Below are 922746 nucleotides of genomic sequence, written 5' to 3'. Positions count from 1 at the left end.
GTCGGCGACTTCAGCGTCGGTCAGTTGGGTCGGCAGGTATTCGTCGATGATGCGCGCCTCGGCATGCTCGTTCGCCGCCAGTTCGCCGCGCCCAGCCTGCGTGTAGACCTCGGCGGACTCGTTGCGTTTCTTCGACTCCTTTTGCAGCACGGCGACGACCTCGGCGTCGGAGAGCTCACGTGCCTCCGAGCCTGCGACCTCGGCGGTCTGGATGGCCGCGAGCAGCATCCGCAACGTGGAAAGGCGCAGCGTGTCCTTGGCTTTCATCGCGACGGTCAGATCCGTCCGCAGCTGCGATTTGAGTTCCGACATGCAGCTCACGGTAGCCGGTCCGTCGCGGCCGGCCCACCACATTTGCACCGCTGTCGGATTTCCCGGCGTCCGAACCCGCGCTTGTGCGGAAACACACCCGGCGCTCCCGCACGGGGTCACCTATGCTGGGCAAATGCCCGTGATCTCGACCTCTGCTGTACGCACCACCGCGCTGGGAGCCGCCGGGGCCGCGGTGGCCGGAATCGGCTACGCCTCGCTGGTCGAACGCAACGCCTTCGTTCTGCGGGAGGCGACCATGCCCGTGTTGGCGCCGGGGTCGTCATCGCTGCGGGTACTACACATCAGCGATCTGCACATGATGCCGGGCCAGAAGCTCAAGCAGCAGTGGCTGCGCGAGCTGGACCGCCTGGAGCCCGATTTGGTGGTCAACACCGGCGACAACCTCTCGCACCAGAAGTCGGTGCCCGCGGTTGTCCAGGCCCTCGGCGGATTGCTTTCCCGTCCAGGCCTGTTCATCTTCGGCAGCAACGACTACTTCGCGCCGGTGGCGAAGAACCCGCTGAAATACTTCAAAAAGGACCACCGCCGCACCTTCGGCGCTCCGCTGCCATGGAAGGACCTGCGCGCGGCCTTCACCGAGCGCGGCTGGCTCGACCTGACGCACGTCCGCCGCGACCTCGAGGTGGCGGGCATCCGGATCGCCACCGCCGGCGTGGACGATCCACATCTGCAGCGCGACCGTTACGACACCATCGCGGGCGCTCCGAACCCATTGGCCGAACTACGGATCGGTCTCACCCATTCGCCCGAGCCGCGGGTACTGGACCGCTTCGCCGAGGACGGCTACGACCTGGTGCTGGCAGGGCACACGCACGGCGGCCAACTATGCCTGCCCGGATACGGCGCACTCGTGACCAACTGCGGCATCGACCGGTCCCGGGTGAAGGGCCCCTCCAAGTGGGGTGGGCACACCCAGCTGCATGTCTCCGCGGGCATCGGCACCTCGCCGTGGGCGCCGTACCGATTTTGCTGCCGCCCAGAGGCAACTTTGTTGACGCTGGTCGCCGCGCCGCCGAGACGTCCAGGAGCCGAGGCGGGCCAGGGTGTGTCGGCGTCGGAGGCCGTCGCCCGCTAAGGTCCCCTGCCGAGACGAGTGTCAGGTAGGGAAACGTGAGCGAATTCGACGACCGGCGCGACGACCCGACGGTTCTGGGACGGCCCGGTGCGCCGCGACTTCCTCGGCAACAGCCGTTCGGGGCAGCACAGTTCGATTCTGACTCGACGCGTGACGATTCCGATCCCACGGGCCGACCGAACTCCGGGGTGCATCCGGTGGCACCCGGGCAGTCCGAAGCACCGCAGGGACAATACTTTTCGGGCACTGCATGGTCGGACAGTCCGATCCCCGAAGGACACTCGACTCCTTCCGCACACTGGTGGCCTGGCGCGACCGAGCAACCCGCGGCGAACGAGCCCGGCCGTCCCACCACACCATGGCGGCGCAGCTCGAATGAGCAAGCGGACGAAAGTGATGCGGCTCAGCCCACGCCGCAGTGGCATCCGAACACGGGATGGCATCAACAAGCGGAACCGCGGTATGACCGGTACGCTCCGACTTCGCAGTGGCAGCCGGGGATCGGTGCGCCCGACCCATCACGCGAAGGGGACGCTTCGCTCTCTCCGTGGCAGCCGAGCCCAGCCGGTCAGGCCGGACAGACGCCTGACGTGCAACAACTGGGCCAGCTGAACCAACCCGCGTCCGGACCGACGGCTCAACCCGACCCCACCCCGCAAGGGCAGCCGGGAATGGGCGGTCAGGCCGCGCCCACACTCCAGTGGCAACCCCAGTCCGCGGAGCCTGCCGCGCCTTCGTGGCCGCCCAGTGCTGGCTCGGCCGCACCAGCTGAACCGACGCTCCCGGCCCAGTCGCCCGGCGGACCGCGCGCCGGACAGTGGACATCGAGCCCGCAACCCACGTCCAGCCAGGCCGACCCGACACTGCTGGCGCAGCCACTCGCCGATCACCGGCAGCCCGGGCAGGGCGCGTCCGGCCGAACCGACGAGACGATGCCGGCCCAACCCCTCGGTGGACACGGGGCGCCCGGACAGTCCGCGCCGGGGCAGCGTGACTTCGGTTCGTCCGAGACAGGCCCCGGGCAGGCCGATCCGACCGTGCTCGGATTTCCGAGCGCCGACCGGTTCGGGCAGCCGGATCCGAACTTGCAATGGCAACCAGCTCACCGCGGGCCGGAGCAGTACGGCGAGGTGATCCCGCTCGAGCGATACCGATCCGGCTACGGCGGCGCCCAGTACCCTCCGCAGGCCGGGTTTTCAGGGTATGGGCCGAACTCCGGCGGCCGAGGCAAGATCGTACTACTGGTCGGGCTGGTCGTGCTGCTGGTGGCCGGTGTCGCGGTGACGGCGGTGGTGCTGGCCAAGCGCGGATCGGATTCCGCGCAGGAGACCTCACCATCGATGGTGAGCGCACTCACCACCACTGGGGCCGCACACAGCTCCGCACCGACGACGACTACACCTGCGCCGACGACAACCCTGGGCGCCGCGGGCAATGAGACCCCGCTCATCCCGGGCTACCAGGTGGTCGTCGCACCGGACCGCGGCGCGGCCTACGACGTGCCCGCCGACTGGACCGTCGCTCCGCGGGGCACCGTCGGCGGCTTCGGCGAGCCGCCCAACGCAGTCGGGGGCAAGGGTTACGCCAGCGAGGGCAAGGGCTACTGCCCTGGCTCGACCCGAACCGTCGCATTCCTCACCGGCTCGAACGACGCCGATTCAGCAAGAGCGGCAACGGAACTCGGCACGAGGACAGCCAAGCTCGCCTACAAGGAATCCCCCGGCGGCACCCCGAGCGCACCAGTACCGTTGGCGTCGCTGGATGGATCACAGCACGGCATGTTCGTGGAAACCAAGGGCACCGCCAGCCAGGCCAAGCCCGGTTGCGCCACGGCGTACTCCGTATACACCGTCGCATTTCCCAGTGACAACGGAAACTTCGTCATGGTGATCGTCGCCGACACCGGCGTCCCCAACGCCCTGAACGCCGAGACCGCCAAGCGCATCTTCGCCAGCATCCGGCCCCACGAAGGCTGACTGACCTGCCGGTTTAACGTCTTACCCCACCCTGTTGTAAGCTACTGCAGGTTCGATTCACGGGGTGTGGCGCAGCTTGGTAGCGCGCTTCGTTCGGGACGAAGAGGTCGCAGGTTCAAATCCTGTCACCCCGACTCGTGGTTGAGACGACAAGAAGACCCCTGACCAGTACGCATAGTCAGGGGTCTTCTTTGTTGCCGAGAACGAAGACATCGACACGACGTTCGTAGGCCAGCATCCGCTCGGAATCAGCTCACCAGCACGCCTTCCGAGCCATCACCGTCACTGTTGTCGAGGTCACCCATCATCTGGCGCACCGCGTCCGAATCCTCGAACCGGCGCACGGAGTACGTGCATTACCGTGCGGGCGTTCTCGCGCCCGAGTACAACCGCGACCTTGTGCGGCGGCATCCCATCTACCCGAATTCCTGCGCTCGAGTCGCGGTGAGGTCAGTCTTTATCGGGCTTGTGGGTGTGTTGTGGTGATTTCGGGTGGTTTCGTTGTGGTCGTCGTATGGTCTCGGTTCGGACCTGGTCGATGATGTCTTCGGGGATGTGTTCGATGATGTCCCCACGTGAGGCGATGGCTAGTTTCTGGAGGATCGCGCCCACTTGGGCATCGATGGTTCTGACCGATTTTCCGCGGCGGGTGGCGATGGCGGAGTTGGTCCATCCGGCCGTAGCCAGGATCGCGACCTGCTGTTCAGCAGAGCTCAGCTCGTGCCAGTGCGATGCGGTGGCCTTGCCCGGTTGGGTGGCGGTGGCCTTGCCCGGTTGGGTGGCGATGGCCTTGCCCGGTTGGGTGGCGATGGTCAATGTGCCCAGGGCCAACCGCTGCACCTCGTCGAGTTCCGGACGCAGAAGGCTACCCCGGGTTTCCGCGGCTGCGAATCCGTCGGATCCGAGCACCTGGCGAGCGACGGCGACGGCTTTGGCGGATTCGGCGGCGAACGGCGCATTCTGTTCGAGGGTGATGCCGAGCCTGGTTCGTAAAGTTCCGGCTCCGCCGGCCAGGTGGGCGATTTCGGTGGCCAGGGCGATCAGCGTGTCGCGGTCCCGGTTGCCGGCGGTGAGCGAGTCGGCGATGAGGCGCGCCAACGACCAGGTTCGAGACTCCACCACCAGCCACCCGGCCCACTGGTCACCGGCGCTGAGTTGATAGGCCAGCGAGGCCCGTTCGAGGGCCAGCGCTTCGGTGGGGTTGCCGCTGCGTCTGGTCAAGGTGATCGCCAAGGCGAATTCGGCCAAGGATTTTTCCCACGGCGACCCGGATACGCTCGCGCGGTCGAAGTAACGGCGGGTGATCTCGTGAGCCTGTTGCGCAGTTCCCAACAGGCCCGCGGTCACAGCCGCGGCCGCTTCACCCCTTGACGCAGCGCCGCAGTCCCCGAGGGCCGCGAACTTGTCCCGAGCGCGAGTGAAGACGGCGATGGCACGGGCATCGCGGTGTACGACCAGCAGCTCGAACCCCCACGCGTATTCGACGGGCGCGGGCAGGCCGATATCGGTTTCGGCGGTGTGCCGCCAGTTCGGCCCGGTATCCGCGTCGGGGAGGCAGCCGGCGACACAGTCCTCGAGCATCCGCTCAGCATCCTCGTGACAGCCTTGGAGCAATGCGAGCAATGCGATGGCGGCCATGGCCCCGATCTGGAGTTCGGTGGGCTGCGGGGCCAAGGCCCGGGTGGCATCGAGGCAACGTTGCGTCCAGCGACACGTCTCTCCTACCACGCCCCCGGCGCCGGCCGATTGCGGCGCAGTGAGCCCGAGACAGATTTCCAAACCGACAGCGGCCTGGCCCGGGGTGGCGATGCTGGCCTCGATCGCTGTCAAAATATTGGCCCAGGCTGCTCGCGTCCACTCCAGCAGGCGTTGCCCTTCCGGGCTGAACCAGTTGGCTGCGACGTAGGCGATTTTGTCGTGGTAGTAGCGGAGGTGTCGGCCGACCAACCGAGTCGGTTCGTCCGTTTCTGGGGTGACGCCACGACGTAGTCGGTCCTGCGCGAACACCCGCAGGCTCTCCACCAGGGAATACCGCACAGTAGTCGGTGTCATCTGCACCGACACCAGCGACCGATCGACTAGACGTTCGAGCAAGGGTTCGATCTCCCGCCGGGCCAGGACCACACCAGGGCTGTCGGCGTCGGTGGCACTACCCTCGCCGTCGGTGTTCTCATCGTCGGCACAGATGGTTTCGATGGCGTCGAGGTCGGCTCCCACCTCCAAAGCCACGTTGCCATCGATGTCGTCAGGGTTGGTGGCAAAGCCTGCGGCGAAGACGGACAGGCGTTCGAAGAGCAGCCGCTCTTTGTCGCTGCACAGGTTGTAGGACCAGTAGATGACGTCGGTGACCGCTCGATGTCGCGGGTCGGCGCCCGTGTCGGGGCCATGCGACCAGCGCAGGCGGGTGTCGTCGGCGTGGCCGGTGAGTCCGTTCAGGATCATCGCCAGAGGTTGATGACGCAGCCGTGCGGCCGCCAACTGGATGTAGAGAGGGTGGTTGTCTATGCGGCGGCATATTTCGGCGGCCGTCGCGGTCTGGCCCATGCCGGTGACGGGGTGCTCGGTGAGTTCGGCGCGGTGTCGAAACAGCGCCAGGGCGTGACCGTCCGACAGAGGCGGAACTGCGATCAGGTATTCGTCGACCCAGCCGAGAGGTTCACGACTGGTGGCTACGACAGTCAGATCCGGCACCGCGTCGAGGAGGTTGCTGACCACGCGAGTACACCCGCCGAGGACGTGCTCGCAGTTGTCCAGTACCAGCACGGTGCGTGGAACGCGCCCGCTCGGGTCTGGGCGGGTGAGGGTGTCGACGAGAGCATCTCCTGCCGATCGTCCGGAGAAGTCGGCCTCGATCACCGCACGGGCAACTTCTTCTTCGACCGCGGCCGTGTCCGAGCCTGTGGCCAGCCGCGCAAGCCGCACCCAGAACACTCGCCTCCCGCCCGCGTCGGCTTGCCCGAACCGGCGCACCGCTTCAGCAGCCAAGTGGGTTTTCCCGATCCCGCCCGCACCGGTGAGCGTGATCAACCGGGCCGGGCCGAGCAGGAGAGTGTTGATCTTTTCCAGCTCACGGTCTCGGCCGACGAAGCTGTGTGTGGGGACGGGAACTACGCGTTCCCGACGCCTAGCATGCACATACGGGAGCATAGTCCCCACAAACGAACGGTCGAACCCCCAGAAGTGGCCGACTCATGAGTCGGGTGATGTCGCCGATCGGGTCATCGGCTGATACCGCATCTCGACATCCTGGTCCGCCCGGGCTTCAGCACCGTCTTCAGCGCATCCGGCGGTAGTCATCGACCAGCGCTGTGATCGTTAGTGGACAGGCGTCGATCCGCCCCCTCGTGCCAACACTGATCGTCGCCGAGTAGTGGGGTGTACGAACACCTGAAGGACTGCCCCGGTTCGGAGCCACCAGGTGGGTGCGCGGCCGGGAATTCGAATTACCCTGGCCGACAGGGTAGTTGAGATGTGCCCAACCAGAGTGCATAGGCTTGGGCGATGCTTGCGCTCTACAGTGCGGTGATCGCGATCGTCACCGGCGCGACCTCGGCGTGGATCGGCTACTACTTCAACGTTCGCAAAGATCGTTTGCAATGGAGCCGCAATCACGCGACACGATGGGACAGTGCACGGCACGAGGCTTACGTTGCGTTCGCAGCTGCGATCAAGCATGAGGTTCGACTGCACGTGAAGATGGCTGCCGCGCTGCACCCGGAGCTATGGCCTGGCCATGAGACGTTGTCCATGTCCGAAGGCTGGCCACTCTTGGCAGCCGCGGAAGACGCGCGCGCTGATCTGCTCGAGTCGATCCTGCTGCTCGCCGACGGTCCGACGGTCGAGGCAGCGCGGGACTGGCAGCAGAAGGTCTGGGAACTGCGCGTGCTACACAACGACACCGCGGTGTCCGCCGAGGTCATCCGCCAGGCTCTGATCCGGGCGTCGGATGCCAGGGACCGCTTCTACGCATGCGCGCGACCCGACCTGGGCATTATGACCGCGCTTCCCGCACCACAGCTACTGCAATCGCCTGCCATTTCCGATGTTCCAGACGCGAATACCATCGGCGGCTAGTGTTCGATGCGGCGCGGAACGAGCAAGCCGGTCCGGCGCACGACGCGCCCGATCAGGTACGCGGGCTGTCGGCGACATCGTCCGCCGCGCGACGAATACCATCCTGAGACATTGTTTCCGCAATCGGCGAAAGGTCGGCACATGAGCAAGCCCGTCGATGGTGTCCGCACAGACAAACCGCTGTCCGGGAAGACGGCACTAGTCACTGGGGCCTACACCGGGGTCGGTCGAACGATCGCGAAAACGCTTGCTGTGCAAGGGGCGCAAGTTGTTGTCCATCATCCACATTTCCCGGAACCGGCGGCGGACGTGATCAAGGAGATCACGGCCGCCGACGGCACCGCACTCGGACTCGCGGCGGATATCGGCGACCGCGCGGAATACGAGGAGCTGGTACAGGTGCTGCTCGAGGACTGCGGTCGGTGGGACCTGCTGGTGAGCACCGCGACGGTGCCCGATGCCGAACCGTTCGCGAAGATCAGCGGGGAGTCGTTCGACCTCGGCTTCGCGATGATGGTGCGGGGCGTGTTCCACGGCATGCAGCTGGCCTCGCAGCACCTGGCCGACGACGGCCGGATCATCACCGTCTGCGACTCCGCAAGCCCGCGTGGCGCGCTCTACGACGCGACCCGCGGCGCCGTCGAGCAGCTCGGTCAGGCTGTGGCACCGGACTTCGCGCCGCGGCGGATCACCGTCAACACGGTCAGCCACGGTGTCGCCGAGACCGGGAACGCGGAACTCGGGGCGGTCGTCGCGGCGATGAGCCAGCCCGCGGACGTGGTCGCCTACCTGGCAAGCGCGGCGGCGAGCGCGGTGACCGCGCAGGCCATCCGTCTCGACGTCGCCGCCCGAGCCGCCGAGGCACCGCGGTAGATCCGGGCAGAGGGCGGCGGTGCCCGGTCAGGCGATGTTCGCTCATCCGCAGGGCCACGAAAACCAGCGGGCGGTAAACAGATTCACCAGCGGCCGACGCGTGACGGCGGCGGTGCGATACTCCGCGTCCCGAGCACAGGCCCACCGCCGATGACATGCCCTTATCTCACACTCGAATTACGGGATCGCGGCGGAGATGATGCCACTGTATGCGCTGAATCCCCGCCCCTTCGCGTTGCAGGTGAAACTCCCGTGGAAACCGATTCGGCACGACGACCCCGCGTGCTCGACGACCGGCCCCCACATGTCTTGGCCGGTTTTCAGGTCGTAGATGCTGGGATTGCCGCCGGCCAGCGTGTACGGCGTGCCTCCATCGAAGGTGGGGTGCGCGGGCAGCCAAGACTGGTCGATCAGGATCTCGTTGATCGGAATCGACAGCGGAAGGTAGGCGGTGCCGACGGTGTAGCTCAGGCGAAGGGGAGATCCCAGATCACACCCGATGCTCCCGTCACCGAAAATCGCGCAGTTCATGCTGCCTGCCGAGAAATAGAGCGTGCTATCGTCGGCTCCGGCGTTGCCGGCCGGGAGGATCGGCGCCACTGCTGCGGCGGCCAGGATCCCGGCGAACTTCGTACTGCGCTTCATGCCATCTCCTCGGTGAAATCGCTGATGTAGACAACCGACCCGACAACTCTGTCGAACCAACGCCGGATTCTGTTTCGATCTGTCCCGCATCGAACACAGCGGAGCCAGCGTGTTCGACCGCCGAGCGCGGCACAACTCCTTGAATCATGGTGCACCGCGGTAGTACCCGCTGCATCTGGCATTCGTATCCGCATCCCAGCCGGATGGCCACAGAAAGCTGGCCCATCTACCCCCAAACACCACCGATAACCGTTCTCCCGCCGCGAGTGGCACATGGTCGGGTAAACCATGCGTCACTCGTCTTTAGACATTTGTGCTAGACATTCGTACCAGCCTGTGTTAGACATATGTCTAAGACATTTGAATGAAGTGTGACTCGGAGGAATTCAGCTATGAGCGTTCAGCCCCGTGTTCTTGTTGCCGGCGGCGGTATCGGCGGTAATGCCGTTGCGCTGCAACTGCTTCGGGCCGGCATCTCGGTCACGGTCGTGGAGCGGGCCGCGGCACCGCGCCCCGGCGGACAGGCCGTCGACCTGCGCGGTCCGAGCCGCGAGGTGGCCGAGCGGATGGGGCTGATGCCGGGGATCCGTGACTGTCAGCTGGACGAGCGCGGCATGCGTTACGTCGATGCCGAGGGCCGCGAGATCCTGCGCATGTCCGCCGAGCTCTTCGAAGGCAGGGGCGGGGTCGCCGAAATCGAGATCACCCGTGGCGATCTCAACCAGGTACTGCTCGATCTGGTCGCCGCCGAGGGCGGCGTCGACTACCGCTACGGGGAATGGATCACCGAGGTCCGGCAGGATGACGCGGGCGTGGACGTGACATTCGCCTCCGGCGCCGCCGAGCGGTTCGACATCGTGATCGGCGCGGACGGTCTGCACTCCGCTACCCGCCGCATGGTGTTCGGTCCCGAGGAGCGATTCGCCACCTATCTGGGCGGATACATGTCCTTCTTCACCCTGGCGCGGCCGAAAGACTTGGAGCCGCACTGGTTCACGATGCACTCGCTGGTCGGCGCCACCGGGCTCGGCCTGCGACCGGACGCCGACCCGGCCACCTGCAAGGCGCTGGTCGTGCTGCGCTGCCCGGCGGATCCCGCACTGCGCCGAGACATTACGGCTCAGCAGAACTTGATCCGTGAGCGGTTGGCCGGCGGCGGCTGGGAGTCGGCCCGCATCGTCGCCGCGATGGCCGACGCACCGGACTTCTACTTCGACGAGCTCGCCCGGATCGACATGCCGACCTGGGTCGAGGGCCGGGTGACGCTACTCGGCGACGCAGGCTACTGCGGCTCGCCGCTCACCGGCCACGGCACCGCCATGGCACTGGTCGGTGCGTACGTCCTCGCCGGTGAGATCGCTACGCACATCAGCGATCCGAAGCAGGCTCTGGCCCGCTACGAAGAGGTGCTGCGCCCCTTCGTCCAGACCGCGCAGAAGCTGCAGCCGGGCGGCGTGCGGTCCATGACCCCCAAGTCACGCTTCGGTATTCGCGCCGGTCAGACCTTCAGCAAGCTGATGACTTCGAAGCCGATGCGACCGGTCATGATGAAAATGCTCGCCAAGACCGAGTCCTACGACCTGCCCGACTACGCAGAACTGAACGTCGGCCGCTAGGGCATCGACCGGGCCGTCTCCGCAAGGCCCGGTCAACATCCTGCTGTCGAACGGTGCGCTGAATATGCGGCACTATGCATCGGTCGGTACTCGGTCGACAGGGCGGCTGCCACGAAGGCAGACAGTCGCCCGAGTGTTCCCAGCGTATGACGGCTTCGATCAGCGCGTCGTCGACGCCTTGCGGCCGGCGTGGTCCGAGGATTCCACAAAGTTCGACATAGCCGCTGATCGAAGGTGATCGTCAATCCGATAGCGCATGCGTTCAGGCGTGAGCAGCTCGATCAGGCACTGCGCTCCATCGGTGCCGACTCTGTCGTGGATGTCGCCCCGGACGAATCAACCACGTCGGCGTTCAGCTCCAATCCCTACGACCGCGCTTCCAGGCCAGCTGGCACCGTGCCCGACGTGAATCAGGCATGCAAATCGTTGAGCAAATCGGAACGCACTGGCAGTCAACCATACTGAGCTGAACTCCGAGCGTGCGTGCCGTGCCGTTCGCCATCGCCGGCATCAGCACTAGGGCTGGTCCAACAGGTTCGAGCTAATCGCGAGCTGCGTTGCGCTGCTGACGGTTTCATGCCCTGTGGTGCCGATGAAACGCGGCGAAGTATGTCCTGATCGGCGCGGTTCACATTAGGCTCTGTGACTATTGGGCCAGCGCGGCAACTGAGAAAGCCTCTCTGGATCGCGGCGGAGGAGCCTGCGCTTGAACCTCTCGATCATTCTGATCTATCTGGCGGCAATGCTCGGCGTCGGTTGGTGGGGAAAACGCCGCGCCCGGAACACCAGTGATTACCTTGTTGCAGGCCGCAGGCTGGGAGGCGTGTTCTATACCAGCACGATGTGCGCTGTGGTTCTCGGTGGCGCGTGCACGGTCGGTGGTGTCGGCCTCGGTTATCGATACGGCATCTCCGGCATGTGGCTGGTGGTATCGATCGGTACGGGTGTCTTGCTGCTCGGTCTGCTCTTCGCGTCCCGTATCCAACGCCTGCGGGTGTACACCGTGTCGGAAATGCTCACGCTGCGATACGGTGTCGACCTCACTGCCGCATCCGGCATTGTGATGATGTCTTACACACTGATGGTCACAGTGACATCGACGATTGCCTACGCGAGCGTTTTCACCGTTGTCTTCGGAGCCGATCGGACGGCATCCGTTGTCGTCGGCGGCCTTGTCGTCGTCGCATACTCGGCGATGGGTGGCATGTGGTCGATCACGCTGACCGACATCGTCCAGTTCGTTGTCAAGACGACCGGAATCTTCGTCTTGATGCTGCCCTTCACATGGCACAAAGCAGGCGGCTATGCGGGAATCCGCGAACGGGTGGGCGATGCAGCATTCGGAATCGGAACTATAGGCGTCGGGAAGATCGTCACCTTCTTCGTCGTGTACACCCTGGGAATTCTTATCGGACAGGACATCTGGCAGCGGGTATTCACCGCGAAGTCTCCGAGGGTGGCCCGTTGGGGTGGCGTCACGGCCGGAGTCTACTGCCTGCTCTACGGTGTCGCGGGCGCCGCAATCGGTCTTGCCGCGTCCGCGGCGTTTCCCGGGATCGAGGCCAAGGACGACGTCTATGCCGAGGTAGCCCAGCACAGCGTGCCGGTTGGACTCAGCGGCATTGTGCTCGCGGCGGCAGTGGCGGCGATGATGTCGACGTCCTCAGGCGCCCTGATAGCGACTGCGACGGTCGCACGCCAGGATGTAGCGCCGATGCTCACGCGGATCACTGGGCGCCCGAAGCGAGAACTGGACACCGCGACGACGGAAGCCGACCTCCGCGGCAATCGCTGGTACGTCATCGCGATTGGTGTGGTCTGCGTCGTACTCGCGGCCCTGATCCACGACATCGTCTCAGCCTTGACCATCGCATACGACATTCTGGTCGGCGGACTACTCGTACCCATCCTCGGCGGGCTGGCCTGGAAGAGGGCGACGGGAGCCGCCGCGATGGCCGCGATGGGCGTGGGCATCGTCGCTACCTTGTCGACCATGTACACGGTCGGCGATGCACTCGCCAACGAACCTGTCTATGTCGGACTGGCGAGCGCGGCAGTGGTGTTCGTGGGAGTCAGCCTGGTGACCCCGCAGACGCCTGCGAGCGTCCTGTCCGTCTGGGATGCCCGAACGATGGGAAAGGACGAGGCCGTGTCACAACCGATAGGCGGATAGCACCATGGCCGAAAAGATCGTCGTGCTAGACGATTTCATTTACGCTCCAGTGTTCGCGGAGTGCCTCGCCGCCGAGGGACTTGCCGTTGACGTGATCGTGACGAAGGAGATTCCGACGGGCACAGAGATTGTCGCTTTGCTCGTCGGTCCGGACACTGTGGGACTCGGTGACCCGCACCTTGCCGCGTTGCCAGATCTGCGAGTCCTGTCCGCCACATCAGCCGGATACGAACATCTTCCGCTGCGGGCGGCCCGGGCGCGCGGAATCCAGGTCACGCGCGCGGTGAACTACTGCACCGAGGAGGTTGCCGACCACACCCTGGCGAGCATTCTCGGCCTACTCCGCTCGACCGCGTCGCTCGATTCGGCGGTGCGGGCAGGACGGTGGGACATCACGGCGTCACCACCGCGCCGGATCGCCGGAACAGTATTGGGCCTCTACGGATTCGGTCGGATCGGCGCGGCTGTGGCGCGCCGGGCGCGTGCACTGGGCATCGACGTGCTGGTGTGCGGGCGTTCGCTCGATCCGCGCACACCGGAATTGGTTGCCGAGGGACTCGGCGTGGTCGAATGGCCGGAGCTGCTGCGTCGAGCCGACGTGCTGAGTCTGCACGTTCCGCTGACTGATGAGACCCGAGGCATCGTCGATGCCACGGCACTGGCGGCCATGTCACTCGGCGCGTATCTCGTGAATGTCTCTCGGGGAGAACTGATCGACCACGACGCTCTCGGCGCCGCGTTGCGCAGCGGCCGGCTTGCGGGCGCTGCGGTCGACGTACTCCCGCAGGAACCGCCCGCGCCGGACGATCCGATCCTTAGGTTTCCGAACCTCGTGATCACACCGCACGCGGCCTTCTACTCGCCGGACGTTGCCGAGAAACTCGCTCGGCATGTCGCTGCAGACGTAGCCGCAGCGCTGAACAAAACACCTTCGTCACGGACCGGTCCCGACACCACGTCGATGTCGTCGGACGGCACTGTGACGTTAGGCCGCAAATGCCGGTCCGACTGACAAACCCGTTTCGCTGTGACGCTGACCGGCCGCGGCTCCTCCGAAACCGACCCGGCCAACTCTGTCCTGGTGGAGGCTTTCGCCGCATACCCGTGGTTACCCTTCGGCAGCGGCAACACCCTCTCGTTGCCAGTCAGTTCCAGGAAGAGCCAGCGCAAGTGCACGACTCCGCGCCCCATTGCCCGCCGGGCCGATCACCCCTCGTGGACCGGCCCGGCGGCACCCCCGCGACGCAACCTGTCACCCCTCGAGACAGGTCACGCCGGGTTCTCACCGACGGCTTGTCGTCCTTCCCGTTTCCGGTGTTGACGCAAACAACAATGCAAGCGCGGGCTTGGCACGCGCTTAAGAACACCTTGCAAGATCAAATCCGCAGGTAGAGGGACTTTTATGGATGGATCCCATCGAGTCGCACCACGCAGCCCTGGTTCGCGGGATGATGGAAACAGGGGCGCCGAGAAGATCGGAAGCGACGATGGAAACCGTGGTGGTCTGGATACTGGCCAGCCTGTTCTACTGGTGGGGCCTGCTGTAGGGATCCGAACCTGGCCGACCCCGGCCAGGTCTACTACAATCGGTCGTAGGTTGCGCGAGTCGAACGGCACACCTCGCCGATCGGAGAGTCGCCATGGCTCAGTAGCCCGCAGCGCGGCCGGACACTCGCTCCGGCTCCATTTACACGGAATTTCGCTGGGGCCTATTCGAGATCATCGCCGATCTGGCGATCGGAATCGCCGGATCGCACGCCCTCCATGCATTCGCAACAGTCGTAGCGCGGGGTCCTGAGCCTGGCGTCGCGTCTGGTTTCCGGGATCGCTTTATCCGAGGATTGCGGTCAGGTCGAGGTGAGTGAGGCGGTCGTGGTCGGAGAGGATGTCGATGGCGGTGATTCGGTCGTCGGCGACGGTGAAGCTGATGATCGAGAACGGGGCGCCGTCGATGGTGTTGACCAGTCCGGCGCTGCCGTTGACGACTGCGGGGTGGATGGTGCAGAGGGTGGCCATGCGCTGGAAAGTTTCGGATTGCCCGGCGGCGGCGTCGGCGCCGCAGATGACACGCATCGCTTCGCCGGCATCAGCGCGCAACACCACGTCGGGGTCGAGCATGCGGAGTAATTCGTCGAAGTCGCCGCCGCGTGCGGCGGTGAGGAAGGCGTCGACGGCGCGGCGTTGACGAGGCAAGTCCGGTTCGGTGCTCGGTGTTCCCGTGGCCGCCGTACTGGCCGCGACCGCGGTCGGTGCGTACTGGGACCTCGCCCGGATCTCCTATGTCCGCGACTCGTTCGACCACCTCGGCTACCCATGTACTTCGCGACCATCCTCGGCGTCGCCAAGACCGCCGCGCTCGCCGCGATCCTCACTCCCGGCCATCCCCAAACGAAGGAATGGGCCTACGCCGGGTTGGTCTTCGTCTACGGCGGTGCCGCCACATCCCACCTGGCCGCCGGTGACGGCCCGGACAAGTGGGCCATGCCGCTGTTTTTCGCCGCCGCCACCTTCGCCGCCCGCGCCTGGCTGCCGCAGGGCAATTCCACCACCGCCGCACTCGGCGGCTCCCGGCGCCGGTACGCCTGACTCGCACTGTCCTTGCCGCACCGACCTCGGCCACCGTGCCGCACGTGGTCGCCCGGAACAACCCCGCCGACCTGGCGATATCTGTGGACCTGGTCGAGGTCGGCGTGGCGAAGTCTACGTTTCGCGAGGACACTGAGGACGTAGCGCCCAACTCGTCCCCAGGAGCACATGCGATGCCAACCAACGGGCCTTTCGGCAGTGATCCGGAAGATTTCGAACGCGCACTGCGGGGGGCGGGAACCGAGCTCCGCGACCTGCTCGGGAAAGCCGGCCTATACCTGGATCGAATAGATCACGCGAGCGTCAGTTCACTGGCGTCGCTGCTCGGTCAGTTCGTTCAACCGGAACGGCCCCGTCCAGCGAAACCCGAGGGTGAGACCACCGGTGAGACCGGCAGCGGAGTGTGGGCGATCTACAGCATCGATGACGCCGGCGAGGCTAGGGTTGACCAGGTCTTTCCAAGCGAGCTCGAGGCCTTACGCGCGCATCGCGACAACACCGATGATCGCCGTCGGGTGCGGTTTCTGCCCTATGGAGTTCCGGCGAGTGTGTTGGATGTGCCCTAACGGCGCTGACTCGCCCTATTCGCCATCTACGCATTGTTCTGGCCAGCGGCCATGGCGTTCTACTGTGCCGTGCTCGCCGCGCCGGTGGTTGCCCTGTCCATGGGCTACTTCCCGATCGCTTTGCTGCGGCGGAGCCAAGCAGACAAAGTCTCTAGCGCCGTCCGTTCGGTCGGCGCAACGTAACCTGTTGCGCTATAACAGGTTTAGCTGCGGCGCCGACCCGAGCGCCGCCTGAGTGCTGCCCTCCTCCGCTCGCAGCTAGGGATGGACGGGGCCGTTCGACGCTTCACCTACAGCGGGTGGCGTCCACGGTGCATGCCTGCGTTGTCGATGACGACACCGAGCCCGTCTGAATCGGCAATCGCCCATGCCGGCACCCAGACATTCGACCCTTGCGACTGTGACGGGCGAACCGCGGCTAAGTAGTCGCGCAGGGCGGCCAGGCTGGGGTGTGGGTTCGCGGTCAGCCAGATCAGCGAGTGCGGGTAGATCGGGGTCGGATTGCGCAGCGGTATGCGGCGCAATCCGTAGCGCGCGGGCCAAAGGTAGCCCCATTCGGTGCCGGGGACGATGCCCGGGATCCAAATTCTGTGCCTCGCCAGGCGGTGCGGTTCGACGCTGGGCTCGGCGGCAAGGGGATGCGTGGGGCCTACTAGGAGCTCCAATTCATGGTCGATTGCGCGGGCTGCGCTCACCCCGTCCGGCCTGTCTTCGGCTGGCACGGTGACGGCGCGGAAGGAGACGTCGACAGCTCCGGACTGTACCGCGGTCAGCGCGCCGGTGAGGTTGTTGTCGAGCAGGTTACGACATCAACGTCCAGATCGGGATGCGCGAGATGGAAGTCTTGGAGCACCACCGAAGGTGCGATGCGCCGATTCGTCACATCGACGCGAAGCGCCCGGCTCTCGGGCTGGACAGACCGCCGCGCGCGCTCAGCGGCACGGAGCAGGTCTCGTGCATGCGCGAGGAATGCGTGACCATCGCGGGTGAGCCGCACACCGTGGACGTTGCGCGAGAACAGCACGGCCCCAACGTCGCGCTCTAGCGCGGCGACGCGCTTCGAGACCGCTTGCGGCGTAATACTCAGCTCATCTGCTGCGCCCTGAAACTGACCGAGCTCAGCCGCGACAATGAAGGTGTGGACGCCGTCAAGATCCAACAGTCTTCCTCAACGTCTGGTTGTGACTGGCCCGCGTGTCGGTTGCTTGTTGCCCGGCCATAGCCGCTGCTGGAATCGGCACATGCCTAATTTGACCTTTGGCCGCCTCTACGTCCAAACCCCCGAGTTCGCACGAGTCGCCGAGCGGATCAACCACGTCACGGCACTCACATCGCGCCTGAACCTGCTGCCGTTCGACGACACGGCGGGGCGCGCGGCACTGCTGGCGGACGTGTTCGGCGGACCCCTCCCGGAGACCGTCACGCTGTACCCGCCGTTCTTCACTGATTACGGGCTCAACACCACCTTCGGCGCGCACGTGTTCGTGAACCAGGGGTGCACCTTCATGGATCAGGGCGGCATTCGAATCGGCGCCGGGACGATGATCGGACCGAAAACTCACCTCATCACCTCCGGACACCCAGTTCCGCCCGCCGAGCGGCGCGAGTACATTCTCGCCGCACCGATCGTGCTCGAAGACAATGTCTGGATCGGAGCGGCCGCCACTATTCTCCCCGGCGTCAAGATTGGTGAAAACTCGATAGTCGGCGCCGGTGCCATCGTGACCAAGGATATCCCGCCGAACACTGTCGTTACCGGGGCCGCGGCGACAGAGCAGAAACGCTGGAAAGTTTGAGTATAGTGGCCACGACTTTCAGCGACGGCGCAGCGCAAGGACCGGGATTGTGCGAATGCCTTTCGTCTTCTCGGCGTAACCGGCGAAGCCGGGATAGACCTCGGCCCGCAGCGTCGGACCGACCTGGTTCGCCTGCTCGGCTCGGACGCCGCCACGATGACTCGCACCATCAAGCGTCTCGAACACGCCGGCTTCGTCCGCCGCCTGCCCTGCGCCGACGACAAGCGAGTCAGCATCATCGAACCCACGACCGCCAGCCTCGTTCTCCGCCACGAAGTCGAACGCGTCTGGTTTGAACTCGAGCAAAGCGTCTCCGGCAACCTGACCACGGACGAGCAGTCGGAGGCCATCGACCTCCTTGCACAAATCGAGGAAAGCCTTATCCGCGCCACAGCGCAGGGAGCCCAGAGATCGGCCGCCGCAGACCTACACCCGCCCGTCAGCACAACCTCTGAGAGGCCACAATGAGTTTTGACACATCCAACGGCACCAAAGGCGCGCGTCAGCCCAGCGGAGGGCGCCTGATGCGGTATCTCAACAACTGGGCCGCGAAACGAATCCGTAAGAGCGGCAAGTTCATGGGCGATATGAATGCACTGATACTGACAACCATCGGCCGCAAGAGCGGAGCAGAGCGCAGCACACCGGTCGGCTACTTCCCCGGAAAGGACGGCAGCTGGCTGATCGTGGCATCCGCGGCCGGAGCGCCGAAAAACCCTGCGTGGTATTACAACATCGCCGCGAATCCCGACAAGGTTCGGATTGAGGTGGCCGGTCGCGAAGTAGCCGTGGTCGCCGAGCAACTCCACGACGTCGAGCGCGAGGAAGCATGGCAGCAGATCACCGCCGCCGCACCCCGTTTCGCTCAATACCAGCAGAAGACCGACCGCGAACTACCGATAATCCGCCTGGTCCGCCAATCCGCCTGAGCCGGTATACCTGCCGGCCGGCTACCGCGGTTGCCGCGAACGCGACAGTCAAGGACCGTGGTCCTCCTCGACAGTCATCCCGTTGCGAGTATTTCGCTGATATCGAGAAAGGCATTGTTCTCCTCGGCCTGGCCAACACTCATGCGAAGGTAGTGGGGCATTCCCAGATCGCGGATCAGGACGCCGTGGTCGAGGTAGTGCTGCCAGGAACGTGCGGCATCGGCGAACCGGCCGAACAGCAGAAAATTCGCGTCACTGTCGATCACCTCGAATCCCAGCTCACGCAAGGATCCCGCGACCCGTTCCCGCTCGTCGATCACTTCCGCGACCTTTGCCAGCGTCTGGTCGGCGTGACGCAATGCGGCCACCGCCGCAGCTTGGGTCACGACCGACAAGTGATAGGGCAAGCGAACCAATCTCATCGCCTCCACTACGGCGGGAGCGGCCACGAGGTAGCCGAGTCGTCCGCCGGCGAACGCGAATGCCTTACTCATCGTCCTGGTCACGACGAGTTTTGCGGGGAATCGGTCGATCAGTCCGATCGCGCTGGGGGCAGACGAAAATTCGCTGTATGCCTCGTCCACCACTACCATGCCCGGCGCCGCCTCCAGAATCCGTTCGAGATCCGCGATGGCAAAATTGTGACCGCTGGGGTTGTGTGGGTTGGTGACGAACACGACGTCCGGACGACTTTCGATGATGAAGGCGACTGCGTAGTCGATGTCGAGCGACAGGTCCGCACCGCGACGACCCTCCAGCCATTCGAGGTCGGCGGTGTCGGCGATGATCTTGTACATGGAATAGGTCGGCGCGAAACTCAGCGCACTGCGTCCGAAGCCACCGAAAACCTGCACGAGTTGCTGCAAGATCTCGAGCGATCCGTTCGCCGCCCATATATTCTCTGTTGTCACAACTATGCGGTCCCGCCGACTGACGTAGCTCGCCAACTCAGCGCGCAATTCCATCGCTTCTCTGTCGGGATAGCGGTGCAGGGAATCGAGTGCGGCTCGTACAGACGCAGTGACATCGTCGATCAGTCTCTGGGATGGCGGAAAAGGGCTTTCGTTCGTATTCAATCGCACCGGTGCCGCCAACTGCGGTGCCGTATACGGTCGTTGTTCTCGTAATCGCTCCCGAATGGGCAGCTCAGCCGAGGTCACCGTCGCACCCGGCGGTATCGGGACAACAACCTCGTCGTACCACGCCACCATATCGCCCTCACTCACCATCACCTGGCATGGCCCTGGGGCAACCAGGTCGTTGCCCTGGATGCCTTGTCGAGCAATCCACCAGCACACGGGTTGGCCGGTCAGGTACTCGCCGCACCACACCAATCGGTGCAACATATCCGAGAACGGTGCACAGATGCAATGTTCAAGAGTGTTGCGCCCGTGAGGTTCACAAGCGGCACGAACAGTTCGTCGGCGGCGTTGTCCAGGTATGCGATTCGAAGAACCGCACTGGACCGGCCCTGATCTCCCACCCTGGCGAGTCGAATTACTTCAGCGCGGTCTTCCAGCGGTCCAACCTGCTCGCCTGGTCGCCGAGCGCGCGCAGGAAGGCCGTGCGGCCGCGAACACGGCGCAGTACACCGCGCGATGGCCAGACACTCCTCGGCGATCCACCCCGCGCCGACCTGCTATCGGATAAGCGCGGACACGCTATCGAAAAGGCGCAGCTGCGTAGCCTGCAATGGTTACACATTGCATTCTTTTTGCATGGAGAAAGCGATGTGAACAGGAAGGCGCCACCAACGATATGAGGCACAATCTTGCCCGAGCCGCGCTTCGAGACCCGATACAAACAGCGCGAAATTGAAACGTCCGAAATCCATCGTCGTCACGACGAGCATTGACGAGTAATGCCAACACTGATATCGGAAGCCATCCCTTCCGAACCGGCTCGTAAACCTGAAAGCGTGGAAATGATCAATATTCGTGCAATCTTGACCGGTCTGGCGCTCGGCGCCGCTGCCACCTTCGGTATCTCTGCGTCCGCGTCCGCCGCGGCGGTGTATGAGTTCGAGCACCGTCAAGCTCAGGTCGACAACGGCAACATGTGGCTGTGGGTCTGGTCCGGAGACGGCACCGACGGCGCTACGGTGTTCTACACCCACGAGGGGGACGACGAAGCGGCCAGGAATCGCCAGAGGATCTCGGTGACGCCAGGGCAGTCGCAGGTCATCACCACCACTGAGCCCATCGTCAGTATCAGGATCTGTAGCGGCGACTCTGCCCGATGCGGCTCGTCGATCCGCGTGTGAGGGGACAATTTGTCATGACCAATCACTTGATTGCCAAAGGCACCGGAGTGAAACTGGTTGCCGCACTCGCATTTACGGGCGCGGCGCTGGCCTGGTCGGCCGGGCCTGCGTCAGCGGCGGATCGCGTTGTCGAATGGCGAGGAGTCGCGGTCAGCGTGTCCGGCGCGAACTCGGAAGTGGTCACCTTGCGGACGCCGTTCGGGCTGCTAGGGTCGGCCGCCTATACCTACATCGACCACAACGGCCAGACGGTTCGCTCATCGGTGAACACCCAGTTCCCGTTCGGCTTGGAAGAGAGAAGAGTTTTGCCGGGCCGGATCACGCACGTGGGTGCGTGCGTCGCGCGCCCGAGCTCGAGTTTCCAAGAATCGTTCTCCGCAAAACCGCCCGGCTGGGACTGCCAACCCCTACAGGCGCTGTAGGCCCTGCCGTTCGGCGGTTGAGGTCGCCGCCGATGGGTGGCCGGTCGACCGGCTCCTCCTGGACGGGCGTTATATGCCCCACCCTGTCGCCGGAAACTCCCCGCGACAGGGTCGCATACCGCATCTCCTGGCAGGAGCCGATATCCGGCTGGCGCGTGTTCGTGGTCGTCGAGTTCGCGTCAACTCGACGTCGAGCCGTGGTCGGCATTGATGTGGCTGATGACAGCTGGGTGCGCCAGGGTGACGGGCGTTCCGCCGGTGGCGGCCAAAGAACGACGGGATGTGGACTCGGTATGCGATCGGTTCATCAAGCCGCCACCGAATCGGTTGCCGCCCAATATAATCGAATGCTCGACGCCTTGGCCGGAGAAGCTACCGACGTCATCTGCCACCTCGACGCCGCCCGCGCCGACCTGCTCGCGTTCGCCGGTTTCCCAAGAAGATCTGGTTGAACCTTTGTAGGAGAGTGAGACGTGAACAGGAAGCCGCTGCCGCTGGCCAACTACAGCGTGCTGCAGTCCCGTGACGTGGACGAGGCCCGTGAAGTCATCGGCAAGGTCCTGCGCGCGCCCCATGATGTGAAGATCCTCGGTGCGGCAGGCAGGTTCGACGCCCGGCAGAACGCGGTGCCGATGGGGCCGGTCGCGCTGGCCGCGCTCGACTACGGCGGTGGCGCACAGGTGCTGGTCACCCCGCACCGCACCGACAACTTTTACCTGGTCCACATCCCGTTGGCTGGAGCGATCGACACGTTCAGCGGTAGGGAGCGCACAACCGCGACCCGATGGACGGCGACGATAGCCCAGCCGCGTGAGCGCTTCGTGCTGGATTGGCCCGCTGACAGCCCGATGCTGTTGGTCTGGTTCGACGCGTCGGCCATGGAGTCGACGCTGGAACAGATGATCGGTCAGCGGATGAAAACCGGGCTCCGGTTCGAGTTGGGTCAAGATCTCACGACCCCAGCCATGCGGGCCTGGTTGGATCAGGTGAGATTGGTGGTCCGCGAATTCGACCGGGGCCAGCAGGTCGCCACACACCCCCTCGCAGTCCGCCATCTGCAAGACCTGATGACCACCGGGTTTCTGCTCAGTGCGCGCCACTCTTACTCCGAGCGACTGCGCAACAGCAGTGCCACACCAGCGGGCTCAACGGTCAGACAGGCCGTGGATTTCATGCATGTGCACGCAGCCGAGCCAGTGACCGTCACGCAGTTGGCCGCTGAGGCAGGCGTCGGTGTACGGGCATTACAGGAAGGATTCCGCAGGGACCTGGACACGACTCCAATGGCCTACCTGCGGCGGGTGCGGTTAGAACACGCCCGGACCGAGCTGGAGAAGGCCGACCCACATGAGACGACCGTATCCGCGATCGCACTCAGGTGGGGCTTCAGGCACTTGGGCGATTTCGCCAGGGCCTACCGGATGGCGTACGGCGAGCGGCCTAGCGAAACGTTGAAGATCGCACCAGCGGCCACATCCATCGACGCATGAATTTCGGGGAAGGGCCCTGAACGACGCCGCCGTCCGAGTCTTCACTTTTTATCGAATAAGCGCGGCCCGCACTATCGGAAAGACGCGACTGCGCAGCGCGTAAACGCTGAACGTTGCATCCTTTTGTAGGAAATCCGGCGAACCTCCGGCACGGACCGAGAAGGATGGAAGTCACGATGGGCAACTCCACACTGGGCTCGGACGAAAAGCTGTCACCCGGCGAATCATTGCGGAGCGGTGACTACACACTTACGTTCCACGAAAATGGCGAGCTCGTTTTGTACAGCGCGGACGGCGGTGTCGAGAAGACATGGACGCCCGAACTGCCCCCCGGGTGCGATCTCAGCAATGCGGAACTACACCAGGCGAATGGCGCTCTCTACGCCACCAACGGCGACGGTCACCGGATTGCTACCTACACCGCCCCCGCGACCGACGTGTGTTGGCCCGGCTTGACGCTGGAACTGACCGAAGACGGCCGACTCGTGGGGCGAGACCCCATGTCGAACGATCCGGTCGGTACATCCTTCGAGCTCGATAGCACAAGTGAAATCGAGTTTCCGCTGTATCATCCACGTGGCGAGTCGACTGGGTTGCAGAGACTCATCGACACGATTGAACGTGGAATAGACGCACTGGCCGACACGCTGCGGGCCGGACATCCGGAACAAGCCCCAGATGTCAGGGACATGCTGGCGGAAACCGGCTTTTACGATTCGCGGAACCGCTCCGTCATGAGCGACGTCTACAGCGACATGATGCACGAACTCGACGGAGTGAAATCCACTCTACAGAGCTATGACGAATATGCCGGATCAACGGCGGATCAAACGGCCGAATACGTCTCGAGCGGTATGAATTACCTAAGCGCGAGAGTCGGCGATCTCAACGAGAAACTAAAGGCCGCCCCCTATCAGGTGATCGATGAACCCATAGACCCCGGAATGACTGTGCCGGCGGTCACGGTCCGATCGGAGGTCATCACTAATGAATCGGAGCTGATGGACGCCCTGTACAACGCCCTCGACGAGGTGGAACGCAAAGTGGACGAGGTAGCCAGCATTATGGAAGATCTCGGCAACGGCCTCGACGAGAATTCGCCCGACTATCAGAGTAACCAGCTGCCGGCCGGTCCCGATCCATCGGCGGATTACAGCCCTCCCTCCGAACCGGGAACCGAAACCGGCTGGACCGACACCGATAACAGCGATCTGTTCAGCGACCTGCTCGGCACCGAGACCGACGACCGCAGCGGGCTCAGTGGCCCGCTCGGATCGTCCGGCCTGGACATGACAAGACTGCTGAATGCCATCACGGGGCAGAGCGCGGGATCCGGCGGTGGAACACCAACCGCGGCGCCCGCCGCCACTGACAGCGGCTCGGTGCTGGGCATGATGATGCCGATGATGATGGTGCCGATGATGGCTTCGATGACGCAGGCTATGCAGAAACGACAGCAGGACGCCGAGTACGCGGAGCGGGAGCGCGAACGCGAACGCCGCGAGCAGGAAGCGCAGTACCAGCAGCAACAGCCCGTCTCCGGCCAGCCGACCGGTGCCACCCCTGCCGTTACCGCGCCTGTCCCCGCTGGAGGAGCACCCACCATCGGCACCACAGGCATGGTCGACGCCGAGTTGCCCAACGGAACCACCCAGAAAGTCACCGCCACCACCGCCGAAGCCCTCCAGAAGGCAATCAACAATCCCAACGGCAGCGATGCTCGCGCCGCCTACGCCGGTACCCTCGGCGAATCCACCCCGGCGCACTCCTGGACCGTCGTCGACGCCGCAGACCTCCGCACCGGCGACGTCGTCCAATGGGAGAACCGCACCGCCGTCGCCATTGTCACCCAAGACGGCCTGTTCTTCATCACCAGCGGGCAGATGGTCCCCTTGGACACCAACAACCCCTTCGAGGACGGTCAGGGCGACTACGGCACCTTCCAAGGCTTCTTCCACCCCACCGGAGTCGACACCAGCACCGCAACCACCGACCCAACCCAACTCACCCCACCCGCCATGCCCACCCGGCAACCCCCCGCAGCCGCCATCCCACCATCAGTTGCCGCTGCTTGAGGTGGCCGGGGCCGGGTCGTCCGGCAACGACGATCCGGGCCGGAATAGTTTGGAACGGCGGGCCGTTGCATCCCACTGTCGGCGTCCGGACAGCCCCGGGCCTCACCCCTTTTGTCGCTTCGAGCGACCACTCGCCGAGAGGCGCTTGTGGGACGTCGACACCTCTCGTAACGCCAGCCGTGCGGCGCGAATCAGGGCCGCCAGGTTTCCCAACCTGGCGGCCTTCGCACGTCGCGGGACTAAGTGCTCAGATGAGTGGTGATCACCGGCGCGACACGGGCGATGAGCTCATCGAGTGGTTCCGAGCCGATCGGCTCGACCTTCAGCACATGGCGGAGGTAGGCGATGCCCAGCAGTTGGGCCATCGCCAAATCGATCCGTAGTTCGGCCTTCGGGCCGGGGAGGGCGGAGGCGAGCTGCGCGTACAGCCGGCCCTGGATGAACTGCCGAACCAGGGCGGCGGACTCCGCATGGGTCGCCGCACCGCGCAGGATCGCCAGCAGTGGGGCGCGTGATTCCGGCTGTTCCCATGCCTCGAAGAAGACCCGCGTCAGTCGCTCACCGATCTCGCCGCGCGCGCCCTCGGTAATCCGCGCGGCGACATCCTCAGGGTCGAATGGCCATCCCATGGTGGCGCGGAACAGTTCGGCCTTATTGCCGAAGTAGTGCCGGATCAGTGCGGGATCGACGCCGGCGGCGGCGGCGATGTCCCGCACCGTCGTCTTGTCGTATCCGGATTCGGCGAACTTGCGGCGCGCGGTCTCGACGAGCACATCTCGGGTGTCGGTCTTCCCCGGTCGTCGTCCTATCGGAGGCATAGTGCAAGAAATTCTACAGTCGTTGACTTTCTGGCTTCGCGCTTCGTAGGCTCGATGAAGAAACTCAACATGTGAGGAGTTTTTTGATGCCAGCTCCACGATGGGTCGCCAAGGCCAACAAGATCGGCCTCAATCGGGTCACCAAGTTCATCGCCCCTTGGGCTCCGGGATGGGCGGTGGTGATCCATCGCGGACGCAACTCGGGCCGGATCTTCCGGACACCGCTGTGGGCCTTCCGGCGCCGAGGCGGCTACGTGATCGCACTGACGTATGGACCGAAGGCGGACTGGGTGCGCAATGTCCTCGCCGCGGATGGCTGCGAACTCGAAACCAGGCGCAAGCACTACGAGGTCGGCGCTCCTCGCGTCTACCGTGACGAGAACGCGGGCGACATGCCGCCATTCATCCGCTTCATGCTGCGCAAGGTGATCAAAGCTCCCGAGTTCCTCAGTGTCGAGGTGGTGCACGAAGTGGATGTGGCCTGCTGACAGGCGAGATACCAACCCGGTGGCGACCGGGAGCCTGCGGTGGTGGCCGGGGCACCCATATGGACCCGGCGACCTTGCCCGCGTACGCCGGAAGACTTTTCCCTGTGGGAGTTTGCTGAGAACGCCGGTGGGAGTGTGCTGGGAATCCGCTGACCTCCGTTGTCTTCGCGCAATCGGTGTTCTGGAATGGTTCCGTCACAGCAAGTATTTCGTCCTCAGAAAGGCTCCTGCCGTGAAAATTAAACTCGCCAGCACCTTGGCGGTAGTCGCAGCCGCGGGTGCCGTATTCGTCGGGCCGCTCGCCGGATCGGCCACCGCCGCAGTACCGGATGCACACATCCCAGCCCATCGGGATCGCGACTGGGGCGGCTGGAATCGCCCAGGGTGGCACGACCCGGGCGATCCCTTCCGCAACGACTGGCACTGTGACCGGCACGGAGCGTGGCACAACGACGAACACGACTCGTGGGGCCACTGGGACGGCCGCTGCCGTCCCTGGTGACAACCGGTCCTACCACACACCCCGGTCGCCGCCGCTGCTCTTCGCAGTAATTCTCGGAACGGTGTCCATGCTGATCATCTGCCGCGACCCCGCCCCTGCCTCGATCGACAGATACCCGCACGACCACGATGGCCGACGCCGGAATCCACACCCAGCCTGTCGACCGTGTGAATACCTTCAGGGGCGCTAGCCTCATGCGCATGTGGCGTTTCGGTGGACTCCTAGTGGGAATCGCGACGTTTTCGCTGGTGGCGGGCAACGTGTTCGCCGGGACCGCGCACGCCGGGACCGAGGAGCCGGTCCGGTGCGCGGTCACCTCGGGCCGCGACCTGGAACGGGCCGCGCCGGAACAAGTCGGGCTGAACGCTGAGCGGCTCCAGGAGGCGCTGACGTTCGCCGGCGAGCGAAATCGGCTCAATGTGCAGGTTTTCCGGCACAACTGCCTGATCGGCGAGGGGCCGACGAACGATCAGACCGGCAACGTCGCATGGAACATCTGGAGCGCGACCAAGAGCGTCGTCTCCGTTCTCGCCGGAATAGCCTGGGACCAGGGCAAACTCGATCTTCAGGTGCCGATCGATCGCTATCTGCCCGCGGGACTCGGCGATGCGGAACACCGGTCCATCACCGTGGAGAACCTACTCACCGAGACGTCGGGCATGCGGGTCGGGGTGCTGACGGAAGGCGTCACCGGCGTGATTCCGGTCGACCCGAACAGCGCGGTGCAGGCACTGGGTGTGTCGCTGGACCATCCGCCCGGCACCGTCTTCACTTACAGCCAGCGCGATGTCGACCTGCTCTCGTACGTGATCGAACTGGCTGTCGGGGAACCACTGCAACAGTTCGCACAACGCGAGCTGTTCGATCCGCTGGGTATTCTTCGCAGCGACTACTACTGGGCCCGCGACCGCGCCGGACACACCTACGGCTACGCGCATCTGATGATCCCGCCGAACGATTTCGCCAAGATCGCGCTTCTGGTGAGCAACAACGGGCAGTGGGGCGCGCAGCAGATCGTGTCCGCCGCCTACCTGCGGAAGGCCCGCGAGCCCTCGCCGGCGAACCCGTGCTACGGGTACCTGTTCTGGCTAGGGCCTGGCTGTATCGAGATTGCCGACTTCCTACCCACCGACGTATATGCGATGTCGGGGCTCGCCCTACAGGACGTGTTCATCATCCCGAGCCTCGATCTCACCGTGGTGTGGACGGGCGCCTATGGAAACGTCAGCAGGTATGGCGTCGGTGGGGTCGTACAGAACGCCCAGGAACTGCCCTACGAGTTCTTCCGCAGGCTGTTCGACGCGTTCTACGACCGACCGGTGGCGGACCCAGGCCCATATATCGAACCGCCGGTCCGGCTGGACCCCCGCCTCTTCGTAGACGCGAACATCTTGCTCGCGGTGTTCGGCATCGGACCGTCCGCCTACCCGGGCTGCAACGTCGTCGCCTGCCTGAACTACCCGCTGGCGCCGCCGTTCGCCGACACCGCACCGGGCTGCGTCATCGTCGCCTGCCTCGGACCCGACCCGCGGACCCCCGGCATCCGCTAGTCACGTCACCGTATGCGCCCGGACGCGGGGCACGATGATTTCCGCCCCGCCCGGTTCCACGCGTCAGCGATCCGATTCCTCTTGATCTGGTTCGTTATCGGCGCAGCTGATTGCACCTGCCGGGGCCCGGGCACGCGCATTTCCGGCCGGCTCAGCGCGCGGCGAGACCTGCGAACCGCGCGGTGTCCATGTAATCGCGGAACAGCACCACCTTGCCGCCCCTGACCCGAATCACGTTGACCGATGTGCGAACGCGGGCTCACTCGGCGCCGGAGTGCGTCATGTCGACCTCGTTCTCCACCAGGAATACTTCGGGGTCAGTGGTCTCGTACACCTGAGGATGGACGCCGTGCACCTCGATGCCGGACAGCCCCGACCACCGCTGCACCAGGTGGTCGCGAATCGCGTCGCGGCCCTCCAGCCGAGCTGGGATGCCCGGAACTACGAAGGGGATCTCGAACACCGCGTCGGGCGCGAACAGCTCGACGAACGCGGCCGCATCACGGTGCCGGAGCCGACCGAACAATTTCTCGACCAGCTCACGCGAAGTTTCCACCGACTCTGTCGCCACCATTCGAACCTCCGAGATAAACGGAACGCTTAACCCACCCCGCCCGCGCTTTCTTCGATTTCCTCGCGCGCCTGGTCGAGGAGGGCAGCGTCAAACGCGACCTCGCCGACGCCGTGGGCAGCACCGACGCCCCCGAATACCCGAGGCCGGTTCACGAACTGCGTACGGCAATCGGCACGCTGCTGACCCGCGCCCAGCACGCCGGCGCGGTCCGCACCGACATCGAAACCGACGATCTGATGCGAATAATCAAGGGCGCTTTCCTCGCCACGCACGGAACCAGCGCCACTCCTGCCCAGCGCAACCGCACTTTCGCGGTCATCTTCGACGGGCTGCGTACCCGCTGAACACAGCGTCTCCGGCCGTCGGCTATCCCCGTCGACGCACGTGCAGGACTTTCGGCCTCGGGCACTTCGCGACACTCCAGGAACTGCCCGGTTCTCGGTGAGATCGCACCTTTGCTGGAGGCGTTCTGTGGTTCAGAGGTATTGGGACTGAGCGCGCCGACCAGGGATGCTCAGCCCTGATAGCCCTTGTTCTCAGCGGTCGCTGAGCAATACCTCGGCGATCTGAATAGTGTTGAGGGCCGCACCCTTTCGCAGGTTGTCGCCCGAGATGAACAGCGCGAGTCCGCGGCCGTCAGGAACGCCGGGGTCCTGGCGGATACGGCCGACAAGGGAGTCGTCGATGCCCGCGGCGGCCAGCGGGGTGGGCACGTCGACCAGCTTCACGCCGGGGGCCTTCGCCAGGATCTCCTTGGCGTGCTCGACCGAAAGCGGCTCGGCGAACTCCGCATTCACCGACAGCGAGTGTCCGGTGAAGACAGGGACGCGCACGCAGGTGCCACTCACCGCGAGATCCGGGATGCGGAGAATCTTGCGGCTCTCGTTGCGCAGCTTCTGGTCCTCGTCTGTCTCGCCGGAGCCGTCGTCGACCAGCGACCCGGCCAACGGAAGCACGTTGAACGCGATCGGCGCGACGTACTTGTTCGGTGCGGGAAAGTCGACGGCGCGGCCATCGTGGGTCAGCTTCTCGGCATCGCCGATCACCGCGCGTGCCTGGCTCGCGAGCTCGTCGACACCGGCAAGGCCGCTGCCGGACACCGCCTGATAGCTGGACACGATCAGACGACGCAAGCCCGCGATATCGTGCAGCGGCTTGAGCACCGGCATGGCAGCCATGGTGGTGCAGTTGGGGTTGGCGATGATGCCTTTGACGAGGTTGCGGGCCTGCTCGGGGTTGACCTCGCTGACCACCAGCGGGACCTCGGGATCCTTGCGCCAGGCCGAGGAGTTGTCGATCACCGTGACGCCCGCCGCGGCGAAGCGCGGGGCCTGCACCCGGGACATGGTTGCACCTGCGGAGAACAGCGCGATGTCCAGCCCGGACGGATCGGCGGTCTCGGTGTCCTCGACGACGATTTCGCGGCCGCGCCAGGGCAGCGTCTTGCCCGCCGAACGCGAGGAGGCGAAAAACCGTACCTCGTCAGCCGGGAAGTTGCGCTCCTGCAGCAGTTTCCGCATGACGGCACCGACCTGTCCGGTCGCGCCGACAACACCTACTCGAATTCCCATGGCTTACCGTCCTGTTCCCGCGTGGACCACGGCCACCTCGTCGCCGCCCAGATCGAAGGCCTTGTGCAGCACCTTGACCGCCTCGTCCAGTTCGGTGTCCTTGACCAGCACGGAGATCCTGATCTCCGATGTGGAAATGAGGTCGATGTTCACACCCGCCTTCGCCAGCGCCTCACAGAAAGTGGCGGTGACACCGGGGTGGCTCTTCATGCCCGCGCCGACCAGGGAAACCTTGCCGATGTGGTCGTCGTAGAGCACCTGGGAGAAGCCGATCTCGTCCTGGCGCTTGGTCAGCATCTCGACCGCGCGGGCGCCCTCGCTCTTCGGCAGTGTGAAGGTGATGTCGGTCTTGCCGGTCTCGACCTTCGAGATGTTCTGCAGGACCATGTCGATGTTGATCTCGGCGTCGGCTACGGCACGGAACACCTTGGCGGCGAAGCCCGGTTCGTCCGGCAGCCCGACGACGGTCACCTTGGCCTCGCTGCGGTCGTGCGCGACGCCGGTGAGGAGTGCTTGCTCCAAGGGGATTTCCTCCATCGATCCATAAACGTAGGTGCCCTGCTTGTCGGTGTAGGAAGAGCGCACATGCACGGGCACGTTGTAGCGGCGGGCGTACTCGACGCAGCGCAGCATCAGCACTTTGGCGCCGCAGGCCGCGAGTTCCAGCATCTCCTCGTAGGAGACCTGCTCGAGCCGCTGCGCGTCGGGCACGATCCTCGGGTCGGCGGTGAAGACGCCGTCCACGTCGGTGTAGATCTCGCAGACGTCCGCGTGCAGCGCCGCGGCCAGCGCGACCGCGGTGGTGTCCGAACCGCCGCGGCCCAGCGTGGTGACGTCCCTGCTGTCCTGGCTCACCCCCTGGAAGCCCGCGACCAGCACGACGAGGCCCTCGTCGAGCGCGTCGCGGACGCGACCCGGGGTCACGTCGATGATCTTCGCGTTACCGTGCGCGCCCGTGGTGATGACGCCCGCTTGCGAGCCGGTGAACGAGCGGGCCTCGGCGCCGAGGGAGTGGATCGCCATGGCGACCAGCGCGTTGGAGATACGCTCACCGGAGGTGAGCAGCATGTCCATCTCGCGGGCGGGCGGCGCCGGCGCGACCTGCTGTGCGAGATCGAGCAGCTCGTCAGTGGTGTCGCCCATGGCCGAGCAGACGACCACCACCTCGTGGCCCTGCTTCTTGGTCTCCACGATCCGTTCAGCGACGCGCCGGATGCGCTCGGCGGTCGCCACCGAGGATCCTCCGTACTTCTGAACAACGAGAGCCACGACAGGGTCCTCCCCGATCGACAATCAGCAGGTAACAGTCACCCAGACTACCGGCGGGGCCCAGCGGTTTTCTTACTACCTGCCCGGCCTGTGCAAAGACCCCAGCCGCATCGGATCCCGACGGCGCCGCCCGCGCCACCGAAAATGAGGGACCATGTGCAGATGAAGAGCATGCTGCTCGAGGTGAGAACGGGCCACAGCGAAGTGGTGCAGGACATCACTCCGCAGTGCGCGACATTCGTCCGCGAGGCAGGTGGCGACGGGCTGTTGCACATCTTCGTGCCGCATGCCACCGCCGGGATCGCGGTGCTGGAATTGGGCGCTCGCAGCGACGACGATCTGCTTGCCGCGCTACGGGATCTATTGCCCGCCGACGACCGGTGGCGGCACGCCCACGGCTCACGCGGGCACGGTCGGTCGCATGTGATGCCCGCGCTGATCGCGCCCTACGCGACGATTCCGGTACTCGACGGCACGCTTGCGCTGGGCACCTGGCAGTCGATCGCACTGGTCGATCTCAATGTCGACAATCCGGACCGGCAAGTGCGGCTGTCGTTCCTCGCCGACGCGGGCTGACGTCTGCGTGGATCGAAGTGTCCTGCTGGACTATTTGTCAGTGGCTCTGCAGAAAATGGCTTCCATGGCGCAAACGCTTCCCCTGCTACTGCCGGACTCGCTGGTGAACACCCACCGCATCGACCTGACCGCGCTCTACTCGAAGGGATGGGGAGTCCAGGCGTACGACGTCGCGGCTGCCCCTTCCGGTGACACCTTCGCGTTGTACGGCGTGTACCGCTACAAATGGGACGCCAAAGACACCGGTCAACTGGCACTGGGTCCACGCGGCTGTGGAGGTGCACCGGCTTTGACGGCCACAGGGCTCGGCGCTCCGCCCCGAGCGGACCCGCCGAAGCCCTATGACGGTGGTCGCCTCGGCAGGCGAACACGGCGCGGTGTCAGGCTCTGGTCAACCAGGTGACCTGTACGCCGTTGCTGAATTCCGTGCGCTCGGTCGGACGGAACATAGTCGGGCGAAACTCACCCGCGATGCCGGGCACGCCGGTGCCCGCGACGACCGGGTAGCTCTTGATCACGAGCTCATCAACCTCCGGCAGCAGCGCGGCGGCCACCTTGCCGCCGCCAGCCAGCCAGATGTCCATTCCGTCCTGCTGCTTCAGCGTGCGAACCAGATCGAGCGGATCGCGATCGACCAGCTCGACGCCCGGATCGTCGATCCGGCCCAGGGTGCTCGAGACCACGTACTGCTTCATATGCGCATACGGGCTGGTCACCCCGATGGCCAGGGCCGGATCGTAAGTACCGCGCCCCATGACCAACGTGTCGAACTTCTGGTTGGGGGCGTCCACGGCCAGGCCGATATGCGGGCGAACGTGTGTGGGCAGCGTCTCGGGATACTCCGCGCGCATCCATTCCCACATGTCGTCCGCGATGGGGTAGAAGTCGATCTCTCCATTCGGGCCGGCGATATAGCCGTCGAGCGAGAGGCCGACGAAGTAGATGAGTTTTCGCATGGGATACCTCTTTCGATGGACGTCGTGTGCCAGAGGGTCAGGCTCTGGTGAACCAGGTGACCTGCGCGCCGTTGCCGAATTCTCTGCGCCGGGCCGGGGTGAACAGTGTGGGTCGGAACGCACCCGAGAAGGCGGGCACGCCCCCACCTGCTACGACCGGGTAGCTCTTGATGATCATCTCGTCGAGTTCGCCGAGCAGTTCGGCGGCGAGCATGCCTCCACCCGCGAGCCAGATATCACCGCCCGCTTCCTGCTCGAGCCGTCGTACGAGTTCGACCGGGTCCCGCTCGATCAGTTCGACAGCCGGATCGTCGATCCGACCCAGCGTCCTCGACACCACGTACTGCTTCATATGGGCGTAAGGGCTGGTCACGTCGATCGACAGCGCGGGCTCGTACGTCCCGCGGCCCATCACCACGGTGTCGAACCGTTTGTTCGGCTCATCCACCGCCATTCCGGCATCCGAACGCACATGGGTGGGGACGAACTCCGGATATTCGGACTTGATCCAAGCCACCATCTCGGCGTCGAACGGATAGAAGTCCCACTCCCCTGCCGGGCCTGCGATGTAGCCGTCGAGGGACACACCGACGTAGTAGACAAGCTTTCGCATACCAGTACCGCCTAAACCGTTGTACTCTGCCCGTAGTGATCTGAAAGTAGTACTACGAATGGAGTGGTGTCAAGTGCGGACCAATCCGGAGCGGCGGCAGGCGCTCCTCGACGCGGCGATCGAAGTCCTCGCGCGTGACGGTGCGCGGGGTCTGACCTTTCGCGCGGTGGACAAGGAGGCGGCCGTGCCAGCGGGCACGGCGTCGAACTACTTCGCCAACCGCGACGACCTGCTGACCCAGGCAGGCGGCCGGTTCTACGAGCGGCTACAGCCGAGCGCGGCCACCATGGCCAAGCTGAGCGAAGGGCCGAAGACCCGCGCGAACATCACCGAACTGATGAAGGAGACCACCGGGCGCATCGAGGCGTTCCGCACCGGCTATCTGGCACTGCTCGAACTACGCCTGGAAGCGACCCGGCGTCCGGAACTGCGCGCGGTGCTGACCGAGCGGGTACGCAAGGACATCGAATTCAACGTGCGCAACCATGTGGAGGCGGGCCTGCCCGGCGACGAGAAGTCGGTGCTACTGCTCTACCTGGCCCTGAACTGGTTGATAGTCGATCGGCTGACGCTGCCCGAGGTGTTCACCGAGGAACAAGGCCAGGACCTGATCGAGGCCGCCGTTGAACGCGTGATCAGCCCGGACGCCTGAGACGCGCCACGCCGCCTGGCGCGGGGTGGTTGTGACTGGCCTCACTCCGTTCGATAATAGGGCGATGATGGCGAATGTCGGAGACCGACTCTGCGTGCACGGCCACGTTGTGGGAGAAGGGGACCGCGAGGGCGAGATCATCGAGGTCCGCGGGCCGGACGGGACGCCACCCTACGTGGTGCGCTTCACCGACGGCCACGAGTCGCTGGTGTATCCCGGACCCGACGCGATCGTCGAACACAACGGGTCGGACTAATCGCGCCGCTTGCCGCGGCGCGTCACCGCGAAGGCAACAATCCCGGCGATCAGCACCTTGCCGACCGTCGCGATGATCGCGTTGACGTCCAGGGCAGGGTGCCAAGTGAGCTTTCCGTCGCGCAGGACGAACGCGCCGACGAGCTCGGCGCCCACGCCTTCACCCTCACCTCGGCCATCGGCGCCGTCGCCGGTGCCACCACCCCCGCCACCGACCGAGGCGGCGGGGATCACTCCGACGGGCTGCACAGCACCGTCCGTTGGCCGATTCCTTCCCGATGGTAACCGGATGGTCGCAGGGTCGGACCGCTTCGGTTGAACCTTCCATCTCGAAGTCGGTCACCTTTGCCGGTCGCCGATCTCGAGCGAATAACGGCACGTGGGCCGCGTCAGCCCAGAATCGACTGCCTACGAAATTGTATAGCGAGAGCGCATAACAAAAGGTGGGCGCGTGCCTCGAGTGAAATCGAGCGGCACACGGCCAATCGGACCGGCGCCGAATCGACCGGGGTGCGACCATGTGCACCATGATCGGTTCCAAACGAGTTCGGTTCCAGCCGGTGGCCGAAGGCGCCTCGGTAACCCAGCTCGAGCTGTTCTTCGACCTGGTGCTCGTCTTCGCATTCACCATGGTCACCGACCTGGCCGCGGGGGAGACCAGCGCGAAGAACATGCTGCGTGCGCTGCTCGTGCTTGCCCTGATGTGGTGGTTGTGGATCGCCTATTCCTGGCTCAGCAACACGGTCCGCGCGGACGAGGGCATCGCACGGCTCGCGATGTTCGTCGCGATGGGCGCCGGGCTCATCGCCGCGCTCACCATCCCCGAGGCATTCCGCGACCTGCCCGGCGGCTGGTTCGGCCCGCTGGTTTTCGCGATCGCCTACCTGATCGTGCGACTGGTACACGTCGGTATGTACTTGCTGGCCAGTTCCGAGGACTCGCAACTGCGCAACCAGGTGCTGCGCTGGGCGCTGGGCTCGATCACCCTCGGCACCACACTGCTGGTCATCGCGGCGATGACGTCGGGCGTCGTGCAGATCGTCTTGTGGGTCGCCGCCATCGCGGGTGACTATCTGTGGACGCTGTTCGCCGGCACCGACTGGCGGTTGAATTCGGCCACCCATTTCGCCGAGAGGTACGGATTGATCGTCATCGTCGCGCTGGGTGAATCGATCGTCTCGATCGGCATCGGCGTGGCGGGGCTACCGATCTCCTGGCCGATCGCGGTCGGCTCGATGCTGGGTCTCGCTATCTCCGGACTGCTGTGGTGGGCGTATTTCGACGTGGCCGCCCTGTCGGTGGAACACGAACTCGTGCGCGCCGAAGGTGCGCGACAGATCAAAATCGCGCGGGGCTCCTATACCTTTTGGCATTTCCCGATGATCGTCGGGATCATCGGGCTGTCACTCGGACTGAAGAAAGTGCTCTACTACGTCGGCGACTCGTCGCACCACACCCTGACCGACGCGCTGTACGGAATTCCGCTGTACGCGCTATACGGCGGTGTCGTGGTGTATCTGATCGCACTGGTCGGTTTCAAGCACTACGCGACGGGCACCGTCACGGTGTCCCGAGTGGTCACTGTCGTGGTGCTGCTCGCGCTCGTGCCGCTGGCCTGTGCGCTGCCCGCGCTGGCATCACTTGCGCTGCTGTGCGTGGTGCTGATCGCGCTGATCGCTTGGGAAACCGTCCGATTCGCGCAGCCGAGGGACGAGATCAGGCACGCGACACCCGCCTGATCTGGTGCCGGACGCCGTTTTCCGCAGGCGTCGGACCATACGCGGACGGTGGCACCCTAACGCCGTCGCGGACCGCCTCACGGATCTGATCGATATTCTCGCGCAACATATCCGAGACTAGTTCGTCGGTGCGGGGATCCTCCAGAACCTGGAACACGATGCGGAACGTCGTGTCGGCGATCAGCCGAATGATCTCGTCATGGAACGGGATGTAGCGCACCCGACCTGCCTGCGGGTCCTTCTTGATCAGGTCGAGAATCATCTCGTCCAGCTCGGCACGGTTCTCCTCCAGCGCGGCCGCGATATTGCGGGTGTAGTGGCCGGTGCGCAGGACCTGTACCACCTCGTCCATCACAGCGATCGTCATCGGACGGCGGATGGTATCCACGATGGTCACCACGAACCGGTTCACCACCGCGGCGGTCACCCGGTCGCCGAAGACCCGGTCAGCCACCCGGCCGAGCCGGACGACGATCACCACGATCCGCAACAGGCGGAAGCCGCGGAAGAACGGGCTGGTCACCGGGATCATGCCGAGGACCTCGTACCAGTAGACGAACGGGAAGGTCCACGGCCAGCCCGCACGCCGCCAGCGCCACAGGAACTCCGCGGCGAACACCGCGCACACCGTCCAGTCGACAATCACGATCGTGTGATAGATGTGGCCGGAAACCGGGAAGAAGGTGATCCAGGCGACCAACACCACGGAAACCACGGCCAGCGTCAGCATCAGGAAATCGGTCCACAGCGTAGGCGGCTTGCGTGGAAACTCCTGTGGCTCCGGCACTTCCCGGAGACCGTAGCTATCTATGCGCGAGCTGGTGGAGCCGGACACTGAGGGATCCCTTCGACGCCGAACGGTGTCGCCGACAGTAGTACGCCGACAGCCCGCTCGGCACTGCTGGCAATTCCGGGCCGTAGATGCGGTCGCGGCGCCGCCGCTGGCGGACTCAGCGGCCCGCGCGGATGATCGCCTCGATATTGCGCTCGGCCAATGCGGTGATGGTGAGCGACGGGTTGACCGTTCCGGTGCTGCCGGGGACCGCGGCGCCATCCATCACGTACAGGCCGGGATGGCCATGCACGCGCCCGTGGTTGTCGGTGGCCCTTCCGAGCACAGCCCCCCCGAGCGGATGCGCGGTGAACAGCGCATTCGCGTCGTAGCCGAGCGCACTGTACTCGAGGAGCGCTCCGGCACGTTCGGCGATCCGGTGGTCGACCGCCTTCGCCGCGCCCACGATCTCGTCCCGGTTCTTCGTGGACCAGCTGAGCCCCACGCCGTTCGTGGCCCTGTCGTAGCCGAACCTGGCGCGCGTCGGGTCCAGGACCATACCGAGGGAGGCGAGCGCGCCGGTCTCGAATGGGATGCCGGGGATGTACCAGCTCTCCAGGGTCAGCGGCGCGCCTGATTCGTCGAAGATTCGACTCGCACTCGGCACGCCCTGGCCATGGCCGGCCAGCGCACTCGCGCCGCGGGCGAGCACCACGTCGCCGTTGGTGCCCCACCCGTCGCCGATGTGTTCGTTGAGATGCGTCAGCGCACCGGTGGCCTGGGCACGGACCAGCAGCTCGGAGGTACCGACCGAGCCCGCACCCAGAAAGAGCCGATCGCAGGTGAGCGTCCGTGTGGCGAGCACGTCACCGGTGGGCGCCAGTTTCGTCACGGTGACCGAGTAGCGGCCGCCGGGCTCCTGCGCGATGGCGTCGACCCGGTGGCCGGGGTAAACCATGCTGCGGCCGGTGTCCTGCGCATACTTCAGGTAGTTCTGGTTCAGGTCGAACTTGGCGCCGTTGGAGTTGCCCAGATTGCTCCGTGCCGCCGTGGCCGAGGCTCTGCTTGCTCCGGCGAGTTCGGCGCGCAGAATGTCCCAGGTGAAGATCGAGTCGTTCGCCCGCGGCTCATAGCCGGCCCTGCGGACCTGGTCGTCCCAGGCCCGGGAATGCGCGAACGGCGAGGAATTGTAGATGTCCGCGGGCATCGGGCTCAGCCGCAACATTTCCCGCACCCGCGGGTAGTACACGCGGTCCATCTCGCCGTAGTCGACGGTGCCGCCGAAGACGTGGTCGAAGAAGCGGCGTTCCGGGGCGACCATGGCGCCGGTGAAGATTACCGAGCCGCCCCCGACGGCAGCCGCCCGCCACACATCGATACCCGGGTATTCGGTGCAATCCAGCACGCCGCCGAAGTCGGCGAACCCGATCGGCATCTTGGTGACGCCGGTGAAGTGGGTGCGATGCCAGAAGCCGCGGCCGTCGGGCAAGTCATCGCCGGTGAAGATTTCCCGCCACGGATCGTTGGGCCAGCGCGAACCACGTTCCAGGACGGTGTTGGCGATCCCGGCCTGAGCGAGGCGCAGCGCCGTCACCGCGGCACCGAAGCCGGAGCCGATCACGATCGCGGGCGAGTGCTCGGGCGGATCGGGAAGCGGTGCGAAGATCTCCGGCACCCAGGTGCGAAACAGCCCCTCCCACATGGGGTCAGCGGACGCGACGGTTGTACCGAAAGCCGATCCCGCGACACCGAGCAGCGCGGCCGTGCCCGCCGCCTTGAACAAGGCGCGTCTACGCAACCCAGGTACCTCCGTCATCAGGTTCTAGCGGTGCGCAGATTACCGGCATTCCCGTTCGGTGAACAATTATTCGCGCGGCAGCTATGCGCCGAACGGCGGCTCATCGGCCCGGCAGGTCGCGCCAGGGGCGGGAAGTTGCAGGTCAATGAGGTAGTGCTCGCGCAGCAGGCGGGTACAGTCACCGGGCGTGGTGTGCCCGTAACCACCTTCCACGACGACCAGCCTGGCGTTCACAAGTTCCTGCTGGGCATGGCGCGCGGCAGCCAATGGGGTCACTGGATCGAATTGGTTGTTGAACAGCAGGGCTGGGGTGTCCGAGCGCAGGATCCATGGCCCGGTATAGCGCTGTGCGTATCCCTCGGGCGGGGTTGACCAAGAGGCGCATGCCTGGCGCAGATACATCCAGAAGGCAACGTAATTCGGCGCGACGGGGGCGAGTTCCGCTGTCAGCGTCGGCCATTGGTACGGATCGCGGGTAAATGTGTTGTCCGCGCAGGAGATCGCGGTGAACGAGTCGAGAAAATCGAACGATTGTGTAGTGGCCGCGAGGATCTCGCCGACGATATCGGGATCGCCGGCCGGACCGCGCTCCAACTCGGCGAGCAGCTGGGCCAACGCAGGCCACCCCTCCTTCGGGTCGTACAGCAGGAGCGCGTGTGACGGCAGCACCTGCGAGTAGGTGACCGTCCGTGCCCGCCCGCCTTCCCCGACCACCAAGGGTTCCTTCCGAATATGTTGCAGCACAGCATCATTGCGGGTGCGCAAGTCCGGTTCTCCGGTACCCTCCCGCGCCGCGGTGGCACTCGGTCTCCCATCGGCGGCGAAGGCGCAGCGCGGTCGGCCCGCATCGGCACACAACCGCAGGAATTCGCCGAGGACCTCCTCGGTGCCCGCCGCCATGCTCTCGATCGCGCCGCGGGTGTCGTTGGTGTACGCGTCGGGATCCATCATCGAGCCGAGGTGCAGCGCGCACCCTGTCGCCGAACAGCGCACCGTACACCTCACCCAGATAGCTTGCGTAGGAACCGCCTTCGTAGCTCAGCTTGGGGTCGCCGACCGCGCGCCGCAACAGGTCGAGATCGCGCGCGACGTCGACAGTGGTCAAGTGTCCGAGCAGCGCGCCACTGTGCGCGGCACACCCCACGGCAAGCTCACGGCTGGCCCGCGCGGCATCCCGCTCCTGTTCGGGATTCGCGGGCGGAATCGACACCCTGGACCAGAACCGTTGCTGCTCTTCGGCATTCGCGAAGCAGCGGACCTGCGCGCTGCGGCCGACGCCACGTTGGTCGAAGGTGACCACGTCGAACCGGCGCGCGATCTCACCGCCGAGCAGTTCGCCGCCGGCGGCCCAGCGGAATCCCGCCCCGCCGGGACCACCGACCCCGGCGAACAGCGTGCCGATCCGCAGCTCGGGGTCGGAGGCCGGCTGGCGCAGAACCGCCAGCGAGAGTGTCGGCCCTTCCGGGTGCGCGTAATCCAAAGGCACCACCGCGGTCGCGCACTGGAACCTGCTCAGCTCCTGCTCCGCGCACGGCGCCCAATCAGAGATCCCCACTATGAAGGCATCCGCCGCGGGCGCGGCACCAGTTCCCCTCCGCAGTTCGGGCACACATCGTTCAGCTCGCCACCACAGTGTTCGCAGAAGGTGCACACCCGTAGCTACAGATGCGGGCCGGACCGTCAGCGGCGACGCCGGCACCGCAACGCTCGCACGCGGTGCGCATCGCCAACACCACCTCCTCCTAGGACGACAACAACCGGACCACCGCGATGACGCCGACCACGACGATGACCGCGCGCAGCACGGTCGGCGGCATCCGCCTGCCCATCCTCGCACCGAGCTGACCGCCGATGATCGAACCGAGCGCGATCAGCACGGCCACCCGCCAGTTCACGTCCGCCACCACGATGAAGATCGAGGCGGAAATCCCGTTCACGATCAGCGCGAGCGCGTTCTTCACTCCATTGAGGCGTTGGATATCCTCGTGCACGAACACGCCGAGCAACCCGATCAGCAGCACGCCCTGAGCGGCGCCGAAGTACCCGCCGTAGACGCCCGTCGCGTAGATCGCCGCGAAGAGGATCGGGCCGCCGTGTGCCGGGGCGGGGGCGTCGTCGTTCTCCCGCTGTCGCTTGACCCAGCGCGCCAGCCGCGGCTGCACTACGACCAGCACTAGTGCCGCGATGATCAGGATGGGCACGATAGCCTTGAACGCATCCGCGGGCAGCACGAGCAGCAGCACAGCCCCGGTGATGCCGCCGAGCAAAGACGCGGTGCCCAGCCGCAGCAGCCTGGCCCGCTGACCGGCGAGTTCGCGGCGGTAGCCGTGCACACCGCTGAGCGCGCCGGGGACCAGACCGATGGTGTTCGAGACATTCGCGGTGACCGGCGGCACGCCGAACGCGAGCAGAATGGGAAAGGTGATCAGGGTGCCCGAGCCGACGATCGTGTTGATACCGCCCGCCGCGATGCCCGCACCGAAGACGGCCAGTTGCTCCAGCCAGGTCATAGCAAAATCCTCCGACGTCCCACTATCGGACCGAACGCTAGCGGTGTTGTCGGATGACCCGACGACCGGACCGCCCTTCCCGGCGGTATGGCGGCACGGTAAACTCACCCGCATCATGCAGCGGGCACTTCTTCTCAGCCGCCGCGACGGGGTCTGATCAGACCGGCTCCCGTCGCGGGGTATTGCCGCGCCGGTCGACCCGAATATCCTTTGGGATACACCACACCCTCCGGAGAAAATCGCCCATGTCCCCTGCTGACGCCTTCGTTTCCAGCACCCGCACCATCACCGTGCCGGGCAAACCCGCTCCCGCCGACCAGCCTGCTTGGAACAAGCAGAAGAACTCGTCGATGCCGACCTTCCGCTATCGGCCGTTCGCCGAGGAGGTCGAGCCGGTCACGCTGCCCGACCGCACCTGGCCGAACAAGATCATCGACCGGGCGCCCGGCTGGTGCGCCGTCGACCTGCGCGACGGCAATCAGGCGCTGATCGACCCGATGAGCCCGGCCCGCAAACGGCGCATGTTCGACCTGCTGGTGCGAATGGGCTACAAGGAAATCGAGGTCGGCTTCCCTTCGGCGAGCCAGACCGACTTCGACTTCGTCCGCGAGATCATCGAGGACGGCGCGATCCCTGACGACGTGACCATCCAGGTGCTCACTCAGTGTCGGGCCGAGCTGATCGAACGCACCTTCGAGGCCTGTGCGGGCGCGCAGAACGTGATCGTGCACTTCTACAACTCCACCTCGATCCTGCAGCGGAAAGTGGTGTTCCGCGCCGACCGGGCGGCTATCGAGAAGATCGCCACGGATGCCGCGGCGCTGTGCCTGGAGATAGAGCGGCGCTACCCGGACACCAACTGGCGCTATGAGTACAGCCCGGAGTCCTACACCGGCACCGAGCTGGAGTATGCCCTGGAGGTCTGCGACGCGGTCTCCGAAATCATCGCGCCGACGCCGGACAAGCCACTGATCATCAACCTGCCCGCCACCGTCGAGATGGCAACCCCGAACGTCTACGCCGACTCGATCGAGTGGATGAGCCGCAACCTGGCCCGCCGCGACTCCATCGTGCTGTCGCTGCACCCGCACAACGACCGCGGCACCGCGGTCGCCGCCGCCGAACTGGGTTACCAGGCGGGTGCCGACCGGATCGAGGGTTGTCTGTTCGGCAACGGTGAGCGCACCGGCAACGTCTGCCTTGTCACCTTGGGGATGAATCTGTTCTCCCGCGGCGTCGACCCGCAGGTCAATTTCTCCGATATCGACGAGATCCGGCGCACCGTCGAGTACTGCAACCAGCTGCCCGTGCACGAGCGCCACCCGTACGGCGGCGACCTGGTCTACACCGCCTTCTCCGGCAGTCATCAGGACGCCATCAACAAGGGTTTGGACGCGATGAAGACCGCGGCGGACGCCGCCGATTCGGACGTGGACGACGTCGTCTGGGAAGTGCCCTACCTGCCGATCGACCCGAAGGACGTGGGCCGCACCTACGAGGCCGTCATCCGGGTCAACTCGCAATCCGGCAAGGGCGGCGTCGCCTACATCATGAAGACCGACCACGGGCTGGCTCTGCCGCGGCGGCTGCAGATCGAGTTCTCCCAGGCGATCCAGCAGATCACCGACGGTGAGGGCGGCGAGGTCACACCGAAGGAGATGTGGGACGTCTTCCACGAGGAGTACTTGAGTCCGATCCGCCCACTGGAGCGGATGCGCCAGAAGGTCACCGCGTCGGAGACCGACGGCGGGGTCGACTCGATCGTGGCGGTGGTCAAGGTCCACGGCGTCGAGCAGGAGGTCACCGGCAACGGCAACGGACCGCTCGCGGCGTTCGTCGACGCGATCGCCGCCGTCGGCTTCCACGTTCAGGTGCTGGACTACTCCGAGCACGCCATGTCCGCGGGCGACGACGCCCAGGCCGCGGCCTACGTGGAATGCGCGATCGGCGACAAGGTGGTGTGGGGCGTCGGCATCGCCACCTCGATCACGACCGCGTCGCTGCGCGCGGTGGTGTCCGCGGTCAACCGCACCCACTGATTCCTGGAACGGCGCGAGAGCCGGGTGCCGCGGCAGATCGACTGCGCGGCGCCCGGCTCTATCGTGCTGGCGGAGGCCACATGTGGGCCGCGTGGTGTCCGGCCCATCGGCCGCGGATACCGCGACACGAGGCATCGAACCCCGTGCTAGCGTGGATCCGCACTCAAGCGCCGAGCTCTCTGCTCGAATTCCCGAGCAGATGGGGGAACCGTGACACCAGACGACCAGAACCCAACCTCTCCGCCCTGGCTGCAGAGTCATTCCGTGGACACGGCCGACGTCACCGGGGCGGAGTCATCGACCGCCGACCCGTCGACCGAGCAAGCTGGCGGCGCGGAAGTGAAGGAAACCGACGTGGCGGATGCGCCCGACCAGCCGGACGCCGATCAGGGACCGCCCGAGCCGCACGGTTCGATGGATCAGACCACGGCCTACCCGCAGGCGGCAGGTCCCGCACAGGGCTATGGCCCGTTGCTCGGCCCCGAATCTTATGACCAGTACGCCCAGCCGAACTCCGGTCCGTACACGCAGCCGACGTTCCCGGCGGAGCCGTACGCGGCCGGCGCTTTCCAGCCGTCCGGCCAGAGCGGTAGCCACCCCAGTGCCCCGCCAACGGAGCCGCAGGGGCCGAACCCCGGTTACAACGAGTACTTCCAGCAGGAGATCGGTAACGATGGCCTGGTCCGGCGGGTGCCCCAGGACACCCCACCTCCGGAGGCCGTTGCGCCACAGCCAGATCAGCCGAGCGGTCCGATCTACAGCTGGGCGCCGCCTCCTCCGCCGGTGACGCATCAGCCACCGCCGCCCGCCTATCAGCCGCCACCTCCGGTCGGACAGCCACCGGGCCCGAGTTGGCAAGGCGGACAAGGCGGTCCGAATCCGCAGCAGCCCGCGCAGCCGTTCCAGCCACAGCATGTGCAGCAGCCCGGCCAGCCGGGACACTCGGTGAATGATCTGAACCTGCTCAAACGGGCCCGCAGGGCGCCGCGCAGCGGGTGGCGCCGCGCAGTGCACAAGGCCTCCGGCGGCATGATCAACCCGGGTGAGTCGGCGGCCGACCTCGTCTACCGCGACCTCGTCGAGCGGGTGAACCAGCCGGTCCGCGGTGACTACCGGATCGCGATCCTCTCGCTGAAGGGCGGCGTCGGCAAGACCACCACCACGGTCGGCCTCGGCTCCACATTCGCGTCGCTGCGCGGTGATCGGGTCATCGCGATCGACGCCAACCCCGACCTGGGCACGCTTGCGCACCGGGTGCCGCGGCAGACCCGCTCCACCGTGCGCAACCTGCTCGAGGACGAGCACATCAGCAGGTACTCGGACGTGCGGGCACACACCTCGCAGGCGCCGAGCCGACTGGAAGTGCTTGCCAGCGAACAGGATCCGGCGGTCTCCGAGGCTTTCAGCGAGGCGGACTACCGCAAGGCGATCGGCGTACTTCAGTCGTTCTACAACATCATCCTGACCGACTGCGGCACCGGCCTGATGCACTCGGCGATGGCGGGCGTGCTGGATATGGCCAGTTCGCTGGTGCTGGTCACCTCGCCCGCGATCGATGGCGCGCGTAGCGCATCGGCCACGCTGGACTGGCTCGACCACCACGGGTACCGCAACTTGGTCGAGCGCACCGTCGTGGTGGTGAACGCCTCACGGCGTGGCGCGTCCACCGTGGACCTCGACCAGCTGCGCAAGCTGTTCCTCGACCGCACCCGCGCGGTGCAGGTGGTGCCGTTCGACGACCACCTCGCCGAGGGCGCGGAGATCGATCTCGAGCTGGTGAGCAAGCCGACGCAGCGAGCGCTGCTGGAGCTGGCGGCGATGGTCGCCGATGATTTCGAGTACATAGGCTCGCAGCCGCAGCATCCTTACCGGTATCAGGGGCCGCCCGGGATGTGATCCCGGGCGCAGGGCTGACCTGACGCCCAGCAGGCCGACCGGCCTCAGGCCGCGAGTACCGCTGCACGGCTAGGAGTCTGCCGGCGGAGACAGTCCCGCTGTGTCTGATATATGGCTGCCTTCGCTCGGCACGGCGCAGGCTGCGGGCGGACGTCATTCGACTGGGTCCATCAAGCATCCGCCGTCACGATCGCGGCTGCCGACTCGAAGGCCGCGAGCACGGCGGCGATGGCCGGACGGCCGTCGGCACGCGACCTGGTCGCCAGTTCGTACTTGCGGGCGGCGCGGACACCCGAGAGGCGCAGCACCGACAGATCCGGATCTCCCACCGCGTAGCGCGGCATCAGCGCGACACCGTAGCCCGTGGCCACCATGGCTTCGATGACACGGAAATCATTGAGGCGCTGTGCAATTCGCGGTTGCACTCCGGTTATGGTGGCGATCGAGCGGAGCACGTCGTCGACCGGGAAACCGCCGCGTACGCTCAGCCACGTCTCGTCGGCCAGTTCCTCCGGCGCGACGGCTGTGCGGCCCGCGAGCCGATGTGTCGGCGCCGCGACGACATCGATGGGTTCGCGCATGAGCACCCGGGTCGCGACGCGCGGGTCCGCGATCGGCGCGGCGCGCTCGTCGCGATGGGTCAGCACGACGTCGTAGTCGGCGAGTAGCCGCGTCACATCGGACGGGGGCACATCCTCGTCCCGTGCGATTACGTCGACACCGCTGTCTGCCATGCCGGGCAGTACATGCGGCAGCAGCAGCGCGCCGCCCGAGGGAAACACCGCGACGCGCACCCGGCCACGCGGCGAGCCGCGGTAGTGCGCCATTTCGGCGACCGCGCGATCCATCGCCGCGAGCACCTCGTCGGCGCGCATCACCAACGCGCGGCCCGCGTCGGTGAGCCGGACCCGCCTACCGTCGGGTTCGAGCAGGGCGACGCCCGCCTCCCCGGCCAGCACCTTGAGCTGCTGTGACACCGCCGACGGGGTCATCGACAGCGCGGCGGCGACGGCGACGACGGTTCCACGATCGGCGAGTTCGCGCAGCACACGCAGCCGCTCCAGCGACATCGGCGGCCCAGGCGCGGCCGGTTCTGCTGACGAAACCATTAAGCGATGCTACATTGATCATGCACATTTATTCGATTGTTCTGATGATTCATCGAACCCACCATAAAAGGTGTGACCAATCGCGACCGCCTGCTCGGACTCACTGTCGTCCTGCTCTGGGGGCTCAATTTCCTCGCCATCCGAGTAGGGCTCAACCACTTCCCGCCGTTCTTCTTCGCCGCACTGCGCTTCGCGGTACTCGCGGTCCCCGCGCTGCTGTTCATCCCGCGCCCGCGCATCCGGGTCCGCTGGATCATGTTGTACGGCATCGGTTTCGGCATCCTGCAGTTCGCGTTTCTGTTCACCGCTATGCGGGTGGGGATGCCGACCGGACTCGCCTCGCTGGTGCTGCAATCCTCCGCGCCGTTCACCGTGCTGCTCGGTGCGCTATTCCTGCGTGAGCGGATCCGGCCGGTGCAGACCGCCGGTATCGCCGTCGCGGTCGCGGGCATGGCGGTGATCGGCTGGGATCGACTGGAACACGCCACCCTGCTGCCAGTGCTGCTAACCCTCGCCGGCGGGCTCGGCTGGGCATTCGGCAATATCGGCGCGCGCCTGGCCGGCACCGAATCCCCCGGCGTCAACCCGTTGCACCTGATGCTGTGGACCACCGCCGTTCCTCCGTTGCCTATGTTCGCCCTTTCCGCGTTCGCCGAAGGGCCGACCACCGGCCTGCGCGCACTGGCCGACTCGTTCTCGGTCGCGGGTCTGCCGGCCCTGGTGGCGTTGAGCTACATCGCCGTCCTGGCCACGGTTGTCGGCACCGGGCTGTGGACGTACCTGATGGGCCGCTATCCGGCCGGGATGGTCGCGCCCTTCTCTCTGCTCGTTCCGGTCGTCGGGATCGCCGCCGCCTGGGTCTTCCTCGGCGAGGTTCCGACCCCGCTGTCGCTGGTCGGCGGCGGCGTCGTCATCGCGGGTGCCTTCGCCGCCACCTCGAACAAGCCGCGCACCGCCGAGGAGCACGCCGCGGTGGTGGCCCCCTCGCCGACGGCAGTCCTCGTCGCTTCGGGCCGACCGGCAGCGGGCCGAGCAGGCGCCCTCGCGTCGCGCGGGCGACCGGATCCGGGCTCGAAATCCTGATGTTGTGGTCCACAACACCGATTCCGCATGCCCACCTACCGGTTCGCGGGGTCGACATGAACCGAGGATCACTCGGCCTTACAGTAGTGGCCGGCGTGGAAATTGGTACCAAAGGCTAGGCAGCAGATCAGCGCATGGCAGAAAATCGGTGGCCCGTATCGCGGAGGGCACTGCTTCGTGGAACGGTTGCGGCGGGGGTGGCAACAACGGGGGCGCTGACGGCAAGCATGCTGAGGCCGACCCTTGCCGAGGCGAGTCCGAGCGGCAGGCGGGTCGCGGTCCTCGGTGGCGGAGTCGCGGGACTGACCGCGGCGCACGAGCTGGTCGAGCGCGGATTCCAGGTCACGATCTACGACAGACGCGCGTGGGGTGGCAAAGCGCGCAGCGTTCCGGTACCTGGCACCGGGTCGGGAGGAAGACCGGACCTGCCCGGCGAGCACGGCTTTCGCTTCTTCCCCGGTTTCTATCAGCATGTGCCGGACACCATGCGCCGAATCCCGTTCCAGGGCAACCCGAACGGCGTCTGGAACAATCTTGTCCCGGCACCCGAGGCACGGTTCGCCCGGCGCGACGGCGACGACTTCCGCCTCCCGCTCGGTCCACGCGCCCGCGCCGAGTTCAGCCCGGAAAGCTTCCGCGAAACACTCGGCGCGGCATTGGCCACCGCGCTGAAAATGCCGGCCGACGAGGGACTCTACTTCGCCGACCGGCTGCTGGTGTTCAACACCAGCTGTGATGCCCGCCGCCATGGCCAGTGGGAGCACACGTCCTGGCGCGACTTCGTCGGCGGACACGCGCGCTCGCACGAGTTCCGCGCATTGCTCTCGCGCACTCTCACCAGCATCATGGTCGCCGCGAAGGAGGACGTGGCAAGCGTCCGCACCATCGGCACCATGGGTGAGCAGTTCCTCGGCAATCCGTTCCAGATCGGCAACGACGGCGCCTTGGACCGGGTGCTGAACGGCCCGACCAACGCGGTCTGGATCGATCCGTGGGTCGCGCGGGTCCGCGATCTCGGCGGGCAATTCGTGCTCGGCGCCGAGGTCCGCGGGCTAGAGGTGCGTGACCGCAGGATCACCGCGGCACGCATCGTGGACGAGACAGGCGTCCAGCGCACCGTCGACGCCGACTACTTCGTCGTCGCGCTGTCCGCCGAGCAGGCTCGCACGCTGTGGTCACCGCAGGTGCTGGCCGTGTGGCCGGAATTGGCCGCGATGGACGGACTGTTCACCGACTGGATGAACGGCATCCAGTTCTATCTGCGCCGACCGGCCGATATCTCCCGCGGCCATACCGCCTACATCGACGCGCCGTGGTCGCTCACCTCGATCGCCCAGAACCAGTTGTGGAGCCGGAAACTCACCGAGTTCGGTGACGGCACCGTGCAGGACTGCCTCTCCGTGGACATCTCCGACTGGAACTCCCCCGGCATGCTGTTCGGCAAGACGGCCAAGGAGTGCACGCACGAGGAGGTCGCCCGCGAGGCCTGGGCCCAGATAAAGGCCCATCTCGACGACCGAGGCGAAGTGCTCCGCGACACCGACCTGCACTCCTGGTTCCTCGACCCGGGCATCACCTGGCAGGAGGGGCAGCGGCGCAACGCCAACGCCGACCCCCTGCTGATCAACACGGCCGGTTCGTGGGAGTACCGGCCGGAACCGCACGGCGCGCTGGAAAACCTGTTCCTGGCAGGCGATTACGTGCGCACGAACGTCGATCTGGCCACGATGGAGGGCGCCAACGAATCCGCACGCGCGGCGGTGAACGCGCTGCTGGACGTGGCAGGCTCGAACGCGGAACGCTGCCGGATGTTCACGCTCTACCGCGCGCCCGAACTGGAGGCGCTGCGCGGGATCGACGCCGACCGGTACGCGGCGGGACAGCCGAACATGTTCGACATACCGATCTGACACCGCACCATTCCTCCCTGGTCGAAAAGGTGCAGACGAACATCACCGAGGCGGTCGGGAGGGCTGGAGCGCTACTACGCGCCGGAGAATCACGAGGCCGAGCTCTACCTCGACTGAGCCGTCATAAACCGAACCACCGGACCGCGGCGCGCCCGGATCACGGGGCGAACATAGACTCGCGACGTGGCAGACATATCGGTGCGCGGCCGGCTCGCGCTGACGGCCGCGGCCGCGGCGTCGTGGGCGTCGCAGAAGGCGGGTCGCGGCAAGGGTTCGATGATCGGCGGCCTGATCGCGTTGAAGATCGACCCGACGGTCATGGACCAGCTCGGACGTCAGCGCCGCACGGTGCTGGTGACCGGCACGAACGGCAAGTCCACCACCACCAGGATGACCACCGCCGCGCTCAGCACACTCGGCGAGGTCGCGACCCAGGCCGACGGCGCCAACATGGATGCGGGCATCGTCGCCGCACTGAACGCGCATCGGCGCGCGCCGCTGGCTGCCATCGAGGTAGACGAACTGCACCTGCCGCATGTCACCGACGCGCTGAACCCCTCGGCGGTGGTGCTGCTGAATCTCAGCCGCGACCAACTCGACCGGGTCGGCGAGATCAACATGATCGAGCGCAGGCTACGCGCGGGCCTGGCAAAGCACCCCGCGACAGTGGTGATCGCGAACTGCGACGACGTTCTGGTCACCTCTATCGCCTACGACCATCCCAACGTGGTGTGGGTCGCCGCGGGCAGCGGATGGGCGATGGACGCGACCAGCTGTCCGCGCAGCGGTGAGCCGATCATCTGGGAGGGCGCGCACTGGCGCAGCACAGGGACGGATTTCGAACGGCCGCAACCAGATTGGTGGCTCGACGAGCAGGACCTGGTCGGCCCGGCCGGCGTGCGGTTCCCGTTGCACCTTGCCCTGCCCGGCCGGGCCAACCGCGGCAACGCGACGCAGGCGGTGGCCGCGGCCGTCGCGCTCGGCGCCGATGCGGGGCAGGCCGTGGCAGCCGCGGGCACGGTGCGCGAGATCGCGGGCCGATACCGGACGGTGCAGGTCGGCGAGCACGACGCTCGTCTGCTGCTGGCGAAGAACCCGGCGGGCTGGCAGGAGGCGCTGTCGATGATCGAGCCGACCTCGGCGGGCCTGGTGATCGCGGTGAACGGCCAGGTACCCGACGGTGAGGATCTTTCCTGGCTGTGGGATGTGCGGTTCGAGCACTTCGAAGGCGTTCACGTGGTGGCCGCCGGCGAGCGGGCCACCGACCTCGCGGTCCGACTCACCTACGCGGGCGTCGAGCACACCACGGTGCCGGATCCCTTGCATGCCATCGCCTCCTGCCCCGCCGGCCATGTCGAGGTGCTGGCGAACTACACCGCGTTCCGTGATCTCAACCGTGACCTCGAGGAGCGGACGGCATGAGCCAGTCGACAATTCGCATCGGTCTGGTGCTGCCGGACGTGATGGGCACCTACGGCGACGGCGGCAACGCACTCGTCCTGCGCCAGCGCCTGCGCCTGCGCGGCTACGACGCCGAGATCGTCGAAATCACCCTGCCCGAACCGGTTCCGGAGTCGCTGGACATCTACACCCTCGGCGGCGCGGAGGATTCCGCGCAGCGTCTGGCCACTCGGCACCTGCGCCGCTACCCCGGCTTGCAGCAGGCGGCCGCGAAAGGTGCTCCGGTGCTGGCGATCTGCGCGGCCATTCAGGTGCTCGGCCACTGGTACGAGACCTCAGGGGGTGAGCGGGTGGACGGCGTCGGACTGATCGACGTCACCACGTCGCCGCAGCACAAGCGCGCCATCGGCGAGGTCACCACAACTCCGTTGCCGCCCGGGCTCACCACTTCGCTCACCGGCTTCGAAAATCACCGTGGCGGAACGAAACTCGGCGGCGAGGCGACTGCCCTCGCCCGGGTCAGCCGCGGCGTCGGCAACGGCGTCGGCGATGGAACAGAGGGCGTCGTGCAGGGATCGGTGATCGGCACCTACATGCACGGCCCCGCGCTGGCCCGCAACCCCGAACTGGCCGACCTGCTGCTGATGCGCGCGCTCGGTGTCACCGAGCTGGCGCCGCTGGAGCTTCCCGAGGTCGACCGGCTGCGCCGCGAACGCCTGCGCGCCTGAGCCGCGGCGTCCGGACCGGTGAGCCTCCGGCACGGCCGAATCAGGTCACCATGCCGGCTACACCGCCACCGGAGAGACGTCGACCGAAACGGCAATTGTGCTGTCTTTCGCGTGGGTGTAGATGATCCCGCGTAGCGGAGGCACATCGCCGTAATCACGACCCCATGCGACGGTGATGTACCGCTCGTCGCCGAACTGGTCGTTGGTTGGGTCGAAGTCGATCCAGCGGCCGGCACGGTCGTGCTCGTCGTCGCCCGGCACCCACACCGACGTCCAGGCGTGCGTGGCGTCGGCGCCGATCATGCGTTCCTTGCCCGGCGGTGGGTCGGTGGCCAGATAGCCGGAGACATACCTGGCGGCGAGACCATGCGACCGCAGGCAGGCGACGCCGATGCGCGCGAAGTCCTGGCAGACGCCCGAGCGTGCCGCGAGCACGTCGGTCACCCTGGTGGACACCGTGGTGGATCCGGACCGGTAGGTGAAATCGGTGTAGACGCGGGTGTTCAGCTCGGCCACCGCCGCTAGCAGCGGCCTGCCGGGAGTGAGGGATTCGGCCGCGTACGCGACGACCTCATGCGTGATCTCCGGCGGGTGCAGGTCGAGGGCGAATTCCACGGCAAGTGGTCCGTTGGCGCTGGTTGGGCGGGCCTTCTCCCACGGCTCGACGGCAGGTCCGGTCGGGTCGCGGTCGGGCGCGTCCACCTCGACGAGGGACTCGCCGGTGATGACGAGGTTGCGATGTTCCGCGGTTACGTGGAAATAGGAGGCGATGTTGCCGTACACGTCCGCGCCGATCGACCGATCCGACGGCGCCGGGTCGATGTGGATGTCGTGCGCGAGGACCCGCTGGCCGGGGAAATCACGCGGCGTCAGATACGCACGCCCGTAGGAGGTGGTGACCTCGTCGGAGTACGAGTACGCGGTGCGGTGCTTCACCAGGTAGCGCCGGGTAGAACCGTCGCGGCCGATCATCCGACGACCCGCGTGCTACCCCACAGCGGCTGGATGCCCACCGGTAGCGACAGTCTCGTGGTTTCGAATGATTCGGCCACCTTGCGTAACCGAAAGTGCACTCCCTCCAGGAGCTCGGCCAGTTCGGTTCGTCTGCCGTCCTCGTCGGTGACCTCGAGATCGTCGGGATCGAGGCGGCGCAGCATGCGTTGCGCGTCCGTGAGTAATCGCTGCGGGCGCGACGATGTCGATGTGCCGGGCAGCGCGTGGAATCCGGCATCGATCCGGTCCAGCTGGTAGACCAGCGACCGCGGGTGGCCGGTGTCGAATAGCAGCAGCCCGGTGACCGCCGAGATACGTACCGAATCCCGATGTCGCCGACGGTAACTCCCTGACGACTCGGTGGCGTGCAGCACCCATTCGGTGACCACCCGCTCGATCTCCTCCGGATACGTTCGGGTGAGCGCGGCCGACAGCACCGAGGTCAGGGCCAGCCCGCGCTCGATCCGCTTGCCGATGTCCATGACGTACCAGCCGGTATCGCGCACCAGCGACTCCGCGCCGATTCCGGACAGAGCGAGCAGCGCGGCGAGGGTCAGCGAATGCACCTCCGACAGCTCGGCCTCCTGGTCGCCGGCCGCTGCGCGGTACTCGGCCAGTGCCCGATCGACAGCGCTGAGGATCATCCAAGTGTCCGCCGACAGCTGGTCGCGCACGGCGCGCGCCGCGCTGCCGTACCGATCGATCGCGAAAGCCAGCGATCCGGGCAACTCCCGATCGATCGTCAGCGCAACGAGGTAGTCATGTCCCGCCCGCGAGGCTCCCCCGACCGCGCCGCCCACCACGGCGCCAGTGTCAAGTCGCGCGGAATTCTGCTGCGCCGCAAGGGTTTGCGACTCCGAACCGAATCGGACCTTCGTCGGCGCGATGGTGGCGGTGGTGTGTGCCACGGCGGCCAGGAGAATCGGCAGCGCGTCCGCGCCCTCCAGCCAGGGCCGGTAATGAAAGTCCTGGTAGCAGTTGTGGGTGGCGATCAGGAGGCGAGCAGCGGCCTCCGCGCGTTCGCCGTAGCGGCCCATCCAGAACAGGTCGTTGAGGACGCGCGGGGAGCGGACCGCCTCCACGACCGGGACGCCGCGCCGTCCGCGTTCCTCGCGCGGCGGCTCGGTGCCGATCGCGGCGGCGGGCGTGGGCGCGGCCCGGACCCAGATGTCCTTGGCGGCGATCTCGAGCACCGCACGGTCGGGAATCGTGCGCTGCCGCAACCGGCCGAGACCGCCGGACATCGCCGTGTAGCCGGCACGGCGGGCCAGCGAGAACAGCCGGATGGCGACCGGCGCCGCAGCGAGTCCACCGTTGCCCCGCACCGCCGGAGCGACGGAGAACTGCGCCGGTTCCCGGCCGACCCACTGCCACCCGCGCGCATCGATCCTGGCCCTCAGTTCGTCACGCTGGTTCCGATTCAGCCCCGGTCCGAAGACCGTGGTGCCGTCGACCGTCGAGCGGATGATCAACTTGTCCATGTTCGCGATCAGATGGGTGCGCTCGCTGTCATCGCCGCCCCAGTACGACGGCGCGCTCTCCAGCAACAGATCCTCGCCGAGCAGCGCGCGCGACAGCCCGGGCAGGAAGCCGGCCAGCGCCGGATTCTCCAGCAGTCCGCTGCCGAGCGTGTTCACTACGGTCGCCGCCCCGCGACGCAGCACCTCGACGAGTCCCGCGACGCCGAGCCGCGAATCCGATCGCAGGTCGAGCGGGTCGGAGAACTCGGCGTCCACCCGCCGCAATACCACGTCGACCCGCTCGAGCGTACCGAGTGATCGCATCCACAGCGCACCGTCGCGCACCACCAGATCCGCGCTCTCCACCATCGGAAAGCCCAGCATCGACGCCAGATGGGCCTGATCGAACGCGGTCTCGGAATGCACACCGGGGCTGAGCACCACTACCACCGGGTCGTCGTCGGTCTGTGCCGACTCGATCAGCATCGATCGCATGGCCCTGGCGAAGGGTGTCAGGGGGCGTGGATTGGAATGCTCGAACGCCTCCGGGACCGCCGTCGAAACGACATGGCGATCCGCCAGCGCGTAACCGACGCCGGACGGCGCCTGCGCCCAATCGGCGATCGCACGGAACTGCCCGTCGCTCCAACGGCTGATATCACAGGCGTGCAGGAACAGCTGATGCCGTCCCGGGACCGTGATGCCGTGCGCGGCCCGCACGTAACCGGTGTGGCCGAACACCACCTCCGGTGGAAGCAGCCCCGAGGCGACTGTCCTGCGCGGCCCGTAGATGTCGGTGAGCACCTCGTCGAGCACTTGGGAACGCTGCACCAGCCCGGCTTCCAGCCGGGCCCAATCATCCGCGGAGACCAGCAACGGGATCGGATCGAGCCGCCACGGCGTCAGAGTGGAGTTCTCCACCGCCCCGACCTCGGTGTAGGTGATGCCGTCGTCCTCGATCAGCCTGCGCACTCTGTTGTCCAGCCTGCCGAGGCCGCTGATGCCCAGTTCGACGAAATCGGCGGACAGCTCCGACCACATGGTCCGCACCTTGCCACTGGGATCGACCAGTTCGTCGTAGTAGCCGTCGGTGGGGAGACCGCATTCGTCGTAGGCGGCGGTGTCGTCGCCCTCCGCGCGGTAGCGCACAAATTGCTCAGCCACTTGCTCGCGCACACTCGGACCGGTTTCCTGCCCCCGAAGCGCGTCCTCGCGCATTGTCACCGCGCCGACCTCACTTCCGCTACTAGACGTGCCCCTAGGTCGTCGACCAGGTGGTTCAAGCCCTGCGCGAATCGAGAATGCCAGGCGCACCTGCGTCGGTGTACTGTGCCGCCATTTTCGCACGTAGCCAGAAAGGTCCCGCGAGCATCGATCGCCAGATATTTGCCATGACACGCGGGCGCTGGTCACACCACCCGGGCAGGAAGGGTGGTATGACCGGATAACGAACCGATCTCGTCCGGGAGGTGATATGCGAAAGTCAAGTTGCTTGTCCTGTGAATCCACCACCGACCACTGCCACGGCACTCTGATCGTGCACGTCAACCGGATCGCCGAATGCACTGACGAGGAGTGCATCGATCTGAACCACGCCCGACACACCTTCGTCGTCGATTGCGGGGCCCTTGCGGGCAGCTGCCGGTGCATAAGGGCCGACGTGGCCAGCCGGCCCAGCTGAGCAGTTCCGTACCCTGTGCCGGGTGAGTTATGACCACGTCTTGCTGCCATCCGGTGTCGCGTCGTCGATCGCTGAGGTCGACGCCTACCTGAGTACCCAGCAGGGGGTCCCCGAGTCGGGAGTGGTCGCCCAGATCGCGGCTGAGCTGGACAGACGCAACGCGGAACTACCGGATGAGGACGGTTTCCTCAGCACTGTTCCGGTGGGCGGCGCCCCGACTGGAGCAGTGTTGTACGTGCCGTGCCCATACGACGCCATCGGCTTCGTCCGCCACCTCCTGTTCGAACTCGCGACGCCGCGTGGCTATGCCGTCTACGACCCGCAGCTGGCCTGGCTGATGGATCCCGCGGGTCACGTGCCTGCCACCGTCACCCACGGGGGCGCGGGCGAGTTTCCCTACCTCACCAAAGCGCTCGTCGACCAGTGGGTTTCCGAACTCGACCCGCCGAACCCCTACCTGGTCGTCGAACGCGGCGAACAGTTCTACATCCAGACCTACCGAGAGAAGTCGGGCGCGTACACCCTCGAATACCGCGACGGGTCCCCCGACAAGCATTTCAGCACCACCGTCCCCGACCCGGCTACCGTAGCCAGCCTCATCTGGGGCTGGGCCAACGACGACCGCACTCGCCTGCAAACCCTCCCTTGGACCCGCCTCGAACTGTGACACATCGCCGCGCACCGTTGCTCGGCACTACACCCTGAGCGGGGATTCCCCGAGCAACGGTGCGAGACCGCTTCGACTTCGATCCGCTACGACTCGGCCGTGAACGGCGCCTTCTACCTGTCGCTCACGGTTCCGTACGGCCAGGCGGTCGGCGAAGGTGTGGCGGCGGGCCCGAGCCCAGGTTCCGCGGGTTACAGCGCGCGGCGCCCCGACAGCGCACGACCGAGCGTCAGCTCGTCGGCGAACTCCAGATCACCGCCCATCGGCAGGCCGGAGGCCAGCCTGGTCACGCTCAGTCCGGGGAAGTCGCGCAACATCCGGACCAGGTAGGTGGCGGTGGCCTCACCCTCGGTATTCGGGTCGGTCGCGATGATCACTTCGGTGACGTCGACGCCGTCCTCCTGATTTCCGATACGCGCCAACAACTCCCGGATCCGTAGCTGGTCGGGTCCGACGCCGCTGAGCGGATCGAGCGCGCCGCCGAGCACATGGTAACGACCACGAAACTCCCGGGTGCGCTCGATCGCCTGCACGTCCTTGGGCTCCTCGACCACGCAGATCATGGTGCGGTCACGGCGCGGGTCGGCGCAGATACGGCACAGCTCGCCGTCGGAGACCGTGCCGCACACCACGCAGAACTGCACGCCGTCGCGCACCTTCTGCAGCGCGGCCTGCAATCGATCGATCTCCGGCGGCTCCACTTGAAGGAGATGAAAGGCGATGCGTTGCGCGCTCTTCGGACCGACGCCGGGCAGTTTGCCCAACTCATCGATCAGATCCTGAACCGGACCCTCGTACAACTGCTGTGTCCTCGCTCAGAAACCGGGCAGCGAACCGCCGCCGAGGCCGCCAGAGAGCGGCCCGAGCCGTTCGGATGCGAGCTGCTGCGCGTTGGCCATCGCGTCGTTGATCGCGCCGATCACCAGATCCTGCAGGGTCTCCACATCGTCGGGGTCGACCGCCTTCGGGTCGATGGTCAGCGACACCACTTCACCGGTCGCCTTGATGGTGACCTGCACCAGGCCACCGCCCGACGCGCCCTCCACCTCGGTCGCCGCGATATCGGCCTGGGCTTCCATCACCGCCTGCTGCATCTGCTGCGCCTGGGCGAGTAACTGCTGCATATCGAATTGACCACCGGGCTGCACGGGATGTTCCTCTCTGCGGATGGGTTATCGGCCAGCCTAGTCCTGCCGCACCGGGCCTTCGGCGCGGCATCGGCCGCGCCGGCCCGCCGGTCGAAGACCCGCACGGTCTTGGTTTCTTCCGCGCAACGCCTGGTAACAGATTGGGTAGTCCGGGTTATGCCCGACCAAGATCGTCTCTACGATCGAAAGGTGGGTCGGGAGACCAGTTTGGCAATTGTGGAGACAAAGCGATGAGTACATACCGAGCACGTCTGCTGAGCACTCTGGTGCTCACGCTGGGCGCGCCCACCATCTTCCTCGGCGTCAGCGGCCCTGCGGCCTCCGCCGACCCGGCTATCACTCAGACCGCCGTGGACTACGGCGACGGCTGCGTGCTCTACCCGGACGACAAGGCTATGACCGTCGACTCGCTGCGTTTCCGGTGCTCGGCCGACCAGCAGCAGCTCATTTTCCGCGATGCGCCCCTCGGCGCCGTCCCGATGGGCAGGAAGGACGGCTGGGTAACCAGCCCGCCGGTCATGGAGGACATCGCGCCTGGGCTGTGGCTCGGCAAGATCTTCTACACCGGCCCCGATGGTGGTTACCTGACGAACCGCGTCACGAGCGCGGGCATCGAGGCCTGGCAGGCCGACGTCTACAGCGCGCCCGCCCTGACCGACGGCCAACCGGCCTGGGCGCTCGACTACTCCCCGTCGCCCACGCCGCCGGTCTACGACGAGATCCGCGAGGTCACACCCGGCGTCTGGTTCGGCTACTCATGGTGGCGCGGCGCGCTCCAGACCACCCGGTTGCTCACCTTCGCCCTCGCCTAGCGAACCGCCGTTCTCGACCATCCCGTAGGGGAGGGTGTTGGCTGGGGCCATGACAGCGACCGTCCCGATCGGGGAGTTCTCCAGGCTGAGTCAACTCACAGTGAAGACGTTGCGGTATTACCACGAGATCGATTTGCTCACGCCGATCGACGTCGACGCGAGTTCGGGCTACCGGCGGTACTCGACGGCGCAGGTGGCGCAGGCGCAGCTGATCCGGCGGCTGCGGGGGTTGGACATGCCGCTTCCGGAGATCCGGGCCGTGCTCGCCGCGCCGGACGAGGGCGTCCGCGACGAAGCGCTGCGAGCGCATCTGGCGCGGATGGAGGCGGAACTGACCCGCACCCGCGTAGTAGTGGCGTCGTTGCGTGCGCTGCTGTCGCCGTCACCGCCGATCACCGTGGCGTACCGCACTGTCCCCGCGTTCCGCGCCGCCGCCGTCGGCGCCGTGGTGCCACAGGTCCGGATCGGCGACTGGTGCGCCTCGACGTTCCCGATGCTGTATCACAAGCTGGCCGCGGCGGATATCGCGCCTGTCGGCGTCGCCGGCGCGACGTATTCCACGGAGTTCTTCGAGGAAGACGAAGGCGAGGTCGTCGCATTCATCCCGATCGCCGACGCGGATACTGCACTGCTACGCGGACTTTCGGTGGTCGACTTGCCGACTCGCCGTTTCGCCGTCGCCGTGCACGACGGGCCGTTCGTCGATTTCGACCGCACCTACGGGGCGCTGGGCAGTCATGTTGCCGAACACGACATCATGCTGCCGGAGCCGATCAGGGAGCTCTATCTGCACGGCCCGGACCATTCCGACGATCCGGCTACCTACCGGACCGAAATCTGCTGGCCGATCGGCCTGCGGTGATCAAGGAGACCCTCTGGCGCAGCGCAGGACAGCCCGGCGCCATCGCGGCGCCGGGCTGTCGACGTACTCGGCGGATCAGGCCAGTTCTCGTTGCAGGTTCGCGAGCACCTCGGCCTGAATCTTCTTCAGACCCAGCGGCGCGAAGATTCCCTCGAAGATGCCCGCGACGCCGCCCGCGCCCTTCCAGGTGGTACGCAAGGTGACCTGCGCGCCGGGGCCGTCCGGCGTGACGGTCCAGGTGTTCACCAACGTAGAGTTCGAATCACGCTCGGTGACAACGGAATCCGACACCGATACCACCGCGTGCACGTTGCGCGAACGCTTCTCGGTAGCCTGCAACGTCCACTCCGCGACGGTACCCGCACCCTTTCCGCCCTCGACCACCTTGTAGTCGCGGTAGTGCGCGGAAAGAATGCGCGGGCGCACCGTGTCGTAGTCGACGATGGCCTCGAGTACGCGCTGCGGATCCGCCGCGACGACGAGCGAACTACTGGCGCTGACCTGTCCCACAATGAGCTCCTTGTCCGGATGCGGTGTCTCGACCGGTCTCCATCCTGCCCTGTCCACGCCGAAGGAAAGCACGTAGGGCACGCCTCGTGGCGAACTTATCCGGACAATTCGTATTCCATTTCGCAACATATGCGTGACATTTCTCCCGGGAGCGTGCCCTAGTTGTAGCCCCGCCATATGGTCCGTACTAGCGTCGAGGGGTGGCAGTGAGTCTGTTGGGGAAGGCCGGACACGCACCGGCCGCACGCGAATCAGGATTTGCCGCGCATCGAGCGGGCGTAGACCGCCTTTTGGCGAGTTACCGCGCCATACCCGAGCACGCCAACATCCGGCTGGCGAAAAAGACTTCGAACCTTTTTCGGGCCAGAACAAAGAACACCGCACCCGGACTTGATGTATCGGGCCTGACCAAGGTCATCGCGGTGGACCCGATCGCGAAGACCGCCGACGTGGCGGGCATGACCACCTACGAGGAACTGGTGGCGGCCACCCTCCCGTACGGGCTGGCGCCGCTGGTCGTTCCGCAGCTCAAGACGATCACGCTGGGCGGTGCGGTCACCGGACTCGGCATCGAGTCCACCTCGTTCCGCAACGGCCTGCCGCACGAGTCGGTGCTGGAAATGGATGTGCTAACCGGGGCGGGCGAAATCCTCACCGCCACGCCGGACAACGAACACGCCGATCTGTTCCGCGGTTTCCCGAACTCCTACGGCACGCTGGGCTACACCGTCCGGCTGAAGATCCAACTGGAGCAGGTGCGGCCGTACGTCGCCTTGCGGCACGTGCGCTTTCACGATCTGCGCGAGCTGGAGGCGAGTCTCGCGGCGATCGTCACGGACAGGTCCTACGACAGCGAACAGGTCGATTACCTGGACGGCGTGGTATTCACCGCCGACGAGAGCTACCTGACGCTCGGTCGGCAGACCGACGAGCCCGGTCCGGTCAGCGATTACACCGGAATGGAGATCTTCTACCAATCGATACGGCACGACGCCGCTGCGTCTTCCGGCGGCTCCACAGGCATCGAACACGACCGGCTGACCATCCACGATTATCTGTGGCGCTGGGACACCGACTGGTTTTGGTGCTCGCGCGCCTTCGGCGCGCAGAACCCGAAGATCCGCCGATTCTGGCCGAAGCGCTACCGGCGCAGCAGCTTCTACTGGAAGCTGGTGGCGCTGGACCGCAGGTACAACATCGGCGACAGGCTGGAGGCTCGGAAGGGCAATCCGCCGCGTGAGCGAGTGGTGCAGGACATCGAGGTGCCGGTGGAGCGCACTGCCGACTTCGTCGAATGGTTCCTTCGCGAGATTCCGATCGAGCCGATCTGGCTGTGCCCGCTGCGGTTGCGCGACACCGGAAAATCAGTGGAAGGCCGCGCTGCGCTGGATGTGTCCACTTCGCGGACGTGGCCGCTGTATCCCTTGGAGCCGAACCGGACCTACGTGAACGTCGGGTTCTGGTCGGCCGTCCCCACCGTCCCCGGGCAGCGAGAAGGAGCGGCCAACCGCGCGATCGAGCGCACGGTGAACGACTTCGACGGGCACAAGTCGCTGTACTCGGATTCCTTCTACGACGAGGATGAGTTCGCGGCGCTGTACGGCGGAAACACCTACACCGAACTGAAGAAACGCTACGACCCAGACCAACGCTTGCTGGATTTGTATTCGAAGGCGGTGCAACGCAAATGACGACATTCAAGGACCGTTCCGACGTCTTCGCGGACCTCGGAGCCAAGCTCAGCATTGCCGAGATCTTCGAGACCTTGATCGAGGGCACGATACCGATCCGGCTGACGGCCTACGACGGCAGCGCGACCGGACCGGAGGATTCGCAGTTCGCGCTGGACATCAAGACGCCCCGCGGCATCAACTACCTGGCGACCGCCCCGGGCGATCTCGGCATGGCCCGTGCCTACATCTCGGGCGACATGACCGCCAGCGGCACGCATCCCGGCGACCCATACGAGATCCTGAGGGCGTTGGACGAGCTGAAATTTCGCCGACCGTCCGCGTTGGCGCTGGTGGCCATCGCGCGCTCGCTGGGCTGGGAGCGGCTGAAGCCGATAGCCCCGCCCCCACAGGAGACCCTGCCGCGTTGGCGCCGCATCGCGATGGAAGGTCTGCGCCACTCCAAGACTCGCGACGCTGAGGCCATCCACCACCACTACGACGTCTCGAACACCTTCTACGAGCACGTGCTCGGCCCGTCCATGACCTACACCTGCGCAGTCTACGGCGACGAGAGCTGGTCACTGGAGGAGGCGCAGGAGAACAAGTACCGCCTCGTCTTCGAGAAGCTGCGGCTGAAGGAAGGCGACCGACTGCTCGACATCGGATGCGGCTGGGGCGGCATGGTGCGCTACGCGGCCGAACGCGGCGTCCGGGTCATCGGCGCGACGCTATCGGCCGAGCAGGCGGACTGGGCGCGGCAGAAGATCGCCGAGGACGGCCTGTCCGAACTCGCCGAGGTGCGCCACTCCGACTACCGCGACGTGCCGGAGGGCAATTTCGACGCGGTGTCCTCGATCGGTCTCACCGAGCACATCGGCGTGCACAACTACCCGTACTACTTCGACTACATCAAGAGCAAGCTGCGGGACGGCGGCCTGTTCCTGAACCACTCCATCACCCGCCCGGACAACACGCGCGCCACAAAGGCCGGTGACTTCATCGACCGCTACGTGTTCCCGGACGGCGAGCTGATCGGTTCCGGCCGGATCATCTCCGAGATCCAGAACATCGGGCTCGAGGTGCTGCACGAGGAGAACCTGCGCGAGCACTACGCGCTGACCCTGCACGAATGGTGCAAGAACCTGGTCGCCAACTGGGATGTTTGCGTCGACGAGGTCGGCGAGGGAACCGCGAAGGTCTGGGGTCTGTACATGGCCGGTTGCCGACTCGGCTTCCAGCGCAACGTGGTTCAGCTGCACCAGGTGCTCGGCGTGAAGCTGCCCGAGGACGGCGACTGGACCGTGCCGCTACGCCCATGGTGGCGGCCGTAATTCAATAGGCCTCGCTGCCCGCCCCGTTCAGGACTTCATCCAGGAACAGGGCGGGCAGTTCGGTGTCACCGACGTGGGTCGCCGCCGCAGGCAGATCGCTGCGCAGCACACGCAGGATGCCGACCACACCGGACCCCGCGTCCAGCAGCGGCCTGGTCCAGCCGAGGCCGGCGCAGGTCGCCACGACGGGAAGCAGCAGGTTGGTGGCCTCACCGACCCAACCGGAGGCGGCCAGACATTCGGCGAGGAGCAACGCGGCATCCAATTGGGCGCGCGGCCGGTGTTTTTCGAGCATATGACCGTGCAGCGCGCGAGCTCTGCGGACCGCCCGGTCATCGGAGCCGACCCGCCGTTGGGCGAGCAGCGCCCTGATCGCGGCGATCTCCTCCGCCTCGGCAGCGAGCACGGCCGCACCGGTCATGCGGTGGATCGCAGGCAGCGGCGCCGACTCGGTGATGTCCGCGTACTGCCGGTCGGCGGCGTCCAGCGGGAGACCCAGCCGCAGCCGTTCGGCGCGAATGTGCGCGCCGAGCCGGACCAGCCGATTGTCGACGGCGATGCGGGCGCCCTCGTCCAGCCTGGTGGCCGCGGTGTAAAGGTCGCCACGCACCGCCTTGACCCTGGCACCGACGACAAAGGTGGAGACGAGAAAGTCCACGGTGCCCACCCGGGTGACCAGCTCGTGGCTCTCATCGAGCAGCCGATCCGCGGTGTCGAGGTCGCCACGCCGGTAGGTCACTTCGCCGAGCAGGGCAGCGGCGACGCGCGCCGAGTGTGAGTGCGGGCCAGAACGCGCCCGCGCGGTCTCCCATGCCTGTCGGAAGCACTGGGTGGCCGTCTTGATGTCGAGCTGTTCATAGGCGGCATCTCCTTGGCAGCAAAGACCGAAGACCATGCCCAGCACGTCTTTCGAGCGCACGTGGTATTCCTCGGCCCATACCTGTATCTGCCGCGCACCCTCGAAGTCGAACTCGCACAGCCGCACGAACGAGGACACGTTCGCCGCGGTCGACACCGTCCAGGCGGGCAGCTCCTCCGGACGCTCCAGGCAGTCGGCTACCCGATCCAGCACACCCTCGGTGTGGTCGCGGGCGATCTGGTCCGTCGCGGCAAGGACCATCGCCTCACAGCGCTGGACATGCACGTCGGCGTCGGTGGACGAACCGCGGGCCAGAATGTTCGACAGCCTGCCGAGCGCGTTGCGCGCCGCGCCGGACTGCTGCAGGTTCACGTTGGCCCTTGCGACCGCCATCAGCAGTTTGGAGCGCGAAGCCACCTGCTGCATCGGCAATTTCGACACGCTGCCGAGCAGCGTGGCGAGGCGGGATCCGTCGATCAGGTCCATGCCGACGCTCTCGAGCAGGTCGAGCGCCATCTTCAGATCGGTCGCGGCCAGCGCGTGATCGACCGACTTGCGCAGCAACTGATGCTCGGCGTACCAGCGGCAAGCCTTGCGGTGCAGTGACTTCAGCCTTCCCGGGTGGACGCGGTCCAGCCGCGTCCGCAGGTGCTCGGCGAACAGCGGCTGCATCCGGAACCATTCGGGGTCGTGCTCGATGCGCCGCACGAACAACTCGCGCTGTTCGGCCTGCTCCAACAGCTGTTCGGCGTCCGCCTCGCCGGACAGTGCCGCGGCGAGCGAAGCGGATACCCGCTCGGTCACCGCGATCGACATCAGGAACTCGAGCATCTTCGGTTCCAGGGCGTCGAGGACGTTCTCGGCGAGATACTCACGGATGCCGTGGTCGCCCGCGGAGAGGGTAGCGATCAGCTGCGCCGGATCGGCGTTGCCGCGCAACGACAGACTCACCAGCTGGATGGCCGCGGGCCAACCGTCGGTGGCTGTGTGGATCTCGGTCACCTGCTCGGCGGTGAGCGCGAATCCGTTGCGCTTCACCAGGATCTGCCACGTCTCGTCCTCGGTCAGGCGCAGCGCGGCCGAGCTGATCTCGACCAGCTCGTCCTGCACCCGCATCCGGCTCGTCGGCAGCCCGGACTGCTCCCTGCTGGTTACCACAAAGCGCAGATGATGGCAGCCATTGTCCAGCAGGGCGTTCATCGCGCGGTGCGCGCCCGCGTCACTGACCCGATGCCAGTCGTCGACGATCACCACGATCGACTTGCCACTCGCGTGGATCTCGTCGATCAGCGTGGAGATCACGAACGCGGAGGCGTCGGCAGGGCGTTCCTCCAGCACTTGGAGCAGGCCGTCGCCGATGTCGGGGCGGACCCGGCGGATCGCTTCGATGAGGTGGGCGAGAAACCAGATCTCGTTGTTGTCGTCGTGATTCACGCCGATCCAGGCGACGGCCACGTCCTGCTCGGCGAGTTCGGCCCGCCATTGCGCGGCCACCGTGCTCTTGCCGAATCCGGCGGGGGCGTGGATCATCGCGAGCCTGCGGCGGCCTCCCGCACGCAGAATGGCGAGCAGGCGCGGTCGCGGCATCGGCTCGCGAGCGGGTGTCGGCGGACGGAATTTCGTCGCGGGCGTCGGCGGCATCGTGATCGACGACGTGCCTGTGGCGCCGGAATGCTGCGAGACCGCGGGCCGCAGCGTCAGTGGCCAGCTGCGCCGCGCCGTGACGGCGGGACGGGTACGGGTCAACGTTGCCGTTGGCTCGCCGACAGAGGTGGGCTCGGGTTCGGGCGTGGTGTCCAGCAGCGCCATCTCGTCGGGCAGCTGGTCGTGGTCACGTTGCACGGTCCGCAGCAGTTCGCCGAACTCGTAGGCGGTGGACGGGCGGTCGCGCGGATTCGGGGACATGGCGTGTTCGATGACGGCGGCCACGTCCGACGGAATGTCCTGGTCGCGCAGGTCGGGTACCGGCTGGGTGGTGATTCGCAGAAACTGCGCGACCACCCTCTCCCCCGCCTGCCTTTCGAAGGCAGCGTGCCCGGTGAGCAGCGCGAACAACGTGGAGCCGAGGCCGTAGATGTCGGAGCGGACGGTCGGTTCGTCGCCCTTGAGCACCTCCGGCGCGGTGAACGCGGGCGAGCCGGTGATCAGACTGCTGGACGTGCGGAACCCACCGGGAATGCGGGCGATGCCGAAATCGGTGAGCTGCGGCTCGCCGTAGCCGCTGAGCAGGACGTTGGCCGGTTTCACGTCCCGGTGCAGTACTTCGGCTCGATGCGCGCTCTCGATCGCACCCGACAGCTTCACCCCGGCCCGCAGCGAGTCGGCCCAGGTGAGCGGGCCCTGATCCCGAATGAGCTGTTCCAACGACCCGCGGTTGAAGTACGGCATCACGATCAGCGGCATTCCGGTGGCGGTGACGCCTACCTGGAGAATGTCGACGATGTTCGGATGACCGGACAGCCTGCCCATCGCTTGCTCCTCGCGGAGAAAGCGCTCCCTGCTCTCCTGGTCGATCTCCGAGGAGAGCACCTTGACCGCGACCACACGGTTCAGCGAGGTCTGGATACAGCGGTATACCACTCCGAACCCGCCGTGGCCGATCTCCACCGCACCGGACAGACCCATCGCTTCGAGCTCGTCGCCCATATCGACGGGCTCCTGACTTTGTGTATTCGCTTCGCCCGCAGTCGATCCCGTGCCCACCCTGCCCGACCGCATCTGTGGATTCATGTGATCACCTCGAACTCACATCGAATCGGTGTCGCCGGCGACCAGCTCCGCGCCGACGTCGAACATCCCGGGCAACCCTTTGGTGTCCGATTTGTCTGCGCATACTCCAACGTAGCGCGGCGCGGGATTTCGTGGGAGATGTTTCGAAATAGGACAAATTCATAGTGGCTGACCAGGATGTTCGAGCTGGTCAGCGCCCTGCGGAGGCTTGGATTCCGGCGTGAACACCACACCGGCTATTCCCTCGAACGGTGCGAGGTGCTGTTCGACTGATTCACTCGCGCGACAGCCGCCTACCAGGCCGACGCCGAAGACCCGCGCCGGACCGTCTAACCGACAGCAAGGGCGATGACCTGGGTAATCTGTCCAGCGGCGAAGTTGTTGTCGCTCACCAGTACCAGGGTCCGCTCGCCGGAGGGCAGGCGCGGACCCCAGGTCATGCCCTCGATGTTGTCGATCGCGGCGAGCCCGACGTCGGTAAGGTCGACGAGCAACCGCTTGGCCACCGGACGTGCGGCGCCGATCGGCGCGTCGAGGACGTTGGTCGCCGCGCCCAGATCCGCCTCGTAGATGCGGATTTTGTTGCCGACGCCCTTGACGTAGGCCCTTTCGAGCACAAGGAGTTCGGTCGGGTCCAGCGGGTCGGCGGCCAAGATGGACGAGATCCCGTTCGTGCCGAGGCCGGGCTCGGGACGCGACTCGGCGAACACCGGATCCATCGGATACACGTATTGGGCGAGCGGCGGTCCGAAGCGCGCCTGGACGGTGATCCGGGCGAGCGCGCCACTGGTCGTGGTCGCCACCGGTCCGTCCCCTAGCAGCGGACCCTCCATCGACGTCAAGAACAGTGCACCCCCGGCGGCGAAGGTCGCGCCCTCCAGCGCCAGGTTCTGCCGCGGCCCCGCATTCGGCAGCATCCGTTCGTCGCCCGGGATCGGCAGGTCACCCGCGAACGTGCCGTCGGGCCGCGCGATCCGCACCGAAGGGTCCGCGCGGACAGTTTCGGTCCGTGCGCCCTCCTGCGTCCAGAAGTAGTCGCCGGTCCACGGATCGACTCGGATCTCCTCCGGATCCACCGACTTCGGGGCGTAGGGGGTCCCTGTCGATGTCAAGAGCGGGCGTGTGCCGGTGATCGTCACCGGGCCCACCCCGTTCTCGCCGACCGTGACGTGTGCGGTGTAGTACCGCGCCGGGTCTTTCTCGGACCCGTCATCGCTGATCAGGACATACTCGCCGGTACGCTCCTGGTAGTCGATCCCGGACAGGCCACCCACCGTGGTTCCCGCGATGTTCAGATCGTGCTCGATCACCTGCTCGCCGAGCAGCCGCACCGACGGGCCCGCCGCCGGATCGGCGGCGGCCTGCGGCACCGTCACAGCGGGGGCTGACACGAACGCGAGGGCACAACTGGCGACCAGGATGCGGCGGCTACGACTCGACACGGCTCTCAACGTATCCGCAAGGGCGCACGCGACGGAAAATCTGCCGATCACCCACCCGGAGAACAGCGAAAGCCCGCCACCGCGAAAAGCGATGGCGGGCTTTTGACGTCTGGTTCGCGCGAAGACTACTTGCGCAGCGAGGCAGGAACCTCGAAGCGCTCGCCGTAGGTCTTGGCGAGGTAGTCGGCGCGGGCCACGAAGGCCTCCTGCCCGCCCGGGTAACCGACGATGTACTGATGCACACCGCCGGTCCAGGCCGGGAAGCCGATGCCGAAGATCGAGCCGATGTTGGCGTCGGCGGTCGAGGTCAGCACACCCTCGTCGAAGCACTTCTGGGTCTCGATCGCCTCCGCGAACAGCATGCGGTCGATCAGATCCTGCAGCGGGACGCTGAAGTCCGCCGTGGTCTTGAAGTGCTCACGCAGCCCGGGCCACAGACCGGTGCGCTTGCCGTTCTCGTCGTACTCGTAGAAGCCCGCCTTCTCCAGACGGCCCGGACGCCCCTCGGACACCATGTAGTCGATGACGTCCTGCGCCGGGTGACGCTTGGCGCCCATGGTGGTGTCGCCCGACTCGGCGGCCTCCTGGGTCTCCTTGGCGATCTTCTGCATGAGCTTCATGTTCAGCTCGTCCGACAGCTGCAGCGGCGCAGCCGGGTACCCCGCCTGCAGCCCGGCCTGCTCGATGGTCGCGGGCTCGATGCCCTCGTTGAGCATGGCGATCGCTTCGTTGACGAAGGTGCCGATCACACGCGACGTGAAGAATCCGCGGCTGTCGTTGACCACGATCGGGGTCTTCTTGATGGCGAGTGTGTAGTCGAACACCCTGGCCAGCGCTTCGTCCGAGGTCTTCTCACCCCTGATGATCTCCACCAGCGGCATCTTGTCGACCGGCGAGAAGAAGTGGATGCCGATGAAGTCCTGCTGGCGCTGCACGCCGGCCGCGAGACCGGTGATCGGCAGGGTGGAGGTGTTCGAGCCGAGCAGCGCATCGGGGGTGACGACGTCCTCGATCTCCTGGAACACCTTGTGCTTCAGCTCGGTGTTCTCGAAGACGGCCTCGATGACGAAATCGACACCGGCGAAGTCGGCCGCGTCCGCGGTCGGCTTGATCCGGTCCAGCAGCGCCTTGGACTTCTCCTCGGTGGTCTTGCCGCGGGAGAGCGCCTTTGCCTCGATCTTCTCGGAGTAGTTCTTGCCGCGCTCGGCCGCCTCGATCGAGACATCCTTCAGCACGACCTGGTAGCCCGCCTTGGCGGAGACGTACGCGATGCCTGCGCCCATCATGCCCGCGCCGAGCACGCCGACCTTCTTGATCTCCTTCTTCGGCACGTCCTTCGGCCGCGAACCACCGTTGTTGATGGTCTGCAGGTCGAAGAAGAACGCCTGGATCATGTTCTTCGCGACCGGGCCGGTGAGCAGGTGCACGAAGTAGCGGGACTCGATCAGCGAGGCGTTGTCGATGTCGACCTGCGCGCCCTCGACCGCGGCCGACATGATGGCGCGCGGGGCGGGCATGTTCGCGCCCTTGATCTGCTTGCGCAGGTTGGCCGGGAAGGCGGGCAGATTCGCCGCGAACGCGGGCGAGGACGGGGTGCCGCCGGGGATCTTGAAGCCCTTGACGTCCCAGGGCTGCACGCCCTTGTCCGGGTTGGCCTTGATCCACGCCTTGGCGGCAGGCACCAGCTCATCGACGGAACCGACGAGCTCGTCGACCAGGCCGATCTCCTTGGCCTTGGCCGGCTTGTTGCGCTGGCCCTGCAGCAGCACCTGCATCAGGGCGTTCTGCAGACCCAGCATGCGCACAGTGCGGATGACACCGCCACCGGCGGGCAGCAGGCCGAGGGTGGCCTCCGGCAGACCGATCTGCGAACCCGGCACGTCGGCGGCGATGCGGTGGTGCGTGGCCAGCGCGATCTCCAGGCCACCGCCGAGCGCGGCGCCGTTGATGGCTGCGACGACCGGCTTGCCCAGCTGCTCCAGGCGCCGCAGCGGTCCCTTGATCTCGCTGAGTTCCGCCATCAAGGCCCGTGCGTCATCCGGGCCGACCTTCATCATGTTCTTCAGGTCGCCGCCGGCGAAGAAGGTCTTCTTCGCGGAGGTCACGACGACACCGGTGATGGTGTCCTTCTCCGCCTCGAGCCGGTCGACGGTGACGGCCATCGACTTCTTGTACAGCTCGTTCATCGTGTTGGCGCTCTGGTTCGGGTCGTCCATCGTCAACGTCACGATGCCGTCCGAATCCTGCTCCCAACCGATCATGTTGGTTTCACTCACAGCTCTATGTCTCCTTGTTGATTAGCGGCCTTCGCGAGCCCTCCGTGGTTACGCAGGCTGCCGCCTCCGGGCTCATCGCTCACGCCGCGTGTTGATTAGCGGCCTTCGCGAGCCCTCCGTGGTTACGCAGGCCGCCGCCTCCGGGCTCATCGCTCACGCCGCGTGTTGATTAGCGGCCTTCGCGAGCCCTCCGTGGTTACGCAGGCCGCCGCCTCCGGGGCCCATCGCTCACGCCGCTGTGAATTCTCAACTGCCGGTTGGGGATCAGACCCGCTCGATGATGGTGGCCACGCCCATGCCGCCGCCGATGCACAGGGTGATCAGCGCGTAGCGGCCGTTGCGGCGCTCCAGCTCGTCGACCATAGTGCCGGTGATCATCGCGCCGGTCGCACCGAGCGGGTGGCCCATCGCGATCGCGCCGCCGTTCACGTTCAGCTTCTCGTCCGGAACCTTCAAGTCCTTCTGGAACTTCAGCACCACGGACGCGAACGCCTCGTTGATCTCGACCAGGTCGATGTCATCGAGCGTCAGGCCGGCCTTTGCCAGCGCCTTCTTGGCGGCCGGGGTCGGACCGGTCAGCATGATGGTCGAGTCGGCGCCGCTGGTGGCGGTCGCGACAACGCGCGCACGCGGGGTGAGACCGGACGCCTCGCCCGCTTCCTCGCTACCGACGAGCACGAGCGCGGCACCGTCGACGATGCCGGAGCTGTTACCGCCGTGATGCACGTGGTTGATCTTCTCGACGAAGTAGTACTTCTGCAGCGCCACCGCGTCGAAGCCACCCATCTCACCGATCACGGCGAAGGACGGCTGCAGCTTCGCCAGGTCCTCGGCCGTGGTGCCGGGCCGCATGTGCTCGTCCTTGTCCAGCACGATGATGCCGTTCTGGTCCTTGACCGGGACGATCGACTTGGCGAAGTAGCCGCCGGTGGTGGCCTTGGCGGCCAATTCCTGCGAGCGCACCGCGTAGGCGTCGACGTCGTCGCGGTTGAAGCCTTCGATGGTGGCGATCAGGTCGGCGGACACACCCTGTGGAACAAAGTAGGTGTCGTAGTTGGTGGCCGGGTCGAGCGCCCACGCGCCGCCATCCGAACCCATGGGCACGCGGGACATGGACTCGACGCCGCCGGCGAGGACCAGATCGTCGAAGCCGGAGCGCACCTTCTGCGCGGCCAGGTTGACGGCCTCGAGACCGGAGGCACAGAACCGGTTGAGCTGGAAGCCGCCGACGGTGTCGGGCAGTCCGGCCACGGTCACCACCGTGCGGGCGATGTCGGCGCCCTGGTCACCGACCGGCGCGACAACGCCGAGAATCAAGTCGGAGATCCGATCCTCGTCGAGGTTCGGGAAGCGGCCGCGCAGCTCCTGGATCAGACCAACAGTCAAGTCGATCGGCTTGACCGAGTGCAGTGAGCCGTTCTTCTTGCCGCGGCCGCGCGGAGTGCGGATGGCCTCGTAAATGTAGGCCTCTGTGGTCATATCGGAGTGTTCCTTCCTTAAAGGTGCGGCGGCCGGACCCTCGTCCGTCCGGGCGCTCTGTGCGGCAACACCGCGTGCTGCGGCATGGCTGCGGCTGACCTCATCGACCGGTCGTGCGACCGACCGTCCTGACGCTGTACAAAACAGGGCAAGCAACAGCGAACGCATGTTCCCGGTCGCCCGTACGCCTGGGCCCACCATAGAACCTCGTCATACCGAAGCTCACGGCCACCCGTTCATACTACCGGCGATGTGCGAACTCCGGTTAACTTAACGTCGTCGGAGCGGTGGTTGTCAACCATCCAATCGTGTGGCACCGAGCTCACTCTTCAGCAATTCGAGAGCGACCTCGTCCGGATCACGCCGGTCGCCGGGAGCCACCGGATCCGCCGCGGCGGCCAGCATCTCTTGCTCCTCCTCCGGCGTCGAGGCGGGAACGACCCCGTCGGTGTCCCATCCTCTGCCGGCCCCGACTTCGTTTCCGCTCGCAGCGGCATCGAATGGCGCGGAGTCCGCGGGGCCGGGATCGTCCGGCAGATCGGGGTAGTCGGGTGGTGGAATATCGTCATCTCCGCCGAACGGACGTGAGTCGGAGCGACCGGGGCGCGACCTGCCGGCACCGGCCGGCTGGTCCCCGCCTGCGTTCCTGGCCTGACTCGGGCGCGAATAACGTGGCGGCGCGGCGGCATCCGAACCACGTCCCGCCACGTTGCCCGATTCACGTCCAGAGGCTTGGTTGCCCGCCGATCCGCGCGGCCGGTTCCCCCCACCGCCGGACCGGGGCGCCGCGGCGGGCCGCGGCGCCGCACCACCCGCTTCCCAGCGCACCTCATGGTCGCGACCGAGCACAGCACGCACCGCCGACCGCACCGCTTCCACATTCCGCGGATCAGACAATCGCTGCGCCAGTGGGGCGTGCTGATGTGCGAACACGATGACATCGCCCTCGACGCGCGACACCGACGCGCCTGCCAGCATCGCCTGCACGGCCGCGCCGAACTCGCGCACCGTGGTGCGAATCTCCGCCCAGGCGGCTTCCACCTCACGCAGCAGGTCACCGCTCTGCGCGACGGGTTCCGGTCGTCCGGGTTCGTGCGTCGAGCGAGCTTCCGCAGGTGCGGTATGCGCGGACCCGGCAGTCGACGGCGTGGCCCGATCCGCCGATGCGGTAATCGCCTCCGCGGCCTGCGCAGCGGACGTACCCGTCGGCTGGGCGTTCGCGACGGACGAAGGACCCTCAGCCGCATCGCCTGCGGAAATAGGCTGCACCGCCGCGGAGTCCGGGTTATGGACAGCGGGAGGACGGCGACTCGCGCCCGATTCGGAGCCGACGGGTGCCGATCCGGATCGTTCGGCTGCTGCTGCGGAACCACCTGGAGCGTCCGCGGAGTCGGCCACCGAACCGGGGTGGGCGGCTACAGGTCTCGACTCGGTGGACATGGCGGGTCCGCCTGGCGACGAAAGCGCCGCGCTACTTCCGAATGAACCACCCGATGCGTCCGGCGCGGCACCCGACGAACCCGGTCCGGTGGTAGCGGCGGCATTCCGACCACCCTCCGCTCCTACGACCGGCGACGGGGATACACCGACCTGTGCGGATCGACCGTCTTCCTGCTCGGGACCATCACTTCGAACGTCAGACGCGCTGCCAGCCGGCTCCCCGGTGGCGGCCCCGCCACCAGCCGAGGACACGCCGGACGCACCACGACCGGCGGATCCGAGATGCGTCCCACCCTCTGCGGAATCCTCGCCAGCGATAGGCACTGTGCGATCAACAGGTCCGGTATCGACAGACGCCGCGGCACCGCCAGACGCCACACCACCGGGACCGTCGGACTGTGCCGTACCGCTCGTAGGCACCGCAGCACCGATGGGCGGGCTATCGCCAACCGACGCGGCACCACCGGTTCCAGTAGCATCCGCCGACGCGGCGGACCCGGCAGCCGAGGCCGTACCGGCAGGCGAGTTGCCGCCCTGGTTCTCCCGGCGAATAGCAGCCAGTGCCTCCGCGCCGCGGCGCCGCGTCGGATCGGACGGCGATGCGCTCGCAGGCGCCGGCCGGGCAGGCGCCGGAGACGCGGCCGCGAGGGCGCCGCTCGCGACCCCCCGCTCCAATCGTTCCAGGCGCTGCAGCGTGGCGGATTCGGCGTCGGAGACCGAGGGCAGCAGCATGCGAGCGCAGACGACCTCGAGCAGAAGTCGGGGCGCGGTGGCACCGCGCATCTCACCGAGCCCTTCGTGCAACAGCTCGGCGTAGCGGGTCAAGGTGGCCGAACCGAGACGCTCGGCCTGATCGCGCATGCGGTCGAGCACGTCGCCGGGGCCGGTGACCAAGCCGCGATCGGTGGCATCGGGCACCGCGCGCAGCAGGATCAGGTCACGGAAGCGGTCGAGCAGGTCGACGGCGAAACGGCGCGGGTCGTGTCCCGCCTCCATCACCCGATCCACCGTGCCGAACAGCGCCGCCCCGTCGTCGGTGGCCAAGGCCTCGACGGCGTCGTCGATCAGCACCACGTCGGTGACGCCGAGCAGAGACACCGCGCGGGAGTAGGTGACGCCCTCCGGGCCCGCGCCGGCCACGAGCTGGTCGAGCACACTCAGGCTGTCGCGCGGCGAACCACCGCCCGCGCGAATCACCAAGGGATATACCGCTTCTTCGACCGGCACGTGCTCCTGCTCGCAGATCCGGCCCAGCAGCCCGCGCATGGTCGCCGGTGGCAACAGCCGGAACGGATAGTGGTGCGTGCGCGAGCGGATGGTGGGCAGCACCTTGTCCGGCTCGGTGGTCGCGAAGATGAAGATCAGGTGGGCGGGCGGCTCCTCGACGATCTTCAGCAGCGCGTTGAAGCCCGCGGTGGTGACCATGTGCGCCTCGTCCACGATGAACACCCGGTACCGGGACTCGGCGGGGGCGTAGAAGGCGCGGTCGCGCAGTTCACGGGTGTCGTCGACACCGCCGTGGCTCGCGGCGTCGAGCTCGATTACATCCAGGTTGCCCGGACCACCGGGACCGAGCGCCACGCAGGACGGGCAGACACCGCATGGCGTCGAGGTGGGACCCTGCACACAGTTCAGCGACCGGGCGAGAATGCGCGCCGAAGAGGTCTTGCCACAGCCCCGCGGACCGGAGAACAGGTAGGCATGACTGATTCGTCCCGTGTCGAGCGCGATACTCAGCGGGTCGGTGACGTGCTCCTGACCCACCACCTCAGCGAATGTTGCCGGTCGGTACTTTCGGTACAGAGCCACGGCCAGAGGTTACCGGCGAGCACCGACAAAGAACATTCCCGCCCGGAGCGGCTCGGTACGGGCACATTACCACGGCATATGTGATCCAGATCACAGGATGCGCCGTGACTTCTTTTACCTACCTCTCCGGCGATAAAGAAGGCAACGCGTCAGCAACCACCCATAGCCGCCAACCGAACCGGGGCGTTTATCACCGCGCCCGCCCTCCTAGCGCGAAAACATGTACTCACGCCCCGCTTCGCCGCAAGTTTGTGGACATAACGAAAAAGTCACCATTGGTGACATAAGCGCAATCGTCTGGCTAACGTGGCAGTCGGCAACTTCGGTAGCCAAACCTTCATCAGGTTGGTGACCCCGGCCGGTCCCTCATCCCGACCGGGGCACAACCACCGAGTTCGGCCCACGGTGACCAGAACCAATTCCCACACTTCCACCGGAGGAAATTCCACCGTGCCGTCGTGTGACGACATCGCCGCCGCCTGGCTGTCCAGTACCGATTTCGCAGGCGATCACTCCGCCGTCGCCCTGTTGAGCCGGGCGATCAGCCCGCAGGACTTCGCGATCAAGCGTGATTCACTGCCGGTGACCGCCGCGGCCGACCCGGCCACCGCCGCCGCCATTCTCGAACTCCTGGAACGCGGTCAGGTGCCCACCATCGCCGCGATCCACACCCTGACCACTCAGAACGAGATGCGCCGCGAGGCAGAGCGCATCGAGCGGCTCGGGCGGCGCGCCCAGCGCAGCATCGACGACTTCGGCCGGGTACTCGCCAGACTGGCCGACGCGCACTGGACCTCGCACGGCATCGGGCCGACGCGCCGCGACGTGCTGTGCTCCGAGCAGATCATGACCCTGATCCGCACCCGCATCGGCAATATCGCACCATCGGCCGTGAAGCACCTCTGGCTGATCGAGCGGGCGCAGCGCGCAGGCTGGATCGCCTCCAATGCCAATCCGGGATCCCTCTGTGCCGCAAGGCGTTTCCACGCCGCGCAGTACGGCAACCGGGTGTCGCTGCGTCCGGTCAACACCATCGGCACCGCGGTCGCGGCCTACCTCAACGACTACCTGGCCGAGCACGGACGCCCGCCGCGCTGGTCGGTGGTCACGCAGGAATTGCGCGACGACCGAGGCCGCCGGATCTTCCACAACACCGCCGACGCCCGCGCTCAGCAACTCTGGTTGACCACGGCGGAGTGGGTGACGATGCACGACGACTCCCCCGTCCCCGGCCGCAGGGGACTTCGGGCAATCCGCAAGTCCCGCTGCTGACCCTGCGGCGCATCCCGGTCTCTCGACACCCATAGGTTAACGGCGTTAGTCTAACGTCGTTAACCTATCGAGCGGAGCGCCCCGATGCTGACCCGGATAGCCCGATTCACCACCCGATTCCCCCGTGCCGTGCTCGCAGCCGCGTTCGCTCTCGCCGTGCTGTGCGGCATCTTCGGCGCAACCGCGGCCGCGCATCTGAAGTCCGGCGGATTCACCTCGGAGGACGCCGAGTCCGTACGGGTGGTCCAGCTGATCGCCGACAACTTCGGCGGCGCCGCGCCCAATTTCGTGCTGCTGGTCAGCTCCGACGCCGGCGCGAACGATCCCGCTACCAAGGCAGCGGGAATCGGGCTGACCGACACTCTGAAAGCGCGCGCCGACGTGGAGGGCGTCCAGTCCTATTGGACCGCCGCGCCGCCGCTGTCCACCGCTTTACGCAGCGGCGACGGCAAGAGCGCCCTGGTGGTCGCCTTCCTCACCGGAGACGAATCCCACGTCCAACAGACCGCGGGCGAGCTGACCGATCAGCTCGCCGGAACCTCCGACGGCGTCACGGTCCGCCAAGGCGGCATCGCCGCGATCTACCACGATGTGACCAAGCAGACCACACAAGACCTCGCCCTCGCCGAAGGCGTGGCGTTGCCGCTGGTGATGATCGTGCTGATCCTGGTGTTCGGCAGCGTGATCGCCGCCGCGCTGCCGCTGGCGATCGGCTTGTTCGCGATCGCGGCGACGCTGGCCATCCTGCGCTTGTGCACACAGTTCACCGATGTCTCGATCTACGCGCTGAACATGACGACTGCCATGGGGCTCGCGCTGGCCATCGACTACAGCCTGTTCATTGTGAGCCGCTACCGGGAGGAACTCGGCAACGGTCTCGACCCGACCACGGCCACCATCCGCGCCGTGCAGACCGCGGGACGAACCGTGCTGTTCTCCGCGCTCACCGTCGCCCTCTCGATGGCCGTGCTGAGCGTGTTCGACCTGTACTTCCTCAAGTCTTTCGCCTATTCGGGCGTCGCCGTGGTCGTCGCGGCCGCGGCCGCCTCGATCCTGATCCTGCCCGCCGCGCTCGTGCTGCTCGGCCATCGGGTCAACGCCCTCGATCTGCGAGTTCCCCTGCGTCGGCTGTTCCGTCCCGGCACGCCGGCGCCGGCCACGCCTGCGCCGGAGGAGACCCGCTGGTACCGAACGGTCTCCGCGGTGATGCGGCACGCGGCGCCGGTCGCTGTCGTGCTCATCGTGGTGTTGCTCGCGCTCGGCGCACCGTTCCTCTCGGTGAAGTTCGGCTACCCCGACGACCGGGTGCTCCCGGTCAGCGCGGCCAGCCGTCAGGTCGGCGACGCATTGCGCAGCCAGTTCCCACAGGCGGACCCGGCTGCCACTACTACGATCGTGTTGGACGGCTACCGCGGCGATACCGCGGCGATCGGCGCGTACGCCGCCGAGTTATCCGAGGTGGACGGCGTGCCCGCGGTGCAGTCCAGCGCCGGGATCTACGTCTCTGGGTTCCGTCTCGGGACGGCCACGCCCGGTATGGCCAATGACACGGGGACCTACCTCAACGTCGCCACCGAGCTCGACCCATTCTCCCCTGCGGGTGAGCGGCAGCTGCAAGCGATCAGGGCGGTACCCGCGCCTGGTCCCGCGCTCTACGGCGGCGCCGCCGCGATCAACGCCGACTCGCTGGACGCACTGGCCGCCCGGCTGCCGCTCGCGGGCGCGCTGATCGCGCTGACCACCTTCGTCGTGCTGTTCCTGTTCACCGGAAGCGTCGTGCTTCCGCTCAAAGCGCTTGTGCTGAATACTCTTTCGCTCGCCGCCGCGTTCGGTGCGATGGTATGGGTGTTCCAGGATGGCCACCTGTCCGGGCTACTGGGCTTCACCCCGGTCGGCTATCTGGTGCCGACCATGCCGATCCTGATGTTCTGCTTGGCCTTCGGCCTGTCGATGGACTACGAGGTGTTCCTGCTCTCGCGGGTGCGAGAGGAGTGGCTGGCCGGGCACGACAACACCCGCGCGGTCGCGATCGGCGTCGCCCGCACCGGCCGCATCTTCACTGCGGCCGCCGTGCTGATGGCTATCGTGCTGGGTGCCCTTGTCACCTCCAAGGTGTCGTTCATGCAGTTGATGGGGCTCGGCCTCACACTGACCGTGCTCGCTGACGCGACAATCATTCGCGGCCTGCTCGCACCGGCGCTCATGCGTCTGCTCGGCCCGGCGAATTGGTGGGCGCCGCAACCGCTGGCCCGCCTGCACGCCAAGATCGGACTGACCGAGAGCGACCGGACGTCCGCGACACCCGATCTCGAAACCGCGGATCGCCCGTGATCGGCTCGCACCGGCCACGGTCGCCGCGCGGCTCCGGAGCCCGGCTACGCGAGGAGATCCTGCGCGCCACAGCTGACCTGCTCGCACGCACCGGTGCCGCCGAGGCGGTGTCGATCCGCGCGGTGAGCGAGCTGGTCGGGGTGAGCGCACCGTCGATATACCGGCACTTCGCGGACAAGGACGAGCTCATCGAAGCCGTCGTTGCCCAGGTCTTCGAGGACCTCGCCGAGGCGTTGCGGACCGCCACCGATCCGGCGAGCTCGCCGATGACCCAGCTGCGTGACCAGGGCATGGCCTACGTGCGGTTCGCCCTCGCGCATCCCGAGCAGTACCGGCTGGCGACCGCGGCCACGAAGAGCGGAGGCGCGGTCGACCAAGTGCTCACCAGCGGAGCGTTCCAGCATTTCGCGGCTACCGTGCACAAGTGCATGGACGAGGGGACGATGGCACCGCGCGATCCGCTGCCCGTCGTGCTGGAACTCTGGTCTGTCGCCCACGGCATCGCTTCCTTGCTGATCGCCAAGCCCTACCTGCCCTGGGGCGACGCGGAAGCGGCCGCGTCGCGCGTGATGGGCGCCGCGTGTATCGGATACAGCGTGCTCGACCTGATCGGCGAGGACCTGCCGACACCAGAAGCGGTTACCGCCTGGCTCGGCCGTTTACGGCACCACGGTTCCCCCACCTGACCTGCAATGTGCCTCCGCTCGACGGTACGGCCGGAAGTGACCGTTCGGGCCGCGCCGTATCGGCGAGGGTCACTTCGGCCGCCTACCCACCGACCGTCCGCACCACGCCGAGGACGATCAGGAGCATTGATCACGTCGGAGCGGCGGCCTACGTGGTTGTCGGAAGGCCGTGATTGCGCTCGACGCGGACGAGTGGCGCCATCACCTCAGTTCACCTCGCCCGCGGATGCGGTGAACGTATTGCACTGGGCCGCACGGTTTTTGTCCAACCCCGTCTCGAACCACTGGCCGCCGTTCTCGGATGTGCCGTGGTCGCGCATGTCGCCTGCCTGGTCACCACGACCGTACGCGTCCTTACGGGCCAAGGTGAGTTGCGGGTTGGTCAGCGAGCCACCTCTGGCCGAGGACGCGAGGTACATGCCGTCGAAGCAGTTGGCCTGCAATTCGACTCGGCGGGACAACTCCAGTCCCTTGGCGCTGCGCGGGCCCACGTCGGCCCGATCACTGTTGGCCTTGCGCAGAATGCCGGACATCGCCTGCACGTGGTGTCCGTACTCGTGTGCGAAGACCGACAGGTAGACCACCCAGTTGTCCTTGAAGTAGTCGGTCTGCAGCTGGCTGATCGGCATATAGATGGTTTTGTTCGCCGGGCAGTAGAACGCGGCGAAATTGCTCGTCGACCCGGTACACGGCGTCGTGATGCCCGTCGTGGTCGCGCTGACATTCAGCGCGGGCGGCTGGAACGGCAGATTCGCCTTTCGCAACACCGGTTTCCACGCCACCTCCAGGCATGACGCGGCGCTTTCGAAGAACTTGCGGGCGGCGTCGACCTGCGTGCCCCACGGGGAGTAGGCGCACCGCGCCGGGAGCAGCGTCACGTTCGGGTCTGTGAGCAGCGGGTTGCTGCCCGTCTCGGCCGGACCCGCCGAGCCGTCTGGTTGAGGAGCGAAAGTGAAGGTGGGCTGCGGACCGGACGGGCCGCTGTTGTTCCGTCCGACCGAGATCGCGTTGCGCACCAGCCCTCCGGCGACGAGGAACACGACGACGATCAACAGCGCCACCCATCCACCGCCACCTCGTTTGCGTGGCGGCGGATACGGCGGTCGACCGGGCGGACCGTACGGCATCGGCGGCGGCATCTGCGGGCGATAACCCGGTGGTGGACCGTAAGCGGGCGGCGAATAACCGGGCGGCGGACCATATCCCGGCGGCGGACCGTACGCCGGTGGTGAACCGTAAGCAGGTGGCGGACCGTAGCCTGGCTGGGGAGGAATCGGGCGCCCGCCATGCGGAACCGGTCCGTATCCGTACGGTGGTTGTGTCACGCCCCCGTACCCCCTCATCTCAGTGATCGCCGACAGCCGCTGACGCAGGATAGCAAGCTGTCTAGAGTAGGCAGTCATGCTGACTTTTCGGGGGGGCGCCGTGGGCGCGCTTCTTCTCGCCACCGCCGGAATGCTCGCGACCGCCCCGGTCGCCCACACGGAGCCCGCACCGAACGGTGTGACCATCACCGCCGACCTGAAACTCAGCCGCGAAGGCGTCCTCGAGGTAGTAGAGCAGGTGGCGGTGCCACCGGACGGCGCCTTCCGGATGTCACTTCCACTGCGGCTGCAGGTGAGCGACGACGTCGAGCGGGTTTTCCAGGTCACCGACGTGAACACCGAGGGCACGGGCACGGCGACGGTGGCAGGCGACCAGTTCACCATCGAGGCGCGACCCGGCCAATCCACCTTCAAGTACTCGGTGCGCAACACCGTCAGCGAAGCGCCGGGTACCCAGGTTTTCCATTGGCTCGGCGTACTGAACACCGACATCGCCTCGATCAGCGCTTCGTTGATCAGCCCGAGCTTCGAGATGGGCATCGTCGACTGCAAACTCGGCCCGCCCGGCAATGCCCGGCCATGCGCGGACGTCAAGATCGAGACCGACGGTGTGCTCTTCCTCGAGCAGACCGACCTGCACAAGGGCGACGTCATCGACCTGACCCTGCAACTGCCGCCTGGCACCGTGCCGAGCAACGCCGACGTGCGCGACAGCGGCGACGCGGGCCCGTTCACGATCACCACGCCTACGCTGGTCGCGTTCGGTGTGCTGCTGCTCGCACTGGCGGGCGTGATCGCCTTCGCGCTGCGGGCCCGGCGCCGCGACGTCGCAGCAGGCGGTGGTTCTGACACGATCGATCCGCTGCAGCGCGAGGGTGACCGTGTGCAGTTCATCTCGCCCGACGGAGCGCTGCCCGGGGAGGCGGGCCTGCTGCTGGACGGGCACGTCGATCCGGTCGATATCGCCGCGACAGTGGTGGATCTCGCAGTGCGCCGGTATGTCTGGATCACCCCGCTCGGCGACACCGACTGGCGGATCAACCGGGTGAACGCCCCCGACGACCAGCTGCGCGACTACGAGAAGGCGGTCTACCGGGCGCTGTTGCCCGACGGCACCGACGCGGTGACCGTCACCGACCTACGCAACCCGGGCCGCGTGCAATCCGGTCCGGTGCGCACCGCCTTGCTGGCCGACGCCGTCGCCCGCGGTAGTTTCACCGACCGCCGTCGCCCCGGCCTCGCGGTATGGCTGGGCGGTGCGCTGGTCGTCGCGGGCATCGCCGCGACCATCGCGCTCGCGCTCACCTCCGGGCATGCCCTGGTCGGCGTCGCCATCGCGCTCGCCGGTGTCGCGACCCTGCTGCTTCCGAAGTACCTGCCGGTCAGGACCGCGCGCGGAGTGGAGCTCACCAGGCAGATCCGCGCGCTGCAGCGCGGCCTGGAAGCGACTCGACGCGACCAGATCCCACCGCTCGACCAGGAGACGGTGTTCTCCCGCGCCCTGCCGTTCATGGTGATCGGCGGACGCGCCGACAACTGGATTCGTGCCTTCCGCGACCTCGACCCGTCGGCCGACTCGCAGCCCGGCCTCTACTGGTTCGGTGGCTTCGAACGCGACCGCAACCTGCAGCGCTTCGCGGGACACTTCCCATTCTTCATCACCGCGCTGGAAGGTCTGTTCGCCACCGGACATCCACATCGGTAGCGCCGCACGCGCATGAGGAGAGGGCGACCAGCGACAGCGGCCGGTCGCCCTTTCTCGATCTCTCAGTCGCCCAGTGTGGTTCGCCGGATCGCGGCGAGCGGATCGGCGTACAGAACGCTCAGCGAGGTGACCACGGCGGCGAATTCCTGCACCTTGCCGCCGAATCCGCTGATTCGGATATCGGTCGGAGGCAGGGTCGAACCCTGGTTGAACGCACGCGCTACATGCCCGACCGCGGGCCGGTAGCCGGTGAAGGCTTGGCCACCCAGAATCACGCGATCAGGGTTGAGCATGTCGCGCACCATCGCCACGGTGCGGCCGAGGATGGTGGCGCGCTCGGCGAGCAGTTCACGCGCGGGCTCCGAGCCCGACTCCGCAGCCCGGTACAGGTCCGCGATGGTCGATCCCGCGGTTCCGTTGTGCGCTGGAATGATTCCGCGACCGACGGCCCTGGAGTGCAGTGACCGATCACCCACGGTCACCTCCAGGCAGCCGTGCCGTCCGCAGGCGCATTCGACGTCCGAGCCGGTGGGAAGATGCGCGATCGAGCCGGGGCCGTTGCTCGGCGTGTGCACGCGGCCATCCAAAGTCACAGCCACACCGGCGGTTTCGCGGACGTAGAAGTACAGGCTGCTACCGCGCTCCACGCGAGCTTGGTCGCGCGGTTCGGCGGTGCGCAGCAACAGCTCCGAGCCGGCCATCGCCTCGACGTGCGGCGCCACCGAGACGGGCAGCTCGAGCACCTCGCCGAGCACCGAACCAACTTGCGCACCACGCCAATCCAGCTTGGGGTGGTCGACGACGCCGGTGAGCGGATCGACCCGGCCGCCGATCGCGACGCCTGCCCATAGCGCCTTGCGCCGATGCCAGCGCTGCAGGAACGCCTTGGCGCTGCGGGCGACGGTGGTGGTGGCGAACTCCTGTCCGGTCTGCGGGGTAGCGATGGCGAGGCCACCGAGGATGCGTCCGCGCAGGTCGGCCGCGACGATCTTGGTGACCGCGGCGCCGATGTGGATACCGATGGTCAGGTAGGCCTCGTGGTCGAGTTCGAACGGCACCCGGGGGCGTCCGACCGCACCCGAGGCCGTCAGGTCCGGGCGCTCACGCAGCAAACCGGCGGCGAGTAGCGCGGACACCTGACGGTTGACCGTCGCGATGCTCAAACCCGTTGTGCGCGCGGCATTGTCACGCGAAACGGGACCACCGGTCGCGGCGCGGATAACCGAGGCCGCCGGGTTGTCTGCGATCCGTAGTTCGGGAGCGATCACCGGACGCTGAACACGAGTACGACCGGCGGCAACCCTGGGGACGGATCGTTCGAGGGTAGGGAGGGACATTGTGCAGATCCTTGCTGAAGTCCCGCAACCGAACGGGACGTGCCTACATGGGCGACGAAGCAGCAAACGAGCTGGAAAACCGGCTCAGCCGCAGCAAGAGGTACAACACAGTTCCCGTGTCAATGGCAGCCGCAGGCCCAGTGCGGCAGTCACATAAGTGACCCGCAGAGAGTTCGATCGGCCAGCAGACATGTCGACAAAGTTAACACCGATTTCCGCGACGCACCAAGCCCCGACGCGCCGTTGTGTGCATGCGCACATAGTCTCCCCAGGTGACAGGCACAAGAATAGAGACCTCGCCCGGCGGACAAGCCGACTGGGCGAGGTCTTTTCGCTGCGAGGATTACTTCGGCGCGACGAACGGCCGATTGATCGTCGTGAAGTAGCGCCGATCGCGACGGGAAACGAGGGAAAACGCAGGTAGATTTCAACTGGGCGTCAGCCGCCCGCTATTTCGCTTTCGCAGCCGCTTTCGCTTGCTTCTTGAATTCCCGTACTCGAGTCAGGGATTCGGCGTCGGTGACGTCGGCAACGGACCGCTGCGACCCCTCCTCGCCGTACGCGCCCGCCGCCGTGCGCCAACCCTCCGGCCGCACGCCGCGCTGCTTGCCGAGCAGGGCGAGGAAGATCTTGGCCTTCTGTTCGCCGTAGCCGGGCAGGTCCTTCAGTCGGCGCAGCACCTCGGCGCCGTCCGGGTCGCCCTTGATCCAGATGTTCTCGGTCTCGCCGTCGTAGTTCTCGATGACGTAGCGCGCCAACTCTTGGGCGCGCCGGGCCATCGAGCGGCCGTAGCGGTGAATGGCGGGTGGGGTCGCGGCGAGATCCTCGAACTCCTGCGGATCAGCCTCGGCGATGCGGTGGATGTCGAAGCCACCCATCCGGTCGGCGATCTTCTTCGGGCCGCGGAACGCGTGCTCCATCGGATACTGCTGGTCCAGAAGCATCCCGAGCAGGGTGGCGAAGTGGTCCTCGGTCAGTAGTTCGTCCGCCTCGACGTCCTGTGCGAGGCAAAGCTTGCGACTCATCGCCTACCTCCTGCTCCCACGGTGTGTGCTCCTGACGGGTTCGATCATCTCATCGGCGCCGACGACATGGGCACCCGCCAGCACTACACACAGTGACTCGAGTCACAGATCCTACGCGCGGGTAGATGGCGCCCCGCGTAGGCTCCTGGCTATGCCTCAGACGACGGCGACACCCCCAACGGCCACGGATGGACACGGGCCCATGCATACCTACACTTTGCGCCCTGATCGGTTCGACCGAGCAGGCCAGGACCAGCTCGTCGACGTGCGCGACCTCCAGGCCGCGCTCCCCGGCATCCGCCGACTGCGAACCTGGGCACACGAAGCCCTCGCGCTGCAACCGGGCGAGAACGCGGTGGATATCGGTTCTGGCACCGGCTCCGAGGTCATGGCCTTCGCCGAAGCGGTCGGCCCGGACGGCAGCGCGGTCGGTGTCGAGCCCGACCCGCACCTGCTCGCCGCCGCCGAACGCCGCGCCACCCAGGCCGGCTCCACCGCTAAATTCCACTCCGGCGACGCCTACGGCCTGCCATTCGGCGCGGACAGCTTCGATGCTGCCCTGTGCGAGCGGGTGTTCCAGCACCTGACCGCCCCTGCCCGCGCCGCGAACGAGATCGCGCGCGTGCTGCGTCCCGGCGGGCGCGTCGTGGTGGTGGACAGCGACTGGGGCACCGCGATCGTGCATCCCGGCAACCGGCAGGTTGTGCGCGAGGTAATCGACACGTTGGTGTCGGCGACCACGAATCCGCTCGCCGGGCGCCGCATCCCCGGCCTGCTCACCAACGCCGGTCTGGTGATCGACGATGTCGGCTCGCAAGCCCTGGTGCAGGAGCGCAGTGTGGGCGCAGGCTCGCTGGTCAACCGGATCTCGGCGATGGCGGTCGCGCGCGGCGTGATCAGCGAGGCACAGCGTGACCAGCTGATCGCCGACCTGCAGGCGGGCGCCGACAGCGGCGACATCCACCTCTCGGTCACCATGTTCGCGGTTCTCGCGCACAAGCCGCGCTGAGGCTGCCGGTGTCCGTCGACGTGCTGACGGAGGTGGTGATCGACCGGTCGCGCGAGTTGGTCGCGGCGTTCGCGGGCGACCCGACGAACGCTCCCGCCTGGTACGCCAGAATCCGCGGTGTCGACTGGCGCACGGCGCCACCGCTGCGAGTGGGCTCGCAGATGGACTTCGTCGCGCATTTCCTCGGCAGGCGGCTGGCCTACACCTACGAGGTGATCGACTACGCACCTGGCGAGCGGCTGGTGATGCGCACCCCCGCGGGTCCTTTTCCGATGGAGACGACTTACACCTGGGCGGATACCCCGGAGGGCGGCACACGCATGACACTGCGCAACCGCGGCGAACCGAGCGGATTCGGCAAAATCGCCGCACCCATACTGGAAGCCGCGATCCGACGGGCCAATCACGCCGACCTCACACGGCTGAAGACGCTATTGGAGACGCGGTAGCCAGCACAGCCGGAACCCCGTCCTCCCTCCGACCGCGCCGGGCGGAGCGAAGGCTCGAGGCAGCCGCATAGCCGATCGCCCGGCATGAAATTCGTGCCGGGCGCTCGCGTTGGTCCAATTACTTGCCGAGCAGCTTCTCGGTGGCCGCGAGGAGGACGCAGGTGGCCAGGCCGTCCATCGCCTTCTCCAGCTCGGGCAGCTTCGGGAAGCTCGGTGCGATCCGAATGTTTTTGTCCTCCGGGTCGTTTCGGTACGGAAAGGCCGAGCCCGCCGCGGTCAGCGCGATGCCCGCCTCCTCGGCCAACGCGATCACGCGTGCCGCGGTGCCCTCGAGCACGTCCAGGCTGATGAAGTAGCCGCCCTTCGGCTCGGTCCAGGACGCCACCTTGGACGCGCTGAGCCGGTCTTCCAGGATCTTCAGCACCAGGGCGAACTTCGGCTCCAGGATGGCGCGATGCTTCTGCATGTGCGCGCGCACGCCGTCGGCATTCTTGAAGAAACGCAGGTGACGCAGCTGGTTGATCTTGTCCGGGCCGATGCTCTTCTTCGACGCGTGGCTCAGGTACCAGTCCAGATTCGCCGTGGAGCCGCCGATGAAGCTGACACCCGAGCCCGCGAAGGTTATTTTCGAGGTGGAAGCGAATACCAAGGGGCGGTTCGGGTTTCCAGCCGCGGCGGCCAGGCCGAGCACGTCGAGCACCGGAGCCGCCGTGTCGGTCAGCGGGTGTACCGCATAGGCGTTGTCCCAGAACAGCCGGAAGTCGGGCGCAGCGGTGGGCATCGAAACCAGCTCCCGGACAACATCTTCGGAGAAGACCACGCCGGTCGGGTTGGAGTAGTTCGGCACCGCCCACAGACCCTTGATCTGCGGATCGTTCGCCAGCAGTTCGGCGATGGCGTGGGTGTCCGGGCCGTCGTGGCGCATCGGGACGGGGATCATCTCGAAGCCGAGCGCCTCGGTGATCGAGAAATGCCGGTCGTAGCCGGGGGCGGGACACAGGAACTTCAGCGTGTCCTCGGCGGCCCAGCGGCGCTCGGAGTCGTTCGTGCCGTAGAGCATCGCGTAGGCGATCACGTCGTGCATCAGCTCGAGGCTGGCGTTGTTGCCGGCGAGCAGGTTGTCCACCGGAATCCCGAGCAGCTCACCGAAGATCGCGCGGAGCTCCGGGAGACCATGCAGACCACCGTAATTGCGGCAGTCGGTGCCGGTGCCATCGCGGAAATCGCCCTCGCCGGGCAGGGCCAGCAGTTCGGCGGACAGGTCGAGTTGTTCCGGTGAAGGTTTTCCCCGTGTCAAATCCAGCGTGAGCTTCTCGGTCCGGAGCGTCGCGTAGTTCGCGGACTGGGTCTCGTGTTCGGACACGAGCTCCTCGTGGCTCATCAAACCGATCTGCGTTTGCCGGGGCATCGTGGACAGCCTTTCGAAGCAGCAAGGGACGTGGAAGGCCGGACCGATGTGTGGCCGCGGCCGGTCATTTGTCCGAGCGGACGCACCCGCGTCCGCGGACGCTGTTCACGTTACCCGTGCGTTGCTCGGAATTGGAGGCGTTATTCGACAGCCGGACATCCGTCCGCGCGAGCCCTCTGAAAGGGGACCCCGCGCACCCGGCAGAGCCCGTTGACCCTTGCTGCCTTCCGGCCCTGGGGGGGTTCACAGGATGCGCGCCGCGCGGGATCCGTAGGCCAGTGTAGCGGCTCCCGCGCGAAAGCCGATCTTCGGGTCGACCAACCGTGGCCCACCAGGCACTTCGCCCGATCGACCGGGGCCATTTGGCGACTCGCCGGGGGCTACCGGTATGCTGCTGCACGGAGGATTCGCCTAGTGGCCTATGGCGCTCGCCTGGAACGCGGGTTGGGTTAACGCCCTCAGGGGTTCAAATCCCCTATCCTCCGCAACGGCAAACGCCTCTGACTGGACCTTAATGGCTGGTCAGGGGCGTTTTTCGTTTTTCAGGGCCGCTTAGAGTCATTCCGCAGGTAGGGGCCGTGTTGACCGCGTCAACATGCCTCGGGATAGGGGATCCGCTCCTCTACCCTCTGCGGCGTCCGCCACAGAGGGCGCAGTCGGCGCCCGTAGGCAGCGCCACGACTGTCGCATTCCATTGCTACCGGGCAGCCGACATGCAGCCTGATCGGTCTCAGATGTTCCGAGGGTGTGGGACGACAGCGTTTCCTGGTCACGTTTTCAGTTGACAGAGCCAGCCGGGGAGTTCCTCAAGCCGAAGATCGAGGGCAGTTCGGGATTTAGGAAATGGGTGATACCTGCGATCCGGTCTCCCGAGAGGGTGAGGACGACCAGGCCGGATGGTTGAGCCGCAGGATCGTTGGGTTGTCCGAGATAGCACGCGAAGGCGGGTTGGGCGTTGGCCCGGGTGGGCAAAAGCCTGAAGCGCCGCTCAGCTCGTCCAGCCGCGGTCGCCCGGAGGAACTCGGCGATGGCCTCGGCTCCACGGTACTCGTGCGGGGCGGGCGGCATGGCCAGCCAGGCGTCGTCGGTAAGTAGTGCGACCACTGCGTCGACGTTGTCGACGCAAAAGGCGTCGGCAAAACGTTCCGCCAGGTCCGCCTCGGTGTGAGAACCGGACTCGCGGTCCGCGCGGGTGAAATGCCCTCGCGCGAGCGATGTCCGGGCCCGTTGCAGCAAGCCCTTGATCGCCGTAGGAGTCGCCTCCAGCATCGTCGCCACCTCCGCGAGGGAGAAGTCGAGTACGTCGCAGAGGACCAGTACTGCTGTCTGCCGGGGCGGAAGCCGCTGCAACGCGCCGACGAACGCCAGCCGGACGGCCTCCCGGGCCTCGTACCGGGCCGAGGGGCCCGGCGCCGGGTCGAGCCACGCGTCGGGATAGGGCTGCAGCCAGGTGACCTCCTCTCGGCGGGAGGGTTCGGGCACCGCGAACGGCGGAACTGGCACGGGTGGGGAACGGCGCTTGCCGTCACGGATGTAGTTGAGGCAGCGGTTGGTGGCAATCCGGTACAACCATGTCCGCAGCGACGAGCGGCCCGTAAAACCGCCGAGGCCCCGCCATGCGGCGATCATCGTCTCTTGCAGGAGCTCATCGGCGTCGGCGATCGACCCCAGCATCCGGTAGCAGTGCAGGTGAAGCTCGCGACGATGCGGTTCCATCAGCTCGGCGAAGGCTTGTTCGTCACCCGATCGTGCGAGCTGAAGCACCGATGAACTCATGGCGTCCGATCATGCCACTGTCCTCGTTTACCCGACCACGACCGTTCCGTTCGCCAGCCAGTTGGTGTCTTAACTACTAGCAACTGCTAGAGGAGGAACCCATGATCGACACCAATGACACCGTCAGCCAGCCTGTGCAGGCCTACTACAACATTCTGACCGCAGGCCCGACGGCATTCGACGAGGGGCGGCTGCGCGGAATACTGGCCGATGACCTCGTTTTCGAGGGTCCGATCGCCGGCCACGTCGTCGGAGCGGAACCGTTCATCAAAGGAGTCTTCGGATTCATCGACACAATGCGGAGCCTGACGATGCTGCATCAGCTGCGTGCCAAGAGCATCGCGGCCACACTCTACGACGCCGAGATGCCCGATGGTACCGTCCGATTCGCCGAGTTCTTCCAACTCGACGGCGGGAAGATCCAGTCACTCAGGCTGTTGTACGACGCCACCGAGTACCGCGCTCGAGGCGGCCGATGAGTGCTGACCGCCTGTGGACACGATCCGACGATGGCCACCGAGTCGATAGTGCGCGTCCCGATGGCCGCGCTGCCGGGTGCCTACCGGACGAACATGACACTGCTGGCCGAACTGTGCGTGCGAACGGCGGAAAGCCTCCGCCGCAGGACATCCCATCTACTCGGCCTTCCACTCCAGCAGGCTGAGCAGATGAGCTCTGCCCTGCGCCGACGGCAGCGTGCAGTCCGACGGCAACATCATGTGCCAGGTGTTGACCGCGTCAACACCTGAGCCTAACGCTGGCATCGCCAGCGTCGAAGGGGCTCGGAGCCCAGTCGCTGGCGCGCACCCAGGCGGAGGACAATCTGTACTGGCGAGCGGTGACCCGCTTCGGGCTTCCAGACGGTGCGCGGAAGTTGGCCGCGACGCTGAATGCGGACGGGGTAGCGCTGCCAGACCGGGTGCGAAAAGCCGCGATCACGCGCTCAGGTTTCAAGGTTGGCGGATGTGGACCGAGTCCACATCCGCCAACCTGTAACCCCTGCCGGCTGCACAGGCCGGCGGCGATGATCTCCGCAGGTGTGCACCGCGCTGTTCATGCTGCGTCAGGCTTCTCGAACCGGGCGACAAACCGCAATTCGAGAGCATGCGCCAGCCGATCCAGCATGCCGATGGTCGGCGTTCCGCCACCGGACTCCAGTCGGGAGACATCGGGCTGATGCAGACCGGCACGCTGAGCCAGCTGTGTTTGCGTCAATCCGAGTTCGAGTCGACGCTCACGGATCGCATCGGCGAGCTCGATGGCCAGTTTCGCCTCTTCGCGCCCGGCGTGGTACTCGGTAGCGTCGAAGCCGGGCCGGTTGAACCGTTCACGTCGTATGTCGTCCATAGACTGGTGTTCAGTCATGTCCCTTACCTTCCTGTCGAAGCTGATTCTGGCGTGCTCATGCTCCACTTCGCACACCTTGCGCAGCACTTTCGCACGATCGACTTCCAAAGTTTCCCGCATTCGCGTCTTGCGAAAGACCGTCAGCAGCACCACCCGCCGCCCCGGCGCCAGCCAGTAGGTGATGCGCATCTCCAGCGGATGTAGGTGGAAACGCAGCTCTCGCAGGCCGTCGCCAAGGTTTCGAGACCACGGTTCGCTCAACGTCTCGGCTTTCTCCGCGAGCATGCCCACATATTGATCCACGCGACCGAAGTCCCGATCCGAAAACGATCCCAGCCACTCGGTCACCTCCGGTTCGATCTCGACCGAATACAGCCCCATAGGATCAATGCTATATAGGATTAATCCTATGGACAAGGTGGTCAGCCAGGGCCACTTCGAGGGGCGAAGCAGTGGACGCATCGACTCGACGCCGCAGGGGACTGCGACAGTCGGCACCGTATCCGCCGGAGTCGTTGACCAGGATTTTCGGCGAAGAGTGACTCGCCCCAGGTGTTGACCGCGTCAACGCCTGGACCTGACGTTTGCATCGTCAGCAGCGCCGAAGCAGCCTGAATCGCAACGAAACTGGCTGGCCGCAGCGTTCACCAACGGAAATGGATGGGTTCAAATCCCCTATCCTCCGCAGAGAACCTGCAGGTCGGGGGCGGTTTTTGCACCGCCTCCGACCAGTGGTCAACACACCGCGGGATCTGAGGGTTACGGCGCACCATGTTTGGTGCTACCCCTACAGGTGACGAAGTCGAGCATTCGCGAACGCACCAAGCCCGCGGCGGTTCCTACTTCCAAGTCCTCTACCGGCTAGCCACTATGGACATTGTGTTGCCCTGGCGCGACGGTCAACGAGTTTCATGGCATTGTCGACGGGAAACAGTCACGACCTCCGGTGGGGGTCAAACGTCGATGAGGTTCGTACCATGGTTTTGCGCATGTCGGTGTTGCGAGGACGCCGGGGGTACCGGCTGATGGGATCTGTCGCAGCAGCCGCAGTGGTCGCTGTCGCACCGATGTTCATCGCGACTCCGCAGGCGAACGCGGCGGCCGTCGTCGAGCGGATCGACCGCGATGGGCAGCAATGGCAGATGTATATCCGCTCCCCGGCGATGAAGCGGACCATTCACCTCGACGTGCTGGTGCCGGCGAATCAGTCGAAATCCCGGCCGACGGTGCTGTTGCTGGACGGAAACGGGGCGAAGGAATCCCAGCCCAAAAGCACCTGGACCCTGCGCGGAGGCGCCAAGGAGTTCTTCGCCGACAAGCCGGTCAATGTGGTGATGCCAGTCGGCGGTGGAGGAACGTACTACACCGACTGGTTGAAAGAAGACCCAGTACTCGGACACCAGAAGTGGGAGACCTTCCTCACCGAGGAGCTGCCGCCGTTGATCGACCGCGAGTTGAAAGGCAACGGGGCCTACGCTGTTGGCGGGCTGTCGATGGGAGCGGGAGCGGCGGCCATTCTGGCCGCACGACACCCCGGCATGTTCCGGGCCCTGGCAGCCTTCAGCGGTTGCTACTCTGCCGACGGTATCGGGCAACTCTCGGTGCGCCCCGTGGTCGAAGCGAAAGGCGGAAACCCGGACAACATGTGGGGTACCGCAGGCAATCCGGAGTGGGACGCGCACGACCCGATGAAACACCTCGACGCGCTGCGCGGCAAACCAGTCCACCTGTACGTCGGCACCGGCGTGCCCGGCCCCGATGATGCCCTGTTCGACGGAAACTGGTCATGGCCCGAGGACCCGCTTCGGGCGAGCGAGATCGAACATGTCTCCCATGACTGCACCGGCGTCACCGGGACCGCTATGGGACTCTCCGGTGCCGATGTCTCAACCGACTGGGCCGCCATCGGCGTCCACTCGTGGCCGTATTGGAAGGCAGCCCTGCCCAAATCCTGGCCTACCCTGAAAGCAGGCCTTGGCGTATAGATTCGAGCTCGAGGCATTTCACTCCGTGGCGGCGACCGCTACTCGCGTGCTGAGCCAACATCTCGCGCACAAAGCACCGCGGTAATCCATCCGACCCAGACCGTCTGGTGATCAGCCCGAGCCACGAAATGCGTTTGTCATCGAACACGAGCCTCCAACCGGCTGGTCGCGGGGTTTTGTCATGGCCTGCCGCCATCTGTTGACGGTCGACGCCAGCCGCATTCAACAGACCGACAAGGCAATACTCAGACGTGCTCGTCATCGCTGATCGACCCGAGTCCTCTATTGCCGACGCCGGGGACGGCAGGTGTTCCGGCTACTGATGCTTCGCGCGGTGCTGGCGCCACCATGTCACGGCCCAGATGGTGTGGAGAGTGCCGAGGATGAGAAGAACGGCCACGCTGTCCAGGTTGGTTGCCACCGACCGGTTCGGCCCGAGCCGGGTGATAGCGCGGTAGATCAAGGTGAGATCGGCGGGAAGGGTGACGGTCGCCATCACAGCCAGGCACAGCACGGTGCCGACGACGAGGACGACACTGTAGACGCGCACCGCGCGGCGCTCGTGCGGGGGCAGACCGATACTCGGATCATCTACGGCGCGGTTATGACGAAAGATGGTATTCCGCAGAATGTTTCCGATATACCGCACGTAGGTGGCGCCGTCACCGTAGAGGTCGCGGCAAGCAGTAAGGTCCTGCAGGACGAAGTAGATGTCCGTGCGCATGAACACCATGAACTGAAACGGCAAGGGCAGCAATGCGATCACCACCACTGCGGCCAGAATTCGGTGAATGATCGTGGTTTCGTCGGTCACTACCGCAAGCAGGATCGCAACCGCCGCGACCGTGAGGTTCAGTGCGATGCCGGCCAGATACGCGGTCAGCCGATGCCGACGCGGGGCGAGTTCTATTCCGCTGATATCGGTTTCGGCTACCAGGAACTGCAGCCGAGTGCCCAACCCGATTCGGGCGTGCACGCCGGTCGCCCGCGCGACGACGAAATGCGCCATCTCATGGACGAACACCAGCGACCAACCCACGATGACACTCACCGCCAGCACGACACTACCCTCGGGACTCCACAGCAGGTGATGGAAACCGGGCAGCAGATCCGGCCGCGTGACGAGCACCGCCGCCGTAGCCATCATGAGGCAGCCGAAAAGCACCGGCAAAACCGGGCTCAACGCGAACCGAACATGATCGGGGCACACCCGCGGAAAGGACGCGGGCCGAGGAGCCGCGCACGGCACCGGCCGCCCGTCGACCTCGTCCACGAAATCCAGCGCCATCAGCGCCTCGACGAAGGAAAGCACGTCGAACTCGTGCCCCTCGTCGTCCGCCAGTCGCCTGGCCGCCTGCTCGATGGTGTGGCCCGCCCGCAGCAGCTCCAGCGCTGTCACACCCTCCCGTGGGAGCGCCACGAACCGCCGAGTCTCGAACCGGCCCACGATCCACTCGTCGCGATCCGCCCGAGTCGCTAAGTCGTGCAGGCGGATTCGACTTCCAGGTCGCACAGCGACAGTGGTGTGTGCGTCGGTCATGGCGCGTTCCCGCATACCGGACATTCCGGTCGAGGTGTGATGCGCTCGGACACCGATGCATCGAGACGCACCAGATTCACCTCATATCGGAACCCCGGCTCGAACGGCGGCGCGCCGGTGAGCGCGGCGAGCGCGAAATGCGTGAGGAGGGTGCCGGTGAGGCTCGCGGACACGACGTTGACCGGATGCCAAGGCAGTCGTGGCGCAAGGCTTTCCAGAGTCGTCTCAGGTGGTAGCCGCATCTCGGCCTGTTCGGCTTCGTGATCGTGCAGGCATTCCCAGCAGGCACCCTGACCGGGGCCGTGCAGGCTGCCCGACACGATCGGGCCGTGGTAGCCACCGACCACCCACGGCAGGCCGGCAGCCAGGCACTCCCGATTGGCCCATCGGCGGATCGAGCGCGGCTGATCGGCGCACAGAGCGAGGAGGTCGTATCCGGACTGGAGCAGTTCGGCGAGGTCGGCCGGACCCGTTATCCGCCGTTGTTCGCTCGTGACCCGGACGTCGGAGTTGAGTTCCCGCAGATGTGTGACTGCGACGTCGACCTTGGCTTTGCCGATGTCGCTCTCCCGGAACAGAATCTGACGATTGAGGTTCGACAACTCGACCGTGTCGGAGTCGACGCAATGCAACTGTCCGACACCGGAGGCAACGAGCCCTTGTGCCACGGCCCCACCGACACCACCGACACCGATGAGGAGAACGCGGGATCGACGCAGCCGATGTTGCACATCCCAAGAACTCGCCCGAGCGGTCTGATCGATCCACCGAAGGAAAGCCACACCGCGCGAATAGCGCTCCTGCTCCCGCTTCGACAATTCCGCCGGTACCGGACCACCGGCGTCTTCCAGGAAGCCCGCGTCCGACAACTGTTGCATCGCGTCGGCCGCGGGCACTCCCGGATAATCGGACAACACCACGTCGAGTACCTCGTCGGGCGACCTGGTGCCATCCAGCGCGCCGATCAGAACCCACACCCAGCCATCCGGGTCTTCGATTTCCACTCCGAGACCGTGGACCGTGGCACCGATCCTCACATTGCCGTCGACCGTGACGTACCGACCGTGTTCCGGCTTGATCCGCGGTCGCAGCATCTCTTCGGCACGCATCAGGAATATCGACGACTAGTTGGCACCACTGCTGCTGCCGTCGCCGGTGGTCTCCTTCCTGTCCAGCGGCCGAATCACGATAACCGCTGGCCGCTCCGCTCCGGAACGAACGGGTGCCTTCTCGTGATCTTTCTTCATGACTGCACTCCTGGTAATCGGTAGATGTGCGCCCGACCGAACTACGCTGCCGACCGGGCGGGAGCGTGACCGCTACGAATTGCCGCCACCGCTGCCGTCGCCGGTGGTCTCCTTCCTGTCCAGCGGCCGAATCACAATGACCGCTGGCCGCTCCGCCGCGGAACGAACGGGTGCCTTCTCGTGATCTTTCTTCATGACTGCACTCCCGGTGATCAGGTAGATGTGCGCCCGACCGAACTACGCTGCCGACCGGGCGGGGGCGTGACGGCTACGAATTGCCGCCACCGCTGTCGCTGGTGGTCTCCTTCCTACCCAGCGGGCCGGTTCGAAATGGCTGCCAGGCGCTCGAGCATGGAATAAAGGAATGCCCGATCGTGATCTTTCTTCACGACCGGACACCTTTAATTGAATACTGGACTTCAATTGAATACTGGACGTCCGAGTTACTGGCAGGATGCCGAACTGCCAGCCGTGGTTCCCCCTTGCCGAGCGTCCGGATCGTGATAGCAGGCCGGTCCACCGTGGCACGAACGGGGTCTTGTCGACTTCTTTCGCCATGACCACACTCCGCGTCACTGGATATGTGCAGACCACCCGAGAAGGGCAGCTACACATAGGATCATAGCTGTCACCCCGCGACCCGCATCAGCTTTCGGTAATCCTGTGAGTGGAAAGCGATTTCGTAGACGGCAATCGAGGCATGGCGTCGAAACCGCTGCCAGGAGCCGCATTTGGCATGCGCACTGCAGGGTATCTGCTCCCGCTGACTCAGATCCGATGATTGCGCCCGTTTCAGCCCCATCACGATGATGGACCGCCCGAAAGGGAACTCGTCTTCGGGGTCGCTGCCGGTTGCAGCGTGGGCGATCTCGATACCGGATCTGCCGCTCTGAGCAAGGCCTGTAACAACGCCTCCGCGATCACGAGCGTGGGCAGGTCCAGGCTGCGGCGAGTGAGAAGCAGGGGATGGCGTGCGAGGTGGGCCCGAATGACGTACCACATGCCTTCGGCCACCGCGAGGATCTCGTCGGTCCAGTCGCCGGCTGGTTCGACCGTCTGCTGCCCTTGCGACATCACGGGCCCGGTGACCAGCTGCTCGAGCCTCCTCGCCCGTTGACGTAGTTGTAGATCGTCATCGGCCCGTGCCTACGGAGGCTCCGGGCCTCCTGCATATGACCGAAACGATCGGGTATGCCGGATGTCAGGAGGTGTTCTATGCCGTCCTCCACGCCCGATCCCATGACGCGGACAGACGAGGTCATCGTGCCGTCGGAGTCCATCCGGCTGGCGGGGATACTGGCCGTCCCGGTGAACTCCACCGCCCTGATCGTCTTCGCACACGGGAGCGGAAGTGGCCGGCACAGTCCGAGGAATCGGTTTGTCGCCGACGTACTCAATCGGGCGGGACTCGCGACAATGCTCATCGACCTGCTGGTCGCGGACGAGGAGGGCGACCGTAGGCGGGTCTTCGATATCGAGTTGCTTGCCCATCGTCTCGTCGAAGTGACCCGCTGGCTGCGCACCCGATCGGATCTGAACGGCCTTCCCACCGGATATTTCGGCGCGAGCACCGGTGCCGGTGCCGCGCTGTGGGCGGCCACCGAACCCGGAACCGAGATCGCGGCCGTCGTCTCTCGCGGCGGCCGCCCCGACCTGGCCGGTCCCCGGCTGGCGCTGGTCCGCGCACCGACGCTGCTCATCGTCGGAGGTAACGACCAACAGGTGCTCGAGCTCAATCGGGAGGCACGGCTGCGGATGCCGTGTCCGAGCGAGATCGACGTCATCCCTGGTGCGACCCACCTGTTCGAGGAACCCGGCGCGCTCGAGCAAGTGGCAGATCTGGCCAGCGACTGGTTCCGCCGCCATCTCAGCGTTGTGTGGCATTGAACACCACTGGTAGGTCGTCGGGCCGCGATGCGACTCGGGTACCGAAGCGGCGGCTGACCTGCTCGATCGTCTCGCACAGCCATCGCGATTCGCTATGCGCCGCCGATTCGAGGCGCATGCGCCGTACCCGTAGCGGAATCATTCGTACCTCCACCGCACCGGGATCGATGGACACGAGATACAGCAGATGAAGATCGGGGCGGTACCGCTCGTAACCGCGGATGCCCTCGTAGTCGTCGATAACGTCGCCACACCCGTACAGAATCGGTTTGCCACGGTAGATCTCGATGGGCCGCGGATGATGCGCGGAATGACCATGCACCAGGTCGACGCCGGCATCGACCAACCGATGAGCGAACTGTGTTTCGCTCCGTGTCACCCCGTAACCCCAGTTGGGTCCCCAATGTACGGAGACGATCGCGATATCGTTGTCCCGTTTGTGGGCCAGCACTTCTGCCGCCACCTTGTCGGCCGCACGAATCGTCGGTGAATCGCCGACCCGCCACAACCCGGGCCGATCTCGACGCGCTGCCCAGAATTCCGGAACCCCGCTCGAGCCCGCGGCTACCGAGACGATCACCACCCGGCGTCCGTCGTCGAGTTCCGATATCGCCGGTGCTTGGGCGGCGTCGAGATCCACGCCCGCTCCGGCGCCGCAGACGCCCGCGGTATCGAGGGCTTCGAGGGTGTCCGCCAGCCCGTGGATACCGAAATCGAGGATGTGGTTGTTGGCCAGCGCACAAACGACCGGTGCGATCGCGGTCAACACCGGCAGGTTGTCGGGGTTCATCCGGTAGTGGATGCCCTTCGCGGGTGCGAACGCACCGTCGGCGGTGATAGCGGTCTCCAGGTTGATCAATCGCACCTCGGGGTGGACCTGCGCGAGGATCGGCAGGACATCACCCCATGGTCGGCGGAAATCCACCGGACGGGCGAATTCGCCATGCACGCGTTCGGCCAACTCAACATACGTCCGCGCATCCTCGACATACCGTTCGCGCAGCGTTGGATCGCCGGGATGCGGCAGGATCTGGTCCACACCGCGCCCCAGCATGACGTCGCCACCGAGCAGGACTGTGGCCATACCACCATTGTCGATCCACTGGACAAAGAGTTCACCTGCGAAAATGGGCGGAGTACCCCACATGAGCCCGGACTGCGCCCGACCCGACTCAGCGAACAAGCCGACCGAGTAGCGCACCTGCCCCGCTTGCACGACATGGAAGCATCCAGCGGAATCCAGAAAGATTAGAACTTCGTCGGCTGTGCGAGCCACGATCGCGATGCGATGATTTCCCGGTGACTCAGTGGCTTCCACTCTTCTGTTCCCTTGTCGTCGCGATTGCGGCGGTGGTCGGCGTTCTTCTCAACAACCGCACTAATCGCGCGGCGGTGACCGCTGCGGACGAGCGCAACCGGGTCACGCTCGACGCGGCGCAGCGGAATGTGGAGTCGACTAACGCGGCCGCGGAACGCCGCGAGCACGATAAGTGGCGGCGTGAATCCGTGCTGGCCGCAGTGGCTTCCGTGCTGGCGATCTCCACCGATGTCCGTCAGCAGTTGTTGTACTGTGACCGCTGGGAGGCCGACGAGCTGGACGAGATCGGCGAGGATGTGATCCAAAATATCACTGGGACAAGGGGATTCATCAGCAACCTGCGCGTCCTGGCGCATCGGAAGATCCCGAATCGCTGCGAGGATCTGACGCGGACACTCACCGCGGCGCTGAACATTTCTTTGCAGCGGCGCAGGATCGAAATGGACGCCGAGGCGACCGGTGAGGAGATCTCCGAAATTCGAGCGCTGTGGTCGAGGGCGATCGAGAACACGGTCGAGGAAGAACGCTCGGTCATCAACGCCACCCGCGTCGAGCTCGAGATCAAAATCTCCACCGACCTCCACTCGGCTTCGCCCGAACTGGCTCTCAACCGAGCCTGATCCACCGGTCCCTCTTCGCCACCACAGGACGCGCCGCACGCAGGTTGTGTCTGAGACGTGCGAAGCGCGCCTCCGGTGTGGAGAGTCGGCGTTTGCCGGATGTACCCGGTGGCTCGCAGGTTCAGAGGGCAGCGATGACCTCGTCTACCGCGGAGCGGAGTAGGGACGCGTAGGTGTCGAGGTCGGGGAGAACCGCGGGATCGGCGTGCAGCGAGAGGGTGATGGTGTCACCGAGGCCGTGTACGCCGTGGGTCAGGTGCATGACCGAGCCGAGGGCGGGAAAGCCGGCGGTGAAGCGGACACGGCCGCCACCGAAGGTGAGGTCGGCGGGCCCGCGGTCGACGCTGGAGACAATGGTGTGGCCCGCGATCGAGTCGGGGACGGTGTCGAGGGGATAGCGGTCGACGTCGCGGCGGAGGAGCGGGGCAGGGACGGTCGCGGTGACCCGGTCCTGGGCGGACAGCAAAGGGTGCCGCGCCCGGAGACGGCGGTCGGCGAGTGCCGCGGCGATCTTGTCGGCGCGCAGGCGCAGGTCCGGTTCGTCGGCGAACAGGTCGACGCCAACGCTGCGGTAGTTGTTGCGCGGGTCGCTCTCGCTTCCGGCGGACAGCTCGGGCAGCGCCATCGGAACCTGTGCGCCGAGACGTTCGACGGCTTCACCCCGGTTCGTCAGATACCGCGCGAGCGCCAGTGACACCGCGGTCAGGACCACTACGGTCACGGTGTCACCAGGGGCCCGAAGGTGTTCGGCAGCGCACACGAGCATACGCACTTGGTGTAGCGAGACGCCCTCTGCGACAGTTCGATTCACCTGGCTCGGCAGAAAGCCGACGCCGGGCGGCGGCACTTGACCGGTATCGGTCAAGTGCGCCAGCTGCTGCTGCGCCTGGAAGGCTCGATAACCGCGCACCGCGGTCGAAGCCAGCCGAACCGGAATGCACAGCAGACCAAGCGCCGAATCGACCAGTGTCCCGGTGAGTATCCTCCGGCCCGCGATCATCTGCCCGCGGGCCGCCACCGCAGAACCAATCGACAGCCCCCCGGCGGCCACCGCCCATCCGACCTCGCGCCCCCGAGCGAGCAGGGTGGACAATGCCCGTGGTCCGCCACCCGCAATCCGACTGCGGCCGACACCGCTCACCCACGCATCGGCGGGCCCATCCACCACTCCGGTACCGCCGGCACCGCGACCGCTCGGCGTCACCAGACCCGCTCGGCGATAGCTCGGAGACAGAACATCCCCGTTTCGTGCATTGGACTCGATGAACAGCGAACGCGCGATGGTCGCCGCCCGCCGCCCATCCGCCAGCGCATGCGACATCTGCAACACGGCCACCAGTGCGGGCCCCTCGCCCGGCCCTGGCGCATCGACGATCCCACGGAATACGTGCACCCGCCAGGGACGTACGGCGGCATCCACGCCAGTCCCGAGCACCTCCCCGAGAGCGTCCAGCAGATTCACCCAATTCGGCTCCACCAGTCGATGCTCGACGAATTGCTCGGCAGCGAATTCGCAGGGCATCCAGGATGGGTAATCGATGTCCGCGGGCAGTTCGCGCAGGCAGACCCGCAGATCGTCGATTCGCGCACTGCGTTCGGCGACTGAGGCACGCAGTTCCTCGGTCGAGCGCCCTTCGTCGTGGAAGCAATACAAGAGAAACAAGTCGTTGCGCGTGCGCTTCGACAACCAATACATCGTCGCGTCCTGCGGTGCCATCGCGCTCACAGATGGAACGATATCGACCCTGATTGCGACGGTATCGGTGACGTCGAACAAATATGAATGATCTTGTTCCACAATCGAGACCGAAACCCCTCTCGATTCCGCGCATCCCGTCTGCTACCGTCCGTAGTAGGAACAGATACCACTCTCACCAAGGGCGGGGTGTCGGCCATGGCTACACAACTGGTTCGCAAAATAGGCGCGCAAGCCGACGAGGCGGACGAACGCTATCGCGCCGCCGCGTTTCTGAAGCGGTCGATCAACAAGGTCTTCCCGACCCATTGGTCGTTCCTGCTGGGTGAGATCGCGCTCTACAGCTTCATCATCTTGTTGCTGTCGGGTGTGTATCTGACCTTGTTCTTCGATCCGTCCATGGCCGAGGTGGTCTACAACGGGGCCTACCAGCCGCTGCGTGGGGTGACCATGTCGCGCGCATACGAGACCGCGTTGGACCTCTCCTTCGAGGTGCGTGGCGGTCTGTTCGTCCGCCAGGTCCACCATTGGGCCGCGCTGCTGTTCGCGGCGTCGATCATTGTGCATTTGTTCCGCATCTTCTTCACCGGCGCGTTCCGCAAGCCGCGGGAGGCCAACTGGGTACTCGGATCGCTGTTGTTGATCTTGGCGATGTTCGAGGGGTTCTTCGGCTACTCGCTGCCGGATGATCTGCTGTCCGGCACCGGTCTGCGTGCGGCGTTCTCGGGTATCACGATGAGTATTCCGATCATCGGCACATGGATGCATTGGCTGATCTTCGACGGTGACTTCCCGGGCGAGATCATCATCCCGCGCCTCTACATCGCGCATGTGCTGCTGTTCCCTGGCATCATCCTGGCGTTGATCGCCGCGCATGTGGCGCTGGTCTGGTACCAGAAGCACACCCAGTTCCCCGGGCCGGGCCGCACCGAGAACAATGTGGTCGGCGCCCGTATCGTGCCGGTGTTCGCCGCGGATCAGGGTGCGTTCTTCGCCTTCACCCTCGGAATCGTCGGCATCATGGGCGGGGTGTTGCAGATCAACCCGATCTGGAACCTCGGCCCGTACAACCCGTCGCAGGTGTCGGCGGGATCGCAGCCGGACTTCTACATGATGTGGACCGACGGTCTGGCGCGTCTGATGCCGCCATGGGAGCTGTATCTGGGTCGCTACACGGTGCCCGCCGCGTTCTGGGTCGCGTTGATCATGGGGTTGGTGTTCACCGTGTTGATCGCCTACCCATGGATCGAGAAACGGCTCACCGGCGACACCAGTGCGCACCACAACCTGCTGCAGCGTCCCCGCGACGTGCCGGTGCGCACCGCCATCGGCGCCATGTCCATCGCGTTCTACGTGGTACTCACGCTCTCCTGCGTCAACGACATCATCGCCTACAAATTCGACATCTCGCTGAACGCCACCACGTGGGTCGGCCGGATCGGGCTCCTCCTTGCGCCGCCGATCGCGTACTTCCTCGCCTACCGGATCTGCCTAGGTCTGCAGCGCAGTGATCGTGCGGTGCTCGAGCACGGCGTGGAAACCGGTGTGGTCAAGCGGCTTCCGCACGGCGAGTACATCGAGGTACACCAGCCGCTCGGCCCGGTCGACGAGCACGGCCATCCGATTCCGCTGGAGTATCAAGGCGCCCCGGTGCCGAAGAAGATGAGCAAGTTGGGTGCGGCGGGCAAGCCGGGCACGGGTAGCTTCCTGCGCGCGGACCCGCGGCAGGAGTCGGAGCGGAACCGATCACTGGAGCACGAAGAAGAACGCAAGCAGCTTGCCGTGCTGCGCAGATATCAGAAGCGGACGAACGGCCGCGGAAACGGCTCCTCCGGTTGATGATTCGGGATCGCATCGCATGTACCCGAATACCGCGAAGGCCCCGAGTCCATCCCGCCCCGGGGCCCGCTTGCCTTATTCAGGCGTTTCCAGAACAGTTCAACTGCGCCGGAACCCTCCCGCCGAGAGCTCCGTTAGGAATGTATCCCACTCGCCCGGCGCGAAGGCCAAGGCCGGACCACGTCTGTCCTTGGTATCACGAACCGCTACGTTGCCGTCGGTGAGAAAGGCAACTTCCACGCAGTTCCCATCCGGACCACTGTAGGTGCTCTTGCGCCACACAGCGTCCGTCAGATCAACCTTCACGGCACTAGCTCCTTTGCTGCGTCGAGAACGAGATTTCTCCTGACATCGTTCTAGCTAGCATCGGCACCCGGCGGAGCCGCCGAATCCCGTAGAACGCTCTTCGGGAGAGCGCGCTTTCCCGGTGCGTCTATATCGCACATCGAGTTCGAGAGGAATTCACCTCGTGCGGGGTTGTCCCCGTGCGGTAAACACTAGCAGGTCCATCGAAAGTTTGCCCGCCTCTTGCCTATTCAATCGTCGCAACTACGCAGGTTTGCGAAGGAGGAGAGTTGCGGGAGCATTGCCAGCCCGTGGCATTCATTCCAAACACCGGCGTGCCACAATCTTTTAAACGGATGTAATTGCTCCGTTATCACTCGGACAATTCGCCGACGGGCAGTGCCCCGTCGACGCCGCCACCGCAGCCGTGCATCATGGAACCTATGGTGGAACGCGATCGCGACGATGCAGGTCGTGCCCGTAGCTCCCGTCCGCGCGATCGCCTCGGGCGCCCGCTGCCGCCGGGAAGCGCCGGAGTTGCCCGAATTCCGGACGATCTGAGCCTGCCGCCGCAGCAAACTCTCACCTTCGCCCAGCAACTGCTGGACGAAGGTTTCGCATTCAATGCACATGAGGTATTAGAGGCGGCATGGAAGAACGGTCCGTTCGCTGAGCGGATGCTGTGGCAGGCGCTTGCGCAGTTCGCTGTCGGCCTTACCCACATACAACGCGGAAATCCCAAAGGGGCGCGTACACTGCTCGACCGGGCCGTGACCCGGCTGACCGCGTATCGGCCGGAAGCCGGCCATGTGCCCTACGGCATCGACCGTGTCGGACTGATCGCCCACGCCGAATCGCTGCTCGCCGCACTCGACGCAGGGGTCGAACCGGCCGCCGACAACCTCAAGCCCCGCCTCCGCGGCTGATCGCACACCCCTACCATGGCCACCGTGCGCACCTCATCGTTCTCCAGCCGGTCTCGTGTCTGAGGTCGGCGCGGGCCGGTATGCGCCGACACCGTCCGGGGACCTGCACCTGGGCAACCTCCGCACCGCCCTGCTCGCCTGGGCGTTCGCCCGCTCCACGGGTCGGCGCTTCCTCCTCAGGATCGAGGATCTGGACCGGGTTCGACCCGGCGCGGAGCAGCGGCAGCTGGACGACCTCGCCGCGATCGGCCTGGACTGGGACGGACCGGTGGTGCGGCAATCCGAGCGGCTGCCACATTACGAGGCCGCGATCGAACGCCTCACCGCCGCCGGACTGACTTACGAATGCTATTGCACCCGAAGGGAAATTCAGCAGGCCGCGACGGCGCCGCACGGACCGATGGGCGCCTATCCCGGCACCTGCCGCACACTGACCGCACAGGCGCGCGACAGGCTGCGTACCAGTGGCCGCCCGGCCGCTCTGCGCTTGCGCGCGAAGGCGACCGAGTTCGAGGTGGTCGACGAACTGCACGGGATTTACCGCGGACCGGTCGATGATCTGGTGCTGCGCCGCGGCGACGGTGTTCCGGCCTACAACCTGGCGGTCGTCGTGGACGACGCGGCGCAGGGCATCGACCAGGTAGTGCGCGGCGACGACCTGTTGCCCTCGACACCACGACAGGCCTATCTCGCGACGCTGCTCGGCCTCCCGGTCCCCCGCTATGCCCATGTCCCGCTTGTGCTCGATGCGAACGGGAATCGGCTGGCGAAGCGAGACGGCGCGGTGACTCTGGCCGACCAACGGGCGTTCGGCAACACGGTCGAACAGGTCGTGGCGGCCCTCGCCGCCTCACTCGACCGCTCCGCGACATCGTCATCCGAGCTACTCGCACATTTCGACGCCGGGCTTCTGCCCTGGGAACCTTGGATACTCGACGTGAGTGGGTTGTTGCAACGCAGTCGATGTCCGTAACGTACGCAACGTCCGAACTACCGATCACGCGACGAGGACAAACAACTATGACAAGCGGTGGGTACGACCCCAACCAGTATCCGCAGGGCGGGCAGCCGTACGGGCAGCCGTACCCGCAAGGCGGCGACCAGTACGGCCAGCAGCAGCCCCAGTACGGGCAGCAGCAGCCGCAGTACGGCCAGCAGCAGCCTCCCCAGTACGGGCAGCAGCAGCCCCAGTACGGCCAGCAGCCCCAGTACGGGCAGGACCCCTACGGTCAGCAGCCGTACCCGCAGCAGCCGGGCAACTTCGGCTACGGCGGTCAGCCGGGTGACCTCGGCACCCGCATCGGGGCCCGCGTCATCGACGGGCTCATCTTGATGATCCCGTACTTCATCTTGTACATCCTGGTCAACAACTCACTCGGCCTGACCATCGGCCTCGGCCTGGTCTGGACCCTTGTGGAGGTCGGCTACTTCGTCGGAATGGAAACCACGCAGGGCACCACGCTGGGCAAGAAGATTCTCGGCCTGAAGGTGCTCGCCCCCGGCGGCGCCGCCAAGATCGACCCGGGCACCTCGCTGAAGCGGAACCTCTTCCTCGCGGCGAACATCATCCCGTGCGTCGGCGGCCTCGTCGCACTGGGGCTGGCGATCTACATCATGGTCACCATCTCGCAGGACCCGAACAAGCAGGGCTGGCACGACAAGTTCGCCGGCGGCACCCAGGTCGTCAAGGCCTGACACGCGACAGCGGTACGAAGCAACAGGGGCGCACCCGATTCGGGTGCGCCCCTGTTGCTTTCCCGGCCCTTGCCGCTACGAACTCGTCGAGCCCACGACGATCACGACGACGAACCACAGGATGACGAGCACGATCGCGCCGACACCGATCCAGATGCCGGCGAGCGCCATGCCGCGCCCCTCCTGCCCGGACTGCTTGATCTGGTTCAACGCGACCGCGCCGAGGATGATGCCGACGAGCGAGCCGATTCCGCAGGTGACGAACCCGACCAGCGACGAGATCAGCGCGCCGATCGCCATGCCGTTGGTGCCCTGCACCGGAGCACCATAGGGCTGGTAGGGGCTCTGGTAGGCGTAGTTCGGCTGCGGATAGGGCTGCGCGGGCTGCTGGTAGGACGGGTACTGCGGCTGCGGAGGCGGCGTCATCGGCTGCGACGGCGGCTGCACCGGGTGCTGCGGCGCCGACGGATAACCCGAAGGCGACTCGGCGTTCGGGTACTGCGGGACCGAACTCTGCCCACCGGACTCCGGCGACACGCCTTGGCCGCCATACTGCTTCCACCACTCGTCGGAATCGCCGGGATTCGTCATTGCTACAGCGTATTCCACAACCTGGTTGGATGATGCAGGTGAGTGAGCCGAAGACAACCGAAGAACACGGACCTGGACACCCCGCGCCGGAGCATGCGGCATTCGCCCAGGTAGCGCGGGGGTATTACACACCGATCGTGGCGGTGTTCACCGCCACGCTGATCATCTCCAACATCTGCGCGACCAAGGGCGTGCAGTTCTTCACCGACCATTCGGTGAAGCTGGGACCGCTGGAGATTCTGCCGATCACCACCGACGGCGCCTGGTTCCTCTTTCCCCTCGCCTACATCATCGGCGACGTGCTGAGTGAGATCTATGGCTTCCGCGCCGCGCGCCGGGCCATTTACTACGGCTTCGCCATGCTGCTGCTGACCGTGGTGTGCTTCAAGATCGCCGTCGAACTACCCGCCGCGACCTTCTACGAGAACCAGGACGCCTTCCGTACCGTCATCGGAACAACCCCGCAGCTCGTCGCCGCCGGTCTGGCCGGTTATTTCGTCGGCGAAATGCTGAATTCGGCGACACTGGTGCTGATCAAGGAGCGGACCAAGGAGAAGCACCTGTGGGCGCGCCTGATCGGATCGACCGTGGTCGGCGAGTTCGGCGACACGCTGATCTTCTGCTCGATCGCGGCCACCGCAATCGGCATCGACTCCTGGGGACAGTTCATCAATTTCGTGATCGTCGGCTTCCTCTGGAAGACACTGGCGGAAGTCATCGTGCTGCCGATCACCTATCGGGTGATCACGTGGCTCAAGAAGCACGAACCCAGCTACGCACCGAGCGAGGTTCCCGCTCTGCTCCGATGAAAGATGTCGTGGGTCAGCGGAATCCACGATGTGGTCCAGCAGGCTCTATGGCGTCCGGATCCGGCCCCGCCAACGACCCAGGACCTCGGCTTTGTGCTCGTCGAAGTAGCCGCCATCGATACTGTGCCGGATGCGGTCGACGAGCCGCACCGTGAACCGCTCGTTGTGGATCGTGCACAGCATGGCCGCGAGCATCTCTTTGGCCTTGAACAGGTGGTGGATATAGGCGCGGCTGTAGTTGGCGCAGGTGTAGCAGTCGCAGGTCTCGTCGATCGGGGTGAAGTCGCGGCGGAAGCGGCTGGTGTTGATATTGAACCGGCCTTCGTCGACGTAGATCGCGGCGTTGCGGGCGACCCGCGACGGGTTCACGCAATCGAAGGTGTCCGCACCGTTCTCGACCGCGGTGAAGATGTCCTCCGGCTCGCTGATGCCGAGCATGTGACGCGGCTTGTCCTCGGGCAGCTCGTCCGAGCACCAGCCGACGATAGCGCCCAGGTTGTGTTTCTCCAGCGCACCGCCGATGCCATAGCCGTCGAACGCCGTTCCCGCGCTTCCCCGGATCGATTCGAGTCCGCGACATGCCTTGCGCCGCAAGTCCTCATACTGCGCGCCCTGGATGACGGCGAACAGTGCCTGGTACGGGCGGTGCGTGCGCGCGGCGGTCAGCCGTTCGTGCGCATCGATGCAGCGCCGCGCCCACTCGTGTGTGCGCTGCAACGACTTCTCCTGGTAGGCGCGGGTGTTGAGCAACGTGGTGAGCTCATCGAAGGCGAACATGATGTCGGCGCCCAACTCGTGCTGGATGCCCATCGACACCTCGGGGGTGAACCGGTGCTCGGAGCCGTCCAGGTGCGAGCGGAAGGTGACGCCGTCGTCGTCTACGGTGGCAAGCCGCTCCTTGCCCGCAGCGATCACGTCGTCGCTGCGGACGTCGACCGCCTCCATCGCCAGCACCTTCTTGAATCCGACGCCCAGCGACATCACCTGGAACCCGCCGCTGTCGGTGAAGGTGGGCCCGGGCCAGTTCATAAATGTGCCGAGCCCGCCCGCCTCGTCCACGATGTCGGCGCCGGGCTGCAGGTATAGGTGGTAGGCGTTGGCCAGCAGCGCCTGCGCGCCGATATCCTTCATGGTCTCCGGCAGCACCGCCTTCACTGTCGCCTTTGTGCCCACCGGGATGAACGCCGGCGTGGCGATAGGGCCATGCGGCGTGCCGATCATGCCGGACCGGCCGTGCCGCCCGTCCAGGCGAGTACCGACGGTGAAAGAGAAGGATTCAGGACCGGACACCCAGCCATCCTCCCAGTCCAGCGCAGGCCGACCGCAGCAGGCCACCGATCCCTCGGCCCGGCATTGCCCGCGCCGTCTGCGCAGTGCCGACATCGTCGGTCGATTCCCCGGTTACCACCCGGCGCACCACACGAACCCCCGCGGCTTTCGAGCGGAGCGAGACCGAGCATTGCCCGTTCGCGGCCCGGCTCGCGGCCGAGCGGCCGCCGCGTCCGCGACGAAGTCGCCAGCGGCGGTCGCTCGGCCGCGAGCCATAAAGGGGCCGCGAACACGCAGCGCCGCAGGCGCTGCCAAATTACAGAGCCGCGGCGAACTGGGCGTTGTACAGGCGGTAGTACGCCCCGCGCTCCCCGAGCAGGCGTTCGTGCGTGCCGTGTTCCACGATCCGGCCCGCCTCCATGACGACAATCAAATCGGCGTCACGGATGGTGGAGAGGCGGTGGGCGATGACGAAACTGGTCCGGTCCCGGCGCAGCGCGGCGGTGGCCTGTTGCACCAGCAGCTCGGTACGGGTGTCTACCGAGCTGGTCGCCTCGTCGAGGATGAGGATGGACGGCTTGGCCAGGAACGCTCGCGCGATGGTGATCAGCTGCTTCTCGCCCGCGCTGACGCCGCAGCCCTCCTCGTCGATGATCGTGTCGTATCCGTCGGGCAGCGCGTGCACGAAACGGTCCACGTACGCGGCGCGCGCGGCCGCGATGATGTCCTGTTCGCTCGCGTTCGGGTTGCCGTAGGCGATGTTCTCCCGGATGGTGCCGCGGAACAGCCAGGTGTCCTGCAACACCATGCCGATGCGGGAGCGCAGGTGGTCGCGGGTGATCTCGGTGATGTCGACGCCGTCGACGGTGATGGTGCCCGCGTCGAGTTCGTAGAACCGCATGACCAAATTCACCAGCGTGGTCTTGCCCGCGCCGGTCGGGCCGACGATGGCGACTACATGACCTGGCTCGACCAGCAGCGAGAGCCGCTCGATCACCGGCTTGTCCGGTTCGTAGCGGAATGAGACGGCCTCGAATTCCACGCGGCCGCGATCCACCGGGCGAGTGGCGGCCATCGCCGGGTCCGAGCTCTGCTCCTCGGCGTCGAGAATCTCGAAGATCCGCTCGGCCGAGGCGACGCCGGACTGCAACAGGTTGGCCATTGCGCCGATCTGGGTCAGCGGCTGGCTGAACTGGCGGGAGTACTGGATGAACGCCTGCACCTCGCCGAGCGACAGGTTGCCTGTCGCCACCCGCAAGCCGCCGACCAGCGCAACCAGCACGAAATTCACGTTCCCGAGGAACATGATCGCGGGCATGATCAGACCGGAGATGTACTGTGCCGCGAAGCTGGCCTGGTAGAGCTCCTGGTTGCGCTCGTCGAACTCCTTGCCGACCTCGCGGTTGCGGCCGAATGCGGTGACCACCTCATGCCCGGTATACGCCTCCTCGACCTGAGCGTTGACCAGGCCGGTGTACTTCCACTGGTTGATGAAGTGCGGCTTGGAGCGTTTCGCGATCTGCGCGGTGATCACGACGGCGGCGGGCACGGTGAGCAGTGCGATCACCGCCAGCAGCGGCGAGATCCAGAACATCATGATCAGGATGCCGAGCACCGAGAACACCGAGGTCAGCAGTTGGCTCATGGTCTGCTGCAGGCTCTGGGAGATGTTGTCCACGTCGTTGGTGACGCGGCTGAGCACGTCACCGCGTGGCGCGGAATCGAAGTAGCGCAACGGAAGCCGGTGGATCTTGTCCTCGATGTCGCTGCGCAGCCGCTTCACTGTCCGATTGATGACGATGTTGAGCAGATAGCCCTGCAACCAGCCGAACAGCGCGGCGCCGAGGTAGAGGACGAGCACGAGCACGAGAACCTTGCCGACCGCGGCGAAATCCACTCCTATGCCCGGGATCACGTTCATCGCGCCGAGCATGTCGGCAAAAGTGTTGTCGCCCTTGGACCGCAGCGCCTCGATCGCCTGGTCCTTGGTGACGCCGGACGGTAGTTGCTTGCCGACCACGCCGTCGAAGACCAGGTTGGTCGCCTTTCCGAGAATGTACGGGCCCAGCGTGTTCAGTACCACCGATACGACGACGAGCAGGATGATCAGCCCGACGTTGAACCGTTCGGGAGCGAGCCTGCGCAGCAAGCGCCGCAACGAAGGACCGAACGACTTCGCCTTGGCGTCCGGTGCACCGGGACTCGGCATTCCTGGCCTCACCGCGCCTCCTGTGTCCTGCGGGAGTTCCCGCACCCCGTCGGCTCGATGAGCGCTGCGCGATTGTGCCTCACCGCGCCTCCTGTGTCCTGCGGGAGTTCCCGCACCCCGTCGGCTCGATGAGCGCTGCGCGATTGTGCCTCACCGCGCCTCCTCGGCACTCAGCTGCGATTCGACGATCTCCCGGTACTCGGAGCATTCCCGCATCAGCTGCTCATGCGTGCCGACGCCCGCCATCGCGCCGTCCTCGAGTACCACGATCTGATCGGCGTCGCGGATGGTCGTGATGCGCTGGGCGACGATGACCACCGAGGCGTTCTCGGTCTCCGGCTTCAGCGCCTCTCGCAGCCTGGCGTCGGTCGCGACGTCGAGCGCGGAGAACGAGTCGTCGAACAGGTACACCCTCGGCTTTTTCACCAATGCCCGCGCGATCGCCAGCCGCTGGCGCTGACCGCCGGAGACTGTCGTGCCGCCCTGCGCGACCGGTGTATCGAGGCCGTGCGGCATGTCTCGGACGAAATCGGCGGCTTGCGCGATCTCCAGTGCGTGCCAGAGATCCTCGTCGGTGGCGTCCGGATCGCCGTAGCGCAGATTGCTCGCGATCGTCCCGGAGAACAGATACGCCTTCTGCGGTACGAGGCCGATCTGCGAGCGCAGCAGCTCCAGGTCGATGTGGCGGACGTCGGTTCCGCCGAGGTAGACCGCGCCGTCGGTGACGTCCATCAGCCGGGGAACGAGGTTGACCAGCGTCGTCTTGCCTGCACCGGTGGACCCGACGATCGCGGTGGTGGTGCCGGGGCGCACCTGGAACCGGATTGCCTTCAGCACCGGCTTCTCTGCCCCGGGATAGGCGAATTCGGCGAACTGGAAGTCCACGGCGGCAGGGTCGTCCTTGAACGGCTGCGGCAATCGCGGTGGGTTGACCGAGGATTCGGTGTCCAGTACCTCGGCGATGCGGTCCGCGGAGACCGCGGCACGCGGCGCCATCATGGCCAGGAACGAGGCCATCATCACGGCCATCAGTATCTGCATGATGTAGGACAGCATCGCGGTGAGCGAGCCGATCTGCATGTGCCCCGCGTCGATCGCCTGCCCGCCGAACCAGATCACCGCGACAGCGGTGACGTTGCTGATCAGCATGACCGTCGGAAACATCAGCGCCGTCAACCGGCCGACCCGCAGCGCGGTCTCGGTGAGTTCGGTGTTGGCCACCCCGAAGCGCCAGGTCTCCTGCCGCTCCCGCACGAACGCCCGGACCACGCGGATGCCGGTGATCTGCTCGCGCAGCACCCGGTTGACCTCGTCGATCCTGCCCTGCATTTCGCGGAAGCCGGGCACCATCCGGAAGATGATGAAACCCATGGACAACCCGAGCGCGGGCACCGCGATCAGCAGCAGCCAGGACAGACCGAGATTCTCCCGCAGCGCCATGATGATGCCACCGACGCACATGATCGGCGCCATCACCAGGATGGTCGCCGACATCACGATGAGCAGCTGAACCTGCTGAATGTCGTTGGTGTTGCGGGTGATCAGCGACGGCGCGCCGAACATCCCCACTTCTCGCGCGGAGAACGTGCCGACCTGGTGCAGCACCGCACCACGCAGATCTCGTCCCGCACCCATGGCCGCCTGCGCACCGAGATAGACCGACGAAGCCGACGCGAGGATCTGCACACCGGTGACCGCGAGCATCCACAGGCCGGTGGTCCAGATGTAGCCGATATCACCCTTGGTGACGCCGCCGTCGATCAGATCCGCGTTCAGACTCGGCAGGTACAGCATCGCGATGACGGAAATCAGCTGAAGCACAATGACCCCCGCCAATTGGGCGCGGTAGGGGTAAAGATGTGTGCGGAGCAGTCTGATCAGCATGATGAGTCGCAGGTTACCGGCAAACGACGTACTCCGTCGTAGAGATACCTGACCAGCACGAATACCCGAAGAGTGCGGCGCTATCTGCGCGACCACGCTCCCGGATCCTGGGTGAGCGCCTCGACGAATCCCGGCAGTTGGTTCCGCGCGATGTCGTCGATGGACACGTTCTCCAGGACGGCGCGCAGATTCACCCGCAGTGCGATCCACACCCGCTGCAGCGACTCGGCCGCGCCGGGATAGCGCACGTCCTCGGGTCGTTCGCCGCGCACCGACGCGAGCGGGCCCTCGACCGCGCGGATCACGTCGGCGATGGAGATCTCGGACGCGAGCCTGGCCAGCCAGTAGCCGCCTTCCGGACCGCGCCTGCTGATCACCAGATCGGCCCTGCGCAGCTCGCCGAGCACCGACTCGAGCACCTTGGGCGGAATTCGCTGCGCGGTGGCGATGGCCTCGGCCTTGACCACCGGGGCGGCCTGCGCGACGGATGCGCCGAGCCCGACGGTGGTCTGGTTCAGCCGCGATGCGCGGGCGATCTCGAGCAGCGTCCGCACCGCGTAATCGACCTTCGCGCTGATGTGCACAGCGGCAACTCCCTGGCGTTGGCGGCGGTAGACCGAATCTACGCGGTTCGACACGCGGTGAGCACACAAGTCGCCGCGTCCAGGAGGGACGTCTCCACCAGCGAGTCGTCGGCGCCGGGGACCAATTCCTTGGATACCAGCGCGACGCGGATCACGTCGAGCGCCGCGCAGGCCCGGAGCTTGGCCTCCTCGGTGGCGTTCGGCCCGGCCAGCCATTCGCGTAGCACCCGGCTCATGTCCATCAGCTCCGGATGGCGGTCGGCCATCACGTTGATGATCGCGACCGTGTCGCGTACGACCAGCGCCCCGGCGTCGCGGTGATGGATCAGCCCGCGCAGGTAGGTCCGCAGGACCTGGCGAATGCCCTCGGCATCGTGCGGCGCCCGGTCGAGATCGTCGACCACCGATCGCATGTGATCGACGATCGGATCGATGATCGCGAGCAGCAGATCGAGCTTCGAGGCGTAGTGATAGTAGAGCGAAGCCTTTGTGATTCCTACCGCATCCGCGACCTCGCGCAGGCTCGTCTGTTCGAATCCTTTGGCTCCGAACAGCTTGACCGCAGCGTCTCGGATTGCGACTTTAGTGCCTCCACCTGCGACAACAGTGTCGGGTGTATCCCGGACAGCCATGGGATGATCCTCTCATCACTTCTGCGCTGGGCTAATGACACCAGCAAAATAGAGGTTGTACCTCCGCTTAACGTCTGGGTAGTCTACCTACCGCACGGTAGGCAGAAAGCGTCAGTGTGGAGGCGGGGCAGGCAGGGCTCCCCGCGAGAGTGCTGTCTACACGCGGAACCAGCACGTCCCAGTCATCGCTAGGAGTAACCCCTCGTGTCCGTTTATCTGTATAGATGGGGAAAGTTCGCTTTCCGCAGGAAATGGATCGTCCTTCCCGTCTGGCTCGTCTTGTTCGTGCTCCTCGGCGGTTTGGGCGCACAGCTCAGCAAGCCGATGACCAACGACTTCAGCATGCCGGACCTGCCATCCGCCCGGGCCAACGACATCCTCGACAAGCACTTCCCCGGCGCCTCCGACGCGTTCAAGTTCGACGCGGTCACCGGCACCTACGTCATCAGCGCGCCCGAAGGGCAGAAACTGACCGACCCGGCGAACCGTGCCGCGGTCGAAGCGTTCATCGCCAAGCTCGGCCAACTCGACATCGTCGACCACGGCAAGCCGATCACGAACCCGGTCGAAGCGGCCGAGAAGATGGGCTGCCTGGCCAACCCCGACCCCGCACAGTGCAGCGGCGCGCCGCTGAACGTGCTCAGCAAGACCGCGCCCGACACCGTGGCGGTGATGAACGTCCCGTTCACCATCGCGAAGTTCACCGATGTGACCGACAAGGACCGTGACGCGGCATACCAGGTGGCCGCCGACGCGCGCAATGCCGGGCTCACGGTCGAGATGAGCGGCTCCATCGCGACCAAGCAGGAGGCCCCGAGCGGCAAGTCCGAGATGATCGGCATGGCTGTCGCATTGGTCGTCATGATCGTGGCGTTCGGCGCTATCGTCGCGGCGTTCGTGCCGATCATCACCGCGATCGTCGGACTCGGCGCGGCCACCTCGCTGATCATGCTCGGCACCTCGGTGATCGAGGTTCCCAGCTTCACCACGTTCCTCGCATCGATGATCGGCATCGCGCTGTCCATCGACTACGCGCTGTTCATCGTGTCCAGGTACAAACACGAACTCGCGGTGCAGGATTCGCCCGAGGAGGCGGCGGGCACCGCACTCGGCACAGCCGGTTCCGCGGTGGTGTTCGCCGGCCTCACCGTCATCATCGCGCTGGCGGGCCTCAGCATCGTCGGCGTCCAGTTCATGACGTTCATGGGACTGGGGGGCGCGATCGCCGCCGGCTTCGCGGTGCTCACCGCGATCACCCTGATGCCAGCGTTGCTCGGCGCGTTCGGCCGTGTGCTGTTCAAGCCGAAGCTGCCGGTGGTGGCCCAGCACGACCCCGAGGACGAGCACTCGGTCACCAACGGCATGCGTTTCGGCCGACTGATCGGCAAGGCGCCGTGGGTCGCGCTGATCCTCAGCGTCGTGGTACTCGGCGCGCTCGCCGCGCCCGCCGCGGGCCTGAACCTCGGCCTGCCCGGCGACGACAGCATGCCGAAGACGTCTACCGTCCGCAAGGCCTACGAGCTGCGCACCGAAGGCTTCGGCGAGGGCAGCAACGGCGTGCTGAACGTGGCCGCCGACCTGACCGGCGTGCCCGCCGAGAACCGCCAGGCCGCGGTCGGGGCGCTGCGCGACAAGCTCACCTCCTACCCGGGCATGGATTACGTCACCGAGCCGCAATGGAGCAAGGACGAGCAGGGCGTACTGCTGGACGGCGTGCCGAAGTCGGGCCCGAACAACCAGGCCACCAAGGATCTGGTGCAGGATGCCCGCGACGCCGAAGGGCAGCTGAAGGCCCAGTACGGCATCGAGTACGGCATCACGGGAACCACGGCGATCTACGCCGACGTGGACCACGTGCTGCTCAGCAAGATCGTGCCCTACCTGGCGATCGTGGCGGGTGCGGCATTCGTTCTGCTGATTCTGGTGTTCCGATCCATCCTCGTGCCGCTCACCGCGGCACTCGGGTTCCTCCTGTCGATGGCCGCGACCTTCGGCGCGACCGTGCTGATCTTCCAGCAGGGCAAGCTCGGGCTGATCGAGGACCCGCATCCGCTGGTCAGCTTCCTGCCGATCATGCTGATCGGCCTGGTGTTCGGGCTCGCGATGGACTACCAGGTGTTCCTGGTGACCCGGATGCGTGAGGAGTTCGTCAAGGGCAGGTCGCCCAAGGAAGCGGTGGTCGCCGGTTACCACCACGGCGCCCGCGTGGTAACCGCGGCCGCGATCATTATGATCTCGGTGTTCGGCTCCTTCCTGCTCGAGACGGACGTGACGGCGAAGTCGTTCGGCTTCGCGCTGGCGGCAGGCGTGCTGCTGGACGCGTTCATCGTCCGGATGGTGCTGATTCCGTCGCTGCTGGTACTGATGGGCAAGTGGTCGTGGTGGATGCCCGAGTGGCTCGACCGGATCCTGCCCGACATCGATGTCGAGGGCGCGAAACTGCGTGAGCTGCAGCAGCGTTCGACGGACACCGTGCAGGTGCCGGTCGGCGTCAGCTGATCCGAAAACCGTCACTCGGCCCCGCATCCCAAGGACCTCGGGTGCGGGGCCGAGCGCGTTTTCCGGTTCTCGAGTCGCGGGCGAACTATCGTTCGGTACGTGTCGAGTGACCACTGGTGGTTCAGGTTCGGAGGATAGCGGCCAACGCGTCGATGAGCCGGTCGGCGTACAGGGGGTCGACCGTTGCACCGCTGACGAGAAGCCGGTAGTAGAGGGCGCCATAGACCAAGTCGATGATGAGATCGGGGTCGAGGTCGCCGCGGAGTTGGCCGTGTTCGATCGCGGTGGCGATCAGGGCGCTCGCCTCGGCTCGGCGGCCGGCGATGAACCGTTCGCGTAACGCGGCGGCGATTTCGGGGTCGTGCTGGGCGGCGGCGACGAGGGCGACGAACGGGCGTCGGGCGTCGGGTTCGCTCATCAACTGCGCCACGCGCCGGACTTGGGTCCGCAGCCGTGTCAGGGCATCGCCATTGGCAGGAGCCTCGATCTTGTCTGCGACGGCGTCGGTGAAGGCATCCATCAACACGGCCGCCTTCGTCGGCCACCACCGGTAGATCGTGTTCTTGCTGACCCCGGCGTGCGCGGCGATGTCATCCACGCTCAAACCGGGTAGACCACGGTCGGTCAGCAGTTCTCGTGCCGCGGTGAGCACCGCTCGGCGCGATCGCTCGCTGCGCGGTCGTCCCGGCCCGCGTACATCCTTCGACTCCACCATGGCACCAGTCTAAACTTTCAGATACGATACGATCAGTATCGTAAAAATGCGTAATTGAAAATGGCGTAATGAGGTGCTTGTGATGGACGTTGATCGGGTGTGGCTGGTGACCGGCGCTTCCTCGGGATTCGGGTATGCAGTCAGCCGAGCGGTGGCGGCCGCGGGCGGTCGGGTCGTTGCGACGGCTCGCAATCCATCACGAGCGCAGTCCCTGCAGGAGTTGGCGGCGGACCATCCCGGTCGTGTCCTCGTCACACCCTTGGATGTCACCGACGAGGAGCAGGCCAGACGGGCGATGTCGCAGGCGGTGGCGATGTTCGGTCGGCTGGATGTCGTGGTGAACAACGCGGGCTACGGGATATTCGGCGCACTGGAGGAGACTCCCGACAGCGAGGTGCGGGCGATCTTCGAGACGAACGTGTTCGGATCGCTGAACGTGATTCGCGCAGCTCTGCCGGTGTTGCGCGAGCAAAAGCGCGGGCACATCGTGCAGATCTCCTCGGTGACCGGTGTCGCGCCCTCCACACCGGGATTGGGCGTCTATGCGGCTACCAAGTTCACAGTCGAGGGCATGAGCGAAGCCCTGTCCCGAGAGGTTGCCCACCTCGGCATCGGTGTCACCATCGTCGAGCCGGGCATGTTCGGCACGAATTTCGTTGCGGCATTGGGCATCACCCCTGTGCGGCACCCTGATTACGCCGCCAGTGTAGAGGCAGCGCGTGAGCGACTGACCCAGCTCGACCCGAGCGCATCCGGCGACCCCGACCAGGCAGCACAGCAAATCATCGCCGCTGTCGAATCCGCCGCACCGCCGCTGCGGCTGCCACTGGGCATCGACGCGGTCACCGCAATTCGCGCCAAACTGACCAGCCAACTTGCCGCACTGAACGATTACGAGACCACCGTCACGGCCGCGACCGACTCGCGGCAACGGCCCGACCCCGCAGTTTGAATACGAAAACCGCTCCTGACCAGAGACTTACGCTGTATCCGCCCGTTTTCGGCTGATACTACGGCGACCCCTCACTGGCTGGGCTGTGGAAGCTCGCAGTCGCCGACCTTCGGATTCATGCCCAGGTAATTGACCGGGCCTGTAAGCGCCGTCACGGCGATCGTGCCCCATCCTGCACAGTTGATCGGACCGCTGTCGAAATAGTGGCGCTGACCGGCGGCCAGCAGCCCGACGGCCAGCCACATCATCAGCAGGAACCCGAACAGTCGCGTACCCGTTCCGCGCACCGCTCGCCTGCGAGTTTCGTGGTCGCGCATCCCATCGCTCCCTTCCGTGCTCCCCATGAGCGGGATACCCGGATGTGCACCAGTTACCCCACCGCTAATGGCCTGGCCGCGGCACGTGGCAGTCGGCAGCCTTCGGATGCACACCGACGTAGTTGAACGGCACCGCGAGGACGGTCAGCATGATGGTGCCGGCACCGGCGCAGTTGACCGGGGCCGCTGCCGAAGTAGTGGCGCAAACTCGCGTCGGACGACGAGTCGCCCGTGTATTGCATCGGCGGCCGAGCGGATTCCGCTCGGCCGCCGATTTCACTCTGCCGAACTACGGACTCGGTTCCGGCACATTACAATCCGCGACCTTCGGGTTCACGCCCATGTAGTTGAGCGGGCCCGCGATAACAGTGACAGCGATAGTGCCGACACCGGCGCAGTTGACCGGGCCGCTGTCGAAGTAATGCCGCTGTGCGGCGGCGACCACGCCGATCAGCAGCCAGACCAAGACGATTACACTTCCGATTCTCATGTTTCTCTCGCGCATCGTTCCCGCGCGGACTGTTCGACGGCGCATGATGACACCGCGTCCCTTCCGCACTTCCGTACCCGGCGTATACCCCCGATTTCGGCGAATATCCGCCGTAAGCGGGGAGATTTCTCGGCTCGCCGACCAACCGGTTCGGATGTCGGGGGCGCGACTGTTCGCTCCCCCGTTCCTGGTACTTTCGGGTGACATGGCGTCGGTATTGCAGTGGTCGATTCCGGGTTGGGTAATCCTCCTCATGCTGGTCGCTGTCTACGAGGTGGTAGCCAACAAGCGCCGCAGGCGGCGCCGCACCCCGATCTCGGGCACCTTCACCGACGAGTTCACCGCGCTGTTCTACAGCACCAAGCGCATGGAACTCGACCACCGCGAATCAATCTCCATGCTGCGCGACGAGCAGGACCAAGGTGCGCCACCGCTGCTCGGCGTCGACCTGGACCGCCATACCGTCGTGCTGCGCAGGGACGAACACCGCTAGCGAATTTCCGGGAGAGCCGGGTTTCTATACGAACGAGCTTCATGGCCCCGGTCCGGATGGTCTCGCGAACAACGAGGAGCTTTGGGGCACAATCGCGATTCAGGCCGGGCACGGCGTCAGCGACGACTGACATGTGATCGCAAGTGCCTCATTGGGTCCACCTGCTCGACGAAGCCCCGCTCCTCGTGCCGGGCCACCTGCACCCCGGCACCCAACGCCTTCAACCGGGCGGCCAGCCGCTCCACCTAGGGCCCGAAGTCGTACAGCTGAGGACCGGAATGCAGCCAGACCCCGGTCGGGAGTTCTGCGGAGAAGAAAAACGCCCTTCACCTGCGTGAACAGATGAAGGGCGTAAGCGGTGGCGGAGGGATTTGAACCCTTTCCACCACCCTGGCCAGGCCTTCAATCCTGCTCTGAGCTGCGAAAATACATCACGGCAACTAACACCAAATCACCCTAGATCACGGGCACTTGTGCCCAAAATGTGCCCACTAGCTACATGTCCGGCTGCCGGTCGGGGCCGGTTACACGGGCACGACCCCTACGCGCTGCGCCAGGCGTCCGAGGTCGCCCCTGGTGAGATCTCGCCGGGCCGAGCGCATCATGTTGCCGACCAGCTCGCGCACATGCACCATGTTGCGTACGTGCTGACGTGCCGCGTTCAGCGAGATGTCGCCGCGGTCCAGTTGCGTCAGGACCTGCTCGACAACAGCTTTCACCTCGGGTGCCGCGTCGGTTGTACCGTCGGCAAGGTTCACGATGGTGCGGGCACGTTCGTATCCGGCGCGGGACATAGGGGGATACTCGATTGTGAGTACCCCCCTCTTGTTGCGTAACCGGTCTGATGGGTTACCGATCTCAGACCGCTGCCCGTAGGGTTACGGTTGCACCGTCAAATGCTCGGTACGTCGGACGGCCCGCACTCGGCGAACAGTTCTGGCGCCGTAGTCCGCATCTTCTTCAGCACCTTGGATGTGCGCGCCGAGCTCACAGCGTGCAGGATCGGCAACGCGGGCCGCCACATCGACAACGCGTCCTCGTGGTTGCCCATACGCCAGCGGACCAGACCGGTTTCCGCGGCCGTGAGGGCATACACCCGCGCGTGCGACTGAGGGTCCCAAATCGACGTACCCAGCTCGTAATGGCACTCCGCCGCGGCCAGCTCGCCCACAGCAAGGAAGGCCTTGGCCGTCTGGTCGACGACAGTCGCCTTGTTCGGGCACCACATCGAGATCCAGCGCGGCTGCTCGCTGGTCATCTCCGCCGAGATGTACGGCTCCGCCCGATGCAGCGCCGCTATGGCCTCATCCTTACGCCCCGACTCGGCGTGACAGCGCGCGACAGCCACCGTGAACAAGGCCATCGCATCAGGGCCGACCTTCCCGGACGCGCGCATCACCGACTGCTCGGCCAAGGCCACGCTGAACTTCCCTCGTCGTATGTCGGTGCCTTGAAGCGCGAGGATTCGGTACACGAAGGCGTCTTGACCTGGCATCGCCGATTCCTCGGCGAGCCGCAGCGCGGACAAAAAATAGCGCTGTGACAGGCCGTCCTGCCCCGCGTCATGCGCCTTGAACCCCGCAAGGTACGCCAGCTCCGCCGCCGCGCTGAACGCCTGCCTGCGCACCTCGGCACTGGCGAAGCGCGACCGGAGCAGTGCGGCCACGTCGGTTGCGAGGAACTCGGCCACCGCCGAGCGGCCGACATTGCCGCCGCGCACCTCATCCAGCCGCAGGAAGGCGTCTGTCACTCCCTTCACTGCCTCGACTTCGGCCATCCCAACGCGGCTGGAATCGGTCACACGAACCAATCGGGCCGCATCCGACAAGGGAGAGAGAGCGGTAGCGGTGAGCGCTGCCGAATAGGCCGCTTCGCGCAGAAACGAGCGGCGGTCTACATCTGCTCGACCAAGAACCGACATGGCTGTTACGGGATCCGCGAACTGTCCACAGACCCGTTCATACCATCCGATCAGTTCGGCGGGTACCGGGCGCCGGCCGGTCTCGTAATGGCCCAACGCGGCCCGACTGTACGGAATCCTCGCCGCGAGATCGGACAGGGATAGTCCCGATGCTTCCCGCGCTGTTCTGAGCCGGGCTCCGGCAATCGCTGATTCTTCGCGCGGTTGTGTGCCCCCGCTTGCACTCATGGGCTCATCGTAGGCCGCTTGTAGACGGCTGTAGCCGGGATGCCGTATCGGATCTCTTCTTGGAGCGGGACTCTCGATATAGCACTCGGCGCCGGGACGACGCCGCCCCCGAATCGGCATTCCTCGGCGCCGGGTGCCCCCAACCCACACCACAAGCGCCCGGGGGTATAGAGAAAATGCCCGTAGCTTTCTTGACCGCCTTCACCGTAGCCGCCGTCTTCTACGCGACAATCTGCTTCTTCGATCGGCCCGTGAGAAGCCCTGAGACGTGCCATCTCGCACCCGATTTCCCGTACACGCCGGAGGATGCACACCTCGTCTGGCAGGCCCGAATCGGCTGCGACACCGAAACGTGCGCCGACAAGGCCGCCGCACTAGACGTCCTCATCGAAGCCAAGCTCGTCAAGCCGTGGCGGGCCGCCCGGTGACCACCCTCGCCGACGCCGAGCAGTGGCGTCACTTTCACCAGAAATGCTGGCAGGACGGCGCATTCCGTTCGCTGAAGCAGGCCGAGTTCGTCGTCAACGTCCATGACGGACATGGCCCTACCTGCCTGCAATACCTCTCTGCGAGCGCGTACATCCTCGGTACGGGGGACGGGGCAGACCATGGCGAATGACGAACACCTCGACGTCCGACCCTGCAGCGAACTGGAGCTGCCGACGCGCGCGCCGTTCATGGGACCGCCGGCAGGCTATTTCGGGGCGCCCATCGAAACGGTAGAGCTGTTCGTCGGCCCCATCCGCGAGTGGGCGGACAACGGATGAGCTGGGTCGACGACCACTGCGAGAAGAGTCCCCCGGTGACGATGTCGCCGCAGTGGGCCCGCGGGATTCTGCACCTCCATGAGACCTGTGAGCCACCGTGCCCGCGGAAGCTCGCCGCATTGCTGCGGCTGGAGCCCGAGTCTGCCGACACCCAGCGGCAGCAGTGACCGAACCCCACAACATCGTCCCGCTCCACCGCGACCACCTCGACGCCGCATGGGGATTCGCCAGCTCGGACGCGGCACTCATCGCGCACAGCAGGTGCCAGGTCGGCGTGTGCGCCACCCTCACCGCCGCCGTGATCCAGCTCCGCAACCGGGGGTGGACCTAGCCCGAGCGGCTTGCCGCCGCTACCGAATGAACGCCTGTACCTTGACCCGTGCACGCGGGACACTGGCCCAGTCGGCCATGACGAGAAGGGGTAGACAACGTGGGTGACGACGAACAGATGAGCATGGATCTCGGCGTGCCTGTCGAGCGAACCGAGTGGGGGAAGTGGGTTGACCGCAACCGCCACAAGGCGCAAGTCCAGAAGTTCATGGACCGTGTAGGCATACGCAGCATTCCATCGGAGCCGTGGCCGGAAGACTCGGCAGAGGTAAAGCGACTGGACCCGGTTGTCGCGGAGCTGTTCCCGGATATGGCTACCGCGATGGCTCCCGAGAACGCCGACATGGCCGACGCTTTCATCTGTTTCATGGGTGAGTGCTTTATCAAATTCGCGGGTGCCGAGTGGATCGAATACAAATGGTTCGGTCGTGATAATTCATTTTATGACCATGTGAACCCGGCTCTTAGATTCGATACGTTGGATGAAGACGTAGACACCGCGTGGGGACTAATGGGAAGCATGATCGAATGCGATCCCGATGTCCATGACGGAATGTTCTCGACAATGGCCGCAATCTTCCGCGAATATGCAGCCTATCACCAAGAGAAGCTTGACGAAGAAGCCTCGATTACTCGGTGAACGCTCACTAAACAACAATCATTCACCAGGATGTTCCGCACACCGGGGGGTGTGGCCAGCTGTGCCAGACGGATACGACAGAGACCGCGACCAGGTTCCGAACCATGAACGCGGCAGGATATTCGAGAACGGTATCGACCGATTCTTTCGCGACCGCGAGAACGGGTATGTTCCAGGGTCGCGGATATATGAAACTACGAAGGGGCGAATCCGGGTCGACCACTCCAAAGAAGTGGGGGAACGGACATTCACCATAGAAGATAAATCCGGTCGGATCGAAGGACAGAAGGACAAAAAACAGCTGGAGGCGATGCGGGAGATTCTCAAACAGAATCCGAACCATCAGCACATATTGCGATCCGTCGAAGGTGAGCCGGTAGCGAAAGACCTGCAGAAACTGATAGACGGCTTGATTCGTGATTTCCCGAGCCAATTCCAGCATAAGATAACATCGCGAGCCGATGCTCGCGAGATTTGGGCTCGAGGTCTCGCCATGGAGCGCGGTAAAGCGCAGCAGCTCGAATTGCCGGGTATCCGTGAGAAAGCTCGACAGGAGAAGGCTCAGGCTCTACAGAATCGTCGGGAAAAAATCGCCGAGCTGGTGAAGGCACGCGAGCGGGCCGAGAAATTCCGCAAGTTCCAGCAGTTCCGGGCCGCTGCCGCACAGGGCAGGGCCGACGCCCGTCAGCACGCCGACCGTGCTCGTCAGGCCCGAGAACAAGCTGAGCGAGCTACGCCAGCACGCGAAACGCCAGAAACCGCGAAGAGCTCCGAGCGTGCAAAGGTCGAACGTGAGGCGGCCGAACGGGTCGCGCGAGAATTCCCGCCGCCAAGTGAACTCTGGCGAAGACAGGAAGCTGTCGAGGTCGGGGAACGGGCCGCCCGAGAGACGGCCGACTCTGCCAGCGTGGAGCGTGAAGCGGCCGACAAGGCGCGTGCTGCCGCTGACAAGGAACGTGGCGGGCGGGAAACAGCCGAGAAGGAACGCGCGGATGAACTCGCTCGACTGCAACGGCAGGGCCTGCCGCCGGAGGTCGTGAATATTCTCGGACTCGGCCAGGCCGAGCCGCCGTCAGCGACGGTGAACCGCGATCGCGACGATGAAGCTCCGCGGGTTGAACGCGGCGGCAGCAGCGATGGCCCGGAGCAGAGCCGCGGCATCAGCCGCGACCGGTAGTGCAGAACTGCAAACCGCTCGCTGATCAAACCGGGGGTACTCACGATCGAGTACCCCCCGGTCAGCGCTACAGGATTCCGGGAGGTGGAGAGCCGGCCCGACATCCGAGTAACGGCCCTGGCCCGCGCCCGATGACGTACTGACGCCGCGCAGCACAGCGGCGTCGCATCAGGTAGAGGAGGGCGTTTTGATGGATCTGGGGACAATCGAGTGGGGACCGGTCGCAACATGGTCGGCAATGGCGGTGACGATCGTATTCAGCACGCGGACATGGCTTTCGGAGCGGTCGGCGAAGAAGTCCGCCAAGGATGCCGCGCAGCAGGCAGCGCGCTCGACCGAGGCCGCCGAGAGGTCTGCGGAAGCTCAGCAGCAGATCGCCGAGGTAGCGCGCCGCGCCTTCCCTGAACCGAAGGACTTCGACTTCGATATCGAGTACATGCAGCGTGGACAGTTCCGAATCCGCAACATAGGCAAGCGAACTGCGTCGAACATTGAATTCGTCCAACCCGAGCCCATCGAGGGCCTGCCGGATGCGTTGGACCCGTCGCCCCGGTGGGTCAACAACACTGCGGTCACTCTCAAGGTCGGAGAATGGGCAGACTTCCAAGCATCGGCTGTATCACCTGCATTCGGCGCGTGGACAACTGTGTACCCGAAGACGGTGACGATCACCTTCGATGAAGGGCCGACCCCGCTTGTTCTCGAGATGCGGCAAAAGCGCTGACCGTCTCGCCGAGCGAGACTGCGAACTCACATTGCCGAGCGTTGAACTCGCGTTACGCGGTCGTCGGGCCGAACCTCATACTCAGCCGCTCGAAATTCGCGATCACGCGGAACCACATCGGCGAACCCGGTCGCGCCGGCGCTGTGACCGTCGAGCTTCCACGCGGGCACCGTCACCGGCAGACCTTTGCGGAACCGGGCCACTTGTTCCGGCACCGCACGAGTCTGCTCACCGGTATGTCCTCGGCGGCAGCGAACACCAACCGCGGATCCGGGACGGCGTACGCAGCCTCCAACTGCTCGCCCACCCACTGATACAGCCCGGCCGACACCACCGCGCTGCTCGCGAACTTAGGCACGTGGGCACAAGGACGCCAAAGAGACGCTGAACACCTACGCGGACTTGTTCGACGACGACCTCGACAAACTCGCGGACGCCGTAGACCAAGCGTACGGACCGGGCGAGTGTGTCCAATGTGCCCATGATCGAGGAACGGCCGCGCCTACGGCATGAAAAAGCCCCCGACCTGGCGATTCAGGTAAGGGGCTTTGGCGGTGGCGGAGGGATTTGAACCCTCGGAGGGGGGTTACCCCTCACACGCTTTCGAGGCGTGCTCCTTAGGCCGCTCGGACACGCCACCGCCGACAACCATACCGGACCGTCGCCGGATCGTTAAATCGGCTGGAGAGCTGGGCTGGCCGCTCGGTGTGCCGTTCTGGCGGCCGACGGCGGAGCGATCCAAGCCAGGTCGAGACTCGGTGCGGCGCAGGTCTTGGCACCTGGGAAGTCAGCGCTGGGCGCGGAAGAACTCGTCGAGCAGTGCGGCACACTCCGCTTCGAGCACTCCACCGCGGACCTGTGGCCGGTGGTTGAGGCGGCGGTCACGAACTACGTCCCAGAGCGAACCGACAGCGCCGGTTTTCGGCTCCCATGCGCCGAATATCAACCGACCGACCCTGGCGAGCACCAGCGCGCCCGCGCACATGGTGCACGGCTCCAATGTCACGGCGAGGGTCGTTGCGTCCAGCCGCCAGCCGTCGCCGAGAACTTCGGCGGCCCGGCGCAGCGCGAGGATCTCCGCGTGCGCGGTCGGGTCACCGAGTGCTTCGCGCGCATTCGCGGCACGCGCGATTTCCCGTCCTGTCGAATCGAATACGACCGCGCCGACAGGTACGTCACGGTTCCCCGCGGCAGCCGCCGCATCGAGGGCGACACGCACCATGTCGGCGTCCGAGGGGACCGAGGGAACTCCCACGTCAGCGGGGCAGTTTGTCCAGGACCGCGGAGAGTTCGTCGGCGAATCCGAGCCGCTGGGCGATCATGCCGAGCTGCTCGTCCGGATAGAGGTCGGTCTCGGCGAGGATGACGCTCAGCACCGGTTCCGGCAGGCCGAGATCGGCGAGTACACCGAGGTCGCCCTCCTCCCACGGCTCGATGTCGTCGATTTCATCCGGGTCGATGTCGGGAATTTCCACATTCAAGGCATCGAGGACGTCCGCGGCGATGTCGTAATCGATCGCGGCCGTCGCGTCCGATACCAGCATCCGTGTTCCGCTCGGCGCGGGCCGAAGCACGATGAAGAACTCGTCATCGACGTCGAGTAGTCCGAAGACGGCTCCGGAGCTGCGCAAAGCCTTCAGTTCGTTTTCCGCCGTGGACAAATCGGTGAGCGCAGCCCGGGTCAGCGGACTGCATTGCCACTTGCCGTCTTCGCGGACAACCGCCACTGCGAACCCTTCCACGTCGTCGTAATCGTCCGACGTCGCCCTGTTCGTGCCCGAGCGCTGTGCTGCCATGGCCGCAACGGTAGTCGGCTCGAGCTGAAATGTTGAAGTCGTATGCCAATCTGTTCCGGTGACTTCCGCGAAGAAGGCCCCCGTGTGCGTCCTCGGGACGGGTTTGATCGGTGGATCGCTGCTGCGCGCGGCCGTCAGCGCGGGTTACGACGGCTGGGGATACAACCGATCAGCCGCGGGGGCGCGGGCAGCGCGGGCCGACGGTTTCACCGTCACGGAGGACCTGCCCGCCGCGCTACGACGCGCAGCGGACGCCGACGCGCTGATCGTCGTCGCGGTGCCGATGCCCGCGGTGGACCACATACTTTCCTCGGTCGCGACCTTCGCCCCGCGCTGCGCGCTGACCGACGTGGTGAGTGTGAAGACGCCCGTCGCCGCCGCCGTGCACAAACATGAGCTCGGCTCCCGATACGTCGGCGGCCATCCGATGGCGGGCACCGCCGAATCCGGGTGGGCCGCTACCGATCCCGGCCTGTTCCGCGACGCCGTGTGGGCGGTCGGGGTGGACGAGGGAACCCGCGCCGACCCGTGGACCCGGGTGGCTCGGCTCGCACTGGACTGCGGCTCGGTGGTCGTCCCGGTGGTGGCCGAGGAACACGACCGCGCCGTTGCCCGAATCTCCCACCTGCCGCATGTGCTCGCCGAGGCGCTGGCGCTGTCCGGCGCCGCGGGCGGTGATCTCGCGCTGGGGCTCGCCGCCGGGTCATTCCGCGATGGCACCCGCGTCGCGGGCACCGCGCCGGACATGGTCCGCGCGATCTGCGAACCGAATTCCGACGCGCTGCTGGACGTGCTGGAAGAAACCCTCACTGTCCTCGGTGCGGCACGCGACAGCCTGCGCGCGGAGAGGACCCTCGTCGATCTGGTCGAAGCCGGACACGACGCCAGGCAACGCTACGAATCGGCGCGGCGGTGGGAAATCACCGATGTCCGGCCCGGGGATCACAATTGGCTGGAAGACCTGCGCGGGGCCGGACAGCGTGGCGGAGTCATCACCCGGCTGAACTGAACGCGCTCCGCTGCTGTGGACAGCCTCGACCCGCGGCGAGCGGCGGTCGGCGAAAGCCGAAGGTCAGATCCGCTCGGCCAGGCCCGGGTAGTCCAGGAGAAAGCCGTCGGCGTCGACGGTGACGGTCGCGCTCGAGACCGGGGACAGCACGCTGATGCCCTCGGCCGCGCTGCTGTAGATCAGCGTGGCCTCCTGCACGAGCAGGTCGGGCAGACGGACGTAGACCACCGGGACCTGGACGGCCTCCACGGCGTGCTGCAGGTCGTAGCGACGGATCGGCAAAGTGTTGAAGAACGGGCTGAGCACCACGTCCACGTCGAGCGCGCCCGCGAAGGTGGAGCGGACATGGTTGCCGCCCGCGTCGACGAGCCAATAGTTCTCCTCGTCCCTGGCGATCGAGGCTTGCCGCTCGCCTGCGGCCGTCGTGGTGCGCAGCGAGAGCCGCTTCGTCCTGCCGTTCTCGTCGGTGACCAGGTCATAGGAGGCGCTGAACGGGGGATGGTCCGCGCCCGCGCCGCCGATCATGCGCCCGGTGGCACGGATGCGGTTGCCATTGAGCGTCACCCGGACCGACTCCATCCGCGACGCGTCCGGCGCGCGCCAGGTGAGAACCGCCGGCCACCGGGATGCCTGCGGGCTCTCGGTGGGGATCTCGGGGTCGGAGGCTGGGGTCGTCACGTATCTACCGTAAGCGACACCCTGCCGTAACCCGCACAACACCAACGCTCATCACACCAACGACTCGCGCCACGCCGCGTGCAGACCGGCGAATCTGCCGGTACCGACGACCAGCTCGTCCGGCGCACCGTCCTCGACGAGCCGTCCGGAATCGAGCACGAGCACCCGGTCCGCGATCGCCACTGTGGACAGCCGGTGCGCGATGATCACCGCGGTGCGCCCGCGCAGCACGGTCTCCAGCGCATGCTGCACGAGCCGCTCGCTCGGGATGTCCAGGCTCGAGGTGGCCTCGTCCAGCACGATCACGGCGGGATCGGCCAGGAACACCCTGGCGAACGCGACCAGCTGCCGCTGGCCCGCCGAGAGCCTGCCGCCGCGCTTGCGCACGTCGGTGGCGAAGCCCTCGGGCAGGGATCGCACGAAGTCGTACAGACCGACCGCGCGGGCCGCGGCGAACACCTCCGCGTCGGTGGCGGCCGGCCTGCCGAGCCGGATGTTGTCGGCAACCGACCCGGAGAACAAGTAGGACTCCTGGGTGACCATCACGACGTTGCGCCGCAGGTCGGCGTCCGAGAGGTCACGCAGGTCGACGCCGTCCAGGGTGACCGAGCCGCCTGACGGGTCGTAGAACCGCGTCAGCAGCTTGGCCAGTGTCGACTTGCCCGCCCCGGTCGCTCCGACCAGCGCGACCACCTGTCCGGCCGGGATGTCCAAGGTGAACTCCGGCAGAACCGGTCGTTTCCGGCGGCTGTCCCGCTCGCCCTCGGACTGGCCCGAGTCCGCCACCTCGGCGCCAGCCGCGCCGTCCACCTCCCCACCGGGCCTGTCGGGCAGGTCGGCGGGCATGCCCCCGTAGCCGAACCACACCTTGTCCATCCGGACCGCGCCCGAGGCCTTACCCAGGGCTGCCGGCTGCGCCGGCTCCGGCACCGATGGTTCCTCCTCGAGCACACCCGAGATCTTCTCCAGCGCCGCCGCCGCGGACTGGTAGGAGTTGAACACCTGCGCGAGTTCGTCCAGCGGACCGTAGAACTCGTTGAGGTACAGCAGGTAGGCCGCGAGCACCCCGACCGCGAGGTCGCCCTCGATCACCCGCCACGCGCCGACCAGGATGACGATCACCGTCGTCAGGTTGCCGAGCAGCCTGGTAAGGCCCGCGTAATCGCCCATGCCGCGCATGGCCGCGGTGGTCGCCTGGCGGTATTCGCCGTCCTCGACGGCGAGCACCGCCTCGTTGCGCTGCTCGCGCCGGAAGGTCTGCACCGCGCGCATGCCGCCCATCGACTCGACGAACTGCACGACCACCTTGGCGATCGCGCCGCGCGTGCGGCGGTACCCTGCGCGCTGCCTGCGCTGCGCCCAGCGCGTGACCAGCACCAACGGAACGAAACCGGCCAGCACGATCGCGGCGAGAGTCTGATCCAGATAGATCAACAGCACCGCTATGGTCAGCACCGAGAGGATCGCGCTCAGCGCCTGGTTGAGCGCGCCCTCCAGCAGCTCCTGCAGCGTCTCGATGTCGCCGGTGAGCCGGGCGACCACCTTGCCGGAGGTGTACTTCTCGTGGAAGGCGACACTGAGCCGCTGCATGTGCGTGAACGAGCGCACCCGCAGGTCGAACAGCACGCTCTGGCTGAGCCTGCCGGACACCCGCAGGAAGAAGAACGTGGTAAGCACGCCGAGCAGGACCGAGCCGAGGTAACCGGCTACGGTCCAGGTGAGTGGGAGCCAGTTGCCTTCCACGCCCCGCGCGATGCCGGTGTCCAGTCCGTGCGCGACGAACAGCGGCGCCGACACCATCGCCGCGTTGTCGACCACGATGAGCACCAGCGCGAACGCCGCCAGCTTGCGGTAGGGCCGGACCAAGTCGACCAGCAGCCGCCGGGACCGGCCGGCCAGCACCAAATTTCCTGTCTCGGTGACCTCCTTGTCTTCGCTCGCGATGCCGCGCCAGTCGGCCACTTCGTCCCGGGCAACCTGGTCATCTCGAGTCGCCACGTCTTTCGACACGATCGTGTCCGTACTCACTGCTACTCACCTCCCATCAGTTCTCGGTAAATGCCGCTGGCCCGCAGCAGGTGGTCGTGTGGTCCCTCCGCGACGATCCGGCCGTCGGCCAGCACCGCGACCCGGTCGGCCAGCGCCGCTGTGGACGGACGGTGTGCGACGAGCAGCGTCGTCGCATCGGCAAGCACTGTGCGCAGCCGCTCCTGGACCCGCTCCTCGGTCTCCACGTCGAGCGCGGACAGCGGGTCGTCGAGCACCATGATCCGGCCGCGCTTCCCCGCGCCGCTGAGCACCGCGCGCGCCAACGCGAGCCGCTGACGCTGGCCGCCGGACAGGCTCAGACCCTGTTCGCCGATCCTGGTGTCCAGACCCCAGGGCAGGTTGTTCACGAATTCGGTGGCCTGGGCGACGTCCAGCGCGCGGCGCACGTCGGTGTCGGTGGCGTCCGGGTCACCGAGCGCGACGTTTTCCCGCACGCTCGCCGAGAACAGCACCGGGTCCTCGAACGCGACCGACACCATCGAACGCAGGTCGGCCACCCGCATCTCGGCGATGTCGACGCCGTCGACGGTGATGACGCCACCCGTCACGTCGTACAGGCGCGGGATCAGGTTGAGCAGCGCCGTCTTCCCGCTGCCGGTCGCACCGACCAGCACCACCGTTTCGCCGGGCCGCACTGTCAGCGAAACATCCCGCAGCACTCGGGCTTCGACATCAGGAAAAGCGAAACTCACACCTTCCAAGCGCAACTCGCCGACGATCCGCTCCGGCAGGTCCACCGGATCGGTCGGGTCGGTGATGTCGACCCGGGTGTCGATGATCTCCCAGTACCGGTCCGCCGCGGTGCGCGCGTCGTTCAGCTCGGCGAGTAGGAAGCCGGTCCAGATGATCGGCCACTGCAGGAAGGTGGCCAGCGTAATGCCCGCAACCAGGGTGCCGAGCGTCATCGTGCCGTGCACGACCGCGTAGCCGCCGTAGCCGAGCGCGAATGCGATGGCCAGCTGCGGAAGGCTCCGCATAGCCGACCACAGGGTCGCGTCCAGTCGCACCTTCAGCAGCTCCGTCTTCTGCAGCTCGCGCGACTGGGCGGTGAACCGGCCGCCGAAGAACGCGCCGCGGCCGAACGCCTTGAGCACCCGCACGCCTTGCGCCGATTCCTCGGCCGTGGTGGCCAGGTCGCCGGACTGGTCCTGCGAACGCCGTGCGGCCACCGAGTACTGCCGTTCGAAGCGAATGCAGATGTATACCAAGGGGATCGACACGATCGCGAACATCATGCCGATCTGCCAGTTCAGCGCGAACAGCACGAGCAGGCCGGCCGGGATGATCGCGGTGTGGACCAGAAGGAACGGCCCGGCGAACGCGACGAACCGCCGCATGGTCGCCAAGTCGTCCACGGCGCGCGAGAGCAGCTGACCCGACTCCCACGCGTCGTGCCTGCCGATCGCCAGCGACTGCAGCTTGCGAAAGATCTTGGCGCGCATGGCGATCTCGAACTGGGTGGCCGGTTTGGAGACCAGCCAGCGACGTCCCCACACGCCGACCGCCTCCAGCAGGCCGAGTACCAGCACGACGGCCACCGGACCGAGGACTGCTCGGAAATCCCGCTCGGCGATCGGCCCGTCGATGATTCTGGCGATCATCAGCGGAATCACGATGGCCGTGCACGTGGCGAGGAGCGCGAGGCCGCAGGCGGCGAGCAGCGCGGTGCGGTGCGGACGCAGATACGGCCAGAACCGGCGTAGTGAATGCAGGCGGTGCGGTGCGGCAGCGGGCCGCTCCGGTCTGTCGGCCTCCGGTTCGGCCGAAATGTCCAGTGCGGCTGACAAAGCTCCCCCTCGAGTTCCGTGGATCGCGGTGTCGGAAGACGGAACTCTCGATGATGTTTGCATCGAGGTCCGACATTCCAGGGTCGCACCGGGCCCCGGATCGGCCAACCGATTTTCCGGCCGGCCCGATACCGCGTCCACGGTGGACAACACGGTCGGCTCGCATAGGGGAAGGGCATTCATGCACCCAGCCAACAACCTCGAGTAACGTCGAGGTCAAGGGCATAGACTCGGTGCTCATGTTGATCGTCGCCGGACATCTCCGGGTCACCGATCGTGACCGCTACCTCGAGAACTGCCGAGAAGTAGTCGAGTTCGCCCGTGCCACCGAAGGGTGCCTCGACTTCACTCTCGGCGCCGACCTGGTCGAACTCGACCGGGTAAACATCTTCGAACGCTGGGCGACCCGAGCCGCGCTGGAGCGCTTCCGCGGCACAGGAACCTCAGGGGACCTCGATGCCCAGATCGTGGGCGCCGACGTCCGTGAATTCGAGTACGCCACCGACAGTCGGCTCTAGCCGACGGTCACGCTCTCCGAGTCCCACTCCGCCGGCCCGTCCGGGAACGCCTGCTGTTGGTGGCCACCGCGCAGCGTGCCCTCCAGGTACGCCGCGCGACAGGCGCGGCGGGCGATCTTGCCGCTGGACGTGCGTGGAATCGAGCCGGCGGGCACGAGCAGCACGTCGCGTACCGTGACGCCGTGCCGCTGGGAAATGGCGGCACGCACGGTGTCGGCGACCGGCTGGGGTTCCAGCTTGCCCGCGCCGATGTTGCGCTCCGCGACGATCACCAGCTGCTCGGAGGTGTCGTCGGCGTCGAACGTCAAGCATGCGTGACTGTCTTGATCGAAGACCAGCGCGGGCAGCTCGTTGGCGGGCACCGAGAACGCCGCGACGAAGCCCGGACGTAGCGCCGTGCTGGATTCCTGGGCAGAGAACTCGAGGTCCTGCGGGTAGTGATTGCGTCCGTCCACGATCACCAGGTCCTTGACCCGCCCGGTGATGTACAGTTCGCCGTCCAGGTACGCGCCGTAGTCGCCAGTGCGCATCCAGTTGGCGTCCGGCTCGGTGCCTTCGGCATGGCTGCCCTCCGGCAGCCGCGCGGCCAGCTGGGCGCGGAAAGTGGCCTGGCTCTCCTCCGGGCGGCCCCAGTACCCGATGCCCATGTTCTCGCCGTGCAGCCAGATCTCGCCGACCTCGCCGTCGCGCCGCTCGGTGCCATGCTCCGGATCGACGATCACCGCCCACTGTGTCAGCGCGACGTAGCCGCACGACACTTGGGCGATCGCATTGTCCGCGTCCTGCGCGGTCTCGACCATCCGCCCGGCGTTCAACGCGGCGCGATCCACGTGGACGACCTTCGCCTTGTCCTCGGCCCTGGTCGCCGACACGAACAGCGTCGCCTCCGCCATGCCGTAGCAGGGCTTGATCGCCGTCTCCGACAACCCGTACGGCGCGAACGCCTCGTTGAACTTCTTCATCGATGACACCGAGACCGGCTCGCTGCCGTTGATCAAACCGATCACGTTCGACAGATCCAACTCCTCACCCGGCTTCGGCTTGCCCCGCGCGGCGGCATGCTCGAACGCGAAATTCGGTGCGGCGGCAAATGTTCCCGCGCCGTCGGAGGCCGCGGCCAACTCCTTGATCCAGCGGTACGGGCGGCGCACGAACGCACTCGGCGACATGATCGTGATGAAACCGCCGCCGATGGTCGGCAGAATCACACACAGCAGTCCCATGTCGTGGAACAGCGGCAGCCAGGTGACACCGCGCGAATGCTCGGTGACACCGATGGCGTCGATCATCTGCAGCAGGTTCGTGCCAACCGCACGGTGGGTGATCTCCACCCCCGCGGGCGTCCGAGTGGAACCCGAGGTGTACTGCAGGTAGGCGACGCTGTCGATGTTGATGTCGGGAAGCACCCAGAGCGCGCCGACACTGTCCGGGACCGCTTCCACCGCGATGATGCGCGGCCGCTGCAGCGCCGGAAGATGCCGGAAGAGGTTTCGCACCCCGCCCGCCGCGAACCCCACCGTCAGAATCGCCGTGGGCCTGCAGTCGCCGAGCACCGCGTGCAACCGGTCGGTGTGGCCCTGCTCCTCCGGATCGAACAGCGGCACCGCGATATTGCCGGCGTACACCGCGGCGAAGATCGAGACGACGTAGTCGAGCCCCTGCGGAGCGAGGATCGCCACCCGGTCGCCCGGCCGCGTCACCTGCTGCAGCCTGGCCGCCACCGCCCGCAACCGCACACCGAACTGCCGCCAGGTCAGTTCGTAGTACTCACCGTCGCGTTCGCGGGAGTAGTCGATGAAGCGGTAGGCGAGGTCGTCGCCGTTCTCCGCAGTGTGCTTGTCGACGAAGTCGATCAGGGTCTTGTCACCGCGGATCTTGATATTGCCCTGATCGTCCAGATAGTCGTCGAAGTTTTCGTCGATCATCGCCTCATCCTTTTCCAGCGCACCGGCACTCAGGCCGTGCAATGACACCGAACACAGGTCGATAGCGAAGCGTCGGGAAGGCTAGCAGGTGTGCGACCTCCCGGCGCTCAATAGCGGCCGAACGCGAGTGCGACGTTGTGCCCACCGAAGCCGAAGGAGTTCTTCACGGCGTAGTCGATACGCCCGCTCCGGGATCGGCCGCGCACGATGTCCAGATCGATGTCCGGGTCCTGGTTGTCCAGATTCAGCGTGGGCGGCACGATGCCGTCGCGCACGCTGAGCACGGTGATCACCGATTCGAGGGCACCGACGGCGCCGATCGAGTGGCCGAGGGCCGACTTGGGTGCGTAGACCGACGCGTGGTTGCCAACCGCCTCGGCGATCGCGCGCGCCTCGGCGGTGTCGCCGATCGGGGTGGCGGTCGCGTGCGCGTTGATGTGCGTGATGTCGCTCTTGAACAGTCCCGCGGTCTGTAGCGCCCGCGTCATCGCGCGCGCCGCGCCGGTGCCCTCGGGGTCGGGTGCGACCAGGTGGAATCCGTCCGAGGTGATGCCGGCGCCGAGCAGCCGCGCGTGGATGGTGGCGCCGCGCGCTTTGGCATGTTCCTCGGTCTCGACCACCATCATCGCGCCGGCCTCGCCGAACACGAACCCGTCGCGATCGGCGTCGAACGGGCGGGAAGCGCACTTCGGCGCGTCGTTGCGCGTGCTCATGGCGCGCATCATGGTGAACGCCGCGATCGCGAGCGCCTGGATCGAGCCCTCGACTCCGCCGGCGACCACCATGTCGGCGTCACCCATGACGATCATCTTCCAGGCGTTGGCGATCGCCTCCGACCCTGACGAGCAGGCCGAGACCGGCGTCGCCGCACCGGCCCCCGCGCCGAGTTCCAGCGCGACGCACGCGGCGGCGCCGTTGGGCATGACGGCCTGTACGGTGAGCGGCGAAACCTTGCGGTAGCCCCCGTTGCTCAGCTTGTCGCGCGCGTCGATGATCCCCTCGGCGCCGCCGAGTCCGGTGCCGATCGACACCCCGAGGCGGTTCTTGTCCACCTCCGGGCTGCCCGCGTTTCGCCAGACGTCGCGACCGAGCACAGTGGCCATCTGCTCGACATACGCAAGCCGACGCGTCTCGCCGGTGGAGAGGCAGGCCGAGGGCTTGACCTTCAGATGGCCGCCGATCCGCACCGGCAGCTCGAACTGGTCGATGAAGTCGTCGTCCAGGACGTCGATACCGCTCTCGCCGTCGAGCAGGCCCTTCCAGGTGGAGTCCACATCGCCCGCGATGGAGGTGGTCGCCGCGAGCCCGGTGACCACGACCGTAGGAAAGTTCCCATTTCTGGTGGAAGGAATCCGCATTCTCGCTCACTTTCCCTAGCGTCGCTCTGGAAACTTTGTCGAGCAATGGCAATTCGCGATCGCGCGCCACCAGTGGGACAGCCCGCGCGGACGGCACCGAAGCGCAGGCGGGTCAGCCTGCCCGCCTTTCATCAGGGCCGTGCATGTGATCGGCCCTGTGCATTATTGAGAAGAGCACGCCGATCGCAGTGCGTGACACGCGGACGGTACCAGGTGCCGGGTCGTTGGTCGCCTCGTTCGTCTATCGCCTCGGGTAACTCGAGTACCCTGCTCCCGGGCACGGGTCGCGCGTTCGGCGGCGTCTCGTCGTGGATGTTGAGGAAGGGAAGGCCGTTGACGGGCGCGCGGATGGTCGGGCTGTTCGCCGGAATCGGTGGACTCGAACTCGGCCTCGGCAGGCACGGATGGCAGACCGAACTGCTGTGCGAAATCGAGCCCGGCGCCCAAGGTGTGCTAGCGGCCCACTTCCCGGACGTGCCATTGCATTCCGACATCACCCGGCTGCGCGCGATCCCGTCGGGGACCGAACTGGTCGCGGCGGGGTTCCCGTGCCAGGACCTCTCCCAGGCCGGGCGTACCGCGGGCATCACCGGCACCCGGTCCGGCCTGGTCGACGAGGTGTTCCGACTGGTGCGCCGCAAACGCGGGCCACGCTGGCTGCTCATCGAAAACGTCCCATTCATGCTGCAACTCGGCCGCGGTGCGGCGATGCGCCATATCACCGGCGCGCTGGAGGAGCTCGGCTACACCTGGGCCTACCGGGTGGTGGACGCTCGCGCGTTCGGCCTGCCACAGCGCCGTCAGCGGGTGCTGATGCTGGCCTCCCGCACCGAGGACCCGCGTCCGGTGCTGTTCGGTGAAGACGCCGGGCTCCGAATGGTGGGCGACCCCGAGCGCGATCCGTGCGGCTTCTACTGGACCGAAGGGGTCCGCGGGCTGGGCTGGGCGGTGAACGCGGTGCCGACGCTGAAGGGTGGCTCGGCGCTGGGCATCGCCAGCCCGCCCGCGGTGCGACTGCCCTCCGGCGAGATCGTCACGCCGGGCATCGCCGACGCCGAACGCCTCCAGGGCTTCGACGCGGGCTGGACCACGGCCGCGACCGAGGTACCGGGCATTCGCAACGGTCATCGCTGGAAGCTGGTCGGAAACGCGGTGAGCGTACGGATGGCGGCTTGGGTGGGATCCCGGCTGGCCACGCCGCTGGACCCGATCCCAGGCGATCAGCCGCTGCCGACGGGCACACCGTGGCCGACGGGCACACCGTGGCCGGTCGCCGCGTGGGGGCGCGGCGGTGTCGCCCATCGGGTGCCGGTGTCCACCTGGCCGGTGCACGAGCCGTACGAAGACCTGACCCACTTCCTCACCGACGCGCGGTTGCTCTCCGCCCGCGCGACCGCCGGGTTCCTGCGCCGAACCGGTATGGGCAGCCTGCGTTTTCCGCCTGGTTTCCTCGCCGACGTGGAAAGTCACCTCAACCGAATGGGCGGCTGGGCAGCATGAGCGAGCGACCGCGCACGGACGCGGCCACCAGTGCGCGGATGGCACGCCAGCGGCGCACCGGGACCGATCCGGAACTCGCGCTGCGCCGAGAGCTGCACCGGCGGGGGATGCGCTATTTCGTCGATCGGGCGCCGATCAGCGGGCAGCGCCGCCGCGCCGACCTGGTCTTTCCGCGACGGCGCGTCGCGGTCTATGTGGACGGCTGTTTCTGGCACCGCTGCCCAGAGCACGCGACCGATCCGAAGAACAATGCCGAATGGTGGGCCGCCAAACTAGCGGGCAATGTGGCCAGGGATCGCGCCACCGACGCGGCTCTGATCGCCGCTGGCTGGCGTGTGGTCCGCGTATGGGAACACGAGGACGCGGTCGCGGCTGCCGACCGCGTCCAGGCGGCACTGCAGCCGCCGGGCTAACGGTGCCGCACCCGCACGAGTGAGCGCGGGGCATGGGCAGCCAGATAACCGGACACCACCATCACCGCCATCACCGCGATTCCGGCGGTGGCTGTCGCGAAGCCGAGCATGGGGACCTCCTCGAATTTCACCTGTTCCTACAGAGTGCTCGGCGAGCCTGGTAAGACCCTGTGGGCCGGGTGACAATGACGTGTGATCAGGCGATCCGCCGGGCCGCGCGGGCGAGCAGGACAATGGGGAGGTGACTGGTAGCCCGAAAGTCGCCGAGCGACGCGTGCGACTGGCGTCGGCGATAATCGCGTCGGCGATCGCGATCGCGGGGCTCTGCTATTCGTCCTGGGTGCTCGAGTTCGTGCTGAACATCGGCATCGACCCGGTCAACTCCTTCCTCAGCGAGCTCGACGCGGAAGGCAAACCGTACCGGCAGGTATTCGCTGTCGCCGACACGATAGTGGGAGCGGTGCTGATGCCCGCGGTGGTCGCTGGGCTGCTGCTGTTCCCGCGCCGCGGGTTCACCACGGCGGGCTGGATGGCGTTGTTCTGCTTCGGCGCGGCGACCATCGCCGATGTGCTGCTGCCACTGCACGACTGCGCTCCCGACGACAGCACGTGCGGCGGACCGAGCGCGCTGTTTCCCCAATTGCATCAGCCGCACGCGCTGTCGAGCACGCTGGCGGTGACTTCGATCGCGGTCGCCGCATTCGCGTTCAGCCTGGCCGCGCTCCGATACCACCGATGGCGGATCCTGCGCGAATTCGGTCTGGCCGTGCTGGTGGTCGGGTCGGCGGCGACGATATGGATGCTGGTCGCGGACAATCTGACCGGGAATTACGCCCTCGGGATCGCTCAGCGCATCCAGGTGGGGGCGATGTCGCTGTGGCTGCTCACGTTGGCCGCCGCCGTGATCCTGGAGGGGAGGGACTGGACCGACCCGACCTGATCGCCTACTACCCGACCTGCAGCCGAACAGTGTGGCGTTCGGTGCGCGCGGGCAGTTTCGCGGTGTCGACGAGCAGAATCTCGCCGGTGTCCTGCACGCCGCCCGGCAGCGTCTTCGGCTTCAGCCCGAACGGCGGCTGCTCGCCCGTGCTCGCGGCCAGACCGAAATCGCTGTCGTTGGCGATGTAGAGCGTCTTACCGCCGTCCAGGGTGGCGACGCCCTCGATCTTGTCGTGGCCGAAGAACGTTCCGGCCGGATTCAGCGTTCTGACCAGCGCGCCGAGATCGAGGTTCGTGGATTTGACGGCCGGGGTGATGCCCGCCTTGCTCAGCGCCGCGACGCCGTCGGCCGTCGGGACCGTGCCGACCAACGTCTCCACCGGCTTGCCGTCGACCTGGAGGCCGCGCTCCCGGTCGTACTGCGCGCCGGCGACCTTCGAGTCCGGGCCGATATCCGTGGCGGCAGAGATGTCTACGGTCCACAGCTTCTTGTCCGCCTTCGGCGCCGGACTGCCATCCCGTTCATCGACAAGGAAGGTGGTGGCGCTCAGAGCGGTGATCTCCGAGTCGGCGACCTTCGTGCTTTTCGGGTTCTCCAGGGGGAGCGCGATCTCCTTGACCGCTTTGGTCTTCAGATCCACGGTGACGATGCGGGTCATGGGCACGTCCTTGGCCGGTCCCGCCAGACCCGGGGTGTTCAGGCCGCTCTGCATCAGGCCGACAAGGGTAGCCCCGTCCGGCGTGATGGTCAGACCCTCCATGCCCTGGTTCGGTGTGCGCAGCGAAAGTTCCTTCGGCAGACCGCGTCCGGGGACGAGTCGTTCGAGCTCGATACCCTTGGCGTCGAAATGCACCAGAAACGGCCCGTATTCGTCGGACACCCAGAAAGTGCCATCCGGCAGCGCGACGAGGCCCTCCGGGTCGAGACCGTGATCGGTGGGTGGCAACACGTTTCCGGCCAGGTCCTCGATGGTCTCCCCGGTACTCGCGGAGACGTCCACCTGTCCGTTGAACGGAACGCCTGCGGTGGTACGCAACTCGATGGCCGCGCGCAGCACGGCGCGGTTGCCGACCAGCTGGAAACGGCCGATCTTCGGCACGAAGGTCGGGGTCGGCGCGATCTTCTCGTTCTTACCCGGCCCGTCCACGTTCGGACCGCGGTCGGTGAGCCCGTAGAACTCGTCCGTGCTGCCGGGCACCGGCGTCCATGCCGACCCGAAACCGCTGCCCTGCAGAGTAGTTCCACCGAGCTCGCCGAGGGGTGGAAGGTCGGTGGTGTACAACCGCACCGCGTCGGTGGTGGTCACCTCGATGCTGTCCGCACCTGTGTAGCCCGCGTTCGGCGTATAGACCAGCGCGCCGTCGGTGCGGCGGCTCAGCGTGCCATGAGCTGGGTCGGCGGTCGCGACCGCCGCGCTACCTCCGGTGTTCGCCAGCAGGTCGTCCAGGGAGATCACCAGCGGCTGGTCCTTGGCCACGGTGAAGTCGGTGGCCGGGTCCGCGGACGAGCAGCCCGCGGCCAACACGCCGACGCACAAGACGGCCATGGCGGCAATTCGCCGACGAGAATGAGCTTTCACCATCACTGCCTATCGCGTTGATCCGAAAATGGTCGAGACCCGAGTGAAGGTTCGGCGTACTCCAGCGCGTCGATGGCCCGTGCCATGCTGTGGCCATGAGCGATCGTGTGAACATCTCCTCGGGTTCGGAGTTCGAAGATATCGTCGGCTACTCGCGCGCGGTGCGGCTCGGCAATGTCATCGCGGTCAGCGGGACCACGGCCTCGGAGCCCGGCGGCACGGCCGTCGGCGGCGGCGACATCGGCGAGCAGACCAGGGAAACCCTGCGGCGCATCGGCTCCGCGCTGAACGAAGCAGGCGCGAGCCTGGCCGACGTGGTGCGCACCCGAATTTTCGTCACCGACATCGCACGCTGGCCGGAGGTCGCCAAGGCGCACGCCGAGGTGTTCGGCGAGATCCGGCCCGCGGCGGCCATGTACGAGATCAAGGCCTTGATCACCCCGGCTCTACTGGTGGAGATCGAAGCCGACGCGATCGTCGCCGACTGAGCCGAGTCGCTGACGACGGGTCCTGCCGGACCGCGCTTGCGTCGCCCGATGAACCATCGGCCGATCAGAACACCGGCGGCCGTTACGGCGAAGACCGGTCCGACCTGGTTCCGGCCCGTCTTCTGCGGCGAACCGGGTTTCGATCGCTAGGGTCGGAGCCGTGACCAGCACCGCTTCGCAGACACCCGTGCCGCTCGACACGGTCGCCGCGGCGACCGACCGGCTGCTCGACACCATCCGTGGCCTCAGCGATCAGGCCGTTGCCGAGCCCTCGCTGCTGCCCGGCTGGACTCGAGGCCATGTGCTCGCCCATCTGGCTCGCAACGCCGACAGCGTGGTGAACCTGCTGCTGTGGGCGCACACCGGCGTCGAAATCCCGCAGTACGCCAGTACTTTCCTCCGCGACAGTGACATAGAAGCCGGCGCGCCCCGTCCGCTGGCCGAGCAGCTCGCCGACAACGAGGCCGCCGCGAACCGCTGGCTCAGCCTGGCGCGCACCCTCACCGACGACGCCTGGCAGGCGGAGGTCCGCACTCGCCAGGGCCGCCCGGTTCCGGCGACCGAGGTGCGCTGGATGCGCCTGCAGGAGGTCGAGATCCACCATGTCGACCTGGACGCGGGCTACCGTCCGTCCGACTGGCCCGCCGCCTTCGTCACCCGCATCCTCCCCCAGGCAACCGCCGACCTGAACCGCCTCACCGCCGACACCTCGCTCGAGCCGTTCGCCGTCCAGGCCACCGATACCGATTTCACCGCCACCATCGGCACCAGCCCGGCCACCCACACCATCTCCGGCCCCGGCGCCTCCCTGGTCGCCTGGCTGCTCGGCCGCAGTGAGGGCACCGACCTGACCGGAACCTTGCCGACCCTCCCTGCCTGGAGGTGAGCCCCCGGACCCATCCCAACCGTGGGCCCAGGTTGCCGACGCTGACAACCTGGCTGACTCAGGGTTTTGTCGGCGTCGGCAAAATGGTGCGTCGCGCCGAACCGTGGGCACGGGGGCTACGGGTACCCCATCGCGCGCGGGACGTCACACCCACGTTGCGCGTTTCGACTCCAACATCCGTTCGACTTCGCTGACGCGCCGGTCGAGCCGTGAGGAGTTCACGCGGGCTGCGGCGCGGCGGGCACGCTCGGTGTTGGCTCGTGCGGCGTCGAGATCCCCGCTGCGGGCGTAGGCTTCGGCGAGCCAGGTCCGATACAGCGCCACTTCCCGGGCATGGCCGGTCGGGTAGTTCTGGATGGCGCGTGACAGCAGGGGCGCGGCTCGTGGTGCGTCGCTGAGTTCCACGAAGCACCGCCCAGCCATCACGTCGATTTCGGTGCGGTTGACCCAGTACACCCACTCCGGTTCATCAATGCCCGGCGACCGGGACTCGTAGGTGTCGTCGACGGCGTCCAGTGCACGACGTGTCGCGTCATGATCTCTTGCCCGTGCGTTCGCCCAGGCGACTCGTTCGAGCAGGAGGGTACGCACGATGGGGGTTGCGTTGGTTGCGCCAGCCACCGCGGTCCGGGCGAGTAGTGCGGCATCGGCAGGGTTACCGACATTCGCGATCTGGTAGGAGAGTGACGACAGCAGTTGCCCGGCGAGTGCGCGGTACCCTGCAGCGGTGGCGGCCGATACTCCGTCGAGGTAGATCCGTTGTGCGTCGAGGTAGCGGCCGGCGTCGGAGGCGACCCACCCAGCCAGTTGCGAGAGCTCCCCGATGGCGGTCAGCAGGCGTTGCCCGACTCGCTCGGTGTAGCTGGCTTCCAGAACGACGGCCTGTGCATCGATCAGTTCCTTGTGAACCACTGGGTGAAGGTCGCGTCCACCGATCGAATCGTCGAGGTGGCGTAGCTCGATCACGCGCTGCTCCAGAGCTCCGGCCAAATCGGCTCCGACTCTGCGTCCGGCAGCGGAATGTGTGACTGCCACTGAATCGGAGACCAGCCACTCGTGAGCGATGCGGACCGGGTCATCGGGGGGCGCGATGAGTGCGTAGACGGAGATGTTCAGCGCTTCGGAGTAGGCGGTGATGTGCTCGGGTCGGACCTGCCGTTGTCCCGTCTCGAGTGAGCCGAGCATCGACTTGCTGAAGTGGGTGCGGGCGGCGAGGGCGGCCAGGCTGACACCAGCGGACTCGCGAGCAGCGCGCAATCGGGTGCCGAGCGCCGTCGTATCGCCCGACTCGGGACGCTCCCCGGTATTGCCCATGCAGGTCATCGTATGCGTGGTTGTGGACGACTGTGGACGCGAATCCGTATCGGATGTGTTCGGAGAGCGGGACTCTCGATATAGCACTCGGCGCCGGGACGACGCCGCCCCCGAATCGGCCTTCCTCGGCGCCGAGTGCCCCAACCGACACCACAAGCGCCCGGGGGTATAGACAAGATGCCCATCGCTCTACTGATCGCCTTCACGGTGGCCGCTCTCATCTACGGCACGATCTGCTTCTTCGATCGCCCCGTGAGGAGCACTGAGACGTGCCATCCCGCGCCTGATATCCCGTACACGCCTGAGGATGCACATCTGGTGTGGCAGGCGCGTATCGGATGCGACACCGAAACATGCGCCGACAAGGCCGCCGCGCTCGACGTCCTCATCGAAGCGAAGGTCGTGAAGCCATGGCGGGCAGTCCGGTGATCACCCTCGCCGACGCCGAACAGTGGCGTCACTTCCACCAGAAATGCTGGCAGGACGGCATATTCCGTTCGCTGGAGCAGGCCGAGTTCGTCGTCAACGTCCATGGCGGACATGGTCCTACCTGCCTGCAATACCTCTCTGCGAGCGCGTACATCCTCGGTACCGGGGATGGGGCCGACCATGACTCGTGACAACGAGCCGATCGGCATTCGGCAGAGCTACATCGACGGCAGCCTGTCGATCATCGGCGCCGACGGCTGGCCCTACAGCCCGGAGGAAACCGCGGAGCTGTTCAGGGAAGCCAAATACGGCAACACTCTGGAGCTGCTCGAGCGGGTGCGTGACGGCCTGCGCGTGCTGGCGAGGCAAGCCGATGGCGCTCAGTAGATCGCAGGCGATGATCCTCGGCGCTCTGGCCCATGGCGAACCACTAACGACGCAGGAACTGAGCATCCGGACGGGTCTCGCGCCGACGGCCGCACGGGCCGCCGCTGCATCCCTTGCTCACGACGGGTGGGCATGGGGCACCGACCGGGTTCCTACCTACTGGCGGATCACGGACAGCGGCCGTCGTCTTGTCACGACACGCCCTTATCGCGAGTACCGGACCGCCAATGCCTGACCGTGAGGTCGGAGCCCTGCGAGACTGCCTGTGCAGGCCGAACCGTGACGAGGAGGCAGACGATATGGGCGAGATCCGCAATATGACGAAGGCCGAACTGAAGCAGCAGGAGCGCGACCAGCACGAACCAGCGTTCTTGAAATGGTTGGAGGGCCAGCCCGCAGCCCTAGAGCGGTTCCTCACCGAAGTCGCTCCCGACGTCGGCGCGCTGCCAGAACCCTATAGCCGCGAAGGGTTGCGGCTGGCCGTAGTAGCGGCTCGCGCGACATTCGACAACAGCGAGTCGGCATTCGCTCCCGAAAACGCTGAAGTGGCCGGACTTTTCGTGCGGCATTTCGGTGAGGTCTACATCCGCAGCTTCGAGGGCCACTGGGTGAACATTCCCGATAATGCCTCGCGCCCCGTCGAGTTCCTACCGTTGGTCAGCACCCCTTCGGGCGGCATCTGTATAGACCCGGAGGGGCAATTCGCCAAATCGTGGGTTAAACAGACCAGCAAAAGCGCGCCAGTCCACCCCGACGGATTACCAGTGTGGGTGTTCGACAACTGGCACAGGAATTACGAGAAATGGGTAACGGCAGGGCGACCCGACCGCGAAGAGTGGGATCGAATCGTCCGCGCTGACCTTTTGAAAAGGGCAAGTGAATTATAGTGAATACCGGGGGACATGAGCGCCAACACTCCAGATGATCTGACACCCGCCCAGCGTCAGCAGTACATCAATAACTACATCACCGGGAAGCTAGCCCGTGGCGAGATCCCGAGGTCACCCGCCGAATGGCTGCGCGCGAACGAGTTCTGGCAGAAGGCGGACATCCAGGGGAAGGCATTCGAAAAAGGGCTGGATGTCCTCCTCCATCTGCCGGAGCAGGGATACGAGGCCCACAAACAGTTCAAGGACAAGTCGACCGGGAAGTCGATCTTCGTAGATAGACACCTGCCAGAGGACAAGGCCAAAGACGATATTGCGGTCAGCCTTGAAGCAAAGACCGGCACGTCCAACAAGGACCGCCTGATAGATCAGCTCATAGGCTACCGTGCCCGACTCGAAGCTGGTGACAAAGTTTTGCTGTACATCCCGAAAGACAGGGTGGCTGATCAGCCCAAAGCGGCGCGGCAGCTGATCGAGCTGATGAAGCGTGACTTCCCCGAAAAATTCATTCTGCGCACCCCAAGCCCGAAGGCCACTCAGCGGATACTGGACGCCGGAATGAAAGTTGTCCAGCGGGAAGCGCAGCAGAAGCTGGAACAGAATCTTGCTAGGCTCCCAGCAGAACGAGACCCGATCATCTCCGTCAAAGACTTCGCGAAGTCCATCACCAAGGACATCCGCGAGGGTCGCGAAGTTTCTTTGGCGGAGCTGCGCGCGGCACACGAGATGCTGAACGATATTGCTGGCCAGCAGCGCCAAGAAGATCTTGACACAGCAGCGAAGAACGCCAAGGAACTCGGTAAAGGATTCCGAGACACCCACTCACTTGAGCAGCATCAGTTCGAGTTGGCGAAGGAAAAGAACTCTTCCCGAATGGTGTATGTCGACGCCGTGACTGTCGAGCTCCACAAGCGGCAGCGTGAGGAAATCGAGCGGGACGTCAAGGCGGTCAATCAGCAGGCGGCGGAGGCGCTGGCGCAGGGCAAACCGATCGACCACGAAGCACTCGCCAAGGCACACCTCACTCTCGGCAACGCGTTGGATGGGGTGACCCGAGAAGAGGACCGTTGGCTCGAGGGGCAGGCCGCAGACCTCGATAAGCAAGCGCAGCAAGCATTCCTCTCACACATGGTTGAGACACGTGAGGATCGCGACCGGGAACTTCACGCGCGGATCGCGCTCATCGGTCAGGAGGCCGACCGGATCAAGGCCGAGCGGGAAGCCAGCGCGAAGGCGGTCGCGGAGAGAGCAGCGCACGCCCAGGCGATGGAAGCGCGCTGGAAGGAGTTGCGGGACCTCGGCGTGTCGGAGCAGGTGATCAAGATTTCGGGTTTGGGCCAGGTGCCGTTGACACCCGCGCAGGAAGCCCAGCTGCGGGCGTCGCGCGAGGCGCGGGATAGTCACGCACCGGAGGTTCAACGCGGGGGCCGCGCCGCCGAGCGGGACGGGCGAGAGCGTGGGGGGCAGGGGCGAGACAGGTGGTGAATACCATCTGACGGATCGCATCAAGGTCGGCGCTGGGCTACAGCCCGTGGGACGACTACTGCACCCGCGAGTTCGGAACCTGGGCAAAAGCCGCTGAATGGCCCGTGCAGCGCCGAACACGCACCACCGAAGGGGGTGGGTACCCCGAAACCCCGGGATGCGGTGCGCGCCTATACCAATCGCGAGCATGTGAGTGGTCCGGCGCCAGGGCGGTTGTTAGAGCCGTTCGTGGATGTAGCGGCGTCGACCGGGTGCCGACCAAATGAGGTTCTGGGGCTTCGCTGGGGCGATGTCGACCTGTTGGGCGACCCGCCGACCGCCACGTTCGTGGGCACGCTTATCGACCACGGGAAGGTCGAGGATGAGCCGTTGCATTGGCAGGACGAGCGCAAGGGCGGCGCACCCGACCATACGGTGGTGCTGTCTGCGCTGGCCGTCGAGGCGCTGACGGTGCTACTCGGTGAGGCGGGGGTGGATGTCGAGACGTTGGCGACGCTCGCGGATAAGCCGGTGTTCGCCAACCGGGACGGCGGGTGGATGAGTCTTGCCAACCTACGTCGCGCACTGCGTGCCGCAACTTCCGGCCGACCTGAAGTGGGTCACTCCCTATTCGTTGCGGCGCACCGTGGCGACCGTGGTCCGTGACGACCTCGGCGTCGAGCAGGCACAGGCGCAGTTGTCACACGCGCAGCTGGCCACCACCGAGCAGCACTACGTGCAGCGACGTACCCATGGGCCCGATGTGCGTGCGGTGTTGGACCGATACAGGCAGGCCGGGGAAAGTACGGACTCGAAAGTAAGGGAAAAGTAAGGGATTTCGCCGATTGCTTTGATAAACGAAAATGCCTCTGACCTTACATTGCAGGTCAGAGGCTTTTCTTTGTGCGCCCGGAGAGACTCGAACTCCCAACCTTCTGATCCGTAGTCAGATGCTCTATCCGTTGAGCTACGGGCGCATGCATTTATTCAGTTGTACCCGGTTTCCCGGGTGTGGCGGAGGCGAGAGGATTTGAACCTCCGGTCCCCGTGAAGGGACAACTCATTAGCAGTGAGTCCCATTCGGCCGCTCTGGCACGCCTCCTGGAGCCTTCTCTTCGAGGGCACCGGTCCTTTCGAACCGCCGAGCAGCAAGGTTACAGGAGCCACCCTCCAGATCACAAAACGGCTGGTCAGCGTAGGTTGCTGTCGAACCAGTCGAAGATCCTGGTCTGCGAAGCGACGGCATTGATGTCGTCGTCGGCCTCCGGGCTGTCGACGCGGTGATGCAGACCCGGGTAGCTGACGACGAGGCTGGCGACGGCAGCCCGGGCGGTCGCGTCGCGCAGCTGGTCGACCTGGGCGGGCGGGGTGGCCGGGTCGTCGGCGCCGAACAGGCCGAGCCACGGCGCCTGCAGGTTGGGGGCCGCGCGAACCAAGGCGTCGGCCTGGTCGGTGAGCGGCTCCACAATGCCGGGCGCCGCGACGCTCACCGCCGCCCCGATCGGACGGTTGGTGGCGACCAGGAAGGCGGCGGTTCCCGCGGAGTCGAAGCCGAGCACACCGATGGTGTCGGGAAACACTCCTCGCCGAGTGAGCCAGTCGAAGCAGGCGTCGAAGTCGTCGAACAGCTGGTGTCCGAAGACCGCGCCCCCCAATTCACCGTCCACCCGGTGGAAGAGGTTGGGTGCGATGACCGTCCAACCCTCACTGGCCAGCGCGTTCATCAGGTCGCGCACGGCGCCGGTGACCTCACGGGACTCGTGCAGCAGCACGATCCCGCCGCGGGCGTTGCCCTCTGGCTCCGCCACGGTGATGGGCACCTGCGCATGGGCAGTTGACCGCTCGTCTTCCACATCGCCGCCCCGCAGCGGGGCCAAATCGTCGTAGGTGCCCGACATGAAACCAGCGTAGGGCGAGTTCCCGATATTCGGTAGAATTTGCATGTCAGTGGCTATCGCCCAGAGAATTTCCGGTGCACCCGATCGGACTTTCCGGCGCGCGGACTAGGGTCGGACTGTGACACCGCAGATCCGGCCGGACCTCGATTCGATCCCGGCGTACATCCCTGGCCGCAGCCGTCCCGGCGCGGTCAAGCTGGCCAGCAACGAGACCACCGTCGGTCCGCTGCCCGCCGCCGCCAAGGCGATCGCCGAGGCGGCCGAGCTGGCCAACCGGTATCCGGACAATCAGGTCACCGAACTGCGCACGGCGTTGGCCGACTTCCTCGGTGTGGGATTCGCCAATGTCGCGGTCGGCTGCGGCAGTGTGGCGCTGTGTCAAGAGTTGGTGCAGATCACCTGCGCCGCACCCACCGACGAGGTGCTGTTTGCTTGGCGCTCGTTCGAGGCATACCCGATCGTGACCAAGGTAGGCAACGCCACCGCGGTGCAGGTGCCGCTCACCGCCGACCTGGTGCACGATCTGGAGGCACTGGCCGCGGCAGTGACCGAGCGGACCAAGCTGATCTTCGTCTGCAACCCGAACAACCCGACCGGCACCGCCGTCGGGAAGGCGACGCTGATCCGGTTCCTGGACGCGGTTCCGCCGCACGTGCTCGTCGTGCTGGACGAGGCCTACTACGAGTACCTGCGACTGGACCCCGAGGACCGCCCGGACGGCGTCGAGCTCGGCAGGACCCGGCCCAATGTGGTTGTGCTGCGCACCTTTTCCAAGGCTTACGGGCTGGCCGGGCTGCGGGTCGGCTACGCGGTAGGCGATCCCGCGGTGATCACGGCGCTGCTGAAGGTGCATATCCCGTTCAGCGTGAACCAGGTAGCCCAGGCGGCGGCGATCGCGTCGCTGGAGGCACGGCACGAATTGCTGGACCGCACCGACCTTCTCGTCACCGAGCGCGAGCGGGTACGCGACGTACTGGTGGCCGCGGGCTACCGGGTGCCGCCGAGCGAGGCGAACTTCGTCTGGCTGCCGCTGGGCGAGCTCAGCGCGGAGTACGGCGAAGCAGGCGCGGAGGCGGGAGTGCTGGTGCGGCCGTACGGCACCGACGGCGTGCGGGTCACCATCGGCGACCCGCACGAGAACGAGCTGTTCCTCGGCTTCGCCACCGATCCCGCGGTGCTCACGCGGTTCCTGGGTTAGCGGACGCCGAGCGCGCCCGCGATGGTCGGCCAAGACAGGGCGAGCTCGTCTTCCCAGTATGGCCAGGAGTGTGTTCCGGTCGCCCTGAAATGCGCGGTCACCGGAATGCCGAGACTGCGAAGCCGCTCGGCGAGCCTGCGGGTACAGGCGTTGGTCGCGGCCTCCAGCGGCCCGCCGAAGCCGATGGCACTGACCACGTCCAGGTCCGGGGTGCCAGGCACATCGTGCACGCCGGGCACACCGCTGCCGACCGATAGGTAGATCGTCTTGCCGCGCAACGCGTCCGCGTGCAGCGTGACGTCGTGGGCCAGCCAGTCCGGGTCGTCCGGCTTGCCGAACATGTTGTCCGGCTCACCCTGGTAGGTGGCCACCACGGCACGCGCCTGCGCCTGGCCGATGTCGGTGCCCGTCGAGAAGCAGCCGCTGTGCGCCCCGATCGCGGTGTAGAGCGTCGGATGCCGGAACGAGAGCATCATCGCGGCCTCGGCGCCCATCGAGACGCCCATGACCGCGTTGCGCCCGTTGCCGTTGAACTTCGCGTCGATCAGTGGGGGCAGCTCCTTGGTCAGGAACGTCTCCCACATGTTTGTGCCGAGCACCGGGTCGGGGCGCTGCCAGTCGGCGTAGAAGCTGGCCGGACCGCCGACGGTGAGCACGACGTTGACGTCTTTGTCCGCGTAGAACCGGTCGGCGTGGCCGAGCCGGGTCCAGTTGTTGCTACTGCCGTCCGCACTGCGACCGTCGAGCATGTACACCGTCGGACGCGGGTGCGACTGATCGCTGGGCAGCAGCACCTGCACCTCGACTTCACGGCTCATCGCGGGCGAGGCGACGAAGACCCGCAGCCACCGATCGTTGATCGGCTCGATCCGCTTGATCACCGGCGTCGAGGGCTGCTTCGTGGTCGGCTCGGCCGGACCGGGGCCGTCCGAGGATCCCGTGCTCACCGGCGGAGGGGCCGGGGGGACGGCCACCGCTTGGGGAGCACCGAACACCACCGCACCGGAAACGAGTGCGGCGCCTGTCAGGGCGCTGGAAACCCAACGCCGCATCCCGCATCGAGCCAGCATGGGGACCATCCTGCCAGAGACGTCGGTGGTGGGTCGTAGACCGTCGCCATGTCGGGAAAAGAGCGGGTCGGGCCGAACCTCGCGCTCACGACGCGGCGAGGCGTCTTGCGAGCTCGGTTCCACTGCGGCCAAGCGCCACACGACAATCGTGACCGCCCAGGTAAGCACGAAAGACCCACGATGATGTAACGGAGATCACCCAGGTCGAGGTTCGGCGAACTCGCCGCGGCGCATCTGCCGGAACACCCGCCACTTTCCCACCAGCGAGGCCGGATTCAGCAGATCGATGAGGATCAGGAAGGTGCCGGACACGCTTGCGCCCCATAGTCCGGTCCACTGTTGCGGCACCGAGTCCTCGTCTCCCATTTCGGCCGCGAGCGAGCAACGCGACGAGCACGAACACCAGGCTGGAATGGCCGAGCGCGAACCAGAAACTACGGTCTGGACGTTTGTTTCCATTTTCCGCCACCAGTTTTCCGCGTGGTGTTGTCGATCGCGGCGATGCGGTCGCCGTCGAACGCGTACCGCATGCCCAACGTGTATGCCGTCACGCCGAGCCCGACACCGAACAGCGACCCTGAACAGGTATGCCCGGCTGCCACGAACAGCGGCGGTGCCCCCAGCCGACGATATGGAGGGCGACAACGCTATTCGCCATCCCGATGACGCTGCGCACGAGCAAACCCTCCACTCACGAAAAGCAGCTCAGGTCGACGCTACTCGACACAGCGTGATCCAGGCTCCCACTTGGGCCGATCCAGCAAATCCAGCAAATCTTGGCACACGACCAGAACACCGGCCGTACGCTGAACGCCGGGCCGCTTCCGGGCATGAAAAAGGGTGGGCATAATGTCGTATCGGCACCGAGGCCATCTCACTGCGCACACTCGCGGCAAGCGAACCGGCCGCTCGGTACGGAGCCGCGGAAGACCCACTGTTTCCCGGGCGATCCCCGGGTAGAAGCTATTTTGTGGCATCCTAGTGGCACACGCCTGCGCGGGCCACGCGCAAAGGGCGGTGCCCGGTGCGCAACCGCGCCAATTCTCTGCTCGAACTCGTCTGTTTCACCGCAGCACCTCTGCCCGACCGGAGAAAAACGTGAATTACGTGTTACCTCTGTCATCGATCGAGAAGATTCCGGACACAAAACCTTTCAGTATGGATCTGAAACGCCGGATGCAGGAATGCGACGAATTCTTCCTGCTGCCCGAGCTGGCGCACCTGGTTCCCCGGCGTCGCCGCGCTGCGCTGGAGCAGCTCGAACAGACCGGCGGCTATCTGCAGACCGCCGAGGAGATCCTCATCGGAGCCAAGCTCGCTTGGCGTAATCACGCCCGCTGCGTCGGCCGAAAGCATTGGCGCTCGTTGAAATTGCTCGATGCCCGACGTGTACGGTCCGCGCGTGACCTGGCCGAGGTCTGCTGGCAGCACCTGCAGATGGCCACCAACGGCGGCGCCATCCAGTCGATGATCACCGTCGGCCCGCCGCGCCAGCCGGACGGACGCGAGTTCCGCATCATCAATTCCCAGCTCATCCGCTACGCGGGTTACCGCAACGGAGACGGCACGGTCATCGGTGACGCCGCCAATATCGCGCTCACCGAGTTCGCCACCGAACTCGGATGGCGCGGCGCCGGAACACCCTTCGATATCCTTCCGCTGCTGATCAGCACCCCCGACGAGCCGATACAGTGGTTCGACATCCCGCCGGAGCTCGCGCGCGAAGTGCAATTGGAGCATCCGGAGTTCGACTGGTTCGCCGAGCTCGGCCTGCGCTGGCACGCGCTGCCCGCGGTGTCGAATATGAACCTCGAGGTCGGCGGGGTGACCTATCCGTTCGCGCCGTTCAACGGCTGGTACTTGGGCGCGGAGATCGGTGCCCGCAATCTCAGCGACACCAACCGCTACAACATGCTCCCGCTGATCGCCGAAATGATGTGCCTAGACACCCGATCCGAGCGGAACCTGTGGCGCGATCAGGCACTGGTCGAACTCAATCGCGCAGTGCTCTACAGCTTCCGCAGGGCGGGCGTGTACATCGTCGACCACCACACCGTGGCTAAACAGTTCTGCGATCACGTCAAACGCGAGGAGGCGGCGGGCCGCACCTGCCCCACCGACTGGACCTGGATCAACCCGCCCATCTCCTCCGGGCTGACCCCGACCTTCCACCGCTACTACGACCCGCCCGACTTGGACATCCGTCCCAACTTCGTCCGACGGGACGAAGGGATTTGAGACCTGTCGCCCCCACAGTTGCTTCATTCGTCCGGTCGAATCTGCTGCGATCGAGGCACAGAGCTCTTCCGGCGGATAGGACGACTGCTTCACTCGGTATCCAGCGCTCGAATTGCGGCGTCGCAGACAAAATTCGGCTGCGTGGGCGCGGCAACGGGGTCGCGATCGGAGGCAGGTGAACTCACGGCTCAGCCGCCGAGCAAATGAACACGGCCGGCCGAGACGTGAGTGAGCGTTCAATGGCGTGGGGTCAGAACGAAGACCGGGATCTGGCGGGTGGTCTTGCTCTGGTAGTCGGCGTACGGCGGATACGCCTCGACGGCGCGCTCCCACCACTGCGCCTTCTCCTCGCCGAAAACCACGCGGGCGGTGTAGTCGTTGGTGACGGTGCCGTCCTGCAACTCGACGTGGGGGTGGGCGATAATGTTGTAGTACCAGACCGGATGCTTGGGCGCTCCAGCCAACGAGGCGACTGCGGCATATTCACCGTTGTACTCGACGCGCATCAAAGGGGTCTTGCGTAGTTTGCCGGTCTTGTTGCCGATAGTGGTCAGCAGAACGACCGGCATGCCCGTGATCGTCATGCCCGCCGTGCCACCGGATTCCATTATTCGCTCGGCCTGATTCGCCGCCCAGTCCATGGTGCCGCGTTCATATTCGCCGGTCAGTGGCATGGTGATCGTCCTTCGTATTCAGGCGGCGTATGGCCGTGCGGCCTTGGCGTCCCGCAGCGCGTGAGCCCACCAGATGACCTGGTCAAGCAAGGTTTTGGCCGCAATGGTGGCAGCTTCGGGCTCTTCGAGTTCTCCTTCCTCGTCGAACTGTCGCCACGCGCCGTGGAAGCTGACCGTGTCCCGGGTGGTTACGGCATGCAATTCGGCAAAGACCAGGCGCAGGTGTTCTACCGCGCGAAGGCCACCGGACATGCCACCGTAGGAGACAAAGGCAACCGGCTTGGCGTGAAACTGCGGGCCATGCCAATCGATGGCATTCTTCAGTGCCGCTGGATAGCTGTGGTTGTACTCCGGGGTCACTATCACGAAGGCGTCGGCGGCGGCGAGGCGCGGTGTCAACTGGTTCAGCGCCTGCCGCACCTGGACCGGCGGCGACGTCGATGGCGCGGTCGATCCGAGGGGCACCTCGGCCAGGTCGATGACGTCGATATCGAGATCGTCGCGCAGCCGGGCCTGAGCCGCGAACCAGGTGGCTACGGTGGGCGCGAAGCGTCCTTCGCGGACGCTCCCGATAACGATGGCCAGTCTTATTGTGACGGGCGACATATCAGTGTTCCTTTCTGCGCGTCCGTCTGTCATCAGGAGCCGACCACAGCTTCGCTCTGCAGTGGTGACACCCCGACGGGAGTGTTCTGCGCTGCCGCCAGCCACCACCGCCCGCCCCGTTCGACCAGCACATACATCGCCATCTCCGAGAACCCGTCGGTATCGGTTGCCTCCCTGCGAATCTGCGTTACCAGCACACCGGGCGCGGGGGTGCGTACGGCGACCACCTCGAATCGTGACCGCGGTGCGACGTTCGCCGCCATCAGTCGGTGGTGGAGCGTGTTCAGTTCGGCATATCCGGCCACACTTGCCCCGAAAGGGCTGCCCCACAAAACGTCTGCCGCGAAGTCGGAGTCGTATCCGTCGGCGTCGCCGGCCGCACCGGCCCGCTGCAATCCGGCGGCGAACTCGGCCGCCACCTCATGCGCCCTCGCAGCAGCCTCCGGATCACTCAGAGTAGGTCGAGCATCCATTTTCCATCCTTACGTCGGCCACTGATCAATTTGAGTACAACGTACTCGAATCAGGGCGGACAATTCAAGTACGATGTACGCAAGAACGAGGAGGTCGATGTCGAGCCAGCAGAACACGACAATCTGGATACGCCCAGAGGAGCTGGAGCGCTCAGGGCCGGGTCGTCGACCTGGCTACAGCAGGGCCCAGATCACCCAGGCTGCCGTCAAGGTCGCCGACGAGGAGGGCCTGGATGCCGCGACGATGCGGCGGATCGCCGCCGAACTCGGCACCGGCGCCATGTCGCTGTACCGATATGTGACCGGCCGCGACGACCTGGTCGACCTCATGATCGATGCCGTCTTGGGCGAGGTCGACCTCCCCGCACGGCCGAGCGGAGATTGGCGCTGCGACCTCTCGCTCGTCGCTGAGCAAACCCGCGCGGTCGGGTTGCGCCATCCTTGGCAGATCGCCCTCGCCAATCGGCGCCCCACCCTAGGGCCGAACTCTTTGCGCGTGCAGGAATTCGCGATGTCCGCACTCGATGGCTTCGGGCTGGACATCGACGAGATCGCCAGCCTGGTGGGGATGGTAAGCGACTACGCCCACAGTGCCGTCCATCGCGAGATCGGATGGCTGGAAGAGGCTCGCCGCACGGGCATGGATATGGCCGAGTGGATGAGTGGTTACGTCGGACCATATGTCGCCCGGATCGTCGCCTGCGGACAGTACCCGATGTTCAATCGTTCGATCAGACAGGCGCGGATCCCGCATCTGCCCCCGGAAGCGCGCTTCCGGTACGGGCTCGACCATGTGCTCAACGGCATCGCCGCCGGCCTTCCGGACCAGCGCAGGCAGACCGTGCCGGTCCCAGACGAGGCACAACACTCGTGCGCGCAGCATCGACAGGCCGATCCGTCCTGACCGCTGCCGATATTCCTCGGGGGACATGTTTGCCGGTCAACGCCGCCAAGTCTAGGTCTCCAGCGCCCGTAGTACAGAGTCGCAGACGAAGATTCGGTCGTACCGGCCCTCGACGCGCTGACGCAGGATTCCCAGTTCGACCAGCTTCTTGATGCCCTCATTCGCCGCCTGGTACGACACGCCGTGAAGCTCTGCCGCGAGGGTGGCGGTCAGCATCGGATAACCGATCAGATCCTGCGCGATGGCCACCCCGACGCTGTCTCGGCGGAGGTGGTCGACTTTCGCCCGAAACTCTTCACGAAGTTCCGCCAATCGCAGCGCACGCGCCGCGGTCTCGAGAGATTCTGCATGTACGGCAGCGGAGATGAAAGAGACCCAGTCATTCCACCGACCAGTCAACGATACGTTGAGCAGTCCGTTCTGATACTCCTCTCGATTCGTCTCCAACCAGGACGAGATGTTGAGGATTGGGAATCGCAACTCGCCCCTCACGACGAGTTGCAGCAGAGCGATCAGACGCCCTAGGCGGCCGTTGCCATCTGTGAACGGATGAAGTGCCTCAAACTGGTAGTGCGCAAGAGCCACTCCCACTAGCGAAGGTATGTCCGACGGCTCCCGTACCCATCGTTCCCACTCGATGAGCCCGTCTCGAAGCAGATCACCAGCTGGGGGCGGCACAAACCGGGCATTGCCGACCCGCCCACGCCCTACTCCGATGAAGACCTGAGTCTTGCGAACGCTTCCCGCGTCCGGTCCGTCGCTCCGTGTTCCGCGCACAAGGATCGCTTGCAGATCCTCGAGAAGGCGCACGGTGATCGGCCGCCCTTCCGCTACCCATTGGTACGCGCTCTCGGCGGCGCGCACATAGTTCTGAACTTCGCTGACGCTGCCGGACAGTTGGTTGGCCTCCAAGAAGTCGGCTTCCAGCACATCTGTGAGCGCCGCGTAGGTTCCTTCTATCGCGGACGTGCTGACAGCTTCTTGCCGCGTCGTCGGTCGCACGAGCAGTGCCGGATTCGGTAGCTTGGCCGCTGCCTCATCCGCACGGGCCATTGCCGCCGTTGCGTCGACAACGAGCGACCACGTCCGCATCGTCAACTGCACCGACGATGGCAACGGGTCGGGCACGTAGGCCGAGCACGAGAACTCCTCGTCGAACCGTCGATCGAAGCCGTTCGTAGGGACAAGCCGTCCGATCGGACTTCTTTGCATGGCGTTGACATCCACAAGACTTAAGGATACAGCGTTAAGCTTGAATTTAAGGCCGACCTTTTCAAGTTAGCCGAGATAACCTTGAGTGCGGCGAGGGAATTTCAAGGTTAGAACGCAAGCCTTCAGCAGGTCGATAACTCATCCGCGCCGCCTCCTCGTCTCTTCGGCCCAGCCTTATGGCCGGTGCTGACCGACCATCTGACGTCGACAGTCTGGGCCATCGATCCCACACGAAACGTCGAAGTGGCGCGCTTCAGCACGCCGCGAACGGCCATCCAGAACTCGCGAGCGAACAATCCGCGTCGCGATCACCCTGATACGCAGACCGATCCCTCTCCCTGGGTCAGCAGCAAGGGAAACAGCGGAGACGGAGGGATTTGAACCCCCGGTCGCTCTCGCGACGCTCGCTTTCAAGGCGAGTGCATTCGGCCGCTCTGCCACGTCTCCAGGCACCTGATCGTAGCGGACCGTTCAGCCGGGCCGCGTTCCGATTTCCTTGTCGACGCGTCCGAAGACGTCGGCTATCACCTCGAGCTGGGCCGGACTGAGCAAATCGATGAAGTCACGGCGAACGGCGTCGACATGGCCGGGGGCGGCGGCTTCCAGTCGGCGCATACCCTCGTCGGTGAGTTCGGCGAGGACGCCACGGCCGTCCTCGATGCAGGTGCTGCGGCGCACCATGTGCTGGTCTTCGAGCCGCCGGATCTGATGGGTCAGCCTGCTGCGCGAAGACAACACGCCGTCGGCCAGCTCACTCATCCTGAGCGAGTGGCCAGGGGCCTCCGAGAGCAGGACCAGGATCCGGTATTCGGCGACGCTCAGGTCGCTGTCACGCTGCAGCTGCCGGTTCAACGCCGTCATCAGTCGCATGTGGCCGTCCATGTACGCGCGCCATGCGCGCTGCTGCGCAGGCGTGAGCCATCGCGGTTCGACCACCACACGAACGCTTGGTTCGGGATGCACGGTCGTTATTCTATGCCCGGCGAACTGCGAGAATCCCGAGTAACGCAGGTCAGCGCACAGTGGAGACGAGTGAGCGGTTCACTGCGGCGATATCGGCACATCCGGAGAGGCCGAGCACCGAGTCGAAATCAGCGAGCAGCGACCGCAGCGCGTGTCGCATGCCCGCGGCGCCCGCGATGCCGAGCCCGTAGGCCCACGGCCGCCCGTACAGCACCGCCTTGGCGCCCAGCGCCAGCGCGACGATCACGTCGGAGCCGGTGCGCACGCCCGAGTCGAACAGCACGTCGGCACGGTCGCCGACGGCAGCGACCACCGCGGGCAAGGCGTCCAGCGCGGCGACCGACCCGTCCACCTGGCGGCCGCCGTGGTTGCTCACCACCACCGCGTCCGCACCCGCGTCCACCACTTGGCGCGCGTCGTCGGGGTGCAAGATGCCCTTCACCGCTATCGGCAGATCGGTCCACTCGCGCAGATGTGCCAGGTCCGCATGCCGCAGCGTGTGGTTGCCGAACAATCCCACCCAGGTGAGGATCGCCACCCGCATGGCCTCCTCGCTCTCCTCCGGTGGGGAAGGCAGCTTGGCGCGGAACACCGGATCGGACAGGTAGTTGGCGATACCTTTGCCGTGCAGGAACGGCAGGTGAGCCAGCTCCAGGTCGCGCGGGCGCCAGCCGAGGTTCGGGGTGTCGACGGTGACCACGATCGCCTTCGCGCCCGCGCGCTCGGCTCGCCGGACGAACGAACGGGCCAGGTCGTTGTCCGCGGGCCAGTACAGCTGATACCACCACGCTCCGGCCGCCGCGCCGACGTCTTCGATGGTCGATGAGGCCGCCGTGGACAGCACCGTGCCGATACCGAGTTCTTTGGTCACCTCCGCGGCGACCACCTCGCCGCTCTCGTGCAGCAGCTCCAAAACCCCGATCGGCGCGGTGAGCACCGGAGCGGCCAGCCGCGTCCCGAGCACCTCCACCGACAGATCGCGTGCGCCTGGCCCCGTGGTGCCGCGCAGCATCCGCGGCAGGATTCGGTATCGGTCGAAGGCGGACCGGTTGGCCGCTGCGGTGCGTTCCGCCGACGCGCTGCCCGCCACGTAGGCGAACGCCGCCGGGTCCAGTCGCTCCCGCGCGTGTTGCTCCAAACCCGCGGCGGTCATGGGTAATTCGGGCGTCGCGCCACCGAGGCCGCCGAGGTAGATCTCGTTCTGAAAATCGATGAAACCACCGCTCACCACCGGAACGGTAGTCCCTGGCCGCGGTAGCCGCAGCTTGCTCGCCAGATTGCGTTTCACCTGATGTTCCCGCCCCGGCGCAACCCGGCCGACCACTGTTCGCACGCCGAGCAGGGGGTCCGCGCGCAGCCGTCCGGACAGCCGGAGCACTATGGCACGGTGCGTGCTATCAACCTGACCGGTTTCGGCGGACCAGAGGTGATGCAGTGGGCCGAGGCCTCGGCTCCTACGCCCGGCCACGGCGAGATGCTGATCGAGGTGGCCGCCGCCGGCGTCAACCGCGCCGACCTGCTGCAACGCCAAGGCCACTACCCGCCCCCTCCAGGCGCCAGCGAGATCATCGGCCTCGAATGCTCCGGCGTTATCGCCGAACTCGGCGACGGCGTGCGCGATTGGCAGGTCGGCGACCGGGTGTGCGCGCTGTTGTCCGGCGGCGGCTACGCCGACCGGGTCGTGGTCCCCGCAACACAGGCGCTTCCGGTTCCGGACAGCCTCGACCTGGGCGCGGCGGCCGGACTGCCCGAGGTCGCGGCCACTGTGTGGTCGAACCTCGTGATGACCGCGGGGCTGCGCGCGAACCAGCTGGTGTTGATCCACGGCGGGGGCAGCGGAGTGGGCACGCACGCAATCCAGGTGGCCAGGGCGCTGGGCGCGCGCGTCGCGGTGACGGCAGGTTCGGCTGAAAAGCTCACGCGCTGCGCACAACTCGGGGCGAGCGTGCTGATCAACTACCGGGAGGACGATTTCGTCGCGGCGGTGCGCGCGGAGGAGTCGGGCGCGGGCGGCACCGGCGCCGACATCATCCTCGACAACATGGGCGCGGCCTACCTGGCGCGCAATGTCGACGCGCTGGCCGCACACGGCCGACTGCTCGTGATCGGCATGCAGGGCGGAGTCAGCGCGCAGCTGAATCTCGCTGCGCTGCTGCGGAAGTGGGGCACCGTCCACGCAACGAACGTGCGCGCGAGACCCGCGACCGGTGTAGGCGGCAAGGCGGCGATCGTCGCGGAACTGAACCGGCACCTGTGGCCGTTGATCACCGAGGGCACCGTCGTGCCCGTCATCGACGCCGAGCTGCCGATCGCCGAAGCGGCCGAGGCGCATCGACTGCTGGACTCCGGCGAAGTGTTCGGCAAAGTGGTGCTACGGGTGAAAGAGCTCTGAGGGCTGCGAGTTCCGCCGATCACTCCAGCGTCACGAGCGCCCTGCCGAGCTGATCGATCTCGAACCTGGTGGTGTAGGGCGCGAGGCCGATGGTCACCGCGCCGCCCTCGTCGTTGACACCCAGCGCGTCGAGCAGCCTGCTGCCGCCGTGCACCCCGCTCAGCGTGCCGATCCGGTTGTCGGCCAGCTTGGCCGCGACCTTCTCGGCCTGCATGCCCGCGAGAGTGAAACTGACGGTGGGAATTCGGGTGGAAGCGCGCCCGATCACAGTGAGGTTCGGGACCCTGTCCAGCACGTCCATCAGGTGCTCGAACAGCTGGTCGTGGTAGTCCTGCAGCGAGGTGATCGACATTTCCAGGCGCTCGCGCCTGGTGCCGTGCGCGCGGTCGTCGAGCCCGGCGAGAAAGTCGATCGAGGTGGTGAGCCCGGCGAGCAGCGCGTACTGGTGCCCGCCCACCTCGAGTCGCTCGGCGCCCTTGGCATAGGGGTTCAACGACATCGAGGGAATCCGGTCCAGAAATGCCGGGTCACGAAATACCAGCGCGCCGATCTGCGGGCCGCCCCATGCCGGCGCGCTCAGCGCGACCACGTCGGCGTTCAGTTCCTCGATGTCGATCAGCGCGTAGGGCGCCGCGCCGAACGCGTCGGCCACCAGCAGGCCGCCCACTTCGTGCACCCGGTCCGCGGCCACCCGGACGGCGGGTGCGGAGCCGACGATCGGCGAGGCGGCGGTGAGCGCCACCAATCGCGCGGTCGGCCCGATCAGCTCCTCGAACTGCCAGGACGGCATCTCGCAGGTCTCGATCTCCACCTCCGCCCAGCGCACGTGCGCGCCGTAGCGGTTGGCGATGCGCAGCCACGGCGCGACGTTGGCCTCGTCGTCCAACCGGGACAGCACGATGCCGGTGCCGAGCCCGAGCCGCGAGCTGAGCGATTCGGCGAGCCAGGCCAACAAGACCGCCCGGTCGGGGCCGAGCACGACGCCTGCTGGATCACCGCCGACCAGGTCTGCCACCGCCTCGCGGGCCGCGTCCAGAATCGCCGCGCTGCGCACGGCGGCGCCGTGGCGCCCGATATGCGAAAATGACGAAGTCCGGAAACCTGTTGAGACAGCACGGGATACCGCATCCGGAACAAGCATGCCCGCTTGTGGGTCGAGATGGATCCAACCGTCGCCCAGGGACGGTATCAGGCCCCGAACCCTCGCGACGTCGTATGTCATGTTGGCCACTCTAAGGGCAGCGGGCGAGCCTGTGTAACCGCGTTCCCCTCCGCATTCCGGCGGGAGCACAGTGACCTGGGACTCAGCATGGCAACCGACTTTCGACAAATCCGAACCACACGACCCGGACAGGATAGAACGCCATCGCCGCGCCGCGAGGCGGACCGGGCAACCCCGCCGACCCGGCCGGCCACCGGTGCCGGGAGCACCCGCTTAGCGTGTTCGGAGCGAACGCGACATGATAGGGGTCATGACGCACTCGGATGAGGGACCGGACCACATCGTCGTTGTCGGGCCGGACGGCAGACCGTTGGTCCTCCCAGCGGAGGCCGGGTCGGAGGCGCCCTTCACCGCTCAGGTGGTGTCCGATGACGACAAGAAAGACGACTCGAACGGCAGTGACGACGCCGGCGAATCGCTCGCCGACATGGTCGAGCAGCCCGCGAAGGTCATGCGGATCGGCACCATGATCAAGCAACTGCTCGAGGAGGTGCGCGCGGCTCCGCTCGACGACGCCAGCCGTAGTCGGCTCAAGGAGATCCACAAGTCCTCGGTACGCGAGCTGGAACAGGGTCTTGCCCCCGAGCTGCGCGAAGAGCTCGAGCGGCTCACGCTGCCGTTCACCGATGACGCCGTCCCGACCGACGCCGAGCTGCGAATCGCGCAGGCACAGCTGGTCGGCTGGCTGGAGGGCCTGTTCCACGGCATCCAGACCGCGCTCTTCGCACAGCAGATGGCCGCACGGGCACAGCTCGAGCAGATGCGTCAAGGCGCGCTGCCACCCGGCCTCCACGCCGCCGACCCGCGCGGCGGCCATGGCAATCATGTCACCGGCGGTTCCGGTCAGTACCTCTGACACCACCCGATCCGCGTGTGCCACGCGGGTCGATAGGAAGCCGCAAGGGTAGTGTCGCACCGTGCCCGCCGCTGCCGCTCGCTCCGACTCGGTATCCGAACCGAGTGCGGTGCGTCCTGAAGAGAGCTCAGTTGGTTCCGATGACCAAGCGTTTTCAGATGACAGCTCACCGACCCTATCGACCGAGGACACGGCGCGCTCCGGCGACGACTCGGCGCGGGAGGCTCCGGTGAGCACGGCCACACCGGAGGTGGGCCCCGCGACCGCCGGGGCAACCGCGGCGAAGATCGTGTCGGACTCGCAGACGTTCCGGCGGGCGTTCCAGGACTTCGCGGGCGGTTTCGCCCAGCGCGAGCTGTGGTTGTCGCTCGGCTGGCAAGACATCAAGCAGCGCTACCGGCGCTCGGTGCTCGGCCCGTTCTGGATCACCATCGCCACCGGCCTGCAGGCCACGGCGATGGGCGTCCTGTACGCGGCCCTGCTCGGCCAGCCGCTGCGGGAGTACCTGCCGTACGTGACGGTCGGGCTCATCATCTGGAACGTCATCAGCGCGAGCATTCTGGAGGGCTCGGAGGTCTTCATCGCCAACGAGGGCCTGATCAAACAGTTGCCCTCGGCGCTGAGCGTGCACGTGTACCGGCTGGTGTGGCGGCAGCTGCTGTTCTTCGCGCACAACATGGTCATCTATCTGGTGATGCTGGTGGCCTTCGGCGTCTGGAAGAACCTGGGCTGGTCGAGCCTCCTCGCGATTCCGGCCATCGTGCTGCTGTTCCTGAATTCCATGTGGGTGTCGATCGTGTTCGGTATTTTCAGCACCCGCTACCGCGATATCGCGCCCATACTGGGCAGCACCACCCTGATGCTGTTCGTGCTGACCCCGGTGATGTGGACGACCAAGACCCTGCAATCACAGATGGGCACTGGCGACCGCGCCCGGCTGGCCGAACTCGTGCCGACGTTCCATTATCTCGAGATCGTCCGGGCACCACTGCTCGGCGAACCGCAGGAGCTGCGGCACTGGGTGGTAGTCGGCACGATCACACTGGTGGGGTGGATCGTGGCGATCTTCGCTATGAAGCAGTACCGTTCGCGCGTGCCGTACTGGGTATAGGAGCGCCCCGATGAGTCGTGTGAGTATCGAAACCCAGCAGGCGTGGGTCGAATTCCCGATCTTCGACGCCAAATCGCGGTCGTTGAAGAAGGCGTTCCTCGGCAAGGCGGGCGGCGCGATCGGGCGCAACCAGTCCGATGTCGTCGTGGTAGAGGCGTTGCGCGACATCAACCTCTCGCTGAAAGAGGGCGACCGGATCGGCTTGGTCGGGCACAACGGCGCGGGCAAATCGACGCTGCTGCGGTTGCTCTCGGGCATCTACGAACCCTCCCGCGGCAGCGCGCGCATCCGCGGCAGGGTGGCGCCGGTATTCGATCTCGGCGTCGGCATGGACCCGGAGATCTCCGGTTACGAGAACATCATCATCCGCGGCCTGTTCCTCGGACAGACGCGCAAGCAGATGCTGTCGAAGATCGATGAGATCGCCGATTTCACCGAACTCGGAGAATATCTGTCCATGCCGCTGCGCACCTATTCCACCGGCATGCGGGTTCGCCTCGCGATGGGCGTGGTGACCTCGATCGATCCGGAGATCCTTTTGCTCGACGAGGGTATCGGCGCAGTGGACGCCGAATTCATGAAGAAGGCCAGAATCCGCTTGCAGTCCTTGGTCGCGCGATCGGGCATTCTGGTTTTCGCCAGCCACTCCAATGAATTTCTCGCGCAACTGTGCGATTCCGCGCTGTGGATCGATCACGGGCAGATCCGATTGCGTGGCGGTATCGAAGAAGTGGTGCGAGCGTATGAAGGTCCGGACGCGGGGAATCACGTCGCGACCGTGCTGCGCGAAATGGAAGCCGAACGGGCGATCGGAACCGAACGAGAACTGGAGCGAAATCAGGCATGAGTGAGCCGACCGGGCAGGACACCCCGATCGATGCAGGGGCGCAGGCCGGGTTCGGCTCCGTGCCGGAGGGCTCCGGCGCCGTGGCGGGCGAGGACGGCGGCGCGACCGCGCAGGCCGCTGGTGCGGCGATGTCCGATACCGGGCCGGGCGCCCGCATCGTGGCCGTCGTCGTCACGCACAAGCGCCGCGAGCTGCTCGCCGAGTCACTGAAAGTCGTTGCGTCCCAGTCGCGGCCGGTGGACCACCTGATCGTGATCGACAACGGCAACGAACCGGAGGTCGCCGATCTGGTGCGCGACCAACCGGTCGAATCCACCTACCTCGGCTCGGCGCACAACCTCGGCGGCGCGGGGGGGTTCGCGCTCGGCATGCTGCACGCGCTGAGCATCGGCGCGGACTGGGTGTGGCTCGCCGACGACGACGGCAGGCCCGAAGGCGCGGACGTGTTGTCCACCCTGCTGGACTGCGCGGACCGGCACGGGCTGGTCGAGGTGTCGCCCGTGGTCTGCGACATCGATGAACCCGACCACCTCGCCTTCCCGCTGCGCCGGGGCGTGGTCTGGCGGCGGCTGCGCTCCGAACTCGGCGACGAGGAGTTCCTGCCCGGAATCGCCTCCCTGTTCAACGGCGCGCTGATCTCCGCGCAGGCTGTCGACGTGATCGGCGTTCCGGACCTGCGCCTGTTCGTTCGCGGCGACGAGGTCGAGGTGCATCGCCGCCTGGTCCGCTCCGGCCTCCCCTTCGGCACCTGTCTGCAGACGGCGTACCTGCATCCCAACGGCGCGGCCGAATTCAAGCCGATCCTCGGCGGCCGCATGCACACCCAGTACCCGGACGATCCGGTGAAGCGCTACTTCACCTACCGCAACCGCGGCTATCTGATGTCCCAGCCCGGCATGCGCAAACTCCTCCCCCAGGAATGGATCCGTTTTTCCTGGTTCTTCCTCGTCACCCGCCGCGACCCCGCCGGCTTGCGCGAATGGTTCCACCTACGCTCCCTCGGCCGCCACGAACAATTCGGCAAGCCCGACTGACTCACCGCTTCCGGTGCCTGACAGGTCGCCACACGTCAACGGTAGTGGTATCGGCACGCGATGATAGTGACGGTGTCCCTGTCGATTCGGTAGACCAAGCGGTGTTCGTCGTTGATGCGCCGCGACCAGTAGCCCGAGAGCTCGTGACGAAGTGGTTCAGGTTTACCGATTCCCTCATTTCCGTTGCGTATGACGTCGGCGGTCAGAGTGTTGATGCGTTTGACTTTGGCCTTGTCTTGCGCCTGCCACCACAGGTATGAGTCCCAGGCGTCTTCGTCCCAGGCAATGATCATTCTTCGATCAACTCATGCGGCTCGGCCTGCCCGGCTTCCACGCGGGCGATAGCCTCACGAAGCCGTCGAGCATTGGCGGGAGACCTGAGAAGGTAGGCGGTTTCCTTGATCGACTCGTATTCGGAGAGCGGAAGCATGACGACAGGCTCCTGCCCGGCACGGGTGATAACCACCTCGTCCTGATCTTCGATGATGCTGGTCATCGTCTCGGCTAGGTGCGCACGGGTCTCGCTGTAGGTCTGGATCCTCATACAAAAATTGTACATTCTAGCTGTACAAATTCCGATCAGCGGATCGGATGCGACAGGCTTCGGTGGCATAGGGCGGTTTCCGGGCGCTTGCACGGTCAGGTGCTCGCCGCCAAGGTAGACACCCGTGCCGATCCGTACCACCGCCGACTGCGACGTGGACCTCGACCGCATCGAGCGCTTCTCACGCTGGCGGGAGAAAGCGACAGGCAGCCGATCAACGACACTCACCAGGGCCGCGGTAGCCCCGCTCGACGAGATGCGCGCCGTCGCGCCGGGCGCGGTCGTTCAGCTGTCAGCGCGAGTATCGGCACCGGGCTCGATGTGCTCGTCGCGATACCGGAGGGCGTCGTCGCCCCGATCGGACCCTCCGGTGCTGGGAAGTCCACCCTCGCCAACGCGCTGCTCGGCGCGGAGCTGTTCGCCACCAACGCAGTCCGTGCAGCGGACAAGAAGGGCAGGCACACCACGGTGCATCGGGAGCTGCGTCCGCTGCCCGGCGGCGGCACGCTGATCGATACGCCCGGGCTTCGCGGCGTCGGGCTGTGGGATGCTTCCGAAGGAATCGAGAAGACCTTCAGCGACATCGAATCCCTTGCCGCACAATGCCGTTTCGGCGATTGCGCACACCGCGGCGAACCGGGGTGCGCGGTGCTGGAGGCCGTCGAGACCGGTGCGCTGACCCAGCGCCGACTCGCCAGCTATCACAAACTCGGGCGGGAGAACGAGTGGATCCAGGCACGCGCCGACAAGCGGCTGCAGGCCGAACGCGAAAAGGCCTGGCGGGGCATCACCAAGCAGCAGCGCAGGCTGAACCGGGAGCGGAACTCACGGCACTGATCGCGCCGCCGCACGGTAGGGTCGGCTCGCACTGTTCGCTATTTGGGAGGGATAGATGAGTCATCCCGGCGGGTACCCGCCTCAAGGCCAGCAACCCGGGCAATGGCCTGGACAGCCGGCGTTCGGTCAGCAGCCGCCCGTCGGCCAGTACCCGCCCCCACAGGCGCCCGCGCAGTACGCGCCGCCCGCGGGGCAGAATCCGAGCCAACCGCATCTCGTTCAGCCTGCGGTCGGGCAGCCCCCGTATGGGCAGCCCGTGCCCCAATACGGCCAGCCCGCACCGCAATACGGCCAGCCACAGCAGTTCGGGCAGCCACAGCAGTTCGCGCCGCAGCAGCCCTATGGTCAGCCCGCTGATCCGCCGGGCATCACGATCGATGCCTCGTACTCGGGCTGGGCATTCCTGCTCACGCTGACCAAACCGAAGATCCTGGTCAACGGGCAGCAGGTGCCGAACACCCGCTGGGGCGCGAACCACATTCCGGTCGGCCCGGGGCAGTACCACGTCCGCGTCGCCACGCCATGGCTGTTCGACATGGGTCCCGCTACTGTGACGGTGCCGATCGCCGAGGGCCAGGCCACCCGGTTCTATTACAAGGCGCCCGTGGTGATCTTCCTCAACGGCGCGATCGGCCCGGTGCCGCAGAAGGCGCCCGGCATGGTGTTCCTGTACATCAGCTGGGCGCTGGCCGCGCTGATCATCCTGTTGAACATCCTGACGCTGGCGACGCTCTAGCGCGAAAGGGCACCGAAACCCGGTGCCCTTTCTTGCCACCCCCTATGCAACTGATTGCATATTGCGAGGGTTTACGCTTAGTGCAAAGCGCCGACAGCCGCGGGCATCTCACCTGCGGCATACACGAAGGAGCAGGTCACATGACGGAGCCGGGTTCCAAGCCGCTCGCGGGCCGGACAATGATCATGTCCGGCGGCAGCCGTGGCATCGGGCTGGAGATCGCCAAGCGGGCCGCGGCCGACGGCGCGAACATCACCCTGATCGCCAAGACCGACCAGCCGCACCCCAAGCTTCCCGGCACCATCCACACCGCCGCCGCGGAACTGGCGGCGACGGGCGGTCAGGTGCTGCCATTCGTCGGCGACGTCCGCATCGACGAGTCGGTGGCCGAGGCCGTGCGCCAGACGGTCGAGCGGTTCGGCGGCATCGACATCGTGGTGAACAACGCCTCCGCGATCGACCTGTCCCCGACCGACACGCTTCCGATGAAGAAATACGACCTCATGCAGGACATCAACTGCCGAGGCAGCTTCTTGCTGTCCAAGCTCGGCATTCCGCACCTGCGAGAATCGGCGAAGGCCGGGCGCAACCCGCACATCCTCACCCTCTCCCCGCCGCTGAACCTGGACCCGAAGTGGGCGGGCATGGCGCTGGGTTACACCATCGCCAAATACGGGATGTCGCTGACCACGCTGGGCCTGGCCGAGGAGCTGAAGGGCGGCGGCATCGGCGTCAACTCGCTGTGGCCGCGCACCACCATCGCGACGGCCGCGGTCGAGAACCTGCTCGGTGGCAAGGAAATGGTCGCTACCTCACGCACCCCCGACATCTACGCCGACGCCGCCTACCTGGTGCTCACCTCGTCAGCCGAGAAGACCAGCGGCAACTTCTTCATCGACGACGAAGTCCTCGCCGCCCACGGCATCACCGACCTGGACAAGTACCGCACCACCCCTGGCACCGGCGAACTCACCACCGACCTCTTTCTCTGACCAGTGACAGCCGCACACCTCCCACGTGTGCGGCTACCAGAAGGACAGCGGTGCCAATTCCCAACCCAACAACTGATCTCGCACGTACATGGGTACCTCGCCGGGTACGCCCAGAACACGAGCGGCACCCAACGCAGGACCTGAACGCGAATCCGGCTCCACCCGACTAGTACGGCCTAAAGCCCCGGAGGGGCGGGGGAGCCTAAAGACCCGGAGAGTCGGACAAGCGGTACAGCCGCTCCCAGTTGGCGCGGCTGGTGAGTTCCGGCACCGCGGCGCGGTACTGCGCCTGCACGGTGGGCAGTTCTCGGCGCAGGCGGCGCAGTACGCGCAGGGTGCGGCGCAGCAGCTGACGGGCGCGAGCCTTGTCACGCCTGCGCACCCGCACCCCGGACTGCGAGGCATCGGTGACCACGACGTGGTCGAACAGCGAGACGTGCCACCAGTAGGCGTCTTCCCTGGTGACGCCGACGACGCCGTGCTGGGTTCGGCCGAACCACTGGTTGAGTGCGCGCTTGATCAGCACCATTGTCACACGGCTTGGCTCCCCACCGGCGCGGCGCAATTGGATGTCCGCCGAGCGCACCGGCGGCGTCGCGGCCGGGTGTTTGATCGTCTCGCCGTACTCACCCCGGCTGGCGCGGGCGGAGGCCAGCGCCGCGACACCGCCGTCGCGCAACACCTCCGGACCCCGCAGGAAGTCCTCGATGCCTTGCAGCGTGGTGTGCACCAGGCCGTATTGCATGGCGACCAGATGCTCGGCCAGCTCACGGAACAGCTTGCGGCTGATCGCCTTCGCGTCCAGATCCGCGTGCAGCGAACCGACGATCAACGAGTTGCGCGTGCTGAAGTAGCGCGCCCAGTCGTCGTAATCCTTCCAGTAGAAGTCCGCGTGCCACACCGCGGCATTGGGCAGCGTGACGGTGACGAAACCGTTCTCGCGCGCACGGATGCCGTATTCCACATCGTCCCATTGGAAGAAGATCGGGACCGGAAGACCGATCTTCGCGACCACCTCGGCCGGGATGAGGCAGGTCCACCAGGCGTTGTAGCCCGCGTCTACGCGACGCTCCTGGTTCTTCTTCAGCATGCTGGTGTTGCGCAGCGCCTTCGGCACCTTCTGTCCGTGCCGCAGCCGGTGCAGGTGCACTTCCTCAGCGCCGACGTTGAGGTAGTCGGGGTTGAGAAGAAACAGCATCTGCGCGCCGACCAGGGTCGGCTCCACCGTCATGTTGGCGAAGGCGTTGAGCCGCAACACCGTTTCCGGCTCGCAGAGAATGTCGTCGTCCATCAGGATGACGTCGGCGTGCTCGTTGGCCGCGGACACCTCGTACAGACCACGGGTGAAGCCGCCCGCGCCACCGAGGTTCGGCTGGCGGATGTAGCGCAGCTTGTCACCGAAGACCGGTGCGACCTCCTGGTACCGTGGCCGGTTCTCCACCAGATCGGTGCCCTGGTCCACGACGTACACCGCGTCGATGGCCGCGAGCACGGTCGGGTCGGAGGAGAGCGCGGCGACTGTCTCGGCGCAGTCCTCGGCGCGGTTGAAGGTGCAAATGGCGATCGCGACCGGCCGCACGCGCTCCGGCGCCGCCGTGCTCCAGGTCAGCTCCGCGATGCCCAGCTCGCCACCGACGGCGTCGAACTCCAGCCACAGTGCGCCGCCGTCGACGTACTGATCGAGCGGCGCGGTCAGCGTCAGCGTGCCACCGTCGTTCACCTGCGCGGTGTCGATGATCCTGCGGTGCCCCGCGATGTCGGAGGCGACCACCCGGACCGTGGCCTTCTTCGCCACGTCGAGCACCATGGTGGCCCGCACCTCGGTGACCGTGGTCCAGCGCTGCCAGTAGCTGGCGGCGAACCTGCCGAAGTAGGTATTGGTGTGCGCGGTAGCGCCCTTGTCCAGTCTCAGCGTCTGGCGTTCCCGACGCGCGCCACCCTTGACGACGGCGTAGAGCTCGTCGCTCACCTTGGCCGACGGACCGGTGAAGATGCCGCGCTGCAGCACCAGCAGATCCGGTGCCCGATGGTCGGCGCGCAGCGAAGCAGGCGCGTCAACGGCCGTCGAGCGATCGTTTGTTTCGGTAACGGCTTGGGTAGCCGACTGATCCATGAAATCCTCGAAATTCTCATTGTGCCGGACGGGACACATTCGCCCCTGGATTGCCGTTCACGGCGGGGGTGAGGATATCAACCGGCCCGGTAACGTGCCTGCTTCGGAACCGGGCGGCCGTATCGCCACACCATTGCTAGTCGTTCGCCGAGGCGTGGACCGCGACGCTGTCGCCAGCCTTGCCCGACCCTGTGAAGACGAATGTGTCGTAAGCCCAGTAGCGGAAAACAACTGCCACGATCTGCCCGATCAAGGTGCCGGAGATATTGTCCGACAGCGGGCTCGACAAGTCGAGCACGTAGCGAGAGAAACCGAGACAACCCAGTTGCAGAGCGATCGCGACGACGTTGAACACCGCATATAAAAGGTATTCGCGCCCGGGGTTGTCGGTTTGCTTGTGTGCGAAGGTCCACCACTTGTTGCCGAAGTACGTGACCACCGTGGCCACCACAATCGCGATGATCTTGGCCGGCAGCGGGTAGTGGAAGAGGACGCCCTCGCGACCCCAGAACACCAAGAGGTTGTAGGTGCCCGCGTCGACGAGGAACCCGATCGCGCCGACCACCAGGAAGGCCCCGCCCTGCCGCAGCGCGGTGAGCACCTTCCGGAGGATCGACCCCGACTCCTGCGTCACGGACTCGCCTGCGGGTGCGGCGGACTCACTGGTTGGCACGGCCCGACGCTACCGCAGGCCACGGCGAACGGGCGTCGAGTCAGAATTCGTCGGTCAGCACGGTGAGGTCGGCCACGCGTTCTCTGTGAGTCCCCTGTACCCTCCCGGTGTTCCCGAATTCACCACCGATCGCGAGGATTGACCCGGGTGGACTCCACCGAGCTTCGTATTGCCGCCGTGGTTCCCTGCCACAACGAAGAGGCTTCAGTCGCCAAGGTCGTCGCCGACCTGCAGGCCGCCGTGCCGGGAATCATCGTCTACGTCTACGACAATCTGAGCACGGACAGAACCGCCGAGCGGGCCCGTGCCGCCGGAGCGATCGTTCGACACGAGCACACCAAGGGCAAAGGCAACGTTGTGCGCCGCGCCTTCGCCGATATCGAAGCCGACGTCTACCTGATGATCGACGGCGACGACACCTACGAGGCGTCGGCCGCGCCGCTGATGATCAAGACACTGCTCGACGGCCCCTACGACCACGTCCTCGGCGTGCGCAGGCAGGACGAGGGCGCCTCGGCTTACCGTGCGGGCCACGAGACCGGTAACAAAGTGCTCAACGGCGTGGTCGGCAAGGTGTTCGGCGAGAACGTCGAAGACATGCTGTCCGGCTACCGGGTGTTCTCCCGCCGGTTCGTGAAGAGCTTCCCCGCGGTCTCCCGCGAGTTCGAGATCGAGACCGAGCTGACCGTGCACTCGCTGCACCTGCGGGTGCCGCGGACGGCGGTGCCGGTCGGCTTCCGCGACCGTCCCGCGGGTAGCGCGAGCAAACTACGCACGTACCACGACGGATTCAAGATCCTCGCGTTGATCGTCGGGCTGGCCAGGCACGAGCGGCCGGTCGCGTTCTACGGCCTGTTCGGCACGCTGAGCTGGCTGGTCTCGATCGTGCTCACCATCCCGATCGTCGTCGAGTTCTACAACACCCACGAGGTACCGCGCTTCCCCACGCTGTTCCTCGGCTTCACCCTGCTGCTGCTCGGCAGTCTGGCGTGGACCGCGGGCCTGATCCTGGACGGCATCCGGCGCTCACGGCATGAGACCGCCCGCCTGACCTACCTGCGGTATGCGGCGGTGAGCGCGGACGGCGCACCCGCCGACGACAACGGCGCTGACGCCCGTGACGGTGGAGCCGGACGTTGACGACATCGGCGGATCGGACCGCGGCACAGACCCCGGACACCGCACCGCTTCCCACGGTGGACACCGCACCGCTGCCCGCCGCTGACATCGACAGCACGATTACGGCTGGCCGGCCCGCGAGGGGCGCCATCGCGGGCGTCGCGCACCGGATCGGGACACGCCTCGGCACGGCGACGGTCGCCTTCACCGTGCTCGTCGCGATCTTCGGCGCGCTGTTCAGCGTCCTCACCCCGTCGTTCTGGGGTCACGACGAGATCACCCAGTTCGGCCGCGCCTACCAGGTCGCGCACGGTGGGTTCGGCCCGCAACGGATTCACGACGACCGCGGTATCTCCTACGGCGGCGACGTCCCATCCAGCATCAGCAAGCTGATGGGCTACGCGATGAAGGACTACACGACCAACCCGGACGAGCCCGACCCGATGGTGGAGAACCCCGACGGCTACGAGCAGTTGAAGAACGCCCCCGTCTCGGACGCCACCGAACCGGTCTGGTTCACCAACACCGCCGCATACTCCCCGGTCCCCTATGTGCCGGCCGCGATCGGCATCCGGCTCGCCGAGCTGTTCGGGCTGGACGTAGGCGGCGTCGTCCTGCTCACCCGGCTCGCCGGGCTGGCGGCCTACCTCGCAGTGGTCGGCTTCGGCCTGTTCGCGCTGCGTGCCCACCGGGTGCAGTGGCTCGCGTTCACTGTCGCTGTACTGCCGATCGCGGTGTTCCAGGCGGGTACGGTCACCGCCGACACCATGACCAACGCCCTGGCCATCCTGGTCTCCGCGCTGCTGGTGAAGTCCCTCTTCCTCGGCGATCGGCTCGGCAGGGTGGAGATCGGCGCGCTGCTGACCGCGACGATCCTGCTTCCGGTGAGCAAGCCGACCTACGTGCTGCTCGCGCTACTGGTCGTGCTGGTGCCCGCCGACCGGTTCGGGTTCACCGGCTGGCGGCGCGGTGTCCCGTGGGCCTTCGCCGCGGCGGGCGCGCTCGCCTTCGCGGTATGGATGAAGATCGCCGCGCCGACCGGCGACGGCATGGGGCTGATGCGGCCGCAGCACCAGTGGCACTCGGTTCGCCCTGGTGACCAGCTGAGCGGCATTCTCCGTCACCCACTGGATTTCGTCCACGTGTTCGGCGAGAGCATCGCGCTGCGCGACGAGCGCTGGTTCAGCCAGTTCTTCGGCGAGCTCGGATTCGCCTACGTCGACGTTCCGTCCGTGGCGATGCTGGCCTGCCTGCTCGCGTTCGCGGTGAGCGTCGGCGTCGCCGACCGGATGAACGCCGCCACTTTCCGGCGCACCCTGATCGTGGCGCTCACTATTGCGGCGAGCGTGGCGATGATCTATGTGACGCTCTATATGTCGTTCACGCCGGTCGGCTACTACATCATCGACGGCGTGCAGGGCCGCTACTTCGTGCCCTTGGCGATCGTCGGGCTCGCGGTGCTGCTGCGCTGGATGCCTTTGCGGCTCACCGATACCGCCGGGAAGACGCCGACGGTAGGCCCGGCCGTCACCGTGATCGCGGCGTCGACCGTGGCGCTGATCGCGGCCGCGGCGAAGTACTACACCGTCGTCTGGGGCTGACCCGCCACGGCATCCGAGCGTGCCACCGTGCCGTGGTCGAGTGCGTGTAGTGCGACTTCATGGCGTAGTCCCGTACGACCACTGCGCGCTGCTGGTGAAAGTCAGTTCAGTCCCGTGCCACTCCGATCGTCTGCTCGCCCGCCGCTAGGTAGGCGCGCTCCGTGCCCGCCTTGTCCGGGCGCCACCAGGATTCGTTGTCCCGGTACCACCGGATGGTCGCGGCCAACCCGGCGCGAAAGTCTCCGTAGCGCGGTTCCCAGCCGAGTTCGGTGCGCAGCAGTGACGCGTCGATCGCGTAGCGCTGATCGTGGCCGGGCCGGTCGGTGACGTGATCGAAATCGTCCGGATCCCGGTCGAACGCTTCCAGGATCATCCGCACCACGGACTTGTTGTCCAGCTCGCCGTCGGCGCCGATCAAGTAGGTCTGGCCGATTCGGCCGCGCTGCAGGATGGCCCACACCGCGCGGTTGTGGTCGTCGACGTGGATCCAGTCGCGCACCTGGTGCCCCGCGCCGTAGAGCCGCGGCCGGACACCGTCGATCAGGTTGGTGATCTGGCGCGGGATGAACTTCTCCACGTGCTGATAGGGCCCATAGTTGTTGCTGCAGTTGGAGATGGTGGCGCGCACGCCGAACGACCTGGTCCACGCGCGAACCAGCAGATCGCTGGCGGCCTTGGTGGCCGAGTACGGGCTCGACGGGTTGTACGGGGTGGTCTCGGTGAACGACGGGGCGTCCGGCGTCAGGTCGCCGTACACCTCGTCGGTGGACACGTGGTGGTAGCGCACGTCGTGGCGGCGCACGGCCTGCAGAAGCGAATAGGTGCCGACTATGTTGGTCTGCAGAAACGGCCACGGCTCGGCGAGGGAGTTGTCGTTATGGGATTCGGCGGCGAAATGGACCACCGCGTCGACGCCGCTGACCAGTTGGTCGACCAGGTCGAGGTCGGCGATGTCGCCGTGCACGAAATCGATGCGGTCGGCCACCGGGTCCAGGGAGACCCGGTTTCCGGCATAGGTCAACGCGTCGAGGACGGTGACGGTCGTGTCGGGATGGTCGGACACGGTCAGGTGAACGAAGTTCGCGCCGATGAATCCGGCGCCGCCGGTGACGAGCAATCGCACCCACACGACTCTACGTGGGGACCGGTCGCGGCGATGACCGACTCGGACGCCGATGCCGCGCGGCAGCTGACCCAGAGTTCCGTGCCGTGACCTACGTCACATAATCTTCCCAAGGAGAAGAACGCCCAGTTTGGTTAGTGGTGGAAAACCCCGGTCAGCGCCCTCATTTCCACAAGCCCACCAAGCCATGGGCCGCGGTGGTGAACAAAATTTGAATAAATAGTCACAACCGGTTCACCACGCGTTAGCTGGTCTAGATTTTGCTGGTCCAGTCCCCTCCGAACGCTTCACATCGAGGTTCCAAACAAATGCTGATGAGGAAATTCGCCGCGACGTCGGCCCTGATGATCGCCGCCCTCGGCGTCACCGCAGGCACCGTGAACGCTGCTCCGGCTGCCGAGGCCGACAACGGCGCGGTGAACTTCACCGCGCACAACACCGACACCCAGTCCATCATCACGACCGATGCCGGTTCCATGGTCGTCGAGGACAGCCAATTCAAAGTCAAAGCCGCCAACGGCGACGTGCTCACCGGCGTGCCGCTGACCTTCCGCGTGGACGACTTCGAGTTCCCGGTCGCTGCCGAGATCGCCGACCACACCGCCACCCTCACCCCACAATTCGATATGGCGCACGCGACCTACAAGCCGGTCGCCCTTCCCTTCGAGGACAAGGCGCCGTGGAAGACCGAATACGACCGTGAGCAGGCCGCCTTCGCCCGCATGAAGGACACCATCGCGACCGGAGCCACCATCGGCACCATGATCGGCGGCCTCGGCGGCGGGGCCGTCGGCTGCGTCCTCGGCGGTATCGCCGGTGCGACCGTCGCCGCGGCGACCATCGTCGGCCTGTTCGGCGCGTTCATCCCGGCCGCCGCTATCGGCTGCCTCGGCGGCATCATCGCGGTCGGCGCCCTCGGCACCCTCGCCGGCCAGCTGCTGGTCACCGCACCGGTCGCCATCGGCGCCGCGATCCAGTACTTCACGACGATCAACCAGCCGTTCGTCGCGCCGAAGTAAATGCCACAACTGAATTCGCACAACTGAACCAAGTCGGGAAACCCCGTCCGCGCAACAGCGTGGATGGGGTTTTTCGCTGGTCCGAGCCATGATCGCCAGGTGAACAGTTGCTCCACTGCACAGGGACGCACAGTTATTGCTTCGTGATACTCCCCGCGCCGCAGAGCCACCAGTCGTAGCGAGGGCCGAGTATTTCGATTCGGACATTCATCAGGCGGGCTGATTTCTGCGATCGAAGTGGCCGGAGGCGATCAGGCGATCGACCCGTCCGCACAGACGCGAGCCCCGTCCCGGCCGCTGCGGGGCGGGGCTCGCCTGGCCAGGCGGGACGGTTCACGCCGTCCGCGCCTGCTGGCCCTCCTCGATGCGGGAGCGCACGAACCGCGACACCCGCGCCAGTGCCGCCCTGCTCTCCGGCAGGTTCGGCGCGATGCTCATGAAAGCGTGCACCTGGCCACGCCAAAGCTCCAGCGCGTTCGGCACGCCCGCCGCGGTGAGCCGCTGCGTCATCAGCTCGCAATCGAACCGCAGTATCTCGTCCTCGGCGGCGATCAACAGCACTGGCGGAAGCATGGACAACCCCGCGTTCACCGGTGACAGCAGCGGATCGAGCATGCCGCCCACCTCGGCTCCGATTCGCACTACCGCTTCCAACGCCGACAGCGGGATATATGGATCCCGCGTCACGTTCACGTAGTCCCGCTTCGCTGCGTAATCCAAGTCGAGCAAGGGGCTCAGTCCGACCAGCCCGGCCGGCGCGGACAGGCCTGCCTCGAGCGCGCGCAGCGCGGTCGCGAAGGCCAGATACCCACCCGCGGAATCGCCCGCGAAGACGATCCGCGCCGGGTCCGCGCCGTGCCGCAGCAGCCAGCGGTAGGCGGTCATGCAGTCCCGCACCGACTGGGTGATACGTCGGCCGGGCAGTTGGCGGTACTCGACGTTGACCACCGGAAGCCCAGTGCGACGGGCCAGGCTCGCCGCGACCGGGCGGTGGCTGCGGGTGCTGCAGATCGCGAACCCTCCGCCGTGCATGTAGAGCACTGCGCCGTGCCGCAGCGCACGCGAGGCCCCGGCGGGACGAATGATCTCCAGATGGAAACCGTTGAGCGACACTTGCTCCCGGTCGACGCCACGTGGCCGGGGACGCAACCCCGCCAGCCCGTGCACCGCCGCGGCGCCGATCGGAATAGTCGCTCTGGTGACCGGGACCGTTCGCAGCACCGGTCGCACCACACCCATGAAGGTCGCCAGCAGCAGGCGGGATTGTGCGCTCGGCCCCGCCGGATTCATGACAAGGCCGGGTTCGCCGACTTCGGTCGCTGACATAGCGCACCTGCCTAACAACTGGCGCGCCGAGTCACGACCGGACCGGGGTACAGGCGAGTTGTCGGCGCTGACATCTCACACAGTGTCGTTCGACAAAACCACGCATAACGTGATCTACGCAACAGAATCGCCCAATCGGTACCGAAGCTAGACCCGCCGTAATCGAATCGAGCAGTTCTCGGAACCTCGCCGAATCCCGGCGCGATGAGACTGGCAGACTCCAAGGCATGCGCGGAATCATTTTGGCGGGCGGCACCGGCTCCCGGCTGCACCCGATCACGCGCGGGGTGAGTAAGCAGCTGGTCCCGGTCTACGACAAACCCATGGTCTACTACCCCCTCTCCACGCTGATGCTCGCGGGGATCAGGGACATCCTGGTGATCACCACTCCGGAGGACGCCGGCGCATTCGCGCGGCTGCTCGGCGACGGCGCCCAGTTCGGCCTCGCACTCCAGTACGTGGTCCAGCCGGAGCCGGACGGCCTGGCCAAGGCCTTCGTCCTCGGTGCCGACCACATCGGCAGCGACTGCGCCGCACTGGTGCTCGGCGACAACATCTTCCACGGTCCGGGCCTGGGCACCAGCCTCAACCGCTTCGACCGGATCGACGGCGGCGCGGTGTTCGCCTACTGGGTGTCGGACCCGACGGCCTACGGCGTCGTGGAATTCACCGAAGGCCGCGCGGTCTCCATCGAGGAGAAGCCGAAGGCGCCGCGCTCGAACTACGCCATCCCCGGGCTGTATTTCTACGACAACGACGTCGTGGAGATCGCCCGCTCGCTGCGTCCTTCGGCGCGCGGCGAATACGAGATCACCGATATCAATCGCGCCTACCTGGAACAGGATCGGCTGCAGGTGGACGTGCTCGCCCGCGGCACCGCCTGGCTGGACACCGGCACCTTCGACTCGTTGCTGGACGCGGCCAACTATGTGCGCACCATCGAGGAGCGGCAGGGCCTGAAGATCGGCGTGCCGGAGGAGGTGGCCTGGCGGATGGGCTTCATCGACGACGAGCAGCTGCGGACACTCGCCGAACCGCTTGTCCGGTCCGGCTACGGCACCTACCTGCTCGACCTGCTCGAACGCGGACGGGATTGGTGAACATGGAGTTCCGGGAGCTCGCGGTGCCCGGCGCGTGGGTGATCACCCCGCGCCAGCTCGGTGACGATCGCGGCATGTTCCTCGAGGGCTTCAAGGCCTCGGAGTTCGAGAAGGCGACCGGGCGGCCGTTCGACCTGAAGCAGGTCAACTGCTCGGTGTCCGCGGCAGGCGTGCTACGCGGCATCCACTACACCGAGGACCCGCCGGGTCAGGCGAAGTACGTGACCTGTGTGCGCGGCGCGTTTCTCGACGTGGTCGTCGATCTGCGCCGTGGCTCACCGACCTACGGCCGCTGGGACAGCGTGCTACTCGACGATGTCCATCGGCGCTCGGTGTTCCTGTCCGAGGGGCTCGGGCACGCGATCCTCGCACTGGAGGACGGGTCGACGGTCACCTACCTGTGTTCGCTCGAGTACCAGCCCGAGTTCGACCGCGACATCGACGCCTTCGACGCCACGCTTGGCATCGAGTGGCCGGAGGCGGACCGCGACGGTAACAAACTCACGTTCATCCGCTCCGCCAAAGACACCGCAGCCCCGCCATTTTCCTGAAGCACCGAGCGCCATCACCCCCGATCGGGGTGATGGCGCTCGCTAGCGGCCGGGTCAGCCGACGAGTTGCATCTCCTGGTCCCGTTCTTCGACCGCCCGCTGCTGTCTGCGGTACTTCGGCGCGAAGGCCAGCAGAGCGACGAGCGCGCCGACCAGGGAGACACCAGCGGCGAACTCCAGACCAGGTCGGTACGTGTCGAGCATCCCGGTCGCGGAGATGTCGGCGTGCGCGCCGGAGGAAATGATCGCTGTGGTCACTGCGAGCACGATGGCCGCACCGACCTGCATGGAGGTTTGCAGTACGCCCGCCGCGAGGCCCTGCTCATCGTCATCGATGCCATTGGTGGCCTGGATGTTGATGGCCGGGAAGCCGACCCAGCCGATGCCGATGAGCAGCACCGCGGGCAGCAGCATCGTCAGGTAGGACGGCGCGGTGTCCAGCCGCAGGAACATCAGGTAGCCGACGGCCATGACAACCATGGTGACCGCGATGATCGGTCCGGTGCCGAACCGATCGACCAGCTTGTCGGAGAAGAACGCCGACAGCACGACCAGCAGGCCGACCGGCAGCAGCGCCATCGCCAGCTTCAGCGGCGACCAGCCCAGGGTGTCCTGCAGGTACAGCGTCACGATGAACTGCCAGCTGAAGTAGGAGCCCGCCACCGCGATAATCGCGAGGCTGGCCCGCACCAGCGAGGACTTGCGCAGGATGCCGAGACGCACCAGCGGGTAGCGCACCCGCTTCTCCACCGCGATGAACCCGCCGAACAGGGCCGCGACCGCAACGAACGAGCCGATGGTGCGTGCCGAGGCCCAGCCCGCGTCCGGCGCGGTGACCACGGTGTAGACCAGCAACAGCATGGCCGCGGTGGACAGCAGCGCACCGACGAGGTCGTGTCCGCCGCCCTCGGCGGGCTTGTCCTTCGGCACCAGCACATAGGCAGCGGCCAACGCCGCGAGTGCGATCGGCACCGGAAGCAAGAAAGTCCAGCGCCAGCCGACACCGGTCATCAGACCGCCGAACAGCAGCCCGGAGGAGTAACCGCCCGCGCCGAACACGGTGTAGATGGACAGCGCCTTGTTCCTTGCCGGTCCCTCCGCGAAGTTGGTGGTGATGATGGACAGTCCGGTCGGCGCGGTGAACGCGGCGGCGAGGCCCTTGACAAAACGGGTGAGAATCAGCAGCGGGCCAGAGGTCACCAGACCGCCGGCCAGCGAGGCGACCGCGAAGACCGCGAGCGCGATGAGAAAGACCTTGCGGCGGCCGAGCAGGTCGGCGGTGCGTCCACCGAGCAACAGCAGGCCGCCGTAACCGAGAATGTAGCCGCTGACCAGCCACTGCAGGGTAGAGGTCGACAGATCGAGTTCCGCGCCGATGGACGGCAGCGCGACACCGATCATCGACACGTCGAGACCATCGAGGAACAGCACGATGCACAGCGTGATCAGCATGGCCCAAAGCCGGGTTGGCCATCTGGTCGGATCGGTCGCCTGGGCGGCCGAGAGCGTTGCTGGGGAAGTCATGCGGGGTACATTACATGCGCCTGCATTAAATTCCAACACATCTAATGCAGTTGCATGTACATGGCGCGACCACTAGAATGAGGCCATGTCGAAGCCGTCGACCGTGGACACAGCCCGGCGCACCGTCGCGCCGACCGGGCTGGTTGGGGAGTGGCGCGAGCTGCTCGATCGGCACGCGGCGGTGAGTTGCGCACTCGAGAAAGCGCTACAGGGTCAGCATCGGATCGGGCTCAGCGAGTTCGAGACGCTGGATCGGCTGATCGACGCGAACTGCGGCGACTACCGCATGAGCGACCTGGCCAACGACATCTACCTGAGTCAGAGCGCGCTGTCACGGGCCGTGGCCCGGCTGGAGCGCGATGGACTGGTGCGGCGAACCATGTGCGCCGAAGACCGCCGCGCCGTGTTCGTCTGCCTCACCGAGAAGGGCCGCGAGGTCTACGAACAGGCCCTGCCGACCCACCGTGCCGTATTGAACGACACCTGGAAATTGCCCGGCCCGCCGAGGTGCTGAGGCGTGCCGCGAGCATCTTGGTAAGGGCACGACCAAGTCGGCCGAGATATCCGGATCACAGCGATCCGCACGTACCGTCGATGCCCTTGCGTCCATCGGATCAGGCGGAGCGGGTACGACCATCCCGCAGGAGACCTGGCGCGGTGCCGAATAGCATTGTGGCACAGCAGAATTGACGTCGGCCACGGTAGCGTCGTAACAGGTTGTCGGGTAGAGTGCGCCGATATCCTTCCATGCGGCGCGGTTTCGCACGTTACCTGCGCGGGCCGCGCCTGCGGAAGCGCCAGAACTGCACAGCCCGAACGTCTTCGGAAAGCTGGTTGACCGGCTCGGCGACGTCGGACAACGCCTGGAACAGATCGTCGGCCAATTCACTGATGTGTTCCACCCTGGTCGCGAGGCGGGACGCGTTGACAAGGAACTCGAGCATCAGGCGCACGGCCGCGGCGATGGTCAGACCGAGCGGAACCGCGATCACCGCGGCGAGCATGCCGAGCACCGCGGACACCCGCCACATCGCGACGGTCACCGCGATCGGCACAGCGAAGGCAAACACCAGCCCGAGGATGTATGCCAGCGGAAGCAGCGTGCGGGTGGCCGGGCGGTGGAACTGAACATCGAGCAGAGCGTGCGCCGCAGCCACGCCCCAGAGCCGGAAGGCGCGCGGGCTCTGAAACGGCTCGGCGGTCTCCTCCTCGACATCGCCGCGAGACAACCACTTGGCCGCCGACTCTTTCCATGCGATCCAACGCGATTCGGCATCGTACTCCTCCGCGTCCGGCACCGCACTTCCCGCGGGCGCGCCGATGCCGTTGGATTCATCGCTCCTACCTCTGGATTCATCGCTCATTGCCTCTACCTCGCTAGCGCTCGGCTCCACCATGATCGAGAACGCGGCTGTGCTCATCGTTCGCTCGCTCATGCCGAAATCCTCCCCGTTCGCATCGGCGCGATCCAGCTGGAAATGCGCGCGAACAGGAAGTTATCGCTCCTGCAACAACAGTCACACCATCCACAGCACTCTCGCAGCATCGGCACAGCGAGTGATCAGGTCGGAGGCCGAAAGTAGCTGCGTGGCAATAACTGCGAGCCACCTCGGGACACCAGGCGGTACGCGGTCGACCACGCCCAGAAATGAGACGTAGGCGACACTCGGGAAATTGTTTCGTAGATCCCGTAACGCTCCCGGCGTCTCCCGGCGATACGACCCATGAATGCAGGACCTAGATCTACTGGGGAATGGAGAAGACAGTGCGCACCACGTTTCCGACTTCCGTCTCGGCGGCCGACATGACCGCCGCAGCGCAGGACTACACCCAGCGCGGATGGACGGTCGCCGAAACGGCTAACGGTCTCAGCCTGATCACGGATGAAGACTTGTCCGCCATCGAGGTCACCGGCGAGCTGGCCGCCGAGGTCCGCCGCTTCTTGCGTGCGAACAACCTGTCCGGCCCGGTGATCGAGATCCCGGGCGCGGAGCGTCGCGAGATCCACCTGGTCACCGGCGTCCGCAAGGCCGCACTGGCGTTCGCGGCGCTGCGCGAAGCAGGCGCCACCGTCTACACCGACGGCGCCGGCATCTCTCTGCCGCCCACCCAGCTCTCGGCCGGTTCGGCCTGCTGGGGAGTCGCTCCCGCCGAGGCCCGCTGGGTGCCGCCAGTCGTCGCGATCAGCGCCGCCGTGCGAGCCGCGACCACAGCACACCACGCGAAGCTCACCATCGCCTGCTGAAAACAGCGCGTTCGTGATCGAGTTCGCCTGCTGAACGCCGGCCCCGCCGCATCTACAACACAGCCGGACGCCGTCCGCCGCGCCAAGCCGGGCGAAGGCGAGGCAACCAGCTGATCAGCCTGGTAATGACCGGTATCCGCGCCGACGCTCCGGACTCCCACCTCCGAAGCGCTCGTCGGGTGCCGGTTGTTCGGCGTTGCGGATGTCGGTCGTTCTCTTTTCCATTCCACCGCTAGGGCCCAAGATGAGGTATGGCACCGATCACAGAATCGCGCACTCTGCTGCGGACCTGCCCCCTCTGTGAGGCGGTCTGCGGACTCGAACTCACGCTGGACGCCGACGACCACGTGACCTCGGTCCGCGGCGATCGAGAGGATCCCTTCAGCAAAGGCTTCCTCTGCCCCAAGGGAGCCAGCTTCGGCCACCTCGACGAGGACCCGGATCGGGTGACCGAACCACTGATCCGCGACCGCGCGTTGGGCACTTGGCGCACCGCGTCCTGGACCGAGGCCTTCGATCTCATCGCCGAGCGGTTCCCCTCGATCGTGGCCGAGCACGGAAATCACTCCGCCGGAGTGTATTTGGGCAACCCGAACGCGCACACCGTGGCGGGGGGCCTGTACGTGCCGATTCTGCTGCGCGCGTTGGGCACCAGGAATATCTACTCGGCGAGCACCGCGGACCAGATGCCCAAGCAGGTGTCCAGCGGGCTGATGTTCGGCGATCCGCTGACCGTTCCGGTTCCCGACCTGGACCGCACCGACTACCTGCTGATGCTCGGGGCGAACCCGCTGGAATCCAACGGTTCACTGTGCACCGCACCAGACTTTCCCGGCAGGCTGAAGGCGCTGCGGCGCAGAGGTGGCCGCTTCGTCGTGGTGGATCCCCGGGTGACCCGCACCGCGAAGCTCGCCGACGAGCACCTGTTCATCCGTCCGGGCAGCGATGCGTATCTGTTGTTCGGCATCGTGCACACATTGTTCGCGGAGAATCTGATCGACGTCCGGGTCGAGGTCACCGGACTGGATGAACTGCGCGCGGCCGCGGCCGCATTCGATCCGGACACGGTGGCGACGCGCACCGGCGTGCCCGCGCCGACTATCGTCAGGCTCACCCGCGAGCTCGCCGCCGCGCCGACCGCGGCGGTCTACGCCCGAATAGGCACCTGCACAGCCGAATTCGGCACGATTACGCAGTGGCTCGTCGACGCGATCAACACGCTGACCGGGAATCTCGACTCCCCCGGCGGTGCCATGTTCGCCAGCGCGGCGGCAGGCGGCATCGTGCGGACCAGACCCTTCCGCACCGGGCGCTGGAGCAGCCGGGTCCGCGAACTGCCCGAGGCCATGGGCGAGCTGCCGGTGGCGACGCTGGCCGACGAGATCACCACCCCCGGCGCGGGACAGATCCGCGCGCTGGTGACAGTGGCGGGGAACCCGGTGCTCTCGGCGCCGAGCGGCGCGCGGCTGGACGCCGCGTTCGCCCAGCTCGACTTCATGGTCAGCGTGGACCGGTACCTGAACGAAACCACCAGGCACGCCGATGTGATCTTGCCGCCGCCGCGCCCGACCCAGTCTGCGCACTACGACTTCGCGTTGCTGCAATTCGCCGTCCGAAACTACGCCCGCTATTCGCGCCCGCTGGTGCCGCTGGGCGACCGGCCGTCGGAGCCCGCGGTCCTCGCCCGTCTCGCCGCGGCGCTGACCGGCAGGCCGCACGACGGCTCCGACGGAGCCGACCCGCTCACTGCCGCGGACGAACTCGTCATCGCGGGCGCCCTGCGCAAGGCCGGGCTCGCGGACCGGCGCGCCGAGCTGATCGGCGAGAACAGCACCGAACAGCGCATCGACTCGATGCTGCGTCTCGGGCCGTACGGCGAATGGAATGGCGGCACGCTCAATCTCCAAGTGCTGCTGGACAATCCGCACGGCATCGACCTCGGTCCTTTGCAGCCGCGCCTGCCCGGCATACTGCGCACGGTAACGAAGCAGGTGGACCTGGCGCCGCGGCCGCTACTCGCGGACGTCGTGCGGATGCGGGCCCGGCTCGCCGACGCCGCGCCGGATATCGTTCTGATCGGACGGCGCCAGCTGCGGTCCAACAACAGCTGGATGCACAACATCGCGCCACTGGTGAGCGGTTCCAATCGCTGCACGTTGCACATCAACCCGGCCGATGTGGATCGGCTCGGGCTCGGCGACCAGGCCGTGGTGAAATCCGCCGCGGGGACCCTGACGGTTCCGCTGGAGCCCACTGAGGCGATCATGCCCGGGGTGGTAAGCCTGCCGCACGGCTGGGGTCACACCGACAGCGCGCAAACGGTCGCCCGCGCCCATGCCGGAGTCAACGCCAACGTGCTCACCGACGACTCCGTGGTCGACGTGCCCTCCGGCAACGCCGTATTCAACGGAGTACCGGTCACCCTGATCCCGACCTGAGCCACTATTCAGCGCACATGCACCACCGACTGGCTGGAGACAACTCGGCCGGGGTCCGGTGTCGATCCTCGTGGAACCGGGTTCCGGCGACCAGACGGAGTACATGCCCGGTATACGAGTGGCTTCCATCCGCGAACCCGACTACGCCGAACTGCTGGCGCTCGGCACCGCGGCCGAACCCATGGCACGCGCGAACTACCGGACTGGAACGGTGTCAAGGACCGAGCGAGCGCTACTACGACGACCGTCTGACCAGCGCCTGTCCACGAACCGGCTCACGTCCGAGCAACCGCCGCGCACACGACGCAGCGCGAATCTCGGCCACCACTCACCAAACCCCCGCTCACCGCACTACTGCCCGTCGGGTGCGAGTCTTACGAGCACGGTTCGCGGCGCCGCAGGCGCTGCGAATCAATACCGCAATCAGATCCTGAAGATCACCAGACGCTGGACGACGAAGTTGATCACGGTTGCCGTGCCCTGTGCGATGACGAATGCCAGCGGTTGCCGCCACCACACCTCGTCGAGCGAGTGGTACAGCACCGCGTTGATGCCGACCTGCACCGCGAAGGTGAGCGCGTAGAGCGCGATCACGGCGAGGAAGCGGATCCGGCTGGGCGGCGCTTGGAAGGTCCACCGGCGGTTGATCAGGTAGGCGGTGGTGGTGCCCGCGACGAAGCTGATCGACTTCGCGACGCTGACCGGAAGTCCGACCAGGTTGAGCAGGAGACTGTAGAGCCCGTAGTCGACGACAGCCGACAGCCCCCCGGTTACGGTGAAGCGGACGATCTGCGTCTTCAGGTCGACATCGGTGCCGCCCGGCTCGTCGAGCAGCGGAAGCTCGACCGGAAGCGGCAGGTGGGGTTCGGCTTGCACGCCGACGAGCGTAGCGCCGACCGGGTCGGACACAGGGATCCGGTTCTAAACCGACGCGTACGTCACCACCGTGGGTTCGATGACGACGACCGGATTCGCCGTCATACCTGTAGCCTCTATGCCGATGTCCACGAAAGCTCCGACCGCCACCACGACAACCGGGTACGACAACGGCGCCGGCGTCACAACCGACGGCACCGCCGCAAGGAACGCGTCAGCGCTTCCGACGCGCACCCGCACGTTGACCGGGTGGGGTCGCACCGCACCAACCTCATCCGAAGTGCTCTCGACCAGCGATCCCGAATTGATCGCCAAGGCTGTGGCCATGGTCGCCGAGGACAATGACAGCAAGCCCGCCCACCTGCGCCGCGGCGTGATCGCACGCGGCCTCGGCCGCTCCTATGGCGACCATGCCCAAAACGCGGGCGGCCTGGTCGTCGACATGACCGCACTGAACAACATCCATCGGATCGACCGTGACACACGGATCGTTGACGTGGATGGCGGCGTCAGCCTCGACCAGCTCATGAAGGCAGCACTACCGTTCGGGCTGTGGGTGCCGGTGCTACCCGGCACGCGGCAGGTGACCATCGGCGGCGCCATCGCCTCCGACATCCACGGCAAGAACCACCACAGCGAGGGCAGCTTCGGCAACCACGTGCGCTCGATCGATTTGCTCACCGCCGACGGGCAGGTGCAGCACATCACGCCGAAGCGCAATGCCAAGCTGTTCTGGGCGACCGTCGGCGGCAACGGGCTCACCGGGATCATCCTGCGCGCGACAATCGAGATGGTGCCGACCGAAACCGCCTACTTCCTCAACGACGGCGTGAAGACCACGACCCTCGACGAGACGATCGCCGCGCACAGCGACGGCAGCGAGGCGAACTACACGTACTCGAGTGCGTGGTTCGACGTGATCAGCCCGCTTCCGAAGCTGGGGAGGGCCACCATCACGCGCGGTAGGCTGGCGAAGCTCGACGAGCTGCCCAAGCGACTGCAGCGCAAGCCGCTGAAGTTCGACGCCCCGCAGTTGATGACGGTGCCGGACATCTTCCCGAACTGGACCATGAACAAGCTGACACTCATGTCCATCGGCGAGGCGTACTACCGGATGGGCGGCAACTACACCGGCAAGGTGCAGAACCTGACGCAGTTCTACCACCCGCTGGACATGATCGCAGAATGGAATCGCGGCTACGGCTCCAACGGCTTTCTGCAGTATCAGTTCGTGGTGCCGACCGAGGCGGTCGAGGAGTTCAAGCGGATCATCGTCGACATCCAGGCGTCTGGGCACTACTCGGCGCTGAATGTGTTCAAACTTTTCGGTCCGGGTAACCAGGCTCCACTGAGCTTCCCGATGCCGGGCTGGAACATCTGCGTCGACTTCCCGATCAAGCCGGGCTTGAACGAACTGGTCGGCGAGCTGGACCGGCGGGTGCTCGAGTTCGGTGGGCGTCTGTACACCGCGAAGGACTCGCGGACCACGGCGGAGACGTTCCACCGGATGTACCCGCGGATCGACGAGTGGATCAAGATCCGCCGCAATGTCGATCCCACAGGCGTTTTCATGTCCGATATGGCGAGAAGACTGGAGCTGCAGTGATCAATGCCGTTGGTAACCCCCAGTCGATTCTTCTGCTGGGTGGCACCTCGGAGATCGGCTTGGCAATCTGCGCGGAGTACCTGAGGAAGGGTTCGGCGCGCATCATCCTCGCGGCACTGCCGGGCGATCCGCTGCGCGAGGAAGCCGTTTCCCAGATGAAGGCGGCGGGCGCGAGCCAGGTCGAGGTCATCGATTTCGACGCGCTCGACACCGAGAGCCACCCGAAGGTCATCGAGGCGGCGTGGGACACCGGTGACGTGGACGTCGCCATCGTCGCCTTTGCCCTCGACGGCGATCCGGAAGAACTGTGGCAGAACCAGCGCAAGGCCGTACTGGTCGCCGAAATCAACTACACCGCAGCGGTTTCCGTCGGCGTGCTGGTCGGCGAGAAGATGAAGGCGCAGGGCTTCGGGCGGATTATCGCCATGTCCTCCGTCGCCGGTGAACGAGTACGGCGCTCGAACTTCGTCTACGGGTCGACCAAGGCCGGCCTGGACGGTTTCTACCTCGGACTCGGCGAGGCGCTGCGCCCACACGGCCCGCGCGTGCTGGTGATCCGGCCCGGCATGGTGCGGACCAGGTTCTCGGCGCACGTCAAAGAGGCTCCGCTCACCATCGACAAGGAAGACATCGCGGTGCTGGCGGTCTCGGCCTCGCAGAAGGGCAAGAACCTGGTCTGGGCACCTGGGCCCTTCCGCTACGTGATGATGATCCTGCGGCACATCCCGCGGCCGATCTTCCGCAGACTGCCGATCTGATCCCTGCCATCGGGCTCGGACCGAGGTGCCCGCGTGATCATCGATCACGCGGGCACCTATCGTCTGACGGAGTCGACCCAGTGAATCCGGAGGCGCCATGCGAGTAATCGAGTGCGACGAGCACGTTCGCGGCCCGGCTCGCGCCCGAGCGACCGAAGCGCATGCGCCGCAGGCGCTGGTCTCGGTCAGTCGGACGCGGGCCGAGAGGGGGCCGCGAGCACACAGCGCCGCAATCAGCTACGGAACGGTCCGTTGACCACGGTGACCGCGCCCGGCGACGCGCCGCCGCGCTCCGACGGTCCCGCACCAGTGCCGGGACGGCTGGCGCCGCTTATGCGACAGATCGCCTCCGGTGTCAGCGAGGCGGCGCTCGCGACGCTGGTCGCCGCCGCGGTGACCGCCGTCGGTCTGGTCGCGTTCTCGATGGTGCAGTGGCCCGCCTTCAACTCCTCGAACGTGACGCGGGCGCTCACCACGGTCGGGCAGGTCGTCGCGGCCGCGCTACTGGCAGCGGCGATCGCGCTACTGCGGCTGCACAGATGGCCGTGGATCGCGAAACTGCTGTCTTGGGTGGGGCTTTCGACGTTCGTCACGGTCACCCTCGGCATGCCGCTTGCCGCGACCAAGCTGTATCTGTTCGGCGTGTCGGTGGACCAGGAGTTCCGCACCGAGTTCCTCACCCGGCTCACCGACTCCGCCGCGCTGCGCGACATGACGTACGCGGATCTGCCGCCGTACTATCCGTCGGGCTGGTTCTGGATCGGCGGGCGCGTGGCGAACCTGCTCGGAATGGACGGCTGGGAGGTGTTCAAGCCGTACGCGATCGGCTTCCTCGCGGTGGCCGCGGTCGTCGCACTCGTGCTGTGGTCCAAGCTGATTCGCGCGGACTGGGCCGTCGGCGTCGCCGCGGCGATCACCGCGGTCACCGTGGCCTACGCCGCCCCGGAGGCCTACAGCGCGGTCATCGTGATCCTGCTCCCGCCCGCGCTGGTACTGGCCTGGGGCGCACTGTACCGGCCGCTGGAGAACGTCGGGGCCCGCACGGCAGCGTCGGATGGCGATCAGGCGGCGCGAGTCAGCGGCACCGCCGGTGGCTGGGGCGCGGTCATCGGCACCGGCCTTTTCCTCGGTCTGGCGGCCACGTTCTACACTCTTTACTTCGGTGTCGCCGCATTCGCGATCGGGCTGATGGGGCTGGTGGCGGCCGCCTTCGCGGTACGCGAACAGCACGTGGCCGATCATCCGAAGCGCAACCACGGCGGCGAGAGCACGAAGGGCTCGGCGTGGCGCGCCGCAGTGCCGCCGCTGGTGCGGCTGGTGGCGATCGGGGTGGTGGCCGGGCTGGTCGCGTTGATCGTGTGGACGCCATACCTGCTGAAGGCGCTGCGCGGCGCGACCGCCAGCTCCGGCACCGCACTGCACTACCTGCCCGAGTCCGGTGCGGAACTTCCGCTGCCGATGTTCGAGTTCTCCCTGCTCGGCGCGCTGTGCCTGCTCGGCACCGTGTGGCTGGTGCTGCGTGCCGCCTCGTCACGGCGGGCACAGGCGCTGGCGATCGGCGTGCTGGCGATCTACCTCTGGACGCTGCTGTCCATGGTGGCGACCGCGGCGGGCACCACGCTGCTGTCGTTCCGGCTGGAGCCGATTCTGCTCGTGCTGCTCGCCGCGGCGGGCGCGTTCGGGTTCGTGGAGGGCGCGCGGGCGATCTATCAGGCGTTGAACGAACCCGGCCGGTTTCGCCTCACGGTGGTGGTCGTCGCCACCATCGGCGCGCTTGCGTTCACTCAGAACATTCCGCACATCCTCGCGGCAGAGATCACCACCGCATATACCGACACCGACGGCGACGGGAAGCGCGCCGACCAACGCGCCCCATCGGCGGTGTCGTTCTATCGCGAGGTGGACGCGGCACTGACGGCACAGACCGGGCGTCCGCGCTCGGACACGGTGGTGCTCACCGCCGACACCAGTTTCCTCTCCTTCTATCCCTACTTCGGCTTCCAAGCGCTCACCTCGCACTACGCCAACCCGCTCGCGGACTTCGCGGGCCGGGCGGCGACCATCGAGGGCTGGAGCAAGCTGAAGACGCCGGACGCGCTGCTGGACGCACTGGCAGCGAGCCCGTGGCGCGCGCCGGACGCGTTCCTGTTCCGGTCTACCGGCGATACCTACACGCTGCGATTGGCCAAGGATGTGTACCCGAACGACCCGAACGTGGCGCGCTACACGGTGAGCTTCCCGAAGAAGCTGTTCGCCGACCCGCGTTTCACCACCACCGATATCGGCCCGTTCACCCTCGTCACCGTTCACCGGTAAGCGTTTCCGGCAGAAAGTCGCGAATCCGCTGCTACATGAGGAGGTCGGAATCCGGAGACCATGGACGACTTCTCCGGTTGTCAGCCCACGCACGGCGTGGTTGGGTACGTTGGGCGGCTGATCCAGCGCTATAGAGGAGCGATTTGCAGGTGGAACGGGCACAGGACGTCGAAACTGCCGGGCAGGCGGCGTCGGCGGCGGGAGGGGTCGCGACCGAGGAAACGACACCGACCGGCGTGTTCGGCAGACCGCTGCACGCGCCGCCCAGGCCTCGGCTCCCGCGAATCCGATTCCACCGCACCGATCTGCTCGTCGCGACCGGCTATCTGGCGCTGGCTGCCACGGTGCTGTCGGGTCAGTGGCGTGACACCGATAGCGGGTACCTGATCAAGAGCGGTCAGGACCAGACGATGTGGGAGTGGTTCTTCGCGGTCACCGCGCACTCGGTAGCGACCCTGCGCAACCCGCTCGGCACCGACCTGCAGAACTTCCCGGCCGGGGTGAACATGATGGCCAACACGGCCAGTTTCGGCGTCGGCGTTCCGCTGACCCCGGTCACCCTGCTCTTCGGGCCCACCGTCACATTCGTGCTCGTGCTCACCCTCGGGTTGGCCGGGACCGCGTTCGCCTGGTACCGGCTGTTCTCCCGCGAGCTCGTCGACTCGCGGGTGGCGGCCGGAATCGGTGGATTGTTCTGTGGGTTCGCCCCCGCGATGATCTCGCACGCCAGTGCGCACCCGAATTTCGTTGTGCTGGCTCTACTTCCGATCATCGCCGGTCAGCTGATCCGGATGGCGCGGCGAGCACTTGTGAGCGAGCGAAACATCGATACCGCGCGCACCGCGCATGACGGGGCCGAGCGAGGCGGGGTCATGAGTGGTTTGGATCGGCCGCGCAGGCGGGTCCGCGATGCCGTGGCGCTCGGCCTGCTCGTCGCGCTGCAGATCGCGCTCGGTGAGGAGCCGCTGCTGATCTTCGCGCTGGCTTTCGGACTGTTCGCCCTCGTCTACTACTCGCACGCGCCGCGCATCGCCGGGCGCGTGTTGCGTGGGATCACCCCTACCGTGGCGCTTGCCGGGGTGATCACGATGATGCTTACCGAGATTCCGTTGTGGTGGCAATTCTTCGGACCGCAGAGCTATCGGTCGATCGACCACGGCCCGATGGGCAACGACGTCGATGCGCTGGTGCAGTTCCCGTCCGAATCGCTGGGTGGTGTGTTCTCCCCCGGCCAGAACGTGGCGATCAATCCGACCGAACAGAACGCGTACTTCGGATGGCCCCTGCTGCTCCTGGTCGTCATCACGGTGGCGCTGCTGTGGCGCGACCGGGTGGTGCGGGCCGCTGGCGCGGTGATCGCCGTATTCGGCGTGCTTTCGCTGGGCGCGGTCGCCACGATCGGCAAGAAATCCACCGGCATCGAGCTGCCGTGGCGCTGGGCGGAACATGTGCCGCTGCTGAACACGGTGCTGGAGACCAGGCTGACGATGGCCGCGATCCCCGCCATCGCGGCGGTGCTCGCACTGGCCACCGAGCGGGCGGTCACGACGTGGAAGCAGTCCGCGGTCGACTGGAAGCCGCTGGCCTGGTTCGGTGTCCTCGCGTGCGCACTGCTGCCGCTGACCCCCACCATCCTCCCGGTGACCAACCGGGCGCCGACGCCGGAGTTCTTCGCGGACGGGACGGTACGGCGGTACGTCACGGACGGTTCGGTGGTCATGGTGCCGCCACCGCGACCGCCAGACGCGCGGGCACTGCGCTGGCAGGCCGACGCCGACTTCGATTTCCCGCTCGCAGGAGGTTACTTCGTGGGGCCGACCGGCACGACGAAGAAGGGAATCTACGGCCCGGATACCCGCCCGACCACCGCGCTGCTGGTCAGCGCGCAGGACACCGGTGCGGTGCCGCCGATCGACGCCGACACACGCACGCTGGCGCTGGACGATCTGCGGTTCTGGCAGGCAGACGTGCTGGTGCTTCCGACGACCCCGAATGGTGATGTGCTGCGCGAAACCGTCACGCAGCTGCTCGGATACGCGCCGACCCGGGTCCAGGATGTCTGGCTGTGGGACGTTCACCCGCTGCGGTAGTCGCCGATCACAGGACGCGGTATATAGCATCAACCACCGTGCGACCGGACCGATCTCCTCGAGCGTTCACCCGTAACCGCCTGATCGCCCTCGTCTCTGGGTTTCTCGGATTCGTGCTGGCGCTGCTGACACCGCTGTTGCCGGTGCAGCAGGACCAGGCGACATTGGATTGGCCCCAACCGGGCACCGCGAGCGTCGAGGCGCCGCTGGTGTCCTACGAGCCACTGCGGTTGAGCGCGACGCTGCCCTGCGCGTTGGTTCGGGAGGCCGGGGCATCGGGCACGCTGCTCTCCACTGTTCCGGTGGCGTCCGGCCAGGCACCGACCAAAGGACTGGTGGTCTCGGTCGCCGACGGTGTGCTGTCGGTGGTGCTCCGCGACGTCCCGCTGCTGTCGGCGCCGCTGGCCGAGGTCGGCTCGTGTGCGACGCTCACCGTCGAGTCGAGCGCGGCCGCGACGACCGCGGAACTCACCGGGGTGTCCCGACAGGACGGCACGCCGTTCCGGTCCACGGTCGGCCGCGACATCCGGCCGCAGGTGGTCGGCGTATTCACCGACCTGGACGCCGGCCGGCTCGGCGGCGCGCAGTTGCACGCGGACATCGACTCGCGCTTCTCCTCGACGCCGGCAGGGCTGAAGCTGGCCGCGATGATCGCGGCCGCGGTGTTCACGCTGATCGCACTGGTCGCACTGCACCTGCTCGACACCAGCGACGGTCGCAGGCCGCGGCGGTTCCTGCCCGCGCACTGGTGGCGGGTCACGGTCCCGGACGCCGTCGTGCTCGGCACGCTGGTGTTGTGGCACTTCATCGGGGCCAATACCTCCGACGACGGCTACATCCTGAACATGGCGCGCGCATCCGGCCACGCGGGTTACATGGCGAACTACTACCGGTGGTTCGCGGTGCCCGAAGCTCCGTTCGGCTGGTCCTACGAGGTGCTGGCCTGGCTGACCAGGATCTCCGACGCCAGCCCGTGGATGCGGCTCCCGACGCTGGCCGCCGGCATCGTCTGCTGGCTGGTGATCAGTAGGGAGGTGCTGCCGCGGCTCGGCGCCCGCGTCCGCCGGAACAACGTGGCGCTGTGGACGGCGGGGTTGGTGTTCCTGGCGTTCTGGCTGCCCTACGACAACGGCCTGCGCCCGGAGCCACTGATCGCGGCGGGCGCACTACTCACCTGGTGCTCGATCGAACGCGCCATCGCTACCGGGCGCCTGCTGCCCGCCGCCGTCGCCGTGCTGATCGCCGCTTTCTCGCTCGCGGCGGGACCGACCGGCCTCATCTGCATCGCGGCGCTGATCGCGGGCTCGCGGCCGGTGCTGCTGATCATTATCAAGCGGGCGCGCGGCGCCGTCCCGGCCCGGACCGGCCCGGATGCCGACGCGGCGGCCGCCGGTTCCGTCGAGGCCGACGCAGCGGTGAACGCCGCAGCGGGCGCGCGGCGGCCGTCCTTCACCACGACCGTCTTCCGGTTCGCCGCGTTGCTCGCGCCGGGACTGGCCGCGGGAACGCTGGTCCTTGTAGTGATCTTCGCCGACCAGACCTTGTCGACGGTGCTGGAGGCGACCAGGGTGCGCACGATTGTCGGCCCGAACGTGGCATGGTTCGATGAGCGCACCCGCTGGGATTCGCTGCTGATGCTCTCGCCGGACGGCTCGCTGGCGCGGCGGTTCGGTGTGCTGGTCATGCTGCTGTGCCTGCTGGTCTGCGTGCTGCAGGTGCTGCGAAAGGGACGCATTCCGGGGACCTCGCGCGGACCGTCGGTGCGCATTCTCGGCATCGTGTTCGCGTCGCTGTTCCTGATGATGTTCACGCCGACCAAATGGACCCACCACTTCGGCGTCTATGCCGGGCTTGCCGGGTCGCTCGCCGCGCTCGCGGCGGTCGCGGTGGGCAGCACCGGCATCCGCTCAGCGCGCAACCGCGCGCTGTTCGGGGCCGCGGTGCTCTTCCTGCTCGCGGTGACCTTTACCGGCTCGAACGGCTGGTGGTACGTCTCGAGCTACGGCGTGCCATGGTGGGACAAGGCTCCGCTGATCGCGGGCAAGGGATTGTCCACGCTGTTCCTCGGTCTCAGCGGGGTGGCGTTGCTGGTGGCCGTCCGGCAGCACTACCGCGAGCCGTACCGGCGCGAGAGCGTCTCGGCCCCACGGCGTTTCGACCGGTGGTCCTCGGCGCCGCTGACCATCGCCGCCGCCCTTCTCGTGCTGTTCGAGGTCGCCTCGCTGGCCAAGGCCGCGGCAACGCAGTATCCCGCGTACTCGATTACCAAGTCGAATCTGCAATCGCTGCGCGGTGATTCGTGCGCAATGGCGAACGAGGTGCTGGTGGAGACCGACACCGCGGACTCGCTGCTGCAGCCCTATTCCGGCTCCGCGGCGGACGGACTGGCCGCCGAGAACAAAGGATTCACGCCGAACGGGGTCGCGCGCGACCTCACCGCCGACGCCGAGGAGACGGTCAGCGGCGGCGCGAACTCGGTGGAAAAGGACTCGGAGAACAAGACCACCAAGACCACTGGCGCGGGTACCGGAGGCGGCACCACCACGCAGGCGGGCATCAATGGAAGCACCGTCGCGCTGCCGTTCGGGCTCGACCCGGCCAAAACCCCGGTCCTCGGCAGTTATCAGGAGGGCGAACAGCAGCAGGCCGAGTTGACCACGCAGTGGTACCGACTCGACCTGACCGACAGCATGCGCTACGACCCCGCCTACCAGGTGCTGGCGATCACCGCGGCGGGCCGCATCCGGACGGTCGACACGGACGGCGTGCTCACCTACGGCCAGGAACTACATCTCGAATACGGCGTCCGCGGACAGGACGGCGAGGTCCGCACGCTCGGATCGATCGACCCGCTGGACATCGGTCCGGCACCGTCCTGGCGCAACCTACGGGTACCGCTGGACCGTTTGCCGGCCGAGGTGAACGCGGTGCGGCTGGTCGCGGTCGACAACGACATCACCCAGAAGCAGTGGCTGGCCGTCACGCCGCCCAGGCTGCCCAAGTTGGTCAGGCTGAATTCCGTGGTCGGCTCCCAGGAGCCGGTGCTGCTGGACTGGCACGTCGGCCTGGCTTTCCCCTGCCAGCGTCCGTTCAACCACAAAGACGGTGTCGCCGAGATCCCCGGCTGGCGCGTTCTGCCCGACCGGGTCGGCTCCGACGCCTCCAACGCCTGGCAGGACGACATCGGCGGCGGACCGCTCGGCTGGACCGGCCTGCTGCTGAAGTCGCAGACCGTACCCAGCTACCTCGGCCACGACTGGGCGCGAGACTGGGGCTCGCTGGAGAAGTTCACGCCCTACGATCCGACCGCCAGACCCGCCACCGTCAACGTCACCGTCGATACCCGCACCGGGCTGGCGACCGACGATCCGATCCGGGTCCGCTGACGAGCAGGCGGGGTGCACGAATCGTGCGCCCCGCCTTCGCTTTTGCGGCGCGTTCGGCCCGGCCTGATCCGGGCACCAGCTCCAGAGTGCTGACGAACTCGGTAGCCAAGTGCCGAATCACTACGCAATCCCGCAGCCGCGCGCCACCGGCCGTTTTCGAACCGCAACGGTCACAAATCCCGCGGGCGCGCTACGACGGCGCCTAGCACCAAACCGGTTGTACGGTATGCAAAAGTGCTCCCACCTGTGGTGATGCAATGCAGGACGAATCACTCAACGCGTCGTAATCTGAGCACCATGACCACGGCATTCGATGATATGGATCTGCGCGATCTTGTCGGACTGCTCAACGAGGAGGAACAACGGGAGCTGCGGCCTGCGGTGCTGCGCATGCTCAACCGCCTCCCCGCGCAAGAGGTGCTCCGGCGCGAACTCGGTCTTCGACTAAAGGTCTGAGCGCCCGGTTTCGCACCGGTAAAAATGGCAGGGCCGCCGCGCAGGGTTGTTACCTGCGCGGCGGCCCTGTGTCCGGGGTATCGGGCTTCCTACCCTGTCGTCAGCTCGCTGAAAGCGACGTCGGTGGGTATCGGCACGTCCAGGGTCAGTCGGCGAGTATGCAGGTACACAAGGTGATAGCGAGCTTCGGAGAGCCGGTACTCCTCGATCTGCTCGATTCCGTCGCCCGCCTCGGTAAGAAACACTATGAGGTATACCGGGATACCGGCCGCCGCGTACGCGGCCTTCTTCTCCACCGTATCGGTGTGGTGCGAACTGTCAGGCGAGACGATCTCCACCACGAGTACGGTGTCATCGGCGTAGAGCTTCGCATCATCGTCCAGACAGCGATACACGATGACATCCGGACGACGGAGGCTGAGCGGAACGTCGCTGAGCCGGACGTCCACGTCTGTCTCGACCATCAAGCACGGCTCTGGTTTCCGTGCCGCTTCCATCCCCGCCGCCATGCGCCGCGCCACCCTATTGTGCAGCCGTGATGGGCTCTCGCACTTCACGATATGGCCGTCGACAACCTCGATAGTTCGACAGAAGTCGGCAGGCAGCAATTCATAGTCCCGCGCGGTGATCTGCTCCGGAATCCAGCGGTACCAGTCACTGGGTGCGCCGCTCGTCATGCCGTGAGCCTACCGGCAGGCTCGCAGACCGACGATCCGATCGGGATCAGGTAGGTGTGCTCACGACCGAACTCATTCTCGCTGTTCCACCGCAGCGCGAATGTCCTCGGCACGTGAGGACGCTCGAGCCAGCCGTCCGTCCGTGGTGATCAGCGGCATGTCCAGCTGTTCGGCCAGTTCGACATAGAGAGCATCGGTCAGCCTGATCGCGGTCCGCCGAGCCCAAGCACCTTTGGTCAGGTTCAGCAGCGGGTGGCGGGTCAGTGGCGCGCGGGCGAGGCGGCTCAGTGCGGTCTCGACGTCGGTGTCGGTCAGCTCGCCCGCTCGGTTCAGTCGCCCCAGCGCGGAGAGGACTTCGGCGTCGAAGTGGGCTGGGACATGCATGACGGTCGTCGTGATCCTCGCGCTCACGGCGGCTGTGCGGTCGTTGCGCACAAGAACATCGACCATCGCGCTGGCATCTAGAACGATCTGTTCGGAATCGGTCACCGGCCGAACTCGTCGCGCGCGGAATCGAGGGCAGCAAGGATGGCCGCATGTGAGACCTCAGGGCGGTCGTCTGCGAGCTCAGCTAACCAAGCCGAGGTCGCGCTCTTCTCCAGTTCCGCGAGAATCGCGGCCTGTGTCAGCGCGGAGACATTGAGCCCCCGTTCACGGGCGCGCTCAGCCAGTTCATCGGGAACATACACATTGAGCCGAGCCATACCACAAATATACACACTTACGTGTGTATATCGCGCTGTAGGTGGTGTGGCGGATGGCCGCCACGCAGGATTGCTACCTGCGCGGCGGCCCTGTGTTCGGAGTGGCCCGGATGGGTCAGAACGCTCGCAGCTCGCCCGGGGACCACAGGCCGGACCTGGTCACCGTGCCGGTGTCCAGCCTGGCCGGGACCGCGTTGCGGTCGTACTGGTCGTACCGCTCCAGCGAACCCCAGTCGCGCGCCCAATCGTCCTTCAGGTAGGTCGGCACCGTGGTCGACTTGCCCAGCATCTGCGCGAAGCCGAGCGGGCCGCCGAACTCCTCGGCCTGCCAGGTGTTGGTCGAGCTGATGGCCAGCGGGCGGTCCGGCAGGATGCGGTAGCCCGGAACCTCGGCGACGCCGTTCTCATGGTAGAACGGCCGCTGACACGGGAACTGTAGGCCGACCGCCCAGTCCAGCAGGATCGGCTGCTCGGAACCGAGGAGGTTGTTGAGCGATTGCAGCTTCGGCATGCGCGGCGGAGTGAACGCCAGCCACTGGTCACCGATCAGGATGGGGTCGTTGGCGACGATGCGCACCGCGTCGGCGTCGGGTGCGATCTCGTCCAGCGGCACCCGCAAGTTACGCCAGGACGGGAACGGGCCGATGTCGCGCGGCAGGTAGGTGCCGAGCTTCTGCACACTGCCGTCGGGCAGGTGCTTGCCGTAGTCGACGGTGAGCGACTGACCGTACTTCATCGCGCCGGTGTCGTCGAAGGAGAGAATGCGACCTGCGGCCGAGATCACCACCAGCGGTTTGTCCGCCGAACGGGCGGGCAGTTGATACCAACTGGAGGTGACGTTCGCGGGCTGCTGCACGCCGTTCTGGTAGCTGCCGAGGATCGGCGTGGACGCCGGATCGAGGCCGAAGGGCAGGGCGACGGTGCTGCCGTTCACGCCGCGCGCGCCCTGACCACCTCCGGTACCGGCACTCTGTCCCTCGGCGAACGCCGCGCCGACCGACTGGGTGGAAGTGTTGCCGGTGCCCGGCTTCACCTCGACGCTGTCGGCTGACAGATCGTTCGGCACGCCGTTCGGGTCGAAACCGACCGGATCGACACCCGCGAGGGGGTCAGCCGGATCGGTCGGCGGATGCGCCGGATCGATGATCGGCTCCAGCCTGCCACCGTTCGGGTTCGGTTCCACCAGGACGTCGTTGGCGAGTCCGCAGGTATTGCCGCCGAGCGCGTCGATGTTCGAGCGGGCCAGCGAGTACGCCGGGTATTGCGAGACCGCCCCCTTGACCAGTGAGAGCACCTCCAACGCGACCATCAGCGCGGCGACCACGGTCAGCGGGATCGCGGCGAACTTGCGAATCCGCTTGCCGCGCGGCGACTTCGGTGACGGCTGTGGCTTGGTGTAGTCCTCGCGCAGCGCGTACCAGCCCACCAGCGCGAGCGCCACGCCGAACAGGACCAGCATCACGGTGTTCGACTGATAGCCGTGCAGCGAGATGCGCTTGTCGAACCACGGCACACCGAAGCTGGACACATACCAGTAGCCGTTGATGCCGGAGAACGCGACCGCGAGCACGAACAGCAACCCGGCGAGGAAGATCGCCCGGTTCTTTCGCGCCCGCAGCGCACTCGCCGAGACCGCGACCGCGGTGACCGCCGCCAGTGACCCCGCGATGCCCGCGTAGGCGCCGAAGTGGTGAGTCCACTTGGTCGGGTTGAACATCATGAAGAAGATGGTTCCGAAGACCACGCCCATCAGCCGCCAGGTCGGCCCGCTCGCGATGCCAGGGACCTGCCTGCGACGCAGCAGCACCAGCATGGTGGTGAACAGGCACAGCAGCATCACCAGGAAGGCGAAACGGCGCGACAGCGAACCGTCGACGGTCTCCACGAACAGGTAGTAGTAGCGCAGGTAGTCCTCGTACCAAGCCAGGTTCGGCCCGGTCACCTGACGCACCCGGTTGGCCTCCTGGATACCGGCGAAGGTCTGGTCGCTGTAGACCACGGTGAGCACGAGAACACCGGCCGCCGCGATCGGCGCGAGCAGCGGCAGCGTCGAGCCCCACGGCCCCACCCCGTCGGCGGCGAACCGCCGGTGCTTGCGCACCACGATGCGCACCAGCGGACGGATGCCCGCGAGCAACGCCGCCACACACATCAGACCCGTCGGCGCCGCCGCGAGAGTGAACGCCGCGACGAGCACGGCGATGGCGGCGGGCAGCAGGCGGCCGGTCGCGATGGCCCGCTCGATCGACACCCAGGTCAGCAGTGCGCCGAGCGCAACGACCGGCTCGGAGCGCAGACCGTTGTCGAACGGCAGCCAGAACGCCAGAAAGACCAGACCACCGGTCCACAGCGCGACATTGCTGCTGCGAACACCGCGACCGAGCCGAGGGACGACCTCGCGGCTGATCACCATCCAGCACAGGATCGCGCAGGCCAGCGCCGGCAACCGCACCCACGGGCTGGCCGTGGAGATCTCCGAGAAGACCTGGATCACGTAGTAGTACCAGCCGAACGGCGCCTCCGGCACGCCATACCAGCGGAAGTAGTTGGCCATGTACCCCGCATGCGGAGCGACACGCACCATGCTGAGGATGTAGCCGTCGTCGGAGGTATTCGCGCCGGCGAAATGCCAGAGCACCAGCGTGCTGATCACCGCGCCGTCCGCCCAGGTCGGCTTCAGCCAGTTCGCCGGAAGGAACCGGCGGTGCCCGCGCCCGTCACTGCCGTCGAGCCGAGCCAGCGCCGCCAACGCCGCCAGCGTGCACAGCACCGCCGCGATCAGCGCAATCAGCTTGATCGCGGTCGGGCCGGACGAGAAACGGGTGTCCACGGTCATGTGGAACGCCAATCCCTCCGGCGCCGCGCCCTTCAGGTCGGAGAAGACCCCGACCACCTGCGGACGCAGATCGCCGCTCAGCTGACCTTCCACCGGCGCCGTGACCATCTCGGTCACCCCCGGCGCCGCACCAGCGACCGGTTGCTCGACCTGCCTGGTGAGCCCGTCGAATACCGCGCGCGTGCGGTCGTTGTCCGAGCTGATGGTCAGCGACGTGCACTCACCCATCCGCTCCCGGTCGGCCGACACCACCACCGCGTTGCGGTCGATCACGTCCACCGAACTCTCGGAGACCCGGACGAACATGGCCTCCAGCGCGGCCCGGTCGCCCTGCGGCGGCGCAGTCGCCAGCAGCATGCCGCCCCGCTCGGGCAACTGCGCGATAGTGCTGCACGGAATCGTCGCGTTCAGCTCGATCGGGACCTGCGACATCAGCGGGGCCTGCACGTTGCCGAGCGTCCCGCTCTGCGGCCAGTTCAGCACCGCGGTGGTCTGCGTGACCGGTAAGAACGGCGTCGCCAGCGCGAACAGCGCGCCGAGCACCCCGGCGACCAGAGCGATTATTCGCGCGGTGCGGAAATCGTTCGGCGTGACCGCCGGAACGGCGGGCGGCTTCGTCAGTACAGCTGTAGCGGCGTCGGGCACGGTTGGCAATGCTATCTGCCCGCGTCTCTGCGCGGGCAGAGCGTGGCCCGGAGAATTTGCGGGTCTCAGCTTATTCGCGGCCGACTGCCAGAATGGCATGCCCGGCAGACCGGAAAAAGCCATTACCGGCACGCCCCGGCGCGGTAAGGGACCCGTACTGCTGACCGATAGCGACACCGATGGAAAGGTGGGGGTATGACCAAGGTGAATCTCTCGACGAATTACGGACCGATCGTCCTCGAACTGGACGACCAGAAGGCGCCGGGCACGGTGCGCAACTTCGTGGAATACGTGAACGCGGGACACTACAACGGCACGATCTTCCACCGTGTCATTCCCGGCTTCATGATCCAGGGCGGTGGCTTCGAGCCCGGCCTGCGCCAGAAGGGCACCAAGGCACCGATTCAGAACGAGGCGAACAACGGCCTGAAGAACAGCAAGTACACCGTCGCGATGGCGCGCACCAACGACCCGCACTCCGCGACCGCGCAGTTCTTCATCAACATCTCCGACAATGAGTTCCTCAACCACTCCGCCCCCACCCCGTCGGGCTGGGGGTACACCGTCTTCGGTGCGGTGACCGAGGGCACCGAGGTGGTCGACAAGATCGCCGCTGTGTCCACCTCCTCGGCGGGCATGCACCAGGATGTTCCGGTCGACGACGTCGTCATCGAATCCGCCAGCATCGGTTGATCTTTCCCCGCACAGAACGCGAATCGGGCCGCGCCCCAATGGGGTGCGGCCCGATCGTGGTCCGTCAGCGCTACAACGGGAGCAGGTGGTGCTTGCGCGGGTTGCGGGCAAGACTCTTGTCCCGCAACAGCTGTAGCGCGCGGCGCAGCTCCAGCCGCGTGGTGGACGGCTCGATGACCGCGTCGATGTACCCGCGCTCGGCGGCCACCCACGGCGTCGCCATGGTGGCGTTGTAGAAGTCGATCATCTGCTGGCGCATGGCCGCCCGCTGCTCCTCCGGCGCGGCCTCCAGCTGCTTGCCGCCGATCAGGCTGACCGCGCTCTCGGCGCCCATCACCGCGATGCGCGCGGTGGGCCACGCCAGGTTCACGTCAGCCCCCAGCTGCTTGGAACCCATCACGGCATAGCCGCCGCCGTAAGACTTGCGGATCACGACGGTCACCTTCGGCACCGTGGCCTCCACGAAGGAGAACAGGAACCGCCCCCCGCGTTTGATGACGCCGATTTTCTCCTGCTCGACACCAGGCAGGAATCCGGGCGTGTCGACGACGAACACCAGCGGAATCTCGAACGCGTCGCAGAGCCGCACGAAATGCGCCGCCTTGTCCGACGCCCGCGCGTCCAGCGCGCCCGCATAGACCATCGGCTGGTTGGCGACGACACCGACGCTCCGCCCGTCGACGCGGGCGAACCCGGTGATGATGTTGCGGCCCGCGGTCTCGCCGACCTCGTGGAACGCGCCGTCGTCGAAGATGCGCAGCAGGACGTCGTGCATGTCGTACGCGGCGTTGTCGGAATTCGGGATGATCGAGTTCAGCTCGAGGTCGCTGTCCGTGAGCTCCGGCTCCAGACCAGGGTTCACGATCGGCGCAGGCTCCTGGCAGCTGGTCGGCAGGTAGCTCAGATAATCCCGCACCCACTCGAACGCGGCGACCTCGTCCTTGGCGACGTGGTGGATGTTGCCGTATTCGGCCTGGCTGCGCGCGCCGCCGAGTTCCTCCAGGCTGACGTCCTCGCCGGTCACCTCCCGGATCACTTTCGGGCCGGTGACGAACATGTACGCCTCTTCGGTGGCCACCACTACATCGGTGTTGATCGGGGCGTAGACGGCGCCGCCCGCACACTTGCCGAGGATCATCGAGATCTGCGGGACCAGACCCGACAGCGGCTCCTGACGCCGCCCCAGCTCGGCGTACCACGCCAGCGAGGTCACCGCCTCCTGCACACGCGCGCCGCCGGAGTCGTTGATGCCGACCACCGGGCAGCCGACCTTGGCCGCGTACTCCAGCATCCCGGCCACTTTGCGACCGAACATCTCGCCGACCGAACCGCCGTAGACGGTCTGGTCGTGTGAGAACACCGCCACCGGCCTGCCTTCGACCAGGCCATGGCCGGTGACGACGCCGTCGCCATAGAGCGCTGCCGGATCGCCCGGCTTGCGTACGAGTGCACCGATTTCCACGAAGGTGCCCGGATCGAGCAGCATGTTGATCCGATCGCGGGCGCTGGGGATTCCCTTCTTCGCCCGTTTGGCCACCCCCGCCTCACCCGCAGGCTCCTGCGCCAATTCCAGTCGCTTGCGCAGGTCGGCGAGTTTCTCGGCCGTAGTGCTCACTTCGCCCCTTTCGCCTCGATCGCGGCGAGTTTCGCGGTCAGGTCGGCCCCGATCTTCCCGATCCGCGGTTCATCGATGATCTGCAGGTGATCACCCGCGATATGGATGATCTCCAGGTTCGTCAGGTAGTCGTCCCAGCCGCCGTTCGGCACTCGCTCGCCGAAGCGCGGCTCGAGCTCGATCATGCCGTCGTGGTAGCGGTCGGCGAGGTAGAGCACGACATCCCCGTCGTAGTGGGACGGTTGGGTCCTGGCGAGATGACGGCTATCGATCCATGAGGTGCGCTGGTGCTCGAGTACACCGCCCGGGATCTTCGCGCCACTGATCTTGATCAGATCACTGATCATTTTGAACTGCTCTTCGTCCGAGGCCCCGGCCAGCGTCTCCAACTGCTCACGGTCCAACTCGCCCTCGACGCCGTAGGTCTTCTTCGCGAAAGCCTGGTAGCGCTCGATCCGGCGCACACGCTCGTCAGGGCTGTTGTCCTCCCCCGCGGTCGGGATGGCGAGATCGATCAGGCCGACCATGCGCACATCCGCGCCCTCGGCGCGCAGCAACTGCGCGGCATGCATGGCCAGCACCGCACCGAGCGACCATCCGTAGAGCACGAACGGACCGTCACCCTGGATCTTGCGCAGCTCGGGAAGGTACTGGCGAGCCCGCTCGTCGATGGAACCCTCGACTCGCTCGAGGCCGTACATAGGTGTGTCCGCGGGCAGGCGCTTCAGCAGCGGCTCGTAGACCAGTGTGTTGCCGCCCGACGGATGGAACACGAAGACCGGCACCGCGGTCGAGCCTTCCGTCCGCGCACGCAGCGGACGGACGAAACCGTCCACATCGGCGCCACTGTCCTCCAGCTCGCGCACGATAGCGGCCAGCTGCTCTATGGTCTCGCAGTCGAGCACGTCGTCGACGGTGACCTCGGCCTTGACCCGCTCGCTGAGACGCGCCGCCAGCCTCTCGGCGGTGTCCTCGTCCAGGATCGGCAGAGTGTCGAAGATCCCTCCAGCCGACTTGCCGGTCACCACCGCCCAGGTGGCGAAGGTCAGGCGTTCGGCGGCGTCGCGCGGCGGGACGCTGTCCTCATCGGCAGACTGGCTACCGCCGAAGAGCTCGGCGGGTGTCGCAGGAGCCGCTGCCACCGCGGGAGCGGGCTCTGCGACGTGGCCCGAGTCCATTTCGGGCGCAGCGTTTTCCAGCGCCGCGACGGCGGCGTCCGATGCGGCGGCAGCAGTGCCCGGTGTCGTGGTCTCGGTGGCCGACGTCGCGGACACCGCTTCCGATACCGCGGCGACCGGGTCCGCGCCGGTGGCGAGGGCAGTCCTGGCCGCGGCCATGAAATCGCCGTCGACGGTGAGCTCGCCCGACCCGCCCGCGGCTTTGTCGGCGGCCTGCTTGTCAGCCATCGCCTGCACCTCGTCGCGGTGTTCGATGGCGTAGCGCAGCACCTTGCCGACCTCATGGAGACTCGCGTCGCGCACGGCCTGGACCTGGAGCTGCGGGATGTCGAACTCGTACTCGACCCGGTTCTTGATGCGCATGGCCATCAGCGAGTCCAGACCGAGCTCCATCAGCGGGATCTCCATCGGCAGGTCCTCGACCGCGTAGCCCATGGACTCGGCGACGATCAGCGCGAGCCGCTCCTCCACGGTCTGCGTGCCGCTCGGATCCCACCGCGCGCCGAAGGTCTCCACGATCTCGATGTCGGCGTCGCCCTGCTGCACCGCCGTAGCGGCCGGAACCGACTCGGCCACTACGGGTTCCGGCAGCGGCACCGAGTGGGTGGGCTGGCTCGAGATGACCACCGCGTCGAACAGCAGCCGGAATGCGGCGTTCTCATTGGCGTGCACCTGCACCGACGCGCCACCGGGGTGTGGGGTGAGTGTCGTGGTGAGCGTGCCCGCGGCCGGGATAGCGCCGTGCGGGATCGACGCGCTCAGCGATACATCGCTGAGTACCTGCGCCGCAGCGGAATTCACCAGTGCTACCAGATCGGTGACGGACGACGCTTGCACCTCCCAGACGTGCCTGCCGTCGGGCAGCGCGACGTGCGCTCCGGGCACCCGGCTGGTGCCGCTCACGGACATCTTCGCCTTCGGCCAGTATTCCTTGCGCAGGAATGTGGTTCGTGGAATGTCGGCGTAGTCCCCTGTGGGCAGCAGCGAGGGAAGATCCACCGTGTGGCCGTGCACATAGAGCTGAGCGAGTGCGGCGATGACACCCGCGGACTCGTCCTCCTTGCGCTTGAGCGTCGGGATGAGCTGCGCGTCGTGCACGCCCGCCGCGAAGGTGGTACCCAGAACCTGCATCAGCGCCACCGAATTCGGCGCCAACTCCAGGAACGTGGTGTGCCCGGTGTCCACCGCGAGCTTCACCGCGTTGGTGAAGTACACGCTGTGGCGCATGTTCTTGACCCAGTAGTCCTCATCGTGGATGGGGTCCTGACCAGGACGGATGTACTTCTCCTTGTGCACGGTCGAGTACAGGCCGAGCTTCAGCTTGGTCGGCTCGATGCCCGCCAGCTCCGCGGCCAGCTCACCGAGCAGCGGATCCATCTGCGAGGTATGGCCCGCGCCGCGCGTCTGCAACACGCGGGCGAACTTGCCCGCGGCCTCCACCTGCGCGACGATCGCGGCGACCTGATCCTGCGGACCGCCGATCACCGTGTTGGTCGGCGCCGCGTACACCGCGACCTCGACGTCCGGGTAGTCCGGCAGCAGTTTCGCTACGTCCTCGGCGCTGTATTCGATCAGCGCCATGTTGCGCACATCATCGTCGCTGATCATCTGCTCGCCCTCGCCCATCAGGCGGGAACGGGCGCAGATCACGCGAACCGCGTCCGCGAGGTCGAGGCCGCCCGCGATGTAGGCACCCGCGACCTCGCCCATCGAATGGCCGACCACGCCTTGGGGTTCGGCGCCGTGCGCGCGCAGCAGCGCGGCGAGACCGATCTGGATGGTGAAGATGCCGACCTGCGAGGTACCGACGTCGTAGTCCTGGCTGTCGTCCAGAAACATTTCGCGCACCGAGTATCCGGCCTCGTCCAGCACCAGCTCGTCGACCTCGTCGACGGCGTTCGCGAAGATCGAGTTCTCCAGGTAGAGCTGCTTACCCATCTTGCGGTGCTGTGCGCCGAAACCGGCCAACACCCACATCGGGCCCATCGCGGCCGGAGCGTCGGCGGTGAACACGCCGACGCCCGGCTTGCCCGCCGCGATGGCTCGCAGTCCGGCGATCGCTTCCTCGTGTGTCTTGGCGAGCACCACACCGCGCGAGCGCCAGTGGCTGCGCTTGGCCAGCGAGCGCGCCACATCGGCAAGCGGGGTCTGCGCGCCCGCCTCGGACTCCAGCCAGTCGGCCAGCTCGGCGGCGGCGCGGCGACGACGCGAAGGCAGGTAACCCGACACCGGCAGGATCATCGGCAGCGGCTCGGTGCGCTCGGCGGTCCATTCGGCAACGGACGAGGAGGTTTCGGTGTCCGCGACGACGGCGGCGGCCTCCGCAACCACATCGGTGGTCTCGTCCAGCGCCGCCTCGACGTCGGCAACCTCGGGCGCCGACGCCGGGACAGCGCCCTCCGTCGCACTCGGCACGTACTCCTGCAGCACGACGTGCGCATTGGTGCCGCCGAACCCGAAACCGGAGATGCCGATGGTAGCGGTGCCGCTGTAGCGCGGGAACTCGGTCGGCTCCGTGACCACCTTCAGGTGCGCCTGCTCGAACGGGATGTAGGGGTTCGGCCCCCCGTAGTTGATGTTGGGCGGAAGTACGTTGTGCTGCAACGCCATCACCACCTTGGCCAGGCTCGCCGCACCAGCGCCGGACTCCAGGTGACCGAAGTTGGTCTTCGCCGAGCCGAGCAGCGCGGGCTTGTCGGCCTCGCGGCCGCGGCCGACCACCCGACCGAGCGCATCGGCTTCGATCGGGTCGCCGAGCAACGTGCCGGTGCCGTGTGCCTCGATGTAGTCGACGGTCGAGGGCACGACGCCCGCGTCCCGGTAAGCCCGGCGCAGCACGTCGGCCTGAGCGTCAGGGTTCGGGGCGAGCAGGCCGTTGGAGCGGCCATCGTTGTTGACCGCGGAGCCCTTGATGACGGCCATGATCCGGTCGCCGGCGCGCTCGGCGTCGGCGAGTCGCTTGAGCACCACCAGCCCGGCACCTTCGGAACGCACCATACCGTCGGCGTCGGAGGAAAACGCTTTGATCCGGCCGTCTTTCGCGACCGCCCCAACCGAGTCGAAGCCGAGCGTAGCCATCGGCGCGAGCAGCATGTTCACGCCACCGGCCAGGGCGACGTCGGCATCGCCATCACGAAGCGCACGCACCGCCTGGTGCACCGCGACCAGCGTGGAAGAGCACGCGGTGTCGACGGCGACCGATGGTCCGCGGAAGTCGTAGAAGTAGGAGACGCGGTTGGAGATGATGCCCGACGAGCTGCCGGTCAAGCCGTACGCGGCGGCCGACGCGGGCGCGGACGGGTCCTCCTCGCCGAGCCCGAGCGCGGCGATCAGCATGAAATCGTTGGTCGAGGTGCCGATGAAGACACCGACCGGCTCACCCTTGAGTTCGCTCGCCGGAATCCTCGCGTGCTCCAACGCCTCCCAGGTCAACTCCATCATGAGGCGCTGCTGCGGATCTACCCGTTCGACCTCGATCGGCGACATCGCGAAGAACTCCGCGTCGAAGCCCTTCACCACATCCTGGTCGAGATAGCCGCCCAAGCTATTGCCCTCGGCGATCGCCCTGGCCGCCACCGGGTCGCTGGAGAACTCGGCCCACCTGCCGTCGGGGAGCTCGCGGATGGCGTCGCCGCGTCCGATCAGGAATTCCCATGTCGACTCCGGCGTGGTGCCCGCGCCGGGCAGCCGCGTCGACATACCCACGATGGCGATGTCGTGCGCAGCGCCCGGCGTGTAGCCCGCGGTGTAGAAGGCGTCGTCGGATGATTCCTCCGCCGCCTCCGGCTCACCGTTGACGATCCGCTCGGCGAGCGAAGCGATGGTCGGATGCTGGTAGGCAACCGTGGCCGTCAGCATCACGCCGGTCAGTTCCTCGATATCACCGGACAGGGCGATGGCGTCGCGTGAGGCGAGCCCGAACTCCTCCATCGGCCGGTCCACGGTGATCTGCTCGATCGGCTGTCCGGTCGCTTCGGAGACCCACCTGCGCAACCACTCGCGCAGCTCCGCCACCGACAGGTCGGCCTGCGTGCCGCCCTTCGGGGATTCGGCCGAACTCCCGGCTGCCGCATGGGCGGTCGCTTCGGCGGGCGGGGTCTCGATCGTCTGTGTGGGCGTGCCCTCGTTGTCAGCCATCAATTCCTCAAGCTACCTGTCTACGTACCGGGCGTACCGTCAATTGACGCTCGGCGTGGGAAGGTCGGCGCCGAGCAACGATGGTCGGTCCGAGGCCGCCCTTGGCAATCACTCTTCCAGTGCATCGGGAAACGCCTGCTGGGTGTAACCACCCCGCAGTGTTCCCTCCAGATAGGCGGCCTTGCATGCTCGCCGGGCGATCTTGCCGCTGGATGTGCGCGGAATCGAACCTGCGGGTACCAGCAGGACATCGCGAACGGTCACGCCGTGGCGCAGCGAGACGGCGGCCCGCACCGCGTCGGCGATCGGCAGCGGGTCCGCCTTGCCCGCACCCGGTCCGCGCTCGGCGACGATGACCAGCTGCTCGGAGGCGTCGTCGGCGTCGAACTTCAAGCCGGAATGGCTGCCCTGCTCGAACACCTCGGCCGGGAGCTGGTTGGCAGGCACCGAGAACGCGGCGACGAAGCCGGGCCGTAGCGCCTTGTTCGCCTCCTGTGCGGAGAACTCCAGGTCCTGTGGGTAGTGATTTCGTCCGTCCACGATCACCAAGTCCTTGACGCGACCGGTGATGTAGAGCTCGCCCTCGAAGTAGACGCCGTAGTCGCCGGTGCGCATCCAGTCCGCGTCCGGCTCGGTGCCGTCGGTGTGGCTGCCTTCGGTCAGGCGCTGGGTGACCTTGTTCCGGAAGGTCGCAGCGGTCTCGTCGGGACGACCCCAATAGCCGATGCCCATGTTGTTGCCGTGCAGCCAGATCTCGCCTACCCGGCCGTCGGGCACTTCCTTGCCGCCGCGGTCGGAGTCGACCGACTCCGGATCGACGATGGCGGCCCACTGCGAGAGCGCGACATAACCGCAGGACACCTGGGCGATCGCGTTCTCGGCTGTCGGCTCGACCTTCACCATGCGCCCCGCGTTGAGTTCCGTGCGGTCGACATAGGTGACCTTGGCCTCGTCCTCGGCCTTGGTGGCGGAAACGAACAGCGTCGCCTCGGCCATGCCGTAGCACGGCTTGATGGCGGTCTTGGACAGACCGTACGGGGCGAATGCCTCGTTGAACTTCTTCATCGACGAGGTCGTGACCGGCTCGCTGCCGTTGATCAGTCCGATGACGTTCGACAGATCCAGCGACTCGCCGTTCTTCGGCAGACCGCGCGCGGCCGCGTGCTCGAACGCGAAGTTCGGCGCGGCGGCGAAGGTTCCCGCGCCGTCGTTGGCGGCGGCCAGCTCCTTGATCCAGCGATAGGGGCGGCGCACGAACGCGCTCGGCGACATGATGGTGATGTACTTGCCGCCCACAGCGGGCAGGATCACCGTCAGCAGGCCCATGTCGTGGAACAACGGCAGCCAGGTGACGCCCCGTGAGTTCCAGTCCAGGTTGATCGCGTCGACCATCTGCAAGAGGTTGGTGCCCACCGCGCGGTGGGTGATCTCGACACCGGCGGGCACCCGGGTGGAGCCCGAGGTGTACTGCAGGTAGGCGATGTCGTCTACCGCGACGTCCGGACGCACCCAGCTCTCTCCGACACCGTCCGGAATCGCGTCCACGGCGATGATACGCGGGCGCTGCGCGGCGGGCAGCGAGCGGAAGAACTGCCGGACCCCGGCCGCCGAGGAGCTGGCGGTCAGGATGGCCGACGGCTCACAGTCGCCGAGCACAGCGTGCAGGCGATCGGTGTGGCCGGGCTCGTCCGGATCGAACAGCGGCACCGAGATGGTGCCCGCGTAGATCGCGGCGAAGAAGGAGATCACGTAGTCCAAGCCCTGCGGAGCGAGGATCGCGACCCGGTCGCCCGGGTTGGTCACCTGCTGTAATCGAGCGGCCACCGCGCGCAGCCGAATACCGAACTCACGCCACGTCAGCTCCTGCGCCTCGCCGTCGCGCTCCCGCGAGTAGTCGATGTAGCGATATGCCAGGGTGTTCGCGTCGTTCCGGGTGTGCTTCTCGACGTGATCAACCAGGGTGTGATCCTCGGGAATGCGGATGTTCCCGGTTTCGTCCAGGTAGTCGTCGAAAGTCTCTTCCATTCCTTCTTCTCCTCCGAGGCGCACGCAGCAAGACGGCGAGATCGCCGCTGTTGCCTGTGTGGCCCCGACTCGCTTTCGCCCGCGGGTTGCTCCAAGTGCAGAGCCGGCCTGCAGATTTTGTGCGGTCTGCGCGGTGACCGCTATCGGCTAGATTTACTCAAATCAGAGTCATGTTACAGAGCAGACCGGCTCACTCGTCTCGCAGCAGGGGAATCACGGGGGCAAACGCGTCCATCTGAGTGGGAAATACACCCACGTACGACATCGAGGTGAGGTCGCGCACACGTCGGATCTGCTCGGCGATCTCCTCGAATGTGCCGATCGCCACATAGGGCGAGTTCAGGATGTCCTCGACGGAAAGCTGGACATCCACCTCGAGATTCGGGTGTAGTCCCCTATCCAACGCCGAAAGCGCCATCTCCGCTGTCTTCTCGCGATCATCGGTGATCACGACGGCGGTGATGGCCCAGTTCAGCTCGATGTCGGCGAACCGGTCACCGGCGGCCTCCTTGATCAAGTTCACCTTCTCCACAGCCTTCTCGATGGTGATGCCGGACAGCAGGCCCTTGCCGTTCTTTGTGGTGACCGGAACGACAGAGACGATGTCCGCGTGCTTGGCGGCCAGCCGCAGCATCTTCGGACCGCCGCCGCCGGTACAGATCGGCGGACGCGGACCCTGCCGCGGCCGTGGCGTGCCCTTGATTCCGCGCACCTGGTAGTGCTTGCCGTCGAAGGTGCACTCCTGGCCACGCAGCAGCACGTCGAGAATGGTCAACGCTTCGTCCAGCTTCTCCAGCCGGATGCCGGGCGACTCGTAGGGGATGCCCGCGTTCTCGAACTCTTCCTTGATCCATCCCGCGCCGAGACCGACCTCGAGCCGTCCCTTGGACAGCACGTCGATTGTGGCCAGGTCCTTGGCCAGCACGACAGGGTGCCGGAAACCGTTCGCCAGGACGGAGGTGCCCAGGCGAATCTTCTCGGTGGCCTGGGTGAGTGCGCCGAGCGCGGCGATCGGTCCGATCTGCTCACCGAGGTGGTCGGGCACGACGAAGGTGTCGAAGCCGTACTCCTCGGCCTGCTGTGCCGTCTGGACGAATTTGCGGGCACCGCCCTCTTGCTTGTTTCCCTCGCCCGCCGCCGCGAAGCGGAACGGACGCAACGGAGTGCCCAGCGCGGTCAACGCAGCGTCCGCTTCACGGCTCGCCGTGGTGGCCGGTGCGGTGCCGGTTCGAGCGACCCGCAAGCGATCGCTAGCGGCGGCATCTGTCATGAACTCATGCTCCTGGCTCTGGGGAAATTCGGGCGCGACGCCCGTGCCTGCGGCGTTGCCCAGCGTCGCGATCACCAGCGCACTTTACAGCGTGCTGCCCAACTCGAGTTGCGCTTGTCACTCCATCCGCCTGCGGGGTATCTCACGTGCTGTGAATTTTCACGGATGCGGCGGATGCGGCGCTGTCGCGATGAGACTGTCGGCCCAGTTGGCCGTCCACTGGGTCGCGGTGGTGCCGTCGGCGTCGACGACGAAGCCGTTGTAGAGGCTGTGCACCGGATTGCCCACTGCGCGGACCAGGGTGTTCACGCTGACCACGATGTTCCATGGGCTCAGCGCCTCCCTCGGTGCGTCGCAGATCAGATCGCCTGGGGCGCAGATCGTGTAGGTACGGTCGGCCAGCGAGCCGAAGCCCCCTTGACGCGGACCGGTCATCGTAATGCCCGGCACGTTGAGCCCATTCAGCGCGACTTCGGCACCCACGCCCAGCGGGGGCGTGCCGATCTGGATCGCCTGGCCCGGCCCCGTGTCACCGGTACGCCTGCCGTCCGCGATCAGCATCACGCCGAGCACCAGGTCGGCGGGCACAGGGCCCTTGTTCGCACCGATCTGCGCGGCGATATCGCCTGCGATCACCGCGCCCTGGGAGAATCCGGCGAGCACATAGGTGGTCAGCGGGCACTCCTTGTTGCGGGCGACCATCGCGTCGACCATCCGCTTCGTGCCCTCGGAGCGGCTGTTGTTGTAGGACTGCTGGCCATCCGGCGGAATCGCTATCGGGTTGGAGAACTGCGCGATGTACGGGACGGTGTACACGTCCAGCCGCTCGGTCGGGAACTTCTGCGCAACCGGATCGGAGATGTTGAGCATCAGCGATAGCGGGTTCGCGGCCGGGTTGTGCGGATCATCATAGCTATTCGACTCCCACGTGCCCGGCACTGAAATCATCTGCACGTCAGGACAACTCGCCGGCTGCGAGGTCGGTCGCTCCGGCGGCTTCGGTCCCGGCTCCGGTGGCCGCAACCGCCCCGCTAGCAGATACCACAGCAGCAGGACGACAAGGATGATCAGCACGACGATGCCGATCAAGATCAAACATCCCGCCGGCTTGGACCGGCGGGATGTCGAACGGCTGCGCGCACTCACTGGCAGTACGTCGCCTTGGAGGTGGCGATGTAGATCTGCCCGGCCCGCTCGACCGGCATCTTCGCCGGATCGAAGGACGGATCCGAACCGGCCATCGCGGTGACGAAGGTCATCAGATCCTGATCGGACGCGCCCGCGGCGGTGCCCTGGCAGACGTACGCGCCGATACTCAGCGCGATGTCGGGCGTGGCCGGGGTGATGCCCTGCTTCTGCAGCTCGTCGAGGAACCTCTTGTCCTTGTCGGTGAGCTTCGAGGTGTCCGCGGGTGGAGCGGCCTCGGTAGGCACCGGCTGCGGCCGTTCGGGCGTCTCCGCGCTCGTGGGCGGCTGCTCCGGCGCGGGCTGTCCAGTGGCGACCGCGGTGGTCGACGAGGTGGCCTGCTGCGTCGCCGTCGTGGTGCGCGTCGGCGTGCTCGATACGGTCGAATCATTGTCACCACACGCGGCGAGCAGGCCGGTCGCTGCGATCGCGGCAACCACGCCGACTACCTTTCCACGGGTCCGATGCATGAATTCTTGTCCTCGATCTGTTCGCGAAGCGGGTCGGGTCGACCACCAGGCTAGCTGTGTTTGTTTTGCAGCGCCTTCGGCACTGCGTGTTCGCGGCCCCTTCTTGGCGAACGGACAATGCTCGGTCTCGCTGCGCTCGGAACCGGGAACCCGGCCGAGTGGTCGTGCTAGCAGGCGATCGCTTGGTGGAGGTGGCTGCCCCGTGCGGCGCTGCGTGCTAGCGATCTCCTCGCAGCTCGCGCGGCGTGGCCACTTCAGAAGGCAGCCATCCTTTAACAAACCGGTCTGTTTTCAGATGCTGTGGACTTCCGGTGTGCCGTCGCGCACCGTGATGAATCCAGCTTGGAAGTTCTGCTGCACACCGCCTGGAATCGGGAACTGGTCGCTGATCGGGTAGCCGAGTTTGCCGTTCTCGTATCCGGCGTCGCGCCAGGCGTCCATGACGGAACCGTTCTGCACGGCCCAGGCGCCCGACACCGGACTCCAGTAGACGTTGCCGCCCTCGAAGCGGCTGAACCGGCCGAGATCCTTCAGGGGCTCTTCCTCGGCGACCGGGAACCCCAACCAGCTGTTCTCGTAGCCCATCTGGGCGTACTTCCCGAAGATCAGGCCCTGGACTCGATGCACACCGGTCTTCTCGTTGTAGTAAAACGGTCCGTTCTCGAAGGCCTGAACCGCGCCGGCCTTGTTCGGCGTCTGGATCTCCGGTGCGATCGGGTATCCGGCGGGGCCGCGCTCGTAGCCCTGCCTGCCCCAGTCCTCCAGAATCGCACCGCGCACCGCCTGGACGCCGGTCTGCGGCGTCCAGTACAGCGAGCCGTTCTGGAAGGTCTGCAGCCTGCCACGGCCGTCCGGCAGCGGACGCTCGTCGTCGGTAGGCAGCCCGAGCGGACCGGCCGGGCCCATGGCGGCCTGGTAGCCGGCGCCGATCATGCCGCCCACCGAGTGCGCGCCGGTGTCAGGCGAGAAGAACACTCGGCCGCCCTTGAAGTCCTGTGCCACGCCACCGGCCAACTGGTACTCGCCGGTGAGACACTCGCCGAGCCAGCCGTTCAGGGCGGCCGCCGCGCCGATCGCGCCGCCCGCCACGCAGGCGAGCTTGCCCGGGTCCACGCCGAGCGCGGCCGCGGCATGTGTCCAGGACTGGCGCATTTCGAAATCCCAGTACGGCCAGGAGTGCGTGCCGGACGGGCGGTAGTTCACCTGAGCCGGGATGGCAAGTTTGCCCAGCTTGGTCACAAAGTTCTGCGAGGTGAGTCGGGACAGGAGTTCCAGGCCCATGCCCGCGACGTTGGTGCTCAGCCCGGGGATTCCGGAGGCATGGTCGTAGGGACCGGTCGCGCCACTGCCGCTGGAGATGTAGAGGCTGATCCCTTTCAGCTTGTCCGCCAGCGCGTACGGATCGTGTCCCTCCCACTCCGAACTCGTCGGCGGACCCCACATGGCGGCAGAGTCGAATCCGCCCGCGTCGCGCATGGCGAACTGGATGGCCTGCGGCATGCCCAGTGTCGTTGTGGTCAGGAAACCGGAATACGAGGCGGCGTACTTCGCGAAGCCGGGATTGCGCGCGGCCAGGAACATGGCGGCCGTTCCCCCCATCGACAGGCCCTCCATGCCACGCACTTCCGTGGCCCGCCACTTGCTCTCGAGCAGCGGAGGAAGTTCCTTGGTCAAGAAGGTTTCCCACTTGTAATTGTGACCGTTGTTCGGCTCGAGCCAGTCGGAATAGAAGCTGGCCTGCCCGCCGACCGGAAGCACGACGGTGACGTTCTTGTCGGCGAAGAAGTCGGCCGCGCCCGCGTCCTTCGTCCAACCGCTCTCGTCGTTGGCGGCGCGTAGGCCGTCGAGCAGCAGCAGCACCGGGAATCTAGCGTCCGGACGGGCGTTCCAGTCCCGGGCCAGCAGCAGCTGCACCTGAATGGGCGACCCCATGGACGGCGAAGTGACCCATAGCGAGACCCTCCGGTCAGTGAGCCACACGACCTTCTCGACGAGCGGCGGAGTGAGGGCCACGGTGGGCTGCGCGGTGGCGGGGGCGTTGACGGGCAACCCCGCGGCTAGCGGTAGCACCATGGCGGCGGCAAGCAGCATGAGCCGCCCGCGGGCCGGACGAGCACCGCGGGGTACGCGCCTCCCCCATTTACCGCATGTAATCCCTGCCACAAGAGCTTTGTACTCCCGCACTGGCGGTGTTTCGGGAAGACACGCGCTGCGAACAGACCGGGTTGCCTGATTTGCTGGGCCAGGAATCCACCTGCCTGTGCCGAACGCTATCGAGCCGGTTCGATCGAGCCTGCCCGTAACGCGCTTCAGGCCGCACCGATTCGGTGCGGCCTGAAGGCGCGAAGCGACGAACTAGGTCACCAGCCGCCGGTGGCGTCCAGGATCATGTTCCGCGAGGCGAACAGCTGACCCTCCCAGTATTTCCAGGTGTGGGTGCCCGCGGCCGGGAAATCGAACCGGGCCGGGATGCCCAGCGAGTTCAGGCGGGCCTGGAACGCGCGGGTGTTCACCAGCGACAGAGCTTCCAGCCCCATCGCGGTGCTGGTGTTGAACACGCCGACCGCCGAATTCGGCTGATCGTACGGACCCGGCAGACCGCTGGCCGCCGAGATGTACATCGGCAGGCCCCGCAGCTGCGGCGCGAACACGAACGGGTCCATCCGCAGCCACGCAGGGCTCCACGGGGCGGCCATCGAGTCGACGTTGAAGCGGCCCGCGTCCAGCATCGCGATGCGGATCGCCTCGCGCATGCCCGGCGCGGAGATGTTCAGGTAGCCCGAGTAGGAAGCGGCGAACTTGAACTGGTCGCGGTGGTAGGCCGCGAGGGCCAACGCCCCGCTACCGCCCATGGACAGGCCGGCGACCGCGTTGTTGGTGCGCGAGACGCCGTAGCCCTCCAGGAAGGTCGGGAGTTCCTTGGTGAGGAAGGTCTCCCACTTGTACGTGGTCTTCTGGCCATTCAGGTTCGACGGCGCGTACCAGTCGGTGTAGAAGCTGGACTGGCCGCCGACCGGCATCACCAGGGTGATGTTGTCGTTGCCGAACTGCTGCATCGCGTTGGTCTCGAACGACCAGGCGTTGCGGTCGTCGCGCGCCCGCAGACCGTCGAGCAGGTAGAGCGCCGCGTTGCCGCCGCGCGAAGCCCACTGCACCGAGACCTTGATCGGGCCCATACTGGAGGGGACCATCAGGTCCTCGTAGCCGCCCGCGGGAGCCCGAAGTACGGGCGCATGCGCCGACGGTGCCGCCGTGGCGACAGTCGGGACCGCCAGCCCGGCGGCGATCGGTAGCGCCACTACAGCGGCACCGACAGCCAGAATTCGATTACGCCAACCACGAGGTGCGCGTCGCCGTCCCGACTTGGTTCTCTTCGGCGCGGCCGCCCTGCCGAAACGCATGAATTCTGCTCTCTTTCTGCTGTTGTGGTGCCGCTCGCCACCTTTGTGGGGCCGAACAGCACCCGTGCTGCCAACGAGACACACATCACAGCGCACCGAATCCCGACATTTCGGTACTAGTGACGGCGCTACAACGTTCTGGTCACACTTACGCTCGGTGGACGATATTCGACACCCCTCGCCTAAGCAAGGCCCGGGGCTTTCAACTGCCGAAATCCGCCCGTTCGCAGTATGTGATGGTGCGGTGACCCTATCGCGTTCTCGCGGTGATGTCGTGCTGGAACCCAAGATATTCCATTCATGGAAGGAACCGGGCACTCACCCCAGGATTCGCGCTCCGGTCGCAAGCAGCTCGGACGCTTGGTCCTGTGTAGTACCACTCGCCGGAACAGCGCAGCGACCAGCCCGGGATTCGCCGTCGCACCCGAAAACACTCAAATACTGGATCGTGATGCGGGGCCGAAATTTGTCGAGATTGGCTGAGAAGCCAGCCACAGTCGACCACATGAGGTAACCCGTCCACGCCGAAAGCTCCTACCAGCGATCATCCAGCCAACTATGCTGACCCGCGCCCGCCGCCGTTCACAAACACAAATTCCCAGCTCGCCATACAACCAGGGCCCGTCGAGTGCCGGATGCCGACCAGACGATACCGCCCTCGCCTCCTGACGCAACCCCATCGGCCCATTCCCGGTTCCGAGCGAAGCGAGACCTGGCATTGCCCGTTCGCGGCCCGGCTCGCGTCCGAGCGGCCGACGCGTCCGCGACGAAGTCGCCAGCGGCGGTCGCTCGGACGCGAGTCATCAAGGGGCCGCGAACAGGCAGCGCCGCAGGCGCTGCAAAACAAACACAGCGCTGCAGACAATTCAGCCGATGTGGGCGGATAGATCCGGGAGCATCCTGAGGGCCTCGTCGGACCAGTTGTTCCAGGCGTGGATGCCGTAGGGCGGGAAGGAGTAGACAGCGTTGCCGCCACCCAACGTCGCCATCCGAACCTGGAATGCGCGGGTGTTCGCCAGCGCCAGCGCCTCCAACTCCATGCCGTTGAGGGTGTTGAAGCTCGGGCCGTCGGTGGCCGAGGGCAGACCGGACGCCGCGGCGATCCACAAGCGCGTGCCGTTGCGGACCAGGTTGGGTGCGAAGACGAACGGGTCCATGTGTAGCCACTGCGGACCCCAGGGTGGCGCCATCGAGTCGACGTTATAGCCGCCGGCGTCCATCATCGCCATGCGAATGGCCTCACGCATGCCCGGCGCGGAGTTGTTCAGGTAGCCGGAGAACGAACCGGCGAAGCTGAACTGGTCCGGATGGTAGGCGGCCAGCGTCAACGCGGCGCTGCCGCCCATGGACAAGCCGAAGGCGCCGTTGCGGTTCGGGTTGAACCCGAGCCGCTCGCGCAGGGCCCAGCGCAGATTATTGGTCAGGAACGTTTCCCACTGGTACCGATAGCTCTTGCCCGGTCCGCCGGCGAACCCGTCGAGCCCGCCGGAGCCGGTGCTCGAGCCGGAGCCTGCCGGCACGCCGAAGAACTCGCTCGGCGCGTTCCAGTCGGCGTAGAAGCTCGACATGCCACCGACGGGCATGACCACGTTGATGTTCTGGCCGGCCAGCACCTCGGGGATGTTGGTCTCGATCTCCCAGCCGTTCAGATTCTCCGGGGCCCGCAGGCCATCCAGTACATAGACGACGCGGTTGGTGTTGCCATCCGCGGCACGCAGGACCCGGGACTTGATCGGGCCCATGCCGGAATCGACCCAGAAGTCGAAGGCCGCCGGGTTGAACGCCGCCGATGCGGTGGCGCCGGTGCCCATGACGGTGGCGCCGAACGGCAGCAGCATCGCCGCTGCGATACCGACAGCCGACCGTCGCAGCCACGAACCTCTTGACCTATCGAGCCCGCGTCTCCCGCGCGCACTTTGCATCACACTCGACCCTTTCGCTCAGGCGGCCGGGTCGGCAAATTTCTAGCGATCCCCACCGGCCCCCTCATCGGACACCGAGATCTCGACGTCCACCAGGAACGGACGAAACGACCTCTGTGCATGTGCTTCGTGTATCAATCGAAAACGGATGCCTACATGTTGCTGGATAGTGATCCATGCCACAACTACCGACAGGTTTTCCGCTTCATATTCGTTGTAAACGGAGTCGCGGACGACTGCGGAATACGAAAACCGCCCGATGCACAAGACACACGGAGGATCTTTCGCCAAGCAACGACCGACCCACACCGTCGGATGCGCGTCTTACGAGCAGGTTCTCGGTCCGATTGTCGATCCCTCGCCCGCAAGCCGAAAGGCTCCGGAACATGGGCCGGATGTGCTGCGAAACCAGCACAGCGTCCTACGGCCTGTCTGGGGCCGAGTGACGAAGCGCATGCACCGCAGGCGTAAGTCTCAGCCGCTCGACCAAGCCATAAAGGCCGGAACAACTGCGGATATAGGAAAGACCGCCCCAGCCCACAAGGGCACAGGGCGGTCTTTCACGGACGGCGCCGACCAACTCAGCCCCGTCGAGTTCGAGTCTTACGAGCTGTTCGCGGCCCGACTCGCGCCCGAGCGATCGAAGCATGCGACCGCAGTCACGAGATCGATCACTCGGATGCCAGCCGAGAAGGTGCGCGCGAACACGCCTCGCCGCAGGCGCGGCCGAACAACTCAGCCGATGTTGGCCGACAGATCCGGGATCATCCGGTACACCTCGTCAGCCCAGTAGTTCCAGTTGTGCACTCCGACAGCTGGGAAGTCGTAGGTGATGTTGCCCGCGCCAAGCGTCAGCATGCGGACCTGGAACGCACGGGTGTTGGCCAGCGCCAGCGCCTCCAGACCCATCGCGTTGACCGTATTGAAGCTCAGGCCGTCCGCCGCGCTCGGCAGACCGCTACCCGCGGAGACCCACAGTCGGGTGTTGTTGGCCTTCAGCTGCGGCGCGAACACGAACGGATCCATCCGCAGCCACTGCGGACCCCACGGTGGCGCCATGGCGTCGATGTTGTAGCCACCCGCGTCCAGCATCGCCACGCGCAGCGCCTCGCGCATGCCCGGCGCGGAGATGTTCAGGTAGCCGGAGTACGAACCGGCATAACGGAATTGGTCGGGGTGGTAGGCGGCCAACGTCAGCGCGGCACTGCCGCCCATGGACAGGCCGAACACGCCGTTGCGGTTCGGGTTGAACCCGAGCCGGTCGCGCAGCGCCGAGCGCAGGTTGGTGGTGAGGAACGTCTCCCACTTGTAGGTACTGGCCTTGCCCGGCCCACCCACGGAACCGGTCAGCAGACCGGAGCCGGAGTTCGCCGAACCGGTCGACGAAGATCCCGCGCTGCCCAGACCGAAGAAGTCGCTCGGAGCGTTCCAGTCGGCGTAGAAACTGGAGGGGCCGCCGACCGGCATGACGACGTTGATGTTCCATTTGGTCAGCTCGCGTGCGACTTCGGTGTCGACCTCCCAGCCGCTGAGGTCGTTGCGCGCGCGCATGCCGTCCAGCGCGTACACGACGCGCCCGGTGTTGCCGTCGGCCGCGCGGAAGATACGCGACTTGATCGGCCCCATCTCCGAATCGACCCAGAAGTCGAAGCCGTCTGGATTGAAGGCAGCGGACGCCGGAGCGGCAGGGCCTGCCACCGACACCCCGAGCGGCAGCAGAACAGCCAGGGACACCAGCATCGAACGCTTGAGCCAGGCCCCTGTTCTTCGAGTATTCAGACGTCCGATCACGCCTCGCATCAGTTTCGACCTTTCGTTATACGGCGACCGTGGCAGCCGTCCACACGATGACCCGCCGATGCCCACGATCAGCGGACACCACAGCTAGGCGTACGCACCGCAGCCTATCGCGGCATCGATGCCTGGACGTTATCAAAACGAGATAAAGCGGCGCACACCACTTTATCGGATTCGTCCAATGGAACCACCGGACCCACCGTGAATGGTGAGACCGGTGTGGTCGGGATCAGCGTGGCGCGACGGGTTGGGGAAACGGATCGACCAGCCCACAGCGCTGAATCTCGTACTTCGGCACCCGGTCCATCCGGTATTCGGCGAATCGCACCGCATTGCGGAAATTGTGCCGGAAGCGCTCGAACGTGAGCGGGTCGCGGTAGGAGATCATCAGCGCCTGGGTACCCGGGCAGCCCATCGCGGTGCGCGCCTGGGTCACCCACTTCTCGTCCAGGTACCAGGGCATCCACGGCTTCCTGTCCACCATGCCGGTGTCTACGATGACCCAGTCCGGGTACAGGCTCTTGTCGTGCCCGATCCGGCCGTCGGTGAGCCGGTCGGTGTGCGCGGCCAGCGGGTAGGCCAGACCCATCGGATCGATCACCTGGACGTTCAGCGGGACGTTCATGCTGGTCATCCCGAGATTCAAGAAGTAGACCGAGTGGCCGACGCCGCCGGCGGGGATGGGCTGCGGCGGTGGAGCGACATACCAGAACATGAAGGACGGCGAATTGAGCAGCAGCCCGCCGTTCGGGGTGGCCGCGATGTCGTCGACCATCGCGCGGATGCGTGGGTAATCCAGGTAATCCTCCGCCAGGATCGGATGGTCGTGACCGGTGTTGAGCACGTAGTAGACGCGCTCGTCGACGATGCCGGTCGAGGTGATCTTGGTGCCGGTCTTGATCGCGGTGGTATTGGCGACGAACAGCGCCCAGCCCGCGGTGCCGACGAGCGCGAACAGGACCACCGCGAAGGACCAGTCGGCGGCCGTCGCCGCGCGCAAGCCGCCTTCGGGCAGCCGGATCGGGATCACCGCGACCGGAAGAAGCAGCAGGAACAGCTGCGGAAGCAGCATACGGCCGTGCATGAAGTCACCACCGACGCGCAGCGCGTAGAGGGTCAAGATGAATCCGCTGAACAGCACAAGAGTGACCACCGCGCCCGGCGAACGCAGCCGTTCCCTTATCCGCTGCACTGACCAACCACGCTCTTCGTCCGCGGCGTGCTCGGACCATGCCTTGATCCGCTGGGAACGGGCGCGCGCCGCGACCACCCCACCGATCAGCAGCACCAGCAGCGGCATCCACAAGAAGTAGGGACCGACCAGATTCCAAAGATAGGTGAAGCCCTGACTCCACTTGGCGCCGCCCGCGTCCTTCGCGACCGCGGTGTTCGGATAGGGCAGGCCGTAGTAACCCATCCGCCAGATCTGGTAGCCCAGCGGAACCAGCCCGGCCACCGCGACGATCACCGCGCGCAGCATGATGGGGCGAATCCTGCTCTCCGGCATGGGCGCCAGGAAGATCATCAGCAGCGCCAGCGCGCCGACGAGCGTCATCTCGGGGCGGATCAGCGGCGCGAGCCCGGCGAGGAAAACCAGGCCGAGCAAACCTGGCAGCCGAAACGATTTCGCCTGGCTCCACCGCATCAGCTGCCACCAGAGCAGGCCGATCCAGCAGATCACCAGGCCGCTCTCCAGGCCGGAGGTGACGTAGTCCCTGGCCGGGGGAAGCGCGATGTAGACAAGCACCCCCGCGGGCAGCAGCAAGCCGGAACCGGTCCCGCCCCACAACCGGGACGACCCGACCATGGCGAACACCACCGCGGCCAGCGAAACCGTCAGTGCGACGCCGAGCACCACATACTCGAGTCGCGCCTGGGTCAGCCAGCTGAAGAACCAGACGAGGTAGGTCCATGCGGTACTGGTATTGGTTTCGACGCGCTCGCCCGCGTTGAAGACGGGGCCGTTGCCCGCGAGCAGATTGCGTACGGTCCGCAACACGATGAGACCGTCATCGGCGATCCAGCGCCGCTGCCAGCCGCCGACCGCGAAAAGGACAACGGTGAGCGCGATCCCACCGACGAACGTGACCTTGGATAGACGTGCGAACCGCGATGCGGAGGGAGCGAGCTCATCAGCCGGCCCCTCCCCTGCGTATTCCGTTCGCTCCGCGACCAGCATCTCGTCAGGTGAGATAGACAGCGACACCTACCGCTCCGATCCAGGCGATTGCGAGGAACTGGAGGATACGGTCCCCCAGCGCGATCTCTTCGGGCTCACCGGCCTCGCCACCATCGACGTCGACCGCGTAACGCAGGATTGCGATGGTAAACGGAATCATCGAGATGGCGAACCATTCGGTGTGATTCTTGCCGTCCTGCTCGAACGCCCACAGCCCGTAGAACACCACCACCGCCGTCGCGGCCAGCGTCCAGATGAAGCGCAGATAGGTGGGGGTGTAGTACTCGAGCGACTTGCGGATCTTCGCGCCGGTGCCCAGCGCGATCTGCAGTTCGGCGTAGCGCTTGCCCGCCGCCATGAAGAGCGAACCGAAGGCCATGATCAGCAGGAACCATTGCGAGAGCGGGATGCTCGCCGCCGCGCCGCCGGCCACCGCGCGCAGCAGGAAGCCCGAGGACACGATGCAGATGTCCAGCACAGCTTGGTGCTTGAGGCCGAAGCAGTAGGCCAACTGGATCGCGATGTAAATAGTCATCACCACGGCCAGCTGCCACGAAGCCAGGAACGACCCCGCGATCGACCCGGCCAACAGCACCGCCGAGAGCAGGTAGGCCAGGTTCACCGGGACGATGCCCGCAGCGATCGGCCGGAACCGCTTGGTCGGGTGCGCCCGGTCGGCTTCCACGTCGAGCGCGTCGTTGACCAAATAGATGCCCGAGGCCGCCATACAGAACACCACGAAGGCGATGCCGACATGCGCGAGCACGTCCACCTCGGTAGCCGTGCCGGCGGCCAGCGGCGCGGCGAGCACCAGGACGTTCTTCACCCACTGCCGCGGCCGGACAGCCTTGAACAGACCACCGGCCAGCGTCTTGGGCGGACCCTTGACGACGGCCTCGGCTAGGTCGGCGCCAGTCGGCTCTTCACTCATGTCAACCAAAGCTCTTTCTTGTGCGGTCACTATCAAGTCTCTTTTCGGCGGCAAGCAGGGCAGCGGCAGACGCGGCACCAAGCGCGGAACCGGCGAGCACGTCGGAGGGATAGTGCACCCCGAGAACCACCCGGGACAGCAGCATCGGGGGGACGAGCACCGCAGGCAAGGGTAGCCCGGTCAATCGGCCGAGCAACACGGCCGCCGCCGTGGTCGAGGTCGCGTGCGAGGACGGGAAGCTCAGTTTGCTCGGGGTACCCACGTTGACCTGCACCGACGGATCGTTCGGGCGAGGCCGCCGGACGATGCGCTTGATGACGATCGAGGCCGCGTGCGCACCGACCGCACCGACCGCGACCCCTGCCCACTGCCTACGCCGCGGCTTGTCCACCAGCCAGCCCGCGGCGGCGATGCCGACCCAGCCGAGCGCGTGCTCACCGAAGTGCGACATGCCGCGCGCCGCGGCCACCACCGCGGGCTTGCCGCCGAGGGTGGCCTGCACGGCGTTGATGACCGCGACCTCCGGCGGCGCCGGCTTGTCCGCCGCCGGTTCCGCGGAGATCGGGCCGCCGTGGCCGTTCGCACTCTGCTGCGGCCGGACCACCGCCGCGTCGTCGGCCGCGTTCGCTCCGAAGCTCACCGCTGTCCACCCTTCGTGTCGTCGCCGATGCCGAAGACCTTCTCCCAGGCCGCCGTGCTGGTCAGCTGCGGGTGTGCAGCACGGTAGCGCTGCTGCATCTCCGGGAAGCGAGCGGCCAGCTCTTTGCGCAGGCGCATTGCCTCCTTGAACAGACCGAGCGCTTGGCGCGGATCGCGCTTGCGGTAGACCACGCCCCGGCCGTCCGCCGTGGTGACAGTGACGCCGTCGACCTGCGAGAGCAGGAACCAGCGCGCGTCCAGGGTCGGCACGTTCAGCTGCGGGGTCTCATGGTGTTCGGTGTGCGCCGAGCGGAAGTTGTGCACCACGCCTTTGGCAAGCCGGACCACCTTGGCGATCGGGTTGGCCGGCTCGCCGACCGCGCCGACGCCGATGTGGCTGGCCAGTGGCAGTTCGGTGGATGAAGGCAGGATCACCGCATCTGGGTACTGCTTGCGTAGTTCGTGCACCGCGCCGAGCGCGCTCGGCAGCAGCTGGAACAGCCGTTCGGGACCCGCGAGGAAGTCGCGGATGGCCAGGTTCTGGATCGCAACCGTCGAATACTCCAGGCACAGTAAGTGTTTCAAGGTCGCCTTGATCGTGTTGACGACCATCCCGCGCCCGTTGCCAGGCAGGTGCAACGAGGCGACCACCAACCGGTTACGCAGGTGGAAGTACGCCTGCCAGTCGATGGCGTCATCCTTGTCGCTCCAGGCCATGTGCCAGACGGCGGCGCCGGGCAGGGTGACGGTCGGGTACCCGGCGGCGCGGGCGCGCAGGCCGTACTCGGCGTCGTCCCATTTCAGGAACAGCGGAAGGGGCTGGCCGAGTTCCTCCGCGACCCGGCGTGGGATGACGCAGGTCCACCAGCCGTTGAAGTCGACGTCGATGCGCCGGTGCAGCAGCTTGGAGTTGTCCCGGTCCTTGAGCGGGTACTTCGAGAAGTCGTGGTCGTACTCGACATTCGGCGCGGCGGTCCACATGAAGATGCCGCGGTCGACGACCTCGCCCATGACGTGCAGGTGCGAACGCTCCTGCAGGTTGAGCATCTGTCCGCCGACCAGCGCCGGCGACTTCGCGAACCGGGCGAAGGCCAGTGCGCGCAGGATCGAGTCCGGCTCGATCTCGATGTCGTCGTCCATGTAGACGATGTACTCGGCGTCGGTGGTCTTCAGTGCCTCGTACATGACCCTGCTGTAGCCCCCGGAACCGCCGAGGTTGGGCTGGTCGTAGATCGCCAGCCGATCGCCGAGCGCCGCGGACGATTCCGCGAAGCCGGGCTCGTCGACCACCTTTTTGGTGCCCTGGTCCGGAATGATCACGGCCTTGATCTTCTCCAGCACCAGCTGGTCCGAGCCAAGGGCAGCAAGGGTTTTCACCGCGTCGGTGGGCCGGTTGAAGGTGGGCATGCCGACCGCGATGCTGCCTTCGCCGGGCGCCTCGACCGGCGCGTACCAGCCGCCGGACAGCAGCGTGACCGCCGTGTCGGTGGTGATGTCGAACCAGATCCAGCCGCCGTCCTCGAATGGGCCGAGGTCGGCCTCGAACTCGACGACAACCGAGTCGGTGCCCGCGGCGACCGCGAACTCCTTGCCTTGCACGTGGATTCGCGAGCCGTCGGCCTTGGACCGGTACACGTCCACGCGTCCGTGTCCGGCCAGTTCCAGCCGGAGCACGACCGAATCGAGGATGCTCCAGCGGCGCCAATAGCTCGCGGGCAGCGCGTTGAAGTAGGTGCAGAACGAGACCTCGGATTCCGCACCGATCGACAGCGATGTGCGGGTGGTGGCATGCGCGCGACGGGCGTTGGTCGCCGACTCCTCGACGTAGAGGGTTCGCACGTCCAGCGGCTCACCCGGCCGGGGCAGGATGATGCGCTGCAGCAGCGAGGCCGCGCGGGTTTCGATGGTCATGTCTTCCAAGATGGATTGGGAGGTCATTCTGCTCCTGCGTTGTTGCGGGATGCCCGCACCCGGACGGCTTCGGTGCGCAGGGATCGGTGCGTGTGGCTCATCGTCCGGTGACTCATCTGGCCTCCTGGTCGTCCACGAGCGGCGCTCCATCTTCCAGGTGCGGTCGCAGCACATTGTCGAACGTGCTCAGCGCGCTGCCGATCGCCATGTGCATGTCCAGGTACTGGTACGTGCCGAGGCGACCGCCGAAAACGACCTTCGCCGTCGCGGTCTCGTTCTTGGCCAGGTCGCGGTAAGCCAGCAGCTTGGCCCGGTCCTCAGGGGTGTTGATCGGGTAGTACGGTTCGTCACCGGTCTGCGCGAACCGCGAATACTCCCGCATGATCACTGTCTTGTCGGTCGGGTAGTCGCGTTCGGGGTGGAAGTGGCGCGGTTCGATGACGCGGGTATAGGGCACGTCCGCGTCGTTGTAGTTCATCACCGAGGTGCCCTGGAAGTCGCCGGTCGGCAGCACCTCGGTCTCGAAATCGATGGTGCGCCAGCCCAGCTCGCCCTCGCTGTAGTCGAAGTAGCGATCCAGCGGGCCGGTGTAGACGACCGGTGCCTCCGGGCTCTCGGCGCGCAACTGGTCACGCACCTCGAACCAGTCGATGTTCAGCCGCACCTCGATCAGCTCGGAGGCGGCCATGTTCTCCAGCCACTTCGTGTAACCCTCGCGGGGCAGACCCTCGTAGCTGTCGTTGAAGTAGCGGTTGTCGAAGGTGTAGCGCACCGGGAGGCGGGTGATGTTGCCCGCGGGCAGTTCCTTCGGATCGGTCTGCCACTGCTTGGCGGTGTAGTCGCGCACGAACGCCTCGTACAGCGGGCGGCCGATGAGCGAGATGGCCTTCTCCTCGAGGTTCTGCGCGTCCTTGGTCTCGATCTCCGAGGCCTGCTCGGCGATCAGCTCGCGCGCCTCCTCCGGTGAGAAGTAGCGGCCGAAGAACTGGGAGACCAGACCGAGCCCCATCGGGAACTGGTAGGCCTGCCCCTTGTGCATCGCGAAGACGCGATGCTGGTACCCGGTGAACTCGGTGAACTGGGTGACGTAATCCCACACGCGCTTGTTGGAGGTGTGGAACAGGTGTGCGCCGTACTTGTGGATCTCGATCCCGGTTTCCGGATCCGGCTCGGAATACGCGTTACCGCCGATGTGATGGCGACGATCGATCACTAACACCCGTTTACCCAGCACCGTGGCGGCGCGTTCGGCAACGGTCAGCCCGAAGAATCCGGAGCCGACGACGATCAGATCGAACTGTGAGGCGGAATTGACGGAGTTACCCGGGGACGATGCGACGGTCACGGGAGCCCAGAGTATCGGAAGTCTCCGCCGCGTCCGGGTGGAGTCGGATGCGGCACTGGGCTGCGCTGCTCCGGCGGACGGTTTCGCGCCGGGGACATCCGAACTTCGCCGAATGTTTGCCGAAACGGTACCGACCCGCCAGTGAGCGGCGGTTTACTACTCGCCCCAACTGATCGCACGTCGAGTTCGCTGCCGGTCCCGGATTCGAGCAGGAGGGCGATCATGCCGCCCACGCCGACCGGATCGCTATGGTCGGTTACGGGCGCGGATCGCGAAATTCGGCTCGCACGCCGCCACCGGACCGTAGGCCGGTGTGGGCAGCGGCGCCCGAAGACCCAGGGAATCGCGCTGACCATGGCACCGACGACCGACCCAACCGTCCGTCGGTATCCCGCGGGCTGCGGTTCAGCGGACGGGTTCAGTCCGGGAAGCCGACGTCGAGCTCGACGTGGTCCCGCTCGGTGTACATCCGCCAGTAGTAGTCGCCCAGCTCGTCATGGCCCATCCTGGCGATCTCGACTTCTTCGGGAATCAGTTCCGGATGCTCGTCGACGATCCGCTCCGCCTTGCTGCCGCCGATCAGCACGCCGATATTGAGCAGCCCGACATAGACGCCGGTGCCGCGTAGTTCGACCTCGAGCTGGCGAATGTAGCCGCGCTGCGCGGCGAGGGCGATGCCGAAGTTGGACAGGTAGGGCAGCGGGTGGCGATCGGACACACCTGAGGAGAACAGGAGTGAACCCTCGCCCCTTTCGATCATGCTCGGGGCGAGCGCCCTGGTCATGAGGATCGGCGAGTGCAGCTTCAGCGCGATGGGAACGGCGAGATCGGGAACGTCCACGTCCAGCGTGGACGGGATGCGGTCGGTCATCTCGCCCGCCGCGCCGTGCATCGCGACCTCGATCGGGCCGAAGCTCGCCTCGATCTTCTCGATCGCGCATGCGATCTGTGCCGCGTCGGTGACGTCGGCGGGAAAGGCGGCGGCCTCGATACCCTCGGCTGTCAGCCCGTCCGCATGCCGCCGCGCCCGGTCGGGGTCACGCCCGATGACGGCCACCCGGAACCCTTCGCGCCCGAATCTCCGCCCCGTACCGACGCCGAGACCGGGACCGAATCCGAAGATCGCAATGGTTTTGGACATTTTCACTCCCGATTAAGTTGAGACATAGTTCAAGTTCCCGAGCTACGGTAGCATTAACTTGAACCTATGCTCAACATATTTCGAGAAGCCGATTTGTAGGATCGGCCCGTGGACAAGCCGTTACGCAGCGACGCCCAGCGCAACCGGGACGCGCTCGTGACCGCCGCCCGCGCCGTCTTCGAGGAACGCGGCCTGGATGCGCCCCTGAAGGAGATCGCCGCCCGCGCGGGCGTCGCCATCGGCACGCTCTACAACCGTTTTCCCACCCGCGACGACCTCATCGCGGCCGCGGTGGAGGACCGGATCGAAGCCGGAAGCCGCATCGCCGAGGCAGCGTTGGCCATCAACGACCCGTGGGATTCGTTCGCCTACCTCGTCGAGCAGGTCTGCGCGCTGCAGGCTGACGACCGCCTGCTCGGCGAGCTCGCCGTTCGCGCTGCCCCCAGCCGCGCCATCGCGAAGGCGCAGGAACACGGCCACAACCTGATGCGCCGGATCATCACCCGCGCACAGGAGGCCGGCGCACTACGCGCCGACTGGGTGCTCGAGGACATCGCCTTCATCACCTGGTCGCACACCCGAATCGTCGAGGCCACCACCCATATCGCTCCCGGGGCCTGGCGCCGCAACCTCGCCCTGATCCTGGACGGACTGCGCGCGGAAGCCGCCCACCCGCTGCCGGTCCCCCCCATCCCGGAAGACCAGCTGATGCGCGCGCTCGGACACGACCCCACCGGCGACGACCGATCGTAAACGGCAACAACAGTCGGGCACCGGTCGAAGCGGATGAGTCTGCCCGCGAGATGTCACCGATGGCGGTCGAGGCCGTGGCGACGGCGACTGGCGGCTGTACGGCGGCGGGATGGCGAGCGCTTGCGGGGCAGCGGAGTTCGTCGTGACAAGCCGTCGAAAACTTCTGCTGCCACGAGTTGTTCACCTCTTTCCGTTTCTGCAGCGTGCTGTGGGCCGACTCGATCCGGCGCCGGATCCGATCCTGTTCCTGCCGAGGCAGTTCCAGGTGTGTGCGCAGCGCGACAACGGTGTCCTGTTCTCCGGCAAGGACTTCAGCGATGACCGGAAGGCCGAGTTCGCGCAGCAGCAGGATGCGTTGCCACCGCACGAGGGAGCCCTGGCCGTAGTAGCGGTGGGCGACACGCCGCCGGACTGACTTCCTGCGATGAGTGGCACATGGCTGCGGCAAACGTCGAGAGACGTCTCCGTGGTGTGCCGCTCGTCCGCCAGGTGTCAGAGGTGGTGGTCGGGTCCGATGGAACTGGAGGGGGTCGGCCGCGCGGCGCTGGGCGACATCACGCCGTCGGGCGGAATCGCACCGCCTTGCGTAACCGAACCGCTAGGCGGAGCCGCACCGGTAGGTGGCACCGAACCAACCGGCGGCACCGAACCAGTAGGGCCCACACCAGCAGGCGGCACCGAACCGGCAGGGGCCACACCGGCAGGCGGGACCGAACCAACCGGCGGACCCACACCGGGCGACGGCACTGCGCCCACCGACGGCACCACATCAGGCGGTGGAACCGAACCAGCAGGGGGCGGAGCGGAGCCGGGCGGAACCTGGGGGCCCTTCGGGTCCGGCACCATCTGCAGCAACGTCGTGAAGTCGACGACCCGCGCGCCGAGCGTCGGCGTCGCGATGATGACGCCGTTGGTGTAGTGCCGGTAGGTTCCCGCCTGCTGCGGCAGGATCATCTCCGGCCCGATCGGTTGCCCGACCGCACTGTTCGCACCACCGATCCGCCGGTACTCGGCTTCGATCATCGACTCGGTGATCGGCGCCTGCGTGCGCGGGTCCTGGGGCGCGGCGGTGGCTGACAGGTCACTGGGCGCTGGGCCGACATCGAAGGTGTAGATGTCCGCGGGCTCCCCGCCGTCGGGTGCGGCGGAGTACTCCGATCGGAGGATCCGGCCGTCGCGCAGCAACACCGTGCCCGTGGTGGCGGCAACTGCCGCTGTCGCCCGCGGATCCTCCTTCGCGGTGCCGGGATAGACCTGACAGTCGGTGGTGTCGCAGGTCTGCGCGTACGGATACCGCTGCTCGGCAAGGGTGTACGAGCGCGCCGCGATCGCCTGCGCCCGCAGCGCCTCGGCCGCGCCCTCGTCCGCCCAATCGGCCTGCACCTCGGCCGGGACAACGCCGAGCACATAGTCCTCGACATCCACCTGATTGATCGTGCGGGCTTCACCGTCCTCGGTGGCCACGCCGAGCGCGCCCCGATAGGCCGGCCCGCCACACAGCGTGAGATGTTCCGCGGCCGGGCGATTCGGACCGGCATCGACCGGATATGCCCACGGGTCGGCGGTCGCGGTCTGCCACAGCACGTCGCCGTCGCAGCCCATCGTCACGACCACGTTCGCGCGGCCGTCGGGCAGCGGGGTCAGATGCGCGGCCTGATCTGGCGCGAGTTCGCGGCCCGCCACCCGGAGACCGGCGTCGGCATAGACATCCAGCGAGGAGTCGTCCTGCTCCACTAGACGGACCCGGACGGCGTTGGGCGGTATGGCGCCCAGAGCCGCGCCAGGGTAGTAGTGCGCGAGGATTCTTTCCGCGCCCCAACCGTCGCGTGCGCTCTCGAAGGCGCCGACCTGGCTCATACCGCGTCCGTGGCCCGGTCCGGCCACGGTGCGGTAGGGCTCGTCGCCCCACCCGCCCCACAGGACGGACGCGATGCCCAACAGCACGGTCGCACTGGCGACCAGCACAGGGCGCAGCGAGGAAGTCTGTTGGGGACGGGCCCGCCGCCATTGCCTCGATGGCGGGCGTTCGGCTTGCTCATTCCGGTTCCGCGTTCGTCGCATCGGTGCACTCCCACTTTCCGGGACCGGTCGATTCAGCACGTGTCGGCATGTCGAACTAGCCGGTCGCAACACGAAAGCTACATTCGAGCAATCATAATCCTCAACCAGAGGTTTAGGCGTGTGACAATTGTGGCTATTGTGATTGTTGATACGTCAGGAAGCAACTCTGATTCTGCTCATGATCATTGGTTCGACCTGATTGGAGACGCTCGTGCGGTACCGCAAACCGAAACGCTCCTACGTGCTCCCGGTTGTCACCACCCTCGCGGTAGCAGCGCCGCTCGGCGCGCTCACGCTCGGTGATTCGACCGAGTACCGCACCGCCACCGACGAGAACCTGGCCGCCGTGCCCGCCCAACTCGCCGAGGTCGTGCTCAACAACACGCCCGACATCGTGCTGCCGCTGCGCGAACTGACCGGACTCGACCTGCCTGATCTACATCTTTCCGATCTGCGCATGCTGCCGATTCCGTCGTCCATCCCGGTTCCGCAAGGACTCCCGCTACCGCCCGGCGTGCAGTTACCCGAAGAAATTCCGCTACCCCATCTGAATTCCGGCCAAGCCTCCGGCCGGAACATTCCTTCAGATCCGATGCCCAACAGTCAGAATTCGATTCCCGAACAGGCCCGGGGAGGCGTGCGTTTCATCGCCGATCCCAGCCAGCTGGAGCCAGGCACCACCCCTGACACCCCCGCGCTGTCACCCGGCGCCGTGCCACCCGAGCTGATGACTCAGCTCGGCGCTCAGGTGAAAGAACTTTCCAGAGACATCCCGTTCAGCATGGTCGCGCTCACCGCCAAAGAGTTGGGCAACACCAAGGCGACGATCCGCGCTCGGCAACCCGACGGCACCTGGGGCCCCTGGTACGACACCGAACCGGTCGACACCCACCGCACCGACCGCTCCGGTAAGGGCGAAGTCGGCGGCACCGAGCCGATCTACGTGGGCAATACGAACGCTGTGCAGGTTCTGGTGACCCGCAAGCCGACCGAGCGGCAGACCTCGACACCCCTCACGCAGCCGGCCCTGCGTTCGCACGACTCGGCGCAGCATTCCGCCGACGCGCTGACCGCCGTGCTCATAGATCCGGGGCGTGGCGCCATCGACGGCTCGCTCGACAACATGTCCGCGGCGCTGCCCGGCAGCGGGCCGAACGTGATCACCCGTGCCCAATGGGGCGCCGACGAATCGATCCGCTGCGACGAGCCGACCTACGACGACGATCTCGGCGGCGTCACCGTCCATCACACCGCCGGCCGCAACGACTACAGCAAATCCGAGTCCGCGGGCATCGTCCGGGCGATCTACACCTACCACGCGAAAACGCTCGGCTGGTGCGACATCGGCTACAACGCGCTCATCGACAGGTACGGCCAGATCTTCGAGGGCCGCTTCGGCGGGCTGGACCGCCCAGTGCAAGGCGCACACGCCGGCGGGTTCAACGAGAACACCTCCGGTGTCGCGCTGATGGGCAACTACGAATCCGAGCAGCCCACGAACGAATCGCTCACTGCGATCGGCCAGTTCATCGGCTGGCGCACCAAAGTCGCGGGGCTGGATCCCAAGGGCTACACCACGATGTACTCGGAGGGCACCCAGTTCACCCCCTACGCGCAGGGCGAGGCCGTGCGGCTGCCGGTCGTCTTCGCGCACCGCGACGTCGGCAACACCAGCTGCCCCGGCGACGCCGCCTACGCACTGATGGACCGGATCCGCGACCTCGCGGCCGGCGCCCCGGGTACGTCCGGGCCGAACAACCAGATCCCGCCGCACAGCCAAACCGATCTGGCGGCCCTGACCGCGCTGACCACCAAGTTGCTGAACATGGTGCATGAGAACATCATCGCCAGGCACTGGTCGGCGACCGGTGGCCCGGACGGTCCGCTCGGCGTCGCGCAGTCGGACGTGCTCCCCGCGGCGCAGGGCCAGCAATACGCCAAATTCACCAACGGCTATGTCTACACCGCACCGAACGGGCGGGTCGTCGAGGTGCTCGGCACCATCCTGGACCGTTTTCTCCAGCTCGGCGCCGACGCGGGCATCCTCGGTCTCCCGACGACGAACGCCTACCCGGTCCCGGACGGTCAGCGCGCCGACTTCCAGTACGGCTCACTGATTCTCAACCAGCCCACCGGCATCGTCACCACGGTCTGGAAGACCTACAACGACACCTACCAGCAGGAGATGAACCGCAGCCGGAACGGTGCGGTGGCAGGTCCCGCTCCCGCAGGCATTCCGGCCGCGGACGGGACCAGAGCCCGCACTGCCACCGCCGGCGACCCTGCCCCCACAGTCGACGCAGCTCCGGATGGCAACCCGACTACGGACGGTGGCCAGTCATTCGCCGGCCCCGCGTCGGCGCACGCAGGCACACCCGCCCCCAACCGTGCCGAAGCACCTGCCGGCTCAGCCCCGGACAACCATGCTCCCGGCAGCGCCCAGTCGCCCGCAGGCCCCCCGCCGGCGCACGCGGGCACCCCCGCGCAGGACCGTGCCGAAGCACCCGTCGGCTCAGTCCAGGATGTCCAGACACCCGCAGGCCCTGCGCCCGCTGCTGTCGCCCCGGCGGGTACCCCGGCACCCGCTGGTGAGCACGCCCCGTCCCCATCCCCGGAGGGCTGAATACCGAACCCGCACAGCGCCACCCTCTTCGGAGCCCGCCGCCAACCAAGCGCGCGGGCTCCGAACACTTCTGGCACAACACCGACCGACCTCGAGAAGACCGTCCAGGTTCCGTCCCGCACGCCGACCATCGGAATATTCAGACCCACCAGCGTTCGAGCACCCGGGCCACACCGTCGTCGGAGTTGGATTCGGCGACCTCGTCGGCGGCGGCGAGAGCTTCGGGGTGGGCGTTACGCATCGCGACGCCGTGACCCGCCATGGTGAGCATGGGGACGTCGTTGGGCATATCGCCGAACGCGATGATGGTGTCCGCCGCCACGCCGAGGCGCTGCGCGACCACCGCGAGACCCGAAGCCTTGCTGATGCCTGGTGCGGATAGTTCGATGAGCCCGTGCTCGGTCGAGTAAGTGATGTCGGCGCGCTCCCCGATCAGCGGCGCGAGCACGGTGCGCATGTCGGAGCTACGCGCACCCGGTAGGCGGACCAGCATCTTGATGGCGGGAGCGTCGATGACTTCCTCGCGGGCGACAGATGTGTCGTCGGGATTGAGCCAGGCGTGCTCGTATTGCGGCGAGCTGACGAACTGCGGCGTCACCGCGTCGTGCGCGCTCGCGCCGACCCGTTCGGCCGCGAGACCACAGCCGGGCAACGCCCGTTCGGCCAGGTCCGCCAGCCAGCCGAGCGTCGCCACGTCCAGTGTCATGCTGGCCAGCACCCGATCGGCGGCGCTGTCGTAGATCACCGCGCCGTTGCCGCACACGCACAGCGGCGCGTATCCCAGCCCGTCGACCACCGGGTCGATCCAGCGCGGCGGGCGCCCGGTGGCGAGCACGAAAGGCACCCCGTCGGTGATCAGCGCGTCCACGGCCGCCCTGGTCCGCGCGGTGACCCGCTCATCGTGATCGATGAGCGTCCCGTCCACATCGGTGGCCACCATATTCGGCTTGGGCAGGTGCAGGAGCGTCACCTATTCCATCCTGCCGGACGGCCCGGCCGCCCGGCTCACCGCCGGACCGATGCGGACATGCCCGAACACCGCGTGCCACACGCGTACGCACCCACATCCTTATGATCGGGGGGCAATACCGACGCTGGCCCGCCAGCCGAAAGACCAGAGGACTGATGACCGGCTTCCTGCTACGACGCGCGCTCAACTATGTCGTGCTGTTGCTGCTGGCTTCGTTCCTGACGTTCAGCCTGGCGTCACTGACGTTCCGGCCCCTGGACAGTCTCGAACAACGCAACCCGCGACCGCCACAGGCAGTGATCGACGCCAAGGCCGAGGAGTTGCACCTCGACGATCCGATCCCGCAGCGCTACCTCACCTGGATCAAAGGCATCCCACACGGCGATTTCGGCACCACGCTGGCGGGCCAACCGGTGAGCGAGGAGCTGCCGCGGCGGGTCGCGGTGAGTCTGCGACTGCTGATCGTCGGTTCGCTGGTCGGCACAGTGCTCGGCGTCCTGATCGGCGCGGCGGGGGCGATCCGGCAATACAAGTTCAGCGACTACTTCACGACGGTGGTGTCGCTGCTCGTGCTGAGCACGCCGGTGTTCTTGCTCGCTACGCTGCTGAAATACGGTGCGCTGGAGATCAATTCGCTCACCGGCTCGCAGATCTTCCTCTATACCGGCGAGACATCGGCGAGCAGGATCGACGGTTTCTGGCCGCAGCTGCTCGACCGCGTCCAGCACCTGATCCTGCCCACGGCGGGCCTCGCCCTCGGCGGCATGGCCGGCTACAGCCGCTACCAGCGCAACGCCATGCTCGACGTACTGCAGAGCGATTTCATCCGCACCGCCCGCGCAAAGGGCCTGACCCGCAGCAAGGCGTTGTACAAGCACGGCCTGCGCACCGCCCTGATCCCGATGGCGACGCTGTTCGCCTACAGCCTCGGCGGCTTGATCACCGGCGCCACGTTCACCGAGAAGATCTTCGGCTGGCACGGCGTCGGCGAATGGCTGGTCGACTCGATCAATGCCCAGGACCTGTACGTGGTGGTGACGGTGACCGCGTTCGCCGGCCTGGTTGTGCTGGTGTCGGGCCTGCTCTCCGACATCGTGTACGCGATTCTCGACCCCAGGGTGCGTGTGTCGTGAGCGAGCGAACCATCAACACAGCACCACCGGTCACGGTGGAGCCGAGCGCTAGCGAGGCGGAGTCGTGAGGGAGCGCAGCGAGCGAACCATCAACACAGCACCACCGGTCACGGTGGAGCCGAGCGCTAGCGAGGCGGAGTCGTGAGGGAGCGCAGCGAGCGAACCATCAACACAGCACCGCCGGTCACGGTGGAGCCGAGCGCTAGCGAGGCGGAGTCGTGACCGAAGCCGAAATCATCGTCCAAGGTGCGCCCGAGGTCACCGGCACCGGGCGGCGCAAGCTGGTCTGGCGACGTTTCCTGCGCAACAAGTCCGCCATTGCCGGCGCGTTGATACTGATCGCGCTGTTCGTCGCGAGCTTCGCACTCCCGCCGTTCCTGACCTACGACTACCAACAGTTGGACTACACAGCGCTGCTCAAACCGCCGAGCCTCGAGCACCCCTTCGGCACCACCCAGATCGGCCAGGACGTGCTCGCGCAGACCTTGCGTGGCCTGCAGAAGTCGCTGGTCATCGGTATCTGCGTCGCCCTGTTCTCCACCGCCATCGCGGCCACCGCCGGCTCGGTGGCCGGGCTGCTCGGCGGCTGGACCGACCGCGCCATCATGTGGCTGGTCGACCTGCTGCTCGTGGTGCCGAGCTTCATCATCATCGCGCTGTTCGCGCCGCGCACCAAGGGCAGCGGATCCATTCTGCTGCTGATCGTCCTGTTGGCCTGCTTCGGCTGGATGATTTCCGCGCGCATTGTGCGCGGGCTGACGCTCAGCTTGCGTGACCGCGAATTCGTCAGGGCCGCACGGTATATGGGCGCACCGACCCGCACGGTGATCCTGAGCCACATTATCCCGAACATCGCCTCGATCCTGATCATCGACACCACGCTCACCGTCGGCTCGGCGATCATGGCCGAAACCGGGCTGAGCTTCCTCGGTTTCGGTGTGCAGCCGCCGGATGTGTCGCTCGGCTCGCTGATCGCGGCGGGAACCAAGTCGGCGCTGACCTATCCGTGGCTGTTCCTGTTCGCGGGTGGCCTGCTGATCGTCACGGTGCTGTGCGCGAACCTGGTCGGCGACGGTCTGCGCGACGCGTTCGATCCCGGAGCCAAGCGGGCTCGGTCGAAGAAGAAGGCGCACGCATGACCCATGCGAGAAAGGACACCGCATGACGGGCGCAGGCGCGACCGAGAAAGTCATGGTCGAGAAGAACTCGACGACACCGCTGCTGGAGATCACGGATCTGCGCGTCTCCTTTCCCAGCGAGGAGGGCCGGATCGACGCGGTCCGCGGCGTCACCTACAACGTGTCCGACGGCGAGGTGCTGGCCGTCGTCGGTGAATCCGGTTCAGGTAAGTCGGTGTCCTCGCTGGCGGTGATGGGCCTGCTACCTGAGCAGGCTCGCGTCAACGGCTCTATCCGGTTCCAGGGTCGCGAGCTGCTCGGGCTCGGCGACCGCCCATTGTCCAAGCTGCGTGGCAGTGCCATCAGCATGGTTTTCCAGGACCCGCTGTCCGCGCTCACGCCGGTCTACCGGGTGGGAGATCAGATCGCGGAAGCTCTGCTGGCGCACGGCGCGATGGGCAAGGCCGAGGCCGCAAAGCGGGCGGTGGAGCTGCTCGACCTGGTCGGCATCCCCGACCCGGAGATGCGGGCAAAGGCATTCCCGCACGAGTTCTCCGGCGGCCAGCGCCAGCGCGTGGTCATCGCCATGGCGATCGCCAATGATCCGGCGCTGATCATCTGCGACGAGCCGACCACAGCGCTCGACGTGACGGTGCAGAAGCAGATCCTGAACCTGCTGCGCAAGGCGCGCGACATCACCGGAGCGGGCGTCATCATGATCACCCATGACATGGGTATCGCCGCCACCCTCGCTGACCGCGTCGCGGTGATGTACGCGGGCAAGATCGTCGAAACAGCCGCCACCACAGAGCTGTTCAGCGCACCACGGATGCCGTACACCGTGGGGCTGCTCGGCTCGATCCCACGCATGGACGGTCCCCCGCGCCGACCGCTGATTCCGATCGTCGGCGCACCGCCCGCTATGCACGCGCTGCCGCCGGGCTGCTCGTTCGCACCGCGCTGCCCGATCGCGATCGACGACTGCCTGGCCGCCGAACCGCCGCTGGAGAAGACCGACCCTGGGCATGCGGCCGCCTGCATCCGCACCGCCGAGGTCGGCACGGACGCGTTGTTCGAGGCCTACCGCAGCGAGATTACCGAACCGGAGGCCGAGCCGGAGGCGGAATCGGAGGTGGTGCTACGGGTTTCCAACCTGGTGAAGACCTTCCCGATCACCTCGGGCGTGGTGCTGCGCCGCCGCAAGGGCGAGATCAGGGCGGTCGATGGGATCAGCTTCGAAGTGCGGGCCGGTCGCACCCTTGCGCTGGTGGGTGAGTCCGGCTCCGGCAAATCCACCACACTCACCCAGATTCTCGATCTGATCCGCCCGCAGTCCGGGGCCATCGAGATCATGGGCAGCGACGTCGCGACGCTGAGCAAGGCGCGCAGGCGCGAGATCCGGAGGAAGATGCAGATCGTCTTCCAGGACCCCACCGCCTCGCTGGACCCGCGCCTGCCGATCTTCGACGCCGTCGCCGAACCGTTGCGCATCGACGGCCGTTCGCGCACCGAGATCGCCCGCCGGGTACCGCAATTGCTGGAACAGGTCGGCCTGCGTTCCGAACATGCCGACCGCTACCCCGCCGACTTCTCCGGTGGGCAGAAGCAGCGCATCAGCATCGCCCGCGCCCTCGCGTTGGACCCGGAGCTGCTCGTGCTGGACGAGCCGGTGTCCTCGCTGGACGTGTCGATCCAGGCCGGTGTGTTGAACCTGTTGCGCGACTTGCAAGCCGAGCGCGCGTTGTCGTACCTGTTCGTCTCCCACGACCTGTCCGTGGTGCGCAACCTCGCGCACGAGATCGCCGTCATGTATCGCGGCCAGATCGTCGAATACGGCGCCGCGGAGCAGATCTTCGCGAAGCCGAAGCACGAGTACACGCGGGCGCTGATCGACGCCGTGCCGGTTCCGGCCGTCAGCCGTTAGGGAGGAGAGCGCGATGCGGATCCGAACGAGCCGAGGCCGCACCCGATCACGCGCAGTGCGCTGGGCGGTTCCCGTCGTCGCGTTCGGGCTCGTGGTCGCGGGCTGTGGCTCCGACAGCGGCGATTCGTCCGAGGGCCTTTCCGACACGCTCGGCGCCACCAGTGACATCAATCCCCGGAACCCGGACGAGGTGCGCGAGGGCGGCAACCTACGGCTTACCACCACCACGTTCCCGGCGAACTGGAACACGCTGTCCAACGACGGGAACGACGGCGAGATCGCCGATATCGAGCGGCCTTTGGTTCCCCGCGCGTTCAGCACCGATGCCGCAGGGCAGCTGGCCGTCAACACCGACTACTTCACCGACGTCCAGCTGACCAGCACCGACCCCCAGCAGGTCACCTACACCATCAACCCGAAGGCCGTGTGGTCCGACGGGACCCCGATCACCTGGGAGGACATCCGCTCCCAGGCCAGCGCGCTCAGCGGCGCCGACAAGCGCTTTCTGATCGCCATCACCAGCGGCTTCGACCGGGTCGAAAAAGTGGAGCGCGGCATCGACGACCGGCAGGCGATCATCACCTTCAAGCAGCACTACGCGGAGTGGCGCGGGCAATTCGCCGGAAACATGTCGCTGTTCCCCAAGTCGGTGACCGCTGACCCCGAGGCGTTCAACCATAGCCTGGTCGACAGTATGGGGCCGACCGCAGGCCCGTTCGTGATCCAGTCCACCGATCGGGCACAGGGCCGAATCGTGCTGGGCCGCAACCCGAAGTGGTGGGGCGACAAGCCGAAGCTCGACACCATCACCTACAGCGTGCTCGACCACGCGGCGTGGGTGGGCGCGCTGCAGAACAACGAACTCGACGCGGTGCGTCTGGCCACGATCGATGACGTGAAAACCGTCCGCAACACCTCGGGACTGACCATCCGCCGGGCGCCGGGTAATCGTTGGCGGCACATCACATTCAACGGCGCCCCCGGCTCCATCCTCGCCGATCCGAAACTGCGCGTGGCGATCTCGAAGGCCATCGACCGCCAAGGCATCGCAATCGCCACCCAGAACGGGCTGGTGGAGAACCCCAAGCCGCTGAACAACCACATCTTCCTGCAGGGACAGGAGGGTTACCGAGACAACAGCCTCGGCTACGATCCGGCCGCGGCGGCGCGCGAACTCGACGCCCTCGGCTGGAAACTCGACGGGGACGTCCGGGAGAAGGACGGCCGCAAGCTGGTCGTCCGTGACGTCATGTACAACGACCCGACCTGGGTGCAGATCGCGCAGATCATCCAGCAGAACCTGGCCGGGATCGGGGTCGGGCTGGTGATCGACACCAAGCCCGGCGCCAGCTATTTCACCGATGTCATCCAGCCCGGCGACTTCGACGCCGCCCAGTTCGTCTTCATAGGCGACGCATTCCCACTGAGCAGCATCCCACAGATCTACGGCTATCACCCCGACGACCTACAGGGCAATTACGGTCGCATCGGCTCGCCCGAACTGAACGATTTGATCGACCGCACCCTCTCGGAGCTGGACCAGGCGCAGGCCATCTACCTGGCCAACCAGGTAGATCGGGCGGTCTTCGAGGAAGGTCACTCGCTACCGCTGACCCAGTCCGAAGGAAACTTCGGCGTCCGCGCCGACATCGCCAACTACGGGTCCCCGGGGCTCGCGTCCTACGACTACACCAAGATCGGTTTCCTGAAGTAGAAACGCAGCCCCGCTGCGGGAAGGAGCGAACCATGCGGATTCGTTCACTGACGACACGACTGGCGGTTGCCGTCGTCGCGGTCGGACTGGTGGCTGCCGGGTGTGGCTCAGATGACGAGGACGCACCCGCGGGCTCCTCCGCCTCGCTCGGCACCACGAACGACATCAACCCACGAGATGTGGGCGAGCTGCGCGACGGCGGCAATCTGCGACTGGCCATCACCTCGTTTCCCGGAAACTGGAACACCTTGTCCAACGACGGGAACAACGCCGAGATCGGCGGACTGGAGCGGCCGATGATGCCGCGCTCGTTCACCACTGATGCGGCGGGTGAGCTCTCGGTCAACACCGACTACTTCACCGACATCCAGCTGACCAACACGAATCCCCAACAGGTCACCTACACCATCAACCCGAAGGCCGTGTGGTCCGACGGCACCCCGATCACCTGGGAAGACATCCAGTCCCAGGCCAACGCACTCAGCGGCGTCGACAAGGCGTTCCTGATCGCCAACAACGCCGGCTTCGACCGGGTCGAAAAGGTGGAGCGCGGCGTCGACGACCGGCAGGCGATCATCACGTTCAAGCAGCACTTCGCCGAATGGCGCGGGCAATTCGCGGGCAATACTTTCCTTTTCCCCAAGTCCGTCACGGCTACGCCCGAAGCGTTCAACAAGAGCCTCGTCGACGGCATCACGCTGACCGCGGGACCGTTCCTCGTCCGGTCCACGGACCGGGCACAGGGACGAATCGTGCTGGGCCGCAATCCCAAGTGGTGGGGCGCGACCCCTAAGCTCGACACGATCACCTTCAGCGTGCTCGATTCCTCCGCTCAGCTCCCAGCACTGCAGAACAACGAGATCGACGCGGTCGGCCTCGGTACCCGCGACGACCTGAAGACCGCGAAGAACACGCCCGGCGTCGCGATCCGGCGGGCGCCGGGCAACGCCTGGAACCACTTCACCTTCAACGGCGCACCGGGATCGATCCTGGCCGATCAGAAACTTCGCGTGGCCATTTCGAAGGCGATCGACCGGCAAGGCATCGTCACCGCCATCCAGAACGGCCTGGTCGAGAACCCGAAACCGCTGAACAACCATATCTACCTCCAGGGGCAGGTCGGATATCAGGACAACAGCCTCGGGTACGACCCGGCCGCGGCCGCCAAGGAACTCGACGAATTGGGCTGGAAGCTCAATGGCGACGTCCGGGAGAAGGACGGCCGCAAGCTGGAGATTCGCGACGTCATGTACCAGGACGAGACCTGGGTGCAGGTCGCGCAGATCATCCAGCAGAACCTCGCCGCGATCGGCGCCAAGCTGAACATCGAAACCAAGCCGAGCAAGGGTTACTTCACCGATGTGATCCAGCCCGGCAATTTCGACGTCGCGCAGTGGACCTGGGTGGGTGACCCGTTCCCGCTCGGAAGCCTCAACCAGATCTACGGATACAACCCGAACGATTTGCAGGGCAACTACGGCCGGATCGGATCGCCGGAACTGAACGCGCTGATCGAGCAGACAATGTCGGAGCTCGACCCGAAGAAAGCGATCGAGCTGGCGAACCAGCTCGATCGCCGAGTGTTCGAGGAGGGCCACTCCCTGCCGCTGATGCAGTCGGCGGGCAACATCGGGGTGCGCGCCGACTTGGCGAACTACGGTGCGCCTGGCCTGGCGTCCTACGACTACACGAAAATCGGGTTCCTCGAATGATTCCTCGAACCAAAGCTTTCGGTACACGCTTCGCTATCTCATGCATGGCGGTCGGATTGCTCCTGTCGGGCTGCTCCGACGACCGTGGCGTGCAACAAGCTTCGAGCGCGATCGGTGCGACCAACGACATCAACCCGAAGGACCGGGACGAGATTCGTGACGGCGGAAATCTCCGCCTCGCACTGACCGCCTTTCCGGCCACGTTCAACGCCCTGCACGTCGACGCGGATGGCGACGTGTCGGAGGTCGTCGGCTGGACTATGCCGGGAACGATCACGGCCGACGCCGCGGGCGAGCTCACGGTTGATCACAACTACTTCACCGATGTCCAACTCACCAACACCAGTCCGCAGCAGGTCACCTACACCATCAACCCGAAGGCGGTCTGGTCCGACGGGAGCCCGATCACCTGGGAAGACCTGCGCTCCCAAGCGGAAGCGCTGAGCGGTCGCGACAACGACTTCCAGGTTGCCGCGACCCAGGGCTACAGCCGCGTCGACAAAGTCGAGCGCGGCGGCGACGACCGACAGGCGGTTGTCACGTTCGGCAAGCACTATGCGGAATGGCAGGGTCTGTTCAATCCGCTGTATCCGAAGGCGTCGACGCAGTCGCCCAGCGCCTTCGACACTGTCGACCGCGCCGGGCTTCCGGTGTCGTCGGGTCCGTTCGTGATCACGTCGATCGACCGTGCGCAGCAGCGAATCGTGCTGAGCCGCAATCCGAAGTGGTGGGGTGACCCACCCAAGCTGGATACTGTCACCTACAGCGTGCTCGACTACTCGGCGCGCTTGAACGCCTTGCAGAACAACGAGTTGGACGCCGTGTCGGTGTCGGGCATCGACGAGGTGAAGACCGCGACCAACTCGCCGGGAATCACGGTGCGGCGCTCGTCGGCCCCCAGGTTCTCGCATTTCACGTTCAACGGCGCACCGGGATCGATCCTGGCCGACCCCAAGCTCCGCATCGCGATCTCCAAGGCCATCGACCGGCAGGGCATCGCTACCGCAACTCAGAACGGGATCGTGCAGAATCCGAAGCCGCTGAACAACCACATCTACCTGGAAGGCCAGAAGGGCTACCAGGACAACGCCGAATCGGTGGCCTACGACCCGGACGAGGCCGCGCGCATGCTGGACGAACTCGGCTGGAAGCTCAACGGCGACGTCCGGGAGAAGGACGGCCGCAAGCTGCAGATCCGCGACGCTATGTACCAGCAGGACAGTTGGGTGCAGATGGCCCAGATCGCCCAGCAGAACCTGGCACAGGTCGGTGTCGAGCTGGTCGTGCAGACCTACCCGGGCAACGGGCTGTTCACCGATGTCATTGATCCGGGCAATTTCGATATCGCCCAGTTCACCTGGTCCAAGAGCATCTTCCCGCTCGGTGCGCTGCCACAGATCTATGCCTACGATCCGGCGAACCCGCTGAGCAACAAGGGCCGGATCGGCACGCCCGAACTGAACGCGCTGATCGAGGAGATCATCTCCGAGCTCGATCCGGCGAAGGCCATCGATCTGGCGAACAAGGCGGACCGGATGATCTTCCAGGAGGGGTTCTCGCTGCCCATCGTGCAATCCGCGGGCACCGAGGCAGTGCGGACCGGTCTCGCCAACTACGGCGCGTTCGGCCTCGCCTCCGCGGACTACACGAAAATCGGTTTCGTGAAGTGAGTTTCGGATCCGGCCACCCGTTGGCCTATCCGATCTCGGTGACGATCGGCGCTCTGGTGGTCTGTGCCGCCTGGGCGCCGTTCGCCACTCTGGACCAAGTGGCGGCGATCTCTTCCCTGGTTCTCGGCGTTATCGGATACACGGGGTACCGGATCGGCGTCGCTCGGGGCCTAGTTCCGTTCTGGCCTTCGGGAACCGCACGAACTGTGCGGGTTACCCGCATCCGCCAGCAGCACCGCTTGCTCAGCCGGTCGTGGTTGCAGGTCGGGGGCACTGGTCGGCCACGCTGGCTCCCGGTCTACTTCGACCCGGCGCTGATCACCCTCACCGAAACCCAGGCCGAACTCACCGACCGCACGATTCACGTCGCCGAGCACCGCCTCTATCCCTCCGGGCGCATCCGTGATGTGGAACCACCCGGCCGCCTGATCGACAATCCCAGCCGTCCCGACCCCGAGGCACCTGCACTGGCCTCGGCCGCCACCCGGCTGCGCCGTCGCCTCTTGCTCGACGCGCAATCCACCGTCGCTGCCCCGTTCGCCGCACTCCTGTGGGTCTACCTCGACAATGGCGGCTTTCCCGCGTTCCTGGGCGCCACCTCGATAGCAGCCGCCACCACCATGTGGCTGTCGGCTATCCGCGGCTCCGACCCCACGTGAGAGCGGTACCACCGCGCGGCGTTCGTCCGTCAGCAAGGCCAGCGGGCGGCCGACCGACCGACGAAGCGCAGCGGCAGCGGCGATTCATCGATTGGTGGCGGCGATGATGGTGTCCAGGGCGTCCTGTGCGCCGTTGAGCTCGTCGATGGCAGCGCGCCGGTCAAAGCCGTCCCAGCCATCCGGTCGCGGCGCGGTCCGCGCCGGCGCAAACCCGGCAAGCTGCACGCCGACAAGGCATACGACTCCGCCGAACTGCGGCAATGGGTGCGAGACCGCGGCATCGGCGCCCGCATCGCCCGCAAAGGCATCGAATCCTCGCAGCGTCTCGGCCGCCACCGGTGGGTGATCGAGCGCACGATCTCCTGGTTGACCGGCTGCCACCGCCTCAACATCCGTTACGACCCTCTTGACGGCGCGTCCCTGGTCGTCGTGTGTGTCTGTAACTACGACGCTGCTGCTCGGATCCTCGGACGAGCCGAGCAGACATCACATCCCGCGACTTGGTGAAGTGACCTCGTGCACCGGTGTGCAGGCCCCGGCAACTGGCCGCCTGGGTGGGAGGACGTGGCGGCCGGTACCTCGACGGTGCACTGATGGCGCATCCCGAACATGTCGGCAAGCCCGAGACAGTGCTGGTGTACAGCGGTTCCGAAGAACTGTTCGCGCATCACGAACGACTGCTCGGGCAGCTGGGTAGTGCGACCTATCTGGGACCGGACCCCGGCACGGCGGCACTCTACGACGTCGCGGTGCTGAACTTCGCGTGGGCCACCCTGATCGGATACCTGTACAGCGCAGCATTGCTGCGCACGGCCGAGGTCCGCGCAACAACGACGACCCCACTACTGAATCACTGGATGTCGACCACGATCGCGTCGGTCATTGCCGACTACGCCCAACAGATAGACAACGGCCGTACCCCGGCGACGAGGAATGGCTCGAACTCGACGCACCCCTCATGGACCACCTCCTCCAAGGCGCCCATGAGCGCGGCATCAACACTGAACTGCCCCGACTCATCAGATCCCTCACGCACAGAGGCATCAAAGCCGGCCACGGCAGAGACAGCTTCGCGAGCCTGATAGAGACATCGCCAGCTCCTGAGAACCCGACGCGGCGGAAACCCACCCGCACGTGTCTGTTCCGCGCGCACTTGCGCAGACGGAATCTGCTGACCTGTGGTCCGCAAGGTACATGCGCGTGAAGAGTGTTCGGGTTGTTCGGTTCTAGTTTGCGGAATCGGTGCCCCCTCTGGTGGGTGCGTCGTAAACCAAGGTGTATCGCCAGAACAAGCGACGCCGGATTCGGGCGCCGGGCAGTTCCTGCGCGGCAGCAGCTCGGATCTCGGCCAGGGTCTCCTCCGGATCGGCGGTAGGTGCCGTCATGTGCTGGGGCGGCCTGTTAGCGCGGGCCGGGTGCTTGACCAGTCCTATGACAGGGTTGGCGACCATGGCGGGAAAGTCGGTGAGCAGATCTACGGGCCCCCCACCCCGGTAGCAGCCGACGATTACGAGTCGGCCGCCCGGGGCGAGGCAGTGGCGCAACTCGCGCAAGGTTGGAACCAAAGGCATGTGATGCAGGACAGCGACGAGAGTGATGGCGTCCCAGCGGCGGTGGGGATCACGTCCGGCGAAGTCGGCTTCGACGATGGTGACCGTATGGTCGTCCGCGAAGCGCTGCGCCGCAATCTGGGCGGTCGCGGAATCGGGTTCGAGTGCGATGACGGTAGTGGCGCGGCAGCGGAGCCGGGCGACGAGATTGCCTGTACCGCATCCGACATCAAGGACCTGACGGGCGCCCGATGCCGCGACCTGGCCGACGACCCACGAGCCGTAGTGGTCGTTGTGGCTCCACGGATGTCGTTGATTGAACCGATTGAGTCGAGAAAGCAGCTGCACCAGCTCATTCTTCCGATGTCACGCACTACCGCAAACTATCCCCGAACACCGCAAGATAGGTCCGAACAGGACAGCACGCCTTGCCAACGACGCCCGATCACCGCCCAAAATTGGTCTGACCACTTGACCTCCTGACCAATAATGGCGCACAGTAGACGCATGGCGTTGCAACCTGTGGTCAAGCGGTCGGTGTCGGCGGATGTATTCGAGCAGATCGCGGCCGATGTGCTCGGTGGGGAGTTGACGCCAGGTACGACGCTGCCCAGCGAGCGGCAGTTGGCGGAGTCGCTGGGGGTGTCGCGGCCCGCCGTGCGGGAGGCGCTGCAACGGCTGGCGGCGGCCGGTCTGGTGGCCGTGCGGCAAGGAGACGCGACGACCGTGCTGGATTATCGACGCGGGGCGGGGCTAGAGGTCCTGCCCCGACTGCTCGTGCAGGCCGGCGAACTCGACCCCTCCGTGGCGCGCAGCATTCTGGAGGCTCGGCTACACAACGGACCGAAGGTGGCGGAGTTGGCCGCGCGGCGGGCCGCCGCGACCGGGGCCGACGAGGTCGGGGCGCTCCTGAACGCTTCCGTCGAAGCGCTTGCCGCCGAAGAAGATCCAATCGCCCAGCAGCGGTATGCGATGGAGTTCTGGGATCACGTCGTGGACGCGGCCGATTCGATCGTGTTCCGGCTGATGTTCAACATGTTGCGCGCCGCCTATGAACCGGCGCTCGCGGCGCTGGCTCCGATCATGTCCGCCGAGGTGGGCAACGTCGGGGCATACCGTGAACTGGCCGTCGCCATCGTGGCGGGACGGCCGCAGAAGGCCGCCACCACTGCTCGTGCCCTGCTCGAGCCAACGACCACCGCCCTGATCGAAGTCCTCGGCGGACCCTGATCACGCCCACCTAGGAAGAACCATGACGAAACCCAAAGCATCCGAATCGGATTCGGTGAACGAAGACGCGCGGGCGCAGGCGCGCCGGGACGAGCGGGCACTGCGCCGCGGACTTTCCCTCCGCGAAGCCTTCCGCGAATTTCTCCGCCATCCCTCACCGTGGATGATCGGGACAGTACTGGTCGGCGCCGTGATCGGCCGGATCGTCGTCGGCGACCGGCAGTCGACCGACCTGCTCGTGCCCGCCGTGATGCTGGCGGTCTTCCCGGTCTTCGAGTGGATCGTGCATGTCACCGTCTTGCATTGGCGACCGAGACAGATCGGCCCGATCCCGATCGATAGCGAGCTCGCCCGCAAACACCGCGAGCACCATGTGGATCCGCGTAATATCCCGCTGATATTCATTCCGACGAAGACACTGTCGGTACTGGTCATCATGCTGATCTCCGTGGCCGCGTTCGCCTTCCCACGTCTGGGCCTGGGCCTCACCTTCCTGATCGCCATCACACTGCTCGGCCTCGGTTACGAGTGGACGCACTACCTCATCCACACCGACTACAAGCCGAAAGGCTCTCTGTACCGGGCGGTATGGCGCAACCACCGCCACCACCACTACAAGAACGAGCACTACTGGTTCACGGTCACCACCTCTGGCACCGCCGACCGGTTGTTCGGCACCCACCCCGATCCATCCACCACCGAAACCTCCCCCACCGCCCGACGTTTGCACTCTGCCTGACCCCGGCCGATGTCCGCACTTCCCCGGACTGCGGTCGGCCACGGATCGGCAGGGCACCGCGCCGAGCAGGTCCGGCTGATCATCGGGTCGGACATCCTGATCAGCGGCCACGTCGCGGGCCGACAAGACGCGCTCGTCACCTACCTGGGCACACCCCAGCCGACATCACCGACCACGCCCCAGGGCAGCGTCCGGCCGGGAACGCCGCCAGCCGGCATCGGAACTTCAGCCCGCAACGCGTCAGCGATGCCATTGCGACAGGCGCTGAACAAGATCGGCCGCACCGATACCACCGTCGGAAGCGAACCGTCGACTATGGCCAGATCGCGATCGAGGGCGGCTTCCTCCACGTCGAGCTATCGGAGTCGGCCCCGCAGGTCGTCTCGGCACTCTTCGGTTGCCGCGGTGACCTACTGCTGACCGAGCCTGGTCCGCACGAACCCCCTCGTCGCGGACCGAACTTTTCGTTTGGACATCTCCCCTTGACAGCCATATACCCTAGGGGGGTACCGTTAGAGATAACGAGGTAGCGGCAACGACGAGGAGAACCACCGTGAGCACAACCACCCCGACCGTCACCGGGATGACGCGTGGCCGCCGCGCCACCTCCGTCCGTGACGAGATCGGCCGTATCCCCGCCGTCGCCGTGGATCTCGCCGACGGCCTGGTGGCCGTCGAGGGCACCAGTCCGGTCGAGCGCGGCGACCTCACCGCCGCCGTCGCCCAGGCCGGCCACCCGGTCGCCGATTGAGCCCCGAACGGAGCATTCGATGAACGCAACCACGAAATTCGCCGGTTTCGCCCTCGGCCTTGCCGCGGTCTTCGGGATCGCCCTGGCGACCGGCGCGGCGATCGGCCCGGAGCCTGCCGAGCCCGCCCACGATTCGACCGCACATGAGGACGGGGCCGCGCCCCTCGGATCTCACTCCGACGACATACCTGGAGGAATGATGGCCACCGACCGCGGATACACCTTGCGGCTCGACACCACGCAGACCACCGCGGCGCCGAATGTCCCGCTGCGCTTCCGCATTCTGAACCAGGACGGCGCACCCGTCACCCGCTACGTGCGCAGCCACGACAAAGACCTGCATCTGATCGTGGTCCGCAGGGACATGGCGGCCTTCCAGCATGTGCACCCCGTGCTCGACGGCAACGGAACCTGGAGCGTTCCCCTCGACCTGACCCGATCGGGCGACTACCGGGTGTTCGCGGACTTCACCCCGGAGGGCGGTGACAACCTGACCCTCGGCGCCGACCTGCGCGTCGCCGGCGGATACGACCCGCAACCGCTGCCCCCGGCGGCCATGACCAGCACGGTCGGCGGCTACACCGGGACGCTGGGCGGCAGCGTCATCCCCGGGCAGGCCTCGAGAGTCACCGTGTCGATGCACCGCGACGGCAAGCCGGTCACCGATCTGCAGCCCTATCTCGGTGCCTATGGCCACCTGGTAGCGCTGCGCGCCGCGGATCTCGCCTACCTGCACGTCCACCCCGACGGCCACCCTGGCGACAGTGTGACCGCGCCCGGACCGACCATCACCTTCTATGTCACGGCGCCGAGCGCGGGCGACTACCGACTGTTTCTAGACTTTCAACACGAGGACGTGGTCCGTACCGCCGAATTCACGCTGACCGTCGCGCCGCACGCCACCGCTCCGGCCGGCGAACCGACGCACACCGGACAGACCAGCCCACAGCCCGTACCGAGCGGCCACGGCCACTGATGGGCACCACCTCACGCCACACAGAACGGAGCGCCCGATGACCACCGCGACACAACTACCCGCCACCGGGAGGGTCGAATTGGTGATCGGTGGCATGACCTGCGCGTCCTGCGCCAATCGCATCGAGAAGAAGCTGAACAAGCTCGACGGTGTCACCGCGACTGTGAACTACGCCACCGAGAAGGCGCGGGTCGATTTCACCGGCGATGTCGCGCCGGGCGACCTCATAGCTACCGTCGAGCAGGCCGGCTACACCGCGGCCCTACCCGCCGCGCCCGAGCCGCGGGAAATCGCTGCCGAGGATGATCCCACCACAATGCTGCGCACTCGCCTGCTGGTCTCGCTGGCGCTGACGGTACCGGTGATCGCCATGGCGATGATCCCCGCGCTGCAGTTCACCAACTGGCAGTGGCTCTCGTTGACCCTCGCCGCGCCGGTCGTGGCATGGGGAGCGCTGCCGTTCCATCGTGCGGCGTGGACCAACCTGCGTCACGGCACCTCGACCATGGACACCCTTGTGTCGATGGGAACTCTCGCGGCGCTGGGCTGGTCGCTGTATGCGCTGTTCTGGGGCACGGCCGGAACCCCGGGCATGAGGCACCCGTTCGAATTCACCATCTCCCGCATGGACGGCACCGGGAGCATCTATCTGGAGGCCGCGGCGGGCGTCACCACCTTCATTCTGGCCGGACGTTTCTTCGAGGCACGCTCCAAGCGGCGCGCCGGCGCGGCGCTGCGCGCCCTGCTCGAGCTCGGCGCGAAAGAGGTCTCGGTGCTGCGCCGTGCGAGCGACGGGCCCACAGGAGGCAGCGAGCGCAACCACGCAGGGCCCCGGGAGCACGGCGACGGATACGCCGAGACCGAGCAACGAATTCCGGTGGAACAGTTGGCCGTCGGCGATCGTTTCGTGGTCCGGCCCGGCGAGAAGATAGCCACCGATGGCGTCGTGCTGGAGGGGTCCTCGGCCGTGGACGCCTCGATGCTCACCGGTGAATCAGTCCCGGTGGAGGTCGGTCTCGGCGACGCCGTAGTCGGCGGCACCGTGAACGTCGGAGGGCGGCTGGTCGTGCGCGCCAGCCGGATCGGGTCCGACACCCAACTCGCGCAGATGGCGAAGCTGGTCGAGGACGCCCAGACCGGAAAGGCACAGGCGCAGCGGCTGGCCGACCGGATCTCCGGGATTTTCGTGCCGATCGTGATCGCGCTGTCGGTCGCGACACTCGGATTCTGGCTCGGCACCGGCGGTTCCGTAGCCGCGGCGTTCACCGCGGCGGTGGCCGTGCTGATCATCGCCTGCCCGTGCGCGCTCGGGCTCGCCACCCCGACCGCGCTGATGGTCGGCACCGGACGCGGCGCGCAACTCGGCATCCTGATCAAAGGCCCCGAGGTGCTGGAGTCGACCCGGCGGGTGGACACGGTGGTGCTGGACAAGACCGGCACCGTCACCACCGGCAAGATGACGCTGCTCGACATCGTCACCGCCGAGGGCGAAGACCCCAACCGTGTCCTGGCATTGGCCGGGGCACTGGAGGATTCGTCCGAGCACCCCATCGCGCTCGCGATCGCCAAGGGCGCCCGCGAGCGCGTGGGCGAGCTGAAACCGGTCGAAGGCTTCGCCAACGTCGAGGGCCTCGGCGTGCAGGGGGTGGTGGACGGCCACGCCGTGGTCGTCGGCCGCGCCCGCCTGCTGGCGGACTGGTCGGTGCGGCTGGACGCCGACCTGGAACGGGCCATACGGGACGCCGAAGCCGAAGGCAAGACCGCCGTCGCGGTCGGCTGGGACGGTGCGGCGCGCGGTGTGCTCGTGGTCGCCGACGCGGTGAAACCGACCTCCGCGCAGGCGATCACCCAGCTGCGCGCGCTCGGCCTCACCCCGATCATGCTGACCGGCGACAACAAGGCAGCCGCCGAGGCCATCGCCGAACAGGTGAGCATCGACGAAGTGATCGCGGAGGTGCTGCCGCAGGACAAAGTGGATGCTGTCAAGCGGTTGCAAGCCGAGGGCAAGGTAGTCGCCATGGTCGGCGACGGCGTCAACGACGCCGCCGCGCTGGCCCAAGCCGATCTCGGTCTGGCCATGGGCACCGGCACCGACGTCGCCATCGAGGCGAGTGACCTGACCCTGGTCCGCGGCGACCTGCGCGCCGCCGCCGACGCGATTCGCCTCTCCCGGCGCACCCTCGGCACGATCAAGGGCAACCTGTTCTGGGCCTTCGCCTACAACGTGGCAGCGATCCCGCTGGCCATGGCGGGCCTGCTGAACCCGATGCTCGCCGGCGCCGCGATGGCGTTCTCCTCGATCTTCGTCGTCAGCAACAGCCTGCGACTGCGGACCTTCCGCTCCACCGCCCAGTAGCGAAAACACCGGACGGGACGGCACACGCAATGCCATCCCGTCCGGGCAGTCGCCAGAAGGTCTGCACGTCGGCGCACATCCATATGCGCATAACACCATGGGCCACAGTACCCGACGATCAGCCGGGGACGGTGGTCACCGCGACGAGCGAGGGCTGAAAGAGCAGCCCGTACACCTCGATCGACACGGCGCCGTTCGGCGTCTCGGTGGCCGACTGGGCGTGCTCGGTAATTCCTTGCCCGAGATACGCTTTCGCCCCGGGCGACCAGGCCACCGCCATCTGACCGAGTGCGGGTCCGAGGTTCAGGTTCGCTATCGCGGTCGACTCGCCGTGGTCGAGATATACCTCGGTCCCACCGGGAAACGGATTCAGTGCGACTGCGGAGGCGGTCGCGCCGCCGAACGCCGCGGCCGAACATCCCGCGGCCAGCGCGACCAAGACCGACATGATCCGACGATTCATTCGAATCCCCTTTGGCGTAAGCACACGACATCGGCCGTCCGGCCGGTCATGCCACCCTTGCCCAGTGCCATGCATTCAGCAATTCGATGTGACAACGGTCACAGCGATTGGCCTGAGTTCGCCACCGCGGTCACATCCGCGCCGAACGCGCTCGCATGGTCGGTAGCCCATTCGGCGTACGTGCGGGCGCGACCAAGGATCTGGCGCACATCGTCGGTGACGATCGCGTTGCGTCCCGCACGGACGTAGGCCTGACCCGCCAAGGCTCCGTCCGCGAATTCGGCGGACATTCCGGCCGTGAGCATGTGCTCGCGCGCCTGGGCCTCCGGTATATCGACGACCCGCACCGGATGTCCGACGACGGCGGCCAGAGTCGCGGCCAGGTCGTGCGTGCTGCGCAGCTCCGGGCCGGTGAGCGTGTAGACACGGCCCGCGTGTTCGGCGGACAGCAGCGCCTCGACGGCTACCGCGGCGACGTCGCGTGGGTCGATGAAGCCCTGTGTGGCCCGGCCGGTCATGTTCGGCACCGGGTTTCCGGAACGGATGGCTTGTGCCCAGCTCAGCGTGTTGGAGGCGAAAGAACTGGGGCGCAGAATGGTCCAGTCCACGCCGCTCTCGCGGGCGGCCTGCTCACCGGGCAGATGCCAGGTCCCGACTCGGCCGAGGCTCACATCGCCGGTGCCGATGGCGGAGAGCTTGACGATGCGGCCGATCCCCACTTCGCGGGCCGTGGTGATCAAGGCGCGGTCGGCCTCGGCGTACTCCGGGCCGAGCACTCCGACGACGAACGCGGCGTCGGCGCCTGTCATGGCCGTCGCGATGGACGCGAGGTCGGTGTAGTCGCCGCGCACGACCTCGACGCCCGCAGGGACCTCGGCGCGACCTGGGTCCCTGGTCACTGCTCGGACCTGCACGCCACGGTCCGCCAGCTGGCGGATGATTTCACTGCCGATAGTGCCTGTCGCACCGGTGATCACGATCATGCGAACCACCGTGCTCCGCATACGCCCAGGTCTCTAGGAAATTTCGGCACACCCGGTCGGGTGGCGGACTGCTTAGAGTGGATTCGGTGACCGCCATGCCGCACCCGCCGTCCGTCGTGACGGCCGACCTCGTCGAGACGTTCGAGCTCGCGCCGGAGTCGTTGCGGCCATGGCTTACCGAACTCGCGCGGATGCCGACGGTGCTCGCCCTGTCCGAGCCGTTGGCGCAGATTCCGCAGGCGGCGACCACGATCGTGCTGTCCGCCGAGCACGACGGTCCGCGCGATGCGCTCGTCGTCGGGCCGCAGACCAAGGCGACCTACTGGCGGCCGAACAAGCCTGCGGGATGCGTCCGTCTGCGTCTGGCGCCCGGCGCCATTCGTTCGCTGCTCGGCGTGCACGCCGCGGAACTCACCGATCGGACGATGCGGCTGGAAGATCTGCCCGGCCCCGCCGCCGACCTCTCCGCCGAACTGATCGAACTAGCGCCTGAGGAGGTTCTCCCGTACCTCGAGGACGAGTTGCCGCGCCGCATCGCCGACGACCCGGCACAGCGCGACCACCGCCATCTCCTAGCCGCCGCCGTGGCCTCCATCTCGGCCGACCAACCCGTCCCGGTGCCCGAGCTCGCCGCTCGACTGTCGGTCAGCGAACGCCAACTCCGCAACCTGTTCGCCAGCGGAATCGGCATCTCCCCCAAGCACTTCGCCCGCATCGATCGAGTACGCAAGGTCCTGTCGCATGCTGGAACCATCCCGTGGGCCGAATTGGCCGCCGCCAACGGTTACTACGACCAATCCCATATGTCAGCGGATTTCCGAACCCTGATGGGCGTCCCACCCACCATGTTCTTCCGCGGTCGCCTGCCCGCCCCGACCCCATGCAGGCCACTGACGAAGCTCACGTAGCGCCCTGTCTTGGACGGAGCGGAAGAGTTACCTCGACTGCCGTGCGAGCACCTCTCTAAAGCCATAGGCCTAGGATCACCAGCGGGTCGCGAGAAATCGACCCGAGCTCCGTGCGGACCCGGCTCAGCGGAGGTCGTAAACCAGTTCCCGCGCCACCACAGCTGCCCTTACTACTGGACCGCATCCTTGCGCGCGGCCTTGGCTTCCGCTTCGGCGGCATCCATGGCGTCCGCCGCCTCCAGGCTAGGAGCGCTGCCGCCGAGCCGGGCGGGGACCCAGTACGCGCCCGGTTCGTGTATGTAGTCCTTCTGCAGATCCAGCAGCATGTCCTGCATGGTCGAGCGCAGCTCGGCGGTGAGTTCGGCGGCGGGCTGGATCGGCTGGATCGGCTCGCCCACCGTGATCGAGATGGGAGTGTTGGTGCGCCCGAGACGTTTTGGAAAACCCTTGGTCCAGACCCGTTGCGCGCCCCAGATGACGATCGGGATAACCGGAACCTCCGCCTCGATCGCCATGCGCGCCGCGCCGGACTTCAATTCCTTGATCTCGAAGCTGCGGCTGATGGTCGCCTCGGGATACACGCCGACCAGCTCGCCGCGGCGCAGATACTCGACCGCGGCCTGGTAGGAATCGGCGCCCGCGGATCGGTCCACCGGAATATGGTTGAGCGCCCGCATGATCGGACCGGAGATCTTGTTGTCGAAGACCTCCTTCTTCGCCATGAACCGGACGTAACGCTTGGGGGTGCGCGCCGGTAGGCCCGCATAGGTGAAGTCCAAGTAGCCGGTGTGGTTCACCGCCAGCACGGCACCGCCCCGCGCGGGGATGTGTTCATCCCCCTTGACGGCGAACTTCAGGCCTTCGAGGAAGAAGACGGTTCGGGCCAGCCCGACGATCGTCCGGTAGACGGGTTCCACCATTCCGCTAGCGTAGTCGCTGCCTGCCCCCTCCGGCAGCGCGCCGCCACCGCGCGCCGCGCCGGAGCGGAGACTGCGCGATCACCCAGACCACACGCCTAGAGAAGAGGATTTTCGCAGTGGAACGTGCCCGACCGAAACCGCTTGCCCACGAGTGGAAAACGCGGAATCGAGATCGGGCGACAACGTCGCGACCCCGCTGCTCGGGCGGGGTGGCCGCGACGTCGATCCAGTGCACGCAAGCCCGACCTCGGATCGCGCCTGCGCGTGGGGTACTGCTCGGCGGCTTGGCGCTGACCGGCGCTGTCCTGCTGACCGGCTGCGACTCGGCCGTCGGCATTCCGGACGACAGCGCGCCGAGGGTGACCGCGCGCGACACGACGCCACCGGCCGTCTTTCCGATCGGCGCGCCACCGAGCACCTCGACACTGCCCCCGGTTCCCGCCGACGCTCCGCTCGTCGGCGCGGTCCCCGGACTGCCCGCCGCCGCGGCCGCCGTGCAGCGGTGGGCAGCCGACCTGACATCCGACACCATTGCCGAAACGCAAGCGAAATGCTGGACCATCGCGCCGCGGAACGTGGCCGACATGTACAAAAACCAGCAGGCCATCCTGACCGCCCTTGCCCAGCCAGGCACGTCGACCCTGGACATGGCCATGTGGAAGAGCCAGACCACCACGGTCGCGGTGGATCGCACCGCAGTCGAGACCGGGTACGCCTGCCCCAGGGTCGCCGTCGCGGGCGCTGACATCGAGTACAACGACGCCGATGCCAGGCACACCGTGCGCCGCTACCTGGCCAGGTTCGCCGGCGCCCCGCTCGACCCGGCCGACAAGGAAGGCGCCTACCCACTGATCTGCGATGCGGCCCCGGCCACCTGGGATCCCACGGGCACCGGGCGCCCGGTCTCCGCGCCGCTGGCCAACAACCAGGGCAGGCTCACCGGGACCACCAAGTTCTCCGACCAGGAGATCCGCTCGGAGCAGTTGCGCACAAACTACATCGCGGTGCTGGTTCCGGTGACCGACTCCTCCGGCATGACGCAGACTCGCACCTTCACTCTGCTGTCCGGTCCGGACGGCTACTGCATCGGCGACGTTTCGCCGTAACCACTACCCTGGTTGGCTGGTAACGGTCAGGAGGAGCAGCTAGTGCAGATCACCAGCGTCGGACACGCCGGATTCCACATCCGCACCGCAGCCGGGTCGATCCTTTGCGATCCCTGGGTCAACCCCGCGTACTTCGGTTCGTGGTTCCCGTTCCCCGACAACACCGAGCTGGACTGGGACGAGCTGGGCAATTGCGACTTCCTGTATGTCTCGCACCTGCACCGTGACCACTTCGACGCGGGGCACCTGGCGAAGTACGTCAACAAGGACGCGACCGTGTTGCTGCCGGACTACCCGGTGCCTGACCTGCGGCGGGAACTGGAGAAGCTCGGCTTTCACGAGTTCGTCGAGACCGAGGACTCGGTCAAGCACACGGTGACCGGGCCGGGCGGCGAGCTGGACGTCATGATCATCGCGCTGCGCGCGCCGGCCGACGGGCCGATCGGCGATTCCGGACTTGTCGTCTCCGACGGCGAGACCACCTGCTTCAACATGAACGACGCCCGCCCCGTCGACATGGACGTACTGCACGACGCGTTCGGTCACGTCGATATCCACCTGCTGCAGTACTCGGGCGCCATCTGGTACCCGATGGTCTACGACATCCCCGCCCGCACCAAGTCGAACTTCGGCAAGCAGAAACGTCAGCGCGGCATGGACCGGGCGCGCAGCTACGTCGAACAGGTCGGCGCCACCTGGGTGGTGCCCTCGGCCGGCCCGCCGGTGTTCCTGGACGACGAATTGCGCTACCTCAACGACGACCGCGGCGACGAGGGCAACATCTTCCCCGATCAGGTGGTCTTCCTGGAGCAGATGCGCATCCACGGCAACTCCGGGGGCATCCTGATGATCCCCGGTTCGGTCGCCGACGTGCACGGCGCCGAGCTGACGCTGACCCACCCGAGCGATCCCGCCGACATCTATGACAACAAAGCCGAATACATCGAGCGGATGGCGCAGCGGCATGCGTCGGACCTGGTGGTCGAGAAGGCGACCTGGGCCACCGGGGAGGGCCCGCTGCTGGAACCGCTGAAGAAGCTGTTCGAACCGATCATGGCGCAGAGCGATCTGATCTGCGACGGCATCGGCTACCCGGTCGGCTTGGTGATGGGGGAGGAAACCGTGGTGCTCGACTTCCCCAAGCGGGTGGTGCGCGGCCCGATCGAAGGCGAGGGCAAGTACCGCTACGGCTTCCGTATCGCACCGGAACTGGTGCATACGGTGCTGCGCGACAACGAGCCGGACTGGGTGAACACCATCTTCCTGTCCACCCGCTTCCAGGCCTGGCGCATCGGCGGATACAACGAATTCCTCTACACCTTCTTCAAATGCCTCACCGACGAGCGGATCGCCTACGCCGACGGCTGGTTCGCCGAAGCCCACGACGATTCCGCCTCCACCGAACTCGACGGCTGGGAAATCCAGCGACGCTGCCCGCATTTGAAGGCGGACCTGTCGAAATTCGGTGTGGTGGAGGGGAGCACCCTGACCTGCAACCTGCACGGCTGGCAGTGGGATCTGGAGTCGGGACGGTGTAAGACGTCCAAGGGGCACGAACTGCGGTCGCGCAAACTGGCCTGAGCACACGGGGTGTCCGCCAGTTCCTCCGCACAACGCCTGCTCATCGTCCCTACCGCGCGGCCGCCCCGCCCGGCGCAACGGCACGACCACCGGCACGGCGACCTCGGCACCACTGATCAGGATGTCGACCGAGTGGCGATGCCCACCGCGACGAGGGTCAGCGCGCAACCGATGATCGCGGTGACCGACACTCCCGCGCTGGTCGGAGTGAGGACGTCGAGGACAAGTGAGGCCATCAGCTGCCCCGCCACCGAGGTGAGGCCGAGGAGCAGGACACCGATCCAGCGAACGGTCGACGCGGCAAGGGCGATGAAGGCGACGCCGATGAACCCGCCGAAGTAAAGCCATGGCTGGGTGGGGAATTCGGCCGGACCGCTGGAGGTCGAGACCTCTGCGGCCTCGAGGATGAGCAGGGCGATCAGACCGACACAGAAGTTGACGATAGTCGCCGAGAACGGCCCACCGATCGCACCCACCTTGCCGTTCACTGCCTGCTGCCAAGCCAGACCGATCCCCGCGAGCGCGGGCAGCACAATCAGCAGCGCGGTCGGTGCGCCGCGCAGTGCATCGGGGACAGAGAGACCACCGGTAGCTCTGGTGTGGCCGAACCCGGCCACCAGCACCGCGAGCACGCCGAGCGACGCACCGACCAGGCGCACCGCCGTAACCGGCGTGCGGCCGCTCGGGCCGAGTCCGAGCCTGTCGACCACCAGGCTGCTGAGCAACTGCCCCACGACGGTCGCCACGGTGAACGCGGTGACGCCGATGGCCGCGACAGTGAGACCCTGACACGCGACGAAGAACGCACCACACAACCCGCCGAGCAGCTGCCACGGCCGCAGCGCGCCGTCGGACAACGCCTGCCGCACCTGCCGCGCACCGTCGCGCAGCCGTCCACTGAACGCGAAGGCCACCGCGAGCACCGAGAACCCGATGCCGAAACTGATGGTGGCTGCGGCAATCCCGTCGTGCAGCCGCGCACCGAGCGCACCGTTGATCCGTCCCTGCACCGCGACACCGGCGCCGATACCGAACCCGAAGAGCAGCCCGAGTCTCACCTGCGCGGTCATGCCCCGCACGCTACCGGGCGGATCCCAGCCGTAGCGGAGCAAACGCATGTTGCAGCATGTATCGGCGGCAAGAGGAATGAGTCACTGGCCTCGAGACAATCAGCGAGACAACCCCAACAGAATCAAGGCATCGGCACCCAGCCGTTGGCGCGAATCGAGTCGCCGTCGCCGAGCTCTCGGTCCGCGACGCCGGGGCCGACCCGGCCGTGGTGCTCGTTGAGGTCGCTGATCAGCTCGGACACCGGATGCGAGTCGCTGTAGTGGTAGCCCTGGGCGAGCGCGAAACCCAGCTCGGTCAGCACCGCGGCCTGGTATTCGGTCTCCACGCCCTCGGCGATCACCTGTAGGTCGAGCGCGCTGGACAGGGCAGCGATCACGCCGAGCAGTGGCGGCGCGGGCGAGTCCGAGCGGATCGCGGCGACGAAGGACTGGTCGACCTTGAGGATGTCGCTGGGCAGGGTCGCCAGCCTGCTCAGCGAGGAGTACCCGGTACCGAAGTCGTCGATGGCGATGCGCACGCCCCGCTCGCGCAAAGTATGCAGGTTGGCGATCGCGGTTTGAGATTCGGCGGCCAGCTCGCTCTCGGTTACCTCGAGCACCAGCTGATCGGCGGGCCAGCCGGTGCCGGCGAGGATGTTCGCCACCCGGTCGGCGTAATCGGACTCGGCCAACTCGAGCCCGCTGACGTTCACGTTCAGGGTCAGATCGAGCTGGGCGAAGGTCTCCTGCAGCCGCGCCGCGTCCGCGCATGCCCTGCGCAGCACCAGTTCGTCCAGGTCAGCGATAAGGTCATATTCCTCGGCGACCCGGATCAGACCCTCGGTGGTGACGTCCGGCTGCGCACTGGATGACCAGCGCAGCAGCGCCTCGACCCCGACCGCCTTGCCGCCGCCCTCGGTCAGGCTGACGATCGGCTGGTAGTGCACGTCGAGCGCGCCTTGGTCGATCGCCTCGCGCAGTTCCACCGCCAGCGGCAGCTGCCGGGAAGACTCCAGCACCGTCCGGTTGCGACCCGCCTGTTTGGCCCGGTACAGCCCCACATCCGCCCGGCTGACCAGCAGCGATCCGGACTCCCCCGGCTGCCAGGAGGTCACGCCCGCCGAACAGCCCGTGGTCACCGCCGCGCGGAGCTGTTCGGTGAGCAGGATCGCGGCTTGCTCGGTGGTGTTCGGTAGCAGCAGCGCGAACGCGTCGCCACCGTAGCGGGCCAGGCGCTGGCCCGGGGCGAGCAGTTTGGACCAGGTATCGCCGACCCGCTGCAGGACCGCGTCGCCCGCGCGATGACCGAGATGATCATTGATCTTCTGGAACCGGTCCAGGTCGACCAGCACGAGCGCCAGGCCGTGCCCGTTCCGGGTGGCCTGCTCGATCGCGGTGTTGAGTGCCCGATCGAAGCCTCGGCGGTTGAGCAGGCCGGTGAGCACGTCGATGTCGGCCTCCGACGCCATCCTGGTCAGCACGCCGACGACCACGCCGACGCCGACCGTCACCCCCGCTGGTATCAGGCCCGACCACCAGGGAAGCGCGGGCGTCACCGGCCGCGCCGGCAGCACCCACAGGCACAGGACGACCGCGAAAGCGATGTGCGAAGCCGCCTGGGACCAGGCGAAGAACAGCGCGGCGTCGCATGCGATGAACACATAGAACGCGGCGAGGCTGATCGCGCCCACCGTGTTCGGGAACGAATGCACCGCGATCGTCACCAGCACCGTCGCGATGGCGACGTAGACGTGGTGGATCGTATGGGGCAGCCGCGGCCCCCACGCGAGCAGCGTGAGACCGAGCACCAGCGCTACCGCTGCCGCCCCGCCTACCAGCGCCCGATTACCCTCGTCGCCAGGGGCGATCCCGGTGATCAGCAGACCCAGGATCCCACCCATGACATAGAACGCCCCGGTGGTCCGAGCCATGACCATAGCTGTCGCCAGCGCAGACGCGGCCCGTACCCGAGTCCGGGTATCGCCGCGAGACCCGATTCCTCGCACAGGGAATAGCCTAGACACAACGGATCTCGGCGGTTGCCACATCCCGGGAATACGGTGCGGCGAACCGTTGGCTATTCACTGGAAGATCATTGCTCGCGCCTAGTTCGGCGGTCGCAACACATCGGTGCCGACGAACGGAACCAACGCCGCGGGAACCCGCACCGAGCCGTCGGCTTGCTGATGATTCTCCAGAATCGCCACGATCCAGCGAGTGGTCGCCAATGTACCGTTCAAAGTAGCTGCGATCTGCGGCTTTCCGTTCTCGTCGCGGTAGCGGACGGCGAGGCGGCGGGCCTGGAAGGTGGTGCAGTTGGAGGTCGAGGTGAGTTCCCGATAGGTCTGCTGGGTGGGCACCCATGCCTCGCAGTCGAACTTGCGCGCGGCCGAGCTGCCCAGATCACCGGCGGCGACGTCGATCACCCGATAGGGCACCTCGACGGCCGTGAGCATGTCCCGCTCCCACTCGAGCAGACGCTGGTGCTCGGCGTCGGCCCGCTCCGGCGTGGTGAAGACGAACATCTCGACCTTGTCGAACTGGTGCACGCGGATGATGCCGCGGGTGTCCTTGCCGTAGCTGCCTGCCTCCCTGCGGAAGCATGACGACCAGCCCGCATACCGCTTGGCGCCGCCGCTCAAGTCGAGGATCTCGTCCGCGTGGTAGCCGGCCAGCGGCACCTCCGAGGTACCGACGAGGTAGAGGTCCTCGTCCTCGAGGTGGTACACCTCGGCCGAATGCTTGCCGAGGAACCCAGTGCCCGCCATGATCTCCGGACGAACCAGCACCGGCGGGATCATCATGGTGAAGCCGTTGGTCACGGCCTTCCGCGCGGCCAGCTGCAGCAGACCCAGTTGCAGCAGCGCACCGTAGCCGGTGAGGAAGTAGAACCGCGCGCCGGAGACCTTGGCGCCGCGCTCCATGTCGATCAGGCCGAGCGACTCGCCGAGCTCCAGATGGTCCTTCGGCTCGAAGTCGAACTCCCTTGGCGTACCGACCGTTTCGAGCACGACGTAGTCGTCCTCGCCGCCCGGGGGCGCGCCCTCCTGCACCACGTTCGAGATGGCGCGGTGCGCGGCGTTCAGGTCGGCGTTGGCGGCGTGCTGCGCGGCCTCGGCCTCCTTGACCTTGACCGACATCTCCTGCGCCTGCGCGAGCAGCCCGGAACGCTCCTCCTTGCTCGCCTTCCCGATCAGCTTGCCCATCGCCTTGTGCTCGGCGCGCAGGTTGTCCGCGGTGGCCACCGCGGCACGCCGCGCCGCGTCGGCCTCGAGCAGGGCGTCGACGAGGGCGGGGTCTTCGCCGCGGGTGCGCTGCGAGGCGCGGACCGCGTCGGGGTTGTCCCGCAGGAATCGGAGGTCGATCATGGGCCATCAGCCTAGTGGTCGCCGAGTTGCCGTTTCACGCCGATATCCCAGGATGGGAGCCAACGGCCCAGGATCGCGCGCATAGTTGGGTTGTGGGTACCCCTTTCGACGAGACAGCCATCGACAACGCGTTGGCCGACCTCTCCGCGGGCGAGAAGGCGTGGGCCGCGACCTCGCTGCGCCGTCGCCGCGAACTGCTCGACGAGATCCACGTCCGAACCGGCCGCTTCGCCGAGGACTGGGTACGTTCGGCACGCACCATCAAGGGACTGGACGAGGACTCGCCGCTGGTCGGCGAGGAGTGGATGTCCGGCCCGCTCACTCTGTTGCAGGCCACCACCGCGCTCTCGGCGACCCTCTCCGTGCTGGAGACCGGGAACAGCCCGCTGACCGGCATCACACTGCAGGAAGCGCCGGGTGGACGGGTCGCGGTGCCGATCCTGCCGCGGGGCCTATACGACCGGCTCCTGCTCAACGGCTTCCGCGGCGAGGTATGGCTGCGTCCCGGCGTCGACGCGGCGACCGCGTGCAAACGGGCCGGGCTCGCGCAGCTGGATCCCACCGCCACCGGCGGCATCGGCGCCGTCCTCGGCGCGGGCAACATCACCTCGATTCCGCCGCTCGACGCGCTCTATGAGTTGTACGCGCACAACCGGGTGGTCGCGCTGAAGCTGAACCCGATCACCGATCCGCTGTACACGGTGTTCGAAATGGTGTTCGCGCCGCTGCTCGAGCTGGGCGTGCTGCGGATTCTCACCGGAGGCGCGGCGGAGGGCAGCTACCTGGTACACCACGACGACGTCGCACACGTGCACATGACAGGGAGCGCGCACACGCACGACGCGATCGTGTGGGGACCGGGCCAGGAGGGGCTGGAGCGCAAGAAGGAGCACCGGCCGCTGCTGGACAAGCCGATCACCAGCGAGCTGGGCGGCGTCTCACCGACCATCGTAGTGCCCGGCGACTGGTCCGACGCCGACCTGCGCTACCAAGCGCAGCATGTAGCGACCCACCGGCTGCACAACAACGGCTACAACTGCGTCGCCGCGCAGGCGATCGTGCTCAGTGCGGACTGGGATCGCAAGGACAGGTTCCTCGCCGAGCTGCGCACCGCGATCGAGCGGGCGCCACAGCGCGCCGCGTACTACCCGGGCAGCGATGTGCGTGTCGCGGACGCGCTGGCGTCGTATCCGGATGCCAAGCGTTTCGGCCCCGGGGCAGGCCGGGTCCTGGTCGAGCAGCTGCCGCGCACCGACACGCCGCTGCTGCGCAACGAATACTTCTCTCCCGTGCTCGGCGTGGTCGAACTGCCTTACGCGGGCGGTGAGTTCCTGCACCGTGCGGTGGACTTCGCGAACACCGAGCTGACCGGAACGCTCGGCGCGAACATCATCGCCCATCCGGCGACCATCCGCAGGCTCGGCATCAGTTTCGACCGCGCGATCGAGCGGCTGCGCTACGGTGCGATCGCGGTGAACACCTGGACCGGGCTTGCCTTCCTCGCGCCGCGCGCGGCGTGGGGCGCCTTCCCCGGGCACACCCTGGACGACGTGCAGAGCGGAATCGGCGTGGTGCACAACGCTTTCCTCCTGGACGACGTGGAGCGCACGGTGGTGCGCGGTCCATTCCGGCCCGCGCCGCGCTCGCTGGTGCGCGGCGAGCCCAGCCTCTCGCCGAAGCCGCCGTGGTTCGTCGACAACGCCACCGCCGCGACGACCGGACGGAGGCTGACCGAGTTCTACGCGAGCTCCAACCCGGCCAGGCTGCCCGGGATCTTCCTGTCGGCGTTGCGCGGCTGACCCGACGCGCGGGCTCGTGTCGATCAGGCCAGGTCGTAGCACCAAGGCCCAGACACTGCCATGATGGATCGCGATGTCACCCGCACATGTGCCCCCGCAGAAGCTCAGGCGCGGCCCTTCGACGCGCGCCGAGGAGGTTCGCCGACTGTTCGATTCCGCGAAGGCCGCGGTGTCCGACGGCAACCTGCATCTGTCCGCGCCGACCCTGCGCTGGGGTCTGCTCGCGGTGGCTGTCGGCGCGGTGTTGGCTGCCCTGGTGACGCTGTTCGTGACCGGCTTCGACAACGGGAAGGGCCTGGAGGCACACAACCCGGGCTCGCCCGCGCAGACCGTGCTGGACAAGGAGTTCGGCACCGCCGCGACGGGTGACTGCCTGAGCTGGACCAGGAACGACCGATCCGACCTGGCCAAGGTGAACTGTTCGGGCAAGCACATGTTCGAGGTCGCGGCCGATATCGACATGAGCAGGTATCCGGGCAAGGAGTTCGGCCCCGGCTCACGGTTCCCGGACTCACTGCGGCTCACCGAGCTGAAGGAAGAGCACTGCGTTCCGGCTGTGCAGGAGTACATGTCGGGACACTTCGATCCGCGCGGCAAGTACATCGTGGGCCTGATGTACCCCAGCCCGGACGGCTGGCAGCACGGTGACCGCACGCTGCGCTGCGGACTGCAGGTAGCGGCCAGCGCGGGCACGCCACCCTCGGTCGGCCGCGCCGCCGAGCACGACCAGTCCAAGGTGTACGAGCCGGGCATGTGCCTCGGCATCAATCAGAACCTGCCGACCGATCCGGTGGATTGCGCGCAGCCACATGCCGTGGAGATCGTCTCCACCATCGACCTGGGCACGCGCTTCAACGGCGGACCACCGCCGAAGGAGGAGCAGGACAAGTTCGTCGAGGAGGAGTGCGCGCGGACCTCGACCGACTATCTCGGCGGCCCGGATGTGATCCGCAACAAGACGCTGACTCTGTTCTTCGACTACATCGACGCCCGCAGCTGGATGGCGGGCAGCCGCAAGCTGGATTGCATGCTCGGAAAGGGAGCCGACCGGGAAGGCTTCGCGCCGATTACCGGTTCGGCCAAGGGAGACATCCTGATCAATGGCCAGGCACCGGTGCCGCCGCCGAACAACGGGCGCTCGACCCCCGCACCGCTGCCCGGCGCAGCTCCGCTGCCGCCGCAGTCCCAGCCGAGGTAGACCGGCGCCGATGTCCGTCTCGATGTCCGCGGACCGGTTCGAGGAACTGGTCGGTGACGCGCTCGATCTCATCCCGCCTGAGCTGACCCGCGCGATCGACAACGTGGTCGTGCTGATCGAATCGCGCGATCCGGAGGATCCACACCTGCTCGGGCTCTATCACGGCATCGCGCTCACCGAACGCGACAGCCATTACGGCGGAGCGCTTCCGGACACCGTGACGATCTACCGCGCGGCCATTCTCGACATCTGCGCCGACGAGTCGGAGGTGGTGCAACAGGTGGCGATCACTGTGATCCATGAAATCGCACACTATTTCGGGATTGACGAAGACCGTCTGCATGAGCTGGGATGGGGCTAGTCTTGACCGAGCTGGATGGCGTACCCGGAACGATGGGTGTGTAATCAGCAGGGAGACTGGAAAGTAGGGGATTCGATGGAACCGATCGCGTTGCTGTCGCGTCCTATCACTCGTAGGGGGAATTCTCGTGGTTCCGCCCCATAACCACTAGAAGGAGTCGAGTCATGGTTGGACACGTACTGATCGCACCCGAAGCCATTCTCGCCGCCGCAGCCGAACTCGACCTCGTTGCCGAACGACTGGCCGCCGCAGCAGCGATAACCGCGCCCGCGACGCACGTGCTTCCCTCTGGCGCGGAGGAAGTCTCATTCCTCGGCGCCGGCCATTTCAACCAAGGGGCGATGTCCCACGATCGTGCGGTCGCGCAGGCAATTCTGGAATGCCACCACGCCGCGGCAACGCTGCGCATGCAGTTGGCCCAGCACATCGCCGGTGATGTGGTGCGCGCCACGGGCATCAACGCCATCCAGGTGTAGTTCCGACACCGAGACCCGTCAGCAACACCTAGTCAGGGGAGAAGACAACATGGTTGCAGGAGTCACCGGGGTGATCTGGGCCGCCCGGCCGTCGGAGATCAATTCGGCCACCCTTCACGCGGGCGCGCACGCGATTCCGATTTCGGCGGCCGCCACCGCCTGGGGCGGGCTCACCGCCGCCTGGGTCGACGCGACAACAACCGTCGCCAGGGTAATGGCCGAACTCGGCGTCGGTATGCAGGGCATCAACGGTATCGCCGTGCTGAGCAAGCTCACGGGTTTCCTCGGCTGGTCCGAACAGCAGGGCGTCCAAGCTGCCGCGATGGGTGCGAAGGCAGCGGGGAATGTCATCGCATATACCGTCGCCGCGTTGGCGATGCCGAGCCCGCCGGAGATCGCGGCCGTCAACACCGCCCTGGCGGCCTCCGCGAACCCGCCGGGGGTGTTGACCGGCGCCTTCGAGGCCGCGGAGGTCACCAGGAACCTCATGGACATCCGTGCCGCGCTGGTCATGGAGACCTACGAAGCCGCGACAAGCGCCATGCTCGCCACCCCCGCCGAGTTCCTGATGCCGCCGCCGATCGCCAGCGGCGCCGGAACGGCCAACCCTGGGCAGGCGGCAGACGCGGCGTTCGAGGTCCCGGCTGATCCGATTCAAACCGCCATCGCCGCCACACAGGCATTCCTGAGCAACCCCGGCGTGGCGAGCGCTGCCACGCAGGCCGCCCAGGCTGTCGGTTCGATCGCCACCACCGGTGTTTCGACCGTCGGAAATGTCGCGGGCAGTGCGATAGCGGCGGCCACCAACACCGCGCCCGCCATGTCCGGCATCGCTCCGATGGCCATGGGCGCCGGTGTGGCTACCGCCGGTAGCGCCGCCGCGACCCGCGCCGTATCGTTCTCCGGCACCGGGTCTCCGGCGGGGATGAACAACGGCTCCCTCGAGCTCCCGGAAGGCTGGGGCACGAACGGCACGATCGGCGGCGGCTCCCCCGCGCAGGAGACCGTCGCGGTCAACCGGGTCGACGCGGCGCCGGTCCGGCCGGCGAATACGGGCAACGGCAACCCCCTGCTGGGGAACCAGGCCCGCAGCGCCGAGGACGATGAGACCGAGCACGACGGCCCGGACTACCTTCGGTCGACCGAGCACTTCAACGACGGTCGGTTCGCCGCCGATGGGGTCATCGGCGGCGGTGACTTCAGCGGGACGGCTAAGTGACCGTACTCGGTGCGGGCCATGGCCCATCGACGCTCGAGGCGGTCGTCCTGTCCCTCGACGAGATGCAGTTTCTCCTGGAGAAGCTGGAGATCGAGGTCCCGGTCGTGTTGAACGCGAGGGGACGCTACGACAACGTGACCGATCACAAGGCGGCGATGGACGCGGCCGCCGAGTCCCTCGTCCAGCGGGAGCTGCTCATCGATGATGTGGTGCACCTCGATCTGGAGGATCGGCTGCGCGCATTGAACCGGCCGCACTGGATCATCGCGCTGCGGTTGATTGTCGATGGATACGTGAGCCGCTTCTGTCTGGCGAAGAGCGTCGACCTCTCGGTCGTCGCTCTTCGCGGGCAGGACTCCTACGTCATCGACGAGGCAGGGATCGATCTGCCTGGCACGGCGCTTGCTGCACTCGGCTACGCCGAACCGCTCGAGCTCTACGGCATGAACGCTCCGACCGATCAGCTCGCCACGATCTTCGGAGACACCGGGGACGCCGCGGCCACCGCGGAACGACTGACGAAGGTCGGCAACCCTGCGCATGATGCGAGGACGTTGGCCGCCGCCCTGGTCGAGATCCACTCGTATGCCGAGATAGTCGGCGTGGTGTACGGCGACGGCACCCGGGACGTAACCGATAACCACATCGCCGTGTTCAACACGCGCGCAGGACGATTCATCGCGACCGCGAGCAGGTCCGACGACGGCGTCAAATGGACCTCACTCAGCAGCGGAACCACCGCACGACTGCGCACGGCGCTGCAGGATCTGATCAACTCGCTGCCGGAACGCGAAGACTTCCCGAAGAACCCGAAGCTTTCCTGAACGCGCCGTGCCTTAACCCATCGGGTCGTCGGAAGTCGGCGCGACGTCGTAACCGAACGGTGGCGTGAAGCGGCCCCAGCGAATGCACTCCCACCCACCGTCGGGCATCGAGACCAGCTCGATGGTTTCGGTGTTGTCCAGGTGGTTGTTCGTCGTGAACGGTGGTTGCACACCGGCGAGTGTGCGGCCGACGAGTCGCATAGCGGCGCCGTGGCTGACCAGCAGCACATCGCCATCGCCCGATTCGGGCGTCAGATAGGTCTCCCGTAACTGCACGATCGCGGGCAGAAAGCGGTCCAGGACATCCTGGCCCGATTCCCCTCCCGGCACCCGTTGGGTGAGATCGCCGTCGTGCCAGGCACCGTAAATCCGCTGAAAGGTCCGGTGCGCCTCTTCGCTGTGCTGTCCTTCCAGGTCACCGGCCTGCACCTCGTGCAGACCGTCGAGCACGGTGGCGGGCACACCGGTCGCCGCCTCGATGTAGTTCGCCGTCTGCCGTGCACGCAGCGCTGCCGAGCTGAACAGAACTTTCGGCGGATCGAGCAGCCCCTCGCCGAACGTCTTCGCCTGTGCGGCACCACGTTCGGTGAGCGGCAATCCTGGCACCCTGGTGTCGAGCAGCTTGGCGACATTCCCTTCGGTCTCTCCGTGCCGGACCAGGATCAACCTTCCGCTCATAGGTCCGCCACCCCCTTTCTCAGCTGAATCAACCACTCCGCCGCCGCTTCGTCCGATGGCGGCGGCGTGCCGGTCGTCGAGGTCGCCGCCCAGGATCCGAGGAACCGGATCGGTGCGGTGCGGTGCAATGCCTTGAGCGCCTCGGCCACCGCCGTGTCGTCGATATGCCCGACGCAGTCGAGATAGAAACGGTAGGTGCCCATGCCGGTTCGGGTCGGACGTGACTCGATTCTGGTCAGATCAATACCGCGCGTGGCGAACTCGGCGAATGCGCGCATCAGCGAACCGGGCTCGTTCGGCAGGTCGAGCACGATCGAGGTGCGGTCCGTTCCGGTGGGGGGCGGCGCCACCCTGGGTCGGGTGCACAGCACGAAACGTGTGATCGCCTGCTCGTGGTCGGCGACACCGGAGGCCAGCGCGACCAGCCCGAGTCGTTTCCCCGCCAACGCCGTCGAGACGGCGGCATCCGCATTGCCCGCCACTACGTCTTCCGCGGCCGCCGCATTGGACGCCGACGTGTACAACCGGGCGTGCGGCAGGTGCCGTGCAACCCACAGCCGCACCTGGGCGGCGGCCACGGGATACGCGGCGAGCGTACGCACGTCCTGTGTGGTCGTCCCCGGTTTGCCGAGAATCGTGAAGCTCACCTCGAGCTCGGTTTCGGCGACGATCTGCAGGCGCGAGCCTATCGCCAGAGAGTCGAGCGTTGCCGAGATCGAGCCCTCGACCGAGCTCTCGATCGGCACCACCGCCCCCTCGACGTCGCCGGAGCGGATCAGGTCCAGCGCGGCCCCCTGGCTGGGGGCGGCGACCCGCTCGACGGGCCCGTCGAAGGCCCCCGAGGATTCGAGTTCGGCGAGGGCCATCTCGGTGAAGGTTCCGGACGGCCCGAAGTACGCGATTCGCGGCACGGTTACGACAGTACTTGCGTGTTCGCCCGACCCTCCGCGGATTTCGCCGAGCATGCCACACGCGACAGATATACAGCGACCCGTGAGTGTGCGCTCAGCTGCCGGTCAGCACGCTCAACGCGCTGGTGACCTGGTCGGCGGCCTCGGTTTCGATGGCGAGCAGGACCGATCGGATGGCCTCGACCGCGGGCGGTTTCAGCGCGGTGAGGAATGCGACATCGGGGTTGCTCAGTGCGACGCGGATGTCGTCACCGCACAGCGCTGCGGCCGTCGCGGCGACAATGGCCAGCGCTCGTTCGCCGGACGAAGTGCGTGCCACGAAGCCGCCGTCGGCGTGCGCCACGCCCGCGAGAAAGTCGGCGATCTCAGCGTCCGGCGCATCCAGTCCGAGGATTGGCGCGGTCGCGCCTGCGCCGACACCGCACACCAAATCGTCGACCAGGCTGCGTCGCGCGGGCGCCGACAACCTCACCAGCACCGGTTCCCCCGCAGCTTCCGTCCGCTCTGCCACGTCCTCACCGTAACAACCCGTCGAGGCGGCTCGAACGCAGGAATTCGCGGCGCTCCGGTAACTCGCTTCGATCGGGTCGATCGGGACGCTTGCGAAATACCACCCCATCAACTTAGCTTAGGGTAACCTAATCATCGTACGGCTCGACTACCGGAGGTTTGTATGCCGCGTCCCACCCCGACGACCGTCGCACCTTCTACCGCCGAGCGGGTACGCAGCGCATGTGCGCATGCCCAGCATGCGGTGTTGGCTATGCCGGGCATCGACACGACGCCGATCTCCGTGCACCACGTGCGCCAGTGCGGTGACGCCGTGATCGCGGTGCCGACCGCCTCGGTCGCGGCGGTCCTGGCGGGCAATTCGGGCGACAGCGGAGCGCCCGCGGTGCTAGAGCTGACCGATCACGCACCGCTGCCGCTACGCGAACCGGTACGGGCATTGGTCTGGTTGCGCGGCTGGGTACGCGCGGTGCCCGCGCAGGCGCAACGCGCCTTGGCCGGCGAAGTGGCCAAGGAGAACCCGCATCCCGGCCTGCTCGACATCGGCCACGGCGCAACCCTGCTGCGGCTGGTGATCGGCTCCGCCGTGGTGGCCGACTCGACCGGTGCGGAATCGGTGAGCAGCGACGAGCTCCGCCTTGCCCAACCGGATCCGTTCTCCGCCATGGAATCCGCCTGGCTGCAGCACATGGACACCGACCACGCCGACGTCGTCGCCCAACTGGCCCGGCACCTGCCGCCCAGCCTCCAGCGCGGCATCGTGCACCCGCTGGCCATCGACCGCTACGGCCTCACCCTGCGCGTCGAAGGATTCGACGGCGACCACGACTTCCGACTGCCGTTCAGCGCACCGGCCGACGACATCGAGGCGCTCGGTCGCGCCGTACGGACCTTGGCCGGCTGCCCGTTCCTCAACGGCCTGCGCCGCATCTGACTCTTGTTCACAGAGCCGTCCGCAACCAACCTCCCGGCCGCTGCCGCGGTTCGTCGACCACGAATCCGGGTTCGCGGGCGCATCGATCCCGATCCGAGTAATTCCGACGCTGACGCGCCGCTCACCCCACGGTCCGCGCGCAATAGATTCGACCCATGCGTGCGACGTCCGGTGCCGAGTGGGACGAGACCGAGCCGACGGATCGGGAGCGGCTCGGGATCAAACTCGAGATCCTCCTAGTGCTGCTGGTCACATTCGGCCTGAGCGGGCTGAACGCGGCTCTCTCGCTGGTGGACAGTGCGCTCGCGCCAGGCGGCGTCCGCGGACGGACCGTCGCGCTGAATCCGTCGCGATCCACCCAGTCCACCATCGATCTGCTCTTCCAGCTGCTCAGCGTGCTGCGCCTGGCGGGGTGGGCGGCGCTCGGCCTGTATCTGCTGTGGCGCGGCGGCATGGGGCCGCGGATGATCGGCCTGGCGAACCGGATCCGGTGGCGCACGGACGTGCTGCCCGGCATGGTGCTCGCCGCGATCATCGGGTTGCCAGGGCTCGCGCTGTATCTCGTCGCGCATGCCTTGGGCTTCAGCGTGACCATCGTGCCCGCCTCGCTCGACGACTACTGGTGGCGTTTGCCCGCGCTGATCCTGTCGGCCTGTGCAAACTCGGTCGCCGAGGAGGTCGTCGTGGTGGCGTTTCTGATCACCCGGCTGCGCAGGCTCGGCTGGTCGGCAAACTCCGCGTTGCTGGCCTCGGCCCTGCTGCGTGGCAGCTACCACCTGTATCAGGGTCTGGGCGGCGGGCTCGGAAACGTGGCGATGGGATTTATCTTCGGGCGTTACTGGCAGCGCACGAACCGGCTGTGGCCGCTGGTGCTCGCGCACGCGACCATCGACACGATCGCCTACCTCGGCTATACGGTTCTGCGCAGCCATGTTTCGTGGCTTCCGTGACGCAACTGTTCCCTTTGTCGCGCTAACGGCTGGGTTTCCCTCGCGAATTACGGAAGACAGCCTCCACTTCGGGGCCGACACGCGCGGCACCCGAAGCCCTCCCGATAAGTAGAGTCTCAGTGATGAACGGCGACGACCCCCAGCGCAACGCGCGGATGCGCCGGGTGCCGCCGCCCGGCCGTCCCGGCGATCCCCCGATGCGGCGCGGCGCGCCGGCGGCGGGGGACCCGCAACCACCGCGCATCGAGCCCACCCAGGTGCTGCGCCGCGACGGCGCCCCGGGTCCGTACCCGCCGCCGCTCGCCTATTCGCAGGTCACGCCGGAGCCGGTCCCGCCGCGAATGCCGCCGCCACGCAAACCCCCGCAGGCACGCACGCATGCGCCGACCCAGCGTCCCGTCCCGCACCACGAAGGCCCACCGCACGCCCCCACCCAGCGCCCGGCCCGGTACGGCGCAGGACCGCCGCACGCACCGACACGGCAGCCGCGGCCGTACCGCGAAGGTCCGCCGCCACCACCTCCGCCACCACGCGGGCAGCGACCGCCGAGAGCGCCGCGACCACGCCGCAAGCGCCACCCCTTCCGCTGGTTCCTGGCGTTGCTGCTAGTGCTGGTGCTCGCCGCGGTAGGAGCCGTCGTCCAGCTGGACCGCTCGCTGAACCGGATCCCCGCCTTGGCGAACTACGCCGACCGGGTCGGCAACACACCCGGCACGAACTGGCTGCTGGTCGGCTCCGACGGACGCGGCGGCCTGAGCCCCGAGCAGGAGCAGGAGCTCGCCACCGGCGGCGAAGTCGGGCCAGAGCGCACCGACACGATCATGTTGGTGCATGTTTCCGAATCGGGTAAGACCACCCTGATCAGCCTGCCGCGCGACTCCTACGTGAGCATCCCCGGCCAGGGCAAGGACAAGCTCAACGCCGCGTTCGCGCTCGGCGGCCCGGCGCTGCTCGTGCAGACCGTGGAGATCGCCACCGGCGTGCGCGTCGACCATTACGCGCAGATCGGCTTCGGCGGCTTCGCCAGCGTGGTCGACGCGCTCGGTGGCATCGACGTGTGCGTCCCGAAGCCCATCGACGACCCGCTCGCGGGCATCGATCTGCAAGCGGGCTGCCAGCGGCTGAACGGACCCCAGGCGCTGGGCTTTGTGCGCAGCCGCGCCACCGCCCTCGCCGACCTGGACCGGATGAACAACCAGCGGATCTTCATGGCCGCCCTCCTGAAGAAGGCGACCAGCGGTGCCACCCTGGCCAACCCGTTCAAGCTCTGGCCGCTGGCCACCGATACCGCAAAGTCGCTGAAGGTCGACAACGGCGACCACATCTGGGACCTGGCGAGGCTCGGCTGGGCACTGAAGGGCGAAACGGTCGCGACGGCGGTGCCGGTCGGCGGATTCGCCGACACCGATAGCGGCAACGTGCTGCTGTGGGACAAGGACAAGGCGAGTCGGTTCTTCAACGCGCTCGCCAAGGACCAAGCCGTACCGGAGGATCTGCTGACGAGGTAGCGTCGGGGACATGACGGACACCGATGTCGCTGAGTCCTTCCCCGACTTGCTGCGCGCACAGATCCGTCACGGGTTCACCGCCGCCCAGCAGTATCTCGCCGCCGCCGTGTACTTCGACTCGAACCGGTTGCCGCAGTTGGCCGGACACGGCTACGGCCGGTCGCGGGAGCACTACGCGCACGCCCTACGGATGGTGCAGTACCTGCTCGACCGTGACCTCTATGTGCAGATCGGTGGGTTGGACGAGGTCCGCTCGACCTTCGAAGACCCGCGCGCCGCAATAGCTTTCCTGCTGGATGTCGAACAGACCCGCAGTACCCAGATCAGCGACCTGGCCCGTGCGGCGCGCCTGTCCGGTGACTATCTCGGCGAGCGATTCATCCAGTGGTTCCTCGAAGAACAGGTGCGGAACGTGGCCAGAACGACCACGCTGCTGACTGTCATCGATCGTGCCGCGGGTCAGTTGTTCGACGTCGAGGAGTTCATCGCCCGCGAGCTTCGAGCGCCGCAGCCCTTCGACGGCACGGCGCCGAAAATCGCAGGGGCAGCGAAGAATTAATTAGGCAACACTAGCCTCAATAAGGTTGCACTTGGATGACACGTGGCGTGACCAGCGCTAATGTCGCTGATATGTCCAGTCATCCGGAATCCCCCCGCAGCAAATTCCATGGCCTGCTGCACGACCAGATCCGGCACGAATTCAACGCCGAACATCAATACATTGCGATAGCGGTGTGGTTCGATAACGCGGATCTGCCCCAGTTGGCCAAGCGTTTCTACGCGCAGGCGGTCGAAGAACGCAACCACGCGATGATGATCGTGCAGTACTTCCTCGATCGGGATATCAGTATCGAGCTTTCCGGCGTCGATGCCGCCAAATCGCGCTTCGAGACTGCCCGCGAACCGATCGCGCTGGCCCTCGCCCAGGAGAAGACGGTCACCGACCAGATCATCCAGCTGGCGAGCACGGCCCGGGAAGAGGGCGACTACCTCGGCGAACAGTTCATGCAGTGGTTCCTGAAGGAGCAGGTCGAAGAGGTCGCCAATATGACTACCCTGCTCACGATCGCCGATCGCGCGGGGTCGAACCTGTTCGACCTCGAAGAATTCATCGCCCGGGAAATGAGCGGCCCCAGTGATACCTCCGGTGCCCCTTCGACAGCGGGCGGCAGCGTCTGACGGCGTTTCCCAAAAGACTCCAGGCCCAGCTCTTCGCGAAGAGCTGGGCCTGTCGCCGCGTTATAGGTATGCCCTACCGAGAACTCATCGCACCGAACCGTGTGAGCAATGCGTCCATGGTTTCTTCACTTTCCGAATCGGTTCGGTGCGATTGGTCTTACCTCCCACCGAATTTCGGTGGTAGCGAGAACCGACTGAAAACCGGGCGACAACTTCCCGGCTCAGCGCAGGGTGATCTGACGAGACCGCAGACCGTCGCGCGAACGCCGTTCGTCGGCCGTCAGCGGAGCCTCCGTGGCCAGCGCATCGGCCAGCCGAGCGCCGAACTCGATGGCCGGCTTCACCCACTCGTCGGCGTGCCGCTCACGATCCAGGTCGAACACCGGCACCAACAGGCCGTGCGTGCGGAACGAACCCGCGAACCGCGAACCGTCACCGAGCTGTAGACCACCCGAGGCGTGCAGGCGCGCCAAGGCCTTCATCAGGTTGTCTTCGTCCTCCGGCCGGACCCAGCGGATGTGGGCCTTCTCGCCCGCGTCCACCCACCAGGCCGCGCCGATCGCGTCCGCGTCCAGCCCGAGCCGCGCCGACGGCATGATCGCCTGCTTGGCCTGCTCGATGGTCGCCGCGACCTGCGGGTCGGGATCGACGCCCTCGGGCACCCACCAGTCGAAGTCCTGGTGCACCGTGAGATCCAGCCCCACCCCAGGGTCGATCACGTCGGCCAACCTGGGACCGCCCGCCACGCTCTCCACGGAGGTCAGCGAGTCGCCGGGCTCGGCCGACTGCGTCCACAGGATCGCCGCGGCGAGATCGGCGGCCGGATCGGCTCCCTGGAACTGCACCTGCGCGCCGACGTAGCCGCTCGGCTCGTCGTCGGCCCGCACCAGCGCGGCCACCGCGCCGGGCAGCACGGTGGCGAGCACGACCGTGCGCTCGGCCGCGACCTCGGGCGACAGCGTCAGCTGCGCGGTCGCCGACGGAACGAACTCACGCAGCGCGACGAGATCGCACTCCGCGGCCAGGCCCTCGAACGGACGCGTGACGCCCCGCGCCGCCTGCTCCAGTGCCGCCCGCCGCTCCGCGAGACGCTGTGCCCGGTTCCCACCGGGCTTAGGACTGTTGCGCTTGCTCTTACCCACGAGGGGTCAACCTACAGGGTGCTGTGTTGAATTGGCAGCGCCTGCGGCGCTGCGTGTTCGCGGCCGTGTTCTGGCCGCGCGACCACCGCTGGCGACTGCGTCGCGAACGGACAATGCTCGGTCTCGCTCCGCTCGGAAGCGGGAGTTGGGCCGATGTGGCCCTGGTGGGCAATTGCAGCACCGGGTGTTTTGCTGGTGGAGGTAGGTGGCTGCGGCTGGTGACTCGTTTGCGGATGCGTCGGTGGCTCGGACGTGAGCTGTCGCGGGCGATTCAATAGCGGACACGTCAGCCACTCGGACACGAGCGGGCAATGCACAAGTCGGAAACGGGATGCCTTGTGTGATTGCGTGAGGCGCTAGCAGTCGGATCTGGAAGTGCGAGCGATCTTCCCGGTGGCCGGATGTAGCCGGTTCAGGCGGCGCTGAGCAGCGACTTCGTGCGGCCAGGGTGGTTGGTGGCGATCCAGCTGACGCCGAGGTCAGCGCACAGCTGGACGTCGCCGGGGTCGTCGACGGTCCAGCAGTAGGTGGCGCGGCCCGCGGCGGCGGCCTTGTCGACCAGTTCCGGGTGGTCGCGCAAGGTCTTCACCGACGGGCCGACGGCGGTCGCGCCGACCGTCGTAGCGGCCGATCCACCCAGGTAGCGCGACGATTCGCCGAGCAGCACGGTGGGCAGCAGCGGCGCGGCGCGGCGGATCCGCCAGACCGCGGTGGCCGCGAAGGACATGACCACGGCGCGAGAGTGGTCGGCCGAGGCGGGAGCGGCGATGCCGAATCGCTGGAGTTCGGCCAGCAGCTTGTTCTCCACCAGCGCCCCGTAGCGGACCGGGTGTTTGGTCTCGATGAACAACTTTGTCGGCCTACTGCGCCAGTCCAGCACCAAGCCGATCAGCTCGCTGAGGGTCAGCACCGTGGCGCGCTCGCCGTCGCCGCCGAAGTCGAGTGCCTGGAGTTCGGCCAGGGTCATCTCGCTGACCAGTCCGGTGCCCGAGGAGGTCCGATCCACTGTGCGGTCGTGCACGCACACCAGGTGCCCGTCACGGGTCAGCCGGACGTCGCATTCGACGCCGTCGGCGCCCTCCTGGAGTGCCAGCTCGTAGGCGGCGAGCGTGTGCTCGGGGCGCGCCGCCGAGGCGCCTCGATGCGCGACGACGAACGGCGCGCGACTGCCCTGGCTCACTTGGCCACAACCTCCTCCTGCTCACGGTCCACAGCACCGTCGTCCTCGTCCGCGGGCGTGGCGATCGCCTCGGCTCGCGTGGTGTCGGCTTCCCGGTCGCCGCCGGGATGCACTGGCTCGATCACCGGCACGGCGGGATCGACCGCGATCAACCAACGACGCGCGATCCGGCCGCGACCGAGCAAATCATGCCCATCGATTGTTTGCAGCACCCACAACGTCAGCAACGCGACGCCGACGGCGACTGCGTCGGTGAACGCGGTGAACATCACCCCGTCCGCTTTGGCCTGCAGCGAATCCGCAGTTCGCCACAGCAATGCGGCCACCGTGACGATGCCGCCGAACGCCCAGGTCACCCACCAGATCCGGACCGCGCGGACGGCGCGCGGATCACCGCGTCGCGCGACGACCTCGGTGAGGAAGATCCCCGGCCACAGCAGGTTGACCACCGGAACGAGGCAACCGAGCGCGAGCGCTGGCCGTGAGCGCGGGTCGCGCCTGCCGGCCTCCGCGTAGGCCACCCGCCTGGTCTCGATCAGCCAGCCGAGCACGGCCACCGCCGTCACCAGCGCGAGCATGAGTGCGAGGACGGCGGAGCCGATGACGAACGCGTCGGAGCAGAACAGCACGGCGGGATGAATCAGGCGGGTCCGGTTGCGCAGCAGGATCAGATAGCGCACCAGCTCGGCCACCGTGGCGACGGCGAACACAACTGCGGTCGCGACCAGCAGCTTGGTCACCGAGTCCGTCAGCCGGCCGAACGGACGCGACGGTGCGGTAGTAGCCTGCGCCGGCGGGTCGATCAACCCCCAGCGCGGGGGCTGCGCGTAGCGGGGCGTCTCCGTCCGAACCGCTGGGCGCGCGGGTTGTACCCGGCGGGCGCGTTGGTCAGGTCTGCGCGCCACCCATCGGTAGTTACGCCGGTCGGCGGGAGCGTCGATCGGCGCGGGCGAGAGCAGCACGCCGCGGCAGCGCGGGCACCAGTGCATCGGTGCCCCTTGCACGGCCCAGCGCGCGCCGCAGCGCGCACAAGGTTGCACCACCGTACTCACCGCGCACCTCGTTCTTTCGTCAGTAGATCTTCGCCTGCTGGTCGCCCTGCGCGACCAGCGGGCGCCCCGCGTGCTGCCACGCCACCATGCCACCGCGAACCTGGATAGCGTCGAAGCCGATGTGCGTGAGGTATTCGACCACCTGGAGCGACCGGCCGCCTTGCCTGCAAACAACGTAGAGATCGGCGTCGTACTCCAGCTCGTCGAGCCGGGCGGGCACGTCGACCATCGGGATGTGGATCGCGCCTGGCGCGTGCCCGAGCTGCCACTCGTCGTCCTCGCGGACGTCGAGCAGGATCGGTCGCGGAGTGTCGGCCGACGCGGGCACGCCGCCGTCGAAATCGGTAGGTACGTCTTCCACCGCGACCGACGGAACGTGGGGGCTCGTCACAGTTCCGATCCTGCCATGGGCGGCGGACTGCCGTGGAGTTCCGGGGCGGGGCAGGAGACTCGACGGCGACTCGCGACATCAGGTATGGTTTGCCCTTCGGAACATGACCCCGGCCCCACTGCCATGCAGGTTGCGCGTAGTCGGTCGAAGTTATCCACATAATCCACAACCTGATCCACAGGGTGCAACTATCGGGCAGAACACACCCACAGGCCGTGGCTATCAAGCAACTGATCGGTTTTACTCGACCACTCGCCTCGGAGCCGCAGCTCGAGGTGCATCGGGGTGTGCCTGGCGAATCGAGTGATGCGAATGACCGATCCGGGACTCCCCTCCTGATCATCCCGGAGCGGCCATTCGTCACCCACCTCGGAACCTGCAGCGATGGAGGCTCCGATACCTACTTGGACGGGGCCGGGCCGCGTTCGGTTCCATGCACAACGCGAAACTGACGAAAAGATGAAATACCCGGTGCAGGCAGTGGCGGTCGGTAGCCTGAGGACATGGACGTGAGCAGGGGGCTACTCGGCGGAATGGACATAGTCGGCCTCAATGTCGCGTTGTCCGAGGCCGCGTGCCTCGGCCTCGCGGTGGACCAGGCGGCCAATCGGCTACAACTCGACCTCGAGGTGCTGACGCTTCCGGAGAACGGAACGGCATCCGACGATTATCGAGTCCAGGTGGCATTCACCGGCGTGAGCCGGGTCGCCGCATCACTGCGAGTGCAGCACTGGGACGATATGGAACCTCGGGTGCTGCCGCTGCAACTGGACGGCCTCGGCGAGGCGATCCGCAGCTTCGGCGGCGGGCGGCTACACGGTTGGGAATTCATCGACCTCGACGACAGTGGCTGGGCCCTGTGGAGTGAGCTGCTCAGCTTCGATACCGAGATCGACGATCACAGCTCCAGCCATGTGCTGGAGTTCTCCCAGGAAGAGGGCATCGATCCGCGCGAACTCGACGTGCGGGTGTGGTTCGATGACATCAGCATCTGCGATTCGCAGGGCACGCAGATCCCGCTGCCGGATTTCATCGAGGGCGGCGCACGCTGGTGGAAAGCGCACGACGCGGGCGACCCGCGGGCCACCCGCCCCGGCATCGCACCTCCGCTGTAACGCCCGACGCCGAACCGCCCCTCCGGCCTGATCGCATGGGCGGTTTTCGTTTCTCCGCTTCCGGAACGTCAGGCACCCAAGCCCACCGGGCAGCTCACGCCGGTGGCATGGACCGGACAGTATCCGCCCGGGTTCTTCGCCAGATACTGCTGGTGGTAGCCCTCGGCGTAGTAGAAGCCCGACAACTCGGGCAGCGGCGCGATCTCAGTGGTGATCTCGCCGTATCCGGCCTCGGCCAGACGCTTGCCGAAAAACTCCTCGGTCGAGCGGGCTACCTCGGCCTGCTCGGCATCGAGAGTGAAGATGGCCGAACGGTATTGGGTACCGCGGTCGTTGCCCTGCCGCATGCCCTGGGTGGGATCGTGGTTCTCCCAGAAGTATTTGAGGGTGCCCGCGTAGTCGATCACCGCGGGATCGAACACGACGAGCACGGATTCCGTGTGCCCCGTCCGCCCGCTGCACACCTCTTCATAGGTGGGGTTCGGCGTGTACCCGCCGACATAGCCGACCGCGGTCGTGTAGACCCCGTCGAGCTCCCAGAATCCCTTTTCCGCGCCCCAGAAGCAGCCCATGGCGACGACCCCGACCTGCATGTCTTCCGGAAACGGTGGGTGGATCGGGTGACCGTTCACAAAATGGGTATCCGGCACCGGAAGCGGTTCGGCCCGGCCGGGCAGCGCCCGCTCCGGGGTGACCAGGGCGGACTCGGGAAGTCTGACGCGCCCTACTAGTTCGTCGTACCACGACATGGTTCGATGCTACGCGTGCGGTTCCTGTGGTGCCGATGTTCATGTTGTGACGGTGCGCGACCCGGGTGCCACCGGAATGCGGGGGCATCCGGCCAGGTTGGAACCGATCGGGTGTACGAATGATGGCTGGGTGTGCTCGGAAATCCGTGCGCACCCAGCCCGACTAGGAAGGGACATCGTGGCTGAGTACACGCTGCCAGATCTGGACTACGACTACAGCGCCCTGGAGCCCCACATCTCCGGGCAGATCAACGAGATTCATCATTCCAAGCACCACGCCGCTTACGTCGCCGGTGTGAACACCGCGTTGGAGAAGTTGGAAGCCGCCCGCGAGGCAGGCGATCACGGCGCGATCTTCCTGCACGAGAAGAACCTCGCGTTCCATCTGGGTGGGCACGTCAACCACTCCATCTGGTGGAAGAACCTCTCCCCCAACGGCGGTGACAAGCCGGTCGGCGAGCTCGCCGCGGCGATCGACGACCAGTTCGGTTCGTTCGACAAGTTCCGCGCGCAGTTCGCCGCCGCGGCCAACGGTCTGCAGGGCTCCGGCTGGGCCGTACTCGGCTTCGATACCCTCGGCCAGAAGCTGTTGACCTTCCAGCTCTACGACCAGCAGGCCAACGTCCCGCTCGGCATCATCCCGCTGCTGCAGGTCGACATGTGGGAGCATGCCTTCTACCTGCAGTACAAGAACGTCAAGGCGGACTACGTCACCGCGTTCTGGAACGTCGTCAACTGGGCTGACGTCCAGGATCGCTTCGCCAAGGCGACCACTCAGGCCAAGGGCCTCATCTTCGGCTGAGCCGTTCGGCACCGGCGTCGGGTCCGCGAATCCGAGCCGCGCGGCTCGGATTCGCGGACCCGTTCTGTGTCCACCGTCGCTCCAGCGTCTGCGGAGCGCACGCCCGGGCTGCCGACCGATAGGGTTCGGCCGAGTACGGGTCGAATCCGTTCGGTGTGCAGCAAGATTGCCCCTCGGCCCGTCGCCGGCCGTCCAATTGGCACTCTTTGGTACTTGTGTGCCAGGTGATTTGTGGTTCATATTCGGGAATCCACAGTAAAGACGACGGGCAGGGCCGCCCCCGGTGTCACGACGGGAGGCAGAAATGCGCACCAACGAACCGATCGGCATCACGCCGTTCCACTCGCGCGGCTCGCTGCGGGGTTTCATCATCTCCGGCCGCTGGCCGGACACCACCAAGGAATGGGCGCAGGTGCTCGTGCTGGCCGTGCGCGTGGCCACGCTGCCAGGATTACTGACGACCTCGACGGTCTTCGGGGTGCGCGAGGAGCTGCCAGACGATCCGGCACCCGGCACGGTCGGACTGGTGCTGGCCGAAGGTCCGGTGCTCGGCGCGGAGGCCGTGGAGCCCGGGCGGTTTGCCGAGCATGTGCCGCCCGCCCTCCTGATGCTGCATCCTCCGTCCGAAACCCGCCCGTCGCTGCCCGAGTGCACGGGCGTGGCATCCGGCTGCGTCCTGCTGCCCGGTGTGCCGCATCTCGGGCTGGAGCACCGCGCCGCTTGGGCCGAGACGGAGTCCGACGGCACGGTCACCTCGCTGGTCAGCCGGGTCGGTCTCGACCCGATCAGTGATCCCGACACCGCGGTTCTGGCTATGCTGCTCGCCGCGTGAGGGTAACCGAAATTCTCGCCGTGGATTGCCAAACTTATTGTGCGCATTGCGATTTCGATTACAACGACTTGGCAGCGCAACTTCGGCCGGGTAAGGTCGATCGAAGCGAAGGGGAGTAGCCCCCAATCACACAGTCGACATACTGACCCGCTGCCCCCGCCAGGGTTCGGGTCCGGTTGTGTGAACCGGCATCTGATCGGTGGGCGAGACCTTCGGCCTGGACAACCCTTTCGTTGTCGGCCGGAGGAACCGAGAACTCCGCCCGGCAGGCCGGAGACCCGGGAGCCGCCAACATGATCACCACGGTATTGCTGAGTATCGGCGTCGTCTTTCTCGCCGAACTGGGCGACAAATCCCAGCTGATGGCGCTGACGTTCGCGCTGCGCCATCGCTGGTGGGTGGTGCTCGGCGGCATCGCGACGGCCACCGCCGCGGTGCACCTGATCTCGGTCGGCATCGGATACTTCCTCGGCGCAGCGTTGCCTACAAGGGCCATCTCACTGATCGCCGCGATGACGTTCCTTGGTGTCGGCCTGTGGACAGTGCGTGAGCACTTCGGCGCCGCCACGAACGACGAACCCGAGCCGAAGACCCTGCGGACCAACACGGCACCGTTCTTCGTGGTGCTCTCCGCGTTCCTGCTCGCCGAGCTGGGCGACCGGACCATGTTCGCCACCGCCGCGCTGGCCACCGACTACGACTGGGTCGGCGTGTGGCTCGGCTCGACCATCGGCATGGTCGCCGCCGACGCGCTCGCCATCGCGGTCGGCATCCTGGTCGGCAAGCATCTGCCCGAGCGTGCCATCGGCGTCGGGTCGGGCTTGCTGTTCCTCTACTTCGGCGCGGCGACCCTGCTCGGAGCGGCGGCACCGGCCGTGAATGGGCTGATCGTCGCAGCCGTGGCCAGTGCCGCGCCAGCGGTGGCCATCGGAGTGCTACTGACTCGCCGGACGATCGCAGTCCGACAGTCCCGAACCGGCAAACCGGGGACGTTCACGGAGTCTGCGCAGCTCGCAGCCGATCGGTTCCCCGGGCAACGCGGGCGTTGACCCCGGTGACGCATCGTGTCAGCAGTTCGACATCGGCGGTGTCGTACCCGTCGAGATATTCGCCGATCGCAGTACTCCGGCCGGAGAACAGCGGTGCGACCGTGGCACCGGACTCGTGGTTTTCCGCGAGGTCACCGCACTGTGGCTGGACGGATCGGGCCGATCTCGGACGCCCGCACGACCGCTGACGCGGCGACGGTACCACCGGCGGACATTCCCGTTCGCAAACAGTTTGCCAAGGGACCCGATGGGAGTGAGCCATGCTGGGCCTCTCATGGAGAACCGGTTAGGGTGCCATTGACAAAGGGCCAACTGGCTGTCACGAACGAGAGGACCATCGTGGAGATTTCGGGTTCCGCCGCTATTGTCACCGGAGGTGCGTCCGGCCTCGGCGCCGCCACCGCCAAGCGTTTCGCCGAACTCGGTGCCACCGTCTTCGGACTCGATGTGCCGCAGTCGATCGAGCGCGCCGGCGACAACGTTCCCGCCGGGGTCACCCTGCTCCCGGCGGATGTGACCAGCAACGACGAAGTCGGCGCGGCGGTCGCGAAGGTCGTCGAGTCCGGCGCGCCGCTGCGCATCGTAGTCAACTGCGCCGGTGTCGGCTGGGCAGGCCGCATCTTGTCCAAGAACGGCCCGCACGACTTGGAACTGTTCCGCACGGTCATTACCGTGAACCTGCTCGGCACCTTCAACGTCATGCGCCTGGCCGCCGACGCGATCGCCAAGACCGACGCCGTCGACGAGTACGGCCAGCGCGGCGTCATCATCAACACCGCATCGGTCGCCGCGTTCGAGGGCCAGATCGGCCAGATCGCGTACTCGGCCTCGAAGGGCGGCGTGCACGGCATGACCGTTCCCGCCGCGCGCGACCTTGCCCAGTTCGGCATCCGCGTGAACACCATCGCCCCCGGCATCATCGACACCCCGATGCTCGCCGGCGTTACCGAGGAATACCGCAAGGGCCTCGAGGCAGGCGTTCCCTTCCCGTCGCGCCTCGGCCGCCCGGACGAGTACGCGCAGCTGTCGCAATACATCGTCGAACATGACTACCTGAACGGGGAGACCATCCGCATGGACGGCGCGCTGCGCATGGCCCCGCGGTAATTCCGCGCCGACGCGGCGACTGCGCGTGGTCCTTCCTGGGCACCACGCGCAGTTGTCCTTTCAGCCCTCCGGCTTGTGCCCGATGCCGAGATACGCGGTGGTGGACAGCGGACGGTTCGGCCCGTAATTCGCCACGAGAAAGGCCTTCATCAACGTCGCGCGCTCCGCCCAGACCTCCGGCTCCACGCTGTGGCGCATGAGTTCCAGCGGCGCGCTGCTGCGCACCATCGTCTCCCACATCTCCTCGGGGCTACCGAAGGTGAGCGCGATCGAATGCCGCTGGATCGAGACGGCTTCGAACCCGGCGGCGCGCATCTCGGATTCGAAGACCTGCGGGTTCTCCAGGCTCAGGAAGTTGGGCTGCGGCTCGTGGATGTCCGGGTCGGCGGCGGCGAGGGCGCCGAACATCATCCGCATCAGCGGCGACTCCACGACCGGCGCCCAGCTCGACACCACCGCTGTGCCGCCCGGCCGCAGCACCCGGTACAGCTCGGCGAACCCTTCGGCGCGCTCCGGAAAGAACATCAGCCCGAACATCGAGAATCCGGCGTCGAACCGGTTGCTGTCGAACGGCAGCGCTTGCCCGTCCCCCACCTGCGCCGAAATGTTCGTCAGCCCGGCGGCCGCCGCGTTTTTCGCAAGCCGTGCGATCATCGACTCGGAGAAATCGATAGCCTCGACCCATGCCACCTGGCGGGCTGCCAGCAGGCTGAGCGTGCCGGGTCCGGCGGCGACGTCCACGACCTGCGAAACCGGCGACAGCGAGGCGAACCCGAGCGCACGCGCGGAGAACGGTTGCATGACGGTGGGGGCGAACTCGGCGTATCCGTCGGCGACGAGATCCCATGGCTCGGCGACGGCAAGCGGGTTTCCGGACATGCTCTGACGATCCTTTCGATCGCCCACATCGTAACTGTGCCGCACCGCTACCAGCTCCCCATTTCCGCGATATCACTGTGCCTGAAGGGAGCTCAACCGGCCCAGGCTGTGACACGTCGAGTGGCCAGCGGTATCCACCGCCGAAGTACCTGGATAAGCGTCCGTGCCCACTGGTACGCACGATCCCGCCGCGACGACAGCATGGCTACGAATGGCTCCGGCGAGCAGGCCGCGACCGGGGGCCATCGACGATGGCCCCCGGTCGCGAGCGACTCAAAGCGTGCGGGTGAGCCGATCGGTGAGGATGTGCGCGAAGTGTGCCGGGTCCTTCAGTTCGCCGCCCTCGGCCAGTACCGCCGTGCCGTAGAGCAGTTCGGCGGTTTCGGCCAGGTCGGTCGCGGTGCCGGCGTCGGCCTCGTCCTTCTTCGCCGAGTAGGAGTCACGCAGGCCGGTAACCAACGGGTGGGTCGGGTTGAGCTCCAGAATCCGCTTCGACTCCGGCAGCGCCTGGCCTGAGGCGCGGTACATCCGCTCCAGCATCGGCGTGAAGTCGAAGACGTCCCCCACCAGGCAGGCCGGAGAGGTGGTGAGCCGGTTGGTCAGGCGGACCTCCTTCACATTCTCCTCCAATGCCTTGCCCAGCCAAGTGAGCACATCGGCGAATTCCTTGTCCTGCTGTTCGCGCAGCGCCTCGGAGGCCTTCTTCTCCTCCTCGGACTCCAGGTCGACCTCGCCTTTCGCGATGGACTGGAAGGCCTTGCCGTCGAACTCGGGCACCGAACCGACCCACATCTCGTCGACCGGGTCGATGAGGATCAGCACTTCACGACCCTTGGCCTTGAACGCCTCGATGTGCGGGGAGCTCTCGATCTGCTGGCGGGACTCGCCGGTCATGTAGTAGATCGTGTCCTGGCCCTCGGGCATCCGCTCCAGGTACTGCGCGAGCGTGGTCAGCTCGGTCTCGGAGTTCGTCGAGGCGAACGAGGAGACCTGCAGGATGGTGTCACGGTTGTCGAAGTCCGACAGCAGTCCCTCCTTGAGGACGCGGCCGAATTCCTTCCAGAAGGTCTGGTAGTTCGTCTGATCCTCGGAGCCCTGCAAGTCCTTGACCGTGGCGAGCACCTTCTTCACCAGCCGCTTGCGAATCATCTGGATCTGGCGGTCCTGCTGCAGAATCTCGCGCGAAACGTTCAGCGACAGGTCCTGCGCGTCGACCACACCCTTGACGAAGCGCAGGTACTCCGGCATCAGCTCTTCGCAGTTGTCCATGATGAACACCCGCTTGACGTAGAGCTGCACGCCACGCTTGTGCTCCCGGGTGAACAGGTCGAACGGCGCGTGCGACGGAAGGAACAGCAGCGCTTGGTATTCGAAGGTACCTTCGGCCTTGAGCGGGATGATCTCCAGTGGATCGTCCCAGGCGTGGCTGACGTGCTTGTAGAACTCCTTGTACTCCTCGTCGCTGACCTCGCTCTTCGGGCGGGTCCACAACGCCTTCATGGAGTTGAGGGTCTGCTCCTCGAGGGTCGTCGTTTCTTTCGAATCCTCGCCTTCGCCCTCCTTGACCGTCCGCTCGACCTGCATACGGATCGGCCAGGCGATGAAGTCGGAGTACTTCTTGACGATCTCCCGGAGCTTCCACTCCTGGGTGTAGTCGAAGAGGTGGTCGTCCTCGTCGGCAGGCTTGAGGTGCAGTGACACCGCGGTGCCCGGTGGCGCTTCGTCCAGGGTTTCGATGGTGTAGGTCGAGCTGCCCGCGGCCGACTCCCAGCGTGTGCCCTCCATCTCCCCCGCCCGCCGAGTGGTCAGGACGACTTTGTCGGCAACCATGAAGGTCGAGTAGAAGCCGATACCGAACTGGCCGATCAACTCCTCGGCCGCGGCCTCGGATTTGGCCTCGTTCAACTTCTTACGCAGCTCGGCGGTGCCCGATTTGGCGAGGGTGCCGATCAGGTCGACTACCTCGGCGCGCGACATACCGATGCCGTTGTCCCGCACGGTCAGGATCCGGTTGTCCTTGTCGACCTCCAGCTCAATGTGCAGGTCCGACGTGTCGACGTGCAGATCCTTGTCCTTGAAGGACTCCAGCCGCAGCTTGTCCAGCGCGTCGGAGGAGTTCGAGATCAGCTCCCGCAGGAAGGTGTCCTTGTTGGAGTAGACCGAATGGATCATCAGCTCTAGCAGCTGATGTGTCTCTGCCTGGAACTCGAGTTGTTCGACGTGCTCTGTCACGTCGCGATACTACGACGATCGAAATCGGCGAGGCCAGGAACCTCCCTGTCGGCTCTGCGTGTCATCCATTCGCGCAGCACCTGGGTGGCCCGGACGTCGTCCTCGTTGTATTCCAGCAACCGGGTGCGCTGGGTGAGATCGGGCGCACCGTCGTAGCCGACGGCCAGCCGATACCAGCTCATCGACGCCTCCCCGCCCGCCTCCGAGTCGCGCCAGGCGAATCCGGCGACCGGCGCGATCTTCTTGAGCCCCTTGCCGTTCGGGCAGATGAATTGGTCCGAGACGGCCTGGAACATGTCCACCCACTGCGGCCCGTCCACGAACGCGCGCACCTGGTCCACTGTGGGCACGCCGGGACGGCCCGCGAACCGGCGCGCCGACTCATACAGCCATTTGTCCTCGGCGGTGCGCGAATAGCAATAGGCGGCGAAGGTTTTCCCGGCCGCGGCGGCCTCGGCGCGCACCGTCATCAGCCAGGTCCAGAACTCGCCGAAGGAACGGCCCTCGTCGTCGGTGGGCAGCGGGTCCCAGGTGACGAACGGGCGGTACACCCCATCCAGCAGCGTTCCCCACAGGTAGGCGCCGTACTCCTGGAAGCTCTCCAGATCGACGTCCACCTCGACGTCGGCCCGCCGCACCCGCACCGACTCGACTCTGCGGACCAACGGCGCGCCGGCGATCCAGGCCCGCGCGGTGACCACCGCCTCGTCGAACGGGCCGTGCTGCCAGTCCTCGGGGTCCGGGCCGGCCCAGGCGGCGAGATCGTCGATGGTCTCGACACCGTGCCTGTGCAGCACCTCGGCACGCGAACCGGGCGCCACCAGGCTGACGTCGCGGCGTTCGATCAACCAGTCTTCGCAGCTCGGCCCCTCGATGCCGCGCTTCCACCACGGGCACTGCCTGCACTCGGGCACCTTCGACGGGACGGTCGGCAGCTCGCCCCGCACCACGGCGATCCGGTCGGCGTAGCGCTGGTCGTAATCGGCCAGCAGCGGGCTGAGGTCGTGCACCAGGATGCGGTCGAAGTGGTAGCCGATTACGCCGCCGACCAGCGCGGGGCTGGCCAGACCGTGGCGCTGCAGCATCCGGTGGAGGTGGGCGAGGCGATGCTGGTCGCGGGGCTGCGGGCGCAGCTTGCGGTGCGGATCGGGTCGCGGATGCCAGTGATATGGGTCCGACGTGGTCGGGTGGAAGTCGGCGGGCTCGGGCTGACGCGGGTCGGTCACCTTGTGGTTCACCACGATGATCGGGATGTACCCGCCGCGGTCGGGATCGCGCAGGAGGATCTCGGAGCCGCCGCGTCTGCCGGTGTCGAGTTCCTGCGGAAGCAGACCTCCCCAGATCCGCTGCGCCCCTGCCGCGCACGCGCGCAGTGTCGCCTCGGCGCGCTCGGCGGCGCGCAACCCGGGATCGATCACCACCCAGGTGTCGGGGGCGGCCGCGACCAGTGCGTCGCGCACCCTGGTGCGGTGTACGGTGGCTGCTTCCCTGCGCTGGCGAACACCCGGATCATCGGAAATCCCCACCAGTGCCTCGGGATGGTCGGCGTCCAGGTGCAGCCGATGTCGGCAGCCGATCAGCGCCCTGGCATCGATGAAGGCGCTCGGCGCGTCGGCGGGCCGACCGACGGTGGTGCCGTTGCGCTTGCGACCATCTCGGTCACCGATGTCCGAATCCACGCTTAGCAGTATGGTCCCTCCCCCCGACAACTCGGCGAATCGAGGGTCACGGCCCGCACTACCCTCGTGGCTGTCACCATGGACCCGATAGGGTAACGGCAAACCGTGTGACATGGGCGGACGGCCTTCCCCGGCGTCGTACCGCCATGGCAAACCAGCATGACGGAGGGCCTTCGATGGGGTTGTTCACGAAGCGCAAGCGGCGGCCGAGCCGCAGGGCCGAGGCCAAGGCCCTGAAACACAAGGCCGCGATCGAGGCCAGGCTCGCCGCGAGGAACGACCGCAAGGCCCGCCGCGCCGAGGCGCGCACCCAGCGCAAAGTCGCCAAAGCGCAGATCGCCACATTCCAGGCGGAGGAGAAGGCCGCCCTGAAGGTTGCCGCCAAGGCTGAGCGCGATCCGTTCAGCGCGAGCCAGGTCAAGAAATACCTCGGAGTGGCTCGCGTCCTCATCCCGGTGCTCGCCCCGCTCGCCTATCGTGGCGCGACGTTCCTGCGCGGCAGGCTCGACACCCGCCGCGCCCAGCAGCTCGGAATCGGCGTCGAGCAACTCAGCGACTTCACCGGGCACGGCGCCAAGCTCCAAGCCAGGATCACGAATGCCGAAGCGGCGCTGGAGAAGATCACCGCGCGGGACGGCGAGAACGAGGCGGAGGCACGTAAGTTCGTCGCCACCGCTCGAGACCGCTTGGGCAGTCTGACCGCCGCCGTACGCACCACCGAGCAGCTGCCCACAGCGCGCCGCCGCGCCGTGCATGCGTCGATCGCGCACGAGCTGTCCGGGATCGAGGCCGACGTCCTGGCCCGCCTCGGCGTGCGCTGACCGCCGCCACGATGCGACCGCAACCGATCACCGGCCACCTGCGCGGCGGCCTGGTCGGTGCGCTTGTCGGCGTGCTCGCCGTGGCGGCACATGGTGCCGCGGGCGGCGGTTTCCCCGGCTCGGCCGAGCTGACACTTGTTCTACTGATCGCCGCCGCCGCGGGGTCGACGGCGGGCGCGGTGTCGGCCCGCCGCAATCCGGTCGCCGTGGTCGGGCTGCTCGGGGCAGGTCAGCTGGCGAGCCATGCGGCGCTGTCTGGTCTGCTCGGGCACAACCACGCCGGGACCACTGAGTCCGCGCTGCCGACCTGCTGGATGCTTGTCGCGCACGCCATCGCGACGCTCGGCTGTGCGGCGCTGATCGTCCTCGCCGAGGCGCTCTACACAGTCGCGAGCGCCGCACTGTGCACAATGCTCGCTTCGCCTCGGGCGCGAATCGTCGGCACTCCACACTGGTCGGATCCTGGTCTCCCCGCTTACCGCTTTCATCCGAACGGCTCGATCGGCCCCCGCGCACCACCGGTTTCGGTCTGATTCCGACCCCACTTCCCCTCGGATAGAAGGCTTTCCATGCATAGCTCGATTTCGCGCGCCGTCGGCACGACGGCAGCCGCCGCAGGTCTCGTCCTGCTCAACTGCGGAGCCGCCGCTGCGCACGTCACTGTGGACGTGCCCGGCGCCACCCAGGGCGGGTACGCGGTGGCCACGTTCCGAGTGCCGACCGAATCGGACACCGCGAGCACCACGGCACTCACCGTTACCCTTCCCAACCTGAAATCCGCTCGGACTGAACCGATTCCGGGTTGGTCGGCCAAGGTGGAACGCAATGCAACAGCGGAGATCACCGCGATCACCTGGACCGCGGACCCAGGGGCTCCCGGCATCGCGCCAGGTCAGTTTCAGCGTTTCACGGTGTCCGTCGGCCCACTGCCCAAGCAGGATTCGGTCACCTTCCCCGCCAAGCAGACCTATTCCGACGGCAAGGTGGTCAGCTGGGATCAGCCGGTCGGCCCGGGCGGCGACGAACCCGAACACCCGGCGCCGTCGGTCATCCTGGCCGCGGCGAAACAAGACGCGGAAGACGGACACCAAGTGCACAGCGACACCGCGCACGCCGACGAGCACGACACCGACGACACCGCCCGCTGGCTCGGCGGCGTCGGCCTCGCGCTCGGCCTGCTCGGCGTCGCACTCGGGCTGGGCAACGTGATTCGTGGGCGGCGGTCGTGACCCGCCGCTTGCTCGCTGCCGTCGTGGCGGGCCTGTTCCTGCTCGGATTCGGGGTCACCGCGACCGGAGTCGCATCCGCACATTCGACGGCGACCGGAAGCGTCCCGGACGACAACGCGACCGTCGACGACGGCCCGGCGCGGGTCAGCATCACCTTCAACGAGGAGCTACAACCCAGCTTCCCGTCGCTCACCGTGGTCGGCCCGGACGGTAACCTGTGGTCCACAGGCGATCCGGCCGTCGAGGGCAAGACGGTCAGCGTCACCGTGGGCGCACTGGGTCCGGTCGGCGAATACACCATCGGCTACCGGGTGACCTCCGCCGACGGCCACCCGGTCAGCGGCAAACGGCACTTCACGCTCAGCAAACCCGGCAACGGAACGCCGGGTCCCAAGGCGAACGCGAAGGCCGGCGATGGCGACGGCTCGGGCGGGGTTCCGCTGTGGGTGTTCATCCTCGGCGCGATCGTGCTGTTCGGCGGTGGGCTGGCGTTCGCGCTGTTCGGCGGCAGGAGCCGGAACCCGAAACGGTGAACGACAGGACGATCGGAGGCCCGGGTGGCGCGCGACGAGAGACCGCCCGGGCACCATGGTTCTCGCCGCTGCTTGTCGCCATGTCCGGGCTGGTCGGCGTGGTGCTCGCCTGGGCACTGAACTCCCGGCAAACGCTGCCCGTGGAGGCTGTTGTGCGGGTGTTCGCCGACGGTGTCGGTGCCACCGTACTCGGGCTGGCCGCGCTACCCAGGGTGCAGCCCCGGCTGCTGACGCCGTGGCGGCTGCTCGCGGTGCTGGCCGGGATCTGGGCGGGCGCCGAATTCGCCGTGCTGGTCTTCGAGGCGGCCGAGGTGGTCGGCGTGCCGGCAACCAGCCTCGGCGCAGGCGAGTTCCGCACCTACCTCGTCGATATCAGCGGCGGCCAGGTCGGAATCGCGATCCTGGTCGGCGTCGGCGTGGTGGCCTGCGGATCCGCGCTGGCCTTCCGGCGCCCCGGCTCCGCGTCGCCCGACCTGGTGCTGGTGTTCGCCGCGGTCGCGCTGGCGTTGCGGCCGATCACCGGGCACATGTCTCAGCAGGCGTTCGGCTCGGTGCTCGCCGCGGTGCACGCGCTCGCGGCGGCGGCCTGGTTCGGGTTACTGATCGCGCTGGCGCTGGTCGTACGGACGCGCGGCGAGTGGGCGGTCGCGCTGCCCAGGTATTCGGCGGCGGCGCTGCCCTTGGTGGCGACGGTGGCGGTGACCGGCCTGCTGAACGGGGTAGTTCGAGTCGGCGGAATCACGCCGTTCGTGACGACCGACTACGGCAGGATCTTGCTCGCGAAGACCGTAGTGCTGATCGGGTTGCTCGCGCTCGGCTGGTGGTGGCGGCGCACCTGGGTGCCGCGGGCCGCCGACCACCGGATGGACGCGGAGGCTTCGCTGCGCCGCGCGATCGTCGAAGCCGTCATGATGGCGCTGGCCTTCGGGCTGGCCGCGACGCTGGCGGTCACCGCCTGATCGAATGACCGTTATCGAAGCCGGTTACTGTTCCGGCATGACCGTGAAGATCGCCGTACAAGACACGACGCACAACATGGTCACTCAGATCAAGGACTTCCATGCCATGCGCCCGTAGCGCTGGCGTGCATGTCGGCGCCGGTTGCGCGAGCGCTGACAGGCCCAGGATGCTGGACCCATGAGCGAGCGCAGCGAGGTGCAGGCATGACCGCGAAGCCCTCTTTCACTCAGCGCATCGGCTACATCTGTGGCCGCACGCTGCCGGACTCGATGTCGGAGTGGGTGCGTCAAGACCTGGTCGGGCCCGGCGCGACGCGACGCTATCTGCTGCGCTTCCTGGTACCGATCATCCCGGTCCTCACGCTGTTCCTGCTGTTGCCGGGCCCGCTGTGGATGGGCTTGGCGATGATGGCGCTCCTGTATCTGCCACTGATCTATTTCACCGTGGCACTGCTGTATGTCTACCGACGCCATCGGCTGATCAAGCACGGCCTCGACCCCGCGCTGGCAGATGCCGCCGCCCGCAGCCGAGCCGAGCGAGAACGCCTTGCTTACGAGCGCAGACACGGACGCGGATGAGCGGGAAACACAGCACCACAACCTAGCGGTGCCTTACATCACAGGCATAGCCTAGAGGCATGAAAACCCCCACGATAAGGCAGCGGATCGCCTACGATCTGGGCCGCGAGCTCCCGGAGGAGCTGCACGAGTGGGTCATCCACGACCTCGTCGGACACGGGGCCATGGAGCGATATCTCGTCCGGTTTCTCGGGCCGGCCATCCCATTCCTTGCCTTGGTACTGCTGTTTCCAGGGCCGATGCCGCTGAAGATCGGCTTGATCGTGATGATGATCGTCCCGCTGGTCGTCTTCACGGTCGCGCTCAGCTATGTCTGGCGCCGCTTCCGCCTCGTCCAGCACGGATTGAGTGCGGATTTAGTGGACCACGGCAAGTTCACCGACCACGATCGGGACCTCTACCAACTGCGCTACGGACATCGATAGGGCGAAATCACCGAGCTGGAACGCGCGTACGGTCCGCAACCACCACGCGCGGGGTTGTTCGCGCGGACAATCGGGGGCACTGACTGAACCAGTCAGCCCTACGCGTCCTACGACGGCAACCCGGGAATTTCCGAGCCCATAACTGCCGGTCGCTCAACTGATTCGGACCATCGCTTCCGCACGCATCAGGGGCCCACGAATACGCCCTGCCGCAGGCACGGCAAAATCGACAGAGTGACCGAATCGCAGAATGTCGTCGCCACCGCCGACTTGGCCGATCAGCTCGGCCCGGAGATCCGCAGCTGCGATACGCAGTTCCTCGAGTTCGGCGGACGCGAAGCATTTTCCGGGCGGGTCACCACCATTCGCTGCTTCCAAGACAACTTGCTGGTCAAGCAGACGCTCGGCGAACCAGGAGAAGGCAAGGTGCTTGTGGTCGATGGCGGCGCGAGCGTGCACACCGCACTCGTCGGCGACATCATCGCGGGGCGCGGCGTCGAGAACGGCTGGGCAGGCGTCATCGTCAACGGCGCGGTCCGCGACTCCGCCATCCTGCGCACCCTCGACATCGGAATCAAGGCGCTGGGCACCAACCCGCGCAAGAGCACCCAGACCGGCAGCGGCGAACGGGACGTGCCGGTCGAATTCGGCGGTGTGACCTTCGTTCCAGGCGACATGCTCTACAGCGACCACGACGGCGTCGTCGTCGTACGCGCCGAAGACTGAGCCCGATTCGCCGGGCCTCCAGGGCCATGCGGTAGTCACGCGAGCTGCCGCCTCCGGGGCCGGCGCTCGCGCTGAGCTCATCCAGCGGTGCCCTCCGGTCCTCCGTAGTCACGCGAGCTGCCATCTCCGGGTATGTCGCTCACGGGCAGGTCAGCCGGACACCCTGGCCTTGTGACCTGCGAGGGCAACGACGTCGCCGACATGCAACTGCCGACCGCGACGTAGCTCGACCTCGTCGTTCACACGCACCAACCCGGCGGCGATCACCGTCTTGGCCTCCGAACCGGATTCGATCAGGTTGGCCAGCTTCAGAAACTGACCGAGCCGAATGACGTCGTCATCGATCGGCACATCGACTGGTTCTGACATGGGGTAAATACTTACTCCCCCACCCGGACTCACCAGAAACCGCCCTGCGCCTCCAGCGATCCGAGAGCAACATTCCACCTCGGCCGAGTCAGTGGCCCACACCCGAATCACCCGAACCCACAGCACGCCTCTGGTTACCCAGCGCGCATTCGACCAGGGCCAGCTGGCAGCCGAGACACGCAGCGGCGGTCGCTCGGGCGCGCGCCACAAGGTGAGCCGCGAACACGCCGCGCCGCAGGCGTGGCAAATTCAACACAGCAACGTACACACTGGTTCCGTGACCTCCACGCAAGCCCAGCAACACCTCAACACCGAACCACTCGCTGACAGACCTACGCCGCCGGTGCCGCATCGGGGACACGGAAGACTCGCCGAGGTGCCGCATATCGCGGGATTGACGCTCGGTGTGTTCGCTGTGCTGTGCTTTCTTTGGAGCCTTTCTCCCGGGCTGCGCTTTTTGACGCAGGTGCCGCGCCGTTACGTCGACAACTATTACTTCGACGCACCGGACACCAACCTGATGTGGGCGTTGGTCGTCGGTCTGATGGCGGGCGCGATCGCCAGCCGGAAACGAATCGCCTGGTGGTTGCTGCTCGGCTATCTCGCGCTCTACGCGCTCGCCAACAGCATCGACTTCGCCGAACAGGGCGATATCAACGCCTTGGTCGCCATGGTGCTGCACATCGCGGTGATCGGTGTGCTCATCGCGGCGTGGCCGGAGTTCTACACCAAGGTGCGCCACGGTGCGGGCTGGAAGGCGCTCGGTGTGCTGGTCGGCGGACTGACGATCGGCTGCCTGCTCGGCTGGGGCCTGGTGGAGTTGTTCCCCGGCAGCTTGCCGCAGGGCCTGCAGCGGATTGGCTGGGCAGTCTATCGGGTGACCGCGGCGGTGTTGGTGGACAACGAGCACTTCGACGGCCATCCGCGCCCGTTCGTCAACTTCCTGCTCGGTCTTTTCGGCGCCATCGCGCTGCTGGCGGCGGTGCTCATCCTGCTGCGCTCACAGCGTGCGGCCAACGCGATGACGGGGACCGACGAGTCCGCGATCCGCGGGCTTCTGGAGCGCTCGGACGTAGAGGATTCGCTCGGTTACTTCGCAACCCGCCGCGACAAGGCGGTGGTATTCGCGCCGAGCGGCAAGGCGGCGGTGACCTACCGGGTGGAGCTGGGCGTCTGTCTGGCCAGCGGCGACCCGGTCGGTATCTGCGAGGCCTGGCCCCAGGCGATCGATGCCTGGCTGCGCCTGGCCGACCAATTCGGCTGGGCTCCCGCGGTGATGGGGGCGAGTGAATTCGGCGCGACGGCCTATCGGCGCGCGGGCCTTTCCGCGTTGCGCCTCGGCGACGAGGCAATCCTGGATACCAGGAACTTCTCGCTGGCGGGCCCCGACATGAAGCCGGTGCGTCAGGCCGCGAACCGGCTGCGCAAGCACGGCATCACAGTCCGCATCCGAAGGCATCGCGATATCCCGGCCGAGGAGTTCCCGGGGATCATCGCCCGCGCGGACGCCTGGCGTGATACCGAGACCGAGCGCGGGTTCTCCATGGCGCTCGGCAGGCTCGGCGATCCGCTGGATAGCGACTGCCTGCTGGTAGAGGCGGTCAACCCGCAGGACCGGGTGCTCGGCATGCTGTCGCTGGTGCCCTGGGGTCGCACCGGCGCCTCGCTCGAGTTGATGCGCCGCGACCCACAGAGCCCGAACGGCGTGATGGAGCTGATGATCTCGCAGCTCGCGCTGGCCTCCGAGCAGCATGGCATCACCAAGGTGTCGTTGAACTTCGCCGTGTTCCGCTCGGTGTTCGAGGAGGGAGGCCGGATCGGCGCAGGTCCCGTGCTGCGATTGTGGCGCGGCGTGCTGCTGTTCTTCTCCCGGTGGTGGCAACTGGAGGCGCTGTATCGGTCGAACGTGAAGTATCAGCCGCACTGGGTGCCCCGGTTCTTCCTGTTCGAGGAGCGCAGGCAGCTGCCGCGGGTCGCGGTGGCCAGCGCGCTGGCCGAGGGCTTCCTTCCTCGGTTCGGCAAAGACCCGGACACCGTGACACACACCGGTGTGCACAGCGCGGTACCCGCGACGATGACGGGCCTGCACGCCGACGGCAGCCCACCCGACATCGCCGTAGTCGAGGGCGAGGAGCAGCCTCCCCGTAGGCCCGAGCAGGTGCGTGTGCGTATGGAGAAGCTTGCGCGCCTTGCCGATTCCGGAGTCGAGGCCTACCCGGTCGCCTACCCCCCGACGCACACGGTTGCCGAGGCGCGGCGTTCCCCGCGGGGCACCACGGTCCGGGTCTGCGGCAGGCTGCTGCGCATCCGCGACTACGGCGGCGTGATCTTCGCCGTGGTGCGCGACTGGACCGACGATATCCAGCTGGTCATCGATCGTGACCGGGTCGGCGCCGAACGCAGCGCCGAGTTCGGCGAGTTCTTCGACCTCGGGGACCTGATCGAGGTGAGCGGTCAGATCGGGCGCAGCCGCCGCGGCGAGCTGTCGCTGCTGGCGGCGGACTGGCGGATGCTCGGCAAGTGCCTACATCCGTTGCCGGACAAGTGGAAAGGTCTGTCCGATCCCGAGGCCAGGGTGCGCCAGCGCTATGTCGACATGGCGATCAACACCGAGATCCGCGAGGTGCTCGCCAAGCGCAGCGCGGTGTTGCGCTCGCTGCGGGATTCGCTGAACTCCTGGGGATACCTGGAGGTGGAGACCCCGATCCTGCAGCAAGTGCACGGCGGCGCCAACGCGACGCCGTTCCTCACCCATATCAATGCCTACGATCTGGATCTGTACCTGCGGATCGCACCCGAGCTGTACCTGAAGCGACTGTGCGTCGGCGGTATGGAGAAGGTGTTCGAGATCGGACGGACCTTCCGCAACGAAGGCGTCGACTTCAGCCACAATCCCGAGTTCACCATCCTCGAAGCCTATGAGGCGCATAGCGACTACGAGCGCATGATGCATACCTGTCGTCAGCTGATCCAGAATGCCGCGCTCGCGGCCAACGGTGCGATGGTGGCATTGCGGCCCACTGACGAGGGCACGTTCGAGCAGGTCGACATCTCCGGCGAGTGGCAGGTGAAGACGGTGCACGGGGCGGTGTCCGAGGCGATCGGCGCGGAGATCACACCGGACACCGGCGTCGAGGAGTTGCGCGAGCTGTGCGACAAGGCCGACGTCCCCTATCAGCACGGCTGGGACGCGGGTCAGGTTGTGCTGGAGATGTACGAGCATCTGGTCGAATCGCATACCGAGGAGCCGACGTTCTACATCGACTTCCCCACCTCGGTGTCGCCGCTGACCAGGGCGCATCGCAGCATTCCAGGCGTCACCGAGCGATGGGACCTGGTCGCGTGGGGTGTCGAGCTCGGCACCGCCTATAGCGAGCTCACCGATCCGGTGGAACAGCGGCGAAGGCTCACCGAGCAGTCGCTGCTCGCGGCCAACGGCGACCCGGAGGCGATGGAGCTGGACGAGGACTTCCTGCTGGCACTGGAACACGCGATGCCGCCCACCGGTGGCCTCGGGATGGGTGTCGACCGGATCGCCATGCTGATCACCGGACGCAGCATCCGCGAGACGCTACCGTTCCCCTTGGTGAAGCCGCGCTGACCCGAGTCGCCCTCGGTGCGGACTTCACATCGAACGAATCAGACAGCTACGCTGGGAAATTCGGCTCCGCGAGGAGGCCGATACACCTCGAGGGGGTTCGGATATGTACCTTGACCTGCTGGCCAACGCGACCTTGCTGGATCACACCGTGTGGACCGACCCGGATGTGTTGTTGAGTTCGGCAACGGAGTACGCCGCTAAAAAGAAGAAGAAAAGCGGCGGCGGGCTGATCTTCGGCGCGATCTGCTGCCTCCTTGTCGTCGCGCTGATCATCGGCGGCGTCTACCTGTTGGCCCAGCGCAAGAAGAAAAACCAGTAGCCGCCAGGGACTGATCGACCCGAACGGCCCAGCTCGCTTCCTGCGAAACGGGCCGTTCCGTCTGTGCTGTCTGTCAGAGCGCACTGCGCTCGGACGCCACCCGTCGGTAGTCGACGACGGCACCCGCGCCGTCGCCCGAGGCGCGACCGGCACCGCCCCTACTGCCCTCCACGGAAGCGTCCCCGCCTCGGTCGCGGTCGTCGTCGACAAGCATTCGGTGCGCGAAGCGGTGACCGTGGGGACCATGGATATCTCCGGCGCCTTGCCGCCGCCGAACAGTGCGCGAGTTGGTTCCAGGTGCCCCCGGACTGCTCGGCGAACGGATAGATGCCCGGTTCAGAGCCGGTCGATGTCGGTGAGATCGATGTCGATGCCGAACGGAACAGTAAGCCGGAGACGATCGTGATGAATTCCGGTAAGTGCGTAAGCCTTCGTCGCCGGGTCCAGTTCGTACACGTAGACCACCGGGCGGCCGTCGACGTTCTCGACCCGCCAGAAGTGGGCGATACCCGCTCGGGCATAGAGCTGCGGTTTGCGCTCCCGGTCGCGCGTGCGAGATTCGGCGGACACCACTTCCACCGCCGCGACGACGTCATCGCCCTGATACGAAGTCAGCTCCGGACCGCCGACGCGTTCGGCGTGGATCACGACGATATCCGGTTCCGGACGCTGGTCCCGCCCAAGTGTCACGGTCATTTCCCGGCGAACACGCAGATGTGCCGGGGCCAGGCGGCGAAGCGCGGATTCTAGCAGGGTGATGACCAGCATGTGGAACTGCGCCTGCGGGCTCACCAAGACGAGACTCCCGTCGATCAGCTCGGTGTGCGGGGGAAGGTCGGGCAGGCGATCGAGATCCTCGGCGACGAATCCGCCCTGCGGCGGGCGCAGCCACTGCGGAAACGGCTCGACGGTCATGTCCTCGAGTATGTCATCAATAGCCCGTCGCATGGGCATACAGACCTGGATGGAAGCGGCACCAGGCATGCGGCAGAGTGGGCGTGTGCAGTTGATCCTCGTTCGCCACGCCCAGCCGATCCGGATTCTGAACTCGGACGCGCCCGCCGATCCGGAACTGGCACCGGTGGGACTGGAGCAGGCCGAGCGGGTGCCTGCTGCGCTAGGTCACCATCGGATCTCTCGGGTGGTGAGCAGCCCCCAGCGCCGAGCTCGGGAAACGGCGGCACCGACCGCCGCGAAGCTAGGGCTCGATCTCGAGATCGTCGACGACCTCGCTGAATACGATCGTGACCTGCCCGCCTACATCCCGATCGAGGACGCGAAGGTCGAATTGCAGGACGCGTACGAGCGGATCAAGTCCGGGCATTTGCCGTTGCAGATCGACGGCGAGGCGTTCAAGGCCCGGGTGCACGAGGCGATCATCCACATCGCCGCGACCACCGACCCGGCCGACACCGTGCTGGCCTTCGCGCACGGTGGCGTGATCAACGTGCTGCTCCAGGACATGCTCGGGCTGGAGCGGCCGCTGACCTTCCCGATCGATTACTGCTCGATCACGCGAATCCTCTTCTCTCGCACCGGGCGCCGGACCGCGGCCACCGTCAACGAAAACGGGCACGTGTGGGATCTGCTGCCGCGCAACATCGCGGCGCGAGCCTGAAACGCGCATTTCACAGTCGATTGCCAGGAGCGTCGCACCGGTGTCCCAGTGACGGAAACTTCTATGGGATCAGTGAGCCACTGAATCAGCGGCTCACGGTTCGAGAGAAAGGAATTCCGTGTCGCTCTCCAAAACCGCTACGCTGCGGCGTCTCACCCGGGTGGCCGCGGCAGGTGCGCTGATCGTCGTCCCGCTCGCCGGCCTCGCGGCGACGGCCTCCGCAGAAGCTCCCAACCCCGCGCCCAAGGCGGTCCAGGTACAGCCGGTGGACGCGCCGCAGCAGGGCGCCGACATCGACGGTCGATTCCATCATCACGACGGGAATGGCCGGCGCGGGCCGGGCGACCACGGTTGGCAAGACGACCAGCCCTGGCAGAGTGGGCCACCTGCGCCGCTGCAACAGTTCCAACAGTTCTTGCCGTCGACCGGGTCGGGCTAGGCCGTCTCCCACCGAGAAACCGGCGGCCCACCTCCGAGTTCGGAGGTGGGCCGCCGGTTTCGTTCGTGGATCAGGCCATGCCCGCGATCCAGTTGTGCATCCAGGAGATAGCGCTCTGGCCGCCGCCCACCGAGTAGCTGCCGTAGAGGGTGTGCGCATGCGACTTGTAGAAGCGCTCGAGATCCTTCGCCCGCTGCTCGTTCGCCGAATCGGTCAGTTGCGACTGCAGGGCCGGGACACCGCCGAAGGCCATCAGGTCGCCGAGGATGTTCCCCGCCTCGATTTGGTAGCGCCACAGGTTGGCCGGGTTGGCGTCCGACGCCTGGGCGAGGAAACCGGCGAACCGGGTGACGAAGTCATCGGTCGCGGTCGCGCAGTAGAGGTCGTCGAGTGCGCAGATGGTGCGCGTGCGGTCACTGATCCAGCCGAAGCCGCCCACCCGGGGCCCGCCCGCGCCCGCGCCGGGCGCGACCGGGCCGACCTGAATATCAGTGGGCGAACGACGCGGGTCGGAGATCAGGCCGACGCCTGCGACGCGGTCCGGCGACACGACGCTGAGACCGGTGCCGATCTCCGCCGCGAGATCACCGGCGGCGTCCGCGCCCTGGCTGTAGCCGACGAGCGCGATCTTCGTCGCGCCGCACCGCTGCGCCATGCCCGCGATCAGGCCGCGCGCGCTGTCGACCGCTTCCTTCTTCGAGTTGCCGTAAACCTCGCCCTCCCAGGGGAAGGCGGTCGCGGCGTAAGTCACGTAGTCGACATCCGTGGAGGACGGGAGACCCCTGGTGACGCCGGCCAGCATGCCGGGCTGCGGCGTCTTGTCGCGCCCGGTCTCCCAGGTGCCCGGGATCGCCACCACGTACAGGCTCGGGCATCCCGGGTCCGCGTTCACCGGACCGCTGCCGAAAACCAACCCGGACATCACTGCCGCGGACGCACCCAGAACCGCGACGACCTTTTTCAACTGCATACCGCTCCAGTCCAAACCTTGCCCTCGTTGACCTTTCCACCGAGTTGCCGCGTTCCATGCTGAACTCGAGGGGTGTCGTTCCAGTGCACGCCAGGTGAATACAAGTCACCCAACTGTTATGACGTGCGCGACTCGACCCGCATCCCAAGCCCGACGGCACGCCGCAGATAACAATAAGGCCACAGCCTCCCCGACGCCATTCGGACACTCGGACACGGTCCGATTTTCCGTCATGAGGCAGCTGTCGGACGAAGCTTTCGAGCGCGTTGGTGCCCTAGAACAAAGGCGCCTGTGGACGAATTGTCCACAGGCGCCTTTGTTGCCGCTCCGGTAAGAGAGGACCTAGCGCTGGGCGACCATGGTCGGGGTAATCGGAGCCGGAAGGGCGGTTTCGCCTTCCAAGAACCGGTCGACGCCTGCGGCCGCGGCGCGGCCTTCCGCAATGGCCCAGACGATGAGGGACTGGCCGCGGCCGATGTCGCCCGCGACGAAAACGCCTGGGATGTTGGTCGCCCAGTTCTTGTCGCGCTGGACGTTGCCGCGCTGGTCGTAGCCGACGCCGAGATCGTTGAGCAGGCCCGGCTTCTCGGGGCCGACAAAGCCCATGGCGAGCAGGACCAGGTCGGCCTCGAGGGTGAAGTCGGTGCCTTCGACCTTCTCGAATCGGCCGTTGACCATCGTGACCTCGTGTGCCTCCAGACCGGTCACCTTGCCGTCCGCACCGACGAAACGCTCCGTGTTCACCGAGAACACCCGCTCGCCGCCCTCTTCGTGCGCGGACGAAACCCGGTACATGAGCGGGTAGGTGGGCCATGGGGTCGAGGCGGCGCGCTCCTCGGGCGGACGCGGCATGATCTCGAACTGGTGCACGCTCGCGGCGCCCTGCCGGTGCGAGGTGCCCAGGCAGTCGGCACCGGTGTCGCCACCACCGATGATGACGACCTTCTTCCCCTTCGCGTGGATGGGCGGCAGTCCATCGGCATCGGTGACATCGTCACCGAGCTGCACCCGGTTGGACCAGGGCAGGAACTCCATCGCCTGGTGAATGCCGTCCAGGTCGCGACCGGGGATCGGCAGGTCACGCGCCAGGGTGGCACCACCGGCCAGCACAATCGCGTCGAACCGCTCACGCAGCTGGTCGGCGGTGATGTCGACGCCGACGTTCACGCCGGTCTTGAAGATCGTGCCCTCTGCCTCCATCTGTGCGAGACGGCGGTCGATGAAGCGCTTCTCCATCTTGAATTCCGGGATGCCGTAGCGCAGCAGACCACCGATGCGGTCCGCCCGCTCGAAAACGGTGACGGTGTGCCCGGCGCGGGTCAGCTGCTGCGCGGCGGCCAGACCGGCCGGACCGGAACCGACGACGGCGACCTTTTTGCCGGTGAGGCGGGTCGGGTAGACCGGGGTCACCCAGCCTTCGTCGAAGGCGTTCTCGATGATCTCGACCTCGACCTGCTTGATCGTGACCGGATCCTGGTTGATGCCGAGCACGCAGGATGCCTCGCACGGCGCGGGGCACAGCCGCCCGGTGAACTCCGGGAAGTTGTTCGTCGCGTGCAGCTGGTCGATGCCCTCCCGCCAGCGGCCCTTGTAGACCAGATCGTTCCACTCGGGGATCAGGTTCCCCAGCGGACAACCGTTATGACAGAAAGGGATACCGCAGTCCATGCACCGGCTGGCCTGGGTTTGCAGGGTCTGGTGGGAAAAGTTCTCCTCGTAGACCTCTTTCCAGTCCATCAGGCGCAACGGCACCGGCCGCCGCTTGGGCAGCTCCCGAGAGGTGTGCTTCAGAAATCCCTGGGGGTCAGCCACGAGCGGCCTCCGTATTCTCGCCTCTCAACATCGAACTCAGCTCACGAACGCGTCTCGCGTCAGCCACGGGCCGCCTCCATAATCGCCTCGTCCACGTCCTTGCCGCTCTTCTCAGCTTCGGAGATGGCGAGCAAAACTTTCTTGTATTCGCGCGGCATGACCTTGACGAAATGGTTCACCTGCTGCGACCAATCGCTCAGAAGGCGGTCGGCCGCAGCGGAACCCGTCTGGTCACGGTGCTGGGTGATGATGTCGTGCAGCCAGGTGAAATCGTCACCGGACAGCTGCTCGACCGCGTCGGCCTGCTCAGGGTTGAGCTTCGCCTCGAAAGTGCCGTTCGGGTCGAAGACGAACGCGACACCGCCGGACATACCGGCGCCGAAGTTTCGGCCGGTCGCGCCGAGGATGACTACCCGACCTCCGGTCATGTATTCACAACCGTGGTCTCCGACGCCCTCGACCACCGCGGTAGCGCCGGAGTTGCGCACGGCGAACCGCTCGCCGACCACACCGTTGATGAACGCCTGGCCGCTGGTGGCGCCGAACAGGATCACATTGCCCGCGATGATGTTCTGCTCCGCGATGAATTCCGCGGGCGCGTTCAGCGACGGGCGCACCACGAGGTGGCCGCCGGAAAGCCCCTTGCCGACATAGTCGTTCGCGTCACCTTGCACTCGCAGCGTGATACCCGCGGGCACGAAGGCGCCGAAGCTGTTGCCCGCCGACCCCGTGAAAGTGATGTCGATGGTGTCATCGGGCAGGCCCGCACCACCGTACAGTTTGGTCACCTCGTGGCCGAGCATGGTGCCGACGGTGCGGTTCACGTTCGTGATCTTGGTCTCGAACTTCACCGCCCGGCCGCGCTCCAGCGCGTCCCTGCTCTGCGAGATCAGCTGCTGGTCCAGCGCCTTGTCCAGCCCGTGGTCCTGCGACTTGGTGCAGCGGCGGTCCTGAGACATGAACGCTGTCTCGACGTCGTCGAGGATCGGGGACAGGTCCAGCTTGCTGGCCTTCCAGTGCTGCTTGGCCCTGGAGGTGTCGAGCAGGTCGACCCTGCCGATGGCCTCGGCCAGCGTGCGGAAGCCCAGCTGCGCCAGCAATTCGCGGACCTCTTCGGCGATGAACAGGAAGAAGTTCTCGACGAATTCCGGCTTGCCGGTGAAGCGTTCCCGCAGCACCGGGTTCTGCGTCGCGACACCGACAGGGCAGGTGTCCAGGTGGCAGACGCGCATCATGATGCAACCCGAAACCACCAGCGGCGCGGTGGCGAAGCCGTACTCCTCAGCACCGAGCAGCGCGGCGATCATCACGTCGCGGCCGGTCTTCATCTGGCCGTCGACTTGCACAACGATCCGGTCGCGAAGTCCGTTGAGCAGCAACGTCTGCTGAGTCTCCGCCAGACCGAGCTCCCAGGGACCGCCCGCGTGCTTGAGCGAAGTCAGCGGCGACGCGCCGGTGCCACCGTCGTGGCCCGAGATCAGCACGACGTCCGCATGCGCCTTGGAGACGCCCGCGGCGACGGTGCCTACACCCGGCTCCGCGACGAGTTTCACGTGAATCCGCGCCTGCGGGTTCGCGTTCTTCAGGTCGTGGATCAGCTGCGCCAGATCCTCGATCGAGTAGATGTCGTGGTGCGGCGGCGGCGAGATCAGGCCGACGCCCGGCGTGGAGTGCCGCACCTCGGCGACCCACGGGTACACCTTGTGCGCCGGAAGCTGTCCGCCCTCCCCGGGCTTCGCGCCCTGCGCCATCTTGATCTGGATGTCGGTGCAGTTGGTCAGGTAATGCGCGGTCACACCGAAGCGACCGGAGGCCACCTGCTTGATCGCGCTGCGTCGCCAGTCGCCGTTCTCCTCCGGCTCGTAGCGGGCCGGCGACTCGCCGCCCTCACCCGAATTCGATCGTCCGCCCAGGCGGTTCATCGCGATCGCCAAGGTCTCGTGCGCCTCGGCCGAGATGGAGCCGTAGCTCATCGCACCGGTCGAGAACCGCTTCACGATTTCGGCGGCGGACTCGACCTCGTCGATCGGGATCGGGCTGCGTGCCCGCTGCTTGAACTTGAACAGACCGCGCAGCGAGGCCAACCGCTCGGACTGATCATCGACCAGCTTGGTGTAATCCTTGAAGATCGAGTACTGGCCGGAGCGAGTGGCGTGCTGCAGCTTGAACACCGTGTCCGGGTTGAACAGGTGGTATTCGCCCTCGCGCCGCCACTGGTATTCACCGCCGACCTCCAGCTCGCGGTGCGCGCGCTCGTTGCGGTTCTCCAGGAACGCGACCCGGTGCCGCTCAGCGACGTCGGCCGCGAGGTCATCCAGGTCGACGCCGTTCAGGTGCGAGCGCAGGCCGGTGAAGTACTCGTCCACCAGTTCCTGCGACAGACCGATCACTTGGAAGAGCTGCGCGCCGTTGTAGGAGGCCAGGGTGGAGATGCCCATCTTGGACATCACCTTCAGCACACCCTTGCCCGCGGCCTTGTTGTAGTTCGCGACCGCCCTGCGGTAGTCCGCGGCGAGGTCGCCGGTGCTGCCCGGCAACTCCAGTGCGCCGCGTTCGAGCATGTCCTCGATGGTCTCGAAGGCCATGTACGGGTTGATCGCAGCGGCGCCGAAACCGACCAGGGTCGACATGTGGTGCACCTCGCGGGCGTCGCCGGCCTCCACGACAAGGCCGACCATCGTCCGCGTGCGTTCGCGTACCAGGTGGTGGTGCACCGAGGAGGTCAGCAGCAGCGACGGGATCGGCGCCAGCTTCTCGTTGGACTCGCGGTCGGACAGCACGACGATCCGCGCTCCGCCGTCGATGGCGGCCGACACCTGGGTGTTGATCGCCTCGAGCGCCTTACGCAGGCCCTTGCCACCCTTCTGCACCGGGTACAGGCCACGTACGACCACCGAGCGCAGCTCGGGGTGCGAGCCGTCGTCGTTGATGTGCACGAGCTTGGCCAGCTCGTCGTTGTCCAGGATCGGTCCCTCGAGGGCGATCTGCTTGCAGGATTCCGGTCCCGGGTGCAGCAGGTCTGCCTCCGGGCCGATGTTGCGCTTCAGGCTGGTGACGACCTCTTCCCGGATCGCGTCCAACGGCGGGTTGGTGACCTGCGCGAACAGCTGGGAGAAGTAGTCGAACAGCAGACGTGGGCGGGCGGAGAGCACCGCGATCGGGGTGTCGGTGCCCATCGAGCCCAGCGCTTCGAGGCCGGTCTTGGCCATCGGCGAGATCAGCAGGTTCAGCTCCTCGGTGGTGTATCCGAAGATCTGCTGGCGGATCAGCACGCGGTCGTGCGACATGTGCACATGTGGGCGGTCGGGCAGGTCGGCGAGGCGGGATACACCCGCGTCCAGCCACTCCTGGTACGGGTGCTCGCCGGCAAGCTGGGACTTGATCTCCTCGTCGCCGACGATCCGGCCCTGTGCGGTATCGACCAAGAACATGCGGCCCGGCTGCAATCGAGCCTTCCGGACCACCTTCGACGGGTCGATGTCGAGCACGCCCACCTCGGAGGCCATCACAACCAGACCGTCATCGGTCACCCAGACGCGGCTCGGGCGCAGGCCGTTGCGGTCCAGCACGGCGCCGACGACCGTGCCGTCGGTGAAGCACACCGATGCGGGGCCATCCCACGGCTCCATCAGCATCGAGTGGTACTCGTAGAAGGCCCGCTGCTGCGGGTCCATGGTGTCGTTGCGTTCCCATGCCTCGGGAATCATCATCAGCACGGCATGTGGCAAGCTGCGGCCGCCGAGATGCAGCAGTTCCAGCACTTCGTCGAACCGGGCGGTGTCGCTTGCCCCCGGGGTACAGACAGGGAACACCTTCTCCAGCCGGTTCTTGCCCGCGGAATCGATCCCGAAGACGTCGCTGCGCAGCAGCGCTTCACGAGCGCGCATCCAGTTCTCGTTGCCGGTGACCGTGTTGATCTCGCCGTTGTGCGCCACCCTGCGGAACGGGTGTGCGAGCGGCCAGGATGGGAAGGTGTTGGTGGAGAACCGGGAGTGCACGATGCCGAGGGCGCTCTCCACCCGTGAGTCCTGCAGGTCCAGGTAGAACGCGCGCAGCTGGGGGGTGGTGAACATGCCCTTGTAGACGAAGGTCTGCCCGGACAGGCTCGGGAAGTAGACCGATTCCTTGCCGACCGCGCCCTCACCAGCACCGGCCGACCCCAGCTCGTGTTCTACCCGCTTGCGCACGACGTAGGCGCGACGCTCCAGGTCCATCCCTGTCAACTGATCGGCAGCAGCGGTCGGCGAGGCGATGAAGATCTGACGGAAGGTCGGCATGGCGTCCCGCGACAGTGCGCCGAGCGAGGAGTCGTCTATCGGCACCTCACGCCAGCCGAGAACCACGAGGCCCTCTTCCTTGACGATCTTCTCGACACCGTAAGCGGCACGCGCGGCTTCGCGACGCGCCTGCGGCAGGAAGGCGATGCCGGAGGCGTAGGAGCCCTCCGGCGGCAACTCGAAGTCCACGATGGCGCGGAAGAAGCGGTCCGGAATCTGGAGCAGGATGCCCGCGCCGTCACCACTGTTGGGTTCGGCGCCCGCGGCACCACGATGCTCTAGATTCAACAATGCCGTAATAGCCTTGTCGACGATGTCGCGGCTGCGTCGGCCGTGCATGTCGACGACGAATGCGACGCCGCAGGCGTCGTGCTCGTTCGCCGGGTCGTAGAGCCCGATGGGTCCAGGGGACCTGTGGCCAGGAAGTTGCGTCATGCCTCTGCCTTCAAGAAAGTCGGCCTTCGAAGAAAAACGGCCTTTCGTCGAACGCCTCCGTACAAGACTGCGCCCGTACGTTCCGAAGCCAGCCGCGCTGATGGTCTTCGGCGTGCAGTCAGGTCTGCAGTTGTTCCACCCGCTTCTGGGATGTAGTGGGTGCTCGTCGGTTACAGATCCCTAACAAGATCCTTACCTCCGCGCGAAGTCTCGCCCGCTACGCTGAGCACCGGCTAGGGCTGCCCGAGCGGGCGATGTCGCCGGACATTCTGTGTTCGGCGTAAGAGCAAACGATAAGTCAGGTCCGGTGCCCAACCAACTTAGGTTGGGCTAATAACCCGGTCTAGCTGGGCTTCTTCAATTCGGTCCTCCACGTGTGCGCGTCGTCCAGTGTAAAGCAGCGAGTACCGCTTGATCGATCCCATGGCACTCGATGCCAGCCTCGCTATACAGGCGCGCGAAAGCGGACCAAAACAAGCAAGAAGGTCAGGAACCCGCCCTCACCTGCATCGAAAAAGGTTTCCCCGCCCCGGGGCGCGGCAAACCATCCGACGGCGACTAACTCGACGATCGGGTGGATGAGATATTTCTGACAGGGTGTGACATGCTGCGGCCGAGATCCGACCGTTCGGCCTCTTTTGCCACCTATGGTTTTTAGCACACTTTTAGCAAATGGCTCGGAGTGGAGTCGGTCACATCCGATCACGCACTGATCGACCCCCCGTGCCACGTGGTGGGGAAACAACCTAGGCCGGGCAGAGGGAAGCCGCGGCCCGCGCCAGCGCGGCCTGGTGCAGCGCGTCGCTCCTGCCCGCGGCGAGCACGCCGAAGACGCTGCGCGCCAACCGTTCCGCGCAATCCGGCGCGGTCAGCTCGGCCCGGTGCGCGGCCAGCCGGTCGAGAATCTCGATGTTCACCCGGTCGATGATCGGGCGTACGGAGACGAGATCGTCGGGTGTACTCGGCGCAGTGGCGGGGTCGAAGCGCCACCGCACCATAAGCCCGCGCTGCACCGTCTTGTTCGCTTCGATCTGCCCGAAGAACACCTGCCGCACCCAGTCCTCCGGCAAGTCGCGGCTATTGCCGAGCCGGGCCATCGCGTCGTAGACCTCGGCCTCGCGGGCCGGATCGTCGATAGTCGGCCCGATGCCGCGTACGTTCGCCGCCGCCCACTTCGCGGCGGCCACCGCGTCGGCAGTGTCCAGCCGCTCGACCACCAGCGCAACCAATCGGTCCATCGACTGGTCGCCTGGGGACGCGCTAGCGCTAGCGGGCCACACGAGCAGCGCCGCCGAGAGGATCATCAGCACGACTCTGCGCATGTCGGGCCCTCCTGGGATCGCTCGCGCGGAAACGAATCACCGCGCCAGAGTAGGCGCAATCATCCACCACTCCGCGACGTACAGCGACCTGTGAGCCTGGACACATCCGTCCGCCCCTCTCGGTATGTCGGACCTGGGGCTGTCACGCTGTCACAACGAATCCGTGACAGTTTCGCCGCGCCCGCGAAAGCGACTGGGACGTAGAGGATGTGCATTCCGATGACCGTCACCGGCTTGTTCACCTGGCTCGGCGGGGGTCTGAGCAGTGAAATCACCGACCGCCACGAGCGTGCCGGTTACGTCGTCACCGGCGCTGTGGTCCTGTTCTTCGCAGCGGTGTCCAGTGCGGTTACCGCCCTCGCCCTCGCCTCGACCGAAACCTGGTCGCTGTGGGCCGTCCTCCCGGCGGCTCTGGGGGTCGCGGCGCTTGCGGGCGCGGTCGCCCGGACCCTCGCGACCGCACGACCGAGCGGAGGACCGGATCGGCTCGGGCTGACCGCGCGGACCATGATCGCGCTGGTAGCGGGCGGATTGATCGCTGAAGTGGCCGCGGTCGTACTCTTCGGAGCAACTGTCGACCGGCTACTGGACGAGAAGGCCCAGCGATCGGTCGATTCGGCGCCGCTGGTCATCGCCGCGCGGATCGAACTGGACCGGGCGAAGGCCGACCGGACCGCGTTGGACCAGTCGATCACGAATACGCAGGCCGATATCGACCGCGCGCTGGTGATCGCACGCTGCGAGTACAACCCGACGGCGGAGTGCCCGCAGACCAGAATCACCGGCGTACCCGGCCGCGGCCCCGAGGCGCAGACCGCCAACAACATGCTCGACGACGCCCGCAAGCAGCTCGCCGCGGCCCAGGGCCGGCTGGACGCGGTCGACCGGCGGGTCGCTGACGACGCGAACGCGGTCGCCAGCGCACGGACCGCCGCCTTCGACGGCGCCGACCGCGGCCTCGGCGCGCGCTGGCAGGCGATGAACGACTACACGGTGCGCGACGCACTGCCGCTGCGCATTCTGACCATCGTGGCATTGGTGGTGCTTGCCCTGCTGCCGCTGATGTTGCGCTGGTGGCGCGGCGAGACGTCGTTCGACCGGCACAACGCGGCGCGGACCGTGCACGACCGCGCCGAACGCGACGCCGACGCGGCCATCGCGGTCAGACAGGCAGAGGTGCGCGCCGAGGCCGAGACACTACGCGTGGAACAGCAACTCACCGCCGCCCGGCTCGCCGTCGAGGCGGACACGGCCATCGACCGGGAACAGCAGCGCACCCGCATCGTCGCGGCTATCGGCGGCATCGAGATCGGTATCACCGAACCGCCGCGCCGCCCCAAACTTCCGGCCGCACCGGCTGACGATCGAAAGGACCGCTCCGTGTCCGCAGAGCGAATCGCGACGCCCAACCTACCGGCCCCTACCACCGTTGCGGTGGTGCCCGCCGTGCCTGGGACCGGCGGGTCCCTCGAGCTCCCGCTGATCGGCACCGTGCCGTTCACCGACACCGCCGCGCGCTTCCTCCGGCCGCTTGTTCCGTCGTTCGTCGCCACTGCGATCGACACCGCGACGCACCCACTGCGCACCGCGCGCCAGGCGTTCGAAGAGGTCGAGGAGATCACCTTCACTCTGCGCCGCACACGCAAGGTCACCGTCGACGGCCAGACCTCGCACCCACAGGCTGTGGGAGCTCCGGTCGGCTACCAACCGCAGCCCGGCTCCCCCCAGGTCGCGCACGCCCAGCACATCGCCTCCACCGTCGTCGACGTCGACTACCCCCCGCACGCTCCGCGCTATTCCTCCCTTCCGCCGACCGGCGCCGCAGGCTACGGCCTGCCCACACGCGTCCGCAGCGACGAGCTGACCGGACGGCGGGATGCCGAACTCCCCGAGGTGAACCGCCGCGAGCTCCCGCCCACTCGCTGATCCGTTTCGGCGCCGGCACCGCGATAATCACGGCAGACCGTGACTCGACGGTGCACGCGAGCCCGCGGAGTCGAGTCGGATAGGCACCAAGATGAGCGGATCGACATGATCCGCGCTGCGGATGGCCTGCCGCCGATCGACCCTGCCCGGCTACCGGCACGTTGGGGACCGCCTGCTCGAGCACTGACGGTTAGACTCGGCCCGTGCGACCAGCCGCCGACCCGGCCGGTGCCGTCGGGGCGGAAGCAGATCCGGTACCAGGGTCCTCTGAAACGACGGTGCCGATCCGACCGCTGACCTTCCGCGAACTGCTAGATGTGCCGTTCGCGCTGATCCAGGCGAATATCCGCGCCCTGGCCGGGTTGAGCGTGGCAGGCCTGCTCGCCGCCGAGGCCGTGGTCGTCGCGGTGACCGCGGGTGGCTCTGCGCTGACCGACGGCTCGGACGCGGGTACCGCGTGGGCGGCGATCCTGTCGACGGCGGCCTGTGCGTGGCTGCTGCGGTTCGTGCTGCGCGGGGCGACGGTGGCGATCGGCTTGGCGACCGTGACAGGGACGCCGATCGGCTGGCGCACCGCACTGGGCCGGTTCTGTGGAACGTTCGGTTCGCTTCTGAAGTTCCAGCTGTTGTTCACGCTGATGGGAGTCGGCGTGATGGCGGTGTGCGGCATGCTGATCGTGACGCTGCCGCTGGCGTTGGTCTGGCTCGGCTGGCTGCGGGCCCGCCGCTGGGCCGCGGTCCCGGTGTTGTTCGTAGAGCGCACCTCGCACCGCGATGCCGTCGCTCGTTCGAAACTGCTTGTCGAGGGAGCGGATTGGCCGACGGCGGGACTGTGGACAACCCAGCGTGCCTTGTTCGGGCTACTCACGGTGCCGCTGCTGGGCATCCCCTGGTTTCTCGCGGACTTCTCCGGCACCCATCGGTGGCCGGTGATCGTGCTGAGCACCGGGGCCGTGCTGCTGCTCACCGCGTTCGGCGAGGTGGTCGAGGCGTCTTCGCGCGTGGTGTGCTACATCGATCGCCGCTGCCGCAGGGAGGGATTGGACATCCGCATCCCCGGTATGGAGGCGCGATGAGACACAATCGCGCAGCGCCCATCGACGCCGACCGGGAGCGGATGTCCCGCAAGGCACAGGAGGCGCGATGAGACACAATCGCGCAGCGCTCATCGACGCCGACCGGGAGCGGGTGTCCCGCAAGGTACAGGAGGCGCGATGAGCGAAGGTGCGGACGCGAAGCGGCAGGTCGCAGTGACCAAGGGCACCGACGCGACGAACGACGAGGCACCCGGTACCCCTCGGCTCGGCCCCGCCGCCGACCATCGGGCCGCCGCCGAATCGGCGGCACAGCGCCGCGATTTCGACAGCGCGCTGCGTGAACGTTTCCGCGCGGTGTTGCGCGGTCTCGAACAGCGCGGCCTGCTGGAAGTGCGGCGCTCGCGGACGGCGCGGGAGACCGCCGACGACGTAACAACCGCGCTGCCACTCGAGGTCGCCACTGAATTCCACCCCGCCGCATATAGTTTCGACGAGGTGGTCTACGGCGGGCGCCAGGCGACCGAAGACGAATATCGCAGGCTCGAATATGCTGACCGGTTCTCCGCAGCCGCGCCGCCGCCCGCACCGGAACCACCCGAGATCGACGCGATGAAGCATGCGCCCCGGACCCGGCGCCGGCTGCCCCCGCTGCCGAGTCTCTTGCGTGACCCCAGATTCTGGGCGGCCTTGGCCGCGACGGCCGCATTACTGCTGCTGCTCTACGGCACGCTGCAGTCTTGTGGGCCGCCGAAGGCCCCGCCACCACCGAAGACTCCCCCCGACCTGCCGGACGTTCCGCCGGATGGCTCGTACGGCGGCCCCGGCTCAGACGCGGGTGACGGCCCGATCTGGGAGCGGCTGCCCGCACCGGTCTTCTTCGGCGGCTTGCAGTTCCTCGTCGCCGCCGCATCGGTGGTGTGGTGGCGGGCACGTCGACGGGGCGCACTGGTACGCGAGCCGCGCCCGGTCGAGGTCGCGGCAAACGAGCTGCTCGCCGGGCAGGCCGCGTTGTACCGGCGATCGAAGGACCACGACCACGTCGCCACGAAACTGCGCGCGGCTACCCTGCGTCGCATCCGGACACCGCTCGGCGTCACCGCCGACACCCCACCGGACCGAATCGTCGCCGTCATCGCCGCGCGCACTGGCGCCGACCCCAACCACATCGCCGCCGCACTGTTCGGCCCGGTACCCGACACGGGAACCCTGCGGATAGTCGCCGCCCAACTCGAACTGATCGAATCGGAGGTCCGATGAGACACACTCGCGCAACGCTCATTCGACCAACGGGGTGCGGGAACACCCGAAGAACATTGGAGGTCGGATGACCAGCACTGAGACCAACCACACCCCGACGGCCGAGGAAGCGGGCGCCGCGTTCCATGCCCTGCGCGCCGAGATCGGTAAGGCGGTGGTCGGCAATGACAACGCGATCATGTACCTGGTGCTCGCGCTGCTGTGCCGCGGCCACGTCCTGCTCGAAGGTGTTCCCGGCGTTGCCAAGACGCTGCTGGTGCGGGCGCTGGCCACGGCGCTGGATCTGGAACACGCGCGCGTCCAGTTCACCCCGGACCTGATGCCCGGCGACGTCACAGGTTCGCAGATCTACGACCCACACTCGGCGGAATTCACCTTTCGGCACGGTCCGGTGTTCACCAACCTGCTACTGGCCGACGAGATCAACCGCACGCCACCGAAAACTCAGTCGGCTTTGCTGGAATCGATGGAGGAGCGGCAGGTGTCGGTGGACGGGAAGCCCCGGTCGCTGCCTGATCCTTTCGTAGTCGTCGCCACGCAGAACCCGATCGAGCAGGAGGGCACCTACCCGCTGCCGGAGGCGCAGCTGGATCGATTCCTGTTCAAGGTCGACGTCCACCTGCCAAGCCGCGACGACGAATTCCGCATCCTGCAGCGGCATGCCGCGGGCTTCGATCCGCGCGATCTGGTCGCCGCCGGGTTACGTCCGGTGGCGGGCCCGGCGCACATCGCCGCAGCGCGCGCCGCCGTCGCGCACGTGACGATCACCCCCGAGGTACTCGCGTACACGGTTGACGTGTGCCGGGCCACCCGCACCTCCCCAGCCGTGCAGCACGGTGCCTCGACCCGTGGCGCCACCGCGCTGATGGCCGCCTCCCGTGCATTCGCCTGGCTGAACGGCCGCGGGTTCGTCACGCCGGACGACGTGAAAGCCGTCGCCGTCGCTGTGCTCCGGCACCGCCTGCAGCTGCGGCCGGAGGCGGAGCTGGATGGGGTGACCACCGAGGGCGTGATGGCGGCGCTACTGCTGTCGGTTCCGGTTCCGGTGTAGCCGTGGTCGTCACCGGTCGGCTGGCCGCCGCGGCAGGAGTCGCGGCCCTCTTCGTCACCCTTGTGCTGCCGTCCTGGCTGGCCGTCGTCGTGCTGACCTGCGCGCTGGCCGCGGCGCTGCTTCTCGATCTCGGCGCGGTGGGCCGAGCGCGGGATCTCGCGTTGGCCAGGGAACCGCTGACCGTGGTGCGGCTCGGTCGCTCCGTCGAGGTGGAAATTGTCGCGGTGAACACAGGCGCGCGGGTGCTGCGCGGAACACTGTGGGACGACTGGCCCGACAGCGTGCATGCCCGGAACCGGACGCACCCGGTGGATCTTGCGCCGGGCACCAAGGTCCGGTTCCGCACCACGCTCAGCCCGACCTACCGCGGCGACCGGGTCGCGGGTCAGGTCACCGTGCGGCTGCTCGGCCCGCTCGGGCTGGCGGGCAGGCAGAGCAGGCACAGCGTGCCCGCCCGGGTGCGCGCGCTGCCCGCGTTTCGCAGTGAACGGCTGCTTCGTTCGAAGGTCAAGCGACTGCAGCATCTCGAAGGCCGCAACGTGGCCGACCTGCGCGGGCAGGGCACCGAGTTCGACTCGTTCCGCGAGTACGTCGCGGGTGACGACGTGCGTGCCATCGACTGGCGGGCCACCGCCCGCGCCACCGACGTGCTGGTCCGTACCTGGCGTCCGGAACGCAACCGGCACATGCTCATGCTGCTGGATACCGGTCGGATCAGCGCGGGCCGAGTCAGCGAAGGCACCCGTCTGGACGCCAGTATCGAGGCGGCCCTGCTGCTCGGCGGACTCGCGGCCGCCGCGGGCGACTCGGTAGACCTGCTCGCCTTCGACCGGCATCCGCGCGCCGAGGTGCGCGGTGTCGGGGGAAAGGGCTTGCAGCTGAAGCTGATGCACGCGATGGCGGGGATCACCCCTGCCCTCGTCGACACCGACAGTTCCGGGCTGGTGCGCGCCGCGATCCAGCGGACGCGCCGCCGCAGCCTGGTCGTCTGGTTCACCGTTCTCGACGGCGCAGCGGTCGAGGAAAACCTGCTTCCAGTTTTGCCTGTTCTCGCGCAGCGTCATCGGGTTCTCATCGTCTCGGTCACCGACCCGGATGTCGCCGCGGCCGCCGCCCGTCGCGACACCCTTGCCGACCTCTACGCCGCGGCCACCGCCGAATCCGTGCTCGCCGAACGCGCCTTGGTCCAGGAATCCCTGCGCCGCCGCGGAATCGCGGTCGTCGCCGCTCCTCCTGAGCGCCTGCCCGAGGCACTAGCGGACGAATACCTGGAGCTCAAACAGTCCGGCGCCATGTAGTGACCCCCACACCCTCTCCGACGGCAAGTCCAGGGCATCCTGGCGCGAGCGCCGCTGAGCTGGTGCGGTTGGCCAGGAATTCGTTCCAGGCCTCCTGGACGCCGGTGCGACTGGACGATTCCTGCGCGAGATCGACGTGCGTCGCTGCGAACACCTGTACCTAACTCGTTCGCAGCGGTGGCGGCACCCGCAGCGGTGGCGGCGGGAATGATGGGAACATCGGCGGCGGCAGCACGCGACGCTGCCGTTCGGCGACGATCGCGCCCAGAATCTGCGGCGGCGGATAACCGGTCGGCGGCGCGACCCGCACCCGCTTGCACACCTCTGCCACGAGAGCTGTGCCCAAGTTGTGTTGTGCGGCGGGAGTCAGCGCGCGAAACCGCGTCAGATACTGCCGCACCGCCAGCGCCAGATCCTCCGGCAGCCCGGACAGGTCGAGCTGTGCACTCCAGCCGGTCAGCCACGGCGGCGCGACCGCGAGCGCGGGCGGAGGCAGCGCCCGCTGCGCGTGCACCACCACGGTGCCAGCGAGCACGTCGCCGACCCGCCGCGCGTTGGGCGAGCACATCGAGGTGAGCACCGCGATGGCGCCGAACCCGCCGAGCATCCAGAAGTCGACAGCTGCTCCGGCGAGGCCGCGGGTGAGCGCGTGTCGGAAGTCGACGGGTCCGCCGTCCGCTCGCACCACGCGCAGTCCGAGCAGCAGCTTGCCCAGCGTCCGCCCACGCCATGTGGTCTCACAGGCCACCGGGTAGCCGACCAGGACACCGACGATGGTGACCAGTACCGCCACGTCCAGCCAAGCCGAATCCACACCTGTGGGCAGCAGTACCGTCGCGATCACGAACAGGAGGGCGCACCCGAGTGCGAACTGGACAACCACGTCGATCAGAAACGCGGTGGCCCTGGTGGGGATCCGCGCGATCGGCAGCTCCAGGGCCACCGCTTCGCCGGTTGTGAACTCAGCCATCTCGATAGCATTCTTCCGACCGGCGGTAGTGGGAGGCAACCGAATGGACGTGGACGCGTACAGCTTGGCGCACCGGCGGGCGTGGGAGCGGCTCGATTACCTGTCCAAGCGGAACAGGTTGACCGGCGCGGAGGCGGACGAGCTCGTCATGCTCTACCGGCGCACGTCCCAGCAGCTGGCACGTTTGCAGTCGCACAGCCCTGACCCGGAGTTGATCGCCGGCCTGAGCGCGCTGCTGACCCGTGCGCGCGGCCGAGTGCTCGGGACGAGAGCGGACACCTGGCAGGAGGTCGGCCGCTTCTTCACCCATCGCTTCCCTGCGGCCCTGTACCGGGCGTGGCCCTGGTGGGTGGGCGTGGCCGCGGTGTTCCTGCTCGGGTCGGCGAGCCTGGCCGTCTGGGTAGACCGGTTCGATTCGGCGCGTACGGTTCTCGGCATTTCGGACGACACCGCGGACCTCACCGCGCCCGGCGGCGCGTTCGAGACGTACTACTCGGAGCATGCCCATGGCGCGTTCGCCGCACAGGTGTGGACGAACAATGCCTGGGTGACGGCGATGGCATTGTTCACGGGCGTGTTGATCCTCCCCGCCGTCTACCTGCTGTTCATGAACGCGCTGAATCTGGGCGTCACCGCGGGGTTGATGGCCGATGCGGGGCGGCTGGATTCGTTCTTCGGTTTCATCCTGCCGCACGGCACGTTGGAGCTGACTGCGGTGTTCGTCGCAGGCGGCGCCGGGCTGAAACTCGGTTGGACACTGATCGATCCGGGTCGGCTGAGCCGGGTGGAGGCGGTGGCCCGGCAGGGCCGGGCGACGGCGACGGTGGCGCTCGGGCTGGTTGGCGTGTTGCTGATGTGTGGCCTCATCGAGGGTTTCGTGACGCCGAGTCCGCTGCCCGCGCCGATCCGCCTCGCGATCGGGTTCACCGCCGAGGCGTTGTTCCTGGTCTACGTGTTCGGGGTCGGGCGCAGCGTGGTTTTGAATCAGGTCGGCGACACCATGGACCAGCCGAGTGACTTGCCTGCGATTTACCCCTAGCGAACAATCAGCACACCGTAGGTGGACATGGTCGGCCAATCGGCAGCAGCGTAAGGTCACGGATCGGTTTCGACATCCCCCATTGAGTTCCGCTGGCCGCAGCGAGTCGGGCTCGAGCTGCGGCCAGCGTTACCGTCAACTCTACACAACCGTTACCCCTACGCAACCCTCCCTGCCGAGGTCAAGCGCATAAAGCAGCAGGCCAGCAAACGCTGGCGACGCCTCGCCATTCCCCTGGCCAGCTAACCCGAGGCGTTAGCAGTGGCCACCGCTGTGGCAAGCAGATCACGCTCCGACGAAACCGTCGATACGCCTCCTGCGCGCAGGCCAAGAGGGTGTATCAGGCTTTTTCCAGAGCATTAGCTATCCCGGTTGAATAGACACCTCTATGGTAGAGGTTTTGCAAGTTCACCTGCGCGTTCACCTGTGGACGGTGACGATTGCTGAGTGTTGTTTCAATAAAAGCGACTCAAGGTTTGTTTAACGCTCAGTAAACAAGATGCATACTCGGCGAAACATGCCGTTGCCATGCTTGCGTCTTGTCAAGATCAAGAATAACCGGCTGCGAAAGGGTTCATGCGCAGCCACTCGAACCGGGTGTATCAGCACCTCGACCGCAACCATAATCAGGGGTGTGATCTTCGCCTCACTGCCTCTTCGCGACGGGGAGAGCCCCGCGAAACCGACACTGCCGCACGGCGTCACGAGACCAACGTCACACCTTGCCAAAGCGCCGAAGCGTGCTGACAAACCTCGTTCAACTCTGTCAGCGAATGCGCCCGCTCATACCCGCCCGCCCGTGCTTACGGCGATGCGTTCACTCACCCGGTTCGGCACCGTCCACAGCTGTGCACGCAGACAACTCCACCGCTGTGCACAACGAACCACCACACTTGTGCATCAATCGGCGGTGCCGCGATCGGCCGTGTGATATCCACAGCCCCCAACTCCTCCGCCATCCCCAGGCGCAACAGTGGCATCAACAATCTTGATCCACACCCATCCCCAAGCTGGTGAATACTTCCCCCGCCAGTCAGACGCACAACCAGAGCCGCGAACAAGTCTCCGCGGTTTCGTTCGCCTGCAGTGTCGTTGCGAACTCCCGGCACTGAATCCCGAAGCCACACACAGAGTTATCCACAGCTCCGACTGCCAGTCGGCCGAGGTCGCAGCGTCGGTATCCCGGACAAGTCGACCGATCGACGAAGGCCGGCAATCCCGAGAGCACTCACAGCGTCATCCACAGCGTCGACATGGCCGGCGCGCTCGGCAGCAGCGCCAGCGTGCAGGCCGCGAGGATGGTCGAAGGTAGACGCATCGGGGTCCTCCTTCGGCTCACTGCATCCGAGTGGTCACGCCGAAAACCGTATCGACATCCGAATCGACTGATCGGGCGTAGCACCGGCAACATCGATACGATGGCGCCATGAATGGAGTCCGGGCCCGCGTTCTGTCCAGCCTCGCCGGTCAGCTCGGTAACCCGCATGGCGTCCTCGGCAAGGGCGTCGCCTTCGTACTGAACCGCGGCAACAAGCGCGCCATCGCGGACGCGGTCGAGGCCACCGCCGTCGCAACGGGCGGAAGGGCCGCCGATATCGGATTCGGCGGCGGCGCAGGGCTTTCACTCCTGCTGAAACGCGTCGGCGACACGGGTGTGGTGCACGGCGTCGAGATCTCGCACGACATGCTGGCCCGCGCCCGCTCCGGCCACGCGGCCGACATCGGCTCCGGCCGACTGCGACTCGACGAAGGTTCGCTTACTGCGCTGCCGCTCGCGGACGACAGCCTCGACGCCGCGATCACGGTCAACACCATCTACTTCGTGGCGGACCTGACCGCCGCCTGTGCCGAACTCGCCAGGGTGGTCCGACCCGGCGGCCGTCTGGTGATCGGGATCGGCGATCCGGACGCGATGGCGAAGCTGCCATTCACACCGTACGGCTTCACCCTTCGTCCGGTGCCGGACGTACTCGCGGCACTGGAGCAGGCGGACTGCGCAGTCGAGCACCGACAGTTGGCGCATCTGCCGATCCCGCACCATCTTCTCGTCGCCACGCCCGCATAGCTCCTTACATCAGCGCACCGCCGTCGACCCGGATCTCCGTTCCGGTCATATAGCGTCCGTCGTCGGAGGCCACCATGGCGACCACCCCGGCGATGTCTTCCGGACTGCCGAGCGCCCCGCCATCGAGCCAGCCGGTCATCCGGGAAAACAGCTGCGGATCGAAACCCTCTGGCTGATCGCGGATGGACTTCGTGGTGATGCCGCTCGTGATACCCGCGGGAACGATGTTCACCGCGCGCAACCCCTGCTTCGCGTACTCCAGGGCGATCGCATGGGTGAAAGCGTTCACGCCGCCCTTGGACGCCGCGTAAGACGCGAGGTAGGGCGCCGCGCTGAAGGCCGCGGTCGAGGAGATGTTGACCACTACCCCGTGCCCGGTGTCCAGCAGTGCGGGCAGCGCGGCCTGGGTCATCAGGAAGGTCCCGGTGAGGTTCACCGTGATCACCTGATTCCACACCTCGAGCGGCATCTCGTGGGTGCGCGCAGGCCGCAGGATGCCCGCCCCGTTCACCAGCACATCGAGGCCGCCGAGGAATTTCAGCGCCTCCCCGGTGGCCGATCCGACCGACTCCGGGTCGGCGACGTTCACCTCGACCGTTCGCAATCGCTCGGTGGCATCGCATGCCTTCGCCGCGGTGGCCGCGAGGCCTGTCGCGTCGATGTCGGCGGCGACCAACTGTGCCCCCTCATCGAGCAGCCTCAGGGCGATGCCCTGACCGATGCCGGAACCCGCTCCAGTCACCACCACACGGCGGCCGTCATATCTGCGCATGCCAAAAATTAGAACAGGTTCTCATTGTGAGTCAAGCCACTTCCGTCGCCCGGCGACCGTCAGGTCAGAGCCCTTACTCCTGTGCGATTCGCAAGACCATTGCAGCCATCGCGGCACCGTAGGCATGACCAGTCGACTGGTGGGTAATTCGAGGTGCGTAACTGCCACCCCCGTTCGACAGGCTCACAGCGCTAGCCGCGATGGTGGCGACGCAGTTGCCACCCGTCTTCGGCGTCGAGTCGACGGTCACCGTACCGAGTGCGAGGAGGTCGAGCGCCGAGGGTCCCACCCGCGCGTCACCGATCAGACACCGACTATCGTTACGCTATCTGATGGCACGTTAAATGACGGGAAGGTAGCTATGGCGAACGCGAGGATGCTCGGTACCGTGCGTCGAGCGGGGGCCGCGATGCTGGTCGGAGGCACGCTGGTGACGCTGGCAATCGTCTCGCCCGAACCTGTCGTGGCCGTCACCGCAGACCGTTATTCACACGACCCTGCGGATCGGCGCGGCTACGGCGTGGGAGAGCGCGGCACGAGCAGCAATCACGGCGCGTACAGAGGCCGCAACGAAAGGCCCTGTCAGTACACCCCCGAGGGGGTTTGCACCGGAGGGCGCTGACAATCGCGACGCGAAGTGGTTGTCGCGCCCGAGCTGTCGGCGTGCTGGGTAGGCCGGCCGGACATGCCGTCGGGCGGTAGTGGCCTGCGGCTTCGGCCCGGGCTGCGGAGAAGTGGGTCACGAAGTGCGTGTGGACGATCATCTACGGCGCACGAAGGCAATGTGGACGGCGTCGACTTTACGGCAGGTATCAGTGCGTGATTGTCGGCGGCGCGCCATCAACAAGCCGTGTTGACACGAAAGGCCGCAAACCAGAGAAACCCTCTGACCTGCGGCCCTTTCGCACTATACTGTGGGCGAAGGGGGACTTGAACCCCCACGTCCCGAAGGACACTGGCACCTGAAGCCAGCGCGTCTGCCATTCCGCCACTCGCCCGAGCGACTGGGAGACAGTATCACGCCCCTATGCCGGACATGAAATCCCCATTTCAGAGCCCTGGCATGGAGGCTCGACGGGCACGGGAACCTGGGGTCGTCGCCAATAGTTACAGGTGTGGACGATCGTGGATATCATGCAATGAACGTGGTCGATGAGCGACACGCCATACTCGCGTGTCGTTGTTACGAATCAGGAAAGAGACGCTCACCGAAAGGAGGCCGAGATGGGCATCGTTTCGCGGTTCGAGCGTCGTCTGCAGGGCGCCGTCGGGGATGTCTTCGCCAGAGTGTTCGGCGGCAATGTCGTACCCCAGGAGGTGGAAGCGGCGCTGCAACGCGAGGCAGCCGATCACGTCCAGGATCTCGGCGGCGGCCATCTCCTGGCGCCGAACAGTTATGTGATCACGATCAACTCCTCGGATCACCAGCAACTGGATGCCGATCACGACCTCACCACCCGCGCGTTCGCCAAACATCTACAGGATTACATCCGCGAGCAAGGCTGGCAGACCTACGGCGAAGTACACGTGGCGTTCGAGGCATCACCTACGCTGCACACCGGACAGTTCAGGGCAAGTGGCCGCGTCGATCCGGACGCCGGGCACAGAGCCACAGCGGCTCGCGGCCCCGAATCACCGCCACAACGACCTGCAACCCCGCAACCAGGAGCTGGCCCCATGACGCAGAACTCAGGCTACGACCCGAGCCGTGAGCCCGCGGAGTCCGATCCACGCAACCGCGGGTACGCCCCACCGCCTGCTGGTCGCGGCGGTCCGCAGAACGGCGCGTACCGCGACGACTACGGCCGCGGCGGCGCGTACGCAGCGGATTACCAAGCGCCGGACGCCCAGCAGGGGTACGGCGACTACCAGAACGGCTACGACTACCAGCAGGGCGAGCGCGGCGGCTACGGCCAGCAACAAGGCTACGCCGAACCCGGCTACGGCCAGCCGGGCTACAACGACCCCGGCTACGGCCAGCAACAAGGCTACGCCGAACCCGGCTACGGCCAGCCGGGCTACAACGACCCCGGCTACGGCCAGCAACAAGGCTACGCCGAACCCGGCTACGGCCAGCCGGGCTACAACGACCCCGGCTACGGCCAGCAACAAGGCTACGCCGAACCCGGCTACGGCCAGCAAGGCCAAGGCTACGGCCAGCCGGGTTACGCCGACCCAGGCTACGGCGACCAGGCCTACGGCGATCAAGGCGGCTACGGCCAGGATGATCAAGGCGGCTACGGCCAGGCCTACTCGCAGCAGCCGGGCTACGGCGCGCAGCAGGGCTACGGCGGCGGCCAGGGTTACGGCGCCGCTCCAGCAGCCGGTTCCGGCTACTCCGCGACCCTGCAGCTCGACGACGGCAGTGGCCGGACTTACCAGCTGCGGGAAGGCAGCAACATCATCGGCCGCGGCCAGGACGCGCACTTCCGGCTGCCGGACACCGGTGTCTCGCGCAGGCACATCGAGGTGCGCTGGGACGGCCAAACCGCGATGTTGTCCGATCTCGGCTCCACCAACGGCACCCTGGTCAACGGTTCCCCCGTGCAGGATTGGCAACTCGCCGACGGCGATGTCATCCGCGCCGGACACTCCGAGATCCTGATCCGTATCCTCTGATCCCGTAAGCTCGCGGTGCAGGTCACGACATGGCTCTCGAGGATTCGTCGGTCGTATCGTGATCGAAATCGACCGACGGCCCTATGATGCTGCCAACACACGCGCGGCGCCGATACCGGGGCCGGCAAGACCAGCAGGCTGGTGGGGGTGGTCGAACCGCACCTACGGCACCGACATACACGGTCGAACAGGAGGTGGAGCGCCGTGCAGGGACTGATCCTGCAACTGACCCGGGCGGGGTTCCTTCTGCTGTTGTGGTTGTTCGTGTGGGCTGTGCTGCGCACATTGCGCAGCGACATCTACGCGGCATCCGGCATTCGGATACAGCCCAGGGCCGCACGCGGTTCCGCGGTGCTGCCCTCCTTCAGCCGGGGCCAGAAGGGCGCCAAATTTCTTGTGGTGACTCAAGGTTCACTCGCCGGCACCCGCATTTCGCTCGGCACCCAACCGGTGCTGATCGGACGTGCGGACGATTCCACGCTGGTACTCACCGATGACTACGCCTCGACCAGACATGCGCGGCTTTCTCCGCGTGGTGACGACTGGTACGTCGAAGATCTCGGCTCGACGAACGGCACCTACCTCGATCGCGCGAAAGTCACCACCGCGGTCCGAGTTCCGCTCGGCACGCCCGTCCGTGTCGGTAAAACAGTGATCGAGCTCCGATCGTGACACTCGTTCTCCGCTACGCAGCGCGCAGCGACCGCGGTCTCGTCCGTGGCAACAACGAAGACTCCGTGTATGCCGGAGCGCGACTGCTCGCACTCGCCGACGGCATGGGCGGCCACGCCGCGGGAGAAGTTGCCTCTCAGTTGATGATCGCCGCGCTCGCTCACCTCGACGACGACGAACCGGGCGACGATCTGCTCGGCAAACTCGACGCGGCGACCCGAGAGGGCAACGCGGCCATCGCCGACCAGGTCGAGGAAGAGCCCGAACTCGACGGCATGGGCACCACGCTGACGGCAATCCTGTTCGCGGGCAAGAAACTCGGCCTCGTGCACATCGGCGACTCGCGCGCCTACATGCTGCGCGGCGGTGAGCTCACCCAGATCACCAGGGACGACACATTCGTCCAGTCCCTGGTCGACGAAGGCAGGATCACACCCGAGCAGGCGCACACGCACCCGCAGCGTTCGCTGATCATGCGCGCGCTCACCGGCAACGAGATCGAGCCGACGCTGATCATGCGCGAGGCACGTGCCGGGGACCGCTATCTGCTGTGCTCCGACGGCCTCTCCGACGTGGTCAGCGACGAGACCATCGCGAACACCATGCGCGAGGGCACGACCGACGAATGTGCCGACCGGCTCATCGAACTCGCGTTGCGCAGCGGTGGTCCCGACAACGTGACCGTGGTCGTGGCCGACGTCATAGATCTGGACTACGGGCAGAGTCACCCGATCGTGGCGGGCGCCGCATCCGGCGTCGACGACGACGCACCGCCGCCGAACACGGCCGCGGGCCGCGCCTCCGCGCTGCGTCCGCCGCGCGCCGTACCGCGCAGAGCCACCGCCACGCCGGAGCCTCCCCCGAAAGGGAAGTCACACCGGCTGCGCTGGATCGTGCTCGCGGTGGCGCTGGTCGTTGCCGTCTGTATCGGACTTCTGGTCGGCTACAAGATGATTCGCAGCAATTACTACGTCGGCGCCGACGACGGTTCGGTGGTGATCCTGCGCGGGCTGCCTGGCTCGATACTCGGCTACTCGATTCACGACGTGAACCTGGTCGGCTGTGTTACCCGTAGCGGTGAACTCACTCTGGCCGAGCATCGCGACGACCTGCCGTCCTCCTGCAAGCCGCTCCAGGTCGGCGATCTGAAACAGACCGGCCGCGATCAGGTGGACAAGGGGTTGCCGCCGGGTTCGCTGGACAAGGCCAAGGACTCGATGACCTATCTCGCGCAGCGAGAACTGTTGCCGCCTTGCCCGGCCAAGGGATCGGTGCCGCAGCCAGGGGTCGTTCCGTCCACCGAGCCCGCGCCGCCGGGGCCCGCCGGCGTGCCGCCCGCCCCGACCACAGCGCCCGCGCCCGCGCCCGCCGAGGGTGACACCAGGGGCACCGAGATCAAAACGCCGACGAAGTCGGAGGCTCCTGCCTCGCCGTCGAGCACGTCGTCGAACCCCCAGACCGCGGGGGAGAACTGCCGGGTGACGGACTGATGTCCGCACCGTCACCGCCGTCCGCGGGGGCCTTTCCCAGTCCCCCGGGCGGATTCGCTCCCGCGCCTCCGCCCAGCACCAGACGCAATGCCGAACTGTTGCTGCTTGCCGGGGCGGCAGGGATCACTACAGCCTCTTTGTTTCTGGTCGAGGCCAGTCAGGAGCAGTCGATCACCTGGGAGATCGCCAAGTACGGTCTGGCGTATCTTGCGTTGTTCGGTGTCGCGCATCTGGCCGTGCGGCGATTCGCGCCGTTCGCCGACCCGCTGTTGCTGCCGATCGTCGCGCTACTCAACGGCCTCGGCCTCGTGTTGATCCATCGGCTCGACCTCGCCGATGAGCAGACCGCCGCCTACAACTCATGGGCGGTTCCCTCTCCCGACGCCAACCAGCAGATTCTATGGACCGCGTTGGGCACGGCCGTGTTCATCGTGCTGCTGATCGCGCTGCGCGACTACCGAACGCTGGCTCGCTACAGCTACACACTCGGCCTCATCGGACTTGTCGCACTGGCCATTCCGGCCATCCTGCCCAGCAGGTTCTCGGAGACCAACGGCGCGAAGATCTGGATTCGCCTACCCGGGTTCAGCATGCAGCCAGGTGAGTTCGCCAAGATCCTTCTGATCATCTTTTTCGCGTCCGTGCTGGTTGCCAAGCGCGATCTGTTCACCGCCGCCGGGCGCCATGTGCTCGGAATGGAGTTCCCCCGTGCCCGCGACCTCGGCCCGATCCTGGTGGTCTGGCTCGTCTGCATCGGCGTGCTGGTGTTCGAGAAGGACCTCGGTACGTCGCTGTTGATCTTCGGCACCGTCCTGGTGATGTTGTACATCGCCACCGAGCGGGTCGGCTGGCTGATCATCGGAAGCGGGCTGCTCGCGCTCGGCTTTTTCTTCGCCTACCAGCTGTTCGGTCATGTCCGGGTCCGGGTGGAAACCTGGCTACACCCATTCGACGACTACAACAACACCGGCTACCAGATCTCGCAGTCGCTGTTCGGCCTGGCCACCGGCGGCCTCGCGGGCACAGGGCTCGGGAGCGGCAGGCCAAACCAGGTGCCATTCGCCAAGACCGACTTCATCGTCACCACGATCGGCGAGGAACTCGGGCTGATCGGGCTCGCCGCGGTGCTCATGCTGTTCCTGGTGTTCGTGGTACGCGGCCTTCGCACGGCGCTCGCGGTGCGCGACAGCTTCGGCAAGCTGCTCGCGGCCGGCCTGTCGTTCACCATCGCGATCCAACTGTTCGTAGTGGTCGGCGGCGTCACCAAGCTGATTCCGCTGACCGGTCTCACCACGCCGTTCATGTCCTACGGCGGCTCCTCGCTGCTCGCCAACTACGCGCTACTCGCGTTGCTGATCAAAGTGTCGGACGCCGCCCGGGCGCCTGCCCCGGTGCGCAAGAAGGAACCAGCACCGATCGCCGACGCGCAGACCGAGCTGCTGCGCCGCGACGCGGCACGACCGGAAGCGGGGCCCGCGACGTGAACACTCCGCTACGCCGAGTCGCGGTCGCGGTGATGCTGATGATCGTCGCTCTGCTGCTGAACGCCACCTACGTTCAGGTGATCAAGGCCGACGATTACCGCAACGATCCGCGCAACTCGCGGGTGCTGCTCGACGAGTATTCCCGCCAGCGCGGGCAGATCTCCGCGGGCGGCACTGTGCTGGCCAGCTCGGTCGCCACCGACGACCGCTACAAATACCTGCGCACCTACCCGACCGACCCCGAGGCGTTCGCGCCGGCCACCGGCTTCTACTCGATGCAGTACGGCAGCACGGGACTGGAGCGGGCCGAGGACGCGCTGCTGAACGGGTCCGACAGTCAGCTGTTCGGCAGCCGTCTGGTCGACCTCGTGTCCGGCCGGGATCCACGCGGTGGCAACGTGCTCACAACGCTCGACCCGGTGATGCAGCAGGTCGCCTACAACCAGCTGACCAGCAAGGGTTACACCGGCTCGGTGGTGGCGATCGAGCCGAGTACCGGCAAGATTCTCACCATGGTGTCCACGCCGAGCTACGACCCGAACGTGCTCTCTGGGCACGACGGCGCGCGCGGGACCGAGGCATGGGAAAACCTGAGCTCGGATCCGCACCATCCGATGTTGAATCGGGCTATCTCGCAGACCTACCCGCCCGGCTCCACGTTCAAGGTGGTGGTCACCGCCGCCGCGCTGGCCAATCGCACCGCCACCCCGGAGGACCAGTTCACTGCGGCGCCGAATGTCACGCTGCCCGGCACCACTACCACGCTGGAGAACTACAACGGCTCCACCTGCGGGCCCAACCCGACAGCCTCGCTCTACGACGCGTTCCGGCTGTCCTGCAACACCGCGTTCGCCGAACTCGGGGTCAAGGTGGGCGCCGCGAACCTCAAGGACGAGGCGGCCGCATTCGGCATCGGCCCGCACCGCGGCATCCCGATGCCGGTAGCAGAGAGCACCGTCGGCACGATCTCGGACGACGCCGCGCTGGCCCAGAGCAGCATCGGCCAGCGGGACGTGGCGTTGACCCCGCTGGACAACGCGGTCGTCGCGGCGACCATCGCCAACGGCGGCGTCCGGATGGAGCCCTACCTGGTCGATCAGCTACAAGGCCCCGACCTGAGCGAGCTCTCCAAGACCAAGCCGGTCTCAGTCGGGCAGGCGGTCAGCGCCCAGGTAGCGTCGACCGTGACCAACCTGATGATTGCGTCGGAGAACAACACCGCCGGAGGTGGCCAGTCCCGCTATCAGATCGCGTCCAAGACCGGCACCGCCGAACACGGGTCCAACCCGCGCAAAACACCGCCGCACGCTTGGTACATCGCGTTCGCCCCCGCACAGAACCCGAAGATCGCCATCGCGGTGATCGTGGAAGACGGCGGGGATCGGGCGCTTGCCGCGACCGGCGGCTCGGTGGCCGCGCCGGTGGCCCGCGCGGTCCTGGACGCGGGTCTTCGAGGGGGCTGAACGATATGGATGTGCGAGTGAAGGTACGGGGACCTCGATGCTGAACAACGGTGCGATGATCGCCGACCGGTACCGGCTGCAAAGACTGATCGCGACCGGCGGCATGGGCCAGGTCTGGGAAGCCCTGGACACCAGGCTGGACCGCCGGGTCGCGGTCAAGGTGCTCAAGTCGGAGTTCTCCGCCGACCCGACGTTCCGGCATCGATTCCGCACCGAGGCGAAGACCACCGCCCAGCTGAATCACCCCGGTATCGCCGGTATCTATGACTACGGCGAGACGATCGACCCGCAGGGCAGCGAAACCGCCTACTTGGTGATGGAATTGGTCCAGGGCGAGCCACTGAACACGGTGCTCAACCGGCTCGGCAGACTGTCGGTGGCCCAGGGCTTGGACATGCTGGAGCAGACCGGGCGCGCGCTGGAGGTGGCGCACCGCGCAGGTGTGGTGCACCGCGACGTGAAACCGGGCAACATCCTGGTGACACCTACCGGCCAGGTGAAGATCACCGACTTCGGCATCGCCAAGGCGGTAGACGCTTCCCCGGTGACCAAGACCGGCATGGTGATGGGCACCGCCCAGTACATCGCGCCCGAGCAGGCGGTCGGCGAGGACGCCACCGCGGCAAGCGACGTGTATTCGCTCGGCGTGGTCGGCTACGAGGCGCTGGCCGGGCAGCGGCCCTTCATCGGCGACGGCGCGATCACGGTGGCGATGAAGCATGTTCGGGAGACTCCGCCGCCGATGCCGTCCGATCTGCCCGGCAACGTCCGCGAGCTGATCGAGATCACCATGGCCAAGGAGCCAGGGCGCCGCTATGCCCGCGGCGGTGAGTTCGCCGACGCGGTCGCCGCGGTTCGCGCGGGCCGCCGCCCGCCGCCGCCGAGCGGCTCCCATCCCGCCACGCCCATCACCGGAGCCACTCGGGTGCTGCCGCCGGGGCCCACCGCTGTCATTCCCTCCACAGCACGTGATTTCGACGGTGCAACGGTGCGCTACTCGACACCTGCGGCTGGGGCGATCGGCGCGGCCGGCCATGCAGGTGCGGCGGCCGGGGCGCCGGCGACTGTGATGAGCCACGGCACCGGCGGCAGTACCCGGCCTCCCGATGACGGCAAGCGATTCACCGCGACGCAGAAGTGGTTCGCCGGGCTCGGCATCGGCGCCGTCCTGGTCGGTGCCCTCACGCTCTACCTGCTGTTCGGCGGTGACACCAATCCGAATTCGACGCCGTCGCCGACCGCGACGACGGTGCCGAGCCCGAAGCCGGTGCCGCCGGTGGTCACCACGACCACCCCCAAACCCGCACCGCCGCCGGTGGTCACGACCGCCCCCGAACCGACAACCACCGAGCCACCGACTACGACCCCGGAGCAGACGACGACCACGCCGCCGCCGAGCACCACGGCACCGAGCACGACGAAGCCGACCACGACCGCGCCGACCACCACAACGCGGGCACGAATTCCGACCTTCGACTTACCATTTCCGGAGATTCCTGGTGCCCGAGTACCCTCGGTCACTCTCAGCGCGCCCGCTACTCCTTTGCAAGGACAACCATGACGACCCCGAAGAATCTCTCCTCCCGCTACGAGCTGGGTGAGATCATCGGGTTCGGCGGAATGTCCGAGGTGCACAAGGCGCGCGATCTCCGGTTGAGCCGAGACGTGGCGATCAAGGTACTGCGCGCCGACTTGGCGCGCGATCCCACGTTCTACCTGCGGTTCAAGCGCGAGGCGCAGAACGCCGCCGCGCTCAACCACCCGGCTATCGTCGCGGTCTACGACACCGGCGAGGCCGAGGTGGACGGCGGTCCGCTGCCGTACATCGTGATGGAGTACGTGGACGGTGACACGCTGCGCGACATCGTCCGCGGCAAGGGCCCGCTGCCGCCGCGGCGCGCGATGGAAGTTGTCGCCGATGTCTGTGCCGCATTGGATTTCAGCCACAAGGCCGGAATCGTGCACCGCGACATGAAGCCCGCGAACATCATGATCAACCGGGCCGGCGCCGTGAAAGTGATGGACTTCGGCATCGCCCGTGCGATCGCCGACAGCTCCAACCCGATGACGCAGACCGCCGCGGTCATCGGGACAGCACAGTATCTTTCGCCGGAACAGGCCCGCGGCGAAACGGTGGACGCGCGTTCGGATGTCTACTCCGTCGGCTGCGTGTTGTTCGAAATACTCACCGGGGAACCGCCTTTCACCGGCGACTCGCCAGTCGCGGTCGCCTACCAGCATGTCCGGGAGGACCCGCGGCTGCCCTCGCACGTGTACTCGAGCGTGCCACGCGAACTCGACTCCGTCGTGCTCAAAGCGATGAGCAAAAACCCGGCCAACCGGTACCAGACCGCGGCCGAGATGCGCGCCGACCTGATTCGGGTGCTCGGCGGCCAGAAGCCGAGCGCCCCGATGGTGATGACCGACGAGGACCGCACCACCATCATGGGTGCGGATGAGCCCCCGCCGCGCAGCTACCGCACCATCGAGCGCAACGACGACACCGCAGAGCAGGATCCGGCCGATCATTCCAATCAACGCCGCACCGCCTACATCGCGATCGGTGCCGCCGCCGCGATCGCGGTGGTGTTCGCGCTGTTCTGGGTGTTGCTCGGCCCGGGAAGCAGACCGGACCAGGTAGCCGTTCCCGACATGTCGAACAAATCCTCCCAGCAGGCGCAGGACGCGCTGCAGAAGCTCGGGTTCACGGTCGCGATCCAGCAGAAGCCGGACAGCAAGGTCGCGACGGGCAATGTGATCGCCACTCAGCCGCTCGGCGGCTCGCGGATCGACAAGGGCAGCACCATCACGGTCCAGGTCTCCACCGGTCCGGCGCAGGTTCAGGTGCCGAAGCTGACGGGCCTGTCGCAGCAGCAAGCCGAGCAGGAACTCAACGCCAAGGGTCTGCGGTTGAACTCGAACGTCGACCGCAAGCCATCGAGCACCGCGGAGAAGGACACGGTGATCGAGCAGAACCCATCGCCGGGTTCGAAGGTCGATGTCGATTGGGAAGTGGTCGTTACCGTCGGCACAGGCCCCGAGGCGGTTCGCGTTCCCTACGTCGTCGGACAGCAAATCGATGTCGCCGAACCGAACATCGAGGGCAACGGCTTCAAAGTGCTCGTCCAAGAGGTGCAGTCGTCGAAGCCGAAGGGCGAAGTGATCGCGTCCAGCCCTTCGGGCGGCAGCACGGCGGACAAGGGATCCACGGTTACCGTGCAGGTGTCCGCGGGCGATCTGAGGATGCCTTCATTGATCGGTCTCACGGTCTCGCAGGCGGTGGACAAGCTCCGCGCGGAGGGCTGGACCGGCAGCACGAGCCAGATCAGTCAGTCCCCGCAGGGCACATTCGACGCGGGCAACGTGGGCCGGGTCCTCAGCCAGCAACCGTCCGCCGGAAGTTCGGTCCAGAAGAATGGGTCCATTGTGATCGGCGTAGGAGTTCTCGGCCCGCCGTGAGTGGTCTCGTCGTTTCCGTGGGGTCGTCGTCCTCCGCGGAAACGTCTGGTATCGAGAAAAACGAGACCACTCGGTGTGAAAATGCGGGAGAATGAGCGTGCTTCATCCCAATCAGCGCAGCTGAGCACGAGGAGGTAGCTCATGACCACCGCCAGGGACATCATGAAACCCGGCGCACAGTGGATCTCCAAGGACGAGACCGTCGAGAAGGCCGCCAGCATCATGGCCGAGCTCGGCGTCGGATCCCTGGTCATCTCGGATGAGAACGAGCGGATGTGCGGCATTGTCACCGACCGCGACATCGTTGTGAAATGTATTGCCCAGGGTCGGTCCCCGGGCACCACTCGGGTCGCCGAGCTGTGCGAGGCGACGCCGCGCTGGGTCGACGCCAACGCCGACATCGAGGTCGTGCTCGACGAGATGGAAAGTCACCGGGTCAAGCGCATCCCGGTAATCGAGAACAAGCGACTCGTCGGCATGATCAGCGAGGCGGACCTGGCCAGACATCTGGACGACAATCAGCTCGGCGAGTTCGTGACCGCGGTCTACGGACGGCCGTAGGTTCTAGGACAGGTCCAGGTGGCGGTTCATCGACTCGCCGCCTGGGCCGGTTCGACCACCTCGCCAGAATGAGGTAGCTCCGAGCGGGCTGTAGCTCGTCGTCACGGACAGGCATCGGCCGGGAAATACGCGACTAGTTGCGTCGCGGTGTTCGAGCACCTGAAACGTCGCTGTACGACGCATTCCGATCAACCGATCCGCCGATCGGCATTGTTCGCTTTCGGCAGGTAGCGCAGCACGGCGACATCGCCCACTCGGGTAACGTCCGCGAGCCGCATTCTGCGGTGCGGCGCGCCCGGGTAGTCGGCGGCGGCGAGGAAGCGCGGGGCCGTGACGTCGCCGACCAGGATCGGGGCGACGGCCAAGTGCAGCTCGTCGGCCAGATCGGCGGCGAGGAAGGCGGTGTGGACGCGGGTGCCACCCTCCACCATGAGACGGGCGATGCCACGACGACCGAGGTCGTCCAACAACATACCGAAGTCGAGGTCGGCGCCGAGGCTCATCACCTCGGCCAGGCCGGCCAACCGATCGGTGAGCCGCGCTGCGCCCGCGTCGGTGGTATAGGCGAGTTTGCCGCCGCCGTGGTGCCAGAACCGCAAGTCGGGGTCCAGGTCGCCGCTCGCCGACACCGTCACCTTGAGCGGATACTCCGGTTTGCCCGCCGCCAGACGCGCGGCCCTGCGGTCGGCGCTGTCCACAAGCAGCCGTGGGTTGTCGCTGCGCAGGGTCTGCGCGCCGACGAGGATCGCGTCGGAGTCCGCGCGCACCTGGTCCACGCGATCGAAGTCCGCCGCGTCCGAGAGCCGCAGCCGCTCAGGGCTCGCGTCATCGATGTACCCGTCGACGCTCACCGCGACCGACAGCAGCACATGCGGACGGGTCACTGCAGCACCAGAGCGGCGACCTCCGCCTCCAGTCTCTCCACCAGCCCCTCGGTCGGACGCTCACCGCACACGCCGAGCCAGTTGGCGAGCATGCGGTGCCCGCCCTGAGTCAGCACCGATTCGGGATGAAACTGCACGCCATGGATCGGCAGGGTGCGGTGGCGCATGGCCATCACGATCCCACTCTCGGTGCGTCCGAGCACCTCGATCTCCTCCGGCAGGGTGTCCTCGACAACCGTGAGCGAGTGATACCGAGTGGCAGTGAACGGGTCGGGCAAACCTGCCAGCACGCCGGCGCCGATGTGGAACACCGAACTCGTCTTGCCGTGCAATAGTTCCGGGGCTCTGGTGACGGTCGCGCCGAACGCCGCACCGAACGCTTGATGGCCCAGGCACACGCCGAGCAGCGGAATGTTGTGCTCGGCGCAGGCACGCACCAGAGCGATGCTGGCCCCAGCGCGGTCCGGGGTGCCCGGCCCGGGGCTGATCAGGATGCCGTCGAAATCGCGCACGACCGCGTCGACGTCGGACAGGTTCGGATCGTCGTTGCGCCAGACGACGGCGTCGACACCGAGCTGTCCCAGGTACTGCACCAGATTGAAGACGAAGCTGTCGTAATTGTCGACGACCAGAACACGCATGGCAACGAGATTACGTCCCCGCCCGGCACCACGTCGCATCCATTAGCAGTTGGGATAGCCTAGAGGCACACCGGAGGGCGCCGGAGCCTCGTCCCCAGCGGCGAGTGGGCTCGGCAGACCATCGAACTGAATCCGCCCTGCTGGTACCGACCTGTACGCCGAACACGAGGGACGTCATGCCCAAGTCGAAGGTCCGTAAGAAGACCGACTATACGATCAACCCCGCCAGCCGGACCCCGGTGAAGGTGAAGGTAGGACCGTCGCCGGTCTGGTACGTCGCCATCATGCTCGGGTTCATGCTGGCCGGGCTTGTCTGGCTGCTCGTCTACTACTTGGCCGCCGAGCACATCAGCTGGATGAACGACCTCAATGCGTGGAACTTCCTGATCGGATTCGGCCTGATGGTCGTCGGGCTGATCATGACGATGCGATGGCGCTGATCCCGGATTACAGACGTGTCATTCATGCACACCTGTGGATGAGCCTGTGGACAACTCGAGGAGCGATTGGGGAGCGGCCTTGATTCCTGAGCCCGGGGGCCCTGTACCACGCGATGCCGAGACCCGCATCGCCTGGACCACCCCAACCCCGGCACTCGTCGCTGTCACGGTCGGCGGCGTCATCCTGGCCAGTGCCGCGATCCTCGGCACCGACGCCGCCAGCCGCCTGCTCGTCGGGCTCGCGGCGGTCGGCCTGCTCGCCCTTGCCGGGCTCGGCTTCCGGCAGAGGCCACGACTGTCCGTGTTGCCCGGCGCGGAGCCGCGCCTGGTGGTCCGCACCCTGACCGGACCCGACGAGTACGCCCGCGATCAGATCCTCCGCGCCAGGGTGATCAGCTACCGCCGCCTCGGACGCAAGGTGCCGATGCTGGAACTCGACGTCCAGCATGCGGACGCCGAGCGACTGCTGATCTTCGGCCGCTGGGATCTGGGCGTCAATCCCGAATTTGTGTACCGCGACTTGGTCGCGGCCCTGCGCCTGTCCGAGGACAAGACCAGCTGAATCCGCAGCCGCGGATCGACGACGAACCACGGCGTACTGCACATGCGGATGTTTCACGTGAAGCACGAATTCCCGGTCAGGAAGTCAGTGTCACCGCGGTCGCGCCTACCACCGATAACGCCACGATCGCCACGACAGCCACTGCCACCCAACCGATTATCCGGGCGGTTTCCTGGGATTTGGCCCGCAACCAGCTCGGCAGAAACAGGATGCCGAGCGTCGCGAAAGTGCCTGCGGCCAGACCGCCGAGGTGTCCCCAGAGCGAGATTCCGGGCAGAGAGAAACTGATGAAGACGTTGATGCCGATGATGATCAACATCTGATTCGGATTCTGCCGCAAACGGATCAGGATGACTGTGATCGCGCCGAACAGGCCGTACACCGCACCGGACGCGCCTGCCGTCACAGTGTTCTGCGCCAACGCCATGACAGCGGCCGAGCCACCGAGCAGCGAGACCAAATACACCGAGAGATAGCGCAGCCGCCCGAGCGCCAGCTCAGCGTCTCGGCCGACCACATACAGCGCGAACATGTTGAGCAGCAGATGGATCGGACCGTAGTGCAGGAATCCGGAACCGAGTACCCGCCACCACTCACCGTCCGCGACGGCAGGCGCGAAGAGCACCCAATCGAGGAACAGCGATGAGCCGCGCTGATTGTCCATCAGGCTCTCCGACTGCGCCGCCGTGATCGCGAAGACCACTACGTTGATCGCGATCAGGGCATAGGTCACATACGGCATCGACGCCCTTGTCGCCGTCTGAGCGCCGGCGACCGTGCGCACCGGTGCCGCGCTGCGCTGGTCTTGGCGCAGGCAATCCACGCAATGCTGACCGACCGCCGCGGGACGCAGGCACTCCGCACAGGACGGCCGTCCGCACCGCGTGCAGGCCAGGCCGGTCGGGCGATTCGGGTGGCGGACACACGTCGGTGCAGGCGGCTGGGGGTTCATACTCTCATTCGATCGTGATATTGGTGATGACGACAGGGTCGAGCGGACGGTCGTTGCGATCGGTTTTGGTGGTCGCGATCGCGTCGACAACTTTGCGCGAATCCTCGTCGACCACTTCGCCGAAGATCGTGTGCTTGCGGTTCAGGTGTCGCTGTGGGCCGACCGTGATGAAGAACTGCGAGCCATTGGTGCCCGGTCCGGCGTTGGCCATCGCCAGCAGATAGCCGCGGTCGAAGCGCAGTTCCGGGTGGAACTCGTCACCGAACTCGTAGCCCGGACCGCCACGGCCGGTGCCGGTGGGATCGCCGCCCTGAATCATGAAGCCGTCCATAACCCGGTGAAACAGGGCGCCGTCGTAGAAGGGGCCGGTGCGCCCCCCGCTGGCGTTCGCGGTGGTGTAGGTTGCCGAACCGTCGGCGAGCCCGATGAAATTGCGAACCGTCTTGGGGGCGTGGTTACCGAAGAGCGAGATCTTGATATCGCCCTGATTCGTGTGCAGCGTTGCCACGGATGTCTGATTCGGTGAGGTCACGCCGCCCATCGTGCCACGATCGTCGGCGAAGGCGGGAAACTGGATGGGACCGCGCTGTGAGCTGGGCCTCCTGCGCGAATCGCCGGGCTGTGCCAGAGTGGTCCAATGACCTCGGGGCGCCTACATGTCTCTGCACGTTCGCGTAATCGGCTCATCGTCACGGCAGCCGTCGCGCTGGCGGGTGCTGTGGCCTGGTTGGTACGCAACCGGCGGCCCCAGCCGCCGGAACCCGCCCCCGCGCCGCCGCGGATCGGCTATTCCCGCAATGGCTCCGCGCCGACGCCCTTGACGGGAGCCGGCGCGGAGAACGGCCGCTGATGCTGGAGTCGCAGGTCAGCGGCTAACCGTCTTTTTGTACTGACGCAGGGCGAGCGGCACGAAGGCCACCAGGATCACTACCACCCAGATCAGCGAGGTGGCCACCGGGTGCTGCATCGACCAGGCATCCGACTTGGGCGCCAGCGGGCTGGTGTTGCCGAACAGGTCCCGCGTCGCCTGGGTGAGCGCGGATACCGGGTTCCATTCCGCGACCACCCGCAACATGGTGGGCAGCTTGTCACTGGGCACGAACGTGTTGGCGATGAAGGTGAGCGGGAAGACCACCATGAAGCTCGCGTTGTTGAATACCTCCGGCGCCCGCACCAGTAGCCCGACCACGGCCATGATCCAAGACACCGCGTACGCGAACAGCAACAACAGCACGTACGCCACCACCGCGTCCAGGAACGAGCCGCGAATCCGCCAGCCGACGACCAGACCGGTCAGCGACATCACCGTCAGGCTGACCACGTTGATCACCACGTCGCTGAGGGTGCGGCCGACCAGCACCGCCGAGGAGGCCATCGGCAGCGAGCGGAAGCGGTCGATAATGCCCTTCTGCATATCCTCGGCCAGGCCGGCGCCGGTGAAGGTGGCGCCGAACACCACGGTCTGGGCGAAAATGCCGGCAATGAGGAACTCGCGATAACCGCCGGAGAGGCCGGGCACGTCGATGGCCGCGCCGAAGATGTACGCGAACAGCAGCACGAACATGATCGGCGAGAGTGTCGAGAAGATCAGGACGTCGGGTACCCGCTTGATCTTGATGACGTTGCGCTTCGCGATGGTCAGGCTGTCGCTGACCACGATCGACAGTCGTTCTCCCATCGAGAGTCGTTCCAGGACAGGGGCCGCCGCGGTCATCGGGTCGTTCCTTCCGTAGCTTCCAGCTTGTCGTTCGCGGCTCGGCCGTCACCGTTGGTCAGCGCCTCGGCCTCGTGGCCGGTGAGGGTGAGGAAGACGTCGTCGAGCGAAGGACGCCGCAGACCGACGTCGTGGATCTGCACGTTGTGCTCCGCCAGCTTGCCGACCGCCTCGACCAGCGCCTGCGATCCGTCGGAGACCGGAATGGTAATCCGGCGCAGGCCCGGCTCGAGGTGGATCTCACCGTCGGCCAGGCTCTTCAGCGCGGTCTCGGCGGTCGCGAGATTGTCGGCGTGGTCGACGGTGAGTTCGATGCGGTCGCCACCGACCAGGGTCTTGAGTTCGTCCGCGGTGCCCTTGGCGATCACCTTGCCGTGATCGATCACCGCAATGGAGTCGGCGAGCCGGTCGGCCTCCTCCATGTACTGCGTAGTGAGCAGCAGTGTGGTGCCGCCCGCAACCAATTCCTCGATGACATCCCAGAGATCGAGGCGTGCACGGGGATCGAGCCCGGTGGTCGGCTCGTCGAGAAACAGTACCGGCGGGTTCGCGACCAGCGCGCCCGCGAGGTCCAGGCGACGTCGCATGCCGCCGGAATAGCCCTTGACCGGCCGGTCCGCGGCGTCGGTCAGCCGGAACCGCTCGAGCAGCTCGCGTGCGCGTTCTTTACTCCGCTGCACGCCCATGTGATACAAACGTCCCACCATTTCCAAATTCTCGAAACCGGTGAGGTATTCGTCGACGGCGGCGTATTGACCCGACGCGCCGATCTGTGAGCGCAGTGCCTGGGGCTCGCGCAACACATCGATTCCCGCGACAGTCGCGCGACCCGCGTCCGGCACCAGCAATGTGGTGAGCACTCGGACGGTAGTGGTCTTGCCTGCACCGTTGGGTCCGAGCAGCGCGGTAACGGTCCCCTCCGGAACCGTGAGGTCTAGGCCGTCGAGGGCGACCAGCTGGCCGTATCGTTTGACCAGACCCTCGGCGACTATTGCGTCGGGCATGATTCTCCTGAGGTTTGTGAGTTTTCGATGTCGGGGACCTGCGGCGCCAGGAGCTTCCAGCGCCGACCGATTCGCTGGATCGGTTGACCGGCCGATACCCGAGTCAGTATTGCTGCGTCCACCGACAAATTCATCCGATTTGTTCGACTCGTTGGCCATGGCTGAACGCCTGAGTGGCGAGAAAGGCCGCATTCCGATCCAGGCCGTGCTCGGAGGTACCGGATCGGAATGCGACCGTTTCCATGATCCGATGTGCCCGCGTGCCGGGTCGTCGGTACTGGACTACCCGATTCGGCACCGACCGATACTCGCGTCGGGTGCGCTCAGGCAAAACATGACAGGCCGAGCGGGTGGGCTCAGTCGATGTGGTCGATTCGGTGGACGCGAACACATGTTCGCATCGGGGTACGACAGGTTTCGCCGTCGCGACATGCAGTGACTATGCGACACCCGGTGCCGATCGGCCCGATTTACGCGCAGACAGCGTATTTCCGGCCGCGACACACACCACACGCGGCGACTGGTCGGCGTGTTTTCACGTCGGTCTCAGCACCGAGATCACACCGAAGCAATACCGAACAGCCTGCTCGTGAATGCTTTTGGCAAACAATAAGCCACCCCACGCGAGCAGGGGGAACTGTTGGTTGATCAGCCGTTCCTGCTACCAGTCGTTCAGAGGTAGTCCGACCCGAAAAACTTGAAAAAGTGGCAAGCCCCACGCACGCGCAATCGCAGATCATCGAGTAGCATCATTCACGTCGGCCCCTCCCCCCCGGGCCGACCCTACGCGGGCCTCGGCTAACTCCCCCCCTTCGCCGAGGCCCGCTCCCCATTTCTTAACCAGGTCAAGCGTATTCCGGCCGGTCGGCTTCCGGCAGCACGGACCGCCACGCCGCGGCCGACCTCAGGTCACGCACCTGGCTCGCTGTCGCGAGCAAAGGACGGTCTCGCGCCCACCGGTGCCGTGTCTCCGAGTCCACGGAGTCCCACAGCGGGACCAGTTCTGCCACCACTTCGCCGAACAACTCGAAGGTCCCGCCGAGCGCGATATGCACGCCCGGCGAACTCGGCGCATCAATGTCCAGCCCACGTACGGCGGCTATCGCGGTCAGCAATCGCTGCAGGATCGCCTGCGGCCAGCCCGACGCGCGGGCCACGCGCACCAGCCAGCCGAGGGTGGCGGCCAGCACATGGATGTCCTCGATCGTGCGGAACGGCTTCAGGTAGTCCAGGTATCCGTCGCCGGCAAGCACCCGCACCGGCACCTCGGTCAGCTGCACCGATGCGTGCGCGACCTCCGGCGCGAACGGAAGCGCGGGCTGATCCGTCATTCGCACCCCTGTTTCCTTCGCGTCGACCATAGTGGCGCGCAATCGATTCCGCCCCTCTGACGCCGTGCCGACGCTCGCGATCACAACCAGCCGCTGAGCGAGCACCCCCATGGTCGCGAACGACTTCGTACCGTTCACCAGCCACACACCGTCGCGTTCGGTGAGCGTCGTGCGGATCGCCGACGGATGGCCGCCGCCTTCCTCCGTCGCGCACATCGCGACGAGCTCGTCGTGCGGCAGATCCGGGATCAGCGTATGCAATGCCTCCTGATAGCCGGACAGGAACGCAAAGCCGAGCCGGTCGGCCCCGAATCCGGCTGCGACAGCGACATCGACCGGCCGCTCGAACCGGTTCGCGGCCACCTGATGGCGTATCCACGCGGCGGCGATATCGTCGAGCGGGGCGGTCGCCATGGGCTCGGTCAGCAGGAAGTCGAGCAGAGAATCCACCTCAGCACGGTAACCCGAGCGCGCGCCGGTGCTGCCGGATCACCTACCACGGCAGGGCCTGCCGGATTCGGCTGCGCAGGTCCATGCCTCGGATGGATCCGACACTCGGTCGCTGGTAACCCGATGGCGATCCCGGCGCTGCGCAGGCGAAATTCCCGAGCAAGCCTGTATCACTGAGTGGTCCACCACGGCGGAAGGAGCCTGACCCGTGCCGAAGCCGGACGAAAGCCGCAGAAAGGAACTCTTCGACACCGAAGCCAGGCTGGCCTGGGTACTCGCTGCGCTCGCCGGCCTCATCGGTGCGGCGGCGTTCATGCATACTGCCGGCTATTTCGTCACGTTCATGACGGGCAACACCGAACGCGCCGTGCTCGGATACTTCCACGACGAGCCCGACCTGGCGGCCGCGGCAGCGGGACTGCTGATGTCGTTCCTGGCCGGTGTCGTGGTCGCGTCGTGGTGCCGCAGGCGCTACTGGTCCGGGCATCCGCATGGCCCCACCCTGCTCACCACCCTCTGTCTGGCGATCGCCTCAGCCGTGGACGCCATCCAGTACCAGGCGGGCACCGATCGGATCGACCTGGTGCCGATCATGTTCGTCGCGTTCGGTGTCGGGGCGCTCAACACTTCGTTCGTGCAGGACGGTGAGGTGTCGGTGCCATTGAGTTACGTCACTGGGACGCTGGTCAAGATGGGCCAGGGCATCGAGCGCCACGTCAGCGGCGGCGACTACGCCGACTGGCTCGGATACTTCCTGCTCTACGCGAGCTTCGCGCTCGGCGCCCTGCTCGGTGGACTGCTGAGCATGCTGGTGGCGGGCTGGGCCATGCTGATCACCGCTACCGTCGTCTGCCTGATCGTCACCGCATACACCTATGCGCACCTGGACCGGCACGGACCACTTACCCAGTGAAGTCGTCGGGCTGCGCTTGTCGGTGTCCGCGGATACGGTGGCCCGCGTGGAGAATATCGAGGACGAAGCCACCGCGTTCGCCGCGCTCGTCGTGCAACACCTGTCCGCGCTCGGCGAGAACGACGTCGAGTACCACCAGGACGAGTTCGCGCTACACAGCGGTGATCTGATCTTCAACTTGCACAATATCTTTCGCGAGACCCGCGGGCTCGCCCCGGTGGAGCGCGACGCCCGCATCGCCCGGTACGTCGGTGCCATGCGGAATGCGTTCGGTCCGGATCAGGACTGGGCGTCCGCGAGGTCGGCGCTGCGACCTGTGTTGCGGCCAAGCAGCTTCGGCATGGACGTTCCCGAACCCGATATGCGGCCGGTCGCGCGGCCCGCCTTCCCATTCGTCGACGAGATGGTCGCCATCGACATGCCCGACGCCCGCTCGATCGTCTCCTACGCAACGCTGGAGCGATGGGGCATCACCGCTGACGAAGTGTTCGCGGCCGCGCGCGAAAACCTCGGAGCCATGGCTGGTTTCACCGGAATCAAGGAGGCGGGCATCCTCCATTTCGTCGACGACGGTGACGGCTACTGTGCCTCCTGGCCGCTTGTGCCCGGCTGGCTCGCGGGCTCCGGCGACGGCGTCGAGCCGGCTGTCGCCTTCATGCCCGACGTCGACACCTTGATCATCGCTCCCAGCGGTACCGAACTAGAGCAAGTCTTCGAGGTGGTCGAGGAGCAGTACCGCGACGCCGTCCGCCCGATCTCGCCGCAGGGCTATACCGTCGACGTCGGCGGAGCGGTGATTCCGCTCGACCAATCACCAGCGCATCGCCACCTGCCCGCGGTACAGCGAGCGCGATGTGGTTTGGCAGTCACCGAATACGACGCCCAGGCCCAGCTGCTCAACGAGATCGTCGAGCGCGATTTCGAGTTCACCCCCTACGGCATCGAGCCCGCCTATGTCGCTTCGGTCATGTACGTCCATGGCGACAACGGCCCCTACACGATGACCGTCTGGGGCGAGGGCGTCGACTATCTGCTCCCGGAAGCCGACTACGTCGCGTTTTGCCGAAACGACGAAAACGGCGAGCTGGAGCGACTTTTCGAGGTCCCATTTCCCGCCGTCGCCGATTTTGCGGGACTGACACCGATCCCGGATCTGTTACCCCGCCGGTACGAGATCCGCGAATGGCCCGACGCCGAAACGTTGGCACAACTGCGGGCTGCAGCCGTCTCCCTCTGAGTCTCCCGCGATGACAAAGGCGCAGTTCAGAGCGACTCCGCCGCAGTGGCAAAGCCCCGTGTCAGCGAGTGGTGACCTCGTGCCACATGTCGTCGCTGCGCCGGCGCAGCTTGGAGATTCCGACAAGGACCAGAACCACGGCACCGACTGTGAGGAGAAGTTTCATAGTTCCCACCCTACTGTGATGCCGCGTGTCAACCCAGGAGGATTTGGCCGCACAGCAGGAGTGATTGTATAGTCACTCACTGTGAGGAAGCGAAGTGCCACCCTGTCCACATCGGACATCCGGCGCGAAGCCGTGGTCGATGCGGCTATCGCCGAGTTCGCTCAGTCGGGTTTTCACGGAACGCCGATCAATACCGTGGCAATGCGGGCGCGGATCTCGCCGGCATATGTGTTCAAACTGTTTCCCAGCAAGGTAGAGCTGTTCGTGGCCGCGCTGGATCGCTGCTATGAGCTGGTCCAGCAAGCCATCGCCGCGGGAGCCACACGGGCGGGTGATGGTGGCCCAGAGAAGATTCTCCACGAAATGGGCGGCGCTTACGCCCAGTTGATCGGCAACAAGAGCTTGCTGATGTTGCAAGTGCACGCCCAGTCGGCGGCCAACATTCCGGAGATCGCCGAGGCGGTGCGCCGGGGGCTCCGGCGAGTAACCGAGTACGCCAAAACCCGTTCGGAGGCCGAAGACGACCAGGTGCAGCGGTTCATTGCGTATGGCCAACTGTGCCATCTGATCACAACCCTCGAGCTGGACGGGCACGACGCAGAGTGGGCGGGAATCCTCACCGCAGGCATCCGCCATCCGAAAGCGCCAGAGACGCCCAAGGGAACGTGAATGCGATGAGGAGGCCCCTCTCGGCCACTGACCTGGCGAGATCCTCGGCCCCGATCTGATGTTTCCGCCGCCCCGGTTCGGGGCCTTTCTTTGACACAGAAGGTGATTGATCAATCACACACCAGCAAACGTCCGCGCCGCGCGGATCCCCAAGTGCTGCGAGACCACACCCGAGCATCCGTCCACAAAGAGAGAAACACCGATGACAACAGAAGCCATGTCCCCGACCACAGCCGTGGAGGTCGTCCTGCCCGGGCGGGTCGGGCCGAACGAACTGGTGATAACCCGCCGCATTCTGCCCCCGCTGGGGCCCGGACAGACTCTGGTACGAGTCGACGCCACCGGCGTCTCGTTCGCCGAGCAGCAGATGCGGCGCGGAAAGTACTACGATCAACCGCCGTTTCCATTCGTACCCGGTTACGACCTGGTGGGTACCATCGTCGACGTCGGCGCCGGAGTCGACCGGATACTGCTTGGTCGGCGCGTAGCCGCGCTGACCAAGATCGGCGGCTGGAGCAGTCACGTCGTGCTGGAGGCCGCCGAGCTGGTGGACGTCCCGGAGGGCCTCGACGCCGCCGAAGTGGAGACCTTCGTCGTCAACGGGATCACGGCCTGGCAGATGCTGCACCGGATCGCCAAGATAGGTGCCGGACAGACGATCCTGGTGCACGGCGCGAGCGGCGGGGTCGGTTCGACGCTGGTCCAACTGGCCCGCATCGCCAGGATTCGGGTGATCGGCACCGCGTCGGCGCACAATGCCGCGGTCGTGGACGCGCTCGGCGCGATCCCGGTCGACTACCGCGGCGATGTGCCGCAGCAGGTTCGCGCCATCGCACCCGAGGGGGTGGACGCAGTGTTCGATCATGTGGGCGGTCCCGGGATCGTGGATTCATTCCAGCTACTGGCACCGGGCGGCATATTGGTCGCCTACGGCAGCGCCTCGACGAAGGACCATGCGGGTAACTCCCGGCTGCCGGTGCTGAAGCTGTACACGCGGCTGCTGTGGTGGAACTTGCTGCCCAACAGCCGATCCGCGCACTTCTACAACATCTGGGCCGGCAAACGCCGCCTCACCCGGTTCCGCCGACGGATCGCGGAGGACCTGGGCTCCGTGTTCGTTCTGGCTGCTCAGGGCAGATTGCATGCCCAGGTGGCCGCCCGCATCCCGCTCTCGGAGGCAGCTCGAGCCTTGGAGCTGGCCGAATCCCGCACTGTGACCGGCAAGGTCGTCATCGTCCCCGACATTGAGCGCTGAACCGATTTCCGCATACTCACGAATTCGAGGACAGCCATGATGGCCGTAGCTGGATGCATCGATGCGCGACGCCGCGCAGGGACTCGTCGCGGTATGGCTCGGTTCGCAGACTACGGGAGGGTCAGGGTATGGAAACCCCAAAAGCTTGAGAAACAGCTCTGACCTGCGGTTAGGCAGGTCAGAATTGTGGAGCCTAGGGGAATCGAACCCCTAACCCCTGCCTTGCAAAGGCAGTGCTCTGCCAATTGAGCTAAGGCCCCGTACCGCGCGCAAGACGCGGAATCCAGACCATCTGAATGGTCGATGACCAGGAGTTTGGGTGTGGGCCTAGGAGGACTTGAACCTCCGACCTCTTCGTTATCAGCGAAGCGCTCTAACCGCCTGAGCTATAGGCCCGTACTGGTGTTGTGCCATGTGCACATTATTTCTTACACACAACTCATCGACCGAGAACAGAGACTACCCGACGCCCCCGAGAACGGCCAAAACGGCTGGTAGCAGCCTTCGGCGGTTAGCAGACTACCTAGAACGGCCGGTACCGGTCCTCTGTGCACGGGCACCGGCCGTTCGGGAAGCCGAACTAGTCGGGGTCGGCCAGGGTCACCTGGATCCCACCGACGAGGTCGCAGCACTGGTTGTAGATGAATGTGCCGACAGTGCCGAGCGCAGTGAACAGCACGACGTTGATCAGACCGATCACGCCGGCGTAGCCGAACACGGTGCCCGCGTCGATCAGTCCCACCGACCCGCTGTCCTGCGACACCATGTCGGTGAAGGTGTTGTTCAGCCGCTCCCACACGCCCATGCCTTCGAGCACGATGTAGAGCAGTCCGACCGCCAGCATCCACACGAAGAACATCGCCACGCTGATCACCAGCGAGATCTTCAGCGTCGACCACGGGTCGATGCGACGGATCTGCACCGTGGCCCGCAGCGGCTCTCCGGAGGCAACGGCCGCGGCGACCGCGACCGGAACCGCGGGCGACAGCGGCGTAAGCGGCGACGACTGCGGACCGGCACTTTCGGTGGGCGGCAGCGGGTGGCGGATGTCGGACAGATCCGGCATGTCCTTGATCAGCTCCGGGCGGGCGATGCTGCGGGTGGGTCCGTCGATGCCGACCGACTTCACCATCGCCGCTTCCTTGCGCGCCGCCTTTGCCGCCAAATCAGCGGTGGTGCGCGCGTTGCCGGCGCCGCCGCCGAGGCCGACCGGAGCGGTCGAGTTCGGACGCCCGGTGACCGGCGCCTGACCCGGACGGTACAGATTGGACTGCGGTTCCCGCTGTGGGAGCTGCGCCCACCCATCCTGGTATGTCGACTGGCCACCGTTGGACGCGGACCTGTCCCCGCCCTCGGGCGCGGACTGCTCGGCCGGGTTGTTGATCCGCAACGGCTGATCGAACTGTTCCTGGCCGTTGCCGCCGGGCGCCTGGCCCGACGTTCCCTGCTTGGGTGCGAAATCCCCCTGCTGGTTACGGATCTCGTGCGGCTGGGCGTTGGGTTGACCACCCGGCTGATTGCCGCCTGGTTGACCGCCGCCCTGATGCCCAACCGGCTGGCCGCCACCCTGGTGGCTGCCTTGTTGACCGCTGCCTTGTTGACCGCTGCCTTGCTGACCGCCGCCTTGCTGACCGCCGGGCTGACCGTTCTCGGCCGAGGCGACGGGCCGTGGGATCGGCCGCGGCGGGATCGGTGACGGTGCGATCCTCTCGGTCACACCGTTCGTCTGGTGCCGCTCGTCATTCGGCTGATTCGGAGTGGTCAATGGGAATCCTTAGATCCGTTCGTTGCCGCCGCTGTTGGGTTACTGCTCAGAAGAACCGGTGTCGCCGCTGCTGGGGACCTGATCGGGATCGGGCTCGTCGGCATTGCGTGCGATCGCAAGCAAAGTATCGCCAACCGCGAGGTTCATCAATCGCACACCCTTGGTCTGTCGTCCAGCCTTACGAACCTGCTTTGCCGCCGTCCGGATAACACCGCCTCCGGAGGTGATCGCGTACAACTCATCTTCGTCATCGACGATGAGCGCCCCGACCAGGGTGCCACGTTTCGCGTCGAACTGGATGGTCAATACGCCTTTACCGCCGCGACCCTGCGCCGTGTACTCCTCGATCGCGGTCCGTTTGGCATAGCCGCCGGACGTCGCGACCAGCAGATAGGTGCCGTCACGGACCACATTGAGCGACAACAGTTCATCACTGGTATTGAACCGCATGCCCTGCACGCCCGAGGTGGCGCGTCCCATCGGGCGCAGCGCCTCGTCGGTGGCCGAGAAGCGGATCGACTGGCCGAGCGCGGACACCAGAAGCAGGTCGTCGTCGGACGAACAGAGCACGACACCGACCAGTTCGTCCTCGTCGCGCAGGTTCACCGCGACGATCCCGCCGCTGCGATTCGAGTCGAAGTCCGACAGCTTCGACTTCTTCACCAGGCCGTTCTTGGTGGCAAGCACCAAATACGGGGCATCGTCATACGACTGGATCTGGATGATCTGGGCGATCTTCTCGTCCGGTTGGAAGGCCAGCAGATTCGCCACATGCTGTCCGCGCGCGGTCCGGTTGGCCTCGGGCAGCTCGTAGGCCTTGGCACGGTAGACCCGGCCCTTGTTCGTGAAGAACAGCAGCCAGTCGTGCGTCGAAGTGACGAAGAAGTGTTTGACGATGTCGTCCTGCTTGAGGCCCGCGCCCTGCACACCCTTTCCGCCGCGCTTCTGGCTGCGGTAGAGGTCGGTCTTGGTGCGCTTGGCGTAGCCGGTCTCGGTAATGGTGACGACCACGTCCTCGCGGGCGATCAGGTCCTCGTCGGCCACATCGCCGTCGGCCGCGATGATGCGGGTCCGCCGATCATCGCCGTACTTCTCGACGATCTCGGCCAGCTCGTCGTGGACGATGGCGCGCTGACGCTCCGGCTTCTCGAGGATGTCCTTCAAATCGGCGATCTCGGCCTCTATCTTGACCAATTCGTCGATGATCTTCTGCCGCTCCAAGGCGGAGAGGCGACGCAACTGCATGTCGAGGATCGCGGTGGCCTGGATCTCATCGATATCCAGCAGGTCCATCAGTCCGGTCCGGGCGGTGTCGGTATTAGCCGAGCGCCGGATCAATGCGATGACCTCGTCGAGCGCGTCGAGCGCCTTGACCAGGCCGCGCAGGATGTGGGCCCGCTCCTCCGCCTTGCGCAACAGGTAGCGGGTCCGCCGGACGATGACGTTCAACTGGTGCTCGACGTAGAGGCGGATCATCTGGTCCAGGCGCAGCGTCCGCGGTACCCCGTCGACGATCGATAGCATGTTCGCGCCGAAGCTGGTCTGCAGCTGGGTGTGCTTGTAGAGGTTGTTCAGCACCACCTTGGCGACGGCGTCGCGCTTGACCGTCACGACGATCCGCATACCAGCGCGGTCCGAGGACTCGTCGTGAATGTCGGAGATGCCGGCGATCTTGCCGTCCTTCACCTGCTCGGCGATCGAGTTGATGAAGTTATCGGTGTTGACTTGGTACGGAAGCTCGGTGATAACGATGGTCGTGCGACCCCGGTTGTCCTCTTCGATCTCGACGACGCCGCGCATCCTGATCGAGCCGCGCCCGGTGGTGTAGGCGTCGTGGATGCCCTGGTTGCCGACAATCAGGCCGTGCGTCGGGAAGTCCGGTCCCTTGACGCGCTCCATGCACGCCGCCAGCGTTGCTTCCTCGTCGGCGTCGTGGTTGTCCAGCGCCCAGTAGATCGCCTCGGCGAGTTCGTTCAGGTTGTGCGGCGGGATGTTCGTCGCCATACCGACCGCGATGCCGTTGCTGCCGTTCATCAGCAGGTTCGGCACCCTGCTGGGGAGCACCGTCGGCTCCTGGGAACGACCGTCATAGTTCGGCGTGAAATCGACGGTCTCGTGGTCGATCTCGCGCAGCAGTTCCATCGCGAGCGGGGTAAGACGGCACTCTGTGTACCGCATCGCGGCAGCGCCGTCATTGCCGCGGGAACCGAAGTTGCCCTGGCCGTCGACCAGCGGATACCGCAGCGACCATGGCTGGGCCATGCGGACCAAGGTGTCGTAGATCGACGCGTCACCGTGCGGGTGATAATTACCCATGGTCTCAGCGACCGGGCGGGCAGACTTCACGTAGCCGCGGTCCGGGCGATAGCCGTTGTCGTACATCGCGTAGAGCACGCGACGGTGCACCGGCTTGAGGCCGTCGCGCACGTCCGGCAGCGCGCGGCCCACGATCACGCTCATCGCGTAATCGATGTAACTGCTCTGCATTTCGTTCTGAATATCGACCGGTTCGATACGGTCGCCTGCACCGCCGTTCGGGGGCAGCGTTGTCTCGGTCATGCGGTCTCCTTACAGGGCCTGGCGTGGAGGGGCTGTGTAGCAGCTGAACTCACGCCGGCTATACATCGAGGAAGCGAACGTCCTTGGCATTGCGGGTGATAAAACTGCGACGCGCCTCGACGTCCTCGCCCATCAGAACAGAGAACAACTCGTCGGCCGCGGCCGCGTCATCGAGTGTCACCTGCCGAAGCACCCGCACCGCGGGGTCCATGGTGGTCTCCCACAACTCTTTGGCGTTCATCTCGCCGAGACCCTTGTAGCGCTGCACACCATCGTCTTTGTTGATCTTCTTGCCCGCCGCGAGACCCGCCTCCAACAGACCGTCGCGCTCGCGGTCGGAGTAAGCGAACTCCGGTTCGCTGCGCTGCCACTTGAGCTTGTACAGCGGCGGCTGCGCCAGGTAGACGTGCCCGTGCTCGACCAGTGGGCGCATGAACCGGAACAGCAGCGTGAGCAGCAGTGTCGAGATGTGCTGGCCGTCGACGTCGGCATCGGCCATCAGCACGATCTTGTGGTAGCGCAGTTTGGCGATATCGAACTCGTCGTGGATGCCGGTGCCGAACGCGGTGATGATCGACTGGACCTCGTTGTTCTTGAGCACCCGGTCGATACGGGCCTTCTCGACATTGATGATCTTGCCGCGTAGCGGCAGGATCGCCTGGTACATCGAGTCGCGGCCGGACTTGGCGGAGCCACCGGCTGAGTCACCCTCGACGATGTAGATCTCGGACTTGCTCGGGTCCTTCGATCGGCAGTCGGCCAGCTTGCCCGGCAGACCGCCCAGGTCGGTGGCGGACTTGCGGCGCACCAACTCGCGTGCCTTACGCGCGGCGACACGGGCCTGCGCCGAGGACACCGCCTTGTTCACGATGGTCTTCGCGTCGGCCGGGTTGGCTTCGAACCAGTGCGTGAGGTGCTCATTGCAGGTCCGCTGCACGAACGACTTCACTTCGGTGTTGCCGAGCTTGGTCTTGGTCTGCCCTTCGAACTGCGGCTCGCCGACCTTGACGCTCACGATGGCGGCCAAGCCCTCCCGGATATCGTCACCGGTGAGGTTGCCGTCCTTCTCCTTGATGAGCCTCTTGTCTTTCGCGTACTTGTTGACCACCGTGGTCAGCGCCGCGCGGAAGCCTTCCTCGTGGGTGCCGCCCTCATGGGTGTTGATCGTGTTGGCGAAGGTGTGCACCGACTCGGAGTAGCCCGAGTTCCACTGCATAGCGACCTCGAGCTCGTGGCCGGTGCCCTTGCCGGTGAAGCCGACGACCGAGTTGTGGATCGGCTGCTTGGTCCGGTTGATGTGGCGGACGAAGTCCTCCAGACCACCCGGGTAGTGATAGGTCCGCGTCTTCACCTTGTGCTCGACGGGCGCGGCGTTCTCTTCCGCGTGCTTGGGCGCTTCGGCGGTCTCGCTGACCACTTCGTCGGTGACGTCGTTGTCGCTGACACGTTCGTCGGTGAGCTTGATGGTCAGGCCCTTGTTCAGGAAAGCCATCTCCTGGAGCCTGCGGGCCACGGTCTCGAAGTTGTACGTGGTGGTCTCGAAGATCTCCGGGTCCGCCCAGAAGCGAATGGTGGTACCGGTCTTCTTGGTCGGATCCCCCTGGGTCAGCTTGCCCGGGGTGGAGTCCTTGTAGGTTTGGCTCCAGTGGTGGCCGTCGCGGTCGATCTCCGCTTCGAGGCGGCTCGACAGCGCATTGACCACGGAGATACCGACGCCGTGCAAACCACCGGACACCGCGTAGGAGTCCGAGTCGAACTTGCCGCCCGCGTGCAGCTGGGTCATGACAACCTCGATGGTGGGGACGCCTTGAGCGTGCATCGCCACCGGGATGCCTCGGCCGTCGTCGACCACCTCGACACCACCGTCGGCCAGCAGGGTGACCTCGACCTTCGTTGCGTACCCGGCCATCGCCTCGTCGACGGAGTTGTCGACGACCTCCCAGATCAGGTGATGCAGGCCGCGCTCACCGGTGGAGCCGATGTACATGCCCGGACGTTTGCGGACCGCCTCGAGCCCCTCGAGAACCGTGATGGAGGAGGCACCGTAGTCCTGCTTCCCGGTCGCCCTGGTCGAACCCGATGCGTTGGAGTCGTTGGCAGCCACTGGTCGGTAGCTCTCCTTACTTGCTGATCCTCGGTGTGCAACGCTTGACAGCACACGTGGGGCCCCAGTCATGTCTGCTCGAGAATCACGGGTCCACGCGGGCTGTGTCGAACGCGCCGAAGGTATCGCCGCTAGTTACGTCACCATCCTACTGGTACACCCAACTTACAACGCACCTCCGACACCCCTGACAGCTCCGTGGATGCGAGAAATCGGATTACCACGACTCGGTTCCGCCTTCCGGCGGTTTTGATCCATCAGACGTCGGCTGAGAGAGGCGTTGCGCCTTGGGCGCTCCGGACCGGCGGTTCAGCGGTCGGCGCTGAACCGGTCGACGAAGGCAGCGGTGCGGCGCGCCAGGTCGGCCGGATGTGAGATCGGCGACCAGTGCTGCGCCGGAATTTCGGACCGGGTCAGGTTCGTTACCCATCGGTCGGCCTCGGCGTTCACCACCGGCCGCACCGCGCGGTCGCCGGTCGAAACGATCACCTGTACAGGCACGTCGATCCGGCGCGGCCGCGGATTGCGCAAGTGGGTCCGGATGTTCGCACGATAGAGCTTCAGGTTGTTGATCATGTCGGCGCGCAGCGTAGGGGCCGTCTCCACCAGTTCGGGGTTCAGGCCGTCGAAGAAGGCGAGGAAGCGCGGCCAGCGGTGGGACAGCACTCGCAGCACCGGATTCGGCAGGCCGGGAATCTGGAAGGCGACGGTATAAGCCGAGGCGATGGCTTGCGACAGTGCGCCGCGCAGCCGTGCCAGTGAGCAGGGGCCGCGCAGGTAGGCGCCGAGGAAGTCGAGGTTGGGACCGGACACCGAGGTGAACGACGCGATAGCGGACGCGGCGCCCGGGGCGGAGACCAACTCCCAGCCGATCACCGAACCCCAGTCGTGGCCGAGGACGTGCACCCGCTCGCCCGGCGCGACAGCGTCGATCACCGCGCGGACGTCGGCCGCGAGTTCTTCGATGCGGTAGGCGGCGACATCCGCGGGTACCGAACTATCGCCCGCGCCGCGGTTGTCGAAGGCGATCACACGAAGACGGCCCGCGAGCAGCGCGGCGACACGGTTCCACAGCAAGTGAGTGTCGGGCCAGCCGTGGACGAGCAGCACCGGCGCCCCCTCGGGATCGCCGCATTCGTAGACAGCGAGCTCGACCTCGCCGCGGCGAACGGTGCGCGTCGCGGACGCGGGAAACGGACCGATGGTGCTGGTTGTCATCGAAACCCTTCTGCCCGGACGCTTTCGATCTGACACCGGAGGCCCTGGGCGCGACATCGGGCCGAAGCGTTCCACGTGAAACGCCTGTGTCGCATAAATGTAACACTGGGTATCGGATATTTGCCAGCGTGCTCACCCGTACGTGTCGCGCGGCCCGCGGCCTTTGATGTGCCGGTCACCCTTACGCCAGCTCGGCGCCGCCGGACCGGAGATCTTCAGCGAAGTCACCACACCCTGACCGATGGCGACATTGATCTTCGCCAGGATCTGGCCTTGGAGCATGCGAAGCTGGGTAGCCCACGCGGTCGACTCGGCGGCGATGCTCAGCACGCCGTCCTTCAGGGTGACCGGTGTGGCGTGCGCGGCGATGTCCTCCCCGACGACGCCCGACCAGCGGCCGAACACCATGCCCTCGGCGACCTTGTTCGACCAGCCACGGCTCTTCGCGATGGATCCCGTCAGCTTGGACAACAGCTGGGGATCGCGCTCGTCCGGCCGTGCGCCGGACCACCCGGTGCGCCTGCGGGCGCCGGCACGGAGCCTGCGCTGCGGAGAGGAACGACCCTGCCCGACAGCCTTGCCGCTGGCGCGCGCCGCGGCGCGCGCTTCCTCCAGCGCGCGCCGCGCCAGATCGATGCCGCGCAGCTCAGGTTCCTTGCCTTCGGATTCGGCGGCTCCGGGCTGGTCGGGCTGATCGCTCATCGCCCCTCTCCCTTCCCGGACAACTCGTTTGTCCCCAGTTTCGGCCGAGTTGTCCCCAACTGTTGCCCTATGTTGCCAGCTGAGAGAATTCGCATGTTGCCCAGTGCTGGACAAGCGGTAAAACGACCTGCTCGACGCCCATATCGAGGATTTGCGGATGAGCAGAGTCGCTCGCTCAACCGTTGCTGAACCAGATTTCACCGGGTCAGCGGAGACGGCCGAGCTGAGTTCTCCACAGGCATTGGATGAGCGAACTCAGCTGTTCCCATGTGCGGGCGGTGGTCCCGACGAATGGTCACTGTAGTGGACCACCCCGGTCGCTGCAGGCCGCGGCATGGGCGCATGAGTCGCGTACGGACGGAGCCGGCCGCGGGCACCTCCATCGGCTCCGGTGCCGGACGGCGTCGACCCGAGACACTGTGGATAGCCACGGGCACCGACCTATGAATCAGGCTCGGTGCCGACTGCGGAATCCTCCGGCAGTTCCGTGATCAGGGCCGAGTCGGTGATACGCGAGATCCTGCCGTCAGGCCCTCCGGTGGTCTCGACCCGCAGCGGCGCCGCGGCGAGTTCCGCGGGCACGTCCTTCGGCACCGCAGCGGTGATCAGCACCTGCTCCGCCCCGGCGGCCACGGCGGCGAGTGCGGTGCGGCGCCGGTGGTCGAGTTCGGCGAACACGTCATCGAGCAGCAGCACCGGTTCAGCTCCTGTGGCGCGCAGTAATTCGAACGACCCGAGTCGCAGGGCCAGCGCGAATGACCATGATTCGCCGTGACTTGCGAAACCCTTCGCGGGCGAATCCCCGAGCGTCAGCTCCAGTTCGTCGCGATGCGGGCCGACCAGGCACACGCCACGCTCGAGTTCCTTGGCCCTGGCCGCGGCGAGTTGACGCACCATGATCGCCTCTAGCGCCTCGGTGTCCTCCGGCTGTGGTTCCCTGTCCGGATCAAGGAACTCGGGCGGCACTACGGCACTGCGGTAGGCGATCGAGGCGGGACGCGAGTCAGGAGCGATCGAGGCGTAGGACTGCGCGAGATACGGAGCGAGGTCGTGCACCAAGCGCAACCGCTGTGCAAGCAGCACCGACGCGTGGATGGCCAAATGTCCATCCCAGACGTCGAGCGTGCTCAAATCCGCCTTCGACCGGGCTTGCCGCCCAGCGGATTTCAACAATGCGGAGCGCTGGCGCAGCACACGGTCGTAATCGCTCCGCACCGCAGCCAACCTGGTCAGCCGGGCTGTGCACAACTCGTCCATGAAGCGACGGCGCTCCCCGGGATCGCCCCGCACCAGTGCGAGGTCCTCCGGCGCGAACAGCACCATCTGCAGGATGCCGAGTATTTCGCGGGTCCGGCGGACCGGTGAGCGATTGATCTGTGCGCGATTGGCGCCGGCCTGGTTCAGTTCGATATCGATTCGCAGCTCGCGACCGGTGTTGACCACCGTCGCGCCGACCCTGGCGCGTTCAGTGCCCAGCCGAATCAATGGTGCATCGGCGGACACCCGGTGCGAGCCGAGCGTGGCTAGGTAGCCGACCGCCTCCAGCAGGTTGGTCTTGCCGTTGCCGTTCGATCCCAAGAAAACCGTGCGACCTGGGGATAATTCGAGTTCCACATGCTCCCATGAGCGGAAGTCGCGCAGCGACAGGGACCGGATGAACATCCGCTATCGTGCCCCTACCTGGGGCGAAGCGATGATTTCTGCTTGTTTGGACACCATCGGCGCCGGTGTCGACCGCCCTTCTGCATGCCGACTCCCTGTGGAATACCTGTGGATAAATTCCACGTTCAGCTGCGGTGCGACCGAATTCCAGGAGGTCGCTGGGGGGGCCGAAGCGGTGCGACCGATTGTCCGCACCGGATCACACGATGCGGATCCGCACGATACTCGATCACGCACAGGCGATCAGCCCGGCAGCCGGACCGGCATCAGCAGATAAATGTACGGACTGGCCAGTGCCGCGAACGCGCCGGAGCCGAGCACCTCGGGCTCTTCCTCGGAGGCGGGTAGCAGTACCGCGGGCCTGCTCGGCGTGGTGAAGCCGAAGGTGACCCGGTCCGCGTGCAGCGCGGAGAGCCCGTCGATGAGATAGCCAGGGTTGAACGCGATGGTCAGAGATTCGCCGCGGAAATCGGCTTCCAGCCACTCCTCCGCGCGTCCCGCGTCGTCACCGCCCGCGGACAACAGCAGGCCCTCGGCGGAAAACTCCAGTCGTACTTGGGCGCCGCGCTCGGCAACCAGCGCGACCCGCTTGATGGCTTCGGTCAGCGTGGCCACCGTGAGGGTGGCGATCGAGGTGTGCTCCTTCGGAAGCAGCTGGCGGAACTTGGGGAATTCCGCGTCGAGCAAGCGGGTGGTGGTTCTGCGGCCCGCGTTCACGATGCCGAGTAGACCGTCCGATCCGGCTCCGGTGCCCAGGGACAGTTGCACAGGGGCGTCGGACGGCCCGAGGGTCTTGGCGGCCTCGGACAGCGTCTTGGCCGGGATGAGTACCGCGGTCTCGATATCGGCGCGGGCAGGCTGCCATTCGATGTGCCGGACGGCGAGGCGGAACCGGTCAGTGGCCGCGAGGACGACCTGCCGACCTTCGATCTCGACCCGGATACCGGTGAGCATCGGGAGGGTGTCGTCACGGCCCGCGGCGACGGCAACCTGGCCGACAGCCTCGGCGAAGACATCCACACTCAGTTCACCGGTCTGCTGCGGCACTTCGGGAAGCTGGGGATAGTCCTCGACCGGCATCGTGGGCAGGGAGAACTTCGCGCTGCCACAGGTGATCAGCACACGAGTGCCGTCCAACGAGACGTCGACGGGTTTGTTGGACAGCGCCTTGGTGATGTCGGCCAGCAGGCGACCGGAAACGAGCACTTCGCCGGGACCCGCGACCTCGGCTGCCACCCGCATCTGCGCGGAGACCTCGTAGTCGAAGCCGGAGACGGTCAGACCCTCCTCGCTCGCGACCAGCAGCACACCACCGAGCACCGGGACGGGAGGCCGGGACGGGAGGCTGCGCGCCACCCAGGCGACGGACTCGGCGAAATCCTCTCGGGCGACCCGAAACTTCATGCTCGCAAGCTCCATCGCCCGATCTTTCCTCTCCCGGTTCCGTGATCTGTTGTCGGCTCGTCAGTGTCGGTCTCGAAAGGGTTCTGCCGATCGGCCGCCTTCGAAGTCTGGCACAGGCGACCGACATCAAACCGTACCCGCGTGTGAGACGTGCACCTAGCCCGACCCTCCGGCAGTTCCGGCTTGTCGCGTCGTCAGCACTGACACGTGTGCGGGGATGAGGGCGTTCGAGTCGCGCGCCGCGCCGCAGCGCGCGTCGGATCGGTCCGCCTTCTCTGTCGTTCTGTCGGACCAGTCGGTCGATCGGGTCGAGGACGAAGTGATGTGTGGGGGATCGGTCTGAGCTTCTCCGTGCCGAGAACCGGAGTGGCTCCGAAGGTGCGTTGGGCGATCAACTTTCCACACACCCTGTTTTGAAGAGAGATCTCTAATGAGAAGAACTGAAGTAGTAATAGGTGCTGTGGATTCTGTGGACTGCGGCCGAATCCGCTGGTCAGCGGGCGTGGTGCCGTGGGGATGACCGTGGGGTGTCTCGAGGATGAACTCGAGGCCTCTGTGGACGCTCTCCGGTTGTCCCCCGTTCATCCTCGAGCGCTCCTCGAGTTGTTCCACCAGATTCGCCTGGTTGTTCCACGTGTGCACGAAATCGTGGACAGCTCGAGGATTCCTCGAGGACTCCACAAGGATTCCTCGAGGAATCCACAAGGCTCGATCCGGACACCGTGCTGGTCATCGGGTGTGGACAACCATCGATGTGGAAGCTGTTGAATTCGACCTGTGCGTTGCCGGTTGTGGACGCTTTTCCCGCCTGTGAGCGAATCGGTGGACAAACCAGTGGATTCCTCGAGGACTCCACAGGGATTCCTCGAGGAATCCACAACCCACAAAAAAGCACCGCCCCAGGTCAGGAGCGGTGCTCAGCTGTGTATAAGGTCAGCGCGAGCGCTGTTTGATCCGGGCTGTGAGTTCTTGCACCTGGTCGTAGACCCGCCGCCGCTCGGTCATCTCCTTGCGCACTTTCTTCTCCGCGTACATCACGGTCGTGTGGTCGCGGCCGAACGCCTGACCGATCTTCGGCAGCGACAGATCAGTCAGCTCACGGCACAGGTACATGGCGATCTGCCGGGCCTGAGCCAGTGGCCGCGCCTTGCCGGGGCCGGTGAGCTCCTCCAGAGTGGTGTTGAAGTACTCGGCGGTGACGGCCATGATCGTCGCCGCATTGATCTCCAGCGCCGCGGTGTCAGGCATCAGATCGCGCAGCACCACCTCGGCCAGCGGTAGATCCAGTGGCTGACCATTCAACGAGGCGAACGCGGTGACGCGAATCAGTGCGCCCTCCAGCTCGCGGATGTTGCGCTCGACCCGGCTGGCGATCAGCTCCAGCACATCGTGCGGCACATCGAGCCGGTCCATCCGTGCCTTCTTGCGCAGGATGGCGATCCGGGTTTCCAGCTCGGGCGGCTGCACGTCGGTGATCAGTCCCCACTCGAACCGGGTCCGCAGCCGCTCCTCCAGGGTGGCCAGCTGCTTCGGCGGACGGTCCGAGGAGACGACGATCTGTTTGTTCGCGTTGTGCAAAGTGTTGAAGGTGTGGAAGAACTCCTCCTGGATACCTTCCTTGCCCTCGATGAACTGGATGTCGTCGACCAGCAGGATGTCGGTCTCCCGGTACCGGCGCTTGAATGCGACCTTGCGGTCATCGCGCAGGCTGTTGATGAAGTCGTTGGTGAACTCTTCGGTAGAGACGTACTTCACTCGCATTCCGGGAAACAGGCGCTGGGCATAATGGCCTGCCGCATGCAGCAGGTGCGTCTTGCCCAGCCCCGAGGCGCCCCAGACGAACAGAGGGTTGTAGGCGCGCGCGGGGGCCTCGGCGATCGCGACGGCCGCGGCATGCGCGAAGCGGTTGGACGCACCGATGACGAAGGTCTCGAACGTGTATTTCGCATTCAAGCTGGCCGATGAGCTTGCGGGGGCCGAGGTCTCCTGTGACTTGGTGAAGTAGGTCGGCCAAGAATTGCGGACGTTCACCACGGGTTCGTCGTCACGGTCACCGCGAGGGTGGTCGCCCACCGGCTCACGTACTGAATCGTGCGCCGGTCCCGTGCCGTCGGCCTCCGCCGCTTCGCGCACCGGGGTACGGACCGGACCGCGCATCGTGCCGGGACCAGGGTCGGGATTGAACAACGACTCCTGCCCGGGCGGGATGGCCTGGTCACGGCGCGGAGGAAGTCCGGGTTCGCGCCGTGGGGCGGGGTCCTGGGCCGATGGCAGCTCGGCTGGCGCCGAGTAATCGCCACGTGGCCGGTAGTCCGCACGGGAGTACTCCGGCTGGGAGTACTCCTCTTGCGGCATGTACTCCTGCCTGTACTCGGGGCCGGGATAGTCGGAGCCATCGCTGTAGGACGCAGCGGGTGCGAAGTCCGTGGGCTGTGCATAACGGGGTGCCGGGTACTCGTCGCGGCCAGGGAAGTCGGACCTCGGGTATCCGGCGGGGCTGCGGCCGGTGTCACGTGCGCGTTCAGGTCTGCTCGTCATCCTGGCGTGCCGGGGATTGCTGCTCTGCTGGTCGGAGGCAGGCGCAGTCGGCGCGGCGATCCGGACACCGAGCCCCTCCACCTGGGGACCGAGCCGGCGGGCGAGAGAACGCAGGATAGGCTCGCGCAGATCGCGTTCGATGGCCTCTTGGGCCAGCGACGAAGGGACCGAGAGCAGGGCGAACCCCTGCGCGACCGTCAGCGGCTTGACCAGCTTCAGCCAGGCCTGCTGCGCTCTTGTCACCGGCGGGACCGCACCGTCGGGTGAGCCGGTGGTCAGCTCGGTCACAACCTCGGGCCACACCGTGGCCAACACGTTCTGCTCGTCGTCCATGCAGTTTCCTCCCCGGAAGTAGGTCGATAGGAGCAGACGGCCGGGGCACGCGGGGAGGGTGTGGTGCGACCGTGCTCGAGGTCGGTCCCGTGATCCTGCGTACGTCCGTAACCGGTTCGGACACTGCCCGGGTCCCCCATCCGGGCGGCGGCGTGGCACCGTCGGCCCTACGAATATGCCACTCCGGGGGTCTTTCCACACAATTATCCACAGATGTGGAGAACCTTGGGGAATGGGAAAGCGCGCACACGCGTGCTGACCGCAACGCCACGACCTGCGGTTCTGTAGCAATCGCCTGGCTAAGTACGGTGGGCGTCGAAGTAAGCTGTGACCAGGGGCATGGACGACTCACGGTTACCGCCAGGACACCGAACTCTTCGGCTACGGATACTGCCTGGTAGAGGGGCTCGATACGGTCGGGTGGGGCGAGTTTGACCTGCCACAGGCCGATCAGTACCCTCGTACAGTCACCCCTTGGTGCGGTGGCGGTCTTGTGCTGACCGCGTTTAGGTCGTGATCGACCGACTGCGCGCCAGGACTGACGCGCGCCGATGATGACCAGACCTACGATTCATTCGCGCACTACATGTATCACCAACAAGCTTCGGGCACTAGCTGGTGCCCGCCTACTCGAGGAGTGTTGACCGTGGCCAAGGGCAAGCGGACGTTCCAGCCGAACAACCGTCGTCGGGCGCGGGTTCACGGCTTCCGCCTCCGGATGCGCACCCGTGCGGGCCGCGCCATCGTGTCGGCGCGTCGCCGCAAGGGCCGCGCTGAACTCACAGCCTGATCCTCGCTCTCGGACGCTCGGGTGTTGCCTGAGCCGTATCGGTTGCATCATCGTGCCGACTTCTCCCGGACGGTGCGCCGCGGCCAGCGAATCGGGAGGCGGGATCTGGTCGTGCATACGTTCGTTCACGGGTATGACAGAGTCGTGGGCGTTGATGAACGACACGACGATCCGATCCCCAATGATGTGCTGGTTCGTGTAGGTGGGCCGCGATTCGGATTGATCGTCAGCAAGGCGGTGGGCAACGCGGTGATTCGACACCGCGTTGCCCGCCGCCTGCGTCATATGTGCGCCCAGGTGATCGCCGAGCTGCCTGCTGGGACGGACGTCGTGATCCGGGCACTGCCGGGCGCCGCGACGGCATCCTCGGATGACCTTTTTCGCCAGCTTCACAGCGCACTTCGCAAGCTCGGCGTCGGCCCCACGATCTCAGGCGGTCCGGCATGAACCTGTCCGCAAAAATCGCCCGCCTGCCCGTGAAGGCACTGATCTTTCTGATCGAGCTGTATCGGACCTACATCTCCCCCACCCGCATGCCGGTGTGTCGATTCACCCCGACCTGCAGCGAGTACGCGGTCACCGCACTTCGCACCCGTGGGCTGTTCATCGGGCTCGGATTGACGGTCGTGCGCTTGGCCAAATGCGCGCCCTGGCACTCTGGTGGGTGGGACCCCGTTCCGGAGCGGAAGCGAAGCTCCCTTCGCACCGAGCCGACAGACGAGGCAGCTACCGACGCGGCGCCGCAGGAACCGAGCCTGCCTGCCGAGCCTCCGTCGGGGCCGAACGCTTGTAAAGGATCGCCGCGTGCGGCGATCGGCGACACGAACGACGGGAGTGCATAGAGCCGTGCTCGACTTCATTTATTACCCGGTGTCCTGGATCCTCTGGTTCTGGCATCGGGTCTTCGGGTTCGCGTTCGGCGCGGACAACGGTCTCACTTGGGCGCTGGCCGTGGTGTTCCTGGTGTTCACATTGCGCCTGGTGCTTTACAAGCCGTTTGTGAAGCAGGTGCGCACCACAAAACAGATGCAGGAGCTGCAGCCACAGATCAAGGAGCTGCAGAAGAAGTACAAGAACGATCGCCAGAAGATGGCGGTCGAGATGCAGAAGCTGCAGAAGGACAACGGCTTCAACCCCCTGATGGGCTGCCTGCCGATCCTCGCCCAGGTGCCGGTGTTTCTCGGGCTGTTCCATGTCCTGCGCTCGTTCAACCGGACCGGTCACGCCTTCGGCCAGCTCGGCCTGACGCCTGAGCAGAACGCGAATACCGCAAACTACGTCTTCAGCGCCACTGACGTCCAGTCCTTCCTCAGCGCCCGTATCTTCGGGGCGCCGATCTCGGCGTTTATCACCACGCCGGTCAACGAACTGCAGGCGTTCGCCGACTACGGTGGTGTGCCGAGCAAGCTGAGCATCGCGCTGGTCGCCATCCCGCTGATGGTCATCGCCGGTCTGGCGACCCACTTCAACGCGCGCGCATCGGTCGCACGGCAGACCCCTGAGGCCGCCGCCAACCCCCAGGCCGCGATGATGAACAAGCTCGCACTGTGGGTGTTTCCGCTCGGCGTGCTCGTCGGTGGTCCCTTCCTGCCGATCGCGATCCTGCTGTACTGGGTCTCCAACAACATCTGGACCTATGGGCAGCAGCACCTCGTCTTCGGCCGCATGGCGAAGGAAGAGGAAGCCAAGAAGCAGGCGAAACTGGAGCAGCGCGCGCAGAACGCTCCGAAGCCGGGCGCCAAGCCGGTCAACGTGAAAAAGAAGCCGGCGTCCGCTACGGATGCCGAGCCGTCGGAGGCGGCCGACGCCGCTCCGTCCACGAACGGTACCGCCAAGCCGGAAAAACAGGCCACGGGTCAACGCCGCTCGAGCAGCCAGAAGCGGTCGGGCAACCGGGGCAGGCCGAATCAGAAGCGCAGGCGCTGACGACACGATCGGCGGGCTGGTCGGTCCGCCGCGATCGCTGAGCAAACCCTTGATCGCGAATACCGCCCGGCGGCGAGTGCCCGGCGCGCGCGATGAGCAGATGAAGGAAACCAAATGAGTATTGAGACTGACGGAGGGGACGCCACAGTGGCGACGACGATGGTGAACGCCGAGTCGGACACCGGCCATGTCGTAAACGATGCAGAGGAAGCACTCATCGAAGAAGGCGAGATCGCGGGCGACTACCTCGAGCAGTTGCTCGATGTACTCGACTTCGACGGCGACATCGATCTCGACGTGGAAGGCGATCGCGCCATCGTGAGCATTGACGGCGGCCGCGACCTGGCGAAGCTCGTCGGACACAACGGCGAGGTACTCGATGCCCTGCAGGAGCTGACTCGCCTGGCCGTGCAGCAGGCGACGGGCGTGCGCAGTCGGTTGATGCTGGACGTGGCGGGGTGGCGTGCCAAGCGGCGGTCCGAGCTGAGCGCGCTCGGCGCGGCCGCAGCGCAGCGCGTGTTGGAGTCGGGTGCGCCGGAGCCGCTGGCGCCGATGACGCCGTTCGAGCGCAAGATCGTGCACGACGCGGTGGCCGCGGTAGATGGTGTCAGCAGCGAGAGCGAAGGGGTCGAGCCGAACCGTCACGTGGTGGTCGTTCCCTCCTGAACATCGGACTTTCCCGAGGGCGTCATGTTTCACGGCGGGGACGGGTAGTGGTTGGATAGGGCCTCTGGTCTTCGGACCGGGGGCCTTATCCGTGCCCGGCGCCCGACTGCTCGCTCGCTGATCGACTCGAGTTCGGAAGGATGTTTCACGTGGAACGAGATCTTGGTGGAACCACCGCGGTGCCTACAGAGTTGGAGCCACCCGAGTCGGCGGTGACCGTCTTCGGCGCCCGACTCGATCTCGCGCGGCGATACTGCGCGGCGCTCGCCACCGCCGGTGTGGAGCGCGGGTTGATCGGTCCCCGTGAGGTGCCGCGTCTCTGGGATCGACACATTCTCAACTGCGCGGTGCTCGGCGAGCTGATCGCCGAGGGCGCGTCCGTGGTTGACATCGGCAGCGGAGCCGGGCTGCCTGGCATCCCGCTCGCGATCGCACGACCGGACCTCCGGATCACCCTGGTTGAGCCGCTGCTGCGCCGCACAATCTTCCTGAGCGAGTTCATCGAGTCGGCCGGGTTGGATATGACCGTGGTGCGCGGCCGCGCTGAACAATCGGGCGTGATGAAGGAGGCGGGAGGGGCCGACGTCGTCACGTCGCGCGCGGTCGCTCCACTCGGAAAGCTGGCCCAGTGGTCGGTCCCTCTCCTCCGCGACCACGGACACATGCTCGCGCTCAAGGGAGCCAGCGCGGCGGAGGAACTCGAACGCGACGGAGAAGCGCTAGGTCGAGCCGGTGCGGGCAACGCGATTGTGCTCCAGTGCGGAGCGGGACTGGTGTCCACACCGACGATGGTGATCAGTGCCGAGCGGCTCCCCCGAGCCGAACGGAGCTCGCGGCGGCGGGCACAGCGAACGGTCGAGCGCCGAGCGAAGGGTGCAGGTCGCGGTGGGACGGACAAGCCTGGACGAGCGGCTCGGAAGGCCAAGTAAGAGAAGTCGGTTCGACCAACGGGTGCGCGTGAGGCCCCGATCTATCGGGCGCCTCATGCTGGCCTGCCCAGTGCAGTCGATCCCGGGTATTCGACGGATGCCCCCTGATATGTGGCGCATTTCGTCACACTGACGGAAGGCGGCGGACCGCGGAATCAAAGGGTGGGATCCGAAACAGTTCCTCATCACTGCCCCAAAAAGGAAGCGTTGTGCGTCCGCTGCTACTTCGACGCCGAAAGCGATCCCCAGTGGCCATCGACGCCTCCGGACGCGTCCATGTTTCCCGCAAAATTGATTCAGCGGTCTATTCGTCGCAACAGCGTTCGCGATAGATGTGGCTGGTGATTTTCCAGTTCCTGCCCCGATCGCATAGAAAGGGACAGCGGACGAGGTTCGGAGCTGCTTGACGAACTGTTCTGTAGTCGGCTCGTCAATGTTTCACGTGAAGCAGCGTCGGCCTCTTCGGTACCAGGCCGTCGTATTGTGTGGCAGCAGGGTTGACGAGGCCGGCTTCCAGTTGCAAACGGTGAGACGGTTTCCGGGGCGCGCCAGTGTGAAAATTCCGATCCGAGTGGCGGTGTCGGTTAGCTCACTGTCGAAGCCTTCAGGTCACCCGAAAGGATTCACGTGAAACAATTGCCCGAGGTGATATTCTGTCGGGCGAATGCCGGTCTGCGTTGCGGGCGTAACTCGTTCCCGCGATCAAATCGGAATTGGGCCCGTTGAGTTGCGTTCGGTAGCATCGCGCACTGGTCTGCGCTGTATCCACTTCATATGGCGGCCTGCGATCCAAGCTTTGCACGGGAGCGGTGTTGCTGGTCGCCGCGTGTTCCGACGGCCCGGCCCGCAGCGCCGCCATGCCAAGCAGGCCCCGGCCGACTCTCCTCGAATCATGCGGCGCCAACGCCACATACTCGCACCGTGATTCGATCCCACTTGTAGCACCGGTTTCGCCAGGCAAAGGCCGTTGGTTACGGGAGCTCCGATGTCCATCTGTTGTGGGCACATCGAGGTCCCGTCTAGGCAGCCCTTGATCAGTCGTAGCAGCAACTCGGCGGCGCACGGATGCGCGTTGGGGCGGAAGGCCAATGGGGTCTAAGCGCCGGACGCCTCTTGTGGCGTCAATGTTTCATGTGAAACAGCGAACATCGAGACCTGAGTCCTGCTGTTTTGCGTGTCCCTTTGCGCGTCGCCGCGATTCAGCTTTCTTATCGCGCTCAGTGCTGGCAAGCTAGTGGGCGTTGGGCGTGAGCGTAGGTGCCACGGAGGAATCTGGTTGTCACATCGGCAAGGGCTCCGCTCGGTCGATCGGGCGTCGCGAACCCGGTTGAGCATCATGTTCGATCCGACAAAGGCTGTTGCAGACACGGCGCCGTCCCCGCCTGGCGCGTGCACGTCGTCTGAAGTTCTCGGGTAAGGAGCTGTCTATGTCGAGCGGTCCGGCGAATGTTTCACGGGAAACGGCGTCGCGCGTGCCGGGGATGCTGGACTCCAGCAATTTCGATACGGAAGCATTCGGAAGTACACCGTTCGGGCACATCTCCCCCAGTGAGACCCCGATAGCTGCCGAAGCTCAGCGTGCAAGTCAGGTCCTCCATCCTGGAAAGGTGACTGTGCCGAAACCGCACGAGCAACGCATCATCACGATCGCCAATCAGAAAGGCGGCGTCGGGAAGACGACCACCGCGGTGAATCTGGCGGCCGCCCTGGCTCATCAGGGGATGACGGTGCTCGTGATCGATCTTGATCCACAGGGCAACGCAAGTACCGCCCTCGGTATCGAGCATCACTCGGGCGTCCCCTCCAGCTACGAGCTCCTGATCGGCGAGGTCTCCATCAAGGATGCGATCCAGCAGAGCCCGCACAGCGAACGACTCCTGTGCGTTCCCGCGACCATCGATCTGGCGGGCGCCGAGATCGAACTCGTGTCGATGGTGGCCAGGGAGGGACGACTTAAGGCCGCTATCCAAGAGGCGAACATCGCCGGGTACGACATCGACTACGTGATGATCGACTGCCCGCCCTCACTCGGACTGCTCACCGTCAACGCGATGGTCGCGGCTAAAGAGGTACTGATCCCGATCCAGTGCGAGTACTACGCGCTGGAAGGCGTCGGTCAGCTCCTCCGCAATATCGGTCTGGTGCAGGCACACCTCAATCCGGAACTTCATGTGTCGACCGTGATCCTGACGATGTACGACGGCCGGACCAAGTTGGCGGACCAAGTCGCCGAGGAGGTTCGTGGGCACTTCGGCGATGTGGTGCTGCGCTCGGTGATTCCGCGCAGCGTGAAGGTGTCGGAGGCGCCGGGGTACGGCATGACGGTGCTCGATTATGATCCAGGCTCTCGGGGCGCGATGAGCTACCTGGATGCCGGTCGCGAGATCGCGGCCCGGGCGATAGTGCTCGGTACCGCGACGAAGTCGGTGGAGTGACTCGGTGTGCCGATCTGATGCTCGGCAAGTCCGGTTTGGTGGCGGAACGAGGAAGGGGTCGATAGACCGATGAGTCAGGCGAAGAAAGGTGGGCTAGGGCGCGGTCTGGCCGCACTGATCCCGACGGCACCGGCGGCCACGCCGGGCCTCAGCAGCGCTGCTGCAAGCGTCATCGGCCTCGATCCGATCGGACCGCAGCCCGCGTCGACCTACCTGCACCGCGTTCCCGACCCCACCGATGACAGCGCCGAACTAGCGGCTGGCGGAGCGATCTACCGAGAGATTCTGCCGGATCGGATCGAGCCGAACCCCAAGCAGCCCCGCACGGTCTTCGAAGAAGACGCGCTGTCCGAGCTGGTGCATTCGATCCGCGAGTTCGGTCTGATGCAGCCGATCGTGGTGCGCAGGGTCGCACCAGGCGCCGACCGCTATCAGCTCGTCATGGGCGAGCGACGCTGGAGGGCCTGCCAGGAGGCCGGTCTGGCCACCATTCCCGCGATTGTCCGGGAGACCGCGGACGAGTCGATGCTCCGCGATGCCCTGCTGGAGAATATTCACAGGGTCCAGCTGAATCCGCTCGAAGAGGCCGCAGCCTACCAGCAGCTGCTGGAGGAATTCGACGTTACGCACGAGGAGTTGGCGACCCGGCTCGGTCGTTCCCGCCCCGTGGTGACGAATATGATCCGCCTGCTGAAGCTGCCTATCCCGGTGCAGCGCCGGGTCGCAGCGGGCGTGCTGTCCGCCGGGCACGCGCGGGCACTGCTCGGTCTCGACGCGGGTGCGGATGCTCAAGAGGTGCTCGCCGCCCGCATCGTCGCCGAGGGCCTCTCGGTTCGAGCCACAGAGGAAGCCGTCACGCTGGCGAACCGGGACCCGGACGCCACAGCGCCCTCCCCCGCTCCTCAGCGGAAACCGATTCACATGCCCGGTCTGCAAGACGTGGCGGAACGGTTGTCCGGTTCTTTCGACACTCGGGTCACCGTGAGCCTGGGCAAGCGGAAGGGCAAGATCGTCGTCGAATTCGGATCGGTCGAAGACCTCGAGCGCATCGTCGCCCTGATGGAGCAGAACACTCCCACCGTGTGACAGAAGTGACAAAAAACAGCTTGTGATTCCGATAGGTGCGTGCCCGTGGTCGAAACGTCACTGTGACGGCACGGGTTCGCGCGGATAGCGGGGCGTTGCACGGCTCCCCGGCAGAACACCACAAGTTCTCCGACCAACAGCACAGCGATATGGAATGAGGCGGGTTCTCTTTGATCGCTTATTCTTGCTGGCGAGCAACCATTGATGCGGTATGAGCGTGGATGAATCGGACAGCTGGAGGCTGAGCAGAGCGGTGTCGACCAGCGTCACAGCACTAACCCTCGGCGGACTGGATAAGCTCCCCGCGCATGCGCGGCGCTGTGTGTTTTGGGAGATAGATCCTGCCGTTGCCGAGGACTCCCGCAACTTCAGCGATCCGGTCTTCGAGAAGGAAGCCTGGCTGTCGACGGTGATGCTGGAATGGGGCTCGTGCGGGCAGGTGGCGGATGTCGACGGCAACATTGCCGGCTGTGCCTTGTACGCACCGCCGAGTGCGGTGCCGCGGGCCACCCTCTTCCCCACATCTCCGGTGAGCCCGGACGCGGTCCTGCTCACCACGCTGCGGGCCGAATTCCCCTATCAGGATGCCGATATCGCCCACCGGCTGATCCAGGCCGTAGTGGCCGATCTGGTGCGCCGCGGTGTCCGCGCGCTGGAGGCGTTCGGCATTCGCACAGACCCACCGGCGCGGGCGCTGTCAGAGCGATTCGGTTCGATGACCCTGATGGAGCGGATCATCGCGCCGATCAAGGGCGCAGGCGTGCCGGGCGCAATGACCGAATGCTCGCCTGAGACGTGCATGGTCGACGCCGACTTCTTGGAGGACGTCGGCTTCGAGGTGATCGCTCCCCACCACAGGTTCCCGCGGCTGCGGTTGGAACTCAATTCCGATCACGGCTGGAAGGAAGACGTGGAACGGGCGTTGGACCAGCTGCTTGCCGCCGCCTCGATGGCGGCTCCGACCCGCGTCGGAGCACGCTGAACCAGCCGACATCCCAAGCGCCCCTTGCCGATTCGAGGATGACAAGGGGCGCTTCGTGATGCAGCCGAAGATTTGCTACATACGATCCGCTGCGGCCAGCTCCTCGGCTAGCAGCTCCGCGAAAGTGTAAGTGCCGGTGGGCTGGTCGTCCTGACCGAGCAGGTACAGCCGCTTCACCGAGATCAGGATGGCTTCGGCGATCACGTCGCGCATACGCGGATTGGTGAGCACCGAGGCGTCGTATGGGTTTGTCAGGTAACCGATGTCGACCTGGACGGTCGGCATCTTGGTGAGTCGCAGCAGATCCCAGGTCCGTGCATGGGTTCGGCAGTCCTGCAACGAGGTTCGCGCCACCACTTCCCGCTGGATGAATCCGGCCAGCACCTGGCCGATCATCGACACCGAGCCGTGTGAGTTGCCGAAGTAGAATCCGGCAACGCCGTTGGCCAGTGGACTCGGGTTGACGGCGCAGCGCAGCGAAATCATGAGATCGGCGTCGAAGGCATTGGAGGTGTCGGCGCGTTCTCCGTCAGTCGGGTTGGCGCCCCACGGCCGGGACAGGAAGGTCTCCATACCAGTCGCCGCCATCCGACCCTCCAAGCGACTTGCCAAGTCCCACAAGACTTCCGACTCGTAGACGTCGCCGTACTCGGTGGGCACCGCGAAGCCCTTGTCCGTTCCACCGAGGCCCGGATCGATGACGATCCGTTTACCGGTGAGCTGCGGACCCGCGCGGTGTACCACCTCTTCCTCCGCGATCCGGTGTGGGTTGCCGCCGGTAACCCTCGCACCGAGCAGATCGAGCGAGCGCAGCGTGTCGGGACCACAGATCCCGTCGGCGGCAAGCCCGATCTCCCGTTGGAAGGCCGTGAGCGCGTCATGGGTGTGCGGACCGAAGTATCCGTCCACGCGATGGACGTAGAAGCCGAGGTCCTGCAGCCTGCGCTGCAGCGTGGCCACGTCATCACCGTACAGCGGCGCGGAGAGTTGGTAGATCAGTGTCCGCGCGCCGAGTCGGTAGGACGCTTCCTTCAGTGCACGGTAGGTCGCGGGGCCGACTACGCCGTCGACCAAAAGCCCGCGGTGCTGCTGGAACGCGCGCACCGCGGAGTCGAGGTGATGATCGAAAATGGCGTCGGTGTCCATCCAATACTCGCGCGCGCCTGCGCGACCGGTACCGACATGAGCGTGTAAGAAACCCAGGCTTGCCAGTGTGCTCCGAACCTCTGCTACGGCTGGACCGGTATCGCCGTGACGAAGTCGGTGCATGCGTGAGAGCCCTTTCCTTCCGTCAACCTGCGGGTACCCACTCATGCGATGGCATACACCTTCGCACGACCGGAGCGTCGGTCGATTGTCTCAAACCTGGACCGGATATCGGCAATCCCGGATTCAGGCATCCTACGGCGCGTCGTCGGACCGTGTCGTCAGATGATGCCTTCGAGTTCCCGCAGAAGGGCGGCTTTGCCCTTCGCTCCGACGATCTGCTTGACCGGCTTACCGCCGCGGAACAGCATCATAGTCGGCAGCGAAAGGATCTGATAATCGCGGGCCGTGCCGGGGTTGGCATCCACGTCCAGTTTCGCGATGGTCAGCTTGTCCGCATGTGTGCCGGCGATCTCCTCCAGGACAGGGGCGACCATCTTGCACGGTCCGCACCAGTCAGCCCAGAAGTCGACGAGCACGGGTTTCTCGCTGAGCAGCACATCGTCGGTGAAGGACGCGTCGGTGACGGTGACCGTCTTGGCGGACTCGGCCATGGATTTTCTCTCCTTGCGGTGAAACGAGACGGAAGCTCAGTTGGCGGGGACGGAAACCGAGTCGCCCACGTTCTCGAGGCGATTCGAGGTGATGTCACCCTGTTCGGCGAGCCAGCGCTCGGCATCGATGGCCGCGCGGCAGCCGGTCCCCGCGGCGGTGATCGCCTGGCGGTAGGTGTGGTCGACGAGGTCGCCGGCGGCAAACACGCCGGGGACATCGGTGGCGGTCGACGGGTGCTGCACCTGTACGTAGCCCTCGTCGTCCAGCTCGACCTGGTCCTCGACCAACTCGCTACGCGGATCGTGGCCGATCGCGACGAACAGACCGGTCGCGGCCAGTCCGGAGGTCTCGCCGGTGCGGGTGTCGCGCAGGGTCAGGTGGGAGACGCTGTTCTCGCCGTGCACCTCTATCACCTCGGCGTTCAGCACGAACTTGATCTTCTCGTTCGCCTTCGCCCGCTCCAGCATGATGCGGGAGGCACGGAACTCCTCACGGCGGTGCACGATGGTGACGTTGGAGGCGAACTTGGTCAGGAAAATGGCCTCCTCCATCGCCGAGTCGCCGCCACCGACTACGACGATGTCCTGGCCTTTGAAGAAGAAGCCGTCGCAGGTGGCGCAAGCGCTGACACCGCGGCCGAGCAGCCGCTGCTCACCCGGCACATTCAGGTAGCGGGCGGCCGAGCCCATGGCGAGGATCACGGCGTGCGCATGGTAGGTCTGGTCGCCGACGGTGATCTTCTTGATCGGACCGTTGAGATCGATAGCATCTACGTCCTCGGTGCGGATGTCGGCACCGAATCGCTTGGCCTGCTCGCGCATCTCCTCCATCAGATCCGGGCCCATGATGCCGTCGCGAAACCCTGGGAAGTTCTCCACTTCGGTGGTGGTCATCAGTGCGCCGCCGAACTGGGTTCCCTCGAACAGCAGCGGCTGGAGCTCCGCGCGGGCCGCGTACACGGCAGCCGTGTAGCCGGCGGGACCGGAGCCGACGATGATCAGGTCGGAAACTGGCGTGCTCATGGGGCCTTCCGGGGAGAATCGGTGGACGTAGCGGTCAACAACAGGGTAATGGCTGTTGTTCCCACGTTGACTGGGTCACACCACGAGCGTGGCCGATATCGCAATGTCAGCCGATATCCTGCAGCGCCCTCCGCTGAGGATCGTCTGTGCGGCAACCGGTCCCGACGACCAGAGCAGTGATCTTGGGCGGACGCGGGCCGGTGAGCAGGATGAGAACCGCGTCGCGGCCCTGGAATCTGATGTCGGTCGAGCCGAGCACCGCACGATCGAGTCCGTTCGCGTGGACGCAGCGGTCGAGCGCTCCCGGCCTCGCGAGCGAGCCGGAGATGTCATGGCGGCCCAGCGCGCCGAGCGTGGCGGTGGCGGTGAGGTCGTCGCCCAGTTCGTCATTATTGCTCACGATCGGTGGGGCGGTCGGCTGAGCGGTGGGCGCGACGTCGTCGCCGCGCAGCGTCGTCACGGCAACTCCCGCGCACGCCACCGTCGCGATCGCGGCCGCCGCGGCGAGCCAGCGGAGGCTGCCGCGGCGCCGCTGGCCGAGTGAGACCAGCGATGCGGGAACGGATTGGGAAACCATGGATTTCCCATCGGATTCGGCCTGGGGATCGGACGACAGCCGGTGGATCGTGGTCCCTGGCTCGGCAGGCGGCTCGGACAGGTCCAACTCGTCGACGACCCGCGCGAGTCGTGCGGCCACGTCCGCGGGCATGACGTGGATGATGTGCTCGTCGCGGCCGAAAGCGCGCAGTTCGGCGGTCACGTCGTCGAGCGAGCGCAGGAAGCGCAATGCCTCCGGATCGCGCGACACCACCGGCCACAACTGCTCGCGTTGCTCCGGCGTCACATTGCCGGCGTGCAGGTCGGCGAGCAGGTCGGCGGTGAATGGAGGCTGCGGCACGGACCGGGTCGCCATCGCACCTCCGTTGTTTGGATCTGACATCGCGGGCATCCCTCGACGACGGGGACTACATGGACATCGTTCAGTGGTTCGTCACTATTAATGACGCATCTCAGCTACCTCCGGTTCCCCGGATCACGCAGAAATTCCAACCGCTCCTTCAAACGCTGCCGCGCCCTGGCACACCGGCTTTTGATCGTCCCCTCGGGCACACCGAGCATCGCGGCCGCCTCGGACACGCTATACCCCTCCAGATCGATCGCCACCAGCGCGGTGCGCTGATCCGGCGGCAACGAGAACAGCGCGTGATCGATGATCATGGACGTCTCCAGCTCGGCCATCTCGTCCCGGTCATCGCTGGGCTCGGGCATGGTCTCGGGCGAGAGCGAGAAGGCGCGCCTGGTCTTGTTGCGCCGGATCCGGTCCAGGCAGGCGTTCACCACGATCGCGTGCAGCCAGCTGCGCACCTCCGCCTCGGCGCGGAACGAGGCTGCCCTGCGGTGGGCGGACAACAGAGCGTCCTGTAGCGAGTCGGCCGCGTCCTCCCGGGTATAGGACGTGCGCAGGGCGGTCTGCCAGAGATGGTCGTTGTGCCTGCGCAGCAGCTCCGCGAACGCGTGTCGCTGGCCGCGCACATGCGCCTGCAGCAGTTCGATATCAGAGTATTCGTCGGGTACGAACGAGCGTTCGCGGTGCGCGACCGGCCGCGACGTCCCCCCGCGAAGTTCCTCGTTCAATTCGGACGACAATGCCAACCCCTTGGACAGCGCTCACGGCAGCGACGGGCACGGTAGACCATCGCCGAAATTTCGCAGCATCCAGGAACGAGACACCAGAACCCGGGAAGCTCCCCTGCTGAGAGCGCGACAAGATCATATCGCCAGTAACGATTTGGCAGCAACCAAACCGATCGGGCTGATGATGATGGAGTGCGCGACACGCGTCGCGCGAGCGAATGGCCTGCACGAACGATGCGTGCGGCAAGAGTCGTGCGTGGGCCGGGCTAAAGCGCGGCGTCGAAACGAATGTCGGTGATAGCGGTTTGGAACTGACCGCCGGAGTTCCCCAGTCCGGTGATCCAGACGAGCACGTAGCGGGCGGCTTGGTCGGCGTGCACCGGGATGTCGGTGACGCCGTCGCCCAGTCGGGCAGAACCGATCAGCTGAGTCTGATCAAGGGTCGGTGAGCCGGTAGGCGAGGTGCGGATCTCCACCGAGGTGCCGGAGCTGGGCGAGTTGATCGAGACGTTCGTCAGTTTGGTAGGGCTTGGTAGCGTCGCCAGCAGGCCGACCCCCTTCTTGAGGGCCGGGAACTGCTGGAAGTACTGATCCGTGCGCCACTCGGTCCCCGGGTCGTTGTCCAGCACCGCCTGGACGTGGCCGACGCCATCAGGAGTGCCCTCAGGGGAGAACACAGATACGCCGGTCACCGGCACCGGGACGCCGCTCGACGCGATGTTCGGGCCCGCGGCTGCCGGTGTCGGTGAGGGCTGGCTGTTCGTCGTGAGACCGATATTGCGCTGTTCGTTCAAAGGTGCGTCCGACGCACCAGGCGCGAACACGCTGACCATCCACCAGATGACGATGCCGACAACCAGTGCGGCGAGGATGCCGAGCCCGACCATGATCCACATCATGCGTTGAGACCGTTCCCGCTCCGCCGCAAGCAGTTCCGGATCGGCGAGCGAGTCGTCGGTGCGCGCGGGTGCGCGCTGGCCCAGTCGCAGCACCGGGATGAAATCGGTCTTCTGGTCGACTACCGACGCCTGCTCGAGCACATGCTGCACGGTGGCGGCGGTGCGCACCCCCTTGTTCGACTCCAGCGACCGCACCGCGACCGCGGAGATCTCGAACGGCACTTCGGGACGGATCTGCCTCGGCTCGACCGGGGTGCCGTCCGGACCGAGATCCGCGAGGTGTAATCCGCCGATCGTCGCTGCGGTGCCGGAAACCCCGCCGAAGCGGATCGGCCAACGCGCAGTGATCAGCGCGTAGAGCATCGCGCCGAGACCGCGCACATCGGACTGGGCATCCGAGTCGGACAGCGTGCCGGGAAAGGCGAGCACCGCGTCGCCGGACGCGCTGATGCGTACCCGATCCGGATGGTCGATGGACAGTGATCCGCCGCCTCGGTGCGCCAGCTCGGCCGCGGAGGCGAGAGCGCGGATCGCACGCGCCGCACCGATCGGCGAGGGCACGGTCTCCGCCATCTCGCGCAGCGAACGGCCCGGCGTCCACTCGGCCACCACGATGCCGCCGGAGCTGCCGCGCACGACATCGAGCACACGGGCGAGGCCGGGCGAGTTGATCCGGCCGAGGCGGAGCGTGCGCGACAGGATCGCCTGCGGACCGTCGTGGCCGGAGTTGTCGGTGGCCTTCTGGTCGGCGTCCACGAACGTCAGAGCCACCTCGCGGTCGAGCTTGATGTCCAGCGCCTGCCAGAATCTCAGACCGCGTGCGCCGCCGTGGCCGGCCAGCAGCCGGTAACGGCCACCGGCAACCGAAGCGCCAGGAATCAGCTTGGGGCCGCGCGGAACTCGCCGTGCGCCCAGGTTCTCACCGCCCATCGGCGGCATTTCCGGCGACCCGATCGGGATCATCCCGGTGTCGTACATCGGATCGCGCGGCGGCATATGGCCGTCCTGGGGTCTCGCCGCATCCTGATTCGGCGGAGCCGTCCCGGACGCCTTGTTCGCGTACGCGGGATCCAACGGCTCCCCCGCGGTCGGCGGAACATCGGTGTACAGTCCGCCGGCCGTGGTCGCAGAAGAATCGGCGGCTGGGACGCCGCCCACCGCGTCGTCGCTCACCCTCGGTCCTCCTTCGCCCTGATATGTCGCGGTTTCGGCGAATTCGCCACTTGTGCTTCTCTGCCGAACAGGGTACGGGAACTCGCCCACACCGGTGATGTCAACGGCGTCGGCTCTGATCACTGGCAGCACCATGGTCTGGGCGTCCATGTACGCGTCGAAGCGCGGGTACGCCAGATACGGGTCGGGCCTGCGGAGCACCTGCGTGACATAAGGATCTTCGACCGGGCTCTCCAGATCGAGATCCGGTGCGGGCGGGGTCCAGCCGAGGCGCCGCGAGATGGCCACGGTGATGGCGATGATTTCCGGAATACCGGCGAGTCGCATCAGGCCGAAGGCCACCGCCAACATGACGATCGCGGTGATCGCCACCCGAACCAGCGAACCAGGCCCACCGAAGGACGCGGTCAGCCGATCCAGGCCGAGTACCCGGTCCACTATCCACATCACCGCCCCGCCCGCGAGTGACGCGAGGACGACACGTGTCACCGTGCGGCCGACGTTGGCCATCCTGAGATCGCCGAGACTGCGGTGCAACAGATAGCCGCCGACCACGGCGCCGACCGCGAAGCCGAGGCCGTTCGCGACGCCCAAGGCGATCACCACATGATCGGCATCGGTGACGACCGGGGCAAGCGCGGAGAAGACGATCTTCGCGGCGGTGATGCCGAGGATGATCCAGGTCGGAATCCACGCCTGCTCCCTGGCATAGAACACGCGCAGATGGATGAGCACGAGCGAATACGGAATCAACGCGAACGCCGACCAACTGACCGCGAGGCCGAGACGTTCGGCATCGGAGCCGCCGAAGTTGCCGTACCCGTACAGTGCCTGGCCGACCTGCGGGCCTGCCAGCGTGAGGAACGTGACCACCGGGACCAGCGCGATCATGGTCAATCGGGTCGCGGCAGAGAGATCGTCGACCACCGCGGGCGTGTCATCGGCCGCGGCGTTGCGGCTCAGCCGCGGCATGATCGCCGTGAGTACCGTGACACCGAGCACACCGTAGGGCAGTTGCAGCAGCAGCCATGCGTTGTTGTAGATCGCCGGACCCGCCGCGTCGGCATGCGAGGAGATGCGGGTGGCGAAGATGAAACCCGACTGGCTGATCAGGACATACAGGATGATGGCAGCGCCCATGCCGCCGAACTGCTTGAGCCGCGCATCGATACCCCACAACGGGCGCAGGTCGATGCCCGCCCTGCGGACCGCCGGCACCAGGCTGACCGCCTGCACCACCACACCGACCGTGACGCCGACGCCGAGCACCAGCAGCTTCGGGTCGCTCATCCGGACCGGGTCCAGCGTGATCTCTCCGGGCATCAGCACGTACAAACCGAGCACGGTCAGGACGACCAGATTGTTCAGCACCGGAGCCCACGCGCCGGGCTTGAACATCTGCCGTGTGTTGAGGATGGCCGTAAGCAGCGCCGACATTCCGTAGAACAGGATCGCGGGCAGCAGCAGGAAAGCCAGCGCCGTGGTGAGGCCGGTGTTCACCTTGCCGTCGTCGGAGAGGAAGACGTGCGTAGTCAGCAGCGGTGCCGCCGCGGTTGCCAACAGTGCTGCCGTGGCAAGGACCACAAAGGCGGCGGTCACCAGGCGCCGGACGAATGCCGCGCCGTGATCGGGGTCCTCCTGCTCGGCCCGCACCAGGGTCGGCACGACGATCGCGGTGAGCACCGCTCCGAGGACCAACTCCGCGATCATGTTCGGGATCTGGCTGGCAACTGTGAACGCACTCGCGATGGCTGGGCCGAGCACGGTCAGCAGCAGCAGCTGCTTACCGAACCCGGTGATGCGGCTGATCAGCGTCGCGAAGGCGATCGAGCCGGAGTCGCTGAGCAGCCGGGAGCTAGAAGTCTGCTTCGGCTCGGCGGCCTTCTCCACGGTCTCGGTGGCAGCGGGCCACTCCGGGGTCCGGGGGCGGTGCGGCGAGGCGGGCTCGCGTCGGACGGGAGTGGGAGGACGCTGCGGCGGAGGGTACGGCTGCGGTGGGGCGTATCGCGGTGGTGGCACGCGGCCGGACTCCGGCGTGGCGGTCGGAATCGGACCCGACTGCGGTGGACGCGGGGCCGCCGGAATCGGACCCGACTGCGGTGGCCGCGGCGGGGGCGCCGGGGATGGGCCCGACTGCGGCCGCGGCACGGCGGCGGGGGGCAGGCCGGATTGCGCGGGCCTGGGTCCCATGGGTAGGGCGCCAGACTGCCCCGGTCCCGGACGGGGCGGCACCGAGCGTGGCTGTGCTGGGCCCGGGTGGCCGGGCGGGTACTGCCGCTGGCCGGGGTGCGGTACGGCACCGGGACGTTGGGGCGGCATCGGTGGCCGCTGGGGTCTCGGTTGCTGCTGTGGTGGCGGCGGTGGCGGGATGCGCTGGCCGGGCCTGGGTTGCTGTGGTGGGGCCGGGGGATGACTGATCTGCGGTACCCGCGGCATCGGGCCGCTGTAGGGGCCGACGTTCACGTCCGGCTCTTCGGCATCGGCCTGAGGCAGCGGCGGGCGGCGTTCCCATGGCGCGACGGGCGCCCGGCGGGGCGGTGGCCCGTCACGCCGATCGCCTGGTACAGGCCGATGAGCCGATATGTCATCGTCGCTCATCATGCCTCCTGTACCCGCCGGGACATCCGCATCCCCGTCGGTGTGGTGAGCCGCGTCTCGCCGACGCCGTAACCGGTGAACGCTTTGCCCATCGCCGCCCTCCGGTCCGTGTCGGCACGGGAACACTGTGATTGTCCCCCACCGTGCCATACGACACTGCGGTAGACCACATCCACGCAGGTGAAAGCGGTTTGCGAGGGCCCGTCCGTGCGGGTTCGCTCACCGTGCCTCCTGGTGCTGCTCCTGCTCTCGCAGAACCCGTCTCCGTGCGCGCCGATAGCGGTTGACCCGCCGCCGGGTACCGGGGTCGAAGCCCTCGTCCGCCGGATCGGGCTGCCCGCGGAACCGGCGCCACAAACGGCGGCCGGCCAGGAACAACAGCAGGAGTCCTGCGCATGCGGTAATTATCGCCAAAGCTTGGCCATAGGCGTTCGAACGCACCGAGACCTGCGTCGGATTACCGAGCGGGATCCCCTCGGGCGAGGTGAGCGAGATGGGAATGACCAGGTTGCGGCTGTCACTGACCTCGGTCGGAACCTGGAACGAGCGCGTCCCTTTCGCCGGGAGCTGCTGCTCGCCGGGATCGGTGATCTTCGTCTCGGAAGGGGCCTCGATCCGGAACCGGACCCGGATGGCAACCGGCAGGTCATTGCGCGCGACCAGCAGCAAAGGGCTCTGTTCGGACGCCAGCGTGTACACCCCGCCCGGCGGAAGTACGGTGACCGAACGGTAGAGGCTGTTCATCGTCCGGGTCGTCTGATCCAGCCTTCGCTGGGCGAAGGTGTCCGGTTGGGCGGCGTCGCCCGTGCGCCGATCCGACAAGCTCAGCACGCGGATCAGGTCGTCTCGCAGCGGGGTCAGAAAGTCGTGCGACGTGGGCTCGGCCTCCGGCACGTCGACCAGCGCACGCATCATCTCGGTGATTCGGCGGCCCTGGTCGCGCACCGGAAGCACGAACCGGCCCGGCACCGCGTCCTGCGCGGCCTGCGCAAGATAGTTCAGCTCGTAAGGCTGCGGATCCGGCGGCAGCGTCACCAGGTCGGGGAACGGTCGAGCGGTGGCGAGGTCGGCGCGCAGCAGCAGGTCGACCTGACGCAGCAGCGCGGTCGCCTCGTCCCGGTTCGCACCCCACTGCTGCGGCGGGACGAGCAACAGGGAGCGCGGGCCGTTCGCCTCCGGGTTCAGTGCGCTCCAGGACACCGCACCCAGCGCGTCCTGCAGCCGCGCGGCACGCGAATCGTTGGTGACGTCGTAGCGGACTCTGGATGGGGTGAATGACGGCGTCGGCGGATTCGAGCCGACCGCGGCGAGCGCCGTCGCGGACCAGATATCGAAGGTCGCGGTGTGCAGCGCAGGATCGGCCGCCGGGCTGGGCGAAGTCGCCGCAGTGTCGTTGACCGGCGGCACGGCCTCCTGGGGGGCGGATGGCTGGATCGCGGTGATCTCGGGCATCCTGACGACTTCCGGGCCCGCGGGGTCCGCGGTCTGGGGAAGTGAATTCGCGTTGCCGGTGGACTGGCTGCTTTCGCTCAACCGTGCCGAGTCCGCCGTGCCCTCCGGAACGGTCGCGGTGTCGGCGAGCACAGCGGTCCCGAAACCATGGCTTCGCAACAGGAGTCCGGCGCCGTCATCGATACTGCCGGAATCCGGCAGGCTGACCCCGCGCACCGAGCGGGTGGTCAGAATCGAGTCGACGATGTCGGCAGGTTCGTTGATCGCGCGCGCGGACAGTGCCGGATCGTTCACCGCGGCCAGCGCCGCGAGATCGACCTGCGCGAACGGCAGCGCCACCGTGCACATCGACCCGGCCAGCGCGCGCAGCCGATCAAGCCAGGACTGTGCCTGCTCGGCGCCTGCGCCCGCCCTGGTCGCGCCGTCGGGGTCGGACGGACTGGCCAGCACGCGATAGCCCCTGGTCATCGCGCGTACCGTGAGGAGCAGGTCGGGGTCTACGGCGAGGCACACCGCCGAGGCCAGAGTGCGGTCCCGCCCGCCGTTGGCGCTGAGCATCCCCTCCAGCGCGGCAAGCAGCTGATCGAGGCGGCCGCCTTTGCCGAGCGAGGCAGCCAGTTCGTCGTCGGTAAGTTCCACCTTGCCGTCGCCACTGCCCGGATGGCCCGCGACCTGCCTCGGGCGGTCAGCCAGCGGCCACAGCAACGTCGTCGCGACCGGGGCGCCGGTAGGCGCTGACACCGGCTCGGTGGCCGTACCCGACGAGTCGTCGCTCGACGCGGGCGGTACGCCGAGCACCGGAAGCAGGAACCTGGCGTCGTCGAGCCTGGCCTGGGTGCCGTACGCCGGTTCGCCGTTCACATTCAGCAACAGCGGGTAGACGCCGGGGGTATTGATGTTCAGCGACGGCAAGCCGCCCTCGGAGCGCAACGGAATGCTCAGCGTGAACTGCTTGCGCTGGCCCGGATTCAGCCGCTGCTCGACATCTTCGAATTGGCCGGTCACCTCATAGTTGATCTGGTCGAGGCGCAGCGTCGCCCGCAGCCCGCTCGGCGCGGTGATCGCGGCCGCTCGTTGGATACGGATACTGATGTCGTCCACCACGCGGTCGCCGATATTCGTGACCGTGCCCGATACGGTGAGCAGCGGATCGCTGGTGGTGGTCACCGCGGTCGGCGACACCGAATCCAGGGAAAGCTTGAGGAATTTCGGGTTCGAGGAGGATCCGGACCCGGTGGGCTGCGCCTCGGCTGCCGGCGAAATCAGCAGCGGCAGCGTGGTCGGGCCGAGGATGGTCAGGACCGCCACGAAGATCCGGAACAGTCCACGCGTCATCGCTTGCCGGTCTCCATCCGGTCGATCAGTTTATTCGCCATCTCGGCCAGTCGCCGTTCGTCGGCGTAGGCCAGTCGAGAATTCAACTCACTCAACGGAACCCACGCGACCTGCGTGACCTCCACGTCGGCGTCGGACAGTTCACCACCGACCGATCGCAGCAGATAATGATGCACCGTTTTGTGTACCCGCCGACCGTCGGTAACGAACCAGTAATCGATGCTGCCGAGTTCGGCGACAACGACACCGTTGATGCCGGTCTCCTCGGCGACCTCGCGGATCGCGGTTTGCTCGGCGGTCTCGCCTTCTTCGATATGTCCCTTGGGCAGCGACCACAATAGCCGCCCGCGGCGGTCGGTGCGCCCGATGAGGGCCGCGCTGCGCTTTTCCCGGGGACCGTCCAAGCCGTCGACGACGAGTCCACCCGCCGAGGTCTCGCGGACTGTTCGCATCCGCGGCTTCGCGGCATTGGCGGCCGAACCGCGGCGCCGAGGCTGGCGGCGTCGACTGTTCGCACGATCGGCCGGAGACACCTGGCAATCCTACTGTGTTGTTTTGCCGCGCCTGTGGCTGTGTTGGTTTTGGCCGCGCCTGCGGCACGGCGTGTTCCCGGCCCCTTGAGGCTCGCGTCCGAGCGACCGCCGCTGGCGACTTCGTCGCGGACGCGTCGGCCGCTCGGACGCGAGCCGGGCCGCGAACGGGGAATGCTCGGTCTCGCTGCGCTCGGAACCGAGGGTCGGGCCGAGTGGATGCGTTGGGTGGGCAACTGCGGCACCGGTCCAGCGGGAGATCTGGTCGCTGTCTCGATGCGGTGTGTTTGTCGGGAGGGTTGGTGCCCGGTGTCGTAGGTGAGTCGCGAACAATCTCCTCTGGGGCTGGCGGTGCGCGGTAATCGGGTGAGAGTGGTGCTCGTCGCATTGCACAGGACGCGACCGCCGCTGGCTCGGTTGATGCGGATGGCCTTATATATCTGGGGGTGCTGCGCGGGCTGCGCCGCGATATACGTTGCTGCGGCTCGGTAAGCTGCTCATTCGTGGTTTCGCCCAAGTCTGAGGACGCTGCGCTGGATAGACGTACCCGATTGCTGGCCGCGGCGGCGGTGACCCTCGGGAGGCTGTCCGATGTGCTGACGCCTCTGGGCGAGTTGTTCGCCGCGCGGGGGCACGAGCTGTATCTGGTCGGCGGCAGCGTGCGGGACGCGGTGCTCGGCAGGTTGGGGACCGATCTGGATTTCACTACCGACGCCCGCCCGGAGGTAGTGCAGGAGATGCTGCGCGGGTGGGCCGATCATCTGTGGGACACGGGTGGCCTCGCGTTCGGCACCGTCAGTGCGGCCAAGGACGACCAGCAGCTGGAGATCACCACCTTCCGCGCGGACAGCTACGACCGGGTGTCCCGCAACCCCCAGGTGACCTTCGGCGACTCTCTCGAAGATGACCTGGTGCGCAGGGATTTCACCGTGAACGCGATGGCTGTCGAGATCGGCGCGGATGGCTCTTTGTCGTTCGTCGATCCGCTCGACGGGATGAACGCCCTGCTCGAGGGCATGCTCGATACGCCTGCCGCGCCGGAGGATTCGTTCAACGACGACCCGCTGCGGATGCTGCGCGCCGCGCGATTCGTATCCCAGCTCGGATTCGAGCTGCCTGCGCGGGTGCGGGCGGCGATCAGCGCGATGGCCGATCAGATCGATCGGATCGCCGCCGAGCGGGTGCGCGTCGAACTGGACAAGCTGATCGCGGGTGCGCATCCGATCGACGGCATCAACGTGATGTGCGAGACCGGGCTGGCCCAGCGAGTGCTGCCCGAAGTGCCCGCGATGAAGCTGGAAATCGACGAACACCACCAGCACAAGGACGTCTACTGGCATTCGCTGACCGTGCTGGAGCAGGCCATCGACCAGGAGGATGGCGACCCCGACCTGGTGCTGCGCTGGGCCGCGCTGCTGCACGACATCGGCAAACCCGACACCAAGCGCAACGAGCCGGGCGGTGGTGTCAGCTTCCACCACCATGAGGTGGTGGGCGCGAAGATGGTGCGCAAGCGTATGCGGGCGCTGAAGTATCCGAAGCAGTTCACCGAGGACGTTGCCCGGTTGGTTTTCCTGCATCTGCGCTTCCACGGCTACGGCAAGGGGCAATGGACCGATTCGGCGGTGCGCCGCTATGTCACCGACGCCGACGACCTGCTTCCCCGCCTGCACAAACTCGTCCGCGCCGACTGCACTACCCGCAACAAGCGCAGGGCCGCCGCGCTGCGCGCCACCTATGACGAGCTGGAGGGGCGGATCGAGCGGCTGCGCCAGCAGGAGGACCTGGCACAGGTTCGCCCGGACCTGGACGGCAACGCGATCATGGAGCTGCTCGGCCTGCCGCCGGGCCCCGAGGTCGGCCGGGCCTGGAACTATCTGAAGGAGCTGCGGCTCGATCGCGGTCCGCTCACCCGGGACGAGGCCGAATCGGCGCTGCTGGAGTGGTGGAAGACGCAGAACTGACCGGATCAGAAGACGATCAGAGTGCTGCCCGCGAGGATTGCGGAGCGGATCTGGGCCAGATCGAACGAACCGGTGATCTCCGGTAGCTCGATCCGGAACCGGATCAGATCGTCCTCGCGGATGGTGGAGACGATCCGCGCGTCGTTGGGCAGCCGGTTGAGCGGCATCGTGGGAATGCCGACCATCCTGCGTGGTATCCGGATGCCGAACCAGGCTGCCTTGCGGACTTCGATGCCCAGGCGGTTGTTCGTCACGGACGCATCGATCAGGGCGGTCATTCGCTTTCGGCGGTGCCGTGCCCGGATCAATCCGGTCTCGTGCAGGTCAAGCGCCCAGCCCAGCGGCTGGGTGTTGAGCCAGCCGACCACTGCGGCGGTGGTGACGGTGCCGTCGATGTCGAGCTGTGCTGCGCGCAACTTGGTCGGTACGCCGGGGATCAAACGGACTCCGTGGGCGATAACCGTCACGACCTCGATCCGGTGGTCGTCCCAGCGCAGCCGCGACAACACTGTCTTGGTTTGGAAGTGCGCGCCGCGCCGGCGCACCTTCAGCACCTGCAGGGTGGCATCGACGTCGTGGCCGAGTAGTGTCGCGCTGACCTCTTGCCCGCCGAACCGGCTCAGGATGCCTTCGCTGAGCATCGTCATCAGGATGTCCGGGAGCAGCGCCGTGGCGGTCCCGGCGCCGAGATCGGCGACCGGGTCCATCCATGCGGTCCCGAAGGAGATCCACTGCTCCAGCCGAGAACGATCGAACAGGCGTTTCCCGAGATCGACGGCGCGCCACGGCGACCAGGACTTCGGATCGAAATACATGGCCATGATTGCTCCGAGCGTACTTGGCGGCGCCGAGCGGAACTATCGCGTTGTGATCCAGGTGTGCTGCCGGGCTCCTTGCCCGACGATCACCTCCGCACCAGAATCAGAGGTCCGTCCGCAATACAATGCCGGTGGGAGGACGCACATGCCGCTGGACCTCAACAGTGATCTCGGCGAGGGTTTCGGGCCGTGGACGATGGGTGACGATGCCGCGATGCTCGATATCGTCACCAGCGCCAACATCGCCTGTGGTTTCCATGCGGGCGACCCGACGATCATGCGCAGGACTTGCCTGCTCGCAGTAGAGAAGGGGGTGCGGATCGGCGCCCATGTCGGCTATCGCGACCTGGCCGGTTTCGGCAGACGCGAGATCGCCGTCGCGCCCGCCGAAATCCGAGACGAGGTGCTGTACCAGATCGGCGGTCTAGACGCCTTCGTGAAGGCCGCGGGCGACCGGGTGCGATACGTCAAGCCGCATGGGGCGCTTTATCATTCGGCCGCGCGCGACCCGCAACTCGCGGACTCGGTGCTGGCCGCGATCACCGAGTACGACCTGCGACTCACGCTGCTCGGGCCTGCCGGTACCCAGCTGGAGCGGGCGGCACGGGAAGCCGGGGTGCGATTCGTCGGCGAGGGCTTCGCCGACCGCGCCTACCTGGCGAACGGCATGCTCGCCGCACGCAGTGTGCCCGGCTCGGTGCTGCCACCGAACGAGGCGGTGACCCAAGCGGTTTCGATCGCCATGTCGGGCACCGCGCGCACGGTCGACGGGTCCGGCGTGGTGTCGGTGAGCGCCGCGAGTATTTGCGTGCACGGTGATTCGCCCGCGGCGGTGGAGATGGCCCGCTTGATCCGCAGCGCGCTGGACAACGTCGGTGTGCCGGTGGAGCCGTTCGGCTGAGGCCGCGAGATGACGACGAAGGACACGGCGTGGCAGGCGGCCGAGCGGGCGATCCGCGCGGCTGGGGATCGGGCATTGCTGGTGACGCCGGACCGGCGCGATATGGTGGCGAACCTGGCCGCGGCGCTGCGGGACCGACCCGTGGCCGGTGTGCAGGACGTGCTGCCTGCCGCGGAGACCGTTTTGCTGACCCTGCATTCATCGCGCGACGGTGAGGCCGTGCGTCGTGTGGTGACCACGTTGCTCGCCGCGCTGCGGGACGAGCACCTGGACAGTGTTTCCCGTGGAACACTGCCGGACAACTCATCTCCTACGGATCCAGTGTTGATTCCGGTCCGCTATGACGGCGACGATCTGGACGAGGTGGCCCGGCTGCTGGAGCTCAGCGTCGCGGAGGTGATCGCCGCACACACCGGGACGGTCTGGCGGTGTGCCTTCGTCGGATTCGCCCCCGGCTTCGGCTATCTGGAATCGCCCGACGGTCGGCTGACCGTGCCACGCCGTGCCCAGGCCCGCACCGTGATTCCGGCGGGCGCCGTCGCGCTCGCCGGTGGCTACAGTGCGGTATACCCGCGCAGCACGCCCGGCGGGTGGCAGCTCATCGGAACTACCGGCCAGAGGATGTGGAACGTCGAACGTGACCCGCCCGCGTTGATCCGCGTGGGTGACACGGTCCGATTCGTCGAGGCGGCCGGATGATCGTCGTCGAGCAGGTTGGTCCGCTGGCGACCATCCAGGATCTCGGCAGGCCGGGCTGGTTCGATTCCGGTGTCGGGCCCTCCGGTGCCGCGGACCGCTCGTCGCTGCGGCTGGCCAATCGGCTGGTCGGCAATCCGGAGGGGCACGCGGCGATCGAGGTGCTGCTCGGCGGGCTCGCGCTGCGCGCCGAAGAGCACGCCACGTTCGCCGTCACCGGTGCCCCCGCGCCCGCGACTGTCGACGGCACGCCGGTCGGGCACGCCAGCGTGCTGGAACTCGAGGCGGGGCAGGTACTTCGGCTCGGCTACGCGTCGGTCGGATTGCGCAGCTACGTCGCGGTGCGCGGTGGCGTCGATGTGCCGCCGGTGCTGGGTTCGCGCAGCCGTGACACCATGTCCGGGCTCGGCCCGGAACCATTGGCCAAGCGCGATAGGCTGCCGATCGGACCCTCGCCGCGCACTCTTCCGACCGTGGAGTTCGCTCCGGTGGCCGAACCACCGGCAGACCTCGTCGCGGTGCACGCCATGCTCGGGCCACGCGACGACTGGTTCACCGATGCCGCGGCGCTGTTCGACGGCGTCTGGGAAATCTCCACCGATACCGACCGGATCGGTGCCCGGTTGGATCGCCGCACCGGCCCGCCGCTGACCCGAAAAGACAAGGCCGAGTTGCCGACCGAAGGCGTGACGCTCGGTTCGATCCAGGTGCCGCCGAGCGGGCAGCCGGTGGTGTTCCTTGCCGATCATCCGATCACGGGTGGCTACCCGGTGGTCGCGGTAATCATCGATGCGGACGTCGACGCCGTCGCGCAGGCGCGGCCCGGTCAGCCCGTCCGGTTCGTCCGCGCGGTCAGCGGCCAGGATCCAGCTGGGCATGCATGAGATACACGTTGTAGCTGTCCCACGCCGAGAGTGTGAAGTACAGATCCTTGCCGGTCGACCACGGATGAATGAACCCGCCGTAGGACTTCGGGTAGTCATTCGTGGGCACCAGCGGGATCGCGTCTGTCCATGCGCCCTGCGGGCTCGCGGCGGTGCGCAGCACGATCGCGCCCCGCGCCGAATCGAGGTAGACCATCTGCCACCGCGCGGCTTCCCGGTCATAGCGCACCGACAGCTCGCTGGCCATGCCGAGCACCAGGGGAGTAGCCAGATTTTCGGCTGCGGGCGCCCAGGTGCCGCCGACCCAATACTGGTAGGCGGACTTGTTCAGCACCTCGTCCTTCCGTACCCTGGCCAGCCCGATCACGCCTATACGACCGTTGGGCGTGCCGAACATATAAACGTAGTCACCCTGCGGCACCATCGCCGCCACCTGGAACCGGCCGACACCGAAGAGGTTGTCCCACTTGGCATGCTGGTCCTTCTTCCAGGTGCGCCCTTTGTCGTCGGAGTAGGCCAGGCCGCCGTAGTTGGTCCACCACAGGCCGGGGATGCGGCTCCACCGATTCACCGACATATAGCTCAGATACTGCCGGTGTCCGATGGCGAACCCGGAGGTGGGGATGGTGGTGGTCTCCCAGTTCTTGACCTTGCGGCTGCCCAGGATCTCCGCGGCGTGGCAGCGGGTGTCCTGCGCGAAGGTGTCCAAGGTCAGACCGTCGGAAAGATCGCGGTCGGAGCTGAAGCCGATCACGTTGCTGCGCCAGTCCTGGTCGTCGTGGCCCGCGCCACCGCCGCCCCAACCCTTGCCGAAGGTGTCGCCGAAGACCACGGCGACCTCGCCGGGCCCGGTCTCCCACATGAGACCGAGGTCGGTGCCGTCGACCTGCCATCGCATGTCGGTCCGATTCTCCGAGCCGTGCCCGGTCACCTGCCCGATCAGTCGCACCGACTCGACGCGTGGCGCGTCGATCGGCGCCGCGAGCGGACCCGGTGCACTCGGGCGCACCACCTGCGGAGGGGCCGGTTGCGGTTCCTCGCCGGGGCCGCCGGGCACCGGGATCGGAATCGGTTCGGTTTCCGGCTGAAACTCGATGCGCGGCAGTTTGATCGGCTCGCCGGAACCGCTTCCGGAGCCCGAACCAGAACCAGAACCGCTGCCGGAGCCGGAACTCGAACCGGAATCGGAGGCGGAACCCGAACTCGAGCCGGTCCCGTCATCGATGCTGTTGTTCGGCGTCGGGCTGGGGTCGGGATTCGATTCCGGAGGCTTCGGGGTGTCCCGGATGTCGGGGCATGGGTTCTCACACGGATCGGTCGGCAGCGGGGCGGGGACGATTCGCGTGTTGTCCTGCGGTGGGTCGGGCACCGGAACCGGTGTGAGCTCCGGAATCGGCACCGGGATGTCGATCTGTGGCGGCAGTGGCGGCGGAGGCGGCTGTGCGGGATCGGGCTCGCGATTGCGTGGGTCGAATCCGGTCTCGCCGCAGCTGTTCACCGGTGGTGGCGCCCACGGAAACGGTGCGGCCTGCGCCGCGGGCATCGGCAGGGTGAGGACTCCGGCGAGCAGGGCGCCGAACATTGCGGGCGCACTAGAGGAGGTGATTCGGGATTCGCGCATCACGTCGGTTCGGTCGATCGACTATCCGGCATCCCGGACGGATAGGACAGATCGGGTTTTCCACGCGCCCAGCAGTTCTCGCACCGCGTCGGGATTATTCGGAGAAAAACCCATCTCGTGTTGACTCCTGTCGAATCGGGCCGCAGAAAGAGCAACTTACCCGAATAACGTCTGCAAATGTGGGACGACGGAATCGGAGAATTACTCGCGAAATGGAACCGGTGCCACGGTCTGCGCGTCAAAACACATATGAACGAGATCGAGTACGTGTTCGGTACCGGTGACGAGAGGGCGCACGTCTGGACCAGCGAGGCGGATCTGGAGCTCACCGGCGCAGGCGTGGCCGACGCGGTAGGGCTGGATTTCGACGGTGACGGCTTCGCCGACGACGCGCTGTGGGACTCGCGCGGCTCCGGCATCGCGGACATCGCGGCACTGGATCTCGACGACGACAGCGTGCTCGACCATTTCTTCACCGACCCCACCGGCCTCGGCACCTGGGATCACCAGATCACGGGACTATCGGCCGATGCCGCGAGCGAGCCGTTCGACTGGATCGTGCGCAGCACCGCGGATGAGCCCGATCGTCCGGTGACCGATGCGCCGCAACCGGATTCGGCGTCCCCGCGCCCGGACAGCGATCAACCGGCGGCGTTGCCCGATCGTGCCCCCTACCCGGCCGATACGCTCCCCGTACACTTGGCGCGCTGGTTGAGCCGCGATGGTCGGAACCTCGGCGACGAACCGATCATCGCGTAAGCGTGCCGCGGCGCGTGTTCAGCGCGATTGCCGCGATTCCCGCGCAGTAGATCGCGGCGCCGGCCAGCACCACGGCGTGCGATCGCCCATCCTCCGGCATCACCAGCGCCGCGAGGGCGATGGCCAGCACAAAGGCGATGTTGAAGACGGTGTCCTGCAGCGCGAATACTTGGCCGCGCCGAGCGTCATCGATGTCGATCTGCATGGTGGCGTCACCGGTCAGCTTGATCGTCTGTCCGGCCAGTCCCAGCAGGAACGCACCGACCAGCAGCAGCTGATGCGCATGCTGCACCGTGGTTGCCGAATCAGCGACCGCGATCGGCGTGACGAGTACGAGCTGCACCAGCGTCGCGACGAGGAGGCTGGCGACCACGGTGCGCGGGCGCCCGAAGCGGGGTATGAGCAGCGGCGCGACGACGGCGGCGACCAGCATGCCCGCCGCGGTGGCGGCGATGGCGACGCCGAACCCGACCAGACCACCGCTGAGCCCGGAGCTGTCCAGCGGAGCCTGGCGCAATACCAGCACCATGATCAACGTGTTCACGCCGAACACGATCCGGTGGGTGCCGATGCCCAGCATCGCCGTGGTGACCTGCACCGACTCCCAGACGGCCGCGGCGCCTGTGCGCAGGCCCGTGGCGATGGCGTGCACGGTGTTCTTCTCCCCAGGCTTCGCCTCGGTTTCGGGACCGAGAACCCGCGGGCGGAACCCGGCCGCCAGCACCGCGCCGAGCACCGACCCGGCACCACTGAGCGCCACCGCGACCGCCGAAGCGAAATCCCCCGCCCCGATCAGACCGATCACCGCCACCGAGGTAGCCGCGCCGAGCCCGGCACACCCGGAGGCCACCGTCGTGAACACCGAGTTCATCGGCACCAGCCACGCTTGCGGCAGCACCCGGGGCAGTGCCGCAGAGACACCGGCCAGCACGAACCTGCTGATTCCGACCACGGCAAGTGCCAGCAACAGCAGCGGCGTCTCCCCCATCCCCGCGAGCAGCCCCGCGCTCACCACGCCGATCAAGGCCGCACGGAACACGTTGGCCGCCAGCAGCACGGCGCGCCGGTCCCATCGATCCAGCAGTGCACCCGCGTACGGCCCGATCAGGGAATAGGGCAACAGCAGCACCGCGAAGCCTGCCGCGACGGCCAGCGGATCGGTCTGCCGTTCAGGGTTGAACAGGATCGCGCCCGACAGCGCCGCTTGGAACATCCCGTCGCCGAACTGCCCAGCGAACCGGACCACGGCCAGCCGCGACACGCCCGGGCTTTCACGCAGCGCGGTGCGCAGCGGAACGGGCCGCTCCTCCTCGGGGCTCAGACCTTCGGTGCGACCAGTCGACACGTTCGCGAGGGTACTGCGTTCGCTCGATAACGAGCGAACAATGGCCGACCGGCTCAAACCCGATCGAGAAGCGTGCTCACCGTCGCTCGCATATCCGGGGCCATCGGCAGCTCGGCGAGCGCCCCCGCATCGATCCAGGCGAACGCGTCGTGCTCCTGTGGCGTGAGGGCGACATCGCCGGGTTCCGCCTCCACGACGACGTTGTATTTGCGCACTTTCGCCTTGGTCCGGGTCGCGTAGTCGAATCCGGCCAGGAAGCCGGTGATGGCGCGTAACCGCAGCCCCGTTTCCTCCAGCAATTCCCGCGCCACGCATTCGGCGAATGTCTCTCCGGATTCCACACCGCCGCCGGGGAGTTCGTACATACCGCCGTGATAGTCGTCGGGCACCCGGCGCACCACTAGAAGTCTGCGCTCGCGGAACACCGCGACACCGATCACGAAATGTGCGATGCCGTCGCGGTGTGCTTCGCTGCGGAGTTGCCGCTCTATCCGGGCGAGTTCATCGGGTCCCAGCACGTCGTCACCTCCGGTTCCATTGTGGCGGTTGGCGATCGACGCCGGCCGCGCTATCCGGCGAGATGGCCCGGCGTTTCGACGTACCCGTTGGTTCTGCTCGCCTGCCGTTCACCCAGTGGTCGCTCGCGTAAAATGCCGAGTGCAGGACAATTTACTAGGATGTGGAGTACCGCGGTGGACGTGCTCCTACCCTGGACGGCGATCGGTGCACGGTCCCGAGAGGAGGACCTGATGTCCACACTCACGACACCACACATCGATGTTCATCGCGGCGGCGACCGTATGAAGACGCGGATCTCGTGGCTGGATTCGAAGCACTCGTTCTCGTTCGGCGAGCATTACGATCCCGACAACACGCATCACGGCCTGCTGCTTGTCAACAACGAAGACATCGTTTCTCCCGGTCAGGGCTTCGATACCCACCCGCATCGCGACATGGAAATCGTCACCTGGGTGCTCGGCGGCAGCCTGGTCCACCAGGATTCGCTCGGCCACCGCGGCATCATCTACCCCGGGCTTGCCCAGCGGATGAGCGCGGGCACCGGCATCCTGCACTCGGAGAAGAACGACTCCTGGCGGCTGGATGGCCGTGGCTCCGAGCACGAGGAACCGGTGCACTTTGTACAGATGTGGGTGGTGCCCGACGAACCAGGCCTCACCCCGGGCTACGAACAGCTCGAGATCGATGACGAGCTGGCGGGCGGTGGCCTGGTAACGGTCGCCTCGGGCCTGCCGCGCTACCGCGACCGCACCGCCATCGCGATCAACAGCAGCCATTCGGCGCTGCACGCGGCGCGTATGGCAAGTGCGGAGCCGAGCGTCGAATCGGTCGTCGACCTGCCCGACGCGCCGTACCTGCATCTGTTCGTCGCGCGCGGGGAGGTGGAAATGGAGGGGGTCGGCCCGCTCTATGAGGGCGACGCGGTGCGTCTGACCAGGGCCGGAGGGCAGCGCGTAGTGGCGAGGCAGCCTTCGGAGATCCTGGTGTGGGAGATGCACGCGCGGTTGGGCGCCCAGTAGTCGTTTCGATCGGCGTCCGTCCGTCGGGAACGCGATCAGTAGGCGACCACCGCGGACCACCTCGTCCGGACCGAGCATCGCGAGGCACTGACGGAGAGGAATTCATGTCGCAATATCCCCCGCCCGGCCAGTATCCGCCGCCCCCGGGGCAGTACCCGCCGCCGAGCCAGCCCGCCTATTGGCAGGAGTCGCCCAAAGGCAGGGGCCTCGCGATCACCGCGCTGGTGCTCGGCATCCTCGGATTGCTGAGCTGCTGGACGGTCGTCGGCGGTTACTTGTTCGGCATCTTCGCTCTGATCTTCGGCGTGGTGGCGCTGGTCAAGGCCCGCTCGGGCACCGCCGGTGGTACCGGCATGGCGATCGCGGGTCTGGTCCTCGGCGTGCTGGGCCTCATCGGCGCCATCGTGATCACTGTCGTGGGCTACAGCTTCTTCGTCGACTCCGGCGGCAAGGACTTCATCGACTGCATCAGTAAGGCGGGCAACGACCAGTCCGAGATCGATCAGTGCGAACGTGAGTGGAACCAGAAGCTACAGGACAAATACAGCGTCACACTGACTCCGCCGCCCGCCCCTACACCCCGCTGACCGCGGCGCACCCCCGGGTATTGGTGATCACCTCGGTGAGCTCGCGGCGGAAGTCCTCCTCGGGCGCTGCGACCCAGATCCGATAGCCGCCGCGTTCGTCGGTGGGTGAGGGCAGCACGATGTGGCTGCCCGGCAGCGCGATCGACGCGCAGACCCGGAACAGATCGGCGAACAGCGCGGTATCCAGATATGAGTTATCGGTCGGGCCGGTGAGGAAGGTCCAGCGGTCCGAGCGCGGATGCGCGATGATCGGCCCTGGCCGGTGTTCGGGTCCGGAGGTCAGCCGGTCGCGCACCTGCCTGCCGAACGCGGCGGGCATCACGACCGCGCCCACGGAGCCGACTTCCAGCATGATCCGCCCCAGGGCCGGGTCCACGATGCCGTACAGCCCGTGCTCCGTGCCATATCGGCGGCAGCGATCGAACGCGTCCTGGATCTCCGTGAAATCCAGGGGCCCGGTATGGCCGCCTGTTCCGGTGCGGGATGTAGTCATGACGAACAACCTCGCCTCGATGCGGGTGGATCGTGCGCTGGGAAACCGACCGCTGCTACCGACCCTAGTCCGGTGCAATCCGGTTGACAATAGTCACACTTGGGCGCGTCGGCGGGGGGCGTAGCATCGCCAGGCATGGCACCCGTGTCGCCGACCGTCGCCCGCTGGGAACTGGTGCTTCGGCTACGTGAGCTGCGGGAACAGCGCGGTTTCGACTCTGCGGGCTTCGCCGAGCGAGTGGGGTTCACCCCGGCCAACTGGTCGCACGTGGAGAAGGGCAGGCGCGTGCTCACGACCAGCACCATCGGACCGGTGCTCGAGCTGCTCGAGGTGGAGACCGAGGAGCGCGAAGAGCTGCTTGCCCTGCTGGAGGCCAGCAAGCAGCGCGGGTGGTGGGCGAAGTCGTCGGCGCTGATCGGACCGGAGCTGCAGCGGCTGTACGGGATGGAGTTCGGTGCGCAGAGCATCCGCAGCTACGACAGCCTGGTCGTGCCTGGCCTGCTGCAGACTGAGGACTACGCCCGCGCGCTGATCAGCGCTGACGTGATGATCCGCCCAGTGCAGGTCGAGCAGCTGGTGGCGATTCGGATGCGCCGGCAGGAGCGGCTGCGCGGCCCGGACCCGGTCGAACTGACCGCGGTATTCGGCGAGGGCACCCTGCTGCAGCAGACCGGCGGGCCGGATGTGCTTCGCGGGCAACTGAACTATCTGGCGGACCTGATCGACGAACTAGAGACAGTGGACGTGCGGGTGATCCCGTTCGCCGCCACGGCGGGCGCGGTGCTCGGCGGCTCCAGCTTCCACCTCATCGACTTCGCGGGCGAGCAGCTGCCAACCTTCGGCTGGGCGGAGAGCGCGGTGTTCGGCGGGGCGGTCGACGACCCGGATCTGGTGCGCGATCTCGGCTTCGCGTACGTGCAGGCGCTCGAGCAATCACTTGAACGTACGAAGTCATTGGCCCTGATCAGGCACTATTCCCGCGTGTAAAATCCTGCCCATGGCCACCACCGTAAGCCCCATGCCGGTATCCACCGGCTGGTTCACATCGACTCGATCGAACAACGGCAATCAATGCGTCGAAGTTCGATTCGATGGTGATGCGGTGCTCATCCGTGACAGCAAGTATCGCCGCAACCCGGCACATCGCACCGCCGAAGAGCCCGTCATCATTGTCACCGCCGCCGAATGGACCGCCTTCCTCGATCTCCTGCGCACCCACGGGCGACCGGAGGGCGAACTGAGTACGCACACTGCCGCCAATGGCCACACCACACTCCGCCATGGCAAGACCACCCTCACCTACACCCCTGAGGAGTGGGAAGCCTTCCTGCTCGGCGCTCGCGACGGCGAATTCGACCACATCGACCTGCCTGCCTGATTCGGCTGCTCATGCCCCCGGCCGCAAGCGGCCGGGGGCCGACCCGCGCGCGTATCGGCATACTGGATGCCGTGACTTCCGAACTGACTCGTCCTTCCGGTATCGATCTGTCCCATCTCGACCAGGGCGTGCGCGTGCAGGACGACTTGTTCGCGCATGTCAACGGCAAATGGCTGGCAGAGCATGAGATACCGGCGGACCGCGCGGTGGACGGCGCGTTCCGAACGCTGTACGACCAAGCTGAGCTGGACGTTCAGGCAATCATCCAGAATGCCGCGGCCACCGATGCCGAGCCGGGTAGCGACGCCCGCAAGATCGGCGATCTGTACTCCAGCTTCATGGACACCGACACGATCGCCGCCGCCGGTCTCGAGCCGATCTCCGCCGAGTTGGCCGCCATCCACGAGGTCGCCGACAAGGGGTCTTTTGCCGCGCTGCTCGGCCGGTTGCAGCGCACCGGCGTCGGCGGTGCCGTCAGCGTCTACGTCGACACCGACGGCAAGGACTCCAACCGCTACCTGGCGCACGCTACTCAATCCGGCATCGGCCTTCCCGATGAGTCCTACTACCGACAGGACGAGTTCGCCGAGATTCGCGCCAAATACATCGCGCATATCGGCCGCATGTTCGCCCTCGCCGCAGTCGACCCTCGCATCGCGGCTCTGCTGCCCGCGGACCTGGACACCATCGGGCAGCGGGTATTCGAGCTGGAGCAGAAGCTGGCCGCCGGGCACTGGGACGTAGTGCGCCGCCGCGACGCCGAACTGCGCTACAACCTGACCACGTTTCAGGCGCTGACCGAGGAAAATTCCGAGTTCGACTGGGTCGCGTGGGCTTGCGCGCTGGCCGAGGGCGCGGACCGCACCGGACCCGAGCTGTTCGCGGAAGTGGTCGTGGGCCAGCCCGACTACCTGCGCTCCTTTGCCCAGGTATGGGCCGCCGAATCGCCGGCCGACTGGCGTGCCTGGGCAGCCTGGCGGGTGCTTCGTTCGCGCGCGCCGTACCTGACCGACGCGCTGGTCGAGGAAAACTTCGACTTCTACGGCCGCACTCTCACCGGCGCCGAAGAGAACCGGGAGCGCTGGAAGCGTGGCGTCTCGCTGGTGCAGGACCTGCTCGGTGAGGCAGTCGGCAAACTGTATGTCGCCGAACACTTCCCCCCCGCGGCCAAGGCTCGGATGGTCGAGCTGGTGGCCAACCTGCAGGAGGCCTACCGTCGCAACATCGCTCAGCTGGACTGGATGGGTCAGGACACCAGGGCCGCCGCGCTGGCCAAGCTGGAGAAGTTCACCCCGAAGATCGGCTACCCGGACAAGTGGCGCGACTACTCGGCCGTCGTGATCGACCCAGCTGACCTGGTCGGCAACTACCGTAACGGCTACGCCGCCGACCACGATCGGGACCTGAACAAGCTCGGCGGCCCGGTCGACCGCGGCGAATGGTTCATGACCCCGCAGACGGTCAACGCCTACTACAACCCCGGTATGAACGAGATCGTATTTCCCGCCGCCATCCTGCGGCCGCCGTTCTTCGATATGAACGCCGACGATGCCGCCAACTACGGCGGTATCGGAGCGGTGATCGGGCACGAGATCGGCCACGGTTTCGATGACCAGGGCGCGAAGTACGACGGCGACGGCAACTTGGTCGACTGGTGGACCGACGAGGATCGCGCCGAATTCGGCAAGCGGACAAAGACTTTGATCGACCAGTATAATGCCCTTTCGCCCAAGGCGCTCCCGGACGAGCACACCGTCAACGGCGAGTTCACCATCGGCGAGAACATCGGCGACCTCGGTGGACTGTCCATCGCGCTGCAGGCATACAAGATTTCGCTGGACGGTAGCGAGGCGCCGGAGATCGACGGTCTGACCGGTCTACAGCGGGTGTTTTTCGGCTGGGCGCAGGTGTGGCGCACCAAAGCGAGGACGGAGGAGGCTATCCGCCGTCTTGCCGTCGACCCGCACTCCCCTCCCGAGTTCCGCTGCAACGCAGTGGTGCGCAACATCGATAGCTTCCATACGGCGTTCGACGTCGAACCCGGGGATGCCCTGTATCTGGACCCGTCGGAGCGTGTGAAAATCTGGTAGCCCAGACGGCCGAAGCGGTACGGTCGGCCGACTCTCAGCGCACGCGGTCCTCGGTTTCGGCGTCGAAGAAGAAGACGTCGTCCGCCTTGGGCCGCAGGCGAAGTCGGTCGCCCAGCGCTACCTGAAAGCGACGATCGACGCGCGCGACCACCTTCTCGGAACGGCTGGTCCACCCCTCGGCGACACCATGGCTGTAGACGAACGACTCCGCGCCGAGTTCCTCGAGCAACTCCGCGTCAACGGCCAGGCTGTTGTCGGTGTCGGTAGTGATCTCCCACGACTCCGGCCGGATGCCGAGGACCACCCGGTCGCCGATTTCAGCGCTGCGCGGCAGGGGAATTCGCAGATCGCCGAGCACGGCGGTACCGTCATGCACTGGCGCCTCCAGCAGGTTCATGCCCGGCGAACCGATGAATCCCGCGACGAAGGTGTTCACCGGGTTGTCGTAGAGCTCGCGGGGCGCGGCGATCTGCTGCAACTTGCCCTCACGCAACACCGCCACACGGTCGCCCATGGTCATCGCCTCGACCTGGTCGTGGGTGACGTACACCGTGGTCGTGCCGAGCCGCTTCTGCAGCGCGGCGATCTGCGAACGGGTGCTCACCCGCAATTTCGCGTCCAGGTTGGACAGCGGCTCGTCCATGCAGAACACCTGTGGACGGCGAACGATGGCGCGTCCCATGGCAACTCGCTGCCGCTGGCCGCCGGACAGCTTCGCGGGCTTGCGATCGAGTAGCTGCTCCAGCTCGAGCATCCGCGCCGCCTCCCGCACCCGGAGCTGGGTGTCGGCCTTGTTCATGCCCGCGTTGCGCAGCGCGAAACCCATATTCTGCGCGACGGTCATATTCGGATACTACGCATAGCTCTGGAACACCATCGCCACGTCGCGAGCACGGGGAGGCAGGCCGGTTACGTCCTTGTCGCCGATCAGAATGCGGCCGGCCGCAACGGATTCCAGCCCGGCGAGCATGCGCAAGCTGGTCGACTTGCCGCAGCCGGACGGGCCGACGAGCACGATGAACTCGCCGTCGGCGATATCGAGTTCGAGCTGGTCGACGGCGGGCGACTGCGCACCGGGGTACCGGTGCGTCACACCCTGGAACTGCACGGTGGTCATGCTGTCGGTCTCCTGGCGTCGGACAACGGGTACTACTCGGGCAGCTTCGGGGTGATCTGCCGGTCGATGATCGCCTGAAGCTGGCTGGTCACCTTCGCGAAGGTGGCTGCCACGTCGGCGTTCTGCAGGCCGATCCGCTCCAGGGCGGCGCCGATGATCTGGTCGCCGCCCGGCACGAATACCCGTGCGTAGTCCTGCGACTTGGTCAGCGACAGCTGCTCGATGGCGACCTTGGAGTTCGGGTTCTTCGTGAGGAAGTCCTGTTCGCTGGGGTCGTGCACGGCCGATTTGCGTACCGGCATGTAGCCGGTGCCCTGCGAGAAGTACGCCGTGTTCTGTGCGTTGGTGACGAACTCGATGAACGCGAGCGCGCTCGCCTTCCGCTCGTCGGAGATGCGCGCCGGGATGGCCAGCCCCGCACCGCCGGTGGTGACGCCGGGACCGTTCGGGTGCGGAAGGAACGCGGTGCCGAAGGTCAACTTGCCCTCGGCGTTTTTCTGGATTCCCTGCATGTCGCCGGTCGAGGCGATGGTGGAGGCGATCACGCCGGTGCCGAAGTCGACCGCGATCTGCGGCTTGATGCCCGCGTACTTCTTGGTGTTGATCATGTTGCGTAGGAACGCTCCCGCCGCCAGGGTGCCGGGGTCGTTGAACTTCAACGTCCAATTGTCCGAGTACGCGCCGCCGAAGGTCCAGTTCGGTCCCTGGAAGGTCCAGGCAAGGTAGTTTTTGGCGTCACCCCAGCCATGTGCGAGCTTGCCCGCGCCGACGACCTCCTGCAGCTTCGGTCCCCACTCGTCGAATTCCTGCCAACTCTCCGGGCCGCGGTCGGGCAGACCAGCGCGGTTCCACACATCCTTGTTGTAGTAGAACAGCGGAGTCGAGCGGGCGTAGGGCAGTGCGTAGTGCTTACCGTTGAACTGGTAGTCGGCGACCAGAGAGTCGACATAGTCGTCCAGTTGCACGTCCGTGTCGGCAAAGTGGCTGTCCAGCGGTTCGATGGTGCCGTTGAGCGCGTAGTTGAACCACCAAACATCAGACAGCACGACGATATCCGGCAGGTCGCCGCCGGACAGCGCCGCGTTGAACTTTTGCGACACCTCCTCGTAGTTCTTGCCCGCGTCGACCAGGTGCACTTTCCGGTCGGGATATTTCGCCTGGAACCGATTGATCAGCTCGGTCTCGAGTCCCTTCGAGGTGCCGGGGTGGTTGGACCAGAAGGTGAGGGTCTTGCCGTCGCCGGGCTGCTTGGATCCACCTCCGGTGCCCGCGCACGCGGTCAGGGCCGCGCCCGCGGCGACCGTCCCGGTCAGCCCGAGGAATCCGCGCCGGGTCAGCACTGGTTCCCTTGTCGCTGCGCTCCTGCCCGCCGGCGCTGATCCCCTTGTCGCTGCGCCCCTGCCCGCCGGCAGGGGGAACTGTGAAGTGGACACGTGGATCTCCTGTACCGGTTATCCCTTGACCGCACCGGAGGTGAGGCCCTTGATCATGTGGCGTTGCAGAATCAGGAAGACGAGGAGAATCGGCAGCATCGTCAACAGCGTGCCCGCCATCACCGGGCCCCAGTTCGTGACGCTCGGATTCTCGGTGTTCTGCAGCAGGGTCAGGCCGACCGGCAGCGTGGCGACGGTCGTGTCGTCGGCCATGAGAAATGGCCAGAGGTATTCGTTCCATTCGTTCACCAGCGTGACCACCGCGAACGCGACCATGGTCGGCCCGGACATCGGTAGTACCACCCTGGTGAGCAGCCGCCACCAGTTCGCTCCGTCCATCCGCGCCGCCTCGATCACCTCCGAGGGCAGCGAAAGAAAGTGATTGCGCATCAGGAACGTTCCGAAGGCGACACCGCAGAGGGGAACGATGATGCCTTGGAAGGTATTTCGCCAGCCGAGCTGAGCGATCAGCGCGTAATTGGAGATCACAGTGATCTGGTTGGGCACCATCAACGCGGCGATAATGACCAGGAAGATGGCCGTCTTGCCGGGAAACCGCAGGAATACCAGGCCGTACGCGCTGAACACGCCGAGCACGAACTTCACAGCGGAGACGATCCCGGTGACGATCAGCGAATTGCGCAGGAATGTCCAGAACGGCAGCGTCGTGGTGGCTTCCTCGTAGTTCGCCGGATGCCAGCTGTGCGGCCAGTACGCGGCGGGCTGCACGTAGATGTCGGGCCGCGCCTTGAACGAGGTGATGAAGATCCAGAACAGCGGGACGCCGACGATGATCAGCACGCACACCATCGCGGCATACCCGAGCAGGGTCACGGCGCGCTGCCTGCGTCGGTAGGAAAGCGTTTCCACGCCGGGGTGTTTCACTGGTCGCCCCGATCCATGATGCGAACCTGCACCAGCGTAACGACCAGCAGCACCAGGAACATGATGGTGGCCACGGTCGCGCCGTATCCGGCGCGGAAGTTGCGGAAGGACTCTTGGTAGACCTGATAGACCATGGTGGTGGTGCCGGTGCCCAGCGGGCCGCCGCGGGTCATCACGTTGATGATGTCGAACACCTGCAACGAATTCAGCAGCACCGTGATGGACAGGAAGAATGTGGTCGGCCGCAACTGCGGCAACAACACTTTGGTGAAGGTCGTCCAGCTACTCGCGCCGTCGATCTCGGCGGCTTCCATCAGTTCGGCCCGAACCCCTTGCAAGGCAGCCAGATAGATGACGAAGGTGTAGCCGAGGTTCTTCCAGATGTAGGTCGCCGTCACCATGAACAGCGCCCAGTGCGGGTCCTGGTAGAAGTCCGGTACGTCGTTCACGCCGGCGCGGTGCAGAACGTCCTGGATCAGGCCGAAGCTCGGATCGAAGACGAACTGGAATGCGACGCCGATGGCGGCGCCGGAGATGACGAACGGCGCGAAGATCGCCGAGCGGATCACGTTGCGGCCGAACAGCTTCCGATCCAGTAGCAGGGCCAGCGCCAGCCCGAGCATCATGCTGCCGACTACGGCGGCCAGGGTGAACACCACGGTGTTGGTGACGATATCCCAGGAGTCCGATCGGCCCCACCATTCGCGGTAGTTGTCGAACCCGGTGAAGGTGGCGATCGGATCGGAGATATTCCAGTCGAAGAACGACAGCCGGATATTGTCGATCAGCGGTCGATAGACAAACATCGCGAGCAGGGCGAGATTCGGCAGCACCAGCACCAGGAACAGCGCATAGTCCTGCCACGGCCGGTTTTTCAAGCTACCGCCGCGTGGCGGCGGCAGTACTCGCTCCGGCCTGGTACGCACGGCCGAGACTCTACGGACCGCAGCAAACAGCCGGTGACGATCGCTCACTGATGGGCTGAACTTCTCGCGCACCGGCCAAGTGAAGCAAACACCGGATATGCCGGTGATCGACTTCGCATTATTTGTTCGTCAGCGCCCCCGAAGGGGCGCGACACGACACGACAACTGATCTCGCGAGCACATGGGTAACTCATCGGGCACGCCCAAAACTCAGCCAGGTACTTACGCAGGACCTGCGCCTGTCCTACCACGCATCAAACTGGTACGGCCTGAATACCCGGAGAGGCGGCTCAGAGAGGCGGCTCAGCTCAGTTCCAGTCGCCCAAGCCGTCGCCGGCGCTGAGCGTGCCGCCCTGGGTGTTCGCCACGATGACCGGGTCGCCCTTGCGCGAGTTCTCCATGAACCATTTGGCGTTTTCGGTGCTGACGTTCAGGCAACCGTGGCTGGCGTTGGACACACCCTGCTGAGCGACAGACCACGGCGCGGCATGCACGAAGATGCCGCTGTTGGAGATGCGGGTCGCGTACTCGACCTCGAGTTTGTAGCCCTCGGGGTCGGTGACCGGCACACCGTAGGTGGAGGAATCCATGGTCATCTTGCGCAGCTGCTCACCGACGATGTAGGTGCCGTTCGGGGTCTCGTGCTTGGGCTTGCCCATCGAGGTCGGCATCTCCTGCACCACCTCGCCGTTGCGGGTAATCGTGATGGTGTGGGTGTTGTCGTCGGCGGTCGTGACGAACGCGTCGCCGATCTTGAACGAGCTGGTTGTGCCACCGGCCTGCACCTGAACGTCGGTGTTGTCCGGCCAGAACTCGTCCGGCCGCCAGCGCACCTGCTTGTCGCCACGCCAGTAGAAGTGACCGGGGGCGGGCTTCGACGAGGTCACCTTGATGAACTGCTCGGCGGCGGCGTGATCGGTCACCGGGTCCTTGAAGGTGAGGATGATGGGCTGCGCCACGCCGACGACCTCACCGTCGGCGATGTTGATCGCCGGCGGGGCGAAGTTCGCCTGCGGATCGGTGGCCGCCGCGGCCGAGCCTGTGTCGACGCCAGGAATCGGTTCCGCCTGTGCAGGGGCGACGAGCATGACACCGGCCGCGGCGATCGCGGCGGACAACAGGGCGCCCTCGCGCATCCGGCGGGTCAGCCGGCCTCTGTGACGGCGAGCAGGCAGCGACCCGGTGTGCAAAGCGGCATGCATAGATTTCTCGTCCATTCCATTTCTCGCACGCGCGCGTAGCGAGATCTCATTCGTGAGCGGAGCCGGCAGAGCGCTCCACGGGTATTGACGGCCCGACCCCTGTCACCCTTCCTACCGTCCCGGCGCGGCCCGAAGCCAGTGGTGTTTCACAATGATTCGGTCGTGCGTTACTTTGTGTCATCCATCACACATGTGGTAGGTGGGCATGAATCGGTTGAACATCCGGGTCACACGGGTGAGTGCGGTGCGAGGCTGGCTTTCGATGGACGGATGGAAGGTGGGTCAACCAAACGTGTTAGTGAGGTAAATCACTCAAAACATCGAATGATATCGAGCGGTGCGGACCGGTCGCGATGTTGTGCGGCACCGAAACCGGCGCGGGTCCGTGCGCGTAGCGCGGCGAGAGCCGCAGGCGCACCCGGCTGAGGATGGTGGCCAGCGCGATCCGCAGTTCGTAGTCCGCGAGCGCCGCGCCGACACAGCGGCGGTGGCCACCGCCGAACGGAGCGAACTCGAACGACCGATACTTGCGCTCGACGAACCGGTCGGGATCGAACCGTGCCGCGTCGGACCAGACATCAGGGTCCGAATGCAGCAACGGGACCGCGACCCCCATCGTGTCTCCTGGTGCGAGCGCTACGCCACGCAGCGTGCACGGCCCGGTCAGGCGGCGCAGGATGATCGGTACCGGCGGGTGCAGACGCAGCGTCTCCTGACACACGGCGTCCAGGTATGGCAATCCGGCGAGCTCGATCGGCCTCATACCCGGGCCGGCCTCGCGCAGCTCCATCCGCAGCCGTTCCAGCGCTTCGGGCGCACGGTGCAAGTGGAACAGCCCCCACACCAGGGTGGTCGCCGTGGTCTCGTGACCGGCGACCAGCAACGTGCGCAACTGCTCGCAGAGTTCGTCGTCGGTGGGTGCGGTGCCGTCGTCGTACCGGGTGGACAGCAGCATGCCGAGGATGTCGCTGGACCGGGCGTCGACGCCCTGCCGCCTGCGCGCGATGTCGGCGCGGATCAGGCGGTCCAGCCGGTCGCGCGCCACGATGAACCGGTCCCACGGTGCGTGCCCGAACAGTCCATGCCGCAGCGCCGGCACCAGCATCAGCGGTCCGGAGAACGATGCGAGGAACTCCGCGACGCCGGCGGTGTACTCCACCCGCTGCTCATGGCTGTCCACTCCGAACACCGCCGCCAGGATCACCCGCAGGGTGATCGCCCGCGCGGCCGCCCGCGAATCGATGCGCCCGCCCGGCTGCCACTTCGGGCCGGTCTCGCCGGACATCTCCTGCAGAGTGGAGTCCCGGATGATCTCGCCGTATTCGCGAATCCGCACGCCATGGAACGCGGGCGCGAGCAGCGCTCGGTCCTGGCGGTGCCGCTCACCCGACGTAAGGATCAGCGATGCGGCACCGACCAGCGGTTCGATCGGATTCGGTCGCGGTGGCTCCAGGAACTCGACCGGTGCTCGGAACATTTCGCGTGCGCCCTCGGCTGTCCCCGTGAACAGCGCCGCGCCGAACCCCGGAAATCGGACGTAGAACGGATCGCCCTCGTGCGCCCTGCGCCACCGGAAGTATCGCTCGAAATCGATGCTCGCCGCCAGTGCGTGCAGCGCGGTCAGCCGCGGCACGCGCGGCTGTGCGCCTTCCTCGCCGGCGTCGGTCCGCGGCACACGCACATCCATTCCAGTAGATACGTACTCGGCCCCGGCTGGGTTCGGCCAGCCGGACTACCGCGCGGGGACCAGCGCTATCGTTCCGTCCCGGCAAGCTTGTGCCTTCGCACCGTGGTCTGTGCCGTCGCCGCGAGCCGCGCGAGCCTGGCGTCACCGAGCGCGGTCACCGCGCCGCCGAGCCGGTTGGTCACGAACGCGATCGACATGCCGAGCTCCGGATCGGCGTAGGCGCCGGACCCGCCCATGCCGTAATGGCCGAACGCTTTTCGCGGTTGCTGCTTGGCCATCAGCACCGGGCGGTGATAGCCGAGGGTGAAGCGGATCGGCACGCCCAGCACGTAGTCGCGGCTCTCCGTCGGCTGCACCCGCCCGATCGTCTCGATCGTCTCCGGGCGCAGGAGGCGCACAACGCGCTCCTGCCCGGCCGCGCCGATGCCGCGAACGCCTTCGGGCTGGTCGATGTAGACCACGCCGCCGTTGGCCAGCGCGCCGTACATCCGCGCCAGCGCACGAGCCGAGAACACGCCGTTCCATCCGGGCATCACCGCGTCGTGCACGCGCGGGTCGCGGACCAGTTCGTCGAAGCTCTCCGGCATGCCTGCCTCGGCGAGCCCGCGCACGGGCCGCACCCAGGACAACACCGACGAGGCAGTGTTCCAGCGGATTCCTGGAGGACTCAGTGGCCGGAAGATCCGGGCGATCCGGTGTCGCTCGGATTCCGGCACCCGGAACCAGAACTCGTCGAGTCCCAGCGGATCGGCGATCTCATCGCGTACCACCTCGATGAACGCCATGTCGGTTACCCGTTGCACGATCTCGGCGACCAGCCAGCCGAAGGTGATCGCGTGGTAGCCCGAGGTTCGGATGCGGCGCGGGTCGGGCGGGCTCTCGGCCAGCGCGCGCACCACCTTGTCGTAGTTCAGGATGCCTTCGCGCCCTGGGACGAGGCCGCGCACCCGGTGCAGGCCCGCCCGGTGCGAGAGCACGTCGCGCACCGTGATGTCGTCCTTGCCGTGCGCGGCGAATTCCGGCCAGTACTCGGCGACCGGAACGTCGTAGCCGATCAGGCCGCGTTCGGCGAGTCGGTGTACGACGGTCGACGCCACGCCCTTGCCGGTGGAGAAGGTGAGTGCGATGGTCTCCCCGTTCCAGCGGCGGCCCTTGTCCGCCCAGCCGGCCCAGATGTCGACCACGGGCCTGCCGTCGAGATAGACCGTGAGTGCACCGCCGCCGCGCGCGGGTTGGGAGAACATGCCGAAGAACTGATCGGCCAGCCGGATAAATCGCGGGTCGACCAGCATTTCGCGCGGCGCGGTCGGTTTTCTGTCCGCCGAGTCGTCGGGCTCGAACTCATCCGCAGCCATTGCCGAAACCATGGGGTCACCTCCTGACCGCCGTTCGTCGGGCCGGTCCATCAGGGTAACCGGTTTTACACCGTCTGCCAGCTACTCGAGGATGTGACGAGGAACGTCGCGGTGATGTCGGACGCGTTCGCGGAGTCACCGTGCACGTCGGCAGCCGAGGTCGTCTCGGTTGTGCAGCGCGTGCGGCGCTGCGTGTCTCCGACCCACCTATGGCTGACGTCCGAGCGGGCGAGGCTCTTTCCCGCGGCGCGTGCGCTTCGCCCACTCGGACGCAGGCCCGGCCGCGAACAGTGCTCGTAAGACTCGCACCTCGACAGGGCTGGACGTGCGTGGATCGCGGGAAGCACGAGGGAGGTGCGGACAGCTGCGGTCGAGCAGACGATGGCGCTGATCAGCTTCACGGAGAACTCCTCTCGCACCGGAATTCCACCATACCCAGATCGGTTGCCGACGGTCCGTTTCCAGCCTTCGGCTCGACGTGTACTCGGTCCATGGTGTATTCATGGCGTGGTATTTCAAGCTCAGCCATGTCAACTTCGGATTCTTGCGGGGGTGTGAGTTCGGAGCGTTACAGCTCGGGAGGACTGTACGTGTCTCGTCAACCGACCTGGGGTCGTCTCGTGTTCGCCGGACTCGCCGTCGCGGCGGGGCTGGTGGTCGTCGGGTGCAGCTCGACCATCAACGGCACCGCCCAGCCGGCTGTGAACAACGGCACGATCGACGCCGTTTCGGTCACCAGCACACCCAAGCCGTCCTCGGGCAAACCCACTCCGAGCACCAGCAAGCCGGCGCCGACCACCAAGGGCGGCAACACCGACTTCGAAGCCAACGTCGGCGACTGTGTGACGCTCGGCGGCACTACCACCAACGCCACCATCGCCAAGTCGTCGTGTGGAAGCCGCGCGGCGAACTACAAGGTGGTCGAGAAGAAGCCGAAGAGCTCGCAGTGCGTGAGCGACGCCGACAACTACTACGCCGAGACCGTGAACGGCATCGAGCAAGGCGCGTTCTGCCTGGACATCGACTGGGTGGTCGGGGGCTGCATGGATGTCGGCGGCGACGATCCCAAGCGCATCGATTGCACGGGTTCGGCCCCCGCGAAGGGCGTGAAGGTTGTCAAGATCCAGCAGAACGCCGACGACGTCAGCGTCTGCGGCAGCGGTACCGGGTACGTCTACGACAAGCGCCGCTTCGTCGTCTGCGTCCAGGAGCTCTGACCGTGTCTCCGGCCTGCCGCTAGGTTGGTTTCGATGAGTGCCACCAAGCTTCCCCGACTGCAATCGGGCACCGGGCGCTGGATTCTGGTGGCCACCATTCTCGGGTCGTCGGTGGCCTCCCTCGATGCGACAGTTGTGAACATCGCGCTGCCGCGCATCGGGGAGTCGCTGGACACCGACGTTGCCGGGTTGCAGTGGACGCTGAACGGCTACACGCTGACCCTCGCCTCGTTCATCCTGCTCGGTGGCTCGCTCGGCGATCGACTCGGGCGGCGCAAGGTCTTCATCTGGGGCACCATCGGTTTCGCGATCGCCTCGGTGCTGTGTGGGGCTGCGACGAACATCGAGATGCTGGTGGCGGCCCGCATACTGCAGGGCGTGGCGGGCGCGATGCTCACGCCGGGCAGCCTCGCGCTGATCTCCTCATCGATCGATCAGCGCGACCAGGGTGCGGCGATCGGCCTGTGGTCCGGCTTCGGCGGCGTGGCAGGCGCGCTGGGTCCGTTCCTTGGCGGCTGGCTGATCGAGCTGGCGGGCTGGCGGTCGATCTTCTTCCTCAACGTGCCGCTGACGCTGGTCGTCGTGCTGGTCGCACTGAAGCATGTGCCCGAGAGTCGTGATCCGAATGCGGTGACCAGGCTCGACGTGCCGGGCGCCTGCCTCGTCGCCGGGGCGCTGGGCGCGCTGACCTTCGGGTTGATCGACTCCATGCCACTGCTCGTCGGCGTTGGCGTCGTGCTGCTGGCCGCGTTCGTCGCGATCGAGGTGCGCAGCGACCACCCGCTGGTGCCGCCCTCGCTGTTCGGCTCGCGGGTGTTCACCACGGCCAACCTCGTGACGTTCGCGGTCTACGCGGCTCTCGGCGGCGTGTTTTTCCTACTTGTGTTGGAATTGCAGCTGGTCGCGGGCTATTCGCCGTTGCTGTCCGGCGTCGCGACCGTGCCGATTACGCTGATCATGCTGGTGCTCTCGGCGCCCGCCGGACGCTGGGCGCAGCGGCATGGCCCGCGCCTCCCGATGTCCGCGGGCCCGCTGCTGGCCGCGGCGGGTTTGGTTCTACTGCTGCGCATCGGCCCCGACACCGCCTACCTGACCGACGTCTTGCCCGGCGTGCTCGTCTTCGGCCTCGGGCTCTCGGTGCTCGTGGCGCCGTTGACCGGGGCCGTGCTCGGTGCGGTGCCTTCCAGCGAGGCAGGCATCGCCTCCGGTGTGAACAACGCCGTCGCTCGCACCGCGCAGCTGCTCGCGGTCGCCGCGCTGCCCGGGCTCGCCGGTATCTCCGGTGAGTTCAGCGATCCGGCCGCGTTCGATGACGGCTTCGCCTCCGCGATGTGGATCTGTGTCGGCCTTCTGGTGGCGGGTGCGGTACTCGCCGCGGTCCTGCTTCGGCCCACCCGGCACGCGCCCGTCCTGGACAACATCGACTGCCTGCCGCAGTGCGCGGTGGCAGGACCGGCGCTCGCACCGGCTTACAACGAAGAATGAGCGGCCCGAACGGATCGGTATCCGTTCGGGCCGCTCATCGGGGTATGTCGGGCGTCGATCAGATCGGGACGTAACCCGCGCCGACGCCGCCGCGCGCGTTGATGTCGCCCATGATGGCGCTCATGTTGGTGCCTACCTCCGGGCCGAAGCAGGCGACGGCCAGGTAGGCGTTCACCATGCCGACCAGCGTCGTGCCGGCGACCACCGGCGCGCCGGAGTCGCCTTCCACGACGCACATCTGACTCCAGGTCTCGACGTTGGTTTGGAACACATCACCCCAGGCGATGCCACAGGTGTTGCCGGTGGTGCGTCCTTCTTTACAGACGATCTGCGGGAAGGTGGCCGGCGCGCCGATCCCCGTGATGGTGACGTTCCCGACCCGGTTCGCCGGGATGATCTTGCCCGGATCGAACTGGATGACGGCGTAGTCCAGGTCGTGGTTGGAGTACGCGAACCGGCCGATCAGGCCGGCGCCCCGGTCGGATTCGGAGTACACCTGCGCGCCGGGATCGCCACAGTGTCCAGCGGTCAGGCCGACCAGACGCCCCGCGTTGTCGTGGCCGACGGTGGTGACGGTGCACTCGAATTGGTTGTCGATGATGATCCCGGATCCACCTCCCACGACCGGCGGGCCCGGTTGGGCGTTGGCGGCCCCTGCGCCCGTACCGAGCAGCGCCGCGCCAAGGGCGACGGCGAAGGCGGCATTTGCCACCTTGGCGAGTTTGCTGAACATGTCCCTCCAGACGTCGGAAGCCGGCACGATATCAATCTTGTCGCACCCATCGTGTCAGTAATCTGCTCCGGGCGCGTCACCTAACACGGGTTGTCCGCCAGCGACCTGCTTCAACCCTATTTTGTACATGTTAGTTCGAAAGTATCTTATGCGCTGACAATAGCGAGTCGCTATCGAAATTGCGAAAGCGCGAGTTCGATTTGTCTCACCAGGGTAGAAGTGCTCGACCTGTTCGTCCTCGGAATCGAATGCGAATTTAAATGAATATTATCCGTAGTAATTCGGTGTACCGCGTGGTGCAGTGCGGGATTCGCGCAGGCGGGCTGTAGCTTGTTCTAGAAGTCCGACCGGCGACCTTGGGATAAATCCCAAGGTCGCCGCCCCATCTCTTTGCTTTTCATGAAGGGTGACAGACATCTATGACTGCGATCACTAGTCATTGGTGTGTTCTGCGCTACTCCGTAGTAAGGTGCCTCAAGCAAGCGAGTCGTCGGGGCATCCAACCGGCGTCGAGAGGGGTTTAGCCAGTGCAGTCGACCGACAGTCCGCCTACAGGGTCACGGTTCGGTGACGCGGTCGATTGGACGAAGTCGTACTGGGAAAATCATCCGAAACGCTCGCTGGAGACCTTCGGTCGGCAGATCACGATGGGCATCGCGGCCGTCGCCGAACTGTTCGTCGCGATTTTCCGCAGGCGCTTTCCCTTTGCTGAGTTCGTCCGGCAGTGTGCCTTCATGGCCAGCGTCTCCGCCGCGCCGACGCTGCTGGTCGCCATTCCGATCGGCGTGATCGTCTCCATCCAGGTCGGTTCGGTCGCCGGTCAGGTCGGCGCCACCTCGTTCATCGGCGCGGCCAACGGCCTCGGCATCATCCAGCAGGGTGCGCCGCTGGTCACCTCGTTGATGATCGCGGGCGCCGTCGGTTCCGCGGTCTGCGCCGACCTCGGCTCGCGCACCATCCGTGAGGAGATAGACGCCATGAAGGTGATGGGCGTCGACCCGCTGCGACGGCTGGTCGCGCCCCGGCTCGGCGCGGCGATGCTCGTCAGCGTGCTGCTGTGCGGCTTCGTCGTCTTCGTCGGCTTTCTGACCGGCTACATCTTCAATATTTTCGCGCAGAACGGCACACCGGGCTCGTATGTCGGCACCTTCTCGTCGTTCGCGGTGACCACCGACCTACTTGTCGCACTGGTGAAATCACTGATCTTCGGTCTGCTGGCGGCAATCATCGCCTGCGATACCGGATTGAACACTCGTGGTGGTCCGGGCGGTGTCGCGAACTCGGTGAATTCCGCGGTGGTGAGTTCCGCCATCATGCTGTTCGGGGTGAACCTCATCATCACCCAGGTTTACAACGCACTGTTCCCGTCACAGGTGGTCTGAACCAGTGTCATCAACCTATGTACCTCCGCTGCTGCGGCCCTTCCAAACGATCCGGAAATCCGCTCAGGTGCCGGTTGATCTGCTCGCCAGGCTCGGCCACCAGGTGTTCTTCCTGCTGCGCTCGATCGGCTCGATTCCCCTGGCGCTCAAGCACTATCCCAAGGAAGTGTGGCGCCTGCTCTCCGACGTCACATGGGGCAACGGCAACCTCGTCGTCGGCGGCGGCACCATCGGCGTAGTCGTCATCCTCAGCGCCTTCGGCGGTATGACCGTCGGCATCCAGGGCTACAACTCACTGAACCTGCTCGGCCTGAGCCCGATCACCGGTGCCATTTCGGCCTTCGCGACGACCCGCGAACTCGGCCCGCTGCTCGCGACGCTCGCCTTCGCCGCGCAAGCGGGCTGCCGGTTCACTGCGCAGCTGGGCGCCATGCGCATCTCCGAGGAGATCGACGCGCTGGAGTCCATCGCCATTCGGCCGCTGCCCTACCTGATCAGCACCAGAATGTTCGCGGCGATGGTTGCCATCATCCCGCTGTACTGCCTCGGCCTGGCCATGGCCTACATCTCCTGCGCGCTCACCGTTCAGCTGATCGGCGGCACCGCCACCGGCACCTACCAGCACTACTTCTATCAGTTCCTGATCCCGACGGACGTGATCTATTCGCTGATCAAGGCGATTTTGTTCGTCGCGATCACCACCTTCATCCAGTGCTACTACGGCTTCTTCGCCTCCGGCGGTCCGGAGGGTGTCGGCGTGGCCGCCGGCCGGGCGATCAAGATGTGCATCATCGCGGTCGTCTTCGCGAATCTGTTCATGACATTGGCGATCTGGGGCATCACCCCCGGCATCCGGATCTCGGGGTAATCACCAGATGATCATCGATCCCAGTGGGCGTGGACCCACCATGCGGCAGCTGCTCATCGCGGGCGTGTGCGGTCTGGTCGTCTTCGCGCTGGTGCTGAGCTTCTTGATGCTGCGCTACAAGGGCTTCTTCCAGGAGAAGGTGAACGTCACCGCGAACCTGACCACCACCGGTGACGGCCTGCCCGAGCAGGCCGACGTCAAGTTCCGCGGCGTGCTCGTCGGCGCGGTGAAGAACGTCGACATCGCGGCCAAGGGTGAGCTGCAGAAGGTCCGGATCGAGATGAAGCCGGAATTCGCGGGCGACATCCCGGCCAACGTGACCGCCCGCGTAGTGCCGAGCAATCTGTTCGCCGTCACCTCCGTCGAGCTGGTCTTCAACGGCCCCGCCGATCAGTACCTGCACGAGGGCTCCACCATCGACGAGGACCGCAGCCAGGGCACCATCGCGTTGCAGGACACGCTCACCACGGTGCGCAACATCCTCGACGAGATCGACCCGGTGCAGTTCGGCCGGGTGCTCGGCACCCTGTCGCAGGCGCTGGACGGCAGCGGCCGGATGCCAGGTTCGACCATCGAGCGGTTCGACCGCTGGCTGCAGGCCGTCGATGACTCGATCCCCGATCTCGGCATACTGCTGGGTGATTTCTCCGCGTCGTTCCACGCGCTCAACCAGTCCGCGCCGGAACTGGTCGACGTGCTCGGCACCTCGGTGCAGACCGCGCGCACGATCGCCGATCGCCGCAGCGAGCTGGTCGCGCTGATCACCGGGGCAAGCGGCACCGTGGACACGGTGAACGATCTGTTCGCCCGCAACCCGAATGTCGGCAAGGAGGTCACCGCGGGGACCAGCGACATGTTCGGTGCGATCACCGCCGACCCGAACGCGATCACCCAGAGCCTGCTCAACCTGAGCGAGACCATGCGCCGGATGGACACCACATTCACCTGGGGTCCGCAGAAGCAGCAGGTCTGGAACGCGGGCGTCACGCTGACGCCGTACCGCCCGTACACCGTGGCCGACTGCCCACGTTACGGCGAAATGGCGGGCCCGAGCTGCTTGACGGCCCCCGCGGTCGCAGACGTCGGTGAGCTCCCAGAGCAGCTGAAGCCGCGCGCGCTGGCCTCGGCCGCCGGGCTTCCTCCGGTGGTATCGATGCCAGGTCTGCCGCTGATTCCGGGTGTCACCACCCCGGACCCGAACCGGGCCACCACGGCCGCTCCGACCGGCGGCGCACTCGCCCCATTCGCGGGCACTCCGCTGGAGGGTTTGTTCCCGATGCTGCCGCCGGGCCTGTTCCCGCCTGCCGCGGCGGTGCCGGCACCCGCCGCTCCGGCCGTGGCGCCAGAGGGGACCCCGTCGGCCCGGCCGATCTCCTACCAGGGTGACTCCGCGATCGTCGCGCTGCTCGGCCGCAAGCCGACCACCGCCGAATATCTGCTGCTGAGCTCGATTCTGAAGGGCGGAACCATGCAGGTGTCCGACAATGGTGCCGGACGATGAGCATTCGTAAGCCGCTGATCGGATTCGGCATCTTCGCGATCGTGTCCATTCTGGTGACGGTGGTCGTGTGGAACACGTTGGCGCGCATCGTCAGCGGTGACACGAACACCTACACCGCGACGTTCTCCGACGTGCTCGGTCTGCACGAGGGCGACGACGTGCGAATGGCAGGCGTGCGGGTGGGCAAGGTCGAGAAGATCGAGCTGGGTCGCGACACCAACCTGAAGAAGTCGGTCGCGAAGGTGACCTTCGTGGTGCAGCGCGACCAGACGCTCTTCGACGACACCAAAGCACTTGTCCGCTACCAGAATCTGATCGGTCAGCGGTATGTGGCGCTGGCTCCCGGTAAGGAGTCGAGCCCGGCGGCGCTGAAGAACAAGGGCTCGATTCCGATCGAGCGGACCGAGCCGTCGTTCGATGTATCGGGTCTGCTCAACGGATTCCAGCCGCTGTTCCAGGTGCTGCAGCCCGAGCAGGTCAACCGGCTGTCGGAGACCTTCATCCAGGCGTTGCAGGGTGATGGTGTCTCGTTGAGCGCGTTCATCGTTCAGGCTGCGCAGCTGGCGACCGACTTCCAGCGCAGGGACGCGATCCTGTCCGACGTGATCTCCAACCTGTCCGGTGTGATGTCGGGGTTGGCCAAGCGAGGTGATGAATTGGAGACCCTGGTGACCCAGACCCGGGCCTTGATCGGCGGGCTGTACGAGCAGGGGCAGTCCTTGCAGGCCTCTACGGTGCAGATCGCGAGCGCGACGACGTCACTGGTCGACATGATGGGCCAGATCCAGCCGAAGCTGCAGACCGCGCAGAACTCCACCAGCGCGGCGCTGACCCTGCTGCTGGACAACGGCGCCAAGCTCGACCAGGCGGCGATCGACCTGCCGAACGTCCTGGCCGCCGCGGGTAGGCATGCCTCCGAGGGCGCCTACGCCAACGCGTATCTCTGCGGCGTGGACGTCTCGCTGTACGGCGTCCTCTTCCCCCGCGGTCTGTTCTCGCAAATCGGTGGCACTTCGCACTCGGCGGTGTGCCGCCCATGATGACGAAGCTCAGGTCCAGGTTCGACAACAACCGGTACTTCTGGCTGGGCATCCTCGGTGGCGTCCTCATCGTGGTGCTGCTGCTGGTGTCCAGCGTCTACAAGCTCGTCGGGGTGGGCGAGCAGACGGTCGAGGCCGAGTTCGTGCAGGCCGCCGGCATCAAGGTCGGCGACAAGGTGAACGTCGCGGGCGTTGGCTCCGGCCGGGTAGCCGGTGCGAAGCTCGAGGGTGACCACGTGCTGCTGACGTTGAACGTGAGCGATGATGTGAAGCTCGGCCCGGACGCACGCGCCTCGATCAAGATGGCGACGCTGCTCGGAGCACGGTTCGTCGACCTCGATCCCGGCGACGGCTCCGGCCTGAAGGGCGGGCGAATCCTGGTGTCCAACACCTCGGTTCCCTACAACCTGTCCGATGTGGTCCAAGTCGGCACCCCGAAGTTCGAGGCGCTCGACACCGAGAAGCTGGCGGCGGCGCTGAATCTGATCAACAAGCAGATAGGCGACTCGCCCGAACTGATGGTGCAGGCGCTCGACAGCGTCGGCGCGCTGGCCAAGGTGATAGATGCCCGCAAGGGCGAGGTGGACGGTCTGCTCAAGGACCTGGACCGGGTCACCCAGATCCTCGGGGACAATCGCAACAGCGTGCTGCTGGTGATCACCCAGGGCGAGGCCATCGCGAACCGGGTGATGGAGCGCCAAGGCCTGCTGCGTCAGCTGCTGGACAACATCGCGGCGCTGACCAAGCAGCTGCAGGAAATCGGCGCCGAGAACAACGATCAGCTCGGCCCGACCATCCAGCAGCTGAACACCATGGCCGAGGGCCTGCAGAAGAACAAGGACAACCTGGATCGCATGCTGTCGCTGATGCCGCCGACCCTGCGTTACCTGGCGAACTCCTACGGCGGCAGCGGTCCGTACGGTGACGTCGGCCTGCCGTGGCTGTTCCCGGACAACTGGCTGTGCTTCGCCCAAGTTATCGAGGGGTGCCAGGGATGAAACTCCGCAGCGCTTTCCAGCTGAAGACAGTCGCGAAGACACTGATGATCAGCGCCGCCGCATTGGCGGTCGGCAGTTGTTCGCTGCTGCCGAGTTCGGTGAACGACGCACTGGGCACGACGATGCGGATCACCGCGGACTTCGAGAACATCGCGGGCATCTACGAGGGCAACCCGGTCACGGTGCTCGGACTCGACGTCGGCAAGGTGGACAAGATCGTGCCGAAGGGCACCCTCATCGAGGTGCACATCTCCATCGACAAGGACGTCAAGATCCCGAAAGACGCGATGGCAGCGATCATTTCGCCATCCATTGTGACCGACCGGCACATCGAACTCACTCCGGTCTACACCGCCGGTGACACCATGTCCGACGGCGCGCATCTGCTGAAGGGCCGCACCAAGACGCCGGTCGAGCTGGACACAATGATCAAGACGATTGATCAGTTCGCGGCCGCGCTGAAGCCGGAGCCCGGTCAGGAAGGCCTCGGCCCGCTGTCCGGCCGGGTGCTCTACCCGATGATGAACGGCAACGGCGCGAAAATGCGCGACACCCTCAACGCGCTGTCCGGCGCGCTGAAGGTCGGTGTGGACAATAAGGATGCGGTGTCCAACATTATCGTCAAGCTGAACGATCTCACCACGATGCTGGCCGAGAATGACCAATCGGTGCGCGATTTCAGCAACCGGATGACCCAGTTGAGCGGCCTACTCGCCGAGCAATCCCCCGGCCTGCAGGCGACACTGGATCAGCTCAACGCCTTCCTGGCGAACACCAGCACCACGTTGTCGCAGTATCGGGATCAGCTGTCGGGGTCCATGACAGGCCTGACCAACGTCACCCAGCAGCTGCGTGACAACGCCTACGGCATCACCGAGGTCGTCGACCTTACGCCGATGGTCATGCAGAACATCGATGGCATGGTGAACCGCGAGCACAGCTATGTCCGGCTGCACGGGGTGATCGGCACCGCGCTCTCAGGTGAGATCGTCAGCTTGTTCTGCGAACGGATCCAGATGAAGGCGGATGGCTGCCGTACCGGAAACATGCAGGACTTCGGACCCGACTACGGGCTCACCGCGGCGCTGCTCGGACTGACGAAATGACGTACCGCATGACGATCAAGGCACGCAGGGCGCTGGTCGCCGCCGCAGCGGTGGCCGCTGTCGGCGTCACCTCAGGCTGCGGGCTCACGGTGGAGAAATTGCCACTGCCCAAGCCGGGCATGTCCGGGGACACCTACACCGTGCACGCGGTGTTCGAGAACGCACTGAACCTGCCCGACCAGGCGAAGGTGAAGATCGGCGGCTCGGACGTCGGCGTGGTCTCCAACATCAAGACCAAGAACTTCCAGGCGGTTGTCGATCTGACCATCAGCAAGGACATCGAGCTGCCCAAGGGCAGCACGGCGGAACTGCGCCAGGCCACCCCGCTCGGTGACGTGTTCGTCGCGGTGTCCAAGCCCAAGACCGAGCCCGGCACGCAGACGCTGCACGACGGCGACACGCTCACTCTGGAGAGCACGTCCGCGGGCGCGACCGTCGAGCAGTTGCTGATCTCGGTCTCCCTACTGTTCAATGGCGGCGGCATCGCCAGCTTGTCGAAGCTGGGTGCGGAGCTGGACTCGATCGTCGGCGGGCGTGGCGGTCAGCTGTCCCACCTGATCACCGAGATGACCGGTGTGGTCGGCAGTTTGAACGACAACACCGCCCGGGTCGACAGCGTGCTCAACGAGTTCAGCACCCTGGCGACGACCATCGAGTCGCGTCGTGCCGAGCTCGGCGAGGTTGCCGACACGCTTCCGCAGATGATCGGTGCCATCGCCGAGAACAACAGGGCCATCGGTGAACTGCTGACCAAGGTGTCCACCACGAGCGCCGCCCTCGGCGACTACGCCGACACCACCAGCCAGCAGTTGAGCAGCCTGCTGGACAACACCCGCCAGCTGATGGACGCACTGGCCAGGACTGGCGACGGCTTCGGGCTGCTGCTCGAGCGGATGCGGGTGTTGCGGCCGAAGCTGGACGCGACGTTCCGAGGCAACAGCTTCGCGGTGTACGCGACCGCCACCAATCTCGACCTCAGCGCGCTCACCGATCCGCAGCACGGCAAGCTCCCGGACCTCAACGACCTGCAGGACTTCGCGGGCAGCCTGATCCAGGTGCTGCAACTGGTGTACGGCCGGGTGACGGGAGGGCACCGATGACCTTCTTGTCCAAGCTGTTCGGGCGCAAGCTGCTGCTGTCGAATCTCGGCCTGATTCTTGTGTTGCTGGTCGGGGCCGCATACCTGATGGTGAATGTCATGCGGATCAATCCGCTGCGCTCGAACTACACCGTCACCGTGAACTTGGACCGTTCCGGCGGCCTGCAACCGGGTAACGACGTGACACTGCGCGGATGGCGGATCGGAAAGGTCACCTCGATCAAGTTGACCGACCGCGGCCAGGCCATCTCCGCAACCGCGCAGATCGAGTCGAAGTACAAGATCCCGGTGGACACCGCGATCGCGGTGCAGGCGCTCTCCGGCGCCGGTGAGCAGTACATCGACTTCCGGCCGAACGCGGAACAGGGCCCGTACCTGGCCAACGGCGCGGTGATCCAATTCGATCCGGAGAAGATCCACACGCCGACGCCGGTGTGGTCGGTGCTGGACAACTCCAGTGCGCTGATCGCACAGATCGAGCCGGGCAAGTTCAAGGTCATCCTGAACGAGCTGGACATCGCGCTCAGCGGTGGACCGGATCAACTGCGCGGCATGGTCAACGGGATCAGCCTGGCCGCGGCGGGCCTGGACTCGCTGCTGCCACAGACCACGAACCTGATCACCAACCTGCGCACCATCTCCGAGACCACATCGCACGCGCAGCCGGATCTCGCCACCCTGACGCGTAACTCCGGAACGCTGTTCGAGCAGTTCAACGACGCGAACGCGGAGCTGCAGCGCGTACTCGAGCAGGCGCCAGGCCAGCTCACCAGCCTCGGTGCGGTGCTGGACAAGACGGCCGACCCGATCACCAGCCTGGCGACCAACTTTCAGGCGATCACCAAGGCGGCGCAGCTGCGGCTGCCCGCGCTGCGTGCGCTGTTCCCCTCGCTCGCGCTCGGCGGCGAGGCGCTCGGAATCCCGGCGCACGACGGTGAGTTCCACGCGATCGTCGACATCTGGCCGCGGCCGTTCTGCACCTACAACACTCCGAAGATCCGCAACGAGGTCGTGCAGGACGGCACGATTCCGAAGTGGAACTACTGCGAGAACCCGCCGCCGGGTCAGCTGATCCGTGGTGCGGCCAACGCGCCGCGTCCCGATGTGCCGAACAACGGCGCGCACATACCGCCGGGTGTGGATCCGAACGAGCGGACCCGTCCTCCGGTGCGGTGAGTTCGTACCCGGCCCGGTGGCCATCCCGTCGGCCGGGCATACTCGCCGGTTGAACGCCTACGGTTCGCCTCTGTTGCGGGCCGGTCAGCCAATCGGCGCGCCGACGCGCGTCGGGAAAGTGCAGGTTGTATCGATGTCTACCGACGACGCCGAGACCGACAAGGACGCCGAGACCAAGGCCGCCGATAACGACGAGGCCACCGACGAGGTGACCGCCGAATCGGAGGACGCCGCCGCCGCGAAGGCCGAGGAGTCCAAGGCGGAGAAGGCGGACAAGGAGAAGACGAACAAGAAGAGCGAACCCGAGGGGGGCGCTCGTCCCGCCACGCCGCAGAGATCCACTTCGCTGCCCTTGGTGGCTGCATTCGTGGCCGGTGTGCTCGCGGTGGCGGCGATCACGGCGGTCGTCGTGTTCTTCCTGCAGGGCAAGGACCGCGGTGACAAGCTCGACGCGATCCGCGATTCGACCAGTGCCGCGTGCAAGTTCGGCAAGGACGTCTCCGTCTACGACTACTCGAAGAACCTCGACGACTACTTCACGACGGTGAAGGCCGGCGCGACCGGCGAGTTCCTGAAGGAGTTCGACGACGCGACCAAGGCGCTCAGGGATGCCATGGTCCAGGCGCAGGTCAAGTCCTGGGCCGACGACGTGCAGTGCGGCTACCAGTCCGGGGACCAGACCTCGGCCAAGGTGCTGGTGACCCTGACGCAGTACCGGACGAATTTCACCCAGCCCAACCCGGAGCGGCAGTTTGTGGTGGTGATCGCCCAGCTGCAGAAGTCGGGTGACAAGTGGCTGGTCGAGAAACTCGACTCGCCTATGTTGAAGGGGGCGGGAAACGGCCTGCCTGGTGCGCCCGCGCCGGGCAACGGCCAGCAGCCCGCGCCGTCGGGCCAGCCCGCGCCGCAGCCGGGCAACTAGCCGAGTGCCTCCGGCGGTGGGCCGAGCCACCACCGCCGGAGGCTATTCGGGCAGTCTTCGCGATCCGCGCGAGCGGATCAGAACAGCGTCAATGTCTGCGGCGCCGACGGCGCGGCCGCCTTCCCCGCGGCCTTGTCCTTCGGCGCTTCCGGCGCCGCCGACGCTTCTTCCACAGTCACCGCGGGGATTTCCACGGTGTTCACCTCGGCGACGGCCGCGGTGACCGCAGCCCGCCGAGCCGCTTCGCCGGCCAGCGCGTCGGCCTGCTCGTTGAAGTAGTTGCCGACATGCCCACGGACCCAGCGGAACCGGACCGGACCCGGCCTGCTCGCGATGGCCCGGTCGATCTGCCGGATGAGTTCGACGTTCTTCACTGCACCCCCGGCGGATGTGCGCCAGCCGTTGACCCGCCAGCCCGACACCCACTCCGAGGCGCACTTGATCGCGTACAGCGAATCGCTTTCGATGAAAAGGGGTTCGGACCCGGAATGGGCGACAATCGCTTCCAGTACCGCACGCAATTCCGCGACCTGGTTGGTTCCGGACGCGGCTCCTCCGCTCGCCGAGGAGCCCTGATGATTGACCCAAGCCCAGCCGATGGCGCCGCCGGGATTGCGGAGGCAGGATCCGTCGGTGCTCACGATGATCATGGGTGGCACCCTACGCAATCCGACCGACAAGATCGGTACCGTGGAATTCCTCTATCTCCCTTCGCAATTGGGTTTCAGTGCGGCGGAGTGCCGACTTCACGGCGGCATCCATCGGACCGGCGCACAGGCGCCCGGTGATGAATCCGCGGGGTGGACTGTACTCCGCCTCGGACGTCAGCACCGACCGCCCATAGCCGAGCGGGTCGAAGCGCAGCGTCAACGTCCAGGTCAAACGCCCACGGAGCGTATACCCGATCACCGCGTTGCGGCGGTATTCGGTGATCTCGCATGTCACGGCCTGTCGCCAGAACCCGAGACGGGCGGCGAAGGCTGCGCCGAGGCCGCGGTCGAGTTCGCCGGTCGGCTCGAAGTTCGCGATGCCGAACATCCAGTTCGGTACGAAGAGATGGTTGTCCGTGTAAGTGAATGCCACTTCTACCGGCGCTCCGACGTCACTCGCGTACTTGATGTGGCCCATAGGCCCTCCCTGTCCCACGACTGGCGTTAAAAGTACTACAGCTCTCCTCTTTATTCGAGGGGATGGCCGGAATTTGGTGCGACGTATTGCCAGATATGGACTGGACGGTTGCTCGAGAACTCGGGTGTGAGCCGCCGCCTCGAAGCTGGTCGACGAGGTGTCCGCGATCGGGTTACACCGCGACGGCGTGGTCGGCGCCGCGCGGGAGCGCAACCGTGGTCTCGGGGCCGGCAGGCTCGGAACCCATGCCTGTGGGGCGTGTCTCCTCCGGAGTTGCCACGGGCTCAGGGCAACGGCTCAGACGCAGATCGTGCTCGCCGAGCGTCGGGTCGGAGAACGCCAATCGCACCTCACCGCGGTGGATGTCGAGATCGGTGCGCACCGTGGTCACGGCTGACGGTGCCGTGCCGAGCTGTTCCGGCACCGGAGTCGGCAGGTAGCCGGTGAGCAAAGCGAACGCGTTGGTGCCCACCGTGACCGAGACGGTGTCCGTCTCGGCCTCGGCGATCCGCGCTTCGACAAAGGCGTCGCCCAACCTGACCTTGCCGCCACGGCTCGTCGGCGCGCGCTGGGTCGAATCGCTATGCGGTTCCGCGCGTGTCGGTTCGGTTGCCAGCTGTCGCGTGTACGCCGCGGGCAGCGCGAAGCTGCGGCTGGTCAGCCTCGGACCGGAGCCGACCGGACCGCCGCGGTGGATATCCTTCGGCCCGGTCGGAGCGACCGGTGCGGCAAACTCCCTGTCGGGGCGTTGCGCATCGGCCATCTGGTGCACGATGTACCCACCCGCGACGACGGTCAGGCTGAGACTGGTGGCGCCGGCGAGCACGATGGTGGCGTGCCGTGCGAACTGGGCAGATCTATGTGCTGTCACGATGCGTCCTTCGTCTGCGTTGCTGCTCCTCGACAGAACGACCCGCACCATCGGAAGTCGCACGCTTATCCAGGTTACCGGCGTGGCCGGTGGCTACACCGCGTGAGGGAGATCGGCATCACAATGTGTGCCGCCAGAGCTGCCGCGCCGGACGGTCGAGCACCGATGCCAGGGCCTATGAATGTTTCCGACGGCACAACAGCGGGTAAACAATCGCGTAGCTGGCGAGCGTCATTCTCGACTGCCACATTGAGACACCCGGCCAATGGCGTCCGGCCGTCGACACGAACGGCGCACCCAAGTGTGGCGCTCGCCCGCTCCCGGATCTTCGGACCGGGTCGGGTGTCAGCGGGTCAGGCGAACTGGCCCGCTGTCCTGCCTTTTCCCGTCGGGCCCGCGAAAGCCTGTGCAATGCTGAGCCATTCGGCGGCGTCCTCGCCATGCACCTCGATCGAGAGGTCGTCGAGATGGCGGCGCTGCGTCACCAGCAGGCAGAAGTCCACTGCGGGGCCGATTACTCGCTGCACGGCCTTCTCTGGACCCCAAGACCAGATCGCACCATCGGGCGCCGTCAGCTCAACCAGGAATTCTTCAGTGGGCGGGGTCTTTTCGCGCACCGTGTACGCGAAGTTCCTGGTCCGCACGCCGATGTGCGCCACGCTGCGCAGGCGCGTGGTGGGAGTCCTTGCGACTCCGACGGTATCGGCCACGTCCTGCCCGTGCGCCCAAGTCTCCATGATGCGGGCGGTGACCATCGAAGCCGCGCTCATCGGCGGACCGAACCAGGGCAGCTTGACGCCTACGGGCACTGCGCGCAGCGCGTCGGTGAAGGTAGTGCGTCCGTGCCGCCACCGGTCGAGCAGTTCGGCGGGTGGTGCGGCCGCGGCTTCCTCGGCAGCTTCATCGACGAAGGTGAGCGCACGTGGCCCCGCATCGGCTATCAGTTTCTGGAAGCCGCCTGGGGCCGCGGCGGCGATGGTCGCGACCTCGTCGGTCCAGGCCAGGTGGCCGATCTGGTGTGCGATGGTCCAGCCGGCCGCCGGGGTCGGCTGCGCCCAGTCCGCCGGTGACAACGGGGCGACGAGCCGTTCCAGATCCGCGCATTCGGCGGCGAAATCGCCGAGTAGCACTTCGAGGTCGGCCATCCGTTCCCCTCCCGATCGGGGCACACCGCCTCGGGTGCCTTCGCGGTTCAGCTTCGCAGCGGGCCGAGAAAAATGCAAGCGTGCGTGCTTGTATTTTCCCCGTCCTTGTGGCCGCGCGGTGCGCGGACCGGCTACCAGCCGAAAATGATTAGATGCGCGGTGCCGACGACCAAACCGAGGGCCGCGCCGTGCAGGTAGAGCAGCCAGGCATCCTGTTCGACCGACGCGTAGAACATCTCCATGAACTCCCCCGGCGTCAGCCGCCGGAGCTTGTGCGTGGCGAATTCGTCAATGGTCTTCGCCTGCTCGAGCGTGAATTCCTCGTCCTCGACCAGGCTCGGCGCCAGGCCGACCGCCGCACCCGCAGCTCCAACCTTGAGATTGTCGAACTGGCGGCGGCCGAGCGCAGCCCGCACGAACGAGGTCGTGAGCCCGAGCCGGCGGTTGATCTCGTCGGCGATGAGGTGCTCCAGCAGTTGCCTGGTCTTGTCCCCGTTCGGGCCGTCCAGGAGCTCCTTCGACAGATTCGGCAGGGTCAACACCTGGTAGGCCAGGATGTGTGCGAGGTCGGTAGCCGCCTGCGGCTGCCGCTTCGCGAGAAGTGCCTGTTTCCACAGATACTTGTACCTCGGCCGTGGGTCGCCCGGCTCGAACACCATCTTCACGGCGATGACGTTCACGATCACGCCGATCGCCGCTGAGGCGAGCAGTACGATCACCCAGCCCGGCACCGAGCCGATCACCGGAATGTGCTGGTGCACATGCATATACAGGGCCAGTAGGAGACCGAACGGCGCGCCGAGGAACCCGATTCGCACCATGAACCGCAGCTCTGGTGCCGCGATCGTGGTGGTCAGATCCTTCAGGATGGACGGATTCTCCCGCAGGTAGCGGATGACGAAGCTCTTGATGTCGATCAGCTGGTCGACGTTGTCGCCGAGCGATTCGAACGCCCGGCGCGACAGTGCGGGCAATTCGCGATCCACCCGCTGGTAGATCATCTGCTTGGCGGCGCGCGGCACGGTACGCCACAGGTCCGGATTCTCCCGGTACATCAGCTCGTCGACCAGCGACTGCACCTGTTCGCGCGCGAGCATCGCGATGTAGTCGGCGATGCCGTCCAGGTCGAGTTCGTGGATGAAGTCCTTGGGGCTGCCGATCCGCATCAGCGCCTTGTCCACACAGATGCTGGCCATCTTCTCCGCGCGGGCCGGGATGAATCCCTGGAATCCGAGGCGACGCCCGTCACCGGAGAAGGTCGGCAGCACTTGGACCCGGCGCGGGAAGTAGGGATAGAGCACGGGCAGGCCAGGAACGCGAACGCCGCGGAACCGCACCGGCCAGAACAGCATCAGCACGCCGGTCCAGTTGGTCAGCCAGCCCGCCAGCGAGCTGAAGATCGGGAACGTGATCAGGTCGACGACGAACTTCGACTGTCCGGTCAACTCTTCCCAGTCGATGAACACGCCGACGGCGAGCGACGACATCGATGGGACTCCCTGGGCCGAGCCGGCGGAACCGCCGGTATGACATATCGAGGCCCCCACACTCTCATTGCGTTGGAGGGGTGTCAACGTGGCGCGGGCACCCATGTCGGCAGTTCTCGAGCGGCCCGTCCGGGGGCGTGAACGCGCGAGCGGCAGGATCAACTGGGCGACTCGGCCGACTCGGCGATCCGCAGGATGGCACGGCGGCCGACGGCTCGCACGGCAGGAAAATAGCGGGCGAAACCTCGCATCAGCTCGAGCGCCTCGTCGATGGATTGGCCGTCCGTGACCTCGTCGATCGTCTGATACAGCCGTTCTTCGATCTCCGCGACTTTCGACGACAGTTGTTCTCCCTCCGCCGTGAGTGTGAGCGTGATCCGGCGCCGATCGTCGAGCGCGGCCTCTCTCTTGATGAGGCCCGAGGTGACCAGCCGATCGACAAGCCTGCTCGGGCTACCACCGGTCTCGCAGACCAGAAGTTCACCGAGCCCGGCGAGCGTCAGTGGTTGATGATCGGTCAGTACCCTGAGAACTTCGGCCTGGGACGGGGTCAAACCCAATGGCCGCAGATCCGCGGAGAGTATTCGATTTCCCTCACGCTGAATGGCCAAGATGAGATAGCGCAGTTCCTCAGCGGGTCGCATGCCGATCCTCCTCCTTTAAATGTTGTGTAATCAGATCACACAACATTTATCTGCTCGACAGATCCCCGGCGCCCGCGACTTTGGCCGAGCAGGATCGCGCCTACGACCGCCCGGCGGCATAGAAAGACGTTCTATGCGCCGGGTGTCTGGACGAGGGAACGTCCTCCTGATGCGCTTGTCGGGCTTGGTGGGCGGCGGCCTGCTCGAGATCGCCGGCGCGTTCGAGGAGGTAGGCCCGGACTGCGGTGTGGCGGGGCAGCGCTGGGTCCAGTTCGGCCAGTTCGGCCAGTTCGGCTCGGGGTCCGTCGGCCTCACCGACCGCTACTGCGCGGTTCAGCCGCACTACCGGGCCGACGGTGAGGAGTAGCAGTTCGTCGTACCACTCCACGATCTGTACCCAGTCCGTCTCGGAGGTGCTCAGGGCGGCGATCGCGGCCTGGGCCTGGTATTCGCCCAGCTGGTCGCGGGCCAACGCGGTCTGCGGAATCGCCACCCCCTCGGCGATAAGGCCGGATCCATCGACGTACCTGACCTCGACATCGGCCCACGACATGGCCGACAGTCTCACGACGCACTCCGATCGACAGGAAATCCGGAAACCGGCTCAACACACCGACACCTACAGTTTCGCCCGAAGCGAACGAGCTGAACAGGGCGGAACAAACCCGGGAACGCCGGGGTTGAGTAGGCATCGCTCAACTTTTTGGAAGGTCGAACACGTGACTACACCACAGAACCTGCCGGTGCTGTTCTTGACCGATCCGATCGTGCTGCCGGGCATGGTCGTGCCCATCGAACTGGACGAATCCGCTCAGGCCGCGATCGACGCCGCACGCGCCGCCAAGACCGAGGCCGTGCTGCTCGCGCCGCGGCTGACCGAGGGCTACGCCGCCTACGGCGTGGTCGCGACCATCGAACAGGTCGGCCGGATGCGCGGTGGAGCACCGGCGGCCGTCCTGAAAGCTGAACGGCGCGCCAAGATCGGACATGGGGTCACCGGACCCGGCGCCGCCCTGTGGGTCGAGGCCGAGCCGGTCGACACTCCCGCACCGGATGGCCGGACCAAGGAACTGGCCGCCGAGTACAAGAAGCTGGTCGTCTCGGTGCTGCAGCGCCGCGAGGCTTGGCAGATCATCGACGCGGTCAATCAGCTGACCGACCCGTCGGCAATCGCCGACACCGCCGGTTATGCGCCGTACCTGACCGCCGAGCAGAAGCGGGAACTGCTCGAAACCCCCGACGTGGCCACGCGGCTCTCCACCCTGGTCGAGTGGACCAAGGAGTACATCGCCGAGGCCGAGATCACTGAGAAGATCAGCGAAGACGTCCGCGAGGGCATGGAGAAGAGCCAGCGGGAGTTCCTGCTGCGCCAGCAGCTCAACGCCATTCGCAAGGAACTCGGCGAAGACGAGCCCGACGGTGCCGACGACTATCGCACCCGGGTGGAGCAGGCCGACCTCCCCGGCGACATCCGCGAGGCAGCGCTGCGCGAGGTCGGCAGGCTGGAGCGGGCCAGCGATCAGAGCCCGGAATCCGGCTGGATCCGGACCTGGCTGGACACCGTGCTGGAGCTGCCGTGGACGGTGAAAACCACGGACAGCACCGACGTTTCGGCCGCCCGCGCGGTCCTGGACGCCGACCACCACGGCCTGGACGAGGTCAAAGACCGCATGGTCGAATACCTGGCCGTCCGGTCCCGTCGGGCCGCCCGTGGCCTGGAAGTCGTCGGCGGACGCGGCTCTGGCGCGGTGCTGGTGCTGGTCGGCCCGCCCGGCGTCGGCAAGACCTCGCTCGGGGAGTCCGTGGCAAGGGCGCTGGGCCGCAAGTTCGTTCGCGTCGCCCTCGGCGGCGTGCGTGACGAAGCCGAGATCCGTGGTCACCGGCGGACCTACGTCGGGGCTCTGCCGGGTCGCATCGTGCGCGCCATGAAGGAGGCCGGCTCGATGAACCCCGTCGTCCTGCTCGACGAGATCGACAAGGTCGGCTCAGACTTCCGCGGCGACCCGGCCGCCGCCCTGCTCGAGGTGCTGGACCCGGCGCAGAACCACACGTTCCGCGACCACTACCTCGATCTCGACCTGGACCTGTCCGACGTGCTGTTCATCGCCACAGCGAACGTGATGGAGACCATCCCCGGCCCGCTGCTGGACCGGATGGAGCTGATCACCGTCGACGGCTACACCGAGGATGACAAGGTGGCCATCGCCCGCGACTTCCTGGTGCCCAGGCAGCTGGAGCGCAACGCGCTGACCGCCGACGAGGTGACCATCACCGAGGAGGCACTTCGCGAGATCGCGGCGAACTACACCAGGGAAGCCGGTGTCCGGCAGATGGAGCGGCTGATCGCGAAGGCACTGCGTAAGGCGGCGACCCGGCTGTCCGAGGGCGGAATCGTCCCCGCCGGATCGGGGTACGACCCCGAACTCGGCTACGACGCGCTGGTGAAGTCCGAGGACGGAACTACTCCGGCCGGATCGGGTTACGACTCCGAACTGGGCTATGAGGCGCTGGTGAAGTCCGAGCACGGTGGCGCTTCCGCGCAATCCGTGACGATCGGTCTCGGCGACCTGAAGGACTACCTGGGTCGTCCGCGCTTCACCCCCGATTCGGTGGAACGCACCGCCGTTCCGGGTGTGGCGACCGGTCTCGCCGTGACCGGCGCGGGCGGCGACGTCCTCTACATCGAGGCCAACGCCGCCGAGGGCGAGCGCTCGCTGACCCTCACGGGCCAGCTCGGCGACGTCATGAAGGAATCCGCGCAGATCGCGCTGACCTACGTGCGCTCGCACCTGGCGGAGATCGGCATCGAGCCGTCGGTACTGGATCGCAATATCCACATCCATTTCCCGGCCGGTGCGGTGCCTAAGGACGGGCCGTCCGCGGGCGTCACCATGGTCACCGCTCTGGTGTCGCTGGCGCTGGATCGTCAGGTGCGCTCGGATGTCGGCATGACCGGCGAGGTCACGCTGAATGGACGGGTGCTGCCGATCGGCGGCGTAAAGCAGAAGCTGCTCGCCGCCCAACGGGCCGGGCTGAAGACGGTGTTCATCCCGGCCCGCAATGAGCCGGACCTGGACGACGTCCCCGCGGAAGTGCTTGCCGCGGTGGAGGTCCGCCCCGTTGCCGACGTTGCCGACATCCTGGCCTATGCCATCGAGCCGGTCGCCGAACCGGCCGTGGAACGCCCGGCGTTCGCAGCCACCGCCTGACAAGCAGAACCAGGCCGGGCACGGAACGTTTCCGCGCCCGGCCCGTTCGTGTGTGCCGTGTGCCGGCGAATAGCGGAGGAAATGGCGGTTCGGAAACCGAGTGCAGCCGCCAATTCAGTTCTGTTTTGTGCGCGCTGCAATGCATGGGAGACCTTTTCAGCAGGGGAAAGTCAGCCCATCGGGGCCGGCGTAGCAGCCAGGCCCAGAAGCCGCCGTGCGGAATGCTGGTCGATCCCGCCGGAAATCCGACGGCTTGTCGGACCACTGCGGTAAGAACGGCATGTGGCCAGGTGGCTGTTGCACGTCGATCTCGACCAGTTCCAGGCGGCGGTGGAGTTCCGCCGCCATCCGGAACTACGCGGCCTGCCGGTCATCGTCGGCGGGCACGGTGACCCCACCGAGCCCCGCAAGGTGGTGACGTGCGCGTCCTATCCGGCGCGTGCGTTCGGCGTGCGGGCCGGGATGGCGCTGCGCAGCGCGCAGCGCAAGTGCCCGGAGGGTGTGTTCCTTCCGCTGGACATGGCCGCATACGAGGAGGCATCCGACGAGGTCATGTCGCTGCTGCGGACTTTCCCGGGGCGGGTCGAGGTGTGGGGCTGGGACGAGGCGTTCCTCGCCGCCGACACCGACAATCCGGAGGTTCTCGCACACGAGATTCGCGCCGCCATCGCCCGTTTGCACCTGACCTGCTCGATCGGCATCGGCGACAACAAGCTCACCGCCAAACTCGCCACCGGCTTCGCCAAGTCGTCGGGAAAGTCGTCGGCCGAACCGGCCACGGGCGCCGGCGCCGCCGCGGGCGTCTTCCGGCTGACCGCCGGAAACTGGGGTGAGGTGATGGCCCACCGCCCGACCAACGCACTGTGGGGCATCGGCAATCGAATCGCCGCCCGCTTGGCCGACCTCGGCATCGACACCGTCGGTGATCTGATGTCAGCGGACCGGCATCGCCTCGCCGCCGAGTTCGGGCCCAACACCGGCCCGTATCTCTGGGTGCTCGGCCACGGCAAGGGCGACACCGATGTCACCACTGAACCGCGAGTTCCCGTGGGCCGCAGCAAATCCGAGACTTTCCCGCACGATCTCACCGATCCTGGCGAGATCCGTGCCCAGGTGGCGCGGCTGGCCACCGAGGTCGCCGAGGAGATGGCCGCCGCGGGCCGGGTCGGCACCCGCGTGTCCGTGACGGTGCGGACCAACACCTTCTACACCCGCAGCAAGCAGGAGAAGCTGCCCGAACCGACCATCGACGTCGCGCGGATCGCGGAGACCGCGCTGCACATCATCGATCGGTTCGAGCTCGACCGCCCGGTTCGACTGCTCGGCGTCCGGCTCGAACTCGTCCCCGAGTAGTCGTGGCGCCCCTGGCATGGGGCCCCGCACTCGTATGCTCGTCGGCATGGAGTTCTGGACGATGGTGGCACACGAATCGGACAGCGGGATCGTCCTGACCCGGCAGCAGGTCGACGAGGAATTCCTCGGGCCGGGCGAAGTGACGATCAAAGTGCACTACTCGAGCGCGAACTACAAGGACAGCCTGGCGATCACCAAGGGGGGCGGTGTGGTCCGCGACTACCCGATCGTGCCCGGCATCGACATCACCGGCGAGGTGGTCTCGTCCTCGGATGACGACTTCGCTCCCGGCGACCTGGTGGTCGCGCACGGCTACGAGATCGGAGTCTCGCACAACGGTGGTTTCGCGGAATACGCCAGAGTTCCCGGGGATTGGGTGGTCAAGCTGGAGGAGCTGAGCCCGCGCGATGCCGCCGCACTCGGCACCGCGGGCTTCACGGCGGCACTGAGCGTGCAGTCCCTGCTCGACCGTGGCCTCACCCCGGACGACGGCGCGGTGCTGGTCACCGGCGCGACCGGCGGTGTAGGCAGCGTGAGCGTGGATATTCTCTCCGGCCTGGGGTTCGAGGTCATCGCCTCCACCGGCAAGTCCGATGCGGGCGACTTCCTCAGCGAGATCGGCGCCAACGAGGTGATCGGTCGCTTGCCGGAAGACCCGAACGCCAAGCTTCGGCCGCTGACCAAGGCACGGTGGGCGGCGGCGGTGGACAGCGTCGGCGGCACCTCGCTCTCCTACATCCTCAGCGCCATCGGCTACGGCGGCGCAGTCGCGGTCAGCGGGCTAACCGGCGGATCCGACCTGCCCACCACGGTGATGCCGTTCATCCTCCGTGGGGTCGCGCTGCTCGGCATAGATTCGGTCAACGTCCCGATCGAGAAGCGCCGCGCGCTGTGGACCAGGCTCGGCAACGAGCTGCGCCCGCAACATCTTTCGGCCCTGGAGCGGTATGCGCCGATCACCGATGCGGAGCGCGTGCTGCACTCGATCAGGGACGGAACCCACTCGGGCCGAACGGTTCTCGGAGTAGCGGGCGAATTCTGATCGTAAGGGCCGTCGTTCTCGCACGCTATCGGCCTGTCGCGCGGCCATTCCCGCGCCGGACCGCATTGCGAAAGCCCGGCTCGAGTGAACGAGCCGGGCGTCGTGAGGGTGTCTGCTACTCGGCCAGTGCAGCCGCCTGGGGCGGATTTCTCGGCCCGGTCCGCACGGGCGGCTTGGTATTGCGCATGAGGAACAGGGCGACGATCGCGGCGGCGAGGATGCCTACGCCGCCCGCGAGGAAGCTGGTCGACATGGCGGAGGTGAAGGCATCGCGGGCGGTGGTGACGAGTTCGGTGTTGTCGGTCCGGGCGGCGAGGGCGAGGTTCCGAAGCCGCTGTCGGCCGACATGCCGGCCAATAGACCGAGTCCGACCGCGGAGATCAGCATGCCGGTGTCGGCGAGCGTCCGCTTGCCGACCTGGCTGCCGACTCCCGCGCCCAGCCCGTTGAACACGATGGACGACCATCATCGGGATGAATACCAGGCCCGTCTCGGTCGGCGAGTAGCCGAGTAGCCGAGTACGAATTGCAGATACTGGGTCAGCACCAGCAGCAGACCGCCGTTGGCCACCTGGACCAGGGTCAGCGACAGGCTGCCGCCGCTGAAATCGCGGTTGCGGAACAGGCTCAGCGGAACCATCGGGTGGGCCACCCGCTTCTCCACGCGTTGAGGTCCTCGGCAAGCGGCGGCACCGCCACGGCCAGGACGAAATTGTCGATGCCCAGAACCAGCGCGCTGAGGCACAGCACGATCAGGATCCACCAGCGCTTCGGGTCGCGGGTCGGTGCCGCGTCCATCGGGAAACCTCTTCCAGCAGTAGTGTCTCGTTTTGTGAACGCTGTACGCATGAAGTTCTAACGTTCGCAAGTGAGAACATCGTGCGCTAGGCTCCACGCAACGGAAGGAATCACATGCCCGTGGAGAAACAGCAAGTGGGTTCGGTGTGGACGCGCCCGCGACGCGGCAGGGAACAGCCGGCCCTGACCAGGGAACAGATCGTGGTCGAAGCGGTCGCACTGCTCGACGCGGAGGGAATGGAGGCGCTGAGCATGCGCCAGCTCGGTGCGCGTCTGAACGCGGGCGCCACCTCGCTCTACCGACACGTGGCCAATCGCGACGAGCTCGTCGAGTTGGTGGTCGACGAGGTGTACGGCGAGATCAGCGTTCCAGAGATCGACGATCCGACGCACTGGCGCGCGGCGACACAGGAGTGTGCGCGAAGCCTGCGCGCGATGATCCTGCGGCACCCGTGGATGGCCTCGACGCTAGGCCAGGTCGGCCTGTCCTACCTGGGCCCGAACGTGATGCGGCTCAATGATCGGATGGTCGGGTTGTTCCAGGCGGGCGGATTCCCCGGCGACGAGGCGAGCGACGGCATCGGCACGGTGATCAGCTACGTGGTGGGAATGGGCATCACCGAAGCGGCATGGCTGAGCATGTTGGCGCGCAGCGGACAGTCCGAGAAAGAGCTCATCGCCGATCTCCGGCCCGCCGTAGAGCAAGCGGCGCTGGAGTTCCCGAGAGTTCAGCAGGCCGATTGGGACAGAGACCCGGCGGAGATGCGCGAGCGGAAGTTCCGCTATGGGTTGGACCGCGTGCTGGACGGACTCGATGCGCGCCGAAATGCTTGACTCACCCTGAGTGGGTGTGGGTTACCACAACCGAACCGCCGCATCGGCTACGGTTCACGTCGCACCAACCTGCGTGAGCGCTCATGTCGAGAGGCGAAGTCTGTTGTCGGTGAACTTGTTCTGGCGTTCGATGTCTGTAGTGGCAGTTTCGCTGCTGATGGTTGTGCCGGCGTACAGCCAGGCCGACCCGGCGGACGACTCGCACCCGATCGGGTTGGACCGGTTCTATCACCAGCGGCTCGAGTGGAAGCCTTGCGGCGTCGAGAATGTAGACAAGGCCGGTGGCGAGTGCGCGGACGTACTGGTGCCGCTCGACTACGGGAAAATCGACGATCGCACGATGACCGTGGCGATTTCGCGGGTGAAGGCCGGCGATCCGGCGCGGCGGCGGGGAATTCTGCTGTCCAATCCAGGCGGTCCCGGTGCGGAGGGCCTGGACAGCATGGATCTGCTCGGTGATGTGCTATCGCCGGAGGTCTTGGCGAGTTACGACCTGATCGGCATGGATCCGCGCGGGGTCGGCGAATCCGGTCGGAGTCCGCGGTGCGGGTGGCCGGTAGGCGAGATGATCCGGTCGGCCGGTCTGGAGCTGCTGGGATTCGTGCACGACACCGTTCAGTCCGCGGGGATGGCAGCGACCTGCCTGATTCGTGATCCGAACAAGCTGCGGCAGTTCACCACTCGCAACACCGCGCGCGACATCGACATTGTGCGAAGCGTCCTGGGTGAGGAGAAAGTCAACTTCTACGGCTTGTCGTACGGCACGTACCTCGGGGCTGTGTTCACGCAGATGTTCCCCGAGCGCAGTGACCGGGTAGTGCTCGACAGTGCGATCGATCCTGACCGGTATTGGGAGGGCTTGGTCCAGGATTGGGGTCCGGCAGAAGAGATCGCGCTGGACGACTGGGCAGGGTGGGTCGCCGTTCGGGATGGCGAATTTCATTTCGGTGCGACTCCACGGCAGGTGCGGGCAAAGATCGAGGAACTCGTTCGGGTCGCCGCACGTCAACCGATTATCATCGATGGCTTTGCGATCGACGATCACTGGTTTCCGTTCATCCTGCACTCCCTGCTGACGAGCTTCCGGCTGAACGAAGCGTTGGCCACCACTGTGCGGGAGATCGCCGATGCCGCAGGCGGTCCGCCCACGACTTCGCGGACGCCTCGGCTTCGTGCCATCGTGCAGGCGCTGCGCGACAACGAGAACTCGGTGCTGGCGCAGATCGCCTGCGGCGATGTCGGGGCACCGATCGACCCGACCTGGTATTGGCGCAACATCGAGGAGACCCGTGCCACGCAACCGGTGTTCGGCGCGCTGGCGGGCAACATACAGCCGTGCGCCTTCTGGCCTCGGCCGGTCGAACCTCCGACTGTGGTACGGAATTCGGTGCCCGCGCTCATCGTGCAGGCAACGGGAGATGCCCGAACTCCTTATGCCCATGGCGTCCGACTGCATCAGGACTTGTCGGAGTCGCGGATGGTGACGCTGCAGGATGTCCGTATCCACATGACATTCCGGCCCGAACTGAGCAGTTGTGTGAACAACGCGATCAACACGTACTTCGGCGTGGGAAGTCTGCCGGATACCGACATCACCTGCTACGCGGATCAGCCGGCGCTGTAGGCGGGCACCGCTGACCCAGGATGGTCGGTCTCATCCGGGCCGGTGGATCGGTCAAGCGGCGACCGTTACGGTTTCGTCGGCGAACTGGGTGCGGTACAACTCCGCATAACGGCCGTCGGCGGCCAACAGCTGAGTGTGGGTACCGCGCTCCACGATTCGGCCGTCCTCCAGCACCAAGATCTGGTCGGCCGTGCGGATCGTCGACAAGCGGTGTGCGATCACTAGGGCGGTCCGGCCGTCCAGCGCTTCCGCGAGTGCCTCCTGCACGGCGGCTTCCGAAGTCGAGTCCAGCGACGCCGTCGCCTCGTCCAGGATCACCACGCGCGGCTGTTTGAGCAGCAGCCGGGCGATCGTCAGGCGCTGGCGCTCACCGCCGGAGAGCCGGTAGCCGCGCTCGCCGACCACCGTTTCCAGCCCGTCCGACAGTGACGAGACCAGATCCCGCAGCCGTGCGCGCTCCAACGCGTCCCACAGTTCGTCCTCGGTCGCTTCCGGCCGGGCGAGCAGCAGGTTGGCCCGGATGGTGTCGTGGAACAGGTGCCCGTCCTGGGTGACGAGTCCGACCGTCTCCCGGATCGACCTGGTAGTCAGTTCCCGCACATCGGTGCCGTTCAACCGCACCGCGCCGCCGTCGACGTCGTAGAGTCGGGAAACCAGCTGGGCGACAGTGGATTTTCCTGCGCCCGACGACCCGACCAGTGCGATCAGCTGGCCCGGCTCGGCACGCAGCGACACCTTGTGCAGCACCTCCACCCCGCCGCGGGTGTCCAGATTCGCCACGTCCTCGAGTGAGGCCAGCGACACTTTGTCGGCCGACGGGTAGCCGAAGCTCACCTCGTCCAACTCCACCGCGACCGGTCCCTCCGGCACCGGCTTCGCGCCGGGCGCGTCCTCGATCAGCGGCTTCAGATCGAGCACCTCGAACACCCGCTCGAAGCTCACCAGCGCGGCCATGATCTCCATCCGCGCGCTTGCCAGTGCGGTAAGTGGGGTGTAAAGCCTGGTCAGCAGTAGCGACAGCGACACGACCGCGCCCGCGTCCAACTGTCCGCGCAGGGCGTACCAGCCGCCGAGCCCGTACACCAAGGCGATCGCCAGTGCCGACACCAGTGTGAGCGAGGTGACGAACACGGTCTGCAGCATCGCGGTGCGCACGCCGATGTCTCGTACCCGGCGCGCCCGCATCGCGAACTCGTCGGATTCCTGCTCCGGACGGCCGAACAGCTTCACCAGCGTCGCGCCGGGCGCGGAGAACCGCTCGGTCATCTGGGTGCTCATCGCCGCGTTCAACCCGGCCGCCTCGCGCTGCATGCCCGCGAGGCGATTGCCCATCCTGCGCGCGGGGACCACGAACACCGGAAGCAATACCAGCGCGAGCAGTGTGATCTGCCACGAGATGCTGACCATAACGCCGAGCGTGAGCGCGAGAGTCACCAGATTGGCCACAACTCCGGAGAGGGTGTCGCTGAACGCGCGTTGCGCGCCGATCACATCGTTGTTCAAGCGGCTGACCAGCGCACCGGTCCTGGTCCGCGTAAAGAAGGCGACCGGCATCCGCTGCACGTGGTCGAACACGGCGGTGCGCAGGTCGAGGATCAGTCCCTCGCCGATCCGGGACGACAGCCAGCGGATCACCAGCCCGAGCCCGGCGTCGAACACCGCGAGCATGCCGATCACCAGCGCGAGGGTGACCACTACGCGCGGCGCCGCCCCGCCGACGATGTCGTCGACCACGTGACCCGCCAGTACCGGCGTCGCTACCGCGAGCACCGCCGACAACACACTGAACAGTAGGAACGCGCCGATCCGTCGCCGATGCGGCACGGCGAACCGGATGATCCGCTCGGCGGTGGCCAGACGGAACGGCCGCTGCTCCTGCGGCGCGTTCGCCCGCCGGTACATCTGGCTCCACGCCACGGATTCGATACTCACGTCGTTTCTCCCTCTCGCTCCCCACCCATCAAAGCCATGGCCACCGACACTAAGACCTCAACAGCGGTTGAGTTCAAGTCGATTCCGGGCGCGACCTCATTCCGCCGACAGCGAAACCGGTCGCCGTCTCCGATCGGGCGCAGCCGGATTCTGTCCGTCATCGGCTCGCGCCTGGCTGAGCGAAGGCGAGGCAGCTGCTTGCGTCCAAGTGTCCGCCGCGTCCGCGACGAGTCACCAGTGGCAGTCACCCCAGCTGCGAGCCATCCGAGCGTGGCACACCCCAGTGCCGCCGATACCGCCCCCACGCAACCACATCGGCTCAGCTTCCACTTCCGAGCGCAGCGAGACCGAGCATTCCCCGTTCGCGGCCCGAGCCACCAGGAGGCCGCGAGCATGCCGCGCCCGCACGGCCGACAAACACAGCTTCTAGGCTGGCGAGGTGACCGAGAACCGGATGGCGGCACTGCGCGGCAGGATCGCGGGTGAGGTCGACACCTCCGCGCGCCGCCGTGCGGAGTACTCCTCGGACGCCTCGAACTACCGTGTTCTGCCAGCAGCGGTCGTTTTCCCCCGCACCGACGCGGACGTCGCGGCCACGCTCGAGTTCGCCTGCGACCACGGTCTGTCGGTAACCGCGCGTGGTGGAGGAACCTCGGTGGCGGGCAACGCGATCGGTCCCGGGCTCGTGCTCGATTTCAGCAGGCACATGAACCGGATCCTGGCGCTGGATCCTGCGGCGCGGGTCGCCACGGTGCAACCGGGTGTGGTGCTTTCGCAGTTGCAGGCCGCGGCGCGGCCGCTCGGCTTGCGCTTCGGGCCGGATCCGTCGACGCAGAATCGCTGCACGTTCGGCGGCATGATCGGCAACAACGCCTGCGGGCCCCGGGCCGTCGCCTGGGGCCGCACCTCCGACACCGTACGTGAACTGCGGATTCTGGACGGCACCCACACGGAGCGCAGGCTGGCCGCCGACCTGTCGGCGGTGCCGGGACTCGCGGAGTTCACCAAGGCGCATCTCGCGGTGCTGCGCACCGATCTCGGCCGTTTCGGCCGCCAGGCCTCCGGCTACGGTCTCGAACATCTTCTGCCTGAGCGGGGCGCGTCGGCGGCGAAGGCGTTCGTCGGCAGCGAAGGCACCTGTGGCCTGCTACTAGACGCGACGGTCGAGTTGGTCGCGCTGCCCGCGGCGACCGTGCTCACCGTGCTCGGATACCCCGACATCGCCACCGCGGCCGACGATGTCGCCGCCGTCATGGCTTGCGCGCCGATCGCGGTCGAAGGCATCGACGCGCGGTTGGTCGACGTGGTCCGCGCCCATCGGGGCCGGGTCCCCGAACTGCCCTCCGGCGGCGGATGGTTGTTCGTCGAGACCGCGGGTGCGACGCAGATCGAGGCGGTGGCGGTCGCACAGCGGCTGTGCCGGACCGCGGGTGCACTCGACGCCAGGATCGTCACCGATCCTGTTGCCGCCGCGGCCCTCTGGCAGATTCGGGCCGACGGCGCCGGATTCGCCGGTCGCACGCGGGACGGCCGCCCGGCCTGGCCGGGGTGGGAGGACGCGGCCGTTCCCTCCGCACGGCTCGGTGCCTACTTGCGCGATTTCGCCGCGCTGACCCGGGATCACGATGTGGACGGGCTGCTCTACGGGCATATCGGCGACGGCTGCATCCATGTTCGCCTCGACCTGCCGATCGCCGACGCGCCGCAGCGTTTTCGCGCCTTCCTCTTCGACGCGGCCGAGCTGGTCGTGCGGCATGGCGGTTCGCTCTCCGGCGAGCACGGCGACGGTCGTGCCCGCTCGGAACTGCTCTCGGTGATGTACTCCCGCGCAGTGCTCGATGTCTTCGCCGGGTACAAGGCGCTGTTCGATCCTCGTGATGTGCTGAACCCGGGTGTCCTGGTCGCGCCGCGTCCGATCGATGTCGATCTGCGGCTCGCCGGGCTGCCGGTTGTCGGGTCGTCGAACGGATACGCGTTCCCACACGACGACGGCGATCTGAGCACAGCCGTCCATCGCTGTGTCGGCGTGGGCAAGTGCCGCGCCGACGGCGGCTTCATGTGCCCGTCCTACCTGGCCACCAGGGACGAGAAGGACAGCACGCGAGGGCGGGCGAGGGTGCTGCAGGAAGCGGTGCGGGGTGCGCTGCCGTGGTCGTCGCAGGCCGTCGCCGAATCGCTCGATCTGTGCCTGTCCTGCCGGGCGTGTCGCTCGGACTGTCCGGCGGGCGTCGATCTGGCCACCTATAAATCGGAGGCGCTGCACCGCCGCTACCGCCATCGGCCGCGCCCGGCCGATCACTATTCGCTCGGTTGGCTGCCGTGGTGGCTCGCCGTCGCGAGCCGGCTGCCTCGGGTCGTCAACGCGCTGGCCGATCGTGCCGTGCTGCGCCGACTCGGACTGCGGGCGGCGGGAATCGATCCGCGCCGCACTGTGCCGCGCCTCGCCGAACGAAGTTTCCGCCGCGTATGGCGTGACCTGGACGACGGCGCTCGGCTCGCCGAGTTGGGAGACGCACCCGACCTGCTCGGGGACCGCTCTGCCCATCGGCTCGAGGACAGCACTGCCCGTGGCCGATCCGACAACCGCTCGGGCGAGGTGATGTTGTGGATCGACACCTTCACCAACGCCTTCGACCCGGAGATCGGACTGGCCGCGGCCCGGTTGGTGACCGCGCTCGGCTACCGCGTCCGGATTCCCGAGCACCGTGTCTGCTGTGGCCTCACCTGGATCAGCACGGGGCAGCTCGACGGCGCCCGTGCCCGGCTACGCGACACCGTGGCCGCGCTGGAGGCGCACGTGCGCGCGGGCGGCCTCGTGGTCGGACTGGAACCGTCCTGCACCGCGGTCCTGCGCGCGGACCTGCCAGAGCTGCTTCCGGACGACCCGCGGTCGGCCACTATCGCGGCGGCGGTGCGCACGCTGGCCGAGTTCCTCGCCGAGCAGCCGAACTGGCGCCCGCCATTGCGGACCGGGCAGTCGGTGGTGGTTCAACCGCATTGTCACCAGCACGCGATTCTCGGCTTCGATGCCGATCGCCAGTTATTAACCAATATGGACATCAATGTGACTGAAATCACCGGATGCTGCGGCATGGCGGGAAACTTCGGAATGCAAACCGGCCATTACGACATTTCGGTCGCGGTGGCCGAGAATGGCATGTTGCCCGCCTTGCGTACTTCGGGAGACGACGCGATACTCCTCGCCGACGGATTCTCCTGTCGCACGCAGGCCGTTGTCCTGGCCGGGCGCAGAGGTCGGCATCTCGCCCAGTTCCTCTTGGGGCAATGAGGCTTTCGCGCACCCGCCGCAACTGGCCGCGGCGAGTGCGCCACGTCGCTCAGCTGCCGAAAGGCAGGGTGCCGGGCGAAATCTGGTAACCCGAGCTGCCCGCGGAAACGCCGCCCCAGGCGTTGAGCAACCAGTTGAGCACATTGGTGATCATCAGAAACCTCCGTAATGGCGACTGCCAGCTGTTTGCCAATCGAAATCAGTATCGGCATGCTATTTCTTCGCGTTACAAAATGCCTACGTTCAGGCATTATGCGGAATCGCTATCGAATGGTGCGGCATTGCCTGGGGAGGAGATTCTCGGCCGATTGTGGCGGACGACGTCCCGAGCCCACACCGGGGCAGAATGATCCGGGTGCGCAACTCGATGGTCGAGCCGGGAGCGGGCCGGACCGGTTCGTCCAGGACCCTGACAGCGGATCGGCCGATCGATCTCGCGTGCACCCTCGCCCCGCTCGGCCGTGGCAACGGCGACCCCTGCCATCGGGTCTCCAGCGACGGCGCGCACTGGCACGCTTGCCGCCTCCCCACCGGTCCGGTCACCTACCGGTTGACCCAGTCCGGGCAGTGCGTTGTCGAGGCCCGCGCCTGGGGCCCCGGCGCGGCCGAATTTTTAGACGGCCTCGAGCACATGCTGTGCCTGGACGAGGACCTCTCGACGTTCGCTCCCGATCACCCGAAGCTCGTCGACGCCCACCGCCGTTATCCAGGTCTGCGCATGCTGCGGACCGGACTGGTCTTCGAGGCGCTGGTACCTGCCGTGCTGGAACAAAAAGTGCACACCGTCTCGGCTCGCGCCTCGTGGCGAACACTGGTGCGGCGGTTCGGGGAGCCCGCGCCCGGGCCCGCGCCGGAGGAGATGCGACTGCCGCCGGACGCCGACACCTGGCGGCGGATTCCGTCCTGGACCTACCATCGCGCCAACGTCGGCCCGCAGCGGGCTCAGACCATCGTGCGCGCGGCCCGAGTGGCGAGCTCGCTGGAGCGAGCGGCACAGGCCGATCCGGCCGAGGCCGCGCGCATGCTGCGGGCCATCCCCGGCATCGGGGTGTGGACCGCCGCGGAGATAGCACAGCGGGCGTTCGGTGACGCCGATGCGTTGTCGGTCGGCGACTACCATCTCGCCGCGACGGTCGGCTGGACCCTGCTCGGTCGCCCACTCGATGATGAGGCGCTGGTCGACTACCTGGAACCGCTACGCCCGCATCGGTATCGGGCGATCCGGCTGCTCGAGATCAGCGGACATTTCCACAAGCCGAAGTTCGGCCCGCGCACGCCGCTGACGGACCACACCTGGCACTGAGCGACCTGCGCCGGGGCGCGTGATCGGCCGAGGAGACCGCCAACTACTCAGCTGGGCAGCGCGCGCTCGTCGAGCACGCACTTGCCCGCCTCTACCAGCGTCGTGCGCGCGCGGCGGCGCACTTGGCACCGGTCCACGGTGCAGTCGATATGTAATTGCATTGCGGCATGGGCTTGCTCGATGCTCATCGCACCAGGATCGGCTCCGCAGGCGAGCAGTGCGGCGACCTGTAGGTTCACCTCGGTCAGCGGCATCAGGCGACTCCCTTTCCGCGGGCGCCGACGATCCGGCGATACCTGGTCGGGGCGGGACGGAGCCCCCGCGGTCGGCGCGCGGTCATTTCGACCTCGTCGGCCGGCTCGCCCACTGAACCAAGCGGGGTGGGTAGGACTTCGGCCACACGCAGGGCGGCGATCGCCTGCGCGCAGGTCAGGCCCAGGGAAGGCACCACCCAGCTCTCTTGTCCGATTCCACGTGCCCGATGCGGAGTGAGATCGCTGGTCATCAACGACGACGCTATGACGTGTGCTGCCATGACTCCTCGTTCTGCGTGCGACTCCAGTGCGTGCCCGTGGGTTTCGCAGTGGGCGACGAACGGGCCGGAGACCTTCCGGGCATACTTCCAGCACACCACCGCCTCGACTGTGGGACAACGATCATCGTGGATATCCAAGATTTTCGCGCGAATTCCCAGCACGAAATCCAGCTCGGAGGAGAGGATTCTCCATAGTGGACGAAAGAGCCCTCCGCCCAAGCGAAGCGACGGGGAACCGAGCTTGTGGGTCGACCCAGATCGCCCTCGGGCGGTAATCGGAACACAGAACGGAGCGTGCTGTGTCAGAGAGTTCGGTAAGAGCGTCAGCGAATTCCCAGGAAGCGTCCTGCGGGTCCGACAAACCGAGCGGTTCCGAAAATCCCTCCTCAACCCTACCCCGCAGGCAACTCGGCAGATACCTCCGGGATTGGCGCACTCAGGCGGGGCTCACCATCGCCGAGGCGTCGAAGCTTATGGAATGGGGCGCAAGTACTTTGCAGCGCATGGAGAAGGGGCAAGCCGATCGCATCCGCACCATCGACATCCAGGAACTTTGCCGGATCTACGGGATTCCGGACGACCTGGCCGACGGTCTCAAGGGTCTGGCCCAGCAGGCGGCGGTCAAGAGTTGGTGGCACGCCTACGGCGATCTGATCCCCGAAAACTTCGATGTCTACGTCGGTCTGGAGGCATCAGCCCGCCACCTCACCTCCTACCAGTCCGAACTCGTCCTCGGGTTGTTGCAGACCGCCGACTACGCCATGGCGTTGAATCGTCTGGGCTATCCCGATGATTCGGAGGCGGAACTCCATCGGCGGGTCCAGCTGCGCTTACAGCGGCAGGCCCTGGTCACGAGGAAGGCGTCGCCCGCCACCGTTGACGTGGTCTTGCACGAGTCCGTGCTGCGCAGAGTAGTTGGTGGCGTAAAAGTGATGGCGGCGCAGCTACGACATCTTGCTGATTTCAGTACTCGAAGCAATATCTCGCTGCGTATCCTGCCGTTCGCGGCTGGTGTCCCGCTCGGAGTATCCACCGGTCCGTTCACGGTTCTCGAGTTCGGAACCGATAGCAAAGGGCAGCCGGTCGAACCGTCAGTGGTGTACACGGAAGGTTTCACCGGAGATCTTTACTTGGAAAGACGTGCCGATGTGCGGCGGTACGATCGGGCGCACGAGTGCCTCCAGCGCTGTGCGCTGGATATTCAGTCGAGTAGACACCTGCTTCGGCAGGTAGCGAAGGAGTATGCGGCATGAGTTTCGATCTGGTTGGAGCGCAGTGGTTCAAGAGCACCCGCAGTGGAGCGGGCAAGGACTGTGTGGAGGTGGCTTTCCTCGACGGTAGCCACGTCGGCGTCCGTGACAGCAAGAACCCCGGCGGACCAGCCCTCGTGTTCACACCAGTGGAATGGGATGCGTTCACCGCCGGTGTGACCGGTGGAGAGTTCGTCCGCTCATAAGGGCAGCAGAGAGAGCAAAGGAGTCCATGTCGTGAGCATCCAAGGCAACACGAACGTCGATCTGGCCGGCGCGACCTGGCGTAAGGCGGGCGAAGGCGCGAGCAATAGCGTGGAGGTAGCGCTGCTCGCCGACGGGCACGTAGGCCTACGCAACGGCAAGGATCCCGACGGACCCGTGCTGATCTTCACCCCGGGGGAATGGGCGGCCTTCACCGCGGGCGTCCACGACGGTGAGTTCGACCGGCCGGAATAGTGATGGCACGGCCCGGCGGCGGGTGACGAGCTGCCGGGCCGAAGTCGGACGGACACAATACCCCCGATACGCGCGCACGATGTGACACACTCTGCACTTTCAGATCACGAAATGACAGAGATTCGACAACGAAAAATGTTTGCCCCGGCTGCTGACGGGTAGACAACTTGTTGTGGACCGTGGGCTCAAGAGTTCCCATCCCCGCTACAAGAAACTGCGTCCGGGGGATTGGGTCGAATGGCTGATCGTCGCGCTGTTGTTCGCGGTGTCGGCAATCGGTGTCTTCATCCTCACCAGCTCGGTGCTGTCGGCCTTGTTCGTCGGCCTGCTGGTGTGGATCGTCGCCATCGGTGTGGTGGCGACGCTGTAAGCGTGCGCCCACCGGCCGGGTGTGCTCCCGGCCGGTTGCCACGGCGTGCTAGCGTCGGAAAAGCTTGTTGCCCAGCCAGACCAGTGGATCGTATTTCCGGTCGGCCACCCGCTCCTTGAGCGGAATCAACGCGTTGTCGGTGATCTTGATATGCTCCGGGCAGACCTCGGTGCAGCACTTGGTGATATTGCAGAAGCCGAGTCCTTGCTCGTCCTGTGCCAGTCCCCTGCGGTCGGCCACATCCAGCGGATGCATCTCCAACTCGGCGATCCGCATCAGGTACCGCGGCCCCGCGAACGATGTCTTGTTCTCCTCATGGTCACGCACCACGTGGCAGGTGTCCTGACACAGGAAGCACTCGATGCATTTGCGGAATTCCTGCGAACGCTGCACGTCGACCTGCTGCATCCGGTAGTCGCCCGGCTTCAGATCGTCAGGCGGCGTGAACGACGGGATTTCCCTGGCCTTCTCGTAGTTGAAGGAAACATCGGTCACCAGATCCTTGATCACCGGAAAGGTGCGCATCGGCGTCACCGTGATCACTTCGTCCTCGGTGAAGGTGGACATGCGCGTCATGCACAGCAGGCGCGGACGCCCGTTCACCTCGGCCGAACAGGAACCGCACTTGCCCGCCTTGCAGTTCCAGCGGACAGCCAGGTCGGGTGCCTGCGTGGCCTGCAGCCGGTGAATGATGTCGAGCACCACCTCGCCCTCGTTCACCAGCACGGTGAAGTCGTGCAGTGCACCGCCCTCGAGGTCGCCGCGCCACACGCGGAACTCGGCGTCGTAACCCATCGCTACGCCTCTCGCTCAGTGGAATTCCCGGCCGCCGCCGGATGCCCGGCGAGTTCGGTCGGGCTGTAGTACTTTTCGAGCTCGTCGAGATCGAACAGAGCTAGCAGCTCGCGCCGCATCGGAACCTGCTCCTTGGGCGTCACCGTGACGGCGGGGATCGGGTCGTCGGCCGTGTTCGGGTCCACCGCGCAGACCAGAAGCCTGTTGCGCCAGTCGGGATCCATCGACGGGTGGTCGTCGCGGGTGTGCCCGCCGCGACTTTCGGTGCGCAGCAGGGCGGCCTGCGCGACGCACTCGCTCACCAGCAGCATGTTCTGCAGGTCGAGGGCGAGATGCCAGCCGGGGTTGAACTGGCGGTGTCCCTCCACGGTGACCTGTCGGAACCGGGCCCGCAGCGCGGCCAGCTTGCTGATCGCCTCGCGCACCTCGTGTTCCTTGCGGATGATGCCGACCAGGTCGTTCATCGACTGCTGCAGATCGGTGTGCAGCGTGTAGGGGTTCTCGCCGCTGTCCTCGGTAGGTGGATCAAACGGGGCCAGTGCGACTTTCGCGGCCTTTGCGATGTCGTTCTCGGAGATCGACGGGCGCTCGCCGAGGCCCTCGACATAGGCGGCAGCGCCGAGTCCGGCGCGGCGGCCGAACACCAGCAGGTCCGACAGCGAGTTCCCGCCCAGCCGATTCGATCCGTGCATTCCGCCGGAACACTCGCCTGCCGCGAACAGACCGGGCACGGTAGCCGCGCCGGTATCTGGATCGACCTCGACGCCCCCCATCACGTAGTGGCAAGTCGGGCCGACTTCCATCGGCTCCCTCGTGATGTCCACGTCCGCGAGCTCTTTGAACTGGTGATGCATCGAAGGCAGCCGCCGCACGATCTCCTCGGCGGGCATCCGGGAGGCGATATCGAGGTAGACACCGCCGTGCTCGGTGCCGCGGCCAGCCTTGACCTCCTCGTTGATCGCACGCGCGACCTCGTCACGCGGCAGGAGGTCCGGGGTGCGGCGTGCGGAATCGTTGTCGCGCAACCACTGATCGGCCTCGGCCTCGGTCTCGGCGTACTGCCCCTTGAAGACCGGCGGAATATAGTCGAACATGAACCGCTTGCCCTCGGTGTTCTTCAGCACCCCGCCGTCGCCGCGAACGCCCTCGGTGACCAAGATGCCCTTCACGCTGGGCGGCCAGACCATGCCGGTCGGATGAAACTGCAGGAACTCCATGTTGATCAGCGTCGCGCCCGCCCGCAGTGCGAGGGCATGCCCGTCGCCGGTGTACTCCCAGGAGTTCGAGGTCACCTTGTACGACTTGCCGATGCCGCCGGTCGCCAATACCACCGCCGGCGTCTCGAACAGGATGAAGCGGCCTGATTCGCGCCAGTACCCGAACGCGCCGGAAATTCGGTCGCCGTCCTTGAGTAGTTCGGTGATCGTACATTCGGCGAACACTTTGATCCGCGACTCGTAGTCGCCGGTCTCCGCGAAATCCTCCTGCTGCAGCGAGACGATCTTCTGCTGCATGGTGCGGATGATCTCCAGGCCGGTCCGGTCACCGACGTGCGCGAGCCGCGGATACGTGTGGCCGCCGAAGTTGCGCTGGCTGATGCGGCCGTCCGGGGTCCGATCGAACAGCGCCCCATAGGTTTCCAGTTCCCACACCCGATCGGGTGCTTCTTGGGCATGCAATTCGGCCATGCGCCAGTTGTTCAGGAACTTGCCACCACGCATCGTGTCCCTGAAATGAATTTGCCAGCTGTCCTTTTCATTGGCATTGCCCATGGACGCGGCGCAGCCGCCTTCGGCCATCACGGTGTGTGCCTTGCCGAACAGCGACTTGCACACCACCGCGACGGACAGACCGTGTTCTCTTGCCTCGATCACCGCCCGCAATCCGGCGCCGCCCGCTCCGATCACGACGACGTCGTAGTTGTGCCGTTCCACTTCTGCCATGCAGAGAAACTCCTCAGTGAGGCGGTCAGTTGATGAACCGCAGGTCCGAAATCGTCTTGCTGGCAACCAACATGACGTAGAAGTCGGTCAGCACGAGCGTGCCGAGGGTGGTCCAGGCCAGCGCCATGTGCCGGGTGTTGAGCTTGGAGACCTGGGTCCAGAACCAGTAGCGCACCGGATGAGCGGAGAAGTGCTTGAGCCGTCCGCCCGCGATATGCCTGCAGGAATGGCACGACAGCGTGTAGGCCCACAGCAGGATCACGTTGACCAACAGCACGATATTGCCGAGGCCGAAACCGAAACCGCCGGTTTTGCCGTGGAACGCGACGATCGCGTCGTAGGTGTTGATCACCGAAACCACAACGGCCACATAGAAGAAGTAGCGGTGCACGTTCTGGATGATCAGCGGCAGCCTCGTCTCGCCGGTGTAGGTGGCGTGCGGCTCGGCTACGGCGCAGGCGGGCGGGGAGAACCACACCGCCCGGTAGTAGGCCTTGCGGTAGTAATAGCAGGTCAGCCGGAAGCCGAGCAGGAAAGGCAGCACCACGAAGCCGAGCGGCAGGAGCACGGGCAGCTCGCCGAACGGCGTGCCGAAATGGCTCGATCCCTCGACGCAAGAGGTGCTCAGGCACGGCGAGTAGAACGGTGTCAGGTAGTGGTATTCCGAAACCCAATATGCAGTGCGTACATACGATCTGATCGTCGCGTAAATAACAAACGCGGCTAGCCCGAGCACCGTGACAAGTGGGGGAACCCACCATCGGTCAGTGCGCAAACTACGTTCGGAGATTCGGGCCCTTGTTCTGCTGAAGACGCCGGTGCCCGTCTCCGAGGCGGCGGTCGGTGCGGCACTCACTGGGATGCCTCGCTGATCTGGTGTGCGGGTGGTCATCGTTACCTCCGCAATCGAATGTGATGCTGAGCACCATACGACACACGTGCTATCGAGCGAGCGGGGTCCCGGCAATACCCGCCCGCTCATATGTCCGTGATTTGTGCCACATCCGGCGTCGCGTCGCCGAGTCGCCGAGGTCGGTGAATGCACCGCAAACACTTCGAACTCGCCTGAACGGAGTTGGTCCGGCGGGCGGACGCGTCAAGGAAGCTCGAGGTTGAATATCACGCCGGCACGCGATGCCCGGGCAGCAAAAGTATCGTTACCTCTACTGGAGATGTACCTGTTGACGTGCGCTGATGTGGCGTCGTCGCACGGGCTCGGCCGGAATGGATCGCGCCTGAACCCCCGCGATGGGTTGCGAACTGCTCGTAGAAATGCGAGTAAAGCCCAGAATCGCCTGCGAATGTATGTTCGAATCGCTGCCCGGGATAGCTTCACACAGCGGGAGCGAAAACCACGCTGCCGCAATCGAATGGTTCTCAGTTGTTGTTTGCCGCCCGCTCTGGGCGGTGCCGTCGTCGGCGGAGAATCGGGGATCGGTACCGGGAGTGGCCCGGCCGCCGGTCATCGCGCCGGAGAATGACGCGGAGTCGACCAGACGTCCCCCGCCCCGGGGAGGCAGTGGCGTGGAAGCGTCTACCCCGGCCGGTCGGAAGGGCGCGGACTGCCATTTCTGAGGAATTGCTGCCTGACTCGGGGAGTGGCTCACATACCGGGTAGCGGCATCTGTTGTTCTGTCCCGTGCAAGCGCATCACGGGCCCGGCCGGTGACGGGCGGACCCGTGATGCGCTGGCGTTGCGGGGCTACTTGGTCCGCGGCCTGGAGTGGAAGCCGAGTCCCTCGTCTTGTGCGCCCATCCATGCGGCCTCGTCGGACTTGCTGTCCGGAACGTAGATCGTGTCCTGCGGTCGGCGCGGCACTTCCGGGGGTGGCGACTGCTCGAGTTCGTCGGCGTCTATGACGAGCCGTTCGAGATCGTTCTCCAGGCGGCGCACGGTATTGGCGTCGCCATAGTGGGTGCGCAGTGCGCCGATGGATTGCCGGAGCTGGCCGACCGCGTAGCGGAGTTCCGCGAAATCGCTGCGTGTCATCGATGCCTCCTCTATTCCTTGGCGGACAGTCGAACTCGGCGGGTAATGCGTGGTTTCCGCCTGTCTCGAACCATGCTCCACCGAGTTGTGTGACCCACCACACAACGTGATCTACAACACAGTACCGAATGATTTCGATTCTTGCTCGCTCGAAGTCGATCCCGCCGCTTGTGGCGTGTTTTACGGGTGTCGGCGATCAGCCCGCGGCCGCGAATTCGGATCCTCGGCCCGCCGCGCCGAAGGCTCTCTCGACGAGCCCGACGATGGACAGCGCGACCTCGTCGGCCCGCTCCAGCATCACGCTGTGCCCTGCCCCTTCCAGGCGCACCAGCTCCGAACTCGCCAGCTGGGAGGCCAGCACCACGGAGTGCGCGAACGGAATCACGATGTCCGCCGAGCCCGCAAGTACCAGCGCGGGGATTGTGCCGAGGCGGTGCAGTGTCGCTGTCTCGTCGAAAGTGATCAACGAGTGCAGGAAGCTGGACATCGTCAGCAGTGAGGTGTCGTTGAGCATCGCGGTGGCGAGCGCGACGATGCGTGGATTCACCTTCCTGGTACCGAAGTTGGCCTCCCGGATGATCGGCTCGAACAACCGCCGCGACAGTCGCTTGGACGCCTGCATCGTCCGGGGCGCCCGGGTGACGGCGGCTTGCAGCGATATCACCGCACGCCGGCTCAGGAAGCGGCCGAGCCCGACCTCGGTGACGCCGTTGGCGGCTCCCGCGAGCAGTCCGACGCCGACGACGCGCGTGCCGATGGCCTCCGGAAACAGCCGAGCATAGGCGAGCACCACCATCGCGCCCATCGAGTGTCCGACCAGGATCAACCGACCGGTCGGCGCGACCGTCCGCAGCACGGTGTCCAAGTCGTGTCCGAGTTGGTCGATCGTGTAGGTCGACGGATCCGCCATTCCCGACTCGCCGTGGCCTCGGTGGTCGTAGAACACCATCCTGGTGTCGCTACCCCACTGCCGGAGCAGTTGGTCACGCAGGAAGGACCAGGATTCGGTGCGTAAGCAGTGACCATGCACGAAGACGACAGTCGCGGGAGCGTCCTCGGCGCCGAAGAGACGGACCGCGAGAGGGACACCGTCATCGGCCGACACCGTGACATGTCGGCCGTCGTAATCGGCGGCGCGGCGGGCGATCGTCGTGGACATGACACTCTCCTGAGGGCGAGCACCTGACGGAGCTTCTTGCCTGGTTGTCGATCCGGATTTCCGTGCCGTTAACGCCGCATACCCGCCGTTATGGACCCGTTGTCCACCGGGAGACGGCGAACGACACCTCGTCCCGCCGTCGCGCTCGCCGAGGAATCCGGGAAAGTGGGCCGGAAGTCGAATTCCGTAGCAAGTCCGGGAATCCGCCGCTTGTCTCTCTATCGACCAATCGAGTGGTTCTCCTAGAGTCCACTAGATTTTGTCATCCAACGGGCCGTCGCTGATGGCCGGTAAATCTGCGCCTCTCTACAAACATTCCTATACAGCCGAATATCGTGCGAGCGTCGAACCCGCGGCGTCACGTTCGGGTACCGCCTCGAACGTGACAAACGTCCTCGCCTAATGCGCGAGGACGTTTGTCCACCGGCAGGCCGCGCCTGGCTGTGCGAGGGCCCGTGGCGCTGATGCGCCGGGACGAGCGAAGGCGAGGCAGCCGCCTATGTGCCCGCGTGGCTGCGGGTCGAGGGGAGGAACGGGCGCAGGAGGTTCGCCTCGGTCGACGGACCCACCTGCCACTCGGCGATCCACGGCCCGGTCCCCTCGCTCGGATCGAGCACGCCCTCCTCCAGCCACTGGTAGCGACCGTCGAGTACGCCGCGGGTGAGGGTGCGATCATCGTCGTCGGTGTTGTCCCACAGCGCGTCGAACAGCTTGCGCACGCGTACCCGCGACTGCCTGCAGAAGACATCCGCCAACTCCTCGGCGGACTTGCCTTCCGGCGCGCCCGCGCTGCGCAGCGCCTGTGCACGTACGCAGGCTGCCGACATCGCGAACAACTCGGCGCCGATGTCGACGATCCGGCCGAGGAAGTTCTGCCGGTACTCGAGGCCGGCCTGCCAACGGCCCATCGCGTACATCAGCGATCTGGCCTGCTTGCGCGAACTGCGCTCGACGAACCGCAAATGACGTGCCAACGGGCCGAATTCAGGATAGGCCGCTGGCACTGTGCCCGCCCCGACGGCCAGCTGCGGGAACCACTTGGCGTAGAACCCGGTCGCGCCGACGGCAGCCTTGGCTTTGTCCTTCAACTCGGCCTTGCGGTCGACCAGCGCGCCTGCGGCCGCCATGTGCGCGTCGGCCATCTCCCTGGCGATCAGCAGTCGCATGATCTCGCTGGAACCTTCGAAGATGCGGTTGATCCGCAGGTCGCGCACAAGTTGCTCGGCGCCGACTGCACGCTCGCCACGTGCGGCGAGTGAGGCCGCTGTCTCGTATCCGCGACCGCCGCGGATCTGCACGAGCTCGTCGGCGACCCGGCAGCTCATCTCGCTGGCCCACAGCTTGGCCAGGGCCGCCTCGATCCGGATGTCGTTGCGCGCCTCGTCGCACATGGCCGCTGACAGGTCGAGCGTTGCCTCCAGCGCGAAGGCGGTGGCCGCGATGAACGAGATCTTCGCGCCGACGGCGGCGTGCTCGCCGACCGGCCTGCCCCACTGCACCCGCTGCGTGCTCCACTCCCGCGCGATCTTCAGCGACCACTTCGCTGCCGCGGTACACAAGGCGGGAATGGCGAGTCTGCCCGCGTTCAGGGTGGTGAGTGCGATCTTGAGGCCGTCGCCCTCGCGGCCGATCAAATTGCGCTTGGGCACCCGGACGTTGTGCATCCGGGTGACGCCGTTCTCGATGCCGCGCAGGCCCATGAACGCGTTGCGCCGCTCCACCGTGATGCCCGGCGAATCGGCTTCGACCACGAACGCCGAGATGCCGCCGCGATGTCCCTCGCTCTTGGGTACGCGCGCCATCACGACGAGCAGTTCGGCGACTACGCCGTTCGTCGTCCACAGCTTGACGCCGTTGAGCTCGTAGAACTCGCCGTCCTCGATGGGCGTCGCGGTGCTGGCCATGCGGGCCGGGTCGGAGCCCACGTCGGGCTCGGTGAGCAGGAACGCGCTGACCGCGCCCGCCGCGCAGCGGGGCAGGAACTCGGCCTTCTGCTCGGGGGTGCCCGCCAGCTTCAGCGGTTCTGGTACTCCGATGGACTGGTGCGCCGAGAGCAGCACGCCCAGGCTCGGGTGTGCGGAACCGATCAGCATCAGCGCCCTGTTGTACCCGAACTGGGAAAGGCCCTGGCCGCCATAGGCTTCCGGGATTTTCAGGCCGAAGCAGCCGAGTTCGGCCAGGCCTTTCACATAGTCGTCCGGGATTCGGCCTTCGGATTCGATCACCGATCCGTCGAGTGTCTCGCAGTACTGCCGCAGCCGGGCCAGGTAGGCCTCGGTGCGTGCGGTGTCCTCTGAGCCGGGTTGCGGGTAGGGATGGATCAGATCGAGCCGGAATCGTCCCAGAAACATCTCCTTGGCGAATGATGGCTTGGCCCAGCTGGTTTCGCGGGACTCCTCGACTAGTGCGCGGGCCTGTTCTTCGGTCGCGTCGACTTTCGCGGCTGTCGCCATGATGCCCTCCTAGGACGTGATCGGGATCACATCCCAGTGTAGGAGGGTTTGTTACCCGCTGGTAGGTCTTCGCGTCGAGAGAAATCTACGAATATCTACTCATTTTGCGAGAGAAATCGATCTACGGCCGATCCACACGGTCATCGGCCGCGGCCTCCGCCGTCAGACCGAGCGGAGGTAGCGGCCGAAATGCGGCACGGTGAAACCGACCGTCCCGCGTTCAGCCGAGTAGATGAGGCCCTTCTTGATCAAGCCGTCGCGCGCCGGGGACAGCGAGGCGGGTTTGCGCCGGAGTTCGTTGGCCACCGCCGCGGTCGCCACCGGGCCGTCGTCACCGGCCAGGTCGGCCATGGCGCGCATATACTCACGCTCCGCGGGGGTTGCGCGCTCATAGCGGGAACCGAAGAAGCCGACCGCCAACTCCTCCTCCGCGGAGGGGGCGGCCACCTCGACGTCGTCGGCACCGATGGGACTTTCCGGCGCCTGGTCCCAGGCCGCTTTCCCATACGCCTGCACGAAATAGGGGTAGCCATCGGCCTTGTCGTAGAGGGCATCGAGCGCTTCGTCGGTGAACTTCACGTCTTCGCGCTGAGCGGGCGCGATCAGAGCCTGGTCCGCGGACTCTCGGTCGAGCCGGTCGATCCTGTGATAGCTGAATAGTCGCTCGGAGTAGCTCTTCGAGGCGGACAGCACCGCGGGCAGGTGCGGGAGGCCTGCGCCGACCACGATCAGCGGCGCCGCGTCCTGGCTCAGCTCGTGGCAGGCGCCGCAGATCGCGGAGATGTCGGCGGCGCCGAGATCCTGCATCTCGTCGATGAAGAGCGCGATGCCGACGCCGATGTCACTGGCCAGCGCGGCGGCCTCGACCAGAAGTTCCACGAGATCGATCTCGATGTCGCCGGAATCGGCCCGACCGGTCACGGCGGGCACGTCGATGCCGGGTTGCCAGCGTTCCCGCATACCCTTGTCGGCGGTGGCCCGCAACGCGAAAGCCTTGAGGATGCCGAGGAAGTCGTCGACCCGCTCCGGATCGCGGTGTGCCATGGCGATCGCACGCACGGCCATATGCAGCGCCGAGGACAGCGGGCGGCGCAGTTCCTGGTCCGGCCGCGCTTCGATTTTGCCGGTGCCCCAGCCGCGCGAGATCGCGGCGGAACGAAGTTGGTTGAGCAGCACGGTCTTCCCGACACCGCGCAGGCCGGTGAGCATGACGCTCCGTTCCGGACGACTGCGCGCGACACGTTCGAGCACAATGTCGAACGCGGTGAGTTGTTTGTCGCGCCCGGCTAATTCGGGCGGGCGCTGTCCCGCCCCGGGTGCATACGGATTCCGCACGGGGTCCATGCCCGGACACCGTAGCCTGTCTTGTCCCCGTAATCTGGGTCTGTCTACGGCGTGTCCTAGAGATGCTTAGCGGACGGTATTGCACTAGTGCTCGCGCCGTCGAACTTCTACGCTGATGGCGGTTCGGCCAGAATGGTCGCGCGCTACCGCGCGCGGGAACGGAGGGGCATGTCCGACGAACCCATCGCTGAAACCACCGCAGAGGTGGTCGAGTCGTGGAACGTGCCGGCGGGCGCCACGGTGGCGCAGCGCATCAGGTCCAACATTCTCGTCGCGATCGAACGCGGCTACGACGACCCCCAGCTCGTCGCGGACCTCGCGGTCGGCCCGCTGGTCATGGCGCTGGGCAGACTCGAGGTCGATCTGGCCGACGCGCGGCGCAGGATCGATGAGCTCGAGCGCGCGCTCAGGACGCGCCCCGCCGAATCCTGATCGCACGACCGCGATTCGCCGCAGATGTCCGTTCGGTGATCGAGCGTCGAAGGTTGAGATCGAGTCGTGACCATCGGGGTGTGCGGTTTTCGTCGGATCATCCAGGCTTTTCGGTGTCGATGGAGAAACGCAGCTCTGTGCGCTGGACAACACCGCGTTCGCGTCGTAATCTCTTCGTGACTTAGTGGAGTCAGTCGCTTCGTAAGAGAAACGGCGCCACTAGTTACCGCCTAAGCGGCTGTCGAGGCCAATCGGTCTCGGCTGTCGTGCCGGGGACCCACAGGTTCGTCTGGGGTGAATCCTTGCGGCCATTTCGGTTGCGAGGTAGGGCCGTTCTCCCGGCCCGAACCCGTCAGCTAACCCGGTCGGCGGGAGAGCAGCAAGATCGGAGAAGTAGCTCGGTGGGTAAACACAGCTTGCAGCGGGATTCTCGGGTTCCGAATTCCGTCAAGGGCGCCATTGTGATGGGTGCGGTTGCCGCGACTGGCGCGATGCCGGCGATTCCGGCGATGGCCGCGACCATCAACATTCCCGGCGTCGGCAACTTCGACATCCCGCAGGAATACGAGCAGCCGGCCCAGCAGCTCAGCCAGCAGATCCAGCAGGCGCTTGCGGCCGCCCCCGCTGCCCCCGCCGCGCCGCAGGCGGCTCCTCAGCCGCCCGCTTTCGCGCCGTTGCTGCCGGATCTGTTCGCCCAGCCGAGCAACCCGGGTGACATCGCCCTCGACGCCGCCAAGAGTAAGGTCGGCGCCCAGTACTCCTGGGGCGCCGCGGGACCCAGGTCCTTCGACTGCTCCGGACTCGTCCAGTGGGCATTCCGCCAGGCGGGAGTCGAACTGCCCCGTACCAGCTTCGAGCAGTCGCACGTCGGCGCTCCGGTGGCATTCCAGAACCTGGAGCCTGGCGATATCGTCGTCACCAACAACGGCAGCCATGTCGGTATCTACGCGGGCGACGGGAAGCTGCTGAACGCGGTGCAGTCAGGAACGCCGGTTTCCTACACCCCCCTGCGCCCCGACATGGTGGTCACCGCACGCCGTATCGTGTAACGAGTGGCTCGCGCCGAACACGGCACCAAGAACAACGCGACGCAGGCCCGAGTCGACTCGTGGACCTGGGCGGTGCGTCTGTTCAAGACCAGATCCGCTGCCGCGGAGGCCTGTCGTGGCGGACATGTTCGCGTGAACGGCTCGACGGCCAAGCCCGCGCAACCGGTGCGTCCCGGCGATGAGGTCCGGATCCGGATGGGCGGTCTCGAACGCATCGTCATCGTGGAGCGGATCGTCACCAAGCGGGTCGGTGCTCCGATCGCGGCGCAGTGCCTGATCGACCGCAGTCCGCCCCCTCCCCCGCGGGAGATTGCGGCGACCATGCCCCGTCGAGATCGCGGGGCAGGACGGCCGACCAAGCGCGAGCGACGCGAGACCGATCGGCTCCTGGGCCGGACCGAGCACTGAATTCGCTAGCGGTTCACGTTACCGCTGCCGATGGCACACAGACGGCTTCCCGGCTCCGGTATGTGCGCTATGAGCCGACAACCACCGCCCTGGTCGGCATCGCGCCAGCGCCCCGGTCAGATCATCGCGATCGGCCGAAGACGGCCCGCGAGATAGTGGGCCCTGCACTCGCCGCGGCGTAGCTTTCCGCTGCTGGTCTTGGGAATCCGCCCCGGCTCGACGAGTATCACCGCGCCCGGCATCACCTCGTGCGTAGCGGCGACGACGGTGCGGATGCGACGTGCGAGCACGAAGAACTCGGCGGGCTCGGTGTCGGCCGCGGTGGTGATTTCGGCGACCACCACCAGATCTTCGCGCCGACCGTCGTCATGTCCGAACACCGTTACATGGCCTGGCCTGATTCCCCGGGCGCAGGCCTCCACGGTCATCTCGATGTCGGCGGGATAGTGGTTGCGGCCGTCGACCACGATGACGTCCTTGCGGCGTCCCGCGAGATAGAGCTCGCCCTCGTGTTGGAAGCCGAGGTCGCCGGTGCGCAGCCAACGGCCGCCCTCGCAGGCGAGGGTGGCGCCGAAGGTTTCCTCGGTAGCGTCGGGCCTGCCGAAATAGCCGTCGCACACATTGCTGCCCGTCACCCAGATCTCGCCGACTCGTCCCGGCGGCAGCACCGTCCGTTCGACCGGGTCGACCACCCGCACCGCCTGCCCCGCGGGCGTGCCGCAGCCGACGAGCGGCACACCGTCCTGGATTTCGGCGGTGCCGCCGGTGGGCATCGGAACAACACGCCCCTCGGCGAGTGCGCCGCGTTCGAAGTAGCGCCCCACCGGTTCGTCCCGCTGGTCGCAGAGGGTGACCGTCAGAGTGGCCTCGGCTAGGCCGAAGCCGGGGGTGTGCGCGTGATGGCGGAAGCCATACGGGCCGAAGATTCTTGTGAACTCGTTCAGCGCGTCGGCGCGGACCGGCTCGGCGCCGTTGAGCAGAATCGCCAGTCCGGACAGATCGAGGCCGACCCGCTCCTCGGGCGTCGTGCCCGAAACTGCCAGTGTCAGACCGAAATTGGGGCAACCGGTCAGGCCGGCGCGGTAGTCGCTGAGCGCACGCAGCCATCGGATGGGGCGCTTGACGAACTCCGCGGGCGCCAGGGTGACGCCGTGGACGCCGAGCGCGAGCGGCAGAGACAGGCCGAGGATCAGGCCCATGTCGTGGAAGAACGGCAGCCAGGTCACGATCGGCCGGTCCCTCGCCGTGGACAACGCCTGCCGCAGCTGCAAAAGCGCCGTCGCCAGATTCGCGTGCGTCACGCGGACCCCGACGGGGGATCTGGTCGAACCGGAGGTGTATTGCAGGTAGGCGAGGTCATCGCCTATCGGGTCGATAACCGGATCGGACGCATCCGGCACCGAAACGGTCATATCCGGCGGCAACACCAGTACGCGCCCGGTTGCCTGCCCGAGCGTCGCGGCGCTGACCTCGTCGTGCGCCGACAGCAGCGTGAGCGCGGGCCGGGCATCGGCGAGTACCGCTTGCAACCGTTCTCGATGACGTTCGGCCGCGGCCGGAAACAGCGGGACCGCGACGCGATTGCTGTACAGACACGCGAGAAAGGCCACGGCGTAGTCGATTCCGTGCGCGCAGAGGATGGCCACCCGGTCACCGGGCACGCTTTCTTCTCGTAATCGTGCGGCGAGCACACCCGCGGCGGCATGCAGACTCGCGTAGGTCAGCGTGACTGGCAGACGTTCCTGCATGCGGAAGTGCAGTTCGGTGAAGGCGTCTTCGTCCGGCCGGGCCGCGGCCCATTCGGCCACGCGTGTCGCGAGGATGTTGCCGAGGGGCCAGTCGGTCACGATGCCCCGCTGGTATTCGTGGCGAACCGATCCTGCAGGGCGGCGCCGAGACAGTTGATGGTGGGGTGCTTGAAGAGTTCGGCCGTGGAGATCCGAATGCGTAGCCGAGCTTCCAGGTTGCGGCGCATCTCGATCGCGAGCAGCGAGCTGAGCCCGAGATCGTTGAAGTCCGCGGCGGGATCGATGTGCTCGGCGGGCAGATCCAGCGTGCTCGCGAGGACGCGGCGGATGGTGCTGGTCAGCGGTTCGGTGGTGTCCGGTGCTTTCCGCGCCCGGTCGGACTCGGGCCTGCCGTCCACACTCGGCATACGAATTGAATTCTTGTTCGGGGCAAGGAGATTCATCAGACGCAGCGCCACCGGTGACGGGTCGGCCGTCGGGGAGTAATCCAGTGCGAGCAGGTACGGGCCGTCGTAGCGCAGGGCTTCGGACAGCACGGTCATCCCGCGGCGCACGTCGAACGCCGCGATGCCCGCCCGGCGCAGATAACTCGCACCGCCCGCCGCCGCGGCGAGACCGGAATCCCAGACGCCCCAGCCGATGCTGAGAACCCGCCGGCCCGGAGCGGTCGGTGCCAACGAGTCCATGGCCGCGTTTGCGGCAGCGTAGGCGGCCTGACCAGGGGCGCCGAGCGCGCCGGTTGCCGAGGAGAACAGCAGAACGAAGTCGGTGGGGTCCGTCGCGGTGAGCTCGATCAGATTGCCCGCCGCGGTGGCCTTGGACGAAAGCATCCTGGTTAGCTGTCCCGCTGTGACCGCATCGAACGCGGCATCCTCCAGCGCGCCCGCGGCGTGCACGACGCCACGGATGGTCGAGCCGCATTCGCGGATATCGTGCAGCGCGTTGGCCAGATCGCTCGGGTCGGCGGCATCGCAGCGAACGACGACGATGCGATCCTCCAGACCGTCGAGCAGCGCGGGCACCGGGCGAGGCGCGCGCGTCAGCACCACGACATCCCGCGCTCCCGCATCGAGCAGCCAGCGCACGGCCACCGAGCCGAGCAACCCCAGCCCGCCGATGACGACATAGGTTCCTCCGGCGTCGATGGTGGCAACGGGCAGCGCGCGCGGTCGTGCGGGCGTGAAGCGCCGAACGGCGATATCACCTGAGTACAGACGCAATTCGTCGGGAATCGCCAAGTCCCCGGCAGTCGCCAGGCGGCACAGCAGCGGCAAATTTCTCGCGTCGGCGTCCGCCCAGACCAGGCGCACCGCCCGGCCCGTCTCGAGCTGCAGCGAACGCACCAGTCCCGCGATCGCCGCCGGTGCGACCGCTGCTCGCGAGCGGGGTTCGTCCGGCAGTGTGCGGGTGCCGCTGCGGTCCGGCAGCACGATCGTCACGGATGCTGTCCTGTCCTCGGCGTGGACGCGCTGTAGCAGCTCGAGTACCCGTCCGACCGACGTGGCGGCCCCTATCGGTTCGGCTGCTTCGGCGTCGGGCGGCCAGACCACCACCACCGCGGTGGGAGCTGCGCCGCCGCGACCGGTCAGCACGGCGGTGACGATCGCGATCGCTGTGTCGGGTTCTCGTGCGATCCGCTCGGTCGGCATATCGGCGTCCAGTGCCTTGGCCAGCCGGACCGCGAGGTCGGAGGCGCCGATCACCAACGCACGCCGCGCACACGCCTCGCGCGCTCCACCGAGCCCGACCGACTCCGGATCGCGCGGCTCCCATGTTTCCTGCCGGAACGGCGCGGGCTGCTCGCCGCGCGGTGCCCACTGTGTGCCGACATCCTCCGTCGCACCGGGGTCTGTGTAACGGATGCGCACGCCGGAGAAGGCGAGGCAGGGAACGCCGTACTGGTCGGTGCCGATGACGTCGCCGACGAGTCCGGTTCCGGTCCGCTCCAGAATCAGCGCGTGCACCTCGAGCACGACGCGATTCGGTTCGCTCGACAGCCAGGCGGAGTCCACGCCGACCGGCAGCGGGACCGCCGCGGCGGGCAGGTCATCGAGCACCGCGGCGGCGAGCAGCTGGAGACAAGCGTCCAGGGTTGCGGTGTTGAGCAATTCGGCGGCGTCGAGCAGACCGATGGCCCGCTCGGTGCCCGCGGCGATGCCGCGCAGCGCCCGGAAACGCGGACCATACTCCAGCTGTCTACGGCGCAGCTCTTCGTAGAAGGCGCCGGTGGCGATGACTCGCATTCGGTGTCGGGCGGCCCGATTTGCGTCTACCACCCGCATCCATGCGACGATGTCCGCGGGTGTGGGGTCACCGGCGGGCCGGGCCGAAGCCAGCGTTCCGGTGCCTGTGACCTCCGCCCGCACACTTGCGTCTGTTCCGTCGCCGCGATAGGTGACTTCGGGCAGTGCGCTCGGCTCGGTCCGCTCATGGACGACGAAGTCGACGAGCGTGGCCGCCGCGGCCGTGTCGCGGGCCAGGCGCAGCAGCCTGCGCAGCCAGAACACGGCGGGCACCGTGGTGAGGCCCTGCACCATGTGATCGGTGAGATCCTCCGCGGCGAAAACGGTTTCGGCCGTTTTCACGTGCGGAGTCATCGAGACCAGCAGGGGAAACCGCCGCTTGCGCCACCGGCGTGGCGACGGCACGCTGAAGGGGCCGAGCGCCGACCAGTCGACCGGCCTCCCCTCCAGGTACAGCCGCGCCAGACAGGTGAGAAACCCGCCAGCCTCGTCTTCGCGGAGTGCCGCGGGGTGCGCGGCATCGCGAAAGTCCGGATACTCCCGCAGCGCGGAGATCAGCACCGGATGCGGAGCGACTTCGATCACGGTCGAGATCCCGTCCGCGGCCGCGTATTCCACCGCGGCGGCGAGTTCCACTGTGCCCGCGACATTGTCGGCCCAGTAGTCGCGGTCCATGACCGCGCCGGTGATCTTCTCGCCACGCCGGGCGGTGGAGTACACCGGGACGCGCGGCGCCAACGGCGTGAGTTCGCTCAGTGCCGCGGTGAACGACGGGAGTACGGCGGCGACCTGCGGACTGTGCGCGGCGAAGTCGACCGCGATCGTGCGCGCGAACATATCGCGGCGCCTGGCCCGTCGTACCAGGATGTCGATATAGCGTGGCGTGCCGGAGACAACCACCGACCGGGGGCCATTGACCGCCGCGATGCCCACTTCGGTGTGCATCGGCTCGACCAGTTTCGCCGCCTCCACCGGGCCCACTTCCAGCACTGCCATCGCGCCGTGGCCGTCCAGGGGCGCCAGGGCCGCGCTTCGCAGCACCACGACGCGCGCCGCATCGGAGAGGGACAATGCGCCGCTGACGACCGCGCCCGCGATCTCGCCGAGACTGTGTCCGACGACCGCGTCCGGCCGAATCCCCCATGCCGCCAGCAGTGTCGCCAGCGCGACCTGGAAGGCGAAGAGAGCGGGATGCACCAAATCGGTGGCATGCGCGCCGGCAGCGCCCGACGGCGCGAGCGCGAAGCCATACCGCGGAGTCCAGATTCGCGGTCCACCCGCCGCGACGATGGCGTCGGAAGCCTCGGCGAGTGCGCCGGCGAAAACCGGATACCTCGCCGCCAGCGACCGGCCCATTTTCGAATGCTGCCCGCCCTGCCCGGAGAACAAGAAGAGCACGCCGCCGCGGCGGTGGTTCGTCATGGGACCCAGCGCCGCATCGGCGTCGCCGCGGCCGACGGCGCGAAGCCGATCCACCGCGTCGCAGCGGTCGCTCACCAGGACCGCGGCGCGAATCGTCTCTGGAAGTAATCGCGCTGTGGCCGAGACGAACTCGCGCAGTGTCGGGCCGCCGGCGGTGTCCGCGTCCAGCTCGTCGGCCAGCCGCAGAGCGCGCTCACGCAGCTCCGCGTCGTCCCGGGCGGTCAGCGGGATCAGCACCGGCGGCTGGTCGCCACGGTCGTGCCGCCCCGACTCGAACCCGCGCAGCACCACGTGCGCGTTCGTGCCGCCGAACCCGAACGAGCTGACGCCCGCGGCGCGCTCGGATGCGGGTACGTCGCTCCAGTCCACCGGTTCGGTCGGAACCCGCAGTCCACGCTCGGCCAGTTTCAGCAGCGGGTGCTCCGTCCGGAAGTGGATCGTCGGTGCGATCACCCCGTGGTAGATGGACAGCGCGGTCTTCACCATTCCGGTGACCCCGGCGGCGGCCTCGAGATGCCCTATGTTGGATTTCACCGAGCCGATCCAGATCGGATCTCCGGCATCGTCGCCGAGTACCTCGGCGAGCGCGCCGACCTCCACCGCATCGCCCAAAGCCGTTCCGGTGCCATGGCATTCGATGTAGTGGGCACTGCGCGGCGTGAGTCCGGCGCGTGACCAAGCGGCGCGCAGCGTCTCCTGCTGCGCGCGGCCGTTCGGCGCGTACAGCCCGTTCGAGCGTCCGTCCGATCCGACGGCGGTGCCGACGATCTCCGCGTACACCCGGTTGTTCTCGCGCAGTGCGTCCACGGTGCGCTGCAGGATCACCACCGCGCAGCCGTCGCCGCGGGTGTAGCCGTCCGCAGCGGCGTCGAACGGTGCTGCTCGGCCGCCCGCCGCCAGAAAACCGCTTTCGGCCAGGTAGTTCGAGGTGTGCTCCAACAGTATGAGATTGACGCCGCCGACGATCGCGAAGGGTACCGTGCCGTCGGCGAGCAGCCGGACCGCGAGGTCTACCGCGGCGAGCGAGGACGAGCAGGCGGTGTCGAGCACCAGGCTCGGCCCGCGCAGATCGAGCACATACGACAATCGGTTGGCGATGATGCTGAGCGCGGAACCGGTGACCGCATACGGTGCGTCGTGGCCCGGCCGGCCGAGCACAGCGATGCCGTGGTCGTAACCGGACGCCCCGAACACCACCGCCGCGCTGGAACCCCGTGCACGATAACCGATCCCGGCGTCGTCGAGCGCCTCGACCGTGACCTCCATCGCGAGCCGCTGCTGCGGATCCATGACGGCGCTCTCCCGATCGGAGATGGTGAACCAGTCGTTGTCGAACGACTCGACATCATCGAGGTAGCCGCCGTGCCGGTGGCCGCGCCGTCCGGCCGGCGGTGTGGCGGTGGCGTCGCGGCCGTCGAGTAGCAGTCGCCAGAAGTCGGTGAGGCGCGCCGCTCCGGGTAGTCGGCAGCCGATGCCGACGATGGAGACGGGTGGATGCGGGCCGCCGGAGTCAGGGGGCGCGGTGCTCATCGCATCGCGAGATACTCGACAAGCTGTTCGATGTCCGGATGGTCGTAGATCGCGGTCAGTGGAACCTCCACTCCCATGGCGTCTTCGAGATGTGCGGTCAGCCTGGCCAATTGGGTGGAGCTCAGGCCGAGATCGGTGAAGGGAGAATCCGTCGACACCGACGCGGCGTCGACGCCGAGTAGGTCAGCGACGGCCGAGACGGTGGTACAGGTCAGCGCGGTGCGTCGGCGACAGCCGAGCGAACCGTCATTTTCCTCCGCACCACTACGCCCGTCCGGCAGACTGGGTCGCATCGCGTCCTCCCTACCCGTCTCCCGGTTGCTGTTGTCCACAGAGAACGGTACCTACGCGATTATGCCGGAGAATTCCTTCGGGGCAAGGACGCATTTGCGCTGCCTGCCCGGTCCTTTCCCGAAGCGGGTGATCGCTTACGGTGGCACCGTGACCGAACCGGACAGCGGTGCCCGAGCCCGCGCCGAGCGCACCCCGACCCTGCCCACCGTATTGCGCTGCTGCGCCGCGCTGGCCGCCACGCCGGGCCGGTTGCTGCGCCCGCGCCGCCCAGATACCGCACTGCTGGCAAACCTCGAGGTGACGCCACTTCCCTCGGCGAGCGCAGCCGTACGGCTCACCGTGCTGACACAGGCCACCATGTCGGTGCCGACCACCATCGTGGCCGAGGGTGTGCGCAGCCTGCGTGAGATGCGGCTGTCGATGGCGGCGTTCCTGGTCGAGCATCCCAAGGCGCGCTTCCTGGTCGATCCGGCGTTGTGCGCGGGCGTGCACGACCGGGTAATTCCCGAACTCCCGTTCCCGGTTCCGCTGCTCGTCGCACCGGACAAGCCGGTGCTCGGCCTGTCCGACGCGCTCGCCGCCCGCGATATCGCGGGCTCCGACATCGACTTCGTGGTGCCGACCCATCTGCACTGGGATCACGTGTCGGGTCTACTGGAGTTGCCGCCGTCGGTCGACATTCGTTTGCCCGCAGTGGAATACGACTGGGCAATGGGTGGCTCGCACGCCCCGATCGGCGTGGCGCGCGGCCCGCTGCGGAATCGGTCCTTCGACCGCTTCGAATTGGATGGCCCGCCGGTGCTGAGTTTTCCGCGCAGCAAGGATCTGTTCGGCGACGGTTCGGTGCTGCTGGTGGATCTCGCGGGCCATACCCCGGGCAGCATCGGCGTGTTGCTCGCGGTGGACGACGGCAGCCGGGTGCTGTTCGCGGGTGACGCCGTCTGGAGCAAGCTGCAGGTCGATCTGCTGCGCGAGAAGGCGCCGATGCCCGGCCGCCTGTTCGACGCCGACCGGGACGCCGCCTTCGCCACGATCCATCGCCTGCACGCGCTGCCCGACGGCATCGAACTGATCGCTGGTCACGACTACGCGGCCGTCACCGCGCGCGCGTCCAGGTAAGCGGAGCCGTCAGCTGACGACGGTTTCGCCGAGGCGGGCGGTGATCAGCTCCTCGGCCGCGGCGACCATCCGGGTGATCAGCTCGGGATGTCGTGGATCAGGCCGACCAGATGCCCGCGTCGAGGTCGCCCTCCTCGAACACGCGGCGCCCGCGCGCACCCGAGACCGGATCCCGCACGTCGTCGAAGGTGCCTCCAGCCTTCTCGATCTCGACGACCTTGCGGCTGATCTCGTTGTCCGCGACGCGCGCTGTGTTGGTGTGGAAGACGAGTTGGGTGTCGCGCTCGGAGTTCGCGACGATCCTTCTGCGGTATTGCGCTTCTCCATGCCTTCGCGCGGGGTGCGCCCGTCGGCCTCGATGGTGACACGCGGATCGCCGTGCATTCACCTCATAAGTAAGCTTGGGTTCGCATATTTAGTGACCTGCACTGTGATTGCCTCTGCGTGGGAATAGCGCGGATACGCGATGAATACCAGGTAGAGTCCGCTATTCTTGCCGAGATTTCGGCTTGGCTGATTAACGTGGATTCATTGCTCGATCTCTTGCTGCACGATTAAGTTAGTTGTTATTCTGCCCTCGGTTCAGTCTGTCACCGCCGTCGGATGTCCCGACGGCCCCGGTGGCGGTCCGAGAGGAGTTCGTGGCATGACCACCGATGCGGCAGTGCTCGACGAGCCGATGAGGTCGCGGCGTAACCACTGGAACAACCAGATCGCGGTGCACGCGCAGATGCGCCCGGACGCGGTCGCGGTGCGATTCCGTGGCGTGGACACCACCTGGCGGCAGCTGCGCGAGCGGTCGCTGAAATTCGCCGATGGGCTCGCGCGCCGCGGCGTCGGCTTCGGCGACCGCGTCCTGATCCTCGCTCTGAACTACCCCGAATACCTCGAGGCGGTTTTCGGCATCAACGCGCTCGGCGCCATCGCGGTCCCGGTCAACTTCCGGCTCACGCCGCCCGAGGTCGCCTACATCGTGAGCGACAGTGGCGCCAAGGCGGTCGTCACCGACACCTTGCTGCAGCCGCTGGCCACCGCGATGCAGGCGCAAGCGCGCACCCTGACGACCTGCGTGGTGATCGGCGGCAAGTCCGGCGACGGCGTGATCTGCTTCGACGACCTGCTCGCCGAAGCGGGTGAACCGCACATCCCGCTGGACCTTCCCGAGGACACTCCGAGCCTGATCATGTACACCTCGGGTACCACGGGCAGCCCGAAGGGCGCGGTATTGACCTACGCGAACATGAACGCCCAGGCGCTCACCTGCGTACGGGCCCTCGCGCTGGAACCGGATTCGGTCGTGCTGTGCAGCTCACCACTGTTCCACATCGCCGGACTCGGCAGTGTCGCACCGGCTTTCCTGCTCGGCTCGAAAACCGTGCTGCACCCGCTCGGCGCGTTCGACGCCGGTGAGTTCCTCGACGCATTGGAGCGCGAACAGGCCACCTCGGCCTTCTGCGTCCCCGCGCAGTGGCAGCTGGTCTGCGATCACCCGACCGTGAAAGACCGCAAGCTCGCGCTCGAGGTGCTCAGCTGGGGCGCGGCACCCGCGTCGGACACCGTGCTACGGGCTATGGCGGACTGCTTTCCGAACGCGTTCAACGTCGCGGTGTTCGGCCAGACCGAGATGTCACCGATTACCTGCGTGCTGGAGGGCAAGGACGCGATCCGCAAATTCGGTTCGGTCGGCAAACCCATCCCGACCATCCAGGCGCGCGTCGTGGACGACGAGATGAATGACGTCCCGCTGGGCGAGGTGGGCGAAATCGTCTATCGCGGACCAACTCTCATGCAGGGATACTGGAACAAGCCGGAGGCCACCGCGGGCGCGTTCGCGGGCGGGTGGTTCCACTCCGGCGACCTGGTCCGCCAGGACGAGGAGGGCTTCGTCTATGTGGTGGACCGCAAGAAGGACATGATCATCTCCGGCGGTGAGAACATCTACTGCGCCGAGGTGGAGAACGTGCTCTTCGCGCACCCGAAGATCCGGGAGGCCGCGGTGGTGGGCCGCTCGCACGAGAAGTGGGGTGAGGTGCCGGTCGCGGTCGTTACGCTGCGCGATCCGGACGACGAGCTGACCCTGGCCGAGTTGGAGCCGTTCCTCAACGAGAACCTGGCCCGCTACAAGCATCCCAAAGACCTGGTGCTGGTGCCAGAGCTGCCCCGCAATGCCAGCGGAAAAGTTGTGAAAACGCAGCTGCGCAACGATTATTCGTCCTGACCGCTGGTTTGTTTCACGTGAATCGAACTCCAGCGAGCGACACCGATGCGTAAAGTCGGCAGATGGCGATCCAAGGTATCCGCGCCGCCGTGCTGGCGCTGCACTGGCAGGTGAATGTCATTCGGCCGGAGGGCTTTTTCGGTCCGATGCTGGCCTCCCCCGTGGCCGCCAGTGGCGTGGTGACCCGTGCGGCAAACTTCCATACCGCGGCGCGCGCGCTCGAGCTGCCGGTGGTCTTCACCCGGTTCACCATCCCGATCGGTGAGGGTGAACTCGTGCGCAACACCGGCTTCATGCGTTCGGTCGGTGCGGCGCAGACCGAGTTCCGGCCGGATTCGGCCGGCACCGCGATCATTTCGGAAATGGTGGCACAGCCGACGGAAGTATTCGACAACCAGAAGCTGTCCGGTCTGGCGGGCAGCAAACTTCCGGACTGGTTGGCGGACCGGGGCATCGAGACACTCTTCATCACGGGAGTGGCGACCAATCTCACCGTCGAGCAGACCGCGAGGCACGGCACCGATCTAGGGTTCACGGTGCATCCCGTCGCCGACTGCGTGGCCGCGGCCGGCGCGGGAGCGCACGAAGCGGCGTTGACCAACCTCGAACTCGTCACAGCGGGCAGTGTGACCGCGTCACACGCGCTCGAACTCGTCGGAAATCGGTGAGGCCCGCCGCCGACAGCTGGTCGTCTGGAACGTCGATGCGGCCGGATTGCGAGCACGGGCGGCGGGCGAGCTGTTTGTGGTTCCGAAAGGGTGCGGCATCGGCCGGTCGCCGACGACACCGCGCAGGTGCTTCCGATCGAGCGCCGCGAGACCGCGCAGTACGGAAACTAGATCAGATCCTTCGCCGCCAGCCAGCGCATGGTCGGCCAGCCGCAGAACACCGGAAGCCAGCAGGTGAGCACGCGATACAGCAACACGGCTGGTACCGCGATGCCCGCTGGCAAGCCGAAGGCGGCGAGACCACCGATCAGCGCGGCCTCGACCGCGCCCACACCGCCAGGGGTGGGCGCCGCCGAGGCCAGCGTGCCGCCGATCATGGTGACGATGGTGACGGTGACGAAGGTCGTGCCGCCGCCGAATGCCTGCACACTGGCCCACAGTGCGCCGGCGAAGCCGAGGGTGATCGCCGCGCAGCCGAGGATGATCACCGAGAACCGCTTGGGATCGCGCGCGAGGTCGGCGAGTTCGCCGAGCACCTCCTGCAATTGCGGACGGACCGAAGTGTTCAGCCACCGGCGCAATTTCGGCACGAACATGAAGGTGCCCACAATGCCGACGCCGACACCGGCGAGCAGATACAGCACCGTGGCGTCGGGGACGAAGTGCGAGAGATCCGTCGAGGTGCCCGCCGCGATGCTGAACACGACGAGCAGGCTGACGTGGGTGATCACCTGCACCGCTTGCTGTAGCGCCACGGCGGCGGTGGCCCGTACCGCGCCGATGCCGCCCTTCTGCAGAAAACGCACGCTCAACGCGAGCCCGCCGACGCGAGCCGGGGTGGTTGTCGCGGCGAACGTGTTGGCGATCTGCATGATCACCAGATTCCGGAAGCTCACCGCGCCGGACGCGCAGGCCCACAGCGCCGCCGCCGCACCGAGATAGGTCAGCCCCGATACCGCGAGCCCGAGCAGCGCCCACCACCAGCTGGCCGTCTTCAGCTGAGTAAAGAAGGTCGGGACCGCGCTGATGAACGGATAGGCGACGTACACAAGGCCGATCAGCAGCACCAGCTGGATGATCTGGTTGCGGGAGAAACGGGTGATCTGCTCGGCCTCGATCCGGTCCTGCCCGGTCTGCTTGCGCACTTCGTCGCGGGCCCCGGACAGCGCGGCCTTCCACTCCGGGACCGCCTTGCGGATCCCGAGCGGTATGGCGGACTTGGTCAATCGGCTCGCCGCGGTGAGCACTCGCTGCGCACCGAGCGTATCGATGCCCGCGCGCACGGCGGGTTCCTTGCCGAAGACCGCGGTTGTCGCGACGAGCAACTGGGCGACGTCCGACTGCATCTGCTTGTCCGACGCGCCGAACTCGGCGCTGTCGAAGCCGCCGAACACGGTGCTGCCGTCCGCGATTCGAATGTCGGTCGGTCGGAGGTCGCCATGTGAAATCTTGCCCCGGTGCAGGGTATCCAGCGCCTGCCACACGCTGGGCAGTACGTCGCCGGATACTTCGGCGATCGGCGTGCCCCGCGGCTGGGTGTGCGCGAAGAGCACCCAGCCGCGCGAGAGCGCCGCGACCGCGACCTGGGTGCAGCTGGCCAGTCCGAGGTCGCCGATGGCGATCGCCATGAGCGCGCGATGCTCCACCGCGCGATGCATGGATCCGTGCAGCGCGGCGGTTTCGCTGGTACGGAAGGTGAGCCAGCGCCACAGCTGGTGCAGCGCGCCGAAGCTACGCTGGTTCTTGCCGTACATTTCGACGATCAGCTCGCGTTCCGGGCCGTCGATGGCCGCCGCGAGCACCAGCGGTCCGCGTCCCGCCGGATGCAACACGGTGAACCCGGTCACCGTGTGCCCGCGCTCGGCGAGCACCCGGACGGCGGCGTCGAGCGGGACTTCCAGCGCGGGTGTGCCGACCACGAGCACGATCACCGCGCCGACGAGCCAGCCGACCGCAAGGCCGAACATCGCCCGCGCGGGCACCACGCTGCTGACCACCAGGTGAATCGGTGCGAACGCGAGGAGCAGGAACCACAGCCAGCGCCGCGGTCGGGTGGGCAGCCACGGGCTGGAGACGGTGAGCACGGCCGCGAGCATCGCGATCCAGCGCGGGTCGTCCAGGAACTGGGAGAGGAACGTGTCCAATCGGTCCGGCACCTGCAGGTGCCACTTCGGCGTGGACAGCCCGGTGCCGGTGATGGACAGCAGCAGCCCGGCGACCAGCCCGGCCGCGGCATAGCCTGCCAGCAGCTTCCACTGCCGGCCGATGACCAGCTCGATCAGGATCGCGAACGGCAGGGCCAGGATCGCCATGCCGTAGACCAGGTACACCAGGTTCGACTGGTCAGGATTGAGGAAACCGACGATATTGGAGACCGAGCGCTCCAAGGCCAGCCATTCCGGCCGGGTGATCAGCGACGCCGCGATGACGACCGCGACCCACAGCGCCGCGATGACGACACGGACGATGTCACTTGTCCGACGGATCAGCGGCTGTAGCAGGCTGCCTGTGACCGGGATCTCCCGCCCGTCGACTCGCATGTCTCCTCCGCCTCTCCGGGTCTTCAGGCCGTACTGGTCGGGTGGCGCAGGATTTGCGTTCAGGTCCTGCGTGGGGTTCCACTCGTGTTCTGGGCGTACCCGGCGAGTTACCCATGTGCGTACGAGATCAGTTGTTACGTTCGAAGGACGATACTGGCCAGCGCACTTGTCGAAGTTCGCGGAGATCCCACCGGTGTCGTGGCTCGGCGACATATTGTGCCCGATGTCACTACGTCCGCGATTGATCCTCACACTGGTGTGAGGATCAAGCATGGGGATATGGACAACGAACTCTTCGACTACAGCCCGATCGTCGACCGCGCGCCGCTGCACTGGCCCGGCGGTGCCAGGGTGGCGTTCTATGTCGGTCTCAACGTCGAGCACTACCAGGTGGACCGCCCGTCCACGAGCATTTTTTCCGGCACCGCGGGACTCGCGCCCGATCCGCTGAACTACGGTTGGCGCGATTACGGGCCGAGGGTCGGTATCTGGCGGGTGATCGAGGTGCTCGACCGGCATGGTCTCCGAGCCAGCGTATTGCTCAATTCCGAGGTCGCCGAGCGCAATCCGCAGATAATCGCGGCGGGCGTCCGGCGGAACTGGGCGTGGCTGGCGCACGGCAAGAACAACTCGATCTTCCAGGCCGACATGTCGGTGGATGACGAGCGCGCCTATCTCGCCGACCTCGTCGCCACCATCGAACGGGCGACTGGCCGCAGGCCGCGTGGCTGGATGGGGCCCGCGCTCACCGAGACGTTCCACACCCCGCGGCTGCTCGCCGAACTCGGGTTGAACTACGTGCTCGACTGGACCAACGACGACCAGCCGTACCGACTGAATGTGCCGGGTGTGCTCAGCGTTCCCTACTCGGTGGAGCTCAACGACAACGCATTGTTCCTGGGCAAGGCCACCAGCGGCCCGGATTTCGTGCGGATCGTCGAGGACCAGCTCGACCAGCTCTACGCCGAGTCGGCCGACAGCGGCCGCGTGATGGCCCTTGCCCTGCACCCGTTCGTTATCGGGCAGGCATTCCGGATCAAATACCTCGACCAGGCGCTCGATGCCGTGGCGAACCACCCCGGCGTCTGGTTGACGACCAGCGACGAGATCGCCGAACACTACGCGGGCGCGTCGGGTCTTGCCGAATCCACGCGATCCGATGACCATCAGTTCAGTTAGCCGTACCCTGGCCACCACCGAGAACGGCGCGGCGATCAACGGCCGGTACTTCCACCGCCTCGAGCTGGAGCCGCCGCGCAACAAGCAGGCTGTCGACCCGGAACTCGCGCGGTGACTGTGGACACTGTCCGAGCAGGTCACGGGTATCGGATCGACCGGATAACAGACGAATCGCTCAGTACGATTCGGCGTCGAGCCCGACTCGGCGTTTTTCGGCCGTCTCGTCCGGCTCGAGGCCGACCCCGAACACGCCACCGGACAGACTGCTCGCGTCCAGCTCGACGATCGCCTGTGCGACTCGCTCGGTGGGCACTATGGCGGGAAAGCTGTTGGGCGCGATGGCATTCACCCGTACGCCGAACTCCGCGAACTCGGCGGCGATACCGCGGGTCAGGTGATCGAGCGCGGCCTTCGACGCCGAATACACCGTCTGCCCGGGGTACACCTCGGAGCCGGAGATGCTGGAGACGTTGACGATATTGCGGTTGCGTGCGCGGTTCTCGTAGTCCGCGTGTAGCCAGGAGCGTTGCGCGAGTCGTGCTGAAAACCGCAGCGGTACACCGACATTCAGTGCAAAATGCGGGTCGAATTGTTCCAGTGCCGCGTCGCCGTCGACGATGCCGCGCGGGTGCAGCCGCACCTGCGCGGCATTGTTCACCAGCAGATCGACCTGGCCGAACCGGGCCAGCGCCAAGTCCACCACGCGCTCGACCTCGCCCGCCTGGGTCAGGTCGGCGCGTACCACGAAAATGCGTGACTCGTTCTCCGGCACCGGCGTTTTCGGCACCAGTGGATCTACGTACCATTCCCACTGCGACGGTGCGGCGGGCGTGCGCGTGCGGCACACGGCCACGATGTCGTAGTCCTGATAGTAGGCGCGGCAGAAGGCGTCACCCAGTGTGCCGCTCGCGCCGGTGAGCAGACAGACGCGGCGTTCACCAGTGGACAATCCGATCCCCTCCCCAGCGCTGCTCGGCGTCCGCTCGTGTGCGGTGGACCCACATCACCACGCTGTTGCGGTCTTTGGCGTTGTTTCCCGCGAAGGTGTGCCAGCTGCGCGGCGTGACCTCGAACAGGACGAGCGAATTGTCCAGCGGCGGAACCAGGGTCACCGAAGGCAGCGCATTCCCGTCCGCGACGTGGTCGTAGAGGGCGGTCTCGCCGCCGTCGCCCGGTGCCCACCCTGGATTGCCGAGATAGAACAGCACCGCGACGGCGCGCACGGTCTCCCGCGCGACCACATCCGGGGCGTGAGCCCCGGTCTTGGTATCCACCGTGCCGTCCGGCACCCGCACCTCGTCGTGCCCGGGCGGTTCTCCGTGAAACCAGGCCGGATTCAAGTCGTTGTGCGGCCAGCCGAACGGGCTGCCCGGCGCGTGATGGTGCACCGACCCTTCCATATCACCGGTTGCCGCGACCCCGCCGAGCTGGGCGACCAGGTCGTGCCACTCCCGCGAGGTGAATACGGCGAGCGGGCCGTCGCGCAGCTCGGCCAGTCGGATCCCGTTGGCGCTGTAGCCCTCGGCGATCGGCCCGAAGACCTCGGGGCGCTCGCGGCGCACCCGGTCCAGCTGGTCGGTCAGCCGCTGATAGAACTCGGGAACGAAGACGTCGCGGGCGTACACGTGCGGGAACGGCTGAACGCGGCGAATCCAACGCCGGTGCGCGAACAATTCCGCGAACCATTGCGGAACCGACTCGGTTGTCACCACCACCGCCATCACTCCCTCCCGGTCGAACCCTTCGGATCATATTGCCCGCACCTGGGGATGTGCGGGCGGGCATCCACGCTGGGAGAATCGCGGGGTGAGCGGTGACCTGCGTGTGTGTTTCGTCGGAGATTCGTTCGTCGCCGGTGTCGGCGACCCACGCTGCCTCGGCTGGGCAGGCCGTCTCGCGGCCATGTCCCACGCGGAGGGCGTGCCGCTCACCGCCTACAACCTGGGGGTGCGCAGACAGACGTCCGCGGAGATCCTCGCCCGCTGGCATGCCGAGTGCGCTCCCCGGCTCCCCGAGGGCGTGGACGCCAGGGTGGTGCTGTCGTTCGGCGTGAACGACGCCACGCATGAGAACGGCCGTCCACGTACGACTCCGGAGGAGTCGGTGGCAAATCTGGCGAAGCTGCTCGAGCGGGCCGCCGAACACGGCTGGCCGGTGCTGATGGTCGCGCCGCCGCCGATCGACGACGCCGAACACAATGTCCGCACCGCGGCGCTCGACGAGCGGTTCGCGCGGACCTGCGCGACGGCGCAAGTACCGTACGTTCGCATCCATCAACAGCTGCGCGCGAACCAGGTGTGGGCTGGCGAGGTACGTGCAGGGGACGGCGCGCATCCGGGCGCGGCTGGCTACGAGGAGATGACGGCGCTGATCGCCCCGCTGTGGCGGGAGTGGTTGTCGCGCTGATCTTTTCGACGCTCACGAGCCCAGTGCTCCGGTGCCCGTGCGCCTGTGTCGCTCCGCGGCTACCTCTGCCGGTCGTGTTCGTCGGGGTCGGCGGCGAGGTCTTCCCAGAACTCGACGTATGCCTGCTCGTGCAGGATGCCGAGCCGGAGGGTGCGTGCCCGCGATGCCGCCCGGCTTCGGTCGGTCCGGTCTATCTCGGCGTGCAGTGATCGATAGAGATCGAGCAGGCGGCGATGTTCCGCGGCCTGGCTTTCGGCGAGCGCCAGGACATTTCGTGGGGCGCCGAGATCGGCGAAGAAGAGCTTGAGCTGCGCCGGGTCACGGGTCTCCGCGGGCGGACTCTTCGGGTCGGCGAGCCAACGCTTCAGTTCGGCCCGGCCCATCTCGGTCAGATGGAAGAGTCGCCGCCGCCGCCCTCCCTGCTCGGCCTCCTCGTTGAGCAGGCCATGCTCGGCCAGACGCACGGGAATTCGATACAGCTGCGCATGCGGCACAGGCCAGAAGTAGTCGACGCTCTTCTCGAGTTCGGCCTTGAGCTCGTAAGGGGTGAGCGGCCCGTGCCGGGCGATGAACCCGAGCACGATGTGGTCCTGCGGTCCGAGTTCCGGCATAGTGCCCCTCACTCCCGTTGACACCGTATCACCGAGACTATAGGTTAATTTCAGTGGTACCGTATCACTGAGACTATTAAGGAGTGATGATGCGCGATTTCGGCATCGACCTATTCGACCGATGGACCGCGATGTGGAACGGTGACCTGGCGCTCGCCGAACAGATCATGGCCCCCGTGTTCACGCTGCGCTATGCCCAGCCCGGCGCCACCGTCTACGACGACATCCACCACCCGCGGGCCCTCGCCACCCAGATCGCCACCTCGCGTGAGTCGATCCCCGGTCTTCGCTTCGCCCCTCAGGGTGACGCAGTCATCGAGATGGACGACTCCCGAACAGGTTTCGTTGCCCGCCCCTATGGAGCACAATTCACCGGTGCGGGCGGCGCACCTGTAGCCGTCAGCGGAACCGATATCCTACGCACAACCAACGGTGTCATCACCGAGGTCTGGTCGGTATCCGGCGGAATCGGCGGCCGCAGCTTCTACTGACGCGCCCATCAGCGCACGGGGAAGTCGAAGTAGGTCTGCGGGAAGGGCTCTTCCTTCAGGGTGAAATGCCACCATTCCTCGGCGAGGCCGGCGAACCCATGTTCGTCCATCAGATTTGTCAGGAGCGTGCGGAGTGCTCGTTGGGTGCCGCCGGCGGCCGGGGTTGCGGTGTGTGCCAAGGGGTCGAAGCAGTCGTAGCCGGTGCCGAAATCGAGGATGTTGTCGTGGAACCGCTGATCGGCGGGGAGGAAGCATTCGCGTAGCGGATCACCGTCTCGATACTGTTCGGGTGCGGCCGCGGGCAGCGCGACGATTGCGAGATCCACCGTGCTTCCGCGACTGTGACCGGACTTCTCGGCGATGTAGCCGTCCCGGAGCAGGTTCGCCTTGTCCACGGTGGGGTAGAACTCCTTCTGCATCTTCACGTCACCGAGATCTTTGGCCCACGCTACAAAGCGATCGACGGCACGCTGCGGGCGGTAACAGTCATAGGTCTTCAGCGTGAGGTTCATCGGCCGCAGCTCCTGCTGCACCCGTGCCAGAGCCGCCGCCGCCTGCCGAGTCAACAGACAGTGGGGTCCCTCGTAGCCGGTAACCCTGGTGCCGAGGAAGTTGTGCTGCCCGAAATAGCGAGCCTCGACCATGATCGTCGGGTCGACATCTGTGATCGAAACGAATGCCGCCTCACCTGTCACCGGCGTATCGGCATGACGCTCCGCCCCGCAAGCCGCGATCATCATCACCACCGAACAGGCCAGCGCCAGCGAGCCGAGGCGCTGGAACGACGGAACAAAACGCATGGTTCTCCTCGCGATTCAGGCTTGGACTCAACCACTTTCAGAACGTGGCGTCCCGACGAAGTCGAGCACGCCACAATCATTGTTGTGCGAGAACGCTACCGGCGGCAGGCGCTGTCGAGTGTGGTACCGCGGGATAGGAGGTTGGCTATCCACGCTGCTGCACCCGCAGTGTGACAGTGGTGTACTACCGCACAGTAGGGCTTAGGCTTCTGGGACGTTTGTTGGCATGTAGTGAAAGGTGACTTTCGATGGGGTCCCAGACGGTGGTCGCCGACGTTGCCGATGAGCTGGCGCGCAGGGTTGCCGCAGGGGAATATCAGCCGGGGGATCTTATCCCGTCGGTGCGTCAGGTGGCCGAGGAGTTCGAGATGAACCGGGCGACCGCGCAGCTGACCCTCGGTCGGCTGGAGTCGTACGGCTTCGTCGAGGCACAGCGCGGCAAGGGGTTCACGATCCGTGACGTCCGCGAAGCGGGTGGCGTCGACGTGTACCGCCAGCTGTTCCGTTTCTCGATTCCGATGCCGGGCATCGCGGTCGAAATGTTCCGCGACATCGTCGACGTCGAGCGCAGCCTTGTGCGGGAGGCGCTGCTGGCGTACACCGGCAGCGAGCAGCAGGTCGATCCGGCCGAGCTGAAGACCTCGATCGACGAACTCGAATCGTTGGCACGCCAGGCGGATCCGGACCTCCGGCAGATCTTGGCCATCGAGGTCATGTTGGTGCGCAGGCTGCTCACCGCGCTCGGGCACACCATGCAGCGGGCGATCCTGAACTCGATCGGCGAGCTGGTGCTCGGGGTTCCGGAGGCGGTCGAGGCGTTCTTCGCCGGCGCGCCGGATCTGCATGTGCTGGTCTGGCGGGCACTCGCCGCGGTGTGGGACTCCGGCTCGGGCCCGTCCGATGCGCAGATCGCCCTGTTCGAGGACCTGCTCGGCAGCTACCACGAGAAGGTGGTCCTGCGGTTCGAGAAACTCGTCGGCGGGGTCGATGAGCAGTCGCGCGCGGCGCACGCCTTCCCGGCGTAGTCGTATTTCGTACACCTCATAATCTGTCTGAGTCGCGAATGAATCATGGGCTGAGCGCTACTCGAATATGACTCGGCCGCAAACGAATCGCCGCATCTCGGTCTGCGATAGTCCATTGGTCGGCAGCCCGACGGATCCGCTCGCGAACTTGCCTTTGTCGCATACCGATCGGATTCGAGCTCACCGGGTGGGATGCCGGGTAGCTCGTCGGCGGCGGCATCGCCAGCCCGATCGAGCGGCCGACCCGAGTCAGAGACCGCCGTTGAGCTTGTTGAGACGATCGCAGGCCTCGACGTACTCCTCGATGAGCCGATTGATCACGTCGGCGGAACGCTCCACCCGGTTCATCATTCCGACGATCTGGCCGACCGGATTGAAATTGACGTCCTTGGCGGCCTCGGGGTAACGGTGCCCGCGCTTGACGCCGTCCAGCGCGACCATCATCTGCAGCGGCATCGGCAGCGGGTCCGGGCTGTCGGCCTGCTCCCAGGCCTCGGTCCAATCGTTGCGCAGCATGCGAGCCGGCTTGCCGGTCCAGGCACGGGAACGCACGGTGTCGTGGCTGCTGGCGTCGATGTAGGTCTGCATCTGCGCTGGCGGCACATTCGCCTCCTCGACGGTCAGCCACAGCGAGCCGGTCCAGGCGCCCGCCGCGCCCATCGCCATCGCGGCGGCAACTTGCCGGCCGTTGCCGATGCCGCCCGCGGCCAGCACCGGCAGGTCGCCGACGGCGTCGATCACTTGTGGCCACAGCACCAGGGAGGAGATCTCGCCGCAGTGCCCGCCGCCCTCAGTGCCCTGGCAGACGACGAAATCCAGGCCGGCGTTCTTGTGGTTGAGCGCGTGCTTGACCGAGCCGCACAGTGCGCCGATCAGCCTGCCGGAGTCCTGTACCTGCTTGATCACGTCATCAGGTGGGGTGCCGAGTGCGTTGGCGACCAGTTTCGCTTTCGGATGCCGCAGGATCACCTCCACCTGCGGGCCCGCGGTGGTCGCGGTCCAGCCGAGCAGCTGGTTGTGATGTTCGCCCTCGGGCAGCCGAGGCACGCCGTGGTCGGCGAGGATCTTCTCGGCGAATTCGCGGTGTCTCTGCGGAACCAGTTCGGCCAGCTTGGCTTCCAACTGCTCGGGAGTAAGGCCGTCGACGCCCTTGCCCTCGTACTTGGAGGGAATCACCAGGTCGACGCCGTAGACGCCGTGCACGTGCTCATCGAGCCAGGCCAGCTCGACCTCGAGCTCCTCGGCGGTGAAGCCGACCGCACCGAGCACGCCGAGACCGCCGGCGTTGCTGACCGCGGCCGCCACGTCGCGGCAATGGGTGAACGCGAAGATGGGGAATTCGATCCCGAGTCGTTCGCAGATTTCGGTACGCATGGCGTGCTGATCTCCCTAACTGCTCCGCCGCGAACGGCGCGGCGCAGATGTCCTAGAACGAGTTGCATAATTGTCGCGTGCTCTGCGGTGGCCGCGCCAGGTCGAATCAGCCGCAAGCCGCAGATATCGCCATGACGCGGCCGCGGCTTCCTCGACTGGCTCATGCACCATGCGTCGACAGTAACACGTTCTAGTTTCTGGGGGGGGTCTGGTTCGGAGGCAACTTCCGATCGGCCCGTTCAGGCGGCGGCCCGCTCCAGTTCGGCGAGGGAGTCCTCCAGGTGATCGAGCAGCCGGTACAGCTGCGGCACGCTGCGGCGGCAGCCGACCAGACCGAAGTCCAGATTGCCCGCGGTGGAGGTCAGCGTGATGTTCACGGCTTGGCCATCGAACGGGATCGACAACGGGTAGTTGGCGTCGAGGCGCGCGCCGTTCCAGTACATGGGCTCACGCCGGCCCGGCACATTGGAGATGACGACGTTGAACGTCGGGTTGGCCCACGCGATGAGCGCGGGCACGAGATTGACGGCGAGGGGGCTGAGCAGCAGCGCGGACAGCGCCATCGCCTGGTTGCTCGACAGCGAGCGGTAGACCTCCTTGCTCTTGCGCATCGATTCGCCGACCACGCGCAGCCGGTCCAGCGGATCGGCGACATCCGTGCCGAGATTGCACAGGACAGCGCCGACCTTGACGCCGTTGGTCTCGTGGTCCTCGTCGGCCCGCAGCGACATCGGCACCATTGCGATCAACGGCTTGTCCGGCAAGGCATCTCGCTCGATCAGATACCTGCGCAGCGCTCCCGCCGACATGGCGAGCGCGACGTCGTTGACCGTCGTGCGAGTCGCCTTCTGCACCTGCTGGAGCCGCTCCAGCGACCAGGACCGGACCACCGATCGGCGCGCGCCCCCGATCGGCACATTGAACATGGTGCGCGGGGCCTCGAACGGCAGGGTCAACCGCTGCTGGAGCAGAGCCGCGCGGGCGGCGCGGAGCAGCGACGTGCCGGAAGCCGCCGCCGACATCAGATTTCGCGCTGGGTCGCGCACACCCGATGGCGCGGCCGCGCGCCTGCGCGGCAGGTCCCATGGCACCCGCGTCACGGCCGAGGACGGGTCACTGGTCAGCGTGCGCTGCAAGAGGCGCTGGGCGGAGACGCCGTCGATCAACGCATGATGCATCTTCGAATACACCGCGAACCGTCCGTCGGTCAGACCCTCGATCAGATATATCTCCCACAGCGGCCGATGCCGATCGAGCAGTGTGCTGTGCAGGCCAGAGGCCAGCTCGACCAGTTGATCGATCCCGCCGGGACCGGGAACGGCCAGCCGCCGGACGTGATAGTCGAGCTCGACGGCCTTGTCCTGCGTCCACGCCAGCTGCGGCGCCCCGAGAAATGTCGCCGGACGCTTGCGGAAGGTGGAATCGATATCCTTGTGGCCCACTAGTTTTTCGTATGCCTGCCGGGCGAAGTCCGAGCCCGCCTCTTCCGGCGGTTCGAAGAGTTGCAGCGAACCGACATGCATCGGGTGTTCGCGGGATTCGGCGAGAAGAAAGACGGCATCGATCGGCGCGATGAATTCCATAGTGAGTCGCCCCCTGACGACAGTGGTGAAAAGCGTTGGAATTTCAGATCGACCACATTGTCGGCGGGGCCCGCGCAGCCAGGGAACCAGCGCGACACCGTCAACCTACCCGGACCGGATGAACTATGTTCGGTGAATCACAGAACCTTCGACGCCAGCAGATAGGCCTGACCGAACCGTTCGCCGGAAACCGGCTCGCGGACCATGCGGGCGATCATGGTGAACCCGGCCTCGGTGAGCAGACGGGCGAGCCTTTTCGGCGCCCACCGGTAGGCGCGAGTGACTTTGTGGTCGAAGGCCTCCACCGCGTCGGGCAGGTCGGCCGTCTGGAATGCCAGCAGCACGTGGCCTTCAGCCGCGAGAACCCGATGAAACTCGCGCAACACCTGCGGGATGCGATCGGGCGGAGTGTGGATCAGCGAGTACCAGGCGACGAGGCCGCCGAGTGTGCCGTTGCCGATCGCTAGCTGCTCTAGCGAACCCTGGGCGAAGGATAGGTGTGGAAATTCCGCCCGAGCGAGCGCGACCATGCGTGCCGAGAGATCGATGCCGAAGACTTCCGCACCCAGTGTCGCGAGGTGCGCGGTCACCCTGCCAGGGCCGCAACCGAGGTCGGCCACCGCCCCGGAACCGTTGTCCGCCACCGACTCCGCGAACGCGGCGAGCATCGCCCGGTCGAGCGCTTGACGTTCCAGTCGGTGCTTGAAAACGTTGGCGTAAAGGTCGGCGATGCCGTCATAGGCGGCGCGGGTCGTCGTTACGTCGGCAAGTTCGGTGGCCGCGGGATCGCCGGTGGAATCAGGCACGCTGTGCAGGGTATTACGCGGTCGGATCGAAAGCTTGGGCGACGGACAGACTGTCCTCGTACACGTGGTGGCGGGTGATCAGACCGTGCTCCACCGTGAGGTGCAATGCGATGCGTGCACGGTAGGCGCGTCCGGTCGGCCGCGCGGTCTGCCGGATCTCCCCGAGTACCACAGCGTCGTCGCCGTCGACGAGTATCCGGTCGACGCGCGTCGCAGCCTCCTCCGGCACATGGTGCTCGGCGAGCGAGCGGAAGTGCGCGGCAGCGTCCCCCCTGGTCGAGCGGTGCCTGATCCACGGTGTCGCCGCGCGACCGTGCTCGGCCTGCGGCCAGTCCAGCTTCCAGTCCGTATCCTCGGCGTACAGCTCGGCGATGGCTTCGGGATCGCCGGAACCGATGCGGCGCAACAGCTCTTCGACCACTACGCGGGTAGTCGACGATGTGACTGACGACAACGGCATGTCCTCTCGAAACGAGCGCCCCGTCGATCCGCGGCGCGTCCTCTTATTCTGGCCACGGCTGCGCCGCGAGGCGATTACCTCTCGGGTAATCCAGCGACGGCCTTCGGTGCGTCGGGGACCGCGTCGGGTCCTGCCTCGTCGCGGCTGCGGGCGGTGCCGAAAATAGAGCCGAGGACAACCAGCGGGAAGCCGATCATCATGCCGGCGGTCAGCGGCTCGTCGAGTGCCGTGACGCCGAGCAGGATCGCCACCGCCGGATTGATGTAGGTGACAACCGTCGCGCGTGCCGGTCCGACCTCGGCGATCAGTGCGAAGAAGAACAGGAACGCCGAGGCCGTGCAGATGACGGCGAGGCCGAGCACCGACCAGGCCGAGTCGGCGGTGATGTGCGACGGCCACACCCAGCCCGTGAACGGGGCATAGATCGCCGCGGCGAGCAGTAGCGACCCGGTTACCACGCCCATCGGAGGCAGGTCGGCCAGCGCGCGGTCGATGAAGATCGGGCCGACCGCGTACCCGATCGTGGTCAGCCCGATCGCGCCGACGGCAGCCGGATTCGATAGGTCGATGTCCAGGCCGACGAGCGCGGCGACGCCGGCGAACCCGACCATCAGCCCAGCCACTCGGCGCGCGTCGAACCGCTCGTGGCCGAGTTTGGTCACGATCACCATGGCGATCAGCGGCACCGCCGCGATCAGCAGCCCGACGGTCGAGCTGTGCAGCGTGGTCTCGGCATACCCGATCAGGAACCACGGCCCCGTGATCTCCACCAGCGTGTAGAGCAGTAGCGGCCGCCAGCGGCGGAACACAGGTGCGAGCGCCTTGGTGTACAGCGCGATCGGCAACAGAAGCAGCCCGCCGATCAGGGTGCGCCCGAATGCGACGACGATCGGGTCGAGATCCTGCACCGCGATCCGAATCATCGCGTACGGCACGCCCCAGATCACACCCATCACCAGGAACAGCGCCCACCCGCGTCGCGTCATCGCGCGACCACCGATTCACACGGACGACGGGGAAAGATCTCGGTGTCTGACATGCTCCGCTCGCTTTCGATCGAATGGAGCTTAGACAACTGATCCGACAGCTCCGGTTCCCGGCAGGAATGAGGCCACGTTCGCGCCTGTTCCGCAGCCGGCGAACCTCCGCGTCGTCTGATTGTGCACGGAGCCATGAGTTTTCGAACTCGGCTCGCCGCGAGCAAGGGAAACTTCGGCGTTGGCGGCGTAGGCGCGAGTGTGGGCGCGCCAGCCGGTGTTCCGGTAGCTCTCGGGACCTGCCGTCTGTTGCCTCGGCGGGCAGGGCGATCCTGATCACCGAGAAGGCGCCCGGTTACAGAGGTCCGAAATGCCCAGGCTCCGAGTGGGATCAGTGGTGGTCTTGGTCGCGCAGTCCGCCGCTGATCTCCGGTGGACGCGGTGTTGTCGGTACCTGCTGCGATGCGCGACAACGGTTTTCGGCACGGAGGCCGGTGGTGGAGGTCAACGCCCAGGACATGCTGGGGCTTTTCTCGGTCGAGCTCGCCGTGAGCCCGATCCTGGCCGGGTTCAGCTCCGCGCCGGCCGACCGAGACGACCTGGTCGCGTTATTTCCCGCCGATATCGCTAGAAAGTTTCAACCGTCGGTTCAACGATAATGTGAAGTGTCGTGAATGTGGCTGACGAGAATCTGATGATCGAACTCAGCATGGCTGAATTGCGCGAGATTACGGGCTATGCCGTGGCCTGTGCGGAGCCCGCCTTGGCGATCTTCGAACGTGAACGCCCTGACGATCAGCGCCCACGAGCCGCGATCGACGCTGCGCAGGCGTTCGCGGACGGAGGTAAGCGGACCAAGGCGATCCGTGACAGCGCGTGGGCGGCACACCGGGCGTATCAACAGACACGCGATGGAGGGCAGGCTGCGGCGAGCGATGCTGCGCGCGCGGCCGTTGCCGCGGCCAGTGCGGCGTTCCTGCATCCCCTGGCGAAAGCAACTCAGGTCCTGCACATCCTCGGACCGGCCGCCCACGCGGCTCGAGCCTTCGAGCTCGATGCCGGTGACGACCGTAATGTCGGCGCCGACTACATCGAGAAGGTAAGAGATCTAGCCAGCTCCATCGTGGTGAGTGTCCTGACGCGCTACCCAAACGCTCCGAGTGGTCGCGGCCGTGCGGGAGAGCTATTGCGGGAACTGGACGCATCATTGCGAAGACTGGCGACCGACCGTTAACCGATCGTCGTCCCTGACCAGGACACCCCGCCGAGCCAGGCTCTTCAGCGTTCAGCGCCGACAGGTCAGGGCGGCGAATCGATCGCGGTGCGTAGATTCGCGACCCGGTGAGTGTAGGGGGTCTGGTTGTGTCGTTCGCGTTCGGAAAACGAACATCCCACTCTTCGGTGTCGGGAGCCGGCGGCATTGTCGGCCGATTCGAGGCCGCCACCCGTATGGATCCGATCCTGCGCGCTCGCATCGAGCAGGTCGAGTACGGCGGGCATACCCGCGCGGTTCTCCGAGGCCGCGCCAGATCTTCGTCGCCGACGCGGACACCGAATTCCGGCTCGCCTGAGGGAATTCGACCAGTGCGTGTCATCCTACGACCACCGACGCCGCGATCCGTGCCGAACTCCGGAGACATCGGCGGTGGCCCACGGCGCCGACAATCGCGGCTACGCTCGCGGGCCCACGGATCCGAGACGAGTCAGTTGATGTGCTGTCCTCACCTCGCACTGGTGGTGGTCGGCGCTGCGGATTCCGTCGTCGTGGTCGTCGGCGCTGCGGTGGTCGGCTTCGTAGTCTCAGTGGTCGCCGCGACCGAAGACGGAGTCGGTGGGGTTGCCACCTTCGGTGTGACTGCCGTACTTGTGGTCTGGGACGGCGACGCCGAAGTCGTCGGCACCGGGGTCGTCGGTTCACTGCTGATAGCGGTCTTCGTGGGGGTGGCGCCGACGGTCTTCGTGGGGGTGGCGCCGACGGTCTTCGTGGGGGTGGCGCTGGTGGTCTTCGGTGACGCGGCCGCGTCCTTGGTCGGTTCACTCGTCGGCGCTGCCGAAGTGGCCGCCACCGCCTTGTATGCGGCGGCGAGGTCCGCCGCTTCCAGCTTGGCGGTCGTGTCGACCGGCTCACCAGCCTGCGCCTGCTTCGCCAGGTGTGTGAGCCAGGCGGCCGCATACTCGGCGGATGTCAGTGGCTTACCGTCGGAAGGGTTGGCGTCACGCCAGTAGTCGAAGTGGTGACCGGTTCCGTTCGGCCCGAGGGTGAGCTGGTACGGGTCGCTCATGATTACGGGGATTGTGTTCTGGTTCGTCACGATGAGACCGATGATCTCGTTGAGCACCTTCTGCGGCAGGTATGCCAGGGGCGACATCGCGCTGGTCGAGATCGACTCGGCCTTCGCCGGGGCCTTCGGCGTCTCACCTGGCTTGTATGCCGGGTCCGACACCCTCAGCAGCACCTGGAGGAAGGTCTCGTCGCTCTGCATCCAGTTCGGTTGCGACTGAATGTCCGCGAACGCCGCAAGCGCTATACGGCTGAGGGCAACAGCGACGTCCTGCCCTGTGGCCGGCGTGAGCCCGTCTCGTTCGAGTGCGTCGACGTTCAACTGCCGGCCCACATTGACCGCCAACTGCAGCAGTGAAATGTTCTCCGGGGCCGCACACGTGAGATCGCCGTCGGAGCAGAACGACGCGATCTTGCCGTTCAGCGCACCGAAGTCACCGCTGGTGCCCGGCAGCGCACCCTGACCAGGCGCTGGTTTCGTCCCGTTCTGATACCGCTGGTCGAAGCCGTCAGGATTGCCGAACGGGTCCTCGGCGCCAGGAAACGGCCCCTCTCCCGCCGTGCGACCCGCGTCGGCGAGGATGACGACACCGACGACATCGGCCGGATCGACGATCCCGTATCCGCCGTCCCGGTCGGCATCCTGATGTCCGATGTTCATCGCGACGCGGCGGACGACATCGGCGCCCTCGCTGTATCCGACGACCGAGAACTTGGTGTCAGGGCATGCCTTCGCGATCTCCCGCATCACCTGTTCGGTATTCGCGACACCGGTCGTGACCGCGTCTTCGTAGGTGGCCATGTTCGCCGGATACGCGATGTAGACAGCAGCGTACGATCCGGGATCGACGGCATCGGCCGGAGCGTTGACGACCGGATCGACCCAGTCGCTGCGATGGTCACCGGACAGCGCTGCGGGCAATTCTTCACCGTTGGCACCGACGAGCATCTTCGTTGTCCCCGCGACCGGAGTGTCATTGCGGCCGGCCACCGAGATGGTCACCATGTCGTGGCATTCCGTAACGGACGCCGTGAGCTGCGTATTCCTGGTTTGCGGCGTTGATGTCAGTGCCCACGAGGCAGCGACGACCGCCACCACCCCCAACACTGCCGGCGCGGCAACAGCCGAAGCGATGCGATGCCGCACAAAGAACTCGCGAAGAGCCATGCCTGATCCCTATCCATAACTGACAAGTGGACGGACAGGCCCCCCCGAAGGGCCATGCGTCACCGAGGACGTCGTGGTTGGGGGGTCGAGCGTTACTGCGCGGATTGTTTGTTGATCTTGATTTCGGGGTAAAAGGCGTTGTTCTTCCCGGTCAACGGGTACTGCCGGATTCCCAGGCCGATGACCGGCACCGCCGAACCGCACACTGCGCCATCGGTGTCAGTGATCAATAGGGACATGAATCGCCGCGTCGATGTCCTGGGCATTCCCTGGACACAGGAATACCGACGCGGCGCCGGCGTCCAGAAGCAAGCCTCAGCCGCGAGCCATATCCACGAACCGCGAGAGGTGCAGCTGGTGTGCGACGGTGATTGTCGCTGTCGGGCCGTTACGATGCTTGCCGAGAATCAGGTCGGCCTCGCCCCCACGCGGGTCGTCGCGCTCGAAAGCATCGGGGCGGTGCAACAGGATGACCATGTCGGCATCCTGCTCGAGCGAGCCCGACTCACGCAAATCGGACACCATGGGGCGCTTGTCGGTTCGCTGTTCGGGACCACGGTTCAGCTGACTGATCGCGACTACCGGAACTTCGAGTTCCTTCGCCAGCAATTTCAGGTTTCGGGAGAAGTCCGAGACTTCCTGCTGGCGGGATTCGACTTTTTTGCCAGAGGTCATCAGCTGGAGGTAGTCGACCACAACGAGTTTCAGATCGTGGCGTTGCTTGAGTCGGCGCGCCTTTGCCCGGATCTCCATCATGGTGAGGTTCGGCGAATCGTCCACGAACAGGGGTGCTTCGCTGATCTCGCTCATCCGCCGCGCCAGCTTGGTCCAGTCGTCGTCGCTCATTCGCCCGGAGCGCATATCGCCCAGCTTGATTTTCGCTTCGGCGGAGAGCAGGCGCATGACGATCTCGGTGCGGCTCATTTCCAGCGAGAAGATCACACTTGCCAGGCCGTGTTTGATCGAGCAGCTGCGCATGAAGTCCATGCCCAGTGTGGAGTTATGGGTTGGCACCATCGTCTGGCCCGCGAGGTACAGGTGGTCGCTGTTGTCGACCTCCACGCATCGCACGGGGACCGAGTCGATCTTGCGAACGTCCACGATGCGCCGAGACTCGGAACGTGCGGTGCTGGGCACGGAATGATTCGGTTCGTCGTCCTCGGTTCGCACCGTGTGGACGATTTCACCGGTCGTGCGCACCGCAGGCCGAGATTCGTCGGAGCGGGCGACGGTGAGCCACTGATGCTGTTCGTCGGCGATGATCACTGTCCCGTCCGAGAATTCGATCTCGTAGCACGGGCGTTCGGTCAGTACGTCGGTTGCCGCGACCACCCGGGTGGGATGGCCCTGGGCATCGAGGAGTTCGTCGCCGACTCGGACCTCGCCCATCGTTGTCCAGCCGGACGATGTCGGCAGCGGGGTGTCGAGAGCCAGGGCCTTTCCTACGCCGGGCCTTGCCGCGACGATGATCATCTGGCCGGGATGGAGGCCGTTGGTGACCTCGTCGAGTTCGGTGAAGCCGGTGGGGACGCCGAGGGAGATGCCGCCGCGGCTGGCGATGGAATCGATTTCGTCCATCGTCGGCTGCAAGAGTTCCTCCAGCGGGAGGAAGTCTTCGGTGGTGCGGCGCTCGGTGACCTCGTAGACCTCGGCCTGGGCGCGATCGACCACCTCGGCGATGTCCTGGCCGTCGGCGCCCGCGTAGCCGTACTGGACGATCCGGGTGCCCGCCTCGACCAGACGGCGCAGGATCGCCTTCTCGGCGACGATCTCGGCGTAGTAGCCCGCGTTGGCGGCGGTGGGCACGGTCTGAGTGAGCGTGACCAAATAGGGTGCGCCGCCGATGCGCTTGAGCTCGCCGCGGCGGTCGAGGCCCGCGGCGACGGTCACCGGGTCGGCGGGTTCACCGCGGCCGTAGAGATCGAGGATGGTGTCGTAGACGGCTTGATGAGCCGGACGGTAGAAATCACCCGGGCGAATCACCTCGACGACATCGGCGATGGCATCTTTGCTCAAGAGCATGCCGCCCAATACCGACTGCTCGGCCGCCATGTCGTGCGGGGGCTGGCGCCCGAAGTCTTCGCCGGGGGGTTCGGGCGGAAAATTCGTGTGCTCGCGGCGGTCATCGGTGGCTGTCACCAGACTCGACCGTCCTCTCTACCCCACGACCGGGTTCTGCCCCTATTGATGACTCGTTCTACTCCCGGGCACCGACACTTTCGCCTCGATCGGCCAGGTCCCAGCTACCGCCGCGGCCTGCCGGTTTCCGCCGGTCGGGTGGCAGCTCGCGCGCGGCAATGCGATGAACCTAGGTGACCCGGCAGTCGTCCGCCAAACCGGACTGTGCACACGGCTGTGGATAAGCTGGGGACTGTTTCCCCCAGTGTTGTGCACCCCCTGTGTGCAACCTGGGGAAAACCCAGGTCGCTGCGGACAAACATCCAGATAGACATGGATTTTCGCATCACTCGGCATGTGGATGAATCAAGCACCGGCGTGTCGACCAAGTTGAAGAGTCGGGCGTGTTGAGTGAACAGCGCGTAAGCGGGACATGACTCATATCACATTGCTACCGATTTATTTCGCCGGTGATCCACAGGTCGAACGGCTAGAGGACCGGTGGCCGGCGACCGATTTGCCAAGAATTTCCCGAGCGAAACACTTGGCAATAGGCAAACTGACAGCTAACTAATTCTGTGGTCCACCACGGCGCGGCCGAAGACCACTCCTGTGCGGGACACGGGAGTGGTCTTTCGACGTAGGCCTGAATCAGCTGGCAGTGACCGTCAGGTCGAACTTGGCCACCACATCCGGGTGCAGGTGCACGACGATGCCGTGCTTGCCGGTCGTCTTGATGTGCGCCTTCGGCAGATCGATGCTGCGCTTGTCGACGACGGGGCCGCCCGCCGACTTGATGGCCGCGGCGACGTCCGCCTGGGTCACCGAGCCGAACAGTTTGCCGGTGCCCGCGGTCTTCACGGTCAGCGAGACCGACTCGAGGCGCTCGATGGCCTGCTTCAGCTCGTTGGCGTGGTCCAGATCGCGAACCCGACGGGCGTCCTGCGCCCTGCGGATTCCTTCGACCTGCTTCTGCGCGCCGCGGCTGGCCGCGATCGCCAGGCCGCGCGGCAGGAGGTAGTTGCGGCCGTAGCCGTCCTTCACCTCCACCGTGTCGCCGGGGGCGCCGAGGTTGTCCACGTCAGCAGTCAGAATCAACTTCATTTGCGTGCCTCCCTTTCTCAGCGAGCCGTCGACACGTAAGGCAGCAGAGCCACCTCACGCGAGTTCTTGACCGCGACCGCGATATCACGCTGGTGTTGCACGCAGTTGCCGGTGACACGGCGGGCACGGATCTTGCCGCGGTCGCTGACGTACTTGCGCAGCAGCGTCGTGTCCTTGTAATCGATCGAAACGATTCCGGTCTTGCTTTCTTTGCAGAACGCGCAAGCCTTCTTCTTGAGCACCTTTTCGCGCGCTGGCGCTTTAGGCATGGTCGTGTACTCCGTAATCCTTGATGGCCCGGATCATGCGGGCCGATGTGTCCGTTCTCAGAACGGCGGTTCGTCATCCATGCGGCTGCCGCCCCCGAAGGAGCCCGCCGCGGGCGCACTGCCCCAAGGGTCGTCCTCGGCACCGCCGGAACGCCCACCGCCACCACCGGAGGAGGCGTAATTACCGCCACCGCCACTGCCACTGCCGCCGGACCCGAAGCCGCCGCCCCCGCCGCCGCGGCTGGTCTTGTTGACCTTCGCGGTGGCATAGCGCAGCGAGGGACCGACCTCGTCGACCTCGAGCTCGACGACCGTGCGCTTCTCGCCCTCGCGGGTTTCGTAGGAGCGCTGCTTGAGCCGTCCGCTCACGATGACGCGGGAACCCCTGGTCAGGCTTTCGGCAACATTCTCCGCGGCTTCGCGCCAGATATTGCAGCGCAGGAACAGCGCTTCGCCGTCTTTCCATTCGTTCGAATTACGGTCGAAAACACGGGGTGTCGACGCGACGGTGAAATTCGCCACCGCCTGTCCCGCCGGCGTGAATCGAAGCTCGGGGTCGGCCGTCAAGTTTCCGATGACGGTGATGACCGTGTCGCCTGCCATGTGGTTGGTTCCTCCTGCTCGGTGTGCAGTCCGCGTCTCGGTGTTGCGCTAGAGCCTAGGCACAGGCTCTGACGCAAACGAGAGTTGCGGAACTACTTGTCGTGGCGCAGAACCTTGGTGCGCAGTACCGACTCGTTGAGACCGAGCTGCCGGTCGAGCTCGCTCACGGTGGCGGGCTCGGCGGTCAGATCGACCACGGCGTAGATGCCCTCGGCCTGCTTGGCGATCTCGTAGGCGAGCCTGCGGCGGCCCCAGATGTCGACCTTGTCGATCTTGCCGCCATCGGTGCGAACGACACTGAGCAGGTTGTCCAGCGACGGACCAACAGTGCGCTCGTCCAGGCTTGGATCGAGGATGACCATCACTTCGTAATGACGCACGGACCAATCACCTCCTGTGGACTAGGAAACGGCCACGGACGGTCCGTGGCAGGAGGGTCGTTGCGTCAGCAACCCGACAAGGCTACATGAACGGCTGGTGAGCAGCGAAACGCCCCACTCCCCCGCCTCGTGCCTCTGCGCGTATTCATGCCGGACTCGGCAGTCGCGGCCGTGCCGTCGGCGGCGGGCGGTGAGGTGGCGGGCGAGTGAGCCGGTGCCCGGCGAGTTACCCATATGCGCACGAAATCAGTCGTTGCGGTGGGGGAACATCGCCGCGCTCCGGTCGTCCCGCTTAGGGTGGTTGTTATGCCGACCGGACTCGCCGCCCGCGACCTGCTCGCAGGGCGCGTGGGACGTCGCGCGGCGCTGGCCGCGGTGGTTGTGCTGCTGTGCGGTCTGACACTCGCGCTGGCGTATGTGAACAAGGCCAGGTGTGCGGGTGCGCCGTTCGACGCGGACGGTCGCAGCACGGTCTTCGACATCGCCAAGGATTCGGACGTCTGCTATTCCGACATCCAGTTCCTCTGGCTCGGCCGCGATATCAACGAGCACGTCTTTCCCTATCTGGGCGGCGGCATCACCCGCGATGGTGCGCTGGTCGGAGGCGCGGTGGAATATCCGGTGCTCAGTGGTCTGCTGATGTGGCTCGGCGCGGTCGGTGCGGACAACGATGCCGAGTTCCTGCTGCACTCCGCACTTTTGCTCGCGCCGTTCGCGCTGCTGACGGCGTGGATGCTGGCCCGGCTCGCCGGACGCGCCGCGCTGCTGTGGGCGGCGGGACCGCCGCTGGTGCTCTACGCCTTCCACAATTGGGAGCTCCCGGTGGTGTGCACGGCGGTGGCGGCAGTCTACGTGGTGGGCGCCCTGACCCGATATCCGTTGCGCACCAGAGGAATTCTGGCCGCGGTGCTGCTCGGGCTCGGCTTCTGTCTGAAGCTGTACCCGGGGATCTTCGTGTTGCCACTGATGGCGTATGTGCTCACCGGGGGAGTCGAACGCGACCGGGATCAGTCGGATCGCGATTTCGACGTCCGCGGCGCGCTGCTCGCCGCCGCGGCGGCCGTCGGCACTGTCGTCGCGGTGAACCTGCCGTTCGCGGTGGCAGGCTACGAGGGGTGGCGCGCGTCGATCACCTTTCAACAGCTGCGCCAGGCCGACATCACCACGAATTCCATTTGGTACTGGGGGCTGCGGCCGATGTTCGCCCAGGACGTCCAGAGCGAGGCGGTGTTCCAGCAGGTGGTGTCGATCGCCTCCCCGATGCTGGTGATCGCCGCGTTCGTGCTGGCCATGTGGCTCGGCTGGCGGCGATACCTGATGACCGGCGTCTTCCCGTGGGTCGGGGTGAGTGGCGCGATGCTGTGTGGATTCCTGTTGTTCCACAAGGTGCATTCGCCGCAGTACACACTGTGGCTGGTGCCGTTCCTCGTGCTGCTCGAGGTGCCGTGGTGGCTGATCGGCAGCTATCTCGTCGCCGACGCGGCCATCGGGATCGGCGTATTCCGGTACTTCTACTCGATGGGGTCGGGCACCTCCGTGGATCTGATGGAGAACATCGTCCAGTTCGGGGTGTGGGGCCGGGCGAGCCTGCTGGTAGTGCTGTTCTTCGTGTTCCTGTGGGCGCTGCCGCGCGGATATCGCCCGGTGCCGCCGCCGGTGCCGCGGTACGACCCGGGTGATCTGGTTCCGGTGGCTTAGGGTCGCGACGATCCATTCGGAGAGCGCCGGGGGTATCGAGCAGGTCGGCGATCGGGCCTGGACGGTACCTGGGAAATCCAGTGCGAGGTTTCCGCCACGCACGAAGGTGGACACCCCGTCATACTGACCACCTTGGGATATCACCTTGATAACCACCCAAGGCGGTTATTCCGGGAGGGTCCGTGAAGGCTCAGTTCATGACGGTGGCCGCGCAGCCGCTGTTCGTCCTGTTGTGGAGCAGCGCCTGCATCGCCGGGATCATCGGGGTCGGCGCCGCGCCGCCGATGCTCGTGCTGTTCGCGCGCTACGCCCTCGCGGGTGTTCTGCTCACGGTGTACGCCTTCGCGGTGCGGGCGACCCGGCCGCGCGGAAGCCAAGTCCCGCACGTGCTCGTCGCCGGGCTGCTGATGCAAATTGTCCAGTTCGGCGCCTTCTACATGGCGATGAGCGATCATGTCTCAGCCGCGGTGATCGCGCTGGTGCAAGGGTTGAACCCGGTGGTCATCGCGCTGTTCGCAGGGGTTCTCGGCGAAACCGTCACGGTGCGACAGTGGTTCGGCTTCGGCATCGGCGGAATCGGGGTTGCGCTGGCGGTGGTCGACCAGTCTCACTTCTCGCCGGTCGGACTGCTGCTGTGCTCGGTCGGATTGCTGGGCCTGAGCATCGGCACGGTGTACCAGAAGCGGTTCGTCCCCACGGTCGACCCGCGGGCGTCCACGACGCTGCACATGGTGGTGAGCGCGCCCATCGCCGGGTTGCTGGCCTGGCTGACCGGTCAGGTTCACGTGTCGGACGTCGGCCGGTTCGCTGGATCGGTCGCCTGGTTGGTGCTCGTGAACTCGATAGCGGCGGTCCTGCTGCTGAACGTGATGCTGCGGCACGGTGACGCGACCAGGGTCGGCAGGTTGTTCTTCGCGACGCCCGCGGTCACCGCGATCCTGGCCTGGCTGCTGATCGATCAGCCGTTGCGGCCGCTCACGATCACAGGGCTCAGTGTCGGCCTCGTCGGTTTGGTGTTCGCGTCACGCAAGCCCTCGGCTCCCTCCGCCGCGGTCGCGGCGCGGCGGCCCGCGGTCGCGGCACGCTGACCTACTTGCGTGCGCTGTGCCATTGCATACCCCAGCGGTATGCCTGGTCGATCTCACGCTGGGCGCCGTTGACGTACTGCATCTCCCGGTACACGGTGATCCCGGGCCCCTGGTTCTGCAGCAGCGCGATGGCACATGAGCGGGCGCCGACTACCGGGGAGTCCAAGCGGACCTCGATCTGCGGGCCCGCCGTGGGATACAGCGTCACCACACCGTCGGCTGCGCCCCAGTTCGGCACGCCCTCATAGATGAGGGCGAAGATCAGAATGCGGCGGAACAGCTCCGGGCGGGTGAGGTTGATGCGCATGTTCTCGCCGCCTTCGACGGAACCGCTGCGGTCGTCGCCGTCCAGTTCGATGTAGGGCTCGGCCTCTAATGCACCGAAGTTGTGGCCGATCGCCTGCACGACGCCCTTCGCTCCGTTGGACAGCTCGTAGAAGCAGCCGAGGTCGAGGTCGACGGGTTTGGATCGGCGAAAGAACCCCCTGGACCCGCTCGACCAGTTCAGGTTCACCCTCATGGTCCCCTGTTGCTCACCAGGCTTGGTGAGGTTGATGCTGGGTGTCGCCTTCGACAGGGTCACCTTGGACAGGTTGACGCCGCCGGGGTTGTGGTCGATCGCCATGGCGCGATCCCCCCTCAATCGAAACGAGAGCGGCAGCGGCCATCCGATGGGATAGGGCCGCTGCCGCACAGGGTCTTCGGCTGCATGCCGGGAATCAGCCTACCGGCGTCGCCTCCCGTTCGCTGTCCAGTTCCTCGTCGTCCTCGCGCCGGTTGCGGACGATGCTGGTGATGAACGCCGCGCCGATGAACGCGACGCCGACCAGACCGGTGACGAGCTCGTTGACGTGCACGCCGATCGAGATGAGCAGGATCACCGCCAGTGCGCCGATCGCCCAGTGCGCGCCGTGCTCCAGGTAGACGTACTCCGACAGGGTGCCCTTGCGCACCAGGTACACCGTGATCGACCGCACGAACATGGCGCCGATCAGGCCGAGGCCGAGCGCGATGATGATCGGGTCGGAGGTGATGGCGAACGCGCCGATCACACCGTCGAAGGAGAACGACGCGTCGAGCACCTCCAGATACAGGAACAGGAAGAAGCCGGCCTTACCGGTGGCCTTGACCAGATCGGATGGTCCTCCGGTGTGCTCCTCGGTGTGGAACATGGAGCCGAGCCCGTCGACCGCGATGTAGGTGATCATGCCGAGCAAGCCCGCGACCAGGACGGTCGATCGGTGCGCTTCGTCGGAGATGTACTCGGCGGTGAGGATCAGGCCGGCACCCGCGACGACCACCGAGAGCATGTCCAGCTTGCCCGCTTTGGCCAGCGACCGCTCCAGCCAGCCGAGCCAGGTGATGTCGCGCTCTTCGAAGATGAAGTTGAGGAACAGCAGCGCGAGGAACATGCCACCGAACGCCGCGATCTCCGGGTGCGCGTCGGTGAGCAGCTTCTCGTAGCTCGGGCTGCCGTCCGGGAAGGTCACCGCGTCGTTTGCCGGCGGGTTGAGCGCGAGGTCGAAGGCCCGCACCGGATCCAGCCCGGCTGTGATCCACACGATCGCGAGAGGGAAGACCAGGCGCATGCCGAAGACGGCGATCAACACGCCGATGGTCAGGAAGATTCGCTGCCAGAAATCGCTCATCCGCTGAAGGATGGTGGCGTTGATGACGGCATTGTCGAAGGACAGCGACACCTCGAGGATGCCGAGGATCGCGGCGAGCGCGAGGGCGGTCGGCCCGCCGTACAGCAGTGCCACGACGAGTGAGACCACCGTGACTAGGAAGGACATGCCGAATATGCGCAGGACCACGCTGGGACCTTTCGTGAAGTGAAAAACGAGTCGGCGACGGTTGCTACCAGCGTGGCCGCTGAACCGCCGGTTGTCCAACGTAGCTTCCAGGGCGCCGGCCTGCCTGGTCACATGACGAGGGGGCCCGTCGCCGGACCCCCTGCGAACAGCGAAGTATTCCTCAGACGTTCACGCCGTAGTCACGGGCAATGCCGGCCAGACCGGAGGCGTAGCCCTGGCCGATCGCGCGGAACTTCCATTCCGCACCGTTGCGGTACAGCTCGCCGAAGACCATGGCGGTCTCGGTCGAGGCGTCCTCGGAAAGGTCGTACCGGGCGAGTTCCTCGCCGTTGCTGCGATCAACCACGCGGATGTAGGCGTTGCGGACCTGGCCGAACGACTGCGACCGGGAGTCGGCGTCGTAGATCGAGACCGGGAAGAAGATGCTCTCGATCGTGGGCGGGGTGCCGGCCAGGTCGACGTTGATGACCTCGTCGTCGCCCTCGCCCTCGCCGGTCCGGTTGTCACCCACGTGCTCGATCGACCCCTCGGGCGAACGCAGGTTGTTGAAGAAGACGAAGTGCTGGTCCGACACGACCTTCTTGTCCCCGCCGGTGGCGATGGCGCTCGCGTCGAGGTCGAAGTCGGTGCCGGTGGTGGTCCGCACATCCCATCCGAGGCCGACAGCTACAGCGGTCAGGTTAGGCGCCGCCTTGGTCAGCGAGACATTGCCGCCCTTGGACAAACTGACACCCATGCGGGATTCCCTTTCGATAGTCCGTCATTGGTTCCCAGCATGTCCGAATCGCCGGGTACGCCTTACGACAGTAGTAGGTTTCCGCGAAGTTGCGTAAGAACCGGCGCAACCCTCGGCGAACAGGAACATCTCCTACCATCGGGGCGTGGCAGGCCGAAGGCGTCGATGGTTCCGCTCGTCCGGGGACGACGAGTGGATCGAACAAGCACGTACGGCGCTGGCATCGGCGTTCCTCGACATGGATCGACGCCAGAGCGCGGCCGACGCGGCGGTGCTTGCCTCCGACCAGGTTTTTCCCGAGTGGCGGATGGGTGCGCGCTGGGAACCGCTGCGCGACAAGTGCTATGGCGCCGCGGGCGTATATCTGGCGCTGACCGAGGAGTTGGAGGCAGCGCAGCGCGAGGGCCCACCGGTGCAGCACGACCGGCAGCGCACCGATGCCGTGGTGCGGCAGTTGACCGACGCGGCCCGGGCCGTCGACGAATTCTACCGTGGCAATCAGTCTCAGCTCGAACACGCGGTCGCCGTCCTCGGAACGGTGCCGCAGCTGGTCCGCCAGGTGAAGATCGCCGCGGCGACGGTGCGCGGGCAGGCCGCCGAATCGGAGTTCGCGAACTATCCCTCGGTGCGCGACCGCGCCGCCGCGGTGGACGACGCTGTGGTCACCTTGGAATCGGCAGGCTCCGGTGCGCGGGCGGGCACTCTGCGCGAGGCCGCGAACCGGCTGGAGGCGGCCGCCAAAGAACTCGCGGACGCCTTGGCGCACGCCCCCTCGCGGGCCGCTGCGGCAAACACCGCGATCTCCTCGGTGAGCACCCGCATCGCCGCTGTCCGGACCAGGGCGGGGGGGATCGCGCCCGCGTACTCGGCATTGCTTCGTGAGTTCAACGCTGCGAGTTCGGCCGATCTGGCTAACAATGAGCGGGAAAGTCAGCGAGCCATCGATGCCGCGGACGCGGCTCTCGGCAGGGCGCGCACGGCAGCGGCGGAGAACAACCCGGAGTTTGCACTTGATCTGACCACATCCGCGCGCGGATTCCTCGCCGAGGCCGAGCAGAAGGTCGGTGCCGTCACCAAACGGCTCGCTGTGCTGCGCGACGTCCGGTCCAACCCGCAAGAACAGGCGAAGGCCGTACGATTTCGGCTGCGGGATGCACAAATGCTCGCGATGAGCCGCGGGCTCGTCGCCGAATGGGGATCGGTGCTCGACGCACAGGCCGCACGGATCGACAGAATCAGCGAAACACTGTCGGGGCGTCACCCCGACTACTGGGCCTATGTGGCGGAACTCGATGCCGTCACACAATTCATAGCCGGGGTAGTGGATCGAATGAGAAAAGAAGCAGGACCACGACGAGAATGAGGATGGGGCAAGGATGACCGCAGGCATCGCCGTCCAGCAGGAGGTATCCCTGCGGAAGCGAATGCCGCTGCGCCACTTCCGGCAGTTACACGGCCCAGAGGCGAGGCGTCTTTTCCACCGGCAGCCCGAACCGTTCGGCGACGACTACACCGACCGAGAACTGTTGGCGATCGGGCTCGGCGCGACCCTGTACGCGCCCGCGACAAGACCGGACCTCGCGCTGACGATCGGCAAACGCGCCGAGCGCGGCGTGTGCTCGATGGTGATCGACCTCGAGGACGCTGTCGCCGATGACGAGGTGGAGTACGCCAAAAGACAGACCGTCGCGGTGCTCGATCTGCTCGCGGCGAGCCAGGATGCCAATCCGCTGCTGTTCGTGCGGGTCCGTGACGCGGACACGATCACCGAGATCATCGAACAACTGGGCCCAGGCGCCACAGTGCTGACCGGGTTCGTATTGCCGAAGTTCGACAGCATTTCGGGACCGAAGTACCTGAATGCCCTGAATTCGGCCGCGCAGCGACTGGACCGTCCGTTGTACGGGATGCCGGTGCTCGAATCGGCGGGCCTGGTGCACCGGGAGACCCGCGACGGCGAGCTCGTCCGGATCGCGGCGCTGCTTGCCGCGCATCGGGAGCGGGTGCTGGCGGTGCGGGTCGGCGCGACCGACATGTGCTCGACGTTCGGTATCCGGCGTGATCGCGACCTGACGATCTACGACGTCCGGGTGGTCGCCGACGTGATCGCCGACATCGTGAACTATCTGGGGCGCGCGGACGGGACCGGGTTCGTCATCACCGGGCCGGTGTGGGAGTACTTCGCCGACCACGAGCGAATGTTCCGCCCGCAGCTGCGCACCGCGCCGTTCGAGGAATCGGACGCGGTGCCGTTCCGTCAGTACCTGGTCAGCCGGGATCTGGACGGACTGCTGCGCGAGATAACCCTGGACCGCGCCAACGGCATCCAGGGCAAGACAGTGATCCATCCGTCGCATGTGGCCGCCGTGCACGCCCTGTCGGTGGTGTCGCACGAGGAGTATTCGGATGCCCTGGACATCCTGCGGGCCGACGTCGGCGGTGTCGCGGCCTCGGGTTACCGGAACAAGATGAATGAGATGCGGCCGCACCGCAGCTGGGCCCGGCAGACCCTGTTGCGGGCCAGGGTGTTCGGCGTGGCGAACAAGGGAGTGTCGTTCGTGGACTTGTTGCAGGCATTGGTCACCGTATGAGCCAGACCGCGGCCGAGCTCGGCCAGCATAGAATTCCTTGGGCTACAAAAGTTTTAGGTATCGAACTTCATCACGAACAGGCGCACGGCCATGCCGGATCGGAGAGCGCGCTACCTGCCGTGTCGTCGATTTCCGCGCTGATCCAGCCCGGTTTGCGCCGCAATCCGCGGCGGGCGCATCTGTTGGTGTCGACGGTTCTCGGCAAGCATCTGCCGACCGATCCGCGTGTGGTGCTCGCCGCAGGCGATCACCTGGGTGATCTGGTCCGTGCCGCACTCGGCGAACGTGGAGCGGTCGTGCTCGGATTCGCCGAAACCGCCACCGGACTCGGGCACACCGTCGCCGCACGGATCGGGGCGGACTGCTATCTGCACTCGACGCGGCGTGCGGCGGCCGCCGCGGATACGCTCACCGGATTCGAGGAGGGGCATTCGCACGCCACCTCCCACCTGCTGCAACCGGTGCCCGCCGGCATCTTCGTCAACGACCTTCCGCTGGTGCTGGTGGATGACGAGATCTCCACCGGCGCGACGGCGATAGACGCGGTGCGCGCCTTGCACGCGTTCGCTCCCCGGGCGCACTACGTGCTCGCCGCACTGGTCGACATGCGTACGGCGGACGACCGCGTCGTCTTCGACACTGTCGCCGCCGAACTCGGCGCCACGATCGACACGGTCTGCCTGGCGTCCGGGCGCACCGTCTTGCCGGAAAGTCTGCCGAAGGCGGTCGCGGCGCTACCCGAACCGGAGCTCAATCCGGTCGCCGAGCAGCCCGGTGTGTTCGTTCGTGGGATGCTTCCGTGGCCGGGATCGGTGCCGGAGGGAGGCAGGCACGGCATCCTCTCCTCGGACGCGGCGGCGTTCGAATCGGCGCTCGCCGAAGCCGCCGCCACGGTGCGCGGTTGGCTCGCGGCGGACTTCGCGGGACGGCCCGTCATCGTGCTCGGGCACGAGGAATTGATGTACCTGCCGCTGCGGATCGCGGTGGAACTCGCCGAATCCGGGACTCCGACCCGATTCCAGACCACCACTCGATCGCCCGCGTATGTGCTGGACGAGCCGGGATATCCGCTGCGCCGCGGCTTCCGGTTCCACGCTCCTGAGCCCGACCCCGGGCAGCCGCGGTACCTGTACAACGCGCGGTGGTCCCCCGGGTTCGCGGGGGCTACCGGTGACGTTGTCGCCGAACCACCGGCCGCCGATTTCGCATCGGTGGACATCGATGCGCGCGATGTCGAGTCCTTCCCCGGAGAGCTGGATTTCGGCTCAGGCGGGCCGGTGTTGCTCGTGGTGATCGATTCCCCCGCGGACACCCCCGAACTGGTCGCGGACGGCGGCCTGATCGATGTGCTGACCGCCTCCGGCGCGGACGTGCTGCTCGCGGTGCTGCCGGACGCCGACCCGCGGCAACTGCACGCCGGGCGGTCACGCGTCGCCGACCTGTCCGAGTCTGTCGTCACGTCGAAAGCGGGGCGCGCTGTGCCGCTGTACGGTCCGGAGTTCGGGTCCTACCCGGCCGAGGAGGTCGGCTGGCTGCTGAAGGATCTGTCCGATGTCGACCTCGAAGCCGACGTGGCCGAGCGGGAGCGGAAGATCCAGGCCGGGAATGCGCATTACGCCGAGTCTCTGCCGATCGAGTACCAGCCGGACGCGTCGTATCGGATGCTGTTCGACGAGGTGCTGGCGGCCAGCGCCGAGCGGCTCGCGCTCGCCGTCGCGACGGTGTCGGAACTCGTCGTCGCCGAACGCGGCGATGACATCGTGCTGGTGTCGCTGGCCCGGGCCGGGACGCCGGTCGGTGTTCTGATGCGCCGCTGGCTGCGGTCGCGGCGGCCGAGTCTCGAGGTGCCGCACTACGCGGTGTCGATCGTGCGGGATCGGGGCATCGACGCGGTGGCTCTGGATTATTTGGCCGAGCACCATGATCCGGCTTCGGTCGTGTTCGTGGACGGATGGACCGGCAAGGGTGCGATCACCCGCGAGCTCACCGAAGCGCTCGACGCGTATCACGCGGCTGGTGGCGCACAGTTCGACCACGAGCTGGCGGTGCTGGCTGATCCGGGACACTGTGTGCGCACCTATGGCACCCGTGACGACTTTCTCATCGCCTCGGCATGCCTGAATTCGACTGTTTCCGGTCTTGTTTCGCGCACCGTACTGAACGACACGCTGATCGGTCCCGGTGATTTCCACGGCGCCAAGTATTACCGCGAGCTGATCGGCGTCGACGTGTCCGGACGGCTGCTCGACACCGTGAGCGGCGCCTTCGACGCGGTCTGTGACCGGGTCGCCGCCGAAGTCGCCGCGCTCCGCGCGAGTGACCGGACACCGACTTGGGCTGGATGGGCCTCGGTGGAGAACGTGCGCGCACAGTACGGCATCGCGAGCGTGAACTTTGTGAAACCAGGTGTCGGCGAGACCACCAGGGTGCTGCTGCGGCGGGTACCGTGGCGGGTGCTGGTCCGAGAGGCGGACGCGCCGGAGCACGCGCACATCAGGATGCTCGCCGCCGCACGGGGTGTACCGGTGGAGGTCGTTGCCGACCTGGCGTATTCATGCATGGGATTGATCAAGGACGTACAGCAGTGAACCTGGCCCGAAGACCACGAAGACGGGCACTGATCGCGACCGACCTGGACCGCACGATGATCTACTCGCGTAACGCCTTCAGCGCCGCCGGTGAGGTGCCGATGGTTTGTGTGGAGCATCTCGAGGGGGCCCCGCTGTCGTTCATGACCACCGCGGCGGCGCTGCGGATGCAGTCCCTTACCGAACCGGCCGCCGTCATTCCCACCACCACCCGCACTGTCAAACAGTTCGGGCGCATCCAATTGCCCGGTGCGCCTTGGCGTTACGCGGTAACGAGCAACGGAGGAAACATCCTCGTCGACGGCGTTCCCGACATGCGCTGGCGCATCGAGGTCGATGCCGAGGTTCGTGCGGGCGGCGCGACCTTGTCGGAGGTGAGCGCGGAGCTGCGGACGCGCATCGATGATGCGTGGGTCACCAAGTTCCGCCTAGCCGACCACCTGTTCTGCTACCTGGTGGTGAAACCCAAGGCTGTCCCGGAGGGTTTCGTCACCGAATGGGATGCCTGGTGCCGTCAACGCGGTTGGTCCGCGTCCCAGCAGGGCCGCAAGATTTACACCATGCCGCTGGCCGTCTGCAAGAGTCGCGCGGTCGCCGAGGTGCGCCGCCGGCTCTGGGAAACCGGTGAACTCGCCGGTGCGGCAAAAACGTTCGCCGCGGGCGACGGTGCCCTCGACGCCGAAATGCTGCGCTCCGCGGACTTCGCCATCCGCCCCCGGCACGGCGAACTGGAACAACTCAACTGGACCCACCCCAACCTCACCATCACCCGCGCCACCGGCATCCTCGCGGGCGAGGAGATCATCAACTGGTTCCTCGAGTCGGCCCCTGCATAATTCGACCAGCCAGTACCGCGTCCGTGTACTGCTGGGTTGTGAGATCGCCTGCTCCGATTCCGAGCTGATGCCGCCACCATCACACCGGCTCGGCTGCGGGTTCGAAGGTGGACTTGAAGTCCGGGCATTCGACCAGGGGGTTATGGGTGCAGGTAGCCGCATGCTGGAGGCTGTCGCGCATGCGGATCAGGCGAGCGATGTCCTCGTCGAGTTGACGGGCCTTTTCGGCCATGCGGCCGCGGAGCTCGGTGTCGGTGGGGGTGGCACGCAGGAAACGGGCGATCTCAGCGATGGTGAAACCGGCGCCGCGGGCGCAGGTGATGAGGGTGAGGCGGCTCAGGATGTCGGGGTGGTAAGTGCGCCTCAGGCCGTTGCGGCCGGTCGAGGTGATGAGGCCGCGTTTCTCGTAGAAGCGCAGGGCGGAGGGAGCGAGGCCGACGTGGTCGGCCACCTCGGCGATATCGAGCAGGACGTCTGTCATCTCTCGTCTCCTTGACTTGAACCGCGCTTCAAGTCACAGACTAGCTCGCATGAGAATCCATCACCTCAACTGCGGATCGGTCCGACAGATCGAGGCGACCTACGACGGGCTCCCGCCTGCCCACGCCGTCAACCATTGCCTGCTGGTCGAGACCGCATCCGACGGGCTGGTCCTGGTCGAGACGGGCATCGGGCTGGACGATGTCCGTGACCCGGAGGGGACCCTCGGCGCGGATTGGGTGGCGATGTCCCAGGCGGTCCTTTCCGAAGAAGAGACCGCCATCCGGCAGGTCGAGCGGCTCGGCTATGCCGCCGACGACGTCTGGCACATCATCCTCACCCACCTCGACGTGGACCACTGCGGTGGGCTGCCAGACTTTCCACACGCGCGGGTTCATGTCCTCGCCGCCGAACTCGAGGCCGCGCTGGTCGAAGCGCCGAGTTTCCGCTACCGCCCCGCGCACTGGGCGCACGACCCGCACTGGATCACCTATGCATCGGAGAAGACCGGGGACTGGTTCGGTTTCAATGCGATGCAACCGAAGGGGCTTTCGGCGGACTTCCAGCTGATTCCGCTGGGCGGCCACACAGCAGGCCATACGGGAGTCGCTGTCCGCGACGGTGATCGCTGGCTGTTGCACTGCGGCGACGCCTACTACTACCACCGCGAACTCGATCCCGTCCCGCAGCCGCACCCGATACTCGACATCGTGCAGACCACCTCCGAGGTGCACCACGACCTGCGCCTCGGTACCCAAGCACGCCTGCGTGAACTACACCGCGATCACGGCGACGAGGTCACGCTGATCAGCGCCCACGACCCGTGGGAATTCCAGCGTGTCGGCTGACCTGAGGTGCCGATCGACGTCGCAGCCAGCACTGGGCGCCGTAGCGGTTCGACCAGGGGATCGACGATCTATGGGTGCCATTGACGTCCACCCACTGTGGATCTGCGTCGTGGTGTGTGAATCCTTTGATGGTGCTCGGTCCTCTGATAGTTGTGCCGACAACCAGGTCGGCACAGATCGAGGAGGTCGTCGTGATCGTTGCCGCTATCGTCGTCGTTGCCGTGCTGGTCGGCTGGTGCAGCGTTACCCTGCTTCGCCGCCGGAGTCGCTCCCGTGACTGACCAGACCTGGCCTGATGAGCGGTTGGTCACGGCCGCTCGGGAAGGCGAAAGCGCGGCGATCGCAGCACTGGTATCAGGCTCCTACCCGCATGTGCGGCGTTTCGCTCACACACTGTGCGCCTCCGCCGAAGACGCGGAAGACGCCGCGCAGGAGGCGCTGATCATCCTCTATCGCAAGATCGGGACATTGCGTGCCTCGGGCGCGCTGGCGTCGTGGGTGTTCCGCATCGTCCGCAACGAGTGCCTGCGGCAGTGGCGAATGATGACACGGCAGCTCGAACCGATGCCCGATCTCGCCGTGGCGTCGGCCGAGGACGAGGCCGTGCGGCGGCTCGAAGCCGGCCGGGTGGCGGCGGTGATCGCTGCGTTGCCCACCGACCAGCGGCGGGTGCTGATCATGCGAGACGTTCAGGGATACAGCGGCCGGATGGTTGCCGACGTGCTCGGCCTCAGCGTCGCGGCGATGAAGTCGCGGCTGCACCGCGCCCGAGCAACGGTCCATCAGCAGCTGCGGAACACATCACACCCAACTCAGGAAAGGAGCGGACACAATGACTGACGATCGGAGCTTCGCCAGCGCCTCGGTGGCCCGGCACTTGGCACGTGGCCTCGTGGGATTCGGCACGCTGATCGGCGCAATCGCGCTCATGCCGGTATTCGGGGCATTCAGCTTGCTGCTCGCACCGGCTGGTCTGCTCGCGCTGCGCGGATGCCCGACCTGCTGGGCGATCGGTCTGATGCAGACCGTCTCGAGGGGCCGGCTGCAGAGTTCGTGTGGCGACGGTCAGTGTCAACTGACCGGTGCCGACCACGTTCATGGCCCAGTGTCTCGGTGATTGTGACCGATGTCGAACGTATCGGCATTCGGATAGCTGGTCCGCCCGACGATCAGAGAAACGCTGACGCGGTTCGGCCCGAATCAGTACTGCTGCTGGGCGCCCAACTGCTGGGCGATGATCCCTTGCAGTCGTTGCAGGCCGCCGACGGTGATGCCGCTCTGGATCTGGCCCTCGATGGTGCGCACCAGCATCGAGTCGCTGAGCACCTTCTCGCTGGACTGGATCAGCACGGTGCCCGCGCCGGTGAAGTCGAACTGGCGCTCCTCGCCGGAGTTCGCGCCGAAGGCCGCTGCGCCTGCGGCCAGGAAGTTGGAGATCCATCGCTGGTCGTAGTGGTGGCTGGGTGAGGGGCAATCTGCCCATCCGACCAGCGATTCCGGGTCGACGCGCAGCGGCGGCTCGGCGAATATGACCGGCCCGTTGGACGAGGCGAGGAACTTGCCGGTGCCGATGAGGGTGAGGAAGCCGGGCACGATGGACTGGTTCAGCGACAGGCCCGGCTCGAACGCGAGCAGGTTCGCCGCCCGAATGGTCAGGTTGCCGTTGTCCTCCAGGTCATAGGAATTGATGTCGTAGCCGCGGTCGCCGATGATCAGCTTGCCGTGCCCCTCGGCGACGACGTAGTCCCCGGTGAACAGCGGTGCGGAGAACTGCTGCGACACCATATGCAGCAGGCCGCCCTGCAGCCCGTGGGTGAGCATCTGGAACCGCATGTCGCCGTAGTAGGCGATCATCGCGCCCTTGCGCATGAACCACGGCTTGTTCAGGTCGATGCAGTACGCGTAGCTGTTTCCCGGGAGGTTGTCGCTCGCACCGAGATTCATGGGATTGAGGATCTGGGTCATGATTCCGCCTCGCCGGCGCTCGGCTCCGTCATACCCATCGGCGCTGCGTTGATGATTCGCTCACTCATAATCACAACTTCTCTTCGGAGGCCTGAACGTAGACGACGCCCTGTCCGACGCAATGCAACTGCATCGCCTCGCCGGAACCACGGCCGACCGCGTCGCGCCAGCTCAGGGCCGTCTTCAGCTCGGTTTGCACATTGCCGTACGCGGCGACGAAGGCCTGCGGGTCGACTACGACCTGCCCGGGGGTCTGGGGGTGTCCCCCAGATGAGCCGAGCGGGCCGCCCACTTGCAGTTCCAGGAAGCCGCCGTGCGCCAGCAGCACCGCGGCGCCCTGCCCGGACAGCTGTGTCGTGAACATGCCCTGGCCGGTCAACGCGCCGGTCGCGGCACCGCGCAGTGCCCCCATCAGGCCGCCGCCTCCGCCACCGCCCGAACTCAGCACGGAGACAACCGAACTCTGCAACCCAGCCGTGTTGGCCAACAGTCGCGAGGCCTCGGCACGCAGCGTCGCGCCCTGCTGCATATGCACCACGTGGACTTCCAGGCCCGCGAACCCGTAATGCACCTCGCCGGTGCCCTGCGCCAGCATGGTGCGCTCGTGCTCGCCCGCCAGCGCGCGGCCGGCCATCCGCATCAGCCCACCCATGCCGCCCATCCCCTGGGCACCCGGAACCTGATGTGGTGCGAAGGAAACGTCGCCGGTGTAGAAGAGCATCGCGCCATTCCGGGCGACCACGCCGCCCGCCATCCCGACGTCGACCTTGACGACCTTGCCGTTGACCTTCTCGAACATCGCTCGCCCTACCGTTCTGCCGGCTGGATCAACACCACACCCTGACCGTCCCAGCGCAGCGAGAACGCCTCACCCGAACCCTGGCCGATCGCGGTCCGCCACGAGACGTCGGTGACGAACGACTGGTTGAGGTTGCCCCGCGCGGCTACGAACGCGTCCGGGTCCACCACCAGTGGATACTGTGGCGACACCTCCAGGTGGATGAGCGGTCCGCCCGCCGAGAGCAGCGCGACCTGTCCCTGCCCGGACACGGTGGTGGTGAACAAGCCTTGGCCACTGGACGCGCCGCGCAGACCTGCGAAGCGCACGTCGGTGCGCAGGTTCCCGACAAAGGCGAGCAGCTGCTGTGACTCCACTTGGAGTGTCTCGTTGTTCAGGTCGACCACGGTGACGTGCTGGCCGTTCACCGCGAAGAAGACCTTGCCGTGGCCGGAGCATTCCATCAGCGACAGCTTCTCGCCGGTAGCCCGCCGCTTGAGGCCGGCCAGCACGCCGTCGCCTCCGCCGAACCCGGCCGTCTTGAACTGCACATTGCCTTCGTAGGCGATCATCGAACCGGAGATCGCGCGGAGGCTGGTTCCGGCAAGGTGAGCCTCGATCACCTTCTTCGATTGTTCGAACAGTTGCGCCATGAGGGTGTATTGCCTGCTGTCTCGATCGCCGAACACGGGGATGTGATTGCCGTACTGCACCTGCGTGCCGTCACACTAACCGATCATTTCGCGGGTATCCGACTATCGCGACCGTTACCTACGAGCGGCGGGAAGCGTGTTTCTCGTAGAGTGTCAGGCGAACGCACCGACAAGCGAAGGGTCGAACTTGTCCGCAATACTCGCCAAGGGTCAGAACGGTCCGCTGGCCATGAACGACGTGGTGATCTCCATCCAGCTCACGGCGCCCGCGGATCTTTCCGCACTACTGGTCACCGAGAGCGGCAAGGTCCGTACCGACGCGGACTTCGTCTTCTTCAACCAACCGACCGGCCCTGGCGTGAACCTGCAGCCCGCGCCCGCCGGACAGCCCGCGTCGCTTGCGGTGTCGTTGAACGCGGTGCCGGCCGAAATCGATCAGATCCGCGCGGTGATCACGTTGGACGATGCGAACAGCAACTTCGGTCGTTTCCCCGCACCGACCGCGATCGTGTCGGACTCGGCTGGTAATCGGTTGTACGAGTACCACATCGACGGGCTGAACTCCGAGTCGATCGTGATCGCGCTCGAGCTGTACCGGCGCCAGGGCGCATGGAAAGTGCGTGCGGTCGGGCAGGGCTACGCGGGTGGCTTCGCCGCCCTTGTCACCGACCACGGCGTGTCCGTCGACGACTCGCCCGCCCAGGCCTCGCAGCCCGTGCAGGCCACGCCGCCGCCGCCACCTCCGCAGCAGCCACCGAACTACCCGCCGCCGACTACTCCGGCCTACCCGCCGCAGCAGCAGACTCCCCAGTACGCGCCGCCCGGTGCGTACCCGCCGCCGCCCGGCCCCGGTCACCCGCCGCAGGGCGGTCCTGGCTACCCGCCGCCGGGCCCGGGTGCCGGTTACCCGCCTCCGAATCAGCCCGTGCCGCAGCAGCCACCGGCTGAGGTCAGTTTGAGCAAGGACCGCCCGGTCAGCCTGGTCAAGGGCCAGCGGGTCACCCTCCGCAAGGAGGGCAACGCACTGACCTTCGTCAAGATGGGCCTCGGCTGGGACCCGGTGCGCAGCCGCGGTATGTTCGGCAACCGCACGGTCGACATCGACCTCGACGCGGCAGTCATCCTGTTCGCCGACATGAACCCGGTGGACGTCGCCTACTATGGCCAGCTGACCTCCAAGGACGGCTCGATCCGCCACCAGGGCGACAACCTGACCGGTGAGGGCGAGGGCGACGACGAGGTGATCCTCGTCGACCTGACCCGCATCCCGGCGCACGTGACCACGCTGGTGTTCATCGTGACCTCCTACAAGGGTCACACCTTCGAACAAGTGCAAAATGCGTTCTGCCGTTTGGTCGACGGCGTCAACAACGGTGAACTGGCCAGGTACACGATGGCGGGCGGCATGCCGTTCACCGGGATGGCGATGGCCAAGCTGTTCCGGGTGGGCAACGACTGGAAACTGCAGGCGCTCGGCGAGGGCTTCCAGGCCAAGCATCCCGGTGAGGCGATGCCGCAGCTCGGCCGGTTCCTTGTGAACGGTTGACCGGGAGCGGCGCGAGCAGCAAGGCAGACAACGTGATTCAACTGAAGGCCGGTCAGAACATTCCATTGACCGGTGATGTCGTCCGATTCAGTGCGAAAGCCGAGGCTGCCCTCGATGTTTCCGCGCTGGTGGTCGCGGAGAACCTGAAGGTGTTCTCCAGCGGCGATTTCGTCTTCTACAACCAGCCCGTCACGGCGGGGGTCGCCCTGGCCGCCGCCGAGGTTACGGTCACCCTCGCCGAGGTGCGTGCCGACGCCAAGGCAGTGCTGCTGGTGGTCAGCGCCGACCCTGCCGCGCCTGCGCGGGCGGAAGGGCTCGGGCCGGTGACCGCGACGCTGTTCGAGAACGGCACCGTGGCAGCCGAATTCGCGGTCACACCGTCGGCGGGAGAAACGGCGCTGATCTGCCTCGAGGTGTACCGGCGCGGCGCCGACTGGAAGCTGCGTGCCGTCGGTCAGGGTTACGCGGGCGGTCTCGCCGTGTTGCTCACGGCACACGGTGTCGATGTCGACGGCGAGTCGCCGCAGAGCCGGCCTGCGCAGCCCGGTCCGGGGGCGCACACGATGACCGACTCCATGGCGGGCGACGCGCGGACCGCAGCTGGTGCGCCGCTGGAAGTCGGACATGGACTGGAACGGCTGTGGATGGTCTTCGAGGACGCCGCGCGATCGGCTGCCGCGTTGGTCTCCGCGCGGGAGTATGCGGCCAAGCGGCTGGATCACGAACTGTCGCTTGCTGTTTCCGACCCGGCGACCAGGAACACCCCGGCGGCCGAGGAAGCCCGTCGCGCCGCGCAGCAACGCAGTGACGAGCTGATCGCCACCGCCGAGCACAACCACCAGCGCGACACCGAGCAGCTGATGCGCGAGCTTGCCGACGCCGACCAGGTGCTCCCACCGTCGCTGGCGTCCTGGGACGCACCCGCCTGGGACAAGCCGGTCGCACCGAGCGACGGCCTTCGGCTCGGTGAGCTCTACGCGCTCGACCGCGGGCCGCTGCGGATTCCGTATTGCGTTCCGGTACCGCTGAATCGTCCGCTGTGGATTGATACCGAGTCGACCCGCGCGGTCGCGCCGGTGGTCGGCGCGTTGCTCGCGCGGCTGCTCGCCGCGGCGCCGGAGCGACGGGCGCTGGTCGACATCATCGATCTCACCGACGCGTTCGGCGGGTTCACCAGCCTGCTCGCGCCGGTGTTGAACGGACCACCGATCACCGATCACAGCGACATCTCAGCGCGGTTGCAGGCATTGGTCGACGCTGCCGAACTCGCCGAATTGGCCTACAGCAGCGGCGTTTTCACCCCGCCCAGCGAGCATCGTGTGCTGCTGGCTGCGGATTTTCCGCACGGGTACCAGACCTCGGACGCACAGCGGATCGGTGCCCTGATCGCGCGTGGTGACCTGATCGGATTGTCGACGGTGATCGTCGGGACCAACGAATCCGACTCGACCGACACGACGGTGGCGATGCTCTCGCAGTCCTGCAGGCACCTGCCCACCGTCGGCGGCGCCCCGTTGTTCGATCCATGGACCGGCAGCGCGTGGCAGCTGGATCTGGACATGTTGCCGCAGGAGCCGGAACGGCAGGCGCGTTTCATGCGCACCCGGTGAGCGCTCAGCCGCGCGTGAGCGCCACGTGCGGCCGCAGCGGCTCGGGCAGCCAGGGCAGCAGGGGATCGGGCATGCGGTCGACGATGCCGCCGACCGGGTCGTCGAGGTAGTCACGCCGCACCAGATCTTCCGCCGGACGATAGATCTGGCGGACGATCACAGCGCACAAGGCGACCACCGCGAGGTCACGCAGCGCCACGGTGCCGGTGAACCACTGCTCGGGCAGGCCTTTGCGGTCCAGGCCGAGGTAGTAGAACATGCGCGGCACCCAGACCAGCGCGTCGATGGTCATCCAGGCCAGCAGGACGCGCCGGTGTGGCAGCGCGAGCACAGCCAGTGGCACCAGCCACAGCGAATACTGTGGGCTCCACACCTTGTTCGTCAGCAGGAACGCCGCGACCACCAGGAAGCACAGTTGCGCGAGGCGCGGCCGCTGCGGCGCGGTGAGGCCGATGTAGCCGATCAGCCCGCACGCCACGACGAACACCAGCAACGAGACAGCGTTCAGGATGACGGGCTGCTGCGCGGAGTCGAGCGCACCGTCGAAGCCGGGCCAGTCGGTGAACGACGCGATCACGTTGTAGATCGAGTCCGGATCGGCGTGCCGGGTGGTATTGAGCCGGAAGAACTCTCGCCAACCGCTCGGGTACAGCGCCGCGATCGGCAGGTTCACCGCCACCCAGGTGGTCAGCGCCGCGACGACCGTGACGATCGCGGCGCCGAGCGGGCGGGCGCTGAGGAACTGGACGCGGTACGGGGTCTCCCGCACCCACGCCATGGCGGTGGACCAACAGTCGATATCGCGGATGCGCAGGCCGAGGTGGGTGCGCGGCGTGCGCTGCATCGGATCGGCGCGCAGGCACAGCACCAGGATCGGTCCGAGTAGCAGTAGCGGATACAGTTTGGCGGCACCGCCGAGACCGAGCAGCATTCCAGCGAGCACAGGCCTACGCCGGGCCCAGGCGAGCAGACCGGTCGCGGCGAAAGCTGTTGCGAGGGCGTCGAAGTTGGTGAACGCGTGCACGATCACCAAGGGCGAGCAGGCGACCAGGGCCGCGTCCCAGATCCGCCGCCCGGCCAGCAGAGCGGTCGCCCCGACGGTAACAAGCCAAGCCATCGCGAGGCCGAACGCGACGACGTTGAAGTAGACGACCACCTGCAACGCGCCAGGCAACGGCGAAGCGTCCCAGCTCTTGGCGATCCGCATGGAGAGATACTGGTACAGGCCCGAGAGCACCGGGTATTCCATGTACCGCGTTTCCAGGCCACCGTCCGGAGCCGACTCGGTCCACTGCTTCTTGTATGGGAAGGCGCCTTCGTTCAGCCGTTCCGCACCGTAGAGCGGGACGGTGTCCGAATAGCACATGGCCACGTACTGGCGGCCGTCGCTCCAGTCGAGTGTCAGGCCGCCGTCCGTGCCGGTGGTCTGCTGGATGCAGCCGGCCTTGCCGAACCAGCCGAGCGCGAGGAACACCACCGCGAACGCCATCAGCACCCGCATCGGCGTCCAGAACCGCACCCGCCCGATCAGGGCGTGATCACCGACCGGCCCCCCGATAACCGTGGACAGCTGGGCGGTCAGCGAATCGTTGCGGCTCGGCCGATCGCGCGCGTCCGCCGACCGCAGATCCGGCGCGAGCGGTCCAGGGGCGACATAGTACGGACCGTCGGAAGACGCCCTACTCGTCTGCGGCACGCTCCCGTTCATCCGCTGGTCCACCAGTTCCTGATCGGTCACGGCACCCGAGGCTACCTGGAGCGCGGCTCGTGGTTGGGAGCGCGTCGTCCCCGCTCATCCATGCGAAGGCAGGCCAGGTCGGACTACCTGCCGCGAGTGGGCGCAGTTCCCTCCTGACCTGAGTTGGGTGTATTGCCTGGCCTGGGTGCGCCGGTGACGGTCGGCGCGGAGCCGTCCGTCGGTGCGACCGGCTGACCGGGGAGTGGTCCGGGGCCCTCGTCACGCTGTTGCGGGCGCTGCTGTTGTGGGGCGGGTTGGATGCCGGGGACCGGGACCATGACCCCGGGGAAGATCTCCACCTGGGTCGGTGCGACCACGATCGGGGGCAGGAACGGCGAATCGGCGGCGGACGGCGGAGTGTAGGGTGCCGTCCACTCCGGGACACCGGCCTGGCCCTTGATCGGCGCGGGCTTCGGGAACGTCTCGTTGGTGGTGCCCTGTAGGGCACCGTCCATCGTGGCCTTCCAGATGTCCGAAGGCAGGCCCGAGCCATAGATCATGCCGCCGCTGTAGTTGCGCAGCGGCGAGTTGTCGATGCTGCCCACCCACACCGCGGTCGACAGCGATGGGGTGTAACCGACCATCCAGGCGTCTTTGTTCTCGCCGGTGTCGCCGAGCTGGGCGGTACCGGTCTTGGCGGCCGATTCGCGGCCGCCCGCCAGGTTGTGGTTGCGCGACCAGGCCGCGATCGGCTTCATCGCGGCGGTGACATTATCGGCCACCGCTGCCGAGACACGCTGCTCGCCCGCCACCTCACCGCGGTCGAGCAAGACCTGACCGTCGGCGGTCACCACCTTGGTCACGAAGTGCGGCGCGTGGTAGACGCCGGAGGCCGCCAGTGTCGCGTAGGCGGAGGCCATATCGAGCACGCGCGATTGGTATTGGCCGAGCACGATGCCGTTGTTCGGGCCGGAGCCGTCCGGCTCGGTGAGCGTCTTGCCCACGCCCGGGATGGTATCCGGTATGCCCAGCTTGTGCGCCATGTCGGCGATCTTCCGCGGGCCGTTCTGCATGTCGATCTGCATACGGTAGAAGCTGGTGTTCAGCGACCGCTTCAGCGCCTCGGCGATCGTGCACATGCCGCATTGCTCACCCTCGACGTTGGTGATCTTGATGCCGTTCACGGTGATCGGTGAGCTGTCGTACATCTGCGAGAGCGGAATGCCGAGCTCCAGGTTCTCGGCAAGGCCGAAGACCTTGAACGAGGAACCGGGCTGCAGACCCGCGTTGGCGAAGTCGTAGCCCTGACCGTCGTTGCCGCCGTAATACGCGCGCACCGCGCCGCTGCGTGGATCCACCGAGACGACGGCGGTGCGCAGCTGGTCCGGCTCGCCCTCCATCTTCTTGGTCGCCGCGTCGACGGCCGCCTGTTGGGCCTTCGGGTCGATCGTGGTGGTGATCTCGAGACCAGCGGTGTTCATCTGCTGCTCGCTGATGCCGGCGGCCGCCAGCTCCCTGAGCACCTGCGTCTTGATCAGGCCCTCCGGGCCGCTGTCCAAGCCCTTGTCCTTGGTCGAGGTGACTGGGACGACCTGCGGGAACTGCTGGCCCTGCCGCTCCGGCGCGGACAAGTTGCCGCCGGAGACCATGCCGTCGAGCACGTAGTTCCAGCGAGTCTTCGCGCCCTCCGGATTCTTCTCCGGATCCAGACCGGACGGCTGCTGGATGGTGGCGGCGAGTACCGCGCCCTCGGCGACGGTCAGCTCCTGTACCGGTTTGCCGAAGTAGGCCTTGGCGGCGGCATCGATGCCGTACGCGCCTCGGCCGAAGTAGATGGTGTTCAGGTAGGCGGCGAGGATCTCGTCCTTGCTCCATTGCCGCGCCATCTTGGCCGAGATGACCAGCTCATGCATCTTGCGGGAGAGCGAGCGCTCGTCACCGACCAGCGCGTTCTTCACGTACTGCTGGGTGATCGTGGAGCCACCGCCGGCGCTCTCTCTGCCCAGGACGTTGTCCCTGGCGGCGCGCGCGAACCCGGAGATCGAGAAGCCGGGATTGGTGTAGAAGTCCCGGTCCTCGGCCGCGATCACCGCGTTGCGCACATGTGGCGGGATCTGGTCGATCGTGACGTCGGTCCGGTTGCCTTCCGGCGGAACGACTTTGCTGATCACGGTGGTGCCGTCGGTGGCGAGGATGTTCGCGACCTGATTTGTCTTCAAGTCACCGGGCTTGGGCACCGACACCGTCGTGTACGCGGCCAGGAAGATGCCGCTGGGCACCAGGATGGCCAGCGCGAGAAAGACGTAGAGGGTGCGGCGGACGATGCGCCACGGCGACTTCTTCTTCGCCGCGGGCCGACGCCTGCCCGGCCCGTCGGAGCCGTCGCCGCTACCACCACCCCGGCGCGGAGGCGGGCCGGACGGCGGGCCGCCCGCGGACTGCCTGCGTTCGCCGGTGGTGCCGTTGCCCGGGACGCGACGGGCCGTACGGTCCACGCCGGGCCGCGGGCCGGTGGTGGGACTCGGCCCGGTAACTGGGCCGCGCCGGCTTCGGTCGGCCACCGCCTCGGTCAGCGAACCGGGGCGTTGGATCTTCTGGGTTTCCTGGCGGCCGGGGGGTGCGCCGCGATTCGGCTGCGGCGGACGGCCCTGCTGCGGAGGACCGGGACGACGCGGCGGTTGCGGCCCGCGCGGATCGCCCGGGACCGGTCCGCCGGGGCGCGGACCGGGCGGCGGGCCCGGCCGGGCGCCGGGCGGGGGCCCGGGGCGAGGGTTCTGGTATGGGTTGGGACCTGGATGTGAACTCCGTTGAGTACGGCCGCCGTGCGGTTCATCGCCGTGGGGGGAAGTCTCGTAGGGCGAATTCACTGACAAGATCTCCATAACTCGTAACGGTCGAGGTGGCTAGCGGACGTACGCACCGCAGCGGACGCGTACTGGCTCCGCGAGTCACCCGACGGGCTGATGACCAGGTACTTCATTCGGCGGCAGTGCGCCGGTTGGCTCGCGTCCCCGGGCGGCGGCGCGACGGTGCCGGCGTGGTGCCGAGCACGTAGGACTGCACCAGATGATTCCAGCTGCAGGACCGGCATACCTCGACGACATGCACCGAGAACTCCTCGCGAGTCTCGGCGAGGCGCATGAGCTCCTCGGGCGTGCGAGCCGATCCAGCCACCGATCCCAGGCCGTCACCGTAGACCCAGGATACGAGGGTCAGCTGTTCTTTCCGGCAGATGGGGCATGTGACCTCGCTCCCCCGACCGTGGAATTTCGCCGCCCGCAGCAGGTAGGGGTTGGCATCACACACCTCGGCGACATCGACACGGCCCGCATAGACGTCAGCCAGCAACGACCGGCGCCGAAGGGCGTAGTCGACCACTTGCCGCTGAATTCGCACGAGAACCAGAGTAGCGGTGTTGCAATCGCCCCGCCCCGGGCTGTGCAGATTGGTTGGTTTAGATGCGCGCTCGAACGGGCATCGGGCGCCCAGTCGACTAAGATTCGTCTGTGTCCACCGCAGCAGGGCGCATTCGAGCGCGTGATCTCGACCGCGCCAACGCGTCCGGTCTACTGGATGCCGCCTATGCCGAGGGACAGCTCGGCGCCGACGAGTACCACGATCGAACGGCGCAGGCCGCCGCCGCGAAGACGATCGGCGAACTGCAGGGGCTCACCGCCGATCTGCAGACGCCGGCCCTTGCGCGGGAACTCGGCGCCGATCGGCCGTCGATCACGCGAAAAGCGTTGCGCCGCGCCAGATCTGCCGGAAGTTATCCTCGTCACACGAGGGCGCGCGATGCCGATCGCGCCACTACCCGCGAGCTGATCGACCTCGCCCGCGCCGAGGGCCAGCTGTCCGAGGAAGAGTACGACCCGCTCACCGAACTCGCTGGCGAGGCCCGCACGCTGGGGGACCTGGCCGACCTGGTCGCCGACCTGCAACGGCCCGCGACCGCCACATCCGCGCCGAGGCCACCGCGCTCGCACCGCCGCCGCTGGTACCTCGCCGCGGTCACCGTGGCCGCCGTCTCGGCCGCCGCGGCGGGATTCCTTGCGGTTGCACGTGAGAGGGACGAGCCACGGTCGGTGGCACGCACGGAGGCCGCAGTGGACCTGCGCTCGGTTCAGCCGTTGGTGATCGCGACGCCGAACCTGGTCACCGCCGAGGGGATCACCACGTTTCTCCGTAACTATCAGGCGAAATTCGGCGATCTCCAGGTCGACGAGCTCCGGCTGTTCCCCGACTTCGGGACGGTTACACGCGCGGTGCCCGGCCAGCCGAACCGGAAGGTCGGCTACGACTACCGCGGTGGATTCCAGCAGTCGAGCGAGATCGCCACGCGCAAGACCGACACTCCGACGGTGGATCTGGGCGGGTTGAATGTCGAGGCGATCGGCCGTGCTCTCGCCGACGCGGCCGCGGCCGTCCGGGTGCCCGACGGCGTTGTTTCGCATCTCGAGGTCAGCGTGAACGATGTGGCGTTCTATGCCCAATTCGGCATCGGCAAGGGGCAGCCCGTCGTCGAGGTCTACGTGAGCAACTCCGTCAAGGAGTCGGGTCATTTCATAATGACCCTCGCCGGCGAGGTGCGCCGCGTCTGGGCGTTCGAGGGATAAGAGAATGGCAACAACCCGATACGGTGGCATCCGGGCCCGTGACACCGACCGCGCCGATGTATGCGGGCTGCTCGACGCCGCGGTGGCAGATGGACAGCTCACCCCGGACGAGTACGCCGAGCGCACCACTACGGCCATGCGCGCCAAGTCCTTCGGTGAGCTCGACGGGCTGATCGGCGATCTGCAGATCCCGGACGAGCTCGTGGACGCCCCGGTGGTCCGGGTCGACCGGCGCCGCCCTCGGCGCTGGCTGGCGGCGGCCTCGATTATCGTCGCGGCCGCGGTGGCCGGTGCGATCGTCGGAGCGATCAGCCACTGCGGCACCGATCTGTCCGGCCCGTCGGAGAAGTTCCCTCCGCTGACCACCGGTGCGGGCCTGGCCTATTTCCTCGACGAATACCACGGCGAGTTCGGTGACCTGATCGCCGACGAGGTCACGCTGTATCCGAAGTACGTGATCGTCGACCGGCAGGCGAAGCGCAATGCGGCCGAGACCGGCGACTATTACTACAACGGCGCTTTCAGCACCTCGACCACGTCGCGTCGTAAGTCCGACACCCGCACCTTCGATCTCGGCGCACTCGACGTGCCTGCCATCGCCCGGCTGCTGGCCGGAGCGCCGCAGACGCTGCAGTCCCCGGGGGGCACCGTCGCGCACATCATTGTGGACTTCGAGTCGCATGGCTCGGTCGACCTCGGTCCGGTGCTGAAGATCTATGTGCAGAACAAGGGCGGCGCGTTCGGGTACATGACGGCCACCTTCACGGGCGAGCCGCTTCAGGTCTCCCCACCCTCCCGCTGACCCCCTCGCGAAGTCCGCACATAGGTGACCACCCGCGAGCTGCCACCTCAACGCAACACATCCGCCCAACCCCGCTTCCGAGTGCAGCGAGGCCGAGCATCGCGAACACGCAGCGCCGCAGGCGCTGCCAATCAGACACAGCACAGATGTATCGCTCCGATATAGTGGAAAGTCGCATCCATCGGTTAGGTCTGTACATAGTCAGGGGGTGAAGCTCGGTGCTCGAACTGGCAATTCTCGGGCTGCTCCTCGAATCGCCCATGCACGGTTACGAGCTGCGCAAGCGGCTGACGGGCCTGCTCGGCGCGTTTCGGGCCTTCTCCTACGGGTCGCTCTACCCGACGCTGCGCCGCATGCAGGCGGACGGGCTGATCGCCGAGGAGATGCCGGCGGGCGCGACGACACGCCGTGCGCGCCGCGTTTACCAACTGACTCCGACCGGCCGGGAGCGGTTCAGCGAGCTGCTCGCCGACACCGGACCGCAGAACTACACCGACGACGGCTTCGGCGTTCACCTCGCCTTCTTCAGTCGCACCCCCGCGGAAGCGCGGATGCGAATTCTGGAGGGCAGGCGACGTCAGGTCGAGGAGCGCCGAGAGGGGCTTCGGGAGGCGATCAAGAAGGCCAGCGGGTCCTTGGATCGCTATACCCGGCAGCTCCATCAACTCGGACTCGAATCAAGCGAGCGCGAAGTGCGCTGGCTCAACGAGTTGATTGCGGCGGAGCAATCGACGAAGGCGGCACCACAGAAAGAGGGAAATATCGGCCATGAGTGACGTCAATAAGGCTGACAACGCCACAGAAGTTCGCGTCGCCATCGTAGGTGTGGGCAACTGCGCCTCTTCGCTGGTCCAGGGCGTGCAGTACTACAAGGACGCGGATGAGTCCGCGACGGTTCCCGGTCTGATGCACGTGCGGTTCGGGCCGTACCACGTCCGCGACGTCACGTTCGTGGCCGCGTTCGACGTGGATGCGAAGAAGGTCGGCTTCGATCTGGCCGAGGCGATCTTCGCCAGCGAGAACAACACGATCAAGATCTCCGACGTGCCGCCGAGCGACGTCGTTGTGCAGCGTGGCCCCACCCTGGACGGCATCGGCAAGTACTACGCGGAGACCATCGAGCTGTCCGAGGCCGAACCGGTCGACGTGGTCAAGGTCCTGAAGGACAACGACGTCGACGTGCTGGTGTCCTATCTGCCGGTGGGTTCGGAGGAGGCCGACAAGTTCTACGCGCAGTGCGCCATCGATGCGGGCGTCGCCTTCGTCAACGCGCTGCCGGTGTTCATCGCCTCCGACCCGGTGTGGGCGGAGAAGTTCACCAAGGCCGGCGTCCCGATCGTCGGCGACGACATCAAGAGCCAGGTCGGCGCGACCATCACCCACCGCGTGATGGCCAAGCTGTTCGAAGACCGCGGCGTGCAGCTCGATCGCACCATGCAGCTCAATGTCGGCGGCAACATGGACTTCAAGAACATGCTCGAGCGCGAGCGCCTGGAGTCGAAGAAGATCTCCAAGACCCAGGCCGTCACGAGCAACCTGAAGAAGGAACTCGGCGCGAACGACGTGCACATCGGCCCATCCGACCACGTCGGCTGGCTGGACGACCGCAAGTGGGCCTACGTCCGCCTGGAAGGCCGCGCCTTCGGTGACGTACCGCTGAATCTGGAGTACAAGCTCGAGGTGTGGGATTCGCCGAACTCGGCGGGCATCATCATCGACGCGGTCCGCGCGGCGAAGATCGCCAAAGACCGCGGTATCGGCGGACCCGTCATCCCGGCCTCGGCCTACCTGATGAAGTCCCCGCCCAAGCAGCTGGCCGATGACATCGCCCGGACACAGCTCGAGGCGTTCATCATCGGCGCGGACTAATTCACCGGACTATCTCACGAGGCGTCGGCCGGAGGCGAAATGCCTTCGGCCGACTTGCCGAGGAGCTATGGCCCCGATGTCCTTGCGCCAGCCGACCTTCACCACGAGGATCACCAGCACGCCGTTGTCCACCCGGTAGGCGACCCGGTACCTGCCGACCCGCAGGCGGTACAGGTCGTCGTGGCCGGACAACTTCATCACGTCCGAGCCCGGAGCGTAAGGGTCGTCGCCGAGTGCTGTGAGCGCGGTGAGAATACGCATTGCGTCAGTCCAGCGAGACGTATACCTCTACCGAGGCCGGCCCGGTGTAGCGCTCGATCTCGGCGGTGTGTGAACGGGTGATGGTTCCCGCGTTCTCCGCCTTCGCGACCTGGGCCCATGCGGTGCGCAGCAAGTCGTAGGGCTTGTCCGAGACGACGAACCGCGCATAGCGGCCCTGCGGGATGATGGTGAGCACGTCACCCGCGTCCATGTCGGTCATGGCCGAGACCTCGTAGCCGAGCACGGCGACGGCATGGTCGTTCTGGTCGATATAGGCGGCCACCCTCTGAACGTTCTTTTCCCGCGCCAGGTACCGATCCCAGGTGAAGTTCACCAGGTCGAGGTCGCGCGCGGTCACCTCGCGGCCGGCGAGCGGAATGGTGAGTCCCGCGACCATGCTCTGGTCCAAAGTGACGATCTCGAAATCCACAGTCCGTTCCTACCCGTCGATCTGATCGTCTGCCAGTGCCACGAAGACTTCCACCGTGCGGGCGTCGGGATAATGCTCCCAGTCGCCGGTATAGGCACGCACAAGTCGGCCGGCGGCCTCGGCGTCCCAGACCGCCCGCCAGATGCTCACGATGGTGTCGCCCAAGTTGTCGCCGCTGGCGATGAATCGGGCGAACCGGCCGCCGGGCACTCGGGCGAGCACGTCACCGGGCAGCAAATCGGCAAGGCTGTGGCAGCGGTAGCCGACGATATGGGTCAGGTACGAATTGATCTCCGGCGCATGGTCGACGTACGCCGTGGTCGGCGGTCCGGGCAGCTCGCGATCCAGATTGCGCTTCCAAGCCTCTTCGACTTTCGCGCGTCGCGGCCCCTCGACCGCGAGCGCGGGGCTGCGAAGCACTGTTCCCGCCACCAGCGTCTCGGGTTGGTCAACGACATTGAAATCCACCGGCGTAGCCCCTATGTCTAGTCTTCCGTCGTCGCTCGAGCGCATATCCTCCCGCATCGTTCCCGCGGTATCGGCGTCGGCTTGTTTCCGACGCACTCGCTGTTCGCTCTCACTCTGGCAAACGATGCTGCCATGTCATGCGTTCCCCCGGGCCACGGAAGGTCACAGCATCATCGCTATCCCGGCACGGGGATGCTCAGGCCGGGGAAAATCTCGACTTCCTTCGGCGCCTCGGTGGTCGGCGGGACGGTGACGACGGGTTCGCGCGCTGACGTCTGCGGCGGATTCAGGATGTCGTAGGCGCCGCCGGAGGGCTTGCTCTGAAGTGGCTGCGCCGGGCTCGGCGTGCCAGGGAACTGCTCGATCGGGGTGCCCTCCAGCGCGTCGTCCATCACCTGCTTCCAGATGTCGGCGGGCAGGCCGGAGCCGTAGATGTCGCCGCCGCGTGCGGTGCGAATCGGCTCCGACTGCTCGGTGCCGATCCACACCGCGGTGGACAGCGAGGGGGTAAAGCCGATCATCCACGCGTCCTTGTTCAGGTCGCTCTCGCCGAGCTGCGTGGTTCCGGTCTTGGCGGCCGAGGGGCGGTCGGCCGCCAGCGCGTGCCCGTTGGAGTAGGCGGCGATCGGGGTCATCGCCTGGATGGTGTTCTCCGCGATCGCGCGCGGGATGCGTTGCTGTCCCGACGGCATCTGCTTGCCGACCTGTTGGTCGGGCGCGCCGCGATCCAGCAGGACCCGGCCGTCGGCGGTCACCACCCGCTGCACGAAGTACGGCTGGTGGTAGACGCCCGACGCGCCGACCGTGGCGTAGGCCGAAGCCATGTCGATGGGACGTACCACGTACTGGCCGAGAACGATGCCGTTCAGCGGCTTTCCGCCGTCCTCGGCCAGGGTCTTGCCCGCGACACCGGGGATCCGCTCGGGGATGCCCGCCGCGTGCGCCGCGTCGGCGATCGACTGCGGCCCGTCGGACATCGACATGGTCAGCCGATAGAAACTGGTGTTCAGCGAGCGCTTCAGCGCCTCGGACATGGTGCACTTGCCGCACGACTCGCCGTCCACGTTGGTGATCCTGACGCCGTGGTCGGTCAGCGGGGAGCTGTCCAGCACACGGGTCAGCGGAATGCTCTGCTGCTGCGCGGCGATCACCGCGAAGATCTTGAACGCGGACCCGGTCTGCAGCGGTGCCTGGGCGAAGTCGTAACCGATGCCGTCGTCGCCACCGAAGTACGCGCGCACCGCGCCGGAGCGCGGGTCGACCGACACCACCGAGGCGCGGAGCTGAGGCGGCTGCGAGGCCAGCCGGTCGTGCACCGCGCCGAGCACCGCCTGCTGGGTCCTGGCGTCGATAGTGGTGGTGATCTGTAGTGCCCCGGTATTCAGCTCCCGCTCGCTGATACCGGAGGCGCGCAGCTCGCGCAGCACTTGGTTGCGGATCAGCCCCTCCGGACCGCGGGCGACGCTGTCGTCGGGAATCTCCCCGATCGAGATGATCGACGGGAACACCACCGCGTCGCGATCGCCCCGTGTGAGCACACCCATCTCGACCATTCCATCGAGTACGTATGCCCAGCGCGCCTTCAGGTCCGCGAGATGGGTTTCCGGATCCAGAATCGACGGTGTCCTGATCAGCGCCGCGATCACGGCGCCCTCGGCGAGGGTCAGCTGGTTCACCGGCTTGTCGAAGTAGGCCCGTGCCGCCGCGGCGATCCCGTAAGAGGCGCGGCCATAGTAGATGGTGTTGAGGTAGGCGGCGAGGATGTCGTCCTTGCTCCACTGCCGCGCCATCTTCGCCGCGATGACCAGCTCGCGCATCTTGCGCGTGACCGTGCGTTCGGAGCCGAGGAAGGCGTTCTTCACGTATTGCTGGGTGATCGTGGAGCCGCCGCCCGCGTCATCGCGCCCGAGCACATTGTCGCGGACTGCGCGCAGGAAGCCGGAGGACGAGTAGCCGGGATTGGTGTAGAAGTTGCGATCCTCGGCGGAGAGCACCGCGTCGCGCACCGGCCGGGGCACGTCCGACAGCGGGACCGGGGTGCGATTACCTTCGGGCGGAACGACCTTCGCGATCACGGTGCTGCCGTCGGCGGCCAGGATGGTGGCGGCCTGATTCGTCTGCATCGCGGCTGGATCGGGTATCTCCGCGCTCCAGTACACGAGCACCGACATCAGCGCGGGCACCACGCCGAAAAGGATGAACAAGGCCAGAAGCAGCCGACGGAAGCGTTCACCTCTGCTGGGCGGCCGCCGATTCGGATCCGGTGCCGGTCGTGCGGCGGGAGGTCGCGACTTCGGGCGAGTCGCCTTCTGCTCGCGTATCGCTCGGGTGTTCCGGTTTGTCGCGTTCGGCCGTTCGCTCCAGCCCGCGATCGAGGCATATGATGCGGTCGGGGGAGTGCCCTTGGAGCCGCGCCTATGCTCTCGCGGTTTGCGGAACGAGCTCACGATCATCTCCTCCCGGAGCGTCGGACAACACCTGCACACACGATCGGAAACGAGCTGTGTCTATTTTGCAGCGCCCGCGGCGCCGCGTGTTCGCGGCCCCCTCTCGGCTCGCGTCCGAGCGGGCGAGACTCGCGACCGCGTCGCATGCGCTTCACCCGCTCGGACGCGAGCCGGGCCGCGAATAGTGCTCGTAAGATTCGCACTTTCGGGGGGTTGACGGGGTGAAAACGGGCGGTATGTTTTGTGGTCGGTCGGTCGGTCGGTCGGTGGGCTGGTGGCCCTCTCGTGCAGGTGGGCTTGTAGCGCAGTGACCGGGCGGGTCGTCAGGGCGGCGACCGCAGTCTTTCCGCCGCTGGCGATTTTGTCTCGAGAGGCGGGCCAGCGTGACGCAAACTTGGACGGAGCGGGTGCTCGTGGATCACGTCGTCGTGATCGGTCGGCACCGTTTGTCTCGGGCAGTGCGGAATTCGTCTGGCGGCAGGTGTCCGCCGAGTGCGCTCAGCTCTTCACGCCGCCTGCGGTGAGGCCCGAGATGATTCGGCGCTGGAACAGTAGGACCATGATGACCAGCGGGATCGTGACCAAGGTGCCCGCCGCCATGATCGCGGCGTACGGCTGCACCAGCGGGTTGTTGCCGGAGAAGCGGGCGATCGCGACGGTGACGGGTTCGGTCTTGTCGCTGGAAAGCAGGCGGGCCAAAAGATATTCGTTGACTGCCGCGATGAACGCAAGGATCGCGGTGGTGAAAACGGCCGGCGCGGCCAGCGGCAGCATGACCAGACGGAACGCCTGCATCTTGGTGGCGCCATCGATCCGCGCCGCCTCCTCGAGCTCCCACGGCAGTTCGGCGAAGAAGGACGCGAGGATGTAGACCGTCATCGGCAGCACGAAGGAGATGTTCGGGATGATCATCGCCTGGTATTCGCCGATCCAGCCGAGGCTGGTGAACAGCTGGAACAGTGGCGTCACCAGCACGACGACGGGGAACATCGACGCGCTGAGAATCAGCCCCGACACGAGGTACTTGCCGTGGAAGGTGAGCCGCGCCAGCGCGTACGCGGCGAACACACCGAGCACCAGCGCGATCACCGTGGTGACAGCGCCGATGAGCACACTGTTCACCAGTGCCTTGCCGAAGTCGTTGCCGCGGCTGGTGTCGAACGCGTTGCGGAAGTTTTCCAAGGTGATATGCGTAGGCCAGGGGGTGTTGTCGAAGGTGTATTCGGGGTCGCGGAACGCGGTGACCGCCATCCAATAGAACGGCGCGAGACCCCAGACGAGCACGATCAGAGCGCCGAGGTACAGCCGGACCGTGCCGATCCGCTTGGTCCACGCAACCGCGGGCGTGGCGGGCTTTTCCGTCGTCTGCAAAGACATCAGCGCGCCTTCCGTGCCATGCGCGACACCCGGTTGGGCAGGATGAGTGCTGCGCGATGATGTCTCATCCTGCCCTCCGGTGTCATGCGGGACACCCGCACCCGGTCGGGCAAGATGAGTGCTGCGCGATGATGTCTCATCCTGCCCTCCGCTGCTCTTCCTGGGTCCGAACCGCATTGGCGCCCAAAATCTTCACCAGCACGAACGCCACCGCGAAGATCAAAAGAAAGGTGATCGTCGACAGCGCGGCCGCGCTGTTCGGGCCCTGCCGCACCTGCTCGACCACCAGAATCGACACCGTGCGGGTGGATGGGTTGCCCAGCGTCATGATCGCGGGCAGGTCGAACATGCGCAGCGCGTCCATGGTGCGGAACAGCACCGCGACCAGCAGCGCGGGCTTCAGCAGCGGCAGCGTGATCTGAGTGAACCGCTGCCAGGCCGAAGCGCCGTCGACCCGCGCGGCCTCGTATACGTCGGCTGGGATCACCTGCAGACCCGCGAGCAGAAGCAGCGCCATGAACGGGGTGGTCTTCCACACGTCGGCCGCGATCACCGCGAACCGCGCGGGCCAGGCGTCGGAGGTCCACAGGATGTGCGTGCCGAGGACCCGGTTCACCACGCCGTCGTATTGGAACATGAACTCCCATAACCGCGCCGTGACGGCAGTCGGGATCGCCCACGGAATCAGCACCGCCGCGCGCAGCAGCGCCCTGCCGCGGAAGGTCTTGCCCATCACCGTGGCCATGCCGAGGCCGAGCGTCGCCTCGAGCGTCACGGTCACGACCGTGAAGAAAAGCGTGATTCCGACGGCAAGCCAGAACTGCGAGCCGAGGTTGCCGGTCGGGCAGGACACCATCTCGTCGCCGACGACCTGGCACTGCTGCAGCAGCCAGTGCGTGTAGTTCGAAATTCCGGCGCTACCGCCCTCGACGAACATGCCGGTCGCCGGATCGAGCCCGGGGTCCTTCTGAAAGGACATCCACAGCGCCCGGAACACGGGATACCCGATGACGACCGCGAGTGCGAGTAGTACGGGCGTGACGAACAGCCAGGCCTTGCCGGAGCGTCGCAGCTCGAGGGCCACCGTCGCGCCGAAGCCCGGCCTGATCGGAAGGGATTCGTCTTTCGGCACGCTCGTCGCGGCTCCGGAGGGATCCGACACCGTTTCTCTCCTGCGGGTTTGTCGGGTCCGTTGCGCTCACCGCTTACGATCCGGCGGTCTCGATGCCCTTCTGCATACCGGTGATCGCGTCGTCCACGGACTTGGTTCCGTTCAACGCAGCATAGGCGTTGTCCTGGATGGCCTTCGACACCGCGGGATAGAACGGGGTCACCGGGCGCGGCACCGCGCCGGTGATGGAGTCCTTGAGCGCGGGCAGGTACGGCATCTTCGCGATCAGAGCAGGGTCGTCGTACATCGACGCGCGCACCGACGGCAGCGCGCCGGAGGCGACGATGTGCTGGGCGTCCTCGCTGATCAAGAATCGCAGGAAGTCGAGGGCGGTGGCCTTGTTCTTGGAGTAGGCGCTGATCGCCGCGTTGTAGCCGCCGAGGGTGGAGGCGCCGACGCCGTTCTCGCCGGGGAGCGGCGCGACCGCGAACTTGTCCTTCACCGCGGACGCCTCGCCGCCCACATCACCGAAGGTAGACGGCCACGAACGCATGAACATCAGCTTGCCCTGCGCGAAGGCGTTGCTGGACTCCGGCTCCTTGAAGGTGATGGCTTCCTTCGGGATGTCGCCGTTCTTGTACGCGTCGACCAGGACGTTCAGTCCGGCGCGCGATTGCGGGCTGTTCACCGTGGGTGTCTTGCCGTCAGCGCCGACGAAGCTTCCGCCGTAGGCGTTGATCACCTCCGCCGCGTTCACGGTCAGGCCCTCGTAGGGCGCGAACTGGCCCGCGTAGCAGCCGATACTCTGCTCGCGCGCGATGGCGCACTGCGCGAGCATCTCGTTCCAGGTCTTGGGCGGGTTGGGCACCAGATCCTTGCGGTAGAACAGCAGGCCGCCGTTCGTGTTGCGCGGGGCGGCGTAGAGGGTGTTGTTGTAGGTGGCGCTGGCGACCGGCGGGGAGAGCAGCGTGGAGGTATCGATCGTGAAGGAGTCCTTCAGCGGCTGGATCCAGCCCTTGGCGGCGAACTCGGCGGTCCACGGAACGTCGAGGGCGACCACGTCGTAGTTGGACTGCTTGGAGCGCATGTGCTCGACCAGGTCGTCGTACTGCTGCGAGGCGTCGTTCGACTGCTCCTTGAACGTCACCTGCTCGTCCGGGTGCGCGGCGTTCCACCGCTCGACCAGTTGCTTGACCGCACCTGTCTCGGAGGTGTCCTTACCCTCGACATAGGTGATCGGGCCGCGGCCGGTGAGGTTCTGGCTGGTCGGGCTGCCGCCGTTGTCGCTGGAGCAGGCGCTGGTGAACGTCGTGGCCAGCAGCGCGACCGACGCGGCCGCCACCGCGGCACGCGGTACGAGCGCCGAACGTAGGGTCGACACCTTTTTCACAGCCATCGCGGACACTCCAGGATCATTCGTGAGCGGCAGCACACCCTGCCGGTGCACAAGGCAAGATACATGGTGTTGATATGACATGCGGTATTGCGGCGGGAAGTCCTCGCTAGGCTTGCGTGTGATGACTTCGCCGAACGCGGTCCCTGATCGGATGCTCACCCGCATCGGTGGACTGCTGCGTAAGGCCGAATCCACCGACAACGAACACGAGGCCGAAGCGTTCCTCGCGGCGGCCCAGCGGTTGGCCACCAGGTCCTCCATCGACCTCGCGGTGGCGCGGGCGCACATCGCGGGACGCGAGCGCAGGCCGACGCCGGTGCAGCGGATCATCCCGATCGGCGAGCCGGGCAAACGCGGGTTGCGCACCTATGTCCAGTTGTTCGTCGCGATCGCATCGGCCAACGACGTGCGCTGCGATGTCGCCAGGACCTCGACGCAGGTCTTCGCCTACGGCTTCGATTCGGACATCGATACCTGCGAGGCGCTGTACACGAGTCTGCTGGTGCAGATGGTGCGGGCGTCCGACCGGTACATCAAGTCGGGGGCCTACCGGTCGGCAACCGTGGAGAAGGTTGTCGTGGAGAAGCGGTGGGGGCGGCAGGTTCGGCGCCGGGTGCAGGCTCCGCTCGCAGGCGTGACGGCGCGGCTGAACTTCCAGATGGCGTTCGCTGCGCGCATCGGTCAGCGGTTGGCCGCGGTGAAGGCAGAGGTGGAAGCGGAGGCGTTGCCCGAGGGCAGCACGGCGACCGGTACCGCGCTGGCGTTGCGCGACAAGGAAATCCAGCTCGCGGACTTCTACTCGCGGACTTCGCAGGCGCGCGGCACCTGGCGCGGGCCGCAGGCCTCTGCCGGACATTCCGCCGCGGCACGACGGGCGGGTGACCGCGCGGGAATGGCCGCACGGATCGGCACGTCGCCCGAACTTCCCGCTGCGCGTGGGCAATTGGCTTCGCCCGACACGCCCGGCGGATCCGCGTGAGTACCGTGCATTACGGCGACAGCACGGCTGGCGGCAGTTCGTCACGGGCGACGATCCCGAGCCGCGCTGCGAGTACTCCACGATGACGACCGCACGGTCGGCCGCGCGTGCACCTCTGGTGTTCGTCGTCGGCTCACGAGAGGCGACTCGTCCGAGGTCGGTCGCGACATGCACACGGCAGTGCCGGTGACCGTGCGCGACACCCAGCGCGCCAAGGTGTACGACGCCGAACAGCTGGTGCGCGGGGTGTTCGACCGTGCGGATGAGCACGGCGTCCGCACTGTCGAGCTCTATGGCTCCCAGCTCACACTGCCGATCGAGCGACGATTCGCCTCCGTCGAGTCGGTGCAGCGTTATGCCGACAAGGTGCTCGCTCTCAATTGGGTTCGAGCCCAATGGGCTCGTGCCGCCGTTTCGGTCCGCGTCCGTTCACGTGCTGGAACGGCCGCCGCCCATTACCAGGCGGGCGACGCGGTCCTCGCGGTGCCGCTGCATACCGGCGGTACCGCCTGGGCCCTGCGCGAGCTGGTGGTTCTGCACGAACTGGCGCATCACCTCGAGTCCGCCCCCGCCGAGGTGGCCCCACACGGCCCCGAATTCTGCGGTCGGTACCTGGACCTGGTCGACGGCGTCGTGGGCCCCGAAGCGGCGCTGCTCTTGCGCGCCACGATGCTCGGCTGCGGCGTGCGACTCGGGTGAGCGTGCTTGGCCCGCCCGAGGAAGCTGCGACCAGCCATGCGGCGCCACCGCTTACATGCGAAAGAACAGATACCCAACGTTTATGTTCTCGGCTTCATGAGCGGCGATCCTTGCTTTTCACACAACAGACCGGGGCGTTTCGACGTGTCTACCCTGCCTGTGGCAGCGACGCCGATACGCGCCGCCCATCGCTGGTGTGCACGTAGACGATCGGGTCTTCCGTGGAGCTGGCGCGGACGACGGTGAACGCTAAGCCGTGTTCGCCGATCGGTACGACGGACTCCTCCAGTTCGGACGCCACCGCCACCGACACCGCGTCAAGAGCGGCCAGACCGGTTACCGCGTACCAGCCGTCGCTTCCTGTGTCGTCTTGACGAAACCTTGTCCCCATCCGTTGCAGCGGCAGGTAATTGGGCGTCCGGTCAGCACGCGGCCCGGCCGGTCGCGGTGCCCCATACGTGGTGCCTGTCACGACCCAGTCACGGCCGCAGGGGAGCGCGAACACGATCCAGCGACCCATCGCTCCATCAATGACTGAGGCGACGATCTCGTCCCGGATTATGGCGGTAACGGGCGTCAGGTCTTTGTCGGCGTCTGCCAGGGCGTCGATTGCCGCGGTGACCGCTGGATGGCTGTCCATTAGCTATCCCCTTCCTGCGTCAACAGATCGCTGCGATGGTGGCGCTGTCGTCGCCGCCGCGGTCCCAGTAGCCATTAAACGCGTTCACGATCACCTGCGTGTGGAACTGGTACAGGATTCCCGCAGACGAGCACGATGCGGAGTACAGTGTCTCCACGTCCGGGTCGGTCGAGGAGTCGTTTCGCTCCGAGTGTACGTAGCGCTCGCCGTCCGACGCGTCATAGCGCCACAGCTTCGTGGTGACACTCCGCAGCGTGGGCCTGCCGACGCAGTGGATCTTGAACCCGAAGTTGATCGACGCGATCGAGTTGTGGCCGGTCTTGTACGGCTCGATCGCGTGGGGGAAGCACACCACGTGGTCCGCGGCAGGCGTTGGTGTGGCGTGGGCGCTGCCTTGACCGACCGTAAGCGCGGCGGCGAGGATTAGCGCGGCGCCGATTGTGTGCGTGATGCGGGCACCGAATATGTTGCAGTCCATTTGATTTCCCCTCCTGATATGAACGCCCCTCCGGGTCGCTTGGGACGTCTTCTCGCGTGTAGAGCTCAGTCCTGGCCGTCGTCCGCGTTGCCTTGGACGTTCTATTCGGTGAAAACGTCGATCGAGGCGCCATCCGGGCCAGGACTGTAAAGCTCGTTCATGCGATCTCCTTGCCTATCTCGGGTATCCCGTTGCCGGGACGTTCTATGGGGGCGCCTGCGGTCAGGCGTTGGCAGTCCGGTAACCGCGGTAAAGTCGGGTCGCGGCAAGGCGTTTGCCGCAGTCGGTGATCCGCCAGTACGTCGGAACCCTGTCGGTGCCGGATGCCCATCCGCCGTGAGCGAGGGATGTCGCGGCGGTCCGCGCGGTCGTCGCAGCGAGACCCGTCCGGACGCTCAACTCCTGCGTCGTCATCGGCTCGCCCTGGGCCAGAGCACCAAGCACCATCGCCTGCGATCTACTGAGCGCCACCGCGTCCCCCCTGTATGCCGCGGCGTTCCAGCCACGCGCGGGTGACCGTCTTCCGGGGGCATGGCGGGTCGCACTTCTCGTGCAACTGGAGCAGCCCCTGTGCGTGATCGACGTCTTCGGGCCAGTTGCTGTCGGTGCAGTGGTCGTGGGCCCAGCTCATGCTGTCGCCTCCGCTACCCACTGTCGGATCGCTCGGCCGAACAGCTCGACGTCGGCGACGCTGTGCGGGTCGAGCGCGGGCGCGCCGAGGGCGGCATCCGGCTCGCCATAGGAGCGGACCTCGACAGGGCGACCGTCCGGGCCGACGACGGACCATGTGTCGTCACGAGTCATGGCCTGCCCCGTCCCCGGAGCCCATGATGTATGCCATCGCGCCGACATACTGCACGCACATGTGGCCGTGGCCCGCGTGAATGTTGATGACGAACTGCGCCTGGTCCAGCGAACGGAATATGGGGTCTTCCCAGCAGTTTCGGTGGAAGTGTCGCCACTGTTCGGCGTCGGCGAGGGTGGTCACCGGACGGCCCGCCACGGCTTGACAATCTTGGCTTCGATGAGGACATCGAGTGCGGCGGCCTTGTCGGCGCACGTTTCGGTGTCGCAGCCGATCCGCGCCTGCCACACCAGATGCGCGTCCTCCGTGGTGTACGGGACGTCGGGTGCGGGGTGGCACTTATCAGCGACTTTCACGGGCCGATCGAAGTAACAGATCGTGGCGTAGATGAAGGCTGCGACTGTGAAGGCGATCAAAAGAGCTATGGGCATTTCGGCTATACCCCCGGGCGCGTTGTGTGTTCGGTTGGAGGGCACCCGATGCCGGAACCTTCGGGGGGTATCAACCCGGCGGCGAGTGCCATCTACAGATGACCTCACCCAGCGACGCGCCCGTAAGGCGTGCGGGACGGGCGGGTGTGTGCAGGGGGGGTGTGCGCGGAGGTGGAATCGTGGTGTCGGCACTGTCACCCGTGCCACACTCCTAGGCATGGGACGTCAGCCCAAGCAGCCCAATCGGCAACTCGAAGAGTTGTTGGACGAGACCGGGCTTACCCGAAAAGGCCTCGCGCGCAGAATAATTGAGCGGGGTCGTGGAGTGGGCGTGGAGCTCAGCTACGACCACACCGCAGTCGGTCGATGGCTAGCTGGGGAACAGCCGAACTCGCCAGTACCGGAGTTGGTTGCCGAAGTCATGACGGAGGTGGCGGGCCGCCGATTGGTTCCATCCGACTGCGGCATGTCCGCGGGACAGGCAACAGCGGACATGGGGTTGGAGTTTTCGTTGAGCCTCGCGGAGGCCACTGCCGCTGCGACTGCGCTGTGGAGGAGTGACGTGGAGCGCAGGCGGTTCCTGGTGGGATCATCGTACGCGGTGGCCGCTTACCCGGCCGCTTCAATGCGATGGTTGACCCTGCCCGGACCCGAACACCCGGTGTCGGCAGGATCTCGGCGTATCGGGCAGGCCGACGTCGATGCCGTTCGAACGATGGCCACGGCGTTCCGCGACCTGGACAATCGGGTAGGTGGCGGCAAGGTCCGATCAACAATCGTCCACTATCTCCACAGCTCCGTCGCGTCGCTTCTGCGCGGGAGTTACAACGAGCCGATCGGGCGTCAACTTTTCGCTACGACAGCGGAGTTGACGAAGCTCGCGGGCTGGGCTGCGTATGACCAAGAGGAACACGGGCTCGCACAGCGGTATCTGATCCAGGCTCTTCGGATGTCCCGGGCAGCGGGAGACGCCGGGCTCGGTGCGGAAATCCTTGCAGCCATGAGCCATCAAGCGACCTACGTGGGACGGCCAGGCGATGCGGTCGACCTTGCACGCGCAGCCCAGGTCGCCGCCCGCACAGCCGGCATGGCGGTACTGGAGTCTGAATGCCACATGGTGGAGGCACACGGCCACGCAGCGCGCCGCGACGGTTCGGCCTGCGGCATCTCCATGAATGCTGCTGAGCGAGCATTCAGCCGCGCCGATTCTGCCCGCCCCGGCTGGCTCGACTACTTCGACGTCGCCTACATGTCAGCGAAGGCGGCGCATTGCTTCCGGGACCTCGGCGACTACGCACGGACCGCAAGGTTCGCCGAGCAGTCGTTGAACATGTCGGACGGATATCTCCGTGGGCGTGCGTTCAACCTCTGTTTGCTGGCATCAGCCCACGCCTCGTCAGATCCGCACGAGGCAGTGCGCGTCGGCACCGAAGCCCTCGAACTCGCGCGTGGCCTGGAGTCGCGGCGGGCCCACGCATACCTCCGCGAACTCCGCCACCGGCTCACGCCATACGTCGAACTGTCAGACGTGGATCACTTCCGTAGGCAAGTTCTGGCGCTCACCGTGCGGACAGACTGAGCGCCCGGTACACCGCGACCACCGTCGCCGCGCCGACGATTTCGCCGCGGTCGATCATCTCGACTGCTTCCGTTAACGGGATCCAGCGAATGTCCTCAGCCTCGTTGATGTCTGGGGCCGTGTCGGTCAGTTCAGCACCGCGCGCTAGGTAGATCTCCTGCGGCTGGTCCAAGGTGCCGATAGAAGGCTGGAACGCCACCAGGTGCTCCATAGTATTGGGACGCCAACCGGTTTCCTCTTCGACTTCTCGCGCTGCGGCGACGGCGATGTCCTCGGCGTGGTCGACGTAGCCTCCGGGCAGTTCCCACACCCACCGGTCGATGATGAAGCGATGCCGGTACATGAGCAGAACTTCCCGGCGGTCATTGAGCACCAGGGTCATCGCGCAGCGCGGCAGCCGCGCCACGTACTGCGTGAACTTCACCCCGTCGGGGAGTTCGATATCCACTGTCGACAGGCGAATATGACGATTCTCGTCCACGACATGCTCACTGTGGATAGTCCACTGAGTTCGGCTCACATATCGACGGTAGCAACCACCGAACAGCTGGACCTGATGTTGGTGGCCGCGGCCCGCCCCGGAATCCGGGGCGGCTTCTTTGCGTTCGGGGACTACCAGTGCAGTCGACGACCGCGTATTTCCGGGTCGAGGTCTCATCCTTCACGCGCCCGTCAACAGTGACCCGGCATGTGACGCTGGTGCCGCTGGTCTGTGCACCCACCCGGGCGATGGCGTAGGTGGAGGTGTTGGTGACCGTCATCGTCCACGGCGCGTCAGCGCTGGGGCCGACAATCCGTGCCAGTTCCGGGCGGCCAACCGTTCAACCCGGACCTGATCCAACCAGGCGGTACCTTTCTATGCTGGGCCTCTCGACGCGAAACCTGCTTACGAGGGCCGGTGGTCTTGACTATGGGGCAAGCGTGGGTTGGTCGGCCGGGCTACGCGGTCGGTGGACCGGGCTGTGTGGTTTGGTGGGGTCGTGTCGTTGGGGTGCGGTGTCGTCAGCGCTATGCCGTCGGGCTCTCACTGACCAACGCCGAGACGCGGGCCAATCGCTCCTGCCACCAAGTGGTGCGGGTGTCGTCGGGGTGGCGGTAGCGCTCCAGTAGCGCTGGGCCTGGTTGAGGCGGCGTGCGCGGGACGGTGAGGTAGCCGTCCACCGGGCGGAAAGAGTCAGGTACCAGGTCGCCGGTGAGCAGGCTCAAAGTGCCGAGGCCGCAGGCGAAGTCGAGTTCGGGGAGCGCACCGGCCAGCGCCAGCTGGGCAGCGAGGCCGACGCTGGTTTCCAAGGCTGAGGAGACCACGCACGGCAGGCCTGCGGCCTCCGCCACCTGAAGGGCGCGGCGGACGCCCCCCAGCGGCGTGCATTTGAGTACGGCGATATCGGCGGCACCGGCGACCGCCACCCGCAGCGGGTCCTCGGCGCGGCGGATGGATTCGTCGGCGGCGATGCGGACCTCGACCCGGCGGCGCACGGCGGCGAGTTCCTCGATGGTCCGGCACGGCTGTTCGACGTACTCCAGACCGCCCGCTGCCTTGTCGATCCGGCTGATGTGCGCGACGGCGGTATCAATGTCCCACGCCGCGTTGGCATCGACGCGAATCGCACCGTCCGGGCCGAGCGCGTCGCGCACCGCCTCCACCCTGGCCACATCCTCCGCGAGCGATTCTGGATGGTCGGCGACTTTCACCTTGGCGGTGCGGCACCCGGACCCGGCGACGATGGCATGCGCATGCTCCGGATCGACCGCAGGCACGGTGCAGTTGATCGGGATCCGATCCCGTATCGGCTTCGGCCATCCCACCGTGACCTGCTCCAGCGCGGTGGCCAACCAGCCCGCGGCCTCCTGGTCGTCGTATTCGGGAAACGGGCAGAATTCGCCCCATCCGAGCGGGCCCTGGATCAGCATCCCTTCGCGCACCGTGATGCCACGGAAACGGGTGCGCATCGGAATGGCGTAGACGACGCTCTGTGGTACGGAATCGCTCATCGCCGCCCAGCCTATTCGAGGTATTGCGCACGTGAACTCGAGTAGTTTCCCGGAGTCGGCCGAAAGCGCGAACCGGGATTGTTGACGACATGATCGAGACAAGCTCCCCGCGGCCCGATGCCTGGCCGCCCTACTACGCGGTTCCCCAGCCGGTGAGCGGGTCCGGTCGGCAGCAGGTGCGGACCTGGGATCTGGTACTCGCCGTCCTGTTGTACTGCGGCGCGGCGGTTCTCGGACTTGTCGCCGCCTACTTCACCCTCTTCTTCGTCTTCGCGACCGATCCGTGCACGCGGGACAACTGCCGCACCGAGTACCTCACCTGGGCGTTCGTCGTGTCTTGGGGCGGGACTGCACTCGCGTTGCTCGGCTCCCTCGCGCTGCTCGGCGTAGCCGTGGTCAAGCGCTGGTACCTGTGGTTCTGGCCGGTGCTGGCGATACTGCTGATCGCCGGCTCGTTCTTGGGCGGGGTCGCGCTGGCCGCCCAGGTCTACATTGGACCGTGAGTGGTCGAGATGCCGTGCAGCCGTGGACAAGTCATGCTGAAGACATGGCGTGGCATCCACGGCGGCGGTTGACCGACTTCCTGCGCGCGGCGCTCGGCTCGGTGATCGCCGTCGGATTCGGCTGGCTGATCGCCTCTTTTGTCCCGCTCTACGAGATGCTCGCCCGCGATGCGGACGGCTCTCGCTGCGTCGGGTACCTGCCGTGGGCGCAGGTCGTCGCGTGGACGGGGATCGTGGCCTCGGTGATCGCCGCGGCGGTCTCGATGGTGGAGAAGGCGCGCGACGGCAGGCCCATCGCATGGACTCCGCTGGTGGCGGTGCCGCTGATCGTCGAATCCTGGTTGGTCGGATTCGTGATCGCGATCGTGCTCGTCTCGATCTGAGCGCGGTACCCGATCCGGGACGGGTACCGCGCGAGAACTCAAAGCCGCTCGAGGATCGTGGCGTTCGCCAGTCCGCCTGCCTCGCACATGGTTTGCAGACCATACCGGGCACCACGATCCCGCATAGCGTGGACCAGCGTGGTCATCAGGCGTGCGCCGGACGCGCCGAGGGGGTGCCCGATGGCGATAGCGCCGCCGTTGACGTTGACCTTGCCGAGGTCGGCCCCGGTGTCGTGCGCCCAGGCGAGCACCACCGGCGAGAAGGCCTCGTTGATCTCGATCAGGTCGATGTCGGAAAGCTGAAGTCCGGCTCGCCGCAGCACCTTCTCGGTCGCCGGGATCACCGCGGTGAGCATCAGCAGCGGGTCGTCACCGGCCACGGCGAAGCTGTGCAGCCGGGCCAGCGGCTTCAGGCCCAACTCCTCGGCGCGCTCGCTGGTCATGATCAGCACCGCCGCGCTGCCGTCGCTGACCTGGCTCGCGGTCGCCGCGGTGATTTTCCAGTCGATCTGCGGGAAGCGGGCGGCCATGGCCGGGTCGTAGTAGGCGGGGCGTAGCTTGGCCAGGGTTTCTGGCGTGCTGCCGACCCGGATGCCCTCGTCGGTGCTGAGCCCATTGATCGGCGCCAGCTCCCTGGCGAACAGCCCGTTCTTGGTGGCGAGCGCGGCTTTCTCGTGGCTGCCGAGCGCGAACTCGTCCAGCTGGGTACGGGTCAGGCCCCACTTGGCCGCGATCAGCTCGGCGCTGATGCCCTGCGGCACCAGACCTTCCGGGTAGCGCTCGGCGAAACCGACGCCGGCGATATCATCGGATCCGATCAGGTTGGCGCCCATGGGAATTCGTCCCATCGACTCCACGCCCGCCGCGACGACGACATCGTAGGCGCCCGCGATCACGCCCTGCGCGGCGAAGTGGATCGCCTGCTGGCTGCTGCCACATTGCCGGTCCACGGTGGTCGCGGGAACGGATTCGGGATACCCGGCGGCCAACGCGGCCCTCCGGGTCATGTTGGCGCCCTGCTCGCCGACCTGGGTGACGATGCCACCGATCACGTCGTCGATGAGCGCGGGATCGATGCCGCTGCGATCCACTATCTCGCGCAGGCTGTGGGCCAGTAGGTCCACCGCATTGACGTTATGCAGTGCGCCGTTCGGCTTGCCCTTGCCGATCGGGGTACGTACCGCTTCGACAATCACCGCGTCTCTCATGGGGCTTCCTCTCGGGCCGAGAGCCGGGCGGCCATGCCTGACTCTATCAACACATAGTCAGAATACCTCTGGCGATAGTTAAGGAAAGTCAGCATCGGTATGATGTTTGTCATGGCAGCAGTGATGGAAGGACCGTTGGCCGATCTCAGCTCGTGGAAAGCCGAGGAGTGCTCGATCGCGAAGGCACTCGACATCGTCGGCACCCGCTCGGCGGTCCTCATCCTGCGCGAGGCCTATTACGGGACCCGGCGGTTCGACGGGTTCGCAAGCCGGGTGGGAATCACCGACGCGGCCGCAGCGGGCCAGCTACGCAAACTCACCGAGGCCGGGTTACTGACGAAGCGGCCGTACCAGGAGGAAGGCAAGCGCACGCGGCACGAGTACGTGCTCACCGGAATGGGACGGGATCTGCTTCCGGCCGTGCTCGCGCTCATGCAATGGGGCGACGCGTATCTGCAATCGGGTCCCGCGCCGTTACTGCTGGTCGAGGAGGCCACCGGCGCTCCAGTGCGGGTGCAGGTACGCAGCGAGACCGGGCGCGAGATCGAGCTGGAGGAGCTGGGCGTGCGGCTCAACGAGGAGTACGCCGAGGAGGTGCGCCAGCGCTCCGGCACGAAAAACTGATCCGATCGAGCCCGACCGCCCATAGGACTGGTGCGAACGGGCCCTTTCGGCGACGAACTCAGTCGAGGCGGCGGCCGGCTGTGTCGAAGAAGTAGGTGTGCTCGGCGTCGGCGGACAGCCGCAGCCTGGTGCCCTTGGCCGGCGGGTTGCGCCAATCCGCCCGCGCCACAATGGTTTCCCCCGCGCTGCTGGTCTCGGTGACGGTGCGGCCGTAGATGTAGGCGTCGGAGCCCAGCTCCTCCACCACGTCGACCTCCATCTCGATGCCGGAGCCCTCGCCGAGCTCGAAGTGCTCGGGCCGGATGCCGACCGTCACGGTGTTCCCGGCCGCGTCCGCCACCGAACGCGGCACCTGGAGCACATGTCCGCCCAGCTCGACGCCACCGTCGGTGATCGGAAGCGTGAAAAGGTTCATGGCGGGCGAGCCCATGAAACCCGCGACGAACACGTTGGCCGGATCGCGGTACAGATCACGCGGCGTCGCGCACTGCTGCAGCACGCCGTCCTTCAGCACGGCGACCCGGTCGCCCATCGTCATCGCCTCGACCTGGTCGTGCGTGACGTACACGGTGGTGGTGCCCAGCCTCCGTTGCAGCTGCGCGATCTGGGTGCGGGTCTGCACACGCAGTTTCGCGTCGAGATTGGACAGCGGCTCGTCCATCAGGAACACCTGCGGCTGACGCACGATCGCCCGGCCCATCGCGACGCGCTGCCGCTGACCGCCGGACAGCGCCTTCGGCTTGCGGTCCAGGTAGGGCTCCAGATCGAGCAGCTTGGCCGCTTCCAGGACCCGCTTCTCCTTCTCCGCCTTGGCTACCTTGGCCAGCTTGAGCGCGAAACCCATGTTCTCCGCGACGGTCATGTGCGGGTAGAGCGCGTAGTTCTGGAACACCATCGCGATGTCGCGTTCCTTGGGTTCGGCATGCGTCACGTCGTTGGCGCCGATCAGAATGCGCCCGTCGTCGACCTCCTCCAGCCCGGCGAGCATTCGCAGCGAGGTCGATTTGCCGCAGCCGGACGGACCGACCAGAACAAGGAACTCACCATCCTCGATCTCCAAATCCAATTGATCGACGGAGGGTTTGGTCGCGCCGGGGTATAGCCGTGTCGCGCGGTCGAAGGTCACAGTGGCCATGGTGAATGCACATCCCATCCCGGCAGGAACGTGCCGGACGATCCGAGTAAGGGCGGGGAGTGATACTACTTGGCGGCCGGTGTTTCGGCGAGCGCTTGTCCGGCTGCTCGGCCTCCTGGAACGGTGACATCGGACACCGTTCGGCACGCCACGGAGATGCCACTCCGGCGCGCCGTGGGCCGGCGCCTTCAGCGGCCTTCGAAGAACGCGCGTGGAACGTCGATCAGCATGGTGCCGATCTGTTCCTTGCTGACGCCGCGTTCGAGCACGTAGGGGAACACGTCGTCGAATATGTGGGTGTAGTGCCATTGTGGCAGAGCGGCCATCGCGGCTGGTTCGACCCAGTCGATGTAGCAGTTCGCGTCCTGCGAAAGCACCATCCGGTCGGTGTAACCGCGGCGCACCATTTCGATCAGGGTGTCCGCGCGGGCCTCGAAGGTGGTTTCGAGGTGGATACCGAAGCGGTCCATGCCGAGGATGAAGCCCGCGTCGGCCAGTTCGGAGAGGTGATCACAGTCGGTGCTGTCGCCGCTGTGGCCGAGTACGATTCGGCCGGGGTCGACGCCTTCTTCGTCGCACATGACGCGCTTCACGTCGAGGCCGGTGCGGGAATCCGGGTGGGTGTGCACGGTGATCGGCACGCCGGTTTCGAGGTGGGCTTTGGCGATCGCACGCATGACACGTTCGACTCCCGAGGTGAGTCCCTGCTGGTCGATGGCGCACTTGAGCATGCCTGCCTTGACCCCGGTGCCTGCGATACCGTGACGGATGTCGCCGATGAACATGTCGACCATGGGGTCGGGGACCTGCGCGCCCATCATCGCGTTCAGCGCCGGCCCCCGGTAGTGGAAGTAGAACGGGACGTCGTCATAGGTATAGACGCCGGTCGCGACCACCAGGTTGACCGAAATCTGTTGGGCGATCCGCTGAATCCGCGGGATGTAGCGCCCGAGGCCGACCACCGTCAGGTCGACGATCGTGCGTACGCCCGCGTCGTAGGCGCCGCGCAGTCGCCGGACGGCGTCGGCGATCCGTTCGTCTTCGGAACCCCATTCGGCCGGGTAGTTCTGCTGGATATCCCCCGTGAGCACGAAGATGTGCTCGTGCATCAATGTCACGCCGAGACCGGCGGTGTCGATAGCTCCGCGAACGGTTTCGATCCGTGTCACAGCGGTTGTCTCCTTACGGGAAAGGGGTTTTCTACCAGCCGCCGGCCGTGCGGCAGGGCAAAGCCCAACTCCACGAGCGCTTGCCCCTCCGCAATCGGATGGTTCGAGGAATGAAAGGTCATTCAGCTCGGCGAATCGCCTAGCCGGTAATTGGGTCTAACGCATAACTCACGGTGTCGAGTGTTTCCTGAAGTCTCCTTTGCGCACCCGCGTTGAGCTGCGTGTATTACACATGCTAGGGCCGTACTGTGAGCCAGACTATATCCTGTGCGAATGAAAGTTTGTACATCTTTTGTGCGGAGCGCACATAACTGAGGAAACTCTTTCGGATGCCGCACCGAGGGGCGTCGGGTCAGCGAGATGCGGTCGGTCTCAGGACTGCGGGCCCCAGCCAGCGTGCGGCCTGGAGCGCTAGATGCAGGTGCAGTGTGCGGTCATGATCGTCGAAGACGTTCCCGATCGCGTCCAGCGCCTGCCGCACGCGGTACTGGATGGTGTTGCGGTGTACGGCCAATTCCTGCGCGGTGGCGGCGAAACTGCGGTTGTTGGCCAGAAAGACGCACAGAGTTTCCCGTAACCACACGTTGCGATGGTTGTCGACGGCCAGTTCACCCAGGCAATCGGCGACGAACTCACGCAGCGCCTCGACATCTCCGACCATCAGTGCGACGGCCGCTACCTGGGCGTGCGATACGACCCGGGGTGCGCGCTCGCCGGCCAAAAGCACGATCTCTCGGACCCGATCGGCTTGGCGCAGGCTACGGCAGAAACCGGCTACACCAACTCCGCACTCGCCGATCGCCACGCGTCCGGGCAGCGCCGATATCGCGCGCTCGATGGCGGTCACGTCGATCGCGAACTTGCGGGGAACCGAGAACCACAGCCGAACCTCGTGTTCGTCGGTCGGCACCAGCAACGGCCGCCGAGAATCGTCGAACAGCGGAATCAGCGCACCGCGAAAGGCGTCCAGGACGCCAACCGCTGCCCGCGGTGAGATCTCGGGACCGGTCCACACATTCAGCGCGACGTGGTTGCCGCACAGCGAATACTGCAGTACCTGCTCGGCCTGGCCGATGTCGGCGACCGAGCCGTCGAGCACGCGCGCCACCCACTCTTGACGCAGCCCGCCGCGGCTGCTCACCCACCGGTCGCGTTCCTGCTCGTAGGCGATCCCGACCTGCTCACAGACCCGGTCGATGTAGACAGCGGTGCGATTGACGAGGCGGACAATGGCCGCTGCGCCGTCGGCGCCACCCAACTCCACGGCGGACCGCATCGCGACATCGAGGAACTCAGCGTGCCCGATGCGGTAGCCCCGAATGAGCGCTGACACCGGGACATCACGTTGTGCGAGGGTTCGCGCGTAGACCAGCGCCCTGGTCGGAGCCTGCACCTCTTTCTCATCAGCGTCGTTCTGTACGAAGTCGAGGACCGCCATCAGATTATCGGTGGTGCCTGCCTCGAACAGCTCCCGCATACGCGTGTCCAGGTCCAGCGCCTCCACCTGTGCGCGAATCTGCGATGACAGATCGCTGATCAACTGGTCGCGATTCCGCAGCATCTCCCTCGCGACTCCGCGCACCACATCGTCGCCAACGCTCGGCCACACCCGACACCTCCGTCCGCCCTCTCGGGCCGTCGAGATTTCAACTTAGACCCGTCCGCTGGGGCGTATCGATGCGCCGAACGCATGAAGCCACCAGATGGGTGGCGGGTGCGGGCTCGGGTGTCCTCGACCCAGGATTTCGGCAGGTAAAGGCGGCCGTCGATCAGTGTCCTTCGGTGGTCGCATAGACCAGTACACTGCCGCTTGCCAGTTTTCGATCCGGCCAGAGGTTCCGGTGTATTAGCGTTGCACCCCGACGGTGTCGGTGCCCTTCTCCACATCACCGGTTTCGTCGGCCACCAGGATCACCTCGGGGGCACCGAGGTGGCCGACCCCGTGGAACGCGGATCCTCGGCAACCCGTCGGTGTCTCGCATGGCCTCGGAGGGCATCCATGTAGGTGCATTACCCTATCGGCTACTGATGTGTAGTCACCGAGGAGTTGAGTACGGTCGACCGGCGCGGCGCGGCGCGCTTGCGGGTGGCGATTATTGCAAGTACGGCTATAGTCCCTTTTCCAAGGGTGGATATCAAGCAGGAGTAAATTAAGCACGCTGAAGATGACATCGCATGGCTTCACCGGTTACTCGGCTTGCGCCGGATAGGGCAAGAGGTGCGGATGACCGCCATGGCTGAAAATTGCGATATCTGACGTACTGGATGCTCGACCGGAAGGAATCTGTCGCTGTCGTAGAACGACAATTTCGCCGATACCGGCTACACATATGTCGCGCGCATCGATCCGGCCGCATCGGCAGTCATGTCTGCGCGGAACGCCGCCAGTTTATTCGGCCGCTCACGCCACTGTCTTCACTGCTTGACCCCATCCCGCTTACTTGGAGTTCGATCCAGTTTCATGCCTGATGCAACAGCGTACATCGATAGATTTCGCAACAATGTCCAACGCAGCGGCGACAAGGAAGCGCTGATATTCCTGGACGTTCTCGACGGTGCCGTCGTGGAGTCGGCTCTCAGCTACTCAGATCTGGATTGCCGAGCGCGCGCGGTGGCGGTCGTCCTCCGCTCGCATCTGACACCCGGCGAGAGAGCGTTGCTTCTATATCCTCCCGGGCCGGATTTCGTTGTGGGATTCCTCGGTGCATTGATGGCCGGAGTGGTCGCTGTGCCTGCGCCGGTGCCGGACGGTCGCGCGACGGGGCAGGAGCGGCTGACGCGCATTGCTTTGGACGCAGGCGTGACGGCGGTGCTTACTTCAGCTACTTTCGCTCCGCTTGTTCGATCGTGGGCGTCGGATTTGCCTTCGGATCCGTGGGTGTTGGCCACCGATTCGGTGGCGGTCGAGAATGCCGCGGACTGGTTCGCCGTGGATATCGATGGCGAAACCGACGCGTTCTTGCAGTACACGTCGGGCTCGACCAGTGAGCCCAAGGGGGTCATCGTGACCCACGAGAACCTCGGCGACAACCAGCGGGAGATCGGCGCGGCACTCGGTACGGATGAGAACATCATCGTATGTGGCTGGCTCCCCCAGTTTCACGACATGGGCTTGATCGGGATGACCCTGCACCCGTTGTGGTGTGGCGCCAGCCTGGTCTTCATGTCGCCGGTGACGTTTCTCAAACGCCCGCGGCGGTGGCTGGAAGCACTTCACCGATATCGGGCCACAATCACGCTGGCACCGAACTTCGCTTTCGACTATGTCGTGCGTCGAGTCCGGCCCGAGACGATACGTGACCTCGACTTCAGCTCGGTCGCAACTGTGCTGACCGGGGCGGAGCCGGTACAAGCCGCCTCGATTCACGGGTTCGTCGACCTGCTCTCGCCGTGCGGGCTGAAGCCGCAGGCTATGACGCCGGTATACGGCTTGGCCGAGGCAACCCTTTTCGTCACGGGTACACCGATATCCGCCGGCTCCGTCGAATTCGAGGCGAGTGCCCGGCTGCTGGCCGAGAATGTCCTCGAGGAAGCGATCGATGCCACGGATACGCGGCGTTTGGTCAGCAGCGGCCGTCCGCAGTCGCTCGATGTCGCGATCGTCGATCCGAACTCCGGTAGCGAATGCGCGCCACACCACGTCGGTGAGATCTGGGTGCACGGGCGCAGCGTCGCCCGTGGTTATTGGAATATGCCGGAGGAGTCGGCCCACACCTTCGATGGTCGGCTGCGCGGCCACGGCGGTTGGCTACGGACCGGCGACCTCGGCGCGATGCTGGACGGCCATCTGTTCGTCACCGGACGGATCAAGGACACGATCATCCTCAATGGTCGCAACTTATACGCGCACGATATCGAATCGGCGGCGCGCAGGGCATCACCGGCAGTTGCTTCCGGTGTCGGAGCGGCGTTCGCCGTAGACAGCCCCGAGCGGCTGGTTCTCGTCCACGAAATAGACCCTGGTCTTCTCGAGGCCGACACCGTCGAGTCGTTGTCAGGCCGAATCTGCGCCGTTATCTGGGAGGAGAGTAGTGCCGCGGTATCGGACTTGCTTCTCGTGTCCAAAGGTGCGGTCGCCCGTACATCGAGCGGAAAAATACGGCGGACTCGTATGCGTGAACTCTACGAAACCGGTGGCATCATGCCGATCGCTACCACTGAATAGTTTTCGGATCAACATCAAGCTCTAACGGTCATCTTCTCGAAAGGATAATGAATTGACTGACAAGACCGCCGACATCACTGTGGCTGGTCGGTTGACCAGCCTCGTTGCCGAACAGCTCGAAATCGCGCCGGAGTCACTCGACCGTGGTCGCTCGCTCGGCGAGTACGGGATCACCTCGGTGATCGTGGCGGGCCTGGCCGGCGATATCGAGGAAGAATTCGGCATAGCTGTGGATCTCGACGTCATTCGCGACCACCCGACAATAAACGCGATGTCGCAGCTGCTCTGCGATCAGGGAGCAATGTAGCCGGCCCGGCCGAGTCCAGCATTTCGCGCTTCTGCGTGGAAACGACCGCGCCGGTAGCCTCGATCGGGGTAGCCACCGAGCGATGAGGAGCACGTCATGAGTCGTCCAGTTCGTATCGGAGTTCAGCTGCAGCCGCAGCACGCGCCCGAGTACGGGCGCATCCGCGACGCGGTTCTGCGGGCCGAAGACGTGGGCGTCGACATCGTGTTCAACTGGGATCACTTTTTCCCGCTCACCGGCGACCCGGACGGGGCGCACTTCGAGTGCTGGACGATGCTGGGCGCCTGGGCTGAGCAGACCGAGCGCGTGGAGATCGGCGCGCTGGTCACCGGCGGCGGCTACCGCAATCCGGACCTGCTCGCCGATATGGCGCGCACTGTCGACCACATCAGCGGCGGCCGGCTCATTCTGGGTATCGGGGCGGGTTGGTTCCAGAAGGACTATGACGAGTACGGCTACGAGTTCGGCACGCCGGGCAGCAGGCTCACCCTGCTGAAGGACAATCTGGTCCGGCTTACCGCCCGCCTGCGGAAGCTGAACCCCCCGCCGACCCGCGAGATTCCGATTCTGATCGGCGGCGGTGGCGAGAAGAAGACGCTGCGGCTGGTCGCCGAGTACGCCGACGTCTGGCACACCTTCGCCGACCTGGACGCGCTCGCGCACAAGAACAAGGTGCTCGCCGAGCACTGCGCCACCGTAGGCACTGACCAGGGTCGTATCGAACGGTCCGTGCAGTGGCCGGGCGCGGCGAAGGCGCCGGAGTTCGTGGCGGCCGGGGTGACGACGTTCACCATCGGAGTGAGCGGACCGGACTACGACCTGAGCGAGGTCGAGCGCGCTGTCCGCTGGCGCGACGAGGTCAACCCGGAGCCGGTCCGGGGGCTGGCCTGAGCCGGATTGCCGGTCGGCAGACGCAGGTCGGCGCGGATTTCGCATCAGGGTGATTCGAACTATCGACCGCCGTGCGCGCCGAGGGTTCTCACGCCGTCGGCCTTCGGGTAGCCGAGGATCAACTGCTTCATCCGGCTAGGGTTCCAGCATGGCTCGTCTGCCCGCTGTGCGGTCTCGTTCGTTGATCGCCCTGATATTGCTTGCTGTCGGTCTCAGCGTCACGGCCTGCGGGTCCGGCTCCGATGATGCGTCGACGGAGCGCAACCTGTGCGCCCCGCCCGGCCTGTCCGCCGCATCGGCCGCCCCGACCAACCTGGCCTCGTCGGACGCCGCGGGCACCGACCGCTATACCACCGCGACGACCGCGTCGCCGACCTCGATCGACGTATCCAAGCTCGGGTTGATCACCCCGGGCAAGCTCAGCGTCGGGACCCTCTCGGACGCACCGCCGAGCATCTGCGTCGACAGGCAGGGAACGTTCACCGGCTTCGACAACGAGCTGTTGAAGGCGATCGCCGCCAAGCTCGGCCTGCAGGTGGAATTCTCGGGTACCGAGTTCGCCGGGCTGCTCGCCCAGGTGTCCGGCGGCCGCTTCGACGTCGGCTCGTCGAACATCACCACTACCGACGCGCGGCGCAGGTTGGTCGGCTTCACCAACGGCTACGACTTCGGCTACTTCTCCCTCGTTGTGCCGAATGACGGTGCCGTCAAAGGTTTTTCGGACCTCAACCGCGGCACCAGGATCGCCGTCGTACAGGGCACCGTGCAGGACGAGTTCGTAGTGAACCAGCTGCACCTGGACCCGGTGAAGTTCCCGGACTACAACACCGCCTACGCCAACCTGAAGTCCGGCCAGGTGGACGCCTGGGTCGCACCGTCCGCGCAGGCGGAGGGCGCGATCGCGCCGGGTGACGGAACCTCGGTATCGCAGAACACCTTCAGCCTGGACAACTTCGTCGGCTGGGCGGTCGCCAAGAACAACCAGCCGCTGATCGACGCGCTCAACAGCGGCCTGGACGCGGTGATCGCCGACGGCACCTACGCCAGGCTCTACAGCGACTGGGTGCCGCGCCAGCTGCCGCCGGGCTGGAAGCCGGGATCCAAGGCAGCGCCGCCGCCGCAGCTGCCGGACTTCGCCGCGTTCGCCGCCGGAAAACAGCAGGGTGACCCGGCGCAGAACGCACCGAAATCCACGATGCGTCAGTTGAAGGACACATTCTTCGACTGGTCTTTGTACCGCAGAGCTTTTCCCGATCTGTTCCGGACCGGGCTGCCGAATACTCTCATCCTCGCGGTGGTTTCGGGCGGGCTCGGTACCGTCCTCGGCATGCTGCTCGCGGTCGCGGGTATTTCCAGGACTCGCTGGTTGCGCTGGCCCGCGCGGATGTACACCGACGTCTTCCGTGGCCTGCCCGCCGTGGTGATCATCCTGCTGATCGGCCTCGGTATCGGTCCGGTGGCGCGCAATGTCACCGGGAACAACCCGTACTGGCTCGGCGCCGTCGCCCTTGCGCTGCTCGCCTCGGCCTACATCGGCGAGATCTTCCGCTCCGGCATCCAATCGGTCGAGGCCGGTCAGCTGGAGGCGGCGCGCGCCATCGGGTTCGGCTATCGGCAGTCGATGACGCTGGTGGTGATCCCGCAGGGCGTGCGCCGGGTGCTGCCCGCGCTGATGAACCAGTTCATCGCGCTGATCAAGGATTCCTCGCTGATCTACTTCCTCGGTCTGCTCGCCACCCAGCGCGAGCTGTTCGCGGTCGGCCGAGATCTCAACGCGCAGACCGGGAATCTCTCACCGCTGGTGGCAGCGGGCCTGGTCTACCTGCTGCTGACCGTCCCGCTCACCCATCTGGTGAACTACATCGACCGCCGTATGCGCACCGGACGCCCCGACCGGCCCATCGACCCGGTCGAGGCGGCCACGATCACGGAAGGGCGCGGATAGATGAGTGCCTCCCTTACCGGTACCGGATTGCACCTGACGCTCGGACACAACCATGTGCTGCGCGGCATCGACATCCATGTCGCTGCGGGCAAGACCGTCACCGTCATCGGACCATCCGGCTCCGGCAAGTCGACCCTGCTGCGCGTGCTGAACCGGCTGCACGAGCCGGACCAGGGCGACGTGCTGCTGGACGGCGAGTCCGTGCTCACCGAAGACCCGGACAAGCTGCGTCAACGCATCGGCATGGTGTTCCAGCACTTCAACCTGTTCCCGCACAAGACCGTTGTGGAGAACGTCGCGCTCGGGCCCCGCAAGTTGCGCGGGCTGTCCAAAGACGCGGCGCGGGCACTCGCGGTCGAGCAGTTGGAGATCGTCGGGTTGGCCGAGAAGGCCGACACCAGACCGGCCAACCTCTCCGGTGGCCAGCAGCAGCGCGTCGCGATCGCGCGAGCACTGGCCATGAAGCCGGAGATCATGTTCTTCGACGAGGCCACCTCGGCGCTGGACCCCGAGCTGGTCAAGGGCGTGCTCGCCCTGATGGCCGACCTCGCCTCCGGCGGTATGTCGATGATCGTGGTGACGCACGAGATGGGCTTCGCCCGCACGGTCTCCGACAGCGTGGTGTTCATGGACGAGGGACAGGTCGTCGAGACCGGTTCGCCCGACGCATTGTTCGACGCCGCACGGACGCCGCGCTTACAGCGCTTCCTCTCCCAGGTGCTCTGAAGCATCCCTTCCGCTCGGCCAGCACACCGCTGGCTATCTGCACAGATGCGCATCTGGTAATGTGTCATGAGACATATACCCAGCTGTCCGAGCAAGGAAAGAGGGGAAGTCTGATGGCCACAACACACGTAGAGCACACCGGCCACGAGCACAAGCACGGCCCCGACTGCGGCCACACGGCGGTCCAGCACGGAGACCATGTCGACTACGCCCACGAGGGCCACCTGCATCGTGAACACGAGGGCCACTACGACGAGTGCGAACCGTCCGGGCATACCGAACACCCCGAACACCAGCACCAGCACGGGCCGAACTGCGGCCACGACGCGGTCCAGCACGGGGACCATGTCGACTACCTGCACGACGGCCACCGCCACGCCGCCCACGACGGGCACTACGACGAGCACTGACTGTCGGTATTCGGCTCTAGAGTCGGGTGGGTGATCGAACAACTCGAGATTCACACCGCGGCGGGGACGTTCGACGTGTTGGCCGCCGGATCGCCCGGCGGCCGCGAAGTGTTGCTGCTGCACGGGTTCCCTGAGGCCGCGGTCGAGTGGGAGTTCCAGCTCGAAGCGCTCGGCGGAGGAGGATGTCACGCCGTGGCGCCGGATCAGCGCGGGTATTCGCCAGGGGTGCGGCCGGAGCGGGCCGCCGAGTATCGACTCGAGGAACTGGTCGGCGATGTCGTGGCGATCGCCGACCAGCTCGGGTGGGAGCGGTTCGATCTGATCGGCCACGACTGCGGAGCCCTGGTGGGGTGGGCCGTTGCGGACCGGATGCCGGGGCGGGTCCGCACGTTCAGCGCGGTGTCGTATCCGCATCCCACCGCACTCGAGCACGCCATGGCCGAGGACGAGGACCAGGCACAGCGGGCACACCATCTGACGACGCTGCGCCAGCCTCGCACGACCGAGCGGATCCTCCTCGCGGACGACGGCGCCGGTCTGCGCAGGATCTTCGAATGGAAGGTGTCCGAGGAGCACGTCGAGGACTATGTGCGCCGGCTCGAGCAGCCTGGGGCGCTCACCGCGGCGCTCAACTGGTACCGCGCGATGCATCTCGCGGGCCCGATCGGACCGGTGAGCGTTCCCACCCTGTACGTGTGGGGCACCGAGGACGTGACCATAGGCTCCACCGCGGCGCTGGCCACGCAGAAATACGCATCGGGCCCGTACCGCTTCGAGATGCTCGAAGACGTCTCGCACTGGGTACCCGAAGAGGCGCCCGAGGCCCTGACCCGACTGCTCATGCGACACTTGCTCGCCCATCGTGCATAGATGTGCAGGTCGCGGCGCTAATCCGGGCGTTTCCCTGACATGACGCTCGACCAGGGTGAAAGCTGGAACCGGCCCGACGGACCCGAGCGAGGTGAAGAATATGGACGTCCACGAAATCAACCGAAGAACCATCGCTCAGTTCCGGGCGGGCGGCGACATCGATGGCATGCACCGCGACCGCTTGATCCTGCTGACCACGACGGGCCGTCGATCCGGCGCCGCGCACACCACCCCGATGATGTTCCATCACGACGGCGACCGCCTGTTGATCGTCGGGTCCAACGTCGGCGCCTCCACTCACCCCGACTGGTACCTGAATCTGGAGAAAAACCACCACGTCTTCGTCGAGGTGGGCGAGGAGGCGCGCGACGCGCTGGCCACCCCGCTCATCGGTGAAGACCGCGCGCGCACCTGGGCCATGCTCAAGCAGACCTACCCGTTCTTCGCCGAGCACGAGATGCGCACCGCCCGCATCATCCCGGTGGTAGCCCTGACCAAGGTATGACTCGGCACCGCATTGTGTATCGCCGCAACGCTATGCGCACACGGTCGCGAACGCCGACCAGAGCATCGGTGAGTGCTCGATCCTGCCTTCGTCGCGCCACGCGGCCAGCCGCGCGCGCTGCCATTCGGCGAGGGCGGTCACCGGGTCGGGCTGTTCGTGTGCGGCGTCGATGGCGCAGATGGCCTGTTGGAGCGGGTGGGCCTCCGGTGGTGCGCCCGCGATGCGCTGGAAGGCCAGATCGGTCGGCAGCGCCCACCTGCTCGCGGTAACCAACTCGGCGCCGCCGTTGATCATGGCGGCGGTCAGGCCGAGCGCTTCGCTGAAACGCAGGTCGCCGCCACTCTCGCACGCGATCAGCGCTACCCGGCTCGGTATCGGCCAAAGTGCCGGTCCAGCAACGGGTTCCGTGTCGAGCGTGTGCGTGCCGAGGAGTAGGTCCTTGGCCGAAAGCGGCCGGTGTGTGTGGGTAGGTGCGGCGAAGCCGACGGCATCGGCCGTGCAGGCCAGGTGAAGTTCGGCGTCCTCGCTCTGGCCGGATTCCGGGATCGCCGCGGTGACATGACCGACGTAGATCAGGCGGCTGGCGCCGTCGCTCAAGGCGGCGCCGAGCCAGGTGCGGTCGAGATCGGTCCGCCGGAAGACCTCGATCGGGTCGTGCGCCGCGGGCCGCAGCCGACCGGCCGCGGCATAGCCGGCCATGCGTTGCGCGAGTGGGGTGTCCGCGGTCATCCTGCCCAGCACCGAGCCGAGCGTCGAGTCGGCGCGGAACCCGGGGATTCGCGGATCGAGGACCGCGATGACCGGACCGGCGCGCGTTCGCGCCCAGCTGCGCGCGACCCTGGCCGGTGCCTGCACGATGCCCGCGGGAGCGAGGAGACTGACGTCCGCGATATCGATCAGCCGGATGTCGCGGTCCGGCGCGATCAGCTCCCACGGCACCTGGGCGACCCGGGGCGACGGTTGCAGCCGGATGTGCGGCCGTACGCCGCGTTGAGACAGCTCGTAGAGCTGAGCGGCGAGGCCGTAGGGCAGGAGAGCTCGGGAAAGCGCCTGTGCGACAAGGTACTCGTTCTCGTAACTGGCGAAAGCACCCGTGGTCAGCGCGCGTTCCAGGCCGCCGGGCTCGGCGGGCCGCGGAAGCGCGGCGGCCAGCATGCTCACGGCCTGCATGGCCGCTTCTTCGGGCAGCACGCTCGCGCCCCGAGGCGCGCTGTCGGCTACCCACCGCCACGACACGTACACGTCCCCTGCGTCCGCCATGCGGACGAGTACCGTCGGCCGCGTCATACCGTCAGCACCCGATCGTCCCGGATCACCCGGCCGTAGCGTTGTTCGGCGGCGGCGATGAACGGCGCCAGCGCGATCCGGCCCTCCGCGGCCAGCGCCAGGCGCGGCGGCGGCGCAACCGGCAGGCCCGCGCTCGCCGCGACACCGGCGAGGGCGGCGCCTAGCTGAAGTGCGGCGCTGCCCGGATGATCGCCGACATCCTCCGGCGGGTCGAGCAATTCGTAGGGAAGCCGGACCGGGTGGTCGCGCTTGGAGCGATCGACGTTCAAGGTGGTTCCCGCGCACTGCGTTTCGATCAGATCGGCAAGGAGCAGGCCGTTGCCCGACAGGTGGGCGAAGCGGAACGCCAACCGCATGGCGGGATCGGCGATCCGGCGGTTCCACTGCTCGCGCTGGCTGCCGTTCGGCAGGGTATAGCGCACGGCGTCGATGGCCAGCGCGGCAGGAACGGCAAGATGCACTCCCTGCGTAAGCAATTCGGCGGTCGGCGACTCGGTCGCGGCGATGGCGCCCTCCACCAGGGTCGCGTGCCAGAAATCGAGCTGGGCGCAGTGCAGGCCGAGACCGCGCTCGGCGTAGGTCACGAACGCCGCGGCCAGCAGTTCTTCGCACTCGGCAAGACGGCCGGTCTTGAAGGCGACCGTGGACAGCCGCATGTGGAGGTCGGCGGCGTCGAGCACGGCGCCGGACTCGACGAAATACGCCAGGCTTCGACGATAGAAGTCCTGCGCCACCTCGAGGTCGCCGCGGCCCTCCGCGAGGAATCCCATGGCCTTGAGCCCGACTCCGGCCCGATAACCGAGCCCGGCCCGCTCGAAATATTCCTGACTGGACCGCAGTGGCTGTTCCGCTTCGTCGTACCGCTCGTCGCGGACCAGCATGGTGGCGAGATTCTGTTCGGTCTCGGCGACGGCGTTGCGGTCGCCTGCCGCTTCGAACGCGGCCAGTGCCTGCTGTGCGAAGTCGACGGCCAGGTCGCGGCGGCCGGTCTCGAAATAGGTCGCTGCGAGGTTCATCAGCGGGTGCCCGGCCAGCTGCGGCGCGAAACGCAGTGCAGCGTCGAGTGATTCGGTGGCAAGCTCGGCGGCGTAGGCCCAGTTCTGACCATGCAGTGCGACCGCGGTCAGGGAAAGCAGACAGGCCACGCGTAGCACGCCGAGGTCGGTGTCGGTATTGTCCGCGAGCAGTGCCCGCGCCTGCTCCAGCGCTGCCTGCGCCTCGTCGAGTTCGCCGAGGTGCTGCAACGCTTGCGACATATTGACCAGTGCGTTCGGCCGCAATCGCGGCGCGTCCTGTGGCATTTCGGCCAGCGCCGAGCGGTACAGGGCGAGGGAGGCTGCGTGGTCGCCGAGTTCGTCGGCCATGCTTGCCGCGTTGATGACAGCGCCGAGCCGGATGTCGCCCGTGGTCTTAGCTGCGGCGTCCTCGAAGAGGCGTTTGGCCGCCGCCGCATCTCCGCGGGTGTACGCTTCCGCGCCCGCGGCCAGCAGTTCGCGACCATCGTCTGGAGTCTCGTCGGCCACGTCAGAAATCCGAATCCGAAGCGGCGGCGGCGATTTCGGCGAGCAAAGGAGCTTCGACGGGGTTGTCGGGCGCGTCGGCCGTGCGGCGCAGCCGCGCCGTGACCAGCTCGCGCACCTGCTCACGACGCGTAGCGGCGTCCGGCTCCGGCTCGTCCACGCCGACACCGGGCACGTAGATGTCCACGGTCACACCCGATTCCGCACCTGCCGGGGCCGTTGTCGAGGCGTTCCAGACTTCGCCGTCGCGAGTCAGGGGCAGCTCGGCGGCGTCGGTGGCGGTCCGGATCACAGCGTGCGGATGCAGGTGCGGCGGCATATCCGTGGGCGAGAGCGGCGCGGCGACCGCGTTCACTCGCACGATGGTGCTGCCCGCCTCGCGCACCACCGCCCAGGACACCGCGCGCTCGGAGGCATCGAGCAGACCGGGCGGGCATCGGCGCCAGTTCCACCCGCCGGTCCCTCTGGCCAGGACCAGTTCGCCATGCGCGGCGGTCGCGCGTCCTGCGGCCAACGCGTAGTCTTCGGCACGCGTCGCGACATCGGCGATCTCGCGCTCCTCGACCAGCCGCGCGTCCGCTCCGTCGACGATCAGCTCGCATTCCTCGCTCAACGCGGCGATCTCGTCCGCGAGCAGCTGGGCGTCGAGCGGCGCGATGCCGTCCAGGGTCGACGCGGGCCACCAGCGCGCCGCCCAGTGAGCGTAGCCGAGCCGCCATGCGCGCGCCGCGAGTTCCGGCAGCGCGGGCGCAGCGGTGAATTCCGTTTCGCCTCCACTGAATTCGTCCAGTGCGATGGCCACCTCCGCACCGAATACGGCCCAGATCCAGTCCTGGGCGAGCGTGCGGTCGTCGATCACCGCCGCCGGTGTGAAATGTCCGCCGAGCAGGCTCCAGGTCAGATGCCCGCCCGCCACCTCGAGCACCAGCACATCGATCCCGGCCGCGCTGTCCAGCACCGTCGGCGCACCGTCCGGCCCGATGATCCACAGGCCGTCTCGATGCCGGATGCGTACGGTCGCGCTCATCAGCTCGCCCTCGATTCCGCCGCGTCCGGTTCACCGGCGTCCGCCCGCACACTGAGGGCCTGTTTGACCCGCGTTCGATGGTCCAGAATGACCGAGCGCGCCACGCCGTCGAGCAGATCCCACAGTTCGTCCGGATCGTAGATCGCGAACTCCCGGACATCCCTGCCGTGCAGACGAACCCACAGCCGTCGCAGGTATGGCCGCCATGGCGTGGTCAGCTCGGCGGCGACGGCCGCGAGCGGTCCGGTGGGCGCTCGGGCGTCGTCGTCCGCACACACCACCAGCCGCCGCGCCCGCAGCACGTATGCCTCCCGCTGCCAACGACTGTTGACCACCTGATGCGCCGCGGTCCGTACTATGCCGGAATCGGTTTCGGCCAGGCGCAGATGCCGGTCGCCCGACGGCCGCTGCTTCCGGTGATCGATCGGCACCAGGCCGACCGCCAGCTCTGTCCCCGCCGTGGCCGCGACGCGCAGCGACTCGTCGAGCAGTGCCCACGGTGCACAACTCCTGGCGATCTCGGCGGCGACCAGCTCCGGGATCGGCGGCAGCTCGGCGCGGTCGCTGGATGCCTGCAGGACGGTGAACACGCGCTCGTAGACGGTGCGGTCGAACGGCAGTCCCAACGTGGATTTCGAGGCGGAGGCTCCGATCGCGGGCTGTCGTGGCACCGGATGTGTGGTGAGGCCGAGTTTCCCTGCCGAGTACCCGGCTTCGATCTGCCACAACCGAATTCCAGTGTGCGTTCCGGCATGCCTGGCGACGAGACCATCCAGCACGGGCTGCCCGTCGCCCGCGTCTCGGCCGAGCCGCGCGGCGGCGCAGGCATTCAGCAGGTCACGCATCTGCGCCGCATGATTGCCGTTCGCCGGGCCGGTCAACGGCCGCCGCCGCCACGCGATGTCGAGCAGCTCGGTCAACTCCCGCTCCCGCGTGTGGTCGGCCAGGTATGTCTTCAGCGCCTGCGTAGTGCGGCCCGCGGCGTACTCGTGGATATCGCGCAGCGTGGCCTCCGCGACGGCACGCGCCCGCGCCACCTTCGGCATGCCGGAGGTGGTCGCCAGCTCGAAGCAGCGCTGGAAGTACAGATCCTGCGGATGCCCCTCGGTGATCCGCAACGCCCGCCGGACCTGCTTGAGCACCGTGAACCAGGCCGCCGTGGCGCGCAGCACGTCGGCCGCCGCCTGAACACGCGCCTCCAGCAGTACAGCACCGTCGGCCGTAAGGATGGCGCCCGCGCACAGCGGATGCTGCACGGGGCGGATCACCAGCGGGTCGAGCACGAGCTTCACGGTGCGACGCAACGGACCGCCGTGCGGGCCACTGAGCGGTTCTACGCCCTCGATCCTGCGCCACACCTCGTCGAGCACCATGGCGCGCGGTCGTCGCATTCGACCAGGTTAGCTGTGCCGGCACCCGTCGTACCTGCCCACCCACACCCCGCCATCCAGCAGGAGGAGGTGGCGCGGGAATTCGGCGACGAGGTGCAGCCGTTGGCGTGGATGCGCACCGAACGTGCCAACCGGCTCACCGGGATTCGCGTTGAGTTTCGACTACCTCGTTGGCGCGTCGTCTCGGAACATTTCAGACAACTGTGCCAGAACTTCTGGTCGAGGTAGTTGGAAAGTCTCTGTTCTGTGGGGTTCGTCGGTTTTGGGCTGGTCCGCGCGGTGCCTGTCGAGCACAGGATCGGATGGTGCGTTCGTGTGCGAGGTATCTTCATAGGGGCGGAGGGACTCGGCGAGGATTTGCGCGTCCTCGATGTCCACCGGCGCACTGGAGTCACCCAGCCAACCGACGAACCATCGCTGCGCGCCGGTATGGACTACAGCGGCATACACTTCTCCGGTCAGTAGGGGAGTATCGGGACCGAAGTCGAGACGGAAGAAGACCGAGCGGCCGTTTATTCCAGGGCCGCTCAGTGCACGGGTCTCGATGTCGGCGCATCGGCTGGGGGCGGGGAAGATCGTTGTGAGGTTGTTCGCGATATGTTCGGCCAGGGCATCATCATGTTGGGCGAGTGGGGAATCGGTGCAGTTGCCGATGAGGATCAGTCCGGCAACGTACTTATGCCACAACACGGCGTGTCCTACGGGCCGTAGCGATGGCGTGATCAGCGTCCAGTCGGATGGAACGACGAAACTGAGGTAGGTTTCGATGTCCACGATCCGATCAGGGACACACAACCTGGGTGTCAACTTCTGAAGGTACTGAGGTTTTGATGCGGGCCGAGTGCCTTCAACACCGTCCGAGGACGACCTCCAGCGGCGGGTGTAGCGTAGGCGCGCCTCGGCGGACCACGACAATGGGTGGTCGGGTCCGAGGACATGGAAACAGTCGGTCAGCGTTTTCTCGTAGAGGTCGAGTGCCCTGCCATGTTCATGGGCAACCCAGTAAGCGTCGGCCAGGACGAGACGCGCAGCAAAAGTTCGGGGATGCCGATCGCCCAGAGTTCGACAACTAGTGACCACCTCGTCCTCGTGCGATGCGATATCCCGCAGCGGAGCCAATGCTCCGAGAAGGGTGAGTTCAGCGATGTGCGTCCGCTGTCGGCGGAACACGGCTATGAGCCAGGTTGTCGCGCCGATAGCAGCGATAACACCGAACCCCAACCATGGCACCTCACCGCGAAGGCTCGCGATGCCGGCGAACGTGCCCACAGTTGTGATCCCAGCACCGGCCTTGGCGACTCGACCCCATAGCAGGGCTGCCGGAACATTCTCGATAGTGCCTGGTCTCAACTGCCCCTAGCTTCCGTAGCATCCAACACTTCTGTGACCTCGGCTTGGTGACCGGGGTACATGGAGTGGTCCATCCGAGGTGAGAGTCGGTTATCGGTGGATGCACCACGGTCATGGCCCGCCGATGGTGCCTGCCGCCGGTTCCCGGCGCGGCGGTCGGGCAGCAGCGACGTTATCGGTGCGGAGAAGATACGATCTGCGATCGGTATCGCGTTTGCCGCACTGCGCACGACCAGCGCAAATGACAGGGTGATTGGAATGGGCGGGCCAATCATGGCGCCGGCGACGAAACCGTCCAGATTGCCGTATTGGGCGTCGCGAACCAGGCCGAGGAGCATGGCGGTCAACGGGGTCAGAGCGGCGCCGATCATCATCCAGCGCCACAGCTGTTCCTGCACTGGGAACCCAGCGCGGCGGGCCCGATAGACCCCGATCGCGCAGATCGATAGGTAGCCCCAGGCCGGGACAAGATGGATACCCAGGAGATCAGCGGGAACCATTTCGAGCAGCGGCTGGTAGCGCATCGCGAAAAGTATCGAGCCGACGATTGCCACGATGACGAGTGCCAGGTATACCGTTGGCCCGCATAGCTTTTCGGCGCCGGCGCCGCGGTCACGATGGGTGCGCATGAAGGCGACGGCCCCGCCGGCTGGAGCGATCACCCCGAGCATGATCGACCCGGCACCGAGATTGGTCAGCAAACGGTATTCCGGCAGCAGTGGAGCTAGGAAAGTCCACAGCACCCGCAGTAGCGGGGCGGTCATCATCATCGCGATGTGGTATCCCATCCAGGCCCGATGGGTGAGGACATCGCCACGCCGGATTGCTCGCAGCGCCACCCCACCGGTGAACAGTGTCCCCAGCGCCAGCACCCACAGCTGCAAATCGAATGCGGTGAATCCGGGGTAGTCTGCGGGCGCGCGCAGCAACAGAAAACCGATGGCGGTGCCCATACTGGCGGTCATCAGCGTGAAATACACACGGCCGCACCACCGATGCACGGCCGGGCGTCGTGTCCGCAGTCGGTGAGAGAATTGCGGCCATGCCATCGTCAGCGCCAGCGCGGCGAGCGAGGTGTGCAGCAACATCACTACCCGATGATCGGTGTAGTCGTTTGCCCGTGCCCACTGGACCGAGTACTGCCCGACCGCATACTCATTGCCGCCGACGGCGCTGGTGATAGCATCTTGTAGCCGTGGCGCGCTTGGCACGAAGAAGTGCCACATATAGCTGAACGCTAGAGGCGCATATAGCAGGCCGATCGCAGCGACAGCCCAGTAGAGAATTGTGCCCAGCCCCCTATCCGGCCGTGCACGGCCGGACACAGAGGTATGTTCCGTAATCGAGCCGAGAGTTCGCGGACCTCGATTCTGTTCTGTCATTCTGGAACCAGAGTCCTTTGGTGCCGCCATCTCTTATCACTTCTCGTGTCGCCGGTATCCCTTCACTGTCTGTTCAGTCGCAGCGGATGGCCGGTTCGTCGGTCGGTGTATCTGCTGCACTGCATGACTGCGAGCATGATCGTTTGTCTGCGCCACCACATCCGTAACCCATAGGTGGGCGGAAAGCAGCTTGCGGTGGCAATGTCAGCCGGTCCATCGGAATCGCTATGTCTTCGGTTATGGTCGATAACGATGGTCGTCAGTGCTCGGCGGCGGTCGCCGCCGCGATTGAGCCCGTGTGCACCGTGTTTGCCGATGATGCCGGGACCGGGCAGGTTCCGGCTAACGCTGCGAAGGCAGCCTCGGACCGTACTCGCCGGATGCGATCAGGCGATGCTTTTTGATACTGCTATCACAGTGCGGTGATCTCGCCTGCCCTCGTGGCTTATCGCCCAAACTATGCGCCTGACGTAGACAAAGGCTGCCGATACAGCAAAGCTGACGACATGGGGCAACCACGAGTTGCACTCGAGATGGAACAGGTTCGTGAGTATCGGATCGGCGATAGAGCCCAGCACCGCCGTACCGATCGCCACCGAAAATATTCCCGATAGCAGCACTTCCCAGAACGTCCGCAGAGTATCGAACGCCTTCTTCACCCAGTCACCCCACCAGCGGCCTATGTCGGGATCATCATGGCTGCGCAGACCGCGGTGCAACGAGCAGCCGTCAAGTTCACAACACCAGATGATAGGCCAGAGTGATCAACCTCGGTGCCGTCGAGCCGCCGGCCGGTGTTCTGAACCGGCAGTAGAGGCCGCGGGAAACCTGGGATCGGTAGGGAGCGAACCGCTCTTAGGTTTCTTGCATCGGCTCCACACCGGGGGCCGAACGAAACAAAAAGGCCGGGGCGTCGCCCCCCGAACCACGAGGACACATCATGAACGCCACTTCGGTCCGCATCTCCTCCCTCGCTCTCGTCGCGTCCGCCGCCGTCGCACTGTTCGTCACCGGGTGCAGCGACGACTCCGGCAACTCCCCCGTCGCGCCCGTGCCCTCTTCGGCCAAGGCGGGTCCGGCCGCCCCGGCAGGCAAGTCGATCGCGTCGGTGGACGGCAAGGCCTTCGATGCGAAGTTCACTACCACCTGCGCCAAGCAGGGCGGGATGTTGGCGCTCGCGCTGACCGATACCGAAAACGGCTCCTACGGCAACCTTTCGGTGAGCGCGACCATCACCGACGCCGACACCGTGCAGGCGGTCGCGATCGCGGGCAGCAAGGGCGGTGACAACGGGCTGCCCTACGCGGTCGGCTTCGGCAATGGCATGCCGGGCGGCTCGGCGAAGGTCGTCAAGGACGGCAACACCTACAAGGTCACGGGCGAGGGCATCGGTGGCCCCGATCTGGCCAACCCGCTGGCCGGTCCGAAGTCGTCGAAGTTCGACATCACCTTCGCCTGCTCGACCATCGTCGGCGCCTGACTCTCTTCCATGTCCCTCTCACTCCGCGCCGTCATCCCGGTCGCTTCGCCGGGATGACGGCGCGCGATCGACCCGAACACATCGAACTACCGAGGAACGAACATCATGAAAAAGATCCGGTTAGTCGCCTCGGCTCTCGCGGCCCTGATGGTCGGCTATTACGTCTACCACGCCGTGACCTACGTCCCGACGAGCGAATACGAACCCCCCGGAATGGGCTGGCTCGGCTTCGAGATGGCGTTGCCGATCCTCGCGTCGACCCTGATCGTGCTGGTCTTCGCGTTCACTGGTGAAGGCATCGTCGCCGCCTTCACCGGCCACAACAGCGCGGGATTCCGCGACGGCCTGACCGGCCTCGGCACCGTCGAATCGTTCGCACAGACCGGGCTGACGCTCAACGATCAGCCGCAGATCCGCATCGAATTCCGCGTCGAGGGCGCGGACGGCAAGTTCTTCCACTCCAGCGCGAAGATCATCGTTCCACTCACCCAGCTCGCGCTGCTGCGGCCCGGTGTAGTGCTTCCGGTGCGCTACCTGCCGGAGCGGACCGACAAGGTCGAGGTCGATCTGTCCGGCGACGCGTCCGCGGCGCAGCGGGCGATGAACGAGTCGCTGATCCGCAAGGGCATCACCACCCAGCACAAGCTCGACATCGCCGAGCGTGGAATCGCCACCCAGGCGGTGGTGCGGTCGCTGTCGGTCACTGGCACGATTCGCGACGGCCACTCCGAAGTCGAGCTCGGTTTGGTGGTCACCCGGCCGGACGGGTCGGCCTTCGCTACCCGGGTGACGAAATTCCTCGCGCCGGACAGTGTCGGACAAGTGCAGGTCGGGCGCGTCCTGCGGGTGCACTACCTGCCCGAGAACGAGAGCGAGGTCGTCATCGCCCTCCCAGTCAATGCCTGATGGGCACAGCCGGACGAAATTCGTCCGCGGCCCCACGCCGGGCCATGCAGGTCGTGAGCATGCTGGCCGCCGCCAGCCGCCACAGCGAATGTCGCGTCGGTTCGAGATTGTCGAACGACGCGGCATTCGTTTTTGCTTTCCGGTGGCCAGGCAATTCAAGGGTTGCCGAGTTGGGCGGCTGTTCACCTTGGCGTCTTTTCCGGATTGTCCGGATGGTCTACCGTGCGGGTCGTCGGTCCAACCCAGGAGTCGCCGTGAGTCTTCAGCCACTCGCCCTCTTCGTGCAGCACGACGGCAAGTCGTCGCGCGCCGCCGTGACGTGTGAATACAAGTGCGCGAACGCGTGCTTCCACGAGGCGCCGAACACCTCCGCCGGTGCGTACTTCGGTGACATCGTCGGCTCGCTGAACCGGCGCGGGTTGATCAAGGGCGGCGCGGCCGCCGTGCTCGCGGTCGGCGCGGGCAGCGCCCTCGCGGCCTGCGGCGACGACAGCGAGCCCGCCGCGGCGGTGTCCACCTCGCCTGCGGGTCCGCCGGGAACCGGGACCGACTTCACGGCCGTCGCACCGAACAAGGAAGACGCCGTGGTGATTCCGGACGGCTACGAGCAGTCCGTCGTAATCCGCTGGGGCGATCCGTTGTTCGCCGACGCGCCCGCGTTCGACTTCGACAAGCAGACCGCCGCTGCGCAGGCCAAGCAGTTCGGCTACAACAACGACTTCGCCGCCCTGCTGCCGATCGAGGGTGTAGCGAACAGCTATCTGCTGGTGGTCAACCATGAGTACACCACCTCCCCGCACATGTTCCGCGGCTACAACAGGGACGCACCGACCGACGAGCAGATCGCGATCACCATGGCCGCGCACGGCCTGACCGTGGTCGAGGTGAAGGGCGAATCGGGGTCGGGCAAGCTGGTTCCAGCTTTCGGCAAGTACAACCGCAGGATCACCGCGACAACCGAGTTCGAGCTGACGGGTCCCGCCGCGGGCAGCGACTTCGTCAAGACCTCGGCCGACCCGACGGGTACCAAGGTGCTCGGTACCTTCGCCAATTGTTCTGGCGGTCTTACCCCTTGGGGCACAGTGCTTTCCGGCGAGGAAAACTTCAACGCATACTTCGCCAACGGCGCCAAGGTGACCGAATCCGCCGCCACGGCGCGACTGAAACGGTACGGCGTCGCCGCGGGCAAGACCGTCAACCAGTGGGAGCGGGCGGACAAGCGTTTCGATCTGGCGCAGGAACCCAATGAGGCCAACCGATTCGGCTATGTCATCGAGGTCGATCCGTGGGATCCGACCTCGACGCCGATCAAGCACACGGCGATGGGACGGCTCAAGCACGAGGGCGCCACCATTTACGTTACGAAGAACGGCGATGTCGTCTCCTACACCGGCGATGACGAAAAGTTCGACTACATGTACAAATTCGTGTCATCGCGCAAGATCCAGCCGGGCACCGGCGCCGCGAGCATGCGGCACAACCTGACCATCCTGGACGCGGGCACACTGTATGCCGCGAAGCTCGACGGCGACCACGCGGACAAGATCGACGGCACCGGAAGCAAGCCGTCGGACAAGGGTTTCACCGGGACCGGCCAGTGGATTCCGCTGCTCGAGACGGGCGCGGATGGCAAAGGCACGTCGCTGGTCGAGGGCATGAGTGCCGAAGAGGTAGCGGTGTTCACCCGGCTGGCCGCGGACAAGGTCGGTGCGACCAAGATGGACCGCCCGGAGGACTTCGAGGCCAACCCCTACACCGGCAAGGTGTACGTCGCGCTGACCAACAATGACAACCGGGGCGCGGCGGGCAAGCAGGGCCCGGACGAGGCGAACCCGCGCAATCTGAACAAGAACGGCCAGGTCCTGGAGATCGCCGACAACCACACCGGCACCACGTTCACCTGGTCGCTCCTGCTGGTCTGCGGCGATCCCGCGGCCGCGGACACCTATTTCGCCGGATACGACAAGGCCGAGGTCAGCCCGATCTCCTGCCCCGACAACCTGGCCTTCGACCCATACGGCAACCTGTGGATCTCCACCGACGGCAACGCGCTGAAGTCGAATGACGGGTTGTTCTCGGTCGTCCTCGACGGCCCGAACCGCGGCGCGACCAAACAGTTCCTTACCGTCCCCCGCGGCGCGGAGACCTGCGGCCCGGTGGTCACCGAGTCGCGGGTCATCGTGTGCGTGCAGCACCCAGGCGAGGCCGACGACGCGAGCCCGGAAAATCCGCTCTCGCACTGGCCGGACGGCGGAGCCGCTCAGCCGCGCCCGTCAGTCGCGGTGGTGTGGAAGAAGAACGGCGGTCGAGTGGGCACCTGAGACCGGAGGGGCGCCCTGTACTTTACCGGGCTCCCGGTAGTAATCGCCGAAAAAGCTTTGGGCCTCTTCACTGATGCGGTCAGAGATCTCGTCGCACCACATGGCATTCCTTAAGGGATGCTCAGAAGTTCAACGCAGCCTTGCGACTCGAAGGTGCGAGCGAGGATAACTTGTCTATGGCGACAGACGACGCGGGCAACCGACTCGATGACTGGCTGCACATGAGTAGCGTCCTGAAGTCTATGGCGGGCGACCTGGTGCCCGAACTTGACGATGTTACCTTCGACATGTCGATCGACGCATTGCGCCAGCTGGATGAATACATCGTCGACTGCGGCTATCCGAGCTGGTCTGGAGAAGACGGGAGCCCCGCCCAGATCATCGCCAGACATCTCGGCGACACGCTGATCCGAGTGGCAGGCGGGTCGTGGGAATGGGATCCGGAGGCCGATCCAGTCTACTTTCCCGAGGGACTGCCGTTCGTTTTGCCGGACCCCTCGGTCGACTTGGCACCGTTTTCACCGAAGCAGGCGATCAGCGACGCGTACCGGGCCAACGACGGTATCCAGTTCGCCGGGCTCTATCGGCGCTGGGAACGCGCAGCGAAACAGGCGAGCAAGAATCGGCCGCGGAAGCCTTCAACGAAACGAGCGACCAAGAGTCGGCCGCCGTGGTGGCATCGCAGTATGTCAGACGGCCTGGTCTCCTGGGTGCAGGGGCGCATCGACGCTTTCCCGGAGTGGGTGGAAACCTGGTCACCGGAGCAAGAATGGGACTTCTCACCTGATTCGCTGTCGGCATTGGAACAGCTGGTACGCCAGACCACACCGACCGAAAAGGTGCTGAACTGGGATGATTCCTACGACGATTTCAGGGAGGGCGCGGTCTGGTACTGCGGTGAAATTTTCCGTCGGGGGATCAATGGACGATGGACCGGAATTCCCAGCAATCCCTGCATCGAGCCTCTTGGGCAACAGAAACGGACCGACCCGAGGCAAGACACCAGGTGCACGCCCGGCGACGCACTGGTCATCGCACTCCAGGAACCGGGATACCTGACTGCGCACTACGCCAATTGTGTCGATGTCGGAGCCTGGGTGTCCAAGCAAGAATTGGAGTTTCCGGCCTGGATTGCCCGCTATGGGACCGGCTTTACTTGGGATTTTTCGGTCGTGTCACTCGATTCGCTGGCACTGGTGCTGTTTCGGAACTTCGCCGCCGCGAGAGACCTGGAAGCCCCGGAGAACAGGGAATTCAGTGAAGGCGCGGTCTGGTACCTGGGCGAGGCCGTGCGCCGCTACGAGCCGCCGCACTGGAGGTGGTGCTACCGCGAAAACGAGCACCCCATCCGCCGCTTCCAACTGTGGTCGCCGTATGACACGGCTGAAAAGTTCAGCCCGTATGTCCTTCTGGACGGCATGCTGAGACGTGGCAATCCCCTGGAACTACGACGGGTGCTGCCCGGTGCGAAGGTGCAGGACAAAGATCATCACCGGCCGGACCTCGATGTAGCGGGCGTCGATGGCTGGGCCTGGACCGGTCGCGACTGGGTGCAGCAGAGGGATGCCTGGGTGAACTCGATCGCGAGGTTGCTCGAAAACCTCAGGACAACCTACCTGCCTCGCGACATCGTGTTGGACTTCTCGTCCGAATCGCTGCGACGGGTGGCGGAGGTCGCGGTGGACCATCCAGGCGAACAGCCGGGGTTCCTCGAGGGAGTAGCGGCATATCTGGGGGAGATGCTGCGACGAGCCGGACGCGGCCGCTGGACCTGGATGGACAAGCCGATGCTCGACTTCGGGGGCATCGACAAGGTGTCACCGATGGAGTTGGTGCGATTCGCGCGGGAAATGCGAGACGCGCGCATGCTGACCCGGGTCTACGAGACCCGGCACCGGACTATCAGCACCGACTGGCCGACGAATCATTCGATACCCGACATCAGACCGCGTCCGACAACGCCGAGACTCTGCGACAGGTGGTTGGCCGAGCGAGAAGGGGAGTTCCCGGACTGGGTTGTCCATTTCGGCTCGGGCTACAGCTGGGGCTTCTCCCGGGACTCGCTGGATGCGTTGGCGGAAGTCGTGTTACGCGTGGTGTCGGGGCGCCAGGACCCGTTCGACGCTATCGAGTACGCGATGCTGTTGGATGGCGCGACATGGTACTTGGGCGAGATCATGCGTCGCGTCAAACCGTCGATATGGGACGACAACCTGCAGCTGAGCGACCTCCAACGGGTCCGGCGCGACGGCCCGTACTGCCCGGCCCAGAATTTGCGCAAGATGCTGCACCACGGCGATCCCACGATCTTGCGACGCGAGCACGATCGGTGGGCGTTGGACGAGATGCGTGCGCGGGTGAAGGAGGTCACCAGGTGGCGTGAGAGCCGGCGGGGTAGTCGGAAACAGCCGGATACCGTGCATCTCGCATCGTGGACAGCCACTTGCGAGCAACGTTTTCCGACCTGGGTCGAGCGCCACGGGGGTGGTTTTACCTGGGATTTCTCCCCGGAGTCGCTCGACTCGCTGGACGTGGTGATCCGCCGGACCACCCGCACGCCGTCGGACCTCCTGATAGACGGGCAGAACGCAGCGTTCCTGAACGGCGCCGCCTGGTATCTCGGTGAGGTGCTGTGCCGAGGCAAGGATATGCACTGGCACTACAACGGTCGCTGGATGATGGATTGCTATGTCAAAAAAGAGGATTCCAAAATATGGCACACACCTGCCATCGAACTGACCCAGGTATTCGAGAACTTCGGCCAAGGCGTGCTCCGACGACTGGTGTTCGGCGGTGAGGCGACGAGTCCCACCGATGGCGCGGCGATCGTCCAGCCGGATCGCATGAGCCAGTGGCTGTCCGAACGCCTCGCCGCCTTCGCGGGCTGGACAGCCGAGTACGCGCCGGATGGTCGGTGGGACTTCTCGCGGGACTCGCTGATCATGGTGGAAGAACTGGTGCACCGGGTCACGCCAACTGTGCAGCAACTGAACGCACCGGTCAACAGCCGATTCCACGACGGCGCCACCTGGTACATCGGCGAAACCTTCCGCCGCGGGCTGGGCGGTCGATGGAGCCTACAGCGGACCAAACGCAACGTTCCGCACCTGGTGAATCTCGGCCCCACACGCACGAAAACCGCGCCGGTCATTCTGCTCGAGGTCTCGCTCGAACAGCAGCCCACACCCCGCACACTCCTCCGAAATCACTTCGACAACATCGCTCGCGGCCACGTCGCTCACTAACGGAGCCGACCACCAACCCGCCTGCACAGCTCGAACCCCACGGCGAGGAACCTGCCTGCCGGGGGGCGTACTGTGGAAACAATGGCGTGATGCGGTGTGGGCCCCTGCGGATACTGGGCCCGCGTGGCGGATTACGGGCCGTTCATCAGCGCCGCACCCGCTGGAGGACTTCCTCCGGCGGACGCTGCGGCAGGGCCGTGGTCGCGGAGTCGAACTTCGTTGGATTTTCGGCGAGTCCGGAACCCCAGCTCCTGAGAAGCGGAACGGGCCCGAACTGCTTCGGTGTCCGATCGCCGACGGATCAGTCTTCGTCGAAAACGAGGATCGTGACAACGACCCCGCTGCCTACGCCGATCACCATCGTGTCGAACACGTGCCGTGTCACCGGGTTCCAGCCGCCGGTGCCGTCAGTGTTACTCCACCAGCGGCTTCCATGGCCGAGGAGACGGACCAGCGAACCGAACACCTCAGCTGCCTTGACCCGGTCATAGCGTCCGCGCGAGCCGTAGGCGAGCGTGGTCGAGGCGATGCCGATCAGCCGGTGCACAGCGCCATCCCCATCGATCTCGGCGAGGCGGTCAGCGAGTTCCGCAGAGGATTCCGGAACGTTGACGGACACGTTGGGATACCAGCGCTCGAGAACACCGAGACCTTCGATCAGGTCGAACACATCACGTGGCATCCGCGCTGCATCGCCGAGATTCGCCCACGCGTGCATCTCCCCATTGCCGAGCGGTCCGCTCGAGCCGGACAGCAAAGCGCGGATGCGGTCAAGGCGATCGCCGACCGGCAGAATGTCGGAAGTCACGCCGCCCAGCTTCGCACGGCTGGTATTTCGACGCCCCAGCCGCATAGGACGCGCAACGTCGCTCGCCGAGTCAGCTGCCTACCGCCGGATTTCCGGCGGATGCGCCCCTACCCCCTTCTCCTGGGAGAGTCGAGGAGGTAGCTGCCGCCGAGTTGCGCGGCCTAGTCCAGAAAGTGTTGGTGCAAAGGGCGTGCTGACGGTTGGTGCCGTCCTGGGGTGTGCCGGGTGTGGCCAGTGGGTGGTGGCGGCACTGACTCGCCAGTTGGGGGATCTCGCCTGGGGTTGCGGTAGAACTCGTCGAAAATCCAACGGTGTTCGGCATACGCTCTGATCAGGGCATGATCATCGGCAGTCGACAGAGTCCGCATCAGATGCGAGAAAGTCGCGTCAGATGCGAGTCCGCGCCAAGACGGTGTCCGGAGACCTCGGTTCGCGAGACATCTTCAGCGGCAGGATATTTCCGCATGTCGAACCTGTAATGCCTGCCGTCGAAACGTGTTTCGCGACCGACTCCTCGGTATCCCGTGCGTAGGCCCATATCTGTCCAGAATTCCGGCCGATGCTATGGCGACCCCCGGGCTGCCGCTCGCGAGGGCAGCGGTTCGCGGCGCTTTGTCATATCCGGGCAATTCGGACAGTATGGACGTGCCCTGCTCCCCGCAGGGATGACAAACACCAACTGACCCTGAACATCGGCCTGGACGATGAGATACCTTCTCTCCCATCTCATTTCTCGACTGTGCGCTTGGGAAGCCTTGCACCGTCTTGTGGCTGCTGCTGGGAATCGATACCAAGCCGACCAGTCGGAGTGGTCACGCCCGGCCGATCCGTATCGAGTGAGGATATTCCGATGACCCGAGACAGTCGCTACGGACATACGCGACGAATTCTTACGCGTGTTGTCATCGCGTCGGCAATAGTCGTGACTCCGGTTACCAGCGTCGCAGTTCCCGCCCTCGCCGAGCCACTGGCGCTTACGCCAGCAGACGAGTTCGCCAGCAGACGAGTTCGACGCTGCCGACCGCGGGGACAGGGGGCGCGGAGATTGGGACCGCGGGGACAGGGGGCGCGGAGATTGGGACCGCGGGGATAGGGGGCGCGGAGATCGGGACCGGGGGCGCGGAGATTGGGACCGCGGCGACTGGGGCAGCGGCCGGGGTAGGTCCGGAGGGTTTCTTCCCTTGCCGGGGACCGGAAGCGCGTTCTGAACACGCAGGGGCCAATGGCCCGGTTGCCGCGTTGCGATCTCGACTTCGTCGGTGACGTTGCTGGAGAGCAGCCTCACGGTCATGGCGATTGCCATGTCGACCGAGTCGGGCTCCGCACCGCTTGGCTAATGCCAACCTTCCGGGAGCTGGCCCCAGGGGAAGAGATTCCCCCACCCTGGGATGTTTCCCCGTCCAGGAAAGTCTGCCGAACCGGAGCCGGGGAAGCCTTGCCCCCCGAAGCAGTTGCCGGACTCACACTTCCACGGGTCGGCTGATGCGGGGCCGGCAGCGAACGTGGTGCCGACCAACACTGAACCAGAGATGGTCGCAGCGGCGATCATCCCTGTTGCTAGGCGCTTCGCACTCATAACGCGAGCCTGCATCGGCGAATTGGGGTGCGGGCGTCGGTGCAGCCATAGCAGGCACCACCGCCGTCAATCGTGGCGGACACGTGTGACCTTGGGTTTCGGGTACCCGGGCAACGGTGAGTCCTAGCATCCCTTCTGTCACGAGCGGCCGTCACGGCGCTGGTGGCCCGCATGAGAACGGCTTACCCCTGGTCCTGCTCGGCATCCTGCGGCTAGGCAGGGCCAGGGGTGGTCGCCGATGCGATTCCCGGTGTCCACGCCGGTGTTGGTCAGGCACGCCCAACGACCACAGCGGCGGAACCGGGCGGGTCTTCACGCGTGACGGTGGCTGGTCGGCCGGCAGCCGCACTAGCGGCGGCGAAGCCACGGTCAGCAGGTGCGCGCTGAGCCGCGCTCTGCGCTGGTGCGGGCTCGGGTAGGTCGGCAGGCGCTTGTAAATCGTTCCGACACAGCCTCGGCGCCAAGTTGAGGTACGGGCCAACATCACACCGGGAGACGACGCGGGAGCGTCAGGCTGAGGTGCCGTTCGCGTCATTCTGACGCTGTGCGGCTGGGTTCATGACCTTTCTGATCCGTGGTCGGGAATCCCGTACCTGCCGGTCAGCAGTCGGTGGCCGTGTGCGGCGCGCAACTGCTGGGGGTCCTATAACGGCATGATGTCGGCGGCTTGCGGGCCCTTGGGGCCAACCTTGACTTCGAACATGACCCTCTCGTTCTCTTTCAGCGTTTTTAATCCAACGATCTGGATCTCGCTGAAATGAACGAACAGGTCCTCACCACCACTGTCGGGTGTGATGAATCCGTAGCCCTTCTCGTCGTTGAACCACTTCACCGTGCCGGTCTCCATAGCCTCTCCTAGGGATGTCGACAAGACTCAACGGCCGGACTCGCGCAACGAACTGCCTGATCACACTACAGCGGGCCGGCCCTCTCCTACGGTCACCACGGGCTGGCCGGACGTGGCGGCGGTGCTGAGTTCGGGCAGGTACTTGTAGATCGTCGAGCGGGAGACCCCCAGCAGCCGCGCGACCGAGGACACCGTTTCTTCCGGGCGGGTGAGGATGGCGCGGGCCTGGCGGATCTGCTCGGCAGTCATCGCCGTTCAGCGATGCCCGAAGTGCCTTCAGCTGGGGCGATGTGCTAGGCGACACGAAAATGTCAGAGCTCTGACCTGCGGATACGACAGTCGTGTCAGTAGGCGACACGGTTTGGCGAGCGGTGATGGTTCCCCCAGCGGCCAGGCAAGCCGATAGTGCAGCCGAGGAATCGCGGAGAGCCGATAAAGGATTACCTGTCATGAGTCGCGATACTGTAGCAGTCGCCGGATCATATAATTGTTTGTTTTATTCCGCTGCGATCCGAATGGCAACACAATGTATTACCGAGCTGCGCTGGGTAATACATAGATAGACCGGTATCAGGCGCCGAGTGCAGCCGCTGGTGGCGCCGTACGTCATGGCGATCAACACTTCTGCTCGTGGTCGGCTCGACCTCGGGCGGCAATGATCTGGCCAACATACACAGCTTATCGCGCCAATCGCGGCTACGGCTCCGACCCCGGGCAAAATTATGGAGCGTAACGAATTACGGCCATGTCGGGCAGGCTTTTAACGCACAGCTGTTCGCATCGCTCCGATCCGGTATGCGCGCGACTCGCTGCCGTGGTCTCTGTAGATCCAGGGATCGACTCCGATGGTGAGCTATTATGCAGCAACATTGGTTCGCTTGCGCCGTGAATGGAGGCAAGGACATGGCTGTCGGTACATTCATCTACCAGAATTCCTCAGGCTACTCCGACCGTATCAACGATCCTGACGAGTATCGAACCTACAATATCTACATCGGGAACGGGTCGATTGAAAACAAAACCAACGCCACCGTACGTCTGTATACCGGGACGGATGGCCGCGGTGACTCCGATTACCTGAATCCCAACACCAGCACGTACCTCACGAGGAGCTATTTGAGTTGCGTGTTCACATCTTGACCTCCACCTTTCGCCCGGCTGGTGTGCTGGTCTATGGGCCGGGCCATGTGACGTAGCAATAGTGAACTTCGCCTCAGGTGTCCGAGGTGTCCTGGTCCTGCGGTGCAACGACGAAGGTGTCCTGCCCGTCCGGGTCCCGTCCGGTGTCGAGGATCTTGTCGTCCAAGAAGGCGGCGGCCTGCTGGTCCAGGAAGATCCGTGATCCTTCGGCAGTCAGGACCTGGTCTTGCTCGGCCGGTGCGGCGGCAACCGCGAGCTGCAGCGTCTGCGCGCCGTCCGCCGTGAAGATTCGCAGCCCGGCATCCTCCGGCGTCCCCTCCGAGGACGTGATACTGCGAACGACCTCGATAGCAGTGGGGGTGAGCATCAACATGTGTCTATTTCCTTCCGCTGTCGTGACAATCGATCAGAAATATGGCCGACTCGGATTGCGCGGGCCGGTCCCCAACGTGATCGTCGCCGGTGCCTACCACCAGCGCGACGTTCTCCCCACGAGTAGCCAAAGGCTGCTTCGCGAAACATATCCCCGTCGCAGCCCTCATTTTCCCTGCTCAGGGGCGAACTATCGCCCCAAGTGAACCGCTGCCGGGTCACAGCGTCGAGCTCGTTTTCGGCGAGCACCCGAACATGCCGTCCGCGCGGTTGTCGTGTCGCGAATTCCGGCAACGCCTGCCGCAGCTGCGGCTCGGCCAGCGCTTCCTCGAATAACATTTCTTCGAATGTCCGTCAGCTCCTTTGCCTTTCGGCGACCCAACCAGAAACAGCTGATTCCCGTGCGGCCTTGTGTCCGTAATCAATACGCAGCGAACTTGTGGTGTGTCGCAATCGACTTTGTCGCATGGTTTTCGGCCGTGCTCGATCGCGATGTCGGAAGACGCACCGTGCTACCCGCTTCCGGTGAGTCCGCCCATGTTGGCGAACCGGGCGAAATCGCCTTGGGCTCCGCTGTATACGTTGAGGTCGGTGCGACCGGCAATGCCCGGGATGGTGCCGCGGTCGGTGGTCTGCCAGAACGTCCAGGTGGGCCAGCCGCCGGGGACCTCGGGTTGGGCGTTGCCGCGGTAGTCGGCGATCCAGAGGGGGTATCTGGTGAACTCGGTGGTGTCGGCCATCGCACTCTGCCAGAACCGGGGATAGGTGTAGATGATGGGGACGCGGCCGGTCAGAGCCTGCACGGTGGTGAGGTACCGGCGAGTCCAGTCGATCAGGGCCGCTGGGTTGAGCCCGCCGGCGTCCTCCAGGTCGAGGACCGGCGGCATATCGAGCGGGCCGTTCTGCCCGAGCGCCACCGCCGCGTACATCGCGGCCTGCGGTTCGGGTGGCAAATTCGGCCGGGCGTAGTGATAGGTACCGCGAGCTATGCCGGCCGCGCGCATCAGCAGACTGTCGGGCACGAAGTAGGGGTTGATGTAGCTCAGGCCCTCGGTGGCCTTGACCATGGCGAAGTCGTGGCCGGAACGTTTGACCGCGAACCAATCGATCAGCCGTCCGTCGACGTGCTGCCAGGACGAGACATCCGGCCCGCTCGGCGCGGCCGTGGCGACCGGGAGGGTAGCTGAAAGGCTGCCGATCAGGGCGATCAGCGATAGCGCCGCACCTTGGCGACGGATGGTCGAGGCCCACCAAGAGTTGTCCATGTCATTTGACGATAGCGACTTGCTCTAGCTGTTACCAGTGGTGCAGGTGTGACAGTTGTGTACGGGAACCGCGCAGCAACGCACCCGATGCAGCAGCGTAGTTTTGGTGAAGGTGGTCCAGAAGTCGCAAACCGGCTCGGCTACTGGTGTCGGTGTGGCGGCGACCGGCCCGGCACCGATTGCCAGGACGGCGGCCGCTACCCCCGCCGCTCAGTACTCCCGCGACGTGTCCGGCTTCATACGCCCGGCGGCGATCAACGCTTGCCGTGCCGCTGCCTTACGCGGGCAGTCCTGTACCCGGCACCCGCGATGGCGCTGCATGGTCCAGTGCGCTTCGGACACGCTCAGCGGCTGGTCGGGTGGCTCGTGCGGCCACCCGTGCGGCCACAGCCCGGCGTGGGCGTCCTCGGCCCGGATACGTCGGTGTTCGGCTCTCCAGTCGGCCTGTACGCGATCCACGATCTCTTGCGCCGACGTGCCGTCCGAGTCGCCTTCTCGCCACCAGTTGAACCCCACCGCTTCACCCCTGCCGTGTTCGCTGTCATTGGTGGCATCCGACGCCGAGGGCTTTCGCCACCGGCTGGCGGCTCACTGCTGGCCGGTGTGCCGATTAGGGCAACGGCATCGACCCGGCGCCGGGTGCCTGGGCAACAGTGACGGCCTGGTCGGCGGAAACTGTCCCGCTGCGGGACAACTGCCTACCCATCTAGCATTGGGTTTCGCCAGTACTCGTTGAGGATGAGCAGATGAGCGAACACCAGAGGCACGAAGGCCGATACGTGGGCCGCCAAGTGCGCGTGATTCGCGCCCGGCGCGGTATCTCTCAACAGGTCTTGGCCGACCGAGTCGGTATCAGCCGCGGCGCGATCGCCAAGTACGAGAACGGCGAACGGCCGGTAGATTCGCGACGGACGCTGCATGCGCTGGCGCAAGCGCTCGGTGTCTCGATCGGCGACCTGACCGGACACGAACAGGACCGGCTCGACCCGTCTTCGGCCGGGTTCCACGCCGCTGTGCCGAGTATCGAAACCGCGCTGTGGACGGCCGGGAACACCACGCGCACGAGCCCGCTGCGGAGACTAGAGGAGCTGAAGGCGACGGCGCGGCAGGCTGCCCATCTGCGACGTGCCTGTGATTACGCCGCGCTCGGGCCGATGCTGGCGCCGTTGCTCACTGACTGCTACCAGCACACCCGCGAGGCAACCGGAACGGACCGTGATACGGCATGGGATGTGCTTGCCACCGTTGCGTACATAACCGCGCAGTCGGCATCGCGTCGCGGTTATTCAGCATTGGCATGGACCGCCGCGCAGGAGATCGAGCGGGCGACCGCGAACATCGGTGGCACGGCAGGTCCGGCGACGGCGGCCTTCACCCACAGTCAGATTCTTCTCTCACGCCCAGGCTCGTTGCCCGCCGCCCTGGACCGCGCGGTGAGCACGGCGCAGCGCCTCGCGCCGGATGTGCGTACGCTCGGCGAAGTCGAAACCTACGGAATGCTGCATCTGCAAGCCGCTCTCGCCACGGCGGCGCTCGGCGGCGATCCCGCGACGCACTTGGACGAGGCAAGCGAGCAGGTGGACCGGCTCGAGCGGTCGGTGACCGGAGCGTCGATACTGCGCAATCCCACCTTCGGCGCGGCCAATGTCACGCTGTGGCGCATGTCGGCCGCGATGGAACGGCGCGAGCCGGATCAGGTCCTGGAGCTGGCACCCACCCTGGCCCCCGAAACGATTGCCGCCGAAGGACGCCGGGCGCAGTACTTCGTGGAAATCGGCCGCGCCCATGCCCTCCGACGCGACTACCGGCAATCGCTGCACGCTCTACTGCGTGCCGAACACACTGCACCGCAACAGGTTCGAGGTATGAGCCACGTGCGCGAACTGGTCGGACACATGATGCGAACGGCTCGCCGTGAGCTGACGACCGGTGATCTGGGGCGACTGGCCAAACGAGTCGGTGCTGTTCCGGCATAAGCGCCGACACCGGACGTGTCGCGCTGCAACTGACACGATGGGGCGATGAACGACAACGGAGATCTCGTCCTGTATGCGATCGTCACCGGCTCGCCCCTGGCCCGCGATGTCGGCACGTTGGTCGATCTGGCACAGGCGGACGGCTGGGATGTGTGCGTGATCGCCTCGCCGTATGGCTACCGGTTCATCGACGCCGAAGCACTCGAACGGAAGACCGGCCATCCGGTGCGCAGTCAGTACAAGGAACCCGGCACACCGGACATGCTTCCACCCGCCGACGCCATGATCGCCGCTCCGATCACCGCCAACTCCCTGGCGAAGTGGTCCGCGGGAATCTCCGACACGCTGCCCCTCGGCCTGCTGGTCGAAGCCGTCGGACTGGGCCTGCCCGTCGTCGCGGTCCCCTACTCGAACCGGGCGCAACTCGGATTTCCACCCATTCAGAACGCCATGCGCAATCTCGCCGACTGGGGCGTGACCGTTCTCGGCGACCACACCGGACACGAGCCCCGAGCCGGCGAGAGCACGCGACACTTGTTCCCCTGGCACAGCGCCTGGCAAGCAGTCCGCACGCACCCACGACGTGAGAACAGAAGCTAGCCCAAGGCAGTCAGGGAATCTGCTGGGCAGAGCAACCTGATGGCGCGCGTCCGCACCGGAAGCGGTTCAGCCCAGCCAGTCCAATACCGACGCCGCGGTCCAGGACTGCTGCATGCTGCCGAGCGGTTCTCCGGTGAACGGCTCGTAGTACTCGGCGAAGCTGCCGTCGCTGGCCTGGCGCAATCCCTCGGCGCGCAGCATGAAGGAGCGCTCGGCCCAGCCGCGCCGGGCGAAGACCCAGGAGAACAGCCAGCTCATCACCGGCCAGACCGGGCCGCGCCAGTATTCGCGGGAGCGGAAGTCCTTGGACACCGGTGAGGTGGAGGGCGGCAGCGCGTATCGCAGGTCCGGATGTCCGCAGAAGCGCGGGCCTTCGAATATCCGCAGCAGGCTGCGTTCGGTGTTGCGCGGCAGGCCGCCGCACAGCAGCGGCGCGAACATGGCGAGTGTCTCGGTGCCGATCCACCGCCCCAACCGCACGTCGAAGTCGCGCGCGGCGCCGGTGCGGGCGTCGGTCGTCGCGACGACGCCCGCGCGGAACCGGTCGGCCCACGTGTACAGGTCGCGCACGTCGGCGTTGGGCTGCTTGTACTCCTCGCCGATATTGGCCAGTACCTCGCAGGCCAGCGCGAAGATCGCGGTGACGAACACATCCTCGACGGCGAAGCTCATGGTGGAGGCGAGCTGGTAGTCGTCGTAGCCCGCGCGGCGCATCTGCTCGACCAGCCACAGGTAGCGGTCGTACTCGCGGTCGGTGGGCCGCTGGGTCGGATCAGCGACCACAAGCAAGTCCTCGCGATGGTAGGCAGGCAGGTCGCCGGGGACCACGTTCTCGTAGGCGCGGTCCCAGCGCGGCGAGTTGTCCATGCCGGACTCCCACCCGTGATACAGCGTGATCCGGCCGGTCTCCTTGGGGTCTCGGGCGTGCGCCAGCCAACGGTGCCAGCGCACCAGGTCCGGCCAGCGCCGGTTGAGAAACCCCTCGGCCACCGACCGGGTGCTGCGGCCATGCCTGCGGGAGTGGTCCAGAATGCGCTGCACCGCGATGGCATGCACCGGTGGCTGGGTGATCCCGGAGGTGTCCGGGCCATCCGGTGCGTTTGCGGCCAGCTCACGGCACTCCCAGCGGGATGGGCCGGGAAAGTATCCGTCGACGCCGTTGGCGAAGACGATGTGCGGGATCATGCCGTTCTTCCACTGCGCCGAGAGCAGGGTGTCGAGCTCGATCACCGCCCGCTCCACGCTCAGCGGAGCCAGCCCGACCGCGACGAACGCCGCGTCCCAGCTCCACATGTGCGGATACAGCCGCGGCGCGGCGGTGGTCATCGTGCCCAGGTCGTTGCCACGCAGCAGGTAGGCGGCGCGGGCTGCGAGCTGGGTTGGGGTGAAGCCCGCGTGTTGCATCCCCCTATTCTGCGATGCCACTCGCGGATATGCCCGCTCAGCGGCGTCCGAGTCGCCCTCGTCACTCTGCGGGGTGTCCAGTGCTATGGGGTTCACGCGCACTTTCTCGGATGGTTACGGTGGGGTCCATGACCTCCGCCGTGACCCGGAAACCGACCGCGTTGATCACCGGCGCCAGCCGCGGGCTCGGCGCCGCGATCGCGCGTGCATTGGCGCCGACGCACGACCTGCTGCTCGGTGCCCGCTCGGCGGACGCGTTGCGTGACATCCTGGCGGAGCTGCCCGACGCGACCGGGTGGCCGGTCGAGCTGACCGACTATCCCGCGGTCGCCGCGGCGGTCGCGCCGATCCGACGTCTGGATGTGCTGGTGCACAACGCCGGAGTCGCTGACCTCGGCGCCATCGCGGAATCCACCGTCGATCAGTGGCGAAAGACCTTGGAAGCCAACCTGATCGCGGTCGCCGAGCTGACCAGGCTGCTGCTTCCCGCGCTGCGGTCCAGTAATGGCCATGTGGTGCTGATCAATTCGGGCGCCGGACTGCGCGCGAACGCCGGCTGGGCCTCCTACGCGGCGAGCAAATTCGGGCTGCGCGCCTTCGGTGACGCACTGCGGCTGGAAGAGCCCGCGCTGCGGGTGACCTCGATTCACCCGGGCCGCATCGACACCGACATGCAGCGCCAGATCGTCGCGGACGAGGGCCGCGAGTACGAATCGGCGGAGTTCCTCACTCCGGAAACGGTCGCGGGTGCGGTGCGTGCCGCCATCGACACTCCGCGCGACGGGCACCCCACCGAGATCGTGCTCCGTCCCTACTGATCCCGCCTGCTCGGCCCGCTGACCTGCCGCTTCGCGACACGGCTGGATCGTGACCTCGACGCCCGAGAAGGCCGGCGTCACACACTCCCCAGCGCGGTCAGGCGACGATGTTCACCAGCCGGCCGGGCACCACGATCAGCTTGCGCGGCGCGGCCCCGTTCAGCAGCGCGGCGATTTTCTCGTCGGCCAGCGCGGCAGCCTCGATAGTCGCGTTGTCGGCATCGGCGGCCACCTGAATTCGGCTGCGCACCTTGCCGTTCACCTGGATCGGGTACTCGACCGACTCATCCACCAGCAGCGCCGGATCGGCGACCGGAAACGGGCCGTGCGCCAGCGACGCGGTGTGGCCCATGCGTTCCCACAGCTCCTCGGCGATGTGCGGGGACAGCGGAGCCAGCATCAGCACCATCGGTTCGACCACCGCGCGCGGCGCGCCGTCCGGGTAGGTCTTGGTCAGGTGGTTGGTCAATTCGATCAGCTTGGCACCCGCCGTGTTGTCACGCAGCGCGGCGAAATCCTCATCCACGCCGGCGATCGTCTTGTGCAGCAACCGCAGCGTTTCGTCGGTCGGCACGGCGTCGGTGACCCGCACACCGCCGGTCTCCTCGTCCACCACAAGTCGCCAGAAGCGCTGCAGGAAGCGGTGCGCGCCCACGACGTCCTTGGTCGCCCACGGACGAGAGGTATCCAGCGGACCCATCGCCATCTCGTAGAAGCGGAAGGTGTCCGCGCCGTACAGATCGCACATCTCATCCGGAGAGATGGCGTTCTTCAGCGACTTACCGATCTTGCCGTATTCCTGGAACACCTCGATCTCGGCGCCGGTGGCGTCGGTCCAGAAGAACGTGCCGTCCCGCTCGACCACCTCTGCGGCGGGCACGTACGCGCCGCGCTCATCGGTGTAGGCGTGCGCCTGGATGTAGCCCTGGTTGAACAGCCGCCGGTACGGCTCCGAGCCGGTGACATCGCCCAGATCGAACAGCACCTTCTGCCAGAAGCGCGCGTACAGCAGGTGCAGCACCGCGTGCTCGACGCCGCCGACGTACAGGTCCACGCCACCCGGGTCGTTCGGGCCGCCGACCGCTGTGCGTGGGCCCAGCCAGTACGCCTCGTTCTCCTTGGCGCAGAACGCCTCGGTGTTGGTCGGGTCGGCATAGCGCAGCTGGTACCAGGAGCTGCCCGCCCAGTTCGGCATCACGTTCGTGTCGCGCCGATACTGCTTCGGCCCGTCGCCCAGATCCAGTTCGACGTGCACCCAGTCGGTGGCCTTGGCCAGCGGCGGCGACGGCTCGGAGGACGCGTCGTCCGGGTCGAAGGTCACCGGCGCGAAGTCGTCCAGCTCCGGAAGCCGCACCGGCAGCATGGATTCCGGCAGTGCGTGCGGTGCGCCCTGCTCGTCGTAGACGATCGGGAACGGCTCGCCCCAATACCGCTGGCGGGCGAACAGCCAGTCGCGCAGCTTGTACTGGATGGTGCCGGTGCCGTGACCGTCGGCATCCAGCCGGGCGATCACCGTTGCCTTGGCATCCTCGACCGAAAGCCCGTTCAGGTAGTCGGAATTCACCAGCTCGCCATCGCCCGAGTGCGCCGAAGCGGTGATGTCGCCGCCGGAGATGACCTCCTTGATCGGCAGGCCGAGCACGGTGGCGAAATCCCAGTCGCGCTGGTCGTGGCCGGGCACCGCCATGATCGCGCCGGTGCCGTACCCGCTGAGCACGTAGTCGGCGATGAAGATCGGCACGGGGGCGCCGTCGACCGGGTTGGTGGCGTAGGTGCCGAGGAAGACGCCGGTCTTCTCCCTGCTCTCCTGGCGCTCCAGATCCGACTTGGCCGCGATCGACTTGCGGTAGGCCGCGACGGCATCCGCGGGAGTGGCGGCACCCTCGTTGGTCCAGCGCGGGTCGGTGCCTTCGGGCCACGCGTCGGCGGTCAGCTTGTCGACCAGCTCATGCTCCGGTGCCAGCACGACGTACGTCGCACCGAACAGGGTGTCGGGCCGGGTGGTGAAGACCTCGATCTGCTCGCCATCGGCGTCGAACTTCACCCGCGCACCACGCGAGCGCCCGATCCAGTTGCGCTGCATGGCCTTCACGTTCTCCGGCCAGTCCAGGTCGTCGAGATCGTCGACCAGCCGGTCGGCGTAGGCGGTGATGCGCATCATCCACTGCCACAGCCGCTTGCGGAACACCGGGAAATTCCCACGCTCGCTGCGCCCTTCGGCGGTGACCTCCTCGTTCGACAGAACGGTGCCGAGGCCCGGACACCAGTTGACCACCGAATCGGTTTGGTAGACCAGGCGATACGAATCCAGTAGCGCGCTGCGCTCGGCGGCGGTCATGGTGGCCCAGTCCTGCCCGCCGGGGGCAGGCCGCGTGCCGGAGGCGAATTGGGCTTCCAGTTCCGCGATCGGGCGGGCACGATCGGACTCCTGGTCGTACCAGGCGTGGTAGATGCGCAGGAAGATCCACTGGGTCCAGCGGTAGTACTCCGGGTCGGTGGTCGCGAACGAGCGGCGCCGGTCGTGGCCGAGACCCAGCCGGTCCAGCTGACGCTGCATGGTGGCGATGTTCGACTCGGTGGTCACCCGCGGGTGCGCGCCGGTCTGCACTGCGTACTGCTCGGCGGGCAGACCGAACGCGTCGTAGCCGAGGGCGTGCAGCACGTTGCGGCCGTGCATGCGGTGGTAGCGGGCGAAGACGTCGGTGGCGATATAGCCCAGCGGATGCCCGACATGCAGACCGGCGCCGGAGGGGTAGGGAAACATGTCCTGCACGAACAGCTTGTCGGCCGGGGTCGTCCCGGCGAGCGGGCCCACCGGATTCGGCGCGTGGAAGGTTCCGCGCTCATCCCACGTCCGCTGCCACCGGCGCTCGATGCGGCCGGCAAGCGCCGCGCTGTACCGGTGCTCTGGCCCAGCGCTTTCGGTTGCACGTGTGTCCTGCACGGTCCTGCCTTCTTGTGATCGCCGATCCTGGACAAACTTCGTCTATCAGCGTAGAACGTCCGGTCTCCAGGACCGAAAATCGGGCTGGCCTGGATATCCTTCGCGGCGCTCCGGGCACGGCCCGGCAGCGGCCGGTTGGCACGGATGCGCTAGCCTCCATAGGTGTTCGTCGTCGCTCTGATCCTGTTCGTGCCGGCTGTCGTGGCCATCACAACCGGCGCACTCGGACTGACCGGTCGGCTGCCCCGCAACCGTTTCGTCGGGGTGCACACCGAGGCCGTGCTGTCGAACGACGAAAGCTTCCGTCTGGCGAACCGCGTCGCCGCTCCCACGTCCCTTGCGGCCGGGGCGCTGCTGTTCGCCGGTGGTCTCGTCGCGCTGGCCGCCAGCGGGATCGTCGCGCTCCTGGTCGCGGCCGTTGCCGCGGCCGTCGCACTGTTCACCCTGGGTGCGGGCGCCACCGCCGCCGCGCAGGCGGCCGACGCGATTGCCCCGCCCGTCGAGGTCGGCGGCTGCGGCAGCTCCTGCGGCGCGTGCTCGCTCCGCGACGCCTGCCAGCCCGCGAGCTGACCACCCCTTGGTCGGCACACGCCGACGGCGCGACCGCGGGCTGCCGATGGAATAGACGTAGCGAACACACCGCCGAGACGGCGCCGAGTTCTTTTCTCTCACCGCCGATTTCACCGGATTACCGAGGTCGCTCGCGCTGGTCGCAAGCTCGGGTAAAAGGCGTCGCGATGGTGCTCGGCTAGGTCGAGTCAGATATAACTGCCATAACCTAGTGGCGGCGTCAATGTTTTTTCCGGCATGTTTCCTTCAGCTGCTTTACGTCGACCGGATCGCCGGATGAACGTAGCGTCGAAGTCGTGACAATTCCAGAACACTTGCCCACGACCGCGGGCGAGCTGCGCTCGGCCGGCTACCTGCCGCGTGGGGTCAAGACCGAGATTCGCGAGAACCTGCTGGCCCTTCTCGGTTCCGGCAGCGACCCGTGGCCCGGCATCGTCGGCTTCGACCGGACCGTCCTGCCGCAGCTGGAACGCGCGCTGCTCGCGGGTCACGACCTCGTGCTGCTGGGTGAGCGCGGCCAGGGCAAGACCCGGCTGCTGCGCACCGTGGTCGGCCTGCTCGACGAATGGACACCCGTGATCGCCGGCGCGGAACTGGGCGAGCACCCGCTCGCCCCGATCAGCCCTGCCGGTCGCAGGCTGGCCGCCGAGTTCGGTGACGACCTGCCCGTCGCGTGGCGGCACCGCTCGGAGCGTTACGCGGAGAAACTCGCCACGCCGGACACGTCCGTCGGTGACCTGATCGGTGACGTAGACCCGGTCAAGGTGGCCGAGGGCCGCAGCCTGGGCGATCCCGAAACCATCCACTTCGGACTCGTGCCGCGCGCCCACCGCGGCATCGTGGCGATCAACGAGCTGCCCGACCTCGCCGAACGCATCCAGGTCGCGCTGCTGAACGTGATGGAGGAACGCGATATCCAGGTTCGCGGCTACACCCTGCGCCTGCCCCTGGACGTGCTGCTCGTCGCGACCGCCAACCCTGAGGACTACACCAACCGGGGCCGGATCATCACGCCGCTGAAGGATCGGTTCGGCGCGGAGATCCGCACCCATTACCCGCTCAGCGTTCAGGCCGAGGTCGCCCTGGTTCGCCAGGAGGCCGAACTGGTGGCCGAGGTAGGGGATCCGCTGATCGAGGTGCTCGCTCGATTTGTGCGGCAACTGCGCGAGTCGTCCGCGATCGATCAGCGGTCCGGAGTGTCCGCGCGGTTCGCGGTCGCCGCGGCCGAAACGGTGTCCGCCGCCGCGCTCCGGAGGTCCGCGCTCACCGGGGAACATCCCGCCGTCGCCCGGCCGGTCGATCTCGAATCCGTGCCCGCGGTGTTGCGTGGCAAGCTGGAGTTCGAGTCCGGCGAAGAGGGACGCGAGCAGGAACATCTCACCCACCTCCTACGGCGCTCGTTCTCCGAGACCGCGAGGGAACTGCTCGGCGGTCTGAATCTGCGGCCGTTGGCCGAGGCGGTCGGTGCCGGTCACCTGGTCACCACCGGCGAACGTGTGCCAGGCGAGCAGGTCCTGTCCGCGCTGCCCGAACTGCCCGTCCTGCACGAGGTCGCCGGTCGGCTCGGCATCGGCGCCACCGACCCGCCCGCCCGGATCGCGGCAGCCGTCGAGTTCGCCCTGGAAGCCCTCTACCTGGCTCGCCAAGTCGCCAAGGATTCCGACGACGACATCGCGGTGTACGGCGGGTGACCGCCGCCGCATCCCGGGAGGCACCATGACAAGCGCTGACCGCTACTCCTACGGGCCCTATCACGACGGGCCCGATCCGCTCGCGCCGCCGCTCGACCTGCGGGAGGCGCTGGACCAGATCGGGAACGAGGTGATGGAAGGCAGCTCGCCCCGCACCGCACTGCAGGAGCTGTTGCGGCGTGGCACCAGCACCATGCCGGGACTGGAGGAGCTGACCCGCAGGCTGTGGCAGCGCCGCTCCGAGATATCCCGGCGGCACCGGCTGGACGGCACCCTGCAACAAGTCCGCGAACTGCTGCAAGGGGCACTGGAAGCCGAGCGTGGTGCACTGTTCCCCGACCCGTCCGACGACGCCAGATTCGCCGAAGCGCAGCTGGACGCACTGCCAGCGAGCACGGCGGCCGCCGTCAACGAGCTCACCGACTACAACTGGCGATCGGAAACCGGCCGCGAGAACTACGGGAAGATCCGCGACCTGCTCGGCCAGGAACTGCTGGAATCCCGTTTCCAGGGCATGAAACAGGCCCTGCAGAACACCGGGCCCGAAGATGTCGAGCGGGTCAGGCAGATGATGTCCGACCTGAATGACCTGCTCGCGGCACATGCCAGCGGCGAGGACACCGAACAGCGGTTCGCCGACTTCATGGCCGAGCACGGCGAGTTCTTCCCGGAGAACCCCAGCAGTACCGAGGAGTTGATCGACGCGCTCGCCGCCCGTGCCGCCGCCGCGCAACGGATGATGAACTCGATGTCCGCACAGCAGCGAGCGGAGCTGGCCGAACTGATCGGCCAGGCATTCGGCGATCCGAGCGTCGCCCAGCAGGTCGCCGCGCTGGACGCGAATCTGCGGGCGTTGCGTCCAGGGGAGGATTGGGACTCCGAGCAGCGGTTCCGCGGCCAAGACCCGCTCGGCCTGGGGGCCGGCGCGCAAGCCCTGCAGGACCTCGCCGAACTGGATGCGCTAGCCGAGCAACTCGGCCAGTCCTACCCGGGTGCCCGGCTGGAGGACATCGACTTGGACACACTGGCCCGCCACCTCGGCGAGGACGCGAGCGTCGACGCGGCCCGGCTGGCCGAGCTGGAGCGGGAACTGCGCAGGCAGGGCCTGTTCGAGCGGACGAAGGACGGCTCGCTTCGGTTGACTCCCAGGGCTTTGCGGCGGCTCGGTGAGGTGGCGCTGCGCCGAGTCGTCGGGCAGTTGCGGTCCCGGCGCGGTGAGCGGGACACCGCCTTGGCGGGTGCGGCCGGCGAGCCGACCGGTTCCGCGCGGAAGTGGCGGTTCGGCGACACCGAGCCGTGGGACGTGCCGAGGACTGTCCGCAACGCCGTGCTGCGGTCGGCGTCGACGAGCAGTCGCCGTGTCGCGCTGGACGTATCCGACGTCGAAATCATGGAAACCGAGCAGCGGTCCAGGGCAGCCGTGGCACTGTGCGTCGACACGTCCTGGTCGATGGTGCAGGACGGCAGGTGGGTGCCGATGAAGCGCACGGCCCTTGCCCTGCACCACTTGATCGGCACGCGTTTCCGTTCCGATGCGCTCCGCGTGATCACCTTCGGCCGGCAGGCCACCACCGTCGATATCGGCGAGCTGACCGCGCTGGAAGCGGTGTGGGAACAGGGCACCAACCTGCACCACGCGCTGCTGCTGGCCGCACAGCACCTGCGCAGGCATCCGGACGCCGTGCCTGTTGTGCTCGTCGTGACCGATGGCGAGCCGACGGCTCACCTGGAGCCGAACGGTGCGGCGTACTTCAGCTGGCCGCCGCAGCCGCGCACTCTGGCCGTGACCATGGCCCAGGTGGATGCCGTGGCCAAGCTCGGCGCGTCGGTGACGGTCTTCATGCTCGGCGATGACCCCCGGCTGGCCGCGTTCGTCGACCTGGTGGCCCGCCGCAGCGGTGGCCGTGTCGTGGCCCCCGACCTCAACGGTCTCGGCGCGGCCGTGGTCAGCGACTACCTGCGTGGCAGGCGCGGCTGATCGCGACCTTCACAGGCCCTCGTCGAATGGATATCGGGCACCGAGAGCCGACCGGTCGCCGAGCCACAATGTCATCACGAGGTCATCGGCGACCTGGACCAGCACATCGCGTCCCTCGACCGCGGATACCCAATCCTTCGGCAACCCGGAGACACCATGGATGGCGCCGAGCAGGTTGCCCGCGACCGCGCCGGTGGAATCGGAGTCACCGGAGTGGTTCACCGACAGCAGCAGCGCTGCCTGCACATCGCCGGTCCTGGCTGCTTGCAGGGCGCAGTACACCGCGATGGCCAGGCACTCCTCGGCGATCCACCCTGCACCGACCTGCTCGACCTGTTCGGCGCCGGCCGGATGCTCGGACAACTCGACGGCTCGTGTCAGTGCCGCCACTGTTTCCGCACCGGCGGGGAACGCCGTGAGCTGAGTGAGAGTCTGCTGCACCGCGATCGGCAGCTCGATACCGCTCACCACGCGATCGACCAGCGCCGCGAACGCGCCCGCCGCGACATATCCCGTGGGATGCCCATGCGTCAACTGCGCGGCCCGCGCGGCCGTAGTGAATGCATGATCAGGTCCCGCACCGGCCAGTCCGAACGGCGCGGACCGCATCACGGTGCCGCATCCCTTCGACCCCGGATTCACCTGTCCATTCTCGCCGAACGGACCCGGCTCGAGAAATCCTCGTGCCTGCTGACTCAGCCCGGACATGCACGCGTTTCCCGGCGCACGCGCCGCATACAGGAACGGCAGGCTCGCCAGCCACCCATCGGGTTCGGCTGTGGGTGCCTCCTGTCTCTGGGTCTGTAACCAGCGCAGATAAGCCCGTCGCAGCGCCGGCACCGGGTCGGCGCCCGGCGCGGCCCGCAACAGTCCCTCCGCGGTGAACAGCGTCATCTGGGTGTCATCGGTGATCTGCTGCGCCGCCCCCTCGACATACTGCGGTAGAAAACCCGTCACGCCTTCGGCGCCATACCGCTGGCGAATCTGCGTCAGCTGCAGGAATTCGATAGGCCACCCGAGCGCATCACCGACCGCCCCACCCAGCAGAGAACCCCGGACCCGGTCGAAGACCGTCATGTAATCCACCACGACGCACCATCATTACGCATCCGTCGCACATGTGCCCCCCATGTCGTCTTCGGGGGTCACATCATCGACACCGGCGCCGACTCGAGGCAGCGACAGTCAGAGTCGGTGCTCGTCGACCGATGTGCTCAGGCCCGTACCGTTGAGGTCCAGGTACAGCAGGCGCTCGGTGATCGACAGGGTGACGGTGTTGCGACGTTCGATCGCAGCGACGGCGGAATCGACGAAGGCACGATCGAAGCTGTAGAGGGGAATCGAGTCGGCGCGATGGATCCGCTTGCCGCCTAGTTGCGCCAGCACTTTGGCGGGCTCGCGATGGGTGTAGATGGCGACGCGTTCAGCCAGTTTGCTGCCTCGGTGCACCCGCTCCGCGTCGGGTGCGCCGACTTCGATCCAGGCGGTGAGGCGCCCAGTGAGATCGCGCACCAGCACTGCGGGCTCGTCGGTCGACGAAACGCCGCCGTCACTGAAGGCGATCCCCTCCTCGTACTCGAGGCAGTAGGCCAACAGTCGCGTCAGCATGAACTCGGCTGTTTCGGACGGGTGGCGCGCTACCCGCAACTCCAAATCCTGATAGACATCACGGTCGACGTCTGCCAGTTGAACGGCGAAGCTGTGCAGAGTTGCGCTGAGGGCCATAGGAGCAGGAGCTTAAAGAAGCCCACGCGCATGCCCCACAGCGAGTCCCACCAAACCATCTACGGCGCGAAATCGACCTCCGCAACCGGTCGACTTCCATCGAGCGCTCGCAATACCGCGTGACCGGCGTCTGGATCGCCGACCGCGATCCGCGCGCTCCCGTCGGGGTAGGACTTCGCGACGATACCGGCCCGGCGCAGCGCCGTCGCGACGCCGGGGCCGGGCAGGTACAGGAAGTTGGCGTGGCTGCGGGGCACCGCCATCCCGCGGTCGCATAACGCGCTGCGCAGGGAGTCGCGCTCCGCGGTGATCCGCAGGGTCCGCTCGGCGAGTTCGGGTTCGGCGGCGTAGGACGCGCAGACCGCGGCCACCGCCGCCGCACCCATCCCGAACGGCAACTGCAGCCTGCGGACCCGCGCGATCAGCTCGCTGCTGCCGAACGCGTACCCGATACGCAGTCCGGCCAACCCGTACGCCTTGGAAAACGTGCGCAGCACAAGGAGATTGCGGTATCTGCTGATCAGCGGCAGTGGGTCGACGTATTCGGCGGCACCGAGGAATTCCATATAGGCCTCGTCCAGAATTACCGGCACCCGGGTAGGAACACCGGACAGGAACGCCTTCAGCTCGCTCGCCGGGATCGCGGTGCCGGTCGGATTGTGCGGCCGGCACACCACCACCAGCGCGGTCCGCTTGCCGATGGCTCGCCGCATTGCCCACAGATCCTGATTGCCCGCGACATCCAGCGGTACCGGCACGGCCTCGACGCCGGTCATTTCGGCCAGGATCGGATAGCCGTCGAAAGTCGGTGCGCCGTAGACGATTTCGGCCCCCGGCGTGGCTACCGATTGGAGGATCTGCATTGCCACACCGGTCGCGCCCGACCCGACCACCACCTGATCCGACCGCACCCCGACATGCTGTGCGATCACCGCAGGCAGCCGTCGAGGCAGGAACTCCGGATACCGGTTCGCCTGCGTCAGCGCCGTATTCACCGCCCGCAACACCGAAGGCAGCGGTGGAAACGGGTTCTCGCTCAAGTTCAGGTCGAAGAGGGGCTGCACGCGCGGCGATCGATGGTGGCGTGAAGGCCTGGTGTCGTGCCGGCCAGGCTCGTCGGCGAGACGCAGGCTCATCGCGCGGCTCCCCAGCGGACGGCCGCCGCGCCCGCGAAGTCGCCCGCATGCGCGAACGCCGCCATCAGCACCAGCGATCCGTTGCGCAGCCTGCCCGCGCGGTTCTCCACGTCCAGGGTCACCGGGATCCCCGCGGCGAAGAGATTGCCACAGGAGTCGAAGGTGTCCGGGTGCCGTTCGGGCGGAAGCTCCAGCGCGTCGTGCCAGTTGCGCAGGAACAAGCGGTTCGGCTGGTTGGTGACGAAGGTATCGATGTCGCGTCCACGCACCCCGATCCGGTCGCAGACCGCGAGCGCCACCTCAGGGACCAGGCGGTTGCCGCGGGCGAACACCTTGGTGATTTTGGACTCGGTGAAGCTGACGCAGGCCTGCCCCTCGCCCGGCTCCCAGTACTTGCGCTCTCCATTGGTGGAAAAGTCCATGTCCCCGGCGAACTCGGGATAAGTCTGGCATTCGATGTCGAGGATCGGCGCGCTGTCGTCCTTCACCAGCAGACCGACCCCGCAGCCGTCACCGGGCACCGGCGCCTGGGCCAGCTTGCGGATCTCGGTCTGGGCGAACACCTGTCCGGAGCAATTCTGCGTCGCCGCTATCAGCGCGGTGCGGGCGTCGGTCGTCTGCAACACCATGCGAGCCATCGCCATCATGTGCACGAATGCCGCGCAGCCCCCGTTGTGCACGTCGTAGACGAACGAGGGACGAATGTCGAGCCGCCGCGCCACCTCGGGGCCACAGCCGAGCACCGGATTGTCCGGAAGCTGGGTGTGGGTGATCAGCACGTCGACATTCGCGATCGTGTCCGCGCCGTGGCGGTCGATCAACGGCGCGACCGCTCGCTCCACCATGTCCACCGCTGTCTCGTCTCGCGCCACGTGGTGCCGGCCCTTGGGAGCGCGGAACATGACGTTCTTCGCCATCCGTTCCGAGCGCGCGAACTGGGTGAAGTACTCGGTGCCGACCGGGTCGCCGGGCAGGTAGCTGGCCACGTCGACCAGGCTGACCGGGGGCAGAGCAGGGGGGTTCGTGGAGTTCATCGGTGACGCCTCACTTCATCCAGTCGGGCTTGACGGGCAGGCCGTGCGATGCCCGGTACTCGCAGATCGCCTTGAGGTTGTCCATCTCCAGCTGGTGGCCGGCCGAGAACATGTCCCAGAAGTCGCCCACCCACACCGGCCGCTTCGGCGGTGCGGTCTCGGGATAGGGGTTCTCGTCGTAGAACGGATGCTTGCAATTCACCCACACCACCACCGAACCCGGCTTGTTGAACACGACCTGCGCGTCGACCACGCGCATCAGGTAGATCATCCACAGGTGCTGTCCCTGGTCCCAGGCGCAGTGGTAGTCCACCGTCATGGCATCCGGGTTCGCGATGGTGCGGGTGAAGATCTTGGTCGCGTCGCCGAGCCGGTCGTAGGCCAGCCACAGCCCGGGTTCCTCGGTCTCGACGAAACCGCGCAGGCTGTAGCTCCACTCCTCCAGCGACCGGGTGTCGGCGAGATACTCGTACACCTCGCGCGGCGGTGCGGCGATATACGCCTGGACCGGGCAGTATTCGCCGTAGATCTGGTCGTGCGGATACACCGACCGCAGCATGTCCATGATGATCGGGGTTGTCGCGTCCTTGTCGGAGTTCTCGATGCGCAGCACGCCGGGAACGGCACCCTCCGCGATGTCGCTGAGTGCGGGCAGGGAACTTGTGGTCACGGTGGTACTCCTCACAGTGGTGGACTCCTGCACCCGATCGGCCCCGGCCAGGGCGTCGCGAGTGTGTTTCATCAGGAAACCCCGGATTGTTCGATGGTCGTCAGGAAGGGAAGGAACGGAGGGATCTCGTCGGCGTCGCAGTCGATCGAAAGGAACGACGGCCCTTCGGTTTCCCAGCAGCGACGCAGCGCGTCGGCGAGTTCGTCGGCGTCGCCCACGGAGAATGTGGACAGTCCGGGAAACATGCTGCCGACACCCTTACCGATATGCGCGGGCTGGAACCTGTTGAAGCTGTATCGATCCCGGTAGTACAGCTGTTCCCTGGTCACGCACATGCCATGCGCGTTGTTGTTGAGCACGATGAACGTGATCGGCAGCGCGTGCTCGATCGCGGTGTGCACCTCCATGCCGTGCATGAAGAACGCCCCGTCGCCCGCGATGACAACGGTGCGGCGAACGCCGCTCGCTGTCCGGTGCCGCGCGAAGGCCGAGCCGATCCCGGCACCGAACGCGTAACCCATCCCGCCCATGCCGAGCGCGACGGTGAACCGTCCGCCCCGCGGTACCCGCAGGTGGTGCACGACGGAGGCGCCGGTGTTGCCCGCGTCCGCGAACACGTCCGTGCCATCCGGCAGTGCGGCGTCGATCGTCTCGACCAGGTCCCGGTAGCGCAGGCCGGGACCGGAGGATTCGGGCACCCGCAACGGCGTCGGTGGAGGTGCGGCGTGATCACGCTCGGAGGCCGTCGCACCAGTGTCCAGTTCGTCGGCAAGGTCGGACAGTGTGCGCGACAGGTCGGTACTGGTGGCGTGGATGGCGGGGGGATAGGGCGGCGCGACGCCGATGCTTGCCAGTGTGCCGTCGAGTCCGTCCAGGGCGGAACGTGCGGTGACCGGCAGTTGCGTGCCCACCAGCAGGCACAGGGCCGCGGAGCGGACGGCCACGATCAGCTCGGGATGGCCCATGGTGCCTGCGACGCCGCGGAATCCGGGGTCGGTGTTGTCATAGGTGTCCTTGGCGTCGGGGGTGACTCCTACGGCGGCGTCGAGGACGGTGGCCAGGCGGGCGAGCGCCTCGCGCGCGTTGTCGCGTGCGACCTGGTCACCGGCGATGATCACGATCTTCCCGGTGCGCCGGGCCGCCGTGAGCGCGGCGCGCACCTCGGCGAGTCCGGCCTTGTCCTGCCGATAGTTTTCGGCGGGCAACCGGAGCGGCGGAACGTCGCCGATGTCCTCCTGCTGCACATCCTTGGGCAGCAGGAGGACCGCGGGCCCGCCGCGCCGGGCGGCGCCGACCGCCCTGGCCACCTGATCGGGTAGGTCGGCGCCGGTCTCCACTCGCGCGCAGTAGGTACTGATCGCGCCGAACAGGCGTACCGCGTCGATGGTGCCTGCCCGCCCGCTGGTGTCCTGAAAGGCGCCGTTGCCCTCCAGTGCGGTCGGCGGTTGCCCGACAAGTGCGAGCACCGGAACCCGCGAGGCGAACGATTCGGCAAGTCCGGCGACGAGATTCATGGCGCCGCCGCCGGATGTCGCCGCGACCACACCGATTCCGCCGGTCGAGCGGGCGTAGCCGTCGGCCATGGTGGCCGCGGAGAACTCATGCTTGGCGACCACTCCGGTGAGATCGCCTGACGCCTCGAATATCGCGTCGTACAGGTCCTCGATATTGGCGCCGTCGACCCCGAAGATATGGCGCACGCCCAGTGCTGAAACTGCTCGCACCAGATAGTCGACTACCCGGTTCTGCATCGGCACTCCTTCCTGTACACGGCGTGTTGCCGAGCACACGCGAGATTGCGTACACGAGTGATACGGGTGAGAACGCCGGATGGTTCAACCCTTGACCGTAGTCAGTCTTGTATGTACGTATACATCTACGTATAGTAGGTTCATGCCGAACAAGACGATCTATGTTGCCGATGACGACCTCCCGCTCTTCCAGCGCGCGCAGGAGCTGGTCGGTGGCAACCTCTCCGGGGCGGTGGTCACGGCGCTGCGCCGGTTCATCGAACTCGAAGAAGGCCGACTGGAGGGCTACGACGAGATTGTGCTCGGCGTGGGTCGCGACGGTGTCCGGCAGGTCCGATTCTCCGGCACCTTGCTCGGGGAGTGGCGCGACGTCAACGACACTCGCATCGAGCACGTCCGGGTGTATCGCACCCGCAAAGGCAAGTACGTGATGCACGCCCAGTACTCGAACTGGGATGAGTATCCCGCCGACGCGGGCGCGAATTTGCTCAAAGACTGGAAGGATCCGAAGAGTTGGCGCCGTCTGCTCGGTGTCGGACAACAGGATTGGGGCGAGTTCCTCTTCGTTGTGGTGGATTCGCTCGACGAACTGAAGGGGCAACTGCCCGACAAGTTCTACCAGCGGGTCGTGGACGTGGCAGAGGGGCCGAAGATCGAGGATCTCGACATCTAGTCGAATCGCCCAGCACGACAATCGAGTAACGCATCGAAGCGCCGCACCGGGGGAGCGGCGCGATCGCCTGGTGCGTGGGCATCGCGATGGTCGGATATGCGTGGTCGTCCTCGATCTTCCGGCGGCAGACGCGCTGATCGATTGCCGCACCGACGATCCCCCGCCGAAAAGTATCGGCGGGGGATCGTTCGATCGATCAGACCGTTCCGGCCAGCAAGACCTTGCCGCTGGCCGCGGACCGGATCTCGACGGTGCGAACCTGGTCGGGCGGGCCGTCGATGGTGTAATCGACGGTCAGCTCGGTGCCGGGGGACGCGGGCCAGCGGCCGAGTTCCTGCTGCTGTCCGTCGTTGCGGGTGACGTACAGGGCGAGGGGCCAGTTGTAGCGCTGGTCGCTCGGTGCGTAGCTGCAGGACATCACTACGCGCGTCCTGTCTCCGGCGGGAACGAGTTTGAAGCTCGCCGAGACCGGCGTCGGCTCCAGCGGCTCCATCCGGCGTTCGGCGAAGACCTGCTCGGAGGTGCCGGTGTCCGACCCGGTCACTGTGACGGCGATGGGCACCGCGATCGCCACCGCGGCGGCGGCCGCCGCCACCGCCGTGCCGATGGGCACCCACCGGCTGCGGCGGCGGCGGCGCTCGGCCGCGTCGGCGAGCCGGGGCAGCAGCTGCGGCATCGGCGGCGCGGCCTCGGCCGCTGCGGCCTCGGTCGGCCCGATCATCGACAGCGCGGTCTCGGTGTCGACCAAGGCGAGCATGCCGGGCAGCCCGGCGAGTCCGGTCACCGCGGCCTGGCAGTCGGGGCAGCCCGCCAAGTGCTCCTCGTACTTCTGACGCTCGGCCCGGGTGAGGGAGCCGAGCACATACGGCGCATCCCACGTGGTGTAGTCGTCGGTGACATCCGTCATTGATTCGTCACCCCCATCTCCTGAAGTGCCAGTCGTAAGGCCCGCATGCCGTAGTGCATTCGGGATTTCACCGTGCCTGCCGGAATGTCGAGTTCTTCGGCGATCTGATGAGTGGAAAGCCCTCGATAGTAGGCCCGCACGATCACCTCACGGTGGTCGCCGCTGAGCCGGCCGAGAGCGTCCGCGATCAGCCAGCCGTCCAGCGCGCGGTCCGACTGGTCCGGCGTGGGCTGTTCGGGCGGACTGTCGGTGCGGAACTCGCGTCGGTTGCGGGCACTGCGATGCTCATCCACCACGAGATTGCGTGCCACGGTGAACAGCCACGCACGCGCCGACGTAGTCGATTGATCCAAGACGTTCGGGCGTTGCCACGCACGCAGCAATGTCTCCTGCACGATGTCCTCGGCCCGCCCCGGGTCTCGGACCAAACCAAGCGTGTACCGCCACAAGGCGGTGGCGTGATCGCGATAGAGAACCCGCATCAGCTCCGCTTGATCGTCCGGCTTGTCCGCCGCTCCGCGTATTCTGCGCACAAGTAGGTGCCTCTCTGCTTGTGTTGCGGGGCTGGTTATCGGTCGTAAGCGATAAGTTACTCATGTTCTGCCGGATCAGTCGTCATGTCTCATACCGTGTCTCCTGCTATCCCTTCGAGGAGTACACGTACTCAGTTGCGTTCGAGTTCAATCGGGTGCGTCGCGAGCAAGGAGAGGGGCAGCGGCTGGCGGCGCAGCACGTGTGCCCACAGGTCGGGGCGGCCGGTGCTGATCGGATCGGACGGCAACGCAGACAGCACGATCCAGTCGTCGTTCTCCAGCTCGCCTTCCAGCTGCCCGAAGGTCCAGCCCGCGTAGCCCGCGAACACCCGGATGCCCTCGACGAGGGGGACGATCCGTTGCGGGTCGGCGTCCAGGTCGACCAGGACGACTCGGCCGTCGATGCGGCGGAGTCCGGGTACGTTCTCGATCCGCGCGCCGACCCGGACGGTGCCGAGGCACAGCGGCGCGTCCCGCTTCACCGGGCCGCCGATGAACAACGTGCGCGGCGCGGCGACCGCGTCGGTCCAGCGGGGGAGCACGTCGTGCACGGCCGTATCGCTCGGACGGTTCAGCACCACCCCCAGGCTGCCCGCCTCGTTGTGCTCGATGATGTAGACGACGGTGCGCCGGAAGGTGGGTTCGACCAGTTCGGTGGCCGATACCAGCAGTGTTCCCGCGCGCACCACCTGTTCGCCGTGCCGAGAATCGCGTCGTTTGCGGTCACCATGCCCGCCGCGAGTTTGCCGATCGTCCGGGTCTTCTGCGCGTGCCACCACGACATCATCTCAGCTGTTCGCCCGCAATGCGCCTTCTGCGACCGACTTCTGTCTTCCGGATTTGCCCGAGCGGATGTCGGCGCCCGCCGCACCGGTTTTCCGGCATCGTAGAGTCCAGATCATGGAACCGCCCGAGGTGCGACTCGAGAACAGCGACAGCGTGTACGACTTCTATCGCGAGCATCGCCAGAATCGACTGCAGGCTTGGGGAGCGTACGCCATTCTCGGCCGTCGATACCATCCGCGTGTCGCCTACGCCGAAGGTGCGCGCGAACTGCTCCGCAGGGTGATCAAGCAGGGGCGGCCGCTGCTGATCGCCATCAACCACCTGTCCGAGAACGACCCGTACACCGTCGCGGCGGCGGCTTGGCGCAGCGGGCTGCGGCCGGTGATCGGGCGGGTGCGCGTGCTGGCCAAGGACGAGCTGTTCGTGGAACCCGACCAGCGGCGCAAGATCGACATGATGGGCGGCATCCCGGTGTTCCGTGGCAAGGACCACGGCATCCGCGCGGTGAACGCGGCCGGTCAGCGCATGATGGACATCTGCGCTGAGCGGATGGCCCGCGGCGACGGCGTCGCGGTGTTCCCTGAGGGCACCTGCAACGATGTCGACCCGACCAAGGTGCAGACCGTAGGCAGCGGGATCGGGCACATCGCGTTCCGCGCGATGAAGCTCGATGCCGAGCCGGTGCTGGTGTCCGTCGGGCTGAGCTACGGGCCGCGCCAGGATCCGACGGTGCCGCCGACGAGGGAAGAGGCGAAGTCGGCCAGCTTCTACTTCAGCGTGCCGGTGCTCGACCTGCCGACCCGGCCCGGTGACATCGCCCGCTTGGTGCGGGCGGACCTGCAACAGGCATTGGACGGCGCCGTCGCGGCGTACTGAGGGCTCATGCCGCTCGGCTCCGGCATGAGCGCGTCGGCGGCCGCGTCGCTCACAAGGGCAGGTTCAGCCGGTCCCGGGCCCAGTGCGGCACCATCGTCAAGTATTCGGGGCGCGTCTCGATGAAGTGATGGACCGTCCGGCACATCGGCAGCGCGCCGAGCTTGTCGTCGCGGGTGCTGTTCAGCGCGGTTTCGACCAGCAGCCGTGCATAGCCCTGGCCCTCGTAGCGCGGGTAGATCTCGGTGTGCACGAACGCCCGCTCGGATGCTGTGTCCTGGTATTCGGCATAGCCTGCGATCGCACCGTCGACGTAGATCTCGAAGCGTTCCAGTGCGGTGTTGTTGCTGACCTCGGTCGACATGGCTCGAAGCTACTCCGGTGCCTCGGTAACCGGGTAACCACCAGGTCGACCGGGCGAAATCCCGCCGCCGACTTGTCTGTCGACGCGAGTCTGCGCAGAATGCTCTTGATCGAGGCGTCCGCACCCGAGCGAGGCAGGCCCGGGAGGTACACAACATGATGAGGACGCTGCGCATATCGCGGGTCGTGGCAACCGTGGTCGCCGCGAGCCTGCTCGGGGGATCACTCGTCACCGGCCTTGCGCAGGCCGAGCCGGGCATGGTGTTCGGGGCATGCCCCGACCGTGCCGTGACGGCCGATCGCGGCGTGCGGTGCGCTGTCGTCAGCGTGCCGATGAACTATGCCGAGCCGAACGGGCCGAAGATCGAGCTGACTGTCAGCCGGATCGCGGCCAGCGGCGAGCGCGCGGGCGTTCTCTTCGCCAATCCCGGTGGCCCCGGCGCCGACGCACTGGACTACTGGGCACGACGGTCCGAGGTATTCCCCCTCGATCTCGGCGCGCACTACGACCTCGTCGCCGTACAGCCGCGCGGGCTGCGCTGGGCTACGCCGCTCGACTGCGCGGCGGGTACGAAAACCGAAGAGGGCGAGCGAGTTTCACTTGGTGGCGGCGACCGCGATGCCATCAAGAAGGCTTGCGACGCCGCACGCCCCGGCTACCTGGACACCATCACCACCGAGAACACCGCGCGCGACTTGGACGCCGTGCGCGCCGCGCTCGGGCTGGAGCGGATCAGCTACCTCGGCACGTCCTATGGCACCTATCTGGGCGCGGTGTACGCGGCGCTGTTCCCCGAACGGGTGGATCGGATGATCCTGGACTCCAATGTCAACCCGGACTGGGTGTGGACCGAGGAGTTCGCCCAGCAACAGGTGGCAGGCAAACAGCGCCTCGACGACCTTTTCGCTTGGATCGGTGAGCACGACGGCGAATACCACCTCGGCGAGACTGCGCTGCAGGTCTACCGGAACTGGGTCCGGCTGGCGGCCGATCAGGGCGGCGGCTGGTACGCCAACCTGACCCCGCCGCCCGCGAGTGTCGCCGATCTGCCCGGCGCGCTGCCCGAGCCGCTCGCCGAGATCGCGCGTGACGGCTACAACGGCAGCGTCGAACAGCTGGGCAAACTGCAGAACCTGTTGCGCACCTTGGTCTCCGGCGGTGTATCGGCGCAGGTGCCGCTGCTCGGCGCGACGGCCGTCGCCACCTACACGCGCACGTTCTGGCCGATCTTCGCCCGCGCGATGGCCGACGTGGCCGTCGACCCGGCGAACGTGCAGCGGCTGCGAGCCATCGAAGGCGCGACCTCGACCGACCCCACCGGGCGTTTCGTCTTCGCCGCCGTCACCTGCAACGAGAACGCCGTGCCTGGCAGGCCGGAGCTGCTCGGCGCCGCGGTCGGCACCATCGCCTCCGGCGGCGACGCCATGGACGCGCGCGCCGACCTGGTCCGGTCCGGGATGGCCTGTGGTGCCTGGAAACCGGTGACTAAGCCGGTACGGATCACCGGGGCCGGCCTGCGCACCCCGCCGCTGGTACTGCAGAGCCGTCACGACGCGCTGACCAAATACGAGGGTGGCCCGGCCATGGCGAAGGCACTGAACGGTGCGCTGATCACCGTAGACGGCGGCGACCACGGAACCTTCGGTCGCGGCAATGCCGCCGTGGACGAGGCGGTGCTGACCTATCTGCGGACTGGGCAGGTCACCATCACCCAGGCCGACCAAGCCCCGCTGCCCGCGAGCTGATGGAGGGCCGTCGTGCGGTTGCCCCGGCGGCGCCCGACAATATGGGGATGACGCGCATGTCCGCACCCCGGGTGATTCTCGCCCCGGACAAATTCAAAGGATCGCTCAGCGCACCGCAGGTGTCGGCGGCCCTTGCCGCGGGTTTCGCGCGGGTCGCGCCGGAAGCCGTCATGCGGCAGGTGCCGGTCGCCGACGGCGGTGACGGCACGGTCGAGGCGTTCGTCGCCGGGGGCTGGACGTGCGTCGAACTGACCGCTCCTGGGCCCACCGGTGTGCCGTGCCGCACCGCCTACGCTAGGCATGAGGCGACCGCGGTCGTCGAACTGGCCGCGGTGGTCGGTCTGGCGAAACTGCCTGGGGGGCAGCATGATCCGCTCGGCGCGAGCACCTACGGGCTCGGCGTGGTTGTGGCGCACGCCATGGACAACGGCGTCACCGACATCGTGCTCGGTCTCGGCGGCAGCGCATCCACCGACGGCGGCGCGGGCATGCTGCAAGCGCTCGGCGTCCGCGTTCTGGACTCCGATGGGCAGGAATTACCCCCCGGGGGAGCCGCTTTGGCACGCGCCACGCGCGTGGACCGTTCCGGGCTGCATCCCGCGGTCGCCGGCACGACCTTCACCCTGGCCTGCGACGTCGACAATCCGTTGCTCGGGCCGACCGGCGCCGTCGAGGTGTACGCACCGCAGAAGGGCGCGGGCCCCGCCGAACTCGATGTCCTCGAGTCCGCGCTCGCCACCTGGGCGCGCGTCACAGGCCCCGACTTCGCACTCCGCCCGGGCGCGGGCGCCGCGGGCGGCACCGGTTTCGGCGCACTCGCCGTGCTCGATGCGCAGGTGCGCAGCGGGATCGAAGTCGTGCTCGAACTTCTCGACTTCCCCGCGCTGCTCGCCACCGCCGCCCTCGTGATCACCGGCGAGGGATCGCTGGACCGGCAAAGTCTGCACGGCAAGGCGCCGGTCGGCGTGTGCGCGGCGGCCCGAGAAGCGGATGTCCCGGCGGTTGCCGTTGTCGGCCGCACTTTGCTCGCGCCCCAAGAGATCCGGGACGCAGGCTTCGCGCGCTGCTATGCGCTCGCCGACCTGGAACCCGATCCCGGCCGCTCGATGGCCGACGCGGCGGCACTGCTCGAGCGCATCGGTGCGCGAATCGCGGTCGACAATCCGGTTTAACCCGCGGACGCCAAGAGGTTGGCGGCGAGTTCGTGCCGATGCCGCTCGCCCCACTCCTCCAGCGGACGCAGGGCGGCGGCCAATTCCTCGCCGAGCGGAGTGAGGGAATATTCGACGCGCGGAGGGACCTCGGCGTACACCTCGCGGTGCACTACACCGCCGGACTCGAGTTGACGCAGGTTTTCGGCGAGGACCTTCTCGCTCACGCCGTCGAGCAGGCGGCGGATCTGGCCGAAGCGCTGCGGGCCCGCGCCGAGCACCCACATCAGATGCAATTTCCACTTGCCACCGACGACGTCGATCGCGACCGTCATCCCGCACACATCGTGATCTGCGTCACTGCTCATGTCCACCGCGCTCCTTTGACCTCATGTCGAACCTCGAGGTAAGCAACCACACCCCGACGTTCGGTCTTCCCGACTCTACCTGCGGCAACGACCATGGATCGCGGCGCCGACAAACAACCGAACGAGAATCGAAGGGACACCTCATGTCCGAGCAGACCCCCCGCTCCGTCTCCGTCATAGGCCTCGGTCCGATGGGCCAGGCCATGGTCCGGGCATTCCTGGACGCGGGTGTCGAGGTGACGGTATGGAACCGTAGCTCCGACAAGATCGACGCCATGGTCGAACTCGGTGCGAAGCGCGCCGCGACCGTCGCCGACGCGCTCGACGCCAACGAGGTCACGGTGCTCAGCCTCACCCACTACGCCGCCATGTACGACGTGCTCGGGCAGGCGACCGACCACCTGAAGGGCAAGGTGATCGCGAACCTGTCCTCGGATTCCCCCGAGAAGGCGCGAAAGGGTGCGGAGTGGGTCCGCTCGCACGGCGCACAGTTCCTCTCCGGCGGCGTCATGTCGGCGGGTGACAACATCACGCACCCGGCGTCGTACATCTTCTACAGCGGTCCACGCGAGGTGTTCGACGCGTACGCCGAGCTGCTGAGCCCGCTGAGCCCGCAGGAGTACCTCGGGGCCGACGACGGTCTGGCGCAGGTGTTCTACCAGGCCCTGCTGACCATTTTCCATCCTTGGCTGCTCGCCTTCGACCAGGCGACCGCGGTGATCGATCGCTCCGGCCACGACATCGCGAAGTTCGTTCCGTTCGCGATCCGCTCGGCCGCCGCGTTCCCCTACTTCATGGAGGAATTCTCGGTGGCCAACCAGAATGGCGGCTGGGCGACGTTGGCGAGTCTGAAGATGATGGACGCGGGCGCGCAGCACATCATCGACGCGAGCGAGGAAGTCGGCGTCGACGCCACGTTCTCGCATACGGCACAGGCGTTCTGGCGCAAGGCCGTTGCCGCTAGTGAGCAGGCGGGTACGGCGGTCTCCACGTATGCGTTGATGCGTGGCGACGGGTAAACGCCGAGGTCTCAGCAGGATTCGACAAGTGGTGGCGGTGGAGAAGACGACCTCACCGCCGCCTTTGAGTCGGCCGCTCGGCGCGGCCCAGTTCCAGGCTCGGCCTGGGCGCTGTGCCCCCGTCGGGCGCCCTATGCCTCCATCGTTCGTTGAGCGGCAAATCATCGTGCACGAACGTCACCGAGCCTCCCTGGACGTGTCGGGCTTCATTCGTCCGGTGTCGATCAGTGCTCGGCGGGCTGCTGCCTTGCGCGGGCATTGGTCGGCGCGACAGTCTCTGTGCCGCTGCATGGTCAAGTGTGCTTCGGGAATACTGAGCGAGTGATCCTGTCCATGGCCGTGACAAAGTCCCCGCTGGTGGCTGGTTGTAGGTCGCCGCTGGCGGCCAGGTAGAAGTCCCCATTCCTCTTGCTCGTCGTGTCATGCCCGGAGCTCATGGCCTGGGCGGTGACGGTGATAGCGCCAACTGTCATTCCGTCACTGCCCAGGGAGTTCCATTGAAGTCTGCGAGGGAGCGAATGGACATCATTTCCGCCTATCGAGAGGTCGGAACCTATCGGGGGGCCGCCGAGCTGTGCGGCACCACGCACAAGACGGTGAAACGGGTCGTCGAGCGTGTCGAGGCCGGCGGCCGGCCGCCGGAGCGGGCACCGCGGTCCCGAAATTACGACTCGGTGCAGGATCTGGTCGCCGAACGGGTCGCCAAGTCGAAGGGCCGGATCTCGGCCAAGCGGCTGTTACCGGCCGCTCGCGCTGCCGGTTACGAGGGGTCGCCACGGAATTTCCGGCGCCTGGTGTCGGAGCAGAAAGCGTTGTGGCGCAAGGATAATCATCGGGGTCGTCGTCCGGCGGTGTGGTCGGCGGGTGAGTATCTGGTGATCGATTGGGCCGAGGCCGCGCCTGGGTTGCAGCTGTTTTGTGCGGTGCTGGCGTTCTCGCGGTGGCGGTTCACCGCGTTCGCCACCGACCAGAAACAGTCGACCACCCTGGCCATGCTCGCCGAAGCGTTCACCGCGATCGGCGGCGTCCCCGCCCGGGTGCTCGCCGACCGGATGGGCTGCCTGAAGGGCGGGGTGGTCGCGAACGTGGTCGTCCCGACACCCGAATACGTTCGGTTCGCAACACATTACGGTTTTCGTCCCGACTGGTGTCACGGCAGCGATCCGCAGTCCAAGGGCATCGTGGAGAACCTGTGTGGCTATGCCCAGCGGGATCTGGCGGTCCCGCTGCTGACCGAGGCCGCGATGACCGGGACGGCCGTGAGCCTGCGCGAGGCCAACGCGGCGGCGAGGACCTGGTGCGCGGAGGTGAACTCGCTGGTGCATTCGGAGATCTGTGCCGTCCCCGACGAACGCCTGGTCGTCGAGCGGGAGTTGTTGCGGGGATTGCCGTCGCTGCGGCTCGAGGTCGGTGCACCGGCGGTGACGCGCACGGTCGACCGGCTCTCGTGTGTGCGTTACGGGTCGGCCCGCTACTCGGTGCCGACCCGCCTGATCGGTGAGAAAGTGCAGATCGTCCTCGACTGCGGCGCGCTGCTGGTGCTCGAACCGGCGACCGGGGTGATCGTGGCCGAGCACGAACTCGTCGCTCCCGGTGACGCGTCGATCCTCGATGACCACTACGACGGGCCCCGGCCCGCGCCCAACCGCGGGCCGCGTCCGAAAACCACTGCAGAACAGCAGTTCTGCGCCCTCGGGCCGGACGCGGAAGCGTTCCTGGTCGGCGCGGCCGCGATCGGCAACACCCGCCTCGGCGCCGAGTTGGAGATCCTGCTCGCGCTCGGCGCCGCCCACGGCGAAGCCGCGCTGGTCGCGGCGTTGCGGCGGGCGGTCGCGTTCGGGCGGTTCCGCGCCGCCGACGTCCGCTCCATCCTCGCCGCTGGCACCGGCACCCCGCAGCCGCGGGGGGCCGGTGACGCGCTGGTGCTGGACCTGCCCACCGCACCGATCCGGTCCCTGGATGCCTACAAGATCACTCGTGACGGGAGCGCCTCGTGACCACAGCTCGATCGAAAATCGTCGCTCCCAAGCCGATTCCGGAACTCGCCGCCGATCTCGACGCTGGGCTGCGGCGGTTGAAGCTGGCCACGGTCCGGCGCACCGCGCCGGAGGTGCTGGCGGTCGCGAAAACCCAGCGCTGGACACCGGAAGAGGTGCTGCGGACTCTGATCGAGGCCGAGTTGGCTGCCCGCGACGCCTCCAACGCGGCCAACCGGCTCAAGGCCGCCGCGTTCCCGGTGACCAAGACTCTCGACAGCTTCGACGTGTCGGCGTCGTCGATCCCGCAAGCCACCTTCGACTACCTGTCGAGTCTGGAATGGGTTCGCGCGCAACACAATCTCGCGATTATCGGTCCACCGGGGACAGGCAAGAGCCACACCCTGATCGGGCTCGGCCACGCTGCGGTCACCGCCGGCCACAAGGTCCGCTACTTCACCGCCGCCGATGTAGTCGACACCCTCTACCGCGGCCTGGCAGACAACACCGTCGGCCGAATCATCGACACCCTGCTGCGCGCGGACCTCGTGATCCTCGACGAGATCGGGTTCGCGCCACTGGACGACACCGGCACCCAGCTGCTGTTCCGGCTGGTCGCAGCCGCCTACGAACGCCGCTCGCTGGCCGTCGCGTCGCACTGGCCGTTCGAGCAATGGGGCCGGTTCCTGCCCGAACACACCACCGCCGCCAGCATCCTCGACCGGCTCCTGCACCACGCCACCGTCGTCATCACCGACGGCGACTCCTACCGCATGAAACACCGCAACAAACGAGGTGACCGCCCCTGAACTAACCACCCCACCCCCAGCAAAGGGGTGGGGACTTCAACCCCGGCCACCAGCGGCGACCTGAAAGTGGCCATTGACAGATCCGGTGCCTCATGCGGCCATCCAGTAGGCCACACCCCAGCGTCGGGCCGCTCGGTGCGAGCCCGTTCGCGTCGCCTTTGCGCTCGCCACTCGTCCTGTACGCGATCGATGATTGCTTGCACTGATGCGTCGTCTGGCTCGGCCTCTCGCCACCAGTTGAACCCCATCACGTTCACCCCTGCCGTGTAAGCCTGTCGTTGGTTGCACGCCACCCGGCGGGGTGAAATACAGGTACGCAGCTGGCTTATCTCAGGATCTTGCAGCTGAGCGTTACAACCAAGTCACAGGGAATCAGACAAGCCTGGGCGGAACGTCTATCAACGCGTGGGAAACGTGGGCGCGAGGGCGTGGCCAAGGATCGCCCCCGTCGTTGTCGAGCGTGCTGATCTTGTGCGCCGCCTATGGCCGTGGTCCCCTTGGAGCGGCGGAAGAATATGTGTCGCCGACCGAGTTGATTGCCGAGGCGTACGAACGCCTGCCTATCGAGGATCAGCTGTCGCTCAAGCAGTTCACTGCAAACAATGAAGCCCGATCGCAAAGCGGTCGTAAACCGTCACATGCGACGTTGCGGACACGCGAGCCTGTCTCGGTTTCCGAGGGAATGAAAAGTCAGATGGGCGGAGAGTTCACCCTTTCGGTGCCCACGGTCGAGTATGGCAACTCCGACATTCTTGTATGCTCTCTACCCAATCCGCAACCGGGTCAGTTATTGGATTTGACGTGGGAGACATTCGGAACCGGAATCGAACGGTTGTCACGGCAAATAAAGAATATTGGCAAGCGCCTCGATGTGGACGTGTGCTTCGGCGTGAATGATGCTGGTCTAGTGATGGCAACTTTCCTCGCTTCGTCTCGGTTCTCCCGCTGTAAGATAGGCTACCTCCGTTGCAGCAAAATCCGTGACGGCCTCGATCTGGATGTTGCATCATATTTTCCCGAAACCAGGGATGCGCCTACAATATTCATCTGCGGCTTCGAAGTCAAACACGCCGATGTTGTCGGTTATATCGCTCGCCGGGTTCGGGAGCGGTACCCGAAAGCCGAGCTGTATTTCGCCGTGTTCGGGGCGATGACCAAGGGGCGTGACTTGAAAGTGGCGAGCTTCGATGATCTGACCGGGGCCAAAATAATGCGCGCCGCCGAGTTCGAAGCTATCTTCATCGCAGCGACGATGAGCCCTCCCGGTATCGAACCCCCGCTAGAGTTTGCGATGACACGGAAAAGAGGCGGTTGCCCGATGAGTAGTGTGAACATAGTCCCAGACCTCGCGCAACGTATCGCCAGTGTGGTTCGCCAGATGATGGGAGAAATCCGGCCACAACTGATCGATGCTGCGCTGACCGGTCGTCGCGCGGGAAATGAGAATTTGCGCCATTCCGACAATTTCCTGTCCGATTATGACCTGTGGATGCATGAACGCTACAAAGAGGTGTTAGTCGAACACATACCCTCGTTCATTCTACGCCTCAGAGGAAGCCGATCCAGAAGTCATTGGAGATGAAGCCGATCCCGATTTATGCGTGCTGGTCGATCCTCTGGATACCAGTGAGTTGGCCGTGCGTGGACTATACGGCTACACGCATATAATGGTCTACTCACGTACTCTGGCTCGGCCTGTTGCCGCTGTGGTCGGCGATATTTTTCATCATGTTCAGATATATTTAGCGTTCCGCGATGTCAGTGGTGGCGATTGCGCGTTCATCATTACCGAAGACGGCGATGAGCACCTTCTCGACAGGCCGTCGAGCGCGAGCCTTACCGAGGCATTGGTCACCAATTACATGATGCGCCCCGAGCAACGATTCCAGCCACTTGCCGAGCAGCAGGAGTTCATAAATGCGCTCAGCGCACCGGCTCGGGATGGAAAAGCAAGGGGTCGTATCGGTGTCGATTTCGGATCGATTGGCCTGTGTCACGTAGCCGCCGGGTTCTCCGACGCTATGATCGAATTCGCAAAGGGATTCGCAATCTGGGACCTATCCCCAGGGCACTATATTCTGCACGCTGCAGGGGGTAGCGTGATCGATCTTTACGGAGCGCTGATTCCGTTGGACTATGATCTGGGCTCATTGTCCGAAATCAAGAGCGCAATGAAGCGACGTCAAAAATTCATTGCTGCCGGAAATATCGAACTCGCAAACGAAATCCGCACAACGCTTCATACCTGAGACCTGTCAGCAGCTCATGGGGCCCGGTGGATGCCCTGGCGTCTGCCGGGTTCGTCGTGTCGGGTGCGGGGGCCGTGATGCCGAACCAGCGGAACCAATCCCTCGCGATAGTCGACTTTTTCATTCCTGTGCACGTCCGGTTACGTGCGCCGACCTGGGGACGACGGCTCCGAGCGTTGTCTTCGACCGCAGATCAAGGGATTTCGTGAAGAAGCCTTCGACGTTGGGATCCGCCAGAACCTTTGGCGCACCGCCAGCGAAGTGGGCTTCTTCCGCGTCGGCGACCTGGCGCACGGCGATCGTTCGGCCGAGCGTCTTCGCCAAGCATTATTGCTCGGGGACGATGAATATCGCAGCGCCCGTGCGGATGTACTCGCGGTCCTCGTGTCCGTTCGCGGCCAGGGCCACCGCTGCGACCAAGATCAACCGGACCGCCGTGGCCACGACACCGGCTCCGCGAACAGCCACTGAAGAAGCCGTGCGAGCGGCGCATGGTGGAGGCGAAGTGTGAGCGCGGCCTCCGTGGTGTGCCTCTCGTCGTTTGGTGGGCGGGCAGGAGAAGAGAGAGCGGTGCTCTTGACTTTGGGTCCGGTCGGTGGAACACTTCTCTCTATAGAGAGCAGTGATCACAAATAAGGAGTAAGTCATGGACCTCGGCACCCGCTACATCGGCCCCTCCGGCATCGATCCGATCATGAACCGGATCGCTAATCTGCTGCCCAAGCTGGGGATAAGCGTGATGGGATCGCGCCTGCTCGCGGTTCGGGGACGCAAGAGCGGCGAGTGGCGGACCACGATGGTGAACCTGATGGTGCGGGAGGACGGCGCCCGCTTCCTCGTCGCACCGCGAGGGCACACACAGTGGGTGCGCAACCTGCGTGTCGCGGGTGGCGGCGAGCTGCGGCTCGGCCGCAAGGTCGAGGCGTTCACCGCCACCGAGATCGCCGACGCCGACAAGGTGCCATTGCTGCGGCTTTACCTGCGGAAGTGGGGCTGGGAGGTCGGCAAGTTCTTCGAGGGCGTGACCAAAGACGCGACCGACGAGGAGCTTGCCGCCATCGCGCCCGGCTTTCCGGTGTTCCAGATCAAGTGACGAATCGCCGGTGTCGTCAAGCCCGATCGAGGCGAACTCGACCGGCTCACACCGAGCGGGCGAGGAATTCGATCGCGGCGGCGTAGCCCTGGATTCCCATACCCGCGACCACCGCGGTGGCGATCGGGGAGATGTAGGAGTGGTGCCGGAACTCCTCTCGTGCGTGCACATTGCTGATGTGCACCTCGACGATCGGGAGCTCCGGTATCACCAGTGCGTCCCGCAGCGCCACCGAGGTGTGGGTGAGGCCGCCGGGATTGATGACGATGCCCGACTCGACGCCGCGCGCCTGATGGATTCGATCGATTAGCGCGCCCTCGGAATTGGACTGGAAGGCGACGATCTCCCGGTCGAATCTCGCCGCAGTCTGCTTGCACAGTTCCACGACGTCGTCGAGCGACGCCGACCCGTACACCTCCGGCTGACGGGTGCCGAGCATATTCAGATTGGGGCCGTTGAGGACGAGGATCAGGCCCGGTGTCGCGTCGACGGTCGCCGGAGCCATGCACGCAACACTACAGCGTGTCTCCTGGTGAGGGTCGGTAGACACCGTCCTTCTCGGACGTCCTCTACTCACGCCGATATGGCGTGGGTGTTGGTTCCCGCGTCATTCGGGCTGGTTTCACCCACACGAGTGTGTGGGCCAGTGCCTTCCCGTCGGCGGGCGTTGGTGACCGGGGCTCGCGCTTCGGGCTCCCGGACCTGGGAGACATGGTGTTGTTCGCCCCAGGCGGCGAGGTTGACCGCGGCATTGTGATCGCGGTCGAGATGGTGTCCGCTCCCGCACCGGAAAACCCGGTCGGCCAGTGTCAGCTCACGGTTTCGGGTTCCGCAGCGAGAACAGAGCTGGCTGGAGGGATACCAGCGATCAGCGAGGACGACTGTGCCGCCGCGCCAAGCCTGCTTGTAGAAGACCTGGCGGGCGAATTCAGCCCACCCCGCGTCGCTGATCGCCCGCGCCAGATGCCGGTTGCGTAGCATTCCGGCGGTATTCAGGTCTTCCAGGACGAGCCGGTCGTGGGTTTTGACCAGCTTGTTGGAGGCCTGATGCAGGAAATGGTGGCGAATATCGCGGACGCGTGCGTGGTGGCGACCCAACCGGGCGGTTGCCTGTCGTCTGTTGCCGGAACCCCTCAATTTCCGTGACACCGCCTTCGCAAGGCGGCGTTGCTTGCGCATCCCGGCTGCCAACGCTTTCGGTGGATCAGTGATTCGCGCGAGCTCGGGCCCGTCTCCGGTCGCGGCGACCAGGAACGCCGACAACCCGCGATCGACCCCCACCCAGCCACCATGATCCCCATCCCCGCGGGATGGGTGACACCGGCCGGGGTGCAGGTCGGCGGCTTCAGCATTCAGCGTGACCCACCACCGCCCGGCCCTCTGGCTGAGTGTGGTGAACAGGATCTTCGCTCGACCGGTCGCCAGCATCCGCCGTATGCGGCGTGTGTCATCGTGCACTCGCACCGTTCCGATTCCCGGCAGGGTCACCGATCGTGGACAGTTGTTGTCACCGACCCTGATCGCGGGGCGACGTCCCTGGGAGTGCTTGTTGCGCAACCGGAAAGAGCGAGATGTTGCGGTCTTCTTCTTGAACCGAGGGAACCCGATCCGACGGCCCTTGCGGGTACCGCGACGAGAGTCCGCCCAGCTCGCCAGCGCCCGCCCACAATCGATGGCCGCTTCCTCGAACACCTGCTGGCACACCTGATCACGCCACACCAAACCGGTCACCACCACCGTGGCGGTGCCGTTGGTATCGACGGCGAAGACCCGCCCGGCATCCTCGGATTTCTTCCACCGGTTGAAATGGTTGATCAGATCGAACCCCGACCACGGCACCGACACCCCGGGCTCAGTCTTGCGGGCGGTCAACGCCGACTTCACCGCATGCAGGCATTGATTGAACGCGAACCGCGCCGCCCCGGCATGCCGCGACAGCACTGTCCGCTGTTCGACCGTCGGGTCCAAGCAGAACCGGAATGATGTGTGCCGCACCACATCAGCAGCATGCCACCAGCCACTGACAACAACAGCCCGCATCGACCTCGCCGCAGCATTGGCCCTAGCTAGACCCGACCGCCCTACAATCCCTGCGGCCCTTCCGAACGCAGGTCGTCCACTTTGCGCATCGCGTCGCGCAGTTCCGCCAGCCACGACTCAGCGTGTTTGCCCGCCAGTTTCACCGTCCAAGCCAGCGCGTCGGCGCGGGAACGGGCGACACCCGCGTCGACCAGGGTGTCGAGCACCTTTCGTTCCGGCTGACGCAGCCGGGTCATGACGGGAACGGCCAGGTGCGTGAACATGATCCGTTCCCCGTCCACCGAGACACCCCAGGCGACATTGCGCTGGTAGCGGTGCTGCGCCTCGTTCGCGATCTGCATGCGGGCCGGACGAGTGGACTCGCGGAACCGGGCGACGGCGCCCTCTTTGGTCGCGCGCGGAACTTCGTCGGTCGGCGCTTCCGCATCACCTTTGCCGGCGGCTGGTGGCTTCTCGGGTTGGGGGATCGGCAACTCGCCGATGACGACGATCTCGTCTCGGTCCACTTCGATGACCGGCGGACCGGTGAACCAGTCGCTTGGCAACCGTCCAGCGAACCAGTCGGACACATCCGCGGGGTCTGGAAGGTCGGCTTGCTGCCAGCCTCCTGGTCGTCCGAAACCCCGTCCGCGGTGTGCGTTTCTCATGAGGATCACCTACTTACTATGGTGCTGCGCTGTCGTTGATTACAAGATTACGTCGCAAAGCGCATTGGTGGTTCCGCCCTGCGCGAACAGGATTCGGTCCTCGACTTCGGCGCTTGGAACGGCGCGCTCGGGGTACACAGAAAGACACAATCGCCGAGAGTGGGACCAAGTGCACGACTTCGCGCGGAGGCCGGTACGGTAGCGGCGCCGGGTAGGTGGGCAAGATCGTGAACGGTCTCCCGAGATGGAGGGTTTCGGGCACAATCAGGATCCTGAGCATGGATAACGTCCTCACTACGGAGGCGAAACGGGTAGGTCTTTTCGGGTACGGTGGTCTTGTTACTGAAGTGACAAGAGTGAAGAGTGGGCGACATGGATGTGTGGGGATCTCGCCGCTTTCGCGTTCGGGGCGTAATGGCACTCATGGGGGTGGCATTACTCGCGATCGGGATCGGCTCGTGCGGGATACACGAGAAGCAGAGTGAAGCCGAGACTGTTGTCGAACGCTTCACCGATCTGCTCGACGATCAGGACTACGCCAAGGCGGCGGACCTGACGTCGTACCCCACGGCGGCCTCGGCAACGTTGAAGCAAATGTTCGAGGGCCTCCATCCGGGCAAGGTCGACTACCGGAAGACCCAATTCATCGGTCTCGACGCCGAGTCCGCGATCTTCAGCATGGATGTCGAATGGACCTTCGGTGAGCAGAAGACCTGGAACTACAGCCTGCAGGGCAACGTCCGCAAGCTGGCCATCGGCTGGCGGATCTCCTGGGAGCCCACGCTCGCCATGCCGCAGCTTTCACACAATCGCACCGTCCGGCTGGTGCGAACCCTGCCGTCGCCCGCGCCTCGGGTCAACGATATCGCCGGTGAGCCGCTCATGACCGAGCAGGCCATCAACGTGATCAAGCTCGACCCCGCGAAGACGGCGGACCCGGTCGCCTCGACCGACGCGCTGGCCAGGGCCATCGAGCCGGTCGCGCCGCTGATCACCGGGGCATCGCTCATGCAACAGCTGGCCGCCTCGCAGGGTAAGCCGGTGGTCGCGGTGAATCTGCGTGAGGGCGATTTCGCCATCCTGGAACCGCGGATGGCGCCGATTCCCGGCGTGGTCATGGAGAAGCAGCCGCGGCTGATCTCCGCCGACCGCCGGGTCTGGTCGCCGATGCTGGACGCGCTGCGCAAGGTGCAGCAGGAGAGCCAGGAGGCGCACTCGGGGTGGGGTGTCCAACTTTTCGAGCAGGACGGACGGTTCGTCGGTCAGCTCGCCGGCCAGCAGGGCCCGCCGGGGCCGGACATCGCGGGCACCATGGACCAGCGTCTGCAGCGCGCCGCCGAGGACGCGGTGGTCAGCGTGGGCACGCCCGCCTCGATCGTGGCGATCCAGCCCTCCAGCGGCGCGGTGGTCTCGGTCGCGCAGAACAGTTACGCCACCGAGCACGGCCCGGTGGCGTTCACCGGGCTCTACCCGGTCGGCGGAAACATCGAGCTGTTCCGTCTCGTCGCCGCGGTGGCAAAAGGCAAGCCGCCGCAGGACGTTTCGGTGCAGGACGCGGCCGAAGCGGCGACCAGCCTCGGTGTCGGTATCGACTTCAAAGTGCCGGGCCTCGATGAGGTGACCGGCAGGCTCGCGATCGCGGGACGCAGCGCCGAGCAGGTGCGCCAGGGCGGCGGTTCGGACGCGGTGCTGGCCAGCCCATTCGGGATGGCGATCGCCGCGGCAGCCATCGCGCGCGGCTCGGTGCCGCCGCCGATGATCGAGGTCGCCCGGTCGAGCACCACCGACGCCCAGCTCGGTCCGCTGTCGCCCGAGGCCATCGACCGGCTGCGTGGAAGGCTGCGTGACGCGACGAACGCGCCCGAACTCGCCAGTGTGCGGCGCTACCGGGACATCAACGCGTTCGCCGCGACCGCGGGCCCGGACAGCTGGCTCATCGGGACGATGGGCGACTTGGCCTTCGCTATCCACATCAGCGACGTGGACAGCGGCGACGCGACCGCTCGGATGGCGGCCAGGATGTTGCAGGCGCTGGCGACTCCAGAACCTTGATCAGTTCAAGGCTTTGATCGCCGCGCGCCAGCCGAGCAGGAACAGTGCGAGCACCGCGCTCGCGACCAGCACGAAACTGAATGCTGTTCCCTGACCGCTCACCGCACGCAGCAGCATGCCGCCGCCGAGGGTGCCCAGCCAGACCAGGACCCCGGTCGGCCACGGGGCAATGCCGTCGAACCGCTCATGGCCGACCTTGCCGATCTGTCGGCCGACCACGGCGGCGATGGTCCAGCCGGCCGCGAGTCCGATCGCGAAAGGCCACAGGGTGCGCAGCAGTCCGGCGAGTATCGCTTCGTCGTGGCTGCGCCTGCCGATCACACAGAAGAGGACGACGAGCAGCGCGTCTGCCACCAGCGGCACCAGTTTCCTCACGGGGAAAGCGTAGTGGGCACACCCGGACCGCACCCTCCGACACCACGGTCGCGGGGTTTGCTTGCCGGTGGTCAATCGTCGGAACGCTACCGCATTGGATTACAGTCGCCGCTGCTCGAATTCCTTTTCGAACTCTGCGTCATCGGCCTGCCGGGTGCGGAACCGGAACAGGAAGACGATCCAGCCGACGATGGCGACCAGGATGAAGCTCACCAGACGGTACACGAACGCCGCGGCGACTGCCTGTGCGGCGGGCAGTCCTGCGGCAGCGGTGAGTCCGTATATCAGCGTCGCGTCCACATAGACGATGCCGCCGGGCGCGAACGGAATCGAGCCGACCGCCTTGCCCACCGCGAACGCGAGCAGCAGGCCTGCGACCCGCGGGTCGGCGCCCACCGCGTAACACGCCGCCCCGAGGCAGGCCACGTCGGCGAACCGGTGCACCAGCGCCCACACCGTGACCCATGCGCCGTCACGTTTGCCGAGGTCCACCGATTCCAGCTGGCCGAGCACATCGGCGATCTTGCCGGCGCCCTCGTCCGGCGGCCGCTTGCGCAACCGGTTGGCCAGCGTGAGTAACCTGCGCAGCAGCGTGTCCAGCGAGCCGGGATGGCGCGACACATGGTTGCCCGCCCAGACCAAAGCGGCGACGGCGGCCAGCGAGAGGATCAGCTTGAACGGGCCGATTCGGCCACCGGCCAGCAGCGTTCCACCCACGCCGAGCAGCGCCAGACCCACCGCCGCGACCACGCCGGAGAAGACCAGCTGCCACGAGGCGACGATCGGGCTCGCGCCCCAGCGCCTGGTCTGCCGATAGGTGAAGGCGGTGGAGAACACCTGGCCCGCGGGCAGGGTCACCGACATGGCGGTCGCGCCGTAGAGCACCGCGACGGATTTGCGCTGGCTGACGGCGACGCCACCCGCATTGAGCAGTCGTTTCTGCACCCTCGCGAAACCGCTCATCGACAACGCCTGCATCCAGATGCAGGCCGCCACCCAGCCCCAATGGATCTCGGTGAGTTTTCGCCAGGATTCATGCAGACGCGGCCAGAGATACACGCCCTCGGCGATCAGCAACGCCAGCAGGGCGACGCCGAGCACCCATTTGAGCCACCAGAATTTGCCACGGCGGGAATTCTCCGTGGGCGGCGGCGCAGGTTGTCCTGCCAGTTCCCCGTTGGCCGTCACGCCGTCAGCCTAACGAACGCACCGTTTCGACGTCTGCATCGTCGCGCGCGTCGGCCCCATCTTTCGGCCAGGCCAACAGCGTTTTTCTGCGCCTGCCGCGCAGCTGTACCTCGTCGCCGGTCTCCCACTGGTCCTGCTCGCTTTCATCGGCGAAATACAGTGCGCTGCCCGAGGCAAGTGTCCGGCCGGGCCGGTCTTTGGCCAGTTCGGTGAGTCGGGACGCCTCGTTGACCGGGTCTCCGATCACGGTGTATTCGAAACGGTTTGCGGCACCGATATTTCCGGCGACGGCAAGACCCGCCGAAACACCGATTCCGATATCGAGACCCGGAACTTCCCGCAACGTTTCGCGTAGTTCGCGCGCGGCGGCCAGCGCTGCGGTCGGCGCGTCCGGCCGGTCCAGCGGTGCGCCGAAGATGGCCAGCGCCGCGTCACCGACGAACTTGTTCACGAAGCCGTTGTGCCGGTCGATCACATCGACCACGATGCGGAAGAACTCGTTGAGCAGGCTCACCACCTCGGTGGGCGGGCGCTCGGCCGCGGTCGCGGTGGAACCGACCATGTCGACGAACAGGACCGCGACAAACCTGGTCTCGCCGCCGAGCTCGGTGCCGTAGTCGAGAGCGCGCTGTGCCACCTCCTCGCCGACGTGCTGGCCGAACAACTCTTGCAGCTGACGGCGCTTGGCGGCCTCCTCCATCATCCTGTTGAAGCCGACCTGCAGCAGCCCGATCTCGCTGCCGTCGAAGACCTCGACCTGCACGTCACGCGCGCCGCCCTGCACCCGGTCGATGGCCTGGCTGAGCTGTCGCACCGGGTCGGAGATGCTGGAGCCGGTGAGCATGGACAGCGCGAGGGCCTGCATGATCACCACGCCACACAGCAGCAGGATGGAGATGGCCAGCGACTGCGCGGAGAACTTCACCTCCGAGGAGATCTGGGTGACGCACAGCAGCACGATGGCGATGGTCGGAGCGAAGGTACCCATGCCCCAGGTCATCGCCATCCTGGTGCCGACGCCCGGGGTGAGGGTGTGGTCGAAGATCCCCTCGGTCAGCGCCTGGGCCGCGACCGGGCGCAGGATGCGTTCGCCCAGCATGTAGGTGAAGCCGAACACGATGGTGGCGGCCATGCATTCGGTGATGATGACCGCGCCCGCCAGCGCGGGGGTGTCCTTGATGATCACTGCCGCGAGGATCGCGCCGCCGATCAGCCACAGTGCCAGATGCAGGATCGCCTGGCGTAGCGGCGCGTGCAGCGCGGCCATCTGCTCTTGGCGGCTGGGCGGTCCGCCGCGCATCTGCCAGCGCATCACCGGACGCAGCATCAGCGCGGAGGCGGCCATGCTGAGCAGGCCGCCGGTCGCGAAGACCAGAGCCGGAACCAACAGGCCGGTGCGCCTGGCACCGGAGGCCTCACCCTCGGGGACCGGTAGCCCGTACTGGATGAACGCCCACACCAGAACCGCGCCGAAAGCATTCGCCAGCAGCATCGATGTCAGGTACAGCGGCCAGCGCGTTCGCATGGTCTGTTTGACCGCTTCCAAAGGCGCCGACACGAGACCAATCTAGCGTTTCGATCATGTGAGCATGTTCGCGGCGCTGGACGCATCAGGGCGTTGCCCCAGCCTTGCTCGGCCCGGCGCGGCTGATGGCGGACAGAGTCCGGCTGCGCCCGTTAGGCTCACGGAGATGACCGAACCGAAGTCCAGTTCACCGCGGAAGGGCGGCCTGACGGGGCCCGCAGCGGAAGCGGTGCATCCGATCGTGCGCGTCTCGGCGGAGTGGGGCTGGCGGTTGCTGGTGCTGTTCGCGCTGGCGATCGCGCTCGCGACGATCGTGCAAAGACTGGCCACGGTGGTCATCCCGCTCGCCATCGCGCTGCTCGCGGCCGCGCTGCTCGCGCCATTGGTGGATTGGACGCAGCGGCTGGGGGTGCCTCGCGCGGTGGGGGTCTTCGTCGCGCTGGTCGGGTCGCTCGGCGTGGTCGCGGGCATCATGACCTTCGTTGTCGAGCAGTTCGTCGCCGGTGTGCCGCAGCTGACCGACGAGTTCACCCACAGCATCCATCAGATCCAGGACTGGCTGATCAGTGGGCCGCTACAAATGAGCAACGAGCAAATCCGCAACGCGGGCGACACCATCGTCAAGGCCATCCAGTCCAATCAGGACAGCCTGACCAGCGGCGCGCTCACTACCGCGACCGTCATCGGCGAATTGCTCACCGGTATCTTTCTGACACTGTTCATCCTCATCTTCTTCCTCTACAGCGGGGATCAGATCTGGCAGTTCGTCACCAGGATCATCCCAACCGGGCAGCGCGAGCGTGTGCGCACCGCGGGGCAGCTCGGGTTCGGGACGTTGGTCGGGTTCGTCCGCGCGACCGTGGCGGTCGCGGCGGTGGACGCCATCGGCATCGGTGCGGGGCTCGGCATTCTCGGTGTGCCGCTGGCGCTTCCGCTGGCATCGCTGGTGTTCATCGGCGCGTTCATCCCGATCATCGGCGCCTTCCTCGCCGGGTTCATCGCGGTGTTCATCGCGCTGGTGACCAAGGGCCTGGTCACCGCCCTGATCGTGCTCGGCATCATCATCGCGGTGATGCAGCTCGAGGGCCATGTGCTGCAGCCGCTACTGCTCGGCCGGGCGGTCAGCATCCATCCGCTCGCCGTGGTGCTGGCGATCACCGCGGGCGTTGTGCTCGGCGGTATCGCGGGTGGTCTGCTTGCCGTGCCGTTCGTCGCGGTGATGAACACGGCGATCCGGTCGCTGCTGGCGGACAGTCCCGAGGAGCTGTTCGAGGAACTGCGGACCGGCGACGAACACCGCAAGCTGTATTCGGCCGAACCGGATCAACCCGATCCCGGCCGGTTCGACGTGGCGGCGACGCTGGTGGAGGCGGCGGAGAAGGCGGAGTCCCCGGCCACCGGTACGGAACCCGATGACGGCGCGTCGAAGAGCTGAGCCGCGCTCGGCCGATGTAGCGACCACGCCGCTGTGGCGGGCAGCCCAGGCGCTGCGGCTGGTGACGCTGCTGTACGCGGTCGGCCAGCAAATCGCCTCGGCGCCGTACTACACGAACCAGCGGCTGAGTTGGGTGCTCATCGCACTGATGGCGGTGTGGTCGGGCGTATCGGCGATCATGTCGGCGCAATGGCATTTCCCCGATGTGGTCCGGCTGCGCGGCTGGGTGGTGGCCGGCGACCATATGGTGGTGATCGGAATGATGGCCGCCACGCGGCTGGTTGCCGACTACGACTGGTACCACGGGCATCAGACGTTGCCGACGACGCTTTGGGCCACCAATGCCGTGATCGGGGCCGCGATCCTGCGCGGTCCGATCGCAGGCGTGCTGTCCGGCGCGCTGATCTCCTCGGTGGCGCTGACCGTACGCGACCAGTGGGGACAGGACGTGTGGGCGGATGCGACCGTGCCAGTGCTCGTCTCGGTCGGACTGGCACTGGGGCTTGCCGCCAACACCGCGCGCCGCGCCCAGGATCAGTTGGAGCGTGCCGTGCGCCTGACCGCGGCCACCGAAGAGCGCGAACGTCTTTCGCGCGAGGTGCACGACGGCGTGTTGCAGGTGCTCAGCTACATCAAGCGGCGCGGAATCGAGATCGGCGGCAGCACCGTGGAATTGGCGCACCGAGCTGGCGAACAAGAAGTGGCGCTGCGGGTGCTGCTCTCCGAACAGGCCGATCGCGGCGACTCCGGCGGGGCCGAGGTCGATCTTCGGCCTTTGCTGACCGCGCAAGCCACGCCGAAGGTGTCGGTGTCGACGCCCGGCACTCCGGTTCAGGTCGGCCGATGGGCGGCGAACGAGATCGCTGCGGCCGTCGCCACGGCGCTGTCGAATGTCGACCTGCACGCCGGTCACGACGCGAATGCTTATGTGCTGCTGGAGGACACCGGGGACGAGCTGGTGGTCACCGTGCGCGACGACGGCATCGGCATCCCGCCGGGACGGCTTGCCGAGGCGGAAGCCGAAGGGCGGATGGGGGTGTCGCGGTCGATCGTCGGGCGGATCGCGGCGCTCGACGGAAGCGCGGACCTGCTGACCGAGATCGACGGCGGTGTCGGGTTCGGCACCGAATGGGAATTCCGGGTGCCGCGGACATGAGCGAGCCCGAGTTTTCGGTCATGGTGGAGCCGAGCGCCGGCGAGCTGCCCCGATGAGCGAACGACAGGAGGCGCGGATGATGGACGAGGCGGCTCGGACCATTTCGGTGATGGTGGTGGACGACCACCCGATGTGGCGGGAAGGCGTGTCCCGGGACCTCGCCGAGGCCGGATTTCGGGTGACGGCGACGGCCGACGGCGTCGGCGCGGCGAGCAGGCGGGCCGCGGCGGTGCGACCGGACGTGGTGCTGATGGATATGCAGCTGCCCGACGGCAACGGGGCGCAGGCCACCGCCGAGGTGCTTCGGGTGTCGCCGGAGAGCCGGGTGCTGGTGCTCTCGGCGTCGGCCGAGCGCGCCGACGTGCTCGAGGCGATCAAGGCCGGTGCGTCGGGATACCTTGTGAAGAGTGCGTCGGCGGCGGAGCTGATCGCGGCCGTGCGCGCGACCGCCGCTGGTCAGCCGGTGTTTACGCCTGGACTTGCTGGGCTGGTGCTCGGCGAGTACCGGCGGATGGCCACCGCACCGGCTCAGCCAGACGAGCCGCACCGGCCCGCGCTCACCGAACGGGAGACCGAGGTGCTCCGGATGGTGGCGAAAGGAATGTCCGCCAAGCAGATCGCGTCACGGCTCGGACTCAGCCATCGCACGGTCGAGAACCATGTACAGGCCACGCTGCGAAAACTGCAGCTGGCGAACCGGGTCGAACTGACCCGCTACGCCATCGAGCAGGGGCTCGAATAATCGGAGGATGTGACCCGCGGAGGCGCCGTGAATCGGGGATCGCCCTGATGTGTCCGGAGCCGAACGCTCGGTAACCTCGATAGCATGGGCGGCCCCGAATCGGTATCCAATGCGGTCGGCTCCTGCGGCGGGGTGGGCGACCGGGACCTGCGCGTATCCGACGTGGAGCGCGAACACGTCGGTCAACTGCTGCAGCGCGCCGTCGGGCTCGGCATGCTCTCGCTCGGCGAGTTCACCGAGCGGATGGACACCGCGCTGGTCGCCAAGACCCGCGGGGAACTGAACGCGGTGCTCATTGATCTGCCCGGCGTCCGGCTGGTCGGCCGGCCTGTCGTATCGCCCCCGACGTTCGTGAACACGTCACCCTCGTTGGTCAAGAACCAGCCCGGCACCGTGAACGCGGGCAGCGTGATCCGTGCCCGGATGTCCGGGGTGCACCGGCGCGGCCCGTGGCAGGTGGCGCCCTCGCTGTACTTGAACGCCTGGTTGTCCGGCGTCACCTTGGACTTCACCGAGGCGATCATGTCCACCCAGGTCGTCGTGCTGCGCGTCGACGACTACTGCAGTTCGCTCAACCTGATCGTGCCCGCGGCGGCGACGGTCGACCTCAACGGTCTGGACCTGCTCGGCTCCAGTGTGAACAACAAGGTCCGCACCGGACCGCCGCTGGGGCCGTTGCACCTGGTGGTGCACGGGCGGATGCGGTTCGGGTCGGTGACCGCCAAGCACCCGTTCATCGCGCACTGGCGCGGTTTGATGGGCCGCTGAGCCGGAGTTCAGACGGCCGTCTGTTCCGCGCCGTCGGATAGTCGGTGCAGCCGTTGCCCGAATCGTGAGCGGTTGGATGGCGACTCATTTCAGGCAGCCATTCCTTGCGGAGCGGCAGTCCCTGTCGGATCAGCGCTGGTCGCGGTGGCATTCAGGTATGGTCAAATTTGACATAGATGTGAGGTTCAAGCCGGAATGTGAAAGGCGTGGTGTGAGATGCGCATCGGGGAGCTTGCCGCACGCACCGGCGTCAGCGAGCGGTCGCTGCGCTACTACGAGGAACAGGGGATGCTGGTAGCCGACCGCACGCCCGGCGGCCATCGCGACTACCCGGAACGGGCGGTGGATCGGGTCATCCACATTCAGGAGTTGCTCGCGGCGGGCCTCACCAGCAAGAAGATCGCACGGATCCTGCCCTGCATGCGGGACGCGGACGGCGGCCCCAACCAGTACGCCACCCCGAAACTGGTGGCCGAGCTGGAGACCGAGCGGGATCGCATCACCCGCACCATCGCCGATCTCGTTCGCTCGCGCGAAGTGCTCGACGAGGTGATCGATCGGGCGGCCGACCCGACGGTCTAGGTGTCGACCCCAAGGCGCCGTGTGAACGTGCGCAGCGGCACCCGCCGGTCGTGCTGAAAGTCGGTGGCGACCATCGGATCCGGTTTCGAAACGGCCACATTGTGGGGCGGAATGGGCGACATGGCGGATGTCGGGTAGATATCGGCTGTCTACCGGGGGTTTCTACTCATGCTCGGAAGAGGCGGCGGCACTGAGCATAGGGCTATGACTACATCAATCGATCCGGCGCTGATTTCGCGGCTTTCCGGTGAGTTCGCTGTGTTGGGGACGCAGATGGGTGTGCTCGGGCGCGATCTGGAGTTGCTGCGTGAGCAGGTGGCGACGGGTTCGGCTGCAGTACAGAGGGGCCAGGCTCCTGGTCATGCGGGCGGTCTGGCGTCGGGTGGGACTGACGCGTCCGCTTCCCGTGGGTATGCGGCTTCTGCGTCCGGTGGGCTCGAGGAACCGGTGGGAGAGCGGGGCTCGGTTTCGACCCCGTCCGGTGGGCCGATGGCGGTGCCACCACCTTGGCCCGGGCATGCTCCGATTGCCGGAGCGGGGATTCCCGTGTCGCCTGCGTACGTTCCGCGTTTCGCCGCGCCGCCCGGCGGTGGCTGGGGTGGAGGTGCTTCGTGGTCGCCGTATGCGCGCGGGCCGATGCCGGGAGTCGTGCCGCCGCGTCCGCCCGTCCCGCCGCGTGCACGTGGGCCTCGCGCTCCGCGGACCCCATGGTGGCAGCGGGACGGTGTGATCAGTCGAATTCTGGCGGTGGCCGGCGTTGCGGTGACCCTGATCGGTGTGGTGATGCTGCTGGTACTTGCCGCGCAAGCCGGATTCTTCGGGCCGGTGCCGAGGGTTGCTGCCGGTGCGGTGTTCTCGGCGGTGCTGGTGGGTGCGGGTGCGCGCGTGTTCGGGCGGACCGGAGGACGGGTTGGCGGTATCGCCCTGGCGGCCACCGGTATCGCGGGCGCATACCTGGATGTCGTCGCTGTGACTGCGATCTATCACTGGCTGCACCCGGTGCTCGGGTTTGCGGTGGCTCTCGGTGTCGCGGCCGGCGGCGTCGGGGTGGCGATGCAGTGGCGGTCGCAGCCGTTGGCGGTGCTGGTCGTGCTCGGTGCTGCGCTCCTCTCGCCGGTGTTGACCACCGGGCTGGTACTGCTCGCGTTCTTGATCGTGCTGCAGTTGGCCTGCATGCCGGTGCATATGGTTCGGAAGTGGCCGTATCTGCACGCGGCGCGGACGGTACCCGCCGTGCTGGCGACGTTCGTGTTCGTCGCGGGAGCGGTACTCGACAGTCCCGCTCCGGGGGAGCGGGTATGGCTGCTCACGGCCGCAGCGGCGGTCGCGCTGGTCGGGCTCGCCGGGACGATCGTCGTCGTGCGGCGCGCTCCCACCGACCTCACCGCCTCGCTGATGACAGCACTGGCGACGGTGCCGATGCTGACCGCGCCGGGTATGTACCACCAGCGACTCAGCGCGGTGATCGTCGCGTCCGCCACGGCCGCGGTGCTGCTGCTCGTCGCCGCGGTGCCCATGGTGCCGAAACTTCGAGAACAGGCGAGGATTCCGGCGCACACGGCCGGGGTCGCCGCCGTGGCGGGCTCGATCGCAGTGCTCGAGGCGTGCCTCGGCGCGACCCGGCCGCACACCTTGCCCATCGCCTGGTTCCTGGTGGCGCTGGCCTTCCTCGGCGTGGCCGGCCAACACCGGTCCCGGGTCGCGGCGGGAATCGGAGCGATCTTCGCCGTGCTCGGCGGGTTCGCGCTGCTGAACGTCGCAGGGCCGGGAATCCTTGCTTCGCAACAGCATTCGGAGATGATCCTCGGCGTGGCTACCGTGCTCGGCGCGGTGCTCGCGCTCGAGGTGGTCGCGGTGGCGCTGTGGTGTGCGCGGCGACTGCCCGGCACGGCGACGAGCAGCGGGGTGCAGTGGATCGCCGCGAGTGCCGCCGGTCTCTACGCCGTGACCGCCACGACGGTGTCCATCGGTGTCGCGACCGGCGCGCGGAACGGATTCCTCATCGGCCACAGTGCCGCGACGATCTTGTGGATGACAGGCGCCACCGCCGCCCTTTTGTTCGGCCTCCGCAGGCTCGCCAGCTCACCCGCCGTGACGAGACTCGCCCTTGGCTCCGGATTGTTGGTCACCGCAGCCGCTTTGGCCAAGCTTTTCCTTTTCGACCTGGCCACCCTGGACGGTCTGGTCCGCGTCGCCGCGTTCCTGATCGTGGGCGTCCTGCTCCTCCTGGCCGGAACTCGCTACGCCCGCACCTTCGCCGAGGTGGGAGCGGGCCGCGATTCAGGTGATGCGGCGGCTCGTTGACACGACCCAGACCACGGACAGCGATGCTCACCGATGCCCGAACCTCACACTCGACGGAGATGGTTGTTCACTCGCGATCGCGGCGGCGCAGCAGTTCGTTCACGCTGACCGTGCGTCCATCGCCGCCATGGTGGCGGCCTTCGTCGGGCTTGCCGATGGGGCGACGGGAGGAGCGGAGTTCGGCCATCCAGTTCTCGATGCTGCTGCGGTTGCTGTCCGGCCCGGCAGCGGACTCCGCGGTCGGCTCGGCGTCGGGGGCCGCGTGCTGGGCGGGACTACTGGTGGCGTCGCCCGGGGTACCGGGTGGTCGAGGCTCCGGCGGCGTGGTGGACCGCCGCGGCGCCCCATCGTGCGCAATGCCCGACTCGACTGTCGGAACCTGTGCCAGGTCCGAGAGCGGTCCCGGCGTCGTGCTCGAGAGCCGGTGCCGTTCCGGCGCGGTGCCCGAGTGCCGGTGCGGTTCTTGGGTGGTGCCCGAGTATCGATGTGGTTCTGGCGCGGTGTCTGAATGGGGGCGCGGTTCTGGGGCGAAGCTCGAGAGTGGGTGGGGTTCTGAGGCTGTGCCTGAGAGCGGTTGCGGTTCCGGCGCGGCCGCGATCGTCGGGGTCGACCGCGGTTCCGGTGGCAGGACCGACGGCGCGATGGGGCGCGGGTTGTTCTCCGGGGTGGGCATCGAGGGCCCACTTCCGCGTGGCACGTTCGGCTCCCACGTCAGGCCCGCGGACGGACTCGATCGCGGGCCCGTCGGATCATGCGGAATCGCGGGCATCGACGGCGGTCGTGGGTCACCGTGCTCGGCCGGCGCGGAGCGCGGGCCGAGTGGGGTCCACGGGCGGGGGTGATCACCCTGCGGGGGCAGGGAGTTCGCTTGCGGTGTCGGTCGCGGCCGGGTCGGGTCCAGGGGCGCGGGCGCCTGCGGTGTGGAAGGTGCGGGCACTGCCGCAGGCGGCATCCGGTCCAACCGCCGGGTGGGTGCCTCGGCCTCGATCTCCTCGACGGTGCGCGGCCTGCGCGGCTTACGCGGCACCTTGTTCGGGTCGGCGACCGCGGCCATCTGCATGGTCACCGGGTCGGTGATCGGAGTGGTTTTGACCAGGTCGACGAGCTCGCCGCCGCCGACACGCTCGTCGTCCAGAACCGGTTCGCCGAGTCCGATCTTCTCCTGCACCTTCTTCATCCAGGCAGGCGCCCACCAGCAGTCGTCGCCCAGGAGTTTCATCGTGGCCGGAACGAGCAGCATGCGCAGCACCGTCGCGTCGATGAACAACGCTGCGATCATGCCGTAGGCGATGTACTGCATCATCACCAGGTCGGAGAACGCGAACGCGCCGGTGACGACCAGCAGGATCAGTGCCGCCGCGGTGATGATGCGACCGGTCTGCGCGGTACCGATCCGGACCGCCTCGGTCGTGCTCGCCCCCGAGGCACGCGCCTCGACCATGCGCGACATCAGGAAGACCTCGTAGTCGGTCGACAGACCGTAGATGATCGAGATGATCAGCACCAGCACTGGCGACATGATCGGCTGGGGCGTGAAGTTCAACAGCCGAGCGGCATGACCGTCGACGAAGATCCAGGTCAGGATGCCGAGCGTGGACCCGAGTCCCAGCGCGCTCATCAGCGCCGCCTTGATGGGCAGCACCAGCGATCCGAAGGTCAGGAACATCAGCAGCGTCGTGACCAGCAGCACCAGCCCGATCATCAGCGGCATCCGGCCCAGCAGCGCGTCGATACTGTCCTTCTGAATTGCCGGTTGGCCGCCCACCAGCATCGTGACGCCATCGGGCAGTTCCATCGAGCGTAGGAACTCGATGGTCGGATCGGCGTGCTCCGAATCGGTCAGCGTCGTCGCGGTCTTGAAGATGGTGCGATCGTTCGGCGCCGTACTCGGCGGGTAGGCGAACTCTCCCGCGAGCCCGGGCGCCTGGCTCGCGCTCTTGACCGCCTGACCGACCGCGGATGTCAGGTCGGTGCTGTCGATCACGAAGACCAGTTCGATCGGATCGGACTTGCGCAGCGGGAAGACGCTGTCGAATTCTTTCTGCGCCAGCCGTGTCGCGTTGTCGGGCGGCAGGTAACGCTCGTTGATGCCGCCGAACTGAAGATTCTTGACCGGGATGATCAGCAGCAGCAAGACGATGCACAGCGGGATCGCGATCTTGAGCGGGTGCTTCATCACCCAGCGGGTGGATCGACCCCAGAACCCGCTCTCCACCTCCTCGGCGGTCTTGGTCTTGCGGAACTTCCTGAAGCCCAACATGTCGACGCGCTTGCCGAGCACGCCGAGCATGGCGGGCAACACCGTGATCGAGGTCAGCGCCGCCAGCGTGACCGTCGCGATCGCGCCGTAGGCGACCGATTTGAGAAAGCCTTGCGGGAACAGCAGCATCCCGCCGAGGCTGGCGACGATCATGGTCGCGGAGAACACGACCGTTCGACCAGCGGTCATCACCGATCTGCGCACGGCGGCCCGGGTGCCGTACCCCTCGGCGAGTTCCTCCCGGAATCGGCTCACGATGAACAAGCCGTAGTCGATGGCCAGCCCGAGTCCGATCATCGAGACGACCGGGGAAACGAACGAATTCACCTCGGTGAACTCGGTGATGAAACGGACGATGCCCCACGCGCCGATCACCGTGAGCCCACCGACGATCAGCGGCAGTGCGGCGGCCACGATTCCGCCGAAGATGAAGAACAGCAGCACGGCCACGGCCGGGATGGCGAGGATCTCCATCCGTTTCTGATCGTCGGCCATGGTGTCGTTCAAGGTGCCCGCGACCGCCTGCAACCCGGCAACCTGCACGTCCACGCCCGGGATGTCGAAGACGTCCTTCACCTTGCGGTAGTTGCGCACCATCTCGGTGTCGTTGTCGCCTTTGATGGCGATCGAGGCGAAGGCGTATTTCTTGTCCTTCGAACCGAAGAGGCTGGTCTGCGCGGGCGCCGCTTCGGTGCGCCAGTACGTCCCGTTGATCTTGGTGATCTCGTTCGGGTGATCGCGCGGCAGGCTGTTCAGGTTGGCGACGATCTTGCTGCTGAATTCGGGATCGTCGACGGTCTTCCCCTGCGGCGCCGTGTACAGCACGATGACGTCGGAGTTGTGGTCCCGGTCGAATGCCCCGTCCTTGATCTTCGCCGCACGTGCGGATTCCGACGTGGGATCATCCCACCCGCTGGAACTGAGGTGGTCTTCCAGACCGAGGCCGTACGCACCGAGAGCAAGGAGCCCGGCCATGAGGACGCCGATGGTGGCGAAGCGCAGCCGGTAGACCAGATCGCCCCAGCGTGTGAACACTAAGCGACTCCTTGGGCGGGGCGAGAGGTGAGCAGTGCCGACAGCGGCCGGAACGGCTGCAGCCAAGCACCCTCGTCGGGCAGTGATTCGAGGCTCACTCGGGGCAGCGGTTCACGGAACACGCCCGGAATGTCCTCGAGGTCGATGAATTCGAGAGTATCGGATGTTACGGCCCAACTCGCGTGCTCGCGGAAGCCGAGTACCTGAACCGGCACGCCGGTGGTGGCGAGTTCCTCCAACGGCTCGCGGAATGCCTGGCCGTCGGCCGAGGCGACCATGATGCCGGCCAGGCCCGCACCGCGACTGCGTAGCGCGATATGCGCCAGCATATCGGCGTCGACATCGGAGTCCTCATCGATCTTCGGTTTCGCGAAGACCGCGTAGCCGACGTTGCGCAGAGCCTCCACCCATGGCCGCACGACGTCCGCGGTGCCCGGCGCGATGTTGGTGAAGACAGTGGCTTCGGGCTCGACCCGGCGCGCGCTGCCGACCGACAGTTCGGCGGTTCTGGCCAGCAGCCATCGGCCGAGCGCGTCGAAACGGGGGCGGTAGGCGGCGGTCGGCCGCCCGCCGAGAATGGCGCCGAGGCCCATGTCGAGGTTCGGGGCGTCCCACACCAGCAGGGCCCGGCGGACGTCCGGCGTCACACCGCCGAGCCCTTCCGCTCCGCCCCCCTGCACCTCCCCGGCAACATCGACCACTTCGTGGGCCATCGCACTGACGCTCATCGGTCGATCTTCCCCCATATGAGCTCCGTGATGGCGCTGCCGGCGCGATGTGCCTTGCCTTCGAATTTCGTGACCGGTCGTTCGAAGCCGATCGGCGCGGTCGCTCGATGCTCGGCGCTGACCCCTCCCGTGGTTTCGTTCAGTCCTCTCAGCATTGGTTCTGCCATGCCGACCTGGTAGATGTGCTCCGCGTAGCCTGCGTGGTCGGTGGCGACGTGCAACACGCCGCCGGCCTTAAGGCGATTCGCGATCAACGCGACCGTCGCCGGCTGCAGCAGCCGCCGCTTGTGGTGCCGCGCCTTGGGCCACGGGTCGGGGAAGAAGACGCGAACGCCCGTGAGCGATTTCGCGGCAATCATGTTCTCCAGCACATCGACGGCGTCGCCACGCAGCAGCCGGATGTTCTCGATCCGCTCGCGCTCGATGCGCTGTACCAGCTGGGCGAGGCCGGGCTGGTAGACCTCGATGCCGATCAGGTTCAGGTGCGGTTCGGCCTGTGCCATGGCGGCGGTCGCGGTGCCGGTGCCACAACCGATTTCGATTACCAGCGGGGCGTCGCGGCCGAACCAGGCGGACGCGTCCAACGGCTCGTCGGCGACTTCGCGGCCGATCGTCGGCCACATCCGGTCCCAGGATTGCTGCTGGGTCGCGGTCAGCGCGCCACGGCGGGACCGGAAGCTGGTAACCCGTGGATACAGGCGGGAGCCGGTCTTGCGTCGGGGCCCGCCTTCAGCCGGAGCCGAAGCTGTGGACGGCGGGCCCGGAACTGACTCGGCAGTATGGTTCGCGGCGTCGTTCACGGCGTCCATTGTCCAGCATCGAGCGATCAAGGCGTCAGTCGGTCGCGCTCGGATCGCTGAGCAGGAGGTCAGGCGGCACGCGCCGGTGCGATCCGTGCCGCGGGCGCCTGCTCCTCACGCAGCGGACGGCCCAGCGCGACCTTGGCCGCGGTCACCGCCATGCTCAGCAGGCCGCGCACTCCCGCAGGGGAGGCCGCGACCGACCATACGGTCGTATCCCCGTCGTCGCTCACCGGTTGCCCGGCGAAACGCTCGGCCAGCCAATCCAGACTGATCGGAGTGGACAGCGGCAGCAGCGAGAAGTGCTCGCTGAGCCGGTCGCGCACGTAGGTGACCACGGCGCCGCCGCGTCGGTAACGCGCTACCTGACCGTCGATGCCGTCCGCGTGGATGATTTGGTCGTGCACTGGCTGCACTACCAGCAGCGGGCAGGTGGGCGTCGTGTTGCCGAGCCGCAGATCATCGAACATCGCCCGCAGTTGCGGCGTGTCGAGCACCTCGGTGAGCGGGCGGCTGAGGAAGTCGTCCACCTTCTTGTTGGCCAACCCGAGGATCGCGCCCAATGGTGTCGCGTTCTCCGCGCGGACGACGAAGCGGTGGCCCTCCGGCGTCAGCTCGTTGTCGATCACCGCGGCCAGGGCCGGATACAGCCTGCGTAGTGCGGCGATCACGATGGCGGGCAGGCCCGCGTAGGGTGTCCCGTTCAGGCGGTCGAACACCTGGCGAGGGTCGCCGACCGGTGCGCCGAGCACCGCGCCGACGATGTCGAGCTCCGGCGCGTACGTCGGCGCCATCTCGACTGCCCACGAGCTGGCCATGCCGCCGCCGGAGTACCCCCACACCGCCACGCGGGTGTCGGCGCCGAGTCCGAGGGGGGCGAACCGCAGGGCGGCGCGAATGCCGTCGAGCGTGCGGTAGCCGGGCTCGCGCGGGGCTCCGAAGTTTCCGTGCGGGCCCTCGTGGTCGGCGATGGTGACCGCCCAGCCGCGGCGCAGCGCGTTCGCGACGAGCAGCCATTCGAGCTGGGTGACCGAGCCGAGCGCGTCGGCGCCGTGGCGCAACGCGTACGACGGCGAACACTTCTCCGTGACCGCGTCGATCGCGGTCTGGAACGCCAGCAGTGGACGGTCCTCGTCCGGCTCGGCGCCGATCGGCAGCAGGACCGTGGTGACCGCCGCTTCTGGGGCGCCGTGCAGGTCGCAGCTGCGGTACAGTAGCTGCCACGCCGAGACCTGTTGCGGGACAATGCCGAAAAGCGCCAGATCGATCTTCCTGCTGCGGAGGATGGTGCCGGGCATCTTCGCCCCGAACCCCTTCGGCGGCCGGTGGAATGGATCTTGGCTCGGCAACGGGGGCTTGTGGTCCGCGGCTGAAGCGGGCTCCGGATCGACAGTGCCGATGACATTCGCGGTCATGACACCTCCTCATCGTCGAGTCGGTTGCTGCATTCGAAGGGTGCGTTGATCGAAGCGTTATTCGAACATTGCGTTTTGATAACGGCGGGACCATAGGAGGGTATATGACCGACGGCAGGTCTGGGAACCCCCTGGTACAAGGCCGCGGGACTAGAATTTTCGGCATAGGCGGACCGACAGTGTTCATCACCGGCGCCGCGGCCGGAATCGGACGGGCCACGGCCCTGCTTTTCGCTGCGCACGGATACCGCGTCGGGGCTTACGACATCGACGAAGTGGGCTTGACCAGGCTCGCTGCCGACATCACCGGCAAAGGTGGCAGCGTGCGCACCGGGGTGCTGGATGTGACGAAGAGCACGCAGTGGGGGCAGCGGCTGGCCGAGTTCCACGCCGAGGCCGGGCGGCTGGACATTCTGGTCAACAACGCGGGCATCCTGCGCGCCGGGTCGTTCGAGTCCATCGAGCTGTCCGCCCACCGAGCGATCGTCGAAGTCAACTTGGGCGGTGTGCTCGCCGGAACCCACTGCGCGTTTCCCTACCTGCGCGACACACCCGGCGCGCAGGTGGTCAACCTGTGTTCGGCGTCGGCGATCTACGGCCAGGCCGAGCTCGCGAGCTATGGCGCAACCAAAGCCGCGGTCAAAAGCCTCACGGAGGCATTGGATCTCGAATGGGAACGCCATGACATCCGCGTGATCGCGATCTGGCCGCTGTTCGTGGCGACCGCGATGGTGGATGGCGTGGCGACCGGGACGACGAAGTCGTTGGGCGTGCGGCTGACCTCGGATGATGTCGCCGCCGGAATCTGGGACGCCACGCGCAAGCGCGGCCGGCTGCCCAAGGTGCACTACGAGATCGGCGCGCAGGCAAAGGTACTGGCGACCGTCGCCAAATACGCGCCGAACTGGGCGGTGCGGACCGTGAACAAATACTTCAGCGGCCGCTGAGCGGTCGAGCCTGTCCCGCGACCCGACTTCTGACAGAATTACGCCCCGTAAAGGGGGTGTGCAGCATGCAGACAGCCACCGAATCTCATGGGCCGCTGCGGGAGCGCGGCGTACCAGCGTCCGAACGCGACCAGCTGGACAAACTGCTCGCCGAGTTGCGCTTCGGGACGGGCCGGGACGTGCAGATCGGGTATGCCGCGGCCGCGGCCGTCAGCGCCTGGCGTAAACCGCCACGCATCCAGGTGACCGGGCGCGCGCACGCGGGACGGACCACGGTGCTGCACGCGCTCGCGCTCATGTCCGCGGTGGAGACCGAGCCGGTGGACGAGCCGGGGCTACCCGATCCGGTACTCGACGCTGACATCGTCGTGTACGTGGTGTCGGCCGCGACAACACCCGCCGACCGTAGGATCCTCGCCACGCTGCCGCCGGGGCGGACGGTCGTGGTGCTGAACAAGGCCGACGCGATCGGCGCCCGTTGGGGTGACGCGGTAGCCGCGGCCGAGCAGTACGGCAGGGAGCTCGGTATCCCGGTGCTTCCGGTGGTTGCGTCGCTGGCCGCGCACACCAGGGCAGGTGCGGTGACCGGCGACGATCTCGCCCTGCTGCGCAGGCTCGCCGCCGAGGCGGACCCGTCGTTGATTCTCTCGCCGGATCTGTTCGTCGCGCCGGGACCGGATCTCGCGGAGCGCGAGCAGTTGTTGCAGCGCTGGGACCTGTACGGCGTGGTCTGTGCCTATGCCGCCCTGCGCCACGACCCGGAGCTCGCTGCGCAGGCGCTGCTGCAGATTTTGCACGCCGCGAGTGGAATCGACGCGCTGCACCGGCTTCTACAGCGTCGCTACGAACAGGTATCCGCGCTGCGCGACGGCGAACTGCTCGACGACCTGGCCCGGCTCGCCGCCCGCGCGGTGCCGGGCGAGGGCGAGCGCGCCCGCGACGTCCTGGAGTCCTATCTCTTCGGTGACGACGCCCTCTGGCTCGGACTTTGTGCGGGTCTGGCCCGGCCCGAGGTCGCACACCTCGCCGCGGGCTATCCGTCCCCGGCGCCCTCCGACGCCGACGACGCGATATCCCGCGCCGCCCGGTGGCGCGCCGTCGTCTCCAGCGACATGCCCCCCGCCGCCCGCCGTGCGGCACTTCGCGTGCACAACGGCTACGTCCGACTATGGGAACGGATGAGCAGTGCCGGACTCTGAACCTGCGGAGCCGCCGACGGTGACGTCCCATGGCGAGACGGCCGAGTCCGACGTCGAGCGGCCTGCTGCGACAGAGCAGACGGAGCAAGCAGTCGTCCGCCCCGCCGCCGATCCGCCCGAGCGAGCAGCGTTCGCGCCGTCCCCCGAGGTCGAGGCGGTGGTGGCTCGATGGAACCCGCAGGGCATCGCCCTGCTGCGCGCGGTGCACGGGTCCGGCGCCGCGGTCACGGTCACGGTCACGGTGATCGGCCCCTCTGATGCCAACACCACGCTGCTGCGGACCGAACTGGCTCGGTTCGAGCCGCGCGTCGAACTCTCCGAGCCGCTGCCGGCCGCGAGCACGACGGTGGAGACCACTACCTCGCCCTCGGTCGGCGTGCCGTCGGCGGTCGCACTGATCCTGCTGGACGCGGGCACCGCCATCGGCGCGGACATGCTCGGCCTGATCGGGAGGCTGCGCGCGGACGGAACGAGAATCCTGCTCGCCATGAACGGCATCCACGCCTACCAGGACTGGCGCGCCGTGCGCTCGCGCAACCTGGAGCTGTTGGCCGCCCAGGGTGCGGCCGACCTGGCCATCGTGCCGGTCTCGGCGCGGCTCGCGGTGGCGGCCCGCACCGCGGGCGACGCGGGATTGCTGGATCGTTCCGGCCTCGGTGCGCTGCATGCGGAGCTGACCGCCGCGGCCTCCGGCGCCTATGCGGCAAGCGGTGAGCGGCTCGCGGCGGTCACCGGGCGGGTCCTGTCCGACACGCGTCAGCGGGTGGTCGAGCAGGTGTCCGCGCTGCGCTCCGGCGCCGAATCGGCGCGGGCGCGTGAGGAGCGGGCGGTGCTGCTCGCGGGGCGCGACGGCGGACGCGCCACCGCGATGTCAACATTGCGCGGGCAACTGCATCTGGCCAGGGTCGACCTGATGACCGACATCGGCGCGCAGGTCCGTGCGCTGCACGCCACCACTCGCGGCGAACTCGAACGGCTGCGCCGCGCCGAACTCCGCGGCTACCCCGACCGGCTCCAGCAGACCGTCACCGAACTGGCGGGCGCCGTCGACCGCACCATCGACCACCGTCTCGCCGAACTACGCGCTCGGATGGATGGCGTCGAGGGCGGCGTGCCGCCGCGACGGCGTGATCCGGCCCCGCGTGTCGGCCCGGACCCTGAGCCGAGACATCGAGGTGTCGAAGATCACCTCATGATCGCGCTGGGCGCGTCGGCCGGCGTCGGCCTCGGTCGCCTGTTGGTTGCTCCACTGTCGCTGCTGCCCGCGCTGGACGTCGCCAGTGTCCCGGTGACTCTGCTGCTCGGCGGCGGCGCCGCGGCCTGGGTGGTCCGTGCACGCGGACAGCTGGCCGATCGAGCGCACATCCGGCAATGGGTGGCCGACGCGTTGGTCAATGTAAAAGCCCAGCTCGAGCAGCGGGTGGCGACCGCACTCGTGGAAACCGAAACCGCGTTGGCCGACCGCGTGGTGCAGGCAAGCACCGCGCGAATGGTCGACACCGACCGCCGCGTTACCGAACTGGAGGCCCGGCTGCGACGGATGGCGGCCGAACAACCGGGACAGCTCGCCGCATGCGAGCGCGATATCCGAATCATCGATCGCTGGATCTTGCCTGTTGAAGGAAGTAAGCGATTGGGTGCACAGTGAGGAACCCGATTCCGTACCGGTCGTCACATCGCGTTAATCTCTAATCAGGAACTTGGGCGTCCGCTAAGTCCTGGTACGCCGCCCATCCTGGGTGCGCTTTCGACTGGTCGTAGCGGGTGCCTTCCCGCCAACGGTGGCGCTCGGTGTGTTCGCGCTGGTCATGGGCCTAGGGCCAGGCGGCGAAGCATCGAACAGCCGCCCATCTCAGGAGAGTTTTTCATGACCTCAGCGACCATTCCTGGTCTTCGTGGATCCGACGGCAAGGCGCCGACCGAACACAGCGAACTACTCGCCTGGGTACTGGAGGTCGCAGAACTCACTCAGCCGGAGCGAGTGGTCTGGGCTGATGGTTCGGACGAGGAATGGGACCGGCTGACCGAGCAGCTCGTCGCGGCGGGGACGTTCAAGCGGTTGGACGAGAAGAAGAAGCCGAACTCCTTCCTCGCGCTCTCCGACCCCTCCGACGTGGCCCGGGTGGAATCCCGCACATTCATCTGTTCCAAGACCGAGGCCGATGCGGGCCCGACCAACAATTGGGTCGACCCGGCCGAGATGCGCGCCACGATGACCGAGCTGTACCGCGGCTCGATGAAGGGCCGCACCATGTACGTGGTGCCGTTCTGTATGGGGCCGCTGGGCGCCGAGGACCCGAAGCTGGGTGTCGAGATCACCGACTCCGAGTACGTCGTCGTGTCGATGCGTGTGATGACCCGCATGGGCACCGCCGCCCTGGAGAAGCTGGGCACCGACAAGCCGTTCGTCAAGGCGCTGCACTCCGTGGGCGCGCCGCTGGACGAGGGCCGGCCCGACGTGCCGTGGCCGTGCAACGACACCAAATACATCACCCACTTCCCCGAGGACCGGGAAATCTGGAGCTACGGCTCCGGCTACGGCGGCAACGCACTGCTGGGGAAGAAGTGTTACTCGCTGCGGATCGCGTCGGCGATGGCCCACGACGAGGGCTGGCTGGCCGAGCACATGCTGATCCTCAAGCTGATCTCCCCGGAGAACAAGGCCTACTACATCGCCGCCGCGTTCCCGAGCGCCTGCGGTAAGACCAACCTCGCGATGATCCAGCCGACCGTGCCGGGCTGGCGGGCGGAGACCCTGGGCGACGACATCGCCTGGATGCGCTTCGGTAAGGACGGCCGCCTCTACGCGGTGAACCCGGAGTTCGGCTTCTTCGGCGTCGCGCCGGGCACCAACCGCAGCTCCAACCCGAACGCCATGGCCACGATGGACGCGGGCAACACCGTCTACACCAACGTCGCGCTGACCGACCACGACGACGTCTGGTGGGAAGGTCTTGAGGGCGAGCACGACCACTTGACCGACTGGAAGGGCAACGACTGGTACCTCCGGGAGACCGAAACACTTGCCGCCCACCCGAATTCGCGCTACTGCACGCCGATGGCGCAGTGCCCGATCCTGGCTCCCGAGTGGGATGACCCGCAGGGCGTGCCGATCTCGGCGATCCTGTTCGGCGGCCGCCGCAAGACCACGGTCCCGCTGGTGACCGAGTCCTTCGATTGGCAGCACGGCGTGTTCATGGGCGCCACGTTGTCCTCGGAGCAGACCGCCGCCGCCGAGGGCAAGGTCGGCACCGTGCGTCGCGACCCGATGGCCATGCTGCCGTTCATGGGTTACCACGTCGGTGACTACCTGGGCCACTGGATCAACGTCGGCAAGAACGCGGACGCCGCGAAGTTGCCGAAGATCTTCTACGTCAACTGGTTCCGCCGCGGCGCCGACGGCCGGTTCCTGTGGCCGGGCTTCGGTGAGAACTCCCGCGTGCTGGAGTGGATCATCGGGCGCATCGAGGGGTCGGCCGACGCCGAGGCGACCGCGATCGGCAACGTCCCGACCGCCGCGCAGCTCGACTTGGACGGCCTCGACGTCGACGCCGAGGACGTCGACGAGGCGCTCGTGGTGAACGCCGACGAGTGGCGCAAGGAGATCCCACTGATCGAGGAATGGTTCGAGTTCGTCGGCGACAAGCTGCCTTCCGGCGTGCGTGACGAGTTCGAGGCGCTCAAACAGCGTCTGGGCTGACACTCCTCCAAAAGTAGCACCGCCCGCGTCATCTGGCAGATGACGCGGGCGGTTTCTTTTGCGCGGCAGGCGATTCCCGTGTCGAAGACGGGCGACGGGGGCACTTGGTGAAAACTTTCATCGGGCTTCCGCGCATCTCAACCCAGGCATTGGGTGTGTGAAGCTCGAGATCGAGCGAACTCCTGATAAAGCACTGATTGTTGAAGTCGATGCTGCACCAGGAGTCCGGTTGTCGTCATCACTGATCGACGTGTGTCCATCGCGCCCGACACGCGAAGGGGTCTACGGTCATCGAGTGGGGGCGTACCGGTCTTCCGCGCGACCCGTGCCCGGCAACGCCTTTCGGTAGGGGCGGGCCGAGGCCGAGTCGGAACCTCACTCCTTGTCGCCGGCTGGCTTTTCCTCGTCGTACGGCTGGTTCATGGTGTTCTGGAACTTGATCGCAGAGGCAATGCCCACCGGAATGCCGAGCACCGCGGCGCCGATGATGGCGCCCAGCCCACCGAGCAGACCGGCACCGGCAAGACAGCCTGCGATGATGGTGAGGCCTGCGGCATCGAGGATGGGCGCCCCGACGACCCCACCGGCCACAGCGCCGATACCGCAGCCGACAGCCACGCCGATCGCACCACCAGCCAGAGTTCCGGTCGCGGTGGCCAATTGGAACTCGTTGACAGCGGCCTGTATCGCCGCGTCGAACCGCTCGGTGTGCGGATCACCGCTGATCTCGTCGAGATGCATATCCGGCGTCGCGGCTTGCGCAGCCGCTTTCACCTCCGCCGGAGCCTCGACGGCCTCGAGGGCTTTCGGCTCGACCGCGAAAGACGCAACGCCGGCCACCGTGGTGCCGGCCGCGTCCTTCACCTGAAACTGCCCGCCCTGGGTGATGAGGGTGGACATCCCGGTCTCGATGACCACGGACTCGTCCAGGGTGTTGCTGGTGTATTGCACACCCGGGACGATCTCGGTGCTCAATGTGCGCCCGTCCGGCATCGCGGGCTCGGCTACCGCGGTAGCGGACCCAACTCCCACGGCACTCACAACCGTCAAGGCGATAACGGTAGCGCGGGTGACTTTATTCATGTAGGCCCTTATCTCTGATATGCACTGACTGCGCAGTCTCGGTCGGTCCGTAGCTGAGCATTTCGCCGATCATGGGTGCGAATCATCCGTACGCACCACACCGACGAACCTCCTTTGTTTTCCGTGCCGTCCACTGAGCTCTCGACTTCAGGGAGGTAACTTAACGGAAACGATTTTCGTTGTCCACGAGCTTCCCATCAGCGGTAATGGTTTGGGAATCTACCAGAGGTAGACGAAAGCCGATGTGTGGCAATGTGTCCCGACAAAATTCTGAGACCGCGAACACATATCCGTGCTGGGTGCGACCTCAAACCTGCTGCGGCAATTGCCGACTCTAGACCGTACGGCCGACAAGGAACGCACGGCGTCGGTGGAGCGAGTCGGGCACGAAGGACTTCCATTCGATGCAGTGAGAATCCTCGGACTTGAATAAGCGCAACCGCCGTCACCCGAGGTGTGTCGAGACATTACCGACAAACCTCGTAATTCGGATGCGCGGATAGCAATGGCTAGGCCGTAGCCGAGAGGTACACGCGACCGATATGAGAACGGCTTTCCTGCCGAATCAGTCGACTGGACGTGGCGCGATCAAGCCCGCGATGGGCTTGCCACCGGCTGCGGCGGACAGGACCTCGTAGACGCCAATTCCCGTCTGCTCCCAAGAGAACTCGCCTGCGCGTGCGCGAGCCTTCTCCCCCATGACTGTGCGCGCCGCCGGATCGTCGATCAGATCACCTACGGCATCGGCCAATTGGGTGACGTCGTCGACCAGGATGCCGGTCGCGCCGTCGACGATGGAATCGGTGAGCCCGCGCGAACTCCGGTAGCCGATGGTCGGCACGCCGTGCTGGGCGGCCTCGATCACCGCGAGTCCCCATCCCTCCTTGCGCGAGGGCAGCACGTGCACCCACGCACGCGCGAGCAGTTCGTGTTTGCGGCGTTCGTCGACGTGGCCGTGAAAGGTGACGGCGTCGGCGATGTCGAGCTCGTGGGCGTTGTCCTTCAGGTTGTCTGCCCACCAGCCGTCGCCGATCACGTCGAGGCGCAGCCCGGGAACGCGGTCCCGCAGCCGGGCGACGACGGCGAGCGCGTCCTCGATCTGTTTGTGCGGCACCAGGCGTGAGAGCACCACGACGGTCGGTGCGGCTGTGCGCGTTTCCTCGGCTCCGGTGGGCGCGTCGACTGGAACCGGTTCGGCTCCATTACGGACCACCGCGATACGCGAACGATCCACGCCGAGCGTGGCCAGCTCCTCGGCCGAAGGCAGCGAAACGGTCAGATATTGGTTGCCCCGATGCACGCGCGGCGACAGCCGCGACTCGATCCACCAACCGATTCGACCGACGAGTCGCCCAGCCACCGGCCACTGCTCGCGATGTCCGTGGTGCACCAGCACCACGGACGGCGCCTTGGTGACGGCGGTGGCGAAGAACGGGATGCCGTTCTGGGTGTCTATGACCGCGTCGGGGCGCACACCGCGCATCGGACCGAGGCCGAGCCTGCCCAGCGCGAGCGCGGCGAGCGCGCGCGGATATACGGTGTAGCGTCCGCCCGCCCTGCTGATGTCGATGCCGTCGATGCGTTCCCGCCGCGGCGCTCCCGGATAGCCGGCGGTGCGCAGGGTGACCTTGATCCCGCGTGCCGCGAGCTGTGCGCCGACCTGCTCGAGGTACCGCTCGCTGCCGCCACCCTGCGGGTGCCCGGTGTCACGCCAGCAGAGCAGGAGGACTTCGCGCACGGTGGAGCTTCTCTCGGTCAGGTGGTCCGGCAGGGACGTCGAATATCGCGGTATACCCTAACCCGAGCACCCGCCCAGAAGGCCGACCGTCGGGGTTGTGCGAAACTCTGCGCCGTGCTCAAAGCCGAAACAGTGCCCACGTGGGGCAACGCGCCCCGGTTCGCCCGTCGGGCGACCCTGCGCCGATCGCTCCGATTGCTCGGCAGTTTCCGGTTCGAGCAGACTGATCCCGCGCTGTTCTACGGCGATCTTGCCGCCGACAGCACGACGATGATCGCAGACTTCTACGCCGACCTCACCGGCCGGTCGCTGGACGGCGCCACGATCCTCGATGTCGGCGGCGGACCGGGCTACTTCGCGGACGCGTTCGTCCGGACGGGTGCGCGCTACATCCCGGTGGAGCCGGACCCCTCGGAGATGCATGCCGGGGGGCTCTCGGTGGCGGGTGCGGTACGCGGATCCGGGATGGCGCTGCCGTTCCGCGACGAGGCGGTGGACATCTGCTTCTCGTCGAACGTCGCCGAACACGTGTCACAACCCTGGGTGATGGCCGACGAGATGGTGCGAGTAACGAGACCGGGGGGGCTGATCGTGCTGTCGTACACGGTCTGGCACGGACCGTTCGGCGGGCACGAGACCGGACCGTGGCACTACCTCGGCGGCGAGTACGCCGCGCGGCGGTATCGGCGCAAGCACGGACGAGAGCCGAAAAACCGGTTCGGCAGCTCGCTGTTCGCGGTGCGCGCCGCGGATGGATTGCGTTGGGCGGCGCGCACTACCGCCGACGTACGTATGGTCTTTCCCCGATATCACCCCCGGTGGGCCTGGTGGTTGGTTCGCATTCCCGCCGTGCGTGAGTTACTGGTGAGCAACCTAGTCGTTGTAGCAGCTAAAAGTTAGCCGAGCTAATGCTCGAGTCATCCGCTACGCCAGCGCCGCTTGTTGTAGGGCGCGCGCAGCGGCTCGCTCCACGGCGATTCCAGGATGGCGAGTCCGACGGTCTCCAGCGGGGTCAGCCCGACCAGATCGGCCAGCGTCCTGACGGCGGCGACGGCCTCGGCGGCCTGCATGGCCGCGGTCGCTTGCTCGATCGTCAGGGTGCGTCCGGGTAGGAAAGAGACCACCCATCCCCCACTGCCGACGCACTTCGCTTGATGCTCGGTCTGATCGCTGGTCATCAGCGATCGGCGGATCACTTGCACAGCCATGACTCGGACTCCCCAGTTACGGTATCGGTTCATGAATCGAGCGAGCTGATCAGTAGCTACAGCATCCCTTGTCCAGCAGTAGAACGCAATAGTGCGTTTTGCGAAAAGCGAACCGAGAGGTCGGAATTCACACTGCTCAGAGCGTTGCCTGGAGAAAAAACTAGAACAGGTTACAGACAACTGGAGCGTAAAACTGTAACGTGTTCTCATGCACTACGACAGTTTGTTCATCGGCGGCCGCTGGACGGCGCCAGCCACCGCCGAGCGCGTCCAGGTCTTGTCGCCTGCCACAGTCGAGCCGGTGGGCAGCGTTCCCGCGGTGAGTCGGGCCGATGTCGACGCCGCGGTCGCCGCCGCACGTCATGCCTTCGACCACGGCCCGTGGCCGTCCACGCCGCCGGAAGAGCGCGCCGAGGTGCTCACCCGTGCCGCTCGACTGATCGAACAACGCTCCGCCGATCTCCTGGCCGCCCTCGTCGCGGAGGTGGGTACGCCGCAAGTGATGGCCATGACGCTGAACCAGCTCCCCTCGGTCGCCGTGCTGGACGCCTATGCGGCGTTGGCGAAGTCGTTCCCGTGGCGCGAGACCCGCGTCGGTGGGTTCGGCACCACCCGGGTCACTCGCGAGCCGCGCGGTGTCGTCGCCGCGGTCACCGCGTGGAACGTTCCGCTGTTCCTCGCGGCCAATAAGCTCGCGCCCGCGCTGCTCGCGGGATGCGCGGTAGTGCTGAAGCCTGCTCCACTGACGCCGATCACGGCCAACCTGCTCGCGGACATCTTCGCCGACGCCGGCCTGCCGGAAGGCGTGCTCTCGGTCCTGCCCGCTGAACCCGACGCGGCCGAATACCTCGTCTCGCACCCCGGCGTGGACAAAGTGACCTTCACCGGAAGCACCGCGGTCGGCAAGAAGATCGGCGCGATCGCCACCGGACAACTCAAGAGCGTCTCGCTCGAACTCGGTGGCAAATCCGCGGCGATCCTGTTGCCGGACATGGATCTCGCGGCCGGTATTCCGGTGCTCGCATTCTCCGGCTTGATGAACAGCGGGCAGGGCTGCGTGGCGCAGACCCGCATTCTCGCCCCGCGCAGTCGATATGACGAAATCCTCGAGGCGCTGGTCGAACACGTGAAGACGATGAAGGTCGGCGACCCGACCGACCCGAGTGTGCAGCTGGGTCCGCTGGTTTCCGAACGCCAGCGCGACCGGGTCGAGGGCTACATCGCCAAGGGCAAGGCCGAGGGCGCGCGGCTGGTGTTGGGTGGCGGTCGTCCGGAAGGTCTGGACCGGGGGTGGTTCGTCGAGCCGACGATCTTCGCCGATGTGGACAACAAGTCCACCATCGCCCAGGAGGAGATCTTCGGCCCGGTGCTGTCGGTGATCCCGTACGGGACCGAGGACGAGGCCGTCGCCATTGCCAACGACTCGGTCTATGGCCTCGCGGGGTCGGTATGGACCACGGATATCGAGCACGGCGCCGAGATCGCGTCACGGGTGCGTACCGGCACCTACGCGATCAACTGGTATGCCTTCGACCCGAGTTCACCGTTCGGCGGCTACAAGAACTCCGGACTCGGGCGGGAAAACGGCCCGGAGGGTCTCGACTCGTTCTGCGAGCAGAAGTCGCTGCTCATGCCGCTCGGCTGGACGGGATGATCAGCCGGTCGGCATGACCACCCGGAGGACGGGGGATCCGTCGCTGTCCGGCCGGTTCGGTGCGTCGACGATCTCGACATGCCAACCGGGCGGCAGCACCGACTGCAGACGCCCAGCGGCGCGGCGCAGTGGGGTGCTCGCGGTCGCGAGCTCGACTCCAGTAACCAACGGGGCAATGGATGCCGCCGTCTCCAGATCAGCCATGCTCCAACCACCTCTCGCGCGTCGATCACGACGTTCGCCGCGGGAATCGCGGGATCCGATGTCGGTAGGGAAGTAGTTCAGTCGATTGGTTAACAATCAGCGATCTTACTGGACGCTCATGGAACGGAGAACACGGTAAGCATAAGATATGGATACGCGAATCCTCTGGAAGGCTTTACCCCTCGACGCGTCGCGGTAAACCCATTCGCAGGCATAAATTCGCGACCGTTCAACCAGCATTGTCGGGTCGGCGGGATCAGAGAACGAGTTCTCGTTGCCCGAATCATGCGGCCACGCAACGGCATCCGTGGCTTCGCACGTCGCCGGGGTGCCTTCCGTCGCTGCCCGCACGTGCACCCGGAGCGCGGTGACGAGGTTGAAATCGCCGGCGCCGGTTCGGCGCTCAGCGCGGCAACCAGGCCCTCGTGTCGGCGAAGTCGGCCGTCCGCAGCACCCGGAAGATTGTGTCGGGGCTGACGTGCGTGGCGACAGGCTTGGCGAGCAGGCTGATCGAAGGCTGTGACACTGTCCAGCTCGAGCACGACCACTTTCTTCATCAGGACCCGGTCGGCGTGATCCCCGCAATTGTTGTCATATTCGCCGCTCGTCGCCGACCCGCGCGCCCGACTGAAGCGAACAGTGTCCGACAACGAAGGATAGCGTCGTCGCTGCACCGCCCGGTATCGCGACATCCCTGGTGCCGCAGTGGTTTTGCTGATCGGGGTACCGAACCTCGGGCGGGTCGAGCAGTCAACCAAACAGGCAGTCCTGGATGAGACTTCCGAATGTATGGCTGTGAACGCGAGTGGGTCTCGTCTCTCACGTGCAGTGAACCGACAACTGACACCGCCTAGTTAATGAATTAGCAAAGAACTGGTTAACGGATGGTTAGGAATGAGCTTCGTCGTAGGAAGGCAACCATCTGACCCCAACGGTGGGAAGAGGCGTCGGCCGGCGTTGTAGGTCATCTGATCTAGAGTCCTCCTATGACATCCGTGACCGCTCCGGTCGCTCGCGCCAATGATGTTTCTGGGGGCGTGATTCGACGTGCATCCAGGTGTTCGACGGATCGCTCGTCGGGTCCGGTCGGCGATGACTTCTTCATTGGAGCGCGCGCCACTGCCGCGCATCTCATTGATCAAACCTAGCTAGTGCACAGTTAGCTTTCGGCGAAGAGTTGGCTATCGACGATTGGAGGTGTTGCGGACGCCGTAAGTATCGGCCCTCGGGGGGGTGAATTGCGCACGTATCGAACATTTTCGCTTCATCAAAGGTTCAAAATCGTGGTTACTCTTGTTGTTGCGTCGAGGCCCCCCATCGCCGCGCTGTTCCTCCAGCGGATCGAGGGCCCCGTGCACCTCCTGATTCCGGCCGAAACCGGACATCTCTGGCGCGCCGCCGGAGTGGATGTGCCATTGCATCCGGTGGCGTCATGGACCGATTACAACGATCTCGCCGCCGTGGTCGCGAAGCTGCCGGTGGCCCGGGTCATCGGCACCGACGAACTCACCATCGCCGCAGCGGGTTTCCTGCGTTCACTGCTGGGTTTGCCCGGGCAAAGTTGGGATCAGGCGATCGCGTTCACGGACAAGGCGGTGATGAAGCGTCGCCTGCGTGAGGGTGGAGTTCCGGTGGCGCGATGGGCGGTGGCGCACAGCTTCGCCGAGGCCGCGCAGGCGGCAGAGGAGATCGGGTGGCCGGTTGTCGTGAAGCCGCGCCGCGGTTTCTGCGCGCTGGGCACCACAAAGGTCACCTCGGCCCGGCAACTGGACGAATTCGTTGCCGCGGGCAAGTTCGACGGTCGGGTTCCGGCCGGGGATTCCGAGCGGATGCTGCAAGCGTCCGGTGTGTATGACGGGCTGACCGCCGCCCGCGACGGGTTCCTGGTCGAACGTTGCATCGACGTCGATGCGGAGTTCAGCTGTGACATCGTGGTATGGCAGGCAGAGCCGTACCTGACGCTGACCACTCAATACCCCGTCACAGTCTTGGATGCGATCGATACCGGCAATGTCTGGGAAGGTATCGCGCTACCCGCCGCCGATCCGGCCGCACGGGCGGTGCGGGGTCTGACCCTGCGCGCGATCGAGGTCATGGGCCTCACCAGCGGACAGGTGCACTGCGAGATCTTCCGCACCCGTGCCGGTGATTACGTTTTGGGAGAGATCGCCTGTCGAGCGGGCGGCGCCGCGCTACCGCTGCTTTCGGAGATCTTGTTCGGCGTCAACACGATTCGCGCCGGCGTCGATATCGCGGTCGACCGTGAGCCGCCCCGCGCACGCGCTCGTACCCACCCCTTTGTCGCCGTCGTCGGTGTGCCGCTGGCGCCGGGACAGGTGCGGAAGGTACCGGCACAGGCCGACCTAGAGGGTCTACCCGGAGTCCTGCGCGCGGACGTGCGGGTCCACGAGGGTGATGTGTACGGCGGCGGACTGGGCTCCATCGGTGCCGCCGCATACCTGTTCATCGAGGCAAATACGGTTGAGCCGATCGCTGCCAGGATGCGTGAGATCCGCGCTGCGGTGGAACCGATGTTCGTGGTCGACGAACTGGAACGGGACCTTTCACTGCGATGACCACGGAAACATCCGAAGAATACGCAATTGATCCGCCGACGGCCCCGCAGCCCGGCGTATCCGGCGGTCTGCTGCTGGTGCTGTTGCTCGCCTCCACCCTGGGCATGATGGCGGGCGCAATTGTCATGCCGGTCCTCGAACTCATCCGCAACGAGTTCGGAATCAGTGTCACGGCGGTAGGTTTCGTAGCCACGGCGCACTGCGCCCTGATCGCGGTGACCAGCCCGCTGGTGGGCAGGGCGATCGATCGCTGGGGCGTGCGTATCCCGCTCGGCGCTGGACTTGTGCTGTACGGTGCCGCCGGCGGCGCCGGCTTGGTGACCAGTTCCTTTCCAGCACTCATCATCACTCGTATGCTGCTGGGTGTCGGCGCGGCCGCGGTCTTCAGCGGCACCACGGTGGCACTGCTGGCTGCGGGATCGGGTGCGCGACAAGATCGAATCATGGGTTGGCGCACCGCGGCGGTGACCGCGAGCGGGGTGATCTGGCCGATGCTGGCCGGGCTCCTCGGCGGGATCTCATGGCACGCGACATTCGCTATCTATCTGGTAGGGATTCCCTTCGGCGTGGCGACCCTGCTCCTGATGCCGAATGAGCGGAAACGGCTCTCGGGACACACTCCGTTGTCCGCTTTCGACTTGTTGCGCCGATATCCCACGCTGCTCGGCTGGAACGCGCTGATGGCATGCATCGGACTGATGATGTTCAGCCTGGTGGTGTTCGTGCCGCAGCGGCTGGCGCAGATCGGGATCCACCAGCCGGTCTTCTCCTCCCTGTTCATGGCGCTATTGTCGCTCGCTTCGAGCCTGATCGGTCTGGGCTACGGGCGGATCCGCGCCCGCGCCGGATTCGATGCGGTACTGCGCACGGGAGTGGCTTGCTGGGTGGGCACTTTTCTGTTGCTGGGCGTGAGCAGTCACCCGGTGCCGATCTTCGCCGCCGCGGCGCTCTTCGGCATCGGCTACGGCCTGTTGCTTCCCGCGGTGACAGTGCTTATCGGCGAGACACCACCCGTGTCACAGCGCGGCCAGGCGACGTCGCTGTCGGGAACCGCCGCATTCGTCGGCCAGTTCTTCTCGTCACTGATATTCGGGCCCGTAATGGGGGCGACATCGATCACTGCCGGTTATCTGCTCGCCGCTGGCATCGTGACCGCGATAATGATAATCCTGCTCCGCAGTCGAATTCGAGATCCACGGCCGAAGCCGGTCGCGGTCGTCGGACGCTGAGCGCAGTGGCCGCACCGACGGGCATGGATTGGGAATGGGCCACCCGCACCGGTGGTGCACTGTCCAAGGAGCAACGCCGCAGGCTGGCCGTCGAGACCGCCCGGACGCTGCCCGCGGTGGTGCTCAACCGGGTCCGGCTGGCGTTGGGCCGCCGCGGCCGAGGCAAACTCGAGCCCGCCGGCCTGCGGCGGCCCGATTCCGCCTTGTCCATCGCGGCGGAAACCGAAGCGCGCGAATTTCTTTCGCCGCATGTGCTGGAACATTCGCTCCGAACCTATTACTTCGGACGGGTGCTGGCCGACCTGGACGGTGTGGCCTATGACGACGAACTGGTCTACGTCTCCTGCCTGCTCCACGACTTAAAGCTCGAACATCCCACGCCGGGAAGGTGTTTCGCGGTGAGAGGTGGCGAACGAGCCGTCGCGCTGGCCCTGCGCGCAGGCGCTTCCCACGAACGCGCGGACGCGATCGGCGCGGCCATCGCCGCTCACATCACCCCCGGCGTCGCCGACGACCTCAGCGATCCCGGCGGCTTCGTCTCCGCGGGCGCGTCGGTCGACGTCCTTGGCGCGCGCCTGGCCGAACTGGACCAGGACTGGGTCGCGGAACTGCTGCGGCGCTACCCACGCCATGACTTCAAGCGACACGTGATCGCGGCTTTCGAAGCGGAGGCGAAAGCAGTGCCCGAAGGCCGGGTTCGCTGGCTCGGCAGCGCGGGCTTCCTGCATATGATCCGAATGGCACCGTTCACCGAATAGCTCGAAGTCCCGTTTTCGGCACGGGCGCGGTCGATGATCCGGCTACCCCCTGGTTTTCGTTCGCGATCGTGCGCGTGCGCCGAGGGCGATCAGCGGCCCGGCGATAAGAATCGCGCCCCAAAGGAAGTGGGCGGCACACGCGAGGACGCGGTGCGTCGTCGATGATCCGCGCAGCTCGATGACGCCGGGCACGCGGTACAGCGCGAGTTCCGGGTCCTGGTACCTCGGCTCGAGCTGGGCGAGCGTCGTCGCCGACGCGCCGAGCGGTCCGGGGGTGGTGTGTTCGACCAGCACCCAACCGACTCCGAGGCGCCCCAGATCCGAGGCCGAACCGCCCTGCAATAGAAGGGTTTCCACCTCTGCGGCGCGGGTTCCCTCTCCGGCGACGGTCCGGCCGCGCACCGGAAGCTTCCCGGTCTGCAACACGTCGTTGGGCAGCATGCGCGGCGCCGGGTCCAGCACTGGTGCGGCGCCGCTGTAGCGGAACTTCCGGAACATCCCACCCGGTAGGACCGCGATATTGCCAGGACCGTCGACCCGTTCGGCGACCCGCTGCCAACTGCTCGGATAGGCCACAGCCTGAACAGCTCCGCCGACGCCCCATGCGAGGTCGAAGAGCGGGAGCACCAGTAGCGCGACGAACACCGCCGCGACCGTGGCCGTCGCAGCCGTGCGCGCCGTCTTGGGCGTGGTCGCGGGTGTCGTCGGCAGCGTGGTGTCGGCCGAGAACCGCCGGGCGAGCAGAGCGCATCCTGCCGCGGCGCACAATGCGTAGACGGGCAGGGCCAAGGCCACGTACTTCTGGGTGTCGCGCAGTAGGCCCGCGCCGGGCACAGTCGCGACCAGCCACTCCAGCACGTGCATGCCCCACGTCGTCGCGCCCAGTGCGGGAAACAGGATCGCGACCGCGGCCAGCAGCAGCAGAGCGCGGCCGACGTGCCTGAGGTCCGGCTCGTCGGCATCGGTGGCAACCGCTCGCACACCCAACGCGACGATTACCAACAGCAGCACCGTCCCGATCGCCGCGAGCGGCGTCATGCGTGAATCCGGCACGGCCTCCGAGTTCCAGATTCCCCCGAGCCCGGCCAAGGTGCCCAGCGTCCCGAGACCGGGTTCGGCCCGCGCGGCGAAGGCCGCGATACCCGCGGGATCGGAGGGCGCGGCGGCCGAGCCGGACAGCAGGGTCGCGGTCAGCCACGGTGCCGACGCCGCCATCCACAGGGCCAGTGTCGCCGGCAGGTGCCGCGGTCGGACCAGGACGAGCGCGGTACAGCCCGCGAGCAGTGCGCCGGTCGGCGTGAGCCCCGCGGCGGCGAGCGACCCCGCGAGTGCGCCCCACCCACGGCCGACCCGATCCCCCGCACGAATCCGATGGGCGGCCAACGCGGTCCACGGCAGCGCCGCGTAACCGGTCAAGAGACTCCAGTGTCCTTGCAGAAGGCGCTCAGCCACATACGGATTCCACAGCGCGACCGTCGCGGCGACCAACTGCGGTCCGATCGACGCCCGCAGCAGTTCCCGAGCGAGCACCGCCGACCCGTACGCAGCCGCCCACAACGCCACCACCAGGACCACCTTGACGATCAGCCCTCCGTCCACCACGGGCGACAGCGTCGCGAGCAAGGCGTCCTGCGGCACTGCCCGTGGCGCCGCGTCGCCCAGCCCGAGCGCGGAATCGGTCGGATAACTCCGCGGTGTACTGACTGCGTCTCGCAACAGCAGATACCCCGGTCCCAGCAGCGGCCCGGCCACGATCAGTGCCCCCACGGCGCTGTACACCGCGGCAACCCATCGCCTCTGACCGCTCTCGTTCACGCCTGAGCACCCTACGTCCTGCCCGCACCCTCCGATGTCGTCGGTGGGCGGGGGGAGAGACGAGCGTCGGGTCGGTCGGCTCGCCGCCACGCACCGTCCGCACGAACACGGCGCTCGAGGTCCGGCGGGGCGGGGCGGGTGAAGGGGGTTCGGGGTGGGACGATGGGCGGCGTGTCTGCTGCCCGTCGGTTTCCTATGGTGGCGGATCTGACGTTGGTCACGGCCGGGGCGATGACCGCCAATGTCGCGGGGTATCTGTTGCAATTGCTGGCCGGACGGTGGCTGGGGGTCACCGGGTACAGCGAGTTCGCGAGTCTGCTGGCGGCTCAGCTGCTGTGTGCGGTGCCCGCGCTGGCGTTGCAGAACGTGGTGGCCAGAGAGCTGGTCCGCGGGGCGGGCGGGGCGGCGCTGCGGGGGTTGCGGTGGCGGTGCGCGGTGATCGTCGCCGTGGTCGCGGCAGTCTTGGTGCCACTGGTGACTGTCGCGCTGAACGTCGGTGTGGCCGCGGCCGCCGCGGCACTCGGTGCGGCACCCGCGCTGGTGGTGTTGTCCGGGGAGCAAGGGATTCTGCAGGGCAGCAAACGGTTTCGGGCCTTGGGTGTGGTGCTCGGCGTGGCGGGAATCGCCAGGGTCGCTCCCGCACTTGTGGTACTGGCGCTGGGCGGCGGTGCGGCCCCGGCGCTGTGCGCGGCGGCCTTCGGGATCGCGGCGGCGGCGCTCTTCGCCAGGGCCGTCGCGGGTTCACCACGATCGCCGGTCCGCGCCGGAACCGGGGAGGACGAGGCAGTCGCGGCCGTCGGCGTGCTGCCGGTCCTGCGAGCCGCCCAGGTCCAGGCCGCGCTGATGACGCTGTCGTCAGCGGACCTCATCGTGGTCCGGATCGTGCTCGACGACGTGGACGCCAGCCGCTACGCGCTCGGCACCATCGCCGCCAAGATCGCGTTCTGGCTGCCGCAGGCCGTCGGCGTCGTGCTGTATCCGCGGATGGCCCAGCCGACCCACTCGGCGAGCGCGATCAGGGCCGCGCTGGCGGTGCTCAGCGGGATAGGCATCGTCGCGGTGCTCGGCGCCGCGCTCGCCGCGCCGCTAGCCCCACTACTCGCGGGTAAGGACTATGCCCCGATCCAGGGCTTGCTGTGGTTGTTCGCGCTGCACGGCGCGCTCCTGGCCGTGCTGCAGGGCGCGATGCTCTCGGCCATCGCCGTGGACCGCACCGCGCTTGCCGTGCTGACCTGGTTGGGGCTGGCCGTCGAGGTCACGCTGATGGTGTCGTTCGCCCGCTCGGTTCCCGCTCTCATCACGACGGCCGCTTCGGTCGCGGCGACCACGACTCTGCTGGTCGCCGTAATCGTCCTGCGCACCGCCGATCCCGCCGGCCGGCTCCGGTTCGCCACCTGGTCGCGTAATCACTGACGGCGGCCAGAACCTGCCCATGAAACCGATTCGGCTCCCCAGCCGCGATGACGGGGGAGCCGAATTCGGTACTGCTCAGCGGGATCAGGGCTGCTTGGTGATCCTGATCTGCTCGGTGGGCGCATCGTCGGCACCGCGGTTCGGAGTGCCACGCTTCGGAGCCGATCCGCTGGGACGCTGGCTCGGGACGCCGCCGGGGCGGGCCGGCGCCGGGGCCGACCCGCCACGGAGACCGAGGAAGACGCCGACGATCAGCGCGATCACGCCGAGAATGCCGAACACGATCGGCATGATCCGGCCGTACAGCGACAGCTTGTCGATGTTCTCCTTGGCCACCGAGATCTGGGATTCGATGGTGTTCTCGTCGAACACGAGGTGCGACTTCAGTGCGGTGACCTCCGGCTTGTCCGCGCTGCGCGCATAGTAGAGGTGAATCTGCTCGCTGCCCTTGATCACCGTGCCGGTCTTGGGCTCAACCCATATGTCGCGGGTATTGGTGTAGAACCGGGTCATGGTCACCGGGGTCTCGCCGCCCTCGACGCCCCACTTGGCGGCAGGCAGGCTCAGCCGGTTCGTCGGCGCCTGCACCACGTCCCACAGGCTGGTGGCCGGGACCGACTGCTGGAAGTGGTAGACCTTCGTGTTGTTGATCTCGGTCTCCTCGACGAAGTTGGCGTCCGAGGTCTTGCGCGCGTTGAGATCGAAGTACGGGTAGCTCTTCTTCTCGGTGCCGATCGGGAACCGGTACTGGAGGCCGGTGTGCTGCACCGGGTCGGCGATGTTCTCGCCCTCTTTGGTCGTGGTGACCGCGATGGAGCCGTTGGGCTCCTTGTCCACCGGCATGCCGGTCACCCGGTCGATGGTCACCCGGTCGATGGTCGCGGTAAGCAGGCCGGTGTCGCCCTGTTTGTCGATGCGACGCAGCGTCTGGCCTGCCTGCACCGTCATCTCATTGGCGTCGGCCGGGTCTTCGACGGTGAGGAACCGCTGCGAGACCAGGGGAACGTTGGTGTCGACCTTCGCCGAACCCTCCGGCGCGGTCAGCGACTTGGCGTCGAGTACGAGGCTGTCCTCACCCGGCTGGTTCGTCGCGATCGTGGTGATCTCGATGTCGAGGGGAGTTTTCGACAGTTTGCCGACGGTGTAGGTCGGAATCATCAGCGCGGCGACGATCAGCAACGCGCCGAGACCCACGAGCAGGCAGGCCACCGTCCTTCTGGTACCGGCACTCAGTGCCATGCAAACTCTCCTCGTCGTAGAACACAGGACGTTCCGACGAGTGCTGCGGGCACGCCCGCGGCACTCGTGAGCCCCGACACTAACAGTCCGATGTCGTAGCATGCGGCGTCGAGGCCGAAACGGCCGAGAAATCGCCCGAGTCTAGCGTGAGATCTGAAACGCCGAATTATCACCTGTGGATCGGCAAGACAGACTGGAGCCTGATGACCGCGACTCTGCCCGCCGCCCCCGCGACCGAACGGGTGCGCTCGCGCGCGTTCGTGCCCGCGCTGGAAGGCATGCGCGGCATGGCGGCGCTCGGAGTGCTGGTGACCCATGTCGCTTTTCAGACCGGAGCCGCGGGCACGCCGGTCATCGGCCGGGTGTGGGGGCGGTTCGACATGGCGGTCGCGGTGTTCTTCGCGCTGTCCGGATTCCTGCTGTGGCGCCCGCACGCGGCAGCGGCGCGTGGACTGCGCAGCGCGCCGTCGGTCGGTTACTACCTGCGGCATCGTGCCGCGCGTATCCTGCCTGCGTATTGGGTGGTGGTATGCGCGGTGCTGGTGCTGCTGCCGAGCGCGGCCGGAACCGCGGGCCTGCGGGTGTGGGTGTCGAATCTGGCGCTTCTGCAGGTGTTCGTGCCACTGACACTCACCGACGGGCTGACTCAGATGTGGAGCCTTTCGGTTGAGGTCGCCTTCTATCTGGTGCTGCCCGTACTGGCGTTCGCGCTGGTCCGGTTGCGTGGGTCCGCGGCGCGCCTGCGGGTGCCGGTGATTCTCGCGCTCGGCGTGATCAGCCTGGGGTGGAACTTCATTCCGGTGCCTACGCCTGACGCCATCCACGCCGACAACTGGCTGCCCGGCTATCTCCCCTGGTTCGCGGCGGGCATGCTATTAGCGGAGTTGGCCGATAATAGCGTGAGGCTATCGAACTGGTGGAAGGTCGCGGCGAACCAGCCGTTGATGTGGGCAGTCGCGGCGCTCGCCTTCCTGCTCGCGGCGACCGATCTGGCCGGGCCAGCCGGGCTCACCCGCGCCGAACCGTGGCAATACGTGGTGAAGATGGGGCTGGGCACGATCATCGGGTTCGCTCTGCTCGCGCCGCTGGTGCTGCGGGACCCGGCGGCGCGACCGCACCGCTGGCGACTGCTTGCAGGTCGGTCGAAACAACACCGCTGGCTGGAATCGCCGGTGGCCGCGACGATCGGACGCTGGTCCTACGGCATCTTCATCTGGCATCTCGCGGTGCTGTCGATCGTGTTCCCGGTGTTCGGAATTCTCCCCTTCCAAGGAGACTTCTGCTACGTCCTGATCCTCACGGTCGCCATCACCCTTCCCGTCGCGTCCGCAAGCTACGCGCTGGTCGAGGAGCCGGTCCGCCGCTGGGCTCGCGGCAGAGATCGGACGAAGCAGGCCCCGGTCATCGAACCCGCGCCATGATCGGTGGTCTCGCGGCGTCAGCTATCCAGCTGTCGATGCATGTCCAGCAGGTGGTGGCGCAGTTCATGCAGGGTGTGCCGCGCGAGCCACGCGGCGAACGCTCCTGCGGCTCGGGCTAGGCGAACATCAGGGTCCCGGTCCGCCTTGTCGCAACCAGCTCATCCCGCCACCTCGTCCAGATAGTCCGGCCACTGGGTCGCTCCCGCCGCCATCGACGGCGGGTCAAGCGCGGCCAACTCGTTGCGCAAGCCTTCGACCAGCCGGGAGTCCACGACAGCGCGCGACAGCGCGTCCACGCGCCCGAAGGCGTAGAGGAACACCGGCAGCGAGGAGTTGAGTAAGCGCAACGGTCGCGGCACGCCGGGCACCACGGACCACACCGACCCTTCGGCCGTGTCGACGGCGACGGGCATGCCGTGGTCGTCCCCCACCACGACGAGGCCACGGCCTTCGACCTGCAGCGGCTCGCGCGGCGGCCGGTCGTGGAAGAATGTGGCGTCCCAGCAGTTCTCCTGCGGCAACCCGACCGTCGCCAGGAAGTCCCGGAGCTGGTCGCGCAGCGCCGGGTGCAGCGACTCCGGCCGGACCGGGCGCAGGGTGCCACGCCACAGCTCGCGGATCTCCGCGATCAGGTCCGGCTCGTGCTCCCGCGCCAGTGACGGCACGTCGGCCGCGGAAGCCAAGTTGTAGACGAAACCGCATTCGGCACAGGCATTCACGCGTGATCACGTTAGCAACGAGCGCCTTTGCGGCACCCGGCGAATTTGATGCGTTCGCGATCCGTTCGGCGATCCGCGGGCGCTAACCAGCGCCTCGTCGGCGGGGCAGCGCCGCGACCCCCACAGCGACGACCGCGAGCAGGGCGGGCAACTGCGCAAGCAGCGACCCGCCCATATAACCGTCGGGCGAGCGCCACGGCCCGGTGGATAACGCGGTAGCGGACAACGCCGTGCCGACACCCGCCACGATGACGAGTGCGCGTGGAGCGATGTGCGGAGCGAAACGGGTCGCGGCCAAGGCGATCACCGTCGCGACGGTGCCGACCGGGCCCGCGATCAACGTGGTCGCGGCGGTGAGCCCGACCGCTGCCGGCCACCATCTTCCCCAGGTGCGCGGTGCCGAATCCGTTGCTGTGCCCAGCTCCTCCGCCTGCGTGTCGACGGCGCGACCGGAGGCGGAAGCAGGTTGTTTCTGCACCCGTGCGCGGCGAGGAATGGCGAGGACCGCGAGCGGAAGGAGCAGCAGCAGGCCGCCGAAGATGCCGAGTCGGTACCAGTGGTCGGCAGGAAAGGAGACCGTGACCGGGCCGGTGACGTCGGCGGGCAGCAGCCACGCTTGTTGCCAGCCATTGGCCACCACCGGTTCGAGGACGCGCCCATCCGGCGTCGTAGCACGCCAACCGACATTTGTGCTCAGAGGCAGCACGAGTAGGCGGCTATTCGCGTCCCACTGTCGCGGCGTGGGCGAAGTCAGCTCGGTGCGGTCCATGGGCAGCGGATCGACCGAGAACGGGCCGGTGGGGGCAACCGTCACGTCGGTCTGGCTCGGCGAGAGAAACTGTTTGCCCTGCGTTGTGGCCTCCGGTCGACTGCGATCAATGCGCAGCCGATCGACGAAGAACAGGTCGGTCGGGCCGACCGTCACGTCGGCCCGGCCCTGCGGCAGGACGAACTCGCCGTCAGGCGCGGTATCCGGCTCGACGAGTTCGTCGGCGGTGGAGTCGTTCGCGCAAACCCGAGCTGGAACCGGAGCGCCGGAACGCAATTCGTCGGCGGTGCCGACGACGGTGGTATGCAGGACCCGCCCGCCGACGCTGATGGTGGGGCCGAGCGCGCACGGTACGGTGATCTCGCGGCCGAGCGGTGCGGGTTCGGGGTAGTCCGGGCCGAGCACCGCCACCTCGGCGAGGCCGGGCGGCTGCGTTTGCACGAAGCCGAGTGCGGTCTGGTCCAGCACCGGCTTCCAGGTGCGCAAGCTGAGTTCGACCCGGTCGGTCATGGTGGGGTGCAGAGAGATTCGGGTCGGCGCACCCGGGGAACTTTCGTCCAGCTCACGCACTTGGGGGCCGTCGCCGAGATTCACTGTCACCGAGGTGGGCGCCGCGGGCAGCCCGCCGAGCGAGGGGGTCAGCTCCAATCCGGTCACCAGAGCGGGATCGGGCAGTTCGATCGTGAGCGTCGGCCTGCCGGCGGTCAGTTCCCGGACGGAGCCCTCCGGCGCGGTCCAGCTGGTGCGCGGGTCGCCGTCGGTCGCGGCGAACGCGGCCCCCCGGAGGTCGCCGACGTCGGCTTTCCCCCGGGCTACCGGCCGGCCGTGGTCGGTCAGCAGCGCCTCCAGCGCCGGGCCCTGCCTGGTGCGGACCGTCAATTCCGGAGTCACCGACATCGGCTCCGGTACCGACAGGGTGCGCTCGAACGTTCCCGGTTCCTCCGGAGCCAACGCGAGGCCCTTGCTGCATCGAACCCGGTCGGGTGAATCGAAGCAGGCGCTGCGGCCCGGAAATTCCTGCCCTAGATCCCAGGCGCGAACCTGTGCGCCCGTCGGTGTGGGCGGCAGTACCGTGCGATGCCGGATGTCTACCCGGACCGGCGCGTCACGCACCGAATAGTCGTTGAGGGCGAGTTCGCTGATGCCGAATTGTCCGCCGCGGGAACCACCTTCGGTGCGGATGGCCGTGATGGTCAGCCATTCTGTCGTGCCCGCGGGCAGCGAAACCGAAACGGGCACACCAGGTTCAGGCACTCGTAGTGAGACGGTGCCGTTGGCGGTGCGCACCTCGACCCACTTGACCGGGTCGCCGATGGCAGCCGAGCTGGTGGTCAGGTTCAGCTGTCCGGTCTTGATCGGGCGGTCGAGGTCGAGCCGAAGCCACTGACCCAGTGCGCGTTCGGTGCCGTTACTGATCCAGGCGGTGGCCGGATCGCCGTCGACCACGGCCGCGGTCGAACTGCCCGGCGCCGCGCCACCGAGCTGGGTGGCGTCCGCGGCCGAACTCGATGCGGTGATCGTCGCGCCAGACCACTCGCCGCGCACCAGCTCGGTGCCGGGCACCGGGTAATCAGGTACGAGATTGTGCGTGCGGCGCGCGTCGTCGGGAGCGCGGAGCGCGGAATTGTGGTTGTCCACCCGGCCGAAATCGGCTTCGCGATCCATCGGGGTATCGGTGACCGTGATCGGGCCGACAGGCAGTCCGGCCCGCGCCGCGTCCGCGGCGAGCAAGCTGGGAGTCTCGGCCGTTTCCGGATCGCGGTGCAGTCGTTCGAGCACTTCCGGACCGCCTTGCACCACGGGAACCTGCCCGAGCGGGACGGTATACGCGCCGGGGAAAGAGTCCGGGGCGCCGGTCCCGCCGCGCACCTCGGTAGGCGTTCCCGGCGGACTCGTGTCCACTCGGTAGATCTCTATCGCCGGATATGGGGGCCGCAGATCGCCGTCGGCTACCAGATCGTCGGCGATCACCACCGACTCGATCGGGTCGCCGAACGCGGCGACCTTACGCAAGCCGGGGGAGCCGTCGAGCGCTCGGTGCGCCAGCATCGGACGCGTCGACCTGGAAGTATCAGGATCGAGGTCATTGCGCAGCACCACGATTCCGATGCCCTGTTCGGCCAGCGTCGCGGCCAGCCCCGCCGAAGGCCTGCCGTCGGCGATCAGCCGCTGCACCGAATCCATCGCGCGGATGGTGCCGGGCGGGTTGAGCGGTACCGCGTCGCGGACCGCCCACGGTGTGCTCGCCAGCGCCTGCAGCGGTTCGTCCCTGGTCAGTCCCCACACCTGGCTGCCGAACGGCGCGCCCGGCACCACAAGGGCGCGGGTGTCGGAGGCATTGTGTCGCAGCCAGTCCGCGGTCTGCTGCCAGTAGGCGGGCACCCGGTCGTAGGCACCGCGCGGTGCGAGCTTGCCGGTCCAAGCCAGCGACGTGGACAGCGCCAGCGCGGTCAGGATCAGTGCGGCGACCGCGACCGCGCGATCCCGCTCCGGGTGCGCGAACGCGTCGCGCCACACCCGCACCGGCACCGAGCCGGGCAGCGGAACCCTGGCCAGCAGTTGGGCGAGGCCGAGCACGAGGGGAATACGGATCAGCGGTTCCAACTTGTGCACGTTTCGCAGCGGGGCGCCGCCGGAATCCAGAAAGACCCGAACCGATTCCGCGAAAGGCCCGCCCAGCTCGCCAACGTAGCCTGCGCAGATCCCGACCAGCCCGACGCACAGGATCAGGACGAGCCTGCCGCGACACGGCATGGACCGCAGGGCGAGTCCGGCCATGCCGGCCGCCGCGAGCAACCCGGTCGCGAGCACCGCCGCGGGCTGGGTCACCAGCACCGCGCCCGCGATACGTTCCGGCGAGACGAACGGAGTCCAGCTGTCGGTGCCGCGCAGCACCTCGGCGAGCGAGGCCCACTGCGTGGTCACCCCGGAGGATTCGATGTAATCCAGGAATGGCGGACTCACCTTGCCGAGCAGCAGCAGCGGTACCGCCCACCAGAACGTGGCGAGCACGAGCGACGGAATCCATGCCGCCGTGAACCGCCACCAGTGCCGGTTCAGGCGGTACGACGCCCATCGAGCGCGGCCGGACGTACTCCTCGCCGGACCGAGCGCAGGCGAGGTAGCCGCAGGTTGTGCGCTGTCGGACGTAGTCCGTCCGTAGCCCCGCGCCGGACCGAGCGCAGGCGAGGTAGCCGCAGGTTGTGCGCTGTCGGACGTAGTCCGTCCGTAGCCCCGCGCCGGACCGAGCGCAGGCGAGGTAGCCGCCCACCACAGCAGGGCGGGCAGGAAGGCGGCGACCGTCGCCACCGCGTTGACCGAGCCCATCAGGGCAAGCGCCAACGCGCTGCCCGCCGGCGATGCGGCGCCGCCTCGTCGCCGCTCGCGATGGGCGATACCGAGCGCGGCAGGCGCCAGCAGCACCCACGGCGCCAGCATCATCGGCAGCGTTTCCGACGAGATCGATCCGAGCGTGGTCAGCACCCGAGGCGACAGGGCGAACGCGATCGCCGCGACGACGCGCGACCCGCGCGTGCCGATGCCGAGCGTTTCACAGAGGCGGATGATCCCCCAGAATCCGGCGAGCAGCAGCAGTGCCCACCAGATCCGCTGAGTGGCCCAGGCGGGCACGCCGAGCGCGTGCCCGAGCGAGAAGAACGCGCCGTGCGGAAAGAAGTATCCGTAGGCCTGGTTCTGCACCTGGCCCATCGGTGCCTGGCTGCTCCACAGATGGCTCGCGCGTTCCAGGAAGCCTATTGGGTTCTGTGCCAGGTCGTATTTTGTGTCGGCGACCGTGAGTCCGGGTGCCTGTGCGAAGGTCAGCAGAAACGCCGCGACGAGGGACGCCGCGAACCAGCGCCTACCGAGCGGCGCAGTGCTGTGCTGCCCCGGCGCCGCGGAGGATCCGAGCGAGTCGGCAGGTGCAGCGGAGATCAGCGGCTCAGCGGCTGCCGTACTCAACGGTGTTCAGTAGCGAGGAGTCCTTGTCGCCGCTGCGGTCGATGTCCGGGCGCGAGTTCTGCTGGACCGCCACGGTGATGAGGAGAACACCGATCACGCCCAGCACGGCGCCGGCAACCGCACTCGCAACACCAGGGACAGCAAACTTCATCGGAGCACTCCAATACATCGATGCAGGCACATTCTCGGTCAACCTAGCAGGGCGTCCGGTCTTTGTATTCGTTCAGGCTGTGCAATCCCCTCGGTGCGCCGCGCATGGCTCGCGACGGGCGTCGCAACTCGACGCCGAGAAATTCGGGACCAGTGGGCCGGAATGATCTTGACGGCGCCGAACTCGACCTCAGTGTGCGGGCAGCGTGCAGTGCAGTCCGCCCAGCAGGGTGCGCAGCTTCGCGGTGGTCTCGTCGAGCTCGGCCTGCGGGTCGGAGGCCGCGACGATGCCGCCGCCCGCATACGCGCGCACAGTGCGCCCATCGGCCGACAGCTCGGCGCTGCGGATCGCGACCACCCATGCACCGTCGCCGTTCGCGTCGCACCAACCGACGGCTCCGCCATAGAACCCGCGGTCCTCCTCCAGGTCCGCGATGGTGTCGAGCGCGAGGCCGGTCGGGGTGCCGCAGACCGCGGGTGTCGGGTGCAGCGACAAGGCCAGGTCGAGTGCGGTGGTCGCGGCGTCGCGCAGGCGTCCGGTGATCGGCGTCGCGAGGTGCCACACTTCGTGGGTGTTGATCAGTTCCGGGCCATCCGGAATGGACAGCTCGAAGCAGACCGGGCCGAGTCGCTCGCGAATCCAGTCGATCACGAACTCGTGCTCGACCCGATTCTTGGTGCTGGCCAACAGGTCCCGGGCTTGCGCGGTGTCGGCATCCGGGTCGGCATGCCGCGGCAGGGTACCCGCCAGCGGACGGAGCGTGACCGTGTCGCCCTGGCGGGTGATCAGTACCTCGGGTGTGGCGCCCACCAGCGTCGCCCCGGTCCGTCCTGCGGCCGTCAGGTCGACCGCGAAGACGTTCGCATGGGGATGCCTGGTCAGCAGGTGTCTGGCGACCAGTTCCGGGTCCAGTGCCGCCCGCGCCTCGGCCAGCACGGAACGTGCCGCGACGACCTTGCGCAGCGGCTGCGCCGAGTCATTCAGCTGCTCCACCAGTTTCGTCACCCGCGCCACATGCTCTGCCGGGCTCGGTATCTCGGTGACGACCTGCACCGCGGGCAGGTCGGGAAGCGCAGCCTGCCGCCAGGGGCCTGCCGTGTGCTGGGCGCGTTCGGGCACAGTCAGCGCGGCTGGACGACGCGGGTCGAAGGGCAGCGCACCGACGATCAACTCCGCCGTCTTGTCCCGCAGCGCCGCAACCGCCCGGTCCGCCTCGTCGAAGGAGACCCGGCTGCCGTAAGCCCGCACGACGCTGTCGGGCTGAGCGAGCAGGAATCCATCCATAGTTCCCCGACCCTAACCCCGCCCGCGCTCCACACCCGGCCCAGAGCGACCGAAATCTCACGAGCGGCACATGCCGCGGCAAACGCCGGAGACCTCGCCGAGGCGCGCCACTCGTCGGCGGATTACGTGGTTTTGCCGGGTGGGACGAGAAGGACGGGTCGATGGCAGTGCTTGAGGACGGCGTCGGCGACGCTGCTGTGCAGCAAGGCGCGGATACCGGTGGCGCCGCGGGTGCCCGCGACGATGATGTCGGCATCCAACTCGTCGGCGCATTCGACGATGGCGTTCCAGATCGTCGTCGTGCATTCGACGGTGCGTGCCTCGGCGTTCAGGCCCGCGAGCTCGGCCAGCAGCACACCCTCGGCGTTGGTGGCGCGGGCGTCGACGTAAGCCACATCCTCGATCTCGTCGTCGGGCACCCATTCCGGTTGCATGACACCGGACAGCCCGGAGAGGCGTGCGGCCTGGCGCACCATGGGTTCCCACGCGGTCAGCACGATCGCCCGATTCGCACTGAGGAACCGTCCGGCGTATTCGATGGCCCGCTTGGCGTTCTCCGAACCGTCGTAGGCGATGAGCATCAGATCGCAGGGCATGATGACCTCCTGAGGGGAGACTCCGGCGACACCTCGGGATTACCCGCAGCGAGGCCACATGAACCTCGAGTGCGCACACGGAAGACCTGCGCATACGCGGTCGAACTCGCGCTCGGTCGGTCTTGGTTTCGATAGGGACGTAGCGACTGGGCTCCGCCATCACCCCCCGAGTACCGTTGATCCCCATGCGGAAGACGCCTCTGCTCGTGCTTGCCGTTTTCGCCGCCGTCGCGACCGCGTGCTCGGGCGGCAGCTCCACCGATTCGACATCGGCGCGGGCTACCACACCGGATGCGACGACCGCCGCCGCCGTGCCGGTCACATCCCCGGCTCGGCAGGACTGCACCGCGGGGTATCTCGCGCAGTTCACGACGCGCGAGAAGTTGGCCCAACTGCTGACAGTCGGCGTCACCGGCGGCGCGGACGCCACCGATGTAGTGCGTACCGAGCAGGTCGGTGGCATCTTCGTCGGTGGCTGGACCGACCAGGCGCTACTCGGTTCGGGTGAGATCGCGCAGGTAAAACAGGCCGCCAAGGTGCCGCTGATGGTAACCATCGACGAAGAGGGCGGCCGCGTCTCCCGGGTCCGCGACTTGATCGGGCCCGCGCCGTCGGCTCGCGTGACCGCGCAGACCATGACCCCCGAGCAGTTCTATGACGCGACCCTGACCAGGGGTCGGGCCTTGAAGGACCTCGGCGTGACGGTGGACTTCGCCCCCGACGTCGACGTCAGCAGCCAGCCCGACGACGCGGTGATCGGTGACCGCTCCTTCTCCGACGACCCTGCCGTGGTCACCCGCTACGCGGACGCCTACATCCGTGCGATGCGCGAGGTCGGTGTCGGCACGGTGATGAAGCATTTCCCTGGGCACGGCTCCGGCTCCGGTGACTCGCACACCGGCGCGGTCCGTACCCCGCCGCTGGACGCGATGCAGACCGTCGACCTCGTGCCGTTTCGCGACCTGATCGGCTCGGGCGCGGCCGTGATGGTCGGCCACCTGGACGTGCCGGGCCTGACCACCCCGAACGTTCCGGCCAGCATCAGCCCGCAGGCGATGGCGTTGCTGCGGGAAGGCCGGGGTTACGGCGCCGGACCCCTCCAGGGACCGATCTTCACCGACGACCTGGGCGGCATGGCCGCGATCAGTAGCCGGATGTCGATCGAGGACGCGGTCGAGGCCGCACTGCTCGCCGGTGCCGACAACGCCCTGTGGATCACCACCGACGCGGTGCCCCAGGTGCTCGACCGGCTGGAACAGGCCGTATCGAGTGGGCGCTTGTCCATGGCGCAGGTGGATGCCTCGGTGCTGCGCACGGCCACTTTCAAGGGTGCGCTGCCGCGCTGCTGACGCGCGCCGCCCGTCGAAGCCGGGTGGGGGGAGAGCAAATCGGACCCCCGGAACTTACCTTGGAGTAATATATGAGATTCACCATGTGGTAGGAGTGTGGATGGCGGGCGGAACGAAGCGACTCCCACGGGCGGTTCGTGAGCAGCAGATGCTCGACGCCGCCGTGGAGGTTTTCTCGCGTAAAGGCTTCCACGACACGTCGATGGACGCGATCGCCGCCGAGGCGAAGATTTCGAAGCCGATGCTGTACCTCTACTACGGCTCCAAAGACGAACTCTTCCGTGCGTGCATTCAGCGCGAGGGGCTACGGTTCATCGAGTCCGTCGCGCCCGCGGGCAACCCCTTGTTGTCGCCGCACGAGCAGGTCCGCACCGCACTGGAGGGGTTCCTCGGCTTCGTCGACCGCAATCGCCGCTCCTGGCAGGTGCTCTACCGTCAGGCCATCGGCCAGCAAGCGTTCGCGTCGGAGATCGAAAACGCTCGCGAGCGCGTCATCGAGCTGACCGCCAAGCTGCTCGAGTCCAGTGCCAAGCATGCGGAGCCGGGTACGAACTTCGACGTTGTCGCGGTCGCCGTGATCGGCGCGGGTGAGGCGATCGCCGACCGCTTGTCCAGCGGCCGCATCGAGGTCGCGGAGGCCGTCGACCTCCTCGACGACCTGGCCTGGCGCGGTCTGGCCGGCCGGAAGAAGACCGAGTAGTCCGCACGCCCCTCCGTTGGCGAACGCACCAGTTGCCACTGGGCCGCCAGCCTGCCAGAGTGCTGAAGTTCAGAAACGCGGACCGGCTCATTCGAGCGAGCCGGGAGAAACGGGGCGGAAGTGTTCGGGTTGCTCAGGCCGTGTGCGCACGGTGCTCAGAAGTATGGAATCGACGCGGACGAGTGGCGCACGCATCTGTGCGGGTTGTGTCTCGGGCTGCGGGACGGGCACGGTCAGCTCGCCCGTGCCACCACCAACAAGGACGCGCTCGTGTTGAGCATGCTCACCGAGGTGCAGTCCGGCTCGGCGGCACGCACCACCGCCGCGCCCTGCCCGCTGCGCGGGATGCGACGCGCGTCGGTAGCGACCGCGGACTCTCCTGGCGTCCAGCTCGCAACCACCGCCTCGTTGCTGTTGGCGGCAGCGAAGATTCGCGACCACGTGGACGATGGGGACGTCGCCGTGCTCACTCGCAGGCCGTTGGCCAAAGCGGCGACCCGCTGGGCTGAGGAAGCGCGCGCGGGCGCCGTGCGGATCGGTCTCGATGTCGAACCGCTCGTCGCCGCGCTCGGCACCCAAGTGCACCTGGAGCAAGCCACGAAAGGCCAGTCTGCCGTTCGTGATTCGAGTGCATCCACCGGGTTCATGCCGGAATCGCTTGCTGCGTCGGCGCATTGGCGTTCGGCGATGGCGCCGTCAGCTGACCCTCTGACCCGGCTGACCGCGCCCACCCAACTGTGCGCGTCGGAGTTCTTCGCCCACACCGCCGTGCTGGCCGACCGTCCGGATAACGCCGACGCGCTCCGCGAAGCGGGCTGGCAGTTCGGCCGGATCGCACATCTGGCCGACGCCGTCGCGGACTATGACGACGATCTTGCGCGGAACCACTTCAACCCGCTCGCGGCTACCGGAACCACGGTGCCCGAAGCCTACGACCTGCTGCGGCACTCGAATTCGAGCCTGCGCGCGGCGATCGCGGCGGCCGAGCTCAGCCGAGTGCCGACCGTGCGCTGGATGCTGCTCGATCCGCTGACCTCGGTGCTGCGACGACTCGGCGGCGGTATCGGGGCGGTCGTCGCGCACACCTGCTCGGCCGCACGCGACACCGCCGGTCTGCCGCATGCGCACGCCCGCGGCACCGGTCATCGCCCGCCGACCCGCCGGCCAGGTGTCGGTGAATCCCTCGCGCTCATCCTCGGCGCCTACTGCACTGGTTACGCCTGCTGCGCCGACCACACCCAGCCCTGCACCGGTGAACGCAGAGACGCCTGGATCAAGGACTGCGAGTGCGATGGCGGCTGTGCCGATTGCTGTAGCTGCTGCGGTGATGGCTGTAGCTGCTGCGGTGATGGCTGTAGCTGCTGCGACTGCGGCTGTGACTGCTGATCCGGTTGCCCGTATTCCGGCCGGGCACGGAAATGACCGGAGCCGTATGCCGATTCACGCGAATCGACATACGGCTCCGGTGATCGGGTTCGCTCAGCGCAGGGTCGCCGCCAGGTGTGGGTAGCCCTTCTTCGGGTGGCGCAGTGCGAGATCCCAACCGCCGTCGACCTGGTCGGCGTACAGGTTCACGGTGGAGGGCAGCAGTATCGGCTTGCCGAACTTGACTTCGTAGGTAGTCGTTTCCGGGATGCGGCCCTCGATGGCGCCGAGGACGGTCGCCGCCGACCACATGCCGTGCGCGATCGTCTTGGAAAAGCCGAATGCCTTGGCGCCCAATGCGGAGGTGTGGATCGGATTGTGGTCACCGGACGCGGCCGCGTACCGGGTGATCGTCTTCTGGTCCACTCGAAGCGTGCGCAACGGCGGCGGTGGGACCTCGTCCGGCTTGGGCTCCGGCTTCGGGCCGCCCGACAGCGATGTTCGCTGCTGATGCAGGAACGTGGTGACCTGGTGCCATACCAGCTCTCGCCCCACCTTCACGTCGCTGATCGCGTCGACGAGCAGGCCTTTGGGGTGCTCGCGCAGGTTCTCGACGTGCGTGCGGATGTCCAGCGGCTCGCTCACCGAGACGTCGCGGGTGCGCGCGATCAGGTTCTGCGCGTGTACCGCGCCCACCGCGACGAACGGGAAGTCCCGCGCAACTACCAGCTGCATAGCCAGCGGGAAGGTGAGGATGAACGGATAGGTGAGCGGCAGCGCGTCGCCGAACCGCAAACCGGTCGCCCGGCAGTAGGCGGCCAGGTGATCCGGATCCACGCGCAGCCCGTCGAGTTGGACAGCGCGGTCCGGCACCGTTGACTTGCGCGCCGATACCAGCGGCACCGGCACCGCGCCGAGCGCGGCTTTGACGAACAGACTGCTGTTCTTCGGCGGTTCGGTCAGCGAGATCGTTTGCGTCATCATGCCCCGATCAGGCTCTGCCCACAGACTCGAACGATGTTGCCGCTGACCGCGTTCGAGGCTGGGCTCGCGAAGTACGCGATGGTCTCGGCGACGTCGATGGTCTGGCCGCCCTGCAGCAGCGAACTCATCAGCCGGCCCGCCTCCCGGGTGGCAAGCGGGATGGCGGCGGTCATCGCGGTCTCGATGAAACCGGGCGCGACGGCGTTGATGGTGATGCCCTTCTCCGCCAGCTTCGGCGCCTCGGCGTCGACCATGCCGATGACGCCTGCCTTGGAGGCGCCGTAGTTGGTCTGGCCGCGGTTGCCCGCGATGCCCGCGATCGAGGACACGTCGATCACGCGACCGCCTTCCTTCAGCGCGCCCCTGGCCACCAGGCCCTCGGTGATCCGGTGCGGCGCCGCGAGATTCACGTCGATGACCGAGTTCCAGCGGCCCTCGTCCATGTTCGCCAGCAGCTTGTCACGGGTGATGCCCGCGTTGTGCACGACGATGTCGATGCCGCCGAACCGCTCGGTGGCGAACTCGGCCAGCTTCTCGGCGGCGTCGGGGGCGGTGACGTCGAGCGCGAGGGCGGTGCCGCCGACCTTGTTGGCGGTCTGTGACAGCGCCTCACCCGCCGCCGGGATGTCGGCGACGATCACTTGCGCGCCGTCGCGGGCGAATACCTCGGCGATGGTGGCGCCGATGCCGCGCGCCGCACCGGTGACCACGGCGACCTTGCCGTCCAGCGGGCGATCCCAGCTGGCGGGGGCGGACGCGTCGTCCTTTCCGACCCGGATGACCTGGCCGTCGACGAACGCCGACTTGGCCGAGAGCAGGAAGCGCAGGGTCGACTCCAGGCCGGTGGCGGCGGCCGACGCCTCCGGGTGCAGGTACACCAGCTGGGCGGTCGAGCCGCGCCGCAGCTCCTTGCCGACCGAGCGGGTGAAGCCCTCCAGCGCGCGCTGTGCGATCTGTTCGTCCACGCTCGACGTCAGTTCGGGGGTGGTGCCGATGACCACGATCCGCCCGGACGGTGTGACACTGCGCATGGCGGGCTGGAAGAACTCGAACAGCTGCGAGAGGTCCTCGATCGAGCCGATGCCGGTGGCGTCGAACACCAGGGCGCCGTACTTGGTGCCGGTACTCGGCGCGTCGGCGAAGGCGTAGTCCGACAGCAGAGCGCGGACCGGCTCGGCGACGCGGCCCTTGCCGCCGATCAGCACCGGACCGGGCAGCGGCGGCTGGTCCTTGACGTAGCGACGCAGGTTCTCCGGCCGCGGCAGGCCGAGCTTGTCGGCCAGGAACGCGCCGGGGGCGGAGTGTACGAACGATCCGTAGAGGTTGGGAGCACCCTTGCTTTTGCTGGCTGCCACTATTCCTACCTTTTCTGAGTTCTGTCTCTCGGTTTGGGGTCGCCCCGGCGCGGTCTGCTGGCGCACTTTTGCGGGGTACAGTATCGACAACAAACTTACTCCAGAGTAAGTTTGTTGTAAACAACCATGGCGGGGCGCCGATCTGCGTGGACCCTTCACGCCGACGCCGGGCCGCCGGGCCATCCATCCACGAGACCTTGGAGACTCGAGTGACCAGCAAAGCTCGTTCGGCGAAGAGCACCACCAACACCGGTAAGACCAGCCGTCCGGTCGCGATCGTGGGCGGCAACCGGATTCCGTTCGCTCGCTCCGACAGGTCGTACGCGCATGCCTCCAATCAGGACATGTTCACCGCCGCGCTGGACGGCCTCGTCAGCCGCTTCGGCCTGCAGGGTGAGCGGCTCGGCATGGTCGTCGGCGGTGCGGTCCTGAAGCGGGTCGGGGAGCACGGCCTGATTCGCGAGAGCGTGCTCGGCAGCAAACTCAGCCCCTACACCCCGGCGCACGATCTGCAGCTGGCCTGCGGCACCGGACTCCAGGCGATCGTCACCGTCGGTGACGCGATCGCCGCGAGTCGCATCGAGGCCGGCGTGGGCGGCGGCACCGACACCACGTCTGACGCACCGATCGGAGTAAGTGATGCCCTGCGCGAGTGGTTGCTCGACGCCAACCGTGCCAAGAGCAACAAGGACCGCCTCAAGCTGGTCGGCCAGCTGCGCCCGAGCATGCTCGGCATCGAGATACCGCGCAACGCCGAGCCGCGCACCGGTCTGTCCATGGGTGAGCACGCCGCCATCACGGCCAAGGAATTCGGCATTCCCCGCGAGGCGCAGGACGAGCTGGCCTACCTCTCGCACAAGAACATGGCCGCCGCCTACGATCGCGGCTTCTTCGACGACCTGATCACCCCGTTCCTCGGGCTGACCCGCGACGACAATCTGCGCCCGAACTCCTCGGTCGAGAAGCTGGCTACCCTGAAGCCGGTCTTCGGGGTCAAAGCGGGCGACGCGACCATGACCGCGGGCAATTCCACCCCGCTCACCGACGGCGCTTCCGCAGTGTTGCTGTCCAGCGAGGAGTGGGCCGCCGAGCACACCCTTCCGGTACTGGCTCACCTGGTCGACAGCGAGGTCGCCGCGGTCGACTACATCCACGGCCCCGACGGCCTGCTGATGGCGCCGACCTACGCGGTGCCGCGGTTGCTCGCCCGTAACGGCCTCACCCTGCAGGACTTCGACTACTACGAGATCCACGAGGCGTTCGCTTCCGTGGTGCTGGCCACCCTGGCCGCGTGGGAGTCCGACGCCTACTGCAAGGAGCGGCTCGGCCTGGACGGCGCGCTCGGCTCGATCGATCGCAGCAAGCTCAACGTCAACGGTTCGTCGCTGGCGGCGGGTCACCCGTTCGCCGCGACCGGCGGCCGCATCGTCGCCTCCACCGCGAAGCTGCTGGCGGAGAGGGGATCCGGCCGTGCACTGATCTCCATCTGTGCCGCGGGTGGCCAGGGCGTGGTCGCCATCGTCGAGCGGTAACGCCCGCACGACGAACGTGCCCCGGATCGGAAGTCCCGGTCGGGGCCACGTTCGTTGCCGCTTACTTCCCGGGCAGCTCGTTGTGCCCGCCGAACGCCAGGCGCATCGCCGAGAGCACCTTGTCCGCGTACAGCGACTCGCCTCGCGAGGAGAACCGCGCGAACAAGGCGGCCGCCAGCACCGGCGCGGGCACGCCGGTGTCGATCGCCGCGTCGACCGTCCAGCGTCCCTCGCCGGAATCCGACACCCGGCCGCCGTACGACTCCAGGCTCGGGTCGGCGTGCAGTGCGGCCGCAGTGAGGTCCAGCAACCACGAGGCGACCACCGACCCGCGCCGCCACACCTCGGTGACCTCGGGCACGTCGATGTCGTACTGGTAATACTCGGGGTGCTCCAGCGGCGTCTCCTCCGCGGAGAACTCGCCCGCGTGCGCGGCGCCGTAGTTCGCCTTGTGCAAGATATTGAGACCCTCGGCGTAGGCCGCCATCGCGCCGTACTCGATGCCGTTGTGCACCATCTTCACGAAGTGCCCAGCGCCCGCGGGTCCGCAGTGGAGGTAACCCTGCTCGGCGGTGGAGGGTTCACCGGTGCGTCCCGGCGTGCGCTCGGCCGCGCCCAGGCCCGGCGCGATGGACTTCAGCAGCAGGTCCAGGTACGTCACCTGCTCGGCCTCGCCGCCGATCATGAGGCAGTAGCCCCTGGTCAGGCCGAACACGCCACCTGAGGTGCCGATGTCCAGGTAGTGGATGCCCTTGGGCTTCAGCCGCGCGGCACGCTCGAGGTCCTCGTGGTAGCGGCTGTTGCCGCCGTCGATGATGATGTCGCCGGGCTCGAGCAGTTCGGCTACCTGGTCGATCACCGCGCCGGTCGCGCCTGCGGGGATCATCACCCACACCACGCGCGGTGTCTCCAGCTTGCTCACGAAATCGGCGAGTTCAGTGGAGCCCTGGAAGCTGTCACCCAGCTCTTCGCGCAGTTCGTCGATGTGTTTGGGGCGACGTTCGTAGCCGACGGCGGTGTGTCCGTCCTCGACGATGCGGCGCACGATATTGGCGCCCATCCGGCCCAGGCCGATCATTCCCAGCTGCATGCCATCCATCTCCCTCGTAATGTGGCGAACTCTTGTGGCGAGAGGTCGTGGTCGATTGTCCCGCGTGGGTCGGATCACAATTCGCGTGACGTGTTGTAACGCCCGCTGCCCGCTGTCGGATAAACAGGTTGGCTTCGCGCAGTTGCCAGACCCCCGACCCGGCAACTGTGCGGAGCCGCTTCGCATGTTGTACCGGTTCTTTGCGCGGGGTTTGCTGCAGATTCCGCTCGCTGACGTTGTCGGCCAGGGCCACTATCGTTGGCGGGGACTTGCGTTGTGCGAGTTTCCAATTCAAAAGAATGGGGAGGACGGTTCGTGACGAGCCAGCCGAGCATCGGACCCCGCGGCCCACAATCGGGTGGTGACGTCGGCCTACGTCAGTTCCTCGGGTCGGACCCATCCCACGAATCGGACCAATCGGTCGAATGGGATGGTGGTTCGGCGCCGACCCGGCCCCTGCGAGCCGGTCGACGGCCCGTGCCGCCCGCTCCCCGCCGTGCACCCGGACGCCGTCCGCTCGCCAGCCCCCCATCCAAGCGCCCCAACATCGCTGTAGTACGCCGGGCGGGCATCGCGGTCGGCGCTGTGCTCGCGGTGGTCGGCCTCGGGTATGCGGTGGACTGGGTGCTGTCCTCGGGTGACGTGCCGCGCGGCACGGTTGTCGCCGGCGTGGACGTCGGCGGTATGGACAAGTCCGCGGCCGATGCCGCGCTGCGCGCCGAGCTCGAACCCAGATCCGGCAGGGAACTGCCGTTGCGCATCGGTGACATGCAGACCCGTCTCGTGCCCAGTGCCGTAGGGCTCGCAGTGGACTGGGACGGTACCTGGTCGCGGATCGGTACGCAGCCGCTCAACCCGATCACGAGGCTCACCTCCTTCTTCACCACCCGCGATGTCGCGATCGACAGCAAGATCGACGATCCCGCCCTGGACCGCCAGCTGACCGACCTGCGGGTATATGACCGCCCGTCGGTCGAGGGCACCATCCGCTTCGACAAAGACAGACCCGTGGCGGTGCCACCGGTTCCTGGACGGGTGCTCGACATCGCCGCCGCACGTGCGGCGCTGGTCGACAACTGGATCACCGGTGCACCGCTGGATCTCCCGGTCGTACCCGCGCCGCTGAACGTGCGTCCCGAGGCGGTCGACCGGGCGCTGCGCGAGATCGCCCAGCCCGCCGTGCAGGCGCCGATCACATTCGCCGGCAAGGGCGCGGCGGCCAGGCTCGAGCCGGAGCAGACCGCTTCGGTGCTGACTTTCGGGCCGGACGGGCAGGGCGGTCTCACCGTGACCGTCAACCAGGATGCCGCCATCGGACTGCTGGCGCCGCAGCTCACTCCCTCCGAAGTCGAGCCGAAGGACGCGACGTTCGCGCTGTCCGGCGGCAAGGCGACGGTCGTTCCCGCCGTTGTCGGCGACAAGGTCAACTGGCCCAAGACGTTAGAGCAGTTCACCGCGCTGCTGGTCGCGCCGGGCGAGCGGACGGGGCAGGCGGTCTACGAGCGGGTCGAACCGAAGATGACCACCGAAGCGGCCCAGGGCCTCGGCGTCGTCGAGACCATGGGTTCGTTCACCACCAGCGGCTTCAGCGGCCCCTCCGGCGTCAACATCCGCACGGTGGCCAGAAAGGTCAACGGTGCGATCGTGAAGCCGGGGGACACGTTCTCGCTCAACGACTTCACCGGCCCGCGTGGCACAGCCGAGGGATACGTCGAGTCCGGCATCATCGACCACGGCCGCCCGAGCACCGCGGTCGGCGGCGGCATCAGCCAGTTCGCCACCACGCTCTACAACGCCGCGTACTTCGCCGGGCTGGAGGACGGGGGCCACACCGAGCACAGCTACTACATCTCGCGCTATCCGGCGGCTCGCGAGGCCACCGTCTTCGACGGCGCGATCGACCTGAAATTCCGCAACAACACCGCTACCGGTGTCTACATCGAGGCTTTCACCACCGACTCGGAGGTCACCGTCCGGCTGTGGGGCACCAAGACGGTCGATGTCGAATCCGTCACCGGGGAGCGAGCCAAGCCGACCGAGCCCACCACCGTCACCCTCCCCAAGGGTAAGGACTGCATCGCCACCGAGGGCGCCCCGGGCTTCACCGTCTCCGACACCCGCATCATCACCGACCGCAGGACGGGACGCGAAGTCTCCCGCAAAGTCCGCACGGTCAAATACGACCCGGTGCCAGTGGTGAAATGCGAATGAGCTCCGGCGAACAGGATCAGAGTGGCGTTCGCATCAGCAGCACGTTGTATTGGGTGTGCTGGGTGACCATGAAGTAGAGATCGTTGCCCGTTTGGTACGGGAAGATCATCGGCGCGTAGGCGGTGGGCAGGGCGCGGGCGTCGATGAGGACGCGGGGCTCGCTCCACGGCCCCTCGGGGGCGGGGGCGGTGCGCATGACGACGCTGTTGGCTGGGTCGGTGGTCAGCATGACGAACTGGCCGAGGTAGTCGTTCCACATGACCGAGATTTCACCGACGCCTCCGACGATGGGGGCCGCGGTCTTGGCGTCGCTGGGTTTCCACGCGCGACCATCCCAGTACTCGTAGGCGTCGATGTCGGCGATGTCGGATTCCATGGCGCGGGAAACGAATCCTGGGTTGTTGCGCCCGGCGGGTGTGCCGTAGCGGTAGACGTAGCCGCCCGCCTTCACAAAGGCGTTCTGCTGGAATTTCTCGTGGCCGTCGACGTTGGCGCGGCGGGTTGTGGCGAGCTGAGACCAGGTGGCGCCACCGTCGCGGGAGGCGGCGAGGGTGGAGAAGTTGGTGTTCCACTTGCCGTTGTCGCCCCATTCCCGGACCGACATCAGGCTCATGTACTGGACGCCCCGTACCGAAATGCCCGCGGTCGGGATGAAACTGATTTCGATGCCAGGGATCTTGGGGCTCGGCAAGGGATTCGGCACGACATTGTCGAACACGATTCCGTCGGACGGATTGTGGTCGGAGCTGCGGAACAGCACATTGCTGGTCCAGGCCCAGATGCTGCCCGCGAGGAAGTTGGGGAAACCCAGACCGGCGCTGTCGCCGAAGGCGGTGATCATCCGGCCGCTGCCGTCGTCCCACATGATGCCGAGGTCGGTGCCGAGCACGTTGACGTTCTGGGTACGGTTCGGGCTGTCCATGCCGGTCACCTGATACACGGCCTTTGTCGGGCCGGGGAGTTCGGGCAGGCCGTGGATGCCGTTGAGCGCCGGGATCGGCATGACGTTGTTCGGGTCGGCCATGGCGGGCGCTGCCACGGCGAGTGAGAGGACCGCGGCGAGCGCGCCGGCTCTGGCGAGTGCGGACAGCGATCGAGTCATCCGGACAGTCCCTTCTCTGGCGCGGTCGGCCCCGACATTGTGCCTGCTCGCTGCCGCAATGTCCCGTACATCGGCGGGCGATCCCGGTCGTTCGGGCGATTGCTCGGGCCGGCCGCGACACGACAACGGCCCGGAGAAATCTCCGGGCCGTTGTGTCGTACGGGTTGTGCGAACGAACCGTCAGAACGCGGCTTCGTCCAGCTCCATGATGTCGTTGTCCAGGGTGGACAGCACGGAGCGAGTGGCGGTCAGCTCCGGCAGGATGTTGCGCGCGAAGAACTGCGCTACCGCGATCTTGCCCTGGTAGAACGCCTTGTCGGCACCCGAAACGGCACCGCTGCCGACTGCTTGCAGGTCGGTCGAAACGGCACCGCTGCCGACTGCTTGCAGGTCGGTCGAAACGGCACCGCTGCCGACTGCTTGCAGGTCGGTCGAAACAGCACCGTCGAGCGCCGCGATGGCGATCTCGGCCTGGCGCAGCAGCTGCCAGCCGATGAGCAGGTCGCCGACCGCGAGCAGGAACCGCACGGAACCGAGGCCGACCTTGTACAGCTCGGTCTGCTGCTCCTGAGCGCCCATCAGGTAGCCGGTGAGCGTGGCGGCCATGGCCTGCGCGTCCTCCAGCGCGGTGGCCAGCAGCTTGCGCTCGAGCTTCAGGCGGCCGTTGCCCGCCTCGGAGTCGATGAACTTCTGCACCTGGCCGAGGACATGGGCCAGCGCGACACCGCGGTCACGGGCGATCTTGCGGAAGAAGAAGTCCTGTGCCTGGATGGCGGTGGTGCCCTCGTACAGCGAGTCGATCTTCGCGTCCCGGATGTACTGCTCGATCGGGTAATCCTGCAGGAAGCCGGAACCGCCGAGGGTCTGTAGCGACTCGGTCAGGTATTGGTAGGCCCGCTCGGAACCGACGCCCTTGACGATCGGCAGCAACAGGTCGTTCACTCGCGCGGCCAGATCGGCGTCGGCGCCCGAGACGTGCTGCGCTACATCGGCGTTCTGGTGGGCGGCGGTGTACAGGTACACGGCGCGCAGGCCCTCGGCGTATGCCTTCTGGGTGGCCAGCGAACGACGCACGTCCGGGTGTCGGGTGATGGTCACGCGCGGCGCGGCCTTGTCGGTCATCTGGGTCAGGTCGGCGCCCTGGACGCGCTCCTTGGCGTAGTCGCGGGCGTTCAGGTAGCCGGTCGACAGGGTCGCGATGGCCTTGGTGCCCACCATCATGCGCGCGTGCTCGATGACGTCGAACATCTGCGCGATGCCGTTGTGCACCTCACCGACCAGCCAGCCCTTCGCCGGGACCCCGTGGCCGCCGAAGGTGACTTCGCAGGTGGCCGAGACCTTCAGGCCCATCTTGTGCTCGACGTTGGTGACGAAGGCGCCGTTGCGCTCGCCCAGCTCGCCGGTCTCGTAGTCGAAGTGGAACTTGGGCACGAAGAACAGCGAGAGGCCTTTGGTGCCAGGGCCTGCGCCTTCGGGGCGCGCCAGCACCAAGTGCATGATGTTCGGGAATAGGTCGTCGGCGTCGCCCGAGGTGATGAACCGCTTCACACCCTCGATGTGCCAGGAGCCGTCTTCCTGCTTGATGGCCTTGGTGCGGCCGGCGCCGACGTCCGAACCGGCATCGGGCTCGGTCAGCACCATGGTGGCGCCCCAGCCCTGGTCGGCGGCGATCTTCGCCCAGCCTTTCTGCTCTTCGGTGGCGTTGTTGTAGAAGATGTTCGCGAAGCCGGCGCCCGCGGCGTACATGAAGGCGGCGGGCTGCGCGCCCAGGATCAGCTCGGCGATGGCCCAGTAGGCCGCGCGCGGAACTGGCATGCCGCCGAGTTCCTCGGCGATGCCCAGCCGGTCCCAGCCGCCGTCCTGGATGGTGCGGTAGCTCTTCTTGAAGGACTCCGGCAGTGTGACCGTGTGGGTCGCGGGGTCGAAGACCGGCGGATTACGGTCGGCGTCGGCGAACGATTCACCGAGCGGGCCCTCGGCGAGGCGCCGCACCTCGTTGAGCATTTCTTTGACGGTGTCCGTGTCGAGGTCGCCATAGGCGCCGCTGTCCAGGATGGAACCGAGGCCCAGGACCTCGAAGAGGTTGAACTCCAGGTCGCGGACGTTGCTCTTGTAGTGACCCATCTCAGTACTCTCTCCGTTGAGTTCGGGTGCGGTCGGTTGGTTGCCGTTCCCGCCCGTTGTTCGCTCCACCGGGGTAGTCGTGCCGGTTTTCCGCATACTACCCGCGGGTAACTTATGGCCATATTACCGGCCGGTAATGGGGTGGCAAAGGCTCGACGGCTCAATGTGACGTGAAAAACAGTTGGTGTGCGAACCCCGCTCGTCAGGCTCGTGCTATGCGGGGGCCGAGCCGGGCTGGTTTACCGTGTGGTGTGCGAATCGAGACGAGTGCCGGACCGGCTGAGATCGAGCTCGACCAGCTCCGCAAACCCGCGTTCCTGCTGCTGCTCACGCACGGTTCCGGCGGCGGAGTCGATGCGAAAGATCTTCTCATCGTCCGTGATTCGGCGCTGCGGCTGGGCGGCGCCGTCGCCAGGGTTGTGCAACCGTATCGGGTCGCTGGTCGCCGTGCGCCCGGTTCGGTAGTCATTCAGGACCAAGCGTGGCTCGAAATCGTCGCCCACCTGCGCGGCCGCAAGCGCATCCCGGTGATCCAGGGCGGGCGCAGCAACGGAGCCAGGGTCGCCTGCCGCACGGCCGTCGCAGCCCGCGCACGCGGCGTGCTCGCGCTCTCATTCCCTCTGCATCCACCCGGAAAACCGGAGAAGTCCCGCCGCGAGGAACTCCTCGCTGCCGGCAGCATCGAGGTAGTGGTCATCAACGGCGCCAGCGACCCCTTCGGCATCCCCGACCCCGCCGACGCCGCCGAAGTCCGTGTCATCCCCGGCCAGTCCCACGCCTTCCGCGCCGGCTTCGACCTCATCGCCGACACCGTCACCCCCTGGCTCGCTCGTTGGTGCTGACCCTACGAGCGACCCATGGCCGCGGCATCGTGGAAGAAGGGTCTCCACGGCCCGCTCGTCGAAGATCAGTCGGTGGGGCGCGTGGCGATGACGAGGGCGTCGATGGCGTCGCGCGTTTCGGTCGGACGGAAGACTCGGTCCGCGATGCGGATTCGGATGCGGTGGGCGGCGGCCGCGGGGTCGAGGTCAGCGACGATATCGTCGGGGGTGAAGAGGATGCCCGGGTCCTGTGGGCCGCCGAAACCGTCGGTCAGGTTCGTGGTGTCGTGGCCGAGGACGAGCAAGGTGCCTTCCGGAGCGAGGAGGTCGGCTGCCCGGCGAACCACCGCGCGGCGCTGCTCGGCGGGCAGGTGCAGGAAGACCATCAGGACCAGCTCGAACGGGCCGGTGATGCCCGCCGCGTCCAGGTCGGTGACGTCCGCGCACTGCCAGGTGATGCGGCCGCGGACCGAGCGAGACAGTCGCGACGCCACGGTGCGGCCCTTGTCGATCCCGACCTGGGAATAGTCGATGGCGTGCACCTGCCAGCCGTGCGTCGCGAGCCAAAGGGTGTTGCGGCCCTCGCCGCAGGCGAGGTCGAGTGCGCGCGGGAACTCCGGTGGTTCGCCTTCAGGGCCGGCGGGGCGTCCCGGCGTCCGCCGCTCCAACCCGTAGACGTGCTCGACCACGGTGCTGTTCGGCGGTGCGCCCCAGACCAATTCCGTTTGCGCGTAACGCTCGTCCCAATCCGCCGCATCCATGATCCCGAGTTTATTGGCACCTGACCCGCTTCCGGCCCGCTCAGGCCGATGCCTGCGGATCCTCCCGACGATGCTCGCGCGGCGGGCCACCTCAGGTGGATGCCCGCAGTTTGCCTGTGCGTCGCCTGTCCGGACCGGGAGGGTCTCGGAAGCTACAGCGTTGTGCGCATCAAAACAACGTTGTACTGGCTGTGCACGGTGGTGAGGAAGTACAGATCGCGCCCGGTTTGGTACGGGAAAATCGATGGCGCGTACGCGGTCGGCAATTCCCTGGTATCGATCAGTACTTCGGGATCACTCCACGGACCCACCGGCGAGGACGCGCGGCGCATAACTACGGAATTGAAGGGATCGGTGGTAAGCGAGACGAATTGTCCGAGATAGGAGTTGTAGCTCACCGACAGCTCACCGACGCCCCACATGATCGGCACCGCAGCGTTCACGTCGTTCTTTCGCCAGCCCCGGCCATCCCAGTATTCGTATTCGCGGAGGTTCTCGATGTCGGTCTCGCGGACACGGGCGATGTAGGCGGCGTGGTTGCGGCCGGGGCGGGTGCCGTATTCGTAGACGTATCCGCCGTCCTTCAGGAAGGCGTTCATCTGGAAATTCGCGTTCGCGCCGTCGTTCGGTCGCCTCGTGGCCGACAGGTCGGCCCAGGTCTCGCCGTTGTCCCCAGAGGCGGCCAGGCCGGAGAAGTTGGTGCTCCACTGGCCGACGTCGTCCCAGCTCTTCACCGACATCATGCTCATGTACTGCACGCCGTTGACCGAGATTCCCGCGGTGGGGATCCGGCTGATCTCCAGGAACGGAATCTTCGGGCTGGGTATCAGGTCGCGAGCCTGGCCGAACACATCCCGGACCACGCTGTCGAAGAAGATGCCTTTGGCCGGATCCTGGGTGTGGCTGCGGACCAGGATATTGCTGCGCCAGGCCCATGCGCTGCCCGCGAGCAGGTTCGGGAAACCGATGCCGGCGCTGTCACCGAAAGCGGTGAGCATTTCGCCATGCCCGTTGTCCCACATGATGCCGAGATCGGTGCCGAGCACGTTGTAGTCCTGGGTGTTGTTCGGACTGGCCATGCCGGTCACCTGGAAGACTGCCCTGCTGCGGCCGACCAGATTCGGCAATCCATTGGTGCCGTTGAGCACCGGAATCGGATTGATCGCGTTTGGATTGGCGATGGCGGGGGTACCTGCCGTCGAGAGCAAGGCCGAGAGACCCGTCAGTGCCGAAATTAGTATGGATGCGGTCTTGGTCAATGTCTGTGAGCCCTCCGGTTTCTCGCCGAGAGCAGTGCGAAACACAGACGTCCCGCGATACACAGACCCTTCGCAGTGTGCCACGCACCACTTTTCGACTGGCTGGCAAATCGTCAGAATGCTAACAGCGAAATTGGTCGCGACACCGGCGGATCGCCAGCCGATTTCGCTGAATATTTGCTGACGGCCTTCCGGGAATCCGAGGGCTGGGTCGCGTACTCGAAGGCGCCGTGCGCGGTCGAGGCGTGCACGGCTGGGTCGAAGAGGCGCTTTGCGGCCGCGGCCGGTTCGCGATGCGGGCGGCCAGCTGGTCGGCCGCCGCGACCGGATCCGCCGTCATGTCGGTGACCAGGCCGATCCACATGGCAACCGGCGTCGACGGTATACGCGGTGGCACCATAGAACCGCAGCTCGATCCGTCCGCTGGATGAACCGACGCTACCGCTCGCGCTCGATCGTCTCGCGCAGGACCTGTGCGCAGCCGGTGGGGTCGTCGTAAAACGGGGAGTGCCCGCTCCCGTGCAGCGTGACGTGCCTGGCGTTCGGCAGCATGTCGCGTGCCCTGCGGCTCTGCGTCGCGTAGGTGAGCAGGATGTCGCGGGTGCCCCACGCGATGGTAACCGGAATATCGGCCAGCGCACCGATTTCATGCAGTTCGGCATCGGTGAACGAGGCGAGCGCCGCATCGAACCCGGTGGCGTCCACGGCGCCGGTCGCGGTATCCAGCGCCACCTGGGCGTCCAGTGCCCAGGGTTTGCCGAAGATCAGCGCCAGGAAGGCGGTCCGGCCCGCCGCCGTGCCGAGGACGTGCGGCAGTGCGGGACGCCCCGTGCGCGCGAGTGCCCGCAACTTGCCCAGTGACTGCTGGCACCAGACGCGACCCGCGGTGTCCCAACAACCGATCGGCGAGTACGCGGTGACCGAGCGCGCGAGACCGCGCGCACCCAGATTCAGTGTGATCAGCCCGCCCATCGAGTTGCCGGCCAGGTGCGGGTGATCGATTCCTTGCGCGGCAAGGAATTCGGCGAGCGCGTCGGTGAGGGTGTCGACGGTGGTGTGCGCGAGTGCTTCCGACCCGCCGAACCCGGGCAGGTCGACCGCGATGACCTCGTGTGACGTGGCGAGCGTGTCGATGATCGGTTCCCATATCTGCCACCGGCTGCCGACCCCGTGCACCAGGACGAGTGGATCCCCCGCTCCGACCCGGTGATGGTGCATCGTCGTCATGGTGGTCATCCCCACTCGTCGTCCGAATGGATCAACCGTAACAGCAGTCACCAGCCATCAGTTCGGATCCGCAGGGCTCCCCGGGAGCGCTGCCGGATAAGCGGAGGCGGTGCGGTGCCCGAGCAGCGGTACGATAATTGGTATGGCAACACGTAAGGTCACCCTTTCGCTGGACGCGGCCGCTTGGTCCTATGCCGAGCAGGCCGCGGCCCGCGCGGGTATGTCGCCCTCGGCGTGGATATCGAAGGCCGCGCGCCGCGAGGCGGTGCGCGCGGGCGTCGGTCCGGTGTCGGATGTAACCTCCGAGGCCGCCGCGGACGCGGCCGAGCTGGCGGCCGGCGAGGAGGCGATGCGTGCGTCGGGGTGAACTGTGGATCTACAACCCACATGGTTCGCCGCGTCGCCGTACGGTCGTGCTGATCAGCAGTGACGGAATCAACGATTCTCCCCGCCCGTGGTTGATCGCCGCCGAGGTGGTCGGCGAGGACCCACAGGACATTCTCGCAGTTCCGGTACAGGAGCACGGCTGGGTGCACGCGGGAAACATCGGGCGCATCTTCCGCGGTTGGCTGACCGAGCGGGTCGACGTAGTGGACACCGACACTGTGGAGCGGCTCGACACCGCCCTGCGGGCTGCGATGGATCTGTGAGACCGAATCGGCCGCTGCAACGCGTTGTGCGAGAACGTAACCGGCACCGATCGCCCCGAACGGCTACCGTCTAGCGCGGCGCGGCATTATGGTTGCCACGCCCCCGAGGTGGGAATTCGACGGAAGAGGAGTCAGGTGCGGATCTGCATGATTGCCGCTGCGCTGATCGCGCTGCCGGTGCTCGCGGCGTGCGGTAGTGACAAGGACACGGCGGCGCCCACGGTCACGCAGGCCGATCTCGCCAAGTCGCTGCATGACAAGGGCCTCAAGAGCCAGCAGCTTGCTGACTGTGCCGCGAAGGTGTTCGTGGATCAGGGGATTTCGCAGGCCGGATTGCGGGTCATGATCAGCGACAAATACGACGCGAAGGCTGCCGATCAGGAGACGCTGGGAATGAGCAAGGAGGACGCGGACAAGGCGCGTGCCGCCAGTGGTCGGATCGCCGGCGAGTGCATGTCGGCGGCACAGCCGCGCTGAGCGAGCTGCCGGCACGGTACCGGTCGAGCGCCGCCGATCAGCTTCCACGACGGCGCCGATCAGCCTCTCCGATGTGACACACGCGGGGCAGTCGCCATTACGTGATGGTTCGAGCGTGTGCCGAACTCGTCGGCAGGCCCGCAGGATGACGGATCGGCCAGGGAGCGCCCTGCCGGCGCCTCACAATGCGACGATGAGTTCGATCCGCGCGGCCGAGCCCGCTGCCAACCCCTCGGCGGCGCGTACCACCTTCTTCACGGGCAGCACATAGGTCGCGCGTGACTTGTCGGGAAACAGCGATGTCGACCAGCGGCTCTTCCCGATGACTACATGCACGCGCACCGCGCCGAAGCCGCCCGCGCGATGCGCGTAGCGTTCTTCGATCTCGTCGGCAATATCCTCGGGCAGTGATACGAAGTGCCACGCGGCCTCCCCTTGGTGTTCCCACACCTCCGCCGTGAACGAATACCGCGATCCAGCCACCCCGCGACTCTAGCCACGCGCACCGACACCAGCCGCCGCACGGCATTTCGATCGCACTGCGCGCAACCCGTGAGCGCGTCGCCGGGGTGCGCGATCGTGGGGTGATGACCACCACCGAGGCGAAACCCACCACAGACTCCGAACTGGATGCGATCTTCGAGCCGATCTTCGACCGAATCGCCCACGGCGCGGTCCCGCGCGAGATCGATCGCACGCTGCCCTTCGCGGAACTCGGCTGGTTACGCGCCGCCAAGTTCGGTGCGCTGCGCGTACCGGTCGAGTTCGGTGGGTACGGCGTCACCGTCCGGCAGCTGTTCCGGCTGCTCATCAAGCTGGCCGCCGCCGAATCGAACCTGCCGCAGGCGCTGCGCGTGCACTTTTCCTTCGTCGAGGACCAACTGCTCGCCGAGCCGGGACCGGCGCGGAATCGCTGGTTGCACGCGGTGGCCGAGGGCACGCTGGTCGGCAATGCGATCACCGAACCCGGTGTCGGCGCGGTGGACCGTTATCGGACCACCCTCACCGAGGACAGCGGCCGGTGGCTGCTCAACGGCGTGAAGTACTACAGCACAGGCTCGCTGTACGCGGACTACATCCTGGCCGCGGCCGACCGTGACGGCGAACGGGTGGGTGTGCTGGTCGACGCGAACGCCGACGGGGTGCGCCGGCACGACGACTGGGACGGCTTCGGGCAGCGACTGACAGCCAGCGGCACCACGGAATTCACCGACGTGGTGGTGACCGAGGATCGGATTCTCGGTCCTGGCTACGGCGCCCCGGGCCGGACCTACGCGACTTCGTATCTGCAGCTGGTCCAGCTCTCGGTGCTGGCTGGAATCGCCGAGCGCGCCGAGCGCGACGCCAGGGAGTGGGTCACGGCGCGCACCCGCAGCTACACGCATGCCGCCGCCGGCGTGCCGCGGCAGGACCCACTGGTGCAGCAGGTGATCGGTCGGCTGTCGGCCGCCGCGTTCGCCGCCGAGGCCGCCGTGCTGGCGGTAGCCGACCTCCTCGACGAGGTCCTCGCGGGCGGTGCGCAAGACGAAAAAGGTTTGGTGGCCGCCGAACTCGCGGCGGCGCGGGCTCAGCTCGTGGTCATCGACCTGGTGCTGCCCGCCACGACGCTGCTGTTCGAAGTCGGTGGCGCGTCGGTGGTATCGGAGCGGCTGCGACTGGATCGGCACTGGCGCAACGCGCGCACCATCTCGGTGCACAACCCGGCGATCCAGAAGGCGAGGGCGATCGGCGATCACCTGCTCAACGGCACGGAGCTGCCTTTCGCGTGGAGCGCGGGCGAACGGAAACCCACCGAGGGAGCCGCGCAGTGACCCGCCGGATCCGCTTCAATGCCTTCGACATGAACTGTGTCGCCCACCAATCCCCCGGGCTGTGGCGGCATCCCGATGACCAGTCGCATCGCTACAAGGAATTGAGCTACTGGACCGAGCTCGCGAAGCTGCTGGAGCGGGGCCGCTTCGACGGCATCTTCATCGCGGACGTGCTCGGCACCTATGACGTATACGGCGGCAGCGACATCGCCGCGCTGCGCCAGGGCGCGCAGATTCCGGTGGCCGATCCGCTGCTACTGGTCTCCGCGATGGCCGCGGTGACCGAGAACTTGGGATTCGGCATCACCACCGGCACCGGGTTCGAGCATCCGTTCCCGTTCGCCCGGCGGTTATCCACGCTCGATCACCTCACCGGAGGGAGGTTGGGCTGGAACGTAGTGACCGGATACCTGCCTTCGGCGGCGCGCAATTTCGGCGCCGCCGATCAGCTGGACCACGACGAGCGCTACAACCAGGCCGATGAGTACCTCGAGGTGCTTTACAAGCTGTGGGAAGGTTCGTGGGAGGACGACGCGGTGGTTCGCGACGCCGAACAGGGGGTCTACGTCGACCCCGCCAAGGTCCATCACATCGGTCACCGCGGGAGGCACTACACCGTGCCGGGCATCCATCTCTCGGAGCCGTCGCCGCAGCGCACGCCGGTCATCTACCAGGCGGGCGCGTCGCCGCGTGGCGTCCGCTTCGCGGCCGAGAACGCCGAGGCCATCTTCATCGCGGGACCGTCGAAACGAGTGCTCACACAGACGGTTTCTCGGATCAGGGACGCGCTGGAGGCGGCGGGCCGCGACCGTTATGCGGCGCGGGTCTATGCCCTCGCCACGATCGTCACCGACGTCACCGACGAGGCGGCGCGGCGCAAGCACGAGGAGTACCTGTCCTACGCCAGCGTCGAGGGCGGATTGGTGTTCATGTCGGGTTGGATGGGCATCGATCTGTCCGGCTACGACCTGGACGACCCGATCGGCCAGGTGGAGAGCAACGCGATCCAGTCGGCGGTGGCGGCGTTCCAGGAATTCGACGACGACGGCCGGGAATGGACCGTGCGCGACATCGGCCGGTGGGCCGGAATCGGCGGCATAGGACCGGTTTTCGTCGGCTCGGGGGAGACGGTCGCCGACCGGCTGCAGGAGTGGGCAGTGGAGACCGACCTCGATGGATTCAACCTCGCCTACGCGATCACGCCAGGGACCTTCCAAGACATTGTCCAGCACGTGGTTCCGGTACTCACCGCACGTGGCGCCTACGCCGAGGACTACCTGCCGGGAACGCTGCGCAACGCATTGTTCGGCGCGGGCGATCGGTTGCCCCCCGAACATCGTGGTGCGCGGTACCGTCTGGGCGGACCGGGATCGACGGCATTGCCGGACTCGGTCTCACGGTCCGGCGCGGCGATCGCGAGCCCGTAGCCGCCCCGGATGACAAATCACGTCGCGGCGAGAAAGACCTGTGCCACCGATTCCAGCCCGGCACGATCGATGTCGTCGAAGCGTCCCGGCTGCGGACTGTCCAGGTCGAATACGCCGACGAGTTCTCCGCCGCGAATCAGCGGGACGACAATTTCCGAGCGGGTATCGGCATCGCATGCGATATGCCCGTCGAATGCGTGCACGTCCGGCACGAGTTGAGTTTCCCCGGTCTGCGCGGCGGTTCCGCACACGCCTTTCCCGAGGCCGATTCGCACGCACGCCGGCTTTCCTTGAAACGGTCCAACGACCAGTTCGTGGCCGTCATAGAAATAGAAACCGACCCAATTCACCGCGGACAGCGCGTGAAACACCAGCGCGGAAAGATTGGCGGCGTTGGCGATGCGGTTCGCCTCGCCCGCCACCAATGCCTCGGCCTGCGTCACCAGCTGGTGGTACTGCTCGATACGGTCTCCGGTCGGATCGGCGGCAATGAACGACATGTCCCGAATGGTACGCGCCCCCAATTCGCCCGCCGCCCATTGATTCTCGCTGATCGCAACCCTCGGGACAGCGAGGCCCGGCCCGCATCATCCCTACATGACATCGCAGCAATCCGTATTCCGTTCCACCCGTTCCGCCGCGGTAATCGGTGCCGGGCAAGCCGGCGTCACCGCGGCGCTCGGACTACTCGACGCCGGGTTCACCGTCACCCTCTACAGTGAGCGCGATCAACGCGCGCTGCGCGACGACGTTCCCGCGACCGGCACAGCACTCGAATTCGGTGAGACCCAGCAGGCCGAGGCCGCGCTCGGCTTGGACAGCTATACCGCGCGCGCCCCACGGCACACCGGCCTAAGCGTGCGCATCGCCGGACCCGACCGCGCCGAATTGATCCAATTCGACGGCCATTTCGACGGATACGTCGGTGTCGCGGTCGATACCCGATTGAAGGTCGACGAGCGGCTCACCGCGTTTCTGGAGCGCGGCGGCCGGTTCGTCGTCGAGCAGGTCACGCCGGAAACACTCGATCCCATCGCCGCCGCCAACGACCTGACCCTGGTCGCGACCGGACGCGGTGGGCTGTCCGACCTGTTTCCGATCGATGCCGCGCGCACACCCTACGACGCCCCGCAGCGCTCGCTGTTGACTGTCGTCGTGACCGGAATCGGACACGACGACAGCGTTTTCGCGCATCGCAGTGTCGCCGGCGGCGCGCACAGCGGCTTCTCCATCTTCGCCGACCAAGGCGAGGGCTGGTGGGGGCCATACCTGCACAAGGACGCCGGTCCGAGCTGGGCGTTCCTCGGCTGGGCCCGGCCGGGCAGCGAGTGGGAGAAGCGCTTCGCCGCGGCGGACTCGGCCGAATCGGCGCACCGCGTCGTGCAAAACCTCTACCGAGACTTCATCGACTGGGATCTTCCTGAGGTGCTGGCCACGAAGACCATCCCCGAGGACCCGCACTCGTGGCTGAAGGGCGCGGTGCGCCCGGTCGTGCGCTCCGGTGTCGGACGCACCGCGGGCGCGCACGTGGTGGCCTCGCTCGGTGACACCTCCGTCGCTTACGACCCGATCGCGGGGCAGGGCGCACAGAGCGGCCTGATCCAGGCCCAGCGTCTCGTCGCGGCGGCGGCCGTGCACCAGGGGCCGTTCGATGAGGTATGGATCGAGCGTCAGTACGCGGCGTTCCTCGCGGCGCGCGCTGACGCGGCCGACAAGGTGACCCGGCTGTTCCTCGGCGATCCCGAACTGGCCGATATCGGCAACGCGCTGTTCGCCGCGGCGAGCGTGGAACCGACATTCGCCTCGGCGCTCGTCGGCCTGCTGCACCGCCCCCAGCCGTTCCTTCCGGTCGATTCGCTGGACGCGGCCAACGAATTCATCACGAAGGTCACCGGTGAAGACGCGGCGGTGCTGCTCGGGCGATTCGCGCCCGCGGGGAAGTTCACCAGGTCCACCTTCTCGAAGGTCCTCGCCGACGCCTGAGCTCGGCCGCCGATCCGATCCGGCAGATTCAAACCCTCGTGCCGGTCGGGTGGCGGTGCTGGAGTAGAGGGAGCGCCGGGCGCATGGGTTGTGCCCGGCCTCCGATCCGACGGCTACCCCCCGAACACCATGGAGCAGCTATGACTACGGAGCAGATCGCCGAGCAGATCCGGTTCGCCTATTGGGTGCCCAATGTCAGCGGGGGACTGGTCACCAGTGCTATCGAACAGCGCACCGGCTGGGACTTCGAGTACAACAAGAAACTCGCGCAAACCGCGGAGAACAACGGTTTCGACTACGCGCTCTCACAGGTTCGCTACACCGCCTCCTACGGCGCCGAATACCAGCACGAGTCCACGTCGTTCAGTCTGGCTCTGCTGGGCGCGACCGAGCGGCTGAAAGTGATCGCCGCGATCCACCCTGGGCTCTGGCATCCCGCCGTCCTCGCCAAGTTCGGCGCCACCGCCGACCACCTGTCCAACGGCCGGTTCGCCATCAATGTCGTATCCGGCTGGTTCGCGGGAGAATTCACCGCGCTCGGCGAGCCATGGCTCGAGCACGACGAGCGATACCGGCGCAGCGCCGAATTCCTCGAGGTGATCCGCAGGATCTGGACCGAGGACAACGTGAACTACGGCGGCGACTTCTACCGCATCCGCGATTTCACGCTGAAGCCGAAGCCGCTGAACACCGCCGAGCGCCCGAATCCTGAGCTCTTCCAAGGTGGTAACTCCACCGCGGCCCGGCGCAACGGCGGACGCTTTGCCGACTGGTACTTCTCCAACGGCAAGGACTACGACGGCGTCACCGAACAGCTCGACGATCTGCGTGCGGTGGCGCGTGCCAGCGATCGCGAAGTGAAGTTCGGGCTCAACGGCTTCATCATCGCCCGCGACACCGAGCGGGAAGCCCGCGACACTCTGCGCGAGATTATCGAGAAGGCGAACAAGCCTGCGGTGGAGGGTTTCCGAGACGCCGTTCAGCAGGCGGGCGCGTCGACCAAGGACCGCAAGGGCATGTGGGCCGACTCGGCATTCGAAGACCTGGTGCAGTACAACGACGGCTTCCGCACAAAGCTGATCGGCACGCCGGAACAGGTGGCCGAACGGATCGTCGCCTACAAGCAGCTCGGTGTGGATCTGATCCTCGGCGGCTTCCTGCACTTCCAGGAGGAGATCGAGTACTTCGGTGCGAAAGTCCTCCCGTTGGTTCGCGAGCTGGAAACCGCGCAGCGGCGTGTCGCGGCGGTCAGCTGATGACCGCGGTCGCCGCCGACCGCATTCTGTCGGTGGCGCAGGCTTTCTCGGTCGCGGAGCGGCTCGCGGCGGACTTCGCGTCGGGGGCCGCCGCGCGGGATCGGGATCGAACGCTGCCGCATGCGGAGATCGACCGGCTCGCGGCCAGCGGCCTGCTCGCCATCACCGTGCCCACCTTCTACGGCGGCGCCGGTTCGGCCCCGAGCGTTGTCGCGGAGGTGGTGCGGATTCTCGCCACCGCCGACCCCAACATCGCCCAGATCCCGCACAGCCACTTCGTGTATCTGAATCTGCTCCGGCTCGCTGGTTCGGCGGAGCAGCGCGAGCGGTACTTCAGCCGGGTGCTCGATGGTGCACGGATCGCGAACGCGCAGTCCGAGCGCGGCGGTGCGACCATCGCCGAAATCTCGACCACATTGCGGCCGGTCGGCGACCGGTTCCGTGTCGACGGCGTGAAGTACTACTGCACCGGATCGCTGTTCGCCGACCTGCTCGCCGTGCTGACCAGGCTGGACGACCCGGAGGGGCACAGCGGGCTGGAGCCGGGGGAGTACATCGCCTACCTTCCGGCGAGCACTCCCGGGGTGCGGATCGTCGACGACTGGAACGGCATCGGGCAGCGCACCACCGGTAGTGGAACGGTGTCCTTCGAGGGTGTGGTCGTGGACCGCGGTCAGGTGGTTCCCAGGGCGGGTGCGGTGCACGCGCCGAAGGGTTACGGCGCGTTCGCCCAGCTGCTGCACGCCGCCGTCGACGCGGGCATTGCGCGCGGAGCACTCACCGCGGCAACGGAGTTCGTGCGCACGAGAAGTCGTCCGTGGTTCGAGGCGGGCGTTGCCGATGCGGTCGACGACCCGTTGCTGATCCAACGCTTCGGTGAACTGTCCGTCGCGGTGACCGCCGCCGAGGCGACGTTGTCGGCCGCGGGACGGTCGGTCGACGCGGCCACCCGGACCCAACCCGGCGCCGATCGCGCGGCACAGGCATCCCTGGCGGTCGCGACCGCCAAGGTGCTCGCCGATCGCGCGGCCAACGACGTTTCCGCCGCGCTGTTCGAGGTCGGCGGCACGCGCAGCGCCGCGGCGGATCTGAACTTGCACCACTTCTGGCGCAACGCGCGCACACATACTCTGCATGACCCTGTGCGCTGGAAGTACCAGCACATCGGCCGTGCCCTGCTGCACGATACGGCGCCGCCGTTGCACGGCGTGCTTTGACCGCCGAACAGCATGCGAGCGAAAGGATACGAAAGTGACAGTGGCCGTTGTCGTCGGGAATCCGAAGCCCGCCTCCCGCACCCTGACCGCGGCCACACTGGTGGCGAAGGGGCTGCGCCCCGAGGCCGAGCCCACTGTGATCGATCTCGTGACGTTGGGACCGGGTCTGCTCGGCTGGGGTGACCCAGCGGTGGCCGAGGCGGCGCGCACCGTGGCGGACTCGGAACTCGTGGTGTTCGCCAGCCCCACCTTCAAGGCGACATACACCGGACTACTGAAGTTGTTCCTCGAGCAGTTCGACGGCGGCACCGGGCTCGCGGACGTGCTCGCGGTTCCGGTGATGCTCGGCGCGGGACCAGGCCACGCCCTGGCTCCGGACCTGCTGCTCAAACCCGTGCTGGTCGAGATCGGAGCCACGGCCGCCCTGCCGGGGCTCTACCTGTCCGACCGCACATTCCATGAGGACGGCGAGATCGACCGGTACAGTGATCGATGGCGCTCTGTCGCCCAGGCACTGACCACCAGCTCGAAGGCTGAGAATCATGCATGACCAGTTCGAATTCCCTGCCGACGGAGCAGGTCTCCGTCGTGCGTTCGCCAATTTCCCCAGCGGTGTCGTCGCGGTGTGCGCCGAAATCGACGGGACTCCATATGGTCTCGCCGTCAGCACTTTCGTCCCTGTTTCGCTCGACCCGCCCCTGGTCTCGTTCTGCGTGCAGAACTCCTCAGCGACCTGGCCCAAGCTCGCTGCCGCGAGCCACCTCGGCCTGAGCCTGCTCGGTATCGACCAGCAGGCCGCTGCCCGCTCGCTCGGCGCTCGCGACGGCGACCGCTTCCGCGACGTCGATCTGCGCCGCGGCTCCGGCGACGCCGTCTTCATCGAGGGCGCCTCCGCCTGGATCGAGGGCGTCCCGGAAGCCAACGTTCCCGCGGGCGACCACGCCGTCGTCATCCTGCGCATCCACCGCATCGCCACCCGCGCCGACGTAGACCCCCTTGTCTTCCACGGTAGCCGCTTCCGCCGCCTCCACGCCGAACCCACGAATGGCGCAGCCTGACCACCCGCGAGCGGACCCGATTCGGGTCTCGCGCGCCGGGGGCGGGTCGGCTGTGCTGCCGTGCTCACGCTGTGAGAGACTCACATGTCTCTCTGAAAGGCCTGGTCATGACCCTCGGCATGGTTCTCGGCGACTCCCCGCGCACTTCGGCGCGGGTATAGAACAGCTTTGAGCTGATTCCTGTGTGTACACCGCACAGGTCTTTTTCGCGACTCCTCGTCGAAGTACTTTTCGCATCTTTGCACGTTCGATCACGAGGAGTATCCGGTGTCCACCGTTTCCTGGAGCGAAGACAACACGCACCGATCCGCTCGCTGGCATTCCGAAAGTACCGCGCCGCCACCGGATTCGGTGGTCATCGCCGACGACCGGACGACCGCCGACGCCGCATGCCGCCTGGCTCGGGCGGGAACAGCCTTGCTGTGGCGGGGTGACTTCCACAATGCCAAGCAACTGTTGCAGGCGATGGGTAGGCGGGTCGATCGCAACGTCGTGCTCGGTGCCGATCCGGCCGAAGCGTTCCGCCGGCATCGTGCGGCGCGGCACCGCCGTGCGCGCGTTCTCGGCAAGCTGCTCGTTCTCCTCGAGGACGATCATTCGCTGGAGCTGCGCCGCGCTCCCGATGTGCGGAGGGCATGCCGGGAGGCATACGGCGTGCCGCACGGGTGCACGGTAGTCGCGCTCACCGAGTTGCTCGGTGTCCTGGGCGCGCAGCAGTGGCGAGAAAAGGGCGTGTACGTGCCCGCCCTCGGCGCCCGTATCCATCCGCACTACGGCGTGTTCTCCCCGGTTCGCGGCGAGTATGTCGATCTCGTCGCGCGGGCGCCACTGCCGGGCGAGGTCCACACGGCATTCGATCTCGGCACCGGGACGGGCGTGCTCGCCGCCGTGCTGGCGCGTCGAGGGGTCACCCGAACCAAAGCCACCGACAGCAGTACCCGCGCCCTGGCCTGTGCCCGCGCCAATCTCGATCGGTTGGGATGCACGTCGGTCGACGTCGAGGGCCCGACGCTGTTTCCGGACGGATACGCCGACCTCGTCGTCTGCAATCCACCATGGATCCCGGCCACGCCGACCTCAGCGTTGGAAAGCGGTGTGTACGACGAGAACTCGTCCATGCTGCACGACTTTCTTTCCGGCCTCCGCGCACACCTCCGCCCAGGTGGCGAAGGCTGGCTGGTTCTCTCCGACCTCCCCGAACACCTCGGTCTCCGAACCCGCCGCGAACTGCTCGAGCGCATCGCCGCCGCAGGCCTGCACATAGCCGCCCAACTCGACACTCGCCCCACCCACCCCCGATCCCACAACCCCACCTCACCCCTCCACACCGCCCGCGCAGCCGAAACTACCTCCCTCTACCGTCTGCTGCCCCGTTGAGCGGCACACCATGGAGGCGCCTCTCGCGATTTGCCTCACCCATGTGCCACTCGTCGGCATGGTCGCCAGGAAACGCGGCCCAGAGGTCGGAGACGAAGTCGCCGTTGCGCACCCTGAGCGGGCGCAGTAACGGATAAAATCGCGGTCCGCGCCCACTACGCCGAATCGACCGAGCGGGTCATACCCGGCCACGTGACTGCGCGGATCCGCGCCGCGCGTCCGGCACCGGCTACGCGCCGATGTACCGGCCCGCGATTGCCGACCTGGGCCGGATTCTGGACGGGCTACGGCCGAACGGGGACGTGTAGCTGTCAGTTGTGGGAGGATCGACGCCGTGATCGACTGGCTCGCAACGTATTTCGCACCGACGGTGTTGAAAGGCTACTTCCTGCTCGCTCAGCCGACCTTTTCACACCCTAATTGTTGATCTGAAGGTCGAAAGGAAAACCTCATGGACCTCGGACTTGCCGGCAAATCCGCCGTAGTCACTGGAGCGAGCCGCGGAATCGGTCTAGCCGTCGCGGCAGCCTTGTCGGCGGAAGGGGCACGGGTGCTGGGCACGGCTCGCACTATCTCTCCGGAGCTGGAGAAGGTCAGTGTGGCAACTGTTTCCGCTGATCTGTCGGCGCCCGAGGGTGCGACCGCAGTGGTGGACGCGGCGCTTTCGGAACTCGGTGGAATAGATATCCTCGTCAACAACGTCGGTGGCGGCGACGCCCAGGAACTCGGCTTGGGCGGCTTCCTCGACATCGACGACCGGCAGTGGCGAAACCTCTTCGATCTCAACCTCTTCAGCGCCATCTGGGCCACGCGGGCAGCGTTGCCCAGCATCCTCGAGCGACGAGGCGCGATCGTCAACGTGTCCTCGATCTTCGCGCAGGTACCAGCGATGGGACCGGTAGGTTACAGCGAAGCGAAGGCCGCGCTCACCAGCTTCGGCAAACGGCTCAGCGAGGAATTCGGCCCGCAGGGTGTGCGTGTGAACACCGTTTCCCCCGGCGTGGTCGGCACCCCACTGTGGCGTGGCGTCGACAGCTTCGGTGCGATGCTCGCGGCGGCCAACGATACAAAGCACGACGAGTTCCTCGCCGCCATTCCCGAGCTGTTCTCCATTGCCTCGCTCCGGATCTCCGAGCCCGAAGAAGTTGCCGCGCTGATAACGTTTCTGGTGTCAGACAAGGCCGCCAACATCATCGGCGCCGACTATGTCATCGACGGCGGCACCCTGAAGAACGGGTAGACCCCGGCCGCGACGAAACGTCAGCTCGTGGCTGGAACAGCCACGAGCTGTTCGGGCTGCCGTGGGTGTCACTTCGGCACGCCTAGAAAGTCTGCCAGTAAAAGACCGGATGAAGGTCTCGCCATCCGAAACCGTGGCTGCGGACGTTTTCTCCCCATCTTGTCCCATCACTTTTCGGTGCGCTGTTTGTTGCGGCGCTCGTCAGGGTATGAGGCGGTTGGGCATCGCGCCTGGTCCACGGTATTCAGCTGGATAATTGCCGCTCGACCAGCGTGACAGGGTTTCGATGTACCACGTCGAGAATTGGAGGTTCAATGAGTATTTCAGTGGGCCCGCCGATAGTATTCGTCGTGTCGGACGTTTACGTCAGCGTAGGCGACACCATTAGTCCACGCCAGAAGTACTTGAGCATTCAGGTAGACGGTCAATCCGGCCAAATAGATTTGCTGTGGTGTCAGACGAATTCAACAGTCACTCAAATAGCAGCGAAGGGTCATGAGATTGATCTGATTAATAATCCGGATGACTTGTTGATTTCCGTCGAATAGTAAGGCGCAAGGCGCGTAGGAAACGGGGATTGCGCGGTGCCCATCCGTCCTGGCCTGTCGATGCGCCGCAAACGTTGCCACGTGCCACGACGTGTGCGTGGCGGTGTTTGTCGGCGCACAGTGGTAAAACCAGAGAATGTCCGATCAGACCCGGTTTGCTCGACTGGCACTCGACCAGGTGGCCGCTGAGCTGGACCAGACTGCTTTTCGAGGCGGCTACCTCACGCCGGACCGGATGCGGTTCCTCGCGACGAAGGTCCGGGACTCGGTGGCGGTCTACAACGCGGCTGCCGGATTCGCCGATGTCTAGAGTCAAGATCATGGCAGGAACTGGCTGTTCACAAGGTTGGTGCCGGGACGCAAGACCCCTTTCAGACTGCGCGCTCATGCCGAGGGGCGTGTGGTTACAGTGGCAGTCGTGGGCGCGCGAGGAGCACTGTCCGGAAGGAACCGGGTACCTCAGTGATGCCGGCTGGCACGGTGCTGTAGATCAGTCCTTCCTTTGCCGGAAACCGAGTATGGATCTACGGAGACCGCTGAACGCATAGCCGGCCGCCCACACTGAAATCAAAATGAGAACAACGAACATCGGTAGCCAGCTGCCCTTATGGTGATCGACGCTCCACCAGACCACCGTAAACAGAATCGCGCAGATAAATAGCAGGATGTCGCGCAAGCCGCCGCGATAGGAGGCGGCCGCTGTGCGCAGCGGCCGGTATCGGTTGACGGTCGCGACCAGGTCGTCGATGCGACTATCGATGCTCCGTTGGAGTTCGGCTCGCCGCTCCACCTCCTCCGGAGGTAGGTGGTCCAGCAGTTCCATATCCTGCTTGATCGTCTTGCGGACATCCGGGCCCCTCAGATATCCCGCCGCTGCACCGAGAGCCAATCCACCGGCGAGGGGTGCGATCCCCACGGCAAGGTCAGCCAAAGCGGGCATGCTTCCTCCTTAACCACCCCATCAATGTCGCGGCAAGCACCAGTGTCTCGAATATCGGTCTCGAACATGACCGGCGGGCCGTCCGAACCAGTCGATCTCGGTAACCGTGATCATCCGGTCGTCGGTCACCCACTCGGCATAGCCGTCCGTCCACGGTGGTGGTCACGAACGGCAGACCCTTCAGCGCGTCATCCATCGGCGTCCGGCCTACCCGGACGCGAGTCGGGACAGCGGGACCGCCGCCCAGTAGTCCTCTCGCACCGGTCCCGCAGGTGAACGTGGCTGTCACGCTCGCTATCAAAACTCCATTTTGCTTGTGATCTTTCCGCAGAGCTATAACAATTATCTCTCCAATCGGAGGCAGATACGTCAATGTTCCGTCTCGTTCGTTGGCGCCACGGAGTCCAGCCCGCCATTGCGCGGAAATGTCGTGAGGAGGCGGGAATCCGTGAGAGTTGCGACTTTTGTCTTCACGTCAGGGGAAACGCCGTGAGCGACGGATCGATGTGGAAGACTCGATCGCGACGGGCGGCTCCACACAGACGGAGACCCTCGTAGGTGACGAGAAGCCTTGTTCTCGTTGCCGGCTATCAGGATCTGGTACTTCGAAACCCCTTGCTGGTCTGGTTCATGAACCGCACGGGTGAGGGTGAGTCACACGTCAGAAGTGACCGACTACGAAGGAGATAGCCATGGCGAGTACGCAACAGGCAACGCCGGCCAGACGGCCACGAAAGGGTAAGAAGAGCGGGCCGGTGACCGAGTATTGCGCCTTGTGGCATATAAAGCCCGGACATGCCGAGCAGGTGATCGATGAGATTGCGGCGGGCCTGTCGAGCCGGGGGGATGTACGGGACATGTACAAGAAGATCGGCGTTCACGACGCCAGGTATGTGGTCCTCGACAACGGCACGAGACTTCTCATCACGATCAGCTTCGACCTGGATTTCGACCCCTACTTCGACGACGCCATCGCATCCCTCGTCGGCGGCGACAAGAGCCAGATCAAGTTCGGCTGGATGAATCACCTTGTGGAAGCACCCGAAGGCGGCTACGACTCCATGTCGTGGGAGGCGTTCAAGAATTGGCTGGTCGAGACCCAGACGGAAGCCGACATCTTCGCCAATACCAACGATGCGACCGTGCAAGAGATCGACAAGGCGCTGCGTGTGCAGCAGGCGTTCCAACAGGTGCTCGACCACCCCGAGGCCGCGCAGGCGCTCCAGCACCCGGCGTTGAAGCCGCTGCTGGAGGAAGCGGCGGGCTGAACTCGCACGGCGGAACGGTTGGCGGCTGCCACCGGTTATGGAGACGAGCGTATCCATGGCAACAGTAGAAGAGCCTGTCGTGCTCGAATTGGATGATATCCAGAACGGGGCCATACATCCGCGGCCCTCGCCGTATGTCGGCGCCTATATTGTGCTGCGCATCGACGACCGGCGCGCTGGTCGTGAGCTTTTACGGAGGCTGATTCCGGCGATCGCCGACGCCACGAGCCCGATGGATCCAAGCCACCAGGCTTGGGTCAGTGCAGGACTCAGTTTCCAGGGCCTCGAGGCGCTGGGTGTTCCGCAGGACTCGCTCGACAGCTTCCCCCTGGCGTTCCAGCAGGGCATGGCCGCGCGTGCGGCAGAACTGGGGGATGTCGGTGACAGCGCCCCCGAAAACTGGGAGAAGCCGTTTGGGACCCCGGAGGTCCATGTCGGGCTCAGCGCGCTCTCACCCGACGCGGCCGGACTCGAGCGCGTACTCGCGCGCGCCCGGACGGCGTTTGAGGAACTCTCCGGGGTCACCGCTCTATGGAGCCTGGATTGTCACGTGCTGCCCACGGAGAAAGAAGCTTTCGGGTTCCGAGACGGCATCAGTCATCCAGCAATTGAAGGAAGCGGCATTCCGGGATCGAACCCCCAAGAGAAGCCCTTTAAGGCGGGTGAGTTTTTGCTGGGCTATGAGAATGAGCGGCATGAACTGCCTCCGATGCCGCGGCCCGAGGTCCTGGGTAAGAACGGTACCTATGTCGCTTTTCGCAAGCTGCACCAACGCGTTGCGGCGTTTCGCCAGTATCTGAAGGCGAACTCCTCGAGCCCGCAAGAGGAAGACTTTCTGGCGGCAAAGATGATGGGGCGCTGGCAGAGCGGCGCGCCGTTGGCGCTGTGTCCGATGCGCGATGACCCCGAGTTGGGTGCCGACCCGAAACTCAACAATGATTTCCTCTACAACGATGATCCGCAGGGCTTGAAAACACCCCCCGGCTCACACATTCGACGTCTGAATCCGCGCGACTCAGACATCAGCGGCTTCGCGCGTTTTCATCGCATGATCCGGCGCGGCACCAGCTACGGCCCGATGCTTCCGCCCGGGGTCATCGAGGACGATGGCGCCGAACGAGGGTTGGCGTTCGTCTTTGTCGGCGCGAACTTGGAGCGGCAATTCGAGTTCGTCCAGTCGGAGTGGGTGAACAAGGGGCAGTTCTTTCATGGCCCTGCCGGCGATAAGGACCCGATCGCGGGCGCGAACAACGGAAGCGATCACTTCACCATCCCTCAACAGCCGATCCGCAGGCGGCTACAGGGTTTGCCGGCTTTCGTCGTCACACGGGGAGGTGAGTATTTCTTCGTGCCCGGCCTGCGCGCCTTGCACTGGTTGGCCGATCTCGAGGCCTGACGAGGAGAACGCAGCGATCTGACGAGGAGAACGCACGATCTGACGCGCCCTGGGCCGCCCGCACTTCCCGACGGGATGGTCGGTGCCTGCGTTTGGTGAGATCGCGCTCCGCCAGAGTCTTTTCGATGGTCTGAAGGAGTTGGTGAGAAATGTCTGACCATAATTCCGGGCCTCGGGCCTTGGCAGATCCCGTTGTGGACATCACCGACGTCTACGCCTTCCCCAGTCCGGAACAGCCCGGCTTTCTGGTCTTGGTGCTCAATGTGTTTCCGAACGCAGAACCAGCCGCGCTGTTTTCCGATGCGGTCGACTACCGATTCCGGCTGCGGCCGGTCACGATCCCGCGCGGAACCGCAGCCGCGTTTGCCGTCGGCGAGAAGGAGTACATCTTCAGCTTCCGTTTTGCGAGCCCAGTCGAGTACCAGGCCGGCTCGCCGCTCGCGCAGGAAGGCACCTGCACCGCCTCAACCGGCCAGACCGTGTCCTTCCGGGTGAACGACGAACAGGGTGGAAAGGCTCACGGCCTGCGCGCCTTTGCCGGACGGCGGATGGATCCATTTTTCTTCGACGGCATCAGGGCAGCGCAAACCATAATGACCCGACAGCTGGCGTTTGTCAGCCCCGGCGACAGCAGGCAGTACCGCCAAAACGTCCTCAGCATCGTCGTCGAACTCGACATCGCCACGACTTTCGGGGCGGACGCCGGACCGCTGTTTGCCGTCGTCGGCGAAACGATGATTCCCGGGCCGATCACGGTCCGTCTCGAGCGCTTCGGCCGCCCCCTGATGAAGAGCGTCGTCCTCGGCGCAAAGGACTTCGATACCGTCAACCGGGATCTGGATATTCGCGATCTGTATAACCAGGAGGACCCATATAACCTGGGGCCGACATACCTTGGTGCGTATCGGGCGCGGATGAACGCGAATCTCGGCTTCTGGGATAGCCTCGACCACAAGACCGACTGGCCGCCGGACGCGCACGGCATCCACCCCCTGACCGAGCTGCTGTTGGCCGATTTCATGGTGATCGATGTGTCGAAGCCGTATACGGAGGATAGCTACTTCGAGATCGAGCGGGCGTTGTTGAACGGCGCCAGCCATCAGACCTGTGGTGGCCGAAGCCTCAATGACGATGTCGGAGACACCATTGTGACGACGCTGGTCAATGCCGGCAACGGCGCCCGGATCAGCGACGGTGTCGACCAACAGGCAGTTCGGGCCTCTCGCACCTTCCCATATCTCGTTCCCCCGGAACTGAACCCTCCGGCCAAGATCGAGCTTTCCCTTGACGAGTCCGGGTGAGGACGGTGATGACGAGATGCAGCGACCCGGCAGCAACCGGCGGGGTGATCGATGACGAGTTACCAACGACGACAGGTGCTCTCGCGCTGGCGAATCTGCAAGCGCAGATCGACGGCCAGCAGCGGATGGCCCTCGCGGGAGGGCTCGATGTCGGTGATCGAGCCGAGCTCATCGAACTCGTGGCGCTGCGGGGGCACATCCTCGGTCGCATCGCGGACTGCGAATGGGCGCAAGCACGGGCCGAACAGCTCGCGCACGATCACCCGGCTGACGGCGTAGCCCTCATCGCTCGAGCCCGGGCGCGAGCCACATTCCATCGCTTCACCGATGCGCTGGGTGACCTCGACGAAGCCCGACGGCTCGGAGCAGATCCCCCCGTGGTGGATGCCGAACACGCCGCGATCCTCCAGGCGGTCGGACGCTACGACGAAGCCCTCACATTCATGTGGGAAGCTGTGAAACGCCGAGCTGATTTCGCCTCTGTCGCGGCGCTGGCTTCGCTCTGCGCTGAGAGCGGGGACGTGGCCACCGCGGAGCATCTATTCGACGAGAGTCGGGATCGCTACCGTGGGGTCTCGCCGATTCCGCTGGCGCAGCTCTACTTTCGGCGCGCCATGATGTGGCTCGCGCAGGGGAATCTCCCACGCGGGCACAGTTGGCTCAGCGCCGCGCATCGCCGCCTTCCGGCCTACGCCCCCGCTCGAGGCCATCTGGCCGAAGTCGAGGCGGCGCTCGGCGAGACCGACTCCGCGGTCGCCCGGCTGCACCCGCTGACGATCTCCTCCGACGACCCCGATTACCCGGCACAACTCGCCCGCATACTGAGCGAGGTCGGCCGCGCAGAAGAGGCTCGTGAGTGGCGTGCCCATGCGGCAGCGCGCTACAACGAACTGGTCGCGCGACATCCCGGGGCCTTCGCCGACCACGCGGCGGAGTTCTGGCTCAACGCAGGTGCCGACCCCCATCGGGCATTACAGCTCGCGAGGAAGAACCTCGAGGTCCGCCAGACACCACGGGCCCATGAGCTCCTCTCTCGCGCCACGCGTGCAGTTGACGGTGCTCGGGCCGGAGACAGGAGATAGGCGTAGCGGACGGCATCGCTATCGGTGCCGAACCGGCCAGTATGCTCGCCATACAAGCAACGGTGCGCGTTCATTGGGGCATCATCCCTTCTGGAGCCTGAAACTGCAGGTCAATGGTGTCGACCGGGCCACCGGGTCAGCAACCAGTGTGCCTGCGTTCGGCAGTGCAACGGTGACCGTGTCAGGGACCGTATCCATCGGCGCTGGCGACCTCACGCTCCGGGCTTTGGCAGGCACGGCCAACTACCTGACGATCAACTCCGGCACCAACACCTACGTGCGGATCACCTGAACCGCCGGTCAGCGCGTCATAACGACCAGGTGGTACTGGCCACCCGCCCGCCGACGGGGTTGCATTCGGCGATGACGCCAGGCTTCCGCAGCCGCGCTGCCTCGCGGTTACATGAGGCGAAGTCGGGGTAGATCGTGCTGTGCGATCGCGGCTGCGACTTGCCGGAGGAGGAGCTCCCGAATGCACCGGCGAGACCCCCAGGAAGCCGGTCAGGATTTTATCCGGACCATCGGCGGCGGCCTCGGTGCGGCGATCAGCAATGCAGCGGCTGTGGCCAGTATGGCAGCGAAGCTTTCAACATCGAGTGACCCCTGTTCTCGGTTGAAGAAGTGACGGCGCGGGCCGTATCGGAGTCCAGCCTCCTCGCTGGAAGGCTCGAGTTCTTCGACCTTCAGCAGCCTGACATGGCGAAGCCAAGCTTCACCCTTGCGCTCCAGGCCGCAGGAGAGGCCGAAGACGAGCTGCTAGGTGCCGCAACACTGGCGCATATGGCGTTCGCGCCGGCCTTCTCGGGCGACCCGGAGCGCGCCGAGGACGCGCGCGACAAACTCCATGGCGCACGCGCATTCGCCCGCCGGGGCAGCGTCAGCGCGGAGATGCTGGCGTGGCTCGACGCGGTCGAGGCCGAGGTGGAGACTCGTTTCGGCAACACATGCAGGGCACTCGAACTGATCGCCCATGCCGAGGAGATGTACGAGCAGCACGACGCCGACGGGCACCCCAGCCCGCCATGGCTGGATTGGTTCTCGCCGACGAGACTGGCCGGATTCAAGGGCAACACCCTGCTGGCGGCAGGCAAGGGTGCGGCGGCGCGCGAGACGCTGGAACGCGCGCTGGCCGAGCTGCCAATAGAGGAGATCAAGCAGCGTGCGGTCTACCTCGCCGACCTCGCGTCAGCCGCCGTCCTGGAACGAGATCCTGAACAGGCATGCGCCTACCTGGAGCAAGCACTTGGGCAGCTCGGCGAACAGTGGTATGCCACCGCGATGGATCGAGTGAAGGATGTGCGCCAAACACTGCGGGAATGGGACTCGCTGCCGCAGATGAGAGCGCTCGACGATCACCTGTACAACTGGCACACAATGATCAGGTCACTGTCCGCCTAGCATTCATTTTCCGTAGCAACAATTCCCGGCAGTTCGGAGAGGTCGCGGATCCTCCAATCGGAAAGTTCCGCGACTTCTGGCATGTCGCGAAGGATCCACCCCCACGGGCCCCGCTGAATGTAGGCGGTCCGCATGCCGGCCGCTTTTGCTGGTGCTACGTCGTTGTCGATCCGATCTCCCACGTAGATGATCTCGGCAGCGCTGCACGGCGCGACCTCGACCACCTTCGAGAAAAACGCGGGCGAGGGCTTCTCGACACCCCAATCATCGGATGTGCCAATGAAATCGGTGGGCAAGTCGAGACTGCGCAGAATCTGTCCTGACCTGACAGTCTGGTTGCCGACGATCCCCACCCAAATCCCCATAGCGCGGAGCGTCGACAGAGCCGACCGGACGTCGGGGTACAGGTCGTCTTCGGAATAGTTTTCCGGCTGACCAGCTCGCGCTCGCGCCTTTCGCTCCTCGGCCAGATCGAACCCGGGCCGGAAAACCTGGAAGACATTCCGGTAGTCCTGGCCGCGAGCGATAACTGCCCCGAAGACCGATACAAAGGTATGTCGCGGCACCCCCAACCAATCTGCCCAAGTTCCGTACTCGCGCGTCTCATCAACGAGCGTTTCCCCAACATCGAATACAACTGCCCCGATCATGGGGCATACGGTACCGGCACTGGTCTTCTCGCTGCCTTCGCGCTTGCCCACTTGGCTAAGCGGCGGTTCGTATCGCGCTGCTGATGTGAAGTTCGGTCATGCAGGGCTGGACGGCACGCTAGTCGTGGCCGACGTATGAGAAAGCCGCCCTGGAGCGAATCCGGGGCGAGCGATCATGTTGCACTCCTGGTGATGTGAGGGGGCATGGCTCGATACCCCGGCGTCCCCTCGTGCGCCCGGCGAGGATCGGGGTTAGCGGCCCAGGATCTTGATGAACTGCACGGGAACCGAGGGCTCCCAGCGCTGGCCGTCGGAGTGCGCCCATATGCCCATAGGGGTTCGTACGGCGACGCGGCCGTGGTCGGAGATCATGGCGCCGGGCGGCATCGCGTCGAGCACGTCGAGGCGGTCGATGGTGATCGACCCTCTGGGGTCGACACTCATTGAGCCAGGCTCCGCTTCGGCGTGACCTGCACCTCGCAAGGGTAGCCGGGGTCGCGGGCATTGTCCTTGTCCGTGAGCGGGATTCGGTATCCGGCGGCCACGCGCTCCCATCGCCGGAGGTCGAGACCTGGGCTATAGGGTGGATTTTGAGGTGGACCTCCGGAGCGTAAGAAAGGCCCCGAACCGGGACCTGCTGGTCGGGGCCATTATGTTGTTGAGCCGATGACGGGAATCGAACCCGCGCTGTCTGCTTGGGAAGCAGAAGTTCTGCCATTGAACTACATCGGCGTGACGATGCATCGTCAAACGAGACTGTAGCAGAGTCCGTGTGTGGACGGGAAAAGTCCAGGTAAATGCCTCTGACCTGCGCGGATCTCGATCGTTGGTGCACCGGCCGGTGTGGCGAGGAATCCGAAGGTTGGCGCCGATAGCAGTTCACGCACGGATAGCCTCTTGCGTCGAGGCTGAACACTTGTTTAGTATGTTGAACATGCGTTTAGCGCGATCCTCCGATGCCGACCTGACCGCGCGAGCCCGGATCCGGGACACGGCGATCGTGATATTCGGTGAGCAAGGGTTTTCCATCGGGGTTCGCGCTATCGCAGCTGCCGCCGGGGTATCGCCGGCCCTGGTGAACCACCATTTCGGGTCCAAGAAGAGCCTGCGTGCGGAGTGTGACGCGCACGTGCTCGAAGTCGTCCGCAAAGCGAAGTCGGAGTACATACGCGATCCGACCCCGGCGGGACTGCTCACCTCGCTCGCCGAGATCGAGGAGTTCGCCCCACTGATCGCCTACATCGCACGCAGCTATCAAGCTGGGGGCAAGCTTGCCGCCTCGTTGTTCGAGCGTTCGGTCTCCGACACCGAGCAGTATCTAGCCGAGGGCGTCGCGGCCGGCACGATACGGCCCAGCCGGGATCCGAAAGCTAGGGCTCGCTATCTGGCGATGGTCGGCAGCGGTGGCTTGATGCTGTTCTTACAGCTACGCCAGGATGCCGACGGCAAGATCGACTACGGCGAAGCGCTGCGTGCCTATGCCGATCAGGTGATGCTGCCCGCAGTGGAGCTCTACACCGAGAGTCTGTTGACCGACCGGATGGCCTTGGACACCTTGCTCGCCGAGCGCGAGCGAATCGCATCCCCCGATTCACCTGAGGAGAATCAATGAGCAACGTGATCGAAGTGCGCGACCTTCGCAAGCAGTTCGGCCAGGTACATGCGCTGGATGGGCTGAATCTTGAAGTCGCCCAAGGGGATATTCACGGCTTCCTGGGTCCGAACGGTGCGGGTAAGTCCACAACTATCCGGGTGCTGCTCGGTATTCTGCGGAAAACGTCAGGAACGGCCACGCTGCTGGGCCGTGACCCGTGGGCTGATGCCGTCGAACTGCATCGCGATATTGCTTATGTGCCGGGGGATGTGACGTTATGGCCCTCCCTGACCGGCGGGGAAACGATTGATCTGCTGGCGCGGATGCGCGGCGGTATCGACGAGAAACGCCGCACCGAGCTGATCGAACGCTTCGATCTCGATCCGCGGAAGAAGGCGCGCACTTACTCCAAGGGAAATCGACAGAAGGTGGCGTTGGTTTCCGCGTTCTCGTCCTATGCCGACCTGCTCCTGCTAGATGAGCCGACATCGGGACTGGACCCGCTGATGGAACAGATATTCCGGGAATGCGTCGCCGAAGCACGCGACCGTGGCGCCACGGTGCTGCTGTCGAGTCACATCCTGTCGGAAGTGGAACAGCTGTGCGAGCGCGTCACGATTATTCGAGCGGGTAGGACGGTCGAGAGCGGCACGCTGGAATCGATGCGCCATCTGAGCCGCACCTCGATCAAAGCCGAACTCATTCGCGATCCTGGCGATCTCGGCAAGATCCCCGGTGTGCAGGATGTCTCGATCGAGGGCAATGTGCTGCACGCTCAGGTGGATAGTGAAAGCCTGGGCGAGCTGATCCGGGTACTGGGTGCGGCTGGAGTGCGCAGCCTGGTGAGTCAGCCGCCCACGTTGGAAGAGCTCTTCTTGCGACACTACGAGGCCGACGGTCGCGAGCCGCAGCGGGTGACCGCATGACGACCGCGGTGCTCGCGGGTCCTCGGCACTCCGCCGAGTTGGCGAGTTCCTCCGAACTCTCCGGGACCGGACAGTTGCTGCGGCTGTATCTGCGGCGCGACCGAATCATCCTGCCGCTGTGGGTGCTGTTGCTTTCTGTACCACTGTCCTCGGTCTATGTGGGCAGTATCGACAGCGTCTACCCGACCGCGGCCGATCGCGCCTCGTTCCTGGAATCGATCATGGGCAGTCCCGCTCAGCGAGCGATGTACGGGGTCATCTACAACGACAGTCTCGGCGCGGTGGCCATCTGGAAAGCCGGGATGTTCCACACGCTGATCGCGGTCGCGGTGATACTCACCGTCATTCGGCATACCCGTGCGGAGGAGGAGACCGGCCGGGCCGAGTTGCTCGAATCCACCTCCGTCGGACGCTACGCAAGCCTGACGGCGACGTTGCTCCTGGGCTTCGGTGCCTCCTTGACCACCGGATTGATCGGCACGGCGGGGTTGCTCACCAAAGACGTGCCCAAGGCCGGTTCGGTGGCGTTCGGGCTCGCGTTGGCAGGCTCGGGCATTGTGTTCGCCGCGGTCGCCGCGGTCGCCGCGCAACTCAGCGCCGGTGCGCGCATCGCCCGCATGATCGCGTTCGGCGCCCTCGGCGCCACGTTCGCGCTGCGTGCGGTCGGGGACGCCGGAACCGGTGTGCTGACCTGGCTCGCCCCGCAAGGATGGTCGCTACAGGTGCGCCCTTACGCTGGGGAACGCTGGTGGGTGCTGCTGCTGCACCTGGCAACGGCGGTCGCGTTCACGATTGTCGCTTACCTGCTGCTGCACCGCCGCGACGTAGGCGCGGGGCTCATCGCCGAACGTCCAGGAAAGCCGACGGCCGCAGCCACACTCGGCGGAGTACTCGGGCTTGGGTGGCGGTTGCATCGTGGCGTGCTGATCGCGGCGACGATCGGGTTGTGCCTGTACGCGCTGCTCATCGGTAGTGTCGTCAACGGCATCGGCGACGCGATCGGCGACAGCGACGCCGTCGCGGACGTGCTCAACCGGATGGGCGGCTCACAGGCACTCGAGGACTCGTTCATCACCATCGCGTTCACGATGCTCGCGGTCGGTAGTGCCGCGCTGGCCATCTCGGCGGCACTGCGGCTCTACAACGAGGAGAGCGAGCTTCGTTGCGAGTCGGTGCTGACCGGCGCGGTCAGCCGGATCCGCTGGGCAGCAAGCCATATCGTGTTCGCTCTGGTCGGTCCCGCAGTGGCGATAACGACCGCCGGGCTTGTCACCGGACTTGTCTACGGCCTGGCCGCCGACGATATCGGCGCGAAGCTGCCCGGCGTGCTCGGCGCCGCGCTGGTGCAACTGCCTGCCATCTGGATGCTTGCCGCGATCACCGTCCTGTTGTTCGGCCTCGCCCCGCGATTCACCCCGGTGGCCTGGGGTGTGCTGGTCGGTTTCATCGCGCTGTTCCTTCTCGGTTCGATCTCCGGGTTCCCCCACTGGCTGCTCGACCTCGAGCCGTTCACCCACACACCTCGGATTCCCGGTCAGGAATTCCAGGCCGCGCCGGTGGCCTGGATGCTGCTCATCGACGTGGCACTGCTCACGGTCGGTCTGTATGCCTTCCACCGCCGCGACCTGCGCTGAACATCGCCCGGCCAGGACCGCTCGCTCCGGAGGCTTGCCGGCTCCCGGAGCGAGCGACAGGTCTTGGGTACTCGCCTCGCAGCGCGGGAGAGGAGTACACGCAGCACTTGGTCAGGCGCACGCCCCAGATCGCGCCATCACGCCGGTGACCAGTGCGAGCCCGACGGCGTCCGCATCGGCTCCGCGTCACCGGTGCCAGGCTCAGATTTGTGCGGCAAGACTGTCCGTCCAAGTCGGGGTGTCAGTAGTGCGTGTCGACGAGCCTGGTGGCGGGCGCGCGGGTTTTGCGGTGGGTGAGATAGCGGTAGACGGTCAGGCATGCGAGGAGCCAGAGCGCGCCGAGGCACCAGCCGCCGAGTACGTCGGTGATCCAATGGACGCCCAGGTAGATCCGGGAGAGGCCCACCGCGGCAACGAATATGACGGCGAGAGTCGCGGTGACAGCGCGGAGGGCGGTGCGGCGCAGGTTGGGGATCAGGACCAGGGCGACAATGCCGACCACGACGAACGAGCTGAGGCTGTGCCCGGATGGATAAGACTGGTTTGTCACGGTCACGAGGTGCTCCCCGACGGGCGGACGGTCCCGGCCGATCACGCTCTTGCCACCGCGGACCAGGAGCCCGGCCCCGAGCCCGGTGATCGCGACGAGCACTGCCTGGGACCAGCGGCGGCGCCAGGACAGGCCCAGGCACACCAGGGTTGCGAGTGCCGTCATGGTGAGGGTGCCGCCGAGTGCACTGACCGTCACCGCAGTCGGCGTCAGTACACCGTCGCGGTGCGCGATGGCCCAGTTCGTGACACCGCGATCGAGCCCGGTGCGGCCGTTGTCATCGAGCGCATGGCGGGTGAGACCGGCGTTGAACACCACAAGGAGCGCGGCGAACACCACGATCGCGGTCCGAATCCGATGCGACGTCACCCCTCCACCGTTCCATCCCGGAAAGTCGGACGTGAGCCGAGGTGCCCACTATAGGCACCAGATACCCGCCGTCGACGAGCACGGTGTAGAGCCGCGGGGAGCAGGCGCTACGCTCGTCGGCGTGCTGCTTTCCGATCGTGACATCCGTGCGGAGATCGCCGCTGGGCGTCTCGGCGTCGAGCCGCTCTTGGAGAACCTGATCCAGCCATCGAGTATCGATGTGCGCCTGGATGGAATGTTCCGGGTGTTCAACAACACCCGCTACACCCATATCGACCCCGCACAGCGGCAGGATGAACTGACCAGCCCGGTGGAGCCCGCGGAGGGCGAGCCGTTCGTGCTGCACCCCGGCGAGTTCGTGCTCGGCTCCACGCTCGAGGTGTGTACGCTGCCGGACGATCTGGCCGGGCGGTTGGAGGGCAAGTCGAGCCTGGGCAGGCTCGGCTTGCTGACCCACTCGACTGCGGGGTTCATCGATCCCGGCTTCAGCGGCCACATCACGTTGGAGCTGTCCAACGTGGCGAATCTGCCGATCACCCTGTGGCCTGGTATGAAGATCGGCCAACTCTGTCTGATCAAGCTGACCAGTCCCGCCGAGCACCCATACGGCAGCGCCGTCGCGGGCTCCAAGTATCAGGGCCAGCGCGGACCGACCCCCTCACGGTCCTATCTCAACTTCCCGCTCTCCACCGCGGCGATCGACGCCGCCGAATCGCGCTGAGCCAAGAATGCTCTCTGCCGCATACGCATAAGCGGCACCGGACCGAATCCGCCACGTCGACTGTGGAATAGGGGCGGACCCGGCCCGGGCGGCAGCGGGAACCGATCGCGGAGGTGATCAGTCCCCGCCGCCCGCTCCCACCGCCAGTGCCGTAGTGAGGACGACGGACAATGGTGGGAGCGCGTCGCCGCGGCTCGGCGGATTGACCCAGAAGCACCCTTCCCGGGTCCACCGGCCGAGACCGGTCGGCAACATCACGGCACTGCCGATGGCGGGAAGGCCGATATCCAAACGGTTGAGCACTTCCAGTACCTGCGTCCCCGGCCTGCTGTCCGGCTCGGCGAGGAAACTCCACCGGATCTGTCTGGCCAACATGGGACCCCTCGACCCGTGTTGCTCCAGTGCATTCCTTACCTTTTCGGCGCGTGCGGTCGGCAGGTGGACAACGCAGACCCGGCCGGTGATCGGCAGCATGGCGAAACCGCCACGCTCGATGACCGGTAGCCCGAACTCGTGCTGGTAGAACGCGACCCAATCGTCCACGATCCTGAGTTTCTCCACATTCACGGCGAACTCCTTGCCTTCCTTCTCAAGGGTCCCCGGTCCGCCCGGCGATTCGGTATTGCCCGCACGCCCGCCTTCCGCTGCCCTTCCGCTGCCTTTGATACGGGCCATGTTTCACATGTGGCTCTGCTCACAATCCGCTCGTACTCTGGACAAGAAGTTCGTTCGGAAGGGGTGACATCTTGGTCAGACAGTGGTCAGGGAGAGAGGCTCGAGCCCTTCGCGATGCCAAGCGGATGAGCATCAGAGAGTTCGCGGCCCACCTGGGTGTGCACGAACGACTGGTGTCCAAGTGGGAGGCCGGGGGTGTCCGGGTCCATCCACGTCCGATCAACCAAGCCGCTCTGGATACTTCCCTGGCCAGGTCCGACGATGTGGTGCGGGCGCGGTTCGCGGCAATGATCGATGAGCCGGTGGTCGATCGACCCGTGCCGCCGGGATTCGACGCGCGTGCCGACGACTCGGCGCGGACTCAATATTCGAGCGACGCGGACCTTTTGGCTCTCATAGACGCCGGTGCGATGAGAGGTGATGCGTTAGTAGCTATTTCGGAGAGGGATCTGATCATGGCGGCTGCCCACGAGGCCAGCGAACACGCCGGCAAAGCCGAGAGCACCAATGTGGGTGCGACCACGCTGGAACAACTCGACGCCGATGTGGCGCGCATCGCGAACGACTACGTACACATTCCGCCGGTGCCGATGATGGTGGAGATGCTGCGGGTGCGTCGCCGGGTTTACCGCCTGCTGGAGGGCCATCAGCGGCCCGCGGACACGAGCCACCTGTACCTGCTCGCGGGCACCCTCTCGGGTTTGCTCGCCAACGTGAGTACCGATCTGGGCTATTACGACGCGGCGGGCGAGCAGGCCAGAGCAGCCTGGGCCTACGCGGAATTGTGCGGACACAACGGACTTCGTGCCTGGACCCGCGGCATGCACGCGCTGATCGAGTACTGGTCGCATCGACCACGCCGAGCCGTGCTGCTGGCGCGGAGCGGGCAGCAGTTCGCCGAGTCCGCAACGGCGCAGGTGCGTCTGCTCAACATCGAAGCAAGGATCTGGTCAGCGCTGGGCAGCGCCGCAGATGCCGAACGGTGCATCCGGGCCGCCGACGATGTTCGTGAACTTGCCGGAACCGACACCCTGCACGACGAAGTGGGCGGCGTCTTCGGGTTCAACGACGCCAAAGCCCAGTACTACGCGGGTGCCACCTACATCCACCTCGGCCAGGCCGAGCCGGCGCTCAGCGCCACCCAGCGGGCCATCGAACTGTATTCGAAGGGTCCGTCCGAGCAGCGGTCCTACGGCGCCGAGGCACTGGCCCGGGTGGACTGCGCGGCCGCCCACCTGATCAACGGCAGCCTGGACGGTGCGGCCGAGGCACTGCATCCGGTGCTCGGGCTCGACGAGGACAAACGCATCGCGCAACTCGAGGAGCGGCTGACCGGCGTGCGCAGACGAATTGCCACCCCGGCCTTTCGCGATGCGGTCGAGGCGCGGTTCCTGGACGAGCGGATCGAGGAGTTCTGCGGCTCCACGGCGGCGCGGAGCATCCCGCCGGCAAGCCCGGCTTGCTGAGGGACTGGTCACACCCAGGCGGTGCCGGAGCCGAGGACGGCTGATCGAACCTCGGACCGGCATTTATCTGCTTGCGACGGATGGCACCATGGGACGGGTGAGTCCGAGTCATCTACCGCACCGCCCGCCGCGCGTCCTCGAGCAGTCCACGAAGCTGCAGGACGTCGTCTACGAAATCCGTGGACCGGTATACGCGCAGGCGGCACGGCTGGAGGCCGAAGGCCATCGCATTCTCAAGCTCAATATCGGCAACCCCGCTCCGTTCGGGTTCGAGGCGCCGGATGTGATCATGCGCGACATCATCGCCGCGCTTCCGTACGCCCAGGGCTACTCCGAATCCAAGGGCATTCTTTCCGCGCGGCGCGCGATCGTGACCCGCTACGAGCTCGTGCCCGGCTTCCCCGAACTCGACGTGGACTACGTCTACTTGGGCAACGGCGTCTCCGAGCTGATCACCATCACCATGCAGGCGCTGTTGGACAACGGCGACGAGGTGCTGATCCCGGCGCCGGACTACCCGCTGTGGACGGCCATGACCAGCCTGGGGGGCGGCACTCCGGTGCACTACCTGTGCGACGAAGCCAACGGCTGGCAGCCCGACGTCGCGGACATCGAATCGAAGATCACCGATAAGACCAAGGCCCTGCTGGTGATCAACCCGAACAACCCGACCGGCGCGGTGTACTCGGCCGAGGTCCTCCAGCAGTTGGTCGACGTCGCGCGCAAGCATCAACTGTTGCTGCTCGCCGACGAGATCTACGACAAGATCCTCTACGACGACGCCAAGCACATCTCACTGGCGACGATGGCGCCCGATCTGCTCTGTCTGACCTTCAACGGGCTGTCCAAGGCGTACCGGGTCGCGGGCTACCGGTCGGGCTGGCTGGCGATCACCGGTCCGAAGGAGCACGCGGCCGGTTTCCTGGAGGGCATCGACCTGCTTGCCTCGTCTAGGTTGTGTCCGAATGTTCCTGCGCAGTACGCGATTCAGGTGGCGCTCGGCGGGCATCAGAGCATCGAGGATTTGATCCTCCCTGGCGGCCGACTACTCGAACAGCGCGATGTCGCCTGGGAGCGGTTGAACATGATCCCAGGTGTGACCTGTGTGAAGCCGAAGGGTGCGCTGTATACGTTCCCCAGGCTGGATCCGAACGTGCACGAGATCTACGACGACTCGAAGCTCATCCTCGATCTGCTGCTGCAGGAGAAGATCCTGATGGTGCAGGGCACCGGCTTCAACTGGCCCGACCACGATCATCTGCGGATCGTGACGCTGCCCTGGGCGAGGGATCTAGCGGTCGCGATCGAGCGCTTCGGCAACTTCTTGTCCAGCTATCGCCAGTAGCGGAAGGGCCGGGCACGGCCACATGGGCGCCCCGCTTCCGGCGCTGAAACAAACTCGATGTACGGATACTTGCCAGATTTGAATACTGGCTAGCGCAAAAGAAGTACTTTTGTGTACAGTAGTCCTCGGCACCTAGAGTGCCTGGTCGGATGCCCTACCCCCCTGGGCGCATCCGATCTCGGGTTCGGCCGCCTACCCCCCTGGGCCGCCGGCCTGCGGGCGGCGGAGACATCCCCCTGCTCTCCGCCGCCCCCTCAAAAACCCTCTTCTCTCCGCTGACTGGGTATCCGTGTCCTGCCGCGCCGCACCAATCTTGAAAATGAAATCCTTTAAGCTCCCTCCGGGCAGACACTCTGACAAGTAGGAGCGCGGTGAGCGACCACCACCATCACCACGATCACTCGGAACCGATCGCGATCGGCGCGACCGCGGCGCGCGTGGTCGTCGGGTTACTCACCGCCGTCGGCATTCTCGTCGTGATCGGCGCGATCATGCTGTGGCCGAGCAAGCAGCACGTGGACATCCCCTTGCCGATGCAGAACGCGGGCGGCGGGGCGGTGCAGACCGAAGCAGGCACCGTGACGATGCAGGACGTCGGGCCGTGCGGCAGTTCGTCGCTGGGGAAAGTGTTCGTCGACAAGCCGGAGGCGCCGCGCAGCAACGCTTACACCTGTCAACGCAGCCTGATCACGATCGAATCCGGGCCGCACAAGGGCAACCACACACTATTCGAAATCGCCCCCGGCCCAGGTCAACCCGATTTGCGCGCGGGCGACAAGATCCGGCTGGTCCGCCAGACCGATCCGACCGGAACACCGCTGTACTCGTTCGAAGACTACGCGCGCGGGCTGCCGCTGACGCTGATCGTGGTGGTGTTCGTGGTGGTGATCATCGTGGTGGCGCGCTGGCGTGGTCTACGTGCGCTGCTCGGTCTGGTGTTCGCGTTCGCGGTGCTCGTGCTGTTCCTGCTGCCCGCCCTACTGGACGGCAAACCGGCGATCCCGGTCGCGTTGGTCGCGGGCTCGCTGATCCTGTACGCGGTGCTCTATCTGGCGCACGGGGTGAATCTGCGCACCAGTTCAGCGCTGCTCGGCACACTGACCTCGATGCTGGTCGCGGCGGCACTGTCCTGGCTCTCGATCGAGCTGACCCACCTGACCGGGCTGTCCGAAGAGCAGAACACCAACGTCGCCACCTACCTCCAGCACGTCAGCATTACCGGATTGCTGCTCGCCGGTTTCATCATCGGTTCGCTCGGCGTGCTCAACGACGTCACGATCACCCAGGCGTCCGCCGCGTTCGAGCTGGCGGCCCTCGATCAGTCGGCTTCGCGGCGCGAGGTTTTCACCGCCGCTATGCGGGTGGGACGCGACCACATCGCCAGCACCGTGTACACCCTGGTGCTCGCCTACGCCGGTGGGGCGCTGCCCCTCTTGCTGCTGTTCAGCGTGGCTGGGCGATCCATTCGCGATGTACTGACCGGTGACGCGGTGGCGATCGAGATCGCGCGCTCCGCGGTCGGCGGTATCGCGCTCGCGCTGTCGGTTCCGCTGACCACTGGCATCGCGGTCCTGCTCGCCCGTCCGTTCGGCAGCAAGGAGACCACTCCACCGCCGCGCCACGCCCGGCACGCGCGGACCTGAGTTCGGGGCATTCGGGGCTGGTCCCCGGCACTCCTATGCGGTGAGGTCCACTGCGAATCGCGGAGGCCTGCGGGCGATCAGCGCGGAGGCGGCGGTGGGAAGGGGAAGATCTCCGACGGAATCGTGGGGACCACAATCGGCGGAAGACCAGGCACCACGATGGTGTTCGGGCCGGGCGTCGGTGGCGCTTCGGTGGTGGTCTGGCGCCGGTTCGGTGGGGGCGCGGCGACCGATTCGTTCGCTGATTCCGCCGTCGTGCCCGGCGCGACCGCGATCTGTGGGTCGAGAACGGTGGTGCGCGGAGCGGTGGTTGGTGACACCGAGGGTGACCCCTCGCTGCTGTGCGAATCACGTTCCAGCACCTGCGGACCGTAGCCGAGCCCGAGCCCGATCGCCGCGATCACGGCGAGTGCGCTTACCGTCAGCACGGCGCCGCTGATCTCGCGTTTGCCGGTCGCGGCAGGTGCGGATAACCACGCAGGCGACAGTTCGTCGTCGCCGAGCGCCGGGCTTGCGGCGGGGGTCTCCGTGCGGACCGGCCGGGCCAACAGCGCGGCGCCACGGGCCATCACGGTCTCGGGGCTGTCCGGGACGATGACGGGCACGCCCATCCAGCGTTCGAGAACCTTGGCGACTAGTGGGATTCGGGCACAGCCGCCGATGGCGAGCACCCCGTGCACGGGACGGTCCGAGCGCACGATCGCGTCCCGGGTCATCCGCGCCGATGATTCGATCGCCAGCATGATCAGCGACTCGAAGTTCTCCTGCGCCAGGAGCACCAAGCCCTGCTCACTGGGCAGCGCGACCGCGGTGTTGGAGGTCAGCTGCTCTTTGGCTTCCCGGCACAGCGCGTCCAGGGCGGCGAGGCCGGCGGCGTTCGGCGGGTGTGCGATCCGGCCCGATGCGATCTGCTGTTCCCTGATCAGCGAATCGAGGTAGTCGCCGCTGATGTCGCTGGTGCGTTCACTGTGGCGGACCTCGCGGGTCTGAGTGTCGACCACGCTCACCGACAGGCCCGAGCTGCCGAGGTCGTAGACCACGAGCGACGAGATGCCACGGATGTCGCCGGTGGACTGCGCGAACTCCAATGCCGCGACGATCTCCGGAACGAGTTCGTAGTTGGTCAGCTGCTGGCGCGCCATCGCTGCGCGGATCGCGCGAGCATGTTGCTCACTGCGATAGGCGATCGCGGTAGCGCCGATACCCTGGGTGGCTTCCAGCGTGACCCCGATGGCTTCGGCCGCCAGCTCTTCCACACTCTGGTCGAGCACCGGAATGCTCTGCAGGTCGAATGAATGCGACGCGACATGCCCATGGGGGTTCCCGGCGTGTGGCCGCGCCATACGGACAGCGCCGGCCCCCACCGAAACTCCCAGTACCGAACTCATCCAGCTGCCCATCTCGTTCATGCGTCACGACATGCGAGCCTGCGCCGTCCGTTCGGCGGAGGTCCGCTGGACGGACCCTACCGTCGACGATCAGCTGTGCTAGAGGCAGGACTGGTCATACGGCCAGTAGTCCCACCTTGTCTCGCAACTCTACGGTGTGCCGAGTCCCGCGTACACCCATCCGGCGGCTCTCCAGGTGGCACGATTGAGACAGTTCCGGCCGTCGATGATGCTGCGGGCTCGCACTACTCGGTCGAGGTTCTCCGGACGCAGTGCCATGAACTCGTTCCACTCGGTGAGGACCAGCACCACGTCGGCGCGTTCGCACGCCTCGGTGATCGAGGTCGCGTAGTTCAGGGTCGGGAACACCCGCCGGGAATTCTCCACTGCCTTCGGGTCGTAGACGGTCACCACCGCGCCGTGCAGCTGGATCATGCCCGCCACGTTCAGCGCGGGTGAGTCGCGGACGTCGTCGGATTCCGGCTTGAACGCCGCGCCGAGCACCGCGACGTTGGCGCCGAGCAGTGAGCCGCCGCAGGCGCGGGCGGCCATGTCCACCACCTTGGTACGGCGGCGCATGTTGATGTTGTCCACCTCGCGCAGAAAGGCCACAGCGTGGTCGGCGCCCAGTTCGCCGGAGCGGGCCATGAACGCGCGGATGTCCTTCGGCAGACAGCCGCCGCCGAATCCCAAGCCCGCGTTGAGGAAACGGCGGCCGATACGTGCGTCGTAGCCGAGGGCGTCGGCCAGCATCGTCACGTCGGCGCCGGTTGCCTCGCACACTTCCGACACCGCATTGATGAACGAAATCTTGGTAGCGAGAAAGGCGTTGGCGGAAACCTTGACCAATTCGGCTGTGGCCAAATCGGTCAGCAGAAACGGGATCTCGGCGGCGATCAGGTCGACGTAGATCTCGCGGACCCTCTCCTCGACCCATCCAGCGGCGTCGCGGCCGTGGTCGACGCCGACTACCAGCCGGTCCGGGCGCAGCGTGTCCTTGACCGCGAAGCCCTCGCGCAGGAATTCCGGATTCCACGCCACCTCGACCTCGGTCGCACTCAACGCGCGGGCACGGGCGCCGAGTGCCACGGCCGTGCCGACCGGCACCGTCGATTTGCCGACGATCACCGATGGACGCTCCAGAATCGGGGCGAGCGAGTCCACCACAGCGTGTACGTACTTCAGGTCGGCGGCGTACTCGCCTTTCTTCTGCGGGGTACCGACTCCGAGAAAATGCACTTCGGCATGCGCGGCCGCCTCGGCGTAGGAAGTGGTGAACCGCAGCTTGCCCGCGTCGAGGTTGCGTCGCAGCACCTCCTCCAGACCCGGCTCGTAGAACGGCACTACCCCGTCGGATAGCTTCGCGACCTTGCCAGGGTCCACGTCCACCCCGATGACGTCATGCCCGAGTTCGGCCATGCATGCCGCATGCGTGGCCCCGAGATACCCGGTTCCGAAGACTGTGCATCGCATGATCGATTGGTAAACCCCGCCGGTGGCCGCACCACGTCACCGAGGCAAGGGTCCGGGCAACAGCAGATGTACAGGCGGCGACGTGGGTCGGCGAAACGGCTTGACCTGCGAAATCGTTCCGCCGCCCGGCTAGCATCGGGGTGGTGCGACGACATCATCGGTGGAGCTGGCCCCTGCTCGTCGTGGTCGTCGTCGCCGTAGTGGCGCTGTGGCCGGTCTACGTACGCCCGCACACCGACACGCCCGTCCCGGCGGACGCCATTCTCGTCCTGGGCGGCGCGCACGACGGGCGCGAACAACTGGGCCTTCGCCTGGCGCACGAGGGGTACGCACCGCGCGTGCTGTTCTCAAATCCCTATGAGAACAGCGCGCTGGTGAACCGGATCTGTCACGGGGGCTACAGCTTCGAGGTCATCTGCTTCGACCCGTCCCCGCGCACCACCCGCGGCGAGGGCCGCGAACTCGCCCGCCTTGCCCGCGCCGACAACTGGCACCGCGTCATCGTCGTCACCTTCACCCCGCATATTTCCCGAGCTCGCTACATCATCGAAAAGTGCTGGGAGGGAGAACTTCTCTTCACCGACCCCGAACCGCACCTCTCGGCCCTCCGTTGGGGATACGACTACGTCTACCAGTCGGTGGGTTACATCAAAGCCTTCTTCGAGGACTGTTAGGGGGCGGTTCCAGTTCCGCGCCTCGGCCCAGGAGGATGGCGCCCCCAATTAGGTACTGGTCATATCGGCGGTGGGTGAGTGGCATCGGCGCGGTCGACAGCTCATTTCGGAATTTTGGAGGCTCGCAGTACGTCAGGACGGTGGCGCCCGCGACCACTGACGACAACACCGGGGCAGCGCGCTACGCGCCGCCCGCCGTTCGGACTACTCGGGTAGTTGCTCTTTGCCTACATTGCGGACCTGACCACCAGCGCGAACGGCTCGGGAGCGTACGACTCGCGGCTGAAACGTACGACTCGCGGGCGCTACCGACCTGCACTCAGAACTCGACGACAACGCGGAAGAGTGCGGGGTTGGCGAAGTTCGGGGAGGTGGACAGGTGTTGTGGGAAGCGGGGATCGTTGTCTGCTGTGCGCCATGCCTCGGGACTGTCCCAGTGCGCGATGCTGACCAGCTGGAAGCGAGTGTCCGGGTCCACCGCACGGTGCAGCCGGTTGTCCCGGAAGCCGGGCGCCTCGCTCATCGACTCTGCGCGGCTGAGCCAGTGTGGCAGGAAATCATCGATCCGCTCGGCGGGCAGCTCGAAGGCGTTGACGAAGGTGATTCCAGGCCGTTCGCCCGAACCGTTTCCCGCCGTGCGGAATTCGGCCGCCACCTGATACCAGCCGCCGTGCACGGTGGCATAGCCGGCCGCGGTGGCTGCCGACGCGGTGAAGGCGGGATTCGCCAGCGCCTCGTCCCGGTCTTCGATGCTGTCCCAGTGCGCCACATTGACCAGACCGAGCCGGGACTCCGGATACAGTCTGCGGTGCAGTCGCGCATCCCGGAAACCTGGGGCGGCGTGGATGAGTCCGACGCGCTTGCGCCAGCGTGCGATGGACTCGTCGATCCGGTCCTCGGGCAGTTCCCACGCGTCGATCAGGGTGATTCCATTATCTGTCACCGCACCATCTTGAAACCTCAACCACGCTAAAGGTCAAGATGGGCCGGGCAGGCTACCCGGCGAGCGACGCAACATTATCCAAGACCCGCCTGCGCATGGTGGGCCCTACCTTTGCCACCCGCCAACCCATCACCCGATCCTTGCGTGCCGACGACCGCTAAAACCCGGGCCCGTTCTCTTCGGAGGCTGTACTCAGTTCTTTCGGCCAGGCGCCTTGGCGCCGGACTTGAAGCCGAGGCCACCCGGTTTGGCGGTGGGCGGCGCGACCTCGGGTGCGCCGTTTCCGGTGGTTCCCTTGGTGGGTCGCTCGGGCTCGGAGGCGGATTCGGCCGGACCCGCTGGGATTTCCGTAGCGGGCGCTTCCTCCGGCTCGGCCGGCTCGGCAGCTGGCGCCTTGACAACGGGTGCCTTGGCGCCGGGGCGCTTGAAACCGGACTTCATGGCCAGCCCTTTGGCGGGCACCGTCGGCTTGGTTTCCGTCGGAGCCGCCGACTCGGCCGGAGCTGCCGTGGCGTCGGAAGCCTCGGCCGGTGTGATACCGGGAGGAGTCTCGGCTGCGGGAGCCGGCGCCTTCCCGCCAGGCGCCTTGGCGCCACCCTTCATACCCAGACCCCCGGGGGCCTTCGCCGGGCCCTTCATGGCCAGGCCCTTGGCGGGTGCGGCGGGTGCCGATGCGGGCTCGGTCGTCGCGGGTTCGGTGGTGGGGGTTTTGGTGCCGGGGGCCTTGGCGGCGCCCTTCATGCCGAGACCGCCGGGGGCCTTCGCGGGGCCCTTCATGGCCAGGCCCTTGGCGGGTGCGGCGGGTGCCGATGCGGGCTCGGTCGTCGCGGGTTCGGTGGTGGGGGTTTTGGTGCCGGGGGCCTTGGCGGCGCCCTTCATGCCGAGACCGCCGGGGGCCTTGGCGGGGCCCTTCATGGCCAGACCGCCGCCGGTCGGCGCTGCCTTGGCGGGCGTGGGTGTCTCGGCGGCTGGGGCAGGCTCGGGTTCGGGTTCCGCCGCGGGTGCCTTCGGCTCCTGGATGACGGTGAGGTTCTCGGTCAGCTTCGCGGGCTCGGCGCGCTCGATGGCGTCCAGCATCAGCTGGGCGACGTCGACGACCTCGACGCCTTCACCTTCGCCCTTCTCCTGGCGCGCGGTGACGCCGTCGGTGAGCATCACGCGGCAGAACGGGCACCCGGTCGCGATCTTCGACGCCGTGGAGCTTCCGGAGCGGCCATCGGACGCGGTGAGCGTGTCCAATGCCTCGTCCACCCGATCGATATTGATGCGCTTGCCGAGTTGCTCTTCCATCCACATCCGCGCGCCACCGGCACCGCAGCACATAGACCGTTCGCCGTGCCGAGGCATCTCCACCAGGTTCGAGCCGGACGCGGCCATCAGCTCACGGGGCGCGTTGTAGATCTTGTTGTGCCTGCCCAGGTAGCAGGGGTCGTGATAGGTGACGTTCTGCGACACCGAGGCCACAGGGATCAGCTGCTTCTGGCGCACGAGGCGGTTGAGCAGCTGAGTGTGGTGCACGACCTCATAGCTGCCGCCGACCTGCGGGTACTCGTTGTTGAGCGCGTTGAAGCAGTGCGCACAGGTGACGACGATCTTCTTCTTGCGGTCCTCGACGCCCTCGAACACCGAGTCGAGCAGTTCGATATTCTGCTGTGCCAGCTGCTGGAACAGGAACTCGTTACCCGCGCGGCGCGCCGAGTCGCCCGTGCAGGTCTCGTCGGCGCCGAGCACCATGAACTTCACATCGGCGGTGGCGAGCAACTCGGCGACGGCTTTGGTGGTCTTCTTGGCGCGGTCTTCGTAGGCGCCCGCGCAGCCGACCCAGAACAAGTAGTCGTAGCCGTCGAAGCTGTCGGCATCCTGACCGAAGACCGGGATCTGGAACTCTAGGTCGTTGATCCAGTTGAGCCGGTCCTTGGCGTTCTGACCCCAGGGGTTGCCCTTGTTCTCCAGGTTCTTGAACAGACCCGCGAGCTCGGACGGGAACTCCGACTCGATCAGCACCTGGTAGCGACGCATGTCGATGATGTGGTCGACGTGCTCGATGTCCACTGGGCACTGCTCGACGCACGCACCACAGGTGGTGCAGCTCCACAGCACTTCGGGATCGATGATGCCGTTCATGTCTTCGCCGCCGACCAGCGGACGTTCGGCCTCGGCCTTCGCTGCCTCGGAGATCTTGGCGAGCTCGACCTCGTTCGGCTTGCCGTCTGCATCGACCAGGCCGATTTCGTCGCCGCCCATGTCTTTGCGGCCACCGGCCAGCAGGTAGGGCGCCTTGGCGTAGCCGTGATCACGCAGCGACATGATCAGCAGCTTGGGTGAGAGCGGCTTGCCGGTGTTCCAGGCCGGGCACTGCGACTGGCAGCGCCCGCACTCGGTGCACGTGGTGAAGTCCAGCCAGCCCTTCCAGGAGAAGTCCTCGATCCGGCCGGCACCGAAGGTGTCGGTGTCCGGATCGGCTGTCTCCATGTCGACCGGCTTGCCCTTCGACATCATCGGCTTGGCCGCGCCCAAGGCGACGCCGCCGTCGTCCGCACGTTTGAAGTAGATGTTCGGGAACGCGGAGAACCGGTGCCAGGCCACCCCCCAGGTGACGTTGCGACCGACCAGCAGCAGGAACAGCATGCCGGACATCAGCTTGACGAACGCGAACAGCGCCACCAGGGTCGGGCTTGCGGGCAGCAGTTCGGCCACCCGCATGGTGAAGAAGTCGGTGGCCGCGTTGGAGTGGCCGTAGGCCGCGATCTTGCCCGCCTTCACGAAGATCATGCCGAGGCCCTCGATCAGCACGATCGCCTCGATCACGTAGGCGGGGCCGAACTTCGAACCGCTGAACCGAGACAGCCGCTCGGGCAGTCGCGGGTGGTTCAGCTGACGCAGGATGATCAGGGTGGTGATGCCGAGCACCGTGCCGATGCCGAGGATCTCGTCCCACAGGTGGTAGATCGCCCAGTTGCCGATGATCGGCCAGTGGAATTCGGGGTCGAACGTCTGCCCGTATGCCTCGAACCACAGGATGGCGCCGCCGATGAAGCCGATCATCACGAGCCAGTGCGCCCAGCCGACGGTGCGGAATTTGTTCATGCGCGTATGCGCGAGGAACTCCACGATCATCTGCTTGAACCGGGGGAAGAACGGCCGCCAGCGATCCGGCGCGGGCTGTCCGACCATGATGGCGCGCACGATATTGCGGACGCCGCCGATGAACGACGCCCAACACAGGAGGCTGAGCGTCGCCCCAATCGTGCCCAGCGTCACAGTCAGGGCATTCATGTCGCGACCTTTCTTTAGAGGCAACACGAGCGAGGGCGGTTCTGGCGCCGCCCCGTTGGCTCGTATCCTAACCGGCGGTAAGTTACCCGCCGGTAATAACCGGTGTCCATCGTAGTATCGGCCTTTGAGCTGTAGCCCGTGGGGCGGGGCTTGACCCGCGACGCGCCTGTGATCAACGTCACGGTTTGTCGATTTGGGCGAGCGTTCAGGTGATAACTACCGTAAACGCCGCAGGATGGGGCCAATCGGTGAGGATTGGCTTAGTCCCCATACCTGATAAGGGATCTCGCTTAAAACACGGCGTTCTATTAGGCTCACGACGTTCTGTTTGCTGTGCCTGTCTGCGCGCTGCTCGGGGAGGATCCGGACTGCCACCGGATTTGATGAGAAAGAGCTCGCGCGTGCGGATCCGCTGGTAAACGACGACCTGATGCATGGATTGGAAACTGAATGAAACTCCGCAGAACCACCGCGGCTGCCGCGATGGTCATCGGCGCGATGACCATCGGCCTGGGGACCGCACATGCCGACGAGCCGGCGGCTACACCTGACCAGCCCATCCGGTACTCGGTCAAGCTGGTGGACAAGACCGTCGTGACGACACTCAAGGGGGGCACGTTCGAACTCGCGAAGTCCTCCGAGGACGTCAAGGAGGACGACGTCTACAAGATCAAGGACGGACAGGGCAACGCGGTTCTGACGCTCCCGATCGCCTTCCGGGTCGCCGAGACCGTCGTCCCGGTGAAGCCGGTCGTCAAGGACGACGCCACGGTGCTCGAGCTGACCCCTGAGCAGGGGGTCACCGTCCCCAAGGACAAGCCGATCAACGCCGTCAACGTCGTCGCGCAGCCGATCGCCTCGCCGCTCGAGAACTCGCGCGCGCAGAACGAGTTCGCCAGCCAGTTCGGCATCGCCACCGCCGTGGGCGGCTTCCTCGGCACCGCCGTCGGTGTCGTCTTGGGCGGCGTGATCGGCTGCATCCTCGGCCTGCCGTTCCTCGGTGTCGGCTGCATCCCCGCCGCTATCGCGGGCGCAGGCATCGGTGGCATCCTCGGCACTGTGGCCGTCGGTGGTCCCGCGCTGGCTGTTGCGGGCATGGACCTGATCAACACGCTGCAGGCGCCGGACGGCACCACGAAGTGGGCGGAAGGGAACTATTCGGCGACGGCGGTCGCTCCGAAGTAATCCGCCCGAACGCTTCTCGCTCGATCAGCACGCGGCCCGCTCTCTTCGGAGGGTGGGCCGCGGGTCGTTATCCGGGTAGGTCGAGCGTGCCACGGAAGGAAACCTCGCCGATCTCGCGGCCGAGCCTGCCGAAGGAGCGTTCGGCCATCGAGAACGTTCCGTCCTCTCGCACGAGCAGCACCGTGCTGGCCCTGGTGCCGTGCAGGGTGTGTCCGATGAACCTGGGCGACAGCGTCCGCTCGATCTCCTGGGGAACCCCGGTGTGCGGCAGGTGGTCGTCCGGGGCCTCGGTGCGGTCGGCGAGCACTGCGAAATAGCGCTCCACCGCATCGGGATCGGATTGCGCGAGCTGTCGCAGTTCGGTCAGCCCCGCGCGCACCTTGGGCCAGATGGCTTGGGGCGCGGTCGGATCCGGGTCCCCCTCCGCCAAACCCGCGGAGCTGACGAACGTGCCATTGGAGAGCCCGTGGAAGCCTGGAACGAGTTCTCTGGGACGGGCGGCGCTGCGGTTGGAGTGCCACCACAGCGTCTCCAGGTCGGAGACCACCACGTTGTAGCCGTTGTAGTCGTCGGGCGCGGCCGCGAGGTCGAGCACATACCTCTCCGGGCCGGGAAAGGCTCTGGCCGGATGACGGTCGGAGGCGCCGCGCAGGAAATCCATCAGCAGCGCGCCACGGGAACGGGCGTCGGCGCGTTCGTCGTTCGCATTGCGCACGTTCGTCACCGTGGCGAATCGGCTGTGGCTGTTTGGTCGCGCGGTGAGCCCGAGCCAGGTGCCAGGAGGATCGCCCTCGACCCCGCTCTCGGCGCCGGTGTCGCGCCCGGCGAGCAGCCCGGGTACCTCCGGCCACCACCGCATGGACTCGGCAGGCCGGGTGTAGTACTCGTCCCGGTTAGCGGCCACGATCAACCGGTAGTCCGGATGGGCGCGCCAGCCGATCAACACCAAACACATGCAGTCAGAATGCCGGAACAGAGTGGGGCCACGCGCCGGGTACCCCGCCGGAGGCCGCGCAAAGGCAGGGATAAAAGCGGCCGGAGACAGCGAAAAGGCCGACAGCGCAAAGCTGTCGGCCTTTTCGTCTTCTGCTGGTCAGTTAGTTGGTGCGGACGCGAAGCCCCGGGTTGTCGGAGAGCACCACGTGCACCGGCTGCGCGAACAGCTGTGGCACGTTGCCGGTGAGGGCGCCGATCAGGTTCGGGATCTCGCACACGGGGTAGTCGGCGACCGAGGAGGCGCTGGAGATGCCGAGCGCCAGCCGGCCGGTCACGATCGGGCCGCCACTGTCGCCGGGCAGCGCGCAGATGTTGGCCGAGAAGCTCTGGGTGAGCTCACGCTCGCCGACCTGCACGGTCTGATCGACCGCGTTGACAACGCCGCAGCTGAAGCCGGTGCGCGCACCGGACTTGCAGACCGGAGCGCCGACGACCGGGGTCGCCACGCCGTCGACCGCGATCGGGGCCGCGCCGGGCGCCCGAACGCCGTTGTTGGCGAAGCGATCCTTGGTCTGGTCGTTGATCCGCACAATCGAGTAGTCCTGCTCGCCGAGCACCGACTTCTGGAACACGCCGAGCTGCGCGCCGAGCCGGTCGCCGTTCAGCTCGTAGACGCCCGCGGCGTTGCCGCTGCCCGCCGACGCGATGTCGGGGTTGCAGTGGCCCGCGGTGATATTCACCGTATTGCCGTTGCGGTCGGTGCCGTTGAAGCCGAGCGAGCAGCGCAGCGAGCTGCGTCCGGAGACCGAGGCGAAGCCGTCGCCACCCGCGAGGGCGCCGCGCTGCGTCTCACCGGCGATGTCGCCGGCCTGCAGAGTGCTCTCCTCACCCGCCACCGGCGGGGCCATCACGATGATCCGCGCCGGATCGATGAAGTTCGGCATCGGCAAGCCCGCCTGGTCGACGCGCACCGCGATGGAGTTGTTGACGGTGTCGATCACCGCGCCACGTACCAGCGACCGCACCGCCTCTGGTTGGCCCTCCAGCCACCGCTCGAACGCGCTCTTCTCGCCACGCAGCGAGGCCTCGCTCTTGGCGACGTTGTGCACCTCGAAACCGGCCGACTCCGCGGCCTTCTTGGCCTCGTCGGCGCCCGGCCCCTGGGCCAGTGCCACGACAGCCCTGCCGGCCTCGTCGAGCCAGGAGCCTGCGAACACGGCCGGGTATTGCCGCTGCGCGTTGGTGGCGAACGCCGCCACCTGCTGCGCGACATCCGCACGGTGCAGGTACTCGTCGGGCGAGATCTTCAGATCGCGAGTCACCGCGGCCACCAGTTCGGCGGGCAGGTTCGGTGCCTGATCGGGCTCCGCCGTCGCCACTGCCGCCGTGGGGCCGAACAGCAGGATCGCCGCCGAGGCGGCGATCACTGTTTTTCGGATTCCGGTCTGTCGCGCAGCCGATCGGAGAGGACCTATACGTGGCAGGAGCATGTCCAGACTATATGGGCTCGAGCGCGGTATGCCTACTCATCGAGGAAAGCCGGTTGGTTCGATAGCCGATCAACCGGTCGCATGTCGGTCGCCACAATCTCTTCGGGCAGCTCACCCGGCGTTCGGGCGGGTGCGCACGGTGATGCCGCTGCCGAGCCCGCCGCCGGAAGAGGCGTCGATATCGGCCAGGATCGGCCGGATCGGAATGCCCAGCGAGGCCGTGCCGCCGTACTGCGCGAGCGCGATATTGGCCTCGTTGCAATTCGGTGCGTCCGCGGCGTTGGAACCACTGGTGATGCCGAGCGCCAGCGTGCCGGACACGATCGCGCCCCCGCTGTCGCCGCCGAGCGTGCACGCCGAGTTGGCGAAGCCGCGCACGATCTTGCTCTCGCCCTCCGCGGTGTACAGCTGGGTCTCCACCCGGTCGGCCACGACGAAGCCACAGGTGAAGGTGGACGACTGGCCCGACTTGCAGACCGGGGCGCCGGTGATCGGTTCGGCGGTGCCTGTGATGGACAGCGTGGTGCCGTTGGCGGCGCGCACCGAGGGCTGGTCCATGCCCGCTCGCACCGCGCGGTCATTCAGCTTGATCACCGAGTAGTCCAGCGCGGTCTGGCCACCGAGGGTCGCTCGCACGAAGGCGCCCAGTTCGGGGCTGGAAGGTATGTCTCGGACATCAGGCAAGTAGACCGTAGCCTCCTGGTTGCCCTTACTCAGATTCGGATCACAATGGCCCGCACTGATATTCAACGCATTGCCTGCCGCGTCGACGCTGTTGAATCCGAACGAGCAGACGTCGACGCCCTTCAGGGAGGTGTCCTTCAGCGAGATCGGAGCGCTGATGTAGGTGTCGCCGCCCATCGGCCGTCGCTCGACCGGACCTCCGCCGTTCGGTGACAGGATCACCTTGATGTTGGCGAGCAGGGTGGGCAGATTGAGCATGTGGCCCGCGGCTGTGTTAGCGACGCTGAGCACCAGCTGGCTGTTCAGGAAGTCGATGGCAACGGAGTTGATCCCCTGCGAAATCTCCCGCGGCAGGCCGGTGATCCACTGGTTCAGCTGGATCAGCGAGCCCTCCAGACTGTCCGCGGAAACCGGGGCCAGCCTGGTCTGGTAGCCATCGGCGGCGGCGACATGGGCGGCGTCCAGCGAGGTGACCGCGACAACCGGCTTGCCGTCGGCGCCGATCCAGGCACCCGCGTAGGCATCCGGTCGCTCCGAGCGGAAGTCGCGCGCGTAATCGCGCAACTGCTGGGCGCGCGCCGCGCGGTCCAGGTACTCCGTCGGGGTCATCTTCAGATCGCGCGCGATGGCCTGCACCAGTTCCGGTGGCAGGGTGTCCGCTTCGAGCTGCGCGGGAGCCTCGGGCGCCGCCGAGGCGGTTGCCGTACCGAACAAGGGAGCCAGGAGAACGGTCGAGGCGATGGCGACAGCTTTGACCGCGGCGCGACGCGCCACCAACTTGCGCATGAAGTCCCTTCGTCGGCACGCACGTGCCAGCTAAATCCGTGGCCACAGGCGGAATCCGTTGGCACACAGCCGTCGTCCAGCAACAGACCTGTTGTTCGAAATTCCTCCGACAACACCGGTCAGCGGATCACTCTAGGGCACAAACCCGGGAAGGACGCTACTAATCACCGACTACCAGGTATCCAGCCGGGGAAGGTCGGAATCGGCTGCATCGGCGGGTAGAAGGGGTTTGTCATGGTCGTCCGCGTCTGTGTGGGACGTGTAGTGGTGGTCGGCGCCGTGGTCGGCGGCTCGGTGGTCGGCGCCGGGGGCGTAGTGGTCTCCAGGGTTGTGGTTTCCGTGATCACCGGAGGCTCGGGCGACGGAGTGGTGACGGGCACCGTGGGGAACTCGACCGGCGGTGCGGGCGGAGTGAGGCTCACCGACGACTGCTCGGACTTGGCGTCGCGTAGTGGCGGCACCGGTGTGTCACCGTCGTCGCGGAACAGCGCGGCCACCGCGATACCGCCTAGCATGAGCCCGATCGCCGCGGCCGCGGCGATCAGTAGCGGCGTTCGTTTGCGGTCCTTCGCGGGAGTGGTTGCCGGTATGGGCTTTTCGGGTGCGGACGGTTCGGTCGCCGCGACCGGCGCCGCGATCGGAATGGCCGCGGAGTATGCCTGTGGCTGGGCGGGGGGAATCGCCGGGATGACGATAGTGTCCAACAGCGAGTTCTCGGCGGTGGACGGGTCCGGCGGGGTAGCACCCGCCGGCGTCGCCAGCACAGCCGCCAACGCCGCCCGCGCCGCGTCGTAGGCGAACGAGCCGCCGTTCGCGCCGGTTCCGGCGCTGGGCAGGTCGCCCTCGCTGACCAGCAACACCGAGCGGAGACCGAGATAGTCCAGTGCCTCGCGCAGCGAGCGAACATGCTCGGCGGGCCAGTCCCCAGGATGCGTCGCGTAGAACTCCGCAGGACCGTTGAGATGCTCAGCGGCCAGATTGATCAGGCAGAACAAAGCGGTCGCGACCAGATCCTCGGCGCGATAGGCCTCGCCGTCGTCGACCGAGATGCCCGCGGGATCGCCGACGGCGGGGACGAAGCCGGTGATCGAATGGGAATGCCCCGCGGGTACCGGTCCGCCGAGCACGGCGTCACCGTCCTCGGACATATGCAAGGCCGACTCGCGGACGATGTACTGCGGCTCCTCGTCGCCATCGGTGACGATTACCGCCGTGCACTCGTCCTCGGCGATGCGCAGGCCCACCCCAGTGGCCATCCTCAGTACCTCGCTTCGGCTTTCCCGTCCAGCGGTCACGGAACCGCAAAGGTTACACCAGCAGTGAACCGTGTCCCATGGCGCGCAGCATCGACAACAATTCCGAACGTGAGCCGGCACCGATTCGGCGTCGGATGCGGGCGACATGGTGCTCGACCGTCTTGGCCGAAATGTACAGCCGAGCCCCGATCTCCCGGTAGGTCAGTCCGAGCAGCACCAATTCCGCCACTTCGCGTTCGCGTTCGCTGAGGATTGCGGCCGCTGCCTGCGCAGGAGCCGCTGGCGTTGCCTGCCCCCCTTCGCGTGCGGCGGGCGCGGACGACCGGGCCTGCGGTTCCTGCGGACGGGCGTCGGTTCGGACCGTGCGTGCCAGTTTGAGCAGTGCGGTCGCTGTCGCGGAGTCGGGCGCGGCGAGTGCCGCCTCGCTGGCCAGCCGAGCGCCGTCCCAGGTCATGCCGATCGCGGTGAGCGCGGCGACGGCGGCATGAACCGGCGCGGCGGCGACCTGACCGCGCAGCACCAGCACCCAGGTGCGGCCCGCGTCCGCGAGCACCGCGGCGTGCCGGTCGCCTGCCTCGGCCGCCGCCTTCAGCGCATGCGCGTGCGGCAGCAACTCCTCGGGGCTTTCGTGGGCGATCGCGGCCTGCACGCCGTACCAGTGGAAGGCGTTGGACCAGGCCGGTGGCTCGTCCAGGCGGCGAAGCAGTGCCAGCGCGGTATCTACCAGCGGCGCGATGCGGCGCTCGTCGCGCAGACGGATGCCCGCCAGCCACAGCTCGCCGATCGGCAGCACCGAAAGCAGATCTGCCTGCACATCGTCGAACAATGGATAGGCCGCCTGCCACGCGCGGGTCAGCGCGGTGTGGTCGCCGCTGCGTCGGGCGAGGCCCACCACCACGCCGTGTGCGAGCAGCCGGTCGCGGACGTCGAGGGAGTCGTAGTCCAGTTCGGCCACAATGGCAGCGGCGGCGCGCTCGTCGCCGCCGAGCATCGCCGTCCATGCCGAAAGCACGTCGAGCTGATGGCAACGCAATCCGCTGGCCGCGGCGCGCCGCAACGCGTCTCCGGCTCGGCGCGGCTCACCGGTGCCGAGGGAGAGCAGCGTGGCGATCGACACCGCCGTGCACGGCAGGAAGCGGTCGACACCAGCGTCGGCGTGCGCGGCCTGCACCAGTGCGGATACCGCTGCGGCCGTGCCGTTCGCACGCTCGTCGATAGAGTCGGCCAGTGCGGTCGCGATCAGCCTGGCGTGCGCGTCGGCGGTGGGTGGCCACCGCGTCGATGACGCGGACAACTCCGCAGCCCCCGCCGCGTCACCCGACAGATACAGCACGGTGGCGCCGACCGCCCAGTCCAGGCCCACCCGGTGCGCACCGAGCCAGGAGTACAACTGCGCCGCGCGGCCGACCATGCCACGACGGGTCAGCACCGCAGCACAGATCCGCACGGCGGTAGCGAGCTCCGCGCTGGTGCCGCCCGGCCGCGCGAGCATCGGTTCGGCCAGGCGCATGGCCGTCGCACCGTCGCCGGTGCGCGCGGCCGCCTCTGCCCAGCGCAGCGCGATCGAAGCGAGGTCGGCGCCGCTCGCCGCCGCGGCAGCGTAGTAACGGACCGCCTCACGACCGGCCTTCTCCGCCGCGGCGATCAAGAATTCGGCGAGGCGCGGGTCACGGACGCCGGATTCGGCGAGCTGCAGGGCGGTGTGGTCGCGCAGCAGGCCGGCGTCCAGCCTGGCGTCGAGCAACCTGCGCTGCACCGCGACGAACCTGCGATCGCCGAGCAGCGTGCGTAGCGGGCCGACGGCCGGTTCGAGCAGCAGGTCGGCATCCGTCACCAGCGCGCACGCTCTGGCACGGTCGATGAGATCCTGGGCGGCCGCGGGCTCCACGTCGAGTACTTCGGCGAGCTCGCTGGAGTCGAGTCCCGTCCCGGTGGTGGCGACAACGAGGGTTTCCAGCAGGTCGGGCTCGAGGTCGTCCAGCAGTGCGCGAGCCCATGCGGTGACGGCGGTGTCGACGACGCCGATGCCCGCGTCCAGCCGAGCCGAGCAGGCGGCGGTCAGCGCGGCAACCACGCCACCACGGATACCCGCGGTCTGCAAGTGGATGTGCTGGGCGACCTGGCGCGGAACCATCATGCCGAGTTCCCTGGCGAACGGCGCCATGTCGGCGACGCCGAGCGGGCGCAGATCGACGACGCGGCCGCGGCGCGCGGCCGCGTCGACGAGCATCCGCAACCGCGGGTCGTGTGGGCGCGGCTGCGCCGCCACGACCACCGTGTAGCGGCCGGATTCGATCACGGAGCAGAGATATTCGAGGTCGAAGCGGCCAAGGGTATGCGCGTTGTCGATGATCAAGGCCGGTCGCGTGGCGGCGGCGGTCGCGCTGTGCGTCTGTGCCATCGCGGACGAACCGTTGCACGCGTGCGCGTGCTGAAGTGCGGCGGTGTCGTCCCGCAGCGGGACGCCATCGGCGCGCAGGCGGGCCCGGATCTCCGTGAGCAGTGTGGACTTACCGGTTTGCGAGCGGCCGCGGATGAGATAGACCAGCGGCTGCCGGTCGGTGGAGTCCAGCTCCCGGAAGATCTCACGCGCGCACGGCAGGGTGTCGAGGGCGGTATCAGCCACCTGAGCCCCCGAAAATCTGGCCGGGAGCGCGTAGCACGGTGCCGACGGTGTCGCCGACGCCGTCGATGGTGTCGTTCAGTACCCCGGTCGGCAGGCTCGGCGCCGGACGCTGCGGCAGCGGCGCGGGCTGGGTTATGCCGGGTGCCGGTGCCGGTGCCGGTGCCGGTGCCAGTGCCGGGGGTGGGGACGGCTGTGGTTGCGGAGCCGGTTGCGACGCACCCGGCTCCGCGGACGCAGGCCGGCCAGGGGCCTGCTCGCTGTTCACTACGGCGACCGTGGTGCCCTGGGCCGCGGACGAGGGGGAACCGGCCTCGGTTGCCTCGGCTTTCGGTCGACCCGCCGAGGTTGTCGTGTCCGGTGCCGCGACGCCCGCTACGGGTACGAACGGTTCGCCCGGCCGCACGACGGTCGTCGCGGCGATCTCCGCCGCACTACCGGTCGTGGGCTGCTCCGTCGAGGCGGGATGGTTCGAGCTGGACTGGATGCCGGTACCGATGGCGACGGTGCCGGTGGCCAGCAGGCCGATGGCGACCGCCGCGCCGGCGACGATGGCGGCGCGCTGCTTGCCGGTGAGCGCACGGCGGCGCGACGGGCGTCCGTCGGGCAGGGGCGGAAGGCCCAGCGCGGGAAGCGCTGTGGTCGGTGGCGCGATCTCGGCGACCGGGGCGGCCACGGGCAGGTATTCCGCCTCGGCGGCGAGCAGGTCGGTGGCCAGCAACGCGGCGCCGCGCGCACCGGTGTGCTCCGGCTCGGGGGCGGCAACCACCGGCAGGCCGAACTCGGACGAGATCAGCTCCGTGACCAAGGGGATCGCACCGCCGCCACCGGTGAGTAGGACGCGGCCGATGTCTCCGATGTCGAGCCCCGCCCGGTGCACCGCGTCGCGAATCAGGTCGATCGAGCTCAGTAGTGGCCCGCGTAGGAGGTCTTCCAGTTCGCCGCGCACCAGCCGCACGTTGCTTCCGTGTGGATCGGCCGGATCCAGCCGCACCGGAACAACCGTCGCGGTATTGATGGACAGCTCTTCCTTCGCATTTCTGCAGCGCTCGCGCAAAGCCGATAATTCCCGTTCCACCAAGGGGTCGAACGGATCGAAATCATTGACGAGCACGGCGTTTGCCAGGACATAGCGCATGGTCAACAGATCGAATTGCGCTCCGGCGATGTCCGTGCTGCGCAGTGGTGTACCGAGAAGGCTCGCGTGATCCCCGGTGCGCACCACCGAGACGGTCAGCCCGGATCCACCGAGGTCGTAGACCACCACCGCGCCGTCCGCGAGCGGACCGTGTGCGGCGTCGAGCCAGCGAACCGCGGCGGTCGGTTCGGGAACGAGCGTCACCTCATCCAGTCCGGCCTGGTCGAGGGCGGCGCGCTGGATGTCGACGGTGTGCCGCGACCACGAGGCCGGATGGCAGGCGACCACGGTCTCGGCGACGTAGCGGCCTGCCTCCCAGGTGATTTCCTCGAGCAGGCATCCGATCGCGGTGGCGACCAAGTCGGCCGCGGAATGCGCCGAGCCGTCCTCGGCGAGCATGTCCACCGGGTCGCCGACCCTGGCGAGGAAGCCCTCCAGCAGCACGTCGCTGGAATGGCGACCGGTGGCGCGTGGGCCCGCTCCGAAAGTGGGCGCCGCGTCGGGAGACAGCCGCAACACGCTCGGGTGGGTGAGTACCGCACCGCCGCCCGAGAGAATGGTGTCGTCGTCGCTGCCATCCTCCGCTGCCGCCACGGCGACCGAATTCGACGCGCCGACCGTGATGCCGAGCGCCAAGCGCTGTGTCATTCGAAAACCCCGTTCGGAAACCGTCTGATCCGGTGTCACTGCTGTCCAGTCCGATGGTGCGCAGGTCGGTGTTGTCACGCCGACGCAACTGCTCTGTCGGTTGCTGACACTCCGCCGTTACCGGGCGGGGAAAGTTTCGGGATATTCCCCTATTCCTGCGGCCGCCCCTAACGGGTGCGGGGGAACCGGGTGTAGGGGTTCGCCCCGTTTCGGAGTAACGGGCGGTGTCCCTAGCGTGAAATTCATTCCAACGACTGCGGATCATGAGGTCCGCCGGATCTCAGGAGATGTTTCTGATGACACCCAACGCGATTCTGGAGTTCATCCTCGATCTGTTGCGGAACCACGAGGCCGCAGTCGGCTACTGCGCGAACCCGACTCAGGCGCTCGCCGCGGCGGGCCTTTCCGCGGTAACCCCGGAGGACATCGCGGCCTGTGCCCCGATGGTCGCCGAGTCGGCATTGGTATCGGGCGGTTCCCAGCTGCAGGCGATCGTGGCAGCAGGTGCGCAGACGGGTGCGGTTGCCGCGGTGAACGCGGCAGGCACTGTGGGCGCGGCCGCCGCGGCGGACGCCGGGCTGGACCTCGGCGCCGACCTCGGTGTCGATCTCGGCGCGGGCGCGGGCGCGGGTCTCGGTGTCGACCTCGGCGCCGGTCTGAACACAGCGATCGACACCGGCCTGCAGGTCGGCGCAGACCTCGGCGCCGGGCTGACGGCGGGTCTCGACACCATGGTGAACGCCGGAGCGGACCTGTCCGCCGCCGTAGGGGGCTTGCTCGGAGCAGGCGCCCAGTTGATCACCGGCATCGGTGCGGATACCGACCTCGGCGCCGAGCTGTCCACCGGCTTGCAGGGCGTGGCGAACATCGGAACCGGACTCGAGACGGGCCTGTCCACCGGGATCGACGCGGCACTGGACGCCGGCGCGGATCTCGGCGCCGGATTGTCCACAGGCATCGACGGGGCGGTGGATGCTACCGCAGGGTTGACGACGGTGCTCGGCGTGGGTTTGCAGGGTGTTGTGGATGCGGCGACGGGTTTGACCGCTGGTCTGGACACAGTGCTGGGATCCGGTGCTGACCTGGCCGCGGGATTGCAGGGTGTTGTGGATGCGGCGACCGGTTCGACTGCTGGTCTGGACACGGCGTTGGGTGCTGGTGCGCAGGCCGGTGCCGGTCTGGAAGGTGCCATCGGCGCGGCAACTGGTTTGACGACCGGTGTGGATGTGGCACTCGGTGCTGGTGCGCAGGCCGGCGCCGATCTGGGTGCCGGTCTGGAGGGAGCTGTGGAGGGAACAGGCGGCTTGACCTCAGGTCTCGACGCAGCGCTTGGTGCGGGCGCTGGCCTCGCAGCCGGACTGTCGACCGGATTGCAAGGAGCGGGTGAAGCCGGAGCGCAGGTGGGTGCCGGACTCGAGACCGGCCTTTCGACCGGTCTCGGCAGTGCGCTCGACGCCACCGGCCAGGCCGCGACCGGGCTGACCGGCGGAATCGACGGTGCGGCGCAGGGTGCGGGCGATCTGACCACCGGACTCGTCGGCAGTATTTCCTCGGCTGTCGGTGGGGCCGCGAACCTCGGCACACAGGCGACGGCGGGCCTGGAGACCGGTCTCGCGACGGGGCTCGGTGCGGCCCTCGGCGCGGGCGCTGATCTAGGCGTCGGTCTGTCCACCGGCTTGGACGGCACACTGGACACCGGAGCGCAGGTCGGCTCGGGCCTGGAGACTGGAGTCGGTGCGGTGCTCAGTGGGGGCGCCGACACCACGACCGGTCTGGAAACCGGGGTGTCCAGCGGGTTCGGGGCGGGACTGTCCACCGGTTTGGATGGCGCGGTGCAGGCAGGTACCGGCCTCGCGGCCGGGCCCACCGGTGCGATCGACGCGGGTGCCCAGGCTGCGGCCGGCCTCGGCTCGAGCCTGTCGACCGGACTCGAGGCGGGTGCCGGGCTCGGAACCAGCCTGACCACGGGGATCGACGGTGCGATCGGTGCGGGTGCGCACGCCGGTGCCGGCCTGGAGACCGGCTTGTCGTCGACGGTGGGTGGAGCCTTCGGTGCGGGTGCTGACGCGACGACCGGTTGGGAAACTGGTCTCGGAGCCGCGGGCAATGCCGGTGCGGGCCTGTCGAGCGGTTTCGAAGGCCCGGCGAGCGCGGGGGCACAGCTGGGATCGAGCCTGGACAGTGGCATCGGCGCGCACGGGACAAGCGGTCTGGAGAGCGGCCTGTCCACGGGCCTGGGCGCCACGGCAGATCTCGGCGGCGGGCTGAGTTCGACCTTCGGCGGCGCGGTGGACACCGGCGCCGGTCTCGGCGGATCGGTGGGCGACACCACGCAGGGCGCGGTCGACACCGGGGCGGTGGGTCTCGGCGGCAGCGTCGGATCGACCGCGCACACTTGGTCCTCGATGGACGTGTCGAGCGCCTTCGGGTCGGGTCTGGACAGCGCGACAGGTGCGCAGACCGACACGGGTCTGTTCACGGACACGCACGCGGGTGCCGATCTCACCGGTTCGGCAGGCGCCGACCTCACCGGCGACGCCTTCCTGCACTGACAGTTGCCCTGCGCTACGGAAAGAGGTCGATGCCGCGATGGGGACGCCCGCGCCGAACGCCACGCCACCGGCGGTACCGCTGCTTTCGGTACTCGATGAAACCATCGCGGCCGCGCGTGCCGCGGGCCGCAACGACCTGGTCGGCCGCCTGGAGGTGGCGGCCGACCGGGTCCGCGACCCGCGCAGGCGAATCGTTGTCGCCGGGCTTCTGGACCAAGGCAAGAGCCGCTTCGTCAACGCGCTGCTGAACCTCGACATCTGCCCGGTCGGGGACGACGCGACCACCGCGGTGCCGATGTTGCTGTCGTACGGCCCCGAGCCGAGGGCGGAATTGGTGCTCGCGGCGCACGGTGACTCCAGCGGTGCGGAGACCAGGGTTGTAGTGCCGATCGAGGAGATCGGCAGGATCGACGCGCGTTCCCCGCTCGCTCAGGGTCGGCGCATCGTGCGCTGGGAGGTCCAGGTGCCCAATGTGCTGTTGGCCGATGGGATCGTGCTGATCGACACTCCGGGTGTCGGCGCGCACGGGAGTTCCTATGCCGCGAACGTGCTCGGCTTGGTGCCCGCGGCCGATGCGGTGCTGGTGCTCTCCGACGCGTCCACCGAACTCACCGAGCCGGAACTCGCCTTTCTCCGGCAGGTGCGGGAGCTGTGTCCGACGGTCGCGTTGTTGCTCACGAAGACCGACCTGTACCCGCACTGGCGTCAGGTGCACGAGGCCGACCGGTGTCATCTCGAGCGGGCCGGTCTCGATGTGCCCATGATTGCCGTCTCGTCGCTGCTGCGCAGCCACGCGCTGCGTTTGCAGGACCCGCAGCTGGGCATGGAATCCGGTTTCGGCGTGCTCTATCAATTTCTGCGCGACCAGGTTGTCGCCCGCGATCAGCTCGCGACGCGTGCTGCAGTGGCCCGCGACATCCGTTCCGCGGCGGAACATCTGGCGCTTGCGCTGGGCAGTGAGCTGGTCGCGGTGCGTGATCCGGCGCAGGGCGCGGCGGCCGTTCGCGAATTGCAGTCCGCCCGCGCCGCGGCCGAGGAACTCCACCGCCGCACCGCGGCGTGGCAGCAGACCCTTGCCGACGGCATCACCGACCTGGCCGGTGATGTCGACCACGATCTGCGGGACCGGCTGCGCACCATCGCACGAACCACCGAGGAGTGGATCGACGAGCACGATCCTGGCCGGCACTGGGAACGCATCGCCGAACACCTCACCGGAACCATCGACACCGCGCTCGGCGACAACCTGTTGTGGACCCATACGCGGGCGCTCTACCTGGCCGAGCGGGTCGCGGAGCATTTCTCTGAGATCGGCGCCGTCGACCTGCCGGATGTGCGTCCCGGACCGCAGGCCGATACCGGCCACACCAATTCCGGCACGCTCGCCGACCTGGAGCCCGACATCGGCTTCGGCAGCAAGCTGCTCGTCGGCATGCGCGGCTCCTACGGCGGTGTGCTCATGGTCGGGCTGGCCAGTACGTTCGCCGGGCTCGCGCTACTCAACCCGATCTCGATCGGCGCGGGAGTCCTGGTCGGCGGCAAGGCCTTCCGTGACGACAAGCAGGCCAGGCTGGCCAAGCGCCGAAACGAGGCGAAGGCGGCGGTGCGCAGGTTCGTCGACGACGTGGCGTTCCAGGCGGGTAAAGAGTCGAAGGACCGGTTGCACCGCATCCACCGCGCGCTGCGCGACCATTACGCTGGTGTCGCACAGCGGAGCCTGCGCTCGCTCGATGACTCGCTGCGTGCGGCGCAGGAAGCGGCGACAATGGCCACCACTCGACGTGCCGAACGTGCGGCGCTGCTCGAACAGCAGCTGCGCGTGGTCGCCGAGCTGCGCCGATATGCCGATGTCATGCAGGCCGCACTACCGACCGGACCCGCCGGTACGGTAGCCCCGTGACACGTGAAGGTGGCGCGGCGCCAGGGATCGTCGCCGAGGCGCATCGGCTGGTCGGCGCGGCGCGGGCGGCGCTGGCGAGCGAACCGCGACCTCGGGCACTGCTGGTCGACTGCGCCCGCAGATTGGACCAGCCGCTGCGCGTAGCACTGGCCGGCTCGCTCAAAGCGGGCAAGTCGACTCTGCTGAATTCCCTTGTCGGGCAGGACATAGCCCCGACCGATGCGACCGAGTGCACCAGGGTGGTCACCTGGTACCGGTACGGTTCCACACCGAGCGTGACGGCGTACGCCCACGACGGCGCTCGCGCGAACGTGGTGGTCCGGCGCGGCAGCGGAGCGCACGGTCTGACCTTCGACTTGGATCGGCTGCACTGGGACGCGCCGGCACCGCGTGAGGTCGACCACCTGGAGGTCGAGTGGCCCGCGGCGGCGCTCGCGCACACGACGATCATCGACACCCCGGGTACGTCGTCGCTGTCACGTGAGGTGTCGCGGCGCACCGCGCGGCTGTTGACGCCGGAGGAGGACGAGGAGCGGGTGCAGGAGAATCTCGCTGTTCCGGGCGCTGACGCGATCGTGTACTTGCTGCGCAGACTGGACGTCGCGGACGTGCGCTTCTTGGAGCAAGTCGGTGCCGGAAACGCCCAGGAGACATCGGGATTGCCCGGCCCGCTCGGCGTCGTCGGTGTGGTGTCGCGGGCGGATGAAATCGGCGCAGGACGGATCGATGCGTTGCATTCCGCGCGCGATGTCGCCATGCGTTTCGCCGCGGAACTCGAGCGAACGGGGCTGTGTCAGGCCGTGATTCCGGTTGCCGGACTGCTCGCGTTCGCCGCCGCAACGCTGCGCCAGCAGGAATTCGCGGCGTTCGAGGCACTGGCGTGTATTCCCGTCGACGACCTGAGCGCGGCGCTGCTGTCGGCGGATCGGTTCGCACGTGCCGACATTCCGCTTCCGGTGCGGCCGGAGCTGCGCGCGCAGCTCGCCGAGCGATTCGGCATGTTCGGTATTCGCATGGCGATCACGTTGATCCGACTCGGCGTGCGTGATTCGGTCAGGCTGGCCGCCGAATTGACCATCCGCAGTGGTGTCGACGAGTTACGGTCCGTGCTGGACGTGCAGTTCGGCCAACGCGCCGACCAGCTGAAGGCGCATTCCGCGCTCACGGCGCTGGCCAGGGTGCTCACCGCCTATCCCGGCACCCGAGCCGATAGTCTGCTGCCTCAGGTGCGCACCCTGCTCGCCGACGTCCACGGCTTCGCCGAGCTGCGTCTGCTCGGCCGACTGCGAACCGACGAATTGACCCTGCCCGCCACCGATCTCGCCGAACTTCACCGCATCATCGGCGGCACCGGTATCGCCCCTCATCTGCGCCTCGGCCTCCCGGTCGACGCGGCGCCCTCGGTGCAGCGCGCCCATGCGGTCGCCGCGGTCCGGAAGTGGCGTGCCCGCGCCCGCCATCCCCTCGCTGACCAGTTCACCGCCACCGCCTGCCTGACCGCTGCCCGCAGCGCGGAGGGAACCCTGAGCCTGCTGCCCGAGTAGGTAGGCGTTTCGTGCGGGCATCGGGCTATGCCGGGGCAATCAGATCGTGCCAGTGTTCCTGGTCCGCGATCTCTGTCAGGGCTGCGTGGTGTCGCCCGGTGCATGCTTCGAATCCCCATGGCCGCGCCGCGGCCTGTGCTCGCGGCTCGTGCCGGGTAGCGGTTCGAATCTGGCTTCTCCAGATGTCGCCGACCTGCGCTGAGCAGGATGTGAGCGGCACTTCCCGGTGTTCCGCATCAGCATCGGCGCTGCGAGGCAGCGAAAACGAACCGGGAACTCGACTTTTCGGACTCAGCCGGAAGCCGCCCCCCTGCAGCGATTCGTGCTTTTCGCGGCTAGCTGGATGCTGTAGTTCTCGATGATTGCCATCTATTAGCGAGTGATCTCCGCGAGCGAAGCCTATTAGTCGATTGAAGCGAGAAAGTCCATGGCTGGTGATATGCGTCACACGAATGCGTATTTCTGATTGCCAAAGTTGCGGCTCCGCGTTTATGTTCTAGGTGGGGGAGCTCCTCTTCTACCATTTATGCAAGACATGATGAAAGAGGCTGATGACATGACGATCGAATTCGCAGACATCGCACGTGACACCATTCTGTCGAACGTTCTCGGCACTGTCGATGACGCCAGTGGAACGTGTGACTGATTTCCCGCTCGAGTAGTGGTCTCGGGTAGGTCGTCTTTGTATCGTCCTACCCGGGCCTTTACTCGCGAAACTATGTAGGCGATTTCGAGCGAAGTGGCGGTATAACCATATACTCCGAGTTCGATCTTACGGTTTTGAGAGTTCTAGATAAATGGCTTGCCGAATATTATCCTACTCCAGGATATGTCGATCTTCGGCGATCCGCACGTGACTGGATGCGGTATCTGATTCCGCAGGTCGCGGTCATGTCGGCGGAACTCGGGGGGCGCATTACGAGACTGAACAGCGATTCTCTCCTGCCGGACATCACGTCTCTGGTGCTCTCCGGGAAGAGTGCTGTCTGGTCCCGGCTCGTCGAGCCTCGGATCGAGGCTGTTATCCGGGAGGCGATAGACCTGCATGACCGGGTTCAAGGCAAGGGTATGCAGGTCGAATACGTAGGTCCGGGGGTTGGAGACCCGCACTGCGGTGGTCGCTCGGCGACGCAGGTCGTCTTGGCCGACGCTGTCTACTATTTCAAGCCTGGCAGAACTTCGAAGCGCGCGTTCATGCAAGCCTGTTTACAGGCTACCGGTATGGACGAGTGTATGTATCTTCCGCCGGAAATCCCTTTGCTGGACGGCTATCTCCAAGAATCTATCGATTGCGCTGGGATGATGGTGTCGGATGTGGATTTCTGGCACAGAGCAGGGCAGTTCGCGGCGATTGCCGACTGTCTATCTGTGACAGACATTCATTATGAAAATGTCTCTTCCGTTCGCGGTGCGGTTGCGCTGATCGATGACGAGACCATTTTGACGGCGAGTCCGGCACCGCGGGTTCGAGGCATTCTCGCGACGCTACTTCTACAAGATCCATCGAATGCTGCCCACGGTGTGATCGCTGGGTTCATGGCCTCACGGAGCACGGGTAGGTCGAGGAACTTCCCCACCATTCAAGAGAGTCGACCGGGTGCCGAGTTGACCGTCCGATTCACCGCGTACGGGCAGCGACAGCAAACCTCGATCAGCCGCGAATACGGATCGATCTCCGATTCTCTGGACACCTTCCTCAGTGGACTCAGGTCCGGATATAGGAAGATCCGGGCCTGCCGATCACTCCTCGAAGAGGTGATTATTTCGCACGCTCCCGAACTCAGATCGCGAGTGATCATCGACGCCACCGCGAGCTATCGCCGATTGTCGGCGATGGTCTCGACGGCGCCACTCGACAGCTCGGCTCGAGACCTTGAAGACACGCTGGTCGACGAGCTGGTAGGGGTTCGACGCCCCTTCGTGCCGGCTGGGTTCATCCGATCTGAGGCCAACCAGCTGGCACGCGGGGATGTCCCGTTCTTTGTGATCGACACCACGTCCCACACTGTGTTCGACCAGTGGGGTCCGGTCGGCAAAGTAGTGCGGAGTCCCGCCGCGCGGTCGGCTGTGAGCATCGCCGGCGTCGATGAGGACTACATCGAGCAGCAATGCTCGGTCGTCAGCGAGCACGTCCATTCGCTCGAGTCGAACGAACAGGAGTAGCAGTGATCGGTGTGCAGGCGATCGGTGCAGTAGGCCGCTTGCGGGTCGCCGGCTTCACGTCGGCTTTCGGTAACGGCGCTACCGGGGTTGCGTTGCCGATTGTGCTGGCTTCCTCGTTCAGTGGATGGCAGGTCGGGGCGGTGCTGGCCGCGTTGGGGCTTGGGATGTCGTATTCGTTCGCCCGCGGCGGTGTCGAAGCCGACCGAGCCCACCGCGTCCGCCAGATGATCTTCTTCGACTGCGTCCGGGCCGCCGCGACGGCCGGAATTGCCATAGCCACACTGGTTCCCACGTCGAGTGGGTGGCTACTCGCCGCAGCATGTTCACTGGCGAACGGCATCAGCGTCGGTTTCTATCGTCCGGCGCTCTCCGCGTATTGGACCGACATCCTGGACCAGGACACCCGCCGATCGGGGTTGGCGTCCAACGCGCTGATCAACCGGACAGGATTGGCCGTCGGCGCGGCCACCGCGGGTGTCCTTGTCGCTGCTCAGGTTTCGATCTGGGTTCTGGTGGTCGACGCTGTCACCTTTGTCGCCGGCGCGGCCATCTGCGTCGGGCTGCCCGAGATCGAGGGACGAGCGGACAAGAAGATCGTCTATCCGGGGCAGCTGCGGATCCGGCGAGTGAAAGAGTTCGACCTGGTCGCGAACTGGAAACTCATCTACGCCACGGTGGCTACGTTGCCATGGCTTCGTTCGGTGATCTCGACCAGCATCGTGTCGTCCCTCTTCCTGGCCATGTGCCAGGTCGCGGCTCCGCTCGCGCTCGTCGAGCTCTACAGCCCCGGCCAGATCGGACTGATCCAGTCACTGCCGGTGCTGTTTCTGTTCGCCGGAAATCTTGTCGCTCGCTTCGTCGATCCCCCCGTGCCCGGCGCCTGGCTGGCTACGGGCCTGGTCACCAAGCCGCTGTCCTACGCTGCGATCGGATGCCATCTCCCTGCGCTGATTCCTTCAGCTCTGGCTTGCGGCTCCTCGTTCTCGGATTCCGTCAACGGTCCACGGTTGGCGAACACCATCGCGGAGGGTTTTCCCTCCGCGGATCGCGGCAAGGTCTTTGCCGCGCAGCAAGGTTCCGGGTCGCTGCTTTCGCCGGTCGGCCTGATTTCGGCTGGGGTACTGACGACCGCTGTCACGCCGCAGGTCATGCTGATGCTCTGCGCTGGGGTACTTGCCGTGCTGGCCATCATTCCGTGCATGAAATCCGGTTTCTGGCACTTTCGGACCAGCGGAGCAGCACAACCCGCGAACTCGTTTGCGTAGGCGAGCGAGGCCCGGCGCCGGATATCCGTGCACGCACCCTGTCCGACTACTGGCTCTATGCCAAGCTGTTCTCCTCGACCTGCCCGATCATGATCGGCGAGGACAACACCATCACCGGAGCGGTGATCGCGTTCCGAAGCCAAGACGACCCCGCAGACCTGTATGTCCAGGATGTCATGACCCATCCGCAGCACCGGCGACGCGGCATCGCACTAGCGCTTCTAGGCAGCGTGCGATCACAGGCCGAGAAGTGGGACTGCGAGCGCCTCTATCTGCGCTCCGAGCTCGACAACCAGGCAGCGCATTCCAGTTGGACCGCTCTCGGCTTCGTCAACGTGCCCGGCGACCACGAGATCAACGACATCTCGATCGTCACCGATTTCAAAGGGCCGGGCCGCAGCCGGGCCGTGTACGAATTGCCCCTTGCCTGAATGGCGGAGCCAGGAACGGGAGGCCAGGAGCCTTTGAGGCCCGCATTTCGCCGCCCACGACCTCTCGGGCTGCGCATGACAAATCAGGCAGCGAGAAGCCGAGCATGGCGGGTGCTGTTTCCGTCCGCGTAGGCACACACCGATCGACGGTGTTCGGCGACGTGGTGTATCGGCGGACCTGCTGGGTACGCGGCCGGTAAACGAGAGGAGGTCGCGATGAGTCAGCAGGATGTGGTGCACGCGTTGCTCGACCGGGCGGGCAAGAGATATGCCGTGGAAGCGGGCATCAAGCTGGACGACAAACCCGCTCCGCTGTTCCAGCTGCTCATGCTCGCCGTGTTGCTCAGCGCCCGGATCTCCGCCGATATCGCGGTGGCTGCCGCGCGGGAGCTGATCCATAGCGGCTACCGCACGCCGCGGCGGGTAGCCGACGCGGACTGGCAGGACCTGGTGGACGCGCTCGGCAGGGCGCACTATCGCCGTTACGACGAGAGCACTGCCACGAAGCTGCACGCCAGCGCCGCGCATGTGCTCGACCGGTACCACGGTGACCTGCGCAAACTCGGCGAGCAGGCGCGAAACGACCCCAAGCGCGCCGCCGAGCTGCTGCGCGAATTCCAGGGCATCGGGCCGACCGGGAGCGACATTTTCCTGCGCGAGGTCCAGGACATCTGGACCTGGGTTCGGCCGTATTTCGACGAACGCGCCCTCCGCGGCGCCAAACGTGTCCGGCTTCCGGATGATCCCGATCGGCTGGCCGATCTCGCACGCGACCACGCAGCGGATCTCGCCGCGGCGCTGGTGCGCGTGACTTTGGACGAGAAGATCGCCGACGACGTACTCGCCACCGAGCGGTGAGGTCGACCTTGGTAGGCCGTCAGACCAGAGTGACGGCGGAATTGCTCGGATCCACCAAAATCTTCGCGTGCTGCTCCGGATTGCCGAGGGCGGTGAAGGCGTGCTCCACACCGGCCAGACCGACGGTGCCGGTGATCAGCGGTGTCGGATCGACCTGTCCCTCGGCGAGCATGTGTAGGGTATCGCGGAACTCGCCGGGGTCGTAGCCGAGCACGAACCGCAGTTCTATTTCCTTGTTGATCGCCAACGCGGGCTGGAAACGGTCGGTTTCCATGCATACGCCGACCACGACGACCCGCGACAGCGGCGGCGCGGCGGTAAGAATCTGGTCGATGATCCCGGGTACACCTACGCATTCGAAGATCACCGGTCCGGCCGGTCCCGCGTTCAGCGCGTGCGCCAGCCGGAAGATGTACCACCACGGCAGGTTCGAGACGCGCCGCAGCCGTTCCATGGTGTCGAAGCCGAGGCCGAGGATGTCGGTGACGCCGTTGATCCGGCCCTTCGGTGCGGCCGTCCACGGTGACTCGGTGGCCGGGTCGACCACGACGTCGGCGCCGCACGCGGTCGCGAGTTCCCTTCGCCGCGGCGAGAATTCGCTGGCCACCACGGTACGCACGCCCGCGGCCTTCAGCATGCTGATCACCGCGAGGCCGATAGGACCACAGCCGATGACGAACGCGGTCTGGCCCTTCCCGACCTTGCCCCTGCGCACGGCGTGCCAGGCGACCGCCATCGGCTCGGTGAGTGCGGCGTGCTCGGCGGACAATCCGTTCGGCACCGGCATGGTCATCGATTCCTGGACCACCACCTGCTCGGCGTAGCCGCCGGGCGCCGCGGTCGACAGGCCGACCAGGTGTGGCTGCTTGCCGTGCCGCACGATCGGCAGGGCTACCACCGGGGTGCCCGCCTTCCATCGTTTGCGACAGCCCGGCCCGTAATCGAGTACCGCGCCGCTGAACTCGTGTCCGAGCACCACACTCTGATCCGACCGCATGAAGTGGTCGTACCCGGTGGCAGCGGCCAGATCCGCCATTTCGTCGGCATGTGTCCGGGCGTGCAGGTCGGAACCGCAGATGCCGCAGCGGGACACGCTGATCAATACCTGACCAGGGCCAGGGCTCGGCGTCGGCAGGTCGGTTATCTCGAACTTCGTGTCGGTGACGACGGCGGCCCTCATGGCGACTCCTCGGATCGGCGGCGCACGGCGGGCGCCTCGTGCGGTCACCCAGCCGCCACCCTAATGCGCGGTAACGGGCACGAGGGCGAAACGTAACGGGGCGCCGACGGCTCCGCGGGAGCGTCCACTGTGTTCCTGCTACGGCCGACGATCAATGGTCGTTCACGCCCTTGCTGGTTCCACGTTGGTCAGGTTGCCGTCGGTTTAGTGGTGGCCGAGCCCGGCGGTTCTCGGTAGCGCGACGCTCGTGCGGCTCGCGGAAGGTCGCGACGGCCAGTGGACTCGACCGGGCACCCATCCGGCCGCACTCGCTGAAGTCCTTCGGGTTGCGCGCCGCCCTGATTTCGGGTCGCGGGAATCAATCGCGGCGGTCGCTCGTTGAGCTGTACGGCAACATTGAGTGTGTGTGGCTCAAGTTTCAGTTGACTCCCGGTGTCCAATGGGTGCAAGATTGAGTCGACCACGCTCAGCGTTGCTGGGACCGTGCTCCGTGTGGTGCTTGGGGCGAGGTCTCGCGGCACCCACCAGGTGCCGTTGGGCGGCTCTTCGCCCGGCACCGACACAGATAAGTACGTCAACTAGGAGGAACCACCATGGCTCGTGCGGTCGGAATCGACCTCGGGACCACGAACTCGGTCGTCGCCGTTCTCGAAGGCGGCGAGCCGGTCGTCGTCGCCAACTCGGAAGGATCGCGCACCACCCCGTCGGTCGTCGCGTTCGCGAAGAACGGCGAGGTACTGGTCGGCCAGCCGGCCAAGAACCAGGCCGTCACCAACGTCGACCGCACCATCCGCTCGGTCAAGCGGCACATCGGCACCGACTGGTCCGTGGCCATCGACGACAAGAAGTACACCGCGCAGGAGATCAGCGCCCGCGTGCTGATGAAGCTGAAGCGTGACGCCGAGGCTTACCTCGGTGAGGAGATCACCGACGCGGTCATCACCGTCCCCGCGTACTTCGAGGACTCCCAGCGGCAGGCGACCAAGGAAGCCGGCCAGATCGCGGGCATGAACGTGCTGCGCATCGTCAACGAGCCCACCGCGGCCGCGCTCGCGTACGGCTTGGACAAGGGTGACAAGGAACAGACCATCCTGGTCTTCGACCTCGGTGGCGGCACCTTCGACGTCTCGCTGCTGGAGATCGGCGAGGGCGTCGTCGAGGTCCGCGCCACCTCCGGCGACAACCACCTCGGTGGTGACGACTGGGACGAGCGGGTCGTGCAGTGGCTGGTCGACAAGTTCAAGGGCAGCTCGGGCATCGACCTGACCAAGGACAAGATGGCGATGCAACGGCTGCGTGAGGCCGCCGAGAAGGCCAAGATCGAGCTGAGTTCCTCGCAGAGCACCTCGATCAACCTTCCCTACATCACCGTCGACGCGGACAAGAACCCTCTGTTCCTCGATGAGCAGCTGACCCGCGCCGAGTTCCAGAAGATCACCTCGGACCTGCTCGACCGCACCCGTGCGCCGTTCCAGTCCGTGATCAAGGACGCGGGCATCAAGGTGTCCGACATCGACCACGTCGTGCTCGTCGGTGGCTCCACCCGGATGCCCGCCGTTTCCGATCTGGTCAAGGAACTGACCGGCGGCAAGGAGCCCAACAAGGGCGTGAACCCGGACGAGGTCGTCGCCGTCGGCGCCGCCCTGCAGGCCGGTGTGCTCAAGGGCGAGGTGAAGGACGTCCTGTTGCTCGATGTGACCCCGCTGTCGCTGGGTATCGAGACCAAGGGTGGCGTGATGACCAAGCTCATCGAGCGCAACACCACGATCCCGACCAAGCGTTCGGAGACCTTCACCACGGCCGACGACAACCAGCCTTCGGTGCAGATCCAGGTGTTCCAGGGTGAACGCGAGATCGCCTCGCACAACAAGCTGCTCGGCTCCTTCGAGCTGACCGGCATCCCGCCCGCCCCGCGCGGCGTACCGCAGATCGAGGTCACCTTCGACATCGACGCCAACGGCATCGTGCACGTGACCGCGAAGGACAAGGGCACCGGCAAGGAGAACAGGATCAAGATCCAGGACGGCTCCGGTCTGTCCAAGGAGGAGATCGACCGGATGGTCAGGGACGCCGAGGCGCACGCCGCCGAGGACAAGGCCCGCCGCGAGGAGGCCGAGACCCGCAACCAGGCCGAGTCGCTGGTGCACCAGACCGAGAAGTTCATCAAGGACAACGAGGACAAGGTCCCCGCGGACGTGAAGTCCAAGGTCGAGGCGGCCATCGGTGAGGCGAACGAGGCGCTGAAGGGCACCGACATCGCCGCGGTCAAGGCGGCCGTCGAAAAGCTGGCGACCGAGTCGCAGGCGCTCGGCCAGGCGATCTACGAGGCATCGGCGGCGGATGCCGCCGCATCCGGCAACGGTGCGTCGAGTTCCGCGGACGATGACCAGGTCGTGGACGCCGAGGTCGTGGACGAGCCGGTCGACACGGAGAAGAAGTGACACAGGGCAACTCCGAACAGGAGCCGATCACCTTCGTCGACAACCGGAAGGTCGACCCGGAGACCGGCGAGATCCGCGAGCAGGCCGCGGACAACGGCGCCGCGGCGGAACCCGCCCCCGCCGCCGCGGCGGAACCCGCCCCCGCCGCTGCGGCGGAACCCGGCCCCGCCGCTGCGGCGGAACCCGGCCCCGCCGCGGGCAACGGTGCGCCCCAGACCGAGACGCTCGCCGACACCATCGGCGGCGAGCTCGCCGAGCGCACCGCCGATCTGCAGCGGCTGACCGCGGAGTACGCCAACTACCGGCGCCGCGTCGAGCGCGACCGCAAGGCTGCCACCGACGCCGCGAAGGCATCGGTGGTCACCGAACTGCTCGGCGTACTCGACGATCTCGACCGGGCTCGGGCGCATGGGGACCTGGAGTCCGGGCCGCTGAGGTCGGTGGCCGACAAGCTGGCGGCCGCGCTGCAGAAGCAGGGCCTCGAGGAGTTCGGTTCGGAGGGTGAGCCTTTCGACCCGACCCTGCACGAGGCCGTGCAGCACGAGGGCTCTGGGCATGACCCGGTGATCGGCATAGTTATGCGCAAGGGCTATCGGTTCGGCGATCGGGTGCTTCGGCACGCGCTCGTCGGGGTAACCGATGGCGTAGCCGATCTGGCGGAGACCGCCGATCGGCCGACGGAAGAGGCATCGGACGTTGATGCCGACACGAGCGACCGATAAGAACGCGAGAGGAGGAGATGCTCGGTGAGCCAACGGGAGTGGATCGAAAAGGACTTCTACAAGGAGCTGGGTGTTTCCTCCGCCGCCTCGCAGGATGAGATCAAGAAGGCGTACCGCAAGCTCGCGCGCGACTTGCACCCGGACGCCAATCCTGGCGACACCAAGGCCGAGGAGCGGTTCAAGACCGTCAGCGAGGCGCATGCCGTGCTGTCGGATCCGGCCAAGCGCAAGGAGTACGACGACACCCGCAAGCTCTTCGCGGGCGGCGGTGGTTACGGTCGCGGCGGATTCACTCCCGGCGCCGGCGGCGGCTTCTCGCAGGAATTCAACATCGGGGACATTTTCGGCGGCGCGAACGCGGGCGACGGTGGCCTCGGTGACCTGTTCGGTGGTCTGTTCAACCGGGGCGGCACGCGGACCGCGAGCCGCCCGCGGCGCGGCGCCGACGTGGAGACCGAGACAACGCTCGGTTTCCGCGAAGCGGCACAGGGCGTCACGGTTCCGCTGCGGATGACAAGCCCGTCGCCGTGCACTACGTGTCACGGCAGCGGCGCAAAACCGGGGACCAGTCCACGAGTCTGCCCCCTCTGCAACGGAACCGGCGTCGTCAGCCGCAACCAGGGGGCGTTCGGCTTCAGCGAGCCGTGCGACGATTGCCGTGGGACCGGCTCGATCATCGACGACCCCTGCACCGACTGCCGCGGCAGCGGGATCCAGAACCGCACGCGCACCATTACGGTGCGGATTCCCCCGGGAGTCAGTGACGGGCAGCGGATCCGGTTGGCCGGCCAAGGTGAGGCGGGGCTGCGCGGTGCGCCGTCGGGTGACCTGTATGTCACTGTGCACGTCAGCCAGGACAAGGTCTTCGGCCGCAACGGCGACGACCTGACCCTGGTGCTTCCGGTCAGTTACAGTGAATTGGTCTTGGGCACAACGGTTTCCGTGCCAACGCTGGAGGGCCGGGTCGGCGTGAAGGTGCCTCCTGGTACTGTCGACGGCCGCATCCTGCGGGTGCGTGGCCGTGGCGTACTCAAGCGCGGCGGCGGTGCCGGTGACCTTTTGGTCACCGTCAAGGTCGCGGTGCCACAGAAGCTGGACAGCGATGCCATCGATGCGCTGAAGCGCTACCAGGAGGCGGAGAAGGCGAGCGGATTCGACCCACGTGCGGGATGGGCGGGTGCGTGATGTCGTCGGATCCGAAGAACGCGTCCGCCGGTTCGCGTGCCGAGTTCTTCATGATCTCGGTGGCGGCCCAACTCGCGGGCATGCACGCGCAGACACTGCGCACGTATGACCGACTGGGACTGGTGACGCCGCAACGCACTTCGGGCGGTGGGCGCCGCTACTCGGCACGGGATGTGGAGCTGCTGCGCGAGGTGCAGCGGCTGTCCCAGGACGAGGGTGTCAACCTGGCGGGCATCAAACGCATCATCGAACTGACCAATCAGGTGGAGGAACTGCGCCAGCATGTCGCCGAACTGTCGGCAGAGCTGGAGCGGCTGCGGGCGGGCTACCGGCCCGATCTCTCGCCGCCGCAACGCAGCACGGCGTTGGTTGTCTGGAAGCCGCGCAACCGGCGCTGACGACGTCGGCACACCGATGGGCCTCCGGCCACGGGTCGCGAACCGCGATTCGGCGCCGGGGGCCCGCTGTCGTTTCCGGACGCTGGTGCTCACTTCAGCGTTAGCCGACAGTAAACCAGAACATGTTCCGGGGAAGTTGTTCGAGTCAAGCCATTTCGGTGTCGAGCCCACCGGTTGATTCGGCCATCGATCGGTCGGCGGTGTCCTTGTCGTTTACTCGTTCTGATCTCCGTTCACCCATCACGCATGTTGCCCCAAGGTCGCTGCAACAGACCGACCGGGATGAAATTTTCCAAGCCACCCTTGTGGATTCGGCGAGTGCACGACTGATTTTTCGCCAGATCGACCGTCTTCCAGTCGGTTTCTCTGGCGTGTCTTGTTTCCTGTCCTCGTTTCGACGGAATTACATACGAGAAATTCGAGCGGATGACTCCGTTGCTGGCAAACCTCGCCTACACTTCGTTACCATCGACTGCTGTCGAGTGTCCCGCAGCACCGCACTCGCCGGCACGGTTTGTGTTCGAGTGCGAAATGGGGTTGTGAAACAAATGGATTCGCGCACTGTCGCTTTGATCAGAACAACTTTCAAGGCGGTTGCTGCGGAGGAAGGGGGGTCGGAGAAACTGGCGAGATCGTTTTACGCGATCTTGTTCACGGACTACCCGCAGGTCCGCGATTTCTTTCCGGCCGCCATGGACGCGCAGCGCGATCGCCTCGTCAAGGCGATCGCGTACGCTCTCGACCGGCTGGAGGAGCCGAACAAGCTGCTTCCCTTCCTCGCCCAATTGGGCAGGGATCACCGCAAATACGGCGTACAAGCCGAGCACTACCTCGCGGTGGCCACCTCGCTGAAGACCGCTGTGCAGATATTCGCGGGCACTGAGATGTGGACCGACGAGGTCGACCAGGCGTGGGACGAGGGCCTGAAGATCATCGCCGACACCATGATCGGTGCGGCGGAGAAGGAGACGACCCCGCCCATCTGGACCGGCACCGTGATCGAGCGCCGGGAAGTGCTGCGCAACCTGACCATCGTCCGGCTGCAACTCGACCAGCCCATGCAATACTCCGTCGGCCAATACGTGAGCGTGCAGATTCCGTCGCGGCCACGCATGTGGCGCTATCTCTCGCCCGCCGTGCCCGCCGACACCGATGGCGAGATCGAATTCCACGTCCGCGGCGTGCTGGGTGGCTGGGTCAGCTCGGCCATCGTCGGCCAGACCGCTGTCGGCGACCAGTGGCTACTCGGCTCGCCGCTCGGCGGCCTCGGTGTACCGCGCAACCTCAAGCGCAAGATGCTGATGATCGGCTGCGGCACCGGCCTCGCACCGCTACGCGCACAGCTCATGGCGATGGCGCAGCGACGTGTCAACCCGAAGGTTCACCTGTTCGTCGGCGGCCACAACCCATGCGATCTCTACGACCTGGAGACGCTGAACGACCTGGCGGTGGCCAACCGCTGGCTCACCGTGACGCCGGTCACCGAGCACGACGAAAACCCTTGGTGGTATACCGAACCCGACGGACCCCAACCACTTCGGCCCGGCTTGGAACCTCGGGTCACCGGTCAGATCGGCAAGGTTGTCGCGAGCTTCGGGGCATGGGCCGACCGGGATGTGCAGATCGCCGGTTCGCCGTCGATGGTGCAGACCACGAAGTTCCGGCTGATGGCGGCCGGGATACCCGCGAAGAATATCCGCCACGACCCGCTGTTCTGAATTGTTGACCGCGAACGCGCTCGTAAGACTCGCGCTGTGCGAGGTTGCGTGTTGCTCTGACGTGCGGGCTCGGTCCGCGGGATTTCTGGTGCGTCCGACCCGGGGCTGTGCCGTACGGTTCCTGCCTGATGAGCCGGACGACTTCCCTCGGCGGCGCGAGGCTCGCGAAGCATGCCGCGCCCGGGCGCGGCAAACCGAACACAGCTCAGATTCCCTCGAATTGGATTTGCTCAGCAGGAGTCCCGGTTTCGAGCAGTCGGTCGAGGGTGGTCTGGACCATGGCGGGTGAGCCGCAGACCAGCACCTGGTGATTCAGGAACGCGCCATGCGACCCGAGGACGTCGGCGAGCGTGCCGTGCAGCATGTCGTCCGGTGGGAAACCGATGTCGACGCGGGACTGCTCGTACCACTCGTCCACCCAGCCGGGATCCTCCAGACTTTCCACCACGGGAATCACAGTGAGCCATGGCAATTCACCGGCCAGTAGGGACAGCATGTCCGCGGCGTAGAGGTCGCGCGGCGACCGCCCGCCGATGAACAGGTAGGTGGGCGGCGGGTCCGGCTTGCGGGCCAGGTCGAGGATCTGCGCGCGCATCGGCGCCAATCCCGTGCCGCCCGCGATCATCACCACCTCGTCGCCGTCCGGGTCGACCGTGAACGCGCCGAGCGGAGCACCGATCCGCCACGCGTCGCCCGGCTGGGTGTCGGCAACGATCGCGCCGCTGCACCATCCGCCCGGCACGGTGCGCACATGGAACTCCAGCTTGCCGTCCAGCGAGGGCGGCAAGGCGGGCGAGAGCCTGCGCCGCACGCCGGGCTGTTGCGGCACCTGCACCTCGACGGACTGGCCCGCGGCGAACGGCACGAACTCGCCGATCAAACGGATTACCGCGAGGTCGTGGCGCAGCCGATGATGGCCGACGACGGTCGAGGTCCATTCGGGCGCCTGATGCGCACCGTTACCGAGCATGCCCGGGTCCCCCAAGGGGGCCTCCTTCACTTACACAGGGTCGCAGCTGATGATCTGCTCCGGCGTACCGACCGCGATCAGCGCGCGCCGGGTGTCCGCGATCATCCGCGCCGATCCGGCGATCTGGATCTGCCGATCCGCCCACGCGCCGAAGCTCGCGACTACAGCGCCAAGGTTACCGATCAAGCGCCGGTGCATGCCGTACGGTGCGTCCTGAGGCGGGTGCGGGTACCACCACGGGTTGGTCTTCTGCTCACACACGGGCACGATGGTGAGCCACGGGTTGCTCTGCGAGAGCTGCCACATGTTCTCCACGTCGTACAAGTCGCAGGGGTATCGGCCGCCGATGAAGAAATGCACCCGCGGGTTGATGCCACGCTGGCCCATCTCGATCAGCTGGGCCCGCAACGGCGCGATGCCGGTGCCCGCGCCGATCATCAGCACGTCACGGCCGCTGTCCCGGTCGACGTGCAGGCCGCCGAGCGGACCAGCGATTCGCCACCGGTCGCCCACCCTGGTCTCGTTGACGATCGCCGGGCTCACCCACCCGCCCCGAATCTTGCGCACGTGGAACTCGATCTCGCCGTACGGGTTGGACGGGATCGCAGGCGAGAAGTAGCGCCACATCTTCGGTCGCTGCGGCACGGTGACCGGCAGGTATTGCCCGGCCTGGTAGGGAATCGGCCCGTCGGACTGCAGGCGCACGATGGCCAGGTCCTCCAGCACGCGGCGATGACCGACCACGGTCGCCGCCCAGTACGGTTGGGACTTGTCGGAATTGGCGCCGATAGCCATGGACGCGGAGATCAAGATGGTGATGTCACGCCAGCCCTCCTCCAAACCGCGGTGCCAGGCGGGGCCGTTGTACGCGCGGAACGCGGCAAGCAGAGCGCGGCCCGCCACGTCGTAGTGTTCCGCCTGGACGCCGTACTTGCGGTGATCGCGGGCGAGCTGTTCCAGGAAGCTCTGTGCCCGGTCCCAGTCCTCCAAGTGATCGAGCACGTACTGGACGGCGGTGACGACCCGCTTGGCCTGCATTTCCATGGCGGGCGGAAATAGTTCGCGCAGCCGGGGGGTCTCGGCGAACATATGACCGTAGAACGCACTGACCAACCGCTCGGGTCCATTCGGCGACTCGATCACCGAACGGAAATTGGCGCGGACCAGCGCAGCCGAACGCGCATCCACGACGTGGAGCTTCCTTTCCCTCAGTTCTGTCCGGGGACGTTATCCGTTACCGGCGGTCCTCCGCCGAACAAGTATCCCCGAAAAGCCCGTGGTCGTGTGAGTATGGTCGGCAAGACCCGGCCGAAGGGTAACCGGTGGGCAAATCGCGGGGGTTGCTGACCCGTGCCGCCGTCCGGCCGTAGCCGATCACCACACGGCATCGTGTGGAATGAATGGCTCGTTCCGGCCGGTCAACCTTCGCTGCAGACACGGACCGCGGGCACGACCTGCTCGGTATAACGACGGATCTGTTCCACCGGTTCCCCCTCGGTCGGCCAGAAGACGAATCCGTCGATGCGCTGGTCGCGATGCAGCGCAAGCAGGTCATCGACCCAGCGCTCGGGCGGGCCTTCCAGAAAGCCCTGATCGGAACCGTCCGCGGTGATGGTCCCGGACACGTTGTAGATCCGGCGCACCGACAGCGGGTCTCGGTCCGCCGCGACGGCGGCGTCGTCGATCCGCCTGCCGGCCTCGGTGAGGAACTCCGGCGGCGCCCAGGCCGCCGAGGGCAGCCAGCCGTCGGCGTGCCGGCCGGTCAGCTCCAGCATGCGCGGGCCCTTCGCGCCGAGCCAGATGCCAGGGCGGTGCCGTGGGCGGGGGCCGGGATGCGCACCGGCGAGCGAGTAGAAGACGCCCGGCACGCGGACCGATCGTTCCTCGCTCCACATCGCGCGGATCACCGCGATCGCCTCGGCCAGGGCTCGGACAGCTTCGCCGCCGGTCCGGCGGGGTCCGCCCATACCGGCGATGGCATCCCAGAACGCGCCGGCACCCAAGCCGAGCTGGATTCGACCGTTGCTGATGAGGTCCAAGGAGGCAACGGATTTCGCGAGCATTGCCGGATCGCGCAGCGGGAGGTTCGCGACGTCGGGGAACAGGCTCACTCGCGTGGTCTGTGCCGCCAGCGCGGTGATCAGCGTCCAGGTGTCCAGGAAACGGCGCTGGTAGGGATGGTCCTGGATGCCGATCAGGTCGAGTCCGGTCGTGTCGGCGTACGTGGTCAGTTCGGCGATTTGTCGATAGTTGTCGGCCTCTGGGATCAGGAACAGGCCGAATTCGGCGGGGCGGGTGCTCATCACACACCTCCGGGCGTTTGCGCGAGAAGCTGCCTTTCCCGGCGCGGGGTGGTCCGGATTTCTCAGATGGCGAGCACGGTCTTGCCGCGCGCGCCGTGCGCGCCGATCACCGCGGGACCGTCCGCGAGCGGGACGGTCGCGTCGATCGGCACCACCACGTCGCCGTCGGCGACGCGCTGTATGAGCCGGGACAATTCCAGTGCGCGGCCCTTGGACTCCATGTTGCCGCCCTTGATGTCCCTGGCGCGCAACGCGTACTCGGAGGCAGACCCGATGGTGGAGTAGACGGTCCCGCCGTCGCGGACCAGTGCGGTCAACTCGGTCAGAGCCTCGGGCGGGCTCACCAGATCGAACAGGATGTCTATGCCGCCGGGATGCGTGGCGGTGACCTGGTCGCGGACCGGACCCGCGGTGTAGTCGACCGTCTCCGCGGCGCCGAGCCTGGTCATCTGGTCGGCGGCCGGACCGCGCGCGGTCGCGATGACGTGCGCGCCCGCGATATTGGCTAGTTGCACAAGGAACGAGCCGACACCGCCGGTGGCCCCGACGATCAGCACGGTCTGGCCGGGTTCGATCCGGGCGGCGTCCACGAGGTCCTGCGCGGTGACGCCCGCGGTCGGCAATGCCGCCGCCGTGACAGTCGGGACGCCGTTCGGGATCGACACGAGCGTGGCGCCTTCGGGCAGCACCGCGTACTCGGCGAAGCTGCCGTGGCCGGCGGGCGGCGTGAGGAACTTGCCGACCACCCGGTCACCGACGGTGAACCGGCTGACACCCCGGCCCAGCGAGGCGATGGTGCCCGCGCCGTCCACCCCGAGAATCATCGGAAAGTCGTGCGGCAGTTTGCCGTCCAGGTATCCGGTGGCCATGCGCTGGTCGAACGGATTTACCCCGGCCGCCTCGAGCTGGATCCGCACGCTTCCCGGCCCGGGTTCGGGCATCGGCATGTCGGCCACCTCTGGCGTGGCTCCGAACTTCCGTACCACGATCGCGCGCATCCATTCGCTCCTTGATTCGGGCTGAAGAGTGCTGCATCAACTGACGGCCGTGGTCATCGTAGGCATCCCGAGGGTGCCAACGCGGTGATTCGTCGCATTCGGGCACGTCGCGGCGTAGCGTTCGACCTGATCCGGCGGTGTGGCATCGACGCGGTAGCGGCTCGAACAAGAATATTGAACTTGAGCGGAACAGACTCAACCTTTCCAACGTTGAACGGTAAGGAACGGCGCCCGGCTGCGACGGCTTCGATCGGTGATCGCACCCGGAATCCGCTCGGCGCCGTGGGAATCGACTAGTAGGAAGGTGACTTGTGGACTCGTTCAATCCCACCACCAAGACCCAGGCGGCCCTGACGGCCGCACTGCAGGCGGCCTCCTCCGCGGGCAACCCGGAGATTCGTCCGGCGCACTTGCTGGTGGCGTTGCTGGACCAGACCGACGGCATAGCCGCACCCTTGCTGAAGGCCGTCGGAACGGATCCGGCGACCGTGCGGCGCGAGGCACAGGACATCGTGGACCGGCTGCCGAGGGCGACGGGCGCCACCACCACTCCCAACCTCGGCCGCGAGGCCCTTGCCGCGATCACTGCCGCCCAGCGTCTGGCCACCGAACTGGGTGACGAGTACGTCTCCACCGAGCACGTCATAGTCGGCCTCGCCGAGGGCGACTCGGACGTGACGATACTGCTCAGGAAGTACGGCGCCACCGCGGACGCGCTGCGCCAGGCGTTCACCGCCGTGCGCGGCAGCGCCCGGGTGACCAGCCCCGATCCGGAGGGCACCTACCAGGCACTGGAGAAGTACTCCACCGACCTCACCGAGGCCGCCCGCTCCGGCAAGCTCGACCCGGTGATCGGCCGGGACACCGAAATCCGCCGTGTGGTCCAGGTTTTGAGCCGTCGCACCAAGAACAATCCGGTGCTGATCGGCGAGCCGGGCGTCGGCAAGACCGCGATCGTCGAGGGCCTCGCCCAGCGCATCGTGGCCGGCGACGTCCCGGAGTCGTTGCGCGGCAAGTCCGTCGTCGCACTCGACCTCGGCGCGATGGTCGCGGGCGCGAAGTACCGCGGTGAATTCGAGGAGCGGCTCAAGGCGGTGCTGGAGGACATCAAGAACAGCGCGGGTCAGATCATCACGTTCATCGACGAACTGCACACCATCGTCGGCGCGGGCGCCACCGGTGAATCGGCGATGGACGCGGGCAACATGATCAAGCCCATGCTGGCGCGCGGTGAACTGCGCATGGTCGGCGCGACCACGCTGGATGAGTACCGCAAGCACATCGAGAAGGACGCCGCACTGGAGCGGCGTTTCCAGCAGGTGCTGGTCGGGGAGCCGTCGGTGGAGGACACCATAGGCATACTGCGCGGCATCAAGGAGCGCTACGAGGTGCACCACGGCGTGCGGATCACCGATTCCGCGCTGGTGGCCGCGGCCACGCTGTCCGACCGCTACATCACCTCCCGTTTCCTGCCGGATAAGGCGATCGATTTGGTCGACGAATCGGCCTCGCGGCTGCGCATGGAGATCGACTCGCGCCCGGTCGAGATCGACGAGGTCGAGCGCGCGGTGCGCCGCCTGGAAATCGAAGAGGTCGCGCTGAGTAAGGAGACCGACGAGGCCTCCAAGCAGCGTCTGGAGAAGCTGCGCCAGGAACTCGCCGACGACCGCGAGAAGCTGAACCAGCTGATGACACGCTGGCAGAACGAGAAGAGCGCGATCGATCAGGGCCGCGTGTTGAAAGAGGAGTTGGAATCGCTGCGCGGTGCGTCCGACCGGGCCGAGCGCGATGGCGATCTGGGCAAAGCGGCCGAGCTGCGATACGGCCGGATCCCCGCGCTGGAGAAGCAGCTCGCCGAGGCCGAAAAGGTTTCCGCGACAGCGGGAGACGGCGAGGTGATGCTCAAGGAGGAGGTCGGCCCGGACGACATCGCCGAGGTGGTGTCCTCCTGGACCGGCATCCCGGTGGGCCGGATGATGGAAGGCGAGACGCAGAAGCTGCTGCGGATGGAGCAGGAGCTCGGACGACGCGTGGTCGGGCAGTCCGAGGCGGTGCAGGCGGTGTCCGACGCGGTGCGCAGGGCGCGCGCCGGTGTCGCCGACCCGAACCGGCCGACCGGCTCGTTCATGTTCCTCGGCCCGACCGGCGTCGGCAAGACCGAGCTGGCCAAGGCGTTGGCGGACTTCCTGTTCGACGACGAGCGCGCCATGGTCCGGATCGACATGAGCGAGTACAGCGAGAAGCACGCGGTCGCAAGGCTGGTCGGCGCCCCACCCGGCTACGTCGGCTACGACCAAGGCGGTCAGCTCACCGAGGCGGTGCGCCGCAGGCCGTACACGGTCGTGCTGTTCGACGAGATCGAGAAGGCGCACCCGGATGTGTTCGACATCCTGCTGCAGGTGCTCGACGAGGGCAGGCTCACCGACGGACAGGGCCGCACGGTCGACTTCCGCAACACCATCCTGATCCTCACCTCCAACCTGGGCGCGGGCAGTGATCGTGAGCACGTCATGAACGCGGTGCGTTCGGCGTTCAAGCCGGAGTTCCTCAACCGCCTCGACGATGTGGTCATATTCCACGCGCTCGACGAGGAACAGTTGGAGAGCATCGTCGAAATCCAGCTCGACCAGCTGCAGAAGCGACTCGCACAGCGCAGGCTGCAGCTGGACGTCAGCGACTCGGCCAGGTTCTGGCTCGCCGTGCGCGGCTACGACCCCGTCTACGGCGCGCGTCCGCTGCGCAGGCTGATCCAGCAGGCCATCGGAGACACCCTGGCCAAGGAGCTGTTGGCGGGCGAAATCACCGACGGCGACGCGGTCAAGGTAACCGTCAGCCCTGACGGTGATGGCCTGATTGTCGGGCGCTGACTGACAACACCACGATCGCCACTCACCGCATCCTCATCGGCCCAATCCCTACTTCCGAGCGGAGCGAGACCGAGCATTGTCCGTTCGCGGCCCGAGCCAAGAGGGGGCCGCGAACACGCCGCGCCGCAGGCGCGGCAAAACCAACACGGCGCCGCAAATCGAACACCACCTACCCTGGACCCCATGACCAACCCGAACGATCCGTGGGGACAGCGGCCGGAGGATGCGCCGACCGAGCACCTGGGTCCGCCGGGCAAGTCCGGGTACGGCGAGCCGCCGCACACCACGGAGTACACCGATGTGTACGGCACCGGAGCGCCCTCGGAATATCCCGCGACCGAGCAGTACGGGTCGTGGGCGGCGCCCGGGCCGAACGCCACGCGCGAGTTCCCCGCCTACGACCCCCAGCAGGCCGCTTACCAGGGCAGTTACGGTGATCCGAGGGTGGGCTCCGCGATGCAGCCCGGCGCCGGGCAGCCTCCGGAGCAACCGCGACCGCCCCGGCGGAACACCGGACTGTGGATCGCGCTCGCCATCGGCGTCGTGCTGTTGATCGGCGCGGTCGGTGTGGTCGCCGGTGTTCTGCTCGGCGGCAAGGATTCGCCCTCGGCGAGCAGTGCGGGCGCCTCGTCGGTGCTCACCACGAGCAAGTCCGTCCCCGGCACCCGTAGCCCTCGGCCGACCCCGCCCAGCGGGATCCCGAGCGTGCCCGGCCTCGGCGACATCGAGGGCCTCGGAGCGACCATGGGCACCATCACCGCCAACAACGGAGGCACACTGACCGTCAGCACGGTGCTCGGCGACACGGTCACCGTGCGTACCGACGCGAACACCCAGGTGATCTCGCTGTCCGGCACCAAGGTCTCCGATCTGCCCAACGGCGAGATCGTGTTGATCCAGGGCGACAAGGCCGCGGACGGATCGATTCAGGCGAAGGTCATCGTCAGCACGTCGCTACGGGGAGGCGGGCGATGAGCGAACCGACGTGCCACGACTCGGTGACGGGCCTTCGTCCGGTGCCGACAGGCGGCTGCTTCGCCTTCGCTCGGCCCGGCGCGGGCCCAATGGCGGACCATGTCCGGCCGCGCCTATTAGGCTAGGCGGCGATGACGGCAATGTGGTTCGGGTTGGCGACGATCGCGCTCGTGGGCGCGATCGTGTTGCTGTATTTCGATCGGATCCAGCGGCAGCGGACCGGTCACGCGCGGCAGGTCTGGGCGAAGTCCCAGAGCTATACCTACGTATCGGTGGAGCCTGCGCTGGCCTCCACGTGGCGGCGTGGCGCGCTGGCCAAACTGGGCTATCTCTCCGCGGTCGACGTGGTCTCCGGCATTCGCAAGGGCGAGAAGTTCGTGCTGTTCGACCTGGAGGATTCCGCGACGCTGGTCGCGGTTCGCCGCCAGATCGGCTCGGACATCGACGTCGACATGCGGCTGAAGACCGCCTCCCCGCCCAAAGATCACGATCTGGAACTGCTCGGCGCTATCGGCGACCGGGTGGTCTTCGCGACCAATCCCGAGATCGCCAGGCACGCGGTCGATCAACGGATGGTCGCCTTCATCGAGGCGCTGCCCGACACCGTGCAGATGCTCTGGAGCGAGGGCAACTGGACGCTGGGCATGCTGTCGGTCGGTACCTCCTCGCGGGACTGGGAGACCGCGATCGACGCGGTGCTCCGCCTGTCCGGCCTGCTGCACGTGTTGCCTCCGGTCAGCGAGCCGCGCTTCGACGGCGGCGGACACGACCCGGGTCGTCCACGTCCGCGCGGTCGCCGGCAGGAGGACGAGCCGGAGACCCATGGGGACGACCCTTCGGCCGGTTCCGCCAGGCCGCAACCGCCACGGGCACGCAAGGACGAATACGACGAGCAGTCGTTCGCGCAGGATTCCTACGCGGCCGATCAGGACGACCGCGCGCCACTCACGGACGAGGCCGCGCCGGAACCTTCGCGTCGCCCATCGCTCGCGGTGGTGCCGAACGCGCGAGTCCGTGACGACCGCCGGGCTGTCGATGAGAATTGGCGCGAGTCCGACGACTGGCCGCCGCGCGAGGAGCGGGACGTTCGTCCGGCTGCGGACGACTGGACCGGCGAGGAGTCCGAGCCTCGCGAGCCACCGCGCGCGGAGCGCCCGGCCGAGCCGCCCGGCGGACCGTTCCATCCTGGATTCCGTCCCTACCAGGGACCCGTGCCGAAGTGACCGGCTGGGCTCCTGCCGTAGCCGTTTCCGCACGCTTCCGTCCGATCGAGCGATCATGACCGAGCATGCGCATCTCCGTCTGCCCGGCGCCACCCGCCCGGTCGCCGTGATCACCGGCCCTACCTCTGGCATCGGTCAGGGCTACGCGACCCGTCTGGCTTCGCTCGGCTACGACCTGGTGCTGGTCGCGAGGGACGAGCCGCGCCTCGAAGCGCTCGCGACCGAACTGGAGAACCGGTTCGCTACCCGCTCGCAGGTGCTCGTCGCGGATCTCGCGCGGGAGTCCGACCGTGAGCGGGTAGCGGCGCGACTGGGTGAGGGCGTCGAATTCCTGGTCAACAATGCGGGATTCGCGAACTCGGGGGAGTTCTGGACCCTGCCCGCCGCGCAGTTGCAGGCGCAGCTGGATGTCAACGTGGTGGCGGTTGTGCGGTTCACCAGGGCCGCGCTGCCGTCGATGATCACCGCGGCCAAAGGCTGCGTCGTCAACGTGGGCAGCGTCGCGGGCCTGATCCCCGGGCGCGGCTCGACATATTCGGCGTCCAAGGCGTACGTCGTATCCTTCACGGAAGGGTTGGCGGGCGGATTGGTCGGCACCGGGGTGCGGGTCCAAGCTTTGTGCCCGGGATTCGTGCACACGGAATTTCATGAGCGAGCCGGTATCGAGATGTCGTCGCTGCCGAAAGCGTTGTGGCTGAGTGTCGACCAGGTGATCACCAGCTCTCTGACGGATCTGGAGAAGGGCCGGGTGCTCAGCGTGCCTGGTATGCAGTACAAAGCGCTCACCACCGTCGCCGGAATGATCCCGCGAACCCTGGCGGCCCGACTGAATCGCGGCCTGTTCGCCGCACGCGGAAGGACGTAGACCATGATCAACCAGGTGATTACCAATGATCGGGACAGATTGGCCGCGCTGGTGCGCGAGCTTGCCGTGGTGCACGGCAGAGTCACCCTGTCCTCGGGTAAGGAGGCCGACTACTACGTCGACCTGCGCCGCGCCACCCTGCATCACAGCGCGGGCCCGTTGATCGGCAAGCTGCTACGCGAGCTGGTCGCGGACTGGGAATTCGACGCCGTCGGCGGTCTGACCATGGGTGCCGACCCGGTCGCGCTGGCCGTGATGCACGCTCCCGGCCGCCCCATCGATGCCTTCGTGGTGCGTAAAGCGGCGAAGACACACGGCATGCAACGCCAGATCGAGGGCCCCGACATCATCGGCAAACGGGTCTTGGTTGTCGAGGACACCACCACCACCGGAAACTCGCCGCTGACCGCGGTGCGCGCGCTGCGTGACGCGGGCGCCACCGTCGTCGGCGTCGCCACCGTCGTCGACCGGGAAACCGGCGCCGACCAGGTGATCGCGGCCGAGGGATTGGAGTACCGGTCGATCCTCGGACTCGACGACCTCGCCCTGGGATAGCCTGGACGATGGTCTGGTTTTTCGGGAAAGGTGAAGGTCGCGTGAGTCACCAGTGGTGAGCATTGCAGTCAGAAGGAGCCGCGAAAACGTCGCGATGCTCGGAATCGGCGCTTATCGACCCAAGCGCCTGGTCAGCAATGTAGAAGTGTGCGAGGTGCTGGACTCCACCGACGAGTGGATCTACGAGCGGACCGGTGTCCGCAACCGTCGGTGGATCAGCGGTGACGAGACACTGCGGTCGATCGCGGCAGCGGCGGGCGAGCGCGCGATCGTCAACAGCGGCATCGACCGGTCGAAGATCGGCGCGTTGATCCTGGCTACGTCGACCTGGCTCAAACTCACCCCGCACGGCGCGCCATCGGTCGCCTACGACATCGGTATCAACGGGATCGCTGCGTTCGACCTGACTTCCGGGTGCGGCGGTTTCGGATACGGTCTCGGCGTGGCCGCCGACATGATCCGGTCCGGTTCCGCGGAATACGTGCTGCTCATCGGCGCCGAGACGATGACCGTCGGGCTCGATCCCACTGACCGCGGTACCGCGATGATCTTCGGTGACGGCGCGGGCGCCGTAGTGGTCGGGCCGAGCGAGGAGAACGGCATCTCCCCGACAGTGTGGGGTAGCGACGGCGAGAACGCGGCCGCCATCACGCAAGACATCGACTTCCTCGAATACATGCACCGGGCGCAGTCCATGCAGGGCCTCGACCCGGAGGCCGAGCCGGTCGGCCGGATGTCGCTGCGTATGGAGGGCTCGCGCGTCTTCCGCTGGGCCGCGGTCACTCTGCCGCGGGCGCTGTCCACCGCGCTGGAGGTTTCCGGCGTGGCCAAGGAGGACATCGAGGTTTTCGTCCCCCACCAGGCCAACTCCCGGATCAACGAGCTGATGAAGAAGAACCTCGGCCTCGCCGACGACATCCCGATGGCCAATGACATCGAGAACTCCGGCAACACCTCGGCCGCCTCGATTCCGCTCGCGGTCGAGGAGATGCTGGTGACCGGCAAGGCCAAGGGCGGCCAGACCGCGCTGCTGCTCGGTTTCGGCGCCGGGCTGAGCTACGCGGGTCAGGTCGTCACGCTGCCGCCCGCACCGGTCGAGCCGAGTTTCTAGCCGATGCGGCCGTTCCGAGCCGGATTTCTCGCCGCGGCGGCGATCACCGTCTACGGTGCCGTCACCGGGAGGAAGCAGGCGCAGTGGATTGCGAAACCGCTGCTGATGCCCCTACTTGCGGCAGATGTCGCGACCGAGGGGACCGAATTGGCGCCCGCCGAGCGCACTATGCTCATCGGGTCGCTCGGCGCCGCGACGGTCGGTGACATCCTGCTCATCGACCCGGACAACGATCGTCGGCTGATCGCGGGTGCGTCGAGTTTCGCAGTGATGCAGGCCGGCTACTCGACGCTGTGGTGGCGGATGGGCGGCCGACCGACCGCCGGAATCGTCGCCCCACGTGTGGCCGCATGGGTGGGGGCTGCCGGGTTGCTGCGGGTCAAGGCGCCGTCGGTGGCGGTGCCGCTCACGGCGTATGGCGCCACCCTGGGGTTCGCGGCAGTGCTGGCCTCGGATCGCACACTGGCACCCGCGGCGAAAAACGTTGGGGGCGTGAATGTTCCCGGTGCGGATCCGCGCAGCCGCCTAGGATTGGGGGCGCTGCTGTTTACCGTCTCGGACGGGCTCATCGTGCTGCGAAGGTTGTTCACGCGAGGCGAGCGGGCTCGCCGGATCACCGAAGGCGTCATCCTGGCGACCTACGCGGCCGCACAGTATCTGCTCGCAGATCCGAAGGCGCATGTGAAGGTTGCCGTCCCGGAGGGGATCACAGCACCAGGATGATGCGGTCCCGGTTCGCGGGATCGACGCGGATCGAGATGGTCTCGCCGACAACGAGCCGGGGTTTGTCGGCTGGGGCTGCATCGAAAACGACTGTCCCCCGGTAACTTTCGGAGCCCGGTACGGTCAGCTCGAGATCCAACTCGGTGATTTCGGTGTGGTGGTCGGTAAGCTCCAGCCGATGCACGCGCTCGACGGTCGCCCAGCCCTCCAAGCCGTGCCGCCACAGCTGCCGGTCCTCCTTCGACGGCCGCACCGCCAGCATCATCCCGATCCCGACGCACGAGCCGAACAGCCCGACCAGCGCCACGATCTGATACGGCACGGTTCCCGGGGGCGTCCGGTGCACCACCCACCCCAGCCAGAACGCGAGCAACACGAGATACGCGGCCGTTATGCCGAGCACCGTCCGCAGTATCCGCCCGTGGTCCATACCAGCCTCCACCCAGACTGTGAGACCTCCAGGATAGGCGCGTGCCACCCCGCGCCGCGTCGCTACCGGCCCGCGCGGTTACTGGTCAGCGCGGTGATATCGATCGTGATCGGTGTCCCGGCGAGATCCAGCGTCGCTCGGCCGGACTGCTCGGCGACCAGCTCGTAGTCGCCTTCGATCAGACGGTGGGCAGTCAGGCTGGCAGGCTCGTCGAGGTCGATCAGCCAGTAATGCTCGATGCCGGCCTCGGCGTACTCGAAGAACTTGGTGACGCGGTCGGTGCGCTTGGAGCCGACGGACAGGATTTCGACGGCCAACAGGACATCGGCGGCGTCCCAACGAGACAGATTGGCGTCGATACCCGCAGCGGGCACCACAAGCACGTCGGGAACCCGAATGGTCGGGTATGGGCCGGGCTCGATCACCATTTCCGACTCAGTGAGTACGCCGTGGGTCCGAGGCAGCTGCGGTTCCAGTTGCGCGGCAAGCCGCCAGATCGCGCGCTGATGTTGCGACACCGGCCTCGGTGACACGACCAGAATCCCCTCGACGAGCTCATAACTACGACTGCTGTCCTCCGGCAGCGCGACCCAGTCCTCCAGGGTCAGCAGATGATCGGGCCAGTGCACGTCGACGGTCATCGCTTCCTCCCTCCCCGCACGGATACCGCGTTGTGGCCAAGTCTGGCACAGCCCACCGACACGACCGCACGTTGTCACCGTCTGAGTCGCAATACCGCCGGCGCGGCCGTGGTGGGTGTCGGAGGGTGGAGACCGAGTTTGCCGATACCTGCTGCGCGCGCCCTTCCGTACCGGGTCATGGACTCCATGGTTGTAGCGTGGGCGTTCGAGTGAGCTGACCGCCGAATGTGTGGTGTAGCCGGCCGCACCAGCTACCATCCTGCTGATGAGCTACCCCCCGCAGCCGCCGCCGTACGGCTATCCGGCCTACGGTGCCTACGGATCGCAACCGGATCATCCACAGGCCACCACGATTCTTATTCTCGGGATCCTGAGCCTCGTGCTCTGTCAGCTGGTCGGGCCATTTGCCTGGGTGATGGGCAAGCGGGCGCTCAACGAGATCGACGCCTCGGGTGGCGCCATCGGAGGCCGGGGGAACGTCAACGCAGGCTACATCTGCGGCATCATCGCAACGGTGCTGCTCATCCTCAGCCTGTCGGTCGTCGTGCTGGTCGTGGTACTCGGTGTGCTGGGCGTCCTCGAAGGAAGCTCGAGTTCCAGCTACTGAACCAGGCCGTCGACGGCGCGGTGGCCGGAATTAGCATCGTGGTGGTGAATCATTCAGTGCCGGACGCGGCCGAGCAGGACCTGACCGGGCCGACGGAGTGGGGTGCGCATCCGCACGGTGTCGGTCCGTGGGAAAGCGAGCACGCCGAGCCGCCGCCGGACGATCCGCGTCTGGATTCCGAGCTGCTGGCGGGCGGCGATCGCCGCAATGTGGTCGACGCCTACCGGTACTGGACCCGTGAGGCGATCGTCGCCGACATCGATCGGCGAAGGCACCCGTTCCACATCGCCATCGAGAACTTCGGGCACGACGCGAACATCGGAACGGTGGTCCGCACGGCGAATGCCTTCGCCGCCGCGGCCGTGCACATCGTGGGCAGGCGGCGGTGGAATCGCCGTGGCGCCATGGTGACCGACCGCTATCAGCACATCGAGCACCACACCGATGTCGGCGAACTGCTGGTGTTCGCCGAACGGGCGGGGCTGACGGTGGTGGCCGTGGACAACGTGCCCGGCTCCGTCCCCCTGGAGACGGTTTCGTTGCCGCGGGCCTGCCTGCTGCTGTTCGGCCAGGAAGGCCCGGGTGTCACCGAGCACGCCAAAGCCGCGGCGACGATGACGGTGTCGATCGCGCAGTTCGGTTCCACGCGCAGCATCAACGCGGGCGTGGCCGCTGGGATCGCGATGCACGCGTGGATCCGTCAACACGCCGACCTCACGACGGCGTGGTGAGCGCGCGGCACGCCGTCGTGAGGTCCGAGTACCCAGCGATTCTCGGACACTCCGGATGTGGTTGTCAGGTGCTGCTTTCCTCGCGGTCGATCTGTTAGTTCTCGGCGTCGCGTTCAATCGTGACGCGTTCCCCGCCGACCCCTACCGTCGACGGCTCGTCCGGCTTGTGCCCGGACCGGCACCTCTCATCCCGCTTGCGGCATGACGGTGGTGTCGTCCAAGGCGCTGACGAGGGGGGTCAGTCGCTGGAGTTCTTCCAGATGTACGGCGCTGAGCGAGGCCAGGACTTCCTTGCCCGCCTCGGTCAGCGTGAGGTGGACGACGCGGCGGTCCTTGCCCTGCTCCCGTTTGCGGGCGACGAGGCCGAGTTGCTCGGTGCGATCGATCAGTTGCACCACGCTGTGGTGGCGGGTGCACAAGTATCCGGCGATCTCTCCGACGCTGGGCCCGCCGGGATCGGAATGCCCTCGGATCGCCAGTAGCAGTTGGTGCTGGGTGTCGGTGAGTCCCACTTCGGCTGCCCGGCGCTCACTCCAACGTAGGAGCTGGCGAAGCCCGGCGCGGAACGTCAGCAATCTCGAGTACTCCTGGTCGGTGAGGTGTTCAGGCGATGACATGGACCCTTGCGTCATAGAGTGATAATATCACGGCATGATATACGAGTGAGTGGCGATCAGGACGAGCCGTGTTTCGCGGCCGATCGCGGGCCGCCCCGGCTCGGGAGGGCTTCGACTCGCCACTACGTCTGAAGGGTGGTGGAGAATATGAGTAGTGAAACCATGATGAGTCGGCATCCCGACATCGTGGAGTTGCGGGAGAAGTACGAGCGCGCTTCGGAGGCGCCGGACGCCCAGGCGGTCACCGGCCTGCTGTTTTTGACCGGTCTCTACATCGCGATTTCCCCCTGGGTCGTCGGATTCAACGGGTTTTCGACCTTGACCGGCAACAACCTCATCGTCGGGATCGCCCTCGCGATGCTGGCTCTCGGCTTCGCCTCGGTGTACGGCCGGACCCACGGCATCGTCTGGGCTGCTCCGCTCATCGGCCTCTGGACGATCCTGGCTCCCTGGGTCGTCAGCGGCGACGTCGATACCGCATCGACGATCTGGAACAACGTGGTCGCCGGCGCAATCGCTGTGCTGCTCGGTCTGGGCTCGATGTTCCTCGGAATGAGCCGGACTGGACGACTCACCGGCGAGGCGCCGCCTGCGAGTGCGACTCGAACCCAGCGGCCGTCCGGGCTTCCGCCGGAGACTTCCACGCGGTGAAACGAAGCGGGCGCGCCACTGGTTTCCGTGCCGGCATGGACCCGGTCGGGCAGGACTGGCGGCCGTGGGCGGCATGAAGTCACCAGGCCTGTGTTCGAGGTCGGCGAAGCGGTCCGCAGCCGCATCACCGTGTGCGGTGATGCGGCTGCGGCGGGCACCGGTCTCGGCAGTGGCGGCTGGTGTCCTCACGACGGCGCGGTGAGCCGCGCGGCACGCCGCGAACAGGAGATCTTCCTGCGGGAAGTGGAAGCGGCACGATTTCACATCACTTCTGTAACAAATCGGGCGCGTGAATCCGTTCTCGGCTGGCACTATATGACCCATGACCTCGCGGAGCGACGATATCGAGGTGCCGCGCGCGCAGAACGGGGATCAGGCCCCGCAGCCCGCGGCACCGCGTCCGCCGATCAGTCGTTCCCAGGCGGGCAGGGACGCGGTGGCGTCTCCGACCCTGTGGTCCGAACGGGCGGATATGTTCGAATCCGCGATCGTCTCGCGTCACCTGCGCGCGCTGTGGGCGCTGCCCGGCACGGAACTGGGGGTCGTCGGGTGGCCCGCCACGAAGCGGGAGCGGGTTTTCGGCTCGTGGCACTACTGGTGGCAGGCGCATCTGATCGACTGCGTGACCGACGCTGCGAACAGAGTGCCGACTCTGGTGCGCCGCAAGCGGATTGCCGCCCTCGCGCGCTCGCATCGGATCCGCAACATCACCGGCTGGACCAACAGCTACTACGACGACATGGCCTGGCTGGCGATCGCGCTCGAACGCGCCGAGCGCACCCAGGGTATCGGTGCGGCGCGCAGCGCACTGGTCGCTCTGGAGAAAGCGCTCCACGCGGGTTGGAAGCCGGAGACCGGCGGCGGCCTGCCTTGGCGCGTCGGTTCAGATTATTTCAACGCGCCCGCCAACGGTCCCGCCGCTATCGCGCTACTGCGACTCGGACGGATCGAGCGCGCCCAGGAGATGGCCGACTGGCTGGACGAGACGCTGCGGGACACGGGGACCGGGCTGATCCTCGATGGCATTCATCTGCCGTCTGGTGAGATCGAACGGCCCGTCTTCACCTACTGCCAGGGCGTGGTACTCGGACTGGAGACCGAGTTGGCCGTGCAGACCGGCGAGCCTCGGCACACCGAGCGCGTGCACCGGCTGCTCGCCGCCGTCGAGGAGCACATGACCACCCGCGGTGTCGTGAACGGCGGCGGTGGCGGCGACGGCGGATTATTCAATGGCATCCTGGTCCGCTACCTGGCGCTGGTCGCGCTGATGCTGCCGGGCGAGGACCGTCAGCAGGTCGCCGATCGGCGTGCGGCGGCCGCGATCGTGCGTGCGTCCGCCACGGCGGCCTGGGCGAACCGGCTCGACGTCGAGGGTGAGCCGCTGTTCGGGCACGATTGGAGTAGGCCCGCGCAACTTCCTGGCGGCAGTGCGGGGGCCGGATATTTCACCTCCGGTGGTTCGGTGACCTCATCCAAGGTCCCCGAACGCGACCTGTCCGTGCAGCTGTCCGGTTGGCTGCTCATGGAGGCGGCCTACCTGGTCAGTGCAGCGGGCCTCTGACCGCCCCGCGCCTCACCTCTCGGTTTCCAGCAGAGCGCTCGGCGCGCCTTCCATCGCGAAATCCTCTGCGGGCCGAGACATTTCCTGCCGGTAGTGCCGAACGCCGAGCGCGGTCCCGATGACAAGGCCGACCACCAGCGTGCCGATCACGATCGGCATCAGCCACGGGATCCCTTCCAGGAAGCTTCCCGCGTAGTAGCCGATGAGCAGCAGTACCGGCGCCCAGATAATCGCGCCGACGGTACTGGCCACGGTGAACTTGCGGTGGTCCATCCGCGCCGCGCCCGCGACCGAAGGGCACAGCGTGCGCACCCACGGAATCCACCTGGCAACCAGTACCGCCACGAACCCGTGCCGGTGCAACAACTCCGTCACCCGTTGCAGGTTGCGGACGTTGATGTATCTGCCGTCCTTGCGGGCGACCAGATGCTGACCGGTCCGGTGCCCGATCACGTATCCGACCTGGTTGCCCGCGATGGCCGCGACCATCGCACCCAGCGACAGTGCCCACACGTGGGCTTCGTTGGACGCGTTGGACGCCATCACGATGCCGGCGGTGATCAGCATGGAGTCGCCGGGCAGAAACAGCCCGAGGATCACAGCGCATTCCAGGAAGACAAAGGTCAACACCACTGTCCAGACGAGCGCGGGGCCCGCCGACATCAGCGGATCGAAACTGCCCACAGCTAGGGGCGACGACGCCATGGACACCGGCTCAGCGGGTCGGCTCGTTCGTCGAGGCGGCCAGCTCGGCCTCGACCGCTGGCGCCTCGGGTCCACCGCGGTCGAGCAGCTTCCGCCCTACCGCAATGACGCCCGGCAGAATCGACACGAACACGATGAGCAGGAAAATCGCCTCGACGTGGTCCCTGATGAAGGCGACGTTGCCGAGGAAGTAGCCCAGCACCGTGACGCCGCCGCCCCACAGGATCGCGCCGACGATGTCGAAGGCGACGAACTTGCGGTAGTCCATCTTGGACACACCGGCCAGCACCGGCATGAAAGTCCGCACGATCGGCACGAACCTGGCCAGGATGATCGTCTTGGGACCGTGCTTCTCGAAGAACTCGTGCGTCTCCGTCACGTAGTGCTTCTTGAAGAAGCGGGTGTCCTCTTTGTGGAAGAGCGCGGGCCCGATGGCCCGGCCGATCCAATACCCACATTGGTCACCGGCGAATGCGATCAGCGCGACGGCGGGCACCAGTACCCAGATCGAGACCGGAGGATGCGGCTGCGCTGACAGCAGGCCGCCGGTGAACAGCAGCGAGTCGCCGGGCAGGATCGGGAAGAGCAGACCGGTCTCGATGAAGACGATCACCAGGATCGCCGGGAGCACCGCGTTCTTGAGCCACGTCTCCGTGAGCAGGTGCATCGGGTCGAGTAACTCGGTAAGCGCGAGGTTACTCGTCACCGATTCCGTCGCTGCCTGCAGAATCACGTGGCCTCCTGTCCCGAAACGGCTGGCCTGCCTTGCTTACCACCGCGTCGGAAGCTGCCAGCGCAATTACCGGCACCACAGTACCGGCTACACCTGAGAAAGCTCTCGCTGTGCGCGAAAATTGCCCGCCGGCCAACTCCGCACTCCCTCCCTGCATACCAGGCCAAACACTGCTGCCTTAGGGTGATGGCAGACAAAATAGGTCTTTCGCCGCAACAACACGGAGGTCTTACTGTGCCCATCGCGACTCCGGAGGTCTACGCCGAGATGCTCGGTCGGGCCAAAGCCAATTCCTTCGCTTTCCCGGCCATCAACTGCACGTCGTCGGAGACGATCAACGCGGCCATCAAGGGTTTCGCGGATGCGGGCAGTGACGGCATCATCCAGTTCTCCACCGGCGGTGCCGAGTTCGGTTCCGGCCAGGGTGTGAAGGAGATGGTGACCGGCGCGGTCGCGCTGGCCGAGTTCGCGCACGTGATCGCCGCGAAGTACGACGTGACCATCGCGCTGCACACCGACCACTGCCCGAAGGACAAGCTCGACAGCTTCGTGCGCCCGCTGATCGCCATCTCCCAGGAGCGGGTGAACGCCGGCCGGAACCCGCTGTTCCAATCGCACATGTGGGACGGCTCCGCGATCCCGATCGACGAGAACCTGGAGATCGCGAAGGAACTGCTGAAGGCGACGCACGCCGCCAACATCATCCTCGAGGTCGAGATCGGCGTCGTCGGCGGCGAAGAGGACGGCGTCGAGGCCGAGATCAACGAGAAGCTCTACACCTCACCCGAGGACTTCGAGAAGACCATCGACGCGCTCGGTGCGGGTGAGAACGGCAGGTATCTGCTCGCCGCCACCTTCGGCAATGTGCACGGTGTGTACAAGCCGGGCAACGTAGTGCTCAAGCCCGAGGTGCTGGCCGAGGGCCAGCGCGTCGCCGTGGCCAAGCTCGGCGTCGGCGCCGACGCGCAGCCGTTCGACTTCGTGTTCCACGGCGGTTCGGGCTCGCTGAAGTCCGAGATCGAGGACTCGCTGCGCTTCGGCGTGGTGAAGATGAACGTCGACACCGACACCCAGTACGCGTTCACCCGCTCCGTCGCCGGGCACATGTTCACCAATTACGACGGCGTGCTCAAGATCGACGGCGAGGTCGGCAACAAGAAGGCCTACGACCCGCGCGGCTATCTGAAGAAGGCCGAGTCGGCGATGGCGGCGCGAGTCCTCGAGGCGTGCAATGATCTGAAGTCCGCGGGACGCTCGATCAGCGCCTGACCCGGTTACACCCTTCGGGGGGCTTGAAGCACATGAGTTTGGATGTGCGCGTGCTCGGGCCCGTGCGACTGCTTGTCGGCGATGAGCCGGTGGCGGTGGGCGGGCCCAAGCCGCGAGCTCTGCTTGCCGCGCTCGCCGTGAATCGGCGGCGAGCGGTGTCGTCGGCCGCGCTGGCCGACATGGTGTGGAACGAGGATCCGCCCGACTCCTATGCCGCCAGCCTGCAGGTGTTCGTCTCGAATATCCGCAAGGCACTGCGGAATTCGGGTGTGGACCCGGCGCAGGTGCTGCGCACCGAGTCCTCCGGCTACCGGCTGGAGATCGCCGATACCGCCTGCGATCTGGGGCGTTTCGAGGCGGCGCGGGAGGCGGGCACTCGCGCCGCCGAGATCGGCGATCACGCGGGCGCCGCGCAACTGTTCGGCGCGGCGTTGCGCGAGTGGAGCGGCCGGGCACTGGCCGACTTGGCTGGTCTGCAGTTCGCCGACGGTTTCGCCACTGCCATGGACGAGGAGCGTCTACTCGCCGCCTCGGCCCGAATCGATGCCGAAATTGCTTGTGGGCGTGCGTCTTCGGTGATCGGCGAGCTGGTCGCGATGACGACCGAGCATCCGCTGCGCGAACCGCTGTGGGGTCAGCTGATCAGCGCGCTGTATTTGTCCGGACGCCAGGCCGACGCGCTGGACGCGTGCAGACGGGTGCGTGCGGTGCTGGCCGACGAACTGGGCATCGATCCCGGGCCTGTGCTGGTCGATCTGGAACAGCGGGTGCTGCGGCAGGAGCCGCTGAACACGGTCGAACTGCGCCAGATCGAACGAATGGCCGCGGCGATGACCGAGACGGTCACCGAGATGCCGCGCGCGGTGCGCAGCGGGCAGTTACGGATGGACGGTCACGTGGTGGCGATCGCGCAGGGCGGTATACGCATCGGCCGGATGACCGACAACGACCTCGTTCTGGAGGATCCCAAGGTCAGCCGCTACCACGCGCACATCATGCCGAGTCGGGCCGGGCTGCTCATCAAGGATCTGCATTCGGCCAACGGCGTGTACGTCAACGACAATCCCATCGACACCGGCGCGCTGCTGGCCGACGGCGACCTGATTCGCATCGGCGCGACGATCCTGACCTTCGAGGCCGTGCACTGATCACAGGCGATCGGCGTCGCCGTTCCTCGGTGCCGGTGCCGGACGTGTCGGTTGGCCGGTTTCTGTCACCGAACAGGGTAAGGTCGCCTCCGCTGGTGCGTGTCCGACGGACTTCGAGGGGTACCTATGGCCATGCGATGGATGGCCGCGGTCGGCGTGGTTGTGGTCGGGGCGGGGGCGTTGCTGTACGCCGACCGACCTGCCGCCGCGGCACCGGGGGCGACCGGATCCGACCGTGGGGTCGGAGTGCCGGGCACTGGTCCGTGCGCGACCGATCCGGTGGCAGCCCATGAGCCGTTGGTGCCCAAGACACTCGAGGTGCCGATTCCGTATCCGGTGATCACCGTGCTCCCGCCGCAGCAGCCGGACGCCATACCGACGCGGACACGGATGGAGCTGCCGCCGGACCCGTGCGCCAATCCGTGCCCCGATCTCACCGACCTGCCCGGTGCGCCACCCGGACTCGGTGCGCTGGTCGGGATTCCGGAGATCCTGTTGAATCTCAAGCCTTTCCACTTCGCGATTCCCGGTCCGGGCCCGGATCCCGGCGCCGCGCCTCCGCCGCCCGCGCCGGTGCGGCCACCGGTCGAGACCGCGGCACAGTCGCCTGCCCGGCCGGCGCCGCGGATCGCGGCGGTGCGCGAGGTGGCCAAACTGACCGGCGCGAACTCGGTCAACCGCACGGACAAGCGCTGGCAGGTGGACGGCACCGATCTCGGAATCATGTGGGAGAGTGCGCCGGGCGAGATCGCGACCGCGTTCGGTGACACGGTCGGGCGCGGCTTCCATCCACCGGGTGGCATGGGAATGGATTGGCGTAGCAACGTGCTCGCCTTCAGCACCGACCGCGACTTGGCCGACGGGATGACCTACGACCGCATGGTCACCGACAGCCGGTGCCACGCGGCCGAGGTGCTCTCCAGCCGCAAGCTCGACAACGTCGAGGTCACCACGATCCCCACCTCCGGTTTCGCGGTGGGCGACCGACAGTACCTGAGCTACATGTCCATTCGGACCTGGAACAGCATTCCCGGCACGTTCTTCACCAACTACGGCGGTATCGCCTATTCCGACGACCACGGCCAGACTTGGACCAAGGACTCGCACGCCCGCTGGGACAACATCTTCGGTCTCGCGAATTTCCAAGTGAGCGCGATGGTTCCGCACGGCGATTACGTGTACATGTTCGGCACGCCCAACACTCGCCTCGGTGCGGTCGGCCTGGCCAGGGTGCCCAAGGACCAGATTCTCAACACCACTGCCTACCAATACTGGCGCGACGGCAGCTGGACACCGGTCGGCGGATTCGACTCCGCCACATCGATTGTGAACGGTCCGGCCGGTGAACTCTCGGTCCGCTTCGACGCTGCCCGCGACGTCTGGCAGATGAGCTATCTGGATACGGCCAAGGCCGCCATCGTCGTCCGCGAGGCGAATTCACCGCAGGGCGTGTGGTCGGAGAGCACGCCGACGGTGACCGTGCTGAACTACCCGGAGCTGTACGGCGGCTTCATCCACCCGTGGTCGTCCGGATCGGACTTCTACTTCACCATCTCGACCTGGAGCGACTACAACGTTTACCTGATGCGCGCCGTGCTGGGCGAGTGATCCTACGTGAACCGGACCTCGGCGAGCGCGCGGCCGAACAGCTTGCGGCCCTCGAAAGTGCCGCCGAGCAGGATGGTCGCGGTTCGCGTGTGCGGGTCGAGCGACTTGACCCGGCCGGTGAAGTCCACCGTGCTTGCCGCGTCCGCGGCGACCGGGACGAAGCCCGAGAACCGCACGCTGAACTTCCGGATGGCGATCGGATCGCCCAGCCAGGAAGTCAGATAGCCGCCCGCGAGGCCCATCGTCAGCATGCCGTGCGCGACGACGGTCGGCAGCCCCGCAAGGTGCGCGGCCTGATCGCTGAAGTGGATCGGGTTGGCGTCGCCGGAGACGCCCGCGTAGTTGGCCAGGTCGCCGCGGGTGAGCCGGAATGTGGCGCCGGGCAGCCGATCGCCGACGGTGAGTTCGTCGAAGGCGGGCACCGTCCACACCGGCGCGATCGCGTAATCGGTCGGCTCGGTCAGCGGGCTGACACCGAGCGGAACCAGCACATCGTTGTGGGCCAGATCTGGTGCGGCCGTCTCGGTATCGTTCGAATGCCCGTGCATCATGATGTTCTCGGCCACGTGGTCGAGGTTCGCGTCGGCCTGCACGCCGCGGCGCGCGACGATCGTGGTCGATCCGATGATGGTGACCTCGTCGTGCTGGTTGGTCAGCGCGAACCGCAACACGATGAAGTCGTTGTCGCCGAACTTGCGGATCGACTCGATCACGATCTCGCAGCCGAGCCGGTCGCCGGCCAGGATCGGCCGGTAGGTCTCGAAGACCTGATCGGTCTGCAGGATCTGGGACAGGTCGTAGTCGGTGAGCACCGATTCGAGCAGCGTCCTTGTCCGACTCATGCCGACGACCGACGCGAAGGTCGGTGGCGCGATGATCCCGTCATAGCCGAGCGCGTATGCGTCCGCTTCCCGCTGATGAGCCCCGTGGTGGTTCTGCACCGCGCGGGCGAACTCGCGGACCTTCTCCCGGCCGACCTCGTAATGATCGAGTGCCCGGAACCGTTGTCCTTCCGGCTCCAGCACCGCCACGGCGTCGAAGTCTGTCCGCGTCATCGTTTGTTCCCTGCCCATGATCCGGGCCATGCTACTGGCGAACCGGACCATTGACCAGGTAAGTGTGACGTGCGCGACCAGGAATCGATGTGTGTTCCTATCGAGTCTCCAGGTGGTCACTGGGTGCTGGAGGGCGGGTCGCAGACCTTCCATCCGTCGTCGGTTCGCTGCAGGTCGAAAGTGCGTGCCGACCGCTTCGTCGGGTCGGCTTCGGTGTACACCGTGGCCTGCGCGATGGCGGTGTTGTCGGTGATGCGGATGGCATCGATACTGTCCACCACGGGGATGCTCCTGCGCTCCATCGACAGGGTGTGCACGCCGGCGAACTGGTCATTGGGGATGCCCTGATAGAAGTCGTGCAGCGGACCGCAGGTGGTCTCGCGCAGGGTGACCAGGTTGCCGGTCTTCAGTGCCTGGGTGTAGTCGGTGATGGCGGCGCGGACCTGCGCCTCCGGTGAGTTGTCGGAGTTCGTGACAAGCGCCGCGATCACCGCGACCAGCACAATCACCAGTACGGCTGCCGCACCCGCGGCGATCAGCCACCGATTGGATCGCGTGGTCGAGGTGAGGGTGTCGGACGCGGTCCGTGGTGGCGGGGCGATGCGCTGCGGCTGGGCGATCAGCCGAGGCTGTGGCGGGCGGGGGCCCGCCAGTGGCTGTGCGGGCACGGTCTGCTGGACGTCTGCGGGCGAGGGGGCTGTCGCCCCCTGCCGCGGCTTGCCTGGTGGGCGTTGCGGAGTCTCCCCGACCGGTCCCGGTGCATGCTGTGGGTGTGTCGCCGGGCCCTGCGGTCCAGGTTGCTTCGGCCCGGACGCCGGACGCGGCGTGCTCGGCGGCTTGGTGATCGGCACCGGCCCCGCCGCACGCGGGACAACGCGATCGGTACCTGCCTTGCCGCTGCCGTCGGCGGCCCGCTGGATCGGCAGCGCGACAGTCTGCGCGTCGTCCAGATCGACCACGGGCATCGCCATGGTCACCGCGTCCGAACCAGGCGGGATCTGATCATCCTCCGCCGCCGGCGTCTCGGCCTGCGCCTTGCCCGCCTCCGGGCCACCGGGCTCGCTCGGCGGTTGCGGCCTGCGCATCACCTCCGTCGCGGCATCCCCGCCGCCCGCCTGCTCCGAGTCGTTCTGCCGGATCGCCGCTGTCTCCGCTTCTGAGCCCGCGGTCCCGGAGGCGCCTGCCGCCTCGGCGGGGGTTCCAGCCGCCGCACCGCTTCGGGGGGCTGAACTGCTCGTAGATGCGGGTCCATCCGTCGACGGGGAACCGCTCGGGGGTGCGGCTTTGCCCGTCGCCGCGGCTTTGTCCGCTGCGGTATCAGGCGCCGTACCGCTTGCTGCGCGGGGACCACCGGCTGATGCGGAACTCACTGCGGACTCGGCGCCATCCGTCGACGCGGAACCGCTCGGTGACGTGGACTCGTCCGCCGTACCGGCAGCGGTGGAGCGCGCTGGCGCGGAACCGGTCGGTGTCGCGTCAGCGCTTGTCGACACGGTGTCAGTAGCTGAGGTGTCGCCGGCCGAGGAACCGGCTGCCACGGCGGCTGCTCCCGCGGCACCGGCGGTTGCCGCGCTGGACGGTCCGGCGGTTCCGGACGGAGTCACCACGCCCTTGGTAGGCTTGTTCGATTGTGCCGCAGTACCTTTCGAAGCAGGACGGCCCGATGGCGTCGAGTCAGGCATGGCATCTCGAGGTGCCTCGGAGCTCGCCTGGCCTCGCTTGATGACCTCGGTTGGCGCCTCGGATCCTGATCGGCCCCGCGTAGACCCGGCCCGCGATGCGGCTGCGGTGGACCCGGAAGTACCGCCGCCGGTCGCCTTGTGCTTTACTGCGTCGGTCGCCGGGGAAGTCGGTTCGGTTGCCGCGGTTTTCGCGTCCGAATCCTGTACCGCGGCGCGCCCCGCCGAGGCGCCGGTCGGTGCGGAGGTGGTCGCTCCGCCCGATTCGGAGCGTTGTCCCGCGCCCGCCGCCGCGTCCGGGTTACCGCTCGCCGAGTCCTCCTTGCCGGAACCCGCCTTGCCGGAACCCGCTGTTTCGGAGGCGGAGGGTCCCGGTCCGGTCGATCCGAGTGCGGCAGTGTTTGCCTTACCCGCTGGTCCGGGGGCAGGTGTGCCCGTTGCGGTCGATCCGGGGGCGGGTGCGTTTGCCTTACCTGTGGCTCCGGACGCGGGTGCGTTCTGCCCGGTCGATCCTGGCTCGGTGTGGTTCACCCCACCTGCCGGTCCGGCGGGAGGTGTGCGCGTCGAGCTCGTCGATCCGGGAGTGGGTGCGTCGGCCTGGCCCGCTGGCCCTGAGGCGGGTGAGTTCGAGCTCGTCGTCGCGGCAGCCTGGCCGCTCTTGCTGTCCGTGGGGCCGGAAGGCGTGGGTGAGCTTGTGCTATCCACGGATCGCGGCGTCGGCGAGGTCGTGCTGTCGTCCGGCACTGATGAAGGTGTATTCGTGGCGCCCGCGGGTCCGGGGTCGGTCGTGTCGGAGGCTGAACCGGAAGCTGGGATGCTCGGTGCGTCTGGGGGATCCGAGGCCGGTGGATTCGTGGAGCGTGCGGCGCCGGTCGCCCTTTTCGCGGCCGCCGATCCGGAGGTCGTCGACTTCGTACCTTTCCGGGGGCCAGCCGACCATCTCCCGAGCGCGCCGGTCCGATCCGGGGTGCTGACCTGAGGCACGGCGGGCGTCGCCGCGCCCGCGGTGCCTGCTCCGGATTCGTCCGCACCAGCAGGATTCGCACCACGCTCGGCGGCTTCGCTACTTGACGGCGCGGCGTCGGTCGACTCCTGCGCCGACGTACCTCGCCGCGTCCCCGCAGGCGTTTGCGCGATCGGTTCGGTGGGCGGGGCCGGAGCAGGCCGGTCGCCCGCCCCGGCGATCGGGGTGCATTCGGTGGCGGCATCGGGGCGTGCGTCGGCCCCAGCCGCGTCGGCCGGTCGGGCGACATCCCGCGCCGGGTTTTTCTGGTCGTTCGCGTCAGACACGCACACCCCTCGCTCAGGCGGAACAGTGGAACTCGACGGTCAGCCTAATAGGCGCGGCCGGGCGAAGTCCGTCATCGGCCCGCGCCGGGCCGACCGAAGGAGGCAGCCGCATGATGGGGCGGCCGGGCGAAGTCTGTCCACAGCTCCGCGCCGGGCGGAGTGAAGGCGAGGCAGCCGCCTATTGAGCAAGTCGGTCAGCGGTGCACAATGATGCACATGACCTCGTTCGGTGACCTACTCGGACCGCAACCGGTACTGCTACCCGAAATCTCCGAAGCCGAGGACGCGCTCCTCGACAACGCCGATCCGGTGCGGGTTGCAGCCGACCATCCCGCCGCCTCGATCGCGTGGGCCCACCTCGCGGAGGCGGCGCTGACCCGAGGCGAAGGCCGAGACGAGGCGGTCAACCACGACATCGTCGCCGCGTACGCCTTCGCGCGCACCGGCTACCACCGCGGCCTCGACCTCCTGCGTCGCAACGGATGGAAGGGCTTCGGCCCGGTGCCGTGGAGCCACGAGCCCAATCGTGGGTTCCTGCGCAGCGTCGGCGCGCTGGCCCGCGCGGCAAAGGCGATCGGCGAGGCGGAAGAGTACGCGCGCTGCCTGGACCTGTTGGAAGACTGCGATCCCCGTGCGGCCGCAGAGCTCGGCCTCGACTGAACCGTAGTGATCGAGGCATCGCGTAGCGATTCGATGAGGGGTGTCGGTCGGGTGACGGGTGGGCTCGACCCGAATTCTCGTCTCGGCGCCGCCCAGGCGAGCAGCATGGTTCGGTTGCGCTCCTCATGGGCGCGGCTGCGGCGGTCTGCGCTGCCGATCATCCAGTGTGCGGTCGGCGCTGCGCTGGCCTGGTTCCTGGCTCATCACGTGATCGGTCACGCGCTGCCGTTCTTCGCGCCGACGGCGGCGGTGGTATCGATCGGTATCTCCTTCGGCGCCCGGCTGCGGCGCTCGGTGGAGCTGGTGGTCGGCGTCGCGGTCGGCATCGGCATCGGCGACCTGTTCATCTCCCGCGTCGGGACCGGCGTGTGGCAGATCGCGCTGGTGGTCGCGGTCGCCATGGCTGTGGTGGTGTTCCTCGACGGTGGCTCGATCATCACGATGCAGGCGGCCGGTTCCGCGGTGCTGGTCGCGACGTTGCTGCCGCCCTCGGCGGGCGGCGGTTTCTCCCGCATGATCGACGCGCTGGTCGGTGGCCTCGTCGGTGTCGTGGTGGTCGCCGCGATCCCATTGCATCCGGTACGCCGCGCGAGGACGCTGGCCGCGGAAATCCTCGGCGTGATGGGGAAATCGATCACCGAGTGCGCCGACGGACTGCTCGAGCAGGACCAGGAGAAAGTGCGCCGCGCGCTCACCGCCGTTCGCGCGACCCAACCACAGATCGACTCGTTGCGCGCCACGCTGGAGGGCGGACGCGAGATCAGCCGGATCTCCCCGCTGTACTGGAACTCCCGCGACCGTCTCGAACGCATCAGGGCCACAGCGGACCCGCTGGACAACGCCGTCCGTAACACCCGAGTCCTGTTGCGGCGCTCGCTGACTCTGGTCCTCGACGATGAAATCCTGCATCCCGGACTGATCGACGAGGTAGAGCGCCTCGGCCAAGCCGTCGACGTGGTGCGCCGGATGATGCTCGCCGACCCCGGCGAGCAGCCCGACCGGGCCGAGGCCGCCCGCGTGCTGCGCTCGGTCGCCAAGGGGGCGCGGCCGGAATTGGTAGCGGGCGCGGGACTTTCGGCGCACGTCGTGTTCGCGCAGGTGCGTTCGACGCTGGTCGACCTGATGCAGGTGTGCGGCTTGCAGCGCATTTCCGCGATGGCCCTGCTGCCCCCGACGGTCAAGAACCCCTACGTGCCGCCGGCATCGTGAGCCGGACTACTCGGCGAGATTCGGACATTCCACCCATGCGTCCAAGGGAACGGCCCCACAAGCGGGAACTACCGACCGGAACGGGGCTCGGGATCCCCGACCTCCGGGGCTCCGGTCTCAGGTCCAGAAGCGGGTCAGGAAGCTGCCGTATCGCGACCAATTCGATGGAACGCCGGACAGTTCGAAGAGGGCGTACACCGCGTCGAAGAACACCTGGTTGATGGCGGGGGTGAACAGCAGCGCGAACAGGATCAGCATGCCGAACGGCTTGAACTGATCCAGCGAGCGCCGTGTCCGGTAGCTCAGCGATGGCTCGACGATGCCGTATCCGTCAAGTCCGGGCAGTGGGATCAGGTTCAGGAGAGTTGCCGTGATCTGAAGGAACGCAAGGAAACTCATGCCGAACCAGAAGGCGGGATGCGCACTCGCGCTGCCTGCGAACCGGACGACCGCGAGCAGCAGCACCGCGCACAGCGCGTTCACGAAAGGCCCGGCGCCGCTGATGATCCGTTGCGTGCGCGGCGCGACATTGTGGGTGTGTACGTAGACTGCTCCGCCCGGCAGGCCGATACCGCCGAGCGCGATGAACACCATCGGCAACACGATCGACAGCAGCGGATGGCTGTACTTCAACGGGTTCAGCGTCAGGTATCCGCGCAGCTCCACTTCACGGTCTCCGGCCCGCCACGCCGTGAACGCGTGCGCGAACTCGTGCAGGCACAACGTGACGATCCAGCCGAACACCACGAGTACGAACACCCCGACCTTGGCCTTGGTCGAGTCCACCGGAGCGTCCCAGGCCAGCACGCCGCCGACCACCGTGAGGATGACCACGAGCAGGAACACCGGGCTCGGCCGCACCGCGCGCGACCTTCGGTCGATCGGGAACGGGGAAGTCATCGGATCAGCAGCCAGGATTCGCGGTGGCGATAGAAGCTCGAGCGCGGCACGGGCCGGTCGGTGCGGATACCGTCCCTGGTCACGATCGCGCCCGGGGTGCCGAGTTGCGCCGCCCGGCCCTCTAGCCAGCGGCGCCTGCGGATGCCCTTCTGTACGGCCGCCTGTATGCCCGGCAGCTCCAAGGTCGGTGAGACCAGCATGGCCGTCACCTTGCCGGAGAACAGCTGGGTGTCATCGACATAGGCCTCGCCCTCCAGCTTTTTCCCGCCGACGCCGGTGAGCACCGCGCGACCGACCAGGACCGTGCCGGTGTCGTCCCTGACCAGCGGCGTCTCGGTGGCACGGCCCTCGAGAGCCCGCTTGGCGGCGGCGTTGCCGGTGCCGGTCTGGTAGACGCGCGAGCCGTAGGTCTTGTCGACCGGCACGTAGCCGATCTCCACGTGCAGCCGCTCGGTGCGCATCAGATGGGTGAGCACCGCGGCCAGCGCGGCATCCTCACCGAGCACGATCAGGCGCGGCAGGCTGTCGGCGGCCAGCACGGGAAGGAGTTCGTCGATCTCGGCGGTGTCGGGGATGGCGCCCGTTTGAGTAGTCGGCAGCGCCGCGAGCGCGATGGGTACGGGTGCGCCGGCGCAGCGGAGAACATGGGTACTCAAGCTGCCGTACACCCTCCTCGGTTCGAGCCGACACCGTCGGGCCCTCGCAGGGGCGAACCCCCTGTGGTCCGCTCCGGTTGACGCCGCGCTGCCGCTCGGCGTGCCGTGCAACCATAGCCCTGCCCGGCTCTGACCACACCGTTGTCGAGACTACGGCGAGATCCGACGCGACGCCGCTTCGGATGGGTCGGCTAGACTGTGCTTCCGGCCACCGCCTCAGTACGGCAGGTAGCTGCAACACACACCAGTGTTGCCTGTCGAACCGTAGGAGACACGACAATGCCGGCAATCGTCCTCATCGGCGCCCAATGGGGTGACGAAGGTAAGGGCAAAGCAACCGATCTGCTCGGTGGCCGGGTGCAGTGGGTGGTTCGCTACCAAGGTGGCAACAATGCCGGACACACCGTGGTACTGCCCAACGGGGACAATTTCGCCCTGCACCTGATCCCCTCCGGCATCCTCACCCCCGGCGTGACGAACGTCATCGGCAACGGCGTCGTCATCGACCCCGGTGTACTCCTCGCGGAGCTGGCCGGGCTGGAAGAGCGCGGCGTGGACACCTCCGGCCTGCTGCTCTCCGCCGACGCGCACCTGATCATGCCGTACCACGTGGCCATCGATAAAGTCACCGAACGCTTCCTCGGCAACAAGAAGATCGGCACCACCGGCCGCGGCATCGGCCCCTGCTACCAGGACAAGGTCGCCCGCGTCGGCGTGCGCGTCGCAGACGTGCTCGACGAGAAGATCCTCACCCAGAAGGTCGAGGCCGCGCTGGAGTTCAAGAACCAGGTGCTGGTCAAGATCTACAACCGCCGCGCGCTCGACCCGCAGCAGGTGGTCGACGAGGTGCTCACGCAGGCCGACAGCTTCAAACACCGGATCGCCGACACCCGGCTGCGGCTGAACCTGGCGCTGGAGCGCGGGGAGACGGTGCTGCTGGAGGGTTCCCAGGGCACCCTGCTGGACGTGGACCACGGCACCTACCCATACGTCACTTCATCGAACCCGACTTCCGGCGGCGCGGCGGTCGGCGCGGGCGTCGGGCCCAACCGGATCAATACCGTGCTCGGCATCCTGAAGTGCTACACCACCCGGGTCGGCTCCGGTCCGTTCCCGACCGAGCTGTTCGACGAGTTCGGCACATACCTGGCCAAGACCGGCGGCGAGGTCGGCGTCACCACCGGCCGCGCGCGGCGCTGCGGCTGGTTCGACGCGGTGATCGCCCGCTACGCCACCCGGGTCAACGGCATCACCGACTACTTCCTCACCAAGCTGGACGTTCTGTCCAGCCTGGAGACGGTGCCGATCTGCGTCGCCTATGACGTGGACGGCGAGCGGGTCGAGCAGATGCCGACCACCCAGACTGGATTCCACCACGCGAAGCCCATTTTCGAGGAGATGCCAGGCTGGTGGGAGGACATCTCCGGCGCGCGCACCTTCGAGGAACTGCCGGCGAACGCACAGGCGTACGTTTTGCGTCTGGAGGAGCTGGCCGGCGCCCGCATTTCCTGTGTCGGTGTCGGTCCCGGCCGGGATCAGACGATCGTCCGGCACGATGTCCTCGGCTAGAACCTGTTCGAATTCCCCACGGTAGAGCGGAATTTCGGCCCCGATCGCACGAAATTCCCGTGCCGCTTCATAGTTCATCGGCTTCGACCATGATCGGTGAAGAACTACAGTAAGCGCATGGCTCGGAACCGGCCGATGATCGAGCGCGACAGCGAATTCGAGGCGATCCGCGCGGCGCTGACCGGGCCCGAATATGTCGGGGTGGTGCTTACCGGAGATGCCGGGGTGGGCAAGACCACCCTGGCCCGGCATGCCAGCTCCGCGATCGGCGGCAATATTCGCTGGGTGGCGGGCACCGAGTCGGCACGCAGCATTCCGCTGGGGGTGTTCGCGCATATGGTCGGCGTCTCCACGGCGCACGATCCGGTGACGTTCATGTCCGCCGCTCGCGAGGCACTGCTCGCCGATGGGCACACGGTGATCGGCGTGGACGACGCCCACCTGCTCGACCAGCTCTCGGCCGCCCTGCTGTTGCAGCTGGCCATCGACAAGGCCGCGCACATCGTGGTCACCGTCCGCAGCGGCGTGCCGGTGCCCGACGCGGTCACCTCGCTGTGGAAAGACGGGCATCTGATGCGCATCGATCTGCGCCCGTTCAGCCAGCGGCAGAGCGTGAAGCTGGTGGAGTCGATGCTCGGCGGGCAGCTGGAAGGATTTACCGCCAACCTGATGTGGGAGTCCTCCGCCGGAAATGCCCTGTTCCTCAAGCATTTGGTCGAGGGAGCGCTGGAGGCGGGCACACTGCGCCAGGTGAACGGTGTGTGGCAGCTCCGCGGCAGGGCCGCGGTGACCTCGGAACTGGCCGCGCTGCTGGAGGATCGGGTCGAGCAGCTGCCCGATCCGGTGCTGAGGGTGCTGGAACTGCTGACCTTCTGCGAGCCGATCGATCTCGATGTGCTCGCCGAATTGGCCGGTGAGGATGCGGTGGAAGCCGCCGAGAACCGCGGCGTGATCCGGGTAGTGGAGAGTTCGCGTCAGCTCACCGTGCGATACAACCACCCGCTGTTCGGCGAGGTGATCCGGCGCAGGCTCGGCATCGCCTCGGCACGACGATTGCGTGGCCGCCTGTACTCCTCGCTCAAAGAACGTGCGATCAATTCCGCCGCCGACCGGATCCGGCTGGCCGAGTTGGCCTTGGACAGTGATAAATCCGCGGATCTGGAATTGCTCGAAGCGGCCGCCGCCGACGCGATCGGTTTGGCGAATCTGCCACTGGCCGAACGTTTCGCGCGGGCCGCGGTGGAGCGGCGCGGCGGCGTGGAGGCCGCCGACCTGCTGGCGCGCGCCCTGCTGTGGCAGGGGCATCGGATCGAGGCCGAGCGCACGTTGGCCGGCTTCGACCCCGACCAGCTCGACGAGGTGCAGCTAGCGCGCTGGGGCAGCACCAGGGTGGCGAATCTGTTGTGGGCCATGGGCGATGCCGACCGCGCAGGCGAAGTGCTGACGCTGTTGCGCGGCAGGGTGAAGCATCCGAAGATCGCCGCGATCTTCATCGGTCTCGCCTCGGCGTCGGCGGTCAACGAGAACCGCGTCGACCACGCGTTCACCGAGGCGGAAACGGTCATGACCACCGAAGGCGCGCCGCCGTGGGCGGTGTGGTGGGCCGCGTTCGGCGGCGGCCTCGCACTGGCGTTGATGGGCAAGGGCGAGGCGGCCAAGGAGTACGCGGCGCGCGGTCACGCGGTGGAAGAGCACATCGACGGCCTCAACCGCTTCATGTCCACGCACGCGGAGGTGCTCGCGCTCACCTTCACCGGCGATCTCGAGGCCGCACGGCATTGTGCCGGAGCCTATTTCGGCTACTCCGCGCCGGGGCAATACTTGGCCTGGGGCATGTCGAAGATTCTGCAAGGCACCGTCGACGTGGCGCAGGGCCGGTTCCTGGTCGCCATCGAGCATCTGGAACAGGCGCTGGCCGCGCTGATAGCCGAAGGCGCAGCCGCTTGGATGTTTCCGGCGAGAATTCGTCTGGCCGAGGCGTATTCGGCGCTCGGCCGCGCCGCGGAGGCGGCCGAGTCGATCGCGGACGCCACCGCGCGTGGGGGACGGCACAGTGCGGTCTACGAGCCTCAGCTCGAAATCGCCCGTGCCTGGCAGGCTGCCGCCGAAGGCACCGTCACCCCAGCCGTCCGAATCGCTATCGGCGCCGCCGACGCGGCAGCACGCGCGCATCAGCATGCGATCGAGGCCATGGCGCTGCATACCGCGGCCCGGTTCGGTGATCACTCCGTGGCAGGACGGCTGGCCGACCTGGCGTCCCGGGTGGAGGGACGGCTGGTGCAGGCGCAGGCACGACACGCGATAGCCCTCGCCACACACGACGGCCCCGGACTCGACGCCGCCGTGGCGGAATTCGAGCGCATCGGCGCGATGCTGTCGGCGGCCGACGCCGCGGCTCAGGCCTCCTCGGCACACGAGCGGGCCGGGGACCGGCGCAGGATGCTGGAGTCCGCCGCCGCGGCGAACCGCCTCGCCGCCGCCTGTGGCGGAGCGAGTACGCCCGCCCTGCGGCACGCCGCTCAGCCGTTGCCGTTGACCGCGCGGGAACGCGAGATCGCGAATCTTGTCGCCGCGGGGCTGTCCAATCGGCAGATCGCCGACCGTCTCACCGTCTCGGTGCGCACGGTGGAGGGGCATCTCTACCGCGCCTGCATCAAGATGGACGTCACCGCCCGCGAATCCCTCGGCGCCCTGATGCGCGGCGAATCCGCAATGGGGTGAGGTCGCGCGCGTCTTCCGCCACCGACTGAGCATGCCTGGTGGCAGGGTGCGGGTCCTACCAGCGCGTATCCCGGTCCCGGCACCTGCCTCGATCACCAACGGCCGTGGTGTGGCACTCGCGCTTGTCTCGGCCCTGTGCCGCTCGCCGGGGCGAACTGGTTGTTAGGCTGACGCGACCAGGGTTTCTTCGGTAGTTGGGACGGATGGTGCGGATTTTCATCGGCGTATGTTCGGTTGCGGCGGGGATGGCGCTCACGCTCGGCTGCTCGAGCGGGCAGCAGGCGCCGATACCCGGTTCGCCGTCGGCGACGAGCCGGGTATCGGCGACGCCGCGGTCGGAGACTCCGCAGGAGCGCAACGTTCGGATCAGGCAGAAGCTGATCGAATTGGGGTGCTCGTCGAACGCCTGCATCCAGACGTATTTCGGTTGCGCCGACGGCTACATCACCGGGGAAGCCTGCGATTTCTATCGCGAACACCCGATCTACTGAGCGGCGTGCTGCTCGGACGGCCAGCATATGTCGACGACTATCGAATAGTACGATAATCCCCGACATAACGCTGGTTCGTGGCTAGGCTGCGGGCATGAGCGTGGTCATCGATGAAGCGCATCCAGCTGCGGAAGAACTGCGGCTGTCGAAAGTGCTTGCGGCGCTGTCGGATCCGGCGCGACTGACGGCGGTTCGGGTATTGGCGCTCACCGAGGAGGTAGCGTGTACCGAGCTGCAGCAGCGCGCGGGCCTGACCATCGGCCGCTCGACATTCTCCTATCACCAGCGCGTGTTGCGGGAGGCCGGGGTGCTGCGGGCACGTGTCCGCGGGGCACGCCGAATGCTCAGCCTGCGCCGTGACGATCTCGACACCCATTTCCCCGGTCTGCTCGATGCCATCCTCGACACCGCGCCCGAGATGTTGTGACCGGCATCTGCGTGCTGTCAGTCCTCGAGCGCCCGTGCGGTGAGGGTGCGGAAGTCGTCGCCGATCGTGCTGCGCCAGTCCGCGGCGACGATGAGGTTCTGGGACTGAAGCAGCAGCAGGGCAACCACATCCTTGTGCGGGTCGGCATACCAGGCGGTTCCGAGGCCGCCCGGCCAGGACAGGGTTCCGACGCTGGGCCCGGCGCCACTCTGGCGGGTGCGCACGCGCAGTCCGTAGCCGAAGCCGTGCTCGGCCCACAGATTTTGGCCGAGGGGTAGCGCGAACGGCGGCTCGGCACGTTGCCGCTCGGTCAGATGATCGGTGGTCATCGCTTCGACCAGCTGCCGCGACAGCACCCGCACTCCGTCGAATTGCCCATTGCCGAGCAGCATGTGGGCGAACCGGGCGTAATCGTCGCCCGTGGACACCAGCCCCGCACCGCCGGAAGATACCGCACCGTGGCCGTTGGATGGCGATTTCGCGGGCCGACCCATGGTCCGGTTATCGCCGGCAGGATGCTGATCTCGTCGGTCAACCGCGCCGGTCCGTGGGACACGGCCACGGCCACGGCGACAATCGGGATCGAGAGCCGTCGTATCTGATTGTCGGAGGAATGATCGCCAAAGTCGCTGCGCGGTATTGATTCCGCCGAGCTCCTATTTCCCAGCTATGAAGATCGGGCCGATGTCCGATAAGTCACAATCGATCTTGGCACCAGCGCTCGGGCGGGAGACGTGCCGGTTGGGTTCTGGGCATGTGGAGGTGGTCGTGACTAGTGGGGAGGTGGCGCACCTGGTCGCGGACGACGGTGCGGCGACAGACAGCGGCACCAGCGACGGTGAGCCCGAGGCGCATGGGCCATCGACATCGATCACGGACCGGAAACAGCCCGACCTCGTTGCCCAGGCAGTCCCGGCTATCGCGAATCTGGCACGAAACGTGCTCGGCGGACCTGGCGCGGCACCGAATTCAGGCGCACGCACCCAAGCCGTACCGGCGGTGGGCCCGGCGGCACCTCCGGCCAACGGTGTGCCGGGACCCGCACCTAACGCTGCCGCGGCGCCGCCGCCCGGCGGCGCCGCGGTACCTTCCGGCGTGACCGCACCGCCGGCTGGCGCACCTCCGACCGCAGCGCCACCGCCGCCCGGGATCGACCCGGAGACCATCGCAGACCTCGCGCCTGCCGCCATGACGGCCGGTTCGATGGCCTTGATGGCACTGCCGATGTTGGCGTCAGCGCTGGCCGGTCTAGCCGGCGGCGGATCGGGTGCTGGATCCGGATCCACTGCCGCCGCACCCGCCGGAGGCGGGCTTTCCCCAGAGGCTCAACGGGCGTTGGACACGTTGGAAACCCTGGCGGCCCTTTACGGCAAGGACGGCACCCCGTCGGGCACCGATGGCTTGGGGTCGAGACCCGGCGGAGCCGGCGGCTCGGGTGCCGGGGCGACCGCGATCAGGGCAAGGGCTCTGTTCCAGAAGAACGTGGCGAGGGCGTTCAACGACCTGGACAACGATCTCGCGAGATACGTCTCGAATCTGGCCGGATTCAACAAAGCCGACCGGCAAGCGGTCATCAAGTTGCTCCGCGAGGTCAACGTCCAACTCGCCGAGCTCGGCCCCAACGCCTATACCAAAGATGGTCAGCGGAAAGTGCACCAAATCCTCACCGCTGCATTGGAAAAAGCCCAAAAGATCGTCGGTGGCGGGGCCGCCAACGCAACCGAAACCGCCGCGATGGTCGACCGGCTCACCGCCCAGTACCTCAACGGAATAGCTGGAAAACGAACGGAGGGAGCCGGCGCGACGCGGCCGGGTGATGGCCGACCCCGAGCACCTCTCGATCCGGGGAAATACAGAATCAGCTCCCACTACGGCCCTCGCAATGGCAAGCATCACGGCGGCCTCGACCTCGCGGCCCCCGCGGGGACCCCCATCTACGCCGTTACCGGTGGCACTGTTGTCAAGGCGGGCAATGCGGGCGATGGCTACGGATACCACGTGCGCATCCGCTCCGCCGATGGCACCGAGACCATCTATGCCCACCAAACCGCCGGCAGCATCCGCGTCAAGCCCGGCGACCGGATCCCGGCAGGCACCGTGATCGGCGCCGTCGGGTCCACCGGCAACTCCACCGGTAACCACCTGCACTACGAAGTTCGGCGCAATGGGCGCTCCATCGAGCCCACGGCCTATCTGGCGGCAAACGGCGTACGAGTGTGACACGCGGCGCCAACCGTCGTTATTGTCGTACTGTCAATACGCCCTCCCGTTCGCGTCGGGAGGACGCACCGGCACCGGTGCCCTGGAGCAACGACGAACCGAGGTAGGCGTGAGCACTTCATCCACCGCCGCGCATGGCCCGCTCGCGGGCATCAAAGTCATCGAACTGGCCGGTATCGGCCCCGGTCCGCACGCCGCACTGCTGCTCGCCGATCTCGGCGCCGACGTAGTGCGGGTGCAGCGCGCGGGCCAGCTGCCCGGCGGTTTCGACCGGGCGCAGCTGCGCGGACGGACCATCGTCGAGGCCGACCTCAAGGACCCCGCCGATCTCGAGAAGGTGCTGGGCTTGGTCGAGAAGGCAGATGTGCTGATCGAAGGCTTCCGTCCCGGCGTCACCGAGCGGATGGGCATCGGCCCGGACGACGCGCTCGCTCGCAACCCCCGCCTGATCTACGGCCGGATGACCGGCTGGGGTCAGGAGGGTCCACTGGCCGACCGTGCCGGACACGACATCAACTACATCTCCATCACCGGCGTGCTGCACGCGATCGGCCGCAAGGGTGAGCGCCCGGTCCCGCCGCTGAACATGGTGGGCGACTTCGGCGGCGGCTCGATGTTCCTGGTATTCGGCATCCTCGCCGCACTGGTGGAGCGACAGACCTCGGGTAAGGGGCAGGTGATCGACGCGGCGATGGTCGATGGCGCCCTTGCCCTTTCGCACATGATCTGGGGAATGCGCGGAGCCGGCGCCTGGTCCGACGAGCGCGGTGTGAACCTACTCGACACCGGAATGTCGTTTTACGACACTTACGAAACCGGCGACGGCAAGTACATGGCGGTCGGCGCGATCGAGCCGCAGTTCTACGCGCAGCTGCTCGCCGGACTGGAGATAGATCCGGAGGGTCTGCCCTTCCAGCTCGACCCGGCCGGCCAGGAGACGTTGAAAAAGCTGTTCGCCGAACGCTTCCGGGCTAAGACTCGCGACGAGTGGACCGAGATCTTCGTCGGGACCGACGCCTGCGTCTCGCCTGTCCTCACCTTCGCGGAGGCGACGAAGAACGAGCACATCTCGGCCCGCGGCTCGCTGCTGGAGCTGGACGACATCACCCAGCATGCCCCGGCGCCCCGGTTCTCTCGCACCCCGAACGGCATCCCCACCCCACCACCGACCACGGCCACGTCCATCGAGTCGGTGTGGGCCGACTGAGCATCGAGCGGGATGCCAGGGCACCGCGGCATCTGCTGATCTGCGCAGATGATCAAATTTTTAACATACCAACCGGTTCGACAGTACGGCACTGTGCCTGCCATACTGTCGGCGAGCAGGCGGCTCTAGAGCGCAGCTGATCGTGACGGGCAACCGTCCGGTCCGCTGCTTGACCGCCTTGCTTGCTGGAGGCCTCGGCGCCGTGCAGCCTTCTGCACGCCGCCCGCGCATGACGAGGGCCAGCCCCGAGGGGTGGCGGGCCGGTCGTGCCCGGCGGCGCTCGGAGGGGAAGTGCCGCCGGCCAAGGCCCTCCGCGGACATCCCGCCATCAGTAGCAGGTCAGCGGCGTCAACGGATCGGCGGCACGTGGCGTCAGCGCCGCATAGGCGGAGGCAATACCCTTGACCGCCAAGCGCAATTCGGGTTCCTGGTGCGTGAACGGCAGCCGCAGAAACCGTTCGAACGCGCCCTGCACGCCGAATCTCGGCCCCGCCGCGAGCAATACGCCGTGATTGGGCGCCGTGGCGGCCAGCGCGGTCGACACCGAGCTCGGCAGCTGCGCCCACACCGACATGCCACCCGCACCGACGGTCACGCGCCAGTCCGGCAGCTCCTCGGCGAGGGAATCGAGCAGAGCGGCACGCTGCGAACGCAATTGGTCGCGGCGCCGGTCGAGGATGACGTCCGCGTGCTCGAGCAGGTGGACGGTGGCCAACTGGTCCATGACGGGAGTGCCGAGGTCGACCGTGGAACGGATGCCGAGCAGTTTGGTGATCAGCGACTGGTTGGTGCGAATCCAGCCGACGCGCAGACCACCCCAGAACGATTTCGACGCCGAGCCGATCGTGACGATCTCGGCGCCCTTGGCGAACGCCGCGACCGGAGGTGGCGGTACTTCGTCGCCGAGTCCGAGATCCGCCATGGACTCGTCGATCACGACAGTCATCCTGGTCTCCCTGGCGATGGCAGCCAGCTCGGCACGGCCGTCGGCGTCCAGCAGCAGGCCGGTCGGGTTGTTGTAATCCGGCACGAGGTAGGCCAGTGTGGCCGCGGTTTGCCGCGCGGCGCTGCGGATTCCATCGAGGTCCCAGCGGGTCACCGGGTCCTCGGGCCGCAGCGGCACCGGCACCGGGCGAGCGCCGACGTCCCGAATCGCTTCGATGGCGTTCGGATAAGTCGGGTGGTCGATGAGCACGCGGGCGGCGGGTGCGGTGAGCACGTTCAGCAGCAGACGAAGTCCGTGCTGCGCGCCGAGGGTGACCAGGACCTGGTCCGGGGCGGTCGGCAGGCCGCGCGCGGTGTAGCGGCGGGCGATCGCCTCGCGCAGCGCGAGCACACCGACCGGGTCCATGCCGTGTGTGCCGAGATACGCCGGAATCCCGTGCAGCGCAGTCGAATACGCTTCCTGCATCTCGAGTGGGGCAGCCATGGCAGCGTAGGTCATGTCGATGGTGGGCAGTTCGGGCGGCGCCATCGTGGCGAGGATGCTCCTGGCCGGCTTGATGCCGTCGTGCTGCACATCGCGTGGCAGCGCCACGGTGCTGCGCGAGCCCTGCCTGCTGATCAGGTAGCCGTGCTCCCGCAACAGCGCGTAAGTGGACGTGATGGTCGTGCGACTGACCGCCAGGGTGGCGGCGAGATCTCGTTCGCTGGGCAGTGCGACTCCCAACGGCGCGCGCCCGTCGTGGATCAGCAGCCGGATGCCTTCGGCGAGCGCCAGGTACGCCGGACGCGCGGACCGCCGAGCGGATGAATCGCCCTCGCCGTTGTCCACGTTCCGCCACCGACCCAGATCGCGAGCCAAGCTGCCCGCGCCGATCACTCTCGTCGCCATACAGGCCAGTATTGACTGATTGGATATTTATTGGCAAGGCCAGTTGGGCGCACGCTGTATGACATGGCCATCCCCGCCACCGCGGATCAACTGCGACAAGGCCGAGGCGGAGCCGCTGACGATCGGGTCACCCGGAGGCGCATCCAAGGCCAGTCTCGGATAACTGGACGGACCTTTTCGAACTTGTCGGTCGCCCGGTGCAGACTTGCAGCATGAGTGACTTCACTCGCCTTGCCGCCGAGGCCATGATGCCCGGCCGTGTGGGGGCCATCAACCTCCCCACCGCGGCGACGCTGTTCGACACCGCCATCGGCCACTGCGCGATCGCGTGGCGTGGCGCGACGGTGATCCGATTCCAGCTCCCCGAGGCGAGCCCGGCAGCGACCCTGGCACGTATCGCTCGCCGTCGCGCCGGACACCTGGACGAGGAGGTTCGCGAAGAGAAACCCACCGGCGTGATCGCCGAGGCCATCGCTGCGATCCATGCCCACCTCGCAGGCGAGCTCGACGACTTGCGCTGGATTCCGCTGGACACCGGTGAAATTCCGCAGTTCCATCGCGCCGTCTACGACGTAACACGCGCCGTCGATCCCGGCCACACTCTCAGCTACGGCCAAGTCGCCGACCGCGTCGGCGCACCAGGCGCAGCCCAGGCCGTCGGACAGGCCCTGGGCCGCAACCCGATTCCGCTCATCATCCCATGCCACCGCGTACTCGCCGCCGACCATGCGCTGCACGGATTCTCCGCGCCCGGTGGGATCGACACCAAACAACGGCTTCTGGCAATCGAGCGCACCTCTGGGTTCGGCGAGCCGACGCTGTTCTGAGTTCCCTCCAGACCCTCTTCGAAGCCGGCAGCCCCTACGGCAACCCGCCGCCGATAGGTGCGTTGTCTGCGTGGACGAGTTCAGATCGTGGAATGCGTAGCCGCCGTGAGCGGTCGTTCCCACCCTTGGCAACCTGGCCCGACAACTCGCTGCGCGTTCGGTGTAGCGTCCATCTGCGCGCATGGAATGCAGTACTGACCAGGGGTTTCGACGTCTCGATCAGGAGAGTCGGATGAGTTTTCGAAGACGCCGCCGCGGTACCCGTCGACATGTTCTCGGGCGCCGATTGCCTCGGGTGCGCGTCTGCTCCGGTCGGAGCGATTCGGACATCTGTGCCACCACGGCAGCTGACGCAGGGAAACCGCTGTCGGTATGACACGGCCCGGCTGACGTTCCGACAGAAGGGAACCAGTAATGAACAAGACCAGTGTGCAGTCAGCCGACGCCCCAGCGGAATTCCTTGCCGTATATCCCGACTACGCGTCCACCAGTTCGCTCGATCGGATACGCAAGGAGCAGTACTCGTACCTGGACCAGAACGGTCTGGTATACCTCGACTACGCGGGAGCCGGGCTCGCCGCGACAGCACAATACCGATCGCACCAGGATCGGCTTTCCGAAAACTGTTTCGGCAACCCGCATTCGGAGAATCCGACCTCGCGGGCCGCGACCGAATTGGTAGACCAGGCACGTCGTGCGGTGCTTGCGCACCTCAACGCCTCGCCTGACGAATATTGCGCGATCTTCACTGCCAATGCGAGTTCGGCCTGCCGGATCATCGGAGAGGCCTATCCGTTCGCGCGTGGTTCGCACTTCGTCATGACCTCGGACAACCACAACTCCATTATCGGAATGCGAGAATTCGCCAAGGCGAAACGAGCCGAGGTGGTGCATGTTCCGATCGGAACGCCCGATCTGCGAACGACGGATGAGGCTGTGCGTGCCGCATTGAGCAATCGCACACGGCCACGATTCTCCGGGGTGTACCGGAAGGGTGAGCCGGGTAGGCGCGGTTTGTTCGCCTTTCCGGCGCAGAGTAATTTCACCGGAGTTCAACATCCGCTGGACTGGGTGGAGCTGGCGCACCGGCACGGCTATGACGTACTGCTGGACGCAGCCGCGTATCTTCCCACCAACGAACTGGATTTGAGTGTCGTACGAGCCGATTTCGTGCCGATCAGCTGGTACAAGCTCTTCGGCTACCCGACCGGGGTCGGATGCCTGGTCGCACGCCGGGAGGCGCTGGCCAGGCTGCGCAGGCCGTGGTTCGCGGGCGGCACTATTGCGGCCGTGAGCGTTCAGGGTGACTGGCATATGCTGACCGACGACGAAAGTGCCTACGAAGACGGGACGCTGAATTTCCTGTCCATTCCCGATGTGACATTCGGGATCGGCTGGTTGCGGGAAATCGGCGTCGACCTGGTGCACCGCCGGGTCGTGTGTCTGACCGGTTGGTTGCTCGATCGGCTGCGATCGCTGACACACGACAACGGTGCCTCGATGATCAAGATCTATGGACCGCAAGACACGGTCCGCCGCGGGGGCACGGTCACGTTCAATTTCCTCGACCCGGACGGTATCGTCGTCGACGAGCGCTTGGTTGCCACCGAGTCCGCGGCAGCGGGCTTCTCCATCCGCACAGGTTGCTTCTGCAACCCAGGTGCGGGCGAGGGGGCTTTCGATATCCAGCTGCCCATATTGCGGCGCCTGTTCGGGGCACGCCTCCCGACCATCGATGAATACGTCACAGTGCTCGGTCTGCCGAGCGGCGGCGCCATCCGGGTCTCGTTCGGTACACCGTCGAATATCCAGGACGTCGAGCGATTCATCGGTTTCGCCGAAGACACGTACCGGAACAGGCCCGCGACAGTGGACGGCCTGCGACCTCGGGAACGATGCTGACCGGGCTCGCGGCGAGACGTACTCATCGCGAGGAAGGTTTTGTCCAACATCGGATTCACACCGCCTAGGCAGCGCGCGGCGCCGGGCACGGAGAACGGACGACATCGACGTGAGCCGTTGTCTCGGCGGCGTCGCTCATAGTCGCACGCAGGACATAGGCTCGATCTGTGCAAACATTCTCAGATCAGGGGTGGTACACCCTACTCGCCGGCCTTGCCATCCTGGTCGGCCTCGTCGGAATCATCGTTCCGATCCTGCCGGGCGTCATCCTGATCTTCGGTGCTATCGCAGTCTGGGCCTTTCTCACCGGCGGCGCTACGGCGTGGATCGTCTTCGCAATCTGCGCGGCGCTGCTCGTGATTTCCGGGATCATCAAGTACACCTGGCCGGGCCGCAATATGAAGGAAGCGGGTGTGTCCAATCGTGCGGTCTTCGTCGGCGCGATCCTCGGCATCGTCGGGTTCTTCGTGATACCGGTGGTCGGCCTATTTGTCGGTTTCGTGCTCGGCGTCTACCTTTCGGAACTCCAACGCCTGCGTATCGGTCAACAGGCTTGGCAGGCAACGGTGCACGCGCTGAAGGGTGTCGGTCTGTCCATGCTCATCGAACTCTTCGGTGCGCTGCTGGCGACCGGTGTCTGGGTCGTCGGCGTCATCGTCGCCTGAGCGAATGACAGGCGCGGTCGTCACGACCGCTATCGCTCGATGGCGGGGAACGGAATCGTATCTCCCGCTTGGGCTTCGGGGAGTTCTTCACGGTGCAGCCGGAGGGTCGGCGGTTCGGGACGGTACAGCGGCAGTGTTGGGGCCGGGTCGGGGGGGATGACGCGCTCGCGGGCCGGGAGCCGGTAGAAGGCGCGCGCGTTGTCCTCCAGTACCGGGTACATGTCGGTGCCCACCACATCGCAGAGGAGGTCGACGTCCGAGTCCTCGAATGGGCGGCCCGCACGGGTGCCGGGGAGATCGCTGCCGAACATCAGTGCTTCGGGATTCACCGCGTGGATGCGGCGCAGCGTGTCGGCGACGTTCATCGCGACCCGGCCGAAACCGGTGGCCTTGACCCGCGCCCCTCGGTCGACGAGATCCAGCAGGAACGGCAGACCCTCTTCCGACATGCCGAGATGGTCGACCGACAGCGCGGGCAGCTTGGAAATGACCGGTTGCAGCGAGGCGAGCATGGTCCCGTCGATGTAGACCTCGACGTGCCAGCCGACCAGCTCGTATGCCCGCAACGCCTGGAGCGTCATTCCGGTGATGTCGGCGGCGGCGCGCTTGAGGTTGAACCGCAGCGCGCGCACACCGATGCGGTCCAGCTCGATGATCTCCTCGTCGGTGGCGTCCAGGTCTAGGCGGGTGACGCCGACCCAGCCCTCGCCCAGTTCGGCCAGGGCGGCCTTCAGATAGCTCTGATCCGTGCCCTGGAACGAGCCGCTGACCACGGCGCCGCCGCCGACATCGAAGCGCGCCATGCGCTTTCGGTAGTCGGCGATGGTGAACGGGTCGGGCAGGTAGCCCTCGTTCTCGGCCAGCGTGAACCGCGGGTCGAAGATGTGCAGGTGGGCATCGAACACTTGTACAGAATGCCTCAGTGTCGGACTTTCCGCTGCCGCACTGCGGTGGTTGCCGCGGCAGCGGAGCTGATCCCGCCGGGGTGGTCAGACCTTGTGCGGCTCGCTGGCACGGAGCATGTCCTCGCGCTCGACGACTTTGACCCGCTCCCGGCCCTCCGGCTCGCCGAGCGCGCGCTCGTGGGCGTCCAGGCGGTACCAGCCCTGCCAGGTGGTGAACGGGATGCCCTTGCCCTCGAGGAACTCGGTGACGGCGTCGAGCTCCGGTTCGGCGGCCGGGGTGAAGCGCACGCTGTCGTCGAGCAGGCAGGCCACAGTCTCGTTGGCGTCGCCCTTGGTGTGGCCGATCAGGCCGACGGGACCGCGCTTGATCCAGCCGGTGACGTAGGTGGCAGGCAGGTAGCGGTCGGCGCCGTCGGCGTTCTCGTCGGCGATCACGCGACCGGCCTCGTTCGGGACGGTGCCGGCCTGGTCGTCGAAGGGCAGGTTGGTCAGGTTCTGCGACAGATAGCCGACGGCGCGGTACACCGCCTGCACGTCCCAGTCCTTGAACACGCCGGTGCCTTTGACGTTGCCGGTGCCGTCGAGCTGGGTGCGCTCGGTGCGCAGGCCCACAACTTTGCCGTTTTCGCCGAGCACCTCGGACGGGGACTCGAAGAAGTGCAGGAACAGCTTGTGCGGTCGGTCGCCGACGTCGCGGATGGCCCACTGCTCGAGGGTGTTGGCGACCATGTCGACCTGCTTCGAGTGGCGGCGCGCGGCTTCGGAGCCTTCGTCGTAGTCGATGTCTTCGGGGTCGACGATGACCTCGATGGTCGGGGAGTGGTCGAGCTCGCGCAGCTCGAGGGGGGTGAACTTGGCCTGAGCGGGTCCGCGGCGGCCGAAGACGTGGACCTCGACGGCCTTGTTGTTCTTCAACCCCTTGTAGACGTTCGGCGGGATCTCGGTGGGCAGCAGCTCGTCGCCGGTCTTGGCCAGCACCCGCGCCACGTCGAGTGCGACGTTGCCGACGCCGAGGACCGCGACTTTCTCCGCGTCCAGTGGCCAGGTGCGCGGCACGTCGGGATGTCCGTCGTACCAGGACACGAAGTCCGCCGCGCCGAACGAACCATCCAGGCCGATGCCGGGGACGTCCAGGGCGCGGTCGGCGTTGGCTCCGGTGGAGAAGATCACCGCGTCGTAGAAGATGCGCAGGTCATCAAGGGTGATGTCCGTGCCGTAGTCGATGTTGCCGAGCAGCCGCACCTGCGGCTTGTCGAGCACCTTGTGCAGGGCGGTGATGATGCCCTTGATCCGCGGATGGTCCGGTGCGACGCCGTAGCGGATCAGCCCGAACGGCGCGGGCATGCGCTCGAACAGGTCGATGCTCACCTCTGCGTCGGATTTCATCAACGCGTCGGCGGCGTAGATCCCGGCCGGTCCGGCGCCCACGATCGCGATGCGGAGCGGGCGAGTCTCGGCGGTGTGCGCGTCAGGCCCGGAGGAGGCAGCTTGCGTCACCACGGAGGGCCCGCGTACACCGCTTGTTGATCCTGCACTCTGTTCGGTCATCTCTTACGCGCACCCTTATGGTCGAAACAATTAACGACGTCGGTCCTTAGCTTAGGCTAAGTTGACGCACTGGCTTGGTTGCACCCTGTCGGTGCCGACACCGGCGATGCTGGCTCGGGTCTGCACGGTGCCCGGTTCACTGCGACGACGAGCTGCCGATTGGCGATGACAGCTGGCCGCAGTCCCGCGATTCTATCGGGGTGGCCGATGCCTCCCCGCGCCGGTGCGTGAACCGGGTGGATGCCATCGAACGTCACAATCACCGGCTACCCGTTCCTGCGCGCGCTATAGCGACCGTCCGGTCTCCGTCGAGCAATAGGCGTGTCCCGAAGGGGGCCCGAGCGCTCGATACCGGCACCGACCAGGGATCATCGTGTCATGACCGAGCAGCAGCCGACCGCGGGCGAGGACGAAATCATCCAGGTCGATCAGACCGACAACCGCTCCGCGGTTCCTTTCGCCGCGGCCGCGGCGGTCGCGGTAGTCGTGCTGGTCGCGATCGTGCTCGGCGGGATGCTGTCGCCGACTGAGAAGAATGTCACAGATTCCGACCGGATCGTCGCGGCGGTCCGTAACTTCGTCGAGGGCTCCAACAACACCGACACGGTGCCGCCGCCCGGCACCGCCTGCCAGGGCTTCGATTCCGCGCGTTCGCCGCTGGCCGGACAGGCGGGGCCCGGAAAGTCCGTCGAGATCACTGAACTCGACAATCCGATGAGGGACGGCGACAAGGGCAAGGCGACCGTGACCACAAAGGTCGACGGCAACGAGGCGACGGCGACCTGGAATCTGACCAGATCCGGCGACAAGTGGCTGGTCTGCAACTGACCGTTACCGCAGTGCGAACAATCGTTTGACATGGCGACCCGCGTCGGTGCAATCTCAGTCGAAGGTCATGAGAACCAGTGTCAAGCCCCGGCATTACTGGTCGGCAACCCTCCTCCGCGGTGGGGTGCTCCGGGTGACGACCCGGCCGTCGCTTCAACCCGAGCGCGGCAAGTGCGGATACGCAGGAGGTGCACATGAGTTATGCCGGTGATATCACTCCCCAGCAGGCGTGGGAAGTTTTGCGGGATCATCCCGAAGCCGTCTTGGTCGACGTGCGGACGGAAGCCGAATGGAAATTTGTCGGCATCCCCGATACGAGTTCGATCGATCGGCCGACGGTGCTTATCGAGTGGGTCGACTCCACCGGCGCGCGCAACGAAGCGTTCGTCGAGCAGCTGAAGCAGGCCCTGGTGGACCACACCCCGGACGCTCCGGTCGTGTTCTTGTGTCGTTCCGGCCAGCGTTCGATCGGCGCGGCTGTCGCCGCGACCACCGCGGGCTATCACACCTCCTATAACGTGCTCGAAGGCTTCGAAGGTCCGCTCGACGAGTTCGGGCATCGCGGCGGCTCCGGCTGGCGTGCCCTAGGACTTCCCTGGCGGCAGTCGTGATCACCGGCGGTGCGTTCGACCGCCCGCTGCCCGAGGGCGTCGGTCCCGCGACGCTCGGTGTTCGGGGTGGGCTGCGGCGCTCGGGTTTCGAGGAAACCGCCGAGGCGCTCTACCTGACCTCCGGCTTCGTTTACGAAAGCGCGGAGGCCGCCGAGGCCGCCTTCACCGGCGACGTCGAGCACTTCGTCTACTCCCGTTACGGCAACCCGACGGTCGCCATGTTCGAGGAGAGGATGCGGCTGATCGACGGCGCCGAAGCGTGTTTCGCGACCGCGAGCGGAATGTCGGCGGTATTCACCGCCCTCGGTGCGCTGCTCGGCGCCGGTGATCGACTCGTCGCCGCGCGCAGCCTGTTCGGCTCTTGCTTCGTGGTGTGCGACGAGATCCTGCCGCGCTGGGGCGTGGAGACCGTCTTCGTCGACGGCGAGGATCTGGACCAGTGGGAGCAGGCGCTGTCGGTGCCCACCCAGGCGGTGTTCTTCGAGACGCCCGCCAACCCGATGCAGACGTTGGTCGATGTACGCAGGGTGACCGAGCTGGCACATGCGGCGGGCGCGAAAGTGGTGCTGGACAACGTCTTCGCCACACCACTGCTGCAACGCGGTTTCGAACTCGGTGCCGACGTGGTGGTCTACTCCGGTACCAAGCACATCGACGGCCAGGGCCGGGTGCTCGGCGGTGCCATCCTCGGTGCCAAGGACTACATCGACGGTCCGGTGAAAACGCTGATGCGTCATACTGGGCCGGCGCTGAGCCCGTTCAATGCGTGGACGCTGCTCAAAGGGCTGGAAACGATGCCGCTGCGAGTGCGCCATTCGGCGGAGTCGGCGCTGCGGATCGCGCGATTCCTGGCGGACAACAAGGCCGTCAGCTGGGTGAAGTACCCATTCCTGGAATCACATCCGCAGCATGTTCTGGCCACCAGTCAGATGAGTGCGGGCGGCACCGTGGTCACCTTCGAGCTGAAGGCGCCCGAAAACGAGGCGAAGAAGCGCGCTTTCGAGGTGCTGAACCGGCTTCGGATCGTGGACATCTCCAACAACCTCGGCGACGCCAAATCCCTGATCACCCATCCCGCCACCACAACCCACCGCGCGATGGGCCCCGAGGGTCGAGCCACCATCGGCCTCTCCGACGGCGTCCTGCGCATTTCGGTAGGTCTCGAAGACGTCGAAGACCTGCTCGGCGATCTCGACCGAGCACTGGCCTGACCCGCACGCACCGCATGTGCCCAACGGGCCCCTGCAGGGTCAGGTGGTGGTGGTGTGCTCGATCTTGGTGAGATGGGCGATGTTCGCCTGGTCTTCGGGGGTGCCGCTCGGTTCGGTGGTGAACCACGCGTCGAGGATTTCGCGGAGTTCGGCGCTCGAGGTCGAACGGAGGCTCAGAGCGAGGACGTTCGCGTCGTTCCAGGTGCGGGCGCCTGCCGCGGTCGCGGCATCGGTGCAGAGTGCCGCGCGGATGCCCGCGACCTTGTTGGCCGCAATCGAGGCGCCGGTGCCGGTCCAGCAGCAGACGATGGCCTGGTCGGTGCGGCCGGCCGCGACATCGCGTGCGGCGGCCTCGGTCGCCCAGGCCCAGTCGTCGCGTTCGGCGTCGGACAGTGCGCCGTGCAGCACGGCTTCGTGCCCGCGCCTGCCCAACTCGCCGACCAACTCCTCCGCCACGCCTATCCGCTCGTCCGCCGCCACCGAAATTCGCATGTTCCCAGCGTAGTGCGCCTTCTCGTCACTGCGTGGTGGGTGTCCGGCCGATGCTTCTGGGTTTTGCGGGCTCAGCCACAGCGGAACCCGACGGCAGCAGCAATATTGACAGTATGCTGTCAAATATGACAACATACTGTCATGCAGACGAAGACAGTTCACCTGGCCGTTTACGACACCCTGGCCGACTGGGAGGTGGGTGCGGCCACAGCGCACATCAACAAGTCGAGTTGGCACCGGGAGCCGGGGACGTGGCAGGTCAAGACGGTCGGCCTGGCCGCGGAGCCGATCACGACAATGGGCGGGATGCGCATCGTGCCGGACGTCGTGCTCGCCGACCTGGCGCCCGCCGACAGCGCGATGCTGATCCTGCCCGGCGCCGAGACCTGGGAGGGTGCGGAGCTGGTGCCGTTCGCGCGCAAGGCGCGTGAACTCGTAGCGGCGGGTGTTCCGGTCGCCGCCATCTGTGGCGCCACCTTCGGGCTGGCCAAGGAAGGTCTGCTCGATACCCGCAGACACACGAGCAACGTCGCGGAATACCTGCTCTACAGCGGCTATTCGGGCGGCGATCACTATGTGAGCGAGCCCGCCGTCACCGATGGTGATGTGATCACGGCGAGCGCGAGCGCGCCGTTCGAATTCGCGCGCGAGGTGCTCGGCAGGCTCGGCATATATGAGCCGCACGTTCTCGACGGCTGGTACCGACTGTTCGCGCATGCAGATCCGGCAGGCTACGCAGTGCTCGCGGAGTACGAGGCGCGGCGGGCGGCGCAGGTCGGATGAGGAAGAATCGCACGGCGACCCGGTCGATCCGCCGAATCGCCGTGCGGTACGCGTCGGGAGGTGAATCATGGCCGGTGAGCAGGAGCTGTTCAGCACAGCAGCGATCACGTCGTTCCGTTTGAACGGCCAGTTCCTCGCGGTCGCCGAGGAACTGGCCCGACCCGCGGGTCTGACCGCGGCCTGGTGGCAGGTGTTGGGTGCGGTACTGCACACACCGCTGTCGGTCGCGGGTATCGCACGCGAGATGGGCATCACGCGCCAGAGCGTGCAGCGCATCGCGGACCTGTTGGTGGACAAGGGGCTTGCCGAATACCGTCCCAACCCCGCGCACCGCCGCGCGAAACTCGTCGCCGCTACCGAGGAGGGTCTGTCCGCCGTCCGCCGCGTCAACCCGCAACACGCGGTGATGGCGAAACGCCTTGCGTCCCAAATCGGTCCGCGACAGCTCGCGCTGACCGTCGAAGTGCTCACGAAGCTCTCCGCCGCGCTGGACGCGATCACGGAGGACTAGGGCATGCTTCGCGCCCTCATGCCTATCCGAATCGAGTGGTGAACGGGGACTTGGTTCGCCCGACGAGGTCGGCGACGGAATCCACCACCATGGTCGGCCGGTAGGGGTACGCCTCGAAGGACTCGCGGGTGGAGATGCCTGTGGTGACCAAGATGGTGCGCATGCCCGCTTCCAGGCCGGAGATGACGTCGGTGTCCATCCGGTCGCCGATCATCACGGTGGACTGGGAGTGGGCGCCGATGCGGCGAAGCGCCGAACGCATCATCAGAGGGTTCGGCTTGCCGACGTAGTACGGGTCGCGACCGGTGGCGCGGGTGATCAGCGCGGCCACCGAACCGGTCGCGGGCAGCGAGCCCTCACGGGAAGGGCCGGTGGGGTCCGGGTTGGTAGCGATGAAGCGGGCCCCGCGCTCGACCAGCCGGATCGCCGTGGTGATCGCCTCGAAGGAGTAGGTCCGGGTTTCGCCGAGGACCACATAGTCCGGTGCGCTGTCGGTGAGCACGTAGCCGATTTCGTGCAGCGCGGTGGTCAGCCCGGATTCACCCACCACGTAGGCGGTTCCGTTGGGCCGCTGCTCGTTCAGAAAGGTGGCGGTGGCCAGTGCGGAGGTCCAGATCGCCTCCTCCGGGATGTCGAGACCGGAGTGGCGCAGTCGTGCCTGCATGTCCCTCGGCGTGCGGATCGAATTATTGGTCAACACCAAGAACGGCGTCTCGTTGGCACGCAGCTCGGCGAGGAACTCGTCGGCGCCGGGCACCAGATGGTCCTCGTGCACCAGCACCCCGTCCATATCGGTGAGGTAGGACAGGATCGGTTCGTCATCTGCGGTCACCCGGCCGATTATCCGCTATCGCGTTCTGCGACGCCGGTCGGAACGACGAGCGCCGGTCGGAAACCCGACCGCCGCGCCCTGCCACGAATCCGGCGCATGCGTCGGACTCGGCACCTGCCACAGGCCCGGCGCACCGTTGAACTGGTCGGACCCGCGGCACTTCGGCTCATGGCCATCGAGGCGAGCGGGACGGCCACGGCGATCTCACTCATCCGCGCCAGGCCCTCGGTACCAGTCGCAAAAGAGTTGGCTACTGTCGACGACGGATCGCGACGACGGCGAAACGAAACGCGAGGAGCATGCAGATGAGCGGACTCAAGCTCGGTTACAAGGCATCGGCGGAGCAGTTCGGCCCCCGTGAACTCGTCGAGATCGCGGTGCTGGCCGAGCAACACGGCCTGGACAGCGCCACGGTGAGCGACCACTTCCAGCCGTGGCGGCACAAGGGCGGGCACGCGCCGTTCTCGCTGGCCTGGATGGCCGCGGTCGGCGAGCGCACCCAGCGCCTCCAGCTCGGCACCTCCGTGCTCACCCCCACCTTCCGATACAACCCGGCGGTGATCGCCCAGGCCTTCGCCACCATGGGTTGCCTGTACCCGGATCGGATCATGCTCGGGGTAGGCAGCGGTGAGGCGCTCAACGAGATCGCCACCGGGTACACCGGCGAATGGCCCGAATTCAAGGAGCGCTTCGCCCGTTTGCGCGAGTCGGTCGACCTGATGCGCGCGCTGTGGACCGGCGACCGCGTCGACTTCGACGGCGAGTACTACCGCACCGTCGGCGCCTCCATCTACGACGTGCCCAAGGACGGCATCCCCATCTATATCGCCGCGGGCGGCCCGCTGGTCGCTCGGTACGCGGGACGCGCGGGCGACGGCTTCATCTGCACCTCGGGCAAGGGCATGGACCTTTACACCGAGAAGCTGATGCCCGCGGTCGCCGAGGGCGCGGCGAAGGTCGACCGCACCGTCGAGGACATCGACCGGATGATCGAGATCAAGATCTCCTACGACACCGATCCCGAACTGGCCTTGGAGAACACCCGCTTCTGGGCCCCACTGTCCCTGTCCGCGGAGCAGAAGCACAGCATCACCGACCCGATCGAGATGGAAGCCGCTGCCGACGCGCTGCCGATCGAACAGATCGCCAAGCGCTGGATCGTCGCAAGCGACCCCGACCAGGCCGTCGAACAGATCAAGCCGTACCTCGACGCCGGCCTCAACCACCTGGTCTTCCACGCGCCCGGTCACGACCAGCGCCGCTTCCTCGACCTGTTCCAGCGCGACCTCGCGCCACGCCTGCGCGCATTCGCCTGACCCACCCGACGAGTGGCACACCCTGGCGAGGTCTTCTCGGGCGATGCCACAGCCAGGTGCCACTCGTCGGGCGGTTACGTACGGCGTAGGGCGAAGATGCGGAGGTCGCGGGTTGTCCGGGAGCGGTAGACGGCGTAAGCGCCGGCGATGTCGACGAAGCGGGTGAAGACGGCGTCTTTGTCCGGACCTTCGACCGGGGTGGCGGTGACGTCGATGCGTTCGCCTGCGATGGCGACCGTCGCGGTGGGGTTTGCCAGGAGGTTAGCGGTCCAGGCGGGGTGGTGTTCCTGGCCGAAATTGCTGCCGATCACGTAGAGCGTGTCGCCGTCGTGCACGTACAGCAGCGGCTGGGTGCGTGGCCGCCCGGACTTGCGGCCGATGGTGGTGAGCAGGATGACCGGTGCGCCGATCGGGCCGAGCAAGGTGTACTTGGCGTGGGTGCGTTCCAGGACGGCCCGGTCCAGCGGAGTGATCGCGCGGATCAACCGGGAGCCCGGCTTCGTCGCCGCCAATCTATTTGCCGCGCGGGCCAATACATTCGTGCGCGAGCCCCACTGCCGATCTGGAAACTGCTCAGCCATGCCCGGACTATAGCGGGCCGGAGGACCCCGCGATGGAGAGTCGGCGGGAGCACTCGAGCAGCCCCCTTCGTACCGGCGGCCGATGCTGCTGTCCGGCACGGAGTCGACGCACCGAGCGATCGCGACCGCTGATCACGCTTTCGAGGCGGGGTCCGAATGCCGCTCGTTGATTAAGCTCTCGGGCATGGCCGACAATGCTCCATCAGCGGTGTATATCGCCGCACCGGAGGGCGACACCGGAAAGTCGACGGTGGCCCTCGGGGTGCTCCAGATGTTGTGCGCGACGACCGCGCGGGTCGGGGTTTTTCGGCCGATCACGCGATCGACTACCGAGCCCGATTACATCCTGGAGCTGCTGCTCGAGCACAGCACGGCGGACATCGACTACGCACAGGCTATCGGCACGACCTATGAGCAGGTGCATGCCGACCCGGACGCGGCGATCAGCGAGATCGTTCTGCGCTTCCATCAGGTCGCGAAGGTATGTGACGCGGTGGTGGTGGTCGGCAGCGACTACACCGACGTGGCCAGCCCCAGCGAGCTGCGGTTCAACGCCAGGATCGCGGTCAACCTGGGCGCACCGGTGCTGTTGGTGGTGCGTGGCGCCGGCCGCACGCCGGACGAGGTGAAGCACCTGGCCGAACTGTGCGCCACCGAGTTGTCGCACGAGCACGCACAGCTGGTCGCCATCATCGCCAACCGCTGCGAACCGAAGCAACTGGACGAGGTGCGTTCGGCGCTGCGTGGCTTCGATATCCCTTCCTGGACGCTGCCCGAGGTCCCGTTGCTGATCGCCCCGACCATGGCCGAGCTGTGCTCGGCCATCGACGGCGAAATGTACAGCGGCGACCAGGAATTGCTGCAGCGTGAGGCGCTGGAGATCATGGTCGGCGGCATGACGGCCGAACACATCCTGGAGCGCCTGGTCGAGGGTGTTGTGGTGATCGCGCCGGGCGACCGGTCGGACGTGCTGCTGAGTGTCGTGAATGCTCATGAGGCGGAAGGCTTTCCATCGCTGTCGGGCATCATCATGAACGGCGGCATGCTGCCGCACCCCGCGGTGGCGCGGCTGATGACCGGCCTCAAACCCAAGCTGCCGATCCTCACTACCGAACTGGGCACCTACGACACCGCGGGCGCCGCCTACCGCACCCGCGGCCGCATGTCCGCGGGCAGCCCGAGCAAAGTGGACACCGCGCTCGCCCTGATGGAAGAGCACGTCGACGCGACGGAGTTGTTGCGGCGCGTCGAGGTTCCGCTCACGTCGGTGGTCACACCGCAGATGTTCGAATACCAGCTCATCGAGCGCGCGCGGGCCGACCCCAGGCGGATCGTCTTGCCCGAGGGTGAGGACGACCGCATCCTGCGCGCGGCGGGGCGGGTCCTGCAGCGCAGGATTGCCGACCTGGTCATCCTCGGCGATGAGACGGCCGTGCGCGCCCGCGCCGCCGAACTCGGCGTGGACATCTCCGCCGCGCAGGTGCTCGACCCGCGCGGCTCCGACCACCTCGACGATTTCGCGGCCGAGTACGCCGAGCTGCGCAAGCACAAGGGCATAACGCTGGAGCGTGCCCGCGAAACCATGACCGACATTTCGTATTTCGGCACGATGATGGTCTACAAGGGGATCGCCGACGGAATGGTCTCCGGCGCCGCACACACCACCGCGCACACCATCCGTCCATCGCTCGAAATCATCAAGACGGTGCCCGGCGTCTCCACCGTCTCCAGCGTGTTCCTCATGTGCCTGGCCGACCGGGTGCTCGCCTATGGCGACTGCGCGGTCGTCCCGGATCCCACTTCGGAGCAGCTGGCCGACATCGCCGTCTCGTCCGCGGCGACCGCCGCCCGGTTCGGCGTCGAACCGCGGGTGGCGATGCTGTCTTACTCCACCGGCGAGTCGGGCAGCGGCGCAGATGTGGACAAGGTGCGCGTCGCGACCGAGCTGGTGCGTGAGCGGGCGCCGGAACTGCTGGTGGAGGGCCCTATCCAGTACGACGCCGCGATCGAGCCGACCGTCGCCGACGCGAAGCTGCCGGGTTCCGAGGTCGCCGGGCATGCCACGGTGTTCGTGTTTCCCGACCTCAATACCGGCAACAACACCTACAAGGCGGTGCAGCGCAGCGCCGGTGCGATCGCGATCGGTCCGGTGCTGCAGGGTCTGCGCAAACCTGTCAACGACCTGTCTCGCGGTGCGCTGGTCGCCGACATCGTCAACACCGTGGCGATCACCGCCATCCAGGCGCAGGACGACTGAGGTGGGCCGGACTGCCTGCCCCGGAACAATCGCGCATGCGATCGTGGTTGCTGAGTGGGTGCGGGAAACCTGCCCGGTGCGGGTGTCCCGCAAAATACAGGAGGTGTGATGGGCAGGGGTGCCGAAGGCCTGGTGCTGGTGATCAATTCCGGCTCGTCGTCCATCAAATATCAGCTCCTGGATCCGGAGTCGAGCGTGGTGGCGGCTTACGGGACGGTCGAGCGGATCGGTGAGGACGACGGGGCGATCGAGCATCACGCCCACGGCGAGACCACCGTGCGTTGCAGGCCGATCGCCGACCACACCACGGGGTTGCGCCTGGTCTTCGACATGTTCTCGGCGACAGGACGCGATCTGGTACGGGAGGATGTGCGCGCGGTAGGCCACCGGGTGGTGCACGGCGGCGAGGTGTTCTACCGGCCGACGCTGATCGACGACTCCGTGGTCGACGCGATCTCCGAATTGTCCGTACTCGCGCCGCTGCACAACCCGGCCAACGTGGCCGGCATCGAGAGCGCGCGCGAGCTGTTGCCGGGCGTGCCGCAGGTCGCTGTGTTCGACACTGCCTTCTTCCACAGCCTGCCCGACGCCGCGAAGACATATGCGATTGATGCTGAATTGGCTGCGGCACACGGTATCAGGAAGTATGGATTCCATGGCACGTCGCACGAGTACGTGTCCGGTCGGGCCGCCGCGCTGCTCGGGCGTGACCCTGCCGAACTGAACCAGATCGTCTTCCACCTGGGCAATGGCGCGTCCGCCTCCGCCATCCGCGGCGGGCGCCCGATCGATACGAGCATGGGCCTCACCCCGCTCGAGGGGCTGGTAATGGGCACCAGGCCAGGGGACCTCGACCCGGGGATCGTGCCGCATCTGGCTCGCTCCGCGCACCTGGACATCGACCAGATCGATGCCCTGCTCAACCGGGACTCAGGTATCAAGGGCCTGTCCGGCGTGAACGACTTCCGCGAGCTACAGCGCCTCATCGACGGCGGAGACCGGACCGCACGGCTCGCCTATGACGTGTACATCCACCGGTTGCGGCGCTACCTCGGCGCGTATTTGGTGGAGCTCGGCGGCGTCGACGCGATCACCTTCACCGCAGGTGTCGGCGAGAACAGCCCGCAGGTGCGCGCTGATGCCCTCGCCGACCTGGCCCGATTCGGCATCGAGGTGGACCAGACCGCGAATACGGCGAAAGACCGTGGCGCCCGGCATATTTCCCCACCCGAGGCGCCGGTCGCGGTGCTGGTGGTGCCCACCAACGAGGAGTTGGCGATCGCCCGCGCCGCACATCACGTGGTCGCCGAGACCACCTGAGTCAGGTGTTCGAGCTCGCGCCGCGCCGGTCGAGATCCTAAAGCCAGGTTTTCGCGCGGATCGAGTTCGCCAGGTCGACCAACGCATAGCGGTGGTTGCGGTCCGTCGCGCTGCGGGCAAGGGAACGAAGACCGGTTTCGATTCCTGCCCGCAGTTCGCGTTCGGTGAAGGGAACATTGAACAAAGTCGTGTCCGGGCGCTTCGGCGTGTTGCCCGCCTGCAGCCAGGCCAAAGCCGCGCCGCGGACCAGTACCCTCATCTGCACCGCACGACCCTCGGCCACCGGCAGGCTGAGTACCCGCGACGCCGAGATGTGCAGGGTCGCCTCGTCGAGCTCAGCCACCGGTGTGGCGGTGAGCATGAGCAGAACGGCGGTCATCCTCGCTGTGGTGAAATGCCTTGACGCGGCGGGCACTTCGTCCAGCGCCTGCACGGCATCGGTTACCCGGTCCACCGCCGTCAGTTGCCTGGACAGGCCGAAAGCGGCGCTCACCACGGCGCGGTCGGTGCGCCATACGGTCTCGTAGGACTTCTGCGCGTAGGAGCGCCACTGCATGGGATCCGGCGCATCCCAGTGCTGGAGGATGAGTTCGGCGGTGGCGGCTAGTGCCAGTTTCGGGGCGATCTCGCCAGGCAGTACCCGAAGGACCTCGTCGAAGGTCGCGAAAGCTCGCTCATACTCCCGGTCGAGCAATTCGGCGAGTCCGCGATACCAGCTCACCCGCCAGTCGCTGTCGGATAGGGAAGCGAGCAGGTGCAGCACGGCGGACGATTCGCGCAGGTCGATCCGTATCCGCGCCTCGGCCAAGGTGAACTCCAGAGCCGATGCCTCCAGTGCGTTCTCGGGATCGGCCTCGACGCGCGCACGCGCGTCCCGCAGCGCATCGAGGGCCTGCGCGGGTTCGGGATGCACCGTAGCGGCGAGCAGGGACGTGGACGGCTCGGTCGGGTCGAGCAGCGGAATGGGCAGCGCCGCGACCACTTCGCGGGGATCGAGCTCGGTGCTGCGGGCGCGGCCGTCCGCGTAGGCGTCGGTCTGGCTGATCAGTTCCTCGGTGCCGAAGCTGGCGCGCGGTGGACTGAAGACAGTCGACAACCGTGGGTGCTCGGTATCGTTTTCCAACGCAAGGATTTCGCGCAGCACACCCCACATCTGGGCGGACATCGCCTTGGCCGAGGGAAAACGGCGATCCGGGTCCGGGTCGGTGGCGCAGAGCAGCAAGCGATGGAAGAACTCGTAGCGCGCCAATACCGGCTCGTCGGCGACCTCCGGTAACCCGTCGAGATAGCGTCCATGCTCCATCGGCAAATTCAGGGTGAGCACCGCGAGGGTGCGGCCGACAGTGTAGATATCCGAGGCCACGGTAGGACCGGTCCTCGTGATCTCGGGTGCCTGGAAGCCCCTGGTGCCGTAGAGGTTTCCGTACGCATCAATGGTGGCGACGGCGCCGAGGTCGAGCAGCTTCACCTGGTCTTCGGTGACCATGACGTTGTCCGGCTTGAGGTCGTTGTAGGTCAGACCCGTCGAGTGCAGGTATTCCAACGCGGGCAGAATCTCCAGCAGGTAGGCGATCGCCTCGGGTACCGGCATGCGCTGCGGGCGCTGGTAAGTGTCCAGGATATCGCGCAGCGAGCGCCCGCCCACATACTCCATGACGATGTAGCCGACGGGTGTGCCGTCGGAGCCGGTGTGTTCGACGAAGTTGTAGATCTTGACGATGCTGGGATGTGCCACCTCGGCCAGAAATTGTCGCTCGGCGACCGCCACCGCCTGGGCTTCGGCATCGCCGGCGTGCAGCAGGCCCTTGAGCACCACCCAGCGGTCGCTGACGTTGTGGTCGATCGCCAGGTAGATCCAGCCGAGACCACCGTGGGCGAGACAGCCCTGGATCTCGTACTGTCCCGACACCATGTCGCCCGCGTGCAGCGAGGGCCGAAAATCATAGGGCGCCTCGCACGTTCGGCAGACGCCCGCCGTCGTCGCGGGCCGAGTCGCCGTTGCCCTGCCGACCGGGTTGCCGCAGCGCCAGCAGAATCGCTTGCCCTCGGATACCACGGGATCGGCGAGGACGGCGTCGCGCGGATCGGCGGGCGTGACCGTCGGAATCTGCACCAGCCCTGCGCCGAGCCGTCGCACCGTCGGATGCGACCGCGCGGTCCGCACGTTCCGCCCCGAGGTGCGCGCCGTTGCCGCCGAGTTCGGCTCCGAATCCGTTCGCCGTGCGCCGACAACGCCTGCCGCGACGGTGCCCATTGCCGTGGTCGGCGGCGCGGTCCTCGGTTTGTCGCGCGCCATCTCGGTGCGCTGTCCGCCTCGCTCGGCGGCGGTTGCTTCGGCGGCGAACGCTTGTGTTTCCACGGCGTCCTGATCAGCGCCTCCCGTACCCGACTCCGCTTCGGCAGAACCCGAACCACTTTGGGTAGAACTGGAACGCGCTTCCTCAGCTTCCTGGTCACCCTTTGACTCGCCATGCACCGGCAGCTCGACCGAACCCGCATTCCGATCCGCACCCGGATATCTGCCGAGTAGTCCGGTGTACCCGCCCGCTGTCGCCGCCCCGGACAGTTCAGGAGAACCCGGCCCTCCGGCGGCGGTTTCGTCCGCGTCGGAATCGGGATCGGGCCGGGTGTCCATTGCTTGTCAGTCTTGATAGGTGGGTGGGGGAGGAGCTGGGACGGGGCCGAGCACGGTGAGGTACTCGTGGTAGATGCGGCTCCAGGTGCCGTCATTGCGGATGCGGTCCAGGGTGCCGTTGACGAATCGGACGAGATCATCGGAGCCCTTGGGGATGCCGATGCCGTACGGCTCGACGCTGATGCTGTTGCCGACCAACTCGGTGTACGGGTCCTGCGAGGCAAGCCCGGCGAGGATGGCGTCGTCGGTGCTCACCGCGTCGACCTGGCGTTGCTGCAAAACCACGAGGCAGTCGGCCCAGGTGGGCACGGTGAGGATGGTCGCAGTGGGCTGTTCGCGACGGACGTGGTCCAGCGAAGTGGTGCCGGGCACGATGCAGACTCGTCGGCCCGCCAGGTCGGCGAGACCGTTGATCCCGGAGTTCTTCACCGCGAGCACACGCTGGTGGGCTTGGAGATAGACGGTGGAGAAGGCCACCTTTTCGCGCCGCTCACAGTTGATCGTCATGGTCTTGGCGACCAGGTCGACGGTGTGGTTCTGCAGCGCGGTCTCGCGTTCGGCCGAGCCGAGGCTGCGGAATTCGATCAGGTCCGGGCTGCCGAGCAGGTCGCGGGCGACCTCCCTGGCGATGTCGGCGTCGAAACCGACAACGGCGCCGGAGACCGGATCACGGTAACTGAACAGATTGCTTCCGGTGTCCAGGCCGACGAGCAGCCTGCCGCGCGCCCGGATCGCATCGATCACCGGTCCACGCGCGGCGCCGCCTGCTTCGGTAGGGCGCAGACTGGCGGTCGGATCCCCGCACTGTGGCGTTTTCGGTGACGGCGGCACCGGCGAATCCGTCAGCACCGGAATCGCTTTGGCGGGCAGCGGGGGTGCGGTGTACTCGGGTGACCTGGTCGGCAGCGGCGCGCTGGAGTCGCTCGCGCAGCCGCTCGCCAGCGCCGTCACGACGAGGAGGACTATAAGGATGCCGCGCGCGGATCTCATCGGTACTCCCGAAGCCGGGGCCAAATGCCGAGTCCGACATAGCCTGCCGCCAGAATGCCCAGCACCATCGCACCCGCCCCGAGGAAGTCCAGCACGCGGGCCGCCTGGGAAATGTCGCCGCGCAGAGTGTCCCGTGTCTCGGTGATGCCCTGCTCCAGCGAGTGGTCCAGAGCGCTGACCTGCGCGGTGGCGTCCGCAGAGCCCGCGCCGGTCGCGACGGAGGCCGCGCTGTTGAAGTCGCCGCGGGCGAGCGCCTCGTTCATATGCTGATGGGCCACCCGCCAACGAGCGAGCGCCGGAACCGCATTGCGTACCTCGGCGGCCGCGGGTGCGGAGCCTGGGTAGCCGCCGAGCAGGTCGGCCAGCCGCTCGATGTCCGCGTCGAAGGTGCGGTCGTAGTCGCCGGTGGCGTCCCTGCGCACCAGCTTCAGCGTTTCCGCCGCGCGCGCCTGCTGCGCCAGAATCCGGCTCTCGGTCAGCCGCGAGGACGGCACCGCTCCGTCGTCACGGGCACGGATCATCGACGTCGCCGACACCGAACCCGCGATCACCGTCCACGCCAGCAGAATCAGCATCCCGACGGACGCGAGCAGGAGCCCTGGATTGACCACCCGCCGCCAGCGCCGCGCTAGATCCCGCTGCACCCAGACCAGCGCGCCGAGGGTGAGGACCAGTAGCACGATGGCCGGCCACGGCGGGCGCACGTGGTTGCGCTGCGCGTCGGTCACGGCTGCCGAGCGGTGGGTCTGCAGTTCCTCGGCCATCGGCAGCAGCGTCGTCTGCATCTGGTTCGATGCCTCGCTCAAATAGGCGGCCCCGACCGGATATCCAGTGCGATTGTTCGTCCGTGCCGTCTCCACCAGACCGGAGTACACCGGAAGGCCGGTGATTATGCCGGTACGCAGCCGGGCATCCGGGTCGGCCGCCGCGTCCGGGCCGACGCCGCGGTCCGATTGGGTCACCAGCTCCGCCGCTGCCTCGCCCATGGCCTGGCTGTACCGATCGCGCACCGCCTGCGGCTCCAGTCCACCCGCGATGAAAGCGGTGCTGGCCGCGGCGTCGGCGATGGACAACGAGGTGTAGAGCCGGTGCGCGGAGTACGCGTCCGGTTCGGTGACGTAGAGCAGCACGTGCAGACCCTGCTGGCGGTCGCTGACCGTCGCCGCGGTCACCGACCCTGCGGCCAGGCACAGGGTGATCAGCAGAAGGCCGACCGCGATCAGCCGTCCCGGTGATGATTTGGCGAAGGACCGCAGGTTGGCGGGGTCGAGGTGCTCGCGCATGAACGCGACCCGCAGCCCGCTCGGATTGTCCCGATCGCCGGGTTCGGCAGCGGACGAAGGCCGGAGTTCGGCTGTCGTCTGCTCGGTGCGAGTCATGTCCACCTCCCCAGTCTGGGCCGCGTGCGCGGATTTCTCGACGAGCCGATCGGGCATTCGATCGCTCCGTGCGTGTTGGTGCGGAGTTTATTGTGGTCATACTGGCGCCGCGGCGTGTGCAACACCCCCGATTGGGAGCAATGCGGGGGGGGGGGGGGACTGTCGTAGCTGGATGAGGATAGGTACGAGATGCGTGGTGACGGTGACGGTTGGTCACATGGCCCGGACGGATCGCGGTTCTGGGGCCGCTTCGGCGCTGCCGGTCTGCTGTTGCGCGCTCCGCTCGCCGGTGGGGGTTCGGCGGTGCTGCTGCAGCACCGCGCGCCGTGGAGTCATCAGGGCGGCACCTGGGCGTTGCCCGGCGGAGCCCGCGACAGCCACGAGACCACTGTGCATGCCGCGGTCCGCGAAGCATGGGAGGAGGCGGGCATCGATCCCGCCGACGTCCGGGTGCGCGGCGAGCGTGTGACCGCGTCTGCCCTGAATGGCTGGACCTACACCACGGTGGTCGCCGACGCCGTCATGACCTTGCCGACCAGCCTCGATCGGGAGAGCACCGAGCTGGCCTGGGTCGCCGAAGGCGAGGTGGACGCCCGTACGCTGCACCCCGGTTTCGCCGCCGCGTGGCCGACCCTTCGCGCCGCGCCTGCCTGGGTGCGCCTCGCGGAGATCGAGGACGACGGTGCGGTGGCTGCCGTCCTTCCGCGCACACTCGATCTAGCCGAGCAGGGCTTCGTCTGGCTGCATTCGGATCCGGACGGGCCGGGTGACTACGCCAGGATCGTGCTTACGGCGAATCAGCCGGCGGCCGCTGAGCCGACAACCGACGGGAACACCGCGCTGGACACCGTGCTCTCGCTCACGCGTAGCCAGCTACTTTCCTGATACACAGTGGTTACGCGTTACACAGTGTTTACGCGTTCGCGAGCAGTGCCGCCTTCAGTCCGCGCGCCGCGGCCTCCGGATCACGCGCCTCGGTGATCGCTCGCACCACGACGATCCGTGTCGCCCCAGCCTCCAGCAATTGGGGGAGGTTCTCCGGGTTGATTCCGCCGATCGCGAACCACGGCCGGGTCGGATGGGCGTCGCCGGTCGAACGCACCAGCTCGAGTCCGGCTGCCTGCCTGCCCGGCTTGGTCGGCGTAGCCCACACCGGCCCGGCACAGAAGTAATCGATGTGCTCATCGATCGCGGCGAGGCCCGCCTGGGCGCGGTTGTGGGTGGACCGCCCGATCACCACGTCCGGTCCGAGAATCCGGCGCGCGTACCAGGGCGGGAGATCGCCCTGCCCGAGATGCAATACGTCGGCGCTCGCGGCCAGCGCGAGGTCGGCGCGATCGTTGACCGCCACCATGGCGCGGTGCCTGCGCGCGGCCGCCTTCAATTCGGCGAGCGCACCGAGCTCGGCCCTGGCCTCCAACGGACCGAACTTCGCCTCTCCGGGCGATCCCTTATCCCTGAGCTGGATGATGTCGACGCCGCCTGCGAGCGCCGCCTCGGCGAACTGGGCCAGGTCGCCCCGCTCCCTTCGGGCGTCGGTGCAGAGATACAGCCGCGCGTTTGCCAGACGCTCCCGGGGCGATGCGGTTCGATTCGGGTGGGAGGGTTGCACGTATTCGACCGTAGCCGCGCTACCGTGGGGAAGCGAATAGGAGGCAGGTGGATCGGATGCGGACTCTGGCCGTCGTCGGTGGCGGCGCCATCGGGCTCGCCGTGGCCTGGCGGGCCGCGGAGGAGGGTTGGTCGGTCACCCTGTTGGATCCCGCCCTCGGTACCGGCGCCTCCTGGGTCGCCGGGGGGATGCTCGCCCCGCTGTCCGAGGGGTGGCCGGGGGAAGAGCGGGTGCTGGAGTTCGGTGCCGCCTCGCTGGCACGCTGGCCCGAATTCGCCGCCCGGCTGGACGCCGCGACCGGGGTCTCGGTCTTCGTCGCCGACGAGACCATGACCGTCGCGCTGGACGCGGCCGATGCCGCCGACCTGCACACTGTGGCCGACTGGGTCGGTGGTCGCGGCCACGAACTGCGGATGCTGGATCGCGCGGGAGTCCGGGCGCTGGAACCATCCCTGGCGCGCACGGTGCGCGCCGCCCTGCTCGCGCCCACCGAACCCGCCGTCGACAACCGTGGGCTGATGACGGCCCTGCGTCGGGCAGCCGACGCGGCGGGCGTGCTGGTTCGTGCCGAGTCCGTAGACTTGCTGACGCACCTTCCGCACGACCAGATCGTGCTCGCCGCGGGCGCCGCCTCGGCCAGGTTGTGGCCCGAGCTGCCGGTGCGTCCGGTCAAGGGCGAGATCTTGCGCCTGCGCCACCGCCCGGGCGTCGCTCCCGCGCCGCGGCGCGTGATCCGGGCCAGGGTGCACGGCAGGGCGGTATACCTGGTTCCGCGCGCCGACGGGATCGTCGTCGGCGCAACGCAGTACGAAGCGGGTTTCGACACCGCGGTCACCATCGCGGGCGTGCGCGATCTGATCGCCGACGCGGAGGCGGTGTTCCCCGGCATCGGCGAATACGAGCTGGCCGAGGTGAGCGCGGGCTCCCGGCCCGGCAGCCCGGACAACCTGCCGCTGATCGGCAGGCTCACCGACCGGATCGTCGCGGCCACCGGGCACGGCCGCAACGGCATGCTGACCATGCCGCTCACCGTGGACGCGGTACTGAGCCTGCTCGGCGGGGCAACGCTGCCCGAAGCGGAAGTCGCCGACCCGCAGCGCTTTTCGACGACTGTAGGAGGAATTCGATGACGCTGTCATCCGTCCCCATCGGTGTCACGGTGAACGGCGACGACCACGAGTTCGCCGAACCGCTCACCGTGCGCGAGCTTTTGGCGCGCCTGGACCTGCCATCCCAGGGCGTCGCACTCGCGGTGGACGGCGCGGTGTTCCCGAAGTCGCGGTGGAACGAACCAGTCGGCCGCGGCTGGCAGATCGAGGTGCTGACGGCGGTCCAGGGTGGCTGAGGAATCCGGTGTGGCCGACGCCTCGCTGCGGATCGCGGACCGCGAGTTCGGCTCCCGCCTGATCATGGGAACTGGTGGCGCGGAAAATCTCGCCGTGCTCGAGGAGGCACTGATCGCCTCGGGTACCGAGCTGACCACCGTCGCCATGCGGCGGATCGATGCCGCGGGCGGCACCGGCGTGCTCGACCTGCTGAAGCGGCTGGATATCGCGCCGCTGCCGAACACGGCGGGCTGTCGCACCGCGGCCGAGGCGGTGCTCACCGCACAGCTGGCCCGCGAGGCGCTGGACACCAACTGGGTGAAGTTGGAGGTGGTCGCCGACGAGCGCACCCTGCTGCCCGACCCGATCGAATTGATCACCGCCGCAGAGGAACTCGTCGATGACGGTTTCGTCGTACTGCCCTACACCACCGACGACCCGATCCTGGCCCGCCGCCTGGAGGACGCTGGCTGTGTAGCGGTGATGCCCCTCGGTTCGCCGATCGGCACCGGCCTCGGCATCGGCAACCCGCACAACATCGAGATGATCGTCGCCGAAGCGAAGGTCCCGGTCATCCTGGACGCGGGCATCGGCACCGCGAGCGACGCCGCCCTCGCTATGGAACTCGGCTGCTCGGCCGTGCTGCTGGCGACCGCCGTGACCAGGGCACGTCGGCCCGGGCTGATGGCCGCCGCCATGGCGGACGCGGTGCGCGCGGGGTACCTGGCCCGCCTGGCCGGACGCATTCCGAAACGGTTCTGGGCCCAGGCGTCGTCTCCGGCGCTCTGATCCGACGAGAAAGCTCACACCTCGAATGTTTTCGGGGGCTCCGTCCACTTCTCGGGCTTTGGCGGTGTCGGTGGTGGAACAAGTTCGGGCGAGGGGTCCGGGATCTCGGGATACTTCAAATCCGAGACGAGCGCCGCCATCGCGGCGAATGAGACGACGGATGCTACCCGCACCATAGTGCGATAGGTCAGCATGGCCAGTGGCCTCTCCATACTTGGCGAGAGTCTCGGTGCGGGTATCGCAGGTGTCGGATACGACACCATCATCAGCACACCTCCCGCGCGCAAGGCGTCTTTCAGTCCCTCGATATGCTCCTTGACCTCCTTCAGCGCCTCCCCGCTGATGGTGCGCGTCCGGCGCACCGAGCTGTCGACTTCGGGGTGGGCGAGCTGCCATGCGGCAGAATGCGTTTGCAGCGTGTCGTGGGTGGCTGCGTATGCCGCCGCGGTTGCGCCACTCGAACCGTCGAGTACCGGAGCAGGTGGCGGGGGTTCCGGTTCGGGAACCGGTTTAGCCATATCCGGGCGCCCGAGGACGTCGACAAATTGTTGGAGCACCTTCTGCGCCTTGGTGATATAGCTGCGCAGTGGGATCGACGCCCCGGGTGGCGGGTCCAGTTCCACCACATAAGGGCTGGATGATATCGATTCGGGGGCTCTCACGGTACCCTTTCTGGTTTTCCTTTCCAGTATGACTTCGGTGGGTAGTAAGCTCGGCGGCGTTCTTCCAGCCTTCGGGAATATCGAGGCTGTTGAACCCCACCGGGTTCACGCCTTCGACGGCCGTGTGGCCGCACAGCGGCCGCCGATGACGGTCAGCGGACCCTCAGGATTCCCGTCGCATGCAGCCGATTTCCGACGGTGCCATCGTCTTCTTCATGGGAGCATCGCGGGGCGTCCATCACGCTGACAGGCATGTTCGCCGTAAGGTACGGACACTGTTCTGAGGGCGCCAAGACTGTTCGTCAGGCGAGCAGTTCTTCGCGGAAGCGGCAGCGGAACGGCACCCCGGATACGGACACGAGGGCTTCAAGACCTATTACATATGCGGATGGACGTTGCGCCTCGTGCGCCCCACGGCGTGCTGCGCGCGCCTACGTGAAGTACACGAGGACACGGCCGGAGTTGTTCGGATCGGGTTCCCGGCGCGCGTACAGCTTCTTGATGTGCTTCTGGTCGAGGAAAGCCAGAACGCGGCTTTGGAGCTGGCCCGAGCCTTTTCCGGGGATGATCTCGGCGACGGGCGTCCCGGACTTGGCGGCCCTGATGAGGAACTGCCGCATGGCGACATCGATGTCGCGGTTGCTGCGAAAGATCGGATGCAGATCCAAACTGAGCACTGGCGGCCCCTTCGACGTTGTAGAAGTGTGAATCAGCGTAGGCGCAGTCGCGGACCCCGCCAACCGCCCAGCTCGGTGTGCCCGCGTCCCGATCCGTGGTCGAGGGTTGTAGTCGGTGATCGGATGCGATCTTCCGGTACAGGTGTTCGCGCGTAGACCGATTCCGGGCGCGCGACCGAGAGCAGAGCACCGCGAAAGGATCGGTCCTCGGTCCACGCGCACAGTTCGACTGTGGCCATCACGGAGAGTGGGCCGGATCAGCGTAGTTCGGCGCGGTTTGCGTGCCTCCGGCGGTGGGTAAACCGTTGCAGGAGTCCGTCTTCGGCCACATTCGCCAAACCGCGGCGAGTATCGACGCTGTCGGTTTTACTTGCTGTTGTGTCCTCCACTTCCGCCGCTGTCACCGGGCTGCCCCCGGTGGTCACAGGCCGCCTCCGTAATACCAAACGCTTCGTTACCGACCCGATTACGTTCCTCTCCGACTCTATGACTCAGCACGGCAACGTTTTTCAGTTCCAGCTGATAAACGGGAGTATGGTCGGGATCACCCATCCGCACCACATCAAGTACATCTTGCAGGAACGCATGGCGAACTTCACCCGCGAGACCCAGATGTACGACATCATCGAACCGTTCATCGGACGCGGGCTGGCGTCCATTGCCGATCACAACCGCTGGCGACGCAACCGGCGCCTCGTCCAGCCCGCCTTTCACCACAAGAAGATCAGTGCGCTCAGTGAGACCATGGTGGCCGAGATCGACGCCATGTGCGACGAATGGGCTGAACATGCCCGTGCCGGACGGACGGTCAATATCGGCGAGCAGATGAGCCACCTCACGTTGCGGATCGTGGTGCGGGCGCTGTTCGGATTGGATCCGCAAGGCCCGGAGGTCACCGGCTTCTCCGCCGCGACGCAGCGGCTGAATGCCGAATTGGGGAAGTTCGTCCGTATGCCGTTGGTCCCCTTGAAGTTTCCGACGCCGAGCCACCGTCGATTCTGGCGGGCGATCGACGAGATGGACGCCATCGTCTACACGGTGATCAACAAGCTGCGCGACACCGACAGCAATGGCTTGCTGGCCATGCTCATGAACACCACGGATGCCGATACCAACGAGAATTTCACCGACCAGGAGCTGCGCGACGAGGTCGTCACCATGCTCTTCGCCGGTCACGAGACCAGCTCCTCGGCTCTGACGTCCGCCATTCTGCTGCTGCAAGTGCATCCTGAGGTGCGTCAGCGGTTGCGCGATGACGTCGACACCGCGTTGGCCGGCGGGCACGCCACCATGTCCGACCTGCCCGCGCTTTCTTACAGCAAGCAGGTGATGGAGGAGGTGTTGCGGCTCAAACCGCCGGCATGGATGGGACAACGCCGCGCCGACGAGGACGACGAGATCGGCGGCTTCCGCATTCCGGCAGGCACTACGGTGATGTTCAGTTACTACCACGCACACCGGAACCCCGAGTGTTGGGACCAGCCGGACACCTTCGACCCGGACCGCTTCACCGCCGACGCGGTCGCTGCCCGTGACCGGAACGTGTACTTGCCCTTCGGCGCGGGCGGACACCTCTGTATCGGCAACGCGTTCGCGATGATGGAGATGCAGCTCGCGCTCTCGACCATTATGCGGCGGTTCGAATTGACCATCGAGAACCCGGACCTCACCCCGAGTTCCGCGCTGACCCTCAACACCAAGTACCCGGTTATCGCGAGGCTCACCGAACGGCAATAGCGCTGCGAACAGGGCCGTTCGAACCGCCCCTGCGAGTCCAGGACTTCGATGGACTCGCAGGGGCGGTTCAATGCTGTCACCAGCTCCATCTCCGTCCCCGGCCGCTTGTGTAGTTCGGTCAGGTCTGATCGCTCATGTCGCTCGCTATCTGCGAGTTTGCCGAAAGCTCGGAGATGAATTGCGGTGCAACGAGTCTGGTGTGCTGTAATCGCACTGCGTTATGGTGCAGCATCTTCGCAGGCACACGAATTTCATCTTCGAGACCCAGAGGGGCTTATGGTTTTCCGCGCCGAGACGGCACAACTCCGACGTACAGCGCCCCGGCTCGCCATGACGTTTGCCGCTGCCACGGCCTTGACGGCTGTGGGCGCGGCTCCTGCTCTCGCCGATCCGATCACAGATGCGCTACCGACCGGGGTGGAGGCGAGTTTCGTGATCTTCGACCGCACGACCGGCGCCTCGAGTGTGCAATTCGACGCACACAAGCAGTACCGGGCCGCGTCGGTGGTCAAATTGCTCATCGCGCTCGACTATCTGGAATCCCATGATCCACAGGCCATTTCGTTCGACGATTCGGCCCGGTTGCAGGCGATGCTGCGCTCCAGCGACGACGACGCCGCCAGCTACCTGTGGATCGAGAACGGGTGGGACCAGATCATCGAACGGATGGTCGCCAAACTCGGCCTGAGCGACACCATGCCACCCGCGGACCGCGGGATGTGGGGCTACACCGCGATCAGTGCCGCCGACGTAGTGACGACCTATCGCTATATCCTCGACACTGCGAGCCCGGCCGTCCGTGACTTCATCATGAGCAATCTGCACGAATCGACGAAATGCGGTCAGGATGGATTCGACCAATCCTTCGGCATAGCCCGCGCCCTCGCCAGGCCCGCCAGTGTCAAACAGGGCTGGTCCGGCTTTGGTGACGCACCCGAGCCCGACAACGAATGCGCACCCGAGAACCCGAAACCGCCGATTCCGCCAGGGGCTCTCGACGCCGCCGCCGAGAGCCCCATCGTTATGGGCCGAGACGGCATCGATGAGAACTGGACCTTCACCGAGGGAGCCCCGCCCAGCGCACCCGCGATCAACCTCGGCAAGCGAGCCATGCACACCACCGGCACCGTCGGCGAACACGACGAGAAAATCATCGTTCTGCTGACCCTCGAACCAGCCGGAACCCCATGGGACGTCTCATCCCAGCGCACCACTTTGCTCACCAAGGCCATCGACCTCGCACACTGGAGCGAGACAACTGGACTGGGATCGTACTAACGCATCAGCTGCTCGTCGCCCCCGTACGTCGCTCATAGCGTGAGCGTGCGAGGTCATAGGCCTTGTGAAGCAGTTCGCGGGTTGTCTTATCGGACCGCTGGCCGGGATTTACTACCGCGAGCCAGCCTGCGGAGCCGTAGACGGGGTGTGCGATCACGGTGTCGGTAACGCTGGGGTCGATGTCCATGGCTGCTTCGCGCGGCGCGTGGCCGGTCCACCGGATGAAGGATTCCTTCCCAGCGGCGATGTTGACGCGGAACGCATCCGGGTGGTCCAGGCGCGATTTCTCGTCGCCCGGGTAGTTCTTCGTAACGATCGTCGCGAAGGGTTGGGTCGCGTTCGGCACGACACCACTCGGTGAGTAGTAGAAGAACGTATCGCCCCAGCTGATCTCGGGCGAACCGTCGCCGGGTCCCGGCCTGAGGGCCAAGACTCCCTCGAGGTTCGATACGAAGCGGATGATCTCATCGATGGTCATGCCCTCCAGCGTTTCATTAAGGTGCTTGTGGAGACTTCGAGACGATTGACAGGGGAGGTGGGGTGTCGACCCTCAACTCGTCCATACGCACAGTCGATGTCGCGCGACGTGCCGGTTACTCCGTGCAACAGGTACGCAATCTCGAGCGCGACGGGGTGCTGCCGACCGCGATGCGGACAGCCGCGGGCTACCGCAGGTACGGCGAAATTCACCTGCGTTCCGCGCTGGCTTACCGAGCGCTGGCGGCCGGTGTCGGTCCGGTCGAGGCCAAGCGGATCGTTCGTGCCGTACACCGGGGCCCGGCCTCGCAGGTGCTTGCCTTCCTCGATGCGGCACACGCCCGACTCGATCGAGAGCGGAGGGATCTCGAGCTCGCCAAGGCGGCGGCCGAGGCGATCTCCGCCGAGCCGATCGCGGATGTCCGCGCATCGGACTCGATGAGCGTGTCCGAGCTCGCTGCCGCACTCGGAGTGCGCCCGTCGACCTTGCGGCACTGGGACGCCGAGGGGCTCGCTGTTCCTGACCGCGTCTCCACCCAAGGAACGCGACGTTATTCGCCGGCACAAGTTCGGGATGCTCGGATCGTTCACCAGTTGCGCAGCGCCGGATACCGCATCGAAACCCTCCGCGCTCTGATGCCGAACTTGCCGCGCGGACAATCGGAAGACGTCGCAGCCGCGCTGGCAGCCCGGGACGGGAGCATCGCGGCTCGCTCCCATGCCCTGCTCGACGCCGCCGCGGCGCTCAGCGCTGTGATCTCGCTTGCGGCACAATAGCCTTGCGACGTCGGGAGAGCGCTGGGGCTGGGTGGTCGCGGCGGTCTATCTGCCGCACGACTGCGCGAGTCACGGTTTCTTTTACAACGCGACAAATTTGCCTGAGCAGTCCAGTATGAACGGCTTCCCCGGGGAGGTTGGATTCCAGCCCCGAGTCAGTCCTATACGGATGCCGGCGGGAACGTCAGCCGGACGAACCGGGACGGGCGGCATATCGACCCAGTTGCTGGGGTGCGCATGTCCGGTCTTGACGACCAGCGTTGAACCCGGATGCTCCGCGTGCACGACGGCGTAGATGCAAGGAGACGATCCGATCCCCTGGTCGTATGTCGGCCGTGGTCGCAGCCGCCATCGATAGGTCACCCCATCAACGATGATGCGGCGGCTCCCCTTCTTCATCAGCGTCATCGCGCCCTCCTCGAAGAGTTTCAGAGTAACGGCAATTCTTCAGCGTCCTGGACCAACGGTCTCTCGGTGATCGACACCTTCGGTCAGGAACTTCGCCACAGCGGCGGAGTAGGTGCCGGGGTGAGAAAAGCGGAACATGTGACCGGTCCGCTCCAGCACGACCTCGGTCGCATCAGGAATCCCATCGAGCATCACTTTGGCGGGGGCTTCACCGACGATGACGTCGTGTTCGGGGGTCAGGATCAGAGTCGGGACCGTGACCTGGTCGAGTTTGTCGACATAGTAAGCCGACAGGGCCGCGGTGATGCGGGCGCCATATGACTCCGCAGGGGTGTTCTCCCGGAACACGCGGCGGCTTTCGGCCTCGTTCCAGGGAACCTGGCCTGCACCGTCGAAGGGGGAGGCCAGGCGGTAGGCGTGGGCGCGCAGGACGATGTGCTGGTAAGCGCCACCGCGCATCTTGCCCATGGTCCGCATCGCGGTGTTCCAGAACCGGGAGGTGACCGGGTTGGCCGCGAATCCACCCGACATCACCAGCCCGCGCAAACCTTTCGGCCGCCGAACCGCCAACGCCAGCGCGATCTGAGCGCCGAAGGAGTCTCCGACCAGAACATAGTCGTCGAGGTCGGCGACCGCGTCAGCGACGAAGTCGGCATAGATCTCCATATTGTCGACGGCCTCGGGCAGCTTCAACAGACGCGCGGGCCACTCGCTCAGCGAGTCGAACCTGCTGATGTCCCATGGTGCGCCGGACATGCAGGGGATGAAAACAAGGGTGGGGTTCTTCGATGCGTTCGTCATGTCAAGTATATTACACGACATATATGTCGTGTAATATGTTATCCGTATCACATGGATGGGCATGGCGGTCACTGGAATATTCGCCGACTCCGCAGGCCTTCAGACGGCATGACAACGTTCGAGAACGCGCTGACCATCAACCGCCCGATCGCCGACGTCTTCGCCTACCTTGCGCAGTTCGAGAACGTTCCGCGCTGGAACTACGCCATCACCGAGACCCGCAAAACCTCGGCAGGCCCGGTTGGGGTCGGGTCGACCTATCGGCAGACCCGATCGATTCCCGAACCAGCTGTGGAAGCGTTCGAGGTCACCGAATTCCAACCCACGCAACGGCTGCAGATCCGTGGCCAGTTGGGCCGATTCCCGGCAGTGTTGTCCTACGATCTGGAATCCGCCCCCGGCGGTACCATGCTGCGAAACGTGATCGACCTCGAACTCCGCGGCCCGCTGCGACTCGCGAGCCCCATCGTCACAGCACAAGTCAAGTCAGCGGTAGCAGCCAACCTCGACGTCCTTCGGCAACTACTCGAGACATAGCTCCCCACCTCTCCGTGTGGGCGGAGCTGTCAAAACCGGTCGAACAGCTCGAGGCGGGGCGGCCGCACCGGTTCCACCGCTACGAGCTGCCCGACGACCACCCGCCCGGCATGGGTGTTTCGTTGTCTTCGGGATCAGGCAGACCGCATGGTGATGGTGCCATCCAGTGACCGCACCCGGTACTGGCCTGGTCCCGGAATCGGCGCATCCAGGAACAGGTTCAGCTGCCTGGCGAACTCGGCGACGTCGACGCCCATCCTGTGCCGCAGCTCAAACGTCGGCACGGCATCAGGATCGGCGAGGATTGCCAGCATGAGGTGCTCCACGCCAACATAGTCGTCACCGCGTTCGTGGGCGATCCGCTCGGCGGCGGAGATGATCAGCTCATAGTCCTGGGTGTGCCTGATCGACATCAGTCCATCCTCCCATCACATGCCGAGGACTTGGGTCCATTGGTAGTAGGTGTGGCCCCACGAGTCTTTGTACCGCTTGCACAGCCAGAACCTGTTCCCGTGCGCATCCCTGGTCCGGACGTGCTGGTTCTCCGTCGGCGTCGGACTCCGATTCCGGCCATGTCGCCGAGTCGCTGTATTTGCAGGCGCTGTCGTTGTTGTTCGGGTCGACATGACCGAACAGGCATGGCCCGTTCGAATCCTCGGCCACGGCGACCGCTCCGCCGAACGTGGACGCGCCGATGATGCAGGCCGTGAGCATGGCCCCCAGTAAGTTACGCATTTCGATCTCCCCTCATTTCCTGATCCGAACGCCCTCGCCGGAATCCTTGGGTTCACCCGGTCCTTGCTCGGATCTATCTCGGATGCCCCGACTGTTGCCGGGATGTTGGGGGGCCGCCGACCCGATCAGGCATTGGCGGTCCGGTACTCGCGGTATGGGCGTGTCGCGGCGAGGCGGCTGCCATGGTCAGTGATCTGCCAGTAGGTCGGGACACCGTCTGTGCTGGATGCCCACCCGTCATAAGCGAGGGATGTCGCGGCGACCCGCGCGGTCGTCGCCGCGAGACCCGTCCAGATGCTCAGTTCCTGCGTCGTCAGCGGCTCACCCTGGGCTAGGGCACCGAGCACCATCGCCTGTGATCTACTGAGCGCCATCGGCTTTCCTCGCCAGCACACGCAGGCCGTCACATACTCGCTCGAGCAGCTCCAGGGAGTCGCCATGTTTGGCTTCCCTGAACAGTTCGGCGGTTTCCTCTGGGGTGTACGGCCAGCCATCGGCGCCGATGATCGACAGCGTGCCGTCGATGTAGCTCTGCCTGACGCCGATGGGCTCGTCACGCGTCATGGTCGGCCCCGTCCCCGGAGCCCATGATGTACGCCGTTGCGGCGAGGTACTGGAGGCAGGTGTGCCCGTGGCCAGCGTGGACGTTAGTCACGAATCGGGCCTGGTCCAGCGAACGAATTGGGCTCTCGGCGTGGCAGTTCCGGTGGAAGTGACGCCACTGCTCGGCGTCGGCCAGCGTGGTCACCGGATGGCCCGCCACGGCTTGACGATCTTGGCTTCGATGAGGACATCGAGTGCGGCGGCCTTATCGGCGCACGTTTCGGTGTCGCAGCCGATTCGGGCCTGCCACACCAGATGTGCATCCTCTGGGGTGTACGGGGTATCGGGTGCGACATGGCACGTCTCCGTGCTTCTCACCGGCCGATCGAAGAACCAGATCGTGCCGTAGAAGACGGCAGCTACCGTGAAGGCGATCAGTAGAGCGATGGGCATTTGTCTATACCCCCAGGCGCGTCGTGTGTGTGTTCCATTGATGGGCACCCGACGCCGGGGAGTTCAGGGCTCAGCCCGGCGTCGGGGCCACATTCAGAGTCAGCCGACAGGATGTGTCCGCGTGATGACGGAAGCGGCGTCAATCCGCCTCTATTCAAGGCGACATTTAGGCGTCAAAGGGCTACCGTGGCGACATGGCATCCGCACCGAACACGGCTCTCCGCGCGGCCCGGAACGCGCGCCTGATGAGCCAGGACGACCTCGCGCGGGCACTCCGGGACGCAGGATGCGCCAGCGCCACCAAACGCCTTGTACAGCGCTGGGAATCAGGGCTCACCACCAACCCGCGGCCATCGCACGCGCGAGCACTGGAGAAGGTCATGCGGCTACCGATCGAATCCCTAGGGTTCGGTGCTGTAATGGCCGGCCGAAGCCTTTCCGGCGGCGAGGACGGGACCGTGGTCGACTCGGCTATCGGCGAAGTCGCGCCCGAGCAGTTCGCCGCCGCGCGGCGACCGAGGACACCCGGTAACTACTCAGGGATTTGGCTGTCTCGGTATGAGTACTACTCGAGCGGCAGGGACGCGACGTTCACGGCCGTGCACCACGTCGTGGTGTTGCAGCACGACAACCGGCTGACGGTTCGCAGCCTGCCGAACTCGGCGCAGTCGTCCCTCGAGATGGACCTCACGGTGGACGGGCACGTCGCTACAGGCACATGGAGCGAGCACACCGCCCAGGACGGCTACTACCGCGGCGCCTACTACCACGGCGCGATTCAACTGCTGGTCGAGCTGACCGGCGCTCGGATGGCCGGGAAATGGGTCGGGTTCGGCAAGAGCTTCGAGATCAACTCCGGTCCGTGGGAGCTGGTGTTGCAGGACTCCTCGACGTCCAAGGCCACGATCGAGGCGTACGACCAGCCGCCCGACGTCTCTTGATGTAGCCGAGGGGTTGAGAGGGAGTCGAACTCGCTGCCAAGTATCTGGTGGACCTTGCCCAGCGAAGGCCCGAAACCGGCCTAATCGGTTGCGGGCCTTCGCCGTCGTGGTCGGGGACAACCTGCGCGTGTCACCTACTTGTTCACGATTCCGGCCGTACGGGTGAGTTCAGGGGTGGGCCAGAGTCCATAATCCCGGCTCACTAGACCCCTCTGTACGGGCTTGCACCCACCTGGACGGCTGTTGGTCATCCTCGAGGATGACCGAACTCGCCACTTTGTAGGGACGCGCACAGCCGCGTTTTGCGGAATGCTGGGCACATGATCGAGCTGAAAGGCCTGACCAAGCATTACGGGCAGACCGTCGCGGTACAGGATCTGACGTTCACCGTTCGACCAGGGCAGGTGACGGGGTTCCTGGGACCGAACGGTGCCGGTAAGTCGACCACCATGCGGATGATCCTCGGATTGGACAAGCCCACCGCGGGCACCGCGCTGATCCAGGGCAAGCCCTACCATGAGCTGGACCATCCACTGCGGATCGTCGGTGCGCTGCTGGATGCCAAGTGGGTACATCCGAACCGGTCGGCGCGCGCCCACCTGGAGTGGATGGCCGCATCGAACGACATCGCCAAGTCCCGGGTAGAAGAGGTGCTTCGACTGGTCGGCCTGTCGGAGGTGGCGGGCAAGACCGCGGGCGGTTTCTCCCTCGGCATGTCGCAGCGGCTCGGCCTGGCCGGCGCACTGCTCGGTGACCCGCAGGTGCTGCTGTTCGACGAGCCGGTCAACGGGCTGGACCCGGAGGGCATCCTGTGGATCCGCCGGTTCATGCAGCGATTGGCCGCCGAAGGCCGCACGGTACTGGTCTCCAGCCACCTGCTTTCGGAGATGGCGCAGACCGCCGAGCACCTGGTGGTGATCGGTCGCGGCAAGCTCATCTCGGACTCGACCACGCAGGAGTTCATCGAGCGCGCCTCGGAGCAGTCGGTGCGGGTCCGCAGCCCACAGCTGGACCAGCTGCGCAGCGTGCTCACCTCGAACGGCATGACCGTCCGCGAGGACGGTGCGGGCGCCGACGGCCCCGCGCTCGTCGTCGCGAACGTGTCCAGCGACGCGGTCGGCAAACTGGCGGGCGCGAACGACATCACGCTGTTCGAGCTGGCTCCCCAGCGCGCTTCGCTGGAGGAAGCGTTCATGCGGATGACCGGCGGTGCCGTGCAGTACCACGGTGAAGGATTCGATCAGGTGATGGGCCCGGAGGCGGCAGCCCGCGTATCCCCGCAGGGCACCGCGGACGCCGCGTCCTACACAGCGATGGGAGGTGCGCTCTGATGGGCGTGCTGGCAGCAGAACGAATCAAACTCACCTCGACCAGGTCGCCTTGGTGGTGCTCGGCGATAGTTATCGCACTCGCGCTCGGCATGGCCGCCCTCCTCGCCTGGGTGGCGCGGGCGTCCTACGGCAAAGAGGGTTCGATCAACCTGACGGTCTCTACCGCGGTGGCCGGGATCAGCGGATTCGGTGTGATGGTCCTGATGATCATGGCGACGCTCACCGTGACGAGCGAATACCGCTTCGGCATCATCCGGACCACGTTCCAGGCCACTCCACATCGGGCCAAGGTCATTCTCACCAAGGCCGGGCTCGTCGGCGTGTACGGCGCGCTGCTGACGATTGTGCTGGTATTCCTCTCCTACCTGGTCGCCAAGGCGCTCGGTGGGGCGGACGCGGGCGCGACTTTGACCCTGTCGACCGGGGACGACTGGCGCGAGGTCTACGGCATCCCCATCTACACGTTCCTGTGCGTCGTCCTCGCGGTCGGCATCGGCGTGCTGGTGCGACAGTCCGCTGCCGCGATCTCGCTGATCGTGCTGTGGCCGCTGCTCATCGAGGGCCTGCTCGGGGCATTCGGCAATTTCGGCCGCAACGTCACCCCGTTTCTGCCGTTCGCGAACGCGAGCCACTTCTACAGTGCTTCCCCTACCACCGCCAACTGGCACTGGGGACCCGTGGGCAGCCTGCTCTACTTCACCGCGTTCGTCGCGATCGTGTTCGGCGCGGCCCTGGTCATGGTGAATCAGCGCGACGCGTAGCGAGAACTACCCGAGTCGCTTTCCCTCGCCACTCGGTGGATTTCGTGCTTTTGCGAGACAACGATTGCTTATCTTCCGCCTGTCGCGGCGTTAGCCGAGCCACCAGGCGACGGCGCCCGCCGCCGCGAGGACGGCGCAGACCGCGAGCGTGATGGACAGCGGCCGAGCGGCCTTCCATGTGGTGTAGGCGCCGCCGAGGAGGAATCCGGCCAGGGCGAACAGAATGATCACGGCGACGTCGGTGGACACCGTGCTCATCTTCCTCCATCCCGCCTCCGTCGCCGCGCCGCGGGTGATGATGACCCGCTGTGGCTTCTCAATCGAAGTGGTGGCGCCAGTCGGCGTTGGCTCGCTGCGCTCGATCCGGCGACGCTCGGTGGCGGAGGAGCCGCGGTGGAGCCATCAGCGGACCGGTCATGCACGTGCTTCCAGGTCAGCGCCGACCGCGGCGGGGGCAGAAAAGTCGCACCTTGTTCCGAGCTATTGACAACGGAATTTCGCAGCGTGCTCAGGACTTGCGGAGCAGATGAATACACCGCCGTGGGTGGCACTGCCGATTGTCAAACCAGTTGGCTCACAGGCCAGCTCATAGTCCGGCGTCCCAGGAAGCAGGTGCCGATCTTCGAGCGGTCGCCACCGGGAGGCAGATCGTCCGGGGGCCCACTCATACGTGTCGAGATGGAGTAGCAGGGTGCTCGGCGCGCCGCAGTCACTGCACACCAGATCCGGCATATCGGTTGTGGACCAACTCATGCTACCGCCGACTTTGAAGCCGGGAGCTGTCGACATCTGGTAGTACAGCGACGGGGGAACCCATTGAGTATCCTTTTCGTCTGCCGGATCCTCGTCCTCCTCCGAGTCCGGCTTCCACGACTGCAGTCGTTCGAGTACCTCGTCCGGAAGCTCCTCGTACCAGGGGTACTCCAGTACCCGTTCCGGATCCAGGATGCATGGGCGCGGACAGCGGTTCTCGGCTCTCGGGTCATCGAATTCAGCGAATGGGACAGCCAGTGCATCGGTCACGTCCGCGGTCCGCCGCCAGAACACCTGGATACAGTCGTAGTCCCAGTCCTCGCCGCGCCACATCAGCTGCACGAGGTCCTTTCCCTCGGGAAACGTGATCTCGGGAAAGTCGGCAGCGAATAGTTGAGCCAGCGGAATGAGGGGAGCGCGGCAGGCGGTACGCAGCCGGCTTGTACGCTCAGCGACGGTTAGCTCACCGTGGGTGCTCTGCTCGCTGATGCGGTCACGTGCAACTGGCCCGCGTGCGCTGGCGCCGACACCGTTGTGCACATAGCAGTAGACGGCGTCGCAGCGCGGCCACGGTTCCGCCGCAGGCCACAGGAGGGGGCCACCGATGTGGCTGTCTGCAATTCCAGGGCTACCGGGGCGAGGGTGAAGTCGGACAGTAGCGTGGACGTATACGTCTATGCCCGGAACAACGTCTGCAAGATCAACCGGTGGCTTTCCAGAAGTGTGCGTCACACCGTCATTGTTTATCGGACCGTACCCAGTCGTTCTCCATGCCTGGGAGCTGGGACACGATCCCTACCACGGAGGCGTCGAAGTCCGGGGCAAAATTAACAAGCACGCACGCTTGCTTTTTTCTGAGCAGGGTGTCATGCTGGTCGTGGAACGCGAACTCACGGGTGCGGCCGGACGGTACGCCACAAGACTGCCCGGACTGCTGTCCGATTACCGCCCGCAGCGCTCGGACCGACAACGTCCGGTCGCCGCACAGAAGGGAGGCATTCCCGCTGATGAGTATGCTGGCCGCGGACCCGGATGTACTCCGGATCGGCAACTGTTCCGGCTTCTACGGTGACCGGCTCGGTGCCATGCGCGAGATGCTCGATGGCGGGCAGCTCAACGTGCTCACCGGTGACTATCTCGCCGAGTTGACCATGCTGATCCTCGGCCGGGACCGGATGAAGGACCCGAGCCTCGGATACGCCAAGACCTTCGTCGAGCAGATCGAGGAATGTCTCGGGCTCGCCTTGGAACGCAACGTGCGGATCGTCGCGAACGCGGGCGGCCTCAATCCCGCCGGGCTGGCGGAGAAACTGCGCAAGGTCGCCGCCGATCTCGGGCTGGACGCGAGGATCGCGCACGTCGAGGGCGACGACCTGGTTGCGCGGGCCGGTGAACTCGGCCTCGGCGCGCCGCTGACCGCCAACGCCTACCTCGGCGCGTGGGGCATCGTCGAATGCCTGAACGCAGGCGCGGACATCGTGGTCACCGGCCGGGTCACCGACGCTTCGGTGGTCCTCGGCCCTGCCGCGGCACACTTCGGTTGGGGCCGAACCGATTACGACCAGCTGGCCGGTGCGGTGGTGGCGGGACACGTCATCGAGTGCGGAACCCAGGCGACCGGCGGCAACTACGCCTTCTTCACCGAACTCGCCGACCTGGGCAGGCCCGGCTTCCCGCTCGCCGAAATCCGCAGGGACGGCAGCAGTGTCATCACCAAGCATGAAGACACCGGCGGTGCGGTCACTGTCGACACCGTCGAGGCCCAGCTGATGTACGAAATCCAGGGCGCCCGCTACGCGGGACCCGACGTGACGTCCCGGCTGGACACCATCCGGCTCGACCAGGAGGGTCCGGACCGGGTGCTGATCAGCGGCGTCACCGGTGAGGCCCCGCCGCCGCGGCTCAAGGTCTCGCTGAACACGCTCGGCGGGTTCCGCAACGAGATGGAGTTCATTCTCACCGGGTTGGACATCGAGGCGAAAGCGGCACTGGCGCGACGACAGCTGGAGTCCTGGCTGCCGACGAAGCCCACGGAGCTGACCTGGACCCTGGCCCGGCTGGATCGACCGGACGCCGACACCGAGGAACAGGCCAGCGCGCTGCTGCGCTGCGTGGTTCGCGACCCTGACCCGGACAAGGTCGGCCGCGCGTTCTCCAATGTCGCGGTGGAGCTGGCGCTGGCCAGTTACCCCGGGTGCAGTTTCACCACATTGCCTGGTAACGGATCTCCGTACGGCGTGTACACGCCAGGGTTTGTCGATGCCTCCGAGGTGCCGCACACGGCGGTGCTGCCGGACGGCAGCCGCGTGGCCGTCGCGCCGTCGACCGACACGGTGGTCCTGGCCGAGGTGGCCGAGCCGCCCGCTCCGGAATCTCTGCCTACCACCGAAACCCGCCGTGCGCCGTTGGGCGCGATCGCGCTCGCCCGCAGCGGCGACAAGGGCGGCAACGCCAACATCGGAGTGTGGGTGCGCACCGACGAGCAGTGGCGTTGGCTGGCGCACACGCTCACAGTGGAGACCGTCAAAGAGTTGCTCCCGGAGGCGGCTTCGCTCACCGTCACCCGGCACGTCCTGCCCAACCTGCGGGCGCTGAACTTCATCATCGAAGGTCTACTCGGCCAAGGCGTGGCCTACCAGGCCCGCTTCGATCCCCAGGCCAAGGGACTCGGCGAATGGCTGCGGTCCCGTCATCTCGACATTCCAGTGGAGCTTTTGTCATGACCGGTCAGGGCCCGGAGGCGGCAGCTCGCGTCACCACGCAGGGCCCCCGGTCATGCGAGAAAGGACACCGCATGACCACACTGTGGGAAACGCCGGAACGGCGCGAGTTGCGTACCACCGTACGAGGTTTCGTTGAACGGGAGATCCTGCCGTACCTGGAAGGCTGGGAGCGCGAGGGTGAGATCCCACGCGAGCTGCACAAGAAGGCGGGCGCCCTCGGCCTGCTCGGTATGCAGTTCCCGGAGTCCGCGGGCGGTTCCGGCGGCGACGGCGTCGACGCCATGATCGTCTGCGAGGAGATGCACCAGGCCGGCGCGTCCGGTGGACTGTTCGCTTCGCTGTTCACCTGCGGCATCTCGGTGCCGCACCTCGTCGCCTCAGGCAATGCCGAGCAGCTCGAGCGCTGGGTGCGGCCGACACTCGTGGGCGAGAAGATCGGCTCGCTGGCGATCACCGAGCCGGGCGGCGGCTCCGACGTCGGGCACCTCACCACCACGGCCCGCCGCGACGGCGACCATTACATCGTCAACGGTGCCAAGACCTACATCACCTCCGGCGTGCGCGCCGACTTCGTGGTCACAGCAGTACGCACCGGAGGACCGGGCTCTGGGGGCATCTCGTTGCTCGTGGTCGACAAGGGCACGCCGGGCTTCACGGTCAGCCGCAAGTTGGACAAGATGGGCTGGCTCGCCTCCGACACCGCCGAACTTTCTTACGTGGACGTCCGTGTGCCGACGGAGAACCTGGTCGGCCAGGAGAACTCCGGTTTTCACCAGATCGCGGGCGCGTTCGTCAGCGAGCGCGTCGCCCTTGCGGTGCAAGCGTATTCGAGCGCGCAGCGCTGCCTTGACCTGACTTTGGAATGGGTACGCAACCGGGAAACCTTCGGCCGTCCGCTGATCAGCCGGCAGGCGGTGCAGAACACGGTCACCGAGATGGCGAGACGCATCGATGTCGCCCGCGTCTACACCCGCGATGTGGTGCAGCGCAGTGCCGAAGGTGAGACCGACCTGATCGCCGAGGTGTGCTTCGCCAAGAACACCGCCGTCGAGGCGGGCGAGTGGGTGGCCAACCAGGCCGTGCAGCTGTTCGGCGGCCTCGGCTACATGCGCGAATGCGAGATCGAGCGGCAGTACCGGGACATGCGCATCCTCGGCATCGGCGGTGGCACAACGGAAATCCTCACCGGACTGGCGGCGAAGCGATTGGGGTACCAGGCATGACCGGTCAGGCCCGGAGGCGGCAGCCCGCGTCACCACGCAGGGCCCCGGTCATGCCAGAAAAGGACACAGCATGACCGGTCAGGCCCGGAGGCGGCAGCCCGCGTCACCACGCAGGGCCCCGGTCATGCCAGAAAAGGACACAGCATGACCGGTCAGGCCCGGAGGCGGCAGCCCGCGTCACCACGCAGGGCCCCGGTCATGCCAGAAAAGGACACAGCATGACCGTACTGCGCAGTACCCTGGACACCGCCGCATTGGAGTACACCGCGGCGGCGGACGCCATGAGCGCCAAGCTCACCGAGGTCGAGGCCGAGTTCGCCAAGGCCATCGCGGGCGGCGGCCCCGACAAGCTGGCCCGGCATCGCAAGCGTGGCAAGCTGACCGCACGCGAGCGCATCGAGCTGCTCGTCGACGAGGACTCCCCGTTCCTGGAGCTGTGCCCGCTGGCGGGCTGGGGTAGCGAATTCCACGTCGGCGCGAGCACCGTCGCGGGCATCGGCATCGTAGAAGGTGTCGAGTGCATGATCGTCGCGCCCGACCCCACCGTGCGCGGTGGCACCTCGAACCCATGGACGCTGCGAAAGACGTTGCGCATCAACGATATCGTGCGAGCGAACCGGCTTCCGGTGATCTCGCTCGTGGAATCCGGTGGCGCGGACCTGCCCACGCAGAAAGAGGTCTTCGTCCCCGGCGGCCAGATGTTCCGTGATCTCACCCGGGCGTCGGCGGCGGGTATTCCGACAATCGCGCTGGTGTTCGGCAACTCCACCGCGGGCGGCGCCTACATCCCGGGCCTGTCCGACCACGTGGTGATGATCAAGGAGCGCTCCAAGGTGTTCCTCGGCGGCCCGCCACTGGTGAAGATGGCCACCGGTGAGGAGTCCGATGACGAATCCCTCGGCGGCGCCGACATGCACGCGCGGATCTCCGGCCTTGCCGACTACTACGCGCTCGACGAGCAGGACGCGATCCGTATCGGCCGCTCCATCGTCAAGCGGCTGAATTGGCGCAAGCAGGGGCCCGCTCCGCGCACCGAGGTGATCGAGCCGCTCTACGACCCGGAGGATCTGCTCGGCATAGTCCCCCCGGATCTGAAGATCCCGTTCGACCCGCGCGAGGTGATCGCCCGCATCGTCGACGGCTCGGATTTCGACGAGTTCAAACCGCTCTATGGCAGCAGTCTGGTGACCGGATGGGCGGAGCTGCACGGATATCCGATCGGTATCCTGGCGAACGCGCGCGGCGTCCTGTTCTCCGAGGAGTCGCAGAAGGCCACCCAGTTCATCCAGCTGGCCAACAAGACCGACACGCCACTGCTGTTCCTGCACAACACGACCGGCTACATGGTCGGTAAGGAATACGAGCAGAAGGGCATCATCAAGCACGGCGCGATGATGATCAACGCGGTCTCCAACTCGAAGGTGCCGCACATCTCGGTGCTGATGGGCGCGTCCTACGGCGCCGGCCATTACGGCATGTGCGGCCGCGCCTTCGACCCGCGTTTCGTGTTCGCTTGGCCCAGCGCGAAATCCGCCGTCATGGGCGGCGCACAGCTGGCGGGTGTCATCTCGATCGTGGGCCGTGCCGCCGCCGAGGCGAAGGGCCTGCCGTTCGACGAGGACGCCGACGCCGGAATGCGAGCCATGGTCGAGGCGCAGATCGAAGCCGAGTCGCTGGCCATGTTCATGTCCGGGCGGCTGTACGACGACGGCGTCATCGATCCGCGCGATACCCGCACCGTGTTGGGAATGTCCTTATCGGCCATTCACAATGCCCCGATCAAGGGCGCCGACGGCTTCGGCGTCTTCCGAATGTGAGGCGCGCCGTGTCCAACTCCCCCCTCGCTCTCGCCCCGGCGATCACGAACGTCCTTGTCGCCAACCGTGGCGAGATCGCCCGCCGAGTGTTCGCCACCTGCCGCCGGATGGGCCTCGACACCGTCGCGGTGTACTCCGACGCGGACGCCGCCGCGCCGCATGTGGCCGAAGCCGACACCGCCGTCCGGCTGCCCGGCAACACGCCGGCCGAAACCTATCTGCGCGGTGAGCTGATCATCGAAGCCGCGCTGGCAACCGGCGCCGACGCCATCCACCCCGGATACGGATTTCTTTCCGAGAACGCCCAATTCGCCAGGGCGGTGCTGGATGCCGGGCTGGTCTGGATCGGCCCTCCGGTCGAGGCGATCGAGCAGATGGGCTCGAAGGTCGCCTCGAAGAAACTGATGGATGTCGCCGGCGTCCCGGTGCTCGCCGAACTGGATCCGACCGAGGTCACCGCGGCGCATCTGCCGGTACTGATCAAGGCCTCCGCGGGCGGCGGCGGGCGTGGCATGCGGGTGGTGCGCGACCTCGCCGACCTGACGTCTCAGATCGATGCCGCCCGGCGGGAGGCGGAATCCGCGTTCGGCGATCCGACGGTGTTCTGCGAGCGCTACCTCGAGACCGGCAGGCACATCGAGGTCCAGGTGATGGCTGATATCCACGGCACGATCTGGGCGGTCGGCGAACGCGAGTGCTCTATCCAGCGTCGCCATCAGAAGGTGATCGAGGAGGCTCCCTCGCCGCTGGTCGAGCGCACCGAGGGCATGCGCGCTCGGCTGTTCGAGGCGGCGCGGCTCGCGGCGGACGCGATCGGCTACACCGGTGCGGGCACCGTGGAGTTCCTCGCCGACGAACAGGGTGCCTTCTTCTTCCTGGAGATGAACACGCGTTTGCAGGTCGAGCATCCGGTCACGGAGTGCACCACCGGACTGGATCTGGTTCGGCTGCAATTGGATGTCGCGGTGGGCGGCGCGCTGCCCGCCGAGCCGCCCGCGATGCACGGGCACTCGATCGAGGCGCGGCTCTACGCCGAGGACCCGGCGCATGAATGGCAGCCGCAGAGCGGAACGGTGCACCGGATCGATATCCCCATGGTGGCAGCGGAATTCGATCTACTCGACCGGCCGGGCGTGCGCTTGGACACGGGCGTTGTGGCCGGTTCGGTCGTCGGCGTGCACTACGACCCGATGCTGGCAAAGGTCATCTCCTACGCCGAAACCCGCGGCGAGGCGGCACGATTGCTGGCCGCCGCGCTGCACCGCGCGAAGATCCACGGCCTGGTCACCAACCGGGACTTGCTGGTGCGGGTACTGCGCCATCCGGCGTTCGCGGCCGGTGCCACCGACACCGCGTTCTTCGCCACACATGGCTTGGACACCCTGGCCGCGCCGCTGGTATCCGAATCCGACGAGGCGCTGTCGATCGTCGCCGCCGCCCTCGCCGACGCGGCCGCGAACCGGGGCAGCGCCGGAGTGGGTGGTGGATTGCCCAGCGGCTGGCGGAATCTGCCCTCGCTGTCGCAGCGCAAGTCCTACGAGAGCCGCGCCAGTGGGACGCACGAGATCAGCTACCGGTTCGGTAGGACCGGCGTCGCGGTAGACGGCCACGACGGGCTCGAGCTCGTCGAGTCCGCCCCCGATCGCGTGGTCCTCTCCGTGCCCGGTCCAAGCGGCCCCGTGCGTAGGCAGTTCGAGGTGGCGCGCTACGGCGAGCAGGTCTATGTCGATTCGCCTTTCGGCCCCGTCGCCGTGCGCAGGCTGCCGCGCTTCAGCGATCCGGCCGATCAGGTGGCCACCGGATCGCTGCTCGCGCCCATGCCCGGCAGCGTGATCCGGATCGGCGCAGAGGTGGGCAGCCACGTCGAATCGGGCCAGCCCATTCTGTGGCTGGAGGCGATGAAGATGGAGCACACCGTCGCCGTGCCCGCCGCCGGTGTGCTCAGCGCTGTCAATGTCACCGTCGGCCAGCAGGTCGACGTCGGCGCCGTGCTGGCGGTCGTCGAACCCGCCGCGGACAACGAAGACCCGGAGGAGCGATGAGGAGCCATTGCGCAGCGCCTGATCGCTCCGACCGGGTGCGACTGTCCCGCAGAACACAGGAGAACTGATGAGCTTCATCGAAACCGACGAACAGAAGGCGCTGCGGGCCGCCGTCGCCGCACTGGCCGGGAAGTACAACTACCGCGACTACGTGCTGCCGAAAGCCCGCAAGAACGAGCCGCTCAGCGAATTATGGGATGAGGCAGGCAAACTCGGCTTTCTCGGCGTGAATCTGCCGGAGGAGTACGGCGGCGGTGGCGCGGGCATGTACGAGCTCGCGCTGGTGATGGAGGAACTCTCCGCGCAGGGCGCCGGTCTGCTGCTCATGGTGGTCTCCCCGGCCATCTGCGGCACCATCATCACCAAGTACGGCACCGACGCGCAGAAGCGGGAATGGCTGCCCAAGCTCGCCGACGGCTCCGGCACGATGGTCTTCGGCATCACCGAGCCGGACGCGGGATCCAACTCGCACCAGATCACCACGACCGCGCGCCGCGACGGCGAGGATTGGATCCTCAACGGCCGCAAGATCTTTATTTCGGGCGTGGACCAGGCCGAGGCCGTGCTGATCGTGGCCAGGACAGCGGACCACAAGACCGGCAAGCTGAAGCCCGCCCTGTTCATCGTGCCGACCGATGCCGAAGGCTTCACCAAGACGGCGCAGGAGATGGACATCATCGAGCCGGACCACCAGTACAACCTGTTCCTCGACGACGTCCGGCTGCCGTCCAGCGCGCTGGTCGGCAAGGAGGACGCGGCGCTGATGCAGCTGTTCGCGGGTCTGAACCCGGAGCGCATCATGGGTGCCGCCATGGCCGTGGGCCTCGGCCGCTACGCCATCGACCGTGCCGTGGAATACGCCAAGGAGCGCACCGTGTGGAAGACGCCGATCGGTGCGCACCAAGGCATTTCGCATCCGCTCGCGCAGGTGAAGGTCGAGCTCGAGCTGGCCAAGCTGATGATGCAGAAGGCCGCTACCCTCTATGACGCGGGCGAGGAAATGGGGGCCGCGGAGGCCGCCAACATGGCGAAATACGCCGCGGCGGAGGCCAGTATCAGGGCGCTCGACCAGGCCATCCAGACCCATGGTGGTTCCGGTCTCACCCGTGACGTCGGGCTGGCCGCCATGCTCGCCGCCTCGCGCATCGGCCGCATCGCCCCGGTCAGCCGGGAAATGGTCCTGAACTTCGTCGCCCAGTATTCGCTGGGCCTGCCGAAGTCGTACTAGGAAAGGCCATCGATGACCGAGACGGTTCCGTTCGTCCGCTACGCAGTGGCGAATGGTGTCGCGACGCTCACGCTCGATTCGCCGCACAACCGCAACGCACTGTCGTCCAAGCTGGTCGCCGAGCTGCTGCGCGGGCTCGACGACGCGACCGCCGACGACAATGTGCGCGCGATCGTGCTCGCGCACATCGGAAGCACCTTCTGCGCGGGCGCGGACCTGAGTGAGGCGAGCAACGCCGATCCCACGGTGGCCGCGGACGAGCGCACCCGGGTCATGATCGAGGTGCTGCGCAGGCTCGTGGAGATCCCGAAACCGGTGATCGCGCAGATCGACGGCAATGTCCGCGCGGGCGGCATGGGAATCGTCGCCGCCTGCGACCTCGTGGTGGCCGGGCCGGACAGCAGTTTCGCGCTCACCGAGGTGCGAATCGGGTTGGCGCCGTTCATGATATCGCTGACCCTGCTGCCCAGGCTCACCCCGCGCGCGGCCGGCAGGTACTACCTGACCGGCGAGAAGTTCGGCGCCGCCGTGGCCGCGGAGATCGGCCTGGTCACAGTCACCGCCGACGACCCGGCGGCCGAGGTAGCGCGGCTGTGCGCGGAGTTGCGCAAGGGTTCCCCCCAGGGGCTGGCCGAGTCCAAACGGCTGGTGAACGCGAGCATCCTCGCCGAGTTCGACGCGTCGGCCGAGGAGCTCGCGGCACGCTCGGCGGGCTTCTTCGGCACAAGTGAGGTGCAGGAAGGCATGCTTGCCTTCTTGCAGCGTCGCCCCCCGAGCTGGGCAGAATGACCCCCATGGCGACTCCGCACGAACCCAAGCAGGACCGCAGCCGAGCGACTCGGCAGCGCCTGCTCGAGGCGACCATCGACTGCCTGGCCGAAAGGGGTTGGGCGGCAGCCACAGTCGCCGTCGTCGCCGAACGTGCGGGGGTGTCGCGTGGCGCGGCGCAGCATCACTTCCCGACCAGGGAGGACCTGATCACTGCCGCGCTGGAGTACATGTTCGACACTCGCAGCGGGCAGGCCATCGAGGAGGCAGCGACGCTGCCGGAGCCGGTGTGTGGCGTCGCCCGGACGCAGGCGGTGGTGGCGGGGCTGGTCGAGTCCTACACCAGTCCCTTGTTCAAGGCGGCCCTCCAGGTCTGGACCCACGCAGCCGCAGACCCGGCCCTGCGCGAACGCATCGTCCCGCTCGAGGCCCGCTTCGGGCGCGCCTCACACCGCCGCGCGGTCAAGGCCCTCGGCGCCGACGACTCCGACCCCGTAGCCCACCACCTGGTCCAAGCGACCCTCGACATGGCCCGCGGCCTCGGACTCGCCGACGTCCTCACCGACGACTCGGCCCGCCGAAAACGAATCGTGGAGCAGTGGGCGGCGACCCTGCACGCCGCCTTGCACGCACCGCGCTGAGCGGACCAGCACTCCAGGTCAACCTTGATCCGAACATCAGTCAAGAGCGCCGTTCGCGGCAAATTAGACGGGGCTAGCACAATCCCTGCTGCTCGAGCCGCCCGGAATCGATCGCGTAAGACGACGCTCCGATGGCGGCGCCGATCAGTCCGACGATGATCGCTCCGGGAATCGCGCCCACAAAGAAGACAGGCAGGCCGATGAGCGCACCGACGGCAGCCCCAACCGCCGCTCCCAACCCTGTCCTCAGTTCGATGGTGTCACCGGGCGGCAGACACACCTTGACGTACGACACCTGCGGCGTTTCCCCCGATGACGCGCTGACCTGCGCGGACTGTTCCGCTGGTGCGGCCGACGCGATGGACGCGAATCCCACGGTGAGCGCGGTAGCGACCAGTGCGCCGATGACCGTAACGGCCAGCTTCATGATGGCATTCAACTGTTTTCCTGTTTGTTTCGTGGTGGACGCGTGACCTGATGGTGGCTGAGGCCCCGGCTCCCAGCGGGGAGCCGTCACATGCCCGATCATCATCGCTGGAGTTCTGCGAGATGCCAACAGTTAACCGAATGAACGCGACCGCTCCGCACATCTCTGGCTAGTTCCTCACATGCTTCGGCGCCTGTGTGAGCAATGCACTCCGGCACTCGCTGGGCATCGCAAGGGGTCGGCCGACGTGCTCACCCTGGTTGCCCGTCCAGAGCCCGATCCGGTCCCCTTCCGGATCGGGCTCTCAGCGTCCCCTTCCGGATCGGGCGCTCAGCGTGTTCAGATCAGCTGCGCTGTTCCAGCGCGGCGGCGATCAGGGCGCGAGCGGCGTCGCCGACCACCGCCTGCTGTGTCAGAGCCTGGAATGTGCGCTGGTAGACCGCGATTTCGCGTGGTTGCGTGATGGTCAGCTCGGCGGATACGGCCTCGACCAGCACCATTCTTTCGTCGTAGATGACGAAATTTGTTGATGGGGCTGGGCAGTATGCGTTCAACGGGACGATGCCGAACGCCATGCGAGGCAACCCCATCGCCGCCAACAGCCGGTCGAGTTGGCCGATCATCACACCGTCGCTGGCCACGTCGGTGAGCAGCGCATGCTCCCCAACGAGAATGTGGAATCGGTGATCCCCCTTATACAGGACTTGCTGTCGCTCGAGCCTCTTGGCCACGCCAAGGTCCAAATCATCGGGTATCCGGTAGAAGTCGATAGCCTGCCGGATTATCGCCTCGGCATATTCCGCAGTTTGCAGGAGGCCGGGGATGACGTACGGCTGATAGATGCGCGTCATCCTTGTTTGTTCGGCGAGTTTCACCACGGCATCTTGCCCGCGGCGTGTCCCGGTGCCGAGGACGCGTCGCCACTCCACATACGCGGTGTCGATATGTCGGAGCGTGGCCAAGAGGTCGGGAAGCTGATCGGGCGCGTTCAGATATTCGCAATAGAATCGGATGTCAGCTTCCGATGGTGGACGTCTGCCGTACTCGAGCTTCGATATCTTGGACTCGTGCCAGCCCGCCAGCTCTGCCAGATTGCGCCCGGACATCCCAGCGGCGCGGCGCATCTCCCGGAGCCGTTGACCGAGCGCTTCCCTCGCCTCTTGGACACCGCTGGTCACTGCTGCTGAATGGCGGCCTGGTCGACGTATTCGACGTACGGCGTCGCCAGATCCCAGAGGCGTCGCTTCACCCCGCGGCAGTAGGCGGCGATTTGCGGATCGCTTGTCAGCGCTATGCCCGCAGCCTTCCCTCCGTCGTCGACCAGGTTGTACGCGACGAGTTCACCATCGAAAAGCCACCAATCATCAGGCGGCACATCGCCGGCAAGGTGCCGCGGCAGGTACCGGATATCTTCACCGGCAGCGACATTGCGCGCTGCGACTACCAGACCCCAGCGCTGATAGTAGGTGTGCGGCACGGTGACTACCCGCACACGGCTCAGGACGACACCCCGGCCGGTGATTTCCCGCGCTTCGATCTCCCAGTCACGGAACCAGGCGTAGTCGTCGGGCTCATCATCGAGAAACTGCCGGAATGGCCCGGATTCCATGGGGACCGCATAGTCATCCCTAACTTCGAGATGAAATGCTTCCCGCTGGCATTCACGAAATAGGTTGTCCCGTTTGTCGCCTTGCAGTATTAGCACCGTAGAACGTCCTCTCCACCTTGGGCACCTCGATCGCCGTCTCGTCGCTCTCCAGGTCGATCTGATCGAGCGTCTCAGTATCGGTGATCGGTCGACCCGTGAGTAGGAAGGTACCGCGCCCAGTATCGGCGAGCGTGGCCCCGACGAATGTATTCCGTTCAGCGAAACCGAGTAGCAAATGCGGGATTTCGATGGTTTCGGGCCGATCGGTCTGCCAACCCGCGACGACGTAGCTGTCGTGATCGGTGGCGTAGAGCGTCGGGCAGTCCTTCACTTGCGAGCCAGCCTTGCCGAGGAAGGTCAGGTGCATGCTTGCCCCAATCTTGCGATCCGCGTGGACGTTCCAGTGCTGACTGCATTCTCTCGCACGATGCCAAGTTACATCAGGAAACGGCCGAACATGGCCAAGTTTGGGCAAGGCCATGGAGTCCGCGCACTACCGACTTCTAACGTCCGAGGTGGGCGCCCGCGGCCGGTGCCAGTCGTCCCGGCCGCGGGCTGCCTCACCATCGACGATGGAGGATGAGTGATGCTGCGTTCCGAACTGCCGTGTAGGCACAGCTGGCATCTGCGCGGGCGCGAACGGTCGCCGCTCTCCCGGGCGCACGGTGCGCACACAGGACCGCCGATCGCTGGACAGGCGATCAGCTCGCTTCGGTACCCGGCGGCGGCGTCGCCCATCGCCGGGCAGTTGCATGTGGGATGCCGGTGACTTCCTCGAGCTGCCGCCAGGATTGCAGGTCACGGTGCAGAGCTGCGATTACCGCTCCGCCCCATCGGCTGTTGTCGATACGTCGGCGCATTGCCGTTCGCGCTGCCTCGGCGAGATCCTCGCGGAGGTCGCCGGTCTGCCTTCCTGGTGGAAGCAGCTCGTTCAGGGCTTCCAGTTCTTCGGGTGTGAGCTGCTCGTTCATATTGACCAGTGTGCCACAAATGGCATGTGTCAACATTGACACACTTCGCCCGAGTGTGTCAGCATTGAGATGTGCCACAAATGGCACACCGTGGCCCAGCTCCCAATATGAGAGTTCGTCGGCCACTACAACCACACCCGAGCATGTCAGGGGTTCAGTCGATGCACCCGCCTGCCATTTGGATCGTCACCGCGATCGTCGCGTTCATCCTCGTCACGGGACTGGCGATGCGCTACCTCAGCCGCCACGACGACGGTGCCTCTGGAGACCTCCATCCGCGGCGAAGGACATCGTTCAGCGCCTCACCGTGGAGGAAGCTCACCGGATCATGCAGCGCTACAGGGCCTTTCCGATCGAAACGTGCGAGACCAAGCGGCGCGCGTACTGGATGTTGGCCGATTCGGGCGCATCGTCCCGACTATGCAGGTAGCGAGGCAGATGCGGTGATTGACAACGCACACACGCGCCCAGAGGGGATAGCCCAATGCCCACAGCTCTCTTGATCGCCTTCACCGTAGCCGGCCTCGTCTACGGCACGATCTGTTTCTTTGATCAGCCCGTGGAAGGCGTCGAAGCGTGCCACTTCGCACCGGATGTCCCGTACACCCCGGAGGACGCACACCTGGTGTGGCAGGCGCGGATCAGCTGCGACACCGAAACGTGCGCCGACAAGGCCGCCGCGCTCGATGTCCTCGTCGCTGCCAAACTCGTCAAGCCATCGCGAGCCCTGCGGTGAGCACTTACCTCGCGTGGATCGATCGGTGGCGTGCCCAGCACCGTGACTGCACCGCCGACATTCCGCCGACCTCACTCGAGCAGGCAAGGTTCGTTCTCAAAGACCACGGCGGCCACGGCCCCTGCTGCCTGCAATACCTCACCGCGTCCGCTTACTACAGCTTCGGAGCCGGCGATGATGAGTGACTGGCGGATTCTATGGGACCCGGATCGGAACCTGGACGAACCGCAGGCCATGCTGCAGCGCGACGACGGACTGTGGGCGCGTATCGGTTACGACGGCCGGGCCATCGACCTTGACGACACGGATCTCGACCGATGAGGACGCGTACCAACCATCGGCTGACCGCTGAACGCCACTCGGAGGCCCCCCGCTACATCGGGTTGACGGAGTTCGCGATCCACGCCAGCGTCGACCACCGCTCCCTGTCCCGGTGGCGGCAGCACGGTCCCGTGTGGGTGCCCGGCCCGGACGTGGTCCTCGGCGAGCTAGAGCGCCCCGGCTGGACTGTCGAATGCGCCGAGGACTGGTCTCCGTCGGTGCGGCCCTATGTCCGCGCCGAACCGGGTGTCTACCTCGACACCGCACAGATGAAGGCACGTCACCACCTCTCCTACGAGGTGTTGTGGATCTGCATCGTGGTCGACAAATCACTACCGATGCCCGCCATATGGGTAGACGACAAACCCGGATGGCACCCGTAGGCCTTCCCGGCATCAGCCGGGCAGCGGGAATGCGGGTCGACATCGAAGCGAACGGATCACGTCAGGAGAGTGCTGAGCGGTATTGGCTGCTCCTGCAACTAAGAATGGGGGAAATCCATTGCACTACAGCATTTCTCGACTGCCCGTCATTGTCGTCGTGCTCGCCGCGACACCGATCTCGGGCACAAGCGGCAACGTCGCGAACGCCAGTCCCGGCGGGCCGACACTGGTAAAGAGAACTCTGTGTGACAACGGGTTCACTTTTAGCAAGCCGACGATTCTGATGCCGAATATCGAGGGGTACGGATGGGCCGAGTGCACTGCCGTACCCGCCGATGCTGCGCTGACGCACAACTACTACCTGAGCCTGCAACGGCGCGACGCTTCCGGCCAATGGCAGTACATGGGCGCACCGACCAAAAGCGCCATCGTCCCTACGGCGCGTCAGACCTATACTGCCACCGCCCCCTGCGCGCCCGGAGTTTGGCGAATCTTCTCCAACGCGCGCGGTACGATCCAGGGCAGGCCGTACGATTTCAGTCAAAACTCCGATGAAAAGACCGTCTTTCCCTCCGATTGCGGATAGAGGATCAGATGTTGCGACTGTCGGGACGCTATGCCGACTATCAAGGCAAGATCAGCTTGCGTGCTCGAGTAGCAGGAGCCGCCCGCGCGCTGTCGCGTCCCCGAACGCGGCGGCTACACCCGCAAGATGCAGGACGCGGGTACCAACTGAGGCGCGAGCTGGGATGGTGGACCGTGCGACCGGAGACCGGCGCAGGTTCGCGCCGCTTCGTCAGTAAGCCGACCTATGCCACTCGAACGATCGCAAAAAATGACCGCGAGGCGGCTCTTACCTGGATGGGCAAGTTACTCGGCCTGTACTGATCCGGCACCCGCACGGCTGCGCCCACCCATTTACGAGAAGAGAGTCAGATCATTAAGTTACTGTCCGATATTTCCGCGTTTGTCGTGCAGCATCAGTAATGTTTTCTTCAATCCTCTCGGGGCCATCGTATTTGAACAGAAGCTTCGCTATCCAAACCACGCTGCGGGTATCGTTGCCATCCACGGCAGGGCCAAAACTCTGGAATGACCGACGACATCGTCGATCGGGTCATCGAGATCATCCGCACATCCATAGCCCAGGCCGGCCAGAAGCTACCGTGACGCTCGGGGTGCGGCTGCTCGGCTCCAGTCGAAGCCGAGTTCGCCCTTGTCGGCGATGATCTGTTCCCACCAGTCGCGGTGCTCGGCATACCAGGTGACCGTGTCTTCGATCCCGGTGGTGAAGTCGTGGGTCGGTTGCCAGCCCAACTGTGATTCGATCTTCTCCGGGTTGATCAGGTAGCGGCGATCGTGATTCGGGCGGTCGGGGATGTGCTCGATCCACGCGCCCGGGTCACGTCCGAGCGTGGTGACGACCATGCGCGCGATATCGAGGTTGGTGACTTCGCAGCGAGCCGAGATGTCGAAGATCGGCAACAAGCCTGGATCGGTGGCCGCCTCCGCCGGGATCGCGTCCAGCTCTGCGTGCAGGACACGATGTACAGCAGCGCAGTGATCGGTGACGTGTAGCCAGTCCCGGCTTTGCAGGCCGTCGCCGTAGACGGGCACCTTGCGCCCGCGCAGCACGTTCGTCACCGCCAGCGGGATGAGCTTCTCTGGTAGTTGATACGGGCCGTAGTTATTGGCGCAGTGTGTCATCCGGATGTTCATTTCCGGATAGGTCTGCATGTAGGCGCGCACCATCTGATCTCCGGCCGCTTTTGCCGCGCTGTAGGGGGTTTTCGCGTTCAGTGAGGAGCGCTCGGTGAACCATTGGTTTCCGGCTGCCAGTTCGCCGTACACCTCGATCGTCGATACGTGCACGTGCGACCGTACCGGGATAAGGCGACTGCACTCGGCCATCACCTGGGCGCCGAGGGCGTTGCTGCGCATAAACGCCGACGGGCCGAGGATCGCACGGTCGTTGTGCGACTCCGCCGCGAAGTTCACGACGAAATCTGGTCGATACCGCCGGTAGACAGCCTCCATGGTTTCCAGCTCGGCGATATCGGCCTGTTCGAAAACGACGCGGTCGGCCACCGGATCCAGGTTTGCCGTATTACCTGCGAAACCGATGTAATCGACCGCCACTACCTCGGCGGCGGTCTCCCACTCCAGCAAACGGTGAACGTAATTCGCTCCGATGAAGCCTGCGGCACCGGTCACGAGGTAGACGGACATGGATGCTGATAGTAGCCGAGAGCCTATTTCGTGACCCGCCTGCCGCCATGCCAATTCGGATCGGTTCGATGAGAATCCCGCCAGGTTGGTGCTCCTACGAGGTGTTGTGGATCTGCATCGTGGTGGACAAATCACTGCCTATGCCCGCCATATGGGTGGACGACAAAACTCGGATCTCGGCATCAGCCGGAGTAGAAGGACGAGCCGAGCCGACGCCGGACGAGCAGCCGGGTGCGTCAGCTCGAATCTGCTGCGCGAGCGTGTCCGGTCTGCTGCGCGAGCGTGTCCGGTCTGCTGCGCGAGCGTGTCCGGGATCGGGGTCGTCCGGTCCTTGTTGCCCTTGCCGTGTACGACCAACATGCTTCTGCCCTCGCCCCTGACGCGGTCCGCACCGGCGCCGAGATGCGGCGCCGGTGCGGATGCGGTGTTCAGCGGGATCAGGGGTTGCGCTGAACACTGGGGTCGCGATGCGCGCCCGGGATTGGGGCGGGGCGCATCGCGAGGTTCAGTGGGTGGCGGTCAGGTCGTACAGGGTGACGCCGTCCACCTCTGTGGCGGTGAAGTTCTCCTGCACCCACTGTGCAATCTGCGCGCTGGTGGCGTTGCTGGAAGAACCGGGTCCGCCGCGGTTGCCGCCGATGAAGTAGTGGATCTTTCCTTCTGCGACATACTGTTTGAACTGCTCCAGCGTCGGCGACGGGTCGCTGCCGTTGAAGCCGCCGATCGGCATCACGGGTAGTTCGGTGGCCAACTGAAAGCCGGCGGCGCTGTTCGACCCGATCGACGCGGCTACCCACGTGTATTCGCCGCCGTTCTGGTCGAGCAGTGACACCACCTGCGCGCTGGGCCGGCTGGCCTGGAGCAGGCCACCGGGTCCGCCATTCTGGCCTGGACCGCCAGCCGCCGCCGTGCCGGCGGGCATACCTTGCGGACCGGTGCTGGGCATCTGCTCAGTACTCTGCGGAGTCTGCTGCCCGCCGGGCATCGTGCCCTGCGATCCCGCATCAGGCGGCGGCCCGCTCGGCATCGAATCTGCGCCACCCGGCGCCTGACCACCGGGCATCGTGCCCTGCGGCCCACCGGGCATCTGTCCGGCGCGACCGTTCATCCCCTGCCCGTCGCCACGGCGACCGTTCATCCCCTCGCCCCACGGCGGTCGGTTCCCGCGCATCGCAACATTCGGACCGGCCGAGGGCATCGATCCCGCATGCGTGGTGGCGATAGCGTCGACGGCATAGGCAACCGGCCCGGCGAGTCCGGTGAACGCGACCGCCAATGCCGAAACAACGGCCAGTTTCCGCGGCGTGGGGAAGACGACCGCGATCGTCGCGAGCACGCCGACGACCAGCACGGTCCAGCGTAGCCATGGCTGCCATTCGGCGCTGCGAGACAACAGCATCCACGCGGTCGCCGTAGTGAGACCCACCGCGAGCGCCATGCCGAGCCGCACCCACAGCCGACGCCGTTCGCGCCACAGCAGCACCGCGCCCGCACCGACGAGTGCGGCGATCGCCGGAGCCAGGGCCACCGTGTAGTACTGGTGGAAGATGCCCGCCATGAAGCTGAACACGAGCCCGGTCACCAGCAGCCAGCCGCCCCACAGGATGAGCGAGGCGCGCTGCCGGTCGGTCCGGACAGCTTTGCCGCAGAGAAGAATTCCGATGACGATCGCGACGAGCGCCGCCGGGATCAGCCAGGCGATCTGACCGCCCTGCGCAGGCTCGAACATGCGGGTGATACCAGGGCTGCCCCACATCCCGTTCCCGCCGGCCGGAAGGTCGCCGCCGGGTCCGACGCTGCCGCGCTCATTGCCGTTGAGTCGACCGAGGCCGTTGTAACCAAGCGTCAGCTCCAGGATGGAATTCTCATGCGAGCCACCGATCCACGGCCGCGAGGATGTGGGCCACAGTTCCACGGCCAACAGCCACCAGCCCGCGGCGACCACCATCGCGGCGCCCGCCGCGAACAGTTGCACGATCCGTTTGCCGAGCTTCGGCGGACCCGCGATCAGATAGGTCAGCGCCAGCGCCGGAACCACCAGCAGCACCTGCAATTGCTTCGTGAGGAAGCCCAATCCGATCAGCGCTCCGGTCGACACCAGCCAGCGCCAGCGGCCGTCCTCCACCGCTCGCGTCATTGCCCACGCCGCGGCAATCATCAGGAATGCCAACAGCGCATCGGGGTTGTTGAACCGGAACATCAGCGCCGCGACGGGAGTCACCGCGAGCACCAACCCGGCGAGCAACCCGGCGGCGGGTCCGAACGGCCTGCGCACCGTCGCCCACACCAGCGCTACGCTGCCCACGCCGAGCAGCACCTCGGGCACCAGGATGCTCCAGCTGTTGAGCCCGAACGCGCGCACCGACAGCTCCATCAGCCACAGCGATGCGGGTGGTTTGTCTACGGTGATCGAGTTCGCCGCGTCCGACGATCCGAAGAAGAACGCCTTCCACGACACCGAGCCCGCCTGCACGGCAGCGGAATAGAACGAGTTGGCCCACCCGTTGGCGCTCAGATTGCACAGGTAGGCGACCGCGGTGCCGATCAGGAGCGTCGCCAGCGCCGGGTATTCCCACCGCACATTGCGTTTCGGGGCCGGTTGCGGTGATGTCGCGACCGGTGGCGGAGCGAGCGTCGCCGTCATCAACGGTCTCCTTCGGTATCGAGTGTGATGCGAACGGACTTCTGAGCGGTCCGAACCGGAGCCGGCTCGGCGAACGCAAGAGGGCCGGCGGCGTATTCGGCATGCAGATCGGCGGCGATCGCGCGATCCGCGCCGGCACTATTGCGGAACACCCATCTCAGTCCGACGAACCGCAACAGCGTGGCTACCAGATTGGCCAGGACCAGTACGAAGAGTTCCACGTGCACCGAAGCTCCCGGCGCCCAGCGATTCAGCGTGAACAGCGACCCGCTGGTCAGCGTCAACCCGATCCCGAAGATCACCAGTCCTTGGAATTGGTGCGAGACCGCGCCGGTCGAGCCGCGCACGCCGAAGGTGAACGCCCGATTGGCCGCGGTATTCGCCACTGCCGTGAGCAGCAGCGCCACGAAGTTCGCCACCTGTGCGCCGGTAAACGATTGCAGCACAACGTAAAGCAGCAGATAGGCCAGCGTGCTCAGCACGCCCACAATTGCGAAGCGCACCAGCTGTCCGACCATGCCCAGTGGCACACCGGGAACCAGCGGTTCCCGGCCCACGGCCCTGCGCAGTTCCTCCAGCGGCAGTGCCCCGGTGGCCAGCGCCCTTCCGAGCCGGCCGATTCCGAGTAGGTCCTTGCGCGCCGTGTCGATGATGTCGACACGGCTGTCCGGGTCGTCGATCCAGTCCACCGGCACCTCGTGGATGCGCAGCCCGGCTCGTTCGGCGAGCACGAGCAGTTCGGTGTCGAAGAACCACTCCCCGTCGCGCACCAGCGGCAGCAGGCGCCGCGCGACGACTGTGCGCATCGCCTTGAAACCGCACTGCGCGTCCGAGAAGCGTGCTCGCAGTGAGGCTTTCAGCAGCAGGTTGTAGCAGCGGGAGATGATCTCGCGCTTCGGCCCGCGCACTACCCGCGACGAGGAGCTGAGCCGGGTGCCGATGGCAAGGTCGGAATGTCCGGTGATCAGCGGCGCGACCAGGGGAAGTAGGGCGTTGAGGTCGGTGGACAGGTCGACGTCCATATAGGCGACCACCTGTGCGTCGGACCGTTCCCACACCGCCCGCAGCGCCCGTCCTCGACCCTTGGCGTCCAGGTGCACGACGCGGACAGCGTCCAACTCTTCGGCGAGCAGTTGGGCGACTTGAAGCGTGTCGTCGGTGCTCGCGTTGTCGGCTACCGTGATCCGCGCCGGGAATGGGAACCCGTCGCGCAGGTAGGCGTGCAGCCTGCGCACACACACGCCGAGGTCGGCCTCCTCGTTGTAGACGGGTATCACCACGTCCAGCACGGGCGCACCCGTGGTCTCGGTCTCGGTTCGTTCCGCCGCCGCGACGGTCCCAGTCTCGGTCATGGGAACTACCCTCGGCTCCCACACTCCCACGGAGCTGGGCCTCAGCTGTGAGGTTCCTGGGGGCAGGGGCGCCTGACATGATCGCACCCCTCGGGCGCCGGCGTAGCGTACGGTCAGTGGCACCGGGACCATTCAGGTCTCCGAGCAAAGGACCACGATTGTCCGACAAATCTCCGCGCAGCTCGATGTCCAAGAAGTCCGGGAAGTCCCTGAAGGAAAAGCGAGCGGAGAAGAAGTCCAAGTCCGCCGGCGACATCGTCCCCGATCCCAAAAAGCGTTGACCACGCGGCGGAGCGAGGACCACTCGCTCAGGTAGGCGCGCGGCGGTCGGTCGAGATCGCCGGGCCCCTGCTCGGCGCTCAGATGATCGAGCCCGCAGCGACTCGGCCCGCGAACTGGTCCGCCGCGGCGCTGCCGAATACGTGCTCGTGGTGTCACAGCACCCGAATGTCTTCCGGTTCATGCTGCACAGCCATTTCACGCAGCGGTCCGACGATTCCGAGCGTGCTTCACTCGGCCAGGCAGCCCGCGAAACGCACCGCCGAGCTGTTCGCCGAGGTTCTGGACCGCGAGTCGGTGGAGGTCGCGAGCGTAGAACTTCTCATCTATTCGATCTTCGGGGCAGTCGCCTCGGCCACCGACTGGTGGCTCGGCGCGAACCGGCTCGAGACGCCGGCCATGCCGATCGAGAAGTTCGTCGCCTCTATCGTGCCGAGATCATCTCCGCGCTGGTGGAGACGAATTCCCGGCTCGACGGCATCGCCATCGAGCCGATTCCCGAGAGTGACCGTGGTGCCGCCCGGGCAGGCGCCGAGGTCGGTTTGCCGCAACCACACCGAACGCCATCGTTCTGTTCGCTTCGCCGTTGAAGCCAACTGTGTTTGCGATGTCTTCAGTATCGCAGCGCCCACCGACACTAAATGTTGCCGCGCCGGCATGGCGGTCACCTTTCCTCGGTGTGACGGGCGCGCAGCGCCCTGACCTTGTGGCGGTTGCCGCAGTGCTCCATGGAGCACCAGCGGCGGCGGCCGGGGCGTGAAGTGTCGACGTAGATGAGGTGGCAGTCCTCGGCAGCGCAGGTGCGGATGCGGCGCGCGAAAGGGCCGGTCAACAGCTCGACGGCGTCCTGGGCGACGGAGGCCGCCAGGTGCGTGCCGCTGGGGGTTCCGGCCCACTGCCGCTGCCCGGTCGGCGTGATGGCGGGGGCCAGGGCCGGACGGGCGGCTGCCTCGTTGATGGTCTCCAGGTCGCCGGGCGGGTGGGGCTCGCTGCGCGTTTGGGCGATGACCACCCGGAACAGTGCGTCGCGCAGCCTTCGCATGCAAGCGACCTCGGCTGCGGAGATGTCCAGTGCGGGCGTCGGGGTCAGCCGCGACCGGTCCGCCCAGGCGGCCAGGTCGGCAGGCTCGTGCAGGACCTCGTACCGACGGTAGGGGCCGGGACCACCGGTGGTCAGCAGCTCGAGGCACAGCGCGCCGGGGTCGAACCGGTAGGCGACGCCGGTATGGGAGTGCAGCATCAGCCCCGTGGTTGCAGAAGAATCCATGTAACCAGTATAAAGGGTTACATGGCACCGAGTTGGAAGCTGGTTATCGACAGCACGCACGCATCCGCCCTCGCGGACTTCTGGGCCGCGGCCCTGGAGTACGAGGTGGAAGACCCCAGCGCTCTCATCGAGCAGCTGCTGGCCGCAGGCCACCTCGACGAGGAGGCAGTCACCGAGCACCGCGGCCGCAAGACCTTCCGCGGCTATGCGGCGATCCGCCACCCCGAGGACCCGTTCGACGAAACCAGCGGCGTCGGCCGCGGCCGACGACTGCTCTTCCAGGACGTGCCCGAGGGCAAGACGGGCAAGAACCGCCTGCATCTCGACATCCACAGCGAACCCGGCGGCCTCGACAAGCTGGTGGCCGGGCTGGAAGACCTGGGGGCGACCCGCGTCCGAGAGGTGAACAAAGGGCCAGCCGGGCACTGGTGGATCATGCAGGATCCAGAGGGCAACGAGTTCTGCGTGGCGTAAGGCCCACCGCCGACCTGATCGCCACCTAGATGAGCCGCGGGTTCACATCACGGTGTCTGATGAGACACCCGGATTCTGGAGAACAGGTACAGGCTGCTGTCACGTCAGCTGTGGTGCAGTCGCCATAGCGGCGACACCGGGCCGTGTCCCGCGCCGAGATCGTAGGACGCGGCGAGGCAGCGGTAGGTCCATTCTTTGGCGAACTCCACGGCTTCGGGAACCGGGTAGCCGTGGGCGAGCGCGCAGGCGATCGCGGCAGCCAGTGTGTCGCCGCCGCCGTGGTCGTTGCCGGTCACGATCCGCGGGGCGGTGAACTCCAGAAACTGTTCGCCGTCGAACAGCAGGTCGGTGCTGCACTCCGAGGAGCGCAGGTGCCCGCCCTTGACGATCGCCCACTTCGGCCCGAGTTTGTGCAGCGCCTCGGCCGCGCGCCGCGCCGAATCCTCGTCGTCGACGTCGATGCCGGTGATCAGCCTGACCTCGTCCAGGTTCGGCGTCACCACGGTTGCGAGCGGGATCAGCGTCTGGCGGACCGCGTCGAGCGCTTCCTCATGCAGCAGCGGATCGCCGTGCATCGACGCCGCGACCGGGTCGACGACCAGCGGAATCCGGCCGTCACGGCCGATGCCGACCTCCTGGCATACCGCAGCGACCGCCTCGATGATCGGGGTGGAGGCCAGCATGCCGGTCTTGGCGGCGCCTACGCCGATATCGCCGGCGACGGCACGCACCTGATCGGCCACGACCTGCGGCGGGATTTCATGAAAACCGCTGACCCCCACCGAGTTCTGCACGGTCACCGCCGCCACTGCCACCAGCGCATGGACACCGCACAGTGCCATGGTGCGGGTGTCGGCCTGGATTCCGGCGCCTCCGCCGGAATCCGTACCGGCAATGGTGAGCGCCCGGACGGGGGTTTGCCCCTCGGTGGGCAATGGCAGCAGTTTCACCAGACAAACCCTACGGCGGTCCGGCCGTGACGCCACGGGCAACCGGGCCCCGCCGGTGACAGAAAATGAAAATCGTTATCATTAAAGCCATGAGATCCGACCTGCTTCCCGTCACCGTGCTCTCCGGTTTTCTCGGTGCGGGCAAAACCACGCTGCTCAACCACATCCTCGCCAACCGAGAGGGCCGTCGAGTGGCGGTCATCGTCAACGATATGAGCGAGGTCAATATCGACGCCGCGCTGGTCGCGGGGCAGGGTCACCTCGATCGCACCCAGGAGAAGCTGGTCGAGCTGACCAACGGCTGCATCTGCTGCACGCTGCGCGAGGATCTGATCGAAGCCGTCGCCCGGCTCGCCAGGGAGGGCCGGTTCGACCAGTTGGTGATCGAGTCGACCGGTATTTCCGAGCCGATGCCCGTTGCCGCGACTTTCGACTGGGAGTTCGAGGACGGCTTCTCGCTCGGCGACATCGCGCGCCTGGACACCATGGTGACCGTGGTCGACGCCTCGACGTTCCTCGCCGAGGTGGCGCGCGGACAGGCGCTGGCCGAGCGGAATCTGCAAGCGGGCGAAGGAGACGCGCGCACCATCGCCGACCTGCTCGTGGACCAGGTCGAGTTCGCCGACGTGCTGCTGGTCAACAAGACCGACCTGGTCAGCGAGGCGGCCGCGGGCGCAGTGGAGGCAACGGTGCGCGCACTCAATCCGCGCGCCCACGTCCTGCGTACCAGGAACGGAGTCGTTGATCTGGCCGAGGTGCTCGACACCGGCCGCTACAACCCGGTGGTAGCCGCCGAGGCAGAGGGGTGGGCCGAGGAGCTGGCGGGCGGACACACGCCGGAGACCGAGGAGTACGGCATCCGCAGTCTCACTTACACCGCCGACCGGCCGTTCCATCCACTGCGCCTTTCCGAAGCGTTGGAACAGCTGCGGGGTCTACTGCGCAGCAAGGGATTCTGCTGGATCGCGAGTCGGCCGTCGCTGGCCGCGGTCTGGTCGCAGGCCGGGCCGAACCTCGTCTTCGAAGCCGCGGCATGGTGGTCGTCGCTGGAGGTGCGGCCGGGGCAGGAGATCGTCTTCATCGGGATAAGGCTGGATCGCGACAAGGTGCGTGCGCTGCTCGACGCTGCCCTGCTCACCGACGCGGAGTTCGCCGAGGGACCTGCCGCATGGGCCGCGTATCCCGACCCTTTCCCCGCCTGGGGTGAGTTGCACGAGCACGCGCTGTAACACGACCGCGACCCACCCTCCCGGATTCCGGGGCGTGGGTCGCGGTGGGGAGCGGCGTAACGGCCGCGGCATGGTGCGCCATCCTCAGTGCGAGATGCCTGGCGCCTGGCGGATGTAAGTCGTGTCGGACAACTGCTCGACCATGAAGTCCGCGATGTCGGCCCGGGCGATCTTCAGGGTGAGGCCCTGCTCCCCGGCGGGGAAGCCGCGGCGGTAGCTGCCGGTTCGCGGTCCGTCGGTGAAGGCGCTCGGCCGTACGATCGTCCAGTCCAGGTCGCTGGTACGGACGTACTCCTCCTGCTCGACATGGTCGGCGTAGGCCCGGCGCAGCAGCAGACCGAACAGCACGTACTTCCACAGGAAGTTCAGATTGCCCCTGCTGTCGCCGACGCCGAGCGTGGTCTGGCAGATCAGCCGCTTCACCCCGGTCCGGTTCATCGCTTCGATGACCGCCTTCGTGCCTCCGGCCCGGACCACGCCCTTGCGGCCGTTGCCGAGCGAGATCAGCACCGCGTCCTGACCCTGCACCGCACGCTCTACCGAATTCGTATCCAGCACATCGCCTTCCATAACATGCAGCCGCTCGTGCCGCTGCCCGACGCTCGCCGCGCTCCGGGTGAACGCGGTCACCTCGTGCCCCTCCCGCAAGGCTTGCTCGACGACCAGACGACCGACGGTGCTGGTGGCTCCGAAAATTGCGATTCTCATGACGTGTCTCTCCTCGGCTGAACGCTGTTGAGCTATTGGTGAATTCAGTACAACAGCGGAAAGCGAGACGAACCATGGCCGTGAGTCTCGATGACATAAGCGAGTGTCTCGATCGGCACAGGCGACGGCCCGGCCCTGGGACATCGGCGGCGGCCGTGCGAAGAGTTTGCTCTGAAGACTCAGTTCACGAATGAATTTGCGGAGGCAGATGACTGAGCACGCAAGGCCGAGTAGGGGGTGCTGGATGTCAGGGCGGCGTTCGTAGCGGGCCGCAGGCATTTGAAGGCGTGCAGCCACGCGAAGGTGCGTTCTACCGGACGGCGCCGAGGCCTGAGCCGCTGGGGGACCCCGGCCCCAACGGATTCGACATCATCGCCATGAGGGTCTGGGGTGCACCGGCAACCAACGGGCATGGTCACGGAAGCCAGGGTTGACAACTCGTGGATCTTCTCCTGTTTCGAGGACATTCTTGATGGACTCGCCATTGGCCGTGAGCATCGCGCGGAAGGACTCTTCGGTAGCGCCGGCCGCGTGCGGCGTGACGAGAAGCCTGTTGTTGCCCAATGCCATCAACCCAAGGGGATCGTTGTGGTCGGAAGGCGCGGGCACGACGTAGTAGCCGTCCATGGCGGCGGCCGCGAGGCGACCGTCGAGCAGCGCGGTTCGCAACGGCGCTGGATCCACGAGCTCCGCTTCGGAAGTGTTGATCAGAATCGCGCCGGGTTTGATGGCAGCCAGTTGCGCTTCGCCGATTATCCGGTCTGTCTGCGGGCTGTACGAAGCATGGAGACTGATGACATCGGACTCGGCAAGCAGCTCGGGTAGCTCAACCCGGCGAGCGGCGATATCTCGTTCCAGTTCCGGTTTGGCTGTTCGGCTCACGTAGACCACTCGCATCCCGAACCCGTTGGCCGCTATCCGGGCGACGATAGTGCCGATGGTCCCCATTCCAACGATGCCCAGCGTCTTCGAATAAAGGTTGCGTCCCTTGATCTGATGCCATCGACCGGCCTTCGTTTCCATCGTCAGGTCCGTGATCCTGCGCCAGGCATCGAGCATGAGACCGATCGCGAATTCCGCGACCGCACGCGCATTGGCTCCGGGCGCGTTGGTCACCGCAATTCCCGCCGCGGTCGCTGCCGCCGTATCGATGTATGCGTGATACCCGACGCCCATGAATGCTATGACTTTGAGGTCGTCGGCGGTGGACAACGCGACAGCGGTCACACGCTCTACACCACCGAGAATGTATGCGTCCTTGTCCACCAGGGCGCGCGCCAACTCGATTTCGGATAGGTCGTAGCGACAGACTTCGACCTCGAGATTCTGCTGCCGAAGCCATTCGATATCGGCTGGCGTCACATCAGCCCCGGTGAGCAAGGCGCGATAACGGCTCGATTGAGCGCTCATGGTCATGCATCCTTCGCGGCTAGCCGGATTGCGGTGTCTCGCAGCAACTGCGCACCCTCCAGCATCAGCTGCGGATCGCGGGCCAAGGCAACGCGAACGAAGTTTCGCCCGCGGTCCGGCTGATTCCAGAAGAAGTTTGTTCCGGGTAGAACGTGCACCCCCTCTCGAATCGCTTCGTGGACGAAGTCCTCGCAATCGAGTCCCTCCCGGAGAAGCAGCCAGTCCACCGAAACAGGCGAGTGCAATTCGGTAACGAATTCCAATTCACTCTCCGAAAGGACGGATCGGAGGATAGACCGGTTCCGTAGCACAGCAGGCAGGATGCTGCGCTCTGTACCATTCCTCGAACTGTCCTCGATAAATTCCGTCAGTACTCGCAGATGGAAGGGGGAGACGCTCTGCAACAGATCGTCGTGCAGCCGGTACATATCTGCGTACATATCCGGACTGCATACCGTCAATCCGACCTTTATTTCACTGGTGGACCAGGTCTTGCCCGTGTCTTCGAGCACAATATATGAGATTCCCGATTCCTCCAGAAGCTCGTATTGCGACCAACCGATCGGCGGAGGTGAAAAAAAGCGAAAAGACGAGTCCAGAACCAGGGTGCAGCGACGGTCGGCGCAACACTGAACCAGCGTTCTGAACTCCGGTTCGGACAGCGTCCACCCGGTGGGGTTGTTCGGCGAGACCAACCAGACTACCGCAGGTTCGAGCCGAGCCATCGCCACAGGCAGGTTTTCGACGGTGCAATCCTGTTCCGTCAGCGGCACGAGCTCGACATTCTCTCGTCGCAAGATCGATGAAATATTGTCGAAAACCGGCTCTATCAAGGCAACGCGTTTGCCTGCGCGAGCGCAGTGGCTTACCACCATTGTTATCGCGGATGATGCGGAATACGACAGCATAAACCTGGACACGTCCTGATGCATCGGCTCGCCGGCCAAGCGCAGAAAAGCAGTGAGGAATGCCTCCTCCAGCTCGGACTGCGATTGCTTTCGTGCCTCGTGGAACAGCTCTGGAAATCGATGGACAATTTCTATTTGCGAGGAAGTCAGCGGTTGACGACAGTGGGCATCCGATAGGTTCACGGCTCGATCGAGACTACGTCTCTCATATGTGGTACTAGTTGTACGCCCGAGCGGATTGGGAAGATTTGAACTGTGCGTACGTATAGGTGTCACGGTTGGTATACCTTCGAGGTGGTAGTTTCATACTGGCGCCTGTGGCCTTGCTGGCTTATCGGACGTTCACTCGGTGATGCCGGACAGTCACAGCAGTTAGCGAAACCGCGGAGTTGAACCGGTTGGTCGGCTCCATGGTGAGCCTTTTTGCTCGTGCGATGGCGAAGTTTCGGTCCACGGTGTAGGGAAGCGTCGCACCTCGGTCCGACCGGGGTCGGCGGCTTCGGAATCCATTGATGATACGGCCGATAATTCCGGTTGGTCGTGGTGTTCGAGAACCGGATGGTTCGCCATTTTCTCGGGAGGGTCATTTCCGCCGCGTCGGGCGTCGACTGGAATATCGATTTCGAGCGAAGAGGCCGTCTTCGCGATAATCGCGAACTTGTCCCGTATCCGCCTCGCCGTAGTGACAATGAGTGCTCGACTGACTTGGTCGGGCGCCCCGGGTGTGGGGGCGGCAAGCGCCGCAATCCTGCCGAGTCCGATTCCCGCACCGATACCGATTGCCGCCGAGAATAGGAAGCCTCCTGACGAACCGGCGACGTCGATGGCCTTACTCGCCACGATACTTCCCATAGCTACGCCAACCCACATCAGGCTGAAATGAAAGCCAAGGGCTTCACCGAGTTCATCCTTGGATACAACGGCATTCATCCGATCGGAACTTGCTGGGAAAACAGCACCGGCCAGGGCGCCGACTATGAAAACGGCTATGGCCAGCGAAATCGGCCCGGGTGCGAAGGCGCAAGGCAAAACACCGATTCCGAGTCCTACCAGCAGGGGATACGGCGAGATGGTGGTGGAGATTGCGCCATAAACGTACCCACCGGCCACTGCACCGGCTGCGCCAATGGCTAGCATCAGTCCGATTGCCTTGGTGGCGTGGAAATCTTGCATGACCGTGATGACACTCAGTTCCTCCGCGGAAAGGACGGCAACGGCTGCGGCGTATCCGACACATGCCGCCATGAACCCGGTCTGTTTCCAGAATCGCCGTGGGGCACGTCGCAACACTTGGCTCTTATCGGTTCGCAGCGGTGGATTCTGCCTCAATAACGCGACCCCGCAACCCACGGCCACCAATCGCACCACGAGCAGCACCGCCGCCGTGTCCCAAATATTCATTGCTGCGACACCCAGCGGCGGCCCGACCAAAAGCGACACATCCGCGGTCACCTCGTACGCGGCCAACGCCGGTCGCCGCTTACGTTTGGTCGTGGCGATCACAATGGCCTGTTTTGCGACGTTGATGACTGGTATTTCGAACCATCCCGCCAGCGCCACGAGAAACAGCAACAGCGGAAAAGAGGCGAATGGTGCGATCAGCCAACAGATCCCGCTTATCGCAATCGATGGAGCCATGGCGGATCGCAAGCCCAATCGATCGAGCCACGGGCCGCGCTGTAGCTCGCCGCCGGCCATGCAGAGGTACACCACAGCACTCAATAGGCCCACGCCACCGTAGGAGAGGTGCAACGTGTGCCGGACATGCATTACCAATAACAGGGATTGGGAGTTGAGAACAGTCCGGAACAGTAGACTGATCAAGATCATATTACATACTGTCCGATTTGCCAAAAGCTTTCGGTAGGCTTTCACTTCCACTCACCTTTCGGGTGGAACTTTTATCCTGGAAGTGACCGGCGCTGTTTTGATCAGGAATAATTTCTTCCCATTGTTCGCCATCATGCCGTTGTAGCCCGTCCACACCACTATTCGACAAATCGTTCATCGACGCGCAATGCTAGGAGACGGATGTCGTCTCGAGCAGGTCGCACAACTCTGGGATGGCGACGGAGATAGCGTGCGCGAATTGTCGCATGTGCTGTTCAATGCCCTCGAATGCGCTGAGGTGGATGTCGAGGCCGCTGGGCTGCAGTATGTAGCCGATCCCGATGCATTGGGCGGTCGTCGGCCCGAAACCGAAGAATCGAACATTGACCGATGACACGGAACTGGTGCTGAGATAGTCATCACGCAGAATCCTCCAGCCAGGAGATTCGTAAATCGCGAGCGGCTTATCGCCGCGGTGCCGCTGGATTCGCTGTAGCTCCACGAGGTGCCGTTCGGGAGCACGCCCCGCCTGGCAGTCTTTGGTGTGAGCGACGTGCGCCTGCGCCGCGGCACGTAGCGCTTCGGCCCGAGCGGTGGCTGTGGCGGTCGAGTCGTTCATCAACGCCACGAAGCGAACGACTTCGGGAGTAACCGCCCGGAGGGCCTCTGTGCGGCCGTGGCGGTAATGCCTCACGGCAACGGATTCGTAGGTGGTGCCGAGCAATCCCCTGGACCTTTGATGAGCTAGTTGGTAAGCCACTTGCACCAACGCATCCGGTGATATTCCGAGACGTTTGGCTGTGTCCGAGCCGAAGTTATCGAACGTCACAATCCTCGTGGCGGTCTCGCCCGCTTGCTTGTCGAAGTCGGCCGAGGCTTGCCGAATTGCCTGCTGCAGGTCCCCGTTGAGTCGGAATTCGATCGGTGATATCGCAGGCGCTCGGCCGGGCTTTTCCGCTGAAATAGCTGTCGCACTCGCCAGAATTGCGTCGCAGAAGCTGGCCACGGTGGTTCCGTCCAGGCCGGACTCCTCGATGTTGACGCCTGCGCGACCATCGGCGAACACGATGAATGTCAGCGCTTTGTCGTACCAGCGGTTCCCGCCGTCACCATGGAGGAGCTGGTTACAGGCCGAGAGTTCGTCTTGCGGCGCGAAGTCCTCGAGCGCGACGCAAAACAGTGCCGTTTCGATCGTCTCGAGTGCGGCGACGTTGTCCGGATCTTCGATGAGGGCCTGGCGGGTCCTCGCCCATGCCGCGCGCGGTTGTGTGGTCAGCGCTCCCGGCGACGGCTCCGCTGCCGGATCGGCTTCTCTGATCGCGTCCAGCCCGGCGATCAGGTCCTCGACAGGATGCGGGGTACCGTCAGCTGCGAGGATGTCCATGCGGAACAGATGGCGACGGAAATGGACGACGATGTGCCGGGCCGTCGACGGGCCGGGTTCCGCGACGCTGTAGGCGGAGCGCACGGCGTCGCATTCGATACCGGGGATCCTGGTGGTGGAGAATAGGCGCCTGTTCTGATTCATGGACACTGGCCGGCCGCGCAGTATCACGGGCGATACCATCTCGGCGTCGAGTTCGAGTTTGTACGCGGCGGTGCGCGCGATCAGTTCGGCGGCACGTTCGAGCTGCCCATGCTCCGAGTCCGTGAACAAGAAGAAGGAATTCGCGTTGAACGCGATACTGTCCCGATAGCCGAGATGGCGAGACGCCCAGAATGCGTCGAGCCAACTATGGACACCGGGTGTCCGATCGAATCGCTCGATCTCGCCCTGCCACGTCCGTGCCGGACTGTCCGGTATGAGGAACTGCTCCACGGTCGCTGCCGTGGCAGTCAGTTCCTCATCAGTCAGCAACGGCGAACACCGCTCGAGAAACCGCTCGCACGTTTCCTCCAATGTCGGGATGGGGAGCCGCGGCAGTTGCTCGTCGTAATCGAATGTGCTGACAGGTATTTCGGCGGCGAGTCTCTCGTTCACCGTGAGATCGTCTCACCTCACCACCGCAGTGACCGACTCCAGCGATGGGAATGCCGGGCAAGGCTATTACCGCTGAATGGCGAACGATCAACTACGGTATGGGGTTTGAGATTACCCGAATGGAACGCCAGGACGTAGCCGAGGTGGAGAACCGGATGCGCGACTCCGCTGTCGGCGGCGCACCAAGTCAATTACAACCAGCCTGTATTGCGTTGCCGCAGAGACTGATTCACAGCTTTCTACCGAGTAGCGAACCTGTGATCGGGGAAGCTGCCGGTACTCTTACGGGAGGAAATGAAGGCCAACCGGTTTGTGCCTGAGCCTCTCTGCGAGAGTAGGTGATGCCCAAGGCATCGGCCGAGATCGGCTCCTGTGTATCCCTACCGTTACGGCGTGGTGCCGCATCGTCCCGTGAAGAGGTGGGTTTGGTTGTCGTCACCCACCCGTTCCATTCGCTGAACGGGTGGCGGCTGGAGGTCTTGTTCGTCGAGGGTCGAGGCCCGGTCGTTGACACGCCGACGAGGCGAGTATCGAAACATTTTCAGCAACAAACGAATCGACGTGTTCGACCTCGTCGCAACGCATAGGTCACCACCTCATCAACCGCAGTGGTAGTGTGAGATACTTTGTGCGGCAATGTAATTCAACACGCACACTTGTTCTGTACTGAGTTATGAGCGTGGCCCGCACCTGATCGGATGCAGGCCGCGGCCTCGGGACGAATGATCAGCGGTACTGCGCGAAGAACTCGGCGATCTCACTCGCCATCAAGTCGGGCGCCACGTGGTGCAGGTAGTGGGTGAACACGTTGTGCGTCCGCCACGACACGATGTTGTGGTCGCGCTCGGCGAAGCGCCGGATGCCGTGGAAGTCTCCCGTGGACCCGGAGAGCGCCAGCGGAACCGTAGTCGGCTGTCCCGGGGCCGGGGCCTTGTCCTTTTCGTAGTAGTGCCGGATCGCCGAACCCGCTGTGGCCGTGAGCCAATGGATCGCGATATTGGTCAACACGAAATCGTCATCCAGGTCCGTACCGAGCAGCTGGGCGTTCCAGCCGACCAGTCCGGCGGGTGAATCCATGAGCGCGTGTGCCAGCGTCTGCGGCTGCTGTGACTGCAGGATGTTGAAGCCCATCTTGTTCTCGACGAACCACTTCAGCGTGGCCAGCGACTGCTGCTCGCTCTCGTCGAGATCCGCCAGTTCGGCCGGATCACCGGACGGGAAGGAGTACACCTGCGTGACGTGCACGCCGACCACGTTGTCCGGCGCTGCCCTGCCGACTTCCGGCGAGATCATCGCACCGCCGTCGTTGCCCGCGGCGCCGTATCGGGTGTATCCGAGACGCCGCATCAGCTCGGCCCAGGCGCGTCCGATCTTGGCATCGTTCCAGCCGGACGCTGTCGTCGGACCGGAGAATCCGTATCCCGGCACGGAGGGAATCACGAGATCGAACCCGGCTGCGGTGAGCGGCTCAACGATGCCGAGGAACTCGACGAACGTTCCGGGCCATCCGTGCGTGAGGATCAGTGGAAAGGCGTTGTCCTGCGGCGATTCGACGTGCACGAAGTGGATGTTCTGTCCGTCGATCTCGGTAGTGAACTGCGGGTAGGCATTCAGCGACTCCTCGACCTTGCGCCAGTCGAACTCGTCGCGCCAGTAGTCGACCAGGTGGCGCACGCGGTCGACGCTCACTCCGTAGGTGTCGCCCGAGCCGGGGATCTGCTCGGCCCAGCGTGTGCGGGTGAGCCGGTCCCGCAGGTCGTCGAGGTCCGCCTGGTCGATGGCGATGCGGAAGGGGGTGATCGCGGTCATGTCCTACTCCTAGTGAAACGGAATGTTTCGTTCTATTTGAAACCATAACAGAACGGATTCTTCCGTTTCAAGTGCTACCCTGAACGTCATGCCGAAGACATCCGAAGCCCCAGCTCAGAAGGCCTTGCCTGGACGCAAAGCGCAGGCGGCCCGCAACGACGGGTTGATCCTGGAGGCCGCTCGCGCGGTGTTCCTCGCCGATGCCAATGCCCCCATCGCCGCCGTCGCGGAACGCGCGGGCGTCGGGATCAGCGCGCTGTATCGCCGCTATCCGAGCAAGGACGTGCTACTGCGCACCCTCTGCCACGAGGGCCTACGCCGCTATAACGCGGAAGCCGATGCGGCGCTGAAGGATTCGGACGGCTGGCGGGGGCTGGTGGGATTCCTGGAACGGGTGGTCGACGCGGACGTGCACTCGCTGACCGTCCACCTCGCCGGCACCTTCATCCCCGACGAATCTATGTTGCCTGACATCATGCACTCGGGCGAGGTGACCGAGGAGATCGTGCGCCGCGCGCATGCCACCGGGAAGCTGCGCGGGGACGTGAATTCGCAGGATGTCGGATTGATTCTGGAGTCATGCGCGGCCATCGTGCTCCCCGATCGGGAGCGTACCGTTCAGCTACGCCGTCGGGTGCTCGCCATGCTGGTGGCGGGCTCGGCCGCGGACGGGGATCTGCCCGGCCCTCCACCGGAGGTGGGGGAGTTCGCCTGGCGCTGGGAACGGCGGCAGTGAACACGCCCTCGGCGCATACGTCGGTTTCTTCTTCACTGACCCCGACGGCAACGGCTGGGCTGTCCAGCAGATCTCCACCCGTCCTTGAACGAGATGACAGCGGCTATCGGGTACCGAGGAACAGGGTCTGAGTGCTGCGGCCCAGATGACCCTCTTCGTCGTAGAGGGCGGATTCGGCCAGTCCTATGCCGTGTGGTTGGGGATAGGTGACGGCGTCGAGGCAGACCCATTCGCCCGCCGGCTGGCGATGCAGGGTGACTGTCAGGTCTGTGTTGATGAACAGGTAGCGGGACCAGTCGAGGACCGCGCTGACGCCATTGCCGGAGTCGGCGGCGGCGAGGGCGCGCTCGAGCGGGCTCGGGGTGGTGCCCGCCACGATGGGGTATCTGAGCCGGATCCAGCAGATCGCCGGGCCTGGCTCGGTGAAAGAGCCGGTGACGAAGCGGTAGTCGATGGCGGTGTGGAAGCCGACCGGCTGGGTGGACGGGAATCGCGCGGGCGCCGCCGCCAGCTCGGGTCCGGGGCGAGCGCCGGTCGGCAGGAAGCGTTCGGGTAGTGCCAATTCCGGCTCGGCCAGCTTGAACCGCCAGGCATTTGCCCGCAGCACCGGCCCGCGACCCGTGGACAGTGTCGCCTCGATCATCTCGACGCTGCGGCCGGGACGCATGACGCGGGCCTGCGCCGTGAGCGGTTCCAGCGGCACGGGGCCGAGGATCTCGACAGCGACGCGCCCGACCTGGAACCCGGGACGCGGCTCGCACCGCTCGATCACGTGACCGAGCAACGCGGAAGGTGGCCCCGCGTGCTGGGCGTCCGGCGACCAGGGACCGCGGGTGAGCTCGGTCGAGACGAATCGCTGCGGATTCGCCGGATCGGGCAGGTAGAAGGCGTCGCTCACATCGTTGTCCGTCCTTCGGACCGGCTGCGGTGCCGGGTCCCCGAGTTGTTCGGGCTGTGTTACGACGGTATCTGCGTGCTTGTCCGAGGTAGCGGTCAGACCCGGCCGAACGCGATGGCGACGTTGTGACCGCCGAATCCGAACGAGTTGTTCAGCGCGAAGTCGATGCGCTGGGCGCGCTGGGCGCCCGCGACGATGTCCAGGTCGATCGTCGGATCGCGGTTGTCGAGATTCAATGTGGGCGGGACGAGCTGGTCGCGCACGGTCAGCATGGTGATCAACGACTCGAGGGCGCCGACTGCCCCGATCGAATGTCCCAGCGCGGATTTCGGAGCATAGACCGAGGCGTCGGGGACGACCGCCGCGATCGCATTCGCCTCCGAGGCATCGCCGATGGATGTGGATGTGGCGTGCGCGTTCACATGGTGAATATCCGAAACCTGAAGTCCGGCAGTGTGTATGGCTTTGCGCATGGCGCGAGCGGCGCCGACGCCCCCCGGTTCGGAGGCGACGATGTGGTAAGCGTCGGAGGTGATGCCCGCGCCGAGCACCTTGCCGTGGACGGTGGCGCCGCGGGCTCGCGCGTGCCGCTGCGATTCGAGCACCAGAAGAGCGCCCGCCTCGCCGAATACGAACCCGTCGCGGTCCCGATCGAATGGGCGGGAGGCGTGCTCCGGCTCGTCGTTGCGGGTGCTCATCGCGCGCATCATCGCGAAGCTCGCGATAGGTACGGCGTGGATGTGCCCTTCGACACCACCCGCCACCACGACGTCCGCCTCCCCGGTGGTGATCAGCCGCCAGGCGTGCGCGATGGCCTCCGAACCGGACGAGCAGGCCGAGACCGGCGCGAAAACCCCGGCCTTGGCGCCGATTTCGAGTCCGACCGTTGCGGCGGGCCCATTCGGCATCACCATCGGCACCGACATCGGCGAGACCTTGCGGTACCCGCCGTCGCGCATCGCGTCGACCGCGCTGATCAGCGCGTCGCCACCGCCGAGCCCGGTGCCGATGGCGACAGCCAGCCGCTCGCCGTCCATCTCGGGAGCGCCCGCCGCTCGCCAGACTCGGCGTCCGAGCACCAGCGCCATCTGCTCGACATAGGAGTGTCGGCGCTGCTCGACCCGAGTCAACTGGTCGCCGGGCTGTGACCTCAGCTTGCCGCCAATCCGAACCGGCAGGTCGTACTCGGCCACGAAGTCGTCGTCGAGCACGCCGATACCGCTATGGCCCGCCAGCAATTCCGACCAGGTCGCGTCCATGTCGTCGGCGAGCGACGTGGTAGCCGCGTAACCGGTGACGACGACCGAATCCCGAGTTTCTGAAGCGATTGTTACAGTCACGATGTCATGAATACCTGTACCAATCGATACAGTCAACTCATGGCACGCCCCCTCGACCACGCCAAACGCGCCGAACTGCTCGCCGCCGTCGTGCGCTACATCGCCGACCACGGCCTTGCGGACCTGTCTCTGCGCCCGCTCGCCGCCGAGCTCGGCACCAGCTCACGGATGCTGATCTACTACTTCACAACCAAGGAGGAGTTGCTGGTCCAGGCGCTGGCGACGCAACGCCCCACCCTGACGGCCTTCTTCGCAGGCAGCGCCGACGCGGCTGAACTCCGAGACCGTCTATGGGATTTCTATACCGCCAACACCTCGGGCGAGGGCCGCACGAGCGTCAAAGTGATGCTCCAAGTTCTCGGCGCGGCCTGTGCCTCGCACAGTCCGTACACCGACTACGCCACCTCGGCCATCGCCGCCTTCGTGTCCGCGCTGGCCGGGAGATTACGCGGCCTCGCCTTCATCGATGACCCGGAAGTCATAGCAACTCTGCTCATTTCGGGCCTACGCGGCATTCTCCAGGACCGGCTGATCACCGGCGACGTCGAGCGCACCGATCGCGCGGCGCGTCGACTGATCGACCAGATCCTCAGTTAGCCCAATCCGCGAATACTCCCATGCTGCACGGGACGAGCGGGCGTGAGAGCGTGGCATTGCCGCCCGCACAAGCCAACCAGCGACCCGAGCCCGCCCAGCAACAGGAACCCAAATATAGGGCCACCGCACCAGTAGAAGTGCTATCGGTCGCGGGAGGTTCCCCGGCTCAGGTCGGGGCCGGAGAGCGGCCACCGCGCACGACTTGGGGTGCTGGATTGTTCGGGTCGCGGTGTAAGGCGGCGGATGGGGCTTGCGCTTGCCCTACGCCGAGGATCTTCATGACTTCGGCTGGTATCCCTCGCTGTTGGAGGCGGGCGAGGTGTTCGGCGCGTTCCTTCTCTGTGGCTTCACGGGCAGCGCGTTCGGCTTGCCGGGCTTGCTCGGCGGCTTCACGCCCGGCACGGGCTTTGTCCTCACTGGCGACAGTGGCGCCGATCGCCTCGACACCCTGTACGAGTTCTTTGCGCTGGTTCTCCCGTCCCTGCTCGAGCGTGGTTTCGATGGCTTGAATCTGTTGCGGAGTGTGTCCGGCGGCTTTGAGCATGTCGCGGGCCTGCTCGCGCTCGGCTTCTCGTATCTGTTCGAGGGTTTCGCGGATCTGCGTGTGTGTTTCCCGCAATGGCTCGACCTCGATCGCTTGTCCGCGTTTGCGGGCATCGTTCAACAGGCGGGCTTGCTGTTCGACCTGTTTGCGGAGTTCAGCTTTCTTGGCTTCGAGCTGCTTCGATGTTCTGGGCCAGCTCGATTTCGCGGGCCTTCTGGACTTGTTGTGCTTCGCGTTGCCGTGAGAGTTCTCTGCCGATTTGGATCGCTTGCACGAATTGTTCTTTGGTGACTTCGACCACGGTGAACCGGTCTGGATATCTAGCTGACAGTTCACGAATTTTTTCCGCCACAGCCGAATCGATGCGGGCCCCAGGTGCGGTGAACCACTCGATAGTCCAGCCGTCACGGATTGCGCGAGCATCTTTTTTCAGCTGCAGCATTGCATCTTTGCCTATGCTTCCGGCCTTGAATTCCATGGCGTGCTGTGCAACCGGGTGAGCCGCATCGTGGAAGCACTTACCGGCATCGCTCTTATAGTAGTTCTCGATGGCCCAGCCGGTTTCTTGAGTTCGGCCGAGCAAGTGGCACATTCCGTTGCGAAATTCGTTTCCGAAATCACGGGATTTCGACCATTTTTCCCGTTCGCGCTGCCAGTCCTTCGGTAAGCGAGCAGACTTCTCTTCGAACCACTTGCCGTCGACATAGCGTGCATACTCATCTTCGTCATAGGACACAGGACCCCCGAAAGTTGCGCGCGGACTATCAGTCCTCGTCGCGGATCTTCATCCATTCCGACAACGGCGGCCGACCGGCGTTCTGCCAGCTGGTGTAGTCTTCGGCAGAGAACTCGAAAATGCGTGACCACTCTGTGCCCGTTCTCCGGTGCATTGCGGTCGTGAGCTGCGATATCACGGTTAGATACAACTCATTGAACGGTCGCCGCACTACGGGGCCGAAGCCGTGTGTCCGTTGTGGATCATCGCATTCGGGGACGTTGTACCATTCGCCTTCGAAATTTCGTCGAAAAACCTCACCGATGTATCGGTGGAACTGGTCGGCAATCTCGCGGTTCTCGGGTAGATCTACTGATTCCATCGTTGGGAATATTAGCAACGCTGCGGCCTCGGCGTGATCCATCCCGCAGCGGACCAGGGGCTTTCGGGCATGTCCGGCACAGTGACATCGAGAAAATGGTCAATTCGTTCGGTCATGCATTCCAACCAAAGGCGCCAGACCGGTTCCTGCTGGTTATGTTCCATCCGATCCAATTCGGCTTTCGTGTAGGGCCGGTCGCCGCCTATGATGGCTTCCTCTCGTCGTCGGCTGAACGGGGTGAGTGTGCCAGTTCATGGTTGCGCATACAGTCGCACGGTCGGCAGACGCTCAGTCGTACTGGTGGTTTCTCAGCGTCATCTGATGGTCTTGCCCATTCCCGGATCGCGTCAGCGACACGCTGGAGATATTCTGGTGACCTGTCGTTCGCTTCCCTGAGCAGGTCGGCGTACTCCTCGGCGGCGTACGGGAATCCGTCCGCGCCGACGATGTACACCGAACCGTCGATGTGGGATTGCATGATCCCGATCGGGTCGCTCATCCCATCGCCACTGAAACAGCGCTCAACGCGTCCTGGTAGGGCTGGCAGCAGGGGCCGTGCCCGGCGTGAGTGGAAAGCAGATAGCGGGCGTGATCCTGGCCCTCGATGATGATACCGAGGGTGCAGTCGCGGGAGGCTGATGCCCCAGAGGTCGATCTGCTCTCGGGCGGCGGGAGGGATCACCGGAGCCTCGCCGGGACGAGGTGCTTGGCGGCGATGAGAACGTCCATGGCCGTGCGCTTGGCTGCGCAGGTGTCCGCGTCGCAGTTGCATCACCTCGTGGGCCCGCTCGATGCCGTAGCGGGTGGCTGGTGCTGGATGGCAGCCACCGAAATGCCATATGAGGGTGGGCAGGGCGAAGAAGATCAACCAGAGCATGACGACGGTTGCTGCGACAATGATCAGAATTTCGGCCATTTCGTACCCCCTTGCTCGCGTGTGCTGTTCGGTTGGAATAGGCGCACGAGGACGGCATGGTGCGGCCCATCGAGACCTCTGCTCGCAGTGTCATGGCCCTCCCCACTCATCCGTTTACCCCCTATAAACTCCCGCTCCGCCAAGCTCCCCAGGTCTGTTTAGGGGGGGTAAACTCAGGCTACGCCGACTGTGAGATACGAGTCAAGACCCTCTAAACTCGCGATGTGGCGATTGCCGACGACTTCGACGAGGTCCGGAACGACCCGGATCCGATCCGGCGTGGCCGCAGGGCGACCGACCTGATCACCATCTATCAGCAGCGGGCGATCGAACTTGCTCGGCTGCGGAAGGCGGCCATCGAAGAGGCGCATCACCAGCAGGGCATGAGCTACACGGACATCGCAGCGCAGCTCGGCATCACCAAGGGTCGTATCACTCAGATTCGAACAACCGCGCCCGGACCCGAACGCGCGTTCTTCGGTGTGGGACCTGTATCTGTCGGTATCCCTCGGCGATACGGATTCGAGGAAGGCCGCGAGCGGCCCTACTTCGACGCCAACGATCAGGCGGCCCAGGAGCAAATCGAGGCAACCCTTGCCCGCTTGTCGCTCGCCTCAACTCGCATCGCCATCGACCCCGACCGTGAAGTGCCGCCGAGTGGCGACTGCGTAATCATCTGCGGACCGAAGTCCGCGCCGGTGGCACGGAACCTGCTGAACGACGACCCCGACTTCGATATCGAGCGGCACGATGGCGGGTGGTGGATTATCGATACGCGCACTGGCCGACGATACGAATCGCCGTTCCGCGCCGATGCTCAGACCCGGATCGATATCGGCTACTTCCGTCGACGCGAAGACCGGGGGCGGGTGATCGTGCACATCGCGGGTATCACCAGCATCGGATCACTGGGTGTCGCGCGGTGGATCGACAAGCATGTCGCAGAGCTGTTCGATCCGGCAGCCAACACGGCGAGTGGGGTTGTCGAATGCGACTTCGATGCCGACTTCTCGGTCTCTGATGGCCGAATCATCCTCGGGCCCAACATAATCCTGCGGTGATGAAGGTTGTAACCGCGCAGCTGTCAACCGATTCGGGTGAGGACCGGGTTCTTGTCACGTGCCGCGCGGTCGCTGTGCTCGACGGCGCGAGCTCGTATGGGCCGGATGTGCCTCCCGCGACGCTGTATGTCGACACTCTGGCTGATCAGCTCTATCGGACGATCGATAACGACACCGACTTGTCGGATGTCCTTCGCGAAGCAATCCGCAGCACAGCCGAGAAACTCGACCTACATCCCGGTACGGCGCCATCCAGCACGGTCGCGATCGTGAGACTCGACGGCAACGTACTCGACTACCTCGTGCTGGGTGACTCGCCGATCATCATCGGAGGCTCGGATGGTTCTGTTCGGACCATCGCCGACACGAGGCTTGCGGATCTCCAGCTTCCCGAGTCGGGCGCTTACCGAGAGCGGTTGAAACGGGGTAGCGGATACGACGAGCGCCATCGCGGATTGCTTCGCTCGCTTCAGCGTCGACAGCGCGCGAATCGGAACCGCGAGGGTGGCTATTGGATCGCAGAAGCGGACCCGAGCGCGGCTTCAGAGGCCGTCACGCTGCGTACTCCGGTCGATGGCATCGACTGGGTCGTTCTCGCTACCGATGGTGCGACCAACTCTATTGCGGCGCTGGGGATCTCATGGCACGACGTTGCTCGACTCGACAACATGGAACTCGAAAGTCTGCTGGCGCGATGCCGCCGGTGGGAGTCTTCTATCGACCCTGACGGGCAGTATCAGCCTCGGTCGAAACGGCACGACGACAAGACAGTCGCGGTGATTCGACTGTAAACCGATCCCGCCGCCCGCCGGTGTGGCGAGCGGCGGGTAGTCGTTACGAGACGACGGGCAGATAGACGGCGTTGCCGCTGTCGGCGAACTCGGCGGACTTCTCCGCCATGCCCGCCTCGAGTGCTTCGGCGTCGGTGAGGCCCTGGCGCGCGGCGTACTCGCGGACGTCCGCGGAGATGCGCATCGAGCAGAACTTCGGGCCGCACATCGAGCAGAAGTGTGCGGTCTTGGCGGGCTCGGCGGGCAGCGTCTCGTCGTGATAGTCGCGTGCGGTATCCGGGTCGAGGGACAGCGCGAACTGGTCGCGCCAGCGGAATTCGAAACGCGCCTTGGACAATTCGTTGTCCCGGTCCTGTGCGTGCGGATGCCCCTTGGCCAGATCGGCGGCGTGGGCGGCGATCTTGTAGGTGATCACGCCCACCTTCACGTCGTCGCGGTTGGGCAGGCCGAGGTGCTCCTTCGGCGTGACGTAGCAGAGCATGGCCGTGCCTGCCTGCGCGATGATCGCTGCGCCGATCGCCGAGGTGATGTGGTCGTAAGCGGGCGCGATGTCGGTGGCGAGCGGGCCGAGGGTGTAGAACGGCGCCTCCTCGCACAGCTCCTCTTCGAGCCGCACGTTCTCAACGATCTTGTGCATCGGCACGTGGCCCGGGCCCTCGATCATCACCTGCACGCCATGGGATTTCGCGATCTTCGTCAGTTCGCCCAGCGTGCGCAGCTCGGCGAACTGTGCTTCGTCATTGGCGTCCGCGATCGAGCCGGGACGCAGTCCGTCCCCGAGAGAAAACGTGACGTCGTAGCGCGCGAGGATCTCGCAGAGTTCCTCGAAGTGCGTGTACAGGAACGATTCCTGGTGATGGGCCAGGCACCACGCCGCCATGATCGACCCGCCGCGCGAGACGATGCCGGTGACCCGCTTGGCGGTCAGCGGCACGTAGCGCAGCAGCACGCCGGCGTGCACCGTCATGTAGTCGACGCCTTGCTCGCACTGCTCGATGACGGTGTCGCGGTAGATTTCCCAGGTGAGCGCGGTCGGATCACCGTTCACCTTCTCCAGCGCCTGATAGATCGGCACGGTGCCCACCGGGACCGGGGAGTTGCGCAGGATCCACTCGCGCGTCTCGTGGATGTTCTTGCCGGTGGACAGATCCATGATGGTGTCGGCCCCCCAGCGGGTGGCCCACACCATCTTCTCCACCTCTTCAGCGATCGAGGAGGAGACGGCCGAGTTGCCGATATTCGCGTTGATTTTGACCAGGAACTTCTTACCGATGATGGTCGGCTCGAGCTCAGGGTGCTTGTGGTTGGCCGGGATCACCGCGCGGCCCGCGGCCACCTCGTCGCGCACCAGCTCCGGCAAAACCCCTTCGCGCGCCGCGATGAACCGCATCTCGGGCGTGATGATGCCCTGCCGCGCCCAGGCGAGCTGAGTGCGCGTGCCACCGACGGGCCCGGAGGCGGCAGTCCGCGTAGCCACAGAGGGCACCGCGGACGCCGCATCGGGCTTGGTCCACGTATCTCGCAGCTTCGGCAGACCGGCTTCGAGGTCGATCGTCGCCGTGTCGTCGGTGTACGGGCCCGAGGTGTCGTAGACGTCGAAGTGCTCGCCGTTGGTCAGGTTGATCCGGCGCACCGGAATGCGCAAGTCGTCCACCTCGAGGTAGTGCTTGACGCTGCCCTCGATCGGACCGGTGGTGACGCTGTCGACGGTTGCGGAGCCACCATCGGACGCAGCGCTGGTCGCCATCTTTCCTCCCTACGCCGGCATTACCCGGTCAGGTTCATACGGTCGACGGCCCTGACGCCTGTTCGGCTAGCCGTCCTCTCAGCCCGCTGGTGCGAGCCCCCGTTGGCTTATGGAATTTCCCGCCCGACCATACCCGCTCGCGCCGGGCGATCGACACGAACCACTCCGGCGCGGTCGGCGGCGGGTTCGATCAGGTGCCTTATTGCATGGCAAACCGGAGCAGGGCTTGCTTGTCGCCCTGCTTGACCTTGCCCTTACGGTTCAGCACCTCCAGCTGCCAGGCGTTGCCGTTGCGGAAGGCGCGGGCGACGGCGTTGGCGTTGTCGTTGCCGAGCAGCGATGGCCAGATGTCGGCGACCTGCTGGGCGCTGCCGCCGGTCGCGTCGTACACCTTGAACGAAATGTTGTTCGCTTTTTCGAAGGAGCTGCCCTTCTTGAAGGCCACGGCGACGAAGACGATGGCATCGATGCCGCCCGGCACGTCCGCGAATGTGACGGTGACGGTCTCGTCGTCACCGGTGGCCGCACCGGTCTGCTCGTCGCCGGAGTGCAGAACCGAGCCGTTGCCCAGGGGGTCGAGGGAATCCAGTCCGGCGAACCGAACCGGCTCGCTGCCCTGCATGAGAATGGCGATCAAATCCAGGTCGACACCGCGCTTGCGGCGCGCCCAGCCGAGTGCTCCGCCGCTGGTACCCGCCGACGGATCCCAACTCACCCCGACATTCAGTTTGGTGATGCCGGCGAGATCCGCAGCGCCGTCTTCTTTTTTGAGCGTGATCATTGCCTCAGATTACCGGCGTTGTGAAACCGGCATGCGCCGCCGCGTTATCCCAGGTCACGCTCGCAGTCACGTTGTTGCGACGCCGGCACGGGTTGCGGGAACCCGGGATGACGAATCTCACGAGCGGGGCACGCGAGGTCAGTGCTCGAGCGGCCGATCGGGAAAGCCGAGGGCGACATCGATGTCGCTCGATCGGGGGCATCAGAGCTCATGGGCGGGCAGGATCCGGCCCCTTACCTCGCCCAATCCGATCCGGGCCGTGTGCCGGCCCGGAGCCGACGCGGTGATGGTCACCTCGTCCCCATCCTCGAGGAAGGTGCGCTTCTGGCCGTTCACCATGACCGGTTCCGCACCGCCCCAAGATAGTTCGATGAACGAGCCGCGCTGACTCGGATCCGGGCCGGAGATGGTGCCGGAGGCGTACAGGTCGCCGGTGCGGGTGGATGCGCCGTTCGCCGTGAGATGCGCCAGCATTTGTGCCGGCGACCAATACATCCGGGCGTAGGGTGGGTGCGAGACCGGCTGGCCGTTCCAGGCGACGGTGAGATCGATGTCGAGGCCCCACCTTTCTGTCTCCCGGAGATAGGGCAGCGGTTCGGGTGACTGTTCGGGCAGCGGTATTCGGGCAGCCTCCAGCGCGGCCAGCGGCGTGACCCAGGCCGAGATCGTGGTCGCGAACGACTTGCCGAGGAACGGTCCCAGCGGCTGATACTCCCACGCCTGGATATCCCGGGCCGACCAGTCGTTGATCAGCGTGACGCCGAACACCCGGTCACCGAACTCGCCGATGTCGACCGGCGCGCCGAGCTGGGAGCCGACGCCGATCAGAAAGCCCAGTTCCGCCTCGATATCCAACCGTCGGGAAGGGCCGAAATCCGAGGTTCCCGACTCGGTTTTGCGCTGGCCGCACGGACGAACCACCTCGGTGCCGGAAACCACCACGGTGCCGGCCCTGCCGTGGTAGCCGACCGGCATGTGGCGCCAGTTGGGCAGTAGCGGTTCGCTGTCCGGACGGAACAGGCGGCCCAGGTTGGTGGCGTGATCGACGCTCGCGTAGAAGTCCACATAGTCGCCGATGTGCACCGGTAGGCGCAGGTCCACGTCGGTCAGCGAATACACTGCGGCACTGTCGATCTCGTCGTCGACGAGCTGGCGTACCCGCTCGCGCACCTCGTTCCACCGCTCGGGACCCTGCGCGAGGAAGGCGTCGAGTCCGGACGAGGCGAAGATCGAATCATCCAGTGTTGCAGCGAGATCGATGACCTGGTCGCCGAGCCGCACGCCCACCCGGAAATCCTTTCCCTCCGGCGCGAACACGCCGTAGGGCAGGTTGTCCGGTCCGAACAAGGATTCCGCGGGTACCTCGACCTTGGTCCTCATGCGGGCCCCCGTCCGGACCAGGTCCAGGCGTAGGTCGGGTCCTCGCAGGCGAGCGCGCCCGCACCGAGTTCCAGCGGGCGGAAGGTGTCGACCATGACCGCCAGCTCGTCGAAGAACTCGAGTCCGATGCTGTTCTCGTAGGCACCGGGCTGTGGTCCGTGGGCATAGCCGCCGGGGTGCACCGACACCGAGCCCTGCGCGATGCCGGATCCCTTGCGTGCCTCATAGTTCCCCCCGCAGTAGAACATGACCTCGTCGGAGTCCACGTTGGAGTGGTAGTACGGGACCGGGATCGACAGCGGGTGGTAGTCCACCTTGCGCGGCACGAAATTGCAGACGACGAAGTTGCCGCCCTCGAACGCCTGGTGGGCGGGCGGCGGTTGATGAATGCGGCCGGTGATCGGCTCGAAATCGCCGATATTGAAGGTGAACGGGTACAGGCAGCCGTCCCAGCCGGCCACGTCGAACGGATGGGTCGCGTAGACCAACCGGGTGCCGACCACCTTTCCGCCGGGCCGGTGCTTCACCAGCACCTCCACGTCGGTGCCGGTGGCGGTGATCGTCTCGGTCGGTCCGTGCAGGTCGCGCTCGCAGTAGGGGGCGTGCTCGAGCAGCTGCCCGAACTTGGACAGGTAGCGCTTCGGTGGCGCGATGTGACCTGCCGCCTCGATCACATAGGCACGCAATGGTTCCTCGCCGGCGGGCAGCCAGCGATGGGTGGTAGCGCGCGGGATGAGCACCTGATCACCCTGGCGTGCGGACAGCGGGCCGAAGACCGTTTCGACGACGGCGGCTCCGGACTCCACATACACCAGCTCGTCGCCGACCGCATTGCGGTACAGCGGCGACTCACCCTCGGCGACTACGTAGGAGATCCGCACGTCCACGTTGCCGAGCAGCAGGCGTCGCCCGGTGACCGGATCGGTCTCGGCCGGGACATCGCCGGGAAACAGCGTATGCAGACGGAGGTGTCGATGGCGCAGTGGATGATTCGGCGTGGTGGTCTGATCAGGCAGCTCCCACACCGCTGAATCGACGATCGCGGGCGGCAGTCCTCGGTGATAGAGCAGTGCGGAGTCGCTGGAGAACCCCTCCTCGCCCATCAGCTCCTCGTAGTAGAGCCGGCCCAACTCGTCGCGATGCTGGGTGTGCCGCTTCGGCGGTACCGCACCCACATGCCGATAGAACGCCATAACCGTTCCTCCGCCGAGCCGGTGGTCGATAGTTGATCTCTATCGTAGTGATCAGGATGGAGCGGCGGAGCGGAAACGCACGCTGGTCACGCTAGTTCTGCCGAATAATGGCCTCGCTTTATGGCAAATATACTGCCAGGGACTGTTATGACCGGATAATGGTCATTTCGCTCAGGCGTGGCGCAGGCGCGGTAAACGGCGGTGCCGACGAAAGCTCCTAGTTCCTGTGGGGCCCAGTTACCCTCATCCGCTCGGCGATCGCGGCCATGGTGACCGCGGCGATGCGGTTCTCCACGGCGTTGGCCAGCGCGGTATCGAGGACCTGTGGGCGGCGTCGTTCGGGGCCGAGATGCCGCGCCCGCTGCCGCGGCTGGACGGCCGAATCGCTACCCATGCCGACCAAGATATCAGCGTAAGTTGCCCGTTATCGCTGGTCCGGCGGGCGAAGTTGAATTCTCACCTCGATGAATGACAGCGGATCGGCCGTGTGCGTCGGGCATCCGGTACCTGGAGCTACGTGGACCCGGTCATGCCCGATGCTGTTATCACCCAGTGAATTCGGCGATCACCGGGGCGTGATCACTGGCGCCCTTGCCTTTTCGCTCCTCGCGGTCGATCATCGCGTCCGTCACGGTGGCAGCCAGCGCGGGGGAGGCGAGGATGAAATCGATGCGCATGCCCTCCTTGCGCGGAAAACGTAGCTGGGTGTAGTCCCAGTAGGTGTAGATGCCAGGACCAGGGGCGAAGGGGCGCAGGACGTCCGCGTACCCGGCGTCGACGACGGCATGGAACGCATCTCGCTCCGGCTGTGAGGTGTGGGTCTTGTCCGCGAAGTATTCGACCGACCATACGTCGTCGTCGGTCGGCGCGATGTTCCAGTCACCCACCAGCGCGATCTTCGCTCGCGGGTCCTCCGCCAGCCAGCGCGCGCCGTTGCCCCGCAGCGCGGCAAGCCATTCCAGCTTGTAGGCGTAATGCGGGTCGTTCAGCGTGCGGCCGTTGGGGACGTAGAGGCTCCACACCCGCACACCACCGCAGGTAGCCCCGATCGCACGTGACTCGACTACCGGCGCGCTGATCAGCGATTCGCCCGCGTCCTTGTCGAACCCCGGCTGGTCGGGAAAGGCGAGTTCGACGTCGGTGAGGCCGACCCGGGAGACGATCGCCACCCCGTTCCATTGGTTGATACCGAGATGAGCCACTTCGTAACCGAGCTCGTCGAATCGTTCGAACGGAAACTGGTCGTCGCGGCACTTGGTCTCCTGGATGGCCAGCACGTCGACGTCCTGGCGGTCGAGCCAGTCCGCGACGCGGTCGAGCCGGGAGCGGATCGAATTGACGTTCCAGGTGGCGAGACGCACGGGGGCCTTCCTTCGTAAGCTTGTGACAGGTCCGTTCTACCGCAGGCCGCCGGGTTCGGCGAGGGCCGTCGGAGCCGCGTAGCGGTAGGCGTGGTGTTCGACGAAGCCCAGGTCGCGGTACATCGCGCGGGCGGCCACGTTCGTCGCCTCCACCTGGAGGTAGGCATGCGTCGCGCCGCGGTTGCTGCCCCAACGGACCAGCTCGGCGCAGACCAGCGAGCCGAGGCCGTGCCTGCGATGCGCGGCGGCGACGGCCACGCAGGTCAGGCCGACCCAGCGGCGTCCGTCCGGTGCGGTGGTGAGCGCGCCACGGCCGATCGCGATGGGCCGTGGCAAGCCGAGCGAGGCGAAGCCGAGTTCGCCGTTGTGGACGGCGGTGAGCACCTCGGGTACCGGCGCCGAAACGGTTTGTGCCGCAGGGGTCTCACCGCTGTAGCGATGAAGCTGCAGCCAGTCGGCATCGGGCTCGGCCGCGAAGCGCACCATCGAAGGTCCCCGCGGCAGCATGAAGTTGTCGATATCGACGGCCAATATCAGAGTCTCCCGCCAGCTGGGCCAGCCGACCGGTGTTGGGGCAAGGCGGTCGGGTAACGCGAGCCGCATGGGCAGTCCGCGCGCGGTGTACCACTCGCTGATCCGGTGCAACGTTTCCGCGCCGAGGCTGGCGGGTTCCGTGGAGTTACCCAGCGGCACAGCGGAATTGGCCCGGCCGGTGTAGCCGTGGCCCGCGCGGACCAGCCAGCCGTCGATCCAGGCGTGCTCGACCCCCGGCCAGCCGTAGGCGGCGGCGGTCTCCAATGCTCGGATCTCCTTGGTGCGAATCGGCCTCGCGCCGATGACTTTCAACGCGATCACCCGGTCCGGCGCCACCGAGACGACCTGTCCGTCGGCGCCGCGCACGGTCGGCGGGTCCAGAGAGACGAGTTCGCCGATCACGTCGGTCAGCGGTTGCGGATAACCCGCGGGCAGCCGGTAGCGCAGCACGACGCGGCGGCCGAGCGGAGTATCCGGAACCTCGTCAGTCGTCATGCCCGAACGGGTCCGGAACTGTGCCGGGCAGCCAGCTCAGTCCAGGCACACCCCATCCGTTCCGCTTGATCGCCTTCTTCGCCGCCCGCGCGTTGCGGCCGACCAGCACGTCCACGTAAAGGAAGCCGTCGAGGTGTCCGACCTCGTGCTGGAGCATGCGGGCGAAGAAGCCCTTGCCTTCCAGCTCGACCGGATTGCCGTGCTCGTCGATGCCGGTCACCTTGGCCCAGTCGGCGCGGCCGGTGGGGTACTGCTCGCCGGGCACCGAGAGGCAGCCCTCCTCGTTCTCGTCCGGGTCGGGCATGGTCTCCGGGATCTCGGAGGTCTCCAGCACCGGGTTGATCACCGCGCCGCGGCGTCGGGTCGCGGTGCCGTCGGCGGCGACGTCCGGGCAGTCGTAGACGAACAGGCGCAGCGCAACGCCGACCTGATTGGCCGCGAGGCCGACGCCGTGGGCCGCGTCGAGTGTCTCGTACATGTCCGCGAGGAGCGGAGCCAATTCCTCCGGCGATTGGGTGACCAGCTCGGTCGGGTTGTGCAGAACCGGGTCGCCGACGATCACGATCGGGAGGATTGCCATGGGGCAATTATGGCCGTGACGTCGCTGCCCCGGCCGCTCGGGTGCCGGACCGACCGGCTGGCACCTACCGGCAGGTAGCGAACACGCCGCGTCCTGGACCGGGGGATCCCTGGCTTTCGTGGTTGTATGATCCGCGACGTACAAGCACCATTTTTCGTCAGGTGGTTACTCGGCGAGGGAGCGAGATGGACGGCGCAGCGGCTCGGGATCTTTCCGCGACCCAGGACGGCCTTGCCGCGTCTGACGCGGCGTCCGCGGGGCCCTCCGTGGTTACGCGCACTGCCGCCTCCGAGCCCGTCGCTCCCGCCGTGAGCGAAGATGTCACCGTAGGGCTCTCGGCCGAGCCCGAGGAGGGCGATGGCGGTCTGAGTCGTCGTGAACACGACATCCTCGCTTTCGAGCGACAGTGGTGGAAGTATGCGGGGGCCAAGGAAGAAGCCATCCGGGAACTGTTCGGCATGTCGCCGACCCGGTATTACCAGGTGCTCAACGCGATGGTCGACCGGCAGGAAGCGCTGGCCGTCGACCCGATGCTGGTGAAGCGGTTGCGCAGGCTGCGCGCGAGCAGGCAGAAGGCACGGGCGGCGCGGCGACTCGGTTTCCAGGTGTAACCCCTGCGATGCGGACCTGGACCCATGATGTGCGACTAGGCTCGAGCGGGTGAGCTACCCGAACCCCACCTCCGGTGGGCCACCGTTGCGTGCGCTGGCGATGGTGCTGATCGCGTTGGCCATTGTGTTCGCGGGCCTCGGCGCTATGTCGTTGTCGAGTTCCGAAACCGGCGACACCGACGCGTCCGGAGCCAGTCCGTCGGCGACCTCGAGCGCCACGGCGGCACCGCAGGTTCCCGCGGGCACCACCGTGTCGAAGGCGACGAATGCGGCGCCGACCTCGGCCGGCACCACGACCACCACGGCGGGCCGTTCGGTGCCGGTGCGCGTGCTGAACAACAGCATGATCGCCGGGCTCGCGGCCAAGACGGCGAACCAGCTGTCGGCGGACGGGTGGACGATCGCGGAAACCGGGAACTACCCCGGTACGAACATCGCGAAAACCACCGTGTACTACGGAACTTCGCCTGGTGACCGCGACGCGGCGCGGGCCATCGCGGATGAGATCGGCGCCGACGTAGCGCCGAAGTCGAGCGTGATCGGTGATTCCGCGCCGGGTGTAACTGTGATCGTCACGGGTAACTGACCGGTGGGACCGCCCGCGCACCGGGCGGATCGAGATCCCTCGATGGCATACGGCCCTGTCCGGGCGTGACACGTCGGGCGTGGCATCATCTTGTCCGGTACCGAACGTGTCCACAGCTTTACTCGTAAACTCGGCACTCGTAAAGGAGTTCCCCGATGGCCCCGTACACAACTCGTCGCCCGTCCTGGCGGACTGTGACCCCGGTGCTTGCGGTCGCGGTCTTCGGCCTCGCTGCCTGTACGAACAGCCAGGAGTCGAGCGACGTCCAGGGAACGACTCCGCCGGTGTTCACCCCCTCGCCCGGCCCGGCGGGTCAGTCGGGGACCGAGCACGGCAGCCCGCACACCGAGCCCGGGGTGCAGGTCGAGCTGAAGGATGCCGCCGGCGTTTCGGTCGGCACCGCGCACCTCGCCAAGGACGGCAACCACCTGCAGGTCACTGTGGATGCGCACGGGCTGCGTCCCGGCTTCCACGGCCTGCATGTGCACCAGACGGGCAAGTGCGAGGCGAACTCGGTCGCGCCGACCGGCGGCCCGGCGGGCGACTTCCTCTCGGCGGGGGGGCATCTGCAGGTCGGCGGCGCCAACGCGCACCCGGCCAGCGGTGATCTGACCTCGCTCGAGGTGCGCGGGGACGGTGCGGGCAAGCTGGTCACCACCACCGACTCGGTCACGCTGGACGACATCAAGGGCAAGGCCCTGATCATCCACGCCGACGCCGACAACTTCGGCAATATCCCCAGCCGCTATGTTCGCGCGGACGGCAGCGCGGGCCCCGACAGCATGACGCTGGCGACCGGCGACGCCGGTGGCCGCGTCGCCTGTGGCGTCATCCAGTAGCGCGGTGCAACATGGCCGGGGCAGGAATCGAACATGTTCCCTTCCATGGCTCGCCCCGGCCCACTATCGGCGTGGAATGGGAAATCGCGCTCGTCGACAAGATGAGCCGCGATCTGTCGAATACGGCTGCGGCGGTGTTCGATTCGGTCGGTGATCTGCGCGCCCACGACGGCACGCCGCAGGTCACCAAGGAGCTGTTGCGCAACACCGTTGAGCTGGTCACCGGCGTGCACGACACCGTCGGCGCGGCGGTGGACGATCTGACCGGCACGATGAACGCCGTCCGCCGCGTCGCCGACCCGCTCGGCGTCGACCTGTTCTGCGCGGGCACCCATCCGTTCGCGCAGTGGTCGTCCCAGCAGCTGACCCGCTCGCAACACTACGACGAGCTGATCGAGCGCACCCAGTGGTGGGGCCGCCAGATGATGATCTGGGGTGTGCACGTGCACGTCGGAGTCTCCCACCGCGAGAAGGTCTTTCCGATCCTGAACTCGATGTTGCTGTCGTATCCGCATCTGCTCGCGCTGTCGGCGTCCTCGCCGATGTGGTCGGGATCGGACACCGGCTACGCCAGCAACCGGACGCTGATGTTCCAGCAGCTGCCCACCGCGGGACTGCCGTTCCAGTTCGAAAACTGGACGCAGTTCGAGCATTTCGTGCACGATCAGTTCAAGACCGGCGTTTTCGAGCAGCTGGGCGGCATGCACTGGGACATCAGGCCCGCGCCGAAGTGGGGCACGATCGAGGTGCGGGTGTGCGACGGGATCTCCACCCGCGCCGAGTTGGCCGCTATGGCCTCGCTCATCCATTGTCTGGTCGTCGACCTGGATCGCCGCGTCGAAAACGGTGAGACACTGCCCGTTCTCCCGCCCTGGCACGTACAGGAGAACAAATGGCGGGCCGCCCGCTACGGCTTGGACGCGATCATCGTCACCGACGCCGAGAGCAACGAGCGACTGGTCACCGACGACCTCGACGATCTGCTGAACCGTCTGGAGCCCACGGCGAACCGGCTCGGCTGTGCGGACGAGCTGGCGCTTGTCGCCGAGATCCCCAAGCGCGGGGCGTCCTACCAGCGGCAGCGCCGGGTAGCCGCGGCGCATCAGGGCGATCTGATCGCTGTGGTGGATGCGCTGGTCGAGGAGCTGAAGCAGTAGCGTCGCGCCACGCGTCGGTCGGCTGCCGTTCAGCTGGTCTGGGGGACGGCGTTCACCCCCTGTTTACTATGGTCGAGTGCTAGTCGAAGACCCGGGTTCCAGAGTAGGAGGCGCGGCGCCGCCGAGGCGCGCGCCACAGACCCGGGTGTGGGTCCCGGCAGCGATCGCCGCGGTGCCGGTTCTTATGGTCGCGTTGCAGGTCGTCGCGGTAGTCCACGGGGTCGAAGGCCCCCTGGGCAGTCTCTGGCGGGACTACGTCGGTACGCCCAAATCCATGTCGGTGCCGTGGGCCGGCTTGCTCCTTGCGCTGGTGGGCATTTCGGCCCGGCGCCGGATGGTCGCGTTGGGCGCCGCGGTGACCATCGACGTGGTGTGGGCGGGTGTCCGGTTGCTGGCCGGGGACCCGTTCGCGATCGGAAACGGCCCGGTGATCGTGCTGACCGCACTGGCTGGGGTGGCATGGCTGCGCTGGGCGGGCGCCGAACGGCGCGACGCGCTGCACGCCGCCGCGCTCGGCGCACTGCTCGTCCTGGCCACCAAGGTCGGCGACGTGTGGCTGCACATAACGGTGATCAGCAGGCCGACGGTGCTCGACGAGTACGTGATCCTGGCCGACCACGCGCTCGGCGATCCGTCCTGGGTACTCGGCAGGGCCCTCGACGCGCTCGGGCCGGTCGTCTACGCGGTGCTGCACTGGGTCTACATCGAGCTGCCGGTGGCGGCGATCGTCGTGGCGATGTGGCAGCTGCGCCGAGTGGTCTCGTCGGGGCGGTGGCCATCGCACTATCTGGTGCGCACCTTCCTGGTACTCGGGTTGCTCGGTCCGATCGTCTATGTGCTGTTCCCGATCGTGGGGCCGATGTTCGCATTCGGACCCGACGGCCACGGATTGCAGCTGGGCAACTACTGGCCGGGTGTGGTGCCGCCGATCGACCGGAGCCCGATGCCGATGCCGTTCGATGCGGCGACGCCGCGCAACTGCATGCCCTCCATGCACACGGCCTGGGCGCTGTCGGTCTTCCTACACACTCGCCGCGATACCGACGGCGGCGCCGCGCCGCGTTGGATTCGCTGGGGCGGCGCGTTCTGGCTGCTGGCCACACTGGCCGCGACCCTGGGTTTCGGCTACCACTACGGCGTCGACCTCATCGCGGGTGCAGTGCTGTGTCTGACCGTCGAGTCGGCGCTGCGTGCGCCGGAGCGAGGTTGGGGATGGTTCCGGATCCAGCTGGTCGCGGGCGGCGTGGCGGTGCTGGCCGCCCTGCTGCTGTCCTACCGCTACCTCGCCGTGCCGATGGCCGAATACCCGGTGCTGGCGGGCACGGTCCTGCTCGGGCTGTTCGCCGGACTGGCCGCGGTGTTCCACGCGACATGGTTCGCGGGCGCGAGGATGCCGGAGCGGGCGGAGCGGGAAGTCCAGCCCGTCCCGCGCTGAGCCGTCACTCGACGTCGTCGTCGCGCAGTTCGTTGACGCGCAGCAGCCCGTCGCGGTCGCGCTGTTCGCGGTAGGCGGTGCGGCCGATGAGATGGGCGATCACCGGGGCGGTCAGCAGAGTGAACACGCCGACCAGCGCCAGCGTCCAGATGTTGCCGTGTCCACGCAGCTGGATCGAGGCCCCCGCAAGCACCAGGATCAGCCCGATCACTTGGGGTTTGGTGGCTGCATGCATGCGGGTCAGCGTGTCGGGGAAGCGCACGATCCCGATCGCGGCGGTCAGCGCGAGCGTCGAGCCGGACAGGATCAGGATGCCTGCGAGCACGTGCCAGAGGTTCATGTGTCGTCACGCACCCGGAAGCGGGAAACGGCGGCCGAGCCGAGGAACCCGACCAGTGCCAGCGCAACGATCGCGGGAACCACAGTGGTGTCAGCGCTGTAGGCCGCCCACACGGCCAGTCCGGAGGCGGCGGTGGCCATCAGCGAGTCGATGCCGACTACCCGGTCCAGCGTGCTCGGCCCTGCCACGACGCGGTAGGTGGTGATCACGGCGGCCGCCGCCAGCAGGAGGGCGGAGACGACGGCGACGATGGTCACGGTGTCACCTCCGGAGGTGATGTCGGTGGGGCGGAATGTCGGCCGGTCGGGCGCTCGAGCGCGTTGACGAGCAGCCGTTCCAGGCGGCGGGTGGTGCGATAGAACTTGTCCACGGCCGCGTCGCTGCCGACGTCGAGCACATGGACGTAGACGACACAGCGTCTGCGATCGATTTCCAGCACCATGGTGCCGGGGATCAGGTTGAGCACGTCGGTGCAGAGCACGAGCACGAGATCCGATCTCGTGCTCAGATACACCCGCAGCACCCCCGATACCGGCGGCGGGGCCGGGCGGATCGCGAACCAGGCCACCTGGAGACTCGACTCCAGCGCGTAGTACGCGCTGATCACGACCACTTCGACGAGCGGAAGCGGATGCAGCCGCCCGGACACCGGCACCCTGGGAAGCGACAGCGCCACCATGATCAGCGCACCGACCACCACCCCGGCCAGCAGATTCGCCGTGCTGAGATCACCCCACAGCGCGACGTAGACGACGGTGAGCCAGGCCAGGATGCCGACCCGCACGATGGTGTCGCGCCGCACACCGCGCGGCTGCCCGCTGCTCATCGCGACGCTCCCAGGTCGTCCGGCGAATCACCGAGCACCGCGCCGATGTAGACACCGGGGTCGCGCAGATCGACCGCGGCTCGGTCGGTGATACCGAGGATCGGACCGGCCAGCACCGTGAGGCTCAGACCGACCGCGACCAGCGCCGCGGTGGACACCACCATCAGCACTGGCATCCGGCCGGGGTCGGTGCGTTCGTCGTACAGCACGTCGGTCGAATCTTCGATCAGTGTGGGCGGTTTCGCCGCGGTGAGGTGCCCTTCGGGTGCCTCCGAGCGCGGGCGCCAGAATGCCTTGCTCCATACCCGTGCGATGGCATAGAGCGTGAGCAGGCTGGTGAGCACGGAACCGCCGACCAGCACCCAGGCCAGCGCGCTGCCCTGCTCGGCGCCCGCCTGCAGCAGCGCGACCTTGCCGATGAACCCCGAGAACGGCGGAATGCCACCCAGATTCAGCGCGGGAATCAGGAACAACACGGCCAGCAGCGGGCTCGCCGCCGCGAGCCCGCCGAGTCTGCGCAGCGAGGTCGATCCGGCCTGCCGCTCGATCAGACCGACGACAAGGAACAGCGATGTCTGCACCAGAATGTGGTGCGCCACGTAGAACACCGCGCCCGACAGCCCGGCCGTATTCGCGAGTCCGACCCCGAACACCATGTATCCGATGTGGCTGACCAGCGTGAACGACAGAAGGCGGCGGATGTCGCTCTGCGCGATCGCGCCGAGGATGCCGACCAGCATGGTGAGCAGGCCGCACACCAGCAGCACCGAGTCGAAGCCGCCGTCGGGAAACAGCAGCGAGTGTGTCCGGATGATCGCGTACACACCGACTTTGGTGAGCAGGCCGGCGAACACCGCGGTGACCGGAGCGGGGGCGGTCGGATAGGAGTCGGGAAGCCAGTTCGACAGCGGGAAGACCGCCGCCTTGATGCCGAACGCCACCAGCAGCACCGCGTAGATCGCTGTTCGCGTGCCCTCGGGGACCGCGCCGATCCGGATGGCGAGCTGGGCGAGATTCAGCGTTCCGGTGGCCGCGTAGGCCAGTCCGATACCGGTCAGGAAGATCAGCGACGAGACCGTCGAGACCATCACGTACGACACGCCCGCGCGGATACGTTCCGCCGTCGCACCGACGGTGAGCAGCACGAACGAGGCGGCGAGCAGAATCTCGAAGCCGACGAACAGGTTGAACAGGTCACCGGCCAGGAAGGCCATCGAAACACCCGCCGTCAGGACGAGATATGTGGGCCGGTAGATGGAGGTCGGCTGCCGCACGCCGCCGTCGCGGATGTTCTGGCCCGCGCCGTACAGTGAGACCGACAGCAGCACGATGGACGAGACGAGCAGCATCGCGGCGGAGAGCCGGTCCACCACCAGCGTGATGCCGATTGGAGTCTCCCAGTTGCCGACCTGCAGCGCGGTGGTGCCGTCCCGGTCGACGAGAAACAGCAGCAGACCGCAGATCACCACCACGCAGGCGAGCGCGCCGAGACTGATCGCGCTCTGGGTGCGTGGCCTGCGCCCGAAGACGAGTGTGGCTGCGGCGCCGAGCAGCGGGACGAGCACCGGAAGCGGTGCGAGGATGGGCAGCAGACCGGGGGACAGGCTCACGTTTCCGGGTCCTCTCCGGCGCGTCGCCGGGCGACGTCGACGTCCTCCTGGTCGTTGGCCACGTCTTCGGTCGTGGTGAGCATGTAGGAGCGGTAGGCCAGCGCGAGCACGAACGCCGCGATACCCATGGTGATCACGATCGCGGTGAGCACCATGGCCTGGGCCAGTGGATCGGCCATCTCTTGGTGCGCGGCGTCGGCCTCGCCCCGAATGGGGGGCTTGCCGTCGGCACCGCCCGCGGTGAGGATCAGCAGGTTCACCGCGTTGCCGAACAGGATCAACCCGAGCAGCATCTTCGAAACGGCGCGTTCCAGGATCAGGTACACCCCGCAGGCGACCAGGATGCCGATCACCACCAGCAGCGTCAGGTTCGCACTCATTTGCCGGAACCCCGCTGCACCGAGGTCGGTTCGGTCTCGTCCAGTTCGCTGTCCAGCCGCGCGCCGAGGCTGCGCAGCACGTCGAGGACCAGGCCGACGACGATGAGATACACGCCGAGGTCGAAGAAGAGGGAGGTGACCAGCTTGACGTGACCGATCACCGGCAGCGTCACCTCGACGATCGCCGAGGACAGCGGTGGTGCTCCGAGCAGCAGTGACGAGACGGCGGTTCCTGCGGCCAAGGACAGGCCCGTGCCAAGGATGTGCCCGGCGTCGACGGGTAGCGCCTCGCCCAGTTCGTAGCGCCCGCCCGCGAGATACCGCAGCGTCAGTGCCAGGCCGGCGGTGAGCCCGCCCGCGAAACCGCCGCCGGGCGCGTTGTGACCGGAGAAGAAGAAATAGACCGACAGGACCATGATGGTCGGGAAGACCAGTCGGGTGGTGATTTGCAGGACCATCGAGCGCTCGGCCCGGTCGACCAGCCGCCCCGCGGGCAGCCAGCTCACCAGATCGGGATCGTAGTCGGGCGAATCCGTCGCGCGCGGCGCGCTGCCGAAACGCCTGCTGCGGAACACCAGCGATGCCACGCCGGTCGCGGCGACGACCAGCACCGAGATCTCGCCTAGCGTGTCCCAGGCACGAAGGTCGACCAGCAGCACGTTGACCGCGTTCTTACCGCCTCCGAATCGGTATGCGGCATCGGGGATCCGGTGCCAGATCGGTTCGGCGGTGCGCGCGGCGACGGCGAACGCGGCGAGCACCGCGACCACTGTGCCGACCACCGCGGCCAGAATGGCCCGGCGCACCTCGAGCGCGGTTGTCCTGCTCTCCTCGATCGTCGCGGGGAAGGCGCGAAGCACCAGTACGAAGATCACCAGAGTCAGTGTCTCCACGAGGAATTGGGTCAGCGCCAGGTCCGGTGCGCCGTGTAGCGCGAAGATCACGCCGCACCCGTAGCCGGTGACCCCGACGACCAGCACGCTCGCCAGCCGATTGCGAAACACCGTCGCGGCGAGCGCCGTCGCCGCCATGATCGCGCCGATAACCACCTGCAGCGGTGAATCCCACAGGCGCAGTGTGACTCCGGTGCGGCTGCCGAGCGCGAGCAGCACGCTCGGCAGGACGATCAGGGTGACGAGAATCGTTGCCTGGGTCAGCGGCAGCGAGCCGCGCTGCACGGCGGCGGTCATCCGCAGCGACAGCCGGTCCATCGCGCGCAATGTGGCGTCGTAGGCTCGGTCGGCGTTGCCCAGGCGTGGGTGCGCCGATTCCACGAGACGGTCGCGCAGCCGATACAGCAGGATGCCCGCGGCGATGATCAGGACCGTCAGCGCCAGCGGAGCGGTAAACCCGTGCCACAGTGCTAGATGTGAAACCAACGGTCCGGCAAGCGTTTCGGCGTAAGGGGTGAGCGCTCTGTCCAGCTGGGACGTCATGAGTCCCGCCGCGAGACCCGCGACCGCCAGGATCGCGGGCGGCCCGAGGAACAGGGTGCCCGGCGGCAGCCAGCCGACGCGGCCGTCGGCAGTGGTGCTCATGGCATCCGGATGCTCGCTCGGGTGGTGGGCGACCGGAGCGGTGCCCGGGGCGGGCTCTCCCGAGACCTTCTTGTCCGCGAAGGCACCCCACACGAACCGAACGCTGTAGCCGACCGTCAGCATCGAACCGAGCACCACCCCGACGGCTACCGCGACGCGGGCCGCTCCGGTGAGCACGTCCGCGTCGAGGATGGCGCTCAGCGCGCTTTCTTTGCCGACGAAGCCGAGCAGGGGCGGAATACCGGCCATGCTGAGCGTGGCGAGGACCGCGGTGCCGCACAGTACCGGGGCTCGGCGCCCCAGTCCGGACAGCCGCCGCAGATCGCGGGTGCCCGCACCGTGATCGATGATGCCGATCACCATGAACAGACACCCTTTGAACAGCGCGTGCGCGACGATCATCGTCACCCCGGCCAGCGCTGCGCCCGGCGTGCCGATCCCGACCAGCACGATCAGAAACCCGAGCTGGCTCACCGTGCCGAACGCCAGCACCAGTTTCAGATCGACGACCTGCAGCGACCGCAGACCGGCCAGCAGCATCGACGCCAGGCCGAGGGTGAGCACCAGCGGATGCCACACCGGGTTCTCCGCGAACACCGGCGCGAGCCGGGCGACCAGGTATACACCGGCCTTCACCATCGCCGCGGCATGCAGGTACGCGCTTACCGGCGTCGGCGCGGCCATCGCGCCCGGCAACCAGAAATGCAGTGGCACCACAGCGGATTTGCTCAGCGCGCCGACCAGCAGCAGCGCCACGGCGATACTCACGGGGATCCCGCTCGGCGGGTGCGCCTCGGCCAGCAGATCCGACAGCAGGTAGCTGTCGTTCGCCTCGCCCAGAATGACAATGCCGACCAGCATCGTGAGCCCGCCGGCGGCGGTCACCAGCAGGGCCTGGATCGCGGCCCTGCGGCTGGCCGCCTGTTCGGCGTTGTGGCCGACCAGCAGAAACGACAGCACCGTCGTCGCTTCCCAGAAGACGAAAAGCAGCAGCATGTTGTCGCTGGTGACCAGCCCGAACATGGCGCAGGCGAAGCCGACCAGCTCGGCGGCGAACACCCCGAGTCGGGGCTCGTCCTCCTCGAAGTACCTGGCGCAGTACACCAGGATCAGCGTGCCGATGCCGAGTATCAGCGCGCACATCACGGCGGCGAGCGAGTCGAAGCGCAGATCGATGTTCATATCTATGCTCGGCGCCCATGTCAGCCGAATACGCTGTGGGGTAAGCCAATTCGCGATCACCCAGCCCAGGCAGCCGAGCGGGACCAACGCGAGCACGTAGAAAGCGTTGCGCCCCAGTGCCCGCACCCACAGCGGCGCCACCACGGCGGTCGCGGCAAGAGCGAACAGAATAGCGAGCAAACTGCACTCCGTCGAGTAGGGGCGGCGGGGTGTTCGGCACAATCCTACGTGGAGGCTGGGTTTTTTCGCCGGACGGGTGAGTATGGCGTAGGCCATCTGCTTCCATCGAAGCTATATGTCCGCTACCGATTCGCTCTCGGGTTGCCTTTTCTCGAGCTTCTTGGTGCGCGGTCTCAGCCTGAGCAGCGTGGCGAGTCCGACAGCGCAACCGATGACGATGGCGAGTGCGGCCCACCCTGGTGTCGCGTCTTGGACCGGCACGTGGTCCTCGACCTTGTTCGGCAGCACTGAGGTGACCGAGGGAAGGTAGAGTACGGCAATCGCCAGCACGCCGCTCGGCCCATAGTGCGGGCGCGCGGTGCCGCAGCAGTAGCCCGCCGTCAATGCGATGACAGCGCTGATCGTCGCGGAGCCGACTCGGTTCGCCTCCGTAGACGTGACCAGCGCGAAGACCGAGATGCCCGCGACGAGCAGGATGGCGATGGCTGTCGAGGGCAGCCGAGCCCCGACGGCGACGCCGAGAGCGGTCAGCGCGATGAGGACGCACACAACCCAACCCGGCCGGACCGCGTAGCCCACCGCGTCGACGGCGGTGATGAGGCTCACGGCCAGATACACGGCGATACCGTCCCTGCCGGGCAGCAGCATCGCGGCGGCGGTGGCGGCGACGAGTATCGCGGCCACTGTTATCCCGATCTCGACGGGGTGGCCCTCGTCGGGCATCTTGCTGAACTGGCGGCCCAGCCATTCGGTGCCCGCCAGCACGACCGGCGCGAGCACCATGCCCGCGAGGATCGGGGTCACCGGCAGCGCGATCGCCATCCGCGGCGTCTTCTGCTCCTCCAGCTGCGACCAATTGCGCAGGGTGCTGAGCAGCAGCAGGGCGACGGTCACTCCGATCAACCAGCGCGGTGGGGTCTCCAGCACCGCGGACGGGTCCGCATCAGTGTCGAGCAGCTCCGCGAGATCGTCGAAGACGAAGAACGCGACGCTGCCCACCGCGAACGCCGCGGCGGGCAGCGGCCTGCGCAGAACCACCGCGCCCAGCGCGCCGAGCAGCACCGCGCCACACACCGAGTCGATGTAGTTCTCCGTGGTGAGCACGTCGGCCGAGGACGCATGGCGTCCGGCGAAGTGATTGATCAGCTGCCCGGCCGCGCCCGCCAGTGCCGTCGCCCACCCGTTCACCGGCCGGGTGGTGGTGGTGATCAGCACGGATACCGTGACGGCGATGATCACGGCCAGCGCGGCACCGCGTGCCCCGCTGTTCATCAGGCCGGAAATCCGCTGGTCCGTCATCGGAGTCGGTGCTGTGAAGGCGACGGGCAGGAACAGGGTGATGCCCGCGACGGCGGCTCCGATGAAGGCCGTTGTCGCGTCGATCGTCTCGCCGATCCTGCGCACGGTTGTCGAAGATACCTGCGTTCATCGCGCAAAACCGGCGATTGCCAACTATTCGCTAATGCTTATCGAGGGTGTGAAAATGCCGCGAATTCCCCGTTTACCAGAAGTTGTCCAAAGGTCGGCTAGAGGTAACGGCCTTCGCTGCCTGCCGCCTGTCCGCGCGTCTCCGCGTAGCGGCGCAGCGCATCGATCTGGAGCGGGTCGAGCGAGGGCCGTACCGCCGCCTTGGCGGCCGCCACGTCGGCCGCGGTGACGTCGGCGGCGTCCATGTCCCGCCGCATCGCGGCGAGCGCGGACTCGCGCAGCAGGGCGGTGCAGTCGGCGGCCGAATAGCCGTCCAGTTCGCGCGCGAGCGCGGCGAGGTCGACGTCGTCGGCCAGCGGCACCGCGCGGCCCGCCGTGCGCAGGATGTCGTGCCGCGCGGCCGCGCCCGGCGGCGGCACGAAGACCAGCCGTTCCAGCCTGCCGGGCCGCAGCAGCGCCGGGTCGATCAGCTCCGGCCGGTTGGTCGCGCCGAGCACCACCACGTCGCGCAGCGGCTCTATACCGTCGAGTTCGGTGAGCAGTGCGGCGACCACTCGGTCGCCGACGCCGGAGTCGGCGCTCTGGCCGCGGCGCGGAGCCAGCGCGTCCACCTCGTCCAGGAAGATCAGCGACGGCGCGGAATCGCGGGCGCGCTGGAACAATTCGCGCACCGCTCGCTCCGAAGAGCCGACCCACTTGTCAAACAGCTCGGCGCCCTTCACCGCATGCACGCTGAGCTGGCCGCTGCCCGCCAGCGCACGCACCAGGAAGGTTTTGCCGCAGCCGGGCGGACCGTAGAGCAGCACGCCGCGCGGCGGGTCGATGCCGAGGCGGGCGAACGAATCCGGATGGCGCAGCGGCCACAACACCGATTCGGTGAGTGCCTGTTTGGTCTCCACCATGTCGCCGACGTCGTCGAGCGCGAGACTGCCGATGGCGAGTTCCTCCGTGCCCGAACGCGACAGCGGCCGGATCACCTCGAGCGCGCCGAGGAGATCCGACTGGGTGAGCTGGGGGTCACCGTGGTCTTTGCTGGCCCGCGACGCCGCGCGCAGCGCCGCCTCCCGGCACAGCGCGGCAAGATCTGATGCTACGAATCCTGGTGTGCGCGAGACGATTTCGTCGAGTTTCAGCTCCCCGGTCGGCACTCTGCGTAGCAGTTGCTCCAGCAGTGCTTTGCGCACGGCGGCGATGGGCAGCGGCAGCGTGATCTCGCGGTCGCACACGTCGGGTGCCCGCAGCCGCGCGTCGATCCCGGCCGGGTGCGCTGTAGTCGCCAGGAACGCGACGGACGGCTCGCCGACCGCGGCCCGCAGCTGGTCGAGGATGAGGGTGGCAACCGGCTCGGCGTCCGCGGGTAGCAACGCGTCGATGTCGGTGATGAGCAGAATGCCACCCTGGCCGGAGCTGACGTCGGCCACCCCCTGGGCCACTTCGCGCAGCCGCGCGCCGCTCTCGGCCGCGCCGATGGTGGGGCCGTCCAGTTCGACGATGCGGCGCGGCGCTGCGACGGCCCGCGCCAGCGTGGCCTTGCCGACGCCCGCGGGTCCGGTGATCAATACGCCGAGATGCGGTGTCGCACCCAGCGTTCGCAACAGCTCGGGTTCATCCAGCGCGAGGCTGAGCCATTCGCCGAGCTTCGCGGCATGCGCGCGTACACCCACCAAATCCTCGACCGTGATGCTCGGCGTGTCCCTGGTCGGCGCATGTCTGCCTGCCGGTGCGCCATTCGTTCCCGCGGCCGTCTCGAACGCGGCGGCCTCGGTGGCGCCACGCGAGGACTCACCCACTGGAATCGGAGTTCCGGCCAGCGCCAGGTCGGCGGCGGTCCGGGCGGCGACCACGCCCGCGCCCCAGACGACCGCGGTGTTCGGCTGCACACTCACCGGTCCGCGCGGATCGGTGGCGGTGACGGTGAGCAGCTCGGTGGTCCACGCGATGCCGAAGGTGCGCGAGAGCGCCTGGGTGGCCGCCGAGGAGCTGATGTCGGGGCCGAGGTCGCGGGGAAGCAGCGAGACCGCGTCGCCCACCGTGACGACCTTGCCGAGCAGCGCCTGACGCAGTGTCGCGGCCGGAATGGTGCGTGTCGCGTGCACCGAACCGCTCAGCGAGATCTGTTTGGCGCCGTACACCGTCGCCGGGGCGACCACCACCGTCGCGTCCTCGCGCAGCCCGGCGTTCGACAGCGTCACGTCATCGAGCAGGGCGATCCCGGCGGGCGTTCCCTTCGGTGCGATACCGGCTACCGCGGCCGTGCGCCGCGACCCCATCAGCGCGATCCCGTCCCACTCTCGCAGTCCGAGCGCGGTCAGCGCCTCCGGGTGTAACCGCACCACACCGCGCCGGGCGTCGGCCGCGGAAGGATTCAGTCGAGCAGTGAGCGCAAGTTCTGCCACTGTGCCATTCTGCCGCGCGATGCGGCGGTCGGTCACCGGACCGCGGTATCCGATACGACGTCTGCGGCTATCGGGCGGGAGCGTCTACCGCTCGGCTACTTCTTCACGATTCCGGCGGCTACGGCGACCGACGTGTCCGCCACGCTCGGCGACAGGCAGACCAGCTTGGCGGTGCCGAGGGCGACGTTCGGGCTGCCCTCGAACGGACCGCCCGGGTTCTCCGCGAGGATCTGCTCGATCAGCGTCTTCTCGCCCTCGGTGTCCAGCTTCTTGAACTCGCCGCAGGTGGTGCTCGACGCGGGGCCGAGCGAGGAATCGTCTCGCTTCGCCGTGGTGGTCGGCGTGTCCGCGTCGGTGCTCGGCGCCGCTGCCACGGGAGCACCGGTCGTGTGCGTGGCGGGGGTAGTGGTGCTGGTGCTCGACGAGTCTTTGGGCAGTCCGTTCGCGGTGGACTCGTCCTGCCCGCCGCAACCTACCAGCAGGAAACCCACCGTCCCGACGGCCAGGACGATGGCGGAAGTTCGCTTCATACCGTGCTTTCCCGGGTGGATCGATGTGCCGGAGCCTCCGGCGCGTTCGGTGCAGCGTACCGGGTCGATCCGGATCAGTGGATGTGTGCCTGCCAGTCCGCGGGAACCCGGTCGTGGGGGCCAGGGACGCCTTGATCCGCCGGGTGGCTGTGCGGCGGGGCCAACTCCGGTCCGCCACCGTACATTTCTTCGGTGTGGAAGTTGTAGTACCAGTTCTCGCCCGGCTCGAAGCTCTGGATGAACGGGTGGCCGGTGTCTTTCGCGTGCTTGGTGGCATGCTGTGCGGGCGAGGTGTCGCAACAGCCGACGTGCCCGCACTGGGCACAGCGACGCAGGTGGACCCACCAACCCCGATTCGCTTCGCATTCCAGGCAACCGGGACCGCTGGGTGGTGCCGCGGGATCGATGCCCTCGAGCTGCTCTGTCATCACTACCCTCCTGCGTTCGAGTCCGGTTCCGCCTGATTCTCCTCGGGCCGGTGCAGTGGCAGCCAGACGGTGAACCTGGTGTCGCCCGGCTCGGAGTCCACCCGGATGTCGCCGTTGTGCTTGTTCACCACGATCCGGAACGAGATGTCCAGGCCGAGCCCGGTGCCCTCGCCCATCGGCTTGGTCGTGAAGAACGGTTCGAAGATCCGGCTGCGGTCCTCCGGCGGGATGCCCGGCCCCGTGTCGCCGATCTCCACGACGGCGCAGTCCTTCTCGTGCCTGGTGCGGATGGTCAACGTGCCGTTTCCATTCATCGCGTACACCGCGTTGTCGATCAGATTGGTCCACACCTGGTTCAGTTCGGCCGCGTAGCAGGGCACTTGCGGCAGCGTCCGGTCGTACTCCTTGACCACCTGTACCTCGTCGCCGATCTTGCGGCTGAGCATGACCAGCGTGCTGTCCAGCAGCTCGTGGATGTCGACCACTTGGAACGGTGCCCGGTCCATCTGCGAATATTGCTTTGCCGCGTTGACCAGCGAGGAGATGCGCGTGGTCGAGTCGGCGATCTCATTCATCAGCAGCTCGGTCTCGATGGTGTAGTTCAGCCAGCGGATCGCGCCCTGGAAGACCTGTTCCGGAGCGCCCTCCAGAGTGGCCGCCACGCGCTCGAGCCAGTCCGCGTCGAACCCGGCCTGCACGAAGTTCGGCGCGAGATTCCAGCCATCGAGGATGCCGTGGTCCTCGAGCCATTCGCCGAGCACGTCCTCGCGGTCGGCGGCCTCCATCGGCGTGAGCTCCGGCGCCTTCGCGACCTGGGCGGCGGCCTCCTCCTGCAGACGCACGAGGGCGCCGAGGGAATCCGGATCGAACTTGCCGTCGGCCATCATCGCCAGCTTGTGCCGCATCCCCGCGACCCGCTCGCGCAGACCCGAGGTGGCGCGCACCGCGGCGGCGGCCGGGTTGTTCAGTTCGTGGGTGAGGCCCGCCGAGAGTGAACCGAGTGCGAGCAGCCGTTCGCGCTCGCCGATGCGCGCGTTGGTGTTGCGGCTACCGAAGAACACGCCCTCCAGCAGGTGCACCGCCATCGGGAACCACTCGCGCATCATCCGGGCGAAGATCTCCGCGTCGAGCACGTAGAACCGTGACGGCCTCGTCACATGCATCGAGCCGTTGTACTTCTGCTCGACCTTGTCGCCGATGTAGGACATCCAGGCGCCGGCGTAGGCGCCGTGGTGCTCGGTGCGGACCAGCTCGATCTCGGCGCCGCCGGACTGTTTGGTGAGCACCACCTCGCCGTCCATCAGCACGTAGAAGCAGGTGGCTGGTTCGCCTTCGCGGAAAACCAGTCCTGGCTCGATTGTTTCGATCCGGCCGTCGGCGCACAGCCATTCCAACTGCTCGTCGGTGAGCTTCTCGAACAGGAACAGGGCGCGTAGTTCAGCGGGGTCGCAGACAACTCGGCTGCTGCGATCCGCGGTCTGATTCGAAGTCATTGGCAGTCTCCTGATCACGCGAGGTACCGGTGCACGAGCATGACGGCCATCGCGCCTTCGCCGACCGCGGAGGCGACGCGCTTGGCCGATTCGGCGTGCACGTCGCCTGCCACGAACACGCCGGGCACGCTCGTTTCCAGATGGTGGGGCGGACGGGGCAATTCCCAGCCGGCCGGGCGCCCGCCGTCGACGAGCAGGTCCGGGCCCGCGAGCACGTAGCCCGCGTTGTCGCGCGTGACCACACCCTCGAGCCAATCGGTCTGCGGTGCGGCGCCGATGAACAGGAACAGCCGCTCCGCCTCGGCCTTCTCCTCCGCGCCGGTCTTCTTGTTACGCAGCACGATCAGCTGTAGATGGTCGTCTCCGTCGGCGGCGGTCACTTCGGTGTCGGTATGTACCGCGATATTCGGTATCTGCGCGATCTGCTGGACCAAGTAATGCGACATGGACTGCTCCAGCGAGTCTGCCCGGACGACCAGGTGTACGGTGCGCGCTTTGCGGGAAAGGAACACCGCTGCCTGGCCCGCCGAATTCGCGCCGCCAACGATGTAGACCTCGTGGCCGGCGCACTCGGAGGCCTCGGTCATCGCCGAGCCGTAGTAGACGCCGCGTCCGGTGAAGTCGTCGACGCCTGGCGCCGGGTGGCGGCGGTAGTCCACACCGGTAGCGATGATCACGGTATGCGCGCACAGCCTGCCGCCGTCGGCGAAGCGCACGGTGCGCGCGGACCCGTTCACCTCGAGCCCGACCACCTCGCGGGTGGTGATCACCTCGGCGCCGAACTTCGCGGCCTGGCGGCGCGCCCGGTCGGCCAGCTGCGCTCCGGACAGGCCGTCGGGGAAGCCGAGGTAATTCTCGATGCGCGAGCTCTGTCCGGCCTGGCCGCCGGTCGCGGTCCGCTCGACAAGCACGGTGCGCAGGCCCTCGGACGCGCCGTACACCGCGGCGCCCAGACCGGCGGGGCCGCCGCCGACCACGATCAGGTCGTAGAACTCGCCCGCGGGATTGACGGTGAGACCGACGTTCTCGGCCAGCTCGCCGTCAGTGGGTTGCACCAGCGTCTCGCCCGCCGCGGTGATCACCACCGGACAGCGCTCGGGATCGGCTCCTGCCGCCTCCAGCAGCCGCGCGCCCTCGGGCTCGTCGGCCAGGTACCAGCGGTAGGGCAGCTGATTGCGGGCCAGGAACTCGCGCACCTGCGACGAGCGCGGCGACCAACGGTTGCCGACCACCTTGGTCTCGGTCACCGGCCGGTGCTCGCTGCTACGCCAGGCGTCCAGCAGGCCGTCCAGTACGGGGTAGAGCTTCTCCTCCGGCGGGTCCCACGGCTTGAGCAGGTAATGGTCCAGGTCGACCACGTTGATCGCGTCGATCGCCGCGTTGGTGTCGGCGTAAGCGGTCAGCAATACGCGGCGCGCGTACGGGTGCAGGTCCATTGCCTGCTCCAAGAATTCGATGCCGTCCATGCCCGGCATCCGATAGTCGGCGATCAATACCGCGACCGGTTGACCGCGCAGTTTCATCTCCCGAAGCGCGTCGAGCGCCTGCGCGCCCGATTCCGCGCGCAGAATCCGGTAGTCGGCGCCGTAACGGCGTCGCAGATCGCGTACGACCGCCCGGGAAACGCCTGGATCGTCATCGACGCTCAGGATGGCCGGTTTCGGAGTAGCGGCAGAAGTCACCTGACGAGTATGGAGCCTCGGCACGCGGTCTGTCGTGGTCGTTCGCTGAGGGCTCAGAATCGGCGGTGCAGGACGAGATCGAGTTCGGTCGGAGTGAGCAGCCGCTCCAGTAATTCTTCCTTGGCGGCCGTCCGAGTGCTGCGGAGCGAAGAGGACGTGCCTCGGGCGATGTGCCCGTCCTCGGGTTCGATAGCGGGAAGCAGCGGAACCGGGTCCGCATGCCGACGATGTAAGAGGGAGCGCAGTTTCACGGCCGATTCACCTCACGTTGGGACGCCGAAAAGTCGGAGGCAGTGTCTGATGCTTCATCTATCCGCAAGTGTGCGCCGACCATTACATCGCGGTGCGCAACGAGCAGAAATGTGATGCAACTGTCTTCGCGATCAAGAAGTAACTGTCGCCCGATTAAAGTGTGTGTGACTCGTCGAACGCGGTCGGACGGATATCCGTCGGTCCGTCGCATGTATCCCGGAGGCAGTGTTGCCGAAGAATCTCGAAGCCACTATCGAAATCTCCGCGCCGCCGGAGCGAGTGTGGGCGGTGGTCTCCGACCTCAGGCGGATGTCCGAGTTCAGTCCGCAGTGCGTCCGCATGGTGGCGCTCGGCGCACCCAAGGTAGGCACCTGGACGATCAACCTGAATCGAGACGGCAAGAAGTATTGGCCGACCACCGCCCGTATCGTCCGCTACGAGCCGAGCCAGGCGTTCGCGTTCCGGATCAACGAGAACCGCAGCGTCTGGAGCTACACACTGGAGCGGACCGAGACCGGCACCCTGCTGATCGAGCGGCGGGATGTGCCCAACGGCACCACCTGGTTCTCCCGCCGCGCGATCAAGGCGGCGCTCGGTGGCGAACACCCCTTCGAGGAGGCGCTGGTGCGCGGCATGAACGAGACGCTCGGCAAGATCAAGAATGCCGTCGAAGCCCGCGCGTAGCCACACCTGCGAAATAGCAATGCAAGGGCACGCGCCTCCGCCGACACGAAGGCGCGTGCGCGCGGTATGTGGTGCTGAGCCCTACTGCCAGTTCGGCAGGATCACGACCTGCGCCGCGTAGGACAGACCCGCCCCGAACGCGATGAGCAGCGCCCGGTCGCCCGGCTTCGACTCGCCCTTGCGCAGCAGCGCCTCCATAGCGAGCGGAATCGAGGCGGCCGAGGTGTTGCCCGCCTCCTCGATGTCGTTGGCCAGTGCGCAGTCCTTGGGTAGCTTCAGCACCCTTGCCATGATCTCGATGATGCGGCCGTTGGCCTGGTGCGGGATCATCGCGTCCAAGTCTTCGGTGGACAGTCCGGCGCGGTCGATCGCGTCGCGGCACACCTTCTCCAGCGAGTGCGCGGCCCAACGGAACACCGCCGTGCCCTCCATGGTCAGGTAAGGCCGCACCGCGTCGAGGCCCTTTTCATCGATCTCGTGGAAGTACTCCATCCAGTCCTTGTCCTGCCGGATCGCGTGGTGCTGGGTGCCGTCCGAGCCCCACACGGTCGGGCCGATGCCCTGCTCATCGGAGGGGCCGACGATCACCGCGCCCGCGCCGTCGGCGAAGAGGAAGGCGGTGGAACGGTCGGCCGGGTTGATCGTGTTCGTCAGTTTCTCCACGCCGACCACCAGCACATGCGCGGCGGTCCCGGCCCGGACCAGATCCGAGGCGAGCGCGAGCGAGTGGCAGAAGCCCGCGCATCCCGCCGAGATGTCGAAGGCCGCGGCGCCGTTCATGCCGAGCTCGGTCGCGATCTGCGGGGCGGCGGCCGGCGTCAGCAAGAGATGCGTCGACGTAGCAACGATCACGCAATCGACTTGGTCGACCGCGATGCCCGACGATTCCAGCGCTCCGCGGGCAGCCGCGACGCTCATACTGTGCAGCGTCTCCGATTCGTCGGCGAAGCGGCGGGTTTTAATCCCCGACCTGGTCCGAATCCACTCGTCGCTCGAGTCGATCGGACCAGCCACCTCGTCGTTGGTGACTACTCGAGCAGGGCGGTATACGCCGAGCCCGAGGATCGCCGTGTGCGCTGCCCCGGTGGTCTGGGCGATTCGAGCAGCCATCTGCGTCTCCTATGTACCTGCGGCGGCGCCGCCGGGTTGTCCCCGAAGCATCGAAATCGGTCCCTCATCAGCCATGGCCTGCGCGGGCGTAGACATGAGGACTCCTCATATTAGCCCGATAGTCGCTCACATGGCGCGCGTATTCTCACAATCGGCGGGTATCCCCTCGAAAGCACGTCGATGCACTTGCGGCGTGGACCCAACTAGTGATTCGAGGACACCATGCTCGGACTCGGGATAATCGGATGGATCATCATCGGCGGTCTTGCCGGATGGATAGCCAGCAAGCTCATGAAGACGGACGCCCAGCAGGGCATCCTCCTCAACATCCTTGTCGGTGTCGTCGGTGGCCTACTCGGCGGGTTCCTCCTGAAGGTGCTGGGCGTCGACGTCGAGGGCGCCGGCCTCTGGTTCAGCTTCTTCACCTGCCTCGGCGGCGCGGTGATTCTGTTGTTCCTGGTGAAGCTGGTGACCGGGCGTAGAGTCAGGTCCTGAGGGCCGGTGCCACAGGTTCCTTTCCCGTAAGGTGTGAACGCTTGCGCCGGTCCTATCGTTGAGGGCGCAACCTGTCTGCATCGAGCACGAAAGAGGAGCCTGTGGCCCGCCGTCCCACCCCGCCCGGCACGCCTGAACACACCGGGGTCGGCCACGTCGCCGACCTGGTCCGCAACGCGATTCCCCCCTTGCATCCCGCCGGGCTTCCGTTCGTCGCCGTCCCGCTCGCCGTCGCCGTCGCCGGCGGCAGACGCAAGTGGGTGCGTCGGACGGGACTGCTGGCCGCGGCGGCCTGTGCGACGTTCTTCCGGCATCCGAACCGGGTGCCGCCGAATCGCGTCGGTGTCGTGGTCGCCCCCGCTGACGGTGAGATAGCCCTCGTCGACACCGCCGCTCCGCCCGCGGAGTTGGGCCTCGGCGACCAGCCGTTGCCCAGGGTCAGCATTTTCCTCTCCGTGCTGGACGTGCACGTGCAGCGCACACCGGTCTCCGGCATCGTGCGCACGGTGCTGCATCAGCCCGGCCAGTTCCGCTCGGCAGACCTGCCCGAGGCCAGTTCGGTGAACGAGCGCAACAGCATGGTGCTGGAAACGTCCGGCGGACAGCAGGTCGTCGTCGTGCAGATAGCCGGGCTGCTGGCCCGCCGGATCGTCTGCGACGCCCAGGTCGGCGACGTGCTCACAATCGGCGACACCTACGGTCTGATCCGCTTCGGCTCCCGGGTCGACACATACTTCCCGCCGGGCACCGAGCTGCTCGTCGAGCCAGGCCAGCGCACCATCGGCGGCGAGACTGTGCTCGCCGTGCTCGCGTCAACCGAGTCGTGATGGAAGCCGCGGTACCCACACAGCGGCGGCGTCGGCGCAGGACGATCCGGCTGCTGCCGAGCATCGTGACAATCCTCGCGCTGTGTGCGGGACTATCGGCGGTGAAGTTCGGCCTCGACGGCAAGCTCGACATCGCGCTGGCGATGATCGGCGCCGCGGCCGTACTGGACACCCTCGACGGCCGCCTGGCCAGGATGCTCGACGCCACCACCAAGATGGGCGCCGAGCTCGATTCGCTGTCGGATGCTATTTCCTTCGGCGTCGCCCCAGCGCTCGTGCTCTACGTGACGCTGCTCAACAGCAACAGCGCGGGGTGGATCGTCTCGCTGCTGTTCGCGGTCAGCATCGTGCTGCGTCTGGCCCGATTCAACACTCTGATGGACGACGACACCAGGCCGGAGTGGGCGCGGGAGTACTTCGTCGGCGTGCCCGCTCCGGCGGGCGCGCTGATCGCCATGGTGCCGGTGGCGCTGTTCGTGCAGTTCGGCGACGGCTGGTGGGTCGGCTACTACGAGGTCGCGGCGTGGACGGTTTTCGCGGCGGCGTTGTGCGTCAGCACGATTCCGACGCTGGCCATGAAGTCGGTGTCGGTGGCGCCGCAGGCGGCGGCCGGGTTGCTGGTGCTGGTCGCGCTGGCCGCGGCGGCACTGATCACCTACCCGATAGTGCTGCTGCTCGTCCTGGTCGCGTTGTATCTGGGGCATATTCCGTTCGCCTGGCATTCCCAGCGGTGGGTGGCCGCGCGGCCGGAGACCTGGCAGCACAAGCCCGCCGAGCGGCGTGCCCAGCGCCGCGCCAACCGGCGGCTACCCGCGATCCGGCGTCCGGCGATCCGCGGTTCGTCTGCGCGCTTACGGTTGCGCCGTCCGGGCGGCAAGCAGCGCCAAGAGGGGAATCCGCCGCCGGGCGCGGGCATTTCTTAAGGCGCCGGTGCGACACCCTGCCGTGCAGGAGATCGGTTCTTCGTAGATCTCGGGGGGGGGGTGCGTTCCTCGGTATCCCGAGATCGGAGCGGGTCGAGCGGGTGCTCATGAGGCCGGGGGTGGAGCGGTACGGTCGTATCCGGCGTTCGGGCGCGAAAGTAGGTGACGATGGAGTCGGATGGGCTGCGTGAATTCGTAGAGCATCGACCTCGGCTGTTCGCGCTCGCCTACCGGATGCTCGGCTCGGCGAGCGAAGCCGAAGACGCGGTGCAGGAAACGTATCTGCGCTGGGATGCCACCGATCGCGCCCAGATCCGTTCCGCCGAAGCGTGGTTGACCACCGTGCTGGTGAACCTCTGCCGTAGCTGGCTGGCTTCGGCGCGAGCGCGGCGGGAGCGTTATGTGGGTCCCTGGCTACCGGAGCCGGTGTCCACCGCGCGCGGTGAGCTCGGTCCGTTGGAGACCATCGAAGAGCGCGAACTGGTTTCGCTCGCGCTGCTGACCGCGCTGGAACGGCTGACCCCGGTCGAGCGCGCCGTCTTCGTGCTGCGTGAGGCGTTCGGGTACGCGCACCGCGAGATCGCCGACATGCTCGACGTGACCGAGGCCAATTCGCAACAGATCTTCCGTCGAGCCGGGCAGCATGTGCGAGAAGGCCGGGCCCGCTTCGGCATTCCGGCCGAACAGGCCCGCGAACTGATCGAACGATTCCTGAAGGCGGCGCGCAACGGCGACATCGAGTCGCTGGAACAGTTGCTCGCCGCCGATGTGAGCGCGACCGCCGACGGTGGCGGTGTGGTCAAGGCCGCCCGGCGGCAAGTGCACGGCTCGAAGCATGTGGCGCGCTACCTTGCGGGACTGCTGCGCCTGGAGGTGCCGGGCCTGGAGCTGCTTGTCGAGGAGGTCAACGGCGCGCCTGCCGTAATCGCGCGGGCGAGCGGCGCTCCGCTACTGGTCGTCGGGATCGATGTCGCCGACAGCGCGATCGCGGCCCTGCGGTTGATCGCCAATCCAGAGAAGCTGGCCTACTTTGCCAGGTCGAATGGTTCGGACGGGACGATCGGCGCGTTGCAAGGCCGCCGTCGCCGCTCACTGTGACGCGCTTCACGGCCTTGGTCTGTCAGGAATTGCGGGCCTGTCCGGTCTGAAGGATGTCGGCCGTTCGAAAGGAGCCACATTATGACCGGACAGCATCGGATCGTCGTTCTGGGCGCGGGGTACGCGGGACTGGCGGCGGCCCGCAGGCTCGCGGGCACGGCGCGGGACGCGCAGATCACCGTGGTGGACGCCCGAGCGACGTTCGTCGAGCGGGTGCGGCTGCACCAGCAGGCGGCCGGTCAGCGCATTTCGGCGTGGGATCTACGGGAACTGCTGGAATGCAAGAAGATTCGCTTTGTGCACGCCTGCGCGACGGAGCTCGATACGGCGGGAAGGCGGGTGCTTTTCGACGCGGAGCCTGCCCTCGACTACGACATCCTGGTGTATGCCCTCGGCAGCATCGCGGATCCGGAGAGCGTGCCCGGTGTGGCCGAACACGCCTATTCCGTTGCGACACCGGAGGATACGCGCCGGATTGCCCTCTCGCGTGGTCCGGTGGCGGTAGTCGGCGCGGGGTCGACCGGGATCGAGCTCGCCGCGGAACTCGGGGAATCGTATCCGGACCTACCGGTCCTGCTGCTCGGGTCGGAGGAGCCCGGTGCGTGGCTGTCGCCGCGGGCGCGGGCGCACATCCGACGGACGCTCGAGCGTCTCGGGGTGCGGATCCGTTCGGACGCCAAGGTGATCGAGGTGACGGCTGACGGTGTTCGGCTGGCCGACGGCTCGCTGGTCGAGGCCGCCGCGACCGTGTGGACCACGGGTTTCCGCGTGCCCGAGCTGGCTGCGCGTTCGGGTCTCGCGGTGGATGCCGAGGGTCGGGTGCGGACCGATGGCACCCTCCGCTCGGTGTCGCATCCGGAGATCTACGCCGCGGGCGACGCTGCCGTGGTCGCCGGCCCGGGCGGGCGCGAGCTGCGAATGGCCTGTGCCACCGCACTGCCGACCGGCAAGTACGCGGCCGATGCCGCCGTCGCGCGGCTGCGCGGGGTCGAGCCGCGACCATTGCGCTTCCGGTACCTGGTGCAGTGCCTGAGCCTGGGGCGTCGGGACGCGCTGCTCCAGTTCCTGCATGCGGATGATTCGCCGCGTCGAACTGTGCTGACCGGGCGGACCGCGGCTTGGGTAAAGGAGGGGATCGTGCGCGGCGCCGCGCACGCCGCGCGCCCATGAGGCTCCGGTCGTCAACCTATGGTTGACGACGGGATGTCGTCAACCTATGGTTGACGTATGACATCTCAGTTCCGCCTCGACGATCTGATCGAGGGCATCAAGAAAGCCCGTCCCGACAACGCGCTCGAGCAGCTTTCCGACGCGGTGGTCGTGGCGAACCACCTCGGCGAAGTGGCCGATCACCTGATCGGCCACTTCGTGGACCAAGCTCGTCGCTCCGGGGCATCGTGGACCGATATCGGCGTCAGCATGGGTGTCAGCAAGCAAGCCGCGCAGAAGCGGTTTGTGCCCAAGGCGCCCGACCCGGCCGACGCCTCGGCAATGGACCCGAACGCGGGCTTCGCACGGTTCACCCCCCGGGCGCGCGCGGTCGTCATGGCCGCGCAGGAGGCCGCGCGCGCCGCGGGCAACCCGGAGATCACCGTCGGGCACCTGGTGCTCGGCTTGCTCACCGAACCGGACAGTCTCGCGGTGCACGAGATCATCGCCAACGGCGTCGAGCTGGACGCGGTCGCCGCCGCTGCCACCGCGTCCCTGCCGGCGAGCGAGGACACGGTTCCCGCCCTGATCCCGTTCGGCCCGGAGGCCAAGAAGGTGCTCGAGCTCACCTTCCGCGAGGCGCTTCGCCTGGTGCACAACTACATCGGCACCGAGCACATCCTGCTCGCCCTGCTCGAACAGGAGAACGGCTCCGGTCTGCTCAGCGATCTCGGCATCGAGAAGGCGAAGACCGAAGCGCACCTGGTCGAATTGATCGCGTCGATCGTGCCCGGGAAATCCTGATTCCGCGATATTCGTCGGGACGCTCCAGAGCGGATGTCAAACCCGACCGCGCAGGCCTCCGCCCCACCGCGGCCAGCGGGCCTGGGGTTTCGGCTCTGATACCAGCGGGTCGCGGTGGATGTCGGTGACGTACAGGGGTAGGTGGGGATCCAGCCTCGTGAGCAGTTCGAGGGCTCGGCCGCCCTGCGCCGCGTGGTATTCCGGCATGGTCAGGCCGACGATCTGGAGGAATCGGACGCGGCCGTGCGGGGTGTCGATGCGGCCGAGTTCCGGGTCGACCGCGAAGCAGACGGCATGGATCGTGCACTCCGCGCGGCCGGTCGCGATCGGCCCGTTCGCCTTGATCGTGTGTCCAGGCTCGAACCACTTACCGGACTGGAACACGTAGCGGGCCAGGTTCTGCAGGAAGTTCGTCGGCCACACCGGCGGCTCCGTCTCGTCTGTCTTCCGGACCAGGCGAAAGGTGAATTCGAAGCCCCAGCCGGACTCCTCCGGGTTGTCCCACTCCTTTTCGTACAGTTCGGTCATTCCGTAGCAGACGTAGTGCCAGTGCGGCACCGGCTCGGTGCGGGAGTACGCGCTGATCCCGTCGAGCGGGTCGGGTCCGCCGAGGGACCACGGGTGGTCGGGCGCCCAGTGGAAAGGCTCGATATCGCCGTACAACGGCCGCAACGCGCCGTCGACGGCATCCCAGCCGGGTTTTTCACTCACCCCGCCACCATAGGCATGCGCCGCGTGCCCGCATCCAGGGCGTCGGAATGCGTTGCCGGGTCAAGCCTCCGGAACATTGCGCGCCAGCTCGTCCAGCCAGGCCGCCGCCGACGCGTCGCTCGGGGCGCGCCAGTCGCCGCGCGGCGAGAGCGATCCGCCGGAGCCGACCTTCGGCGCGTTCGGCAGCGTCGAGCGCTTGAACTGGCTGGTCTGCACGAAGCGGCGCAGGAATTCGGCCAGCCAGTGCTTGATCGTGGCCAGGTCGTAGGCATTGCGCTGGTTGACGGGCACGAGGTCGGGCCAGCGTCCGCGGTGCGGGTCGGACCAGGCGTGCCTGGCCAGGTAGGCGATGCGGCTCGGCAGATAGCCGAAGCGCAGCAGGTAGTACAGGTGGAAGTCCTGCAACTCGTACGGGCCGACCGTGGCTTCCGAACTCTGGCTCGGTGCGGAGGAGTCGGTGTGCGGAATCAGCTCGGGCGAGATCTCGGTCCGCAGCACCGAAGAGAGCACCTCGCCCGCTTCGGGGCCGAACTGCGCGGTGTCCACCGCCCAGGCGATCAGATATTTGATCAAAGTCTTCGGTACCGAGGCGTTGACGCTGTAGTGCGCCATGTGGTCACCGACACCGAAGGTGCACCAGCCCAGCGCCAGTTCGCTCAGGTCACCGGTGCCGACCACGAGCGCACCATGCTGGTTGGCCAGCCGGAACAAGTGCGAAGTCCGCTCGCCGGCCTGCACGTTCTCGTAGGTGATGTCGTACTGCGCCGCGCCGTCGGCCGCCGGGTGGCCCAGGTCGCGGAGCATCACGGTGGCCGAAGGGCGAATATCGATCTCCCTCGCCGTCACGCCGAGCGCGGCCATCAGGCGGTGCGCATCGGTCCTGGTTCTGGTGCTCGTCGCGAATCCGGGCATGGTGTAGGCGAGCACGTTCGCCCGCGGCAGGCCGAGCCGGTCCATCGTCTTCGCCGCCACGATCAGCGCCTGAGTGGAATCCAACCCGCCCGACACCCCGATCACCACGCACTGTGATCCGGTGGCGCGCAGACGCGTGCTCAAACCCTCCACCTGGATGTGGTGCACCTCGGCGCAGCGTTCGTTGCGCAACGCCGGATCAGCGGGGACATAGGGGAAGCGCTCGATATCGCGTTCCAGCGCGACCGGTCTGTCGGGGACCGGCAACTCCACCTCGACGTGTCGCAGCGCGACCAGCCGTTCCCGGTGGTCGTGCACGTTGTCGGCGAAGCTGGTGGTGCGCAGCCGATCCGCCGCGAGGCGCTGGAGATCGAGGTCGGCGGTGACCAGCTGCGGGTGATCGGAGAACCGCTCGCCTTCGGCTAGTAGGTCGCCGTTCTCGCAGACCAGCGCTTGTCCGTCCCAGGCGAGGTCCGTGGTCGACTCGCCGTGTCCGGCGGCCGAGTACAGGTACGCCGCGAGATAGCGCGCCGAATGCGAGGTGCACAGTGCCCGCCGGTAGTCCGCCTTTCCGATCACGATATTGCTCGCGGACAGGTTGACCAGCACCGTCGCGCCCGCCAGCGCGGCGAACCCACTGGGCGGCAGCGGAACCCAACCGTCTTCGCAGATCTCCAGGTGGAACACGAACCCGTCCAGATTGCTCGCACGGAACAGCAGATCAGATCCGAACGGTGCCCGCTGCCCGGCGATCGTGATGTGGTCCTCCAGCGTCTCCCGCGCCGCCGCGAACTGCCGCTTCTCGTAGAACTCCCGATAGTTCGGCAGGTAGCTCTTCGGCGCCACTCCGAGCACGACCCCGCGGCAGATCGCGATCGCGCAGTTGAACAACCGGCCCTGCGCCCGCACAGGCGCTCCGACCACGAGCACCGTGTCGATCTCCGTGCTCGCCGCGACGACCCGCGCGAGCGCCGCCTCGACCGCCGCGTCCAGCGCGTCCTGATGGAACAGGTCGTCAGCGGTATACGAGGACAAGCCCAGTTCGGGAAAAACCGTCAGTACCACTCCGGCCGCCGCCGCCCGCGCCGCCAGCTCCAGCGTCTGCTCGGCGTTGTAGCTCGGATCCGCCACCCGGACCCGGGGCACGGCTACCGCCACCCGCGCGAACCCGTGTCGGTACAGCGAATCGAAGGGCACCTCGGCCACCACATCCCCCTTCGGGATCGACGCGAACCTGATCGTGGTCCATCCGGAATCTACGCCGGGTCGGGTACGTCGGCACGGCACCGCGGGCGCCTCTCTCGCCTTGACAACGCTGTGACTTGCGATTTTGTCGAAGCATCCGGCTCTGGCGCGAGGGGTCGGATCGTCCGAACCGGGCGGGGGGACCACTGGCGGCTAAGCTATAGCAATGGCGGATGACACCGATTCCGACCTAATCGCGGGGGAGCGGCGCGCTGATCTCCTGCGTGCGCTGTCTTATGTGTCCACCGAGTCCCAGCCGGACGGCAGCTACATCGTGAACGGGGACCTCCCTCCAGACGTGGCGCCGCCGTTTATTCGCGCCATCATGCGGGTGGAGGCGGAGCTCCTGCTGCACGACGCCGAACTCGTCACCGTGGAGGGCGGCGAGCCCCGCACCCCGGAGGAGCGGCGCACCGACGCGTTCGTCGCCTTGGTACTCCGTGTGGACGACCGTCCCTAGACCGCTGCCGCGGCGGCGGGTGACCTTGCACTCGCCACCCTCGAGTGCTAAAAAGGGCTTTGGCACTCTCTACCTGTGAGTGCCAGGTCGGGACGGTGAGACCGGGTTCCATCGACACCCTCGGTCGTCCGTCGCGGGCACCGAACCTGGCCAGCGTAAATAGGGCGATCCAACCTGCGGTCGCTCTGTGTGTCAGCCCCATATACATGTGGAGGATCTCAACGCAATGGCCAAGACAATTGCGTACGACGAAGAGGCCCGTCGCGGCCTCGAGCGGGGTCTGAACGCCCTCGCCGACGCGGTCAAGGTGACGCTGGGGCCGAAGGGTCGCAACGTTGTCCTGGAGAAGAAGTGGGGCGCCCCCACGATCACCAACGATGGTGTGTCCATCGCCAAGGAGATCGAGCTGGAGGACCCGTACGAGAAGATCGGCGCCGAGCTGGTCAAGGAAGTCGCCAAGAAGACGGATGACGTCGCGGGCGACGGCACCACCACCGCCACCGTGCTCGCCCAGGCGCTGGTGCGCGAGGGCCTGCGCAACGTCGCGGCCGGCGCCAACCCTCTCGGCCTGAAGCGAGGCATCGAGAAGGCCGTCGAGGCCGTCACCGCCAAGCTGCTCGACACCGCCAAGGAGATCGACACCAAGGAGCAGATCGCTGCTACCGCGGGCATCTCGGCGGGCGACTCGTCCATCGGTGAGCTGATCGCCGAGGCCATGGACAAGGTCGGCAAGGAAGGCGTCATCACTGTCGAGGAGAGCAACACCTTCGGCCTCCAGCTGGAGCTGACCGAGGGTATGCGCTTCGACAAGGGCTACATCTCGGGCTACTTCGTCACCGACCCGGAGCGTCAGGAAGCGGTCCTCGAGGACCCGTACATCCTGCTGGTCGGCTCGAAGATCTCGACTGTCAAGGACCTGCTGCCGCTGCTGGAGAAGGTCATCCAGGCGGGCAAGCCGCTGTTGATCATCGCCGAGGACGTCGAGGGCGAGGCCCTGTCCACCCTGGTGGTCAACAAGATCCGCGGCACCTTCAAGTCTGTCGCCGTCAAGGCGCCCGGCTTCGGTGACCGCCGCAAGGCGCAGCTCGCCGACATCGCCATCCTGACCGGTGGCGAGGTCATCAGCGAAGAGGTCGGCCTCTCGCTGGAGACCGCGGGCGTCGAGCTGCTCGGCCAGGCGCGCAAGGTCGTCGTCACCAAGGACGAGACCACCATCGTCGAGGGCGCGGGCGACGCGGAGGCCATCAAGGGCCGGGTTGCGCAGATCCGTTCCGAGATCGAGAACTCGGACTCGGACTACGACCGGGAGAAGCTGCAGGAGCGTCTGGCCAAGCTGGCCGGCGGTGTCGCGGTGATCAAGGCGGGCGCGGCGACCGAGGTGGAGCTCAAGGAGCGCAAGCACCGCATCGAGGACGCCGTCCGCAACGCGAAGGCCGCCGTCGAGGAGGGCATCGTCGCCGGTGGTGGCGTGGCCCTGCTGCAGTCGGCTCCGGCGCTGGACGAGTTGAAGCTCACTGGTGACGAGGCCACCGGCGCCAACATCGTGCGTGTCGCGCTGTCGGCTCCGCTGAAGCAGATCGCCTTCAACGCGGGCCTCGAGCCCGGCGTCGTCGCCGAGAAGGTCTCGAACCTCCCGGCGGGCCATGGCCTGAACGCCGACTCGGGCGAGTACGAGGACCTGCTGGCCGCCGGCGTTGCCGACCCGGTCAAGGTCACCCGTTCGGCCTTGCAGAACGCGGCCTCCATCGCGGCCCTGTTCCTGACCACCGAGGCCGTTGTCGCCGACAAGCCGGAGAAGTCCGCCGCCCCCGCGGCCGACCCGACCGGCGGCATGGGCGGCATGGACTTCTGAGTCCTGCCACTGCGTAACACCTCTCGAACCGGAAGCCGGTCCACCTACGGGTGGGCCGGCTTCCGGCATTTCGGGGATGCCTGGTTGGTCAGATTCCGTCGATGGTGACGACCGCGAAGGGTGTCGTCGGGCTGCCCGGGCCCAGGGGACCGCCCTTGTCGAACTGGGAGGAGACGATGAGCGTCCGGTCGCCGTTTCTGGCCAACGTGGTGGGGAGGCCGAGGGATTCGTCGGTGACTCGGCGATCCTGAGTGGCGGTGGCGCCATCGTCGGAGACGGTCCAGCGGGCGATGGTGTCGATCGTGTTCTGGGCCACCCACAGCGTGTCGTCCCGCAGTTCCAGTCCGTCGCCCCTGGCGAAATCTCCGCCGCGCGCGGTCACCTTGGTGATCGGATTCGCCGCTGGTGTCAGCGCGATGCGGTACAGATCACCGCCTGTCATATCGACCGTCAGCAGGTATCTGCCCGCCGGGTCGGCGACGATGCCGTTCAGGGTGCAGCCGCCCGGATCGCTCGGCTCGAGGACGGTGCGCAGGTCGAATTGCGGTGTCAGCTCGCCATGTCCGCCCTGTGTGGCGGCGGTCAGCTGGTCGGGGGTAACGCGATAGACGACCGGCCGTGCGCTGTCGGTCAGGTACGCCGTGCCGTCCGGTGTGATGGCGAGGTCATTCACGAAATGCGGGTCCGTGCCGGGCACGGTGAAGTCCGCAAGCAGCGCACGGGTCACGATGTCGTACACCGCGACTCCCGTGGTCGAGTCGGTCACCCACAGCCTGCCTTGCCGGTCGACTTTCAAGCCGTTGGCGGTTTTGTGGCCGTTGGCGCCTTCCGGCAGGAAGACTTCGGCCTGGCGAGCGTCCCGCGTGGCTCGATAGACGGCACCGGTGGTGTAGGAGCCCACATAGGTGTCTCCCGTGCGTGAATCTACCGCGATGCCTTCCGGGTAGGCGCGATCGCCGGGAAGTTCATAGGCGGTGTGGACGGCGGTGGCGGGTGTGTCGGTCGAGCCGCAGGCGGCAAGGGCGGTGCAGGTGACCGCGGCAGCCAGGGCCGACATGAGGTGGTGCGGCATTGCGAGAGACATCGGGTCTACCTCTTCGAGGGCAGTTGAATATAGTCACATTGAAGTGTGTGTTCGAAGATAGATTAGAACTCTAATTATCGTCAACCTTCTAATCATATGACGTGCAGATATCATGCGGATATGACGTCCATGCCCGCCGCCGAACGCATTGGCTCGTACCTCAAGCGCGCCGAGCAGTCCCTGAACACGGCAAAGAACGCCGCGTTGAAACCGGCGGGCGTCACCGTCTCGCAGTACGCAGCGCTGCTGTACCTCAGCGAGAACCCCGGCATCTCGGCCGCCGCCCTCGCGCGGCTCTGCGGGGTGACCCCGCCCACCATGAACACCGTCCTGGGCAATCTGCAGGACCGCGGCCTCATCGAACGCACCCCGCACGCATGGCACAAGAACGTCCTGGAGACAGCGCTGACCGAGAAGGGAGCGACCGTAATGCGGGACGCGGACGCCCGCGCCATCCGCGTCGAACGCGCCCTGGCCACGGAATTCACCGCAGCCGAACAGGCAAGCCTGCAAGACCTACTCACCCGCTGCGCCGACAAACTCGACTCCATCCGCCCCGACCCGGTCGCATAATGGGCGCAGCCGGACCACGTCCGGCAGCCCGCGCAGGGCCGAGTGAAGGCTCGAGGCAGCCGCTTCCGCAACCGTCTGGTCGCGCTGCGCCGCGACGACCTGGATCAGCGTTTTCCCGGCCTACTGGACGCGGTTGTCACCGGCGCGCTGACCACTCGGCCGCCGAGCACGAAGGCGACGAGAAACCCTGCCGCCGTAGCCATTCCGATCCACCAGCCACCCTCGCGGTAGGCCCCCCGCGAGCAGGGCGAGCGCGGCGATCACTGCTCCCGCCCGGTGGAATGCCAGCTCGAAGAGTTCGGCGGACACCGCGGCGATCATGGTGCCCGCGCCGAAGGCCATCAGTGCGCCCAGCACCGCCTTCGGCAGCTGCCACCGCAACCCGATCGCGGCGCCGGCGACGAGCGGTGCGGCCGTCGCGAGTCCGTAGAGCAGCGCGGTCAGCATGGGATCACCCTAGGGCGCGGCAAATGCACCAGCCGCAGCATGGCGAAGACAAGGCCCCCGTCGGATCGTCGGTAATCGGCGGCACCGGCGCGGAATTCACGCATCGGGCGCTGAGTCGAGTGGCTGAGCTGATGCTGAACGGCGCCCCGTCGTGGCCACGCACCGCGGACTCGCCTGGGCGACGGCCGATGGGTTGCGCATCGACGCGGGCGCCTACCTGCCCGGCCTGGAGACGGTCGGCAACGCGGCATCGAAGTGGTTGGCAAGCCTCCTGCTCCCTGCTTCCGCACCTGGGCGGAACAGATGCGGCTCGACCCGTCGGAGGTGTCGACGATCGGTGACGACCTCATTCGGATGCGCTTGTGGCACGGGCGGTCGGGCTGACCGGCGTACTGGTGCGCACCGGAAAATTTCGGGCGGAAGTGCTCGACACATCGGCCACGCACCCGACCATGTCATCGACTCGGTGGCCGCGCTGCCCGCTTTCCTTGCCGACCGGGCGAACCGACCGTAACCGGCGAACAAGACTGTGCGCCAAAAAATTCTAGATATCCCCTTTAAAATCAGCTGCAGTCGTGTAGGGTCTGAATATGGTCCGTTTCGGCAAACGTCCAGTCACACGGTCGGATTGGAGCAGTCGAAGGCTTATTTCCGTCGAGCGCGGTTGTTTACGCGCTACTGCATGGGTAGAACCAGGCGACTGATTCAACGAGGGTTCCACCGCTCGGCCAACTTTCGGCTAACTCAGGGTCGGCCGAACGTTGTAACGAAGAGCCCGATCCATGACGATAGGTTCGGGCGCTTCTGTATTGTCTGGCCCAATGTCACAGGATGCGAATACGGGTCGAATGTATGCCGGGCAACCCGTAGAGGACCGGCAGCGTCAGCGGCGTGCGCGTTTTCTGGAGTCAGGCCTGACGGTCTTCGCGCGCGACGGCTACGCCAATAGCTCGGTCGGCGCCATTTGCAAAGACGCCGGGCTCTCCTCACGGCAGTTCTATGAGGAGTTCACCGGTCGAGAGTCCTTACTCCTAGAGCTCTACGAACAGATCGACCGGGAGTCGCGCGACGCCGTGACGAAGGCGTTGGACGCGAAGTCCGACGCGAGCGCGCTCGAAATCATCGACGCCTGTGTTCGCGCCTACGTCGAATCCATAGGATCCGATCCGCGCAAAGCGCGTGTCGCGCTGGTAGAGGTCGTCGGTGCAGGCCCCAAGGTGGAGAAGTACCGCCTCGAGCTGCGCCGGGTATGGGGCTCGCTGCTGGCGAGCGCAGCCGAGGACGCGGCCCGGCACGGCGAGATCCCGACCGGCGACTACGAGATGCGGGTGCTCGCGATCATCGGCGCTGTCAACTACGTGGTGGACTCGTGGAGCGGTGCGGACCCGCGCCCGCCGCTCGATGACGTGATCCGGGTGTTGAGCAGGGTGATCATCGGCGCGGTCGGCGCGTAGCGCGCGAGTGTGCGCGACTGGGCACTGCAGGCGCGGTAGCGTGCGCACATGCAGACAGTGCCGATCCAGATGCCGGATGGCAGCACCGTGCCGGTTCGGCTTATGCCGGCCGAGGGCGTGCACCGGCATCCGGTCACGCCGGACGCGCCGCGCCCGGTCCTGGTGATCGTGCCTGGGCTCGGTGTGCCGGCGGGGTACTACGAGCTGTTCGGGTCGGGTCTGGCGGCGCGCGGGTTCGATGTGGCCATCGGCGAGCTGCGCGGCAACGGTGACAGCAAGCCGAAGCCGAGTTCCGCCAGCACCTTCGGCTACCACGAGCTGGTCTCGGTCGATTTCCCCGCGATCTTCGAGGTGGTCCGCGAACAATTCCCGGACAGCACGCCGTATCTGCTCGGCCACAGCCTGGGTGGACAGCTCGCCGTCATGTACGCCGCGCGCATCCGTAGCAGGCTCGGCGGGCTGATCCTTATCGCGTCAGGAACTCCGTATTACCGCGGCTACCCAGGGCTTTCGAAACCTGGCATGCTGTTCGGGACGGCGGCGATCTCGCTGACCGCGAACCTGGCGGGCTTCTGGCCCGGCGACCGGATCTCGATGGGTTTCGGCCGCCAGTCGAAGGTGCTGGTCTCGGACTGGGCGAGGCTGGCGCGCACCGGCCGGTTCGTTCCGGTGGGGGCGGACATCGACTATGAGGAGCGGATCGCGCGGCTGAAGCTGCCCGTCCTGTCCATCACGATAACCGGCGACGATCTCACACCGCCCAGCTCCGCCGATCATCTGTTGGAGAAGCTGCCGAACGCCGAGGTGACGCGGTGGCGGCAGCCGGAAGAGCTGGGCCACAACGGCTGGATCCGGCAGTGCACCAGCACGGTCGACCAGATCGAGAAGTGGCTGCGCGATCGTTAGGGGCGTCAGGCGCTCGGCGAAGTCCGCGGACTGCGACTGGAACGGTGCGTATCCGCCTGGGAGTTCGGCAAGCGCATCGGTGGCGACGCGGACGTGCGCCCCGCCCCAGAAGAGATCGCGCACGAGGCGGCGACCCCTTCGGATGGGGCTGGACGGTTATCCGCGTCGTTCGATCAGCATCTGGGTGAAGAACTCGTAGATCAGCGCGGCTTGGAAGGCGGACTGCTTGTTGTCGGCGGCGCCGCCGTGGCCGCCCTCGATGTTCTCGTGGTACCAGAACTCGTGGCCCTGCTCCTCCAGCAACGCGGCCATCTTGCGGGCGTGACCGGGGTGCACACGGTCGTCCCTGGTCGAGGTGGTGAGCAGGATCGGAGGGTAGGCGAGGTCGGCGCGAGCATTCTGGTACGGCGAGTACTTGCCGATGTACTCCCACTCCTCCGGCTTCTCCGGGTCGCCGTACTCGGCCATCCACGAGGCGCCCGCGAGCAGCAGGTGGTAGCGCTTCATATCGAGCAACGGCACCTGGCAGACGATCGCGCCGAACAACTCGGGGTAGCGGGTCAGCATGACGCCCATCAGGAGTCCGCCGTTGCTGCCGCCCACCGCGCCGAGCTGTTCGGCGGTGGTGATGCCGCGCCCGACGAGGTCTTTCGCGATCGAGGAGAAGTCCTCGTACACCTTGTGCCGGTTGGCCTTCTGCACAGAGGTGTGCCACTGCGGCCCGTACTCGCCGCCGCCGCGGATATTGGTCATCACCCAGGTGCCGCCGCGCTCCAGCCAGCCCATGCCGGACGCGCCGCTGTAACCGGGGGTGCGCGACACCTCGAAGCCGCCGTAGCCGGACATCACCGTCGGTCCGGGCGCACCCTTGCGGTCGCGATGCCGGATCACGAAGTACGGCACCATGGTTCCGTCGTCGGACTCGGCAAAGAACTGCTCGGTCTCGACACCGTCGGCGTCGAAGAAGCCCGGCTCCTGCTTGAGCTGCTCGGTGCGCCCGCCGACAGCGCTGGCCAGCAGCGTGGCCGGCGTGGTGAACCCGCTGGTGGTCAGCATGAATTCGTCGCCACCCTCCAGCGGGTCGAGGTTCGACACGCTGGTGGTCGCCATCGGCGGGGTGTCGGCCAGCGGCTCGCGCCGCCAGCCGTCGGCGCCCGGGGTCAGCACGTAGAGCTTGGTCTGCACGTCTTCGAGCGTGATCAGCAGCAGGTGGTTCTCGGTCCAGCCGTAGCCATGCAGCGAGGTGTGTGTGTCGGGAGTGAAGATCAGCTCGAATTCCCGGGCGCCGGCCAGGAACTTCTCGAAGTCGATGGCCAGCAGCGCGCCGGCGGGATAGCTGGCACCCCCCACCTCCCACGGCGACTTCAGCCGGACCAGCAGCCAATCCTTGTACCAGGATTCGCTCGCGTCGGTGGGGATGTCGAGATGGCGCAGCGTGCCGTCATCCTCGAGCAGGTAGACCTCTTCATTGAAGAAGTCGGTGGCGCGGCCGACGAAGTGCCGTTCGTAGCCCGGCGTACGGTCATACCCGGCTGACACCGCGACGTCACCGGTTTCACCCTCGAAAACCGTTTCCGCGTCAGCCAATTCGGTGCCGCGCCGCCACCGCTTCGCGATGCGCGGATACCCGGAATCGGTCAGCGAGCCGGGACCGAAATCGGTGCCGACGTACACGGAGTCGATGTCGATCCAGTGAATCTCCGACTTCGCCTCCGGCAGGAAGTACCCCCCTTCGGCGGGATCGATGAACGCCTTACGCTCCATATCGAACTCGCGCACCACCTTGGCGTCCGCACCGCCACGGGACAGGCTGATCAGAGCGCGGGACTGTTCCGGGCGCAGCACCGCGGAGCCGCCCCATACCCAGTTCTCGTCCTCGGCGGTGGCCAGCGCGTCCAGATCGATCAGCACGTCCCAGCCAGGGTTGTCCTTCGCGTACTCGGCGAACGTGGTGCGCCGCCAGAGGCCGCGCGGGTGCTCGGCATCGCGCCAGAAGTTGTAGAGCCAGCGTCCGCGCCGCCCCGGGTAGGCGATCTTGGTGTCCGTGTCGAGCATGTCGAGGATGCGGCACTCGAGCCCGCGGAACCGTTCCGACACGGTAAAACGCTCGACCACGACGGCATTGTGCGCGCGGGCCCAGTCCAGGGCGCGCTCGTCGGTCACTTCTTCGAGCCAGAGATAGGGGTCTGTCACATTCTGCTCAACACCGCTCATGCCCACATTGTTGCCGAGTGGCGCAACCGGGGATCACCAGGAGTGCGCTACGTCGACCACGACGCGCGACCCGCTGCCCGGTCCGTCCAGCCTGTGCACCTGGAACGGCAACCGAGCGCGCACGCCGAGTCCGACCGTGGTCTGCCCCTCGAACGATCCGGCCCAGGCGACCTGGCGGAAGGTCTGGTATCCGCCGACGTCGGCCAGCTCGGCTCGGTTCTCGGACCGGTAGGTGGCGTTGCCCGCGTCGTCGTAGGCGGGGGCGCCGACGACGACATTGAGCAACGCCCCACCGCGCAGCGGGACCACTGCTCCGGAGCCGTCCATGACGACCCGATCGACGTAGCCGACGTGATACCCGGTCGCCGATCCGGCAATGTCGAACACCAGTCGATCGAAGCATTCGTGCCGACCGGACCGCACCCCGGTGATCGGCGCGAGCGATCGGTCAGGACTTACCTTGTCCAGCGAATCCCAGGCCGATCCGCAGTCCGGGGCAGCGGCCGCCGGTCCTGGAGCGATCCAGCAGCCGACGAATGTCATGAGGGAGACGAACAGGAGAACCAAGCGACCCATGGTCGCACCGCCTTCGGGACGAAGGGAATGACGTACTGGTGCATCGGTCGTCGCGGACACTCTGTTACGAGTCGCGAAATACCGAAATGCGTTGGCGACGTGGGACGCTCGCCCGCCGCTGCCGGCGTAGCGATTCGATAGTTGCTGGGCGCTGCCGCATGGTTCCGGCGGCCAGTAGGATCGCTGCTTCGAGGCCGATCCGACCAGGAGGTTCGAGGTTGCGACCGTTTCTCTGGGAGCAGCATTGCTGTCTACCGCTGTCGCCCGCGGCGCGGATTTCCGACCTCGCGCGGTACCCGGCCGGGTCGTATCTGTCGGTGAACGTCGGATACTCCCGCCAGTCGACCGCCGACTCGCTGGCGCTGCTGCACCGGTTTCGCCGGGATGCGCAGGCAGACAGACGGTTTCGGCTGGTGCGCGGTGCCGAAGACATCGGCGGCGACACCATCGCGCTGGCGTTCGACCTGGAAGACTCCGGACCGCTCGGTGCAGATCTGGACAACGTCGAGCAGTTCTACGAGCTCGGCGTTCGCTCGCTGCTGCCCACCTACAACCACGCCAATGCCGCTGGTTGCGGCTGCCTGGACGCCGATGACACCGGGCTCACCCCCTATGGGCGCGATCTGGTACGCAAGCTCAATGAGGTCGGGATGTTCGCCGACGGGTCGCACTGCTCGCGGCGCACCAGCCTGGAACTGTCCGAGCTGAGCGCGGCGCCGATGATCTACAGCCACTCGAATTTCGCCGCGCTGTGGGATCACCCGCGCAACATCACCGACGAGCAGGCCCGCGCGTCTGCCGCGACCGGGGGCGTGATCGGGATCAACGGCGTGGGGATCTTTTTGGGGCACAACGCCGTCGATGAGCGGGCCGAGCGCGTGGAGGCGATGGCGGCGCACATCGAGTACGGGGCCGCGCTTGTCGGAATCGAGCACATCGGAGTCGGGTCGGACTATTCGTTCGACGCCGAGGACTTCAACGACGAGCTGAGGCAGAATCCGGACGCCTTCTCGGCGATGTACACCGCATGGGGTCCGCTGCAATGGGTTCCGCCGGAGGACCTGCTCGGCGCTACCGAGGTGCCCGGCCTGAACGCGGTGCTGGCCGGCCGCGGGTTCAGCGCGGCGGACCGGGCGGCGGTGTTCGGCGGCAATTTCGCACGGATCGCCGGGCAGGTCTGGCGGGCTTGACCGGAGATCACTCCAGCCGCACCAGCATCTTGCCGGTGTTGGCGCCGGACAGCACGCCGAGGAACGCGGCGGGCGCCTGCTCGAGTCCGTCGTAGACGGTCTCCTTGGTGCGCAAAGTGCCGTCCGCGAGCCAGGTGGCGGCCGTGGCGATGTACTCCCCGAAGATCGGGAAGTAGCTGTTGACAAGCATGCCGCGCAGCGAGAGTTCCTTGGTCGCGGCACGATACAGGTCCGGACCGGCTTCGCCGTCGGCCCCGTTGTATCCACTGATCGCACCGACCAGCGCGATCCTGCCTTTCCGGCGCATGGCCTCCACCGCGACGCGCAGGTGTTCGCCGCCGACGCTGTCGAGGTAGACGTCGATACCCTCGGGTGCGGCCGCGGTCAGCTGTCCGGCCAGATCACCCTTCCGGTAGTCCAGAGCGGCGTCGAAGCCGAACTCGTCGAGCAGCAGCGCCGTCTTCGCCGCTCCGCCTGCCGATCCGATGACCCGCGCCGCGCCGAGCGCCTTGGCGATCTGCCCCGCGACGCTGCCCACCGCGCCCGCCGCCGCAGAGACGAATACGGTGTCGCCCGGCTCCACCCGCGCCACGTCGGTCAACGCCGCATAGGCGGTGAGGCCGGTGGTGCCGAGCGCACCGAGGTAGTGCTGCGGCGCGGCGAGCGCGATGTCGATCGGCGTGGCTGTCGCGGCGTCGACGACCGAGTAGTCCCGCCAGCCTGCGAAGTGGGTGACCGGCACGCCTACCGGGAGGCCCGGCGCGGCCGACGCGATCACCTCGCCGACCGCCGAGCCCTCCAGTGCCTCACCCAGCTGGAACGGGGAAATGTAAGAGGGGCGATCGTCCATCCGGCCACGCATGTAGGGGTCGACCGACATCCAGGTGTTGCGCACCAGGATCTGTCCCTCGGCGAGCTGCGGGATCGACCGTGCGACCAGCGCGAAGTGGTCCGCCGTCGGCACGCCGGTGGGCCGCGCGGCCAGCTGGAACTCACGCGCGGTGGTCGGTAGGGCGAGGGTGGTTTCCGTCATGACACTGCCTTCTCTGTGGAGCTGTCCGTCTCTGTCCGATCCGGTACCGATGACGTTATGAGCGCCGTGGCTTCGCTCCCAGGTCCTGCGGCGCCACCGACCGGTCCCTGCGCGCCAACCGCGCCGGATCATCGAACTGATTGCCGGCCCAGCGCATCGGATCGCTCGTCGGCGATGGTTATCGCGGCGGTTACCGCGCTCGTGCCCGCGACGGCGGCGCGCCGCTCCACCGACGGTAGGCTTTGCGCAGCGCGCGGTCGTCGGCGAACCCGAGCCGCCCCGCGATCGTCGCCGTCGTCAGACGGTACGCGTCCGCGCGAGCAGTTCCCACAGCCGAACCAGCGAGCGCAGCGGGATCCGGTTCAGCTCGCCGGCCAGCGCCGCGTCGTCGACGCCGGGAACGGCGGCGATCCGGTCTGCCCCGACTCCTGCGCGCAGTGCGGTGTCGCGGACCAGCCGGGTCAGATGGGTGGAGGCGGTCCCGTCCAGCAGATCCGGCCGCGGAACCCCGGCGCCGTCCCTGGTGGGTGTCGAAGGGCCGGGCGCGGGGACGGAGACCGGACCGCCCGAACCACCACTGCTCACGCGCCCAGACTAGCCGCGAGAACCTACTTGACCTGCACCGTCGATGGGTCGGTCTCGGTCAGGTGTGGCGGGGCTCTCACTGTTGCGGGGACCGGTGGGTGAAGTTCACCCGGCGGAGCTAGGCTCGCACCTGTGACTTCCCATTACGATGTTGTTGTTCTCGGTGCCGGTCCCGGCGGTTACGTCGCCGCCATCCGTGCGGCACAGTTGGGCTTGCGTACCGCGATCGTCGAGCAGAAGTATTGGGGTGGGGTGTGCCTCAATGTCGGCTGTATCCCGTCCAAGGCGCTGCTTCGGAATGCGGAACTGGCACACATCTTCACCAAGGAGGCGAAGACCTTCGGCATTTCCGGTGAGGTGAACTTCGACTTCGGCGTCGCGTTCGACCGCAGCCGCAAAGTCGCGGACGGTCGGGTCAAGGGCGTCCATTTCCTGATGAAGAAGAACAAGATCGACGAGTTCGACGGCAAGGGCACCTTCACCGGACCCAATTCGCTGTCGGTCGAGCTCAGCAAGGGCGGCACCGAGACGGTCACGTTCGACAACGTGATCATCGCGGCGGGCACCGTCACCAAGCTGCTGCCCGGCACCCAGCTGAGCGCGAACGTGGTCACCTACGAGGAGCAGATCCTCACCCGCGACCTGCCCGGCTCGATCCTCATCGTCGGCGCCGGCGCGATCGGCATGGAGTTCGGCTACGTCCTGAAGAACTACGGCGTCGACGTGCGGATCGTGGAGTTCCTCGACCGTGCCCTGCCGAACGAGGACGTGGACGTCTCCAAGGAGATCACCAAGCAGTACAAGAAGCTGGGCATCACCATCACCACCGGTGCGGCGGTGCAGTCCATCGACGACGACGGCGCCAAGGTGACCGTCTCGATCAAGGACAACAAGACCGGCTCGATCGAGACCGTCACCGTCGACAAGGTGTTGCAGGCGGTCGGCTTCGCGCCACGCGTCGAGGGCTACGGCCTCGAGACCACCGGTGTGCAGCTCGAGCGTGGCGCCATCGCGATCGACGACAACATGCGCACCAGCGTGCCGCACATTTACGCCATCGGTGACGTCACCGCGAAGCTGCAGCTCGCGCACGTCGCGGAGGCGCAGGGTGTGGTCGCGGCCGAGACTATCGCGGGCGCGGAGACCGTCACCCTCGGTGACTACCGGATGATGCCGCGCGCCACCTTCTGCCAGCCCCAGGTCGCCAGCTTCGGCTTGACCGAGCAGCAGGCCCGCGACGAGGGCTACGACGTGAAGGTCGCGACCTTCCCGTTCACCGCCAACGGCAAGGCGCACGGCCTCGGCGACCCGACCGGTTTCGTCAAGCTCGTCGCCGACGCCGAGTACGGCGAGCTGCTCGGCGGTCACCTCATCGGACCGGATGTGTCGGAGCTGCTGCCCGAGCTCACGCTTGCGCAGAAGTGGGACCTGACGGTCAACGAGCTGACCCGCAACGTGCACACCCACCCGACCCTCAGCGAGGCCCTCCAGGAAGCCTTCCACGGCCTGGCCGGGCACATGATCAACTTCTGATTTGCGTGTCGTCCTCGAACGGCCCGGCCCCGGCGGTCATGCGCCGGGGCCGGGCCATTCGCACGGTTGCTGCTCTGCGCCGTGCTCGGCGGCTGTGCCACGCTGGCGATCGTCCTCGCTGACACCGGCCTCCACCGGTTCGAGGCGGTGCAGCGAATCGGGCCACGAGTTGTTCGTTCCCGCGGAGTCATTCCTCGGCGGACGCTGAGCGGGAGGCGCCCGTGCCGTCTTTCGAGCGGCGAGCCTCTCGGCTTCTCGGGCAAGGGTTTCCGCGCCGGTAGGAACTTCGGAATTCGGCGTCGGCCCCGGTGGTCTGCTATACAGCGAGCATGCTTCGCAGGTGGCTGATCCGCAGTGTGCCGGTGCTCGTTGTCGTGGTGCTGCTGGCGACGGGCAGCTACTACCTGATGAACGCCCGCACCTTCCAGCTGGGCGGTCACGTGGTGAGCCGGGTGGACACCGACGAGAAAGTGGTCGCGCTGACCTTGGACGACGGGCCATCCGACCGTGCGCCCGAGGTGCTGAAAGCCCTTGCCGATGCCCAGGTTCCGGCCACGTTCTACCTGAACGGCCGTGATATCGCCGCGCATCCCGAGCAGGGGCGGGCGATCGCCGCGGCAGGCCACGAGATCGGCAACCATACCTATTCACATCGGCGGATGGTCTTCGTCACCCCCGGGACGGTCCGTGACGAAGTGGAGCGCACCGACGCCGAGATCATGAAAACCGGTTACATCGGGCCGATCACCTTCCGCCCGCCCTACGGCAAGAAGCTCGTGATGCTGCCGCACTACCTTGCCGAGCACAATCGCGTCACCGCGATGTGGGACGTCGAACCCGATTCCGGCAAGGACGCGACCGCGGACGGGATTGTCGCCGAAACCCTCGACAAGGTCCGTCCCGGCTCGATCATCCTGCTGCACGTGATGTATGGGCCCACCGCCGCACTGGCCGCCATACCCCGCATCATCGCCGAATTGCGTTCCGCGGGCTATCGTTTCGCCACGGTGTCCGAACTGATGTCCCGCTGAGCGATCGGCGGCGCTCGACCGGCCCTCTCCGGCATCCGCGCGGGCCCGGCCCAGCGGTTGGCCCCTCAGAGCATGCCGTAGGCGTGTGTCGGGGTGAGTAGGACCATTGCGCGGCGGTCGGCGACCATCGCGTTGCGGTATTCGGCCCAATCGGGGTGTTCGCCGGAGGCGGTGCGGTAGTAGTCGACGAGGGCGTCGACCGTCGCGTCGTCGGGGGAGGCGGCGACAGCGGTGACTTCCACCGTGCCTTCGAGAACAACGTAGGCGAAGAAGTCGTCGCGGGTGATGTGAACGGCGGCCCACGGGTCGCGAATCAGGTTGTGATACTTCGCGCGGTCGGCGGTGATGGAGACGCGAAGGCGTCCGTCGTCGCCGACGACGTGCAACACGTTGGACAGTTGCGGGCGCCCGTTGCGGCGGATCGTGGTGAGCACGGACCTGCGGTGGTCCCGTGCGAAATCGACTGCGGCGGCGAGTTCCATGCCCATGTAACCGCCGGTGTCGGCAGTCTCTTCCCGTACGCGCGGCGATTCGCTCAGTCGCGGTGATAGGCCGCCTGCGCTTCGTGGACGCGCGGCATGTTCGTTTCGACCAGCTGGATGAGTGCTTCCAGGGCCGCGGCGACCTCGGCGCCCAGTTCTGTGAGGGTGTACTCGACGCGAGGAGGAATGGTCTCGTGTACCTGGCGGTGCACCATGCCGTCGCGCTCGAGCGCCTGCAAGGTCTGCGACAGCATGCGCTCGCTCACGCCGTCGACCCGCCTGCGCAGGGCGCTGAATCGGTACGGACCTTCGCGGAGCGCGACGAGCGCCAGAGTGCCCCAGCGGCTGGCCACATTCTGTAACACCGGCCGTGACGTGCAGTTCCTGGCGAAAACATCGGCTTCCAGCGCGGGATCGTCGGTGTCCGCCGGCACGGTTCGCTGGGGGCTCATGATTCAGATAGTACCCAGCTCGACGAAAGTAGTGTAGAAATGTTCAGTACTTACTATTAGTTAGTACTAGTGGAACCGTACATACCTTGGAGGTAGTCATGACCGTCGCAGTGACCGGGGCCAGTGGACAGCTGGGCCGACTTGTGGTGGAGGCGCTGGTGCGCGAGGGATCGACACCGGTCGTCGCGATTGTGCGCGATCCGCGGAAGATCGCCGACCTGGTCGAGCATGGCGTCGATGTCCGGAAGGCCGACTATGACGACGTTGCGGCGCTGGACAAGGCGCTCGACGGCGTCGACCGGGTGCTGCTGGTCTCCGGCAACGAATTCGGTGCGCGCGTAGCCCAGCACACCAACGTCATTCGCGCCGCCGAACGTGCAGGCGTCGAGCTGCTCGCCTACACCAGCATTCCGAACGCGACCAACAATCCGCTGATTCTCGCGCAGGAACACAAGGGGACCGAGGCGGTGCTCGCCGAAGCGACGGTGCCGCACGTCATTCTGCGCAACGGCTGGTACTGGGAGAACTACCTCGGCGGCCTCGCGCACGCGGTGGAGTCGGGCGTGCTGCACGGCGCCGCGGGCGAGGGGCGGGTGGCGGGCGCGGCGCGCGCCGACTACGCCGAGGCGGCAGCCAGGGTGCTCACCACGGACGGTCACGCGGGACAGGTTTATGAACTCGGGGGCGACGAACCGCTCACCTACGCCGAACTGGCACAGGCGATCTCGCAGGCGGCGGGCAAGCCGGTGCGCTACGAGAATCTGCCGGAGGCGGATTATGCCGCGGGGCTCGTCCAGGCGGGGCTGCCCGCCGCCTACGCCAACGGACTCGCCGACGCCGACACCGGCGTCGCCCGAGGCATTCTCGATGTGCAGTCCGGCGATCTGCAGAAGCTGCTCGGCCGCCCCGCCACCTCGGCGGTCGAGGTATTCCGCGGTGCGCTCGGCTGAGGTAAGCGTCCTGGCGCCCGCCGCTTTCGTGACGTAGCCGCAAAGACGTCACGGCCGCAAGGGCTAGTGGCGAATGCTCGGTGCTGCCGCGGTTGAGCACCGCACGTCACCGCTTCGGCACAACCCCGATTTTTTGAGCGGAGCGAGACCGAGCATTGCCCGTTCGCGGCCCGGCTCCCGTCCGAGTGGCCGACGTGTTCGCGACGAAGTCGCCAGCGTCGTCTGCTCGGACGCGAGTCAAGAGGGGTCGCGAACGGGCAATGCCCGCGCGGCCGAAAACACTGTCAGATCCACTGCACCAGTTGAATGACGATCCCGTTCGGATCGCTCATCTGGAAGTACCGTTCGCCCCACTCCTCGGTCTCGACGGGCGTTACGATCGGCACCCCCTCGCCGCGCAGCCGGGTGTATTCGGCATCGATGTCGTCCACGACGAACACCACGAGCAGTCCTTCGCCCGCGCTGCCCGCCGCGCTCTTCGGCTTGAACGTCGCCAGCCCGGTGCGCAGGTAGATCACGTTCAGCCCGGCGTCGGGCCGGTCCAGGGAAACGAAACCGTCGGCCGACATCTTCTCCTCGAATCCGAGGTGGTCGACGAGAAACTTCGCCGAGGCCTGCGGGTCGGGAACGTTGAGCGAGATGGCGGAAGCGGTGATGTTCATATGTCCTCCTCGGTTACCGGCATAACTCTATACTAAGTATGTTGTACTTTGTAGACTATACCTCCCCGTTCGTGCTATGAGTTGGATCACGTCGATACGATCGGGGTTCGATCGGATCGGAGGCAGCGTGGGACAGCCGAAGGAGCGCAGCAGCGCGGGTGACCCCGTGCGCACCTTGGAGTTGCTGTGGCGGGTTCCGCCGAGCCCCGGCCGCGGGCCGAAGCAGCGCAGCAGCGTCGAGGCGGTGGTCGCGGCGGCGATCGCGATCGCCGACTCGGCGGGCATCGGTGCGCTCACCATGCGCGCGGTCGCCACCGAACTGGGCCTGACCCCGATGGCCACCTACACCTACGTGCCGGGCAAGGCGGAATTGGTCGACCTCATGCTCGACACGGTGTACGCAGAGATGGAGCGCGGCGATCTGACCGGCCTGTCCTGGCGTGAACGAGTCACCCTCATCGCCGCGGAGAACCGCGCCATGCTGGCGCGCCATCCGTGGGTCGCCTACCTGCCGACCGCCCGTCCGCCGCTCGGCCCCGGCCTCGTCGCGAAATACGACCACGAGCTGCGGGCGTTCGACGGTCTCGGTCTCGATGACGTCACGATGGACGCCGCCCTGACATTCGTGCTCGGTTTCGTCACATCCGTCGCCCGCATCGCCATCGATACCGAGCGTGCCGCCGCGGACAGTGCGATGTCCGACCGACAGTGGTGGGAACGCGCCGCCCCGCTGCTGGAGCAGGTCTTCGACGTGCGCCGCTATCCGTTGGCCGCACGTGTCGGCGCGGCCGCGGGCCGAGTCCACGACGCCGCCTACAGTGCTGACCACGCCTATGAGTTCGGGCTGGCGCGGGTGCTGGACGGGCTGGCCCGCCACATCGAGGGGACGCGCGCCCCCTGATGCCGGACCTAGACGCCGTCGCGCTGGATGCGCAGGGCGGTGATAGTGGCCGCGAGACCCTCATATTGGTTGACGAGTAAGACGATTTCGATCAGGCGGCGCTCGTCGTAGTGTTCCGCCAGCGCGGCCCACGTCTCGTCGTCGAGGTCGCGGGTTTCCACCAGCTGGTCCACTGCGGTGAGCAGCGCTCGGTGCTTGTTCGACCAACCCTCCGCGCCCGGTCCCCCGCGCAGCCGGTCGAGAATCTCTGTGGTCACCCCGGCTCGCCTGCCGAGCCGGATATGATGGTCCATCTCATAGTCACACCCGCGCAAGTGCGCGACGCGAATGATGACCAGCTCCGATTCGAGACGCGGCAGCCGCCCACCCGGCATGAGCTTGCCCGAATAGTGCAGCCAGCCGCGGAACAGGCCCCGCGTGCGACCGAGCGTGCTGAACAAGTGCGCGTCGTCGGTACCCGCGGCGCGGGAAAGTAGCTGCCAGGCAACCCAGTTGATCGGGCCGAGTTCCCGGAGTCGTCCGGGCGAGATGCGTGGTCGCAGCGCTGAAACCATGCTTGGTCGCCACCTCCGCGTGGTGTGTGCGGCCGGCGCCGGTGCCGGCCGAGTTGTGAGCCTACCTTGCGGTAGTCCCCGGATCGCGGAAGCATTCTTATGCTTTCCAGTGGTTTTCGGCGGCGTACACCGTCATCATCAGTACCGGTGCGAGTCGCCGCGGCCACAAAAGGATGCCCGCACCCAGGTGTACGCAACAGGTCGGCAGGGGAACAGATGCTGGTGAGGGTCAGGTCCGGAGCGCAACTTTCCGGCGCCGAGCAAGAATTCGTCGCGTGCCTGCGGTCGTATCCGACGACCGGGCTCGCCATGATCGACCTGGAGGCGGACAACCGGCGGATCGACGCGGTGGTATGGACGCCGCGGGGGCTCACCGTGCTCGAGGTACACGGGTTCGAACGCAGACAGAGTGGCATCCTCAGCATTCCCGCCGACGGACCGTGGAAGATCAGCGACGCCCCGGTGCAGCTGGACGACCTCGGTTCCGGAAGCCCGTCCGCTCGAGTGGAACACGGCATCTACGCCGTGAAGCACATGCTCGAGCGGTCGCTGCAGGACCCGGGGCACATCAGCGGAGCCGTCGTGCTCATTCCGTTTCGTGGCGCGGTGGTGCGCCCTTCGCGCACCACTCTGCGGCCCGGCCTGGATGTCGTCGTCGGCAATGTCGCGGACGCGACCGAGCTGCGCATCTATCTGGAGGGCTTCTCCGCGGGCCCGCGCAACTGGACCGCGGACCGGGTGATCGGCGCGTGTCACGCGCTGGGCCTCGCCGACCTTGTCCCGCCCCGCACCGAGCTGATCGACGCGGGATTCGAGGAGAACGTGCCGGAGGCGACGACCACCATCGCGCGCCAACCGAAACCGCGAGTCGAGCCGACTCCGGGTGTCGCGACCAGACAACAGGCATACGCGGGCTGGACCGTGGTCGCCGTCGCGGTTGTCGGCATGGTGCTCGTGCTCGGAGTGATCGCCACCGCGCTGGCCCACGATTCGGCGCAGCAGGCCCCGGCTGCCGACACCACCACGATGAGTCCGACACCATCGCCGCCGCCGTACCGTCCGGCCGAGTGCTGGCCGTTCCAATCGAACTGCTGAACGTCAATCCCGCACGGCCCTGCCCAGTTTGGTGAGCCGCAGCGCGTGCTGCGCTCGGGCGAGCACATGTGCCCGCGAGATATCGATATGGGTGGTGAGAGTCTCGAGCGCGGCGTCGACCGCCCCGGTCAGCAAATGCTCCGCGATCGCGATGTGCTCGGCGGTCATCGTGGCGATCCGGTCCGGGGTGGGCAGGTCCAGTGTGCGCACCGGGCGTACTCGGACGTGCACGGCGGCGAGCGCGTCGGCAAGGGCGGCGTTGCCCGCCGCGGCCAGCAACGTGGTGTGGAACCGTTCGTCGGCGGCCACCAGCCCGGGGCCGGGCTCGGGCGGATCGTCGCGCAAAGCGCACCAGGTTTCGAGTTCCGCGCGCACCAGATCCAGGTCGTGCGCGGGCGTCGACCCGGGTCCTCCGGTCCGCACCCGCTGCATCCCCCTGGCCTCCAGCACAATCCGCAACTCGTAGAGGTGATCGAGTTCATCCAGCCGAGGCCGGTACGGGTACAGGCCGTCGGAGAGCCGCTCGACCAGCCCCTCGGCTTGCAACCGCGCCAGCGCCTCGCGCACCGGGGTGCGCGACACCTCGTAGATCTCGGCGAGACGTTCTTCGCCGAGCCGTTCGGTCGGCACAATCGCTCCGGTGGCCAGATCCCGGCGCAGCGAGTCGTACACGCGCTCGCTCAACGGGATCCGACCCCTGTGGCGGGTCATGGCGGCGCTCAGATCGCCATCGCCGAGCGGACCGCGGTCTCCGCGCCCGCGCCGCCTGCCCCGGTGGAGGTGACCCGGCCGGATCGCAGGACGTAGTAGCGCTGCGCCGCCTGCAGCGCGAAGCCGATGTGCTGCTCGACCAGCAGCACACTCAACCCGCCGCGCCGGGTGAGATCAATGATGGTGCGCTCGATCTCGTCGACCACCGACGGCTGGATGCCCTCGGTCGGCTCGTCGAGGATGAGCAGCTTCGGCTCGGTGATCAACGCCCTCGCGATCGCGAGTTGCTGGCGCTGGCCTCCGGAAAGCAGACCCGCCTTGCGGGTGAGCAGGTCACGCAGCGCGGGGAAGAGGTCGAGCGACTCGTCGATCAGCGCCTTGCCCCGCTTCCGTCCATCTGCGACGACCTGCAGGTTCTCCGCGGTGGTCAGCTGTGGAAAGCTTTGCTGCCCCTGCGGCACGTAGGCGATGCCGCGGCGCACCCGCCGAGACGGGGTCAGCTTGGTGATGGTTTCTCCGTCGAATTCGATCCGCCCCGACTTCGTGCCGATCAGGCCGACGGCGGTGCGCAGCAACGTGGTCTTACCCGCCCCGTTGTGCCCCATGACGGCGACCACGCTGTTGGCCGGAACCGTCACCGAGACGTCGTGGATCACTTCGGTACGGCCGTAGCCGGAGTGGATATCGATCAGCTCGAGCATCAGCGGACTCCTTGCCCTGCATGGTCGTTTCGTCTTCCAGCTCCGGTCCCGACGGCAGCGGCTGTACCCAAGTACACCTCCTGCACCCTCGGGTCCGCCTGCACCTCCTCGACGGTGCCCTCGCTGAGCACGGTGCCGCCCGCCAGCACGGTCACCGAGGTGGCGAAGGCACGCATGAAGTCCATGTCGTGCTCGACCACGACGACGACACGTTCGGCACCGACCCGGCGCAACAGGTTCCCGGTCTCCTCCCGCTCTTCGGCACTCATGCCCGCGACCGGTTCGTCCAGCAGCAGTACCGAGGCGTTCTGCACCAGCAGCATGCCGATCTCCAGCCACTGCTTCTGCCCGTGTGCCAGCACCCCCGCGGGTTGGTCGCGCAGGCCGGCGAGGCCGATGGTCTCGAGCGCGTCCTCGATGCCGGGCAGCACCGACTTGCGCCGCCGCAGCATGGTAAGCGTCGAGCGGCCCGCACCCGCCGCGATATCGAGATTCTGTAGCACGCTGAGCTGCTCGAACACACTCGCGGTCTGAAACGTCCGCCCGATGCCGAGTCTGGCGATCTGGTGCACCTTCTTGCCGAGCAGTTCGATGCCGCTCTTCTGCGCTGATCCGGTCGCTGCGACCAGTCCGGTGATCGCGTCGATGAGCGTGGTCTTGCCCGCCCCATTGGGGCCGATGAGAAATCGCAGGTCGCCCTGCAACACCGTCAGGTCCACGCCGGTGACGGCCTTGAAGCCGTCGAAACTCACCGACAGACCACGGATTTCGAGGTACTCACTGGACATTCCGGCGTTGCCGCCGAGTTCGGGTCGGGTCGTCTCGGTCATCGGGATTCCACCTTCTCCGCCGAGGGGTCGGCTTCGGGTAGCACTTCGGTCACCACGACCGGTGCCGAACGCCGGAACCTGCTGTCCAGTACGCCTTTCAGCATCGGCCACAGTCCGGCGAGTCCGGCCGGGACGAAGCCGACCACTACGATGAACAGCACGCCTTGCAGGTAAGTCCAGCCGGAGGGGAACTCCTCGGAGAACGCCGTCTGAGCCCACGCCACGCCGATCGCGCCCAGCACCGGCCCGAGCAGGGTGGTGCGGCCGCCGATCGCGACGCCGATGAGGAACGCGATAGACGGAACGACGCCGATGTCGGCGGGCGAGATGATGCCGACGATCGGGGTGAACAGCGCACCGGCGATGCCCGCGAAGAACGCGGCGACCACGTAGGCGACGATCTTCACGTTCGCCGGGTCGTAACCCAAGAAGCGCACCCGCTCCTCCTGGTCGCGCACGGCGACCAGCAGTTCGCCATACCTGCTGTGCATCACCTGCCGCACCAGAGCGACCACACCCAGCAGGGTGCCCGCCGCGATGAAGAACAGCATCTGCCGGTTCGCCGGGTCGGACAGCTTGAAGCCGAAGAAGGCGCGGAAATCTGACAGGCCGGTGAAGCCGCCGATGGTCTGCCGGCCGGTGAGCAAGATGGCCAGCGCGGCAGCAAGTGCCTGGCTGAGGATGGCGAAGTAGGCACCCTTGACTCGGCGCTTGAACACGCCGTAGCCGAGCACCGCGGCGATCAGCGCGGGCAGCACGAGAATGCCCAGCAGCGTCACCGGAGCGGACGCGAACGGCGTCCAGAACGAGGGCAATTCGCGGATACCGGCGATCTCCATGAACTCCGGCACGTCGTTACCGAGCCGGGCCGCGTCCGCGATTTGCAGATGCATCGCCATGACGTAGGCGCCGATGCCGAAGAATACACCCTGACCCAGGGTCAACATTCCACCACGGCCCCAGGCCAATCCGATGCCGACCGCGACGATCGCGAAGCAGAGGAACTTCGCGAGCAAGTTGAGCCGGAAGTCGCTGAGCACCGCGGGGGCGACCGCGAACAGCAGTAGGGCGGCGACCGTGAAACCGGCCAGAGCGGTCAGCGAGGAGTGCGCGCGCCACCGTTGTACGAGTGAAGTCATGCGAGACTCCTTGTGCGGACGGTGAACAGGCCCTGCGGACGGACCTGCAAGAAGATGACGATGATGACGAAGGCGACGACCTTCGCGATGGACGCGGTGGTCGAATATTCGATATAGGAATTGAGCAGGCCGAGGGCGAACGCTGCGATCACCGTGCCCTTGATCTGGCCCAGCCCGCCGATGACCACCACGAGGAACGCGTCGATCAGATAGCTCTGGCCGATCGTCGGGCTGGTGGAACCGATCAGTGTGAGCGCCACACCGGCCACACCGGCCAGCCCGGAGCCGATGAAGAAGGTACTGATGTCGGTGAAACGGCTGGAGACACCGGACGTTTCGGCCAGTCCTCGGTTCTGCACCACGGCGCGGATCCGCCGCCCCATCGGTGTCGTCGCGAGCACTGCGGCAAGCGTGGTCACCACGGCGACCGCGAGGACGAGAATGAAGATGCGGGTCCTCGGCACCACCGCGCCCATAATCGTGACGCCGCCGCTGAGCCATCCGGGCGCGACGACGTTCTTGGCGGGCGCGCCGAAGATGTCGCGGGCGAACTGTTGCAACACCAACCCGACACCGAAGGTGACCAGCAAGGTGTCCAGCGGCCGGTCGTACATCCAACGAATCAGGCCCATCTCCAACGCCGCGCCGAGCAGCCCACCGACCAGGAAACCGATGAGCAGCGAGACGACGAGCGAGACACCCGCCGACGAGATGACCTTCTGCACCACGTAAGTCGTGTAGCACCCGGCCATGATGAACTCGCCGTGCGCCATGTTGATCACGCCCATCTGACCGAAAGTCAGCGAAAGCCCGAGCGCTGCGAGCAAGAGAATCGATCCCAGGCTCAGCCCGGTGAAGAGCTGGCCGATCACAACGTCCATAAGGAACTCCTGTGTCTTTGGCCGCGCGGGCGCGAACGGCGCTCGTAAGGCTCGCTGTGGTGGTTGCTCGAGCGTCCAGTGGTTCGGTTCAACCGCCGCTGGCCTCCTTGCGCCGTCCAGGTTCTGCGATGGGGCACTTACTTCAGTTCTTTGGCCCAGTCGTAGGACTTCAGGTAGGGGTCCGGTGTGATTGCCTTGCCTGAGTCCCACATGGTGTAGATGAGTCCGTCCGGACGGATCTCGCCGATGCGGGCGGTTTTGGTGATGTGGTGGTTGGAGCCATCGATGGTGACCAGGCCCTCCGGTGCCTCGAAGGTCACGCCGTCGGCGGCGGCCTGGATATCCGCCACCTTGAACGACTTCGCCTTCTCGACCGTGTTCTTCCACAGGTAGACCGAGGCGTAGGCGGCTTCCATCGGGTCCGAGGTCGGCTTGTCGGCACCGTACGCGGCCTTGTAGTCCGCGACGAACTTGTTGTTCACGGGGGTGTCGACGGTCTGGTAGTAATTCCAGGCGGTCAGCTGTCCTGCGACGTTCTGCGCGCCGATGCCCGCGACTTCCTCTTCGGCGATGGATACCGAAACCACCGGCATGTCGGCGGCTTTCAGGCCCGCGTTGGTGTACTCGCGAAAGAAGGCGACGTTGGAGTCGCCGTTGAGGGTGTTGAACACCGCGCCGGCCTTCGCGGTGCGGACCTTGTTCACGATGGTGGAGAAGTCGGTCGAACCCAGCGGGGTGTAGTCCTCGCCCTTGATCTCGATGCCGTTGGCCGCGGCGTAAGCCTTGATCTCGCGATTGGCGGTCTGCGGGAAGACGTAGTCGCTGCCGACCAGGTAGAGGGAGGTGATGCCCTTCTGCTTCAGGTAGTCCAGCGCGGGGATGATCTGCTGGTTGGTGGTCGCACCGGTGTAGAAGATGTTCTTGCTGTCCTCCAGGCCCTCGTATTGGACGGGGTAGTAGAGCAGCGAGTTCAGGCTCTCGAACTTCGGCTTCATGGCCTTGCGGCTCGACGAGGTCCACCCGCCGAACACGGCCGCGACGCAGTCGGAGCTGATCAGTTTTTCCGCCTTCTCCGCGAAGGTCTTCGGGTCCGAGGCGCCGTCCTCGAGCACCAACTCGACCTTCTTGCCCAGGACGCCGCCCGCGGCGTTGATCTGATCCACGGCCAGCTTGGTCGAGTTGGCGACCGTTACCTCGGAAATGGCCATGGTGCCGGACAGCGAGTGCAGCGAACCGACCTTGATCGTGTCCTTCGACGTGTCGACGCAGGACACGGAATTCGAGCCGGTAGTCGAGGCGTCGTCCTTGGCACCACACGCAGTCAGCAACAGGCCGGCGAGTGCGACCGCGGTCGGTATCGCCACCGCCTTGACCATGCGCGTGGAGCGGTGTCGATGGATGGCACGGGAATCTGGCATGGGGCGGAACCCTTCTCCTCATCAGGTGGTGCGGCGGCGCTGGGTTCGCGCCGCATCGAGTACGCCGCCTTTCGCGCCGGTCACGGCGGTAGACCAGGCTGTATACAGCGGCTGTATTCGTGATGCGAACGGTAGACAGAAGTTATTGCGCCGGAATATCTCTCGGTCACGAGTCGGTTTCGTCTGTTTCGTCGATGTGAACGTTTGCGGTCGACAGTGGGTGATCTGGTGCGAGGTCGGAAACTCCACGCTGCCTAGGGGGGTGTGTCTACGGTTGCGTAGCGTCGCCGCCGTGCGGCACGCTTCGATTTGTACGACGTCAGAACCCACGATCCGCACAATGGGCCGTGCAGTCGCGAGTCGAGGAGGACGAGGTGGGGCACTACAAGGCGAACCTACGAGACATCGAGTTCAACCTGTTCGAAGTGCTCGAGCTGGACAAGCTCCTGGATACCGGCGCCTATGGTGACCTCGACTCCGACACGGCCCGAGAGATCCTGTCCGAGGTGCGGCGGCTGGCCGAGGGGCCCGTGGCGGAGTCCTTCGCGGCGGCCGACCGCGATCCGGTGGTCTACGACGCGAACACCTTCTCTATCGCTGTTCCGGAGCCGCTCCGCAAGACGATCGCCGCCGTGCGGGACGCGGGCTGGAGCCGGTTGGGCATGCCCGAGGGTATGGGCGGCATCCCTGCGCCTGCGGCGTTGGTGTGGGCGGTCGCGGAGATGATCACCTCCGCCAACCCTTCGGCCTCCTTCTTCAACATGGGTCCGGTGATGGGCTCCGTGCTGTACAACGTCGGCACCGAGCAGCAGAAGCACTGGGCCACCCTCGGCCTCGAGAAGGGCTGGCAGGGCACCATGGTGTTGACCGAGCCGGACGCGGGCTCGGACGTCGGCGCGGGCCGCACCAAAGCCATCCGGCAGGAGGACGGGTCCTGGCACATCGAGGGCGTGAAGCGCTTCATCTCGGGTGCCGAGGTCGGCGACACCGCCGAGAATGTCTTCCACCTGGTGCTGGCCCGGCCGGAGGGGGCGGGCCCTGGAACCAAGGGCCTCTCGCTGTTCTACGTGCCGAAGTTCCTATTCGACCACGAGACGCTGGAACTCGGCGACCGCAACGGTGTGTACGTCACCGGGGTCGAGCACAAGATGGGCCTGAAGTCCTCGCCCACCTGCGAGCTGACTTTTGGTGGCACCGACGTGCCGGCCAAGGGCTGGCTGGTCGGCGAGGTGCACAACGGCATCGCGCAGATGTTCCAGGTGATCGAGAACGCGCGCATGATGGTCGGCATCAAAGCCTCGGGGACGCTGTCGACCGGCTACCTGCACGCCCTCGGTTACGCCAAGCAGCGGGTACAAGGCGCGGATCTGACCCAGATGACCGACAAGGCCGCGCCCCGGGTCGCCATCAGCCAGCACCCGGATGTGCGTCGTTCGCTGGCCACCCAGAAGGCGTACGCCGAGGGTCTGCGCGCCGTGT

General features: G+C 66.5%; 833 protein-coding genes, 10 tRNA genes, 1 other RNA gene, 12 pseudogenes and 3 riboswitches (2 of these 859 only partly in view). Of the genes and pseudogenes, 431 read left to right on the top strand and 425 right to left on the bottom strand.

Features of this window, described 5'->3' with window-relative positions; genetic code table 11:
* Window positions 1-312, bottom strand: the 5' portion of a protein-coding gene (locus tag OH799_RS26200; RefSeq protein ID WP_406269200.1) for a GatB/YqeY domain-containing protein. The gene continues 153 nt to the left of window position 1, outside the view; 312 of the gene's 465 nt are visible here — the first part of the coding sequence; the start codon lies at window positions 310-312; its stop codon lies off the left edge, out of view.
* A gap of 133 nt (window positions 313-445) precedes the next feature.
* On the opposite strand from OH799_RS26200, the gene OH799_RS26195 reads away from it, so the two are divergent.
* The 3 genes from OH799_RS26195 (at window position 446) to OH799_RS26185 (ending at window position 3518) form a co-directional block, all read left to right on the top strand.
* Window positions 446-1408 carry a metallophosphoesterase gene (locus tag OH799_RS26195; protein ID WP_406269197.1) on the top strand — a complete coding sequence of 321 codons (963 nt, stop codon included), beginning with the start codon at window positions 446-448 and terminating at the stop codon, window positions 1406-1408.
* A gap of 590 nt (window positions 1409-1998) precedes the next feature.
* The gene (locus tag OH799_RS26190) at window positions 1999-3384 is read left to right on the top strand and encodes a hypothetical protein (RefSeq protein WP_406269194.1); all 1386 of its coding nucleotides are present in this window, start codon (window positions 1999-2001) and stop codon (window positions 3382-3384) included.
* A gap of 60 nt (window positions 3385-3444) precedes the next feature.
* Window positions 3445-3518: transfer RNA gene (locus OH799_RS26185), tRNA-Pro, on the top strand.
* A 316-nt stretch (window positions 3519-3834) separates the two neighbouring features.
* Here the strand turns inward: OH799_RS26185 and OH799_RS26180 are convergent.
* The gene (locus OH799_RS26180) at window positions 3835-6519 is read right to left on the bottom strand and encodes a hypothetical protein (protein WP_406269191.1); all 2685 of its coding nucleotides are present in this window, start codon (window positions 6517-6519) and stop codon (window positions 3835-3837) included.
* A 366-nt stretch (window positions 6520-6885) separates the two neighbouring features.
* Between OH799_RS26180 and OH799_RS26175 the strand changes: the two genes are divergently transcribed.
* Together OH799_RS26175 and OH799_RS26170 are read left to right on the top strand one after the other, a co-directional pair.
* Window positions 6886-7458, top strand: coding sequence for a hypothetical protein (locus tag OH799_RS26175; RefSeq protein WP_406269188.1), 573 nt, complete (start codon window positions 6886-6888; stop codon window positions 7456-7458).
* 141 nt (window positions 7459-7599) lie between these two features.
* A complete protein-coding gene (locus OH799_RS26170) occupies window positions 7600-8331 on the top strand; it encodes an SDR family NAD(P)-dependent oxidoreductase (protein WP_406269186.1) in 732 nt (243 codons plus the stop codon).
* A 177-nt stretch (window positions 8332-8508) separates the two neighbouring features.
* Here OH799_RS26170 and OH799_RS26165 read toward each other — a convergent pair whose 3' ends face one another.
* Entirely contained in the window at window positions 8509-8976 is a 468-nt protein-coding gene (locus OH799_RS26165; protein ID WP_406269183.1) for a hypothetical protein, read from the bottom strand.
* 392 nt (window positions 8977-9368) lie between these two features.
* Here OH799_RS26165 and OH799_RS26160 point away from each other — a divergent pair, with 392 nt between their 5' ends.
* The 4 genes from OH799_RS26160 (at window position 9369) to OH799_RS26145 (ending at window position 14312) form a co-directional block, all read left to right on the top strand.
* Window positions 9369-10592, top strand: a complete 1224-nt coding sequence (locus tag OH799_RS26160) for an FAD-dependent monooxygenase (protein WP_406269180.1) — start codon at window positions 9369-9371, stop codon at window positions 10590-10592.
* Window positions 10593-11298: 706 nt separating this feature from the next.
* The gene (locus OH799_RS26155; protein ID WP_406269177.1) at window positions 11299-12765 is read left to right on the top strand and encodes a sodium:solute symporter; all 1467 of its coding nucleotides are present in this window, start codon (window positions 11299-11301) and stop codon (window positions 12763-12765) included.
* 4 nt (window positions 12766-12769) lie between these two features.
* Window positions 12770-13777 (top strand): NAD(P)-dependent oxidoreductase, encoded by a 1008-nt coding sequence (locus tag OH799_RS26150; protein ID WP_406269174.1) that lies wholly within the window; start codon window positions 12770-12772, stop codon window positions 13775-13777.
* A gap of 394 nt (window positions 13778-14171) precedes the next feature.
* The gene (locus OH799_RS26145) at window positions 14172-14312 is read left to right on the top strand and encodes a hypothetical protein (RefSeq protein ID WP_357268371.1); all 141 of its coding nucleotides are present in this window, start codon (window positions 14172-14174) and stop codon (window positions 14310-14312) included.
* A gap of 283 nt (window positions 14313-14595) precedes the next feature.
* On the opposite strand, the gene OH799_RS26140 is transcribed toward OH799_RS26145, so the two are convergent.
* On the bottom strand, window positions 14596-14958 hold the full coding sequence (locus OH799_RS26140) for a hypothetical protein (protein ID WP_406269171.1): 363 nt from the start codon (window positions 14956-14958) through the stop codon (window positions 14596-14598).
* Window positions 14959-15078: 120 nt separating this feature from the next.
* Between OH799_RS26140 and OH799_RS26135 the strand changes: the two genes are divergently transcribed.
* Together OH799_RS26135 and OH799_RS26130 are read left to right on the top strand one after the other, a co-directional pair.
* A complete protein-coding gene (locus OH799_RS26135) occupies window positions 15079-15351 on the top strand; it encodes a DoxX family protein (RefSeq protein WP_406269168.1) in 273 nt (90 codons plus the stop codon).
* Between the two features lie 173 nt (window positions 15352-15524).
* A complete protein-coding gene (locus tag OH799_RS26130; protein WP_406269165.1) occupies window positions 15525-15917 on the top strand; it encodes a hypothetical protein in 393 nt (130 codons plus the stop codon).
* A 290-nt stretch (window positions 15918-16207) separates the two neighbouring features.
* Here OH799_RS26130 and OH799_RS26125 read toward each other — a convergent pair whose 3' ends face one another.
* Both OH799_RS26125 and OH799_RS26120 read right to left on the bottom strand, forming a co-directional pair.
* A complete protein-coding gene (locus OH799_RS26125) occupies window positions 16208-16612 on the bottom strand; it encodes a hypothetical protein (RefSeq protein ID WP_406269162.1) in 405 nt (134 codons plus the stop codon).
* 74 nt (window positions 16613-16686) lie between these two features.
* Entirely contained in the window at window positions 16687-17076 is a 390-nt protein-coding gene (locus OH799_RS26120) for a LysR family transcriptional regulator (RefSeq protein WP_406269160.1), read from the bottom strand.
* Window positions 17077-17158: 82 nt separating this feature from the next.
* On the opposite strand from OH799_RS26120, the gene OH799_RS26115 reads away from it, so the two are divergent.
* The 3 genes from OH799_RS26115 to OH799_RS26105 all read left to right on the top strand — a co-directional run bounded on the left by OH799_RS26115 (window position 17159) and on the right by OH799_RS26105 (window position 18642).
* Complete coding sequence (locus OH799_RS26115) at window positions 17159-17713, top strand: sugar O-acetyltransferase (RefSeq protein WP_406269157.1); 555 nt, start codon at window positions 17159-17161, stop codon at window positions 17711-17713.
* Between the two features lie 156 nt (window positions 17714-17869).
* Window positions 17870-18181 carry a MarR family winged helix-turn-helix transcriptional regulator gene (locus tag OH799_RS26110; RefSeq protein ID WP_406269154.1) on the top strand — a complete coding sequence of 104 codons (312 nt, stop codon included), beginning with the start codon at window positions 17870-17872 and terminating at the stop codon, window positions 18179-18181.
* Window positions 18178-18642, top strand: a complete 465-nt coding sequence (locus OH799_RS26105) for a nitroreductase/quinone reductase family protein (protein WP_357268356.1) — start codon at window positions 18178-18180, stop codon at window positions 18640-18642. Before OH799_RS26110 ends, OH799_RS26105 begins: the two co-directional genes overlap by 4 nt.
* Before the next feature lie 74 nt (window positions 18643-18716).
* Here OH799_RS26105 and OH799_RS26100 read toward each other — a convergent pair whose 3' ends face one another.
* Window positions 18717-19853, bottom strand: coding sequence for a histidinol-phosphate transaminase (locus OH799_RS26100; RefSeq protein WP_406282580.1), 1137 nt, complete (start codon window positions 19851-19853; stop codon window positions 18717-18719).
* A 713-nt stretch (window positions 19854-20566) separates the two neighbouring features.
* On the opposite strand from OH799_RS26100, the gene OH799_RS26095 reads away from it, so the two are divergent.
* The 4 genes from OH799_RS26095 to OH799_RS26080 all read left to right on the top strand — a co-directional run bounded on the left by OH799_RS26095 (window position 20567) and on the right by OH799_RS26080 (window position 24892).
* Complete coding sequence (locus OH799_RS26095; protein WP_406269150.1) at window positions 20567-20905, top strand: hypothetical protein; 339 nt, start codon at window positions 20567-20569, stop codon at window positions 20903-20905.
* Window positions 20906-20919: 14 nt separating this feature from the next.
* Window positions 20920-21327: a hypothetical protein gene (locus tag OH799_RS26090; RefSeq protein ID WP_406269147.1), complete on the top strand. Its 408-nt coding sequence runs from the start codon at window positions 20920-20922 to the stop codon at window positions 21325-21327.
* A gap of 473 nt (window positions 21328-21800) precedes the next feature.
* A complete protein-coding gene (locus OH799_RS26085) occupies window positions 21801-22817 on the top strand; it encodes an AraC family transcriptional regulator (protein ID WP_406269144.1) in 1017 nt (338 codons plus the stop codon).
* 176 nt (window positions 22818-22993) lie between these two features.
* On the top strand, window positions 22994-24892 hold the full coding sequence (locus OH799_RS26080) for a hypothetical protein (protein WP_406269141.1): 1899 nt from the start codon (window positions 22994-22996) through the stop codon (window positions 24890-24892).
* Between the two features lie 239 nt (window positions 24893-25131).
* Here the strand turns inward: OH799_RS26080 and OH799_RS26075 are convergent, their stop codons facing one another.
* Entirely contained in the window at window positions 25132-25710 is a 579-nt protein-coding gene (locus tag OH799_RS26075; protein ID WP_406269138.1) for a TetR family transcriptional regulator, read from the bottom strand.
* Between the two features lie 86 nt (window positions 25711-25796).
* On the opposite strand from OH799_RS26075, the gene OH799_RS26070 reads away from it, so the two are divergent.
* The 3 genes from OH799_RS26070 (at window position 25797) to OH799_RS26060 (ending at window position 28250) form a co-directional block, all read left to right on the top strand.
* Window positions 25797-26198: a nitroreductase family deazaflavin-dependent oxidoreductase gene (locus OH799_RS26070; RefSeq protein ID WP_406269134.1), complete on the top strand. Its 402-nt coding sequence runs from the start codon at window positions 25797-25799 to the stop codon at window positions 26196-26198.
* A 232-nt stretch (window positions 26199-26430) separates the two neighbouring features.
* Window positions 26431-26700, top strand: coding sequence for a hypothetical protein (locus OH799_RS26065; protein ID WP_406269131.1), 270 nt, complete (start codon window positions 26431-26433; stop codon window positions 26698-26700).
* A gap of 200 nt (window positions 26701-26900) precedes the next feature.
* Entirely contained in the window at window positions 26901-28250 is a 1350-nt protein-coding gene (locus OH799_RS26060; protein ID WP_406269129.1) for a serine hydrolase domain-containing protein, read from the top strand.
* A gap of 259 nt (window positions 28251-28509) precedes the next feature.
* Here OH799_RS26060 and OH799_RS26055 read toward each other — a convergent pair whose 3' ends face one another.
* Window positions 28510-28824 carry a nuclear transport factor 2 family protein gene (locus OH799_RS26055; protein ID WP_406269126.1) on the bottom strand — a complete coding sequence of 105 codons (315 nt, stop codon included), beginning with the start codon at window positions 28822-28824 and terminating at the stop codon, window positions 28510-28512.
* A 47-nt stretch (window positions 28825-28871) separates the two neighbouring features.
* Here OH799_RS26055 and OH799_RS26050 point away from each other — a divergent pair.
* Window positions 28872-29168, top strand: a pseudogene (locus OH799_RS26050) (hypothetical protein); the annotation flags it as partial.
* 192 nt (window positions 29169-29360) lie between these two features.
* Here OH799_RS26050 and OH799_RS26045 read toward each other — a convergent pair.
* Window positions 29361-30395, bottom strand: coding sequence for an aspartate-semialdehyde dehydrogenase (locus OH799_RS26045; RefSeq protein ID WP_406269123.1), 1035 nt, complete (start codon window positions 30393-30395; stop codon window positions 29361-29363).
* Window positions 30396-30398: 3 nt separating this feature from the next.
* Complete coding sequence (locus OH799_RS26040) at window positions 30399-31664, bottom strand: aspartate kinase (protein ID WP_357268335.1); 1266 nt, start codon at window positions 31662-31664, stop codon at window positions 30399-30401.
* Window positions 31665-31826: 162 nt separating this feature from the next.
* Here OH799_RS26040 and OH799_RS26035 point away from each other — a divergent pair, with 162 nt between their 5' ends.
* Together OH799_RS26035 and OH799_RS26030 are read left to right on the top strand one after the other, a co-directional pair.
* Window positions 31827-32240 (top strand): secondary thiamine-phosphate synthase enzyme YjbQ, encoded by a 414-nt coding sequence (locus OH799_RS26035; protein WP_406269119.1) that lies wholly within the window; start codon window positions 31827-31829, stop codon window positions 32238-32240.
* Between the two features lie 64 nt (window positions 32241-32304).
* A complete protein-coding gene (locus OH799_RS26030) occupies window positions 32305-32643 on the top strand; it encodes a hypothetical protein (RefSeq protein WP_406269116.1) in 339 nt (112 codons plus the stop codon).
* Here OH799_RS26030 and OH799_RS26025 read toward each other — a convergent pair.
* Both OH799_RS26025 and OH799_RS26020 read right to left on the bottom strand, forming a co-directional pair.
* Window positions 32621-33196, bottom strand: a complete 576-nt coding sequence (locus tag OH799_RS26025; protein ID WP_406269113.1) for a dihydrofolate reductase family protein — start codon at window positions 33194-33196, stop codon at window positions 32621-32623. The genes OH799_RS26030 and OH799_RS26025 overlap by 23 nt on opposite strands.
* A gap of 37 nt (window positions 33197-33233) precedes the next feature.
* Window positions 33234-33809 carry a dihydrofolate reductase family protein gene (locus OH799_RS26020; RefSeq protein WP_406269110.1) on the bottom strand — a complete coding sequence of 192 codons (576 nt, stop codon included), beginning with the start codon at window positions 33807-33809 and terminating at the stop codon, window positions 33234-33236.
* 73 nt (window positions 33810-33882) lie between these two features.
* Here OH799_RS26020 and OH799_RS26015 point away from each other — a divergent pair, with 73 nt between their 5' ends.
* Both OH799_RS26015 and OH799_RS26010 read left to right on the top strand, forming a co-directional pair.
* Window positions 33883-34461: a TetR/AcrR family transcriptional regulator gene (locus tag OH799_RS26015; RefSeq protein WP_406269107.1), complete on the top strand. Its 579-nt coding sequence runs from the start codon at window positions 33883-33885 to the stop codon at window positions 34459-34461.
* Between the two features lie 64 nt (window positions 34462-34525).
* On the top strand, window positions 34526-34717 hold the full coding sequence (locus OH799_RS26010; RefSeq protein ID WP_406269105.1) for a DUF1918 domain-containing protein: 192 nt from the start codon (window positions 34526-34528) through the stop codon (window positions 34715-34717).
* Here the strand turns inward: OH799_RS26010 and OH799_RS26005 are convergent.
* Complete coding sequence (locus OH799_RS26005) at window positions 34714-34965, bottom strand: hypothetical protein (protein WP_406269102.1); 252 nt, start codon at window positions 34963-34965, stop codon at window positions 34714-34716. The two genes, OH799_RS26010 and OH799_RS26005, sit on opposite strands and share 4 nt — an antisense overlap.
* A gap of 278 nt (window positions 34966-35243) precedes the next feature.
* Here OH799_RS26005 and OH799_RS26000 point away from each other — a divergent pair, with 278 nt between their 5' ends.
* The gene (locus OH799_RS26000; RefSeq protein WP_406269100.1) at window positions 35244-36455 is read left to right on the top strand and encodes a low temperature requirement protein A; all 1212 of its coding nucleotides are present in this window, start codon (window positions 35244-35246) and stop codon (window positions 36453-36455) included.
* Here OH799_RS26000 and OH799_RS25995 read toward each other — a convergent pair.
* The 7 genes from OH799_RS25995 to OH799_RS25965 all read right to left on the bottom strand — a co-directional run bounded on the left by OH799_RS25995 (window position 36433) and on the right by OH799_RS25965 (window position 41535).
* The gene (locus tag OH799_RS25995) at window positions 36433-37290 is read right to left on the bottom strand and encodes an ion transporter (RefSeq protein WP_406269097.1); all 858 of its coding nucleotides are present in this window, start codon (window positions 37288-37290) and stop codon (window positions 36433-36435) included. The two genes, OH799_RS26000 and OH799_RS25995, sit on opposite strands and share 23 nt — an antisense overlap.
* A 115-nt stretch (window positions 37291-37405) precedes the next feature.
* Window positions 37406-39043, bottom strand: a complete 1638-nt coding sequence (locus OH799_RS25990; RefSeq protein ID WP_406269094.1) for a GMC oxidoreductase — start codon at window positions 39041-39043, stop codon at window positions 37406-37408.
* Between the two features lie 63 nt (window positions 39044-39106).
* Window positions 39107-39739 (bottom strand): alpha/beta hydrolase, encoded by a 633-nt coding sequence (locus tag OH799_RS25985; protein ID WP_406269091.1) that lies wholly within the window; start codon window positions 39737-39739, stop codon window positions 39107-39109.
* A gap of 34 nt (window positions 39740-39773) precedes the next feature.
* A complete protein-coding gene (locus OH799_RS25980; RefSeq protein ID WP_406269088.1) occupies window positions 39774-40580 on the bottom strand; it encodes an alpha/beta fold hydrolase in 807 nt (268 codons plus the stop codon).
* Window positions 40580-40636 (bottom strand): DUF1272 domain-containing protein, encoded by a 57-nt coding sequence (locus OH799_RS25975; RefSeq protein ID WP_406282577.1) that lies wholly within the window; start codon window positions 40634-40636, stop codon window positions 40580-40582. The genes OH799_RS25980 and OH799_RS25975 overlap by 1 nt, the downstream gene beginning before the upstream one ends.
* A 5-nt stretch (window positions 40637-40641) precedes the next feature.
* Window positions 40642-40749: a DUF1272 domain-containing protein gene (locus tag OH799_RS25970; RefSeq protein WP_406282574.1), complete on the bottom strand. Its 108-nt coding sequence runs from the start codon at window positions 40747-40749 to the stop codon at window positions 40642-40644.
* 18 nt (window positions 40750-40767) lie between these two features.
* On the bottom strand, window positions 40768-41535 hold the full coding sequence (locus tag OH799_RS25965) for a sulfite exporter TauE/SafE family protein (RefSeq protein WP_406269085.1): 768 nt from the start codon (window positions 41533-41535) through the stop codon (window positions 40768-40770).
* A gap of 245 nt (window positions 41536-41780) precedes the next feature.
* Here OH799_RS25965 and leuA point away from each other — a divergent pair, with 245 nt between their 5' ends.
* Complete coding sequence (gene leuA / locus OH799_RS25960) at window positions 41781-43574, top strand: 2-isopropylmalate synthase (RefSeq protein ID WP_406269082.1); 1794 nt, start codon at window positions 41781-41783, stop codon at window positions 43572-43574.
* 264 nt (window positions 43575-43838) lie between these two features.
* On the top strand, window positions 43839-45470 hold the full coding sequence (locus OH799_RS25955) for an AAA family ATPase (protein WP_406269079.1): 1632 nt from the start codon (window positions 43839-43841) through the stop codon (window positions 45468-45470).
* Window positions 45471-45640: 170 nt separating this feature from the next.
* Here the strand turns inward: OH799_RS25955 and OH799_RS25950 are convergent, their stop codons facing one another.
* Window positions 45641-46540, bottom strand: coding sequence for a LysR family transcriptional regulator (locus OH799_RS25950; protein ID WP_406282571.1), 900 nt, complete (start codon window positions 46538-46540; stop codon window positions 45641-45643).
* A gap of 111 nt (window positions 46541-46651) precedes the next feature.
* Here OH799_RS25950 and OH799_RS25945 point away from each other — a divergent pair, with 111 nt between their 5' ends.
* The 4 genes from OH799_RS25945 (at window position 46652) to OH799_RS25930 (ending at window position 51701) form a co-directional block, all read left to right on the top strand.
* Window positions 46652-47662, top strand: a complete 1011-nt coding sequence (locus OH799_RS25945; protein WP_406269076.1) for an EamA family transporter — start codon at window positions 46652-46654, stop codon at window positions 47660-47662.
* Between the two features lie 227 nt (window positions 47663-47889).
* Window positions 47890-49572 (top strand): FAD-dependent oxidoreductase, encoded by a 1683-nt coding sequence (locus tag OH799_RS25940; RefSeq protein WP_406282569.1) that lies wholly within the window; start codon window positions 47890-47892, stop codon window positions 49570-49572.
* Between the two features lie 183 nt (window positions 49573-49755).
* Entirely contained in the window at window positions 49756-50994 is a 1239-nt protein-coding gene (locus OH799_RS25935; protein ID WP_406269073.1) for a MurT ligase domain-containing protein, read from the top strand.
* Complete coding sequence (locus tag OH799_RS25930) at window positions 50991-51701, top strand: type 1 glutamine amidotransferase (RefSeq protein ID WP_406269071.1); 711 nt, start codon at window positions 50991-50993, stop codon at window positions 51699-51701. The genes OH799_RS25935 and OH799_RS25930 overlap by 4 nt, the downstream gene beginning before the upstream one ends.
* Before the next feature lie 57 nt (window positions 51702-51758).
* Here the strand turns inward: OH799_RS25930 and OH799_RS25925 are convergent, their stop codons facing one another.
* Together OH799_RS25925 and OH799_RS25920 are read right to left on the bottom strand one after the other, a co-directional pair.
* Window positions 51759-52673, bottom strand: coding sequence for a transglutaminase N-terminal domain-containing protein (locus tag OH799_RS25925; RefSeq protein WP_406269069.1), 915 nt, complete (start codon window positions 52671-52673; stop codon window positions 51759-51761).
* Complete coding sequence (locus OH799_RS25920; protein ID WP_406282567.1) at window positions 52670-55372, bottom strand: circularly permuted type 2 ATP-grasp protein; 2703 nt, start codon at window positions 55370-55372, stop codon at window positions 52670-52672. Before OH799_RS25920 ends, OH799_RS25925 begins: the two co-directional genes overlap by 4 nt.
* 485 nt (window positions 55373-55857) lie before the next feature.
* Between OH799_RS25920 and OH799_RS25915 the strand changes: the two genes are divergently transcribed.
* Entirely contained in the window at window positions 55858-56502 is a 645-nt protein-coding gene (locus OH799_RS25915) for a hypothetical protein (protein WP_406269066.1), read from the top strand.
* A 191-nt stretch (window positions 56503-56693) separates the two neighbouring features.
* Here the strand turns inward: OH799_RS25915 and recR are convergent, their stop codons facing one another.
* Together recR and OH799_RS25905 are read right to left on the bottom strand one after the other, a co-directional pair.
* Window positions 56694-57302: a recombination mediator RecR gene (gene recR, locus OH799_RS25910; protein WP_357268297.1), complete on the bottom strand. Its 609-nt coding sequence runs from the start codon at window positions 57300-57302 to the stop codon at window positions 56694-56696.
* Window positions 57303-57317: 15 nt separating this feature from the next.
* Window positions 57318-57650 carry a YbaB/EbfC family nucleoid-associated protein gene (locus OH799_RS25905; protein WP_357268295.1) on the bottom strand — a complete coding sequence of 111 codons (333 nt, stop codon included), beginning with the start codon at window positions 57648-57650 and terminating at the stop codon, window positions 57318-57320.
* Window positions 57651-57880: 230 nt separating this feature from the next.
* Between OH799_RS25905 and OH799_RS25900 the strand changes: the two genes are divergently transcribed.
* Both OH799_RS25900 and OH799_RS25895 read left to right on the top strand, forming a co-directional pair.
* Window positions 57881-58462: a hypothetical protein gene (locus tag OH799_RS25900; protein WP_406269062.1), complete on the top strand. Its 582-nt coding sequence runs from the start codon at window positions 57881-57883 to the stop codon at window positions 58460-58462.
* Between the two features lie 49 nt (window positions 58463-58511).
* Entirely contained in the window at window positions 58512-59324 is an 813-nt protein-coding gene (locus OH799_RS25895) for a MerR family transcriptional regulator (protein WP_406269059.1), read from the top strand.
* Window positions 59325-59399: 75 nt separating this feature from the next.
* Here OH799_RS25895 and OH799_RS25890 read toward each other — a convergent pair whose 3' ends face one another.
* A complete protein-coding gene (locus tag OH799_RS25890; protein WP_357268290.1) occupies window positions 59400-59834 on the bottom strand; it encodes an SRPBCC family protein in 435 nt (144 codons plus the stop codon).
* Between the two features lie 206 nt (window positions 59835-60040).
* Here OH799_RS25890 and OH799_RS25885 point away from each other — a divergent pair, with 206 nt between their 5' ends.
* Window positions 60041-61525 carry an FAD-binding oxidoreductase gene (locus tag OH799_RS25885; protein ID WP_406282564.1) on the top strand — a complete coding sequence of 495 codons (1485 nt, stop codon included), beginning with the start codon at window positions 60041-60043 and terminating at the stop codon, window positions 61523-61525.
* Window positions 61522-62838, top strand: coding sequence for a class I SAM-dependent methyltransferase (locus OH799_RS25880; protein ID WP_406269056.1), 1317 nt, complete (start codon window positions 61522-61524; stop codon window positions 62836-62838). Before OH799_RS25885 ends, OH799_RS25880 begins: the two co-directional genes overlap by 4 nt.
* A gap of 1 nt (window position 62839) precedes the next feature.
* Here the strand turns inward: OH799_RS25880 and OH799_RS25875 are convergent, their stop codons facing one another.
* From OH799_RS25875 to OH799_RS25855, 5 genes are all read right to left on the bottom strand, one after another.
* Window positions 62840-66343 (bottom strand): protein kinase domain-containing protein, encoded by a 3504-nt coding sequence (locus tag OH799_RS25875; protein WP_406269053.1) that lies wholly within the window; start codon window positions 66341-66343, stop codon window positions 62840-62842.
* Between the two features lie 413 nt (window positions 66344-66756).
* Window positions 66757-67869: an esterase-like activity of phytase family protein gene (locus tag OH799_RS25870; RefSeq protein ID WP_406269050.1), complete on the bottom strand. Its 1113-nt coding sequence runs from the start codon at window positions 67867-67869 to the stop codon at window positions 66757-66759.
* A gap of 125 nt (window positions 67870-67994) precedes the next feature.
* Entirely contained in the window at window positions 67995-70145 is a 2151-nt protein-coding gene (locus OH799_RS25865) for a 3-hydroxyacyl-CoA dehydrogenase NAD-binding domain-containing protein (RefSeq protein ID WP_406269047.1), read from the bottom strand.
* 264 nt (window positions 70146-70409) lie between these two features.
* Entirely contained in the window at window positions 70410-71624 is a 1215-nt protein-coding gene (locus tag OH799_RS25860; RefSeq protein ID WP_406282561.1) for an acetyl-CoA C-acetyltransferase, read from the bottom strand.
* A gap of 294 nt (window positions 71625-71918) precedes the next feature.
* Window positions 71919-74873 carry a DNA polymerase III subunit gamma and tau gene (locus OH799_RS25855; RefSeq protein WP_406269044.1) on the bottom strand — a complete coding sequence of 985 codons (2955 nt, stop codon included), beginning with the start codon at window positions 74871-74873 and terminating at the stop codon, window positions 71919-71921.
* A 450-nt stretch (window positions 74874-75323) separates the two neighbouring features.
* On the opposite strand from OH799_RS25855, the gene OH799_RS25850 reads away from it, so the two are divergent.
* From OH799_RS25850 to OH799_RS25840, 3 genes are all read left to right on the top strand, one after another.
* Entirely contained in the window at window positions 75324-76145 is an 822-nt protein-coding gene (locus OH799_RS25850; protein WP_406269041.1) for a hypothetical protein, read from the top strand.
* A gap of 84 nt (window positions 76146-76229) precedes the next feature.
* Window positions 76230-78476 (top strand): MMPL family transporter, encoded by a 2247-nt coding sequence (locus OH799_RS25845; protein ID WP_406269038.1) that lies wholly within the window; start codon window positions 76230-76232, stop codon window positions 78474-78476.
* Window positions 78473-79162 carry a TetR/AcrR family transcriptional regulator gene (locus OH799_RS25840; RefSeq protein WP_406269035.1) on the top strand — a complete coding sequence of 230 codons (690 nt, stop codon included), beginning with the start codon at window positions 78473-78475 and terminating at the stop codon, window positions 79160-79162. Before OH799_RS25845 ends, OH799_RS25840 begins: the two co-directional genes overlap by 4 nt.
* A 206-nt stretch (window positions 79163-79368) precedes the next feature.
* Here the strand turns inward: OH799_RS25840 and OH799_RS25835 are convergent, their stop codons facing one another.
* Entirely contained in the window at window positions 79369-80223 is an 855-nt protein-coding gene (locus OH799_RS25835) for a neutral zinc metallopeptidase (protein ID WP_406269032.1), read from the bottom strand.
* A 340-nt stretch (window positions 80224-80563) separates the two neighbouring features.
* Here OH799_RS25835 and OH799_RS25830 point away from each other — a divergent pair, with 340 nt between their 5' ends.
* Entirely contained in the window at window positions 80564-82192 is a 1629-nt protein-coding gene (locus OH799_RS25830; protein ID WP_406269028.1) for a DUF2207 family protein, read from the top strand.
* Window positions 82193-82254: 62 nt separating this feature from the next.
* Here OH799_RS25830 and OH799_RS25825 read toward each other — a convergent pair whose 3' ends face one another.
* Both OH799_RS25825 and OH799_RS25820 read right to left on the bottom strand, forming a co-directional pair.
* Window positions 82255-83529 (bottom strand): ROK family protein, encoded by a 1275-nt coding sequence (locus OH799_RS25825; protein WP_406269026.1) that lies wholly within the window; start codon window positions 83527-83529, stop codon window positions 82255-82257.
* Between the two features lie 449 nt (window positions 83530-83978).
* On the bottom strand, window positions 83979-84554 hold the full coding sequence (locus OH799_RS25820; protein WP_406269023.1) for an HhH-GPD-type base excision DNA repair protein: 576 nt from the start codon (window positions 84552-84554) through the stop codon (window positions 83979-83981).
* 202 nt (window positions 84555-84756) lie between these two features.
* Here OH799_RS25820 and OH799_RS25815 point away from each other — a divergent pair, with 202 nt between their 5' ends.
* A complete protein-coding gene (locus tag OH799_RS25815) occupies window positions 84757-85563 on the top strand; it encodes a methyltransferase domain-containing protein (RefSeq protein ID WP_406269020.1) in 807 nt (268 codons plus the stop codon).
* Between the two features lie 8 nt (window positions 85564-85571).
* Window positions 85572-86012: an SRPBCC family protein gene (locus OH799_RS25810; protein WP_406269017.1), complete on the top strand. Its 441-nt coding sequence runs from the start codon at window positions 85572-85574 to the stop codon at window positions 86010-86012.
* Between the two features lie 118 nt (window positions 86013-86130).
* Here the strand turns inward: OH799_RS25810 and OH799_RS25805 are convergent, their stop codons facing one another.
* Together OH799_RS25805 and ffs are read right to left on the bottom strand one after the other, a co-directional pair.
* Entirely contained in the window at window positions 86131-87420 is a 1290-nt protein-coding gene (locus tag OH799_RS25805) for an aminotransferase class I/II-fold pyridoxal phosphate-dependent enzyme (RefSeq protein WP_406269015.1), read from the bottom strand.
* Window positions 87421-87598: 178 nt separating this feature from the next.
* Window positions 87599-87693, bottom strand: an RNA gene (gene ffs / locus OH799_RS25800) — signal recognition particle sRNA small type.
* A gap of 127 nt (window positions 87694-87820) precedes the next feature.
* Between ffs and OH799_RS25795 the strand changes: the two genes are divergently transcribed.
* A tRNA-Ser gene (locus OH799_RS25795) sits at window positions 87821-87905 on the top strand.
* A gap of 292 nt (window positions 87906-88197) precedes the next feature.
* Here the strand turns inward: OH799_RS25795 and OH799_RS25790 are convergent.
* A complete protein-coding gene (locus OH799_RS25790) occupies window positions 88198-89196 on the bottom strand; it encodes an RNA polymerase subunit sigma-70 (RefSeq protein WP_406269012.1) in 999 nt (332 codons plus the stop codon).
* Window positions 89197-89297: 101 nt separating this feature from the next.
* On the opposite strand from OH799_RS25790, the gene OH799_RS25785 reads away from it, so the two are divergent.
* Both OH799_RS25785 and OH799_RS25780 read left to right on the top strand, forming a co-directional pair.
* Complete coding sequence (locus OH799_RS25785) at window positions 89298-89675, top strand: hypothetical protein (protein ID WP_406269009.1); 378 nt, start codon at window positions 89298-89300, stop codon at window positions 89673-89675.
* Window positions 89676-89705: 30 nt separating this feature from the next.
* The gene (locus OH799_RS25780; RefSeq protein ID WP_406269006.1) at window positions 89706-89945 is read left to right on the top strand and encodes a hypothetical protein; all 240 of its coding nucleotides are present in this window, start codon (window positions 89706-89708) and stop codon (window positions 89943-89945) included.
* Between the two features lie 304 nt (window positions 89946-90249).
* Here OH799_RS25780 and OH799_RS25775 read toward each other — a convergent pair whose 3' ends face one another.
* Window positions 90250-91005: a helix-turn-helix domain-containing protein gene (locus OH799_RS25775; RefSeq protein ID WP_406269003.1), complete on the bottom strand. Its 756-nt coding sequence runs from the start codon at window positions 91003-91005 to the stop codon at window positions 90250-90252.
* Between the two features lie 515 nt (window positions 91006-91520).
* Here OH799_RS25775 and OH799_RS25770 point away from each other — a divergent pair.
* Window positions 91521-92528: an alpha/beta hydrolase gene (locus OH799_RS25770; RefSeq protein WP_406269000.1), complete on the top strand. Its 1008-nt coding sequence runs from the start codon at window positions 91521-91523 to the stop codon at window positions 92526-92528.
* Between the two features lie 316 nt (window positions 92529-92844).
* On the opposite strand, the gene OH799_RS25765 is transcribed toward OH799_RS25770, so the two are convergent.
* From OH799_RS25765 to OH799_RS25755, 3 genes are all read right to left on the bottom strand, one after another.
* Window positions 92845-93975: a site-2 protease family protein gene (locus OH799_RS25765; protein WP_406268997.1), complete on the bottom strand. Its 1131-nt coding sequence runs from the start codon at window positions 93973-93975 to the stop codon at window positions 92845-92847.
* An 89-nt stretch (window positions 93976-94064) separates the two neighbouring features.
* A complete protein-coding gene (locus OH799_RS25760; RefSeq protein WP_406268994.1) occupies window positions 94065-95177 on the bottom strand; it encodes a HesA/MoeB/ThiF family protein in 1113 nt (370 codons plus the stop codon).
* Between the two features lie 939 nt (window positions 95178-96116).
* Entirely contained in the window at window positions 96117-96389 is a 273-nt protein-coding gene (locus OH799_RS25755; protein ID WP_406268991.1) for a hypothetical protein, read from the bottom strand.
* A 156-nt stretch (window positions 96390-96545) separates the two neighbouring features.
* Between OH799_RS25755 and OH799_RS25750 the strand changes: the two are divergent.
* Window positions 96546-97202 (top strand): annotated as a pseudogene (locus tag OH799_RS25750) (dienelactone hydrolase family protein); the annotation flags it as partial.
* Here OH799_RS25750 and OH799_RS25745 read toward each other — a convergent pair.
* Complete coding sequence (locus OH799_RS25745) at window positions 97183-98286, bottom strand: CapA family protein (protein WP_406268988.1); 1104 nt, start codon at window positions 98284-98286, stop codon at window positions 97183-97185. The pseudogene OH799_RS25750 and the gene OH799_RS25745 overlap by 20 nt on opposite strands.
* A 215-nt stretch (window positions 98287-98501) precedes the next feature.
* Here OH799_RS25745 and OH799_RS25740 point away from each other — a divergent pair, with 215 nt between their 5' ends.
* Window positions 98502-99140 (top strand): hypothetical protein, encoded by a 639-nt coding sequence (locus OH799_RS25740; RefSeq protein ID WP_406268985.1) that lies wholly within the window; start codon window positions 98502-98504, stop codon window positions 99138-99140.
* A gap of 121 nt (window positions 99141-99261) precedes the next feature.
* On the opposite strand, the gene OH799_RS25735 is transcribed toward OH799_RS25740, so the two are convergent.
* The gene (locus OH799_RS25735; protein ID WP_406268982.1) at window positions 99262-100866 is read right to left on the bottom strand and encodes a hypothetical protein; all 1605 of its coding nucleotides are present in this window, start codon (window positions 100864-100866) and stop codon (window positions 99262-99264) included.
* 168 nt (window positions 100867-101034) lie between these two features.
* Between OH799_RS25735 and OH799_RS25730 the strand changes: the two genes are divergently transcribed.
* Window positions 101035-102675: a cytochrome bc complex cytochrome b subunit gene (locus tag OH799_RS25730; RefSeq protein ID WP_406268979.1), complete on the top strand. Its 1641-nt coding sequence runs from the start codon at window positions 101035-101037 to the stop codon at window positions 102673-102675.
* A 99-nt stretch (window positions 102676-102774) separates the two neighbouring features.
* Here OH799_RS25730 and OH799_RS25725 read toward each other — a convergent pair whose 3' ends face one another.
* A complete protein-coding gene (locus tag OH799_RS25725) occupies window positions 102775-102957 on the bottom strand; it encodes a DUF397 domain-containing protein (protein WP_406282558.1) in 183 nt (60 codons plus the stop codon).
* Between the two features lie 446 nt (window positions 102958-103403).
* Between OH799_RS25725 and OH799_RS25720 the strand changes: the two genes are divergently transcribed.
* From OH799_RS25720 to OH799_RS25710, 3 genes are read left to right on the top strand one after another with little or no spacing between them, the layout of a single operon-like run.
* The gene (locus OH799_RS25720) at window positions 103404-103886 is read left to right on the top strand and encodes a DUF309 domain-containing protein (protein WP_406268976.1); all 483 of its coding nucleotides are present in this window, start codon (window positions 103404-103406) and stop codon (window positions 103884-103886) included.
* Window positions 103887-103941: 55 nt separating this feature from the next.
* On the top strand, window positions 103942-104859 hold the full coding sequence (gluQRS, locus tag OH799_RS25715) for a tRNA glutamyl-Q(34) synthetase GluQRS (protein WP_406268973.1): 918 nt from the start codon (window positions 103942-103944) through the stop codon (window positions 104857-104859).
* Window positions 104860-104906: 47 nt separating this feature from the next.
* A complete protein-coding gene (locus OH799_RS25710) occupies window positions 104907-105581 on the top strand; it encodes an RDD family protein (RefSeq protein ID WP_406268970.1) in 675 nt (224 codons plus the stop codon).
* A 75-nt stretch (window positions 105582-105656) separates the two neighbouring features.
* Here OH799_RS25710 and OH799_RS25705 read toward each other — a convergent pair whose 3' ends face one another.
* The gene (locus OH799_RS25705; protein WP_406268967.1) at window positions 105657-106172 is read right to left on the bottom strand and encodes a DUF4190 domain-containing protein; all 516 of its coding nucleotides are present in this window, start codon (window positions 106170-106172) and stop codon (window positions 105657-105659) included.
* A gap of 32 nt (window positions 106173-106204) precedes the next feature.
* On the opposite strand from OH799_RS25705, the gene OH799_RS25700 reads away from it, so the two are divergent.
* Window positions 106205-106981 carry a queuosine precursor transporter gene (locus tag OH799_RS25700; RefSeq protein WP_406282555.1) on the top strand — a complete coding sequence of 259 codons (777 nt, stop codon included), beginning with the start codon at window positions 106205-106207 and terminating at the stop codon, window positions 106979-106981.
* 45 nt (window positions 106982-107026) lie between these two features.
* Here the strand turns inward: OH799_RS25700 and tgt are convergent, their stop codons facing one another.
* The 5 genes from tgt to OH799_RS25675 form a co-directional block, all read right to left on the bottom strand.
* Window positions 107027-108271, bottom strand: coding sequence for a tRNA guanosine(34) transglycosylase Tgt (gene tgt, locus OH799_RS25695; RefSeq protein ID WP_406268964.1), 1245 nt, complete (start codon window positions 108269-108271; stop codon window positions 107027-107029).
* Window positions 108272-108566: 295 nt separating this feature from the next.
* Complete coding sequence (locus OH799_RS25690; RefSeq protein WP_406282551.1) at window positions 108567-110459, bottom strand: ABC transporter ATP-binding protein; 1893 nt, start codon at window positions 110457-110459, stop codon at window positions 108567-108569.
* A 150-nt stretch (window positions 110460-110609) separates the two neighbouring features.
* Window positions 110610-112343, bottom strand: coding sequence for an ABC transporter ATP-binding protein (locus OH799_RS25685; protein WP_406268961.1), 1734 nt, complete (start codon window positions 112341-112343; stop codon window positions 110610-110612).
* An 80-nt stretch (window positions 112344-112423) separates the two neighbouring features.
* On the bottom strand, window positions 112424-112927 hold the full coding sequence (locus tag OH799_RS25680) for an RrF2 family transcriptional regulator (RefSeq protein ID WP_406282548.1): 504 nt from the start codon (window positions 112925-112927) through the stop codon (window positions 112424-112426).
* Between the two features lie 38 nt (window positions 112928-112965).
* Entirely contained in the window at window positions 112966-113559 is a 594-nt protein-coding gene (locus OH799_RS25675) for a TetR/AcrR family transcriptional regulator (RefSeq protein ID WP_406268958.1), read from the bottom strand.
* Between the two features lie 204 nt (window positions 113560-113763).
* On the opposite strand from OH799_RS25675, the gene OH799_RS25670 reads away from it, so the two are divergent.
* Window positions 113764-116058 (top strand): MMPL family transporter, encoded by a 2295-nt coding sequence (locus OH799_RS25670; RefSeq protein WP_406268955.1) that lies wholly within the window; start codon window positions 113764-113766, stop codon window positions 116056-116058.
* Between the two features lie 121 nt (window positions 116059-116179).
* Here the strand turns inward: OH799_RS25670 and OH799_RS25665 are convergent, their stop codons facing one another.
* Window positions 116180-116773 (bottom strand): TetR/AcrR family transcriptional regulator, encoded by a 594-nt coding sequence (locus OH799_RS25665; protein ID WP_406268952.1) that lies wholly within the window; start codon window positions 116771-116773, stop codon window positions 116180-116182.
* A gap of 82 nt (window positions 116774-116855) precedes the next feature.
* Between OH799_RS25665 and OH799_RS25660 the strand changes: the two genes are divergently transcribed.
* Complete coding sequence (locus OH799_RS25660) at window positions 116856-117725, top strand: SDR family NAD(P)-dependent oxidoreductase (protein WP_406268950.1); 870 nt, start codon at window positions 116856-116858, stop codon at window positions 117723-117725.
* Between the two features lie 71 nt (window positions 117726-117796).
* Here the strand turns inward: OH799_RS25660 and OH799_RS25655 are convergent, their stop codons facing one another.
* Both OH799_RS25655 and OH799_RS25650 read right to left on the bottom strand, forming a co-directional pair.
* The gene (locus tag OH799_RS25655; protein ID WP_406268947.1) at window positions 117797-118042 is read right to left on the bottom strand and encodes a hypothetical protein; all 246 of its coding nucleotides are present in this window, start codon (window positions 118040-118042) and stop codon (window positions 117797-117799) included.
* 289 nt (window positions 118043-118331) lie between these two features.
* On the bottom strand, window positions 118332-118532 hold the full coding sequence (locus tag OH799_RS25650; RefSeq protein WP_357268218.1) for a hypothetical protein: 201 nt from the start codon (window positions 118530-118532) through the stop codon (window positions 118332-118334).
* Window positions 118533-118737: 205 nt separating this feature from the next.
* Here OH799_RS25650 and OH799_RS25645 point away from each other — a divergent pair, with 205 nt between their 5' ends.
* Window positions 118738-119025: a DUF6191 domain-containing protein gene (locus tag OH799_RS25645; protein WP_406268945.1), complete on the top strand. Its 288-nt coding sequence runs from the start codon at window positions 118738-118740 to the stop codon at window positions 119023-119025.
* A gap of 524 nt (window positions 119026-119549) precedes the next feature.
* On the opposite strand, the gene OH799_RS25640 is transcribed toward OH799_RS25645, so the two are convergent.
* The 3 genes and pseudogenes from OH799_RS25640 to OH799_RS25630 form a co-directional block, all read right to left on the bottom strand.
* Window positions 119550-119819, bottom strand: coding sequence for a hypothetical protein (locus tag OH799_RS25640; RefSeq protein ID WP_406268942.1), 270 nt, complete (start codon window positions 119817-119819; stop codon window positions 119550-119552).
* Window positions 119820-119917: 98 nt separating this feature from the next.
* Window positions 119918-120802 carry a hypothetical protein gene (locus OH799_RS25635; RefSeq protein ID WP_406282923.1) on the bottom strand — a complete coding sequence of 295 codons (885 nt, stop codon included), beginning with the start codon at window positions 120800-120802 and terminating at the stop codon, window positions 119918-119920.
* 180 nt (window positions 120803-120982) lie between these two features.
* Window positions 120983-121174, bottom strand: a pseudogene (locus tag OH799_RS25630) (helix-turn-helix domain-containing protein); the annotation flags it as partial.
* A 176-nt stretch (window positions 121175-121350) separates the two neighbouring features.
* On the opposite strand from OH799_RS25630, the gene OH799_RS25625 reads away from it, so the two are divergent.
* From OH799_RS25625 to OH799_RS25590, 8 genes are all read left to right on the top strand, one after another.
* Complete coding sequence (locus OH799_RS25625) at window positions 121351-121602, top strand: hypothetical protein (RefSeq protein ID WP_406268939.1); 252 nt, start codon at window positions 121351-121353, stop codon at window positions 121600-121602.
* Entirely contained in the window at window positions 121599-121793 is a 195-nt protein-coding gene (locus tag OH799_RS25620; protein ID WP_406268936.1) for a hypothetical protein, read from the top strand. Before OH799_RS25625 ends, OH799_RS25620 begins: the two co-directional genes overlap by 4 nt.
* The gene (locus tag OH799_RS25615; protein WP_406268934.1) at window positions 121783-121941 is read left to right on the top strand and encodes a hypothetical protein; all 159 of its coding nucleotides are present in this window, start codon (window positions 121783-121785) and stop codon (window positions 121939-121941) included. The genes OH799_RS25620 and OH799_RS25615 overlap by 11 nt, the downstream gene beginning before the upstream one ends.
* Window positions 121938-122108: a hypothetical protein gene (locus tag OH799_RS25610; protein ID WP_406268932.1), complete on the top strand. Its 171-nt coding sequence runs from the start codon at window positions 121938-121940 to the stop codon at window positions 122106-122108. Before OH799_RS25615 ends, OH799_RS25610 begins: the two co-directional genes overlap by 4 nt.
* Window positions 122105-122272, top strand: coding sequence for a hypothetical protein (locus OH799_RS25605; RefSeq protein WP_406268929.1), 168 nt, complete (start codon window positions 122105-122107; stop codon window positions 122270-122272). Before OH799_RS25610 ends, OH799_RS25605 begins: the two co-directional genes overlap by 4 nt.
* Before the next feature lie 99 nt (window positions 122273-122371).
* Window positions 122372-122911, top strand: coding sequence for a hypothetical protein (locus OH799_RS25600; protein WP_406268926.1), 540 nt, complete (start codon window positions 122372-122374; stop codon window positions 122909-122911).
* 61 nt (window positions 122912-122972) lie between these two features.
* Window positions 122973-124088, top strand: coding sequence for a hypothetical protein (locus OH799_RS25595; RefSeq protein WP_406268923.1), 1116 nt, complete (start codon window positions 122973-122975; stop codon window positions 124086-124088).
* A 190-nt stretch (window positions 124089-124278) separates the two neighbouring features.
* Window positions 124279-124812, top strand: coding sequence for a hypothetical protein (locus OH799_RS25590; RefSeq protein ID WP_406268920.1), 534 nt, complete (start codon window positions 124279-124281; stop codon window positions 124810-124812).
* A gap of 172 nt (window positions 124813-124984) precedes the next feature.
* Here the strand turns inward: OH799_RS25590 and OH799_RS25585 are convergent, their stop codons facing one another.
* From OH799_RS25585 to OH799_RS25570, 4 genes are all read right to left on the bottom strand, one after another.
* Window positions 124985-125170, bottom strand: coding sequence for a hypothetical protein (locus OH799_RS25585; protein ID WP_406268917.1), 186 nt, complete (start codon window positions 125168-125170; stop codon window positions 124985-124987).
* Between the two features lie 191 nt (window positions 125171-125361).
* Window positions 125362-125452, bottom strand: a tRNA-Ser gene (locus OH799_RS25580).
* A 147-nt stretch (window positions 125453-125599) separates the two neighbouring features.
* Window positions 125600-126034, bottom strand: a complete 435-nt coding sequence (locus OH799_RS25575) for a nucleoside deaminase (protein ID WP_406282545.1) — start codon at window positions 126032-126034, stop codon at window positions 125600-125602.
* A gap of 34 nt (window positions 126035-126068) precedes the next feature.
* On the bottom strand, window positions 126069-126608 hold the full coding sequence (locus tag OH799_RS25570) for a tRNA adenosine deaminase-associated protein (RefSeq protein ID WP_406268915.1): 540 nt from the start codon (window positions 126606-126608) through the stop codon (window positions 126069-126071).
* A gap of 58 nt (window positions 126609-126666) precedes the next feature.
* On the opposite strand from OH799_RS25570, the gene OH799_RS25565 reads away from it, so the two are divergent.
* Window positions 126667-127617, top strand: coding sequence for a prephenate dehydrogenase (locus OH799_RS25565; protein WP_406268911.1), 951 nt, complete (start codon window positions 126667-126669; stop codon window positions 127615-127617).
* A 63-nt stretch (window positions 127618-127680) separates the two neighbouring features.
* Here the strand turns inward: OH799_RS25565 and OH799_RS25560 are convergent, their stop codons facing one another.
* Genes OH799_RS25560 through OH799_RS25550 form a run of 3 tightly spaced genes read right to left on the bottom strand, consistent with a single transcriptional unit; the run spans window position 127681 to window position 132131 of the window.
* Window positions 127681-128295: a putative glycolipid-binding domain-containing protein gene (locus tag OH799_RS25560; protein ID WP_406268908.1), complete on the bottom strand. Its 615-nt coding sequence runs from the start codon at window positions 128293-128295 to the stop codon at window positions 127681-127683.
* Between the two features lie 51 nt (window positions 128296-128346).
* Window positions 128347-130323 carry an ABC transporter ATP-binding protein gene (locus tag OH799_RS25555; protein WP_406268905.1) on the bottom strand — a complete coding sequence of 659 codons (1977 nt, stop codon included), beginning with the start codon at window positions 130321-130323 and terminating at the stop codon, window positions 128347-128349.
* A gap of 2 nt (window positions 130324-130325) precedes the next feature.
* Window positions 130326-132131 (bottom strand): ABC transporter ATP-binding protein, encoded by a 1806-nt coding sequence (locus OH799_RS25550; RefSeq protein ID WP_406268902.1) that lies wholly within the window; start codon window positions 132129-132131, stop codon window positions 130326-130328.
* 239 nt (window positions 132132-132370) lie between these two features.
* Between OH799_RS25550 and OH799_RS25545 the strand changes: the two genes are divergently transcribed.
* Complete coding sequence (locus tag OH799_RS25545) at window positions 132371-132649, top strand: putative quinol monooxygenase (RefSeq protein ID WP_406268899.1); 279 nt, start codon at window positions 132371-132373, stop codon at window positions 132647-132649.
* Here the strand turns inward: OH799_RS25545 and fadD32 (OH799_RS25540) are convergent.
* Together fadD32 (OH799_RS25540) and OH799_RS25535 are read right to left on the bottom strand one after the other, a co-directional pair.
* Entirely contained in the window at window positions 132646-134574 is a 1929-nt protein-coding gene (gene fadD32, locus OH799_RS25540; protein ID WP_406268896.1) for a long-chain-fatty-acid--AMP ligase FadD32, read from the bottom strand. The genes OH799_RS25545 and fadD32 (OH799_RS25540) overlap by 4 nt on opposite strands.
* A 107-nt stretch (window positions 134575-134681) precedes the next feature.
* Window positions 134682-135932: a KasA/KasB family beta-ketoacyl-ACP synthase gene (locus OH799_RS25535; RefSeq protein ID WP_406268893.1), complete on the bottom strand. Its 1251-nt coding sequence runs from the start codon at window positions 135930-135932 to the stop codon at window positions 134682-134684.
* Window positions 135933-136280: 348 nt separating this feature from the next.
* Here OH799_RS25535 and OH799_RS25530 point away from each other — a divergent pair, with 348 nt between their 5' ends.
* Both OH799_RS25530 and OH799_RS25525 read left to right on the top strand, forming a co-directional pair.
* Window positions 136281-137432, top strand: coding sequence for a DNA cytosine methyltransferase (locus OH799_RS25530; protein ID WP_406282542.1), 1152 nt, complete (start codon window positions 136281-136283; stop codon window positions 137430-137432).
* Complete coding sequence (locus OH799_RS25525; protein WP_406268890.1) at window positions 137429-137845, top strand: very short patch repair endonuclease; 417 nt, start codon at window positions 137429-137431, stop codon at window positions 137843-137845. The genes OH799_RS25530 and OH799_RS25525 overlap by 4 nt, the downstream gene beginning before the upstream one ends.
* Here the strand turns inward: OH799_RS25525 and OH799_RS25520 are convergent.
* The gene (locus OH799_RS25520; protein WP_406268887.1) at window positions 137842-137976 is read right to left on the bottom strand and encodes a hypothetical protein; all 135 of its coding nucleotides are present in this window, start codon (window positions 137974-137976) and stop codon (window positions 137842-137844) included. The genes OH799_RS25525 and OH799_RS25520 overlap by 4 nt on opposite strands.
* A gap of 110 nt (window positions 137977-138086) precedes the next feature.
* Between OH799_RS25520 and OH799_RS25515 the strand changes: the two genes are divergently transcribed.
* The gene (locus OH799_RS25515; protein ID WP_406268884.1) at window positions 138087-138785 is read left to right on the top strand and encodes a DUF998 domain-containing protein; all 699 of its coding nucleotides are present in this window, start codon (window positions 138087-138089) and stop codon (window positions 138783-138785) included.
* Between the two features lie 7 nt (window positions 138786-138792).
* Here the strand turns inward: OH799_RS25515 and OH799_RS25510 are convergent, their stop codons facing one another.
* Entirely contained in the window at window positions 138793-140331 is a 1539-nt protein-coding gene (locus OH799_RS25510; protein WP_406268882.1) for an esterase-like activity of phytase family protein, read from the bottom strand.
* Window positions 140332-140459: 128 nt separating this feature from the next.
* On the opposite strand from OH799_RS25510, the gene OH799_RS25505 reads away from it, so the two are divergent.
* Together OH799_RS25505 and OH799_RS25500 are read left to right on the top strand one after the other, a co-directional pair.
* Window positions 140460-140852 carry a RidA family protein gene (locus tag OH799_RS25505; protein WP_406268879.1) on the top strand — a complete coding sequence of 131 codons (393 nt, stop codon included), beginning with the start codon at window positions 140460-140462 and terminating at the stop codon, window positions 140850-140852.
* 160 nt (window positions 140853-141012) lie between these two features.
* Entirely contained in the window at window positions 141013-141738 is a 726-nt protein-coding gene (locus OH799_RS25500; protein WP_406268877.1) for a maleylpyruvate isomerase family mycothiol-dependent enzyme, read from the top strand.
* 144 nt (window positions 141739-141882) lie between these two features.
* On the opposite strand, the gene OH799_RS25495 is transcribed toward OH799_RS25500, so the two are convergent.
* Window positions 141883-143052: a helix-turn-helix domain-containing protein gene (locus OH799_RS25495; protein ID WP_406268874.1), complete on the bottom strand. Its 1170-nt coding sequence runs from the start codon at window positions 143050-143052 to the stop codon at window positions 141883-141885.
* 177 nt (window positions 143053-143229) lie between these two features.
* Between OH799_RS25495 and OH799_RS25490 the strand changes: the two genes are divergently transcribed.
* The 6 genes and pseudogenes from OH799_RS25490 to xerC form a co-directional block, all read left to right on the top strand.
* Window positions 143230-143481 (top strand): hypothetical protein, encoded by a 252-nt coding sequence (locus OH799_RS25490; protein ID WP_406268871.1) that lies wholly within the window; start codon window positions 143230-143232, stop codon window positions 143479-143481.
* Window positions 143463-143672: a hypothetical protein gene (locus OH799_RS25485; protein ID WP_406268868.1), complete on the top strand. Its 210-nt coding sequence runs from the start codon at window positions 143463-143465 to the stop codon at window positions 143670-143672. The genes OH799_RS25490 and OH799_RS25485 overlap by 19 nt, the downstream gene beginning before the upstream one ends.
* Window positions 143662-143868: a hypothetical protein gene (locus OH799_RS25480; protein WP_406268865.1), complete on the top strand. Its 207-nt coding sequence runs from the start codon at window positions 143662-143664 to the stop codon at window positions 143866-143868. Before OH799_RS25485 ends, OH799_RS25480 begins: the two co-directional genes overlap by 11 nt.
* A gap of 299 nt (window positions 143869-144167) precedes the next feature.
* Complete coding sequence (locus OH799_RS25475) at window positions 144168-144755, top strand: hypothetical protein (protein ID WP_406268863.1); 588 nt, start codon at window positions 144168-144170, stop codon at window positions 144753-144755.
* 15 nt (window positions 144756-144770) lie between these two features.
* Entirely contained in the window at window positions 144771-146240 is a 1470-nt protein-coding gene (locus OH799_RS25470; RefSeq protein ID WP_406268860.1) for a hypothetical protein, read from the top strand.
* Between the two features lie 132 nt (window positions 146241-146372).
* Window positions 146373-147051 (top strand): annotated as a pseudogene (gene xerC, locus OH799_RS25465) (tyrosine recombinase XerC); the annotation flags it as partial.
* Between the two features lie 72 nt (window positions 147052-147123).
* Here xerC and OH799_RS25460 read toward each other — a convergent pair.
* From OH799_RS25460 to OH799_RS25450, 3 genes are all read right to left on the bottom strand, one after another.
* Window positions 147124-147196, bottom strand: a tRNA-Arg gene (locus tag OH799_RS25460).
* Between the two features lie 35 nt (window positions 147197-147231).
* Window positions 147232-147321, bottom strand: a tRNA-Ser gene (locus OH799_RS25455).
* An 88-nt stretch (window positions 147322-147409) separates the two neighbouring features.
* On the bottom strand, window positions 147410-148117 hold the full coding sequence (locus OH799_RS25450) for a dienelactone hydrolase family protein (protein ID WP_406268858.1): 708 nt from the start codon (window positions 148115-148117) through the stop codon (window positions 147410-147412).
* Window positions 148118-148235: 118 nt separating this feature from the next.
* On the opposite strand from OH799_RS25450, the gene hisC reads away from it, so the two are divergent.
* Window positions 148236-149315 carry a histidinol-phosphate transaminase gene (gene hisC, locus OH799_RS25445; RefSeq protein WP_406268855.1) on the top strand — a complete coding sequence of 360 codons (1080 nt, stop codon included), beginning with the start codon at window positions 148236-148238 and terminating at the stop codon, window positions 149313-149315.
* Here the strand turns inward: hisC and OH799_RS25440 are convergent.
* On the bottom strand, window positions 149312-150367 hold the full coding sequence (locus OH799_RS25440) for an alpha/beta hydrolase (protein ID WP_406282539.1): 1056 nt from the start codon (window positions 150365-150367) through the stop codon (window positions 149312-149314). The two genes, hisC and OH799_RS25440, sit on opposite strands and share 4 nt — an antisense overlap.
* Window positions 150368-150595: 228 nt before the next feature.
* Window positions 150596-151043: pseudogene (locus OH799_RS25435) on the bottom strand (HoxN/HupN/NixA family nickel/cobalt transporter); the annotation flags it as partial.
* A gap of 500 nt (window positions 151044-151543) precedes the next feature.
* Here OH799_RS25435 and OH799_RS25430 point away from each other — a divergent pair.
* Window positions 151544-152623, top strand: a complete 1080-nt coding sequence (locus tag OH799_RS25430; RefSeq protein ID WP_406268852.1) for a nitric oxide synthase oxygenase — start codon at window positions 151544-151546, stop codon at window positions 152621-152623.
* Between the two features lie 236 nt (window positions 152624-152859).
* Here the strand turns inward: OH799_RS25430 and OH799_RS25425 are convergent, their stop codons facing one another.
* The 3 genes from OH799_RS25425 to OH799_RS25415 are packed head-to-tail and all read right to left on the bottom strand — an operon-like array spanning window position 152860 to window position 154376.
* Window positions 152860-153297 carry a nitroreductase family deazaflavin-dependent oxidoreductase gene (locus OH799_RS25425; protein ID WP_406268850.1) on the bottom strand — a complete coding sequence of 146 codons (438 nt, stop codon included), beginning with the start codon at window positions 153295-153297 and terminating at the stop codon, window positions 152860-152862.
* A gap of 18 nt (window positions 153298-153315) precedes the next feature.
* Window positions 153316-153903, bottom strand: a complete 588-nt coding sequence (locus tag OH799_RS25420) for an NADPH-dependent FMN reductase (protein WP_406268847.1) — start codon at window positions 153901-153903, stop codon at window positions 153316-153318.
* Between the two features lie 32 nt (window positions 153904-153935).
* A complete protein-coding gene (locus OH799_RS25415; protein WP_406268844.1) occupies window positions 153936-154376 on the bottom strand; it encodes an SgcJ/EcaC family oxidoreductase in 441 nt (146 codons plus the stop codon).
* Between the two features lie 97 nt (window positions 154377-154473).
* On the opposite strand from OH799_RS25415, the gene OH799_RS25410 reads away from it, so the two are divergent.
* Window positions 154474-155280: a TetR/AcrR family transcriptional regulator gene (locus OH799_RS25410; protein WP_406268841.1), complete on the top strand. Its 807-nt coding sequence runs from the start codon at window positions 154474-154476 to the stop codon at window positions 155278-155280.
* Window positions 155281-155331: 51 nt separating this feature from the next.
* Here the strand turns inward: OH799_RS25410 and OH799_RS25405 are convergent, their stop codons facing one another.
* The 4 genes from OH799_RS25405 to OH799_RS25390 form a co-directional block, all read right to left on the bottom strand.
* Window positions 155332-156492 carry a Fic family protein gene (locus tag OH799_RS25405; RefSeq protein WP_406268838.1) on the bottom strand — a complete coding sequence of 387 codons (1161 nt, stop codon included), beginning with the start codon at window positions 156490-156492 and terminating at the stop codon, window positions 155332-155334.
* 362 nt (window positions 156493-156854) lie between these two features.
* Window positions 156855-156939, bottom strand: a tRNA-Ser gene (locus OH799_RS25400).
* A 24-nt stretch (window positions 156940-156963) separates the two neighbouring features.
* Window positions 156964-157374, bottom strand: coding sequence for a MarR family transcriptional regulator (locus OH799_RS25395; RefSeq protein ID WP_357268413.1), 411 nt, complete (start codon window positions 157372-157374; stop codon window positions 156964-156966).
* A gap of 130 nt (window positions 157375-157504) precedes the next feature.
* A complete protein-coding gene (locus tag OH799_RS25390) occupies window positions 157505-158833 on the bottom strand; it encodes a lactate 2-monooxygenase (RefSeq protein ID WP_406268835.1) in 1329 nt (442 codons plus the stop codon).
* 9 nt (window positions 158834-158842) lie between these two features.
* Here OH799_RS25390 and OH799_RS25385 point away from each other — a divergent pair, with 9 nt between their 5' ends.
* The gene (locus OH799_RS25385) at window positions 158843-159847 is read left to right on the top strand and encodes an NAD(P)H-quinone oxidoreductase (protein ID WP_406268833.1); all 1005 of its coding nucleotides are present in this window, start codon (window positions 158843-158845) and stop codon (window positions 159845-159847) included.
* Window positions 159848-159866: 19 nt separating this feature from the next.
* On the opposite strand, the gene OH799_RS25380 is transcribed toward OH799_RS25385, so the two are convergent.
* Window positions 159867-161069, bottom strand: coding sequence for a cysteine desulfurase-like protein (locus OH799_RS25380; RefSeq protein WP_406268830.1), 1203 nt, complete (start codon window positions 161067-161069; stop codon window positions 159867-159869).
* A 250-nt stretch (window positions 161070-161319) separates the two neighbouring features.
* Between OH799_RS25380 and OH799_RS25375 the strand changes: the two genes are divergently transcribed.
* From OH799_RS25375 to OH799_RS25360, 4 genes are all read left to right on the top strand, one after another.
* Window positions 161320-161925: a bacterial proteasome activator family protein gene (locus tag OH799_RS25375; RefSeq protein WP_406268828.1), complete on the top strand. Its 606-nt coding sequence runs from the start codon at window positions 161320-161322 to the stop codon at window positions 161923-161925.
* 229 nt (window positions 161926-162154) lie between these two features.
* Window positions 162155-163036, top strand: coding sequence for an ABC transporter permease (locus OH799_RS25370; protein WP_406268825.1), 882 nt, complete (start codon window positions 162155-162157; stop codon window positions 163034-163036).
* Window positions 163037-163046: 10 nt separating this feature from the next.
* Window positions 163047-163883, top strand: a complete 837-nt coding sequence (locus tag OH799_RS25365) for an ABC transporter ATP-binding protein (RefSeq protein WP_357268167.1) — start codon at window positions 163047-163049, stop codon at window positions 163881-163883.
* Window positions 163884-164011: 128 nt separating this feature from the next.
* Window positions 164012-164917 (top strand): glycosyltransferase, encoded by a 906-nt coding sequence (locus OH799_RS25360; protein WP_406282535.1) that lies wholly within the window; start codon window positions 164012-164014, stop codon window positions 164915-164917.
* A 35-nt stretch (window positions 164918-164952) separates the two neighbouring features.
* Here the strand turns inward: OH799_RS25360 and OH799_RS25355 are convergent, their stop codons facing one another.
* Both OH799_RS25355 and OH799_RS25350 read right to left on the bottom strand, forming a co-directional pair.
* On the bottom strand, window positions 164953-165210 hold the full coding sequence (locus OH799_RS25355; RefSeq protein WP_406268822.1) for a Txe/YoeB family addiction module toxin: 258 nt from the start codon (window positions 165208-165210) through the stop codon (window positions 164953-164955).
* A complete protein-coding gene (locus OH799_RS25350) occupies window positions 165207-165461 on the bottom strand; it encodes a type II toxin-antitoxin system Phd/YefM family antitoxin (RefSeq protein WP_406268820.1) in 255 nt (84 codons plus the stop codon). The genes OH799_RS25355 and OH799_RS25350 overlap by 4 nt, the downstream gene beginning before the upstream one ends.
* A gap of 321 nt (window positions 165462-165782) precedes the next feature.
* On the opposite strand from OH799_RS25350, the gene rsgA reads away from it, so the two are divergent.
* The 3 genes from rsgA to OH799_RS25335 all read left to right on the top strand — a co-directional run bounded on the left by rsgA (window position 165783) and on the right by OH799_RS25335 (window position 168026).
* Window positions 165783-166298, top strand: coding sequence for a ribosome small subunit-dependent GTPase A (gene rsgA, locus OH799_RS25345; RefSeq protein WP_406268817.1), 516 nt, complete (start codon window positions 165783-165785; stop codon window positions 166296-166298).
* Window positions 166299-166353: 55 nt separating this feature from the next.
* Window positions 166354-167034 (top strand): hypothetical protein, encoded by a 681-nt coding sequence (locus OH799_RS25340; protein WP_406268814.1) that lies wholly within the window; start codon window positions 166354-166356, stop codon window positions 167032-167034.
* A 140-nt stretch (window positions 167035-167174) separates the two neighbouring features.
* On the top strand, window positions 167175-168026 hold the full coding sequence (locus OH799_RS25335; protein ID WP_406268811.1) for an SDR family oxidoreductase: 852 nt from the start codon (window positions 167175-167177) through the stop codon (window positions 168024-168026).
* A 202-nt stretch (window positions 168027-168228) separates the two neighbouring features.
* Here the strand turns inward: OH799_RS25335 and OH799_RS25330 are convergent, their stop codons facing one another.
* Both OH799_RS25330 and OH799_RS25325 read right to left on the bottom strand, forming a co-directional pair.
* On the bottom strand, window positions 168229-170139 hold the full coding sequence (locus tag OH799_RS25330) for a glycosyltransferase (protein ID WP_406268808.1): 1911 nt from the start codon (window positions 170137-170139) through the stop codon (window positions 168229-168231).
* A 136-nt stretch (window positions 170140-170275) separates the two neighbouring features.
* A complete protein-coding gene (locus OH799_RS25325) occupies window positions 170276-170812 on the bottom strand; it encodes a GtrA family protein (RefSeq protein WP_406268806.1) in 537 nt (178 codons plus the stop codon).
* A gap of 147 nt (window positions 170813-170959) precedes the next feature.
* On the opposite strand from OH799_RS25325, the gene OH799_RS25320 reads away from it, so the two are divergent.
* Both OH799_RS25320 and OH799_RS25315 read left to right on the top strand, forming a co-directional pair.
* Window positions 170960-171952, top strand: a complete 993-nt coding sequence (locus OH799_RS25320) for a glycosyltransferase (protein WP_357268157.1) — start codon at window positions 170960-170962, stop codon at window positions 171950-171952.
* The gene (locus OH799_RS25315) at window positions 171949-173532 is read left to right on the top strand and encodes a DUF2142 domain-containing protein (protein ID WP_406268802.1); all 1584 of its coding nucleotides are present in this window, start codon (window positions 171949-171951) and stop codon (window positions 173530-173532) included. The genes OH799_RS25320 and OH799_RS25315 overlap by 4 nt, the downstream gene beginning before the upstream one ends.
* 106 nt (window positions 173533-173638) lie before the next feature.
* On the opposite strand, the gene rfbB is transcribed toward OH799_RS25315, so the two are convergent.
* Window positions 173639-174655: a dTDP-glucose 4,6-dehydratase gene (rfbB, locus tag OH799_RS25310; protein ID WP_406268799.1), complete on the bottom strand. Its 1017-nt coding sequence runs from the start codon at window positions 174653-174655 to the stop codon at window positions 173639-173641.
* A 308-nt stretch (window positions 174656-174963) separates the two neighbouring features.
* Between rfbB and OH799_RS25305 the strand changes: the two genes are divergently transcribed.
* A complete protein-coding gene (locus tag OH799_RS25305; RefSeq protein WP_406268796.1) occupies window positions 174964-175674 on the top strand; it encodes a hypothetical protein in 711 nt (236 codons plus the stop codon).
* Window positions 175675-176007: 333 nt separating this feature from the next.
* Here the strand turns inward: OH799_RS25305 and OH799_RS25300 are convergent, their stop codons facing one another.
* Complete coding sequence (locus OH799_RS25300) at window positions 176008-177000, bottom strand: alpha/beta hydrolase (RefSeq protein WP_406268793.1); 993 nt, start codon at window positions 176998-177000, stop codon at window positions 176008-176010.
* Between the two features lie 227 nt (window positions 177001-177227).
* Between OH799_RS25300 and rfbA the strand changes: the two genes are divergently transcribed.
* The gene (gene rfbA / locus OH799_RS25295) at window positions 177228-178100 is read left to right on the top strand and encodes a glucose-1-phosphate thymidylyltransferase RfbA (protein ID WP_406268790.1); all 873 of its coding nucleotides are present in this window, start codon (window positions 177228-177230) and stop codon (window positions 178098-178100) included.
* 2 nt (window positions 178101-178102) lie between these two features.
* Window positions 178103-178651, top strand: a complete 549-nt coding sequence (locus tag OH799_RS25290; protein ID WP_406268786.1) for a dTDP-4-dehydrorhamnose 3,5-epimerase family protein — start codon at window positions 178103-178105, stop codon at window positions 178649-178651.
* Between the two features lie 54 nt (window positions 178652-178705).
* Here OH799_RS25290 and OH799_RS25285 read toward each other — a convergent pair whose 3' ends face one another.
* On the bottom strand, window positions 178706-180175 hold the full coding sequence (locus tag OH799_RS25285; protein WP_406268783.1) for an MFS transporter: 1470 nt from the start codon (window positions 180173-180175) through the stop codon (window positions 178706-178708).
* 85 nt (window positions 180176-180260) lie between these two features.
* On the opposite strand from OH799_RS25285, the gene OH799_RS25280 reads away from it, so the two are divergent.
* Window positions 180261-180689, top strand: a complete 429-nt coding sequence (locus OH799_RS25280; protein ID WP_406268780.1) for a MarR family winged helix-turn-helix transcriptional regulator — start codon at window positions 180261-180263, stop codon at window positions 180687-180689.
* A 253-nt stretch (window positions 180690-180942) separates the two neighbouring features.
* Here the strand turns inward: OH799_RS25280 and OH799_RS25275 are convergent, their stop codons facing one another.
* The gene (locus OH799_RS25275; RefSeq protein WP_406268778.1) at window positions 180943-181611 is read right to left on the bottom strand and encodes a DUF4282 domain-containing protein; all 669 of its coding nucleotides are present in this window, start codon (window positions 181609-181611) and stop codon (window positions 180943-180945) included.
* Between the two features lie 329 nt (window positions 181612-181940).
* Between OH799_RS25275 and OH799_RS25270 the strand changes: the two genes are divergently transcribed.
* Window positions 181941-182420 carry a hypothetical protein gene (locus tag OH799_RS25270; RefSeq protein ID WP_406268775.1) on the top strand — a complete coding sequence of 160 codons (480 nt, stop codon included), beginning with the start codon at window positions 181941-181943 and terminating at the stop codon, window positions 182418-182420.
* A gap of 251 nt (window positions 182421-182671) precedes the next feature.
* Window positions 182672-184858: a molybdopterin-dependent oxidoreductase gene (locus tag OH799_RS25265; protein ID WP_406268772.1), complete on the top strand. Its 2187-nt coding sequence runs from the start codon at window positions 182672-182674 to the stop codon at window positions 184856-184858.
* Window positions 184859-185281: 423 nt separating this feature from the next.
* Here OH799_RS25265 and OH799_RS25260 read toward each other — a convergent pair whose 3' ends face one another.
* Window positions 185282-185734, bottom strand: a complete 453-nt coding sequence (locus OH799_RS25260) for a GtrA family protein (RefSeq protein WP_357272563.1) — start codon at window positions 185732-185734, stop codon at window positions 185282-185284.
* Between the two features lie 118 nt (window positions 185735-185852).
* On the opposite strand from OH799_RS25260, the gene OH799_RS25255 reads away from it, so the two are divergent.
* From OH799_RS25255 to OH799_RS25230, 6 genes are all read left to right on the top strand, one after another.
* Window positions 185853-187340, top strand: coding sequence for an FAD-binding protein (locus tag OH799_RS25255; protein WP_406282532.1), 1488 nt, complete (start codon window positions 185853-185855; stop codon window positions 187338-187340).
* Window positions 187337-188098, top strand: coding sequence for a decaprenylphospho-beta-D-erythro-pentofuranosid-2-ulose 2-reductase (locus OH799_RS25250; RefSeq protein WP_406268768.1), 762 nt, complete (start codon window positions 187337-187339; stop codon window positions 188096-188098). Before OH799_RS25255 ends, OH799_RS25250 begins: the two co-directional genes overlap by 4 nt.
* A gap of 333 nt (window positions 188099-188431) precedes the next feature.
* Entirely contained in the window at window positions 188432-190414 is a 1983-nt protein-coding gene (locus OH799_RS25245) for a galactan 5-O-arabinofuranosyltransferase (RefSeq protein ID WP_406282529.1), read from the top strand.
* A 236-nt stretch (window positions 190415-190650) separates the two neighbouring features.
* On the top strand, window positions 190651-192504 hold the full coding sequence (locus OH799_RS25240) for a glycosyl transferase (protein ID WP_406282526.1): 1854 nt from the start codon (window positions 190651-190653) through the stop codon (window positions 192502-192504).
* A 38-nt stretch (window positions 192505-192542) separates the two neighbouring features.
* On the top strand, window positions 192543-195890 hold the full coding sequence (locus tag OH799_RS25235; protein ID WP_406268765.1) for an arabinosyltransferase domain-containing protein: 3348 nt from the start codon (window positions 192543-192545) through the stop codon (window positions 195888-195890).
* Between the two features lie 297 nt (window positions 195891-196187).
* Window positions 196188-196346 carry a hypothetical protein gene (locus tag OH799_RS25230; protein ID WP_406268763.1) on the top strand — a complete coding sequence of 53 codons (159 nt, stop codon included), beginning with the start codon at window positions 196188-196190 and terminating at the stop codon, window positions 196344-196346.
* A gap of 89 nt (window positions 196347-196435) precedes the next feature.
* Here the strand turns inward: OH799_RS25230 and OH799_RS25225 are convergent, their stop codons facing one another.
* The 4 genes from OH799_RS25225 to OH799_RS25210 form a co-directional block, all read right to left on the bottom strand.
* Window positions 196436-197023 (bottom strand): Uma2 family endonuclease, encoded by a 588-nt coding sequence (locus OH799_RS25225; protein WP_406268760.1) that lies wholly within the window; start codon window positions 197021-197023, stop codon window positions 196436-196438.
* A 72-nt stretch (window positions 197024-197095) separates the two neighbouring features.
* Window positions 197096-197512 carry a type II toxin-antitoxin system VapC family toxin gene (locus tag OH799_RS25220; RefSeq protein ID WP_406268757.1) on the bottom strand — a complete coding sequence of 139 codons (417 nt, stop codon included), beginning with the start codon at window positions 197510-197512 and terminating at the stop codon, window positions 197096-197098.
* The gene (locus OH799_RS25215; protein ID WP_406268755.1) at window positions 197509-197727 is read right to left on the bottom strand and encodes a type II toxin-antitoxin system CcdA family antitoxin; all 219 of its coding nucleotides are present in this window, start codon (window positions 197725-197727) and stop codon (window positions 197509-197511) included. The genes OH799_RS25220 and OH799_RS25215 overlap by 4 nt, the downstream gene beginning before the upstream one ends.
* Before the next feature lie 115 nt (window positions 197728-197842).
* Window positions 197843-201208 (bottom strand): arabinosyltransferase domain-containing protein, encoded by a 3366-nt coding sequence (locus OH799_RS25210; RefSeq protein WP_406268752.1) that lies wholly within the window; start codon window positions 201206-201208, stop codon window positions 197843-197845.
* Window positions 201209-201403: 195 nt separating this feature from the next.
* Between OH799_RS25210 and OH799_RS25205 the strand changes: the two genes are divergently transcribed.
* Complete coding sequence (locus OH799_RS25205) at window positions 201404-201901, top strand: peptidylprolyl isomerase (protein ID WP_406268750.1); 498 nt, start codon at window positions 201404-201406, stop codon at window positions 201899-201901.
* A gap of 70 nt (window positions 201902-201971) precedes the next feature.
* On the opposite strand, the gene OH799_RS25200 is transcribed toward OH799_RS25205, so the two are convergent.
* The 16 genes from OH799_RS25200 to OH799_RS25125 form a co-directional block, all read right to left on the bottom strand.
* Complete coding sequence (locus tag OH799_RS25200; protein WP_406268747.1) at window positions 201972-203516, bottom strand: acyl-CoA carboxylase subunit beta; 1545 nt, start codon at window positions 203514-203516, stop codon at window positions 201972-201974.
* Entirely contained in the window at window positions 203513-208831 is a 5319-nt protein-coding gene (gene pks13 / locus OH799_RS25195; RefSeq protein WP_406268744.1) for a polyketide synthase Pks13, read from the bottom strand. Before pks13 ends, OH799_RS25200 begins: the two co-directional genes overlap by 4 nt.
* Before the next feature lie 108 nt (window positions 208832-208939).
* Window positions 208940-210856: a long-chain-fatty-acid--AMP ligase FadD32 gene (gene fadD32 / locus OH799_RS25190; protein WP_406268741.1), complete on the bottom strand. Its 1917-nt coding sequence runs from the start codon at window positions 210854-210856 to the stop codon at window positions 208940-208942.
* 190 nt (window positions 210857-211046) lie between these two features.
* Complete coding sequence (locus OH799_RS25185) at window positions 211047-212036, bottom strand: LLM class F420-dependent oxidoreductase (RefSeq protein WP_406282523.1); 990 nt, start codon at window positions 212034-212036, stop codon at window positions 211047-211049.
* 249 nt (window positions 212037-212285) lie between these two features.
* Window positions 212286-213278: a cutinase family protein gene (locus tag OH799_RS25180; RefSeq protein WP_406282520.1), complete on the bottom strand. Its 993-nt coding sequence runs from the start codon at window positions 213276-213278 to the stop codon at window positions 212286-212288.
* A complete protein-coding gene (locus OH799_RS25175; RefSeq protein ID WP_406268738.1) occupies window positions 213269-213781 on the bottom strand; it encodes a DUF732 domain-containing protein in 513 nt (170 codons plus the stop codon). Before OH799_RS25175 ends, OH799_RS25180 begins: the two co-directional genes overlap by 10 nt.
* Before the next feature lie 291 nt (window positions 213782-214072).
* On the bottom strand, window positions 214073-215854 hold the full coding sequence (locus OH799_RS25170; RefSeq protein WP_406268735.1) for an alpha/beta hydrolase-fold protein: 1782 nt from the start codon (window positions 215852-215854) through the stop codon (window positions 214073-214075).
* Window positions 215855-216141: 287 nt separating this feature from the next.
* Window positions 216142-217182 carry an alpha/beta hydrolase gene (locus OH799_RS25165; RefSeq protein ID WP_406268732.1) on the bottom strand — a complete coding sequence of 347 codons (1041 nt, stop codon included), beginning with the start codon at window positions 217180-217182 and terminating at the stop codon, window positions 216142-216144.
* Between the two features lie 866 nt (window positions 217183-218048).
* Entirely contained in the window at window positions 218049-219104 is a 1056-nt protein-coding gene (locus OH799_RS25160) for an alpha/beta hydrolase (RefSeq protein WP_406268729.1), read from the bottom strand.
* Window positions 219105-219839: 735 nt separating this feature from the next.
* Window positions 219840-220904 carry an alpha/beta hydrolase gene (locus OH799_RS25155; protein ID WP_406268726.1) on the bottom strand — a complete coding sequence of 355 codons (1065 nt, stop codon included), beginning with the start codon at window positions 220902-220904 and terminating at the stop codon, window positions 219840-219842.
* Between the two features lie 226 nt (window positions 220905-221130).
* Complete coding sequence (gene zomB, locus OH799_RS25150) at window positions 221131-223080, bottom strand: flagellar motor control protein ZomB (RefSeq protein ID WP_406282517.1); 1950 nt, start codon at window positions 223078-223080, stop codon at window positions 221131-221133.
* A gap of 4 nt (window positions 223081-223084) precedes the next feature.
* On the bottom strand, window positions 223085-224011 hold the full coding sequence (locus OH799_RS25145; RefSeq protein WP_406268723.1) for a decaprenyl-phosphate phosphoribosyltransferase: 927 nt from the start codon (window positions 224009-224011) through the stop codon (window positions 223085-223087).
* A gap of 1 nt (window position 224012) precedes the next feature.
* A complete protein-coding gene (locus OH799_RS25140) occupies window positions 224013-224573 on the bottom strand; it encodes a phosphatase PAP2 family protein (protein ID WP_406282514.1) in 561 nt (186 codons plus the stop codon).
* Between the two features lie 74 nt (window positions 224574-224647).
* Window positions 224648-226588: a glycosyltransferase gene (locus tag OH799_RS25135; RefSeq protein WP_406268720.1), complete on the bottom strand. Its 1941-nt coding sequence runs from the start codon at window positions 226586-226588 to the stop codon at window positions 224648-224650.
* 85 nt (window positions 226589-226673) lie between these two features.
* On the bottom strand, window positions 226674-227906 hold the full coding sequence (gene glf, locus OH799_RS25130; RefSeq protein WP_406268717.1) for a UDP-galactopyranose mutase: 1233 nt from the start codon (window positions 227904-227906) through the stop codon (window positions 226674-226676).
* 418 nt (window positions 227907-228324) lie between these two features.
* The gene (locus OH799_RS25125) at window positions 228325-229047 is read right to left on the bottom strand and encodes an SDR family NAD(P)-dependent oxidoreductase (protein WP_406268714.1); all 723 of its coding nucleotides are present in this window, start codon (window positions 229045-229047) and stop codon (window positions 228325-228327) included.
* A 108-nt stretch (window positions 229048-229155) separates the two neighbouring features.
* Between OH799_RS25125 and OH799_RS25120 the strand changes: the two genes are divergently transcribed.
* Together OH799_RS25120 and OH799_RS25115 are read left to right on the top strand one after the other, a co-directional pair.
* Window positions 229156-229800, top strand: a complete 645-nt coding sequence (locus OH799_RS25120) for a TetR/AcrR family transcriptional regulator (RefSeq protein ID WP_406268711.1) — start codon at window positions 229156-229158, stop codon at window positions 229798-229800.
* Between the two features lie 142 nt (window positions 229801-229942).
* The gene (locus tag OH799_RS25115; protein WP_406268708.1) at window positions 229943-230215 is read left to right on the top strand and encodes a hypothetical protein; all 273 of its coding nucleotides are present in this window, start codon (window positions 229943-229945) and stop codon (window positions 230213-230215) included.
* Between the two features lie 77 nt (window positions 230216-230292).
* Here the strand turns inward: OH799_RS25115 and OH799_RS25110 are convergent, their stop codons facing one another.
* The gene (locus OH799_RS25110; RefSeq protein WP_406268705.1) at window positions 230293-231861 is read right to left on the bottom strand and encodes a SpoIID/LytB domain-containing protein; all 1569 of its coding nucleotides are present in this window, start codon (window positions 231859-231861) and stop codon (window positions 230293-230295) included.
* Between the two features lie 211 nt (window positions 231862-232072).
* On the opposite strand from OH799_RS25110, the gene OH799_RS25105 reads away from it, so the two are divergent.
* The gene (locus OH799_RS25105; RefSeq protein ID WP_406268702.1) at window positions 232073-234484 is read left to right on the top strand and encodes an N-acetylmuramoyl-L-alanine amidase; all 2412 of its coding nucleotides are present in this window, start codon (window positions 232073-232075) and stop codon (window positions 234482-234484) included.
* 139 nt (window positions 234485-234623) lie between these two features.
* Here the strand turns inward: OH799_RS25105 and OH799_RS25100 are convergent, their stop codons facing one another.
* Window positions 234624-235424 carry an HAD family hydrolase gene (locus tag OH799_RS25100; RefSeq protein ID WP_406282511.1) on the bottom strand — a complete coding sequence of 267 codons (801 nt, stop codon included), beginning with the start codon at window positions 235422-235424 and terminating at the stop codon, window positions 234624-234626.
* A 185-nt stretch (window positions 235425-235609) separates the two neighbouring features.
* Between OH799_RS25100 and OH799_RS25095 the strand changes: the two genes are divergently transcribed.
* The 9 genes and pseudogenes from OH799_RS25095 to OH799_RS25055 all read left to right on the top strand — a co-directional run bounded on the left by OH799_RS25095 (window position 235610) and on the right by OH799_RS25055 (window position 246588).
* Window positions 235610-236587, top strand: coding sequence for an ABC transporter permease (locus OH799_RS25095; protein ID WP_406268699.1), 978 nt, complete (start codon window positions 235610-235612; stop codon window positions 236585-236587).
* A 218-nt stretch (window positions 236588-236805) separates the two neighbouring features.
* Window positions 236806-237726: an ABC transporter permease gene (locus tag OH799_RS25090; protein ID WP_406268696.1), complete on the top strand. Its 921-nt coding sequence runs from the start codon at window positions 236806-236808 to the stop codon at window positions 237724-237726.
* A 22-nt stretch (window positions 237727-237748) separates the two neighbouring features.
* Complete coding sequence (locus OH799_RS25085; RefSeq protein WP_406268693.1) at window positions 237749-239629, top strand: ABC transporter ATP-binding protein; 1881 nt, start codon at window positions 237749-237751, stop codon at window positions 239627-239629.
* A gap of 13 nt (window positions 239630-239642) precedes the next feature.
* Entirely contained in the window at window positions 239643-241343 is a 1701-nt protein-coding gene (locus OH799_RS25080; protein WP_406268691.1) for an ABC transporter family substrate-binding protein, read from the top strand.
* Between the two features lie 32 nt (window positions 241344-241375).
* Window positions 241376-243055, top strand: coding sequence for an ABC transporter family substrate-binding protein (locus tag OH799_RS25075; protein WP_406268688.1), 1680 nt, complete (start codon window positions 241376-241378; stop codon window positions 243053-243055).
* Window positions 243052-244725 carry an ABC transporter family substrate-binding protein gene (locus OH799_RS25070; RefSeq protein ID WP_406268685.1) on the top strand — a complete coding sequence of 558 codons (1674 nt, stop codon included), beginning with the start codon at window positions 243052-243054 and terminating at the stop codon, window positions 244723-244725. Before OH799_RS25075 ends, OH799_RS25070 begins: the two co-directional genes overlap by 4 nt.
* Window positions 244722-245384, top strand: a complete 663-nt coding sequence (locus tag OH799_RS25065) for a hypothetical protein (protein ID WP_406268683.1) — start codon at window positions 244722-244724, stop codon at window positions 245382-245384. The genes OH799_RS25070 and OH799_RS25065 overlap by 4 nt, the downstream gene beginning before the upstream one ends.
* Before the next feature lie 165 nt (window positions 245385-245549).
* Window positions 245550-245891: pseudogene (locus OH799_RS25060) on the top strand (transposase); the annotation flags it as partial.
* 86 nt (window positions 245892-245977) lie between these two features.
* Window positions 245978-246588 (top strand): annotated as a pseudogene (locus tag OH799_RS25055) (hypothetical protein).
* A 22-nt stretch (window positions 246589-246610) separates the two neighbouring features.
* Here the strand turns inward: OH799_RS25055 and OH799_RS25050 are convergent.
* Window positions 246611-247282, bottom strand: coding sequence for a class I SAM-dependent methyltransferase (locus OH799_RS25050; RefSeq protein ID WP_406268680.1), 672 nt, complete (start codon window positions 247280-247282; stop codon window positions 246611-246613).
* 159 nt (window positions 247283-247441) lie between these two features.
* Between OH799_RS25050 and OH799_RS25045 the strand changes: the two genes are divergently transcribed.
* Entirely contained in the window at window positions 247442-248164 is a 723-nt protein-coding gene (locus OH799_RS25045) for a FadR/GntR family transcriptional regulator (protein ID WP_406268677.1), read from the top strand.
* A 22-nt stretch (window positions 248165-248186) separates the two neighbouring features.
* Window positions 248187-248903 carry a sterol desaturase family protein gene (locus tag OH799_RS25040; RefSeq protein WP_406268674.1) on the top strand — a complete coding sequence of 239 codons (717 nt, stop codon included), beginning with the start codon at window positions 248187-248189 and terminating at the stop codon, window positions 248901-248903.
* A gap of 140 nt (window positions 248904-249043) precedes the next feature.
* Here the strand turns inward: OH799_RS25040 and OH799_RS25035 are convergent, their stop codons facing one another.
* Window positions 249044-249253: a hypothetical protein gene (locus OH799_RS25035; RefSeq protein WP_406268671.1), complete on the bottom strand. Its 210-nt coding sequence runs from the start codon at window positions 249251-249253 to the stop codon at window positions 249044-249046.
* Between the two features lie 203 nt (window positions 249254-249456).
* Here OH799_RS25035 and OH799_RS25030 point away from each other — a divergent pair, with 203 nt between their 5' ends.
* From OH799_RS25030 to OH799_RS25020, 3 genes are read left to right on the top strand one after another with little or no spacing between them, the layout of a single operon-like run.
* Window positions 249457-249654 (top strand): cation-transporting ATPase, encoded by a 198-nt coding sequence (locus OH799_RS25030; protein ID WP_406268668.1) that lies wholly within the window; start codon window positions 249457-249459, stop codon window positions 249652-249654.
* A gap of 19 nt (window positions 249655-249673) precedes the next feature.
* On the top strand, window positions 249674-250630 hold the full coding sequence (locus OH799_RS25025; protein WP_406268666.1) for a hypothetical protein: 957 nt from the start codon (window positions 249674-249676) through the stop codon (window positions 250628-250630).
* A 37-nt stretch (window positions 250631-250667) separates the two neighbouring features.
* Window positions 250668-252986 (top strand): heavy metal translocating P-type ATPase, encoded by a 2319-nt coding sequence (locus OH799_RS25020; protein ID WP_406268663.1) that lies wholly within the window; start codon window positions 250668-250670, stop codon window positions 252984-252986.
* Window positions 252987-253104: 118 nt separating this feature from the next.
* Here the strand turns inward: OH799_RS25020 and OH799_RS25015 are convergent, their stop codons facing one another.
* Together OH799_RS25015 and OH799_RS25010 are read right to left on the bottom strand one after the other, a co-directional pair.
* Window positions 253105-253449 carry a hypothetical protein gene (locus OH799_RS25015; RefSeq protein ID WP_406268660.1) on the bottom strand — a complete coding sequence of 115 codons (345 nt, stop codon included), beginning with the start codon at window positions 253447-253449 and terminating at the stop codon, window positions 253105-253107.
* Window positions 253450-253547: 98 nt separating this feature from the next.
* Complete coding sequence (locus OH799_RS25010; protein WP_406268657.1) at window positions 253548-254432, bottom strand: NAD(P)H-binding protein; 885 nt, start codon at window positions 254430-254432, stop codon at window positions 253548-253550.
* A gap of 95 nt (window positions 254433-254527) precedes the next feature.
* Here OH799_RS25010 and OH799_RS25005 point away from each other — a divergent pair, with 95 nt between their 5' ends.
* The gene (locus OH799_RS25005; RefSeq protein ID WP_406282508.1) at window positions 254528-255340 is read left to right on the top strand and encodes a helix-turn-helix domain-containing protein; all 813 of its coding nucleotides are present in this window, start codon (window positions 254528-254530) and stop codon (window positions 255338-255340) included.
* Between the two features lie 170 nt (window positions 255341-255510).
* Here the strand turns inward: OH799_RS25005 and OH799_RS25000 are convergent, their stop codons facing one another.
* A complete protein-coding gene (locus tag OH799_RS25000; RefSeq protein ID WP_406282505.1) occupies window positions 255511-256257 on the bottom strand; it encodes a lysophospholipid acyltransferase family protein in 747 nt (248 codons plus the stop codon).
* A 212-nt stretch (window positions 256258-256469) separates the two neighbouring features.
* Here OH799_RS25000 and OH799_RS24995 point away from each other — a divergent pair, with 212 nt between their 5' ends.
* Together OH799_RS24995 and OH799_RS24990 are read left to right on the top strand one after the other, a co-directional pair.
* On the top strand, window positions 256470-257366 hold the full coding sequence (locus OH799_RS24995; protein ID WP_406268655.1) for a hypothetical protein: 897 nt from the start codon (window positions 256470-256472) through the stop codon (window positions 257364-257366).
* Between the two features lie 42 nt (window positions 257367-257408).
* Window positions 257409-258947, top strand: coding sequence for a Rieske 2Fe-2S domain-containing protein (locus OH799_RS24990; RefSeq protein WP_406268652.1), 1539 nt, complete (start codon window positions 257409-257411; stop codon window positions 258945-258947).
* A gap of 116 nt (window positions 258948-259063) precedes the next feature.
* Here the strand turns inward: OH799_RS24990 and OH799_RS24985 are convergent, their stop codons facing one another.
* From OH799_RS24985 to serS, 3 genes are all read right to left on the bottom strand, one after another.
* Complete coding sequence (locus tag OH799_RS24985) at window positions 259064-260017, bottom strand: DMT family transporter (RefSeq protein WP_406268649.1); 954 nt, start codon at window positions 260015-260017, stop codon at window positions 259064-259066.
* Between the two features lie 122 nt (window positions 260018-260139).
* On the bottom strand, window positions 260140-261927 hold the full coding sequence (locus OH799_RS24980) for a putative bifunctional diguanylate cyclase/phosphodiesterase (protein ID WP_406268647.1): 1788 nt from the start codon (window positions 261925-261927) through the stop codon (window positions 260140-260142).
* Between the two features lie 174 nt (window positions 261928-262101).
* On the bottom strand, window positions 262102-263364 hold the full coding sequence (gene serS / locus OH799_RS24975) for a serine--tRNA ligase (RefSeq protein WP_406268644.1): 1263 nt from the start codon (window positions 263362-263364) through the stop codon (window positions 262102-262104).
* 92 nt (window positions 263365-263456) lie between these two features.
* On the opposite strand from serS, the gene OH799_RS24970 reads away from it, so the two are divergent.
* The 6 genes from OH799_RS24970 (at window position 263457) to OH799_RS24945 (ending at window position 269241) form a co-directional block, all read left to right on the top strand.
* On the top strand, window positions 263457-265163 hold the full coding sequence (locus tag OH799_RS24970) for an aldehyde dehydrogenase family protein (RefSeq protein ID WP_406268642.1): 1707 nt from the start codon (window positions 263457-263459) through the stop codon (window positions 265161-265163).
* Window positions 265164-265236: 73 nt separating this feature from the next.
* The gene (locus tag OH799_RS24965; protein ID WP_406268639.1) at window positions 265237-266361 is read left to right on the top strand and encodes a septum formation family protein; all 1125 of its coding nucleotides are present in this window, start codon (window positions 265237-265239) and stop codon (window positions 266359-266361) included.
* 10 nt (window positions 266362-266371) lie between these two features.
* Window positions 266372-266722, top strand: a complete 351-nt coding sequence (locus OH799_RS24960) for a metallopeptidase family protein (protein ID WP_357258402.1) — start codon at window positions 266372-266374, stop codon at window positions 266720-266722.
* A 164-nt stretch (window positions 266723-266886) separates the two neighbouring features.
* Window positions 266887-267198 (top strand): PE domain-containing protein, encoded by a 312-nt coding sequence (locus OH799_RS24955; RefSeq protein WP_327111376.1) that lies wholly within the window; start codon window positions 266887-266889, stop codon window positions 267196-267198.
* 49 nt (window positions 267199-267247) lie between these two features.
* A complete protein-coding gene (locus tag OH799_RS24950; RefSeq protein WP_406268636.1) occupies window positions 267248-268417 on the top strand; it encodes a PPE family protein in 1170 nt (389 codons plus the stop codon).
* On the top strand, window positions 268414-269241 hold the full coding sequence (locus OH799_RS24945) for an ESX secretion-associated protein EspG (RefSeq protein WP_406268633.1): 828 nt from the start codon (window positions 268414-268416) through the stop codon (window positions 269239-269241). Before OH799_RS24950 ends, OH799_RS24945 begins: the two co-directional genes overlap by 4 nt.
* Before the next feature lie 12 nt (window positions 269242-269253).
* Here OH799_RS24945 and OH799_RS24940 read toward each other — a convergent pair whose 3' ends face one another.
* The 3 genes from OH799_RS24940 to OH799_RS24930 form a co-directional block, all read right to left on the bottom strand.
* Window positions 269254-269919: a histidine phosphatase family protein gene (locus OH799_RS24940; protein WP_406268631.1), complete on the bottom strand. Its 666-nt coding sequence runs from the start codon at window positions 269917-269919 to the stop codon at window positions 269254-269256.
* Window positions 269916-270830: a prephenate dehydratase gene (gene pheA / locus OH799_RS24935; RefSeq protein ID WP_406268628.1), complete on the bottom strand. Its 915-nt coding sequence runs from the start codon at window positions 270828-270830 to the stop codon at window positions 269916-269918. Before pheA ends, OH799_RS24940 begins: the two co-directional genes overlap by 4 nt.
* 94 nt (window positions 270831-270924) lie before the next feature.
* Window positions 270925-271341 (bottom strand): hypothetical protein, encoded by a 417-nt coding sequence (locus OH799_RS24930; protein WP_406268625.1) that lies wholly within the window; start codon window positions 271339-271341, stop codon window positions 270925-270927.
* 162 nt (window positions 271342-271503) lie between these two features.
* On the opposite strand from OH799_RS24930, the gene OH799_RS24925 reads away from it, so the two are divergent.
* The 5 genes from OH799_RS24925 to OH799_RS24905 all read left to right on the top strand — a co-directional run bounded on the left by OH799_RS24925 (window position 271504) and on the right by OH799_RS24905 (window position 275911).
* Window positions 271504-272274: a DUF2470 domain-containing protein gene (locus tag OH799_RS24925; protein WP_406268622.1), complete on the top strand. Its 771-nt coding sequence runs from the start codon at window positions 271504-271506 to the stop codon at window positions 272272-272274.
* Between the two features lie 155 nt (window positions 272275-272429).
* A complete protein-coding gene (locus tag OH799_RS24920; RefSeq protein ID WP_406268619.1) occupies window positions 272430-273224 on the top strand; it encodes a CPBP family intramembrane glutamic endopeptidase in 795 nt (264 codons plus the stop codon).
* A 122-nt stretch (window positions 273225-273346) separates the two neighbouring features.
* A complete protein-coding gene (locus OH799_RS24915) occupies window positions 273347-274732 on the top strand; it encodes an LCP family protein (RefSeq protein WP_406268617.1) in 1386 nt (461 codons plus the stop codon).
* Between the two features lie 10 nt (window positions 274733-274742).
* Window positions 274743-275291 (top strand): ferritin, encoded by a 549-nt coding sequence (locus OH799_RS24910; protein WP_406268614.1) that lies wholly within the window; start codon window positions 274743-274745, stop codon window positions 275289-275291.
* A 71-nt stretch (window positions 275292-275362) separates the two neighbouring features.
* On the top strand, window positions 275363-275911 hold the full coding sequence (locus tag OH799_RS24905) for a ferritin (RefSeq protein WP_357258433.1): 549 nt from the start codon (window positions 275363-275365) through the stop codon (window positions 275909-275911).
* Between the two features lie 221 nt (window positions 275912-276132).
* On the opposite strand, the gene OH799_RS24900 is transcribed toward OH799_RS24905, so the two are convergent.
* The 4 genes from OH799_RS24900 to OH799_RS24885 form a co-directional block, all read right to left on the bottom strand.
* A complete protein-coding gene (locus tag OH799_RS24900; protein ID WP_406268612.1) occupies window positions 276133-277053 on the bottom strand; it encodes a DUF5926 family protein in 921 nt (306 codons plus the stop codon).
* 412 nt (window positions 277054-277465) lie between these two features.
* A complete protein-coding gene (locus tag OH799_RS24895) occupies window positions 277466-278233 on the bottom strand; it encodes a glycerophosphodiester phosphodiesterase (RefSeq protein ID WP_406268609.1) in 768 nt (255 codons plus the stop codon).
* Window positions 278230-279222, bottom strand: a complete 993-nt coding sequence (locus OH799_RS24890) for a DUF4328 domain-containing protein (protein WP_406268606.1) — start codon at window positions 279220-279222, stop codon at window positions 278230-278232. Before OH799_RS24890 ends, OH799_RS24895 begins: the two co-directional genes overlap by 4 nt.
* A gap of 82 nt (window positions 279223-279304) precedes the next feature.
* Window positions 279305-279676 (bottom strand): rhodanese-like domain-containing protein, encoded by a 372-nt coding sequence (locus tag OH799_RS24885; protein WP_406268603.1) that lies wholly within the window; start codon window positions 279674-279676, stop codon window positions 279305-279307.
* 503 nt (window positions 279677-280179) lie between these two features.
* Here OH799_RS24885 and OH799_RS24880 point away from each other — a divergent pair.
* Window positions 280180-280791: a hypothetical protein gene (locus OH799_RS24880; protein WP_406268601.1), complete on the top strand. Its 612-nt coding sequence runs from the start codon at window positions 280180-280182 to the stop codon at window positions 280789-280791.
* Between the two features lie 68 nt (window positions 280792-280859).
* Here the strand turns inward: OH799_RS24880 and msrA are convergent, their stop codons facing one another.
* A complete protein-coding gene (gene msrA / locus OH799_RS24875; RefSeq protein WP_406268598.1) occupies window positions 280860-281540 on the bottom strand; it encodes a peptide-methionine (S)-S-oxide reductase MsrA in 681 nt (226 codons plus the stop codon).
* Between the two features lie 178 nt (window positions 281541-281718).
* Here msrA and OH799_RS24870 point away from each other — a divergent pair, with 178 nt between their 5' ends.
* The 4 genes from OH799_RS24870 (at window position 281719) to OH799_RS24855 (ending at window position 285330) form a co-directional block, all read left to right on the top strand.
* On the top strand, window positions 281719-282342 hold the full coding sequence (locus OH799_RS24870) for a superoxide dismutase (protein ID WP_357258452.1): 624 nt from the start codon (window positions 281719-281721) through the stop codon (window positions 282340-282342).
* A gap of 304 nt (window positions 282343-282646) precedes the next feature.
* Complete coding sequence (locus tag OH799_RS24865; protein ID WP_406268595.1) at window positions 282647-283174, top strand: peptidase; 528 nt, start codon at window positions 282647-282649, stop codon at window positions 283172-283174.
* A gap of 293 nt (window positions 283175-283467) precedes the next feature.
* Window positions 283468-284223, top strand: coding sequence for a TMEM165/GDT1 family protein (locus OH799_RS24860; protein WP_406268592.1), 756 nt, complete (start codon window positions 283468-283470; stop codon window positions 284221-284223).
* A gap of 339 nt (window positions 284224-284562) precedes the next feature.
* Window positions 284563-285330: an SDR family NAD(P)-dependent oxidoreductase gene (locus OH799_RS24855; RefSeq protein WP_406282501.1), complete on the top strand. Its 768-nt coding sequence runs from the start codon at window positions 284563-284565 to the stop codon at window positions 285328-285330.
* A 60-nt stretch (window positions 285331-285390) separates the two neighbouring features.
* Here OH799_RS24855 and OH799_RS24850 read toward each other — a convergent pair whose 3' ends face one another.
* The 3 genes from OH799_RS24850 to OH799_RS24840 all read right to left on the bottom strand — a co-directional run bounded on the left by OH799_RS24850 (window position 285391) and on the right by OH799_RS24840 (window position 290036).
* Window positions 285391-286209: a class I SAM-dependent methyltransferase gene (locus OH799_RS24850; RefSeq protein ID WP_406268589.1), complete on the bottom strand. Its 819-nt coding sequence runs from the start codon at window positions 286207-286209 to the stop codon at window positions 285391-285393.
* A 273-nt stretch (window positions 286210-286482) separates the two neighbouring features.
* Window positions 286483-288441 (bottom strand): molecular chaperone HtpG, encoded by a 1959-nt coding sequence (htpG, locus tag OH799_RS24845; protein ID WP_406268586.1) that lies wholly within the window; start codon window positions 288439-288441, stop codon window positions 286483-286485.
* Window positions 288438-290036 carry a TM0106 family RecB-like putative nuclease gene (locus OH799_RS24840; RefSeq protein ID WP_406282498.1) on the bottom strand — a complete coding sequence of 533 codons (1599 nt, stop codon included), beginning with the start codon at window positions 290034-290036 and terminating at the stop codon, window positions 288438-288440. Before OH799_RS24840 ends, htpG begins: the two co-directional genes overlap by 4 nt.
* Before the next feature lie 260 nt (window positions 290037-290296).
* Here OH799_RS24840 and OH799_RS24835 point away from each other — a divergent pair, with 260 nt between their 5' ends.
* The 8 genes from OH799_RS24835 (at window position 290297) to rraA (ending at window position 295392) form a co-directional block, all read left to right on the top strand.
* A complete protein-coding gene (locus OH799_RS24835) occupies window positions 290297-290941 on the top strand; it encodes a DUF6474 family protein (RefSeq protein ID WP_406268583.1) in 645 nt (214 codons plus the stop codon).
* Between the two features lie 11 nt (window positions 290942-290952).
* Complete coding sequence (locus tag OH799_RS24830) at window positions 290953-291474, top strand: hypothetical protein (protein ID WP_406268580.1); 522 nt, start codon at window positions 290953-290955, stop codon at window positions 291472-291474.
* 36 nt (window positions 291475-291510) lie between these two features.
* Window positions 291511-292170, top strand: coding sequence for a YcnI family protein (locus tag OH799_RS24825; RefSeq protein WP_406268577.1), 660 nt, complete (start codon window positions 291511-291513; stop codon window positions 292168-292170).
* Entirely contained in the window at window positions 292167-292703 is a 537-nt protein-coding gene (locus tag OH799_RS24820) for a copper resistance protein CopC (protein ID WP_406268574.1), read from the top strand. The genes OH799_RS24825 and OH799_RS24820 overlap by 4 nt, the downstream gene beginning before the upstream one ends.
* A complete protein-coding gene (locus OH799_RS24815) occupies window positions 292700-293662 on the top strand; it encodes a copper resistance D family protein (RefSeq protein ID WP_406268572.1) in 963 nt (320 codons plus the stop codon). Before OH799_RS24820 ends, OH799_RS24815 begins: the two co-directional genes overlap by 4 nt.
* Before the next feature lie 204 nt (window positions 293663-293866).
* Window positions 293867-294241 (top strand): DUF5313 family protein, encoded by a 375-nt coding sequence (locus OH799_RS24810; protein WP_406268569.1) that lies wholly within the window; start codon window positions 293867-293869, stop codon window positions 294239-294241.
* Window positions 294242-294300: 59 nt separating this feature from the next.
* Entirely contained in the window at window positions 294301-294666 is a 366-nt protein-coding gene (locus tag OH799_RS24805; protein ID WP_406268566.1) for a DUF5313 family protein, read from the top strand.
* A gap of 234 nt (window positions 294667-294900) precedes the next feature.
* Complete coding sequence (gene rraA / locus OH799_RS24800; RefSeq protein ID WP_406268564.1) at window positions 294901-295392, top strand: ribonuclease E activity regulator RraA; 492 nt, start codon at window positions 294901-294903, stop codon at window positions 295390-295392.
* A 150-nt stretch (window positions 295393-295542) separates the two neighbouring features.
* Here the strand turns inward: rraA and OH799_RS24795 are convergent, their stop codons facing one another.
* Window positions 295543-295761: an RNA-binding S4 domain-containing protein gene (locus OH799_RS24795; protein WP_040772585.1), complete on the bottom strand. Its 219-nt coding sequence runs from the start codon at window positions 295759-295761 to the stop codon at window positions 295543-295545.
* Window positions 295762-296038: 277 nt separating this feature from the next.
* On the opposite strand from OH799_RS24795, the gene lysX reads away from it, so the two are divergent.
* Window positions 296039-299362: a bifunctional lysylphosphatidylglycerol synthetase/lysine--tRNA ligase LysX gene (lysX, locus tag OH799_RS24790; protein WP_406268560.1), complete on the top strand. Its 3324-nt coding sequence runs from the start codon at window positions 296039-296041 to the stop codon at window positions 299360-299362.
* A 103-nt stretch (window positions 299363-299465) separates the two neighbouring features.
* The gene (locus OH799_RS24785; protein ID WP_406268557.1) at window positions 299466-299681 is read left to right on the top strand and encodes a hypothetical protein; all 216 of its coding nucleotides are present in this window, start codon (window positions 299466-299468) and stop codon (window positions 299679-299681) included.
* A gap of 336 nt (window positions 299682-300017) precedes the next feature.
* Here the strand turns inward: OH799_RS24785 and OH799_RS24780 are convergent, their stop codons facing one another.
* Window positions 300018-300596, bottom strand: coding sequence for a Uma2 family endonuclease (locus tag OH799_RS24780; RefSeq protein WP_406268554.1), 579 nt, complete (start codon window positions 300594-300596; stop codon window positions 300018-300020).
* 85 nt (window positions 300597-300681) lie between these two features.
* On the opposite strand from OH799_RS24780, the gene OH799_RS24775 reads away from it, so the two are divergent.
* Together OH799_RS24775 and OH799_RS24770 are read left to right on the top strand one after the other, a co-directional pair.
* A complete protein-coding gene (locus tag OH799_RS24775) occupies window positions 300682-301299 on the top strand; it encodes a histidine phosphatase family protein (RefSeq protein WP_406282495.1) in 618 nt (205 codons plus the stop codon).
* A gap of 118 nt (window positions 301300-301417) precedes the next feature.
* Entirely contained in the window at window positions 301418-301738 is a 321-nt protein-coding gene (locus tag OH799_RS24770) for a hypothetical protein (protein ID WP_406268551.1), read from the top strand.
* A 70-nt stretch (window positions 301739-301808) separates the two neighbouring features.
* Here OH799_RS24770 and OH799_RS24765 read toward each other — a convergent pair whose 3' ends face one another.
* The 4 genes from OH799_RS24765 to aroQ (OH799_RS24750) all read right to left on the bottom strand — a co-directional run bounded on the left by OH799_RS24765 (window position 301809) and on the right by aroQ (OH799_RS24750) (window position 310554).
* Window positions 301809-302708 carry a cutinase family protein gene (locus OH799_RS24765; RefSeq protein ID WP_406268548.1) on the bottom strand — a complete coding sequence of 300 codons (900 nt, stop codon included), beginning with the start codon at window positions 302706-302708 and terminating at the stop codon, window positions 301809-301811.
* A gap of 342 nt (window positions 302709-303050) precedes the next feature.
* Window positions 303051-304520 carry a glutamate synthase subunit beta gene (locus tag OH799_RS24760; protein WP_406268545.1) on the bottom strand — a complete coding sequence of 490 codons (1470 nt, stop codon included), beginning with the start codon at window positions 304518-304520 and terminating at the stop codon, window positions 303051-303053.
* Between the two features lie 59 nt (window positions 304521-304579).
* Window positions 304580-309232, bottom strand: coding sequence for a glutamate synthase large subunit (gene gltB / locus OH799_RS24755; protein WP_406268542.1), 4653 nt, complete (start codon window positions 309230-309232; stop codon window positions 304580-304582).
* Window positions 309233-309978: 746 nt separating this feature from the next.
* Window positions 309979-310554, bottom strand: a complete 576-nt coding sequence (gene aroQ / locus OH799_RS24750; protein WP_406268540.1) for a gamma subclass chorismate mutase AroQ — start codon at window positions 310552-310554, stop codon at window positions 309979-309981.
* Window positions 310555-310773: 219 nt separating this feature from the next.
* On the opposite strand from aroQ (OH799_RS24750), the gene OH799_RS24745 reads away from it, so the two are divergent.
* The 5 genes from OH799_RS24745 to OH799_RS24725 all read left to right on the top strand — a co-directional run bounded on the left by OH799_RS24745 (window position 310774) and on the right by OH799_RS24725 (window position 317123).
* The gene (locus OH799_RS24745) at window positions 310774-312480 is read left to right on the top strand and encodes a DUF4407 domain-containing protein (RefSeq protein ID WP_406268537.1); all 1707 of its coding nucleotides are present in this window, start codon (window positions 310774-310776) and stop codon (window positions 312478-312480) included.
* A gap of 203 nt (window positions 312481-312683) precedes the next feature.
* Window positions 312684-313556 (top strand): hypothetical protein, encoded by an 873-nt coding sequence (locus OH799_RS24740; RefSeq protein ID WP_406268535.1) that lies wholly within the window; start codon window positions 312684-312686, stop codon window positions 313554-313556.
* Window positions 313557-313694: 138 nt separating this feature from the next.
* Window positions 313695-314774, top strand: coding sequence for a DUF4129 domain-containing protein (locus OH799_RS24735; protein ID WP_406268533.1), 1080 nt, complete (start codon window positions 313695-313697; stop codon window positions 314772-314774).
* 67 nt (window positions 314775-314841) lie between these two features.
* Window positions 314842-315825, top strand: a complete 984-nt coding sequence (locus tag OH799_RS24730) for an AAA family ATPase (protein WP_406268530.1) — start codon at window positions 314842-314844, stop codon at window positions 315823-315825.
* 2 nt (window positions 315826-315827) lie between these two features.
* Entirely contained in the window at window positions 315828-317123 is a 1296-nt protein-coding gene (locus tag OH799_RS24725; protein ID WP_406268527.1) for a DUF58 domain-containing protein, read from the top strand.
* A gap of 160 nt (window positions 317124-317283) precedes the next feature.
* Here the strand turns inward: OH799_RS24725 and OH799_RS24720 are convergent, their stop codons facing one another.
* The gene (locus OH799_RS24720; protein WP_406268525.1) at window positions 317284-318093 is read right to left on the bottom strand and encodes an RDD family protein; all 810 of its coding nucleotides are present in this window, start codon (window positions 318091-318093) and stop codon (window positions 317284-317286) included.
* Window positions 318094-318136: 43 nt separating this feature from the next.
* On the opposite strand from OH799_RS24720, the gene OH799_RS24715 reads away from it, so the two are divergent.
* Together OH799_RS24715 and OH799_RS24710 are read left to right on the top strand one after the other, a co-directional pair.
* Window positions 318137-319132 (top strand): stage II sporulation protein M, encoded by a 996-nt coding sequence (locus OH799_RS24715; RefSeq protein WP_406268522.1) that lies wholly within the window; start codon window positions 318137-318139, stop codon window positions 319130-319132.
* Window positions 319133-320558: 1426 nt separating this feature from the next.
* Entirely contained in the window at window positions 320559-321197 is a 639-nt protein-coding gene (locus OH799_RS24710; protein ID WP_406268519.1) for a methyltransferase domain-containing protein, read from the top strand.
* A 4-nt stretch (window positions 321198-321201) separates the two neighbouring features.
* On the opposite strand, the gene OH799_RS24705 is transcribed toward OH799_RS24710, so the two are convergent.
* Both OH799_RS24705 and OH799_RS24700 read right to left on the bottom strand, forming a co-directional pair.
* Window positions 321202-321969 carry an SDR family NAD(P)-dependent oxidoreductase gene (locus OH799_RS24705; RefSeq protein WP_406268515.1) on the bottom strand — a complete coding sequence of 256 codons (768 nt, stop codon included), beginning with the start codon at window positions 321967-321969 and terminating at the stop codon, window positions 321202-321204.
* A 915-nt stretch (window positions 321970-322884) separates the two neighbouring features.
* Window positions 322885-322967 (bottom strand) — tRNA-Leu (locus OH799_RS24700).
* Window positions 322968-323193: 226 nt separating this feature from the next.
* Between OH799_RS24700 and OH799_RS24695 the strand changes: the two genes are divergently transcribed.
* From OH799_RS24695 to OH799_RS24660, 8 genes are all read left to right on the top strand, one after another.
* Complete coding sequence (locus OH799_RS24695) at window positions 323194-324588, top strand: FhaA domain-containing protein (protein ID WP_406268511.1); 1395 nt, start codon at window positions 323194-323196, stop codon at window positions 324586-324588.
* Window positions 324589-324792: 204 nt separating this feature from the next.
* Window positions 324793-325260, top strand: a complete 468-nt coding sequence (locus OH799_RS24690; protein ID WP_014980860.1) for an FHA domain-containing protein — start codon at window positions 324793-324795, stop codon at window positions 325258-325260.
* On the top strand, window positions 325257-326750 hold the full coding sequence (locus OH799_RS24685; RefSeq protein WP_406268507.1) for a PP2C family protein-serine/threonine phosphatase: 1494 nt from the start codon (window positions 325257-325259) through the stop codon (window positions 326748-326750). Before OH799_RS24690 ends, OH799_RS24685 begins: the two co-directional genes overlap by 4 nt.
* The gene (locus tag OH799_RS24680) at window positions 326750-328234 is read left to right on the top strand and encodes an FtsW/RodA/SpoVE family cell cycle protein (protein WP_406268504.1); all 1485 of its coding nucleotides are present in this window, start codon (window positions 326750-326752) and stop codon (window positions 328232-328234) included. The genes OH799_RS24685 and OH799_RS24680 overlap by 1 nt, the downstream gene beginning before the upstream one ends.
* Window positions 328231-329697, top strand: a complete 1467-nt coding sequence (locus OH799_RS24675; RefSeq protein WP_406268502.1) for a peptidoglycan D,D-transpeptidase FtsI family protein — start codon at window positions 328231-328233, stop codon at window positions 329695-329697. The genes OH799_RS24680 and OH799_RS24675 overlap by 4 nt, the downstream gene beginning before the upstream one ends.
* A 37-nt stretch (window positions 329698-329734) precedes the next feature.
* Complete coding sequence (locus OH799_RS24670) at window positions 329735-331258, top strand: protein kinase domain-containing protein (RefSeq protein ID WP_406268499.1); 1524 nt, start codon at window positions 329735-329737, stop codon at window positions 331256-331258.
* Window positions 331255-333156 carry a Stk1 family PASTA domain-containing Ser/Thr kinase gene (gene pknB / locus OH799_RS24665; protein ID WP_406268497.1) on the top strand — a complete coding sequence of 634 codons (1902 nt, stop codon included), beginning with the start codon at window positions 331255-331257 and terminating at the stop codon, window positions 333154-333156. The genes OH799_RS24670 and pknB overlap by 4 nt, the downstream gene beginning before the upstream one ends.
* Window positions 333157-333297: 141 nt before the next feature.
* Window positions 333298-333717: a CBS domain-containing protein gene (locus tag OH799_RS24660; protein ID WP_357258549.1), complete on the top strand. Its 420-nt coding sequence runs from the start codon at window positions 333298-333300 to the stop codon at window positions 333715-333717.
* Window positions 333718-333905: 188 nt separating this feature from the next.
* Here OH799_RS24660 and OH799_RS24655 read toward each other — a convergent pair whose 3' ends face one another.
* Complete coding sequence (locus OH799_RS24655) at window positions 333906-334601, bottom strand: RibD family protein (protein ID WP_406268494.1); 696 nt, start codon at window positions 334599-334601, stop codon at window positions 333906-333908.
* Window positions 334598-335242, bottom strand: a complete 645-nt coding sequence (locus OH799_RS24650; RefSeq protein ID WP_357258554.1) for an aminodeoxychorismate/anthranilate synthase component II — start codon at window positions 335240-335242, stop codon at window positions 334598-334600. Before OH799_RS24650 ends, OH799_RS24655 begins: the two co-directional genes overlap by 4 nt.
* 176 nt (window positions 335243-335418) lie before the next feature.
* Here OH799_RS24650 and crgA point away from each other — a divergent pair, with 176 nt between their 5' ends.
* Complete coding sequence (gene crgA, locus OH799_RS24645; RefSeq protein ID WP_357258556.1) at window positions 335419-335682, top strand: cell division protein CrgA; 264 nt, start codon at window positions 335419-335421, stop codon at window positions 335680-335682.
* 79 nt (window positions 335683-335761) lie between these two features.
* On the top strand, window positions 335762-336244 hold the full coding sequence (locus OH799_RS24640) for a PH domain-containing protein (protein WP_406268490.1): 483 nt from the start codon (window positions 335762-335764) through the stop codon (window positions 336242-336244).
* A 76-nt stretch (window positions 336245-336320) separates the two neighbouring features.
* On the opposite strand, the gene OH799_RS24635 is transcribed toward OH799_RS24640, so the two are convergent.
* Complete coding sequence (locus OH799_RS24635; protein ID WP_406268487.1) at window positions 336321-337196, bottom strand: rhomboid family intramembrane serine protease; 876 nt, start codon at window positions 337194-337196, stop codon at window positions 336321-336323.
* Between the two features lie 4 nt (window positions 337197-337200).
* Entirely contained in the window at window positions 337201-337728 is a 528-nt protein-coding gene (locus tag OH799_RS24630; protein WP_406268484.1) for a peptidylprolyl isomerase, read from the bottom strand.
* Between the two features lie 105 nt (window positions 337729-337833).
* Between OH799_RS24630 and OH799_RS24625 the strand changes: the two genes are divergently transcribed.
* On the top strand, window positions 337834-338046 hold the full coding sequence (locus OH799_RS24625) for a hypothetical protein (RefSeq protein WP_357258568.1): 213 nt from the start codon (window positions 337834-337836) through the stop codon (window positions 338044-338046).
* 15 nt (window positions 338047-338061) lie between these two features.
* On the opposite strand, the gene OH799_RS24620 is transcribed toward OH799_RS24625, so the two are convergent.
* The 3 genes from OH799_RS24620 to OH799_RS24610 form a co-directional block, all read right to left on the bottom strand.
* Window positions 338062-338910 carry an ABC transporter permease gene (locus tag OH799_RS24620; protein WP_357258571.1) on the bottom strand — a complete coding sequence of 283 codons (849 nt, stop codon included), beginning with the start codon at window positions 338908-338910 and terminating at the stop codon, window positions 338062-338064.
* Window positions 338907-339914 carry an ATP-binding cassette domain-containing protein gene (locus tag OH799_RS24615; protein ID WP_406268481.1) on the bottom strand — a complete coding sequence of 336 codons (1008 nt, stop codon included), beginning with the start codon at window positions 339912-339914 and terminating at the stop codon, window positions 338907-338909. The genes OH799_RS24620 and OH799_RS24615 overlap by 4 nt, the downstream gene beginning before the upstream one ends.
* An 845-nt stretch (window positions 339915-340759) precedes the next feature.
* Complete coding sequence (locus tag OH799_RS24610) at window positions 340760-341695, bottom strand: acyl-CoA dehydrogenase family protein (RefSeq protein WP_406268478.1); 936 nt, start codon at window positions 341693-341695, stop codon at window positions 340760-340762.
* Between the two features lie 208 nt (window positions 341696-341903).
* Between OH799_RS24610 and OH799_RS24605 the strand changes: the two genes are divergently transcribed.
* The 4 genes from OH799_RS24605 to OH799_RS24590 all read left to right on the top strand — a co-directional run bounded on the left by OH799_RS24605 (window position 341904) and on the right by OH799_RS24590 (window position 345935).
* Window positions 341904-342608: a YoaK family protein gene (locus OH799_RS24605; RefSeq protein WP_406268475.1), complete on the top strand. Its 705-nt coding sequence runs from the start codon at window positions 341904-341906 to the stop codon at window positions 342606-342608.
* The gene (locus tag OH799_RS24600) at window positions 342571-343845 is read left to right on the top strand and encodes a hypothetical protein (protein WP_406268472.1); all 1275 of its coding nucleotides are present in this window, start codon (window positions 342571-342573) and stop codon (window positions 343843-343845) included. The genes OH799_RS24605 and OH799_RS24600 overlap by 38 nt, the downstream gene beginning before the upstream one ends.
* A gap of 247 nt (window positions 343846-344092) precedes the next feature.
* On the top strand, window positions 344093-344680 hold the full coding sequence (locus OH799_RS24595; RefSeq protein ID WP_406268469.1) for a TetR/AcrR family transcriptional regulator: 588 nt from the start codon (window positions 344093-344095) through the stop codon (window positions 344678-344680).
* Between the two features lie 202 nt (window positions 344681-344882).
* Window positions 344883-345935 carry a medium chain dehydrogenase/reductase family protein gene (locus tag OH799_RS24590; RefSeq protein ID WP_406268466.1) on the top strand — a complete coding sequence of 351 codons (1053 nt, stop codon included), beginning with the start codon at window positions 344883-344885 and terminating at the stop codon, window positions 345933-345935.
* A gap of 187 nt (window positions 345936-346122) precedes the next feature.
* Here OH799_RS24590 and OH799_RS24585 read toward each other — a convergent pair.
* The 10 genes from OH799_RS24585 to dnaA form a co-directional block, all read right to left on the bottom strand.
* Window positions 346123-346195, bottom strand: a tRNA-Ala gene (locus OH799_RS24585).
* 62 nt (window positions 346196-346257) lie between these two features.
* Window positions 346258-346331: transfer RNA gene (locus OH799_RS24580), tRNA-Ile, on the bottom strand.
* A 184-nt stretch (window positions 346332-346515) separates the two neighbouring features.
* Window positions 346516-347700: a DUF3566 domain-containing protein gene (locus tag OH799_RS24575; protein ID WP_406268464.1), complete on the bottom strand. Its 1185-nt coding sequence runs from the start codon at window positions 347698-347700 to the stop codon at window positions 346516-346518.
* Window positions 347701-347739: 39 nt separating this feature from the next.
* Window positions 347740-350259 (bottom strand): DNA gyrase subunit A, encoded by a 2520-nt coding sequence (gene gyrA / locus OH799_RS24570; protein WP_406268461.1) that lies wholly within the window; start codon window positions 350257-350259, stop codon window positions 347740-347742.
* 58 nt (window positions 350260-350317) lie between these two features.
* On the bottom strand, window positions 350318-352363 hold the full coding sequence (gyrB, locus tag OH799_RS24565; protein WP_406268458.1) for a DNA topoisomerase (ATP-hydrolyzing) subunit B: 2046 nt from the start codon (window positions 352361-352363) through the stop codon (window positions 350318-350320).
* Between the two features lie 309 nt (window positions 352364-352672).
* A complete protein-coding gene (locus OH799_RS24560) occupies window positions 352673-353581 on the bottom strand; it encodes an alpha/beta fold hydrolase (protein WP_406268455.1) in 909 nt (302 codons plus the stop codon).
* 132 nt (window positions 353582-353713) lie between these two features.
* Window positions 353714-354283: a DUF721 family protein gene (locus tag OH799_RS24555; protein ID WP_357258601.1), complete on the bottom strand. Its 570-nt coding sequence runs from the start codon at window positions 354281-354283 to the stop codon at window positions 353714-353716.
* A 441-nt stretch (window positions 354284-354724) separates the two neighbouring features.
* Window positions 354725-355945 (bottom strand): DNA replication/repair protein RecF, encoded by a 1221-nt coding sequence (gene recF / locus OH799_RS24550; protein WP_406268451.1) that lies wholly within the window; start codon window positions 355943-355945, stop codon window positions 354725-354727.
* 243 nt (window positions 355946-356188) lie between these two features.
* Window positions 356189-357364, bottom strand: a complete 1176-nt coding sequence (dnaN, locus tag OH799_RS24545; protein WP_406268448.1) for a DNA polymerase III subunit beta — start codon at window positions 357362-357364, stop codon at window positions 356189-356191.
* 918 nt (window positions 357365-358282) lie between these two features.
* Entirely contained in the window at window positions 358283-360220 is a 1938-nt protein-coding gene (gene dnaA, locus OH799_RS24540; protein ID WP_406268444.1) for a chromosomal replication initiator protein DnaA, read from the bottom strand.
* Window positions 360221-360866: 646 nt separating this feature from the next.
* On the opposite strand from dnaA, the gene rpmH reads away from it, so the two are divergent.
* From rpmH to OH799_RS24495, 9 genes are all read left to right on the top strand, one after another.
* The gene (gene rpmH, locus OH799_RS24535; protein WP_005516618.1) at window positions 360867-361010 is read left to right on the top strand and encodes a 50S ribosomal protein L34; all 144 of its coding nucleotides are present in this window, start codon (window positions 360867-360869) and stop codon (window positions 361008-361010) included.
* Between the two features lie 21 nt (window positions 361011-361031).
* Window positions 361032-361457, top strand: a complete 426-nt coding sequence (gene rnpA, locus OH799_RS24530; RefSeq protein WP_406268439.1) for a ribonuclease P protein component — start codon at window positions 361032-361034, stop codon at window positions 361455-361457.
* A complete protein-coding gene (gene yidD, locus OH799_RS24525; protein WP_406268435.1) occupies window positions 361454-361852 on the top strand; it encodes a membrane protein insertion efficiency factor YidD in 399 nt (132 codons plus the stop codon). The genes rnpA and yidD overlap by 4 nt, the downstream gene beginning before the upstream one ends.
* A gap of 4 nt (window positions 361853-361856) precedes the next feature.
* Entirely contained in the window at window positions 361857-362936 is a 1080-nt protein-coding gene (gene yidC, locus OH799_RS24520; RefSeq protein ID WP_406268432.1) for a membrane protein insertase YidC, read from the top strand.
* Between the two features lie 159 nt (window positions 362937-363095).
* Window positions 363096-363602, top strand: coding sequence for a protein jag (locus OH799_RS24515; protein WP_406282492.1), 507 nt, complete (start codon window positions 363096-363098; stop codon window positions 363600-363602).
* Window positions 363603-363742: 140 nt separating this feature from the next.
* The gene (gene rsmG / locus OH799_RS24510) at window positions 363743-364531 is read left to right on the top strand and encodes a 16S rRNA (guanine(527)-N(7))-methyltransferase RsmG (RefSeq protein WP_406268429.1); all 789 of its coding nucleotides are present in this window, start codon (window positions 363743-363745) and stop codon (window positions 364529-364531) included.
* A gap of 1481 nt (window positions 364532-366012) precedes the next feature.
* The gene (locus OH799_RS24505; RefSeq protein ID WP_406282489.1) at window positions 366013-366966 is read left to right on the top strand and encodes a ParA family protein; all 954 of its coding nucleotides are present in this window, start codon (window positions 366013-366015) and stop codon (window positions 366964-366966) included.
* Window positions 366967-367035: 69 nt separating this feature from the next.
* Entirely contained in the window at window positions 367036-368052 is a 1017-nt protein-coding gene (locus OH799_RS24500; RefSeq protein ID WP_406268426.1) for a ParB/RepB/Spo0J family partition protein, read from the top strand.
* A gap of 253 nt (window positions 368053-368305) precedes the next feature.
* Window positions 368306-369034: a GNAT family N-acetyltransferase gene (locus OH799_RS24495; protein ID WP_406282486.1), complete on the top strand. Its 729-nt coding sequence runs from the start codon at window positions 368306-368308 to the stop codon at window positions 369032-369034.
* A 75-nt stretch (window positions 369035-369109) separates the two neighbouring features.
* On the opposite strand, the gene OH799_RS24490 is transcribed toward OH799_RS24495, so the two are convergent.
* From OH799_RS24490 to OH799_RS24465, 6 genes are all read right to left on the bottom strand, one after another.
* Window positions 369110-370303, bottom strand: a complete 1194-nt coding sequence (locus OH799_RS24490; RefSeq protein ID WP_406268423.1) for an N-acetylmuramoyl-L-alanine amidase — start codon at window positions 370301-370303, stop codon at window positions 369110-369112.
* 158 nt (window positions 370304-370461) lie between these two features.
* Window positions 370462-370794, bottom strand: coding sequence for a thioredoxin (gene trxA, locus OH799_RS24485; RefSeq protein WP_406268420.1), 333 nt, complete (start codon window positions 370792-370794; stop codon window positions 370462-370464).
* A 36-nt stretch (window positions 370795-370830) separates the two neighbouring features.
* On the bottom strand, window positions 370831-371817 hold the full coding sequence (gene trxB, locus OH799_RS24480) for a thioredoxin-disulfide reductase (RefSeq protein ID WP_406268416.1): 987 nt from the start codon (window positions 371815-371817) through the stop codon (window positions 370831-370833).
* 106 nt (window positions 371818-371923) lie between these two features.
* Window positions 371924-372730, bottom strand: coding sequence for a hypothetical protein (locus OH799_RS24475; RefSeq protein WP_406268413.1), 807 nt, complete (start codon window positions 372728-372730; stop codon window positions 371924-371926).
* A 101-nt stretch (window positions 372731-372831) separates the two neighbouring features.
* Complete coding sequence (gene sigM, locus OH799_RS24470; protein ID WP_406268410.1) at window positions 372832-373464, bottom strand: RNA polymerase sigma factor SigM; 633 nt, start codon at window positions 373462-373464, stop codon at window positions 372832-372834.
* Between the two features lie 254 nt (window positions 373465-373718).
* The gene (locus OH799_RS24465; protein WP_406268407.1) at window positions 373719-377543 is read right to left on the bottom strand and encodes a murein biosynthesis integral membrane protein MurJ; all 3825 of its coding nucleotides are present in this window, start codon (window positions 377541-377543) and stop codon (window positions 373719-373721) included.
* A 237-nt stretch (window positions 377544-377780) separates the two neighbouring features.
* Here OH799_RS24465 and OH799_RS24460 point away from each other — a divergent pair, with 237 nt between their 5' ends.
* Window positions 377781-378194 (top strand): hypothetical protein, encoded by a 414-nt coding sequence (locus OH799_RS24460; RefSeq protein ID WP_406268404.1) that lies wholly within the window; start codon window positions 377781-377783, stop codon window positions 378192-378194.
* 147 nt (window positions 378195-378341) lie between these two features.
* Here OH799_RS24460 and OH799_RS24455 read toward each other — a convergent pair whose 3' ends face one another.
* On the bottom strand, window positions 378342-380909 hold the full coding sequence (locus tag OH799_RS24455) for a DUF6049 family protein (protein WP_406268401.1): 2568 nt from the start codon (window positions 380907-380909) through the stop codon (window positions 378342-378344).
* On the bottom strand, window positions 380906-381442 hold the full coding sequence (locus OH799_RS24450; RefSeq protein ID WP_406268398.1) for an NUDIX hydrolase: 537 nt from the start codon (window positions 381440-381442) through the stop codon (window positions 380906-380908). The genes OH799_RS24455 and OH799_RS24450 overlap by 4 nt, the downstream gene beginning before the upstream one ends.
* 500 nt (window positions 381443-381942) lie before the next feature.
* Here OH799_RS24450 and OH799_RS24445 point away from each other — a divergent pair, with 500 nt between their 5' ends.
* Window positions 381943-383403 (top strand): CCA tRNA nucleotidyltransferase, encoded by a 1461-nt coding sequence (locus tag OH799_RS24445; RefSeq protein ID WP_406268395.1) that lies wholly within the window; start codon window positions 381943-381945, stop codon window positions 383401-383403.
* A 5-nt stretch (window positions 383404-383408) separates the two neighbouring features.
* On the opposite strand, the gene OH799_RS24440 is transcribed toward OH799_RS24445, so the two are convergent.
* Window positions 383409-384224, bottom strand: coding sequence for a hypothetical protein (locus OH799_RS24440; protein ID WP_406268392.1), 816 nt, complete (start codon window positions 384222-384224; stop codon window positions 383409-383411).
* Between the two features lie 142 nt (window positions 384225-384366).
* Between OH799_RS24440 and OH799_RS24435 the strand changes: the two genes are divergently transcribed.
* From OH799_RS24435 to OH799_RS24425, 3 genes are read left to right on the top strand one after another with little or no spacing between them, the layout of a single operon-like run.
* A complete protein-coding gene (locus tag OH799_RS24435) occupies window positions 384367-385122 on the top strand; it encodes a LamB/YcsF family protein (RefSeq protein WP_406268389.1) in 756 nt (251 codons plus the stop codon).
* Between the two features lie 9 nt (window positions 385123-385131).
* On the top strand, window positions 385132-385821 hold the full coding sequence (locus OH799_RS24430; RefSeq protein WP_406268386.1) for an allophanate hydrolase subunit 1: 690 nt from the start codon (window positions 385132-385134) through the stop codon (window positions 385819-385821).
* Window positions 385818-386702 carry a biotin-dependent carboxyltransferase family protein gene (locus OH799_RS24425; RefSeq protein WP_406268383.1) on the top strand — a complete coding sequence of 295 codons (885 nt, stop codon included), beginning with the start codon at window positions 385818-385820 and terminating at the stop codon, window positions 386700-386702. Before OH799_RS24430 ends, OH799_RS24425 begins: the two co-directional genes overlap by 4 nt.
* Here the strand turns inward: OH799_RS24425 and OH799_RS24420 are convergent.
* Window positions 386671-388284, bottom strand: a complete 1614-nt coding sequence (locus OH799_RS24420; RefSeq protein WP_406268380.1) for a DUF4185 domain-containing protein — start codon at window positions 388282-388284, stop codon at window positions 386671-386673. The genes OH799_RS24425 and OH799_RS24420 overlap by 32 nt on opposite strands.
* A 216-nt stretch (window positions 388285-388500) precedes the next feature.
* On the opposite strand from OH799_RS24420, the gene OH799_RS24415 reads away from it, so the two are divergent.
* Entirely contained in the window at window positions 388501-389082 is a 582-nt protein-coding gene (locus tag OH799_RS24415; RefSeq protein ID WP_406268377.1) for a hypothetical protein, read from the top strand.
* Here the strand turns inward: OH799_RS24415 and OH799_RS24410 are convergent.
* Window positions 389072-390427 (bottom strand): MFS transporter, encoded by a 1356-nt coding sequence (locus OH799_RS24410; protein WP_406268374.1) that lies wholly within the window; start codon window positions 390425-390427, stop codon window positions 389072-389074. The two genes, OH799_RS24415 and OH799_RS24410, sit on opposite strands and share 11 nt — an antisense overlap.
* Window positions 390428-390480: 53 nt before the next feature.
* Window positions 390481-390945 (bottom strand): NUDIX hydrolase, encoded by a 465-nt coding sequence (locus OH799_RS24405; RefSeq protein ID WP_406268371.1) that lies wholly within the window; start codon window positions 390943-390945, stop codon window positions 390481-390483.
* Window positions 390946-391176: 231 nt separating this feature from the next.
* Here OH799_RS24405 and OH799_RS24400 point away from each other — a divergent pair, with 231 nt between their 5' ends.
* A complete protein-coding gene (locus tag OH799_RS24400) occupies window positions 391177-391965 on the top strand; it encodes a pirin family protein (RefSeq protein ID WP_406268368.1) in 789 nt (262 codons plus the stop codon).
* A 104-nt stretch (window positions 391966-392069) separates the two neighbouring features.
* Window positions 392070-392552, top strand: a complete 483-nt coding sequence (locus tag OH799_RS24395) for a DUF4190 domain-containing protein (RefSeq protein WP_406268365.1) — start codon at window positions 392070-392072, stop codon at window positions 392550-392552.
* Here the strand turns inward: OH799_RS24395 and OH799_RS24390 are convergent.
* A complete protein-coding gene (locus tag OH799_RS24390) occupies window positions 392539-393045 on the bottom strand; it encodes a hypothetical protein (RefSeq protein WP_406268362.1) in 507 nt (168 codons plus the stop codon). The genes OH799_RS24395 and OH799_RS24390 overlap by 14 nt on opposite strands.
* Window positions 393046-393180: 135 nt before the next feature.
* On the opposite strand from OH799_RS24390, the gene OH799_RS24385 reads away from it, so the two are divergent.
* The 3 genes from OH799_RS24385 to OH799_RS24375 are packed head-to-tail and all read left to right on the top strand — an operon-like array spanning window position 393181 to window position 396513.
* Window positions 393181-394032, top strand: coding sequence for a Scr1 family TA system antitoxin-like transcriptional regulator (locus OH799_RS24385; RefSeq protein WP_406268359.1), 852 nt, complete (start codon window positions 393181-393183; stop codon window positions 394030-394032).
* Window positions 394033-394042: 10 nt separating this feature from the next.
* The gene (locus tag OH799_RS24380; protein WP_406268356.1) at window positions 394043-394423 is read left to right on the top strand and encodes a DUF397 domain-containing protein; all 381 of its coding nucleotides are present in this window, start codon (window positions 394043-394045) and stop codon (window positions 394421-394423) included.
* 11 nt (window positions 394424-394434) lie between these two features.
* The gene (locus OH799_RS24375; RefSeq protein WP_406268353.1) at window positions 394435-396513 is read left to right on the top strand and encodes a M13 family metallopeptidase; all 2079 of its coding nucleotides are present in this window, start codon (window positions 394435-394437) and stop codon (window positions 396511-396513) included.
* Between the two features lie 34 nt (window positions 396514-396547).
* Here OH799_RS24375 and OH799_RS24370 read toward each other — a convergent pair.
* The 8 genes and pseudogenes from OH799_RS24370 to OH799_RS24335 form a co-directional block, all read right to left on the bottom strand.
* Window positions 396548-397630, bottom strand: a pseudogene (locus OH799_RS24370) (ABC transporter ATP-binding protein).
* Between the two features lie 32 nt (window positions 397631-397662).
* Entirely contained in the window at window positions 397663-398970 is a 1308-nt protein-coding gene (locus tag OH799_RS24365) for an ABC transporter substrate-binding protein (protein ID WP_406282483.1), read from the bottom strand.
* A 111-nt stretch (window positions 398971-399081) separates the two neighbouring features.
* Window positions 399082-399873, bottom strand: coding sequence for a carbohydrate ABC transporter permease (locus tag OH799_RS24360; protein ID WP_406282480.1), 792 nt, complete (start codon window positions 399871-399873; stop codon window positions 399082-399084).
* Between the two features lie 71 nt (window positions 399874-399944).
* Complete coding sequence (locus OH799_RS24355; protein WP_406268350.1) at window positions 399945-400874, bottom strand: carbohydrate ABC transporter permease; 930 nt, start codon at window positions 400872-400874, stop codon at window positions 399945-399947.
* A gap of 308 nt (window positions 400875-401182) precedes the next feature.
* The gene (locus OH799_RS24350; RefSeq protein WP_406268347.1) at window positions 401183-402091 is read right to left on the bottom strand and encodes a L,D-transpeptidase; all 909 of its coding nucleotides are present in this window, start codon (window positions 402089-402091) and stop codon (window positions 401183-401185) included.
* A gap of 280 nt (window positions 402092-402371) precedes the next feature.
* Window positions 402372-403751, bottom strand: coding sequence for a cytochrome P450 (locus tag OH799_RS24345; protein ID WP_406268344.1), 1380 nt, complete (start codon window positions 403749-403751; stop codon window positions 402372-402374).
* Between the two features lie 77 nt (window positions 403752-403828).
* Entirely contained in the window at window positions 403829-405118 is a 1290-nt protein-coding gene (locus OH799_RS24340; RefSeq protein WP_406282477.1) for a serine hydrolase domain-containing protein, read from the bottom strand.
* A 65-nt stretch (window positions 405119-405183) separates the two neighbouring features.
* The gene (locus OH799_RS24335) at window positions 405184-405519 is read right to left on the bottom strand and encodes a hypothetical protein (RefSeq protein ID WP_406268341.1); all 336 of its coding nucleotides are present in this window, start codon (window positions 405517-405519) and stop codon (window positions 405184-405186) included.
* 189 nt (window positions 405520-405708) lie between these two features.
* Here OH799_RS24335 and OH799_RS24330 point away from each other — a divergent pair, with 189 nt between their 5' ends.
* Both OH799_RS24330 and OH799_RS24325 read left to right on the top strand, forming a co-directional pair.
* Window positions 405709-406335, top strand: a complete 627-nt coding sequence (locus tag OH799_RS24330) for a hypothetical protein (protein WP_357258700.1) — start codon at window positions 405709-405711, stop codon at window positions 406333-406335.
* 33 nt (window positions 406336-406368) lie between these two features.
* A complete protein-coding gene (locus OH799_RS24325) occupies window positions 406369-407820 on the top strand; it encodes an MFS transporter (protein ID WP_406268338.1) in 1452 nt (483 codons plus the stop codon).
* Between the two features lie 58 nt (window positions 407821-407878).
* On the opposite strand, the gene OH799_RS24320 is transcribed toward OH799_RS24325, so the two are convergent.
* A complete protein-coding gene (locus OH799_RS24320) occupies window positions 407879-408553 on the bottom strand; it encodes a S1 family peptidase (RefSeq protein WP_406282474.1) in 675 nt (224 codons plus the stop codon).
* A 527-nt stretch (window positions 408554-409080) separates the two neighbouring features.
* On the opposite strand from OH799_RS24320, the gene OH799_RS24315 reads away from it, so the two are divergent.
* The 9 genes from OH799_RS24315 (at window position 409081) to OH799_RS24275 (ending at window position 418645) form a co-directional block, all read left to right on the top strand.
* Window positions 409081-409935, top strand: coding sequence for an ABC transporter permease (locus tag OH799_RS24315; RefSeq protein ID WP_357258706.1), 855 nt, complete (start codon window positions 409081-409083; stop codon window positions 409933-409935).
* Between the two features lie 4 nt (window positions 409936-409939).
* Window positions 409940-410803, top strand: a complete 864-nt coding sequence (locus OH799_RS24310) for an ABC transporter permease (protein WP_406268334.1) — start codon at window positions 409940-409942, stop codon at window positions 410801-410803.
* Window positions 410804-410810: 7 nt separating this feature from the next.
* Complete coding sequence (locus tag OH799_RS24305) at window positions 410811-412304, top strand: MCE family protein (protein ID WP_406268331.1); 1494 nt, start codon at window positions 410811-410813, stop codon at window positions 412302-412304.
* Complete coding sequence (locus OH799_RS24300; protein ID WP_406268328.1) at window positions 412301-413344, top strand: MCE family protein; 1044 nt, start codon at window positions 412301-412303, stop codon at window positions 413342-413344. Before OH799_RS24305 ends, OH799_RS24300 begins: the two co-directional genes overlap by 4 nt.
* On the top strand, window positions 413344-414342 hold the full coding sequence (locus tag OH799_RS24295) for an MCE family protein (protein ID WP_406282471.1): 999 nt from the start codon (window positions 413344-413346) through the stop codon (window positions 414340-414342). Before OH799_RS24300 ends, OH799_RS24295 begins: the two co-directional genes overlap by 1 nt.
* Window positions 414339-415448 (top strand): MCE family protein, encoded by a 1110-nt coding sequence (locus tag OH799_RS24290; RefSeq protein ID WP_406268326.1) that lies wholly within the window; start codon window positions 414339-414341, stop codon window positions 415446-415448. Before OH799_RS24295 ends, OH799_RS24290 begins: the two co-directional genes overlap by 4 nt.
* Window positions 415449-415456: 8 nt before the next feature.
* The gene (locus OH799_RS24285; protein ID WP_406268323.1) at window positions 415457-416548 is read left to right on the top strand and encodes an MCE family protein; all 1092 of its coding nucleotides are present in this window, start codon (window positions 415457-415459) and stop codon (window positions 416546-416548) included.
* Entirely contained in the window at window positions 416545-417723 is a 1179-nt protein-coding gene (locus OH799_RS24280; protein ID WP_406268320.1) for an MlaD family protein, read from the top strand. Before OH799_RS24285 ends, OH799_RS24280 begins: the two co-directional genes overlap by 4 nt.
* 133 nt (window positions 417724-417856) lie before the next feature.
* The gene (locus OH799_RS24275) at window positions 417857-418645 is read left to right on the top strand and encodes a hypothetical protein (RefSeq protein ID WP_406268317.1); all 789 of its coding nucleotides are present in this window, start codon (window positions 417857-417859) and stop codon (window positions 418643-418645) included.
* Window positions 418646-418722: 77 nt separating this feature from the next.
* Here OH799_RS24275 and OH799_RS24270 read toward each other — a convergent pair whose 3' ends face one another.
* The 7 genes and pseudogenes from OH799_RS24270 to OH799_RS24240 form a co-directional block, all read right to left on the bottom strand.
* The gene (locus OH799_RS24270; RefSeq protein WP_406268314.1) at window positions 418723-419295 is read right to left on the bottom strand and encodes a ribonuclease H; all 573 of its coding nucleotides are present in this window, start codon (window positions 419293-419295) and stop codon (window positions 418723-418725) included.
* A 10-nt stretch (window positions 419296-419305) separates the two neighbouring features.
* Window positions 419306-419773: an SRPBCC family protein gene (locus OH799_RS24265; RefSeq protein WP_406268311.1), complete on the bottom strand. Its 468-nt coding sequence runs from the start codon at window positions 419771-419773 to the stop codon at window positions 419306-419308.
* A 172-nt stretch (window positions 419774-419945) separates the two neighbouring features.
* Window positions 419946-420644 (bottom strand): hypothetical protein, encoded by a 699-nt coding sequence (locus tag OH799_RS24260; RefSeq protein ID WP_406268309.1) that lies wholly within the window; start codon window positions 420642-420644, stop codon window positions 419946-419948.
* 353 nt (window positions 420645-420997) lie between these two features.
* A complete protein-coding gene (locus tag OH799_RS24255; RefSeq protein ID WP_406268306.1) occupies window positions 420998-421789 on the bottom strand; it encodes a TIGR03084 family metal-binding protein in 792 nt (263 codons plus the stop codon).
* Between the two features lie 131 nt (window positions 421790-421920).
* Window positions 421921-423276 carry a hypothetical protein gene (locus tag OH799_RS24250; RefSeq protein ID WP_406268303.1) on the bottom strand — a complete coding sequence of 452 codons (1356 nt, stop codon included), beginning with the start codon at window positions 423274-423276 and terminating at the stop codon, window positions 421921-421923.
* Between the two features lie 158 nt (window positions 423277-423434).
* A complete protein-coding gene (locus tag OH799_RS24245; RefSeq protein ID WP_406268300.1) occupies window positions 423435-423920 on the bottom strand; it encodes a MarR family winged helix-turn-helix transcriptional regulator in 486 nt (161 codons plus the stop codon).
* A 100-nt stretch (window positions 423921-424020) separates the two neighbouring features.
* Window positions 424021-424428 (bottom strand): annotated as a pseudogene (locus tag OH799_RS24240) (RNA polymerase subunit sigma-24); the annotation flags it as partial.
* Between the two features lie 271 nt (window positions 424429-424699).
* Here OH799_RS24240 and lon point away from each other — a divergent pair.
* The 3 genes from lon to OH799_RS24225 all read left to right on the top strand — a co-directional run bounded on the left by lon (window position 424700) and on the right by OH799_RS24225 (window position 429524).
* Window positions 424700-427129, top strand: a complete 2430-nt coding sequence (gene lon / locus OH799_RS24235) for an endopeptidase La (RefSeq protein ID WP_406282468.1) — start codon at window positions 424700-424702, stop codon at window positions 427127-427129.
* Between the two features lie 282 nt (window positions 427130-427411).
* Entirely contained in the window at window positions 427412-428482 is a 1071-nt protein-coding gene (locus OH799_RS24230) for a DNA polymerase IV (protein ID WP_406268297.1), read from the top strand.
* Window positions 428483-428528: 46 nt separating this feature from the next.
* Complete coding sequence (locus OH799_RS24225; RefSeq protein WP_406268295.1) at window positions 428529-429524, top strand: oxidoreductase; 996 nt, start codon at window positions 428529-428531, stop codon at window positions 429522-429524.
* Window positions 429525-429639: 115 nt separating this feature from the next.
* Here OH799_RS24225 and OH799_RS24220 read toward each other — a convergent pair whose 3' ends face one another.
* The 3 genes from OH799_RS24220 to OH799_RS24210 all read right to left on the bottom strand — a co-directional run bounded on the left by OH799_RS24220 (window position 429640) and on the right by OH799_RS24210 (window position 430321).
* Window positions 429640-429777: a hypothetical protein gene (locus OH799_RS24220; protein WP_406268293.1), complete on the bottom strand. Its 138-nt coding sequence runs from the start codon at window positions 429775-429777 to the stop codon at window positions 429640-429642.
* A gap of 212 nt (window positions 429778-429989) precedes the next feature.
* Window positions 429990-430187 (bottom strand): hypothetical protein, encoded by a 198-nt coding sequence (locus OH799_RS24215; RefSeq protein ID WP_406268290.1) that lies wholly within the window; start codon window positions 430185-430187, stop codon window positions 429990-429992.
* Window positions 430151-430321: a hypothetical protein gene (locus OH799_RS24210; protein WP_406268288.1), complete on the bottom strand. Its 171-nt coding sequence runs from the start codon at window positions 430319-430321 to the stop codon at window positions 430151-430153. The genes OH799_RS24215 and OH799_RS24210 overlap by 37 nt, the downstream gene beginning before the upstream one ends.
* Before the next feature lie 114 nt (window positions 430322-430435).
* On the opposite strand from OH799_RS24210, the gene OH799_RS24205 reads away from it, so the two are divergent.
* Window positions 430436-431155, top strand: a complete 720-nt coding sequence (locus OH799_RS24205; RefSeq protein WP_406268285.1) for a TetR/AcrR family transcriptional regulator — start codon at window positions 430436-430438, stop codon at window positions 431153-431155.
* A gap of 130 nt (window positions 431156-431285) precedes the next feature.
* Window positions 431286-432779, top strand: a complete 1494-nt coding sequence (locus OH799_RS24200; RefSeq protein ID WP_406268282.1) for an alpha/beta fold hydrolase — start codon at window positions 431286-431288, stop codon at window positions 432777-432779.
* Window positions 432780-432830: 51 nt separating this feature from the next.
* On the opposite strand, the gene OH799_RS24195 is transcribed toward OH799_RS24200, so the two are convergent.
* Complete coding sequence (locus OH799_RS24195; protein ID WP_406268279.1) at window positions 432831-434711, bottom strand: ABC transporter ATP-binding protein; 1881 nt, start codon at window positions 434709-434711, stop codon at window positions 432831-432833.
* Between the two features lie 454 nt (window positions 434712-435165).
* Between OH799_RS24195 and OH799_RS24190 the strand changes: the two genes are divergently transcribed.
* Entirely contained in the window at window positions 435166-438000 is a 2835-nt protein-coding gene (locus OH799_RS24190) for an FAD-binding and (Fe-S)-binding domain-containing protein (protein ID WP_406282465.1), read from the top strand.
* Between the two features lie 367 nt (window positions 438001-438367).
* Window positions 438368-439303, top strand: coding sequence for a DNA-3-methyladenine glycosylase family protein (locus OH799_RS24185; RefSeq protein ID WP_406282462.1), 936 nt, complete (start codon window positions 438368-438370; stop codon window positions 439301-439303).
* A gap of 47 nt (window positions 439304-439350) precedes the next feature.
* On the opposite strand, the gene OH799_RS24180 is transcribed toward OH799_RS24185, so the two are convergent.
* On the bottom strand, window positions 439351-439557 hold the full coding sequence (locus tag OH799_RS24180) for a hypothetical protein (RefSeq protein WP_406268277.1): 207 nt from the start codon (window positions 439555-439557) through the stop codon (window positions 439351-439353).
* Complete coding sequence (locus tag OH799_RS24175) at window positions 439557-439808, bottom strand: hypothetical protein (RefSeq protein ID WP_406268274.1); 252 nt, start codon at window positions 439806-439808, stop codon at window positions 439557-439559. Before OH799_RS24175 ends, OH799_RS24180 begins: the two co-directional genes overlap by 1 nt.
* Window positions 439809-440137: 329 nt before the next feature.
* Here OH799_RS24175 and OH799_RS24170 point away from each other — a divergent pair, with 329 nt between their 5' ends.
* The 4 genes from OH799_RS24170 to OH799_RS24155 all read left to right on the top strand — a co-directional run bounded on the left by OH799_RS24170 (window position 440138) and on the right by OH799_RS24155 (window position 441917).
* Window positions 440138-441091, top strand: a complete 954-nt coding sequence (locus OH799_RS24170; RefSeq protein ID WP_406268271.1) for a helix-turn-helix domain-containing protein — start codon at window positions 440138-440140, stop codon at window positions 441089-441091.
* Window positions 441088-441294 (top strand): DUF397 domain-containing protein, encoded by a 207-nt coding sequence (locus tag OH799_RS24165; RefSeq protein ID WP_327111073.1) that lies wholly within the window; start codon window positions 441088-441090, stop codon window positions 441292-441294. The genes OH799_RS24170 and OH799_RS24165 overlap by 4 nt, the downstream gene beginning before the upstream one ends.
* A 31-nt stretch (window positions 441295-441325) precedes the next feature.
* Window positions 441326-441547 (top strand): DUF397 domain-containing protein, encoded by a 222-nt coding sequence (locus OH799_RS24160; protein WP_357258790.1) that lies wholly within the window; start codon window positions 441326-441328, stop codon window positions 441545-441547.
* A gap of 172 nt (window positions 441548-441719) precedes the next feature.
* On the top strand, window positions 441720-441917 hold the full coding sequence (locus OH799_RS24155; protein WP_357258793.1) for a hypothetical protein: 198 nt from the start codon (window positions 441720-441722) through the stop codon (window positions 441915-441917).
* A 48-nt stretch (window positions 441918-441965) separates the two neighbouring features.
* Here the strand turns inward: OH799_RS24155 and OH799_RS24150 are convergent, their stop codons facing one another.
* From OH799_RS24150 to OH799_RS24120, 7 genes are all read right to left on the bottom strand, one after another.
* Window positions 441966-442712 (bottom strand): succinate dehydrogenase/fumarate reductase iron-sulfur subunit, encoded by a 747-nt coding sequence (locus OH799_RS24150; RefSeq protein ID WP_406268266.1) that lies wholly within the window; start codon window positions 442710-442712, stop codon window positions 441966-441968.
* Between the two features lie 2 nt (window positions 442713-442714).
* On the bottom strand, window positions 442715-444655 hold the full coding sequence (locus tag OH799_RS24145; protein ID WP_406268264.1) for a fumarate reductase/succinate dehydrogenase flavoprotein subunit: 1941 nt from the start codon (window positions 444653-444655) through the stop codon (window positions 442715-442717).
* 25 nt (window positions 444656-444680) lie between these two features.
* Window positions 444681-445547 carry a hypothetical protein gene (locus OH799_RS24140; protein ID WP_406268261.1) on the bottom strand — a complete coding sequence of 289 codons (867 nt, stop codon included), beginning with the start codon at window positions 445545-445547 and terminating at the stop codon, window positions 444681-444683.
* 810 nt (window positions 445548-446357) lie between these two features.
* Window positions 446358-446645 carry a hypothetical protein gene (locus tag OH799_RS24135; RefSeq protein WP_406268258.1) on the bottom strand — a complete coding sequence of 96 codons (288 nt, stop codon included), beginning with the start codon at window positions 446643-446645 and terminating at the stop codon, window positions 446358-446360.
* 196 nt (window positions 446646-446841) lie between these two features.
* Window positions 446842-447804, bottom strand: a complete 963-nt coding sequence (locus OH799_RS24130; protein ID WP_406268255.1) for an alpha/beta fold hydrolase — start codon at window positions 447802-447804, stop codon at window positions 446842-446844.
* A gap of 497 nt (window positions 447805-448301) precedes the next feature.
* Entirely contained in the window at window positions 448302-450257 is a 1956-nt protein-coding gene (locus tag OH799_RS24125) for an acyl-CoA dehydrogenase family protein (RefSeq protein ID WP_406268252.1), read from the bottom strand.
* A gap of 162 nt (window positions 450258-450419) precedes the next feature.
* A complete protein-coding gene (locus OH799_RS24120) occupies window positions 450420-451601 on the bottom strand; it encodes an ATP-binding protein (protein WP_357258813.1) in 1182 nt (393 codons plus the stop codon).
* Between the two features lie 168 nt (window positions 451602-451769).
* On the opposite strand from OH799_RS24120, the gene OH799_RS24115 reads away from it, so the two are divergent.
* The 3 genes from OH799_RS24115 (at window position 451770) to OH799_RS24105 (ending at window position 453490) form a co-directional block, all read left to right on the top strand.
* Window positions 451770-452033, top strand: a complete 264-nt coding sequence (locus tag OH799_RS24115; protein WP_406268249.1) for a hypothetical protein — start codon at window positions 451770-451772, stop codon at window positions 452031-452033.
* Window positions 452034-452250: 217 nt separating this feature from the next.
* Window positions 452251-452419, top strand: a riboswitch (cyclic di-AMP (ydaO/yuaA leader).
* A 78-nt stretch (window positions 452420-452497) separates the two neighbouring features.
* Window positions 452498-453082, top strand: coding sequence for a C40 family peptidase (locus tag OH799_RS24110; protein ID WP_406282459.1), 585 nt, complete (start codon window positions 452498-452500; stop codon window positions 453080-453082).
* Between the two features lie 3 nt (window positions 453083-453085).
* Window positions 453086-453490, top strand: a complete 405-nt coding sequence (locus OH799_RS24105; RefSeq protein WP_406268246.1) for an RNA-binding S4 domain-containing protein — start codon at window positions 453086-453088, stop codon at window positions 453488-453490.
* A 116-nt stretch (window positions 453491-453606) separates the two neighbouring features.
* On the opposite strand, the gene OH799_RS24100 is transcribed toward OH799_RS24105, so the two are convergent.
* The 3 genes from OH799_RS24100 to OH799_RS24090 are packed head-to-tail and all read right to left on the bottom strand — an operon-like array spanning window position 453607 to window position 460726.
* Window positions 453607-455337 carry a fatty acyl-AMP ligase gene (locus tag OH799_RS24100; RefSeq protein WP_406268243.1) on the bottom strand — a complete coding sequence of 577 codons (1731 nt, stop codon included), beginning with the start codon at window positions 455335-455337 and terminating at the stop codon, window positions 453607-453609.
* Entirely contained in the window at window positions 455334-460433 is a 5100-nt protein-coding gene (locus OH799_RS24095; protein WP_406268240.1) for an SDR family NAD(P)-dependent oxidoreductase, read from the bottom strand. Before OH799_RS24095 ends, OH799_RS24100 begins: the two co-directional genes overlap by 4 nt.
* Window positions 460430-460726: an acyl carrier protein gene (locus tag OH799_RS24090; RefSeq protein WP_406268237.1), complete on the bottom strand. Its 297-nt coding sequence runs from the start codon at window positions 460724-460726 to the stop codon at window positions 460430-460432. The genes OH799_RS24095 and OH799_RS24090 overlap by 4 nt, the downstream gene beginning before the upstream one ends.
* A 148-nt stretch (window positions 460727-460874) precedes the next feature.
* On the opposite strand from OH799_RS24090, the gene OH799_RS24085 reads away from it, so the two are divergent.
* Window positions 460875-461846: an MBL fold metallo-hydrolase gene (locus OH799_RS24085; protein WP_406268234.1), complete on the top strand. Its 972-nt coding sequence runs from the start codon at window positions 460875-460877 to the stop codon at window positions 461844-461846.
* A gap of 97 nt (window positions 461847-461943) precedes the next feature.
* Here the strand turns inward: OH799_RS24085 and OH799_RS24080 are convergent, their stop codons facing one another.
* Window positions 461944-462234 carry a hypothetical protein gene (locus OH799_RS24080; RefSeq protein ID WP_406268231.1) on the bottom strand — a complete coding sequence of 97 codons (291 nt, stop codon included), beginning with the start codon at window positions 462232-462234 and terminating at the stop codon, window positions 461944-461946.
* A gap of 258 nt (window positions 462235-462492) precedes the next feature.
* Here OH799_RS24080 and fadD5 point away from each other — a divergent pair, with 258 nt between their 5' ends.
* Window positions 462493-464064: a fatty-acid--CoA ligase FadD5 gene (gene fadD5, locus OH799_RS24075; RefSeq protein WP_406268228.1), complete on the top strand. Its 1572-nt coding sequence runs from the start codon at window positions 462493-462495 to the stop codon at window positions 464062-464064.
* Between the two features lie 62 nt (window positions 464065-464126).
* A complete protein-coding gene (locus OH799_RS24070; RefSeq protein WP_406268225.1) occupies window positions 464127-464732 on the top strand; it encodes a cysteine hydrolase in 606 nt (201 codons plus the stop codon).
* Between the two features lie 167 nt (window positions 464733-464899).
* Here the strand turns inward: OH799_RS24070 and OH799_RS24065 are convergent, their stop codons facing one another.
* Window positions 464900-467272 carry a flippase-like domain-containing protein gene (locus tag OH799_RS24065; protein ID WP_406268222.1) on the bottom strand — a complete coding sequence of 791 codons (2373 nt, stop codon included), beginning with the start codon at window positions 467270-467272 and terminating at the stop codon, window positions 464900-464902.
* A 279-nt stretch (window positions 467273-467551) separates the two neighbouring features.
* Here OH799_RS24065 and OH799_RS24060 point away from each other — a divergent pair, with 279 nt between their 5' ends.
* Together OH799_RS24060 and OH799_RS24055 are read left to right on the top strand one after the other, a co-directional pair.
* Window positions 467552-468451, top strand: a complete 900-nt coding sequence (locus tag OH799_RS24060; RefSeq protein ID WP_406268220.1) for a polysaccharide deacetylase family protein — start codon at window positions 467552-467554, stop codon at window positions 468449-468451.
* The gene (locus tag OH799_RS24055) at window positions 468432-468566 is read left to right on the top strand and encodes a hypothetical protein (RefSeq protein ID WP_406268218.1); all 135 of its coding nucleotides are present in this window, start codon (window positions 468432-468434) and stop codon (window positions 468564-468566) included. The genes OH799_RS24060 and OH799_RS24055 overlap by 20 nt, the downstream gene beginning before the upstream one ends.
* Window positions 468567-468626: 60 nt before the next feature.
* On the opposite strand, the gene OH799_RS24050 is transcribed toward OH799_RS24055, so the two are convergent.
* Together OH799_RS24050 and OH799_RS24045 are read right to left on the bottom strand one after the other, a co-directional pair.
* Window positions 468627-469400: an SDR family NAD(P)-dependent oxidoreductase gene (locus OH799_RS24050; RefSeq protein WP_406268214.1), complete on the bottom strand. Its 774-nt coding sequence runs from the start codon at window positions 469398-469400 to the stop codon at window positions 468627-468629.
* On the bottom strand, window positions 469387-470172 hold the full coding sequence (locus OH799_RS24045; RefSeq protein WP_406268211.1) for a 2OG-Fe(II) oxygenase family protein: 786 nt from the start codon (window positions 470170-470172) through the stop codon (window positions 469387-469389). The genes OH799_RS24050 and OH799_RS24045 overlap by 14 nt, the downstream gene beginning before the upstream one ends.
* 85 nt (window positions 470173-470257) lie before the next feature.
* On the opposite strand from OH799_RS24045, the gene OH799_RS24040 reads away from it, so the two are divergent.
* Window positions 470258-470857, top strand: coding sequence for a GDSL-type esterase/lipase family protein (locus OH799_RS24040; RefSeq protein WP_406268207.1), 600 nt, complete (start codon window positions 470258-470260; stop codon window positions 470855-470857).
* Between the two features lie 59 nt (window positions 470858-470916).
* Here the strand turns inward: OH799_RS24040 and OH799_RS24035 are convergent, their stop codons facing one another.
* A complete protein-coding gene (locus tag OH799_RS24035; RefSeq protein ID WP_406268204.1) occupies window positions 470917-471468 on the bottom strand; it encodes a PadR family transcriptional regulator in 552 nt (183 codons plus the stop codon).
* 89 nt (window positions 471469-471557) lie between these two features.
* On the opposite strand from OH799_RS24035, the gene OH799_RS24030 reads away from it, so the two are divergent.
* A complete protein-coding gene (locus OH799_RS24030; protein ID WP_406268201.1) occupies window positions 471558-471959 on the top strand; it encodes a hypothetical protein in 402 nt (133 codons plus the stop codon).
* 8 nt (window positions 471960-471967) lie between these two features.
* Here the strand turns inward: OH799_RS24030 and OH799_RS24025 are convergent, their stop codons facing one another.
* Window positions 471968-472759, bottom strand: coding sequence for a M15 family metallopeptidase (locus tag OH799_RS24025; RefSeq protein ID WP_406268198.1), 792 nt, complete (start codon window positions 472757-472759; stop codon window positions 471968-471970).
* A gap of 248 nt (window positions 472760-473007) precedes the next feature.
* On the opposite strand from OH799_RS24025, the gene OH799_RS24020 reads away from it, so the two are divergent.
* The gene (locus OH799_RS24020) at window positions 473008-473784 is read left to right on the top strand and encodes a GntR family transcriptional regulator (protein WP_406268195.1); all 777 of its coding nucleotides are present in this window, start codon (window positions 473008-473010) and stop codon (window positions 473782-473784) included.
* A gap of 249 nt (window positions 473785-474033) precedes the next feature.
* Here OH799_RS24020 and OH799_RS24015 read toward each other — a convergent pair whose 3' ends face one another.
* From OH799_RS24015 to OH799_RS23995, 5 genes are all read right to left on the bottom strand, one after another.
* Window positions 474034-475158, bottom strand: a complete 1125-nt coding sequence (locus OH799_RS24015; protein WP_406268192.1) for an NAD(P)H-dependent flavin oxidoreductase — start codon at window positions 475156-475158, stop codon at window positions 474034-474036.
* A 239-nt stretch (window positions 475159-475397) separates the two neighbouring features.
* A complete protein-coding gene (locus OH799_RS24010) occupies window positions 475398-476741 on the bottom strand; it encodes a WS/DGAT/MGAT family O-acyltransferase (RefSeq protein ID WP_406268190.1) in 1344 nt (447 codons plus the stop codon).
* A 137-nt stretch (window positions 476742-476878) separates the two neighbouring features.
* Window positions 476879-477547 carry a class I SAM-dependent DNA methyltransferase gene (locus OH799_RS24005; protein ID WP_406268187.1) on the bottom strand — a complete coding sequence of 223 codons (669 nt, stop codon included), beginning with the start codon at window positions 477545-477547 and terminating at the stop codon, window positions 476879-476881.
* 13 nt (window positions 477548-477560) lie between these two features.
* The gene (locus tag OH799_RS24000) at window positions 477561-478001 is read right to left on the bottom strand and encodes a nuclear transport factor 2 family protein (RefSeq protein ID WP_406268184.1); all 441 of its coding nucleotides are present in this window, start codon (window positions 477999-478001) and stop codon (window positions 477561-477563) included.
* Between the two features lie 80 nt (window positions 478002-478081).
* Window positions 478082-478993 (bottom strand): DMT family transporter, encoded by a 912-nt coding sequence (locus OH799_RS23995; protein WP_406268181.1) that lies wholly within the window; start codon window positions 478991-478993, stop codon window positions 478082-478084.
* Window positions 478994-479481: 488 nt separating this feature from the next.
* On the opposite strand from OH799_RS23995, the gene OH799_RS23990 reads away from it, so the two are divergent.
* Window positions 479482-479643: a hypothetical protein gene (locus tag OH799_RS23990; RefSeq protein WP_406268178.1), complete on the top strand. Its 162-nt coding sequence runs from the start codon at window positions 479482-479484 to the stop codon at window positions 479641-479643.
* 17 nt (window positions 479644-479660) lie between these two features.
* Entirely contained in the window at window positions 479661-480218 is a 558-nt protein-coding gene (locus tag OH799_RS23985; RefSeq protein WP_406282456.1) for a putative immunity protein, read from the top strand.
* A gap of 487 nt (window positions 480219-480705) precedes the next feature.
* On the opposite strand, the gene OH799_RS23980 is transcribed toward OH799_RS23985, so the two are convergent.
* From OH799_RS23980 to rpsF, 7 genes are all read right to left on the bottom strand, one after another.
* Complete coding sequence (locus tag OH799_RS23980; RefSeq protein WP_406268175.1) at window positions 480706-482433, bottom strand: cutinase family protein; 1728 nt, start codon at window positions 482431-482433, stop codon at window positions 480706-480708.
* 92 nt (window positions 482434-482525) lie between these two features.
* A complete protein-coding gene (locus tag OH799_RS23975) occupies window positions 482526-482672 on the bottom strand; it encodes a hypothetical protein (protein WP_406268172.1) in 147 nt (48 codons plus the stop codon).
* A gap of 76 nt (window positions 482673-482748) precedes the next feature.
* Window positions 482749-484485 carry a replicative DNA helicase gene (gene dnaB, locus OH799_RS23970; protein ID WP_406282453.1) on the bottom strand — a complete coding sequence of 579 codons (1737 nt, stop codon included), beginning with the start codon at window positions 484483-484485 and terminating at the stop codon, window positions 482749-482751.
* A 717-nt stretch (window positions 484486-485202) separates the two neighbouring features.
* Window positions 485203-485655 carry a 50S ribosomal protein L9 gene (gene rplI, locus OH799_RS23965; RefSeq protein WP_406268169.1) on the bottom strand — a complete coding sequence of 151 codons (453 nt, stop codon included), beginning with the start codon at window positions 485653-485655 and terminating at the stop codon, window positions 485203-485205.
* Between the two features lie 17 nt (window positions 485656-485672).
* Window positions 485673-485924 carry a 30S ribosomal protein S18 gene (gene rpsR / locus OH799_RS23960; protein ID WP_406268166.1) on the bottom strand — a complete coding sequence of 84 codons (252 nt, stop codon included), beginning with the start codon at window positions 485922-485924 and terminating at the stop codon, window positions 485673-485675.
* 57 nt (window positions 485925-485981) lie between these two features.
* Window positions 485982-486527: a single-stranded DNA-binding protein gene (locus OH799_RS23955; RefSeq protein WP_406268164.1), complete on the bottom strand. Its 546-nt coding sequence runs from the start codon at window positions 486525-486527 to the stop codon at window positions 485982-485984.
* A 92-nt stretch (window positions 486528-486619) separates the two neighbouring features.
* Window positions 486620-486907, bottom strand: a complete 288-nt coding sequence (rpsF, locus tag OH799_RS23950) for a 30S ribosomal protein S6 (protein WP_327110998.1) — start codon at window positions 486905-486907, stop codon at window positions 486620-486622.
* Window positions 486908-487213: 306 nt separating this feature from the next.
* On the opposite strand from rpsF, the gene OH799_RS23945 reads away from it, so the two are divergent.
* A complete protein-coding gene (locus OH799_RS23945; protein ID WP_406268161.1) occupies window positions 487214-488605 on the top strand; it encodes a hypothetical protein in 1392 nt (463 codons plus the stop codon).
* A 182-nt stretch (window positions 488606-488787) separates the two neighbouring features.
* A complete protein-coding gene (locus OH799_RS23940; protein WP_406268158.1) occupies window positions 488788-489693 on the top strand; it encodes a DMT family transporter in 906 nt (301 codons plus the stop codon).
* Window position 489694: 1 nt separating this feature from the next.
* On the opposite strand, the gene OH799_RS23935 is transcribed toward OH799_RS23940, so the two are convergent.
* The 3 genes from OH799_RS23935 to OH799_RS23925 all read right to left on the bottom strand — a co-directional run bounded on the left by OH799_RS23935 (window position 489695) and on the right by OH799_RS23925 (window position 492246).
* Complete coding sequence (locus tag OH799_RS23935; protein WP_406268155.1) at window positions 489695-490318, bottom strand: Tellurium resistance; 624 nt, start codon at window positions 490316-490318, stop codon at window positions 489695-489697.
* A 94-nt stretch (window positions 490319-490412) separates the two neighbouring features.
* On the bottom strand, window positions 490413-491510 hold the full coding sequence (locus OH799_RS23930; RefSeq protein WP_406268152.1) for a DUF475 domain-containing protein: 1098 nt from the start codon (window positions 491508-491510) through the stop codon (window positions 490413-490415).
* Between the two features lie 160 nt (window positions 491511-491670).
* Entirely contained in the window at window positions 491671-492246 is a 576-nt protein-coding gene (locus OH799_RS23925) for a TerD family protein (protein ID WP_357258913.1), read from the bottom strand.
* Between the two features lie 145 nt (window positions 492247-492391).
* Here OH799_RS23925 and OH799_RS23920 point away from each other — a divergent pair, with 145 nt between their 5' ends.
* Genes OH799_RS23920 through OH799_RS23905 form a run of 4 tightly spaced genes read left to right on the top strand, consistent with a single transcriptional unit; the run spans window position 492392 to window position 498261 of the window.
* Window positions 492392-493609: a hypothetical protein gene (locus OH799_RS23920; protein WP_406268149.1), complete on the top strand. Its 1218-nt coding sequence runs from the start codon at window positions 492392-492394 to the stop codon at window positions 493607-493609.
* A 13-nt stretch (window positions 493610-493622) separates the two neighbouring features.
* The gene (locus tag OH799_RS23915; RefSeq protein ID WP_406268146.1) at window positions 493623-494837 is read left to right on the top strand and encodes an HpcH/HpaI aldolase/citrate lyase family protein; all 1215 of its coding nucleotides are present in this window, start codon (window positions 493623-493625) and stop codon (window positions 494835-494837) included.
* Window positions 494834-497425 (top strand): phosphoribosyltransferase, encoded by a 2592-nt coding sequence (locus OH799_RS23910; protein ID WP_406268143.1) that lies wholly within the window; start codon window positions 494834-494836, stop codon window positions 497423-497425. The genes OH799_RS23915 and OH799_RS23910 overlap by 4 nt, the downstream gene beginning before the upstream one ends.
* Before the next feature lie 56 nt (window positions 497426-497481).
* Window positions 497482-498261, top strand: a complete 780-nt coding sequence (locus OH799_RS23905; protein WP_406282451.1) for an HAD family hydrolase — start codon at window positions 497482-497484, stop codon at window positions 498259-498261.
* 79 nt (window positions 498262-498340) lie between these two features.
* On the opposite strand, the gene OH799_RS23900 is transcribed toward OH799_RS23905, so the two are convergent.
* Window positions 498341-498742 carry a MerR family transcriptional regulator gene (locus OH799_RS23900; protein WP_406268140.1) on the bottom strand — a complete coding sequence of 134 codons (402 nt, stop codon included), beginning with the start codon at window positions 498740-498742 and terminating at the stop codon, window positions 498341-498343.
* A 49-nt stretch (window positions 498743-498791) separates the two neighbouring features.
* Between OH799_RS23900 and OH799_RS23895 the strand changes: the two genes are divergently transcribed.
* The 3 genes from OH799_RS23895 to OH799_RS23885 all read left to right on the top strand — a co-directional run bounded on the left by OH799_RS23895 (window position 498792) and on the right by OH799_RS23885 (window position 500706).
* Window positions 498792-499589 carry an MBL fold metallo-hydrolase gene (locus OH799_RS23895; RefSeq protein WP_406268137.1) on the top strand — a complete coding sequence of 266 codons (798 nt, stop codon included), beginning with the start codon at window positions 498792-498794 and terminating at the stop codon, window positions 499587-499589.
* A 273-nt stretch (window positions 499590-499862) separates the two neighbouring features.
* Window positions 499863-500429: an RNA polymerase sigma factor gene (locus tag OH799_RS23890; protein WP_406268134.1), complete on the top strand. Its 567-nt coding sequence runs from the start codon at window positions 499863-499865 to the stop codon at window positions 500427-500429.
* Window positions 500422-500706, top strand: coding sequence for a hypothetical protein (locus tag OH799_RS23885; protein WP_406268132.1), 285 nt, complete (start codon window positions 500422-500424; stop codon window positions 500704-500706). Before OH799_RS23890 ends, OH799_RS23885 begins: the two co-directional genes overlap by 8 nt.
* 83 nt (window positions 500707-500789) lie before the next feature.
* On the opposite strand, the gene OH799_RS23880 is transcribed toward OH799_RS23885, so the two are convergent.
* From OH799_RS23880 to OH799_RS23870, 3 genes are all read right to left on the bottom strand, one after another.
* Window positions 500790-501554 carry an AIM24 family protein gene (locus OH799_RS23880; protein WP_406268129.1) on the bottom strand — a complete coding sequence of 255 codons (765 nt, stop codon included), beginning with the start codon at window positions 501552-501554 and terminating at the stop codon, window positions 500790-500792.
* Window positions 501555-501624: 70 nt separating this feature from the next.
* Window positions 501625-502353 (bottom strand): AIM24 family protein, encoded by a 729-nt coding sequence (locus tag OH799_RS23875; protein ID WP_406268126.1) that lies wholly within the window; start codon window positions 502351-502353, stop codon window positions 501625-501627.
* An 8-nt stretch (window positions 502354-502361) separates the two neighbouring features.
* Window positions 502362-502985, bottom strand: a complete 624-nt coding sequence (locus OH799_RS23870; RefSeq protein WP_406282449.1) for an AIM24 family protein — start codon at window positions 502983-502985, stop codon at window positions 502362-502364.
* 187 nt (window positions 502986-503172) lie between these two features.
* Between OH799_RS23870 and OH799_RS23865 the strand changes: the two genes are divergently transcribed.
* Entirely contained in the window at window positions 503173-504531 is a 1359-nt protein-coding gene (locus OH799_RS23865) for a TerD family protein (RefSeq protein WP_406268123.1), read from the top strand.
* A 32-nt stretch (window positions 504532-504563) separates the two neighbouring features.
* Complete coding sequence (locus tag OH799_RS23860) at window positions 504564-506141, top strand: TerD family protein (RefSeq protein WP_406268120.1); 1578 nt, start codon at window positions 504564-504566, stop codon at window positions 506139-506141.
* A 4-nt stretch (window positions 506142-506145) separates the two neighbouring features.
* Here the strand turns inward: OH799_RS23860 and OH799_RS23855 are convergent, their stop codons facing one another.
* The 3 genes from OH799_RS23855 to OH799_RS23845 form a co-directional block, all read right to left on the bottom strand.
* A complete protein-coding gene (locus OH799_RS23855) occupies window positions 506146-507849 on the bottom strand; it encodes a glycosyltransferase family 87 protein (RefSeq protein WP_406282446.1) in 1704 nt (567 codons plus the stop codon).
* 113 nt (window positions 507850-507962) lie between these two features.
* Window positions 507963-510380 carry a transglycosylase domain-containing protein gene (locus OH799_RS23850; RefSeq protein WP_406268117.1) on the bottom strand — a complete coding sequence of 806 codons (2418 nt, stop codon included), beginning with the start codon at window positions 510378-510380 and terminating at the stop codon, window positions 507963-507965.
* Window positions 510381-510795: 415 nt separating this feature from the next.
* Window positions 510796-511215, bottom strand: a complete 420-nt coding sequence (locus OH799_RS23845; protein ID WP_357258945.1) for a DUF5318 domain-containing protein — start codon at window positions 511213-511215, stop codon at window positions 510796-510798.
* Window positions 511216-511325: 110 nt separating this feature from the next.
* On the opposite strand from OH799_RS23845, the gene OH799_RS23840 reads away from it, so the two are divergent.
* The 4 genes from OH799_RS23840 to OH799_RS23825 all read left to right on the top strand — a co-directional run bounded on the left by OH799_RS23840 (window position 511326) and on the right by OH799_RS23825 (window position 515106).
* Entirely contained in the window at window positions 511326-512435 is a 1110-nt protein-coding gene (locus tag OH799_RS23840) for a DUF1707 domain-containing protein (RefSeq protein WP_406268114.1), read from the top strand.
* A 4-nt stretch (window positions 512436-512439) separates the two neighbouring features.
* Entirely contained in the window at window positions 512440-513237 is a 798-nt protein-coding gene (locus OH799_RS23835) for a DUF1707 domain-containing protein (RefSeq protein WP_406268111.1), read from the top strand.
* Between the two features lie 218 nt (window positions 513238-513455).
* The gene (locus OH799_RS23830) at window positions 513456-514013 is read left to right on the top strand and encodes a PadR family transcriptional regulator (protein ID WP_357258953.1); all 558 of its coding nucleotides are present in this window, start codon (window positions 513456-513458) and stop codon (window positions 514011-514013) included.
* A complete protein-coding gene (locus OH799_RS23825; protein ID WP_357258955.1) occupies window positions 514006-515106 on the top strand; it encodes an inositol-3-phosphate synthase in 1101 nt (366 codons plus the stop codon). The genes OH799_RS23830 and OH799_RS23825 overlap by 8 nt, the downstream gene beginning before the upstream one ends.
* A 9-nt stretch (window positions 515107-515115) precedes the next feature.
* On the opposite strand, the gene OH799_RS23820 is transcribed toward OH799_RS23825, so the two are convergent.
* The 7 genes from OH799_RS23820 to OH799_RS23790 all read right to left on the bottom strand — a co-directional run bounded on the left by OH799_RS23820 (window position 515116) and on the right by OH799_RS23790 (window position 522596).
* Window positions 515116-515367, bottom strand: a complete 252-nt coding sequence (locus OH799_RS23820) for a type II toxin-antitoxin system RelE/ParE family toxin (protein WP_406268107.1) — start codon at window positions 515365-515367, stop codon at window positions 515116-515118.
* A 4-nt stretch (window positions 515368-515371) separates the two neighbouring features.
* Window positions 515372-515797: a GyrI-like domain-containing protein gene (locus OH799_RS23815; protein ID WP_406268104.1), complete on the bottom strand. Its 426-nt coding sequence runs from the start codon at window positions 515795-515797 to the stop codon at window positions 515372-515374.
* A gap of 9 nt (window positions 515798-515806) precedes the next feature.
* A complete protein-coding gene (locus OH799_RS23810) occupies window positions 515807-516265 on the bottom strand; it encodes a GyrI-like domain-containing protein (protein ID WP_406268101.1) in 459 nt (152 codons plus the stop codon).
* Window positions 516266-516441: 176 nt separating this feature from the next.
* Window positions 516442-518718 (bottom strand): transglycosylase domain-containing protein, encoded by a 2277-nt coding sequence (locus tag OH799_RS23805; protein ID WP_406268098.1) that lies wholly within the window; start codon window positions 518716-518718, stop codon window positions 516442-516444.
* A 492-nt stretch (window positions 518719-519210) separates the two neighbouring features.
* Window positions 519211-520089, bottom strand: a complete 879-nt coding sequence (locus OH799_RS23800) for a carbohydrate ABC transporter permease (protein WP_406268095.1) — start codon at window positions 520087-520089, stop codon at window positions 519211-519213.
* A 136-nt stretch (window positions 520090-520225) separates the two neighbouring features.
* Window positions 520226-521197: a carbohydrate ABC transporter permease gene (locus tag OH799_RS23795; protein ID WP_406282443.1), complete on the bottom strand. Its 972-nt coding sequence runs from the start codon at window positions 521195-521197 to the stop codon at window positions 520226-520228.
* 97 nt (window positions 521198-521294) lie between these two features.
* Complete coding sequence (locus OH799_RS23790; protein WP_406268092.1) at window positions 521295-522596, bottom strand: ABC transporter substrate-binding protein; 1302 nt, start codon at window positions 522594-522596, stop codon at window positions 521295-521297.
* Between the two features lie 121 nt (window positions 522597-522717).
* Here OH799_RS23790 and OH799_RS23785 point away from each other — a divergent pair, with 121 nt between their 5' ends.
* Complete coding sequence (locus OH799_RS23785; protein WP_406268090.1) at window positions 522718-523575, top strand: DUF2786 domain-containing protein; 858 nt, start codon at window positions 522718-522720, stop codon at window positions 523573-523575.
* A 168-nt stretch (window positions 523576-523743) separates the two neighbouring features.
* Window positions 523744-524274: a TIGR04338 family metallohydrolase gene (locus OH799_RS23780; protein WP_406268087.1), complete on the top strand. Its 531-nt coding sequence runs from the start codon at window positions 523744-523746 to the stop codon at window positions 524272-524274.
* A gap of 148 nt (window positions 524275-524422) precedes the next feature.
* Here the strand turns inward: OH799_RS23780 and OH799_RS23775 are convergent, their stop codons facing one another.
* From OH799_RS23775 to OH799_RS23750, 6 genes are all read right to left on the bottom strand, one after another.
* Window positions 524423-524914, bottom strand: coding sequence for a hypothetical protein (locus OH799_RS23775; RefSeq protein WP_406268083.1), 492 nt, complete (start codon window positions 524912-524914; stop codon window positions 524423-524425).
* A gap of 19 nt (window positions 524915-524933) precedes the next feature.
* Window positions 524934-525392: a hypothetical protein gene (locus OH799_RS23770; RefSeq protein ID WP_406268081.1), complete on the bottom strand. Its 459-nt coding sequence runs from the start codon at window positions 525390-525392 to the stop codon at window positions 524934-524936.
* Between the two features lie 222 nt (window positions 525393-525614).
* The gene (locus tag OH799_RS23765; RefSeq protein ID WP_406268079.1) at window positions 525615-525839 is read right to left on the bottom strand and encodes a helix-turn-helix domain-containing protein; all 225 of its coding nucleotides are present in this window, start codon (window positions 525837-525839) and stop codon (window positions 525615-525617) included.
* A 180-nt stretch (window positions 525840-526019) separates the two neighbouring features.
* Window positions 526020-526196, bottom strand: coding sequence for a hypothetical protein (locus tag OH799_RS23760; RefSeq protein ID WP_406268076.1), 177 nt, complete (start codon window positions 526194-526196; stop codon window positions 526020-526022).
* On the bottom strand, window positions 526186-526395 hold the full coding sequence (locus OH799_RS23755; protein ID WP_406268073.1) for a hypothetical protein: 210 nt from the start codon (window positions 526393-526395) through the stop codon (window positions 526186-526188). Before OH799_RS23755 ends, OH799_RS23760 begins: the two co-directional genes overlap by 11 nt.
* A complete protein-coding gene (locus OH799_RS23750) occupies window positions 526377-526628 on the bottom strand; it encodes a hypothetical protein (RefSeq protein WP_406268071.1) in 252 nt (83 codons plus the stop codon). The genes OH799_RS23755 and OH799_RS23750 overlap by 19 nt, the downstream gene beginning before the upstream one ends.
* Before the next feature lie 217 nt (window positions 526629-526845).
* Between OH799_RS23750 and OH799_RS23745 the strand changes: the two genes are divergently transcribed.
* Window positions 526846-528207: a hypothetical protein gene (locus OH799_RS23745; RefSeq protein ID WP_406268068.1), complete on the top strand. Its 1362-nt coding sequence runs from the start codon at window positions 526846-526848 to the stop codon at window positions 528205-528207.
* On the opposite strand, the gene OH799_RS23740 is transcribed toward OH799_RS23745, so the two are convergent.
* From OH799_RS23740 to OH799_RS23730, 3 genes are all read right to left on the bottom strand, one after another.
* A complete protein-coding gene (locus OH799_RS23740) occupies window positions 528188-528727 on the bottom strand; it encodes an NUDIX hydrolase (RefSeq protein ID WP_406268065.1) in 540 nt (179 codons plus the stop codon). The two genes, OH799_RS23745 and OH799_RS23740, sit on opposite strands and share 20 nt — an antisense overlap.
* On the bottom strand, window positions 528696-529001 hold the full coding sequence (locus tag OH799_RS23735; RefSeq protein WP_406282440.1) for an MmpS family transport accessory protein: 306 nt from the start codon (window positions 528999-529001) through the stop codon (window positions 528696-528698). Before OH799_RS23735 ends, OH799_RS23740 begins: the two co-directional genes overlap by 32 nt.
* Window positions 529002-529215: 214 nt before the next feature.
* Entirely contained in the window at window positions 529216-530199 is a 984-nt protein-coding gene (locus tag OH799_RS23730; RefSeq protein ID WP_406268062.1) for an o-succinylbenzoate synthase, read from the bottom strand.
* 89 nt (window positions 530200-530288) lie between these two features.
* Here OH799_RS23730 and OH799_RS23725 point away from each other — a divergent pair, with 89 nt between their 5' ends.
* Window positions 530289-530702, top strand: a complete 414-nt coding sequence (locus OH799_RS23725; protein WP_406268059.1) for a hypothetical protein — start codon at window positions 530289-530291, stop codon at window positions 530700-530702.
* Window positions 530703-530746: 44 nt separating this feature from the next.
* On the top strand, window positions 530747-531085 hold the full coding sequence (locus tag OH799_RS23720) for a hypothetical protein (protein WP_406268057.1): 339 nt from the start codon (window positions 530747-530749) through the stop codon (window positions 531083-531085).
* A gap of 38 nt (window positions 531086-531123) precedes the next feature.
* Here OH799_RS23720 and OH799_RS23715 read toward each other — a convergent pair whose 3' ends face one another.
* Window positions 531124-532293: a thiolase family protein gene (locus OH799_RS23715; RefSeq protein ID WP_406268053.1), complete on the bottom strand. Its 1170-nt coding sequence runs from the start codon at window positions 532291-532293 to the stop codon at window positions 531124-531126.
* A 99-nt stretch (window positions 532294-532392) separates the two neighbouring features.
* Here OH799_RS23715 and OH799_RS23710 point away from each other — a divergent pair, with 99 nt between their 5' ends.
* Entirely contained in the window at window positions 532393-532917 is a 525-nt protein-coding gene (locus tag OH799_RS23710; RefSeq protein ID WP_406268050.1) for a winged helix-turn-helix transcriptional regulator, read from the top strand.
* Between the two features lie 58 nt (window positions 532918-532975).
* Here OH799_RS23710 and OH799_RS23705 read toward each other — a convergent pair whose 3' ends face one another.
* The 4 genes and pseudogenes from OH799_RS23705 to OH799_RS23690 all read right to left on the bottom strand — a co-directional run.
* A complete protein-coding gene (locus tag OH799_RS23705; protein WP_406268047.1) occupies window positions 532976-534052 on the bottom strand; it encodes an ABC transporter ATP-binding protein in 1077 nt (358 codons plus the stop codon).
* 188 nt (window positions 534053-534240) lie between these two features.
* Window positions 534241-535221, bottom strand: a complete 981-nt coding sequence (locus tag OH799_RS23700) for a phosphotriesterase (protein WP_406268044.1) — start codon at window positions 535219-535221, stop codon at window positions 534241-534243.
* Window positions 535222-535573: 352 nt separating this feature from the next.
* Window positions 535574-536782, bottom strand: coding sequence for a PucR family transcriptional regulator (locus OH799_RS23695; RefSeq protein WP_406268041.1), 1209 nt, complete (start codon window positions 536780-536782; stop codon window positions 535574-535576).
* Window positions 536783-536949: 167 nt separating this feature from the next.
* Window positions 536950-537160: pseudogene (locus OH799_RS23690) on the bottom strand (transposase); the annotation flags it as partial.
* A 522-nt stretch (window positions 537161-537682) separates the two neighbouring features.
* On the opposite strand from OH799_RS23690, the gene OH799_RS23685 reads away from it, so the two are divergent.
* The 8 genes from OH799_RS23685 to OH799_RS23650 all read left to right on the top strand — a co-directional run bounded on the left by OH799_RS23685 (window position 537683) and on the right by OH799_RS23650 (window position 545040).
* Window positions 537683-539386, top strand: coding sequence for a fatty acyl-AMP ligase (locus OH799_RS23685; RefSeq protein WP_406268039.1), 1704 nt, complete (start codon window positions 537683-537685; stop codon window positions 539384-539386).
* Between the two features lie 52 nt (window positions 539387-539438).
* Window positions 539439-539693, top strand: coding sequence for an acyl carrier protein (locus OH799_RS23680; protein WP_406268035.1), 255 nt, complete (start codon window positions 539439-539441; stop codon window positions 539691-539693).
* Between the two features lie 96 nt (window positions 539694-539789).
* On the top strand, window positions 539790-540584 hold the full coding sequence (locus OH799_RS23675) for an LLM class F420-dependent oxidoreductase (protein WP_406268032.1): 795 nt from the start codon (window positions 539790-539792) through the stop codon (window positions 540582-540584).
* 148 nt (window positions 540585-540732) lie between these two features.
* Window positions 540733-542529 carry an ABC transporter substrate-binding protein/permease gene (locus OH799_RS23670; protein ID WP_406268029.1) on the top strand — a complete coding sequence of 599 codons (1797 nt, stop codon included), beginning with the start codon at window positions 540733-540735 and terminating at the stop codon, window positions 542527-542529.
* Entirely contained in the window at window positions 542530-543255 is a 726-nt protein-coding gene (locus tag OH799_RS23665) for an amino acid ABC transporter ATP-binding protein (RefSeq protein WP_406268026.1), read from the top strand.
* 113 nt (window positions 543256-543368) lie between these two features.
* Window positions 543369-543665, top strand: a complete 297-nt coding sequence (locus OH799_RS23660; RefSeq protein WP_406268024.1) for a hypothetical protein — start codon at window positions 543369-543371, stop codon at window positions 543663-543665.
* A 30-nt stretch (window positions 543666-543695) separates the two neighbouring features.
* Window positions 543696-544535 (top strand): alpha/beta fold hydrolase, encoded by an 840-nt coding sequence (locus OH799_RS23655; protein WP_406268021.1) that lies wholly within the window; start codon window positions 543696-543698, stop codon window positions 544533-544535.
* Between the two features lie 100 nt (window positions 544536-544635).
* Window positions 544636-545040, top strand: a complete 405-nt coding sequence (locus OH799_RS23650) for a nitroreductase/quinone reductase family protein (protein WP_406268018.1) — start codon at window positions 544636-544638, stop codon at window positions 545038-545040.
* Between the two features lie 30 nt (window positions 545041-545070).
* Here OH799_RS23650 and OH799_RS23645 read toward each other — a convergent pair whose 3' ends face one another.
* From OH799_RS23645 to OH799_RS23610, 8 genes and pseudogenes are all read right to left on the bottom strand, one after another.
* A complete protein-coding gene (locus OH799_RS23645; RefSeq protein WP_406268016.1) occupies window positions 545071-546327 on the bottom strand; it encodes a CHAT domain-containing protein in 1257 nt (418 codons plus the stop codon).
* Window positions 546324-547850, bottom strand: a complete 1527-nt coding sequence (locus tag OH799_RS23640) for a tetratricopeptide repeat protein (RefSeq protein ID WP_406268013.1) — start codon at window positions 547848-547850, stop codon at window positions 546324-546326. The genes OH799_RS23645 and OH799_RS23640 overlap by 4 nt, the downstream gene beginning before the upstream one ends.
* 1 nt (window position 547851) lies before the next feature.
* Complete coding sequence (locus OH799_RS23635) at window positions 547852-548874, bottom strand: hypothetical protein (RefSeq protein ID WP_406268010.1); 1023 nt, start codon at window positions 548872-548874, stop codon at window positions 547852-547854.
* Window positions 548874-550247, bottom strand: coding sequence for a hypothetical protein (locus OH799_RS23630; protein WP_406282437.1), 1374 nt, complete (start codon window positions 550245-550247; stop codon window positions 548874-548876). The genes OH799_RS23635 and OH799_RS23630 overlap by 1 nt, the downstream gene beginning before the upstream one ends.
* Before the next feature lie 180 nt (window positions 550248-550427).
* Window positions 550428-551039, bottom strand: a complete 612-nt coding sequence (locus OH799_RS23625) for an APA family fibronectin-binding glycoprotein (protein ID WP_406268007.1) — start codon at window positions 551037-551039, stop codon at window positions 550428-550430.
* A gap of 572 nt (window positions 551040-551611) precedes the next feature.
* Entirely contained in the window at window positions 551612-552940 is a 1329-nt protein-coding gene (locus OH799_RS23620; protein WP_406268004.1) for a DUF2306 domain-containing protein, read from the bottom strand.
* Between the two features lie 326 nt (window positions 552941-553266).
* Window positions 553267-553376 (bottom strand): annotated as a pseudogene (locus OH799_RS23615) (transposase); the annotation flags it as partial.
* A 7-nt stretch (window positions 553377-553383) separates the two neighbouring features.
* Window positions 553384-553656: a hypothetical protein gene (locus OH799_RS23610; RefSeq protein WP_406268002.1), complete on the bottom strand. Its 273-nt coding sequence runs from the start codon at window positions 553654-553656 to the stop codon at window positions 553384-553386.
* A 281-nt stretch (window positions 553657-553937) separates the two neighbouring features.
* On the opposite strand from OH799_RS23610, the gene OH799_RS23605 reads away from it, so the two are divergent.
* The 4 genes from OH799_RS23605 to OH799_RS23590 all read left to right on the top strand — a co-directional run bounded on the left by OH799_RS23605 (window position 553938) and on the right by OH799_RS23590 (window position 560949).
* Entirely contained in the window at window positions 553938-554477 is a 540-nt protein-coding gene (locus OH799_RS23605; protein WP_406267999.1) for a lipoprotein LpqH, read from the top strand.
* 102 nt (window positions 554478-554579) lie between these two features.
* A complete protein-coding gene (locus tag OH799_RS23600) occupies window positions 554580-555383 on the top strand; it encodes a hypothetical protein (protein ID WP_406282435.1) in 804 nt (267 codons plus the stop codon).
* 254 nt (window positions 555384-555637) lie between these two features.
* Window positions 555638-557704, top strand: a complete 2067-nt coding sequence (locus tag OH799_RS23595; RefSeq protein ID WP_406267996.1) for a PhoX family protein — start codon at window positions 555638-555640, stop codon at window positions 557702-557704.
* 176 nt (window positions 557705-557880) lie between these two features.
* Window positions 557881-560949 carry a hypothetical protein gene (locus tag OH799_RS23590; protein ID WP_406267993.1) on the top strand — a complete coding sequence of 1023 codons (3069 nt, stop codon included), beginning with the start codon at window positions 557881-557883 and terminating at the stop codon, window positions 560947-560949.
* Window positions 560950-561250: 301 nt separating this feature from the next.
* Here OH799_RS23590 and OH799_RS23585 read toward each other — a convergent pair whose 3' ends face one another.
* The 6 genes from OH799_RS23585 to OH799_RS23560 form a co-directional block, all read right to left on the bottom strand.
* Window positions 561251-561757 carry a hypothetical protein gene (locus OH799_RS23585; RefSeq protein WP_406267990.1) on the bottom strand — a complete coding sequence of 169 codons (507 nt, stop codon included), beginning with the start codon at window positions 561755-561757 and terminating at the stop codon, window positions 561251-561253.
* A 2219-nt stretch (window positions 561758-563976) separates the two neighbouring features.
* On the bottom strand, window positions 563977-564180 hold the full coding sequence (locus OH799_RS23580; RefSeq protein ID WP_406267987.1) for a cold-shock protein: 204 nt from the start codon (window positions 564178-564180) through the stop codon (window positions 563977-563979).
* A 60-nt stretch (window positions 564181-564240) separates the two neighbouring features.
* Window positions 564241-564429, bottom strand: coding sequence for a helix-turn-helix domain-containing protein (locus OH799_RS23575; RefSeq protein WP_406267984.1), 189 nt, complete (start codon window positions 564427-564429; stop codon window positions 564241-564243).
* Window positions 564430-565393: 964 nt separating this feature from the next.
* Window positions 565394-565687, bottom strand: a complete 294-nt coding sequence (locus OH799_RS23570) for a hypothetical protein (RefSeq protein WP_406267981.1) — start codon at window positions 565685-565687, stop codon at window positions 565394-565396.
* Between the two features lie 517 nt (window positions 565688-566204).
* A complete protein-coding gene (locus OH799_RS23565) occupies window positions 566205-566957 on the bottom strand; it encodes a glycoside hydrolase family 25 protein (RefSeq protein WP_406267977.1) in 753 nt (250 codons plus the stop codon).
* A 210-nt stretch (window positions 566958-567167) separates the two neighbouring features.
* Window positions 567168-567473, bottom strand: a complete 306-nt coding sequence (locus tag OH799_RS23560) for a hypothetical protein (RefSeq protein WP_406267974.1) — start codon at window positions 567471-567473, stop codon at window positions 567168-567170.
* Window positions 567474-567703: 230 nt separating this feature from the next.
* Here OH799_RS23560 and OH799_RS23555 point away from each other — a divergent pair, with 230 nt between their 5' ends.
* Complete coding sequence (locus OH799_RS23555; protein WP_406267971.1) at window positions 567704-568933, top strand: helix-turn-helix domain-containing protein; 1230 nt, start codon at window positions 567704-567706, stop codon at window positions 568931-568933.
* A gap of 45 nt (window positions 568934-568978) precedes the next feature.
* On the top strand, window positions 568979-569533 hold the full coding sequence (locus OH799_RS23550) for a flavoprotein (protein ID WP_406267968.1): 555 nt from the start codon (window positions 568979-568981) through the stop codon (window positions 569531-569533).
* A 66-nt stretch (window positions 569534-569599) separates the two neighbouring features.
* Here OH799_RS23550 and OH799_RS23545 read toward each other — a convergent pair whose 3' ends face one another.
* The gene (locus tag OH799_RS23545) at window positions 569600-570937 is read right to left on the bottom strand and encodes an MGH1-like glycoside hydrolase domain-containing protein (protein WP_406282432.1); all 1338 of its coding nucleotides are present in this window, start codon (window positions 570935-570937) and stop codon (window positions 569600-569602) included.
* A 128-nt stretch (window positions 570938-571065) separates the two neighbouring features.
* Between OH799_RS23545 and OH799_RS23540 the strand changes: the two genes are divergently transcribed.
* The gene (locus OH799_RS23540; RefSeq protein ID WP_406267966.1) at window positions 571066-571755 is read left to right on the top strand and encodes an SDR family oxidoreductase; all 690 of its coding nucleotides are present in this window, start codon (window positions 571066-571068) and stop codon (window positions 571753-571755) included.
* A 97-nt stretch (window positions 571756-571852) separates the two neighbouring features.
* On the opposite strand, the gene leuS is transcribed toward OH799_RS23540, so the two are convergent.
* Entirely contained in the window at window positions 571853-574699 is a 2847-nt protein-coding gene (leuS, locus tag OH799_RS23535; protein WP_406267963.1) for a leucine--tRNA ligase, read from the bottom strand.
* Window positions 574700-574861: 162 nt separating this feature from the next.
* Between leuS and OH799_RS23530 the strand changes: the two genes are divergently transcribed.
* The 3 genes from OH799_RS23530 to OH799_RS23520 all read left to right on the top strand — a co-directional run bounded on the left by OH799_RS23530 (window position 574862) and on the right by OH799_RS23520 (window position 578938).
* The gene (locus tag OH799_RS23530) at window positions 574862-575269 is read left to right on the top strand and encodes an SdpI family protein (RefSeq protein ID WP_406267960.1); all 408 of its coding nucleotides are present in this window, start codon (window positions 574862-574864) and stop codon (window positions 575267-575269) included.
* A 296-nt stretch (window positions 575270-575565) separates the two neighbouring features.
* Entirely contained in the window at window positions 575566-576960 is a 1395-nt protein-coding gene (locus tag OH799_RS23525; protein WP_406267957.1) for an ATP-binding protein, read from the top strand.
* 25 nt (window positions 576961-576985) lie between these two features.
* Window positions 576986-578938 (top strand): vWA domain-containing protein, encoded by a 1953-nt coding sequence (locus OH799_RS23520; RefSeq protein ID WP_406267955.1) that lies wholly within the window; start codon window positions 576986-576988, stop codon window positions 578936-578938.
* 9 nt (window positions 578939-578947) lie between these two features.
* Here OH799_RS23520 and OH799_RS23515 read toward each other — a convergent pair whose 3' ends face one another.
* The 6 genes from OH799_RS23515 to OH799_RS23490 all read right to left on the bottom strand — a co-directional run bounded on the left by OH799_RS23515 (window position 578948) and on the right by OH799_RS23490 (window position 585254).
* Window positions 578948-580015 (bottom strand): ADP-ribosylglycohydrolase family protein, encoded by a 1068-nt coding sequence (locus tag OH799_RS23515; RefSeq protein WP_406282429.1) that lies wholly within the window; start codon window positions 580013-580015, stop codon window positions 578948-578950.
* Between the two features lie 108 nt (window positions 580016-580123).
* Window positions 580124-580663, bottom strand: a complete 540-nt coding sequence (locus OH799_RS23510; protein WP_406267953.1) for a YaeQ family protein — start codon at window positions 580661-580663, stop codon at window positions 580124-580126.
* 59 nt (window positions 580664-580722) lie between these two features.
* Window positions 580723-581799, bottom strand: coding sequence for an aminotransferase class I/II-fold pyridoxal phosphate-dependent enzyme (locus OH799_RS23505; protein WP_406267950.1), 1077 nt, complete (start codon window positions 581797-581799; stop codon window positions 580723-580725).
* Window positions 581796-582833, bottom strand: coding sequence for a 3-oxoacyl-ACP synthase III family protein (locus OH799_RS23500; protein WP_406267947.1), 1038 nt, complete (start codon window positions 582831-582833; stop codon window positions 581796-581798). The genes OH799_RS23505 and OH799_RS23500 overlap by 4 nt, the downstream gene beginning before the upstream one ends.
* A gap of 10 nt (window positions 582834-582843) precedes the next feature.
* Complete coding sequence (locus tag OH799_RS23495; protein ID WP_406267944.1) at window positions 582844-583503, bottom strand: SRPBCC family protein; 660 nt, start codon at window positions 583501-583503, stop codon at window positions 582844-582846.
* A 71-nt stretch (window positions 583504-583574) separates the two neighbouring features.
* The gene (locus OH799_RS23490; protein WP_406267941.1) at window positions 583575-585254 is read right to left on the bottom strand and encodes a thiamine pyrophosphate-binding protein; all 1680 of its coding nucleotides are present in this window, start codon (window positions 585252-585254) and stop codon (window positions 583575-583577) included.
* A gap of 142 nt (window positions 585255-585396) precedes the next feature.
* Between OH799_RS23490 and OH799_RS23485 the strand changes: the two genes are divergently transcribed.
* Window positions 585397-585927, top strand: coding sequence for an EXLDI protein (locus tag OH799_RS23485; protein ID WP_406267939.1), 531 nt, complete (start codon window positions 585397-585399; stop codon window positions 585925-585927).
* Between the two features lie 196 nt (window positions 585928-586123).
* Here the strand turns inward: OH799_RS23485 and OH799_RS23480 are convergent, their stop codons facing one another.
* The 3 genes from OH799_RS23480 to OH799_RS23470 form a co-directional block, all read right to left on the bottom strand.
* A complete protein-coding gene (locus OH799_RS23480) occupies window positions 586124-586834 on the bottom strand; it encodes an anti-sigma factor family protein (protein ID WP_406267936.1) in 711 nt (236 codons plus the stop codon).
* Window positions 586831-587358, bottom strand: coding sequence for a sigma-70 family RNA polymerase sigma factor (locus OH799_RS23475; protein WP_406282427.1), 528 nt, complete (start codon window positions 587356-587358; stop codon window positions 586831-586833). The genes OH799_RS23480 and OH799_RS23475 overlap by 4 nt, the downstream gene beginning before the upstream one ends.
* A gap of 140 nt (window positions 587359-587498) precedes the next feature.
* The gene (locus tag OH799_RS23470; RefSeq protein WP_406267933.1) at window positions 587499-588143 is read right to left on the bottom strand and encodes a YqgE/AlgH family protein; all 645 of its coding nucleotides are present in this window, start codon (window positions 588141-588143) and stop codon (window positions 587499-587501) included.
* A 124-nt stretch (window positions 588144-588267) separates the two neighbouring features.
* Here OH799_RS23470 and OH799_RS23465 point away from each other — a divergent pair, with 124 nt between their 5' ends.
* Window positions 588268-589029, top strand: coding sequence for a lysophospholipid acyltransferase family protein (locus tag OH799_RS23465; RefSeq protein ID WP_406267931.1), 762 nt, complete (start codon window positions 588268-588270; stop codon window positions 589027-589029).
* Window positions 589030-589078: 49 nt separating this feature from the next.
* Here OH799_RS23465 and OH799_RS23460 read toward each other — a convergent pair whose 3' ends face one another.
* On the bottom strand, window positions 589079-589390 hold the full coding sequence (locus OH799_RS23460; protein ID WP_327110851.1) for a GNAT family N-acetyltransferase: 312 nt from the start codon (window positions 589388-589390) through the stop codon (window positions 589079-589081).
* Window positions 589391-589545: 155 nt separating this feature from the next.
* On the opposite strand from OH799_RS23460, the gene OH799_RS23455 reads away from it, so the two are divergent.
* Both OH799_RS23455 and OH799_RS23450 read left to right on the top strand, forming a co-directional pair.
* A complete protein-coding gene (locus tag OH799_RS23455) occupies window positions 589546-591135 on the top strand; it encodes an alpha/beta hydrolase (protein ID WP_406267927.1) in 1590 nt (529 codons plus the stop codon).
* A gap of 47 nt (window positions 591136-591182) precedes the next feature.
* Window positions 591183-592307 carry a glycerate kinase gene (locus OH799_RS23450; protein WP_406267925.1) on the top strand — a complete coding sequence of 375 codons (1125 nt, stop codon included), beginning with the start codon at window positions 591183-591185 and terminating at the stop codon, window positions 592305-592307.
* On the opposite strand, the gene OH799_RS23445 is transcribed toward OH799_RS23450, so the two are convergent.
* The gene (locus tag OH799_RS23445) at window positions 592304-592654 is read right to left on the bottom strand and encodes a winged helix-turn-helix transcriptional regulator (RefSeq protein WP_406267923.1); all 351 of its coding nucleotides are present in this window, start codon (window positions 592652-592654) and stop codon (window positions 592304-592306) included. The genes OH799_RS23450 and OH799_RS23445 overlap by 4 nt on opposite strands.
* Before the next feature lie 143 nt (window positions 592655-592797).
* Here OH799_RS23445 and OH799_RS23440 point away from each other — a divergent pair, with 143 nt between their 5' ends.
* From OH799_RS23440 to OH799_RS23415, 6 genes are all read left to right on the top strand, one after another.
* Window positions 592798-593673: an NAD(P)-dependent oxidoreductase gene (locus OH799_RS23440; RefSeq protein ID WP_406267921.1), complete on the top strand. Its 876-nt coding sequence runs from the start codon at window positions 592798-592800 to the stop codon at window positions 593671-593673.
* A gap of 497 nt (window positions 593674-594170) precedes the next feature.
* A complete protein-coding gene (gene istA, locus OH799_RS23435; protein ID WP_406265554.1) occupies window positions 594171-595670 on the top strand; it encodes an IS21 family transposase in 1500 nt (499 codons plus the stop codon).
* The gene (gene istB / locus OH799_RS23430) at window positions 595667-596458 is read left to right on the top strand and encodes an IS21-like element helper ATPase IstB (RefSeq protein ID WP_406265551.1); all 792 of its coding nucleotides are present in this window, start codon (window positions 595667-595669) and stop codon (window positions 596456-596458) included. Before istA ends, istB begins: the two co-directional genes overlap by 4 nt.
* Before the next feature lie 451 nt (window positions 596459-596909).
* A complete protein-coding gene (locus OH799_RS23425) occupies window positions 596910-598040 on the top strand; it encodes a hypothetical protein (RefSeq protein ID WP_406267919.1) in 1131 nt (376 codons plus the stop codon).
* Between the two features lie 19 nt (window positions 598041-598059).
* Window positions 598060-598707 carry an inositol monophosphatase family protein gene (locus OH799_RS23420; RefSeq protein WP_406267917.1) on the top strand — a complete coding sequence of 216 codons (648 nt, stop codon included), beginning with the start codon at window positions 598060-598062 and terminating at the stop codon, window positions 598705-598707.
* A gap of 646 nt (window positions 598708-599353) precedes the next feature.
* Complete coding sequence (locus tag OH799_RS23415) at window positions 599354-599800, top strand: nitroreductase family deazaflavin-dependent oxidoreductase (protein WP_406267914.1); 447 nt, start codon at window positions 599354-599356, stop codon at window positions 599798-599800.
* A 46-nt stretch (window positions 599801-599846) separates the two neighbouring features.
* On the opposite strand, the gene aroQ (OH799_RS23410) is transcribed toward OH799_RS23415, so the two are convergent.
* The 3 genes from aroQ (OH799_RS23410) to OH799_RS23400 all read right to left on the bottom strand — a co-directional run bounded on the left by aroQ (OH799_RS23410) (window position 599847) and on the right by OH799_RS23400 (window position 602487).
* Window positions 599847-600305, bottom strand: coding sequence for a type II 3-dehydroquinate dehydratase (gene aroQ / locus OH799_RS23410; protein ID WP_357259101.1), 459 nt, complete (start codon window positions 600303-600305; stop codon window positions 599847-599849).
* A gap of 68 nt (window positions 600306-600373) precedes the next feature.
* Window positions 600374-601840 (bottom strand): RNA-guided endonuclease InsQ/TnpB family protein, encoded by a 1467-nt coding sequence (locus tag OH799_RS23405; RefSeq protein ID WP_406267910.1) that lies wholly within the window; start codon window positions 601838-601840, stop codon window positions 600374-600376.
* Between the two features lie 41 nt (window positions 601841-601881).
* The gene (locus OH799_RS23400; RefSeq protein WP_406267908.1) at window positions 601882-602487 is read right to left on the bottom strand and encodes a hypothetical protein; all 606 of its coding nucleotides are present in this window, start codon (window positions 602485-602487) and stop codon (window positions 601882-601884) included.
* Between the two features lie 423 nt (window positions 602488-602910).
* Between OH799_RS23400 and OH799_RS23395 the strand changes: the two genes are divergently transcribed.
* Window positions 602911-604539 (top strand): NTF2-like N-terminal transpeptidase domain-containing protein, encoded by a 1629-nt coding sequence (locus OH799_RS23395; RefSeq protein ID WP_406267905.1) that lies wholly within the window; start codon window positions 602911-602913, stop codon window positions 604537-604539.
* On the opposite strand, the gene OH799_RS23390 is transcribed toward OH799_RS23395, so the two are convergent.
* The 3 genes from OH799_RS23390 to OH799_RS23380 all read right to left on the bottom strand — a co-directional run bounded on the left by OH799_RS23390 (window position 604540) and on the right by OH799_RS23380 (window position 607627).
* The gene (locus tag OH799_RS23390) at window positions 604540-604914 is read right to left on the bottom strand and encodes a DUF3054 domain-containing protein (protein WP_406267903.1); all 375 of its coding nucleotides are present in this window, start codon (window positions 604912-604914) and stop codon (window positions 604540-604542) included.
* 99 nt (window positions 604915-605013) lie between these two features.
* A complete protein-coding gene (locus tag OH799_RS23385) occupies window positions 605014-606102 on the bottom strand; it encodes a YbhN family protein (protein ID WP_406267901.1) in 1089 nt (362 codons plus the stop codon).
* Window positions 606103-606106: 4 nt separating this feature from the next.
* Window positions 606107-607627 carry an adenylate/guanylate cyclase domain-containing protein gene (locus OH799_RS23380; protein WP_406282425.1) on the bottom strand — a complete coding sequence of 507 codons (1521 nt, stop codon included), beginning with the start codon at window positions 607625-607627 and terminating at the stop codon, window positions 606107-606109.
* Between the two features lie 166 nt (window positions 607628-607793).
* On the opposite strand from OH799_RS23380, the gene OH799_RS23375 reads away from it, so the two are divergent.
* The 6 genes from OH799_RS23375 (at window position 607794) to OH799_RS23350 (ending at window position 614614) form a co-directional block, all read left to right on the top strand.
* Window positions 607794-609062, top strand: coding sequence for an AI-2E family transporter (locus OH799_RS23375; RefSeq protein WP_406267898.1), 1269 nt, complete (start codon window positions 607794-607796; stop codon window positions 609060-609062).
* The gene (gene macS / locus OH799_RS23370; protein WP_406267895.1) at window positions 609040-610218 is read left to right on the top strand and encodes a MacS family sensor histidine kinase; all 1179 of its coding nucleotides are present in this window, start codon (window positions 609040-609042) and stop codon (window positions 610216-610218) included. Before OH799_RS23375 ends, macS begins: the two co-directional genes overlap by 23 nt.
* 52 nt (window positions 610219-610270) lie before the next feature.
* A complete protein-coding gene (locus OH799_RS23365; protein WP_406267892.1) occupies window positions 610271-610960 on the top strand; it encodes a response regulator in 690 nt (229 codons plus the stop codon).
* A 132-nt stretch (window positions 610961-611092) separates the two neighbouring features.
* Window positions 611093-611728, top strand: coding sequence for a DUF1707 domain-containing protein (locus tag OH799_RS23360; RefSeq protein ID WP_406282422.1), 636 nt, complete (start codon window positions 611093-611095; stop codon window positions 611726-611728).
* Window positions 611729-611944: 216 nt separating this feature from the next.
* Window positions 611945-612310: a MerR family transcriptional regulator gene (locus OH799_RS23355; RefSeq protein WP_406267890.1), complete on the top strand. Its 366-nt coding sequence runs from the start codon at window positions 611945-611947 to the stop codon at window positions 612308-612310.
* Between the two features lie 489 nt (window positions 612311-612799).
* Complete coding sequence (locus OH799_RS23350; RefSeq protein WP_406282419.1) at window positions 612800-614614, top strand: DUF2339 domain-containing protein; 1815 nt, start codon at window positions 612800-612802, stop codon at window positions 614612-614614.
* Between the two features lie 67 nt (window positions 614615-614681).
* On the opposite strand, the gene OH799_RS23345 is transcribed toward OH799_RS23350, so the two are convergent.
* The 4 genes from OH799_RS23345 to OH799_RS23330 are packed head-to-tail and all read right to left on the bottom strand — an operon-like array spanning window position 614682 to window position 620852.
* On the bottom strand, window positions 614682-617909 hold the full coding sequence (locus tag OH799_RS23345) for an MMPL family transporter (protein WP_406267887.1): 3228 nt from the start codon (window positions 617907-617909) through the stop codon (window positions 614682-614684).
* Complete coding sequence (locus OH799_RS23340; protein ID WP_406267884.1) at window positions 617909-618637, bottom strand: NYN domain-containing protein; 729 nt, start codon at window positions 618635-618637, stop codon at window positions 617909-617911. Before OH799_RS23340 ends, OH799_RS23345 begins: the two co-directional genes overlap by 1 nt.
* On the bottom strand, window positions 618634-619446 hold the full coding sequence (gene trmB, locus OH799_RS23335; RefSeq protein ID WP_406267881.1) for a tRNA (guanosine(46)-N7)-methyltransferase TrmB: 813 nt from the start codon (window positions 619444-619446) through the stop codon (window positions 618634-618636). Before trmB ends, OH799_RS23340 begins: the two co-directional genes overlap by 4 nt.
* A gap of 59 nt (window positions 619447-619505) precedes the next feature.
* Window positions 619506-620852: a lipase family protein gene (locus tag OH799_RS23330; RefSeq protein WP_406267878.1), complete on the bottom strand. Its 1347-nt coding sequence runs from the start codon at window positions 620850-620852 to the stop codon at window positions 619506-619508.
* A 179-nt stretch (window positions 620853-621031) separates the two neighbouring features.
* On the opposite strand from OH799_RS23330, the gene OH799_RS23325 reads away from it, so the two are divergent.
* From OH799_RS23325 to OH799_RS23310, 4 genes are all read left to right on the top strand, one after another.
* Window positions 621032-621799 carry an SDR family oxidoreductase gene (locus tag OH799_RS23325; RefSeq protein ID WP_406267875.1) on the top strand — a complete coding sequence of 256 codons (768 nt, stop codon included), beginning with the start codon at window positions 621032-621034 and terminating at the stop codon, window positions 621797-621799.
* Between the two features lie 65 nt (window positions 621800-621864).
* Window positions 621865-622998, top strand: a complete 1134-nt coding sequence (locus OH799_RS23320) for a hypothetical protein (protein ID WP_406267872.1) — start codon at window positions 621865-621867, stop codon at window positions 622996-622998.
* Between the two features lie 19 nt (window positions 622999-623017).
* Complete coding sequence (locus OH799_RS23315) at window positions 623018-624646, top strand: hypothetical protein (protein ID WP_406267870.1); 1629 nt, start codon at window positions 623018-623020, stop codon at window positions 624644-624646.
* 219 nt (window positions 624647-624865) lie between these two features.
* Window positions 624866-626698: a phosphoenolpyruvate carboxykinase (GTP) gene (locus OH799_RS23310; protein WP_406267866.1), complete on the top strand. Its 1833-nt coding sequence runs from the start codon at window positions 624866-624868 to the stop codon at window positions 626696-626698.
* A 375-nt stretch (window positions 626699-627073) separates the two neighbouring features.
* On the opposite strand, the gene OH799_RS23305 is transcribed toward OH799_RS23310, so the two are convergent.
* Both OH799_RS23305 and OH799_RS23300 read right to left on the bottom strand, forming a co-directional pair.
* The gene (locus OH799_RS23305) at window positions 627074-627748 is read right to left on the bottom strand and encodes a hypothetical protein (protein WP_406267863.1); all 675 of its coding nucleotides are present in this window, start codon (window positions 627746-627748) and stop codon (window positions 627074-627076) included.
* Window positions 627749-628346: 598 nt separating this feature from the next.
* On the bottom strand, window positions 628347-629519 hold the full coding sequence (locus OH799_RS23300; protein ID WP_406267860.1) for a glycosyltransferase family 4 protein: 1173 nt from the start codon (window positions 629517-629519) through the stop codon (window positions 628347-628349).
* 114 nt (window positions 629520-629633) lie between these two features.
* Here OH799_RS23300 and OH799_RS23295 point away from each other — a divergent pair, with 114 nt between their 5' ends.
* Window positions 629634-630419, top strand: coding sequence for a class I SAM-dependent methyltransferase (locus OH799_RS23295; RefSeq protein WP_406267857.1), 786 nt, complete (start codon window positions 629634-629636; stop codon window positions 630417-630419).
* A gap of 17 nt (window positions 630420-630436) precedes the next feature.
* Here OH799_RS23295 and OH799_RS23290 read toward each other — a convergent pair whose 3' ends face one another.
* Window positions 630437-630727: a hypothetical protein gene (locus OH799_RS23290; RefSeq protein ID WP_406267854.1), complete on the bottom strand. Its 291-nt coding sequence runs from the start codon at window positions 630725-630727 to the stop codon at window positions 630437-630439.
* Window positions 630728-630935: 208 nt separating this feature from the next.
* Between OH799_RS23290 and OH799_RS23285 the strand changes: the two genes are divergently transcribed.
* Window positions 630936-632381: an aldehyde dehydrogenase gene (locus OH799_RS23285; protein ID WP_406267851.1), complete on the top strand. Its 1446-nt coding sequence runs from the start codon at window positions 630936-630938 to the stop codon at window positions 632379-632381.
* Here the strand turns inward: OH799_RS23285 and OH799_RS23280 are convergent, their stop codons facing one another.
* Both OH799_RS23280 and OH799_RS23275 read right to left on the bottom strand, forming a co-directional pair.
* Window positions 632382-632585 (bottom strand): hypothetical protein, encoded by a 204-nt coding sequence (locus OH799_RS23280; protein ID WP_406267848.1) that lies wholly within the window; start codon window positions 632583-632585, stop codon window positions 632382-632384. It abuts the gene before it with no gap.
* Between the two features lie 403 nt (window positions 632586-632988).
* A complete protein-coding gene (locus OH799_RS23275) occupies window positions 632989-633111 on the bottom strand; it encodes a hypothetical protein (protein WP_406267846.1) in 123 nt (40 codons plus the stop codon).
* A 757-nt stretch (window positions 633112-633868) separates the two neighbouring features.
* Here OH799_RS23275 and OH799_RS23270 point away from each other — a divergent pair.
* Genes OH799_RS23270 through OH799_RS23260 form a run of 3 tightly spaced genes read left to right on the top strand, consistent with a single transcriptional unit; the run spans window position 633869 to window position 637148 of the window.
* The gene (locus OH799_RS23270; protein WP_406267843.1) at window positions 633869-635161 is read left to right on the top strand and encodes an acetyl-CoA carboxylase biotin carboxylase subunit family protein; all 1293 of its coding nucleotides are present in this window, start codon (window positions 633869-633871) and stop codon (window positions 635159-635161) included.
* Window positions 635158-636390 carry an MFS transporter gene (locus OH799_RS23265; RefSeq protein ID WP_406267840.1) on the top strand — a complete coding sequence of 411 codons (1233 nt, stop codon included), beginning with the start codon at window positions 635158-635160 and terminating at the stop codon, window positions 636388-636390. Before OH799_RS23270 ends, OH799_RS23265 begins: the two co-directional genes overlap by 4 nt.
* Window positions 636391-636413: 23 nt before the next feature.
* Window positions 636414-637148 carry a phosphohydrolase gene (locus tag OH799_RS23260; protein ID WP_406282416.1) on the top strand — a complete coding sequence of 245 codons (735 nt, stop codon included), beginning with the start codon at window positions 636414-636416 and terminating at the stop codon, window positions 637146-637148.
* A 42-nt stretch (window positions 637149-637190) separates the two neighbouring features.
* Here OH799_RS23260 and OH799_RS23255 read toward each other — a convergent pair whose 3' ends face one another.
* On the bottom strand, window positions 637191-638963 hold the full coding sequence (locus tag OH799_RS23255) for a hypothetical protein (RefSeq protein ID WP_406267838.1): 1773 nt from the start codon (window positions 638961-638963) through the stop codon (window positions 637191-637193).
* Window positions 638964-639125: 162 nt separating this feature from the next.
* On the opposite strand from OH799_RS23255, the gene OH799_RS23250 reads away from it, so the two are divergent.
* Window positions 639126-640376, top strand: coding sequence for a polysaccharide biosynthesis protein (locus OH799_RS23250; RefSeq protein WP_406267835.1), 1251 nt, complete (start codon window positions 639126-639128; stop codon window positions 640374-640376).
* Between the two features lie 84 nt (window positions 640377-640460).
* On the opposite strand, the gene OH799_RS23245 is transcribed toward OH799_RS23250, so the two are convergent.
* Entirely contained in the window at window positions 640461-641615 is a 1155-nt protein-coding gene (locus OH799_RS23245; RefSeq protein WP_406267832.1) for a DUF3068 domain-containing protein, read from the bottom strand.
* A gap of 203 nt (window positions 641616-641818) precedes the next feature.
* On the opposite strand from OH799_RS23245, the gene OH799_RS23240 reads away from it, so the two are divergent.
* A complete protein-coding gene (locus OH799_RS23240; RefSeq protein WP_406267829.1) occupies window positions 641819-643036 on the top strand; it encodes an acyltransferase family protein in 1218 nt (405 codons plus the stop codon).
* 158 nt (window positions 643037-643194) lie between these two features.
* Here OH799_RS23240 and OH799_RS23235 read toward each other — a convergent pair whose 3' ends face one another.
* The 5 genes from OH799_RS23235 to OH799_RS23215 form a co-directional block, all read right to left on the bottom strand.
* Window positions 643195-643755 (bottom strand): SUKH-4 family immunity protein, encoded by a 561-nt coding sequence (locus tag OH799_RS23235; protein WP_406267827.1) that lies wholly within the window; start codon window positions 643753-643755, stop codon window positions 643195-643197.
* 82 nt (window positions 643756-643837) lie between these two features.
* Window positions 643838-648457: an alpha-(1->3)-arabinofuranosyltransferase gene (locus OH799_RS23230; RefSeq protein WP_406282413.1), complete on the bottom strand. Its 4620-nt coding sequence runs from the start codon at window positions 648455-648457 to the stop codon at window positions 643838-643840.
* Window positions 648458-648464: 7 nt separating this feature from the next.
* Window positions 648465-648635, bottom strand: coding sequence for a DUF2613 domain-containing protein (locus tag OH799_RS23225; RefSeq protein ID WP_357259186.1), 171 nt, complete (start codon window positions 648633-648635; stop codon window positions 648465-648467).
* A 189-nt stretch (window positions 648636-648824) separates the two neighbouring features.
* Complete coding sequence (locus OH799_RS23220) at window positions 648825-649919, bottom strand: isochorismate synthase MenF (protein WP_406267824.1); 1095 nt, start codon at window positions 649917-649919, stop codon at window positions 648825-648827.
* Window positions 649920-650041: 122 nt separating this feature from the next.
* Window positions 650042-650515 carry a universal stress protein gene (locus tag OH799_RS23215; protein ID WP_406267821.1) on the bottom strand — a complete coding sequence of 158 codons (474 nt, stop codon included), beginning with the start codon at window positions 650513-650515 and terminating at the stop codon, window positions 650042-650044.
* A 185-nt stretch (window positions 650516-650700) separates the two neighbouring features.
* Between OH799_RS23215 and OH799_RS23210 the strand changes: the two genes are divergently transcribed.
* The 3 genes from OH799_RS23210 (at window position 650701) to OH799_RS23200 (ending at window position 653950) form a co-directional block, all read left to right on the top strand.
* Entirely contained in the window at window positions 650701-651864 is a 1164-nt protein-coding gene (locus OH799_RS23210; RefSeq protein ID WP_406267818.1) for a glycoside hydrolase family 3 N-terminal domain-containing protein, read from the top strand.
* A gap of 100 nt (window positions 651865-651964) precedes the next feature.
* On the top strand, window positions 651965-652564 hold the full coding sequence (locus tag OH799_RS23205; RefSeq protein WP_357259198.1) for a TetR/AcrR family transcriptional regulator: 600 nt from the start codon (window positions 651965-651967) through the stop codon (window positions 652562-652564).
* Between the two features lie 120 nt (window positions 652565-652684).
* A complete protein-coding gene (locus tag OH799_RS23200) occupies window positions 652685-653950 on the top strand; it encodes a DUF5685 family protein (RefSeq protein ID WP_406267814.1) in 1266 nt (421 codons plus the stop codon).
* A gap of 93 nt (window positions 653951-654043) precedes the next feature.
* On the opposite strand, the gene OH799_RS23195 is transcribed toward OH799_RS23200, so the two are convergent.
* Together OH799_RS23195 and OH799_RS23190 are read right to left on the bottom strand one after the other, a co-directional pair.
* Window positions 654044-654913 carry a MaoC family dehydratase gene (locus OH799_RS23195; RefSeq protein ID WP_406267811.1) on the bottom strand — a complete coding sequence of 290 codons (870 nt, stop codon included), beginning with the start codon at window positions 654911-654913 and terminating at the stop codon, window positions 654044-654046.
* Window positions 654910-656268 (bottom strand): 3-oxoacyl-ACP reductase, encoded by a 1359-nt coding sequence (locus tag OH799_RS23190; RefSeq protein WP_406267808.1) that lies wholly within the window; start codon window positions 656266-656268, stop codon window positions 654910-654912. The genes OH799_RS23195 and OH799_RS23190 overlap by 4 nt, the downstream gene beginning before the upstream one ends.
* A 209-nt stretch (window positions 656269-656477) precedes the next feature.
* Between OH799_RS23190 and OH799_RS23185 the strand changes: the two genes are divergently transcribed.
* The gene (locus OH799_RS23185; RefSeq protein ID WP_406267805.1) at window positions 656478-657800 is read left to right on the top strand and encodes an acetyl-CoA C-acetyltransferase; all 1323 of its coding nucleotides are present in this window, start codon (window positions 656478-656480) and stop codon (window positions 657798-657800) included.
* 61 nt (window positions 657801-657861) lie between these two features.
* Here the strand turns inward: OH799_RS23185 and gnd are convergent, their stop codons facing one another.
* The gene (gnd, locus tag OH799_RS23180; protein ID WP_406267802.1) at window positions 657862-658890 is read right to left on the bottom strand and encodes a phosphogluconate dehydrogenase (NAD(+)-dependent, decarboxylating); all 1029 of its coding nucleotides are present in this window, start codon (window positions 658888-658890) and stop codon (window positions 657862-657864) included.
* Window positions 658891-659205: 315 nt separating this feature from the next.
* Here gnd and OH799_RS23175 point away from each other — a divergent pair, with 315 nt between their 5' ends.
* Window positions 659206-661101 carry a VanW family protein gene (locus OH799_RS23175; RefSeq protein ID WP_406267799.1) on the top strand — a complete coding sequence of 632 codons (1896 nt, stop codon included), beginning with the start codon at window positions 659206-659208 and terminating at the stop codon, window positions 661099-661101.
* Between the two features lie 16 nt (window positions 661102-661117).
* On the opposite strand, the gene OH799_RS23170 is transcribed toward OH799_RS23175, so the two are convergent.
* A complete protein-coding gene (locus tag OH799_RS23170; protein ID WP_406267796.1) occupies window positions 661118-662203 on the bottom strand; it encodes a DUF4185 domain-containing protein in 1086 nt (361 codons plus the stop codon).
* A 180-nt stretch (window positions 662204-662383) separates the two neighbouring features.
* Complete coding sequence (locus OH799_RS23165) at window positions 662384-664327, bottom strand: acyl-CoA dehydrogenase (RefSeq protein ID WP_406267792.1); 1944 nt, start codon at window positions 664325-664327, stop codon at window positions 662384-662386.
* A 251-nt stretch (window positions 664328-664578) separates the two neighbouring features.
* Here OH799_RS23165 and OH799_RS23160 point away from each other — a divergent pair, with 251 nt between their 5' ends.
* Complete coding sequence (locus tag OH799_RS23160; RefSeq protein ID WP_406267790.1) at window positions 664579-665169, top strand: alpha/beta family hydrolase; 591 nt, start codon at window positions 664579-664581, stop codon at window positions 665167-665169.
* A 65-nt stretch (window positions 665170-665234) separates the two neighbouring features.
* Here OH799_RS23160 and OH799_RS23155 read toward each other — a convergent pair whose 3' ends face one another.
* From OH799_RS23155 to OH799_RS23145, 3 genes are all read right to left on the bottom strand, one after another.
* Window positions 665235-665909 (bottom strand): class I SAM-dependent methyltransferase, encoded by a 675-nt coding sequence (locus OH799_RS23155; RefSeq protein ID WP_406267788.1) that lies wholly within the window; start codon window positions 665907-665909, stop codon window positions 665235-665237.
* A gap of 152 nt (window positions 665910-666061) precedes the next feature.
* On the bottom strand, window positions 666062-667168 hold the full coding sequence (locus tag OH799_RS23150; RefSeq protein WP_406267785.1) for a DUF4185 domain-containing protein: 1107 nt from the start codon (window positions 667166-667168) through the stop codon (window positions 666062-666064).
* Between the two features lie 438 nt (window positions 667169-667606).
* Complete coding sequence (locus tag OH799_RS23145; protein ID WP_406267782.1) at window positions 667607-668404, bottom strand: alpha/beta fold hydrolase; 798 nt, start codon at window positions 668402-668404, stop codon at window positions 667607-667609.
* A 133-nt stretch (window positions 668405-668537) separates the two neighbouring features.
* Between OH799_RS23145 and OH799_RS23140 the strand changes: the two genes are divergently transcribed.
* The 3 genes from OH799_RS23140 (at window position 668538) to OH799_RS23130 (ending at window position 669522) form a co-directional block, all read left to right on the top strand.
* Entirely contained in the window at window positions 668538-668762 is a 225-nt protein-coding gene (locus tag OH799_RS23140) for a hypothetical protein (RefSeq protein ID WP_357259237.1), read from the top strand.
* Complete coding sequence (locus tag OH799_RS23135; RefSeq protein WP_406267779.1) at window positions 668749-669045, top strand: hypothetical protein; 297 nt, start codon at window positions 668749-668751, stop codon at window positions 669043-669045. Before OH799_RS23140 ends, OH799_RS23135 begins: the two co-directional genes overlap by 14 nt.
* Window positions 669046-669180: 135 nt before the next feature.
* The gene (locus OH799_RS23130; RefSeq protein WP_357259243.1) at window positions 669181-669522 is read left to right on the top strand and encodes a hypothetical protein; all 342 of its coding nucleotides are present in this window, start codon (window positions 669181-669183) and stop codon (window positions 669520-669522) included.
* Window positions 669523-669702: 180 nt separating this feature from the next.
* Here the strand turns inward: OH799_RS23130 and OH799_RS23125 are convergent, their stop codons facing one another.
* Window positions 669703-670005, bottom strand: a complete 303-nt coding sequence (locus OH799_RS23125) for a DUF1905 domain-containing protein (RefSeq protein WP_406267775.1) — start codon at window positions 670003-670005, stop codon at window positions 669703-669705.
* A 104-nt stretch (window positions 670006-670109) separates the two neighbouring features.
* Here OH799_RS23125 and OH799_RS23120 point away from each other — a divergent pair, with 104 nt between their 5' ends.
* Both OH799_RS23120 and OH799_RS23115 read left to right on the top strand, forming a co-directional pair.
* A complete protein-coding gene (locus tag OH799_RS23120; protein WP_406267772.1) occupies window positions 670110-671333 on the top strand; it encodes an acyl-CoA dehydrogenase family protein in 1224 nt (407 codons plus the stop codon).
* Window positions 671330-672760 (top strand): LLM class flavin-dependent oxidoreductase, encoded by a 1431-nt coding sequence (locus tag OH799_RS23115; protein WP_406267770.1) that lies wholly within the window; start codon window positions 671330-671332, stop codon window positions 672758-672760. The genes OH799_RS23120 and OH799_RS23115 overlap by 4 nt, the downstream gene beginning before the upstream one ends.
* Window positions 672761-672777: 17 nt before the next feature.
* Here the strand turns inward: OH799_RS23115 and OH799_RS23110 are convergent, their stop codons facing one another.
* A complete protein-coding gene (locus OH799_RS23110) occupies window positions 672778-673260 on the bottom strand; it encodes a GAF domain-containing protein (protein ID WP_406267767.1) in 483 nt (160 codons plus the stop codon).
* Window positions 673261-673357: 97 nt separating this feature from the next.
* Between OH799_RS23110 and OH799_RS23105 the strand changes: the two genes are divergently transcribed.
* The 8 genes from OH799_RS23105 to OH799_RS23070 all read left to right on the top strand — a co-directional run bounded on the left by OH799_RS23105 (window position 673358) and on the right by OH799_RS23070 (window position 681749).
* Window positions 673358-674743: a styrene monooxygenase/indole monooxygenase family protein gene (locus tag OH799_RS23105; protein ID WP_406267764.1), complete on the top strand. Its 1386-nt coding sequence runs from the start codon at window positions 673358-673360 to the stop codon at window positions 674741-674743.
* 140 nt (window positions 674744-674883) lie between these two features.
* Window positions 674884-675999 (top strand): dimethylsulfone monooxygenase SfnG, encoded by a 1116-nt coding sequence (sfnG, locus tag OH799_RS23100; protein WP_406267762.1) that lies wholly within the window; start codon window positions 674884-674886, stop codon window positions 675997-675999.
* The gene (locus OH799_RS23095) at window positions 675999-677216 is read left to right on the top strand and encodes an SfnB family sulfur acquisition oxidoreductase (RefSeq protein WP_406267759.1); all 1218 of its coding nucleotides are present in this window, start codon (window positions 675999-676001) and stop codon (window positions 677214-677216) included. The genes sfnG and OH799_RS23095 overlap by 1 nt, the downstream gene beginning before the upstream one ends.
* Window positions 677217-677250: 34 nt before the next feature.
* On the top strand, window positions 677251-677766 hold the full coding sequence (locus OH799_RS23090; RefSeq protein WP_406267756.1) for an NADPH-dependent FMN reductase: 516 nt from the start codon (window positions 677251-677253) through the stop codon (window positions 677764-677766).
* The gene (locus OH799_RS23085) at window positions 677759-678274 is read left to right on the top strand and encodes a flavin reductase family protein (RefSeq protein ID WP_406267753.1); all 516 of its coding nucleotides are present in this window, start codon (window positions 677759-677761) and stop codon (window positions 678272-678274) included. Before OH799_RS23090 ends, OH799_RS23085 begins: the two co-directional genes overlap by 8 nt.
* 267 nt (window positions 678275-678541) lie before the next feature.
* Window positions 678542-679651 (top strand): methyltransferase, encoded by a 1110-nt coding sequence (locus tag OH799_RS23080; protein WP_406267750.1) that lies wholly within the window; start codon window positions 678542-678544, stop codon window positions 679649-679651.
* Window positions 679652-680102: 451 nt separating this feature from the next.
* The gene (locus tag OH799_RS23075) at window positions 680103-680891 is read left to right on the top strand and encodes an oxidoreductase (RefSeq protein WP_406267747.1); all 789 of its coding nucleotides are present in this window, start codon (window positions 680103-680105) and stop codon (window positions 680889-680891) included.
* Window positions 680892-681575: 684 nt separating this feature from the next.
* Entirely contained in the window at window positions 681576-681749 is a 174-nt protein-coding gene (locus tag OH799_RS23070) for a DUF6374 family protein (protein WP_406267745.1), read from the top strand.
* A gap of 180 nt (window positions 681750-681929) precedes the next feature.
* Here the strand turns inward: OH799_RS23070 and OH799_RS23065 are convergent, their stop codons facing one another.
* The gene (locus OH799_RS23065) at window positions 681930-682379 is read right to left on the bottom strand and encodes a hypothetical protein (protein ID WP_406267742.1); all 450 of its coding nucleotides are present in this window, start codon (window positions 682377-682379) and stop codon (window positions 681930-681932) included.
* Between the two features lie 692 nt (window positions 682380-683071).
* Between OH799_RS23065 and OH799_RS23060 the strand changes: the two genes are divergently transcribed.
* The 5 genes from OH799_RS23060 to OH799_RS23040 all read left to right on the top strand — a co-directional run bounded on the left by OH799_RS23060 (window position 683072) and on the right by OH799_RS23040 (window position 688824).
* Window positions 683072-683647, top strand: coding sequence for a hypothetical protein (locus OH799_RS23060; protein WP_406267739.1), 576 nt, complete (start codon window positions 683072-683074; stop codon window positions 683645-683647).
* Window positions 683648-683702: 55 nt separating this feature from the next.
* A complete protein-coding gene (locus OH799_RS23055; RefSeq protein ID WP_406267736.1) occupies window positions 683703-685043 on the top strand; it encodes a Dyp-type peroxidase in 1341 nt (446 codons plus the stop codon).
* Window positions 685044-685192: 149 nt separating this feature from the next.
* Window positions 685193-686344, top strand: coding sequence for a DUF4331 family protein (locus OH799_RS23050; protein WP_406267733.1), 1152 nt, complete (start codon window positions 685193-685195; stop codon window positions 686342-686344).
* Window positions 686345-686352: 8 nt separating this feature from the next.
* Window positions 686353-687426 carry a hypothetical protein gene (locus OH799_RS23045; protein WP_406267730.1) on the top strand — a complete coding sequence of 358 codons (1074 nt, stop codon included), beginning with the start codon at window positions 686353-686355 and terminating at the stop codon, window positions 687424-687426.
* Between the two features lie 696 nt (window positions 687427-688122).
* Window positions 688123-688824 carry a hypothetical protein gene (locus OH799_RS23040; RefSeq protein WP_406267727.1) on the top strand — a complete coding sequence of 234 codons (702 nt, stop codon included), beginning with the start codon at window positions 688123-688125 and terminating at the stop codon, window positions 688822-688824.
* Here OH799_RS23040 and OH799_RS23035 read toward each other — a convergent pair.
* From OH799_RS23035 to OH799_RS23025, 3 genes are all read right to left on the bottom strand, one after another.
* Window positions 688821-689474 carry an HAD family hydrolase gene (locus tag OH799_RS23035; protein ID WP_406282410.1) on the bottom strand — a complete coding sequence of 218 codons (654 nt, stop codon included), beginning with the start codon at window positions 689472-689474 and terminating at the stop codon, window positions 688821-688823. The genes OH799_RS23040 and OH799_RS23035 overlap by 4 nt on opposite strands.
* 252 nt (window positions 689475-689726) lie before the next feature.
* Window positions 689727-689918: a hypothetical protein gene (locus OH799_RS23030; protein WP_406267724.1), complete on the bottom strand. Its 192-nt coding sequence runs from the start codon at window positions 689916-689918 to the stop codon at window positions 689727-689729.
* Window positions 689919-690135: 217 nt separating this feature from the next.
* Window positions 690136-690206 (bottom strand) — tRNA-Gly (locus tag OH799_RS23025).
* A gap of 202 nt (window positions 690207-690408) precedes the next feature.
* Here OH799_RS23025 and OH799_RS23020 point away from each other — a divergent pair.
* From OH799_RS23020 to OH799_RS23010, 3 genes are read left to right on the top strand one after another with little or no spacing between them, the layout of a single operon-like run.
* Window positions 690409-691086, top strand: a complete 678-nt coding sequence (locus OH799_RS23020; RefSeq protein WP_406267721.1) for a TetR family transcriptional regulator — start codon at window positions 690409-690411, stop codon at window positions 691084-691086.
* Window positions 691083-691994, top strand: coding sequence for an ATP-binding cassette domain-containing protein (locus OH799_RS23015; RefSeq protein WP_406267718.1), 912 nt, complete (start codon window positions 691083-691085; stop codon window positions 691992-691994). Before OH799_RS23020 ends, OH799_RS23015 begins: the two co-directional genes overlap by 4 nt.
* Entirely contained in the window at window positions 691991-693628 is a 1638-nt protein-coding gene (locus tag OH799_RS23010; protein ID WP_406267716.1) for an ABC transporter permease, read from the top strand. Before OH799_RS23015 ends, OH799_RS23010 begins: the two co-directional genes overlap by 4 nt.
* Window positions 693629-693869: 241 nt before the next feature.
* Here OH799_RS23010 and OH799_RS23005 read toward each other — a convergent pair whose 3' ends face one another.
* Window positions 693870-694547, bottom strand: coding sequence for a phosphatase PAP2 family protein (locus OH799_RS23005; protein WP_406267713.1), 678 nt, complete (start codon window positions 694545-694547; stop codon window positions 693870-693872).
* Between the two features lie 121 nt (window positions 694548-694668).
* Here OH799_RS23005 and dcd point away from each other — a divergent pair, with 121 nt between their 5' ends.
* Window positions 694669-695268 (top strand): dCTP deaminase, encoded by a 600-nt coding sequence (dcd, locus tag OH799_RS23000; protein WP_406267711.1) that lies wholly within the window; start codon window positions 694669-694671, stop codon window positions 695266-695268.
* Window positions 695269-695385: 117 nt separating this feature from the next.
* Here the strand turns inward: dcd and OH799_RS22995 are convergent, their stop codons facing one another.
* The gene (locus OH799_RS22995; protein WP_406267708.1) at window positions 695386-695943 is read right to left on the bottom strand and encodes a hypothetical protein; all 558 of its coding nucleotides are present in this window, start codon (window positions 695941-695943) and stop codon (window positions 695386-695388) included.
* 125 nt (window positions 695944-696068) lie between these two features.
* Here OH799_RS22995 and OH799_RS22990 point away from each other — a divergent pair, with 125 nt between their 5' ends.
* From OH799_RS22990 to OH799_RS22980, 3 genes are all read left to right on the top strand, one after another.
* Window positions 696069-697409 (top strand): XRE family transcriptional regulator, encoded by a 1341-nt coding sequence (locus tag OH799_RS22990; RefSeq protein WP_406267705.1) that lies wholly within the window; start codon window positions 696069-696071, stop codon window positions 697407-697409.
* 88 nt (window positions 697410-697497) lie between these two features.
* Window positions 697498-698754, top strand: a complete 1257-nt coding sequence (locus OH799_RS22985) for a pyridoxal phosphate-dependent aminotransferase (protein WP_406267702.1) — start codon at window positions 697498-697500, stop codon at window positions 698752-698754.
* Between the two features lie 371 nt (window positions 698755-699125).
* A complete protein-coding gene (locus tag OH799_RS22980; protein ID WP_406267699.1) occupies window positions 699126-700397 on the top strand; it encodes a YibE/F family protein in 1272 nt (423 codons plus the stop codon).
* 77 nt (window positions 700398-700474) lie between these two features.
* On the opposite strand, the gene OH799_RS22975 is transcribed toward OH799_RS22980, so the two are convergent.
* Window positions 700475-701785 (bottom strand): Hsp70 family protein, encoded by a 1311-nt coding sequence (locus tag OH799_RS22975; protein WP_406267696.1) that lies wholly within the window; start codon window positions 701783-701785, stop codon window positions 700475-700477.
* Between the two features lie 150 nt (window positions 701786-701935).
* A complete protein-coding gene (locus OH799_RS22970; RefSeq protein WP_406267693.1) occupies window positions 701936-703258 on the bottom strand; it encodes a UDP-glucose dehydrogenase family protein in 1323 nt (440 codons plus the stop codon).
* 143 nt (window positions 703259-703401) lie between these two features.
* On the opposite strand from OH799_RS22970, the gene OH799_RS22965 reads away from it, so the two are divergent.
* Complete coding sequence (locus tag OH799_RS22965; RefSeq protein WP_406267690.1) at window positions 703402-703932, top strand: YdcF family protein; 531 nt, start codon at window positions 703402-703404, stop codon at window positions 703930-703932.
* A 319-nt stretch (window positions 703933-704251) separates the two neighbouring features.
* Here OH799_RS22965 and OH799_RS22960 read toward each other — a convergent pair whose 3' ends face one another.
* Both OH799_RS22960 and OH799_RS22955 read right to left on the bottom strand, forming a co-directional pair.
* On the bottom strand, window positions 704252-704875 hold the full coding sequence (locus OH799_RS22960) for an antibiotic biosynthesis monooxygenase family protein (protein ID WP_406267687.1): 624 nt from the start codon (window positions 704873-704875) through the stop codon (window positions 704252-704254).
* Between the two features lie 192 nt (window positions 704876-705067).
* Window positions 705068-708151: a (Fe-S)-binding protein gene (locus OH799_RS22955; protein WP_406267684.1), complete on the bottom strand. Its 3084-nt coding sequence runs from the start codon at window positions 708149-708151 to the stop codon at window positions 705068-705070.
* Between the two features lie 450 nt (window positions 708152-708601).
* On the opposite strand from OH799_RS22955, the gene OH799_RS22950 reads away from it, so the two are divergent.
* On the top strand, window positions 708602-709336 hold the full coding sequence (locus OH799_RS22950; RefSeq protein WP_406267681.1) for a hypothetical protein: 735 nt from the start codon (window positions 708602-708604) through the stop codon (window positions 709334-709336).
* A 67-nt stretch (window positions 709337-709403) separates the two neighbouring features.
* Here the strand turns inward: OH799_RS22950 and OH799_RS22945 are convergent, their stop codons facing one another.
* The 6 genes from OH799_RS22945 to OH799_RS22920 form a co-directional block, all read right to left on the bottom strand.
* On the bottom strand, window positions 709404-710291 hold the full coding sequence (locus tag OH799_RS22945) for an NRDE family protein (RefSeq protein WP_406267678.1): 888 nt from the start codon (window positions 710289-710291) through the stop codon (window positions 709404-709406).
* A 142-nt stretch (window positions 710292-710433) separates the two neighbouring features.
* Window positions 710434-711699: a S1 family peptidase gene (locus tag OH799_RS22940; RefSeq protein ID WP_406267675.1), complete on the bottom strand. Its 1266-nt coding sequence runs from the start codon at window positions 711697-711699 to the stop codon at window positions 710434-710436.
* 174 nt (window positions 711700-711873) lie between these two features.
* Window positions 711874-713232 carry a S1 family peptidase gene (locus OH799_RS22935; protein WP_406267672.1) on the bottom strand — a complete coding sequence of 453 codons (1359 nt, stop codon included), beginning with the start codon at window positions 713230-713232 and terminating at the stop codon, window positions 711874-711876.
* 164 nt (window positions 713233-713396) lie between these two features.
* Window positions 713397-714488, bottom strand: coding sequence for a hypothetical protein (locus OH799_RS22930; RefSeq protein ID WP_406267669.1), 1092 nt, complete (start codon window positions 714486-714488; stop codon window positions 713397-713399).
* Window positions 714489-714540: 52 nt separating this feature from the next.
* Complete coding sequence (locus tag OH799_RS22925) at window positions 714541-717114, bottom strand: LuxR C-terminal-related transcriptional regulator (RefSeq protein ID WP_406267666.1); 2574 nt, start codon at window positions 717112-717114, stop codon at window positions 714541-714543.
* Complete coding sequence (locus OH799_RS22920; RefSeq protein ID WP_406267663.1) at window positions 717107-718897, bottom strand: Hsp70 family protein; 1791 nt, start codon at window positions 718895-718897, stop codon at window positions 717107-717109. Before OH799_RS22920 ends, OH799_RS22925 begins: the two co-directional genes overlap by 8 nt.
* Before the next feature lie 296 nt (window positions 718898-719193).
* Between OH799_RS22920 and OH799_RS22915 the strand changes: the two genes are divergently transcribed.
* From OH799_RS22915 to OH799_RS22885, 7 genes are all read left to right on the top strand, one after another.
* A complete protein-coding gene (locus OH799_RS22915) occupies window positions 719194-721449 on the top strand; it encodes an IniB N-terminal domain-containing protein (protein ID WP_406267660.1) in 2256 nt (751 codons plus the stop codon).
* 37 nt (window positions 721450-721486) lie between these two features.
* Window positions 721487-723349: a dynamin family protein gene (locus tag OH799_RS22910; RefSeq protein WP_406267657.1), complete on the top strand. Its 1863-nt coding sequence runs from the start codon at window positions 721487-721489 to the stop codon at window positions 723347-723349.
* A complete protein-coding gene (locus OH799_RS22905; protein ID WP_406267654.1) occupies window positions 723346-724893 on the top strand; it encodes a dynamin family protein in 1548 nt (515 codons plus the stop codon). The genes OH799_RS22910 and OH799_RS22905 overlap by 4 nt, the downstream gene beginning before the upstream one ends.
* Window positions 724894-725754: 861 nt before the next feature.
* On the top strand, window positions 725755-727056 hold the full coding sequence (locus OH799_RS22900; RefSeq protein WP_406267651.1) for a DUF4135 domain-containing protein: 1302 nt from the start codon (window positions 725755-725757) through the stop codon (window positions 727054-727056).
* A 2-nt stretch (window positions 727057-727058) separates the two neighbouring features.
* Window positions 727059-728321, top strand: a complete 1263-nt coding sequence (locus OH799_RS22895) for an MFS transporter (protein ID WP_406267647.1) — start codon at window positions 727059-727061, stop codon at window positions 728319-728321.
* Window positions 728252-728752 carry a GNAT family N-acetyltransferase gene (locus tag OH799_RS22890; protein ID WP_406267644.1) on the top strand — a complete coding sequence of 167 codons (501 nt, stop codon included), beginning with the start codon at window positions 728252-728254 and terminating at the stop codon, window positions 728750-728752. Before OH799_RS22895 ends, OH799_RS22890 begins: the two co-directional genes overlap by 70 nt.
* Window positions 728753-728968: 216 nt before the next feature.
* A complete protein-coding gene (locus tag OH799_RS22885) occupies window positions 728969-729610 on the top strand; it encodes an endonuclease (protein ID WP_406267642.1) in 642 nt (213 codons plus the stop codon).
* Between the two features lie 19 nt (window positions 729611-729629).
* Here the strand turns inward: OH799_RS22885 and OH799_RS22880 are convergent, their stop codons facing one another.
* Entirely contained in the window at window positions 729630-730790 is a 1161-nt protein-coding gene (locus OH799_RS22880) for a zinc-binding dehydrogenase (protein ID WP_406267639.1), read from the bottom strand.
* 593 nt (window positions 730791-731383) lie between these two features.
* Between OH799_RS22880 and dnaK the strand changes: the two genes are divergently transcribed.
* From dnaK to OH799_RS22855, 5 genes are all read left to right on the top strand, one after another.
* Window positions 731384-733231: a molecular chaperone DnaK gene (gene dnaK, locus OH799_RS22875; protein ID WP_406267636.1), complete on the top strand. Its 1848-nt coding sequence runs from the start codon at window positions 731384-731386 to the stop codon at window positions 733229-733231.
* The gene (gene grpE / locus OH799_RS22870) at window positions 733228-733953 is read left to right on the top strand and encodes a nucleotide exchange factor GrpE (protein ID WP_406267634.1); all 726 of its coding nucleotides are present in this window, start codon (window positions 733228-733230) and stop codon (window positions 733951-733953) included. The genes dnaK and grpE overlap by 4 nt, the downstream gene beginning before the upstream one ends.
* 24 nt (window positions 733954-733977) lie before the next feature.
* The gene (gene dnaJ, locus OH799_RS22865) at window positions 733978-735138 is read left to right on the top strand and encodes a molecular chaperone DnaJ (RefSeq protein WP_406267631.1); all 1161 of its coding nucleotides are present in this window, start codon (window positions 733978-733980) and stop codon (window positions 735136-735138) included.
* Window positions 735138-735536, top strand: a complete 399-nt coding sequence (locus tag OH799_RS22860; RefSeq protein WP_357259363.1) for a heat shock protein transcriptional repressor HspR — start codon at window positions 735138-735140, stop codon at window positions 735534-735536. The genes dnaJ and OH799_RS22860 overlap by 1 nt, the downstream gene beginning before the upstream one ends.
* 548 nt (window positions 735537-736084) lie before the next feature.
* On the top strand, window positions 736085-737254 hold the full coding sequence (locus OH799_RS22855; protein WP_406267628.1) for an FAD-binding oxidoreductase: 1170 nt from the start codon (window positions 736085-736087) through the stop codon (window positions 737252-737254).
* 205 nt (window positions 737255-737459) lie between these two features.
* Here the strand turns inward: OH799_RS22855 and OH799_RS22850 are convergent, their stop codons facing one another.
* The 4 genes from OH799_RS22850 to OH799_RS22835 form a co-directional block, all read right to left on the bottom strand.
* Window positions 737460-738224 (bottom strand): FAD-binding oxidoreductase, encoded by a 765-nt coding sequence (locus OH799_RS22850; protein ID WP_406282407.1) that lies wholly within the window; start codon window positions 738222-738224, stop codon window positions 737460-737462.
* Between the two features lie 30 nt (window positions 738225-738254).
* Complete coding sequence (locus OH799_RS22845; RefSeq protein ID WP_357259368.1) at window positions 738255-739412, bottom strand: FAD-binding oxidoreductase; 1158 nt, start codon at window positions 739410-739412, stop codon at window positions 738255-738257.
* Between the two features lie 230 nt (window positions 739413-739642).
* Window positions 739643-740527, bottom strand: a complete 885-nt coding sequence (locus OH799_RS22840; RefSeq protein ID WP_406267624.1) for an LLM class flavin-dependent oxidoreductase — start codon at window positions 740525-740527, stop codon at window positions 739643-739645.
* 62 nt (window positions 740528-740589) lie between these two features.
* Window positions 740590-741525 (bottom strand): NADP-dependent oxidoreductase, encoded by a 936-nt coding sequence (locus OH799_RS22835; RefSeq protein ID WP_406267621.1) that lies wholly within the window; start codon window positions 741523-741525, stop codon window positions 740590-740592.
* A gap of 311 nt (window positions 741526-741836) precedes the next feature.
* Here OH799_RS22835 and clpB point away from each other — a divergent pair, with 311 nt between their 5' ends.
* From clpB to OH799_RS22800, 7 genes are all read left to right on the top strand, one after another.
* Window positions 741837-744392, top strand: coding sequence for an ATP-dependent chaperone ClpB (clpB, locus tag OH799_RS22830; protein WP_406267618.1), 2556 nt, complete (start codon window positions 741837-741839; stop codon window positions 744390-744392).
* 183 nt (window positions 744393-744575) lie between these two features.
* The gene (locus tag OH799_RS22825) at window positions 744576-745367 is read left to right on the top strand and encodes a DUF5666 domain-containing protein (protein ID WP_406267615.1); all 792 of its coding nucleotides are present in this window, start codon (window positions 744576-744578) and stop codon (window positions 745365-745367) included.
* Window positions 745368-745498: 131 nt separating this feature from the next.
* Complete coding sequence (locus tag OH799_RS22820) at window positions 745499-746590, top strand: hypothetical protein (protein WP_406267612.1); 1092 nt, start codon at window positions 745499-745501, stop codon at window positions 746588-746590.
* A gap of 55 nt (window positions 746591-746645) precedes the next feature.
* Window positions 746646-747455 carry an SDR family NAD(P)-dependent oxidoreductase gene (locus OH799_RS22815; RefSeq protein WP_406267609.1) on the top strand — a complete coding sequence of 270 codons (810 nt, stop codon included), beginning with the start codon at window positions 746646-746648 and terminating at the stop codon, window positions 747453-747455.
* A gap of 3 nt (window positions 747456-747458) precedes the next feature.
* Window positions 747459-748010: an orotate phosphoribosyltransferase gene (gene pyrE / locus OH799_RS22810; RefSeq protein ID WP_406267606.1), complete on the top strand. Its 552-nt coding sequence runs from the start codon at window positions 747459-747461 to the stop codon at window positions 748008-748010.
* A 52-nt stretch (window positions 748011-748062) separates the two neighbouring features.
* The gene (locus tag OH799_RS22805; protein ID WP_406267603.1) at window positions 748063-749121 is read left to right on the top strand and encodes a beta-ketoacyl-ACP synthase 3; all 1059 of its coding nucleotides are present in this window, start codon (window positions 748063-748065) and stop codon (window positions 749119-749121) included.
* Window positions 749122-749124: 3 nt separating this feature from the next.
* Window positions 749125-749844, top strand: a complete 720-nt coding sequence (locus OH799_RS22800) for a lysoplasmalogenase (RefSeq protein WP_406267601.1) — start codon at window positions 749125-749127, stop codon at window positions 749842-749844.
* Here the strand turns inward: OH799_RS22800 and OH799_RS22795 are convergent.
* Complete coding sequence (locus OH799_RS22795; protein WP_406267598.1) at window positions 749828-750274, bottom strand: hypothetical protein; 447 nt, start codon at window positions 750272-750274, stop codon at window positions 749828-749830. The genes OH799_RS22800 and OH799_RS22795 overlap by 17 nt on opposite strands.
* A 62-nt stretch (window positions 750275-750336) precedes the next feature.
* Window positions 750337-750915 (bottom strand): Uma2 family endonuclease, encoded by a 579-nt coding sequence (locus OH799_RS22790; RefSeq protein WP_406267595.1) that lies wholly within the window; start codon window positions 750913-750915, stop codon window positions 750337-750339.
* 265 nt (window positions 750916-751180) lie between these two features.
* Between OH799_RS22790 and OH799_RS22785 the strand changes: the two genes are divergently transcribed.
* The gene (locus OH799_RS22785) at window positions 751181-751522 is read left to right on the top strand and encodes a DUF4190 domain-containing protein (protein ID WP_406267591.1); all 342 of its coding nucleotides are present in this window, start codon (window positions 751181-751183) and stop codon (window positions 751520-751522) included.
* Window positions 751523-751566: 44 nt separating this feature from the next.
* Window positions 751567-752253 (top strand): TrmH family RNA methyltransferase, encoded by a 687-nt coding sequence (locus tag OH799_RS22780; protein WP_406267588.1) that lies wholly within the window; start codon window positions 751567-751569, stop codon window positions 752251-752253.
* Between the two features lie 185 nt (window positions 752254-752438).
* Here OH799_RS22780 and OH799_RS22775 read toward each other — a convergent pair whose 3' ends face one another.
* Complete coding sequence (locus OH799_RS22775; RefSeq protein WP_406267585.1) at window positions 752439-752885, bottom strand: MarR family winged helix-turn-helix transcriptional regulator; 447 nt, start codon at window positions 752883-752885, stop codon at window positions 752439-752441.
* Between the two features lie 132 nt (window positions 752886-753017).
* Between OH799_RS22775 and OH799_RS22770 the strand changes: the two genes are divergently transcribed.
* Together OH799_RS22770 and OH799_RS22765 are read left to right on the top strand one after the other, a co-directional pair.
* Window positions 753018-753521 (top strand): SPW repeat protein, encoded by a 504-nt coding sequence (locus tag OH799_RS22770; protein ID WP_406267583.1) that lies wholly within the window; start codon window positions 753018-753020, stop codon window positions 753519-753521.
* Between the two features lie 472 nt (window positions 753522-753993).
* Entirely contained in the window at window positions 753994-755082 is a 1089-nt protein-coding gene (locus tag OH799_RS22765) for a glycoside hydrolase family 76 protein (protein WP_406282404.1), read from the top strand.
* 12 nt (window positions 755083-755094) lie between these two features.
* Here the strand turns inward: OH799_RS22765 and OH799_RS22760 are convergent, their stop codons facing one another.
* Together OH799_RS22760 and OH799_RS22755 are read right to left on the bottom strand one after the other, a co-directional pair.
* Window positions 755095-755787 (bottom strand): DedA family protein, encoded by a 693-nt coding sequence (locus tag OH799_RS22760; protein WP_406267580.1) that lies wholly within the window; start codon window positions 755785-755787, stop codon window positions 755095-755097.
* Between the two features lie 10 nt (window positions 755788-755797).
* Window positions 755798-756454 (bottom strand): DedA family protein, encoded by a 657-nt coding sequence (locus OH799_RS22755; RefSeq protein WP_406282400.1) that lies wholly within the window; start codon window positions 756452-756454, stop codon window positions 755798-755800.
* A 300-nt stretch (window positions 756455-756754) separates the two neighbouring features.
* Between OH799_RS22755 and fbaA the strand changes: the two genes are divergently transcribed.
* From fbaA to OH799_RS22740, 3 genes are all read left to right on the top strand, one after another.
* Complete coding sequence (gene fbaA, locus OH799_RS22750; RefSeq protein WP_406267576.1) at window positions 756755-757789, top strand: class II fructose-bisphosphate aldolase; 1035 nt, start codon at window positions 756755-756757, stop codon at window positions 757787-757789.
* Window positions 757790-757821: 32 nt separating this feature from the next.
* Window positions 757822-758937 carry a BTAD domain-containing putative transcriptional regulator gene (locus OH799_RS22745; protein ID WP_406267572.1) on the top strand — a complete coding sequence of 372 codons (1116 nt, stop codon included), beginning with the start codon at window positions 757822-757824 and terminating at the stop codon, window positions 758935-758937.
* A gap of 126 nt (window positions 758938-759063) precedes the next feature.
* Complete coding sequence (locus OH799_RS22740; RefSeq protein ID WP_406267569.1) at window positions 759064-760545, top strand: DUF4185 domain-containing protein; 1482 nt, start codon at window positions 759064-759066, stop codon at window positions 760543-760545.
* Between the two features lie 2 nt (window positions 760546-760547).
* Here the strand turns inward: OH799_RS22740 and OH799_RS22735 are convergent, their stop codons facing one another.
* Complete coding sequence (locus OH799_RS22735) at window positions 760548-761600, bottom strand: fused (3R)-hydroxyacyl-ACP dehydratase subunits HadA/HadB (protein ID WP_406267566.1); 1053 nt, start codon at window positions 761598-761600, stop codon at window positions 760548-760550.
* A 116-nt stretch (window positions 761601-761716) separates the two neighbouring features.
* Entirely contained in the window at window positions 761717-762685 is a 969-nt protein-coding gene (locus OH799_RS22730; protein WP_406267563.1) for a hypothetical protein, read from the bottom strand.
* A gap of 637 nt (window positions 762686-763322) precedes the next feature.
* Here OH799_RS22730 and OH799_RS22725 point away from each other — a divergent pair.
* The 3 genes from OH799_RS22725 to OH799_RS22715 all read left to right on the top strand — a co-directional run bounded on the left by OH799_RS22725 (window position 763323) and on the right by OH799_RS22715 (window position 766438).
* Window positions 763323-764258: a hypothetical protein gene (locus OH799_RS22725; protein ID WP_406267561.1), complete on the top strand. Its 936-nt coding sequence runs from the start codon at window positions 763323-763325 to the stop codon at window positions 764256-764258.
* A 527-nt stretch (window positions 764259-764785) separates the two neighbouring features.
* The gene (locus OH799_RS22720) at window positions 764786-765229 is read left to right on the top strand and encodes a DUF3151 domain-containing protein (RefSeq protein ID WP_406267558.1); all 444 of its coding nucleotides are present in this window, start codon (window positions 764786-764788) and stop codon (window positions 765227-765229) included.
* A gap of 105 nt (window positions 765230-765334) precedes the next feature.
* Window positions 765335-766438 (top strand): FUSC family protein, encoded by a 1104-nt coding sequence (locus OH799_RS22715; RefSeq protein ID WP_406282397.1) that lies wholly within the window; start codon window positions 765335-765337, stop codon window positions 766436-766438.
* A 117-nt stretch (window positions 766439-766555) separates the two neighbouring features.
* On the opposite strand, the gene OH799_RS22710 is transcribed toward OH799_RS22715, so the two are convergent.
* Both OH799_RS22710 and OH799_RS22705 read right to left on the bottom strand, forming a co-directional pair.
* The gene (locus tag OH799_RS22710; protein ID WP_406267555.1) at window positions 766556-767338 is read right to left on the bottom strand and encodes a site-2 protease family protein; all 783 of its coding nucleotides are present in this window, start codon (window positions 767336-767338) and stop codon (window positions 766556-766558) included.
* Window positions 767335-767994, bottom strand: a complete 660-nt coding sequence (locus tag OH799_RS22705; protein ID WP_406267552.1) for a hypothetical protein — start codon at window positions 767992-767994, stop codon at window positions 767335-767337. The genes OH799_RS22710 and OH799_RS22705 overlap by 4 nt, the downstream gene beginning before the upstream one ends.
* Before the next feature lie 279 nt (window positions 767995-768273).
* Between OH799_RS22705 and OH799_RS22700 the strand changes: the two genes are divergently transcribed.
* From OH799_RS22700 to OH799_RS22685, 4 genes are all read left to right on the top strand, one after another.
* Window positions 768274-769563: an adenylosuccinate synthase gene (locus OH799_RS22700; RefSeq protein ID WP_406267550.1), complete on the top strand. Its 1290-nt coding sequence runs from the start codon at window positions 768274-768276 to the stop codon at window positions 769561-769563.
* 117 nt (window positions 769564-769680) lie between these two features.
* Window positions 769681-772284, top strand: a complete 2604-nt coding sequence (locus OH799_RS22695; RefSeq protein ID WP_406267547.1) for a LuxR C-terminal-related transcriptional regulator — start codon at window positions 769681-769683, stop codon at window positions 772282-772284.
* A 203-nt stretch (window positions 772285-772487) separates the two neighbouring features.
* Entirely contained in the window at window positions 772488-772775 is a 288-nt protein-coding gene (locus OH799_RS22690) for a hypothetical protein (RefSeq protein WP_406267544.1), read from the top strand.
* Window positions 772776-772869: 94 nt separating this feature from the next.
* Entirely contained in the window at window positions 772870-773202 is a 333-nt protein-coding gene (locus OH799_RS22685; RefSeq protein ID WP_406267541.1) for an ArsR/SmtB family transcription factor, read from the top strand.
* Between the two features lie 17 nt (window positions 773203-773219).
* Here the strand turns inward: OH799_RS22685 and OH799_RS22680 are convergent, their stop codons facing one another.
* Window positions 773220-773846 (bottom strand): serine hydrolase, encoded by a 627-nt coding sequence (locus tag OH799_RS22680; RefSeq protein ID WP_406282395.1) that lies wholly within the window; start codon window positions 773844-773846, stop codon window positions 773220-773222.
* A gap of 124 nt (window positions 773847-773970) precedes the next feature.
* On the opposite strand from OH799_RS22680, the gene OH799_RS22675 reads away from it, so the two are divergent.
* Together OH799_RS22675 and OH799_RS22670 are read left to right on the top strand one after the other, a co-directional pair.
* Complete coding sequence (locus tag OH799_RS22675) at window positions 773971-775422, top strand: peptidoglycan DD-metalloendopeptidase family protein (protein WP_406267538.1); 1452 nt, start codon at window positions 773971-773973, stop codon at window positions 775420-775422.
* A gap of 109 nt (window positions 775423-775531) precedes the next feature.
* A complete protein-coding gene (locus OH799_RS22670) occupies window positions 775532-776629 on the top strand; it encodes a CaiB/BaiF CoA transferase family protein (RefSeq protein WP_406267536.1) in 1098 nt (365 codons plus the stop codon).
* 328 nt (window positions 776630-776957) lie between these two features.
* On the opposite strand, the gene OH799_RS22665 is transcribed toward OH799_RS22670, so the two are convergent.
* Complete coding sequence (locus OH799_RS22665) at window positions 776958-778463, bottom strand: PLP-dependent aminotransferase family protein (protein WP_406267534.1); 1506 nt, start codon at window positions 778461-778463, stop codon at window positions 776958-776960.
* A 245-nt stretch (window positions 778464-778708) separates the two neighbouring features.
* Here OH799_RS22665 and OH799_RS22660 point away from each other — a divergent pair, with 245 nt between their 5' ends.
* The 3 genes from OH799_RS22660 to OH799_RS22650 all read left to right on the top strand — a co-directional run bounded on the left by OH799_RS22660 (window position 778709) and on the right by OH799_RS22650 (window position 781857).
* Window positions 778709-779290, top strand: a complete 582-nt coding sequence (locus OH799_RS22660; RefSeq protein ID WP_406282392.1) for a methylated-DNA--[protein]-cysteine S-methyltransferase — start codon at window positions 778709-778711, stop codon at window positions 779288-779290.
* Window positions 779291-779704: 414 nt separating this feature from the next.
* Complete coding sequence (locus OH799_RS22655; protein ID WP_406267531.1) at window positions 779705-781192, top strand: aminotransferase class V-fold PLP-dependent enzyme; 1488 nt, start codon at window positions 779705-779707, stop codon at window positions 781190-781192.
* 167 nt (window positions 781193-781359) lie between these two features.
* Window positions 781360-781857: a DUF456 domain-containing protein gene (locus tag OH799_RS22650; protein ID WP_357259470.1), complete on the top strand. Its 498-nt coding sequence runs from the start codon at window positions 781360-781362 to the stop codon at window positions 781855-781857.
* Window positions 781858-781886: 29 nt separating this feature from the next.
* Here the strand turns inward: OH799_RS22650 and OH799_RS22645 are convergent, their stop codons facing one another.
* Window positions 781887-782762 (bottom strand): amidohydrolase family protein, encoded by an 876-nt coding sequence (locus OH799_RS22645; protein WP_406267528.1) that lies wholly within the window; start codon window positions 782760-782762, stop codon window positions 781887-781889.
* A gap of 84 nt (window positions 782763-782846) precedes the next feature.
* Entirely contained in the window at window positions 782847-784310 is a 1464-nt protein-coding gene (locus OH799_RS22640) for an FAD-dependent oxidoreductase (protein WP_406267525.1), read from the bottom strand.
* 378 nt (window positions 784311-784688) lie between these two features.
* Between OH799_RS22640 and OH799_RS22635 the strand changes: the two genes are divergently transcribed.
* The 3 genes from OH799_RS22635 to OH799_RS22625 all read left to right on the top strand — a co-directional run bounded on the left by OH799_RS22635 (window position 784689) and on the right by OH799_RS22625 (window position 786960).
* Entirely contained in the window at window positions 784689-785138 is a 450-nt protein-coding gene (locus OH799_RS22635) for a hypothetical protein (protein ID WP_406267522.1), read from the top strand.
* A 63-nt stretch (window positions 785139-785201) separates the two neighbouring features.
* Window positions 785202-785318, top strand: a riboswitch (SAM riboswitch).
* A gap of 14 nt (window positions 785319-785332) precedes the next feature.
* On the top strand, window positions 785333-785749 hold the full coding sequence (locus OH799_RS22630; protein ID WP_406267519.1) for a rhodanese-like domain-containing protein: 417 nt from the start codon (window positions 785333-785335) through the stop codon (window positions 785747-785749).
* Window positions 785746-786960 carry an O-succinylhomoserine sulfhydrylase gene (locus OH799_RS22625; protein WP_406267517.1) on the top strand — a complete coding sequence of 405 codons (1215 nt, stop codon included), beginning with the start codon at window positions 785746-785748 and terminating at the stop codon, window positions 786958-786960. The genes OH799_RS22630 and OH799_RS22625 overlap by 4 nt, the downstream gene beginning before the upstream one ends.
* 39 nt (window positions 786961-786999) lie before the next feature.
* Here OH799_RS22625 and OH799_RS22620 read toward each other — a convergent pair whose 3' ends face one another.
* A complete protein-coding gene (locus tag OH799_RS22620) occupies window positions 787000-787452 on the bottom strand; it encodes an RpiB/LacA/LacB family sugar-phosphate isomerase (RefSeq protein ID WP_406267514.1) in 453 nt (150 codons plus the stop codon).
* 141 nt (window positions 787453-787593) lie between these two features.
* Between OH799_RS22620 and OH799_RS22615 the strand changes: the two genes are divergently transcribed.
* Window positions 787594-788235: a type 1 glutamine amidotransferase family protein gene (locus tag OH799_RS22615; RefSeq protein WP_406267511.1), complete on the top strand. Its 642-nt coding sequence runs from the start codon at window positions 787594-787596 to the stop codon at window positions 788233-788235.
* 67 nt (window positions 788236-788302) lie between these two features.
* Window positions 788303-788746: a MarR family winged helix-turn-helix transcriptional regulator gene (locus OH799_RS22610; RefSeq protein ID WP_406267508.1), complete on the top strand. Its 444-nt coding sequence runs from the start codon at window positions 788303-788305 to the stop codon at window positions 788744-788746.
* A gap of 22 nt (window positions 788747-788768) precedes the next feature.
* Here OH799_RS22610 and OH799_RS22605 read toward each other — a convergent pair whose 3' ends face one another.
* On the bottom strand, window positions 788769-789536 hold the full coding sequence (locus tag OH799_RS22605) for an HAD-IIA family hydrolase (RefSeq protein ID WP_406282389.1): 768 nt from the start codon (window positions 789534-789536) through the stop codon (window positions 788769-788771).
* Between the two features lie 347 nt (window positions 789537-789883).
* On the opposite strand from OH799_RS22605, the gene fgd reads away from it, so the two are divergent.
* Complete coding sequence (gene fgd / locus OH799_RS22600; RefSeq protein WP_406267505.1) at window positions 789884-790894, top strand: glucose-6-phosphate dehydrogenase (coenzyme-F420); 1011 nt, start codon at window positions 789884-789886, stop codon at window positions 790892-790894.
* A 74-nt stretch (window positions 790895-790968) separates the two neighbouring features.
* On the opposite strand, the gene OH799_RS22595 is transcribed toward fgd, so the two are convergent.
* Window positions 790969-791475, bottom strand: a complete 507-nt coding sequence (locus OH799_RS22595; RefSeq protein WP_406267502.1) for a nitroreductase/quinone reductase family protein — start codon at window positions 791473-791475, stop codon at window positions 790969-790971.
* Window positions 791476-791659: 184 nt separating this feature from the next.
* On the opposite strand from OH799_RS22595, the gene pta reads away from it, so the two are divergent.
* Window positions 791660-793732 carry a phosphate acetyltransferase gene (pta, locus tag OH799_RS22590; protein ID WP_406267499.1) on the top strand — a complete coding sequence of 691 codons (2073 nt, stop codon included), beginning with the start codon at window positions 791660-791662 and terminating at the stop codon, window positions 793730-793732.
* 108 nt (window positions 793733-793840) lie between these two features.
* Window positions 793841-795052 (top strand): acetate kinase, encoded by a 1212-nt coding sequence (locus tag OH799_RS22585; RefSeq protein ID WP_406267496.1) that lies wholly within the window; start codon window positions 793841-793843, stop codon window positions 795050-795052.
* A gap of 37 nt (window positions 795053-795089) precedes the next feature.
* Here OH799_RS22585 and OH799_RS22580 read toward each other — a convergent pair whose 3' ends face one another.
* The 3 genes from OH799_RS22580 to OH799_RS22570 are packed head-to-tail and all read right to left on the bottom strand — an operon-like array spanning window position 795090 to window position 800056.
* Window positions 795090-797687 (bottom strand): tetratricopeptide repeat protein, encoded by a 2598-nt coding sequence (locus OH799_RS22580; protein WP_406267494.1) that lies wholly within the window; start codon window positions 797685-797687, stop codon window positions 795090-795092.
* 6 nt (window positions 797688-797693) lie between these two features.
* The gene (locus OH799_RS22575; protein ID WP_406267491.1) at window positions 797694-798677 is read right to left on the bottom strand and encodes a transporter substrate-binding domain-containing protein; all 984 of its coding nucleotides are present in this window, start codon (window positions 798675-798677) and stop codon (window positions 797694-797696) included.
* Window positions 798674-800056: a hypothetical protein gene (locus tag OH799_RS22570; RefSeq protein WP_406282386.1), complete on the bottom strand. Its 1383-nt coding sequence runs from the start codon at window positions 800054-800056 to the stop codon at window positions 798674-798676. Before OH799_RS22570 ends, OH799_RS22575 begins: the two co-directional genes overlap by 4 nt.
* A 189-nt stretch (window positions 800057-800245) precedes the next feature.
* Here OH799_RS22570 and OH799_RS22565 point away from each other — a divergent pair, with 189 nt between their 5' ends.
* Window positions 800246-800941 (top strand): NUDIX hydrolase, encoded by a 696-nt coding sequence (locus OH799_RS22565; protein WP_406267488.1) that lies wholly within the window; start codon window positions 800246-800248, stop codon window positions 800939-800941.
* Window positions 800942-800969: 28 nt separating this feature from the next.
* Here OH799_RS22565 and thiE read toward each other — a convergent pair whose 3' ends face one another.
* A complete protein-coding gene (gene thiE / locus OH799_RS22560) occupies window positions 800970-801668 on the bottom strand; it encodes a thiamine phosphate synthase (RefSeq protein ID WP_406267485.1) in 699 nt (232 codons plus the stop codon).
* A gap of 56 nt (window positions 801669-801724) precedes the next feature.
* Here thiE and thiO point away from each other — a divergent pair, with 56 nt between their 5' ends.
* Genes thiO through OH799_RS22545 form a run of 3 tightly spaced genes read left to right on the top strand, consistent with a single transcriptional unit; the run spans window position 801725 to window position 803782 of the window.
* Window positions 801725-802798, top strand: a complete 1074-nt coding sequence (gene thiO / locus OH799_RS22555; RefSeq protein WP_357259517.1) for a glycine oxidase ThiO — start codon at window positions 801725-801727, stop codon at window positions 802796-802798.
* On the top strand, window positions 802795-803013 hold the full coding sequence (gene thiS / locus OH799_RS22550; RefSeq protein ID WP_357179722.1) for a sulfur carrier protein ThiS: 219 nt from the start codon (window positions 802795-802797) through the stop codon (window positions 803011-803013). Before thiO ends, thiS begins: the two co-directional genes overlap by 4 nt.
* Window positions 803014-803023: 10 nt before the next feature.
* Window positions 803024-803782, top strand: a complete 759-nt coding sequence (locus OH799_RS22545) for a thiazole synthase (RefSeq protein ID WP_406282383.1) — start codon at window positions 803024-803026, stop codon at window positions 803780-803782.
* A 14-nt stretch (window positions 803783-803796) separates the two neighbouring features.
* Here the strand turns inward: OH799_RS22545 and OH799_RS22540 are convergent, their stop codons facing one another.
* Window positions 803797-804444 (bottom strand): hypothetical protein, encoded by a 648-nt coding sequence (locus OH799_RS22540; RefSeq protein WP_406267481.1) that lies wholly within the window; start codon window positions 804442-804444, stop codon window positions 803797-803799.
* A 431-nt stretch (window positions 804445-804875) separates the two neighbouring features.
* A complete protein-coding gene (locus OH799_RS22535; RefSeq protein WP_357259520.1) occupies window positions 804876-805121 on the bottom strand; it encodes a Smr/MutS family protein in 246 nt (81 codons plus the stop codon).
* 378 nt (window positions 805122-805499) lie between these two features.
* Between OH799_RS22535 and OH799_RS22530 the strand changes: the two genes are divergently transcribed.
* Both OH799_RS22530 and OH799_RS22525 read left to right on the top strand, forming a co-directional pair.
* The gene (locus OH799_RS22530) at window positions 805500-806858 is read left to right on the top strand and encodes a cytochrome P450 (protein ID WP_406267478.1); all 1359 of its coding nucleotides are present in this window, start codon (window positions 805500-805502) and stop codon (window positions 806856-806858) included.
* Between the two features lie 330 nt (window positions 806859-807188).
* On the top strand, window positions 807189-808136 hold the full coding sequence (locus OH799_RS22525; protein ID WP_406267475.1) for a hypothetical protein: 948 nt from the start codon (window positions 807189-807191) through the stop codon (window positions 808134-808136).
* Window positions 808137-808140: 4 nt separating this feature from the next.
* Here the strand turns inward: OH799_RS22525 and OH799_RS22520 are convergent, their stop codons facing one another.
* Complete coding sequence (locus OH799_RS22520; protein ID WP_406267472.1) at window positions 808141-808614, bottom strand: DUF6194 family protein; 474 nt, start codon at window positions 808612-808614, stop codon at window positions 808141-808143.
* 62 nt (window positions 808615-808676) lie between these two features.
* Between OH799_RS22520 and OH799_RS22515 the strand changes: the two genes are divergently transcribed.
* Complete coding sequence (locus tag OH799_RS22515; protein ID WP_406267469.1) at window positions 808677-809390, top strand: MerR family transcriptional regulator; 714 nt, start codon at window positions 808677-808679, stop codon at window positions 809388-809390.
* Window positions 809391-809471: 81 nt separating this feature from the next.
* On the opposite strand, the gene OH799_RS22510 is transcribed toward OH799_RS22515, so the two are convergent.
* Together OH799_RS22510 and OH799_RS22505 are read right to left on the bottom strand one after the other, a co-directional pair.
* Window positions 809472-809798 carry a hypothetical protein gene (locus tag OH799_RS22510; RefSeq protein ID WP_406267466.1) on the bottom strand — a complete coding sequence of 109 codons (327 nt, stop codon included), beginning with the start codon at window positions 809796-809798 and terminating at the stop codon, window positions 809472-809474.
* Between the two features lie 39 nt (window positions 809799-809837).
* On the bottom strand, window positions 809838-810599 hold the full coding sequence (locus tag OH799_RS22505; RefSeq protein ID WP_406267463.1) for an alpha/beta fold hydrolase: 762 nt from the start codon (window positions 810597-810599) through the stop codon (window positions 809838-809840).
* Between the two features lie 108 nt (window positions 810600-810707).
* On the opposite strand from OH799_RS22505, the gene OH799_RS22500 reads away from it, so the two are divergent.
* Complete coding sequence (locus OH799_RS22500; protein ID WP_406267460.1) at window positions 810708-811136, top strand: SRPBCC family protein; 429 nt, start codon at window positions 810708-810710, stop codon at window positions 811134-811136.
* Window positions 811137-811270: 134 nt separating this feature from the next.
* Here the strand turns inward: OH799_RS22500 and OH799_RS22495 are convergent, their stop codons facing one another.
* From OH799_RS22495 to OH799_RS22480, 4 genes are all read right to left on the bottom strand, one after another.
* Entirely contained in the window at window positions 811271-811549 is a 279-nt protein-coding gene (locus OH799_RS22495) for a Clp protease N-terminal domain-containing protein (RefSeq protein WP_406267457.1), read from the bottom strand.
* Window positions 811550-811996: 447 nt separating this feature from the next.
* Complete coding sequence (locus tag OH799_RS22490; protein ID WP_406267454.1) at window positions 811997-812245, bottom strand: hypothetical protein; 249 nt, start codon at window positions 812243-812245, stop codon at window positions 811997-811999.
* On the bottom strand, window positions 812232-812435 hold the full coding sequence (locus tag OH799_RS22485; protein WP_406267451.1) for a hypothetical protein: 204 nt from the start codon (window positions 812433-812435) through the stop codon (window positions 812232-812234). Before OH799_RS22485 ends, OH799_RS22490 begins: the two co-directional genes overlap by 14 nt.
* A gap of 180 nt (window positions 812436-812615) precedes the next feature.
* Window positions 812616-812867, bottom strand: a complete 252-nt coding sequence (locus OH799_RS22480; protein ID WP_406267449.1) for a hypothetical protein — start codon at window positions 812865-812867, stop codon at window positions 812616-812618.
* A 194-nt stretch (window positions 812868-813061) separates the two neighbouring features.
* Between OH799_RS22480 and OH799_RS22475 the strand changes: the two genes are divergently transcribed.
* The 3 genes from OH799_RS22475 to OH799_RS22465 all read left to right on the top strand — a co-directional run bounded on the left by OH799_RS22475 (window position 813062) and on the right by OH799_RS22465 (window position 815900).
* Window positions 813062-813808 (top strand): helix-turn-helix transcriptional regulator, encoded by a 747-nt coding sequence (locus OH799_RS22475; RefSeq protein ID WP_406267446.1) that lies wholly within the window; start codon window positions 813062-813064, stop codon window positions 813806-813808.
* A 320-nt stretch (window positions 813809-814128) separates the two neighbouring features.
* Window positions 814129-815139 (top strand): ABC transporter ATP-binding protein, encoded by a 1011-nt coding sequence (locus OH799_RS22470; RefSeq protein ID WP_406267443.1) that lies wholly within the window; start codon window positions 814129-814131, stop codon window positions 815137-815139.
* A complete protein-coding gene (locus OH799_RS22465) occupies window positions 815139-815900 on the top strand; it encodes an ABC transporter permease (protein WP_406267440.1) in 762 nt (253 codons plus the stop codon). The genes OH799_RS22470 and OH799_RS22465 overlap by 1 nt, the downstream gene beginning before the upstream one ends.
* 90 nt (window positions 815901-815990) lie before the next feature.
* Here OH799_RS22465 and OH799_RS22460 read toward each other — a convergent pair whose 3' ends face one another.
* Window positions 815991-816158: a hypothetical protein gene (locus tag OH799_RS22460; RefSeq protein WP_406267438.1), complete on the bottom strand. Its 168-nt coding sequence runs from the start codon at window positions 816156-816158 to the stop codon at window positions 815991-815993.
* 222 nt (window positions 816159-816380) lie between these two features.
* Window positions 816381-816995: a hypothetical protein gene (locus tag OH799_RS22455; protein ID WP_406267435.1), complete on the bottom strand. Its 615-nt coding sequence runs from the start codon at window positions 816993-816995 to the stop codon at window positions 816381-816383.
* 665 nt (window positions 816996-817660) lie between these two features.
* Here OH799_RS22455 and OH799_RS22450 point away from each other — a divergent pair.
* The 7 genes from OH799_RS22450 (at window position 817661) to OH799_RS22420 (ending at window position 827095) form a co-directional block, all read left to right on the top strand.
* Window positions 817661-819376: an acyclic terpene utilization AtuA family protein gene (locus OH799_RS22450; protein WP_406267432.1), complete on the top strand. Its 1716-nt coding sequence runs from the start codon at window positions 817661-817663 to the stop codon at window positions 819374-819376.
* A gap of 71 nt (window positions 819377-819447) precedes the next feature.
* Window positions 819448-820599 carry an acyl-CoA dehydrogenase family protein gene (locus OH799_RS22445; RefSeq protein ID WP_406267429.1) on the top strand — a complete coding sequence of 384 codons (1152 nt, stop codon included), beginning with the start codon at window positions 819448-819450 and terminating at the stop codon, window positions 820597-820599.
* A 218-nt stretch (window positions 820600-820817) separates the two neighbouring features.
* Window positions 820818-822416 (top strand): acyl-CoA carboxylase subunit beta, encoded by a 1599-nt coding sequence (locus OH799_RS22440; protein WP_406267426.1) that lies wholly within the window; start codon window positions 820818-820820, stop codon window positions 822414-822416.
* A gap of 8 nt (window positions 822417-822424) precedes the next feature.
* Window positions 822425-824458 (top strand): acetyl/propionyl/methylcrotonyl-CoA carboxylase subunit alpha, encoded by a 2034-nt coding sequence (locus OH799_RS22435; protein WP_406267423.1) that lies wholly within the window; start codon window positions 822425-822427, stop codon window positions 824456-824458.
* Window positions 824459-824525: 67 nt separating this feature from the next.
* Window positions 824526-825686 carry an acyl-CoA dehydrogenase family protein gene (locus tag OH799_RS22430; protein ID WP_406267420.1) on the top strand — a complete coding sequence of 387 codons (1161 nt, stop codon included), beginning with the start codon at window positions 824526-824528 and terminating at the stop codon, window positions 825684-825686.
* A 12-nt stretch (window positions 825687-825698) separates the two neighbouring features.
* Window positions 825699-826475 (top strand): enoyl-CoA hydratase family protein, encoded by a 777-nt coding sequence (locus OH799_RS22425; protein ID WP_406267417.1) that lies wholly within the window; start codon window positions 825699-825701, stop codon window positions 826473-826475.
* Between the two features lie 5 nt (window positions 826476-826480).
* Complete coding sequence (locus OH799_RS22420) at window positions 826481-827095, top strand: TetR/AcrR family transcriptional regulator (protein WP_406267415.1); 615 nt, start codon at window positions 826481-826483, stop codon at window positions 827093-827095.
* A gap of 73 nt (window positions 827096-827168) precedes the next feature.
* Here the strand turns inward: OH799_RS22420 and OH799_RS22415 are convergent, their stop codons facing one another.
* The 5 genes from OH799_RS22415 to OH799_RS22395 all read right to left on the bottom strand — a co-directional run bounded on the left by OH799_RS22415 (window position 827169) and on the right by OH799_RS22395 (window position 830141).
* Window positions 827169-827522: a hypothetical protein gene (locus tag OH799_RS22415; RefSeq protein WP_406267411.1), complete on the bottom strand. Its 354-nt coding sequence runs from the start codon at window positions 827520-827522 to the stop codon at window positions 827169-827171.
* A 344-nt stretch (window positions 827523-827866) separates the two neighbouring features.
* On the bottom strand, window positions 827867-828700 hold the full coding sequence (locus OH799_RS22410; RefSeq protein WP_406267408.1) for a helix-turn-helix domain-containing protein: 834 nt from the start codon (window positions 828698-828700) through the stop codon (window positions 827867-827869).
* On the bottom strand, window positions 828697-829227 hold the full coding sequence (locus OH799_RS22405; RefSeq protein ID WP_406267405.1) for a DUF6879 family protein: 531 nt from the start codon (window positions 829225-829227) through the stop codon (window positions 828697-828699). Before OH799_RS22405 ends, OH799_RS22410 begins: the two co-directional genes overlap by 4 nt.
* Window positions 829184-829537: a hypothetical protein gene (locus tag OH799_RS22400; protein WP_406267402.1), complete on the bottom strand. Its 354-nt coding sequence runs from the start codon at window positions 829535-829537 to the stop codon at window positions 829184-829186. Before OH799_RS22400 ends, OH799_RS22405 begins: the two co-directional genes overlap by 44 nt.
* Window positions 829538-829871: 334 nt before the next feature.
* Window positions 829872-830141, bottom strand: coding sequence for a hypothetical protein (locus tag OH799_RS22395; RefSeq protein ID WP_406267399.1), 270 nt, complete (start codon window positions 830139-830141; stop codon window positions 829872-829874).
* Window positions 830142-830625: 484 nt separating this feature from the next.
* On the opposite strand from OH799_RS22395, the gene OH799_RS22390 reads away from it, so the two are divergent.
* The 5 genes from OH799_RS22390 to OH799_RS22370 all read left to right on the top strand — a co-directional run bounded on the left by OH799_RS22390 (window position 830626) and on the right by OH799_RS22370 (window position 832167).
* Window positions 830626-830877, top strand: coding sequence for a hypothetical protein (locus OH799_RS22390; RefSeq protein ID WP_406267396.1), 252 nt, complete (start codon window positions 830626-830628; stop codon window positions 830875-830877).
* Window positions 830874-831062: a hypothetical protein gene (locus OH799_RS22385; RefSeq protein ID WP_406267393.1), complete on the top strand. Its 189-nt coding sequence runs from the start codon at window positions 830874-830876 to the stop codon at window positions 831060-831062. The genes OH799_RS22390 and OH799_RS22385 overlap by 4 nt, the downstream gene beginning before the upstream one ends.
* Window positions 831052-831198: a hypothetical protein gene (locus tag OH799_RS22380; protein ID WP_406267390.1), complete on the top strand. Its 147-nt coding sequence runs from the start codon at window positions 831052-831054 to the stop codon at window positions 831196-831198. The genes OH799_RS22385 and OH799_RS22380 overlap by 11 nt, the downstream gene beginning before the upstream one ends.
* Window positions 831195-831581, top strand: a complete 387-nt coding sequence (locus tag OH799_RS22375) for a hypothetical protein (RefSeq protein WP_406267387.1) — start codon at window positions 831195-831197, stop codon at window positions 831579-831581. Before OH799_RS22380 ends, OH799_RS22375 begins: the two co-directional genes overlap by 4 nt.
* A 118-nt stretch (window positions 831582-831699) precedes the next feature.
* Window positions 831700-832167 carry a hypothetical protein gene (locus tag OH799_RS22370; protein WP_406267385.1) on the top strand — a complete coding sequence of 156 codons (468 nt, stop codon included), beginning with the start codon at window positions 831700-831702 and terminating at the stop codon, window positions 832165-832167.
* A 575-nt stretch (window positions 832168-832742) separates the two neighbouring features.
* Here the strand turns inward: OH799_RS22370 and OH799_RS22365 are convergent.
* The 3 genes from OH799_RS22365 to OH799_RS22355 all read right to left on the bottom strand — a co-directional run bounded on the left by OH799_RS22365 (window position 832743) and on the right by OH799_RS22355 (window position 837806).
* Window positions 832743-833810 carry a dTDP-glucose 4,6-dehydratase gene (locus OH799_RS22365; protein ID WP_406267382.1) on the bottom strand — a complete coding sequence of 356 codons (1068 nt, stop codon included), beginning with the start codon at window positions 833808-833810 and terminating at the stop codon, window positions 832743-832745.
* A gap of 505 nt (window positions 833811-834315) precedes the next feature.
* Window positions 834316-836454, bottom strand: coding sequence for a glycosyltransferase family 39 protein (locus tag OH799_RS22360; RefSeq protein ID WP_406267379.1), 2139 nt, complete (start codon window positions 836452-836454; stop codon window positions 834316-834318).
* Window positions 836454-837806 carry a glycosyltransferase gene (locus OH799_RS22355; protein WP_406267376.1) on the bottom strand — a complete coding sequence of 451 codons (1353 nt, stop codon included), beginning with the start codon at window positions 837804-837806 and terminating at the stop codon, window positions 836454-836456. Before OH799_RS22355 ends, OH799_RS22360 begins: the two co-directional genes overlap by 1 nt.
* Window positions 837807-837964: 158 nt before the next feature.
* Between OH799_RS22355 and OH799_RS22350 the strand changes: the two genes are divergently transcribed.
* Complete coding sequence (locus OH799_RS22350) at window positions 837965-838087, top strand: hypothetical protein (protein WP_357259608.1); 123 nt, start codon at window positions 837965-837967, stop codon at window positions 838085-838087.
* Window positions 838088-838411: 324 nt separating this feature from the next.
* On the opposite strand, the gene OH799_RS22345 is transcribed toward OH799_RS22350, so the two are convergent.
* Together OH799_RS22345 and OH799_RS22340 are read right to left on the bottom strand one after the other, a co-directional pair.
* A complete protein-coding gene (locus OH799_RS22345) occupies window positions 838412-838642 on the bottom strand; it encodes a hypothetical protein (RefSeq protein WP_406267373.1) in 231 nt (76 codons plus the stop codon).
* A gap of 107 nt (window positions 838643-838749) precedes the next feature.
* Window positions 838750-839352: a CGNR zinc finger domain-containing protein gene (locus OH799_RS22340; protein ID WP_406267371.1), complete on the bottom strand. Its 603-nt coding sequence runs from the start codon at window positions 839350-839352 to the stop codon at window positions 838750-838752.
* A gap of 21 nt (window positions 839353-839373) precedes the next feature.
* Between OH799_RS22340 and OH799_RS22335 the strand changes: the two genes are divergently transcribed.
* Complete coding sequence (locus OH799_RS22335; protein ID WP_357259613.1) at window positions 839374-839826, top strand: VOC family protein; 453 nt, start codon at window positions 839374-839376, stop codon at window positions 839824-839826.
* Between the two features lie 104 nt (window positions 839827-839930).
* Here the strand turns inward: OH799_RS22335 and thiD are convergent, their stop codons facing one another.
* Window positions 839931-840776, bottom strand: coding sequence for a bifunctional hydroxymethylpyrimidine kinase/phosphomethylpyrimidine kinase (gene thiD, locus OH799_RS22330; protein WP_406267368.1), 846 nt, complete (start codon window positions 840774-840776; stop codon window positions 839931-839933).
* Between the two features lie 89 nt (window positions 840777-840865).
* Here thiD and OH799_RS22325 point away from each other — a divergent pair, with 89 nt between their 5' ends.
* Window positions 840866-842005, top strand: coding sequence for a GTP-binding protein (locus OH799_RS22325; RefSeq protein ID WP_406267365.1), 1140 nt, complete (start codon window positions 840866-840868; stop codon window positions 842003-842005).
* Window positions 842006-842089: 84 nt separating this feature from the next.
* On the opposite strand, the gene OH799_RS22320 is transcribed toward OH799_RS22325, so the two are convergent.
* The 6 genes from OH799_RS22320 to OH799_RS22295 form a co-directional block, all read right to left on the bottom strand.
* Entirely contained in the window at window positions 842090-842713 is a 624-nt protein-coding gene (locus tag OH799_RS22320) for an NAD(P)-dependent oxidoreductase (RefSeq protein WP_406267362.1), read from the bottom strand.
* Between the two features lie 369 nt (window positions 842714-843082).
* Window positions 843083-844123, bottom strand: coding sequence for a 2-hydroxyacid dehydrogenase (locus tag OH799_RS22315; RefSeq protein WP_406267361.1), 1041 nt, complete (start codon window positions 844121-844123; stop codon window positions 843083-843085).
* 2 nt (window positions 844124-844125) lie between these two features.
* The gene (locus OH799_RS22310; RefSeq protein WP_406267358.1) at window positions 844126-845214 is read right to left on the bottom strand and encodes a pyridoxal phosphate-dependent aminotransferase; all 1089 of its coding nucleotides are present in this window, start codon (window positions 845212-845214) and stop codon (window positions 844126-844128) included.
* A 189-nt stretch (window positions 845215-845403) separates the two neighbouring features.
* Window positions 845404-846861, bottom strand: coding sequence for an MFS transporter (locus tag OH799_RS22305; RefSeq protein ID WP_406267355.1), 1458 nt, complete (start codon window positions 846859-846861; stop codon window positions 845404-845406).
* A 190-nt stretch (window positions 846862-847051) separates the two neighbouring features.
* On the bottom strand, window positions 847052-848842 hold the full coding sequence (locus OH799_RS22300) for a choline/carnitine O-acyltransferase (protein ID WP_406267352.1): 1791 nt from the start codon (window positions 848840-848842) through the stop codon (window positions 847052-847054).
* A 726-nt stretch (window positions 848843-849568) separates the two neighbouring features.
* A complete protein-coding gene (locus OH799_RS22295) occupies window positions 849569-850651 on the bottom strand; it encodes an epoxide hydrolase family protein (protein ID WP_406267350.1) in 1083 nt (360 codons plus the stop codon).
* Between the two features lie 88 nt (window positions 850652-850739).
* On the opposite strand from OH799_RS22295, the gene OH799_RS22290 reads away from it, so the two are divergent.
* The gene (locus OH799_RS22290; RefSeq protein ID WP_406267347.1) at window positions 850740-851387 is read left to right on the top strand and encodes a TetR/AcrR family transcriptional regulator; all 648 of its coding nucleotides are present in this window, start codon (window positions 850740-850742) and stop codon (window positions 851385-851387) included.
* Between the two features lie 103 nt (window positions 851388-851490).
* Here the strand turns inward: OH799_RS22290 and OH799_RS22285 are convergent, their stop codons facing one another.
* Together OH799_RS22285 and OH799_RS22280 are read right to left on the bottom strand one after the other, a co-directional pair.
* Entirely contained in the window at window positions 851491-852285 is a 795-nt protein-coding gene (locus tag OH799_RS22285; protein ID WP_406267344.1) for a thioesterase family protein, read from the bottom strand.
* Between the two features lie 95 nt (window positions 852286-852380).
* Window positions 852381-853625, bottom strand: a complete 1245-nt coding sequence (locus tag OH799_RS22280; RefSeq protein ID WP_406267341.1) for a KasA/KasB family beta-ketoacyl-ACP synthase — start codon at window positions 853623-853625, stop codon at window positions 852381-852383.
* A gap of 39 nt (window positions 853626-853664) precedes the next feature.
* Between OH799_RS22280 and OH799_RS22275 the strand changes: the two genes are divergently transcribed.
* Window positions 853665-854222: a TetR/AcrR family transcriptional regulator gene (locus OH799_RS22275; protein WP_406267338.1), complete on the top strand. Its 558-nt coding sequence runs from the start codon at window positions 853665-853667 to the stop codon at window positions 854220-854222.
* A 166-nt stretch (window positions 854223-854388) separates the two neighbouring features.
* On the opposite strand, the gene OH799_RS22270 is transcribed toward OH799_RS22275, so the two are convergent.
* Genes OH799_RS22270 through OH799_RS22260 form a run of 3 tightly spaced genes read right to left on the bottom strand, consistent with a single transcriptional unit; the run spans window position 854389 to window position 855905 of the window.
* Window positions 854389-854886: a hypothetical protein gene (locus OH799_RS22270; protein WP_406267335.1), complete on the bottom strand. Its 498-nt coding sequence runs from the start codon at window positions 854884-854886 to the stop codon at window positions 854389-854391.
* Window positions 854887-854920: 34 nt separating this feature from the next.
* The gene (locus OH799_RS22265; protein WP_406267332.1) at window positions 854921-855502 is read right to left on the bottom strand and encodes a hypothetical protein; all 582 of its coding nucleotides are present in this window, start codon (window positions 855500-855502) and stop codon (window positions 854921-854923) included.
* 28 nt (window positions 855503-855530) lie between these two features.
* Window positions 855531-855905 (bottom strand): hypothetical protein, encoded by a 375-nt coding sequence (locus tag OH799_RS22260; RefSeq protein ID WP_406267329.1) that lies wholly within the window; start codon window positions 855903-855905, stop codon window positions 855531-855533.
* A 1098-nt stretch (window positions 855906-857003) separates the two neighbouring features.
* Between OH799_RS22260 and OH799_RS22255 the strand changes: the two genes are divergently transcribed.
* A complete protein-coding gene (locus OH799_RS22255; protein ID WP_406267327.1) occupies window positions 857004-857840 on the top strand; it encodes a sigma-70 family RNA polymerase sigma factor in 837 nt (278 codons plus the stop codon).
* Window positions 857840-858631, top strand: coding sequence for a PP2C family serine/threonine-protein phosphatase (locus OH799_RS22250; protein ID WP_406282380.1), 792 nt, complete (start codon window positions 857840-857842; stop codon window positions 858629-858631). The genes OH799_RS22255 and OH799_RS22250 overlap by 1 nt, the downstream gene beginning before the upstream one ends.
* 43 nt (window positions 858632-858674) lie before the next feature.
* On the opposite strand, the gene thiC is transcribed toward OH799_RS22250, so the two are convergent.
* The 8 genes from thiC to OH799_RS22210 all read right to left on the bottom strand — a co-directional run bounded on the left by thiC (window position 858675) and on the right by OH799_RS22210 (window position 866702).
* Window positions 858675-860378, bottom strand: coding sequence for a phosphomethylpyrimidine synthase ThiC (thiC, locus tag OH799_RS22245; RefSeq protein ID WP_406267325.1), 1704 nt, complete (start codon window positions 860376-860378; stop codon window positions 858675-858677).
* A riboswitch (TPP riboswitch) is annotated at window positions 860369-860491 on the bottom strand. (Overlaps the previous gene by 10 nt.)
* Window positions 860492-860577: 86 nt before the next feature.
* On the bottom strand, window positions 860578-861159 hold the full coding sequence (locus OH799_RS22240) for a TerD family protein (RefSeq protein ID WP_406267321.1): 582 nt from the start codon (window positions 861157-861159) through the stop codon (window positions 860578-860580).
* A 201-nt stretch (window positions 861160-861360) separates the two neighbouring features.
* Window positions 861361-862539 carry a fumarylacetoacetase gene (gene fahA / locus OH799_RS22235; RefSeq protein ID WP_406267318.1) on the bottom strand — a complete coding sequence of 393 codons (1179 nt, stop codon included), beginning with the start codon at window positions 862537-862539 and terminating at the stop codon, window positions 861361-861363.
* On the bottom strand, window positions 862536-863732 hold the full coding sequence (locus OH799_RS22230) for a homogentisate 1,2-dioxygenase (RefSeq protein ID WP_406267316.1): 1197 nt from the start codon (window positions 863730-863732) through the stop codon (window positions 862536-862538). The genes fahA and OH799_RS22230 overlap by 4 nt, the downstream gene beginning before the upstream one ends.
* Window positions 863733-863949: 217 nt before the next feature.
* The gene (locus tag OH799_RS22225; protein WP_406267313.1) at window positions 863950-864126 is read right to left on the bottom strand and encodes a hypothetical protein; all 177 of its coding nucleotides are present in this window, start codon (window positions 864124-864126) and stop codon (window positions 863950-863952) included.
* A gap of 151 nt (window positions 864127-864277) precedes the next feature.
* Window positions 864278-865093 carry an exodeoxyribonuclease III gene (locus tag OH799_RS22220; RefSeq protein ID WP_406267310.1) on the bottom strand — a complete coding sequence of 272 codons (816 nt, stop codon included), beginning with the start codon at window positions 865091-865093 and terminating at the stop codon, window positions 864278-864280.
* A gap of 36 nt (window positions 865094-865129) precedes the next feature.
* The gene (locus OH799_RS22215; protein ID WP_406267307.1) at window positions 865130-866122 is read right to left on the bottom strand and encodes a GNAT family N-acetyltransferase; all 993 of its coding nucleotides are present in this window, start codon (window positions 866120-866122) and stop codon (window positions 865130-865132) included.
* Window positions 866112-866702, bottom strand: a complete 591-nt coding sequence (locus OH799_RS22210; protein ID WP_406267304.1) for a peptide deformylase — start codon at window positions 866700-866702, stop codon at window positions 866112-866114. Before OH799_RS22210 ends, OH799_RS22215 begins: the two co-directional genes overlap by 11 nt.
* A gap of 185 nt (window positions 866703-866887) precedes the next feature.
* Between OH799_RS22210 and OH799_RS22205 the strand changes: the two genes are divergently transcribed.
* The 5 genes from OH799_RS22205 (at window position 866888) to OH799_RS22185 (ending at window position 871330) form a co-directional block, all read left to right on the top strand.
* Window positions 866888-867313: a DUF3263 domain-containing protein gene (locus OH799_RS22205; protein ID WP_406267301.1), complete on the top strand. Its 426-nt coding sequence runs from the start codon at window positions 866888-866890 to the stop codon at window positions 867311-867313.
* 49 nt (window positions 867314-867362) lie between these two features.
* Window positions 867363-867899 (top strand): LytR C-terminal domain-containing protein, encoded by a 537-nt coding sequence (locus OH799_RS22200; RefSeq protein WP_406267298.1) that lies wholly within the window; start codon window positions 867363-867365, stop codon window positions 867897-867899.
* A gap of 155 nt (window positions 867900-868054) precedes the next feature.
* The gene (sodC, locus tag OH799_RS22195; protein WP_406267296.1) at window positions 868055-868738 is read left to right on the top strand and encodes a superoxide dismutase[Cu-Zn]; all 684 of its coding nucleotides are present in this window, start codon (window positions 868055-868057) and stop codon (window positions 868736-868738) included.
* An 11-nt stretch (window positions 868739-868749) separates the two neighbouring features.
* A complete protein-coding gene (locus OH799_RS22190; protein WP_406267293.1) occupies window positions 868750-869895 on the top strand; it encodes a glutamate--cysteine ligase in 1146 nt (381 codons plus the stop codon).
* Window positions 869896-869971: 76 nt separating this feature from the next.
* Window positions 869972-871330 carry a DUF5933 domain-containing protein gene (locus OH799_RS22185; RefSeq protein ID WP_406267291.1) on the top strand — a complete coding sequence of 453 codons (1359 nt, stop codon included), beginning with the start codon at window positions 869972-869974 and terminating at the stop codon, window positions 871328-871330.
* Between the two features lie 4 nt (window positions 871331-871334).
* Here OH799_RS22185 and mnhG read toward each other — a convergent pair whose 3' ends face one another.
* The 13 genes from mnhG to OH799_RS22120 form a co-directional block, all read right to left on the bottom strand.
* Window positions 871335-871670: a monovalent cation/H(+) antiporter subunit G gene (gene mnhG, locus OH799_RS22180; protein WP_406267288.1), complete on the bottom strand. Its 336-nt coding sequence runs from the start codon at window positions 871668-871670 to the stop codon at window positions 871335-871337.
* A complete protein-coding gene (locus OH799_RS22175) occupies window positions 871667-871927 on the bottom strand; it encodes a monovalent cation/H+ antiporter complex subunit F (protein WP_406267285.1) in 261 nt (86 codons plus the stop codon). Before OH799_RS22175 ends, mnhG begins: the two co-directional genes overlap by 4 nt.
* Entirely contained in the window at window positions 871924-872472 is a 549-nt protein-coding gene (locus tag OH799_RS22170; RefSeq protein WP_406282376.1) for a Na+/H+ antiporter subunit E, read from the bottom strand. The genes OH799_RS22175 and OH799_RS22170 overlap by 4 nt, the downstream gene beginning before the upstream one ends.
* A gap of 20 nt (window positions 872473-872492) precedes the next feature.
* A complete protein-coding gene (locus tag OH799_RS22165; protein WP_406267282.1) occupies window positions 872493-874106 on the bottom strand; it encodes a Na+/H+ antiporter subunit D in 1614 nt (537 codons plus the stop codon).
* On the bottom strand, window positions 874103-874486 hold the full coding sequence (locus tag OH799_RS22160; protein WP_357259681.1) for a Na(+)/H(+) antiporter subunit C: 384 nt from the start codon (window positions 874484-874486) through the stop codon (window positions 874103-874105). Before OH799_RS22160 ends, OH799_RS22165 begins: the two co-directional genes overlap by 4 nt.
* Window positions 874483-877386, bottom strand: coding sequence for a Na+/H+ antiporter subunit A (locus OH799_RS22155; RefSeq protein ID WP_406267279.1), 2904 nt, complete (start codon window positions 877384-877386; stop codon window positions 874483-874485). Before OH799_RS22155 ends, OH799_RS22160 begins: the two co-directional genes overlap by 4 nt.
* 111 nt (window positions 877387-877497) lie before the next feature.
* A complete protein-coding gene (locus OH799_RS22150; RefSeq protein ID WP_406267276.1) occupies window positions 877498-878790 on the bottom strand; it encodes a hypothetical protein in 1293 nt (430 codons plus the stop codon).
* 122 nt (window positions 878791-878912) lie between these two features.
* Complete coding sequence (locus OH799_RS22145; RefSeq protein WP_406267273.1) at window positions 878913-881210, bottom strand: AAA family ATPase; 2298 nt, start codon at window positions 881208-881210, stop codon at window positions 878913-878915.
* 95 nt (window positions 881211-881305) lie between these two features.
* Window positions 881306-881740: a hypothetical protein gene (locus OH799_RS22140; RefSeq protein WP_406267271.1), complete on the bottom strand. Its 435-nt coding sequence runs from the start codon at window positions 881738-881740 to the stop codon at window positions 881306-881308.
* 74 nt (window positions 881741-881814) lie between these two features.
* Window positions 881815-882168: a UBP-type zinc finger domain-containing protein gene (locus OH799_RS22135; protein WP_406267268.1), complete on the bottom strand. Its 354-nt coding sequence runs from the start codon at window positions 882166-882168 to the stop codon at window positions 881815-881817.
* A gap of 2 nt (window positions 882169-882170) precedes the next feature.
* A complete protein-coding gene (locus OH799_RS22130; RefSeq protein WP_406267265.1) occupies window positions 882171-883661 on the bottom strand; it encodes an ATP-binding protein in 1491 nt (496 codons plus the stop codon).
* Window positions 883662-883675: 14 nt separating this feature from the next.
* Window positions 883676-885343: an FAD-dependent oxidoreductase gene (locus tag OH799_RS22125; RefSeq protein ID WP_406267262.1), complete on the bottom strand. Its 1668-nt coding sequence runs from the start codon at window positions 885341-885343 to the stop codon at window positions 883676-883678.
* A gap of 53 nt (window positions 885344-885396) precedes the next feature.
* Entirely contained in the window at window positions 885397-885594 is a 198-nt protein-coding gene (locus tag OH799_RS22120) for a hypothetical protein (RefSeq protein ID WP_406267259.1), read from the bottom strand.
* A 229-nt stretch (window positions 885595-885823) separates the two neighbouring features.
* Here OH799_RS22120 and OH799_RS22115 point away from each other — a divergent pair, with 229 nt between their 5' ends.
* Window positions 885824-886279: an SRPBCC family protein gene (locus OH799_RS22115; protein WP_406267256.1), complete on the top strand. Its 456-nt coding sequence runs from the start codon at window positions 885824-885826 to the stop codon at window positions 886277-886279.
* Window positions 886280-886360: 81 nt separating this feature from the next.
* Here the strand turns inward: OH799_RS22115 and OH799_RS22110 are convergent, their stop codons facing one another.
* Window positions 886361-887389, bottom strand: a complete 1029-nt coding sequence (locus OH799_RS22110; protein WP_357259711.1) for a beta-ketoacyl-ACP synthase III — start codon at window positions 887387-887389, stop codon at window positions 886361-886363.
* A 222-nt stretch (window positions 887390-887611) separates the two neighbouring features.
* Between OH799_RS22110 and OH799_RS22105 the strand changes: the two genes are divergently transcribed.
* The 6 genes from OH799_RS22105 (at window position 887612) to OH799_RS22080 (ending at window position 892685) form a co-directional block, all read left to right on the top strand.
* Window positions 887612-887884, top strand: coding sequence for a GlsB/YeaQ/YmgE family stress response membrane protein (locus OH799_RS22105; protein WP_406267253.1), 273 nt, complete (start codon window positions 887612-887614; stop codon window positions 887882-887884).
* 101 nt (window positions 887885-887985) lie between these two features.
* Complete coding sequence (locus OH799_RS22100) at window positions 887986-888711, top strand: phosphatidylserine decarboxylase (protein ID WP_406267250.1); 726 nt, start codon at window positions 887986-887988, stop codon at window positions 888709-888711.
* Window positions 888711-889634: a CDP-alcohol phosphatidyltransferase family protein gene (locus tag OH799_RS22095; RefSeq protein WP_406267247.1), complete on the top strand. Its 924-nt coding sequence runs from the start codon at window positions 888711-888713 to the stop codon at window positions 889632-889634. The genes OH799_RS22100 and OH799_RS22095 overlap by 1 nt, the downstream gene beginning before the upstream one ends.
* A 168-nt stretch (window positions 889635-889802) precedes the next feature.
* Window positions 889803-890732: an RNA polymerase sigma-70 factor gene (locus tag OH799_RS22090; RefSeq protein WP_406267244.1), complete on the top strand. Its 930-nt coding sequence runs from the start codon at window positions 889803-889805 to the stop codon at window positions 890730-890732.
* 81 nt (window positions 890733-890813) lie between these two features.
* The gene (locus tag OH799_RS22085) at window positions 890814-891902 is read left to right on the top strand and encodes an NAD(P)/FAD-dependent oxidoreductase (RefSeq protein WP_406267241.1); all 1089 of its coding nucleotides are present in this window, start codon (window positions 890814-890816) and stop codon (window positions 891900-891902) included.
* A 57-nt stretch (window positions 891903-891959) separates the two neighbouring features.
* On the top strand, window positions 891960-892685 hold the full coding sequence (locus OH799_RS22080) for a Clp protease N-terminal domain-containing protein (RefSeq protein ID WP_406267238.1): 726 nt from the start codon (window positions 891960-891962) through the stop codon (window positions 892683-892685).
* 36 nt (window positions 892686-892721) lie between these two features.
* On the opposite strand, the gene OH799_RS22075 is transcribed toward OH799_RS22080, so the two are convergent.
* Both OH799_RS22075 and OH799_RS22070 read right to left on the bottom strand, forming a co-directional pair.
* A complete protein-coding gene (locus tag OH799_RS22075) occupies window positions 892722-893396 on the bottom strand; it encodes a suppressor of fused domain protein (protein ID WP_406267235.1) in 675 nt (224 codons plus the stop codon).
* Window positions 893397-893456: 60 nt separating this feature from the next.
* Entirely contained in the window at window positions 893457-895514 is a 2058-nt protein-coding gene (locus OH799_RS22070; protein WP_406267232.1) for an NAD(+) synthase, read from the bottom strand.
* Window positions 895515-895719: 205 nt separating this feature from the next.
* Between OH799_RS22070 and OH799_RS22065 the strand changes: the two genes are divergently transcribed.
* Both OH799_RS22065 and groL read left to right on the top strand, forming a co-directional pair.
* Window positions 895720-896013, top strand: coding sequence for a hypothetical protein (locus OH799_RS22065; protein WP_357259734.1), 294 nt, complete (start codon window positions 895720-895722; stop codon window positions 896011-896013).
* 226 nt (window positions 896014-896239) lie between these two features.
* Window positions 896240-897865 carry a chaperonin GroEL gene (groL, locus tag OH799_RS22060; RefSeq protein ID WP_357259737.1) on the top strand — a complete coding sequence of 542 codons (1626 nt, stop codon included), beginning with the start codon at window positions 896240-896242 and terminating at the stop codon, window positions 897863-897865.
* An 88-nt stretch (window positions 897866-897953) separates the two neighbouring features.
* Here groL and OH799_RS22055 read toward each other — a convergent pair whose 3' ends face one another.
* Window positions 897954-898949, bottom strand: coding sequence for an SMP-30/gluconolactonase/LRE family protein (locus OH799_RS22055; RefSeq protein WP_406267227.1), 996 nt, complete (start codon window positions 898947-898949; stop codon window positions 897954-897956).
* Between the two features lie 120 nt (window positions 898950-899069).
* On the opposite strand from OH799_RS22055, the gene OH799_RS22050 reads away from it, so the two are divergent.
* The gene (locus OH799_RS22050) at window positions 899070-899522 is read left to right on the top strand and encodes a MarR family winged helix-turn-helix transcriptional regulator (RefSeq protein WP_406267224.1); all 453 of its coding nucleotides are present in this window, start codon (window positions 899070-899072) and stop codon (window positions 899520-899522) included.
* Window positions 899523-899756: 234 nt separating this feature from the next.
* Here OH799_RS22050 and OH799_RS22045 read toward each other — a convergent pair.
* Window positions 899757-899969 (bottom strand): annotated as a pseudogene (locus tag OH799_RS22045) (ZIP family metal transporter); the annotation flags it as partial.
* Window positions 899970-900331: 362 nt separating this feature from the next.
* On the opposite strand from OH799_RS22045, the gene OH799_RS22040 reads away from it, so the two are divergent.
* The 3 genes from OH799_RS22040 (at window position 900332) to OH799_RS22030 (ending at window position 902329) form a co-directional block, all read left to right on the top strand.
* Complete coding sequence (locus tag OH799_RS22040; protein WP_406267221.1) at window positions 900332-900517, top strand: hypothetical protein; 186 nt, start codon at window positions 900332-900334, stop codon at window positions 900515-900517.
* A gap of 273 nt (window positions 900518-900790) precedes the next feature.
* Window positions 900791-901423, top strand: a complete 633-nt coding sequence (locus OH799_RS22035) for a TetR/AcrR family transcriptional regulator (protein ID WP_406267218.1) — start codon at window positions 900791-900793, stop codon at window positions 901421-901423.
* Window positions 901424-901471: 48 nt separating this feature from the next.
* On the top strand, window positions 901472-902329 hold the full coding sequence (locus OH799_RS22030; protein ID WP_406267215.1) for an alpha/beta fold hydrolase: 858 nt from the start codon (window positions 901472-901474) through the stop codon (window positions 902327-902329).
* Window positions 902330-902485: 156 nt separating this feature from the next.
* Here the strand turns inward: OH799_RS22030 and OH799_RS22025 are convergent, their stop codons facing one another.
* Both OH799_RS22025 and OH799_RS22020 read right to left on the bottom strand, forming a co-directional pair.
* Window positions 902486-904543, bottom strand: coding sequence for a prolyl oligopeptidase family protein (locus tag OH799_RS22025; protein WP_406267211.1), 2058 nt, complete (start codon window positions 904541-904543; stop codon window positions 902486-902488).
* A gap of 33 nt (window positions 904544-904576) precedes the next feature.
* A complete protein-coding gene (locus OH799_RS22020; protein WP_406267208.1) occupies window positions 904577-905119 on the bottom strand; it encodes a hypothetical protein in 543 nt (180 codons plus the stop codon).
* Between the two features lie 218 nt (window positions 905120-905337).
* Between OH799_RS22020 and OH799_RS22015 the strand changes: the two genes are divergently transcribed.
* On the top strand, window positions 905338-906309 hold the full coding sequence (locus OH799_RS22015) for a dipeptidase (protein WP_406267205.1): 972 nt from the start codon (window positions 905338-905340) through the stop codon (window positions 906307-906309).
* 7 nt (window positions 906310-906316) lie between these two features.
* Here OH799_RS22015 and OH799_RS22010 read toward each other — a convergent pair whose 3' ends face one another.
* Together OH799_RS22010 and OH799_RS22005 are read right to left on the bottom strand one after the other, a co-directional pair.
* Window positions 906317-907342 (bottom strand): NADP-dependent oxidoreductase, encoded by a 1026-nt coding sequence (locus OH799_RS22010; RefSeq protein WP_406267203.1) that lies wholly within the window; start codon window positions 907340-907342, stop codon window positions 906317-906319.
* 297 nt (window positions 907343-907639) lie between these two features.
* The gene (locus OH799_RS22005) at window positions 907640-907927 is read right to left on the bottom strand and encodes a hypothetical protein (protein ID WP_406267200.1); all 288 of its coding nucleotides are present in this window, start codon (window positions 907925-907927) and stop codon (window positions 907640-907642) included.
* A gap of 132 nt (window positions 907928-908059) precedes the next feature.
* Between OH799_RS22005 and lpdA the strand changes: the two genes are divergently transcribed.
* Complete coding sequence (lpdA, locus tag OH799_RS22000; RefSeq protein WP_406267198.1) at window positions 908060-909460, top strand: dihydrolipoyl dehydrogenase; 1401 nt, start codon at window positions 908060-908062, stop codon at window positions 909458-909460.
* A 329-nt stretch (window positions 909461-909789) separates the two neighbouring features.
* On the top strand, window positions 909790-910491 hold the full coding sequence (locus tag OH799_RS21995; protein ID WP_406267195.1) for a polysaccharide deacetylase family protein: 702 nt from the start codon (window positions 909790-909792) through the stop codon (window positions 910489-910491).
* A gap of 65 nt (window positions 910492-910556) precedes the next feature.
* Here the strand turns inward: OH799_RS21995 and OH799_RS21990 are convergent, their stop codons facing one another.
* Window positions 910557-910973: a PPOX class F420-dependent oxidoreductase gene (locus OH799_RS21990; RefSeq protein WP_406282373.1), complete on the bottom strand. Its 417-nt coding sequence runs from the start codon at window positions 910971-910973 to the stop codon at window positions 910557-910559.
* 53 nt (window positions 910974-911026) lie between these two features.
* Window positions 911027-911425, bottom strand: coding sequence for a winged helix-turn-helix transcriptional regulator (locus tag OH799_RS21985; RefSeq protein WP_406267192.1), 399 nt, complete (start codon window positions 911423-911425; stop codon window positions 911027-911029).
* Between the two features lie 98 nt (window positions 911426-911523).
* On the opposite strand from OH799_RS21985, the gene OH799_RS21980 reads away from it, so the two are divergent.
* Window positions 911524-912375, top strand: a complete 852-nt coding sequence (locus tag OH799_RS21980; protein ID WP_406267190.1) for an SDR family oxidoreductase — start codon at window positions 911524-911526, stop codon at window positions 912373-912375.
* Window positions 912376-912659: 284 nt separating this feature from the next.
* On the opposite strand, the gene OH799_RS21975 is transcribed toward OH799_RS21980, so the two are convergent.
* Window positions 912660-913037: a VOC family protein gene (locus OH799_RS21975; protein ID WP_406267187.1), complete on the bottom strand. Its 378-nt coding sequence runs from the start codon at window positions 913035-913037 to the stop codon at window positions 912660-912662.
* 127 nt (window positions 913038-913164) lie between these two features.
* Between OH799_RS21975 and OH799_RS21970 the strand changes: the two genes are divergently transcribed.
* Window positions 913165-913938 carry a TetR/AcrR family transcriptional regulator C-terminal domain-containing protein gene (locus OH799_RS21970; RefSeq protein ID WP_406267184.1) on the top strand — a complete coding sequence of 258 codons (774 nt, stop codon included), beginning with the start codon at window positions 913165-913167 and terminating at the stop codon, window positions 913936-913938.
* 8 nt (window positions 913939-913946) lie between these two features.
* Here OH799_RS21970 and OH799_RS21965 read toward each other — a convergent pair whose 3' ends face one another.
* A complete protein-coding gene (locus OH799_RS21965) occupies window positions 913947-914480 on the bottom strand; it encodes a carboxymuconolactone decarboxylase family protein (protein WP_406282370.1) in 534 nt (177 codons plus the stop codon).
* A gap of 228 nt (window positions 914481-914708) precedes the next feature.
* On the opposite strand from OH799_RS21965, the gene OH799_RS21960 reads away from it, so the two are divergent.
* Entirely contained in the window at window positions 914709-915587 is an 879-nt protein-coding gene (locus OH799_RS21960; protein WP_406267181.1) for an NERD domain-containing protein, read from the top strand.
* A 3-nt stretch (window positions 915588-915590) separates the two neighbouring features.
* Here OH799_RS21960 and OH799_RS21955 read toward each other — a convergent pair whose 3' ends face one another.
* The 6 genes from OH799_RS21955 to urtA all read right to left on the bottom strand — a co-directional run bounded on the left by OH799_RS21955 (window position 915591) and on the right by urtA (window position 921225).
* Window positions 915591-916298, bottom strand: coding sequence for a GntR family transcriptional regulator (locus tag OH799_RS21955; protein ID WP_406267178.1), 708 nt, complete (start codon window positions 916296-916298; stop codon window positions 915591-915593).
* Window positions 916299-916306: 8 nt separating this feature from the next.
* The gene (urtE, locus tag OH799_RS21950) at window positions 916307-916999 is read right to left on the bottom strand and encodes an urea ABC transporter ATP-binding subunit UrtE (protein ID WP_406267175.1); all 693 of its coding nucleotides are present in this window, start codon (window positions 916997-916999) and stop codon (window positions 916307-916309) included.
* Entirely contained in the window at window positions 916999-917829 is an 831-nt protein-coding gene (gene urtD / locus OH799_RS21945) for an urea ABC transporter ATP-binding protein UrtD (RefSeq protein ID WP_406267172.1), read from the bottom strand. The genes urtE and urtD overlap by 1 nt, the downstream gene beginning before the upstream one ends.
* Complete coding sequence (gene urtC, locus OH799_RS21940) at window positions 917826-918968, bottom strand: urea ABC transporter permease subunit UrtC (RefSeq protein WP_406267169.1); 1143 nt, start codon at window positions 918966-918968, stop codon at window positions 917826-917828. The genes urtD and urtC overlap by 4 nt, the downstream gene beginning before the upstream one ends.
* Window positions 918965-919849 carry an urea ABC transporter permease subunit UrtB gene (gene urtB / locus OH799_RS21935; protein WP_406267166.1) on the bottom strand — a complete coding sequence of 295 codons (885 nt, stop codon included), beginning with the start codon at window positions 919847-919849 and terminating at the stop codon, window positions 918965-918967. The genes urtC and urtB overlap by 4 nt, the downstream gene beginning before the upstream one ends.
* A gap of 137 nt (window positions 919850-919986) precedes the next feature.
* Window positions 919987-921225: an urea ABC transporter substrate-binding protein gene (gene urtA, locus OH799_RS21930; RefSeq protein WP_406282367.1), complete on the bottom strand. Its 1239-nt coding sequence runs from the start codon at window positions 921223-921225 to the stop codon at window positions 919987-919989.
* A 416-nt stretch (window positions 921226-921641) separates the two neighbouring features.
* On the opposite strand from urtA, the gene OH799_RS21925 reads away from it, so the two are divergent.
* On the top strand, window positions 921642-922746 hold the 5' portion of the coding sequence (locus OH799_RS21925) for an acyl-CoA dehydrogenase (protein ID WP_406282364.1). It continues 725 nt past the right edge of the window; the window shows 1105 of its 1830 coding nt (coding positions 1-1105); it begins with the start codon at window positions 921642-921644; its stop codon lies beyond the right edge, outside the window.

The organism is Nocardia sp. NBC_00881, assembly GCF_045207455.1.
In the GTDB taxonomy this organism is placed as follows: domain Bacteria; phylum Actinomycetota; class Actinomycetes; order Mycobacteriales; family Mycobacteriaceae; genus Nocardia.
Note: the sequence above shows the minus strand (reverse complement) of the source record. Positions and strands in the feature narration are given on the sequence as shown.

Coding starts and splice junctions, on each gene's coding strand:
- OH799_RS26145 (WP_357268371.1), top strand. CDS start 14,172: ATGGATCCCATCGAGTCGCACCACGCAGCCCTGGTTCGCGGGATGATG.
- OH799_RS22910 (WP_406267657.1), top strand. CDS start 721,487: ATGGGGACGCCCGCGCCGAACGCCACGCCACCGGCGGTACCGCTGCTT.
- OH799_RS24980 (WP_406268647.1), bottom strand. CDS start 261,927: ATGGCTCGGACCACCGGGGCGTTCTATGTCATGGGTGGGATCCTGGGT.
- OH799_RS25485 (WP_406268868.1), top strand. CDS start 143,463: ATGGCGGGCAGTCCGGTGATCACCCTCGCCGACGCCGAACAGTGGCGT.
- OH799_RS23320 (WP_406267872.1), top strand. CDS start 621,865: ATGCAGACAGCCACCGAATCTCATGGGCCGCTGCGGGAGCGCGGCGTA.
- OH799_RS22660 (WP_406282392.1), top strand. CDS start 778,709: ATGATGCCCGGCCGTGTGGGGGCCATCAACCTCCCCACCGCGGCGACG.
- OH799_RS23875 (WP_406268126.1), bottom strand. CDS start 502,353: ATGTTCGAGAAGGTCAACGGCAAGGTCGTCAAGGTCGACGTCGGGATG.
- fadD32 (WP_406268741.1), bottom strand. CDS start 210,856: ATGGAAGAGACTTTCGACGACTACCTGGACGAAACCGGGAACATCCGC.
- OH799_RS22775 (WP_406267585.1), bottom strand. CDS start 752,885: ATGACGCAAGGGTCCATGTCATCGCCTGAACACCTCACCGACCAGGAG.
- OH799_RS24325 (WP_406268338.1), top strand. CDS start 406,369: ATGAGTGCCACCAAGCTTCCCCGACTGCAATCGGGCACCGGGCGCTGG.
- OH799_RS22655 (WP_406267531.1), top strand. CDS start 779,705: ATGAACAAGACCAGTGTGCAGTCAGCCGACGCCCCAGCGGAATTCCTT.
- OH799_RS23120 (WP_406267772.1), top strand. CDS start 670,110: ATGACCACCACCGAGGCGAAACCCACCACAGACTCCGAACTGGATGCG.
- leuA (WP_406269082.1), top strand. CDS start 41,781: ATGTCCCCTGCTGACGCCTTCGTTTCCAGCACCCGCACCATCACCGTG.
- OH799_RS24715 (WP_406268522.1), top strand. CDS start 318,137: ATGGACGTGGACGCGTACAGCTTGGCGCACCGGCGGGCGTGGGAGCGG.
- urtE (WP_406267175.1), bottom strand. CDS start 916,999: ATGCTCGAGCTGATCGATATCCACTCCGGCTACGGCCGTACCGAAGTG.
- OH799_RS25290 (WP_406268786.1), top strand. CDS start 178,103: ATGGAGTTCCGGGAGCTCGCGGTGCCCGGCGCGTGGGTGATCACCCCG.
- OH799_RS24555 (WP_357258601.1), bottom strand. CDS start 354,283: ATGAGCGATCAGCCCGACCAGCCCGGAGCCGCCGAATCCGAAGGCAAG.
- OH799_RS25925 (WP_406269069.1), bottom strand. CDS start 52,673: ATGATCGGCCGCGACGGTTCTACCCGGCGCTACCTGGTGAAGCACCGC.
- OH799_RS25490 (WP_406268871.1), top strand. CDS start 143,230: ATGCCCATCGCTCTACTGATCGCCTTCACGGTGGCCGCTCTCATCTAC.
- OH799_RS25525 (WP_406268890.1), top strand. CDS start 137,429: ATGAGCGAGCGACCGCGCACGGACGCGGCCACCAGTGCGCGGATGGCA.
- OH799_RS24010 (WP_406268190.1), bottom strand. CDS start 476,741: ATGGAATTCATCGCGCCGATCGATGCCGTCTTTCTTCTCGCCGAATCC.
- OH799_RS25755 (WP_406268991.1), bottom strand. CDS start 96,389: ATGTCGCAAGGGCAGCAGACGGTCGAACCAGCCGGCGACTGGACCGAC.
- OH799_RS25825 (WP_406269026.1), bottom strand. CDS start 83,529: ATGTCCCTCCCTACCCTCGAACGATCCGTCCCCAGGGTTGCCGCCGGT.
- OH799_RS23375 (WP_406267898.1), top strand. CDS start 607,794: ATGACCGAACCGAAGTCCAGTTCACCGCGGAAGGGCGGCCTGACGGGG.
- OH799_RS23440 (WP_406267921.1), top strand. CDS start 592,798: ATGTCCGAGCAGACCCCCCGCTCCGTCTCCGTCATAGGCCTCGGTCCG.
- OH799_RS25705 (WP_406268967.1), bottom strand. CDS start 106,172: ATGACGAATCCCGGCGATTCCGACGAGTGGTGGAAGCAGTATGGCGGC.
- OH799_RS22355 (WP_406267376.1), bottom strand. CDS start 837,806: ATGACCGAGACTGGGACCGTCGCGGCGGCGGAACGAACCGAGACCGAG.
- OH799_RS25155 (WP_406268726.1), bottom strand. CDS start 220,904: ATGCGAGGCGTGATCGGACGTCTGAATACTCGAAGAACAGGGGCCTGG.
- OH799_RS23575 (WP_406267984.1), bottom strand. CDS start 564,429: ATGACTGCCGAGCAGATCCGCCAGGCCCGCGCCATCCTCACCCGCCCG.
- OH799_RS25330 (WP_406268808.1), bottom strand. CDS start 170,139: ATGGATCAGTCGGCTACCCAAGCCGTTACCGAAACAAACGATCGCTCG.
- OH799_RS26045 (WP_406269123.1), bottom strand. CDS start 30,395: ATGGGAATTCGAGTAGGTGTTGTCGGCGCGACCGGACAGGTCGGTGCC.
- OH799_RS23500 (WP_406267947.1), bottom strand. CDS start 582,833: ATGAACTCCACGAACCCCCCTGCTCTGCCCCCGGTCAGCCTGGTCGAC.
- OH799_RS23070 (WP_406267745.1), top strand. CDS start 681,576: ATGTCCGATCAGACCCGGTTTGCTCGACTGGCACTCGACCAGGTGGCC.
- OH799_RS22730 (WP_406267563.1), bottom strand. CDS start 762,685: ATGCGCAGGCCGCAACCGCCGAGCGAGCCCGGTGGCCCGGAGGCGGGC.
- OH799_RS23570 (WP_406267981.1), bottom strand. CDS start 565,687: ATGCTCACCCCCACTGCTATCGAGGTCGTTCGCAGTATCACGTCCTCG.
- OH799_RS22635 (WP_406267522.1), top strand. CDS start 784,689: ATGACCGAGCAGCAGCCGACCGCGGGCGAGGACGAAATCATCCAGGTC.
- OH799_RS25045 (WP_406268677.1), top strand. CDS start 247,442: ATGGCGTTGCAACCTGTGGTCAAGCGGTCGGTGTCGGCGGATGTATTC.
- OH799_RS24175 (WP_406268274.1), bottom strand. CDS start 439,808: ATGACCAGCGATCTCACTCCGCATCGGGCACGTGGAATCGGACAAGAG.
- OH799_RS22690 (WP_406267544.1), top strand. CDS start 772,488: ATGGTGCGGATTTTCATCGGCGTATGTTCGGTTGCGGCGGGGATGGCG.
- OH799_RS24780 (WP_406268554.1), bottom strand. CDS start 300,596: ATGACCGTCGAGCCGTTTCCGCAGTGGCTGCGCCCGCCGCAGGGCGGA.
- OH799_RS24115 (WP_406268249.1), top strand. CDS start 451,770: ATGTCCGACGAACCCATCGCTGAAACCACCGCAGAGGTGGTCGAGTCG.
- OH799_RS23910 (WP_406268143.1), top strand. CDS start 494,834: ATGAGCCAGACCGCGGCCGAGCTCGGCCAGCATAGAATTCCTTGGGCT.
- OH799_RS24055 (WP_406268218.1), top strand. CDS start 468,432: ATGACCATCAGTTCAGTTAGCCGTACCCTGGCCACCACCGAGAACGGC.
- OH799_RS23725 (WP_406268059.1), top strand. CDS start 530,289: ATGATCGAGACAAGCTCCCCGCGGCCCGATGCCTGGCCGCCCTACTAC.
- dnaA (WP_406268444.1), bottom strand. CDS start 360,220: ATGGACGACGAGCAGAACGTGTTGGCCACGGTGTGGCCCGAGGTTGTG.
- OH799_RS25970 (WP_406282574.1), bottom strand. CDS start 40,749: ATGCGCACCGCGTGCGAGCGTTGCGGTGCCGGCGTCGCCGCTGACGGT.
- OH799_RS23265 (WP_406267840.1), top strand. CDS start 635,158: ATGACCACGGAAACATCCGAAGAATACGCAATTGATCCGCCGACGGCC.
- OH799_RS23095 (WP_406267759.1), top strand. CDS start 675,999: ATGACCGCGGTCGCCGCCGACCGCATTCTGTCGGTGGCGCAGGCTTTC.
- OH799_RS23660 (WP_406268024.1), top strand. CDS start 543,369: ATGGCCACAACACACGTAGAGCACACCGGCCACGAGCACAAGCACGGC.
- OH799_RS24045 (WP_406268211.1), bottom strand. CDS start 470,172: ATGGCGGTGGTGGTGACAACCGAGTCGGTTCCGCAATGGTTCGCGGAA.
- OH799_RS24950 (WP_406268636.1), top strand. CDS start 267,248: ATGGTTGCAGGAGTCACCGGGGTGATCTGGGCCGCCCGGCCGTCGGAG.
- OH799_RS23075 (WP_406267747.1), top strand. CDS start 680,103: ATGGACCTCGGACTTGCCGGCAAATCCGCCGTAGTCACTGGAGCGAGC.
- OH799_RS24600 (WP_406268472.1), top strand. CDS start 342,571: ATGCGCACCTGGACCGGCACGGACCACTTACCCAGTGAAGTCGTCGGG.
- OH799_RS22485 (WP_406267451.1), bottom strand. CDS start 812,435: ATGACGCGTGACGAGCCCATCGGCGTCAGGCAGAGCTACATCGACGGC.
- OH799_RS23240 (WP_406267829.1), top strand. CDS start 641,819: ATGACCGCGACTCTGCCCGCCGCCCCCGCGACCGAACGGGTGCGCTCG.
- OH799_RS24785 (WP_406268557.1), top strand. CDS start 299,466: ATGTACCTTGACCTGCTGGCCAACGCGACCTTGCTGGATCACACCGTG.
- OH799_RS23415 (WP_406267914.1), top strand. CDS start 599,354: ATGGACCTCGGCACCCGCTACATCGGCCCCTCCGGCATCGATCCGATC.
- OH799_RS25640 (WP_406268942.1), bottom strand. CDS start 119,819: ATGTCCCGCGCCGGATACGAACGTGCCCGCACCATCGTGAACCTTGCC.
- OH799_RS26020 (WP_406269110.1), bottom strand. CDS start 33,809: ATGCGAAAGCTTGTCTACTACGTCGGTGTGTCCCTCGACGGCTACATC.
- OH799_RS23540 (WP_406267966.1), top strand. CDS start 571,066: ATGACCTCCGCCGTGACCCGGAAACCGACCGCGTTGATCACCGGCGCC.
- OH799_RS25265 (WP_406268772.1), top strand. CDS start 182,672: ATGGCACCGATCACAGAATCGCGCACTCTGCTGCGGACCTGCCCCCTC.
- OH799_RS24615 (WP_406268481.1), bottom strand. CDS start 339,914: ATGCCCGACGCAATAGTCGCCGAGGGTCTGGTCAAACGATACGGCCAG.
- OH799_RS23590 (WP_406267993.1), top strand. CDS start 557,881: ATGGCGACAGACGACGCGGGCAACCGACTCGATGACTGGCTGCACATG.
- OH799_RS22565 (WP_406267488.1), top strand. CDS start 800,246: ATGCGTGGTGACGGTGACGGTTGGTCACATGGCCCGGACGGATCGCGG.
- OH799_RS24745 (WP_406268537.1), top strand. CDS start 310,774: ATGACCGTCACCGGCTTGTTCACCTGGCTCGGCGGGGGTCTGAGCAGT.
- OH799_RS22465 (WP_406267440.1), top strand. CDS start 815,139: ATGGGCGTGCTGGCAGCAGAACGAATCAAACTCACCTCGACCAGGTCG.
- OH799_RS26195 (WP_406269197.1), top strand. CDS start 446: ATGCCCGTGATCTCGACCTCTGCTGTACGCACCACCGCGCTGGGAGCC.
- OH799_RS22725 (WP_406267561.1), top strand. CDS start 763,323: ATGACCTCGGTTGGCGCCTCGGATCCTGATCGGCCCCGCGTAGACCCG.
- OH799_RS24925 (WP_406268622.1), top strand. CDS start 271,504: ATGCCGCGTCCCACCCCGACGACCGTCGCACCTTCTACCGCCGAGCGG.
- OH799_RS24415 (WP_406268377.1), top strand. CDS start 388,501: ATGTGGGACGACGGAATCGGAGAATTACTCGCGAAATGGAACCGGTGC.
- OH799_RS23885 (WP_406268132.1), top strand. CDS start 500,422: ATGACTGACGATCGGAGCTTCGCCAGCGCCTCGGTGGCCCGGCACTTG.
- OH799_RS24810 (WP_406268569.1), top strand. CDS start 293,867: ATGACCGCGAAGCCCTCTTTCACTCAGCGCATCGGCTACATCTGTGGC.
- OH799_RS23110 (WP_406267767.1), bottom strand. CDS start 673,260: ATGTCGTTCATTGCCGCCGATCCGACCGGAGACCGTATCGAGCAGTAC.
- OH799_RS21980 (WP_406267190.1), top strand. CDS start 911,524: ATGACCGTCGCAGTGACCGGGGCCAGTGGACAGCTGGGCCGACTTGTG.
- OH799_RS23905 (WP_406282451.1), top strand. CDS start 497,482: ATGATCTACTCGCGTAACGCCTTCAGCGCCGCCGGTGAGGTGCCGATG.
- OH799_RS26090 (WP_406269147.1), top strand. CDS start 20,920: ATGACCAATCACTTGATTGCCAAAGGCACCGGAGTGAAACTGGTTGCC.
- OH799_RS22630 (WP_406267519.1), top strand. CDS start 785,333: ATGAGTTATGCCGGTGATATCACTCCCCAGCAGGCGTGGGAAGTTTTG.
- OH799_RS22130 (WP_406267265.1), bottom strand. CDS start 883,661: ATGACTTCGAATCAGACCGCGGATCGCAGCAGCCGAGTTGTCTGCGAC.
- OH799_RS22735 (WP_406267566.1), bottom strand. CDS start 761,600: ATGACGCGGACAGACTTCGACGCCGTGGCGGTGCTGGAGCCGGAAGGA.
- OH799_RS23510 (WP_406267953.1), bottom strand. CDS start 580,663: ATGGCCCTCAGCGCAACTCTGCACAGCTTCGCCGTTCAACTGGCAGAC.
- OH799_RS26075 (WP_406269138.1), bottom strand. CDS start 25,710: ATGCCTCCGATAGGACGACGACCGGGGAAGACCGACACCCGAGATGTG.
- OH799_RS24620 (WP_357258571.1), bottom strand. CDS start 338,910: ATGACCGCGGCGGCCCCTGTCCTGGAACGACTCTCGATGGGAGAACGA.
- OH799_RS25685 (WP_406268961.1), bottom strand. CDS start 112,343: ATGCTGATCAGACTGCTCCGCACACATCTTTACCCCTACCGCGCCCAA.
- OH799_RS22935 (WP_406267672.1), bottom strand. CDS start 713,232: ATGCGCAAGTTGGTGGCGCGTCGCGCCGCGGTCAAAGCTGTCGCCATC.
- OH799_RS25665 (WP_406268952.1), bottom strand. CDS start 116,773: ATGGTGGAGTCGAAGGATGTACGCGGGCCGGGACGACCGCGCAGCGAG.
- OH799_RS26105 (WP_357268356.1), top strand. CDS start 18,178: ATGAGTTTTGACACATCCAACGGCACCAAAGGCGCGCGTCAGCCCAGC.
- OH799_RS25440 (WP_406282539.1), bottom strand. CDS start 150,367: ATGCGGCGTTGGGTTTCCAGCGCCCTGACAGGCGCCGCACTCGTTTCC.
- OH799_RS25545 (WP_406268899.1), top strand. CDS start 132,371: ATGTTGATCGTCGCCGGACATCTCCGGGTCACCGATCGTGACCGCTAC.
- OH799_RS23460 (WP_327110851.1), bottom strand. CDS start 589,390: ATGTCGACCGAGGTCAGCAACAACACCGCACTGGAACGCTTCGAGATC.
- OH799_RS24205 (WP_406268285.1), top strand. CDS start 430,436: ATGCCCGTGGAGAAACAGCAAGTGGGTTCGGTGTGGACGCGCCCGCGA.
- OH799_RS24070 (WP_406268225.1), top strand. CDS start 464,127: ATGGCGATCCAAGGTATCCGCGCCGCCGTGCTGGCGCTGCACTGGCAG.
- OH799_RS22065 (WP_357259734.1), top strand. CDS start 895,720: ATGGCGGATGACACCGATTCCGACCTAATCGCGGGGGAGCGGCGCGCT.
- OH799_RS25920 (WP_406282567.1), bottom strand. CDS start 55,372: ATGCGCGAGGACGCGCTTCGGGGGCAGGAAACCGGTCCGAGTGTGCGC.
- OH799_RS24285 (WP_406268323.1), top strand. CDS start 415,457: ATGACGATCAAGGCACGCAGGGCGCTGGTCGCCGCCGCAGCGGTGGCC.
- OH799_RS23760 (WP_406268076.1), bottom strand. CDS start 526,196: ATGACTCGTGACGACACATGGTCCGTCGTCGGCCCGGACGGTCGCCCT.
- OH799_RS23630 (WP_406282437.1), bottom strand. CDS start 550,247: ATGGTGCTCGACGAGGTGTGGCGCAGGATCGAGGGCGTAGAACCGCTC.
- OH799_RS22090 (WP_406267244.1), top strand. CDS start 889,803: ATGGAGTCGGATGGGCTGCGTGAATTCGTAGAGCATCGACCTCGGCTG.
- OH799_RS23550 (WP_406267968.1), top strand. CDS start 568,979: ATGAACGACAACGGAGATCTCGTCCTGTATGCGATCGTCACCGGCTCG.
- OH799_RS23835 (WP_406268111.1), top strand. CDS start 512,440: ATGGCAACAACCCGATACGGTGGCATCCGGGCCCGTGACACCGACCGC.
- OH799_RS25015 (WP_406268660.1), bottom strand. CDS start 253,449: ATGAATCGTCGGATCATGTCGGTCTTGGTCGCGCTGGCCGCGGGATGT.
- OH799_RS25380 (WP_406268830.1), bottom strand. CDS start 161,069: ATGACATACGACGTCGCGAGGGTTCGGGGCCTGATACCGTCCCTGGGC.
- OH799_RS25570 (WP_406268915.1), bottom strand. CDS start 126,608: ATGGCAGCACAGCGCTCGGGCACGAACAGGGCGACGTCGGACGATTAC.
- OH799_RS25830 (WP_406269028.1), top strand. CDS start 80,564: ATGCTGACTTTTCGGGGGGGCGCCGTGGGCGCGCTTCTTCTCGCCACC.
- OH799_RS22395 (WP_406267399.1), bottom strand. CDS start 830,141: ATGAACGAGCAGCTCACACCCGAAGAACTGGAAGCCCTGAACGAGCTG.
- OH799_RS25660 (WP_406268950.1), top strand. CDS start 116,856: ATGGACGTTGATCGGGTGTGGCTGGTGACCGGCGCTTCCTCGGGATTC.
- OH799_RS22460 (WP_406267438.1), bottom strand. CDS start 816,158: ATGAGCACGGTGTCCACCGACGTCGCCGTGATCATTCTGTTCGCCCTG.
- OH799_RS24280 (WP_406268320.1), top strand. CDS start 416,545: ATGACCTTCTTGTCCAAGCTGTTCGGGCGCAAGCTGCTGCTGTCGAAT.
- OH799_RS23310 (WP_406267866.1), top strand. CDS start 624,866: ATGACCTCAGCGACCATTCCTGGTCTTCGTGGATCCGACGGCAAGGCG.
- OH799_RS23330 (WP_406267878.1), bottom strand. CDS start 620,852: ATGACCGCGAATGTCATCGGCACTGTCGATCCGGAGCCCGCTTCAGCC.
- OH799_RS23485 (WP_406267939.1), top strand. CDS start 585,397: ATGCCGAACAAGACGATCTATGTTGCCGATGACGACCTCCCGCTCTTC.
- OH799_RS22525 (WP_406267475.1), top strand. CDS start 807,189: ATGACGTTTGCCGCTGCCACGGCCTTGACGGCTGTGGGCGCGGCTCCT.
- OH799_RS23455 (WP_406267927.1), top strand. CDS start 589,546: ATGATGAGGACGCTGCGCATATCGCGGGTCGTGGCAACCGTGGTCGCC.
- OH799_RS23395 (WP_406267905.1), top strand. CDS start 602,911: ATGGGGGTGGCATTACTCGCGATCGGGATCGGCTCGTGCGGGATACAC.
- OH799_RS26135 (WP_406269168.1), top strand. CDS start 15,079: ATGTACTTCGCGACCATCCTCGGCGTCGCCAAGACCGCCGCGCTCGCC.
- OH799_RS23900 (WP_406268140.1), bottom strand. CDS start 498,742: ATGACAGACGTCCTGCTCGATATCGCCGAGGTGGCCGACCACGTCGGC.
- OH799_RS25430 (WP_406268852.1), top strand. CDS start 151,544: ATGGATCTGAAACGCCGGATGCAGGAATGCGACGAATTCTTCCTGCTG.
- OH799_RS25530 (WP_406282542.1), top strand. CDS start 136,281: ATGGTCGGGCTGTTCGCCGGAATCGGTGGACTCGAACTCGGCCTCGGC.
- OH799_RS24500 (WP_406268426.1), top strand. CDS start 367,036: ATGAGTCAGGCGAAGAAAGGTGGGCTAGGGCGCGGTCTGGCCGCACTG.
- OH799_RS22700 (WP_406267550.1), top strand. CDS start 768,274: ATGCCGGCAATCGTCCTCATCGGCGCCCAATGGGGTGACGAAGGTAAG.
- OH799_RS25470 (WP_406268860.1), top strand. CDS start 144,771: ATGAGCGCCAACACTCCAGATGATCTGACACCCGCCCAGCGTCAGCAG.
- OH799_RS22290 (WP_406267347.1), top strand. CDS start 850,740: ATGCCGAAGACATCCGAAGCCCCAGCTCAGAAGGCCTTGCCTGGACGC.
- OH799_RS22975 (WP_406267696.1), bottom strand. CDS start 701,785: ATGAGTTCGGTACTGGGAGTTTCGGTGGGGGCCGGCGCTGTCCGTATG.
- OH799_RS24455 (WP_406268401.1), bottom strand. CDS start 380,909: ATGACGCGTGGACTGTTCCGGATCTTCGTGGCGGTCCTGACCATCCTC.
- OH799_RS25860 (WP_406282561.1), bottom strand. CDS start 71,624: ATGACCACAGAGGCCTACATTTACGAGGCCATCCGCACTCCGCGCGGC.
- OH799_RS24940 (WP_406268631.1), bottom strand. CDS start 269,919: ATGAGCGGAAGGTTGATCCTGGTCCGGCACGGAGAGACCGAAGGGAAT.
- OH799_RS25770 (WP_406269000.1), top strand. CDS start 91,521: ATGGTTTTGCGCATGTCGGTGTTGCGAGGACGCCGGGGGTACCGGCTG.
- OH799_RS22085 (WP_406267241.1), top strand. CDS start 890,814: ATGACCGGACAGCATCGGATCGTCGTTCTGGGCGCGGGGTACGCGGGA.
- OH799_RS23650 (WP_406268018.1), top strand. CDS start 544,636: ATGGACGTCCACGAAATCAACCGAAGAACCATCGCTCAGTTCCGGGCG.
- OH799_RS24910 (WP_406268614.1), top strand. CDS start 274,743: ATGACGGACACCGATGTCGCTGAGTCCTTCCCCGACTTGCTGCGCGCA.
- OH799_RS22995 (WP_406267708.1), bottom strand. CDS start 695,943: ATGGCCCGTATCAAAGGCAGCGGAAGGGCAGCGGAAGGCGGGCGTGCG.
- OH799_RS24475 (WP_406268413.1), bottom strand. CDS start 372,730: ATGGCGACCCGGTCCGTGCCGCAGCCTCCATTCACCGCCGACCTGCTC.
- OH799_RS24270 (WP_406268314.1), bottom strand. CDS start 419,295: ATGATCATCGTGAGCACCGACGGATCCTGCCTCCGCAATCCCGGCGGC.
- rpsR (WP_406268166.1), bottom strand. CDS start 485,924: ATGCCTAAAGCGCCAGCGCGCGAAAAGGTGCTCAAGAAGAAGGCTTGC.
- OH799_RS25875 (WP_406269053.1), bottom strand. CDS start 66,343: ATGGGCGACGAGCTCGAAGCGATGGGTCTGTCCGGTGCGGTGGAGATC.
- sfnG (WP_406267762.1), top strand. CDS start 674,884: ATGACTACGGAGCAGATCGCCGAGCAGATCCGGTTCGCCTATTGGGTG.
- OH799_RS25425 (WP_406268850.1), bottom strand. CDS start 153,297: ATGCCACTGACCGGCGAATATGAACGCGGCACCATGGACTGGGCGGCG.
- OH799_RS25450 (WP_406268858.1), bottom strand. CDS start 148,117: ATGTCGGGCACCTACGACGATTTGGCCCCGCTGCGGGGCGGCGATGTG.
- OH799_RS23605 (WP_406267999.1), top strand. CDS start 553,938: ATGAACGCCACTTCGGTCCGCATCTCCTCCCTCGCTCTCGTCGCGTCC.
- OH799_RS24860 (WP_406268592.1), top strand. CDS start 283,468: ATGATCACCACGGTATTGCTGAGTATCGGCGTCGTCTTTCTCGCCGAA.
- dnaB (WP_406282453.1), bottom strand. CDS start 484,485: ATGGCGGCCGAGCAGTCGGTATTGGGCGGCATGCTCTTGAGCAAAGAT.
- OH799_RS25420 (WP_406268847.1), bottom strand. CDS start 153,903: ATGTCGCCCGTCACAATAAGACTGGCCATCGTTATCGGGAGCGTCCGC.
- OH799_RS25510 (WP_406268882.1), bottom strand. CDS start 140,331: ATGGCCGTCTTGTGCGTCGGCGTGTTGGCCGCGGGCTGCTCGTCCGCG.
- OH799_RS24385 (WP_406268359.1), top strand. CDS start 393,181: ATGGCACCCGTGTCGCCGACCGTCGCCCGCTGGGAACTGGTGCTTCGG.
- OH799_RS23225 (WP_357259186.1), bottom strand. CDS start 648,635: ATGAAGTTTGCTGTCCCTGGTGTTGCGAGTGCGGTTGCCGGCGCCGTG.
- OH799_RS22570 (WP_406282386.1), bottom strand. CDS start 800,056: ATGACTCGCACCGAGCAGACGACAGCCGAACTCCGGCCTTCGTCCGCT.
- OH799_RS25165 (WP_406268732.1), bottom strand. CDS start 217,182: ATGCGTTTCGGCAGGGCGGCCGCGCCGAAGAGAACCAAGTCGGGACGG.
- OH799_RS22790 (WP_406267595.1), bottom strand. CDS start 750,915: ATGACCGTCGACGTGCACTGGCCCGATCATCTGCTGACCCTGGAGGAC.
- OH799_RS25095 (WP_406268699.1), top strand. CDS start 235,610: ATGACCGGCTTCCTGCTACGACGCGCGCTCAACTATGTCGTGCTGTTG.
- OH799_RS22580 (WP_406267494.1), bottom strand. CDS start 797,687: ATGGACACCCGGCCCGATCCCGATTCCGACGCGGACGAAACCGCCGCC.
- OH799_RS23635 (WP_406268010.1), bottom strand. CDS start 548,874: ATGAGCGCGACCGTACGCATCCGGCATCGAGACGGCCTGTGGATCATC.
- OH799_RS23730 (WP_406268062.1), bottom strand. CDS start 530,199: ATGAGCGATTCCGTACCACAGAGCGTCGTCTACGCCATTCCGATGCGC.
- serS (WP_406268644.1), bottom strand. CDS start 263,364: ATGATCGACCTCCGATTCCTGCGGGACAACCCCGACGCGGTCCGCGCC.
- OH799_RS22315 (WP_406267361.1), bottom strand. CDS start 844,123: ATGAGCGCTCAATCGAGCCGTTATCGCGCCTTGCTCACCGGGGCTGAT.
- OH799_RS23710 (WP_406268050.1), top strand. CDS start 532,393: ATGATGTTTGTCATGGCAGCAGTGATGGAAGGACCGTTGGCCGATCTC.
- OH799_RS25245 (WP_406282529.1), top strand. CDS start 188,432: ATGCGACAGATCGCCTCCGGTGTCAGCGAGGCGGCGCTCGCGACGCTG.
- OH799_RS22985 (WP_406267702.1), top strand. CDS start 697,498: ATGGGACGGGTGAGTCCGAGTCATCTACCGCACCGCCCGCCGCGCGTC.
- OH799_RS25650 (WP_357268218.1), bottom strand. CDS start 118,532: ATGAGAATCGGAAGTGTAATCGTCTTGGTCTGGCTGCTGATCGGCGTG.
- OH799_RS22800 (WP_406267601.1), top strand. CDS start 749,125: ATGCGGCCGTTCCGAGCCGGATTTCTCGCCGCGGCGGCGATCACCGTC.
- OH799_RS25275 (WP_406268778.1), bottom strand. CDS start 181,611: ATGAGCGAGCGAACGATGAGCACAGCCGCGTTCTCGATCATGGTGGAG.
- OH799_RS23915 (WP_406268146.1), top strand. CDS start 493,623: ATGACCGCAGGCATCGCCGTCCAGCAGGAGGTATCCCTGCGGAAGCGA.
- OH799_RS22305 (WP_406267355.1), bottom strand. CDS start 846,861: ATGATCTTGATCAGTCTACTGTTCCGGACTGTTCTCAACTCCCAATCC.
- thiC (WP_406267325.1), bottom strand. CDS start 860,378: ATGGCGACCAGCGCTGCGTCCGATGGTGGCTCCGCAACCGTCGACAGC.
- OH799_RS22295 (WP_406267350.1), bottom strand. CDS start 850,651: ATGACCGCGATCACCCCCTTCCGCATCGCCATCGACCAGGCGGACCTC.
- trxA (WP_406268420.1), bottom strand. CDS start 370,794: ATGGCCGAGTCCGCCAAGACGGTCACCGTCACCGACGCGTCCTTCACC.
- OH799_RS24905 (WP_357258433.1), top strand. CDS start 275,363: ATGTCCAGTCATCCGGAATCCCCCCGCAGCAAATTCCATGGCCTGCTG.
- OH799_RS24185 (WP_406282462.1), top strand. CDS start 438,368: ATGGTCGAGCCGGGAGCGGGCCGGACCGGTTCGTCCAGGACCCTGACA.
- OH799_RS22815 (WP_406267609.1), top strand. CDS start 746,646: ATGACCGAGCATGCGCATCTCCGTCTGCCCGGCGCCACCCGCCCGGTC.
- fadD32 (WP_406268896.1), bottom strand. CDS start 134,574: ATGATCGACGAAAACTTCGACGACTATCTGGACGATCAGGGCAATATC.
- OH799_RS24135 (WP_406268258.1), bottom strand. CDS start 446,645: ATGACACGCAGCGATTTCGCGGAACTCCGCTACGCGGTCGGCCAGCTC.
- OH799_RS23195 (WP_406267811.1), bottom strand. CDS start 654,913: ATGATGACGCAAACGATCTCGCTGACCGAACCGCCGAAGAACAGCAGT.
- OH799_RS24375 (WP_406268353.1), top strand. CDS start 394,435: ATGCCCCCGGCCGCAAGCGGCCGGGGGCCGACCCGCGCGCGTATCGGC.
- OH799_RS23365 (WP_406267892.1), top strand. CDS start 610,271: ATGAGCGAACGACAGGAGGCGCGGATGATGGACGAGGCGGCTCGGACC.
- OH799_RS26095 (WP_406269150.1), top strand. CDS start 20,567: ATGATCAATATTCGTGCAATCTTGACCGGTCTGGCGCTCGGCGCCGCT.
- OH799_RS22080 (WP_406267238.1), top strand. CDS start 891,960: ATGACATCTCAGTTCCGCCTCGACGATCTGATCGAGGGCATCAAGAAA.
- fahA (WP_406267318.1), bottom strand. CDS start 862,539: ATGAGGACCAAGGTCGAGGTACCCGCGGAATCCTTGTTCGGACCGGAC.
- OH799_RS25040 (WP_406268674.1), top strand. CDS start 248,187: ATGACGAAACCCAAAGCATCCGAATCGGATTCGGTGAACGAAGACGCG.
- OH799_RS24635 (WP_406268487.1), bottom strand. CDS start 337,196: ATGAACCCCCAGCCGCCTGCACCGACGTGTGTCCGCCACCCGAATCGC.
- OH799_RS25255 (WP_406282532.1), top strand. CDS start 185,853: ATGCCGATGTCCACGAAAGCTCCGACCGCCACCACGACAACCGGGTAC.
- OH799_RS24955 (WP_327111376.1), top strand. CDS start 266,887: ATGGTTGGACACGTACTGATCGCACCCGAAGCCATTCTCGCCGCCGCA.
- OH799_RS23020 (WP_406267721.1), top strand. CDS start 690,409: ATGCGTTTAGCGCGATCCTCCGATGCCGACCTGACCGCGCGAGCCCGG.
- OH799_RS22340 (WP_406267371.1), bottom strand. CDS start 839,352: ATGGATTCTTCTGCAACCACGGGGCTGATGCTGCACTCCCATACCGGC.
- OH799_RS24340 (WP_406282477.1), bottom strand. CDS start 405,118: ATGGCTGCGGATGAGTTCGAGCCCGACGACTCGGCGGACAGAAAACCG.
- OH799_RS24090 (WP_406268237.1), bottom strand. CDS start 460,726: ATGCGACCCAGTCTGCCGGACGGGCGTAGTGGTGCGGAGGAAAATGAC.
- OH799_RS24015 (WP_406268192.1), bottom strand. CDS start 475,158: ATGCGTACCGAAATCTGCGAACGACTCGGGATCGAATTCCCCATCTTC.
- OH799_RS22010 (WP_406267203.1), bottom strand. CDS start 907,342: ATGACGGAAACCACCCTCGCCCTACCGACCACCGCGCGTGAGTTCCAG.
- OH799_RS25305 (WP_406268796.1), top strand. CDS start 174,964: ATGCTGATGAGGAAATTCGCCGCGACGTCGGCCCTGATGATCGCCGCC.
- OH799_RS22360 (WP_406267379.1), bottom strand. CDS start 836,454: ATGACGGCGACGCTCGCTCCGCCACCGGTCGCGACATCACCGCAACCG.
- OH799_RS23580 (WP_406267987.1), bottom strand. CDS start 564,180: ATGGAGACCGGCACGGTGAAGTGGTTCAACGACGAGAAGGGCTACGGA.
- OH799_RS25820 (WP_406269023.1), bottom strand. CDS start 84,554: ATGAGTCGCAAGCTTTGCCTCGCACAGGACGTCGAGGCGGACGAACTA.
- OH799_RS22425 (WP_406267417.1), top strand. CDS start 825,699: ATGACCGAGACGGTTCCGTTCGTCCGCTACGCAGTGGCGAATGGTGTC.
- OH799_RS24020 (WP_406268195.1), top strand. CDS start 473,008: ATGGGGTCCCAGACGGTGGTCGCCGACGTTGCCGATGAGCTGGCGCGC.
- OH799_RS26150 (WP_406269174.1), top strand. CDS start 12,770: ATGGCCGAAAAGATCGTCGTGCTAGACGATTTCATTTACGCTCCAGTG.
- OH799_RS24180 (WP_406268277.1), bottom strand. CDS start 439,557: ATGCCGCTGACCGAGGTGAACCTACAGGTCGCCGCACTGCTCGCCTGC.
- OH799_RS24795 (WP_040772585.1), bottom strand. CDS start 295,761: ATGTCAGAACCAGTCGATGTGCCGATCGATGACGACGTCATTCGGCTC.
- macS (WP_406267895.1), top strand. CDS start 609,040: ATGACGGCGCGTCGAAGAGCTGAGCCGCGCTCGGCCGATGTAGCGACC.
- OH799_RS22035 (WP_406267218.1), top strand. CDS start 900,791: ATGTCACAGGATGCGAATACGGGTCGAATGTATGCCGGGCAACCCGTA.
- OH799_RS24890 (WP_406268606.1), bottom strand. CDS start 279,222: ATGCACTGGTGCCCGCGCTGCCGCGGCGTGCTGCTCTCGCCCGCGCCG.
- OH799_RS25895 (WP_406269059.1), top strand. CDS start 58,512: ATGACAGCGACCGTCCCGATCGGGGAGTTCTCCAGGCTGAGTCAACTC.
- OH799_RS23105 (WP_406267764.1), top strand. CDS start 673,358: ATGACATCGCAGCAATCCGTATTCCGTTCCACCCGTTCCGCCGCGGTA.
- OH799_RS24695 (WP_406268511.1), top strand. CDS start 323,194: ATGGGCATCGTTTCGCGGTTCGAGCGTCGTCTGCAGGGCGCCGTCGGG.
- OH799_RS24025 (WP_406268198.1), bottom strand. CDS start 472,759: ATGCGTTTTGTTCCGTCGTTCCAGCGCCTCGGCTCGCTGGCGCTGGCC.
- OH799_RS23695 (WP_406268041.1), bottom strand. CDS start 536,782: ATGCTGCGGAATCGCGACCAGTTGATCAGCGATCTGTCATCGCAGATT.
- OH799_RS24420 (WP_406268380.1), bottom strand. CDS start 388,284: ATGTTCGGCGCCCTGCTCGCCGGAGTCCTCACCCTGCCGATGCCCGCG.
- OH799_RS23765 (WP_406268079.1), bottom strand. CDS start 525,839: ATGGTGCTTGGTGCTCTGGCCCAGGGCGAGCCGATGACGACGCAGGAG.
- OH799_RS23670 (WP_406268029.1), top strand. CDS start 540,733: ATGGCTCGTCTGCCCGCTGTGCGGTCTCGTTCGTTGATCGCCCTGATA.
- OH799_RS25495 (WP_406268874.1), bottom strand. CDS start 143,052: ATGGGCAATACCGGGGAGCGTCCCGAGTCGGGCGATACGACGGCGCTC.
- OH799_RS22275 (WP_406267338.1), top strand. CDS start 853,665: ATGGCACGCCCCCTCGACCACGCCAAACGCGCCGAACTGCTCGCCGCC.
- OH799_RS23935 (WP_406268155.1), bottom strand. CDS start 490,318: ATGGCGATCGACCACAACCCCGGCGGCGTCAACCTGTCCAAGGTGACC.
- urtB (WP_406267166.1), bottom strand. CDS start 919,849: ATGGACGTTGTGATCGGCCAGCTCTTCACCGGGCTGAGCCTGGGATCG.
- OH799_RS21955 (WP_406267178.1), bottom strand. CDS start 916,298: ATGACCCGCCACAGGGGTCGGATCCCGTTGAGCGAGCGCGTGTACGAC.
- OH799_RS25965 (WP_406269085.1), bottom strand. CDS start 41,535: ATGACCTGGCTGGAGCAACTGGCCGTCTTCGGTGCGGGCATCGCGGCG.
- OH799_RS22475 (WP_406267446.1), top strand. CDS start 813,062: ATGGCATCCGCACCGAACACGGCTCTCCGCGCGGCCCGGAACGCGCGC.
- OH799_RS25075 (WP_406268688.1), top strand. CDS start 241,376: ATGCGGATTCGTTCACTGACGACACGACTGGCGGTTGCCGTCGTCGCG.
- OH799_RS22765 (WP_406282404.1), top strand. CDS start 753,994: ATGTTCGAATCCGCGATCGTCTCGCGTCACCTGCGCGCGCTGTGGGCG.
- OH799_RS23555 (WP_406267971.1), top strand. CDS start 567,704: ATGAGCGAACACCAGAGGCACGAAGGCCGATACGTGGGCCGCCAAGTG.
- OH799_RS24680 (WP_406268504.1), top strand. CDS start 326,750: ATGTCCGCACCGTCACCGCCGTCCGCGGGGGCCTTTCCCAGTCCCCCG.
- rsmG (WP_406268429.1), top strand. CDS start 363,743: ATGTTTCACGTGGAACGAGATCTTGGTGGAACCACCGCGGTGCCTACA.
- OH799_RS22955 (WP_406267684.1), bottom strand. CDS start 708,151: ATGAATGCCCTGACTGTGACGCTGGGCACGATTGGGGCGACGCTCAGC.
- OH799_RS24060 (WP_406268220.1), top strand. CDS start 467,552: ATGGACAACGAACTCTTCGACTACAGCCCGATCGTCGACCGCGCGCCG.
- OH799_RS23685 (WP_406268039.1), top strand. CDS start 537,683: ATGCCTGATGCAACAGCGTACATCGATAGATTTCGCAACAATGTCCAA.
- OH799_RS24735 (WP_406268533.1), top strand. CDS start 313,695: ATGAGCGAAGGTGCGGACGCGAAGCGGCAGGTCGCAGTGACCAAGGGC.
- OH799_RS22720 (WP_406267558.1), top strand. CDS start 764,786: ATGACCTCGTTCGGTGACCTACTCGGACCGCAACCGGTACTGCTACCC.
- OH799_RS24165 (WP_327111073.1), top strand. CDS start 441,088: ATGAGTTTCGATCTGGTTGGAGCGCAGTGGTTCAAGAGCACCCGCAGT.
- OH799_RS23880 (WP_406268129.1), bottom strand. CDS start 501,554: ATGACCCAGATCCTCAATCCCATGAATCTCGGTGCGAGCGACAACCTC.
- OH799_RS22420 (WP_406267415.1), top strand. CDS start 826,481: ATGGCGACTCCGCACGAACCCAAGCAGGACCGCAGCCGAGCGACTCGG.
- aroQ (WP_357259101.1), bottom strand. CDS start 600,305: ATGGCTCCGGCGACCGTCGACGCGACACCGGGCCTGATCCTCGTCCTC.
- OH799_RS23145 (WP_406267782.1), bottom strand. CDS start 668,404: ATGACCACCATGACGACGATGCACCATCACCGGGTCGGAGCGGGGGAT.
- OH799_RS23870 (WP_406282449.1), bottom strand. CDS start 502,985: ATGGCGCAACTGTTCGAACAATCGAAGAAGGTGATCGAGGCTCACCTT.
- OH799_RS25635 (WP_406282923.1), bottom strand. CDS start 120,802: ATGGCCGAAGTCGAGGCAGTGAAGGGAGTGACAGACGCCTTCCTGCGG.
- OH799_RS22695 (WP_406267547.1), top strand. CDS start 769,681: ATGGCTCGGAACCGGCCGATGATCGAGCGCGACAGCGAATTCGAGGCG.
- OH799_RS23745 (WP_406268068.1), top strand. CDS start 526,846: ATGGGACGTCAGCCCAAGCAGCCCAATCGGCAACTCGAAGAGTTGTTG.
- OH799_RS22715 (WP_406282397.1), top strand. CDS start 765,335: ATGGTTCGGTTGCGCTCCTCATGGGCGCGGCTGCGGCGGTCTGCGCTG.
- OH799_RS23480 (WP_406267936.1), bottom strand. CDS start 586,834: ATGACGGATGTCACCGACGACTACACCACGTGGGATGCGCCGTATGTG.
- OH799_RS22365 (WP_406267382.1), bottom strand. CDS start 833,810: ATGTCCGTCTACCTCGTGACCGGTGCCGCAGGCTTCATCGGAGCGAAT.
- OH799_RS26165 (WP_406269183.1), bottom strand. CDS start 8,976: ATGAAGCGCAGTACGAAGTTCGCCGGGATCCTGGCCGCCGCAGCAGTG.
- OH799_RS22740 (WP_406267569.1), top strand. CDS start 759,064: ATGGCCATGCGATGGATGGCCGCGGTCGGCGTGGTTGTGGTCGGGGCG.
- trmB (WP_406267881.1), bottom strand. CDS start 619,446: ATGGACGCCGTGAACGACGCCGCGAACCATACTGCCGAGTCAGTTCCG.
- OH799_RS22880 (WP_406267639.1), bottom strand. CDS start 730,790: ATGAGGGCCGCCGTCGTCACCGACACGAAGTTCGAGATAACCGACCTG.
- OH799_RS24720 (WP_406268525.1), bottom strand. CDS start 318,093: ATGGCTGAGTTCACAACCGGCGAAGCGGTGGCCCTGGAGCTGCCGATC.
- OH799_RS24030 (WP_406268201.1), top strand. CDS start 471,558: ATGCGCGATTTCGGCATCGACCTATTCGACCGATGGACCGCGATGTGG.
- OH799_RS24625 (WP_357258568.1), top strand. CDS start 337,834: ATGACCTCGGGGCGCCTACATGTCTCTGCACGTTCGCGTAATCGGCTC.
- OH799_RS25535 (WP_406268893.1), bottom strand. CDS start 135,932: ATGCGGATTCCTTCCACCAGAAATGGGAACTTTCCTACGGTCGTGGTC.
- OH799_RS24275 (WP_406268317.1), top strand. CDS start 417,857: ATGTCTACCGACGACGCCGAGACCGACAAGGACGCCGAGACCAAGGCC.
- OH799_RS22755 (WP_406282400.1), bottom strand. CDS start 756,454: ATGCACCTGCTCACGGAGACGTGGCTCAAGAACGCGGTGCTCCCGGCG.
- OH799_RS25615 (WP_406268934.1), top strand. CDS start 121,783: ATGGCGAATGACGAACACCTCGACGTCCGACCCTGCAGCGAACTGGAG.
- OH799_RS26115 (WP_406269157.1), top strand. CDS start 17,159: ATGCCTAATTTGACCTTTGGCCGCCTCTACGTCCAAACCCCCGAGTTC.
- OH799_RS25880 (WP_406269056.1), top strand. CDS start 61,522: ATGACGACATTCAAGGACCGTTCCGACGTCTTCGCGGACCTCGGAGCC.
- gltB (WP_406268542.1), bottom strand. CDS start 309,232: ATGACGCAACTTCCTGGCCACAGGTCCCCTGGACCCATCGGGCTCTAC.
- OH799_RS24245 (WP_406268300.1), bottom strand. CDS start 423,920: ATGCGACCCGCTGAGGAACTGCGCTATCTCATCTTGGCCATTCAGCGT.
- rfbA (WP_406268790.1), top strand. CDS start 177,228: ATGCGCGGAATCATTTTGGCGGGCGGCACCGGCTCCCGGCTGCACCCG.
- OH799_RS22055 (WP_406267227.1), bottom strand. CDS start 898,949: ATGTCTCTCGCAATGCCGCACCACCTCATGTCGGCCCTGGCTGCCGCG.
- OH799_RS24560 (WP_406268455.1), bottom strand. CDS start 353,581: ATGACAACCAGCACCATCGGTCCGTTTCCCGCGTCCGCGACGCGCACC.
- OH799_RS24120 (WP_357258813.1), bottom strand. CDS start 451,601: ATGGACCCCGTGCGGAATCCGTATGCACCCGGGGCGGGACAGCGCCCG.
- OH799_RS24305 (WP_406268331.1), top strand. CDS start 410,811: ATGATCATCGATCCCAGTGGGCGTGGACCCACCATGCGGCAGCTGCTC.
- OH799_RS25340 (WP_406268814.1), top strand. CDS start 166,354: ATGAGTCATCCCGGCGGGTACCCGCCTCAAGGCCAGCAACCCGGGCAA.
- OH799_RS22950 (WP_406267681.1), top strand. CDS start 708,602: ATGAAACTCCGCAGAACCACCGCGGCTGCCGCGATGGTCATCGGCGCG.
- OH799_RS23780 (WP_406268087.1), top strand. CDS start 523,744: ATGCACACGGCAGTGCCGGTGACCGTGCGCGACACCCAGCGCGCCAAG.
- OH799_RS26175 (WP_406269188.1), top strand. CDS start 6,886: ATGCTTGCGCTCTACAGTGCGGTGATCGCGATCGTCACCGGCGCGACC.
- OH799_RS22205 (WP_406267301.1), top strand. CDS start 866,888: ATGGACGGCGCAGCGGCTCGGGATCTTTCCGCGACCCAGGACGGCCTT.
- OH799_RS23785 (WP_406268090.1), top strand. CDS start 522,718: ATGACTTCGCCGAACGCGGTCCCTGATCGGATGCTCACCCGCATCGGT.
- OH799_RS23140 (WP_357259237.1), top strand. CDS start 668,538: ATGGCAACACGTAAGGTCACCCTTTCGCTGGACGCGGCCGCTTGGTCC.
- OH799_RS24730 (WP_406268530.1), top strand. CDS start 314,842: ATGACCAGCACTGAGACCAACCACACCCCGACGGCCGAGGAAGCGGGC.
- OH799_RS22685 (WP_406267541.1), top strand. CDS start 772,870: ATGAGCGTGGTCATCGATGAAGCGCATCCAGCTGCGGAAGAACTGCGG.
- OH799_RS24125 (WP_406268252.1), bottom strand. CDS start 450,257: ATGGCGACAGCCGCGAAAGTCGACGCGACCGAAGAACAGGCCCGCGCA.
- OH799_RS22595 (WP_406267502.1), bottom strand. CDS start 791,475: ATGGCTGAGCAGTTTCCAGATCGGCAGTGGGGCTCGCGCACGAATGTA.
- OH799_RS23060 (WP_406267739.1), top strand. CDS start 683,072: ATGGCGAGTACGCAACAGGCAACGCCGGCCAGACGGCCACGAAAGGGT.
- OH799_RS25225 (WP_406268760.1), bottom strand. CDS start 197,023: ATGACGAGCGGCGCACCCAGTGACTGGTACCGCTGGATTCCGGAGCAG.
- OH799_RS25100 (WP_406282511.1), bottom strand. CDS start 235,424: ATGGTGGCCACCGATGTGGACGGGACGCTCATCGATCACGATGAGCGG.
- OH799_RS25815 (WP_406269020.1), top strand. CDS start 84,757: ATGCATACCTACACTTTGCGCCCTGATCGGTTCGACCGAGCAGGCCAG.
- OH799_RS25575 (WP_406282545.1), bottom strand. CDS start 126,034: ATGGTGCGTGTCGCCCTCGATGCGGCGGCTGCCGCGGGGAACCGTGAC.
- OH799_RS22430 (WP_406267420.1), top strand. CDS start 824,526: ATGAGCTTCATCGAAACCGACGAACAGAAGGCGCTGCGGGCCGCCGTC.
- OH799_RS22665 (WP_406267534.1), bottom strand. CDS start 778,463: ATGGCGACGAGAGTGATCGGCGCGGGCAGCTTGGCTCGCGATCTGGGT.
- OH799_RS23820 (WP_406268107.1), bottom strand. CDS start 515,367: ATGCGTATTCTCACCGCGCTCACAGCACTCGGCGACGACCCTTACGCT.
- OH799_RS24660 (WP_357258549.1), top strand. CDS start 333,298: ATGACCACCGCCAGGGACATCATGAAACCCGGCGCACAGTGGATCTCC.
- OH799_RS22795 (WP_406267598.1), bottom strand. CDS start 750,274: ATGGACCACGGGCGGATACTGCGGACGGTGCTCGGCATAACGGCCGCG.
- OH799_RS22160 (WP_357259681.1), bottom strand. CDS start 874,486: ATGAGTGCGAACCTGACGCTGCTGGTGGTGATCGGCATCCTGGTCGCC.
- OH799_RS23355 (WP_406267890.1), top strand. CDS start 611,945: ATGCGCATCGGGGAGCTTGCCGCACGCACCGGCGTCAGCGAGCGGTCG.
- OH799_RS21960 (WP_406267181.1), top strand. CDS start 914,709: ATGCTGGTGAGGGTCAGGTCCGGAGCGCAACTTTCCGGCGCCGAGCAA.
- OH799_RS24110 (WP_406282459.1), top strand. CDS start 452,498: ATGGGTGCGGTTGCCGCGACTGGCGCGATGCCGGCGATTCCGGCGATG.
- OH799_RS25410 (WP_406268841.1), top strand. CDS start 154,474: ATGTCGAGCCAGCAGAACACGACAATCTGGATACGCCCAGAGGAGCTG.
- OH799_RS21995 (WP_406267195.1), top strand. CDS start 909,790: ATGCTTCGCAGGTGGCTGATCCGCAGTGTGCCGGTGCTCGTTGTCGTG.
- OH799_RS22325 (WP_406267365.1), top strand. CDS start 840,866: ATGAGATCCGACCTGCTTCCCGTCACCGTGCTCTCCGGTTTTCTCGGT.
- OH799_RS22260 (WP_406267329.1), bottom strand. CDS start 855,905: ATGGATCACGCCGAGGCCGCAGCGTTGCTAATATTCCCAACGATGGAA.
- dnaN (WP_406268448.1), bottom strand. CDS start 357,364: ATGGAGCTTGCGAGCATGAAGTTTCGGGTCGCCCGAGAGGATTTCGCC.
- OH799_RS25280 (WP_406268780.1), top strand. CDS start 180,261: ATGTCGAAGCCGTCGACCGTGGACACAGCCCGGCGCACCGTCGCGCCG.
- OH799_RS23055 (WP_406267736.1), top strand. CDS start 683,703: ATGGCAACAGTAGAAGAGCCTGTCGTGCTCGAATTGGATGATATCCAG.
- trxB (WP_406268416.1), bottom strand. CDS start 371,817: ATGAGCACGCCAGTTTCCGACCTGATCATCGTCGGCTCCGGTCCCGCC.
- OH799_RS26070 (WP_406269134.1), top strand. CDS start 25,797: ATGCCAGCTCCACGATGGGTCGCCAAGGCCAACAAGATCGGCCTCAAT.
- OH799_RS24265 (WP_406268311.1), bottom strand. CDS start 419,773: ATGGGCCACATCAAGTACGCGAGTGACGTCGGAGCGCCGGTAGAAGTG.
- OH799_RS23400 (WP_406267908.1), bottom strand. CDS start 602,487: ATGAGAAACGCACACCGCGGACGGGGTTTCGGACGACCAGGAGGCTGG.
- OH799_RS22210 (WP_406267304.1), bottom strand. CDS start 866,702: ATGGCAATCCTCCCGATCGTGATCGTCGGCGACCCGGTTCTGCACAAC.
- OH799_RS22510 (WP_406267466.1), bottom strand. CDS start 809,798: ATGACGCTGATGAAGAAGGGGAGCCGCCGCATCATCGTTGATGGGGTG.
- OH799_RS24350 (WP_406268347.1), bottom strand. CDS start 402,091: ATGGACGAGAAATCTATGCATGCCGCTTTGCACACCGGGTCGCTGCCT.
- OH799_RS25405 (WP_406268838.1), bottom strand. CDS start 156,492: ATGCAAAGAAGTCCGATCGGACGGCTTGTCCCTACGAACGGCTTCGAT.
- OH799_RS22470 (WP_406267443.1), top strand. CDS start 814,129: ATGATCGAGCTGAAAGGCCTGACCAAGCATTACGGGCAGACCGTCGCG.
- OH799_RS25590 (WP_406268920.1), top strand. CDS start 124,279: ATGGATCTGGGGACAATCGAGTGGGGACCGGTCGCAACATGGTCGGCA.
- OH799_RS22710 (WP_406267555.1), bottom strand. CDS start 767,338: ATGACTTCCCCGTTCCCGATCGACCGAAGGTCGCGCGCGGTGCGGCCG.
- OH799_RS25215 (WP_406268755.1), bottom strand. CDS start 197,727: ATGGCTCGGCTCAATGTGTATGTTCCCGATGAACTGGCTGAGCGCGCC.
- OH799_RS23665 (WP_406268026.1), top strand. CDS start 542,530: ATGAGTGCCTCCCTTACCGGTACCGGATTGCACCTGACGCTCGGACAC.
- OH799_RS25360 (WP_406282535.1), top strand. CDS start 164,012: ATGTCCGATACCGGGCCGGGCGCCCGCATCGTGGCCGTCGTCGTCACG.
- OH799_RS22110 (WP_357259711.1), bottom strand. CDS start 887,389: ATGGCTGCTCGAATCGCCCAGACCACCGGGGCAGCGCACACGGCGATC.
- OH799_RS23035 (WP_406282410.1), bottom strand. CDS start 689,474: ATGATCGGGGCAGTTGTATTCGATGTTGGGGAAACGCTCGTTGATGAG.
- OH799_RS23505 (WP_406267950.1), bottom strand. CDS start 581,799: ATGAGCCTGCGTCTCGCCGACGAGCCTGGCCGGCACGACACCAGGCCT.
- OH799_RS25025 (WP_406268666.1), top strand. CDS start 249,674: ATGAACGCAACCACGAAATTCGCCGGTTTCGCCCTCGGCCTTGCCGCG.
- OH799_RS25375 (WP_406268828.1), top strand. CDS start 161,320: ATGACGCACTCGGATGAGGGACCGGACCACATCGTCGTTGTCGGGCCG.
- OH799_RS24295 (WP_406282471.1), top strand. CDS start 413,344: ATGACGAAGCTCAGGTCCAGGTTCGACAACAACCGGTACTTCTGGCTG.
- OH799_RS24145 (WP_406268264.1), bottom strand. CDS start 444,655: ATGGCAGAAGTGGAACGGCACAACTACGACGTCGTCGTGATCGGAGCG.
- OH799_RS24865 (WP_406268595.1), top strand. CDS start 282,647: ATGCGCACCAACGAACCGATCGGCATCACGCCGTTCCACTCGCGCGGC.
- OH799_RS25760 (WP_406268994.1), bottom strand. CDS start 95,177: ATGCGTGCCGAAGAGATGCTGCGACCGCGGATCAAGCCGGAACACGGT.
- OH799_RS25675 (WP_406268958.1), bottom strand. CDS start 113,559: ATGGCTGTCCGGGATACACCCGACACTGTTGTCGCAGGTGGAGGCACT.
- OH799_RS24650 (WP_357258554.1), bottom strand. CDS start 335,242: ATGCGTGTTCTGGTCGTCGACAATTACGACAGCTTCGTCTTCAATCTG.
- OH799_RS24320 (WP_406282474.1), bottom strand. CDS start 408,553: ATGTTCAGCAAACTCGCCAAGGTGGCAAATGCCGCCTTCGCCGTCGCC.
- OH799_RS22640 (WP_406267525.1), bottom strand. CDS start 784,310: ATGACCGAACAGAGTGCAGGATCAACAAGCGGTGTACGCGGGCCCTCC.
- OH799_RS21990 (WP_406282373.1), bottom strand. CDS start 910,973: ATGGAACTCGCCGCCGCAGTCGATTTCGCACGGGACCACCGCAGGTCC.
- OH799_RS23955 (WP_406268164.1), bottom strand. CDS start 486,527: ATGGCAGGCGACACGGTCATCACCGTCATCGGAAACTTGACGGCCGAC.
- OH799_RS24300 (WP_406268328.1), top strand. CDS start 412,301: ATGAGCATTCGTAAGCCGCTGATCGGATTCGGCATCTTCGCGATCGTG.
- OH799_RS22390 (WP_406267396.1), top strand. CDS start 830,626: ATGCCCACAGCTCTCTTGATCGCCTTCACCGTAGCCGGCCTCGTCTAC.
- OH799_RS22380 (WP_406267390.1), top strand. CDS start 831,052: ATGATGAGTGACTGGCGGATTCTATGGGACCCGGATCGGAACCTGGAC.
- OH799_RS25805 (WP_406269015.1), bottom strand. CDS start 87,420: ATGCCCCGGCAAACGCAGATCGGTTTGATGAGCCACGAGGAGCTCGTG.
- OH799_RS22025 (WP_406267211.1), bottom strand. CDS start 904,543: ATGAGCGGTGTTGAGCAGAATGTGACAGACCCCTATCTCTGGCTCGAA.
- OH799_RS24825 (WP_406268577.1), top strand. CDS start 291,511: ATGCATAGCTCGATTTCGCGCGCCGTCGGCACGACGGCAGCCGCCGCA.
- OH799_RS26030 (WP_406269116.1), top strand. CDS start 32,305: ATGGCGCAAACGCTTCCCCTGCTACTGCCGGACTCGCTGGTGAACACC.
- OH799_RS24705 (WP_406268515.1), bottom strand. CDS start 321,969: ATGCGCAGATATGACGGCCGCCGTGTGGTGGTGACTGGAGCGGGTTCC.
- OH799_RS23085 (WP_406267753.1), top strand. CDS start 677,759: ATGCATGACCAGTTCGAATTCCCTGCCGACGGAGCAGGTCTCCGTCGT.
- OH799_RS23450 (WP_406267925.1), top strand. CDS start 591,183: ATGACGCGCATGTCCGCACCCCGGGTGATTCTCGCCCCGGACAAATTC.
- OH799_RS24190 (WP_406282465.1), top strand. CDS start 435,166: ATGGCGGCACTGCGCGGCAGGATCGCGGGTGAGGTCGACACCTCCGCG.
- OH799_RS22450 (WP_406267432.1), top strand. CDS start 817,661: ATGAGTATGCTGGCCGCGGACCCGGATGTACTCCGGATCGGCAACTGT.
- OH799_RS23715 (WP_406268053.1), bottom strand. CDS start 532,293: ATGAGAGACGCGGTGATTGTCGAAGCGGTACGTACCCCGATCGGCAAG.
- OH799_RS25080 (WP_406268691.1), top strand. CDS start 239,643: ATGCGGATCCGAACGAGCCGAGGCCGCACCCGATCACGCGCAGTGCGC.
- OH799_RS25300 (WP_406268793.1), bottom strand. CDS start 177,000: ATGTCAGCGACCGAAGTCGGCGAACCCGGCCTTGTCATGAATCCGGCG.
- OH799_RS22770 (WP_406267583.1), top strand. CDS start 753,018: ATGAGTAGTGAAACCATGATGAGTCGGCATCCCGACATCGTGGAGTTG.
- crgA (WP_357258556.1), top strand. CDS start 335,419: ATGCCCAAGTCGAAGGTCCGTAAGAAGACCGACTATACGATCAACCCC.
- OH799_RS25205 (WP_406268750.1), top strand. CDS start 201,404: ATGACCAAGGTGAATCTCTCGACGAATTACGGACCGATCGTCCTCGAA.
- OH799_RS22620 (WP_406267514.1), bottom strand. CDS start 787,452: ATGCGAATTTCGGTGGCGGCGGACGAGCGGATAGGCGTGGCGGAGGAG.
- OH799_RS25710 (WP_406268970.1), top strand. CDS start 104,907: ATGACAAGCGGTGGGTACGACCCCAACCAGTATCCGCAGGGCGGGCAG.
- OH799_RS24095 (WP_406268240.1), bottom strand. CDS start 460,433: ATGAGCACCGCGCCCCCTGACTCCGGCGGCCCGCATCCACCCGTCTCC.
- OH799_RS23210 (WP_406267818.1), top strand. CDS start 650,701: ATGCGGAAGACGCCTCTGCTCGTGCTTGCCGTTTTCGCCGCCGTCGCG.
- OH799_RS24985 (WP_406268649.1), bottom strand. CDS start 260,017: ATGACCGCGCAGGTGAGACTCGGGCTGCTCTTCGGGTTCGGTATCGGC.
- OH799_RS23215 (WP_406267821.1), bottom strand. CDS start 650,515: ATGCCCTGCGATCTGATGCTCATCGCCTACGACGGTTCGGAGAACGCC.
- OH799_RS22855 (WP_406267628.1), top strand. CDS start 736,085: ATGGATTCGCGCACTGTCGCTTTGATCAGAACAACTTTCAAGGCGGTT.
- OH799_RS25230 (WP_406268763.1), top strand. CDS start 196,188: ATGACCACGGCATTCGATGATATGGATCTGCGCGATCTTGTCGGACTG.
- OH799_RS22860 (WP_357259363.1), top strand. CDS start 735,138: ATGTCGTCGGATCCGAAGAACGCGTCCGCCGGTTCGCGTGCCGAGTTC.
- OH799_RS24250 (WP_406268303.1), bottom strand. CDS start 423,276: ATGTCGTCGCTCGCCGTCGGCGTGTTCATCGACTGGGAAGAGTTGACC.
- OH799_RS25950 (WP_406282571.1), bottom strand. CDS start 46,540: ATGTCGCTGGAGCGGCTGCGTGTGCTGCGCGAACTCGCCGATCGTGGA.
- OH799_RS25070 (WP_406268685.1), top strand. CDS start 243,052: ATGATTCCTCGAACCAAAGCTTTCGGTACACGCTTCGCTATCTCATGC.
- OH799_RS25010 (WP_406268657.1), bottom strand. CDS start 254,432: ATGATCGTGATCACCGGTGCGACAGGCACTATCGGCAGTGAAATCATC.
- OH799_RS23545 (WP_406282432.1), bottom strand. CDS start 570,937: ATGCAACACGCGGGCTTCACCCCAACCCAGCTCGCAGCCCGCGCCGCC.
- OH799_RS25845 (WP_406269038.1), top strand. CDS start 76,230: ATGCTGACCCGGATAGCCCGATTCACCACCCGATTCCCCCGTGCCGTG.
- OH799_RS23855 (WP_406282446.1), bottom strand. CDS start 507,849: ATGAACGGGAGCGTGCCGCAGACGAGTAGGGCGTCTTCCGACGGTCCG.
- OH799_RS23340 (WP_406267884.1), bottom strand. CDS start 618,637: ATGAGCGTCAGTGCGATGGCCCACGAAGTGGTCGATGTTGCCGGGGAG.
- OH799_RS24140 (WP_406268261.1), bottom strand. CDS start 445,547: ATGACCACCCGCACACCAGATCAGCGAGGCATCCCAGTGAGTGCCGCA.
- OH799_RS26010 (WP_406269105.1), top strand. CDS start 34,526: ATGATGGCGAATGTCGGAGACCGACTCTGCGTGCACGGCCACGTTGTG.
- sodC (WP_406267296.1), top strand. CDS start 868,055: ATGGCCCCGTACACAACTCGTCGCCCGTCCTGGCGGACTGTGACCCCG.
- urtC (WP_406267169.1), bottom strand. CDS start 918,968: ATGACTTCACTCGTACAACGGTGGCGCGCGCACTCCTCGCTGACCGCT.
- OH799_RS22190 (WP_406267293.1), top strand. CDS start 868,750: ATGGCCGGGGCAGGAATCGAACATGTTCCCTTCCATGGCTCGCCCCGG.
- OH799_RS22990 (WP_406267705.1), top strand. CDS start 696,069: ATGAGCATCAGAGAGTTCGCGGCCCACCTGGGTGTGCACGAACGACTG.
- OH799_RS22490 (WP_406267454.1), bottom strand. CDS start 812,245: ATGGCGCTCAGTAGATCACAGGCGATGGTGCTCGGTGCCCTAGCCCAG.
- OH799_RS25625 (WP_406268939.1), top strand. CDS start 121,351: ATGCCCGTAGCTTTCTTGACCGCCTTCACCGTAGCCGCCGTCTTCTAC.
- OH799_RS23350 (WP_406282419.1), top strand. CDS start 612,800: ATGGCGGTGCCACCACCTTGGCCCGGGCATGCTCCGATTGCCGGAGCG.
- mnhG (WP_406267288.1), bottom strand. CDS start 871,670: ATGAACCTCTGGCACGTGCTCGCAGGCATCCTGATCCTGTCCGGCTCG.
- OH799_RS22575 (WP_406267491.1), bottom strand. CDS start 798,677: ATGAGATCCGCGCGCGGCATCCTTATAGTCCTCCTCGTCGTGACGGCG.
- OH799_RS26000 (WP_406269100.1), top strand. CDS start 35,244: ATGATCGGTTCCAAACGAGTTCGGTTCCAGCCGGTGGCCGAAGGCGCC.
- OH799_RS24505 (WP_406282489.1), top strand. CDS start 366,013: ATGCTGGACTCCAGCAATTTCGATACGGAAGCATTCGGAAGTACACCG.
- OH799_RS25785 (WP_406269009.1), top strand. CDS start 89,298: ATGATCGACACCAATGACACCGTCAGCCAGCCTGTGCAGGCCTACTAC.
- OH799_RS25125 (WP_406268714.1), bottom strand. CDS start 229,047: ATGTCCAAAACCATTGCGATCTTCGGATTCGGTCCCGGTCTCGGCGTC.
- OH799_RS25900 (WP_406269062.1), top strand. CDS start 57,881: ATGAGTACATACCGAGCACGTCTGCTGAGCACTCTGGTGCTCACGCTG.
- OH799_RS25395 (WP_357268413.1), bottom strand. CDS start 157,374: ATGGACGGCCACATGCGACTGATGACGGCGTTGAACCGGCAGCTGCAG.
- OH799_RS25160 (WP_406268729.1), bottom strand. CDS start 219,104: ATGCAAAGTGCGCGCGGGAGACGCGGGCTCGATAGGTCAAGAGGTTCG.
- OH799_RS23250 (WP_406267835.1), top strand. CDS start 639,126: ATGGGCGGCGTGTCTGCTGCCCGTCGGTTTCCTATGGTGGCGGATCTG.
- OH799_RS24200 (WP_406268282.1), top strand. CDS start 431,286: ATGTCTGTAGTGGCAGTTTCGCTGCTGATGGTTGTGCCGGCGTACAGC.
- OH799_RS24130 (WP_406268255.1), bottom strand. CDS start 447,804: ATGTCCACGACGATCGCCCGCCGCGCCGCCGATTACGACGGCCGACAT.
- OH799_RS23720 (WP_406268057.1), top strand. CDS start 530,747: ATGGCGTGGCATCCACGGCGGCGGTTGACCGACTTCCTGCGCGCGGCG.
- OH799_RS25700 (WP_406282555.1), top strand. CDS start 106,205: ATGCAGGTGAGTGAGCCGAAGACAACCGAAGAACACGGACCTGGACAC.
- OH799_RS22885 (WP_406267642.1), top strand. CDS start 728,969: ATGAGTCAGCAGGATGTGGTGCACGCGTTGCTCGACCGGGCGGGCAAG.
- OH799_RS25365 (WP_357268167.1), top strand. CDS start 163,047: ATGAGTCGTGTGAGTATCGAAACCCAGCAGGCGTGGGTCGAATTCCCG.
- OH799_RS23645 (WP_406268016.1), bottom strand. CDS start 546,327: ATGACGCGGCCGACGGTACTCGTCCGCATGGCGGACGCAGGGGACGTG.
- OH799_RS22030 (WP_406267215.1), top strand. CDS start 901,472: ATGCAGACAGTGCCGATCCAGATGCCGGATGGCAGCACCGTGCCGGTT.
- OH799_RS25170 (WP_406268735.1), bottom strand. CDS start 215,854: ATGGTGCTACCGCTAGCCGCGGGGTTGCCCGTCAACGCCCCCGCCACC.
- OH799_RS23155 (WP_406267788.1), bottom strand. CDS start 665,909: ATGGATGCGGCGGATTGGGACGAGCGTTACGCGCAAACGGAATTGGTC.
- OH799_RS25775 (WP_406269003.1), bottom strand. CDS start 91,005: ATGCGTCCACTGCTTCGCCCCTCGAAGTGGCCCTGGCTGACCACCTTG.
- OH799_RS22440 (WP_406267426.1), top strand. CDS start 820,818: ATGACCGTACTGCGCAGTACCCTGGACACCGCCGCATTGGAGTACACC.
- OH799_RS22320 (WP_406267362.1), bottom strand. CDS start 842,713: ATGAGAATCGCAATTTTCGGAGCCACCAGCACCGTCGGTCGTCTGGTC.
- OH799_RS25475 (WP_406268863.1), top strand. CDS start 144,168: ATGGGCGAGATCCGCAATATGACGAAGGCCGAACTGAAGCAGCAGGAG.
- OH799_RS24830 (WP_406268580.1), top strand. CDS start 290,953: ATGCGACCGCAACCGATCACCGGCCACCTGCGCGGCGGCCTGGTCGGT.
- OH799_RS22050 (WP_406267224.1), top strand. CDS start 899,070: ATGACGTCCATGCCCGCCGCCGAACGCATTGGCTCGTACCTCAAGCGC.
- OH799_RS23045 (WP_406267730.1), top strand. CDS start 686,353: ATGACGAGATGCAGCGACCCGGCAGCAACCGGCGGGGTGATCGATGAC.
- OH799_RS25085 (WP_406268693.1), top strand. CDS start 237,749: ATGACGGGCGCAGGCGCGACCGAGAAAGTCATGGTCGAGAAGAACTCG.
- OH799_RS26170 (WP_406269186.1), top strand. CDS start 7,600: ATGAGCAAGCCCGTCGATGGTGTCCGCACAGACAAACCGCTGTCCGGG.
- OH799_RS25350 (WP_406268820.1), bottom strand. CDS start 165,461: ATGAGGATCCAGACCTACAGCGAGACCCGTGCGCACCTAGCCGAGACG.
- OH799_RS23220 (WP_406267824.1), bottom strand. CDS start 649,919: ATGGATGGATTCCTGCTCGCTCAGCCCGACAGCGTCGTGCGGGCTTAC.
- OH799_RS24710 (WP_406268519.1), top strand. CDS start 320,559: ATGAATGGAGTCCGGGCCCGCGTTCTGTCCAGCCTCGCCGGTCAGCTC.
- OH799_RS25110 (WP_406268705.1), bottom strand. CDS start 231,861: ATGCGACGAACGCGGAACCGGAATGAGCAAGCCGAACGCCCGCCATCG.
- OH799_RS23205 (WP_357259198.1), top strand. CDS start 651,965: ATGGCGGGCGGAACGAAGCGACTCCCACGGGCGGTTCGTGAGCAGCAG.
- OH799_RS24805 (WP_406268566.1), top strand. CDS start 294,301: ATGAAAACCCCCACGATAAGGCAGCGGATCGCCTACGATCTGGGCCGC.
- OH799_RS23520 (WP_406267955.1), top strand. CDS start 576,986: ATGACAAGCGCTGACCGCTACTCCTACGGGCCCTATCACGACGGGCCC.
- OH799_RS23980 (WP_406268175.1), bottom strand. CDS start 482,433: ATGGCTCTTCGCGAGTTCTTTGTGCGGCATCGCATCGCTTCGGCTGTT.
- OH799_RS24150 (WP_406268266.1), bottom strand. CDS start 442,712: ATGGGTTACGACGCCGAGTTCCGCGTGTGGCGCGGCGACCTCGAGGGC.
- OH799_RS23030 (WP_406267724.1), bottom strand. CDS start 689,918: ATGAGTGTCGACCCCAGAGGGTCGATCACCATCGACCGCCTCGACGTG.
- OH799_RS23065 (WP_406267742.1), bottom strand. CDS start 682,379: ATGCCCGCTTTGGCTGACCTTGCCGTGGGGATCGCACCCCTCGCCGGT.
- OH799_RS23515 (WP_406282429.1), bottom strand. CDS start 580,015: ATGACGGTCTTCGACCGGGTCCGGGGTTCTCTGCTGGGTGGGGCGGTC.
- OH799_RS26130 (WP_406269165.1), top strand. CDS start 15,525: ATGCCAACCAACGGGCCTTTCGGCAGTGATCCGGAAGATTTCGAACGC.
- OH799_RS22915 (WP_406267660.1), top strand. CDS start 719,194: ATGACACCCAACGCGATTCTGGAGTTCATCCTCGATCTGTTGCGGAAC.
- OH799_RS22605 (WP_406282389.1), bottom strand. CDS start 789,536: ATGGACGGGGTGCTGGTGCACGAGGACCATCTGGTGCCCGGCGCCGAC.
- OH799_RS26110 (WP_406269154.1), top strand. CDS start 17,870: ATGACTCGCACCATCAAGCGTCTCGAACACGCCGGCTTCGTCCGCCGC.
- OH799_RS26100 (WP_406282580.1), bottom strand. CDS start 19,853: ATGGTGGCGTGGTACGACGAGGTTGTTGTCCCGATACCGCCGGGTGCG.
- OH799_RS25020 (WP_406268663.1), top strand. CDS start 250,668: ATGACCACCGCGACACAACTACCCGCCACCGGGAGGGTCGAATTGGTG.
- OH799_RS23380 (WP_406282425.1), bottom strand. CDS start 607,627: ATGCGAACGCGCTGGCCGCTGTACCTGACATCGATGCTGCTGGCGAAT.
- OH799_RS24965 (WP_406268639.1), top strand. CDS start 265,237: ATGTCACCCGCACATGTGCCCCCGCAGAAGCTCAGGCGCGGCCCTTCG.
- OH799_RS24590 (WP_406268466.1), top strand. CDS start 344,883: ATGACAACAGAAGCCATGTCCCCGACCACAGCCGTGGAGGTCGTCCTG.
- OH799_RS22215 (WP_406267307.1), bottom strand. CDS start 866,122: ATGACGACTGACGAGGTTCCGGATACTCCGCTCGGCCGCCGCGTCGTG.
- OH799_RS23490 (WP_406267941.1), bottom strand. CDS start 585,254: ATGCAGAACCGGGTAGTCGACTATCTGGTGCGAGCAGTTTCAGCACTG.
- OH799_RS23825 (WP_357258955.1), top strand. CDS start 514,006: ATGAGTGACGTCAATAAGGCTGACAACGCCACAGAAGTTCGCGTCGCC.
- yidD (WP_406268435.1), top strand. CDS start 361,454: ATGAACCTGTCCGCAAAAATCGCCCGCCTGCCCGTGAAGGCACTGATC.
- OH799_RS26060 (WP_406269129.1), top strand. CDS start 26,901: ATGTGGCGTTTCGGTGGACTCCTAGTGGGAATCGCGACGTTTTCGCTG.
- zomB (WP_406282517.1), bottom strand. CDS start 223,080: ATGCTGGTCGCGGAGCGAACGGAATACGCAGGGGAGGGGCCGGCTGAT.
- gnd (WP_406267802.1), bottom strand. CDS start 658,890: ATGCAGCTGGGAATGATCGGCCTGGGCCGGATGGGCGCCAATATCGTG.
- OH799_RS25990 (WP_406269094.1), bottom strand. CDS start 39,043: ATGACGGAGGTACCTGGGTTGCGTAGACGCGCCTTGTTCAAGGCGGCG.
- OH799_RS23750 (WP_406268071.1), bottom strand. CDS start 526,628: ATGCCCATAGCTCTTTTGATCGCCTTCACAGTCGCAGCCTTCATCTAC.
- dnaK (WP_406267636.1), top strand. CDS start 731,384: ATGGCTCGTGCGGTCGGAATCGACCTCGGGACCACGAACTCGGTCGTC.
- OH799_RS22930 (WP_406267669.1), bottom strand. CDS start 714,488: ATGGCCACTGGGGTGGGCCTGCGCATCGCCGAGGACGAGTGCACGGCG.
- OH799_RS25690 (WP_406282551.1), bottom strand. CDS start 110,459: ATGCCGAGTCCCGGTGCACCGGACGCCAAGGCGAAGTCGTTCGGTCCT.
- OH799_RS22825 (WP_406267615.1), top strand. CDS start 744,576: ATGACCAACCCGAACGATCCGTGGGGACAGCGGCCGGAGGATGCGCCG.
- OH799_RS24515 (WP_406282492.1), top strand. CDS start 363,096: ATGGTGAACGCCGAGTCGGACACCGGCCATGTCGTAAACGATGCAGAG.
- OH799_RS22920 (WP_406267663.1), bottom strand. CDS start 718,897: ATGACACAGCGCTTGGCGCTCGGCATCACGGTCGGCGCGTCGAATTCG.
- OH799_RS24395 (WP_406268365.1), top strand. CDS start 392,070: ATGTCGCAATATCCCCCGCCCGGCCAGTATCCGCCGCCCCCGGGGCAG.
- OH799_RS22105 (WP_406267253.1), top strand. CDS start 887,612: ATGCTCGGACTCGGGATAATCGGATGGATCATCATCGGCGGTCTTGCC.
- OH799_RS25145 (WP_406268723.1), bottom strand. CDS start 224,011: ATGAGTGAAGAGCCGACTGGCGCCGACCTAGCCGAGGCCGTCGTCAAG.
- OH799_RS22760 (WP_406267580.1), bottom strand. CDS start 755,787: ATGGCGTCGTCGCCCCTAGCTGTGGGCAGTTTCGATCCGCTGATGTCG.
- OH799_RS23165 (WP_406267792.1), bottom strand. CDS start 664,327: ATGGGTCACTACAAGAGCAACGTCCGCGACCTGGAGTTCAACCTCTTC.
- urtA (WP_406282367.1), bottom strand. CDS start 921,225: ATGGTCAAGGCGGTGGCGATACCGACCGCGGTCGCACTCGCCGGCCTG.
- OH799_RS26160 (WP_406269180.1), top strand. CDS start 9,369: ATGAGCGTTCAGCCCCGTGTTCTTGTTGCCGGCGGCGGTATCGGCGGT.
- OH799_RS24765 (WP_406268548.1), bottom strand. CDS start 302,708: ATGCAGTTGAAAAAGGTCGTCGCGGTTCTGGGTGCGTCCGCGGCAGTG.
- OH799_RS24065 (WP_406268222.1), bottom strand. CDS start 467,272: ATGCGAGTCGACGGGCGGGAGATCCCGGTCACAGGCAGCCTGCTACAG.
- OH799_RS24960 (WP_357258402.1), top strand. CDS start 266,372: ATGTCCGTCTCGATGTCCGCGGACCGGTTCGAGGAACTGGTCGGTGAC.
- msrA (WP_406268598.1), bottom strand. CDS start 281,540: ATGTCGTGGTACGACGAACTAGTAGGGCGCGTCAGACTTCCCGAGTCC.
- OH799_RS23705 (WP_406268047.1), bottom strand. CDS start 534,052: ATGGCCACTGTGACCTTCGACCGCGCGACACGGCTATACCCCGGCGCG.
- OH799_RS23945 (WP_406268161.1), top strand. CDS start 487,214: ATGCCGACCGGACTCGCCGCCCGCGACCTGCTCGCAGGGCGCGTGGGA.
- OH799_RS24920 (WP_406268619.1), top strand. CDS start 272,430: ATGCGTGCGACGTCCGGTGCCGAGTGGGACGAGACCGAGCCGACGGAT.
- OH799_RS26025 (WP_406269113.1), bottom strand. CDS start 33,196: ATGCGAAAACTCATCTACTTCGTCGGCCTCTCGCTCGACGGCTATATC.
- OH799_RS24435 (WP_406268389.1), top strand. CDS start 384,367: ATGCCGCTGGACCTCAACAGTGATCTCGGCGAGGGTTTCGGGCCGTGG.
- OH799_RS23010 (WP_406267716.1), top strand. CDS start 691,991: ATGACGACCGCGGTGCTCGCGGGTCCTCGGCACTCCGCCGAGTTGGCG.
- OH799_RS23445 (WP_406267923.1), bottom strand. CDS start 592,654: ATGAGCAGTGACGCAGATCACGATGTGTGCGGGATGACGGTCGCGATC.
- OH799_RS25005 (WP_406282508.1), top strand. CDS start 254,528: ATGCCGCACCCGCCGTCCGTCGTGACGGCCGACCTCGTCGAGACGTTC.
- OH799_RS25780 (WP_406269006.1), top strand. CDS start 89,706: ATGGCCACCGAGTCGATAGTGCGCGTCCCGATGGCCGCGCTGCCGGGT.
- thiS (WP_357179722.1), top strand. CDS start 802,795: ATGACGCTGTCATCCGTCCCCATCGGTGTCACGGTGAACGGCGACGAC.
- groL (WP_357259737.1), top strand. CDS start 896,240: ATGGCCAAGACAATTGCGTACGACGAAGAGGCCCGTCGCGGCCTCGAG.
- OH799_RS25335 (WP_406268811.1), top strand. CDS start 167,175: ATGACGGAGCCGGGTTCCAAGCCGCTCGCGGGCCGGACAATGATCATG.
- OH799_RS24360 (WP_406282480.1), bottom strand. CDS start 399,873: ATGGTGTGCGTGCTGATCATCGTCGGCGTCCCGCTGTTCTGGATCTTC.
- OH799_RS23290 (WP_406267854.1), bottom strand. CDS start 630,727: ATGGCTGTGCAAGTGATCCGCCGATCGCTGATGACCAGCGATCAGACC.
- lon (WP_406282468.1), top strand. CDS start 424,700: ATGGTCGTGCCCATCGAACTGGACGAATCCGCTCAGGCCGCGATCGAC.
- OH799_RS22840 (WP_406267624.1), bottom strand. CDS start 740,527: ATGAGCACCCGCCCCGCCGAATTCGGCCTGTTCCTGATCCCAGAGGCC.
- OH799_RS23285 (WP_406267851.1), top strand. CDS start 630,936: ATGCACTACGACAGTTTGTTCATCGGCGGCCGCTGGACGGCGCCAGCC.
- OH799_RS22240 (WP_406267321.1), bottom strand. CDS start 861,159: ATGATCACGCTCAAAAAAGAAGACGGCGCTGCGGATCTCGCCGGCATC.
- OH799_RS25480 (WP_406268865.1), top strand. CDS start 143,662: ATGACTCGTGACAACGAGCCGATCGGCATTCGGCAGAGCTACATCGAC.
- OH799_RS23565 (WP_406267977.1), bottom strand. CDS start 566,957: ATGGACAACTCTTGGTGGGCCTCGACCATCCGTCGCCAAGGTGCGGCG.
- urtD (WP_406267172.1), bottom strand. CDS start 917,829: ATGACCGAGACGACCCGACCCGAACTCGGCGGCAACGCCGGAATGTCC.
- OH799_RS22610 (WP_406267508.1), top strand. CDS start 788,303: ATGGCCGGTGAGCAGGAGCTGTTCAGCACAGCAGCGATCACGTCGTTC.
- OH799_RS23995 (WP_406268181.1), bottom strand. CDS start 478,993: ATGACGCGACGCGGGTGGGCGCTGTTCCTGGTGATGGGTGTGATCTGG.
- OH799_RS22945 (WP_406267678.1), bottom strand. CDS start 710,291: ATGTGTTTGGTGTTGATCGGCTGGCGCGCCCATCCGGACTACCGGTTG.
- OH799_RS22820 (WP_406267612.1), top strand. CDS start 745,499: ATGACGGCAATGTGGTTCGGGTTGGCGACGATCGCGCTCGTGGGCGCG.
- OH799_RS23925 (WP_357258913.1), bottom strand. CDS start 492,246: ATGGGTGTCAGTTTGTCCAAGGGCGGCAATGTCTCGCTGACCAAGGCG.
- OH799_RS22335 (WP_357259613.1), top strand. CDS start 839,374: ATGGCACCGAGTTGGAAGCTGGTTATCGACAGCACGCACGCATCCGCC.
- OH799_RS22400 (WP_406267402.1), bottom strand. CDS start 829,537: ATGCACCTGACCTTCCTCGGCAAGGCTGGCTCGCAAGTGAAGGACTGC.
- OH799_RS25645 (WP_406268945.1), top strand. CDS start 118,738: ATGGCGTCGGTATTGCAGTGGTCGATTCCGGGTTGGGTAATCCTCCTC.
- OH799_RS22140 (WP_406267271.1), bottom strand. CDS start 881,740: ATGAAGCGAACTTCCGCCATCGTCCTGGCCGTCGGGACGGTGGGTTTC.
- OH799_RS24425 (WP_406268383.1), top strand. CDS start 385,818: ATGATCGTCGTCGAGCAGGTTGGTCCGCTGGCGACCATCCAGGATCTC.
- OH799_RS25415 (WP_406268844.1), bottom strand. CDS start 154,376: ATGGATGCTCGACCTACTCTGAGTGATCCGGAGGCTGCTGCGAGGGCG.
- OH799_RS23770 (WP_406268081.1), bottom strand. CDS start 525,392: ATGGACTGCAACATATTCGGTGCCCGCATCACGCACACAATCGGCGCC.
- pyrE (WP_406267606.1), top strand. CDS start 747,459: ATGATCAACCAGGTGATTACCAATGATCGGGACAGATTGGCCGCGCTG.
- OH799_RS21975 (WP_406267187.1), bottom strand. CDS start 913,037: ATGAACATCACCGCTTCCGCCATCTCGCTCAACGTTCCCGACCCGCAG.
- OH799_RS25285 (WP_406268783.1), bottom strand. CDS start 180,175: ATGACTTCCCCAGCAACGCTCTCGGCCGCCCAGGCGACCGATCCGACC.
- OH799_RS25655 (WP_406268947.1), bottom strand. CDS start 118,042: ATGCGCGACCACGAAACTCGCAGGCGAGCGGTGCGCGGAACGGGTACG.
- OH799_RS22835 (WP_406267621.1), bottom strand. CDS start 741,525: ATGCGCGCGATCGTGGTACGGAAGTTCGGAGCCACGCCAGAGGTGGCC.
- OH799_RS24835 (WP_406268583.1), top strand. CDS start 290,297: ATGGGGTTGTTCACGAAGCGCAAGCGGCGGCCGAGCCGCAGGGCCGAG.
- OH799_RS22500 (WP_406267460.1), top strand. CDS start 810,708: ATGACAACGTTCGAGAACGCGCTGACCATCAACCGCCCGATCGCCGAC.
- OH799_RS25135 (WP_406268720.1), bottom strand. CDS start 226,588: ATGACCTCCCAATCCATCTTGGAAGACATGACCATCGAAACCCGCGCG.
- OH799_RS24915 (WP_406268617.1), top strand. CDS start 273,347: ATGAACGGCGACGACCCCCAGCGCAACGCGCGGATGCGCCGGGTGCCG.
- OH799_RS23675 (WP_406268032.1), top strand. CDS start 539,790: ATGAGTCGTCCAGTTCGTATCGGAGTTCAGCTGCAGCCGCAGCACGCG.
- recF (WP_406268451.1), bottom strand. CDS start 355,945: ATGTTCATCCGGTCCCTGTCGCTGCGCGACTTCCGCTCATGGGAGCAT.
- OH799_RS22225 (WP_406267313.1), bottom strand. CDS start 864,126: ATGGGTAGCGATTCGGCCGTCCAGCCGCGGCAGCGGGCGCGGCATCTC.
- OH799_RS24390 (WP_406268362.1), bottom strand. CDS start 393,045: ATGACTACATCCCGCACCGGAACAGGCGGCCATACCGGGCCCCTGGAT.
- OH799_RS22520 (WP_406267472.1), bottom strand. CDS start 808,614: ATGACCATCGATGAGATCATCCGCTTCGTATCGAACCTCGAGGGAGTC.
- OH799_RS23040 (WP_406267727.1), top strand. CDS start 688,123: ATGGCGAAGCCAAGCTTCACCCTTGCGCTCCAGGCCGCAGGAGAGGCC.
- OH799_RS23800 (WP_406268095.1), bottom strand. CDS start 520,089: ATGTCTTTGCAGACGACGGAAAAGCCCGCCACGCCCGCGGTTGCGTGG.
- fgd (WP_406267505.1), top strand. CDS start 789,884: ATGAGCGGACTCAAGCTCGGTTACAAGGCATCGGCGGAGCAGTTCGGC.
- OH799_RS22250 (WP_406282380.1), top strand. CDS start 857,840: ATGAAGGTTGTAACCGCGCAGCTGTCAACCGATTCGGGTGAGGACCGG.
- OH799_RS23280 (WP_406267848.1), bottom strand. CDS start 632,585: ATGGCTGATCTGGAGACGGCGGCATCCATTGCCCCGTTGGTTACTGGA.
- OH799_RS24880 (WP_406268601.1), top strand. CDS start 280,180: ATGGACGTGAGCAGGGGGCTACTCGGCGGAATGGACATAGTCGGCCTC.
- OH799_RS26055 (WP_406269126.1), bottom strand. CDS start 28,824: ATGGTGGCGACAGAGTCGGTGGAAACTTCGCGTGAGCTGGTCGAGAAA.
- pknB (WP_406268497.1), top strand. CDS start 331,255: ATGACGACCCCGAAGAATCTCTCCTCCCGCTACGAGCTGGGTGAGATC.
- OH799_RS23790 (WP_406268092.1), bottom strand. CDS start 522,596: ATGGCTGTGAAAAAGGTGTCGACCCTACGTTCGGCGCTCGTACCGCGT.
- OH799_RS23465 (WP_406267931.1), top strand. CDS start 588,268: ATGGAACCGCCCGAGGTGCGACTCGAGAACAGCGACAGCGTGTACGAC.
- OH799_RS22415 (WP_406267411.1), bottom strand. CDS start 827,522: ATGAAGCTGGCCGTTACGGTCATCGGCGCACTGGTCGCTACCGCGCTC.
- OH799_RS22615 (WP_406267511.1), top strand. CDS start 787,594: ATGCAGACGAAGACAGTTCACCTGGCCGTTTACGACACCCTGGCCGAC.
- OH799_RS22095 (WP_406267247.1), top strand. CDS start 888,711: ATGGAAGCCGCGGTACCCACACAGCGGCGGCGTCGGCGCAGGACGATC.
- OH799_RS24400 (WP_406268368.1), top strand. CDS start 391,177: ATGTCCACACTCACGACACCACACATCGATGTTCATCGCGGCGGCGAC.
- OH799_RS25745 (WP_406268988.1), bottom strand. CDS start 98,286: ATGGCCACAGTCCTGCTCGGTGGCGACGTCATGCTGGGGCGCGGTGTG.
- OH799_RS22785 (WP_406267591.1), top strand. CDS start 751,181: ATGAGCTACCCCCCGCAGCCGCCGCCGTACGGCTATCCGGCCTACGGT.
- OH799_RS21985 (WP_406267192.1), bottom strand. CDS start 911,425: ATGAGCCCCCAGCGAACCGTGCCGGCGGACACCGACGATCCCGCGCTG.
- OH799_RS24380 (WP_406268356.1), top strand. CDS start 394,043: ATGGCCACCACCGTAAGCCCCATGCCGGTATCCACCGGCTGGTTCACA.
- OH799_RS22135 (WP_406267268.1), bottom strand. CDS start 882,168: ATGACAGAGCAGCTCGAGGGCATCGATCCCGCGGCACCACCCAGCGGT.
- OH799_RS22505 (WP_406267463.1), bottom strand. CDS start 810,599: ATGACGAACGCATCGAAGAACCCCACCCTTGTTTTCATCCCCTGCATG.
- OH799_RS22585 (WP_406267496.1), top strand. CDS start 793,841: ATGGGCAGGGGTGCCGAAGGCCTGGTGCTGGTGATCAATTCCGGCTCG.
- OH799_RS22020 (WP_406267208.1), bottom strand. CDS start 905,119: ATGGGTCGCTTGGTTCTCCTGTTCGTCTCCCTCATGACATTCGTCGGC.
- OH799_RS24225 (WP_406268295.1), top strand. CDS start 428,529: ATGGAGTTCTGGACGATGGTGGCACACGAATCGGACAGCGGGATCGTC.
- OH799_RS23050 (WP_406267733.1), top strand. CDS start 685,193: ATGTCTGACCATAATTCCGGGCCTCGGGCCTTGGCAGATCCCGTTGTG.
- OH799_RS24430 (WP_406268386.1), top strand. CDS start 385,132: ATGACGACGAAGGACACGGCGTGGCAGGCGGCCGAGCGGGCGATCCGC.
- OH799_RS23405 (WP_406267910.1), bottom strand. CDS start 601,840: ATGCGGGCTGTTGTTGTCAGTGGCTGGTGGCATGCTGCTGATGTGGTG.
- OH799_RS26035 (WP_406269119.1), top strand. CDS start 31,827: ATGAAGAGCATGCTGCTCGAGGTGAGAACGGGCCACAGCGAAGTGGTG.
- OH799_RS24440 (WP_406268392.1), bottom strand. CDS start 384,224: ATGGCCATGTATTTCGATCCGAAGTCCTGGTCGCCGTGGCGCGCCGTC.
- OH799_RS23805 (WP_406268098.1), bottom strand. CDS start 518,718: ATGATCGTGAGCTCGTTCCGCAAACCGCGAGAGCATAGGCGCGGCTCC.
- OH799_RS22375 (WP_406267387.1), top strand. CDS start 831,195: ATGAGGACGCGTACCAACCATCGGCTGACCGCTGAACGCCACTCGGAG.
- aroQ (WP_406268540.1), bottom strand. CDS start 310,554: ATGCGCAGAGTCGTGCTGATGATCCTCTCGGCGGCGCTGCTCGTGTGG.
- OH799_RS24210 (WP_406268288.1), bottom strand. CDS start 430,321: ATGGACGCGGCACCGACCCGCGACCCGAAGCGCTGGTGGATCCTGATC.
- OH799_RS25730 (WP_406268979.1), top strand. CDS start 101,035: ATGGCTACACAACTGGTTCGCAAAATAGGCGCGCAAGCCGACGAGGCG.
- OH799_RS24220 (WP_406268293.1), bottom strand. CDS start 429,777: ATGTCGACCAGCTTCCTCGCGGGCGGCGTAGGCATCCTCGCCGCCGCG.
- OH799_RS23245 (WP_406267832.1), bottom strand. CDS start 641,615: ATGGCACTGAGTGCCGGTACCAGAAGGACGGTGGCCTGCCTGCTCGTG.
- OH799_RS25610 (WP_406268932.1), top strand. CDS start 121,938: ATGAGCTGGGTCGACGACCACTGCGAGAAGAGTCCCCCGGTGACGATG.
- OH799_RS23170 (WP_406267796.1), bottom strand. CDS start 662,203: ATGACTCGATCGCTGTCCGCACTCGCCAGAGCCGGCGCGCTCGCCGCG.
- OH799_RS23975 (WP_406268172.1), bottom strand. CDS start 482,672: ATGTCCCTATTGATCACTGACACCGATGGCGCAGTGTGCGGTTCGGCG.
- thiO (WP_357259517.1), top strand. CDS start 801,725: ATGCGGACTCTGGCCGTCGTCGGTGGCGGCGCCATCGGGCTCGCCGTG.
- OH799_RS25175 (WP_406268738.1), bottom strand. CDS start 213,781: ATGCATCGGACCCGTGGAAAGGTAGTCGGCGTGGTTGCCGCGATCGCA.
- OH799_RS25790 (WP_406269012.1), bottom strand. CDS start 89,196: ATGAGTTCATCGGTGCTTCAGCTCGCACGATCGGGTGACGAACAAGCC.
- fadD5 (WP_406268228.1), top strand. CDS start 462,493: ATGACCACCGATGCGGCAGTGCTCGACGAGCCGATGAGGTCGCGGCGT.
- rplI (WP_406268169.1), bottom strand. CDS start 485,655: ATGAAGTTGATTCTGACTGCTGACGTGGACAACCTCGGCGCCCCCGGC.
- OH799_RS23775 (WP_406268083.1), bottom strand. CDS start 524,914: ATGGACAGCCATCCAGCGGTCACCGCGGCAATCGACGCCCTGGCAGAC.
- OH799_RS25505 (WP_406268879.1), top strand. CDS start 140,460: ATGAGCGATCGTGTGAACATCTCCTCGGGTTCGGAGTTCGAAGATATC.
- OH799_RS24850 (WP_406268589.1), bottom strand. CDS start 286,209: ATGTCCGGAAACCCGCTTGCCGTCGCCGAGCCATGGGATCTCGTCGCC.
- OH799_RS23015 (WP_406267718.1), top strand. CDS start 691,083: ATGAGCAACGTGATCGAAGTGCGCGACCTTCGCAAGCAGTTCGGCCAG.
- OH799_RS22495 (WP_406267457.1), bottom strand. CDS start 811,549: ATGTCGATCAGGCACACCCAGGACTATGAGCTGATCATCTCCGCCGCC.
- pks13 (WP_406268744.1), bottom strand. CDS start 208,831: ATGGCTGACAACGAGGGCACGCCCACACAGACGATCGAGACCCCGCCC.
- OH799_RS23260 (WP_406282416.1), top strand. CDS start 636,414: ATGGATTGGGAATGGGCCACCCGCACCGGTGGTGCACTGTCCAAGGAG.
- OH799_RS24255 (WP_406268306.1), bottom strand. CDS start 421,789: ATGGCCGACCTCGAAGTGCTACTCGGCGATTTCGCCGCCGAATGCGCG.
- OH799_RS22445 (WP_406267429.1), top strand. CDS start 819,448: ATGACCACACTGTGGGAAACGCCGGAACGGCGCGAGTTGCGTACCACC.
- OH799_RS24035 (WP_406268204.1), bottom strand. CDS start 471,468: ATGCCGGAACTCGGACCGCAGGACCACATCGTGCTCGGGTTCATCGCC.
- OH799_RS22745 (WP_406267572.1), top strand. CDS start 757,822: ATGAGTTTGGATGTGCGCGTGCTCGGGCCCGTGCGACTGCTTGTCGGC.
- OH799_RS22230 (WP_406267316.1), bottom strand. CDS start 863,732: ATGGCGTTCTATCGGCATGTGGGTGCGGTACCGCCGAAGCGGCACACC.
- OH799_RS24670 (WP_406268499.1), top strand. CDS start 329,735: ATGCTGAACAACGGTGCGATGATCGCCGACCGGTACCGGCTGCAAAGA.
- OH799_RS25930 (WP_406269071.1), top strand. CDS start 50,991: ATGAGCCAGTCGACAATTCGCATCGGTCTGGTGCTGCCGGACGTGATG.
- OH799_RS25355 (WP_406268822.1), bottom strand. CDS start 165,210: ATGATCATTGCCTGGGACGAAGACGCCTGGGACTCATACCTGTGGTGG.
- OH799_RS22850 (WP_406282407.1), bottom strand. CDS start 738,224: ATGCTCGGTAACGGTGCGCATCAGGCGCCCGAATGGACCTCGACCGTC.
- OH799_RS22900 (WP_406267651.1), top strand. CDS start 725,755: ATGCGGTATCTGATTCCGCAGGTCGCGGTCATGTCGGCGGAACTCGGG.
- OH799_RS22970 (WP_406267693.1), bottom strand. CDS start 703,258: ATGCGATGCACAGTCTTCGGAACCGGGTATCTCGGGGCCACGCATGCG.
- OH799_RS22480 (WP_406267449.1), bottom strand. CDS start 812,867: ATGCCCATCGCTCTACTGATCGCCTTCACGGTAGCTGCCGTCTTCTAC.
- gyrA (WP_406268461.1), bottom strand. CDS start 350,259: ATGACCGAGACAACGCTGCCCCCGAACGGCGGTGCAGGCGACCGTATC.
- OH799_RS23895 (WP_406268137.1), top strand. CDS start 498,792: ATGAGAATCCATCACCTCAACTGCGGATCGGTCCGACAGATCGAGGCG.
- OH799_RS25940 (WP_406282569.1), top strand. CDS start 47,890: ATGCTGAGGCCGACCCTTGCCGAGGCGAGTCCGAGCGGCAGGCGGGTC.
- OH799_RS25720 (WP_406268976.1), top strand. CDS start 103,404: ATGGTGGAACGCGATCGCGACGATGCAGGTCGTGCCCGTAGCTCCCGT.
- OH799_RS24290 (WP_406268326.1), top strand. CDS start 414,339: ATGAAACTCCGCAGCGCTTTCCAGCTGAAGACAGTCGCGAAGACACTG.
- OH799_RS26080 (WP_406269141.1), top strand. CDS start 22,994: ATGGGCAACTCCACACTGGGCTCGGACGAAAAGCTGTCACCCGGCGAA.
- pta (WP_406267499.1), top strand. CDS start 791,660: ATGGCCGACAATGCTCCATCAGCGGTGTATATCGCCGCACCGGAGGGC.
- OH799_RS24490 (WP_406268423.1), bottom strand. CDS start 370,303: ATGCACCGACTTCGTCACGGCGATACCGGTCCAGCCGTAGCAGAGGTT.